At 61.7% G+C, this 896241-nt stretch carries 877 protein-coding genes, 5 tRNA genes, 2 other RNA genes, 13 pseudogenes and 3 riboswitches (1 of these 900 cut by a window edge); of the genes and pseudogenes, 457 read left to right on the top strand and 440 right to left on the bottom strand.

The genetic code is table 11. From position 1 onward, the window contains the following. A protein-coding gene (locus tag ABIE40_RS13430) for a formate--tetrahydrofolate ligase (RefSeq protein WP_502944789.1) crosses the window boundary here: on the top strand, positions 1-686 show its final stretch. It extends 991 nt beyond the left edge of the window; 686 of the gene's 1677 nt are visible here — the last part of the coding sequence; its start codon lies beyond the left edge, outside the window; it ends in the stop codon at positions 684-686. Positions 687-715: 29 nt separating this feature from the next. Here ABIE40_RS13430 and ABIE40_RS31020 read toward each other — a convergent pair whose 3' ends face one another. Both ABIE40_RS31020 and ABIE40_RS13420 read right to left on the bottom strand, forming a co-directional pair. Continuing rightward, positions 716-874 (bottom strand): hypothetical protein, encoded by a 159-nt coding sequence (locus ABIE40_RS31020; RefSeq protein WP_502944788.1) that lies wholly within the window; start codon positions 872-874, stop codon positions 716-718. Positions 875-1054: 180 nt separating this feature from the next. After that, complete coding sequence (locus ABIE40_RS13420) at positions 1055-1930, bottom strand: extensin family protein (RefSeq protein WP_199627773.1); 876 nt, start codon at positions 1928-1930, stop codon at positions 1055-1057. Between the two features lie 307 nt (positions 1931-2237). On the opposite strand from ABIE40_RS13420, the gene ABIE40_RS13415 reads away from it, so the two are divergent. The 7 genes from ABIE40_RS13415 to ABIE40_RS13385 all read left to right on the top strand — a co-directional run bounded on the left by ABIE40_RS13415 (position 2238) and on the right by ABIE40_RS13385 (position 11466). After that, entirely contained in the window at positions 2238-4367 is a 2130-nt protein-coding gene (locus tag ABIE40_RS13415; protein ID WP_199627215.1) for a TonB-dependent hemoglobin/transferrin/lactoferrin family receptor, read from the top strand. A gap of 251 nt (positions 4368-4618) precedes the next feature. Next, positions 4619-6808 (top strand): anthranilate synthase, encoded by a 2190-nt coding sequence (locus tag ABIE40_RS13410; protein ID WP_199627208.1) that lies wholly within the window; start codon positions 4619-4621, stop codon positions 6806-6808. Between the two features lie 290 nt (positions 6809-7098). Further along, on the top strand, positions 7099-7338 hold the full coding sequence (locus ABIE40_RS13405; RefSeq protein ID WP_199627201.1) for a hypothetical protein: 240 nt from the start codon (positions 7099-7101) through the stop codon (positions 7336-7338). Positions 7339-7341: 3 nt separating this feature from the next. Beyond that, the gene (locus ABIE40_RS13400; RefSeq protein WP_199627199.1) at positions 7342-8037 is read left to right on the top strand and encodes a DUF2161 domain-containing phosphodiesterase; all 696 of its coding nucleotides are present in this window, start codon (positions 7342-7344) and stop codon (positions 8035-8037) included. A 142-nt stretch (positions 8038-8179) separates the two neighbouring features. Continuing rightward, positions 8180-8638 (top strand): (2Fe-2S)-binding protein, encoded by a 459-nt coding sequence (locus tag ABIE40_RS13395; RefSeq protein WP_112719387.1) that lies wholly within the window; start codon positions 8180-8182, stop codon positions 8636-8638. Between the two features lie 3 nt (positions 8639-8641). Then, positions 8642-10801 (top strand): xanthine dehydrogenase family protein molybdopterin-binding subunit, encoded by a 2160-nt coding sequence (locus tag ABIE40_RS13390; protein WP_199627197.1) that lies wholly within the window; start codon positions 8642-8644, stop codon positions 10799-10801. Between the two features lie 11 nt (positions 10802-10812). Next, positions 10813-11466 (top strand): Isoquinoline 1-oxidoreductase subunit, encoded by a 654-nt coding sequence (locus ABIE40_RS13385; protein WP_199627195.1) that lies wholly within the window; start codon positions 10813-10815, stop codon positions 11464-11466. A gap of 15 nt (positions 11467-11481) precedes the next feature. Here ABIE40_RS13385 and ABIE40_RS13380 read toward each other — a convergent pair whose 3' ends face one another. Further along, positions 11482-12162 (bottom strand): GNAT family N-acetyltransferase, encoded by a 681-nt coding sequence (locus ABIE40_RS13380; protein ID WP_199627193.1) that lies wholly within the window; start codon positions 12160-12162, stop codon positions 11482-11484. Continuing rightward, the gene (locus tag ABIE40_RS13375; RefSeq protein WP_199627183.1) at positions 12162-12650 is read right to left on the bottom strand and encodes a MarR family winged helix-turn-helix transcriptional regulator; all 489 of its coding nucleotides are present in this window, start codon (positions 12648-12650) and stop codon (positions 12162-12164) included. Before ABIE40_RS13375 ends, ABIE40_RS13380 begins: the two co-directional genes overlap by 1 nt. Positions 12651-12852: 202 nt before the next feature. Here ABIE40_RS13375 and emfA point away from each other — a divergent pair. Together emfA and queF are read left to right on the top strand one after the other, a co-directional pair. Then, a pseudogene (gene emfA, locus ABIE40_RS13370) lies at positions 12853-13768 on the top strand (CDF family cation efflux transporter EmfA). Then, a complete protein-coding gene (gene queF / locus ABIE40_RS13365) occupies positions 13768-14232 on the top strand; it encodes a preQ(1) synthase (RefSeq protein WP_112719382.1) in 465 nt (154 codons plus the stop codon). The pseudogene emfA and the gene queF overlap by 1 nt, the downstream one beginning before the upstream one ends. Positions 14233-14280: 48 nt before the next feature. Here queF and ABIE40_RS13360 read toward each other — a convergent pair whose 3' ends face one another. Both ABIE40_RS13360 and ABIE40_RS13355 read right to left on the bottom strand, forming a co-directional pair. Then, entirely contained in the window at positions 14281-15069 is a 789-nt protein-coding gene (locus tag ABIE40_RS13360) for a DUF2076 domain-containing protein (RefSeq protein ID WP_199627176.1), read from the bottom strand. A gap of 99 nt (positions 15070-15168) precedes the next feature. Beyond that, a complete protein-coding gene (locus ABIE40_RS13355) occupies positions 15169-15888 on the bottom strand; it encodes a hypothetical protein (protein ID WP_199627175.1) in 720 nt (239 codons plus the stop codon). Between the two features lie 160 nt (positions 15889-16048). Between ABIE40_RS13355 and ABIE40_RS13350 the strand changes: the two genes are divergently transcribed. Continuing rightward, positions 16049-16633 carry an ATP-dependent Clp protease proteolytic subunit gene (locus ABIE40_RS13350; RefSeq protein WP_112719379.1) on the top strand — a complete coding sequence of 195 codons (585 nt, stop codon included), beginning with the start codon at positions 16049-16051 and terminating at the stop codon, positions 16631-16633. A 45-nt stretch (positions 16634-16678) separates the two neighbouring features. On the opposite strand, the gene ABIE40_RS13345 is transcribed toward ABIE40_RS13350, so the two are convergent. Beyond that, complete coding sequence (locus ABIE40_RS13345; protein WP_112719378.1) at positions 16679-16912, bottom strand: hypothetical protein; 234 nt, start codon at positions 16910-16912, stop codon at positions 16679-16681. A 190-nt stretch (positions 16913-17102) separates the two neighbouring features. Between ABIE40_RS13345 and ABIE40_RS13340 the strand changes: the two genes are divergently transcribed. The 3 genes from ABIE40_RS13340 to leuA all read left to right on the top strand — a co-directional run bounded on the left by ABIE40_RS13340 (position 17103) and on the right by leuA (position 21636). Then, on the top strand, positions 17103-18302 hold the full coding sequence (locus ABIE40_RS13340) for a calcium-binding protein (RefSeq protein ID WP_354541028.1): 1200 nt from the start codon (positions 17103-17105) through the stop codon (positions 18300-18302). 93 nt (positions 18303-18395) lie between these two features. Then, a complete protein-coding gene (locus ABIE40_RS13335; protein ID WP_199627169.1) occupies positions 18396-19580 on the top strand; it encodes a benzoate/H(+) symporter BenE family transporter in 1185 nt (394 codons plus the stop codon). Between the two features lie 340 nt (positions 19581-19920). Continuing rightward, positions 19921-21636, top strand: a complete 1716-nt coding sequence (gene leuA, locus ABIE40_RS13330; protein ID WP_130277802.1) for a 2-isopropylmalate synthase — start codon at positions 19921-19923, stop codon at positions 21634-21636. Between the two features lie 54 nt (positions 21637-21690). Here the strand turns inward: leuA and ABIE40_RS13325 are convergent, their stop codons facing one another. The 6 genes from ABIE40_RS13325 to ABIE40_RS13300 all read right to left on the bottom strand — a co-directional run bounded on the left by ABIE40_RS13325 (position 21691) and on the right by ABIE40_RS13300 (position 25529). After that, positions 21691-22050, bottom strand: a complete 360-nt coding sequence (locus tag ABIE40_RS13325; RefSeq protein ID WP_354541027.1) for a DUF3885 domain-containing protein — start codon at positions 22048-22050, stop codon at positions 21691-21693. Next, the gene (locus ABIE40_RS13320; RefSeq protein WP_354541026.1) at positions 22034-22336 is read right to left on the bottom strand and encodes a DUF3885 domain-containing protein; all 303 of its coding nucleotides are present in this window, start codon (positions 22334-22336) and stop codon (positions 22034-22036) included. The genes ABIE40_RS13325 and ABIE40_RS13320 overlap by 17 nt, the downstream gene beginning before the upstream one ends. Positions 22337-22400: 64 nt before the next feature. Beyond that, positions 22401-23246 (bottom strand): anti-sigma factor family protein, encoded by an 846-nt coding sequence (locus tag ABIE40_RS13315; protein ID WP_112719372.1) that lies wholly within the window; start codon positions 23244-23246, stop codon positions 22401-22403. 3 nt (positions 23247-23249) lie between these two features. Next, entirely contained in the window at positions 23250-23759 is a 510-nt protein-coding gene (locus ABIE40_RS13310) for an RNA polymerase sigma factor (RefSeq protein ID WP_199627155.1), read from the bottom strand. 166 nt (positions 23760-23925) lie between these two features. Beyond that, positions 23926-24486: a tetratricopeptide repeat protein gene (locus ABIE40_RS13305; RefSeq protein WP_130277803.1), complete on the bottom strand. Its 561-nt coding sequence runs from the start codon at positions 24484-24486 to the stop codon at positions 23926-23928. A gap of 134 nt (positions 24487-24620) precedes the next feature. Continuing rightward, positions 24621-25529, bottom strand: coding sequence for a metallophosphoesterase family protein (locus tag ABIE40_RS13300; RefSeq protein ID WP_199627153.1), 909 nt, complete (start codon positions 25527-25529; stop codon positions 24621-24623). A gap of 71 nt (positions 25530-25600) precedes the next feature. Between ABIE40_RS13300 and ABIE40_RS13295 the strand changes: the two genes are divergently transcribed. Further along, entirely contained in the window at positions 25601-26080 is a 480-nt protein-coding gene (locus ABIE40_RS13295) for an NUDIX domain-containing protein (protein ID WP_199627151.1), read from the top strand. A gap of 3 nt (positions 26081-26083) precedes the next feature. Here the strand turns inward: ABIE40_RS13295 and ABIE40_RS13290 are convergent, their stop codons facing one another. After that, positions 26084-27073, bottom strand: a complete 990-nt coding sequence (locus ABIE40_RS13290; protein ID WP_199627149.1) for a glutathione S-transferase family protein — start codon at positions 27071-27073, stop codon at positions 26084-26086. A gap of 280 nt (positions 27074-27353) precedes the next feature. Here ABIE40_RS13290 and ABIE40_RS13285 point away from each other — a divergent pair, with 280 nt between their 5' ends. Beyond that, complete coding sequence (locus ABIE40_RS13285; protein WP_199627147.1) at positions 27354-27854, top strand: GNAT family N-acetyltransferase; 501 nt, start codon at positions 27354-27356, stop codon at positions 27852-27854. A gap of 67 nt (positions 27855-27921) precedes the next feature. Beyond that, positions 27922-29235: an MFS transporter gene (locus tag ABIE40_RS13280; RefSeq protein WP_199627145.1), complete on the top strand. Its 1314-nt coding sequence runs from the start codon at positions 27922-27924 to the stop codon at positions 29233-29235. Here ABIE40_RS13280 and ABIE40_RS13275 read toward each other — a convergent pair. The 5 genes and pseudogenes from ABIE40_RS13275 to ABIE40_RS13255 form a co-directional block, all read right to left on the bottom strand. Next, positions 29217-29654 (bottom strand): GNAT family N-acetyltransferase, encoded by a 438-nt coding sequence (locus ABIE40_RS13275; protein ID WP_199627143.1) that lies wholly within the window; start codon positions 29652-29654, stop codon positions 29217-29219. The genes ABIE40_RS13280 and ABIE40_RS13275 overlap by 19 nt on opposite strands. A gap of 67 nt (positions 29655-29721) precedes the next feature. After that, positions 29722-31792: pseudogene (locus ABIE40_RS13270) on the bottom strand (hypothetical protein). Between the two features lies 1 nt (position 31793). Next, positions 31794-34607 carry a DUF4159 domain-containing protein gene (locus ABIE40_RS13265; RefSeq protein WP_199627136.1) on the bottom strand — a complete coding sequence of 938 codons (2814 nt, stop codon included), beginning with the start codon at positions 34605-34607 and terminating at the stop codon, positions 31794-31796. Continuing rightward, positions 34604-35524 carry a DUF58 domain-containing protein gene (locus ABIE40_RS13260; RefSeq protein WP_112719362.1) on the bottom strand — a complete coding sequence of 307 codons (921 nt, stop codon included), beginning with the start codon at positions 35522-35524 and terminating at the stop codon, positions 34604-34606. Before ABIE40_RS13260 ends, ABIE40_RS13265 begins: the two co-directional genes overlap by 4 nt. Before the next feature lie 26 nt (positions 35525-35550). After that, a complete protein-coding gene (locus tag ABIE40_RS13255) occupies positions 35551-36561 on the bottom strand; it encodes an AAA family ATPase (RefSeq protein WP_199627134.1) in 1011 nt (336 codons plus the stop codon). A 158-nt stretch (positions 36562-36719) separates the two neighbouring features. Between ABIE40_RS13255 and ABIE40_RS13250 the strand changes: the two genes are divergently transcribed. From ABIE40_RS13250 to ABIE40_RS13240, 3 genes are read left to right on the top strand one after another with little or no spacing between them, the layout of a single operon-like run. Continuing rightward, positions 36720-37343, top strand: a complete 624-nt coding sequence (locus ABIE40_RS13250; protein ID WP_199627132.1) for a DUF1285 domain-containing protein — start codon at positions 36720-36722, stop codon at positions 37341-37343. Next, positions 37340-37990: a CoA pyrophosphatase gene (locus tag ABIE40_RS13245; protein WP_199627130.1), complete on the top strand. Its 651-nt coding sequence runs from the start codon at positions 37340-37342 to the stop codon at positions 37988-37990. Before ABIE40_RS13250 ends, ABIE40_RS13245 begins: the two co-directional genes overlap by 4 nt. Then, positions 37987-39240: a CCA tRNA nucleotidyltransferase gene (locus ABIE40_RS13240; protein WP_199627128.1), complete on the top strand. Its 1254-nt coding sequence runs from the start codon at positions 37987-37989 to the stop codon at positions 39238-39240. Before ABIE40_RS13245 ends, ABIE40_RS13240 begins: the two co-directional genes overlap by 4 nt. Here ABIE40_RS13240 and ABIE40_RS13235 read toward each other — a convergent pair whose 3' ends face one another. From ABIE40_RS13235 to hemF, 3 genes are all read right to left on the bottom strand, one after another. Beyond that, positions 39241-39426, bottom strand: coding sequence for a DUF1059 domain-containing protein (locus ABIE40_RS13235; protein WP_112386239.1), 186 nt, complete (start codon positions 39424-39426; stop codon positions 39241-39243). It abuts the gene before it with no gap. Positions 39427-39544: 118 nt separating this feature from the next. After that, positions 39545-39811, bottom strand: a complete 267-nt coding sequence (locus tag ABIE40_RS13230; RefSeq protein WP_199627126.1) for a hypothetical protein — start codon at positions 39809-39811, stop codon at positions 39545-39547. 112 nt (positions 39812-39923) lie between these two features. Next, positions 39924-40838, bottom strand: coding sequence for an oxygen-dependent coproporphyrinogen oxidase (gene hemF, locus ABIE40_RS13225; RefSeq protein WP_130277814.1), 915 nt, complete (start codon positions 40836-40838; stop codon positions 39924-39926). Positions 40839-41003: 165 nt separating this feature from the next. Between hemF and ABIE40_RS13220 the strand changes: the two genes are divergently transcribed. Beyond that, positions 41004-41267: a hypothetical protein gene (locus tag ABIE40_RS13220; RefSeq protein ID WP_130277815.1), complete on the top strand. Its 264-nt coding sequence runs from the start codon at positions 41004-41006 to the stop codon at positions 41265-41267. 6 nt (positions 41268-41273) lie between these two features. On the opposite strand, the gene ABIE40_RS13215 is transcribed toward ABIE40_RS13220, so the two are convergent. The 5 genes from ABIE40_RS13215 to ABIE40_RS13195 form a co-directional block, all read right to left on the bottom strand. Further along, the gene (locus tag ABIE40_RS13215; protein WP_112719354.1) at positions 41274-42920 is read right to left on the bottom strand and encodes a Na/Pi cotransporter family protein; all 1647 of its coding nucleotides are present in this window, start codon (positions 42918-42920) and stop codon (positions 41274-41276) included. A gap of 264 nt (positions 42921-43184) precedes the next feature. Next, positions 43185-43835 (bottom strand): glutathione S-transferase family protein, encoded by a 651-nt coding sequence (locus tag ABIE40_RS13210; RefSeq protein WP_199627124.1) that lies wholly within the window; start codon positions 43833-43835, stop codon positions 43185-43187. Positions 43836-43919: 84 nt separating this feature from the next. Then, positions 43920-44903, bottom strand: a complete 984-nt coding sequence (locus tag ABIE40_RS13205; protein WP_199627772.1) for a phosphotransferase enzyme family protein — start codon at positions 44901-44903, stop codon at positions 43920-43922. Between the two features lie 96 nt (positions 44904-44999). Continuing rightward, complete coding sequence (locus tag ABIE40_RS13200) at positions 45000-45488, bottom strand: SRPBCC family protein (RefSeq protein ID WP_199627122.1); 489 nt, start codon at positions 45486-45488, stop codon at positions 45000-45002. Then, positions 45463-45816, bottom strand: a complete 354-nt coding sequence (locus ABIE40_RS13195) for an ArsR/SmtB family transcription factor (RefSeq protein ID WP_112719351.1) — start codon at positions 45814-45816, stop codon at positions 45463-45465. Before ABIE40_RS13195 ends, ABIE40_RS13200 begins: the two co-directional genes overlap by 26 nt. Before the next feature lie 145 nt (positions 45817-45961). Here ABIE40_RS13195 and ABIE40_RS13190 point away from each other — a divergent pair, with 145 nt between their 5' ends. Then, positions 45962-46603, top strand: coding sequence for a dihydrofolate reductase family protein (locus tag ABIE40_RS13190; RefSeq protein WP_199627120.1), 642 nt, complete (start codon positions 45962-45964; stop codon positions 46601-46603). On the opposite strand, the gene ABIE40_RS13185 is transcribed toward ABIE40_RS13190, so the two are convergent. From ABIE40_RS13185 to ABIE40_RS13170, 4 genes are all read right to left on the bottom strand, one after another. Then, on the bottom strand, positions 46578-48509 hold the full coding sequence (locus ABIE40_RS13185; protein WP_199627118.1) for an adenylate/guanylate cyclase domain-containing protein: 1932 nt from the start codon (positions 48507-48509) through the stop codon (positions 46578-46580). The genes ABIE40_RS13190 and ABIE40_RS13185 overlap by 26 nt on opposite strands. A gap of 99 nt (positions 48510-48608) precedes the next feature. Continuing rightward, positions 48609-49151, bottom strand: a complete 543-nt coding sequence (locus ABIE40_RS13180) for an OmpA family protein (protein WP_199627116.1) — start codon at positions 49149-49151, stop codon at positions 48609-48611. A 13-nt stretch (positions 49152-49164) separates the two neighbouring features. Then, positions 49165-49854: a L,D-transpeptidase gene (locus tag ABIE40_RS13175; protein WP_112719347.1), complete on the bottom strand. Its 690-nt coding sequence runs from the start codon at positions 49852-49854 to the stop codon at positions 49165-49167. 97 nt (positions 49855-49951) lie between these two features. Beyond that, complete coding sequence (locus tag ABIE40_RS13170) at positions 49952-50590, bottom strand: TetR/AcrR family transcriptional regulator C-terminal domain-containing protein (protein WP_199627114.1); 639 nt, start codon at positions 50588-50590, stop codon at positions 49952-49954. Between the two features lie 73 nt (positions 50591-50663). On the opposite strand from ABIE40_RS13170, the gene ABIE40_RS13165 reads away from it, so the two are divergent. Then, entirely contained in the window at positions 50664-51566 is a 903-nt protein-coding gene (locus ABIE40_RS13165; RefSeq protein WP_199627112.1) for an alpha/beta hydrolase, read from the top strand. A gap of 6 nt (positions 51567-51572) precedes the next feature. Here the strand turns inward: ABIE40_RS13165 and ABIE40_RS13160 are convergent, their stop codons facing one another. Continuing rightward, the gene (locus ABIE40_RS13160; RefSeq protein WP_199627110.1) at positions 51573-52034 is read right to left on the bottom strand and encodes a tRNA (cytidine(34)-2'-O)-methyltransferase; all 462 of its coding nucleotides are present in this window, start codon (positions 52032-52034) and stop codon (positions 51573-51575) included. Positions 52035-52410: 376 nt separating this feature from the next. Here ABIE40_RS13160 and ABIE40_RS13155 point away from each other — a divergent pair, with 376 nt between their 5' ends. From ABIE40_RS13155 to ABIE40_RS13145, 3 genes are all read left to right on the top strand, one after another. Then, a complete protein-coding gene (locus ABIE40_RS13155) occupies positions 52411-54267 on the top strand; it encodes an ABC transporter ATP-binding protein (RefSeq protein ID WP_199627108.1) in 1857 nt (618 codons plus the stop codon). Positions 54268-54367: 100 nt separating this feature from the next. Further along, complete coding sequence (locus tag ABIE40_RS13150; protein ID WP_199627106.1) at positions 54368-54637, top strand: ribbon-helix-helix domain-containing protein; 270 nt, start codon at positions 54368-54370, stop codon at positions 54635-54637. Further along, complete coding sequence (locus ABIE40_RS13145; RefSeq protein ID WP_199627100.1) at positions 54634-54948, top strand: type II toxin-antitoxin system RelE/ParE family toxin; 315 nt, start codon at positions 54634-54636, stop codon at positions 54946-54948. Before ABIE40_RS13150 ends, ABIE40_RS13145 begins: the two co-directional genes overlap by 4 nt. Before the next feature lie 6 nt (positions 54949-54954). On the opposite strand, the gene ABIE40_RS13140 is transcribed toward ABIE40_RS13145, so the two are convergent. Then, on the bottom strand, positions 54955-55185 hold the full coding sequence (locus ABIE40_RS13140; RefSeq protein ID WP_112719341.1) for a CopG family transcriptional regulator: 231 nt from the start codon (positions 55183-55185) through the stop codon (positions 54955-54957). Between the two features lie 163 nt (positions 55186-55348). On the opposite strand from ABIE40_RS13140, the gene ABIE40_RS13135 reads away from it, so the two are divergent. From ABIE40_RS13135 to ABIE40_RS13115, 5 genes are all read left to right on the top strand, one after another. Then, a complete protein-coding gene (locus tag ABIE40_RS13135) occupies positions 55349-57250 on the top strand; it encodes an ABC transporter ATP-binding protein (protein ID WP_199627098.1) in 1902 nt (633 codons plus the stop codon). Between the two features lie 239 nt (positions 57251-57489). Further along, the gene (gene petA, locus ABIE40_RS13130; RefSeq protein ID WP_112719339.1) at positions 57490-58068 is read left to right on the top strand and encodes a ubiquinol-cytochrome c reductase iron-sulfur subunit; all 579 of its coding nucleotides are present in this window, start codon (positions 57490-57492) and stop codon (positions 58066-58068) included. 14 nt (positions 58069-58082) lie between these two features. After that, positions 58083-59348 (top strand): cytochrome b, encoded by a 1266-nt coding sequence (locus ABIE40_RS13125; protein ID WP_112719338.1) that lies wholly within the window; start codon positions 58083-58085, stop codon positions 59346-59348. 25 nt (positions 59349-59373) lie between these two features. After that, the gene (locus ABIE40_RS13120; protein ID WP_112719337.1) at positions 59374-60258 is read left to right on the top strand and encodes a cytochrome c1; all 885 of its coding nucleotides are present in this window, start codon (positions 59374-59376) and stop codon (positions 60256-60258) included. A gap of 116 nt (positions 60259-60374) precedes the next feature. After that, a complete protein-coding gene (locus ABIE40_RS13115; RefSeq protein ID WP_112719336.1) occupies positions 60375-60917 on the top strand; it encodes an adenine phosphoribosyltransferase in 543 nt (180 codons plus the stop codon). A 14-nt stretch (positions 60918-60931) separates the two neighbouring features. Here ABIE40_RS13115 and ABIE40_RS13110 read toward each other — a convergent pair whose 3' ends face one another. Genes ABIE40_RS13110 through ychF form a run of 3 tightly spaced genes read right to left on the bottom strand, consistent with a single transcriptional unit; the run spans position 60932 to position 63012 of the window. Then, a complete protein-coding gene (locus tag ABIE40_RS13110) occupies positions 60932-61399 on the bottom strand; it encodes a MaoC family dehydratase (protein WP_130277832.1) in 468 nt (155 codons plus the stop codon). Further along, positions 61396-61857: a MaoC family dehydratase gene (locus ABIE40_RS13105; protein WP_199627096.1), complete on the bottom strand. Its 462-nt coding sequence runs from the start codon at positions 61855-61857 to the stop codon at positions 61396-61398. Before ABIE40_RS13105 ends, ABIE40_RS13110 begins: the two co-directional genes overlap by 4 nt. A gap of 51 nt (positions 61858-61908) precedes the next feature. Continuing rightward, on the bottom strand, positions 61909-63012 hold the full coding sequence (ychF, locus tag ABIE40_RS13100) for a redox-regulated ATPase YchF (RefSeq protein WP_199627094.1): 1104 nt from the start codon (positions 63010-63012) through the stop codon (positions 61909-61911). 182 nt (positions 63013-63194) lie between these two features. Here ychF and clpS point away from each other — a divergent pair, with 182 nt between their 5' ends. Both clpS and ABIE40_RS13090 read left to right on the top strand, forming a co-directional pair. After that, the gene (clpS, locus tag ABIE40_RS13095; RefSeq protein WP_199627092.1) at positions 63195-63506 is read left to right on the top strand and encodes an ATP-dependent Clp protease adapter ClpS; all 312 of its coding nucleotides are present in this window, start codon (positions 63195-63197) and stop codon (positions 63504-63506) included. 77 nt (positions 63507-63583) lie between these two features. Then, positions 63584-63964: a hypothetical protein gene (locus ABIE40_RS13090; RefSeq protein ID WP_199627090.1), complete on the top strand. Its 381-nt coding sequence runs from the start codon at positions 63584-63586 to the stop codon at positions 63962-63964. Positions 63965-63967: 3 nt separating this feature from the next. Here ABIE40_RS13090 and ABIE40_RS13085 read toward each other — a convergent pair whose 3' ends face one another. From ABIE40_RS13085 to ABIE40_RS13065, 5 genes are all read right to left on the bottom strand, one after another. Further along, positions 63968-64426, bottom strand: coding sequence for a GNAT family N-acetyltransferase (locus ABIE40_RS13085; protein WP_199627088.1), 459 nt, complete (start codon positions 64424-64426; stop codon positions 63968-63970). Between the two features lie 4 nt (positions 64427-64430). Beyond that, positions 64431-65150 carry an aminoacyl-tRNA hydrolase gene (gene pth, locus ABIE40_RS13080; RefSeq protein ID WP_199627086.1) on the bottom strand — a complete coding sequence of 240 codons (720 nt, stop codon included), beginning with the start codon at positions 65148-65150 and terminating at the stop codon, positions 64431-64433. A gap of 84 nt (positions 65151-65234) precedes the next feature. Then, positions 65235-65948 (bottom strand): substrate-binding periplasmic protein, encoded by a 714-nt coding sequence (locus ABIE40_RS13075; protein ID WP_112719326.1) that lies wholly within the window; start codon positions 65946-65948, stop codon positions 65235-65237. Between the two features lie 22 nt (positions 65949-65970). Continuing rightward, complete coding sequence (locus tag ABIE40_RS13070) at positions 65971-68328, bottom strand: EAL domain-containing protein (RefSeq protein ID WP_199627084.1); 2358 nt, start codon at positions 68326-68328, stop codon at positions 65971-65973. 192 nt (positions 68329-68520) lie between these two features. Beyond that, the gene (locus ABIE40_RS13065) at positions 68521-69129 is read right to left on the bottom strand and encodes a 50S ribosomal protein L25/general stress protein Ctc (protein WP_112719325.1); all 609 of its coding nucleotides are present in this window, start codon (positions 69127-69129) and stop codon (positions 68521-68523) included. Between the two features lie 316 nt (positions 69130-69445). Between ABIE40_RS13065 and ABIE40_RS13060 the strand changes: the two genes are divergently transcribed. Together ABIE40_RS13060 and ABIE40_RS13055 are read left to right on the top strand one after the other, a co-directional pair. Then, positions 69446-71542, top strand: a complete 2097-nt coding sequence (locus ABIE40_RS13060) for a putative bifunctional diguanylate cyclase/phosphodiesterase (RefSeq protein ID WP_199627078.1) — start codon at positions 69446-69448, stop codon at positions 71540-71542. Between the two features lie 95 nt (positions 71543-71637). After that, on the top strand, positions 71638-73233 hold the full coding sequence (locus ABIE40_RS13055; protein ID WP_199627076.1) for a hypothetical protein: 1596 nt from the start codon (positions 71638-71640) through the stop codon (positions 73231-73233). Between the two features lie 53 nt (positions 73234-73286). Here ABIE40_RS13055 and ABIE40_RS13050 read toward each other — a convergent pair whose 3' ends face one another. The 7 genes from ABIE40_RS13050 to lgt form a co-directional block, all read right to left on the bottom strand. Next, positions 73287-73793: a Kazal-type serine protease inhibitor family protein gene (locus ABIE40_RS13050; protein ID WP_354541077.1), complete on the bottom strand. Its 507-nt coding sequence runs from the start codon at positions 73791-73793 to the stop codon at positions 73287-73289. A gap of 124 nt (positions 73794-73917) precedes the next feature. Beyond that, a complete protein-coding gene (locus ABIE40_RS13045) occupies positions 73918-74850 on the bottom strand; it encodes a ribose-phosphate pyrophosphokinase (protein ID WP_130277841.1) in 933 nt (310 codons plus the stop codon). Positions 74851-74955: 105 nt separating this feature from the next. Further along, positions 74956-75795 (bottom strand): hypothetical protein, encoded by an 840-nt coding sequence (locus ABIE40_RS13040; RefSeq protein ID WP_199627074.1) that lies wholly within the window; start codon positions 75793-75795, stop codon positions 74956-74958. Between the two features lie 99 nt (positions 75796-75894). Further along, on the bottom strand, positions 75895-77046 hold the full coding sequence (locus tag ABIE40_RS13035; RefSeq protein ID WP_199627072.1) for a M24 family metallopeptidase: 1152 nt from the start codon (positions 77044-77046) through the stop codon (positions 75895-75897). Between the two features lie 4 nt (positions 77047-77050). Further along, a complete protein-coding gene (gene pgeF, locus ABIE40_RS13030) occupies positions 77051-77845 on the bottom strand; it encodes a peptidoglycan editing factor PgeF (protein WP_199627070.1) in 795 nt (264 codons plus the stop codon). A gap of 100 nt (positions 77846-77945) precedes the next feature. Further along, positions 77946-79046, bottom strand: coding sequence for a class I SAM-dependent methyltransferase (locus tag ABIE40_RS13025; RefSeq protein WP_199627770.1), 1101 nt, complete (start codon positions 79044-79046; stop codon positions 77946-77948). A gap of 21 nt (positions 79047-79067) precedes the next feature. Then, on the bottom strand, positions 79068-79916 hold the full coding sequence (gene lgt / locus ABIE40_RS13020) for a prolipoprotein diacylglyceryl transferase (protein WP_199627063.1): 849 nt from the start codon (positions 79914-79916) through the stop codon (positions 79068-79070). A 192-nt stretch (positions 79917-80108) separates the two neighbouring features. Here lgt and ABIE40_RS13015 point away from each other — a divergent pair, with 192 nt between their 5' ends. The 5 genes from ABIE40_RS13015 (at position 80109) to ABIE40_RS12995 (ending at position 82693) form a co-directional block, all read left to right on the top strand. After that, the gene (locus ABIE40_RS13015) at positions 80109-80369 is read left to right on the top strand and encodes an accessory factor UbiK family protein (protein ID WP_112719316.1); all 261 of its coding nucleotides are present in this window, start codon (positions 80109-80111) and stop codon (positions 80367-80369) included. Positions 80370-80765: 396 nt separating this feature from the next. Next, positions 80766-81266, top strand: a complete 501-nt coding sequence (locus ABIE40_RS13010; RefSeq protein WP_112719315.1) for a type III secretion system chaperone family protein — start codon at positions 80766-80768, stop codon at positions 81264-81266. A 5-nt stretch (positions 81267-81271) separates the two neighbouring features. Beyond that, positions 81272-82090 carry a pyrroline-5-carboxylate reductase gene (gene proC, locus ABIE40_RS13005; RefSeq protein ID WP_199627061.1) on the top strand — a complete coding sequence of 273 codons (819 nt, stop codon included), beginning with the start codon at positions 81272-81274 and terminating at the stop codon, positions 82088-82090. A gap of 8 nt (positions 82091-82098) precedes the next feature. Further along, positions 82099-82440 carry a tRNA-binding protein gene (locus tag ABIE40_RS13000; RefSeq protein ID WP_112386281.1) on the top strand — a complete coding sequence of 114 codons (342 nt, stop codon included), beginning with the start codon at positions 82099-82101 and terminating at the stop codon, positions 82438-82440. Between the two features lie 55 nt (positions 82441-82495). After that, complete coding sequence (locus tag ABIE40_RS12995; RefSeq protein WP_112719313.1) at positions 82496-82693, top strand: hypothetical protein; 198 nt, start codon at positions 82496-82498, stop codon at positions 82691-82693. A gap of 20 nt (positions 82694-82713) precedes the next feature. Here ABIE40_RS12995 and ABIE40_RS12990 read toward each other — a convergent pair whose 3' ends face one another. The 5 genes from ABIE40_RS12990 to ABIE40_RS12970 all read right to left on the bottom strand — a co-directional run bounded on the left by ABIE40_RS12990 (position 82714) and on the right by ABIE40_RS12970 (position 86818). After that, positions 82714-83292 (bottom strand): DUF1349 domain-containing protein, encoded by a 579-nt coding sequence (locus ABIE40_RS12990; protein ID WP_199627059.1) that lies wholly within the window; start codon positions 83290-83292, stop codon positions 82714-82716. Between the two features lie 7 nt (positions 83293-83299). Further along, positions 83300-84676 carry an ATP-binding protein gene (locus ABIE40_RS12985; RefSeq protein WP_199627057.1) on the bottom strand — a complete coding sequence of 459 codons (1377 nt, stop codon included), beginning with the start codon at positions 84674-84676 and terminating at the stop codon, positions 83300-83302. Positions 84677-84704: 28 nt separating this feature from the next. After that, a complete protein-coding gene (locus ABIE40_RS12980) occupies positions 84705-85403 on the bottom strand; it encodes a response regulator (RefSeq protein WP_199627055.1) in 699 nt (232 codons plus the stop codon). Continuing rightward, complete coding sequence (locus ABIE40_RS12975; RefSeq protein WP_112719309.1) at positions 85404-85922, bottom strand: MarR family winged helix-turn-helix transcriptional regulator; 519 nt, start codon at positions 85920-85922, stop codon at positions 85404-85406. It abuts the gene before it with no gap. Between the two features lie 278 nt (positions 85923-86200). Continuing rightward, positions 86201-86818 carry a DUF1236 domain-containing protein gene (locus ABIE40_RS12970; protein WP_112719308.1) on the bottom strand — a complete coding sequence of 206 codons (618 nt, stop codon included), beginning with the start codon at positions 86816-86818 and terminating at the stop codon, positions 86201-86203. Between the two features lie 260 nt (positions 86819-87078). On the opposite strand from ABIE40_RS12970, the gene ABIE40_RS12965 reads away from it, so the two are divergent. Beyond that, on the top strand, positions 87079-87723 hold the full coding sequence (locus ABIE40_RS12965) for an MBL fold metallo-hydrolase (protein ID WP_130277852.1): 645 nt from the start codon (positions 87079-87081) through the stop codon (positions 87721-87723). 57 nt (positions 87724-87780) lie between these two features. Here ABIE40_RS12965 and ABIE40_RS12960 read toward each other — a convergent pair whose 3' ends face one another. The 7 genes from ABIE40_RS12960 to ABIE40_RS12930 all read right to left on the bottom strand — a co-directional run bounded on the left by ABIE40_RS12960 (position 87781) and on the right by ABIE40_RS12930 (position 94715). Beyond that, positions 87781-88197: a BA14K family protein gene (locus ABIE40_RS12960; protein WP_112719306.1), complete on the bottom strand. Its 417-nt coding sequence runs from the start codon at positions 88195-88197 to the stop codon at positions 87781-87783. Between the two features lie 178 nt (positions 88198-88375). Next, positions 88376-88591 (bottom strand): cold-shock protein, encoded by a 216-nt coding sequence (locus tag ABIE40_RS12955; protein ID WP_007534130.1) that lies wholly within the window; start codon positions 88589-88591, stop codon positions 88376-88378. A gap of 481 nt (positions 88592-89072) precedes the next feature. Then, positions 89073-89963, bottom strand: coding sequence for a DMT family transporter (locus tag ABIE40_RS12950; protein WP_199627053.1), 891 nt, complete (start codon positions 89961-89963; stop codon positions 89073-89075). Positions 89964-90088: 125 nt separating this feature from the next. Continuing rightward, positions 90089-91231 carry a PQQ-dependent sugar dehydrogenase gene (locus ABIE40_RS12945; RefSeq protein ID WP_354541076.1) on the bottom strand — a complete coding sequence of 381 codons (1143 nt, stop codon included), beginning with the start codon at positions 91229-91231 and terminating at the stop codon, positions 90089-90091. Positions 91232-91299: 68 nt separating this feature from the next. Next, positions 91300-92067 carry a class GN sortase gene (locus ABIE40_RS12940; RefSeq protein ID WP_199627049.1) on the bottom strand — a complete coding sequence of 256 codons (768 nt, stop codon included), beginning with the start codon at positions 92065-92067 and terminating at the stop codon, positions 91300-91302. Continuing rightward, the gene (locus tag ABIE40_RS12935) at positions 92067-94403 is read right to left on the bottom strand and encodes a marine proteobacterial sortase target protein (protein WP_199627047.1); all 2337 of its coding nucleotides are present in this window, start codon (positions 94401-94403) and stop codon (positions 92067-92069) included. Before ABIE40_RS12935 ends, ABIE40_RS12940 begins: the two co-directional genes overlap by 1 nt. A 60-nt stretch (positions 94404-94463) precedes the next feature. Then, the gene (locus tag ABIE40_RS12930) at positions 94464-94715 is read right to left on the bottom strand and encodes a hypothetical protein (RefSeq protein ID WP_148194718.1); all 252 of its coding nucleotides are present in this window, start codon (positions 94713-94715) and stop codon (positions 94464-94466) included. Positions 94716-94778: 63 nt separating this feature from the next. Between ABIE40_RS12930 and ABIE40_RS12925 the strand changes: the two genes are divergently transcribed. Then, a complete protein-coding gene (locus ABIE40_RS12925; RefSeq protein WP_199627045.1) occupies positions 94779-95981 on the top strand; it encodes a pyridoxal phosphate-dependent aminotransferase in 1203 nt (400 codons plus the stop codon). Between the two features lie 58 nt (positions 95982-96039). Here ABIE40_RS12925 and ABIE40_RS12920 read toward each other — a convergent pair whose 3' ends face one another. Continuing rightward, positions 96040-97137, bottom strand: a complete 1098-nt coding sequence (locus ABIE40_RS12920) for a calcium:cation antiporter (protein ID WP_199627043.1) — start codon at positions 97135-97137, stop codon at positions 96040-96042. Positions 97138-97370: 233 nt separating this feature from the next. Between ABIE40_RS12920 and ABIE40_RS12915 the strand changes: the two genes are divergently transcribed. After that, on the top strand, positions 97371-97655 hold the full coding sequence (locus tag ABIE40_RS12915; protein WP_112719298.1) for a DUF2188 domain-containing protein: 285 nt from the start codon (positions 97371-97373) through the stop codon (positions 97653-97655). A 30-nt stretch (positions 97656-97685) separates the two neighbouring features. Here the strand turns inward: ABIE40_RS12915 and ABIE40_RS12910 are convergent, their stop codons facing one another. Beyond that, positions 97686-98597 carry a LysR family transcriptional regulator gene (locus ABIE40_RS12910; RefSeq protein ID WP_199627041.1) on the bottom strand — a complete coding sequence of 304 codons (912 nt, stop codon included), beginning with the start codon at positions 98595-98597 and terminating at the stop codon, positions 97686-97688. A gap of 88 nt (positions 98598-98685) precedes the next feature. Between ABIE40_RS12910 and ABIE40_RS12905 the strand changes: the two genes are divergently transcribed. Next, the gene (locus ABIE40_RS12905; protein WP_199627039.1) at positions 98686-99687 is read left to right on the top strand and encodes an SDR family NAD(P)-dependent oxidoreductase; all 1002 of its coding nucleotides are present in this window, start codon (positions 98686-98688) and stop codon (positions 99685-99687) included. On the opposite strand, the gene ABIE40_RS12900 is transcribed toward ABIE40_RS12905, so the two are convergent. The 8 genes from ABIE40_RS12900 to trxB all read right to left on the bottom strand — a co-directional run bounded on the left by ABIE40_RS12900 (position 99684) and on the right by trxB (position 107528). After that, a complete protein-coding gene (locus ABIE40_RS12900) occupies positions 99684-100481 on the bottom strand; it encodes an aminoglycoside phosphotransferase family protein (protein WP_199627033.1) in 798 nt (265 codons plus the stop codon). The two genes, ABIE40_RS12905 and ABIE40_RS12900, sit on opposite strands and share 4 nt — an antisense overlap. 36 nt (positions 100482-100517) lie before the next feature. Then, entirely contained in the window at positions 100518-101312 is a 795-nt protein-coding gene (locus ABIE40_RS12895) for a hypothetical protein (protein ID WP_199627031.1), read from the bottom strand. Continuing rightward, positions 101309-102217, bottom strand: coding sequence for an ABC transporter ATP-binding protein (locus tag ABIE40_RS12890; RefSeq protein WP_199627023.1), 909 nt, complete (start codon positions 102215-102217; stop codon positions 101309-101311). The genes ABIE40_RS12895 and ABIE40_RS12890 overlap by 4 nt, the downstream gene beginning before the upstream one ends. A gap of 245 nt (positions 102218-102462) precedes the next feature. Further along, positions 102463-103587: an alkene reductase gene (locus ABIE40_RS12885; protein ID WP_199627021.1), complete on the bottom strand. Its 1125-nt coding sequence runs from the start codon at positions 103585-103587 to the stop codon at positions 102463-102465. A 24-nt stretch (positions 103588-103611) separates the two neighbouring features. After that, positions 103612-104778 (bottom strand): MFS transporter, encoded by a 1167-nt coding sequence (locus ABIE40_RS12880; protein ID WP_199627019.1) that lies wholly within the window; start codon positions 104776-104778, stop codon positions 103612-103614. 1 nt (position 104779) lies between these two features. Continuing rightward, positions 104780-105073 (bottom strand): ArsR/SmtB family transcription factor, encoded by a 294-nt coding sequence (locus ABIE40_RS12875; RefSeq protein ID WP_112715713.1) that lies wholly within the window; start codon positions 105071-105073, stop codon positions 104780-104782. Between the two features lie 560 nt (positions 105074-105633). Continuing rightward, positions 105634-106530, bottom strand: coding sequence for a LysR family transcriptional regulator VtlR (locus tag ABIE40_RS12870; protein ID WP_112386304.1), 897 nt, complete (start codon positions 106528-106530; stop codon positions 105634-105636). Between the two features lie 23 nt (positions 106531-106553). Next, on the bottom strand, positions 106554-107528 hold the full coding sequence (gene trxB / locus ABIE40_RS12865; RefSeq protein WP_112715711.1) for a thioredoxin-disulfide reductase: 975 nt from the start codon (positions 107526-107528) through the stop codon (positions 106554-106556). 235 nt (positions 107529-107763) lie between these two features. Here trxB and ABIE40_RS12860 point away from each other — a divergent pair, with 235 nt between their 5' ends. Genes ABIE40_RS12860 through ABIE40_RS12850 form a run of 3 tightly spaced genes read left to right on the top strand, consistent with a single transcriptional unit; the run spans position 107764 to position 110087 of the window. Next, on the top strand, positions 107764-108231 hold the full coding sequence (locus ABIE40_RS12860; protein ID WP_112715709.1) for an Lrp/AsnC family transcriptional regulator: 468 nt from the start codon (positions 107764-107766) through the stop codon (positions 108229-108231). 11 nt (positions 108232-108242) lie between these two features. Then, positions 108243-109052: a glycosyltransferase family 2 protein gene (locus ABIE40_RS12855; protein ID WP_199627017.1), complete on the top strand. Its 810-nt coding sequence runs from the start codon at positions 108243-108245 to the stop codon at positions 109050-109052. 12 nt (positions 109053-109064) lie between these two features. Continuing rightward, entirely contained in the window at positions 109065-110087 is a 1023-nt protein-coding gene (locus ABIE40_RS12850) for a glycosyltransferase (RefSeq protein WP_199627015.1), read from the top strand. A 2-nt stretch (positions 110088-110089) separates the two neighbouring features. Here the strand turns inward: ABIE40_RS12850 and ABIE40_RS12845 are convergent, their stop codons facing one another. Both ABIE40_RS12845 and greA read right to left on the bottom strand, forming a co-directional pair. Continuing rightward, a complete protein-coding gene (locus ABIE40_RS12845) occupies positions 110090-111169 on the bottom strand; it encodes a glycosyltransferase family 4 protein (RefSeq protein ID WP_354541024.1) in 1080 nt (359 codons plus the stop codon). Positions 111170-111175: 6 nt separating this feature from the next. Continuing rightward, positions 111176-111653 (bottom strand): annotated as a pseudogene (gene greA / locus ABIE40_RS12840) (transcription elongation factor GreA). A gap of 243 nt (positions 111654-111896) precedes the next feature. Here greA and ABIE40_RS12835 point away from each other — a divergent pair. From ABIE40_RS12835 to ABIE40_RS12825, 3 genes are all read left to right on the top strand, one after another. Next, complete coding sequence (locus ABIE40_RS12835) at positions 111897-113129, top strand: putative DNA modification/repair radical SAM protein (RefSeq protein WP_199627011.1); 1233 nt, start codon at positions 111897-111899, stop codon at positions 113127-113129. After that, positions 113129-114604 carry a UdgX family uracil-DNA binding protein gene (locus ABIE40_RS12830; RefSeq protein ID WP_199627009.1) on the top strand — a complete coding sequence of 492 codons (1476 nt, stop codon included), beginning with the start codon at positions 113129-113131 and terminating at the stop codon, positions 114602-114604. The genes ABIE40_RS12835 and ABIE40_RS12830 overlap by 1 nt, the downstream gene beginning before the upstream one ends. Before the next feature lie 137 nt (positions 114605-114741). Beyond that, a complete protein-coding gene (locus ABIE40_RS12825) occupies positions 114742-115179 on the top strand; it encodes a VOC family protein (RefSeq protein WP_199627002.1) in 438 nt (145 codons plus the stop codon). A gap of 12 nt (positions 115180-115191) precedes the next feature. Here ABIE40_RS12825 and ABIE40_RS12820 read toward each other — a convergent pair whose 3' ends face one another. From ABIE40_RS12820 to ABIE40_RS12810, 3 genes are all read right to left on the bottom strand, one after another. Next, complete coding sequence (locus ABIE40_RS12820) at positions 115192-116199, bottom strand: alpha/beta fold hydrolase (RefSeq protein WP_199627000.1); 1008 nt, start codon at positions 116197-116199, stop codon at positions 115192-115194. A gap of 75 nt (positions 116200-116274) precedes the next feature. Next, the gene (gene carB, locus ABIE40_RS12815; protein ID WP_199626998.1) at positions 116275-119763 is read right to left on the bottom strand and encodes a carbamoyl-phosphate synthase large subunit; all 3489 of its coding nucleotides are present in this window, start codon (positions 119761-119763) and stop codon (positions 116275-116277) included. Between the two features lie 174 nt (positions 119764-119937). Further along, positions 119938-120963, bottom strand: a complete 1026-nt coding sequence (locus tag ABIE40_RS12810; protein WP_199626992.1) for a zinc-dependent alcohol dehydrogenase family protein — start codon at positions 120961-120963, stop codon at positions 119938-119940. Positions 120964-121090: 127 nt separating this feature from the next. Between ABIE40_RS12810 and ABIE40_RS12805 the strand changes: the two genes are divergently transcribed. Both ABIE40_RS12805 and ypfJ read left to right on the top strand, forming a co-directional pair. Further along, positions 121091-121576 (top strand): DUF2306 domain-containing protein, encoded by a 486-nt coding sequence (locus ABIE40_RS12805; RefSeq protein ID WP_199626990.1) that lies wholly within the window; start codon positions 121091-121093, stop codon positions 121574-121576. Between the two features lie 80 nt (positions 121577-121656). After that, positions 121657-122586 (top strand): KPN_02809 family neutral zinc metallopeptidase, encoded by a 930-nt coding sequence (ypfJ, locus tag ABIE40_RS12800; protein ID WP_199626988.1) that lies wholly within the window; start codon positions 121657-121659, stop codon positions 122584-122586. 40 nt (positions 122587-122626) lie between these two features. Here ypfJ and ABIE40_RS12795 read toward each other — a convergent pair whose 3' ends face one another. Then, positions 122627-123622, bottom strand: a complete 996-nt coding sequence (locus tag ABIE40_RS12795; RefSeq protein ID WP_199626986.1) for an aldo/keto reductase — start codon at positions 123620-123622, stop codon at positions 122627-122629. 110 nt (positions 123623-123732) lie between these two features. Here ABIE40_RS12795 and ABIE40_RS12790 point away from each other — a divergent pair, with 110 nt between their 5' ends. The 3 genes from ABIE40_RS12790 to ABIE40_RS12780 all read left to right on the top strand — a co-directional run bounded on the left by ABIE40_RS12790 (position 123733) and on the right by ABIE40_RS12780 (position 127624). After that, positions 123733-124638 carry a LysR family transcriptional regulator gene (locus tag ABIE40_RS12790; protein ID WP_199626979.1) on the top strand — a complete coding sequence of 302 codons (906 nt, stop codon included), beginning with the start codon at positions 123733-123735 and terminating at the stop codon, positions 124636-124638. Positions 124639-124794: 156 nt separating this feature from the next. After that, positions 124795-126042, top strand: coding sequence for a TCR/Tet family MFS transporter (locus ABIE40_RS12785; protein ID WP_199626977.1), 1248 nt, complete (start codon positions 124795-124797; stop codon positions 126040-126042). A 178-nt stretch (positions 126043-126220) separates the two neighbouring features. Continuing rightward, a complete protein-coding gene (locus tag ABIE40_RS12780; protein ID WP_199626975.1) occupies positions 126221-127624 on the top strand; it encodes an MATE family efflux transporter in 1404 nt (467 codons plus the stop codon). A gap of 16 nt (positions 127625-127640) precedes the next feature. Here ABIE40_RS12780 and ABIE40_RS12775 read toward each other — a convergent pair whose 3' ends face one another. After that, a complete protein-coding gene (locus ABIE40_RS12775) occupies positions 127641-127961 on the bottom strand; it encodes an antibiotic biosynthesis monooxygenase family protein (protein WP_199626973.1) in 321 nt (106 codons plus the stop codon). A gap of 114 nt (positions 127962-128075) precedes the next feature. On the opposite strand from ABIE40_RS12775, the gene ABIE40_RS12770 reads away from it, so the two are divergent. After that, positions 128076-129080: an acyltransferase gene (locus ABIE40_RS12770; protein WP_199626960.1), complete on the top strand. Its 1005-nt coding sequence runs from the start codon at positions 128076-128078 to the stop codon at positions 129078-129080. 6 nt (positions 129081-129086) lie between these two features. On the opposite strand, the gene carA is transcribed toward ABIE40_RS12770, so the two are convergent. After that, positions 129087-130292, bottom strand: a complete 1206-nt coding sequence (gene carA, locus ABIE40_RS12765; RefSeq protein ID WP_199627768.1) for a glutamine-hydrolyzing carbamoyl-phosphate synthase small subunit — start codon at positions 130290-130292, stop codon at positions 129087-129089. 270 nt (positions 130293-130562) lie between these two features. On the opposite strand from carA, the gene ABIE40_RS12760 reads away from it, so the two are divergent. After that, positions 130563-131015 (top strand): GatB/YqeY domain-containing protein, encoded by a 453-nt coding sequence (locus tag ABIE40_RS12760; RefSeq protein WP_112715671.1) that lies wholly within the window; start codon positions 130563-130565, stop codon positions 131013-131015. Here the strand turns inward: ABIE40_RS12760 and ABIE40_RS12755 are convergent, their stop codons facing one another. After that, positions 131016-131873, bottom strand: a complete 858-nt coding sequence (locus tag ABIE40_RS12755; RefSeq protein WP_199626958.1) for a hypothetical protein — start codon at positions 131871-131873, stop codon at positions 131016-131018. Positions 131874-132561: 688 nt separating this feature from the next. Here ABIE40_RS12755 and dnaG point away from each other — a divergent pair. Together dnaG and recQ are read left to right on the top strand one after the other, a co-directional pair. After that, a complete protein-coding gene (dnaG, locus tag ABIE40_RS12750) occupies positions 132562-134559 on the top strand; it encodes a DNA primase (protein WP_199626956.1) in 1998 nt (665 codons plus the stop codon). Then, positions 134559-136415 (top strand): DNA helicase RecQ, encoded by a 1857-nt coding sequence (gene recQ, locus ABIE40_RS12745; protein ID WP_199626954.1) that lies wholly within the window; start codon positions 134559-134561, stop codon positions 136413-136415. Before dnaG ends, recQ begins: the two co-directional genes overlap by 1 nt. Positions 136416-136433: 18 nt before the next feature. Here the strand turns inward: recQ and ABIE40_RS12740 are convergent, their stop codons facing one another. Together ABIE40_RS12740 and ABIE40_RS12735 are read right to left on the bottom strand one after the other, a co-directional pair. Beyond that, positions 136434-136856, bottom strand: a complete 423-nt coding sequence (locus ABIE40_RS12740) for a type II toxin-antitoxin system VapC family toxin (protein ID WP_199626952.1) — start codon at positions 136854-136856, stop codon at positions 136434-136436. Then, a complete protein-coding gene (locus ABIE40_RS12735) occupies positions 136856-137098 on the bottom strand; it encodes a type II toxin-antitoxin system VapB family antitoxin (protein WP_199626950.1) in 243 nt (80 codons plus the stop codon). The genes ABIE40_RS12740 and ABIE40_RS12735 overlap by 1 nt, the downstream gene beginning before the upstream one ends. A 170-nt stretch (positions 137099-137268) precedes the next feature. Between ABIE40_RS12735 and ABIE40_RS12730 the strand changes: the two genes are divergently transcribed. The 8 genes from ABIE40_RS12730 (at position 137269) to ABIE40_RS12695 (ending at position 146618) form a co-directional block, all read left to right on the top strand. Beyond that, entirely contained in the window at positions 137269-138456 is a 1188-nt protein-coding gene (locus ABIE40_RS12730) for a glycine C-acetyltransferase (RefSeq protein ID WP_199626948.1), read from the top strand. Between the two features lie 212 nt (positions 138457-138668). Beyond that, a complete protein-coding gene (gene tdh, locus ABIE40_RS12725; protein WP_112715663.1) occupies positions 138669-139706 on the top strand; it encodes an L-threonine 3-dehydrogenase in 1038 nt (345 codons plus the stop codon). A gap of 578 nt (positions 139707-140284) precedes the next feature. Further along, the gene (gene rpoD / locus ABIE40_RS12720; RefSeq protein WP_112715661.1) at positions 140285-142342 is read left to right on the top strand and encodes an RNA polymerase sigma factor RpoD; all 2058 of its coding nucleotides are present in this window, start codon (positions 140285-140287) and stop codon (positions 142340-142342) included. 179 nt (positions 142343-142521) lie between these two features. Then, on the top strand, positions 142522-143232 hold the full coding sequence (locus ABIE40_RS12715; RefSeq protein WP_199626946.1) for a DUF930 domain-containing protein: 711 nt from the start codon (positions 142522-142524) through the stop codon (positions 143230-143232). Positions 143233-143335: 103 nt separating this feature from the next. Continuing rightward, on the top strand, positions 143336-144571 hold the full coding sequence (locus ABIE40_RS12710; RefSeq protein WP_199626944.1) for a DUF930 domain-containing protein: 1236 nt from the start codon (positions 143336-143338) through the stop codon (positions 144569-144571). A 74-nt stretch (positions 144572-144645) separates the two neighbouring features. Beyond that, positions 144646-144807 carry a hypothetical protein gene (locus ABIE40_RS12705; protein ID WP_199626942.1) on the top strand — a complete coding sequence of 54 codons (162 nt, stop codon included), beginning with the start codon at positions 144646-144648 and terminating at the stop codon, positions 144805-144807. Positions 144808-144866: 59 nt separating this feature from the next. After that, complete coding sequence (locus tag ABIE40_RS12700; protein ID WP_199626940.1) at positions 144867-145664, top strand: AraC family transcriptional regulator; 798 nt, start codon at positions 144867-144869, stop codon at positions 145662-145664. 69 nt (positions 145665-145733) lie between these two features. Further along, on the top strand, positions 145734-146618 hold the full coding sequence (locus ABIE40_RS12695) for a DMT family transporter (RefSeq protein WP_199626938.1): 885 nt from the start codon (positions 145734-145736) through the stop codon (positions 146616-146618). On the opposite strand, the gene ABIE40_RS12690 is transcribed toward ABIE40_RS12695, so the two are convergent. Further along, positions 146615-147478, bottom strand: a complete 864-nt coding sequence (locus tag ABIE40_RS12690; RefSeq protein WP_199626936.1) for a helix-turn-helix domain-containing protein — start codon at positions 147476-147478, stop codon at positions 146615-146617. The genes ABIE40_RS12695 and ABIE40_RS12690 overlap by 4 nt on opposite strands. Before the next feature lie 132 nt (positions 147479-147610). Here ABIE40_RS12690 and ABIE40_RS12685 point away from each other — a divergent pair, with 132 nt between their 5' ends. Together ABIE40_RS12685 and ABIE40_RS12680 are read left to right on the top strand one after the other, a co-directional pair. Then, the gene (locus ABIE40_RS12685) at positions 147611-148555 is read left to right on the top strand and encodes a phytanoyl-CoA dioxygenase family protein (protein ID WP_199626934.1); all 945 of its coding nucleotides are present in this window, start codon (positions 147611-147613) and stop codon (positions 148553-148555) included. Positions 148556-148905: 350 nt separating this feature from the next. Beyond that, on the top strand, positions 148906-149304 hold the full coding sequence (locus ABIE40_RS12680) for a DUF427 domain-containing protein (protein ID WP_199626927.1): 399 nt from the start codon (positions 148906-148908) through the stop codon (positions 149302-149304). A gap of 39 nt (positions 149305-149343) precedes the next feature. Here ABIE40_RS12680 and ABIE40_RS12675 read toward each other — a convergent pair whose 3' ends face one another. The 3 genes from ABIE40_RS12675 to ABIE40_RS12665 all read right to left on the bottom strand — a co-directional run bounded on the left by ABIE40_RS12675 (position 149344) and on the right by ABIE40_RS12665 (position 152370). Then, positions 149344-150375: a quaternary amine ABC transporter ATP-binding protein gene (locus tag ABIE40_RS12675; RefSeq protein ID WP_199626925.1), complete on the bottom strand. Its 1032-nt coding sequence runs from the start codon at positions 150373-150375 to the stop codon at positions 149344-149346. Next, positions 150368-151255 (bottom strand): ABC transporter permease, encoded by an 888-nt coding sequence (locus ABIE40_RS12670; RefSeq protein ID WP_199626924.1) that lies wholly within the window; start codon positions 151253-151255, stop codon positions 150368-150370. The genes ABIE40_RS12675 and ABIE40_RS12670 overlap by 8 nt, the downstream gene beginning before the upstream one ends. 116 nt (positions 151256-151371) lie before the next feature. After that, a complete protein-coding gene (locus ABIE40_RS12665) occupies positions 151372-152370 on the bottom strand; it encodes an ABC transporter substrate-binding protein (RefSeq protein WP_112715639.1) in 999 nt (332 codons plus the stop codon). Positions 152371-152674: 304 nt separating this feature from the next. Between ABIE40_RS12665 and ABIE40_RS12660 the strand changes: the two genes are divergently transcribed. From ABIE40_RS12660 to ABIE40_RS12645, 4 genes are all read left to right on the top strand, one after another. Next, positions 152675-153898: an MFS transporter gene (locus tag ABIE40_RS12660; protein ID WP_199626922.1), complete on the top strand. Its 1224-nt coding sequence runs from the start codon at positions 152675-152677 to the stop codon at positions 153896-153898. Between the two features lie 90 nt (positions 153899-153988). Continuing rightward, positions 153989-154342: a DUF1428 domain-containing protein gene (locus ABIE40_RS12655; protein WP_199626920.1), complete on the top strand. Its 354-nt coding sequence runs from the start codon at positions 153989-153991 to the stop codon at positions 154340-154342. Positions 154343-154406: 64 nt separating this feature from the next. After that, entirely contained in the window at positions 154407-154829 is a 423-nt protein-coding gene (locus ABIE40_RS12650) for a secondary thiamine-phosphate synthase enzyme YjbQ (protein WP_112715635.1), read from the top strand. A 106-nt stretch (positions 154830-154935) separates the two neighbouring features. Continuing rightward, positions 154936-155241 carry a hypothetical protein gene (locus ABIE40_RS12645; RefSeq protein ID WP_112715633.1) on the top strand — a complete coding sequence of 102 codons (306 nt, stop codon included), beginning with the start codon at positions 154936-154938 and terminating at the stop codon, positions 155239-155241. A gap of 450 nt (positions 155242-155691) precedes the next feature. Here the strand turns inward: ABIE40_RS12645 and ABIE40_RS12640 are convergent, their stop codons facing one another. Then, the gene (locus ABIE40_RS12640) at positions 155692-155946 is read right to left on the bottom strand and encodes a hypothetical protein (protein ID WP_199626918.1); all 255 of its coding nucleotides are present in this window, start codon (positions 155944-155946) and stop codon (positions 155692-155694) included. A gap of 314 nt (positions 155947-156260) precedes the next feature. Here ABIE40_RS12640 and ABIE40_RS12635 point away from each other — a divergent pair, with 314 nt between their 5' ends. Together ABIE40_RS12635 and ABIE40_RS12630 are read left to right on the top strand one after the other, a co-directional pair. After that, positions 156261-157445 carry a DUF2325 domain-containing protein gene (locus ABIE40_RS12635; protein ID WP_199626916.1) on the top strand — a complete coding sequence of 395 codons (1185 nt, stop codon included), beginning with the start codon at positions 156261-156263 and terminating at the stop codon, positions 157443-157445. Next, entirely contained in the window at positions 157442-158077 is a 636-nt protein-coding gene (locus tag ABIE40_RS12630; RefSeq protein ID WP_112715628.1) for a GntR family transcriptional regulator, read from the top strand. Before ABIE40_RS12635 ends, ABIE40_RS12630 begins: the two co-directional genes overlap by 4 nt. A 147-nt stretch (positions 158078-158224) precedes the next feature. Here ABIE40_RS12630 and ABIE40_RS12625 read toward each other — a convergent pair whose 3' ends face one another. Then, positions 158225-158941, bottom strand: a complete 717-nt coding sequence (locus tag ABIE40_RS12625) for an NUDIX hydrolase (RefSeq protein WP_199626914.1) — start codon at positions 158939-158941, stop codon at positions 158225-158227. Between the two features lie 136 nt (positions 158942-159077). On the opposite strand from ABIE40_RS12625, the gene ABIE40_RS12620 reads away from it, so the two are divergent. After that, positions 159078-159287 carry a TOBE domain-containing protein gene (locus ABIE40_RS12620; RefSeq protein WP_112715622.1) on the top strand — a complete coding sequence of 70 codons (210 nt, stop codon included), beginning with the start codon at positions 159078-159080 and terminating at the stop codon, positions 159285-159287. A gap of 6 nt (positions 159288-159293) precedes the next feature. Here ABIE40_RS12620 and tsaA read toward each other — a convergent pair whose 3' ends face one another. Genes tsaA through ABIE40_RS12600 form a run of 4 tightly spaced genes read right to left on the bottom strand, consistent with a single transcriptional unit; the run spans position 159294 to position 162678 of the window. Further along, positions 159294-159818, bottom strand: a complete 525-nt coding sequence (tsaA, locus tag ABIE40_RS12615; protein WP_199626912.1) for a tRNA (N6-threonylcarbamoyladenosine(37)-N6)-methyltransferase TrmO — start codon at positions 159816-159818, stop codon at positions 159294-159296. A 12-nt stretch (positions 159819-159830) separates the two neighbouring features. Then, a complete protein-coding gene (locus tag ABIE40_RS12610; RefSeq protein ID WP_199626905.1) occupies positions 159831-160613 on the bottom strand; it encodes an ABC transporter ATP-binding protein in 783 nt (260 codons plus the stop codon). Then, positions 160610-161647, bottom strand: coding sequence for a FecCD family ABC transporter permease (locus tag ABIE40_RS12605; protein WP_199626899.1), 1038 nt, complete (start codon positions 161645-161647; stop codon positions 160610-160612). The genes ABIE40_RS12610 and ABIE40_RS12605 overlap by 4 nt, the downstream gene beginning before the upstream one ends. Beyond that, positions 161644-162678, bottom strand: a complete 1035-nt coding sequence (locus ABIE40_RS12600; protein ID WP_199626897.1) for an iron ABC transporter substrate-binding protein — start codon at positions 162676-162678, stop codon at positions 161644-161646. Before ABIE40_RS12600 ends, ABIE40_RS12605 begins: the two co-directional genes overlap by 4 nt. Before the next feature lie 152 nt (positions 162679-162830). Between ABIE40_RS12600 and msrC the strand changes: the two genes are divergently transcribed. Continuing rightward, positions 162831-163319 carry a free L-methionine (R)-S-oxide reductase MsrC gene (gene msrC / locus ABIE40_RS12595; protein ID WP_199626895.1) on the top strand — a complete coding sequence of 163 codons (489 nt, stop codon included), beginning with the start codon at positions 162831-162833 and terminating at the stop codon, positions 163317-163319. A 3-nt stretch (positions 163320-163322) separates the two neighbouring features. Here the strand turns inward: msrC and ABIE40_RS12590 are convergent, their stop codons facing one another. Together ABIE40_RS12590 and ABIE40_RS12585 are read right to left on the bottom strand one after the other, a co-directional pair. Next, positions 163323-163655 carry a hypothetical protein gene (locus ABIE40_RS12590; protein WP_112715610.1) on the bottom strand — a complete coding sequence of 111 codons (333 nt, stop codon included), beginning with the start codon at positions 163653-163655 and terminating at the stop codon, positions 163323-163325. A 41-nt stretch (positions 163656-163696) separates the two neighbouring features. After that, entirely contained in the window at positions 163697-163948 is a 252-nt protein-coding gene (locus ABIE40_RS12585) for a DUF2188 domain-containing protein (protein WP_112715608.1), read from the bottom strand. 204 nt (positions 163949-164152) lie between these two features. Here ABIE40_RS12585 and ABIE40_RS12580 point away from each other — a divergent pair, with 204 nt between their 5' ends. Next, positions 164153-164335 (top strand): hypothetical protein, encoded by a 183-nt coding sequence (locus ABIE40_RS12580; RefSeq protein WP_112715606.1) that lies wholly within the window; start codon positions 164153-164155, stop codon positions 164333-164335. A 21-nt stretch (positions 164336-164356) separates the two neighbouring features. Here ABIE40_RS12580 and ABIE40_RS12575 read toward each other — a convergent pair whose 3' ends face one another. Together ABIE40_RS12575 and ABIE40_RS12570 are read right to left on the bottom strand one after the other, a co-directional pair. Continuing rightward, positions 164357-164503, bottom strand: a complete 147-nt coding sequence (locus ABIE40_RS12575; RefSeq protein ID WP_165402584.1) for a hypothetical protein — start codon at positions 164501-164503, stop codon at positions 164357-164359. A gap of 98 nt (positions 164504-164601) precedes the next feature. Continuing rightward, complete coding sequence (locus tag ABIE40_RS12570; protein ID WP_130277905.1) at positions 164602-165192, bottom strand: hypothetical protein; 591 nt, start codon at positions 165190-165192, stop codon at positions 164602-164604. Between the two features lie 173 nt (positions 165193-165365). Here ABIE40_RS12570 and ABIE40_RS12565 point away from each other — a divergent pair, with 173 nt between their 5' ends. Continuing rightward, positions 165366-165611: a BON domain-containing protein gene (locus tag ABIE40_RS12565; RefSeq protein ID WP_112715602.1), complete on the top strand. Its 246-nt coding sequence runs from the start codon at positions 165366-165368 to the stop codon at positions 165609-165611. 12 nt (positions 165612-165623) lie between these two features. Here the strand turns inward: ABIE40_RS12565 and ABIE40_RS12560 are convergent, their stop codons facing one another. Continuing rightward, positions 165624-165764 (bottom strand): hypothetical protein, encoded by a 141-nt coding sequence (locus ABIE40_RS12560; protein ID WP_162708660.1) that lies wholly within the window; start codon positions 165762-165764, stop codon positions 165624-165626. A 194-nt stretch (positions 165765-165958) separates the two neighbouring features. Here ABIE40_RS12560 and ABIE40_RS12555 point away from each other — a divergent pair, with 194 nt between their 5' ends. The 4 genes from ABIE40_RS12555 (at position 165959) to ABIE40_RS12540 (ending at position 171340) form a co-directional block, all read left to right on the top strand. Continuing rightward, positions 165959-166210 (top strand): DUF982 domain-containing protein, encoded by a 252-nt coding sequence (locus ABIE40_RS12555; protein WP_130277906.1) that lies wholly within the window; start codon positions 165959-165961, stop codon positions 166208-166210. A gap of 349 nt (positions 166211-166559) precedes the next feature. Continuing rightward, on the top strand, positions 166560-168503 hold the full coding sequence (locus tag ABIE40_RS12550; RefSeq protein ID WP_112715598.1) for a PrkA family serine protein kinase: 1944 nt from the start codon (positions 166560-166562) through the stop codon (positions 168501-168503). 18 nt (positions 168504-168521) lie between these two features. Beyond that, positions 168522-169796, top strand: coding sequence for a YeaH/YhbH family protein (locus ABIE40_RS12545; protein ID WP_199626893.1), 1275 nt, complete (start codon positions 168522-168524; stop codon positions 169794-169796). Then, a complete protein-coding gene (locus ABIE40_RS12540) occupies positions 169793-171340 on the top strand; it encodes a SpoVR family protein (RefSeq protein WP_199626891.1) in 1548 nt (515 codons plus the stop codon). The genes ABIE40_RS12545 and ABIE40_RS12540 overlap by 4 nt, the downstream gene beginning before the upstream one ends. 3 nt (positions 171341-171343) lie before the next feature. On the opposite strand, the gene ABIE40_RS12535 is transcribed toward ABIE40_RS12540, so the two are convergent. Beyond that, positions 171344-172012, bottom strand: coding sequence for a capsular polysaccharide export protein, LipB/KpsS family (locus tag ABIE40_RS12535; protein WP_199626889.1), 669 nt, complete (start codon positions 172010-172012; stop codon positions 171344-171346). Further along, the gene (locus tag ABIE40_RS12530; RefSeq protein ID WP_199626887.1) at positions 171993-173231 is read right to left on the bottom strand and encodes a hypothetical protein; all 1239 of its coding nucleotides are present in this window, start codon (positions 173229-173231) and stop codon (positions 171993-171995) included. Before ABIE40_RS12530 ends, ABIE40_RS12535 begins: the two co-directional genes overlap by 20 nt. Positions 173232-173550: 319 nt before the next feature. Between ABIE40_RS12530 and ABIE40_RS12525 the strand changes: the two genes are divergently transcribed. The 3 genes from ABIE40_RS12525 (at position 173551) to istB (ending at position 177902) form a co-directional block, all read left to right on the top strand. Next, on the top strand, positions 173551-175275 hold the full coding sequence (locus ABIE40_RS12525) for a peptidoglycan D,D-transpeptidase FtsI family protein (protein WP_112715590.1): 1725 nt from the start codon (positions 173551-173553) through the stop codon (positions 175273-175275). A 298-nt stretch (positions 175276-175573) separates the two neighbouring features. Further along, a complete protein-coding gene (istA, locus tag ABIE40_RS12520; protein WP_199626885.1) occupies positions 175574-177100 on the top strand; it encodes an IS21 family transposase in 1527 nt (508 codons plus the stop codon). After that, positions 177090-177902: an IS21-like element helper ATPase IstB gene (istB, locus tag ABIE40_RS12515; protein WP_112720536.1), complete on the top strand. Its 813-nt coding sequence runs from the start codon at positions 177090-177092 to the stop codon at positions 177900-177902. Before istA ends, istB begins: the two co-directional genes overlap by 11 nt. Positions 177903-178144: 242 nt before the next feature. Here the strand turns inward: istB and ABIE40_RS12510 are convergent, their stop codons facing one another. The 3 genes from ABIE40_RS12510 to ABIE40_RS12500 form a co-directional block, all read right to left on the bottom strand. Further along, the gene (locus ABIE40_RS12510) at positions 178145-179092 is read right to left on the bottom strand and encodes a hypothetical protein (RefSeq protein ID WP_199626877.1); all 948 of its coding nucleotides are present in this window, start codon (positions 179090-179092) and stop codon (positions 178145-178147) included. A 292-nt stretch (positions 179093-179384) separates the two neighbouring features. Continuing rightward, the gene (locus ABIE40_RS12505; RefSeq protein ID WP_199626875.1) at positions 179385-180356 is read right to left on the bottom strand and encodes a site-specific integrase; all 972 of its coding nucleotides are present in this window, start codon (positions 180354-180356) and stop codon (positions 179385-179387) included. Next, a complete protein-coding gene (locus ABIE40_RS12500) occupies positions 180292-180828 on the bottom strand; it encodes a hypothetical protein (protein ID WP_199626873.1) in 537 nt (178 codons plus the stop codon). The genes ABIE40_RS12505 and ABIE40_RS12500 overlap by 65 nt, the downstream gene beginning before the upstream one ends. Before the next feature lie 439 nt (positions 180829-181267). On the opposite strand from ABIE40_RS12500, the gene ABIE40_RS12490 reads away from it, so the two are divergent. From ABIE40_RS12490 to ABIE40_RS12480, 3 genes are all read left to right on the top strand, one after another. Beyond that, positions 181268-182095: a helix-turn-helix domain-containing protein gene (locus tag ABIE40_RS12490; RefSeq protein ID WP_199626871.1), complete on the top strand. Its 828-nt coding sequence runs from the start codon at positions 181268-181270 to the stop codon at positions 182093-182095. Further along, the gene (locus tag ABIE40_RS31015) at positions 182022-182384 is read left to right on the top strand and encodes a plasmid mobilization protein (RefSeq protein ID WP_502944787.1); all 363 of its coding nucleotides are present in this window, start codon (positions 182022-182024) and stop codon (positions 182382-182384) included. Before ABIE40_RS12490 ends, ABIE40_RS31015 begins: the two co-directional genes overlap by 74 nt. 113 nt (positions 182385-182497) lie before the next feature. Beyond that, entirely contained in the window at positions 182498-182668 is a 171-nt protein-coding gene (locus ABIE40_RS12480) for a hypothetical protein (RefSeq protein WP_354541022.1), read from the top strand. On the opposite strand, the gene ABIE40_RS12475 is transcribed toward ABIE40_RS12480, so the two are convergent. Further along, positions 182622-183392 carry a hypothetical protein gene (locus tag ABIE40_RS12475; RefSeq protein WP_354541021.1) on the bottom strand — a complete coding sequence of 257 codons (771 nt, stop codon included), beginning with the start codon at positions 183390-183392 and terminating at the stop codon, positions 182622-182624. The two genes, ABIE40_RS12480 and ABIE40_RS12475, sit on opposite strands and share 47 nt — an antisense overlap. Here ABIE40_RS12475 and ABIE40_RS12470 point away from each other — a divergent pair. From ABIE40_RS12470 to ABIE40_RS12425, 10 genes and pseudogenes are all read left to right on the top strand, one after another. Beyond that, the gene (locus ABIE40_RS12470; RefSeq protein WP_354541020.1) at positions 183358-183663 is read left to right on the top strand and encodes a hypothetical protein; all 306 of its coding nucleotides are present in this window, start codon (positions 183358-183360) and stop codon (positions 183661-183663) included. The genes ABIE40_RS12475 and ABIE40_RS12470 overlap by 35 nt on opposite strands. Positions 183664-183666: 3 nt before the next feature. Further along, complete coding sequence (locus tag ABIE40_RS12465) at positions 183667-183999, top strand: hypothetical protein (RefSeq protein ID WP_354541019.1); 333 nt, start codon at positions 183667-183669, stop codon at positions 183997-183999. A 109-nt stretch (positions 184000-184108) separates the two neighbouring features. Continuing rightward, a pseudogene (locus ABIE40_RS12460) lies at positions 184109-185023 on the top strand (type IV secretory system conjugative DNA transfer family protein); the annotation flags it as partial. Positions 185024-185250: 227 nt separating this feature from the next. Next, positions 185251-185910, top strand: coding sequence for a type IV secretory system conjugative DNA transfer family protein (locus tag ABIE40_RS12455; RefSeq protein ID WP_354541018.1), 660 nt, complete (start codon positions 185251-185253; stop codon positions 185908-185910). 184 nt (positions 185911-186094) lie between these two features. Continuing rightward, positions 186095-186613, top strand: a complete 519-nt coding sequence (locus ABIE40_RS12450) for a hypothetical protein (protein WP_199626859.1) — start codon at positions 186095-186097, stop codon at positions 186611-186613. 15 nt (positions 186614-186628) lie between these two features. Then, on the top strand, positions 186629-187456 hold the full coding sequence (locus ABIE40_RS12445; RefSeq protein WP_199626857.1) for a metallophosphoesterase family protein: 828 nt from the start codon (positions 186629-186631) through the stop codon (positions 187454-187456). Next, complete coding sequence (tmk, locus tag ABIE40_RS12440; protein WP_199626855.1) at positions 187453-188070, top strand: dTMP kinase; 618 nt, start codon at positions 187453-187455, stop codon at positions 188068-188070. Before ABIE40_RS12445 ends, tmk (ABIE40_RS12440) begins: the two co-directional genes overlap by 4 nt. Continuing rightward, the gene (locus ABIE40_RS12435; RefSeq protein WP_199626853.1) at positions 188067-188990 is read left to right on the top strand and encodes a thymidylate synthase family protein; all 924 of its coding nucleotides are present in this window, start codon (positions 188067-188069) and stop codon (positions 188988-188990) included. The genes tmk (ABIE40_RS12440) and ABIE40_RS12435 overlap by 4 nt, the downstream gene beginning before the upstream one ends. Then, a complete protein-coding gene (locus ABIE40_RS12430) occupies positions 188981-189325 on the top strand; it encodes a MazG nucleotide pyrophosphohydrolase domain-containing protein (RefSeq protein WP_199626851.1) in 345 nt (114 codons plus the stop codon). The genes ABIE40_RS12435 and ABIE40_RS12430 overlap by 10 nt, the downstream gene beginning before the upstream one ends. Positions 189326-189371: 46 nt before the next feature. After that, on the top strand, positions 189372-190046 hold the full coding sequence (locus ABIE40_RS12425; protein WP_199626849.1) for a hypothetical protein: 675 nt from the start codon (positions 189372-189374) through the stop codon (positions 190044-190046). A 105-nt stretch (positions 190047-190151) separates the two neighbouring features. Here the strand turns inward: ABIE40_RS12425 and ABIE40_RS12420 are convergent, their stop codons facing one another. The 3 genes from ABIE40_RS12420 to ABIE40_RS12410 form a co-directional block, all read right to left on the bottom strand. Next, positions 190152-190427, bottom strand: a complete 276-nt coding sequence (locus tag ABIE40_RS12420; protein WP_199626848.1) for a helix-turn-helix transcriptional regulator — start codon at positions 190425-190427, stop codon at positions 190152-190154. Between the two features lie 17 nt (positions 190428-190444). Next, positions 190445-191086 (bottom strand): HipA domain-containing protein, encoded by a 642-nt coding sequence (locus ABIE40_RS12415; RefSeq protein ID WP_354541017.1) that lies wholly within the window; start codon positions 191084-191086, stop codon positions 190445-190447. Continuing rightward, positions 191083-192272, bottom strand: a protein-coding gene (locus tag ABIE40_RS12410) for an IS3 family transposase (RefSeq protein ID WP_199630049.1) whose coding sequence is annotated in 2 segments (ribosomal slippage) — positions 191083-192020 and positions 192020-192272 — 1191 coding nt in all. Because the reading frame shifts where the segments join, the coding sequence is not laid out codon by codon here. Before ABIE40_RS12410 ends, ABIE40_RS12415 begins: the two co-directional genes overlap by 4 nt. A 400-nt stretch (positions 192273-192672) precedes the next feature. Here ABIE40_RS12410 and ABIE40_RS12405 point away from each other — a divergent pair. Together ABIE40_RS12405 and ABIE40_RS12400 are read left to right on the top strand one after the other, a co-directional pair. Then, a complete protein-coding gene (locus tag ABIE40_RS12405; protein ID WP_199629261.1) occupies positions 192673-193989 on the top strand; it encodes an integrase arm-type DNA-binding domain-containing protein in 1317 nt (438 codons plus the stop codon). A gap of 22 nt (positions 193990-194011) precedes the next feature. After that, positions 194012-194989, top strand: coding sequence for a hypothetical protein (locus ABIE40_RS12400; RefSeq protein ID WP_199629260.1), 978 nt, complete (start codon positions 194012-194014; stop codon positions 194987-194989). 19 nt (positions 194990-195008) lie between these two features. Here ABIE40_RS12400 and ABIE40_RS12395 read toward each other — a convergent pair whose 3' ends face one another. From ABIE40_RS12395 to ABIE40_RS12385, 3 genes are all read right to left on the bottom strand, one after another. Beyond that, on the bottom strand, positions 195009-195170 hold the full coding sequence (locus ABIE40_RS12395; protein WP_354541075.1) for a helix-turn-helix transcriptional regulator: 162 nt from the start codon (positions 195168-195170) through the stop codon (positions 195009-195011). 372 nt (positions 195171-195542) lie between these two features. Further along, on the bottom strand, positions 195543-196205 hold the full coding sequence (locus tag ABIE40_RS12390) for a hypothetical protein (RefSeq protein WP_199629258.1): 663 nt from the start codon (positions 196203-196205) through the stop codon (positions 195543-195545). Further along, positions 196202-196687, bottom strand: coding sequence for a helix-turn-helix domain-containing protein (locus tag ABIE40_RS12385; protein WP_354541016.1), 486 nt, complete (start codon positions 196685-196687; stop codon positions 196202-196204). The genes ABIE40_RS12390 and ABIE40_RS12385 overlap by 4 nt, the downstream gene beginning before the upstream one ends. Before the next feature lie 884 nt (positions 196688-197571). Between ABIE40_RS12385 and ABIE40_RS12380 the strand changes: the two genes are divergently transcribed. From ABIE40_RS12380 to ABIE40_RS12365, 4 genes are all read left to right on the top strand, one after another. After that, positions 197572-199521 (top strand): AAA family ATPase, encoded by a 1950-nt coding sequence (locus tag ABIE40_RS12380; RefSeq protein ID WP_199629256.1) that lies wholly within the window; start codon positions 197572-197574, stop codon positions 199519-199521. Between the two features lie 68 nt (positions 199522-199589). Next, a complete protein-coding gene (locus tag ABIE40_RS12375) occupies positions 199590-200495 on the top strand; it encodes a hypothetical protein (protein ID WP_199629255.1) in 906 nt (301 codons plus the stop codon). Further along, the gene (locus ABIE40_RS12370; protein ID WP_199629254.1) at positions 200495-201328 is read left to right on the top strand and encodes a metallophosphoesterase; all 834 of its coding nucleotides are present in this window, start codon (positions 200495-200497) and stop codon (positions 201326-201328) included. The genes ABIE40_RS12375 and ABIE40_RS12370 overlap by 1 nt, the downstream gene beginning before the upstream one ends. 222 nt (positions 201329-201550) lie before the next feature. Beyond that, on the top strand, positions 201551-202465 hold the full coding sequence (locus ABIE40_RS12365; RefSeq protein ID WP_354541015.1) for a three-Cys-motif partner protein TcmP: 915 nt from the start codon (positions 201551-201553) through the stop codon (positions 202463-202465). Here ABIE40_RS12365 and ABIE40_RS12360 read toward each other — a convergent pair. From ABIE40_RS12360 to ABIE40_RS12320, 9 genes are all read right to left on the bottom strand, one after another. Further along, the gene (locus ABIE40_RS12360) at positions 202420-203169 is read right to left on the bottom strand and encodes a DUF5131 family protein (protein ID WP_199629253.1); all 750 of its coding nucleotides are present in this window, start codon (positions 203167-203169) and stop codon (positions 202420-202422) included. The genes ABIE40_RS12365 and ABIE40_RS12360 overlap by 46 nt on opposite strands. 359 nt (positions 203170-203528) lie before the next feature. Further along, positions 203529-205622, bottom strand: coding sequence for a 3'-5' exonuclease (locus ABIE40_RS12355; RefSeq protein WP_199629252.1), 2094 nt, complete (start codon positions 205620-205622; stop codon positions 203529-203531). Then, positions 205619-206446: a hypothetical protein gene (locus tag ABIE40_RS12350; protein ID WP_199629251.1), complete on the bottom strand. Its 828-nt coding sequence runs from the start codon at positions 206444-206446 to the stop codon at positions 205619-205621. Before ABIE40_RS12350 ends, ABIE40_RS12355 begins: the two co-directional genes overlap by 4 nt. Before the next feature lie 46 nt (positions 206447-206492). Then, positions 206493-207305, bottom strand: coding sequence for an HNH endonuclease (locus ABIE40_RS12345; RefSeq protein WP_199629250.1), 813 nt, complete (start codon positions 207303-207305; stop codon positions 206493-206495). A 2-nt stretch (positions 207306-207307) separates the two neighbouring features. Beyond that, positions 207308-210274, bottom strand: a complete 2967-nt coding sequence (locus ABIE40_RS12340; RefSeq protein WP_199629249.1) for a site-specific DNA-methyltransferase — start codon at positions 210272-210274, stop codon at positions 207308-207310. Positions 210275-210289: 15 nt separating this feature from the next. Continuing rightward, positions 210290-210628 (bottom strand): hypothetical protein, encoded by a 339-nt coding sequence (locus ABIE40_RS12335; protein ID WP_199629248.1) that lies wholly within the window; start codon positions 210626-210628, stop codon positions 210290-210292. 50 nt (positions 210629-210678) lie between these two features. Next, positions 210679-211647, bottom strand: coding sequence for a PGN_0703 family putative restriction endonuclease (locus tag ABIE40_RS12330; RefSeq protein WP_199629247.1), 969 nt, complete (start codon positions 211645-211647; stop codon positions 210679-210681). Between the two features lie 3 nt (positions 211648-211650). Next, the gene (locus ABIE40_RS12325; RefSeq protein WP_199629246.1) at positions 211651-213558 is read right to left on the bottom strand and encodes a GmrSD restriction endonuclease domain-containing protein; all 1908 of its coding nucleotides are present in this window, start codon (positions 213556-213558) and stop codon (positions 211651-211653) included. After that, the gene (locus ABIE40_RS12320; RefSeq protein WP_199629275.1) at positions 213558-216593 is read right to left on the bottom strand and encodes a BPTD_3080 family restriction endonuclease; all 3036 of its coding nucleotides are present in this window, start codon (positions 216591-216593) and stop codon (positions 213558-213560) included. Before ABIE40_RS12320 ends, ABIE40_RS12325 begins: the two co-directional genes overlap by 1 nt. Before the next feature lie 356 nt (positions 216594-216949). Here ABIE40_RS12320 and zorA point away from each other — a divergent pair, with 356 nt between their 5' ends. The 7 genes from zorA to ABIE40_RS12285 all read left to right on the top strand — a co-directional run bounded on the left by zorA (position 216950) and on the right by ABIE40_RS12285 (position 226483). After that, positions 216950-218980 carry an anti-phage ZorAB system protein ZorA gene (gene zorA / locus ABIE40_RS12315; protein WP_199629245.1) on the top strand — a complete coding sequence of 677 codons (2031 nt, stop codon included), beginning with the start codon at positions 216950-216952 and terminating at the stop codon, positions 218978-218980. A 102-nt stretch (positions 218981-219082) separates the two neighbouring features. Continuing rightward, positions 219083-219979 (top strand): OmpA family protein, encoded by an 897-nt coding sequence (locus ABIE40_RS12310; RefSeq protein ID WP_354541014.1) that lies wholly within the window; start codon positions 219083-219085, stop codon positions 219977-219979. Beyond that, complete coding sequence (locus tag ABIE40_RS12305; RefSeq protein ID WP_199629243.1) at positions 219976-221283, top strand: EH signature domain-containing protein; 1308 nt, start codon at positions 219976-219978, stop codon at positions 221281-221283. The genes ABIE40_RS12310 and ABIE40_RS12305 overlap by 4 nt, the downstream gene beginning before the upstream one ends. Positions 221284-221290: 7 nt before the next feature. After that, positions 221291-224389 (top strand): DEAD/DEAH box helicase, encoded by a 3099-nt coding sequence (locus tag ABIE40_RS12300; protein ID WP_199629242.1) that lies wholly within the window; start codon positions 221291-221293, stop codon positions 224387-224389. A gap of 19 nt (positions 224390-224408) precedes the next feature. Then, complete coding sequence (locus ABIE40_RS12295; RefSeq protein WP_354541013.1) at positions 224409-224627, top strand: ASCH domain-containing protein; 219 nt, start codon at positions 224409-224411, stop codon at positions 224625-224627. Further along, a complete protein-coding gene (locus tag ABIE40_RS12290) occupies positions 224596-225210 on the top strand; it encodes a hypothetical protein (protein WP_354541012.1) in 615 nt (204 codons plus the stop codon). Before ABIE40_RS12295 ends, ABIE40_RS12290 begins: the two co-directional genes overlap by 32 nt. An 826-nt stretch (positions 225211-226036) precedes the next feature. After that, entirely contained in the window at positions 226037-226483 is a 447-nt protein-coding gene (locus ABIE40_RS12285) for a hypothetical protein (protein WP_199629240.1), read from the top strand. A 372-nt stretch (positions 226484-226855) separates the two neighbouring features. Here the strand turns inward: ABIE40_RS12285 and ABIE40_RS12280 are convergent, their stop codons facing one another. The 4 genes from ABIE40_RS12280 to ABIE40_RS12265 are packed head-to-tail and all read right to left on the bottom strand — an operon-like array spanning position 226856 to position 230374. Continuing rightward, positions 226856-227773, bottom strand: coding sequence for an SDR family NAD(P)-dependent oxidoreductase (locus ABIE40_RS12280; RefSeq protein WP_354541011.1), 918 nt, complete (start codon positions 227771-227773; stop codon positions 226856-226858). A 42-nt stretch (positions 227774-227815) separates the two neighbouring features. Next, on the bottom strand, positions 227816-228841 hold the full coding sequence (locus ABIE40_RS12275; RefSeq protein ID WP_199629239.1) for a zinc-binding dehydrogenase: 1026 nt from the start codon (positions 228839-228841) through the stop codon (positions 227816-227818). Then, positions 228834-229925: a Gfo/Idh/MocA family protein gene (locus ABIE40_RS12270; RefSeq protein WP_199629238.1), complete on the bottom strand. Its 1092-nt coding sequence runs from the start codon at positions 229923-229925 to the stop codon at positions 228834-228836. Before ABIE40_RS12270 ends, ABIE40_RS12275 begins: the two co-directional genes overlap by 8 nt. Further along, positions 229922-230374: a nuclear transport factor 2 family protein gene (locus tag ABIE40_RS12265; protein ID WP_199629237.1), complete on the bottom strand. Its 453-nt coding sequence runs from the start codon at positions 230372-230374 to the stop codon at positions 229922-229924. Before ABIE40_RS12265 ends, ABIE40_RS12270 begins: the two co-directional genes overlap by 4 nt. A 103-nt stretch (positions 230375-230477) precedes the next feature. On the opposite strand from ABIE40_RS12265, the gene ABIE40_RS12260 reads away from it, so the two are divergent. Continuing rightward, the gene (locus ABIE40_RS12260) at positions 230478-231443 is read left to right on the top strand and encodes an AraC family transcriptional regulator (protein WP_199629236.1); all 966 of its coding nucleotides are present in this window, start codon (positions 230478-230480) and stop codon (positions 231441-231443) included. Here the strand turns inward: ABIE40_RS12260 and ABIE40_RS12255 are convergent. From ABIE40_RS12255 to ABIE40_RS12245, 3 genes are read right to left on the bottom strand one after another with little or no spacing between them, the layout of a single operon-like run. Beyond that, positions 231415-231795 carry a response regulator transcription factor gene (locus ABIE40_RS12255; RefSeq protein WP_199629235.1) on the bottom strand — a complete coding sequence of 127 codons (381 nt, stop codon included), beginning with the start codon at positions 231793-231795 and terminating at the stop codon, positions 231415-231417. The two genes, ABIE40_RS12260 and ABIE40_RS12255, sit on opposite strands and share 29 nt — an antisense overlap. A gap of 3 nt (positions 231796-231798) precedes the next feature. Further along, on the bottom strand, positions 231799-232434 hold the full coding sequence (locus ABIE40_RS12250; protein WP_199629234.1) for a response regulator transcription factor: 636 nt from the start codon (positions 232432-232434) through the stop codon (positions 231799-231801). After that, positions 232434-234497 carry a PAS domain-containing protein gene (locus ABIE40_RS12245; RefSeq protein ID WP_354541074.1) on the bottom strand — a complete coding sequence of 688 codons (2064 nt, stop codon included), beginning with the start codon at positions 234495-234497 and terminating at the stop codon, positions 232434-232436. The genes ABIE40_RS12250 and ABIE40_RS12245 overlap by 1 nt, the downstream gene beginning before the upstream one ends. A 479-nt stretch (positions 234498-234976) precedes the next feature. Between ABIE40_RS12245 and ABIE40_RS12240 the strand changes: the two genes are divergently transcribed. The 9 genes from ABIE40_RS12240 (at position 234977) to ABIE40_RS12200 (ending at position 240280) form a co-directional block, all read left to right on the top strand. Further along, the gene (locus tag ABIE40_RS12240; protein WP_199629272.1) at positions 234977-235801 is read left to right on the top strand and encodes an alpha/beta fold hydrolase; all 825 of its coding nucleotides are present in this window, start codon (positions 234977-234979) and stop codon (positions 235799-235801) included. 124 nt (positions 235802-235925) lie between these two features. After that, the gene (locus ABIE40_RS12235; RefSeq protein WP_199629271.1) at positions 235926-236843 is read left to right on the top strand and encodes an MBL fold metallo-hydrolase; all 918 of its coding nucleotides are present in this window, start codon (positions 235926-235928) and stop codon (positions 236841-236843) included. Between the two features lie 21 nt (positions 236844-236864). Continuing rightward, complete coding sequence (locus ABIE40_RS12230) at positions 236865-237206, top strand: carboxymuconolactone decarboxylase family protein (protein WP_199629233.1); 342 nt, start codon at positions 236865-236867, stop codon at positions 237204-237206. A gap of 52 nt (positions 237207-237258) precedes the next feature. Beyond that, positions 237259-237591 carry an SH3-like domain-containing protein gene (locus tag ABIE40_RS12225; protein WP_199629232.1) on the top strand — a complete coding sequence of 111 codons (333 nt, stop codon included), beginning with the start codon at positions 237259-237261 and terminating at the stop codon, positions 237589-237591. Next, positions 237588-238259, top strand: a complete 672-nt coding sequence (locus tag ABIE40_RS12220; protein WP_199629231.1) for a nitrile hydratase subunit alpha — start codon at positions 237588-237590, stop codon at positions 238257-238259. Before ABIE40_RS12225 ends, ABIE40_RS12220 begins: the two co-directional genes overlap by 4 nt. Continuing rightward, a complete protein-coding gene (locus ABIE40_RS12215; RefSeq protein WP_199629230.1) occupies positions 238259-238609 on the top strand; it encodes an SH3-like domain-containing protein in 351 nt (116 codons plus the stop codon). Before ABIE40_RS12220 ends, ABIE40_RS12215 begins: the two co-directional genes overlap by 1 nt. Next, positions 238602-239369: an aquaporin gene (locus ABIE40_RS12210; RefSeq protein ID WP_354541010.1), complete on the top strand. Its 768-nt coding sequence runs from the start codon at positions 238602-238604 to the stop codon at positions 239367-239369. Before ABIE40_RS12215 ends, ABIE40_RS12210 begins: the two co-directional genes overlap by 8 nt. Positions 239370-239406: 37 nt before the next feature. Continuing rightward, on the top strand, positions 239407-239586 hold the full coding sequence (locus ABIE40_RS12205; protein WP_199629228.1) for a CbtB domain-containing protein: 180 nt from the start codon (positions 239407-239409) through the stop codon (positions 239584-239586). 10 nt (positions 239587-239596) lie between these two features. After that, positions 239597-240280, top strand: coding sequence for a CbtA family protein (locus tag ABIE40_RS12200; protein WP_199629227.1), 684 nt, complete (start codon positions 239597-239599; stop codon positions 240278-240280). 8 nt (positions 240281-240288) lie between these two features. Here ABIE40_RS12200 and ABIE40_RS12195 read toward each other — a convergent pair whose 3' ends face one another. After that, positions 240289-241470, bottom strand: coding sequence for a trans-sulfuration enzyme family protein (locus ABIE40_RS12195; RefSeq protein WP_199629226.1), 1182 nt, complete (start codon positions 241468-241470; stop codon positions 240289-240291). A 78-nt stretch (positions 241471-241548) separates the two neighbouring features. Beyond that, positions 241549-242082: a hypothetical protein gene (locus tag ABIE40_RS12190; RefSeq protein ID WP_354541009.1), complete on the bottom strand. Its 534-nt coding sequence runs from the start codon at positions 242080-242082 to the stop codon at positions 241549-241551. Positions 242083-242466: 384 nt separating this feature from the next. Between ABIE40_RS12190 and ABIE40_RS12185 the strand changes: the two genes are divergently transcribed. From ABIE40_RS12185 to ABIE40_RS12175, 3 genes are read left to right on the top strand one after another with little or no spacing between them, the layout of a single operon-like run. Then, positions 242467-243456 (top strand): zinc-dependent alcohol dehydrogenase family protein, encoded by a 990-nt coding sequence (locus tag ABIE40_RS12185; protein WP_199629224.1) that lies wholly within the window; start codon positions 242467-242469, stop codon positions 243454-243456. 54 nt (positions 243457-243510) lie between these two features. Further along, positions 243511-243819, top strand: a complete 309-nt coding sequence (locus tag ABIE40_RS12180; protein WP_199629223.1) for a tautomerase family protein — start codon at positions 243511-243513, stop codon at positions 243817-243819. 28 nt (positions 243820-243847) lie between these two features. Next, positions 243848-244234, top strand: coding sequence for a DUF983 domain-containing protein (locus ABIE40_RS12175; RefSeq protein WP_199629222.1), 387 nt, complete (start codon positions 243848-243850; stop codon positions 244232-244234). Positions 244235-244975: 741 nt separating this feature from the next. Here the strand turns inward: ABIE40_RS12175 and ABIE40_RS12170 are convergent. Both ABIE40_RS12170 and ABIE40_RS12165 read right to left on the bottom strand, forming a co-directional pair. After that, positions 244976-245407 (bottom strand): type 1 periplasmic-binding domain-containing protein, encoded by a 432-nt coding sequence (locus ABIE40_RS12170; RefSeq protein WP_199629221.1) that lies wholly within the window; start codon positions 245405-245407, stop codon positions 244976-244978. 312 nt (positions 245408-245719) lie between these two features. Further along, positions 245720-245795 (bottom strand) — tRNA-Ile (locus tag ABIE40_RS12165). 153 nt (positions 245796-245948) lie between these two features. Here ABIE40_RS12165 and ABIE40_RS12160 point away from each other — a divergent pair. From ABIE40_RS12160 to ABIE40_RS12145, 4 genes are all read left to right on the top strand, one after another. Further along, complete coding sequence (locus tag ABIE40_RS12160) at positions 245949-246695, top strand: SIMPL domain-containing protein (protein ID WP_199629220.1); 747 nt, start codon at positions 245949-245951, stop codon at positions 246693-246695. 244 nt (positions 246696-246939) lie between these two features. Continuing rightward, the gene (locus ABIE40_RS12155) at positions 246940-247323 is read left to right on the top strand and encodes a BRA0787 family protein (protein WP_199629219.1); all 384 of its coding nucleotides are present in this window, start codon (positions 246940-246942) and stop codon (positions 247321-247323) included. A 102-nt stretch (positions 247324-247425) separates the two neighbouring features. Then, entirely contained in the window at positions 247426-247827 is a 402-nt protein-coding gene (locus ABIE40_RS12150; RefSeq protein WP_199629218.1) for a DUF4174 domain-containing protein, read from the top strand. Between the two features lie 101 nt (positions 247828-247928). Continuing rightward, entirely contained in the window at positions 247929-248417 is a 489-nt protein-coding gene (locus ABIE40_RS12145) for a heme-degrading domain-containing protein (RefSeq protein WP_199629217.1), read from the top strand. 42 nt (positions 248418-248459) lie between these two features. On the opposite strand, the gene ABIE40_RS12140 is transcribed toward ABIE40_RS12145, so the two are convergent. After that, on the bottom strand, positions 248460-249719 hold the full coding sequence (locus ABIE40_RS12140; protein ID WP_199629216.1) for an AGE family epimerase/isomerase: 1260 nt from the start codon (positions 249717-249719) through the stop codon (positions 248460-248462). A 173-nt stretch (positions 249720-249892) separates the two neighbouring features. On the opposite strand from ABIE40_RS12140, the gene metH reads away from it, so the two are divergent. Beyond that, a complete protein-coding gene (metH, locus tag ABIE40_RS12135) occupies positions 249893-253666 on the top strand; it encodes a methionine synthase (RefSeq protein ID WP_199629215.1) in 3774 nt (1257 codons plus the stop codon). A 62-nt stretch (positions 253667-253728) separates the two neighbouring features. Here metH and ABIE40_RS12130 read toward each other — a convergent pair whose 3' ends face one another. From ABIE40_RS12130 to ABIE40_RS12110, 5 genes are read right to left on the bottom strand one after another with little or no spacing between them, the layout of a single operon-like run. Continuing rightward, on the bottom strand, positions 253729-254631 hold the full coding sequence (locus tag ABIE40_RS12130) for a hypothetical protein (protein ID WP_199629214.1): 903 nt from the start codon (positions 254629-254631) through the stop codon (positions 253729-253731). 48 nt (positions 254632-254679) lie between these two features. Continuing rightward, positions 254680-254994: a type II toxin-antitoxin system RelE/ParE family toxin gene (locus tag ABIE40_RS12125; RefSeq protein ID WP_199629213.1), complete on the bottom strand. Its 315-nt coding sequence runs from the start codon at positions 254992-254994 to the stop codon at positions 254680-254682. Then, on the bottom strand, positions 254995-255261 hold the full coding sequence (locus ABIE40_RS12120; RefSeq protein ID WP_199629212.1) for a type II toxin-antitoxin system ParD family antitoxin: 267 nt from the start codon (positions 255259-255261) through the stop codon (positions 254995-254997). A 60-nt stretch (positions 255262-255321) separates the two neighbouring features. Beyond that, positions 255322-256086, bottom strand: a complete 765-nt coding sequence (locus ABIE40_RS12115; RefSeq protein WP_199629211.1) for a GntR family transcriptional regulator — start codon at positions 256084-256086, stop codon at positions 255322-255324. After that, positions 256083-256967 (bottom strand): glucosamine kinase nucleotide-binding domain-containing protein, encoded by an 885-nt coding sequence (locus ABIE40_RS12110; protein WP_199629210.1) that lies wholly within the window; start codon positions 256965-256967, stop codon positions 256083-256085. The genes ABIE40_RS12115 and ABIE40_RS12110 overlap by 4 nt, the downstream gene beginning before the upstream one ends. A gap of 533 nt (positions 256968-257500) precedes the next feature. Between ABIE40_RS12110 and ABIE40_RS12105 the strand changes: the two genes are divergently transcribed. The 5 genes from ABIE40_RS12105 (at position 257501) to ABIE40_RS12085 (ending at position 262877) form a co-directional block, all read left to right on the top strand. Further along, entirely contained in the window at positions 257501-258760 is a 1260-nt protein-coding gene (locus ABIE40_RS12105) for an ABC transporter substrate-binding protein (RefSeq protein ID WP_199629209.1), read from the top strand. A gap of 245 nt (positions 258761-259005) precedes the next feature. Then, positions 259006-259950, top strand: coding sequence for a carbohydrate ABC transporter permease (locus tag ABIE40_RS12100; protein ID WP_112715566.1), 945 nt, complete (start codon positions 259006-259008; stop codon positions 259948-259950). 10 nt (positions 259951-259960) lie between these two features. After that, entirely contained in the window at positions 259961-260803 is an 843-nt protein-coding gene (locus ABIE40_RS12095) for a carbohydrate ABC transporter permease (RefSeq protein ID WP_130277960.1), read from the top strand. Continuing rightward, the gene (locus ABIE40_RS12090; protein ID WP_199629208.1) at positions 260800-261864 is read left to right on the top strand and encodes a Gfo/Idh/MocA family protein; all 1065 of its coding nucleotides are present in this window, start codon (positions 260800-260802) and stop codon (positions 261862-261864) included. Before ABIE40_RS12095 ends, ABIE40_RS12090 begins: the two co-directional genes overlap by 4 nt. A gap of 11 nt (positions 261865-261875) precedes the next feature. Beyond that, on the top strand, positions 261876-262877 hold the full coding sequence (locus ABIE40_RS12085; protein WP_199629207.1) for an ABC transporter ATP-binding protein: 1002 nt from the start codon (positions 261876-261878) through the stop codon (positions 262875-262877). An 82-nt stretch (positions 262878-262959) separates the two neighbouring features. Here ABIE40_RS12085 and ABIE40_RS12080 read toward each other — a convergent pair whose 3' ends face one another. The 6 genes from ABIE40_RS12080 to ABIE40_RS12055 form a co-directional block, all read right to left on the bottom strand. Next, the gene (locus tag ABIE40_RS12080) at positions 262960-264303 is read right to left on the bottom strand and encodes an MFS transporter (RefSeq protein ID WP_199629206.1); all 1344 of its coding nucleotides are present in this window, start codon (positions 264301-264303) and stop codon (positions 262960-262962) included. A 288-nt stretch (positions 264304-264591) separates the two neighbouring features. Further along, complete coding sequence (locus ABIE40_RS12075; protein ID WP_199629205.1) at positions 264592-265653, bottom strand: ABC transporter ATP-binding protein; 1062 nt, start codon at positions 265651-265653, stop codon at positions 264592-264594. 12 nt (positions 265654-265665) lie between these two features. Then, positions 265666-266454, bottom strand: coding sequence for an ABC transporter permease (locus ABIE40_RS12070; protein WP_112715556.1), 789 nt, complete (start codon positions 266452-266454; stop codon positions 265666-265668). Then, a complete protein-coding gene (locus ABIE40_RS12065) occupies positions 266451-267344 on the bottom strand; it encodes an ABC transporter permease (protein ID WP_112715554.1) in 894 nt (297 codons plus the stop codon). Before ABIE40_RS12065 ends, ABIE40_RS12070 begins: the two co-directional genes overlap by 4 nt. A gap of 72 nt (positions 267345-267416) precedes the next feature. After that, positions 267417-268520, bottom strand: coding sequence for an ABC transporter substrate-binding protein (locus ABIE40_RS12060; protein WP_025555490.1), 1104 nt, complete (start codon positions 268518-268520; stop codon positions 267417-267419). Positions 268521-268710: 190 nt separating this feature from the next. Then, a complete protein-coding gene (locus tag ABIE40_RS12055) occupies positions 268711-269583 on the bottom strand; it encodes a MurR/RpiR family transcriptional regulator (protein WP_025555491.1) in 873 nt (290 codons plus the stop codon). Between the two features lie 215 nt (positions 269584-269798). Between ABIE40_RS12055 and ABIE40_RS12050 the strand changes: the two genes are divergently transcribed. The 9 genes from ABIE40_RS12050 to ABIE40_RS12010 all read left to right on the top strand — a co-directional run bounded on the left by ABIE40_RS12050 (position 269799) and on the right by ABIE40_RS12010 (position 278601). Continuing rightward, the gene (locus tag ABIE40_RS12050) at positions 269799-270566 is read left to right on the top strand and encodes an N-formylglutamate amidohydrolase (RefSeq protein WP_199629204.1); all 768 of its coding nucleotides are present in this window, start codon (positions 269799-269801) and stop codon (positions 270564-270566) included. A 121-nt stretch (positions 270567-270687) separates the two neighbouring features. Then, positions 270688-272235 (top strand): amino acid permease, encoded by a 1548-nt coding sequence (locus tag ABIE40_RS12045; protein WP_112715550.1) that lies wholly within the window; start codon positions 270688-270690, stop codon positions 272233-272235. A gap of 150 nt (positions 272236-272385) precedes the next feature. Beyond that, positions 272386-273753, top strand: coding sequence for a glutamine synthetase family protein (locus ABIE40_RS12040; RefSeq protein ID WP_130277965.1), 1368 nt, complete (start codon positions 272386-272388; stop codon positions 273751-273753). Positions 273754-273831: 78 nt separating this feature from the next. Next, positions 273832-274308 (top strand): helix-turn-helix domain-containing protein, encoded by a 477-nt coding sequence (locus ABIE40_RS12035; protein WP_199629203.1) that lies wholly within the window; start codon positions 273832-273834, stop codon positions 274306-274308. Next, on the top strand, positions 274301-274714 hold the full coding sequence (locus tag ABIE40_RS12030; RefSeq protein ID WP_199629202.1) for a type II toxin-antitoxin system VapC family toxin: 414 nt from the start codon (positions 274301-274303) through the stop codon (positions 274712-274714). Before ABIE40_RS12035 ends, ABIE40_RS12030 begins: the two co-directional genes overlap by 8 nt. Positions 274715-274730: 16 nt before the next feature. Then, positions 274731-276116 (top strand): aldehyde dehydrogenase family protein, encoded by a 1386-nt coding sequence (locus ABIE40_RS12025; protein WP_130277968.1) that lies wholly within the window; start codon positions 274731-274733, stop codon positions 276114-276116. Further along, positions 276113-277264 carry an iron-containing alcohol dehydrogenase gene (locus ABIE40_RS12020; protein WP_112715540.1) on the top strand — a complete coding sequence of 384 codons (1152 nt, stop codon included), beginning with the start codon at positions 276113-276115 and terminating at the stop codon, positions 277262-277264. Before ABIE40_RS12025 ends, ABIE40_RS12020 begins: the two co-directional genes overlap by 4 nt. Positions 277265-277273: 9 nt before the next feature. Continuing rightward, a complete protein-coding gene (locus ABIE40_RS12015; protein WP_112715538.1) occupies positions 277274-277651 on the top strand; it encodes a hypothetical protein in 378 nt (125 codons plus the stop codon). A gap of 236 nt (positions 277652-277887) precedes the next feature. After that, on the top strand, positions 277888-278601 hold the full coding sequence (locus tag ABIE40_RS12010; RefSeq protein WP_112715536.1) for an AAA family ATPase: 714 nt from the start codon (positions 277888-277890) through the stop codon (positions 278599-278601). Between the two features lie 70 nt (positions 278602-278671). Here the strand turns inward: ABIE40_RS12010 and ABIE40_RS12005 are convergent, their stop codons facing one another. Then, complete coding sequence (locus ABIE40_RS12005; RefSeq protein WP_199629201.1) at positions 278672-280045, bottom strand: L,D-transpeptidase; 1374 nt, start codon at positions 280043-280045, stop codon at positions 278672-278674. Positions 280046-280290: 245 nt separating this feature from the next. On the opposite strand from ABIE40_RS12005, the gene ABIE40_RS12000 reads away from it, so the two are divergent. From ABIE40_RS12000 to ABIE40_RS11990, 3 genes are all read left to right on the top strand, one after another. Continuing rightward, positions 280291-281130 carry a DUF4432 family protein gene (locus ABIE40_RS12000; RefSeq protein ID WP_199629200.1) on the top strand — a complete coding sequence of 280 codons (840 nt, stop codon included), beginning with the start codon at positions 280291-280293 and terminating at the stop codon, positions 281128-281130. A 68-nt stretch (positions 281131-281198) separates the two neighbouring features. Next, positions 281199-281537 (top strand): protein tyrosine phosphatase family protein, encoded by a 339-nt coding sequence (locus tag ABIE40_RS11995; RefSeq protein ID WP_112715530.1) that lies wholly within the window; start codon positions 281199-281201, stop codon positions 281535-281537. A gap of 58 nt (positions 281538-281595) precedes the next feature. Next, positions 281596-281940, top strand: a complete 345-nt coding sequence (locus ABIE40_RS11990) for a RidA family protein (protein ID WP_199629199.1) — start codon at positions 281596-281598, stop codon at positions 281938-281940. Positions 281941-282007: 67 nt separating this feature from the next. Here ABIE40_RS11990 and ABIE40_RS11985 read toward each other — a convergent pair whose 3' ends face one another. From ABIE40_RS11985 to ABIE40_RS11970, 4 genes are read right to left on the bottom strand one after another with little or no spacing between them, the layout of a single operon-like run. Next, positions 282008-283660: a thiamine pyrophosphate-binding protein gene (locus ABIE40_RS11985; RefSeq protein ID WP_199629198.1), complete on the bottom strand. Its 1653-nt coding sequence runs from the start codon at positions 283658-283660 to the stop codon at positions 282008-282010. Beyond that, the gene (gene caiB, locus ABIE40_RS11980) at positions 283657-284871 is read right to left on the bottom strand and encodes a succinate--glutarate CoA-transferase (protein ID WP_199629197.1); all 1215 of its coding nucleotides are present in this window, start codon (positions 284869-284871) and stop codon (positions 283657-283659) included. Before caiB ends, ABIE40_RS11985 begins: the two co-directional genes overlap by 4 nt. A 19-nt stretch (positions 284872-284890) precedes the next feature. Next, entirely contained in the window at positions 284891-285829 is a 939-nt protein-coding gene (locus ABIE40_RS11975; protein ID WP_130277975.1) for a DMT family transporter, read from the bottom strand. Positions 285830-285857: 28 nt separating this feature from the next. Then, a complete protein-coding gene (locus ABIE40_RS11970; protein WP_199629196.1) occupies positions 285858-286787 on the bottom strand; it encodes an alpha/beta fold hydrolase in 930 nt (309 codons plus the stop codon). A 152-nt stretch (positions 286788-286939) separates the two neighbouring features. Here ABIE40_RS11970 and ABIE40_RS11965 point away from each other — a divergent pair, with 152 nt between their 5' ends. The 4 genes from ABIE40_RS11965 to metF all read left to right on the top strand — a co-directional run bounded on the left by ABIE40_RS11965 (position 286940) and on the right by metF (position 291609). Then, positions 286940-287668, top strand: a complete 729-nt coding sequence (locus ABIE40_RS11965) for a ribonuclease T2 family protein (protein ID WP_199629195.1) — start codon at positions 286940-286942, stop codon at positions 287666-287668. Positions 287669-287804: 136 nt separating this feature from the next. Next, entirely contained in the window at positions 287805-289454 is a 1650-nt protein-coding gene (ettA, locus tag ABIE40_RS11960) for an energy-dependent translational throttle protein EttA (protein ID WP_112715518.1), read from the top strand. 235 nt (positions 289455-289689) lie between these two features. Beyond that, positions 289690-290706, top strand: a complete 1017-nt coding sequence (locus tag ABIE40_RS11955) for an ArsR/SmtB family transcription factor (protein WP_130277978.1) — start codon at positions 289690-289692, stop codon at positions 290704-290706. A gap of 3 nt (positions 290707-290709) precedes the next feature. After that, on the top strand, positions 290710-291609 hold the full coding sequence (gene metF, locus ABIE40_RS11950) for a methylenetetrahydrofolate reductase [NAD(P)H] (RefSeq protein WP_148195148.1): 900 nt from the start codon (positions 290710-290712) through the stop codon (positions 291607-291609). A gap of 520 nt (positions 291610-292129) precedes the next feature. Here the strand turns inward: metF and ABIE40_RS11945 are convergent. From ABIE40_RS11945 to ABIE40_RS11930, 4 genes are all read right to left on the bottom strand, one after another. Further along, on the bottom strand, positions 292130-293371 hold the full coding sequence (locus ABIE40_RS11945; RefSeq protein WP_199629194.1) for a lytic murein transglycosylase: 1242 nt from the start codon (positions 293369-293371) through the stop codon (positions 292130-292132). An 80-nt stretch (positions 293372-293451) separates the two neighbouring features. Then, on the bottom strand, positions 293452-294246 hold the full coding sequence (locus ABIE40_RS11940; RefSeq protein WP_112715512.1) for a glycoside hydrolase family 25 protein: 795 nt from the start codon (positions 294244-294246) through the stop codon (positions 293452-293454). 124 nt (positions 294247-294370) lie between these two features. Beyond that, on the bottom strand, positions 294371-294991 hold the full coding sequence (locus ABIE40_RS11935; RefSeq protein ID WP_199629270.1) for a class I SAM-dependent methyltransferase: 621 nt from the start codon (positions 294989-294991) through the stop codon (positions 294371-294373). Between the two features lie 50 nt (positions 294992-295041). After that, complete coding sequence (locus ABIE40_RS11930; RefSeq protein ID WP_199629193.1) at positions 295042-296286, bottom strand: BtaA family protein; 1245 nt, start codon at positions 296284-296286, stop codon at positions 295042-295044. Between the two features lie 179 nt (positions 296287-296465). On the opposite strand from ABIE40_RS11930, the gene ABIE40_RS11925 reads away from it, so the two are divergent. Then, a complete protein-coding gene (locus ABIE40_RS11925) occupies positions 296466-297845 on the top strand; it encodes a serine hydrolase domain-containing protein (protein ID WP_199629192.1) in 1380 nt (459 codons plus the stop codon). A gap of 22 nt (positions 297846-297867) precedes the next feature. Here ABIE40_RS11925 and ABIE40_RS11920 read toward each other — a convergent pair whose 3' ends face one another. From ABIE40_RS11920 to ABIE40_RS11910, 3 genes are all read right to left on the bottom strand, one after another. Then, positions 297868-298821: a transglycosylase SLT domain-containing protein gene (locus ABIE40_RS11920; RefSeq protein ID WP_199629191.1), complete on the bottom strand. Its 954-nt coding sequence runs from the start codon at positions 298819-298821 to the stop codon at positions 297868-297870. 125 nt (positions 298822-298946) lie between these two features. Then, the gene (locus ABIE40_RS11915) at positions 298947-299582 is read right to left on the bottom strand and encodes a LysE family translocator (protein ID WP_112386971.1); all 636 of its coding nucleotides are present in this window, start codon (positions 299580-299582) and stop codon (positions 298947-298949) included. A 58-nt stretch (positions 299583-299640) separates the two neighbouring features. Next, on the bottom strand, positions 299641-300852 hold the full coding sequence (locus ABIE40_RS11910) for a pyrophosphate--fructose-6-phosphate 1-phosphotransferase (protein WP_112715504.1): 1212 nt from the start codon (positions 300850-300852) through the stop codon (positions 299641-299643). A 337-nt stretch (positions 300853-301189) separates the two neighbouring features. Between ABIE40_RS11910 and ABIE40_RS11905 the strand changes: the two genes are divergently transcribed. From ABIE40_RS11905 to murB, 17 genes are all read left to right on the top strand, one after another. Next, entirely contained in the window at positions 301190-301897 is a 708-nt protein-coding gene (locus ABIE40_RS11905; protein WP_112715502.1) for a J domain-containing protein, read from the top strand. Then, complete coding sequence (locus ABIE40_RS11900) at positions 301894-302655, top strand: N-acetylmuramoyl-L-alanine amidase (protein ID WP_199629190.1); 762 nt, start codon at positions 301894-301896, stop codon at positions 302653-302655. The genes ABIE40_RS11905 and ABIE40_RS11900 overlap by 4 nt, the downstream gene beginning before the upstream one ends. Positions 302656-302920: 265 nt before the next feature. Further along, positions 302921-303448 (top strand): lytic transglycosylase domain-containing protein, encoded by a 528-nt coding sequence (locus ABIE40_RS11895; RefSeq protein ID WP_199629189.1) that lies wholly within the window; start codon positions 302921-302923, stop codon positions 303446-303448. A gap of 232 nt (positions 303449-303680) precedes the next feature. After that, positions 303681-304856, top strand: coding sequence for an NAD(P)/FAD-dependent oxidoreductase (locus ABIE40_RS11890; protein ID WP_199629188.1), 1176 nt, complete (start codon positions 303681-303683; stop codon positions 304854-304856). Positions 304857-304911: 55 nt separating this feature from the next. Then, an RNA gene (rnpB, locus tag ABIE40_RS11885) (RNase P RNA component class A) lies at positions 304912-305308 on the top strand. Between the two features lie 419 nt (positions 305309-305727). After that, positions 305728-306165, top strand: coding sequence for a division/cell wall cluster transcriptional repressor MraZ (gene mraZ, locus ABIE40_RS11880; RefSeq protein ID WP_354541073.1), 438 nt, complete (start codon positions 305728-305730; stop codon positions 306163-306165). Positions 306166-306182: 17 nt separating this feature from the next. Further along, a complete protein-coding gene (gene rsmH / locus ABIE40_RS11875) occupies positions 306183-307208 on the top strand; it encodes a 16S rRNA (cytosine(1402)-N(4))-methyltransferase RsmH (RefSeq protein WP_199629187.1) in 1026 nt (341 codons plus the stop codon). Position 307209: 1 nt separating this feature from the next. After that, complete coding sequence (gene ftsL, locus ABIE40_RS11870) at positions 307210-307683, top strand: cell division protein FtsL (protein WP_199629186.1); 474 nt, start codon at positions 307210-307212, stop codon at positions 307681-307683. A gap of 2 nt (positions 307684-307685) precedes the next feature. Then, a complete protein-coding gene (locus ABIE40_RS11865; protein ID WP_112715490.1) occupies positions 307686-309437 on the top strand; it encodes a peptidoglycan D,D-transpeptidase FtsI family protein in 1752 nt (583 codons plus the stop codon). 61 nt (positions 309438-309498) lie between these two features. Beyond that, the gene (locus ABIE40_RS11860; protein WP_199629185.1) at positions 309499-310959 is read left to right on the top strand and encodes a UDP-N-acetylmuramoyl-L-alanyl-D-glutamate--2,6-diaminopimelate ligase; all 1461 of its coding nucleotides are present in this window, start codon (positions 309499-309501) and stop codon (positions 310957-310959) included. Further along, positions 310956-312389 (top strand): UDP-N-acetylmuramoylalanyl-D-glutamyl-2,6-diaminopimelate--D-alanyl-D-alanine ligase, encoded by a 1434-nt coding sequence (locus ABIE40_RS11855; RefSeq protein ID WP_199629184.1) that lies wholly within the window; start codon positions 310956-310958, stop codon positions 312387-312389. Before ABIE40_RS11860 ends, ABIE40_RS11855 begins: the two co-directional genes overlap by 4 nt. Positions 312390-312411: 22 nt before the next feature. Further along, entirely contained in the window at positions 312412-313512 is a 1101-nt protein-coding gene (mraY, locus tag ABIE40_RS11850) for a phospho-N-acetylmuramoyl-pentapeptide-transferase (RefSeq protein ID WP_112715484.1), read from the top strand. Positions 313513-313519: 7 nt separating this feature from the next. After that, entirely contained in the window at positions 313520-314932 is a 1413-nt protein-coding gene (gene murD / locus ABIE40_RS11845) for a UDP-N-acetylmuramoyl-L-alanine--D-glutamate ligase (RefSeq protein ID WP_199629183.1), read from the top strand. 1 nt (position 314933) lies between these two features. Beyond that, positions 314934-316088 (top strand): putative lipid II flippase FtsW, encoded by a 1155-nt coding sequence (gene ftsW / locus ABIE40_RS11840; RefSeq protein WP_112715480.1) that lies wholly within the window; start codon positions 314934-314936, stop codon positions 316086-316088. 4 nt (positions 316089-316092) lie between these two features. Then, complete coding sequence (gene murG / locus ABIE40_RS11835; RefSeq protein ID WP_199629182.1) at positions 316093-317217, top strand: undecaprenyldiphospho-muramoylpentapeptide beta-N-acetylglucosaminyltransferase; 1125 nt, start codon at positions 316093-316095, stop codon at positions 317215-317217. Next, positions 317214-318629, top strand: coding sequence for a UDP-N-acetylmuramate--L-alanine ligase (murC, locus tag ABIE40_RS11830; protein ID WP_199629181.1), 1416 nt, complete (start codon positions 317214-317216; stop codon positions 318627-318629). The genes murG and murC overlap by 4 nt, the downstream gene beginning before the upstream one ends. Further along, entirely contained in the window at positions 318626-319600 is a 975-nt protein-coding gene (murB, locus tag ABIE40_RS11825; RefSeq protein ID WP_130277993.1) for a UDP-N-acetylmuramate dehydrogenase, read from the top strand. The genes murC and murB overlap by 4 nt, the downstream gene beginning before the upstream one ends. 9 nt (positions 319601-319609) lie before the next feature. On the opposite strand, the gene ABIE40_RS11820 is transcribed toward murB, so the two are convergent. After that, positions 319610-320707: a metallophosphoesterase gene (locus tag ABIE40_RS11820; RefSeq protein ID WP_130277994.1), complete on the bottom strand. Its 1098-nt coding sequence runs from the start codon at positions 320705-320707 to the stop codon at positions 319610-319612. A gap of 116 nt (positions 320708-320823) precedes the next feature. Then, positions 320824-322134: an MFS transporter gene (locus ABIE40_RS11815; RefSeq protein ID WP_413709777.1), complete on the bottom strand. Its 1311-nt coding sequence runs from the start codon at positions 322132-322134 to the stop codon at positions 320824-320826. 429 nt (positions 322135-322563) lie between these two features. Between ABIE40_RS11815 and ABIE40_RS11810 the strand changes: the two genes are divergently transcribed. From ABIE40_RS11810 to ABIE40_RS11755, 12 genes and pseudogenes are all read left to right on the top strand, one after another. Next, a complete protein-coding gene (locus ABIE40_RS11810; RefSeq protein WP_199629180.1) occupies positions 322564-323490 on the top strand; it encodes a D-alanine--D-alanine ligase in 927 nt (308 codons plus the stop codon). Then, on the top strand, positions 323478-324410 hold the full coding sequence (locus tag ABIE40_RS11805; RefSeq protein WP_199629179.1) for a cell division protein FtsQ/DivIB: 933 nt from the start codon (positions 323478-323480) through the stop codon (positions 324408-324410). Before ABIE40_RS11810 ends, ABIE40_RS11805 begins: the two co-directional genes overlap by 13 nt. Further along, positions 324407-325738, top strand: a complete 1332-nt coding sequence (ftsA, locus tag ABIE40_RS11800; protein WP_112715464.1) for a cell division protein FtsA — start codon at positions 324407-324409, stop codon at positions 325736-325738. Before ABIE40_RS11805 ends, ftsA begins: the two co-directional genes overlap by 4 nt. A 57-nt stretch (positions 325739-325795) precedes the next feature. Beyond that, on the top strand, positions 325796-327535 hold the full coding sequence (ftsZ, locus tag ABIE40_RS11795; RefSeq protein WP_112715462.1) for a cell division protein FtsZ: 1740 nt from the start codon (positions 325796-325798) through the stop codon (positions 327533-327535). Positions 327536-327826: 291 nt separating this feature from the next. After that, the gene (lpxC, locus tag ABIE40_RS11790; protein ID WP_199629178.1) at positions 327827-328783 is read left to right on the top strand and encodes a UDP-3-O-acyl-N-acetylglucosamine deacetylase; all 957 of its coding nucleotides are present in this window, start codon (positions 327827-327829) and stop codon (positions 328781-328783) included. A gap of 266 nt (positions 328784-329049) precedes the next feature. Further along, positions 329050-329919, top strand: a complete 870-nt coding sequence (locus ABIE40_RS11785; RefSeq protein WP_199629177.1) for an outer membrane protein assembly factor BamD — start codon at positions 329050-329052, stop codon at positions 329917-329919. A 13-nt stretch (positions 329920-329932) separates the two neighbouring features. Continuing rightward, positions 329933-331604 (top strand): annotated as a pseudogene (gene recN, locus ABIE40_RS11780) (DNA repair protein RecN). A gap of 326 nt (positions 331605-331930) precedes the next feature. Then, positions 331931-334087, top strand: coding sequence for an NAD-dependent DNA ligase LigA (ligA, locus tag ABIE40_RS11775; protein ID WP_199629175.1), 2157 nt, complete (start codon positions 331931-331933; stop codon positions 334085-334087). A gap of 45 nt (positions 334088-334132) precedes the next feature. Further along, positions 334133-334429: a type II toxin-antitoxin system HigB family toxin gene (locus ABIE40_RS11770; RefSeq protein ID WP_130277999.1), complete on the top strand. Its 297-nt coding sequence runs from the start codon at positions 334133-334135 to the stop codon at positions 334427-334429. Further along, positions 334429-334806, top strand: coding sequence for a helix-turn-helix domain-containing protein (locus ABIE40_RS11765; protein WP_199629174.1), 378 nt, complete (start codon positions 334429-334431; stop codon positions 334804-334806). Before ABIE40_RS11770 ends, ABIE40_RS11765 begins: the two co-directional genes overlap by 1 nt. Positions 334807-334924: 118 nt before the next feature. Next, the gene (locus ABIE40_RS11760) at positions 334925-335515 is read left to right on the top strand and encodes a 3'-5' exonuclease (protein ID WP_112715448.1); all 591 of its coding nucleotides are present in this window, start codon (positions 334925-334927) and stop codon (positions 335513-335515) included. Between the two features lie 70 nt (positions 335516-335585). After that, positions 335586-336074, top strand: a complete 489-nt coding sequence (locus ABIE40_RS11755) for a CreA family protein (protein WP_199629173.1) — start codon at positions 335586-335588, stop codon at positions 336072-336074. Between the two features lie 72 nt (positions 336075-336146). On the opposite strand, the gene ABIE40_RS11750 is transcribed toward ABIE40_RS11755, so the two are convergent. Both ABIE40_RS11750 and ABIE40_RS11745 read right to left on the bottom strand, forming a co-directional pair. Then, positions 336147-336617 (bottom strand): chemotaxis protein CheW, encoded by a 471-nt coding sequence (locus tag ABIE40_RS11750; RefSeq protein ID WP_112387003.1) that lies wholly within the window; start codon positions 336615-336617, stop codon positions 336147-336149. Next, complete coding sequence (locus ABIE40_RS11745; protein ID WP_199629172.1) at positions 336617-338581, bottom strand: methyl-accepting chemotaxis protein; 1965 nt, start codon at positions 338579-338581, stop codon at positions 336617-336619. The genes ABIE40_RS11750 and ABIE40_RS11745 overlap by 1 nt, the downstream gene beginning before the upstream one ends. A 370-nt stretch (positions 338582-338951) precedes the next feature. Between ABIE40_RS11745 and ABIE40_RS11740 the strand changes: the two genes are divergently transcribed. Genes ABIE40_RS11740 through ABIE40_RS11730 form a run of 3 tightly spaced genes read left to right on the top strand, consistent with a single transcriptional unit; the run spans position 338952 to position 341584 of the window. After that, positions 338952-339560: an SCO family protein gene (locus ABIE40_RS11740; RefSeq protein WP_199629171.1), complete on the top strand. Its 609-nt coding sequence runs from the start codon at positions 338952-338954 to the stop codon at positions 339558-339560. A 3-nt stretch (positions 339561-339563) separates the two neighbouring features. After that, entirely contained in the window at positions 339564-340691 is a 1128-nt protein-coding gene (locus tag ABIE40_RS11735) for an FAD-dependent oxidoreductase (protein ID WP_199629170.1), read from the top strand. A gap of 14 nt (positions 340692-340705) precedes the next feature. Further along, positions 340706-341584 (top strand): 50S ribosomal protein L11 methyltransferase, encoded by an 879-nt coding sequence (locus tag ABIE40_RS11730; protein WP_130278005.1) that lies wholly within the window; start codon positions 340706-340708, stop codon positions 341582-341584. A 170-nt stretch (positions 341585-341754) separates the two neighbouring features. Here the strand turns inward: ABIE40_RS11730 and ABIE40_RS11725 are convergent, their stop codons facing one another. Further along, positions 341755-341928, bottom strand: a complete 174-nt coding sequence (locus ABIE40_RS11725; protein WP_165402589.1) for a hypothetical protein — start codon at positions 341926-341928, stop codon at positions 341755-341757. Positions 341929-342207: 279 nt separating this feature from the next. Between ABIE40_RS11725 and ABIE40_RS11720 the strand changes: the two genes are divergently transcribed. Next, positions 342208-344043: an aminopeptidase P family protein gene (locus ABIE40_RS11720; protein WP_199629169.1), complete on the top strand. Its 1836-nt coding sequence runs from the start codon at positions 342208-342210 to the stop codon at positions 344041-344043. 51 nt (positions 344044-344094) lie between these two features. On the opposite strand, the gene ABIE40_RS11715 is transcribed toward ABIE40_RS11720, so the two are convergent. Both ABIE40_RS11715 and ABIE40_RS11710 read right to left on the bottom strand, forming a co-directional pair. Then, the gene (locus ABIE40_RS11715) at positions 344095-344403 is read right to left on the bottom strand and encodes an AzlD family protein (RefSeq protein ID WP_112715432.1); all 309 of its coding nucleotides are present in this window, start codon (positions 344401-344403) and stop codon (positions 344095-344097) included. A gap of 2 nt (positions 344404-344405) precedes the next feature. Beyond that, positions 344406-345125, bottom strand: coding sequence for an AzlC family ABC transporter permease (locus ABIE40_RS11710; protein WP_112715430.1), 720 nt, complete (start codon positions 345123-345125; stop codon positions 344406-344408). Positions 345126-345250: 125 nt separating this feature from the next. On the opposite strand from ABIE40_RS11710, the gene ABIE40_RS11705 reads away from it, so the two are divergent. After that, positions 345251-345499 (top strand): DUF2164 domain-containing protein, encoded by a 249-nt coding sequence (locus tag ABIE40_RS11705; protein WP_199629168.1) that lies wholly within the window; start codon positions 345251-345253, stop codon positions 345497-345499. A 3-nt stretch (positions 345500-345502) separates the two neighbouring features. On the opposite strand, the gene pncA is transcribed toward ABIE40_RS11705, so the two are convergent. Continuing rightward, a complete protein-coding gene (gene pncA / locus ABIE40_RS11700; RefSeq protein WP_199629167.1) occupies positions 345503-346129 on the bottom strand; it encodes a bifunctional nicotinamidase/pyrazinamidase in 627 nt (208 codons plus the stop codon). A 287-nt stretch (positions 346130-346416) separates the two neighbouring features. Continuing rightward, the gene (locus ABIE40_RS11695; protein WP_112715743.1) at positions 346417-346968 is read right to left on the bottom strand and encodes a hypothetical protein; all 552 of its coding nucleotides are present in this window, start codon (positions 346966-346968) and stop codon (positions 346417-346419) included. A 371-nt stretch (positions 346969-347339) separates the two neighbouring features. On the opposite strand from ABIE40_RS11695, the gene ABIE40_RS11690 reads away from it, so the two are divergent. Beyond that, complete coding sequence (locus tag ABIE40_RS11690) at positions 347340-347738, top strand: DUF488 domain-containing protein (RefSeq protein WP_199629166.1); 399 nt, start codon at positions 347340-347342, stop codon at positions 347736-347738. Between the two features lie 354 nt (positions 347739-348092). Continuing rightward, entirely contained in the window at positions 348093-348440 is a 348-nt protein-coding gene (locus tag ABIE40_RS11685; RefSeq protein ID WP_130278011.1) for a hypothetical protein, read from the top strand. 2 nt (positions 348441-348442) lie between these two features. Here ABIE40_RS11685 and ABIE40_RS11680 read toward each other — a convergent pair whose 3' ends face one another. The 4 genes from ABIE40_RS11680 to ABIE40_RS11665 form a co-directional block, all read right to left on the bottom strand. After that, positions 348443-348739, bottom strand: coding sequence for a type II toxin-antitoxin system RelE/ParE family toxin (locus ABIE40_RS11680; protein ID WP_199629165.1), 297 nt, complete (start codon positions 348737-348739; stop codon positions 348443-348445). Then, on the bottom strand, positions 348732-348992 hold the full coding sequence (locus tag ABIE40_RS11675) for a type II toxin-antitoxin system ParD family antitoxin (protein WP_199629268.1): 261 nt from the start codon (positions 348990-348992) through the stop codon (positions 348732-348734). Before ABIE40_RS11675 ends, ABIE40_RS11680 begins: the two co-directional genes overlap by 8 nt. Positions 348993-349061: 69 nt before the next feature. Beyond that, positions 349062-351518 (bottom strand): ATP-dependent helicase, encoded by a 2457-nt coding sequence (locus ABIE40_RS11670; RefSeq protein WP_199629164.1) that lies wholly within the window; start codon positions 351516-351518, stop codon positions 349062-349064. Positions 351519-351585: 67 nt separating this feature from the next. Then, the gene (locus tag ABIE40_RS11665; protein WP_199629163.1) at positions 351586-352263 is read right to left on the bottom strand and encodes a YoaK family protein; all 678 of its coding nucleotides are present in this window, start codon (positions 352261-352263) and stop codon (positions 351586-351588) included. Positions 352264-352556: 293 nt separating this feature from the next. On the opposite strand from ABIE40_RS11665, the gene ABIE40_RS11660 reads away from it, so the two are divergent. The 4 genes from ABIE40_RS11660 (at position 352557) to ABIE40_RS11645 (ending at position 359042) form a co-directional block, all read left to right on the top strand. Continuing rightward, positions 352557-353756: an efflux RND transporter periplasmic adaptor subunit gene (locus tag ABIE40_RS11660; protein ID WP_199629162.1), complete on the top strand. Its 1200-nt coding sequence runs from the start codon at positions 352557-352559 to the stop codon at positions 353754-353756. Continuing rightward, the gene (locus ABIE40_RS11655; RefSeq protein WP_199629161.1) at positions 353753-356905 is read left to right on the top strand and encodes an efflux RND transporter permease subunit; all 3153 of its coding nucleotides are present in this window, start codon (positions 353753-353755) and stop codon (positions 356903-356905) included. Before ABIE40_RS11660 ends, ABIE40_RS11655 begins: the two co-directional genes overlap by 4 nt. 266 nt (positions 356906-357171) lie before the next feature. Then, the gene (locus tag ABIE40_RS11650; RefSeq protein WP_199629160.1) at positions 357172-358170 is read left to right on the top strand and encodes a flagellin N-terminal helical domain-containing protein; all 999 of its coding nucleotides are present in this window, start codon (positions 357172-357174) and stop codon (positions 358168-358170) included. A gap of 206 nt (positions 358171-358376) precedes the next feature. Further along, complete coding sequence (locus ABIE40_RS11645) at positions 358377-359042, top strand: YiaD family glycine zipper/OmpA-like lipoprotein (protein WP_112715407.1); 666 nt, start codon at positions 358377-358379, stop codon at positions 359040-359042. Positions 359043-359095: 53 nt separating this feature from the next. Here ABIE40_RS11645 and ABIE40_RS11640 read toward each other — a convergent pair whose 3' ends face one another. After that, positions 359096-359503, bottom strand: a complete 408-nt coding sequence (locus ABIE40_RS11640; protein ID WP_199629159.1) for a DUF2000 family protein — start codon at positions 359501-359503, stop codon at positions 359096-359098. A 30-nt stretch (positions 359504-359533) separates the two neighbouring features. On the opposite strand from ABIE40_RS11640, the gene ABIE40_RS11635 reads away from it, so the two are divergent. Continuing rightward, positions 359534-360421: an AraC family transcriptional regulator gene (locus tag ABIE40_RS11635; RefSeq protein WP_199629158.1), complete on the top strand. Its 888-nt coding sequence runs from the start codon at positions 359534-359536 to the stop codon at positions 360419-360421. Here the strand turns inward: ABIE40_RS11635 and ABIE40_RS11630 are convergent. From ABIE40_RS11630 to ABIE40_RS11620, 3 genes are all read right to left on the bottom strand, one after another. Beyond that, positions 360381-361478: an AbrB family transcriptional regulator gene (locus ABIE40_RS11630; protein ID WP_112715401.1), complete on the bottom strand. Its 1098-nt coding sequence runs from the start codon at positions 361476-361478 to the stop codon at positions 360381-360383. The genes ABIE40_RS11635 and ABIE40_RS11630 overlap by 41 nt on opposite strands. Positions 361479-361667: 189 nt before the next feature. Then, positions 361668-361916, bottom strand: coding sequence for a DUF6719 family protein (locus ABIE40_RS11625; RefSeq protein ID WP_354541007.1), 249 nt, complete (start codon positions 361914-361916; stop codon positions 361668-361670). A gap of 85 nt (positions 361917-362001) precedes the next feature. After that, positions 362002-362904, bottom strand: a complete 903-nt coding sequence (locus ABIE40_RS11620) for a LysR family transcriptional regulator (protein ID WP_199629157.1) — start codon at positions 362902-362904, stop codon at positions 362002-362004. Between the two features lie 91 nt (positions 362905-362995). On the opposite strand from ABIE40_RS11620, the gene ABIE40_RS11615 reads away from it, so the two are divergent. The 4 genes from ABIE40_RS11615 (at position 362996) to ABIE40_RS11600 (ending at position 370463) form a co-directional block, all read left to right on the top strand. Continuing rightward, positions 362996-364030 carry an aldo/keto reductase gene (locus tag ABIE40_RS11615; RefSeq protein WP_199629156.1) on the top strand — a complete coding sequence of 345 codons (1035 nt, stop codon included), beginning with the start codon at positions 362996-362998 and terminating at the stop codon, positions 364028-364030. 139 nt (positions 364031-364169) lie between these two features. Further along, the gene (locus ABIE40_RS11610; RefSeq protein WP_199629155.1) at positions 364170-365582 is read left to right on the top strand and encodes an FAD-binding oxidoreductase; all 1413 of its coding nucleotides are present in this window, start codon (positions 364170-364172) and stop codon (positions 365580-365582) included. An 89-nt stretch (positions 365583-365671) separates the two neighbouring features. Beyond that, on the top strand, positions 365672-369400 hold the full coding sequence (locus ABIE40_RS11605; protein WP_199629154.1) for an AsmA family protein: 3729 nt from the start codon (positions 365672-365674) through the stop codon (positions 369398-369400). Positions 369401-369626: 226 nt separating this feature from the next. After that, complete coding sequence (locus ABIE40_RS11600; RefSeq protein WP_199629153.1) at positions 369627-370463, top strand: glycosyl transferase; 837 nt, start codon at positions 369627-369629, stop codon at positions 370461-370463. Between the two features lie 176 nt (positions 370464-370639). Here ABIE40_RS11600 and ABIE40_RS11595 read toward each other — a convergent pair whose 3' ends face one another. From ABIE40_RS11595 to ssrA, 4 genes are all read right to left on the bottom strand, one after another. Then, positions 370640-370852, bottom strand: a complete 213-nt coding sequence (locus tag ABIE40_RS11595; protein ID WP_199629152.1) for a ribbon-helix-helix domain-containing protein — start codon at positions 370850-370852, stop codon at positions 370640-370642. 55 nt (positions 370853-370907) lie between these two features. Beyond that, positions 370908-371099 (bottom strand): DUF4169 family protein, encoded by a 192-nt coding sequence (locus tag ABIE40_RS11590; protein ID WP_112715389.1) that lies wholly within the window; start codon positions 371097-371099, stop codon positions 370908-370910. Between the two features lie 85 nt (positions 371100-371184). After that, a complete protein-coding gene (locus ABIE40_RS11585) occupies positions 371185-371700 on the bottom strand; it encodes an SspB family protein (protein WP_112715387.1) in 516 nt (171 codons plus the stop codon). 128 nt (positions 371701-371828) lie between these two features. Beyond that, positions 371829-372193: a transfer-messenger RNA gene (ssrA, locus tag ABIE40_RS11580) on the bottom strand. A 117-nt stretch (positions 372194-372310) separates the two neighbouring features. On the opposite strand from ssrA, the gene ABIE40_RS11575 reads away from it, so the two are divergent. After that, the gene (locus tag ABIE40_RS11575) at positions 372311-373105 is read left to right on the top strand and encodes a thymidylate synthase (protein WP_199629151.1); all 795 of its coding nucleotides are present in this window, start codon (positions 372311-372313) and stop codon (positions 373103-373105) included. Between the two features lie 162 nt (positions 373106-373267). Here ABIE40_RS11575 and rfbC read toward each other — a convergent pair whose 3' ends face one another. After that, positions 373268-373798 (bottom strand): dTDP-4-dehydrorhamnose 3,5-epimerase, encoded by a 531-nt coding sequence (gene rfbC / locus ABIE40_RS11570; protein ID WP_199629150.1) that lies wholly within the window; start codon positions 373796-373798, stop codon positions 373268-373270. A gap of 454 nt (positions 373799-374252) precedes the next feature. Between rfbC and ABIE40_RS11565 the strand changes: the two genes are divergently transcribed. The 10 genes from ABIE40_RS11565 to ABIE40_RS11520 all read left to right on the top strand — a co-directional run bounded on the left by ABIE40_RS11565 (position 374253) and on the right by ABIE40_RS11520 (position 384360). Beyond that, entirely contained in the window at positions 374253-375032 is a 780-nt protein-coding gene (locus ABIE40_RS11565; RefSeq protein ID WP_199629149.1) for a cephalosporin hydroxylase family protein, read from the top strand. 379 nt (positions 375033-375411) lie between these two features. Next, complete coding sequence (gene rfbF / locus ABIE40_RS11560) at positions 375412-376176, top strand: glucose-1-phosphate cytidylyltransferase (protein WP_199629148.1); 765 nt, start codon at positions 375412-375414, stop codon at positions 376174-376176. Continuing rightward, positions 376176-377246 (top strand): CDP-glucose 4,6-dehydratase, encoded by a 1071-nt coding sequence (rfbG, locus tag ABIE40_RS11555; protein WP_199629267.1) that lies wholly within the window; start codon positions 376176-376178, stop codon positions 377244-377246. Before rfbF ends, rfbG begins: the two co-directional genes overlap by 1 nt. Positions 377247-377250: 4 nt before the next feature. After that, complete coding sequence (locus ABIE40_RS11550) at positions 377251-378480, top strand: methyltransferase domain-containing protein (RefSeq protein ID WP_199629147.1); 1230 nt, start codon at positions 377251-377253, stop codon at positions 378478-378480. 192 nt (positions 378481-378672) lie between these two features. Continuing rightward, a complete protein-coding gene (locus ABIE40_RS11545; RefSeq protein ID WP_354541006.1) occupies positions 378673-379638 on the top strand; it encodes a GGDEF domain-containing protein in 966 nt (321 codons plus the stop codon). A 59-nt stretch (positions 379639-379697) separates the two neighbouring features. Further along, positions 379698-380216, top strand: coding sequence for a dihydrofolate reductase (locus tag ABIE40_RS11540; protein WP_199629146.1), 519 nt, complete (start codon positions 379698-379700; stop codon positions 380214-380216). 152 nt (positions 380217-380368) lie between these two features. Further along, positions 380369-381460 (top strand): FtsH protease activity modulator HflK, encoded by a 1092-nt coding sequence (hflK, locus tag ABIE40_RS11535; protein WP_112715363.1) that lies wholly within the window; start codon positions 380369-380371, stop codon positions 381458-381460. Between the two features lie 3 nt (positions 381461-381463). After that, positions 381464-382402, top strand: a complete 939-nt coding sequence (gene hflC, locus ABIE40_RS11530) for a protease modulator HflC (protein WP_112715361.1) — start codon at positions 381464-381466, stop codon at positions 382400-382402. Positions 382403-382430: 28 nt separating this feature from the next. Continuing rightward, positions 382431-382598, top strand: coding sequence for a DUF2065 family protein (locus tag ABIE40_RS11525; RefSeq protein ID WP_502944786.1), 168 nt, complete (start codon positions 382431-382433; stop codon positions 382596-382598). A gap of 103 nt (positions 382599-382701) precedes the next feature. After that, positions 382702-384360 carry a DegQ family serine endoprotease gene (locus tag ABIE40_RS11520; protein ID WP_199629145.1) on the top strand — a complete coding sequence of 553 codons (1659 nt, stop codon included), beginning with the start codon at positions 382702-382704 and terminating at the stop codon, positions 384358-384360. Here ABIE40_RS11520 and ABIE40_RS11515 read toward each other — a convergent pair. Further along, on the bottom strand, positions 384350-384919 hold the full coding sequence (locus tag ABIE40_RS11515) for a GNAT family N-acetyltransferase (protein ID WP_199629144.1): 570 nt from the start codon (positions 384917-384919) through the stop codon (positions 384350-384352). The genes ABIE40_RS11520 and ABIE40_RS11515 overlap by 11 nt on opposite strands. Beyond that, a complete protein-coding gene (gene serB, locus ABIE40_RS11510) occupies positions 384916-385806 on the bottom strand; it encodes a phosphoserine phosphatase SerB (RefSeq protein WP_199629143.1) in 891 nt (296 codons plus the stop codon). Before serB ends, ABIE40_RS11515 begins: the two co-directional genes overlap by 4 nt. Here serB and miaA point away from each other — a divergent pair, their 5' ends adjacent. Then, a complete protein-coding gene (miaA, locus tag ABIE40_RS11505) occupies positions 385807-386700 on the top strand; it encodes a tRNA (adenosine(37)-N6)-dimethylallyltransferase MiaA (RefSeq protein ID WP_199629142.1) in 894 nt (297 codons plus the stop codon). A 4-nt stretch (positions 386701-386704) separates the two neighbouring features. On the opposite strand, the gene ABIE40_RS11500 is transcribed toward miaA, so the two are convergent. Continuing rightward, a complete protein-coding gene (locus ABIE40_RS11500; RefSeq protein ID WP_199629141.1) occupies positions 386705-388756 on the bottom strand; it encodes an ATP-binding protein in 2052 nt (683 codons plus the stop codon). A gap of 348 nt (positions 388757-389104) precedes the next feature. Here ABIE40_RS11500 and ABIE40_RS11495 point away from each other — a divergent pair, with 348 nt between their 5' ends. Then, positions 389105-390901, top strand: coding sequence for an acetolactate synthase 3 large subunit (locus tag ABIE40_RS11495; RefSeq protein ID WP_112715347.1), 1797 nt, complete (start codon positions 389105-389107; stop codon positions 390899-390901). Positions 390902-390923: 22 nt separating this feature from the next. Then, positions 390924-391496, top strand: coding sequence for an acetolactate synthase small subunit (gene ilvN, locus ABIE40_RS11490; RefSeq protein WP_112715345.1), 573 nt, complete (start codon positions 390924-390926; stop codon positions 391494-391496). A gap of 65 nt (positions 391497-391561) precedes the next feature. On the opposite strand, the gene ABIE40_RS11485 is transcribed toward ilvN, so the two are convergent. Continuing rightward, the gene (locus tag ABIE40_RS11485) at positions 391562-392410 is read right to left on the bottom strand and encodes an aldo/keto reductase (RefSeq protein WP_199629140.1); all 849 of its coding nucleotides are present in this window, start codon (positions 392408-392410) and stop codon (positions 391562-391564) included. A gap of 163 nt (positions 392411-392573) precedes the next feature. On the opposite strand from ABIE40_RS11485, the gene ABIE40_RS11480 reads away from it, so the two are divergent. The 4 genes from ABIE40_RS11480 (at position 392574) to ABIE40_RS11465 (ending at position 394916) form a co-directional block, all read left to right on the top strand. Continuing rightward, positions 392574-393167, top strand: coding sequence for a LysE family translocator (locus ABIE40_RS11480; RefSeq protein WP_199629139.1), 594 nt, complete (start codon positions 392574-392576; stop codon positions 393165-393167). A 66-nt stretch (positions 393168-393233) separates the two neighbouring features. Continuing rightward, positions 393234-393902 carry a nitrile hydratase subunit alpha gene (nthA, locus tag ABIE40_RS11475; RefSeq protein WP_199629138.1) on the top strand — a complete coding sequence of 223 codons (669 nt, stop codon included), beginning with the start codon at positions 393234-393236 and terminating at the stop codon, positions 393900-393902. Further along, positions 393899-394558 carry a nitrile hydratase subunit beta gene (nthB, locus tag ABIE40_RS11470; RefSeq protein ID WP_199629137.1) on the top strand — a complete coding sequence of 220 codons (660 nt, stop codon included), beginning with the start codon at positions 393899-393901 and terminating at the stop codon, positions 394556-394558. Before nthA ends, nthB begins: the two co-directional genes overlap by 4 nt. Next, entirely contained in the window at positions 394545-394916 is a 372-nt protein-coding gene (locus ABIE40_RS11465; RefSeq protein WP_199629136.1) for a nitrile hydratase accessory protein, read from the top strand. The genes nthB and ABIE40_RS11465 overlap by 14 nt, the downstream gene beginning before the upstream one ends. On the opposite strand, the gene ABIE40_RS11460 is transcribed toward ABIE40_RS11465, so the two are convergent. The 6 genes from ABIE40_RS11460 to ABIE40_RS11435 all read right to left on the bottom strand — a co-directional run bounded on the left by ABIE40_RS11460 (position 394913) and on the right by ABIE40_RS11435 (position 399158). Further along, positions 394913-395695: an anti-sigma factor family protein gene (locus ABIE40_RS11460; RefSeq protein WP_199629135.1), complete on the bottom strand. Its 783-nt coding sequence runs from the start codon at positions 395693-395695 to the stop codon at positions 394913-394915. The two genes, ABIE40_RS11465 and ABIE40_RS11460, sit on opposite strands and share 4 nt — an antisense overlap. Then, complete coding sequence (locus ABIE40_RS11455) at positions 395692-396207, bottom strand: RNA polymerase sigma factor (protein ID WP_112715331.1); 516 nt, start codon at positions 396205-396207, stop codon at positions 395692-395694. Before ABIE40_RS11455 ends, ABIE40_RS11460 begins: the two co-directional genes overlap by 4 nt. A gap of 10 nt (positions 396208-396217) precedes the next feature. After that, on the bottom strand, positions 396218-396598 hold the full coding sequence (locus ABIE40_RS11450) for a COG4315 family predicted lipoprotein (RefSeq protein WP_112715329.1): 381 nt from the start codon (positions 396596-396598) through the stop codon (positions 396218-396220). A gap of 81 nt (positions 396599-396679) precedes the next feature. After that, positions 396680-397390, bottom strand: coding sequence for a TfuA-like protein (locus ABIE40_RS11445; RefSeq protein ID WP_199629134.1), 711 nt, complete (start codon positions 397388-397390; stop codon positions 396680-396682). Beyond that, entirely contained in the window at positions 397387-398589 is a 1203-nt protein-coding gene (locus ABIE40_RS11440; protein ID WP_199629133.1) for a YcaO-like family protein, read from the bottom strand. Before ABIE40_RS11440 ends, ABIE40_RS11445 begins: the two co-directional genes overlap by 4 nt. 17 nt (positions 398590-398606) lie before the next feature. Further along, a complete protein-coding gene (locus tag ABIE40_RS11435) occupies positions 398607-399158 on the bottom strand; it encodes a DUF922 domain-containing Zn-dependent protease (protein WP_199629264.1) in 552 nt (183 codons plus the stop codon). 173 nt (positions 399159-399331) lie between these two features. Here ABIE40_RS11435 and ABIE40_RS11430 point away from each other — a divergent pair, with 173 nt between their 5' ends. Next, positions 399332-400459: an ATP-dependent DNA helicase gene (locus tag ABIE40_RS11430; RefSeq protein WP_130278053.1), complete on the top strand. Its 1128-nt coding sequence runs from the start codon at positions 399332-399334 to the stop codon at positions 400457-400459. A gap of 42 nt (positions 400460-400501) precedes the next feature. On the opposite strand, the gene ABIE40_RS11425 is transcribed toward ABIE40_RS11430, so the two are convergent. Further along, entirely contained in the window at positions 400502-401194 is a 693-nt protein-coding gene (locus ABIE40_RS11425; protein ID WP_112715323.1) for a MerR family transcriptional regulator, read from the bottom strand. Between the two features lie 431 nt (positions 401195-401625). On the opposite strand from ABIE40_RS11425, the gene ABIE40_RS11420 reads away from it, so the two are divergent. Next, positions 401626-402378, top strand: a complete 753-nt coding sequence (locus ABIE40_RS11420; protein ID WP_199629132.1) for a pyridoxine 5'-phosphate synthase — start codon at positions 401626-401628, stop codon at positions 402376-402378. Positions 402379-402440: 62 nt separating this feature from the next. Here the strand turns inward: ABIE40_RS11420 and ABIE40_RS11415 are convergent, their stop codons facing one another. Next, on the bottom strand, positions 402441-403325 hold the full coding sequence (locus ABIE40_RS11415; protein ID WP_199629131.1) for an SDR family oxidoreductase: 885 nt from the start codon (positions 403323-403325) through the stop codon (positions 402441-402443). Between the two features lie 110 nt (positions 403326-403435). On the opposite strand from ABIE40_RS11415, the gene ABIE40_RS11410 reads away from it, so the two are divergent. Beyond that, complete coding sequence (locus ABIE40_RS11410) at positions 403436-403855, top strand: winged helix-turn-helix transcriptional regulator (RefSeq protein WP_112715317.1); 420 nt, start codon at positions 403436-403438, stop codon at positions 403853-403855. 8 nt (positions 403856-403863) lie between these two features. Here the strand turns inward: ABIE40_RS11410 and ABIE40_RS11405 are convergent, their stop codons facing one another. From ABIE40_RS11405 to ABIE40_RS11390, 4 genes are all read right to left on the bottom strand, one after another. Then, a complete protein-coding gene (locus ABIE40_RS11405; RefSeq protein ID WP_199629130.1) occupies positions 403864-405072 on the bottom strand; it encodes an MFS transporter in 1209 nt (402 codons plus the stop codon). A 77-nt stretch (positions 405073-405149) separates the two neighbouring features. Beyond that, entirely contained in the window at positions 405150-405767 is a 618-nt protein-coding gene (locus ABIE40_RS11400; RefSeq protein WP_199629129.1) for a TetR/AcrR family transcriptional regulator, read from the bottom strand. 84 nt (positions 405768-405851) lie between these two features. After that, positions 405852-406769, bottom strand: coding sequence for a bifunctional helix-turn-helix transcriptional regulator/GNAT family N-acetyltransferase (locus ABIE40_RS11395; RefSeq protein WP_199629128.1), 918 nt, complete (start codon positions 406767-406769; stop codon positions 405852-405854). Positions 406770-406829: 60 nt separating this feature from the next. Next, positions 406830-407543, bottom strand: coding sequence for an aspartate/glutamate racemase family protein (locus ABIE40_RS11390; RefSeq protein WP_199629127.1), 714 nt, complete (start codon positions 407541-407543; stop codon positions 406830-406832). Between the two features lie 156 nt (positions 407544-407699). Between ABIE40_RS11390 and ABIE40_RS11385 the strand changes: the two genes are divergently transcribed. Then, positions 407700-408164: an Lrp/AsnC family transcriptional regulator gene (locus ABIE40_RS11385; RefSeq protein WP_199629126.1), complete on the top strand. Its 465-nt coding sequence runs from the start codon at positions 407700-407702 to the stop codon at positions 408162-408164. 89 nt (positions 408165-408253) lie between these two features. Continuing rightward, the gene (locus ABIE40_RS11380) at positions 408254-409519 is read left to right on the top strand and encodes an NAD(P)/FAD-dependent oxidoreductase (protein WP_199629125.1); all 1266 of its coding nucleotides are present in this window, start codon (positions 408254-408256) and stop codon (positions 409517-409519) included. 243 nt (positions 409520-409762) lie between these two features. Here the strand turns inward: ABIE40_RS11380 and ABIE40_RS11375 are convergent, their stop codons facing one another. Further along, on the bottom strand, positions 409763-410809 hold the full coding sequence (locus tag ABIE40_RS11375; RefSeq protein WP_199629124.1) for an NAD(P)-dependent alcohol dehydrogenase: 1047 nt from the start codon (positions 410807-410809) through the stop codon (positions 409763-409765). Between the two features lie 189 nt (positions 410810-410998). On the opposite strand from ABIE40_RS11375, the gene ABIE40_RS11370 reads away from it, so the two are divergent. The 3 genes from ABIE40_RS11370 (at position 410999) to ilvC (ending at position 413739) form a co-directional block, all read left to right on the top strand. Then, positions 410999-411907 carry an AraC family transcriptional regulator gene (locus ABIE40_RS11370; RefSeq protein WP_130278063.1) on the top strand — a complete coding sequence of 303 codons (909 nt, stop codon included), beginning with the start codon at positions 410999-411001 and terminating at the stop codon, positions 411905-411907. A 111-nt stretch (positions 411908-412018) separates the two neighbouring features. Further along, positions 412019-412669 (top strand): TetR/AcrR family transcriptional regulator, encoded by a 651-nt coding sequence (locus ABIE40_RS11365; RefSeq protein WP_112715303.1) that lies wholly within the window; start codon positions 412019-412021, stop codon positions 412667-412669. Positions 412670-412719: 50 nt separating this feature from the next. Continuing rightward, a complete protein-coding gene (ilvC, locus tag ABIE40_RS11360; protein WP_112387060.1) occupies positions 412720-413739 on the top strand; it encodes a ketol-acid reductoisomerase in 1020 nt (339 codons plus the stop codon). Positions 413740-413791: 52 nt separating this feature from the next. Here the strand turns inward: ilvC and ABIE40_RS11355 are convergent, their stop codons facing one another. Together ABIE40_RS11355 and ABIE40_RS11350 are read right to left on the bottom strand one after the other, a co-directional pair. Beyond that, positions 413792-414379, bottom strand: a complete 588-nt coding sequence (locus ABIE40_RS11355; RefSeq protein ID WP_199629123.1) for a class I SAM-dependent methyltransferase — start codon at positions 414377-414379, stop codon at positions 413792-413794. A gap of 83 nt (positions 414380-414462) precedes the next feature. Beyond that, complete coding sequence (locus ABIE40_RS11350) at positions 414463-415563, bottom strand: branched-chain amino acid aminotransferase (protein WP_199629122.1); 1101 nt, start codon at positions 415561-415563, stop codon at positions 414463-414465. A gap of 284 nt (positions 415564-415847) precedes the next feature. Here ABIE40_RS11350 and ABIE40_RS11345 point away from each other — a divergent pair, with 284 nt between their 5' ends. Both ABIE40_RS11345 and ABIE40_RS11340 read left to right on the top strand, forming a co-directional pair. After that, the gene (locus tag ABIE40_RS11345) at positions 415848-417071 is read left to right on the top strand and encodes an aminotransferase-like domain-containing protein (protein WP_199629121.1); all 1224 of its coding nucleotides are present in this window, start codon (positions 415848-415850) and stop codon (positions 417069-417071) included. Between the two features lie 110 nt (positions 417072-417181). Continuing rightward, positions 417182-417628 (top strand): GNAT family N-acetyltransferase, encoded by a 447-nt coding sequence (locus ABIE40_RS11340; protein WP_199629120.1) that lies wholly within the window; start codon positions 417182-417184, stop codon positions 417626-417628. A 74-nt stretch (positions 417629-417702) separates the two neighbouring features. Here the strand turns inward: ABIE40_RS11340 and ABIE40_RS11335 are convergent, their stop codons facing one another. Then, positions 417703-418761, bottom strand: coding sequence for an aldo/keto reductase (locus ABIE40_RS11335; protein ID WP_112715293.1), 1059 nt, complete (start codon positions 418759-418761; stop codon positions 417703-417705). Between the two features lie 176 nt (positions 418762-418937). Here ABIE40_RS11335 and ABIE40_RS11330 point away from each other — a divergent pair, with 176 nt between their 5' ends. From ABIE40_RS11330 to ABIE40_RS11300, 7 genes are all read left to right on the top strand, one after another. Next, positions 418938-419918, top strand: coding sequence for an ABC transporter substrate-binding protein (locus tag ABIE40_RS11330; RefSeq protein ID WP_199629119.1), 981 nt, complete (start codon positions 418938-418940; stop codon positions 419916-419918). Between the two features lie 17 nt (positions 419919-419935). Next, the gene (locus tag ABIE40_RS11325) at positions 419936-421630 is read left to right on the top strand and encodes an ABC transporter permease (RefSeq protein WP_199629118.1); all 1695 of its coding nucleotides are present in this window, start codon (positions 419936-419938) and stop codon (positions 421628-421630) included. After that, positions 421618-422646, top strand: coding sequence for an ABC transporter ATP-binding protein (locus tag ABIE40_RS11320; RefSeq protein ID WP_199629117.1), 1029 nt, complete (start codon positions 421618-421620; stop codon positions 422644-422646). The genes ABIE40_RS11325 and ABIE40_RS11320 overlap by 13 nt, the downstream gene beginning before the upstream one ends. A gap of 73 nt (positions 422647-422719) precedes the next feature. Then, entirely contained in the window at positions 422720-423829 is a 1110-nt protein-coding gene (locus ABIE40_RS11315; RefSeq protein ID WP_199629116.1) for an endonuclease/exonuclease/phosphatase family protein, read from the top strand. Then, positions 423826-424572: an NUDIX hydrolase gene (locus ABIE40_RS11310; protein WP_199629115.1), complete on the top strand. Its 747-nt coding sequence runs from the start codon at positions 423826-423828 to the stop codon at positions 424570-424572. The genes ABIE40_RS11315 and ABIE40_RS11310 overlap by 4 nt, the downstream gene beginning before the upstream one ends. 65 nt (positions 424573-424637) lie before the next feature. Then, complete coding sequence (locus ABIE40_RS11305; RefSeq protein WP_199629114.1) at positions 424638-425552, top strand: PhzF family phenazine biosynthesis protein; 915 nt, start codon at positions 424638-424640, stop codon at positions 425550-425552. 137 nt (positions 425553-425689) lie between these two features. Beyond that, positions 425690-425765: transfer RNA gene (locus ABIE40_RS11300), tRNA-Lys, on the top strand. 79 nt (positions 425766-425844) lie between these two features. Here ABIE40_RS11300 and ABIE40_RS11295 read toward each other — a convergent pair. From ABIE40_RS11295 to ABIE40_RS11285, 3 genes are all read right to left on the bottom strand, one after another. Beyond that, positions 425845-426153: a hypothetical protein gene (locus tag ABIE40_RS11295; RefSeq protein WP_112715279.1), complete on the bottom strand. Its 309-nt coding sequence runs from the start codon at positions 426151-426153 to the stop codon at positions 425845-425847. Between the two features lie 86 nt (positions 426154-426239). Further along, positions 426240-426944 carry a YoaK family protein gene (locus tag ABIE40_RS11290; protein WP_199629113.1) on the bottom strand — a complete coding sequence of 235 codons (705 nt, stop codon included), beginning with the start codon at positions 426942-426944 and terminating at the stop codon, positions 426240-426242. A gap of 87 nt (positions 426945-427031) precedes the next feature. Next, positions 427032-427226: a hypothetical protein gene (locus ABIE40_RS11285; RefSeq protein ID WP_199629112.1), complete on the bottom strand. Its 195-nt coding sequence runs from the start codon at positions 427224-427226 to the stop codon at positions 427032-427034. A gap of 263 nt (positions 427227-427489) precedes the next feature. Between ABIE40_RS11285 and ABIE40_RS11280 the strand changes: the two genes are divergently transcribed. Beyond that, on the top strand, positions 427490-427645 hold the full coding sequence (locus tag ABIE40_RS11280) for an entericidin (protein WP_112715273.1): 156 nt from the start codon (positions 427490-427492) through the stop codon (positions 427643-427645). Positions 427646-427684: 39 nt separating this feature from the next. Here ABIE40_RS11280 and ABIE40_RS11275 read toward each other — a convergent pair whose 3' ends face one another. After that, positions 427685-428089, bottom strand: a complete 405-nt coding sequence (locus tag ABIE40_RS11275) for a hypothetical protein (protein WP_199629111.1) — start codon at positions 428087-428089, stop codon at positions 427685-427687. Between the two features lie 310 nt (positions 428090-428399). Between ABIE40_RS11275 and ABIE40_RS11270 the strand changes: the two genes are divergently transcribed. Next, entirely contained in the window at positions 428400-428588 is a 189-nt protein-coding gene (locus ABIE40_RS11270) for a hypothetical protein (RefSeq protein WP_112715269.1), read from the top strand. Positions 428589-428591: 3 nt separating this feature from the next. Here ABIE40_RS11270 and ABIE40_RS11265 read toward each other — a convergent pair whose 3' ends face one another. The 4 genes from ABIE40_RS11265 to ABIE40_RS11250 form a co-directional block, all read right to left on the bottom strand. Next, a complete protein-coding gene (locus ABIE40_RS11265; protein ID WP_112715267.1) occupies positions 428592-428828 on the bottom strand; it encodes a hypothetical protein in 237 nt (78 codons plus the stop codon). Between the two features lie 58 nt (positions 428829-428886). Continuing rightward, on the bottom strand, positions 428887-429117 hold the full coding sequence (locus tag ABIE40_RS11260) for a hypothetical protein (RefSeq protein WP_112715265.1): 231 nt from the start codon (positions 429115-429117) through the stop codon (positions 428887-428889). 71 nt (positions 429118-429188) lie between these two features. Beyond that, positions 429189-430124 carry a DMT family transporter gene (locus ABIE40_RS11255; protein WP_130278078.1) on the bottom strand — a complete coding sequence of 312 codons (936 nt, stop codon included), beginning with the start codon at positions 430122-430124 and terminating at the stop codon, positions 429189-429191. Between the two features lie 110 nt (positions 430125-430234). After that, entirely contained in the window at positions 430235-430495 is a 261-nt protein-coding gene (locus ABIE40_RS11250) for a hypothetical protein (RefSeq protein WP_112715261.1), read from the bottom strand. A gap of 218 nt (positions 430496-430713) precedes the next feature. Here ABIE40_RS11250 and ABIE40_RS11245 point away from each other — a divergent pair, with 218 nt between their 5' ends. The 7 genes from ABIE40_RS11245 to ABIE40_RS11215 all read left to right on the top strand — a co-directional run bounded on the left by ABIE40_RS11245 (position 430714) and on the right by ABIE40_RS11215 (position 439754). Continuing rightward, complete coding sequence (locus ABIE40_RS11245) at positions 430714-432162, top strand: DHA2 family efflux MFS transporter permease subunit (RefSeq protein WP_199629110.1); 1449 nt, start codon at positions 430714-430716, stop codon at positions 432160-432162. 275 nt (positions 432163-432437) lie between these two features. Beyond that, entirely contained in the window at positions 432438-433493 is a 1056-nt protein-coding gene (locus ABIE40_RS11240; protein WP_112715257.1) for a sensor histidine kinase, read from the top strand. Positions 433494-433522: 29 nt separating this feature from the next. After that, the gene (locus ABIE40_RS11235) at positions 433523-434074 is read left to right on the top strand and encodes a DUF924 family protein (protein WP_199629109.1); all 552 of its coding nucleotides are present in this window, start codon (positions 433523-433525) and stop codon (positions 434072-434074) included. Between the two features lie 128 nt (positions 434075-434202). Beyond that, on the top strand, positions 434203-436782 hold the full coding sequence (locus tag ABIE40_RS11230; protein ID WP_199629263.1) for a mechanosensitive ion channel family protein: 2580 nt from the start codon (positions 434203-434205) through the stop codon (positions 436780-436782). A gap of 122 nt (positions 436783-436904) precedes the next feature. Continuing rightward, positions 436905-437168, top strand: a complete 264-nt coding sequence (locus ABIE40_RS11225; RefSeq protein ID WP_112715253.1) for a hypothetical protein — start codon at positions 436905-436907, stop codon at positions 437166-437168. A gap of 214 nt (positions 437169-437382) precedes the next feature. Next, a complete protein-coding gene (locus ABIE40_RS11220) occupies positions 437383-438213 on the top strand; it encodes a response regulator (RefSeq protein ID WP_112715251.1) in 831 nt (276 codons plus the stop codon). Between the two features lie 209 nt (positions 438214-438422). Beyond that, on the top strand, positions 438423-439754 hold the full coding sequence (locus ABIE40_RS11215) for a GGDEF domain-containing response regulator (RefSeq protein ID WP_199629108.1): 1332 nt from the start codon (positions 438423-438425) through the stop codon (positions 439752-439754). A 31-nt stretch (positions 439755-439785) separates the two neighbouring features. On the opposite strand, the gene ABIE40_RS11210 is transcribed toward ABIE40_RS11215, so the two are convergent. From ABIE40_RS11210 to ABIE40_RS11200, 3 genes are all read right to left on the bottom strand, one after another. Further along, positions 439786-440805 carry a GlxA family transcriptional regulator gene (locus ABIE40_RS11210; RefSeq protein ID WP_112715247.1) on the bottom strand — a complete coding sequence of 340 codons (1020 nt, stop codon included), beginning with the start codon at positions 440803-440805 and terminating at the stop codon, positions 439786-439788. A gap of 293 nt (positions 440806-441098) precedes the next feature. Then, a complete protein-coding gene (locus tag ABIE40_RS11205; RefSeq protein ID WP_112715245.1) occupies positions 441099-441293 on the bottom strand; it encodes a hypothetical protein in 195 nt (64 codons plus the stop codon). 63 nt (positions 441294-441356) lie between these two features. Continuing rightward, positions 441357-441578 (bottom strand): hypothetical protein, encoded by a 222-nt coding sequence (locus ABIE40_RS11200; RefSeq protein WP_199629107.1) that lies wholly within the window; start codon positions 441576-441578, stop codon positions 441357-441359. A 70-nt stretch (positions 441579-441648) separates the two neighbouring features. On the opposite strand from ABIE40_RS11200, the gene ABIE40_RS11195 reads away from it, so the two are divergent. Continuing rightward, a complete protein-coding gene (locus ABIE40_RS11195; protein ID WP_199629106.1) occupies positions 441649-442590 on the top strand; it encodes a LysR family transcriptional regulator in 942 nt (313 codons plus the stop codon). A 97-nt stretch (positions 442591-442687) separates the two neighbouring features. Continuing rightward, on the top strand, positions 442688-442843 hold the full coding sequence (locus ABIE40_RS11190; protein WP_112715239.1) for an entericidin domain-containing protein: 156 nt from the start codon (positions 442688-442690) through the stop codon (positions 442841-442843). A gap of 3 nt (positions 442844-442846) precedes the next feature. Here the strand turns inward: ABIE40_RS11190 and ABIE40_RS11185 are convergent, their stop codons facing one another. Next, entirely contained in the window at positions 442847-443197 is a 351-nt protein-coding gene (locus ABIE40_RS11185; protein WP_199629105.1) for a hypothetical protein, read from the bottom strand. A gap of 98 nt (positions 443198-443295) precedes the next feature. Then, on the bottom strand, positions 443296-444294 hold the full coding sequence (locus tag ABIE40_RS11180; protein ID WP_199629104.1) for a glycine betaine ABC transporter substrate-binding protein: 999 nt from the start codon (positions 444292-444294) through the stop codon (positions 443296-443298). 450 nt (positions 444295-444744) lie between these two features. On the opposite strand from ABIE40_RS11180, the gene ABIE40_RS11175 reads away from it, so the two are divergent. After that, a complete protein-coding gene (locus ABIE40_RS11175; RefSeq protein ID WP_130278086.1) occupies positions 444745-446199 on the top strand; it encodes a cobyric acid synthase in 1455 nt (484 codons plus the stop codon). On the opposite strand, the gene ABIE40_RS11170 is transcribed toward ABIE40_RS11175, so the two are convergent. Beyond that, entirely contained in the window at positions 446196-447986 is a 1791-nt protein-coding gene (locus tag ABIE40_RS11170; RefSeq protein WP_199629103.1) for a chloride channel protein, read from the bottom strand. The genes ABIE40_RS11175 and ABIE40_RS11170 overlap by 4 nt on opposite strands. A gap of 222 nt (positions 447987-448208) precedes the next feature. Then, positions 448209-448601, top strand: a riboswitch (cobalamin riboswitch). A gap of 294 nt (positions 448602-448895) precedes the next feature. Between ABIE40_RS11170 and cobU the strand changes: the two genes are divergently transcribed. The 5 genes from cobU to ABIE40_RS11145 are packed head-to-tail and all read left to right on the top strand — an operon-like array spanning position 448896 to position 455611. Next, the gene (gene cobU / locus ABIE40_RS11165; RefSeq protein ID WP_199629102.1) at positions 448896-449408 is read left to right on the top strand and encodes a bifunctional adenosylcobinamide kinase/adenosylcobinamide-phosphate guanylyltransferase; all 513 of its coding nucleotides are present in this window, start codon (positions 448896-448898) and stop codon (positions 449406-449408) included. A 4-nt stretch (positions 449409-449412) separates the two neighbouring features. Then, positions 449413-450462, top strand: coding sequence for a cobalamin biosynthesis protein CobW (gene cobW, locus ABIE40_RS11160; RefSeq protein WP_199629101.1), 1050 nt, complete (start codon positions 449413-449415; stop codon positions 450460-450462). 3 nt (positions 450463-450465) lie between these two features. After that, positions 450466-454539, top strand: a complete 4074-nt coding sequence (gene cobN / locus ABIE40_RS11155; RefSeq protein ID WP_199629100.1) for a cobaltochelatase subunit CobN — start codon at positions 450466-450468, stop codon at positions 454537-454539. 14 nt (positions 454540-454553) lie between these two features. After that, positions 454554-455186 (top strand): cob(I)yrinic acid a,c-diamide adenosyltransferase, encoded by a 633-nt coding sequence (cobO, locus tag ABIE40_RS11150; RefSeq protein ID WP_199629099.1) that lies wholly within the window; start codon positions 454554-454556, stop codon positions 455184-455186. After that, complete coding sequence (locus ABIE40_RS11145) at positions 455186-455611, top strand: EamA family transporter (protein ID WP_130278092.1); 426 nt, start codon at positions 455186-455188, stop codon at positions 455609-455611. The genes cobO and ABIE40_RS11145 overlap by 1 nt, the downstream gene beginning before the upstream one ends. Here the strand turns inward: ABIE40_RS11145 and ABIE40_RS11140 are convergent. Both ABIE40_RS11140 and ABIE40_RS11135 read right to left on the bottom strand, forming a co-directional pair. Beyond that, entirely contained in the window at positions 455608-456402 is a 795-nt protein-coding gene (locus tag ABIE40_RS11140; protein ID WP_199629098.1) for a helix-turn-helix domain-containing protein, read from the bottom strand. The two genes, ABIE40_RS11145 and ABIE40_RS11140, sit on opposite strands and share 4 nt — an antisense overlap. After that, a complete protein-coding gene (locus ABIE40_RS11135; RefSeq protein WP_199629097.1) occupies positions 456402-456767 on the bottom strand; it encodes a nuclear transport factor 2 family protein in 366 nt (121 codons plus the stop codon). The genes ABIE40_RS11140 and ABIE40_RS11135 overlap by 1 nt, the downstream gene beginning before the upstream one ends. Positions 456768-456932: 165 nt before the next feature. Between ABIE40_RS11135 and ABIE40_RS11130 the strand changes: the two genes are divergently transcribed. Next, positions 456933-457601: a cysteine hydrolase family protein gene (locus ABIE40_RS11130; protein ID WP_199629096.1), complete on the top strand. Its 669-nt coding sequence runs from the start codon at positions 456933-456935 to the stop codon at positions 457599-457601. Positions 457602-457609: 8 nt separating this feature from the next. On the opposite strand, the gene ABIE40_RS11125 is transcribed toward ABIE40_RS11130, so the two are convergent. Continuing rightward, positions 457610-458395, bottom strand: coding sequence for a TSUP family transporter (locus tag ABIE40_RS11125; RefSeq protein ID WP_199629095.1), 786 nt, complete (start codon positions 458393-458395; stop codon positions 457610-457612). Between the two features lie 107 nt (positions 458396-458502). Here ABIE40_RS11125 and ABIE40_RS11120 point away from each other — a divergent pair, with 107 nt between their 5' ends. The 14 genes from ABIE40_RS11120 (at position 458503) to ABIE40_RS11055 (ending at position 471299) form a co-directional block, all read left to right on the top strand. Then, complete coding sequence (locus tag ABIE40_RS11120) at positions 458503-458922, top strand: cobalamin biosynthesis protein (protein WP_199629094.1); 420 nt, start codon at positions 458503-458505, stop codon at positions 458920-458922. 72 nt (positions 458923-458994) lie between these two features. Beyond that, entirely contained in the window at positions 458995-459945 is a 951-nt protein-coding gene (locus ABIE40_RS11115) for a nucleoside hydrolase (protein ID WP_199629093.1), read from the top strand. A gap of 187 nt (positions 459946-460132) precedes the next feature. Next, complete coding sequence (gene cobA, locus ABIE40_RS11110; protein WP_199629092.1) at positions 460133-460972, top strand: uroporphyrinogen-III C-methyltransferase; 840 nt, start codon at positions 460133-460135, stop codon at positions 460970-460972. Further along, entirely contained in the window at positions 460969-462276 is a 1308-nt protein-coding gene (locus tag ABIE40_RS11105; RefSeq protein ID WP_199629091.1) for a cobyrinic acid a,c-diamide synthase CobB, read from the top strand. The genes cobA and ABIE40_RS11105 overlap by 4 nt, the downstream gene beginning before the upstream one ends. Continuing rightward, positions 462273-463274, top strand: a complete 1002-nt coding sequence (gene cobD / locus ABIE40_RS11100; protein WP_199629090.1) for a threonine-phosphate decarboxylase CobD — start codon at positions 462273-462275, stop codon at positions 463272-463274. The genes ABIE40_RS11105 and cobD overlap by 4 nt, the downstream gene beginning before the upstream one ends. Continuing rightward, positions 463271-464251 (top strand): adenosylcobinamide-phosphate synthase CbiB, encoded by a 981-nt coding sequence (gene cbiB / locus ABIE40_RS11095; RefSeq protein ID WP_199629089.1) that lies wholly within the window; start codon positions 463271-463273, stop codon positions 464249-464251. The genes cobD and cbiB overlap by 4 nt, the downstream gene beginning before the upstream one ends. Positions 464252-464400: 149 nt before the next feature. Continuing rightward, positions 464401-464829, top strand: coding sequence for a L,D-transpeptidase (locus ABIE40_RS11090; protein WP_199629088.1), 429 nt, complete (start codon positions 464401-464403; stop codon positions 464827-464829). Between the two features lie 176 nt (positions 464830-465005). Further along, positions 465006-465284 (top strand): acyl carrier protein, encoded by a 279-nt coding sequence (locus ABIE40_RS11085; RefSeq protein ID WP_027513277.1) that lies wholly within the window; start codon positions 465006-465008, stop codon positions 465282-465284. 115 nt (positions 465285-465399) lie between these two features. Continuing rightward, entirely contained in the window at positions 465400-465882 is a 483-nt protein-coding gene (locus tag ABIE40_RS11080) for a 3-hydroxyacyl-ACP dehydratase FabZ family protein (RefSeq protein ID WP_112715199.1), read from the top strand. Next, positions 465879-467084: a beta-ketoacyl-ACP synthase gene (locus ABIE40_RS11075; RefSeq protein WP_199629087.1), complete on the top strand. Its 1206-nt coding sequence runs from the start codon at positions 465879-465881 to the stop codon at positions 467082-467084. Before ABIE40_RS11080 ends, ABIE40_RS11075 begins: the two co-directional genes overlap by 4 nt. 11 nt (positions 467085-467095) lie before the next feature. Then, entirely contained in the window at positions 467096-468382 is a 1287-nt protein-coding gene (locus ABIE40_RS11070) for a beta-ketoacyl-ACP synthase (RefSeq protein WP_199629086.1), read from the top strand. A 54-nt stretch (positions 468383-468436) separates the two neighbouring features. Continuing rightward, positions 468437-469465: a zinc-binding dehydrogenase gene (locus ABIE40_RS11065; RefSeq protein ID WP_199629085.1), complete on the top strand. Its 1029-nt coding sequence runs from the start codon at positions 468437-468439 to the stop codon at positions 469463-469465. 4 nt (positions 469466-469469) lie between these two features. After that, positions 469470-470405 (top strand): lipid A biosynthesis lauroyl acyltransferase, encoded by a 936-nt coding sequence (locus tag ABIE40_RS11060; RefSeq protein ID WP_199629084.1) that lies wholly within the window; start codon positions 469470-469472, stop codon positions 470403-470405. Positions 470406-470591: 186 nt separating this feature from the next. After that, positions 470592-471299: a PAS domain-containing protein gene (locus ABIE40_RS11055; RefSeq protein WP_112715189.1), complete on the top strand. Its 708-nt coding sequence runs from the start codon at positions 470592-470594 to the stop codon at positions 471297-471299. 9 nt (positions 471300-471308) lie between these two features. Here ABIE40_RS11055 and ABIE40_RS11050 read toward each other — a convergent pair whose 3' ends face one another. From ABIE40_RS11050 to ABIE40_RS11040, 3 genes are read right to left on the bottom strand one after another with little or no spacing between them, the layout of a single operon-like run. After that, a complete protein-coding gene (locus ABIE40_RS11050) occupies positions 471309-471902 on the bottom strand; it encodes a YdeI/OmpD-associated family protein (protein ID WP_199629083.1) in 594 nt (197 codons plus the stop codon). 2 nt (positions 471903-471904) lie between these two features. Then, positions 471905-472258, bottom strand: coding sequence for a VOC family protein (locus ABIE40_RS11045; RefSeq protein ID WP_199629082.1), 354 nt, complete (start codon positions 472256-472258; stop codon positions 471905-471907). Continuing rightward, the gene (locus ABIE40_RS11040) at positions 472259-472657 is read right to left on the bottom strand and encodes an SRPBCC family protein (protein ID WP_112715721.1); all 399 of its coding nucleotides are present in this window, start codon (positions 472655-472657) and stop codon (positions 472259-472261) included. It abuts the gene before it with no gap. Between the two features lie 186 nt (positions 472658-472843). Between ABIE40_RS11040 and gnd the strand changes: the two genes are divergently transcribed. The 3 genes from gnd (at position 472844) to ABIE40_RS11025 (ending at position 479299) form a co-directional block, all read left to right on the top strand. Continuing rightward, positions 472844-474274 carry an NADP-dependent phosphogluconate dehydrogenase gene (gene gnd / locus ABIE40_RS11035; RefSeq protein ID WP_130278106.1) on the top strand — a complete coding sequence of 477 codons (1431 nt, stop codon included), beginning with the start codon at positions 472844-472846 and terminating at the stop codon, positions 474272-474274. A gap of 301 nt (positions 474275-474575) precedes the next feature. After that, entirely contained in the window at positions 474576-475187 is a 612-nt protein-coding gene (locus ABIE40_RS11030; RefSeq protein ID WP_199629081.1) for a hypothetical protein, read from the top strand. Between the two features lie 134 nt (positions 475188-475321). Then, complete coding sequence (locus ABIE40_RS11025; RefSeq protein ID WP_199629080.1) at positions 475322-479299, top strand: putative Ig domain-containing protein; 3978 nt, start codon at positions 475322-475324, stop codon at positions 479297-479299. Between the two features lie 53 nt (positions 479300-479352). On the opposite strand, the gene ABIE40_RS11020 is transcribed toward ABIE40_RS11025, so the two are convergent. Further along, on the bottom strand, positions 479353-480393 hold the full coding sequence (locus tag ABIE40_RS11020) for a LacI family transcriptional regulator (RefSeq protein ID WP_199629079.1): 1041 nt from the start codon (positions 480391-480393) through the stop codon (positions 479353-479355). 456 nt (positions 480394-480849) lie between these two features. Here ABIE40_RS11020 and ABIE40_RS11015 point away from each other — a divergent pair, with 456 nt between their 5' ends. The 11 genes from ABIE40_RS11015 (at position 480850) to ABIE40_RS10965 (ending at position 493676) form a co-directional block, all read left to right on the top strand. Then, complete coding sequence (locus ABIE40_RS11015) at positions 480850-482085, top strand: ABC transporter substrate-binding protein (protein ID WP_130278108.1); 1236 nt, start codon at positions 480850-480852, stop codon at positions 482083-482085. Between the two features lie 207 nt (positions 482086-482292). Then, on the top strand, positions 482293-483198 hold the full coding sequence (locus ABIE40_RS11010; protein ID WP_130278109.1) for a carbohydrate ABC transporter permease: 906 nt from the start codon (positions 482293-482295) through the stop codon (positions 483196-483198). Beyond that, the gene (locus ABIE40_RS11005; RefSeq protein WP_130278110.1) at positions 483191-484135 is read left to right on the top strand and encodes a carbohydrate ABC transporter permease; all 945 of its coding nucleotides are present in this window, start codon (positions 483191-483193) and stop codon (positions 484133-484135) included. Before ABIE40_RS11010 ends, ABIE40_RS11005 begins: the two co-directional genes overlap by 8 nt. Positions 484136-484137: 2 nt before the next feature. Next, positions 484138-485223 carry an ABC transporter ATP-binding protein gene (locus tag ABIE40_RS11000; RefSeq protein ID WP_199629078.1) on the top strand — a complete coding sequence of 362 codons (1086 nt, stop codon included), beginning with the start codon at positions 484138-484140 and terminating at the stop codon, positions 485221-485223. 120 nt (positions 485224-485343) lie between these two features. Beyond that, complete coding sequence (locus tag ABIE40_RS10995) at positions 485344-487809, top strand: beta-mannosidase (RefSeq protein WP_199629077.1); 2466 nt, start codon at positions 485344-485346, stop codon at positions 487807-487809. A gap of 36 nt (positions 487810-487845) precedes the next feature. After that, entirely contained in the window at positions 487846-488607 is a 762-nt protein-coding gene (locus ABIE40_RS10990) for a sugar phosphate isomerase/epimerase family protein (RefSeq protein ID WP_199629076.1), read from the top strand. An 8-nt stretch (positions 488608-488615) separates the two neighbouring features. After that, positions 488616-489749 (top strand): Gfo/Idh/MocA family protein, encoded by a 1134-nt coding sequence (locus ABIE40_RS10985; RefSeq protein ID WP_199629075.1) that lies wholly within the window; start codon positions 488616-488618, stop codon positions 489747-489749. An 85-nt stretch (positions 489750-489834) separates the two neighbouring features. Beyond that, positions 489835-490866, top strand: a complete 1032-nt coding sequence (mgrA, locus tag ABIE40_RS10980) for an L-glyceraldehyde 3-phosphate reductase (protein ID WP_199629074.1) — start codon at positions 489835-489837, stop codon at positions 490864-490866. A gap of 238 nt (positions 490867-491104) precedes the next feature. Then, positions 491105-492718: a glycoside hydrolase family 43 protein gene (locus ABIE40_RS10975; protein WP_199629073.1), complete on the top strand. Its 1614-nt coding sequence runs from the start codon at positions 491105-491107 to the stop codon at positions 492716-492718. 7 nt (positions 492719-492725) lie between these two features. Next, the gene (locus ABIE40_RS10970; protein ID WP_199629072.1) at positions 492726-493223 is read left to right on the top strand and encodes a GNAT family N-acetyltransferase; all 498 of its coding nucleotides are present in this window, start codon (positions 492726-492728) and stop codon (positions 493221-493223) included. 129 nt (positions 493224-493352) lie between these two features. Next, positions 493353-493676, top strand: coding sequence for an RcnB family protein (locus ABIE40_RS10965; RefSeq protein ID WP_112715159.1), 324 nt, complete (start codon positions 493353-493355; stop codon positions 493674-493676). 48 nt (positions 493677-493724) lie between these two features. On the opposite strand, the gene ABIE40_RS10960 is transcribed toward ABIE40_RS10965, so the two are convergent. The 3 genes from ABIE40_RS10960 to znuA all read right to left on the bottom strand — a co-directional run bounded on the left by ABIE40_RS10960 (position 493725) and on the right by znuA (position 496172). Continuing rightward, the gene (locus tag ABIE40_RS10960; protein WP_199629071.1) at positions 493725-493895 is read right to left on the bottom strand and encodes a hypothetical protein; all 171 of its coding nucleotides are present in this window, start codon (positions 493893-493895) and stop codon (positions 493725-493727) included. Continuing rightward, on the bottom strand, positions 493892-495097 hold the full coding sequence (gene zigA, locus ABIE40_RS10955) for a zinc metallochaperone GTPase ZigA (protein ID WP_199629070.1): 1206 nt from the start codon (positions 495095-495097) through the stop codon (positions 493892-493894). Before zigA ends, ABIE40_RS10960 begins: the two co-directional genes overlap by 4 nt. Positions 495098-495188: 91 nt before the next feature. Next, entirely contained in the window at positions 495189-496172 is a 984-nt protein-coding gene (gene znuA / locus ABIE40_RS10950; RefSeq protein ID WP_199629069.1) for a zinc ABC transporter substrate-binding protein ZnuA, read from the bottom strand. Between the two features lie 100 nt (positions 496173-496272). Between znuA and ABIE40_RS10945 the strand changes: the two genes are divergently transcribed. From ABIE40_RS10945 to ABIE40_RS10935, 3 genes are read left to right on the top strand one after another with little or no spacing between them, the layout of a single operon-like run. Next, positions 496273-497163 (top strand): ATP-binding cassette domain-containing protein, encoded by an 891-nt coding sequence (locus ABIE40_RS10945; protein ID WP_199629068.1) that lies wholly within the window; start codon positions 496273-496275, stop codon positions 497161-497163. Further along, positions 497156-497968: a zinc ABC transporter permease subunit ZnuB gene (znuB, locus tag ABIE40_RS10940; protein WP_199629262.1), complete on the top strand. Its 813-nt coding sequence runs from the start codon at positions 497156-497158 to the stop codon at positions 497966-497968. The genes ABIE40_RS10945 and znuB overlap by 8 nt, the downstream gene beginning before the upstream one ends. After that, positions 497965-498363 carry a Fur family transcriptional regulator gene (locus ABIE40_RS10935; protein WP_199629067.1) on the top strand — a complete coding sequence of 133 codons (399 nt, stop codon included), beginning with the start codon at positions 497965-497967 and terminating at the stop codon, positions 498361-498363. The genes znuB and ABIE40_RS10935 overlap by 4 nt, the downstream gene beginning before the upstream one ends. Positions 498364-498389: 26 nt before the next feature. Here ABIE40_RS10935 and ABIE40_RS10930 read toward each other — a convergent pair whose 3' ends face one another. From ABIE40_RS10930 to ABIE40_RS10910, 5 genes are all read right to left on the bottom strand, one after another. Next, complete coding sequence (locus ABIE40_RS10930) at positions 498390-498575, bottom strand: hypothetical protein (RefSeq protein WP_130278121.1); 186 nt, start codon at positions 498573-498575, stop codon at positions 498390-498392. Positions 498576-498655: 80 nt separating this feature from the next. Then, the gene (locus ABIE40_RS10925) at positions 498656-499186 is read right to left on the bottom strand and encodes a gamma carbonic anhydrase family protein (RefSeq protein WP_199629066.1); all 531 of its coding nucleotides are present in this window, start codon (positions 499184-499186) and stop codon (positions 498656-498658) included. Between the two features lie 9 nt (positions 499187-499195). Next, positions 499196-499894, bottom strand: a complete 699-nt coding sequence (locus tag ABIE40_RS10920; protein WP_199629065.1) for a fumarylacetoacetate hydrolase family protein — start codon at positions 499892-499894, stop codon at positions 499196-499198. 73 nt (positions 499895-499967) lie between these two features. Beyond that, positions 499968-501941, bottom strand: a complete 1974-nt coding sequence (locus ABIE40_RS10915) for a CHASE2 domain-containing protein (RefSeq protein WP_354541005.1) — start codon at positions 501939-501941, stop codon at positions 499968-499970. Next, positions 501941-505594: a FecR domain-containing protein gene (locus tag ABIE40_RS10910; protein WP_502944785.1), complete on the bottom strand. Its 3654-nt coding sequence runs from the start codon at positions 505592-505594 to the stop codon at positions 501941-501943. The genes ABIE40_RS10915 and ABIE40_RS10910 overlap by 1 nt, the downstream gene beginning before the upstream one ends. A 112-nt stretch (positions 505595-505706) precedes the next feature. Between ABIE40_RS10910 and ABIE40_RS10905 the strand changes: the two genes are divergently transcribed. Both ABIE40_RS10905 and ABIE40_RS10900 read left to right on the top strand, forming a co-directional pair. After that, positions 505707-506246 (top strand): Pycsar system effector family protein, encoded by a 540-nt coding sequence (locus tag ABIE40_RS10905; RefSeq protein WP_354541003.1) that lies wholly within the window; start codon positions 505707-505709, stop codon positions 506244-506246. Positions 506247-506625: 379 nt separating this feature from the next. Further along, on the top strand, positions 506626-506838 hold the full coding sequence (locus ABIE40_RS10900) for a cold-shock protein (protein WP_007533154.1): 213 nt from the start codon (positions 506626-506628) through the stop codon (positions 506836-506838). Positions 506839-506915: 77 nt separating this feature from the next. Here ABIE40_RS10900 and dusA read toward each other — a convergent pair whose 3' ends face one another. Then, entirely contained in the window at positions 506916-507917 is a 1002-nt protein-coding gene (dusA, locus tag ABIE40_RS10895; protein ID WP_502944805.1) for a tRNA dihydrouridine(20/20a) synthase DusA, read from the bottom strand. Between the two features lie 317 nt (positions 507918-508234). On the opposite strand from dusA, the gene ABIE40_RS10890 reads away from it, so the two are divergent. Next, complete coding sequence (locus tag ABIE40_RS10890) at positions 508235-508549, top strand: hypothetical protein (RefSeq protein ID WP_199629461.1); 315 nt, start codon at positions 508235-508237, stop codon at positions 508547-508549. Between the two features lie 388 nt (positions 508550-508937). Here the strand turns inward: ABIE40_RS10890 and ABIE40_RS10885 are convergent, their stop codons facing one another. From ABIE40_RS10885 to ABIE40_RS10865, 5 genes are all read right to left on the bottom strand, one after another. After that, positions 508938-509780 (bottom strand): glycosyltransferase family 2 protein, encoded by an 843-nt coding sequence (locus tag ABIE40_RS10885; protein WP_199629462.1) that lies wholly within the window; start codon positions 509778-509780, stop codon positions 508938-508940. Positions 509781-509798: 18 nt separating this feature from the next. Then, positions 509799-510809, bottom strand: coding sequence for a class I SAM-dependent methyltransferase (locus ABIE40_RS10880; protein WP_199629463.1), 1011 nt, complete (start codon positions 510807-510809; stop codon positions 509799-509801). A 117-nt stretch (positions 510810-510926) separates the two neighbouring features. After that, complete coding sequence (locus ABIE40_RS10875; RefSeq protein WP_199629464.1) at positions 510927-511841, bottom strand: NAD-dependent epimerase/dehydratase family protein; 915 nt, start codon at positions 511839-511841, stop codon at positions 510927-510929. A 2-nt stretch (positions 511842-511843) separates the two neighbouring features. Then, positions 511844-512443 (bottom strand): hypothetical protein, encoded by a 600-nt coding sequence (locus tag ABIE40_RS10870; protein ID WP_199629465.1) that lies wholly within the window; start codon positions 512441-512443, stop codon positions 511844-511846. Between the two features lie 543 nt (positions 512444-512986). Continuing rightward, entirely contained in the window at positions 512987-513130 is a 144-nt protein-coding gene (locus ABIE40_RS10865; protein ID WP_199629466.1) for a hypothetical protein, read from the bottom strand. 334 nt (positions 513131-513464) lie between these two features. Between ABIE40_RS10865 and ABIE40_RS10860 the strand changes: the two genes are divergently transcribed. Further along, positions 513465-514115: a J domain-containing protein gene (locus ABIE40_RS10860; RefSeq protein ID WP_199629467.1), complete on the top strand. Its 651-nt coding sequence runs from the start codon at positions 513465-513467 to the stop codon at positions 514113-514115. An 11-nt stretch (positions 514116-514126) separates the two neighbouring features. Here ABIE40_RS10860 and ABIE40_RS10855 read toward each other — a convergent pair whose 3' ends face one another. From ABIE40_RS10855 to ABIE40_RS10845, 3 genes are all read right to left on the bottom strand, one after another. Beyond that, positions 514127-516472 (bottom strand): protein kinase domain-containing protein, encoded by a 2346-nt coding sequence (locus tag ABIE40_RS10855; protein ID WP_199629468.1) that lies wholly within the window; start codon positions 516470-516472, stop codon positions 514127-514129. Between the two features lie 98 nt (positions 516473-516570). After that, positions 516571-519678: an excinuclease ABC subunit UvrB gene (gene uvrB, locus ABIE40_RS10850; protein WP_199629469.1), complete on the bottom strand. Its 3108-nt coding sequence runs from the start codon at positions 519676-519678 to the stop codon at positions 516571-516573. 150 nt (positions 519679-519828) lie between these two features. Continuing rightward, entirely contained in the window at positions 519829-520872 is a 1044-nt protein-coding gene (locus ABIE40_RS10845; RefSeq protein WP_199629470.1) for a class I SAM-dependent methyltransferase, read from the bottom strand. 317 nt (positions 520873-521189) lie between these two features. Here ABIE40_RS10845 and ABIE40_RS10840 point away from each other — a divergent pair, with 317 nt between their 5' ends. Beyond that, the gene (locus tag ABIE40_RS10840) at positions 521190-523190 is read left to right on the top strand and encodes a putative bifunctional diguanylate cyclase/phosphodiesterase (protein ID WP_112716819.1); all 2001 of its coding nucleotides are present in this window, start codon (positions 521190-521192) and stop codon (positions 523188-523190) included. A 164-nt stretch (positions 523191-523354) separates the two neighbouring features. Beyond that, complete coding sequence (locus tag ABIE40_RS10835; protein WP_130278132.1) at positions 523355-524605, top strand: MFS transporter; 1251 nt, start codon at positions 523355-523357, stop codon at positions 524603-524605. A gap of 130 nt (positions 524606-524735) precedes the next feature. On the opposite strand, the gene ABIE40_RS10830 is transcribed toward ABIE40_RS10835, so the two are convergent. The 3 genes from ABIE40_RS10830 to ABIE40_RS10820 all read right to left on the bottom strand — a co-directional run bounded on the left by ABIE40_RS10830 (position 524736) and on the right by ABIE40_RS10820 (position 528248). Further along, positions 524736-525926: a conjugal transfer protein gene (locus tag ABIE40_RS10830; RefSeq protein WP_354541002.1), complete on the bottom strand. Its 1191-nt coding sequence runs from the start codon at positions 525924-525926 to the stop codon at positions 524736-524738. 127 nt (positions 525927-526053) lie between these two features. Next, positions 526054-526911 carry a hypothetical protein gene (locus ABIE40_RS10825; RefSeq protein WP_199629472.1) on the bottom strand — a complete coding sequence of 286 codons (858 nt, stop codon included), beginning with the start codon at positions 526909-526911 and terminating at the stop codon, positions 526054-526056. 101 nt (positions 526912-527012) lie between these two features. Beyond that, on the bottom strand, positions 527013-528248 hold the full coding sequence (locus ABIE40_RS10820; RefSeq protein ID WP_354541001.1) for an MFS transporter: 1236 nt from the start codon (positions 528246-528248) through the stop codon (positions 527013-527015). Positions 528249-528470: 222 nt separating this feature from the next. Here ABIE40_RS10820 and ABIE40_RS10815 point away from each other — a divergent pair, with 222 nt between their 5' ends. Both ABIE40_RS10815 and ABIE40_RS10810 read left to right on the top strand, forming a co-directional pair. Further along, positions 528471-528824 carry a DMT family protein gene (locus ABIE40_RS10815; RefSeq protein WP_112716806.1) on the top strand — a complete coding sequence of 118 codons (354 nt, stop codon included), beginning with the start codon at positions 528471-528473 and terminating at the stop codon, positions 528822-528824. A 196-nt stretch (positions 528825-529020) separates the two neighbouring features. Next, positions 529021-529476, top strand: coding sequence for a phage regulatory CII family protein (locus ABIE40_RS10810; protein ID WP_199629474.1), 456 nt, complete (start codon positions 529021-529023; stop codon positions 529474-529476). Here the strand turns inward: ABIE40_RS10810 and ABIE40_RS10805 are convergent, their stop codons facing one another. Continuing rightward, on the bottom strand, positions 529477-529722 hold the full coding sequence (locus ABIE40_RS10805; protein WP_199629475.1) for a hypothetical protein: 246 nt from the start codon (positions 529720-529722) through the stop codon (positions 529477-529479). 174 nt (positions 529723-529896) lie between these two features. Between ABIE40_RS10805 and ABIE40_RS10800 the strand changes: the two genes are divergently transcribed. From ABIE40_RS10800 to ABIE40_RS10790, 3 genes are all read left to right on the top strand, one after another. Next, positions 529897-530118 (top strand): hypothetical protein, encoded by a 222-nt coding sequence (locus tag ABIE40_RS10800; RefSeq protein WP_199629476.1) that lies wholly within the window; start codon positions 529897-529899, stop codon positions 530116-530118. Positions 530119-530208: 90 nt separating this feature from the next. After that, the gene (locus ABIE40_RS10795; RefSeq protein WP_199629477.1) at positions 530209-531714 is read left to right on the top strand and encodes a DUF1800 domain-containing protein; all 1506 of its coding nucleotides are present in this window, start codon (positions 530209-530211) and stop codon (positions 531712-531714) included. A gap of 11 nt (positions 531715-531725) precedes the next feature. Beyond that, positions 531726-532898, top strand: a complete 1173-nt coding sequence (locus ABIE40_RS10790) for a DUF1501 domain-containing protein (protein ID WP_199629478.1) — start codon at positions 531726-531728, stop codon at positions 532896-532898. A gap of 15 nt (positions 532899-532913) precedes the next feature. Here ABIE40_RS10790 and ABIE40_RS10785 read toward each other — a convergent pair whose 3' ends face one another. Further along, positions 532914-533300: an acyl-CoA thioesterase gene (locus ABIE40_RS10785; protein ID WP_112716794.1), complete on the bottom strand. Its 387-nt coding sequence runs from the start codon at positions 533298-533300 to the stop codon at positions 532914-532916. A 578-nt stretch (positions 533301-533878) separates the two neighbouring features. Between ABIE40_RS10785 and ABIE40_RS10780 the strand changes: the two genes are divergently transcribed. From ABIE40_RS10780 to ABIE40_RS10755, 6 genes are all read left to right on the top strand, one after another. Further along, the gene (locus ABIE40_RS10780; protein ID WP_199629479.1) at positions 533879-535699 is read left to right on the top strand and encodes a methyl-accepting chemotaxis protein; all 1821 of its coding nucleotides are present in this window, start codon (positions 533879-533881) and stop codon (positions 535697-535699) included. 125 nt (positions 535700-535824) lie between these two features. Further along, a complete protein-coding gene (locus ABIE40_RS10775; RefSeq protein WP_502944784.1) occupies positions 535825-537108 on the top strand; it encodes an extensin-like domain-containing protein in 1284 nt (427 codons plus the stop codon). A gap of 64 nt (positions 537109-537172) precedes the next feature. Beyond that, a complete protein-coding gene (locus ABIE40_RS10770; RefSeq protein WP_354541000.1) occupies positions 537173-537421 on the top strand; it encodes a hypothetical protein in 249 nt (82 codons plus the stop codon). Between the two features lie 389 nt (positions 537422-537810). Further along, complete coding sequence (locus ABIE40_RS10765; RefSeq protein ID WP_130278141.1) at positions 537811-538737, top strand: ABC transporter ATP-binding protein; 927 nt, start codon at positions 537811-537813, stop codon at positions 538735-538737. Then, a complete protein-coding gene (locus ABIE40_RS10760; protein ID WP_112716691.1) occupies positions 538734-539495 on the top strand; it encodes an ABC transporter permease in 762 nt (253 codons plus the stop codon). Before ABIE40_RS10765 ends, ABIE40_RS10760 begins: the two co-directional genes overlap by 4 nt. Before the next feature lie 292 nt (positions 539496-539787). Continuing rightward, positions 539788-539931, top strand: a complete 144-nt coding sequence (locus ABIE40_RS10755) for a hypothetical protein (protein WP_162708682.1) — start codon at positions 539788-539790, stop codon at positions 539929-539931. Between the two features lie 13 nt (positions 539932-539944). On the opposite strand, the gene ABIE40_RS10750 is transcribed toward ABIE40_RS10755, so the two are convergent. The 6 genes from ABIE40_RS10750 to ABIE40_RS10725 all read right to left on the bottom strand — a co-directional run bounded on the left by ABIE40_RS10750 (position 539945) and on the right by ABIE40_RS10725 (position 542615). After that, positions 539945-540103 (bottom strand): hypothetical protein, encoded by a 159-nt coding sequence (locus ABIE40_RS10750; RefSeq protein ID WP_199629480.1) that lies wholly within the window; start codon positions 540101-540103, stop codon positions 539945-539947. Positions 540104-540142: 39 nt separating this feature from the next. Further along, positions 540143-540592 carry a hypothetical protein gene (locus ABIE40_RS10745; protein ID WP_199629481.1) on the bottom strand — a complete coding sequence of 150 codons (450 nt, stop codon included), beginning with the start codon at positions 540590-540592 and terminating at the stop codon, positions 540143-540145. A 32-nt stretch (positions 540593-540624) separates the two neighbouring features. Further along, positions 540625-540834 carry a hypothetical protein gene (locus ABIE40_RS10740; protein ID WP_130278143.1) on the bottom strand — a complete coding sequence of 70 codons (210 nt, stop codon included), beginning with the start codon at positions 540832-540834 and terminating at the stop codon, positions 540625-540627. Positions 540835-540906: 72 nt separating this feature from the next. After that, positions 540907-541608 (bottom strand): TIGR02281 family clan AA aspartic protease, encoded by a 702-nt coding sequence (locus tag ABIE40_RS10735; RefSeq protein ID WP_199629482.1) that lies wholly within the window; start codon positions 541606-541608, stop codon positions 540907-540909. Then, positions 541605-541814, bottom strand: coding sequence for a DUF1289 domain-containing protein (locus ABIE40_RS10730; RefSeq protein WP_199629483.1), 210 nt, complete (start codon positions 541812-541814; stop codon positions 541605-541607). Before ABIE40_RS10730 ends, ABIE40_RS10735 begins: the two co-directional genes overlap by 4 nt. An 18-nt stretch (positions 541815-541832) precedes the next feature. Continuing rightward, positions 541833-542615 carry an adenosylcobinamide-GDP ribazoletransferase gene (locus tag ABIE40_RS10725; protein ID WP_199629651.1) on the bottom strand — a complete coding sequence of 261 codons (783 nt, stop codon included), beginning with the start codon at positions 542613-542615 and terminating at the stop codon, positions 541833-541835. Between the two features lie 156 nt (positions 542616-542771). Between ABIE40_RS10725 and cobT the strand changes: the two genes are divergently transcribed. From cobT to ABIE40_RS10710, 3 genes are all read left to right on the top strand, one after another. Further along, complete coding sequence (cobT, locus tag ABIE40_RS10720) at positions 542772-543788, top strand: nicotinate-nucleotide--dimethylbenzimidazole phosphoribosyltransferase (protein ID WP_199629484.1); 1017 nt, start codon at positions 542772-542774, stop codon at positions 543786-543788. A 131-nt stretch (positions 543789-543919) separates the two neighbouring features. Beyond that, the gene (locus ABIE40_RS10715) at positions 543920-544312 is read left to right on the top strand and encodes a diacylglycerol kinase (RefSeq protein ID WP_199629485.1); all 393 of its coding nucleotides are present in this window, start codon (positions 543920-543922) and stop codon (positions 544310-544312) included. Positions 544313-544409: 97 nt separating this feature from the next. Further along, positions 544410-545480 carry a hypothetical protein gene (locus ABIE40_RS10710; RefSeq protein WP_199629486.1) on the top strand — a complete coding sequence of 357 codons (1071 nt, stop codon included), beginning with the start codon at positions 544410-544412 and terminating at the stop codon, positions 545478-545480. Positions 545481-545482: 2 nt separating this feature from the next. Here ABIE40_RS10710 and ABIE40_RS10705 read toward each other — a convergent pair whose 3' ends face one another. Next, positions 545483-547018: a sensor histidine kinase gene (locus ABIE40_RS10705; protein WP_112716675.1), complete on the bottom strand. Its 1536-nt coding sequence runs from the start codon at positions 547016-547018 to the stop codon at positions 545483-545485. Between the two features lie 104 nt (positions 547019-547122). Here ABIE40_RS10705 and ABIE40_RS10700 point away from each other — a divergent pair, with 104 nt between their 5' ends. The 3 genes from ABIE40_RS10700 (at position 547123) to ABIE40_RS10690 (ending at position 548844) form a co-directional block, all read left to right on the top strand. Beyond that, the gene (locus ABIE40_RS10700; RefSeq protein WP_199629487.1) at positions 547123-547674 is read left to right on the top strand and encodes a thermonuclease family protein; all 552 of its coding nucleotides are present in this window, start codon (positions 547123-547125) and stop codon (positions 547672-547674) included. Then, entirely contained in the window at positions 547665-548288 is a 624-nt protein-coding gene (locus ABIE40_RS10695; protein ID WP_199629488.1) for a uracil-DNA glycosylase family protein, read from the top strand. The genes ABIE40_RS10700 and ABIE40_RS10695 overlap by 10 nt, the downstream gene beginning before the upstream one ends. A gap of 67 nt (positions 548289-548355) precedes the next feature. After that, positions 548356-548844 carry an Lrp/AsnC family transcriptional regulator gene (locus ABIE40_RS10690; protein WP_112387170.1) on the top strand — a complete coding sequence of 163 codons (489 nt, stop codon included), beginning with the start codon at positions 548356-548358 and terminating at the stop codon, positions 548842-548844. Here the strand turns inward: ABIE40_RS10690 and ABIE40_RS10685 are convergent, their stop codons facing one another. Further along, a complete protein-coding gene (locus ABIE40_RS10685) occupies positions 548845-549528 on the bottom strand; it encodes a DNA alkylation repair protein (protein ID WP_199629489.1) in 684 nt (227 codons plus the stop codon). Beyond that, on the bottom strand, positions 549525-550394 hold the full coding sequence (locus tag ABIE40_RS10680) for an NAD(P)-dependent oxidoreductase (protein WP_199629490.1): 870 nt from the start codon (positions 550392-550394) through the stop codon (positions 549525-549527). Before ABIE40_RS10680 ends, ABIE40_RS10685 begins: the two co-directional genes overlap by 4 nt. Before the next feature lie 260 nt (positions 550395-550654). Here ABIE40_RS10680 and ABIE40_RS10675 point away from each other — a divergent pair, with 260 nt between their 5' ends. From ABIE40_RS10675 to ABIE40_RS10660, 4 genes are read left to right on the top strand one after another with little or no spacing between them, the layout of a single operon-like run. After that, positions 550655-551623, top strand: coding sequence for an aliphatic sulfonate ABC transporter substrate-binding protein (locus ABIE40_RS10675; RefSeq protein WP_112716665.1), 969 nt, complete (start codon positions 550655-550657; stop codon positions 551621-551623). 26 nt (positions 551624-551649) lie between these two features. Beyond that, complete coding sequence (gene ssuD / locus ABIE40_RS10670; protein WP_199629491.1) at positions 551650-552819, top strand: FMNH2-dependent alkanesulfonate monooxygenase; 1170 nt, start codon at positions 551650-551652, stop codon at positions 552817-552819. Between the two features lie 23 nt (positions 552820-552842). Then, positions 552843-553679, top strand: a complete 837-nt coding sequence (locus tag ABIE40_RS10665) for an ABC transporter permease subunit (protein WP_199629492.1) — start codon at positions 552843-552845, stop codon at positions 553677-553679. A 9-nt stretch (positions 553680-553688) separates the two neighbouring features. Further along, on the top strand, positions 553689-554510 hold the full coding sequence (locus tag ABIE40_RS10660; protein ID WP_199629493.1) for an ABC transporter ATP-binding protein: 822 nt from the start codon (positions 553689-553691) through the stop codon (positions 554508-554510). 5 nt (positions 554511-554515) lie between these two features. On the opposite strand, the gene ABIE40_RS10655 is transcribed toward ABIE40_RS10660, so the two are convergent. From ABIE40_RS10655 to ABIE40_RS10615, 9 genes and pseudogenes are all read right to left on the bottom strand, one after another. After that, positions 554516-555007: an SRPBCC family protein gene (locus ABIE40_RS10655; RefSeq protein WP_354540999.1), complete on the bottom strand. Its 492-nt coding sequence runs from the start codon at positions 555005-555007 to the stop codon at positions 554516-554518. After that, positions 555004-555339: an ArsR/SmtB family transcription factor gene (locus tag ABIE40_RS10650; RefSeq protein WP_130278156.1), complete on the bottom strand. Its 336-nt coding sequence runs from the start codon at positions 555337-555339 to the stop codon at positions 555004-555006. Before ABIE40_RS10650 ends, ABIE40_RS10655 begins: the two co-directional genes overlap by 4 nt. Beyond that, positions 555336-556029 (bottom strand): annotated as a pseudogene (locus ABIE40_RS10645) (glutathione S-transferase family protein). The gene ABIE40_RS10650 and the pseudogene ABIE40_RS10645 overlap by 4 nt, the downstream one beginning before the upstream one ends. A gap of 92 nt (positions 556030-556121) precedes the next feature. Continuing rightward, complete coding sequence (locus ABIE40_RS10640) at positions 556122-557501, bottom strand: hypothetical protein (RefSeq protein ID WP_199629495.1); 1380 nt, start codon at positions 557499-557501, stop codon at positions 556122-556124. A gap of 414 nt (positions 557502-557915) precedes the next feature. Next, positions 557916-558728, bottom strand: coding sequence for a class I SAM-dependent methyltransferase (locus tag ABIE40_RS10635; RefSeq protein WP_199629496.1), 813 nt, complete (start codon positions 558726-558728; stop codon positions 557916-557918). 81 nt (positions 558729-558809) lie between these two features. After that, positions 558810-559076, bottom strand: a complete 267-nt coding sequence (locus ABIE40_RS10630; RefSeq protein ID WP_112716649.1) for an usg protein — start codon at positions 559074-559076, stop codon at positions 558810-558812. 161 nt (positions 559077-559237) lie between these two features. Beyond that, a complete protein-coding gene (locus tag ABIE40_RS10625; RefSeq protein WP_130278160.1) occupies positions 559238-560068 on the bottom strand; it encodes an ABC transporter permease in 831 nt (276 codons plus the stop codon). Beyond that, positions 560065-560868, bottom strand: coding sequence for an ABC transporter permease (locus ABIE40_RS10620; protein WP_199629497.1), 804 nt, complete (start codon positions 560866-560868; stop codon positions 560065-560067). Before ABIE40_RS10620 ends, ABIE40_RS10625 begins: the two co-directional genes overlap by 4 nt. 112 nt (positions 560869-560980) lie before the next feature. Continuing rightward, positions 560981-561751 (bottom strand): ABC transporter substrate-binding protein, encoded by a 771-nt coding sequence (locus ABIE40_RS10615; protein WP_130278161.1) that lies wholly within the window; start codon positions 561749-561751, stop codon positions 560981-560983. A gap of 317 nt (positions 561752-562068) precedes the next feature. Between ABIE40_RS10615 and ABIE40_RS10610 the strand changes: the two genes are divergently transcribed. Next, entirely contained in the window at positions 562069-564303 is a 2235-nt protein-coding gene (locus ABIE40_RS10610; protein ID WP_199629498.1) for an OmpA family protein, read from the top strand. Between the two features lie 50 nt (positions 564304-564353). Here the strand turns inward: ABIE40_RS10610 and mobB are convergent, their stop codons facing one another. Genes mobB through ABIE40_RS10595 form a run of 3 tightly spaced genes read right to left on the bottom strand, consistent with a single transcriptional unit; the run spans position 564354 to position 566421 of the window. Beyond that, a complete protein-coding gene (gene mobB, locus ABIE40_RS10605) occupies positions 564354-564875 on the bottom strand; it encodes a molybdopterin-guanine dinucleotide biosynthesis protein B (RefSeq protein ID WP_199629499.1) in 522 nt (173 codons plus the stop codon). Beyond that, positions 564872-565504 carry a molybdenum cofactor guanylyltransferase MobA gene (gene mobA, locus ABIE40_RS10600; protein ID WP_199629500.1) on the bottom strand — a complete coding sequence of 211 codons (633 nt, stop codon included), beginning with the start codon at positions 565502-565504 and terminating at the stop codon, positions 564872-564874. The genes mobB and mobA overlap by 4 nt, the downstream gene beginning before the upstream one ends. A gap of 8 nt (positions 565505-565512) precedes the next feature. Further along, the gene (locus ABIE40_RS10595) at positions 565513-566421 is read right to left on the bottom strand and encodes a DMT family transporter (protein WP_199629501.1); all 909 of its coding nucleotides are present in this window, start codon (positions 566419-566421) and stop codon (positions 565513-565515) included. A 248-nt stretch (positions 566422-566669) separates the two neighbouring features. Between ABIE40_RS10595 and ABIE40_RS10590 the strand changes: the two genes are divergently transcribed. Next, positions 566670-566861: a hypothetical protein gene (locus tag ABIE40_RS10590; RefSeq protein WP_130278166.1), complete on the top strand. Its 192-nt coding sequence runs from the start codon at positions 566670-566672 to the stop codon at positions 566859-566861. Between the two features lie 25 nt (positions 566862-566886). Here ABIE40_RS10590 and moaA read toward each other — a convergent pair whose 3' ends face one another. Beyond that, complete coding sequence (gene moaA / locus ABIE40_RS10585; protein ID WP_199629502.1) at positions 566887-567933, bottom strand: GTP 3',8-cyclase MoaA; 1047 nt, start codon at positions 567931-567933, stop codon at positions 566887-566889. A gap of 134 nt (positions 567934-568067) precedes the next feature. Here moaA and ABIE40_RS10580 point away from each other — a divergent pair, with 134 nt between their 5' ends. Then, a complete protein-coding gene (locus tag ABIE40_RS10580) occupies positions 568068-568442 on the top strand; it encodes a gamma-butyrobetaine hydroxylase family protein (protein WP_112716629.1) in 375 nt (124 codons plus the stop codon). 26 nt (positions 568443-568468) lie between these two features. After that, entirely contained in the window at positions 568469-569659 is a 1191-nt protein-coding gene (locus ABIE40_RS10575) for a low temperature requirement protein A (protein ID WP_199629503.1), read from the top strand. A 6-nt stretch (positions 569660-569665) separates the two neighbouring features. On the opposite strand, the gene ABIE40_RS10570 is transcribed toward ABIE40_RS10575, so the two are convergent. After that, the gene (locus ABIE40_RS10570) at positions 569666-570133 is read right to left on the bottom strand and encodes a MarR family winged helix-turn-helix transcriptional regulator (RefSeq protein WP_199629504.1); all 468 of its coding nucleotides are present in this window, start codon (positions 570131-570133) and stop codon (positions 569666-569668) included. Positions 570134-570178: 45 nt separating this feature from the next. Here ABIE40_RS10570 and ABIE40_RS10565 point away from each other — a divergent pair, with 45 nt between their 5' ends. Beyond that, on the top strand, positions 570179-571129 hold the full coding sequence (locus ABIE40_RS10565; RefSeq protein WP_199629505.1) for an alpha/beta hydrolase: 951 nt from the start codon (positions 570179-570181) through the stop codon (positions 571127-571129). A gap of 49 nt (positions 571130-571178) precedes the next feature. After that, complete coding sequence (locus ABIE40_RS10560) at positions 571179-571790, top strand: pyridoxamine 5'-phosphate oxidase family protein (protein ID WP_199629506.1); 612 nt, start codon at positions 571179-571181, stop codon at positions 571788-571790. Positions 571791-571814: 24 nt separating this feature from the next. Here the strand turns inward: ABIE40_RS10560 and ABIE40_RS10555 are convergent, their stop codons facing one another. The 4 genes from ABIE40_RS10555 to fumC all read right to left on the bottom strand — a co-directional run bounded on the left by ABIE40_RS10555 (position 571815) and on the right by fumC (position 577978). After that, positions 571815-572882 (bottom strand): GGDEF domain-containing protein, encoded by a 1068-nt coding sequence (locus ABIE40_RS10555; RefSeq protein ID WP_199629507.1) that lies wholly within the window; start codon positions 572880-572882, stop codon positions 571815-571817. A 369-nt stretch (positions 572883-573251) separates the two neighbouring features. Beyond that, positions 573252-574859 carry a fumarate hydratase gene (locus ABIE40_RS10550; protein ID WP_199629508.1) on the bottom strand — a complete coding sequence of 536 codons (1608 nt, stop codon included), beginning with the start codon at positions 574857-574859 and terminating at the stop codon, positions 573252-573254. Positions 574860-575008: 149 nt separating this feature from the next. Further along, entirely contained in the window at positions 575009-576073 is a 1065-nt protein-coding gene (locus ABIE40_RS10545; RefSeq protein ID WP_199629509.1) for a porin, read from the bottom strand. Between the two features lie 513 nt (positions 576074-576586). Next, entirely contained in the window at positions 576587-577978 is a 1392-nt protein-coding gene (gene fumC, locus ABIE40_RS10540) for a class II fumarate hydratase (RefSeq protein WP_130278175.1), read from the bottom strand. A gap of 393 nt (positions 577979-578371) precedes the next feature. On the opposite strand from fumC, the pseudogene ABIE40_RS10535 reads away from it, so the two are divergent. Next, positions 578372-580247: pseudogene (locus ABIE40_RS10535) on the top strand (L,D-transpeptidase family protein). A gap of 64 nt (positions 580248-580311) precedes the next feature. Here the strand turns inward: ABIE40_RS10535 and ABIE40_RS10530 are convergent. Then, on the bottom strand, positions 580312-581019 hold the full coding sequence (locus ABIE40_RS10530; RefSeq protein WP_199629511.1) for an HAD family hydrolase: 708 nt from the start codon (positions 581017-581019) through the stop codon (positions 580312-580314). A 195-nt stretch (positions 581020-581214) separates the two neighbouring features. On the opposite strand from ABIE40_RS10530, the gene rpiA reads away from it, so the two are divergent. The 3 genes from rpiA to gor all read left to right on the top strand — a co-directional run bounded on the left by rpiA (position 581215) and on the right by gor (position 584069). Beyond that, entirely contained in the window at positions 581215-581913 is a 699-nt protein-coding gene (rpiA, locus tag ABIE40_RS10525; RefSeq protein ID WP_112716607.1) for a ribose-5-phosphate isomerase RpiA, read from the top strand. A 17-nt stretch (positions 581914-581930) separates the two neighbouring features. After that, positions 581931-582566, top strand: coding sequence for a DUF2059 domain-containing protein (locus tag ABIE40_RS10520; protein ID WP_112716605.1), 636 nt, complete (start codon positions 581931-581933; stop codon positions 582564-582566). Positions 582567-582683: 117 nt separating this feature from the next. Further along, positions 582684-584069, top strand: coding sequence for a glutathione-disulfide reductase (gene gor / locus ABIE40_RS10515; RefSeq protein WP_199629512.1), 1386 nt, complete (start codon positions 582684-582686; stop codon positions 584067-584069). A gap of 3 nt (positions 584070-584072) precedes the next feature. On the opposite strand, the gene ABIE40_RS10510 is transcribed toward gor, so the two are convergent. Then, positions 584073-585371 (bottom strand): pilus assembly protein TadG-related protein, encoded by a 1299-nt coding sequence (locus tag ABIE40_RS10510; protein WP_354540998.1) that lies wholly within the window; start codon positions 585369-585371, stop codon positions 584073-584075. A gap of 301 nt (positions 585372-585672) precedes the next feature. Between ABIE40_RS10510 and ABIE40_RS10505 the strand changes: the two genes are divergently transcribed. Beyond that, positions 585673-587046: a class II 3-deoxy-7-phosphoheptulonate synthase gene (locus ABIE40_RS10505; RefSeq protein WP_199629513.1), complete on the top strand. Its 1374-nt coding sequence runs from the start codon at positions 585673-585675 to the stop codon at positions 587044-587046. Between the two features lie 49 nt (positions 587047-587095). On the opposite strand, the gene ABIE40_RS10500 is transcribed toward ABIE40_RS10505, so the two are convergent. Together ABIE40_RS10500 and ABIE40_RS10495 are read right to left on the bottom strand one after the other, a co-directional pair. Then, a complete protein-coding gene (locus ABIE40_RS10500) occupies positions 587096-588823 on the bottom strand; it encodes a pilus assembly protein TadG-related protein (RefSeq protein WP_199629514.1) in 1728 nt (575 codons plus the stop codon). Then, positions 588824-589246 (bottom strand): TadE/TadG family type IV pilus assembly protein, encoded by a 423-nt coding sequence (locus ABIE40_RS10495; protein WP_112716595.1) that lies wholly within the window; start codon positions 589244-589246, stop codon positions 588824-588826. It abuts the gene before it with no gap. 301 nt (positions 589247-589547) lie between these two features. Between ABIE40_RS10495 and ABIE40_RS10490 the strand changes: the two genes are divergently transcribed. After that, positions 589548-589943, top strand: a complete 396-nt coding sequence (locus ABIE40_RS10490) for a GFA family protein (protein WP_199629654.1) — start codon at positions 589548-589550, stop codon at positions 589941-589943. Here the strand turns inward: ABIE40_RS10490 and ABIE40_RS10485 are convergent. Beyond that, complete coding sequence (locus ABIE40_RS10485; RefSeq protein WP_199629515.1) at positions 589940-590473, bottom strand: DUF1003 domain-containing protein; 534 nt, start codon at positions 590471-590473, stop codon at positions 589940-589942. The genes ABIE40_RS10490 and ABIE40_RS10485 overlap by 4 nt on opposite strands. Positions 590474-590552: 79 nt before the next feature. Beyond that, a complete protein-coding gene (locus tag ABIE40_RS10480; RefSeq protein ID WP_502944783.1) occupies positions 590553-592442 on the bottom strand; it encodes an LTA synthase family protein in 1890 nt (629 codons plus the stop codon). 242 nt (positions 592443-592684) lie between these two features. Here ABIE40_RS10480 and ABIE40_RS10475 point away from each other — a divergent pair, with 242 nt between their 5' ends. From ABIE40_RS10475 to bluB, 4 genes are all read left to right on the top strand, one after another. Next, positions 592685-594367, top strand: coding sequence for an NAD+ synthase (locus ABIE40_RS10475; RefSeq protein ID WP_199629516.1), 1683 nt, complete (start codon positions 592685-592687; stop codon positions 594365-594367). 84 nt (positions 594368-594451) lie between these two features. Beyond that, positions 594452-595165 (top strand): NYN domain-containing protein, encoded by a 714-nt coding sequence (locus ABIE40_RS10470; protein ID WP_199629517.1) that lies wholly within the window; start codon positions 594452-594454, stop codon positions 595163-595165. Between the two features lie 30 nt (positions 595166-595195). After that, complete coding sequence (locus ABIE40_RS10465; RefSeq protein WP_199629518.1) at positions 595196-596026, top strand: TolB family protein; 831 nt, start codon at positions 595196-595198, stop codon at positions 596024-596026. Positions 596027-596044: 18 nt separating this feature from the next. Continuing rightward, positions 596045-596226: riboswitch (cobalamin riboswitch) on the top strand. Between the two features lie 43 nt (positions 596227-596269). Beyond that, positions 596270-596953 carry a 5,6-dimethylbenzimidazole synthase gene (gene bluB / locus ABIE40_RS10460; RefSeq protein ID WP_199629519.1) on the top strand — a complete coding sequence of 228 codons (684 nt, stop codon included), beginning with the start codon at positions 596270-596272 and terminating at the stop codon, positions 596951-596953. 33 nt (positions 596954-596986) lie between these two features. Here the strand turns inward: bluB and ABIE40_RS10455 are convergent, their stop codons facing one another. Both ABIE40_RS10455 and ABIE40_RS10450 read right to left on the bottom strand, forming a co-directional pair. Beyond that, the gene (locus ABIE40_RS10455; protein ID WP_199629520.1) at positions 596987-598084 is read right to left on the bottom strand and encodes a DUF2865 domain-containing protein; all 1098 of its coding nucleotides are present in this window, start codon (positions 598082-598084) and stop codon (positions 596987-596989) included. 126 nt (positions 598085-598210) lie between these two features. Further along, a complete protein-coding gene (locus ABIE40_RS10450) occupies positions 598211-600523 on the bottom strand; it encodes an NADP-dependent malic enzyme (protein WP_199629521.1) in 2313 nt (770 codons plus the stop codon). Between the two features lie 213 nt (positions 600524-600736). Here ABIE40_RS10450 and ABIE40_RS10445 point away from each other — a divergent pair, with 213 nt between their 5' ends. After that, complete coding sequence (locus ABIE40_RS10445) at positions 600737-601540, top strand: UDP-2,3-diacylglucosamine diphosphatase (RefSeq protein WP_112716573.1); 804 nt, start codon at positions 600737-600739, stop codon at positions 601538-601540. A 150-nt stretch (positions 601541-601690) separates the two neighbouring features. After that, positions 601691-602911 carry an MFS transporter gene (locus tag ABIE40_RS10440; RefSeq protein WP_199629522.1) on the top strand — a complete coding sequence of 407 codons (1221 nt, stop codon included), beginning with the start codon at positions 601691-601693 and terminating at the stop codon, positions 602909-602911. On the opposite strand, the gene dgcA is transcribed toward ABIE40_RS10440, so the two are convergent. Next, the gene (dgcA, locus tag ABIE40_RS10435; protein WP_199629523.1) at positions 602863-603846 is read right to left on the bottom strand and encodes an N-acetyl-D-Glu racemase DgcA; all 984 of its coding nucleotides are present in this window, start codon (positions 603844-603846) and stop codon (positions 602863-602865) included. The genes ABIE40_RS10440 and dgcA overlap by 49 nt on opposite strands. Positions 603847-603930: 84 nt before the next feature. On the opposite strand from dgcA, the gene ABIE40_RS10430 reads away from it, so the two are divergent. From ABIE40_RS10430 to ABIE40_RS10410, 5 genes are all read left to right on the top strand, one after another. After that, positions 603931-605112: an ABC transporter permease gene (locus ABIE40_RS10430; protein ID WP_199629524.1), complete on the top strand. Its 1182-nt coding sequence runs from the start codon at positions 603931-603933 to the stop codon at positions 605110-605112. 9 nt (positions 605113-605121) lie between these two features. Continuing rightward, entirely contained in the window at positions 605122-605970 is an 849-nt protein-coding gene (locus ABIE40_RS10425) for an ABC transporter ATP-binding protein (RefSeq protein WP_502944782.1), read from the top strand. Positions 605971-605979: 9 nt separating this feature from the next. Further along, positions 605980-607350 carry an MlaD family protein gene (locus ABIE40_RS10420; RefSeq protein ID WP_112716565.1) on the top strand — a complete coding sequence of 457 codons (1371 nt, stop codon included), beginning with the start codon at positions 605980-605982 and terminating at the stop codon, positions 607348-607350. A gap of 26 nt (positions 607351-607376) precedes the next feature. Continuing rightward, positions 607377-607994 carry an ABC-type transport auxiliary lipoprotein family protein gene (locus tag ABIE40_RS10415; protein WP_199629526.1) on the top strand — a complete coding sequence of 206 codons (618 nt, stop codon included), beginning with the start codon at positions 607377-607379 and terminating at the stop codon, positions 607992-607994. Positions 607995-608091: 97 nt separating this feature from the next. Further along, a complete protein-coding gene (locus tag ABIE40_RS10410) occupies positions 608092-608745 on the top strand; it encodes a glutathione S-transferase family protein (protein ID WP_199629527.1) in 654 nt (217 codons plus the stop codon). A gap of 3 nt (positions 608746-608748) precedes the next feature. Here ABIE40_RS10410 and ABIE40_RS10405 read toward each other — a convergent pair whose 3' ends face one another. Continuing rightward, positions 608749-609612 carry a D-alanyl-D-alanine carboxypeptidase family protein gene (locus tag ABIE40_RS10405; protein WP_199629528.1) on the bottom strand — a complete coding sequence of 288 codons (864 nt, stop codon included), beginning with the start codon at positions 609610-609612 and terminating at the stop codon, positions 608749-608751. Between the two features lie 255 nt (positions 609613-609867). Continuing rightward, positions 609868-616380 (bottom strand): apolipoprotein A-IV repeat region-like domain-containing protein, encoded by a 6513-nt coding sequence (locus tag ABIE40_RS10400; protein ID WP_199629529.1) that lies wholly within the window; start codon positions 616378-616380, stop codon positions 609868-609870. Between the two features lie 463 nt (positions 616381-616843). On the opposite strand from ABIE40_RS10400, the gene ABIE40_RS10395 reads away from it, so the two are divergent. Both ABIE40_RS10395 and ABIE40_RS10390 read left to right on the top strand, forming a co-directional pair. Then, positions 616844-617212, top strand: a complete 369-nt coding sequence (locus ABIE40_RS10395; protein WP_130278198.1) for an Hpt domain-containing protein — start codon at positions 616844-616846, stop codon at positions 617210-617212. A gap of 247 nt (positions 617213-617459) precedes the next feature. Then, entirely contained in the window at positions 617460-617780 is a 321-nt protein-coding gene (locus ABIE40_RS10390) for a 2Fe-2S iron-sulfur cluster-binding protein (RefSeq protein ID WP_112716553.1), read from the top strand. Between the two features lie 285 nt (positions 617781-618065). Here the strand turns inward: ABIE40_RS10390 and ABIE40_RS10385 are convergent, their stop codons facing one another. Next, entirely contained in the window at positions 618066-618692 is a 627-nt protein-coding gene (locus tag ABIE40_RS10385) for a DUF922 domain-containing Zn-dependent protease (RefSeq protein WP_199629530.1), read from the bottom strand. 103 nt (positions 618693-618795) lie between these two features. Here ABIE40_RS10385 and folP point away from each other — a divergent pair, with 103 nt between their 5' ends. The 3 genes from folP to folK are packed head-to-tail and all read left to right on the top strand — an operon-like array spanning position 618796 to position 620541. Beyond that, complete coding sequence (gene folP, locus ABIE40_RS10380) at positions 618796-619665, top strand: dihydropteroate synthase (RefSeq protein ID WP_199629531.1); 870 nt, start codon at positions 618796-618798, stop codon at positions 619663-619665. Beyond that, positions 619662-620033: a dihydroneopterin aldolase gene (folB, locus tag ABIE40_RS10375; RefSeq protein WP_130278201.1), complete on the top strand. Its 372-nt coding sequence runs from the start codon at positions 619662-619664 to the stop codon at positions 620031-620033. The genes folP and folB overlap by 4 nt, the downstream gene beginning before the upstream one ends. Continuing rightward, positions 620023-620541: a 2-amino-4-hydroxy-6-hydroxymethyldihydropteridine diphosphokinase gene (folK, locus tag ABIE40_RS10370; protein ID WP_199629532.1), complete on the top strand. Its 519-nt coding sequence runs from the start codon at positions 620023-620025 to the stop codon at positions 620539-620541. The genes folB and folK overlap by 11 nt, the downstream gene beginning before the upstream one ends. Before the next feature lie 55 nt (positions 620542-620596). On the opposite strand, the gene ABIE40_RS10365 is transcribed toward folK, so the two are convergent. The 4 genes from ABIE40_RS10365 to ABIE40_RS10350 all read right to left on the bottom strand — a co-directional run bounded on the left by ABIE40_RS10365 (position 620597) and on the right by ABIE40_RS10350 (position 624474). After that, entirely contained in the window at positions 620597-621145 is a 549-nt protein-coding gene (locus ABIE40_RS10365) for a hypothetical protein (protein ID WP_199629533.1), read from the bottom strand. Positions 621146-621358: 213 nt separating this feature from the next. Beyond that, on the bottom strand, positions 621359-622441 hold the full coding sequence (locus ABIE40_RS10360) for a YcjF family protein (RefSeq protein WP_112716537.1): 1083 nt from the start codon (positions 622439-622441) through the stop codon (positions 621359-621361). Further along, positions 622438-623913 carry a YcjX family GTP-binding protein gene (locus tag ABIE40_RS10355; protein ID WP_199629534.1) on the bottom strand — a complete coding sequence of 492 codons (1476 nt, stop codon included), beginning with the start codon at positions 623911-623913 and terminating at the stop codon, positions 622438-622440. The genes ABIE40_RS10360 and ABIE40_RS10355 overlap by 4 nt, the downstream gene beginning before the upstream one ends. A gap of 66 nt (positions 623914-623979) precedes the next feature. Then, positions 623980-624474: a SixA phosphatase family protein gene (locus tag ABIE40_RS10350; protein WP_199629535.1), complete on the bottom strand. Its 495-nt coding sequence runs from the start codon at positions 624472-624474 to the stop codon at positions 623980-623982. A 275-nt stretch (positions 624475-624749) separates the two neighbouring features. Here ABIE40_RS10350 and dksA point away from each other — a divergent pair, with 275 nt between their 5' ends. Beyond that, positions 624750-625169, top strand: coding sequence for an RNA polymerase-binding protein DksA (gene dksA / locus ABIE40_RS10345; RefSeq protein ID WP_112716531.1), 420 nt, complete (start codon positions 624750-624752; stop codon positions 625167-625169). Positions 625170-625246: 77 nt separating this feature from the next. Here the strand turns inward: dksA and ABIE40_RS10340 are convergent, their stop codons facing one another. Next, positions 625247-626392, bottom strand: a complete 1146-nt coding sequence (locus ABIE40_RS10340; RefSeq protein ID WP_199629536.1) for a flagellar biosynthetic protein FliO — start codon at positions 626390-626392, stop codon at positions 625247-625249. A 277-nt stretch (positions 626393-626669) separates the two neighbouring features. Here ABIE40_RS10340 and cckA point away from each other — a divergent pair, with 277 nt between their 5' ends. Further along, positions 626670-629279 carry a cell cycle histidine kinase CckA gene (cckA, locus tag ABIE40_RS10335; RefSeq protein WP_199629537.1) on the top strand — a complete coding sequence of 870 codons (2610 nt, stop codon included), beginning with the start codon at positions 626670-626672 and terminating at the stop codon, positions 629277-629279. A 39-nt stretch (positions 629280-629318) separates the two neighbouring features. Here cckA and ABIE40_RS10330 read toward each other — a convergent pair whose 3' ends face one another. Both ABIE40_RS10330 and ABIE40_RS10325 read right to left on the bottom strand, forming a co-directional pair. Further along, positions 629319-630245 (bottom strand): pseudouridine-5'-phosphate glycosidase, encoded by a 927-nt coding sequence (locus tag ABIE40_RS10330; protein ID WP_112716525.1) that lies wholly within the window; start codon positions 630243-630245, stop codon positions 629319-629321. A gap of 30 nt (positions 630246-630275) precedes the next feature. Continuing rightward, a complete protein-coding gene (locus ABIE40_RS10325; protein WP_199629538.1) occupies positions 630276-631220 on the bottom strand; it encodes a carbohydrate kinase family protein in 945 nt (314 codons plus the stop codon). 241 nt (positions 631221-631461) lie between these two features. On the opposite strand from ABIE40_RS10325, the gene recA reads away from it, so the two are divergent. From recA to ABIE40_RS10310, 3 genes are all read left to right on the top strand, one after another. Further along, a complete protein-coding gene (gene recA, locus ABIE40_RS10320) occupies positions 631462-632550 on the top strand; it encodes a recombinase RecA (protein WP_130278210.1) in 1089 nt (362 codons plus the stop codon). Between the two features lie 186 nt (positions 632551-632736). Beyond that, entirely contained in the window at positions 632737-635397 is a 2661-nt protein-coding gene (gene alaS / locus ABIE40_RS10315; protein WP_199629539.1) for an alanine--tRNA ligase, read from the top strand. A gap of 32 nt (positions 635398-635429) precedes the next feature. Continuing rightward, the gene (locus ABIE40_RS10310; RefSeq protein ID WP_199629540.1) at positions 635430-635930 is read left to right on the top strand and encodes an STM3941 family protein; all 501 of its coding nucleotides are present in this window, start codon (positions 635430-635432) and stop codon (positions 635928-635930) included. Positions 635931-635947: 17 nt separating this feature from the next. Here ABIE40_RS10310 and ABIE40_RS10305 read toward each other — a convergent pair whose 3' ends face one another. Continuing rightward, positions 635948-636580 (bottom strand): LysE family translocator, encoded by a 633-nt coding sequence (locus ABIE40_RS10305; protein ID WP_199629541.1) that lies wholly within the window; start codon positions 636578-636580, stop codon positions 635948-635950. Positions 636581-636706: 126 nt separating this feature from the next. Between ABIE40_RS10305 and ABIE40_RS10300 the strand changes: the two genes are divergently transcribed. Continuing rightward, the gene (locus ABIE40_RS10300) at positions 636707-637558 is read left to right on the top strand and encodes an AraC family transcriptional regulator (protein WP_199629542.1); all 852 of its coding nucleotides are present in this window, start codon (positions 636707-636709) and stop codon (positions 637556-637558) included. On the opposite strand, the gene ABIE40_RS10295 is transcribed toward ABIE40_RS10300, so the two are convergent. The 3 genes from ABIE40_RS10295 to ABIE40_RS10285 all read right to left on the bottom strand — a co-directional run bounded on the left by ABIE40_RS10295 (position 637550) and on the right by ABIE40_RS10285 (position 640006). Beyond that, complete coding sequence (locus ABIE40_RS10295; protein ID WP_199629543.1) at positions 637550-638185, bottom strand: glutathione S-transferase family protein; 636 nt, start codon at positions 638183-638185, stop codon at positions 637550-637552. The genes ABIE40_RS10300 and ABIE40_RS10295 overlap by 9 nt on opposite strands. 87 nt (positions 638186-638272) lie before the next feature. Then, positions 638273-638716 carry a GNAT family N-acetyltransferase gene (locus ABIE40_RS10290; protein ID WP_199629544.1) on the bottom strand — a complete coding sequence of 148 codons (444 nt, stop codon included), beginning with the start codon at positions 638714-638716 and terminating at the stop codon, positions 638273-638275. Between the two features lie 75 nt (positions 638717-638791). Next, complete coding sequence (locus tag ABIE40_RS10285) at positions 638792-640006, bottom strand: NADP-dependent isocitrate dehydrogenase (RefSeq protein ID WP_130278217.1); 1215 nt, start codon at positions 640004-640006, stop codon at positions 638792-638794. 191 nt (positions 640007-640197) lie between these two features. Between ABIE40_RS10285 and ABIE40_RS10280 the strand changes: the two genes are divergently transcribed. From ABIE40_RS10280 to ABIE40_RS10255, 6 genes are all read left to right on the top strand, one after another. Continuing rightward, positions 640198-640719 carry a hypothetical protein gene (locus tag ABIE40_RS10280; RefSeq protein WP_199629545.1) on the top strand — a complete coding sequence of 174 codons (522 nt, stop codon included), beginning with the start codon at positions 640198-640200 and terminating at the stop codon, positions 640717-640719. A gap of 87 nt (positions 640720-640806) precedes the next feature. Then, positions 640807-642786 carry an FUSC family protein gene (locus tag ABIE40_RS10275; protein WP_199629546.1) on the top strand — a complete coding sequence of 660 codons (1980 nt, stop codon included), beginning with the start codon at positions 640807-640809 and terminating at the stop codon, positions 642784-642786. 56 nt (positions 642787-642842) lie between these two features. Further along, complete coding sequence (locus ABIE40_RS10270; RefSeq protein ID WP_199629547.1) at positions 642843-643673, top strand: RNA methyltransferase; 831 nt, start codon at positions 642843-642845, stop codon at positions 643671-643673. Next, on the top strand, positions 643654-644457 hold the full coding sequence (murI, locus tag ABIE40_RS10265) for a glutamate racemase (RefSeq protein WP_199629548.1): 804 nt from the start codon (positions 643654-643656) through the stop codon (positions 644455-644457). The genes ABIE40_RS10270 and murI overlap by 20 nt, the downstream gene beginning before the upstream one ends. A 98-nt stretch (positions 644458-644555) precedes the next feature. Further along, positions 644556-645728 (top strand): MFS transporter, encoded by a 1173-nt coding sequence (locus tag ABIE40_RS10260; protein WP_354540996.1) that lies wholly within the window; start codon positions 644556-644558, stop codon positions 645726-645728. Positions 645729-645825: 97 nt separating this feature from the next. Then, positions 645826-647340, top strand: coding sequence for a helicase HerA domain-containing protein (locus tag ABIE40_RS10255; RefSeq protein WP_112716495.1), 1515 nt, complete (start codon positions 645826-645828; stop codon positions 647338-647340). 5 nt (positions 647341-647345) lie between these two features. Here ABIE40_RS10255 and ABIE40_RS10250 read toward each other — a convergent pair whose 3' ends face one another. Further along, positions 647346-647681 carry a cupin domain-containing protein gene (locus tag ABIE40_RS10250; protein WP_199629549.1) on the bottom strand — a complete coding sequence of 112 codons (336 nt, stop codon included), beginning with the start codon at positions 647679-647681 and terminating at the stop codon, positions 647346-647348. 100 nt (positions 647682-647781) lie between these two features. Between ABIE40_RS10250 and ABIE40_RS10245 the strand changes: the two genes are divergently transcribed. The 5 genes from ABIE40_RS10245 (at position 647782) to ABIE40_RS10225 (ending at position 651923) form a co-directional block, all read left to right on the top strand. Continuing rightward, positions 647782-648309, top strand: a complete 528-nt coding sequence (locus ABIE40_RS10245; RefSeq protein WP_199629550.1) for a MarR family winged helix-turn-helix transcriptional regulator — start codon at positions 647782-647784, stop codon at positions 648307-648309. A gap of 198 nt (positions 648310-648507) precedes the next feature. Beyond that, a complete protein-coding gene (rpsD, locus tag ABIE40_RS10240) occupies positions 648508-649125 on the top strand; it encodes a 30S ribosomal protein S4 (protein ID WP_112716485.1) in 618 nt (205 codons plus the stop codon). Between the two features lie 69 nt (positions 649126-649194). Next, positions 649195-650124 (top strand): glutaminase, encoded by a 930-nt coding sequence (locus ABIE40_RS10235; RefSeq protein ID WP_199629551.1) that lies wholly within the window; start codon positions 649195-649197, stop codon positions 650122-650124. A gap of 59 nt (positions 650125-650183) precedes the next feature. Further along, the gene (ttcA, locus tag ABIE40_RS10230) at positions 650184-651068 is read left to right on the top strand and encodes a tRNA 2-thiocytidine(32) synthetase TtcA (protein ID WP_199629552.1); all 885 of its coding nucleotides are present in this window, start codon (positions 650184-650186) and stop codon (positions 651066-651068) included. A 30-nt stretch (positions 651069-651098) separates the two neighbouring features. After that, positions 651099-651923 (top strand): inositol monophosphatase family protein, encoded by an 825-nt coding sequence (locus ABIE40_RS10225; RefSeq protein WP_199629553.1) that lies wholly within the window; start codon positions 651099-651101, stop codon positions 651921-651923. Between the two features lie 123 nt (positions 651924-652046). On the opposite strand, the gene ABIE40_RS10220 is transcribed toward ABIE40_RS10225, so the two are convergent. Beyond that, positions 652047-652175, bottom strand: a complete 129-nt coding sequence (locus ABIE40_RS10220) for a hypothetical protein (protein ID WP_354540995.1) — start codon at positions 652173-652175, stop codon at positions 652047-652049. A gap of 214 nt (positions 652176-652389) precedes the next feature. On the opposite strand from ABIE40_RS10220, the gene ABIE40_RS10215 reads away from it, so the two are divergent. Then, a complete protein-coding gene (locus ABIE40_RS10215; RefSeq protein WP_162708680.1) occupies positions 652390-652638 on the top strand; it encodes a DUF982 domain-containing protein in 249 nt (82 codons plus the stop codon). Positions 652639-652674: 36 nt separating this feature from the next. Here the strand turns inward: ABIE40_RS10215 and ABIE40_RS10210 are convergent, their stop codons facing one another. The 4 genes from ABIE40_RS10210 to ABIE40_RS10195 all read right to left on the bottom strand — a co-directional run bounded on the left by ABIE40_RS10210 (position 652675) and on the right by ABIE40_RS10195 (position 656057). Next, complete coding sequence (locus ABIE40_RS10210) at positions 652675-653955, bottom strand: multidrug effflux MFS transporter (RefSeq protein WP_112716475.1); 1281 nt, start codon at positions 653953-653955, stop codon at positions 652675-652677. A gap of 36 nt (positions 653956-653991) precedes the next feature. After that, positions 653992-655197: a multidrug effflux MFS transporter gene (locus ABIE40_RS10205; protein WP_199629657.1), complete on the bottom strand. Its 1206-nt coding sequence runs from the start codon at positions 655195-655197 to the stop codon at positions 653992-653994. Between the two features lie 141 nt (positions 655198-655338). Next, complete coding sequence (grxD, locus tag ABIE40_RS10200) at positions 655339-655674, bottom strand: Grx4 family monothiol glutaredoxin (protein WP_199629554.1); 336 nt, start codon at positions 655672-655674, stop codon at positions 655339-655341. Between the two features lie 158 nt (positions 655675-655832). After that, positions 655833-656057: a hypothetical protein gene (locus ABIE40_RS10195; protein ID WP_112716876.1), complete on the bottom strand. Its 225-nt coding sequence runs from the start codon at positions 656055-656057 to the stop codon at positions 655833-655835. 156 nt (positions 656058-656213) lie between these two features. On the opposite strand from ABIE40_RS10195, the gene ABIE40_RS10190 reads away from it, so the two are divergent. Continuing rightward, positions 656214-657374: a hypothetical protein gene (locus tag ABIE40_RS10190; protein WP_199629555.1), complete on the top strand. Its 1161-nt coding sequence runs from the start codon at positions 656214-656216 to the stop codon at positions 657372-657374. Positions 657375-657409: 35 nt separating this feature from the next. On the opposite strand, the gene ABIE40_RS10185 is transcribed toward ABIE40_RS10190, so the two are convergent. From ABIE40_RS10185 to ABIE40_RS10170, 4 genes are all read right to left on the bottom strand, one after another. After that, entirely contained in the window at positions 657410-657643 is a 234-nt protein-coding gene (locus ABIE40_RS10185) for a BolA/IbaG family iron-sulfur metabolism protein (RefSeq protein WP_037061327.1), read from the bottom strand. Positions 657644-657663: 20 nt separating this feature from the next. Then, a complete protein-coding gene (purL, locus tag ABIE40_RS10180; protein WP_199629556.1) occupies positions 657664-659898 on the bottom strand; it encodes a phosphoribosylformylglycinamidine synthase subunit PurL in 2235 nt (744 codons plus the stop codon). 127 nt (positions 659899-660025) lie between these two features. Then, positions 660026-660601, bottom strand: coding sequence for an acyloxyacyl hydrolase (locus ABIE40_RS10175; RefSeq protein WP_199629557.1), 576 nt, complete (start codon positions 660599-660601; stop codon positions 660026-660028). A 131-nt stretch (positions 660602-660732) separates the two neighbouring features. After that, on the bottom strand, positions 660733-662151 hold the full coding sequence (locus ABIE40_RS10170) for an aminotransferase-like domain-containing protein (protein ID WP_199629558.1): 1419 nt from the start codon (positions 662149-662151) through the stop codon (positions 660733-660735). An 80-nt stretch (positions 662152-662231) separates the two neighbouring features. Here ABIE40_RS10170 and ABIE40_RS10165 point away from each other — a divergent pair, with 80 nt between their 5' ends. After that, positions 662232-662486, top strand: a complete 255-nt coding sequence (locus ABIE40_RS10165) for a DUF1127 domain-containing protein (protein WP_199629559.1) — start codon at positions 662232-662234, stop codon at positions 662484-662486. On the opposite strand, the gene ABIE40_RS10160 is transcribed toward ABIE40_RS10165, so the two are convergent. The 7 genes from ABIE40_RS10160 to ABIE40_RS10130 all read right to left on the bottom strand — a co-directional run bounded on the left by ABIE40_RS10160 (position 662487) and on the right by ABIE40_RS10130 (position 668118). Beyond that, positions 662487-662885 (bottom strand): hypothetical protein, encoded by a 399-nt coding sequence (locus tag ABIE40_RS10160; protein ID WP_199629560.1) that lies wholly within the window; start codon positions 662883-662885, stop codon positions 662487-662489. A gap of 47 nt (positions 662886-662932) precedes the next feature. Continuing rightward, on the bottom strand, positions 662933-663604 hold the full coding sequence (gene purQ / locus ABIE40_RS10155) for a phosphoribosylformylglycinamidine synthase subunit PurQ (RefSeq protein ID WP_112716457.1): 672 nt from the start codon (positions 663602-663604) through the stop codon (positions 662933-662935). Continuing rightward, the gene (locus ABIE40_RS10150; RefSeq protein ID WP_199629561.1) at positions 663601-663858 is read right to left on the bottom strand and encodes a hypothetical protein; all 258 of its coding nucleotides are present in this window, start codon (positions 663856-663858) and stop codon (positions 663601-663603) included. The genes purQ and ABIE40_RS10150 overlap by 4 nt, the downstream gene beginning before the upstream one ends. 19 nt (positions 663859-663877) lie before the next feature. Beyond that, positions 663878-664120: a phosphoribosylformylglycinamidine synthase subunit PurS gene (purS, locus tag ABIE40_RS10145; RefSeq protein WP_112716453.1), complete on the bottom strand. Its 243-nt coding sequence runs from the start codon at positions 664118-664120 to the stop codon at positions 663878-663880. A 17-nt stretch (positions 664121-664137) separates the two neighbouring features. After that, complete coding sequence (purC, locus tag ABIE40_RS10140) at positions 664138-664902, bottom strand: phosphoribosylaminoimidazolesuccinocarboxamide synthase (protein WP_112716451.1); 765 nt, start codon at positions 664900-664902, stop codon at positions 664138-664140. A gap of 228 nt (positions 664903-665130) precedes the next feature. Next, entirely contained in the window at positions 665131-667353 is a 2223-nt protein-coding gene (locus ABIE40_RS10135) for a sensor domain-containing protein (protein WP_354541072.1), read from the bottom strand. Between the two features lie 162 nt (positions 667354-667515). Next, a complete protein-coding gene (locus ABIE40_RS10130; RefSeq protein WP_502944804.1) occupies positions 667516-668118 on the bottom strand; it encodes an RBBP9/YdeN family alpha/beta hydrolase in 603 nt (200 codons plus the stop codon). Positions 668119-668235: 117 nt separating this feature from the next. On the opposite strand from ABIE40_RS10130, the gene ABIE40_RS10125 reads away from it, so the two are divergent. Continuing rightward, positions 668236-669033, top strand: coding sequence for a DUF2189 domain-containing protein (locus tag ABIE40_RS10125; RefSeq protein ID WP_199629562.1), 798 nt, complete (start codon positions 668236-668238; stop codon positions 669031-669033). Positions 669034-669108: 75 nt separating this feature from the next. After that, positions 669109-669666, top strand: coding sequence for a low affinity iron permease family protein (locus tag ABIE40_RS10120; protein ID WP_199629563.1), 558 nt, complete (start codon positions 669109-669111; stop codon positions 669664-669666). A gap of 30 nt (positions 669667-669696) precedes the next feature. On the opposite strand, the gene purB is transcribed toward ABIE40_RS10120, so the two are convergent. The 4 genes from purB to ABIE40_RS10100 form a co-directional block, all read right to left on the bottom strand. Then, positions 669697-670998 carry an adenylosuccinate lyase gene (purB, locus tag ABIE40_RS10115; protein ID WP_199629564.1) on the bottom strand — a complete coding sequence of 434 codons (1302 nt, stop codon included), beginning with the start codon at positions 670996-670998 and terminating at the stop codon, positions 669697-669699. A 65-nt stretch (positions 670999-671063) separates the two neighbouring features. Beyond that, positions 671064-671549, bottom strand: coding sequence for a hypothetical protein (locus ABIE40_RS10110; protein WP_199629565.1), 486 nt, complete (start codon positions 671547-671549; stop codon positions 671064-671066). Positions 671550-671578: 29 nt separating this feature from the next. Next, entirely contained in the window at positions 671579-672256 is a 678-nt protein-coding gene (rpe, locus tag ABIE40_RS10105; RefSeq protein WP_199629566.1) for a ribulose-phosphate 3-epimerase, read from the bottom strand. A gap of 87 nt (positions 672257-672343) precedes the next feature. Beyond that, positions 672344-673420 (bottom strand): branched-chain amino acid ABC transporter substrate-binding protein, encoded by a 1077-nt coding sequence (locus tag ABIE40_RS10100; protein WP_199629567.1) that lies wholly within the window; start codon positions 673418-673420, stop codon positions 672344-672346. Positions 673421-673591: 171 nt separating this feature from the next. On the opposite strand from ABIE40_RS10100, the gene ABIE40_RS10095 reads away from it, so the two are divergent. From ABIE40_RS10095 to ABIE40_RS10065, 7 genes are read left to right on the top strand one after another with little or no spacing between them, the layout of a single operon-like run. Further along, positions 673592-674086 (top strand): flavin reductase, encoded by a 495-nt coding sequence (locus ABIE40_RS10095; protein WP_112716435.1) that lies wholly within the window; start codon positions 673592-673594, stop codon positions 674084-674086. A gap of 21 nt (positions 674087-674107) precedes the next feature. Further along, on the top strand, positions 674108-675037 hold the full coding sequence (locus ABIE40_RS10090) for an AAA family ATPase (protein WP_199629568.1): 930 nt from the start codon (positions 674108-674110) through the stop codon (positions 675035-675037). A 3-nt stretch (positions 675038-675040) separates the two neighbouring features. Continuing rightward, positions 675041-676303 (top strand): vWA domain-containing protein, encoded by a 1263-nt coding sequence (locus tag ABIE40_RS10085; protein WP_199629569.1) that lies wholly within the window; start codon positions 675041-675043, stop codon positions 676301-676303. After that, on the top strand, positions 676300-676629 hold the full coding sequence (locus ABIE40_RS10080) for an XdhC family protein (protein ID WP_199629570.1): 330 nt from the start codon (positions 676300-676302) through the stop codon (positions 676627-676629). The genes ABIE40_RS10085 and ABIE40_RS10080 overlap by 4 nt, the downstream gene beginning before the upstream one ends. Next, positions 676629-677336 (top strand): XdhC family protein, encoded by a 708-nt coding sequence (locus ABIE40_RS10075; RefSeq protein ID WP_199629571.1) that lies wholly within the window; start codon positions 676629-676631, stop codon positions 677334-677336. The genes ABIE40_RS10080 and ABIE40_RS10075 overlap by 1 nt, the downstream gene beginning before the upstream one ends. Next, on the top strand, positions 677333-678967 hold the full coding sequence (locus tag ABIE40_RS10070) for an NTP transferase domain-containing protein (protein WP_199629572.1): 1635 nt from the start codon (positions 677333-677335) through the stop codon (positions 678965-678967). Before ABIE40_RS10075 ends, ABIE40_RS10070 begins: the two co-directional genes overlap by 4 nt. 1 nt (position 678968) lies before the next feature. Then, positions 678969-679286, top strand: a complete 318-nt coding sequence (locus tag ABIE40_RS10065; RefSeq protein ID WP_112716423.1) for a TfoX/Sxy family protein — start codon at positions 678969-678971, stop codon at positions 679284-679286. Here the strand turns inward: ABIE40_RS10065 and ABIE40_RS10060 are convergent, their stop codons facing one another. The 5 genes from ABIE40_RS10060 to ABIE40_RS10040 all read right to left on the bottom strand — a co-directional run bounded on the left by ABIE40_RS10060 (position 679287) and on the right by ABIE40_RS10040 (position 684067). After that, positions 679287-679709, bottom strand: coding sequence for an NUDIX domain-containing protein (locus ABIE40_RS10060; RefSeq protein WP_199629573.1), 423 nt, complete (start codon positions 679707-679709; stop codon positions 679287-679289). It abuts the gene before it with no gap. A 6-nt stretch (positions 679710-679715) separates the two neighbouring features. Next, the gene (locus tag ABIE40_RS10055; protein WP_112716419.1) at positions 679716-681206 is read right to left on the bottom strand and encodes a DEAD/DEAH box helicase; all 1491 of its coding nucleotides are present in this window, start codon (positions 681204-681206) and stop codon (positions 679716-679718) included. A 157-nt stretch (positions 681207-681363) separates the two neighbouring features. Next, on the bottom strand, positions 681364-682671 hold the full coding sequence (locus ABIE40_RS10050) for a M23 family metallopeptidase (RefSeq protein WP_199629574.1): 1308 nt from the start codon (positions 682669-682671) through the stop codon (positions 681364-681366). Positions 682672-682772: 101 nt separating this feature from the next. Then, positions 682773-683597 carry a ferritin-like domain-containing protein gene (locus ABIE40_RS10045; RefSeq protein ID WP_199629575.1) on the bottom strand — a complete coding sequence of 275 codons (825 nt, stop codon included), beginning with the start codon at positions 683595-683597 and terminating at the stop codon, positions 682773-682775. Further along, the gene (locus tag ABIE40_RS10040; RefSeq protein WP_199629576.1) at positions 683594-684067 is read right to left on the bottom strand and encodes a peroxiredoxin; all 474 of its coding nucleotides are present in this window, start codon (positions 684065-684067) and stop codon (positions 683594-683596) included. The genes ABIE40_RS10045 and ABIE40_RS10040 overlap by 4 nt, the downstream gene beginning before the upstream one ends. 117 nt (positions 684068-684184) lie before the next feature. Between ABIE40_RS10040 and ABIE40_RS10035 the strand changes: the two genes are divergently transcribed. After that, positions 684185-687586, top strand: coding sequence for a YhdP family protein (locus ABIE40_RS10035; RefSeq protein ID WP_199629577.1), 3402 nt, complete (start codon positions 684185-684187; stop codon positions 687584-687586). 50 nt (positions 687587-687636) lie between these two features. On the opposite strand, the gene tyrS is transcribed toward ABIE40_RS10035, so the two are convergent. Further along, complete coding sequence (tyrS, locus tag ABIE40_RS10030) at positions 687637-688893, bottom strand: tyrosine--tRNA ligase (protein WP_199629578.1); 1257 nt, start codon at positions 688891-688893, stop codon at positions 687637-687639. 119 nt (positions 688894-689012) lie between these two features. Between tyrS and ABIE40_RS10025 the strand changes: the two genes are divergently transcribed. Both ABIE40_RS10025 and ABIE40_RS10020 read left to right on the top strand, forming a co-directional pair. After that, positions 689013-690149, top strand: coding sequence for an anhydro-N-acetylmuramic acid kinase (locus tag ABIE40_RS10025; protein ID WP_199629579.1), 1137 nt, complete (start codon positions 689013-689015; stop codon positions 690147-690149). Next, positions 690133-690654, top strand: a complete 522-nt coding sequence (locus ABIE40_RS10020; protein ID WP_199629580.1) for a GNAT family N-acetyltransferase — start codon at positions 690133-690135, stop codon at positions 690652-690654. Before ABIE40_RS10025 ends, ABIE40_RS10020 begins: the two co-directional genes overlap by 17 nt. Here the strand turns inward: ABIE40_RS10020 and ABIE40_RS10015 are convergent. Then, entirely contained in the window at positions 690651-691328 is a 678-nt protein-coding gene (locus ABIE40_RS10015) for an alpha/beta hydrolase (protein ID WP_112716403.1), read from the bottom strand. The two genes, ABIE40_RS10020 and ABIE40_RS10015, sit on opposite strands and share 4 nt — an antisense overlap. A 203-nt stretch (positions 691329-691531) precedes the next feature. Here ABIE40_RS10015 and ABIE40_RS10010 point away from each other — a divergent pair, with 203 nt between their 5' ends. The 8 genes from ABIE40_RS10010 (at position 691532) to ABIE40_RS09975 (ending at position 699481) form a co-directional block, all read left to right on the top strand. Further along, positions 691532-692698, top strand: coding sequence for a cysteine desulfurase family protein (locus tag ABIE40_RS10010; protein ID WP_199629581.1), 1167 nt, complete (start codon positions 691532-691534; stop codon positions 692696-692698). A 144-nt stretch (positions 692699-692842) separates the two neighbouring features. Then, positions 692843-694312 carry a Fe-S cluster assembly protein SufB gene (sufB, locus tag ABIE40_RS10005; protein ID WP_199629582.1) on the top strand — a complete coding sequence of 490 codons (1470 nt, stop codon included), beginning with the start codon at positions 692843-692845 and terminating at the stop codon, positions 694310-694312. A 74-nt stretch (positions 694313-694386) separates the two neighbouring features. Beyond that, positions 694387-695142 carry a Fe-S cluster assembly ATPase SufC gene (gene sufC, locus ABIE40_RS10000; RefSeq protein ID WP_112716397.1) on the top strand — a complete coding sequence of 252 codons (756 nt, stop codon included), beginning with the start codon at positions 694387-694389 and terminating at the stop codon, positions 695140-695142. A 22-nt stretch (positions 695143-695164) separates the two neighbouring features. After that, complete coding sequence (gene sufD / locus ABIE40_RS09995) at positions 695165-696439, top strand: Fe-S cluster assembly protein SufD (protein ID WP_199629583.1); 1275 nt, start codon at positions 695165-695167, stop codon at positions 696437-696439. Between the two features lie 191 nt (positions 696440-696630). Further along, positions 696631-697872, top strand: a complete 1242-nt coding sequence (locus tag ABIE40_RS09990) for a cysteine desulfurase (protein ID WP_199629584.1) — start codon at positions 696631-696633, stop codon at positions 697870-697872. A 10-nt stretch (positions 697873-697882) separates the two neighbouring features. Further along, positions 697883-698263: an SUF system Fe-S cluster assembly protein gene (locus ABIE40_RS09985; RefSeq protein ID WP_112716391.1), complete on the top strand. Its 381-nt coding sequence runs from the start codon at positions 697883-697885 to the stop codon at positions 698261-698263. A 94-nt stretch (positions 698264-698357) separates the two neighbouring features. Continuing rightward, positions 698358-698753: a Fe-S cluster assembly scaffold SufA gene (gene sufA, locus ABIE40_RS09980; protein ID WP_112716389.1), complete on the top strand. Its 396-nt coding sequence runs from the start codon at positions 698358-698360 to the stop codon at positions 698751-698753. A 92-nt stretch (positions 698754-698845) separates the two neighbouring features. Continuing rightward, complete coding sequence (locus tag ABIE40_RS09975; protein WP_354540994.1) at positions 698846-699481, top strand: LysE family translocator; 636 nt, start codon at positions 698846-698848, stop codon at positions 699479-699481. 2 nt (positions 699482-699483) lie between these two features. On the opposite strand, the gene ABIE40_RS09970 is transcribed toward ABIE40_RS09975, so the two are convergent. After that, on the bottom strand, positions 699484-699759 hold the full coding sequence (locus tag ABIE40_RS09970; protein WP_199629585.1) for a flagellar basal body protein: 276 nt from the start codon (positions 699757-699759) through the stop codon (positions 699484-699486). Positions 699760-699961: 202 nt separating this feature from the next. Here ABIE40_RS09970 and ABIE40_RS09965 point away from each other — a divergent pair, with 202 nt between their 5' ends. After that, the gene (locus ABIE40_RS09965) at positions 699962-700762 is read left to right on the top strand and encodes a class I SAM-dependent methyltransferase (protein WP_199629586.1); all 801 of its coding nucleotides are present in this window, start codon (positions 699962-699964) and stop codon (positions 700760-700762) included. A 6-nt stretch (positions 700763-700768) separates the two neighbouring features. Here ABIE40_RS09965 and ABIE40_RS09960 read toward each other — a convergent pair whose 3' ends face one another. The 5 genes from ABIE40_RS09960 to gcvT form a co-directional block, all read right to left on the bottom strand. Then, positions 700769-701038 (bottom strand): DUF982 domain-containing protein, encoded by a 270-nt coding sequence (locus ABIE40_RS09960; RefSeq protein ID WP_199629587.1) that lies wholly within the window; start codon positions 701036-701038, stop codon positions 700769-700771. Positions 701039-701074: 36 nt separating this feature from the next. Continuing rightward, positions 701075-701638 carry an alpha/beta hydrolase gene (locus tag ABIE40_RS09955; protein WP_354540993.1) on the bottom strand — a complete coding sequence of 188 codons (564 nt, stop codon included), beginning with the start codon at positions 701636-701638 and terminating at the stop codon, positions 701075-701077. 150 nt (positions 701639-701788) lie between these two features. Further along, positions 701789-704653: an aminomethyl-transferring glycine dehydrogenase gene (gcvP, locus tag ABIE40_RS09950; protein ID WP_199629588.1), complete on the bottom strand. Its 2865-nt coding sequence runs from the start codon at positions 704651-704653 to the stop codon at positions 701789-701791. Next, positions 704653-705015, bottom strand: a complete 363-nt coding sequence (gcvH, locus tag ABIE40_RS09945) for a glycine cleavage system protein GcvH (protein ID WP_112716379.1) — start codon at positions 705013-705015, stop codon at positions 704653-704655. Before gcvH ends, gcvP begins: the two co-directional genes overlap by 1 nt. 24 nt (positions 705016-705039) lie before the next feature. Next, positions 705040-706176: a glycine cleavage system aminomethyltransferase GcvT gene (gcvT, locus tag ABIE40_RS09940; RefSeq protein ID WP_199629589.1), complete on the bottom strand. Its 1137-nt coding sequence runs from the start codon at positions 706174-706176 to the stop codon at positions 705040-705042. Between the two features lie 151 nt (positions 706177-706327). Beyond that, positions 706328-706420: riboswitch (glycine riboswitch) on the bottom strand. A gap of 158 nt (positions 706421-706578) precedes the next feature. Here gcvT and ABIE40_RS09935 point away from each other — a divergent pair. Then, a complete protein-coding gene (locus ABIE40_RS09935; RefSeq protein WP_199629590.1) occupies positions 706579-706959 on the top strand; it encodes a hypothetical protein in 381 nt (126 codons plus the stop codon). A 76-nt stretch (positions 706960-707035) separates the two neighbouring features. After that, positions 707036-708022: a copper chaperone PCu(A)C domain-containing protein gene (locus tag ABIE40_RS09930; protein ID WP_199629591.1), complete on the top strand. Its 987-nt coding sequence runs from the start codon at positions 707036-707038 to the stop codon at positions 708020-708022. Positions 708023-708078: 56 nt separating this feature from the next. Here the strand turns inward: ABIE40_RS09930 and ABIE40_RS09925 are convergent, their stop codons facing one another. Continuing rightward, entirely contained in the window at positions 708079-708348 is a 270-nt protein-coding gene (locus ABIE40_RS09925; RefSeq protein WP_112716371.1) for a hypothetical protein, read from the bottom strand. Positions 708349-708459: 111 nt separating this feature from the next. On the opposite strand from ABIE40_RS09925, the gene crcB reads away from it, so the two are divergent. The 7 genes from crcB to ABIE40_RS09890 all read left to right on the top strand — a co-directional run bounded on the left by crcB (position 708460) and on the right by ABIE40_RS09890 (position 713980). Beyond that, positions 708460-708837: a fluoride efflux transporter CrcB gene (gene crcB, locus ABIE40_RS09920; protein WP_130278260.1), complete on the top strand. Its 378-nt coding sequence runs from the start codon at positions 708460-708462 to the stop codon at positions 708835-708837. Positions 708838-708927: 90 nt separating this feature from the next. Continuing rightward, on the top strand, positions 708928-709920 hold the full coding sequence (locus ABIE40_RS09915; protein ID WP_112716367.1) for an RluA family pseudouridine synthase: 993 nt from the start codon (positions 708928-708930) through the stop codon (positions 709918-709920). Further along, positions 709917-710567, top strand: a complete 651-nt coding sequence (locus tag ABIE40_RS09910; protein WP_199629592.1) for an HAD-IA family hydrolase — start codon at positions 709917-709919, stop codon at positions 710565-710567. Before ABIE40_RS09915 ends, ABIE40_RS09910 begins: the two co-directional genes overlap by 4 nt. Positions 710568-710576: 9 nt before the next feature. Continuing rightward, positions 710577-711365, top strand: coding sequence for an ATP12 family chaperone protein (locus ABIE40_RS09905; RefSeq protein ID WP_112716363.1), 789 nt, complete (start codon positions 710577-710579; stop codon positions 711363-711365). 70 nt (positions 711366-711435) lie between these two features. Beyond that, the gene (locus ABIE40_RS09900; RefSeq protein ID WP_199629593.1) at positions 711436-711891 is read left to right on the top strand and encodes a hypothetical protein; all 456 of its coding nucleotides are present in this window, start codon (positions 711436-711438) and stop codon (positions 711889-711891) included. A 33-nt stretch (positions 711892-711924) separates the two neighbouring features. Next, positions 711925-713457, top strand: coding sequence for an acyl-CoA carboxylase subunit beta (locus tag ABIE40_RS09895; RefSeq protein WP_199629594.1), 1533 nt, complete (start codon positions 711925-711927; stop codon positions 713455-713457). 127 nt (positions 713458-713584) lie between these two features. Next, positions 713585-713980: a DoxX family protein gene (locus tag ABIE40_RS09890; protein ID WP_112716357.1), complete on the top strand. Its 396-nt coding sequence runs from the start codon at positions 713585-713587 to the stop codon at positions 713978-713980. A 39-nt stretch (positions 713981-714019) separates the two neighbouring features. Here the strand turns inward: ABIE40_RS09890 and sugE are convergent, their stop codons facing one another. The 11 genes from sugE to lipB all read right to left on the bottom strand — a co-directional run bounded on the left by sugE (position 714020) and on the right by lipB (position 723672). Next, positions 714020-714334 (bottom strand): quaternary ammonium compound efflux SMR transporter SugE, encoded by a 315-nt coding sequence (sugE, locus tag ABIE40_RS09885; protein WP_112716355.1) that lies wholly within the window; start codon positions 714332-714334, stop codon positions 714020-714022. A 155-nt stretch (positions 714335-714489) separates the two neighbouring features. Then, a complete protein-coding gene (fghA, locus tag ABIE40_RS09880; RefSeq protein WP_199629595.1) occupies positions 714490-715323 on the bottom strand; it encodes an S-formylglutathione hydrolase in 834 nt (277 codons plus the stop codon). A gap of 1 nt (position 715324) precedes the next feature. Continuing rightward, the gene (locus tag ABIE40_RS09875) at positions 715325-715792 is read right to left on the bottom strand and encodes a YaiI/YqxD family protein (protein WP_112716351.1); all 468 of its coding nucleotides are present in this window, start codon (positions 715790-715792) and stop codon (positions 715325-715327) included. A 12-nt stretch (positions 715793-715804) separates the two neighbouring features. Further along, positions 715805-716101: a type II toxin-antitoxin system RelE/ParE family toxin gene (locus ABIE40_RS09870; RefSeq protein WP_199629596.1), complete on the bottom strand. Its 297-nt coding sequence runs from the start codon at positions 716099-716101 to the stop codon at positions 715805-715807. A 4-nt stretch (positions 716102-716105) separates the two neighbouring features. Continuing rightward, positions 716106-716360: a type II toxin-antitoxin system ParD family antitoxin gene (locus ABIE40_RS09865; protein WP_199629661.1), complete on the bottom strand. Its 255-nt coding sequence runs from the start codon at positions 716358-716360 to the stop codon at positions 716106-716108. An 85-nt stretch (positions 716361-716445) separates the two neighbouring features. Next, positions 716446-717573: an S-(hydroxymethyl)glutathione dehydrogenase/class III alcohol dehydrogenase gene (locus ABIE40_RS09860; protein ID WP_112716349.1), complete on the bottom strand. Its 1128-nt coding sequence runs from the start codon at positions 717571-717573 to the stop codon at positions 716446-716448. Positions 717574-717695: 122 nt separating this feature from the next. Beyond that, on the bottom strand, positions 717696-718958 hold the full coding sequence (locus tag ABIE40_RS09855) for a zinc metalloprotease (protein ID WP_199629597.1): 1263 nt from the start codon (positions 718956-718958) through the stop codon (positions 717696-717698). Positions 718959-719069: 111 nt separating this feature from the next. After that, positions 719070-721079: an acetyl-CoA carboxylase biotin carboxylase subunit gene (locus ABIE40_RS09850; protein WP_199629598.1), complete on the bottom strand. Its 2010-nt coding sequence runs from the start codon at positions 721077-721079 to the stop codon at positions 719070-719072. 102 nt (positions 721080-721181) lie between these two features. Further along, entirely contained in the window at positions 721182-721874 is a 693-nt protein-coding gene (locus tag ABIE40_RS09845; protein ID WP_199629599.1) for a hypothetical protein, read from the bottom strand. A gap of 98 nt (positions 721875-721972) precedes the next feature. Next, positions 721973-722899: a DMT family transporter gene (locus tag ABIE40_RS09840; protein WP_199629600.1), complete on the bottom strand. Its 927-nt coding sequence runs from the start codon at positions 722897-722899 to the stop codon at positions 721973-721975. Positions 722900-722958: 59 nt separating this feature from the next. Next, on the bottom strand, positions 722959-723672 hold the full coding sequence (gene lipB / locus ABIE40_RS09835) for a lipoyl(octanoyl) transferase LipB (RefSeq protein WP_112716339.1): 714 nt from the start codon (positions 723670-723672) through the stop codon (positions 722959-722961). 170 nt (positions 723673-723842) lie between these two features. Here lipB and ABIE40_RS09830 point away from each other — a divergent pair. Beyond that, positions 723843-723927: transfer RNA gene (locus ABIE40_RS09830), tRNA-Leu, on the top strand. A gap of 146 nt (positions 723928-724073) precedes the next feature. Continuing rightward, positions 724074-724718, top strand: coding sequence for a metallophosphoesterase family protein (locus ABIE40_RS09825; RefSeq protein ID WP_199629601.1), 645 nt, complete (start codon positions 724074-724076; stop codon positions 724716-724718). Between the two features lie 53 nt (positions 724719-724771). Here ABIE40_RS09825 and ABIE40_RS09820 read toward each other — a convergent pair whose 3' ends face one another. From ABIE40_RS09820 to ABIE40_RS09810, 3 genes are all read right to left on the bottom strand, one after another. After that, the gene (locus ABIE40_RS09820; protein ID WP_112716335.1) at positions 724772-725137 is read right to left on the bottom strand and encodes a hypothetical protein; all 366 of its coding nucleotides are present in this window, start codon (positions 725135-725137) and stop codon (positions 724772-724774) included. A 276-nt stretch (positions 725138-725413) separates the two neighbouring features. After that, positions 725414-725911, bottom strand: a complete 498-nt coding sequence (locus ABIE40_RS09815) for a BON domain-containing protein (RefSeq protein ID WP_199629602.1) — start codon at positions 725909-725911, stop codon at positions 725414-725416. Positions 725912-725982: 71 nt separating this feature from the next. Beyond that, on the bottom strand, positions 725983-726477 hold the full coding sequence (locus ABIE40_RS09810) for a peptide deformylase (protein ID WP_199629603.1): 495 nt from the start codon (positions 726475-726477) through the stop codon (positions 725983-725985). 242 nt (positions 726478-726719) lie between these two features. Here ABIE40_RS09810 and mgtE point away from each other — a divergent pair, with 242 nt between their 5' ends. Next, complete coding sequence (mgtE, locus tag ABIE40_RS09805; protein WP_199629604.1) at positions 726720-728135, top strand: magnesium transporter; 1416 nt, start codon at positions 726720-726722, stop codon at positions 728133-728135. Positions 728136-728205: 70 nt separating this feature from the next. Further along, positions 728206-728598: a MerR family transcriptional regulator gene (locus ABIE40_RS09800; RefSeq protein ID WP_162708679.1), complete on the top strand. Its 393-nt coding sequence runs from the start codon at positions 728206-728208 to the stop codon at positions 728596-728598. A gap of 4 nt (positions 728599-728602) precedes the next feature. On the opposite strand, the gene ABIE40_RS09795 is transcribed toward ABIE40_RS09800, so the two are convergent. Both ABIE40_RS09795 and ABIE40_RS09790 read right to left on the bottom strand, forming a co-directional pair. Beyond that, positions 728603-729604, bottom strand: a complete 1002-nt coding sequence (locus ABIE40_RS09795; RefSeq protein ID WP_199629605.1) for a heparan-alpha-glucosaminide N-acetyltransferase — start codon at positions 729602-729604, stop codon at positions 728603-728605. Beyond that, positions 729605-730372, bottom strand: coding sequence for a DUF599 domain-containing protein (locus tag ABIE40_RS09790; protein ID WP_112716327.1), 768 nt, complete (start codon positions 730370-730372; stop codon positions 729605-729607). A 236-nt stretch (positions 730373-730608) separates the two neighbouring features. Between ABIE40_RS09790 and ABIE40_RS09785 the strand changes: the two genes are divergently transcribed. Next, positions 730609-732015, top strand: coding sequence for an L-serine ammonia-lyase (locus tag ABIE40_RS09785; RefSeq protein WP_199629606.1), 1407 nt, complete (start codon positions 730609-730611; stop codon positions 732013-732015). 61 nt (positions 732016-732076) lie between these two features. Continuing rightward, entirely contained in the window at positions 732077-732514 is a 438-nt protein-coding gene (locus tag ABIE40_RS09780) for a DUF1489 family protein (RefSeq protein ID WP_199629607.1), read from the top strand. Between the two features lie 4 nt (positions 732515-732518). Here the strand turns inward: ABIE40_RS09780 and ABIE40_RS09775 are convergent, their stop codons facing one another. From ABIE40_RS09775 to ABIE40_RS09745, 7 genes and pseudogenes are all read right to left on the bottom strand, one after another. Further along, entirely contained in the window at positions 732519-732797 is a 279-nt protein-coding gene (locus ABIE40_RS09775; RefSeq protein WP_112716323.1) for a hypothetical protein, read from the bottom strand. Between the two features lie 112 nt (positions 732798-732909). Next, positions 732910-734421 (bottom strand): D-alanyl-D-alanine carboxypeptidase, encoded by a 1512-nt coding sequence (locus ABIE40_RS09770; protein ID WP_199629608.1) that lies wholly within the window; start codon positions 734419-734421, stop codon positions 732910-732912. 121 nt (positions 734422-734542) lie between these two features. Continuing rightward, positions 734543-735321 (bottom strand): annotated as a pseudogene (locus ABIE40_RS09765) (hypothetical protein). Positions 735322-735543: 222 nt separating this feature from the next. Next, entirely contained in the window at positions 735544-736143 is a 600-nt protein-coding gene (locus ABIE40_RS09760; RefSeq protein ID WP_112716317.1) for a transglutaminase-like cysteine peptidase, read from the bottom strand. Positions 736144-736524: 381 nt separating this feature from the next. Further along, a pseudogene (locus ABIE40_RS09755) lies at positions 736525-737358 on the bottom strand (alpha/beta fold hydrolase); the annotation flags it as partial. 35 nt (positions 737359-737393) lie between these two features. Beyond that, positions 737394-738002, bottom strand: a complete 609-nt coding sequence (locus ABIE40_RS09750) for a PilZ domain-containing protein (RefSeq protein WP_199629610.1) — start codon at positions 738000-738002, stop codon at positions 737394-737396. A gap of 123 nt (positions 738003-738125) precedes the next feature. Further along, complete coding sequence (locus ABIE40_RS09745; RefSeq protein WP_354540992.1) at positions 738126-738734, bottom strand: PAS domain-containing protein; 609 nt, start codon at positions 738732-738734, stop codon at positions 738126-738128. A gap of 297 nt (positions 738735-739031) precedes the next feature. On the opposite strand from ABIE40_RS09745, the gene ABIE40_RS09740 reads away from it, so the two are divergent. Both ABIE40_RS09740 and ABIE40_RS09735 read left to right on the top strand, forming a co-directional pair. Next, a complete protein-coding gene (locus ABIE40_RS09740) occupies positions 739032-739799 on the top strand; it encodes a rhomboid family intramembrane serine protease (protein ID WP_199629612.1) in 768 nt (255 codons plus the stop codon). Positions 739800-739902: 103 nt separating this feature from the next. Next, a complete protein-coding gene (locus ABIE40_RS09735; protein ID WP_112716307.1) occupies positions 739903-740337 on the top strand; it encodes a CBS domain-containing protein in 435 nt (144 codons plus the stop codon). 18 nt (positions 740338-740355) lie between these two features. On the opposite strand, the gene ABIE40_RS09730 is transcribed toward ABIE40_RS09735, so the two are convergent. The 3 genes from ABIE40_RS09730 to folE all read right to left on the bottom strand — a co-directional run bounded on the left by ABIE40_RS09730 (position 740356) and on the right by folE (position 742541). Beyond that, the gene (locus ABIE40_RS09730; RefSeq protein WP_112716305.1) at positions 740356-741330 is read right to left on the bottom strand and encodes a patatin-like phospholipase family protein; all 975 of its coding nucleotides are present in this window, start codon (positions 741328-741330) and stop codon (positions 740356-740358) included. 117 nt (positions 741331-741447) lie between these two features. Then, positions 741448-741900, bottom strand: a complete 453-nt coding sequence (gene hisI / locus ABIE40_RS09725) for a phosphoribosyl-AMP cyclohydrolase (protein ID WP_130278283.1) — start codon at positions 741898-741900, stop codon at positions 741448-741450. A gap of 26 nt (positions 741901-741926) precedes the next feature. Then, the gene (gene folE / locus ABIE40_RS09720) at positions 741927-742541 is read right to left on the bottom strand and encodes a GTP cyclohydrolase I FolE (RefSeq protein WP_112716301.1); all 615 of its coding nucleotides are present in this window, start codon (positions 742539-742541) and stop codon (positions 741927-741929) included. Between the two features lie 301 nt (positions 742542-742842). Between folE and ABIE40_RS09715 the strand changes: the two genes are divergently transcribed. The 4 genes from ABIE40_RS09715 to thrS all read left to right on the top strand — a co-directional run bounded on the left by ABIE40_RS09715 (position 742843) and on the right by thrS (position 746344). Continuing rightward, positions 742843-743289 carry an iron-sulfur cluster assembly scaffold protein gene (locus ABIE40_RS09715; RefSeq protein ID WP_112716299.1) on the top strand — a complete coding sequence of 149 codons (447 nt, stop codon included), beginning with the start codon at positions 742843-742845 and terminating at the stop codon, positions 743287-743289. Between the two features lie 4 nt (positions 743290-743293). Further along, a complete protein-coding gene (gene yidD / locus ABIE40_RS09710; protein WP_199629613.1) occupies positions 743294-743689 on the top strand; it encodes a membrane protein insertion efficiency factor YidD in 396 nt (131 codons plus the stop codon). After that, on the top strand, positions 743686-744210 hold the full coding sequence (locus ABIE40_RS09705) for a DUF1697 domain-containing protein (protein ID WP_199629614.1): 525 nt from the start codon (positions 743686-743688) through the stop codon (positions 744208-744210). Before yidD ends, ABIE40_RS09705 begins: the two co-directional genes overlap by 4 nt. A 127-nt stretch (positions 744211-744337) precedes the next feature. Beyond that, the gene (thrS, locus tag ABIE40_RS09700) at positions 744338-746344 is read left to right on the top strand and encodes a threonine--tRNA ligase (RefSeq protein WP_199629615.1); all 2007 of its coding nucleotides are present in this window, start codon (positions 744338-744340) and stop codon (positions 746342-746344) included. A gap of 66 nt (positions 746345-746410) precedes the next feature. On the opposite strand, the gene ABIE40_RS09695 is transcribed toward thrS, so the two are convergent. Beyond that, positions 746411-746623, bottom strand: coding sequence for a hypothetical protein (locus ABIE40_RS09695; protein ID WP_130278289.1), 213 nt, complete (start codon positions 746621-746623; stop codon positions 746411-746413). Between the two features lie 182 nt (positions 746624-746805). Then, on the bottom strand, positions 746806-747906 hold the full coding sequence (locus ABIE40_RS09690) for an RgsD C-terminal domain-containing protein (RefSeq protein WP_199629616.1): 1101 nt from the start codon (positions 747904-747906) through the stop codon (positions 746806-746808). Between the two features lie 113 nt (positions 747907-748019). Between ABIE40_RS09690 and ABIE40_RS09685 the strand changes: the two genes are divergently transcribed. The 3 genes from ABIE40_RS09685 to ABIE40_RS09675 all read left to right on the top strand — a co-directional run bounded on the left by ABIE40_RS09685 (position 748020) and on the right by ABIE40_RS09675 (position 750462). Continuing rightward, positions 748020-748604: a nitroreductase family protein gene (locus ABIE40_RS09685; RefSeq protein ID WP_199629617.1), complete on the top strand. Its 585-nt coding sequence runs from the start codon at positions 748020-748022 to the stop codon at positions 748602-748604. Beyond that, complete coding sequence (locus ABIE40_RS09680; RefSeq protein WP_199629618.1) at positions 748604-749209, top strand: flavin reductase family protein; 606 nt, start codon at positions 748604-748606, stop codon at positions 749207-749209. Before ABIE40_RS09685 ends, ABIE40_RS09680 begins: the two co-directional genes overlap by 1 nt. 113 nt (positions 749210-749322) lie before the next feature. Continuing rightward, positions 749323-750462, top strand: coding sequence for a DUF2336 domain-containing protein (locus ABIE40_RS09675; RefSeq protein WP_199629663.1), 1140 nt, complete (start codon positions 749323-749325; stop codon positions 750460-750462). Here the strand turns inward: ABIE40_RS09675 and ABIE40_RS09670 are convergent. After that, positions 750459-750872, bottom strand: a complete 414-nt coding sequence (locus tag ABIE40_RS09670; protein ID WP_199629619.1) for a hypothetical protein — start codon at positions 750870-750872, stop codon at positions 750459-750461. The two genes, ABIE40_RS09675 and ABIE40_RS09670, sit on opposite strands and share 4 nt — an antisense overlap. Positions 750873-750986: 114 nt before the next feature. Between ABIE40_RS09670 and ABIE40_RS09665 the strand changes: the two genes are divergently transcribed. Then, the gene (locus ABIE40_RS09665) at positions 750987-751445 is read left to right on the top strand and encodes a GNAT family N-acetyltransferase (protein ID WP_199629620.1); all 459 of its coding nucleotides are present in this window, start codon (positions 750987-750989) and stop codon (positions 751443-751445) included. On the opposite strand, the gene ABIE40_RS09660 is transcribed toward ABIE40_RS09665, so the two are convergent. Together ABIE40_RS09660 and parE are read right to left on the bottom strand one after the other, a co-directional pair. Continuing rightward, complete coding sequence (locus tag ABIE40_RS09660; RefSeq protein ID WP_354540991.1) at positions 751446-752639, bottom strand: AI-2E family transporter; 1194 nt, start codon at positions 752637-752639, stop codon at positions 751446-751448. A 293-nt stretch (positions 752640-752932) separates the two neighbouring features. After that, positions 752933-754991: pseudogene (parE, locus tag ABIE40_RS09655) on the bottom strand (DNA topoisomerase IV subunit B). Between the two features lie 215 nt (positions 754992-755206). On the opposite strand from parE, the gene ABIE40_RS09650 reads away from it, so the two are divergent. The 8 genes from ABIE40_RS09650 (at position 755207) to ABIE40_RS09615 (ending at position 762578) form a co-directional block, all read left to right on the top strand. Next, the gene (locus ABIE40_RS09650; RefSeq protein ID WP_199629623.1) at positions 755207-756091 is read left to right on the top strand and encodes an alpha/beta hydrolase; all 885 of its coding nucleotides are present in this window, start codon (positions 755207-755209) and stop codon (positions 756089-756091) included. Positions 756092-756226: 135 nt separating this feature from the next. Further along, positions 756227-756997, top strand: coding sequence for a triose-phosphate isomerase (gene tpiA, locus ABIE40_RS09645; protein ID WP_112716271.1), 771 nt, complete (start codon positions 756227-756229; stop codon positions 756995-756997). 93 nt (positions 756998-757090) lie between these two features. Continuing rightward, a complete protein-coding gene (gene secG / locus ABIE40_RS09640) occupies positions 757091-757636 on the top strand; it encodes a preprotein translocase subunit SecG (protein WP_199629624.1) in 546 nt (181 codons plus the stop codon). A gap of 141 nt (positions 757637-757777) precedes the next feature. After that, a complete protein-coding gene (gene pyrG / locus ABIE40_RS09635; protein WP_112716267.1) occupies positions 757778-759406 on the top strand; it encodes a CTP synthase in 1629 nt (542 codons plus the stop codon). 63 nt (positions 759407-759469) lie between these two features. Then, the gene (locus tag ABIE40_RS09630; protein ID WP_199629625.1) at positions 759470-759691 is read left to right on the top strand and encodes an antitoxin MazE family protein; all 222 of its coding nucleotides are present in this window, start codon (positions 759470-759472) and stop codon (positions 759689-759691) included. Then, complete coding sequence (locus ABIE40_RS09625; protein ID WP_199629626.1) at positions 759688-760011, top strand: type II toxin-antitoxin system PemK/MazF family toxin; 324 nt, start codon at positions 759688-759690, stop codon at positions 760009-760011. The genes ABIE40_RS09630 and ABIE40_RS09625 overlap by 4 nt, the downstream gene beginning before the upstream one ends. Before the next feature lie 36 nt (positions 760012-760047). Beyond that, entirely contained in the window at positions 760048-760518 is a 471-nt protein-coding gene (locus tag ABIE40_RS09620; RefSeq protein WP_199629627.1) for an SRPBCC domain-containing protein, read from the top strand. Between the two features lie 221 nt (positions 760519-760739). Then, positions 760740-762578, top strand: a complete 1839-nt coding sequence (locus tag ABIE40_RS09615; protein WP_199629628.1) for an ABC transporter ATP-binding protein — start codon at positions 760740-760742, stop codon at positions 762576-762578. A gap of 35 nt (positions 762579-762613) precedes the next feature. Here ABIE40_RS09615 and ABIE40_RS09610 read toward each other — a convergent pair whose 3' ends face one another. Further along, positions 762614-763702, bottom strand: coding sequence for a citrate synthase/methylcitrate synthase (locus tag ABIE40_RS09610; RefSeq protein ID WP_199629629.1), 1089 nt, complete (start codon positions 763700-763702; stop codon positions 762614-762616). Between the two features lie 84 nt (positions 763703-763786). Here ABIE40_RS09610 and ABIE40_RS09605 point away from each other — a divergent pair, with 84 nt between their 5' ends. The 5 genes from ABIE40_RS09605 to ABIE40_RS09585 all read left to right on the top strand — a co-directional run bounded on the left by ABIE40_RS09605 (position 763787) and on the right by ABIE40_RS09585 (position 770188). Beyond that, positions 763787-764923 (top strand): citrate synthase, encoded by a 1137-nt coding sequence (locus tag ABIE40_RS09605; RefSeq protein WP_199629630.1) that lies wholly within the window; start codon positions 763787-763789, stop codon positions 764921-764923. Between the two features lie 136 nt (positions 764924-765059). Beyond that, positions 765060-765581 (top strand): FecR domain-containing protein, encoded by a 522-nt coding sequence (locus ABIE40_RS09600; protein WP_199629631.1) that lies wholly within the window; start codon positions 765060-765062, stop codon positions 765579-765581. A gap of 6 nt (positions 765582-765587) precedes the next feature. Beyond that, on the top strand, positions 765588-767450 hold the full coding sequence (locus tag ABIE40_RS09595; protein WP_199629632.1) for a CHASE2 domain-containing protein: 1863 nt from the start codon (positions 765588-765590) through the stop codon (positions 767448-767450). Between the two features lie 110 nt (positions 767451-767560). Beyond that, positions 767561-769522 (top strand): DEAD/DEAH box helicase, encoded by a 1962-nt coding sequence (locus tag ABIE40_RS09590; protein WP_199629633.1) that lies wholly within the window; start codon positions 767561-767563, stop codon positions 769520-769522. A 39-nt stretch (positions 769523-769561) separates the two neighbouring features. After that, the gene (locus tag ABIE40_RS09585) at positions 769562-770188 is read left to right on the top strand and encodes a class I SAM-dependent methyltransferase (RefSeq protein ID WP_199629634.1); all 627 of its coding nucleotides are present in this window, start codon (positions 769562-769564) and stop codon (positions 770186-770188) included. Positions 770189-770229: 41 nt separating this feature from the next. On the opposite strand, the gene ABIE40_RS09580 is transcribed toward ABIE40_RS09585, so the two are convergent. Both ABIE40_RS09580 and ABIE40_RS09575 read right to left on the bottom strand, forming a co-directional pair. Then, on the bottom strand, positions 770230-770934 hold the full coding sequence (locus tag ABIE40_RS09580; protein WP_130278308.1) for an SDR family oxidoreductase: 705 nt from the start codon (positions 770932-770934) through the stop codon (positions 770230-770232). 107 nt (positions 770935-771041) lie between these two features. After that, a complete protein-coding gene (locus ABIE40_RS09575) occupies positions 771042-771230 on the bottom strand; it encodes a hypothetical protein (protein ID WP_112716245.1) in 189 nt (62 codons plus the stop codon). Between the two features lie 527 nt (positions 771231-771757). Here ABIE40_RS09575 and ABIE40_RS09570 point away from each other — a divergent pair. Then, the gene (locus tag ABIE40_RS09570; protein WP_199629635.1) at positions 771758-772216 is read left to right on the top strand and encodes a MarR family winged helix-turn-helix transcriptional regulator; all 459 of its coding nucleotides are present in this window, start codon (positions 771758-771760) and stop codon (positions 772214-772216) included. Continuing rightward, positions 772213-773454 carry a multidrug effflux MFS transporter gene (locus tag ABIE40_RS09565; protein ID WP_199629636.1) on the top strand — a complete coding sequence of 414 codons (1242 nt, stop codon included), beginning with the start codon at positions 772213-772215 and terminating at the stop codon, positions 773452-773454. Before ABIE40_RS09570 ends, ABIE40_RS09565 begins: the two co-directional genes overlap by 4 nt. Here ABIE40_RS09565 and ABIE40_RS09560 read toward each other — a convergent pair. Genes ABIE40_RS09560 through ABIE40_RS09540 form a run of 5 tightly spaced genes read right to left on the bottom strand, consistent with a single transcriptional unit; the run spans position 773423 to position 778891 of the window. Further along, positions 773423-774649, bottom strand: a complete 1227-nt coding sequence (locus tag ABIE40_RS09560; RefSeq protein ID WP_199629637.1) for a molybdopterin molybdotransferase MoeA — start codon at positions 774647-774649, stop codon at positions 773423-773425. The two genes, ABIE40_RS09565 and ABIE40_RS09560, sit on opposite strands and share 32 nt — an antisense overlap. Continuing rightward, positions 774646-775146 (bottom strand): cyclic pyranopterin monophosphate synthase MoaC, encoded by a 501-nt coding sequence (gene moaC, locus ABIE40_RS09555; protein WP_199629638.1) that lies wholly within the window; start codon positions 775144-775146, stop codon positions 774646-774648. Before moaC ends, ABIE40_RS09560 begins: the two co-directional genes overlap by 4 nt. A gap of 1 nt (position 775147) precedes the next feature. Beyond that, positions 775148-775960 (bottom strand): indole-3-glycerol phosphate synthase TrpC, encoded by an 813-nt coding sequence (trpC, locus tag ABIE40_RS09550; RefSeq protein ID WP_199629639.1) that lies wholly within the window; start codon positions 775958-775960, stop codon positions 775148-775150. 9 nt (positions 775961-775969) lie between these two features. Continuing rightward, positions 775970-776986, bottom strand: coding sequence for an anthranilate phosphoribosyltransferase (gene trpD, locus ABIE40_RS09545; protein ID WP_199629640.1), 1017 nt, complete (start codon positions 776984-776986; stop codon positions 775970-775972). 15 nt (positions 776987-777001) lie between these two features. Then, on the bottom strand, positions 777002-778891 hold the full coding sequence (locus ABIE40_RS09540; RefSeq protein WP_199629641.1) for a peptidylprolyl isomerase: 1890 nt from the start codon (positions 778889-778891) through the stop codon (positions 777002-777004). Between the two features lie 220 nt (positions 778892-779111). On the opposite strand from ABIE40_RS09540, the gene ABIE40_RS09535 reads away from it, so the two are divergent. Then, positions 779112-779393, top strand: coding sequence for a hypothetical protein (locus ABIE40_RS09535; RefSeq protein WP_112716231.1), 282 nt, complete (start codon positions 779112-779114; stop codon positions 779391-779393). Positions 779394-779460: 67 nt separating this feature from the next. On the opposite strand, the gene ABIE40_RS09530 is transcribed toward ABIE40_RS09535, so the two are convergent. Continuing rightward, positions 779461-779715: a GlsB/YeaQ/YmgE family stress response membrane protein gene (locus tag ABIE40_RS09530; protein ID WP_112716229.1), complete on the bottom strand. Its 255-nt coding sequence runs from the start codon at positions 779713-779715 to the stop codon at positions 779461-779463. Between the two features lie 395 nt (positions 779716-780110). On the opposite strand from ABIE40_RS09530, the gene ABIE40_RS09525 reads away from it, so the two are divergent. Next, positions 780111-780266: a hypothetical protein gene (locus tag ABIE40_RS09525; protein ID WP_162708678.1), complete on the top strand. Its 156-nt coding sequence runs from the start codon at positions 780111-780113 to the stop codon at positions 780264-780266. Positions 780267-780481: 215 nt separating this feature from the next. Here ABIE40_RS09525 and ABIE40_RS09520 read toward each other — a convergent pair whose 3' ends face one another. Next, on the bottom strand, positions 780482-780961 hold the full coding sequence (locus ABIE40_RS09520) for an oxidoreductase (protein WP_199629642.1): 480 nt from the start codon (positions 780959-780961) through the stop codon (positions 780482-780484). A gap of 33 nt (positions 780962-780994) precedes the next feature. On the opposite strand from ABIE40_RS09520, the gene ABIE40_RS09515 reads away from it, so the two are divergent. The 5 genes from ABIE40_RS09515 (at position 780995) to ABIE40_RS09495 (ending at position 785478) form a co-directional block, all read left to right on the top strand. Continuing rightward, positions 780995-781084, top strand: a tRNA-Ser gene (locus ABIE40_RS09515). Positions 781085-781286: 202 nt separating this feature from the next. Next, positions 781287-782375 (top strand): septal ring lytic transglycosylase RlpA family protein, encoded by a 1089-nt coding sequence (locus tag ABIE40_RS09510; RefSeq protein ID WP_112716199.1) that lies wholly within the window; start codon positions 781287-781289, stop codon positions 782373-782375. A gap of 69 nt (positions 782376-782444) precedes the next feature. After that, on the top strand, positions 782445-783641 hold the full coding sequence (locus tag ABIE40_RS09505) for a D-alanyl-D-alanine carboxypeptidase family protein (RefSeq protein WP_199629643.1): 1197 nt from the start codon (positions 782445-782447) through the stop codon (positions 783639-783641). 144 nt (positions 783642-783785) lie between these two features. Next, the gene (gene tmk / locus ABIE40_RS09500) at positions 783786-784460 is read left to right on the top strand and encodes a dTMP kinase (protein WP_199629644.1); all 675 of its coding nucleotides are present in this window, start codon (positions 783786-783788) and stop codon (positions 784458-784460) included. Continuing rightward, the gene (locus ABIE40_RS09495) at positions 784453-785478 is read left to right on the top strand and encodes a DNA polymerase III subunit delta' (protein ID WP_199629645.1); all 1026 of its coding nucleotides are present in this window, start codon (positions 784453-784455) and stop codon (positions 785476-785478) included. Before tmk (ABIE40_RS09500) ends, ABIE40_RS09495 begins: the two co-directional genes overlap by 8 nt. Here the strand turns inward: ABIE40_RS09495 and ABIE40_RS09490 are convergent, their stop codons facing one another. Beyond that, on the bottom strand, positions 785479-786279 hold the full coding sequence (locus ABIE40_RS09490) for a sulfite exporter TauE/SafE family protein (RefSeq protein ID WP_199629646.1): 801 nt from the start codon (positions 786277-786279) through the stop codon (positions 785479-785481). Positions 786280-786509: 230 nt separating this feature from the next. Between ABIE40_RS09490 and metG the strand changes: the two genes are divergently transcribed. From metG to ABIE40_RS09470, 4 genes are all read left to right on the top strand, one after another. After that, the gene (gene metG / locus ABIE40_RS09485; RefSeq protein WP_130278322.1) at positions 786510-788060 is read left to right on the top strand and encodes a methionine--tRNA ligase; all 1551 of its coding nucleotides are present in this window, start codon (positions 786510-786512) and stop codon (positions 788058-788060) included. Positions 788061-788069: 9 nt separating this feature from the next. Next, entirely contained in the window at positions 788070-788852 is a 783-nt protein-coding gene (locus ABIE40_RS09480) for a TatD family hydrolase (RefSeq protein WP_199629647.1), read from the top strand. A 4-nt stretch (positions 788853-788856) separates the two neighbouring features. Next, entirely contained in the window at positions 788857-789687 is an 831-nt protein-coding gene (locus ABIE40_RS09475; RefSeq protein WP_199629648.1) for an MBL fold metallo-hydrolase, read from the top strand. A gap of 171 nt (positions 789688-789858) precedes the next feature. Then, entirely contained in the window at positions 789859-791232 is a 1374-nt protein-coding gene (locus ABIE40_RS09470; RefSeq protein WP_354540990.1) for an ISNCY family transposase, read from the top strand. 221 nt (positions 791233-791453) lie between these two features. Here ABIE40_RS09470 and panB read toward each other — a convergent pair whose 3' ends face one another. Continuing rightward, positions 791454-792275 (bottom strand): 3-methyl-2-oxobutanoate hydroxymethyltransferase, encoded by an 822-nt coding sequence (gene panB, locus ABIE40_RS09465; protein WP_199629278.1) that lies wholly within the window; start codon positions 792273-792275, stop codon positions 791454-791456. Further along, positions 792272-793147 (bottom strand): pantoate--beta-alanine ligase, encoded by an 876-nt coding sequence (panC, locus tag ABIE40_RS09460; protein ID WP_199629279.1) that lies wholly within the window; start codon positions 793145-793147, stop codon positions 792272-792274. Before panC ends, panB begins: the two co-directional genes overlap by 4 nt. Before the next feature lie 223 nt (positions 793148-793370). Between panC and ABIE40_RS09455 the strand changes: the two genes are divergently transcribed. The 4 genes from ABIE40_RS09455 to ABIE40_RS09440 all read left to right on the top strand — a co-directional run bounded on the left by ABIE40_RS09455 (position 793371) and on the right by ABIE40_RS09440 (position 796019). Next, positions 793371-793679: a hypothetical protein gene (locus tag ABIE40_RS09455; protein ID WP_112711957.1), complete on the top strand. Its 309-nt coding sequence runs from the start codon at positions 793371-793373 to the stop codon at positions 793677-793679. Positions 793680-793724: 45 nt separating this feature from the next. Further along, positions 793725-794228 carry a winged helix-turn-helix transcriptional regulator gene (locus ABIE40_RS09450; RefSeq protein ID WP_199629280.1) on the top strand — a complete coding sequence of 168 codons (504 nt, stop codon included), beginning with the start codon at positions 793725-793727 and terminating at the stop codon, positions 794226-794228. Positions 794229-794241: 13 nt separating this feature from the next. Continuing rightward, positions 794242-795507: a beta-ketoacyl-ACP synthase II gene (gene fabF, locus ABIE40_RS09445; protein WP_199629281.1), complete on the top strand. Its 1266-nt coding sequence runs from the start codon at positions 794242-794244 to the stop codon at positions 795505-795507. 83 nt (positions 795508-795590) lie between these two features. Continuing rightward, positions 795591-796019 carry a DUF4864 domain-containing protein gene (locus ABIE40_RS09440; protein WP_130278329.1) on the top strand — a complete coding sequence of 143 codons (429 nt, stop codon included), beginning with the start codon at positions 795591-795593 and terminating at the stop codon, positions 796017-796019. A gap of 2 nt (positions 796020-796021) precedes the next feature. Here the strand turns inward: ABIE40_RS09440 and tgt are convergent, their stop codons facing one another. The 5 genes from tgt to coaD all read right to left on the bottom strand — a co-directional run bounded on the left by tgt (position 796022) and on the right by coaD (position 799943). Continuing rightward, entirely contained in the window at positions 796022-797152 is a 1131-nt protein-coding gene (tgt, locus tag ABIE40_RS09435) for a tRNA guanosine(34) transglycosylase Tgt (protein WP_199629282.1), read from the bottom strand. Then, positions 797149-798234, bottom strand: coding sequence for a tRNA preQ1(34) S-adenosylmethionine ribosyltransferase-isomerase QueA (gene queA, locus ABIE40_RS09430; RefSeq protein ID WP_199629283.1), 1086 nt, complete (start codon positions 798232-798234; stop codon positions 797149-797151). Before queA ends, tgt begins: the two co-directional genes overlap by 4 nt. 72 nt (positions 798235-798306) lie before the next feature. Beyond that, positions 798307-798816, bottom strand: coding sequence for a peptidylprolyl isomerase (locus ABIE40_RS09425; RefSeq protein ID WP_199629284.1), 510 nt, complete (start codon positions 798814-798816; stop codon positions 798307-798309). Between the two features lie 43 nt (positions 798817-798859). Next, positions 798860-799420 (bottom strand): peptidylprolyl isomerase, encoded by a 561-nt coding sequence (locus ABIE40_RS09420; protein ID WP_130278331.1) that lies wholly within the window; start codon positions 799418-799420, stop codon positions 798860-798862. 28 nt (positions 799421-799448) lie between these two features. After that, positions 799449-799943: a pantetheine-phosphate adenylyltransferase gene (gene coaD, locus ABIE40_RS09415; protein WP_199629285.1), complete on the bottom strand. Its 495-nt coding sequence runs from the start codon at positions 799941-799943 to the stop codon at positions 799449-799451. A 92-nt stretch (positions 799944-800035) separates the two neighbouring features. Between coaD and ABIE40_RS09410 the strand changes: the two are divergent. The 3 genes and pseudogenes from ABIE40_RS09410 (at position 800036) to ABIE40_RS09400 (ending at position 800774) form a co-directional block, all read left to right on the top strand. Next, a pseudogene (locus tag ABIE40_RS09410) lies at positions 800036-800311 on the top strand (hypothetical protein). 139 nt (positions 800312-800450) lie between these two features. Beyond that, positions 800451-800606, top strand: a complete 156-nt coding sequence (locus tag ABIE40_RS09405; RefSeq protein ID WP_165402599.1) for a hypothetical protein — start codon at positions 800451-800453, stop codon at positions 800604-800606. A 33-nt stretch (positions 800607-800639) separates the two neighbouring features. Next, entirely contained in the window at positions 800640-800774 is a 135-nt protein-coding gene (locus ABIE40_RS09400; RefSeq protein WP_281438207.1) for a hypothetical protein, read from the top strand. 92 nt (positions 800775-800866) lie between these two features. On the opposite strand, the gene ABIE40_RS09395 is transcribed toward ABIE40_RS09400, so the two are convergent. From ABIE40_RS09395 to gyrA, 5 genes are all read right to left on the bottom strand, one after another. Next, on the bottom strand, positions 800867-801166 hold the full coding sequence (locus ABIE40_RS09395) for a hypothetical protein (RefSeq protein ID WP_354540989.1): 300 nt from the start codon (positions 801164-801166) through the stop codon (positions 800867-800869). Positions 801167-801180: 14 nt separating this feature from the next. Continuing rightward, a complete protein-coding gene (locus tag ABIE40_RS09390; RefSeq protein ID WP_199629286.1) occupies positions 801181-802251 on the bottom strand; it encodes a hypothetical protein in 1071 nt (356 codons plus the stop codon). Then, on the bottom strand, positions 802251-802658 hold the full coding sequence (locus ABIE40_RS09385; RefSeq protein ID WP_112711953.1) for a hypothetical protein: 408 nt from the start codon (positions 802656-802658) through the stop codon (positions 802251-802253). Before ABIE40_RS09385 ends, ABIE40_RS09390 begins: the two co-directional genes overlap by 1 nt. Before the next feature lie 9 nt (positions 802659-802667). After that, positions 802668-804161, bottom strand: a complete 1494-nt coding sequence (locus tag ABIE40_RS09380) for an FAD-binding oxidoreductase (RefSeq protein WP_199629287.1) — start codon at positions 804159-804161, stop codon at positions 802668-802670. Between the two features lie 104 nt (positions 804162-804265). Beyond that, complete coding sequence (gene gyrA / locus ABIE40_RS09375; protein WP_130278335.1) at positions 804266-807079, bottom strand: DNA gyrase subunit A; 2814 nt, start codon at positions 807077-807079, stop codon at positions 804266-804268. 227 nt (positions 807080-807306) lie between these two features. Here gyrA and ABIE40_RS09370 point away from each other — a divergent pair, with 227 nt between their 5' ends. Further along, positions 807307-807954 carry a MarC family protein gene (locus ABIE40_RS09370; protein WP_112711885.1) on the top strand — a complete coding sequence of 216 codons (648 nt, stop codon included), beginning with the start codon at positions 807307-807309 and terminating at the stop codon, positions 807952-807954. Positions 807955-808003: 49 nt separating this feature from the next. Here ABIE40_RS09370 and ABIE40_RS09365 read toward each other — a convergent pair. Then, positions 808004-808559: pseudogene (locus ABIE40_RS09365) on the bottom strand (single-stranded DNA-binding protein). A 252-nt stretch (positions 808560-808811) separates the two neighbouring features. Between ABIE40_RS09365 and uvrA the strand changes: the two are divergent. Genes uvrA through ABIE40_RS09350 form a run of 3 tightly spaced genes read left to right on the top strand, consistent with a single transcriptional unit; the run spans position 808812 to position 813018 of the window. Continuing rightward, the gene (gene uvrA, locus ABIE40_RS09360) at positions 808812-811736 is read left to right on the top strand and encodes an excinuclease ABC subunit UvrA (RefSeq protein ID WP_199629288.1); all 2925 of its coding nucleotides are present in this window, start codon (positions 808812-808814) and stop codon (positions 811734-811736) included. Position 811737: 1 nt separating this feature from the next. Continuing rightward, positions 811738-812190, top strand: coding sequence for a GNAT family N-acetyltransferase (locus ABIE40_RS09355; RefSeq protein ID WP_199629289.1), 453 nt, complete (start codon positions 811738-811740; stop codon positions 812188-812190). 21 nt (positions 812191-812211) lie between these two features. After that, positions 812212-813018, top strand: a complete 807-nt coding sequence (locus ABIE40_RS09350; RefSeq protein ID WP_112711877.1) for a DUF72 domain-containing protein — start codon at positions 812212-812214, stop codon at positions 813016-813018. A 15-nt stretch (positions 813019-813033) separates the two neighbouring features. Here ABIE40_RS09350 and ABIE40_RS09345 read toward each other — a convergent pair whose 3' ends face one another. Further along, the gene (locus ABIE40_RS09345) at positions 813034-814509 is read right to left on the bottom strand and encodes an NAD(P)H-hydrate dehydratase (protein ID WP_199629290.1); all 1476 of its coding nucleotides are present in this window, start codon (positions 814507-814509) and stop codon (positions 813034-813036) included. 343 nt (positions 814510-814852) lie between these two features. On the opposite strand from ABIE40_RS09345, the gene ABIE40_RS09340 reads away from it, so the two are divergent. From ABIE40_RS09340 to hspQ, 3 genes are all read left to right on the top strand, one after another. Then, a complete protein-coding gene (locus ABIE40_RS09340; RefSeq protein ID WP_003539626.1) occupies positions 814853-815191 on the top strand; it encodes a P-II family nitrogen regulator in 339 nt (112 codons plus the stop codon). 60 nt (positions 815192-815251) lie between these two features. Then, a complete protein-coding gene (gene glnA / locus ABIE40_RS09335) occupies positions 815252-816661 on the top strand; it encodes a type I glutamate--ammonia ligase (RefSeq protein WP_199629291.1) in 1410 nt (469 codons plus the stop codon). A 150-nt stretch (positions 816662-816811) separates the two neighbouring features. Next, entirely contained in the window at positions 816812-817141 is a 330-nt protein-coding gene (gene hspQ, locus ABIE40_RS09330) for a heat shock protein HspQ (RefSeq protein ID WP_112711871.1), read from the top strand. Between the two features lie 115 nt (positions 817142-817256). On the opposite strand, the gene ABIE40_RS09325 is transcribed toward hspQ, so the two are convergent. Further along, positions 817257-817910 (bottom strand): invasion associated locus B family protein, encoded by a 654-nt coding sequence (locus ABIE40_RS09325; RefSeq protein WP_112711869.1) that lies wholly within the window; start codon positions 817908-817910, stop codon positions 817257-817259. 269 nt (positions 817911-818179) lie between these two features. On the opposite strand from ABIE40_RS09325, the gene ABIE40_RS09320 reads away from it, so the two are divergent. Both ABIE40_RS09320 and ABIE40_RS09315 read left to right on the top strand, forming a co-directional pair. Beyond that, the gene (locus tag ABIE40_RS09320) at positions 818180-819982 is read left to right on the top strand and encodes an extracellular solute-binding protein (RefSeq protein WP_199629292.1); all 1803 of its coding nucleotides are present in this window, start codon (positions 818180-818182) and stop codon (positions 819980-819982) included. Positions 819983-820067: 85 nt separating this feature from the next. Next, on the top strand, positions 820068-820739 hold the full coding sequence (locus ABIE40_RS09315) for a DsbA family oxidoreductase (RefSeq protein WP_199629293.1): 672 nt from the start codon (positions 820068-820070) through the stop codon (positions 820737-820739). Here ABIE40_RS09315 and mfd read toward each other — a convergent pair. Both mfd and ABIE40_RS09305 read right to left on the bottom strand, forming a co-directional pair. Next, the gene (gene mfd, locus ABIE40_RS09310; protein WP_199629294.1) at positions 820736-824242 is read right to left on the bottom strand and encodes a transcription-repair coupling factor; all 3507 of its coding nucleotides are present in this window, start codon (positions 824240-824242) and stop codon (positions 820736-820738) included. The two genes, ABIE40_RS09315 and mfd, sit on opposite strands and share 4 nt — an antisense overlap. Beyond that, a complete protein-coding gene (locus ABIE40_RS09305; RefSeq protein WP_112711863.1) occupies positions 824239-824556 on the bottom strand; it encodes an FAD assembly factor SdhE in 318 nt (105 codons plus the stop codon). Before ABIE40_RS09305 ends, mfd begins: the two co-directional genes overlap by 4 nt. Before the next feature lie 92 nt (positions 824557-824648). On the opposite strand from ABIE40_RS09305, the gene recG reads away from it, so the two are divergent. Further along, entirely contained in the window at positions 824649-826754 is a 2106-nt protein-coding gene (recG, locus tag ABIE40_RS09300; protein ID WP_199629295.1) for an ATP-dependent DNA helicase RecG, read from the top strand. Here the strand turns inward: recG and ABIE40_RS09295 are convergent. From ABIE40_RS09295 to pcsA, 14 genes are all read right to left on the bottom strand, one after another. Further along, on the bottom strand, positions 826710-827441 hold the full coding sequence (locus tag ABIE40_RS09295; RefSeq protein WP_112711859.1) for a DUF502 domain-containing protein: 732 nt from the start codon (positions 827439-827441) through the stop codon (positions 826710-826712). The two genes, recG and ABIE40_RS09295, sit on opposite strands and share 45 nt — an antisense overlap. Before the next feature lie 120 nt (positions 827442-827561). Beyond that, on the bottom strand, positions 827562-829388 hold the full coding sequence (glmS, locus tag ABIE40_RS09290) for a glutamine--fructose-6-phosphate transaminase (isomerizing) (protein WP_112711857.1): 1827 nt from the start codon (positions 829386-829388) through the stop codon (positions 827562-827564). A 100-nt stretch (positions 829389-829488) separates the two neighbouring features. Further along, complete coding sequence (gene glmU / locus ABIE40_RS09285) at positions 829489-830850, bottom strand: bifunctional UDP-N-acetylglucosamine diphosphorylase/glucosamine-1-phosphate N-acetyltransferase GlmU (protein ID WP_199629296.1); 1362 nt, start codon at positions 830848-830850, stop codon at positions 829489-829491. A gap of 91 nt (positions 830851-830941) precedes the next feature. Next, positions 830942-831682 carry a FadR/GntR family transcriptional regulator gene (locus ABIE40_RS09280; RefSeq protein ID WP_489026419.1) on the bottom strand — a complete coding sequence of 247 codons (741 nt, stop codon included), beginning with the start codon at positions 831680-831682 and terminating at the stop codon, positions 830942-830944. A gap of 27 nt (positions 831683-831709) precedes the next feature. Further along, positions 831710-832678 carry a galactofuranose ABC transporter, permease protein YjfF gene (yjfF, locus tag ABIE40_RS09275; RefSeq protein ID WP_199629298.1) on the bottom strand — a complete coding sequence of 323 codons (969 nt, stop codon included), beginning with the start codon at positions 832676-832678 and terminating at the stop codon, positions 831710-831712. After that, positions 832675-833703 (bottom strand): ABC transporter permease, encoded by a 1029-nt coding sequence (locus ABIE40_RS09270; RefSeq protein WP_112711849.1) that lies wholly within the window; start codon positions 833701-833703, stop codon positions 832675-832677. Before ABIE40_RS09270 ends, yjfF begins: the two co-directional genes overlap by 4 nt. Further along, positions 833700-835223 carry a galactofuranose ABC transporter, ATP-binding protein YtfR gene (ytfR, locus tag ABIE40_RS09265; protein WP_199629299.1) on the bottom strand — a complete coding sequence of 508 codons (1524 nt, stop codon included), beginning with the start codon at positions 835221-835223 and terminating at the stop codon, positions 833700-833702. Before ytfR ends, ABIE40_RS09270 begins: the two co-directional genes overlap by 4 nt. 120 nt (positions 835224-835343) lie before the next feature. Beyond that, complete coding sequence (gene ytfQ, locus ABIE40_RS09260) at positions 835344-836306, bottom strand: galactofuranose ABC transporter, galactofuranose-binding protein YtfQ (protein ID WP_112711845.1); 963 nt, start codon at positions 836304-836306, stop codon at positions 835344-835346. A 153-nt stretch (positions 836307-836459) separates the two neighbouring features. After that, a complete protein-coding gene (locus ABIE40_RS09255) occupies positions 836460-837530 on the bottom strand; it encodes a BMP family ABC transporter substrate-binding protein (protein WP_112711843.1) in 1071 nt (356 codons plus the stop codon). A gap of 54 nt (positions 837531-837584) precedes the next feature. Next, a complete protein-coding gene (locus ABIE40_RS09250; protein ID WP_199629300.1) occupies positions 837585-838505 on the bottom strand; it encodes an ABC transporter permease in 921 nt (306 codons plus the stop codon). Next, positions 838502-839587: an ABC transporter permease gene (locus ABIE40_RS09245; protein WP_199629301.1), complete on the bottom strand. Its 1086-nt coding sequence runs from the start codon at positions 839585-839587 to the stop codon at positions 838502-838504. Before ABIE40_RS09245 ends, ABIE40_RS09250 begins: the two co-directional genes overlap by 4 nt. Then, entirely contained in the window at positions 839577-841151 is a 1575-nt protein-coding gene (locus ABIE40_RS09240) for an ABC transporter ATP-binding protein (RefSeq protein WP_199629302.1), read from the bottom strand. The genes ABIE40_RS09245 and ABIE40_RS09240 overlap by 11 nt, the downstream gene beginning before the upstream one ends. A gap of 46 nt (positions 841152-841197) precedes the next feature. After that, a complete protein-coding gene (locus ABIE40_RS09235; RefSeq protein ID WP_199629303.1) occupies positions 841198-842178 on the bottom strand; it encodes a quinone oxidoreductase family protein in 981 nt (326 codons plus the stop codon). Between the two features lie 10 nt (positions 842179-842188). Next, the gene (gene pcsA / locus ABIE40_RS09230) at positions 842189-842917 is read right to left on the bottom strand and encodes a phosphatidylcholine synthase (RefSeq protein WP_112711833.1); all 729 of its coding nucleotides are present in this window, start codon (positions 842915-842917) and stop codon (positions 842189-842191) included. Positions 842918-843163: 246 nt separating this feature from the next. Here pcsA and ABIE40_RS09225 point away from each other — a divergent pair, with 246 nt between their 5' ends. Then, positions 843164-843976: a ferredoxin--NADP reductase gene (locus ABIE40_RS09225; protein ID WP_199629304.1), complete on the top strand. Its 813-nt coding sequence runs from the start codon at positions 843164-843166 to the stop codon at positions 843974-843976. Positions 843977-844024: 48 nt separating this feature from the next. On the opposite strand, the gene ABIE40_RS09220 is transcribed toward ABIE40_RS09225, so the two are convergent. The 6 genes from ABIE40_RS09220 to ABIE40_RS09195 all read right to left on the bottom strand — a co-directional run bounded on the left by ABIE40_RS09220 (position 844025) and on the right by ABIE40_RS09195 (position 848711). After that, positions 844025-844639 carry a GntR family transcriptional regulator gene (locus tag ABIE40_RS09220; protein ID WP_112711831.1) on the bottom strand — a complete coding sequence of 205 codons (615 nt, stop codon included), beginning with the start codon at positions 844637-844639 and terminating at the stop codon, positions 844025-844027. A 104-nt stretch (positions 844640-844743) separates the two neighbouring features. Continuing rightward, positions 844744-845952 (bottom strand): ABC transporter permease, encoded by a 1209-nt coding sequence (locus tag ABIE40_RS09215; protein WP_199629305.1) that lies wholly within the window; start codon positions 845950-845952, stop codon positions 844744-844746. Next, the gene (locus tag ABIE40_RS09210; RefSeq protein ID WP_199629450.1) at positions 845942-846658 is read right to left on the bottom strand and encodes an ABC transporter ATP-binding protein; all 717 of its coding nucleotides are present in this window, start codon (positions 846656-846658) and stop codon (positions 845942-845944) included. Before ABIE40_RS09210 ends, ABIE40_RS09215 begins: the two co-directional genes overlap by 11 nt. Before the next feature lie 11 nt (positions 846659-846669). After that, positions 846670-847977: an efflux RND transporter periplasmic adaptor subunit gene (locus tag ABIE40_RS09205; protein WP_199629306.1), complete on the bottom strand. Its 1308-nt coding sequence runs from the start codon at positions 847975-847977 to the stop codon at positions 846670-846672. Positions 847978-848124: 147 nt separating this feature from the next. Then, complete coding sequence (locus tag ABIE40_RS09200) at positions 848125-848502, bottom strand: GFA family protein (RefSeq protein ID WP_199629307.1); 378 nt, start codon at positions 848500-848502, stop codon at positions 848125-848127. Continuing rightward, on the bottom strand, positions 848499-848711 hold the full coding sequence (locus ABIE40_RS09195; RefSeq protein ID WP_112711825.1) for a hypothetical protein: 213 nt from the start codon (positions 848709-848711) through the stop codon (positions 848499-848501). The genes ABIE40_RS09200 and ABIE40_RS09195 overlap by 4 nt, the downstream gene beginning before the upstream one ends. A gap of 205 nt (positions 848712-848916) precedes the next feature. Here ABIE40_RS09195 and ABIE40_RS09190 point away from each other — a divergent pair, with 205 nt between their 5' ends. Then, the gene (locus tag ABIE40_RS09190; RefSeq protein ID WP_112711823.1) at positions 848917-849354 is read left to right on the top strand and encodes a hypothetical protein; all 438 of its coding nucleotides are present in this window, start codon (positions 848917-848919) and stop codon (positions 849352-849354) included. Between the two features lie 361 nt (positions 849355-849715). On the opposite strand, the gene ABIE40_RS09185 is transcribed toward ABIE40_RS09190, so the two are convergent. The 3 genes from ABIE40_RS09185 to ABIE40_RS09175 form a co-directional block, all read right to left on the bottom strand. After that, positions 849716-850039: a hypothetical protein gene (locus tag ABIE40_RS09185; protein ID WP_112711821.1), complete on the bottom strand. Its 324-nt coding sequence runs from the start codon at positions 850037-850039 to the stop codon at positions 849716-849718. A 151-nt stretch (positions 850040-850190) separates the two neighbouring features. After that, positions 850191-850460 carry a hypothetical protein gene (locus ABIE40_RS09180; RefSeq protein ID WP_112711819.1) on the bottom strand — a complete coding sequence of 90 codons (270 nt, stop codon included), beginning with the start codon at positions 850458-850460 and terminating at the stop codon, positions 850191-850193. A gap of 217 nt (positions 850461-850677) precedes the next feature. Beyond that, a tRNA-Lys gene (locus ABIE40_RS09175) sits at positions 850678-850753 on the bottom strand. A 196-nt stretch (positions 850754-850949) separates the two neighbouring features. Between ABIE40_RS09175 and ABIE40_RS09170 the strand changes: the two genes are divergently transcribed. Together ABIE40_RS09170 and ABIE40_RS09165 are read left to right on the top strand one after the other, a co-directional pair. Then, positions 850950-851699 (top strand): cytochrome c biogenesis CcdA family protein, encoded by a 750-nt coding sequence (locus ABIE40_RS09170; RefSeq protein ID WP_199629308.1) that lies wholly within the window; start codon positions 850950-850952, stop codon positions 851697-851699. A 44-nt stretch (positions 851700-851743) separates the two neighbouring features. Beyond that, positions 851744-852694: an AEC family transporter gene (locus ABIE40_RS09165; RefSeq protein ID WP_199629309.1), complete on the top strand. Its 951-nt coding sequence runs from the start codon at positions 851744-851746 to the stop codon at positions 852692-852694. Here ABIE40_RS09165 and ABIE40_RS09160 read toward each other — a convergent pair. The 5 genes from ABIE40_RS09160 to cysG are packed head-to-tail and all read right to left on the bottom strand — an operon-like array spanning position 852674 to position 857878. Then, positions 852674-853885 carry a UbiH/UbiF family hydroxylase gene (locus tag ABIE40_RS09160; RefSeq protein WP_199629310.1) on the bottom strand — a complete coding sequence of 404 codons (1212 nt, stop codon included), beginning with the start codon at positions 853883-853885 and terminating at the stop codon, positions 852674-852676. The genes ABIE40_RS09165 and ABIE40_RS09160 overlap by 21 nt on opposite strands. A gap of 37 nt (positions 853886-853922) precedes the next feature. After that, on the bottom strand, positions 853923-854435 hold the full coding sequence (locus ABIE40_RS09155) for a DUF934 domain-containing protein (RefSeq protein ID WP_199629311.1): 513 nt from the start codon (positions 854433-854435) through the stop codon (positions 853923-853925). 10 nt (positions 854436-854445) lie between these two features. After that, positions 854446-856116, bottom strand: a complete 1671-nt coding sequence (locus ABIE40_RS09150; protein WP_130278363.1) for a nitrite/sulfite reductase — start codon at positions 856114-856116, stop codon at positions 854446-854448. Between the two features lie 8 nt (positions 856117-856124). Beyond that, positions 856125-856439 (bottom strand): DUF2849 domain-containing protein, encoded by a 315-nt coding sequence (locus ABIE40_RS09145; protein ID WP_130278364.1) that lies wholly within the window; start codon positions 856437-856439, stop codon positions 856125-856127. 2 nt (positions 856440-856441) lie between these two features. Then, complete coding sequence (gene cysG / locus ABIE40_RS09140) at positions 856442-857878, bottom strand: siroheme synthase CysG (RefSeq protein WP_199629312.1); 1437 nt, start codon at positions 857876-857878, stop codon at positions 856442-856444. A gap of 249 nt (positions 857879-858127) precedes the next feature. Between cysG and ABIE40_RS09135 the strand changes: the two genes are divergently transcribed. The 3 genes from ABIE40_RS09135 to ABIE40_RS09125 are packed head-to-tail and all read left to right on the top strand — an operon-like array spanning position 858128 to position 860791. After that, positions 858128-858715 (top strand): nucleoside deaminase, encoded by a 588-nt coding sequence (locus ABIE40_RS09135; protein WP_199629313.1) that lies wholly within the window; start codon positions 858128-858130, stop codon positions 858713-858715. Positions 858716-858721: 6 nt separating this feature from the next. Then, positions 858722-859555 carry a nucleoside triphosphate pyrophosphohydrolase gene (mazG, locus tag ABIE40_RS09130; protein WP_199629314.1) on the top strand — a complete coding sequence of 278 codons (834 nt, stop codon included), beginning with the start codon at positions 858722-858724 and terminating at the stop codon, positions 859553-859555. A gap of 6 nt (positions 859556-859561) precedes the next feature. Then, complete coding sequence (locus ABIE40_RS09125; RefSeq protein ID WP_199629315.1) at positions 859562-860791, top strand: FAD-dependent oxidoreductase; 1230 nt, start codon at positions 859562-859564, stop codon at positions 860789-860791. Here the strand turns inward: ABIE40_RS09125 and ABIE40_RS09120 are convergent. The 9 genes from ABIE40_RS09120 to dusB all read right to left on the bottom strand — a co-directional run bounded on the left by ABIE40_RS09120 (position 860773) and on the right by dusB (position 871272). Beyond that, entirely contained in the window at positions 860773-861108 is a 336-nt protein-coding gene (locus ABIE40_RS09120) for a hypothetical protein (protein ID WP_199629316.1), read from the bottom strand. The two genes, ABIE40_RS09125 and ABIE40_RS09120, sit on opposite strands and share 19 nt — an antisense overlap. Positions 861109-861152: 44 nt before the next feature. Beyond that, entirely contained in the window at positions 861153-862484 is a 1332-nt protein-coding gene (gene hflX / locus ABIE40_RS09115) for a GTPase HflX (RefSeq protein WP_199629317.1), read from the bottom strand. Positions 862485-862561: 77 nt separating this feature from the next. Then, positions 862562-862804, bottom strand: a complete 243-nt coding sequence (gene hfq, locus ABIE40_RS09110; protein WP_003539403.1) for an RNA chaperone Hfq — start codon at positions 862802-862804, stop codon at positions 862562-862564. A 110-nt stretch (positions 862805-862914) separates the two neighbouring features. Next, entirely contained in the window at positions 862915-863778 is an 864-nt protein-coding gene (locus tag ABIE40_RS09105) for a D-amino-acid transaminase (protein WP_199629318.1), read from the bottom strand. 59 nt (positions 863779-863837) lie between these two features. Then, positions 863838-865202 (bottom strand): nitrogen assimilation response regulator NtrX, encoded by a 1365-nt coding sequence (ntrX, locus tag ABIE40_RS09100; RefSeq protein ID WP_112711793.1) that lies wholly within the window; start codon positions 865200-865202, stop codon positions 863838-863840. Continuing rightward, positions 865192-867462: a sensor histidine kinase NtrY-like gene (locus tag ABIE40_RS09095; protein ID WP_112711791.1), complete on the bottom strand. Its 2271-nt coding sequence runs from the start codon at positions 867460-867462 to the stop codon at positions 865192-865194. Before ABIE40_RS09095 ends, ntrX begins: the two co-directional genes overlap by 11 nt. Before the next feature lie 197 nt (positions 867463-867659). Then, the gene (gene ntrC / locus ABIE40_RS09090) at positions 867660-869111 is read right to left on the bottom strand and encodes a nitrogen regulation protein NR(I) (RefSeq protein WP_112711789.1); all 1452 of its coding nucleotides are present in this window, start codon (positions 869109-869111) and stop codon (positions 867660-867662) included. Continuing rightward, positions 869108-870253 carry a two-component system sensor histidine kinase NtrB gene (locus tag ABIE40_RS09085; RefSeq protein ID WP_112711787.1) on the bottom strand — a complete coding sequence of 382 codons (1146 nt, stop codon included), beginning with the start codon at positions 870251-870253 and terminating at the stop codon, positions 869108-869110. The genes ntrC and ABIE40_RS09085 overlap by 4 nt, the downstream gene beginning before the upstream one ends. Then, positions 870250-871272 carry a tRNA dihydrouridine synthase DusB gene (dusB, locus tag ABIE40_RS09080; RefSeq protein WP_199629319.1) on the bottom strand — a complete coding sequence of 341 codons (1023 nt, stop codon included), beginning with the start codon at positions 871270-871272 and terminating at the stop codon, positions 870250-870252. The genes ABIE40_RS09085 and dusB overlap by 4 nt, the downstream gene beginning before the upstream one ends. A 144-nt stretch (positions 871273-871416) precedes the next feature. On the opposite strand from dusB, the gene ABIE40_RS09075 reads away from it, so the two are divergent. The 3 genes from ABIE40_RS09075 (at position 871417) to ABIE40_RS09065 (ending at position 873508) form a co-directional block, all read left to right on the top strand. Next, positions 871417-872637, top strand: a complete 1221-nt coding sequence (locus ABIE40_RS09075; RefSeq protein WP_199629320.1) for a bifunctional 2-C-methyl-D-erythritol 4-phosphate cytidylyltransferase/2-C-methyl-D-erythritol 2,4-cyclodiphosphate synthase — start codon at positions 871417-871419, stop codon at positions 872635-872637. 2 nt (positions 872638-872639) lie between these two features. Beyond that, complete coding sequence (locus tag ABIE40_RS09070) at positions 872640-873128, top strand: CinA family protein (protein WP_502944781.1); 489 nt, start codon at positions 872640-872642, stop codon at positions 873126-873128. 74 nt (positions 873129-873202) lie between these two features. Further along, entirely contained in the window at positions 873203-873508 is a 306-nt protein-coding gene (locus ABIE40_RS09065; RefSeq protein WP_112711779.1) for a hypothetical protein, read from the top strand. A gap of 3 nt (positions 873509-873511) precedes the next feature. Here the strand turns inward: ABIE40_RS09065 and ABIE40_RS09060 are convergent, their stop codons facing one another. The 16 genes from ABIE40_RS09060 to ABIE40_RS08985 form a co-directional block, all read right to left on the bottom strand. Next, on the bottom strand, positions 873512-873958 hold the full coding sequence (locus ABIE40_RS09060; RefSeq protein WP_112711777.1) for a type II toxin-antitoxin system RatA family toxin: 447 nt from the start codon (positions 873956-873958) through the stop codon (positions 873512-873514). A 9-nt stretch (positions 873959-873967) separates the two neighbouring features. After that, positions 873968-874540 (bottom strand): P-loop NTPase family protein, encoded by a 573-nt coding sequence (locus tag ABIE40_RS09055; protein WP_199629322.1) that lies wholly within the window; start codon positions 874538-874540, stop codon positions 873968-873970. 77 nt (positions 874541-874617) lie between these two features. Next, positions 874618-875589, bottom strand: a complete 972-nt coding sequence (gene lipA / locus ABIE40_RS09050; protein WP_130278378.1) for a lipoyl synthase — start codon at positions 875587-875589, stop codon at positions 874618-874620. Between the two features lie 91 nt (positions 875590-875680). Beyond that, positions 875681-875929, bottom strand: coding sequence for a GlsB/YeaQ/YmgE family stress response membrane protein (locus tag ABIE40_RS09045; RefSeq protein WP_112711773.1), 249 nt, complete (start codon positions 875927-875929; stop codon positions 875681-875683). A 13-nt stretch (positions 875930-875942) separates the two neighbouring features. Beyond that, positions 875943-876197, bottom strand: coding sequence for a GlsB/YeaQ/YmgE family stress response membrane protein (locus ABIE40_RS09040; RefSeq protein ID WP_199629323.1), 255 nt, complete (start codon positions 876195-876197; stop codon positions 875943-875945). A 76-nt stretch (positions 876198-876273) separates the two neighbouring features. Next, positions 876274-877722: a dihydrolipoyl dehydrogenase gene (gene lpdA / locus ABIE40_RS09035; protein WP_112711769.1), complete on the bottom strand. Its 1449-nt coding sequence runs from the start codon at positions 877720-877722 to the stop codon at positions 876274-876276. A 13-nt stretch (positions 877723-877735) separates the two neighbouring features. After that, on the bottom strand, positions 877736-878320 hold the full coding sequence (locus ABIE40_RS09030; RefSeq protein ID WP_112711767.1) for a GNAT family N-acetyltransferase: 585 nt from the start codon (positions 878318-878320) through the stop codon (positions 877736-877738). Between the two features lie 2 nt (positions 878321-878322). Then, entirely contained in the window at positions 878323-878964 is a 642-nt protein-coding gene (locus tag ABIE40_RS09025; protein ID WP_199629324.1) for an SGNH/GDSL hydrolase family protein, read from the bottom strand. Positions 878965-878983: 19 nt separating this feature from the next. After that, on the bottom strand, positions 878984-880327 hold the full coding sequence (locus ABIE40_RS09020; protein WP_199629325.1) for a pyruvate dehydrogenase complex dihydrolipoamide acetyltransferase: 1344 nt from the start codon (positions 880325-880327) through the stop codon (positions 878984-878986). Beyond that, on the bottom strand, positions 880317-880625 hold the full coding sequence (locus ABIE40_RS09015; protein ID WP_199629326.1) for a hypothetical protein: 309 nt from the start codon (positions 880623-880625) through the stop codon (positions 880317-880319). Before ABIE40_RS09015 ends, ABIE40_RS09020 begins: the two co-directional genes overlap by 11 nt. Before the next feature lie 10 nt (positions 880626-880635). After that, on the bottom strand, positions 880636-882024 hold the full coding sequence (locus ABIE40_RS09010; RefSeq protein WP_199629327.1) for a pyruvate dehydrogenase complex E1 component subunit beta: 1389 nt from the start codon (positions 882022-882024) through the stop codon (positions 880636-880638). A gap of 15 nt (positions 882025-882039) precedes the next feature. Next, positions 882040-883086: a pyruvate dehydrogenase (acetyl-transferring) E1 component subunit alpha gene (pdhA, locus tag ABIE40_RS09005; protein WP_112711759.1), complete on the bottom strand. Its 1047-nt coding sequence runs from the start codon at positions 883084-883086 to the stop codon at positions 882040-882042. Between the two features lie 146 nt (positions 883087-883232). Continuing rightward, entirely contained in the window at positions 883233-883553 is a 321-nt protein-coding gene (locus tag ABIE40_RS09000) for an FtsB family cell division protein (RefSeq protein WP_199629328.1), read from the bottom strand. Between the two features lie 144 nt (positions 883554-883697). After that, positions 883698-884972, bottom strand: coding sequence for a phosphopyruvate hydratase (eno, locus tag ABIE40_RS08995; protein WP_130278384.1), 1275 nt, complete (start codon positions 884970-884972; stop codon positions 883698-883700). Positions 884973-885136: 164 nt separating this feature from the next. Continuing rightward, a complete protein-coding gene (kdsA, locus tag ABIE40_RS08990; protein ID WP_199629329.1) occupies positions 885137-885982 on the bottom strand; it encodes a 3-deoxy-8-phosphooctulonate synthase in 846 nt (281 codons plus the stop codon). Next, positions 885979-886857, bottom strand: a complete 879-nt coding sequence (locus tag ABIE40_RS08985; RefSeq protein WP_199629330.1) for a VOC family protein — start codon at positions 886855-886857, stop codon at positions 885979-885981. The genes kdsA and ABIE40_RS08985 overlap by 4 nt, the downstream gene beginning before the upstream one ends. Positions 886858-887061: 204 nt before the next feature. Between ABIE40_RS08985 and lexA the strand changes: the two genes are divergently transcribed. Next, complete coding sequence (lexA, locus tag ABIE40_RS08980; RefSeq protein ID WP_199629331.1) at positions 887062-887775, top strand: transcriptional repressor LexA; 714 nt, start codon at positions 887062-887064, stop codon at positions 887773-887775. On the opposite strand, the gene ABIE40_RS08975 is transcribed toward lexA, so the two are convergent. Continuing rightward, positions 887756-890074, bottom strand: coding sequence for a ComEC/Rec2 family competence protein (locus tag ABIE40_RS08975; RefSeq protein ID WP_354541071.1), 2319 nt, complete (start codon positions 890072-890074; stop codon positions 887756-887758). The two genes, lexA and ABIE40_RS08975, sit on opposite strands and share 20 nt — an antisense overlap. Positions 890075-890473: 399 nt before the next feature. On the opposite strand from ABIE40_RS08975, the pseudogene gltA reads away from it, so the two are divergent. Beyond that, positions 890474-891764: pseudogene (gene gltA, locus ABIE40_RS08970) on the top strand (citrate synthase). A gap of 32 nt (positions 891765-891796) precedes the next feature. Here the strand turns inward: gltA and lpxB are convergent. The 5 genes from lpxB to lpxD are packed head-to-tail and all read right to left on the bottom strand — an operon-like array spanning position 891797 to position 896193. Then, a complete protein-coding gene (gene lpxB / locus ABIE40_RS08965; protein ID WP_199629333.1) occupies positions 891797-892972 on the bottom strand; it encodes a lipid-A-disaccharide synthase in 1176 nt (391 codons plus the stop codon). Further along, a complete protein-coding gene (locus tag ABIE40_RS08960; RefSeq protein WP_199629334.1) occupies positions 892969-893850 on the bottom strand; it encodes an LpxI family protein in 882 nt (293 codons plus the stop codon). The genes lpxB and ABIE40_RS08960 overlap by 4 nt, the downstream gene beginning before the upstream one ends. 2 nt (positions 893851-893852) lie before the next feature. Then, a complete protein-coding gene (gene lpxA, locus ABIE40_RS08955; protein WP_112711741.1) occupies positions 893853-894671 on the bottom strand; it encodes an acyl-ACP--UDP-N-acetylglucosamine O-acyltransferase in 819 nt (272 codons plus the stop codon). After that, the gene (fabZ, locus tag ABIE40_RS08950; protein WP_199629335.1) at positions 894668-895135 is read right to left on the bottom strand and encodes a 3-hydroxyacyl-ACP dehydratase FabZ; all 468 of its coding nucleotides are present in this window, start codon (positions 895133-895135) and stop codon (positions 894668-894670) included. Before fabZ ends, lpxA begins: the two co-directional genes overlap by 4 nt. After that, a complete protein-coding gene (gene lpxD, locus ABIE40_RS08945; protein WP_199629336.1) occupies positions 895132-896193 on the bottom strand; it encodes a UDP-3-O-(3-hydroxymyristoyl)glucosamine N-acyltransferase in 1062 nt (353 codons plus the stop codon). The genes fabZ and lpxD overlap by 4 nt, the downstream gene beginning before the upstream one ends. Positions 896194-896241 lie beyond the last annotated feature (48 nt).

Below are 896241 nucleotides of genomic sequence, written 5' to 3'. Positions count from 1 at the left end.
CCACCGTCCGGGCGCTGAAGATGAACGGCGGGCTGAAGAAGGAAGACCTTGGCGCCGAGAATGTCGCGGCATTGGTGAAGGGCTGCGCCAATCTCGGCCGGCATGTCTCGAATGTCCGCAAGTTCGGCGTTCCCGTCGTCGTCGCCATCAATCATTTCGTCTCGGATACCGATGCCGAGATCGCCGCCGTCAAGGAATATGTCGCCCGCCTTGGCGCCGAAGCCATCCTCTGCCGCCACTGGGCGGAGGGCTCCGCTGGGATCGAGGAGCTCGCCCACAAAGTCGTCGAGCTTGCCGATTCCGGCCAGGCGAAATTCCAGCCGCTCTATGGCGACGACCTGCCGCTCCTCGAGAAGATCGAAATCGTCGCCTCGAAGATCTACCACGCCGGCGAAGTGACCGCCGACAAGGCCGTGCGCGACCAGCTCGCCGCCTGGGAAGAGCAGGGCTACCGCAATCTCCCTGTCTGCATGGCGAAGACGCAATATTCCTTTTCGACCGACCCCAACCTGCGCGGCGCGCCGGAGGGCCATATCGTGCCTGTCCGCGAAGTCCGCCTCTCCGCCGGCGCCGGCTTCGTCGTCGTCATCACCGGTGAGATCATGACCATGCCGGGCCTTCCGAAATCACCTTCGGCGGAGCGGATCTTCCTGAACGAGCAGGGGTATATCGAGGGGTTGTTCTAAGGTCAGAACTTGTCCGGCCAGATCGAGCTTCATCGTCCGGCGGGCGCTGCCGCATACTTCGAAAGAACAGCGGCAACCTCGTCGTCACGCGCGAATTCGCCCCTGTTGGCTTCCTTTGCCGCCGCCTCTATCTCGGCGATCTGCCATTCCTCGCGCTCGACGAATTCTTCGAGCGCAAGTGCTGCCACTTCTTCGGGCGCAGATTGCGCCGCTCGGCCACGCGGTCGAGGCGCGATCTCGTTGTCTCATCGACTTGAAAGCTGAATAGCGTCATCGGAGCTCTTTTGTGCGTTCCTGCGATGGAAGTTTAATTCGCCGATATTTCGATTCAAGCTGGAATCGCAAGTCATTGATCTATCTGCCTTCTGCTAGTGGCAATAGCGATATCCGCCCTTCCTCTCCAGCACATCGAGATGGAAATGGGTTTCGTGGGCGGCGTCGCTTTCGGGATCGAGCACGGTCGAGAAATAGAGGCAGCCTGAGGCGCTGACGGTGCGCTGGAAGGCGCCTGTCAGCGTCGAATCCTCGCGGCGCGGCTTGATGGCGATGTCCTCGCCTTTTTCGAAGCTGAAGCTTGCGACGTCTATGGCGTTGCCGCGGGCGTGTTCGGAGATCTTGCCGGTCTCGGCGCTGTTGCGCAGGCGGCAGATATAGGCCGAAGCCTGGTTGATCGTGGTGATCAGGCCCTGATCCCTGGCGGCAACGGCGGCGGCCGGGATCACGCTTTCCTTCATCCAGTGGGCGAGCGCCCGGGCCGTCGGGCAGCGCAGCGTCGCCTCGGGCTTCACCTTGATGCCGGGCAGCGCTTCCGACAGCACGATGGGTTTGTCGATGCCGCATCCATTGCCGTCGTCGATGCGCGGGACTTCCTTGAAGACGACGCCGAGGCTCTGCAATTCCTTGATGCAATCGGCATGATCGGCATCGCTTTCGGGCTCGATCGTCAGATGCTGCTCCTCCAGCGTCTCCGCCTTCGGCGCTTCGGGCTTTTCGTCCGACGGCTTTGTCCCGGCAGGGGCGGTTTCGTCCGGCTTGGCGGCTTCTGGATTTGCGGGCGCAGGCTTGGATTCGGGCTTGGGCTCCGCTTCCTTCGGCTCTTCGGGTTTCGGCTGCGGAATGGGGGCAGGGGCTTGTGGCGTCTCGGTCTGCGGCGCTGCCGGTTCTGCAGCCTGCGGCTTGTCTTCCGGCACCGGCCCGGTGCGGGGGAGCGTGGCGCCCGAGAGCATAAAAACGGCAAGGCTCATGGCGGCGATTGCGGAAGCGATTTTCACATGCCCATCCCACGTTGCTGTTAGCGGCGAGAGGGACAACGCAAACGCGCTGATTTCGTTGCAATTTCGCAACGGCGGCGGCGATCGTTAAAACATGATCATTTTATTCAAGATAATTGGCTGTGATATATTGACACAAATAGTCATGTTTTTTATTGCGGCAAAAAGAAGGCGGATTTTTGGGGTCCGTCTCAATCTGAAAAACGCCTAGCCAGCCCCTCGATCGCCCCGCGAACCGACCAGCCAGCCCGGTACTTCATCACATTAGAGGGTTGGTCTTATGGTTGTCCGCAATTCGCGTTCGCTGCTGCTTGCTTGCACGGCGATGTTCGTTTTCGGGGCGGGGGTCCCTGCCTTTTCGCAAAGCCCGGAAGAAGAGGCTGCGTCGCAGAAGACCGATCGCATCACGCCGCTGAAGAAGATCGTCGTCGGTGCCGGTCAGCGCAAGGTCGCGATCGACACGCCGCAGGCCGTTACGGTTCTCGACCAGAAGGATATCGACGACACGCAGGCGGAAACGATCGGCGATGTGTTCAGGGATGTGCCCGGCGTCTCTATCGCCGGCAGCGAGCGCGTCTTTGGTGAAGCCTTCAACATCCGCGGTATCGGTTCGACCGAAGATTCGGCTGATGGTTCGCGCATCGTCGTCAATGTCGATGGCGCCCAGAAGTTCTACGAGCAGTATCGCATGGGCTCGTTCTTCTCCGATCCGGAACTCTATAAGTCCGTCGAAGTTCTGCGCGGTCCGGCGTCCTCGACGCTCTACGGCGCGGGCGCGCTCGGCGGCGTCATCAATTTCACCACCAAGGATGCGTCCGACTTCCTGCAGGACGGCAACGACAATGCCCTGCGCCTCAAGGGCTCCTATGAGAGCAACGGCAACGGCTATCTCGCCTCGACGATCTTTGCCCACCGCTTCAACGACAGCGCCGAGTTTCTCGGCATGATCAACAAGCGCGGTTCCAGCGAGATCGAACTCGGGAATGGCACCGATCTCTCGGGCTCCGATTTCCAGTCATGGTCTGGCCTCGCCAAGACCACGTTCCATCTGGGCGACGAACAGACCGTCAGGCTTTCCTATCAGCATTGGGATAGCGACGCGAACGATCAGGACTATGCGCAGACCGGCACGCAATCCGCGTTCGGGACGGTGGACCGGCACGTTATCGATGATACGGCAGTCGTTAATTACGAAGATCCCTTCAGCGACAATCCCTGGCTCGATCTGAAGGCAAGCCTGTCCTACTCGAATACCAAGGTCGATCAGAGCAACGGTACGCTCGGCGGCTTCTCGAATATCATTGATGCTGATTACGGATACCAGACCTGGCAGGCGAATCTTCAGAATACGTCCGAGTTTTCTGGCGATAACTGGGTCAATTATCTGACATACGGCACGCAGCTTAGCCATCAGGAGCGCACCGCCGACTCGCCGTTCCCCGGTGGTACAACGCCCGGTGCGATCAACACGCATCCGGAAGGGACCGACAACAAGATCGGCTTGTTCGTCCAGAACGAGTTTATCTATGACGAACGGTTGACCCTTATCGGTGGTGTTCGTGGCGATTTCGTCTGGCGCGAACCCGGCGATTCAACGGGCGCTTACAGCAACGCCGTCGATATCGACGATCAGGCCTTCTCACCGAAGATTGCCGCTCACTACAAGCTGACGGATGAATGGGGTGTTTTCGGCTCGATCGCTCACACCGAGCGCCTGCCGACGCTTGACGAACTCTATACCTGGAGCAAGGGAACGAGCCTTGATCTGAAGAAGGAGAAGTCGAACAACTACGAAGTCGGCTTTGCCTTCAGCCATGACGATCTCTTCCAGTCAGGCGACAATATCAGCCTCAAAACGACCGCCTTCTATAACGACTTGACGAACCTGATTTCCACGACGGCGACCGGTGCTTCGTCCTACTACTACAACGTCGGCAAGGCGCGCATTTATGGTGTCGAAGTCGAGGGTGCCTACGATTCCGATTATGTCTTCGCCAAGCTCGCCTATACCGGCACACAGGGCCAAGACCGCAGCGACGGCGTGAATTACAACAAGCCGCTGCCGACCGTTCCCGCACACAAGATCGCCTTCACGCTCGGCGGCCGTCTGCCGGATCAGGACATCGAGTACGGAACCCGCATAACCCACGCCTTCGAAGCGCAGAACAGCGTGCGTGGCACTGCGGCGTCGTCGGGCTCAACGGCCAATCATACGGTCGTTCCGAACCCCGATTGGACCACGGTCGATGTGTTTGCATCCTGGCGGCCGCAGACTGGCGAGATGCAGGGCTGGCAGGTGCAGGCGAGCATCAACAACATCTTCGACCAGTACTATCGCGAGAATACCGCTCTCGATTACGCCAAGGGCCGCACCTTCAAGGTAACGCTGACCAAGCAGCTGGATTGGTAATATCGGAGCCCCGCGCCATTGCCGGCGCGGGGCATCCAACAACGTCAAAAACCGCTCTTGCGCTCTCCCTCATCTCACGCTAACAATTTCGTCCATGAACACGTCTAAGAACATTGCAGTTTGGTGGTGGGCTCGCTGAGGCGGCCTCGACCAATCGTGTCTTCAGACGACGAGTGAGCCGCCCGAAACTTCGAGGCGGCTTTTTTGTTTTATGGCCGCCTTTCGTCCGGGCCCGATAACGGAGTGGAACTATGGTTACGATCCTTCGGGATGATGGTGCGGAAATCTACGAGACCAAGGGTGGCATCTCCGTCACCCGGCAGCGGCGGCCCATTCCCTATGCGGATGCCGTGGTTTCCTATGTCGAGAAGCTCGATGAGCGCCGCGGCGCCGTCTTCTCGTCGAATTACGAATATCCGGGCCGTTACACCCGTTGGGATACCGCCGTCGTCGATCCGCCGCTCGGCATTTCCTCCTTCGGCCGCGATGTCTGGATCGAAGCCTATAACGAGCGCGGCGAAGTGCTGCTCGGCTTCGTCACCGAGCGCCTGAAGACCGTGCGCGAGCTGGAGCTCGGCGCCTCCACCGCTCGCCGCCTCGATCTCAAGGTGAAGCTGCCCGACCGGGTGTTCACCGAGGAAGAACGCTCGAAGATGCCGACGGTGTTCACCGTGCTGCGCGCCGTCACCGATCTCTTCTATTCGCAGGCCGATGCCAGCCTCGGCCTCTACGGCGCCTTCGGCTACGACCTTGCCTTCCAGTTCGATGCGATCGACCTGAAGCTGAAGCGTCCTGATGACCAGCGCGACATGGTGCTCTACCTGCCGGACGAAATTCTCGTCGTCGACAATTACTCCGCCAAGGCCTGGGTCGATCGCTACGACTTTGCCAAGGGCGGCCTGACGACCGAGGGCAAACAGGGCGATATCGCTTCCGAGCCTTTCGTGCGCACCGATGCCATTCCGCCGAAGAGCGATCATCGCCCCGGCGAATATTCGGAGCTCGTGGTCAAGGCGAAGGAGAGCTTTCGCCGCGGCGATCTGTTCGAAGTCGTTCCCGGCCAGAAGTTCATGGAGCGCTGCGACAGCAAGCCTTCCGACATTTCCAAGCGGCTGAAGGCGATCAATCCGTCGCCCTATTCCTTTTTCATCAATCTCGGAAACCAGGAATATCTGGTCGGCGCTTCGCCTGAGATGTTCGTGCGCGTTTCCGGGCGCCGCATCGAGACCTGCCCGATCTCGGGCACGATCAAGCGCGGCGACGATCCGATCGCCGATAGCGAGCAGATCCTGAAGCTTTTGAATTCCAAGAAGGACGAGTCCGAGCTGACGATGTGCTCCGACGTCGACCGCAATGACAAGAGCCGCGTTTGCGAGCCGGGTTCGGTCAAGGTCATCGGCCGCCGCCAGATCGAGATGTATTCGCGCCTGATCCACACGGTCGATCACATCGAGGGCCGCCTGCGCGATGACATGGATGCCTTCGACGGCTTCCTCAGCCACGCCTGGGCCGTCACCGTTACCGGTGCGCCGAAGCTCTGGGCGATGCGCTTTATCGAGAGCCATGAAAAGAGCCCGCGCGCCTGGTATGGCGGGGCGATCGGCATGGTCGGCTTCAACGGCGACATGAACACGGGGCTTACGCTGCGCACCGTGCGCATCAAGGACGGGATCGCCGAAGTGCGGGCAGGGGCAACGCTGCTCAACGATTCCATCCCCGAGGAAGAAGAAGCCGAAACCGAACTGAAGGCCTCCGCCATGCTTTCCGCCATTCGCGATGCCAAGGCCGGCAATTCCGGCAAGGTGAGCCGCGACGTCGCTGCCGTCGGCAAGGGCGTCAACATCCTGCTCATCGACCACGAGGACAGCTTCGTGCACACGCTGGCGAATTATTTCCGCCAGACGGGCGCCACGGTCTCGACCGTGCGCACGCCGGTGCCGGAGGAAATCTTCGACCGGCTGAACCCGGATCTCGTCGTGCTCTCGCCGGGACCCGGTAATCCAAAGGATTTCGACTGCAAGGCGACGATCAAGAAGGCACGCGCCCGCAACCTGCCGATCTTCGGTGTCTGCCTCGGCCTGCAGGCACTCGCCGAAGCTTATGGCGGCGAGCTGCGGCATCTGGCGCTGCCGATGCACGGCAAGCCGTCGCGCATCCGCGTGCTTGAGCCTGGCATTGTCTTCTCCGGCCTCTCCAAGGAAGTCACCGTCGGCCGCTACCACTCGATCTTCGCCGATCCCTCGACCCTGCCGCGTGATTTCATGATCACCGCGGAAAGCGAGGACGGCACGATCATGGGCATCGAGCACACCAAGGAACCGATCGCCGCGGTGCAGTTCCACCCGGAATCGATCATGACGCTCGGCGGCGATGCCGGCATGCGGATGATCGAGAATGTCGTGGCGCATCTGGCGCGGAAGGCGAAGACGAAGGCGGCTTGAGGGGCGATCTCGGGCGTTGTGCCGGGCCAGCCCCCCTCTGGCCTGCCGGCCATCTCCCCCACAGGTGGGGAGATTGGCTGGGGGGCGGCCGCTCGCTCCACTCTTGCGCCGTGACGAAAAGCGTCATTGTTGGCTGAGGCCGTGCCACTGGCCGATCTCCCCCCTTGTGGGGGAGATGCCCGGCAGGGCAGAGGGGGGTGTCACACCCTCGACGCCAACCATGATACTCCACCATTGACATCTCCCTGCAAATCGGAACATTTCGCGAACAGCAAATAAGGAATGTCGCCGTGGCCAATGCTGAGAAGTTTATCGTGCTCCCGTATCGCAAGAACAGGGGAAACCTGGTGCCGGGCGAGATGCGGCAGGCGTCGAATGCGGTGAGTGCGGAGAAGATCGCGAGTTCCATGGCGTCGCGTTTTGTTGGCGTGGCCGCCTATGCGGTGATCGTCGATGAGGAATCCGGTGACATGTCGTCGCCGCGGCTGCTGGCGCGGCATGGCGAGATCGCCGATCTCAATCCTGCGTAACCGATGGAAACCTCGCTCTATCTTCCGGTCAAAGCCTTTCTCGAGACGGCAGGCTATGCCGTCAAGGGCGAGATCGGTGGCTGTGATCTCGTTGGGCTGAGCGAGGGCGATCCGACGGTGGTCGTCGTCTGCGAGCTGAAGCTGAGCTTCAATCTGGAGCTCGTGCTGCAGGCGGTGGACCGGGCTGCGATGAGCGACGAGGTGTGGATTGCGGCACGGGTTTCGGCCAAGGGGCGTGGGCGCGAGGCGGACAAGCGATACCGCGATCTCTGCCGCAGGCTGGGGATCGGCATGCTCGGCGTTTCCGATACCGGCGAAGTCAGCGTCATCGTCTCATCGATATCGCCGATGCCGCGGACCAATCCGAAGCGGCGCTCGCGGCTGGTGCGCGAGCATCAGCGCCGCCGTGGCGATCCCGTGCTCGGCGGCAGCACGCGCGTGCCGCAGATGACGGCCTATCGACAGCAGGCCCTGATCTGCGCCGCGGCACTTCAGCAGGGACTGGCGCGGCCGCGGGACATGAAGGCGCAGGCGCCGGATGCCGGGAAGATCCTGCTCAGCAATGTCTATGGCTGGTTCGAGCGGCTGGACAAGGGCGTCTATGCGCTGACACCATCCGGTGCGGAGGCTCTCCTTCGCTGGCCGCAGACCGTGGTCTTTGTTGCCGATGGCGCTGTGGCGGCCTCGGACGGCGCGTGATCTCAGGCGCCCGGGGCGCCGCGCTTTTATCATTTCTTGCCATGGCCGAGGATTTGCGTCGCCCTAGCTTATCCGTCGTGAACAAAGCTGCGATGCTCGCTGGGGCCGCAATGGGTCCAGCCAAAATCCCCGAGGCTCGACCATGGTTACTTTCACGCTCAATGGACAGACGAAGACTTTCGACGGCGATCCGGATACGCCGCTCCTGTGGGTCATCCGCGATTTCGAAAAGCTGACAGGCACGAAATATGGCTGCGGGGTTGCCCAGTGCGGCGCCTGCACCGTGCATATGGATGGCTTCACCCGCCGCTCCTGCATCACCCCGATCTCGACCGTCGACGGATCGGAGATTTTCACGATCGAGGGCGTCGAGGGCAAGGAGGCCGATGCGGTGAAGGCTGCCTGGGTCAAGATCGACGTGCCGCAATGCGGATACTGTCAATCCGGCCAGATCATGTCGGCCGTCTCGCTGCTGCAGAACATCCCCAAGCCCACCGACGAGGATATCGACGGGGCGATGGCCGGGAATATCTGTCGATGCGCCACCTACCACCGGATCCGCGCGGCCATTCACAATGCCGCCCAGTCGATGGAGGGTTGAGCCATGACCATTCAGGAGATTGCAACGACACGCCGCGGCTTTCTTGCCGGCACCGGCGGCCTGGTGATCGGCTTTGCGCTGATGCCGAAGAGCTCGGCCTTTGCCGCCGAGAAGGGTGTGCAGGCGGGCGGCGCCGACGCGCTGGTGACGCTGAACACATTCGTCAGGATCGGTAGCGACGATACGGTGACGATTCTCTCCAAGCATATCGAATTCGGGCAGGGGCCTTTCACGGGTCTCGCGACGCTGGTTGCCGAAGAGCTCGATGCCGATTGGGGACAGATGCGCGCGGTGCATTCGCCGGCCGACGACAAGGTCTATGCGAACCTCGCCTTCGGCCTGCAGGGAACCGGTGGGTCTTCGTCGATCGCCAATTCCTATGAGCAGTTCCGGCAGGCGGGCGCGACCGCGCGCGCCATGCTGGTCGCCGCTGCTGCCGACGAATGGAACGTTCCGGCCGGCGAAATTACGGTCGAGAAGGGCCGGGTCAGGCATGCGGCTTCCGGCAAGGACAGCGGCTTTGGCGCGCTGGCGACGAAGGCCGCGGGCATCAAGCCGCCGGCAGACGTCAAGCTCAAGGATCCCTCGAAGTTTACGCTGATCGGCCAGGAGCTGCCGAAGCTCGATACGGTGTCGAAGACCAACGGGCAGGCGGTCTACACGCTGGATATCGTGCCGGACAATCTGCTCGTTGCCGTCGTCGCCCATCCGAACCATTTCGGCGCTGGGGTGAAATCCTTCGACGATAGCGAGACCCGCAAGGTCAAGGGCGTCGTCGATGTCAAGCAGCTGCCGCAGGGTGTTGCCGTCTATGCCGACAACACCTTTGCGGCGCTGAAGGGCCGGTCGGTGCTGAAGGTCGATTGGGATCTGTCGAAGGCAGAGACGCGTTCGAGCGACCAGCTCTCGGCCGATTATGCCAAGGCGCTCGGCGAGAAGGGGATCACCGCTTCGGAGAAAGGCGACGTCGAAAAAGCCTTCACCGATACCGGGCTGAAGACGCTGGAGGCGCAGATCATCTTCCCGTTCCTGGCGCATGCGCCGATGGAGCCGCTCGATGCCGTCTTCATCAAAGCGTCGGACGGCAGCCTCGATGTCTATAACGGGGCGCAGTTCCCCGGCATGGACAAGGCGACGGCGGCCAAGATCACCGGCATCGATCCGGCAAAGGTGCGGCTGAACACGCAGATCACCGGCGGCAGCTTCGGGCGCAAGGCGCAGTTCGGCTCGCCCTATATGCAGGAGGCGGCGTCGGTTTTCGCGGCGACCGACCAGTCGCGGCCGGTCAAGCACATGTGGACGCGCGAGGACGATATTCGTGGCGGCTATTACCGGCCGATGTATCTCCACAAGATGCGCGGCGCCATCAATGCCGATGGCCGGATCGTTGCCTGGGACCAGGCGATCGTCGGGCAGTCGATCATGGGCAAGGCCGATCTCGACAGTACTTCGGTCGAAGGCGCTTCGGACCTGCCCTACGATGTGCCGAACCTTAGGGTGGTCTCGCATAATGTGAAGCTGGCGATCCCGCCGCTCTGGTGGCGGTCGGTCGGCCATACGCATACCGGTTTTGCCGTCGAGACCTTCCTCGACGAGCTCTTCCAGATGGTTGGCAAGGATCCCGTGGAAGGGCGGCTCGAGCAGCTGACGGAAGACCCGCGCTATGCCGGTGTGCTGAAGAAGGCGGCGGAGCTTGCCGATTGGGGCGGGACGGTCCAGGAAGGACGGCAGCGCGGCGTTGCCGTGGTCAAGAGCTTCAACACCTATGTCGGCCAGGTGGTCGAGGTTTCCGCCGGTGCCGATGGGGCGCCGCGGGTCCACAAGGTCTGGTGCGCCGTTGATTGCGGCGTGGCGATCAATCCGAATGTCATCAAGGCGCAGATGGAAGGCGGCATCGGCTATGGGCTCGGTGCGGTGCTCTTCGATGCGGTGACCTTGGGTGAGGGTGGCGCGATCATGCAGTCGAATTTCCACGATTACCGCTCGATCCGCATCAACGAGATGCCGGATGTGGAGGTCGCCGTCATCAAATCCGGCGAACCACCGACAGGGGTGGGAGAGCCGGGCGTGCCGCCGGTCGGGCCGGCGACGGCCAATGCCTGGCGGCGGCTCACCGGTGCGCCGGTGCGCAGCCTGCCGATCGTTGCCGTGGCGACGAGCTGAGGGAGGCCGGTATGACAAGCAGATTGGCACTCGCCTGCATGGCAGGCGGTCTCTCCCTTCTTGCGGCCTTGCCCGTATCGTTCATGGCGCTGGCGCAGACGGCGCCTGAAACCGACAAGACGACCCTGAAGCCGGTCGCTTCCTTCGCATCGATCGCCGATCAGAAGGCGCGGTCGGTGGCGCTGTTCGAAGAGGCGGGCAAGGTGATCGAGCATCCGCGATGTCTGAACTGCCATCCTGCGGGCGACAGGCCGCTGCAGACGATGGCAATGCACCCGCACCAGCCGCCGGTGACGCGCGGCGATGGCGGCATGGGCGTGCCGGGCATGATGTGCAACACCTGCCATGGACCGGAGAATGCTACGATCGTCGGCCAGTCGCCGACGCTGAAGAGCATTCCCGGCAATCCCGCCTGGCATCTGGCGCCGATCGAAATGGCCTGGGTCGGCAAGTCGCTCGGCGAGATCTGTCAGCAGCTGAAGGACCCGAAACGCAATGGCGGCCGCGATCTCTCGAAGATCGTCGAGCACATGTCGCATGACAGCCTCGTCGGCTGGGGCTGGAACCCGGGCGATGGGCGCGAGCCGGCGCCGGGAACGCAGGCAGAGTTCGGCGAGCTGATCAAGGCCTGGGTCGATACCGGTGCGGCCTGCCCGGCGGGCTGAGTCTTCAGGCGCCGGTCATGGCCGGCGCTTGATGATCCTCAGATTGAGCTCCCAGCGCTGTTCGAAGCCGAGCGCCTTGTAGAGGGCGATCGCGCCGCTGTTGATGGCGTTGACGTGGAGATAGGTCGTTGCGCCGCTTGCGGCGATCTGGCCGGCGACATAGCGGAACATCAGCTTGCCCAGGCCCTTGCCCTGGAAGTCCGGGTGGGTGCAGAGGCCGCTGAGTTCGGTGAAGCCGGTCTGGCGCAGCCGCTGGCCGCCCATGGCGATCAGCCGGCCGCCTTCCTTGATGCCCCAGAAGGCGCCGAGCTTCTGTGCGCCGAGCGTGAAGGGGCCGGGCTTGGTCAGCTGGGCGAGCGCCAGCATCTCGGCGGCATCGGCTTCGGTTAGCCTGACGATGCGGGGATCGGAGATTTCCGCATGCGGCGTGCTGCCGATCATCTGCACGAGCGTGGCTTCGCCGACGATGTCGAAGCCATCGGGGATGGTGATCGTCTCGGGCTCGACCAGCGCCATCACCTCGCCGGCGCTAGCAAGCTTTGCCAGGGCTTCCAGGCTCTCGCGGCTATTATCGCCGGCAGCGGCGAAGGGCACGATCGATGGCGGGTAGCGCCGCGCCAGCGCGCCGCCTTCGGCAAGTCCGGCATGTTCCGTCTGCAGTGCGTTCCAGATCGGGCGGTCGAGGATATGGGGCATTATTTCGTCTCCTTGGCCTGAGCGCGGCGGATGAGGGGCGCCGCGGCGAGGCCGTCTTCAATGGCAGAGAGTTGATCGAGGATCGGGCCGTCGAGGCCGCCGCAGAGATCGGTGACGGCGGCGGCGATGCGCGGCCAGATTTCGGCACGCGAGAGATCGATGAGTTCTTGGCCGCGCGGCGTCAGCGAGACGAGCTTGCGGCGCTGGTCGCTGGCCGAAGGTTCGATGGCGACGAGCTCGAGTTCCAAAAGCTGGCCGACTGTGCGCGTGGCGCCCGGCTGGGTGATGCCGACCGATTGGGCGAGCTCGCCGATCGTCAGCGGTCCGGCGCGATCGATCGCGGCGAGGAACGGATATTGCCCGGCCTGAATGCCGAGGCCTGCCTCGTCGATGAACTGCTGGGTATCGGCCTGCAGCCGTTCGCCGATACGGCGCAGCCTGCTGCCGAGCGTCAGGAAGCCCGAGGTTCGCACGATGTCTTCGATCACTGTCAGCTCCATTTGCATGCGAAGTTATATAACGTGTTATGTAAATTTCGTCAAACGGGATTTGCGGCTTTTGACCTTTGACAAACCGGCTGGCTTGAACCATATGGACCGCATTGGCCGCCTGCGCGATTTTCGCGCGGGCGGTTTTGCGTTTGAATGGGCTATGTGCTGCAATTCATTCGCATCCGCAGAGGGATAAGCGATGAACGAACAAGGCAACCTGACCGTCCGCCGGCTGGCATTCTGGGGCATTCCGATGTCGCTCGGGGTCATGGGATTGAAGCTGGTCGCCTGGTGGGTGACGGGCTCCGTGGCGCTGCTCTCCGATGGACTGGAATCCTTCGTCAACGTCGTGGCGGCCTTCATCGCCTTCTTCGTCATCCGCTATGCGCAGAAGCCGGCCGACCACGACCACCCGTTCGGCCACCACAAGGCCGAATATCTCTCGGCGGTCACGGAGGGCGTGCTGATCGTCGTCGCCGCCCTGTTGATCGTCAAGGAATCCGTCGGCTATCTCGCCGAGCCAAAGATGCTGGAAGCGCCGGCGCTGGGTCTGGCCATCAACTTCGCGGCCGGCGTCATCAATTTCGTCTGGGCGCGGCTGTTGATCCGCGTTGGCCGGCAGTATCGCTCGGCGGCGCTGACGGCCGATGGCCAGCATATCATGTCGGATGTGGTGACTTCGGTGGGCGTGCTCGCCGGCCTGCTTCTGGCGCTGGCGACCGGCTACCCGATCTTCGACCCGGTGCTCGCCATCCTCGTCGCCATCAACATTCTCTACCAGGGCTACAAGGTGATCTCGCATTCGATCGGCGGCCTGATGGACCATGCGGCGGAGCCCGAGGAGGAAGAAGCGATCAAGCAGGCGATCGCCACGCATGCGCAGGGCTCTCTCGGCGTCCACGACCTGAAGACGCGCCGGGCCGGCGCCCGTGACCTTCGTGGACTTTCACATGGTCGTTCCGGCTGATATGTCGGTGCGCGAAGCCCACGATATCTGCGACCGCCTTGAAGATGCCATCCGCGCGGTGCATCCGGGCGCCAGCATTGCCATTCACGTCGAGCCGGAGGGCGAAAAAGCCCATGGGCTGCGCGTCAAAGTCATAAAGGAAGCATGATGCCTGAAACCGATGTCTCCAGCCTGTCCATGCTGGGTCACCAGACGGAGACAGCGAAGTCTCCCGAGGAAGCCGTTCTCGAAAAGGTGCCGTCGAACCAGGCGGGCACCGATTTCGTCGTGCGTTTCACCGCGCCGGAATTCACCTCGCTCTGCCCGATGACCGGCCAGCCGGATTTCGCCCATATCGTCATCGATTACATCCCCAATGAGTGGCTGGTGGAATCGAAGTCGCTGAAGCTCTTCCTGCATTCCTTCCGCAATCACGGGGCATTTCACGAGGATTGCTCGATCTATATCGCCAAGCGGATCGTCGAACTGCTCGACCCCAAGTGGCTGCGCATCGGCGCCTACTGGTATCCGCGCGGCGGCATCCCGATCGACGTCTTCTGGCAGACCGGCAAGCCGCCGGAAAATGTCTGGCTGCCGGATCAGGGTGTCGCGACCTATCGCGGCCGCGGCTGATGAGAAGTTGAGGCGAGGGCGGTGCCGCCCTCGCTTTTTTGTTAGCGGCTAGACGTCGAAGCTGCCGTCGCCGGACTGGTCGTTTCCGTCGTCATAATCGTTATCGTCGTCGTCATTGCTGTAGTCGGCTTGCTGGACGTTGTTGCTGTTGTCGTCATTGCGGTCGGCCGCCGTATCGTTCTGCGGATTCTGGTCGCCGTAGTAGTTGTTGATGACGGTCTCTTCCGTCGGTGCCGGCGTATTGCCGAAAGGGCTTGCGCCGAAGGGAGAGCCCCAGCCGAGCGACGACATGTGATTGCCGAAAATGCCGCTCAGCGAATTGGCAAGCAGCACGCCGCCTGCGACGCCCGCCGCCGTGCCAAGCGCGCCGCGCAGGAAGCTGCCGCCTGCCGATGGGCCTGACGGCTGCGGGTTCCACGGGCCGGACGGCTGCTGCTGTTGCGGGCGCATCGGGCGGACGTTGTCGTCATAGTCGCGGTCCTGATAGCTCTGGCGCGGGGCGTTGCCCCAGGGGCCGGAGGGCTGGGCGGCCTGCTGGGTCTGGCCGCTGCCGAAGATCGAGCTCAGGAAGCCACCGCCCTGTTCGGCCTGGCGGTGCTCGCTCTCGCCGGCTTCGAGCTGGCGGACGCGCTCTTCGAGTTCCTGGATATGCTTCGAGGCGGCCTCGAGGCCCTTTTCCTGCACGATGACGGCCTGGGCGAGGTAGTAGGTCGTGTAGGGCTGTTCGCGCACGCCCTGTTCGATGAGGGCTTCGGCATCGCGGTCGCGCGGGGTGGCGGATGCGGTGCGTACCCGGTCAAAAAGGGTGGTCAGCAGTTGGCGTTCTTCCGGTGACATGACTGTCTCCCTTGCTCCTGTGGCATTCGTGCCTGCGTGAGGATGAGGTAGGAACCGATTCAGGCTTTTCAAAGCCTTGGCAACTTACATTTCGGTAAGCTAGTCGCGTGCCCAGATGCGCAGGGAGCCGAGCCCCGTAAAGCCCGATGCCAGCGCATTCTCGAGATCGTCGCCGCTCTCATAGCCGACGATCGGCTCGCCGGGGAAAAGCCGCCGCGCCTCGCGCACCAGCCCCGCGCGGACGGGGCCATGCTTTCCGCGGGCGGCAAAGACATTGGAATGACCGGTGACATCGGCCTGATGATTGAGGATGGCGCCGCCCTGCAGCGCCTTGCCGGAATAGGCGGCGAGGAAGGCAATTTGCGGGGCGTGGAGCAGCGGCTCGCCGAAGACGGGCGCTGCCTGAGTTTCACCGCCTGCCCAGGCTTTCTCCCAGTCGGCGAGCTCCGCGGCGGTTTCGATCCGCTTCCATGTCAGGCCGCCGTCTTCCTCATCGAAATCGTCATCGGCGTCGAGACCAATCCACTCGGCCTCGAACAGCACGGTGAAACCCTGCGGCGCCAGATCGAGGGTGCAATAACTGTCCTTGATGCCCCAGCCGCCGGACCGCGAGCGGGTGAGCACGGCGATCGCCTCTTCCTGTTCGGCGGCACTCTCGGCCCCGGTCAGCGTGATCGCGTCGGGATAGAAGGGCGGGGTGCCCTGGCGGTGGAGCCAGAGCGTGCGGGTGAACTCGCCGCGCTGACCCTGCGCGGCGCAGACGGCGTCGCACCAGAGCGCGTTGTTTTTGACCGCCCGATGAAGCAAAAGCGATGTCATCTTTTCCTCCCGCCTGGGGATAGCAGCATAATGCTGACAGATCCGGCGTTTGTCATAAGAATATCTTCACCCGTTCCGTGGCTTGTCTTTTTCCCGCATTGTTTTACGCATTGAGTCACACTATGTCCGGGAAACCCGAATGAAGCCGAGAGAGGTTCGAATGAACGACGAAGAACAAGAAGACAAGACCAAGGAACTGTCTTTGGGGAAGGACGCAGAGGCTAACCTCTTCAAATCGCGTTCGATCTTCATCTACGGCCCGATCACCATGGAGCTCGGCCAGAAGGTCTGCTCGCAGCTCGTGGCGCTTGCCGCAGCCAGCGACGAAGACATCCGCATTTACGTGAGCTCGCCTGGCGGCCACGTCGAGTCGGGCGATTCGATCCACGACATGATCAAGTTCATCAAGCCGAAGGTCTGGATGATCGGTACGGGCTGGGTCGCTTCGGCCGGCGCGCTCATCTATGTCGCGGCTCCGAAGGAACAGCGCCTTTGCCTGCCGAACACCCGCTTCCTGCTGCACCAGCCCTCCGGCGGCACGCGCGGCATGGCATCGGATATCGAGATCCAGGCTCGCGAAATCATCAAGATGAACGAGCGCCTGAACAAGATCTTCTCGGTCGCCACCGGCCAGCCGGTCGACAAGATCGCCAAGGATACGGATCGCGACTACTGGCTCTCGGCCGAAGAGGCCAAGGATTACGGCCTGGTGTCGCGCATCATCACCTCGCAGAGCGAGATCTGATTTTCAACGGGGCGTTCGCGCCCCGTTTTCCTTTCCGCCGGGCGGTCAGTTCGCCGGCTTCCAGCGCTCTTCGATGATTTCCTGCGCCAGCTCGAAGATGCCTTCCTCGTCATCTCCGGCATTGTCGCCGAGCAGCGCGATCGCTGCGTCGTAGACGGCGTTCTCCTCGTCGTCCGAAATGAGCTTCTTTTCGTTCAAAGTCTTGATCAGCGATGCGAGAATGGCGGCCGAAGAAAGGCCCACTGCTGCTCTGCTGATATCATCGGGATCGTCCGACATTCATTCACCTGGATTTTTGTGTTCTTCCCACCGCAACTAAATTAGGCTTTTTTGCTCGCATAGCAAGCATTTGCCATATCCTTGCTCGACCGGGCGTGTTCGTTGTCGGCAAACGCCAAATCACCTCTGCGGGGGATGACCGCGCATCCGGCTGCGGCAAAACCAATCCCACACCACATTCCATCCCTGATTGCGCAACCTGAGCGCAAGTTTTACGCATGTTTGGCGCGCCATGATAGCCGTATTGCCCGTGTATGCATTTCAGCGTGAGGTTTTGGGCCGGTCACCGGCAGACGAATTTTCGGGGGAAGATTCCATGACGAATACGAGCAGTGTTACGACAGGTTTCGCGCTTCTGTGGCGCGTGCCGGACAGGGTTCCGCAGCCGCCGGACTTCGACAAGATGCACTCAGCAGCGACTGGATCGTCGAGTGCCAAATCCGCAGACGAAACCAAGGTGACATCGGCAGACCTTCGCAATGCGGCGGATCGCTGGCAGGCGACCGCGATCCGCATCCTGATCGGCGGGGCGACGGATGACTCGATTTCGGCCACAACCAATAGCGTCGTCGATGCTGGGGCAGGCGACGACGCGGTGACTGTCGGAGAGAAGAGCTTCGTCGATGGCGGCGCCGGTGACGACAAGATCGGCGCCTGGTCGGACAGCGTCATCTACGGTGGCGAGGGCAATGACGAGATCGATGCCTGGAGCGGCAGCGAGATCGACGGCGGTGCTGGCAACGACACCATCAAGGCGTGGGCCGACAGCCGCGTCTCCGGTGGCGCGGGTGACGACATGATCGAAGCAGGAGGTGGTGGCAGCTATGTCGATGGTGGTGATGGCAATGATGATATTCGGGCGTTGTCCGGAACCGTCAGCGGCGGAAATGGCAATGACGTCATCAGTGTTTTCTCCGACGGACGCGTCGATGGCGGGGAGGGCGACGATGTAATCGACGCGTGGTCGGACAGCTACGTCGATGGTGGCTTGGGGGACGACACGATTGTAGTTCATTCCGGCAGTGTCGCTGTCGGCGGCAAAGGAAATGATACGATTGCCGTTGGAGGTGATGCAACAGTGCGGTTTGCCGCCGGTGATGGCCAAGACACTGTTTGGGCGGTAGGCAGCGCCAGCATCGAGTTCGGGAAAGGACTGAGCGCCGACAAGATGCGCGTCGAGCACAAGGATGGCAAAACCGTTATATCCTTCGACGGTCATCCGGATGACAGCGTGACGATCCAAGGCTTGTACAAAACCGCCACCATCGGCTTCGCCGATGGCTCGTCGCAGCAGATCGAGCAGCCCGTCGATCTTGAAGCCCAGGCGGCGCTCATCGCGCGGTTCAACGCGAACAAGGACAAGCCGCTTCCGTCATTCGCGACCAGATAGCGGCGGGCGAACGGCTGCCGGGCCGCATGCACTTGCCTGCGGCCCGTTCTCCATGCTCCATGCGGTATTCGTTTCACGCCCCCGAGTCCCGCGATGCTCAAAGATTTCTCCGTTCAAAGCCTGTTCATGGGCGTGCTCGCGGCTTTCGCGGGCTTTGCCAGTTCGTTTGCCGTCGTGTTGCATGGGTTGCAGGCGGTGGGCGCCACGGAGGCGCAGGCGGCTTCGGGATTGATGGCGCTTTCGCTGGGGCTTGGGATCTGCGCCATCGTGCTCAGCTTCACGACGCGGCTGCCGGTCAGCATGGCCTGGTCGACGCCGGGGGCGGCGCTGCTCGCCAGCACCGGGATCGTCGAGGGCGGCTTCAATGCGGCTGTCGGCGCCTTTATCGTCTGCGCGCTGCTGATCGTCGTTGCCGGCCTCTTCAAGCCGCTCGGCCGGGCAGTCGCCGCCATTCCGGCGCCGCTTGCCAATGCGATGCTTTCGGGCGTGCTGATCGGGCTCTGCTTCGCGCCGGTGAAGGCTGTCGGGTTCAATCCGTGGCTCGGGTTGCCGATCGTGCTGACCTGGATGGTGGTCGGCGCCTTCAAGCGGCTCCTGGCGGTGCCGGCGGCACTTGTGGCCTTCGGGCTGGTCGTGGCCTTCGGCGTCGATATTCCCGACGGGGCGGGGGCGGCTGTCGGCCGGGCGCTGCTGCCGACGGTCGAGTTCGTCACGCCCGTCTTCAATCTGCCGGCCTTCATTTCGATCGCGCTGCCGCTGTTCATCGTCACCATGGCGTCGCAGAACATTCCCGGCATCGCGGTCATGAAGGTCAACGGCTATGAGCCGAAGCCCGGGCCACTGTTTGCAGTATCAGGTGTCTTTTCGCTGTTCGCGGCGCCGTTCGGCGGCCATGCGGTCAATCTGGCGGCGATCACGGCGGCGATGTGTGCCGGGCCGGATGCGCATCCGGATCCAGCGCGGCGTTACTGGGCGGTGCTGGTCTGCGGCATCTGCTACCTTATCCTCGGGCCGCTCGCGGGTGCGGTGACGACCGCGGTGGCGCTGGCGCCGCCGATCCTGATCCAGGCGGTGGCCGGTTTGGCACTGGTCGGCGCCTTCTCGAGCTCGGCCATGTCTGCCTTCCAGGCGCCCGAGACGCGGGAAGCGGCGGCGATCACCTTCCTGGTCACGGCGTCGGGCGTTTCCTTCGGCGGCATTTCGGGCGCCTTCTGGGGGCTGCTTGCCGGTGGATTGATGATGGCGCTGCAGCAACTGGTGAAGGCGTCGAAGCGATAGAAGCCGGAAAGCATTGGAGAGGGGGTTGCCAGTTTTTGGTCCCGCGGATATAAGCCCGAGCATGAAGACGACAGGCGCAATGATTTCTGGCACGATTGCACGCGGGCGTATCGCCCTGCGCGACAATACGCGCGCGCTCACCTCGCTTCTTCTCCTCGGCCTTACGCGCGGTTGCCGGGTCCGTTGAGGAGCGCCCGGCGGCCGAAAAGCCCCGCAGGCCAACGCTCCTCGCGACTAATCCCAAAGAACTAAGATTGACCGAAATGAGGTCCGCGGTTGCTGTCGCCAATCCATTCGTGATGGTCTAAGACGCAAATTGCCGGGCTGAGGAGAGAAGACGATGGACTCTAAGACTCAAACTCCCGCAAAAGGCATGCAGTCGGCCGGCGTGAAGTATCGCCCCTATCCGCAGGTGAATATTCCCGATCGTACCTGGCCAACGAAGACGCTCACCAAGGCGCCGATCTGGTGCTCGGTCGACTTGCGCGACGGCAACCAGGCGCTGGTCGACCCGATGGGCCACGACCGCAAAGCCCGCATGTTCCAGCTGTTGCTGGACATGGGCTTCAAGGAGATCGAGATCGGTTTCCCCTCAGCCTCGCAGACCGACTTCGACTTTGCCCGCTGGTGCGTCGAAGAGGGCAATGTGCCTGACGACGTCTCGCTGCAGGTTCTCGTCCAGTGCCGCCCCGAATTGATCACCCGCACCTTCGAGGCGCTGCAGGGCGCCAACAAGCCGATCGTGCATTTCTACAATTCCACCAGCGAGCTGCAGCGCCGCGTGGTGTTTGCCAAGGATGTCCACGGCATCAAGCAGATCGCCGTCGATGCCGCCAAGATGATTTCCGACATGGCGGCCAAGGCCGGTGGCGGCTACCGCTTCGAATATTCGCCGGAGAGCTTCACCGGCACGGAGCTCGACGTGGCGCTGGAAATCTGCAACGCCGTCATCGCCGAGATGAAGCCGACGCCTGACAACAAGCTGATCATCAACCTGCCGTCGACCGTCGAGATGGCGACGCCGAACATCTATGCCGACCAGATCGAGTGGATGTGCCGCAACCTCGACAACCGCGAGAACCTGATCATCTCGCTGCATCCGCATAACGACCGCGGCACCGGTATCGCCGCTGCCGAGCTGGCGTTGCTGGCCGGTGCCGATCGCGTCGAAGGCACGCTGTTCGGCAATGGCGAGCGCACCGGCAATGTCGACGTCGTGACGATGGCGCTGAACATGTTTACGCAGGGCATCGATCCCGAGCTCGACTGCTCGGATATTGTGCGCATGAAGGACGTCTTCGAATATTCGAACCAGATGCCGATCGGCGAGCGTCATCCCTACGTCGGCGAACTGGTCTACACGGCCTTCTCCGGCTCGCACCAGGATGCGATCAACAAGGGCATGAAGGCGATCAAGGTCGCCAATCACCCGGTCTGGGAAGTCCCGTACCTGCCGATCGACCCGCAGGATGTCGGCCGCTCCTACGAGGCGATCATCCGCATCAACTCGCAGTCGGGGAAGGGCGGCATCGCCTATATCCTGCAGCAGGACTACGGCATCAACCTGCCGCGTAACCTGCAGGTCGAGTTCCGCGAAGACATCCAGCGGATCACCGATGAAGAAGGCAAGGAACTTCCCTCGAAGCGCATCTACGAGCGCTTCATCGAGCGCTACGTGACGCAGCCGACCGGCCGCATCAAGTTCGTCGATCACCACACTTTCGCGCATATCGACCGCAAGGGCGTGCGCGTCGTGGCGGCCGAGATCACCGATAACGGCGTGACCAAGCATATCGAAGGCCACGGCAACGGCCCGATCGACGGCTTCATCAACGCGCTCTCGGCCTATCTCGGCATCGAAATGTCGGTGCAGGACTATTCCGAGCACTCGCTGCAGAACGGCTCGAACGCCGCCGCGATCTCCTATGTCGAGACGGCCTATCCGGGCGGCAAGCTGTTCGGCGCCGGCATCAGCACCAACATCGTCGGCGCATCGCTCGAAGCGATCGTGTCGGCGGCAAACCGCGTGCTCGAAGTGAAGGCCGGAAAGCACTGAACGAAGCAAAGGGCGCGGCGGAGAGATCCGCTGCGCCCTTGATGTCTAAGACCGTCAGCTTAAAGCCTGCGAGAAAGTCGCGTCGACTTTTAAGCGGTCGTACTCCAGCAGCCAATGGCCGTATCGCTCGTAGAGAGCCTTCAAGGGCGTGCGGTCGATGGCGATAATATCCGCCCCCCGATCATCGTAGGCCAGCATTGCAATGCCGCGTTCTAGGTCGACGATATAGATCTCGGTCAATGATCGAGGTTTGGGCGATACGGGCAACTCTCTCGCGATGCTTGCCCAAAGAAGAATGTTGATCTGACCCGGCTCGTTTCGAAAGTCTGCGACATGCCAGTATCGGTATCGGTCGCTCTGTTCATCGTCGGGGCTGCCTTTTTCGGCGGGGCCAAAATCAGCCTTGAAGCCCATTTCTCTGAGCGTTCGAAATGAGGCCGTCGATGTTCGATGTTCGCCGCTCGCCCTCGTAGTAGCTGACGACAGCGGTGAGCTTCTCCGAGTCCGCAAATGCGGCACTGGCCAGCTCGCGGGCGCGATCGATCGCCTGCAGGAAACAGAGCGGTTCTTCCCGGATGCCTTCGGCCAGTTCAAAACGCAATGCGAATTGTGCCTGATAAAACAGCGCGTGCGGAAATTCTCTCCAGCCAAACACTCGGGAGATGCGCTCGGTCGGCAGCAGGCCAAGGCTTGAGTTCATAAGCGCGCCCCGTCGATGTTTTACGGAAGGGTCTTACTGATCGTTTGGGCCAGGCGACGCGAATCTAGATCGTGGCGGCGATTTCCATGGCGATCTGGCTGAGCGATGCTTCGGCCGATGGGCCGACCAGGACGTAGGCGGTGCCGGCATTGTGCCAGGTTACCAGGCCGATCTCGTCCTTGATCGTTTCCTTGAAATCTTCGGTTTCCGGCTGCTGCGTGTCCTTGCGGAAGTAGATGGTGATCAGGTCGCCATCGGCGCTGGAATAGACGAGTTGCCCGGTTGGCTTGCCGTCGCCCAGCACGACGCGGGCGCCTTGGAAGGTCCAGCCGTCATTGCTGAGATCGGGAACGCGGAAGGCGACGCCGACGGTCGAGGTGAGCCAGCTGGAAATCTCTTCGGCCTGCGACGCCGGCACTTCGACCAGATGGCGAGGCTGGCGGATGATCATGCGCTGGTAGCCGGCGATGTCGGCCAGCCAATCCTTGCTGCGGCCGCTGTCGTCGGCAATGTGCTGGTCGTCCGAAGGTGTCGGATCGCCGGGGCCGATGCCGACCAGATAACCGATGCCGCAACCGGCAACGAACAGGAGAATGGCGGCGGCCAGCGACTTGCGCCCCGACGGCGCGAACTTGAAGGCCGGACGGGTGGCGCGCGGGGCGAGGGGCGCCTTCGGAGGCTGCACGCTCTTGATCGAGCGCACGAGCGCCAGCGGCACGGGTTCCTTCAGCACGTCGTCGAGGCGGCGGCGGCCGAAATCGGCGCCGTGACGCAGCTTGTCGTAAAGCCTGCGGGCGCCTTCGTCACTGGCGATACGCTCTTCCAGCTCATGCTTCTCTTCCGGCGTCGTCTCGCCGTCGAGGAGGGCAGTCAGCTGGGCATCGAGCGGCAGTTTCTTGAAATCCGGCAAGGTTCAGTACCTGTGGTGAAAATCGTCGGCGAGGCTGGCGAAATGCAGCCTGGCGGCGGCAAGCTGCGCCGAAACGCCGGTTGCCGGAATGCCCATGATATCGGCGGTCTGCTCGTAGCTGTGGCCTTCGACCACGGTCAGCAGGAAGATGCTCGCCAGGCCTTCCGGCATCTCGGCCAGCATGTGGTGGATCAGATCGGTATCGGTGACCGTGGCGCGCTCGCGGGCGGCTTCACGGATATCAGTGACGTTGCCCTTGGGAGCTGCCGTGCGGGCGCGCCGCTTGCGGCCGTCCTCGTTCCACAGCTGGCGGGCGAGGGTGTAGACCCAGCTTTCCAGGCGGCCTTCGCCGTTCCACTGATGGCTCTTGGCGACGGCGCGCTGGCAGACGGTCTGGACCAGTTCGTCGGCGCTCGCCGTATCGCCCGTCAGCGCAATCGCAAAGCGGCGCAACCGAGGCAGCAGGCCTACAAGGTCGCGTCTGATGTCGATGGTCGTTACGGGCTGACGCATAATCTCATTTCATGAACATGTCCGGAGCGAAGCATCCGGTGCGGGTCGTATTTTTATATCGCGTATGTGACCTTTATGAAACAAGTTTGACGCGCTCCGCAACAGGAAGAGCGGCTAAGCGGCAGTTTCCCAAAGGTTTTCTGCCGCTCATCACGTTCAGTTGTTTTCAATAGGTCCGGTAACCGTTCAGGCTTTGCAGCAGAGCGCGGTAGGCCCAGGTATTTTCGCCGCCGCGATCGCGAATCTCGACGAGCTGAACCTTGGCACCCTGCACGTCTCCTTGTTCCACCAAAGCCTGGCCCATGTATGACCGGGCGAGAATATAATTCTCGTCGGCCTGCAGCGCCTTGCGATAGTAGGACATGCCGAGTTCGAAGCGGCCGGCCTTGCGGTTGGAATAGCCGAGATAGTTGAGGATGCGCGGATCGTTCTGGTTCCTGGCGAGGTTGAGGATGTTGATGGCATTCTCATACTGGCCGGCATAGGCGAATTCGCGGGCGAACTGGTAGAGCTCGTCGTCGTTGAAGCTCTGCTTCTTGGCGTCGACACATTCCTTCTTCTGCTTGTCCCAGACTTTGCCGTCGGCGCATTTGGTCGTCGTCTCGGTCTTCGGCGGCGGCTTGGTTTCGTCGCTCTCGTCGCCGACCGCGAAGGCCGGTGCGGCAAGCGCGGCGGCAAGGCCGAAGGCGAGGGTGAGGCGGCAGATACGGTTGGCGGCGATGCGCATGGCGGGCTCCCTGGTCCGGCGTCGATGGCGGGATTGTACGCCTCGATTTGGAAATACCAAGGGCAGGATCGCCGGATCGGAAAAATCCTCAGAAAGCGATTCAACACGCGGCGAAACTGATTCCGCTCTTGCCGCTAAAGCTTGAAAATATCGACGCTTTCGGGCGATACGCCATCGCCGCGATCATTGAGGCTGAAGCGCTCGCCCTTCAGCTCCCAGGCGCCGGGCGAGCCGTCGATCGAGAAGAGATTGTATGCGGCGCGCGGCTTCATGCCGCCCGGTCCCTGCGAGGCGGACGCGATGCCGACGACGGGCACGGGGCCGGTCTGGCCCTTCAGCCAATAGAGCGTGTTCAGATGGGTGTGGCCGTGCAGCACAAGCTCGGCGCCGCCGCTGGTGACGACGGCGGCAAAGCGGCGGATGCCGATCATCCGCTTGTGGAAAGACGTGGCGCCGCGGATCGGCGGGTGGTGGATCATCACCACGCGGAAGAGGCCGGCCTCACCGGCAGCGCGCAGCATGTTGACCGCCTCGCGGGCCTGGCGCTGGCCGAAGAAGCCGCTGGCGGCGAAGGGTGGAGTGGCGACGGCCGTCGAGCAACCGACGATCGCGACTTTGCCGCGGATGCGCAGATAGGGGAAGATGTGCTTGTCTTCCTCCCATTGCGGCGGCGCTAGGTCGCCGCGGACGTAGTCGTACCAGGCGCGCATCGATTTCTCGTAGGCACCGGGCACATAGGCATCGTGATTGCCGGGGACGATCGAGGTTTCCTCGGGATCGCCGAGCTCGCGAAGCCAGGCGGCGGCCGAGCGGATCTCGAGGCCGCTTGCGAGATTGACGAGGTCGCCGGTGACGGCGAGATGATCGGCCTCGCGGGCGCGGATATCATCCAGAAGCAGGTCGAGCGTTCCGCCGAAAAGATGCTTGCGCCGGTTGCGGTGCCAGTTCACAAAGCCGGTGATGCGCTTCGAGAAGAGCTCGCGGATCGAAAGACGGGGAAGTGGGCCGAGGTGAATATCGGAGATATGCGCGAGCTTGAACATGCTACGACACATAGACCAGGATATTTACAATTCAAACACATCCGCTTGAACGAAATAGTGAAAACGGAACGATGGCGAATAACGAGATCAGGTCCTGGCAATCGAAAATTCTGATGCAGGTCGTCCACGTCTATTTCGCCGCGACGCGGGGAATGACGATGGGCGTGAGGGCTGCGTGCTTCGATCCGTTGGGCCGCGTCTTCCTGGTGCGACACAGCTATGTGCCGGGCTGGCATATGCCGGGCGGCGGCATCGAGCGGCGGGAGACCTCGCATGATGCGCTGGTCAAGGAACTGCGGGAAGAGGGGAACCTGAGGATCATCGGCGAGCCGAAGCTCTTTCAGGTCTATCTGAATACGTCGGCGAGCCGCCGCGACCACGTGGTCTTCTACCGCGCCGATGTCGAGCAGACGGCGCCGCGCAAGCCGGATGCGGAGATCGTCGAGAGCGGCTTCTTTGCGCTCGATGCATTGCCCGAGGGCACGACCGAGGCGACGAAACGCCGCCTTCGGGAGCTGAGCGGCGAGGAACCCGCCGCTCATTACTGGTGATCCTCAGGCGGCAGCCGCCAGCTTGGCGCGGCCATGCGGCCGGTCGAGATCGAGATCGGGGCCGACGGGGACGATGCCGGTCGGGTTGATCGTCTTGTGGCTGCGGTAATAATGCTCCTTGATATGGCGCATGTTCACCGTCTCCTTGACGCCCGGCGTCTGGTAGAGATCGCGCAGGTAGGCCGACAGGTTCGGGTAGTCGTCGATGCGGCGGATGTTGCACTTGAAGTGGCCGACATAGACGGGGTCGAAGCGCACCAGTGTCGTGAACAGCCGCCAGTCGGCCTCGGTCACCCGGTCGCCAAGGAGATAGCGGCCCTTGCCGAGGCGCTCTTCCAGGGCATCCAGCGTGCCGAACAGCTTGACGACATTCTGCTCATAGGCCTCCTGCGTCGTCGCAAAGCCCGCCTTGTACACGCCGTTGTTGACGGTGTCGTAGACCAGCGCGTTGATTTCATCGATCCCGGGAGCGAGGTTTTCAGGATAGAAATCCTGCGTCGAGCCGGTCAGGTGGTCGAAGGCACTGTTGAACATGCGGATGATTTCGGACGATTCGTTGTTGACGATCGTGCCGGTCTGCTTGTCCCAGAGGACGGGAACGGTGACGCGGCCCGAATAGTTCGGATCGGCCTTCACGTAGATTTCCCAGAGCGCCTTGGCGCCGAACAGATGGTCGCCGGTGGCGCCGTCGCTGATCTTGAACTCCCAGCCGTTCTCGACCATCAGCGGATCGACGACGGAGACGGAGATCAGGTCTTCGAGCTTCTTGAGCTTGCGGAAGATCAGCGTGCGGTGCGCCCAGGGACAGGCGAGCGACACATAGAGATGATAGCGCCCGGCCTCGGCCTTGAAGCCGCCGGTGCCGGAAGGACCGGCCTCGCCATCCTTCGTCACCCAGTTGCGGAATTGCGAGGCAGCGCGCTTGAAGTGCCCCTTGCTTTCCTTCGTATCGTACCAGACGTCATGCCAGACGCCTTCCACCAGCATGCCCATTGTGCGTTTCCTTCGAATTGGTCTCGTTGACGCAAAGATATCGCAGCCGCGCGCGCTTTGCAGTGGGCAAAGATTGAACAGTGCGTCACAGCGATTTTCACCCCGCCGCATTTTGCGTTGGACGGCGGAAATTTTTCCTGCTATCGGCCATTTCACATTTTTCTGCGGAACCCGATTTGATGTACGCAATCAGAAGCCTGCGACGACGCTGAAGCTCCCGAACGCCTGAAGGGCGTGTTCGAGAACCCATGCTGTCTGTCTATCCGGTTTCTGTCTCATCATGCATAAGCACGATCTGGTCTACCTCACTGAGGATGCGTCTCACGACGCCGCTATCGAACTCATCAACGAAGAAGCATTCGGTCCGGGCCGCCATACCCGCGCTGCCGCTCGTATTCGCGAGCAGGGGCCGCATGACCGTTCGCTCTCCTTCATCTGTGCCGATGACGGCGAGACCATCGCCTCGGTGCGGATGACGCCGGTGCAGGCGGGCAGCGTCAAGGCGCATCTGCTCGGACCGCTCGCCGTGCGGCCGTCGCACAAGAGCCGGGGGATCGGGCGCGAACTGGTGCGGATCGCTCTCGAGGCCGCCAAGCGCAGGGGGTCGGAGGCTATCATTCTGGTTGGCGACCCGCCCTATTACTGCCAACTCGGGTTCGAACGGGTCGCCCACAACGCGCTCAACTTCCCGGGTCCGGTCGATCCGGCGCGTGTTCTCGTCGTGCCGGTCAGCGACGACGCTCATCAGCGTCTCAAGGGTTCAATTAGCTGGCGTAAATAGAGCTTATCGTCTATCAAACCCCTGATTTCCTTGGGACTCACCAGGGCTGCGCGATGGGGGACGGCGAATGAGCGGCATTTCCATGGACGAGGCGCTCGACCGCGCCGGAACGGGGGCGTTCCAGAAGCGGCTGATGGGCATATTCGGTCTCGTCTGGGCTGCCGATGCCATGCAGGTGCTTGCCGTCGGCTTTACCGCCGCATCGATTGCCGCGACATTCCAGCTGACCGTGGCGCAGGCGCTGCAGACGGGAACGCTCTTCTTTCTGGGCATGCTGATCGGCGCCATGCTGTTCGGTCGGCTGGCCGATCGCTGGGGACGGCGCTATGTGCTGATCCTGACCGTCGCCTGCGACGCGCTGTTCGGTCTGCTGTCGATCTTTGCGCCCGATTTTACCAGCCTGCTGATCCTGCGCTTCCTGACCGGCATGGCGGTCGGCGGCACGCTGCCGGTCGACTACGCGATGATGGCCGAATTCCTGCCATCGAAGAACCGCGGGCGCTGGCTGGTCATGCTCGAAGGCTTCTGGGCGGTGGGAACGCTGATCGTGGCGCTCGCGGCCTGGGCGGCAAGCGTCGCAGGCGTGGCCGATGCCTGGCGCTATATCTTCGCCGTGACGGCGGTGCCGGCGATCCTCGGAGTGGCGCTGCGCTTTTTCGTGCCGGAATCGCCGCTTTACCTGCTGCGTTCCGGCCGGGCGGCCGATGCCAAGGCAATCGTCAACCGGATGCTGGAAGCCCACGGCAAGCCGCCGCTTGCCGCCGGCGAGGAGATCGTGGCCGCGCCGCATGCGGCTTCCGAGGGGTTGTTCTCACCGCCGCTTCGCCGCCGCAGCCTGATGATTCTCGCTATCTGGTTCCTCGTCTCCGTTTCCTATTACGGCGTCTTCACCTGGATGCCGGCGCGGCTGGCGGGCGATGGCTTCGGCTTCGTGCGCGGTTATGGCTTCCTGGTCTTCGTGGCGCTGGCGCAGATCCCCGGTTACGCGCTCGCCGCCTATGGCGTCGAGGCCTGGGGCAGGCGGCCGACGCTTGTTGGATTCTGCCTGCTGTCGGCGGCGGGTTGCCTGCTGTTCGTGCTGTCGCCCGACGACGTGCTGATCGGGGCTTCGTTGCTGCTCATGAGTTTCGCACTGCTCGGCACCTGGGGCGCTCTCTATGCCTATACGCCGGAGCTCTATCCGACCGGATCGCGGGCGACCGGCATGGGGGCGGCGGGTGCTATGGCTCGTCTCGGCGGACTGGTGGCGCCGTCGGTGATGACCTTTGTCGTATCGCTGGGGCTTGGCGTGGCGATCGGGCTCTTTGCCGGGCTGCTGGTCATTGCCGCCATTGCGGCGCTCGCCATCGACGCGGAGACGCGTCAGGCCTCGCTTGGCTGAAAGCGCTTCTTCAGCCAAGTGAAGGTGTGGCCGCCGGCAAATTCGCCGAGTGAGCCGATTGTCTCATAACCGTAGCGCCGGTAGACGCCGAGGGCATCGGGACTCATCGTATCGATGAAGGCGCCAATGCAGCCGCGGCGTTTGGCTTCGTCTTCCGCCATCTGCAGCAGCGTTCCGGCCATACCCTTGCCGCGCATATCCTCGGGAACGAAGAGCATCTCGATATAGAGCCAGTCGCGGGCCGTATAACCGACGAGGCCGCCATTGATCTCGCCGTCGTCGCCGCGCAGGCGGATCGCCAGTTTCTCGCGGCCGCTCTCGCCGAAGCGGGTTACGTTATAGGCGATCAGCGGGTTGGCGATCTTCTTGCGGTCCTTCTTGGAGAGGACCTTGGTGACCTTCAGCTTCTGCGGAGCCATGGCTGAACCTTTCGGCGGCGATCTCTATCGCCTGCCGATATCAGAGTCGTCAGTTCGACAAAATGGCTCAGCGCCCTTCACGCCACCACATGGCGCCGAAGGCGAGGAGGAGAACGCCGACACCGGCGAAACCGGCAAAGAGCGGCAGCGTGTTGATGCCCTTCAATACCGTCTCGTTGGTGAGCTTGATCTGCATGCGCTCGTTGTCGGCGACGCGGATCTGGCCGCGAACGGGGAGAACCGGCGGCACTTCGATCGCGCCATTGGCATCCGAAACACGAGCGACGAGACCGCGGGTCTTGTCGGTGATCGGCTTCAGCACATCGGTGGTCGAGACCATCGCCTTGAATTCCGGCGCATCGACGGCGCCGACATGGACGAGGGTGGTAAGGTCGCCGTTGCGGATCTCGAAGAGGCCGATCTCATCCATCTTCTTCTCGGCCTTGTAGAGACCGGGCTCGGACTGGGCGAGCGGCAGGTCTTCGGTCTTGCCGGAGGGGTAGCGTACGGTGGCCGGGCCGGGATCGCCACCGATCGTCTGGCGGGTGATCTCAAGCGTGCGGCCTTGGGCGCGGGCGGTCAGCGCCTCTTCTTCCAGTGCAGGTTCCTTCATCAGCCAGTGGGCGATGCGGCGATAGAGCGACACATGCGGGCCGCCGCCTTCGAAGCCGCGGGCCCAAAGCCAGCCCTGATCGGAGAGCAGCATGGCGACGCGGCCCTGACCGGCACGGTTCAGCACCAGCAGCGGATTGTTATCGGCGCCGACCATCACCGTCTGGCCCTGCGGCTGCTCGACACCGACGGAGCGGAACCAGCGGCCCCAATGCGGCGGCTCGTCGGCGGAGCCATCGAGGCCGCGGGTGACCGGATGCTTGCGGCCCTCGTCGGAGAGGCGCGGATAGAAGGCCTTCTCGATCATCTGGCCGGTTGGGCGCCGCGGGCAGGACCGACTGCAGCGGCGTCAGCGCGATCGAATCCTGACCGGCATGTTCGGGGCCGGCGGCGATCAAGAGCGCACCGCCGTTTTCGACATATTGGGCGATGTAGTCGTAATAGAGGATCGGCAGCACGCCGCGATGCTGGTAGCGGTCGAAGATGATCAGGTCGAAGTCCTTGATCTTGTCGACGAAGAGCTCGCGGGTCGGGAAGGCGATCAGCGACAGCTCGTTGATCGGCGTGCCGTCCTGCTTTTCCGGCGGGCGCAGAATGGTGAAATGCACCAGATCGACCGAGGCGTCGGATTTCAACAGATTGCGCCAGGCGCGCTCGCCCGCATGAGGCTCCCCGGAGACGAGAAGGACGCGCAGGTTCTCGCGGATGCCGTCGATGACGTGGACGGCGCGGTTGTTGGCCTCCGTCACTTCGCCGGGCAGGGCCGCGACGGCAAATTCCAGCACGTTGCTGCCGCCGCGCGGGACGCGGAAGGAAAAGGGCGTATCCTGGCCGGGCGTCGCCTGCAGCGTGGCGATTTCGTCGCCGTTCAGCTTGACGGTGACGGTTGCCGTACCGCCCGGGCTCGGGCCGTCATCGAAGACGCGCAACACGAGCTGCTGCTCTTCGTTGACGATGCCGAAGCGCGGCGCCTTGATGACTTCGATGCGGCGGTCGAATTCGTTCGGCTTGCCGGTGATCAGGCCATGGATCGGCGCGTCGAAGCCGAGCGCCTGGTTGACGCCGGGGACGTCGTGAACCTCGCCATCGGTCAGCATGATCGCGCCGCCGATACGGGCGGGCGGCACGTCGGCGACGGCGGCGGAAAGCGCGTTGAAGAGGCGGGTCGAGGGGGCGTCGGAATCCTCCGGCTCGGTCGCCTCGACATAACGCGGCTCGATATTCGGGAAGCGCGACAGCCGGTCCTTCAGCTGGGCCAGCGCATCGTCGGTCATCTTGATGCGTTCGGGCGTCTGCTGGCTCTGGCTGCGGTCGACGATGACGGGGACAACAGTCGACAGCGGTTCGCGGTCCTCCTGCATCAGCAGCGGATTGGCGAGAGCGGCAAGCAGGGCGATGGCGGCGACCGTGCGGATCCAGGCGCCGCGCACGCCGCGCCATATGGCGAAGACGGCGACGATGGCGACGACGACGGCGAGCGCAGCAAGGATCGGCCAGGGAATGAAGGGTGCGAAATCCAGCGTCATGTCACTGCCCCAGACGTTCGAGGAGGGCGGGGACGTGGACCTGGTCGGTCTTGTAGTTGCCGGTCAGCATATACATCATGATGTTGACCCCGGCGCGGTAGGCATATTCGCGCTGCGCCTCGTCCGGCGGCACGGTCGGCAGCATCGGCGTGCCATTCTCGTCGACCGCCCAGGCGCCGGCGAAGTCGTTGCCGGTGATCAGGATCGGCGAGACGCCATCGGCGGAGGCTGCGGATTTCGGGTCGCTGGCGCGATTGTCCTGGCGCGCCTCGATCCAGAGCGGGCTTCCGGCATAACGGCCGGGGAAGCTCGACAAGAGATAGAAGGATTTCGTCAGGACGTGATCCGAGGGGACGGGTTCCAGCGGCGGAATGTCGAGATTGGCAAGGATCTGCTGCAGACGTTCGCCATTGGCGCTCTGGGCGCCACCGGAATTGTCGAGTGCCGAGAACTGGTCGCGGGTGTCGAAAAGCACGGTGCCGCCGGCGCGCATATAGGCGTCGATGCGGTTGATCGCTGCGGTCGATGGCATCGGAGCCGATGCCGAGATCGGCCAGTAGATGATCGGGTAGAAGGCGAGCTCGTCCTTGGTGATGTCGAGGCCGACGGGCGGGGCCGGCTCGAGCGTCGTGCGGTAGGTCAGGAACTCGGTGAGGCCCTCGAGGCCGCGCTCGGAGATATTGTCGACATCCTGCTCGCCGGTGACGACATAGGCGAGGTGGGTGTTATCGAGCCGCTGGAGGATCTGATCGTCGCCGGGCTTGGAATCATCGGCGCGCAGGTCATGCGGGGCTAGGAACAGGCCGGCGGCGATGGCGACCGCGATCAGGGCTGCGCTGCGCGCTGCCGGGCGAAGGCGCGAGAAGGCGCCGCTCATGAACATGACGATCAGGCTGTCGGCGAGCAGCAGCAGGAAGGCGATCAGGAAGAGCGCAGGCTTGGCGGACCACGTCTCGCCGCCGATCAGACCGGCGCGCACGACGGTGACGCCGGCGGTATCGAGCGGCTTCAGCTCGGCATTATCAGGCAATACATTCAACGCGGTAAAGCCATCTTCTGAACCATAGAGTCCGGGCGGATTGTCGAAATTCGAGACCGGGGCCGTCTTGGCATTCTGGATCAGCGGGCGGGCGGTGCCGGTTTCGGTCGTCAGCACGCCCTTGGCCGTCAGCAGCCGGAAGGGCGGCAGTGCTTCGGCTGTCGATGCCGCACCGGCTTCAGAGGTGACGCCGCCGGAGCGCGAGAGCTGGACGATACGGCGCAGCATCTCGACGAAATTGCCGGAGATCGGCAGGTTCGACCAGGTGGCCTCGGCGCTGACATGGAAAAGCACGATGCGGCCGGCATTGATCGGCTTGGTGGTGACGAGCGGCGTGCCGTCTGCAAGGCTTGCCCAGGTGCGTTCGGCAAGGTCAGGCGTCGGCTCGGCGAGAACCTGGCGCTTGATCGTCACATCGGTCGGCTTCGCCATTCCGGCGAAGGGGCCGAAATTCGGGAAATCGGCGAGTGGCTGAGGCTCGGCCCAGGAGAGGGCACCGCCGAGGGCGCGTTCGCCTTGGCGCAGGATCACCGGTACCAGCGGATCGTCGGCCGGGGCAGCGGCAAGGCGCGGACCGGCGAAACGGATCAGCGTGCCGCCATTGGCGATCCAGCGCTGCAGCGGCTCGTAGGTCTCCTGCGGCAGGCGGCCGATATCGGCCATGATGATCACCGAAGGGTTCTGCGACAGGAGATCGGGGATCGAGGTGGCCAGATCGGGCGAGTTCGGCTCGATCAGATCGGCATAGGGCTGCAGGGCGCGCTGGATGTAATAGAGCGGCGACAGCAGCGGCTGGAATTCGTCGCGGGCCTCGCCCGAGAGCAGCACGACGCGGCGGCGCTTGAAGCCGTCGTCGAGCAGATGGACCGAGCCTGCGGTTGCATGAGCATCGATGCTGACGCGGGCGAAATCGTTGCGCATCTCGAAGGGCGCGGCGATCGAGCCGATCGACGTCGATTGTCCCGGCTGGAAGGAGACGGAGCCGGCGGCGATGGCGCGACCCTGCGCATCCTGCGCCGTCAGCGGCAGTTGTGCGGCGCTTGACGTGTCGAGGCGCGTGGCGGTGACGGTCATCGCGTCGGCGGCGTTGCTGGCGCCGGTGATGGCGATCGTCTGTTCGGCATCGCCCTCGATCAGCCGCAGTTCGGCGGGCTGCAGGTTGGCGAGATCGCGAACGGTCGTCTCGTTGTCCTTGGCCGCAGCGCCATCGGCGAGGAAGGCGAGCGTGCCGGGCTTGGTGCCGTTCAGCGCCGCGCGGAGAGCCTCGAAGGCGCGCTGGCGATCGGGAACCAGCGGCTTCGGCTCGGCGGCCTGCAGCTTGTCGCGGGCGGCGGCCGCACTTCCGGGCACGGCGTCGTTGGTCGGGTCGGCGGTGAAGGCGATGGCGACGGGGCTGCCGGCAGCATCGGCATCGTCGATCAGCGCTTCGGCGGTCTGCACGCGGCGTTCCCAGTCGGGCGCGGTCGCCCAGCCGTTGTCGACGAAGAGGACGAGCGGGCCACCAGCGACCAGCGAATTGGTGCGCGGATTGAAGACCGGGTCGGCGATCGCCAGGATGACGGCGGCGGCGAGCAGCATGCGCAGCAGCGTCAGCCACCAGGGGCTCTGTGCCGGAGTTTCCTCGCGCTTCAGCACGCTGGCGAGGATCTTCAGCGGCGGGAAGACCTCGGTCTTCGGGCGCGGGGGCGTCAGCCGCAGCAGCCACCAGATGACTGGAAGGGCGACGAGGGCGCCGAGGATTGCGGGATAGGCGAAAGCGAAGGGAAGGGCGTTCACAGCTGCCCTCCATGCGTCGCCTTGGCCGGCATGCCGGAGAGATACATGTGAACCGCGACGAGGGCTTCGGAGGCCAGATGGTCGGTCCTGTGCGTCACGAAGGTCCAGCCGAGATGGCGCAGCGACTGACCGAGATTGTCGCGGCGGGCGAGATAGGCGCGGGTATAGGCCTCGCGGATATTCTCGGCGCGGCCGGAGACGAGCTTCGAGCCGGTCTCGGGATCGCTGAATTCGGTGCGGCCGCTGTAGGGGAAGACCTCTTCGGCGGGATCGGCCACCTCTACGACATGGCCGCGCAGACCGCGGCGGGCAAGCGGCGTCAGGCGCGCCATCACGGCGTCGGCCTCATCGAGAAAATCGCCGATCAGCACCAGATCGCTCCAGCCGCGGATCATCGCCACCTCCGGCAGGCCGCCGGTGAGCTGGGAGTGCATCAGTGCGGTTGCCAGGCGCTCGGCGGCATTGCGGGCCGAAACGGGTTCCATGACGCCGGGGCAGCCGATGCGTTCGCCGGAGCGTGCGAGGATTTCGGCGAGCGCCAGCATGATGACCAGCGCACGGCTTTCCTTGGAGACGTTGCCGAGCGTCGACTTGTACATCATCGACGGCGACATATCGGCCCAGAGCCAGATCGTGTGGGCGGCTTCCCATTCGCGTTCGCGGATATAGGTGTGGTCGTCGCGGGCGGAGCGGCGCCAATCGATGCGCGACAGGCTTTCGCCTTCGGTATAGGGACGGAACTGCCAGAAATTTTCGCCGATACCGCGCTTGCGGCGGCCGTGCCAGCCGGCAATCACGGTATTGGCGATGCGCTTGGCCTCGACCAGGCAATCCGGCACCAGCGAGGCGCGCTGCCTTGCTCGTGCAAGCGCATCGCTGCCGGGTGTCGGATTGACGATCTGTCCGATAGAGGCCACGCGTGAGGCTTCCTTATCCCTGTCTCTTATCCACGGGCCTGCTTGACCAGACCGGCAATGACATCGCGCACCGACATGCCTTCGGCACGGGCGGCGAATGTCAGCGCCATGCGGTGTTCCAGCACCGGTTCTGCCAGAGCATAGACGTCGTCGAGCGACGGCGCGAGGCGGCCTTCGTAGAGCGCGCGGGCGCGGGCGCAGAGCATCATTGCCTGGCCGGCGCGCGGGCCGGGGCCCCAGGCGACGTGCTTGTCGGTCGAGGCATGGCCCTGGCCGGGACGGGCCGAGCGCACGAGGCCGAGGATGGCATCAACGACCTTGTCGCTGACCGGCATCTGGCGGATGAGGCTCTGGATCTGCATCAGCCGCTCGGCATTCAGCACCGCCTGCGGCCTGGTTTCGGAAAGGCCCGTCGTCTCGAGCAGGATCTGCCGCTCGGCGGCGAGTTCCGGATAATTGACGTCGACCTGCATCAGGAAGCGGTCGAGCTGGGCTTCGGGAAGGGGATAGGTGCCTTCCTGCTCCAGGGGGTTCTGCGTTGCGAGAACGTGGAACGGCGTCGGCAGGTCGTAGCGCTGGCCGGCGACGGTGATGTGATATTCCTGCATCGACTGCAGCAGCGCCGACTGCGTGCGCGGCGAGGCGCGGTTGATTTCGTCGGCCATCAGCAGCTGGGCGAAGACCGGTCCCTTGACGAAGCGGAAGGAGCGGCGGCCGCTCTCGTCCTGGTCCATCACTTCGGAACCGAGAATATCCGACGGCATCAGGTCGGGCGTGAACTGGATGCGGTTGGCGCCGAGCCCGAGAACTTCGCCGAGCGTGGTGACGAGCTTGGTCTTGGCGAGGCCGGGAACGCCGACGAGCAGCGCGTGGCCGCCCGAGAGCACGGCGAGAAGCGTGTTCTCGACCACGCTTTCCTGACCAAAGATCACCTTCGAGACTTCTTCACGGACAAGGGCGATATCGGCAAGCGCCTTTTCGGCGGCGGCGATGATCGCCTTTTCATCGAGGCTGTCTTCGGTCTTCATCATACCCATCAGGCATCTCCAACGGCTAAATCATTCGTCGCGAATCGGCGGACTTACACCTCTGCCTCATACCCGATAGAGTTATGAAGATGTTGCGGGCTGACAAGTTCGTTTCGAATGACTATCTCGTGACTTCCTTCTCGTTAAGAGCAAACCGGGACAGAAGAATGGCAGGCGAAGAGATCAGGGCGAGCGAAGATGCCGCGGGGCTGGCCGCACTGATTTCGCGCGCGGCTGGCGAAACCGGTGGCAAGAGCCGCGGTCTTCCGCCCGTGGACAAGTGGAATCCGCCTTTCTGCGGCGATATCGACATGGAAATCCGCGCCGACGGCACCTGGTTCTACATGGGCACGCCGATCGGCCGCGCGCCGCTGGTGCGGCTGTTCTCGACGGTTTTGCGCAAGGACGAGGACGGCAAGACCTACCTCGTGACTCCTGTGGAAAAAGTCGGCATCCGGGTCGTCGATGCGCCGTTCCTGGCGGTCGAGATGAGCGTGACGGAGCGTGACGGAAATTCGCTGCTGACCTTCCGCACCAATACCGGCGATGTCGTCGAGGCGGGCGAGGAGCATGCGCTGCGGTTCGTGATCCATGGCGACAATAGCGAGCTCAAGCCCTATCTGCATGTGCGCGGACGTCTGGAGGCGCTGGTGGCGCGTCCTGTGATGTACGAGCTGGTCGAACTTGGCGAGGTGATCGAGGTCGAGGGGCGGGAAATGTTCTGCCTCCGCTCCGGCGGCCGCATCTTCCCCGTCATGCCGGCAGATGAACTGGATGCGCTTTCCCGATGACCGATCCCATTGCCTCCCGCTATCCGCTCTATTCGGCCGATGAATTCCGCCGCCGCGCCCTCAACCAGAAGGGCGGGCCGATCGATCTCGCCTGGCGCGATCACGGCGATCACCTGATCAATCAGGACCTGCTGCCTTACGTCGAGAACATCAAGCTGCGGGATGCGGCGGTTCTCGTGCCCGTCATCGATGACGGCGACGATGCGCGGGTGATCCTGACGAAGCGCACGGAGACGCTGCGCAAGCATTCCGGCCAGATCGCCTTTCCCGGCGGCTCCAGGGATCCGACCGACGAGTCGCTGGAAATGGCGGCGATCCGCGAGGCGGGCGAGGAGATCGGGCTTGCCGACATGTTCATCGAGCCCGTCAGCCGGCTGCCTGACTATCTTGCGGCGACCGGTTTCCGGATCACGCCGATCCTTGCCGTCGTTCGCCCCGGTTTCACGCTGACGCCGAGCCCTGATGAGGTGGAGAGCGTTTTCGAGGTGCCGTTGTCGTTCCTGATGGATCCCGGCAATCACACGCTCGACAGCCGCCCCTGGAACGGGGTGCAGCGCCAGTTTTACCGCATGCCCTATGAGCAATGGATGATCTGGGGCATTACCGCCGGCATCATCCGCACGATTTACGAAAGAATGTATGCATGACCAGTGTGGCTCACGAAGCCTGGTTTCAGGATCCGCGCCTTTCCCGCGTCTTTTCGCTTCTGAATGCCGATGGCGGCGAGGGCCGCGTCGTCGGCGGTGCGGTGCGCAACAGCCTGATGGGCATTCCGGTCAGCGATATCGACATGGCGACGACGCTGACGCCTGACGCCGTGATCGAGCGGGCGAAGGCCGCCGGCATCAAGGCGGTGCCGACCGGGATCGCGCATGGCACGGTGACGCTGGTGCTCGAGGGCAAGCCCTTCGAGGTGACGACGCTCAGAACCGATGTCGAGACCGACGGGCGCCATGCCAAGGTCGCCTTCAGCACCGACTGGCAGGCGGATGCCGAGCGCCGCGACCTGACGATCAATGCGCTCTATGCCAATGCGGCGGGCGAGGTGATCGATCTCGTCGATGGTCTGGCCGATATCGCGAAGCGCAACATCCGCTTCATCGGTACTGCCGCCACGCGGATCGCCGAGGATTACCTGCGCATCCTGCGCTTCTTCCGTTTCTTTGCCTATTACGGCACCGGGCGTCCCGATGCCGAGGGGCTGAAGGCCTCTTCGGCGGCGCGCTCCAAGCTCTCGACGCTGTCTGCCGAGCGGATCTGGTCGGAGCTGCGCAAGCTGCTCTCTGCCGAGGATCCGGGCCGGGCGCTGCTCTGGATGCGGACGGTTTCGGTTCTGAACGAGATCCTGCCGGAGACGGAGAAATGGGGCATCGACGCGATCCCGGCGCTTGTTGCCACCGAGCAGGCGCTGGGCTGGAAGCCCGATCCGCTGCTCAGGCTCGCCTCGATCGTGCCGCCGGACGTGGCGCGGCTCTCGGCGATGGCGGGGCGTCTCAAGCTTGCCAATGCGGAAGCCGCCTGGCTGAAGACCTGGGCGCTGACCGTTCCGGTCAATGACGAGCTGACGACGGCGGCCTTCGACCGCATACTTTATCGCAGCGCGCCCGAAGGCGTGATCGCGCGGCTGAAGCTGGCGCTCGCGGTTGCGCGTGGCAAGGCGGAAGGCGACATGAAGGAGATGAGCCGTTCGGCACGTCTCTCGAAGCTCCTGGAACAGGCGGAGGCCTGGACCAAGCCTAAGTTTCCACTCAGCGGCGGCGACGTGATGGCGGCCGGCGTCACGGCGGGGCCGCGCGTCGGCGAGATATTGCAGACGCTGGAGAGCCAGTGGGTGGACGAGAATTTCGCTGCCGACCGGGCGGCGCTGCTCGCCCGGCTAGATGGCATCGTCAAATGATCAGGCCGCGTTCGCTTCGTTGCGGATGCGGGCCTTGATATTGTCGACCATGTTTTCGCGGATGGTGGTTTCGCCGTGAGCGGTTTTCATATGCTCGACCGCGCGGCGGACGACTTCGGCGTCGTCATTGGCGCGGGTGTGCCAGTCACAACCTGGAACGAGCGTACCACATTCGAAAAGTCGCATTTTATCCTCCTTGATCCGGAACATGACAGGATCGCGCAAACTCACGCGTAGCTTGAATGTGCAAAGAGGGGAGAAGGTTCCGGCCGATCTGACAGGACCGGCCGGCATGGATTTCGCTTTATTCCGGCATCGCCCAGAAACGGTAGCAGTCCGAAGACTGGTAGGGCGTGTTGGAATTGGCGCTTTCGCGGGCCTGGCCCTGCAGCTCTTCCGGCGATTTACCGCCTGCAAGCTGCAGCTTCACCTGCTCGATATAGCAGGAGAGAGGCAGGTCTGAACCGCTCTTTGCGCGCATGTCTTCGGCAAGACGGTTCAGGAATTCCGGGGCTTCGATTATGCGGGATGATTGCTCTGCATCCGCGGATGAACCGCTTTGTATCGTCATCGACAATCCTCCTCCGATTGTTATGCACATACAAATTGATTTAGAACGCGTTCACACTTCTTGAAGGCCAGTCACCGGGTTTTTACCCGTACGTTATCGTACAGTGTTCCGGTTACGGCCATTTTACTGTCGGCGGCATGGACGACAGAATCGACTCGATGTTGCCACCCGTCTTCAACCCGAAGATGGTACCGCGATCATAGAGAAGATTAAACTCCACATATCGACCGCGACGAATCAATTGTTCCTCACGATCCTGTTCCGTCCACTGTTTGTTGAAATTGGCGCGAACAATCTGTGGATAAACTGCGGCAAAGGCCCTGCCGACATCCTGCGTGAAGGCGAAATCGGCATCCCAGCCGCCGGCTTCGGGGCTGGAATGCAGCCAGTCATAGAAGATGCCGCCGGTGCCGCGGGGCTCGTTGCGGTGCTTCAGGAAGAAGTATTCGTCGCACCATTTCTTGTAGGCATCGTAATCGGCGATGCCCTGATGCTGGCGACAGGCGAGCTCGAGCGCCTTGTGGAAGAGCTGCGTATCCTCGTCCTCCTGCGTGCGGCGCCGGTCGAGAACCGGCGTCAGGTCGGCACCACCGCCGAACCAGCGGGTAGAGGTGACGACCATGCGGGTGTTCATGTGCACGGCGGGAACGTTCGGATTGACCGGATGGGCGATCAGCGAGATGCCGGAGGCCCAGAAGCGCGGGTCTTCATTGGCGCCGGGAATCTGGGCGCGGAAATCGGGGGCGAATTCGCCATAGACGGTGGAGGTGTGGACGCCGACCTTCTCGAAGACGCGGCCATGCATCATCGACATGCGCCCGCCGCCGCCCGCGCCATTGTCGCGCGACCAGTCCTTGCCGACGAAGCGGCCCGGCTCGCGATCGGACATCGGTCCGGCGAGTTCATCTTCCAGTGTCTCGAAGGTGGAACAGATCGTATCGCGCAGTTGCCGGAACCAGGTCTGCGCCGCGAGCTTCTTGTCTTCGATGTCGGCGGGAAGGCCTGCCGGCAATACTGGTCTTTCCATACTTACCCCCATAGGCCGCAGCCAAAGCCGCGACCCGTCATTCCTGATTGCGACGCCTCCTATCAGCTAGGAGCGCCAGTCGCCAGCGGGCGGAAGGCCGCAGCCAAGATTCGACTCGCAAATTAGCGGGTTCGATACTACCTTTTTCCGGCAGAGGTAGGTTTCATGAATAAAATTCCGGGACCTCCGTCATTCGACGGCTTGAAGCGCAGGATAGAGCGGCACCGCGCCGAGGGGACGCCCCGGACGAGCGGCGACCGGTTCGTGCGCGAAACATACAGACTGGCGCTCCTCGACGCGCGGGCGAAGGCCCGCGAGTGGTTTGCCGAATATCCGAAGGCGGCCTACTGGACCGAGGTCGAAAGCTGGCGCCAGCTCGACAACGACCAGATCGAGTTCACCATGCGGCGGCTGCCCTCGGCGGATTGATCGTCTTTACTCAGCAGCATCCTTGAGACGGCTTTCGATGAGCAGGCCGTGCTCGTCCATGATCGGGTGGGCGACCGAGACGATATGGGCGTTGATGCGCTTCAGGTCGCGCAGCATGTCGAGATGCAGCGAGCTCGTCTGCAGGCTGTCGGCGCGGCCGTCGCGCAGGCGTTCCAGATGACGCTCGGAGGATTGCTTCTCCATGCGGCGGACCTCGACCTTCACTTCCATCATCTGCTTGGCGAGCTTGAAGTCGCGGGTGACGAAGATGGTCTGGGCGATGCGCAGGTTGTCGATCGTCAGGTGGAAGAGCTTCTTCAGCTCCTCATAGCCGTCCTCGGAGAATTTCAGTCCGAGCGAAGCCTTCTTGGTGACCTGCGGCAGCAGGCCCTTTTCGATGATGTCGCCGATATGCTCGAGGTTGATCGCGTAGTCGATGATGACGATCGAGCGGCGGCCGTTTTCCTCGCTCAGGCCCTCGCGGCCGAGCTTGGAGAGATAGATCTTCACTTCCTGCTGCAGGCTGTCGACGCGCTTTTCCAGCGAGGGGATTTCCTTGAGCTTGGCGAGATCGTCTTTCTCGAAGGCGTCGGAGGCGCGCATCAGCATACGCTCGATGAGATCGCCGACGCCGAGCGTTTCGCGGGTGGCGCTGGCGAGCGCCACGACCGGCGTCGAGAGTTCGCCCTGATCGAGATATTTCGGCGCGTTGTCGGGCTGCGCTTCTTCCGGGACGAGCCGCAGCATCAGCTTCGACAGTAGGCGCGAGAAGGGCCAGGCGAGTGCGGCGAGGATCAGGTTGAAGCCGAGATGGGCGTCGACCGGGAGCTTGGCGGGCGAGAGCGGCAGCATTTCCAGAATATCGGCGCCGTAGCCTGCGAGCGGCAGCGCGACAGCGCAGCCGATGGCGCGCACAATCAGATTGCCGAGCGTGACGCGCTTTGCCGATGGCGGCCCCGAAAGCGAGGCGACGACGGGCGGAATGGCGCCGCCGAGGTTGGCGCCGAGCACCAGCACGATGATCAGGCCTGCCGAGAGGATGCCGGTCGAGGCGAGCGACAGGATCAGCACGACGGCCGCAAGGCTGGAGGAGGAAATGAAGGCGATGCCGGCGGAGAAGGCGAGGGCCACCGGCCAGGCATTGTCGAGCAGGCCGATGAAGGCGGCAAGCGCCGGCGACTGGCGCATCGGCTCGGTGGCGCTGCTGAGAAGATGCAGCGACAGCAGCATCAGGCCGATGCCGATCAGCGCTGTGCCGCCGCCCTGGCGGGAGGTGGAGCCGCTGCGATAGAGCACGATGCCGGCGAGGATGACGAGCGGCGACAGCCACTCGATGCCGGTCGCGACGATCCAGGCGGTGACGGCGGTGCCGACATTGGCGCCGAGGAGCACGATCTGCGCCATGCGCGGCTTGACGAGCTCACGCTCGACGAAGGAGGCGACCATCAGCGCGGTTGCCGTCGAGCTCTGCAGCGCGATGGTGGCGACGAAGCCCGAGAGGAAGGAGCGAAGACCGCTGCGGGTACCCGTCGCCAGCCCGGTTCTGAGCTTGGCGCCGAAGGCCCGCGACACGCCGTCCTTCACCTGCGCGAGGCCGAACAGCAGCAAGGCTACGGCACCGAACAGATTTATCATGACGATCGTGGATTCCATTAGCAGCAGTCTTCTTCTTCACTGGTGTTTGCAATGCTGTGCATCCTAGAATCACGTCATTGCCAATTCGTTGAAATTGCTGCGCAGTGACGGATTTTTGTTTGCCCGGCTAATAATAATAGGCCGATTTGACCGCAACACAACGCCGTTTGCGACATATTGCGGGGATGCTCCGTCATCTACGGCGGAGCCGCTGGAAATCAATGGCATTGGTAGTCTGTTACGCTCATCGGCTGCAGATGGTTTGCGGCCGAAACGTGGAGATCAACGCGCCTGCGAGGCGAGAAAAACGGCGCGCTGGGCTTCGAAGGCGCGCTGATAGGCCGGGCGGGCTTCGCCGCGGGCGACATAGGACGCGAGGCTTGGAAATTCTTCGAGCAGGCCGGAGCTTTTCAGGCGAAGCAGCACCGAGACCATCTGCAGGTCGCCGACGCTGAAATCGCCATCCAGCCAGTCGGCGGTGCCGAGACTGTTGGAGAGCTCGGTCAGCCTTACGCGGATACGATCGGTCAGCAGGGGGAGGCGTTGCTCGTACCAGCTCTCGTTGCGCTCCGCATAGCCGGTCGCTTCGCGCTCGACGATGACGGGCTCGACGGTGCTGACGGCGGCAAAGAGCCAGGCGATGGCGCGGGCGCGGCCAATCTGGTCGGTGGGCAGCAGGCCCGGAAACTGTTCGGCGATATGCAGCACGATGGCGCCGGATTCGAAGATCGCCAGCGCGCCGTCCTCATAGGTCGGGATCTGGCCGAAGGGCTGGAGCGCCAGGTGGGCGGGTTGTTTCATCGTCTCGAAGGTGACGAGGCGGACATCATAGGGCTGCCCGGTCTCTTCGAGCGCCCATCGCACCCGCATGTCCCGCGCCAGGCCCCGGCCACGGTCGGGGGAGCATTCAAAGGCGGTGATGGTGATCGTCATGGCTGCCTCCTGTGGATTGTCTGTCTTGAAGACGTGCGAGCAATCCAGGTTCCGACATCGAATGACATTCGGCGGCGAGCGGCGCTAGAGCAGGCGGCCGCTGAGCTGCGAAGCCTGCCACGCCTTGAGGAACTCCGCTTCCCGCGCGACCCATCGAACGGTGTTGCGTCCCCATTCATCGGCGCGGGATGCGTATTCTCCCATCAGCCAGAAATGGCGGACGATGACGAAGTGCAGCGCGGCCTCGAAATCGTCAGCCTTGATCGGCCGGATGGTGCGATAGGCCTCGATGAAGGCCGTCCATCTGCGCGTCGAGCTCCGGCCGAAGGAGACATTTGCCCACAGGAAGACAGAGAGGTCGTAGGCAAGGTAGCCGGGGCCGCTGTCGTCGAAATCGAAGATAACGGCTTCGCCGGCGTCATCGATGCGGGCGTTGAAGCCGTGGCAGTCTCCATGGCAATAGGTCCATGTCAGGTCGCCGAAGGCTTTGATGGCGTTGCTGGTCTCCTCCGCCAGGCGCTCGAACTCCTTGAAGACATCGGGGTCTTCGACGAGGCCGCTCTGGCCTATCCGGGCCAGTGGCTGCCACAGCAGGTAGTCTAGGTCGAGCCGGTAGCGCGCCTCTTCGGCGGAGAAGCTTTCGGCCGCATTGTGCAGCATTGCCAGCGTCTTGCCGTGGGCGCGTGCGTCGTCGAGGCCAGCCGTATCAGGCTCGCGGCCATCCAGCGCCTGGAAGAGAACGCCGGGGCGGGGACCCTCGGGCGCATCGGTTTCGACGAAGAAGCGGCCGTCCCGCGCCTCGATCGGGGCGGCGACGGGAACGCCAGATTGGGCAAGGTGCGTCAGGAATGCGGTCTCGCTTCTGACATCGGCGGGGCCGCGTGCCCGGTGCTGCGACAGGCGGAATATGTAGCGCTCCGCGTTCTGGCCGGTAACGCGGTAGACATCGTTCAGCCCGCGCTCCAGCATCTGGCAGGAGACGGGTGCTTCGATCGGATAGTTGTTCTCGACAAGCCTGGCGATCGCGTCACAGCGCGCCGTCGAATATAGCGGCGGAAAATTGAGTATGACCGATGCTCCCCGGCTGCGTCCTCACTCTGACGTGGAGGATTGCGCGAGCCGGGCGAAAGTCAAGCGCCGATCAGCGGTTGCATGTTCGTGCATTCACCTGTCCAGCCAGGCCGCGAGGCCATCCAGCGTCTGCAGGCCGTATTCGACAGCGCCGAAGCCGATGACGAAGCGGCGGCGTTCGGGGGTGGGGTGGAGCTGGCGCATGGTCAGCACCGTCTTGCCGTCGGACTGCTCGTCGAAGGTGACGGTGACGCGGAAACGATTGGGATCATCCGAATCCTCCGCTCCGTGCTCCATCACGATGCGCTCGTCCGGCACGATCTCGAGGAAGCGGATCAAATTGGCAAAGCGCTGCTGCTTGCCTTCGAACAAGCCGACCATGTCGAAGCGCCAGATGCCGCCCTCGCGGATGTCGGCTTCGTGGTTCTCGATCGAGAGATCCTTGGGACCATACCACTGCGCCAGCGCCGCCGGATCCATCCAGGCGGCGAAGACCTTGTGGCGCGGATGGTTCAGCACCTTGACCAGCACGATTTCCCGGTCGAGCGACCAGGTGTCAAACGGATTTGCCATGTCCTTCATCATCCTCTTGGCTGTCGAGATAGGCTTCCAGCCGGTCGAGCCGGCCGGTCCAGCGCTTGCGTTCCGATATCATCCAGTCGGCCGCCTCGTCGAAACGGGCCTGCACAAGGCGGCACCATCGGCTGCGTCCGCGCTTCTCGCTGGCGATCAGGCCGCAATCCTCGAGCACCTTCAGATGCTGGGCGAAGGAGGGGAGCGTCATGTCGAACGGCTCGGCGAGCACGGTGACCGGGACTTCGCCCTCGATCAGCCGCGAGACGACGGCGCGCCGCGTCGGGTCGCTGAGGGCGTGAAAGGCGAGGTCGAGTGGGGTCGAATGGTAAGGCATGTGAATCAGTAAAACGAGTTCGCCCGGCAGTCAACAACCATAAGGTACTTGCCTTAGTGTTTCGGATCTATATAAAGGCACCTACCTTAGTGTCCGTGCTCCAATGATTGGGGCGGCTAGGTGCAACCTCGCAAGGAGAGTTCCAGTGGCAGTACGTGTCGACCTCATGATCTCGCTCGATGGTTTCGCAACGACGACGGACCAGACGCCCGAAGTTCCCTTCGGCGAAGACTGGCCGCGTCTCGTCGGCGCCTATATGGCGACGCGGACGTTTCGCGAGCGCGTCTTCAAGGATACGAGCGGGGCGGGGACGACTGATATCGACGACGATTATGCCCGGGAATATTTCGAGAATATCGGTGCCGAAATCATGGGAGCCGGCATGTTCGGCCTTCACAACCATCCTGACGATCCCGACTGGCAGGGCTGGTGGGGCGACGAGCCGCCGTTCCAGGTTCCGGTTTTCGTGCTCACCCACAAGGCCCGCCCGTCGCTGGAAATGGCCGGTGGCACCACGTTCCATTTCATCAGCATGACGCCGCAGGATGCGCTGAAGCAGGCCACAGCGGTGGCCAACGGCCGGGATGTGCGGGTCGGTGGCGGCCCGACCGTCGTTCGCGAGTTTCTCAAGGCTGGGCTCGTCGATCGCCTGCATGTGGCGATCACGCCGATCCTGCTCGGGCGCGGCATATGCCTGTGGGAGGATCTGCGCGGGCTGGAGGCCGGTTATACGGTCAAGTCGGAAACGGCGCCGAGCGGCGTCATCCACCTGACCTTCCATCACTAGCCGCGACGCCGGCGAGCTCCCAGATATCGACCTTCTCGGCGCGCCCCTTCACCTCGACGAGGCCGAGCGGGCGGAATTCGAAGCTGTCGATGACGGCGTCGCGGGTTGCGGCGCTGACAAGGATCGAGGTGCCGAACTGCTTGTTCAGCCCTTCGAGGCGGGAGGCGACATTGATCGTGTCGCCCATCGCCGTGTATTGCTGCCGCGAGATGGCGCCGAAGCTGCCGACGACGGCGGGGCCGGTGTGGAGGCCGAAGCGGGTGAAGAGTTCCGGGCGGCCGTTTCTGCGGTTCTTCTCGTTCAGGGCGCCGATCGCCTGCTGCATGGCGAGCGCGCAGCGGCAGCCATGTTCGGCATGATCTTCGTCCGGCACCGGCGCATTCCACATGACGAAGATGGAATCGCCAAGATACTGCACGACGGTGCCGCCGTGGCGTTCGGCGATCGTGTTCAGCAGCTCGAAATAGGCCGAGAGCGTATCGACGACATCTTCGGGGGAGTGCCGCTCGGAGATGGTCGTGAAGTCCTGGATATCGGTGAAGAGCGCCGTTACCTCCTGCCGCTTGGCTTCGGCGAGCGCTCGCCCGTCGGAATTGACGATGCGCCGGACGACCTCGCGGGGAACGTAGAGCGCGAACTGGCGGATGGCGTGGCGGCTTGCGGCCAGCGCCATTGCCAGCGTGTTGATCTCGGTGATCCAGGAATGCGAGACGGGCTTTTCGCGCATGTCGAGATCGCCGATCAGGCGCGCTTCATCCGCCAGCCGGTTCAGCGAGCGGCTGACCATGCGCGATAGCGCGATCGACGCCACGACGCCGGCGATCAGGAAGGCAGCGGCGATCAAAAGGTTATGGACGAGCAGCCGATCGGCCTGCGAGACGAGATCGTCGAGCGGAACGATGATCGCGGCGACATCGCCCTTGAACAGGCCGGAGACTTCGACCGGAGCGATCTGGATCAGGTGCGGGGCGCCATCGATCTGAAGGCGTGCCAGGCCGCCGGTGGCAAAGGCCGGATCATGACGCAGCCGTGCGACGGTCTGCAGGCTGGTGTCGAGACTGTCGGCGGTCGCATCGCCTGTGCCCGGGTCTTTCGTCCATGCCCGCAGCAGCTTCTCCATGACGCCCGGATCGGAATGGGCGATGAGCGCGTCACTGCCATTGACGATATAGGCGCGCGCATTCGGCGATATGCCTTCCGCATGAAGCAGGCGGCTGACCGTCTGGAGGTGGATGTTGATGCCGACCACGACGGTGGGATCGTCGCGCATCGGGGCGGCGACCGTCAGCGTCGGGACACCCAGCGTTCCCGCGACATAGGGGCCGACCGAGATCGCTGCATGGCCGCCGGCGGCGGAGCGGTACCAGGGCCGCTCGCGCGGATCGAAGGAGGCATAGTCGATGGGCCGTTCACCCAGCGAGGCGGCCTGATTGTCGAGAAAGCGGAGCGTCGAGGTGACGCTGCCGGTCTGCCGCCCGGCGATCGTGCGGATCGCGAAGGCGGTGCCGTCAGGGGCGGCCAGCGTCTGGCGGACGTCGCGCCGCGTGGTGCTGATCACCTGCAGATAGGAGCCGTCAGGATAGCCGGTATAGATGCTGGTGGCGTTCGGGATGTTGCGCAGCACTTCCAGGAAGAAATCCTGCTTGGCCTGCAGATCCTGCAGCGGCGGGGAGGCGAGCTGCGGTAGCGTCGAGGCCAGCGCTACGGTCTCGGTGCCGCCCTGAAGCGTGTTGCGATAGCCCTCGATCAGCCGCAGGCTCATCTCGCGCATCTGCTGCGCCCCGGCGCTGACGGCGGCTTGCTTGCCGTGGCTAAAGGCCAGCCAGATGATCGGCGTCGAGGTGCAGAGCAGCGATCCCACGACGAGGACGCCGAGATGCAGTCGCAGGGGTTTGGACCAATGCACGCGATGTCCCTCGCAATGCGGACATGTCTCAGTTTTTCATATCGTTTCGATGCCGGCGGAGGGGCTTCTGGCCGGCATCGCTTTCACGCGGGCCTACGGCTAGACGGCGTCGGGCGTGGTTCTGAGGTTGGTGACGACGCGGCGGTTCTGCACCTTGCAGGAGCGGTCGGTGCAATCGCGCACTTCGCGGTCATTGCCATAGCCCTTGGCCCACATGCGCTTCGGGTCCACACCCTTCGACACGAGATAGGCCATGGCGGCATCGGCGCGCTTCTGCGATAGCGACTGCATCGCCGCTGGCGAGCCGGAATCGTCGGCAAAGCCCTGCAGCTTGATCAGCCAGGTCGGATTGCGCGCCAGCCATGCCGCCTGATTGTCGAGTGTCGCCTTGGCGACGGAATCGAGGGCGGCGGAATCCTGGGTAAAATAGGTGCGGCGGCCGACATTGAGGATGAAGTCTTCCTCGCTTCCGGCGCTGACATTCTCGAAGCCGGGGGCGGGGTCGTTGGTCTCGCCGGTCATCGGCGTGGCGGGCGGCTCTTCCACGGAGGCGGTGAGATTGCTGGTGGTGCAGGCGGAGAGCGAGAGCAGGATGGCCGCCATGCAGGCAAGGCGGCTGAGAGATCCGGTCGTTGCGATCATCGGGGCGCTTTCCTCATTGAACCGGCGGCTGGGCAGCGGTTGCAGGCTGGGCAACCTGCGCCGCCGTTTCGGCCTGGTCGGCGATATGCGGCAGGACCTGTACGGCGGTGCCGATCGGGCAGCGCTGGTAGAGGTCGATCGCGTCCTCGTTGAACATGCGGATGCAGCCGCTGGAGGCGTCCTTGCCGATGCTCCAGGGCTCGAGCGTGCCGTGGAACCGGTAGCCGGTATCGACGCCGTCGCGGTGCAGGTACATGGCGCGCGGCCCGAGCGGGTTCTTCGGCGAGCCGCCGGCGACGAATTCCGGCAGTTCCGGATGGCGCTTGCGCATTTCCGGCGGTGGCGTCCATCGCGGCCAGAGCGACTTGGCGTCAACAGTGGCGCGGCCGAACCACTGGAAGCCCTCGCGGCCGACGCCGACGCCATAGCGGATCGCCGTCTTGTTCTCCATGATCACATAGAGAAAGTGGTGGCGCGTATCGACGACAACGGTGCCGATCGGCTCGGTGCTGAAATACTTGACGACCTGGCGGCGCCAGCGCTTGTCGATCTTGGCGAAATTCGTGCTTTGGTAGGTCACGCCATTATCGACGGCGGGTCCGGCAAAGTAGGAGGCCGGCGCGGCAAATGCCGGATGCTGAAATGCACCGGCACCAAGTAACGCAACGCCCCCGCGGATAATATCCCTGCGCTTAAACTCCATCGGCCATTTCCCCCAAGCCAAGCAGTTGGGCGCAGTAAATCAGATTTTCTCTATGTCTCAAGATGGAATCTTGGATTGAGCTGCTGAAATCTCAGTTTCAAGCCGTCGCGTTACTCGTGGGGCCGATGCCGATATTGCCGCTCTGCGCCAGGAAGCCGTCGAGAATGGCATCGAGGCCATCGAGGAAAAGCTGATCCTGCGACAGGCTGGCGTAGTCCGCGAAGGCGGCCGTCAGCAGCGGGTGCGTTCCGCTTGCGTCGGGCGACAGCTGCGGCGGGTGCTCTGCTTCCGATTGCTCTTCCATGACGAAGCCGACGGTGAAACGCGACAGCGTGATCAGGATGCGGAGCGCGAGATTGGCGGTGAGGCCTCGAGCCACGAGGAAGGCGAGCTGCCGTTCGGCCGCGTCATTGTCCGATGCTTCGGACCGTGAGCCGGCATGGATGCGGGCGCCGTCGCGGACGCTCAGAAGCGCGCGCCGGAAGCTCCGATGGCTTTTGACGAGGAAGGATCTGGCATCGTCGCCGTCATCGGGAAGGCGGGCCTGGTGGGACGAGCGCATTATTGCTGCGTTCATCGCGTCCATCAGTTCGCGCTTGCCCTTGAAATGCCAGTAGATCGCCGGTTGCTGCACGCCCAGGCGGGCGGCGACCATCCGAGTCGAGAGCTTGTCGAGGCCCACCTCGTTCAGGAGGATGAGGGCTTCGCGGACGATATCTGTCTGGGTGATCTTCATGGCGGCTCCAACTTGACGGCGGAATTTATCATCGATAAGTAAATTTATCGATGATAAATTTGGGCGAGCGAGCATGGAAAGCGGTGTTGTGAATGTTGGTGGTATCGAGCTGGCTTTCGACCAGTTCGGCCGCGATGGCCATCCTGCTATCCTTTTGATGATGGGAAACAGTGCGCCGGGGGTCGTCTGGCCTGATCGTTTCTGCGAGGTCCTTGCGGATGCGGAGCTTCGCGTCGTCCGCTACGACCAGCGCGATACCGGGCTTTCGACCTATGTCGATTTCGAGGAGCGGCCCTATACGCTCGACGATCTGGTCGGCGATGCCTTCGGGCTGCTCGATTGTCTCGGCATCGGACGCTGCCATATTGCCGGTCTGTCGCAGGGCGGGGTGACCGCGCTGATGGCCGGTCTGAAACATCCGGAGCGCGTTGCCAGCATCACGACACTGATGTCGTCTCCCGATCTCGGACCCAAGAACGATGCCTTTACGGGTAAGCCAGAAAAACCGGGACAGCTGCCGAGACCGGCGGCCGATTACGTTCGGGCGGTGATTGCGCTGAACAGCGCCCCGACGCAATCGGACGAGGAGGCGGCCGTGCGCTTTGTCGAGAATTTCCGCTTGGCGGCTGGGCCGAAGTCGCCATTCGACGAGGGCTTCTGGCTGGCGATGGGGCGGGGGGTCGTCGCGCGCCGCCATGCCGGGCTTGCGAAGATGGCAAACCACAGCAATCACAGCAAGGCGCAGATCGCGACGGCGCCTTTGACTGCGGCGGATCTAGCTCACCTCGATCTGCCCTGCCTTGTTATTCACGGCAGCATGGACCCGATCTTCCCGCCTGCCCATGCCGAATGGGCCGCTGCCATGCTGCCGCGGGCTGAGCTCTCCGTCGTTGCGGATATGGGGCATGCGCTCGATCCGGCCTTTATCGAGCCGGTCGCCTCGCGCATCGCGGCCTTCGTGCGGCAGGCCTCGTAGGAACCGTCAGCCCCAGACCGTCTGGCGCATCGCTTCGCCGGTGATCATCGCGGCGGAAACTGCCACATTGATCGAGCGTTGGCCTTCGACCATCGGGATGAGGATGCGGCTGTCGGCCTTGTCGTGGACGTGGTCGGGCACGCCGGCGCTTTCGCGGCCGAAGAGCAGGATGTCATCGGGGCGGAAGCTGAAGCCGGTATAGGGGCTGGAGGCCTTGGTCGAGGCCAGGATGAGGCGGCGCCCTGTGGTTGCGCGCCATTCCTCGAAACGATCGAAATTGACGTGGCGGGTCAGTGCCGCCATCGCGAGATAATCCATGCCCGAGCGCTTCAGATTGCGATCGGAAATGTCGAAGCCGGCGGGTTCGATCAGGTCGACGCCGAAACCCAGGCAGGCGGCCAATCGCAGGATCGTTCCCGTGTTGCCGGGAATGTCCGGCTGGTAGAGCGCCAGTCTGAGGTCGGTCATCGCAGTCTCCAGAACAATGTCGACCGGTCCTAGAACATGTGTGTTTCGGGTGCAACAAGGCGCATTTTGACCCCGAAATGTTCAATTTCCGCCGATTTTCGGCTGGAAATTACGCGATTTTCGCGTTATCGGTGCACATCTTCAATCGCCAGCAGGGAGGGCCGACATGAATATTGTGCTGCTTATGCGCCTTCCAGTCGTCGAACGACCACTGGTGACACGGCGCGCTTAAGGCGCATCGTTTTCTCAAAATCCCCCATTTTGATCCATTGCGCGGCTGTTATGGCCTCGTTCCCAAAGCGTCCCGCTCCCATATGAGCTCATGCGCGGATTTGCGCGAGCCGGGAGGCGGGACGATAAGTTCCGGAGCATTTTCATGTTTGGCTGGTTCGAACAGCGGTTGAAACCCTTTCCCGTCGAGGAGCCCGTTGCGCCTCCGCGGGGGCTCTTTGCCTTCTGCTGGCACTATACGAAGCCGGCAGCGCCCTGGCTGACCGCCATGGCAGTGCTGACCGCGCTGATTGCCATCGGCGAAGTGGCGCTCTTCCAGTTTCTCGGCGAGATCGTCGACTGGCTGACCAATGCCGACAAGGCGACCTTCCTCGAAACCGAGTGGCCGCGGCTGGCGATGATGGGCGCCCTGATCCTGATCGGCCTGCCGCTGGCGGCGGGGCTGGATTCGCTGATCATGCATCAGGTGCTGCTCGGCAATTACCCGATGATTGCCCGCTGGCAGATGCACCGCTTCCTGCTGCGTCACAGCATGACCTTCTTTGCCAACGAGTTCGCCGGACGCGTTGCGACCAAGGTGATGCAGACGTCGCTGGCGGTGCGCGAAACGGTGATGAAGATCCTCGACGTCTTCGTCTATGTCGTCACCTATTTCATCTCGATGATCGTGGTGATCGCGGCGGCGGACTGGCGGCTGATGATCCCGATCCTCGCCTGGCTCGGCATCTATGTCGGCATCGTCTCCTATTTCGTTCCGCGGCTACGCAAGATCGCGGCGCAACAGGCCGATGCCCGCTCGATGATGACCGGCCGCGTGGTCGACAGCTATACGAATATCGCGACGGTGAAGCTGTTTTCGCATGCCGGGCGGGAGGAGAGCTACGCCAAGGAAGGCATGGACGAGTTCCTGCAGACGGTCTACCGCCAGATGCGGCGGGTGACGCTGTTCCACATGTCCGTCTACATCAACAACTGTGTGGCGCTGTTCGTGATCTCCGGCCTGTCGATCTGGTTCTGGCTGAACGGCCAGATCTCGGTCGGTGCGATCGCCATTGCCATTGGTCTCGCAATGCGCGTCAACGGCATGTCGCAGTGGATCATGTGGGAAGTTTCGGCGCTCTTCGAAAACATCGGCACCGTCTATGACGGCATGGAGATGATGACGAAGAACCACGACATCACCGACAAGCCGGGCGCACCGCCGATGCAGGCCAAGCGCGGCGCGATCCATTACGAGCGGATCGGCTTCCACTACGGCAAGGGCAAGGGCATCATCGAGAACCTGTCGCTCGACATCAAGGCCGGCGAGAAGGTCGGTCTGGTCGGCCGCTCAGGTGCCGGCAAGACGACGCTGATGAACCTGCTCTTACGCTTCTATGATCTGGAAGCCGGGCGGATCACCATCGACGGACAGGATATCTCGGCGGTCTCGCAGGAAAGCCTGCGGGCGCTAATCGGCGTCGTGACGCAGGATACCTCGCTGCTGCACCGCTCGATCCGCGACAACATCGCCTATGGACGTCCTGAAGCGACGGACGCGGAGGTGATCGAGGCGGCGAAGCGGGCGAATGCCTGGGAGTTCATCGAAGGGCTCTCCGACATGCATGGCCGCAAGGGTCTCGATGCGCAGGTCGGCGAACGCGGCGTCAAACTCTCCGGCGGCCAGCGCCAGCGTATCGCCATCGCCCGTGTCTTCCTGAAGGACGCGCCGATCCTGGTGCTCGACGAGGCAACCTCGGCGCTCGATTCCGAAGTGGAGGCGGCGATCCAGGAAAACCTCTTCGCGCTGATGCAGGGCAAGACGGTGATCGCGATCGCCCACCGCCTGTCGACGCTGACGGAGATGGACCGGCTGATCGTGCTCGACAAGGGCAAGATCATCGAATCCGGCTCACACGGCGAACTCGTCGGCCATGGCGGCATCTATGCCGACCTCTGGACCCGCCAGTCCGGCGGCTTCCTCGCCGATCACGAGGCGGAGCCGGAAGAAGCGGCGGAGTGACAAGAAGAAGCCCTCCCGGCGAAAGCGGGGAGGGCTTCTTAACTATTGAGAACAGTTAAGAAGGCAGCTATCCTCTCTTCAGCATTGCAAGGAGACCGGAATGGCTACGGTGACGATTTCTCTTCCCGACAATCTCAAGGCTTTTGTCGAGAGCCAGATGGCGAGTAAGGGCTATGGCAATGTCAGCGAGTATTTTCGCACGCTGATCCGCGACGCACAGGCACGCGAGAATGATGCGCGGCTTGAGGCTCTGCTTCTCGAAGGGCTGGCTTCCGGCGATGGCGCCGAGGCAAATGCCGAGTTCTGGAGCGACCTGAAGAAAGAGGCGGCGCAGCTGCTGGCAGCACAGCGGGGAAAGAGGGCGCCTTGAAGCTTGTTGTCAAACCGGCTGCCCGGCGCGATATTCTCGCGCAGTTTTCATATCTTCTGGAGAATGCCGGCGAAGCGGTCGCCGATCGTTTCATCGTTTCGGTGGAGCGCTCGTTCGTCCGTCTTGCCGAGCAGCCGAGTTCCGGCGCACCCCGGCATTTCACCAATCCCACACTCGCGGGACTACGGGCCTGGCCAATCGACGGTTTCGAGGATATCCGCGCCTATTATCTGACGGGCAATAGTCAGATTGCCGTGCTGCGCGTCCTGCATGGCAAACGGGACCTGCCATCCATTCTCCACGCGCTCTGAGCCTGCCTACAAACTATCCGCCCAATCCGTGACGCGGTGGGTTTCGACCACGAACATGGCATTGGCGCTGGCGAGCGAGCGCAGGTCGAGGAGGCGGCGTTCTTCCTCGCGTTCCAGCCATGCGGCGATCGCCTCGCCGACGATGGCCGATGGTTCGATGCCGAGATGATTTGCGACGTCGTGAAGTCTTTCCGCAAGAGGAAGCGGAATATGCGCTTTCAGCATTTTCGTTTCCATGCCGGGGTATCTCCGTTGAGCGGCGATTGTACTCCGAGATTGTGTTGAGGTCAGCGGCATTCAACGGCGCTCACGCCGATATTATCGAATATTACCAAAATATAAGGTTGTGGCGAGAGGCGATGCTCTTTGCCGCTTTTGGGTTTCAGCCTATATCGGCGATATGTTCTTGCGCCCCATCCTCAGCCTGTTCGAAAACTGGGTCGATCCCTTCCGTCCGCGCGACAAGATCCAGCCGCCGCGTTCGACGCTGGGTTTCATCTGGTTCTATATCGGCCAGGCGCGCTGGCCCTTCGTCGCCATGCTTATTCTCGGCGGCATTTCGGCGGCGATCGAGGCGGCGCTGTTCTGGTTCGTCGGCCGGCTGGTCGATATTCTGAGCACGATCAAACCGGGTGTCGGCTGGAGCGGATTGCTCGCCGATCATGGCGGCGAGATCTTCGGCATGCTGGCGCTGATCGGCATCGTGCGCTTCGTCGTCGCCTTCCTGACGGCGCTGGTCGATCAGCAGGTGATCACGCCGGGCTTCTACAATCTGGCGCGCTGGCAGTCCTATCTGCATGTCTCGCGCCAATCGCTGCATTTCTTCCAGAGCGATTTTTCAGGCCGTATCGTCACCAAGGTCTGGTCGGCGGGGCAGGCGGTCGGCGACCTCGTGACGTCGCTGATGGAGAGCGTCTGGTTCGTCGGCATCTATGCGGCGACGACGCTGTTCCTCGTCGCGCGGCTGGATTTCTCGCTCGCTGCGGTCGTGCTTTTCTGGCTCATCGCCTTCGGCGTGCTGGCGCGCTATTTCGTGCCGCGCATCCGCTATCACTCCCGCGAGACGGCCGAGGCCGCCTCGATGCTGAACGGCCGCATGGTCGATTCCTACAGCAATATCCAGACGCTGAAGCTCTTTGCCCGTGATGAGGAAAGCGACCGCTACATGCGGCAGGGCTTCGACATGTACCAGGAAACGGTGCTGCGCTTCACGCGCTTCATCACCGGCGTGCGTGCCTCCATGGCGCTGCTGTCGGGCCTGATGATCGTGACGATGGCGGGGCTCAGCGTCGATCTCTGGCTGCGCGGTCTCGTGAGCTCCGGTGCCGTTGCCTTCTCGCTGGCGCTGGTGCTGCGCCTCAACTTCCTGCTCGGGCGCCTGATGACGCAGTTCAACGGCATCATGCGCAATCTCGGTACGATCCAGAACGCCGCCGAACTGATCTCGCAGCCGCTGGGTCTGGTCGACAAGCCGGATGCGAAGGAACTGGTGATCCGCGAGCCCAGCATCCGCTTCGAGAATGTCTCGTTCCACTATGGCAAGGGCAAAGGCGTCATCGACAATTTCTCGCTGACGATCGCGCCGGGCGAAAAGGTCGGCATCGTCGGCCGCTCCGGCGCCGGCAAGTCGACGCTCGTCAGCCTGTTGCTCAGAATGTACGACGTCGAGGGTGGGCGGATCCTCGTCGACGGCCAGGATATTTCGGCGGTGCGCCAGGAGACGCTGCGCATGCAGATCGGCGTCGTCAGCCAGGATACTTCGCTGCTGCACCGCTCGGTGCGCGACAACATCCTCTTCGGCCGTCCGGATGCGGGTGAGGGCAAGCTGATCGAGGCGGCCAACCGAGCCGAGGCGATGGGCTTCATCGACCGGCTGCAGGATCAGAACGGCCGCAAGGGCTTCGACGCCCATGTCGGCGAGCGCGGCGTCAAACTCTCCGGCGGCCAGCGCCAGCGTATCGTCATTGCCCGCGTGATGTTGAAGGACGCGCCGATCCTGGTGCTCGACGAGGCGACCTCGGCGCTGGATTCGGAAGTGGAAGAGGCGATCCAGTCGAACCTCAACCGGATCATGGACGGCAAGACCGTGCTTGCCATCGCTCACAGGCTCTCGACCATTGCGGCCCTCGACCGGTTGATCGTCGTCGATCAGGGCAAAATCATCGAGGAAGGCACGCACGAGGCGCTGATTGCCAGGGGCGGGCTCTATGCCGAGCTGTGGGCGCGCCAGTCGGGCGGGTTCCTCGCGTCGGATGATGGGGATGCCGGGGCGCAAAGCGGGCGTGAGGCGAGCGTGGTCTAGACCTTAGGCGCAAACGCCCTGCAAACCCGCGAAGCCTGCGGATTGACTTGAAAATTTCATCTGAAAATTCCCGCGACATTGTGCCGTCAGCCCCTTGTCAAGGCTGGACATAATTTGCGATCAAGCATAGAACGCGCCGGATTGGCGGGGAATCTATGGCCGAATTGTGTCTTTGACTGATTCGCCGTCGAGAGGGGCAGGGCGGAATTCCGCAAAAATTCGCAGAGGATGGTTTAGCCGTGAGCGAACACGATACGACAAGCGGGGCTTCAGCAGAGCCCACTCGCCGTGATTTCCTTTATCTCACCACAGGTATGGCGGGTGCAGTCGGCGCTGTTTCGGTCGCATGGCCGTTCATCGATCAGATGCGCCCGGATGCATCGACGCTGGCACTGGCGTCGATCGAAGTCGACGTTACAAGCTTGACGCCCGGCATGTCGCTGACGGTCAAGTGGCGCGGCAAGCCGATCTTCATCCGCAACCGTACGCCGGAAGAAATCAAGGCTGCCGACGATACGCCGATGGCAGACCTCAAGGATCCGGTTGCACGCAACGCAAACCTTCCTGCAGACGCTCAGGCGACCGGCATCGACCGCTCGGGCGGCAAGGGCAAGGAAAACTGGATCGTCATGATCGGTACCTGCACCCATCTCGGCTGCGTGCCGCTTGGTCAGGCCGGCGAATATAACGGTTGGTTCTGTCCCTGCCATGGTTCGGTCTACGACACGGCCGGCCGCATCCGTAAGGGTCCGGCGCCGCAGAACCTGGCGATTCCGACCTTTTCGTTCGTGTCCGACACTAAGATCAAGATCGGTTGAGGGGAGACTGATACATGAGTGGCCATTCCAGCTACGAGCCATCAACCGGCTTGGAAAAATGGATCGACGCGCGCCTTCCGCTGCCGCGTATGATCTATGACAGCTTCGTTGCATACCCGGTTCCGCGTAACCTGAACTATGCCTACACCTTCGGTGCCATGCTTTCGGTCATGCTGGTCGTTCAGATCCTGACCGGTATCGTGCTTGCCATGCACTACGCCGCCGACACGTCGATCGCTTTCAACTCGGTTGAAAAGATCATGCGTGACGTCAATCACGGCTGGCTGCTGCGCTACATGCACGCCAACGGCGCATCGTTCTTCTTCGTCGCCGTCTACCTGCACATTGCCCGTGGCCTCTACTACGGCTCGTACAAGGCACCGCGCGAAATCCTCTGGATCCTCGGCGTTGTCATCTACCTGCTGATGATGGCGACCGGCTTCATGGGCTACGTTCTGCCCTGGGGTCAGATGTCCTTCTGGGGCGCGACCGTTATCACCGGCTTCTTCTCAGCCTTCCCGCTGGTCGGCGAGTGGATCCAGCAGTTCCTGCTCGGCGGCTTTGCCGTTGACCAGCCGACGCTGAACCGCTTCTTCTCGCTGCACTACCTGCTGCCCTTCATGATCGCAGGCGTTGTTATCCTGCACATCTGGGCGCTGCACGTCACCGGCCAGACGAACCCGACCGGCGTCGAAGTCAAGACGAAGACGGACACCGTCCGTTTCACGCCTTACGCAACGCTCAAGGATGCGCTCGGCGTTTCGATCTTCCTGCTCGTCTACGCCTACTTCGTCTTCTACCTGCCGAACTTCCTCGGTCACGCCGACAACTACATCCCGGCTGACCCGTTGAAGACGCCGGCTCACATCGTTCCGGAATGGTACTTCCTGCCGTTCTACGCGATGCTGCGCTCGATCACCTTCAATGTCGGTCCGATCGACTCCAAGCTCGGCGGCGTCCTCGTGATGTTCGGCGCGATCATCGTGCTGTTCTTCCTGCCGTGGCTCGACACCTCGAAGGTCCGTTCGGCCGTTTACCGTCCGTGGTACAAGCTGTTCTACTGGCTGTTCGTGATCAACGCGATCATCCTGGGCTGGCTCGGTTCCCAGCCTGCCGAAGGCCTGTTCACCACCATCTCGCAGATCTGCACTCTGCTCTACTTCGCTTTCTTCCTGGTCGCCATGCCGGTGCTTGGTCTCGTCGAGACGCCGCGCCGCATTCCGAACTCGATCACTGAAGCGGTGCTTGAGAAGCGTGCCAAGTCTGCGGCCAAGGCATAATCGAGCGGCGGAAGGAAATAGAAACATGAAAAAGCTTGTTACAAGCATTCTGTCGCTCGCAGCCGTCGCCGCTTTTGCCGGCGCTGCTTTCGCCGAGGATGCAGCACCGGCCGCCGGTGCAGCTCCGGCCCATCACGAGGAAAGTGCGACCCCGCACTATCCTCTGAAGGAGCCGACCGAGGAAAAGTGGAGCTTCGCAGGTCCCTTCGGTCACTATGACAAGGGCCAGCTGCAGCGCGGTCTGAAGGTCTACACCGAAGTCTGTTCTGCCTGCCACTCGATGAACCTCGTGCCGTTCCGCATGCTGAGCAACCTCGGCTACTCGGACGCGCAGGTGAAGGCATTCGCGGCAAATTACGAAGTCCAGGACGGTCCTGACGCCAACGGTGAAATGTTCACCCGCAAGGCTGTTCCGTCCGACCACTTCCCGTCGCCCTATCCGAATGCGGAAGCGGCTGCAGCCTCCAACAACGGTGCGGCTCCGCCGGACATGTCGCTGCTCGCCAAGGCTCGTGAAGTCGAGCGCGGCTTCCCGCAGTTCGTCTTCGACATCTTCACCCAGTACCAGGAAAGCGGCCCGGACTACATCCATTCGCTGCTGACCGGCTACCAGGATCCGCCGGCTGGCTTCCAGGTTCCGGCTGGTGCGCACTACAACCCGTACTTCCATGCCGCTGCAGCCTTCGCGATGCCGAAGCCGCTCTCCGACGACCAGGTCACCTATGACGATGGTTCGCCGCAGACTGTCGACCAGTATTCGCGCGACGTTTCGGCCTTCCTGATGTGGGCTGCAGAGCCGCATCTCGAAGAGCGCAAGCGCACCGGCTTCATGGTCATGGTGTTCCTGCTGATCTTCTCGGGTCTCATCTTCCTGACGAAGCGTTCTGTCTACGCCAGCAAGGACCACTGAGCGGGTTCGATACCGATTGCAAAAGGCGGCCTCCGGGCCGCCTTTTTTGTTGGTTCCGCCTCGGGCAATTGATAGGGTGCAGCCTCTTTGTGCCCTCGCAGACAGACGGACTTTCCATGAACACCATTGCCTCGGAGCTTGCCGCCAGCATCCGCTCCATTACGGACTATCCCAAGCCCGGCATCATCTTTCGCGACATCACCACGCTGCTCGGCAATCCGCGCGCCTTCCGCCGCGCCGTCGACGAGCTGGTGCAGCCCTATGCGGGCCTGAAGGTCGACAAGATCGCCGGCATGGAGGCGCGTGGCTTCATTCTCGGCGGCGCCGTGGCGCACCAGCTGTCGGCCGGCTTCGTGCCGATCCGCAAGAAGGGCAAGCTGCCGCACGAGACCGTGCGCATCGCCTACAGCCTGGAATATGGCGTCGATGAAATGGAAATGCATCGCGATGCGGTGCAGCCGGGCGAGAAGGTCATTCTCGTCGACGACCTGATCGCCACGGGCGGCACGGCCGTCGGCGCGACCAAGCTCTTGCGCCAGATCGGCGCCGAAGTCGTCGGCGCCTGCTTTGTCATCGACCTGCCGGATCTCGGCGGCCGCAAGAAGCTCGAAGAGCTCGGCGTGGATGTTCACACACTGGTGGAATTCGCCGGGCATTAATCACCCGGCTTATCCTATTCGAACTCGAGAACGCTGCTTTCGAAGCGGATGACCGGGACGCCGTCCTGGTTGATGCCTTCGTTGAGAATCTTGTTCAGATGCCAGCCTGGGCGCGATGCGAGCGGGCGGCTGGAGAGGAAGGTCACCGAATAGGTGATCGTCTCATCGACGAAGACGGGCTTCAGCCATTGCAGCTTCTCGAAGCCGGGCGAGGGGCCGAGCTTCGGGGCCGCAAGCCCCTCCTTCGCAAGGCGCATGCTCTGCGCCATCCAGTAATCCAAGAAAGTCCGCATCCAGGCGGCGCAATTGTGCCAGCCGGAGGCGCAGAGATCGCCGAACAGCGTGTGCTTTGCGGCCTCACGATCGACATGGAAGCGCTGCGGATCGAAGCGGGTGGCGAAATGGACGATCCGCTCTTCGGTGAAGGTGTAGCTGCCGATCTCGATCTTCTGGCCGACGGTGTAGAGCTCGGTCATCCTCATGCGCGCGTCTCCCCCGCTTCGCGGGTGCTGAACATGATCCAGTTCTCGGAATAGCAGACGAGCTCGCCGCTCTGGTTTTCGATCTCGTGCTTGAAGCGGGCAATGCCGATGCCGGGGCGCGAGCGCATCAGCCGGGATTCTAGCACGATCGAGCGGCCGGAGAGCGTATCACCGGCCAGCACCGGCTTCTTCCATTCCATCAGATCGGTGCCCGGGGCGCCTTGCGAGTAGGAATTCAGCAGGTAGCCCTCGGCCATCATCCGCATGAACAGCGCCGACGTATGCCAGCCGGAAGCGGCGAGACCGCCAAGGATGCTGGCCTTGCCGGCGGCCTCGGACGTATGCATCGGCTGCGGGTCGAATTCGGTGGCGAACTCGATGATATCTTCGGCTGTCACCGGAATCGGGCCGAGCGGAAAGCTACGGCCCGGTTCGAAGTCTTCAAATGCTAGCTTCATTTCGCTTCGCCCTCCCAGCGATCGCGCGAACGCCTGCTAAAGCGCGGACGCTTACGTGTTGAAGCGGAAGTGGATGACGTCGCCGTCGGCAACGATATATTCCTTGCCTTCGTCGCGGCCCTTGCCTGCTTCCTTGGCGCCGACTTCACCCTTGAAGTTGATGTAGTCGTCGTAGCCGATGGTGAAGGCGCGGATGAAGCCGCGTTCGAAATCGGTGTGGATGACGCCGGCGGCCTGCGGGGCCTTGGTGCCGCGCACGATCGTCCAAGCGCGCGTTTCCTTCGGACCGACGGTGAAATAGGTGATCAGGTCGAGCAGGTGGTAACCGGCGCGGATCAGGCGGTCGAGACCGGCTTCCTCGAGGCCGAGCGCGGAGAGGAATTCCTTGGATTCTTCTTCCGGCAGCTGCGCCACTTCGGATTCGATCGCGGCTGAGATGATGACACATTCGGCGCCCTGCTTCTCCGCCATTTCGGCGACGGCCGTGGTGTGCTCGTTGCCGGTGGAGGCGTCGGACTCGGCGACATTGCAGACGTAGAGGACCGGATGCGAGGTCAGGAGGTTGAGGCCCTTGAGGATCTCGATTTCCTCGGGCGCCAGCGTCTTCAGGAGAAGACGGGCGGGCTTGCCCTCGTTGAGGAGCTTGACCACGGCTTCCATGATCGGCAGTTGCGCCACGGAATCCTTGTCCTTGCTGGCGGCGCGCTTGCGAGTCTGCTCGACGCGGCGCTCCAGGCTTTCGAGGTCGGCGAGCATCAGCTCGGTCTCGATCGTGTCGGCGTCTCCAACCGGATTGATGCGGCCTTCGACATGGGTGATGTCGTCGTCTTCGAAGCAGCGCAGCACATGCACCACGGCATCGACTTCGCGGATGTTGGCGAGGAACTTGTTACCGAGACCTTCACCCTTCGAGGCGCCGCGCACGAGGCCGGCGATATCGACGAAGGAGATGCGGGTCGGGATGATTTCCTTGGAGCCGGCAATCGCCGCCAGCTTCTGCATGCGCGCGTCGGGAACGGCGACTTCGCCGGTGTTCGGCTCGATCGTGCAGAAGGGATAGTTTGCCGCCTGCGCCGCTGCCGTCTTGGTGAGCGCGTTGAAGAGGGTCGACTTGCCGACATTCGGCAGACCGACGATACCGCATTTGAAGCCCATGGCTGAATGTCCGTATTCGCTGAAATCGTTGCCTTGCCTATGGGGGAATGGCGCCCCGCGGTCAAGCTTTTTCGCGCCAATCTCGGCCCGTGTGGCGGGTCTTTCCCTTGAACCCGTGTGCGGCGATGCAATATAATAGGGGTAGCGCGAGGCTTCCCCCTGTCATTGATGATGGACTTCCGATGAGTGACAACGATATTGCGTTGAAGCCTAAAACCAAGGCCAAGCCGAAGCTCGACCGGCCGAAGCTCTACAAGGTTATCCTGTTCAACGACGACTATACGCCGCGCGAGTTCGTCACGATGGTGCTGAAGGCGGTGTTCCGGATGAGCGAGGAGGCGGGATATCGGGTGATGATGACGGCGCATAAGCTGGGGTCGAGCGTCGTCGTGGTCTGCGCCAAGGATATCGCCGAGACCAAGGTCAAGGAGGCGATGGACTATGCCAAGGAAGCGGGTTTTCCGCTGATGCTGACGGCCGAACCGGAAGAATAGTTGGCGATCTCTTAACCAGTCCTCTTCATTCGATCTCCGCTGTTTTGCCGCAGGATGGGCGAAACGAGGAGGCGCTCATGCCTGCTGAAGCGGCGACCTGGCATTATTTCGTGGCGGCGGCGATCTTTGCGCTGCTCGGCGCCATCGGCCATGTGTGCCGGGCGGTGTTCAACGTGCTGCCGGATCGCATCACGGACCGGCCGCTGATGGATCTGCCGCTTTCCAGCGGCTACAACCTTCCCGATCTGCTGTTCGGCACCGAATATGATGACAACGGCTACTACCGGCTCGACAGCCTGAAGAATTTCCGGATCTCGGTGATGCTGAGCACGGTCGGCGGTCTGCTGGTCATGCTGTTTTCGCCGGGAGCCTCGGGCGCGATTGCCTGGATGATCGACAGCGGTTTTTCGGCGCTGTGGAACCTCTTTCTCTACCGGCTGCACAGCATCGGCCTATAGGCGTCAGCGGCCGGCGGGGCGGCGGACCTGATAGCCGGTCTTGTCCTGCGTGAAGCCGCAGTTCTCGTAGAAGCGCAGGGTCGCCGGTGTTTTCGAGCCGGTCAGCAGCATCACCTTGTAGCAGCCGGCCCGCCAGGCGGTTTCGATCGCATGGGCAATCAGCGCAGCGCCGTAGCCCTTCTTGCGATGGGCCGACAGCGTCACGACGTTCTCGATCAGCGCGTAGGGGGCGCCTGCGCGCGTTAAGTTGGGGATGACCGACAGGGTGACGGTCGCCGCCGCTTCCTCACCGGAAAAGCCGATGAAGATCTGCATGCCCGATTGGGCGAGGATGGCATCCATCTGCTTTTTGGCGATCGCTGGTTCCACCGGCGGATCGGACGGGTTCAGTTCGGCATAGAGCGCGAGCAGGGCGGCGAGGTCGCCGGCCCCGGCGCTGCGAATGGCCAGCGCTTCACTCATGGGATCAGTCGCCCTTGTTGCCGAGCAGTTTCTTCAGCATCTCGGCCATCGGGCCGGTGGCCGGCAGGATCTTCGGCTGATTGTGGTTGCGGGCCTGATGGATATGGGATTTCGCCACCGGCTTCTTCTCGGCCTTCGGCTTTTCCTCTTCCGCCTTGCCGCCGACGGCGAGCGCCAGCTTGTTCATCAGCTGTGAATCCTCATTGCGCACCAGCATGCCGGCATTATCGGCCAGGGCGTCGAGAAGCGGCTCCAGCCAGCTCTGGTCGGCCTTGGCGAAGTCGCCGAGAACATGATGCTGCACCATTTCCTTGACACCGGGATGACCGATGCCGAGGCGCAGGCGGCGGTATTCGCGGCCGCAATGGGCGTCGAGCGATTTGATGCCGTTATGGCCGCCATGGCCGCCGCCGGTCTTCAGCCGCGCCTTGCCGGGCGCCAGGTCGAGCTCGTCATAGATGGCGACGAGATCGGAAGGCTGCAGCTTGTAAAAGCGCATGGCTTCGCCGACGGATTCGCCCGAGAGGTTCATGTAGGTCTGCGGCTTGATCAGCAGCACCTTCTCGCCCTCGAGCTCGCCTTCGGCGATCTCAGCCTTGAACTTTTTCGACCAGGGCGAAAAGCTGTGGCGGCGGTAGATGGCATCGAGCGCCATGAAGCCGATATTGTGCCGGTTGCCGGCATATTTGCTACCGGGATTGCCGAGACCCGCGATGATCAGCATAGCCAATCCATTCCTTGAAACGATGATGCCCGTTTCACCACCGCGAAACGGGCACGAAGTCAAGCGCTAAGGGGCGAATGCGCCTCAGTGCAGCAGGGTGAGGCCGTATTTCTGGAAGATCTGTCGCTGCGTGCCGTCGGCGATCAGCTTGTCGAGAGCGACCTGCATCCTGCGCCTGAGATCGTCGGGGAAATCCTTCTGGCAGGCGATGCCCATCGGCTGGGTCGACAGCACCGTCACCATCTCCAGCGGCTGTTCCTGCTTCAGCTTGTCGAAATAGAGCTCGGAGATCGGCATCATGTCGATGCGGCCGCCCAGCAGCTTGCGCAACGTCGCGTTGAAGTCGCTGGCGACGTCGAGCTTGGTGAAGCCCTTCTCCTTCAGCGTCGTCTCCGTATAGTCCTCGCGCTGGGTGCCTACCGTATATTGCTTTGCCTCGTCGAGCGTATCAGCCTTGACGCCGGAACCGGTCTTGGTGATCAGGATGTTGCGGTCGACGAGCAGGGGCTCGATCCATTTGAACAGCGGATCGCGGGTGCTGTTATGGGCGGTGGCGAAGACGCAGGTCATCGGCGTCGTCTGCGCCATGCCATAGGCACGGGCCCAGGGAACCAGCTCCAGCGTATAATCGACGCCGATATCGGCCATCACCTTTTCGACCTGCTCGACGGTCGCGCCCTTGATCACCTTGCCGTCGCGGTAGTTGAACGGCGCATATTCTTCCGTGAAGAAGGACACCGTCTCGGCGGCAGCTGCTGTGGGCAACATCAGAAAGGCGAGAAGCAGCAGCTTTTTCATTCGCATGGCTCCGTCGTTGGTTTTATGAGGCACGCGCCACGAAGGGGATCACACCGCTCAGTTTCTCGATCAGCTGCGCTGCAGTCTGCGGCCTGTGGAAGAGATAGCCCTGCCCATAGTCCAGCCCCATCTGCTGCAGCGTGCGGCATTCCTCTTCGGTCTCGATACCTTCGGCAATCACAGTGCAGTTCATCTTGTGCGACAGCGTGGTGATCGCCTCGATCAGCATGCGGCTCTTGTGGCCGACATTGTCGTTGGCGTCGTTGATCGCGCGGGTGAACGACTGGTCGATCTTGATGATATCAACCGGGAAGCGATTGAGGTAGCTCAAAGACGAGTAGCCTGTGCCGAAATCGTCGAGCGCGATGCGGCAGCCGAAGCGGCGCAGCTCCGTCACGATCATGCGGATCTGCGGATTGTCGTGCATCAGCACGGCTTCGGTGATTTCGACGACGATGCGTTCCGGGCGGATGCCATGGCGGCCGAGCAGGCCGGCGAGCCGCGAGGGGAGGGCTGCCTCGAACTGCAACGGCGAGAAGTTGATCGCCAGATAGGTGTCCTGCATGCCCGAGATGCGGGAGATGCGGGCGAGGTTGGCGATCGCCTTTTCCATGATGACATTGCCGACGCGGACGATCTTGGCGGTCTCCTCGGCAACGTTGATGATCTCGGCAGGGGGCATCAGGCCCTTCTGCGGGTGGTTGAGGCGCATCAGCGCTTCGAAGCCGGCTATATTGCCATGCGTCAGGCCGACGATCGGCTGCAGATAGGCTTCGAACCAGTCTTCGGCGAGGCCTGCCTCGATGCAGCTTTCGATCTCGGCGCGGCCGCGGGCCTTGTCGAGCATGCTGGCATCGAAGAGGCGGGCGCCATTCTTGCCGTCGCGCTTCTTGGCATACATCGCCATGTCGGACTTCTGCAGCAGCTCGGAGGCATTGGCGGCGTGGCGCGGATAGATGGCGACGCCGACGCTGGCGCTGAGATGCAGGTCGGGGCCGAAGGGCGTGTCGAAGATGGTGGCGATCTGGTCGCACATGGCGCGCGCCCGCTTTTCGGCATCGGCGGCCGGCAGCAGGATGGCGAATTCGTCGCCGCCGAGGCGGGCGGCCTCATCGGACGGCGCCAGATGGGTCTTGAAACGGTCGACCAGTTCGCGCAGCGCACGGTCGCCCTCGGCATGGCCCATATTGTCGTTGATCCACTTGAAGCGGTCGAGGTCGACGAAGAGGCAGGCAAGTTCCTGGCCTGCTGCATCGGCTTCGGCAATCTTGCGGTCGAGCACGGCTTCGAAGCCCTGGCGGTTCAGGAGGCCTGTCAGGTGATCGGTGATCGCCTGGCGGTGATTGCGGTCTTCGGAGGCCTTGAGCTCGGTCACGTCGGTCATGACGGAAAGCGACAGCTTGTCAGTGCCGCCGGTGGCGGCGTTGGATTCCAGCACCAGCACGTCGATGACGCGGCCGTCGGCGCATCTGAACTTGACGGTGACGTCGAGCGCGCCTTCCTCGGCGGTGTTGCGGCGCGACAGGAAGATCTCGCGGGTATCGGCTGTCACGAGCTCGGCGAACTTGCGGCCGACAGCGTCAGTGCGGCTGTAGCCGGTGGCGACCAGCCAGTAGTCGCTGACGGCGGTGATGCGGTCTTCCTCGTCGAGCGAGAAGAGCATGGCGGGCGTCAGGTCGTAGATATCGGTGGCGCGGCGGTGGGCGAGCTTCAGCTCCTTTTCCTCGCGCTCCAGCTTGGTCTGCATGTCGTTGAAGCTGCTGGCGAGGCGGCCCATCTCGTCGCCGGACTGCCAGTCGACATGGTGGCGCGAGCCGAGCTGGCTGGTGGCCTCGATAGCGGCGATCAGGCGCATCAGCGGCTGGATGACGAAGATGCGGTTGCCGATCAGCGCACTGCCGAAGACGGCGAGCACGGCGAAAAGGAAGATCGAGATGAAGACCACTTCCTCATGCTTCAGACCGGCGAAAAGGCCGAGCTTCGGATAGTAGACGGAGATGCTGCCGAGGTTCTTCGGGCCATCGACATTGTTGTAGATGATGGCGCGCGAGACCTGCTCGAGCTCGCCGGTGAAGGACTTCGGAATGGTGCTTTGGGTGACGTCGAGCTGGCCGGACTGGTCGCGGACCTCGACCTTGACGATGGCGCCCTGGGAAACGATCGTCGCGGAGATCTGCGTGACGCTGTCTTCGTCGAGATCCCAAAGCGGCTTGGCGAGCGCCTGCGAATTGGCGACCAGCAACACGGAAATATGGTCGCGGATTTCCTTGTCGGCGCGTTCGGAGGAGAGGAAAAGGAAAAGCACGAAGAGTGGGGCTACAAATACAATTAGCGCGCCGCAAACGATCGCAAAAAACCTGTTTTCAACGGAATTATTCATTGTTCCGTTTTCTCCCGGGCCGCTTCTTCTTCGGCCGTCTCTTCTAATATACGGCGGTATGGCAATAACTTTGGGGAGAATGCTTCCATGAATGTGTTAAAGCTTGCTGAAACGGTTGTAGCCAGCAAATGAAAAGGCCCGCCTTCCGGGTGGAAAGCGGGCCTTATGCTTTACAAATTGATAGGAAGCTTATCAGGCTTCAGCGTCGCCTTCTTCGGCGGCTTCTTCGACGCCAGCTGCCGGAGCAACGATGGTGGCGATCGTGAAGTCACGGTCGATAACCGTGGTAACGCCCTTCGGCAGGGTCACTTCCGAGATGTGGATGCTGTCGCCGATCTTCTTGCCGCTCAGGTCGACATTGAAGAATTCCGGGATCGCGTTTGCCGGGCAGTGAACTTCGACTTCGTGACGAACGATGTTGAGAACGCCACCGATCTTGAGACCCTGGGACTTCTCTTCGTTGATGAAGTGAACCGGGATCTCGACGGTAACCTGCGTGTTGCCGGAAACGCGGAGGAAGTCCACGTGCATCGTGAAGTCACGAACCGGGTCGAGCTGGTAGTCCTTCGGGAGAACCTGGTACTTCTTGCCGCCGACGTCGATCGTGGCAACCGTGGTCATGAAACCGCCGGCATGGATACGCTTCGTCACCTCGTTGGTGTTGAGCGTAATAGAAATCGGGGCCTGCTTGTCACCGTAGATGACAGCGGGAATCAAACCGTTGCGGCGAAGTTCACGGGCGGACCCCTTACCAACCCGTTCGCGCGCCTCGGCCTTGAGCTCGTAAGTGTCGTGGCTCATGGCATTTCCTTTCGAGGTTATATGGAGAGTTCAAATCCGGCATCTGCCGGGCAGGAACTGGAGGTGCCTTCCGGCGGCCTCATCCGCATTGCCTCCAAGGGTGTCTGTGCGGACGCGTGCGCTATAGTCTATGTGCGGCGGAAACGCAAGCTGGGCAGGGCACAGAAGCCTCTTGCCCTTGTAGTTGTGGCTTTCTTTGGCGTGGTTGTAAAATCTGACGTTTGTTTAACCAAGGAATCGCATTCCATAAGCCAATTAATGAATCCTACCATGCGAATATCTATAGGTGATCACGGTTTCAATCTCGGTCACTTCCATGTTGCGTATCATTTCCTGCATCACAGTCGAACATAGCCTGCCGCATCTCGTCTTTGCGACGGTGATCTGCCTGCTGGGCTCAGTGCTGACGATGCGGCTTTTCAGCCGGGTACGCCGGACCGAGGGATTGCAGAAGTATAACTGGCTGTTCCTCTCGGGCTTCGTTGGCGGCTCGACGATCTGGACCACGCATTTCGTTGCCATGCTGGGCTATCAGTCGCCGGCGACCAACGGCTATGAGCCGGAACTGACCCTGCTGTCGCTGTTTATCGGTATTGCCGCTAGCGTTATCGGCTTTTCGATCGCGGCGCTGACGCCGAAGAGCGCGCTCATCGAAGCGGGCGGGGCGATCGTCGGTCTCGGTATCGCCTGCATGCATTATGTCGGGATCGCCGGTTACAAGGTTGCCGGCCACATGGTCTGGAGCGAGCCCTATGTCGTGGCGTCGCTGATTGCGGCGGCGATCTTCGGTGCGATCGCCACCAATCGCGTCGCCCGGCCGGTCACCCGTTTCTGCAAGCATGGTTCGGCGCTGGCGCTGATCCTGGCGATCGTGCTGACGCATTTCACCGGCATGGCCGGGCTGACGATCGTTCCCGACAGCGCCATCCCGGTCACCGGCGAGCTGATCTCGGTCGGCATCATGACCGGCCTGGTTCTCGCCGTCATGGTGGTCATCCTGGCGCTTGGTGCCTCCACCTATGTCATCGACCTGCAGACCAGCCAGGCGGCCGTCGAGCGCTACCGTCACCTGTCGCTGCATGATCCGCTGACCAACCTGCCGAACCGCGCGGCCTTCAACGAGCATGTCACGGCGCTGACCAAGCGCCCGAAGGACATGACGGCGAATATTGCGGTGTTGTCCTTCGATCTCGACCGCTTCAAGGAAATCAACGACGTTCACGGCCATGCGGCCGGCGATGCCGTCTTGCGCGCGGTTGCGGACCGGCTGATGCATCTGAGCAATGACATGCTGTTCGTGGCCCGCGTCGGTGGCGATGAATTCGTGGCGGTCATGAGCAAGTATTTCATCCGCGCCGATGCCACCGCGCTGGCGCAGCGGATCATCGATGTCATCGCCGAACCGGTTTCCTGGGAGGGGCAGACGCTTTCCGTCGGCACCAGCGTCGGCATCTCCACTTTCCCGGGGCAGGCGGGTACGATCGATGATCTCCTGTCGCAGGCAGATATCGCCATGTACCGGGCGAAATCGACCTCGAGCAACAGCATCTGCTTCTACGATGCATCGATGGACCAGATCTCGCGCGAGCGGAATGCGCTGGCGATGGAAATGCGCGATGGCCTGAAGCGCGGCGAGTTCGAACTCTTCTATCAGCAGCAGAACGACACGATGACGCGCGAAGTCGTCGGCTTCGAGGTGCTGCTGCGCTGGAAGCATCCGGTGCGCGGCTATATTCCGCCGATGGAATTCATTCCGATCGCCGAGCGCAACGGCTTCATTCTGGAGCTCGGCGAATGGGTGCTGCGCAGCGCCTGCGCCGAGGCTGCGACCTGGACGAACCCGCTCCGGATCGCCGTCAACGTCGCGCCGCAGCAGCTGAGCGACCACCGCCTGCCGCAGATCGTCCATGAAATCCTGCTGCAGACCGGTCTGCCCGCATCGCGGCTGGAGATCGAGATCACCGAATCCGGCATCATCGCCGACCACCAGCATGCGCTGCACGCGATCCGCCGCCTTAAGGCGCTGGGCATCAAGGTTGCAATGGACGATTATGGCACAGGCTACTCGTCGCTTTCGACGCTGCAGAGCTTCCCGTTCGACAAGATCAAGATCGACCGGGCCTTCGTCGATGGCGTCGTGACCAACAAGCAGTCGGCGGCGATCGTCCGCTCGACGCTGATCCTGGCGGCAAGTCTCGACATTCCGGTTCTCGCCGAAGGCGTCGAGAACGAGGATCACATCGACTTCCTGCGCCGGGAAGGGTGCCTGCAGGTGCAGGGCTTCCTGTTCGGCAAGCCGGTGCCGCGCGCCGGCATCGAGACCATCGTCGGTGCCGAAGCGCCCGCCAAGGTCGCGGAACCTCAACCTGAGGTTATCGTTGTGGATGACATCAAGCCCGCAGCGGCCGCCTGAACAGAAAATATCAACCCGCAGATGAGGCTGGCTTGACATCTTGCCTGCGGCAATCTCACATGCGCGCCTTCATGCGGCAACGGGAGTTTATCGAGATGCGTCACAGGCTTATCACGGCGACGAGCGCCATTGTTCTGGCTTTGGCTACGGGGGCGTCGGCGGCGGATATCAGCCATGACGGCGCCAATGCGATCCGTGACAATCTGAACCATCTCCTGCCCGGCGATATCGCCAAGAAGCAGCCTGTGACCGTCAAGCCGGCAGGCTCGCGCTACGAGATCACCTACGATTTCGCCAAGCTCCTGGACAAGGTCAAGAAGCAGGATTTCGAGATCAAGGGCCTGACGCCGTTCACGATGTTCGCAACGCCGCAGGACAGCGGCCTGTGGAACCTTGAAGGCAACAACAACTTCAACGTCACCGGCCATTTCAAGGGTCCGGACGACAAGCGCTCCGATTTCACCTATTCGATCGCCCAGATGGATTTCACTTCCGTCTTCGATCCGGCGATCAGCTACCTGCGCTCGGGTGATTTCAGCGCCAAGGATCTGAAGTTCAGCTCGACGACCGATACGGAATCCGTCAACGCCAGCTTCGCCGACATGGTCTACAAGCTGAGCTCGGCAGACAGCGCGATGGCCGGGCGCCTGGACTTTGTCGCCAATGGCCGGTTCGGGACGTTCGCCGAGCAGGTGAGCAGCAAGGACATGCCGCCGATCCAGTTTTCGGCCGACAGCCTGGATTTCAACGCCAAGGTCAATGGCATCGCTGCCAAGGACCTGAAGGAGATGGTGCTCTTCGTTCTCGATCACGCCGATCAGAAGGAACTGAGCAAGGAGAGCGAAACCAAGCTCAAGGAGATGCTCGGCAAGGCCTTTCCGCTGCTGACCTCGCTTGAGGAAACGATCACGCTCAACAATCTCGCCGTCACCAGCGCCGTCGGCAGCGGTGGCGCGAAGTCCTTCGGCTACCACTTCACGGTCGATGGCCCGAGCAATGCGACGCGCATCGGCGTCGCCATGGATGCGGCCGACGTCAAGCTCGACAGCGCGCTGATCCCGCCAGGCTACACGGCCTTCCTGCCGCAGGCGCTCGATATCCAGTTCGGCGTTCCCGGCATGGATTTCGCAGCCTTCGGCGACGAGTTCATGAAGGTCGATTTCAGCAAGGCTGCGGGTGACACCGAGAAGGCCGGCCAGCAGGCCGCCGAGAAGCTGTTCCCGGGCGGTATCCTGAAGGTCGATTTCCCGAAGATCAGCGCCAAGTCGGGCGTCTATGACGTCGAGATGTCCGGCGAGCTCGAGGGCCGCGTCGATACGCAGAAGGATTACAAGCTGCACGCCTCGATCGTGGCGCGCGACTACGACAAGACCATCGCGGCAGTTCAGGAACTGGCAAAGACCAACCCGGATCTCAACCAGGCCTCCTTCGGCCTGATGATGATCAAGGGCTTTGCCAAGCCGGATGCGGATGGCGCCCAGCGCTGGGATGTCGATGTCGCGAGCGACGGCTCCGTCAGCGTCAACGGCCAGCAGATCAAGGGACCGGATGCGCCGGCGGCTGACGAAGGCGCTGCGCCTTCCGACGAGGCTGCTCCCGGAGACGACGCTGCTCCTTCCGATGACGCGGCACCGTCCGATGAGACGGCGCCTTCGGATGAGGCAACGCCCTCCGAAGAGACCAAGCCCTGATCAAGCAAAAGGCCCGCTTCAGAGCGGGCCTTTCTTCTTTCAGATCGGATGACTTACCGGCGGCACTCGCCGCCGCCGATGATGCGGAAGCCGGCATTGCCTGCCTCGCAGGCGTTCGGGAAGGTCTGCTGCTGGCGGCCGCGTTCGCCGCAGACGGGACGGTATTCGCGGGTGCAGATGCCGCCGGGACGCTCGGGGCGATCCGGCCGGTCGGGCCTGCCGGGGCCACCCGGGCCGCCTGGGCCGCCGGGCCAATCGGGACGTCCGGGGCGATCGGGCTCCGGACGCGGGAAGGGCGGGGGCTCGCGGCGGCATTCGCCGCGGCCGACGATCCTGAAGCCGCTGTTGCGGGCCTGGCAGGCATTGCCGAAGGTCTGGGTGCGGCCGCCGCGCTCACCGCAGACGGGCGCATATTCCATGGTGCACATCTGAGGCTCGGGCGGGCGCGGACGCGGTGGAGGCCGCGAATAGCCCTGATCAACCTCGACGGTGCAGGCCGCCAATAGCGGAATGAGCGCCACCAGCGCCAGCCGCTTGCCTGTCTTCAGATGATTTCGGATTTTCGTCAAAACTGCTCCCCCGTGCGAAAACAAATCACAACGGGGCGAAACTAGCCGAAACGGCAAAAGCGATGAAGCCGCAAAATGCAACTTCACCGCTTCGATTTGATTGGGAATGGAACCGTCAGTCGAAGAGGCTCGAAACCGACTCTTCCTGGCTCGTGCGATTGATGGCTTCGCCGATCAGGTTGGCGGTCGTGATGACGCGGATATTGTGGGCAGACTGCACAGCCGTCGTCGGCTGGATGGAGTCGGTGATCACGAGTTCGCGCAGCTTCGACGAGGTGATGCGGGTGACCGCACCGCCGGAGAGGACGCCGTGGGTGATATAGGCCGTGACGCTGGCCGCGCCCTGAGCGAGCAGGGCATCGGCGGCGTTGCAGAGCGTGCCGCCGGAATCGACGATATCGTCGATCAGGATGCAATCCTTGCCTTCGACTTCGCCGATGATGTTCATAACTTCGGATTCGCCCGGGCGGTCGCGGCGCTTGTCCACGATCGCCAGCAGACAGTCGAGGCGCTTTGCCAGCGCGCGGGCGCGCACGACGCCGCCGACGTCAGGCGAGACGACGGTGACGTTGCTGGTGTCGTAGTTTGCCTTGATATCGCGCGTCAGAACCGGAACCGCATAGAGGTTGTCGGTCGGGATATCGAAAAAGCCCTGAATCTGGCCGGCATGCAGGTCGAGCGTCAGAACGCGATCGGCGCCGGCTTCGGTAATCAGGTTGGCGACGAGCTTTGCCGAGATCGGTGTGCGGCCGGAGGCGCGGCGATCCTGGCGGGCGTAGCCGAAATAGGGAAGGACGGCCGTGATGCGGCGTGCCGAAGACCGGCGCATCGCGTCGATCATGATCAGCAATTCCATCAGGTGGTCGTTCGTCGGGAAGGACGTCGACTGGACGAGGAAGACGTCCTCACCGCGGACGTTCTCCTGAACTTCGACGAAGATTTCCTGGTCGGCAAATCTTCTTACGCTGGCCTTGCCCAAGGACACATTGAGATAGGTGCAGATCGCTTCGGCGAGATGCCGGTTCGAATTGCCTGCGAAAACCTTCATTTTGGCCCGCCTATTGTCTGCTGATAGCCGCGCTTTTTAGCCAGCTTGCTTCTGAATGCAAGCGTAAAGGCGACACAGGGCTTGATATTTGTAAAAACCTTGTTGCTAACCGCCCTGTGATTGGCGCCAGGCGTTGAATTCGGCGATGGTTTTGGTGCCGATCTGCTGCATGACCGAGGCCGGGACGCCGGCCCAGGGGTCTTGAGCGGCAGAGGGGACCTTCTCCTCGCCCTGAATGCGGTGCAGGCGGCCGCCGCTGCTGTCGAGCACATCCCAGACATAGGTCACCGTCACATTGCCTTCGTCGGTGAAGGCGGAGAGATAGCCCTTCAGAATGTAGTCGCTGCTGTTGTCGGTGGAGCTCTTGATCGACAGGCCGTGCGAACGGGCCTCGGAGCCGAGCTGGCGCGAGAGCGGCGTGACGGCCTGAACGGGGGCGCCGATGATCGGCAGGAAGCGGACGGTGTTTCCGCGGGTCGAGCCCGACTCCACCGGATCGATGGCGGCGACCTGTTGTGCTTCTTGCTGCTGCGGCTGCTGTTGCTGGCGGTGCGGCGGCGGCGCCTGGTCGCCCATATCCTGTTCTTCGGCCTCGGCATTGGAGAGCGGCTCGCTCTCGACGGCCTCCGGGGCGCGATAGGCCTGCGGCCGCGCCGACATTGCATCGGCCTGCGCCTGCATGGTCGTCGGCGGTGCGCCGGGGCCGGGGCGGTAGGCCTGGTTATAGGCGGGGTGGTAGCCTTCCTGCGGTTCGGCTGCAAAGGCCTGGCGGGATTGCGATCCGGCCATGCGCTCGACTTCGCGCTGGGTGACCGGCGACGAGCGCGGCGGCATCGAGGAATCGCCGATATCGACGAGCGGCGTCATCGCGTCGGTCGTGTTGCAGGCGGCGAGCAGGCTGGCGAGGCATGCAAGAAGTGCTGGCGCAGTCAACGATCGCGTCATCCTTCCAGCTTTCCTTCCGTCATTTGCATCAGCCCCGCCCAGGTTTATGCGGGCGGGGATGGTCTTGTGTCAATTCCGGATTCTTGCCGGTGAAGTCTCTCAGGCGCCGAGGAAGTCCAGCGAGTGACGCGACAGGGTGCGCGGACCCTCCGCCGTCGTCAGGTAGGTCTGGCCGAGCGTCATGGCGGTTCCGCTGTCGGAATCGGCGATGATCATGTGGACGAAGAGCGACATGTTCGGCTCGATCGGCTGCGGATTGCCGACATGGAACATCTGGTGCTCCATCCAGGACGGCGAGAAGCGGGCGCCGAGCGAGTAGCCGCAGGCGTTCAGGCGGTGGCGGGCAAGGCCGCGCTCGTCCATGATCTTGGCATGCATGTCGAAGACATCGCCGAAGGTGTGGCCGGGCTTCAGCACGGTCTCGATCGCCTGCAGGTTTTCCAGGCAGGCGCTGTAGAGCTCGCGGTGGCGGTGGGTCGGCTCGCCGACGACGATCGTGCGCATCATCGCTACGTGATAGTGGGCGTAGGTGCCTGCCCATTCGATCGTCAGCTGGTCGTTGGCATCGAGCTTGCGGCGGCCGGCCTTGTAGCGGCAGAGGAGCGCGTCGGCGCCGGAGCCGATGATGTATTCATTGGCCGGATAGTCGCCGCCGCCGCTGAAGACGGCGCCCTGCATCGCAGCCAGGATGTCGGCTTCGTCAGCGCCCGGCTTGGTGAGGCGGATTGCCTGGTCGAGCGCATCGTCGGCGAGTGCGGCGGCACGTTCCACATAGGCGACTTCGGCCGGGCTCTTGATCAGGCGCAGGCGGCTGACGAGATAGGAGGCGTCGCTGATCTGGCCGAAGCTCGCAAGCTGGGCATCGAGCAGGCGGGCGACGCGGCCGGTCATGCCGTGCGTGTCATATTCGACGCCAATGCGGGCGCCGAGCAGGTCCATCTCGACCAGCAGGTTCTTGAGGTCGAGCGTCGGGTCGGCGTTGACGCGGTCGACCCAGACATGGACGTTTTCGAGGATCGAGGTGTGCTTGGCCTGGCGAAGATCGGCCGAGCGGGTGATCAGTGCCATCGTGCCATCAGCCTTGACGACCAGCGTCTGGAAGAAGCAGTAGCCGAAGGTGTCGTAACCGGTCAGCCAGTACATGCTTTCCTGCGCGAAGATGAGGAGGGCGTCGAGCTTCTCCTCGCGCATCTGGTCGGTGACGCGGGCGAGGCGGCTTGCGAATTCGCTCCGTTCGAAGTGCAGTGCCATGGTCTCAAATCTCCCTGATGCTTATCGCTGAAATCTGGCGGCCGTAATCCGGCTCGTTGTTGTGGGTGGTGCGGCGGTACGAGAAGAAGCGCTCGCTATCCGGATAGGTGCAGAGCCCGACGCTTTCGGCGCGAACGCCTGCCTTCGTCAACCGAGCGACGGTGAGGCCCGGAAGGTCGAACATCGAATGTCCGGGCTTTTCCGACGGGATAAAATACTGCGCGTAGGCAGCGTCCTGTGTGACAAAACGCTCGACGAATTCCGGGCCGACTTCGTAGCTCGCCTGGCTGATCGATGGTCCGAGGCAGGCGACGATCGCCTCGCGCCTTGCGCCCAGTTTCTCCATGGCAATGATCGTGTTTTCGAGCACGCCTGTCAGCGCGCCCTTCCAGCCGGCATGGGCGGCACCGATAACCTTGTTTTCCGGGTCGGCAAACAGGATCGGGCCGCAATCGGCGGCAAGCACGCCGAGCACGATGCCGGGTGTGGCGGTGACGAGCGCATCGGCCTGTGGGCGGTCGCCGTCGTAATCGGCATCGACGGTGACGGCGTCGGGCGAATGGATCTGGTGGACGGTCGCCAGCTTTTCGAGCGGCTGGCCGAACCAGGCGGCGACCCGCCTCCGGTTCTCGTTGACGCGGTCTCGGTCGTCGTTCGAGCCGAGGCCGACATTGAGGCCGCGATAGAGGCCTTCGGAGACGCCGCCTTCGCGGGTGAAGTAGCCATGACGGATCGCGTCGCCCGCCGCCTGTTGCAGCAGCGCGCTTTCGATCGGTGCGGGTGAAGCCGCGTTTTGCATCAGTGATTCCGGGGTGTTTAGAACGGGTTCATTGTTCACCGGATCGTCCGGTGAAGCATTGTTGATTGCGCCGGATGTTGACGCAGGGCGGCGCGCTCTGTCAATCCACCGGGCGGAAAGGCATGAGGTCGACGGCGGGATAAGAGACCGCCATGGCCTTGAAGAGTTCGCCCATCCGGCCCTCGCCGGAGCCGGCAAGGCGGTCCACGGCGCTCTGGATGATCTGCTGCGTGCGCGGTTCGCGGTCACGGCCGAGCGCGGCGGCGCGATCGAGAATACCAAGGCCGACGAGGAGATCGCCCTGATGCAGCGCACCGTTCAGATGCAGTCCGGCGCCAACGGCGGTGCGGGCAAGGTGCTCGAAATCCACATGGCTCGTCAGGTCGGCCTCACCGGGATTGGCAAGCGGCGGATCGAATTCATGCATGCGAACGGCCTGCAGCGTATCGCCGAAGCCGCTGACGAGGTGGCCGTAGTCGATCGCAAGCGCGGTGCCGCCGAAAGCCTTGAGACGCTCGCAGATGGCGAGCATCACCGACTGGCGCGCGGGCGAGAACTCAAACAGCGTGCCCGTCGGCATCGACTGGGCGCCATCCGGGAGGAGGGCGGGGTCGATGGTGGCGACACCCGCCGCGAAGACAAGCTCGTCGTCGGCGCCGAGGCCGACCATGCGCTCGCGGAAGCCGGTCTGCGTCTTGACGAACTGGCGGATCGGGATGGCGTCGAAGAGTTCGTTGGCCGCGATCAGCGTGAAACCGGGCGGTACTTCGTCAAAGTCATTGTGCCAGGCGATCTTGCCTTCATGGGCTTCCAGCGTCTGGCTCTGGACGTCGCGCAGGCGCTCGCTGGTCTCGACCAAGTGCACGCTCATGTTCTCGAAGAGCGGCGGCGCCAGGCGGGCGATGACGCGCAGCATGTCCGACATCATCGTGCCGCGGCCGGGGCCGATCTCGACGAGGCGGACACCAGCCGGTGTGCCGTGCTGCTGCCAGGCGTGGACGATAAAGACGCCGATCATCTCGCCGAAGAGCTGGCTGACTTCAGGGGCAGTGACGAAATCGCCGGAGCGGCCGAAGGGCTCGCGGACACGGTAATAGCCGTGTTCGGGATCGGCGAGGCACAGCGAGAAGTAATCGGTCACGCTGATCGGGCCGTTCGCCTGGATGATCGCCTTGATCTTTTCACCGAGTGCGGTGGTCATGGTGGTCACGTCCGGTCTGCGTTAGTTCTGCAGCGCGACCTGGCGGCGGGCGCGCACGATCGCCCAGAGGCCGAGCAGGATCATCGGGAAGGAGAGAACCATCCCCATGGTCAGCCAGCCTGTGCCGAGCAGATAGCCAAGCTGCGCATCCGGCTCGCGGAAGAATTCCACGAAGATACGCGACAGCGCATAGCCGCAGACGAAGACGCCGGAAATGAGGCCCGGCGATTTCAGGGCGCGGAAGCCGTAGATCAGAAGCGCCAGAACCGAGAGCAGCACGATGCCTTCGAGACCGGCTTCATAGAGCTGGCTTGGATGACGGGCAAAAGGACCGCCGCTCGGGAAGACAACTGCCCAGGGCACATCCGCGAGACGGCCCCAGAGTTCGCCATTGATGAAATTGGCGATGCGGCCGAAGAACAGGCCAATCGGCACGACACCGGCGACGATGTCGAATAGGCTCCAGATCGGGATGTTGTTCTTGCGGGCAAACAGGATCATGGCGAGCGTCGTGCCAGTGATGCCGCCATGGAAGGACATGCCGCCGTTCCAGATCTGGATGGCGCGGATCGGGCTCTCGATCACCGCCGGCATATCATAGAAGAGGATATAGCCGATGCGGCCGCCCAGCACGATGCCGAGGGCTGCCCAGACAACGAAGTCGTCGAGCTGCGTCTTGGTGATCGGCGAGGCGTTTGCCGGCCAGAGGCTGTCATTGCCGGCGAGGCGGCGCGCATAGAACCAGCCGAGCATGATGCCGACGACATAGGCCAGGCCATACCAGTGAATAGCGAGCGGCCCGATCGAAAATGCGATCGGATCGATATCCGGAAATGGCATGATTGCCATGAGATTGGCTGCAGTCGGCAAGGCTTTCCCACCCGTTGATGTGCGCGGACCATGGCGTTGCGATACGAGGCGGTCAAGTCGATTGTGAGGCAGGGCAGGGCGAGGCGGGCTCTTATCCAGAGCAAAGCGCTTGCATCCTTAACGGCGAAGCCCTACCTCAATTTCAGAGGCTTCGAGCCTGAAGAAACATGTCGTGCGAAGGAGAAAACCGCCATGACGACTGGAGCAAACCGCATCATGGACGAATTCGCAAAGCTGATGACCGATGCAGCCGGTGCTGCTCAGGGCGTGCGCAAGGAGGTCGAGACGGCCTTCAGCGCGCAGGCCGAGCGCTGGCTGAACAGCATGGATGTCGTCAAGCGCGAGGAATTCGAGGCCGTACGCGAGATGGCGATCAAGGCGCGCGACGAAAACGATGCGCTGCTGGCACGAGTCGCCGCTCTCGAAGCGCAGCTAGCCGCCAAGAAGAAGTAATTCCCGTTTTGCTACAAGATGTGGTGTGGCGCATTTGCGACACGCCGCATCTCAGACCAAAAAATCAGGTGCCTTTATCCACCTGTGGACACTGCCAAAAAAGCCAATGGGCAGAGTCATTTATATCCCCCTCCTGAATCCGATTTCGAGAAGCTGTCCACAGTACCTTTCGGGAAATAAGGCAACCGGGGGCTGGCTTGTCGCCGGTCTGATTATACACTGATTTTAAATGATGATTCGAACCGGACGGCGGTAAGCTCTAGGCAGGTTTTCTGCGTTAAGCCTGGGTTGCGGTTCAAGGGTCATCGAATTGGTGTTCCGGTATTTGCGTGTGTCTTTTCTTGTGTTGTGTAGACCCAAGTCAGTCGCATTCATTCCCGGTCAAGAAGGTGCTGCATGAGCCTGATGGAATTGGAATTCGAGCGTCAGTCGAACCCGGTCGATATGATCGAGTACGTCGCCGCCAATAATGACTGGGCATTTGAACGGTCAGGCGAGGACGAGATCGCGATGACGGTCGAGGGGAAGTGGGCCGATTACCACATCTCCTTTTCCTGGATGGAAGAGTTTGAAGCTCTTCATCTCGGTTGCGCCTTCGATATCAAGGTGCCGGAAAATCGCGTCAACGAAGTCACCAAGCTTCTGGCTGCCATCAATGGCCAGGTGCTGATGGGCCATTTCGACCTGTGGCGCCAGGAAGACGTGATCATCTTCCGCCAGTCGCTGCTGCTCGCAGGCGGCGCAGAGCCCACCAACCGTCAGGTCGAAGTGCTGCTTTCGAGCGCGCTCGATACCTGCGAAGCCTATTATCAGGCATTCCAGTTCGTCATCTGGTCCGGCCTCGATGCCGCCAAGGCGATGGAAGCCGTCCTTTTCGAAACCGTCGGCGAAGCGTAATTCTCATGTCCAGCGTCTCTGCAGATCCTATCGTTCTCATCGGTGCCGGCAATATGGGGGGCGCGATGCTCTCCGGCTGGCTGAAGAACGGCGTCCCCGGTTCCTCCGTGGTCGTCGTCGATCCCGGCCCGTCGCCGGCGATGATGAAGACGATCGAGGATGCAGGTGCGACGCATGTGACGGCGGCTCCCGCCGATCTCAAGGCCGGTGTCCTGTTCATCGCGGTCAAGCCGCAGGTGATGGAAGCGGTGCTGCCGCCGGTGAAGCATGCGGTCGGGCCGAACACGGTCGTGGTTTCGGTCGCTGCCGGCAAGACGCTCGGTTTCCTCGAGACGCATCTCGGCGAGGCCGCCATGGTCCGCGCCATGCCGAATACGCCTGCCATGGTCGGCCGCGGCGTCACCGGCGCTTTCGCCAATGCCAAGGTCAGCGCCGAACAGCGCGACCGCGTTCATTCTCTTCTTCGCGTATCCGGTCCTGTTGAGTGGGTTCCGGCCGAGTCCGACATCGATTCCGTTACGGCGCTGTCGGGCAGCGGCCCTGCTTACGTGTTTTATCTCGTCGAGTGCATGGCTGAGGCAGGCCGTAAACTTGGCCTGCAGGCGGACCTCGCCATGCGTCTTGCACGGGAAACGGTCGCGGGGGCTGGTGAACTTCTCCACCAGTCCCCCGACGACGCTTCCAAGCTTCGCCAGAACGTCACCTCTCCCGGCGGCACGACTGCTGCCGCACTCTCCGTGCTGATGGCCGAGAAGGGGATGCAGCCGCTGTTCGACGAGGCCCTCGAGGCCGCGCGCACGCGCGCCCAGGAACTGGCGGGCTGAGGCGGATCATGGCCGACGAAATCACCTATGCCGATTTCGAGCGCGTCGACATCCGTGTCGGCACGGTCATCGAGGCATCGCCCTTTCCGGAAGCGCGCAAGCCGGCGATCAAGCTGCTGATCGATTTTGGCCCCGAGATCGGCGTCAAGAAGTCCTCGGCGCAGATCACCGTGCACTATAATCTCGACAACCTCGTCGGCCGCCAGGTCCTCGGCGTCGTCAATTTCCCGCCACGCCAGATCGGCCCTTTCCGCTCGGAAGTGCTGACCCTCGGCTTCGAGGACGAAGCCGGCGCGATCGTGCTGGCGGCAACGGACAAGCCGGTGCCCAACGGCAAGAAGTTGATGTAACGTCGGCGCCCATTGACTGACACCTTTCCCGATAGGGTCTGGAGGGCGATCTGCGATGATGACAATGGCAAGAACTCCCAAGATCGGAGCCTTCCTCGACACAGACGAGGAGGATTTCATCACGCTATTCGAGGCGTCGGATGCGGGTGTCGTCAGCGGCCTGACGGATCAGAGACGAAAGGAGATCGAGGCGCTGGCCCGATCAACGATCGAAGAACAGGGGAAGACGCTCCCTCCAGACGCTGATCCATAAATAGCTCAGAAGCCACGCGATCAGTGAATGTCGCGCGAGACCGGGTCGGTCAGCGTGAAGGAATGGAAGGTTGCCTCGAAGCCGGCGCGTTGCGGTGAGCAGAAGGCGGGGCCGACCATTAGCTGTTCGATCGCGGGGTCGAACCAGGCAAGGCGCGCCATGCGCCATTCTTTCATGACATCGGTGCGGTACTGGATGAAAAGGGCGTCGCCGTTGCGGGTGACGCGGGCCGACATCTGCGCGAAGGCGTGGTCGATGCGGAAGGCCGACCAGTCGGAATTGCTGTTGGTGACGACTGTGCTGAAATGCATGGCGCCGTCGGTATATTCGATCCCGCATTTCATCCAGCGGCGCTCGTCGGAACGGATCATCAGGCCGGCCTGATCGTAGAGCGCTTCGTAGCGGCCGGAGAAGGTGACTTCGGCGGTGAAATCGCCCTTGCGCTGCTGATGCAGGAAATGGCCGTCATCGCGGTGGAAGCCGTAATAGGTGCCTTGCCAGAAATCGGTCTTCTCGCCGGAGCGGGCCTGCAGCGCGCCGTTGCGGATTTCCGCCGAGGGCGGCGGGTTGAGCCAGGTCATTGCCTCGAAATTGCTCATCGGAAACTCACGCGGGAACGCGGATGACGGCGCGCAGGCCGCCGAGCGGGCTGTCGGAAAGCGTGACGTTGCCGCCATGGCTGCGGGCGATGTCACGGGCGATGGCCAAGCCGAGGCCGGTGCCTGAATCATCGAGGTTGCGGGCCTCGTCGAGGCGGAAGAACGGCTTGAAGACGTCTTCGCGGTTCTTTTCGGGAATGCCGGGGCCGTCGTCATCGAAGGTCAGCGTCAGCCATTTGGAGCCATGCTTGGCCTCGATATTCAGCGAGTTGGCATAGCGGCGGGCGTTCGATGCGAGATTGGTGACCAGCCGGGTGAAGGCATTGGGGCGCACGACGATCTCGTCATCGCCTTCGATCGAATAGCTGAAGCTCTTTTCGTGCAGGGCGAAATCGGTCTCGATCTTGGCGAGCATCTCGCTGATCTTCAGTTCGCCGACATCCTCTTCGATCTCGCTGCGGGCGAAGGCCATGTAGGCTTCCAGCATCGACTGCATGTCGTTGACGTCGTCGGCCATGCCCTGCAGGTCGGGATTGTTGCCGGCCAGCGCCAATTGCAGCTTGAAGCGGGTGAGGATGGTTCTGAGGTCGTGGCTGACGCCCGTCAGCATCGCCGTGCGCTGCTCGATCTGCCGCTCGATGCGCTCGCGCATGAGGATGAAGGCAAGGCCGGCGCGGCGGACTTCGTCGGCGCCACGCGGATAGAAGTTCTCGGCCTTCTGTCCCTTGCCGAAGCTCTCGGCGGCAGCCGCCAGCGCCTGGATCGGCCTTATCTGGCCGCGCAGGAAGAGGATCGAGACGCCGATGAGCACCAGCGAGGCGCCGACCATCCAGACGATGAAAATATGGGTGTTGGACGCATAGGTTTGGTTGCGCTTGGTCAGCACACGCAGAATCTTGTCATCGAGCTTGATGCGGATTTCGACGAGACTGGAATCGCCGAGCGTATCGATCCAGAAGGGGCGCTTGATCTGGTCGTTGAGCTCATCGGAGAGGATGCCGTCGAGGATCGAGAAGAACGGCTTTTCACGCGGCGGCGGCAGGTCGCCGTCCGGCTCGATCGAGATCTGCAGCTTCATCTGCTCGCGGGCGATCTTGGTGATGGCCGTGTAGTCGGCATCCTGCGGATAGGTATCGATGATCTGGATGATCGCGGCGATGTCCTGCGTCACGGCCATCGACAGGCGCTGCGTCACCATCTGCCAGTGGCGTTCCATGAACACGGCGGCGACGACCGACTGTAAAAGCAGCATCGGCATGATGATGATCAGCAGCGAGCGGACATAGATGCCCGTCGGCAGGCGGCGGCGGAGAAAGCGCGTGAACCACTTCCAACCGGTGGCGGGCAAGCGCTCTTCGCGCCGCAGGCTTTCGAATGTCACCATCTCTGTCGCGATCCTGACGTCCGGAGCATCAATCGATGCTCAGCCTGTATCCTATACCACGAACCGTCTGGAGCCAGACAGGATTTGCCGGATCATCCTCGATCTTGCGGCGCAGACGGTTGATCTGCACGTCGATCGTGCGTTCGCCGACATCGACGTCGTCGCCGATCAGCTCGTGGCGCGGGATGGTGTCGCCGGCGCGCCGGGCAAAGAGCAGCATGATTTCCTGTTCGCGATCCGTCAGCCGGATCACTTCGGCCGCCTTCTTCAGCTCCTTGCGGGTCAGCGAGAAGGTGTAGGGGCCGAACATGATCTGCTCGATCTTCGGCGCATCCGAGGCATTGCGGCGCAGGATGTTGTTGACGCGCAGCACCAGCTCGCGCGGATCGAAGGGCTTCGACAGATAGTCGTCGGCGCCTGCTTCCAGGCCGGCGATGCGATTGTCCGACTCTGCCAGCGCTGTCAGCATGATGATCGGAACGTTCTTGATCGCCCGCAATCCGCGCGTCACGTCGATGCCGGATTCGCCGGGCATCATCACGTCCATGATGATCAGGTCGAAATCGAGCCCGGTAAGCTTGCGCTGTGCCTCGGCGCCATCGGCAGCAACGGTCACCCGGAAGCCGTTCTCGGTGAGGTAACGGTTGAGCAGTGCACGGATGCGCGTGTCGTCGTCGACGACAAGCAGATGCGCCGCATCATCAGAAATGATTGTCTTTCCCGCCATTCAGTCCGCTTTCGCTGTTTGCCTGTCCCGCATGCCCCTCAGAAATGCCTTCACGCTCTCGCGCGTTTCAAGAGAAGCATTGTCGAATGCCCTCTCAATGCGGCGCGATTGCGGCTCCGCCAGAGCAAGCGCCAGTTCGCGCCCCGTCTTTGTCGGATAAAGCTTGCGCTGGCGCCGGTCTTCCGGGCCCGCGACTTGTCTAATATAGCCTGAATCGATCAGTTGTTTGAGCACTCGGGCGAGGCTCTGTTTGGTAATCTTCAATGTATCCAGAAGATCAGCAACGGTCATGCCGGGTTCACGGTTAACAAAGTGTACCACCCGGTGATGGGCGCGTCCGAAGCCGCTTTTTTCGAGAATGGCGTCCGGATCGGAGACGAAATCGCGATAGGCGAAGAAGAACAGCTCGATGATTTCGAAGTCGATGATGCCGCTGTTTTCCATCGGCGTGGACAGCGGCTCAGGCTTGGCCGCTTTCGCGCTGGTCTGTCGTGGCGCCACGTCATTTCCCTTTCTCATCCCATGCGTTCCGGGCCGCTCTCGGCGCTCCCGGACCTTGCAGAGCTCGGACCGAGGCTCGTCTTCGCCCGAACCCGGCCAGTCTCCGCTTCCCAATACAACGCATATTTTTCCCCAGTGCGTCAGTGGATAAAACGCAATCGGGACAACAATCAACAGGCTGAGTGTACGGGGAGCCGGTGGATAGACAGTCGCCTCGCAGTAAACTTGTCCACAGAAATGCGAAAAGGCGGCCAGGCGGCCGCCTTTTCTGTTTCATTCCGGATCGCTCATCCGCCTCAGTTATAGACGTAGACGATGCGGCGGGTACCGGGATCGACCAGCACCGGGCGGTCGTTGATGCGGGTGTAGCGATATTCGTAATTCGGGACTTCCTGGAAGGTCACGTCAGCCGGAACCTCTGCACCGACGACGACATCACCGCCGAGCTGCACGGTCTGCGCCGGCGTGGTGTCGATATAGGTGCGGACTTCGGCCGGCGGCGTGATCGCATCGACGTCTCCGACCGGGCCGAGCAGCTCGTCACCGGGGCCGGGCTGCGGCTCGGCGGGAACGACGCTCGCCGTCGTCTCGTAGGTCACGACGGGGACGCCGAGGCTCGTCTGGTTCTGCTCGACGACGACAGGGGCGCCTTCATGCTGGACCTGCAGATATTCGGCATAGACCCAGCCGCGGACGCCGTTAACATCGACGCGGCACCAGCGGCTGCCCTGTATGCAGCCGTCGAGATAGGCCGACGAGCCGCGGGTGGCGATGCCGACGGAAGGGTATTGCGGGCCGGGACCGGCGCGGACATTGAGATCGTTGATGGCCGTGGCGGCCATTTCCGCATGCGCAAAGCCCGCGCTTGCAACAAGCACGGCGCCTGCCAGGAAAATGTTTCTCGTCATGGTCATTTGCATTTCTCCTTGTTTACCGGGCTGGAAACGCACCGTTCACCATCCGGTTCCAAAAGGCGTAAGCCTATTGTTTCCACCATGCCGGGAGGTTCTTTCAGGTGTTTGATTCTCAAAGGAAAAATCGGAACGGAAGGCGCTTTTCGCCGTCATAAACTGTTGTTACAGCCTGTCTCTTTGGTGTGAGGCGCCGATAAAAACTTGCTTTCGTCACTCGCCATTCAGACTATAGGGGCGGGTAGAGAACATAAGAGGCGCCAATGGGTATGCTACAGGCCGGAATCATTCCGGTGACACCGTTTCAGCAGAATTGCACCGTGCTTTTCGATCCTGACACCAAGGAGGGGGTAGTGGTCGATCCCGGCGGCGACGTCGAGACGATCGTCAAGGTGGTCGAGGAGAACGGCTTCAAGATCAAGGAAATCTGGCTGACGCATGGCCATCTCGACCATGCCGGCGGCGCCAAGGATCTCAAGGCGGCGCTGGGGATCGATATTGTCGGTCCGCACAAGGACGATCTGCCGCTGCTGCAGCGGATCGAGACACAGCAGCTGAAATACGGGATCACCGGTCTCAAGAATGTCGAGCCGGACCGCTGGCTGGAAGACGGCGACAAGGTGTCGTTCGGCAATCACGAGTTCGAGGTCTATCATACGCCGGGTCATGCGCCCGGGCATGTGATATACGTCAATCGCGCGCAGAATTTCGCCCATCTCGGCGACGTGCTGTTCAACGGTTCGATCGGGCGCACCGATCTGCCGGGCGGGGACCACGACCAGCTGATGGCTTCGATCCGCGACAAGGTGCTGCCGCTGGGGGACGATGTCGGCTTCATCTGCGGCCACGGGCCGGGGAGCCGGATCGGCGACGAGCGGCGCAACAACCCGTTCCTGCAGGGCATTTGACAAACGAAAAGCGCCGCTCGATGAGCGGCGCTTTCTTTATATCGGATCGGGCGGCGATCAGCCGGCGGTGCAGAAGTGCTCGCGGCCATCGTTGCCGATGAAGGTGCCGGTGCCCGGATCGAAGGTGCGGTAACGGTACGAGCAGTAACGCTGCCACTGCGGCGTCCAGGGCTCGATGCCGGCGCGGACCGGTGCGTAGTAACGCGGGGGAGCGCGGTAGACCGGCACGGCTTCGTATTCCGGCTCGTAAACCGGTTCTGCGTAGCGCGGCTCATCATAATAGTAGCGCGGCTGGTTGGCGTTCGCGATTGCCGAGCCGACAACGAGGCCGGTTGCGAGGCCAACGGCACCGCCGACCCAGGCGTCGTTATTGTGGTGATGGCGCCAGCTGTCGGCGGAAGCTTCGCTGACAGCGGAAAGGCTGAGAGCGGCGGCTGCGGCCGTCAGAAGAAGTGTCTTTGCGATCGTGTTCATGATCTTGTCCTACTCTCCAAGACAGCGGGAAGTGCTGCCTTTAAAACTCTTCAGGACGGCTGCGGGTTCCTGCGCCGTGATGTTGAGACGATAGTGGCGGCTATCTGAACGGATGCTGAATAACAAAACCCGGCATTTCTGCCGGGCTTCAACTCGAATTCGACGGCCTTGTTTGGGCTCAGCCAGCAATCTGAAGATTGACGGCCTTCGGTCCCTTGCCGCGGCGATCCGGCTCCGTGTCGAAGCTTACCTTCTGGTTTTCCGTCAGTCCGGCGAGGCCGGAAGCCTGAACGGCAGAAATGTGTACAAAGATATCGGCGCCACCCTTATCCGGCTTGATAAAGCCGAAGCCTTTGTCGGTATTGAAAAATTTTACAGTGCCAGTCTCGGCCATGCGTCAGGTCCTTTTCTCTCTGCCCGCCATCCACACGGGCAGCATCAATTATGCCCCTTCCGGAGCGCTAGCAGGCAGTTCTTGAATTTCGAGAAAAAGGTCCCCTCTACCTCGGCCTGTCTCTTGGTGGGATTATTCCCCATCTTGTGAGACCGGCTGACCGGAATATTAGCGTTTCCGGCGCGCACTTTCTTAAGGACTTCCCATGCTCGCAAAATGCCCGAACGCCGCGAGATTGCTGTGATTATTGGGAATTGGCAAGCAAAAGTTTTTTAACGTGTCCTCAGGAGCACAGTCGCCGCGGGTGTCCTATTTGCGCCAAAACGCAAAAAATCGCTCCGCGCGGGTGCATGATTAACGTTTTGTATCGTCTGCAATATAATTTGTGAGCAGATTTTCCCAAAAACACAACGTGAGCGGGTCTTCGGACCCACCCAAAAAAAATTCCGAATCATTCCGGCGATGTGCCGTGGATGCGGTTTCAGACCGCTTGGGCGCGGCGTCGCGACAGTTCGGGCACCACCTCGACTACAAGCATAGCGCTAAACATCAGCGCACAGCCGATATAGCCGACTGGGGGGATTGTCTCGCCAAGGATCAATGCGGCGAGCGAGGAACCGAACAGGGCTTCCGACGACAGGAAGATCGCCGCCTGCGACGGTGTCGTATATCGCTGGCCGATGATCTGCAGCACGAAGGCGACGCCGGAGGAGAAGACGCCGACATAGAGGATCTCGGGTGCTGCGCCCATGATGGCGTCGAGGCTGACGGGTTCGAACATCGCGGCGACGATGAGAGCGAGCAGGGAGGTGATGGCAAACTGCGTGGCCGACAGGGCCAAGGGGCGGCCGGTTTCCTTGACGGTCGTTCCTGCCAGCGTGATCTGGATCGCCCAGAAGCCGGCGCAGATGACGGTCAGGCCATCGCCGACCGTCAGAGCCGACAAATGTCCGCCCGACAGAAGGTAGATGCCGGCGATTGCCATGACGGCGCCCGGCCAGATGATCCAGTGCGGCGGGCGGCGCAGGAAGAGCACGGCGATGACGGGTACGAAGACCACGTAGAGACCGGTTATGAAGCTTGAATTGGTGACCGACGTCGTCTGCAGGCCGACCTGCTGGGTGGCGGCGCCGCCGAAGAGGGCAAGGCCGATCGCCAGGTAGAGGCCGAGATGGCGCCTGCTGGTCTTGACGGCAGCCTTGCGGCGCTCGAGCAGAACGAAGGGCAGGACGGCGGCCGTCGCAACGGCGAAACGCAGGCCGATGAACCAGAACGGGCTGAGTTCCTTCATCGCTGTCGACTGCGCCACGAAGCCGCCGCCCCAGATGGCAGCAGCAAGCAACAGCAACAGGTTCGCCTGAACGCGAGTCATGTCATTCCTCGATTGCGGGGAGCGCGGTGTGATGGCCGTGGTTAGCAGCTGGGTTTTGTTTCAGCAAGCGTGAATGAACACGTCAGCCGGGGCTGATGCTGCGGACTGAAATTTCCAATCTGCGATCAGCCGTCCTGATTGGCGGCGCGGGAGACGCGCAGCAGCGCGCCGTCGCTTTCGTCGGTGACCATCAGCAATGCGCCATCGGGAGCCACGGTCACGTCGCGGATGCGGCCGTAATTGCCCTCGAACAGGCGTTCCTCGGCGGTGAACTTGCCGCTTTCGTCACGCTGCATGCGCGACAGCAGCTGGAACTTCAGCGCGGCCACCAGCATGTCGCCGTCCCATTCCGGGAACATCTTGCCGCGATAGACGGCGATGGCGCCCGGCGCGATCGAGGGGTCCCAGTAGTGGAGGGGTTGCTCTAGTCCGGCCTTTTCCGTTCCTTCACCGATCTTGGCGCCGGAATAGTCACGGCCATAGGTGATGACGGGCCAGCCATAGTTCTTGCCCGGCTCTATCAGGTTGATCTCGTCGCCACCGCGGGCGCCGTGCTCGACGGTGTAGAGCTTGCCGTCGGAGCTATCGAAAGTGATGCCCTGCGGGTTGCGGTGGCCCTTAGACCAGATTTCGGGGAGCGCCTTTGCGCCGTCGCGGAAGGGGTTATCGGCGGGGATGCTGCCATCGGCATTCACATGGATGATCGAGCCGGCGTCGTCCTTGAAATCCTGCGAGCGGTCGCGGCTGCCGCGGTCGCCGACGCTGATGAACAAGCTGCCGTCGCTGGCGATGGCGATGCGGGAGCCGTACTGGATGTTGCCGCCGGTGAACTTCGCCATGGTGAAGATCGGCTTCACGTCCTCAAGCCTGCTCTCGTCGGCCGAGAGCTTTGCAGAAAAGGCTTCCGTGCCCGATCCCTTGGCATTGGCAATCGCGGCGGTGAAATAGAGGATGCGGCTTTGGGCGAAATCCGGGGCGAGCGCCACATCCATCAGGCCGCCCTGGCCGCGGGCGCTGACCTCGGGCACGCCACCAAGCGGCTCTGATGCCTTCCCGTCGCGGATGATCCTGATATTGCCGGGGCGTTCGGTGACGAGATAGGCGCCGTCGGGCATGACCTCGACCGCCCAGGGATGATCGAGCCCGGTTGCCAGCGTATCGACGCTGACCGTCACTTCCTTGGTTTGCACCCTGTCGGCGGCGAATGCCGCGCCGGCTGTTGCAAATGCGGCGCCTGCCGCCAAAGCGATGCGCAATCCCCTGAGCATGTTCATGATCTCCCCATTCTACCATCCAGGCGGGTAGGTGGCGCGCGGGGGCGATCGCTTCAACCTCATTAGGTCCCGGATAACGGCTTTGTGTTGCCGGGTTGAACGGTGCCGGTCTGGATCCTGTCGACCAGTTCGGCTTCGACGATGTAGCGCATCGGGCCGCGCTCGGTGGCGTCGAAGGGCCAGCAGGTCGTCAGCACCAGGTGGCGGCCCTCTGACGCGGCGTCGATGCCGCTTTCATCCCAGCGGGCGACACGGGCATCTGTTGCCTTGAAGGTCAGGACGGAGCCGTCGCGGCGGGTGATCTCGATATCGTCTCCGGCGCGCACATCCTTCAGCCAGCGGAAATGCGTGTCGCGGTGGGCGGCGATGACGGAGGTGCCTTCTTCGCCCGGCTGCGGCGTGTTGCTGAGCCAGGCCGGGCCGAAGGCGAGGGCTTCGCCAGTGGCGCCGGAGAGCACGATCGCCGTCTTGCCGAGGCGCGGAGCACTGACTTCGGCTTCTGTGGTGAAATCTGCCCAGGGCCAGGGCTTGGCATCCTCGCCGCGCAGCTCGGCGGCGAAGGCGCGTTTCAGCAGCACCTGCGAGAGTTCTGCCTTGCCCTTCATGTAGAAGCCGCTGGTCATCAGCGCAGTGCCGTAGAGCCCGAGGCCGAGGATGGCGACTGCGATCACCTTCTCCATCGCCGACAGGCGGGCGAGGAGGCTTTTCCGGGGCGCGTCGATCTCAAACGCCGTCGCTGCGGCATTCGCCATCATCAGCTCCAGATAGCTCGGAAGCGGTTCGAACTCGCCCGCTTCCTCGTTCCAGCTTCCGCGTTGTGCGCCGGGCATCAGCGGCCTCCCGCCAGGAAGGCGCCGCGGATGCGGCGGCGCCAGATCGCAAAGCCACCGGCAGCGGCCAGGGCTGCGAGCAACATGGTCAGGCCCTGCATGATCTGCCGGTCGGCAAGGGTTGCCGTCTGCGGCAGCTTTACCGATGCCGAGCGCTGGGCGATCAGGTTTGCTGCACCCGGTGTCGGGGCAGCGGCCATCTGGTTGGCGACGGCGGCAAATTCCATCTGCGGCTTTGCCATGGCGTGATCCGGTGCGTTGCCAGCCGGGGCAGGGGCGGGTTCGCCCATCACCTTATCGAAGTCCCAGCCGTCGGGCAGGTTGAGCGGCAGCTTGGTCGAGCTGACCGGCTGGCCATCGGGACGCGACGGCGTGACGTCGACGGCGACGAGGCTGGTGACGCGGGAGACGAGATGGTGGGCCATGGCAATCGTCTCGACATCCTTGTCGAGCGCTGCCGGATCCTGGCGCTCATAGGAGCGGGCTTCAAGATCGTCGATCTTGCGGCGCGCCCAGAGCTTGGAGAGGCCCTTACCGTCGGCGGCATTGGCGATATCCATCTCGACGCGCCAGGGCTGGGCGCCGGTCTTGCCTGATATCTGCAGCTTGCCTGATGGTTTGTCTGTCGGCAATTCGGCGGTCAGGACCACGGGCTCGCCGGTATAGAGGTCGGGCATCGGGTTCGGCGTGATGTCGCTTGCCTGCACGCCGTCGAAAGTGGCGGCTATATCGGTCATGGCCGGGTTCTGCAGCTTGGCGAAGAGTTCGCCCATGCGTGAGGCCACCTGATCGGTCGAGCCGATATGGGTAAAGGTACCGCGGCCGAGCTCGGCGGCCTTGGTCATGAAGTAGGAGTTCGGAGCCGAACCGATGCCGACTGTGAAGACGCGCGCATCGCCGCGGTTGTTGGTGATCTCCATGAACAGCTGCTGCTCGTTGCCGATCGCGCCATCCGTGAGGAAGACTACCTGGCGGAGTGCGCCATTGGCGATGGCGCCCTGATTGCGCAGCGCATCCTCAAGCGCCGGCAGCATCTCCGTGCCGCCATCGGCGGTGAGGCCGCGCACATAGGCGATCGCCTTTTCGCGATTGTCTGCTGTCGCGCCGACAAGGCCGCCGAAATAGTCGGTCATCGTGTCGTCGAAACGGATGACGTTGAAGCGGTCGTCGGGGCCGAGCCTGGAGATCGCCAGCGCCAGGCTTTCCTTGGCCTGCGCGATCGACTCGCCGGACATCGAACCGGAATTGTCGATGACGAAGACGACTTCGCGCTTCAGCGGCGCCGTAGACGCATCAGGTGTTGCGGGCGGGGTGACGAAGGCGAGCAGATAGGTCTTGCCGTTGAGGACTTCGCGGAAGAGACCCGCACTCGGCGTCTTGCCGGGGGCAGCCTTCCAGGTGAGCTCGAAATCCTTGTCGGCGGGCACGGAGTCGCCCTTCAGGCTGATGACGCGGTTCTGATCGCCATCCTGCTTGATGTCGACATCGTGGAAGGCGGATTTGACGTCGCCGAGCGGGAAGCCGGCCTTGAGGTTCACGGTGAGCGCCACAGGGTTGATTTTAGCGTTTTCGCGCGGATCGAGCACCGGTGCTTCGATTTTCTCGCGGTTCGGCACCGGATCGGACGGGACCGCGAAACCGGCGCCGTTGTTGAATTCGACGGTCTGGACCACGGGGGCCGGATTGTAGCGAGGCGCGACGACCATCGGGAAGCGCAGCGAGAACTCGCCGCCGGACTGGTGCACGGCCTGCTGATATTCGATCTGGACGACGATGGTTTCGCCGGGGCCGATATTGGCAACCTGGTTGGTGAAGATGTTCGGCCGCTGCTGTTCGAGAAGGGCGGCCTTCTTGCCTTCGGCCTTGGCCTGTTCGTAGATCTCGCGCGCTTCCTGACGCGGCTTGATCTGGCCCTCGATGAAGCGGTCGCCGATCTGCATCTTCAGTTCGTCGACGGCCGAATTCTCGGGTAGCGGGAAGACATAGGTGCCCTCGACCCAGCCCTTGCTCGGGTTCTGGAAGCGCTGGGTGACCTTGACGCGGGCGACGGGGCCCGAGACGTCCATCTGCACATCGGTCTTCAGCCGCGGCGCCTCGATGAAGAAGCCGGGCTCCTTCGACGGGAAGAGCAGGGAGCCGCTGTTGACGTCGTTCGGGCGGACGAGGCCGGCGAGCTGCTCGACTTTTTGCGGCTGCGCCTCTTCGGCGCGGGCGGCAGAGACCAGGCCTGCGGCCATCATCAGCGATGCGAAAAATGTGGTGAACGCGATCAGGAATGAAAAGGACACACGGCTGGCGCGGAGCCGCTCGGTCGCAAACTCGTCTTCCAGAAACATTGGCATACCCTCAATAACCAACTTCGGATGATCCAGATTGAGGCTTCGATCCCGGCGGGCTCACGACCGAATTGCGGCGTGCCGCGGCATTTGTTGCGGCTTATTTGCGGCAAAGGCCCGAAACGGGGAAGTTTCTGATTTTAAGGGGTAAATCCGGATGACTTCAGAAATCGATTCAAGTTCTTCGCAAAGTGATTCAGCGCATCGTTGCAAAACCGATTCCGGCACGGCTTTCAGGTGCGGCAATTGATCAATAAGAATCATCGGCGCCATCGCGCCTTTGCCCTTGAAATGCCTGTCTACATTGGACATAGACCTTAGCGCAGAATTCCGGTCCCGGCTTTCTGCCCCTTTCAACCGTATAGGACCGATATCATGGCCTTCCTTGCCGATGCTCTTTCCCGTGTGAAGCCTTCAGCCACCATCGCAGTCGCTCAGAAAGCGCGCGAGCTGAAAGCCAAAGGACGCGACGTGATCGGCCTCGGCGCTGGCGAACCGGATTTCGATACGCCTGACAATATCAAGGAAGCGGCGATCGACGCGATCCGCCGCGGCGAGACGAAGTACACGCCGATCTCCGGTATCCCGGAACTGCGCAAGGCGATCGCCGCGAAGTTCAAGCGCGAGAACAATCTCGACTATACGTGGGAGCAGACGATCGTCGGTACCGGCGGCAAGCACATCCTCTTCAACGCCTTCATGGCGACGCTGAACGCCGGCGATGAAGTCGTCATCCCGACGCCTTACTGGGTTTCCTACCCGGAGATCGTTGCGCTTTGCGGCGGCACGCCCGTCTTCGTCGCGACGACCCAGGAGAACAACTTCAAGCTCCAGGCCGCCGACCTCGAAAAGGCGATCACGCCGAAGACCAAGTGGTTCATGTTCAACTCGCCGTCCAACCCGTCGGGCGCTGCCTATACGCATGACGAGCTGAAGGCGCTGACCGACGTTCTCGTCAAGCATCCGCATGTCTGGGTTCTGACCGACGACATGTACGAGCACCTGACCTATGGCGACTTCAAGTTCGCGACGCCTGTCGAAGTCGAGCCGTCGCTTTACGACCGCACGCTGACAATGAACGGCGTCTCCAAGGCCTATGCCATGACCGGCTGGCGCATCGGCTACGCAGCCGGCCCGCTGCAGCTGATCAAGGCCATGGACATGATCCAGGGCCAGCAGACCTCGGGCACGACCTCGATTGCCCAGTGGGCCGCTGTCGAAGCATTGAACGGCCCGCAGGACTTTATCCCGGCCAACAAGAAGATCTTCGAAGGACGCCGCGATCTCGTCGTCTCGATGCTCAACCAGGCCAAGGGCATTTCCTGCCCGGTTCCGGAAGGCGCCTTCTACGTCTATCCGTCCTGCAAGGGGCTGATCGGCAAGACCGCACCGTCCGGCAAGGTCATCGAAACCGACGAAGACTTCGTGACCCAGCTGCTGGAAAGCGAAGGCGTTGCCGTCGTCCACGGCTCGGCCTTCGGCCTCGGCCCGAACTTCCGCATCTCCTACGCAACCTCCGAAGACCTGCTGGAAGAAGCTTGCCGCCGCATCCAGCGCTTCTGCGGCGCTTGCAAGTAGGCGATAGTTTTAGTTGGAATATCGAAGCCCGCCGGAGACGGCGGGCTTTTTGTTTGGCTTACAACCCCAGCGCCGAGAGCATCAGAAACGTTGCGAACAAAATGAAATGGGTCATCCCCTCGATGGCGTTGGTTTCGCCGTCGTTGAGGTTGATGGCGGCGGCGATGAGGGTGATGGCGACCATCACTGTCTGGACCGGGGTCATGGCCATGACGAAGGGCTGGCCGGTGTAGAGGGCGATGGCCTCCATGACGGGGACCGTCAGGATCACCGTCGAGAGCGAGGCGCCCATGGCGATGTTGACGGTCGCCTGCATGCGGTTCTTCAGGGCAGCGCGCAATGCGGTCAGGATTTCGGGGGCGGCGGAGATTGCGGCGACGACGATGGCGGTCAGCGCGATCGGGGCGCCGGTGTCGCGCAGGCCCTCGGTCATGAAGGCCGACATGAATTCGGCGAGCGCGCCGATGATGACGACGCCGATCAGGATGGTGATGATCGAGGCCGATGCCGGTTCGTCGGTGTGGTGCTCATCAGGTGCGTTGCCTTTCCGCTCGGCGCGCGGATAGCTGTAGCTGAAGAAATAGCTGTGCTGTCCCACCTGCATGCGCAGGAAGAGGCCGTAGAGCGCGATCATGGCGATGATCGTGAAGCCGGAATAATAGTGCCATTTGTCGTCGGGCACGAATTCCGGGACGATCATCGAAATGCCGATGGCGGTCAGGATCATCACGCCATAGGTCTTACCGGAATTGTCGTTATAGGGTTGCTCTCCGTGCTTGAGGCCGCCGAGCAGGGCGGCAAGGCCAAGGATGCCGTTGATATCGAGCATCAGCGCCGAATAGATCGTGTCGCGCACCAGCGTCGGCGAGCTTTCGCCTGACATCATTATGGCGAGGATGATGACCTCGACGAGGACGGCCGACAGCGTCAGGATCATCGTGCCATAGGGATCGCCGACCTTGATGGCGAGGATCTCGGCATGGTGGGCGACGCGGATGGACGCGAGCACGATAGTGCCGACGAGGGCTGCGGCGGCGATCAGCGCCGCACCGCGGCCCATTTCCAGGATGCTGTGCTCGAGCCCGTAGGCGACGGCGGCGACAATCACCGCAACGACCAGGAATTTCTCGTCTCTCAGTCGTGCGGCGAGGGTCACGCTAGGCTCCGGAATTGATTCATCAGAACAATCTAAGCCGATGATATCGCTAATCAAGCCGGGGCCATTGCACGCCAAATTTGCGCTATGCCCGATTTAATGGAATACTGCCCAAATCGGTCAGCCGGACAGACATCGCGGCGTGCCTCGTATCTTGTTTCATCGCCCGCGATCCGCCGGAATGATCTCCGGAAGCTTTTCGCCGCGTCCAAGAAAACAAAGAGGAGAGGTGCATGGTCAAGGTGGTTTATGAGGTTGTGCCGCATGACGGAGGCTGGGCGTACCGCCTGGGCAACGTCTATTCCGAGGCCTTTCCGTCACATGCCGAAGCGCTGGAAGCTGCGCGCATCGTTGCTGCCGAGCAGCAGGTCGGCGGCGATTCCGCCGAGATCAGCTGGCAGGACGATAAGGGCAAGTGGCATGAGGAATATGCCGAGGGCGGCGATCGTCCGGAGACCGAGGTGGTCGACGGACTGTTCAGGAAAAGCCCTGGAGCCGAGGCATCGCCCGGCGCTTGAATTCGCTCCGATCCAATATTGAACCGTGCGTCACCGGGCGCGCGTGCTGGAACAGCTGTCCAGATAAAGCTTCAAACCCTCGACCAGGGCATCAAAGGCCACGCGGCATCGTGGCGACGTCTTCAGATTTTCATGCATGGCCACCCACGTGCCGATATGCATGTCCATGACGCCGGGAAGAACACGCCTGAGGTTCGGATCGGCATCCCCAAGACCCGTCTGACACATGCCGATGCCGGCGCCCGCGCGGATGGCGGCGAGCTGCGCGAGATAGCTGTCGGTGCGCAGCGAGAAGGCGATGCCTTCGGCCACCGGGAAGCGTTTCACCATCGTGCGCACATAGGCGGTCTGACGGTCGAAGCCGATCAGGCGATGCGTCTTGATATCTTCCAGCGTTTGCGGCGTGCCGTGCTTTTCCAGATAGGCGTGATGGGCATAGCAGCCGATCGGGATGTCGCCGATCCGCCTGACGACGAGCGCGTCCTGCTGCGGCTCCATCATCCGCACGGCGATATCGGCCTCGCGATTGAGCAGGTCTTCGACTGTGTCGGATGCTGAAAGCTCGATCTCAAGCTCTGGGTGGCGATCCTGAAGGGTGGCCAGGATCGGCGGCAGGACCTCGACGGCGATGACCTCGCTGGCGCTGATCCTCACCGTGCCGTCGATCCGGTCGCGGTGGCCGGAGGCAGCGCGCAGCAGGGCAGAGGAGCTTGCGGCCATGGTCTGCGCGAAGGGCGCGAGCAATTGTGCGGCATCCGTCGGCAGCAGGCCGCTTTGCGAGCGGGTAAAGAGCTCGGCGCCGACGGCCTGTTCAAGAGTGTCGATATGGCGGCCGATGGTCGGCTGGGTCAGGCCGAGTTCACGGGCGGCAGCCGAAAGCGAGCCGTGTGCCAGCACGGTCAGAAAGGTGCGGTAGAGATCCCAGCTCGGTTCGTCGCTCATTGATTTATGTATAGATGATGCACGTACTTCGTCAATTTCGTTTATCGCGCGACGGGCGCATGATCGCGTCATCATCAAGGAGATTGAGATGACAGAGGATCGGAAGACAGCTCTCGTTCTTGGCGCCACGGGCGGTATCGGCGGCGCCGTTGCCCGCAAGCTGATGCAGCGCGGATGGCAAGTGCGGGCGCTGAACCGCAATGCGAAGGCCGCATCGCAGCGCATGCCTGAAGTCGAGTGGGTGCAGGGCGATGCGATGGATACGGGCGATGTCCGCGCGGCCGCGGAGGGCACGGCGCTGATCGTCCATGCGGTGAACCCGCCCGGCTATCGCGACTGGGAAAAGCTGGTGCTGCCGATGCTCGACAATACGATCGCGGCGGCGCGCTCGGTTGGCGCCCGCATCGTCCTGCCGGGCACGGTCTATAATTTCGGGCCGGATGCCTTCCCCGTCCTTCGCGAGGACAGCCCGCAGAACCCGGTGACGAAGAAGGGGGCGATCCGTGTCGAGATGGAGAAGCGGCTGAAGCGGGCGGCGGAGCAGGGGACGGGTGTGATCATCGTTCGCGCCGGTGATTTCTTCGGCCCGGGCACGACCGGCAACAGCTGGTTTTCACAGATCGTCGCGCCGGGCAAGCGGGTCCGGACGCTGAAGAACCCGGCACGCGATGGCATTGGTCATCAGTGGGCCTATCTGCCCGATGTGGCGGAGACGATGGTGGCGCTTGTCGAGCGCGCCACTAGCCTGCCCGATTTCGCCGTCTATCACATGGACGGCTTATGGGATCGCGATGGCCAGCAGATGGTCGAGGCCATCAGGCGTGTCTCCGGCGGGCGAGCGAAGATAGCAGCCTTTCCCTGGTGGATCGTGCCGCTGGCGGCACCCTTCGTCACCGTGATGCGGGAGGTGAAGGAAATGCGCTATCTCTGGAAAGAGCCGCTGCGCATGTCCAATGCCAAGCTGGTCGCCGAGCTCGGCGGCGAGCCGCAGACGCCGATCGATGAAGCGGTGCGTGCCTCGTTGGTGGCGCTCGGCTGCCTGCCGAAGACCGCGGGACTGATCACCAATCGCGAGGCGATCGCGGGCTAGCCGAGTTCCCCAAGCGCGATGCGGGCGACCGTCAGCTGCAGATCGGCGCTCTCCGTCGAGCGGTCGCCCATAAACCATGCGGCCGACAGGCCGGAATAGGCGACGATCCATTGCAGCAGGCGGCGGGGGTCGAGGCCGGTTTCCGCCGAGACGATCGGCAACTGGCGCTGCAGGCGGCCGGGAGCGGCGATGATATCGAGGTCTTCATTGGCAAAGGTGTTGGCGAAATCGAAGCCACGCTCGCCGTAGAGCCCCTTGGGGTCGATCGCCAGCCAGCCGTCCTCGCCGAAATCGAGGATATTGCTGTGATGGATATCGCCGTGGAGGACGGCCGCAGCCTGCGGCTCGGCCAGCAACGTCCTGGCGATACGGTCGCAATCGGCAAGCGTGCCGCCATGGGCGGCTGCCGCGGGCGCCAGTTCGCGGAACCATCGATCCAGCGGGATCAGCGCCGGCAAAGGCTTTTGGCGCGGGGCGTGGAGAGCGTTGACGGTCCGGCAGATAATCCGCGTCGCCGCGTCGTCCCGCCCCTCATGCGCCATCTTGAGCAGCGACTGCTGGCTGAGCGAGCGCTCCATCAGGACGGCGTGGCTGTCATGGGCATAGACGCGGGCCGCACCCTCGCCGTCCCACCAATCGAGCACCGCGCCGCCGGCCCGCTCCGCCTCGTCCTCCGACATCTTCAGCATTGCCGGCTTGCCGCGCCAGAGGACGGGCAGGAGTTTGCTGCTATGGGTGACGATCGGCTGGCCGTCGGGCGTGAGGGACCAGCGGGAGAGGTAGGGTTCGAACATGGGGCGATGCTAACGGCTCGATGGCGGAAGGGATAGCTATTCCGCCGAGAGCTGTTGCCTCGAAAACAGGAAGAGCCCGAGGCCGCCTGCAGCGATCAGCCAGACAAGCAGGATGGCGCCGCCGCTATCACCGGCATCGGCCGGGCCTTGCTGGAACAGCCATGTTCGTAGCGCCTCGGCTCCCGTCGACGGCAGCGGAAGGACGTCTTTGGTCGGGCCGACATAGATCTGCAGCATCGATGTGCCGATTGCCAGAAGGAAGGCGGGGATCACGGCTGCGACCATCGCGCGGCTGAGGATGGTGATGGTTGAGACGATGGCGGTGAGAACCGCGAGCTCCAGAAGTGCTGCGGCGAAGGCCGCCAGCAGTGCGGGTAGGCCGGCGATACGGATGGAGAGGCTTGAAGGCCCGTCGCCCGAGAGGAGCGCCAAAGCCGAGTTCAAGATCATGTCACCGATGACGGCGACGAGCAGGCCGGCGGCCAGGCAGACGAGGCATGCCAGGCACTTGGCGGTCCAGAGCTGCAAGCGGCTACGGCGCGGAATGAGATGCCGCCACGTGGCGAAGCGATATTCCGAAAAGAAGATCGACGATATGCCGATGGCGTAAAGCAGATGGCCGACCGAGTTACCCGAGAGGGTCAGGATGTTGGTGGCAGATTGCAGCAGGTCGGTATTGCCTGTCACGATGCGCCCGGCGCGAACGAATACCATCCCCTCCAGCACGAGCCGGAAAAGGAGCGCCAGCAGTGGCACCGACAGGAACCCCCAGAATAGCGTTGCCGGCTGGCGCATCAGCTTCAGAAGTTCGAAGCGAAGCAAGGCGCTCATGGCGTGGGCTCCCTGATTTCGGAGAGGAAGACGGATTCCAGGTCGGGCTTGGCCCATTTGGCCTCGTGGATCCTTACGCCCGCGGTGACCAGCGCGGCTATGAGATCCGGAACCTCGTCGCGCTCCGTGTGGACATACAGACCGCCATCGCCGGCTTCGGCCTTTTCGCCGAGGCGTCCGATTGTCGAGATATCGTCGGCGGTGTGCAGCCAGAAGCGGCCCTTGCGGTCGAGGAGATCGGCGACGTCTCCCTCGGAAATCAGCCGGCCGCGCTGCAGGATGGCAATACGCTCGCAGACGCGCTCGACCTCATCGAGCAGATGGCTGGAGAGGAGGACGGTGATGCCATCGCGCTCGACAAGTTCGCGGATCAGGGCGCGCATTTCCAGAATGCCGTCGGGATCAAGACCGTTCGTCGGCTCGTCGAGCACGACCGCTTCCGGGCGCCCGATGAGGGCACAGCCGATGCCGAGGCGCTGCTTCATGCCGAGCGAGAAGCCCGCAACCTTCTTGTCCGCGGCATGGTGAATACCGGTCCGGCGAAGGATGGCATCGACCGAAATGGGATTATCCGCGAGCCGCGACAGCGTCTCCAGGTGCTCCCGCGCGGTCAGGAAGGGATAGAAGGACGGGGACTCGATCATCATGCCGAGCCTGCGGCGGGTTGCCGGGGAGGCCGGCTCGCCGAAAATTTCGATGCTGCCGCGATCGGGCCGCAGAAGGCCGGCGATGATCCGCAGCAGGGTACTCTTGCCGGCGCCGTTCGGACCCAGCAATCCATAGACCTTGCCTTCGGGGATGCTCAGCGACAATCCATCGAGCGCCGTCACGGCACGTGCGCCCATCCCGAAGGTCTTCACGGCGCCCGATATGGTGATGGCATAGCCGCCTTCGGTTGCGGTCATGACCTTGTCCGGCCCGTGGCGTGTTCTTCAGCAAAGGCTATCAATTATTTCCCATCCCAAAAGGCTGCGTGACTGAAGGTGTTTTGAAATTTCAATCGCTTGGGCAATTCAGTACCCGATTACAATAAAGCTTTTGTGGCCGATTTTTGTGCGGCGCGGACCTAAGGCTAGCAATGGCAAAGAAAAGCCACCTGCAACGCTCTGTTGCAGGTGGCTTTCTGAAGTCAGGCTCAAAGAAGCTATTCTTACGCGACCTTGTCGATCAGTGGGTAGTCCGTGTAGCCCTTGGCGCCGCCGCCGTAGAAGGTGGCCTGGTCGCCTGCGTTGAGGGGCAGGTTCTTCTGCAGGCGCTCGACGAGATCCGGGTTGGCGATGAAGGGCTTGCCGAAGGCGACGAGGTCGGCGCGGCCGGTTTCGGCGGCGGCGATCGCCATGTCGCGGTCGTAGCCGTTGTTGACCATCCAGCTTGCCTTGCCGCCGGCCTTTTCATAAGCGGCGCGCAGCGCTGCATAGTCGAAGGAGGGGTTGGTGCCGCCCTTGTAGTCGCGTTCGCCGCCGGTCTGGCCTTCGACGATATGGATGTAGGCGAGATTGTACTTCGCCAGTCCCTCGACCACGTGGGTGAAGACGGCCTGCGGGTTCGAATCGTAGCTGTCGTTCGACGGCGTGACCGGCGACAGGCGGATGGCGGTGCGGCCGGCGCCGATTTCCCTGGTGACGGCTTCCACGACTTCGAAGGTCAGGCGGGTGCGGTTTTCGATCGAGCCGCCATACTGGTCGGTGCGGTCGTTGATGCCGTCGCGCATGAACTGGTCGAGAAGATAACCATTGGCGCCGTGGATTTCCACGCCGTCGAAGCCGGCGTCGATGGCAGCGCGGGCAGCCTTGCGATAGTCCTCGATGATGCCGGGGATTTCGGAGGTTTCCAGAGCGCGGGGCTCGGAAGTCTCGGCGAAGGTGCCGGTGCCGTCAGGGTTGACGAGATAGGTCTTGCCCTTGGCGGCGCGGTTGGTCGAGGAGACCGGCTTGCCGCCGTTCGGCTGCAGCGTGGTGTGCGAGATACGGCCGACATGCCACATCTGGACGACGATCTTGCCGCCGCCGGCATGGACGGCGTCGGTGACGCGCTTCCAGCCATCGAGCGCTTCCTTCGTGTAGAGGCCGGGAACATCGGCGTAGCCCTGGCCCTGATGGGTGATCGGGGTTGCCTCGGTGATGATCAGGCCGGCGCTGGCGCGCTGGCGGTAATATTCGACATTCAGGTCGTTCGGAACGGCGCCCGGTGAGCGGTTGCGGGTGAGTGGGGCCATGACGATGCGGTTCTTGACGGCGATGTCGCCAACCTGTGTCGGTTCAAAAAGCTTGGTCATAAGTCTTTCCTTTTCTGGCGGGGATCACGCGGCCGGGGCGGGGGCTGTCTTGCCCCGGGCCGAAAGATAGGTGAGGGCGGTCGCGCCGAGGCCGATCATGGCCATGAGGGCGGCTGCCAGGGGTACGCGGGTGAGCTCGAAGCCACTCTCGATCACCATGCCTCCGGCCCAGGCGCCGAGTGCGTTGCCGGTGTTGAAAGCGCCGATATTGATCGTCGAGACCAGGTTCGGCGCATCCTTGCCAAAGCTGACGACACCGACCTGCAGGGCGGGAACGGCGGCAAAGGTAGCGATCGCCCAGACGAGCAGGGTGATTTCCGCCGGGATGAAGAAGCGGCTGGTGAAGCTGAAGACCACCGAGGTGACGGCGATCGCGGCAAAGACACCGGCCAACGTGACGCCAAGCTTCCAGTCGGCGAGCTTGCCGCCGATCAGGTTGCCGACGGTGAGGCCGATGCCGATCAGGAACAGCGTCCAGGTGACGCCTTCGGGCGACAGGCCGGTGACATCGCGCAGCAGCGGGGCGATATAGGTGAAGAGCGCAAACATCGAGGCCGAGAAGAACACCGTGGTCGACAGCGCCAGCCACAGGCGGCCGTTGCGCAGCGCCGAGATTTCGGCAAGCAGGCTGCTTTGCTTTTCCTGCCTGTCCTTCGGCAGCATGGCGATCAGGCCGATGATGGTGATGACGCCGATGACGGTGACGACACCGAAGGTGGAGCGCCAGCCATAGGCCTGGCCGATGGCGGTGCCGAGCGGGACGCCGAGGACGTTTGCCAGCGTCAGGCCGGTGAACATCAAAGCGACGGCGCGGGCCTTGCGGTCCTCACTGACGAGACCGGCTGCAACCACCGAGCCGATGCCGAAGAAGGCGCCGTGGCAAAGGGCGGTGACGACGCGGGCAAACATCAGCACCCAGTAATTCGGGGCGATGGCGCAGAGCAGGTTGCCGGCGATGAAGAAGGCCATCAGCGCGATCAGCGCCGTGCGCCGCTTCAGCTTGGCGGTGGAGACCGCCATGACCGGCGCGCCGATCGCGACGGCCAGCGCATAGCCGGTGACGAGCCAGCCGGCCTGCGGAATGGTGACGGAGAGGTCGGCGGCCACTTCCGGCAGCAGACCCATGATGACGAATTCCGTGGTGCCTATTGCAAAGGAGCTCAAGGCGAGAACGAGGAGGGCGAGGGGCATATCAAAGATCCTGGGAGAGCTGCTTCAGGAAGGCAGCGATGGTTTCTTCGTTTCGCTTGTAGAAAATCCACTGGCCGACACGGCGCGTGGTGACGAGACCGGCGCGGTGCAGCGTGCCGAGATGCGAGGAGACCGTCGACTGCGACAGGCCGCAGCGCTCGAACTGGCTGGCGCAGACGCCCATATCCAGCGGATGCTCCTGAGAGGCGAAATGCGCCTCCGGATTTTTCAGCCAGTTGAGGATTTCCATCCGGGTCGGATGTGAAAGTGCCTTGAGGATTTCGTCCTTGTCCATCGCCTGCTCTCGATCCTTAAATCGAACTTTCTCGATATATGGATCGCTGCGTGTCGATATGCAAGGGGCGACGGTGTGAGCCGTTGCACGATAATTCTCTGATTAAATTTTAAGCAAAAAAAGAGGGCCACCGGAAAGCCGGGGCCCTTTAAAGGTGTGAAGGTCAATAAACCTCCAGAGGGGAACAGCTAACGCGGTGGCACTGGGAGAGAACCACGAAATGCATCAGCTATGTGCGATATGGTGGTTTATTGGGCAGGTTGCAATGCATTTTTGTGCATGCCTGCTATGCACTGCACAAATTATGCTGCGCCGCAGCGAATTTGGGCAAAAAAAGAGGGCCGCCGAAAGCTCGGGGCCCTTTTAAGGTGTGAAGGTCAAAAACCTCCAGAGGGGAACAGCTAATGCGGTGGAACTGGGAGGAAAAGCCACCATGTGCATCAGCTAAGTGCGATATGGTGTTTTAATGTGCAAACGGCAACCCCTCTTTTGTGCATGTCAGTCATGCAGTGGTTGCATAGTCTGCAATTCATTCCACAATTCGCGTCTGTCGAGCCCGCTCAGAAGTTCCAGTTTCTGGCCTTGGTGACGATGAAATCGCGGAAAGCCTTCAGCTTCGCGGCATTCTTGATCTCGTCCGGGTAGCAGAAATAAGTATCGAAAGAGGGGACATCGGCATTGATCGCCAGCTGGATCAGACCCGGGTCGCGGCCGACGATATAGTCCGGCATGCAGGCGACGCCCATGCCGAGCAGGCAGGCGCGCTTGATCGAGGTCTGGCTGTTGATCTGCAGATGCGGAATGCGCTTGTTGTCCGACGAGCGGCCGGCAATCTCGAGCCAGTTGACGTCGAGCAGGTAGTTAGGCGCCGGCTCACCGAAAGTGATGATCCGGTGATTGTCGAGATCCTCCACCGTCTGCGGCTCGCCGTAGCGGTTGATGTAGGAGGGCGCGGCATAGACGTGCATATGCACGGTGAACAGCTTGCGCTGGATGAGATCGGACTGCTGCGGCTGGCGCAGGCGGATGGCGCAATCGGCGTGACGCATGTTCACATCGACTTCCTCGTTGTCGAGGATCAGCTGGATCTGCACATCCGGGTAGAGCTGCATGAACTCCTGGATCTTGTCCGTCAGCCAGCCCTGGCCGAGGCCGACCGTCGTCGTGACGCGCAGCTTGCCAGACGGCGTTTCCGTCGTCTCGGTCAGCTGCATCTTCACGGTTTCGAGCTTCAGCAGCACGTCATGCGCGGTGCGGTAGAGCAGTTCGCCCTGTTCCGTCAGGATCAGGCCGCGCGCATGGCGGTGGAACAGCTTGGTGCCGACATCCTGCTCCAGCGCGCTGACCTGGCGGCTGATGGCGGATTGAGACAGATGCAACTTATCGGCCGCATGCGTGAACGAACCCGCTTCGGCAGCTGCGTGAAAGATACGCAGCTTGTCCCAATCCAATGGCATTCCCCCACCCCTCATAGCCATGCTTACTCCGCGGCCACGGCGACGGGCATGTGGCCCGTCAGATAACGCTCGGCTTCGAGAGCGGCCATGCATCCCATGCCGGCGGCGGTGATCGCCTGGCGGAAGGTATCGTCCGTCACGTCACCGGCAGCATAGACGCCCTCTACGCTTGTGGCGGTGGAATCAGGAGCGGTCCAGAGATAGCCGTTGTCCTTGAGCTTCAGTTTGCCCTTGAAGAGTTCGGTGGCCGGCGCATGGCCGATGGCCACGAAGACGCCGTCGATGGTGTTTTCGGAGATGGCGCCGGTGCGCGTATCGCGCAGGCGCACGCCCGAGACCGACGGCGGCATCGGCGGCTTTGCCGGCGTGCCGGTGATTTCGGCAATCTCGGTGTTCCAGAGGATCTTGACGTTTTCCTTGGCGAACAGGCGCTCCTGCAGAATCTTTTCCGAGCGGAAGCTGTCGCGGCGGTGCACGACCGTGACCGACTTGGCGATATTCGAGAGATAGAGCGCTTCCTCGACGGCACTGTTGCCGCCGCCGACGACGATGACGTCCTTGTTGCGATAGAAGAAGCCGTCGCAGGTGGCGCAGGCCGAAACGCCGAAGCCCTGGAAATGCTGCTCGCTCTCGATGCCGAGCCACTTGGCCTTGGCGCCGGTGGCGATGATCAGCGTATCGGCAGTCCAGACTTGGCCGCTATCGGTGCGCGCGACGAAGGGGCGCTGGTTCATCTCGACTTCGGTGACGAGGTCGTTGACGATTTCGGCGCCGACATGCTTTGCCTGCTGCAGCATCTGGTCCATCAGCCAGGGACCCTGGATCGGATCGGCGAAGCCCGGATAATTCTCGACATCGGTCGTGATCATCAGCTGGCCGCCTTGCTCCATGCCTGCGATCAGCACCGGCTTCAGCATCGCGCGCGCCGCGTAGACTGCAGCCGTATAGCCGGCAGGGCCGGAGCCGATGATGAGCACCTTCGTGTGGCGGGCGGACATGTCTTTAATTTCCTTTCGACTGGCGGGACGCAGCGGCTAAAGAGCGAATGAGGCCGTTTGGCGTTCCCCGCACATTTATGAACGTCCAGTGCTTTTATTCAAGGGCAGCCTTGCATTACCAACAAGGCATTGCGCTTGGCTGTGCAAGAATCCACCGCATGGGCGAAACATTCTTGCCTATTGCCGCACTTTATATAGAAGCTGGCGCGACGGAATTAAAGAAAGGCCGAAGGCTTTGGTGCGCGCCGAACTCGATGTCATCGACATAAAGATCCTGAGGGAACTGCAGGCGGACGGCCGCATGACCAATGTCGAGCTCGCCGACCGCGTCGGCATCTCGGCGCCGCCCTGCCTGCGCCGTGTGCGCAAGCTCGAGGAAGCCGGCATCATCGAGGGCTACCACGCGATGCTGAACAGCCCGAAGCTCGGCTTCGACCTCGTGGCCTTCTGCATGGTCGGCCTGAAGCATCAGTCCGAAGCCAACCTCAAGGCCTTCGCCGCCGCCACCTCCAACTGGCCGCTGGTGCGCCAAGCCTGGATGGTCTCCGGCGACAGCGACTTCCTGCTGCATTGTGTGGCTGAGAATCTGACGCGATTTCAGGACTTCGTGATCGAGGTGCTGACGGCGAACGAGCATGTCGATACGGTCAGGACCATGCTGACGATCCGCCAGGTGAAGCGGCTGGGGCTGGTTGAGGTTTGAGGCGTGCGGCGATGACCAAACTCCCCATCTCCGCCTTCATCATCTGCCTCAACGAGGAGGCCTATCTCGGGAATTGCATCGAGAGTCTCGCGGATTTCGCTGAGATCGTGATTGTCGATTCCGGGTCGTCGGATGGGACGGTTGGGCTTGTGCAGGCCTATATCGACAAGGGCTGGCCGGTTCGGCTGTTTCATGAAAAATGGCGGGGCTATGCCGGGCAGAAGCAGTTTGCGCTGGAACAGTGCGCGCAGCCCTGGTGTTTCAATATCGATTCCGATGAGCGCCTTGATGCGCCGCTCCGAAAGCTTTTGCCGGCGCTTGTTGCTGCGTCGGCGGAGATTGTCGGCTGGCGGGTGGCGCGGCGGCCTTATCTGATCGGCTTCGGCTATACGCCGGAGCATGTGCGCGAGCGCAAGAACCTGCGACTGATCCGTCGAGGGCATGGAGCCTATGACCTGACTCAGGCGGTGCATGAGGGGATCGTGGCGACAGGCCGGGTCGAGAAGGCGAAGACCGGGAGCCTCCTGCATTACCGGCCGCTGATCATCGACGAGCAGATCCTCAAGGAAAACAGATACTCGACGCTGAAGGCCGACCAGCATTTTGCGGCGGGCAAGACGCCGAAGGCGGCCAAGCTGTTCTTCTCGCCGCCGATCTATTTCTTGCGTCTCTATTTCAAGAATGGTCTATGGCGTTGCGGTGTTCCGGGCTTCATCGAGGCGATGACCGGCGCCGTCTACGCGTTTTTGACGCAGGCCAAGCTTTATCAGCGCAATGCCCTGAAGCGGCGTCCCAATGCGGATGATGCCGGGGATCGCTAAGAGGAATTTCGTGTGAAGGTTTTTCATTATCACTTCGGCAAGGATGGCGGCGCGGAGAAGTTTTTCGTGCATCTGGCCAGGGGGCTCGGGCGCCGGGGCGTCGAGCAGACGTCGGTGATAAGGCCGGATCGTCTTTGGCGGAAGGATATCGAACCTTATTCCAAGATCATCGAAAGCAACTTTCGCAATCTTTCGCCGGACCGGCTGCTGCTGCCGCTGAAGGTGCGCTATCTGGCCGAGCGTGAGAAGCCGGACGCCCTGTTTTCCTGGGCGACGCGCGCCAGCCGGCTGATGCCGAACTACAAGGGCTGCATCAAGATTTCGCGTCTTGGCGATTACCCGACCAATCTCAGCTATTTCAAGAATACCGACGTCCTGGTGTGTAATACGCCCGGGATCGGCGAACATGTGCGTAATATCGGCTGGACGCGCGGTGTCGAGGTCATCTCCAATTTCACGACGACGGACCGGGTTGCTCCCGTCGATCGCGCCACGCTCGATACGCCTGAAGGCGTTCCCGTCGTCATGTCGATGGGGCGCTTCGTTCCGCGCAAGCAGTTCGCCTTGCTGACAGCCGCCGTCGCCAAGCTGCCGGGCGTCTATCTCTGGCTTGCCGGGGACGGCGAGGAGATGGAGAATGTTCGCAAGGTTGCCGCCGATCTCGGCGTGAGCGATCGCGTCCGTTTTCTCGGCTGGCAGAAGGATACGAGGCCCTTCGTCGCCGCTTCCGATATTTTCGTCATGCCCTCCAGCCATGAGCCGCTCGGCAATGTCATCCTCGAGGCATGGGCGCAGCACAAGCCGGTGGTTTCCAGCCGCTCGGAAGGGCCGCTCTGGTTCATGCGCGACGGTGAGAACGGTTTGCTGGTCGATATCGGCGATACGGATGGATTTTCGCGCGCCATCGAGCGGTTGATCAATGACAACGTTCTGAGCGAGAAAGTGGCGGCCGGCGGCAATAAGACGCTGATGCAGCAGTTCTCCGAAGAAGCCGTCTGCAACGCCTATATCGAGCTCTTCAAGCGCAAGCCGTAAAATCAGTAGCGGGTCGAGCGGTAGACCGCGGCGATCCGCTTTGCTTCCATGTCGATCTGGAAATCTTCCATGATATGCGTCAGACCGACGGCGGCAAGGCTGTCGCGGCCGGGCGTATCGTCCATGTAGCGGGCGGCCATTTCTGCCATCGCATCCAGGCTGTCGCGGGCGATCATGCCCTGCGGGCCATTGCCGTCATCCACCAGCAATTCCGGAAACGCCCCGACATCCGTCGCAATCACGGGTACGCCCGTTGACATCGCTTCCAGCGGCGTCAGGCCGAAGCCTTCCCAGCGTTGGGGGGCGATGAAGAGGTCGAGGGCGCGGTACCAGTCGTTGATGTTGGTGTGCTCGCCGACGAAGAGGATGCGGTCTGCAAGGCCGGCGGCGGTGACGCGGGCTTTCAGGCCGTTTTCGAAATCGATGTGCTTGGCGGTGGCGCGGCCGGCGATGATGGCGATCCAGTCCGGACGATCGGGGAGTAGGCGGATCATCGTATCGACGAAGAGATCGGTGCCCTTCTGGTGGCGGACGCGGCCGAAGCAGCCGGCGATCTTCTTCGTGGCGTCGAGACCGACTGCGGTCTTGGCGGCCGCCTTGTCAGCAGGCGGCGAGAAGCGGACAGTGTCGATGCCGTGCAGGATGACGGTGCTCGGCACTTCCAGATAGGCGGCGGTCTTGCCGCTGGTGGCGATCACCGCGTCCATCTTCGAAATCAGCCATTTCGTCCAGCCGGTATGCTTGCGCTGCGAGGCCGAGGTGAAGACGATCTTCAGCTTCATGCGCAAGAGATCGCGCATGATGATCGCCGGCAGCATCTCGACATTGCGCCGCGCATGCCAGACGCGGTGCTTCTTGCCCACCGGCGGTGTCCAGAGATGGATGAGATCGCGAAAGCGGATATGCGGAAGAGTTGCCGGCAGGCCGGGGCCGAGCGCTGCGATCTTCTGACCGAGCGCTCGCTGAACCGGAATCAGCTGGATGATCGTCGACGTCACGCCGGAGAGGCGCCGCTTGAAATTCGGCGCGATGATCTCGACGTCACGGATATCGATGCGGGCAGGGCGGCTGTCTGGCGCCACGGATGATCAGCCCCAGGAAATCTGGAGGATTTCGTAGGCCTTGGAGCCACCGGGCGCGTTGACTTCGATGGATTCGCCGACTTCCTTGCCGATCAGCGCGCGGGCGATCGGGGAAGAGATGGAGATGCGGCCGGCCTTCACGTCGGCTTCCTGGTCGCCAACGATCTGGTAAGTCTTTTCTTCCTCGGTGTCCTCGTCGACGAGCTTCACCTTGGCGCCGAACTTGATCTTGTCGCCGGACATCTTCGTGAGGTCGATGACTTCGGCGCGCGCCGTCAGGTCTTCGAGCTCGGCAATGCGGCCTTCGTTGAGGCTCTGGGCTTCCTTGGCAGCATGGTATTCTGCATTTTCCGACAGGTCGCCATGGGCGCGCGCTTCGGCGATCGCCTCGATGATGCGGGGACGCTCTTCCTGCGTGGCGCCAGCGCAGTTCTTCCTGCAGCTTGACGAAACCACCCTGCGTCATCGGAACCTTATCTACCATTTTCCCGTCCTTTATTCTTCGTGCCGCTACAGGTAGGCAGTGACACAAAAGAAAACAGGTCCCGAAGAGAACTTCGGAACCGTGCCAACAATCCTAGTTGCTTCGCTTATAGCAGATCGCTACCGGCGATTTCCATAAAATTCGTATCAGCGCTTCTGACCCGGCTCATGGTTGCGATATCTAGCGCAGAAATCCGCTGGCTTTCATTGACGTTTAGCAAAAGAACATATAGTGAACAGATCCATGAAGAAGTCGCTGAATGAACGATTGGCCATCCTCTCGGATGCCGCGAAATACGATGCTTCCTGCGCTTCCAGCGGTACGACGAAGCGCGATTCGGGCGCCAGTGGCGGGTTGGGCTCGACCGAGGGATCCGGCATCTGCCATGCCTATGCGCCGGATGGACGATGCATCTCGCTGCTGAAAATCCTGCTGACCAATTTCTGCATCTATGATTGTGCTTTCTGCATCAACCGCTCGTCGAGCAATGTCGAGCGCGCCCGCTTCACGCCTGAAGAGGTGGTGTGGCTGACGCTGGAGTTTTACCGGCGCAATTACATCGAGGGGCTGTTTTTATCCTCCGGCATCATCCGCTCTTCCGACCATACGATGGAGGAGATGGTGCGGGTGGTGCGCGAGCTGCGGGTTACCCATAATTTCCGCGGCTATATCCATCTGAAATCGATCCCGGAGGCGTCTGCGCATCTGATCGAGGAGGCGGGGCTTTATGCCGACCGGTTGTCGCTCAATATCGAGCTGCCGACCGATAACGGCATCACCCGTCTGGCGCCGGAGAAGAAGCCGTCGAGCATCCGCCGCTCGATGGGTGATCTCCGGCTGAAGATCGAGGAGGCCGGCGAGCCGACGCTGCAGACCAAGCGGCGCAAGCGCTTCGTGCCGGCCGGGCAGAGCACGCAGATGATCGTCGGGGCCGATGGCGCCAATGATGCGACGATCCTCGGCACCAGCGCCCGGCTCTATGGCAGCTACGGGCTGCGGCGCGTCTATTATTCCGCCTTCAGCCCAATCCCGGATTCGTCGAAGAACCTGCCGCTGATCAAGCCGCCGCTGATGCGCGAGCACCGGCTCTATCAGGCAGACTGGCTTTATCGTTTCTATGGATTCGGTATCGATGAGATCACCGCCTCGCAGGAGGGCGGCATGTTGGATCTCGATCTCGATCCGAAGCTCGCCTGGGCGCTCGGCCATCGCGACCAGTTTCCCGTCGATATAAACAAGGCCGCCAAGGAGTTGCTGCTGCGCGTGCCCGGCCTTGGAACCAAGGCGGTGAAGGGCATCCTGTCCGGCCGCCGGTTCCGCAAGCTGCGTATAGAGGATCTGTCGCGGCTCGGCGTGTCGGTCAAGAAGGTACAGGCCTTCGTGACGGCGGAGGGCTGGACGCCGAAGCGGCTGATCGACCGGCCGGACCTGCGCGCCATGTTCGAACCGAAGCCCGAACAGCTGCAGTTGCTCTGATGCTGAAGGTGGCGCTGCAGGGCAGGGGTGATTTTACCGAGTGGCGCGATGCCGCCCGCTCGCTCGCCGCCGCCGGCATTGCACCCGGGGAAATCGAATGGCGGGAGAAGGGCGGCGACAAGCAGCTGTTCTGGGAAGAGGACGTGCTGCCGCCGCAACCATCGGGCAAATCGCAGTTGACCGTGCCACAGGCCTTCATCGACCTTGCCTCTGCCGTCATCTGTCACACAGATCCCGTCCGGTTCACGCTGCTCTATACGCTCTTGTGGCGGCTGCAATCGGACAGGAAGCTGCTCGATATCGTCTCGGACGAGGATGTCTCGCGGGCGCGGCTGATGGAAAAGAGCGTGCGGCGGGATGCGCACAAGATGACCGCCTTCGTGCGCTTCAAGGAGGTCGGTAGCGGCATCTCGATGAACGGGCGGCGGAAGTTCCTCGCCTGGTTCGAGCCTGATCATCATATCGTCGTGCGCAAGGCCTCGTTCTTCCAGCGGCGGTTCAACGACATGGACTGGATCATCCTGACGCCGAAGGGATCGGCCGGATGGGACGGGGTGAAGCTGACGACCAGCCACGAGCCCTGCGAAAAGCCCGATCTGACCGATGATGCCGATATGCTCTGGCGGACCTATTACGCCAATATCTTCAACCCGGCGCGGCTGAAGGTGAAGGCGATGCAGGCCGAGATGCCGAAGAAATACTGGAAGAACTTGCCGGAGGCGGAGCTCATTCCGGGGCTGGTCGCCAATGCCGAAAGCCGGGTGATCGAGATGGCGAAGCGTCAGGCGACGACGCCGCAGCCTTTCCATGACCGGCTGCAGCAGGCGGCGAGAAGCCAGCCCCTGCCGGAGCCGGCACCCGCCGGCACGCTGGAGGCGTTGCGGGAGCAGGCCGCCGTCTGCACCCGCTGTCCACTGCATGAGAAGGCGACGCAGACGGTCTTCGGCGAGGGGCCGGAGAATGCGGATATCGTCTTCGTCGGCGAGCAGCCGGGCGATCAGGAGGATCTGGCAGGACGCCCGTTTGTCGGCCCGGCGGGAAAGGTCTTCGATCAGGCGATCGAAGCCGCGGGGATCGACCGTTCGAGCCTCTATGTCACCAATGCCGTCAAGCATTTCAAATACGAGCCGCGCGGCAAGCGGCGCATCCATCAGCGCCCGAATATGGGCGAGGTACAGCATTGCCGCTGGTGGCTGAAGCTGGAGCTCGATCTCATAAAGCCGAAGATCATGGTGGCGATGGGGGCGACGGCGCTGGCGGCGCTGACCGAAACGAAGCACCGGCTGACCGACATCAGGGGGCAGGCGATGCGGATGCCCAATGGACGGCTGCTTTTCGTCACCGTGCATCCGTCCTACCTGCTGCGGCTTCCGGATGAACGGGATAGGGCTGAGCAGCTGGCGCTGTTCCAGCAGGATATGGTGGAGATTCAGTCGCTTATGCGCCGGATTTCGCAAAGTGATTCTGCTGCTTGAATTTCTGATTCAATGGTAGCCCCGATCGATGGGTGGCGAAAAAAGTCGCTGCGGCTGTCGGCTAAGGGTCATCTGAAACGTCCTTTGGCCGATGAGGGATATCCTCTCGATTGAAACCATATCAGGAGACGGGAAGCATGGCGCTCAAGCGGATGGACAATATCGGGATCGTCGTCGAGGACCTCGATGTGGCGATCGATTTCTTTCGCGAACTCGGGCTCGATCTCGAAGGGCGCGCGACGATCGAAGGGGAATGGGCGGGACGCGTCACCGGGCTCGGCGATCAGCATGTCGAGATTGCCATGATGCGCACGCCTGACGGCCACAGCCGGCTCGAACTTTCCCGGTTCATCCGGCCCGCGGTGATCGCCGATCACCGGAATGCGCCCGTCAATGCGCTCGGCTATCTGCGCGCCATGTTCACCGTCGATGATATCGATGACACGTTTACGAGGCTGCGCAGGTGCGGCGCCGAGCTGGTGGGAGAGGTGGTTCGCTATCAGGACGTCTACAAGCTCTGCTATATCAGGGGGCCGGAAGGCCTGCTGATCGGGCTCGCCGAAGAGCTTGGTTGAGCTGAAGCGCGCTCAGTTGCTGCCTGGTGGCTGTAGCGAGGAGACGAAGGCGGCAATCAGGCTCGCCGTCTTTTCCGGTGCCTCGATCTGCGGGATGTGATTGACGCCGTCGAGGATGGAGAGCTGCGCCTTCGGCAGCAGGCGGGCGATCTCTTCGCCCTGCGCCAGCGGGGTGACGCTGTCTTCCTTGCCCCAGATCAGCAAGGCCGGTTTCTGGAAGCTTCGATAGCTTTCCGGCTTGAAGGCGCGGGAGGCTTCCTCGTTGCCGAAGAGGCCGGTGACGAACCAGTCGGCAATGGCGTGGCTCGTGCCTTTGACGACGAGCGGGCGGCGGTAGACCTCGATGCGCTCCGGCGTCGCGACAGCATCGTCATCGGCTACGAAATCGCGCAGCCCTTTGCCGATCATCAGCGGATTGGTGAAGGTCGCGGCCATGATCGCTTCCCGCAGTCCGGGGGCAAAGAGCGGTGCCAGTGGCGGCTTGGAGGGCGGGCGGCCAAGGCCGAGGGCAACATCCAAAAGAACGAGACCGGCGATGCGATCCGGCGCGATCAGCGCGGTCTCCATCGTCGCGCCACCGCCGAAGGAATGGCCGAGCAGCACGAATTGCTGGAGGCCTGCAGCATCGGCGAAAGCGAGGATGCGGCGTGCCTGCGCCTGCCGGGAATAGTCGCCGGAAGCGGGGCGCTCGGAATAGCCGAAAGGCGGCAGGTCGGGGGCGATGACGCGAAAACCATTCGCGCCCAGTCGCTCGGCGATCGGCGCCCAGGTTTCGGACCATGCCATGGCGCCGGGGATCAGCAGGATCGCTTGACCGCTCTGTGGTCCCCATTGCTTGTAGTGGAGGTCGAGGCCATCGGCCTGAAGATATTGCCCGGGCTCGCCATTGCGGCCCGGCGGCAGGCTCTCGCGCCAGATCGATGCGGCATAGAAACCGGCGAAGACGAGAAGTGCCACGCCGATCAGCGCACCGGCGATGCCGGCGAGGATTTTTACGAACCGGATGGCTATGCTTCTCATGCGCGCTCCCCCGCCGCAATTTTTCATGCGGCGAGGAATAGCAGACAGCCCGTTAAGAATTTCGGGCCGTGATGCTTATGCGAAATAGCTCTGCAGCGGGCGGACTTCGAGGTTGCCGGCGCGGAGCGCCTTGATGGCGAGGGCGGCGGCTTCGGCGCCGGCCATCGTCGTGTAGTAGGGCACCTTCTGCATCAGCGTGGCGCGGCGGAGCGACTTGGAATCCGAGATCGCCTTGTTGCCGTCGGTCGTGTTGATGACGAGCTGGACCTGGCGGTTGCGGATGGCGTCCTCGATATGCGGACGGCCCTCAAGAACCTTGTTGATCTTCGTCGCCTCGATGCCGTTTTCGCCGAGGAAGCGGGCGGTGCCGCCGGTTGCCAGAACCTTGAAGCCTTCGCCGACCAGGATGCGGATCGCCGGCAGGACGCGCTGCTTGTCGGCATCGCGCACCGAGACGAAGACCGTGCCGTCACGCGGCAGTTCGACACTGGCGCCGAGCTGTGACTTGGCGAAGGCCAGCGCGAAATCGGTGTCGAGGCCGATGACTTCGCCGGTCGAGCGCATTTCCGGGCCGAGCAGCGTATCGACGCCGGGGAAGCGGGCAAATGGGAAGACGGCTTCCTTGACGGCAATGTGCTTCAGGTTGCGCGGATCCGGCTTTTCGCCATAGGCCGCGAAGGTCGCGTCGAGCTTTTCACCGGCCATGGCGCGGGCGGCGATCTTGGCGATCGGCGCGCCGATGGTCTTGGCGACGAAGGGCACCGTGCGCGAGGCGCGCGGGTTGACTTCGAGCACGTAGACCGTGCCGTCCTTGATGGCGAACTGCACGTTCATCAGGCCGACGACGTTGAGCGCCTTGGCCATCGCCTTTGCCTGACGCTCGAGTTCGTCGAGCATTTCCGTCGATAGCGTGCGCGGCGGCAGCGAGCAGGCCGAGTCGCCGGAGTGAATGCCGGCTTCCTCGATATGCTCCATGATGCCGGCGACATAGGCGTCGGTGCCGTCGGAGAGGCAATCGACATCGACTTCGATGGCGTTCGACAGGTAGCTGTCGAAGAGCAGCGGGTTCTTACCGAGCAGGGTATTGATCTGGCCGGTCTTGTCGTTCGGATAGCGCTGCTTGATGTCTTCAGGCACCAGTTCCGGCACCGTATCCAGCAGGTAGGTCTGCAGCTGGCTTTCGGCGTGAATGATCTGCATCGCACGGCCGCCGAGAACGTAGGACGGGCGCACGACCAGCGGGAAGCCGATTTCGGTGGCGACAAGGCGGGCCTGCTCGACCGAGTAGGCGATGCCGTTGTTCGGCTGGTTGAGATCGAGCTTCATCAGCAGCTTCTGGAAGCGGTCACGGTCTTCGGCAAGGTCGATCATATCAGGCGCGGTGCCGAGGATCGGGATGCCGTTCTTCTCGAGCGCTTCGGCGAGCTTCAGCGGGGTCTGGCCGCCGAACTGGACGATGACGCCGACGACTTCGCCCTTTTCCTGCTCTGCACGCAGGATCTCGATCACGTCTTCGGCCGTCAGCGGCTCGAAGTAGAGGCGATCGGAGGTGTCGTAGTCGGTCGACACGGTTTCCGGGTTGCAGTTGATCATGATCGCTTCATAGCCAGCGTCGCGGAGCGCGAAGGCGGCATGGCAGCAGCAGTAATCGAACTCGATGCCCTGGCCGATACGGTTCGGACCGCCGCCGAGGATGACGACCTTCTTGCGGTCGGAGACTTCGGCTTCGGAGCGCGCGGCGCCGACAAACGGCGTCTCGTAGCTCGAATACATGTAGGCGGTCGGCGAGGCGAATTCGGCGGCGCAGGTGTCGATGCGCTTGAAGACCGGGCGGACGTTCAGGCTGTTGCGCAGTTCTGCCACTTCCTTCGGGCGCTTGCCGGACAGCGTTGCAAGGCGGGCGTCGGAAAAGCCCATGGCCTTCAGGCTGCGCAGGTTTGCGGCATCCTGCGGCAGGCCGTGCTCGCGGATACGGGCCTCGGTATCGACGATCGCCTTGAACTGGGCGATGAACCACGGGTCGATCTTGCAGCCTTCGTGGACGTCTTCGGGGCTCATGCCCTGGCGCAGCGCCTGGGCGACCATGCGCAGGCGGTCCGGCGTCGGCGTGCCGATGGCGGCGCGCACGGCGTTCTGGCTCGATTCGCCTTCCTCGACGCCGGGGATCTCGATCTCGTCGAGGCCGGTCAGGCCGGTTTCGAGGCCGCGCAGCGCCTTCTGCAGCGATTCCGCGAAGGTGCGGCCAATCGCCATGACTTCACCGACCGACTTCATCGCCGTCGTCAGGATCGGCGAGGCGCCCGGGAACTTCTCGAAGGCAAAGCGCGGGATCTTGGTGACGACGTAGTCGATCGACGGTTCGAACGAGGCAGGCGTCGCGCCGCCGGTGATGTCGTTGTCGAGTTCGTCGAGCGTGTAGCCGACGGCGAGCTTGGCGGCGACCTTGGCGATCGGGAAGCCGGTGGCCTTTGAAGCCAGCGCCGAGGAGCGCGAGACGCGCGGGTTCATTTCGATGACGACGAGGCGGCCGTCCTTCGGGTTGACGGCGAACTGGACGTTCGAGCCGCCGGTTTCGACGCCGATCTCGCGCAGGACGGCGATCGAGGCGTTGCGCATCATCTGGTATTCTTTGTCGGTCAGCGTCAGCGCCGGGGCGACGGTGATGGAATCGCCAGTATGGACGCCCATCGGGTCGATGTTTTCGATCGAGCAGATGATGATGCAGTTGTCCGCCTTGTCGCGGACGACTTCCATTTCATATTCCTTCCAGCCGAGAACCGATTCCTCGATCAGCACTTCGGTGGTCGGCGAGGCATCGAGGCCGCCGCCGATGATTTCGAAGAACTCCGAGCGGTTGTAGGCGATGCCGCCGCCGGTGCCGCCCATGGTGAAGGACGGGCGGATGATGGCGGGCAGGCCGACGACGTCGATCGCCTGGGCGGCGATCGCCATGGCGTGGCTGATGTAGCGCTGCTTGCGGTCGGTCTCGCCGAGGTTCCACTGGTTTTCCAGCTCGTCGAGCGCCTTGTCGAGATCGGGGCCGGAAAGGCTCTCGCGCAGCTTGGCGCGCTCGGCTTCATGCGTCTTGCGGTCGGCATCCTTGATGTCGGTGGCGTTTGCCAGCATCGAGCGCGGGGTTTCGAGGCCGATCTTCTCCATGGCTTCGCGGAAGAGGGCGCGGTCTTCGGCCTTGTCGATGGCGGCCGGCTTGGCCCCGATCATCTCGACATTGTAGCGGTCGAGAACGCCCATGCGCTTGAGGGAGAGCGCGGTGTTCAGCGCCGTCTGGCCGCCCATGGTCGGCAGCAGCGCATCGGGGCGCTCCTTGGCGATGATCTTGGCCACGACTTCGGGGGTGATCGGCTCGACGTAGGTGGCGTCGGCGAGACCCGGGTCGGTCATGATCGTTGCCGGATTGGAGTTGACGAGGATGACGCGATAGCCTTCCTCCTTTAGCGCCTTGCAGGCCTGGGTGCCGGAATAGTCGAATTCGCATGCCTGGCCGATGACGATCGGACCCGCGCCGATGATGAGGATCGATTTGATATCTTGGCGCTTCGGCATCGGCTTTTCCACTTGCTAGCTGCGCAAAAAACCGGCCAGGGTGGGAGATCACCGGGTCGGGTCGCGCATTGAGGGTCTTTTCAGGCTAGAAGCGGCTTATAGGCAAAGCGAAACCGAAACGGAACCCCATAATTCAAGGAATCGACAGGAATCCGCAGTCTCCCCGAAAAGCCTTCACAGGCCGGGTATGACGAGGGCTCGAATCTCGCCGTTCGGGGCCGGGTTTATAATGGTCTCGCGGGCTTCCTCCAGGCCGATCTTGCGGGTGATCAGCGGCTCTACCTTGATGGCGCCGGTGGCGATCAGATCGGCGGCACGGGCATGGGTGAAGGGGTTTACGAAAGAGCTCAGCAGGCGGATTTCGCGAAACAGCAGGTCGAAGGGTTCGATCGCGACCTTGGTGCCCTGCGGCATGACGCCGAGAATGAGCGCCGTGCCGCCTTTTTTCGCGAGTCGCGGCGTCTCCTCGACTGTCTGGGCAACACCAGCACACTCGATCACCACGTCGGCTCCGCCAGGAAGAAGGCCTGATGCGCCGGTGATCCGCTCGATGACGTCACCGGAGGAGGGATCGACCGTCGCGGTGGCGCCGAGTTCTTCGGCGATCCGGCGCTTGTCCGCATTGCGGGTGACGAGCACGACGCGCGTCGCACCTGCCAGCCGCGCCAGCTGCACGGCGAGCAGGCCGATGACGCCGCCGCCGAGGACGACCACGGAATAGCCTGTCTTGATCTCCGCCATGTCGATGCCGTGGATGCAGCAGGCGAGCGGTTCGCAGAAGGCGCCGTGGAGCGGATCGAGCGCGTCGGGCAGGGCGAAGGCCTGGGTTTCCGGGATGCAGACATAATCGGCAAAGCCGCCATCGCGATGAATGCCGATCGCTTCGAGATTGCGGCAGAGATTGACGCGGCCGCGCTGGCATTCCGGGCAGCGGCCGCAGGAAATGTTGGGATCGCCGGTGATGCGCATGCCGGGCCGGAAGCCGGTGACGTCGGCGCCGACTGCTTCGACGATGCCAGTGAATTCGTGGCCGAGGATAACCGGCGGGCGGGCCGGAAACTCGCCGTGATAGAGATGCCGGTCGGTGCCGCAGATGCCGCAGGCTTCGACCTTCACCAGGACATCGCCGGGGCCGGGAACCGGTTTTCCGGTCTCGCAGACCGCCAGCCGGCCGGTCGCTTCAAGACGCAGCGCTTTCATGATCTTCTCCTCGCTCCGCCCGGCATCAGGGACAAAAAGCGCGGGGCCGTCAAGCCGCTGGTGTTTTGCCTCTTGCGTCCGCGGGTATTGCTCGGGACAATCGGCCATTCCAGAGGAGGAGCCAGGCATGACCCTTGAACCCTTGCTCGATGCATCGCCTGCCATTCAGATCCACGTGGCGACCGTCATTCCGGCAGCGCTGCTCGGCGCCTTCATCCTGCTGCACCGGAAGGGCACGCCGCTTCACCGGCTTCTCGGCAAGATCTGGATGGCGCTGATGGTGGTGACGGCGCTCACCAGCTTCTTCATTCACGAGATCAAAATGTTCTTCGGCTTCAGCCCCATTCACCTGCTCTCGGCCGCGACGATCTTCGGCGCCTGGCAGGCGATTGCGGCGGCGCGGCGCCATGACGTCGCGACCCACCGGCGGATCGTCCGGCCGATCTATTTCGGCGGCATCATCATTGCGGGCGGATTCACGCTGGTCCCCGGCCGGATCATGAATGAGGTGGTATTCTCGGGGCATGACATGGTGGCGCTGGTTTTCGGCCTGCTCGTAGCCGGTGCTGCGGCGGCGATCGTGCTTTCGGCGCGGGTGCAGCGGGCTGCATGATGCCGCTGGAATTCGGCCAAGCGCCGGATATATAATCTCAAACGAAAGAGACGCGTTCGGCGTTGCCGGGGAGAGTTCAGATGGAATGGAGAGGCCGCCGCCAGTCGGACAATATCGAGGATCGCCGCGGAGACCCTTCGAGCGGTGGTCTCGGGCAAAATCCCTTCGGCCGCGGAGGCGGTTTCAGCTTTCCGTCCGGCGGCGTGCGCCGTGGCGGCGGTGGCCTGTCGATCGGCACGATCATCTTCCTCGTCGTCATCTATTTCATCTTCAAGGCGATGGGCATCGACCTGATGCAGGTGATGGACGGCACGATGAGCGGCGGCTCGGGCTACGAGCAGAGCGATTCACAGAGCCGCGGCACGCCCGCCAATGACGACATGACCGCCTTCGTGCGCACCGTGCTCGCCGATACCGAGGATACCTGGACCGGCATCTTCCAGGCCTCCGGCCAGACCTACGAGAAGCCGGCGCTGGTGCTGTTCTCCGGCTCGACGCGCTCTGGCTGTGGCGCCGCGTCGGCGGCGACCGGGCCGTTCTATTGCCCTGTCGACCGCAAGGTCTATCTCGACACTGATTTCTTCCGCCAGCTCAGCCAGCAGTTCGGCGCCAAGGGCGAATTCGCCGAGGCCTACGTGATCGCCCACGAGGTCGGCCATCACGTCCAGAACATCCTCGGCGTGCTGCCGAAGTTCAACGAGGCCCGCCAGCGGATGAGCGAGGTCGATGCCAACAAGATGTCGGTGCGCGTCGAACTGCAGGCCGATTGCTTCGCAGGTGTCTTCGCCAAGTTCGAGCAGCGCAAGGGCTATATCAATCCCGACGATATCGCGGACGCGCTGAATGCCGCCCAGCAGATCGGCGACGACACGCTGCAGAAGCGCAGCCAGGGCTATGTCGTCCCCGACAGCTTCAACCACGGCACCTCGGCGCAGCGCGTGAAATGGTTCAAGCAGGGTTTTGACACCGGCAAGGTTTCGGCCTGCGATACGTTCAGCGGGCCGGTCTGATCAAGAGGCTCCGCCGCCACGCGGCAGCGGAGCCCGATCTTCAGTGTTCACTGTCCATATGTTTCAGCTGTGCTTCCGGATAGCGCGCACCCGCCGCCGCATCCTTCGGGACGGCGAGCTCGATTGCCGCCATATCTTCGGCGCTGAGCTGCACGGCGCTTGAGCCCAGCGCTTCGGTCAGCCGGCCGCGGCGGCGGGCGCCGATGAGCGGCACGATATCCGTGCCTTGAGCGGCGACCCAGGCGATGGCGATCTGTGCGACGCTCGCCTGCTTCTCGGCGGCGATCTTGCGGAGCTCTTCGACGAGGGCGAGGTTCTGGTCGATATTGGCGGCCTGGAAGCGCGGGCTGACGCTGCGGAAATCGCCCTTGCCGCCATCCTGGCCCTTCTGCCAGTGGCCGCTGATCAGGCCGCGCGACAGCACGCCATAGGCGGTAATCGAAATGCCGAGTTCGCGGCAGGTGGGCAGGATCGCGTCTTCGATGCCGCGGGAGATCAGCGAATATTCGATCTGCAGGTCGGCGATCGGATGAACGGCGGCGGCGCGGCGGATGGTTTCGGCGCCGACTTCGGAGAGGCCGATATGGCGGACATAGCCGGCCTTGATCATGTCGGCGATGGCGCCGACGGTTTCCTCGATCGGCACATTGGGATCGAGGCGGGCAGGGCGGTAGATGTCGATATAATCGGTGCCGAGGCGCTGCAGCGAATAGGCGATGAAATTCTTCAGCGCTGCCGGACGGGAATCGTAGCCGTTCCAGGCGCCGAGCGGATCGCGCAGCGCGCCGGTCTTGACGCTGATGATCAGCTCCTCGCGCTTGCAGGTCTTCAGGGCCTCCCCGATCAGCATCTCGTTATGGCCCATGCCGTAGAAATCGCCGGTATCGAGCAGGTTGATGCCGGCATCGAGGGCGGCGTGGATGGTGGCAATGCTTTCGGCGCGGTCGGACGGGCCATACATGCCCGACATGCCCATGCAGCCGAGGCCGATGGCGGATACTGTGGGGCCAGTCTTTCCCAAGCGGTAGGTTTGCATCTTCGTCTCCTTGGCCGACGCCGGAGCGGCGTCTTTCGCCCCTTTCTATTCCCTGTCTGTCTGTGCGATAATCCGGATGATTGCGAACGGCCCGTACGGAAAAGCGCACAATGGACGATCTTCCCCTTAGTGATCTGGATGCCTTCACCGCCATTGCAAGAGAGCGCAGCTTTCGCGCCGCGGCGCGAAAGCGTGGCGTTTCGCCGTCGTCGCTGAGCGACTCGCTGCGGCGGCTGGAGGAACGGCTCGGCGTACGCCTGCTCAACCGCACGACCCGCAGCGTGACGCCGACGGAGGCGGGCGAGCGGCTGCTGGAGCGGCTGGCGCCGGCGCTCGGCGAGGTCGCCTCGGCACTCGGGCAGCTCGACAGCTTTCGCGACAGCCCGGCCGGGACATTGCGGCTCAACGTGCCGACCATCGTCTCGCGGCTCTTCCTGCCCGATATCGCCAGCCGGTTTCTGGCGCTTTATCCGCAGATCAGGATGGAAATCCTGGCGGAGGACGATTTCATTGATGTCGTCGAAGGCGGTTTCGATGCCGGCATCCGTTATGACGAGCGGCTGGAGCGCGACATGATCGCCGTGCCGCTCGGCCCGCGGCGCCAGCGCTATATCACCGCTGCGGCACCTGGTTATCTCGCCAAACGCGGGACGCCGTCGCATCCCCGCGATCTCCTAGACCATGACTGCATCCGCCATCGTTTTCTGAGCCGGGCGCCTTTCGCCTGGGAGTTCGACCGCGGCGAGGAGAGCCTATTGCTTTCGGTGACGGGGCCGCTGGTGGCGAATTCGATCGAGATGGAGGTCGGGGCGGCCGTTGCCGGGCTCGGCGTCATCAGGACATTCGAGGAGGTGCTCGTTCCGGCGATCCGCCGTGGCGAGCTCGTGCCGATCCTGGAGGATTGGGTGACCGAATTCTCGGGGCCGTTTCTCTACTATGCCAGCCGCAAGCATATGCCGCCGGCCCTTCGCGCCTTCGTCGATTTCGTCAAAGTTGAGGCGCGGCGAGGGGCTTAGTCCCCGTTTTGTTCGCTTCCACGATCAATTTCATTGTTTTCGTCATCAAAAACTTTGAAATGTTCACGTATTGTTTCATTTTTCTGCTTCGGCTATGTAACATCCCCGGCGATCAGATCGTCTTTCCAGAAAACAACGCCTGTCGAGAGATGACCTATGCTTGATCCCAAATTCGTTCGCCGCGGACTTTTCCTCGTCTTCATGATCCTGTTTCTCGACGTCATCGGGATCGCCATCATCATGCCCGTGCTGCCCGCCTATCTGGAGGAGCTGACCGGCGGCAATGTCAGCGATGCTGCGCTCGATGGCGGCTGGCTGCTCGTCGTCTATGCGGTGATGCAGTTTCTGTTTGCGCCGCTGCTCGGCAATCTCAGCGACCGTTTCGGCCGCCGGCCGGTGCTGCTTCTGTCGGTGCTGACCTTCGCGATCGACAATTTCATCTGCGCGATCGCCACCAGCTTCTGGATGCTGTTCGTCGGCCGGGCGCTGGCGGGTTTCAGCGGCGGCAGTTTTGCCACTTGTTCCGCCTATATCGCCGATATCAGCAATGACGAGAACCGGGCGAAGAATTTCGGCCTGATCGGCATCGCCTTCGGCGTCGGCTTCACCATCGGCCCCGTCATCGGCGGCTTCCTCGGCGAGTTCGGGCCGCGCGTGCCGTTCCTCGGTGCCGCGCTGCTGTCCTTCCTGAATTTCGTGGCCGCCTATTTCCTGCTGCCGGAGACGCTGGATGCCAAGCATCGCCGTCCCTTCGAACTGAAACGCGCCAATCCGCTCGGCGCCTTGAAGCAGATGCGCAACTATCCGGGCATCGGCTGGATCGCCGCCGTGATGTTCCTGTTCTGGTTGGCGCATGCCGTCTATCCGGCGGTCTGGTCCTTCGTCGGCACCTACCGCTATGGCTGGAGCGAGGGGCAGATCGGCCTGTCGCTCGGCATCTACGGCATCGGTGCGGCGATCGTCATGGGGCTCATCCTGCCGAAGATCGTGCCGGTGCTCGGCGAATGGAAGACCGCGGTCGTCGGCTTGTGCTTCTCTGTGGTCGGCCTGACCGGCTATGCCTTCGCCTGGGAGGGCTGGGTCGTCTATGTCGTCATCGTGCTGACAGTGATGGAAAACATCGCCGATCCGCCGCTGCGCAGCATTGCCGCCGGCAAGGTGCCGCCTTCCGCTCAGGGCGAACTGCAGGGCGCGCTGACCAGCCTCAGCAGCCTCACGACGATCATCGGCCCGGTGATCTTCACGCAGCTGTTCGGCTATTTCACCAAGCCGGATGCGCCGGTGACCTTTGCGGGAGCGCCGTACCTGATGGCCGCCTTCTTCATCCTCGTCGCGGCACTGGTCCTGTTTGCGAAAGTGCGGCCGGCAAAGCAAAACGAGACGGCGGAAGCCTCTGCCGGATAGACCAATCGATACCTGAACGTCGATTGGTCTCGGCCATCAGATTTGGTGATGCTGTGATGAATAATTCAGCATTTGCCTATTTTAGGGTAGCTCTTGGCCGGGCTTTGATCTAATGCCCGGTAATAGTCTTGCCGCCCGTGTGCGGCCGAAAACGATTCAAAACAATTGGACTTTTGCTATGGACGCGCCTCTCGACGTGCACAAGCTTGCGCCGCAAACCGACAACCACTGGGGATCGCATTTCCGTGCGACGCTGGCGCTCGGCATTCCGTTCATCGGCGCGCAGCTGGCCCAGCTCGGGATCAACACGACCGACGTGATGATCGTTGGGAGGCTCGGTGCCGAAAACCTGGCGGCCATGGTTCTCTCCGCGCAGTTCCTGTTCACCATCCTGATCTTCGGCTCGGGCTTTTCGATCGCCGTCATTCCGATGGTGGCGCAGGCCTATGGCCGCGGCGATATCGTCACCGTGCGCCGGTCGATGCGCATGGGCCTGTGGGTCGTCACTGCCTACTGGCTGATCATGCAGCCGGCCTTCATCTATGCCGAGGAAATCCTGCTGGCCGCCGGGCAGAAGCCTGAAGTCGCCAAGCTCGCGCATGGCTATATTCTGATCGGCCATTTCGCCGTGCTGCCGGGGCTGCTCTATAACGTCATGCGGGCGCTGGTCAGCGCCATCGGCAAGGCTGCCGTGGTGCTGAACGTCACGATCGCCATGCTGGTGCTGAACGCGATCTTTGCCTACGTCCTGGTGCTCGGCCATTTTGGCTTTCCGGCTATGGGGCTGGAAGGTGCGGCCATCGTTTCCGTTGCCGTGCAGACGGCGGGCTTCCTGTTCATCCTTGCTTATGTGCAGATGAAGGAGGAGACGCGGCGCTACGAGATCCTGGTACGCTTCTGGCGGCCGGACTGGCATGCGCTCTGGGACGTGGTGCGCCTCGGCCTGCCGATCAGCGTGACGATCCTTGCCGAAGTCAGCCTGTTTACCGCGGCTTCGCTGCTGATGGGCCATATCGGCACGATCGAGCTTGCGGCGCACGGCATCGCGCTGCAATGGGCCTCGATCGCCTTCATGATCCCGCTCGGCCTCAGCCAGGCGGCGACCGTCAGGATCGGGATCGCGCACGGGCAGGGGGATCATCAGGCCGTTGTCCGGGCTTCCGTCGCGGTCATGGCGATTGCTGCGTCGCTGGCTGCACTCGGCGGCGTGCTGTTTGCGATCATGCCGGAATTTTTCGCCCGCTGGTTCCTCGATGTCAGCCGGCCGGAAGCGCCGCAGGTGCTCGCCTATGCCGGTCCGCTAATCGTCGTCGCCGGCCTGTTCCAGTTGGTCGATGGGATCCAGGCGATCGCCAGCGGCCTGCTGCGCGGCCTGAAGGATGCGCGCGTGCCGATGATCCTGGCGCTGATCGCCTATTGGCCGATCGGCTTCTTCCTGGCTTGGCTGCTTGCCTTCCCGCTCGGCTTCGGCGGCGTTGGCATCTGGTTCGGCTTCCTGGTGGGGCTGGCCGCCGCTGCGACCATGCTCTGCGCCCGCTTTTATATTCTGGTGCGCCGGGAAGGCGGGATGGCCGCCGCCTAACGGCGGCCATCGCCACTCAGGCCGCAACCGGCCGGTAGCTGGCGATATCGGCGCGAATGCCGAGCCGCTGGAACAGCGCCTGCGGATCGAGCCTGCAGGCCTTCTGCGCGGCCTGAACCGCCGCCTTGACGCGCTCGGCGACTTCGGCGCTTTCCCACTGGGCGATGGTCACGAAATTGAACTCGCCGGGGCCGGAGATCTGCTCGAGAACCGAGTGACCCATGAAGCCCGGCTGCACCTGCAGCACCTCATGAACCATCAGCACATTCAGCAGAAATTCCTCGCGCGCCGCCTCCGGCACCACGAACTTATCGACGCGGTAAAAGCCGCCGTTCATCCATCATCTCCTTGATTTCGATGTCACGGCTACCTGTGTAATTCCTCAAGTTAAGTTGAGGTCAAGAGCCTCGCCGCCCGATGAATGCCGGTGGCTCATACCTTTGATAAAGGAATGGACACTAGGCTGGCGGGCATCGAGGTAGCGGGTTCAACGTGCGCCATGGCTTTTCCGGGTATCGAGCTTCTGAGAGTGATCGGCATCTTTGCCGTGGTCATCATCCATGCCAACGCGGTGGGGCTGTTCGGCGAATGGAAGACGACGGGCTTCGTGCTGGATGAGCTTTGCCGCTTCGCCGTCCCCTGCTTCTTTGTCGTTTCGGGTTTCTTCTGGAAGACAGAGGCGATCGAGCGGCCTTGGCGGGCGATCTGCGCGTTGGCCGCCAAGCTTCTGCCGCTCTATGCATTCTGGCTTCTGTTCTATTTCGCAGCCGAGTTCTCAGAGCTCTTCTATCCCCGGCTCTACGGCCGCGATTTCATCGTCGCGCTGGTGCCGTTTTCGGGAGGGCCGGGCTTCCATCTCTGGTTCCTGCCGGCGCTTTTCATCGGTGTGTCGCTGTGCTGGCTGTCGCTGCGCTATGTCGGGGCAGCGCTGACGGCGGCGGCCTGCGTTCTGCTCTATCTGGCGGGCGTGATCTTCGGCACTTATGGCGACCTGATCGGTATCCATCTTCCGCTCGTTGCCTATCGCAACGGGATATTCGAGGCGCCGCTCTTCCTGTTGTCGGGCTTCATGCTGCGCCGCTATCTACCGCGCTTCACGACGGTGCAGTTTGCGCTGCTCGGTCTGGCGGGACTTGCGCTTCATCTGGCAGAAGGCTTTGCCGTCAGCACATCAAGCCTTGGTCACGACTATTCGTTCGGCACCATCGCCGCGGCGATCGGCATCACAGGCCTCGCCACCCGGCTGTCGCAGGCACGCGATTACGGATGGGGCCGCGATGTGCTCGGCGCCTATCTCATCCATCTTTTCATCTTGAAAACGGTGGCAGCGCATCTGCCGGTCAGCGGGCCGCTCTGGGCTCTTTCAATCGCAGCTATCGTCGCTGCAGTCAGCCTCGGCCTATCCCGGCTGTTCAAGCAGACGCCGGTTTCCCGGCGTCTGGTGGCTCTGTCCTAACAGTTCTTAGCGTTCGGCGAGAGCCGCTTCGCCCTTCTTGGCGCGCACCATGTTGATGAAGCGGCGGAAGAGGTAATGGCTGTCCTGCGGGCCGGGAGAGGCTTCCGGGTGGTGCTGGACCGAGAAGATCTGCTTGCCGGAAACGCGCAGGCCGCAATTGGTGCCGTCGAACAGCGAAACGTGAGTCTCCTCAACGCCTTCGGGCAGCGACTTCGTGTCAACCGCGAAGCCATGGTTCATCGAGACGATCTCGACCTTGCCCGTCGTGTGGTCCTTGACCGGATGGTTGGCGCCGTGGTGGCCCTGGTGCATCTTTTCGGTCTTGGCGCCGAGCGCCAGACCCAGCATCTGGTGGCCGAGGCAGATGCCGAAGACCGGGATATCGGTGGCGATCAGCTTCTGGATGACCGGAACGGCGTATGCGCCGGTGGCGGCCGGGTCTCCCGGGCCGTTCGACAGGAAAATGCCGTCCGGCTGCATGGCGAGCACGTCTTCGGCGCTCGTTGTTGCCGGCATGACGGTGACCTTGCAGTCGAGACCGGCAAACAGGCGCAGGATGTTGCGCTTCACGCCGTAATCGAGGCAGACGACGTGATACTTGGCATCGCCAGCGGCGAGTTCGCCGTAGCCTTCGTTCCAGATCCAGGGCGTCTGCGTCCACTGCGAGGACTGGCCGGAGGAGGCGATCTTGGCGAGGTCGAGACCTTCCAGGCCGCTCCAGGCCTTGGCTTCAGCCTTCAGCGTGTCGATGTCGAAGACGCCGTTCGGGTCATGGGCGATGACAGCGTTCGGCGAACCGTTCTCGCGGATCCAGGCGGTCAGCGCGCGGGTATCGACGCCGCAGAGGCCGATGATGCCGCGGGCCTTCAGCCAGGCGTCGAGATGCTTGGCGGCGCGGTAGTTGGAGGGTTCGGTGATGTCGGCCTTGAAGATGACGCCGACCGCGCCGTGGCGTGCTGCCGGCGTCAGGTCTTCGATGTCTTCGTCATTGGTGCCGATATTGCCGATATGCGGGAAGGTGAAGGTGACGATCTGGCCGAGATAGGAGGGGTCGGTGAGGATTTCCTCGTATCCCGTCAGCGCCGTGTTGAAGACCACTTCGGCCTGAACCTTGCCGGTCGCGCCGATCCCCTTGCCTTCGATCACTGTGCCATCTGCGAGAACGAGCAGGGCGGTCGGCTTTTCGGTGGTCCAGGGGGCTGTCGCGGTCATCTTCATCCCGTTTTCCGGCGGCTCGCGGCGGTTTCGCCGGGCGGCCATTTGTGTTCGCAAGCGTATGGGCACGGCTCGTCGCCGCGCGTCTCAGGCCTGATCACGAATTTTGGTGCAGGTGGCGGTAGATAGCCACGCTCCTGCCTGCCGTCAATCTTTTCTAACGCATTGCAGCACGCTTTTCCTGCGCTTTCTGGCCGCAATATCGCAATTTATTTGATCCCGGCCATCGCCGTGGTTTATGTAGCGCCATTCAACAGGAGTGAAAAAATGCTGCGCGATCAACTCGCCACCGCGCTCAAGGACGCGATGAAATCCAAGAATGCCGAGCGTCTTTCGACCGTTCGCCTGATTCAGGCGGGGATCAAGGATCGCGATATCGCCAATCGCGGCGCCGGCAAGGAAGAGGCCAGCGACGACGAGATTCTGCAGATCCTCGCCAAGATGGTGAAGCAGCGCGACGAATCGGCCAAGATCTACGACGAGAACGCGCGCCCCGAACTCGCCACCAAGGAACGCGCTGAAATCGCCGTGATCCAGGACTTCATGCCGAAGCAGCTGTCGGACGCGGAAGTGCGCGCCAATATCTCGGCGATCATCGCCGAAACCGGCGCCGAAGGTCCGAAGGACATGGGCAAGGTGATGGCTGCTCTGAAGGAGCGCTATGCCGGCCAGATGGATTTCTCCAAGGCTTCGGGCGCCGTCAAGGAACTCTTGAAGTAATCAGACCGCTGGGCCGAGCACAGCCTCGGCCGCCGCATCGACGACCGCAAATTTTGCCGCCTGGTAATTGCGGTACTCGAGGATAAAGCCGCGCGACAGCCACAGATCGCCCTTGCGCGGCGGCTCGTCCCAGCCGACGCTTCCCATCTCGCCGGCCTGCGTCAGCAGCCGCTTCAGATGCGTATTCGAGATCATGAACTTGGTACGGAGCTCGCCGAGCGAGACCGGCCCGATCGAGACGCGCTCCAGCGCCGGGTCGAAAGGCGGCAGGCGCGACATCAGGTAGTCCATCACCAGACCGCCGGAGTTCGCCCAGTTGAAGAGATTGTAGGTGGCGCCGGGATCGCGCACCGGATTGGTCTCAAGGATCGCCAAAGCAATCAATGGTTGAATTTTTGCGATCAGGTTGGGCTCGGCAGTTACCTTTTCGGCGCGCTTGCCGCCGTCCAGGTTGTCGAGGATGAAAAGGTGGGTCACCAGCCATTTCAGGAAGTGCTGTTCGGCCGTTTCGGTCGGCTCGACAAGGCGCGTGCGGCGGTCCGCCTGGCCGGTGGAGGGACGCAGGAAGCGGTAGACGAGCATTTCCTGCAGAAAGGCTGCCGCCGTATTGCGGCTGGCGATCTTGTTGCTGACGATGAAATCGACGAAGCGCCCGGAATATAGGCCTTTTTTGTCTTCGCCGGGCAGACCGTAGTGCAAAGCAAAGCCGGCATGCGCCATCAGCCATCGCTGCTGCGCAGCAAAGATCGAGGCGATTCTCGGGCTTTCTTTATAGATTGCCAGCATCTCATTGGCGCAGATCAGTACTGCACCAAAGAAGCGGTCATCATTTGCAAGTGTTTCGGCGGAGACGGACATCAGTGAACTCTAGCGGGCAATGGATATTCCATTTGCGCTCAGGGTTCGCCGAGTCAATGTCCATTTTCATACAAATGTCCCAAAAATGGTTGGGGCAGTTAACCAGCAAGGTTAAATTGCAAAAATCTGGAACAGCTATGCCGGAAATTAAAGAAGGCAGGAGCTGGGGGCGCTCCTGCCTTCTTGCTCTTTGCGGCCGCCAGTGACGCTGGGCCTAAGCCCACACTGGCGGTTTATTTGCAAAGGCACCCTTGCGAGGCGGCGCCGGGGGTAGGGATGGTGCCTCGCTCGGGGATCGCTTTGATGAGAAGACGGTATTGCGATGCAGCGGAGTATTCAAATTACAAAAATATAATAATTGGGTTGTGACCCCCGGCAATGCCCGCTCAGGCTTTTCATTAGCACGCTTTTTATCAGCCATTTTTCTGCCGGTTGTGCATGTCAACCATTTGAAATCGTACAAATATAATCTTTTTCATATGCATTTTGGCGAACTTGAAAACAGGCGTGACACGCGCCCGAAGTGCACAATTGTCGCACCCTGTCGCAGGCAGGCGTCACGCTTTGTTGATGTTCATTTTTTTATCCAAAGCGGGGCCGTCAAGCCTGTGAATAGCTGGGTTTTCCGGCAAAGTGCGTGGCGACCTGCGGCAAACCTGCTTATATGATGGCTCACCACGAGGTTCTGATGCGCTTTTCCAATTCCTTTCTCGATGACATACGCGACCGCGTCCAGATTTCGGACGTGATCGGCCGGCGTGTCAGTTGGGACAAGCGCAAGACCAATGTGCCGCGCGGCGACTATTGGGCCTGCTGCCCGTTTCACGGCGAGAAATCGCCGAGCTTTCATTGCGAGGATCGCAAGGGCCGCTATCACTGCTTCGGCTGTGGCGTGACCGGTGACCATTTCCGGTTCCTGACCGAGCTCGAAGGCTTGAGCTTCCCCGAGGCCGTGCAGCAGATCGCCGATATGGCGGGCGTGCCGATGCCGGTCGCCGATCCGGCGATGGAGAAGCGCGAGAAAGAGCGGACCTCGCTTCTCGATGTCATGGAGCTCGCCACACAGTTCTTCCAGGATCAGCTGCAGACGGCGAATGGCGCACGCGCGCGGGCCTATCTGCGCGACCGCGGCCTGACAGGTCGGACGATCGAGACCTTTAGACTCGGCTTTGCGCCCGATAGCCGCAATGCGTTGAAGGAGTTTCTGTCGGGCAAGGGCGTCGGCAAGGAGCAGATCGAGGCCTGCGGTCTCGTGGTGCACGGGTCCGACATTCCCGTCAGCTACGACCGGTTCCGCGATCGAATCATGTTTCCGATCCTGTCGTCGCGGGAAAAGGTGATTGCCTTCGGCGGCCGCGCCATGTCGCCGGATGCGCCGGCGAAATATCTGAATTCGAACGAGACCGAGCTCTTCCACAAGGGGCAGGTGCTCTACAATTTCGCCCGCGCGCGCCGCTCGCTGCAGGGGGCGGACGGAGAGCCGACGGTGATTGCCGTCGAAGGCTATATGGATGTCATCGCCCTGCATCAGGCGGGCGTCGAGAATGCCGTGGCGCCGCTCGGAACGGCTCTGACCGAGAATCAGCTCGACCTTCTCTGGAAGATGACCTCGCAGCCGGTGCTCTGCTTCGATGGCGATGGCGCCGGTATCCGCGCTGCCAACCGCGCTGCCGATCTGGCGCTGCCGCATCTGAAGCCGGGGCGCACCGTGCGCTTTGCGTTGCTGCCCGATGGCAAGGACCCTGATGATCTCGTGCGCAACGAGGGCCGGGCGCCGTTCGACAAGGTGATGAGCCAGGCGAAGCCGCTCGCCGAAATGCTCTGGGGCCGCGAGGCCGGCGGCGGCAGTTTCGATACGCCGGAAGCGCGCGCCGAGCTCGAGGCGCGGCTGAAGCAGATGGTGTCGGTGATCGGCGACGAGAATGTCCGCCGCCATTACCAGCAGGATATTCGCGACCGTCTCAACAAGTTCTTCCAGCCGCAGTTCCAGAACCGCGGCAACGACCGGCGCAGCTTCGAACGGGGCGGCGGCGGTGGCAATTTCCGCGGCAAGGACGGGCAGGGGCGGCCTTCGCCGGGCGGTGCGCGCACGGTCAATCTGGTCTCCGAGCGGCTCGCCCGCTCCGGCTTGGTGCGCGGCCATCAGGAAATTCCGGCACTGCGCGAAAGCGTGCTGGCACTGACCGTCATCAACCATCCGGCGCTGATGCAGGACGAGTATGACGAGATCGCCGCCATCGAATATGACAATCGCGATCTGCAGCGGCTGTGGTCGGCGATGCTGGGTGCGGCGGCGATGGTCGCCAGCCCGCATCTGACGCGCGAGTATCTGTTCGAGGAGCTCGAGCGCCAGGACTTCACCGGCCTTCTGAAGGGGCTTGATCAGCAGGTGCGCAATGCGCGCCTGTGGACCGCGACCGAGCAGGCGGCGATGGAGGACGCACGCGAGGGCTACCGCCAGGCGCTGGCCTTCCACAAGCGCGCCAAGGCGCTGCGCTGGCAGAAGATCGAGCTCGAGCGCGAGATCGCCGAGGCGACCGAGGAGGGCAATGCCGAGATCATCGACCAGCTGATGCGCGCGCTGCAGGAAGTGCATTTCGAAGGGCTGCGGCTTGAAAACCAGGAAGCGATCATCGACGGCTTCGGCGTGCTCTCCGGCCGGGTCAAGGGTGCGGCGAGCCATTGATGGATAGAAGCGAGCCTTCATTTTCGGCGGGCAGCGCGCTGTTCGGCAATGGCCGGGCGCCGCTCGATATCCTCAAGCGGGTCTATGGCTATCCGGCCTTCCGCGGCAAGCAGCAGCAGGTCGTCGAGCATGTGACCTCGGGCGGCGATGCCGTCGTGCTGTTCCCGACCGGGGCGGGCAAATCACTCTGCTTCCAGATCCCGGCGCTCTGCCGCGAGGGTCTCGGCATCGTCGTTTCGCCGCTGATTGCGCTGATGCGCGATCAGGTGGAGGCGATGAAGCAGCTCGGCATCCGCGCCGCGGCGCTGAACTCGACGATCACCCGCGAGGAATATGTCGATATCCGCCGCGCGATCTCTTCGGGCAATCTCGATCTTCTCTATGTGACGCCCGAGCGCATCCTGATGGACGGTTTTCGCGAGATCATCGGCGAGGCCCGGATCGCGCTGTTTGCGATCGATGAAGCCCACTGTGTCTCCCAGTGGGGACATGACTTCCGGCCGGAATATCGCGAGCTCGGCAGGCTTTCGGAGCACTATCCGGGCGTGCCGCGCATCGCGCTGACGGCGACGGCCGATCCGCATACGCGCGAGGACATTATCGAGCGGCTGAGGCTCGGCAATGCTGAGGTCTTCACCACGAGCTTCGACCGGCCGAACATCGCCTATGAAATCGTTGAGCGCGACCAGCCGCGCCAGCAGCTGTTGCGGTTCCTCTCCGGCCACAAGGGCAATAGCGGCATCGTCTATTGCCTGTCGCGCGCCAAGGTCGAGGATACCGCCGAGTGGCTGAACACGCAGGGCATCCGGGCGCTCGCCTATCACGCCGGCATGGACCGGGCGATGCGCGACGCCAATCAGGATGCGTTCCTGAAGGAAGACGAACTCTGCCTCGTCGCCACCGTCGCCTTCGGCATGGGCATCGACAAGCCGAATGTGCGCTATGTCGCCCATCTCGATCTGCCGGGCTCGGTCGAGGCCTATTATCAGGAGACCGGCCGCGCCGGACGCGATGGCCTGCCGTCGGAAGTCTGGATGGCCTATGGCATGGCCGACGTCATCCAGCGGCGGCGGATGATCGACGAGGGCAATGCGGCCGACGAGATCAAGCGCATCGAGCGCGGCAAGCTGAACGCGCTGCTCGCCATCTGCGAAACCGCCTCCTGCCGCCGCCAGGCGATCCTGGCGCATTTCGGCGAGGCGCATGCGGGCGGCTGCGGCAGCTGTGACACCTGCACCAAGCCCGTCGAAACCTGGGATGGCACGGAGGCGGCGATCAAGGCGCTTGCCGCCGTCTACCGCACCGGCGAGCGCTTCGGCACCGGCCACGTCATCGACGTGCTGCTTGGCAACGTCAACGAGAAGACCGAGCGTTTCGGCCATACGACGATGCCGGTCTTCGGCGCCGGCAAGGATATCGCCGCGAAAACCTGGCAATCGATCTTCCGGCAGCTGCTGGCGATGGGACTGGTCCGTATCGACCATGACGCCTACGGCGCGATGAAGCTGGAGGCGGAGGCGCGCGCCGTCTTCAAACATGAGCGTCAGGTCCACTTCCGCAAGGACCGGGCGGTCGCCGGGCGCAGTAGCCGCAAGGCCGAGCGCACCAACCGGCATGCCGGTCTGTCGGGCGCCGATGGTCTGCTCTTCGAGGCGCTGAGGGCCGAACGCACCTCGATCGCCAAATCGCTCGGCGTGCCGCCCTACGTCGTCTTCCCCGACACGACACTCATCGCCTTCGCCACCGAACGGCCGCGCAGCCGCAAGGAGATGCTGGATATCTCCGGCGTCGGCCAGTCGAAGCTGGAGCGCTACGGCGAAGCGTTTCTGGATGTGATCCTCAGTCATGATGAGTGAGGGGTGCTGGAGTGACGCTCAGGCCAGATCGGTCTGAATGAAATCGTTTCCCTTATAAAGCAGGCGCGTCTTTAGGGTCTTGGCGCATGCATAGGCAAAGCAGTCCCCGAAGTTCAAATCGGCCGGATGTCCGATCACCTTTCCATAGGTCTGACTTGCGATCGACGCTGCGTTGCCGATCTCTGTAGAAATCGGAATCTGCTCGATATCGAGAGCATCACAGAAGGCATCGACGGCCTCTGCCGCAGTTTCCAGCAATAACGGCGTCGTCTTTACGCCTGGAGATGTCTTCTTCCGGGCAAGTGCCTGGGTGGCTTCGAAGCGAACCAGCGGTGATATGTAGCTCACCGGATCGGTTGATTGGCCTATGGCCTTTTCCAGTTCTTCATGGCCCTGTTCGCGGGCGAGGATCGCAACGATCGCCGAGGCATCGAGGAACATTAGTCTCCCCACATCTCGTCGCTGAATTTTTTCAGGTCAAAAGCAGGATCGTTGCTGCCCATCGCGTCGGCGAGCGATTTTGCATGCTCTAGCCTCGTGTGTACGGGTACTTTCCTGCGGGCGCGTACCAATTCATGCTGGAGTGCGGCCTTTACCGTATCGGTCTTGGTGGCGGCATTCGTCAACCGCTGGAGCTCGGTTGCCATTTCGTCGACCTCGGGATCTCTGATGTATAAAGCCATCGGGATATTCCTTTTAAATATACGGATATCACACTTTGTATATCCGCGACAATTGCTAAGGCGGTCGGCCCAAGCCGAAAATATTTCGTACCGGATCGGGGACATCTGCACTTGCTTTGTGCTAATTGCAGCGCCCATCGGAGGAAATTTTAGGGGTATTGGCGTTTACAATGACAAAAGCATTTCTCTCACATCTCACGACCGAGCTCGCCTCTCTGAAGGAAGCCGGGCTTTACAAGTCCGAGCGGGTCATCACCTCGAAGCAGGCCGGCGAGATCGCTGTCGCTTCGGGCGAGCGTGTTCTGAACTTCTGTGCCAACAACTATCTCGGCCTCGCCGACAACGAGGAGCTTGCCGAGGCCGGCAAGAAGGCGCTCGACCGGTATGGCTATGGCATGGCGTCGGTGCGCTTCATCTGCGGCACGCAGGAGGAGCACAAGCAGCTCGAGGCGCGCATCTCGTCCTTCCTCGGCATGGAAGACACGATCCTTTATTCCTCCTGCTTCGACGCCAATGGCGGTCTCTTCGAGACGCTGCTCGGCGAAGAGGATGCGATCATTTCCGACGCGCTGAACCATGCCTCGATCATCGACGGCGTGCGTCTCTCCAAGGCCAAGCGCTTCCGCTATGCCAACAATGACATGGCGGCACTCGAAGAAGAGCTGAAGAAGGCCGAAGGCAGCCGCTTCAAGATGATCGCCACCGATGGCGTGTTCTCGATGGACGGCATCATCGCCAATCTGCAGGGTGTCTGCGATCTCGCCGACAAGTATGGCGCGATGGTTATGGTCGATGACAGCCATGCCGTCGGCTTCGTCGGCAAGAACGGCCGCGGCTCGGCCGAATATTGCGGCGTCGAGGGACGGGTGGATATCATCACCGGTACGCTCGGCAAGGCGCTTGGCGGCGCTTCGGGCGGTTACACGTCCGGCAAGGCCGAAGTGATCGACTGGCTGCGGCAGCGTTCTCGCCCCTACCTGTTCTCGAACACGCTGGCGCCGGTCATTGCGGCGGCTTCGCTGAAGGTCTTCGACCTGATCGAGAACGGCGATGCGCTGCGCGAGAAGCTGACGGCCAATGCCACGCTGTTCCGCTCCGAAATGACCAAGCTTGGCTTCACGCTGGCCGGCGAGGGGCATGCGATCATTCCGGTGATGCTCGGCGATGCGAAGCTGGCGCAGGACATGGCGGCGCTGATGCTGAAGAAGGGCGTCTACGTCGTCGGCTTCTCCTTTCCGGTGGTGCCGAAGGACCAGGCCCGTATCCGTACGCAGATGTCTGCGGCGCATTCGACTGTTGATGTCGAGCGGGCGATTGCGGTGTTTGCCGAAGCGGGCAGGGAGCTTGGGGTTATCTGACGGCTTGCGGCCTCTTCCCTTCTCCCCTCGGGGAGAAGGTGGCCCGAAGGTTTCAGGTGCAACTCGTTGCACCGGGGATGAGGGGGCCTCTAGCTATATTGCAAATTAATTGATGCCGTGCCGCGCAGCCCCCTCATCCGCCCTTGCGGGCACCTTCTCCCCGAGGGGAGAAGGGAAGGTGGAGCCAGCGGAAGCCAAGAGGAAATAATCTGATGTCGAACATGATGAAGGCGCTGGTGAAGTCGAAGGCGGAGGTCGGGCTCTGGATGGAGACCGTGCCGGTTCCCGAGGTCGGCCCAAACGACGTGCTGATCCGCGTGAAGAAGTCGGCGATCTGCGGTACCGACGTGCATATCTGGAACTGGGACCAGTGGGCGCAGAAGACCATTCCGGTGCCGATGGTCGTCGGTCACGAGTTCTGCGGCGAGATCGCCGAGGTCGGCTCCGCGGTCACCAAATACCATGTCGGCGAGCGTGTCTCCGGTGAGGGACATATCGTCTGCGGCAAGTGCCGCAACTGCCGGGCGGGCAGGGGCCATCTCTGCCGCAACACGCTCGGCGTCGGCGTCAACCGGCCGGGCTCGTTCGGCGAGTTCGTCTGCATTCCGGAAGCCAATGTCGTGCCCATCCCGGATGATATTCCGGATGAGATCGCCGCGATCTTCGATCCGTTCGGCAATGCCGTTCACACGGCGCTCTCCTTCGACCTCGTCGGCGAAGACGTGCTGGTCACCGGTGCCGGTCCGATCGGCATCATGGGCGCGCTGGTCGCCAAGCGTTCGGGCGCCCGCAAGGTCGTCATCACCGATATCAACCCGAACCGCCTCGATCTCGCCCGCAAGCTCGGCATCGATTATGTCGTCGACGCCTCGAAGGAAAACCTGGCGGACGTGATGAAGTCGATCGGCATGACCGAGGGCTTCGATGTCGGTCTCGAAATGTCGGGTGCGGCACCTGCCTTCCGCGACATGATCGACAAGATGAACAATGGCGGCAAGATCGCCATCCTCGGCATTGCGCCGGCCGGTTTCGAGATCGACTGGAACAAGGTGATCTTCAAGATGCTGAACCTCAAGGGCATCTATGGCCGTGAGATGTTCGAGACCTGGTACAAGATGATCGCCTTCGTGCAGGGCGGGCTCGATCTGTCGCCGGTGATCACGCACCGCATCAAGATCGACGAATTCCGCGATGGCTTCGAGGCGATGCGCTCGGGCAATTCCGGCAAGGTGGTGATGGACTGGATGTAAACAGCGAGGCGACCGCGCCTGACAGAACGGCGATGGCGGCGATCAACCTGCACTGCGTTCCGCGCGATCGATCTCGGGTCGTTGAAGATCAACCCCTATGATGGCCTGCCGCGGTAACGATCTATACTGCGGCAGCCTGGACGAGATGCTCTTCAGGCCACTATAAAACCGCAGATGACTCGGATATGAGGGCGCATGAGCTTTGCGCTCTTGTCTTTCACCGGTGACATCCTATCTAAGGCTGGCAATCGCTTGAGCGGTTCCTCTGCCTGTGGATAAGGCATTTTCCGTGTTTTCGGCGGCTTTTTTTGTGGAAAAGCTTGACGAGATCAAAAATTGTGGGAATCACCGTTCGACTTGAAGCGGTGAACTTGGGTCAAGGCGGATCGCACTAACCATGGCCGGAAATTTCGAAGCATTGAAGCTCTGTCATCCGGCGCCGGCAATCGTGGTTAATCAGGCTTTAAAGGTCATCCCGTTAGGTGGGTGAAATTGATTCGAAGCGAGCGTTGATGCGCGCGTTTCGAAGCGGCTTCGCACCAGCGAGTTTGGATAGCGTCAGGAAGGCGACGACATAAATGGCAACGAAGGTCAAAGAGAACGAAGAAGCGGAAGTCGAACGCGACGGCGCAACCGACGGCCCTCTTCTCGATCTTTCCGATGACGCGGTCAAGAAGATGATCAAGGCCGCGAAGAAGCGCGGCTATGTGACGATGGACGAGCTCAATGCCGTTCTTCCGTCCGAAGAAGTGACGTCCGAACAGATCGAAGACACGATGGCGATGCTGTCCGACATGGGCATCAACGTGATCGAGGACGAAGAAGCTGAGGAAGCCCAGGGCGGCGCCGGCAGCGACGACGACGACAGCGGCAGCGACGACGACAACGAAGGCGGCGAACTCGCGCCTTCGAGCGGCACTGCGCTTGCGACCACGAAGAAGAAGGAACCGACGGATCGTACCGACGATCCGGTGCGCATGTATCTGCGCGAAATGGGTTCCGTCGAGCTTCTGTCGCGCGAAGGCGAAATCGCCATTGCAAAGCGCATCGAGGCTGGCCGCGAAACGATGATCGCCGGTCTCTGCGAGAGCCCGCTGACCTTCCAGGCCATCATCATCTGGCGCGACGAACTGAACGAAGGCACGACGCTGCTGCGCGAGATCATCGATCTCGAAACCACCTATTCCGGTCCGGAAGCCAAGGCTGCTCCGCAGTTCCAGAGCCCCGAGAAGATCGAAGCCGACCGCAAGGCGGCTGAAGAGAAGGAAAAGACCCGCCGCGCCCGTTCGGGTGACGACGACATCACCGATGTCGGCGGCGAAGGCATGCCGATCGAGGAAGAGGAAGAGGACGAAGACGAGTCCAACCTCTCGCTCGCCGCGATGGAAGCCGAGCTGCGCCCGCAGGTCATGGAAACTCTCGACCTGATCGCCGAGACCTACAAGAAGCTGCGCAAGCTGCAGGACCAGCAGGTCGAGCAGCGCCTTGCCGCGACCGGCACGCTGTCGTCCGCCCAGGAGCGCCGCTACAAGGAGCTGAAGGACGAGCTGATCAAGGCCGTCAAGTCGCTGTCGCTGAACCAGAACCGCATCGAGGCTCTGGTCGAGCAGCTTTACGACATCAACAAGCGCCTCGTGCAGAACGAAGGCCGCCTGCTGCGTCTGGCCGAATCCTACGGCGTCAAGCGCGACAGCTTCCTGGAACAGTACCAGGGCGCCGAGCTCGACCCGAACTGGATGAAGTCGATCGCCAATCTGGCCGCCCGCGGCTGGAAGGAATTCGCCAAGGGCGAAAACACGACGATCCGCGACATCCGCCAGGAGATCCAGAATCTCGCGACGGAAACCGGCATCTCGATCTCGGAATTTCGCCGCATCGTGCACATGGTGCAGAAGGGCGAGCGCGAAGCACGCATCGCCAAGAAGGAAATGGTCGAAGCGAACCTTCGCCTCGTCATCTCCATCGCCAAGAAGTACACGAACCGCGGTCTGCAGTTCCTCGACCTCATTCAGGAAGGCAATATCGGCCTGATGAAGGCGGTCGACAAGTTCGAGTATCGCCGCGGTTACAAGTTCTCGACCTATGCGACGTGGTGGATTCGTCAGGCGATCACCCGCTCGATCGCCGACCAGGCCCGCACGATCCGTATTCCGGTGCACATGATCGAAACGATCAACAAGATCGTCCGTACCTCGCGCCAGATGTTGCACGAGATCGGCCGCGAGCCGACGCCGGAAGAACTGGCCGAAAAGCTCGCCATGCCGCTCGAAAAGGTCCGCAAGGTCCTGAAGATCGCCAAGGAACCGATCTCGCTTGAAACGCCTGTCGGTGACGAAGAAGATTCGCATCTCGGCGATTTCATCGAGGACAAGAACGCGCTTCTGCCGATCGACGCTGCCATCCAGGCGAACCTGCGCGAAACGACGACCCGCGTTCTGGCATCGCTGACGCCGCGCGAAGAGCGCGTCCTGCGCATGCGCTTCGGCATCGGCATGAACACCGACCACACGCTCGAAGAAGTCGGCCAGCAGTTCTCGGTTACCCGCGAACGTATCCGCCAGATCGAAGCGAAGGCGCTGCGCAAGCTGAAGCATCCGAGCCGCTCGCGCAAGCTGCGCTCGTTCCTCGACAGCTAAGCGAGCGACACGACGACATCGAAAGCCCGGCCTCAGCGCCGGGCTTTTCTTTTGGCGGGATACAACCGGCACGCTTGCTGCCTCCGTCCCGCCATAATCGAATTGAGGATGGGCGCAGTTTCACGAGCAACGGGCCGCAGCATGATGAATGCCTCCTGCTTCCACTATCGCCCAGTCTGATGGCTGTCGCGGCGCGCTCGTTCGAGGAGAGGGTCGGCTGGGGTGGGCCAGCGTCGCTTGCGCTGCATGCCGCCTGTCTTGCCCTGCTTCTGATCTATCTGCCGAAACCGCGGACTTTTCGTACGCCGCCTGAAGACAGCGTCAGCGTGGAAATCGTGCCTGCTGCTACTCAAGCCGAGCCCGCAGCACCGCCTGCAGACATCAGGCCGCAGCCGCAGCAAGCGCCCGCCGTGCCACTTGCGCCTCCTGCTGCGGATCAGCCGGGCAGGGTGCTGGTGCCACCGGTGATCAAACCGGCTCCGGCCCCGGGTGCGCTGGTTTCGGCACGGCAGCTTTTCTCTGGTGGCGTGCTCAGCGATCCCCGCAGCAAGAAGGCGCGGGCGGCATTGCGGCAGCTCTCCGGTGACGAGCGCAATCTGCAGCTCTGCGGTCTCGAGGCGATGGAGCAGGTTCGCAGGACGCGGCCCAGCAGCAATCCGGACGCGATCGTGCCCTATGCGATGGCGCCGGAGCGGATCAGGGGCGGGAGCATCGAGGTGAAAGGCGGCGCATTTCGCAGCAAGCGCCTCTGGTACACGATCCGCTTCAGCTGCGAGGTCGACGAGGGCTCGGGAGCGGTGCGCTCCTTTGCCTTCGCGATCGGCGATGCCATTCCGAAGGATTTGTGGCGGGAGCACAATCTGGTTGCCGATGACGGGGCGGCGGACTGAGCTCTTCACGGCAAATTGCCGGGAAATCGTGCCCCTTTTCCTTTTGCGGCTTGATGCTGCCTGCTTTTGACGCCACATCGGCATCACGTGGTTTAATGGTGGCATGCAGAAGCTAACGAACAAGCGTTTGGCAGGGATCAGTTCAGGTGTGGCGGCGTCGATCGCGCTGCATGCCCTGGTCGCGGCCGTCCTGTTGTTCAAGATGCCGCTGCCGCAGACGGAGCCGGAGAAGGAGGAGGCCGTACAGGTCGATCTCGTGCCGCCGCCGGAGGAAAAGAAGGAAGAGCCGAAGCCGGAAGAGAAGAAGTCGGAAGAGCAGGCGAAGAAGGAGGAGCCGCCTCCACCGCCGCCGCCGGAGGAGAAAAAGCCCGAGGAGAAGGCAAAGGCAGAGCCGCCTCCGCCGCCCCCTGAAGAAAAGAAGGCTGAAGAGAAGAAGGCGGAAGAGCCGAAACCCGAGGAAAAGAAGCCGGAGGAACAGGCAAAGCAGAAGCCACCACCTCCGCCGCCACCACCGCCTCCGCCTCCGCCGGAAGAGAAGAAAGCCGAGCAGCCGAAAGCCGAGCAGCAAGCAGAGAACAAGCAGGCCGATGGCAAGCAGGGGCAGGGTGCGCCGATGCCGGTTCTGAAACCCGTGTTCCAGTTCGGCGACAAGGATAGTGGTCCGAAGAAATCCGACGCTGGCAATTCGTCCACAGGCGAAGTGAAACCGGCGACCAGCGCGCCCGACCACAAGGACGAGACCGGCGAGCCGAAGCCCGCAGCCGATGCCGGCGACAAGCCGGATGCGCCGAAGGAGCCGCCGGCCAAGCCCGTGCCTGACGATATCGATCTGCCGCAGGTGGATATCGCCGACGCGCATTCGCAGAATAATGCGCCTGCCGTCGATGCTGCCGGCGAGGCCGTGACCAGCATCGAGCAGGCAAAGCCGGTCGAGCAGAAACCGACCGAGCCGGACAAGCCGGATGCGCCGAAGAAGGATGAGCTTGCCGAGGCGAAGACGCTGTTTTCGCCTGACGAGAGCGATGACCCCGTGGCGCGGACGGCGATGCTCGGCATTCCCCGCGGACGGCGTGCGGCACAGCTCTGCAGCACCGAGCTTCGTGAGCAGCTGGTGCATGGATCGCCCGCCTACCGGCCGGTGATCGTGCCGATGTATGGGCTCGCCAAGGGCACGGTGCTCGACGTCAAGCGCGGCGCCTTCCGGACCGCCGAGACCTGGTACGACGTGCAGTTCCGCTGCGAGGTCAACGAGGACGCGACGGCAATCGTTTCCTTCGCGCTCGATGTCGGCAGTGCGGTGCCGCGCAGCCAGTGGCGCAGCAGGCGCTTCCCGGAATAGGGTCAGCCCTGCGCAAGACAGCCCTCCTATTCTTCCTCCATCGCCGATGTTGCGGTGAATGAAAGGACGATGACATGTCGAACGATATCGAGCACTACCTCGAAACCCAGGATGAGGCCGTCGCCCTCCGTTTCCTCGAAAACAAGTCGGACGAACTGACCGATATCCTGGTCGCAGCCCTTGAAGACGCGCTGCTGATCCTCTCCGAAGAATTCGGACCGCAGACGGTCCACTGATCGGCAATCTTGCGCTGCAGCCCGCGGGCTGGCACTCTTCCGTTTGAGAGGAGTGTGGCATGGATGGCGGTTTCAGGATGCACCGCTCGGCGGTATCCGGTGTCGAGGCCGTCGAGGCTGCGACGGGCCGGAGCTTCTCCCGCCATACGCACGAGCAGTTCGGCATCGGGCTGATCCATCGCGGCGCGCAGAAATCGCTCAGCGGCCGCGGCATGGTCGAGGCTGAAGCGGGCGATGTCATCACCGTCAATCCGAACGAGGTGCATGACGGCATGCCCGTCGGCGATGCGCGCGCCTGGCGCATCCTCTATTTCGATCCTGACATGTTTCTGAGCCTGGCTGCCGAGGCGGCCGAGGGCTCTTCGATGCGTTTCGAGATCCCGCAGCCCGTCATGCGCGACGGCGCGATCGCCCGGCGCTTTCAGGCGCTGTTTGCGGCTGTCACCGGCGAAGCGGACGAGATGCGCTCGGAGGAGCTGCTGCTCGGCCTGACGTCGGATATTTTGCGCGAGGGTAGCGAGGTGGAGGCCGATCAGTCACTTCCGTCCTCGGTAGCGCGTGCCCGCGATCTCATCGATGACGATCCCTCCGGGGATATCTCGCTTGCCCGGATGGCGCGCGAAAGCGGCCTCAGCCGCTTCCAGCTCGTTCGCGCCTTCAGCAGGGCGACGGGGCTGACGCCGCATGCCTATCTGGTGCAGGCGCGGGTACATCTGGCGCGGCGGCTGATCGGCGCGAGGATGCCGCTTGCCGAGGTTGCTGCCGCCAGCGGCTTTGCCGACCAGAGCCACATGACCCGGGCATTCACGGCGCGTTATGGCCTGGCGCCCGGCGTCTATGCCCGCGGCCGCTCCTGAGCCTGCAATTTCCTTCAAGACCGCAGCGACCCTTTGGCGTCATCTCGCTCCCGATCCAGGGGAGTTCTCATGACACGGAAACAACAGGGCTACATCTATCTGACGCTGGCAATGACGACGGTGGGCAGCACTGTCATCGCCAGCAAGCTGATCTCGGCGGGACTGCCGCCATTCACGGCAACGGCGCTGCGGTTTGCCGTGGCCTTTCCGTGCTTCATGCTGCTGATGCGGTTGACCGGCGCCCGGCTGCCGAAGCTTTCTCGGCATGACTGGATCATTCTTGTCATTCAGGCGGCGGCTGGAAGCGTTGGTTATACGACGCTGCTGATCTCGGGCCTGTCGATGACGTCGGCTGCCAATGCAGGGGTGATCATCGGTACGCTGCCGGTGGTTTCGGCTGGGATCTCGATCCTGCTGCTGCGCGAGCGGCCGGACCGTTTCCTGCTGCTCGCGATCGGGCTTGCGGCGGCGGGCGTCTTCTCGATCGTGCTGGCGCCGGGGGCGGGCGACGGGTCTCTGCGCGGTGATATCGTCATCTTCGGTGCGGTGCTCTGCGAGGGGCTGTTCATCCTGCTCAACAAGCGGCTGAGAACGGAGATCGCGCCGCTGGTGCAATCGACGCTGATGACGGCGATCGGCTTCTGTGCGGCTGCCATTCCGGCGGTCTTCGAAAGCCATGCGTTCCCGGCCGCGTCCTCGGCGGCATTGCTCTCCGTCGTCTATTACGCGCTGGTGCCGACGGTTGCCGGTTTCATGCTCTGGTATGCGGGAGCGGAGAGGGTGAGCGGGGCGGAGGCCTCGCTGTTTACGGCGATCGCGCCGGTCTCGGCGGTGATCTTCGCCTTCCTGCTGCTTGGTGAGCCGGTCGGGCTGCATCAGATCGCGGGCATCGGCTGCGTGCTGGCGGCGGTATTGGGGCTTGCCCTGAATGGCAGGCACAGGCGCCCGGCCTAGCCCTTGCGGAAATGGGCGCGGTAGTCGCGCGGCGTCATGCCTTTTTCGGCGCGGAACTGGCGATTGAAATTGGCAAGCGAGACATATCCCACGGCATCGGCGATATGGGCGATGGGCTGGTTCGTCGAGGAGAGGCGGGCGCAGGCATCGCCGATCCGCATGCGGATCAGATAGTCGCTGACCGTCGTGCCGGTGTGGCGCCGGAACATGCGGTGCAGGCCGGAGACGCTGAGCGCCGCGATATCGGCGAGCTCCTCCAGCGTCACCGGCCCGGCATAGTGGACATGCAGATGGGTGAGCACGCGGTCGATGCGCTCGCGGCTTTCCTGCAGCGCCGGCTGATGGCCGGGCGCGCTGGCGAGCGGCACGGCCTGGCGGTCGGCGGCGACCTGGCCGAGGATGGCGAGCAGCGACAGCAGGCGCTCGGCCGGTTCACGGTCGAAGATCGTCTCGAATTCGGCGCGGACGGCTTCTCCGGTCTGGCGGGAGAACTGCAATCCGTTCTGGCCGCGGGCCATCAGCTGCTCGATCGGCCTGAGCTCGACTGCGCCCGCCGTCATCTGCCGCATCCATTCGGGATGGAACCACAGAACCAAGGCGCGATGTGGCTTGCCGGGGTCGAGTTTTTCGCGCGAGGCCCAGGTATGGGGCAGGTTGGGGCCGACCAGCACGAGGTCGCCATCCTCATATTCGCCGGTGTGATCGCCGATGAAGCGCTGCCCGGCCGAGTTCAGCGTCAGCGTCAGCTCGAATTCCGGATGGTGATGCCATTCGAAGGGAATGGCATCGTCGAGCCGCCGGTTGAGCATCGGCCAACTGGTATCGGATTGCCGGGGCAGGACTTCGAGAAATGCTCTCATCGGGCGCCATACTGATTGAAGACGCCAGAATAATATCACAAGGCGCCAAATGCGGGCAACATCGCCGCGCGCTTGCGGCTACACTCCTCTCATCGCCTGACAGTACAGGGATTAGCGCAATGGGAGAGACACATGCAGCAGGCAGCAGCCATCAAGCGCGACGCGCATCCGACCACTTCGTCGAGCACCACGCAGCTCAAGGATATCAAGAAGAAGCTTCCGCTTCGCGTTCTCTCGGAGGAGGACTGGCAGCATTGGACCAAGAAGGGTTACGTCATTGTCCGTCAGGCGGTGCCTGCGGAGAATGTCGAGCGGCTTGTGGAGGTGCTCTGGCGTTTTGACGAGAAGGACCCGAACGATCCTTCCACCTGGTACGCGCCGCAGCGCCGCGAACACAAGATGACGGAACTCAACAACACCGGCATGCTGGAGATCTACAATCACCAGGCGTTGTGGGACAACCGGATGGAAAAGCGCGTCTATGACGTGTTCGTCGATATCTGGGACCGCGAAGACCTGTGGGTGACGATCGACCGCGCCAACCTGAACCCGCCGAAGAAGGTCAAGGGCAATCCGAACGGCTTCATCCACTGGGACGTCGATACCTCGATCGACCCGCTGCCGATCGGCGTGCAGGCGGTGCTGAGCCTCAAGAAGCAGGACGGCGATGTCGGCGGCTTCCAGTGCGTTCCCTATCTCTTCGAGCATTACGACGACTGGGTGAAGACGCAGCCTGAAGATCGCGATCCGATGCATCCTGACATGACCGGTCTTTCGACCGAGAATATCAGCATGGAGCCGGGCGACCTGATGATCTTCAATTCGCTGCTCGCCCACGGCGTTCGCCCCAACCACTCCGAAAGCCGCGTCCGCATGGCGCAGTATATCTCCATGCATCCGGCGGAATTCGACAATGCCGAAGAACGCGAAGAGCGCATCCGCCTCTGGCGCGAACTCGACAGCCCGAAGCGCGACGCCTTCCCGGGCGACCCGCGCGAATGGGAAAAGCACAATGCGACCACGGCGGAACTGACACCGCTCGGCCGCAAGCTGCTCGGGTTGGATCGCTGGAGTTGATGGCGCGGGAGCGCCACTGATCTTAATGCAGAAGGGGGCGCCTCTCAGGCGCCCCCTCTTTGCGTGACGGAAGCAGGAATGACCGAGATGTAGTGCCTGCGGCCCCCTCATCCGGCCCCTTGGGCTATCTTCTCCCCGCTGGGGAGAAGGGATGCCGGAGCCGCAGCGTTCGCTTCCCCTCTCCCCTCTGGGAGAGGGTAGGGTGAGGGGGCTCCGGGTGCGGTCTATCAATTGCCGGTTTGTCGCGATCGATGAGGGAAAAGAGCGAAGGCGGTTTAATCCTGCATCCGCCCCTTGGGCATCCGACACATCCTCCCTATCTCTCCAGTCACACCCATTGGAGATCCCCGATGTCAGGCAAGCCCATCAAGATTCCCGGACCCGATCATCCGATCAGCGTCGAGCGCAATCCGGCGCGCGTTGTCGTCAAGCTTGGCGGCAAGGTGATTGCCGATACGCATGATGCGTTGACGCTGCGGGAGGCGTCCTATCCGCCGGTACAGTATATTCCGCGCAAGGACGTCGACATGTCGCTGCTGTCGCGCACCGATCATTCCACCCATTGCCCATACAAGGGAGATGCGTCCTATTACAGCATCGTGCCGGGTGGAGAGCGGTCGAAGAACGCGATCTGGACCTATGAGACGCCCAATCCGGCGGTTTCCGGAATCAGGGATCACATGGCTTTCTATCCCGACCGCGTCGATTCCATCGAGGAATTGCAGGCGCCTGAAGCAGGCCAGTTCTGACAGGAAGAACGCGCGGCCCGCGAGGACCGCGCGCCTGATTTAGTCGTTGGTGCGGACCAGACAGCGCACCAGGCCTTCCAGCGAGACGCGGCCGGCCGGCATGCCGTTTTCGCCGGTGACGGTTGCCTGCGTCACGTTGTTTTCCGTCATCACGCGCATGCCTTCCTCGACATTGTGGCTGCCGGGAATGCGGACCGAGGATTCACCGGCAGGATTGCTCAGCGGCTCCATCAGCGCATCGATGCGGATGACGCGGCCGCGGTTCACTTCCCTGACGAAGGCCTCGATATAGTCGTTTGCCGGGTTGAGGACGATATCGGCCGCAGTGCCCTGCTGGATGACCTCGCCGTCGCGCAGGATGGCGATCTTGTCGCCGAGGCGCAGCGCCTCGTCGAGGTCGTGGGTGATGAAGACGACGGTCTTCTTCAGCTCCTTCTGCAGGTCGAGAAGAACGGTCTGCATGTCGACGCGGATCAGCGGATCGAGCGCCGAATAGGCTTCGTCCATCAGCAGGATATCCGCATCGTTGGTCAGCGCGCGGGCGAGGCCGACGCGCTGCTGCATGCCGCCGGAAAGCTGGTTCGGGTAGTGGTTGGAGAAGCCCTCCAAACCGACCCGCTTGATCCAGATATCGGCGCGCGCCTCGCGTTCGGATTTCGGCACGCCCTGGATCTCCAGGCCGTAGACGGTGTTCTGCAGCACCGTGCGGTGCGGCAAGAGGCCGAACTTCTGGAAGACCATCGCCGTCTTGTGGCGGCGGAATTCGCGCAGCTCTTCCTCATTCATCTTGCAGACGTCGGTGCCGCCATAGAGCACTTCGCCCGATGTCGGGTCGATCAGGCGGTTGATATGGCGGATCAGCGTCGACTTGCCGGAGCCGGAGAGGCCCATGATGACGGTGATGCTGCCGCCGGGGATGCTGATGTTGATGTCCTTGAGGCCGAGGACGTGGCCGTGCTCCTTGTTGAGCTCGGTCTTCGACATGCCCTTGGTGACGGCTTCCACGAAGTCGCGGCCGCGGGGGCCGAAGATCTTGTAGAGACTGCGGATTTCGATCGATTGACTAGCCATGCACGATTTCCCGGTGCTTCTGCAGGCGCAGACCGTAAGCCTGGCTGATGCGGTCGAAGATGATGGCGATGCCGACGATGGCGAGACCGTTGAAGACGCCGAGGGTGAAATACTGGTTGGCGATCGCCTTCAGCACCGGCTGTCCCAAGCCCTGGACGCCGATCATCGAGGCGATGACGACCATGGCGAGCGCCATCATGATCGTCTGGTTGATGCCGGCCATGATGGTCGGCAGCGCGAGCGGCAGCTGGACGTTGCGCAGTTTCTGCCAGCTGGAGGAGCCGAAGGCGTCGGCAGCTTCCAGCACATCCTTGTCGACCATGCGGATGCCGAGATTGGTGAGGCGGATCATCGGGGGCAGGGCGTAGATGACGACGGCGATGACGCCGGGCACGCGGCCGATGCCGAGCAGCATGACGACCGGGATCAGGTAGACGAAGCTCGGCATGGTCTGCATGACGTCGAGCACCGGATTGACGATGCCCTGCATGCGGTTCGAGCGCGACATGCCGATGCCGATCGGAATGCCGATGACGATCGAGAGCACCGTACAGACGAAGATCATCGACACGGTTTTCATCGTATCCTGCCACATGTCGAACCAGCCGATCAGGAGCAGGGTGATGACGCAGCCGATGACGATCTTCCAGCTGCGGCTGGCGAGCCAAGCAATGCCGGCGACGGCCAGTATGACCACCGGCCACGGCGCACCGGTCAGCAGTCGTTCGGCCCAGATCAGAAAGCTCTGCAACGGGCTGAAGAGGGTTTCGATGCCGTCGCCATAGGCGCGGGTAAAGCCGCGAAAGCCTTCATCCACGGCCCTTTTCAGGTCGCGCAGCATGTCGTCGTTCATCGTCGGAAATTTCCAAAGCCAATCCATGTCGGTCCCCATGGCAAAAGCAGCGGCGGCCCATTCTTGTTATGGCCGTCGCTTGAAAACATCGGGCGGGCGGCGCCTTGCTGTCAAGGCGCCGCCCGCTTGCGAGATTTGAGGGATCAGAGAGAAGCCTTGATCTTTTCGGCTACGTCAGGGGAGACCCACTTCGTCCAGAGATCTTCGTTCTCCTTGAGGAAGTGCTTTGCACCGTCTTCACCGGTTGCCTGGTTGTCGCTCATCCAGGCGATCAGCTTGTTGACCGTGTCGTTGGTCCAGGCGCGCTTGTTGAGGTAGTCCATGGCGGGACCGGCGCGATCGGCAAAGGTCTTGCTGACGAGGGTCTGGACGTCGTCGGCCGGCCAGGCGTTCGGCTTCGGATCGGCGCAGTCGGCAACCGAGGTGCAGCGCTTCCATTCGGCGGCGTCATAATCGACGCCGAAGCCGAGCTTCACCATCTCGTACTTGCCGAGAAGCGAGGTCGGAGCCCAGTAATAGCCGACCCACGGCTGCTTGCCTTCATAGGCCTTGGCGATCGAGCCATCGAGACCTGCGGCAGAGCCGGTATCGACCAGCGTGAAATTGGCCTTGTCGCCGCCGTTCGCCTTGAAGAGCTGCGTGGTAACGACGGTGCCGCCCCAGCCCTGCGGGCCGTTGAAGACGGCGCCCTTGCTCTTGTCCTCAGGAGCCGGGAAGAGTTCGGGATGCTTGAAGAGGTCAGGGATGGTCTTGATATCAGGATGGGCGTCGGCGATGTACTTGGGAATCCACCAGCCCTGGATGGCGCCATCGGAGAGAATCTTGGCAGCGGCGACGACCTTGCCGCCTTCGAGACCGCGCTTGACGAGCTCGGGCTGCAGGCTGACCCAGGCTTCCGGCGCGATGTCCGGCTCGCCCTTTTCAGCCATGGAGGTCAGGGTCGGGACGGTGTCGCCGGTGACGATTTCGGCGGTGCAGCCGTAACCGGATTCGAGAATGACCTTGTCGAGATTTGCAGCAACTTCGGCAGACTGCCAGTTCATGCTTGCAATGGTGACGTTGCCGCATTCAGCAGCGGAAGCCGCGCCGCCCATAGCCATGAGGCCGGCAGCGAGGACGGTTGAAGCCAAAAGTGCTTTCATTTTTTTGTTCCCTCTGGTCGCGGTGTGACGTGAACCCGGGCGCTGGCAGCACCGCGTCCGCCAGCAGGTCTATTGAGCCTGCATAGGGCGTCCAAGCGCCATTCCGATTGCGTCAGAATATGGCGCATTGACGCATTCTTTCAACGATTGCTTAAATGCCTTGTCGCGATCGGAACAATCGTCCCGTATGACCCGAAACGGTGGTGCACTTTCGCCGCAGTTGACATCCGGTTCATAGAGGCAGAACAGGGGCTTATAAAATTCCTATCAATGGCCCGTGGGTTCCGCCGGCCGGAAGTATCCAATGGACACAGTTCACGCTCCTCGGGATAGCGTTCTCAAGCATCCCGGCTACCTCAATTTCGCCGCCTCCCGGGTCTTCTCGTCGCTTTCGTTCCAGTGTGCCGCGGTCGCCATGGGCTGGATGATCTACGACAAGACGCATAGCGCCTTTGCGCTGGCGCTCGTCGGCTTCTGCCAGTTCCTGCCGATGGTCATCCTGACCTTCGTGGTCGGCCATGTCGCCGACCGTTTCGACCGCCGGCGCATCGGCCTGATCTGCCAGCTGATCGAGGCTGCGACGGCCGCGGTGCTCGCCGTCGCCGTCTGGCAGGACTGGCTGACACCCGCCGGTATCCTCGTTGCGGTGACGATCATGGGCGCGACCGTCGCCTTCGAGCGGCCGACGATGGCGGCACTGCTGCCTAATATCGTGCCGTCCTCGATGCTGCAGCGGGCTGTGGCAACCTCGACCTCGATGATGCAGACGGCGCTGATCATCGGCCCGTCGCTGGGCGGTCTGCTCTATGGCGCCCATCCGGTTGCACCCTTTGCCGTCGCTGCGGTGATGTTCACGGCCGCCAGCATCAACGTCATCTCGATCCGCATGACCTGGACGCCGTCGAAGCGCGAGCCGGTGACGCTGAGCTCGGTCTTTGCCGGTGTTTCCTTCATCAAGAGCCGGCCGGTGATGCTCGGCACGATCTCGCTCGATCTTTTCGCCGTCCTGCTCGGCGGCGCCACTGCGCTGCTGCCGATGTTTGCGCGCGATATCCTGCATGCCGGCCCCTGGGGGCTCGGCCTGCTGCGCGCCGCACCGGCGATCGGGGCGCTGGCGATGTCGATCGTGCTGGCGCGGCGGCCGCTGACCAGCAACGTCGGCAAAAAGATGTTCGGTGCCGTTGCGGTCTTCGGTCTCGCGACGATTGTCTTTGCGGTCTCCACCAATATCGCGCTCTCGGTCGCGGCACTGCTTGTCGTCGGCGCCTCCGATACGGTCAGCGTGGTGGTGCGCAGCTCACTCGTCCAGCTCTTGACGCCGGACGAGATGCGCGGGCGCGTCAATGCGGTGAACTCGCTGTTCATCGGCACGTCCAACCAGCTCGGCGAATTCGAATCCGGCATGCTGGCGGGCTTCATGGGGCCGGTCGCGGCCGGGATCATCGGCGGCGTCGGCACGATTGCCGTCGTGCTCCTGTGGACGCGTCTGTTCCCCGATCTCGCCAAGGTGAAGACGCTGCAGGGATAGCCGTTCCGCGTTTTTTCTTTTTCCGGTCTGTCGGTTTGACGGGACGTCATTCGTCCTATGTCCATCGACAGACGATAAGGAGGAAGAGACATGGCTTATGTGGATGGCTTCATCGTTCCCGTGCCGAAGGACAAGCTCGAGGCCTACAAGGAATTCTCCGCCTATGCCGGAGCGATCTGGAAGGAGTTCGGCGCCCTCGAATATGTCGAATGCGTCGGCGACGACGTGCCCTATGGCGAGGTGACGTCCTTTCCGCGGGCGGTGCATCTCAAGGAAGACGAGATCGCCGTGTTTTCCTGGATCCTCTATCCGTCCCGCGAGGTGCGCGACGAGATCAACAGGAAGGTGATGGCCGATCCCAGGCTCGAAGGCGACAAGTGGCAGATGCCATTCGACGGCAAGCGGATGATCTATGGCGGCTTCAAGGAGCTGCTGCGCCTCTAGACGCCATTGACATCGGGCATGCGGCGCGACAGGTGAGCCGGAGCTGATAACCGGAGCCTGCCGCATGCCAGTCACCTCGATCACGGTCGCGACCCGCGGCCAGGGCCTCTACGAATTCACCGATGAGGCGGTCGCCTTCGTGCGGGCGCAGGATGCGGAGGAGGGGCTGCTGACGGTCTTCGTGCGGCATACGTCCTGCTCGCTGCTGATCCAGGAAAATGCCGATCCGGATGTGCGCACCGATCTCAAAGCCTTCTTCGCCCGCCTCGTACCGCCATCGTCCGATCCGTCGATGCGTTGGATCGTTCACACGATGGAAGGGCCTGACGATATGCCCGCCCATATCAAGTCGGCGCTGACGCAGGTGTCGATCGGGATCCCCGTTCTCAACGGCAGGTTGGCGCTCGGGACATGGCAGGGGATCTATCTTTTCGAACACCGCGACCGGCCCCATCATCGCGAAATCGTGTTTCATTTCAGTGGCTGAACTGAATCTGAATGCGCAATTCGAACACCATTCAGAATTAGCTCTCTATTGTCGAATCATCCCCGCAAGGGAGTTCGACTGCACATTGAAACGAGGAAAACCCCACATGACCAACTTTATTGCCAAGGCTTCCTTCGCGGCATTGCTTGCCATCGCCTCCATTCCGTTCGGCACGACTGCTGCGTCGGCAGCAAGCCCTGACCGCGGCGCTATCGTCGATGTGCAGTATCGCCCGCCGATGCGCGGTTGCTCGCCGATGGAAGCCGTGCGCAAGGCACGTTGGACTGGTCTGCGCGATGTTCGCGTGACCGCCGTGACGCCTCGCCGCGTTGTGGTGTCCGGCCGTGACCGCCGCGGCTGGGACAGAATGACCTTTGCGAACGTTCGCGGTTGCCCGCTGATCCGCCGCTAACAGTAGCAGCCGCCGGTCTCCCCGGATGCGGCGGCACAGAACCGCCCTTTGCCAAGGTCTCCCCGGATTGCGGCAAGGGCGGTTTCTTTATGCCCTGAAACGAAAAAAGCCTCGCACGGGCGAGGCTGAGTTCTAGGCCGCCTCGGGGAAAAGAAGAGGCGACGGGGAGTTATCTAGTACCCCGCGGTACGGTTGCAAAGGACACTTTTGTCTATTCCGGTACGCTTTTGCTTCATTCATTCTGATGCTGGTATCAAGAATGCTGATAGCTCCCGGAAGCCGGGCTTTACGCTCGAATGAACAGGGCTCCCACGAGCCCGAAAACTGCGATCGATTGCAGGATGAACATCGGCAGCTGGTCAGACATGGTTCCCTCCCGTGGGGCGATGCGGAGATGTTCTGTTTGTCGGGAGACCCGGGCTCCGCTTCTGCCGGGCCTCCGTCATGCCGTCAGCGGCAGCGCTTGACCGTCTTGGTGACGGTGCGCTCGCCATTGTCATGCGTGACGCTCTTGGTCACGCAACGATCGCGTTCGCGGTAGGCGCCGATGGCGACGCCGCGGTCGCTGATCCTGATGCTCGGGCGGACTTCGCCGCGGTCTTGCGTATAAACGCGCTTCTTGACCGTGACCGTATCGGCCATGGCCGGAACGCTGAAGGTGAATGCTGCCACCGCAGCCATCGTAGCACAAATCATCTTTCGCATTATCGAATACCTCCGTTTTAGCGATGGAGAGGGAACGGCGGGTTCTCCTGTCGGTTCCGGGCGGCGGATAACCTTCGGGAACAGGCTGTTACGGAAATTTAGGGCTGCAGGAGGGAACCCGGATTGATCGCAACAGGCGAAAGACGGCGCGAAACGCTTGTCCGCGGCGGTGCGTTGGTGATAGCGTAATATTTCTTGGAATATAACGCTTCGGGTTCGATATGCCGCCTCTGGCCGATTACAGCCGACCAAAGACAATCTCGTCCAGTGAGCTTTCGCTGCTTGCCGGGGGCAGGCCGCAGGCGCCAAATGCCGTGAAGGCGCAGCGGCGCAAGACCTGGGAGATCTCGCCGACCTTCCATTGCTCGATCATCGGCACCTGCCTGACGGCAGCCGAATTGCGCCAGTTGATCGTCAAGCTCGGCGATGCCGACGCGAAGACGGCCAGCGATCACGCCCTGCATGGCCGCGGCGTGCGTGCCGCCGGTCAGCGCGATATTGCCGGCAAGCTGTTGAACAAGGCGCTGGACCGGCGCCATGAGACGGTGCTCAAGCGCTTCGCGCGGCTGACGACGGCGGCGGAGCTCCGGGCGATGTGGGATGCCTGCCTCGACGAGGGCGAGATCTCCGGCGCCTATTGGGCCGTCATCAGCCATCCCGCCACCGATCATGCGCTGCTGCAGGACGTGTTCGGCGAGGTGCATATGCTCTCGCATCTGGTCGGCAGTTCGAGCCGCCTGGATTTGGCGCGGTTGCGCGCGCTGCAGAATGAAGTGGCGGTCAAGGACGAGAAGATCGCCCGGCAGGAAGAGCGGCTGCGGTCTTCCGCCGAGGAGCGGAGCATGCTTCAGCGCAGGATCGACGCGCTCGAGGATATCGTCGTCAGGGTCAACGCGGTGAAGGCGAGCCAGGCTCCGGAGGCGGCTGGTGCCGTCGAGGCCGCGGTACTGGAAAAGCTGGAGGCTGCGCGCGAGCGGACCGAGGCGCTGGAGCGGCGCCTGGCGGAGACCGAGGCGCAACTGCGCGCGGCCGCAAAGCGCGAGGCTGCCGCTGCCGAGGATAATGCCGCGCTGCTGCGAGAGAACCATGGCCTGGAGCAGGCGTTCTCCGGCGTTACAGAACACGGCGCCACGCAGTCCATGTCGCTGGCTGGAACGGTGGTCCTTTATGTCGGCGGGCGGAAGAACCTGTTCGACCGGCTGCGGAGCTTTGCGGCGCGGGCAGGGGTGGACCTGATGTTTCATGATGGCGGCATGGAGGAGGCGACGTCGCTGTTGCCCGGGCTCGTTGCCCAGAGTGCAGTGACTGTGTTTCCCGTCGATTGCGTCAGCCATTCGGCCGCGGGCATCGTCAAGCGCCATTGCCGGGATGCGGGCAAACCGTTCCTGCCGTTGCGCTCGGCCAGCCTTGCGAGCTTCATCGCGGCGCTCGGAGACATATCGGATCTGCTCGCCGAGCGCGACGATGCCGACGTGCCGCGCCGGAGCGCATCGGCATGAGCAATCTCGGACTGAGCCTGCCGCGAAGCATTTCGCTTCGAGAGCAGGTGACGGATACGCTGCGTCACTCCATCCTGTTCGGCACGCTGAAGCCCGGCCAGAAGCTGATCGAGCGGCAGATCTGCGAGGAGATGGGCATCAGCCGCACCGTTCTGCGCGAGGCGCTGCAGCACCTCGATGCCGAGGGGCTGCTGATCAACGGGCGGCGGGGCCGCTCGGTCGTTGCCATCGGTATGCAGGAGGCGCGCGAGATCGACGACACGCGCCAGGCGCTGGAGCGGCTGATTGCCGAGAGCTTTACCCGCAATGCCGGAAAGGCGGAGATCGCCGAGTTGCGCGTGCTGCTTTCCGCCATGGAAACGGCTGATGACGAGCGCGAGGCGCTGATCAAGGAGACGGAATTCTTCGCGCGGCTGGCCGATGGCTGCGGCAACAAGGTGGCAGCCGGGTTCTTCCGGCAGCTTAGCGGCCGCGTGGTGATGCTGCGCGGTGTTACGGAACGGGACGGTGCGGACCGGAGGCAGCGGACGGCCGGAATCCGGGCGATCGTCGAGGCGATCGATGCCGGTGATGCGGAAAAAGCCGGCACTCTTTGCGCATCGCGTGCGGCGGCGGGTGCCACTTATCGGTAAAGTGGAACCTTTTGACGCAGTTCGCGTTACTCCTCGACAGGAGGACACCCATGACAAACGACTTCAACAGACCAAACCCGACTTCGCCTCCGGGCGAACGCCGTTCGTCGATGACGATGTGGATCGGCATTGCCGCGGCGATTGTGATCATTGCACTGGCTGCGACCTACTGGCCGCGGTCGGGTCCGGCACCGGCGACAGCGCCTGCCGGGGAGACGTCGACAACGACGACTCCTGCTGCACCGGCGACCCCGCCGGCGACCTCGACCGCACCGGCAACGCCGCCTGCGGCAGAGCCTGCAGCCCCGGCAACGCCGCCTGCCGCCGCACCGGCGCCCGCAGCGCCTGCTCCGGCAGCCCCCGCACCGGCAACGCCGCAATAACCCCGCAAGGCAACGCCTCACTGACAATGAAAAGCCCGGTCTCAACGCCGGGCCTTTTCTTTCTCCACGCTCCGGCGGTGGTTCGCCATTTCTGCCAGAAGGGCAGGATATGATCCGCCGTCAGCGGCGCCATTGGCAGATCGCCCGGTGCGGCCGGTGACACCCAGGCGATTTCGTCGATCTCGCCGCCAACTGTGATTTTCGGATCGTCGATGGTGATCAGGAAGAGATCGGCATGGACGCGGTGATGCGGTTCGTTTGCGGCGATCGCCTGGAATTCGCCGATCGGCTGCAAGGCATCCTGCTCGACGCTCAGGCCGATCTCCTCGTGCAGTTCCCTGATCAGGGCCGCCTCCGGCGTCTCGCCGGGCTCGATCTTACCGCCGGGCTGCATGAAGACTTCGGTGCCGTTCTTGCGCACCAGAAGCACGTCGCCATTGCGGCGCGCGATCAAGGCGGCGGCGATTTTGATGACTTTCATCGCTTGCTGTCTCCCGGCTCTATCGTCTCGTCCTCTCCGGGATAGCCACTCGCGGCGGCTGACGCAATGAGGTCAGGCGTTTTGACAAGCGCCGTCTGCGGCGGCTAAGGTCGCCGCAAATCACGGAGGAAAACCCATGAAAATCAGCGCGCGCAACCGTCTCAAGGGCAAGGTCGTCGAAGTCACCAAGGGTGCAACGACGGCGCATGTGCGGATCGATATCGGCAATGGCGCCATCGTGACCGCCTCGATCACCAACGAGGCCGTCGACGAGCTCGGCCTGAAGGCCGGCGGCGAGGCCTATGCCGTCGTCAAGGCCTCCGACGTCATGGTCGCCGTCGACTGACCGGCGTCAGGCTTTCTGGCAATAATGCGCACTGCCGCCGTCGCCGGTCTCGAAGTCGCCCTTTTGCGGCGGCGCGATCGGTTTGAACAGCGTGCGGTCCGGCTTGAGGTCGAGGAGCGGCGTGCCGTCGAGGCAATCGAGGCCGCGTACCAGCAGTGCGCCATCCTCGATGCTCTCCAGCTTGACGATCGAGGTGCCGATCGGGTTCGGCCGCACAGGTGAGCGCAGGGAAAACGTGCCGTGCACCTTGCCGTTGCTCGCCGGGCTCTGCAGCACCAGATCGCGGCGGGAGCGATCGAGCCAGTAGAGCACTTCCAGCCGCTCGAATGCCTCGACGCCCTTCAGCGCCGGGATCCATGGCTCGAAGATCTCGATCCGGCAGACGGGGCCGTCGTGGCGACCCTGCCGCGGCGTTTCCATGCGCGATGTCCAGGGTGTGCGGATGCTGCCGATGAAGACGAGGCCGGCATCGCGCGCCTCCGGCGGATCAATCGCCACTTCGTTTTCCCGGAGTTCGTTTTCGCGGACCATCGTCTTTCCTTTCTAGAGCGAGAAGCGGTCGAGGCGCGGGGCGCAGATGCGGGCGCTGCCCTCGAGCTCGCCGATCACGACATCGATATCGTAGAGTTCCTTGAGTGCCTTCGGCGTCAGCACCTCGGCGGGCGGGCCGAGTGCCGCGAGCTTGCCTTCGTTGAGAAGCGCCACGCGGTCCGCAGCCAGGAAGGCGTGATCGGGATTGTGGGTCGAGAGCACGATCGACAATCCCTTTCGGGCAAGGGCGCGGATATGGGCGAGCACCCGCATCTGGTTGCCGTAGTCGAGGCTTGCCGAGGGTTCGTCCATCACCAGGATTTCGGGCTCCTGTGCCAAGGCGCGGGCGATCAGCACCAGCTGCCGTTCGCCGCCGCTGATCTCGGTATAGGGCTTGGAGGATAGGCCAGACATGCCGAGGCTTTCGAGCGCAGTTGTCGCCACCTGCCGGTCGCGGCGCGAGGGCATCGCGAAGGGGGCGATGCGGGCGGCGCGGCCCATCAGCACGACATCGAGAACGGAGAAGGGGAAGAGGGCGGCATGGGCCTGCGGCACATAGGCGATGCGCGTGGCCCGCTCCCGGCGCGGCCAGGAGGACAGCGGCTTTCGGTCGAGCAGGATCTCGCCGGCCTTGACGGGCAGGAGGCCGAGCATGGTCTTGAACAGCGTCGTCTTGCCGGCGCCGTTCGGGCCGAGCAATGCCAGCACTTCGCCCGTCATCAGTGATAACGTCAGATCGCTGCCGACGATCCTGCTGCCATAGCCGAAGGCGAGGGACCGGAGATCGAGGCTCATTGCCAGCCTCGCTTCCCAGATGTCAGCAGCCAGAGGAAGAAGGGCGCGCCGACGACGGCGGTCAGGATACCGAGTGGGACTTCGATGGTGGCGATGCTGCGGGCGAGCATGTCGACAACAAGCAGATAGGCGGCGCCCGCGATCATCGAAGCCGGCAGCAGGCGGCGGAAATCGGGGCCGACCAGCATACGGGCGATATGCGGAATGATCAGGCCGATCCAGCCGACGATGCCGGTGATCGAGACGGTGGCGGCGGTGATCAGCGTGGCGCCGCAGACGAGGGCGAGGCGGGTGCGCCTGGTATCGACGCCGAGCGTCTGCGCTTCCTCGTCGCCGAGCGTCATGACATTCATCCGCCAGCGCAGCAGCACCAGCGGCAGCAGGCCGAGCAGGACGGCGGGGAGGATCGAGAGCACGTCGAAACGGGTGATGGCGGTCATGCTGCCGAGTAGCCAGTAGGTGATCGCCGGAAGCTGGTCATAGGGATCGGCAAGGATCTTGATCAGCGAAATCCCGGCTCCAACAAGCGCCTGGATGGCGATGCCCGCCAGAACCAGCGTCAGGGCCGGATCGCGGTGACGGACGGCCGCACCGATCGCATAGACCGCGGCGACCGAGAGCAGGCCACCGGCGAAGGCCAGCGCCTGGATGGCGAGGACCGGCAGCGACAGGAAGATGCCGAGAACTGCGCCGAGACTGGCGCCGACCGAGACGCCGAGAATATCGGGCGAGACCAGCGGATTGCGGAAGATCCCCTGATAGGTAGCGCCCGCAGCGGCTAGCGCCGCGCCGACGACGACAGCGGCGGCAACACGCGGCAGGCGGACATTCCAGAGCACGGTTGCCAGCACCGGATCGTCGGTCTTGCCACCGAAGAGCGGCTTGAGCGCTTCGACCAGCGGCTCGGGTCCGCCGCCGTATTTGCCGGTCATCATCGACAGCAGTGCGAGCAGCAGGAGACCGGCGAGGCTGAGCCAGATCCAGCGATGGCCCGGTGTCTCCGTCACTCCTGCTGTTTCTTCCGCCGTGGTCATTTCGATTGCGCGCCGGAGCCCTTCAGCAGCATCGCCAGCTGATCGTCCGTCAGGTCCACCTGATAGAAGAGCGTGAAGAACTCGCGCACGTCAGCCTTCAGGTCGCCGGTGAACTGCTTCGGATAGAAGAGATGCTCGAGCCAGCTGATGCCGATCAGCCGGTTGATGCCGGGCGGGGAGTCGAACCAGCCGAAGGGGAGGTTCGGGGTGACGAAGACGCGGTTGTTCTTGACCGCATCGAGGTCCTTCCAGAGCGGGTCGGACTTGACGCTGGCCGCGAATTTTCCCGAAGCGGCGAGGATGGTATCCGGCTTCCACGAGAGGATCTGTTCGAGCGAGACCTGGGTCAGGCCGCCTTTGCCGGCAGCCGCGGCGACATTGGTGGCGCCGACTGCACCGAGGATTTCGAGATTGATCGAGCCGGAAAGACCGGTCTCGAGGCCCTCCGGTCCGCGGCCGTAGTAGACGCGGGAGCGATCGCTTTCCGGGATCGAGGCGAGCTTGGTGTTGAGATCGGATATCTTCGCCTCGGCATAGGTCGCGAGCTTTTCGGCACGGTCGCCGGTGCCGAGGATGTCTCCGGCCTCGCGTAGCGTCTCGGCGCTGCGGGCGAAGCTGCCGTCGATCAGCACATAGGGAATGCCGGTCTGCGCCTGCACCTTGTCGGCAAGCGAGGCGTAGGTCGGGTTGACCGTGCCGACATCGATGATGATGTCGGGCTTTGCGGCGAGCACTGCTTCCATGTTGGCCGTGCCGCCCTTGCCGGTCAGCTGGCCGAAGGTCGGGAGATCGCGGACCGATGGCATCAGGAACTGCTTTTCGGCATCGCCCGGCTGGCGCACCCAGCCTGTGAGCTTGTCCGGAGCCAGCACATAGACGAGCACCGAAGCCGGCGGCCCGGCGGCCAGCACGCGCTTCACCGTATCGGGGATTTCGACCTTGCGGCCGGCGGCGTCGGTAATGGTCCGGGCCTGAGTTTCGGCCGCGGTCAGGCTGAGCGCGGCGAGGAGGAGGGCGGCGAAGAACTTCATGGCGGTTGGCGGCTCGCTTGGATCGGAACCGCACTATGGCATAGCGTTATATCTGTTGGAATATCTCCAGTTGCCGTGGAGAGACGCCGATCGGCCTTGAAGCGCGGGCGGGCAGACGCCTATATCTGGCGCAACAGGAAGGCAGGCATCAGATGTTTCAGACGGCAACGATCGATCACGCGAACAAGGCGGAATTCTACCGCGAGCTGGCGCAGCAGCTGGAAGCGCTGCTGACGGGCGAGAGCGACATGATCGCCAATGCGGCGAATACCTCGGCACTGATGTTCCAGATGATGCCGGAGCTGAACTGGGCGGGGTTCTATCTTCTGAAGAGCGAGGGCGAGCTGGTGCTCGGGCCGTTCCAGGGCAAGCCTGCCTGCGTGCGTATTCCGGTCGGGAAGGGCGTTTGCGGCACGGCGGTGGAGCGGAAGAGCTCCGTATTGGCCGAGGACGTGCATGCCTTCCCAGGCCATATCGCCTGCGATGCCGCGTCGCGTTCGGAGCTTGTCGTGCCTTTGATCCATGAGGGACGCGTCATTGGCGTCATCGATCTCGACAGCCCGGTGCCGTCGCGTTTCGATGCCGAGGATCAGGCCGGCATCGAAAAGCTCGCGGCAATCTTCATCGCCGCGAGCTTCTGATTGTTACATCCGCCGCTGGCGGCTGAGGGATGAGCCGTTGGCAAGGCGTGCGCCATCCGGCGCGCGCAGGCCGCGGTGCTTGCTTGTGAACACCCATTCGACATTGCCGGGCTCGAACGGGCGGCGGGGATTGCGCAACGCCAGTTGGCGCTCGGCGAGGCGGCGGGGCAGGCTGTCCATCATATCGTTGATGAAGGCGTCCGGGGATTCCCGCCAGCGGGGCGCGACAGCCACGTCGAGGCCGCCATAGCGCGAGAAATCCGGGTGTCTCGGGGAATAGCAGGCGCCGATCATCCACGCATGCTGCGATTTCAAAAAACGTTCTTTCAGGGTCATTCCGTCGTCTTTTTCGGCCGAAGCCTTATTATGTCATGTGTCTATTTGTCCGGCGCATCGTCAACGACATCGGCTTGCGGGCGGTCACCACCGTTCGCAAGTTCTGTCGTCCACGTGCCGTCCGCACGCTGAAAGGTAATCTCCGCATCCTGACCGCCAAGCTGCTGCCGCTCTGCGGCTTGCTTTGCCGCGGCCAATGCGAGTTCGTGAGTTGGAAAGGCTTCAGACCAGACATCACCCAGGCGGTAAGCCCAGGCCTCGTCGTGTTCGCCGACGTGGTACGTAATCGACATCGGATTTTCCTTCAAGCGTTTAATGGTGATTTTTTCGGGGCAGCTGCCATGCGCAGGGATCAACGCTTATGGGCCAGCCTTGTTCCGGGCGCGAGGCATGCGTGGGGCTGGATAAGTCAGGAAGGGCGTCTTGCGGCGGCGTGGAACGCTTCGTAGGCTGAGTGCGTTGAAGGATTCGCTTCAATAGATTTCAACAGGACCCCTATGCGCGCTCAATCGAAGCCGTTCATCGTAGAAGTCAAATCGTCCCGTCGCGTCGATCGCAGCAAGGAAAAGTCGATCTGGGGCAATATCGATCTGTCGGCGATCGCCGACGAGGTCGCGCCCGAGCCCGCCGAGGCACCACACGCCGCTTCCGAAGAAGACGGACGCGCAGCACTGCGCTAGCGGGCGCCCGCCCGGCAATCATCATTTCTTGTCGGTTGGCTTCTTGTCGACGCGGCCTGGAGAAATCGGATCGCTCGCCGGGAAGGTCTCTTCGAGCGCTTCCTCGAGATAGTCATCCTGCTCCTTGACGGTCTTCTGTTCCTTGGCTGGCTTTTTCTTGTCGGTCATGGCGCGATCCCTTCTGATATCCTCAGCAGATAGGGCGTATCAGGCCGTCGCCAAGCAGCGAGGCCGGTGATGTGCCGGCCCCGTCTTGCAGCATAGGCTCAGTGATCGCGGCGGTAGCCCGGCGCCATCTGGTCGAAGTGGTAAGCGCGGACGCGTGACGAGCCGTGGCTGTCGTCGCGGGCGCCGATCGCCGGATTTTCCTCAGGGAAGGCTTCGTCGGCGACGGCGAGATCGTCGGCGGCATTGCCCTTGTTCGCCATGCCGGCAAACGAGCTGTTGCTGGCTTCCCAACCTTCGCTGCGCCACATGTCGGCGCGTTCGTCCATGTCGATGCTGCCTTCGTCATCGAGAATGTCGTGGGCCATATCGTGCTGGGCGTCATCGACGCTGACGGAAACGAGGAAGCCGCCGCGGTGCAGGCCTTCGGCATAGACGGTGCGGTCATCGTCCGGGAAGAACCAGTCTTCGAGAGCGGCCCAGAAGCCGGAGCGTTCGCTGACCCCGGCTACGGCCGCATTGTCGGCTTCGTAGCCCGGCATGAAGCGGATGTTGTTGCTCGCAATACCAGCATCCTGCAGGCGGCTGACGGCCTGTTCTGCATCGGCGCGGCTGTCGAAGAATGCGGTCAGCGTATTATAGGCCGAGCCCCTTTGGCCGGTCGTCAGATTGTCGCTGTAGAGATTTGCCATTGCCGTTCTCCTCCGGTTTTGCCGGAGCCGCGCCCGATGCGGGCTCCCGGCTTACCTGCCGGGTCTAACGGGGATGATCGGGCATTGTTCCCTCTGCCATCTTCTCCACAAAGATGAATGCTAGATGAACGGAATGCGCCATTGCGCGTTTCACCATCAGGAGGAACACGACGATGTTCAGCTCATTCATTCAATCCAGCAAGCTTGTCGGCGCCACATTGGTTGGAGCGGCCGAAAGCGTGTCCTCAGCGATCGCCTACGGTGCCGGCATGGAAGATGCCCATATCGAGGTCGTCGAGGAAGCCGGAACGATCTTCCTCGAAGGCACGGCGCCGAGCGCCTCCGTCATCGAACAGGCAGGCGAGATCGCCCGCTCGATCGTCGGTACACATGTCTGCAATCTTGTGAGAATGCCCTAGCAGGCAGAGCGGTCAGTGAACGGGCGACGAGACGCTGATGCTTCCCGTCGTCATCGGTTCGGTCAGATTGCGGCCGAACGGGTTCAGCATGACAAGGCCCGCCATGATGACGGCCAGAACTGAAACCACGAAGACCGGCGACTTGAGCAGCATCTGACTGTTCCCCGAATTAAGCTAGAACACATGCGGCGGCCCAAAGTTCCCGCTGGCCGGGAGCATAGCGCATTTTTCCGCCGTGTCATGATGGAACATCATAAAGATCATCGGCAAAGGAAGCGTAAACCACCAGCGACAAGCCACGAAAACCAAACTGCAACTGGGCCGTTTACCCTCAGGAGGTTTTCGCCATGGACAAGAATTATTGGCCCGATCCCGTTGCCCTGAAGCTCCCCGAGCTCGGCATCCGCACCGTCGAGAACACGTATGACGCAGCCGCCTATCTGATGGAGGAATGGCCGGTCGATCACGGCGAGGCCTATGACCGGGCGCTGCGCATGTGCCTGTTGTCGATTCGAGGAAAGAAGCAGCCGGCCACCGCACGCCGCGCCTTCATCGATGCGGCAAATGAGGCACATATCCACATAAAGCTTGCGGCCTAAGACTTATGGTGATGCTGCACCGCAAAATTTAGTGGGTGCATCGCGAAAAAGCCGCGCGGGAGAGTCGGCATTACGCCAAAAGAATCAGTGGCGAAATAACACACCTTTTTGACGGATATGTCATGTCCCCAAATTTTCCGATACCGCTTGTCGGCGCAATTCGCTAATATAGCAGATAGTTTGGTACGAGCCTCGACTACGGTGAATGCACGTAAACGTGCATTGAAATGGTTGACCGTCAGGTGTCCTATCAATTCACGAAACATATGATTTCCCAACGGGATGCAAGATCGCGGCATGCGTGATCGGGCACCCTGGAGGCTGTGGCACAACCCGCAATGGAGGCCCCATGCTGAATGAATCGTTGTTCGATGCGTTTGCGAGGAGTTACGAAGCGCGACGCGAAACGGATATGTCGATCGCCGACTATCTGACCCTCTGCAAGAAAGATCCGATGGCTTATGCCAACGCCACCGAGAGGCTGCTTGCAGCGATCGGCGACCCTGAAATGGTCGATACGGCAAAGGATGCGCGTCTCGGACGCATCTTCATGAACCGGACAATCCGCAGCTATCCGGCTTTCAACGGTTTCCACGGCATGGAAGAGACGATCGAGCGGATCGTATCCTTCTTCCGGCACGCGGCCCAGGGGCTCGAAGAGCGCAAGCAGATCCTCTATCTGCTCGGCCCTGTCGGCGGCGGCAAATCCTCCCTTGCCGAGCGGCTGAAGCAGCTGATGGAGGCCCACCCCATTTATGTGCTGAAGGCCGGCGACGAAATAAGCCCGGTCTTCGAAAGCCCGCTCAATCTCTTCGATCCCGCCACCATGGGCGAAATGCTGCTGGAGCAGTACAAGATCCCGACACGGCGGCTGACGGGGTTGATGAGCCCCTGGTGCCTGAAGCGCCTCGACGAATTCGGCGGCGATATCTCAAAATTCCGCGTCGTCAGGATGCAGCCCTCGCGGCTGCGCCAGATCGCGATCGCCAAGACCGAGCCCGGCGACGAGAACAACCAGGACATCTCCTCGCTGGTCGGCAAGGTCGATATCCGCAAGCTGGAGCACTACTCGCAGAACGATCCGGATGCCTACAGCTATTCCGGCGGCCTGAACCGCGCCAACCAGGGCATTCTCGAATTCGTCGAAATGTTCAAGGCGCCGATCAAGATGCTGCATCCGCTGCTGACGGCGACGCAGGAAGGTAACTATATCGGTACTGAGAATATCGGCGCCGTGCCTTTCTCCGGCATCATTCTCGCCCACTCGAACGAAGCGGAATGGCAGACGTTCAAGGCCAACAAGAACAATGAAGCCTTCATCGACCGCATTTGCGTCATCAAGGTTCCCTATTGTTTGCGGGTGACCGAAGAAGAGAAGATCTACGACAAGCTCATCGAGGGATCAGAACTGGCCGATGCGCCCTGCGCTCCCGGCACGCTCGAAATGCTTGCCCGCTTCTCGGTTCTGTCGCGGCTGCGCAAGCACGAAAACTCGACCTACTTCTCGAAGATGCGGGCCTATGACGGCGAGAGCCTGAAAGAAACCGACCCGCGGGCCAGAAGCGTCCAGGAATACAAGGATGCGGCCGGTGTCGACGAGGGGATGGACGGGGTTTCGACCCGCTTCGCCTTCAAGATATTGGCATCGACCTTCAATCACCATACGAGCGAAGTCGGCGCCGATCCGGTGCATCTGATGTATGTGCTGGAGCAGGCGATCCGCAGGGAGCAATTCCCCGACGAGACCGAGAAACGCTACATGGAGTTCATCAAGGCCGATCTGGCGCCGCGCTATGCGGAGTTCATCGGCAACGAAATCCAGAAGGCCTATCTCGAATCCTACTCGGACTACGGCCAGAACCTCTTCGACCGTTACGTCGACTATGCCGACGCCTGGATCGAAGACGTCGACTTCAAGGATCCCGATACCGGCCAGCTGCTCGACCGCGAGCTTCTGAACCAGGAACTGACGAAAATCGAAAAGCCTGCGGGGATCGCCAATCCTAAGGATTTCCGCAACGAGATCGTCAAGTTCTGCCTGAGATCGCGGGCCAACAACGGCGGCAAGAACCCGTCCTGGACGAGCTACGAGAAGATCAGGGAAGTGATCGAAAAGCGGATGTTCTCGCAGGTCGAGGATCTCCTGCCGGTCATCTCCTTCGGCTCGAAGAAGGATGGCGACACCGAGAAGAAACACAGCGAGTTCGTGTCCCGGATGACGGAGCGCGGATATACCGAGCGGCAAGTGCGCCGCCTGGTGGAGTGGTACATGCGCGTCAAACAGGCGGGTTAATGTAAAACTGGAGCCAACATGCACATCGTCGACCGCCGGCTGAATCCGCGCGGTAAAAGTCTGGAAAATCGTCAACGGTTCTTGCGGCGTGCCAAGAGCGCCGTGCAGCAAGCGGTGAAACGCTCCCTGCAGAACCGGAACATCCGTGATGTGCTCGATGGCGGCGAGATCAGCCTGCCGATCGACGGAATGACCGAGCCGAGTTTCCGGCGCGGTGAGGGGGGCATCAGCGATCAGGTGCTCCCCGGCAACAGAGCCTTCGTCGAGGGCGACATCATTCCGCGGCCACCCGGCCGCGGCGGCGGCAAGCCGAAGGAAGCAGGCGAGGGGGATGGCGAAGACAGCTTCCGCTTCGTTCTGACCCGCGAAGAATTCCTCGACGTCTTCCTCGACGATCTGGAGCTTCCCGATCTCGCAAAGCGACGGCTGAGCGAAACCGAGGAATTCAGCCCGGCACGGGCAGGCTTCTCGGTCTCCGGCTCCCCCTCCAACATCGCCGTCGCCCGCACCTCGCGGCTTGCCATGATGCGCCGCATCGCGCTGAAGCGCCCACGCACCGAGGAAATCGAGGCGCTGAAGCGTGAGATCGAGGAGACCGACGACGAGGAGAAGAAGGCGGCCCTGGAGATCGAGCTCAAGTCTCTCAACGAGAAGAGCAAGCGCATTCCCTATATCGACCCGCTCGACGTGCGCTACCGCCGCTTCGAGGACGAGCCGAAGCCGGTCGCCAAGGCGGTGATGTTCTGCCTGATGGACGTCTCTGGCTCGATGTCCGAGCATATGAAGGATCTCGCCAAGCGCTTTTATCTGCTGCTCTACCTGTTCCTGTCGCAGCGCTACAAGAAGGTGGAGATCGTCTTCATCCGCCATACCGACCGCGCCGAAGAGGTTGACGAGGAGACCTTCTTCTACGGTCCCGCCACCGGCGGCACGCTGGTCTCCAGTGCGCTCGCCTGCATGCGCCAGATCATCGCGGCGCGCTTCGATCCGGCCGAGTGGAACATCTACGCGGCCCAGGCCTCCGATGGCGACAATTCCTATTCGGACGGGTCGACCACCGGCCAGCTGCTGCAGCACGAGATCCTGCCGCTCTGCCAGTACTTCGCCTATATCGAGGTCGACGAGGAAAGCGGCGACTCCTCCGTCTCGCGCTCGCCGCTCTGGGCGCTCTATGACAGCATCCGGGCCGCGGCACTGCCGCTATCGATGCGCAAGGTTTGCCGGAAGAATGAAATCTTCCCTGTGTTCCACGATCTGTTCCAGAAACGCGACGGAGAAAAGGTGGCGCCATGACGGCTGCGGCGGTGAAGGAAAGACTGCTCTTCGAGGGCGCCGACTGGGACTTCTCGACATTGCAGCGCATCCACGATGCCTGCGAGGACATCGCCCTCAAAGAACTCGGCCTTGACGTCTATCCGAACCAGATCGAGGTGATCACCTCGGAGCAGATGCTCGATGCCTATTCCTCGACCGGCATGCCGCTCTTCTACCGCCACTGGTCCTTCGGCAAGCATTTTGCCCATCACGAAGCCTTCTACCGGCGCGGCATGCGCGATCTCGCCTATGAGATCGTCATCAATTCCTCACCCTGCATCTCCTACCTGATGGAAGAAAACACGGCGACGATGCAGACGCTGGTCATCGCCCACGCCGCCTTCGGCCATAACCACTTCTTCAAGAACAACTATCTCTTCAAACTCTGGACGGATGCCGAGGGCATTCTCGACTATCTCGATTTCGCCAAGGGCTATATCGCCCGCTGCGAGGAGCGCTACGGCGAGATCGCCGTCGAGCGGACGCTGGATGCCGCGCATGCGCTGATGTCGCACGGCGTCCACCGCCATGCCGGCAAGGTGAAGCTCAATCTGCGCGAGGAGCAGAAGCGCGAAGAGGAGCGCCGGCGCCACGAAGAGCAGATGTTCAACGATCTCTGGCGCACTGTGCCGGCGGGAAAGGCGGCGAGTGCCGCCGATATCGACCTCGAGCGGCGGCGCGCCGCCCTCGGCCTGCCGCAGGACAATCTCCTCTATTTTCTCGAGAAATCGGCGCCGCGGCTGCAGCCCTGGCAGCGCGAGATCCTGCGCATCGTTCGCCATGTGGCGCAATATTTTCACCCGCAACGCCAGACCAAGGTGATGAACGAGGGGACCGCCACCTATGTGCACTACCGGATCATGAACCGGCTGCATGACAAGGGGCAGCTGAGCGACGGCAATTATCTCGAGTTCCTGAAGTCGCACGCCAATGTCGTCTTCCAGCCGACTTACGACGACCGCCGCTTCTCGGGGTTCAACCCCTATGCGCTGGGCTTTGCGATGATGCAGGACATCGAGCGCATCGTGACGCAGCCGACCGAGGAGGACCGTTCCTGGTTCCCCGATATTGCCGGACGCGGCGACGTCATGGGTGTGCTGCGCGGCATCTGGGCCGATTACCGCGACGAAAGCTTCGTAGCGCAGTTCCTCAGCCCGCACCTGATCCGCCAGCTGCGGCTCTTCCACCTCTATGACGATCCGGAGCAGGAGGAGGGCATCCTCGTCTCGGCGATCCATGACGAGCGCGGCTATCGCCGCATCCGCCGCCAGCTCGCCCGAGAGTATGACATCGGCTGGACCGACCCCGGCATCGAGATCGTCGACGTCGATCTCGCCGGCGACCGGCGCCTGCTCGTCCAGCACCGCGTCACCAACGACTGGATGCTGCAGGAAAACGATACCAAGCTGGTCCTCCAGCACCTCGCCGACCTCTGGGGCTACGATGTGCTGCTGCAGGAGATCGATGGCGACGACGCGATCGTCGCAGAGCATCACGCGAGCCCGCGAGGCAAGCTGTTCTAACGCTCAGGACGCCTTTTCGATGGCAGCCTGCGCTGCGACCCTGCGAAGGTGATCGTCGACCCTTCTGGTGATCTCTTTCTTGGCCTCGTCCCTGTTGCCGAGATCGACGGCGTAGCTCTCCCGCAGCAGGTACCAGAAGCGGTGAAGCTCCTCACGGGACAGGGCGCTGCGGCCCGGTTGGAATTGCCGGTCGAAGTCGCCTGCCGTAGCGCAGACAAAGCAGGCGCCCATGTAATCGGCGCGGCCGAAAACATAGACGGGCTTCTCGTGCAGAAGCGCCTCGGCGCCGACACCGGAATTGACGACACAGACGGCGGCCGCGCGGGCGATGATCGCGTGGATGCTGCCTGATGCGAGAGTGATGCGCCCCGAGCCCTGCGCCTCTGCGAGATAGCGACCGACGGCTGCCGATCCGCAGAGCGGGTGGCGCTTGACGACGACGGTGTAGCCGCGCCTGGCGCAGGCGGCGATGACCTCATCGAGCATCTCCATCGGCGTGAAATGCGCCAGCTCCTGAACGGAGTCGCCGACCATCTGCAGGGCGACGAAGACGAACCGCTCGGGCAGGGGCGTTTGCGTATCGAGCGGGTCCTGGCGGTATTTCGAAATGTTGTTGGCGATGATGCGCTGCTGATCCTTGCGGAAATAGTTTTCAGCGACCGATGCATCCACGTCTGCGAGCGGGAGGTCCGCAGCCTGCTGCTTGGAGAAATCCGACCAGCCGGAATAGCCACCGGTATCGAAGCTGAAGCGCGACGGGCGATCGGTCTCCTTGAAATGCAGGCCGTTCTTGCCGCCCGACACCGTGATAGGCGAAGAAGGGAAGGCGCAAGTCCTCCGTTCCGTGCAGCTTGACCTGGCCGCGGACCTGATAGGACATGCCGAGCGCATCAAGATGTGCGGCGATGGTCTGCAGCACGAAGCGGATATCGGCACGGAAGCCCGGATAATCGATCTTGTTGGCGCGCAACGCTGCCGAGGGGATGACCAGCACGGCATCGGCATCATCAGGCGAAGCCGCGAGCATACCGGCGCGCGCCAGGATATCCTGGTGTGCCTTGCGGATCAGGGGCGACATCGCCTCGATCTCACCGAGCCGGATGCGACGCTCCAGGCGGCTGGCGGCCGTATCCATTCCCCGGCGGCGGAGCGCTGCGATGACCTGCTTGGCGCCTTCGAGATCGAGGAGCCACATCGAGGCATCGACAGCATGCTGGGCGTAGCGCGAGAGCGCCCGATCACTCTTCTGGATCGCCGCGCGATCCCGCTCGATCCTTTCGATCGCGGTGCGCAGAAGGTCCGTTCGCCCGGCGCTATCGGCCGCGGCCGCAACGGAAGAGGCGTATTGAAACATCGGGCGATCGGCATCGTCGGCAAGCCGCCTGATGCCATCCTCGGCAAACTGCTCGTGATGGCGCCCCTCCAGCAGAAATGCCCGCTTCAGTTCGGCCGCCTGCACGCGTGCCGGAAAGCTCTTCGGGATGATATCCAGCTTATCGAGGGCCTCAGCCGATTTGCCATCGGCCCAGAGAAGTGCCGCGTCGAGAACCGGAGCGAGATCAGGATCGAAGTGACGCGCGGCCTGAAGCGTGCGGGCATGCTTCGCATCGATATGGACAAGGATTTCCTGCAAGAAAAGCCGCATCGCATCGGCGCCCGGCCGGTCGTGTTTCGCAAACGCCGTGAGGATCATCGCCGCCTTGCGGTAATCCCTCTGCAGGCAGGCAATATAGAGCCTGCCATCGCAAATCCGCTGACGCTGCGCCCGCATCGGCAGGATGCGTGTGAGGCAGGCGAGGACCGCCAGCAGCGCGCCGACCGCGCCGAGATGCTTCTTGCCTTCGATCAGGTCCTGGACGAATTCCGACACGCGGTCGGTGAGATAGTTCATGGCGCCGTCGTTCATCCGCGGAAGGGGTAGCCGCAGCGAGCGGCGGCTAGCCGTTTTGACCTAGCGCGTTGTTCGGCTTCCTGCAACCTCAGCGTTCTCAGGCGGCTTCCAGGCTGAATTTGCGGCTGCAAATGATGCATCAGGCGTCTTCACATTCTCGTGAACGCGAGGCGGATTTTGGTCGGCCGGGTCGGGTGGCGAGCGCCAATATAACAACCCGCATTCCCGGTTAAGGGTCTGTTAGGCTTAACGGCGCTAGCTAGGAATCAATCGCGGAAATAGCGCGCCGGCTTTTCCTCCGTGATCCCTGCATTGCCCCATGTCGATTATTCATGCCGTAACCTCCCGGAGTGGCCGGGTTGTCAGACTGACCTTCGGTTCCGGATCGCGCGAGAAGCGTTTGCGATCCAGTGGCCGCCGAGACAAGCAGACGCGATCGCGTATCTTTACGCTCGCGGGCGCTCTTCTCATGGTCTTTTCTACGATGACCGGAAAGCTCGTCTATTATGCGATGCTGACAGACGATGAGACGTCGAGCATCCCGCCGAACGCTATTGTCGCGTCGCGGCCGGATATCGTCGATCGCAATGGGCAGGTGCTCGCCACCGATGTCCGCACCGTCTCGATGTTTGCCGAGCCGATCCGCGTCGTCGATGCCGACGAGGCGGTGGAGAAGCTGACGCAGCTGTTTCCCGATCTCGATCGCAAGTCGCTCTACCAGAAGCTTTCCGACCGCAAGTCGCACTTCACCTGGCTGCGCCGCCAGCTGACGCCGAAGCAGCAGAGCGAGGTTCTGGCGCTCGGCCTGCCGGCGATTGGCTTCCGGCCGGAGGTGAAGCGCTTCTATCCGGCAGGCCGCACGGCCGCGCATATTCTCGGCTATGTCGATATCGACAATCACGGTGTGGCCGGCATGGAGAAATATCTCGATAGTCAGGGATTATCCGACCTCGCCTCGACCGGGCTTGCCAGCGACAACAGCCTGGAGCCGGTGAAGCTCTCGATCGATATCCGCGCCCAGAACATCGTCCATGATGTCGTGACGGACGCGCTGACCACCTATCAAAGCAAGTCGGCGGGGGCCGTCATTCTCGATATCCATACGGGCGAGGTGATCGCCATGGCCTCGGCGCCGGATTTCGATCCGAACGATCCGAAGGCGACGGGCGGGGAGGGGTGGCTGAACCGGATGAGCAACGGCACCGACGAGATGGGCTCGGTGTTCAAGACCTTCTCGATCGCCATGGCGATCGATACCGGGACAGTGAAGCTCAGCGACAGTTTCGATGCCAGCGCGCCGCTGCATTATGGCGGCTTCACCATCCATGACGACCGCGACGTACCACGGCGCGTGCTGTCGATCCCTGAGATCTTCCGCTACTCGTCCAACATCGGCACCGCCCGGATGATGGACAAGGTCGGCATGGATATCCAGAAGGACTACCTGACCCGCTTCGGCCTGCTGTCACGCATGCAGACGGAACTGCCCGAGGTGAAGGCGCCGAGCCAGCCTAAGGTCTGGAAGAAGATCAACTCGATCACCATCGCTTTCGGCCATGGCGTGGCGACGACGCCGATGCAGACGGCGGTCGCGGGTGCAGCACTGATCGACGACGGCAAGCTGATCGAGCCAACCTTCTTCCCACGCACCCAGGAAGAGGCGGAAAAGACCGAATCCCAGGTGGTCAAGAAAAGCACCAGCGACACGATCCGCTATCTGTTCCGCTTGAACGGCGAGCAGGGCACCGGCCGCGCCGCCGATGTTCCGGGCTTCCATGTGGGCGGCAAGACGGGGACGGCCAACAAGGTCATCAATGGCGTCTATTCACACAAGCTGAGCTTCAACTCGTTCCTCGCCGCCTTCCCGATGACCAACCCGAAATATGTCGTGCTGTCCTTCATCGACCAGCCGCTCACCGGCGTGCACAACCTGAACCTGGCGGCAGAAACCGCCGCCCCGATGGTGCACGACATCATCGCGCGCACAGCGCCGCTCTTGGGCGTCGAACCGGATTTCGGGCAGAACCTGCTGGCGGGCTATTGAGGGCTTTTGGAACGGCCACGTGATCTCGTGGCAGCAGCGTGACGTCAATCGGCCGCCCGACCCCATTCTTAAGTTAATGGCAGTCGCGTTCTGTCCGTGCCTTTATATCATCCCGGCCTGGATGCAAGGCGGGAGAGCAATCCGGCTCAAGGAAGAGGCGGCGTCCTCAATGGACTGAGACGTCATCGTGTTGATTTGCACTGAGAGCTGACCCGGGATTGCGGGAAAATATCACTGAGAATTGACCCATGTTTCAATCATCCCCTGTGGTTTCAGCGGGGGCTCTGGAGTGATCGACATGGCGTTACTGAGCGTAATCCGGCGCTGGCATTTTCGGGATGATCTATCGATCCGGGAGATATGCCGCAGGACGGGCCTATCCCGGAATACCATCCGCAAATACCTGCGCGCAGGCGGCGTGGAGCCGAAGTTCAATGTCCCGGAGCGGCCGAGCAAGCTTGATCCATTTGCGGATCGGCTATCAGCCTGGCTGAAGACGGAATCGAAAAAGAGCCGCAAGCAGAAGCGGACGATGAAGCAACTGCATGCCGACCTGGTGAGCCTTGGCTACGAAGGTTCCTATTGCCGTGTTGCAGCCTTTGCCCGGGAATGGAAGGCAGACCGGCAAAGAGAACTCCATACGACCGGACGCGGCACGTTCGTACCCTTGGCGTTCGAGCCGGGTGAGGCCTTCCAGTTTGACTGGTCGGAGGACTGGGCGATCATCGGCAATGAACGCACCAAGCTGCAGGTCGCCCATACGAAGCTTAGCTACAGCCGTGCCTTCATCGTGCGGGCTTATCTTTTGCAAACGCACGAGATGCTGTTCGATGCCCACAATCATGCGTTCCGCGTCTTCGGCGGCATTCCTGGCCGCGGCATCTACGACAACATGCGCACCGCGATCGACAAGGTCGGCCGTGGCAAGGAGCGCGACGTCAACGTCCGCTTCATGGCGATGGCCAGCCACTACGTGTTCGAGCCCGAGTTCTGCAATCCAGCGTCCGGATGGGAGAAGGGGCAGGTCGAGAAGAACGTGCAGGATGCCCGTCATCGGTTCTTTCAACCGGTTCCACGCTTTCCGTCGCTGGAAGCCTTGAATGATTGGCTTGAGCTTCGATGCAAGGAATTCTGGGCGAAGACGCCGCATGGTCAGATGCGTGGCACTATCGCCGACATATGGGCAGAAGAAGCACCGGCCCTCATGCGCGTTTCGAGGCCGTTCGACGGATTTGTCGAATACACGAAGCGGGTCACACCAACCTGCCTCGTGCATCTGGAGCGCAATCGCTACAGCGTCCCGGCATCCTTTGCCAATCGGCCGATAAGCCTTCGCGTCTATCCGGATCGTGTCGTAGTTGCCGCGGAAGGTCAGATCGTCTGCGAGCATCGTCGCGTCATTGATCGTTCCCATGACCGGCCGGGCCAGACCATTTACGACTGGCGGCATTATCTGGCGGTCGTTCAGCGCAAGCCCGGCGCGCTACGCAACGGCGCTCCCTTCATCGAGCTGCCGGAGGCATTCAAGAGCTTGCAGCAATATCTGCTCAAAAAGCCGGGCGGCGATCGCGAGATGGTCGACATCCTGGCCCTTGTTCTCCAGCACGACGAACAAGCAGTGCTCTCGGCCGTCGAGATGGCGCTGAAGTCCGGCGTTCCGACCAAAACGCATGTGCTGAACCTGCTGCATCGCCTCGTCGACGGCAAATCTTCCACACCGCCGACCCTCGACGCACCTCAGGCGCTGACGCTCACCAATGAGCCCAAGGCCAATGTCGAGCGATACGATACCTTGAGAAAGACGGAGGTTCGCCATGCGTCATAACCCGGCAAGCGGCGCGATCGTTATCATGCTACGGCAATTGAAGATGCATGGGATGGCCCACGCCGTCGGTGACCTGACCGAGCAAGGATCGCCGGCGTTCGAGGCTGCCATTCCGATCCTGTCCCAGCTTCTCAAGGCGGAAACGGCCGAACGAGAGGTCAGATCGACCGCATATCAGCTCAAGACGGCACGCTTCCCGGCCTACCGCGATCTGAACGGCTTCGACTTCGCCAGCAGCGAGATCAACGAGGCCCTCGTGCAGCAGCTTCATCGCTGCGACTTCCTCGACGATGCCAATAATATCGTTCTGGTCGGCGGTCCCGGCACGGGCAAGACGCATATCGCAACCGCGATTGGCGTCCAGGCCATCCAGCATCATCACAAGCGGGTCCGGTTCTTCTCCACCGTCGAGCTGGTCAACGTTCTTGAGCAGGAGAAAGCACAAGGTCGCTCCGGCCAGATCGCCAATCGCCTCGTCCACTCCGATCTCGTCATCCTCGACGAGCTGGGATACCTGCCGTTCAGCGCTTCAGGTGGCGCGCTACTCTTCCATCTGTTGAGCAAACTATACGAGCGCACCAGCGTCATAATCACGACCAACCTGAGCTTCAGCGAATGGGCCAGCGTGTTCGGCGATGCCAAGATGACAACCGCGCTGCTCGATCGGCTCACCCATCATTGCCACATACTTGAGACCGGAAACGACAGCTTCCGCTTCAAAAACAGTTCAGCTCATGAACCCGAACCTACAAAGGAGAAACGGCGGAACTTGACCACCACTGCCAACACAAACGATATCTAAAGGCGGGTCACTTCTCAGTGCAAATCCCGGGTCAACTCTCAGCGCAAATCAACAATATGGAGAAAAACCTAGTTATTATAGGTATGTTTTATTATGGTTTTATATACATTTAGCGTGTTGGTGATACGTAAGGCGCGATTTCTGTAGAGCAAATAGATAGTCTGTATTTTAATGAAAACTCTACTTCAACTTCTCACTCTAATAACGCTGCCATCGACTATCGATCTAATGTTTTTTAAGCCCTACGCACGTTGGGTGATGTCACTACGCAAAAGCGTTCTGTCATTCAAAGCGGTATGCTCGACTTGATCGTCGATAAACTGCTCGTATGTTTTGCCATGCGTCCTTTGAAAATCCTCCTCGGCTTGAAGCGTTAGCGCCATCCCGTAGAGAAGCTGGATAACCTCAGGTCCTTCGGTCGTTCGTTGCAGAATATGGCTCATAAGGTCGTCCAGTTCTGCCTCGGTGATAGGGTATCCCCCGGACTTAGTGTGTTGCTTCTGCAAAACGTCCCTGAACGCTCCCGGCCCATCCACACCCCGCATTGCTGTCGTGAGATATTCAGCTGCATCAGCGACAAATTGATGAGTGTCGTATTTTGACACATTAGGGTGAGCGTATTCCATATAGAGTTGTAGCGTAGCGGGTAGTGAGATCGCCAGTTCCCTTACCAGTCTGCCTTCCATGAGTTCACGCAAATCACCCGGTATCTCGCATGCGTCTGGTATGGGGCTCGACGCTTTGCGGAGTTGGTGCAGGACAAAGTAGATGGTGAAAGCACGTATCCAATCATGCGTCTCGCGCTGCGTACGCCTGTTGCAGGTTGCCTGATTGGACAAAGGCTTACGATATAATTTGAGTACAGAGGAGCTTGGGTCGCACTGCGAGGTTGACCAACGATACCACATGGGCATTCGGCTGCGCATACCCCACCGGTATGCCTCCGCTATCAAGGGGAGATGCTCGTCACCATGGGCAGCACGGATTTCGTGCATGATAAGATGGATGCTTTCGGTATCACCTGCCACACCACCAGAGACAAGCTGCTCTGCTTCTTCTCTACTCTTGTCGCGCAGCAGCGCCCCGAGGAAAAGGTATGCTCGAACTGCTTCGGTATGTGCGTTCTGGGTGTATTTGAAAAATTGGTAACCGGCAAATCCAGCAATAATTGCAAAAACGAGGAAGATCACTAGTGCCCCACTGTGGGGCAATCGTCGCGGTACGTCCCCGCGATTGTGCCCCTTGATCTCTGGCGATCGGGGAGTTGGAAAACCGAATGGATACGGTCCCAATGGCCTTTAGTCCGAGAACCTGTTGCATACGCCACAGGCTCCCCGACCATAGGTCAAGGAGATGGCGCCGTTACAGGTCGGCGCTCGCACCTATCCAACAGGGGTTTCCACGCCCCAGAACCGCACGTACAGTTCCAACTCCATGTTTGAATCCTCGGGGAGTCCCGGTCAATAGAGGGAGCGACTGATGTTAGTCGCCAGTTCGCCGTTCGGGTTGCTGAAAGTTTAGCTTCTGCAGGGCTTCATTCCGTTGCTCAAGCGTATAGCCTTCTCCGAAATATTGCTTGACGGTCATTCCGTCCTGTTCGTGGCCTATGAGCGACTTGACCAAGGTGATCTCGACATTCGCTTGCAGTAGTCTGGTATTCGCTGTGTGACGAAGACTGTGAAATGACTGTCCCTTCGCTTTCAATCCGAGCGCAGGTAGGAACCGTTCATTGAACCAGCGGCCAAGATTGCGCCCCCAACCGTTCTGGGCACTGTAGGAAAAATCGGAGAATACTTTCGGCTGCTTCTGTTTTCTGCGTTCTTCGATGTAATCAAGGAAACCAAGTTGAATAAGTTGGCGATGGATGGGTACCAAACGCTTCGAAGCTTCGGTCTTCACATGTTTGCCGTCGCCGTCTGCGTTGATGTCGAAACACCAAATGCCGTCTTGCTCTCGCATATCGGCGATTTCAAGTTGGCAAATTTCATTGAGCCGAGCGCCCGTATAGATGCCGATGAGCGGTCCCCATTTTTGATAGGGCATTTTCAATTCAATCAGCCCCGCGCGTTTGCCGGTAAGAACGTCCAACATGAATCGGATGTTTTCATTCGAGAACGCATCGCGTTTACCTTTCTGGCCGTCCTTCCGTTGTTGGATGGATAGGCCCGAGAAACGGTTCTCCGGCAAATGTCCCTGCTTGCGTCCCCATTCGAAAAGATCGTTATAGGATTGAAGGCACTTGTTCACGCTTGTGAGGCTGATCGTCTCTATGCCGGTCATAGCCATCACCTCAGCCAAAGGCTTGCCGCGTGTGACAGGGTTCTTGTTCCTGTTTTTCGGATATTGCGCGATGATGTCTTTAACTTTCTTTGCCTGCATCGCGCCAACTTTAGCGGCGAGTAGATCGGCGCCGAGAATTTCCATGAGTAAGGCCAAGTAATCGGCCTTTTCCATTTCTGTTTTCGAAGCCCAACGATCGGCAAGTTTCTTCACCGGTGTACGCATCCACGAGTTCCCGCAAGGAAAGCGTGCTTGCCGCCTCGCGTTCGTTATGGGTAACCGTAACCGGTGCTGTGGGTTGGCCAAATTCTATGGTGTCCAACTGGCCGTCGAAGTCGAGCACGGCCTTGGAGTAGTCGCGCAAGGCAATACGCAGTAGATCAAGAAGTTGACGGTAGCGAGGGCTGGCCGCTTGAATGTCGAGTTCGTATTTGCCGATGAAGCGGGTTAGAACCTCATCATCAGTTTCCAGCAGTGACAGCGGTTCGTTGATGTCGATTGCGCTCTGAGCCTGGCTAACGGCGCCTTCGTAACCCTGCCTGTCTTCGACGCTAAGGCGACCTTGGTTCATGATTCGGTCCTTCGCCTTTGTAAGTTGCTGTTGAAAGTGCCGCTTCACTAGGCTGCGCAATTCCTCGTAGCTCATTCTCACCGCGATTCCATGTTCAATAAGGACATTCGCCATTTCGCTCACTGAGCGGGACAAACGCAATGCTATCCGTGGATCGCGGGTCTCCAAGGAAAGTTTGATCGTCGATGGCTTTCTCTGTGGATGTATCTGTCTTGGTAGAGGCCAGCGGAGATAAAACACGCCGCACCGCGACTTCACGAGATATGTCGGATTGAACAAATGAATGTTCCCCTTGGATGTCTCCCCAAGGAAATCCTAAATCTAAGTTATTGATTTTAAACGAAATTGTGGGCCAGGAGGGCCTGCTGAATTCGAATGATTTCAATTCGTTAGTGCCGTTCGGGACCGAAAATCGATTCTACGGAAGTCAATGGCTTAGCAAGAGCCTCGTCCCACTTTTTCCGGCCGTTTCCGGCCCGTCATCCCCGCTTGTCCTTCGTCCTGGGAGGCGTGCATGAGCGAGGTGCGGCCATTTCGCGATGTGAAGCTGCAATGGCTTCAGCAGCTCAGCTGCGACAAGGATCTAAGTGACAACGCGCGGTCAGTGGCGCTCTATATCGTCACCACGCATTTGAACGGCCACACCGAGAAGGCGTGGCCGTCCTATCAAACGATTGCCGACGCGACCGGCAAGAGCGTCAAGACCATTCAGCGCGCCATCCGTGAGCTTGAGGCCAGTGGCTGGTTCGAGATCCGGCGCGGAAATGGCATCGGGCACAACACGGAATATCGTCCCTCTGCGGTATCGACTTTACGCGCATCGGACGCCCGCGAAAAGACGGACAAAGTTGTCACCCTTTACCCTGACAAAGGCGGTCAGAACCGTCCGTCAAGGCGGTCAGATGTGTCCGGTGAAGGAGGACAGATATGTCCACCAAACCCAAAGAAAGAAAAAATATATAAACCTAACCCGCGCGAGGACGCCCCGCCGCGCGTCGAGACGCGGCGAGCCGTCCCGCTCGTTTTCGTGGTCGAGACCAAGACGAGGCAGATCGAGCAGTGGCGCAACTGGCTCCGTCGTCATGGCTTTTCGTCGCCTGAAGCTCTTGGCATTCGGACGGTGAAATCCGGCAAGCCCGGTTACGCTTTGCCGGGCTACTGGCCGCCGGATGAGGCAAGTCCCAGGGAGCTGGAATGGGTCGCTTTCTTCAGCCATCGTCGAGACCACATTGCCGATGAGCCCGCCCGACAGACCTTCGTAGGGCGTCATGACGGCCAGCGATTGGAAGGGAGCAAGGCGACCCCTGTCATACGGCGAGCCGTCCGACAGGGAGCCTTGTGAGGGGAGGCAAGCCTCCCCTTCAAACCCCACCAAGAGCTCGCGGCGATCGCCAAATGGCGAACTTAATGCCGTCGTCGTTTTCCGCTGTATGGCCTCGGAAAAGCAAGCGCTGACCGCACGCGCGGCGCGGGCCGGTCTGCCCTTCGCCACGCTGATGCGGGAAGCGCTCGGCCTCACCGAGGCACGCCGCCGCCGTCCAGTCCCCAAGGTGGACCCGGAACTGGTGCGCGCTGTCTCCCGGATCGGCTGCAACCTCAACCAGGTCGCGCGATGGCTGAACACGGCCTAGACTCAGGGCCAGGTGCCGCCCATCGACGCGATCGAGGTTGCCGCGCAGCTGGTGGCGATCGAGCGGGCGCTTTCGGAGACGCTGCGGACGTTCACGGCCAAGGATGGCGCGCCGTGCTGATCAAGTTTTTCCGCAACGGCCAGGGCGGCGGATCGGGACCGGTTGACTATCTGGTCGAGCGGGATGTCGTCGCCTACGACCAGAACCGCAACGCGATCCGCGACGAGCGTGGCGACGTCATGCTGTTTGCCCGCGAGCCTCTGCCGGAGGTCCTGCATCGGTGATGCCGACCGGATGCGGGCATTGATCGATGCTTGCCCGCACCAGTGGACCTATCGTGCCGGCGTCATCGCCTTCACGGCCGAGGACGCGCCGAACCACGGCCAGCAGCGGCAGGTGATGGACGAGCTGCATTTCGTCACCCCGCGCATGGAGCTTGTCAGCGGCCGCAGCCTCAATATCGCGCCGCCAGGCTACCAGGAGCACTACGCCCTGCGCGACGTCCTCAACAAACAACATGGCTGGAACGATCCGATGGCGCCGGAGCGTGCCCACGAGACTGTCAGCATCATCGAGAGCGTCAGGCGCGGCGATGCGCGCGAGCTGATCCATGACTGGATCGTCCAGCGCATCGAGGCCGGCGAAATCCGTGACCGTTCCACAATGACCGAGGCCTTGACAACGGCAGGCTTCGACCTGCCGCGCGCCGGCAAAAATTACCTCACCGTGCGCGACCCGGAAACCGACGAGCGCTGGCGCCTGAAAGGAGAGCTGTTTCGTGAAGACTGGACCCGAGAGAAGACCGTTGATCGAGCGATTGAACGAGAGGCTGGAAAACCCAGCCGCTCGGGAAGCCGGCTCGACGCCATCGCCCTCGAAGAGCTTCGAGACCGATTGGAGCGCAGCCTTGAAGCACGCGGAAATTACAATCGAGACCGATATCCGCAGCTTCACAGACGAGAGCCGCCGGCACTTGAGCGAGGCGCTGGCAACGACCGAGGCGGACATGCGCCGGCTTCGCTCGATGATGCAGCCATTCCTGCTGACGGTGTGCGCGGTGGCGCTGCTGGTGATCCTGCTCAGCTTCACCGCGAGCTGGTTCTGGGCGGGGCTGATGATCGATCGCGCCCGGAGCGCCAGCCTTTGGCAGATGGGCCTGCAGATCAACCAGACCGTCAACGGCCAGATCCTGACCTGGGACGCAAGCCGCCTTCAGCTGATCACCTGCCAGGCCGGGACCAGCAAAACACCATGCCTGAAAATCGTAACGGGAAATTGAGCCATGACCACACCAAGCAGACTGCCGATGCCCGAGAGCCTTTCACCGCTGGAGCGCGAATTGCTGGCCTACGTCGAGAGCTTGATGGGCACCTTGCAGAGCGGGACCGCGCAATTCGAGGCGCTGGAGAGGCGATCGACCGACATGATCGAGAACCGGCAAGCGGCTTTGGAAGGATCACTGAAATCGCTCATCGCGTCACAGGCTTCCTTCATGAGCGTCTGGCTCGGCTCCGAGAAACATTCCAGCGGCATGGACAGGACCGGACTGACGGAAGCGTTCGCGCTGCTGGAGCAGGCAGAAGCGATGCTGGAGACGATCGCACCGCCGACGTGAAAGCCCGGTTACTGGCACCCGATCGCGGCCGATCCTGATTTCTCATTCCGTTCGGAGTTTTCCTTTATGAATTTGATCATCCTATCGCTACGTTCTTTCGATCGCAATCATGGCCGCCGGCTTCCTGCTGATGGAAACCGCACCGTTGTTCTGGCCAGCGATCTACGAAAATGCGCGCGCCGCAATCCTGGTGATGTTCTTCGGGTTTGCGCTGCTGACCTTGGCGGGAGACACACAGGGCCGCATACGCAGCGCGTCGGTCTTTGCCGTGGGGGCAGCCCTCCTTGCCGCGTCTGCTCTCGCCCTTACCGCCCCCACCAAAGCGGCGGCCGTCCTGCTCGACAGTTTTAGAGCTTGGCGACATGCCGGCTATTCCGGCATCGAGAGCATTCGGGGCATGGTTGCTGCATGGGATCGCTTCACGGAGGCGCAAAGGCTGGCCTTGATGACGAACCTTGCGATCGGCCTGCCGGTGCCCTTGTTCTTCGTCATGCGGGCGATTTCGATTGCTGCGCCTGCGTCGTCCAGCCGGATTTCCAAACAAGGCCCTTGGCGCGCGCGATGGATGAACCGGAGCGAATTGCGCCAGCTCCGCCATAACGACGCCGGGCTTCCGCTTGGCCTCGTCGGTGGCGCCATCCTCCGCTACCGACCGAACCCAAAGACTGGATGGCGCGCCGGCCATCATGTTGCGATCGCCGGCACCCGCGCCGGCAAGGGCGTGTCCGTCGTCATTCCGGCGATCATCGACCATGACGGCCCTGTTGCCGTCCTCGACATCAAGGGCGAGAATTTCGCCGTGACCCGGCGATATCGCCAATCGCTAGGCCGCCAGGTCGTCGTCCTCAATCCCTTCGGCGTCATCGAACCGTCGAAGGATCAGTTCAATCCGCTCGACTATATCCGGCAAGCGCATCTGGTCCGTGACATCGAGGTCATTGCCGAGGGAATTGTTCGACCAGAAGGCGGTAACGGCGCACATTTTGCCGAGATGGCAAAATCCATGATTGCCGCCGTCATCGAGGTTGTCATGACCAGGCACGCCGAGGCCGATCGCAACCTGATCACGGCGATGGACCTGTTGTTTTCCGACGGCTTTGAAACGACGCTGACGGGTTGGGCTGGAGCGCCAGAAACCTTTGGCACACGTCCGGCCGCCGCCGCTGCGACTTTCATCGCGGCCGGCGAGAACGAGCGCGGCGCAATCAAGACGACGATCAAGAGGCCTTCGACTGGGCACGCTCCGATGAAATGCGCGGTTTCCTCAGCGCCTCAACATGCTCGCTCGAAAACCTCTTCGCGGGCCGCGCCGACCTCTTCATGGTCGTGCCGCTCGATCAGGTCGATGCGCAGGCCGTCTTTCTCCGACTGTTGACCAACATCATTCTCGGCATTGCCGTGCGCTTGGAAGGTGCCAAGAAGCCGAAAAAGAACGTGCTTTTGGTGCTGGACGAGTTTGTCCGTCTCGGCCGGATGGAAAAGCTGATCAACATCGCGAACGTCGCCGCCGGCTGCGGCATCGAGGCGCTGTTCATCACCCAGGACAAGGGCCAGATCGAAAGCGTCTATGGCAAGGGCGACACGGCCAGCATTCTCGGCTCATGCGTTACAACACGCATTTTCGGTCTCGGCCGCGCCGAGTTCGAAACCGCGAATTGGGCCGCGAACGCGCTTGGCGATCAGACGGTGCTGACCCGAACCAAGCAGTCAGCCGCGAAGTTGGGAGAGAGCCGCAAAACGTCGATCGCAGAGCAGCGCCAAAAGCTGATGACGGCCGATCAGATATTGGAGATGAAGGCGGGAAAGATGCTCCTGCTGGCAGGGTCAAAGCCGCCCGCGCTTGTCGATGCAATCGTGTCGCACCAGCATCCGGCATATCGAGGGAAGTTGGATCGGAATCCGATGGTGTAGTATCCCAAAACTCACAGCGGTTGCTACAGAGTGCGGACGGAGAGGAACGCGGACAGATACCAAACACCCGCTTGCTTATCAAACTTCAGCGCGGTAGACCCGAAACCAATAGCTGTGGAAATTATCAACAAATTCAGGGCGCAGACTGCAAGCCGTTGGAATGCCTTGATGCGGAGGATACGAAATGAGGACCAATTTGTTTCACCAGCTTCTTCTGCGAACAAACAACACCCGTGACGCTTTCAATCTGCTGAAGTTGGACGGCAGTAATGACCGAGTTGCTATTGTCGAATTCTTAGAATTCATAGTCTGGCTGACCAAAGGGGCGGACTTCCAAGCCAAACCCACTTCCAATTCCGCAACAGTTGAAATTCGCGATATCGTTGGTGGTACATCGCACATTGCCGCGCTTGAAACTTTACGGGTTGGATTTGAGCTTGTTGACCTGCATGACTTGGGCATCAGATTGTGCACACACGATGCATCACTAGCTGACAAATGGGGAGAGACTGTAACAGTTTCCACGGTGCATACTCTCGACGCCATATTCTATCTTGCCAGACATTCCGATGTGATCGGGTTCATGAACGCCGACGAGCGCAATGAACGCATCCGGGAAATCGCCAAACGTTTTGGCATTTCCGAACGGACGGTTGTCAATATTTCCTCATCTTTGCCGGTTTATTCTCTTCGTAACAGCTGATTGGTTGCTTGCATCATGGTCTCTATAATTCACTTCACGGATCTTCATTTTGGTGCGGGCAGAAACAATAGAATCTCTTTCTCCGATGTTTTGCAGCACTTGGTTGTCTTCATTAAAAATCTCGACCTAACACCCATTATTGTTGTCAGCGGAGACGTAACGTTCAAAGCGCAGGACGACGGCTATACTGCAGCGATAGATTTTTTTGACGAACTTATTGAAAAGGCGAATCTAGACCGCAGTCGTTTTATCGTCTGCCCGGGGAATCATGACATACAACTAAGTTCTCCATTCGCTAGATTTTCTGCCTTCTCTTATGCCTTGAGGCGCGACAAAGTATTCGATTTTAACAGCAATACAAGTGTATCGTACGAGATTGATGGGATATACTTCATAGTAACTAATTCTTCATATCACGCAAAGAAGGAATATGGCCTCGTTGACCTTCTTGACATGAGGGCCGCAATGAAGGGAATCTCATCTAAAGACTATAAACAGAGATTTGCAGTTATCCACCATCATCTTTTGCCGCTTTTCGAGCAAGACATATCCGTAACGCGGAACTCTTATGAATATCTGTCCATATTGGATAGCAACAATGTTTCGGCGATTCTGCACGGCCATCAACACTTCAATGTCGCTTTTCCAGTAGGGAAAAACCGAATGAGTATAAATGGAGCGGGATCTTTCGGATACGCAGAGAACGGCGTCGTTAACAGTTTAAACGTTTATCATGTTGAAGATGAGCGGATCGAATTAGAACGATTTGCGCTTCTCGTAGATCAACCAACAGTAAATACAACGGGATTTTCCCGCATCGGCGAGAGGCAACTTATTCGATGAAAGATTCCGCCTTTATCGTTTTTGAAGGACTGGATGGCTCTGGTACATCGACGCAGGCATCGCGGCTCTACGAGTACCTGCGGCGCTTGGGGACCCCCGTTGCTCTTACGACTGAGCCTTCTAGCGGGCCAATTGGGCAACAAATTCGCAGCGCATTCAGTGGGCGCCTGCGCTTTTCCTCAGAAGCATCGACATTCGACCGGCAGATGGCCTATCTTTTTGCCGCGGACCGGTTCGATCATCTTAACAATGACATTGACGGAATTCTTGGACAGCTTAAGTCGGGTGTCAAAGTCATTAGTACTCGATACTTTTTCTCGTCTTTTGCATATCATTGTACATCAGAAGATGACTTTGAAATCGTCAGGACGTTAAACTCAGCGTTTCCAAATCCAGATTACACAATTTATGTTGACGTCCCGGTTGAAGTCTCTCTAGAGCGCCTCGCGAAAAGAAGCAGCTTAGATACCTATGAAAACGAAGAGAAGTTAAGGAAGGTAAAAGATAACTACGATCGTATATTCTCTTCTTATCATGGAAGATTTCTTAAAGTGGACGGAACTCTAGCAGAGCTAGATATACACAAAGAAATTTTGGAATTTGTTTTGTCATGAATATTGACGCAATGAAATACTCAGAAATCAATAATTTTGAAGAAATAATAAATATGGCATCTGCTGTAGTCCAGGCGGAGGATGGGGATGTCTCGATGAATTTCACGATTCAGGTGAAGTTCTCTACCGACCTACTCAGGGCGCCTCAGCTTCAAGATGTATCTGATCTCGCGATGAGCTGGCAAGCCGTTAAGCCACCGGAAGAACTTCATTTTTCGCACGGCCAGTTCATCGGAGAAAATGGGATAGATTATATAATAACAGAACTTGAGAATAAGCCAGATAGCAATCGTGCGCTTATGTCTCTCATCTCTCAGCAGCATCTTCTAGAAAGTGGCGATAACCCCATCCCATCGTTTATGATTCTTCAGTTTTCGCGGAGCGGCGATACGTTGTATGCGACAACGTACTTCCGGGCACTGGAAGTTTCTAAGTTTCTTCGCATAAATATCGAAGAAATCCGCCAGGTGTGCGAGCGTATTCGGAAAATCGAACTCGATCTAAAAGAAGTTCGGCTGACAATATTCGCATTTCGCGCATACCACAATCCGAGCATAAACACTCTTCAAGTACCTCAACTCGATCGGCTCGGCGAAGCTCGAATAGTCAAAAAACTGGAGAAGGCGCCATGGGAATTCGCTTCACTAATCAAGGACAAAAAGAAGCATAGCACTGTTGTTACCTGGCACGCTTTTGAGGCGCTAGCAAAGATACTCGAAGATAAAATTCTCTCTGAAGATATCCCAGCGCACCCAAATAAGGCTCGTGTAATATCGTTGCTTCGCAAGGCTATTGACCAGAGCCAGAAGCTAGCCGAGGTGCGTAGAAAATCATCACACCACGATGATATCCAAAAGCTGGTTGCTGAGCTGGCAACAACGCTTGATAAGCTCGTTCTGGAGTTTGAAAAATGGAAATGACCGTCTCGTCACTGCAAGAGTTTCAACGTGTGTTCGACGATGCTCACGTTGGTCGCATACCATTTTTGGATGATAAATCAGGCGATAAAATGCAGTCTCTGGAGCACTTAGTTGTTTGCTTGGTTGGCGAACTCGGCGAATTTGCAAATCTCGTCAAGAAAGTTCGCAGAGGTGATTTTGAATACGATCAGGCTTCTGGAGAATTGACGGCCGAGCTTGCAGATATATTTGCATACACATTGAAGACTGCAAATCTAATGCGGATTGATCTTACCTCAGCGTATTTGGATAAAATGAAAGAAAATGAGGAAAGATTTAAGAAATACGAGCCGTAGATGGGCTTAAAAAGAATGGCTAATCTGCTATCTGGAGATTTCTGAATTGCTCGACATCGACCTAGACATAGCGAATATGGAAGAACTTTGCCTTAGTCGTTTGCGGACGCAATCAAAACTAGAAGGTGAACGCCTGGTAGTGGTATTGTTTGGGCCTCCCGGTAGCGGAAAATCAGCGATAGCTAGCGCCTTACTTCGCGAAATGGCGCACAAGTACAGTGTTTATGTGGAGGATTATAAGAGCAACGAACATCTCGATAGCGCCCTGTTGGGTGAAATGGCTGCGCCGGCTGAAAGCCAGAGGTGGTTTCTGGAGAAATACTCCTCATTTCTACGCAGGGCCGATCTCAAAAAGATCGTAATCCTTGACCAAGATCCATTGGCTGTACCGTTGGTATATGGGCGCAAGTTCTTTGACGAGAAACTCATGTCAGCAGCTGAATACAAGCAGCACATTATTGATGCTCTTGACCTGGAGAGTCAGATCGATTTTTTGAGCGGCAGGCGAATAAAAATATACATAAAATCTGAATTCGATACCTTACTTCAACGCTGCTCATCGAAGGAATTCGCTACGAGAGAATGGCTCGGGAATATCTTCGGTAGATTTGAGGAGAAATTCAAGGGCGCTCATCATGTTATTGTTGAAAACAATGATGTCACGCTCGAAAATTTGTTTGAAACTGTGTCATCTCTAGTCGAGATGCATTCGTCGGATTAGAAAATATCCAATTGCGTGTATTCGACGTCAATATTAGGTGGTCGCGTTCGGAAGCTGTTTGTAGTTTTTGTGTTTTACTTAATGATCATACTTAAGTCTGTTTAATTACTCCCTTGTTATAAAACCGACAGTAAATCCAAAAATTCGGCCTATTTTGAATAATGTTTCCAGCGTCGGGTTTGCCGTGCCAGCTTCGATCTCCGCAACTTGTCGCCTGGTAAGCGACAGCGTTTTGGCAAACTCTTCCTGCGTCATGCCGAATCCTTTGCGGATTTCAACAACTGCTTCAGGCAGCCGTAAGTCTCCGTTTCGCGCACGCTCCGCAAGTGTTCGCCGATTTTCAAGTATCTCCTCTTTCGTAGGCTTCTTCCATCGAGCCATTTAGTGATCCTTTGCCATCATTGACACGCGGCCAGAACGCTGTCCGCTATCGCGACACAGCGCCCCATTGCTCGATCCAGAATATCCGGAGACGCTCCCATTTCTTTCGCGATTGCCGGAGCCTGGCGCAGGCATTCGGCAAATATGGCAAGCGTAGCTGCTAGAGCCCTCTGCTCATCAGAGTCGTGCATCAGTTCAGTGCAAATACGCTTCCAATCCGGAAGATGGTCGCGACCTCCGTCTCGCATCATGGCCCACCGGGTGGAGCGAACAATTCCCTCCTTGGCGAGCCGCATTGGCGCGAAATCAAAGAGTGGGGACAGGTGGATCGTGCCGTCCTGGTGTTTGCTCAATGCGGAATTTCGACCGTGATTATCGGGGTTCCCGAGTGCCAGGTTGGCGATATCGCGCTTCAGGTATTCGACAATGTCCGCGAAAGGATCGGCCGAATATCGGCGCAGAACATCGATATAGGCCTCATGCGTGCCGACATGGCCGAAATCGGCGACGCCGACCGCGGACACGAGGCTTTCCTGCCCCAGTCGGACGGTTCCGCCGCCTTCTCTCTTCTTCCGGTCAAAACGAGGAATGATCAAGACGCCTTCGGCATAGGTCGAAGGTTCGCTGACATTCAGACTGACCTGCCACTGAAGTTTCATCCGGCTGCGATTAGAGCCTCGGCGGTTTTTGATACGCCAAATGGCGGTGTGTTAGCAACCGGCGGAAACGCGAAGCTTCCATATTGCGTAGCGTTGGAGCCGGTTGCGGCGATGATCCCGGCATAGTCCGCCGGGGTTTGGTATCCGAGCGATGAGTGCGGCCGGAAATTGTTATAATCGTCGGCCCATTCTGCGATGGCGCTGCGGGCATGATCGAGCCCGAAGAACAGGCTCTCGTTGAGCAGCTCGTCGCGCATGCGGCCGTTGAAGCTCTCGACATAGCCATTTTGCATCGGTCTTCCCGGCGCGATGTAGTGCCACTCGACCTTGTGATCCTTCGACCAAGCAAGGATGGCATTCGAGGTCAGTTCGGTCCCGTTGTCTGAGACAATCATGCCAGGCTTACCTCGTCGCTCGATAAGCGTCGTCAGTTCTCGCGCGACACGGCGACCTGATATCGATGTGTCCGGGATCGCCGCCAGGCATTCGCGCGTGACATCGTCGACTACATTGAGGATGCGGAAGCGCCTGCCGCAGGCGAATTGATCGTGGACGAAATCCAGAGACCAGCGGGCATTGGCCTTTGCTTCGACGAGGATCGGCGCACGCGTGCCGACGGCACGCCGCCTGGCTTTCCGTTTGCGCACGGAAAGACCTTCCTCGCGATAGAGCCGATAGATGCGATTGACCCCGGAAGGCTCTCCGTCTCGCCGGAGCAGAATGAACAGCCGTCGGTAGCCGAACCGTCGTCGCTCGTTGGCTAGATCGCGCAGCTTCGCTCGCAACTCGACCTCAGGCGGCCGAGAGGATCGATAACGGATCGTCTTTCGATCTGCGGATATGATCTGGCAGGCCCGCCGTTCCGAAAGACCCATGATGGCCTTCAGGTGCGCGACAGCGTCACGCTTGGCGGCAGGCCCTACCATTTTTTTGAAAGAAGCTCGCGGAGTGCGGCTGTATCCAGCATCTGTTCGGCAAGCAGCTTCTTCAGCTTGGCATTCTCGTCCTCCAGAGCCTTGAGACGCTTGGCCTCAGACACTTCCATGCCGCCATATTTGGCTTTCCAGTTATAAAAGGTCGCCTCGGAAATCCCGTGCCTACGGCAAAGATCAGCCGCTTTCGCTCCGGCTTCCTGCTCCTTCAACACTGCAATGATCTGCTCTTCCGTAAATCGCTGCTTCTTCATAAGTCCGTCCTCAATGGGCCGAACTCTAATCCATTCTGGAGGAAATTCTCAGTGGCAGGTCAGTAGAGGCCAGCGGAGATAAAATACGCCGCACCGCGACTTCACGAGATATGCCGGATTGAACAAATGAATGTTCCCCTTGGATGTCTCCCCGAGAAAATCCCAAATCTAAGTTGTTGATTTTAAACGAAATGGTGGGCCCGGAGGGACTCGAACCCCCAACCAAGCGGTTATGAGGCGCTTGAACAGCCTGGGGCAATGTTGCCCATGGTCACCATGCGGTTCGAACCTCTTGAAATCGTTGCGTTCGACGGCGTCGGGAGGTTTCCTCGTCCGACGCCGAAAATCCCTTCGGCAGACACTTCGTTGACCAAGCGTTGACCCGGCGAGGAGTGCAGCCATGACCAGAGCACGCGCTTTGGAGACCGAACGGATCGAGAAGTTTCGCCTCGAAAAGGGCGAAACGCGCCACGAGTGGCGCGATGGAAAAACGCCGAACCTGGTGATGCGGGTCGGCCGACGCGACAAGGTTTTCATTTTGGTGGTCCGGTGTCCCGGGGAAAGAGACCCAAGCCGCCTCAGGATCGGCCGGTTTCCGGAAACGACGCTGGAGCGCGCCCGCGAGGTGGCCGCCGAATGGAACGCGATGATCTACCGCGGGCTGGACCCGAGGGAGGAGGCCAAGCGGCTTGAGCGGGAGGCGGCCGTCGACCAACGGAGGACGTTCCGTTCGGCGCTGACGGACTACATCGCCTGGCTGCCGAACAAAAAGCGTAACCGCCATGCCCGGGTGGACGGCGTCGCTCTCGAATCGGAATTCCTCGACGCAGACCGCAACGGCTGGATCGACAAGGCGCTCGCGGACGTCACCAAAGCCGACGTCGGCGTGCTGATCGACAACATCCGGGACAGGGGCGTACCCGGCCGGGCATTGCAGGCCCTCGAGCTGATCAGAGGGTTCTTCGGGTGGGCGAACGGACCTGCCCGGTACGAAGGCTACGGTCTGCCGGGCAACGTGACGGGCAACCCGGTCGCCGATGTCACCCCGGGCTCGATGGAACTGGAAAGGGGGGTAAGAACGAGGACACTCGACGTTGCCGAGTTGCGGGCGTACTGGAGGGCGGCGACGGCAATGGCCTATCCGGACGGGCCGCTCTACAGGCTGGTCCTGTTGACCGGCGGGCGGCGCGGGAACGAGGCCAAGGGCATCCGCTGGTCGGAAATCGACATCGGGAACAAGCTTTGGACCATCCCGAAGGAACGGGTGAAACACGGTGATGAGCTCCTTGACCTCTATGTCGTACTCACCGACGAGGCTATCGCGCTGCTGCAGGAACTGCGGCGGGGACAGCCGCAGGGCTGGGGGGACTGCATTTTCAGCGTGACGAACGGCGAAACACCCTACACCGGATACGACTTGGACGAATTCCGCGCGCGGGTGGAGCAGGAATTCGGCAAACTCGTGCCCGGATCGGTGATGGACAGTTTTTGGCTGCACGACCTGCGGCGGGTCGTCCAAACGGCGCTGTCAAAACTCGGCGTTCCGGATGTGGTCGCGGACTACATCAACGGGCACCGCAAGAAGCGGGACTACAACCAGGACCGTTTCATCGCGCCTTGCCGGAAGGCGATGCGGCAGTTCACCGACAGGCTGCTGCTGGTTCTCGACGGTTCCGCCGCCGGTTTCCGGGCAGACGATCCGCACACTGACGAATAAGCGAGCGCCACGGGAGGCAGGCATGACGAAGCATAGGGACGCCCAACTCATCTCCAGGCGTGAACTGTACGATCTGGCTTGGTCGATGCCGGGCAAAAAGGCGGGAGCTACCTTGGGCATCTCGGGAGAATATTTCGGCCATATATGTCGCGCCCTGGAAATACCGCATCCAGGGCGCGGCTATTGGAGGAAAAAGGCGGTCGGCGTCGCCGGCCCCCCGCCCCCGTTGCCGCCGGCGTCACGTGGCGTGGCGGATGGCTGGAAACCAGGAGACTCCGCAGAGAACGGCCGCGCCTGGCGGTCCGAACCGCAACCGCAGGGACCTCCTACCTTCGTGGATTTCCAAGACAGCAGGCGGCTACACGAGCTCGTCAAGCCCGCTGCAAAGGCTCTTCGCAACTCCCATCCGGATCGGCACAGACATTATCTCAATCCCACGACACAACGGCTGATCGACATCGCCTGCTCGAAAGACGGCCTCGAAAAATGCCTGCGGTTCACCAGCGACCTGTTCAAAAGGCTCGAAGCCCCGACAAACGGCTACCGCGTCGCGATCGCGGCAGCGACCAAGGGCTTCATCCGGGCAACCATCGATACCGAGACGGAAGCGGCGGTGCCGGGGAAAAGCGGCTTTTCGCCCTCGTGGCGTCCGCTCCGCCCGACCGTCGTCTCCGTCCTCGGTGTGTCGATCGGTCTTGCGGTCGTGGAAACGAGCAGGCGGACGAAGATGAGGTACATCGGCCACGGCCGCTTTGTTCTCGACAGCGGCCGGCTGGAAGACTATGTGCCACCGACTTGGGTCGAGACTCAAAACGTCCCCACAGGTTTGTTAAGGCTCACCGCCTACAGTCCGTTTTACGGCGTTCCGTGGCAGCGGCAGTGGACGGAAAAGCCAGGCAAGCTGTTCTCGTCGCAGCTCGACGAAATCGTCTCGGGGCTGGTGGCGGGAGCGCACGAGCTTTTTCTCGCGCTCGACGAGGCCGGCATCCAGCCAGGATAGGGGGCGGCTCCACTCGGCGTCAACCTCTGTCGGCCAGCCACTTGAGCACTTCTAACACCCGGAAGCCCTTGCGGCCGTTCGGATCGTCCGTCAATAGGCGATACTCCGGGAATGTGCCCCTTTCGACCATTCGCATGATCTGGCTCCTGGACAGGGAGGTGATATCGCAGGTCTCCTTCATGCTGAAGAAGCCACGCGGGTCCCTTGCTATCAATCTCCGTTTGTCCGGCACCCGGCGGCGCGAACGTTTCGCGTTCTCGACGTCCCCGCCGGCCGAAAGGGGTGCGCGGTTTTCGGCAGAACGGCTCGACTGGCAGGGCGTTTTCGGGCATCGGGGAACAACCGCTTCTTCCGCAGCGGGTCGGTGCTCCGGCGGGGGATGCTGCGCTGTCTCGCCGCCGTCCCGCTCGGGGGAGACGCCGTGTGGATCGGAAATCGCCCGAGGGTTTTCGGGTCTGGTGGGAGGCCGCTTGGCCATGGCTGTTACTTTCGGCGTCGGTTCAGGATACCGAAAGAGGAAAACACAGCTCCGGCGCGGAATCAAAAACGGCAGTTAATGCGTCGAAAAGCCCCCACGAAATGCAGAAACCACGTTGGCGTTGGCCCGGTCCCAGGACGATTCCCGGTTCGCCCAATGATGTGGCAGTAGCGGGATTTCCAGACACGCAAGGCGGACCCCGAGGCCGATATACGAGACCCGTCCCGATCTGAAGCTCAGAAACTCCACTCCCTTGCCTACGTAGAAATCGCGGAGGTCATCGTGGCTCTTCCTGGTGGAGGCCCCTCCACGTTCGAGATTTCCCACCTGTCTTGACGTCAGGAACGATTTTTTCGCTACGTAGCTTTCCGTGAACCCCAAGAGCGCCCGCGCGGCAGAAAAATTCACATCGTGAGGTAAGGACGGCGCGAAGCTCGTGAACACGTCTCTTAATTTCCAGCATGCACCTGACCCGCGCATGGTGCCGGTGTTCTGGTCAAATGTCCCGACGAATTCGATGCCCGCCCGGTGGTAATAGTTCCGGAGCGCGGCAGTCAACTTCAACGTCGCGCCGAATCCCGACTCGCACGCCGCCACCGATTTGCGGCACATCCCCACGGACGCCGCCAATTGGGGCTGGGTGAGCCCCAAGAGAGCCCGGGCCGCTCGTAGCGCGTCCGGCGCGACATAACCGACCGAAGCGACGTGGCGTTTTTTTTCCTCATCGCAATCGATCATGACGGGGCCGACGTAGACGAAGATACCGGTTCCGGCGGACCGGAAGACCAGCGGACGCCGATGCCGAAATAAAGGTTGGCAACCGGATCGCCCCAGCCGAGGAATTCGATGCCGACGTTTTCGTAGAACGTCAGAAGCGCTCGGTGCGACTCCTCCCAAGCCTTTCCGAGTTCCAGGCTTTTGACGGTGGCGCGGCTCAGCCCGGCCAATCCGGCGATCTCGTCCTGCCCTTTGTTCAGAAGAGCACGGGCGGCCCGGAACGACACGCGCGTCTCCTCGGCGTGAAACCTCGTCTTTTCGGCCTTGCCGACATCTCGCGAACTCGGTCCCGACCATCTGGCCCCGGCGCGGGCGACTTCCTTGCCGATGGAGAAATCACCGAGGAGTTCGATGCCGGCGGCGGAATAGAAATCGACCAGTTCGAGATTTGTGCCTATCCGCGAGTAGGAGGTCTCGACAACAGTCAGATATCTTTGAGGCACGCCAGCTGCCTCCGCAGCGGCGCGCTGCGACAGGTTCATCAGTGCGCGAGCGACGCGGAGGGCGTCCGGTGGGGCAGCTATCCTCATCCGCTCGACAAACCGGCCCCCAAAAAAAATGTCAAATGATACCGTTTGAGGTCTTTTAATATCTCATACGGAGTCTATAAGAGTCCTTATGACTTGCAAAAAGAGGTCAAGACTCGGAAGGCTCATGATGCAGTACGATGATTCGATTTCTCGCTCTTTCTCCTTGGACGGAACGAGTCCCATCAACGCCACGCGTCTCGCCGACTTCGAGCGACAGGGCGGAGCGCTAATGGCCCCCGCCACGGCCGTTTACGCCGAGCTGGACGATTGCGCGTCGTCGCGCCGAGGATGCCTTGGGATATGGTTGAGGATGGCTAGAGGCAACGAGGTCGCTGTCGGCTGCACCTGCGAGGTTCTCGATGAGCCAAGGCGGATCGAGCCCGGTTTTCTCGAACCGATTGGAGGACAATGATGGAATTCGACTCGCTTGAATCGCGGTGGAAATGGTCGACTGCGGCGAACACGATTGAACGACTGCGCAGTCTCGCGGACGATCTTGAGGCCTTAGCGAAAGGGTGGCTCCCAGACCGTCCCACTGCGGTGATGACTTCCTGGTCGTACGCTACTCGAGCCGCGCCATGCCTTGTGGGCAACGCGTTCGGCCACCCGAAGATCGATGACAACCGACGCGCCTTCACGAGCGAAGTCTTTTACGTCGATCCCAGCCGCCGTTTGGCGCGCACGCTGTCACGTTGGTACAGGTTGGGTACTTACGAACCGCTGGAAGCGATACCCGGGATTTCATCGGTCCGGGACCACTAGAAACGACCTGCCACTCACTCAACTAGGAGACTTCGATGCCGTTCAAGCAATCCGGCAAACGACTTCGCGTGCCATGGCGGTTGAAGCTGGATGAAAACGCTTTGCCCGTGACGTTGCCTGTGTTCATGGCCTACTGCACCGTTGCGGGCGCGCTTCGCTCATGGAACAGGATCGGCACCAAGGCGATCGTGACATTGGTCACGACGGACGATTTCTATTACCCGCTATTCGCGGAAGCCGCGCGGTTCTTCGCTTCCCAAATCTGGGATGGCCAGAGGTTTCACGGGAACGTCTTGCAATGGACCGACAAGAATTTTCGCCACGAGGCGGAGGCGCTTCGTGACGAGCGGGCAATACTGTTTGCGTCGCCGTCCTACCAAATTCAAGAGGACGATCGGTTGCTTTCGGATGCAATCGTGCCGCTTGGCCCTCGCTTGATTAGACATGCCGAGGCCGCGTTGAGGAGAGCCGGACTACCGATCAATGACGAGACCGTTGAGCTTCTGCTGACGGAGCCATGGTCCCGTTTAAGCAGGGCCTTCCAAGACCGCCGCCACCCATTGCAAGCGATACAGCGTCTGCGAAGTCTTCCAAAAGTCATCCCGCCAGGGGAGCCGCAAGCCGAGGGGCCGCCATTGGCTGCCGGTCCGACACTTGCAGAGATGCATGGGTATGGCGGCCTCATTGAGTGGGGATACGACCTTGCGAAGGATATCTCAGACTTCAAAGCGGGCATCATCCCATGGAGCAATGTCGACAACGGAGTCTTGATTTCGGGACCGCCGGGCGTCGGCAAAACCATGTTCGCCACTGCGCTGGCCAACACCTGTGCGGTTCCGCTCATCTACGGGTCGGCTTCGCGATGGCAAGAGGCGGGTGCACTCGACGAGCACCTGAAGGCAATGCGGGCGTCGTTTGCCGAGGCCAAGGAAAGGGCTCCGTCAATCCTGTTCATCGACGAAATCGATGTCTTTGGCGCGCGCAGTGAGCGGGATCGCAACAGCGCCTATATGCGTTCAGTCATCACGGCGTTGCTTCAGTTGCTCGACGGGTTCGAACGCCGTGAGGGGGTGGTCGTCGTGGGAGCTTGCAACTACCCCGACCTTTTGGATTCGGCGGTTAAAAGGTCAGGCCGATTGGATCGACACATCACTGTCCCGTTGCCGGACGCAACCTCGCGGAGGTTCATTCTCAGACTTCATTCCGGCTTGACCTTGTGTTCCGCCGACTTCGAGTTGTTCGATATGGCGACAGAAGGGCTGACCGGTGCGGATATCGAGCGCCTTGTGCGCGATGCCAGACGGGCAGCGCGACGGCAGTCAGAAATGCTGAGCGTGGATCACATCATCCGTCACCTTCGACCACTTATCAAACTTCCTGAGGCGTATGTGCACTCATTGGCTGTCCATGAAGCGGGGCACGCGCTTGTAAGTCATGAGGTTGGCTACGCGAAGGTCTCCGACATCAGAATTTCGCGCTGGCGGGTGGAAGGCGAATACCGGGCGCTTGGGTGCGTCGAATACGATGTCGATGTGGACCGTCCCCGCTCAAAGTCCTTCTTTGAGAACGCGATCGCCGTCTGTTTGGGTGGCATCGCCGCGGAGATCGAGGTCCTCGGTTCGTTTTCTCAAGGAGCTGCCGGCGACGATGCAGCCGATCTCAATCGAGCAACTGAGCTTGCGACGGCCATGGAGGGCGCTTTCGGGATGGGACATACGCTGGCGGTCGAGAAGTTCAGTCCAGACGCCCTCGCCAAAATGCGATCCTCCAGTCCTGAGCTTCGTCGGGAGATACACAACGTCCTCGCCAAGGAGCTGGAACGCGCAAAGTCTATCATTCGTATGCAGCGGGCTGCGCACGAGGCGTTGGTAACCCGGCTCGTCGATGTCGACCAAATCTCTGGAGCCGAGGCTGTCGAGATCATTCGCAATCATCGTCGGCCAACTGTCAGTCTTGCCAAGACAGAACGAAGGGTGGCCATGTGATGTCAAGGAAATCTAAGTCGCCATCAACGATTATCAGAAAACCTGCGCCCGGTTCGCTGGGAGAGGCATTGGAGGAGATCGGCTTCCAGCCGCTCGGCCGCCGAATAGGTGTGAGTTCCATCAAACAAGCAAAGCCAGGCGTTCCGTCATGGCTGGCTTTCGTTGTGGAGTTCATCTCGAATGCATTGCCACGTGATCCGGCAGGCAACTGGGAGCATCTCCACATAGGTGCCTACGAGACAGCGTGCGAACTCCTGGTCAAGCTCGGGTGCGCAATCGACAATGGCACAGGGGCGATCCCCGTCGCGGAACCCAAGCTGCCAGAGGTCACCCCGCGCTGGGACGACGTCGCGACCCTGGTGGTCTGGGTCGCGGCTCAATCCGGCTACATCGGGTTCCGCCATTTTCCCGGTGCACGGAGTCGTCCCATCGCGGCTGGACTTGCGCCCGCGAACGTTCGCGCCGCGCACGGATGTGGCCCGGGTTACCTCGCGGACGAGGCGTTCCCGGCGTTTCAGAGCCTCGGCTTGATTCTAGGAGGGAGCTGGACGGCAGTCGCGGAGACGGTGCTTTGGAGGGACAATCCGAAAGAGTGGGGACTGGATTTCACGAGCGACCGCCGCTTCCTTCGCGCCCGCGATCTAGCGGTCGCTACGGTGCCCGAAGGTATCGCAGAGAAGATCAAGCAGCACGCGGAAATACGCGAGGAGCAAATCGTTGAGTGGCTGGAGCTGGCCCATAGCGCGCCGGGCATATCCAGGAACAGGCACGATGCACTCAAATCGCTTCAGTTTTGGAGTGAGCACATTTTGGACGGCATTTTCGAAACAAACTGGCGGTTAGCGGATGGATGGCTTTCTCCCACCGAGTCACAGCGCGGCCTTGGGTTAAGGTTCGACCCTTTGGCGATAAGTATGCGAATGGCGTTCGCCGAGCGTTACCTACCGAAATACCCTCATCTCTGGAGGTGCTAATGAAGCTATGGATTTTTTCCGACCTTCACCTGGAATTTGGCTCCCGCTTCGATGTCGATCCTCCATCTGACGCGGACGTCGCAATATGCGCGGGGGACGTGTTGACGAAAGGCGTAGTCCCCAGCTTGAGATGGTTGGGCGAACGCCTTTCCCGGAGAATTCCTGTGATCTTCGTCGCAGGCAATCACGAATACTACAACCGGTCCATCGTGGAGGGCATAGCCGAGGCCAAGGCGGTTTCCGAGTATCCAAATCTTCACTATCTTGAGAACGGCCAAGTCGACATAGACGGGATTACGTTCGTCGGGGGAACGCTGTGGTCCGACTTTCATCTCTTCGGGTTCAAGCCTGAAGTCGCGATGGCCTACGCCGCTCATGACATGAACGATTACAAGAAGATCAAACATTCAAAGACCCCGTATGTGAAGTTCAAGCCGACGCATTCCTACAGGATACACGTCGAGACAAGAGACTTCATCGCGAACGAGCTACGGAAGAGGCGCGGTCAGAAGGTCGTTGTCGTCACTCACCACGCGCCGTCTCCGCGTTCGATAGCACCTCAATTTCGGGCAGACCCCATTTCGGCGTCCTACGCGTCTGATATGGAGGACTTGATTTTCGAGACAGGCCCCGCACTCTGGGTGCATGGTCACGTACACCATCACAACGATTATATGCTCGACGCTTGCAGGGTGGTGTCCAACCCTCAGGGCTACCCGGGGGAGAAAACTGGCTTCGACCCGGCTTTCACCGTCCAGATCGGTACTGATAATAGCTCCGGTGACGAGCTTCCCGACGACGTCTTGAAGCGCGAGCGCGGAGGTCCGACCTAGGGAGCTCGACGACCTCGGAAAACCCGCGCTGCGGTGCAGTCACTGTGGCATCGCTGCCGATGCTGCGCTCTCGTCGATGAAGGTTTCATAGGATAGTCTGAGACGCGCCTTGGTGAAAATTTCGTAGGCGGCGGCAGCATCAATCATAAGGAAACCGGCAAAGAATGGTGAACAACCTGTACTATAGTACGAGCGAATCGAAGCGAACGTTCCGGGGCCCAGATGATGTCATTGAACGATCACGAGTTTGGTGGGCAGCATACTGAAATAAAGCTCGAAATTGTTGAGAAATATCTCAAGGCGTATTCCATTGCTCTGCGGCGAAAGTTCAACTCACTTTGGTATATCGACGCTTTCGCTGGAACAGGTTCGCGAACAGTTAGAATCGAGGCCAAGGATGGTGACCTTTTTGACGAGCCCGTCCCTGAGCGCGTCGAAAGCCGGAGAGGTTCGGCCAAAATTGCCCTGGACATCGAGCCTAAGTTCGACCGCCTGATATTCATGGATCGGAAGCAGGCGCACTGCACCGCGTTGGAAGGGCTCAAATCGTCACACCCCGATCGGGACATCCATGTCCTGAACGGAGATGCGAACACCTTTATCCAAGAGAATATCAACCGAGTAAGCTGGTCCTCCCGCAGAGCCATCATGTTCCTCGATCCCTATGGGATGGAAGTCGCCTGGGAAACATTGCAGGCAATTGCCCGGACCAAGGCAATCGATCTCTGGTTCCTGTTTCCTCTCTCGGGGCTTTACCGACAGGCCGCGCGGAATATAAGTGCTGTCGACGCAACCAAACGCAAAGCGTTGACCAATATGCTCGGTACCGACGAATGGGAGGCTGAGCTTTACAGTCCGGTTCCTCCGTCCACCGACCTTCTCGGTGAGCTCGATGCGCCGGAAGAACGTCAGCGAAACGCAGACGTCGCAGGCCTTGAAGCGTACGTTAAGCGGCGGCTCGAGACGATTTTCCCTTTGGTCGCCGATCCTTTTCCATTGCCGCCGCAACGTAGACCACAACGGTTTTCGCTTTTCTTTGCAGCGTCAAATCCATCGCCAAAAGCTATTGAATTGGCTAACCGGTTCGCGCGTCACATAATCGACGCCGGCATCTCGTCCCACGTACGACCACGATAAGATCGTCCGGCCTTCTTTTTGTTGAAGCCTCCCCATTGCTTGAAGAAGAAAGCCGTGTCGGAATCGGTACATAGGTCAAAGATTTCATCGATCCAGGCGGGGTCCATCGGTCGCGCGTTCGGGCCTGACTCGCCTCCGACAATTGCCCAGTGGATGCCTTCCAACCTACCGCTCGCCACGGAGCCGATCAGTGGTTCGAAGGACACGAACCGGATCGCCGCCGGGACTTCACGCAGCTCGTCCAGACGGTGGATTACCGCGCCATCCTCGACGCTCGCGCCTAGCCAGACATTTGGTAGAACGCTGAACCCGCTTTGGAGAACAGCGGCCATTCTGTCCGGCCGCTTGGTAAGTATCTGGTATGTGTGGCGAGGGGTCTGCGCCATCACCGACCAGACCTTGCTGATGAAGTCGACCGGAACGTTCGGGTGGAAGAGGTCCGACATAGAATTAACGAAGACGTTCCGAGGCCGTGACCAGCCCATCGGGACCTGCAAAGCCGTTTCGTCGAGAACGAGCGTGCCGGTCCATTTCGCACGGCCGCCTGATTTGCGTGTTAGGCCGCGATACTTGTTCACCCCCATGGCTTCAAGGCGAGCGGCCATGCGCATGGCATAGCAGTTGGTGCAACCGGCACTCATGATAGAGCAGCCCGCTACTGGGTTCCAGGTCGCATCCGTCCATTCAATGGTAGTGTCGGCCATCAGTAGCTCCAAATTGCCGCCATTGTACCATGTTTGGTAAAAAAATCCCTAATATGCTGCCTTTTCTGCCGCCAAAGCGGCACGCTGACTTGGTCGTCTCGCGCCTGCTCGGCTTTTTTAGATCACGCAAAATGGGTCATACCGGATGCGTGATGTCCGAGGGATCATAAGCCGCGGAGAAGTTCCTCGCCCCGTTGTTCTGGTCGCCACCTTAACTCGGCTCGAGAGCCGGAGAGGCTCAGCTTGATCTGTTGGGCGTGTCGATGCCGCTCCCCGCCCGGGAGATGGATTCCAGAACTGCGACATTCACTCTACGATCTGTCGAAGGGCAAGGGAAATTTCCTTCGATCCAGAAGGAGCTAGTTAATTAAATCCTCTATGAACTCTGAGCCGGGGGCGACCGCGGAAATAAAAAGATGGTCCCGGGCACGGGTTGCGGCGACGTAGAGCAATTGTCGCTCTGTCGCTACGACTTCGTCCAGCTCGAACTCGTCGGCGACGTCGTTGACCCGCGCCGCCAGCGGCAGGATACCTTCATCGCATGCGACGATCAGGACAGCACGGAACTCCAATCCTTTTGCGAGATGCATCGTACCGATGAGCAGTGCCTCTTCCGGGCCTCGCCCGGCAAGCGATGAAACTGTCGCGACGGCAGCCAGTTCGGCGACCTTCGATGCACGAGCGATTTGATCGTTTGATCGACAGAAGATGCCGATTTCGTTGGCTGGTATTCCCTGTTCCAAGAGGTTGCGAAGGAATTGCGACGCAGCTGTGGCCTCCTTTTCCGTTGTTGGTGCAACGACGATAACCGGCTCGACACCATCGAAGACAGACACAGTTCCCTTGCGCTGATCCTCCTCACCGTCGAAGTCTCGGACGCTTTCGGGAAGCAGCCGATCCGCCATCCTTCTTATCTGATGCGAGGTGCGATAGTTGACCTTGAGCGTGAACGACCGCCCACGCACGTCAATACCCAGGCCCTTCCAAGAGAATGGCTGTTGGAAGATGCGCTGGCCGATATCCCCGGCGAAAAAAAGCGAGTCCGGTCGGTTGGGCACGATGGCGTTCAGGAACCGCAATTCGGAAACGCCGAGGTCCTGGGCTTCATCGACGACTACATGCGTGTAGGGCTTTTCGGCGCGGTCCCTATAGTGGTTGGTGACCACGGTGGACAGGTCGGCAGAGGTCAAAAGGGCTTTTGTTCGCAAAAGCTTGCGGACCCCCGCAAAGACCGTCCAGAGCTCTTCGCGCTGCTTCGAGCCAAGGCGGTTCTTACGCCCCATTCGCGGTACTGTTGCATAGCTTTCGGCGCTGTCGATCTGCCAAGCGTCGATCACGTGCTCCCATTCGGAATTGAGAAACTGAGGAGTATACCTCATCGCGTTGGCCGCATTCGCCGCGTCGTTGATAAGCGCCCTCAGTTTTTCGCGACTGACCAGATAGGCCCTCCGACCTGTCATGAGCGCGAACAGGTCAGCTGCCGCTTGCTCGAAGGACGATATGGTCACCCTGTCGGCGAGAGAGGGGGTGTCGGCAAGGAGCACGCCAAGCTTGCGCTTCAGCGCGGTGGCAAGCGGCTCCGAGAAAGTTGTCAGCAGCACCTTCGCCTGCGGCTCGTTGCGCAGAATGCGAGCGACACGATGCAAGGCGACCACGGTCTTTCCAGTGCCGGCCGAGCCGACCACACGCACCGGTCCAGCGTAGTCCCGGTCCACCAAAACCCGTTGCGAGGGATGAAGGAACACCGCCCATTTTTCGAACGGCTGGTCGAGCGCGGCGGCCAGTTCCTCATGCCCTTCTAGGATACGGAAGCGCCGTTGCGCATCAGGATGGCTATAAGGATCGGCGGCAACCGGCGCCGGCTTACTTAGGACGCCCGTTGCGGCATATTCCAGCAAGGCCTCGGCGGCTTCCTGCGGTAAGTGACCGGCGAGCGCGAAGAATCTGTCTTCGCTTGCGCCGAGAACATCCCTGATCCAGTCCTCGGGGACCCCGATAGACAGTGCGTCGTCGGAGGACAATTTCGAAAACAGCGGCAGGGCAGAAACCGACGGAGCGACCGGAACGAGGAACGGCAACTCTGGCTGTTGTGCCGGCGCCGGCTGGATCACGATTTCCTCGACCCGCTCCCGAACCTCGACAATCTGAAGCGCGCCTGTGCGCGGATGGGTCTCGATTCGCCGTCGTTCTGCCCATTTGTAGGCGTCGTCGTGGTGATCCACATAGGCGAGCATGACGCTGTCGCCTGTTTTGTGGATGATGATCCGCAAATCGCGATTGACTCGAACTGACCAGAAATTCGGGTCCTTTGACGCATCGATTCGGTGGAACTGCAGGCCCGGACGGTCGGGATCAGTCTGCAGGTCGAACGCCGTCAGCTTCACCTGTTTCTGTTCGTCATTCGTGAGTTTCGCGAGGGACGCAGTGAAGCTGTCGGCAAGGATCGTGGTCATTTTAACTCGCTCACCGCCATCGCTGCCGATGGCACCATTGTCAATTCGAATTCGCGTCCGGGAGGAGTCCAGCCTTCGGCCAGGACGCTCATCCAGAAAGGCGATTTATCCTCGCGCAAGTCGGGTTCCCAATCGAGAAGCGACGTCAACCTTCTCGCAAGTCCGCCATAAGCGCTGTTAGCTGCCTGATAGCTATCGCTTGCCAGTCCTTCACGGGCAAGGGTTCGCATTGTTGCCGTGCGACGCGGCGATGCAGCATGAATGCGAAGCAACGTGATTTCGCGATCCGAGAGATCGACAGCCTTGAAAGCTCCCAGGAACGCGTCGTGATCCGGTCTGGGCCGCAACGGGCGTGGTCGAGCCCAGGGTGCTGAGAGAGATTCCGGATCGAGAGTCAGATTCTGCCACCAGTGTGGCCCGGGCTCTTTCGGCCGAATGCGGGCGAATACAATAGGAGCACCGGATGCGACCCGTTCGCACAGTGCTCGCCGCTCGGCAAGATCATGGAGCTTTACGAACTCCGCGCCATAGCCACCAGCTTCGAGATGGTGGCAGAAGAGTTGCCATTCACCACGTGGGGCTTTGAAGCGCTTGTGGAGCCGCGTGTGGCAGGGTTTGCACAGCGGGAATGATTGCGGCGGCTGGAAGCTGAAAGGTTCGGAATAGTCCTCCGAATGCCATTCTCCTGGCGGTCGGTTCGGATCGCTACACATGGCGCAGGCCTCACCTTCGAACGGCGCATGCTTTCCCGTTAGCTTGCGATAGGCGGGAATGATGCGTGCTCGCTGCTGCCAGGAATATCCGTTGTAGGGAGCATTGCTCATCGCTGTTCCGACCATGGCATGTTAGATTTTCCAGCGATGCCCATCATCAAAATCCATATTGCCGGCGATGCCGGTCGAGATAGGTTCGCATCTTAGGACTCGGGGACCTCGACAGTTTCAAGCCTGGGGACACGAGGTCAGGGTATTCCTTCAAGCTAGAGCTGCAAACTAGCTGCCCGTCGTCGGAGAAAGAGATCAAGCCGCCATCAAACAACGCGTCAAGCGTTGCAATCAGCGGCAAGCCATTTTCTGGGTCCAGCCTTTCGGCATTGTCTGCATCCCGCCACGGAAGGATGTGCGAAGCTCTGAGAACGACGGAGAGATCGCAAGATGTTACCGCACATCGGTCTTGCCAAGATGCCAGCACTTGCTTTCGGAAGGTGCCTTGGCCAAGTCGAGCATCTATGAGCTGTTTGCGCTCCGTCACGCTGAGACTGCCGTCTTTCTCCAATTGCTCGATATCAGTCGCCGCCGGGCTGGTCGTGCCATATTGTGCGACAAGCGCTGGTTTCGGGGTGACTGCGACGATGTATCCGCCCGACTCCACGAACTCGGCGATGTCCTGGCCATCAGGCCCGACAAACTTCAGGCAGCCGCCATCCATGGAGCGATTGCGTCCGAGACGATCCGTGAAACGATAGGGGACCGGACGACCGATCTTCTCGAAAATCGCCACCAGATGTTGCTTGAAATAATCCGTGCGTAGACCGACGCCATCGCCATCGCTTTTGAGAGTTTCGCGGCGAAAAAGCGTATGGCTGGATTTCGAGAATGGCTGGGAGGCGACAGAGCCATCCTCTTTCACATAATCGGGAAGCTCTATCCGCAGGTCTTCAAACGGCAGCATAGGTTCGGCCATCCCTAAACCCCAAACACCTTCAACACCTCATCCCCGAAGTGATTGATCACCTTTACCGCGATCCGCCCCGTGCTCGGCCGCGCAAATGGCCGTGACGTATCCGCATACAGCGTCTCCCACGCATCCGGATCGATCTCCGCCTTCAGCGCCGTCTTTAGCGACTTGTAGGGGTCGTTCGCGCCGAGGAAGTAGGCGTGGCGGACGAAGAAACTTTCCTCGTCGTAATCGGTGTCGATGAACCAAGCGGCGATGCCCTTGACGTCGTCGGAGCGGATTTGACCGGTGGAGGGGTCGAAGACATCGACGCCGTGGACCTTGACCATGATCTCGCCGCCGGGAGCGTCGAGGATTTCGACATCCGGCTCGCCGAAGACGACGAAGAGGTTGCCCTTGCCAGTGTTCTTCAGGTCCTCTGCCATGTGCAGGTCGGGGTTCATGCGCGCCTTCAGGATGGCGAGCGGGCCGAGCCGGTTGAGGTCGGTGGCCTGGGCGTCAAAATTGAAGGCGCAGGCAATCAGCACGTCGAAGCGGGCGTCGGAGGCCTCGCGGGCGGCGGCGGTGATCTGGCTGCGGGTCAGCGTGCCAAATTCCGGACCGATGAGGATCGCCGCGCGCTTCTCCACCGCGCCGCCATCGGCATAGCGGCCTTCGGCGGCAATGTAGTTGCCCGGCCAGGGCTCGATGGAATTGAAGTGGATCGTGTCGGCCTTGGCCTGCTGGTGCACGCCAGCGCTGCGGAGATGCGCCAGGACCATCTCGCCGAAATCGGCCTCCGGCATGTTGGCCGGGGTGGAGGCGCGAGACGTGATCGCACCAGATGCGGCCAGTTTTTCGCCAACCGTATCCTCGCGAGCGGCGACGACACGATGCGGCGACAGGCTCTCGACGGTGAAGGGCCCGGCTACGCGCACCTTGGTCTTGTCCTCATAGGGGCGGTCATAGAGCAGTTCGACATCGGCGGCGCGGGCGATCGAGGCGTCGATCTCTTTCTGCCGGGCGATCCAGCCCTCCCACCAGCCGGCATGGAGCTTGCGCACCGCGGCGGTCGCCAAATGCACCTTGGCCTGTCCGTCCTTGCTGTCGAGCCAGGCGTCAAAATCGCGGGGGATGTCCCATTCCGCGAAGGTGGTGGAGAGAGCTTCGTTGAGTTGCCGGCGCAAAGGCTCCAGCACGCCCTGCCAGTTTTCCCAGATCACATCGATTTGGGAATTCTGCGCTACAGAGCTCAACATAATCCGAGGAGCGCGCTCAAAAACAAAACCTTGGCGAATATCTCCCGTTCCGGAGTCTCCTGCGACGATTTTGCCGGAAAGTTCCTGCTCCTTGGCACGGCCTTCGCGGCTGTCGGCGAGAAGGTAGTAGGGGTAGCGGGCGCTCATCAGCCGCGTACGTGCAAGCGCCAACGCAACCCGGGAGGTGTCGATAGAAATCCATCGCCGGGCCCAGTCCTCTGCTACAAAAGCGGTCGTGCCTGATCCGCACGTAGGGTCCAGCACGAGATCGCCAGGATCAGTCGTCATCAGGATGCATCGCTCGATAATTTTCGAATACGTCTGGACAACGTAAAATTTCTGAGCGGCGAACGTGCTCTCCTGTGTATCAGACCAGAAGTTATTGATGCGAACGACGGGGAAGTCGTCTGCATAGCGGACATACGACAACGTCTTGCTGACTGGAGCGAGGCGATTGGCACGTCTGAGTCGCTCCATTCCTGCGGGATTAGTTTTCCAAAAGCCGACCGTCGGGGTGAAGCTCTTACCTTCTATGTTCACCGGAAACCGCGCGTTTTGACCTCCGCTCTGACTGTTCAAAGGAGCGGTTATGAAGCGCCGACCCTCTACTTCCGATGAGCGCAGTTCTTCTGCCGTCAACCGCCGTCGATCACCGACCTCGCTCTCAACCCACGTATAGCCTTGATCAAGAGATTTTTGAGTGCGGGGCTGATAAAGCTGTCGGTACTTCAGATTTTTGGTATTTTTAGCGTACCAAACCAAGTAGTCGTTGACCGTGTCGATGGTTGCACCACCCTTTCCGCTGGTCTTGACAAATGGGATGGTTGCAACAGCGTTCTCCTCCCCGAACACCTCGTCCATCACCGCGCGGACGCGATGGACATTCTCATCACCGATCTGCACGAAGATCGACCCGCTTTCGGTCAAGAGTTCGCGCGCCACCATCAGCCGGTCGCGCAGATAGGTGAGGTAGGAGTGGATGCCGTCCTTCCAGGTATCGCGGAAAGCCTTGACCTGTTCCGGCTCGCGGGAAACGTCCTCCTTCTTGCCGTCCTTCACGTCTCGGCTCATCGTTGAGACCTGCCAGTTCGAATTGAACTTGATGCCATAGGGTGGGTCGAAATAGATGCACTGCACCTTGCCGCGCATTTCCTCCCGCTCGGCGAGGCTCGCCATCACCTGCAGGGAGTCGCCGAGGATCATGCGGTTCTGCCAGTGCTTGGTGTGCTGGTAGAATTCCGCCCGCGCCTCCGGATCGGCAATGCCGTTGAAATCGGCGAACAGGTCGGGCGCGTCAGACTTCTCCTCGCGCGCCTTGTTGGTGCGGCGCTTCAGATCGTCGATGATCGCCTTGGGATGCACCTTTTCCTGGATGTAGAGCGGCGGCGCATTGACCACGAGATCGGACCAGTCCTGCCGATCCTTGCCGCGCCAGACGAGCTGGGCGTCGCCGATCTCGATCTCGCCCGTGTCGGCGAGCTTCTTCATCTGCGCCGGCGTGATCCTGATCTTCGCGCCGTTCCAGATGATCTGCGGATCGCGGTCCATGTCTCGATCCCGTTCCGTGCTATGCGCCAGCGGCCGATCGCGAGCAATGCGCATCTCGCGGCCACCGTCGCCCAGCATTTCTACTTGCTGTTCATAGAGCGACGCCATCTCGGCCGTGGGATTGTTAAGCCGCACCGCCTGGTCGTGGGTGAGGGTGGAGACGTCTTTTTCGCGCGGGGTTTTGGCCATGTGGACGATATTCTTTCAGAGAAATTTCTTAATCAGGAAATGGTTGACGGCGACGATCTCGGCGTCGTACTCGCGTTCAATACCCTTAATGGTGAAGTCAGAGACTTTTCCCCTGATTGTACCGGCACCGAGCGTCGATCCATTTCTTACAACACCATCTTTGACGTTGCCCAAAGGGCTTCCTGCGCCAGGTGTCGAACCATTGCGAATGACGCCATCTTTGACATTGCCAAACGCGGTTCCTGCGCCGGGCGTGGAGCCATTCCGGATCACACCGTTTTTCAGATTGCCTAGTGCTTTGCCCGAGCCGATGGTGCTGCCGTCGCGGATCACGCCATCCTTGAAGTTTGCCATTTTTCAGTTCCTGGTCATTGTTGCGATCGATCGTGGCTGTTCGAGCTGTTTCATGTCGGCATCTGGCTCTCCGTCGGTGCGGATAAGAGGTTGGAGTAGCGCGATGTCACGTAAGCGGTCCATTCCGTCCCACCAGCAATCTGCAGGATCGGCTGGAAGGCCGAAGAAATATCAAGGCTCTTGAACCGGTCGGGGAACTGCAGCAGTTTCTGCCAGACCGCTGCGAAATCCGATCCGTACTCGCGAAGCTTGGGAGCGGTGACCGCTTTCAAGGCCGAATTGCCAGTGGGCGAGAGGTGCAGCACGCGCACGACATCCGCTCCATTTTCCCGGGCCTTCTCCATCTGAAATGCCAGCATCTGCTGACGGAGAAGCTGGTAGAACGGCTCCCAGAAAAAATCGTCCAAAACTAGGCCAAGGTCAGCAAGGATCGGTCCGTCCGGAGAGAACGCGAGGTTTTCGTAGCGATTCAGGCGCGTGGCATTTCCGTTCGGACTGATCCGTGCGCCATAGGATTCGGTGTACTTCCACTCGATCAACAGCGTTTCCTGTTTGCCGCCGCGCTCAAACATCAGCACGGCGTCAGCGGAAGTCGCGTTCGCGCCACGCGAGCGCGTACCGCTTTTTCCGCCCTCGTTGAGATAGTCTCCGCCAATCCATTCAAATCCGACAAACCATTGGCCATCTGGGCCTTCTTCGACCGGCAGCATAGTCGGCTCGTCGCCTCCAAGTGCCGCCTGGACAAGACCCGCGAGCATTTTCGGCTTTTGAGTTAAGGGTGCCAGGAAATTCAGACAGCAAACCTGCGATGACAGACCATGGTTGCTGTGCGTATGCCACTGTATGCCCTTCTGCTCGAAGTACACAGGGACGACGTTCCTGATCGACGGTGCCAGATTCCGCTCGAAGCTCGCTGGATCGAGGCGATAGGCCGAACCACGGAATCCACCGAATCCTGGCTCGTGGTATGCGAAGAATTTAGATTGACCCTGACGCTCAGCCTTAGTGAACTTGTTCATTAGCTACTCCGCCGCGATTGTCAGCTGAGCTTCGGCCTCATCGCCCTCGCTCTCGGCGTCGACCCCTTCTTCCGGCTGATCTCCGCGATAAGCCTGCTTGCCTGTTGCCTTCTCGATCAGCGCGAGAAGCTGTTTCTGCCGCTCGGCCATGAATTCGGTGAACCTGTCGGCCCGTAACAACGACGGATCGACAAGATGTGAGGACAAATAGGTGTCGAGCTCCGCAGTCTCGATCGGTGGGGTGGTACTGGTGCCCTTCTCGAGGGTAGCCAGATATTCCGAAGGAGCGACGCCGCCAATGATGCGATTGGTGCGATAGGTCAGCGGGGTTTTGTTGATGATAGAGTCGTAAACTTCCGGTTTGATCTTGTTGTCCTCACACCACTTCTTCGGAAAGATATGGTGGATGTCGACGCTCTCGCCGAAAAAGACGATGTGGTCAAATTTCAGACCGGATCGGAAATCGAGCGCGCCTTCCTTCATCAGCAGGGCATTCATACCCTTGTACGCGGCCGAGAGGCGCATGCGCATTGTTTTCAGGCGATCGGACCGGAACGTCGTGTCGCTGACGGTTGAAGGCACCGCGCCGCCCCGCAACCACACAGGTACCTCCATGAAGTCCTTTGCTATCCGGGTATCGACGGCAGAGCCGTAGAGTTCGCCGAAGACACCGTTCCAATACCACTGCTGAAGCTGCTGTTTCAGTGTGGCGTGGTGAAGGGCCCCCTCGTTTTCTGCGAGGATCGCGGCCAGCGGCACGATCTGCGACTGATAGGGCAGGTCTTCGACCTTATAGATGTTCAGTTCGAACAGAAACTTGGCAGCGCGCTCGAAACCCTGTTCGGCCTTGTCGCAATAGGCGGTGTATGCACTTAGTGGCAGATTGAGCAGGGCTTGTCGATTGCCCGTCACCTGGGGCAGGTCCTTGCCCTGCTTTCCCTCAGATACGGCGGTACGTCGTTTGTCGCGCGTATGGAAGAGCGAAATCACCTGGAGAAGATCGGTGTTTGCCACGTTGGCGAGGATGCCCGTGTCCCGCCCAGCCGGCCGGAGAGTATCCGCAAGCCGTTGATGGCGGCCCTTTTGCCCGTCGGCCCCATACCAGTCCTTGCGTAACTCGAAACCATCCGCCGCATACATGGCTGTCACCAACTCGAAAGCGTCGAGTGGCTTGCCGCCGGTATTGACCTTCTCGAAGACGGTGCAAACAGCTTCTTTGGTCGTCGCCTTATCCAGGGTGATAACCGGCACCTGGTACGATTTGAAATTATCAAGGACGTCCTTCTTGAAGGCTTTCCACTTCTCCTTTGCGGATTTGCCCTCGTCACCCTGCCAATGGTCGTTGAACCCGTCCTGCCAGTCGTCCCAGTCGAATACTTCGGTCAGTGGGAACATCATCGACCTATATTCGTGTTCCCGCGAAGAGAGGTCGAGCCTGATCTCCCGACCGAAATCAGTGCGCGCAATCCTATCTTCAGGCACGCCTACGATGGCTTCCTCTCGATTGGCCTCTGCATCGAGCGCCATTTCGATATCTATGTAGAACCACCGCTTCACTCGTTTGTTCTTCGGTGTGACGGTCTCGACCACCTTGTTACGAAGGGTGACCTGGTACAGCGACGTCATCCGCTGCTGGCCATCGAGAAGGAGAGAAGATGGCGAAACAGGCTTTGCTGAATCCGGCGCGCCCTCAACTGGACGGGGTTTGAAGTTGACATCGCCGCCAGTCTCCAACGTCATTAGTGCGCCCACCGGGAACGCGCGCGAGACGGAAGCAATCAGGCTTTTAATGCGATCTTCGTCCCATACCCAGCTGCGTTGAAAGTCAGGAAGTTGGAGAACGCCTTTTTGGCAGTTGCTGAGCAATTCGTGCAGCGAAAATGGATTCGTCTTAAACGTTGCGCCAGCCATCATGCCTCCTCAGGAATTCTCGCGCTAAAGTTAGCTACCAACTTGCTGTAGTCTTCTTCCATCGCAAAAGCATTGCGGAATTCGGCAAAGGCCCAGCGGCCATAGACCTTTAGGTTGTTGACGCCGGGGACCCAGAGGTTCGTCATGGTCTCGGCCTTGATTTGTTCATCGAGGCCTCGGAAGCCCTTGACCTCGACGACCAGGTTCAGCGGATCATTCGGCCCGCGGCCGTCGTCGAGCTGGATAATGAAATCCGGCAGGTAGCGGCGCGGCACGCTGCCGGAGCGATAGGGTACTTCGAAACTGAGCGCCTGGTTCTTCACGTAGGAGATCGTAGCTGGGTGCGCTTCCACGACGCGGGCGAATTCCGCCTCCCAATCGCTGTCGCAGACGACGTAGTTCACGTGGGAAAGGCGGGTTTCCCAGAGCGTCTGCTTGGTCGTGATGAAGGACACGTGGTCGGTGTAGCCGTGCGGATTGTACGGATCGAGCATCGCCTTCACGACACTCTCCCCATCCTCGCCGGCGCTGCGGACGATGGCTTGGTAGATGAGTTCGGAGGCCTTCTCCGCCAGCTCGGCATAGGTCAGCATGCCCGCCCTGGTGCCACCAGTGAGTTTCAGGCAAGTGGCAATCCAGCGCCGCGTAATGGGCTGGAGCTGATTATAGAGGTAATAGGGAACGTCCTGATCCGGCTCCCGGAAATACATCTCGATCAGCTTCTTGGTGAGATGCGTGGCGACGGTGTTTGGCCGCATGTCATCGAGCGCATCCGGAGAGATGTCATGGCCTTCGCCCACCAGCCCCTCGAGCCGCACCGTACAAGGCCCGACCAGTTCCGGCGTCAGGTCGAGAACTGAATCGCCCGAGAAATTTGCCGAAAAGCTCTCGGAGGGTAGCTCGGCGCGATAACCGGCAACGCGCGGAAAGCGGATGGAAAGGTCGTTGCGCTCTTTCAGCGCATGGACACGTGTCGTCGGCTTCGGTGGTGTTCGGGTTACTTCCTGGGGCTCGGTGGCGAAGTCGAAGGGAATCCCGAGGATGTCGGCGTATTCGGTGTTGAACAACCCCCTGTCGTTCAGCTCATAGGACTGGCGGCGCAGGCCACGGCCGATCACCTGCTCGCAGAGCAATTGCGTACCGAAAGCGCGAACCCCAAGAATATGGGTGACCGTATTGGCATCCCAGCCTTCCGTCAGCATCGACACGGAGACGACGCACCGCACCTGTTCGCCGAGCCGGCCCTTCTGCCCGACGGTGTTCATCACTTCACGCAAGAGTTCCGAGTCCGAGAGCTTGTCGGCCGCGGCGGCACCCTCGCGCTCCTTGATCTCCCTACGGAACTGATCGATTTCGGCTTCAGCCATGTCGCGGAACTTGGCGTCGAGCGCCTCGCCCGATTCGAGCTGCTGCGAGTCGATCAGCAGCGTGTTCATGCGCGGCAGCCGATTGCCGTTGCGGTCATCGTAGTTTCGGAAGAGCTCCAGATGCCCGTAGTGCTTGGTCTGGCGCTCGCCTTCGACCTCCCGTTCCCAGCCGGAAATCCATTCGAAGATCAGTTTTGAGCTGGCGGTGTTGTTGCAGACGACGATGAACACCGGCGGAACGCCGATACCGGCCTTTTGCCAAGCGTCGTACTCCTTCTCGTAGTGGGAGTAGAGCGAGTAGAGCGCGGTCTGTAGTTCGGCAGGTATGCTCAACGGATCAAGATCGCCGGATTTGCCCGCCCCCTTCTTCGGCATCTTCTTGCCGATGTGGTCCCACAGATTGCGGTACACCGGAGTTGCGGCATTCACGGCATTGTCCGACACAGGAACACGAGGCAGCTTGACGATGCCGCACTCGATGGCGTCGACGAGCGAAAAGTCAGAGACCACCCAAGGAAAAAGCGTCCCTTCCTCGTAGCCCGATCCACGCAGGAAGAACGGTGTTGCCGAGAGGTCGTAAACCGCGCGGACGCCGACCTTGCGCTTCAGCGCCTCGATGCCTGAAATCCAAAGGCGCGCCGCCTCATTGTTTTCCTTGGCCTCGTCCTTTTCCTCGCCCTTCAATTCATCCTCTTCGTGGCTCCCGGCACGTTCGCGATAGCAGTGATGCGCCTCGTCGTTGATGACTACGACATTCTTCATCTGCAGGAGATCGCCGCATGCGCGCTGCAGCATCGCTCCCTCCGTCTCGAGCTCCTCGATTGCTTCGCCCTTCCAGCCCTTCATCAGGCGGAGGCCGACCGCATTCAGTTCATGGGCCTTGCGTCGCTGAAAGACGTGGTAGTTGACGATCTCGATCTTCGCCTTGTTCAAGTCAGGCATCATGTCCTGCGGAACAAGTTCTCGGGAACGATAATAGCTGTTGCCGTCCGAAGGCTTCAGCACGCGCAGACGGTCCTTGATGGTGATACCGGGCGCAACGATGAGGAAGCCTCGCGAGAACAAACTGGAGTTCGGCTGCCGGGCGGCATTGATCGCCTGCCAGGCAATGAGCATGGCCATGACAGTTGTCTTGCCGGCGCCGGTGGCCAACTTCAGCGCAAGACGAAAGATTTCAGGGTTGGCATCTCGGTTTGCTTCTTCGAGATGGCGGAAGATGTGAGCGTACTGCTTGTTCTTGCGTGCCACCTCGGCAAGCCAGATCGCCGTTTCTACGGCCTCCACCTGGCAATAGAAGGGGCGAGGGCCGGAGAAGTTGTCGCTTCGCCAATATTGGAGCAATCGCTGGGTAACGGGCGTCACGCCCCAGTCGTTTGGATTGGGAATTGAACGCCATGACGCGATGTGGCCGCGAATTTCGTTGATGATCGGCGTAGGGTTATAGTGGCTGCTGCCGTCCTTGGTCTGGTCGAGATCAAGCGTAGCCTGCTTTTTGGCATCTGCTTTGATCTTGCGGCTCTTCGGAACGGGTGCCACGTATTTCGACCGGCGTCGGCCTTCAATGGGCGGTTGATTGAGCGGCTCGCCATTTTCGGACAGCGCATGATGGCGTGTGGGAACGTCGTACGGCGAATTGAGAATTGGCTCGGCGTAAAATGGCTTGGTCATGCAATCTGTCCCAGAATCGGCATCGCCATTCAATCGACCTCGTGAGAGTGATGCAACTCCTACGATGCGGATTGCTACATGTCGCAAAGAGTTGCACACGGAAATTACTTCCGCATTGCAACAGTATTCAAGACGTTGGGGACTTGCTTCCCGGGAGCGGCAAAGGAATCTCCGGTCTCGCGGACTTCACCATAAGGTTCGGGCACTCTTTTGCAAGTTGTGGAAAATAAATCACATCGCGGTTCAATTTTGTGGAGTTTTGGTCAAACCGCCCGGGTGTGCTTGATTGCACGACCGTGCCTCTAATAGTTTCCAATCCGTTACCGCTCATGGGCAGTGGTTGGGGATGGGATTAAGTGGTTCAGGAAATTGGAAGTTTCGTCGTTGCCTCGATTCTTGGCGCGGCGAATTATCTTGTAAAGGATGCGGCTGCTCCCGGTATTGTCGCTCTAGGAATCGTCGTTCTTCTGGTGGTTTTTACTGCGGCTTTCTTTCGAGAAGTCTTTCAGCGCCGGAAAGCAGTTCAGTGGCTCAGACGTGAAATTCAGAACAGCCCGACAGGCGCTGATTTCAGTCGTGACATCGACGTTCTGTCCGCCTCAATCAAGAAAACAGGCACGAACAGGTATCGCCGGCAATTGGCGGCCGCGTGGGAGAAATACAGAGAGACGCTTGTACCTCATGAGGAACACGGCAAGCTCGTGCTTCGCAACGCCGTCCGACCGTCCATGTTTCTCAATCCAGAGGATTTGGGCTTTGGGGTCGGCTTTTGGCGCATCGTACCCGGGCTTTTTGTTTCGGTTGGGCTTTTTCTGACATTCCTGGGGTTGATCGCCGCTCTCTCGACGATGGCACAAGGAGCAGAGATCGATAGCGGCGTCATGAGACAGCTGCTTTCTGTGGCTTCGGCAAAATTCATTATGTCGTTGACGGGCCTTTTCTGCTCAATCGTCTTCACGATTCTTCTTAGAAGCATCTACGGGCGACTGGAGCAGTCGATCCATGATCTGTGTGCCGCCATTGAGCAGCGTCTCACCTACATAAGTCTGGAGGCCCTTGCCACAGAGCAGCTGAAGGCAACCCGGGAACAGCGGGAGCATTTTCGATTGATCGGCATGGAGTTGGTCGCGGAGATTGGCCGTCCCTTGAGGGAGGAGCTCCCAGCGGCAATCCAGAGTTCGATCGCTGGAGCCATGGCTCCTATTGTAGAAAGAGTGGGTAAACTCGGCGCAGAGGGCGTCGGAGATATGGTGTCCGGGATTTCGGACAAGCTCACGGATTCTATCGGTATCGCGCTGACCGAGGCGAGTCAGAAAATCTCTGATGCAGGTGAGAGGCTTGGATTACTTGCTGATCGGCTGGATCAAAGCTCGGGGCGGATAGGCTCGGAGATGGAGGGGGTGACAGAACGTGTCGCCCAAGCTGTGGAAGACCTGCGTGCGGCTATCACGAATACGGCCGAGGTAACCGGGGGGACGTTCAACGAAGGTGCAGAGAAGCTCCTCGCGGTCATGAATCGGACACTCGAGGGCATTCGCGACAATACCGGCGAAGGTGCGCGCGCCATGTCGGCAGCGGCTGAGGACATGCGCCAGGCCGCTGAATCCTTCAAACAGGAGATCGAGGCCGCAGCACGGACAGGAACAGAGGCCGCTCAGGAGCGCATGAAACTTGCAAGTCAACAAGTCAGCTCGGCTATCGGCGATGCTGGCAAGGACGTGGCGGACGTGTTCAGCCGCACCAGTGCGGAGATTGCTCGGGTCGCGGAGGAGGTTTCCGAGAAAGCCGGCGCTGGCTTGCTCGCTCCTTTGGCTGAAATCGGCAGCAGGTTGGAAGGTCTGGTCAAGCAGCTCAATGAAGGCACGTCAGACATGCGGCGCATGGCCGACGGAGTGAAGGCTGGTGCCGATGCTTCGGAAAAGGCCGCGGGTACCTTCAATGGGGCGGTAAGTTCCCTTGTGACTGCTGTCACTCCCGTGAAGGCCGTCGTGGATCGCATGGAAGGTTCGATCCGGCAACTTACTGACAGCACGCAACACGCGGCGAGCACCGTATCGAGGTCTGCTGAGGCGACCGCCGAGTCCGCTGCCTCTGCTCTTGCCGCTGCGAAGGAAATACTCCAGGCGGAAGCGAAATCCATCGAGAACGCGCTGGGCGGTGTCTCTGTGATGCTGGAACGTCTAAAGGGGCAGGGCGACCGTCTCGATGAAATGGATGGAAAGCTCGGCCAGGCTTTCGATCTCTACACGGAAAATGTGGAGAAGGCCGTCCAAGGGATGTTCGGCCACGTGCGCGATCTGCAGGAAAGGCTGAATCCTGCGCTCGATACCATGCGTGAAATCGTTGAACAGGCCGAGCAATTCGCTCCGCAGTCGCGGAGAGCCTGATGCGAGGCGGTTTCCGAACGCGTTACAGAGAGGAAGAGGAGGAGAGCGCATTTGTGTCCATGACAGACATGACTGTCAGCTTCCTCTTCATCATCATCCTTTTTGCTGGCCTACTTCGCCCAGCAATATAGCGAAAAGGACACCGTACCCAGGGCCATACACGAGGAGGTCATCAAACAAAGGAATGACGCGCAAAAGGAGATAGTCCGCCTGCGGGAAATCATTGTTTCTCATGAGGCGACGATCATCACGCTCCGGGAGGAGATCAACAAGAAGCAGATGGAGATCGAGCGGTTACAGGCTGAGATCGCGAAGCTGCAGGCTGAGATCAAGGAGCTGAGAGAGGCGCTCGAAAAGCTTCGGAAAGTTGACCCACTGGAGGCCTACCTGGCCACGTCGGCGATCGAGAGACGACGAATTCTCGAAACTCTACGCGATCAGCTGAAGATCGATTTTCCTGATCTCGAGGTGGTTATCAGTGAGGAAACCGACGCTTTGCGCTTTCAGGGCGACGGCCTATTTGCAACCGGATCGTCCACGTTGCGCCCCGACCGGAGGGCAATCGTGGAAACTGTCGCAACGAGGCTATCGCAGATTTTGCCCTGCTATACGATTGGCCCACGTTCGAAGTGGACGGCCGAATGCAATCCAGGCAATGCGATTATTGAAGCTTTGCAGATTGAGGGACATACCGACTCGACCGGGGATTTTACGGCTAACCTGGCGCTGTCTACCAATCGCGCAAACAGCACTTTTTCTACAATTCTCGGCAAATCCGGCGAGCTAGTCGATTTTCTGAACTTCCGACATCAACCCGTTTTGTCCGTCGCAGGATACGGCCAAATGCGCCCGGTTAGGGACAACTCGACGAAGGAGGGACGGGATACGAACCGCCGCGTCGACCTGCGAATCATCATGTACACACCAAGCCAGTCGGCGGAGATCGACCGCATTCGCCAGGCGTTGAGCCGAAACAGCTCCGGGGGTATCGCGAATTGAGCCTCGGCAAGAGCATCTCCCAGACCCGTCAGTTCGCTAGGCCCGGCTTGCCGGCTTTGAACTCACTTGTATCCAGGACAGAGCGAATCCTGTCCCGCTGGCCGGATGTCGTCGCTGATCCGCCCGAGAAAGATCGCGAGAAACTCGTGGTCATGGTTCGGGACAAACTGGAGCGTAACGACTGGGAGGACACGAAGCTTTCGCTGATTACAAGCGCTGGCAGGGCGTTGTTCGACGAGGATCGCCGCACGAGGTCTGATTTGGCAGAGATGCGAGATTTTTATTATAGCGAGACCCGCGCCTCGACCCGGGCCGGCTTTCTCGGCGGAATGTTCTCCATCTACATGGACAGTTTTGATGCCAAGGCGGAACATACGTGGCAATTGGCCGATGCATTGTCGGCAGCGGCGGTGCGTCTCGGGGCTCGCTGGCGTATGATGCTCGATGCCATCCCCGAGATGCTCTCGCCCGATGCAGTGGCCGATGCGGTCGCGCGACAGATGGTGCTGATGGACGATCTCTGGATCGGCCTACAGAAACTCGGTATTCGCAGCCCTCATGCACCTGGTCTGATGAATGCTGTCCACCTCGCCTATGTGAAGCAGATCGAACCGCATCTCGACCAGCGAGTGGAGATGGAGCGGCTGATCGAGTGGCTGAAGCCGGAGGGCAGGGAGGCGAAGACGACCGGCGCCGGCGAGGCGATCTCGGCTCTGCTTGGACACTGGGTCAGGCATTCTCCGAAACCCGATGACCTACGCTATCTGACAGAGAACATCATCGGCATTTACGGTGATCCTCGTGTCCAGCGTGGCGGCGTTTGGTCAGCCGTAGCTGAAGACAGGATGGCGGTAATCCTGCGCTGGCTGACGGGCGAGAACATCCGTTTCTTCCTCGATGTCGTCTCTGAGGTGGAAGACAGCCACATGTGGGAGCCTCGCAGGAGGTTCTGGCTCGGCTTGCATGATCGTGGCCGTATTGATGCGGCCTGGGTTGCGTTCAGCGATTCCGCCGCAAAGGAGGCCCGGCGACGCGGGGCAGGAGGTAAGGGGACCTTGAGATTTGGCGTGCAAACGGCAGGCTATGGTCGCGCGAATACATCGCTGCTCGTGCTGAAGATCGGCAGGAAAATCGTCGTCGAGGGCTCACACAGCTATAAGGTCCACATTTTCGACGAGTCCAACCCGCGAGCGCCTGCGCTCTACCAGTGGCGATACGATTGTGAAGCAATCAGGTTCATTCCGGGATCGAATGCGAAATCACACAACGGCGATTGGCAGAGTTGGGTCTTGGAACACATCTAGGTGAAAAATGAAATTGGACGCTTCTTTCTCTTCAGATGCAATCACCCTGTCCGCAAAGAACGAGCGCGCGGGTCTACTGCACCGGTTGGTGCGCCGTAGTGTCAAATCTGATCTTCAGAACCTGAGCCCCGACGAACGTTCACTGGCCTATGCCATCGCCGATCTACGGGCGGCAGCGGACACGCTCGGCGAACAGCTTTCGATCGATTCTGATCGCATCGTCATGTCCCATCGTATCGCTGCGTCCGTCACCGGTGAAACGGGCGCAGTACTCGGTCTGCCGCCTCTGGTAGAGATGACGCTGAAGACCGATGCGGAGGGAATTGTCGGTTCGTCAGGTTTCCGACTTAGGTACGAATGGTCGCGCAACGGCCAACGGCAAATGCCACGTCGAACTGGAGCCATTCTCGAAACGGCAAACGGTTTGCGACGAATTCCTGTGTGGATGATGGACGCAATCGCCATCGCCGACGCCTACAGGCCGGATGGAAACGACGCCGCCGATTGGGAGGCGCTCGGACGTTTCCGCAAGGCACTTGATCCTGGTGCCGTCGGCGGAGCCTCGGACGAGGCGTCGCGTATCTCTATGACAGATTTTCTGAGCGGTCTGGAGGTGCGTCTCGTCGACCGCTTTTCACTCTCGCCAAAGGGGGAGACGGACTTCGACGTGGTACCGTTCTCTGGTGATACCTTGGAGGCGCATGGTAGCGCTTCTGAAGCCGCCGAGGTTTCCGAGTCCATGAGCGAGGTACAGGGACTAGACCTGCAGCGATTTCAGACATTGGTAAGGGGAAGGGGGGCGCTGCCCGCCTATCGACTATCTCCTGGTCGTTATGTGGTGGTCGAACAGTCAGCGTCACCAGCCCTTGCCGTGATGGCTGAAATGCAGAAGGCAGCACCCGAGGAGCGGCGCGCCTTCATCCGTAATCCCTTACCACGAGTAACGGAAGCAATGGAGGCGCAGCTCCGTTCTTCCGGGCAATTGGACGGTTTGTCGCCCCAGGCCGAGCAGGAAGCCATAGAGGCAGCGGTTGGTCCCGTACTCGTTGAAACCCGAGAGTTTTCCGAACGCGTTACCGGCGTCGTCAAGTACGAAAAGCCGGGTCTCGGCGAGTTCGAGGATAGCGGGACAACCTGGCTACCGGAGGACTTCAGCGCACGCCTGATCGACATCCTCGACAGACAGGGCATTGCCGAATTGCAAACCCTGCGTGAGCACATCCAGGAAGCAATTGAGGCTGGAAGGCCGACCGTCGATTTCGAGGATTTGGAGGTCCCCGCTCGACCGGAAATGCTGAAGCTCATCGACGAGCGGATGGTGTCGGGAGACATCGACGACGGTGGCGACGATGAGGAAAAGCATGAAAAGGTCGGGCCATTCGTTCTCGATACCGAAGTGAACTACGACGATCTCAAATGGCTCGCTAAGCTCAGGCCGCGCATGTCCGAGTTGCCGGACAAGCTGCCCGAGGGCATTCGAACGCCGTTGAAAGGGCATCAGAGGGAGAGTTTCAGCTGGCAGGTAGGCGCGTGGCGGGCCGGATTGCCGGGCGTGCTCAATGCCGATGAACAGGGCCTCGGCAAAACGCTCCAAACCATCTCTTTCCTGGCATGGCTCAAGGAAGTGATCGCTCGTCCACAAGCACAGAGCAGGGGACCTGTTCTCGTTGTTGCGCCAACATCCCTTCTCGAAAATTGGGAGCAGGAAGTCGCCCGGCACATGCACGAGCCCGGGCTGGGTCATCTGATCCGCCTCTATGGATCGAGTATCGGTGGACGCAAGCTGACGGGAGCGAAGGGCAAGGACACGGACGACGGGGAGGCAAAGCTTGACCTGGGCGCGCTGCATGAAGCCGTGGCAGAGGGGCGGGCGCATCGCTACTGGCTTCTCACCACTTATACGACGCTGACGAATTATCAGCATTCGCTGGCTCGCATACCCTTTTCCGCCGTTGTCTTTGACGAAATCCAGGCCTTGAAAAACCCTGTTAGCCTCCGCGCAGTTGCTGCTCGCTCAATCAATGCTGATTTTCGAATTGGCCTCACCGGTACACCTATCGAGAATGCCACTGTTGACCTCTGGGCAATCATGGACCAAATGGCACCGGGATCGCTCGACAGCCTCAAAGATTTCCGTCAACGCTATGCGAAGCCAGAGGAAGACAATATGGCCGAGCTGCACAGCAGGGTTTTTCTGCCCCGTGGCGGCACGCCGCCTCTTGCTGTCCGCCGCCTGAAGGAAACGGTCGCAACCGATTTGCCGGGCAAATCCCGTCGTATTCATCCTCGTCTGATGCCTGACGTTCAGGCCTTGGCGTATGACGATGCCCGATTGAAGCTTGCGCGAGGCGGCATGGGCGCACAGCTGAAGATGCTTCATCACATTCGCAGCGTTTCCGTCCATCCGGCGCTGGAGATCAAAGCAAGTAACGATGAGTTCGTCGTAGCGTCTGCGCGGCTACAGGCTGCCATGGATATCCTGAAGCGCATCAAAGCGAACAATGAACGCGCCCTTGTCTTCATCGAGCACAGGCAGATGCAGTATCGCTTCATTGAATTGGTTCGCAGTGAATTAGGTCTGCCGCGAGTCGACCTCATCAACGGCGACACGCCCATTCCTCAACGTCAGGTAATTGTGAACCGTTTCCAGCGCCATCTGGATGACGACCAGGGGTTCGACCTGCTGGTTCTCGGACCGAGGGCAGCGGGCACCGGGTTGACGCTAACGGCGGCGACCCACGTCATCCACCTATCGCGTTGGTGGAATCCGGCGGTTGAGGAACAGTGCAACGATCGCGTACACCGGATTGGCCAGACGCGACCTGTTACGGTGCATTTGCCCATGGCCATCCATGAAGGCTATCGTGAGCAGTCTTTTGACTGCCTTCTCCAGAGCTTGATGACGCGGAAGCGTCGGCTCGCCAGTTCTGCGCTTTGGCCCATGGGTGACGTCGATGACGACGTTGCTGGCCTTCAGCAGGGCATGGCGTCCGAGCCGTTAGGCATGGAGGCTGACCCTCTCGGCAAGACCATAGCGGCCATGTTTGCTCGCGACGAGCTGGAATTGCCGCCGCGAGAAGCTGACGGTTCCTACCCCATCCATTGATATAGAACGGCAGATTTTAATGAACGATGTTTGGGTGAGCAAAGGGCTGGTCATAGATGCGCCTTGGATCAGTTTGATCTTGAGTGGCCAGAAAGATTGGGAGATGCGCTCCACCGGAACCAGCCACCGCGGATGGTTTGGTTTGATCTGGAAAGGGATGGGCTGTGTTTACGGCATCGCGCGATTGGCCGGCGGCTGGCGATCCTATGAGCCCGCACGAAATGATCGAGGCTTTTGAACACCATCGTATTCCGGAAGAGATGATACGCTCAGGTGTTGTTGCCAAATGGAACAGGCCCTGGTTTCTGACTGACGTCATAAGGCTTCCGACGCCAGTGCGCTACAAGCACCCAAACGGTGCCGTGACATGGGTCGAGTTAAGCGAAAACGTAAGCTTGGCCGTTCAGGGGCAGATTTCAGCGCTTCGTGAAACCCTTCCAGAGCCGGCCTCTGCGATCACGCGGTCGGACGATGACGAAACGGGCGGTCTGCTGCCTGAGGTGGGGTGGCGGCAAATCGGTCAAAGCGTGCTGACTCAGGGAAATATCGATCACAACCATGTATATCTTCGCGAGTTTTTCGATCGATTTCCGATCGATGCCGTTGGCGGCTCCAACAAGGCAGAGAAGGCTGCTCGGGATATATCGATCATGTGGGATGGCGGCCCCATGGTAGTAACCGACCTGGATGGTACGAAGAAGCTTTTTCGGGCAAGGGGATGGATTGGTTCCTTCTTCCGGCACCATGATGCTCGGGCAGGAGATCGCGTTTTGGTCGATGAAGGTGCGCCCTTTCAATATAGAATTCGGATAACAAAGTGATGGGAGAGACCATTTGGTCGTCCGATATCTCGGTTAGGCGTGGGCGAGCACGGAGACGACTTTGGCGAGACATCTGCACATAGCGGTCGATTAAAGGCGAAAACTCGCTCCCCAGCTCTCCAGCGGCCAATGGTTATCTGTCCCAGGCCCAATCCGGAAATGAAAGTCCGTGAGCAATTTTTCTCTGAACAGCCAACAGGTCTCGGTGAACTGCTGTCGCGTGACTTCGAAGCTGACATTCACGGACGGGATTTCATCGGATTTAAACATGAGACCGGCTTCGACTCTCTCGGGTGTCAACGGCGTCCGGACACAGAACGAGACTAATGCTGGCCAGTGGAATTTACTGACCGGCGAAATGACCACCGCTCCGAGAAGTAAGTAGGTAAACTCCACGACCATGATCGGCGGCCCCGGTTGTATATGTGCTGGCCAATTTTGCCCGAGGGTGAGCCAGCGAACTCCCCGTGCCAGTCACCGACCTCGATCTCCGGTAAGGCGAATGCGAGGCGCGGCTTCGATTTCTCTCGTGGCATGTTACCTCCTCCATCTACCGGGTGGCGACGACCCGGCACAGCAGCACAATAACCGAAAGTTCCTGGGCGCGAAGGTCAAGACATCGATGGCAGCCGAACTGACCAATAGCCAGCGCTTCATCACAATTTCGGGGACGCCGGCCTAACTCAAAACTCAAACAGCCAGCTCAACAAAGGTTGGTCAAGGAGAGCGGCACTGTACCTTAACTGAGTTGAGCTCAATTTTAACGGTAGAGCTGCCAAGTTGTTTAGAAGGGTACGCTAGATCGTGGGTCGTTTAAACAGAGGCCATGATTGTGAAATCCCGATCGATAGCGCTTACCACACTCGTTTTTGCATGCGGCTTCAACTCCGCGAAGTCCGAATTCATTACTCTGCCGACCCATTCAACAGAGGTACTCCAGGCAATGGAATACTTCCGATCTGTAGCGGAAAACGCCGCGTTTCAGCACGTCGCCAACCCAAAGGACGCCGAGAACCAGGTTGCTAACGAGCTAAAGGGACATTTATTCCTTAGCGACCACAACGCTCGCATGACAGTGTTGCCCGATAATTCCGTTGCGCACTATAAGCTCTCCCTTGATGGCCTTTCTGAAGCGGACTGCAAAGTGTTCATTGCAGTCGCTGCTCGCGATACGGCTGCCTTCTCAGGCATCGAAGTCAATGGTGTACTGATGAAGGACTATTCCTCAGCTGCGTGCAGCAGCGACGTCACGGTTTCGTTGCTGCGTATGTAAACCGCGACGTGGGTGCAACGGGCCCACTCGCTCAGCCCCCACGTCTTCGCTCCCCCGCAGCCGGACAGCTCTTGGGGTGTCGGCCCCGGAGGCATGCCAATCGGGACGCTTGCATTGGGACAAAGGCGCAGCCTTTTAATCGGCCGCAAAAGGCCGTCCTCGGCGAATGGCGATAGCCGCGCGGACCGGAGGCTGGCTTGCGAGCAGGAGAGCATCCGCCTCGCTGAGGTTCCGAAGCCCATGGCGCGTGCGGCGATACGGCAGTCGTCGGCAGTCGGGGGCACACTCGACGCATAAACAGGCTGACTATAGCGGCCTGGCATTTCCGATTGCAACCTGCGAAAAACGTAGAGCAGCACCGTCCTCCCGGGCTTAGTTCCTTATGAGTTCGGTCGCCAACTTCCAAAGGCGATCTGCGTTGGCTGCGTCAAGCGCGTAAGCAGCGACACCTTCCAGTTTGCCATCCGACCGTGTCGGAAGCACAGGTGCGATCTGGCAATCATCGAAGTACCGCCCACCGATACCATCCACGAGGGGCGATCCAGCCAGGAGTACTGACGTCGATGCGCCTTGTTCAGGCGTTTTTCGCAGATGCTCCGGAGTTCTCAGGCCGCCCGTATGTCGTTGTAGATTTGTTGCTATCGCTCCCGGATTGAGCGCGTTCGACACGATGCCGTCCGCTTCCCAGCGGCTGGCGATGCCGACGGACAGCAGGATACATGCAGTCTTAGATTGCGCATACCCAAGGAGTGGTGTGTAGGGAATGAAATGGAAGTGCGGGTCATCAAAAAATACGGGGCCGAAGAGACTTCCTGTCGAGCTCACGGACACTACCCGAGAACCCTGGGCCTTCGCCAGATGAGGATGGAGTCCCGTTGTGAGGGCGAAGTGCCCGAGAAAATTTGTCGCGAACTGCATTTCGCAGCCCTCGGCGGATCGTTCCAGCTCGGGAAGGGCCATGATCCCAGCGTTGTTGACGAGAGCATGGATTGGTTTGTCCCAGTCGGTCACAAATTTCCGCACCGACCTCAGGTCGGCCAGGTCGAGCGGTCGCACGCTAATCTGTGGATTTCGCGTCTGCTCGCGAAGCGTTACAGCGACTTCTTCAGCGGCTTCTGTTCGCCGCGCCGCAATGGTCACTGCAGCGCCAGCAGAGGCGAGAGCCCGCACGGTTTCGATCCCAATGCCACTGGCCCCGCCAGTGACGATCATAGTTTTCCCCGTCAGATCGACGCCGGAAAGGACTTCAGCGGCTGTAGTTGAGAAGCCGAATGGCAGTTCAGTTGTCATGTGTTGAGCTTTCTTGTTTGGTCAAAGTCGGGATTCAGGTCGTCACAGGACCAGAACGGGGCGGCCCAAGGTTTCGCCGGCTTCCAGCGCTCGTTGCGCCTCAGCGACGCCGTCGAAAGACACCATCCTGTCAATGTGCGGCTTTAGGCGACCACGGTCTGCGAGTTCTGCGATTTCCTTCAGAATGGCCGTCTGCCGAAGACGATGACCGTGGTTCCTGGAAATCTGCGGCAATCCGATGTTGACGAAGCTGATGTCCAAGTTTTTCCATTCGGCGGGACCGTTGCCTTCTGCTGGCCACGGGGAAACCACCGTGTTGACGAGCCTGCCGTACGCGGCTGTATGTGCGAAACTTCTGGCGAAGTTGTCGTGGCCGACGAAGTCGAACACTACCTCAGCGCCCGGTTCGCCTCTCCATGCCTCAAGTGCTTCCTCGATGTTCTCCGTTCGATAGTTGATGACAAGGTCAGCGCCGAGCTTTCGGACTAGTTCAGCTTTGACATCGCTGGACACGGTCGTCGCGATTTTCGCTCCAATCGAGGTTAAATATTGTATGGCGATGTGTCCGAGGCCGCCTGCGCCGCCGTGGACCAGGACATGGTCGCCACTGCTGACCTGTCCCTTGTCGAAAACGGCTTCCCAGGCCGTGAGCCCGACAACGGGCAGTGCCGCTGCCTCTGCGAAGCCGAGGCCGGCTGGCTTGAGCGTCACGTAATCGCCGCGGACCACCTTGAACTCGGCATAGCTACCGGGGTTGCCCGCATATCCACCGTCTACGTACCAGACTTCATCACCGGCGCGGACATTGGTTACGGCCGCGCCAGCTTCCACAACGATCCCGACCCCATCGATCCCCAGGATTGTCGGCAAAGCAGTGCCACCGCCCTCGCGATCATAAACCGCGCCATTTTTTCGGTTTTGCCAGTCGGCAGGGTTTATGCCCGCAGCTTTGACCTGAACGATAACGTCATGCTCGTCGCTTAGCCCGGGGCGGACTACGTGTCGTACCTCGAGAACCTCTGGCCCACCGGGGCGCGTCACAACGAGCGCCCGCATTTTCTCAGACATCGCGTTGGTCTCCGTTGCCCGAAACTATCGTCTCCAGCACGCGGTGGAGTTTCACGGCGTCTCCGAACGAGGGCGAAAGGTTCGTGCCATCCAGCATGTCGGATGCAATACGCGAATAAGCGATACCAACGCTCTGGCTGAAGCCGTCGGCGATGCCGAGCGTGTCGTAGGTCTGCGGCACCGGGAGTTCGTGCATCTGCTCGTCTCCCTGGGCACCTCTGACAGCGAATCCGCCCAGGCCAACATACCCCACAGGGCTCGTCAGGATCAGGTCACCCTTGGTGCCGTTGATCTCCAAATGGAAGTTTGTTCCGCGCGAGAGACCGCCGCGGAAGTGGGCGCTCAACGCGGCTCCGTTCTCCAAAAGGCCGCTGACCACGATTTGGTCGGGCGCGGTGAACGGGACTTGGTTCCCCGTCTCCGCCACGCGGATCAAGGGCCGGCTGTTGGAAAGAAGTCCGCCGACAGATTTTACACCGGAGCCCAGCGCGAAGAGCGCAGCGTCCAGAGTATGCGCGAACGGGACGTGCAGCATCGACGCTCCGTTCGCCATGTCAAGCGTGTAGAGATAACTCTCGTTGATCTCTTCGCCCCAGATGATCCCTGAACCAATGATGGAGACAGACAGGACGTCTCCGACGTAGCCATCTCTCACCAAATCCCTGATGAAGCTGATAGCCGGAACGGAGCGCGTCTGAAGCCCGATTGCCGTGAAGGCGTTCTGCTTTCTCGCAAGCGCCAGCATTTTATCGGCATCGGATAGGTTCATTCCCAGCGGCCACTCCGAAAATACCGCCTTGCCGGCTTCCAAGGCCTTGCTCACAAGCTCAAGGTGATGGGGCACCTTCACGGTTACGACCACCAGATCGACGTTCGGATCGTTCACAAGTTCCTCGGTCGTCGAATGGCCTCGGTCCGCGCCGAACTTCAGCGCAGATGCCTCGGCGATGTCCTGCTTGTTGTGGCTGACGGCCGTGATGCGGAACTGCGGCAGTGCTTGCAGGGCGGGGATATGGGCCGTGGTGGCCCAGCCCTTGTCCGGGTGTACGCCTATGATGCCGACGTTGATAGGATTGGTTGTCATGCCGCTTTCTCCTTTGGCTCGATTTCAAGGATGGTGCGGCGAAGCTCCAGGTGCGCCAATCGCCACTGTCCTCCTTCCAGCCGCCATGTTTCATGATAGTGCCCGTAGCCGTGCATGGACGCCGGTCGCCCGTCGTTCACATTCGGAAAAATCAGGTAGTCTTCCATCGACCAGACCGCGCTGATCTCGGTTTCCGACACGATGTCGATCTCGTCGTTGTGGACCTGATGAATCGACTTCACGCCGGAGAGATACGCCTTGGTGACGGCCACGAACTCGTCGACCGCGTCGAACTCCGCCAGTAGAGCGCCATCCTCTCCGAAGAAGCGAATGGTCGGTTTGCTGGCGAACAAGGTTGCGAACTCAACCCATTGATGGGTGTCCACATAGCGGCAGTACCGGGCTTTGAGTGTCCGGATGGTTTCAGCGAGAGCGAGACGTTTCTGCAATTGGAATCTCCTTTTCGCACCACCATATAGCAACGGTAACCGAGAGCCTTCAGTCTCGATCGTCCCAAGTTTTGGCTCGATCGTCCATCATAGGAACATTTAGTTGGACCCCCTGAGTGACATCTTTTCTTCGCTTCGGATCAGGAAGGCGAAGTTCACAACGCTCGATGCGACAGCCCCATGGGGCGTCGTCTCGAACGGCGATCCTTCCATCAAATTCGTGCTCGTCGTCCGAGGATCGGGAGTCCTGACAACCCGGGAAAACCCCGAACCCGTGGCACTGCGCGCGGGCGACGTCTTCATCATGTTCGGAGACGAGCCTTATCGTGTCTTTGACCATGAAAGGTCTCGTATCGAGGATTGCGTCGATGTCGAGGCACTCAGAGAAGGCAACCGAATTCAGTTCGGGGGCGGCGGCTCGACGACGACCTTCATCAGCGGCTTCTTCGACGTCGACAGTCTCGATGCCCGGCCATTGCTGAACGTCTTGCCGAAACTCCTCCACCTGAAGTCCGAGCAGAACCGAAGCCGCGCATTTGAGGCCGTACTCGAGTTATTGGCTGCGGAAGCGGAGACGCCGGGGCTGGGTTCGGAGGCGGTGGTGAGGCGGCTTTTCGAATTGCTGTTCGTTCACGCGATCCGTGCCTATTCACAGCAGTTCGGGACAACGAAGACGGGTTGGCTAGCCGCGGTAGCAGACAAAAACCTCGCCCAAGCCATGGAGGCGATGCATGCCAACCCTCAGACGCCGTGGACCGTCGATCGGCTGGCGCAGAAGGCTGGCATGTCGCGATCCGCTTTCGCCGCCCGCTTCAAACACGTCGTTGGTCAGGCACCCCTGGCGTACTTGACCGAATGGAGGATTTATCAAGCCGCCCGATTGATCGAAGCAAACGCGGGCAAGATTTCGGTGATCGGTCGTCGTGTGGGGTATCAATCTGAAGCTGCGTTCACCAAGGCATTCAGGAAGCTGCTCGGGCATGCCCCAGGCGAGTATAGAAAGAGCTTAGCGACCATTGCTGTGCCCACGACGTCTGCCTTCAACGAGGAAATGCAAGAAGCCGCGTGATAGCCTGCAACAGCGCCTGGCTGTTGAGCGGCTTGCGCATAAACACGCGGTGATTGTCAGCGCCAGCGTACCCTCTGTCCTCGATGTCGGTGCGGCCGGTCATCAATATCATTGGCATCCCAGGTTCCTGGCCGCGTACTTCCTGTTCCAGCTCGAACCCGTCCATGGCATCCATTTTGATATCCGTGATGACGCAATCACAGCCCGCCAGCGCGCCGCTGTCGAGGAAAGCGCTTGGAGACCGAAAAGTTTTCGCCGCGTAACCCACGGACTCGAGAAGCTCCTGCAAGCCCTCCAAAACGCGTTTGTCGTCGTCTACGATTGCAAGGGTGTGGCTCGTCTGCGCTGTCATCCATCAATTTCCATATCGGGTATGCGTGATCGGTATGTTGAGTTTGCCCGCGATCCTGACGAGGTCGGCGAGAGAGTCCGCGTGCATCTTGCGCATCATGTTCCCTCTGTGAATCTGGAACGTTATCTCGCTGATGCCCAACTTGGCCGCGCCTTGTTTGTTCATCAGTCCACTCACAACGAGTGGGAGGACGTCGCGTTCCCTGGCGGACAAGCAATCCAGTTTTGCTTGAAGGTCGAGGAGTTCAGCCCGCTCCTGACGAGCGATCTTGTCACGCTCAAGCGCGGTTACGATAGCGGTTAGCAGGGCATCCTCTCGAAAGGGTTTTGTCAGGAAGTCGACAGCGCCCAGCTTCATAGCGCGAACCGTCATCTGGATATCCCCATGACCTGTGATGAATATGATCGGAGGATGAGCGTTGTCGGACAACTTCGCCTGAATCTCCATACCGTTTACGTCAGGAAGTCGAACGTCGAGGATGAGGCAGGAAGGAGTGTCAGGCTTGGGCGCGTCGAGGTACTCCCGTCCCGTGGCAAAAGTCACGACGTTTAACTGCGATGCTTCGAGAAATTCCGACAGCCCCTCGCGCACGCGCTTATCGTCATCCACGACGAATACGATATGGTCCTTCCCGTGCATCAAGCGTCTCCTCCGGTTGCCGGAAGGGAAAAACAAAACATGCTGCCGGAAGGCTCAGCAGGGGTCGCCCATAGTCTTCCATCATGAGCACCAACGATGCTCCGGCAGATCGACAAACCGATGCCCATCCCATTGTGTTTAGTGGTGTAGAACGGTTCGAAAATCTTCTCGGCATCATGCAATCCTGTTCCGTTGTCCCGAATGTGAACTACGACATGTTCACCATCGTGCCTGGACCGGATTTCCAGCAAGCGTGCTGATCCGTTGAGGTTGACCATCGCGTCCATGGCGTTTTGGAGGATATTGACGAGTACCTGCAGGATGAGGCCTCTATCGAATGTTACCTGCGGCAGGTCCGCTTGAAGCTCCGTCCGAAGATCGCATCGCGAGGCAGCGATACGCTCCCGAAGCAGAACGCAAGCCTCTTCTATGACTTCGTTGAGGTTTCCCGGGGCTTTCGCTCCCCCGGACTGCCGGAACAGCGCCTTGACCCTCGTGATGACCTCGGCAGCGTCGTTTGCCGCATCCACGGAATTCCTGGCGGCTTTCTTCGCGCGTTCAAGGTTGGGCGGTACGGCTTCAAGCCATTTCTCGGTGGCACTGCTGTTGGTGACGACCGCCACAAGCGGTTGGTTGATTTCATGGGCGATGGACGCCGAAAGCTCGGCGAGACTGGCCGCCCGGGTTGCCAACTCCAACTGATGCTGCGCCTTTAGCAATTTGGTCTGAGCTTGGGTTTCCTCCTCGACGTCAACGATAACGCCGTACCATTGAAATAGCCGGCTTTGGCAGTCGCGAAGCACTCGCGCTCTGCAGTCAACGAGATGATACCCGCCGTCGGCTAGCCGATGGCGATATTTTAATGAGATCGGCTCGCCGGTCTTAAATGACTGTTCGAAGCGGTGCCTGAGGTTGGGAGCGTCGGCGGGATGGACAAGTCGGCTGATCATAGGTGCGAACCCGGACCCGTCGGTGCCTCGCAATTCCTCAAGCGTGACGCCGGAGTACCTCATCAGCGGTTCGTTGAAATAGGTTGGCTGGCCATCGGGGCTGGCGCACCAGACAAGCGCCGGCAAGGTGTCTAGCATCAATCTCAGACGGTCCGCATTCTCGCGCAGTTCTTCTTGCGTCTGATGCAGCTCCTCGATGTCAACATTGGTGCCATACCACTGGAGTATCTCGCCGTTCTCGCTGAGGAGAGGGGCGGCCGTGACCCGGTTCCATCGGTATGTTCCGTCGTTGAACCGAAGACGACATATCAGCGAGAGGGGAGTCTTCTCTTTGACGCAGTCGGCCCACGTGGATTGGAACCTCGCCATGTCATCGGGATGAACGACACCGAAATGGTTGTCCCTGATCTGCTCTGTCGTCGCACCGAGATATTCCAGTAACTTGGGGTTTTGGTAGATCGGCTCCCCAGCGGGCGATCCGCACCAGATCATCACGGGCATTGTATCGATCAACGTGCGTAGTTGGCGTTCACTTTCCGCCAGCCGTTGCTCGGCCCGCTGTTTCTCGTCGACATCAATCGTGGTGCCATACCATCCCTGAATGTCGCCTTGGTCATTCAGGTGGGGACGTCCATATGCGTGGAACCAATTGTAATCGCCATCGGCGCGCCGGATGCGATGGACGGACTCAAAAGGTGCGCCAGTTTTCATGCTGGTCAGCCAAGCATGAGTGACGCGGTCTGAATCGTCAGGATGTACTGCCTCTAGGCCCGTGCGCCCTGTGGCGTTGAACTCTTCTGTGCTCTTGCCGACGTAGTCGATGACGCTTGGGTTGACGTAGACAAAGTTTCCTTTGTCATCGGTCGCCCAGCCGAGGCCCGGCATGCTCTCGACAATCAACCTCGCGTCAACCAGGCTCTGATCGACCTCCGTACGCTGTCGCCAGATACCTACCAGCCAGAAAGCGCCTAGTCCCGACAATAGGAACGCCAGGGGGCTTATGAACGAGTTCGCCCGGATGAGCGGGATCAACGCGCAGCCGACGAGCAAGAGCAATGCGACGCATGCCGCAATCCTGCTGCTTTTTATCAACAAAAGCGCGGCGACAGCCATGAAGAACCCGCCATAGGGCTCTTGTTCAAATATTCCCAAAGCAGTTCCTGCGCAGCCCGTAGCAAGCGCGGGCCCGTATTGCCGTATTTCAAGCCCCCTCACGACATTCTCCCGGTACACGCCACTGGAGTAGCGCAGACTATACTTCGATCCTGAAGACCAGGCCAGAAGAACAGGCTGAACTAACGGAAACATATGATTGGCCGACGAGGTGCGGCTGCATATCCTCCCGCACATCCCAACCGACGGGCGGGCCTGGCCCCACCGTTTTCAGCTCTCCGATGCCGTCGCTCGGCGGCTTGTTAAAAGGGTCGAGGATCATGACGCCCGATAAACCGGCATTATTTCCCGTTTCCCGCCGAACCGTTCTCGGGACCGCGGCGGGCGCGCTCGGAGCATCCATCTTCGGCCTTGCCGAATTCGTTCCCGTCCAGACCGCCAACGCACAGACAAGCCAAACACCAGCCGAGGAAAAGAAAATGGGCATGATCACTACGAAAGACGGAACGCAAATCTTCTACAAGGACTGGGGCAAGGGACAACCCGTGGTTTTTCACCACGGATGGCCGCTTAGCGCCGACGACTGGGACAACCAGATGCTCTTCTTCTTAAGCAAGGGCTATAGAGTGATTGCGCACGACAGGCGCGGACATGGCCGCTCGACGCAGACCGCCGTCGGCAATGACATGGATACCTACGCGGCTGACGTCGCGGAGCTGGCGGAAGCTCTGGACCTTAAAGACGCGATCCACGTCGGTCACTCGACGGGAGGCGGGGAGGTCACCCGCTATGTCGCCCAGCACGGAAAGGGCAGGGTAGCAAAGGCCGTGATTATATCTGCCATCCCGCCCGTCATGGTGAAATCTGACAAGAACCCGGGCGGCCTGCCGATCTCGGTGTTCGATGATCTCCGGGCCCAGCTCGCGGCCAACCGCGCGCAGTTCTATCTCGATGTTCCGAGCGGTCCATTTTACGGCTTCAACAGAAAGGACGCCAAGGTCTATCCCGGCCTGATCCAGAACTGGTGGCGACAGGGTATGATCGGCGGCGCTATCGCACACTACGAGTGCATCAAGGTCTTCTCCGAGACCGATTTCACGGAGGACCTCAAGAAGATCGACGTTCCTGTGCTCGTGATGCACGGTGATGACGACCAGATAGTGCCGATCGCGGATGCCGCGCTTCTGTCGATCAAGTTGCTCAAGCACGGAACGCTGAAGGTCTACAAGGGCCTCCCGCACGGGATGTGCAGCACCCACCCTGACATCATCAATCCCGATCTGCTGGCGTTTTTCCAGGCATGATCGGCCGGCGGAAAAGCGGCTCCAGGTGAATCCCAAGCTCCCCGGAGCCGCCCCGCCTTTCCTCAGAGGACATGCGATGACCCAAGACTTCAACTTATCACGCCGCGGGTTTTGCCTGTGCTGCATGGCCGCCTCGACCTTCGCCGTGACGGGAGGCTGGCTTAGCCCTCCCCAGGTATTCGCCAAGGCGCAGGGCATCGTTGACATGATCCGCGATGCAGCTGCAAAGGCACCGGTCAAAGTCCATAAGGCAAGAGCCGGAGTGTCGATCCTGGAGGGATCGGGCGGGAATATCGCGGTCCTGACCGGCGGAGACGGCAAGGTCCTCATCGACGGCGGCATAACCGCATCGCGGCCCCGGATACTCGATGCTCTGGCAGGGCTAGGCAAACAGCCCATCACGCACCTGATCAACACTCACTGGCATTTCGACCATACGGACGGCAACGATTGGCTGAACGCGGAAGGGGCGGCGATCCTCGCCCACGAGAACACCAAAGCCCACCTAATGACGGTCCAGAAGGTCGAGGACTGGAACTTCGAGTTCCCGCGGCCGCCACTCGCCGCTGTGCCCTCCGAGACTGTCGGTGATGAGATGTCTCTGAAGTTGAACAAGTCGACTTTGACGCTCAAACACCATCCGAACGCCCATACTGACGGTGACATCTCCGTCGCGTTCGGCGAAGCCGACATCGTTCATACCGGCGACCTTTACTGGAACGGCATTTATCCCTTCATCGACTACTCCACAGGCGGTGGTATCGACGGAAAGATCAAGGCCGTGGAGGAAATCCTGTCCCGCGTCGGCGATAAGACCATCGTCATTCCTGGTCACGGCCAGCCGCTCAGCAACAAGTCGGAGCTCAGCGACTACCGCACTATGCTTGTCGATATCCGTGGGAACGTCGCCAAGCTCAAGTCGGAGGGCAAACCGGCCGACGCGGTGATTGCCGCCAAGCCGACGGCGGCATTCGACGCGAAATGGGGGCAGTTCGTTATCTCGCCCGACTTTTTCGCACGTCTCGTCTACCACGGTGTTTAACGCCCCAAGGGAGCTGCATCGATGTCCATGATCGACTGGAATGCCTATCACAGTCAGGTACTCGCCGGGGTCGGAGAGCTGGCAGCCCTCAGCCCCGATGTTATCCGGGGTTATCAGGCGATCGGCGGTTCGGCGAGAAAAACTGACCTGCTTGGGTCGAAGGTCAACGAGTTGATCGCCTTGGCTGTAGCGGTCTCCCTGCGGTGCGACGGCTGCATTGTCGTGCATACCGAGGCCGCGCTCAAAGCCGGCGCGACGCGCGAGGAAATCGCGGAAGCGCTAGGGACTGCGATCGGCGTGAACGCTGGTGCAGGGCTCGTCTACTCCACCCGGGTCTTGGATGCCGCCAAAGCGAAGACATAGGACGCACGCGAAGTTTGAGACCGTAGCAGAATGCGTCTGAAAGGACAACATTATGACATCGCAACCGATCGCAGATGCTGTCGTCCCTGCGCTGGGGGAGGTTCCCGCCTTCAAAGTTGGCGAGATGGTGAGGACGGGGACGCGTTTCCCCGTCGGTCATTATCGGCTCCCGATGTATCTCCGAGGCAAGGCGGCGGTGATCGAACGCGTCATCGCAACGATGGGGGTCGACAACGAGGAAGAGGGCTTCGGGCGGAACGCCGGCTCGAAGGGCCATTACTATCGTATCGCGATTCCGCTTTCGCAGATTTGGAACGACTATAGAGGCCCGGCTTCCGACGGGCTGAGAGTAGAGGTCTACGAGAACTGGCTCGAAAGGATTTGAACGTGGGAACTGATGACAACGATCACGATGACCATGACCATCCAGGGCACTCGCATCCGCATGATGAAATCTCCATCGCGGATGCTCCGGGCTACTACGATCTCATGGAAACCGCCGTACGAGAGCTGCTGATCGAGAGGCGGCTGTTTGGCGCGGACGAGATACGAAGGCAGATCGAGGTTCTGGACTCACGATCGCCTGCACTCGGTGCCAAGGTCGTGGCCCGCGCCTGGGTCGACGAAGGGTTTCGTCAAAGGTTGCTCGATGACGGCCGCAAGGGGTGCGAAGAGCTGGGGATCACTTTTTACGACGACACCCAGTTGATCGTTCTCGAAAACACCCCGAAGGTCCACAACCTCATCGTCTGCACGCTGTGTTCATGTTATCCGCGCCCCGTGCTTGGCCTCCCGCCCGACTGGTACAAGCTGAAGCCGTACCGAGCCCGAGCCGTCTATGAACCGCGGACGGTTCTCGAGGAGTTCGGCACGCACATCCCCGACGATGTCGAGATTATCGTCAGTGATTCCACAGCCATGGTCCGTTACCTCGTGTTGCCGATGCGACCGGCAGGGACTGAGGCAATGAGCGAGGAGGACCTTGCAACGCTCGTGACGCGCGATGCGATGATCGGCGTGATCCCGGTAGAGTACCGAACGGAGGCGGCGTGATGGCCAGCGAACTTCTCGTCAAAAAACTTCCCAACGACATCGGGGGTGACGCAAGCGGCAAGATCGAACGCGTCGAACACGAATTGCTCCCATGGGAGAAGCGGTGCCATGCGCTCGCCGACGTTCTCGATTTCCACAAGATCATCAACACCGAAGAAAAGCGCCGAGGCGTCGAAGCTCTCGGCTCTGAGATGATTGGGAAGTTGTCGTACTACGAACGCTGGATCGTCGCCTTCGCGAACATCCTCTTCCAGAAGGGTATCCTGACGCCAAGCGACCTGGCGACGAAAATGGTTGAGCTGGAGGCGCGCCATACGAGCGATGCGGCGCGCTTGCATCCAAATGGCTGATGTACCTCCGGAGGCATCCTGCTTTTTTGAGGTCGACGGCTCGCTTCCATTATTGCGCCGGTCTTTCGTCGAGGCGGTAGGGACTTGTCTCCTCACCGTGGCGATGGTGGGGTCAGGGTTAGCCGTGCAGACGAAGCTGGGCGCGGAGCCGCTGGGGGCCTCGGTCATCATCGCAGTCTCGATCGCCGGCTCTCTGGTCGGATTGATCGTTGCAATGGGGAGAGTGTCCGGGGGTCATTACAATCCCCTAATCACGATCGGACAATGGCTCCGCGGCGAGCGGGCTACCGGGTGCACGATATCCTATGTTCTGGCGCAAATCATTGGCGGAGTATGTGGCTCCATTTTCGCCACTTTGATGTTCCGCGAGGCTATCCGTCCGACAATCGGAGAAAGTCCGACGACGGTGCTTCTGGTCAGCGAGTTCGTGGCTTCCGCCGGGCTCCTGATCATCGTCATAAGTTGCGCGCGTAGCAGCAAGTGGGACACTGGGCCGTTCGCGGTTGGAGCTTGGCTAATTGCCGCGATCTTGGCCACACCGTCGGCATCCTACGCAAATCCCGCCGTCACGATCGCCGCGACGCTGGCCGGGGGACCCGTCGCGGTGAGCCTGGCGAAGGCCGCTGCCTTTGGTGTCGCTCAGTTGCTCGGCCTCGCCGCCGCCTTGGTCGTCACCGGGTTCGCCTTTCAGGATACGAAGCAATCCCCCCAGCCACGCGATGGCGCTGAAGAGCGGGCTAGCGATCAAGGCCATCGGTAGCGTTCAACCTCATGATCTATCAGAGAAGGGAACGAAGATGACAACCATCACAAAGCAGAAGCCTATCGTAGTTGGCGTGACCTCCAGGCTATTCTCGCTCGCAGCCATTGCGGTTCTAGGGGCGATCCTCGTCGGCGGCGTTGGATTTTCGAACATTCCCGCCATCCACGACGCTACCCACGACGTGCGCCATACCTTGAGTTTCCCCTGTCACTGAGGCTCCCGCTATGGCTTATTTTCAGCGATTGTTCTTTTTGGCCCTGGTCGCGGGAGTGGTTGGAGGAGTGATAGCGTCCACTCTCAACATCGCGATAAATGTGCCAACGATCATGGAAGCAGAGGTCTTCGAGCACGTGGCCGAACATCAAACGGCGGCCGATCAGGCTCCGCACGAGCACAAGCACGTCTCGGTCGTCCGAAGGAACTTGATCACTTTGGCTGCGATGGTCCTTGCGTTCGTGGGCTACGCCTTTCTCGTCAGCGTCGTCGCGGAGGTCGGCGGCGGTCTCAGAACCTGGAGCTCGGGTCTCTTGTGGGGCATGGGTGGCTTCCTGGCATTTAATCTCGTGCCGGCGATAGGCTTGCCGCCCGAGCTTCCCGGAATGCCGGCTGCCGATCTAGGTGAACGTCAGCTCTGGTGGCTTTGCTGTGCATTCGGCACAGCGGGTGCAATGCTTCTGGCCACCAATGTCCGAAACGCCGCTGCGTATGTCGCCTCCTTGGTGTTGCTGGCCGCGCCTTTCCTCTTCGGAGCGCCTACGGTAGATGACGTCGCGACGCTCGTTCCCGAGGAATTGCAACGTCATTTCGTTCTGGGAACCCTTGCTGCCGGGCTTGTCGCCTGGGTGGCAATGGGCGTTATGCTCGGTGTCCTTCGATCAGGAAACCGATATCGAGCGGTCCTGGGATAGATAGTACCTCAACGGTTGATGCGAGCGCGGGAAGTAATGTCTGCCAAGACTGCATCAATGTCGTCGATCAGGTCCTGCGGGTCTTCCAAGCCGATACTGATCCGCAGGATCAAATCGTCTCCGGCCCATTTGGTAGCGGATCGGTGGGCTCTGACCGGCATTGGAGCGACGAGGCTCCGCGTGCCGCCCCATGACGCCCCTATCGCGAAAGTCTTGAGGACATCAAGTGACTGAGGGACATGGTCGGCTATGCCTGACTTAAAAATGACGCTGAACACTGCGGACGCGCCGGTGAAATCCTTTTGCCAGACTGGATAGCCCGGGTCGGTTGGAAGTGCCGGATAGAGAACGCGCTCCACGACCTCGGAAGCTTGAAGCCTCTCGATCAACGACATCGCAACCTCGCTGGCGTGCCGCATGCGAACGCCCAGTGTTTCCATGCCCCGCAGCACCATCGATGCGTCGTCCGGCGATACGGAGATACCCAACCGTCCGAGCGTGGACCTTATCGGAGCTACGAGCCGCTCCTCGCGCACGGTCAGCGATCCTAACAAAAGGTCAGAGTGCCCCGAGATATACTTTGTCAGCCCTTCGGTGACGATATCCGCTCCGAGCGATAGGGGCTTGTAATTGAGGGGCGTCGCCCATGTGTTGTCGCAGCCGACGAGCGCACCGTGCTTGTGGGCCAGCAGTGCGATCCTTGGCAGGTCCTGCACCTCCATGGTGGTCGAACCCGGAGATTCGCACCAGACGATTTTAGTGCGGCTGTTGATCCGTCTCTCAAGGTCAGAGAGATCGAGCGGGTCGTAGTAGTCGACCTCCACGCCGAAGCGGGCGAGGTCCGTATTTGCGAAATCGCGCATCGGCGGATAGGCCGTGTCGGCGATGAGGATGCCATCACCTGATTTGAGGAACGGCAGCACCGCGATCGTATTTGCGGCTTGGCCCGAGGGTACAAGGAAGGTTCTCGCCCCTTGCTCTAGCGCCGTAAGCTTGGTTTCAAGCGTTCGCGTGGTGGGAGTGCCGTAGAGGCCGTAGCTATACCCATCAGCGCCTCGCGCTCCGCGGTTCGCGTAATCCGCAGCGGTATCAAATACGATCGTGGACGCCCGGTGGACACCGACGCCTAGTGACTTGAAACCTTCGGTATTGACTTCGGGTGTGACGACACAGCGGGTGAGGTCTTTCATGAACGCATCCTTTTCGCCAAACGGATTGGTAGAGGTCATCGGCCTAATACACACGAGGCGCGCCCGGGGAAACTCCGACTAAGAGAAAGCGAGATTGTTGAGGTCGACAGATATCAGTTCTCTTCCAATGTCGGGGGCCAAGTCCGGGCGGCGCGCGTACCCCTTGAGTTTTGTCGGCATCCGGAGGCCCTGCACGTCAACATATTCCGCGACGAGCTCGCAGACCGTAATGCCCTGAGCGCCGTCTACGTGGTAGTCGTGCCTCCGTAGGAGGAACTCTGCGTCGAAAAAATAATCCTGCACCCGAGCGGGCGCAGACAGCTCGGGGGGGAACTCGGCCCTTAAAACCCGCCATTGGGCACCGCGCTCGTTCCAGGGCACCAGTTCAGTTATCTCTACTGCTTCATTCGTCAGCAGAAAGGGGGAGGTCAGCATTGACCGGAGGGTGCGGCACGTCATCAAGACGCCTGTCGCCATGTCAATGGGCGGCTCGAACCGCAGGCCGAAATCTTCCAGTCCTACAAAAATTGTACCGTCTTTTCGAACGACCGACAGGTGGTCATGGTCGAGATGGCTCACGCAGTCGGCGCAACCCAAGGGTTCGATCGTCACCCTGTTATGGCGAGTTTGAACACTGACTTGCCTGGGTGTCTCAGAGGGGCGGTCTTGACAGAATAGGCCTGTGACGGTTGCCGTGGCATTCGCAGTACTAACCTCGTCCCAGTTTGTGTGGCCCCCATGTGCTGTGATGACCTTTTTGAGCAGTCTGTTCATTTTTCCGCCCCCGTCTCCGCGGCCGATTTCTGCTGCGCGTGCCGAGAGCTAGGTTACTCCTCTCCAGCGAAGCGGAAATAATATGTTCCATTAGGGCGCGAGATGTCCGAGACGATCACAACCTTAAACGCGAGCGGTTCCCCAGCTCCTAAAGGTATATATGATTCCCGCCCCTAGAATTTAGGCGCACCCTCCCGGGGCAATCGCCTTAGGAGAAATCAGATGTCGATGATGAAAGCTGCGGTCGTGGAGGCCGCCAACGGCCCCTTCGTATTAGCCGACATTCCGCATCCAAAACCTGACTGTGGTCAGGTTTTGGTCCGCGTGAGCGCGAGCGGCGTCAATCCTCTCGATACGAAAATCCGGGCCGGAGCTGCGGCCCACGCGAAGCATGCGTTTCCAGCGATACTTGGAATCGACCTTGCTGGGGTCGTCGCTGAAGTCGGAGAGGGTGTCACGCGCTTCTCCATCGGAGACGAAGTTTACGGAATGACCGGGGGCGTCGGTGGCAATCAAGGTTCCCTTGCGGAGTACGCGTCGGTGGACGAGAGACTGCTGGCTTTGAAGCCCGCAAACCTTACGATGCGCGATGCCGCCGCCCTTCCCTTGATTTTCATCACGGCCTGGGAGGGGCTCGTCGACCGCGTGAACCTCCAGGCGGGGCAAAGTCTTCTCGTGCTGGGTGCTGGCGGCGGTGTTGGACATATCGCCGTGCAGATTGGTGTCGCTCTAGGGGCAAAAGTCTATGCCGTCGACTCCGCAAACAAGGCTGACTACCTCAACGGCCTCGGGGCCACCCCGATCGACTACGCCTCGGATGACGTCGACAGCTACGTAGCGAAGCATTCCGCGGGAAGAGGATTCGATGTCGTCTACGACACCGTTGGAGGTGCGGGGCTGGACACCGCTTTCAAAGCCGTTGGAAGATTTGGGCATGTCGTGAGCTGCCTCGGTTGGGGGACACATGCTCTAGCTCCGCTGTCATTCAAGTCCGCGACCTATTCCGGCGTCTTCACGCTGATCCCTCTTCTAACCGGCGAGGGACGGGAACATCACGGCGACATCATGCGAGAGGCGACGAACCTGGTGGAGGCCGGAAAGGTGTCGCCGAGGGTCGATCCGAGGAAATTCACCTTGGCGACGGCCTCCGACGCCCATGAACTTTTGGAGACCCGCAAGGCAAACGGCAAGCTTGTCATTGAGGTTCAATGACGGGCTCGAAGGCCCAATCGCTGCCTTCCTAATTCAACCGCAGAGGAGATTTCCATGCCCTTCGTGAACATCAAACTGGTCGACGGCGTTTTCACGAGTACTCAGAAGCATGCTTTGGCGAAGGCCATTACGGACGTCATGGTCAAATTTGAGGGTTCCGAGGCTTTTAGGTCCGTGACTTGGGTTCTGATCGAGGAGTTGCATACGGACGGATGGCACATTGGCGGCGAACCCTTTTCGGGACCACCTTCACTGATGGCTACGCTTGGCAGATCAAAGGCCGTCTACGAAATGATCGACGGGAACCCGACGTCGCGGGACGAGTTCGCATCGGTGTTGCCGCCTAAGGCGGAAGCAATTTGAACCGAAGGCGAATTACAAAGGTGCGAGGATGACGAGCGAGTACAACGAAACCAAGAATCCCGCACTTACTGGCATCAAAGGACGTTGCCCGCGGTGTCAACGCGGCCATCTCTTCAGTGGCCTGTTGTCATTGGCTCCCGCTTGCGAGGTTTGTGGCCTCGACTATTCTTTCGCGGACCCTGCAGACGGACCAGCGTTCTTCGCGATGAGCATCGTCGCCGTGCCCGCGCTCGCCTTCGCGCTCTGGCTCCAGTTCAAGTTCAATACCCCGTTGTGGGTGCACATTGTGGTCACTTTGCCGCTAACTCTCGCTACCTGCGTCGCCCTGCTGCGACCGCTGAAAGGGTGGTTGGTTTGTTCTCAGTATTTCTACAAGGCTCAGGAAGGGCGAATAGATAATGATCGGCGCGTATAGGCAGAGGCGTGCAGGCCCGGATGGGGCGTAACGACAAAAGCACACGTACCTATTTGGAAGCTGCTTTGTGATCGCTCCGAGACAGTCTGCGAAATCCTTGACTGTCTGATCGCTCCGCTGACAAGGGTCCGGTGCTGGTAAACGCAGGCCACCGCTTTGCCTCAAGTGACACGGTCGCTCAAGGCGGGAGGAGCCCGGCCGTTCAGTATAAAGGTTGCTGAATCGATGAACCTCAAACCGGTGCGTACCGAGACGAATGTGGACTTTCCTGCGCCGTTGCGTCCAATCAAGACGTGAGACTCGCCTAGCTTATCGTGATCGACAATCCGTTCGAAGCGATGGTGCTTTACAGCGCCATCGATGGAAACGAGCTGGCCGGACGGTCTGTCTGGGCCCTGCGGTATCTCGGGGCGAATACTCATGTTTACTTCGCGTTTTCGCAAAGGTCCTTGTCGTCCACGTTCTTTTTTCGTCGCGACCGGGGACTACGGATTATCGACGAATTCTTGCCTTCCTAGTTGGCGGCCTGCTCGATCATCTTGCTGGTATGCCTTCTTGAATGCTTCATCGAAGCCGTTCTTGCGGTCACGGCCGGCGTCTAGGTCAATCCGCCTGGAATGTGAAGAACGGTGGCGTTCTTGTCAGGCATTCCAGCGGCAAGCCCTTCAGCCGCCCGCGCGTCCATAGCCAAGTTATCGGCACGCACTAAAGCGTGTACGTCGCCGGCTGCGGGCTTGTCGTCTACGATGACAACAGGAACGTTCTTGCTCTTAGGATAGTCGAGGGCGGGCTGATCGCCGCGCAGTTTACGACGCCAGCGAGGATAGTGTTCGCTCCGACGTTGATGAGGCTGCGTAAGTCGGTCACCTGCTGGCTGGCGTCACGATTGGCGTTGGTCGTCTGCACAACCGAGCCGCCGCCCGACTTCGCCTGTTCCATTGCTGCGTCCACCAGAACGGTAAAAAATGGAGTGTTAAGCGCTGGCATCGAGAGGCCGAGCTTCATTTCCTTTGAAAGGACGGATTGCCGGCAGCAAGCGCCAACACGGTTCCAAAACGTGTGTACGCTTGATTGAGTTTTGCTGTATGCTTGAAGTCGGGAGCATCTGGCGGCCAGCACGTTCGCCGGGTGCGCGAACGCCGCGAAGCAGCGCACCAATATCTCTTTCTCCATAATTCGATCGACGGCCTAAAGACTGATTCGTTGACCAGTTCGTTGACCAGACAATTGATTGCCGCCGAGGGAAACACAACGAAGCCACGGCGGGTGCTGACGACTCGAACCGGACTTCGAACGGGCCTTTTCTGCTTTAAGCTCCAAAGTCCTCCGGCCCGCGCGGGTGACCAAAAGAGTTACATACTAAGCCTTTGTAAAGGTGCGAATTTCTACTATCTTAAGTGGCGCGGGAGACGACATCAAGTCGTTTTCCTGTTGACCAGGGAAAGCCGGCGATACGGGCCGCACGGCACGAAAACCTGGAAATAGTGGTGGGCCCGGAGGGACTCGAACCCCCAACCAAGCGGTTATGAGCCGCCGGCTCTAACCATTGAGCTACAGGCCCTGACGCAGAAGCCTGCGCTGGCTTCGGGGCAATGGTTCCCCGCAGCGGTTTCGCTCTAGCGTAATTCGGATGCAGCGACAAGACGTTGCCGCAATAGCTTCACAATCAATGGCCAAAGAAGAGAAAGGGGTAGCGACAACCAAGGAGTGAAACATGGCGCTGCAGAATACCAGGAAACTCGCGCTCGGTCTTTTGATCACGGCAGCGGCGGTGCTGCCGGTGACGGCGGCGGCGATTGCCGATGATTCCAAGCCGCGTGAGGCTGTCATCATGGTTTCGGGGGACGGGCAGTCTTCGGTGGCGCCCGACATGGCGATCGTCAATCTCTCCGTCGTCAAGCAGGCGAAGACGGCGCGCGAGGCACTCGACGAGAACAACAAGGCGATGACCGAGGTGCTGGCGGCGCTGAAGAAGGGCGGGATTGCCGAGAAAGACCTGCAGACCGCAGGTTTCTCGGTGCAGCCGCAATATAACTATCCGCAGAGCACCGACGGCCAGCCGAAGCAGCCGGAGCTGATCGGCTACCAGGTGTCGAATGGAATCACCGTGCGCGTGCGCGACCTTTCCAAGCTCGGCGGCATCATCGACCAGTCGGTGACATTGGGCATCAACCAGGGCGGCGACATCACCTTCACCAATGACAAGCCGGAAGGCGTCATCGACGAGGCGCGCAAGGATGCGGTCGCCTCGGCGCTGAAGAAGGCGAAGACGCTGACGGAAGCGGCGGGCGTCAAGCTCGGCCGGATCCTCGAAATCAGCGAAAACAGCGCCCGCCCGATGCCGCAGCCGGTCTATCGCGCTGCCATGATGAAGGAGGCCGCCGATGCCTCGGTGCCGGTTCAGGGCGGCGAGAACACCTATAATGTTACGGTCAATGTCACCTTCGTGCTCGAGCAGTAAGCGCTGACATCGGCTTCCGGTGGTAAAAATAGCCGTTGGTATCGTTAAGCGATATCAACGGCTTAACTGTTTCTGGCGGCGCCTTTTCCCAAGGCGTGGACATAAATCGCTTTATCACGCGTGTGTTACACTATAAAATCGATCGTGTTATTCGGCCGCGCGAGGGAACCCGAGTTCTGTTTTCCGCATTAATTCCCGGCCGATGAGGAGGAAATGGCTTCATCCCTGCCAAGAGGAGACAGACATGACGAATGCCTTGCCGCCACTTCACAACGGACACGCCCCGTTCACCCTTCAGGAACTCTTCCGTGAGGCTCTTTATGCCTTCGAAGAATGGGATACGGAACTCACAGAACCGATCGTGACCTTCGAAGGGAAGGTCCTGCCGATCAGCATGGTGTTCGAAGCCATGCGCGAATGCGACGACATCGTGCCGATGAATATCGTCGGTGCCGTCACCGAACGGCTGACCAAGCCCTGGGAAGGCGAGGGTCCTCTCGACCAGATGACCTTCTCGACAGCGGCGCGCGTCATGCGCGTTCTGGTTCGTAAACGGCTTCTCGCCAATGGCGGGACCGATGTCGTGGCCGTCACCGGCCGCGCTGCACCGCGCGAATCGCGCGAATAGCACCCAAATTGCAGGATCGCCGTCAGCTGGCGATCCTGCCCCGCTTCCTGCGGGAACCGCTCAGGCTTCCAGCCGTTGATGACGATAGGAAGGATGGGCATCATGCTGAAATCATTCGTACGGGAAATTCTCGGAACCGAGCTGCACACGGTCTCTACGCCGCGCTGCCTCAGGCCGTTCGGCGGCAAGAAGCGCGTGCTGCTGGTGTTTGCCGATGCCGAAGACGACCGGGCATCGCGCCAGGACGATCTCTTGCGCAAGGCGCATCTGCGGTTCATCGAGGAAGATATCGAGGTCTTCAACATTGCCGGCGGCGGCGTGTTTCCGCTGTTCAACGATCCGCATGATCTGGATGCCGACGAGCTGCGCGACACGCTCGATGGTCCGCAGCCGGGCGAGTTCGGGCTGATCCTGCTCGATCGCGACGGCCGGGTGAAGCTGCGCGCCAGCGAGCCGATGCGGCCCGAGGAGATCATCGGGGCGCTGGCCACCATGCCGCACTAGGCGCTCTCGTCCGGGCAGAGCTATCACTACGATTTCGCTTTACTTTTTTCTGCGCCCTGCGGATGTTCTCTCCTAGTCGTATGAGGAGAGGAGTGCCTGTGATGACCATCGAGGATGATCTGGTTCGCATCGCCGAACAGGAAAAGGTGCTCGCCTTCGACAGCTTCGACCTGACGAGCGCCTGGCAGCTCGGCAAGCTCCTGCAGGAGCTTTCGACCGACCGGGGGCTGAAGGTGGCGATCGATGTGTCGCTGCATTCGATGCAGGTCTTCTACGTAGCGCTGCCGGGCGCGACGCCCGACAATGTGCAGTGGGTCCGGCGCAAGCGCAACATGGTGTTCCGCTATCTGAAGAGCAGCTATGCCTGCGGGTTGAAGCTGAAATCGGATGGCAAGACGATCGAGGATAACGGGCTTTCGAGCGCCGATTACGCCGCCCATGGCGGCAGCTTCCCGATAAATGTGAAGGGCACCGGCTGCATCGGCGCGGTCACGGTTTCAGGCCTGCCGCAGCGCGACGACCATAATCTCGCGGTCGAGGCGCTGGCGCTGATGCTGGCGAAGGATCTGGATTCGCTGCGGCTCGGATAGGGCATGCGGCCATTCCCGCCGGAACGGGAATGGCTCTAGTGCTTAGAGCTTGCCGCCGGCTTCGATGATGCCCTTGGTGATGCTGCCGGTCGCCGGGAAGAGCGGGATCAGGCAGGCCTGCAGGGCGTGGTAGATGTCGCCCTTGCCGGGGAACAGGCTGTGCGAGGGCACGAGGTCTTCCGTCAGCTCTTCGTGCCAGCCGCCGTTCTCGTGGTCGATGAAGCAGCGTTCGATGACGTTCCAGACCTTGCGGTAGCTTTCCTCGTGGAAATCGCTCGGCAGGTGCTCGTTGAGGAAGTGGGCCGCGGCTGCCGCTTCGCAGGCCGGCCACCAGAGCTTGTTGCGCTTGGCGGGCTTGTCGTCCCAATCGAGCGTATAGAAGAAGCCGCCCTTGTCATTGTCCCAGCCGAGCGCCATCGACTGCGAGAACAGGCCCTTGGCGGCGTCCGGCAGCCAGTCCAGCTTCTTGCCGCCGAGAACCCAGAGCTGCAGGATGAGGCGGGCCCATTCCAGCGAGTGGCCGGGCGTGGTGCCGGCCGGGCGGAACATTTCGTTCGGGTGGTAGTAGTTCTTGTCGAGGCTCCAGTCGGCGCCGAAATGCTCGGCGACGCGCCAGCCGACCGAACCGGCGGCGCGGCGGATAACGAGATCGGCGATGCTTTCGGCCTTGGTCAGATATTCGCGGTCGCCGGTCGCCTCGAAGGCGGCCATCAGCGCTTCCGTCAGGTGCATGTTGGAGTTCTGGCCGCGGTAATTGCCGCCATCGAGCGGCTGCCAGTCGGCGGTGAATTCCTCGGCGATGGCGCCGTGCCTGGCTTCCCAGAAGCGGGTATTCAGGACTTCGGTGATATCGGCAAGCATGCCGTCGGCCAGCGGATGGCCGATGGTCTTGGCCGAGGATGCGGCGAGCAGCACGAAGGCGTGGCCATAGCCCTGCTTGTTGGAATCGACGGGGCCGTTATTGTCGAGGGACCAGAAATATCCGCCGTTCTTGCGGTCGCGGTGATGGTTCCAGAGATAGTCCATGCCGTGGTCGACGACATCAGATGCGCCGGGGCGGCCGAGCAGGGTGCCTGCGGCAAAGCAGTGGACGGCGCGGGCGGCGATATGGATGCTGCGCACCTGACCCTCGGCGTCGAGCGGCTTGCCCTGATCATCGAGATCGTAGAAGCCGCCCTTCGGGTTGATCGACTGGTGCTGAAAGAAATCGAAAAGGCCGTTTGCCTGGGCCAAGAGCCAGTTGCGGTGATAGGCGCGGGTCGTCCAGTTTCCGAGACCGCTGCTGCCGTTTGCCGATGCCATGTCGCTCCTCCGATTTCATGCACAAAGCCTTGCGGAACGCCTATATAGAGGTCCGCCGAGTCTGTCACGCCGCCCCGCCTTGTAATCCATTCTTGTGGCAGGCATATATTGACATAAAGATATCTTTATGTGATTTCATCACCCTGGTCTTGAACGACGCAAGGAGTCCGCCCGTGTTCGACAATCTTTTTGGTCCCGATGGGGCAAAACGCGACGGCAGTGAAGTGTTCGCGGCGCTGAGACAAGCGGCCAGCGAGCGCATTCTCGTTCTCGACGGCGCCATGGGTACCCAGATCCAGGGCCTGGGCTTCGATGAGGATCACTTCCGCGGCGACCGGTTCATCGGCTGCGCCTGTCACCAGAAGGGCAATAACGACCTTCTGATCCTCAGCCAGCCGGATGCGATCGAAGAAATCCATTATAAATATGCCAAGGCCGGGGCCGATATTCTCGAAACCAATACCTTCTCTTCGACCCGCATCGCGCAGGCCGATTACGAGATGGAAGGCGAGGTTTACGCGCTGAACAAGGAGGGTGCGGAGATCGTGCGCCGCGCGGCCATCCGCGCCGAGCGTGAAGACGGCCGCCGCCGCTTCGTGGCCGGCGCCATCGGCCCGACCAACCGCACCGCGTCGATTTCGCCCGACGTCAACAATCCCGGCTACCGCGCCGTCTCCTTCGATGACCTGCGCATTGCCTATGGCGAGCAGATCGACGGGTTGATCGATGGCGGCGCCGATATCATCCTGATCGAAACGATCTTCGATACGCTGAACGCCAAGGCGGCGATCTTCGCCTGCGAGGAGCGCTTCGAGGCCAAGGGCGTGCGTCTGCCGGTGATGATCTCCGGCACGATCACCGACCTTTCCGGCCGCACGCTGTCGGGCCAGACGCCATCGGCCTTCTGGAATTCGGTGCGTCACGCCAATCCGTTCACCATCGGCCTCAACTGCGCGCTCGGCGCCAATGCGATGCGTCCGCATCTGCAGGAACTGTCCGGCGTTGCCGACACCTTCATCTGCGCTTATCCGAATGCCGGCCTGCCGAACGAGTTCGGCCAATATGACGAGACGCCAGAGCTGATGGCGGCGCAGATCGAGGGCTTTGCCCGCGAAGGTCTGGTCAATATCGTCGGCGGCTGCTGCGGCTCGACGCCGGAGCATATCCGCGTCATCGCCGAGACGGTGGCCAAGTACAAGCCGCGGCCGATCCCGGAACATCGCCCCTTCATGTCGCTGTCGGGCCTCGAGCCCTTCGAGCTGACGAAGGACATTCCCTTCGTCAATGTCGGCGAGCGCACCAACGTCACCGGCTCGGCCAAATTCCGCAAGCTGATCACCAATGCCGATTACACGACGGCACTGGATGTGGCGCGCGATCAGGTCGAGAACGGCGCGCAGGTCATCGACATCAATATGGACGAGGGCCTGATCGATTCCGAAAAGGCGATGGTCGAGTTCCTGAACCTGATCGCCGCGGAGCCGGATATCGCCCGCGTGCCGGTGATGATCGACAGCTCGAAATTCCAGATCATCGAGTCGGGCCTGAAGTGTGTCCAGGGCAAGCCGATCGTCAATTCGATCTCGCTGAAGGAAGGCGAAGAGAATTTCCTGGCACAGGCGAAGCTTTTGCATCGCTATGGTGCGGCCGTCGTCGTCATGGCGTTCGACGAAACGGGGCAGGCGGATAGCTACGATCGCAAGGTCGAAATCTGCCGCCGCGCCTACAAGCTGCTGACGGAAGAGGCTGGCCTCTCGCCCGAGGACATCATCTTCGATCCGAACATCTTCGCCGTCGCGACCGGTATCGAGGAGCACAACAATTACGGCGTCGACTTCATCGAGGCGACCCGGACGATCCGCAAGGAAATGCCGCTGGTGCATATTTCCGGCGGCGTCTCCAACCTGTCCTTCTCGTTCCGCGGCAACGAGCCGGTGCGCGAGGCGATGCATGCCGTGTTCCTCTACCACGCCATCCAGGCCGGTATGGACATGGGCATCGTCAATGCCGGCCAGCTCGCCGTCTACGACCAGATCGAGCCGGAACTGCGCGAAGCCTGCGAAGACGTGGTGCTGAACCGCCGGGCCGACAGCACCGAGCGGCTGCTCGCGGTGGCCGAGCGCTTCCGTGGCGCCGGCGCCAAGGAAGCCAAGGCGCAGGACCTCTCCTGGCGCGAATGGACTGTTGAGAAGCGTCTCGAGCATGCGCTGGTCAACGGCATTACCGAATATATCGAGGCTGATACCGAAGAAGCGCGCCAGAAGGTCGCCCGGCCGCTGCATGTCATCGAAGGGCCGCTGATGGCCGGGATGAATGTTGTCGGCGACCTATTCGGCTCGGGCAAGATGTTCCTGCCGCAGGTGGTCAAGTCGGCACGTGTCATGAAGCAGGCCGTTGCCGTTCTTCTTCCCTACATGGAAGAGGAGAAGCGGCTGAACGGCGGCAGCGAGCAGCGCTCCGCCGGCAAGATCCTGATGGCGACCGTCAAGGGCGATGTCCACGATATCGGCAAGAACATCGTCGGCGTCGTGCTCGCCTGCAACAATTACGAGATCATCGATCTGGGCGTCATGGTGCCGGCGACGAAGATCCTCGAGACGGCTATTGCGGAGAAGGTCGACGTCATCGGTCTCTCCGGCCTGATCACCCCGTCGCTCGACGAAATGGTGCATGTGGCGGCCGAAATGGAGCGCCAGGGCTTCGATATCCCACTGCTGATCGGCGGCGCGACGACTAGCCGTGTCCATACGGCGGTCAAGATCCATCCGGGTTACGACAAGGGCCAGGCGATCTACGTCACCGACGCAAGCCGCGCGGTGGGCGTCGTCTCGTCGCTGCTGTCTCCCGATAGCCGCGACACCTACATTGCGGATATCCGCACCGAATATGCCAAGGTTGCTGCCGCCCATGCGCGCAGCGAGGCGGAAAAGGTGCGGCTGCCGCTCTCCCGTGCCCGCGAGAATGCGCAGAAGGTCGATTGGGCGGCTTACAAGCCGACCAAGCCGAGCTTTCTGGGCACCAAGGTGTTCGACGACTATGATCTCGCCGATATCTCCCGCTATATCGACTGGACGCCGTTCTTCCAGACCTGGGAATTGCGTGGCCGCTATCCGGCCATTCTCGAGGATGAGAAGCAGGGCGAGGCAGCGCGCGCGCTCTGGAACGATGCGCAGGCGATGCTGAAGAAGATCATCGACGAGAAGTGGTTCCGCCCGCGCGCCGTCATCGGCTTCTGGCCGGCGAACGCCGTCGGCGACGATATCCGCCTCTTCAAGGACAATGCCCGCAAGGAAGAACTCGCGACCTTCTTCACGCTGCGCCAGCAGCTGTCGAAGCGTGACGGCCGCCCCAACGTGGCCCTCTCGGATTTCGTGGCGCCGGAAGCGACGGGACTCGAGGACTATGTCGGCGGCTTCGTCGTCACCGCCGGTATCGAGGAAGTGGCGATCGCCGAGCGCTTCGAGCGGGCGAACGACGATTACTCGTCGATCCTCGTCAAGGCGCTGGCCGACCGCTTCGCCGAAGCCTTTGCCGAGCGCATGCACGAGCAGGTGCGCCGCGAATACTGGGGCTATGCCAAGGACGAGACGCTCTCGAACGACGAGCTGATCACCGAGCAATATGCCGGTATCCGCCCGGCGCCCGGCTATCCGGCACAGCCCGATCATACCGAGAAGAAGACGCTGTTCGAACTTCTCGATGCCGAAAACACCGCCGGCGTGAAGCTCACCGAGAGCTACGCGATGTGGCCGGGCTCCTCCGTCTCAGGCATCTATATCGGCCATCCCGACTCCTACTATTTCGGCGTCGCCAAGGTGGAGCGGGACCAGGTGGAAGATTATGCCGCCCGCAAGGGCATGGAGGTCACCGAAGTCGAGCGCTGGCTCGGACCGGTGCTCAACTATGTACCGGCCAAGGCCAGCGACGAGATCGAGGACGCGGCCTGATTTCAGGCTGCGGTCTTCAGAGATTGAATCAAGAAGGGCGGAAAGTGATTCACTTTCCGCCCTTATCTTTTTGAAGTTATGGTAATTTCTCTCCACGTCGTGAGCTCCACCAAGATCGCCGTCGTGTCGTCGCTTTGCTTGAAGCGGGGATAGCGCAGGCCGTCGGGATCGACTTCGCGTTCCAGGCGGCGAAGCTCGTCGATCATCGGGCGCAGTCCTTTGTCGAGCGCCGTTCGGACCAGGCTTGCCGCATCGTAAAGCGCATAGAGGACGACGAGGTCGGCCAGGCCGTCGCTGCAGATGATGGCGTGGGCGCGGGTTTTGACCGGTAGCGGCTCATGGACGAGGTGGTCGGCTGCCTGGGGAACGAGGCCGAGAGTCCAGATGCCACCGGGCGTGTTCTGGCTCTCGCGATGGCGGCGAAGTGCGGCCAGCGTCTCGGGGTCGGCGAGGGCGCCGCCGCCGTTGTTGATGCCGCCGGTGCGGGCGATGTGGTTGCGCGCGTGCTCCTGCTCCCGCGCATAGGCGCCGGGTATCGCCGTGTGGAGGCTTGCCGAACCGTCTTCCTGAAGCAGGAAGGCGCAGGAGTCGCCCAGACCGTAGAAGGTGAAGGCGTCGTGCGTCGCGTGCACCATCGCGAAGGCCGAGAGGGGCGAGGCGTAGCGGGGGACGTCGGGATGGCTGCCGGTGAAGCTCTTGAGGGCGTCTTCCGATGCCACGCGGGCGATATCCGGGATTGCGGTCTCGCGGGTGATGCCGCGTTGAAAAGCGTCCGCGAAACGCGCGGCAATCCAGGCGGCGTCGCTGCCGTCAGGATCGACATATTGCCGATCCCCGAGACCGGTCGCGCCGTCGATGACGAAGGCGCAGGCCTCGTTGTGGCCGAGGCGGTCTTCGTTTGCCTTTGCCGGATTGCCCGGATCGGAAACGGCGTCGAGGACGGAAATTCTGGGTGCTGTCGTCATGACCTCAAGGAATAGCGTCGGGCGAGCGGCTCTTCAATGCGATCGGCGCTATTTGCGGGATCTGAGACTGCGTGATCCTATCTGCCTGCCGCCATAGAAAATGCCAAGGATTACGACCGTTCCTCCGGCGACTGTAAATGCGATGCTGACGCGGCGCTTGTAGCCGACCACGCGAAGGCCCTTGCGGATATGGTCTTGCCGGCTGCCGCGTTCCGGGAATGTCGTCAGCTCGATGCAGAAGTCGCGGATGCCTGAGATGAAATTCCAGGCGATGGCAGCGCCCGCCTGATCGGCGATATAGTCGTAGAGCTCGGCGAGTTCGCGCTCGGCTTCCCGGTGAAGGACGACCTTATATTCGGCCACCTACTTCTCTTTCGCCAATCTGGCCTTGTGTCTCTGCTCGATGTTGCCGAAGGCGGTGTCGAGCGATACGCCGGTCTCGAGGTCGCCGTTGATCTCGTCGAAGCGGGCCGCGACCTCGTCACGAAGCCACTTTTCCCGTCCGTCTTCATAGTCTTCCAGCAGTCGCAGGCCGGCGCGAACGACCTCGCTGGCGTTGTTGTAGCGGCCGGATTCAAGCTGCTTCTTGATAAAGCGCTCGTAGTGTTCGCTCAGCGCGATGCTTGCCATTGCTCTCTCCATCGCTTGGTAGGCGTTGGATGATAGCAATAGATAACATTGAATAACAGTCTAGCTCGCGCCGATCGTCAGTTCGGCGACGAAATCGTAGGCGTCGCCGCGGTAGAGGGAGCGGGTGAATTCGACGGCGCGGCCGGAGGCGAGGTAGGAGATGCGCTCGATCGACAGGCCGGCGGCGCCGACGGGGACGCCGAGGAGGTGGGCGTCGGCTTCCTTCATGTTGGTGGCGGAGATGCGCTGGACAGCGCGGGTCGGGCGAACCTGGCGGCGTTCGAGCTCGGCATAGAGCGAGGTGGTGACGACGGACGGGTCGGGCAGGAATTCGCCGGAGACGCTGGCGTTTTCGATGGCGAGCGGCTGGTCGTCGGCGATGCGCAGGCGCGAGAGGCGCGAGACCTTGATGTCGGTGCCGAGGCCGAGGATCATCATTTCGTCGGGCGAGGGCGTGTGGATGCCCTTGTGCAGCCATTCGGAGCGCGAGGTCATGCCGCGCCGGGCCATGTCTTCGGTGAAGGATGTCAGCTGCGACAGGCGCTGCTCGACCTTGGAGACCGGCTTGGCGACGAAGGTGCCGGAGCCGTGACGGCGCACGAGCAGGCCATCGGCGACGAGATCGTCGATCGCCTTGCGGACGGTGACGCGGCTGACGGCGGCGAATTCGGCGATGTCGCGCTCCGGGGGCAGGGCGTCGCCATGGCCGAGCGTGCCCTTGCGCACGGCTTCTTCCAGCGTGCGGCGGAGCTTGACGTAGAGCGGGCCGGTGCCGCCGGCCTGGACGCGTTCTGGCGAGAGGATGGTGGAGAGATCTTCGGTCATGCGGCACCCCGCGTCTCGACGTTCAGGCGCTTGACGGCCAGCTCGACGGCGCCCTGCAAGACATCGCCCTTCGGTTCGGCGAGCAATGCCAGATGGCGCTCGGCGAGCCAGGGGCGATAGGCATTGGCGAGGCCGCCGAGCAGGCAGATCGCCGGGCATCCGGGCCAGATCAGTGCGTCGAGATTTTCGCCGATCGCAGCCGCCGCATCACGGACGATACCGGCGGCCACGTCGTCGCCGTTACCGGCATGTTCGAAGACGGCGGGCGCGTAGCGCGCAAAATCCTTGGGTTTCCCGATGTGGGCGAATTCGACCAGTTTCTCGGGATCGTTTCCGAACTCGGCCATGACCTTTGCCGTCAGGGCAGAACCTGCGCGTACCTTGTCATAGGCGAGCAGCGAGCGTTCCAGCAGGTCGCGGCCGAGGCGGGCGCCGCTTGCCTGGTCGCCGACGATGAAGCCCCAACCGCCGATGCCGCTGACCTTGCCGTTGCGGCGCGCGTTATAGACGGAGCCGGTGCCAAAGGCGCCGATCACGCCATCGGAATCGCCGAGCGCGCCCTGCAGCGCGATCAGCGCGTCAGTGACGACCTTGCCATCGGCGAAGGGAAGGGCTTTCTCGATGCGGCTGCCGTAGTCGCCGACATTGGCGCCTGCGACGCCGACGACGGCGGAGACGCTGGAAACGGTTTCAGGCGCCAGTGCGGCGTCGCGCAGCGCTTCTTTCGCGGAGAGAATGATGTTCTCGAGCGATCCTTCGAGATTGGACAGGATATTGGCGGGGCCAGCGGTGCCGCGGCCCAGAATCTTGCCGGTCCGGTCTGCGACCGCGGCGCGGCAGCTCGATCCGCCGCCATCAATGCCGATTGCCAGTTCCGTCATCGGACCCCCGGATAACGCTGTTCCCGTCGTTTTTTTATTACCATACCAAAAAAATACCATTTACCAAGCAAAATTGGCTCGAAAATTTCATATTTCTATCATGTTGATTTTAAATAATAAAAATTTTTTATGAAAATTCGGACCGCCAAAAGTTAAATTCGGCTGGACAATTGGTATTTTTTTGGACTTAATTCTGAAAAAGGGAACGGCAAACAGGGGCAAATTTACACCGGCACGAAAATCAGCGGCCGGGACGCTCCTGAAGACGATTGTATCAGGCTTGGGATCGCCTAGCGGGCAATCCGCCGCCCCGCAATCATCAGCTCTTCCCCTTGAGAATACCGCGCCCCGCTTTGCGTATTGGGAGGGTGCAGTCCGGCCGGAGGCCTTGCGCCTTTTTCGCCGGTTCGAGCTTAAGGGACCGCCAGCCCTGGCGATCCTCGAAAGGGGGCGTTGGGTGTTTCCTCAGACACGCCGATTGCTTGTTTCAGAACCAAAGAGGCGCCGGATGGCGCTTAAAACAGGAGAGGGAAATGAAAAACACTGCTCTGAAAAGTCTGCTGCTGGCTTCGAGCCTGCTGACGTCTGCCGGTTTCGCCTATGGCGCCGATGTGACGCTGACTGTCGAAAGCTGGCGTAACGACGACCTGCAAATCTGGCAGGAAAAGATCATCCCGGCTTTCGAAGCCAAGAACCCGGGCATCAAGATCGTCTTCGCTCCGACCGCTCCGACCGAGTACAACGCTTCGCTCAACGCCAAGCTCGATGCCGGTTCTGCTGGTGACATCATCACCTGCCGTCCGTTCGACGCTTCGCTCGAACTCTTCAACAAGAAGCAGCTGGCCGACCTGACGAGCCTCTCGGGCATGGAAAACTTCACGCCGGTTGCCAAGGCTGCCTGGTCGACCGACGACGGCAAGTCCACATTCTGCGTGCCGATGGCCTCTGTTATCCACGGCTTCATCTACAACAAGGATGCCTTCGACAAGCTCGGCATCGCTGTTCCGAAGACGGAAGACGAGTTCTTCGCAGCCCTCGACAAGATCAAGGCTGACGGCACCTACATTCCGCTCGCCATGGGCACGAAGGACCTCTGGGAAGCCGCAACCATGGGCTACCAGAACATCGGTCCGAACTACTGGAAGGGTGAAGACGGCCGCGCCGCTCTGATCTCCGGCAAGCAGAAGCTGACGGATGCCGACTGGGTCAAGCCCTACGAAGAGCTTGCCAAGTGGAAGCCCTACCTCGGCGACGGTTTCGAAGCCCAGACCTACTCGGACAGCCAGAACCTCTTCACGCTCGGCCGTGCAGCGATCTACCCGGCCGGTTCGTGGGAAATCGCGCTGTTCAACAGCCAGGCTCAGTTCAAGATGGGCGCATTCCCGCCGCCGGTTCCGAAGGCTGGCGACCAGGGCTACATCTCCGACCATCCGGATATCGGTGTTGCCCTGAACGCCAAGAGCGCGCATGCCGAAGAAGCCAAGAAGTTCCTGTCGTGGGTCGCTTCCAGCGAATTCGCCGACATCTACGCGAACTCGCTGCCGGGCTTCTTCAGCCTGAACTCCAACCCGGTCAAGATGAGCGATCCGCTTGCTCAGGAATTCGTTTCCTGGCGCGGCCCGTACAAGTCGACCGTCCGCTCGACCTACCAGATCCTGTCGCGCGGCACCCCGAACCTCGAAAACGAGACCTGGGTTGAATCGGCCAACGTCATCAACGGCACCGACACCCCTGCCGTTGCCGGCGAGAAGCTCCAGAAGGGCCTCGACAGCTGGTACAAGCCGGGCAAGTAACGCGAAAACCCCTCCCCAACCCCTCCCTACAAAGGGAGGGGCCTTTGCCGCAGCGCGCCTGCGGCAAATGGCAGGGAGGGAAGCATGCCGCGAGTTGTCTTCCCCCTTGTGGGGAAGATGGCCGGCAGGCCAGAAGGGGTCTTTCGTCATGCCCATGGCATGACGCATCAGAGGGCACCTGACCGTCCCCGAGATTCATCTGCGCTGCGCTTCGACGTCAGCCAATAGCAATAAGGCGAGGGCCAATGAGCGAAGCCGCAAACCCAGACATCACTCCGATCAAGCGCCCCGTGCGCTGGCATATCGGCGTCTTTCTCTTTCCGGCATTCGTCGTCTATTCGGCGATCATGATCCTGCCGCTGATCGAAACGCTCAGGCTTTCGTTCTACAATCTGGTCGATGGCCAATCGACCTTTGTCGGGCTCGCCAACTACAAGGTGCTGTTCGGAGACGCGCGCTGGGCGCACGACTTCTGGAACGCCCTAGTCAACAACCTGATTTTCTTCGTCATTCACATGTGCGTGCAGAACCCGATCGGCATTGCGCTGGCAGCGCTCCTGTCGACGCCGAGGCTGCGTTTCGTCGCCTTCTACCGCACCGCCATGTTCCTGCCGACGCTGCTGTCCTTCGTCATCGTCGGCTTCATCTGGAAGCTGATCCTGTCGCCGATCTGGGGCGTTGCGCCCTGGCTGATGGGCCTTGTCGGCATGAAGGGGCTGTTTGCGCCCTGGCTCGGCCAGTCCGGTCCGGCGCTGATCGCTGTCTCGCTGATTTCCAACTGGCAGTATATCGGCATCCCGATGATGCTGATTTATGCGGCGCTGCTTTCGATCCCGGAAGAAGTCATCGAGGCTGCCGAATGCGACGGCATCACCGGCTGGGCGCAGTTCTGGAAGATCAAGCTGCCGCTCATCCTGCCGGCGATCGGCATCATCTCGATCCTCACCTTCGTGGGCAATTTCAACGCCTTCGACCTCGTTTACACCGTGCAGGGCGCGCTTGCCGGCCCCGATATGTCGACCGACATTCTGGGCACGCTGCTCTATCGCACCTTCTTCGGTTTCCAGCTGCAGCTCGGCGACCGGTCGATGGGCGCGACGATCGCCACCGTGATGTTCGTCATCATCCTTGCCGGCGTTTCCTTCTATCTCTTCGCCATCCAGCGCCGCATGCGCCGGTACCAGTTCTGAGGAGCGCGACATGTCCAACAAAGCCCGCACTTCTCCCATCCGCACCGGTCTCGTGCATCTGGCGCTCATCGGCTACACGCTGATCGCGATCTTCCCGGTGTTCCTGACGATCATCAACTCGTTCAAGGACCGCAACGCGATCTTCCGCTCGCCGCTGCAGGTGCCGACGCCGTCGACCTTCAGCCTTGTCGGCTACCAGACGGTTCTGGGGCAGGGGGACTTCGCGCTCTATTTCCAGAACAGCTTCGTCGTGACGATCGTGTCGATCTTCCTGGTGCTGCTGTTCGGCGCCATGGCGGCCTTCGCGCTCTCCGAATACCGCTTCAAGGGCAATACGCTCGTCGGCCTCTACATGGCGATCGGCATCATGATCCCGATCCGTCTCGGCACGGTCGCGATCCTGCAGGGCATGGTGGCTGCCGGTCTCGTCAATACGCTGACGGCGCTGATCCTCGTCTATACGGCGCAGGGGATACCGCTGGCGATCTTCATTCTCTCGGAATTCATGCGCACGGTCTCCGATGACTTGAAGAATGCCGGGCGCATCGATGGCCTCTCCGAATATGCGATCTTCTTCCGCCTCGTGCTGCCGCTGGTGCGGCCGGCCATGGCGACGGTCGCCGTCTTCACGATGATCCCGATCTGGAACGATCTCTGGTTCCCGCTGATCCTGGCGCCGGCCGAGGCGACGAAGACCGTGACGCTCGGCAGCCAGATCTTCATCGGTCAGTTCGTGACCAACTGGAACGCGGTTCTGGCGGCACTGTCGCTGGCGATCCTGCCGATCCTCGTTCTCTACGTCATCTTCTCGCGGCAGCTGATCCGCGGCATCACCTCTGGAGCAGTGAAATGAGCAGTTCTCAGAAGCCCGTCCGCGTCCTCGTCGCCGGTCTCGGCAATATGGGCCGCAGCCACGCGCTCGCCTATCACAACAATCCGGGCTACGAGATTGTCGGTCTCGTCAACCGCTCGACGCCTAAGCTCGATCCGGCGCTCGCAGGCTACAAGATCCATCCGGATTTCTATGCGGCTCTTGCCGAGCTGAAGCCGGACCTCTGCGCCGTCTGCACCTATTCCGACAGCCATGCCGACTACGCCGTTGCCGCCTTCGAGGCTGGCTGCGACGTCTTCGTCGAGAAGCCGCTGGCAACGACGGTTGCCGATGCCGAGCGGGTCGTGGCGGCTGCGAAGAAGGCCGGGCGCAAGCTCGTTATCGGCTATATCCTTCGCCACCACCCGTCCTGGATCAAGCTGATCGAGGAAGCGCGCAAGCTCGGCGGCCCTTATGTCTTCCGTATGAACCTCAATCAGCAGTCCAGCGGCCCGACCTGGGAAACGCATAAATCGCTGATGCAGACGACGCCGCCGATCGTCGATTGCGGCGTTCACTATGTCGACGTCATGTGCCAGATCACCGATGCGAAGCCGGTGGAAGTGCGCGGCATGGGCCTGCGTCTCTCCAACGAGATCGCGCCCGACATGTATAATTACGGCCACCTGCAGGTGATTTTCGAAGACGGTTCCTGCGGCTGGTACGAGGCCGGCTGGGGACCGATGATCTCGGAGACGGCCTTCTTCGTGAAGGACGTGATGTCACCGAACGGGGCGGTGTCGATCGTCATGGATCCGAACGCCAAGTCCGACGATATCGACACGCATACCAAGACATCTGTCATCCGCCTGCATAGCGCCGAGACCGGCCCCGACGGCAAGTTCATCAGGCCCGACCAGGATATGACGATGGCGGGCGAGCCCGGCCATCAGGAGCTCTGCGACCGCGAGCAGGCCTTCATGCTGAAGGCCATCCGCGAGAATATGGACCTCACCCGCCACATGGGCGACGCCGTCGCGTCGCTGCGCATCTGCCTGGCCGCCGACGAGAGCGCGCGCACCGGCAAGCCCGTCAAGCTGTAAGGAATTCGACTTTGGGATCGCTTCAACTCAAATCCATCCGCAAGACCTACGGCACTCATGAGGTGCTGAAGGGCATCGACCTCGAGGTCAATGACGGCGAATTCGTCATCTTCGTCGGCCCGTCCGGCTGCGGCAAGTCCACCCTGCTGCGCAGCATCGCCGGTCTCGAGGATGTGACCTCGGGCACGGTGATGATCAACGGCCGCGACGAAACGCTGACGCCGCCCGCCAAGCGCGGCATCGCCATGGTCTTCCAGTCCTACGCGCTCTATCCGCACCTAACGGTGAAGGACAATATGGGCCTTGGCCTGAAGCAGGCCGGTACGCCGAAGGACGAGATCGAGAAGCGCGTCACCGGCGCTTCGAACATGCTGTCGCTCGCGCCCTATCTCGCCCGCCGTCCGGCGGAGCTTTCGGGCGGCCAGCGCCAGCGCGTCGCGATCGGCCGCGCCATCGTCCGCGAGCCGGAACTCTTCCTGTTCGACGAGCCGCTGTCGAACCTCGATGCTGCCTTGCGCGTCCAGACCCGCCTGGAGATCGCCAAGCTGCACCGCCAGCTGAAGGCGACGATGATCTACGTCACCCACGACCAGGTCGAGGCGATGACGCTCGCCGACAAGATCGTCGTGCTGAACGCCGGGGCGATCGAGCAGGTCGGTTCGCCGATGGAGCTCTATAACCGCCCAGCCAATACCTTCGTCGCCGGCTTCATCGGCTCACCGATGATGAATTTCATCGCCGCCGACAAGCTCGGCGACGGGCAGGCGAAGACCGTCGGTATCCGCCCGGAACACCTGACCCTGTCACGCGACAGCGGCACCTGGAAGGCAAAGATCGTCCATGTCGAGCATCTCGGCGCCGACACCATCGTCTATCTGGAATCCGACCAGTGCGGCCTGCTGACGGCGCGCCTGTTCGGCGAGCATCAGTATGAGCCTGATGAGGTGGTGTTCGCGACGCCTGACAAGGCGCATATGCACCGGTTCGATGGGAATGATCGGGCGATCAGGTAGGGATTGAGTGTAGGAGCCAGCGGGCCCGCAGCACTCATAAATAAAGGGCGGCGTTGCCAAGGCAACGCCGCCTTTTTCCGTATCAAGCCTTCTGCGCCAGCCTGTCCGTCAGTTCCTCGATCCCGACTTCCGCCTCGACGCTGTCGCCCTTCACCAACAGGTATAGACCAAGCACGAAGGCCAGCGCTGCGATGAACAGCAGGTAGTAGGCGTGGGCCATCGGGTTGACCGGTAGAAGCGAGGCGACGGCGAGCGGGGTGAGGCCGCCGAAGATGGCGTAGGAGACGTTGTAGGAGAAGGACAGGCCCGTGAAGCGGACGCGGGCCGGGAAGGCACGGACCATCACGTAGGGCACGCCGCCGACCATGCCGACGGCAAGGCCCATGATCGCGTAGAGCACGAAGAGCACCGTCAACGAGACGGCCGCATAGCTGTAGAAGGCGAAGGTCGCGGCGGCGAAGAAGATGCTGGAGAAGACGAAGAATTTGCCCGAACCGGTGCGGTCGATGATGGCGCCGGCGGCTGCCGTGCCGAAGATCAGGAACAGCGTGCCGAAGCTGGTGGCGGCGAGCGACTGCTGGGCGGTGTAGCCGTAGAGCTTCTGCAGGAAGGTCGCGGTCATCAACGTGGTGACGACGATGCCGGCCGACAGGATCCAGGTGAGCAGCATCGAGATGATGACGCCGCGCGGGTAATCGCGCAGCACCGCCTTCAGCGGCAGTTCATGGGTCAGCGACCGGCTTTCCTTCATCTCGGCGAAGATCGGCGTTTCCTGCAGCCAGCGGCGCAGATAGACGGCGACGAGGCCGAAGATGCCGCCGAGGAAGAAGGGGATCCGCCAGGCATAGGCGGCGACATCCTCGGGCGTAAAGACCGAATTGATGATCGTCGCGATGAACGAGCCGAGCAGGATGCCGAGCGTCAAGCCGGAGCAGAGGAAGCCGCAGGCGAAACCGACGCGGCGGAAGGGAACGTGTTCGGCAACAAATGTCCAGGCGCCCGGCACCTCGCCGCCGATCGCCGCACCCTGCAGGATGCGCATCAGGATCAGCAGAACCGGCGCGGCAATGCCGATCGAGGCATAGGTCGGCATCGCGGCCATGCCGAGCGTCGAAAGCGCCATCAGCAGGATCGAGAAAGCGAAGACCCGCTTGCGGCCGAACTTGTCGCCGAAATGGGCGAGCACGATGCCGCCGATCGGGCGCACCAGATAGCCGGCGGCGAAGATGCCGAAGGTCTGGATCAGCTTCAGCCAGTCGGGCATGTCGGGCGGAAAGAACAGGCCGCCGATGACGGTCGCGAAGAAGACGAAGATGATGAAATCGTAGAATTCCAGCGCGCCGCCCAGGGCCGAAAGACCGAGGGTGCGGAAATCCTGGGAGGTAAGGCGGCGCGGAGCCGCCGGCGATGCCGTGGTGGGGGACATGATGCTGCGCTTCTTTATGGACCGGTAATATGTCGGTCCTTGCGCCATTGGGGCGGGTATTTCAAGGGCAGTGGCGGTGTTTGTTGGCCTCTGCCGAGATCGCTACGGCGCGTGGCCCCCCTCATCTCCGGTGCAACGAGTTGCACCTGAAACCTTCGGGCACCTTCTCCCCGGGGGGAAGGGAAGCGTGCCGCAGCGTCGATTTACCCTCTCCCCAGCGGGGAGAGGGTCAGGGTGAGGGGGCTCCGGGCCGCAGCTTCTGCCTTGGTCCGTTCCCCAAGTCTGTTCTCAATCCCGGATCACCAGCAGGTCCGCCGCCATGAAGCGCAGCGTCACCGTTTCGCCGGCCTGGGGCGGGGCGACGCCCGGGTTGTTGAACATGTCGAAGGAAATGACGTTGCCGCCGACATTCATGCGGGTGCGGATGACCGAACCGAGGAAGTGGGCGGAGACAACTTCGCCGGTCAGCGCCGTATCGCTCTTGACGCCTTCGGCCAGCGAGCCGGCTTCCGGGCGCAGCGCCAGCTGCACGGTGTCGCCGGCCTTGTAGGTCTGCACCGACTGCTTCAGCGTGACACCCTGATCGCCGATCTGGATGCGGTTGGCAGCGGGATCGACGACCTTGGCTTCGATCAGGTTCAGCGTGCCGACGAAGGAGGCGACGAAGCGGGTGGCCGGCGTGTTGTAGATCTCGAAGGGCGTGCCGATCTGATCGGCCTTGCCAGAGTTCATGACGACGATGCGGTCGGAGATCGACAGCGCCTCTTCCTGGTCATGGGTGACGAAGATCGTGGTGATGCCGAGCTGGCGCTGGATCGCCCGGATTTCTTCGCGCAGCGATACGCGGATCTTGGCGTCGAGGGCCGAGAGCGGCTCGTCGAGCAGCAGGACCTGCGGCTTGACGGCGAGTGCGCGGGCGAGCGCCACGCGCTGCTGCTGACCGCCCGACATCTGGTAGGGGAAACGGTCGGCGAGGTGGCCGAGATGGATCAGCGCCAGCATTTCCTTCACGCGGGCGTCGATCTCGGCCTTCGGCTTGCCGGCGACCTTCATGCCGAAGGCGACGTTGTCGTGCACCGTCATGTTCGGGAACAGCGCGTAGGCCTGGAAGACCATGCCGATATTGCGCTGGTTCGGCTTCAGCGAGGTCTGGTCCTTGCCGTTGATCGTCAGCACGCCGCCGGTCGGCGTTTCGAAGCCGGCGATCATGCGCAGGATCGTGGTTTTGCCACAGCCCGATGGACCGAGGAAGGAGACGAATTCTCCCTTCTCGATATTCATGTTGAAGTTCTTGACGACCTGGACCTGGCCGAAGGACTTCTGAATGTTGGTCAGCGTGAGAAATGACATGAGACGGATACCTTAAGCCTTGGCCGGACGGGCCTTGCCGAAGCGGGAGACGAGATTGAGCAAGCCCATGCTGAGCCAGGTGATGGAGAAGGCGATCACGGCGAGTGCCGAGGGTTCATAGGCCTTGTTGGCACCGACGAGCTGCAGATACGGGCCGAAGGCCGGCCGGTTGAGCAGGGCTGCGAAGGTGAACTCGCCCATGACGATCGCGAGCGTGATGAAGGCGCCGGAGAGGACGCCGCTCATGACGTTCGGGAAAATGCACTTGAACATGATCGTCGGCCACTTGGCGCCGAGGCTTTCGGCGGCTTCCGTCAGGGTCCGCACGTCGATGGCGCGCATCGCGGTATCGACCGAGCGGTACATGTAGGGCAGCGACAGGGTAATGTAGGAGAAGACCAAGAGCACGTTAGTGCCCATGGTCGAGCCCGTCATCGGCAGGATCGACGACGAGTTATACATGCGCAGATAGCCGAAGACGATGACGATCGCCGGAATGACCAGCGGCAGCAGCGTGATGAACTCGACGACCTGGCGCATCTGCGGCAGGCGCAGGCGAACCCAATAGGCGGTCGGTACGACGAGCAGCATGCCGAAGATGATGGTCATCAGAGCCATCAGCATCGAATAGCCGAAGGTCTGCTGGAACTGCGCGTCGGAGAAGACCGACTTGTAGGCATCGAAGCTGTAGCCGTCGCGGCGCATGCGCAGCGAGAATTCGAGCGTGCCGAGAAGCGGGACGATGAAATAGGTCGCGCCGATGATGATCGCGATCCAGGCGCCGATACGTTGTCCCTTCATTTCTGCCACCGTTCAGCGCGCATGCGCAGCATGAGGTAAAGGACGTTCGATACGCCGGTGATGACGATCATGCCGAGCGCGATCGCGTAGCCGAGGTTGGCATTGTGCAGAACGTCGCCGCGGATCTGCGCATAGAGCAGGATCGGCACGATGTTCAGCGACGAACCGGTAAGCGCGTAGGCGGTTGCGATGGCGCCGAAGGCGTTCGCGAAGAGCAGCAGCGTCGTGCCGAGCAGGCTCGGCCAGAGGATCGGCAGGGCGACCATCGTCCAGTACTGGCGGTTGCTGGCGCCGAGGATTTCGGCAGCCTCGCGCCATTCCTTCTTCATGCCGTCGAGGGCAGGCGTCAGGATCAGCACCATCAGCGGAATCTGGAAATACATGTAGGTGATGGTGAGGCCGAAGAAGGACAGCAGGTTGAAGCCCGTGCCGTAGAGATTGAAGCCGAACCAGTCACGCAGGAAAATGGTGACGAGGCCGGTGCGGCCGAGCGTCGCCAGGAACGAGAAGGCGAGCGGGATACCGGCGAAATTGGATGCGACGCCCGAGAAGGTCAGCAGCGTGCCGCGCACCGAGGCGGGCAGGCCGCCGAGCACCACGGCCCAGGCGAGGAAGAAGCCGATGAGCGCACCGCCGAGAGCCGAGGCAACCGAGACGCGGATACTGATCCAGTATGCGCTCAGGATGGATGGCGTGAAGAGATCGGCGATGTTCTTCAGCGTGAATTGACCGTCCGGCGTGAAGAACGCGCCGATGACCAGATAGAGCGTCGGGATGATCAGAAACAGCAGGGCGAAGATGATGAATGGGGCGATGCCGAGCCAATCCACCACGCGATCGCGGTTGATGAATGGGGCACTGCTTGCCGCAGGCGCAGTCACGGTGCTCATGGATGCTCATCCGGGGACGTCGAGGGGAAAAAGAACCTCCCCGCCGTGGGCGGGGAGGCATGGCAGCAGATATTACTGAACGTTGGCGCCGACGACGCTATCCCACTTGCCGGTGATAGCAGCCTTGCCCTTGTCCTGCTCGTCGAGCGTCGGGAAGACGGCCTTTGCATAGCCTTCAGCCGGCGGCAGCTTGTCGAGCAGTTCCTTCGGAACCTTGCCCTTCTGAGCGAGGTCGTTGAAGCGGATCGGGTGGCAGTAGCCCTTCAGCCAGCCGAGCTGACCTTCGTCCGAATAGAGGTATTCCATCCAGAGCTTCGCAGCGTTCGGGTGCGGAGCGAAAGCGGAGATCGCCTGGACGTAAACGCCAGCGACAACGCCCGAGGTCGGAACGACGACTTCAACCGGCGGGTTGCCGTTCAGGCTGTCGCGCCAGGAGAGACCGTTGTAGTCCCAGGCGACGACGATCGGGGTCGAGCCCTGAGCGAGCGAAGCGGACTTGCCGATAACCGGAACGAGGTTGCCGGCCTTGTTGAGCTCTGCGAAGTAGGAAAGACCTGCTTCACCAGCCTTCGTTGCGTCCTTTTCGCCGGCAGCGAGGCCAGCAGCGTAAACAGCCTGGACAGCCTGGTTCGAAGCGCGCGGGTCACCAGCGAGCGAGATCGAGTTGGCGTATTCCGGCTTCTTCAGGTCGGCCCAATCCTTCGGGACGTTCTTGACGATGTCGGTGTTTACGACGAACGAGAGAACGCCGTAGTAATCGCCGTACCAGTAGCCGTCAGCGTCCTTTGCGGAGTCCGGAATGGAATCCCAGGTCGAGACCTTGTACGGCTGGATCAGGCCTTCAGCCTTGGCCGACGGGCCGAAGGAGAGACCGACGTCGATGACGTCAGGAGCCTGCGGGCCGGTGTTGCCCTTGTTGGCCTTGATTGCTTCGATTTCGTCGCCCGAACCTGCATCCGGGTTCAGTTCGTTGACTTCGATGCCGTACTTGGCCTTGAAGCCTGCGATGACGTCGCCGTAACCGCACCAGTTGTGCGGCAGAGCGATGGTCGTCAGCGTGCCTTCCTTCTTGGCGGCAGCGATCAGGTCGGCGCTCGGCTCAGCTGCAGCAATTGCAGTCGAAGCAACGACGATCGCAGTAGAAAGCGAAAGCAGTCGAGAAATGTTAGAGATCACTGTTGTTCTCCTTCGGTTTTCAGTGGTCTGGCGAAGCTGTTACTGACCTTGCATGAAGCTTGTATGACAGTCGCGTGACGTTAATTTTTCTTTTGATTGCAGGCGGTTGCCGGTGCTGTTCCGTTTGCGACACGCCGCTCTATTTTGTCTGCGCCTTCATTGATTTTATTTAATCTTGCCCCTTTCCCTCTTACCCAAGTTTGCGGAAGAGCCTGGTCTGTTCGAACAGACCCTCCAGCGTTTTCATGCGCTCCTTCGTTTCGTCCCATGTCGAGCTCTGGACCGCTTCGATCAGCGCCTCGACAATGAAGAGAGTGACGACGGATGAATCCCAGGCCGACGGCGCCTCGATCTGGACGCGAAAGGCGTGCCTGGCGAGCTTGGCGGCGGGCGATCCCCACTGGTCGGTGAAGACGATGATCTCGGCGCCGCGCTTGCGCGCTGCCTGTGCCAGGCTCACCATCTCCTGCTCGTAGCGGCGGATGTCGAAAATGATCAGGAGGTCGCCGGCGTTCATATTGAGAACGTATTGCGGCCAGCTCGATGAATTGGAGGAGAGCAGGGCGGTGTTCGGCCGGATGACCTGCATATGGGTGAAGAAATACTCGGCGAGCGCGCCGGTGATGCGGCCGCCAACGAAATAGAGGCCGCGCTTGCGGTCCGACAGCAGCGAGGCGACGCTATCGAAGGTCGCGGTGTCGAGATCGCCGAGCGTCTGGCGCAGATTGCCAATGATGGCATCGGCGAAGCGATTGAGAATGTGGGTGCCCGGCGCATTCGAGGCCCAGCGGTCATGCTTGGCGATCGGGTTGGAGATCGTCGCCTCGACTTCCTGATGCAGATGCGCCTGGAAATCCGGATATCCCTTGAAGCCGAGCTTCTGGACCATGCGCACGACCGTGGGCGTGGAAACGCCGGCATTTTCGGCAATGGTCGTGATGCTGCCCAGTCCTGAGACCGGGTAGTTGTCCAGCAGACTTTCGGCCAATTGCTTCTCGGCGCGCGTCAGCACGTCGAAATGCGAATGGATTACGTCCGAGACCGTCTTCGACGCGGCGTTCACTCGATCTTGCTCCCCGGGAATGGCTTGTTTTGATCCCGACGCTTTCCCTTTGCGTCAGGTGCCACTTTCCCACTCAAAGTTAACAACGCTGTCACAATCCATGTCAACCATTGTCATGAAAAGAAATTTTCAGAGCGCGCTTGACAGTGTGGAAAAGCTGAAGAATTCTTTTCTTATTAATTTTTTATAAAGCCATCTGGCGAGGCGCAGCCCACGTGCTCAACGAGTTCAAGGTCCTAAGCGAAGCAGAAGGAAGTTGCGCCGGCATCGAGCGGCGCGGCGGCAAGAGCCCGGTGCTCGTCATCTGTGAACACGCGTCGCGGACCCTGCCGGAAGCCTTCGGCGATCTCGGCCTTTCAAAGGACGCGCTGGAAAGCCACATCGCCTGGGATCCGGGCGCTCTGGCGGTGGCGCGCGGGATTTCGGCAGCGCTGGATGCGACGCTCGTCTACCAGCGTTTTTCCCGTCTCATCTACGATTGCAATCGGCCGCCGGAAGCGCCGGGCGCAATGCCGGAGAAGAGCGAGATCTACGCCATTCCGGGCAACCAGGGACTCACTTCCGAACAGCGGCAGGCGCGCACCGAAGCGCTCTACATTCCCTTTCACAATGCCGTGCGCGAGCTGATTGCCGAGCGCAAGGCGAGGGGACAGGAGAGTGTGGTTGTCACAATCCACAGCTTTACGCCTGTCTTCAACGGCAAGCCGCGTGCAGTCGAGCTCGGTATCCTGCACGATGCCGACAGCCGCCTCGCGGACAAGATGCTGACGGCTGCGGCCGATGCGCCGCTCTACAAGACAGAACGCAATGAACCCTACGGCCCTGCAGACGGCGTGACGCATACGCTCATCCTGCACGGGGTTTCCAACGGGTTCCGCAATGTAATGATCGAGGTCCGCAACGACCTTATCAATGACGATGCCGGTCAAGGGGTCATGGCCGACTATCTCACAGGGCTTCTCCAGCAGTGTCTGGAAGGCTGACTATAAAAAGAAAACGGCCCCAGGGAGCAGCTTAGCTGCGGACGTCCGATGGCAAATGCCACGGACAATTTGGCACAGGATCGACCGCAATCCCGCGGCCGATCGCTAACAGGGGGAAGTCATGTCTGACTATACCGATCTGGATAAAAAGCAGGATATGAGCGTCCTGCATTCCATGGGCTATGCCCAGGAACTTGAACGGCGGATGAGCTCGTTCTCGAACTTCGCAGTGTCATTCTCGATTATTTGCATTCTCTCCGGCGGCATCAACTCGCTGGCTCAGGCCACGGCAGGTGCAGGCGGCGCGGCAATCGGCATCGGCTGGCCGATCGGCTGCTTCGTATCGCTCGTCTTCGCCGTGGCGATGGCGCAGATCAGCTCTGCCTATCCGACGGCCGGCGGCCTCTATCACTGGGGTTCGATCCTCGGCAACCGCTTCACCGGCTGGCTGACCGCGTGGTTCAACCTGCTCGGTCTGGTCACCGTTCTCGGCGCCATCAACGTCGGCACCTATTACTTCTTCATGGGTTCCTTCGGCACCAGCTATTTCGGCCTGACGGATACGACTGCGGTCCGCATCGTCTTCCTCATCGTCATCACCGGTGCACAAGCGCTCGTGAACCACATGGGCATCGGCCTCACCGCCAAGCTCACGGACTTCTCGGGCTACCTGATCTTCGCAACGGCCATCGTGCTTTCGGCCGTTTGCCTGTTTGCCGCACCGTCCTACGAGATCGGCCGCCTCTTCACCTTCGCCAACTATTCCGGCGAAGCGGGCGGCAACGTCTGGCCGGCGACATCGGGCGCCTGGGTGTTCCTGCTCGGTCTGCTGCTGCCGATCTACACGATCACCGGCTATGACGCTTCGGCCCATACGTCGGAAGAAACCGTCAAGGCGGCTCACTCGGTTCCGCGCGGCATGGTTTCGTCGGTCCTTTGGTCGGCGCTGTTCGGCTACATCATGCTGTGCTCCTTCGTCCTCATGCTGCCGAACATGGACGATGCTGCAAAGCAGGGCTGGAACGTGTTCTTCTGGGCGATGGACGCGCAGGTCAATCCTGTCGTCAAGGACATCCTCTATTTCGCAATCCTCGTCAGCCAGTGGCTGTGCGGCCTTGCGACGGTGACGTCCGTTTCGCGCATGATCTTCGCCTTCTCGCGTGACGGTGGCCTTCCGGCTTCCAAGGCGCTCGCCAAGGTCAGCCCGAAATACCGCACGCCGGTTGCCGCGATCTGGACGGGTTCGATCCTGTCGGTGCTGTTCGTCTGGGGCTCGTCGCTGGTTTCGATCGGTGACACGCCTGTTTACACCATCGTCGTCTCGTGCACGGTCATCTTCCTGTTCTTCTCCTTCGCGATCCCGATCACGCTCGGTCTCTTCGCCTGGGGTACGTCGAAGTGGGACAAGATGGGTCCGTGGAACCTCGGCGAAGGCGTCTTCAAGCTCTTTGCTGTCCTCACCGTTCTCGCCATGATCCTGATCTTCATCCTCGGCGTTCAGCCGCCGAATGGTCCGGCTCTCTACGTGACGGTCGGCTTCCTCGTTCTGACCGGCATCGTCTGGTTCGGCTTCGAGAAGCGCCGCTTCAAGGGCCCGCCGATCGGCGACGAAGTGGCGCGCCGTCAGGCGGAGATCGCCGCTGCCGAAAAGGCTGTCGGCCAGCACTAAGGCCAGAGGCTTCCCTCTCGAATGGCGGGGCCGCGGCGCACGCGGCCCCATCCCCGGTTCAATGAAAAAGCATCGGGCAGGCATCGCCTGCCGCTGCATGCCCTTTCGTTGTTCCGAATTCTCAATTCAAAAGAAGCAGGCGGGTAAAAGATGACGACCAGCTATACTCTCGACGATCTCAAGAAGGACGTGGCCGAGGGCCGCATCGATACGGTTCTGGCATGCCAGATCGACATGCAGGGCCGCCTGATGGGCAAGCGCTTCCAGGCCGAATACTTCCTCGACAGCGCCTGGAAGGAAACGCATAGCTGCAACTATCTCGTGGCGACCGACATGGAGATGGAGACGGTCTCCGGCTACAAGGCGACGAGCTGGGAAAAGGGCTACGGCGACTATACGATGAAGCCGGACCTTTCGACGCTGCGCCGCATTCCCTGGCTGGAAGGCACGGCACTCGTTCTCTGCGATCTGCTCGATCACCATACGCATGAGGAAGTGCCGCATTCGCCGCGCGCCATCCTGAAGAAGCAGGTCAAGCGCCTGGAGGCGATGGGCATGAAGCCGTTCATGGCTTCGGAGCTCGAATTCTTCCTGTTCGACCAGACCTATGAATCGGCTCATGCTTCCGGATATCGCAACCTGAAGCTCGCCAGCGCCTATAACGAGGACTACCACATCTTCCAGACGACCAAGGAAGAGGAAGTGATGCGGGCGATCCGCACCGGTCTGCAGGGCGCCGAAATCCCGGTCGAAAACTCGAAGGGCGAGGCCTCTGCCGGTCAGGAAGAGATCAACGTCCGCTATGCCGAGGCCCTGACGATGGCCGACCGCCATACGATCATCAAGAACGGCTGCAAGGAAATCGCCTGGTCGAAGGGCAAGGCCATCACCTTCCTCGCCAAGTGGCATTACAACGCTGCCGGCAGCTCGTCGCATATTCACCAGTCGCTCTGGAGCCTCGACGGCAAGCCGCTGTTCTTCGACGAGAAGGGCAAGTACGGCATGTCGAAGCTGATGGAGCAGTATGTCGCCGGCCTGCTCGCCCATGCGAGCGAGATCACCTATTTCCTGGCGCCCTACATCAACTCCTACAAGCGCTTCATGGCCGGTACGTTCGCGCCGACCAAGGCGATCTGGAGCAAGGATAACCGTACCGCCGGCTATCGCCTCTGCGGCGACGGCACCAAGGCGATCCGCATCGAATGCCGCGTCGGCGGCTCCGATCTCAATCCCTATCTCGCCTTTGCGGCGCTGATTGCCGCAGGCATCGACGGCATCGAGAACAAGCTTGAACTCGAAGCGCCCTTCGTGGGAGATGCCTATGGCGCCCGCAAGGTGCGCGAGATCCCGCGGACGCTGCGCTCGGCTACCACGGCGATGACCAAGTCGAAGATGCTGCGCAGCGCCTTCGGCGACGACGTCATTGACCACTATACCCGCGCTGCCGAATGGGAGCAGGAGGAATACGACCGTCGCATCACGGACTGGGAGGTGGCGCGAGGGTTCGAGAGGGCTTGAGATAATCGCAACACTCGCTCTGATTGTTGCGTTGGTCGCATTATGCTAATGTGATCTGCGTTTTCAGAGGAGATCGACATGGGTGTGATCGACAGCGCTTGGTTCTATGAAAAGCTCTCGGAGCGCGGCTCCTCGCTTCGCGATATGGCCCGTTTTATGGGGCTTGATCCGAGCGCGGTGTCGCGCATGCTGAACGGCGAACGGAAGATGAGCGCTGAGGAGCAGGACCAGATCGCCGATTATATCGGCGTTCCCTTGGATGAGGTTGCGGCGCATCGGCGCGGTGACCTCGCCGGGTTCGCCGAGAAGAAGCAGGCGGGCAATGAAAGTGCGGGCGCCAATCCGGGGGAGATGGATGAGCCGCCGGTGAAGATGTTTACGGAGGACGATGTCATCTACAAGGATGGCAAGCGCTGGATGGAACTGGACGATGGGACGCTGCTGGAAGTGCACCCCGCGTGGGGATGCATGAAGGGGACGCTGACCATCATGCCGGGAGTCGATCTGACCGCGCCTGCCGATCCTGATTGGGCTAAAGTCTACGACGATGACTGACCGCTTTCTGCTCGATACTTGTGCGGTTCTTTGGCTTGTCGAGGGAGCGGCACTAAGCAGAGATGCGAACGTTGCACTTAGTCGTGGACGTGAAAAGCGTAGCCTGTTCGTTTCATCAATGTCGGCGTGGGAGATCGGTATATTGATCAGCAAAGGCCGTCTGCCAACAACGAAAAATGCTATGTCCTGGTTTCAAGATGCTGTCGATATGATTGGTGCGCAGACTGCCGATGTTTCCCTGCAGGCGCTTGTCGTGTCGTCCTTTTTGCCGCGGCCCGTTCACAACGATCCCGCAGATCGCATCCTGATTGCGACCGCGCGGGAAAACGACCTGACGATCATCACGCGCGATCGCGCAATTCTTTCCTACGGCGCTGCGGGCCATGTCCGCACGCTGGCCTGTTAAGTCTGGAGCATAACTGATGACTATTATCCAATGCATATCGCCGGTCGATGGATCGGTCTACGCGGAGCGCCCGGCGCTCTCGCTGGAGGCGGCGAAGGAAGCCGTGGCCCGCGCGCGCAAAGCGCAGAAGACCTGGGCGAAGCGTCCGCTCGAAGATCGCGTTCAGCTGGTGCTGAAGGGTGTCGCGCGTCTCAACGAGATGTCCGACGTCGTCGTTCCCGAGATCGCCTGGCAGATGGGCCGTCCGATCCGTTATGGCGGCGAGTACAAGGGCTTCAACGAGCGCTCCAATTACGTCGCGTCGATCGCGGCGGAAGCACTGGCGCCGCTCGTCGTCGAGGAGAGCGACAAGTTCGAGCGCCGTATCGAGCGTGAAGCGCATGGCGTCGTCTTCGTCGTAGCGCCGTGGAACTACCCGTACATGACGGCGATCAACACGATCGCTCCGGCGCTGATGGCCGGCAATACCGTGGTGCTGAAGCATGCGTCGCAGACGCTGCTGGTAGGTGAGCGGCTGGTGCAGGCCTTCGTCGAGGCCGGCGTTCCCGAAGATGTCTTCCAGAACGTTTTCCTCGATCACCAGACGACTTCGGCGCTGATCGCGGCCGGCAGCTTCAATTTCGTCAACTTCACCGGTTCGGTCGAAGGCGGCCGCTCGATGGAGCGGGCGGCGGCGGGCACCTTCACCGGTCTCGGCCTCGAGCTCGGCGGCAAGGATCCGGGCTATGTCATGGAAGATGCCGATCTCGACGCTGCCGTCGATACGCTGATGGATGGCGCGACCTACAATTCCGGTCAGTGCTGCTGCGGTATCGAGCGCATCTACGTGCACGAGTCGCTCTATGACTCTTTCGTGGAGAAGTCGGTCGCCTGGGTGTCGAACTACAAGCTCGGCAATCCGCTCGATCCCGAGACCTCTCTCGGCCCGATGGCGAACAAGCGCTTTGCCAAGGTGGTGCGCGAGCAGATCGCCGATGCGGTTTCCAAGGGTGCCAAGGCACTGGTCGATCCGAAGCTTTTCCCGCAGGACGATGGCGGCGCCTATCTCGCTCCGCAGATCCTCGTCAATGTCGATCATTCGATGGAGTTCATGCGCGAAGAAACCTTCGGTCCGGCCGTCGGCATCATGAAGGTCAAGTCCGACGAGGAAGCGCTGGCGCTGATGAATGACAGCCAGTATGGCCTGACCGCCTCGCTCTGGACCAAGGATGCCGAACGGGCAGGGCGCCTCGGCCGCGAAATCGAAACCGGAACGGTCTTCATGAACCGCGCCGACTATCTGGATCCGGCGCTTTGCTGGACCGGCGTCAAGGAAACCGGCCGCGGCGGCTCGCTGTCGATCATCGGCTTCCAGAACCTGACGCGTCCGAAATCCTATCACCTGAAGAAAGTCACAGCATGAGCAGCAACATTACAGCCAACTGGAGCTACCCGACAGCGGTCAAGCTCGGCCGCGGCCGCATCAAGGAGCTCGCCGACGCCTGCAAGAGCCTCGGCATGAAGAAGCCGCTGCTGGTCACCGATCGGGGCCTTGCCTCGATGGCGATCACCAAGAACGCGCTCGACATTCTCGAAGACGCCGGTCTCGGCCGGGCGATCTTCGCCGATGTCGATCCGAACCCGAACGAGAAGAACCTTGAAGCCGGCGTCAAGGCCTTCAAGGATGGCGGTCATGACGGCGTCGTCGCCTTCGGCGGCGGTTCGGGCCTCGACCTCGGCAAGTGCGTCGCCTTCATGGCCGGCCAGACGCGCCCGGTCTGGGATTTCGAGGATATCGGTGACTGGTGGACGCGCGCCAGCGTCGAAGGCATCGCGCCGATCGTCGCCGTGCCGACGACGGCGGGCACGGGCTCGGAAGTCGGCCGCGCCAGCGTCATCACCAATTCGGCGACGCATGTGAAGAAGATCATCTTCCATCCGAAGTTCCTGCCCGGCGTCGTCATCTCCGATCCGGAACTGACGGTCGGCATGCCGAAGATCATCACCGCCGGTACCGGCATGGATGCCTTCGCGCATTGCCTGGAAGCCTATTCCTCACCGTTCTATCATCCGATGTCTGCGGGCATCGCGCTTGAAGGCATGCGCCTCGTCAAGGAATTTCTGCCGCGCGCCTATAAGGAAGGCACGGATCTGGAAGCCCGCGCCAACATGATGTCGGCCGCCGCCATGGGCGCTGTCGCGTTCCAGAAGGGTCTCGGCGCCATTCACGCGCTGTCGCACCCGATCGGCGCCGTCTACAACACCCACCACGGCATGACCAATGCCGTCGTCATGCCGGCCGTGCTGCGCTTCAACCGCGCTGCGATCGAGGACAAGATCGCCCGTGCGGCGGCTTACCTCGGCATTTCCGGCGGCTTCGATGGCTTCTACGACTACGTGCTGAAGCTGCGTTCCGAGCTCGGCGTGCCGGAAAGCCTCTCGGCGATGGGAATCGCGCCCGACAGGATCGACGAACTCTCGGCGATGGCAATCGAAGATCCGAGTGCCGGCGGCAATCCTGTTCCGATGACGCTCGAAAACACCAAGGCGTTGTTTAGGGATTGCTTCTAAGGGGATCAGATGAGTCGTTCGTTTCGATATGCAGTTCTGGGCGTTGTGCTGGCGGTCCTCGGGGCGCCAGCCGCTCATGCCGAATCTTTCTCCGCACTGGGCAAGCAGGGTTATGCCGTCGGCCCGATGGGGCAGGGGAAATCCGGTGCTCTCGGCTGGGTCGTTTCCAAGGGTGGCAGCAAGTTCTTCTGCCGCCTGAGGGCGAGTTCCGCCTATTCCGGCGGCAACGGCATGGTGGGCTTCACCACGAGCGGGCGGATGATCAAGATGAACCGCGCGGTCTATGAAGCGACGATCGGCGGGCACGACCCGTCGATTCCTCAGCTTGCCGACCTGAAGGCGGGCCGCGTGCGGCCTGCCGATGTCGGAGCGTGCAGCAAGATCTGAACGGAAGGCTTATAAGGCGGACCAACCAGCTGGCCCGGAAAGCGCAGGCTTTCCGGGCTTTTTTTGTCCGCAGACATCCTGAATTCTAGGGATGTGAGAAATGCAGGCTGCAATTTCGGGCTGTCCGTTTAGGTTTTGTTAACCACGATTGGAAAGGATGCATTAACCGCACGATGAATCGAAAAGTGCGTAAGAGAGCGATACCGGCTCGCGGCTTTTCCATTCGAGGACCTGATATGCCAGTCATTACTTTTGCAAATACCAAGGGCGGCGCCGGCAAGACCACGGCCGTGCTGCTGCTGGCAACCGAGCTTGCTCGCAAGGGATATCGCGTCACCATTCTCGACGCCGATCCGCAACACTGGATTTCGCGCTGGCATGAGATTTCCGGCAACGTCTACAACGTTTCCGTCATCGATTTCGTCACCTCCGCATCGCTGCCGCAGCATATCAGCGAGAACAAGGCGAATACCGATTACTTCATCATCGACCTGCCGGGCGCGCGCAATCCGCTGCTGGCCACCGCTGTCGGTCTTTCCGACCACGTGCTGATCCCGATCCAGGGCTGTGCCATGGATGCCCGCGGCGGTGCGCAGGTTCTGGAACTGCTGCAGTATCTGGACGAGAAGGCAGGCATCAAGATCGGCCATTCGGTCGTTCTCACCCGCGTCAACTCGATGGTCACCACCCGCGCGCTGCAGCTCGTCAAGGCGCTGCTCAACGAGCGCCATGTCCCGGTTCTCGATACGGCGATCATCGAACGTTCGGCCTTCCGCGATATCTTCGATGTCGGCGGCACGCTTGCGACCATGGATCCGACCCGCGTTTCCAATCTCGACAAGGCGCGCGAGAACGCGCTCTGTTTCGCCGAGGAAATGATGCGCAAGCTGCCGGTGAAGCTGCCGATCGCGGCTCGCCTCTCTGGCCTGCTGATGCGCGACGCTGCCTGATCCCCAAAAAGTCACAACAAAAAAGCCGCCGGTAGACCGGCGGCTTTTTTGTTTGTTCAATTGTGAATGGTCAGTCGACGAATTCGACGGTGACGCCGGGCTTGACCATCTTGGCGAGCTCGGTGGCATCCCAGTTGGTCAGGCGGATACAGCCGTGGCTCTGGGTACGGCCGATCTTGGAGGGCTCCGGCGTTCCGTGAATGCCGTAGGTCGGCTTGGAGAGCGCGATCCAGACCGTGCCGACCGGGCCGTTTGGGCCTGGCGGGATGTTGAGCACCTTGTCGTTGGCGCCCTGCTGGAAGTTGATCTTCGGATTGTAGGTATAGCCGGGGTTCAAGGCGACGCGATCGACCGTCACCGTGCCCGAGGGCGAGGGTGTGTCGGCGGAGCCGATCGAGGCCGGGTAGGCGGCGATGAGATTGCCGGCATCGTCATAGGCGAAGACCTGCTTCTTGGCCTTGTCGGCGAGGATCTTGGCCACCGTGCCGGTTTTGGGATCGCCGGGATTGACGACCTTGATGATCGTGCCGGGGACGGTGAAATCCACGCCGGGGTTCATTTCCTTCAGGAATCCCTCGTCCATGTGGAAGCGTTCGGCCAGGGCCTCGGTGGTGGAGGTGTAGGCGAGGGACGGAAGCAGCGCCTTGTGGGCATAGTCTTCGGGAATTTCCGCGACATAGGGACCGGCGGCATCCGAGGGGGTGATCGTGTAGCTGACGACGGGCAGGCCGCCGGAAAGGCGCAGTTGCTCGAGGATCGCGTCCGTATTGTTCGGGTCGAGATTTTCGCCGGTCATCTGGTTATAGGCGTAGATCGCCTTGGTGACGTTCGAGCCCATGTGGCCATCGATGACGCCAGGAGATATGCCGGCGCGGTCGAGGAAGACCTGCAGCGCGACGATCTCCGGCTTCGACTTGCCCTTCAAGGTAATCGTAGGCTCTTCGGGAGTACGCGGCTGCTCAACCTGCGGCGCCTGCTGATCGGGGTCGATCGAGGCATAGTCGCCGTTCTGCTGGTCGGGATAGGGCTGGTCGAGCGGCTGGCGGTCGATGCTCGCATCGCGCGGGATCGAGCCGGTCACGGCGCCGCGCTCGATGTAGCGGGTGCTGCCGTAGCGGCTGTGCTCGCCGTTCTCGGCATTATAGGGGTCGTTGTTATAAGGATCGCGCGAGGGCGCCGCCGGGTAATAGCCGCGCGAGCGCATCTCGGTGGCGACGATCCGGCCGTAGCTGTCGACAAGAACGCGGTTGCCGCTGCGGTCACGGGAATAATAGACGTCGGCGCCCGGCGGGATGTAATCGACGATCTGGCCGTCCGGCGTGACCATGACGACGTCGCGCTGGCCGCGGCCACCCCATTGCTGCGCTTGCGCTTCCGGTATCACCGAAGTGACGGCCAGAACGACGGCGGCGAGCGACAGGCCATATTTCAAAATGCGATTCACGTCTCACACCTCAACCAGTGACTGGGCCGACACACACCCGCGAATTTTGACGCTAGTGTGGAATTTATGAATTCGTACTGAACAAATTATGAAAATATCCGTGATCACTTGCGTGAGGCTAAACGTTTGGTTTGCCTCGACGGTTCCGAGTTGATTGCCGGTTGTGGGCAATTGCGCGCAGCGTGATTGACGAAAGCTTGCGTCACCCCTAACCCTACGGCTGTTTTGATACAGGGGAGGACGCCATGATCGAATTTGCTGCCGCCAAAGGGCCGCGCCTGATGCTGGATGAAACGTCGGTCATGGATATCGGCGCCTGCGTCGTCGATGGCGTCGATATTTCGCCGAAGCGGGCGATCCCCGATGATGGCGATCCGCGCATCGACCATTCGCTCGAAGGCTTCCTGTTTACCTGCGGTCCTGATCACATCCGCCACCGCGAGCCGATCCCGGGCCGAACCGATGGAGCGGTCTATCCGTTGCACGGCTCGGTTTCCGGCCACAAGGCGACGGTGTTGTGGACCAAGTTCGAGAACGGCAATGCCGAGTGCCGCGCCGATATCGATCTTGTCACCGTCGAGGGACTTCCGCAGCGCATCGAGCGGCTCTGGAAGATCGATGGCGCGACCGGCGAGGTTTCGCTGGAGGACAAGGTCGTCAATACCAGTGACCAGACGTTGCCGACCTTCCTGATGTATCATATGAATGTCGGCGGCAAATGGTTCGACGAGGGGACGCGGCTTGAGGGCAAGATGCTCGAGGGCGACGGTTTTCCCTGGACCTTCGGCGAGGAACTCGGCGGTATCTTCTGCGTCGCGGCGCCGGCGACGGACAGCGGCTATGCCGAGGTGCGGCTCGGGCCGATGAAGGCGGTCCATGGCCGGACGCTCAGGGTTCGCATGCGCGCCGATACGCTGCCTTACCTGCAGGTCTGGCGGAACCAGAAGGAGCCTGCCCATATTCTTGGTATCGAGCCGGTGACGCATCGCTGGGTCTCGCGCGGCGAACTGGAAGCGGCAGGCGAGTTCAACATGCTGAAGCCGGGCGAGAGCCGCAGCTACGGGTTGACCTTCGCCTTTCTATGAGCGAGTTGTTGACGCTCGCGGTTACGCATCGTAGAGCTTCTGCCGTTCATTTTCAGGAGGCATTCGCGATGGACATCCGCCCGATCGACGACGAATATTCGGTTTCCGGCCAGATCTCGGTCGAGGATCTCGACCAGATCAAGGCGCTCGGCTTCAAGTCGATCGTCTGCCACCGTCCCGATGGCGAAAGCCCGGACCAGACGCCGTTCTCGGTGATCGAAGCGCGCGCCAAGGAGCTTGGTCTCGACATCGCTCACGTTCCTGTCGGCCCGATGGGCGTGACCGAGGAAGCGGTTGCCGGCATGGTCGATGCGCTCGACGAATTCCCGCGTCCGATGCTCGGCTACTGCCGTTCCGGCGCCCGCTCGACGGCGACCTATCAGAAGAGCCATCACCTTCGCGGCTGATATCCCGGCGCGGCCAGGTTCCGCGCCCTTCATTCCATAAGAAACTCAGGAGAAAATCATGAGCATCAAGCGCATCGGTCCCGGTCCCCGCATGAGCGGCGCCGTCGTCCACGGCAACACCGTCTATCTCGCCGGCCAGGTTGCCGAAGGTGAGACCGTCACCGATCAGTGCAAGGCTGCTCTTGCCGAAGTCGACCGCCTGCTGGCGGCTGCCGGCTCGAACAAGTCGAAGATCCTGCAGACGCTGATCTACCTCTCCGACATTTCCGATTTCGCCGAAATGAACGCTGCCTGGGAAGCCTGGGTCGACCCGGCCAACACGCCGGCGCGCGCCACCAGCGAAGCCAAGCTCGCCGCTCCGAAGTACAAGGTGGAGTTCATCGTCACCGCGGCGATCGACTGATATTTCGGTTGTATCCGAAATCCGAAGCCGGTGGGTTCGCCCACCGGCTTTTTTGTTTGGCGGCCTTTCAGCTCTTCGTCCGGATCTGCGTCAGCGTCCGCGCCGGTGTGATGGCTTCCGGATCGAGCTTGATCTCGATAATCGCCGGCTTGCCGCTGGCACGCGCCCGTTCAAAGGCGGGGACGAAATCGGCTGTGGTCTCCACCGTTTCGCCATGGCCGCCATAGGCGCGGGCAAGGGCTGCAAAATCGGGGTTGGTGAGATCGGTGCCGCTGACGCGGCCGGGATATTCGCGCTCCTGATGCATGCGGATCGTGCCGTAGATGCCATTGTTGATGACCAGCACGATGATCGGCAGACCGTAGCGGACGGCGGTGGCGAATTCCTGCCCGTGCATCATGAAGCAGCCGTCACCGGCAAAGCAGATCACCTCGCGCTCGGGAAACAGCGCCTTGGCGGCGACCGCGGCAGGCAGGCCGTAGCCCATCGAGCCGGATGTCGGGGCCGCCTGGGTGTTGAACTGGCGGAAGCGGTGGAAGCGGTGCAGCCAGGTGGCATAGTTTCCGGCGCCGTTGGTGAAGATCGTATCGGCGCGGGTATTGCCTTCGACCCAGTCCATGATCGGGCCCATATGGACATTACCGGGGCCGGTCTGCGGCGGCTTCGACCATGCGAGATAGCTCTGGTGCATGCGCTCGGTGCGCTCGGCCCAGCGCGGTTCGGCGGGGGCTTCGAGATCGGCAAGCGCATCGACGAAATCCTGCGGCGAGGCGGCGATTGCCAGATCCGGCCGGTAGATGCGGCCGAGCTCGGAGGGATCCGGATAGATGTGGACGAGCTGCTGCGCCGGGTAGGGGATGTCGATCAGCGTATAGCCTGACGACGGCATTTCCGACATGCGGCTGCCGAGCAGGATCAGCAGATCGCTTTCCTTGATCTCCTTGGCGAGCGCCGGATTGATGCCGATGCCGACATCGCCGGCATAGGAGGGATGCAGGTGGTCGAACAGCATCTGGCGGCGGAAGGAGCAGCCGACCGGCAGCTTGAATCGCTCGGCGAAGGCGCGGAAATCGGCGACGGCATCGGCATCCCAGCGGGTGCCACCGAGGATCACCAGGGGACGCTCGGCTTTCAGGAGCCGCATGTAGAAGTCGTCTACCTGGCGGCGGCCGGGATAGGCGGCGACGCGCGAATAGGCGCGCGCACGGGGCGACTCCACTTCATCGCGCAGCATGTCCTCGGGCAGTGACAGGACGACCGGGCCGGGGCGGCCAGAGGTGGCGATCGCAAAGGCGCGGGTGACGAATTCCGGGATGCGGGCGGCATCGTCGATCTCGCCGACCCATTTGGCATATTCGGTCAGCGCCCGGCGGAACTCGACCTCCTGGAAGGCTTCGCGCTCGCGGGCATCGCGCTGCACCTGGCCGATGAACAGGATCATCGGAATCGAATCCTGGCGGGCGATATGCAGGCCCGCCGAAGCATTGGTGGCGCCGGGGCCGCGGGTAACCATGCAGATGCCGGGCTCGCCTGTCAGCCGCCCCCAGCAATCGGCCATCATCGCAGCGCCACCTTCCTGGCGGCAGACGACGACCTCGATGTCGCTGTCGTGAAGGGCATCGAGAACGGCGAGGAAGCTCTCGCCGGGAACGCAGGAGAGGCGGGTCACCCCGTTGGCCTTCAACGCTTCGACGATCAGTTCTCCACCCGATTTCTTCATGATGCCGTTGTCCTCCCTTCTATCGACCGCTCCAGCGCTTCGAGTTCAGCCAGCACCTCCTCCTGGTGCTCGCCGAGGCGCGGGCTCGGTCTTTCGTAACGTAGCGGTGTTTCCGACAGAACCACAGGGGTTCTGACGCCAGGGATCATCGTCCCGGCGGTGTCGGCAAGATCGATGCGCAATCCGCGGGCGATCACCTGCGGATCGGCAAACATTTCCTCGATCGTATTGATGGCGCCGGCTGGCACTGCGTTTTCTTCGCAGGCTCGCAGAAGATCGGCCTTCGGCCAGTTCAGTGTCTTGCCGGAGACGAGGCGGCGGACTTCGTCGCGATTGGCGACGCGGGCCTTGTTGGTGGCGAAGCGCTCATCTTCGCCGATACCCTCGAGACCGAGAATGGTGCAGAGGCGGCGGAACTGGCCGTCATTGCCGACGGCGAGGATGAGATAGCCATCGGCAGCCGGGATCACCTCATAGGGCGAGATATTCGGATGGGCATTGCCGAGCCGCACCGGCGCCTGGCCGCCGACGAGATAATTCATGTTCTGGTTGGCGAGCACGGCGGACTGGACATCGAGCAGCGCCATGTCGACAAGCTGGCCCTCGCCTGTCTTCAGTGCGTGGATCAGCGCCGCCTCGATCGCCGAGACGGCATAGATGCCGGTGAAGATATCGGCGATCGCCACGCCCGCTTTCATCGGCTGGCCCTCGGGTTCACCGGTGATCGACATGAAGCCGGACATGCCCTGGACGATGTAATCGTAGCCGGCGAGATTGGCATGGGGGCCGGTCTGGCCGAAGCCGGTGATCGAGCAATAGACCAGCTTCGGATTGATCTTGCGCAGGCTCTCGTAGTCCAGCCCGTATTTGACGAGGCCGCCGAGCTTGAAATTCTCGATCAACACGTCGGCGGTTGCCGCGAGACGGCGCACCAGCGCCTGTCCCTCTTCGGTCTTCAGGTCGGCGGTGATCGAGCGCTTGTTGCGGTTTGTTGAGTGGTAATAGGCGGCCGAGAGGTTTTCGCCGTCGGCGCCCTCGACGAAGGGCGGCCCCCAGTGGCGGGTATCGTCACCGCCTTCGGGATTCTCGACCTTGATGACGTCGGCGCCGAGATCGGCCAGCATCTGCCCGGCCCAGGGACCGGCGAGCACGCGGGCGAGCTCGATCACCCTGATGCCATCAAGCGGCGGCTTTTTGCTGGTGGCCGTCATGTTCCTCCCGCGGGCGGTTTTACGGCGCCCGTGTTGCCTCAGATGTATCGGATACGGGCTTGGATGCAAAGCGCCGCTCGCGCCAGATGATGTAGAGGCCCGACGCGATGATGATCAGGATGCCGAGCCATTTCAGCGCATCCGGGAAATCGCCGAAGACCAGCCAGGCGAAGATCGTCGCCGAGACGATCTCGAAATATTGCAGCGGTGCCAGCGTCGAGGCGGGGGCGGCGCGATAGGCATAGACGCCGAGAATGCCGGCGATCGCCGCCATGACGCCGACGCCGGCGAGATAGAAGAAGGCAAGCGCCGAGGGCATGACCGGATCGAACACATCCGAGCCGCTGCTTTCGCCGATATAGAGAATGATGCAGCAGAAGAAGAGGCCCCAGAGGCCCATCTGGAACTGCATGACCCAGGGGTCCTCGCGCTGCGCCAGCGCCCGGTTCATCATCGCCGAGATGGCGATGCAGACGGCGCTGACGACGGGGAGAAGCGCGACGAAGCCGACTTCCTGGAAGCTCGGCTGGATGATCAGGATCGCCCCGAAGAAGCCGACGCCGCAGGCCGTGTAGCGCCGCCAGCCGATGGCTTCGCCGAGGAAGATGCTGCTGAGGATCGTCAGGATGATCGGCTCGACGAAGAAGATGGCGATCGCATCGGCGACCGACATGTATTTCAGCGTGGCGACGAAGGAGATCATCGAGATGGTCATGATGATCCCGCGGATCGCGTGATAGAAGGTCTGCTTCCACGAGAGATCGGCGAGGTTTTTGCGCCAGATGACGACGGGCAGCATGCAGATCGCCTGGACGGCGAAGCGCGCCGCGGTGATCTCGGCAGACGGCACGGTGGCGATCGCCAGCTTGGCGAAGATATCGATCAGCGGCGAGAACAGCACCGAGAGAAGCATGAGCATCAGGCCCATGGTGACTTCGGAGGATGCTGTCGTCTTCATTGCCGTACCATTCTTGTCTGCGGGGCTCTCAGGAGCGTGCCGTCACGCCATCGCACCAATCGGCGAAGGCCGAGATGGCCGCCGCGGCGCCGGTGTCGTTCAGGGTCTCGTGCCGGGCGTCCTGATATATTTCAGTGGTGATACGGGAGAAGCCATGTCGTTTCAAATGGTTTGACAGCCATCCTGTGGCTTTCCCGTGCTCGGTCGCCGGATCCTGTCCGCCGCCGACAAGATGGATCGGCAGGGATTTCGGCAGCCGGTTCAGATGCTCGGTCTTCGGCGCCCGGAAGGTCAGCTCGAAGATGTCGAGCCACAGCGATACCGAGGCATCGAAGCCGCAGAGCGGATCGGCGATATATGTGTCGACTTCACTGGGATCGTGCGACAACCAGTCGAAGGCGGTGCGATGGCCGGGGATGGCCTTGCCCCAGGCGGCAAAGGTCAGCTTCGGCAGGAGGCCGCTCGGCACATCCGATCCCTTCAGGGCTTTTTCGGCAAGCAGGATTGCCTGGGCGGCGCGACCCGCCGCGCCGACGGCGAAGTTCGAATTCCAGACGGCGACGGCATTGAATTTTTCGGGGTAGGAGACCGCCGTGTTGAGCGCGATCAGTCCGCCCATCGAATGGCCGAAGAGGATGACTGGCAGGCCGGGATAGAGGCCGGCGGCGTGATCGCGCATGGCGACAACATCCTCCTGCACGCGCGTCACGCCGTGCCGTCTCGCGAACTGGCCGATCGGCGCATCGGGCGCGGTGGTCTCGCCGTGGCCGCGGTGGTCGTGGGCGAAGACATGATAGCCGCGGGCGGCCATCGCCGCGGCGAAGCGCTCGTATCGTTTCGAATGTTCGGCAAGGCCGTGGCAGACGATCAGGATGGCGCGTGCCGTGCCCTCTGCCGCCGCATGGTGAAAGGCAAGCGTTGCGTCCGGTCTCTTAAGCCATTGTGTTTGCGAAAACATTCGGTCCTCCCGGCCGGTACCAGAGCAGATCGGGCGGCAAATGCAAGCAGGGCTGCGACGATATGCAGGGGAAATTCATGCGATTCAGGGTTGCGGCGAGGCGAGCTTCATGCTTATTTGTTCGTGTATTGTTCTATTTTCAGAGGGTGGAGATGAGCAGGTTCCTTGTTGTTGCCGTGATGCTTGCGTTGTCGGGTTTCTCCGCCGGTTCGGCGATGGCGCAGGAGGGGCGCACCCGCTTCATTCTCGCTGCCAGCTGGCAGCCGGCCTTCTGCCAGACCAACCAGAAGAAAGCCGAATGCGCCAGCCAGACGGCCGAGCGCTACGATGCGACGAACTTTTCGCTGCACGGCCTCTGGCCGATGCGGCAGAATTACTGCGGAGTTCCCGGAGACCAGCAGGCGGCCGACAAGGATGGCGACTGGCGCTCGCTTCCCGAGGTCAAGCTGACGCCGGAAAATGCGGCCGCACTCGCCAAGGCGATGCCGGGAACGCAATCGGCGCTCGAACGCCATGAATGGACCAAGCACGGCACCTGCACCAAGCTTTCTGCCGACGCCTATTTCGGCACGGCGGTGCGGCTGATGGGCGATCTCAACGGCTCGGCGGTGCGCGATCTCTTCGCCGCCAACACCGGCAAGATGGTGACCGCGGAGCAGATCAAGGCGGCGTTCGACAAGAGTTTCGGCGCTGGCGCCAGCGACCGCGTCAAGATGAGCTGCCGCAGGGCAGGCGGGGTGCGCGTCATCAGCGAGCTGACGATCGGCCTCTCGCAGGATGCGGTGACGGATATGAACGCCGGTCTCGGCAAGCTGATCCAGGGTGCAGGGCGGACGTCGTTCGGCTGCAACGAGGGGATCGTCGATGCGGCCGGCTTCTAGGCGCCGCTGAATCAGGCAGGGACGTCATCCCGAGGCCCGAAATCCGGTAGCAATACCGGTTTCGGCGTTGCCCGGCGCGCCCGTTTCGCCTACATAGCGGCACGGTTTTAAAGTTTGCGCCTGGAGCAGTTCACACATGGCACGTCAGTTCATTTATCATATGTCGGGACTTAACAAGTCTTACGGCGCCAAGAAGATCCTCGAAAACGTCAACCTGTCGTTCTACCCGGACGCCAAGATCGGTATTCTCGGCCCGAACGGCGCCGGTAAGTCGACCGTTCTGCGCATCATTGCCGGTCAGGACAAGGAATATACCGGTGAAGCCTGGCTCGCCGAAGGCGCCACCGTCGGCTACCTCGAACAGGAGCCGAAGCTCGATCCAAGCAAGACCGCGTTCGAAAACGTCATGGAAGGCGTTGCCGACAAGCAGGCCGTGCTCGACCGCTACAACGAGCTGATGATGAACTATTCCGACGAGACGGCGGAAGAGGGCGCCAAGCTCCAGGACATCATCGACAGCCAGAACCTCTGGGATCTCGAACAGCAGGTTGAGATGGCGATGGAAGCGCTGCGCTGCCCGCCGAAGGATGCCGAGGTCACCAATCTCTCGGGTGGTGAACGCCGCCGTATCGCGCTCTGCCGCCTGCTTCTGTCGCAGCCCGATCTGCTGCTCCTCGACGAACCGACCAACCATCTCGACGCCGAGACCATCGCCTGGCTGGAAAAGCACCTGCGCGATTATCCGGGCGCCGTGATGATGATCACCCACGACCGCTACTTCCTCGACAACGTCACCGGCTGGATCCTCGAGCTCGACCGTGGCCGCGGCATTCCGTACGAAGGCAACTATTCTGCCTACCTGACGGCCAAGGCCAAGCGCATGCAGCAGGAAGCCCGCGAAGAAGCCGGCCGCCAGAAGGCGCTGTCGCGCGAACAGGAATGGATCGCCTCCAGCCCGAAGGCCCGCCAGGCCAAGTCCAAGGCCCGTATCAAGGCCTACGAACAGCTGGTCGATGCCGCCGAGAACATCCGTCCCGGCGATGCGCAGATCATCATCCCGGTCTCTGAGCGTCTCGGCCAGGTGGTCATCGAACTCGAAGGCATCAAGAAGGGCTTTGACGGCCGCACTCTGATCAACGACCTGTCGATCAAGCTGCCGCCGGGCGGCATCGTCGGCATCATCGGCCCGAACGGCGCCGGCAAGTCGACGCTGTTCAAGATGATCACCGGCCAGGAAACCCCGGATGAGGGTTCTATCCGCATCGGTGAAACCGTGCATCTCGGCTATGTCGACCAGAGCCGCGATGCGCTGAACGCCGACAAGACCGTCTGGGAAGAAATCTCCGGCGGCGCCGAAGTCATCAAGCTCGGCAAGTTCGACATGAACTCGCGCGCCTATTGCGGCGCCTTCAACTTCAAGGGCGGCGACCAGCAGCAGAAGGTCGGCAACCTCTCGGGCGGTCAGCGTAACCGCGTGCATCTCGCCAAGATGCTGAAGGCCGGCGGCAACGTTCTTCTCCTCGACGAACCGACCAACGACCTCGACACGGAAACGCTCGGTGCGCTGGAAAGCGCGCTCGAAAACTTCGCCGGCTGCGCCATCATCATCAGCCACGATCGCATGTTCCTGGACCGCCTGGCGACGCATATCCTCGCCTTCGAAGGTGACGGCCATGTCGAGTGGTTCGAAGGCAACTTCGAGGACTACGAAGAAGACAAGGTCCGCCGCCTCGGCCCCGATGCGCTGAACCCAGGCAGCCAGGCCTACAAGCGCCTGACGCGCTGAGTTTTTTGAGCCTGTTTGATGCGAGCCCCGGCCTTTGTGCCGGGGCTTTTGTTTTGGGGGATGAGAGAGGAGAGTGCCGCCTCAAGCCGCGCCCCCGAGAAGCGCAGCCCTCGACAATCACGCCACCCGTCCAAGTCGCTATCCGGCCAGCAAATTTCGTGAATAGCCGCGATTGACGCTTGCCACGGTTTCTCAAATCACATAAAGATATCTTTATATGTTGATTGGGTCGAATATGGCTGAACCTGTCAGGCTTGGATTGGATGCGCTCGTTGACGTCTTGAAGGCGGCAGGTGAGCCGACGCGTCTGCGTCTTCTGGCGCTGCTGGCCGCCGGTGACCTGACGGTGACCGATCTTACCGAAATTCTCGGCCAGTCGCAGCCCCGCATTTCCCGGCACCTGAAGCTGCTTGGCGAGGCCGAGCTGATCGATCGTTATCAGGAAGGCGCCTGGGCCTATTTCCGGCTGAAGCAGGAGGGTAAGGCGGCGTCTCTGGTGCGCATGCTGCTGCAGCATTCTTCCGAGAACGATCCTGTCATTCTGCGCGATGGCGAAAGGTTGTCGTCGGTCAAGCGCCAGCGCGCCGAGCGGGCGCAGGCCTATTTCAGCCGCAACGCCGCCGAATGGGACGAGCTGCGCCGCCTGCATGCCGCCGACGAAGAGGTCGATGCCGCCGTCATCAAGCTCATCGGCAATCAGCCGATCCATTCGCTGCTCGATCTCGGCACCGGCACCGGCCGCATCCTGCAACTGCTGTCGGGGCTTTACCGGCGGGCGATCGGCGTCGATGCCAGCCGCGATATGCTGAGCGTCGCCCGCGCCAATCTCGACAAGTCAGGAATCACCAAGGCGTCGGTGCGCCATGCCGATATCCTGAACCTGCCCTTCGAGGGCCAGGATTTCGATCTGGTGACCATCCACCAGGTCCTGCATTTCTTCGACCAGCCCGAAATCGCCATCAACGAGGCGGCGCGCATGCTGGCGCCCGGCGGGCGGCTGATGGTCATCGATCTGGCCCCGCACGGGCTTGAATATCTTCGCGACGAGCATGCCCATGTCCGTCTCGGTTTCTCGCATCAGTCGATGTCCGACTGGCTGCGCAAGGCGGGGCTCGATGTCGAGCAGGCCGTCGATCTTCATCCGGGTCAGCCGGGCGAGAAGGGCCTCACGGTCACGATCTGGCTCGCGCGCGATCCGCGGCGCCTTATGGCATCCGAAAGCGCCGGTACAGTATTGGCCGGGGAGGTTTGATTTATGACTTTGAACACTGGTAGCCGCCGCGATATCGGCATTTCCTTCGAGTTCTTCCCGCCGAAGTCGGAAGAGATGGAAGGACAGCTCTGGAAGGCCGTCAGCGAGCTGCAGGACTGGAACCCGGATTTCGTCTCCGTGACCTATGGCGCAGGCGGCACCACCAAGGCGCCGACGCTGACCGCCGTCACGCGCTTCCTCAACGAGACCCCGCTTGCGACCGCCTCGCATCTGACCTGCGTCGGTGCGACGAAGGAAGAGACGCATCAGGTCATCGACAATTTCCGCAAGGCGGGCGTGAAGCATTTCGTGGCGCTGCGCGGCGATGCGCCCGGCGGCGCCGGTGCGCCCTATCAGCCCCATCCGGGCGGCTATGCCAATGCTTCCGAGCTGGTCGCCGGTCTTCGCGAGATCGGCGATTTCGAGATCTCGGTTTCGGCCTATCCGGAGAAGCATCCCGAGAGCAAGGATGTCGCTGCCGATATCGACATGCTGAAGCGCAAGGCCGATAACGGCGCCAACCGGGCGCTGACGCAGTTCTTCTTCGATAACGACAATTTCGAGCGCTACCTTGAGAAGGTGCGCGCGGCTGGCGTGAAGATGCCGATCGTGCCCGGCATTATGCCGATCCTCAACCTGACGCAGCTGAAGCGCTTTGCCGGCGCCTGCGGCACCGTCATCCCGGCTTTCCTCGACGAGCGTTTCGCCGGTCTCGACGACAAGCCGGAAGAGCGCGCCAAGGTGGCGGCGGATGTCGCTGCCGAGCAGATCGAGGATCTGGTGCGCCGCGGGCTGCACGAATTCCATCTCTACACGATGAACCGCTCGCCGCTGGTTTCGGCGGTTCTCACCAATCTCGGCTTCCGCCGGGGCGAGACCAAGGCCGAGGGCGCAGCTGCCTGATCACGGCAGCAGATTTGACGGCAACAAAAAAGCGCATGTCAGGCGGGACATGCGCTTTTTTAGTTTGCTGAACTGTTCACTCAGGAGTCCGGTATTCCAGTCATAGGGTCCGGTTTGCCGCTCAGATGAAGAGCATAGACAAGACGAACGCGAACGCTGCACTGACCAACAGGACATTCAAGGATCGTGTGATACCCATGTCTGCCTCCTTTGCGTTAACGAGGGCATACTATGTCCGAAATGTGTCGGGTGAAAAGCGAATTCCATGTTGCGCCGCAGCAACAGCCAGTGGATAACTGCTGTGTGTATCAATCACGGCATTGAAATCGTTCGAAAAAATCAGACGAAAATTTCTTCACACATTTTAACGGCGCGTTAAAGTCGGCGATCCCGGCGTTAAGGCTTGCGTCCGGATGAAGGCTTCTGCCGAAGCTCCTGAAATCGCGGCATAAAAGAAAATCGCGCCCGGCCTGACGGACGGACGCGATGGCATTGCTGCGTAACGGTTTGTCTTGGCGACTCAGAGCGCGCCGAGGAGGCCCGGCGTCGCCCAGCCGTCGGCCGGCATGCCCAGGCGCTGCTGTTCCTTCTGGATGGCGACGCGGGTGCCGGAACCGAGGATGCCGTCGATCTCGCCGACGTCATGGCCGAGCGACTGCAGCTTTGTCTGCAGCTGCTTCATCTGGTCGTTGGCAAGGCCCTGTTCCGGGGTGCCCTTCTGGTAGGGCTGGGCGCCGGAGAGGCGGGTCGCGAAATAGGCGGCCGAGGTCGTGTAGATGAACGACTTGTTCCACTCGAGATAGATCTTGAAGTTCGGATAGGCGATGAAGGCCGGTCCGAGGCGGCCCTGCGGCAGAACGAGGTCGCCTTCGAGCTCACCGAAATTGGTGTTGCCGTCACGCGGCTTAACGCCGAGCGCAAACCAGTCGCCAGCCTTCATCGTGCCGCCGAGGCCAGACTTTTCCCAGGGAAGGTTCTCGGGCACGGTGACTTCCTGCAGCCAGGGCTGGCCGCGCTCGAAGCCGAGATGCTGGATGAACTTGGCGGCCGTGAGGATCGCGTCCGGGCCGCTCTGCTTCAGGCGCACGTGGCCGTCGCCATCGCCGTCCATGCCGTAGGCGATGATGTCGCGCGGCAGCATCTGCACCTGGCCGATTTCGCCGGCCCATGCGCCGGTGTTGGTCGCCGGGTCGAGGTCGCCGTGCTGGACCATCTCGATCAGAGCGATCAGCTGCGGACGGAAGAGCTCGGGGCGGCGGCAATCATGCGAGAGCGTCACGAGGGCGTTGCGGGTGTTGAAATCGCCCTGAACGGCGCCGAAGTCGGTCTCCATCGCCCAGAAAGCGGTGATGACGCCGGCCGGTACGCCGTAATCCTGCTCGGCCTTGGCGAAGACATCGGCATACTGCTTCATCTTCTGGCGGCCGATATCGAGGCGGGCCTGGCTGACGGTGCGCTGGGAGAATTCGAGGAAGGTCTGCTTGAAGACGCCCTGGGCGCGGTCGCGGCTCAGAACCTTGGGATCGATCTCGGCACCGGCGAGCGCCTGGTCGGCGGCTTCGGCGGTGGCACCGGCGGCAATCGCATCGGCCTTCACGCCTGCCAGGAACTGCGAGAGGTCACCGTCGCAGGCGACAGCCGGGGTCTGCGGGGCAGCAGGTGCCGCTGGGGCAGGGGCGGCCTGCTGGGCGAAGACGGTGGTGGCAGACGTGACGGCAAACAGAAGAGCAAGTGCAGAGCGGCTTGCGAGCGAGCGGTGCATGGGTTCGTCCTTATATCCGAAATATGTCCGCCGCTTTCACAGATGAATGTGACGGAAGCAAGAAAGTTCGGTGGACGTTACTAAGAATTTCTATCCTTGGAAACCGCAGCGACCCAATTGTTCCAGTTCTTCTGGTTGCCGGCGAAGACATTGATATCCGTCGGTCCCTGAATGCCTGGAATGACGCCCGTCGAGGTATATTGCCAGAAGGCCCAGCGGCGGTCGGTATAGGTCACTTCGGGGTGTTTTGCCGTTGAGCGCACCCAGAAATGGTAATCCTGGAAATAGCCCTGGAGATTGTCGCGGTGGAAATCGACCGAGGTGTAGATGATCGGCCGCTTGCCGTAATAGGCTTCCAGCCGGTCCATGAAACGCTGCATTTCTGCACGTACGGTGGCAGGATCCGGACGGAGCTTGCAGGTCTTCGATTCCGCGTTCCACTCCACGTCGATGACGGGCGGCAGGCGCATCGATTCCTTCGGCACATTCTGGATGAACCAGTCGGCCTGTTCGTCGGCGGACGAGCAGAAATAGTAGAAATGATAGGGGGCATGCGGAATGCCGACGGCGCGGGCGCGCTGCCAGTATTCGTTGAACTTCGGGTCGACGCGGTCCTTGCCTTCGGTCGCCTTGATGAAGGCGAAGGCGACGCCGGAGGATTTCACCGTCTGCCAGTCGATATCGCCCTGCCATTTGGAGATGTCGATACCGTGAATATCATTCTGATGCGGGGTCTTCGGGCCGAAATCCTGCGGATCGGTGTCCTGGAAGCGGGGCTTCTTGATCGAGGCTGTCTCGAGATAGTCGTAGCCCGTGGAGCTGCAACCGGCGAGCATCAAAGCCAGCGGCAAAACGCAAAACAAAAGTCCGCGCATGAATATCCCGTCATGTAACGAATGATCTACTTGCCCCACAGCATGACCTTCGAAGACGAATGCAGCCGAGGAATAATCCTCTTTTCACCATATCAACGTAAAAAATCGGTTAGTTTCAAGCGAATTATGCGCGCCGGGCGGTAATGACGGCGCGCCAGGCATAGCCGCCATAGAGCGTCTCGAAGGCCAATTCCGCGTCATTTTCATGGGCTTGGGCCTCAAGAACCTCACGCAGATTGGCGCGGGGCGTGACGTGGAATTTCGTCAGCCAGCCCTTGAGCAGGGCGCGGAACCAGCCGGGAAGACGCTCCTGCTGGCCGAAATCGACGATATGCAGCTGGCCACCGGGGTTGAGGGCGGCGATGGCTGCGTCGATGGCGCGCTCCCAATCGGGGATCATCGACAGCGCGTAGGAGATCAGGATGCGGTCGAAACCGGTGGCGCCGAATTCACGCGGCGTGAAGGCGGTGGCGTCGGCGACGCGGAAGTCCGGAACCGCAGCCTTGGTGGCGAAGGTCTTGCGGGCCGAGATCAGCATCTCCTGGGAGATGTCGAGGCCGTAGAGGCGGGCGTCGGGGAAGCGCTTGTGGGCGAGCGCCAGATTGCGGCCCGTGCCGCAGCCGACTTCGAGCAGCGTGCCGCCCTTGGGCACATCAAGGCCACGGATCGTCTTGTCGCGGCCGAGCAGGTAATATTTGCGCGTCAGATCGTAGATGTGACGCTGGTAGCGGTACATGCTGTCCATCAGGCCGGCATGCGCTTCGGATCGATCATCCGGGAGGGTGCGGATCTCGGTCACGCCTTCTTCCCGTAGATGTGGAAGCCGCCATAGATCGCCGAGCGGTCGAGAGCCGTCATGTCGCGCGACTTCTCTTCGAAGTAATCCCACTGCTCGCGGATGGCGGGTGAGAGGCGACCTTCGATGATGCTCTTTTCGGCCGCGGTACGGAAGATGACGCGGGCGCCGGGGCGGGCGGTGCGGCTGATCTCGGCCCAGAGGCTGTTCAGCTGCTCGTCGGTCATCCAGTCCTGCGCGTCGAGCAGGATGTAGCGGTCGCGCGAGGCAGCCGGTTCCTTGGCGAGCAGTTCGGTGAAGTTCGCGTGATGCACGGTGACGCGATCGACATTGGCGCGGATCACCTCGTAATGCTCCGGCTTCAGGTAGGTCGGCAGCGGGCCTTCGTCGCCGGCGGCGTAGCGTCGGCCGAAGGCCTGCCAGGCGAAGTAGTTTTCGCGCATCGGGAAGTGGCAGGCGAGCTTTTCGAGGCGGTGCCTCAGCACCGGCGCGATCGAGTTGTCGGCGGCGAGGCTGGCGAGCTCGTCATATTGCTGCGGCGGAATGCCGAGGCCGAAGAGCGAGCTCTTGCGGCCGGTGATCCAGCGCACAACCGGCTTTTCGAACAGCGGGGCGACCTTGTCGTCGAAGAACTGGCGCTGTTCGCGGATCGACTGGGTCTTGGTCATCTGCTTCAGGTCGACGCCGTGCAGGCGGGCGAGCAAGTGGGCGGCGCCGATGAAGCGGCCGAGCAGGCCCGTTTCATAGATATTGCGGTCGAAGACCGTGACGCGGCGGCGGCCGAACTTGCGGCCGTTCCAGTAGCTGCGCGTCGCCTCGTCGAGAACCGGCGACAGATGCTGGTCGAACGCGCGGCTGTTCGACGCTTCGTTCGGCATCGCCAGGAAGCGGACGAGATCGGCGTGATCCGGCAGGTTCTTGAAGGCGGCGAGCTTCAGCCGGTTCAGCGCGATGTGATGCGGGTTAAGATCGACGACGTCGATCGAGGCTGGTGCCTTGGAGAGGTAGGCCAGCATATTGCAGCCGCCGGAGCCGATCGTGACGATGCGATGATGGGGCTGCAGCTCCATGGCCTGCATGTCGAGATCGGGGTCTTCCCAGATCTGCGGATAGACGAGGCCGGAGAAGAGCAAGCCAAAAAGGCGCTCTGAAAGGCCCTCCTTGGAGAATGCCTTATGGCGGAGAAGCGCGTCCTTGAGTTTCCGGTTCTTGCGGAAGCCGGCATCCGGTGCAAATTCGGTCATCTGATTCCATCACCGTTTTTAGCGTTCAGGGCGTTTAACGCGGCGCTGCTACAGTTTGATGACGCGGGCTGTGGGCATCGTTTTCTGCGCCGATAGCGTGGGATGAAATGACGCTTGTGCGTTTCGGCTCTTTTTTGTGATTGCGTTTCCTGCTTCTCTCCACCGGTGGAGGAAGAAACATGCGTGTTGTGCTGCGTATCCTGAAGGCGCTGCTGGCGCTTGTCGTCATCGTGGTAATCGGCGGCGCCGTCTGGCTCTATGTCCGGCCGCCGGAGTTGTTACGGGTCGGCGACGGCTATGCGGCGAAGATCGTCTGCTCGAACGTCTTCATGGCGGGACGCGATCCCGATGCGGTGCTCTATGAGGATGTGCAGGCACCGGGCAATCCGCTGTTGAGGCTCGTGCGCGTCTCGGTCAACCGGGAGGAAGGCAAGGTCTCTGCGCGCATCCTCGGTCTGTTTGCGCCCGGCCATGCGCTTTATCGCGGCGCTTTCGGCTGCACCAGCGTGCCCGATGGCGACTATCAGGCGGCCGCCAATGCCGCGCCGGAGGAGGATCTTGCCGTGCCGCCGCCGAGCGAGGAACTGTGGCCGGAGGGCGATCGTGTCGCCGCGTCCAACAATCCCAAGCTCGCCCCGCTGCTCGCCGACGCCGCACTTGCCGGACCGGCGATGCGGGCGATCGTCGTGGTGCATAACGGCAAGATCGTCGCCGAGCGCTATGGCGACGGTTTCGATGCGCGCACGCCGCTGCTCGGATGGTCGATGACCAAGACCGTGAATGCCGCGCTGGTCGGCCGGGTGATGCTGGCAGGCAAGCTGAATTTCGACGATGCGCATCTCTTTGATGCCTGGCGCGGCGATGGCCGCTCGGCGATCACGCTTGCCGATCTCTTGGGCATGGAGAGCGGCCTTGCCTTCAACGAGGATTACGGCGCCGTCGCCGATGTGACGCGCATGCTCTATCTCGACCCTGACATGGTGACGCTGCCGGTCAATGCGCCGCTGGTGGACAAGCCCGGCCAGACCTTCCGCTATTCCAGCGGCACCGCCGTCCTTCTCTCGCGCATCTGGATGGACCGGCTCGGCGATCCGCAGCGGGCCTTCGATTATCCGCGCGAGGCGCTGTTCGGGCCGCTCGGCATGTCGAGCGCGGTGCTGGAGGTCGATGCTCGCGGCACCTTCGCCGGAAGCTCCTATCTCTATGCCACCGCGCATGACTGGGCGCGCTTCGGGCAGTTCCTGATCCAGGATGGCGTGTGGAACGGTCAGCGCATGCTGCCGGAGGGGTTTGTTGCGACGATGCGCACGCCGACGCAGTCGTCAGGCGGAAAATATACGCAGGGGCAGGCGTGGCTTGCGGCACCCGGCGGCGATCTGAGCCCTGCTGCGGGGCTGCCGTCCGATACGTTCTGGCTGGAAGGGCATGACGGGCAGAGCGTGGCGATCGTGCCGTCCGCCGGTCTCGTCGTCGTGCGCATGGGCCTGACGCCAAGCCGTCTCGGCTACAAGCCGCAGGCGCTCGTCAAGCAGATCGTCGGGGCGCTGTCGTCGCCCTGACCATCACGTTTAAAGGGTAGGATCAGTAGTTGCCCTGGGCAACGTCGTCCATGCCCTTGCGCTTGGCATCGTAATAATAGCCGCGCGCATAGAGGCGGACCGCATCATCTTCCTTGCTGTCGGAGACGAGCCAGGCGCCGCGCAGATATTTTGCGGCATACTTGATGTTGGTCTCGGCATCGAGCAGGCCGGACGGCTCGCCGTCGTAACCCATCGATTTCGCCGTGTTGTACTTGATCTGCATCAGGCCGAAATAGCCGCGCTTGTTATAGGCGCGCGGATTATAGCGGCTTTCGCGATGGACGACGCGGTGAAGCAGGGACGCCGGCATCTCGTAGAGCTTGGCGTATTTCTCGATCAGCTTGTTGACGAAGCCCTTCTCTGCAGTCGGCGCATCGTCGGTATCGTTGTCGCTGAACATCGGCGGTGCCGTCGGCGGATCCATCGGACCGGATTCGTCGAAGGTGAAATCGGACATCGAGCGCGGCGCGCTGGTCTGGACGGCAAGCGCTGCAAGCGCGCCGTTCTGAGGCGTGGTCGCTGCAAAGGCGAGCTGGGTGGCGGGCGAGGCCGGCGTTCCCGGACGCGGGGTCGGGATAACGGATTGGATCGCCGTCATCTCCGGCGTCAGCGGAATCTCGGTCGGCATCGCGGCCGAAGCGGTCTGCTGGAAGGCGGCATCGGCCGGTGAAACGGCGGTCGGCAGCACGGCGGTCTCGGCCGAAAGAGCCGGCGTCGTCTGCGGATTGGCGGCAGCAAATGCCATCGGGGTCTGCGGAGCGGAGCCGTCGGCAGCCGGAACGGCCGCCATCATCATCGCATCTTCACCCGGCTTCGGCGTCGGAACGACGGTCTGCACCGCGCTCAATTCAGCCTGGGAGGTGTACTCGACGGTCGAGCATCCGGTCATGATTCCGCAGAGCATCGTCGAAACGACCAGACTGCGTTTCAGGCCGGAAAATCCGTTCGCTACCATTCTGTCACTTTCGTGAATCGCGCCGCCCTGGCAGCGTTTAAAAAGTTACTGAGAAGCTAAGCACTGATTTTTCCCATTAACCTATTCGTATGGGCGTCGCAACCCGCTGAAAATTGCGATTGCGTTCAGGCCGCGATGCGGCGGTAGCCGGCGGTCACGGCGCCGGCCGCGATCAGCAGCGTGCCGCCCGTGCGGTTGACGGCGCGCTGGACGCTTGCCTTGCGGATGAGGCCGCGGGCGGCATGAGCGAGCAGGGCATAGCTCGAGGCATTGATCGTGGCGAGCACCAGGAAGGTGAGTTCCATGATCAGCATCTGTTCGAAGAAGGGCGCTGCAGGGTTCAGGAACTGCGGCACGAAGGCGACGAAGAAGACGATGCTCTTCGGGTTCAGCGCGGTGACGACATAGGCGTGAAGAAAGATCTTCAGCGACTTTTCTTCCGGCAGGTTGTCGTTATCGGCGACGGGGCCGGGGATGATCGGCGCCCGCCAGAGCTTGATTCCGAGCCAGATCAGGTAGGCGCCGCCGACCCACTTCAAAACTGTGAACAATGTCGCGGAAGCCGCGAGCAGGGCGCCGAGGCCGAAGAGCGACGCGGTCATGGCGGTGAAATCGCCGAGCGCTACGCCCGATACCGTCGCCAGCGCCGTCTTGCGGCCATGACCCAGCGCATAGGAGACGACGAGGAGAATCGTCGGTCCCGGAATGGCCAGCATGATGGCGGACGCAGCGGCAAAAGCGAGCCAGGCTTCGAGCGACATGGAATCTCCTCCTATTCCCTAAGAAACAAGCAAAGACACCATATCAACCCTGCGTCAATCATGCGGCGCGGTATTTTTGGCCAATCTGATCCATCAATTCGGCGAACCACTTGGCCGATGTATCGAAGGCCTTGCCGCCCTTGATGCGCGGGAATTCGATGGTGCGCAGCTTGCCGTTCTGATCCTCGTCGTGACCGGTGACGCCGGAGACCTTGTTGAGAGCGCTTTCGACGGCGAGGTCGGTCATGCTCTGGATCAGGCGCAGGTCTTCGGCGTTGGCGGGAGCCGAACGGGCGAAATAGCCGGACTTCTGCACCAGCGAACGTTCGGCATTCAGGAGGCTTGCAAACTGCTTCTGGAACCAGCCGCCGACATTGATCGTGTCGATCTTCACGTGGCCGAAAGCGTCGCGCTTGATGGTTTCGCCGGCGGCTTCGCGCTCAGCGACGATGGCATCGAGGCAGGCGCCTTCGGAGACGAAGACGGTGGCGTGGCCGGTGCGGTCCATGATCTCCTTGAGACGGGCCGCTTCGGCCTGCAGGTCGAAGGCGGTCTCCGGCAGGTAGACGGCATCGATGCTCTTCATGCCTGCGTTCATCAGCATGCCATCGACATATTCGTTGTGGCGCGTGCGCTTCAAATAGGCCTGGGCGGTCGCTGCCGTCAGCCAGCCGCAGTGGCGGCCCATGACTTCGTGGATGACGAGGGTGCGCGGGGCGGCGCTCTGTTCGTTGCTGACATTGTCGAAGAAATGCGCGCCGACTTCGGCTGCCGTCCAGGCGCCGAGCGACTGGCGGATCGGCACGACGTCGTTGTCGACTGTCTTCGGCAGGCCGACGACCGTCAGATTGTAATTGTTGGCCGCGAGATAGGCGGCGAGATCGGCCGCCGTCGTATTGGTGTCGTCGCCACCGATCGTGTGCAGGATGGTGACGCCGTCAGCGGCGAGACGCTCGGCTGCGACGCGCAGCGGGTTTTCGCCTTCCTTGACGAGGCCGCGCTTCACGCAATCGGCGGCGTTGGTCAGCTTGACGCGGCTGTTGCCGATCGGCGAGCCGCCGTAGCGGTGCAGAAGCGGCGCCTTCTCGCGCATGTCCTTGGTGATCTTGATGCTGTCGCCGAGCAGGACGCCCTGATAGCCGGACTTGTAGGCGATCAGTTCGATATCGGGAGCGACGTCGCTATAGCGCTCGATGAGGCCGCCGACAGCGGAAGACAGACAGGGAGCGAGGCCTCCGGCGGTCAGCATTGCGACTTTCTGTTTGGCCATGTTCCCTCCATATCGACCTGAGATGCGCGATTGCGCACGGCTTAGCTAATGCATGCATGGGGCAGGGAAAGAGGCCTGTAAAGTAAAGAATTGACGAAAAATCGGCACCGCTGGCGAAGCCCGGCCGGAAGCGCCGATATAATCGGTTCAGACGGCGATCGGGCGAGGCCAAGATCTGTGGAAACTGTCTCGCCGCAGACAGAAAATGCGGCGTCCCATCGGCAAACAATTACCGAATTGTGAAAAGTGTTTTCAACCTTACGACTAATCGCTGCCTTGCATTGGCAACGATTATTTGGTCATGGTGTTATCAGATATTGCGATGCGGGAAACTTCGATGTCCTTCTGGGAAAAACTGCTCAACGCCATTGGCAATACTGCGGGCAATGTGCTCTCCGCGGTAGTCGAGGCCGTGCGCACGGTTTTCGAAGGCGATCCCGAGACCCGCCGCAAGGTTGCCTTCTCTGTCGCTGTCATCGCGCTCTCCGCCAAGATGGCGAAGGCGGACGGTATCGTTAGCGAGAAGGAGGTTCAGGCCTTCCGCGATATTTTCGAATTTCCGCAGGATCAGGCCAAGAACGTCGCCCGTCTCTATAATCTGGCGCGCCAGGACGTTGCCGGTTACGAGGCCTATGCCGAGAAGCTGTCGTCGCTCTGCGTCACCTGCGCTGCGAACTGCCCGGTTCTGGAAGATGTCCTCGACGGTCTGTTCCATATCGCCAAGGCCGATGGGCTGATCCATGAGAAGGAAATGAACTTCCTTCGTCATATCGCCGAGATCTTCAAGATGAGCGAGCAGCGCTTCGAACAGATCGCCGCGCGCCACGTTTCGATCGGCCGCGACCCCTACAAGGTTCTCGGCGTCTCCTCAGCAGACGATTTCCCGACGATCCGCCGCCGCTATCTGGCGCTGGTCAGCGAAAACCATCCGGACCGGCTGGTATCGCGCGGCGTGCCGGAAGAGTTTCATGCGATCGCCAACGAGCGTATGGCTGCCCTCAACGACGCCTATGCGGCGATCGAGAAGGAACGCCGCGCAGCATGACCGCCTTCGAGGCTGACTACCGCAAGGCCTCCGTGAAGCCGTCGCCGAACCATGGCGAGCGGGCAGGGGGGCGGAAGCCGGATATCATTCTTCTCCATTATAGCGGGATGTCGACGCCTGAATCGGCGCTCGACTGGCTCTGTCGCGAGGAAAGCCAGGTCTCGTCGCACTATTTTGTGCATGAGAATGGCGACGTTGTGCAGCTGGTGCCGGAGACGCGCCGTGCGTGGCATGCGGGCAAGAGCAGCTGGCACGGCCAGGACGACGTCAATTCCGCGTCGATCGGCATCGAAATCGCTAATGCCGGCCATCCGGGCGGGTTGCCCGAATTCCCGAAAGAGCAGATTGCGGCAGTGATCGAACTGTGTCGGGATTGTGGCGAACGTTGGTCGATCCTGCCCGAAAGAGTGCTCGGACATTCCGATGTGGCGCCGGTTCGCAAGGTCGATCCGGGCGAGAGATTCCCCTGGGGAGAACTGCATAAAGCAGGCGTCGGGCACTGGGTCGAACCGGCGCCGATCACCGGTGGACGGTTCTTCCAGCGGGGCGACCGCGGGCAGCCGATCGAGGCCTTGCAGTCGATGCTGTCGCTCTATGGTTACGGCACGGAAATCACGGGTGAATTCTCCGACAAGATGGCCGGTGAGCTGGAGGCTTTTCAGCGCCATTTCCGCCCGGAGCGCGTGGATGGAATCGCCGACTTCTCGACGATCGATACGCTGCACCGGCTGCTTGGCGCACTGCCGCGCTATTCGTAAGCTGCGATCCGGTACTTTCACCGGCGAATTTGCAGATTCACACTTGAATTGTGCAGTGCCACATCATTTCCCTATTATCTCCTCATTGCGATGGTCTAACCCCTGCCGCTGAACGGCGTCCGCGGCCTTTGTGAAGTGTAGCGGCCAGACGTCAACTGAAACGATAAGAATTGCTGCGGCATGCAGTCATTCCTTGGCTGCGTGTTACCGTGAGACGGCGAGGCGCGCAGTCCGGCAATTCTTTGGGTCGGAGTGTCAAGACTACATGAGAAATGCGATTATTGGTGCTGCGGCATGCGTTGGCGTGCTGCTGGCAGGGTATAACTGTGCCTTCGCGGGCGAAGCAGATAATGAAACTGATAAGACTGAGACGGTTCAATTCAAGACCGTCGATCGCGACAGCGGCTATGCAATGCCTGACTTTGCGACCAACAAGTATTCGGTTCTCATCGCAAAATACGCAAAGCAGTATGACGTACCGGTGGCACTCGCCTCGGCCGTCGTGCGCGTCGAAAGCAACTTCAATCCGAATGCACGCGGCAGCGCCGGCGAAATCGGCCTGATGCAGATCAAGCCGGCAACGGCACGGATGATGGGCTATGCCGGTACCAAGAAGGGCCTCTTCGATCCGGAAACCAACATCAAGTACGGCATGAAATATCTCTCCATGGCCCATGAGCTCGGCGGCGGCGAAACCTGCGGCACGATCCTCAAGTACAATGCCGGCCATGCCGCCAAGCGCATGAACCCGGTCTCCAAGGCCTATTGCGGCAAGGTTCTGGCGCTTCTCTGAGAGCGCCGCTAACCGGCTGATGCGGAATCCTTTTCCGCTCGCGCTTCAGAAAATGATTCAACTTGCCGGCCGTAATGTCTGACGTCGCAGAAGCGAGGTGAGACATGGCCGGGTTGATGACGGGCAGATGCCGGCGGCCATGACGGCTCACCGCCTTGCCGCCCATCCCGCAGGCGGCTATCCCTATCCCCGGATTTCCGGAATCCTATTCCGGCAGGCAGGGAAGGCAGGCATGGCAGCGGATTTCAAATATATCGTCGTCGGCCGCGGCATGATGGGCGCGGCTGCCGCAAAATATCTCGCCATGCAGGCGGATGGCGTCGCGGTCATCGGTCCGGACGAGCCGGAGAATCGCAGGGCGCATCAGGGCGTCTTCGCCAGCCACTATGACGAAGGCCGTATCACTCGCACGGTCGATCCCGACCGGGACTGGGCGCTGCTCGCCAATCACTCCATTGCGCGCTACGCAGAGATCGCTGCCGAAAGCGGCATCGATTTCTATACGGAGGCGGGCTGCGTCGTCGTTGCTCCCGCCGGTTCCGATTACACCCGCGATACCAAGAATGCGGCGGATTCGCTCGATGTCGAGACACGCATGCTTGATGGCGCTGCGTTGAAGCAGGCCTTTCCCTATTTTGCCATGCCGCTGGGTTGCGAGGGCGTCTTCCAGCGGGAGGGTGCCGGCTATATCAGCCCGCGGCGGCTGGTGAAGGCGCAGTCCACGATCGCCGAAAAGCGCGGTGCCACTGTCATCCGCGACTATGTGACGGCGATCCGCGACGAGGGCAGGATCGTTGCGGTCGAGACATCGGGCGGCAGGACCGTTACGGCGGAAAAGGTGCTGCTGGCTGCCGGCGGTTTCTCCATCAGCGCGAATCTCTTGGTCGAATCTGTTGACATGTCGGTTTATGGGCGGACGGTGGTGATGTTCGAGGTCAGCGAGGAGCAGGGTGCGGCCTTTGCCAACATGCCGTCGCTCATTCTCGAAACCCGCGATATCGACATCTACCTGCTGCCGCCGATCCGTTATCCTGACGGAAAGCTCTATCTGAAAATCGGTGGCGACCCTGATGATTACCAGCTGAAAACCGATGCTGAGCTCCGGGCCTGGTTCCGCACCGATGGCCGGCCGCGGGCGCGCGATCACCTGATGCTGATCACCCGGCGTCTGGTTCCGGATCTCAAGCCACTCTCGGTTTCGTCGGCATCCTGCGTGGTGTCGAAGACTGCCAGCAAGCATCCGATGATCGGCTTCACCGCGTCGCCCGGTATCGCCGTGCTGACCGGCTGCGCCGGCACGTCGGCGAAGAGCTCCGACGAGATCGGGCGGCTCGGCGCCGAGCTGCTGATGACCGGCGAGATCGCGCCGCAGGGCTATGCGACGGATTTCAAACCGGCTTTCCGGTAACCCGCGCCGATATTTGCTGTGGCAATTGCCGGCGGGCTCCGCTAAGGGAGCGCTGCCAGTTGGCCGGGCAGCCGCGCTTTACAATGCCGAAAGGTGGTAGGGTGAGGAAAGTCCGGGCTCCACGGAAACACGGTGCCGGATAACGTCCGGCGAGGGCGACCTCAGGGAAAGTGCCACAGAAAGCAAACCGCCTGCGTCCGCGCAGGTAAGGGTGAAAGGGTGGGGTAAGAGCCCACCGCGTTTGCGGCAACGTAAACGGCACGGTAAACCCCACCGGGAGCAAGACCGAATAGGGATGACGCGGTTGGCGCAAGCCTTCCGGCTGGTTTCCAGGCCAGTCATCCGGGTGGGTTGCGAGAGGCAGCGTGCAAACGCTGTCCCAGAGGAATGGCTGCCACGTTCCGGGTCAAACCGGAGCCATACAGAACCCGGCTTACAGGCCAACTGGCGATTTAACTTTCTTCTATCATCATGCCTTCGGCGCGGTGGCGGCAGCCGCCGCCGTCGCGGCCGGTTTATGCTGAGAAATCAGGCGCTCAGCCTATATTTGCGGTTTCTTACGGACGTTTTCTGGGGTGCCGGAAAATGCCGATCCTAACCCTTTGTTAAACTTAACAGCTTATAAATTTTCGGTACTGCGCTCATCGCGAGAGGGGCGTTTCCCATTGACGCCCATATGGTCCCATGGTATCCCATAAGAGCACTGCACAAGGGCAATCATCTGCCCATCAATCGCAAAGCCAAGGCGCCTTCCGTCCCGGAAGCGCCGGGTGGGCCTCGGTCCGTTCGGCTTGCGAAGCTGTGCTCTGTGTTGAGGGTTCCGGCGGCGGTTCTTCGCTTCGGGCTCTTTCGGAAACGGATGTTTCGTGTCATGAGCCGCTTCCTTTCAAGTGCGACCAACAGGATCGATTCCAAGGGCAGGGTTTCCGTGCCTGCGGCCTTTCGTTCCGTGCTGGCGCAGCGCAATATCCAGGAGCTCTATTGCTTCCAGGATTTTGTGTTTCCGGCGATCAGCGTCGGCGGCCCGGATCTTCTCGAAAGGTTCGAGCGGCAGATTGCTGCGGAGGATCCGTTTTCGCCGGTCGCGAACGAGATGTCGCTTCTCATTCATGGGGGCGGGGTCTTCATGAAGCTCGACGCCGAGGGGCGTTTGATGGTCGCGGATTTCATTCGGGATTTCACGAGGATCTCGGACGAAGTGACTTTCGTCGGGCGGGCAGATCATTTTCAGCTGTGGCAGCCGCAGGCATTTCAGGCGGCCCAGATGCAGGCACGAGAGGGGCGCACGCTGGCGGGCAAGCGCTCCTGAACAAGCGAGGGCGCGGAATGGTGACGAATCCTGGCGGAGGTTCATCCGAAGCTGGTGGCGGACCGGTTCGTCACATTCCGGTTCTTCTCAAAGAGGTGCTCGACGCGCTGCAGCCATCTTCCGGCAAGGTCGTTCTCGACGGCACATTTGGTGCAGGCGGCTATACGTCGGCGATTCTCGCCGCTGGTGCCGATGTCGTCGCGCTCGACCGCGATCCGACGGCCATCGCTGCCGGTCAGGCGCTGGTGGCTGGACATTCCGGTCATCTCCAGCTCGTTCATTCGCAGTTTTCCAATCTTGCAGATCATGCGCCTGCCGGCGGGCTCGACGGCGTCGTGCTCGATATCGGCGTGTCCTCGATGCAGATCGACGAGGCGGATCGTGGCTTCTCGTTCTCGAAGAACGGTCCGCTCGACATGCGCATGTCGGCTGCCGGTGTCTCTGCTGCCGATGTGGTCAACCGCGCCAAGGTCGCCGAGCTGATCCGCATTTTCCATTTTCTCGGTGAAGAGGATCAGGCGCCGCGCATCGCGCATGCGATCGAGAAGCGCCGCGCCGAAAAGCTGTTCGAAACCACCCGCGATCTCGCCGGGCTGATCGAGCTGGTGACGCCGCGCAAGATGAAGGACAAGATCCATCCTGCGACCCAGGTGTTTCAGGCGCTGCGCATCTTCGTCAATGACGAGCTCGGCGAGCTGGCTCAGGCGCTGTTTGCCGCCGAGCGTGCGCTGAAGCCGGGCGGCCGTCTCGTCGTCGTCACCTTCCACTCGCTGGAAGACCGGATCGTCAAGAAATTCTTCTCCGATCGCGCCGGCAAGGCCTCGGGCTCGCGTCACCTTCCGGTGGCGCACGAGCGCGCCGCCACGTTCAATGCTGTCGGGAAGTCTATGGTTGCTGCCAGCAAGGCGGAAGCCGAAGCAAATCCACGGGCACGTTCCGCCAAGCTGCGCGCTGGGGAGCGCACATCGGCTCAGGCCGAAGCAGCGGACATGTCCATTTTCGGCCTGCCTAGCCTGGCCAGTCTCGGAAAACTTGGGGGTTGATGTGCTGAGAACGTTCGACTTCGTTTTGATCGGTGTCATGACGGCCGCGGCCGCCGTGACCTATACGATCAAGCATCGCGCCGAGCTGAAGCTCGAGGAGGTTCATCGCCTCGAGGCCGAGATCAAGCTCGAGAAGGACACGATCGAACTGCTGAAGGCCGACTGGGCCCTGCAGTCTCAACCGAACCGGCTGGAGCGCCTCGTCAATACTTATAATGACGAGTTGAAGCTGCAGCCGACGGATTCGACCTCGCTCATCCACGCACGCGAACTGCCGATGCTGAAGTCGCAGGTTCCGGTTCCCGATATCACCGAAGCCAAGGCCGACCAGAAGCCGGGCGCTCCTGCCGTGGCTGCAAAGAAGCCGGCGGCTGGAACGGCTGTTGCCGCCAAGGCGGCGCCGAAGCCTGTGCCGCGGGCCGCTGTGCCCGAGGGCGAAGACCAGGACGAAATGGCAACCGGATCGGTGGAGTAAGCATGTCGTTTCTCTCTCGCATCATGGTTCTGAAGAGCCAGGCTCATTTCTCCTCCGGCGTCTATAACCGCTTCGGCGGCCCGACCGGCAGCCTTCCGCTGGAAGGTTCGCGCAAGAAGAAGTCCGGCCAGGCGAAAAGCCGCGTCGGCCTGCTGATCATCGGCTTCACGGCGCTTTACGGCGTCATCGGCGGCCGTCTCGTCGAATATGCGATGAAGGATCCCGAGGTCGTTTCCTCGATCCTGCCGCCCGACCGGCTGATGGCCTCGCGCCCTGATATTCTCGACCGCAACGGCGAGGTGCTGGCGACCGACATCCGCACGGTGTCGCTGTTTGCCGAGCCGAACAAGATCGTCGATGCCGATGAGGCGATCGAAAAGCTGGCGACCGTATTGCCGGATCTCGACGTCAAGGGCACCTATCGCAAGCTTTCGGTGAAGAGCTCGCATTTCGCCTGGCTGCGCCGCCAGCTGACGCCGAAGCAGCAGAGCCAGATCCTGGCGCTCGGCATTCCCGGCGTCGGCTTCCGTCCGGAAAAGCGCCGCTTCTATCCGGGTGGTCCGACGGCCTCGCATATCCTCGGCTACGTCAATATCGACAACCGCGGCGTCTCCGGCATGGAGAAATATATCGACGATCAGGGTCTGGCCGATCTCGCTTCCGTCGGCATGACCAGCGGTCAGCCGCTCGAGCCGGTGAAGCTCTCCATCGATATCCGCGTCCAGAACATCGTCCGCGACGTCGTCACCAGCGCCGTGACCAATTACGAAGCCAAGGGTGCCGGTGCCGTCGTGCTCGACATCCATACCGGCGAAGTGCTCGGCATGGCTTCGGCGCCTGACTTCGATCCGAACAATCCGGAAGAGGGCGCCAAGGAAGGCTGGCTGAACCGCATGTCGAACGGCACGTTCGAAATGGGCTCGACCTTCAAGACCTTCTCGACCGCCATGGCGCTCGACAGCGGCAAGGTCAGCATCAACGACAGCTTCGATGCCAGCCGCCCGATCCGCATCGGCGGCTTTACCATCAACGACTTTCACGGCCAGCGCCGCTGGCTGACGGTTCCTGAAATCTTCGAATATTCGTCGAACATCGGTACCGCGAAGATGATCGACATCGTCGGTATGGAGATGCAGAAGGACTACCTGACGCGCTTCGGCCTGCTGACGAAGATGAAGACCGAGCTTCCTGAAGTGAAGATGCCGAGCCAGCCGAGGGTCTGGAAGAAGATCAACTCGATCACGATCTCCTTCGGCCACGGTGTTTCGACAACGCCGATGCAGACGGCGGTTGCCGGTGCTGCTCTCGTCAACGGCGGCAAGCTGATCGAGCCGACCTTCCTGCCGCGCACCCGCGAACAGGCGGACGAGACGGCCGAAGTGGTCGTCAAGAAGAGCACCAGCGACAGCATTCGCTATCTCTTCAAGTTGAACGGTCTGAAGGGTTCGGGCCGCAATGCCGACGTGCCGGGCTTCAATGTTGGCGGCAAGACCGGGACGGCCGACAAGGTCGTCAACGGCCGCTACGCCCATAACCTCAACTTCAACGCCTTCCTGGCGGCCTTCCCGATCGACAATCCGCGCTATGTGGTGCTGACTTTCTGCGACGAGCCGCATAACGGCGAGAAGGGCCAGAACATCGCCGCTTACACGGCTGCGCCGATGGTGAAGAACATTATCCGCCGCGCAGCCCCCATTCTTGGCGTCGAACCGCAATTCGGCGAAGACGGATCGGCCTTGTTGGTGTCTTATTGAGTCTGAATGAATACGGCGCCGATTCGCGTGGGGTGAGCGGCGCCAGAGAGAAAAGACATTGATGAAACTGCGGGACATTGCCGGAAGCGCATTTCCGGAAATCAAGGATCAACTCGACGGACCGGCAGGCGGGCTGGGAATTTCAGGCCTGACAGCCGACAGCCGCAAGGTCGAACGCGGCATGGCTTTCGTCGCCGTTGCCGGGACCAAGGCCGATGGCGCGGGCTTCATCGCTGACGCTGCCAGGAACGGTGCCGCAGTCGCGATCAGCTCGCAGCCGGTCGAAGCTTCCATCCCCGTTCTCGTCGTCAAGGATCCGCGCCGATTCCTGTCGCTTGCGGCGGCCAATTTCTACGGCAGGCAGCCGGCAACGATGGTTGCGGTAACGGGCACGGCAGGCAAGACCTCCGTCGCCTCCTTCACCCGTCAGATTTATGCTCATGCCGGGCATCCGGCCGCGATGATCGGTACGACGGGCGTCGTTTCGCCGACCCGCAACGATTACGGCTCGCTGACCACGCCCGACCCGGTTTCGCTGCACAAGCTGCTTGCCGAACTCGCCGATGAGGGCGTGACGCATGCGGCGATGGAAGCGTCGAGCCACGGTCTCGACCAGAGCCGTCTCGATGGCGTCAAGCTGGCCGCTGCCGCATTCACAAATCTCGGCCGCGATCACATGGATTACCATCCGACGATCGAGGACTACATGGCCGCCAAGATGCGGCTCTTCGATACGCTGCTGCCGAAGGGCTCGCCGGCGATCATCTTTGCCGATGACGCATGGTCGCCGCAGGCGATCGAAGCGGCCACCAAGGCCGGTCACGATGTCCGCACAGTCGGCCGCAAGGGCGATTACCTGACATTGAAGCGCGTCGAGCATTTCCGCCACAAGCAGGTGGCCGAAGTGCATGTCGGCGACGAGATTTTCGAGGTCGATATTCCGCTCGCCGGCGATTTCCAGATCGCCAATGCGCTGGTTGCCGCAGGGCTTGCGATGTCGACAGGCATTCCGGCCAAGGTGGCGATGGCCGCGCTCGAAAAGCTGCAGGGTGCTTCCGGCCGCCTCGAGCTGGTCGGCCACACCCAGGATGGCGCGCTCGCTTACGTCGATTATGCCCACAAGCCGGATGCGCTTGAGAACGTCCTGAATTCCGTCCGCCCGTTCACCACCGGCCGTGTCGTCGTGGTCTTCGGCTGCGGCGGCGACCGCGACAAGGGTAAGCGCCCGATCATGGGCGAGATCGCCTGCCGCCTGGCCGACGTGGTCATCGTCACCGACGACAATCCGCGCTCGGAAGATCCGGCGACGATCCGCGCCGAAATCATGGCGGCTGCGACCTGCGCCACCGAAATCGCCGACCGGTCGCTGGCGATCAGCAAGGCCGTCGCAATGCTGAAGTCGGGCGACACGCTGATTGTCGCCGGCAAGGGACATGAAGAAGGGCAGACCATCGGGAGTGTGACGCTGCCTTTCTCGGATCACGCCGAAGTGCGTGAGGCCTTGGAGGAGCTGAAACCTTGAACTGGCTTTGGACCACGGAAGACATGATCACCGCGATGGCGGGACGCCCCTTCGGCACGCTGCCGCAGGGGATCACCGGTATTTCCATCGACAGCCGCTCGATCGGGCCGGGCGAAGCCTTCTTCGCCATCAAGGGTGACCGCGTCGATGGTCACGACTATGCCTCGATGGCGATGGCCAACGGGGCGTCGCTGCTCGTCGTCAGTGAAGCGCGGCTTGCGGGTCTCGGCCGGCTGACCGTGCCGATGATCGTCGTCGACGATGTGCTGGATGCGCTTGGACGCCTGGCGATCGCCTCGCGTCAGCGCTCGCGGGCGCAGATCATCGCGGTGACCGGTTCTGTCGGCAAGACGACCACCAAGGAGATGCTGCGCCATGTGCTTTCGCCATCCGGCAAGGTGCATGCGTCGGTCGCATCCTTCAACAATCACTGGGGCGTGCCGCTGACTTTGGCGCGCATGCCGCTCGATACGCATTACGGCGTCTTCGAAGTCGGCATGAATCATCCTGGCGAGATCCGTCCGCTGGTGCAGATGATCCGCCCGCATGTCGCCGTCATCACCACGATCGCGCCGGCGCATCTTGGCAACTTCAAGAGCATCAAGGAAATCGCTGCCGCCAAGGCCGAGATCTTTGAGGGCCTGACGCCCGGCGGTCATGTCGTGCTGAACCGCGACAACGACCAGTATAATTTCCTCGACCGGACCGCCCAGGCGCTCGGCATCACCAACATCCATTCCTTCGGCCAGCATGCCAAGGCGGAATTCCGTCTCGCCGAATTCAACGGTTCCGACGAGAGTTCGGCGCTGTGGCTGACGATCGATGGCGATACGCTTGAAGTGGCGATCGGCGCGCCCGGCCGCCATATCGCCGAGAATGCGCTTGCCGCACTCGGCGTCGTGACGCTCGTCGGTGCCGATCTCGACAAGGCGATCGATGCGCTGGCAACGCTGCAGCCCGAGAAGGGCAGGGGCAAGCGTCACAAGCTGAGGCTCGGTGCGGGCACCTTGACCGTCATCGACGAGAGCTACAACGCCAACCCGGCCTCTATGCGCGCGGCGATCGCGCTGCTCGCCGCCGCCGTCCCGCAGGGCTACGGCCGCCGCGTCGCCGTGCTCGGCGACATGCTGGAGATGGGCGAGTTTGCCGAGCGTGTACATTCCGATCTGGCCGGTCCGCTGCTTGCGGCCGGTATCGAACATGTCTGGCTCGCAGGCAAGGACATGCAGGCGCTGAGGGATTCGCTCCCCGACAGCGTTGCCGTCGAGTACCGCGAGACGACGGAAGAACTCAAAGATTTTGTACTGAACTCGGTCGAGCCGGGCGATGTCTTGATGGTCAAATCGTCATTGGGGATTGGTTTCGGCAAGATCGTTGCCGCGCTCCTTGACAAGTTTGCGCCATTTGCGGACACGCAGCGCGAGATTTGATCGGGTAAACAAGGGGCCCTGAATGCTGATTTGGCTAGTCGAACTGTCGGAACATTTTAAATTTCTGAACCTGTTCAGATACATTACCTTCCGCACAGGCGCCTCTCTCTTCACTTCCGCACTGATCGTCTTCCTGTTCGGGCCGATGATCATCCGGTCGCTGCGCATCCGCCAGGGCAAGGGTCAGCCGATCCGCGCCGATGGTCCGCAGACGCATTTCAAGAAGGCCGGTACGCCGACCATGGGCGGCCTGATGATTCTGGCCGGTATCGTCGGTTCGTCGCTGCTCTGGGCTGACCTCTCGAACGTCTATGTCGTGGCGACGCTGCTGGTGACGCTCGGTTTCGGCGCCATCGGTTTCTATGACGACTATCTCAAGGTGACGAAGCAGAGCGACAAGGGCTTTTCCGGCAAGGCCCGCCTCGGTATCGAGTTCATCATCGCCGGCATCGCCGTCTATTTCATGATGCGCACGTCGCTGGCCTCGGGTCCTGCGGGCTCGACCTTCGGCTCATCGGTTGCCTTCCCGTTCTTCAAGGACTTCCTGATCAATCTCGGCATCATGTTCGTGGTATTCGGCGGCTTCGTCATCGTCGCGGCCGGCAATGCCGTGAACCTGACAGACGGTCTCGACGGTCTGGCGATCGTTCCGGTGATGATCGCCGCGGCCTCCTTCGGCATTATCTCTTACCTTGCTGGTAACGCGGTGTTCGCGGGCTATCTGCAGATCAATTTCGTGCCCGGCACCGGCGAGCTTGCCGTCGTTCTCGGCGCCGTCATTGGCGCCGGTCTCGGCTTCCTGTGGTTCAATGCGCCACCCGCTGCAATCTTCATGGGCGATACCGGTTCGCTGGCGCTCGGCGGCACGATCGGCACGGTTGCCGTCGCCACCAAGCATGAGATCGTCATGGCGATCATCGGCGGCCTGTTCGTGATGGAGACGCTCTCGGTGATCATTCAGGTCGGCTTCTTCAAGATGACCGGCCGCCGCGTCTTCCTGATGGCGCCGATCCATCACCATTTCGAAAAGAAGGGCTGGACGGAAAGCCAGGTGGTCATCCGCTTCTGGATCGTCGCCGTCGGCCTGGCGATGCTCGGCCTTTCCACCCTGAAGCTGCGGTGAGCGGGCGATGATTCCGGTCACGACACTTGCTGGCAAGAAGGTCGCGCTTTTCGGGCTCGGCGGTTCCGGCCTTGCCACGGCCCGGGCGCTGGTTGCCGGAGGCGCAGAAGTCACAGCCTGGGACGACAATCCTGATAGTGTCGCCAAGGTTGGTGCCGAAGGCATCGCGACGGCCGATCTTCACGGTATCGATTGGGCGGCGCAGTCGCTCTTCGTGCTGTCTCCAGGCGTGCCGTTGACCCATCCGAAGCCGCATTGGACCGTTGATCTGGCGCGTGCCGCCGGTGTCGATATCGTCGGCGATGTCGAGCTCTTCGTTCGCGAGCGTCGCGCCCATGCGCCTGACAGCCCGTTCATCGCGATCACCGGCACCAACGGCAAGTCGACTACGACGGCGCTGATCGCCCATATCCTGAAATCGTCAGGCAGGGATACGCAGCTCGGCGGCAATATCGGCACCGCCGTCCTGACGCTCGATCCGCCCAAGGCGCAGCGCTTTTATGTGGTCGAGTGCTCGTCCTACCAGATCGATCTGGCGCCGACGCTCAATCCGTCGGCGGGCATCCTTCTCAACCTGACGCCCGATCACCTCGATCGTCACGGCACTATGCAGCATTATGCCGACGTCAAGGAACGGCTGGTCGCGGGAAGCGACACGGCGATCGTCGGCGTCGATGACAGCTATTGCGAAATGATCGCCGACCGCGTCGAGCGCGCCGGGACCAAGGTTGTCCGCATCTCGCGCCGCCAGCCGCTGGCCGATGGCATTTACGCTGAAGGCACTAGGCTCATTCATGCCTCCGGTGGCGCGGCACTGCCGCTTGCCGATCTCGATGGCATCCAGACGCTGCGTGGCAGCCACAATGCGCAGAATGCGGCTGCGGCCGTTGCGGCCTGCCTCGCGGTCGGCGTCAGCGCCGATGAGATCAGGGCAGGGCTCGCGTCCTTCCCGGGCCTGAAGCATCGCATGCAGCCGGTCGGCAGGCGCGGCCACGCCGTCTTCGTCAACGATTCGAAGGCGACCAATGCCGATGCGGCAGCGCCGGCGCTTTCAAGCTACGACCGGATCTACTGGATCGCCGGCGGCCTGCCGAAGGCGGGTGGCATCACGACGCTCGCGCCGTTCTTCCCGCGGATCGCCAAGGCCTATCTGATCGGCGAGGCGGCGGCGGAATTTGCCGCGACGCTCGGCGAGGCGGTGCCTTACGAGATCTCCGGCACGTTGGAGCGCGCTGTCGCGCATGCGGCTGCCGATGCGGAAAAAGATGAAACTGGCCCTGTCGCGGTGATGCTATCCCCGGCTTGCGCAAGCTTCGACCAATATAAGAACTTCGAAGTCAGGGGCGATGCATTTGTCAGCCATGTGGCAGCGCTCGACGGAATCACCATGCTGATCGGTTCGGCAACAGGAGATAAATGACATGGTAAGCCGCGCGGAACGTGGGCCTCTGGCCGATTGGTTTTGGACCATCGACCGCTTTTTCCTGGCGATGTTCGTCTTCCTGATGGGCATCGGCTTCATGTTGTCCTTCGCCGCGTCGCCTGCGGTTGCCGAGCGCATCGGGCTCGAGCCTTTCCACTTCGTCAAGCGCCACGCGGCCTTCATGATCCCGTCGCTGATGGTGATGATCGGGCTGTCGTTCCTGACGCCGCGTCAGGTGCGCCGCACCGCGATCCTGCTTCTGATCGTCGCGCTGGCGATGATGCTTCTGGCGCTGTTCTTCGGCGTCGAGGTCAAGGGCTCCAGGCGCTGGGTAACGCTCGCCGGCATCTCCATCCAGCCGTCGGAATTCATGAAGCCGGCTTTCGTCGTCGTCTGCGCCTGGCTGTTTGCCGAGCATGCGCGCCAGCCGGAGATTCCGGGCAACCTCTTCGCCATCATCCTGTTCGGCATGGTCGCGGCACTTCTCGTCGCCCAGCCTGACCTTGGCCAAACGATCCTGACGACCGCGGTCTGGGGGGGCATGTTCTTCATGGCCGGGATGCCCTGGCTCTGGATCATCGTGCTCGGCGTCGGCGGCGCCGGTGGCCTCGTCTCGGCCTACTACGTCTTCCCGCACGTTGCCGGGCGAATAGACAAGTTCATGACCGGTGAGGGCGACACGTTCCAGATCGATACCGCCCGCGAGGCGATCATCCGCGGCGACTGGTTCGGCCAGGGGCCGGGCGAGGGCATCGTCAAGCGCATCATCCCGGATGCCCATACCGACTTCATCTTCTCGGTCGCTGCCGAAGAGTTCGGCATCATCTTCTGCATCGCGCTCGTTGCGCTGTTCACGGTCCTTGTTTTGAGGGGGCTGTCGCACGCATATAAGGAGAAGAACGACTTCAACCGGTTTGCCGTCGCCGGCCTCGTGCTGCAGATGGGCATCCAGTCGATCATCAATATCGGCGTCAATCTCGAACTGCTTCCGGCAAAGGGCATGACGCTGCCGCTGATTTCCTACGGCGGCTCGTCCATGGTCGCGATCTGCGTGACCGCCGGTTTCATTCTCGCGCTGACGCGCCATCGCCCGGAAAAACGTGCGCAGGACCGGAGCCTCTTCCGCGTGCCGCACGGAATGCCGGCGGAGTAAGAATATGAGTAAAGGCATCGTCCTTCTTGCCGCCGGGGGAACCGGCGGCCACGTGTTTCCCGCGGAAGCCTTGGCCTATGAGCTGAAGGCCCGCGGTTATTCCGTTCATCTGGTCACCGACAGCCGCGCCGAGCGCTATGCCGGCAAATTCCCGGCGGAGCAGATCCATGTCGTGCCCTCGGCAACGATCGGTTCGAAGAACCCGATCGCCGTCGCGCGCTCGCTCTGGACGCTATGGAGCGGCATGCGCGCCGCCAAGAAGCTGATCCAGAAGCTGAAGCCCGCCGTCGTCGTCGGTTTCGGCGGCTATCCGACCGTGCCGCCGCTGCTGGCCGCGACGCGCCTCGGCGTGCCCGCGATGATCCACGAGCAGAACGCCGTGATGGGCCGCGCCAACAAGGCGCTGGCAGCCCGCGTCCAGGCGATCGCCGGCGGCTTCCTGCCCGAGAATGGTGGCTCCTATCCCGAGAAGACGGTGACGACGGGCAACCCGGTTCGCCCCGCGATCATCGAGGCTGCTAGGGTTCCCTACACGCCGTCCCATCCGGGCGAGCCCTTCAATCTCGTCGTCTTCGGCGGCAGCCAGGGCGCGCAGTATTTCTCCAAGGCGATGCCGACGGCGATCAGCCTGCTCGACGACAACTTGCGTGCGCGGCTGCGGATTACCCAGCAGGTGCGGCCCGAGGACATGGAAATGGTCGGCGGCTGCGTTGCGCAGCTGAAGATGGGCGCCGACATCGCGCCGTTCTTCACCGACATGGCCGAACGCCTCGCGAAAGCGCATCTGGTGATCTGCCGTTCGGGGGCATCGACCGTGTCGGAAATCTCCGTCATCGGCCGCCCGGCCGTACTCGTGCCTTATCCGCATGCTCTGGATCATGACCAGGCGGCGAATGCCGCAGCGCTTGCCGCGACCGGCGGCGCCAAGGTCATCGTCCAGGCCGAACTGTCGTCCGAGAAGATCGCCTCGATCCTGACGCACGCGATGAACGACCCGGAAAAGCTGGCGCGGATGGCGGCTGCAGCCAAGCAGGCTGGGAAACCGGACGCTGCGAACTTGCTTGCGGGCATGGTAGAGGCTATTGCCGCCGGACGTACAATTGCAGAGTTCAAGGGGGCACAGTCATGAAACTGCCGAAGGCGATAGGCCTCGTCCATTTCATCGGCATCGGCGGCATCGGCATGAGCGGTATTGCCGAAGTGCTGCATAATCTCGGCCACAAGGTCCAGGGATCCGACCAGTCCGACAGTGCGAACGTTCAGCGCCTGCGCGAAAAGGGCATCGAAGTCTTCGTCGGCCACAAGGCCGAGAACCTCGGCGATGCCGAAGTCGTCGTCGTCTCGACGGCGATCAAGAAGACCAATCCGGAACTGATCGCGGCGCGCGAAAAGCTGCTGCCGGTCGTTCGCCGTGCCGAAATGCTGGCCGAGCTGATGCGCTTCCGCAATGCGATCGCCATCGGCGGCACGCATGGCAAGACGACGACCACCTCGCTGGTGGCGACGCTGCTCGAGGCCGGCGGTCTCGATCCGACCGTCATCAATGGCGGTATCATCAATGCCTACGGCACCAACGCCCGCATGGGCGACGGCGAGTGGATGGTGGTCGAAGCCGACGAATCCGACGGCACCTTCCTGAAGCTGCCGGCCGACGTTGCCGTCGTCACCAATATCGACCCCGAACATCTCGACCATTACGGCAATTTCGATGCCGTGCGCGCGGCCTTCCGCCAGTTCGTCGAGAACGTGCCGTTCTACGGCTTCGGCGTCATGTGCCTCGATCATCCGGAAGTGCAGGCGCTGGTCAGCCGTATCGAGGACCGCAAGGTCGTCACCTACGGCGAAAACCCGCAGGCCGACGTACGCTTCATGAATGTCCGCATCGACGGCGCGCGCTCGATCTTCGACGTCGAGATCCGCCGCCGCCGCACCGGCAAGGTGTTCAAGCTCGACAATCTGGTGATGCCGATGCCCGGCCGTCACAATATTGCCAACGCCACGGCCGCGATCGCCGTCGCCAACCGCCTCGGTATTTCCAACGAGGACATCGCCAAGGGCCTCGCGTCCTTCGGCGGCGTCAAGCGGCGCTTCACGCTGACAGGCGAATGGAATGGCGTCCAGGTGTTCGACGACTACGGTCACCACCCGGTCGAGATCAAGGCCGTGCTGCGCGCCGCGCGCGAGGCCTGCAAGGGCCGCGTCATCGCCGTCCACCAGCCGCATCGCTATACGCGCCTGTCGAGCCTGTTCGAAGAATTCTCGAACTGCTTCAACGATGCCGATAGCATCTTCCTTGCTCCGGTCTATGTCGCGGGTGAAGAGCCGATCGAGGGCGTCGATTCCGAGGCGCTCGTTTCGCGCATCAAGGCGGGCGGCCATCGCGACGCGCGGTTCCTTCCGTCACAAGACGTACTACCTGAGCTGGTTGCAGAGATTGCAAAGCCGGGTGATTTCGTGGTTCTCTTGGGGGCTGGGAGTATCACTTATTGGGCAGCTGCACTGCCGAAGCAATTGGAAGGCCTTTCGGGAAAGTCTGCATGAAACAGGTCAATGGGGAAAAGCTTCTCGAGTCTCTGGGAGAAGGCGTCAAGGATATCCGCGGTCGTATCACGCCGGATGCCCCCATGGATCGCGTCACCTGGTTCCGCGCCGGCGGTCTCGCCGAGCTGATGTTCCAGCCGCATGACGAGGACGATCTGGTCGCCTTCATGAAGCTGCTGCCGGAAGAGGTGCCGCTGACCGTGGTCGGCGTCGGCTCGAACCTTCTGGTGCGCGACGGCGGCATTCCGGGCGTCGTTCTGCGCCTGTCCGCCAAGGGTTTTGGCGGTCTGGAGCTTGCCGGTGAGAACCGCATCCGCGCCGGCGCGATCTGCCCCGACAAGCATGTCGCGGCGATGGCGATGGATAACGGCATCGGCGGTTTCCATTTCTACTACGGCATCCCGGGCAGCATCGGCGGCGCGGCGCGCATGAATGCCGGCGCCAATGGCGGCGAGACGCGCGAGCGTCTGGTCGAGTTGACGGCGATCGACCGCAAGGGCAACAAGCATGTGCTCTCGAATGCGGATATGGGCTATTCCTATCGCCATTCCTCGGCTGCCAAGGACCTGATCTTCACCTCGGTGCTGTTCGAAGGCTATGCCGAGGACCGTGCCAAGATCCGTGCCGACATGGATGCCGTGCGCAACCATCGCGAGACCGTGCAGCCGATCCGCGAGAAGACCGGTGGCTCGACCTTCAAGAACCCCGAGGGTCATTCGGCCTGGAAGCTGATCGACGAAGCGGGCTGCCGCGGTCTCGTCATCGGCGGGGCGCAGATGTCGTCGCTTCACTGCAACTTCATGATCAACATGGGGCAGGCGACCGGTTACGATCTCGAATATCTCGGCGAACAGGTTCGCCGCGAAGTCTTCGAGAATTCCGGCATCAAGCTCGAATGGGAAATCAAGCGTTTCGGCGTGTTCATGCCGGGCCGTGAAGTGCGTCCGTTCCAGGGCGTGACCAGCGAATAAGGCTGGCTTCTACAATCTGAGGGCTTTGCTGAAGGCGGTGTCGAAACGGACGCCGCCTTTGTCGTCTGCGGCTTCGCCGATCGCCACGTCCATCCGATCGTTGCTGACACGCACCAGCGTGAAGCCTCCCATGAAGGCAGCCTTGGCCTTGAAGACGTCGATGCCGTTGACCTTGTAGGCCATCGGCGTGTCGTGTTCGTGGCCGTGGAAAATGCCGATTACGTTGTAGCCGCTGAGGCTTGCGAGCAGATCCTGACGTTCTGATTCATCCCACCAATGCGGCGTGCCGGTGCCGTCGTCGTCGAAGGTGCTTTTTGCCGGGTCCCAGCGCTCGGTGGAGAAATGATCCCAGCCGTAGTGCTGGAAGATGACGACGGGCCTGCCGTCGGATGCGTAGGTCTTCAGGTCCTGCTTCATCCAGTCGAGGCTGCTTGCCGTGCCCTTGCTGTTATCGCCGCCATAGCGCTGCGCCTGGATCAGATGCAGGCCCCCCCAGTTCCAGGAGTAGTTGTCCGACGCCTCGTCGTAGTTGTCGACGGGGACGGCCGGTTTGAAGAAGACGCTCGGCTTGTGATTCATCTGCACGTAGTCGCGCAGCTCGTCGCGGTACCAGTCGACCTGCGGCGGGCGGCCGTCCTGATCGAGGTCGTGATTGCCGAGGCCGACATAGACGGGGAAATGGACGTGATCGGAGCCGCGGCCCTGTTGGTAGCGGTGTGAGAACTGCAGGAGCTGCGAACCCTCGGCGAATTCCGCCGTCTGGCCGCCGCCATCGTCGGTGACGTCGCCGCAGACGATAATGCCCTGCGGGCGGGCGATCTCCTTGCCGGCGACGCTGAGGCCGCTCGGCTTGCCGGCGATCTCTTCGGGCCATGTCTGATGGTGGATGTTGTTGAGCGCCAGGATGTGGCGCAGCAGGTTGGCGTCGGTCTTGCCTTCCTGCTGGCAATTGGGGCTGAGGCCATCGCCGATGCGGCAGGCATGCACGTCGTTGATGACGAGGAAGGTGACGTTGACATCAGGGACGGCGGCGCGCGACAGGCGCGGCATCGATAGCGCAAAACCTGCGCCCATACCCTGTGTCAGCAGTGACCGTCTCGTCAGCATGATCGTCCTCTCTTCTGCTTTTGAGGAGAGAGTAGGGGGCAGACGTTAACAGACAAGAATCGAAAAGGCCGCGGTGTTGCCACCGCGGCCTCTCATCGATTGGGCTTTCGAAGCGCTTAGACTTCTTCGCGGCCGGACAGCAGTATGCAGACCAGCGAGATCACTGCTGCGCCGGAAAGATAGTAGCCGACATAGGAGAGATCGTAATGCGTCGCCAGCCAGCTGGCGATGTTGGGCGCCAGCGAGGCGCCGAAGATGCCGCCGAGGTTGAAGGTCATCGAGGCGCCGGTATAGCGCACCGAGGTCGGGAAGGGGGCTGCAAGTGCAGCGCCGATCGGACCGTAGGTGAAACCCATCAGCGCGAGGCCGATGATCGAGCACAGGAAGGCGCCCGTCAGGCCTGCAGTCAACAGCGAGGCGTAGAAGAAGCCGAAGATCGCGATGCCGATCGTTACCAGGATGAGGATCAGGCGGCGCGAGTAGCGGTCGGAAAGCAGGCCGGAGAGCGGGATCGTCAGGCCGAAGAACACAACGCCGACAAGCTGGATGACCAGGAACTGCTCACGCGAGTAGCCGAGCTTCGACGTGCCCCAGGACAGCGTGAAGACCGTCATCAGGTAGAACAGAACGAAGGTGGCGACGGCGATGAAGGTGCCGAGAACCAGGCTGCGGAAATGCTTGGTGAAGACGACGGCGACCGGAACGGCAACGCGCTCGTGCTTCTCGACGGCCTTCTGGAACTCCGGCGTTTCGGCGATCTTCAGGCGGACATAGAGACCGACGGCGACGAGCGCGAGGCTCGCGACGAAGGGAATGCGCCAGCCGAAGGCCAGGAAGTCCTCGTTGGTCATCGTTTCCGTCAGGATCAGGAAGAAGCCGGACGAGAGGATGAATCCGATCGGCGCGCCGAGCTGCGGGAACATGGCGTACCAGCTGCGCTTGCCGGGAGGGGCGTTTTCGGTGGCGAGCAGGACGGCACCGCCCCATTCACCGCCGAGGCCGAGACCCTGGCCGAAGCGGCACAGTGCCAGGAGCAGGGGCGCCACGATGCCGATCGAGTCGTAACCCGGCAGCATGCCGATCGCCACGGTCGACAGGCCCATGGTCATCAGCGCGGCGACGAGCGTCGCCTTGCGGCCGATACGGTCGCCGAAATGGCCGAAAAGGATGCCGCCAAGCGGGCGCGCGAAGAAGGCGATCGAGAAGGTGGCGAAGGACTGAAGCTGTGCGGATGCCGGATCACTCGTCGGGAAGAAGAGATGCGGGAAGACCAGCACGGCGGCCGTCGCATAGACGTAGAAGTCGAAGAATTCGATGGTGGTGCCGACGAGGCTCGCGATCAGAACACGCGCCGGCGAATTGACTTGCGCACTGTTCGAAGAGGAGGGGGTCGGCGATACGGGTGATATCGCGTCAGACATTGTCATTCCAATCAGGATTGCTGTTTGCCTTGGGAGGCAAGCGGGTCTTAACGCAATTTTAAGTCGGCGCAAACGCCAAAGACGCAAGAAAGCCACAAAATCGCCGGGCTTTTCTTTGGCTTTCCGATTCTCCTCGATTCCATCGCTACGCACGTTCGGTCCGGCGATTGTGACAGCGGTGGCGGACGGTGCCGGCGGCTGCGGAGTTGATTCAAGGCTGAATCTTAAGCCTATGATAAAGCGAGGCTATTTTGGCTGTTTCAGCTTCATGATCCGATTCAAGAATGTTTCATAAATGACGTCCGTTAACAAAAGTAAACGGTTCATTAACCATATTAGTGTTTGATTGCCTTCAAGTCTGAAGGGCTGAGATTCGACTGCGAAAGCCTCGCGCAAGCGTCGAAATTCATGCCGGAAGTTATTTTGGGGGTAAGTATGAGTCGCAAGCATGTCGCTGTCCTGATGGGCGGATTTTCTTCGGAGAGGCCTGTGAGCCTGTCTTCGGGGAAGGCATGCGCTGAGGCTCTCGAGGCTGAAGGCTTCCAAGTCACGACCATCGATGTTGACCGCGACGTTTCTGCCAAGCTTTCCGCCCTTCGTCCGGATGTTGCCTTCAATGCCCTGCATGGGCCGTTCGGCGAAGACGGGACGATCCAGGGCATTCTTGAATATCTCGAAATTCCCTACACGCATTCCGGCGTGCTCGCCTCGGCGCTCGCCATGGACAAGGGCAAGGCCAAGGGCGTTGCTGCGGCTGCCGGTATTCCGGTCGCGCAGTCCGAAGTCATCAATCGCTTCGCCTTTCCGGCCGAGCACCCGATGAAGCCGCCTTATGTCGTGAAGCCGGTTCGTGAAGGTTCGAGCTTTGGCGTGCTGATCGTTCAGGAAGATCAGTCGCATCCGCCGCAGGTCATCAGCTCTCAGGAATGGCGCTATGGCGAAGAGGTTCTGGTCGAGCGCTATGTTCACGGCCGTGAGCTGACATGCGGCGTCATGGGCGATGTGGCGCTTGGGGTTACCGAGGTGGTGCCGCTTGGCCACAACTTTTATGACTATGATGCGAAGTACGCCGCGGGCGGTTCGAAACATGTCATTCCGGCAAAAATTTCACCGAAAATTTACCAAAAAATACAATCATTGGCACTAAGGGCGCATCAAGCAATTGGTTGCCGTGGCGTTAGCAGATCCGACTTTCGCTACGACGATCGCTTCTCCGAAGATGGCGAAATCATCTGGCTCGAGGTCAATACTCAGCCGGGAATGACTCCAACCTCTCTGGTGCCCGAAATGGCCGGTCATGCCGGTTATTCCTTTGGTGAGTTTCTGCGCTGGATGGTGGAGGACGCTTCTTGTTCTCGGTGACAGTTAAAAGGATAGGGCGCCCGAGCCGCCAGGACGACATCGCCTTCCCGGAAGGTGATAGTCGCATGGTGCTGCCGCGTCCGCTGCGCCGCGTCGTGCGCTTCCTTGTCAGTCTCGGAACCGGGCGCATCTACATTCCCGCGCATGCCGGTACCGTTTCGGCTCTGGTCTTTCTTGCTGCGACCGGCCTCTACGGGATGTCGCTCGGCGGTCACACGGAAGCGGTCGCTCAGGCGACGACGACGGCTGCTGGCTTTGCCATCGAAGACGTGAAGGTCTCCGGCAATACGGCGACTTCCGAAATCGAAATCCTCGAGCTTCTCGGCCTCGACGGCACGACGTCGCTCGTCGCTCTCGATGTCGATGCGGCCCGCCAGAAGATCGCCAAGCTTCCCTGGGTCGAAAGCGCCGAGGTTCGCAAGGTCTATCCGAAGACGATCGAAGTGAAGCTCAAGGAGCGCCAGGCCTATGCGATCTGGCAGCACGGCCAGGAGCTTTCGCTGATCGAGCGCAACGGTTCGGTCATCGCGCCGCTTCGCGACAACAAGTTTTCCAACCTGCCGCTCGTCGTTGGCCGCGATGCCGAGACGGCCGCAGCCGCGCTTGAGGGCGAATTCGCCAACTGGCCGGATATCAAGGCCCGCGTAAAGGCTTACGTCTGGGTCTCCAGCCGCCGCTGGGATCTGCATCTCGACAATGGCGTCGTGGTGAAGCTGCCGGCCGACGATGTCGACCAGGCTCTGGCGACACTTTCGAAGCTCGACAAGGAACAGGATCTTCTGGCGCGCGACATCGCAGCCGTCGATCTCCGATTGGCAGACCGGACCGCAATCCAGCTCACCCCCGAGGCGATGGCCCGGCGTCAGGTGGTGCTCGATCAGCGGACCAAGGATTTGAAGAAGGCGGGGCAGAATATATGAGCTTGTTCGGTTCATCCCACTTTGGATTGCCGCGCCTGAAGCCGCTTTCGTCTAAGCGGTCGCACATCGTTTCGGTGCTCGACATCGGATCGACGAAAGTCGTCTGCATGATCGGCCGGCTGACGCCGCGCGAGGAGAGCGAAATCCTCCCGGGCCGCACGCACGACATCGAGATCATCGGTATCGGTCACCAGCGCTCCCGCGGCATCAAGACCGGCGTGATCGCCGATCTCGACGCGCTCGAGAGCGTCATCCGTCTCGCCGTCGATGCCGCAGAGCGCATGGCCGGTCTCACGGTCGAAAGCCTGATCGTCAACCTGACGGCCGGCCGTCTCGGCAGCGACGTCTATACGGCGACGATCGATCTCGGCGGCCAGGAAGTCGAACTCAACGACCTCAAGAAGGTTCTCGCGGCAGCCTGCCAGCAGTCGCTGCGCCAGGATCGCGCCGTCCTTCATTCGCTCGCAACGGGCTTCTCGCTGGACGGCGAACGCGGCATTCGCGACCCCTTGTCCATGTACGGTGACATGCTCGGTGTCGACATGCATGTCGTCACCGCGGAGCGCGCCGCCCTCAAGAATCTCGAGCTCAGCGTCAACCGCGCGCATCTCTCGGTCGAAGGCATCGTTGCGACGCCTTACGCTTCCGGTCTGGCCGCACTCGTCGACGACGAAGTCGAGCTCGGCTGCGCGGCCATCGACATGGGCGGCGGCACGACGACGATCTCGGTCTTTGCCGAAGGCAAGCTGGTTCACACCGACGCTGTCGGTCTGGGCGGCCATCACGTCACCACCGACCTCGCACGCGGTCTCTCTACCCGTATCGAAGATGCCGAGCGCCTGAAGGTCGTGCACGCTTCGGCGATGTCGAATTCTTCGGACGAGCGTGAACTGATCTCGATCCCGCCGATCGGCGAAGACGAGCGCGATCTGCCGACGCAGGTTCCGCGTGCGCTCGTTTCGCGCATCGTCGGTGCGCGCATCGAAGAGACAATGGAATTGATCCGCGACCGGATCCAGCGTTCGGGCTTCAGCCCGATCGTCGGCAAGCGCGTCGTGCTGACGGGCGGCGCAAGCCAGCTCACCGGCCTTGCAGACGTGGCCCGCAAGATCCTGGCCCGCAATGTTCGTATCGGCCGCCCGATGGGCGTCTCCGGTCTGCCGACGGCAGCCAAGGGACCGGCCTTTTCGACTGCGGTCGGCCTGATGATCTATCCGCAGGTCGCGGACATGGAAACACACGCGTCACAGAGCGGCCTGCTCTTGTCGCTTGGGGGAAATAACAGCCGCATAGCCCGGATGGGCCAGTGGCTGAAGGAAAGCTTCTGAACATCGAGTGAATTGGCCGGCGTGGCGATGCGGCCATAAAGAGAAGGAACGGGTACCATGACTATCAAGCTGCAAAAGCCTGACATCACAGAGCTGAAGCCGCGTATCACCGTATTCGGTGTTGGCGGTGGCGGCGGCAATGCTGTCAACAACATGATCTCCGCCGGCCTCCAGGGCGTCGACTTCGTCGTTGCCAACACGGATGCGCAGGCTCTGACGATGACGAAGGCGGAGCGGATCATCCAGCTCGGCGCCAACGTCACCGAAGGCCTCGGTGCAGGTTCGCAGCCGGAAGTCGGCCGTGCAGCCGCCGAAGAGTGCATCGATGAGATCATCGACCACCTGAACGGCACGCATATGTGCTTCGTCACCGCCGGCATGGGCGGCGGTACCGGCACCGGTGCAGCTCCTGTCGTCGCACAGGCCGCCCGCAACAAGGGCATCCTGACCGTCGGCGTCGTCACCAAGCCGTTCCAGTTCGAAGGCGGCCGCCGCATGCGTCTGGCCGAAGCCGGTATCGAAGAGCTGCAGAAGTCGGTCGACACGCTGATCGTCATTCCGAACCAGAACCTCTTCCGTATCGCCAACGACAAGACGACCTTTGCCGACGCTTTCGCGATGGCCGACCAGGTTCTCTACTCGGGCGTTGCCTGCATCACCGACCTGATGGTGAAGGAAGGTCTCATCAACCTCGACTTCGCCGACGTCCGTTCGGTCATGCGCGAAATGGGCCGTGCGATGATGGGCACCGGCGAAGCATCCGGCCAGGGCCGTGCGATGCAGGCTGCGGAAGCCGCTATCGCCAACCCGCTGCTCGACGAAACCTCGATGCGTGGCGCACAGGGCCTGCTGATCTCGATCACCGGTGGCCGCGACCTGACGCTCTTCGAAGTCGACGAAGCCGCAACCCGCATCCGCGAAGAAGTCGATCCGGACGCCAACATCATCCTCGGCGCGACGTTCGACGAATCGCTTGAAGGCATCATCCGCGTATCGGTCGTTGCGACCGGTATCGATCGCGCTGCCGCCGAAGCGTCCACCAAGACCTTCCAGCCGGCCGCAAAGCCGATCATCCGTCCTTCGGCGGCCGTTGCTCCGGCTCCGGCCGCAGTACAGCCTGCTCCGGTCATGCAGGCACCGAAGCCGGTTGATACCGTTGCGCAGACGATCCGCATGGCGGAAGCCCAGATGGAACGCGAACTCGACATCGTCGCTCCGCGCGCTCCGGCCCCGGCTCCTGTCCAGCAGCCGGTCGCCCAGGAAACCTTCCGTCCGCAGAGCCGCATCTTCGCGGCAGCCCCGGAAGCTCCGGTTGCCCGTCCTGCACCGATGCAGATGCAGCCTGCTCCGGCTCCGGTCATGAGCCAGCCGGCTCCGCAGCCGGTCATGATGCAGCAGCCTGCACCGGTTGCGCCACAGCCGGTCCGCCAGGAGCCTGCCATGCAGCAGCCGACGCGCATGCCGAAGGTCGAAGACTTCCCGCCGGTCGTTCAGGCCGAGATCGATCACCGCTCGCAGCCCGTCGCAGCACAGGCTCACGAAGAGCGCGGCCCGATGGGCCTGCTCAAGCGGATCACGAACTCGCTGAACCGCCGCGAAGAGGAAGTTGCTCCTGAGATGACGTCTGCTCCGGCAGCCGCTTCCCAGCAGCGCCGTCCGCTTTCGCCGGAAGCCAGCCTCTACGCTCCGCGTCGCGGCAACCTCGACGACCAGGGCCGCGCCGTTCCGCAGGCCCGCATGATGCAGGAAGACGACCAGCTCGAAATTCCTGCCTTCCTGCGCCGTCAGTCGAACTAAGCAGACACAGAATCGCCACGCCGAGCGCCCGGGATCACAGTCCCGGGCGCTTCTGTTTCAAGCCCTCGCGCGAGGGTGAAATTAACAAATCATTTCAAGTGCATGGTTTCGTAACAATCCGAAACGAACAGTGATTTGGAATGGAGCCCGGGCGCACGTATGTATGAGGTCAGGGGACCGCGCCTTGACGCCATATGGCGACAATCCGGCGGTGTGGACAAAGAAACTTGGTGGTTTGTTTTGGGTGCTTTGAGCGCTAGGAACCATCAAGGGTAGTGAAGGCAGAATTTTATGGTTATTGGCATGCTTGGCTTCCAGACGACGGTTTCTCGCCCGGTGACGCTTTCGGGCACCGGCGTCCATTCCGGCGCGGAAGTCTCCATCACCTTCAATCCGGCTGAAGTTGATACGGGCGTTGTTTTTCAGCGCATGCACGAAAACGGTTCGGTGACCGAACTGCGCGCGGTTTCCTCGCAGGTCGGCAATACGGACCTCTGCACGGTTCTCGGTTTCTCTCCGGCGCATTCGGTCGCGACGATCGAACACGTCATGGCCGCCGTCTATGCGCTTGGCCTCGATAACGTGATGATCGAAGTTCACGGCGCTGAAATGCCGATCATGGACGGCAGCTCTGCTCCCTTCATCGAAGCGATCGAGCAGGTCGGCCTCGTCTCTCTCGGCGTCAAGCGCCGTTACATCCGCATCACCAAGCCGGTTCGCATCGAGCATGGCGGTTCCTGGAGCGAATTCCGCCCCTATGACGGCACGCGATTCGAAGTCGAGATTGATTTCGATTGCCCGTTGATCGGCCGCCAGAAGTGGGAAGGGGACCTGACCGCGCAAACGTTCAAGACCGAATTGTCGCGGGCCCGCACCTTCGGCTTCATGCGCGACGTCGAGCGTCTGTGGGCTTCGGGCCACGCTCTCGGTTCCTCGCTTGAGAATTCCGTCGTCATCTCCGACGACAACACGGTCATCAATGTCGAAGGCCTGCGCTACGCCAAGGACGAGTTCGTACGTCACAAGACGCTCGACGCCGTCGGCGATCTGGCGCTTGCCGGCGCTCCCTTCATCGGCTGCTACCGCTCTTACCGCGGCGGTCACAAGATGAACGCCAATGCGCTCAAGGCGCTGCTCAGCGATCCCAGCGCCTACGAAGTTGTCGAGACCTCGGCTGCCCGCCCGCGCGTTGCGGCCCGTGACTTCATTGCAGTGAATGCTCCCGGCTTCGCCCCCTGGTCGGCGTGACCTCCAGAACGAATTCCTAGACCAGGACCGCCTCCCTCGGGAGGCGGTTTTTTTATGCCGGGTTTCCACCGGATAGTGTTTTTGCGGCAGATGCTTAGCGGCAACAGACGGAATCAAAGATAAAAAGCCGGATATTCTCTGGGCCGATGCCACAAAAATGCGTTAATGCGTCATCATTGCGTTGCTCTCGCCGCACATTTATGGCTAGAAACGCCAGCGAGGTGTGGCTGCCGCTAAGAGTGGGTAGCGGGAGTCGGGATTTATCTATGAGTTATGCAAGGTCTGAAGGTATGATGAAGACAGCGCGCGCTTTGCTCGCATCGCTCGTGGTGCTGAGCGCAGGCGCCTTGATTTCCGGTTGCCAGTCGGATCCAGATATCGACATCACCAAGCTCGGCCTCGACAACGACCCGCCGGATGTTCTCTACAATCAGGCGCTTGCCAACATGAAGGCAGGCAACATGGCCGAAGCGGCGCGCAAGTTCGACGCCATCGACCGTGAAAACCCGTTCTCCGAATGGGCCCGCAAGGCCCTCGTGATGAGCACCTTCGTCAAGTACCGTCAGGGCAAGATCGACGACGCTCTGGCTTCCGGCAACCGCTACATGGCGCAGTATCCGGCCTCGAAGGACGCCGCTTACGTGCAGTACCTGATCGGTCTGTCCTATTCGAAGCAGATTTCCGACGTCACCCAAGACCAGCGCGCCTCGTCCAAGACCATCGACGCGATGCAGGCCGTCATCGACAAGTATCCGGACTCCGAATATGTCGACGACGCTCAGGCCAAGATCCGCTTTGCCCGCGACCAGCTCGCCGGCAAGGAAATGCAGATCGGCCGCTACTATCTTGAGCGCAAGGAGTATCTTGCCGCTATCTCCCGTTTCCGTATCGTGGTTGAAAAGTACCCGAATACGAATCAGGTCGAGGAAGCGCTCGCCCGTCTGGTCGAAGCCTATTACGCGATGGGTATCGTGGAAGAAGCTCAGACTGCGGCAGCCGTTCTCGGCCACAACTATCCGGATAGCCAGTGGTACGCCGATTCCTTCAAGCTGCTGAAGAATGGCGGCGCGGAGCCGCGGGAGAACAAAAGCTCCTGGATTTCCGAAGCCGGCCGGAAGCTGCTGCTCGGCTCGTGAGGCCTGTAACGCAATGCTGATCCAGCTTTCGATCCGCGATATCGTTCTGATCGAGCGGCTGGATCTCTCGTTCGAATCCGGCCTCTCCGTTCTGACCGGGGAGACGGGTGCCGGCAAATCCATCCTTCTCGACAGTCTGTCGCTCGCCCTTGGCGGGCGCGGTGACGGCGGCCTCGTGCGCCATGGCGAAGACAAGGGGCAGGTGACTGCCGCCTTCGACGTGCCGATGAACCACGGCGCCCGCAAGCTCCTGCGCGAAAACGGCATCGACGACGACGGCGACCTGATCTTCCGCCGCCAGCAATCCGCCGACGGCCGCACCAAGGCCTATGTCAACGACCAGCCGGTGAGCGTGCAGCTGATGCGCCAGGCCGGGCAGATGCTGGTCGAAATCCACGGCCAGCACGACGACCGCGCGCTCGTCGATACCAATGCCCACCGCATCCTGCTCGACGCCTTTGCCGGTATCACCGAGGATGTCGCGCACGTTTCCGATCTCTACAGAACCTGGCGCGACGCCGAGCGGACGCTGAAGAAGCATCGCGAGAAGGTGGAGAATGCCGCTCGCGAGGCCGATTATCTGCGCTCGTCGGTCGAGGAGCTCGAAAAGCTTTCGCCGCGTGACGGCGAAGAGGACGAGCTGGCCGACCGCCGCCAGAAGATGATGAAGGCCGAGCGGATCGCCGGCGATATCGCCGAGGCCTCCGAGTTCCTCAACGGCAATGCCTCTCCGGTGCCGCATATCGCCTCGCTGGTGCGCCGCCTGGAGCGCAAGAGCCATGAGGCGCCCGGATTGCTCGAAGACACCGTGGCGCTGCTCGACGCGGCGCTCGACCAGCTGTCCAACGCCCAGATGGAAGTCGAGGCGGCGCTGCGAAAGACGGAATATGATCCGAAGGAGCTGGAGCGGGTCGAGGAACGGCTGTTTGCGCTGCGCGCAGCGTCGCGCAAATATTCTGTGCCGGTCACCGAGCTGCCGGCGCTTGCCGTCAGGATGATCGCCGATCTCGCCGATCTCGATGCCGGCGAGGAGAAGCTCGTCAAGCTCGATGCCGAAGTGGGCGTCGCGAAGGCTGCCTATGACGCGGCGGCGCGCTCGCTCTCCGAGAAGCGTCATCATGCCGGTACGGCGCTGTCGGAGGCCGTCATGGCCGAGCTTCCGGGCTCTTAAGCTCGAACGCGCCCGTTTCATGGTGGAGATCACCACGGATGCCGCGGAAGCGGCTGCCGAAGGTATCGATATCGTCGAATTCCATGTGCAGACCAATCCTGGCACGCGCCCGGGCTCGATCATGAAGGTCGCCTCGGGCGGCGAACTCTCGCGCTTCCTGCTGGCGCTGAAAGTGGCGCTCGCCGATCGTGGCTCTGCACCGACGCTCGTCTTCGACGAAATCGACACCGGTGTCGGCGGCGCCGTTGCCGATGCGATCGGCCAGAGACTGAAGCGGCTTTCCGACAAGGTCCAGGTTCTCTCCGTCACCCATGCGCCGCAGGTTGCCGCGCGGGCGGCGACGCATCTGTTGATCTCCAAGGGACCGGTCGAGGGCTCCGAGAAGATCGCGACGCGGGTGGCGACGATGGCGCCGCGGGACAGAACCGAAGAGATCGCCCGCATGCTGGCCGGTGCTTCGGTCACCGACGAGGCGCGGGCTGCGGCTGCCAAGCTTCTGTCCGGGAACGGGTAGGGCGGGCGTTGCGCCCGGCGGCCCTCGTCCTTCGAGGCTACGCCCTGTGGGCTTCGCACCTCAGGATGAGGGCTCCCGTGGGTGCTTCGCTTCGCTGAGCCCAAGGCTTCATAGCAACCTCCATGGTGCGCGTTGTCTTCAGCACTCGCACAGTCATCTCTCCACCACTCGCACCAGCGTCGCTCCGCCCCTCATCCTGAGGTGCGACCGCAGGGAGCCTCGAAGGGCGAGGGGTGGCCACCGCTCCACGGACGCTAGCGACCACACCTTCCCATCCAGCCAATTTGCGCTAAAAAACAACTCCAGATTCTCCGGAGTGAGCACGCATGTCCATCGAAGCCGATAGCCTGACGATCGAAGAGGCCGCAGCCGAGCTTGAGCGCCTGGCGAAGGAAATCGCCCATCACGATGCGCTTTATCACGGCAAGGACCAGCCGGAGATTTCGGATGCCGATTATGACGCGCTGAAGCGGCGCAATGATGCGATCGAGGCGCGGTTTCCGGAGCTGATCCGCGAGGACAGCCCGACGCGGCGGGTGGGCGCTGCGCCATCCGCAACGTTCTCCGCCGTCACCCATGCCCGGCCGATGCTGTCGCTCGACAACACGTTTTCGCAGGAAGACGTCGAGGATTTCGTCGCCAGCGTCTACCGCTTCCTCGGCCGATTGCCCGACCAGTCGATCGCCTTCACCGCCGAGCCGAAGATCGATGGTCTCTCGATGTCGATCCGCTATGAGAATGGCAAGCTCGTCAGCGCCGCGACGCGCGGCGACGGCACCACGGGCGAGAATGTCACCGCCAATATCCGCACCATCAAGGAAATCCCGCAGGTGCTGCCGAAGGGCGTGCCTGATGTCGTCGAGGTGCGTGGCGAGGTCTATATGGCCAAGAGCGACTTCCTGGCGCTGAACAAGCAGATGGAGGCGGAAGGCAAGCAGACCTACGTCAATCCGCGCAATACGGCGGCCGGGTCGCTGCGCCAGCTCGACGCCAAGGTAACGGCGAGCCGCAAGCTGAAATTCTTCGCCTATGCCTGGGGCGAAATCTCCGAGCCGAACGATCTGCCGAAGACGCAGTTCGACATGGTGCAAACGTTCAAGGAATGGGGTTTCCCGGTCAATCCGCTGATGAAACGGCTGAACTCGGTGGCCGACATTCTCGCCCATTACGACGATATCGGCCTGAAGCGCCCGGATCTCGACTACGATATCGATGGCGTCGTCTACAAGGTCGATAGCCTGGAACTGCAGCAGCGCCTCGGCTTCCGCTCGCGCAGCCCGCGCTGGGCGACCGCACACAAATTCCCGGCCGAGCAGGCTTTTACCGTCGTCGAGAATATCGACATCCAGGTCGGCCGCACCGGCGCGCTGACGCCGGTGGCGCGCCTGACGCCCGTCACTGTCGGCGGCGTCGTCGTCACCAATGCGACGCTGCATAACGAGGATTACATCAAGGGCATCGGCAATTCCGGCGAGCGCATCCGCGAGGAGGAGCACGATATCCGCATCGGCGACACCGTCATTGTGCAGCGGGCGGGGGATGTGATCCCGCAGGTGCTCGATGTCGTCATGGAGAAGCGGCCGGCGGATGCTGCCGCCTATAAGTTCCCGAAGACCTGCCCGGTCTGCGGTTCGCATGCCGTGCGCGAAGTCAACGAGAAGACCGGCAAGGTCGATGCGGTCACCCGCTGCACTGGCGGCTTCATCTGCCGGGCACAGGCGACCGAGCATCTGAAGCATTTCGTCTCGCGCAATGCCTTCGACATCGAAGGCTTCGGAACGAAGCAGGTGGACTTCTTCTTCGAGAGCGAGGATGCGTCGCTGCAGATCCGCACGGCGCCCGATATCTTCACGCTGGAGAAGCGCCAGCAGGCATCGACGCTGACGAAGCTCGAGAATATCGACGGCTTCGGCAAGGTCAGCGTCGGCAAGCTCTATGCGGCGATCAACGAGCGCCGTTCCATTGCGCTGCACCGCTTCATCTATGCGCTCGGCATCCGCCATGTCGGCGAGACCACGGCAAAGCTCCTGGCGCGCTCCTACGGCACCTACGAGGCCTTCGCGGCCGCGATGCAGGAGGCGGCACCGCTTTCCGGCGAGGCCTGGAACGAGCTGAATGCCATCGAGGGCATCGGCGAGATCGTCGCCCGCGCCATCGTCGAGTTCTACAAGGAGCCGCGCAATGTCGAGGTGATCAATGCCTTGATCGCCGAAGTCACGCCTGCGGAGGCTGAGCAGCCGGTAACCTCTGGCAGCCCGGTCGCCGGCAAGACCGTCGTTTTCACGGGATCGCTGGAGAAATTCACCCGCGACGAGGCGAAGGCGCGCGCCGAAAACCTGGGTGCAAAGGTCGCCGGTTCGGTCTCGAAGAAGACCGATATCCTGGTTGCGGGCCCGGGGGCAGGATCCAAGCTCGACAAGGCCAGGGAGCTCGGCGTTCAGACGATGGACGAGGACGAGTGGCTGGCGTTGATCGGCGGCTAACTCAATCGACTTGAAATGTTCCCGTATTGGGAATATTGTCTGTCGATGCAGGTGATTGCCAAGTCGACATTGCGCGCGTTTTGGGAGTTGCACCCGCAAGCGAGGGTGCCGCTCGGCGTCTGGTATTCAACGGTCAGTAAGGCCGAGTGGACCGCACCTGCCGACATCAAGCGGATATTCGGCGCGAATGTCGATTTCGTCGGCGACAATCGTGTCATCTTCGATATCGGCGGCAACAAATACCGCCTTATCGTGCACGTCGCCTATGCTTACCGGCGCGTGCTGATCAAGTTCGTCGGAACCCATTCGGACTACGACAGGATCGACCCGGAGACTGTGTGATGGATATCAAGCCGATCAGGAATGACAGAGATCTCGCCTGGGCGATCGGCGAGGTGACGCCTTATTTCGAGGCGCCGCCGGAGAAGGGGACCGCGGCGGCGGATCGCTTCGATGTGCTTTCCGATCTGATCGAAGCCTATGAGAGCCGGAATTTTCCAGTTGCCGATCTCGACCCGGTCGCGTTTCTGCAGGCATTCATGGAGATGAGCGGCAGGACGCAGGCCGATCTTGGCGATCTCCTGTCGTCCCGCTCACGCGCCTCGGAAATTCTCCACCGCAAGCGGGCGCTCACGGTGGACATGATCTTCAAGCTCACCGATGCCTGGGGCGTGCCGGCGGAATGCCTGGTGAAGCCGTACAAGCTCGAAGTCGCGTAAACGGGACGACGATCGCGGAAAAGCGGTTCATGCCGGTGGCAAAGGCAACCTTCGCATTTGCCTGATTTGGTTGCCGTGATTAAGCCTGAGTAAGGAAACGCGAATCACGGACCTCTCCTTGAAAACCATTGCCATCGACTTCGAAACGGCCAACGAACAGCGCGGCAGCGCCTGCTCGGTCGGGCTTGCCTGGATCGAGGACGGCAGGGTGACGCGCGTCGAGGAGCGGTTGATCCGCCCTAGGGACATGCGCTTTTCGGGCATGAACATCGCCATCCATGGTATCCGTCCTGAGCATGTCGAGGATGCGCCTGAGTTCCCCGAGGTCATGGACGAGTTTCATGACGACTTCAGGGGCGCGACGATGATCGCCCATAACGCCGCCTTCGACTTCAGCGTCTGGCGCGCCTCGCTCGATCTCTACCGGCAGTCCTATCCGGAGCTCACCTATCTCTGCAGCCTGAAGATGGCGCAGCGTATCTGGCCGCAATTTTTGTCGCACAAGTTGAACATCATCGCCGAACATCTCGGCCTGCGTTTCGTCCATCACAATGCCGCGGAGGATGCGGTTGTCTGCGCCCAGGCGGCGATCGAGATGGCGAAGGCGGTCAAGGCTGCGGCGGTGCATGCGATCCCGGCCATGATCGGCATGAAGCCGGGGCGGCTGCTTGCCGCCGGTTACGAGCCCTGCACCTGCAAGCGCGCCTGAGCATCAGGCTTTTCTTGTATTGGGCCTGATGCTGCCTATCTAGAAAGCGGTCAATCAGGAGCTTCCATCCATGTTTCGTAAGATCGTTCTTGCCGCCGCGTCCGTTGTTGCGCTTTCTGCCGGCGGTGCTTCCGCCGAGGTCGTCGGCAAGGTCGGGGTCGATTGGATCGGCAATGACATCATCGTCGACGCCATCCCTGATCCGGCGGTGAAGGGCATCACCTGCCACGTCACCTATTTCGACCGCAGCCTGATCGACCGTGTCAAGAACGGCAACTGGTTCGAGGATCCCTCCAACAATTCCATCGCCTGCCGCCAGACCGGGCCGATCGAGATCGGCGACATCAACCTGTCGAAGGATGGCGACGAGGTGTTCAAGGCGGGCATGTCGCTGATCTGGAAGAAGCTGGTGGTGACCCGCATCTACGACAAGACCAACGACACGCTGATCTATCTCGCTCACTCGCGCGAGCTGACGGATGGCTCGGCGAAGATGTCGATCTCGACGATCCCGCTCTATGGGCAGAACCCGGTCTGGAAGAACGGGAAGCCCCAGTAAGTGGTCTACCCGCATTCAACGAAAAAGGCCCGGCTTGCGACCGGGCCTTTCCATATCTGCAATCGCTGCCGATCAGGCTGCCTCGCGCGCCAGTTCGTCGGCGATGACGGTGTCGAGGTTGAGGAAGCAGACCATGGTCTTCTCAAGCGCGACGATGCCGCGGCAGAAGGCGCGCTGCTGTTCCGGGATGATTTCCGGAGCCGGCTGCAGGTCTTCGCTCTTGATAGTCATCATGTCGGAAACCTGCTCGACCAGGAGGCCGACAAGCTTGCCGGCGATGTCGGTGACGATGATGGCGGAGCGCTCGGAGGGCTCGGTCATCTTCATGCCGAGGCGGCAGGCCATGTCGATAACCGGGATAACGGCGCCGCGCAGGTTGATCAGACCGAGCACGTAGGGCGGCGTATGCGGCATCGGGGTTACCGGTGCCCAGCCGCGGATTTCGCGGATGGCCATGATGTCGATGCAGAATTCCTGTTCGCCGAGATGGAACGATACGATTTCGAGATGCGATCCGGCCTGTGTGATAATGGCGTTAGTCATCAAAATTCTTCCCAATTGTCTCCGGCCGGAGCGGCCATGGCTCTGGCGGCGGCGCCGCCACTGAATGCGCCCGCGACCTTGCCGATCAAGCTCCGTGCGGGTGAGGGTTTAGGATGCGAGGCGGCGGAAGCTTCTCGCGGCGTTGAACGGGCATTCATGCCCTCGCCGATCTGGAACTGACCGACCAGCCTGATCAGATTGTCGGCGTCCGTGGCAAGCGTATGGCTTGCTGCGTTCGTCTCCTCGACCATGGCGGCGTTCTTTTGCGTCACCTGGTCCATCTGGCTGATGGCCGTATTGATCTCGTGCAGTCCGGTGGATTGTTCGCGCGCAGAGGTTACGATTGATTTAACATGCTCGTCGATGCGCAAAACATCTTCGCCGATCTGGCGAAGCGCTTCGCCGGCAGCCGTGACCAGCTCGCCGCCGGTCTTCACTTCGGCGCCGGATTTGGTGATCAACGCCTTGATATCCTTGGCAGCGCCGGCGGCGCGGCCTGCAAGTTCGCGAACTTCCTGAGCGACGACCGCAAAGCCCTTGCCGGCTTCACCGGCACGTGCAGCCTCGACGCCGGCGTTGAGTGCCAGGAGGTTCGTCTGGAAGGCGATCTCGTCGATGACGTTGATGATCGTACCGATTTCCTGAGAAGCGCCTTCGATTCGCTCCATCGCCGCCATTGCCTGGGTGACGACCAGATCCGACTTCTCGGTATTCTGGCGGGTATGGGCGACCATGTGGCCGACTTCCTCGGCGCGGCTGGTGGCGCTGCGCACGGTTGCGGTGATCTCGTCGAGCGAAGCGGATGTCTGCTCGAGGGAGGCGGCCTGCTGCTCGGTGCGCTTGGCGAGATCGTCGGCGGCGGAGCTCATCTGGCGGCTGTTGGCCTGGATCGAGGTGCTGTTTGCCGTGATGTCGCGCATCGCCTTGCGCAGATGCTCGGTGGTCTGGTTGAAGTCGTTGCGCAGGCGCTCGAGTTCGGCCTTGAACGGACGGTCGAGCGTGACGGTGACATCACCGCGGGCGAGGCGGTTGAGGCCCTGGCCGAGATCTTCGACGGCAGCGTTCAGCGCTTCGGCATCGGCGAGCTTGAGGGCTTCGCGCTCGCGGCGCTCGGTCTCGCTCTGGCGGCGTTCGCTTTCGGTCTGGCTCTCAAGCCTCTGCTTGTCGATGGCGGCCTGGCGGAAGCTTTCCGCGGCACGGGCCATCTCGCCGATCTCGTCGCCGCGCTCGGTCGCCGGGACCTGGCTCTGCAGGTCGCCCTGCATGATCCGTACCATGCTGGAACGCACGGCTTCGATACCGTTGCGGATCGAGCCGCCGTGGATGTACTGGAGAAGAGCCATGCTGACGATGGCGAAGAAGCCGAGGCCGATCTGGATCCAGAGGGCGTTGGCGGAAATCTCGTTGGCCTGGTTGACGCGAAGCTCTGCGACGTCGCCGCCGTCCTTCGCCAGCTTGTCGAGCGTTGCCGACAGCTTGTCGCCGCCGCCGTCGATGGCGTCGTCGAGCTTGTCGAAAGCCTCGTCCGGGGCGCCGGCTTCGACCGCAGCCTTGAGATCGACGGTGATCGCCTTTTGCAAGGCGGCGACATCGGCGTCGTAGCTGCTCAACAGGGCGCCGGCATTCAGCTCGCCTGCGACGATCTCCATGTCCTTCGAGCCGCTCTTGAGCGTCTCGATCGTCTTGGTCATCAGTGCCAGACGCTCGGGAGCGATCACCTTGTCGCCGCGATCGACGATCGTGTCCATCGCCGCGAGAATGAGCGTCAGGTTGGAGATGCGCATGTCGCTGATGCGATCGACGCTGTCCTGGATGTCATTGGCGCGCTGGAGCGCGCGGTCCACACGCGCGTTCTCATACCAGCCGACACCGACCATCGAGCCGAAGCCGATCAAGGCCGCTCCGCCGAGTGTCCAAAGCCGCTGGCTGACGGATAATGTCTTGCGTATCGAATTGCTGGTCATGAAATGAAAGCCCCCGGCTGAAATAAAGCGGATGAAATGCCGTGTATCGTCGCGTTCGCCAAATCTGTCTTGATAGCGCTGACATCATGTCAAACGTAGCGCCAATGGCGCCGGCCGCAGTGCGAAATATAAAGGTGACCGATTAAGTCTTCGTTAACGATGTATTTCTTCTGATCTTTGGATGTAACGGTGTTAAATAGTTGCAGGATAAGAGAATTGTTTCTTTCGTCATAGGCGCGGCGGGATGACCGGAGGTTACCGGGTGAGGCAATTAATCACGGGTGAGAAAACGGGTTGTTGAATTGCGCGGCGTTGCCGGAGGTTATATTCCGCCAGCGATGGGCGCTCTGCGCCGCTAGGGGTTAGATTGATGAAGAATTTCCGTATCGCCGTCTGGATCGCCGTTCTGCTCGTCGCAGGCGTGCTCGGCTGGCTGACGCTCAATATCACCAAGACCAAGGACCTGCCGCTGGCGGCCGAAGGGCCGTATGGCGTGCCGTTCACGCTGGTGGCGCAGGATGGCAAACCGATCACCGAGCAGGCGCTGCGGGGCAAGCCGAGCGCGCTGTTCTTCGGCTTTACCCATTGCCCCGAAGTCTGCCCGACGACGCTGTTCGAGCTCAATGGCTGGATGGAGAAGGTCGATCCCGCCGGTGACAAGCTGAATGCCTATTTCATCACCGTCGATCCCGAGCGCGATACGCCGGAGATCATGAACCAGTATGTCTCGAACGTCTCGAAGCGCATCACGGGCATCTCTGGCTCGCCGGACAAGATCGCCGATGTCGTCAAGGGCTTCCGCGTCTATGCCAAGAAGGTGCCGGTCGACGAGAACAATCCGAACGGTGACTACACGATGGACCATACGGCATCGGTTTTCCTGCTCGATGGGCAAGGCCGTTTCGCCGGCACCATCGCCTATGGCGAAAATCCCGATACGGCTGTAAAGAAGCTCGAGAACCTGATCACCAAGGGGTGACACATGCCGGGCGGACATCGTGATATCCTGATCGTCGGGGCGGGGGCGACCGGCCTGACTGCAGCGCTCGAACTCGTGCGGCGTGGCCACCGCCCAAGGATCATCGACAGTGATGCCGGCCCGGTGCCGCTGGTGGAAAGCCGGGCGCTCGGCATCAATGCCCGGACGATGACGCTTCTTTCCCCCTCGCGGGTCAGCGACGTCATCCAGCAGGTGGCCTTCCGCGTCGACCGTCTGCGGGCGCGCTCGGGCGAGCGCATCCTGTTCGAGATCGATCCGGGCCGTGTTACCGGCAAGTTCCATGCGATGCAGATTCTGGCGCAGGGGCATACCGAGCGGCTCTTGATCAGCAAGCTTTCCGACTATGAGGTCGAGCCGGAATGGCAGACCGTGCTGGAGCGCGTCGAGGGCAGCATGGAGAAGCCCATTGTCGTGCTGCGACGTGCGGATGGCACGGCTGAAGAGGTGGCTCCCGATATCCTGATCGGCGCCGACGGCGCCCATTCGGCGGTGCGCAAGGCGGCCGGGCTCGGCTTTCCCGGCCAGGCGCTGGAGGCCAGTTTCTATCTCGCCGACTATCAGTATCCGCAGCCGGTCGATCCGCATTATGTCGAGATCGAACTCGTCGATCCCGGCATGATCGGCCGCCTGCCGGTGTCCTCGGATACGGTGCGCTACCTCTCGACGCTGCCGGATTTCGAAAAGCGCATCCGCCATCCGATGCCGGGCGGCCAGGCCGTCTGGGTCTCGAATTTCCGCATCCATTTCCGCCATGTCGAGAAGATGTCCGTCGGCAATGTGTTTCTGGCCGGAGATGCGGCGCATATTCATTCGCCGGCCGGTGCGCGCGGCATGAATCTCGGCATCGAGGATGCCTGCTGGCTCGCCTATCTGATATCGGAGGGGCGCGAGCAGGAATATTCGGCGCGGCGCATTCCCGCCGTCAAAACCGTGCTGAAGCAAACCTATGGTTTGACGTCGATGGTGACGATGCGTAATCCGGTAGCGACGAAATTGCGCAACATGCTTGCTCCGCTCGCCGTTCGCATTCCCTTTGTTGCAAACCGCCTGCTGCGCGGTGTTGCCGGTTATGATACGCCGCCTCCGCCCTGGATCGATGGCGCCCAGTAAAGAAAGACGAATTCGTGAGTGAAATCCGCCTGTATGTCTCGACCACCGAGAAGAAGGCCGAGCAGGTGCTCGATCTGCTGACCGAGGTTTTCGGCGAAGAGGACTTCGCCATTGCCACGACCGAGATCGACGAGAAGAAGGATATCTGGGAAGCCTCCGTCTACATGATGCGGGAAGACGAGGACGAGGTGCGCCGGCGCGTCGACGAGGCGCTGACGGCTGCCTATCCCGAGCTTTCGGTCGAGCGCGAGGTCATTCCCGATGTCGACTGGGTGGCGAAGTCGCTCGAAGGGCTGAAGCCGGTGCGGGCAGGGCGCTTCCTGGTGCATGGCTCGCATGACCGCGACAAGGTGCGCTCCGGCGATATCGGCATCGAGATCGACGCCGGCCAGGCCTTCGGCACCGGCCATCACGGAACGACGGCCGGCTGCCTCGAGGTGATCGACCGGGTGATGCGCTCGCGCACCGTCAGGAATGCGCTCGATCTCGGCACCGGCAGCGGCGTTCTGGCAATCGCCGTGCGCAAGCTGAAGAACATCCCGGTTCTGGCGACCGACATCGACCCGATCGCCACGCGCGTTGCCGCAGAGAACGTGCGCACCAACGGCATATCGTCGGGGATCGTCACCAAGACGGCGCCGGGCTTTCATTCCACCGCCTTTTCCGAATACGGGCCTTTCGATCTGATCATCGCCAACATTCTGGCACGGCCGCTGATCCGCATGGCGCCGAAGTTGACCGACAATCTGGCGGCTGGCGGCACGGTCATCCTGTCGGGCATTCTGGCATCGCAGCGCTGGAAGGTGTTGTCGGCCTATAATGGCCAGAAGCTTCGCCATGTGCGCACCATCTGGCGCAACGGCTGGGTGACGATCCATCTCGATCGTCCGTAAGGGCCAGGGAAAGCAATTCCGGGAAAAAGAAAAGGCGGTGCCAATGGCACCGCCTTTTGACCGTCTAACGGTCGTGCCCACGAGCTAAAGGAGGAGGAGCGCTCGAGTGGGCTCTACAGTTCTGATTGCCGGTCCGTCGAGGGAGGAGGAGAGACGAAGCGGCAAATAGCTCAGAACGCGTAGCTGGGTGCGCCCTTGTGGCGCGTAGCCTTGTGGCTGGTGCCGAGCATCTTGAGGCTATCCTCATTGAGCGGGCGGCGCGAGCCGATGACATGACGGACAGTCTGGCGCTCGCCAGCCTGCACCGGGCTGCTGTAAGCGAAGCGCGACAGAGAGGCAGTCATTTCAAAATTCCTTTTTCGTTTGAGGTTCATCTCGAACCCGTTTGATGCGCTCTATATAATCATCCGAAAAAACTCAGGCAGAGGGTTTGCGTCATGGGAGCCATGCGTGGAATGCATAAAGCGTGCCAGTTTCACATTTGCTGTCACATTTCTGCCAAAATAATGGGCGGCCTGCCTTAAGGAGAGGTGGCGGTGTTTTTCTCCACTTCCCTAGAAATTCCGGTAACATAGCGCCAACCGCTCTCAGGCGGATTCGGCCTTCAGCATTGGGTTTTCAGCATGTTTCAGTCTTTTGAAGTGACGTCCACGCCGCAATTCGGCCGCGATCGGGTCTCGGGTTTGCGTGAAAGTTTCGATGCGCTCGGGATCGACGCCTTTCTGGTGCCGCGCGCCGACGAGTTCAACGGCGAATATGTGCCGAAATGCGCGGAGCGGCTGGCCTGGATTTCCGGTTTCACCGGATCGGCCGGCATTGCGCTGATTGCCCGCACGCAGGCGATCGTCTTCGTCGACGGCCGTTACGTGACGCAGCTTGCCGAGCAGGTGGACGGTTCCGTCTTTACCGGCGGCGATCTCGTCAACGAGCCGCCGCATCTGTGGATCCCGAAGAACGGCAAGGAAGGCATGCGTCTCGGCATCGATCCCTGGCTGCATTCGGGATCGGAAGTGCGCAAGCTGCAGCAGGCGCTGTCCGAGATCGGCGGCAGCCTTGTGTTCCTGCCGCACAATCCGCTCGACAGGCTGTGGAGCGATCGTCCGGCCGAGCCGTTGGGCGCCGTGGCGATCCAGAATATCGCCCAGGCGGGCGTGCTGGCGAAGGACAAGATCGCGACTGTTGCCGCTGACCTTGCCAAGAAGAAGGTGGCGGCGGTGCTGATCGCCGATCCTTCCTCGATCGCATGGATCTTCAATATCCGCGGTGCCGACGTGCCGCATACGCCGCATCCGCTGGCGCGCGCCATCATTCATGCCGACGGCAAGGCCGAGCTCTTCCTCGACAAGCGTAAGACCGGCATCGAGCAGGAGGCCTATCTTGCGCAGATCTCGACGCAGCTGCCGCCGTCGTCGCTCGACGAGCGGCTGGCTGCGGTTTCGAAGGATGGCGGCCGGGTGATGATCGATCCCGAGATCGCCTCCTATGCGCTCGCCGAGATCATCCGCAAGGCGGGCGGCGAAGTGGTCGAGGGCGCCGATCCGGCGAAGCTGCCGCGCGCCATCAAGAACGATGTCGAGATCAACGGTTCGGCCGCAGCGCATCTGCAGGACGGTGCGGCGATGGTCGAGTTCCTCTACTGGCTCTCGACGCAGAAGCCCGGCGGTGTCACCGAGATCCAGGCCGCAGAGAGGCTTGAAGCGGTGCGCGCCAGCGTCGGCCAGAGCATGCAGAACCCGCTGAAGGATGTGTCCTTCGATACGATCTCGGGTGCCGGCGAACACGCGGCGATCATGCATTACCGCGTCACTGTCGATACCGACCGGCCGATCCAGGCGGGCGAGCTGTTCCTGATCGATTCAGGCGCGCAATATATTAACGGCACCACCGATATTACCCGCACGGTCGGCATCGGTGCCGTCACCGAGGAGCACAAGCGCTTCTTCACGCTGGTGCTGAAGGGCATGATCCAGATCAGCACGGCGCGCTTCCCCAAGGGCACGCGCGGCTGCGATCTCGATCCGCTGGCGCGTATCGCGCTGTGGCGGGCAGGGGCCGATTTCGGCCATGGCACCGGCCATGGCGTCGGCTCCTATCTGTCGGTGCATGAGGGGCCACAGCGCATCTCCAAGCTTTCGACGCAGGAGCTGCTGCCCGGCATGATCCTTTCCAACGAGCCGGGCTATTACCGGCCGGGAAGCTTCGGCATCCGCATCGAGAACCTGATCTATGTGCGCGAGGCCGAAGAGGTCGCGGGCGGCGATACGCCGATGCGCAGCTTCGAGACGCTGACCTTCTGCCCGATCGACCGCTCGATCGTCATTCCGGAACTCCTGACGCATGACGAACTGCACTGGTTCAACGACTATCACGCCCGCACCCGCGAGGCGCTGATGCCGCTGATCCATGACAAGGATGTCCAGGCGTGGCTGGAGAACGCGACGCTGCCGCTGGAATATTGAGGCGCGATATCCCGACAAAAACAAAGGGCGGCCTCGAGCCGCCCTTTTCCGTTACATGCCGATCGTGTGGCGCCAGGCCATGACGATGACCCAGGCGACGGCGAGCATCCACATATGCGAGTAGCGCAGGCCGATGACGAGGGCGGCGGCGAGCGCCAGCTTGGAATCCCAACCGCCATCGAAGAAGGCGGGGGCGACCAGCGTCGTGAGGACGGCGGCGGGAACGGCATTGAGCGCCGCTTCCATGCGCGGCGGAATGCGCTTCATCGTGGTGATCAGCACGTAGCCGCCGATGCGCGTCGCATAGGTGGCGACGGCGGCGGCGATGATGACGAGGACCATGTGGAGATCGAATTGCATGATCAGACCTCGTGCGGCTCGTTGGCCGGTTCCGGCGCATGGACGGCGGGTAGCGGCAGCAGGGCTGCCAGGATGATGCCGGCAGCGGCGCCGAGGCTGACATGCCAGGGCGAGCCGACGAGGTGATAGGCGATCACCGAGGCGACGGCGCTGACGAGCGCTACCGGCAGGAAGTTGTCGCGGCTGCGGAAACCGAGCACGATGCCGAGGAAATAGGCGGGCAGCAGGATATCGAGGCCGAGCGTCTTGGGATCGCCGATGAAGCTGCCGAGAACGCCGCCGAGCAGGCTGATCAGCACCCAGGGAATGTAGATGATGATGCCGAAGCCGAGGTACCAGATGAAGGTGACCGGCTTGCCAGCCTCGCCGCGCTTGACGGTTTCGGCAAATTGCGGATCGACCAGCAGGAAGAAGGTGAAGAACTTCTGCAGCGCCGTGAAATGGCGGATATGCTTGGCGATCGCTGCCGAATAGAGCACGTGGCGGAAGTTGACGGCGAGGATCGAGGCGACGATCACCCAGGCCGGGACATTGCCGCCGAAGAGCTCGATGCCGACCATCTGGCTGGCGCCGGCATAAACAGTGGCGCTCATGAAGGTGAGCTCGGCAAGCGACATGCCGTGATCGGCGGCGAGCGCCCCGAACAGCGCGCCGAAGGGGGCGGAGGCGAGGGCCACGGCAAAGCCGCCCCGCAAGCCGTCAACGAAATCCGACCGACTCATCGGTATCTTCCTTTTCTCGAATGGGCCTCCTCTATGGCGCAAAGGCTTCCGCCGCAATCGAATTTCCTTGATTGACCGATCGATTTCGCTGAACGGTGGTGGCGTTCACGAGGAGAGGAAGAGCGATGAAAGCGGTGGAATTCTCGAAGGATGAGAAGGCGCAGCTGAGCGCGCGCATCCAGCATTTCTTCGACAGCGAGCTCGATCAGTCCATCGGCATCATCAAGGCCGAGCTGGTCATGGAGTTCTTCGCCAAGGAAATTGGTGCCGCCTATTACAAGAAGGGGCTGCAGGATGCGCATGCGGTCTTTGCCAAGCGCGCCGAGGATGTTGCCGACGACATCTACGGATTGGAACGGGCGGCGACGGACTGAGGCTCAGGCCTCGAGCACCTGTTCGCTGCCGATGATCTCGATGCCGCGGGCGCGCATTTCCGCGATCGCAGCGTCCACACCCTCGGCGGTGATGCCGCGGCTGGCATCTTCGATGAAGCGGACCTTGACGCCCGGGATCATGTCGAGCGCGTCGATCGCCGAGAACTTTACGCAATAATCGGTAGCGAGGCCGCAGACGTCGAGCTCGGTGACGCCCTGGTCTTCGAGGAAATCCGACAGGCCGGTCGAGGCATCGCGGTCGTTGTCGCGGAAGGCCGAGTAGCTGTCGACATGCGGGTTTTCACCCTTCTGCTGGATAAGGTCGATCTCGTCGGCCTTCAGTTCCGGATGCAGCTCGGAATCGACTGTGTGCTGGACGCAATGATCCGGCCACAGCATCTGCGGCTTGCCGGAGAGCTCACCCATTTCGAAAGGTTGTTTTCCAGAATGGGAGGAGGCGAAGCTGCCGTGGCCGGGCGGGTGCCAATCCTGCGAGGCGACGATCAGTTGATATTTTCCACTGTCGATCAGGCGATTCGCCACCGGGACGACCTTGTCGCCATCGGGAACGGGAAGGTTGCCACCGGGGCAAAAGCCGTTCTGGATATCGACGAGCAGAAGCGCTCTCATCAAAAAGGACTCCCTCGAAGCGTGTCTTGCGCAATCGGGATCGCGATCATCTCAAGCGATTAGTGGGGGTCTCAGGCTTTGCATGCAAGCCCTATTTTTCGGGTATTTCGATTGGCGGTGCGGTACTTTAAGCACGTTCGCCTCATCTGCCTGACATCACGCGCGTGGCGTGTGCATTTTGCCGTTCTCTGCGTCTTTAGACTGCGGCAGTCCGGTGACGCGGCTGCCACTCATCAATCAACGTCCATCTTCCCCGGCAAGGCTCCCCCGGCAGAGCCCGGCTCGGGTCAGATGGCCTGGATCTCGCCCTGCGTGTCTGCCGTATCGGCAGCAGGGGAGGAACCGTAGGTATTCTGGTAGGCCTGCTGCGACTTCTGGATATCGCTGAGGATATTGGTCAGGAACTGATCGTCGTCATCGCCCGACGCATTGCCTGCGAGGGCCTGCGTATCGCCGGAGAGGATTTCGCTGGTCGTCAGCTGACCGTCGCCATTGGCATCGAGCGAAGCAAGAACGCCCTGCGGGCCGCTTGCGGCGTCGGTGCCGTCACTGCTGTCATCGCTGCTGGTGCCGCTATCGGATTGCTGCTGCATCTGCAGCATCATGTTGAGGATATCGGCGGTGATGCGCTGCACGACGTCGGTGGTGGAACCGCTGTCGTCGTCGGTGCTGGTGGAGGACGCCTTCGCAGTACTGGTGGCGGTCGTCGATGCACCGGTGGAAATGTTTGCCGCAGCAAGCTCGTCGGCGGAGATAATGCCGTCGCCGTTCTTGTCGAGGCTCGAAATCGGGGACTGATACTGGGTGAGGGCGCTGCCCAAGGATGATACACTGGTCACTAGAACCTCCTTTGCGAGTTCATCGTGAAGCCCGGTCTTCATGGCCGGACAGGAGCCGGGCTAAGCCGATTTGCGAGTCGGGTCAAAGCGGCGTTTTGACAGGGGAGAAGTACGATTGACGGATGATGCCGACGCAGTCTAAACTTTGGCGTACCGAAATTATATCTTTGAAATAGAATGGTATTTTAGAGCGATCTTCGACGAATCTCCTTCGGTTTTCTGTTGGTTTTTGGCATTTTGCGCCGGTCTCGCCATGCCAGGCGACCGTTGCCTGCCTCTTGGCACGCCGTCGCCGGCTGCGGCATATTGTCGAGCGCAGCGCGCGCCTTGCGCGGTTACAGGGAATCAATCGCGCTGCCGGGAGGAGACGAATGGCCATCAGCATCGTGCGCCTGGGATCGCCGCGCGGAAAAGACGAGGGCGTGCGGATCGGCACCGTCAGGCGGCCGCCGCGTGGCGTGCCGAAGGAAGAATTCGCCAGCCGTGACTATTACGATGTCTGGCTGCCGATGCTTTCGCCAAGCGCCGAACTCGTTGCCGAGGCGCGTTCGGCCGAAACAGAGAAGGAGTGGCAGGCGTTCAGCAGTGCCTTTCTCAAGGAGATGGCGGTGCCGGATGTGGCGCGGGTGCTGGATATGCTGGCGCTGCTGTCGCAGGGCACGAATTTCGCTGTCGGCTGCTATTGCGAGGAGGAGAGCCGCTGCCATCGGAGCCTGCTGCGTCAGCTCTTCGAGGAGCGCGGCGCCCGGATCGTCTGCGTTTCAGCCTGAACGGCGCGCAGCAAAAAGGCGCGAACCCCGGCCCGCGCCTTCTGTTCCCTTGCGTCGAGGGCTCAAGATCCGATGATCTTGTTGCAGGCCATGGCGATGCCCGGATTGCCGATGATGGCAACCAGGAGCGAAAGGCCGATCATCGACAGCGAGTAGCGTTTCATCTGCTTCCTCCTTATCCAGCCCGCGGGCAGTATGCGGGAGGAGGGGCAGCAGACGAAGTCACGAATGGGTGACATCGGCTCACATAAGGTCCATCGCGCCGTGAAGCCTTGCCCTGCACCCTGCGTAACCCCTTGCCGAGATGCGCCATTTCTGCCTTTCTTGGGATGACCGTCATCGGGAGGGAAAGCGGTGGCAGAGCCCGGTCCAGAAGAGAAGATCGACTCGACATTCCGGAACGGCTCGCTGACGGCGGCCGGGATCATCCTCGGCTTTTCCCTGAATTTCATCAGCCGCTGGGTCTCCAACCCCAACGACTGGAGCCGCATCGACATCCTCCCCATGGCCTTCCTCACCGTCGGCATCGCCATCCAGGTCAAGGTCTTCGCCGATCTGCTGGCGCGCGACTCGCTGATCGCCGCCAACTACGACCGCTCGCGGCGGCTGTTTCTCATCGGACTGGTGATCGTGGCGCTGGGGATGGGGATTGCGCTGCTGAACGATATTCTGGGGTTGGGGTCAATGCAGATGTTGGGGTGACGTTAGACTTCGTCCAGCCAATGCGCAGGATCGCGCTTTCCGTGGACGATCGCGATAATGAGGACGCCGTAGGCGGTGGGCTCGTAGATCGCGATATAGTAGCCCTCAATGAGGAGGCGGGCTGTCTCGCTGAGCTCGGGGCGGGAAGGCCCTATTTCGGGATGCGCCGCGGCGAGTTCGAATTTGTCGAAGAGGCGGACAATGAGCTGATCGGCAGCGGCTTCGTTATGCGCGGCGATATGGTGCCATATCTCGCGGAGATCGTTTTGCGCTCTGGGCGTCAGCCTGTAGCTAGCCACGTGCGGAGCGTTCCGCCTTCAGGCTCTTCAAGAACGCTGCGGGATCGACATCTTCGCCTTCTCCGCTGTTTTTCCCGTCATGATAGGCTTGCTTGAGCCGGTCCAATTCGAGGGCGCGGACGTCTTCGCGCTGTTCCCATAACCGCAGTGCGTCGCGGACAACCTCGCTGTTCGACGCATAGCTGCCGCTGTCGACGGCGCTTTGCAGTCGCGCGGCCTGTTGAGGTGTCAGCGAGACGGTAAGGGTTCGCATGTTCGTGCTTTTCATGGGCGTGACCATAGCACGGCAAACAATATCTAACAAACTTTGTTAGGTGACGGCCTAAACCCGCTCCACAAACCCATCCAGCACCCGCTTCTGCCCGGCCCGGTCGAAGTCGATCGTCAGCTTGTTGCCTTCGATACCGACGATATTGCCGTTGCCGAACTTCATGTGGAAGACGCGGTCTCCGGTCTTGAATTTCGAGGGTTCGGTGGAGGTGGATTTGGCGACGAGTTCGCCTTCGATGGTGCGGCCGCGCGGGCCGCTTTCGCCATAGCCAATGCGTTCGACGGCGTGGCCGGAGCGGGTGCCCCAGTTGTCGCGGGTGGCATCGGTCTTGTTCTGCTGGGCGCGTTTCCAGCCGGGTGTCGAATAGGAATTCTGGAAGGGATCGGCCTTGTCGAAGCGCGACTGGCCGTAGCCTCCGCGTCCGTAGCCGCCATAGCTCTGCTCGGTCTCGGCGACTTCGACATGCGTTTCCGGCAGTTCGTCGAGGAAGCGCGACGGGATCGTCGATTGCCAGAGGCCGTGGATGCGGCGGTTGGAGACGAACCAGATGTGGCAGCGGCGCTTGGCGCGGGTGATGCCGACATAGGCGAGGCGGCGTTCTTCCTCGAGACCGGCGCGGCCGCTTTCGTCGAGCGAGCGCTGATGCGGGAAGAGGCCTTCCTCCCAGCCGGGCAGGAAGACCGTGTCGAATTCGAGCCCCTTTGCCGAATGCAGCGTCATGATCGAGACCGCGTCGAGGTCTTCGTTCTGCTCGGCATCCATGACCAGCGAGACATGCTCAAGGAAGCCGCGCAGCGACTCGAAGCTGTCCATCGAGCGGATCAGTTCCTTGAGGTTGTCGAGGCGACCCGGCGCTTCGGCCGTCTTGTCGTTCTTCCACATGTCGGTGTAGCCCGACTCTTCGAGGATCGTCTCGGCAAGTTCGGTATGCGGGGTATTTTCCAGCAGTCCCTGCCAGCGGCGGAAGGACTGGATGACGTCGAAGAGCGCCTTGCGCGCCTTCGGCTTCAGTTCGTCCGTCTCGATCATGTCGGCGGCGGCGGCCAGCATCGGGATGTCGCGGGCGCGGGCATAGTCGTGCAGCGCGCGCACCGTGGTGTCGCCGAGGCCGCGCTTCGGGGTGTTGATGATGCGCTCGAAGGCGAGATCGTCGGCCGGTTGGGCGACGAGGCGGAAATAGGCCATGGCATCGCGGATTTCGAGGCGCTCGTAGAAGCGCGGGCCGCCGATGACGCGGTAGTTGAGGCCGAGTGTCACGAAGCGGTCTTCGAACTCGCGCATCTGGAACGAGGCGCGCACCAGGATCGCCATGTCGTTCAGCTTATGCTTGTCGCGCTGGAGCTGCTCGATCTCTTCGCCGATGGCACGGGCTTCCTCTTCGGAATCCCAGGAGGCATGAACCTGCACCTTGACGTCTTCGGGATCGGAGCGGTCGGTGAACAGCGTCTTGCCGAGGCGGCCTTCATTGTGGGTGATCAGGTGGGCTGCGGCGCCGAGAATATGGGCCGTCGAGCGGTAGTTGCGCTCCAGCTTGATGACCTTGGCGCCCGGAAAGTCCTTCTCGAAGCGCAGGATGTTGTCGACTTCGGCGCCGCGCCAGCCATAGATCGACTGGTCGTCGTCGCCGACGCAGCAGACATTCTGCGGCTCGCCCTTCGGCCGCTGGGCGAGAAGCCGCAGCCACATATACTGGGCGGTGTTGGTGTCCTGATACTCGTCGACGAGGATGTAGCGGAAGCGGCCGTGATATTCCTTCAGGAGGTCCGGGTTTTTCCGGAAGATCGCGATCGGATGCATCAGCAGGTCGCCGAAATCGCAGGCGTTCAGCGTCGACAGGCGGTTCTGATAGGCGAAATAGAGTTCGCGGCCCCGGCCATTGGCGAATGCGCGGGCATCGCCTTCGGGGATGTCGGCAGGGCCGAGACCCTTGTTCTTCCAGGTGTCGATCATCCCGGCGAACTGCTTGGCCGGCCAGCGCTTGTCGTCGAGCCCTTCGGCCTGGATCAGCTGCTTGATGAGACGCACGACATCGTCAGTATCGAGAATGGTGAAATCCGAGCGCAGGCCGACGAGCTCGGCATGGCGGCGCAGCAGCTTGACGCCGATCGAGTGGAAGGTGCCGAGCCAGGGCATGCCTTCGACCGCGCCGCCGACGAGAACGGCGATACGTTCCTTCATCTCGCGGGCCGCCTTGTTGGTGAAGGTGACGGCGAGGATCTGCGAGGGGAAGGCGCGGTTGGTATTGAGGATATGGGCGATGCGCGTCGTCAGCACGCGGGTCTTGCCGGTGCCGGCGCCTGCGAGAACGAGGACGGGGCCTTCAAGCGTTTCGACGGCGTCGGTCTGTTCCGGGTTGAGGCCGGAGAGATAATCCGGGCGTCTTCCGCCATCGCGCGCTGCCATGGCGCGGGCCGCCAGGCCGCCCGCTGCAGGGGCGCCAGCAGCTGGTTTGCGCGGCGCCTGCGGCTCTTCGTCGAAGAAGGGGATGTCGTCGAAACTATTGCTCATGCCGCGTAATGTAGTGATTCGGTACCGAAAGACCAGAAAAGATGTTCTGGTTCCGTACCCCGGGCTTTTATGGGGTTTTCTCCGGGCGGAAGGCGAGCGCCACCGAGGCCAGCGCCAGCAGCGGCGGAAGCGCGAAACACCAGACGCCCGCGACGATATAAGAGAGTGCTGCCAGCCCGCAGCCGAGTGCGAAGGCGGCAACGGCGAGCGCCATCTTCGAAAGACGGGTTTTCACCGGCTTTTCGGGATCGCCCGTCGCGCCCTGGGCGACATCGGCAAGGTCGATCATAATCTGCGTCGTCGTACCGGTCATCAGTGTGGTCGGCGGAGCGGATGAGAGGTGGATGCGGTGGACGGCGTTCTGGATCGCCATGGCGGTGACCAGGAGCATACCCGTCGCGACCAGCGGCAGCCCATCGGGATCGGCGAATGGGCCGAGTCGGATCGCCAGTACCGCACCTGCCGTCAGGAACAGCAGCTTGAGGATCAGCATGATGCGCAGGCTATGGTCACTGTTTCTGACGCTGCGGCGCATGACGTAACGCAGCAGGAAAATGGTGAGGCAGAAGACCGGCAGCGCCAGAAGCTTGGCGATGATGCCCGAGGTGCCCGAAGCGAGTGCTGCGCCGAGCGTCACGAAATTGCCGGTAACATGGGCGGTGAAGAGACCGCCGAGCCCCAGGAAACCGGCGGTATCGACATAGCCGCCGGTGAAGCTCAGGAGGAAGGGAAGGGCGGGGCGCATCGGTCCTCCGGATACGGGGGATTGAGAGAAATCTGCGTCTTCTACTGCGCTTTTCTGGCATCGCTAAAGAAGCGGGCCGTAAAATTCTTCAAAAAGCTGCGCTTCTCAAGCAAAAGTGACTTGCATCGCCACTTTCCGGACCTCGTCCAGATTACAATTCTGTAATGACGGATGGATACGCTTGAAGCCGGTTTGTAAAGGGGTGATATTGCCGCAGTCAGGCGGGAATCTTTGCCCCAGTACGCCTCTTTCGACCGACCCTGGTCCAACCTCGAGTCCCTCTGGAGACGTGAATGGCTTTTTGGAAGCAGTTTGTTCTTTCTATAGTTGTTATTGTTGCCGGTTTTGCCGGATGGATATTTTTTGCGCCCGGTGCGGCGGATAGTTTGAAAAATGCCGGGGTTCCCGAGAGCCTCGTTTCCAGGATTGCGCCGTCTGCGAAGACGGCTGATGCGACGGCTCCTGCCGGCGACGGTCAGGCCCGCGAGGAGGGTGGCAATCGCCGCAATGGCGGCGGACGCGGCGGCAATGGCGCGGTTCTCGTCGTCACGCAGGATGTCGTCCAGGGTGTCGTCAACGACCGGCTGAGCGCCATCGGCACCGGTGATGCCATCCGTTCGGTTGCGGTCACGCCGCAGGCGACCGGAACGATCCGCGAGATCCTCATCAAGTCGGGCGACAAGGTGAAGGCCGGTCAGGTGATCGCCAAGCTCGACAGTGAAGAGCAGGTGATTGCCAAGGGGCAGGCCGAGGTGGCGCTGAAGGCGGCGCTCGAGAAGTCCAACCTCTATCACAACATCAAATCCAGCGTGTCGCGCATGGATGTGTTCGATGCCGAGATCGCCGAGCAGGGCGCACGCCTGCAGCTGCAGGCCGCCGATCTCAATCTGACGCGCCGCGATATCACCGCACCGATCGACGGTATCGTCGGCATCGTCCCGGTCAATATCGGCGACAATGTCACGACCACGACGCCGATCGTCACGCTCGACGACCGCAGCGAGATCCTCGTCGATTTCTGGGTGCCGGAGCGCTTTGCCAATACGGTTTCCGTCGGCCAGCCGGTCGAGGCGACGTCGGTTGCGCGCCCTGGCCAGGTGTTTTCGGGTGAGGTGGAAGCGGTCGACAACCGCATCGATTCTGCCAGCCGTACGCTGCGCATCCGCGCCCGTATCGACAACGCGTCGGACGAGCTGCGCGCCGGCATGTCCTTCAATGTCGGCATGAAATTCCCGGGCGACAAATATCCGGCGGTCAATCCGCTCGCAGTACAGTGGGATTCGCAGGGTTCGTTCGTCTGGCAGGCGCTCGACAACAAGTCGCACAAGGTGCGCGTCAGCATCGTGCAGCGCAATCCGGATTACGTTCTCGTCAAGGCCGATATCAAGGATGGCGACGCGATCATCACCCAGGGCCTGCAGCGTATCCGCGAAGGCGGGGCGGTTCGCACGGCCAACGAGGTTGCTTCCAATAATGGAGTGGCGACCCAATGAGCGTGACCGAGATCCACGACCGCGCTTCCGGCAAGCAGAGTTTCACCGCTCTCTTCGTGCGCCGGCCCATTCTGGCGCTGGTCTTCAACACATTGATGGTGGTCGCTGGCCTTGCCGCCTATGTCGGCATCGAGGTGCGCGAACTGCCTGACGTCGATCGCCCTGTCGTCACCGTGCGCACCACCTTCGACGGTGCGTCGCCGCAGACGATCGACCAGGAGCTGACGAAGGTGATCGAAGGCGCGGTTGCCCGCGTCAGCGGCCTGAAGTCCATCTCCTCACAATCGCAGTTCGGCCAGAGCCGCGTCACGCTGGAATTCTCCGATTCCGTCGATCTTGCTGTTGCCGCAAACGATGTGCGCGATGCGATCGGCCGGATCACGCAGAACCTGCCTGACGATGCCGACGCGCCGCAGATCGTCAAGGCGGACTCGGATTCGCAGGCGATCATGCGTCTGGCCGTGACCTCCAGCAATCTCAACATGGACGACCTGACGCTGCTCGTCGAGAACGAGATCGTCGACCGCCTGGCATCCGTCGATGGCGTTGCCGATGTCGAGGAATATGGCGATCAGGAAAAGGTCTTCCGCGTCGATGTCGATCAGAGCGCGCTGGCAAGCCGCGGGCTGACGATCGGCGACCTGACGCAAGCGCTCAGCAATGCGGCGCTCGATGTGCCCGCGGGATCGCTGAAGAGCACGACGCAGGATATCGTGGTGCGCGCCACCGCCAACCTGCAGAAGCCCGAGGATTTCCAGAATGTCATCCTGCAGGACCGTGTCCGGCTCGGTGACGTCGCGACCGTGACGCTCGGCCCGCGGGACGGCGAAACGGCGCTGCGCTCCAACGGCAACCCGGGCATCGGTCTCGGCATCATCCGTCAGGCGCAGTCGAACACGCTGAATATCTCGGCCGGCGTGCATGCCGCCGTCGAGCAGTTGTCGAAGACGCTGCCCGAGGGCACCAAGATCGCGATCACCAGCGACGATGCGGTGTTCATCCAGGGTGCGATCCATGAGGTCGAACTGGCGCTGATCCTCGCCGCTGTGATCGTCACCGCCGTCATCTATCTCTTCCTGCGCGACTGGCGGGCGACGCTGATCCCGGCGGTCAGCATGCCGGTGGCGCTGATCGGTACGCTGGCGGCGATTTACATGGTCGGCTTCTCGATCAATATCCTGACGCTGCTCGCCATCGTGCTGGCGACCGGCCTTGTCGTCGACGATGCGATCGTCGTACTCGAAAACATCGTGCGGCGAAGGGCCGAGGGCATGGGGCCGCGTGCGGCCGCGGTGCTCGGCACCCGCGAAGTGTTCTTCGCCGTCATCGCAACGACGGCGACGCTTGCTGCCGTCTTCATCCCGCTCTCTTTCCTGCCCGGTCAGGTCGGCGGTCTGTTCCGTGAATTCGGCTTCGTGCTGGCCTTCTCGGTGGGGCTATCCTCGCTCGTGGCTTTGACGCTTTGTCCGATGCTCGCATCGCGCATGCTGACCAAGCCGATGCGTGAGGATCACGGGGCGCTCGGTCGCTTCGGCAACCTGTTTGCCACCGCTTATAAGTGGGGGCTGCAGCGCTGCCTCAATGCGCCGCTCGTCGTCATCATCGTTTCGCTGCTGTTCGGGGGCGCTGCACTGCTCGCCTTCTCGACGGTCAAGAGCGAGCTGACGCCGAACGAAGACCGCGCCATGGTGATGATGCGTCTGACCTCGCCGCAGGGCTCCAGCCTTGAATATACGCGCGACAAGATGCAGCTCGTCGAGGAGTATCTGCAGCCGCTGGTCGATAGCGGCGATATCCAGAACGTCTTCTCGATCTCGGGACAAGGTGGCCAGGCCAATAGCGGCTTCATGGTGCTGACGCTGGCGCCCTGGGGCGAGCGTGAACGGACCCAGGCGGAGATCGTCCAGGACATCAACCGGGCGGCATCGCGTGTTCCGGCGCTGCGCGGCAACGCGATCTCCTCGAACAGCCTGCGCATCCGCGGGGCAGGCAACGGCCTGCAGATGGCGCTGATCGGCAACAATTACGAAGATCTGACGGCCGCGGCGCTGAAGCTGGTCCAGGCGCTTGACGCTACCGGCCAGTTCGACACGCCGCGTCTGACCAACGAGCCGACGCAGGCGCAGGTTTCGGTGTCGATCGACCGCGAACGGGCTTCCGATCTCGGTATCGATATCACCGGTCTTTCGACGGCGATCCAGTCGCTGCTCGAGGGGCGCTCGGTGGTCGATGTCTTCGTCGACGGCGAATCCTACCCTGTGCTGCTGACCTCGACGACGCGGCCGATCGACGATCCGACCGATCTCGAAAACGTCTTCCTGAAAACGGGGGACGGCAAGATCGTGCCGATGTCGGTCATCGCTTCGCTGAAGGAAGGATCGGTTGCGCCGCAGCTGAACCGTGAATCGCAGCTGGCTTCGGTCGCAATCACCGCCGGTCTCAAGGACGGCATGTCGCTTGGCGATGCGGTGAATCAGGTGACGCAGCTTGCCGAACCGCTGCTGCCCTCGGGCGCGCGGCTGCTGCCGCTCGCCGAGGCTGCGACGCTGGAAGAGAATTCCAGCGGCATGGCGCTGACCTTCGGCTTCGCGATCGTCATCATCTTCCTGGTTCTGGCGGCACAGTTCGAAAGCGTGCTGTCGTCGCTGATCATCATGTCGACGGTGCCGCTCGGTCTTGCCTGCGCGGTGTTTGCGCTGATCATCACAGGGTCGAGCCTCAACATCTACAGCCAGATCGGTCTGGTGCTGCTTGTCGGCGTCATGGCGAAGAACGGCATTCTGATCGTCGAGTTCGCAAACCAGCTGCGTGACCACGGCGTCGAGGTGCGCGAAGCCATCGAGCGGGCCTGCGAGCTTCGCCTGCGCCCGGTGATGATGACAATGATCGCGACCATTCTTGGGGGCGTTCCGCTGGTCTTTGCCCATGGCGCGGGTGCCGAAGCCCGCGTGGCGCTCGGCTGGGTGATCGTCGGCGGCCTCGGGTTTGCGACCCTGGTGACGCTGTTCATCACGCCCGTCGCCTACCTGCTGATTGCCCGCTTCGCCAAGCCGCATGCCCATGAAGAGGCCCGGCTGCACGAGGAAATGTCGCATGCGACGCGGCCCAAGGTGGTGCCGGATGCGGAGCAGCTGCAGGCTGCAGAATAAGCGTTTTTGCTATGTTTTCAAAGGACGCCGCCGGATTTCCGGCGGCGTTTTTTATGGTCAACGAAGAATTGTAAAACAGCGTGAATCACTTCTGAAAGTTAGCCGTTTTTTAAGTATAAACGGCAATGATCACGCCGTGACCGATCAATGCCTCCAGCGTTTTTGGAGGTGCTTTTCTTCCGCTGATCTCAGCGCCCGAACATGACGTTTCGCGGACCCGGTCATGTCAGTTAGTTGCGTATAGTTGTGTTCGGAGTTCGAGTTCTGTGAGTATCTTTCAACGCACATCGGTTGATGCGGCGCTGCATATTTTGCGCGACACCAACCGTAGTTTGACCACAACGCAAAATCATGTCTCCACCGGTCTTCGTGTCGCCAAGGCGCAGGATAACGGTGCCTATTGGGCGATCGCCACCACCGTTCGCACCGATAACAAGGCGAACGGCGCAATCCAGGATGCACTCGGCATCGCGGCGGCGACGATGGGCGTTGCCTATACGGCCGTTTCCAGCGCCATCGAGATCGTCTCCACCATCAAATCCAAGCTGGTGGCGGCAACCGAAGAGGGCGTCGACAAGACCAAGATCAATGACGAGATTACCCAGCTCAAGTCGCAGCTGCGTTCGGTGTCCGAAGCCGCGAGCTTCAACGGCGACAACTGGGTGCAGCTGACCGACGAGGACGATCCGACGAAGCCGAAGGAGATCCCGGCGGCCTTCATTCGCGGCGACGACGGTTCGGTCAAGGTCTCGACGCTCACCTATCATATCGACGTTCCCTCGACCGGTGTCACGACCTCTGCCGACGCGCGCTACATGGTCGATGACCGCGCCGGCGGCACCGGCGAATATGGTGCGCTGACGACTGATCACTACGCGACCGAACTCGGCGCTGCGCAGAACTATGTGATGATCTTCAGCAAGGAAGGCGATACGACCGGCCAGGTCGAGATCGGTCTCGATGCCAATACGTCAGCCGACGATCTCAAGGACATGATCAACGTCACCGATGCGGCCCTGAAGCAGATGACCACCGTCGGTTCGTCCTTCGGTGCACTGGAAAAGCGCATCGACCTGCAGAACGACTTCGCCAAATCGCTGACGGATTCCTATACATCCGGTATCGGCCGCCTGGTCGATGCCGATATGGAGGAGGAGAGCGGCCGGCTGGCGGCGCTGCAGACGCAGCGGCAACTCGGCATCCAGTCACTGCAGATCGCCAATGCGAGCTACAACACCATCACACAGCTCTTCCAGAATATCTGATCGCTGTTCTCCAAAACGAATCGCCCGGGCTCTCCCGGGCGTTTTCGCGTTTGCGGATCGTCGCAAAGCTGGTGATATCCGGGCACAGTCTGCCGCGCGCCGTGTGCATTTGCCGGATTTTGCGGTATCGGATGTGCACGTTTCATCTTGTTGCCGCATTCCTTAATATTTGCTCGGGTCAGCTTCGAACGGAGAGCCTTCTGCCAATGATCAAGAAATTCATAGTCCTGGCGCTTGCCGCCACCTATCTGAGCGCCTGCACGACGACCGATCCCTATACAGGCGAGCAGAAGATGTCGAACACGGCAGGCGGTGCGATGCTTGGCGCCGTTGGCGGCGCGCTAGCAGGTGCTGCTCTCGGCGGACGCGGCCATGGTGCGCGCAACGCTGCCCTGATCGGCGCCGGTATCGGCGCGCTCGCCGGCGGCGCGATCGGCAACTACATGGACCAGCAGGAAGCCGAGCTTCGCCAGCAGCTCGAAGGCACAGGCATTTCCGTGACCCGCAACGGCGACAACATCATCCTCAACATGCCGTCGAACATCACCTTCGACGTCGATCAGGATGCGGTGAAGCCGGGCTTCTATCAGACGCTGAATTCCGTCGCGATCGTGCTGCGCAAGTTCAACCGCACGCTCATCGACGTCAACGGCCATACGGACTCGACAGGCAGCCTGCAGCATAACCAGGATCTGTCGCAGCGCCGCGCCCTGTCGGTTGCCGATTATCTCGGCGGCCAGGGTATCGACCAGCGCCGCGTCTCGGCCGTCGGCTTCGGCCCGTCGCAGCCGATTGCCTCCAACGCGACGGAAGCAGGGCGCTCGCAGAACCGCCGCGTCGAAATCCAGATCGCTCCGGTTACCCAGGGCTGATCCATCTTCCACTTGCATAAGAAGCGGCCGGGCCAATGCCCGGCCGTTTTCGTTCAGGCATGCATCCTGGCGCCCTTGGTGATCTTGTCGACGATCTTCTTGTCGGCGCGCATGGCGATGCCGACGACCTTGGCATCGTCTGGGGCAAATTGCGCGAAGACCTCGCGGTTGGCGGCATCGTGGCCGGTCGCAAACATTTCCTCGATGAAGATCGACGTAGCGATGCCGCGCTCCAGCGAGCGGCGGTGAACGGCGGTGATGGTCGCGTCGTCGGCCGACAGGACGATGATCGGCTGGACGGAAAGGGCGTTATAGAGATTGCCCGCCTTGTCCTTATAGGCTTCGCCGATGATATCGGGATTCTGCCCGGCGATGCCGCTCATCAGGAAGGCCGTGACATTCAGCGTCTGCCAGGAGGCAAGATTGTTTCGCAGGACGATCGCAATTTTGGTATCAAACATTCCAGGTCTCTTCGTGAGTGCGAGGTGGCATTGAGCCAGGATGTAAATTCAACCCTCTTCCAGGGTCTTGAACGTTTGTGCGCGCCATCGGGCGCGGACGGCATCCTGACTGCGCCTGCCTTTCCGGGCATCGAGCGCATCGAGGCGCAATTCTCCGGCAATGCCTTCGAGCCGCACCGCCACGACACCTACGCGATCGGCGTGACGCTGAAGGGCGTCCAGACTTTCAGCTATCGCGGTGAGAAGCGTTTCAGCATGCCCGGCCAGGTGATCGTGCTGCATCCCGACGAGGAGCATGACGGCGGGGCGGGCACCGAGGACGGGCTGCAATACCGGATGCTCTATATCGAGCCGGCGCTGGTCGCCGAATGTCTGGATGCGGAGAAGATGGGGTTGCCCTTCGTCGGCGAGCCCGTGTTCGGCGATGCGGCGCTTGCCAATGTGCTGCTTGGGGCGCTCAGCGATCTCGATGGCGAGCTCGACGGTCTGTTCGTCGACGATTTCCTGACGGAAGTGGCGGGCGGTCTGGCAAGGCGGGCGAGTGCACCGGTGAAACCGATCGGCAAGCTTGCCTGGCGGCAGGCGCGCAAGGCGCGTGATTATCTCGAGGCGCATGCGACGCGCGCCGTTCATTCCGAAGAGCTGGAAGTTGTGACCGGTCTCGACCGTTTCACGCTGTCACGGCATTTCCGCGCGGCCTTTGCCACCAGTCCGCACCGCTATCTGCTGATGCGGCGGCTGCAGCAGGCAAGGGCGCTGATCATCGAAGGCGAGAAGCTGCCCGATATCGCCTTTGCGACCGGCTTTGCCGACCAGAGCCATTTCAACCGGCATTTCAAGAAAGCCTATGGCATGACGCCCGGGCAGTGGGCGGCGCTCAGACGCGGCTCATCGCCAGGCCGCTCTTCCTGGCGATGAAACGGGCGAGCATCGGGCCGGTCAGCAGGATGACCAGGAAGCGTCCGACCTGCATCGCCATGACGAAGGGCATGTCGACATCGCTCGATGCGGCGATGATGGCGACCGAATCGGCGCCGCCGGGGCTGGTTGCCAGATAGGCCGTCAGCGGATCGACGCCGGCAAGCTTGTGGAGCGCAAAGGCCATCAGGCCGCAGATCGACATTAGCGTCAGGATCGAAGCTGCGACGCGGGGCAGGGCGCGGGCGGCGTGCGCCATGATACCCGGCGTGAAGCGCAGGCCGATGCTCCAGCCGATCAGGGCATAACTGATGGCAAGCAGCCAGAGCGGCAGCTCGATCGTCAAAAGACCCAGTCCCTGCAGCGTCGATCCGATGATCAGCGGCAGGATGATCGTGCCGCCCTGGATGCGCAAGCGCGCGGCGCCATAGGCGCAGAAGCCGGTCAGCGCGATCGTTGCGGCAAAGGCCGGCCAGTCGACCGGCGGAAAGAAGATCAGCGGCGGCGGTTCTGCGCCCTCGGCGCTGGTCCAGAGGGTTGAGACGACAGAGGCGGCGACGGCGACGAAGACGACGCGCAGATATTGCATGAAGGCGACGAGGCGGGCATCGGCGCCGTAGCTCTCGGACATGATGGTCATCGCCGCGGCGGCGCCGGGGGAGGAGCCCCAGACGGCAGTGGTGCCCGGCAGCACCTGCAGCTTGGTCAGCACGTAACCAAGCAGGCCGGCAGCGGCGATGATCGCGAAGATCAGCGACAGGAAGAGCAGGGCATCATCGGCCATGGTCTTGACGATATCGACGGTGATGGCGCGTGCCATCAGGAAGCCGACCAGCGCCTGCCCGAAGAGCAGCGGCCAGCGGGGCACGCGCAGCTGCGTCTTCGATGCCGTCAGCGCCACGACGATCGCCGCGACCATCGGCCCGATCAGCAGCGATGCCGGCAGGCCGAGCATTTCCAGGCCGAGAACCAGGATGACGGAGAGAGCAAGCAGGATTGCCCATCGGGGCAGGCTCGCCTTCGAAGGTAGGAAGCTGGCAAGGGCTTTGAACGGCATCAACGATATCTTCTTTGCCGATCGGCAGGCACCGCCAGAGCGGTCGAAGGATGATTATCGGCGTGACTTCTGGACCGGCGGGGATGCCGGAGGCGCAGTGCGGATATATTTGTCAGCCTGCCGCAGGGTCAACTGCGAAATGTGGCACTGCACTGCCGCCAGGGTCTGGCGGCAGTGCATCCGATCCGGTCACTTATGAACGCATTTCTTACTGATATTGTTGTTTCGTTTCGCCTTGGTGAACTTCGCGATCATCCCGGCAGGGCAGGTCTTGTCGTCGTAAAGGACCGGCTCACCCGGCGTCATCGTGGCTGCCGTGGGTTTGGTCGTCACCGTCTTGATCTCGGCGCCTGCCGGCGATGTCAGCATCGCGAGAACCGCGCCTGTCGATGACAGGACGGTCATGCCCTTCAATTTCGGATAGGTCTTGGCCTGCATCTCTATGTCCCTCCGTTGCCGGGGAGGAAGACAACATGGCTTTGCGGCCTCTGCCAATTCGCCTTTTCGAGCTAACCGGCAGTTCTCATAGCTTGGCGTGAGTAGCCAGGAAATCGAGGAGGGCGCGCACGCGGGCCGGAAGCGGGCCGCCCTGGCCGAGATAGACGGCGTAGAAGTCCTCGATATCGCCGGGATTGAAGTCTTCCATGACGACGGCAAGTCTTCCAGCCGTAATATCTTCCCGTAAGGTGAAGTCGGCGAGCCGGGCCAGCCCGGCACCGGCAACCGCCAGATGGCGCATGGCTTCACCGTCGCTGACCTGCACCCCCGGTGTGACCGGCACGTTGACCGCTTCGGCGCCGTCCTGAAGCGGCCAACCCTGAATGGCGCGGGAATAGGAAAAGCCGATGCGGCAGTGGTTTTCGAGATCGGCGATCGTTTCAGGCACGCCATGCGTCGCGAGATAGCCGGGAGCGCCGACGATGAGCTTGCGAGCGCCGCCGAGCTTGCGGGCGATCAGGCTGGAGCTTTTCAGCGGACCGGCGCGAATCGCCACATCGGCCCGCTCTTCCATGAGATCGACGATCTTGTCGGTCAGGGTGATGTCGAGGGTGATGCCGGGATGCTCGGCCAGGAACTGCGGCACGAGCGGCGCCAGGATGTGGTTGCCGAAGGAGCCGCTGGTATTGATGCGGATCGGCCCGGTCGCCCGTTCGCCTGACGATGCATAACGCTCGGCCTCTGAAATATCGGCGAGGATCGAGACGCTGCGCTGGTAGAAAGCCGACCCTTCCGGTGTCAGCTGCAGCTTGCGGGTGGAGCGGTTGACGAGGCGGGTGCCGAGCCTTGCCTCAAGGCGGGTAATCAGCTTGCTCACCGCCGAAGGCGTCATCTTGCAGGCCGTTGCGGCCGCCGAAAAGCCGCCGAGCTCGACGGCGCGGACGAAGACTTCCATTTCGCCGGAGCGATTGATGTCCTGCCTGCTCATGATGAATTCAAATCACAAATGAGTTTCTTTGAGGCAATCTATATCAGCGTAATTTGAGTGTCTATCTTCTGGAGACAACAGGAGAAAGACTATGGACTATCGAAATCTCGGCCGGTCAGGCCTGCGTGTGCCCGTTCTGAGCTTCGGCGCCGGCACCTTCGGCGGCTCGGGCCCGCTGTTCGGCGCCTGGGGCAATACGGATGCCGCGGAAGCGCGCCGCCTCGTCGACATCTGCCTGGAGGCCGGTGTCAATCTGTTCGACACGGCGGACGTCTATTCTGCAGGTGCCTCTGAAGAAGTGCTGGGGCAGGCGATCCGCGGCAAGCGCGATCAGGCGCTGATCTCGACCAAGACGGCGCTGCCCGTTGGTGACGGTCCGGCGGATTGGGGTGCGTCGCGCTCGCGTTTGATCCGCTCGGTCGACGCGGCGCTGCGCCGTCTCGGCACCGACTATATCGACCTGCTGCAGCTGCATGCCTTCGATGCCTCGACGCCGGTCGAGGAGGTGCTGTCGACCCTCGACGGGCTGATTGCAGCGGGCAAGCTGCGCTATACCGGCGTCTCGAACTTCGCCGGGTGGGAGCTGATGAAGTCGCTTGCCGCGGCCGATGCGAACGGACATCCGCGCTATGTCGCCCATCAGGTCTACTATTCGCTCGCAGGCCGTGACTACGAATGGGAGTTGATGCCGCTCGGCGCCGATCAGGGTGTCGGTGCTCTGGTCTGGAGCCCGCTTGCCTGGGGCAGGCTGACCGGCAAGATCCGCCGCGGCCAGCCGCTGCCGGAGGGTAGCCGCCTGCACCAGACGGCCGAATTCGGGCCGCCTGTCGACGACGAGAAGCTCTATGCGATCGTCGATGTGCTGATGGAAATCGCCGAAGAGACCGGCAAGACCGTGCCGCAGATCGCCATCAACTGGCTCACCAGCCGCCCGACCGTCTCGAGCGTCATCATCGGCGCCCGCAACGAAGAACAGCTGCGCCAGAACCTCGGCGCGGTGGGCTGGTCGCTGACGCCGGAGCAGATCAAGCGGCTGGATGCGGTGAGCGCCGTGACCGCGCCCTATCCCTATTTCCCCTATCGCCGCCAGGAGGGTTTTGCCCGGCTGAACCCGCCTCTGGTATGACGATCGTGCGGCGGGCGGCCCTATCCGAAAGGCTGCCCGCTGCTCACCCCGGTTGCGCGCAATCTTGACTGGACATGTCATTCCACTTGTCCCATACCAGCCTGCCTGTCGATGGTAGAACGTATTGGAGATCAACGGGATGGCTCTCAAGGATGCGAAGGCTGGATTGCGCAACGAGGCAGGGATCTCTGCCGTTCTGGGCATCCTGAAGCAGAGTTTCGGCGAGCGTTTCCAGACCGGCGAATCCTTCCGCGCGCAACACGCCCATACGACCACCTACATTCCGGCGCAGCTGCCCGACGGCGTGCTGTTTGCCGAGACGGCGGACGATGTGAAAGCCGCGGTCAGGGTTTGCGCCGAGCACAAGGTTCCCGTCATCGGCTTCGGCACGGGCTCGTCGCTCGAAGGCCAGGTCAATGCGCCCTCCGGCGGCATTTCCATCGATTTCAGCCGGATGAACCGCGTTCTCGAAGTCAATGCCGAGGATCTCGACTGCACTGTCGAGCCTGGCATCACCCGCGAGGAGCTCAACGTTTACCTCCGCGATACCGGCCTGTTCTTCCCGATCGATCCCGGCGCCAACGCCTCGATCGGCGGCATGGCCTCGACGCGCGCTTCGGGCACCAATGCGGTGCGCTACGGCACGATGAAGGACAACGTGTTGTCCGTTACCGCGGTGACCGCCAATGGCGAGGAGATCCGCACCGCGCGGCGCGCTCGCAAATCCTCGGCCGGATACGACATGACGCGGCTCTTCGTCGGCTCGGAGGGCACGCTTGGCATCCTCACGTCGGTGACGCTGAGGCTGCAGGGGATACCGCAGAAGATCGGCGGCGGTGTGTGCCCGTTCCCGACCATCAAGGCTGCCTGCGATGCCGTCATCATGACCATCCAGATGGGCATTCCGGTCGCCCGCATCGAGCTTCTCGACGCGCTACAGATCAAGTGCTGCAACGCCTATTCGAACCTCAGCTACCAGGAGACGCCGACGCTCTTCCTCGAATTCCACGGCACGGACGAGACGGTCGCGCTGCAATCGCAACAGTTTGCCGAAATCGCCGCAGAATGCGGAGGCGGGGAGTTTGTCTGGACCGTCAATGCCGAGGAGCGCGCCAAGCTCTGGAAGGCCCGCCACAACGCCTATTGGGCCTCGCGGGCGCTGGCGCCCGAGCTTGCCGCACTTTCGACGGATGTTTGTGTTCCTATCTCCCGGCTGGCGGATTGCATCACGGAGACGCAGGCGGATATCGAGGCGCACGGCTTGCTGGCGATGATCGTCGGGCATGCGGGCGACGGGAACTTCCATGTCCTAGTGTTGTTCGACGACAAGAGCGCGGAAGGTGTTGCCGGCGTCGAGAATTTCGTCTCGCGGCTCAATGCACGGGCGCTGGCAATGGATGGAACATGCACCGGGGAACACGGGATCGGACAAGGCAAGATGTCGTTTCTTCAAGAGGAGCTCGGCGGCACCGTCGATCTGATGCGCCAGGTCAAGCGCTCGCTCGATCCGGACAATATCTTCAACCCGGGCAAGATTTTTCACCTCGGCTGAAAACGGAATAATCTCATGATCTTCGGCCTTGCTACCGGCATGAATAACAGTAGTGTCGGCAACAGAATCCCGAATGGAGAATCCTTGATTTGGTAGGCCGGTTCCTCGTCTTTCTAGGGGGAGTGATCGTCGTAGTGCTCTTTGTGGCACTACTCGCACCGCTATTCATCGACTGGACGGACTTTCGCAAGAATTTCGAGGATCAGGCAAGCCAGATCATCGGCAAGAAGGTCACCGTGCACGGCACCGTCGATGCGCGGCTACTGCCGTTTCCGTCGGTGACCATGCATGACGTGCGCGTCGGCCAGGAGCCGGATGGCCAGCCGATCGTTCAGGTTGAGCAGTTCTCCATGGATGCCGAGCTCGCGCCATTTCTCTCTGGCGAAGCGCTGATCTTCGACATGCGCGTCGTCAATCCGAAGGTGCGGCTGCGGCTGCTGAAGGACGGAACGCTCGACTGGATGCGCGGCAGCCAGGCGGAAATTCCGGCCAAGACCGTGGTGCTCGAAAATGTCCACGTCAGCGGCGGCGACGTGCAGTTCATCGACGACCAGTCCGGCCGTTCGCGCAACATCACCGGCCTGAATGCGGAGATGTCGGCAAAGTCGCTCGCCGGTCCATGGCGCATCGATGGTGACGCCACGCTCGATGGCGAGCATGGCAGCTTTTCGATCGCCAGCGGCCAGCCGGATGAAAACGGCGTCCTGAAGGTGCGCACCCGCCTCGTTCCCGACCAGCATCCTGTCAGCGTAGATCTCGATGGCGAGCTGAAGCTCGTCGACCGCAAGCCGAACTATCAGGGCACGATGTCGGCAGCGATCGAGAACCGCGGGCAGAGCAAGAATGACAAGACGCTGCCGCCGCCGCGCGTCAAGGGCCGTTTCGAACTGACCAACGAGCGCATCCGCGTTCCCGAATACCGGCTGGAAGTCGGCTCGGCCGACGACCCTTATGTAATCACCGGGGAGGCGACGCTCGATACCGGCAGCGCGCCGGAATTCCTGCTGATCGCCAACGGCCAGCAGATCGACGTCAACCGCATCGGCAATCAGGGCGCGGGCGGCAAGACGGCGCGCGATCCCGGCCTTTCGGCCCGCCAGCGCCTCAACTCGCTGATCAATATCGTGGCGCAGGTGCCAATCCCGCAGGTGCCGGGCAAGGCAAGCGTGCGCCTGCCGGCTATCGTTGCCGGCGATACGACGATCCGCGACGTGCAGCTCGATCTGCAGCCGGCCGGTGACGGCTGGACGATCGACGATGCCGTCGGCACGCTGCCGGGGCGTACGCAGGTGGAAGGCAAGGGGCGGCTTGCGCTACGCGGCCAGCCGTCGTTCAACGGCCAGGTGACCGTTGCCTCCAATCAGCCGAGCGGCCTTGCCTCCTGGCTTGCCGGTTCCGTCGATCCGGCGATCCGCCAGCTGCGGCAGGCAGGTTTTTCCGCCGATGTCAGCCTGACGCATCAGAAGCAGAGTTTCGACAATCTGGAGATCGCCGTCGGCCCCGCGACGCTGAAGGGCAGGGTGGAACGGCTGGCGCCCAAGGACCAGACGCCTTCACTCAATGTGGCTTTGAACGGCGACGCGCTGGATCTCGATGCCCTGAGGGCGCTGACCGGCCTCTTCACCGGCCAGGACGCCGGCGACAATGTGCTCGATCATAAGATCACCGCGCAGCTGAAGGCCGACAAGTTTACGGCCTTCGGCGTCGAGGCGTCGAATGTCGAGACGAGCTTCACCATTGCCGATGGCGCGCTTGCCGTCGAAAAGCTGGCGGTGAAGAATTTTGCGGGCGCCGAGCTGACCGCGACCGGCCGCGCCGAGGGCTCGCTGCTCGACTACAAGGGTTCCGGCGAGATCACCTTCAAGTCGGCCGATCCCGGACCGTTCTTCACCATGCTGAAGGAGCATCTGCCACAGCATCCCGTCATGGACCGGCTGGTGCGCAATTCCGCCTGGTACACCAATACCGCGCTGCGCGGTGCGCTCACGCTCGGCGGCGACCAGAATGACGGGCTGACGCTGACGCTCGCCGGTGTTTCCAACGGCAGCCGCGTCAATCTCGATTACCGCATGTCCGATCTTCTGGCGCTGACCGGCAAGGGGACGACCAGCCTCGAAGCGACGCTCGAAAATGCCACGACCTCTGTGCTGTTCGGCCAGGCCGGTCTCGATCCGCTTCCGGTGGAAGCCGATGCCAATGGCAGGCTGTCGCTGAAGGTGCAGGTCAACGGCACCGATCCCGCCGATGCCTCGCTGGCCTTTGCGACCGACCGCACGTCGTTTACCGCCAATGGCAAGGTCGATGTGCGTCCCGATACCTTCATGAACGGCCAGGTCGGCGTGTCCCTGGAGAGCGCCGATCTCGATCCCTACCTGATCATGAACGGCATCGCGCTGCCGCAACTCGGCACCGGACTGCCGTTCGGCCTGCAGACGACGGCGACGATCGATAGCGGCAAGATCACATTCGCGGACCTGAAGGGCCATGCTGCCGACAACAAGTTCGCCGGCTCGCTGGCGGTCGACAGGGCAGCGAACAAGACCACGGCGAGCGGGGAGCTGGCGCTCGACCGCGCCGATGCGATCTGGCTCGGCGAGGCCGTCTATGGGCCGATGACCGATCCTGCGACCGGTAACCTGACGACCCAGGGTCTCGGACAGCCGGTCTTCAAGGATATGGACGTCAACCTGAAGCTCTCGGCTCAGCAGTTCTGGCCCGGCTGGTCAGGCGCCGTCAGCGATTTCGCCAGCAACATCGCCTATAAGGGCGACGAGCTGCAGCTGAACGACATGCAGGGCACCTGGGATGGCGGCAAGCTTTCCGGCAACCTGCTCTTCACCAATGCCGACGGTACCGGCTTCTTCCAGACCAAGCTGGCGCTCGCCGATGCCGATCTCGGCGGCGTCGTCTGGTCGCGCGACGGGGCGCCGATTGCCAACGGCAAGTTCGGTCTGTCGTTGAGCTCCGAGGCATCCGGCAAGTCGATGACGGAACTGGCGAGCTCGATGACCGGCTCTGGCGAGATGCGGCTTGGCGAAACCAGCGTGCGTGGCCTCAATCTGGCGATCCTGGCGCCGCTGCTCTCGGCCACCGATCCGATGCAGGACCAGCTGAATGCCGGTAAGGTGCATCCGATCGTCGAGACGCTGCTGAACAACGGCGAGGCGAAGCTGCCGCCGCTCGGCATTCCGTTCAACATCACGGATGGCATGCTCCGGGTTCAGAACGTCACCGTATCCAACGACCTCGCCAAGGTGACCGGCAACGCGCAGATCGACCTGCCGCAGGAGCGCATCAACGCCTCGCTGAATATCGGCTTCAACCCCGGCAACGACGCACTTTCCGGCGCCGACCCTGCACTCAGGCTCGATTTCTCCGGTCTGCTGGCATCGCCTGGCCGCACCATGGACGTGACCGATATCACCGGATACCTATCGCTGCGCGCCTTCGAACGTGAACGCCGCCGCGTCGAGCGCCTGCAGGCCAACGTGCTCGAAAAACAGCGCCTGCGCCGCGAAGTGGCTCTCTACAAGTTCAACGACGCCGAACGCGCCAAGGCGGCGGCGATCGAGGCGGAGCGCAAGGCCGAGGAAGAACGCCTGCGAGCGCTCGCCGAAGCGGCTGCGAAACAGAAGGCGGAAGCGGAAGTCAGGGCGAAGGCCGAGGCGGATGCGAAGGCTGCTGCCGACGCCAAGGCCGCGGCGGAGGCCGAAGCACAACGGCGTGCGGCTCAGCAGAACAGCAGCCAGGGCCAGGCACCGACAGGCGGCAACGGTCTGAATTTCAACACCATGCCCGGCGCCGGCATTCCGCAATAAGCCGGATAGGCCGCTTTCCACAATCGACCAGCGATTTACGTCCTTCGGACAAGTCCGGGATGCCGAACTTTGATAGGCTGCCGAATGGACCAATTCAGCAGTAATTAGGCTATTTCCAGGCTAGAGCCTTCAATGCCTATGGGAAGTTCTATGCCCTGCCCTTCACAGGATGCCCAAGCGCTGCTAGTCAGCGAGACGAAATCGCTTGAGATCTTACGGAGTGGAAATGACAGGCATTCTAGACGGCAGCAATGGCGTAAAGCAGGTCATTTGTATCAATTGGGGTACAAGGTTCGGCTCCAGCTATATCAACCGGCTTTATGCAATGGTGGCACGCAACATCACGCCTCCATTCACCTTCACATGTTTCACTGACAATCGTGAGGGTCTGCACCCTGCAATTCTATGCGAAGATTTGCCGCCTCTGGGCATAGAAAGCTTGCCAGTCAACACCCCCGGTATCTGGAACAAATCTAGGCTGTGGGGTGCAACTCTTGGAACGCTAAAGGGCAGCGTCCTTTTCTTGGATCTCGATGTTGTCATTGTTGGCTCGTTAGACAACTTCTTTGAGGTAGGCGGAGCCGACGACATCGTTATGGCGCGCAACCAAACTACTCCCTTTGAAAGACTTGGCCAAACGTCTCTTTTCCGATTTCCTGTCGGCAAGCTCGTGCCGTTGCAGCAGAAGTTTTATGCCAATCCTCAAGGCGTTGCTGATGAGTACCGGTTCGAACAGCGGTTTGTCACAAGGAACGCCCCGGGGGGTAAGAAATTCTTTCCACGGCGGTGGGTCTTGCATTTCCGGCAGGACTGCCGTTGGCCGCTTCCACTTAACTATTTCTTGAGCCCACGATTGCCATCGACTGCGAAGGTTGTGATATTTCCGCGAGGACTACGACCAGAGCATGCCATTGCCGGTCGATACAAGGGAAAGTCGGACAATATACGCGAGCACCTCTCTCAAACCTTTAATAAGACTGCGCGCAAAGGGGATTCCATATTCTCACATTTGCGCCATTTTATACGCCCTACGCCGTGGGTAAAAGAACATTGGCGTGAGTAAATCAGCCGCTAGGCGGCGACTGCTGCCCAGAAGGACATGGTTGCTGTCCTAACGTCCAAGTTTTGCTCTGCTCTAAATTGCATAAGCTGAAATCGGGTGGTTACCCGAACCTAGCCATCAAGGGGTCATTGCCGGGCGCTCACGGGCGCGGCAATGACCTCGCCAAAAGGCTGCCATCATCTGCTGTTCTTGAGCCAGGCAAGCACGTGCAGGCGCAGCGCCGAGGAGAGGTTGCTGTCGGCGGCGCGGCTATCGTCGATCTCTGAAATCAGTGCGGCGAGCGGGATTGCGCGGGCGGTGGCGATCGCCTTCAGTTCGGCCCAGAATTCGTCTTCGAGAGTGAAGCTGGTGCGGTGGCCGTGAAGCGTTGCGGAATGCTTGCGGATCATCGGCGGGACTTGCTGGCTTGATTAAACGGACAGAGCAGGGCGATCGGCAACGGGCCTATTCGTCCTTGTCCTTCTCGATCCGGCCCTGGCTATGGGTCTTCTCCGCCTTGTCGTTCAGCGCCTTGGTCAACTGCTTCTCGGCCTTGGTGCGGCCGAAGCTGATGCGGTTCTGCTCGGCCTCTTTGTCCTTTTCCGAACGGGCCTGCTTCTTCCTGAACTGGCGGAGATTGACGATTTCGGCGCTCATGGCATGCCCCGATCTGAAATGAATTCGGCCGGCCAAAATGCATCTTGGCTGGAATGAAAAAGGGAAGCCTTGGCTTCCCTTCCTGTTACTGCTTCTTGCGGAAGGCGTCGAGCGAGACGACCGATCCGGGCTTCTTTTCCTCGCCGCCCTCGGCAGGCTTGGCCGCCGGCGTTTCCTCGCTCTTTTCGGGAGCGACGGGGTAGGCGGTGATCTCGGCTTCGGTCAGCTCCTCGCCATCGGCGAGCGGCACGTCGAATTCCAGCTCGAAATTCACCGAGGGATCATAGAAGCCACGGATGGCATTGAAGGGGATGACGAGCTTTTCGGGAACGTCGGAGAAGGAAAGGCCGATCTCGAACAGCGATTCGGTGATCTTCAGATCCCAGAACTGGTGCTGGATGACGATGGTCATCTGCTCGGGATATTTGCTCTTCAGGTGCTGCGAAATGCGCACGCCGGGAGCGCCGGTCAGAAAGGTGATGAAAAAGTGGTGGTCGCCGGGAAGGCGGCCCGTCGCTCCGACTTCGGACAAGACCTTGCGGATGACGCCACGCAGCGCGTCCTGTGCCAGAATGTCGTAGCGGATGTGGTCCTGCCCCATGCTTTTCCTGTCTTTCGTTGGTTCGGAAGTCTTTTCGCTCGCTTATATGCCATGTCCGGCCGCGCTGCGGAAGCCTTGCCCCGAGTCATGCTTGACGGAAGCATACATGATTTCAATGGCAGGGAGAAGGTGAAGGCTTCTGTTGCCAGGTGCCTTCGGACCCCGCCTCAAGGGGCTAACCTAGAGGACTTGGAGCGGAATTCCCGCACCGCCATTAGGCAGCGAGAGCGTATTCCTTAGCGTTGTTGTCGTTTGCAACTACACTTGTGACCCGATAACGGCGGTATCATGCCGAGCGAAAAGTCGATCTTTACACCCTTGTCGATCCTATTTCGCCCCCATCAACAGCAGCCGTACATCCGGCTGTTCTTGGTGGAGGCGCCGGGTACCGCCCCCGGGTCCAATAGGCTTATTACACCGCCCATTTATCGCCATAGCCGGCCCGAAGACCGGCAAGGCTGATATAGTGTTTTCCTGACGGCATGGGAAGAGGCTCGTCACAAAAGCGTCGTTGATATCGGAGGATTTTGCTTGGAAAAGCGATGCTGCGTGGTTGGTTTCGCGGCGGGGACGGCTTAAATATAAGGCTAAAACGGAGTCGGCGGCGGCCATGAAGCAATATCTCGATCTTCTGACCCATGTGATGGACAAGGGCACCGACCGTGGCGACCGGACGGGAACCGGCACGCGCTCGGTCTTCGGCCATCAGATGCGCTTCGACCTGAACGACGGTTTCCCGGTTCTGACGACCAAGAAGCTGCATCTGCGCTCGATCATCCACGAGTTGCTCTGGTTCCTGAAGGGCGAGACCAATATCGGCTACCTCAAGGACAACGGCGTGTCGATCTGGGACGAATGGGCCGACGAGAACGGCGATCTCGGCCCGGTCTACGGCGCGCAGTGGCGCTCCTGGCCAGCCCCTGACGGCGGGCATATCGACCAGATCGCGAATTTGGTGAACGGCATTATCAAGAACCCGAATTCGCGCCGCCACATCGTCTCGGCCTGGAACCCGGCCGAAATCGACAACATGGCGCTGCCGCCCTGCCACTGCCTCTTCCAGTTCTATGTCGCCGACGGCAAGCTCTCCTGCCAGCTTTACCAACGCTCCGCCGACATCTTCCTCGGCGTGCCCTTCAACATCGCTTCCTACGCGCTGCTGACGATGATGGTGGCGCAGGTGACCGGCCTGAAATACGGCGATTTCGTCCACACGCTCGGCGATGCGCATCTCTACCACAATCACTTCGAGCAGGCGAAACTGCAGCTGACGCGCGATCCGAAGCCGCTGCCACGCATGCTGATCAAGCGCGACGTCAAGGATATCTTCGATTTCAAATTCGAGGATTTCGAGCTCGTCGGCTACGAGGCCGATGCCAGCATCAAGGCGCCGATCGCTGTTTGATCGAGCCGTCGCCAAACTTCAAGATTTGCATCTTCTCCCCGAGTGCCCGGCCGTCATTGGTGGTGCAGGGCCCAAGTGGTCGCATCAGCGCGCTAGATGATTGCCGTCAAGGAGTTGTTTCTACCTGGGGGAACAGACGTCGCTATAGGCAGGCGGCGATTGCTATAGAAACGCAAGACTACTATCCCGAGCGGACATCTGCGTAACCGGCAAGGGCCAGGTGATGTTGAGCTTGGGATCAAGCGGATTCACACCGCCTTCGGCATCCGGCGCATACGGCTTGTCGTGGAGGTAGATCAATTCGCAGTCTTCGCTCAAGGTCTGAAAACCATGGGCGAAGCCTGCGGGGATCAATAGGGAGCGGGCATTGTCTTGCGAAAGGATTTCACCGTGCCATTTCAGATAGGTTGGAGATCTGGGGCGCAGATCGACGGCGACGTCGAAGATGACGCCCTTCAGGCAGGACACGAATTTGGTCTCATCATGAGGAGCGCGCTGGAAATGCATGCCGCGGATGACGCCTTTTTCCCTCGTCATCGTATGATTGATCTGCGCGATGCTGCCGGTGCCGAAATCCGGCAGTTCGTCGGCGCAGAAGAAGCGGGAAAAGAAGCCGCGGTCATCGCCGAGACGCTGGCGTTCGACGAGCGTGAGGTCTTTCATGTATGTAGGCGTGAGCGTAAAACGACCCATATATGCGATACCTTACCGGTAAACCTGCTTTGCTTTTGATACGGTCAATCGACGACAAGCTAGTAACCAAAGAGCGGAGATTGATGTAGCCGCGCTATATAACATACAGAGGGTTCGAACGAGAGGTCATTTACGATTGTTGTACAACCGACTGTGCGCGCAAGGACGATGCCTCGTCGCTGCTCCGAAAGATCGCAGTCCGCGGCGCAGATCGCCTGTACAACGTAGCGAGCGGTATCCAGTTGACGAATGCGCAATGGTTGTCCGCGCTGGCGGTGGAGACCGGTTGCTCGTTTTCCGTTGACCAGGATGCGCCATCGAATGGTTTTCCTCCTATTTCGATTGAACGTATACGCAACGAGTTTGACTTTCATCCGGAACCAGTATTGGAACAAATATCTAAAATCGTAGGCGCCTGACAGAGCAGCCTCTTAGCCGAAAAAGAGGGTATCGAATGAAACCGGTTGAACAATTTGCGAACGAGCGTCGTTCTGCAATCGCGAATTATCGCGGCGATGAGGAGTTTCAGCAGCTTTCACGTCGCTGGCGGGAAGTGTCGATGGATAGGCGATACGTCTATAACTTCGACTGGCTGGGCCGCCCTATTATTCAGTATCCTCAGGATATACAGGCAATGCAGGAAATCGTCTGGCGCACGCGACCAGACCTTATTATCGAAACAGGCATAGCGCACGGCGGTTCGCTTATTCTCAGCGCATCGCTTCTTGCCATGCTTGATATGTGTGACGCCATCACTTCCGGGGCTGTTATTGATCCGCGCCAATCTAAGCGTAAGGTTCTCGGGATAGATATCGACATTCGCGAGCATAATCGCGAGGAAATCGAAGCTCATCCGCTGGCCAGCAGAATATCAATGCTGCAAGGCTCGTCAATCGCGGGCGACATAGTAGCTCAGGTACGGCAGTTCGCATCCGGTTTTGAAAGAGTTATGGTGTGCCTAGATTCCATGCACACCCACGATCATGTTGCCGCTGAACTTGAGGCCTACGCGCCGCTCGTTACTCCAGGTTGCTACTGTGCGGTGTTCGACACTTTTGTTGAGGATCTTCCCGCGAATTTCTTTTCTGATCGCCCGTGGGATGTCGGTAATAATCCTAAGACGGCGGTCCGGTCTTATCTCTCAAATCATCCTGAGTTTGAAATAGACTCTGAGCTTGAAGGCAAGCTAATGGTAACAGTCGCGCCGGAAGGTTTCCTTAAGCGGGTTAAATAAGCTCTGCTTTCAGGCGAACGGCCATCATTCAATTTTTCCGAACTCCATTGACAGTTTCGGGCATGGATGAGGGCATCTACGTTCGCAGACGGCCTTTTCCTGTGCCGGGCATAGTCCCCAGTAGGAAAACCGTTGCTCGACGTAAGTAGTTCTATCGGCGGGCCTCGTCAGCAATGAGAGTTCCGAGTTCGTCAGGTCGTCGATGAGGCATTCTGGCGAATTCAGAGCCGTTGCGACATGATGGTGCTCATATTGCAATCTGCCGGGAAATGTAGAATTACGGGGCCACAGGGAGAGCGTTGCTGAACCAAGCTGGTTGCCAAGCGCACTTCAATTTTTGTCAATGCTGTTGGTGTCATTCGGTAGCAGGGCCACTTCCATGAAAATCGTTATCCTCGCTGGCGGCTTCGGCACCCGCATTTCCGAAGAGAGCCATTTGCGGCCGAAGCCGATGATTGAGATCGGGGGGCGGCCGATCCTTTGGCATATCATGAAGACCTATAGCCATTATGGCTTCAACGACTTCGTGATCTGCCTTGGCTATCGCGGCTATATGATCAAGGAATATTTCGCCAATTATATCCTGCATTCGGCGGATGTGACCTTTGATATGGAGCGCGGTGAGACGACCTATCATTCGACCAAGGCCGAGCCCTGGCGCGTTACACTGGTCGAGACCGGCGAGGGGTCGATGACCGGGGGGCGTGTGAAGCGCGTCGCCAACTATCTCGGTGACACGTTCTGCCTGACCTATGGTGATGGTGTTGCCAATATCGATATTCAGGCGCTGACCGATTTTCATCATCGCCACGGCAAGGAAGCGACTGTTACCAGCGTCGTGCCGCCCGGCCGCTATGGCGCGTTGCTGACGGATGCAGGGCAGGTTCGCAGTTTCATGGAAAAGCCTGCAGGCGATAATGCGCGCATCAACGGCGGCTTCTTTGTGCTCAACCGCTCGGTTCTCGATCGCATCGCCGGCGACGATACGTCTTTCGAGGGCGCGCCGCTCGAAGGTCTTGCGCGTGATGGCCAGCTGATGGCCTTCAACCATGACGGTTTCTGGCGGCCGATGGATACGCTGCGTGACAAGAATCAGCTTGAGGAGCTCTGGCAGAGCGGCCATGCGCCATGGAAGGTCTGGTGATGGGCCGTCTGCCGGATAGCCGTTTCTGGCGCGGCAAGCGGGTGCTCGTCACCGGGCATACCGGCTTCAAGGGCACGTGGGCGCGGGTGTGGCTTTCGCGGCTTGGCGCAGACGTCTTCGGGTATGCGCTGGCGCCGTCGACTGCGCCTTCTCTGCATGCGCTCGTTGGCAGCGCCGGATTGAGTGGCGAGACGATTGCCGATCTGCGCGACACCGACAGCCTCACGGCTGCAGTCGCGCGTAGCAGACCCGATATCATTTTGCACATGGCCGCCCAGCCGCTGGTACGCCGCAGCTATGCGGAACCTGTCGAGACGTTTGACGTCAATGTCATGGGCACGGCGCGGCTTCTCGAGGCGGCCCGCACAGTCGACGAGGTCAAGGCAATACTCGTGGTGACCACCGACAAGGTCTACAGCAACGACGAAAGCGGCCGGCATTTTGTCGAAAGCGATCGCCTGGGCGGACATGATCCGTATTCCGGTTCGAAGGCCGCGGCTGAGATTGTCACCGCCACCTATCGCGATTCATTTTACCGGTCGCGAGGCGTCAGGCTTGCCACGGCACGTGGCGGCAACGTTCTGGGCGGCGGGGATTATTCCGAAGACCGGCTGGTGCCGGATATCGTGCGCGCCGCTTTGGCCGGCGAGGTCCTCGATATCCGCAGTCCGCTTGCCACGCGTCCGTGGCAGCATGTTCTCGATTGCCTGAATGGCTATTTCCTGTTCTGCGAGGACTTGTTTGCTGGCAAACCGGTGCCCGATGCGCTCAATTTCGGGCCATCGCCTGAGGAGGCGCAGATTGCTGTCGGACGCCTTGCCTCCGATGTTCAGGCGGCGATGGGTGTCGCGGGAACCTGGAACGATAGCTCTGCTAGCGACAAGCCCCGGGAGATGCAGACGCTCGGGCTGGACCCGACGAAAGCGCGGGACTATCTTTCGTGGCAGGCAAAGCTCAGCCAGACCGAGGCAATCGAATGGACCGCGCGCTGGTACGACCGCTGGCGTGGCGGCGGCGAGCCCCTGTCACTCGTCACAGATCAGATCGATACTTTTATGAAAGGCGCGTAACAGCATGGTTCATGCCTGCCGCTTCTGCTCAACGCCGTTGACCAATGTTGTTGCCGATCTTGGCGCCACGCCATGGTCGAATTCCTTCCTGCCCAATGAGGCGGCGATTGAGACCGAGCGCTCGTTTCCGCTGAAGGTCATGGTTTGCTCCGAGTGCTTTCTTGTGCAGACCACCGAGACCGTGCCGCCGGGCGAAATCTTCAATGCTGAGTATGCCTATTTCTCGTCGTTTTCGACCAGCTGGCTGGATCATGCAAAGCGTTACACGCAGTTGATGACGGAGCGCTTCGGCCTCGGCGATCAGTCGACCGTGATCGAAGTCGCATCCAATGACGGCTATTTGCTGCAGTATTTTGCGGCAGCGGGTGTCAAGGTGCTGGGCGTCGAGCCGGCTGCCAATGCGGCCGAAGTTGCCGAGGGGCGAGGCGTGCCGACGAAGGTGGCGTTCTTCGGAAGCGATACGGCGAAGGCGATCGTCGAGAGTGGCATTCGTGCAGACCTGACGGCGGCCAACAACGTGCTGGCCCATGTGCCGGATATCGCCGATTTCGTCCGCGGTTTTCAGATCGTTCTCAAGCCGGAGGGCGTTGCAACCTTCGAATTCCCCCATCTTCTGCGGATGATCGAGGGCCTGCAGTTCGATACGATCTATCACGAGCACTATTCCTATATCTCCCTGCTCGCTGCCGAGAGGATTTTTGAGGCCTGCGGCCTGAAGGTCTTTGATGTGGAGGAGCTTTCGACACATGGCGGTTCGCTGCGCGTCTATGCTCAGCGCAATGATGGAGTGCGCGTGCCGACCGAGCGCCTTCTTGCCATGCGTGAGGAGGAGGAGCGGTTTGGCCTGAAGGACATGCGGACTTACCGCGAGTTCGGCACCAGGATCGCGGCGGTATGCGACGCGTTTCGCGATTTTCTGCGCCAGGCGCGAGACGAGGGCAAGGTCGTTGCGGCCTATGGCGCCGCTGCGAAGGGCAACACCTTCCTGAATGTCTGTGGTGTCACCCGTGATGATATCAGCTTTGTCGTCGATCGAAGCACCGTGAAGCAGGGCAAGCTTTTGCCCGGCAGCCACATTCCTGTCTATGCGCCGAGCGAGCTGGAGCGCGCAAAGCCCGACTACGTGGTGATCCTGCCGTGGAATCTGACGGCGGAGATCGTCGAATCCTGCAAGTATATTGCGGATTGGGGCGGGCGTTTCGTCACCGCCATTCCGACGTTGCGGATCCTTTAGCGACATAGGCGAGGCCTTCGCGTCTCGCCGATCGCTGTTTGACCGCTTCGCAATTTCAGCAAAGCGCCGGACCGGGAGACGATTGAAAACGTCTTTGTCCGGCAATGTCTGAAAATGTACCAGGTTTCATCAGTAAGATCTTAATAGCTCTCGGTTATTTTCTCCCGCGCAGATAATGCTCCCGGGACCGCAATGGACGATACTGACCTTCTTCCCCCAGATGTACTGTCGTCGATGCTGATGCGCATGTTCGAGTTTGCGCCGATCGCCATGGCGATCACCACCAGCGACACGAAGACGTCGAGCTATGCGAAGGTCAATGACGCCTATCTGAAGCTGACCGGTCTGAAATGGGAAGATATCAGCGGCAAGAAACTGACGTCCGAGGGGGCGGCGATCGACAATCCGGCGCGCGACCGCCGGCACCGGATGCTGGCTGAGGATGGTGCTTATGTGCTTGAAGAGGTCGATATCCGCCATGCCGACGGGACGATCATTCCGACGCTGATTTCGGCGCAGCGCACCATTGTCGGCGGTGTTTCCTTCGACGTCGAAGTGATCATGGATGTTTCGGCGCGCGTGCGCCATCAGCGTGAGATCGAGCTGGCGCTGCGCGCTTCGGCACGCACGGATGCACTCTCCGGCCTGCCGAACCGGGCCTGTTTCGACGAGACCCTGGCCGAGCAGATCGAAGCGGCGCGGGCGGCGGAAAAGTCGATGGCGCTGGCATTCATCGATCTCAACGGCTTCAAGGCGGTCAACGACCGGCTGGGGCACGGTGCCGGTGACGAGGTGATCCGCACGCTTGCCAGCCGTTTTCGCGAGAGTTTTCGCGCCAATGATTTCATCGCCCGGATCGGCGGCGATGAATTCGTGGTGCTGATCGAGGTGGATCCGGTGCTGATCCACGATGTCAGGAATACGGTGACGGACGCTGCGGAGCGCATCTTCAAGCCGATCGCCATCGATGGGGCGATCACCGAGGTGGGTGCCGCTGTCGGTGTGGCGCTGCTCGAGCCGTGGGATACCGCGGCGTCCTTCGTCAAGCGCGCCGACAATTACATGTATCTCGCCAAGCAGACCGGTGAGCGCGTTGCCGTCATCTGGCTCGGCAATCCGGACGCGCAGCAGGCGGCTGCCGGGCGCGCAGTTGGCTAGCTTTCCCCTGTATTAACAGGTAGGTGTCCGCTCTGGCATCGAATGCGGAGGCGGGTCTCATGTCCGGTATCATCAAGACGATCGTTGTGGCTGTATCTGAGAACGGCATCATCGGCCGGGACGGCGATATGCCCTGGCGCCTCTCGACCGATCTCAAGCGCTTCAAGGCAATAACCGCGGGCAAGCCGTTGGTGATGGGCCGCAAGACCTACGAATCGATCGGCGGCAAGCCGTTGCCGGGGCGCCCGCATGTGGTGATCTCGCGGCACGCCGCGATCGATCATCCCGATGTGACGATGGCGCATTCGCTGGCCGAGGCGATCGGCAAGGCCGAGGCGATTGCGGCTGAGCAGGGGATCGGCGAGATCATCATTGCCGGTGGTGGTCAGATCTATGCGCAGGCGATCGATTTGGTCGACCGCATGTGCGTTACCCATGTCGAGACGCATGTGGAGGGCGATACGGCTTTTCCGGCGATCGACGCCGCGCGCTGGAAGCCGGTCGAGACGCTCGACGTGCCCGCCGGCGAGAAGGACAATTATCCGACGCGCTACGTCGTCTACGAGCGCCGCAGCTGAAGATAACGAATTATTTTCCAAGAAAGAACACCAAGTCCTTCATGTCGCGTTGAAAGCAGGGTCAGCGATACCTATAACGGTCACAATCGCTTACCGTCTGCCGCCCCCGCGGGCATTATGCGATCGGGAGTTCAACGAACAAAGAGGTTTTGATGCCCTGGAGCAATCAGAATGGCGGCGGCGGCCCATGGGGCGGCGGCGGCGGTAACAATAACAATCAGGGACCATGGGGGCAGGGCCCGAACCGTCCGAAAGGCGGCGGCGGGGGCAAGGGTGGTCCGCCCGATCTCGAAGACATCATTCGCCGTGGTCAGGACCAGCTGGGACGCATGGTGCCTGGTGGCTTCAATGGCGGCGTGGCGCTGATCATCGTCGCGATTCTCGCGGCCTTCTGGCTTTTCCAGTGCATCTACATCGTCCAGCCGGACGAGCGTGGTGTGGAACTGCGCTTCGGCCAGCCGAAGCAGGAAGTGTCGATGCCGGGCCTGCATTTCCATTTCTGGCCGCTTGAGACGGTCGAAACGGTCAAGGTCACGGTGCAGCAGCAGAATATCGGCGCAACGTCGTCGTCGTCTTCGAGCGGCCTGATGCTCTCGGGTGACCGCAGCGTCATCAACGTTCAGTTCGCGGTGTTCTTCACCGTCAGCGATCCGAAGGCCTATCTCTTCAATGTCGAGAACCCGGCGGAAACGCTGCAGCAGGTTTCCGACAGCGCGATGCGCGAGATCGTCGGCCGCCGTCCGGCACAGGACGCGTTCCGCAGCAATCGTCAGCCGATCGAGACGGACGTTCTCAATATCGTTCAGGGGACGATGGACCGCTACAAGGCGGGTATCACCGTTACCGGCGTGACGATCCAGAACGTGGCTCCGCCGCGTGAAGTCTCCGATGCCTTCGAAGAAGTGCAGCGTGCAGGCCGCGACCGCGACAGCACGATCGAAGAGGCAAACCGCTATACCAACCAGCGGCTCGGCCAGGCGCGAGGCGAGGCGGCTCAGATCCGCGAAGACGCCGCCGCCTACAAGGACCGTGTCGTCAAGGAAGCGGAAGGTGAGGCGCAGCGCTTCGCATCGATCAATGACGAGTATGCAAAGGCTCCTGACGTGACGCGCAAGCGTCTGTTCCTTGAAACGATGGAACAGGTGCTGAAGAATTCGAAAAAGGTCATCATCGACGAGAAGCAGGGGGTCGTACCCTATCTGCCGCTCAACGAGATCGGCAAACCGGCACAGCAGGGAGGTTGAGCCATGACATCCAATAAGCTTCCTGCCGTGCTGATCGCACTCGCGGTCGTTCTCTTCGTCGTCTATTCGTCTGTTTTCGTGGTCAATGCCCGCGAACAGGCGATCGTCGTCCGTTTCGGTCAAATCCAGTCGGTCAAGACCGAGCCGGGCCTGTATTTCAAGCTGCCGTTCGCCTTCATGGATGCGGATCGCGTGCAGTATGTCGAGAAGCAGGCGCTTCGCCTCGATCTCGATAATATCCGCGTACAGGTTCAGGATGGCCAGACCTTCGATGTCGACGCCTTCGTGATCTACAACATCGCCGATGTCCGCCGCTTCCGCGAAACGGTGTCGGGCGACCGCGAGGCTGCCGAGGCACGCCTTCGCGCCCAGCTCGATTCGTCGCTGCGCCGGGTCTATGGTCTGCGCGACTATAATGCCGCTCTTTCCGAAGAGCGCGTTGCGATGATGCTTGAGATCCGCGACGACCTTCGTATCGATGCCGAAAACCTCGGTTTGAACATCGACGATGTCCGTATCCGCCGTACCGACCTCTCGCCAGAGGTCGCGCCGAACACCTATAACGCGATGCGTTCGGAGCGTCTGGCGGAAGCCGAACGGATCCGTGCTTCGGGTAACGAAGAAGGCCAGCGCCGCCGCGCCGTCGCCGACCGTCAGGTCGTCGAGATCACCGCGGAAGCGCAGCGTGATTCCGAAATCCTGCGCGGTCAGGGCGATGCAGACCGGAACCGGATCTTCGCCGAGTCGTTCGGCAAGGACCCGTCGTTCTTCGAGTTCTATCGCTCGATGTCTGCCTATTCCTCGTCGCTCTCGTCGCAGGATACGACACTGGTGCTGTCGCCGAACTCGGAGTTCTTCCGCTACTTCGACAACGCCACCGGCACGCCTGCGGCACCGCCGGCTGCTCCGGCGCCGGCTGCACCCGCCGCACCGGCAAACTGACAACAGAAGACTGCAGGATTTCCTGACGGTGCCTGCATTCTTTCTCATGATCGAGGGGCTGGTCTATGCACCGGCCCCTCGTTTTTTTGTGCAGATGGCAAGGCTTTTGCAGTCGGTTGCGGAGCAACAGATTCGCGCTTTCGGACTGGCCGCTGTCGGTCCCAGCATTGCCTTTGTCCGGCTTCTCAGAGGCTGAGTTGAGATTGCACGGGATTTCGCGAAAAGGTGATTTCACGCTCCATCATTCCGCCCTATGTTGGTGGTCAGACTGCCGCTTTGACCTGACATGAGGAAGCTTGATGGCCCCCACGACACGCCCGACCTTCAGACGATCGCTCGCTCTCCTGGCCGGCGCAGCCCTTCTTGCCAATATCGGTCTTGCCGGCACCGCAGCCGCCCAGGGAGTGCCGCCGACAAACGGTCCGGCTTCCGTCGCCGATCTCGCTGAAGGTCTTCTCGACGCAGTCGTGAACATCTCGACATCGCAGAACGTCAAGGACGACGAGGGCGCCGGTCCGGCGCCGCGTGCGCCCGACGGATCGCCCTTCCAGGAATTCTTCAACGACTTCTTCAACAAGCAGCAGGGCGGCAAGGGCGGCGGCAACCACAATGTCAGCTCGCTCGGTTCGGGCTTCGTCATCGACCCCGCGGGCTACATCGTCACCAACAACCACGTCATCGAAGGCGCCGACGATATCGAGGTCAATTTCGCCAATGGCTCGAAGCTGAAGGCCAAGTTGATCGGTACCGATACCAAGACCGACCTGTCGGTTCTCAAGGTCGAGCCGAAGACGCCGCTGAAGGCGGTGAAGTTCGGCGATTCCAGCGGCATGCGCATCGGCGACTGGGTGATGGCAATCGGCAATCCGTTCGGCTTCGGCGGCTCCGTCACTGTCGGCATCATTTCCGGCCGCGGCCGTAACATCAATGCCGGTCCCTATGACAACTTCATCCAGACGGATGCAGCGATCAACAAGGGCAATTCCGGCGGTCCGCTCTTCAACATGAAGGGCGAGGTCATCGGCATTAACACGGCGATCATTTCGCCGAGCGGCGGTTCGATCGGCATCGGCTTCTCGGTGCCGTCGGAACTCGCTTCGGGTGTCGTGGCGCAGCTTCGCGAATATGGCGAGACGCGCCGCGGCTGGCTCGGCGTGCGCATCCAGCCGGTGACCGACGATGTCGCCGACAGCCTCGGCCTCGATGCCGCCAAGGGCGCGCTGGTCGCCGGCGTCATCAAGGGCGGCCCCGTCGACAACGGTTCGATCAAGGCCGGCGACGTCATCCTGAAATTCGACGGCAAGGCCGTCAACGAGATGCGCGATCTGCCGCGCGTTGTCGCCGAAAGCCCCGTCGGCAAGGAAGTCGACGTCGTTGTGCTGCGCGACGGCAAGGAGCAGACCGTCAAGGTGACGCTCGGCCGTCTCGAAGACAGCGACCAGGCTGCGGCAAACAGCGATGACGGTTCGCAGAATGGCGGCGTCATCAATCCGGATCCCGGCGAGAACGACGATATGGACGAGCCCGACAGCGATCAGGCTCAGCCGTCACCCGACAACAAGGGCACGGAAAACAAGACGCCCGAGAACAAAGGGCCGGAGAACAAGGGCCAGGGCCAGACCGACCAGCAAGGTCAGGTCGCGCCCGACGCGGCGACGCCGAAGAATGTGCTGGGTCTGTCGCTATCGTTGCTCAACCCGGATATCCGCAAGACCTTCAACATCGCCGAAAGCGTCGACGGCGTCGTCGTGACGGAAGTGACGCCCGGCTCGGCTGCGGCCGAAAAGGGCCTGAAGCCCGGCGACGTTATCGTCGAGGTGGCGCAGGAATTCATGAAGTCGCCGGATGCGGTTGCCGCCAAGGTTCAGTCGCTGAAGCAGGAAGGGCGCCGCAACGCCCAGATGATGATCGCCGCCGCCAATGGCGACCTGCGCTTCATCGCAGTGCCTATGGAATAGGGTCAGCGGCGCTTGGCGCGCTGATCGCATAGAGGACGTGGCGGATGAAGTCCGGGGTGGTGGCCGGGACCTTCGGGTGGTCGAAGTCGCGATCTTCATGATGCGTCATGCCGATGCGTTCCATGACGGCGCGTGAGCGGCGGTTCTGGGGGACAGTGAAGGCGACGATTTCCTTGAGCCCGTGGTTGTCGAAGCCGTGCTGTAGCAGCGCGGTTGCGGCTTCGCTGACATAGCCCGCACCCCAATGGCGTTTGGCGAGCCGCCAGCCGATCTCCACGGTGCCGTCGGGGATTGCCGGTTCGTGCGAAGTTCGCATGATGCCGCAGAAGCCGAGCGTGTCGCCGGTCTCCGTGTGTTCCAGGGCGTAGAAGCCGAGGCCGGTGTCGGCGATCAGCTTGCGGAGGTAATCGAAGAGCTCGTCCGATTCCTGGCGGTTGCGCCGCCGCGGGAAAAACTCCATGACATCGGGGTCGGAATTGATCTCGTGGAAGAGATCGCGGTCCTCCTCGCGCCAGTTGCGGATGATGAGCCTGCTGGTCGTGAGGATCGTCTCGGTCATGGCGTCACGAAATCCGTCTTGCGGTAACCCTGGATGTAGAGAAGCGCGGTCAGGTCGCCGTGGTTGATGCGCATCTTCGCTTCGGCGGCGACGGCCGGCTTGGCGTGCAGGGCAACGCCGGATCCCGCGAGATGCAGCATGCCGAGGTCATTGGCGCCGTCGCCGACGGCGATGGCGTCCTCAGGGATGATACCGAGTTTCTCCGAGATATCGATCAGCGCATCGACCTTGGCCTGCTTGCCGAGGATTGGTTCGGCGACAAAGCCGGACAGGGTGCCGTTCTCGTCGAGCAGCAGGTTGGCGCGGTTTTCGTCGAAGCCGAGCGTGGCGCCGATGCGGCTCGTAAACACTGTAAAACCGCCGGAGACGAGGGCGGTGTAATAGCCCTTCGCCTTCATCGTGGCGATCAGTTCCGGGCCGCCCGGCGTCAGCGTGATGCGCTTGGCGATGACTTCGTCGACGACGGAAATGGGCAGGCCCTTCAGCAGCGCGACGCGTTCGCGCAGCGCCGGTTCGAAGGCGATCTCGCCGTTCATGGCGCGGGCGGTGATCGTTGCCACCTTATCCTTGAGGCCGACTTCGGCGGCGAGCTCGTCGATGCATTCCTGGCCGATCATCGTCGAATCCATGTCGGCGATCAGCAGCTTCTTGCGGCGCGTCTCGGCGTTCTGAACCACCACGTCCACGGGCTGGCCGGCGAGGACCGAAAGAATTGCAGCTTCGGCTTCTGCGGCATCCGTGCCGTCGCGAAGGGCGATATCGCAGGCGATGCCATCCGCCAACCAGTAGAGACCGGAGGCTTTGACGCTGTCATGCGCCTTCTCGGCAAGCGCCGGAGACAGAACGGGGTTTGACGGATTGGCAACAAGCGTGGCAACGAGAGCCATATGGAAAACCTTCTGAGCACAACAGGTGCGATCCTGATAACGGGGCCGACCGCAAGCGGCAAGTCCGCGCTGGCCGTGAAACTGGCAAAGCAGCATGGCGGCGCCGTCATCAATGCCGATAGCATGCAGGTTTACGACACGCTGCGGGTGCTGACGGCTCGTCCGTCCGAAGAGGATATGGAGGGGGTGGCGCACCATCTGTACGGGCATGTCCCGGCGGGGAGCGCCTATTCGACGGGTGCCTGGCTGCGCGATGTCACCGCGCTCCTCCCGGAGCTTGCGCGCAAGGGGCAGCTGCCGGTCTTCATCGGCGGCACCGGCCTGTATTTCAAGGCGCTGACCGGCGGCCTATCCGACATGCCGGAGATCCCCGAGCCGATCCGGACGAGATTACGCCAGCAGCTGATCGATGAAGGACCTGCGCCGCTCCATGCGGCTCTGCAGGAGAAGGATCCGGCTGTGGCGGGCAGTCTCAACCCGGTCGACGGTCAGAGGATCGTCCGGGCGCTCGAGGTCATCGAAGCGACAGGCCGTTCGATCGCTGCGTTTCAGGGGCAGGCGGGGCCGGTCATCGTCGATCCCGACCAAGCGCGGAAAATCGTCGTTCTGCCCGATCGCGCGGTGCTGCATCAGCGCATCAATGGCCGCTTCGAGAAGATGCTCGAACAGGGGGCTGAGGATGAGGTCAAGGCTTTGCTGAAGCTTGATCTCCCGGCCGAGATGCCGGTCATGAAGGCGATCGGCGTCTCACAGATCGCGGCGATGCTGCGCGGAGAAATGTCCCGTGGCGAGGTGATCGAAAAGGGTTCGGCGGCGACACGCCAATATGCCAAGCGCCAGATGACCTGGTTCCGCAATCAGATGGACGAGAGCTGGGAACGGCTGGAGCCTTGAGGCATCAATCCTTGTTGTAAAGGCTGCTCAGCGGCTTCCTGAGGATGCTTTCGCGCAATGACGAGGTGCCGGGTTCGCGGCGCTGGACTGTCGGTGCGGGTTCCTGATTGCCGAAGGAGCGGGGCTGGCCGGCTTCCTCGCGGCGCATTTCACGGCGCAGCGCCTCGAGGCGGCTGTCGATCGATCCGGCGGCTGCCGGCTGCGGATCCTGCGGCGCGTAGCTGCGCGGCAGCATGTCCGGGCGGTAGGGCTCGTTCAGTGACATCGACGGCGTGGCTGCGGCCGGCAGCGGATAGGCCTGGCCTTCCGGCGGCTCCTCGTCGTCGAACAGCATGTCGCTCTGGACCGAGGCGTTGTAGCTGTTCTGGAAATTCGAAATGTCCGGGCCGGCGGCGCCGCTGACGGCGCGCATGCGGGTGACGATCTTGCGCAGATCGACGGTATCGGGATCTTCCTCGGACTGCTTTGCCGTTGCGCCATGGGCTTTCGGCAGCAGGTTCTGCGCAACGCGCGAGAAGCGCATGCGCATGGGAACGCTGATCGCCTCACCGAAGGCGATCGCTTCGCCGTTGCCGATCGAGGAGATGAAACTGGTCGTCGAGATCGACGAATTCGGGATCGCCGAGCGGATGATTTCCTGGTCGCGGTCGTTGGACAGACGCATGGCAAACAGCGTCGAGCACTGCGACAGGATCGTCTGGTCGAGTTCGCCCGGGCGCTGGGTGATGATGCCGAGCGAGACGCCGTATTTGCGGCCTTCCTTGGCGATGCGGGCGATCGCCTGGCGGGTCGGTACGAAGCCGAGCGTCGGGTCGGCCGGAATGTAGCGGTGCGCCTCTTCGCAGACGACCAGCATATGGATCGCGCCTTCGCTCCAGAGGCCGATTTCGAAGGCCATGCGGCAGAGTACGGACGCGACGGAGTTGACGACTTCCGATGGGATGCCGGAGAGCTGGAAGGTGCAGATCGGGCGGCCTTCGCCGGGGATGCGGAAGATCTGCGCCACGGTCTCGACAATCGTGTCGGAGATCGTGTTGTTGGAGAACATGAAGTGGTAGCGCGGGTCGTTGATGGCGGCGATGATGCGCATCTTCAGCGATCGCAGGAACGGCTTTTCGGCGCGGCCTTCGAGGCGGCCGATGCGCTCGTCGATCAGTGCCAGGAGATCGGCCATGCGATAGGGCACTGGCGTATCGGCGGTGATCGAGCTTTTCTCCGTCGTGCGGCGCACCAGCGAGCTGTCGCTGCCGCGGAAGGCGCGCTTGGCCTCCGGCATGATGTCGCGCAGCATGTCGAGCTCTTCCGGCACCGGCGGGCGACCGCGGAAGACCACTTCGGCGAATTCCTCAAGCCGCATCAGCCAGAAGGGCAGGTCAAGCGTGTCGGTGTCGATGACGACCGAATGCTTGGGGAAGGCCGCGGCAAATTCGTTATGCGGATCGAGGATCAGCACGCGCAGCTTCGGATCGGCCTCGATCGCCTTGTGCAACAGCAGCGACACCGCCGTCGACTTGCCGACGCCGGTCGAGCCGACGATGGCGAAATGCTTCGACAGCATCGAGGGCACGTGAATCGCCGCGTCGATGCTTTCGTCCTGGGTGAGGTTGCCGATCACGGCGGTCGCGCCAGCACCGGCATCATAGATGCGCATCAGGTCGGCAGAGCGGATCCGGTGGGCGATGGCGCCGAGATAGGGATAGCGCGAGATGCCGGTCGAGAATTCCTCGCGGCCGTCTTCATCGACGCGGACTTCGCCGAGGAGCTCGGCCTCGATGCTGAAGCCGTTGTCTTCACCTTCGCCCCACATGTGGGAGCCGGTGTTCATCTGATAGACGAGGGCGACGACGCGGTTGCGCCCGACGCTGATCGAAATCAGCCGTCCGACGGACCAGAGTTCGGTGAGATCGGTGCCGCCGCCTTCGGCGATTGCGGCGATCGTCGTGCGGGAACCGCTGCATGCGACGACACGGCCCAGAAAGCGGTTACCCCGCGCCTGGCTATCGCGGCGGTCATGCTCGCCGGCTTTCCCTGACGTCTGCAAGTCGTTGTTGAGCAACGGCCTACTCCCTGCGTTAGCGATCCAAGATATGACTTATCTTTTAATAAATGGTTCCGGCCCTTAATTCTGGAGGGTAAGAACCTGTAGATGGCGCTGCCGGACGCGTCGTTTTTTTATTTCGGCAAGCGTTGACGCTGCGAAATTTTCTGTCTATCACTTGCGCCCATGAAAATCGCAGCAGCTCTTATTGTGGTGGGAAAGCGCATGGGCAGGATGGTGTAACCATCCGGCGATAGCCACCCATGCGCTAGATGACAGGCTCCCTCAGGGGCCTTTTTTTATGCCTGAAATTCAGGCTTGCCGACCACAAAACTTAAATCCCAGCAGTCAGAACGGAACAGAGAAATGACGGGCACGGACAATCAGACGGCAGATAGCAATCGGATGACGGGAGCGGAGATCGTTCTCCGGGCGCTGAAGGACAACGGCGTCGAGCATATCTTCGGATATCCGGGTGGTGCCGTGCTTCCGATCTATGACGAGATCTTCCAGCAGGACGAGATCAAGCACATTCTCGTCCGCCACGAGCAGGGCGCCGGCCACGCGGCCGAAGGCTATGCCCGCTCCACCGGCAAGGTTGGCGTCATGCTGGTCACCTCCGGTCCGGGCGCGACCAATGCCGTCACGCCGCTGCAGGACGCTCTGATGGATTCCGTCCCGCTCGTCTGCCTCAGCGGTCAGGTTCCGACCTCGCTGATCGGCTCCGACGCCTTCCAGGAGGCCGATACCGTCGGCATCACCCGGCCGTGCACCAAGCACAACTGGCTGGTCAAGGACGTCAACCAGCTGGCGGCCATCATCCATGAAGCCTTCCGTATCGCGCAGTCCGGCCGTCCGGGTCCGGTTCTGGTGGATATTCCGAAGGACATCCAGTTCGCGACCGGCACCTACACGCCGCCGTCCGCCCATGTCATCCAGAAGAGCTACCAGCCGAAGGTCCAGGGCGATCTGAGCCAGATCCAGGCAGCGATCGAGCTGATGGCGACGGCGCGCCGTCCGATCATCTACAGCGGCGGCGGCGTCATCAATTCCGGCCCGGAAGCCTCCAAGCTGCTGCGCGAGCTGGTCGAGCTCACCGATTTCCCGATCACCTCGACGCTGATGGGTCTCGGCGCCTATCCGGCATCCGGCAAGAACTGGCTGAAGATGCTCGGCATGCACGGCTCCTACGAAGCCAACATGGCGATGCATGATTGCGACGTCATGGTCTGCATCGGCGCTCGTTTCGATGACCGTATCACCGGCCGCATCAACGCCTTCTCGCCGAACTCGAAGAAGATCCATATCGACATCGATCCGTCGTCGATCAACAAGAACGTCCGCGCCGACATTCCGATCCGCGGCGACGTCGGCAATATCCTTGAGGATATGGTTCGCCTGTGGCGGGCTCTGCCGAACAAGCCGGCGAAGACCCAGACGGCGGACTGGTGGGCCGATATCGCCCGCTGGCGCGCCCGCAACTCCTTCGCCTACACGAAGAACAACGACGTCATCATGCCGCAATATGCGCTGGAGCGTCTCTATGAACTGACCAAGGATCGCGACACCTACATCACGACCGAAGTCGGTCAGCACCAGATGTGGGCCGCGCAGTTCTACGGCTTCGAGAAGCCGAACCGCTGGATGACCTCGGGTGGCCTGGGCACCATGGGCTACGGCCTGCCGGCAGCGCTCGGCGTCCAGATCGCCCATCCGGAAAGCCTGGTTATCGACATTGCCGGCGATGCCTCGATCCAGATGTGCATCCAGGAAATGTCGGCGGCGATCCAGTATGACGCGCCGATCAAGATCTTCATCATGAACAACCAGTACATGGGCATGGTGCGCCAGTGGCAGCAGCTCTTGCACGGCAACCGCCTGTCGAACTCCTATACCGAAGCGATGCCTGATTTCGTCAAGCTCGCCGAGGCCTATGGCGCCGTTGGCCTGCGTTGCGAAAAGCCCGAGGATCTCGATGCGACCATCCAGGAGATGATCGACGTCAAGAAGCCGGTCATCTTCGATTGCCGCGTTGCCAATCTCGCCAACTGCTTCCCGATGATCCCGTCGGGCAAGGCACATAACGAGATGCTGCTGCCTGATGAAGCGACTGACGAGGCCGTTGCCAACGCCATCGACGCCAAGGGCCGTCAGCTCGTCTGATCGAAGTAGAGGAAACAAGACCATGAACGCACACCTTCAACCCACCGGTTCCGCCTACTTCATCTCCCCCGAAACGGCTGCCGCCGAGAGCCATACGCTCTCGGTACTGGTCGATAACGAACCGGGCGTTCTCGCCCGCGTCATCGGCCTGTTCTCCGGCCGCGGCTACAACATCGAAAGCCTGACCGTTTCCGAGACCGAGCATCAGGCGCATCTGTCGCGCATCACCGTCGTCACCCGCGGCACGCCGCAGGTTCTCGAGCAGATCAAGGCGCAGCTGGAACGCATCGTTCCGGTTCACCGCGTCGTCGATCTGACGGTGCGTGCCCGCGAGCTCGGCCAGGACCGGCCGATCGAGCGTGAAGTCGCGCTGATCAAGGTAGTCGGCGAGGGCGATGCCCGCGCCGAGACGCTGCGCCTTGCCGATGCATTCCACGCCAAGGTGGTCGATGCCACCGTCGATCACTTCATCCTGGAAATTACCGGCAAGTCCTCGAAGATCGACCAGTTCGTCTCGGTCATGAAGCCGCTCGGCCTCATCGAAGTCTGCCGCACGGGTATCGCGGCGATGAACCGCGGCGCGCAGGGCATGTAAGCCCAACGCCGATTACGGAATTCAGCGAGCGCCCGGGTTTGAAGCCCGGGCGTTTTCATTTTGTGTCACAACATCTCCAGCGAGGATTTCCGCGCCGGTGGCGGGAAGGCGGCGTCGAGGGCGGACCAGTCCTCGTCGCTGAGATCGAGGGAGACGCTTTCGCGGTTTTCGCTCGTGCGCGCTGCGGACGAGGTCTTCGGGATGGGGATGACGCCGTCGCGTTCGAGCAGGAAGGCGAGCGCCACCTGCGCCGGGGTCGCCTGATTGGCCTTGGCGATGCGGATCAGTTCGGGCTTGTGCAGGATACGGCCCTGTTCGATCGGCGAATAGGCCATGACCGGCACGCCGTATTTCTGGCACCAGGGCAGCAGATCGTATTCGATGCCGCGGCGGGCGAGATTGTAGAGCACCTGATTGGCGGCGCATTTGCGCCCGCCGGGCACGGAGAACAGCTCCTCCATGTCGGCGGTGTCGAAATTCGAAACGCCCCAGGCGCCGATCTTGCCGGCGTCCTCCAGGTCCTCGAACGCCTCGACCGTCTCTTCCAGCGCGTGCTCGCCGCGCCAGTGGAGGAGATAGAGGTCGATGCGATCGATGCCGAGGCGCGAGAGGCTGCGGTTGCAGGCCTCGATCGTGCCGGTGCGGCTGGCATTGTGGGGATAGACCTTGCTGGTGATGAACACCTTGTCGCGCTGGCCCTTGATGGCGCGGCCGACGATGCGCTCGGCACCGCCTTCGCCGTACATTTCGGCGGTGTCGATCAGCGTCATGCCGAGATCGATCCCGGCCTTCAGGCTCGATATCTCGCGTTCGGATTCGGTGCCCCGTTCGCCCATGTTCCAGGTGCCCTGACCGAGCGCGGGCACTTCGATGCCGTTGGGGAAGGTGATGGTCGGGATCGGGTCTTCCTGCATGGCTTTGCCTTTCCGGGTTGTGATGACGGAGATTGCGCAGATACTCCATCTTTCAAGCAATTGTGTCACGGTGACAATCATCTGCTGGCGATGGAAAAATAGGACAGTTAGGCTGACCTAATAAGCGGATCGCGGCAACAAGCGGTCGCTCTGGGAGAAGACGATGCCTTTGGACACTTTCGCAGCCCTGGTGCTGTTTGCCTTCACAACGTCGATCACGCCGGGGCCGAACAACATGATGCTGTTCACCTCGGGCGTGAATTTCGGTTTCCGCCGGACGATCCCGCATATGCTGGGAATCGGCGCGGGCTTCCTGTCGCTGCTGCTGGGCGTCGGTCTCGGGCTCGGCGCGCTGCTGCATACCGTGCCGCTGCTCTATACCGTGCTGAAATTCGCCGGTGGCGCCTATCTGCTGTGGATCGCCTGGAAGATCGGTTCGTCGCGGTCGCTGAGCGAGGGCAAGACGAGTGCGGCGCCGATGTCCTTCCTGTCGGCGGCGGCCTTCCAGTGGATCAATCCGAAGGCCTGGGTGATGGCGGTGACGGCCATGGCGACCTATACCAACCCGGACGTCTATTTCATCAGCGTGCTGATCGTCGGCTTTGCCTTTGCGCTGGTCAATGTGCCGAGCGTTTCGACCTGGGCAGGGTTCGGCTCGGCGCTGCGCGACTGGCTCTCCGATCCCAACAGGCTCAAGTGGTTCAACATCACCATGGCGCTTCTGCTGGTGCTCAGCCTGTGGCCGATGCTGAAGTGATTTTCGTGGCTTGGCGCGGGAGCGGCAAGCGCCTAAACAGGATTGCAAAGCGCGGAGGGGACAGTCATGCACGATCACGACGACGATCACCATCATCATGGTCACCACCACGATCATGACCACGGGCACGATCATGACCACGACAACCGCTATACCGACATGCAGGCGCGTGTCAGGGCGCTGGAGACGGTGCTGACGCAGAAGGGGTTGATCGATCCCGCCGCGATCGACGCCATCGTCGAGACCTACGAGACGAAGATCGGGCCGCGCAACGGGGCGCGGGTGGTTGCCAAGGCCTGGAGTGATCCGGCTTTTGCCGACTGGCTGAAAAGAGATGCGACGGCGGCGATCGCCAGCCTCGGCTATACCGGCCGCCAGGGCGAGCATATGCGCGCCGTCTTCAATACGCCCGATACCCACAATCTCGTCGTCTGCACGCTGTGCTCCTGCTATCCGTGGTCGGTGCTCGGTCTGCCGCCGGTCTGGTACAAGGCGCCGGCCTATCGCTCGCGCGCCGTCATCGATCCGCGCGGCGTGCTTGCCGAATTCGGCGTGACGCTGCCGGAGGAGAAGAAGATCCGCGTGTGGGATTCGACGGCGGAGCTTCGCTATCTCGTCATTCCCGAGCGCCCCGTGGGCACTGATGGCCTCGATGAAGAGGCGCTTGCCGATCTCGTCAGCCGCGATGCGATGATCGGCACCGGCATTGCCGCAGCACCGGGAGCGGCCGCATGAACGGCCCGCACGATCTCGGTGGGCAGATGGGGTTCGGGCCGGTGGCGCCGGAGCCGAACGAGCCATACTTTCATGCCGAATGGGAAAAGCGGGCGCTCGGCGTCGTGCTGTCCTGCGGTGCCTTCGGCGCCTGGACGATCGATGAAAGCCGCCACGCCCGCGAGAGCATTCCGCCGGCGCAATATCTGTCGGCCAGCTATTACGAGATCTGGACGCGGGCGCTGGAAGTGCTTCTGGAGCGCCACGGTTTCGCGACGCAGGCGGAGATCGCCGATGGCCACAAGCGCGATGACGGCGCTGTGCCGAAGCGGGTGCTGAAGGCCGATATGGTGGCTGGCGTGCTGGCCAAGGGCGCGCCGTGTGATCGGCCGGTTCAGACGGCTGCGCGCTTTGCCGTCGGGCAGGCCGTGCGGACGCGGAACTTCAATCCGGAAACCCATACGCGACTGCCGCGCTATGCGCGTGCCAAGACCGGCATCGTCGAGGCCGTGCAGGGATCCTTCGTGTTTCCCGACGATCACGCCCATGGAAAGGGTGAGAACCCGGAATGGGTCTATACCGTCGTCTTCGATGGCGGCGAGATATGGGGCGAGGGCGCCGATCCGTCGCTGACGGTGTCGATCGATGCCTGGGAGAGCTATCTTGAGCCAGTGTGATCAAGTGTCACCGCTGCGGGACTCGCCGCAGCTGCCGAAATCGGCCGAGGGCGATCCGGTGTTTCCGGAGCCCTGGGCGGCGGAGGCTTTCGCGATCACCGTGCATCTGCATGAGCGCGGCTTGTTTGCCTGGAGCGAGTGGGCGCAGACGCTGTCAGCCGAGCTGCACAAGCCTGGACGCGCCGTCGATGGTGCCGACTATTTCGATTGCTGGGTCGCTGCCTTATCGCAGATCGTCGCCAGCAAGGGTGTGACGGATGCCGCGACGATCCTGTCGCTGCAGGAAAGCTGGCAGCGCGCCGCCGAAGCGACGCCGCATGGCTCACCGATCGAGCTCGCCAACGATCCCCAACGCTAGGACGGAAACTGCCGGTAGCACTCCTCGGCGATCTGTCGCAGCAGGTCGCGGGAGATTTCGCCGGTGACGGCATAGCCGAGCTCGCCGTCGATCCAGTAGAAGGTCTCCAGATTGTCGGCAGAGGCGAAACGGAAGCTCGTGGTGCGGTTGCCGGCATTGCGGCCGACCAGCACCGTCAGGCGCTCGCCGCCCTGATCCTCATACATGAACATCGCGCCGGGCTTGCCGTCGACGGGCAGCAGGCGGCCGCCGACGAGGTGGAAGCCGAGCGCCTGCAGATCGGGCACCTTCAGGTTCTGGATCGCCAGCCGCTTGCCGAGCCAGGTAGCGAGATGGGCTTCCTCGTTGGCAAAGACCTCAACGGGGTGGCGGACCTCGCTGGCATAGACGAGGAAGGCGTTCTGGGCCTGTTGCGGCAGGGTCTCGGACGCCGTGAGCTGCAGCTCAGGCCGTTCGAACAGGGCAGGACCGTAATGGCCGCTCAGTGCACCGGCGGCGAAGATCGCGGCGATGGAGGCGGCGATTGCGGCGCGGCGGGGCCATGACGGGCGGGCGCTACGAGGCGTAACGAGCCGGGCGTCGTCAGGGCGGGCCGCGGCATAGGGACCGAACATCTTCTGGATTGCGGCACTCTGCGATTGCCATTCGGTTACAGTGGCGGCCTCATCGGGATTGTCCTTCAGCCACGCCTCGATGCGGGCACGGTCGGCCTCCGCCAACTGGCCGTCGGCATAGGCATGCAGGTCCGCTTCGGTCACGGTCGGGTTGGTCTCGCTCATTTCGGTCTCCGAAGCGTAATCACATTATCGGCCTTCATTCTTTCGGCAACGCGCTGGCGGGCGCGCGACAGGCGCGACATCACCGTGCCGATGGGGATGTCGAGGGCGGCGGCAACCTCGCTATAGGTGTAGCCCTCGATGACGACCAGCATCAGTACCGCGCGGTTTTCCTCCGATAGGCTGTTCAGCGCATCTTCCAGGCGGGCGCGCTCCAGCGGATCGGACGGCGTCTCGGGTGAGGCGACATTCTCTGCCGTATCGAGATCGACGGTCATGCTGCGCGGGCCGGGGCGGCGGGCATTGCGGTAGAGATTGGTCATGATCGTCAGCGCCCAGCCGCGCAGGTTCAGGCCGCGCCATTGCGAGCGGCGGGCGAGCACCTTTTCGACGCAGTCCTGCAGCAGATCCTCGCCTTCGGCATCCGAGCGGGTCAGGCTTCGCGAATAGCGCCGGAGCGAGGGGAGGAGGGCCAAGATCTGGCCCTCGAATGTTTCGGGTGCGGGTGTTTTCACGCGCGGATACTCAGGGCTTGGCAAGATCCCAGTTGCCGCCGACGCCATCGCCGGTGATATCGCCCTTCTTCTTGTCCTTGACCCAGAAGTAGAGCGGCATGCCGTCCTTGGCCCACTGTTTCGTCCCGTCCTTGCGATCGATGACCGAATATGCCCCATCCGCCTTGGCATCGCCAGCGGCAGCAAGCGGCGGCCAGTTCTTGGCGCAATCGCCATTGCAGTTGGACGTGTCCTTGGCGTCCTTCTTGAAGGTGTAGAGCGTCATGCCGTTTTCGCCGGCGAGCACCTTGCCCTTGGCGGATTCGACGGTCTGGACGGGCGCGGCTGCGAAGGCGGCGGTGGCAGCGGCTGCGGCAACGGCAAATGCGGTTGCGAAAGTTACGATCTTCATGTGGGTCTCTCCTCACGTTCGGCAGGCTTTCTTGCTTTGCCGGACATGAGACACGCGGGGCGGCGATTTTATTCCGCGCTGTCACGCATTTCTTTCGAGGGCGTCCCAGAGCGTGGTTCTGTTGAAGCGCCAGTGTTCTGGCGGGGTGGAGTATGCATCGCGCGCGGCGATGACTGCCGCGAGCAGTTCCTCGGCATCGCGGCGCTTCTGATCGACGGCATTGGCGGCGATCAATCGCGCCAGCTCTTCGGCGCGCGTAGCCTCGATCTGTGCTGCCGCCAGAATGGATTTCCAGGTTCGTTGCTTGAAGAAGATCGCCCGGGCGTTTTCATCGAGGATCCGCTGTTCCTCATGGCCGATCAACCCGCGGGCCAGCATGTCACCAAGCGTAGATACGACGTTGACGAGCGGTTCGCTGAGCGAGCGGTAGCCGAGCTCGCCCGGCGCATGCAGCTGGGCGACGGCGCTGTCGTCTTCGAGCGCGCCGCTGGCATACATCTCATAGATACGGCCGATGCCGGTCATGCCATAGGCGGCGCATTCGGCGGCGCGGAGCGCGCCCATGCTGGCGGCGCCGAAGACGCGGATGCCCTGTGACAGGGCGAAGAGGATTTCCTTGTGCCAGATGGGGGCGGCATATTCGAAATAGCCGTCGATGATGCCGATGACGGTCGCGCCGTCTGTCACCGCGCGGAAGACGTCTCCCTGCGATGCAGGAGGGCGGACATCGATCTCGCCGCCTGCAAGCTTTCCGGCATCCGGGAACGTCGGGCCGACGAAGACGGTCTTCATAGGAACTCCATCGATCGCGAGATGGCGCGCGGGCCAAAGCGGTGCTTGCGATTGCCCTCGGGATTTTCGAGCGCGGGGACGAAGACTTTCGAGACGGCGACCGGCAGGCCGGGCTCCTGGAGCTCGATGGCGATGGCGGGACCGAGGCCTGTGGCACTCAGTTTTTCGAGGGTCAGGGCGAGGAGCGCGCAGGCGCCCAACGGGAGGTCGTTGTTTGCGATCCCCACGTCTCGAACGTGGGCGGCGAACAGGGCTCGTGTCGCTTCAGGCAGCGGCCGTGCAAAAACCTCTGGCAGGATGTCGTCCCGGGCGCCGCTGATGAAGGTCAGGCGTGATTGTGCGGCTTCGGTGATGGCGCGGATGGCGGAGCGGGCGGGATTGGGGTGGCAGCCGCATCCGTGGGTGACATCGACGAAGCGGACATGTCTTGCCTCGGTGACATTGCCGGGGCCGAGCAGGGCAGCGATGCAGGGGATGCCGATATCGCTGGTGACGTCGAAGAGGCGGAGCGAAAGACCGACCGTAGTGATGCGCTGGCAGAGGCTGTCGATCGCCGGATCACCGAACGTTTCAGGTGCCAGCGCTTCGACCTGGCTCGCTGGCGTCATCTGCCACAGGGCGTAGGCGTCGCGTTCGATGCGTTCGAGGAGAGCGTGGAGCCTGGCTTCCTCGACGGTGTTGCCGGATGCGAGACCGTCGGAGGATTGCCAGAAGCGGCAGTCGTGCCGGGTGCGGTCGAGCGGGATCGCGTCCCTGGGGACGTAGATGGTGGCGCCGTCCTCAAGGCTCGTGCCGGCGACCCATTCCAGTCGCTTACAGGCTTCGATGTCGTTGTGGCCGGCTGCGATGAGTTCGTTCAGCGGATGCCAGCGGGCGCCCGATGCGGAGAGTTCGGTACCGCTCGAGAGCCTGCCCGTCAGATGCGGCTCGCCCGCTATCGCGCGCTCCAGTGCCTCCATGGCGGCGGACACTTTTGCGTCCGTATCGGTGAGACCCTTGCCCTGGTTGATGACGATCGAGCGGGCGTTTGGAACGATGGCGTTCCAGACGGGGATGCCGATACAATCGAGGCCGGTGACGCGGGCGAGGCGGGTGATACCGTAGCGGAGGAGCAGTGGAGCGATGCGGGCGAGCGTTTCCTCCGGCGCGCAGGCGCGGTCCGAATAGATGCCGGAATTCTGACGCTCTGCCTCCGTCACATCCCTTCCTTCTGATATCAGGGGCCGTTGACCAGCTTCAGGATCAATGTCTGGACGTTGCCGCCGTCGCCCATCTCCACCTTGTCGAAATCCCTGCCCTGCTGGCGCTGGTGGCCGGAGAGCTCGCCGAGGCGCTGCTGCAGGGTGACGCGGATCTTCTTGCATTGCGGATCATCGGCTGCCGTCAGGCCGAAGCTGAAGGCCTCGATCTCTCTGACCATTTCCTTGATCGTCTCGCCGTGCCAGTGCTCGTGCATCTCGACGCCTGCAAGGAAGCTCTGCCAGCTGGCCTTGACGGCGAGCGGCAGGTCGCCCGAGGGCTTCGGCAGCGTGTAGATGATGATCAGCTTGGGGCGTGCCACCGTGATCTTGCAGGCATTGTCCGGCTGCACCTCGTATTTGCGCGTCCAGGTCAGCTTGAAAGTGGTGTGCGCGATCACCCGGCCGTTGCCGGCGGCGGGGCCGCGCTCGCCGATCGACTGGTAGAGCTCGGCACCTGTCCGGCCCGATATCGCATAGGTCTTGATCTGCTCGACGGGCTGCCAGTCCGCGTGGGCGGCGGCGGGCATCGCGAGCGATGCCGTGATCAGAGCAAGGCCTGCAATATTCTTCACGCGATTCCCCTTCGATGCGAGCTCTGCAAGACTAAGGGCGAGGGCGGCACCTTTCAATCTCGGCGTTGCGCAACTGAGAGGCGTTTTCGCCTTGCGTCCGGCTCGCGAATCCTGCCAAGTCGCTCATCATGCAATTTGCTCCGCAACAGGATGAAGCCCTGAAGGCCGTTTCGAAATGGCTGAAGGAGGGCAGGTCACCGCTCTTCCGCCTTTTCGGCTATGCCGGAACGGGCAAGACTACGCTTGCGCGCCATTTTGCCGAGAATGTCGATGGCGACGTGCTGTTTGCGGCCTTCACCGGCAAGGCGGCGCAGGTTCTGCGCTCGCGCGGCGCGTCCAATGCGAAGACCATCCATTCGCTGATCTACCGGCCGCGCGGCGAGGAAGCCGTCGAGGACGAGGAAACCGGCAAGACCTCGATCGCGCCGATGTTCACCATCAACCGGCAGAGCCCGGTCGCCAAGGCGGCGCTGATCATCGTCGACGAATGCTCGATGGTGGACGAAGCGCTCGGCAGGGATCTGATGAGCTTCGGCACGCCGATCCTCGTGCTCGGCGATCCCGGCCAGTTGCCGCCGGTTTCGGGTGGCGGTTATTTCACCAATCAGGATCCCGATTACCTGCTGACGGATATTCACCGCCAGGCCCGCGACAATCCGATCATCAAGCTCGCCATGCAGGTGCGCGAGGGCAACGAGATAATGTATGGCGACTATGGCGCCGCGCAGGTGATCTCGAAGAACGAGGTCAATCAGGCGCTGGTCATGGATGCCGACCAGGTGCTTGTCGGCACCAACCGGACGCGGCGGCGCTATAACCAGCGGCTGCGCGAGCTGAAGGGCTTTTCCGCCGATTATCCGCAGACCGGCGACAAGCTCGTCTGCCTGCGCAACGACCCGGCCAAGGGGCTGCTCAACGGCTCGCTCTGGCAGGTGATGACGTCGTCGAAGGAGACGACGAAGCCCGGTATCAACCTGCTGATCCGCCCCGAAGACGACGACATGGATCGCGGGGCGGCGAAGATCAAGCTGTTGAAGCAGGCCTTCGAGGATGTCGAGGGCGAAATCCCCTGGAATACCCGCAAGCGCTATGACGAGTTCGATTACGGCTATGCGCTGACCGTCCACAAGGCGCAGGGTTCGCAGTGGAACAATGTCGTGCTGTTCGACGAAAGCTGGGCTTTTCGCGATACGCGCGAGCGCTGGCTCTACACGGCGATTACCCGCGCGGCGGAGACGCTGACGATCGTGCGGTAGTTGGACAGGCGTGGCGGCGCCGTTCCTGTTGGGATGTCTCCGTCAAACCTGGACGATGCCGAGCAGGACGGCCTTGGCGATCGCCTGGAAGCGGTTGTTTGCCCTGAACTTCAGGATGATCGCGGATTCGAGCGCCTTTGCCTCGTCGTGGGTCAGATCCAATGCCCTGGCGATGCGTTGCGTCGAATAACCCTCGGCCATCAGCGACAGGCAGCGGCGTTCCTTGTCCGAGAGACCGGCCGGATCGTCGTTGTCGTTCAGCGGCGGCATGTCGCCCTGGGCGTCGAGATCGAGCAGGTCCCCAACCTGCTGGAGCTGGCGGTGCAGGGTGGACATTTCGGCCGTCAGCTCTCGCTTACGGACGCCGAGCGCCTCTCGGAACATCGCTTCGGCCTCGTCCTGCGAGCGGGCGCGGCGCAGCTCGTCCATCAGATCCTGGATGACGGCGATCGGCATGCCGGTTTCGCGGCAGACGTTGATGACGGCCATGCGCATCACGTCGTCCTGGCCGTAGACGCGCATCAGGCCGATGCGGTTGGCCGAGAGCAGGCCCTTTTCCTCGTAGAAATGTAAGGTCCTGTGGGTGACACCGAATGCATTCGCCATGTCGGCGATGGGCACCGGTCCATCAGGGAGATCCGGCGGCAGCGCGGCAGAAGGCAGGAACCGGTATTTGGACCGGGCCTCCGAAGCGTTGCCGGCGGCAGCAAACATGCGTTTGGAACCGTCTGGCATGAACCCTCCTAGGGCATACTGTTGCACCTCATGCGGTTGCCAGTTGCTTCGACGGCGCTGTGGAGTGGGGTTTTCCTCGAGGCGTTCTTGTCGTTGGGTAAGGAAGCAGTACGCGGCGTACTAAACTCGAACCATATTCTTCACGTTATGCGTGAACGGTCTTTTTTGTAAGTGCTAAAAATAATCGTTTTTAAATAGGATAGCAATGAGGGCCGGAATGCCCGGAATGCCGAGAAAAGATAGCCGGATGCCGTTTGCGGGAGCGAAAAGATTTCTTCCAGCTGAACGGGAAATACTCAAAGCGGTACGGATGACATCACGCAGCGTGAAGCATCACAGATTTGCATGCGGCCATCTGCGAATCTCGTTGGCCTTGAGGGCGCCATTGGCATAAAAGCGGAGCACGCCCCGACACCGAATGGATCATCGCCATGCCGACAACGCTTTCCGTGAACCTCAACGCCATCGCCATGCTGCGCAATCGCCGCGACCTGCCGTGGCCGAGCGTCGAAGCGCTGGGGCGGATCGCGCTGAAGGCGGGAGCGAGCGGGCTGACTGTGCATCCGCGCCCGGACCAGCGGCATATCCGCTTTTCCGACCTGCCGGTGATCCGCAACCTGATCGACGACGAGTTTCCGGAAGCCGAGTTCAATATCGAGGGCTATCCGACCGAAGATTTCCTGGAGCTCTGCCGCAGCGCGGCGCCGGAGCAGGTGACGCTGGTTCCCGATGATCCAACGCAGGCGACATCCGACCATGGCTGGAATTTCCGCAAGGACGAGGCCCTGCTCACGGACGTCATTGCCAAGCTGAAGAAGATGGGCACGCGCGTTTCGCTGTTTGCCGATGGCGACGGCGATGTCGAGGCGGTGAAGATCGCCAAGGCGGTCGGCGCCGATCGCATCGAGCTTTACACCGGCCCATACGGCGGCTGCTACGATGCGCCGGAGCGGATCGGACCGATCCTCGAAGGGCTGGGAAAGACGGCGGATGCGGCGCTGGCGATCGGTCTCGGCGTTAATGCCGGCCACGACCTGACGGTCGCCAATCTGCCGCCGCTGGTGAAGCGCATTCCGAAGCTCGCCGAAGTTTCGATCGGCCACGGCCTGACGGCCGACGCGCTGGAATATGGCATGGCGGAAACCGTCCGCCGCTTCTGCCGCGCCTGCGGCCAGAAGGTCTGATGTGAAAAGCCCGCCGCGGTGGTGCGCGGCGGGCTCTCCTTCAGCACTCTTTTCACCTGCAATTAGGCGGTGAGCGCTGCCTTGCGGTCTTCGATGAACTTGCGGAGCGTCTGCGGCTCCTTGCCGGTCAGCGTCGTGAAGTCGCCGCTGAGGCTGTCGAAATTGCCGGCGCGGATATTGGCGTCGGCCGATACCAGCATGTCGACGACGAAGGACGGCAGGCCGGCGCCGGTCAGGCCGCCGGAAAGCTGCTCGTCGGTGACGTCGATCACTTCGAGCGGGCGGCCGGTGATGGCGGTGACGGCAGAGGCGACATCGGTGATCGAATAGGACGTCGATCCCGTCAGCGTGTAGGTCTTGTTCTCGGGCTTGCCGACGAGGGCGGCGGCGATGGCGAGGGCGCAGTCTTCGCGGGTGATGTAGGGCACCTTGCCGCCCTTGGTCGCCGTGTACCACTTGCCGCCTTCGAGATTATGCGGCAGCGACATCATGAAATTGTCGAAGTACCAGGCGTCACGCAGGATCGTGTAGGGCACGCCGCTTGCCTTGATGGCATTCTCGGTGCCGAGATGGTCGGGCGCGAAGGTGACCAGCGATTTGTCGGGCGAGGGCATCGACGTATAGGCGACATGCTTGACGCCGGCCTTTGCAGCGGCGTTGACGGCAGCGGTGTGCTGCTTCAGGCGCTGGCCGGGAACGGCGAGCGCATCGGTGCTGATGATGAGAACGGTACCGGCGCCCTCGAAGGCGGAGACGAGGCCGGCGGCATCATCGAAATCGGCCTTGCGGGTGGCGACGCCCTTGGTGGCGAGATCAGCGAGCTTCGACGGATCGCGGGTTGCGGCGATGATCTTGCTGGCCGGAACCTTGTAGGTTTCGAGCAGGTGGTGGACAACGCGCTGGCCGAGCTGGCCGGCTGCGCCGGTGACGAGAATGGTATCGCTCATGGTCTTCCTCTTGGTGGTCTCAAAAAGAGAGTAGCTCTAAAATAGGAATTGACCGCGTTCTGTAAAGAAGGCAGTTTTGGCGCCATACGTTACCAAAAGGGAACCACCCCATGAGCGGCGCGGTCGTCAACCTGAAAAGCAAAGCGGCATCCGGCATTCGCCGCGAGATCGATTTCGGCGAGCTGAATTTCGATAACTGTCCGGTCCGGGACATGATGCAGCAGATCGGCGGGAAGTGGTCGACGCTGATGATCGAGGCCTTGTCGGCGCGGCCCTATCGCTTCGGCGAGCTGCGGCGGAAGATCCCGGATATCTCGCAGCGCATGCTGACGCAGACGCTGCGCGACCTGCAGCGGGACGGCTATATCGAGCGCGAGGTTTTTCCGACCAAGCCGCCGAGCGTCGAATATCGCATCACCGATCTCGGGCGTTCGCTCTATGCGACGATGGCGCCGCTGTTGAACTGGGCGGAAGCGAACCATGATGCGGTTCGTGCCGCCCGTCTCCGCTTCGATGCCGCGGAAGGCTGAGACGCGGCTTACTTGCCGCGTCCCTCGGTGAGGAAGAGCAGGAAGGCGAAAGCCGGGAAGCAGAAGCCGATCCAGGCCGTCATCGTCCAGCCGCCCGTTGCATAGGCCCAGCCGCCGAGGGCCGAGCCGATGGCACCCCCTGCAAAGAAGGTTGCCATGAACAGGCCGTTGAGGCGGCTGCGGTGCTCGGCGCTGATCGCATAGATCGCACGCTGGCTGCAGACGAGATTGGTGGTGACACCGAAATCAAGCAGGATTGCGGAAGCCGTCAGCAGGCCGATCGCCACCGTCGAACCATCCGTTGCGAAATGGCTGACCAGGAACGAGCCCATGCCGAGCAGCATGGCGAGCGTCGAGGCGGCCTTGGTCATGCCGCGGTCAGCGAGGCGGCCGGCAATCGGCGAGGCGATCGCACCGGCGGCACCGGCAAGCGCGAAGACGGCAATGCCGTTCTGCGTAAAGCCGAAGGCGGGGCTAGCGAGCAGCAGCGGTGTCGTCGTCCAGAACAGGCTGAAGGCGCCGAACATGCCGGCCTGGTAGAGTGCGCGGCGTTGCAGGACCCGCGAGGTCAGCGCCAGGTGGCCCATCGAGGCGAGCAGTGCGCCGTAGCTGAGCTTCGTATGCGGCTTGCGAACCGGCAGTGTGGCGCGCAGCAGCAGGACGAGCAGCACCATGATGACGGCGGTGACGTAATAGACCATGTGCCAGGACGAGGCCTCGGCGACAAAGCTGGCGAAGGGCCGCGCCAACATGATGCCGCAGAGCAGGCCGCTCATGACATTGCCGACGACGCGGCCGCGGCTTTCATCCGGCGCCATATGGGCGGCGAAGGGCACGACGACCTGAACGGCGACCGAGGAAAGGCCGATACAGAGAGAGGCGAGCAGGAAGAGCGAGGGCGTGGAGGCGAACGAGGCGCCGACGAGGGCGACGGCGGAGGCGGCGATCAGCACAAGCACGAGGCGGCGGTTTTCCAGGAGGTCGCCAAGCGGAACGAGCAGCAGCAGGCCGAGGCCGTAGCCGATCTGGGTGAGCGTGACGATCAGGCCCGTGGCGGCCGGGGTGAAGCCGAGATCGGCGCTGATCGGGCCGGCCAGCGGCTGGCCGTAATAGAGGTTGGCGGCGACGAGGCCGCAAGTGGCTGCGAACAGAAATGTCATCAGCGACGAGATTGCCGGGGAGGCGGCCGTCTCGTCCGTTGCCGAGGAAATGCTCATAAGAACTCCAATATGCGGATCTGGGGGAGGATCGGTATAAAAAGTCGGTTCAGGCCACCCGTTTCGGGCGGGTGGAATCAGGTCAGTAATTTCATCGCGGTTTCGGCCACGGCATTCATTTCGGCCGCCGTGCTGCCGGTCTTGCCGACGATGCGCATGCCGTTCATCACGCAGAGGAGGCTGATCGCCGCTGCGGCCGGATCGACGGACGGCGAGATGGAGCCGTCGGCCTGACCGATAATGATGAGATCGAGGATGAACTCCTCGTTCGACGTATAGGCATCCTCGATGCGCTTGGCGGCCTCGGCGTCGAAGGTCGAGATTTCATTGGCGCTGCCGACGACGAGACAGCCGCGGCGGCCGGATTCGCCATGCGAGGAGACGGCGTAGAGGCCGAGCAGGGCCCTGAGCTTGTCGCGGCCGGTTTCGGCGCCGATCATGCTTTCGCTGATCTTGCCGCGGCGGATGGCGCGGTAGCGGTCGAAGGCGGCGAGAAAGACGCCGCGCTTGTCCTTGAAGGCCTTGTAGACGCTGCCGGAGGTGAGCCCCATGGCCTCGGTCAGTTCGCTGATCGAGGTGGCGTGGTAGCCGCGTTCGGAAAACACCAGAAGCGCCTTGTCGAGGGCGGCATCCATATCGAATTCGCGCGGGCGGCCGCGGCTGCGGCTTACGTCTTCGGGGGCGAGCGTCGTCATGGTTCACTCAATTAGGAAATGATCGTTTCCAAATCAAGTGAAATTTTTGCGATGCACAAGCGTCAGAGGACCAATCGGTTGGCGCTAGAGGTCGAGGGCCCAGGTCTGGCCGTTCTCCTCCGGGCCGAACATGCGGTGTCTCTCTTCGGAGACAAGCCTGAATCCGGCCTTCACATAGATGGCGCGAGCCGGGTGGAGGACGTCGTTGGTCCAGAGCGAAATCTGCCGGTAACCCTTTGCCTTGGCGAAGCGGATGCATTCGTTGACCAGCGTCTTGCCGAGCCCGAGGCCGCGGGCCGCCTTGTCGACATAGAGCAGCCGCAGCTTGGCGATGCCATCGCCGCCATTGGTGATCAGGATCGAGCCGATGTTGATGCCGTTGCGCTCGGCGATCCAGCAATATTCCATGGCTGGATCGAAATGCGCCAGGAACTTGCCGGCGACTTCGGCGACGAGGCCTTCGAAGCGCATGTCCCAGCCATATTCCTCGGTATAGGCCTTGGCCTGGCTCTGGACGATCCAGCCGATATCGCCGGGGCGGTGAGCGCGGATGATCGGAGCGGGAGACTTGGCCTTGGGGTCGAGCAGCGAGCGGATCGTCTGCATGGCGCCAACGACGCTCTGCGGCTCGCCATCTGCCAGTGTCTCGAAACGTTCCGCAAGCTGGGCGTTGGAGCGGCGGCCGAACTCCTGGAACTGCAGCTGTCCCTTGTCGGTGACGTGGATGATCTGGCTACGCCGGTCGCTTTCGTCGGCTTTGGTCTCGATCAGGTCTTCTGCACGGAAGCGCTTGAGGATGCGGCTGAGATAGGCGGGGTCGAGCTGCAGGTCGGTGGCGAGCGTGGTGGCGCTGATGCCCTTGTGCGAGCCGATCTCGAAGAGGACCCGCGCATCGGTCAGCGTGAAGGGCGTATCGAGATAGGCCTTGTTCAGGACGCCGAGGAAGTTGGTGTAGAAGCGGTTGAAGTCGCGGGCGGCTTCGATGAGGGCGGAATCGGTCATGGACAAAATCTCCTGTCGAAGATTTTGTCCATTATTTATTTGACTGAGTCAACTAAATGCTCAGGCGGCTTTCTGCTTGCGCTCGTTGCCTATGGAAAAGCCAACGGCGGCCTGGGCGTGGATCGCCGTGGTGTCAAAGCCGGGCAGGGGCAGATTGTCGGGGTCGAGGATCAGGCAGATCTCCGTGCAGCCTAGGATGATGCTGTCGGCGCCCTTGGCCTTCTCGCGCTCGATGATCTGCATCAGCTTCTGGCGCGAGCTGTCCAGCACCTTGCCGGCGCAGAGCTCGTTGAAGATGATGTCGTGAACGACGGTCCGGTCTTCGGCTTCGGGAACGACGATCTCGACGCCGAGGTTCTTCATGCGATCGGCATAGAAGCCATGCTCCATCGTGTAGCGCGTGGCGAGCAGCAGCGGGCGCTTGCGGCCCGCCGCCTTCAGCGAGGCTGCCGTTTCGTCGATGATGTGGATCAGCGGCACGGAGATGCGGGCTGCGACCCTGTCGGCAATCAGATGCATGGTGTTGGTGCAGATGAGGATGCACTCGGCGCCGGCGATCTGAAGCTTGAGGGCCACGTCGCCGAGGCGGCGGGCGGCGCCATCCCAGTCACCGGCCTTCTGCATGGCGACGATGTCTTCGAAGTTGACGGAATGCATCAGCAGTTCGGCCGAGGACAGGCCGCCGCAGCGCTCGCGCACCATCTCGTTGATCATCCGGTAATAGACTGCCGAGCTCTCGAAGCTCATGCCGCCGATCAGGCCGATTGTGCGCATTTCCGTTCTCCCATGTCATGTATTCGATGTGCAAATCATGCCGCACACCGCGCGCCGAATGTTTGCATTGTTTCACCGGCAATGCGACATGGCGCTTCCATTTTGCGATAAAATGAATGATCGTGCAAAAATTGAGCGCACGATGGAGGCGAGGCAATGCTTGATGATCGCGACCGCAGGATTCTCGACCTGCTGCAGGCGGATGCCGGGATATCCGTGAGCGAGCTTGCCGAGCGGGTTTCGCTCTCGGTCTCCGCCTGTTCGCGGCGCATCCAGAGGCTGGAGGAGAGCGGCTACGTTGCGCGGCGTATCGTCGTTCTTGACCGGGAGAAAATGGGCGTTCCGACCACCGTTTTCGCACTGATCAAGACCGCGCATCATTCCGACGAATGGATCGAGAGCTTTCGCAAAGCGATCAGCAGCGTGCCGGAGATCGTCGAGGCACACCGTTTGACGGGTAATCACGACTATATTCTGAAGATCGTGCTGCCGCGGGTAGAGCATTACGACGTGATCTACAAGCAGATCGTCCGCAAGATCGAGCTCTTCGATGTCTCCGCCTCGATCTCGATGGAAATCCTGAAGAGTGGCACGGCGATCCCTGTCGGATATGCCGGATAGCTGCAGGGGAGCTATTCGCAAACGTTCATTGAAACTGCCCTGGAAGTGACGACATTAGCGTCGGCTGAATGACGCTAAAGGGGGTTGTCATGAGCGAACATCGCGTCGTCGTTGTCGGCGGCGGTTTCGGCGGGCTGCAGCTCGTCAATGATCTCAAGGGTGCCGGCGCGGCAATCACGCTCGTCGACCGGCGCAACCATCATCTTTTCCAGCCTTTGCTCTATCAGGTCGCCACGACCATCCTGTCGACCTCCGAGATCGCTTGGCCGATCCGTCATCTCTATGGCAACCGTTCCGACGTGACGACGCTGCTCGGCGAAGTCACCGGCGTCGACAGCGCGGCCAAGACCGTCAGCTTGCGCAACGGAATGACCTTGCCTTACGATACGCTGGTGCTGGCGACCGGGGCGACCCATGCCTATTTCGGTCGCGACGAATGGGAGCCGGTGGCGCCGGGCCTGAAGACGCTCGAGGATGCGACGACAATCCGCCGGCGCCTGCTGCTGGCCTTCGAGCGCGCCGAGACCGAGACCGATCCCGCCATCCGCGAGGCGCTGCTGACCTTTGCGATCGTCGGTGCCGGACCGACAGGCGTCGAGCTTGCCGGCATCATCGCCGAGCTGGCGCACAAGACGCTGCCGGGCGAATTCCGCAATATCGATACGCGCAAGACCCGCGTCGTGCTGATCGAGGCCGGGCCGCGCGTCTTGCCCGCCTTTGCCGAGGAGCTCTCGGCCTATGCGCAGCGCGAGCTCGAAAAACTCGGCGTCGAGGTGCATCTGCGCGACCCGGTGACCAATTGCAGCGCCGAAGGCGTGTCGATCGGCGAGAAGTTCATCGCGAGCCGGACGATCGTCTGGGCTGCGGGCGTTGAGGCGTCCGCTGCGGCCAAGTGGTTGGGCGTTGCTGCCGACCGGGCAGGGCGCGCGGTGGTCGAGAAGGATTTGACGGCGCCGGGGCTGCCTGACGTCTTCGTCATCGGCGATACCGCGCAGGTGATCCAGGCGGATGGAAAACCGGTTCCCGGCATCGCGCCTGCGGCCAAGCAGCAGGGTTCCTATGTGGCGAAGGTCATTCGCGCCAGGATCGCCGGGAGGCAGGCGCCTGCGGCCTTCCGCTACCGGCATCAGGGCAGCCTTGCGACGATCGGCCAGAGTGCGGCGATCATGGATTTCGGCAGGATCAAGCTGAAGGGCTGGCTCGCCTGGTGGGTCTGGGGCATCGCCCACATCTATTTCCTGATCGGCACCCGCTCACGCTTCGCCGTCGCCTGGAGCTGGCTGTGGATCTATCTGAGCGGCCAGCACAGCGCGCGGCTGATCACGCAGAAGGAGACAATGCGGGAGGAGAGTTAGGGGCTTTTTGAGGGCGAGGTTGTGCACGTGGCCCCCTCATCCCCGGTGCAACTAGTTGCACCTGAAACCTTCGGGCACCTTCTCCCCGCCGGGGAGAAGGGAACGCGAGATTGCCTCTTGCACCGACTTCCCCTCTCCCCGGCGGGGAGAGGGTAGGGTGAGGGGGGCTCCGGGCGCGACGGGTTGGTGGCGCACGGACTTGGTGGGGCGGCGACTGGTGCCGCCCCACCCTTATTCAATGCATCAGGCCGCTAGCGAGGCGATGTCGATGACGAAGCGGTAGCGAACGTCGCTCTTGAGGACGCGTTCGTAGGCTTCGTTGACCTGCTGGATGTTGATCTTCTCGATCTCGGAGACGATGTTGTGCTCGCCGCAGAAATCCAGCATTTCCTGGGTTTCCTTGATCGAACCGATCATCGAGCCGGAGATGCTCTTGCGGCCGGGGATCAGCGAGAAGGCGTGAACCGGGATCGGGTTCTCGGGAGCGCCGACGACGACCATCGAGCCGTTGACCTTGAGCAGGCCGAGATAGGCGTTCCAGTCGATTTCGGCGCTGACCGTGCAGATGATCAGGTCGAAGGTGCCGGCGAGCTTGGTGAAGGTCTCGGCATCGTTCGTCGCGTAGTATTCCTTGGCGCCGAGCTTCAGGCCGTCTTCCTTCTTCGACAGCGACTGCGAGAGGACGGTGATGTCAGCGCCCATGGCGGCGCCGATCTTCACGCCCATATGGCCGAGACCGCCCATGCCGACGATCGCGACCTTCTTGCCGGGGCCGGCATTCCAGTGCTTTAGCGGCGAGTAGAGGGTGATACCGGCGCAGAGCAGCGGCGCGGAGGCGTCGAGCGGCAGGTTTTCCGGGATCGACAGGACATAGCCTTCCTTGACGACGATCGAGTCGGAATAGCCGCCCTGGGTCGCCGTCTTGCCGTCGGCTTCGACGCTGTTGTAGGTGCCGACGAGGCCGGGCATATACTGCTCGTTGTCGACATCGCGGCTGGCGCAGCCGACGCAGCTGTCGACAAAGCAGCCGACGCCGACGTGGTCACCGACCTTGAACTTGGTGACGCTGGCGCCGACGGCGGTGACGATGCCGGCGATTTCGTGGCCGGGCACGATCGGGTAGACGGCGTTCTTCCACTCGTTGCGGACGGTATGGATGTCCGAATGGCAGATGCCGGCATATTTGATGTCGATGACGACGTCGTCGGCATTCGGTTCACGGCGTTCGAAGGTGAACGGCGTCAACGGCTTGGATGCGTCGGTAGCGGCATAGCCTCTTGCGATTGGCATGGGGTAGTTCCTTCTTTTCAGGAGGGTGGAAGGGATGGCGGACTATGCCCCGGCTCTCGTCACAAGCGGTATAGCGATCCTGCAAGCTTCTTGTACGATCCTGCAAATCTCCTTGCGCCGAAACGCCATCCGCTCCATGATCTGGCCAAGCGCCTGTGGCGTAACATCAAGAAAACAAATGGTAATGTTATGACGTTACATGTTGGCCCCTTCGATGAAATGACATCGATCATTGCCCGTTACGCCAGGAAAGACGGGGATTCCGAGACGGCGATCGAGAATCTGCATGTGTTCAAGGGCAGCTGTCCGACGCGGCTGCAGCACATGGCCTACAAGCCGGGATTCTCGCTGGTGCTGCAGGGGAGCAAGCGGCTGATGGTCGGCTCCGACGTGCATGTCTACGGCGCCGGGCAATATGTGCTGACCTCGCTCGACCTGCCGGTCGCCTCGCATGTGACGCAGGCGACCGCCGATATTCCCTATCTCTGCTTCACGCTGTTCATCGACAGCGAAAAGCTCAGCGATCTCCTGTCGAAGACCAGGATCCAGCGCGTGCCGCCATCGCCTGACGATGCCCGCGGTCTGGTGGTCAAGACGGCGCCGCCGGAGCTGCTCGATGCCTCGGCCCGGCTGCTGCGCTTGCTCGATAATCCGCAGGACATTCCGGCGATGGCGCCGCTGATCGAGCAGGAGATATCCTACCGGCTGCTGAGCGGCCCCGATGGTCCGCGGCTGCTCGACATGACGCTTGCCGAAAGCCAGAGCCACAAGGTTGCCCGCGCCGTCGCCTGGCTGCGCACCAATTTCGTCCAGCCGCTGCGCATCGAGGACCTGGCCGACCATGTCAGCATGAGCGCGTCCTCGCTGCATCACCATTTCAAGGCGGTCACGGCGATGACGCCGATGCAATATCAGAAGCAGTTGCGCCTGCATGAGGCGCGCCGGCTGCTGCTGACCGAGCATGTCGATGTCGCGACGGCGGGATATCGCGTCGGCTATCAGAGCCCGTCTCAATTCAGCCGCGAATATAGCCGTCTCTACGGTCTGCCGCCGCTGAAGGACATCGAGGCGATGCGCGGGCAGATGGCCGCCGAGTAGCGCTTTTCTTTTGATGCGCCGCAGCAACGAATTTCGCTTGACGGCGAAAAGCGCCTCGTTCATAACACGCCGCGAACCGTACCGTACGGTACGTATTGGGGAGTGCTTATCGTGTCTGCCGAAACCTTGGAGCCCAGCGAATTTTCGCCGCGTCAGAACGCCGTTCTGGAGCAGGCGTTGCAGCTTCTCGTCGATGGCGGAGAAAAAGCGCTTACCACCTCGGGCGTGGCGCGCGCCGCCAATTGCTCTAAGGAAAGCCTCTACAAATGGTTTGGCGATCGCGACGGCCTGCTGTCGGCGATGATCGCCTATCAGGCCAGCAAGGTGCGCACCTTCGAGCGCAACGGCGAGCGCCTGACCTCGGCCAGCCTGCACGACCACGTCGTCATCTTTGCCCGCGATCTGCTGGAAGTCCTGGCCGGCGACGTGTCGCTGGCGCTGAACCGCCTGGCGATCGGCCAGTCCCATCGCGATGGCTCCAAGCTCGGCAAGCTGCTGCTCGAACGTGGCCGCCGCCAGATCGACCGCCGCGCCATGGCGCTGATCGATGCCGGCAAGCGGGCAGGGCTATTACGCTTTCATGATGCCGACGAGGCATATCACACGCTTTATGGCCTTGTTGTCTCCGACCTGCATGTGCGCATGCTGCTCGGCGAACCGGGCCTCAAGGATACGGGCCGTCAGGCGGAGAAGGCGGTCACCGCTTTCCTGCGCCTTTACGGCACGGAGAAGGTTCTTGCGGAGATGCCGGCACTCGCCTGATCTCCGCGTCTATCAAACGATGCGACAAGCAAAAGGGAAGGAACTCTACAATGCGCGTCTATTACGATCGTGATGCCGATCTCAACCTGATCAAGTCCAAGAAGGTCGCCATCATCGGCTACGGTTCACAGGGCCGCGCCCACGCGCTGAACCTGAAGGACAGCGGTGCACAGAACGTCGTCATCGGCCTCAAGGCCGGTTCGCCGACGATCAAGAAGGCCGAAGCCGACGGCTTCAAGGTCATGACCGTTGCCGAAGCTGCCGGCTGGGCCGATCTGATGATGATGGCCACCCCGGACGAACTGCAGGCCGACATCTACAAGGCCGACATCGCCGCCAACATCCGTGACGGCGCTGCGATCGCTTTCGCACACGGCCTCAACATCCACTTCGGCCTCATCGAGCCGAAGGCTTCCGTCGATATCGTCATGATCGCGCCGAAGGGCCCGGGCCACACGGTTCGCGGCGAATACCAGAAGGGCGGCGGCGTTCCCTGCCTCGTTGCCGTTCACCAGAACGCTTCGGGCAACGCTCTTGAACTCGCTCTCTCCTACGCCTGCGGCGTCGGCGGCGGCCGTTCGGGCATCATCGAAACCAACTTCCGCGAAGAGTGCGAAACCGACCTCTTCGGCGAACAGGTCGTTCTCTGCGGCGGTCTCGTCGAGCTCATCCGCGCTGGTTTCGAAACCCTGACCGAAGCCGGCTACGCTCCGGAGATGGCCTATTTCGAGTGCCTGCACGAAGTGAAGCTGATCGTCGACCTGATCTATGAAGGCGGTATCGCCAACATGAACTACTCGATCTCGAACACGGCTGAGTGGGGCGAATACGTCACCGGCCCGCGCATCATCACGGCTGAAACCAAGGCTGAAATGAAGCGCGTCCTGCACGACATCCAGACCGGCAAGTTCACGTCCGACTGGATGCAGGAATACCGTGCCGGCGGCTCGCGCTTCAAGGGCATCCGCCGCATGAACGACAGCCACCAGATCGAAGAAGTCGGCGCCAAGCTTCGCGGCATGATGCCGTGGATCGGCAAGAACAAGCTGGTCGACAAGTCGGTCAACTAATCGCTTCTGCGACTGATATTGCGAGAGGCCGGGGCGAAAGCTCCGGCCTTTTTCATTTCCGGACGGTGAGGAAGAGCCAGCGGGTCGGCTTGCCGTCGTAGCCGCCGCCATCGGCTTCCGATAGTGCGATGTCGCGCCAGCCGCCTGCGGTCAGGCACTGCGAGAGCCAATCGGGCGAGGGGTAGTTGTAATAGCGGCCGAAGCCGTCATGTCCCTCGGCTTCGCCGGCCTTGAAGCTGGCATGCAGGGGAGCGCCCGGTTTCAGCGCGCTGTGGATGCGGGAGAAGACGTCTGGCAGTTCGGCGCGGGGAACGTGCAGCAGGCTTGCTTCCGCCCAGACGCCGTCGAATTCGCCGGTGGCCTGCAGATCCTGAAAGCGCATGACGGTCACCGGCCGGCCGATCAGTTTCTCCGCCTGCCTGGCGAGCTCTGCCGATCCATCCGTCGGCGTCACGTCGAAACCCTTGCCCAGCATATAGGCGCTGTCCTGCCCGCCGCCGCAGCCGAGTTCGAGGATTTTTGCGCCTGCCGGGAGTGCGGCGAGGAAGGCGTCGAGGCGCCTTGTTGGCAGACGGCGCTCGCGGGAGGCGTAGATTTCGGCATTACCGTCGTAGAAGGCTGAGGTTTCGTCGTTAGACATGCTGGGGAACCTCTCCAATAGCAAGAAACCGGGCGATGAGCCCGGTTTCGAAGGTGGTTTCGTCCGTTGCGGCTAACGCAAGGTCAGGCCGGAATGAGGCGGGTCCAGCCGCGCTCGTCGTTGGTGGTGCCCTTCTGCAGGCCGACGAGCTGCTGGCGCAGTTCGGTGGTCAGCTTGCCGGTCTGGCCGTCGCCGACCAGGAACTCGCCGCTGGCGTGGCGCACGAGGCCGATTCCGGCGAGAACGGCGGCCGTGCCGCAGGCGAAGGCTTCGACGAGCTTGCCGCTCTTGGCGTCAGCCTGCCATTCGGCGAAGGAATAGGGGCGCTGTTCGACACGCAGGCCCTTTTCCTCGGCAAGCACGATGACGGAAGCGCGGGTGATGCCCGGCAGGATCGTGCCGCCGAGCGGCGGGGTGACGACCGTACCGTCGTTCATCACGAAGAAGACGTTCATGCCGCCGAGTTCTTCGACCCAGCGATGCTCGGCTGCATCGAGGAAGACGACCTGGTCGCATTCCTTCTTGGCGGCTTCGGCCTGGGCCACGAGGCTGGCGGCATAGTTGCCGCCGCATTTTGCTGCACCGGTGCCGCCGGCGGCCGCGCGGGTGTATTCCGTCTCGACCCAGAGCGACACAGCCTTGGCGCCGCCCTTGAAATAGGCGCCAACAGGCGAGGCGATGATGCAGAAGATATATTCCTGCGCCGGGCGAACGCCGAGGAAGGCTTCGTTGGCGAACATGAAGGGGCGGAGGTAGAGGCTGGCATCGCCCGAGGGGATCCAGTTCTTGTCGACGCGGACGAGCTCTTCGACGGCCTTCAGGAAAAGATCTTCCGGTACGGCGGGCATTGCCATGCGGGCTGCCGACTGGGCAAAGCGGCGGGCGTTTTCTTCCGGACGGAAGAGAAGGACGCGGCCGTCATCAGCCTTGTAGGCCTTCATGCCCTCGAAGATTTCCTGGGCGTAGTGCAGCACGGCGCTGGCGGGGTCGAGTTCCAGCGGGCGGCGCGGCGTCACCTTTGCGTCGTGCCAGCCCTTGTCGGCGGTCCATTTCGCCAGGACCATGTGATCCGTAAAGACCTTGCCGAAGCCGGGGGTCTCAAGCGCCTTGACGCGGTCGGCGTCGGAGACGGGAGACTTGTGGAATTCGATTGTGATTTCAGGAGAGGGCGACGTCGCGGTCATTGCTGGCACCTTGGTAGTCCATTGAATAATGCGCGGCACACTACTGCTGCCGCACCTGTTTTGGAAAGGTCTGTTTCAGTGAGTTTCGGCATTTCGTCAGCGAATGATGGCGGGATGCGGCGAATATTCAGGACAATTCGGCCCGGTTTCCTCATCCGTGCTGCTTTCGAGGGCCAATTCGCCCAAACTTGTCACCGGGACAAGAAAATAGGTCAGCATTGTTGACATAATTTCCGTGCCGTGATGATCTGCCAGCATCATAAAAAGAGACTGAGGAAACCCCGATGCTGAACTGGGATGAAATGTTTGCGACGCGCGCGTCACGCATGCGCGCCTCTGAAATCCGTGAACTGCTGAAACTGCTCGATCAGCCCGATATCATCTCCTTTGCCGGCGGCATTCCGGATCCGGCGCTGTTTCCGGACAAGGAGTTCAAGGCGGCCTATGCCGGGATCTTCGATGACGGCGCGGTCAACTCGGCGCTGCAATATTCGGTCAGCGAAGGCTACAAGCCGCTGCGCGAATGGCTGGTGAAGCAGATGGCCGGTCTCGGTATTCCCTGCGAGGCCGAAAACGTCTTCATCGTCTCCGGTTCGCAGCAGGGCCTCGACTATCTCGGCAAGCTCTTCCTGTCGCCGAAGGATACGGCGCTGGTAACGTGGCCGACCTATCTCGGCGCGCTTCAGGCCTTCAACGCCTATGAGCCGTCCTATGACCAGCTGACGCCAAACGGCAACCGCACGCCGGAGAGCTACAAGGCGGCGGCCACGCAGAACGGCGGCAAGGTGAAGTTCGCCTATCTCTCCGCCGACTTCTCCAATCCGACCGGCGAGACTGTCGACCGCGAGGGCCGCGAGAAGGTTCTGGCGCTGGCCGAAGATCTCGATATCGCTGTCATCGAGGATGCTGCCTATCAGAACCTGCGCTACGACGGCGAGGCGATCCCGCCGATCCTGTCGCTGGAGATCGCCCGGAAGGGCCATATCAACGATACCCGCACGATCTATTGCGGCAGCTTCTCGAAGACGCTGGCGCCGGGCCTTCGCGTCGGCTTCATCGTCGCCAACGCGCCCGTTATCCGCAAGCTGGTGCTGATGAAGCAGGCGGCCGACCTGCATTCCTCGACGATCAACCAGATCGCCATTGCCGAAGTCGCCGAGCGCGGTTTTGATGCGCAGGTCGCCAAGATCAAGGCTGCCTACAGCCACCGCCGCGATGCGATGCTGGCAGCACTCGCGAAGCATATGCCTGATGGCGTCAGCTGGACGAAGCCGGAAGGCGGCATGTTCATCTGGATCACGCTGCCGGAGGGCATGGATGGCGCGGCGCTGCTCGCCAAGTCGATCGAGACCACGCGGGTCGCCTTCGTTCCCGGCAAGGCCTTCTTCGCCGACGGCTCTGGCGCCAACACCATCCGCCTCAGCTTCTCGTGCGCCAACGATCAGATGATCGAGGAGGGCATTGGCCGTCTCGGCAAGCTGGTCGCCGGTGAGATCGGCGCGCTTTAGGGCGAATAGTCTGCGTGATTGGTGCGACGCGAGCTCCTGTCGGATACCTGGTTGCATCGACTCGCCTCGCATTGCATCTTCCCGCCGCTTCGGAAGGTTGAGGAACGACGATGAGCGGGATCAAGGTCAGGATGGCAACTCTATCTGATGCCGAGGAGCTGGCGAGCCTGATGGCCGAACTGGGTTATCCGGCAACCTCCGACAGAATGACCGCCCGACTTGAGCGGCTGAGCGGCCGTGAGGACCACGCTATATTTGTCGCCGATGAAGACGGTGCAGTTGCCGGAATGATTGGCTTGTCCGTCTCTCCAACGCTCTACCGGGACGATCTTGATGGTGCCATCGTCGCGCTGGTCGTTTCCTCGAACTTCAGGGGAAGAGGCATTGCCGGATTGTTGGTCGCTCATGGCGAGCGCTGGCTCTATGACCGCGGCGCCCGCCTCGCGACGGTGAAACCCAACTCCCGCCGCGAAGACGCGCACCGCCTCTACAAGCGTTGCGGGTATGAACATACCGGGCTGAGATTTACGAAGGTTCTTGAAAGGCTCGGCGGATAGCGGCTCGCCATGTCTCGATAGCGCTGGTCGCACAGGAAATCGGCGCCTGAGGGGCGCCGATTTCTTTCTCATTTCTATTGGTTCAGGTGCGGGGCGATCAGTTCGAGATCGGCCTCGCTCAGCCGGTCGCTCGCCGTATTGCGCTGGTGCCAGTAGGGATAGAGCAGCGGCGGGACGCTGACGTCGTCGAGGCGCTTGCGCTCTTCGGCCGTCAGCTTCAGGTCGGCTGCGGCGAGATTGTCCTTGAACTGCGCTTCCGTGCGGCCGCCGATGATGACCGAGGTCACCGTCCTGCGGCCGATCAGCCACGCGAGTGCCACCTGGGCTGCCGAGACGCCGCGGCTTTCGGCGATCGAGACCAGTGTATCGACGATGTTCCAAAGACGGTTCTCATCGCGGATCGGCGGTTCCGGCCAGCCGGCGAACTGGCGGGTGCCCTCCGGCGTCGCCTGGTTGCGGCGGTGCTTGCCGGAGAGCAGGCCGGCGGCCAGCGGGCTCCAGACGAGGACGCCGAGGCCCTGGTCGATCGACACCGGCAGTAGTTCGTATTCGGCATCGCGGGCTTCCAGCGTGTAGTGGATCTGCTGGCTGACGAAGCGCTGGTAGTTGTGCTCTTTGGAGACGCCGAGCGCCTTCATGATGTGCCAGCCGGAGAAGTTGGAGCAGCCGATATAGCGGACCTTGCCCTGGCGCACGAGGGTGTCGAGCGCTTCCATGGTTTCCTCGACCGGTGTCTGGCCGTCCCATTCATGCAGTTGGTAGAGGTCGATGACATCGGTCTTCATGCGGCGAAGGCTGGCTTCACAGGCTTCGATCAGGTGCTGGCGCGAGGAGCCGACATCGTTCGGGCCGTCACCCATGCGGAAGCGTGCCTTGGTGGCCAGCATGACGCCGTTCTTGCGCTTGCCGCCGAGCACTTCGCCGATGATCTCCTCGGAGGCGCCGGCCGAATAGACGTCGGCGGTATCGATCAGGTTGACGCCGGCATCGAGGCAGAGATCGACGAGGCGGCTGGCTTCGGCCACATCCTGGCTGCCGGTCGCCTTCGCCCAGCCGACGCCGCCGAAGGTCATGGTGCCCATGGTCACGGTTGAAATCTTCAGGCCGGAACGGCCAAGCAGACGATATTCCATTATCCTCTCTCCCAAATTTAAACGGAAACGCGCAATCTGCCGCAAACAAATAGCGGCTCGGCGTCATGGTCAAGCGCAGATGGCGGTCTTCGACGCGGCATCTTTAGCCGACTGTCACAATCATGTTATTCGGCCTGTCTATGGAACGGCTAACTTTCACGCTCAGGGATATCACCATGAAGAAGAAGCTCTCCGCTCTCGCTGCGCTGATCGCGGCCGGTCTCGTCTCCGTTTCTGCCCATGCGGGCAATCTGGTGCTCTATACGAGCCAGCCGAACGAAGACGCGCAGGCGACCGTCGACGGCTTCATGGCCGCAAATCCCGACATCAAGGTCGACTGGGTGCGCGACGGCACGCCGAAGATCATGGCCAAGCTGCAGGCCGAGATCGAAGCCGGCAATCCGGTTGCTGACGTCCTGCTGATCGCCGATACCGTGACGCTCGAGCGTCTCAAGGAAGCCGGCAAGCTGATGGCCTACAAGTCGCCGGAAGCCGCCAATTACGATGCGGCGCTCTATGACGCCGACGGCTACTATTATTCGACCAAGCTGATCACCACAGGGATCATGTACAACACTTCGGCCTCGATGAAGCCGACGAGCTGGAAGGACCTGACGAAGCCGGAAGCCAAGGGCCTCGTCAGCATGCCGAGCCCGCTGACCTCGGGTGCGGCGCTGATCCATGCACAGACGCTGGCCGGCGTTTCGGGTCTCGGCTGGGATTACTACAAGGCGCTTGCCGATAACGGCGCGACCGCTGCCGGTGGCAACGGCGCCATCCTGAAGGCCGTCGCTTCGGGCGAAAAGGCTTACGGCATGGTCGTCGACTACATGCCGATCCGCGAGAAGGCCAAGGGCGCGCCGGTCGAGTTCGTCTTCCCGGAAGAAGGCGTTTCGGCCGTGACCGAGCCGGTCGGCATCCTCGCCAACGCCAAGAATGCCGATGCAGCGAAGAAGTTCGTCGACTACGTTCTCTCCGAAAAAGGCCAGGAAGGCTTCCTGAAACTCGGCTATATTCCGGCCCGAAACGGTATGAAGCTGCCGGAAGGCTTTCCGGCGCGCGACAGCATCAAGGTGCTGCCGATCAATGCCGCCGAGGCGCTGAAGAATACGGATCAGGATCTGAAGACCTTCTCGGGTATCTACGGGTCGAATTGATCGAAACCGGATAGTCGATGCAGGGTTACGTTCGTCCGGGAAACAGCCAGCCAGCCTGGCTGTTTCCCTTTATCATTCTGGTGGTGCTTGTTCTGAGCGTCCTGCCGCTGGCGCGGCTGGCGGTGGCGGGCATCGCTGCGCTGTCGAATGGCGGGGCAGGGGCGGTGCTCGGCGACCCGGCGCTCTGGTCGGCAACCTATTATACGCTGGTGACGGCAGTGTTCGGGACCATCATCTCGCTCGTCATCGGCTGCGCTTTCGCCTTTTTGCTGACGCTGACGGATATTCGCGGCAGGGGGCTGATCAGCTTCCTGTTCGTGTTGCCGATGATGATCCCGCCGCAGGTGACGGCGCTTGCCTGGGTGCAGATGTCGGGGCCATCCAGCCCGCTTCTGAAGGCGCTGCATATTGCCCCGCCGCTCGGAACGCCGCAGCCGCTCTATTCGGTCGGCGGCATCGCGCTTCTCTACGGTGTCCAGCATGCACCGCTCGTCTATCTGGCGCTGCGGGCGGGGCTGATGAGCCTGCCGCGCGACGGCGTCGAGGCGGCCCGGCTTTCCGGCGCCTCCAGCCTGCGGGTGTTTCGCGATATCATCCTGCCGCTGTCGCTGCCCGGTGTCATTGCGGGTGCGGCGATCTCTTTCGTCTCCTGCACCGGCAATTTCGGCATTCCGGCGATCCTCGGCATTCCGGCCTCGATCTATACGCTGCCGACGCTGATCTTCTCGAAATTCTCGGCTTTCACCAGCCGCACTTTCGGGGACGTGGCGTTGCTATCGGCGATCATCGCGCTGATCTCGGTCGCGGGTCTCGCCATCCAGGAGCGGGCGCTTCGCGGGCGCGACTACCGGGTGCTCGGTCTCTCCGGGGCGACCGCCGCCTTCGAGCTCGGCGGCTGGCGCCACGTCTTCACGCCGCTGCTCTGGATCGTGCTGTTCTTTATGCTGGCGGCGCCGTTCTTCGCGCTGGTCGCGGGCGCGCTGGTTCCGGCATACGGCGTGCCGCTGACCTTCAAGACCATGTCCTTCCACGCCTTCTCGGAAATCCTCTTCCGTCAGGCGATCACCCGCACGGCCTTCGTCAATTCGCTGTCGCTGGCGGCCGGTGCCGCCCTGTGTCTCCTGGTGGTGACCGTGCTTGCCGCCTATGCGCTCAGCCGGCGCCGCGATCTTCTGGCGCGGCTGGTTTCGAGTGCGATCGAGATACCCTATTCGCTGCCGGGCATCGTCATTGCCGTGTCCTTCATTCTGGTCTTTGCGGCGCCGCTGCCGGTTGTCAACGTCACGCTCTACGGCACGGTCTGGATCATTCTCGTTGCTTATCTCTCGAGCTTCTTCGCCGTCAGCCTGAAGCCCGTCGTCAGCGCCTTTCATCAGCTCGATCCGGCGCTGGAGGAGGCCGCGCGTCTTGCCGGAGCCGGCTTCTTCCGGCGGCTTGCCGATATCATCGTGCCGCTGATCGCATCGGCTGCCGGTGCCTCCGTCATCCTCGTCTTCCTCATTGCCTGCAACGAGCTGACGATCTCGGCGCTGCTCTGGTCGGCGGGGACGCAGACGCTGGGTGTCGCGATCTATAACCTCGACGACAGCGGCAGTTCGGATCTTGCTTCGGCGCTCTCCGTGTTGGTCGTGCTGATGGTCGTTTTCATGATGCTGCTTCTGGAACTGATGGCAAAGCGGCTGCCCAAGGGAGTGGTGCCGTGGCGAAACTGACGCTCAATCAGGTCAGCAAGGATTTCGGCACCGGGCGTGCGGCCGTCAGCGGTCTTTCGCTCGATGTGCGCGACGGCGGCTTTCTGGCGCTGCTTGGTCCCTCAGGCTGCGGCAAGACGACGGTTCTGAGGATGATCGCAGGCTTCGAGACGCCGACGGATGGTTCGATCCATCTCGGCGAGCGGCTGCTTGCCGATGCCTCGCAATCGCTGCCGCCGGAGCGGCGCAACATGGCGATGGTCTTCCAGTCCTATGCGCTCTGGCCGCATATGAGCGTTGCCGACAATGCCGGATATCCGCTGAAGGTGCGCGGCGTGAAGGGCGAGGCCTATCACAGCAAGGTGCGCGAGGCGCTGGCGACGGTGCGGCTCAGCGATTATGCGGACCGGCGCCCGGCCGATCTCTCCGGCGGCCAGAGGCAGCGCGTGGCGTTGGCCCGCTGCCTGGTGACATCGCCCGATGTCGTGCTGCTCGACGAGCCGCTCGCCAATCTCGACCGGCACCTGAAGCAGGAGATGGAGGAGACGTTCCGCGAGTTCCACCAGCGCTCCGGCGCGACGATGATCTATGTGACGCACGACCAGAGCGAGGCGATGGCGCTGGCGACCGACGTTGCCGTGATGTCGGAAGGGCGCCTGCTGCAGGTGGCGGCTCCTGCCGAGATTTATGCGCGGCCGGAGGGGCGGATGGTTGGCGGGTTGATCGGCCGTGGTGCTATCTTGCGAGTTGCGTCACCTGCCGGAGACAAGCGCCAGCTTGATTGGGATGTGATGCGTGCGGCGCTAGAGGCTACCGGTACGGGCGGTGACATGAGCGATATCCTCGTGCGGCCCGAGGATGTGGTGATCGGCGGGGAGGGCGTTCCCGCTCTCGTCGACAGCGTGCTCTATGAGGGCGAGCGCTATGCGGTGAAGCTGTTGCTTGGCGACGGGCAGATCCTGCGCGCCTTCAGCCGCGAGCGGGTTTCGGCGGGCGATAACGTGATGGTGGCGGTGCGCTCGGCCTGGCGGCTCTGATCGGGCTTCGGCCTTCACGGACGCAATTTTCGCCTGTACCAATGGCGAAGCAGCATGCAAACGGGAATGCCTGATGTCGCTTCGCCTCGCTACCTTCAATGTCGAAAATCTGATGACGCGTTTCGACTTCACCGGCTTTCGCAACCAGCTGCGCCAGGACCGGGTCATCCAGCTCTTCGAGGTGCGTAGCGAAGGCGTCTACCAGCAGCTGGAGCAGGCGCGCGTGATCGCGGCGACCGACGATACCCGCCAGATGACCGCCTTGGCGATCGCCGATGCCGATGCGGATATCCTCTGCCTGCAGGAAATCGACAACATGGCGGCGCTGCAGGCCTTCGAATACGGCTATCTGTTCCGCATGGTCGGCAATGGCTACCGGCAGAAATATCTGGTCGAGGGCAATGACAGCCGCGGTATCGACGTTGCCGTGCTGATGCGCGAGGAGACGCGCGACGGACGCAAGATCGAGCTTCGCGACATCAAGAGCCATGCAATGCTGACCTATCGCGATCTCGACCTGTTCGACGAGACGCTGGGGCAGCATGGGCATATCGACGACAAGATCTTCAAGCGCGACTGCCTGGAGCTCGATCTCCTGATCGGCGGCGTGCCCTTCACGCTCTATGTCGTGCATTTCAAATCGATGGGCAGCCCGCGCGATGGGCTCGATGGGCGGCAGGCGACCATGCCGGTGCGCCGCGCCGAGGCGCGCGCCGTGCGCCGGATCATCGAGAACCGCTTCGGCGCCGGGCAGACGGCCACGAAGAATTTCGCCATCTGCGGCGACATGAACGACTACCAGGAACGCGTCGATGTCATCGGCACGCGCCGCAACGGCTATCGATTCGAGCACAAGAACGAGGCCGAGAGCGCGCTCGATGCCTTTAGCGACGACGGCTTTGCCGAGAACGTCATGCGCCGCCGCGACGAAATGGATCGCTGGACGCTCTACCACGCCCGCGGGCCGCAGGAGCAGTGGCTCTGCCAGCTCGATTATATCTGGCTGTCGCCGGCGCTTGCCAGCGTCAATGCCGGGCGCCAGCCCGAGATCATCCGCCACGGCCAGCCTTTCCGCACCGTCTTTCCGCCGGGCCAGGAAGTCGAGCGCTATCCGCGCACCGGCTGGGACCGGCCGAAGGCCTCCGACCATTGCCCCGTAGTCATGACATTGGATTTGAAATGAACTCGATATTTTCAGAGGAGTTTGGCGGCTGGCCGCCGGAGCAGACCGTATTTCCCGTTGCCAAGGTCGACCTTCGCGTTCTCGACGGCGAGCATCCCTACAGGGTCTCCAGGCGCGACGAGATCGCCGCCAACTGGGAGGCCGAGGTGAAGGCCAATCCGGCCCTGTTCGATGGGCGCATGGTGTTTCAGCACCGGCTGGCACTTGGCGAGGATGGGATCAGTGGGCAGGGATATGTCATCCCGTTCTCGACTTTCATGTATTGGCGGCGCCAACAGGACCGGACGGGCGGCATGCACCTGTTCGCCTATCCTGTCATCGAAGCCTCCGACAACGCGCTGGTGGCGATCCGCATGGGCGCGCATACCGCCAATCCCGGACAGGTCTACTTCGCCGCCGGCTCGCTGGAGCCTGAGGATATCGCATCCGGCGTCTGTGACCTCGAATTCAACATGCGCCGCGAGGTGCTGGAGGAGACCGGTCTCGATCTCGCCCGCTCGACGCCGGGCGACAGCTACTATGCCAGCCGCTTCCGCCGCACCGTCACCGTCATGCGGCTGTATCGTTTCGATCTGACTGCGGACGAGATCGTCGAGCGGATCGCGGCGCATACGTTGGTGGCCGAAGACAAGGAAATCGCCGGTGCGGTGGCGATCCGTTCGGCCGACCACTCGGCCTATCCGTATAACGTCGCCATGCTGCCGGTCATCGATTGGTATTTTGGTAATCCAGACAAAACCTAAAACCTTGCACTCGTTTCGCCGGTCGGGCAGGTTGGCGGTTCGATGACCGATTCAAGGAGGCCGATGTGGCGCGCAGCTACAGCGTCTACGATGTGTTCACCGACCGCAAGCTCGCCGGCAATCCGCTGGCCGTCATCTTCGACGGCGAGGACCTGAGCGACGAGGCGATGCAATCGATCGCCCGCGAAACCAATCTGTCGGAGACCGTCTTCGTCCAGAAGTCGGCCAATCCCGCCTATAGCGCCAGGATCCGCATCTTCACGCCGGGCCGAGAGCTGCCTTTTGCCGGTCATCCGACCGTCGGCACGGCAATTGCGCTTGCCGAGCGCACCCATGGTGGTGATGCGACGCTCGATCTCGTTTGCGTGCTGGAAGAAAATGTCGGGCCGGTGCGCTGTGCGGTGCGGCTGCGCGAGGGCGTCGCGAGTTTTGCCGAATTCGATCTCCCGCGCAAATCGCAGCAGATCGCCATGCCGCTTGAGAAGCTCGGCATCGCCAACGCGCTGTCGCTGAAGGTGACGGAGGTCGGATTCGAGAATCACGTTCCGTCGATCTGGAGCGCCGGCGTGCCGTTCCTGCTGGTGCCGATCCATGACGTCGGTGCGGCCCAGCGCATGGAGTTCGATCCGCAGCTTTGGGAAAAGACGGTGCCCTTCGTCGATGGCGCGCTGGCTTCGGCCTATATCTACTGCCGCGGCGGGGTGAACCACTCGGCGAAATTCCATGCGCGGATGTTTGCGAGCGGAATGGGGATCGTCGAGGACCCGGCGACCGGTTCTGCGGCGGCTGCACTCTCCGGAGCGATTCACCATTTCGACCGTCTGCCTGATGGTCATCATCCAATCACCATCGAACAGGGTGTGGAAATGGGCCGTCCCTCGATTATCCACCTTCACATGGATGTCGAGGCTGGAGCGATCTCAAACGCCCGGATTGGCGGCCAGGCAGTGCGTTTGGCCACGGGTTCGCTCGACCTTTGATTTCATTGCATTTCAGCCATGCAGAAAAAAATCGAAGAATTTTTCGAGGGGCGCTAGACAAGGTCGAATATCCTGTTTATACGCCCCCTCACACCGCGCCGAGAGGCACGGGACACCGAGCGGAAACGCAAGGGAATGGGTGATTAGCTCAGTTGGTAGAGCAGCTGACTCTTAATCAGCGGGTCGTAGGTTCGAGCCCTACATCACCCACCATCTTCTCCTTGAAAAGATTGAAGATAAAGCGCCGCAGCGCCCCACCAGGGGCGCTGCGCTTTTGCGTTTTGGAAGGCCGCTAGCGCGGGAATTTATTGTAGAAAGATTCCGGATCGTAGACGCAGGCGTAGTCGAGAACGCATTGCTTTCCGGTGGCGTCCCTGAGGCTCGTGGTCGCCCATTTGTCGCCCAGCCGGCACTGCGATGGCGGGTGGCGGAAACTGCGGCCGCCGATGCCGATCCGAACGAAGACGGCCGGATTCTGGCGGATGATTTTCGCGAGTTCGCTGCAGGTGTGGTCGCGGGCCTTGACCTCGATGGCATCCAGGGCGAAGGCGGCCGACGGCAAAAGCACCGCGGCGGCGAGTGCGGCGATAACGATCTTCATATGCGGATTCCCTCTCATGCGCGGCGGCAGGAATTGTCTCTGGCCTCCATCATCAGATGGTTGCGTTTTCCGGCCAGACAAGCCCGTCAGCGCGCGATCGCGGTGCGTCTGATGTAGCGGGCGCAGAGAGCCAGCAGGATGACGCTGAAGGCGCAGAATACGCTTCCGCCCGCCGCCCTGTATGCGAGCACGCCAGCGACGCCGCCAAGCAGGAAAAACAGCACTGTCGCTGCATGCAATGTCAGGCGGCGGACGATCTGCGGGCGCTCTGGTGCGGCCTTGCCGCCGATCAGCAGCGCGAGGCCGACGCCGATATCGGTGGCGATGCCGGAAACATGGGTGGTGCGCACGCGGCTGCCGGAGATGCGCGTCGAGGCGGCGTTCTGGATGCCCATGGTGAAGCTGAGGAGCCCGGCGATAGTAATGCCGTTCGCGGCCGGTCCGGTGCTGCCGGCATAGAGCCCCACGGCGAGCAATAGCGCTGCTTCGGAGAGCAGCGTCAGGGCATAGATGTTGGCAAGCCGCCGCAGCTTGCCGATCTCGATGAACAGCGAGGCGCTGAAGGCACCGAGAACGAACATGACGACGATCATCAGGAAGGCGAGAGCGGCGCTGAATTCGCGGACCGACATGTGATCGGAGATCATCGAGACATTACCGGTCATGTTGGCGGAGAAATAGCCGAAGGCGAGGAAGCCCGCGCTGTTGACGCCGCCCGCCACAAAGGCGAGCACGGCTGCGAGAAGAAGATCGATCTTGGATGTGCGGCTGTCGCCTTCGTGGACCAGCATATCGGGGAAGCTCGCTGAAACGCCTTGAGAGCCCTCAGTCAGCCGTGAGTCTGCGATCGGCGCAAGCCGTGAAAATCATGGGGCAGATCAGGCGAAGATCCGCGCATCGGCGCCGGCGGCGTCTTCCTGGCGGTATTCCCAGCCATCAGGGGTGATGCGGCGCCAGGTGGGCCGTCCATCGCTCGTATAGCTGCCGTCGATCGATTTGCGGGGCGGGAAGGGCGCGGCACACTGGTGCCAGATATAGCTGTTCGGCGGTGGTGGATTCAAAAACCTGGTCAATCGCTTCAACATGGCGAACCCCGAGGGTGGTGAGGCCCGCCGCGTTAGGGGTGAGGCGGGCCTTTGAACAGGAGGACATACGCAAAACTGACGCCTCGTCATGGTTGTAGCATCGATGTCGGAAAATCCAGCGTGACACGGGCGTGACATTGGCATTTGCGCGGTTACGTTGAATAAATCGTAGCGAAGCTGCGGCCGCTATTGATTTCGGCACAGTTGGTAACATCTTCATCCCATTGCCAGTTTCGACACAGGGGATATCAATGCCGAAGTCCGCCCTCGCTTTTGTCTGCCTTTCCGCTCTTCTTTTGTCTTCCTGCGGGAATACCGCCTGGGGCCTGAAGAAGGACGGCCAGGACGCGAGCCATGCCATGGACAATGCCACGCATCGCGTTCTCTCGGCCGGTGCCAAGAAGTAGCGCCGCCCGGCCTGCAGGCGGCGCCCTTCGGGCGGCCGCCTAACGCATCGGCTGCGGCGTCGGCGCGCTGATCGTGCTCTTCGACGAGAACAGCACGAAGGCGAACAGCAGCACACCCGCAAAGACGATCAGCGAGGAGACGGCGACGAGCGGCTCCATCGCCATATTGCCTTCGAGCATCATGTAGAGCGACGGCACCATGATCACGACGCCGGCCGTATATATGTAATACTGGATCATCGCGATCCGGCGCTCGGCCTTGGCCGGGTTCAGCGCGTAATAGACGCCGAACAGCGCCATGCTGACCCATCCCAAGAGATTACAGTGCGCATGCGCGCCGATCACCGTATGATCTTCCGATATCGCCATCTTCAGCCCGATGCCGATGCCGATGATGAAGAAGATGACCGCGGTTTTGAAGTAAAGTTCAGCTAGACGTGGCATGATGTTTCCCCTCCGTTCGTCTGCAATCAAGACTAGCACTTGTTGCGATCCGGGAAAATGCATGCTTTTCTATGAGGAGCTGCTGACGTTTCTTTCCATAAAAAGAAACCCCGCCGGGGGCGGGGCAGCTGGGGAAGTGAGAGTAAAGCGATCTCCATCGCACGATATGAACTAGGGCGGCACGCTTTGCCGGCTACCCCTCATGAGCAGAAATTCCGTGTCCGGTTATGGTTAATTTTTTAACTATATCGGCAGTAGGGTGGAACGGAAGCGAGCTGCTTGCCGTTGTGGCAGCGAACTGGAGGAAACGATGATCTTCAAAATCTTTGCTGCCAAACCCGAAGTCGAAACCGCCGACACCGGCACCTTTGCGGATGGGCATTTCGAAACCCAGCGCATCGACGTCAGCAGCCGGCGTGATGGCCGTTACCGTTCCTCGCACGAGCGTGACTATGGTCCGGGACGCAAGATTGCCGAGGTTCCGCTCGGTCTCGCCTGATCGTCAGGCGGTCTTTTCCGTCAGTGCCCGGAAGGCGAATTTCCGGTTGCACTCACATCTGATGATATAGGTCTCCTGAAAATTGGAGGCCTTTTCCTCGAAGAAGCCGCGCGGCATCTCGTCGATTAGAAATGCCGGATGCTTGCGCGTCGGGTGATCGTCTTCCGAGACTTCTGCGATACCGGTATTGCCGCATTGCGGGCAGGTGAGCTTCTTCGAAAAGCGGTCGCGTGCGGCCATTTCATTTCCTTCCAGATTCACCCGGTCATACAGGCGAACGGCTTTTCAGGAAAGCCGCTCAGGGTGCTGGCGTCTCGATATGCTGTGGTTTCGGCGTCGATCCCGTCGTTGCCGGATCGGGTCCGGGCGATATGGCGACCGTGCCTGCAATGATGACCGCGACAATGGCGCCGGCGATCCCGAAGGTCCAGATCAGCCAGCTGCGGCGCTCCTGCTCGTAGATACGCTGTTCCTCCTCGGCGGGAGAAATATAGGGTTGCCGGCCCTCGGTCCTGTTTTTGTCAGCCATGAAAACTCCGTGCTCTTAGGGGGAACAGGCCGATGCCCGGATTGTTCCCGCCACGGAGCTTCAAAACCGGCTCAGTCGGTGGCGACCGTCGTGACCGCAGGCGCCTGGTTGTCGGAGGAGACGACGGCCGTCGGCAGCGGCGTCCCGCGCTTGCGCTCGCGCACCAGAGTCAGCAGGCCGGAGCAGATGATCAGCGCGATGCCGCCTGCCATCGGCAGGTCGATCGTGTCGTCGAAGATCAGGTAGCCGAAGGCGATCGCCCAGATCATCTGGCTATATTGCGGCGGGGCCACGAGATTGGCCGGAGCGAGGCGGGCGGCGGTCATCAGCAGCACGTTGCCGATCGCGCCGAGAATGCCGTAGCTCGCAATGAAGAACCATTCGCGTGCCGTCGGGATGGCGATGTTGGAGACCATCAGCAGGCCGCTGACGATCAGCGTGCCCAGGAGGCCGGCGCCATAGAGCGACAGGCGCTTTTCCGCCGGACCCATGGCGCGCAGGATGACGATCGAAATCGCGGCGCTGATGCCGCCGATCGCGGCTGCCAGATGGCCGACGGAGAGTTCGCGAAAGCCCGGGCGCAGCACGATCAGCACGCCGATGAAGCCGACGATGACGGCCGTCCAGCGCTGCCAGCGGACATCCTCCTTCAGGAAGATCACCGAGAGGATAGTGACGAAAGAGGGGAGCAGGAAAAGCAGGCAGAAGGCTTCCGCCATCGGCAGCTTGGTGAAGGTGATGATCGAGGCGATGGCGCCGATCGCGCCGCAGGCAAAGCGCAGCATCCAGAGCGTGCGGTTCGAGGTCTTCACCAGATCCGTCCAGCTGTCATCCTTGCCCTTGATGAAGGGGAGGACGACGATGCCGAAAGCGCAGCCGAGAAAGGCAATCTGATAGGCGGGGATCGCACCGTGGAGGATCTTGATCGACGCATCGCTGAAGGCAAAGACGGCGTAGGCCGCGAACGCGACGAGGACGCCGCGAAGCGGCGAGGCAGAGGAGGGCATGACATAGAATCGCGTGAGAGGGATCGCAGCCTTCCATACGCGGGAAATGCCGCCCCAGGCAGGGGCGGCGGCGAATAGCTGCCATGCCGTTTCGGCGGTGCTGTCTGCGCTCAGCGGGCCTCGCTGCGCAGCTGGGCGCCATATTCGCGGTAGATGCTCAGGCAGTCGGTGTAGCTCAGCGTGCCATTGTCGCCATAGACGATATGGACGCTCGAGGCGTCGGTTGCGGCTTGCTCGACGACGAAGAGAATGGCGTCGCCGAGCGATTTGCCCGTGATCGGCAGGTCGCTGCCGTCTTCCTTGGTCATTCCTTCGACGGTGGCTGCAATCTTGCGATGGCTGAAAACGGCGCGTCGGTCTTCCGGCGTCATGAAAATGTCCTCAATCGAAAAGGGGGCGATTTGCCCTTACGATCGATGAAACGCCCGGCGGGGCATTTTGTGCCAAAGAGAGTGAACCGATCACGCAAGATTTGACCTTTCCGAAGCCGGATAAGGGGCGTATGCACGGTCATCCCCTTTTTGCCGGCCGGTCCGCCCCGGGCCATCCGCCGCTGGCGCCACGGAATCGCAATCGCATTGGCTTCTCGATGACCCCGGCTGACATGACAGACAAGATCGACGACGCGGCAAGCGCCCGCCAGGCGAAGATCGTCGCGCTGGTGGTTGCCGTTTCCTTCTTCATGCAGATCCTCGACGGCACGATCGTCGCCACGTCGCTGCCGCAGATGGCGGCAAGCTTCGGGGTGCAGCCGGTGTCTATGAGCATCGGCATCACCGTCTACATGCTGACCGGCTCCGCCTTCATTCCGCTGTCTGGATGGCTCGGCGACCGCTTTGGCGCGCGGCGCATCTTCCTGATTTCCATCGCCGTCTTTACCGGCGCCTCGTTGCTTTGCGGCCTTTCCGGCAGCCTGACGCAGTTCATCATCGCCCGCGCCATCCAGGGCGCAGGCAGCGCGCTGATGACGCCGGTCGGGCGGATCATCGTGCTGAAGAATGCCCGGAAGTCGGAACTTGTGCAGGCGATCGCGCTGATCACCTGGCCGGCGCTGACGGCACCCGTCGTCGGCCCTGTGCTCGGCGGCTTCATCACCACCTACGCCAGCTGGCACTGGAACTTCCTGATCAACATTCCGATCGGCCTGATCGGTCTGTTCCTGGTGATGCGCTTCGTGCCGGAGCAGAAGGAAGAGGAAGCAGGCAGGCTCGATATCCTTGGCTTCATCCTCAGCGCTCTGGGCTTGACACTGCTGCTGACGGCGCTGGAGATTTCGGTCAAATGGCATGGCGGGATGCTGCCCGTCGCCGCGATGTTCGCCGGCGGCGTGCTGTTTTCCTACCTCGCGACGCGTCACTTCCTCGTTGCGCAAAACCCGCTGCTCGATCTCTCGGCCTTCAAGGTGCAGACCTTCGCGCTCTCGACGCTCTATGCCGGAACGGCCTGCCGGGTGGCGATCAATGCGACGCCGTTTCTGCTGCCGCTGCTCTTCCAGCTCGGGTTCGGGATGAGCTCGATTGCGGCGGGCGCCTACCTGCTCGTCTATTTCCTCGGCAATCTCGGGATGAAGACGGTGACGACGCCGCTGCTGGCGATCTTCGGCTTCCGCAACGTGCTGGTGTTCAACGGCCTGATCGCGGCCGGCTCGATCATCGTCTGCGGCTTCTTCACCGAGAGCACGCCGCAGGTGCTGATCTACGCCATGCTGTTCATCGCCGGTCTGTCGCGCTCGATGGAATTCACGGCGCTCAATACGCTGGCCTTTGCCGATATCAATTCGGCGCAACGCAGCTCCGCCTCGACGCTGTCGAGCATGCTGCAGCAGGTATCGCTGCTGCTGGGTGTTGCTGTCGCTGCGGCTGCGCTCAACATTTCGGCGGCCTTCCGTGCAGCGCCGCAGCCGGAGCTTTCGGACTTCCGCTGGGCGTTTCTGACCGTCGGGCTGATCGGCATCGTGTCCTGCCTGCGGTTTGCCAAGCTGCCGCCGGAGGCGGGTGCCGAGGTTTCGAAGCACCGGCGATACTCAAAAAAAGTCTGATTGCGATGGAACCATTTGGACTTACCGGCGTTTATCGCGCGGGTTAGTGCGTCCTCTTGTGTCTTTTCATTCTTAATCGCGCCTTGGCGGATACTACCGCAAGGTGAAGGTACATTGCAGATGGTGTCGTTTGAAATTCGACGGTCGATATATTTCCGGGGACGGGGCGGATTTGCTGCTGTTTACGCACGATGACCGATACAATACGACAATCCAGAGCAGACGATTCGGCCGCCAGGCAGCCACGTTGCTGCGAGGCAGAGTCCGGAGGCGGAATGGGTGACGACACGGTCGATGCGGGCAAGACGATCCGCATCCTCTACATCGATGACGACGATGCGCTCGCAATGCTGATGCGCCGCAATTTGTCCCGGCGCGGTTTTACCGTCGAATGGGCGGAAGACGGCGCGACAGGGCTGAAGCGTGTTGCCGAAGGCGGCATCGATGCGGTCATCCTCGATCACTTCCTCAAGGCCGAAACCGGGCTCGACATTCTGCCGAAGCTGATGGAACTGCCGGATCATCCGCCCGTCATCTACGCCACCGCGTCCGGTGATACGAGCGTTGCCGTCGCCGCCCTGAAGGCGGGGGCTGACGATTACGTTTTGAAGGGCATCTCGCACGACTATTTCGATCTTCTGGCCGCCGCCCTCGAACAGGGGCTGGAGCGGGCACGCTTCCGCCGCGAGACGGCGCAGGCGCAGGAAGTGATCCGCCAGCAGCGTGACCATGCCGAAATGCTGCTCGCTGAAGTCAATCACCGCATCGCCAATAGCCTCGGCCTCGTCGGCGCGCTGATCCGCATGCAGTCGTCGATGACGACGGACCAGGTGGCGATCGACGCGCTGCAGGAAACGCAGATGCGCATCAACGCGATCGCCAGCGTCCACCGCCGCCTCTATACAAACCGCCAGGTCGGCACCGTGCAGATCGACGAATATCTCGGCAGCCTGCTGACCGAGCTCGAGGCGTCGATGCGCGACGACAAGCGGCCGCACCGGGTGGTGTTGGCGGCAAAGCCGGTCAACCTGGCGACCGACAAGGTCATCACGCTCGGCCTTATCGTCAGCGAGCTCGTCACCAATGCCTTCAAATACGCCTATGGCGACGGCATCGAGGGCGAGGTTCGCGTCATCATCGACCAGACCGATGATCTCCTGCGCGTCATCGTCGAGGACGATGGTGCCGGTTTCGATCATGCCGGTCCGGCAAAGGGCACGGGTCTCGGCACGAAGATCCTGACGGCGATGGCCGCTAGCCTGAAATCCGAGCTCGGCTACGACAGGGAACATCGTGGCACGCGGGCAACGCTTGTCTTCTCGATCGGCTGAGCGGCTGACGAAGCGCCGGGGAGGGACGCTTGGCTAAAATCTGTACGCCTGACGAGGTGCTGCGCTTCTGGCTGGAAGAATGTGGCCGTGACATGTGGTTCCGGTCGTCGCTGGCGCTGGACGAGCAGATCATGGCGCGGTTTCGCGACACGCATCTGACGCTTGCCGGCGGCGGCGTCGAGACGTGGCGGGCGACGCCCGAGCAGCGTCTGGCCGCGATCATCGTCCTCGACCAGTTTCCCCGCAATATCTACCGCGCCACGCCGCTTGCCTTCGCGACCGATGCGCTGGCACTGCGGGAGGCGAAGCTCGCGATCGAGGCGGGCGCGGACAAGGCGATTGCGGCGGCGCATCGCTGCTTTTTCTACATGCCATTCGAGCATTCAGAAGTGCTGGCCGAGCAGGATCGCTCGGTGGCGCTGTTCGAAGAGCTGGGTGATGCCGAATATGCCGATTATGCGCGGCGTCACCGCGAGGTGATCGTCAAATACGGGCGCTTTCCACATCGCAATGCGATCGTCGGGCGCAGTTCGAGCGAAGCGGAACTCGCCTATCTCGCGCAGCCCGGCTCCGGCTTCTGACCGGGCATTTTCACATCCGCCTTTCTGTCGCCTTTCTTTGCGATAAGAAGCGGCCTCATTGATTGATAGAATCCTGCGGGGATATTTTGCGGCCCATTCATTTCCTGCTCCGAAGCCTCGTTCTGGTGATGCTGACGATTGCGACGCTGGCACAATCCGCCGGTGTGCCGATGGCGCAGGTCGCCCAGCCAGCCGCACCGGCACCCGCCGCGCAACCGGCGCCAGCACCGGCAGCCCCGCCTGCAGCCGCTCCTGCTCCAGCAGCCGCGGCTCCCGCAGCCGCTGCGCCGCAGGCTGACGCTCCGCTTGCCAATAGCGGGCTCGAACAGGCTCTGAAGGATATCGAGGGCGCCAAGAAGAAGCTTGCCGCCTATCAGGAAAGCGCCAAGACCAATGCCGGCGATGACGACGCGCTGGTGACGCTTGCCGGTCAGGTCGATGAGCTTGGCCGCGGTGTGATCGCGACATCCGTCGGTCTTCGCCCGCGTTTCGATCAGATCAAGAACCGCCTGGCCGAGATCGGCGAGCCGCCGAAGGACGGGCAACCGCCGGAAGCCGAGATCGTCACCAACGAGCGCAATGCGCTGACGGCCGAGCGGTCGCAGATCAACGCGGTGACCGGCGATGCCGAAAACCTCTCGATGGCGATCAACAAGCTGACCAATCAGGTCGCCGAGACCCGCCGCCGGCTGTTTGCCGCGACGCTATTGCGCCGGACCGATGTTTCGATGTCGGTGCTCGACGATGCCGGGAGTTCGTTCCTGGTCGAAGTCGGGAAATTCAATGACGCGCTGACAAGTTGGCTGGTCTTCGTCTGGAAGTTCAAGAGACTGCCGATGTTTACGGCGCTGTTCCTGTCGCTGGCGACCGCGCTCATCCTGCTTTCCGGCGGCTACCGGATTTTCGGCCGGTATCTGAGGCGCGACGACAGCATCGAGCAGCCGAGCTATATCAGCCGCCTGTCGATCGCCTTCTGGGCGACCGTCATCCGCACCTCGTCGCTCGTCGTGCTGCTCGTCACCTCCTATTTCTTCCTCGACAGTTTCAATGTGCTGAGGCCCGACATCGCGCCTGTTGTCGCGGCGCTGTTTGCGGCGATCGGGCTCATCTATTTCGTGCGGCGCTTCACCAATGCCGTCTTTGCGCCGGGTGAGCCGCACTGGCGCCTGGTGCGCCTCTCCAATCGCGGCGCGCAGTCGATCGGCGCCTGCCTGCTGGCAATGGCGATCGTCAACGCGCTCGACTATTTCTTCGGCAGCATCGGTGAGGCGATGGGATCGCCGCTGGTGCTGACGGTGGTCCGCAGCCTGATTGCGTCGATGATTATCGGCCTGATCCTGATTGCCGCCTCCTTCGGCCGCCCGATGCTGGCCCGCAGCGGCGATCCGGATGCGCCCGGCCGCCGCTGGCCGCGCGGCATGGCGATCATCCTCCGGGTGCTCGGTGCCGGCCTGATCATCACGGCGCTGACGGGCTATGTCGGTCTGGCGCGTTTCGTCGCCACGCAGCTGATCATCACCGGCGCCATCGTCGTCACCACCTATATCGGCCTCCTGTCGGGCAAGGCGATCTCGAAGACCGAGACCTTCGGCGAGACTTTCATCGGCCGCTTCCTGATGCAGCGTTTCAAGCTTGGTCCTGTTGCCGTCGACCAGGCGGGGCTCGCCGTTGGCCTGGCGATCTACGCCGTGGCGTTGATGACCGGCATTCCGCTGGTACTGCTGCTCTGGGGCTTCCACATCCAGGATCTGCAGCAGATCGCCTACCGGCTGTTCACCGAGGTTCGTCTCGGCGGCATCAGCATCTCGCTGGTCGGCATCTTCACAGGCATCCTGCTCTTTGCCGGCGGTTATCTCGTCACGCGCTGGATCCAACGCTGGCTCGACGGCAATGTCATGGCGCGCAGCCATGTCGATCTCGGCGTGCGCAATTCGGTCAAGACGGGCATCGGCTATCTCGGCGTCGGCGTTGCCGCCATCATCGGTGTTTCCGCTGCCGGTATCGACCTGTCGAGCTTCGCGCTCGTCGCCTCGGCCCTGTCGGTCGGTATCGGTTTTGGCCTGCAGAATATCGTTTCGAACTTCGTCTCTGGCCTTATCCTGCTGGTCGAGCGTCCCTTCAAGGTCGGCGACCACGTCGTATCGGGAACGGCCGAAGGTATCGTCACCCGCATCTCGGTGCGCGCGACCGAGATCGAGACCTTCCGCAAGCAGTCGATCATCGTGCCGAACTCGGAGCTGATCAACGCTGCCGTCGGCAACTGGACGCATCGCAACAAGGTCGGCCGTTCGGAAATTCCGGTCTCCGTCAGCTACGATGCCGATCCGCAGAAGGTGATGGATATCCTGCTCGAGCTCGTCAACGCCGTGCCGCAGGTGCTGCGCAATCCCGAGCCGCATGTCGAGTTCCTGCGCTTCGGCACCTATTCGCTGGATTTCGAACTGCGCTTCATGCTGGCCGATATGGGCGACGGCCTGAAGGTGCGCAACGGGCTGCGTATCGCCATCCTGCGGCGCTTCCGTGAGGAGGGGATCGAGATCCCGCTGCCGCAGAGCGACATCACCTATCATCGCGACAATGCGACGCCGCCGCTCATCCATGCGAAGGACGAGCCGGAAGAAAATCCTAAGGATAACGAGACAAAGGAAGAGGGCGGCCAGGTACGCCAGTTGCGCGGCAAGACAGCCGATGGCAAGCTCAAGGGCTAAGGGCCTTATTCAGCGGCCGTTCACGGGCGGCCGGCTATAAGGTTCGGGTAATCGGGTTTTCGCTGCTGGGGGCAGCAGCGCCGATATGCTCCTGGGGAGGGCGCGTCAACGCGCCGTTACGAATGGCAAGACTTGCCGCCGGACTGCTTCTTTCCCTCTTCGCCGCCTGGGGCGCATCAGCGGCGACCATCACCAATACAGACCCAGCCGCGGTGGTCCTCGTCATCACCGAGGGCGGCAACAAGGTGGAGATCGTCGTCGATAGCGGCGCTTCCGAAAACCTCTGCGCATCCGGCTGTTTCATGACGACGCCCGACGGCGATCGCATCGGCCTCGATGGCGGCGAGACGATCGAGATCGTCAAGGGTTCGGCGGTCATTAAGTAAAGCGCTTGCGCCCGGAAAGGGGTTGTGGCGGCTTGCGGCCTACGCAGCCCTTGCGGGCGCTTGCGCATAATCTTTTAAGCATAAGCAAAAGAAGGTATTGGGCGGGCGCTGCAAGAACTTCCGGGCGGTTTTCCGGGGCGTTCGATTAATAATTATTCAAATGAATTGATATATCTGTCCCATCGAGGGGCACATTTTCATTCAAAGGTTTGCTATGTCGTTTTTAGGTATTTCGGGAATGCAATATTCCGGCGAAATGTTTGCGGGTGCGCGTATTATTCTTGCCGAGGATTCCAACGTCTTCACGTCGATGGTCAGCAAGCGGCTTAAGGAGCTGTTCGACATCACGGTCGAAGTATGCCGTGACTTCGAGGAGCTGCAGCTCGCCTACGACAAGTCGTCCGATCCGATCACGCTGGCGATCTCCAATATCAACCTGCCGGGCGCCGAAAAGGGCGAGGCACTGGAATATCTGGTCGATCTCAGCATTCCGACCATCGTCTTCACCGGCACGTTCAACGAGACCCTGCGTGACGAGCTGATGGCCAAGGACATCGTCGACTATATCCTCAAGGACAATGTCTTCGCCGTCGATCTCCTGTCGGAATCGATCTGCCGTTTCCTCACCAACAAGCGCCATCACGTGCTGATCGTCGATGACAGCGCGACGGCCCGCGCGCTACTCTCCAGCCGCCTGAAGCGCTATAATTTCCGCGTCAGCGTTGCCGAAAGCGGCGCCAAGGCGCTCGAAATCCTCAAGGCCAATCGCGACATCGGCCTGATGGTCACCGACTACAACATGCCCGATATCGACGGCTTCGAGCTGACACGCCGGATCCGCGCCAATATCGGCTCGCATGAACTGCGCATCATCGGCGTTTCCTCCTCTTCGAACCGGCTGCTTTCTGCCCGCTTCCTGAAGGCCGGCGGGAACGATTTCATGCTGCGCCCGTTCATCGACGAGGAGTTCTATTGCCGCGTCAATCAGAACCTCGACACTTTGCTGCAGATCAAGACGATGAAGCGAGAGCGAGCGGTTGCATAGTTCGACAATCTTCCATGACGGATTGTGGAGGGCCCCCGGATGAACGAGGGCCCTGCTTCCGTTGTTAAGAGAAGTCGAATTTTTGCAATTTCAGGTTATTTTAGAGCCCGCTTGGCTCTTCACCCAATTGGGTGTGTCCGCTATCGTCCGAGCCGTTGTGGAAAGAGTCGATTCGACTCTCTCTTGCAGCACGGGGAGTAGGGGACTGAATGGCTTTCCAGGCGGATTTCAATCGGGACAGTTCCGCGCCGCGTTTCGGCGGCCATAAGATACTGCTGGTTGAAGATTCCCGCATGTTTTCCGCCGTTTTGTGCCATCGCTTCCAGACGGAGCTCGGCCTGAACGTCAAAGCCTGTCCCTCGCTCAAGGCGCTGCAGGAGGCGCTGGCCCAGGATTCGCACGGCTACACAATGGCCGTCGTCGATCTCAATCTGCCGGATGCGCCCTATGGCGAGGCGCTGGACTGCGCGATCGAGCACAAGATCCCGGCAATCGTCTTTACCGCGACATTCGATCTCGAGACGCGCAACCGGATCATGGAGCGCAATGTCATCGACTATGTGCTCAAGGACAATGAATTCGCGCTCGACAATCTGGTCTCGACCGTCCGCCGGGCGATTACCAATCGCAAGACGCGGGTGCTTGTCGTCGATGACGTCGCATCGGCGCGTCAAGTGCTGGTCGATCTCCTGACGGCGCAGCAATATATGGTGGTCGAAGCCAATTCCGGCCTCGAAGCGTTGGCAGCGCTGGAGGCATACAGCGATATCGAGCTGGTGGTGACTGATCATCACATGCCCGACATGAGTGGCTATGAGCTGACGCGGCGCATCCGTCACCGTTTCGGTTCCGACAGGATCCGGGTGATCGGTGTGTCCTCGTCCAACGACAGGATGCTCTCGGCGAGTTTCCTGAAGGCCGGGGCGAGCGATTTCGTCTACCGGCCCTTCGTGGCCGAGGAGCTGCAGTGCCGTATCGCCAACAATGTCGAGACGCTGACGCAGATGAAGCAGCTGCGCGCTGCCGCCGCCTGCGATTATCTGACGGGTCTCTATAACCGGCGCTATTTCTACGATTACGGCCCGAAGGTCGTGAACGAATGTCTGCGGCAGAAGTCGGCGAGCTCGGTCGCCATTCTCGACATCGACCATTTCAAGCGGCTGAACGATACCTATGGTCACGAGATCGGCGACAAGGTGCTGATCGCGGTGGCCGCGCGGCTGGCGACGATCTTCGAGGGCAGCGACAATCTTCTGTCGCGTCTCGGCGGCGAGGAATTCGCCATTCTCTTCCCGATGATGGATTCGCAGGCGGCGACGAAGCTTTGCGACGAAGTGCGCTCGGATCTGTCGCGTCTGAAGGTTTCGGCCGACGACGAGGAGCTGTCGGTGACGGTCTCCATCGGCGTTGCCGAAATTGCCGGCTACGAGACCTTCGAAAATTATCTGAACGCTGCGGACCAGTTCCTCTACATGGCCAAGCACAAGGGCCGGAACATGGTTTATTCGGATGCCCGCATGACGGAAGAAGCGGCGCAGTAGGCGCCGCTCCGAATGTCCAATCCCGCTATTTTCAGGCCGCCAGCGCCTGGCGCGCCGTTGCCATGGTCATCTTGCGTTCGGCACGCTCCTGCTGGGGCGAGCGGTTATAGAGTTCGCGATAACACTTGGAGAAGTGCGAGGCGGAGACGAAGCCACAGGCGACGGCCACTTCGACGACAGGCATCGACGACTGCACCAGGAGATGGCGGGCGCGGTCGAGGCGGATTTCGAGATAGTAGCGGGCAGGCGAACGGCCCATTTCCTGGCGGAACAGGCGCTCGATCTGGCGGCGCGACAGGCCGGCGCCATCGGCGATCTCCAGCAGCGACAGCGGCTCGGCGAGATTGCCTTCCATCAATTCGATGATCGACAGCACCTTGGCGTTCTGGACGCCGAGGCGGGCGCGCAGCGGCAGGCGCTGGCGGTCATGCGGGCTGCGGACGCGGTCCGTCAGGTGCTGCTCGCAGATGCGGTTGACGAGGCTCTCGCCGAAATCCTGGCCGACGAGGTTCAGCATCATGTCGAGCGAGGCGGTGCCGCCGGCGCAGGTATAGAGATTGCTGTCCACTTCATAGAGATCGGCATAGACCTCGGCCTGCGGGAAGGCTTCGGAGAAGCCCGGCAGGTTTTCCCAGTGGATCGCGCAACGCTTGCCATTCAGGAGCCCTGCCTGAGCAAGCAGATGCGCGCCCGTACAGAGACTGCCGACGGCGACGCCGCGGTTATAGCTTTCACGCAGCCAGGCGTTGACCGACTTGTTGTTGAAGTCCTCGACATCGATGCCGGAACAGACGAGCACCATGCTCGGGCGGTTCTCGCCGCCGAGATGACGGCGTTCCTCGGCCAGCGAGGAATTGGCCTCGACGCCGATGCCGCAGGAAGAATAGACCTTGTTGCCGTCGACCGAGGTGAGGCGCCAGGTGTAAGCCTGATAGCCGAGCATACGGTTGGCGATGCGCAGTGTGTCGATCGCCGCCGAGAACGGCAGCATGGTGAACTGGGGAACCATAAAGAAGACGAGAGAGCGCTTCTTGGTCAGCATCTTGTTCATTGAGCAAAATCCATGCTGGAGGGCGATGCATATTGGTTGCCTGAAATGCGTCGCCTAGATGTTCCAAAAGCGACATTCGCATGGAAATATGCGGCTAGTAAGAGCAATTTTGCGACATTGTCGGAAAGGGTCTCCGTCAATTGCCCAAAGCGAGGGTCAAAAGTCGCGCGGTGAAACTGCTTTCAAATATATGCTTCTGAAATTCAAGATTAAATTTTGCCGCCCGGAAACGATGAGGGCGGCGCTGCCAGTGGCAGGACGCCGCCCTCACGCTGGGAGGTATGTCGCATTCATTACATAACCTTGCGTTCGTCCGCGGCTTCTGCCGACGGGTAACCTACGTCCTTGCGGATGTCGAACGGCATGGATTCGATTTCACGCGCTGCCTGCCACTGCTGCCAGGAGTGCGAAACCTTCTGAAGAAGGCTGCCTACGTCGAAATGCAGGCCGGATGAGCTCTTGCTCTCGCGATAGGTGATGGTGGTCATTGTCCTCGTCCTTTGTTCGTCAGGCGTGTTGCGCCTGTTCCACATATTAGATCTTGCTATCCATCAATCAAACGAATTGATTTTATGGATATCATCAGTTTTGTTGAAGCTCTTCGTCATCAGCTCACGCTCGGCTGCGGCGGCTGCGTAAGGATCGACATCGGCGATCAGGTGATGGGGCAGGGCCGTCATCTGGCGCATCGTGTTGTTCCAGGCGGTGCGCTGGATCTGCCGCGAGCGGAGCGCGAAGAAGGCGTCAATTGCGGTCTGTACAGTGTCAGTCATCATGGCCTCCTGTGTTCGTGTTTCAGCCATGAGTAAAATATAAGGTTCGATTGACTTTCAAACAAACGAAATGATATGGTGTTTAAATTCAGAAAAATTGAAAGATGCGCCGATGACGATGCCCTTTCGCAGGCCTATCCCGCTTCTCGATAACGACGTTCTGCGCACCTTCGTGGCAATCGCGGAAACCGGCAATTTTTCGACTGCGGCCGAAGCGGTGTTCAGGACGCCGTCGGCCGTCTCCATGCAGATCAAGAAGCTCGAGGAACAGCTCGGCGCGACGCTGTTCATGCGCGACGCGCGCTCGGTGACGCTGACGCAGCATGGCGAGCTGCTGTTGACCTACGCGCGCAATATCCTGGCGCTCTCCAATGAAGCCGTCTCGCGCTTCATCATGCCCGAACTTAGCGGCGTCGTCCGTCTCGGCGCACCTGAAGATATCGGCGAGCGGCTGCTGCCGAGCATTCTGAAGAGTTTTGCGGAGAGCTATCCCGGCATCATGGTCGATGTGACGATCGACATGAGCATCGGCTTGAAAAAGCGGATGGAAGAGCAGCGCCTCGATCTGGCGCTCGTCAATTTCGCGACCAGGCCTTTCCCGACTGGCGGCGAGATCGTCTATCGCGAGAAGCTCGTCTGGGCCGGCGCCAAGTGCGGCACGGCGCATCGCAAGGAGCCGCTGCCGATCTCGATCTGGGAAGAGGGCTGCATCTGGCGCCAGGAAGCGTTGGCGCAGCTCGAGCGCAACAAGCGGCCCTATCGCGTCGCCTATCTCAGCGGTCACACGATGGCGCAGCGCGCTGCCGTGGTGTCCGATCTGGCGATCGCGCCGCTGCCGCGCTCCTATGTCAGCGAAGACATGGTGATCCTCGGCGCTCAGGAAGGTTTGCCGGAACTCGGCTCCTTCGAAATCCGGCTGCTGACGGCATCGCAGCTTTCCGGTCCGATGCAGGCGGTTGCCGACAGCATCCGTCATGCCTTTGCAGAAAAAGCCAAGGCTGCTGCCGCCTAAGCCATTATTGGCGTGAACCTTTTTGGCTTTGGTGCGTTAATCGCCCGGAGCGGCGCCCGCCGCTTCGGAGAGGTCATATTTGCAAAGGATTTCCAAAATGACGACGACAGCCAAAATCGGTGCTGCCTTCCTGCTTCTGCTCGCCCTGTCTTCCTGCGGCAACACGATCCGCGGCATGGGTCGCGATACGGCCAACGCCGTCAACGCCACGCAGGATGCCGGCCGCTCGGTTGACCGCGCGGCGCGCCATTAACGATCAGATCTTGGCTGCCGGATAAGCCTTTTCGAGGCCGCCGGAGCGGGAGAGACCATTGCGGAAGGCCTGATAGGCCGGATGCTGGCTCGACTTGGCGGCCTCCATCAGCCGGATCTGAAGACGGGCAGGTGCAGCCGTGCCGATCCATGTGCCCGTCGTCTCAAGCTTCAGCGAATTCAGGAAGCGGCTCTCCGCGGAGAGATCGAGATAGCGGTGCAGGCCATCGACCAGATTGTCGTCCTGCGCGACGTTTTCCATCAGCAGTTCGATATAGGACTTGTCGGCCTCACTGGCGCCGGCAAACTTCTGAGCAACGGTTTCGCGATCGGGGAAGGAAGCGGCTGGGGTCATCGGGTACCTCAAGAAAATCGTTTTGGCGCGCAACAGAGGCGCGGTCGTTATCGGTTCTTCCTTTTGCCCGCTCTGGCCTTCGCGAAGCTTGCAGCGCCTTAGAGCGCCCGCTTGACCCGTGCCGCGATCTCTTCGGGAACCCAGGTGGTCCAGAGCTGCGGATAGTTCTCCAGGAAATAGACGGCGGCGTTCCGGCTGCTTTCGCTGTGCTCGTCCTGCCAGGCGAGGACGTCGTTGATCGTGCCGTTATCCCAGCTGCGCTTGCGCAGGTAGTCCATTGCCGGGCCGGCGCGATCGGCAAAGGCCTTCGTGGTGACGGTGACGCCCTGCGAGGTCGGGTATGCATTGCGCCGCGGGCGGGCGCAGCCGGAGACCGCCGTGCAGGTGTTCCACTCCATCTCGCTATATGGAACGCCCATGCCGAGGCGGATCATGTCGTATTTTCCGATGAGGGCGGTCGGCGCCCAGTAGTAGCCGAGCCAGCCGCGCTTGCGCTCGAAGGCATCGGCGATCGAGGCGTCCAGGTCTTTCGGCGTATCGGCGCTGATCAGGTTGAAGCCCTTGGCTTCGGCATAGTAGGCCTTGAACAGATTCTGCGTGGTGATCTTGCAGCTCCATCCCGTCGGGCAATTGAAGACCGCGCCTTTTGCGGGGTCGTTCTCATCGGGGAACAGATCGGGCCTTGCCAGCGCATCCTCGATCGTCCTGATCGAGGGATTGGCATCGGCAACGAATTTCGGGATCCACCAGCCCTCGACCGCGCCATCGGCGAGGATCTCGGCGCCCTCGACCAGCCGCCCGGCGGCGATCGCCTTGGATAGCTCGATCTCGACGCCCTTGACCCAAAGCTCGGGCGCGACGTCGGGCGTGCCCTTGCCATCCATGGATGCGAAAGTCGGCATGGTATCGCCGGGGACGATCTCGACGCTGCAGCCGTAGCCGGCCTCCAGGATGATCTTGTCGAAATTGGCAGCGATCGCAGCCGACCCCCACTTCATCTCGGCGATCGTCACCGCGCCGCAACCTGCCGCTACGGCAGCTGAAGCGCAGGCCCAGGCCATGGCTGACAGGAACAGCATTCTCAATGCGGCCTTCATCTGCGCTTCCTTTGTTCCACTTGTGATTTTTTATTTTGTCGATGGTAATGCCGAAAAGGTTGAGATCAACTTTCTCAGGTTGAATTTTTCTGGGCTAAATATTTGATTTGTATTGGCTAATATTACGGGTTCGCACAGCTTTCCGTTAGGTGAGTGCAGGAGTCGGTTTCGCGTCGCGGTCAATAAAAGTTCAAAAAAGGTCGAAATTCATCTTTGCTTAAGAGCTCAATAACTCTCCGGTAAGAATGTCGCGCTATCAGTGTAACCACGGCGGGGGACAAACCGCCGGTTCTCCGGATCAGGTTCTGCGTCCCGGAGAGCACGAGTTTCGCCGTGTATGGGCGATACGCCAGAGTTTTACGGCAAACCGCGCGGCTCCCGGCTGGCGCGGCTTTCGCGTTTAGGGACCTGCCGTTGACCGCGCGCGGCAACGCGTTGTAGGCGTCATGCATGACCAGAGCCATCATGCTGCAGGGAACAGGATCGGATGTCGGCAAGACGGTGCTCGTCGCCGGGCTCTGCCGGCTGGCGGCCAATCGCGGGCTGACAGTTCGCCCCTTCAAGCCGCAGAACATGTCGAACAATGCTGCCGTCGCCGATGACGGCGGCGAGATCGGCCGGGCACAGTGGCTGCAATCGCTCGCCGCGCGCACGCCATCGTCCGTTCACATGAACCCGATCCTGCTGAAGCCGCAATCGGAGAATGGCAGCCAGATCGTCGTGCAGGGCAAGGTCTGGGGGCAGGCGAAAGGGCGTGACTATCAGCGCCTGAAGCCGCAGCTGCTCGAGTATGTTCTCTCCAGTTTCGCGACGGTTTCTGAAGGCGCCGATCTCGTCATCGTCGAGGGCGCGGGATCTCCGGCGGAGATCAATCTGCGGCCGGGCGATATTGCCAATATGGGCTTTGCCACGCGGGCGGACGTGCCGGTCGTGCTGGTGGGCGATATCGACCGCGGCGGGGTCATCGCCTCGCTGGTCGGAACGCATGCGATCCTCGATGAGCGGGATCGCGGCATGATCTCTGGCTATATCATCAACAAGTTCCGCGGTGACGTTTCGCTCTTCGATGACGGGATCTCCGCGATCGGGCGCTATACGGGCTGGCCGTGTTTCGGCGTGGTGCCGTGGCTGAAGGCTGCCGGCGGTCTTCCGGCCGAAGATTCCGTCGTTCTCGAAAAGCTGGCGCGCGGGAAGCCGGCGGCGCTGAAGGTCGCCGTACCCGTGCTGCCGCGGATTGCCAATTTCGATGATCTCGATCCGCTCCGCGCGGAAGAGGATGTCGAGCTTGTCTTCGTCAAGGCCGGCGACCGTCTTCCTGATGATGCGGCTCTCGTCGTTCTGCCGGGCTCGAAGTCGACGATCAGCGATCTCGCGGATTTCCGTGCGGCGGGCTGGGACCGCGATCTCACGGCTCATATGCGGCGTGGCGGGCGGGTGATCGGCATTTGCGGCGGCTACCAGATGCTCGGGCGCAAGGTTCATGATCCGCTCGGCATCGAAGGCAGTGCAGCTGAGACGGACGGGCTTGGCCTTCTCGACGTCGAGACGGTAATGGCACCTGAGAAGGTCGTGCGCAACAGCCGCGCGGTCTCCGCCGAATATGGCACGCCGCTTTCCGGCTATCAGATCCATCTGGGCGTGACGGAAGGCGTGGATTGCGACCGCCCGTCGGCTCAAATCGACGGCATGCCTGACGGTGCGATCTCTGCCGATGGCCGGGTGATGGGGACTTACCTGCATGGTCTGTTTTCGAGCGACTCCTACCGCGCGCGACTGCTCGAAAGTTTTGGTCTCGCAGGCGAACGGAAGAGCTATGCCGAAAGCGTCGACAGGGCGCTGGATGACGTGGCGGCCGAGCTGGAGCGCCACCTCGACCGCGACTGGCTGCAGCGGCTGCTGGGCTAGATTTCGCCGGAGACCTCGCGGCGGCGGCGGTCCAGTTCTTCCGTATAACGGCGCAGCGTATGGCTTTCGCTGAGCTGGCCGACGACCTTGCGCTCGATCAGATTGTTGAGTACGGCGAGCGCTTCACTCTCGGTCTTGTCGAAGATCGCGGCGGCCTGCTTGGCGTTCATCTGCGGCTGCAGGAAGTCGTTCTTGTAGCGGATGAAGCTCTCCAGGCCCTTGCCCTCGTCATCCGTATCGATCGGATTGGAATGGATTTCGGGGACAAGGACGAGGCCGGCATATTTGCCGGTATCATCGACGAGGATGACGCGCTGCGTGGAACCGGCCGGGAAGGTCTTCTTGAACTCCTCGACGGAGGTCGCGACATTGGCGGTCTTCACGTCGGCGCGCATCAGCTTGCCGACCGTCAGGTTGCGGATCCAGCCGACATCATGGGCGCTGCGGATGCTTTCACCACGCAGATGGAAGCGCCATGTGGCGAAGGAGTAGCCGAAGGTGGTGCGCACGACGAGCGACGAGGTGATGACGGCGGCGAGCACCAGCGCGGTGATCGGGAAGTCGCCGGTGATCTCGAGCGCCAGGAAAGTCATCGTCAACGGTCCGCCGATGATGGCGACTGCGAGCGAACTCATGCCGACGACGGCATAGACCTCCGGTGTCAGTGACGCATGTGCAAAGAACGGCGCCGAATAGGCGAAGAGCTTGCCGAGCAGGGCGCCCATGAACAGCGAGGCGAAGAACAGGCCGCCTCTGAAGCCGGAGCCGATCGATACGGCGGAGGCGAAGGATTTCAACAGCAGAATGCCGATCAGCGCCGGGATCGCCACCTGATGCGACAGGTTGAGATGCAGGGCGCCATGGCCTGCCGAGAGCACTTGCGGCGAAATCATCGCCAGCAGGCCGACGACGATGCCGCCGAGCGCTGGGCGGGCATAGGTCGGCACCGAGCTCTTGCGCGCCAGTTCCTCGATGAAGGAGACGCCCTGCATGATCAGAATGCCGGCACCGGCGCAGCAACCACCGAGCAGGATCGCTGGAACGTAGTCGGCCGGAACGACGCTGCCGAATTGGCCGACATCGATGGTAAAGTCGCTGCCGGCAAGCAGGCGGGCGATCAGTGTCGAGAGCAGCGCGGAAACGACGACGGGGGTCAGCGAGACGATCGTGTAGGTGCCGATGATCAGCTCGAAGGCATAGAAGGCGCCGGTCAGCGGCGCGTTGAAAGCGGCGGCGATGGCACCTGCCGCGCCGCAGCCGACGAGGACGCGCAGATCGGCGCGGCGCAGCTGCAGCTTCAGGCCGAGCTTGGAGGCAAGACCGGCCGCAAGCTGCGTATAGCCGGCCTCGAGGCCGACGGAGGCGCCGAAGCCGTTTGAAATCAGGTTCTGGATGGCGACGATCACGCTATCGGTCAGCGACAGGCGGCCGCCATGCAGCGCGTTCGCCTCGATCGGGTCGACCATCGGCTTCTTGCGCGTTCTGCTGAGGATGAACAGCAGCAGACCGAGAAGCAGACCGCCGCAGATCGGCGCCAAGAGCAGGAGCAGCTTGTTGTCGATCTCCGACGAGCTGAGACGATCGACATCGCTGATGCCGAAGATCAGGCTGTGCATTTCGCGCGAGATCAGGCTCATGCCGGTCACCGCGCAACCGGCGATGATGCCGACAGCGCCGCCCGCGAAAACCATGCCCATTTCATTCTGGCGCGCCAGCGCGCGCAGCCGCGCCATATCGAATTTGAGATGGCGCCGCGCGAGGCGGCCGATGTCGGTTTTCGTGAGCATGATGAGAGAACTAGGCGATGGAATGCAGGATCAAGGAAGCGCGCTTTTTGCGCCGCATGATTTCGCGAGCAATTGCAGCAAAAGAGAGGCGGTTGCAAACGAAATGTCGCCTTAAGTCAATGAATTTAATAGACTATCTGTTTGGTAGACTCAGTAGGGTTAAGGGCGGGCTGTTTGGATTGCCCCGGCATCGATTGACTTCGCATGGCCGCACGCCTAACGATGCGTTCAATTACGGATGGTTCCGGGGCGGCGGTTGCTGCCCGGGATGAAAAGGGAATGTGACGGGGCGGACCCAAACCGGGCGCCTTCATCACAGCCGACCCCGCGACTGTAGAGCGGTCAGGGTCTTCCATCCGGTGCACCGGCACCACTGCCTGATCGCTGCATTCCGCAGCAGGGCAATGACTGACGGACACCGGAAAAGCCACTGGAAATGCATCGTGATCAGCCGGGGCAGGACGCCTCTTATTCTACGAATCGTCCGCCTTTTCACGAGAATGCAGCCGGGAAGGCGAGGAAGATCCGCTGGCACGATCAGGGATGGCCTTTCGGCCGTCCCTGTCGGGGCCGACAACCGCGAGCCAGGAGACCTGCCATCTGTGCCGGGCGAAGAGCCCCTTGGGCATTCCCGCCCGCTGCCAGCACGGAGGTTGTCATGGCTGAAACGAGAATTTTCATGCCGCTATGTGCGGCGCCTCAGAGGGTTTTCCTCACTCCTGTGGTCTTAGGGCTGCGCCCACTGGATGTCACAGGAATCCAGCGTGCCCAAATCCTTGGGCACGGGAGACTCATTTCCTTGTTGCTGCGATTCATTCACGGCGCAGACGCGCCGTGGCTGGATTCCCGTGACAGGCACAGGAATGAGGGAAGACCGAGAGATATGTGCCCCAGCACGGTGGCCTTCGCATGAGCAATGCGACTTTCATCCTCGGCGGCGCCCGGTCCGGCAAGTCCCGCTTCGCCGAAAATCTCATGACCGCTACCGGTCTCGAACGTCACTACCTGGCGACGGGGCGAGCATGGGATGACGAGATGCGGGCGCGGATCGAGCAGCATCGGGCCGATCGCGGGCCGTCGTGGCAGACCCATGAGGAGCCGCTGCAGCTTGCCGAGCGCCTGGCGGCGATCGACGGCGCGGGGCGGGCGATCCTGGTCGATTGCCTGACACTGTGGGTCACCAATCTGATGATGGACGAGCGCGATGTGGCGGCGGAGAGTGCCGCGCTCGCGGCCTGGCTGCCGAAGGCGAAGGCGCGGCTCGTTCTTGTTTCCAATGAAGTCGGCCTCGGGATCGTTCCCGAAAACCGGATGGCGCGGGATTTTCGCGACCATGCCGGGCGGCTGCACCAGATGATCGCGGGCTGCGCCGCGGACGTGTATTTTATCGCGGCAGGTCTGCCGCTGAAGATGAAGGGTTGAACGAATGAACCAGCAGAAAATCCCCGCAACCGTGATCACCGGCTTCCTCGGGGCCGGCAAGACGACGATGATCCGCAACCTGCTTTCCAATACCGGCGGCAAGAAGATCGCGCTGATCATCAACGAATTCGGCGATCTCGGCGTCGATGGCGACGTGCTGAAGGGTTGCGGTGCTGAAAATTGCACTGAGGACGATATCATCGAGCTCACCAACGGCTGCATCTGCTGCACCGTCGCCGACGATTTCATTCCGACGATGACCAAGCTTCTGGAGCGCGATCAGCGCCCCGACCACATCGTCATCGAGACCTCGGGTCTGGCGCTGCCGCAGCCGCTGGTCGCCGCCTTCAACTGGCCGGACATCCGCAGCGAAGTCACCGTCGACGGCGTCATCACCGTTGTCGATAGCGCCGCCGTCGCTGCAGGGCGTTTTGCCGACGACCACGATGCCGTCGAGGCGCGCCGCGTCGAGGACGAATCCCTCGATCACGAAAGCCCGATCGAGGAACTGTTCGAGGATCAGCTGACCTGCGCCGATCTGATCGTTCTCAACAAGACCGACCTGCTGGACAGCGAAGGCCTCGTCCGCGTACGCGAGGAAGTGACCTCGCGCATCTCTCGCAAGCCTGCGCTGATCGAAGCGAAGAACGGCGATGTCCCGGCAAGCGTTCTGCTCGGCCTCGGCATCGGCACGGAAGAGGATATCGCCAACCGCAAGTCCCATCACGAGCTGGAGCATGAAGATGGCACGCCGCATGACCACGACGAGTTCGACAGCTTCGTCGTCGAGCTCGGCACGCTTGCCGATCCCGCCGGGTTCATCGAGAAGCTGAAGGGCGTGATTTCAGAGCATGACGTGCTGCGCCTGAAGGGCTTTGCCGATGTCTCCGGCAAGCCGATGCGCCTGCAGATCCAGGCTGTCGGCAGCCGCATCGACCAGTATTTCGACCGTGCCTGGGCGCCGAGTGAAACCCGCGGCACGCGCCTCGTCGTCATCGGCCTGCACGATATGGATGAAGCTGCCGTGCGCAAGGCAATCGAGGCGCTGGTCTGATCCATGCATCTGCTCCTCGCCCAGAAAGGAACGATCAGCGACGGTGACGAGGCGATCGATCTCGGCCAGTCACCCGGCGATATCCTGTTCCTTTCTGCGGCGGATACGGAGCTTTCGGCAATTGCCGCCGCTCATGGGCAGGGTGGCGGCAATCCGCTGACGTTGCGCGTCGCCAGCCTGATGAGCCTGAAACACCCGATGTCCGTCGATGCCTATGTCGAGCGGACGGCGCGGCACGCAAAGCTGATTATCGTCCGGGCGCTCGGGGGGGCGAGTTACTTTCACTATGCTCTCGAGGCACTGCATGCCTGCGCGGCCCGCAGTGGCGCGCGGATTGCGGTGCTGCCCGGGGATTCCAAGCCGGATGCCGGGCTGACGCCGTTCTCCAATGTCGATCTCGATGATCTCAATGCGCTCTGGTCCTACCTCATCGAGGGTGGCGACGAGAATTCGCGACGGTTTCTGGATTATGCGGTGGCAATGGTTGCCAGCGGCGAGAAGCCGGGTGCGGCTGCTCCGTTGATGAAGGCGGGGATCTGGTGGCCGGGGCGGGGTGTTGTCGGGGTTGAGGAGTGGCGGGCCCTTTCGGATCGGCTGCGGTCCGCGATACCCCCCTCTGCCTTGCCAGGCATCTCCCCCACAAGGGGGGAGATCGACTCGTGGGGCGCTTCTCCCCAAACAATCGAGGTTGAGACGAGCGGGTCCACCCAGCCAATCTCCCCCCTTGTGGGGGAGATGTCCGGCAGGACAGAGGGGGGTAATTCACCCTCGACCGACGCCCCTATCGCCGCCATCAGCTTCTACCGCGCCCTCGTCCAGAGCGGCGAAACCAAGCCGATCGAAGCGATGATCGAGGCGCTCGCAGCGGAAGGCCTGCGGCCGCTGCCGGTCTTTGCCTACAGCCTCAAGGATCCGGTCTCCACCGGCATCCTCGAAAGCGTCTTTGCCGCGGCCGCACCCGATGTCGTCGTGAACACAACAGGATTTGCGGTCTCCGCCCCCGGCGCCGACCGCCAACCCACCATCCTTGAGGCCAGCGGCGCCGTCGTGCTGCAGGCGATCTTTTCGGCCTCCTCGAAGGAGGCATGGAGCGGGTCCTCACAGGGCCTGTCGGCGCGCGATCTCGGCATGAACGTTGCGCTTCCCGAAGTCGATGGCCGGGTGCTGTCGCGTGCCGTCTCGTTCAAGGCGGCGGCGCGCTACGATGCCAATGTCGAGGCCAATATCGTCGGCAGCGAGCCGGATGCCGGGCGGATGCGCTATACGGCGAGACTTGCTGCTCATTGGGCGAGGTTGCGGCGCAAGACGGTGGCAGAGCGCCGGGTGGCGCTTGTGATGGCCAATTATCCGAACCGCGACGGGCGGCTCGGCAACGGCGTGGGGCTCGATACGCCGGCCGGGACCGTCGAGGTGCTGAAGGCGTTGCGCCAGGCGGGTTACGGCGTCGATGCGTACCCGGCTGATGGCGATGCGCTGATGGGGCATCTGATGGATGGGCCGACCAATTCCGGGCGCGATGGGCGCGTGATCCGTGAGCGGCTTTCATCGAGTCGATACAAGGCTTTCTTCGAAAGTCTTCCGAAAAAGATTCAAGATGAGGTGACAACGCGATGGGGCGGCCCGGAGGCGGATCCCTATTTCGTCGATGGCGGTTTTGCGCTGCCATTTTCGCGGCTTGGCAATGTGCTGATCGGCATCCAGCCGGCGCGGGGCTACAATATCGATCCGAAGGAAAGCTACCATTCGCCGGATCTTGTACCGCCGCACGGCTATCTCGCCTTCTACGCTTTCCTGCGTGAAGAGTTCGGCGCCGATGCCGTCATTCATATGGGCAAGCACGGCAATCTCGAATGGCTGCCGGGCAAGGCGCTGGCGCTGTCGGAGGAATGCTATCCCGAAGCGATCCTCGGGCCGCTGCCGCATCTCTATCCCTTCATCGTCAACGATCCCGGCGAGGGCACGCAGGCCAAGCGCCGCACCGCCGCCGTGATCATCGACCACCTGACGCCGCCGCTGACGCGGGCCGAGAGCTATGGGCCGCTGAAGGATCTGGAGGCGCTGGTCGACGAATATTACGAGGCCTCCGGCGGTGATCCGCGCCGTATCCGGTTGCTGTCGAAACAAATCCTCGACCTCGTCGCCGATATCGGCCTCGACAGCGATGCCGGGATTGCCAAGGGTGAGGCGGAGGACGAGGCGCTGAAGAAGCTCGACGCCTATCTCTGCGACCTCAAGGAAATGCAGATCCGCGACGGGCTGCATGTGTTCGGCGTGTCGCCTGAGGGGCGGTTGCTGACGGACCTGACGGTGGCGCTGGCGCGGGTGCCGCGCGGGCTCGGCGAGGGTGGTGATCAGAGCTTGCAGCGGGCGATTGCGGGGGATTTGTTCGCAAACCCCTCCCCAACCCCTCCCCACAAGAGGGAGGGGCTTAACGCGTTGCTGCCGTCTCAATCCGCAACGGCTGAACCAGTTGAGGTTGGCCGATCCGTGGAGGCTATCTCGGCGCAAAGTCCCTCCCCCTTGTGGGGAGGGGTTGGGGAGGGGTTTTCTTTCGATCCCCTGGACTGCAACATGGCCGCACCGTGGACCGGCCCCAGACCCGCGATCCCCGCCGAGATTCTCGACACCCCCTGGCGCACCAATGGCGACACCGTCGAGCGCATCGAGCTGCTCGCCGCCAAACTCGTCTCCGGCGAAACACAATGCCCACCGTCCTGGCCCCAAACCCGGCAGGTGCTCACCACCATCGAATCCCACCTGAAACCTTCGATTCTCGCCTGCGGCCACGCCGAAATCTCGGCGCTCCTCACCGGTCTCGACGGCCGTTTCGTGCCTCCCGGCCCCTCCGGCGCCCCCACACGCGGGCGTCCCGACGTGCTGCCCACAGGGCGGAATTTCTATTCGGTGGATAGCCGTGCCGTCCCGACACCGGCCGCCTACGAGCTCGGCAAGAAATCCGCCGAGCTGCTGGTGCGCCGCTACGTGCAGGACCATGGCGAATGGCCGGTATCCTTTGGTCTCACGGCCTGGGGCACGTCGAACATGCGCACCGGCGGCGACGATATCGCCCAGGCGCTGGCGCTGATCGGCGTCAAGCCGGTCTGGGATATGACCTCACGCCGGGTCACCGGCTACGAGATTATCCAGCCCGCCATGCTGCGCCGTCCGCGAGTCGATGTGACGCTGAGGATCTCCGGCTTCTTCCGCGATGCCTTTCCGGAACAGATTGCCCTGTTTGACAAGGCAATCCGCGCCGTCGGCGCATTGGACGAGGATGCGGCCGATAACCCCATTGCAGCGCGCATGCGCGGCGAAGCCATGCGGCTTGCGGCGTCCGGCTTGGACGAAGCTTCCGCCATGAAGCGTGCCGGTTATCGCGTCTTCGGTTCGAAACCCGGTGCTTACGGAGCCGGGCTGCAGGCGCTGATCGACGAGAAGGGCTGGGAGCGGCGCGCTGATCTGGCCGAGGCCTATCTGGTCTGGGGCAGCTATGCCTATGGCGCGGCCGAGGAAGGCCGGGCCGAGCGCGGCATCTTCGAGGAGCGGCTGCGGTCGATCCAGGCCGTGGTGCAGAACCAGGACAACCGCGAGCACGACCTGCTCGACAGCGACGATTACTACCAGTTCGAAGGCGGGATGGCCGCGGCGGCCGAGCATGTCGGCGGCGTCAGGCCGTCAATCTATCACAACGATCATTCGCGGCCGGAAAAGCCGGTCATCCGCTCGCTCGAGGAGGAGATCGGCCGCGTCGTGCGCGGGCGTGTCGTCAATCCGAAATGGATCGATGGCGTCATGCGCCACGGCTACAAGGGCGCCTTCGAGATCGCGGCGACTGTCGATTATCTCTTTGCCTTTGCGGCCACGACCGGTGCCGTCGGCAATCATCATTTCGAGGCGGTCTATCAGGCCTTCGTCGCCGATCCCAAGGTGCGCGATTTCATGGCCGAGAAGAACCCGGCCGCGCTTGAAGAGATGAAGGAACGGCTGATGGAGGCGATTGACAGGCGCCTCTGGACGCCGCGCAGCAATTCGGCGCGCTTCGATCTGGCGCCCCATATCCATACTGAAACAGCATAAGACTGGACATGACGATGAGCGAAGAGACTGTAGAAACCGGCGAGAAGGACGATGCCCGCCATAACGAAAAGATGGCGAAGAAGAAGGCGGCGCGTGACAAGATCATGGCCACCAAGACCGATGAGAAGGGCCTGATCATCGTTCACACCGGCAAGGGCAAGGGCAAGTCGTCCTCGGCCTTCGGGATGATCTTCCGCCACATTGCCCACGGCAAGCCGTCGGCCGTCGTGCAGTTCATCAAGGGGGCGATGTGGACCGGCGAGCGTGATCTGATCGAGAAGCATTTCTCCGATATCTGCCAGTTCCACACGATGGGCGAGGGCTTTACCTGGGAGACGCAGGACCGCGCCCGTGATGTCGCGGCCGCAACGGCTGCCTGGGAGAAGGCGAAGGAGCTGATCCGGGACGAGCGCAATTCGATGGTGCTGCTCGACGAGATCAATATCGCGCTGCGCTACGACTATCTCGATGTGAACGAAGTGGTCGCATTCCTGCGGGATGAAAAGCCCTATATGACTCACGTCGTGCTGACCGGCCGCAATGCCAAGGACGAGCTGATCGAGCTTGCCGATCTCGTGACCGAGATGGAGTTGATCAAGCATCCGTTCCGCTCCGGCATCAAGGGGCAGCCCGGCGTGGAGTTCTGATGACGCAAAGCTGGTTATTCTGGGCGGTGCTTTCGGCGGCCTTCGCGGCGTTGACGGCGATTTTCGCGAAGATCGGGGTAGCCGGCGTCAATTCGGATCTGGCGACGCTGATCCGCACCGTCGTCATCATTCTGATCATCACGGCGATCGTCGCCGCCACCGGACAGTGGCAGCCGATCTCCAGCATATCGGGCAAGACGTGGCTGTTCCTGGCGCTTTCGGGCGCAGCAACGGGCGCGTCGTGGCTCGCCTATTTCCGGGCTCTGAAGCTTGGCGACGCGGCGCGTGTCGCGCCGATCGACAAGCTCTCCATCGTTCTCGTCGCGGTGTTCGGCGTCGTCTTTCTCGGCGAGAAGCTCGGGCTGGTGAACTGGCTGGGCGTGGCGATGATTGCCGGTGGCGCGCTGCTGCTAGCGCTGTTCTAGTCTATCAGTCCCCTGAGAAGCGCGGCGGTTTCCTCGTCCGCCGGAAAGAAGGATTCGATCGCCAGTTCTGAGAGCGTGACGTCAACGGGCGTGCCAAACACCGTCGTCGTCGAGATCAGCGACAGCGTTCCCGCGGCGGTGCGCAGTTTCAGCGGAACGGCAATTCCCGCATAGTCTTGTTTGACCTCATCAGCGGGATCGCCGCCGGGCGAGAGCTGTTGCAGTTCCTTGAGCAAGTCGCCGAGGATCGGGTCGGCGGTCATGTCGATCTGCTGGCGAAGCCGTTCCAGCAGATGGGCGCGCCATTCCGCGAGATTGACGATATCGGACGCCAATCCCTCCGGATGCAGGCTGAGGCGGAGGACGTTGACCGAGCCTTCGAGCAGGCTTGCGTCCCTGACATTGCGCAGGAGCGGCGCGATCGCGGCATTGGCTGATATCAGCGTCCAGTGCCGGTCGATGGCAAGCGCCGGGAATGGCTCATGCGCTTTCAGCACCATGTCGATTGCCTGGCGGGCCGGCTTCAGCGCCGGATCGTCGAGGGAGCGTTCAGCAAAGAGCGGGGCGTATCCGGCCGAGAGCAGCATCGGGTTGCGGTCGCGAAGCGGCACGCCGAGCCGTTCTGCCAGATGCAGCAGCATATCGCGGCTCGGCGTCGAACGCCCGCTCTCGATGAAACTTAGGTGCCGCTGCGAAATCTCTGCTTCGAGTGCCAGATCGAGCTGGCTCATGCGGCGAAGCTTGCGCCATTCGCGGAGGTGGTCACCAAGAGAGCGGGCTGACGGGATCATTATGCGGCTTCCGGAACGAGATCGAGGAACCCGTGTACGGCCTTCATGCGTCCGCCTTCAAGCAGGGCGAAGTCGGTTCCCTTGATAACAGCCTCGCCGCCATCGGGCCCGAGACCCCAGGAGAAGCGCAGATTGTCGCCATGGCCGTCGGCGGCACCGATCAGATTGAAGCGGAAGCCGGGAAAGCGGGTCTGGACGGATTCGACGAGGGCGTTGATCTGCTCATGGCCTTCGCCGCGCATCAGCGGATCGATGTAGACGGCGTTCTCGGTCCAGCTTTCGGCGATCAGCGCCTTGCGGCGGCCGGCATCTTCCTCGTTCCAGATGGCGATATAGCGTTCGGCCTTGTTGGTCGCGTCGGTCATTCTCTGTCTCCTTGTGATCGCCCGGTTCGTCCAGGCAGGGCGATCATCGGCAAAGGGTGGCCGCTCATCAATTACGCGAGAGGTAATCATGCTCGCGGCTTGGTGATTTGACAGTGCGGGTCGCAGCCAGAAGATTTCGCTCAGGATTTCGAGAAGGAGGATGTCATGGGTTTTCCATCAGTGATGCGTAGCGCCGGTCTGGCGATCATCGTTTCAGTCGCGGGCCTCTCGGCGGCGCATGCGGCGACCATTGTCGACGAGTGGAAGAAGATCAAGGCGCCGGCCGCGCCCAAGCTCGGCGAAGTCACCGTCGATCCCGCGACGACGGCGCTGCTGCTTCTCGATTTCAACGGGGCGCAGAACCCGGAGAAGGGGCCGTGCAACACCAAGGTCAAGCCGCGCTGTATTGCCGAGCTGCCGCATGTGGCGAAACTGATGAAAGAGGCGCGCGATAGCGGGACGCCTGTGGTCTACAGCATCACGTCCAACGCGGCGCCGGAAGATATCGCGACGGTGCTGGCGCCCAAGGATGGCGATCCGATCGTGAAGTCGGGCGCCAACAAGTTCATCAATACCGACTTGGAAAAGATCCTCGCCGACCGGCATATCAAGACGGTGATCGTCACCGGCACGGCGTCCGAAGGTGCGGTGCTGAACACGGCTGCCTATGCGGCGCTGAAGGGCATGGATGTGGTGCTGCCGGTCGATGGCATGTCGTCGACCGATCCCTATGCCGAGCAATACGTCACCTGGCATTTCGCCAATGCGCCCGGCGTTTCCGCCAAGACCAAGCTGACGAAGATCGATGCGATCAAGTTCGGCAAGGCGGGCTAGGAAAAGACCTAGACGCCGAGCCAGACGCGCAGCGGATTGGCCGGGTCGGCGATCAGCTTGATCGCGAAGGCGATGCAGACGACGACGAGCAGCGGCTTGATCAGCTTGGCGCCGGTGCGCATCGCAAGCCGCGAGCCGACTTGCGCGCCGAGGAACTGGCAAACGCCCATCATCAGGCCGACGGTCCAGAGCGTCGCGCCGAAGGAGGCGAAGACGATCAGCGCGCCGACATTCGAGCCGAGGTTCAGAAGCTTGGTATGTGCCGTCGCCTTCAGCATGCCGAAACCGGCAAGCGTGACGAAGGAGAGCATTAGGAAGGATCCGGTGCCGGGGCCGAAGACGCCGTCGTAGAAGCCGATCAGCGGCACGAAGGTCATGCCGAAGAGATAGGGCGTGATGCGGCGGTGGGTGTCGAGGTCGTTCAGGTTCGGCTTGAAGGCGAAGTAGAGCGCGATCGCCACCAGCAGCACCGGCATGATGGCGCGCAGGACGTCGCCCGGAACGATGGTCGCCAGTGCCGCGCCGAGTGCGCCGCCCATCAGCGCCATCATCGCCATCGGCAGCTGTTCGCGCAGGTTCACATGGCCCTTGCGCGAATAGGCAAGCGTCGCGGACGCGGCGCCGAACATCGACTGCACCTTGTTGGTCCCGAGCGTCTGCAGCGGCGGAATGCCGGCGATCAGCATGGCGGGAACGGTGATCAGGCCACCACCGCCGGCGATGGAATCGACGAAACCGGCACAGAAGGCGGCGAGACAGAGAAGGGCGAGAAGATGGGGGGCAATATCGGACAAGGAAGGACTCTGAATGCAGGCGTGATGGAAATCGGCGCCATGTTGCATTTCCGGCCCCGGGCTGCAATGGCTGCTGGGACACAGTTTTCTCCTTTCGGATTCCGCAGATGACCGGCTCCAGCACAGACAGGGCAAGGCTCTACGTTCTCGGCCTCGGCTGCGAGCGGGGAGCGGATGCTGCCGAGATTTCGGCGCTGGCGCGGCAGGCGCTGGAGGCTGCGGCGATCGGTGCGGATGATGTCGCGGCCGTTGCTTCGATCGACAGCCGCAGGGAGGAGCGGGCGATCCGCGCTGTGGCCGAAGAGCTCGGCGTTGCCGTCTCCTTCTTCACCGCTGCGCGGCTGGAAGAAGAGACGCCGCGGATCAAGAATCCCTCAGCCATCGTCTTTGCCCGTGTCGGCTGCCATGGCGTTGCGGAGTCGGCGGCGCTTGCTGCTGCAGGGGCGGAAGCGGAGCTCGTGGTGCCCAAGATCAAATCGGCGCATGCGACGGCTGCTGTCGCGCGCATGCTGTTGCAGAAAGCATAGCGGGCGTTATGGTGGCGGCCACCTCGCGGAGCGCCCCAGGGCATCTGCGGCGAGAATGAGAAGGAATATTTCATGCATAAGGTCATTTATGACACGGACCCGGGCGTCGATGATGCCATGGCGCTCCTCTTCCTGCACCGCCATCCGGAAATTGATCTGATCGGCATCACCACGATCTTCGGCAATGCCTCGATCGAGACGACGACGCGCAATGCGCTGTTCCTGAAGCGCGAATGGAACATTGCCGCCCCGGTTGCCAAGGGCGCCAACGTCACATTCGATCCGTCGCGCAAGGAGATCGGCTGGCCGACCTTCGTGCATGGCGATGACGGTCTCGGCAATATCGGTGTCCCCGCGACCATCGACCTTCCCACCGATCCGCGCCCGGCGCATCGCTTCATCATCGAAACCGTGCGCGCCAACCCGGGCGAGGTGACGCTGGTTGCCGTCGGCCGCATGACCAACCTGGCGCTGGCGCTGAAGGAAGACCCTGAGATCGCCAAGCTGGTGAAGCAGGTCGTCATCATGGGCGGCAATTTCTATGTGCCGGGCAATGTCTCGCCCGTCGCCGAAGCCAATATCCATGGCGATCCGGAAGCGGCGGACGCCGTGATGACCGCACCTTGGAAGGTTGCGATCATCGGTCTCGACGTCACCGCGATCACGACGATGAGCCGCAGCTATCTGAAGGCGGCCGCCGACAAGGGCGATGCGGCGGTGAAGCTGCTGAACGACCTGTCGCAGTTCTATATCGACTTCTACAAGCACGCCGTCGAAGACGGCATGATGGTCCATGACAGCTGCGCGGCTGTTTATGTCGTGGCGCCGGAGCTGTTCACCACTGTTACGGGCGCCGTGCGCGTCGTCTGCGGCGGCATTGCCGATGGCCAGACGATCGTGAAGCCGGACGGGCGCCGTTTCCCGCCGGGCGATTGGGACAACCTGCCGAGCCAGATCGTCTGCACCGGCATCAAGTCGGAAGAGGTCATCGATCTCATCCGCGATACGCTTCTCAGGGCCTGACACCCCAAGAGGGCCGGGCGTTTTGCGTCCGGCCCCGTTTTGTCGAGTCCAATCAAATTCATCCGGCCGTCTGCTCAGATTTTGAGTCGGCTTCTTCGTAAATTGAGTCGGCTGCCGGACGGCAATCGGCGATTGCCTCGGCGTCGTTGCCGTTGACCTCGCGGAATGGCGGGCATAGACCACCTCTATGATCGAGAATGCGTTCGCCCATCTGCCGGCACTGGAGCCGGGAACCGTCTGGCTCGTCGGTGCAGGGCCGGGCGATCCCGGGCTGTTGACGCTGCTGGCTGCCAAGGGGCTTTCGGAGGCCGATGTCGTCGTTCACGACGCGCTGGTCAACGAGGAATGCCTGAAACTGGCAAGGCCGGATGCTATCCTCGAATATGCCGGAAAGCGCGGCGGCAAGCCGTCGGCCAAGCAGCGCGATATCTCGCTGCGGCTGGTCGAACTGGCGCGCTCCGGCAGGCGCGTGTTGCGGCTGAAGGGCGGCGATCCCTTCGTCTTCGGCCGCGGCGGTGAGGAGGCGCTGACGCTCGTCGAGCACAATGTTCCGTTCCGCATCGTGCCCGGCATTACCGCGGGGATCGGCGGGCTCGCCTATGCCGGCATTCCGGTGACGCACCGGGATATCAATCATGCCGTGACGTTTCTCACCGGGCATGATTCTTCGGGGATCGTGCCGGATGCGATCAACTGGGATGCTATCGGGCGGGGCTCGCCTGTGATCGTCATGTATATGGCGATGAAGCATATCGCGCAGATCAGTTCGTCGCTGATGGCTGCCGGGCGCAAGGCCGACGAACCCGTCGCGTTCGTCTGCAATGCGGCCACCAGCGGGCAGCAGGTGCTGGAAACCACGCTTGGCGAAGCCGCCGCCGCGGTCGAGGCCTCCGGGCTGGAGCCGCCGGCGATCGTCGTCGTCGGCGAGGTGGTGCGGCTGCGTTCGTCGCTGGACTGGCTCGGCGCCCTCGGCGGACGCCGCCTTCAGCCCGATCCCTTCAGGCAGAGCGGAAAGGAGACGGCATGAGCGGCCTCCTGATCGCGGCACCGTCCTCCGGCTCGGGCAAGACGACGATCACGCTCGGGCTTCTGCGCGCGCTGCGCAATCGCGGCGTGGCGGTGGCGCCCGGCAAGGCGGGGCCTGATTATATCGATCCGGCCTTTCATGCGGCTGCGAGCGGGGCGCCCTGCCTCAATTTCGACCCCTGGGCGATGCGCCGCGAGCTGATTTCGGCCAATGCGGCGATCCATCGCCAGGGCGACCGCATTCTCGTCATCGAGGCGATGATGGGTCTCTTCGATGGCGCCGCAGACGGCAAGGGCACTGCGGCCGATCTTGCGGCGATGCTCGGGCTCTCCGTCGTGCTCGTCGTCGATGCCTCGCGCATGTCGCAGTCGGTCGCGCCGCTGGTCAGCGGCTTTGCGAGCTTCCGCGCCGATGTACGGATCGCCGGCGTGATCCTCAACAAGGTTGGTAGCGAGCGTCACGAGATGATGCTGCGCACCGCGCTCGACGCGATCCGCATGCCTGTCGTCGCCGTCATCCGCAGCGACAAGACGCTGGCGCTGCCGGAGCGGCATCTTGGCCTCGTTCAGGCTGGAGAGCATGCCAGCCTCGAAGCCTTCATCGATCATGCCGCCCAAGCCGTCTCGGACGAGTGCAATTTCGAATTCCTGCTGCGGATCGCCCGGCAGGGGCTGAACATCGCCTCGACCGCCAACATCAGGCGTCTGCCACCCCTGGGCAAGAAGATTGCCGTTGCGCGCGATATCGCCTTTGCCTTCTGCTACGAGCATATGCTGCTCGGCTGGCGCCGCCGCGGGGCGGAGATTTCCTTCTTCTCACCGCTCGCCGACGAGGCGCCCGCGGCCGATGCCGATGCCATCTATCTGCCGGGCGGTTATCCCGAGCTGCATGCCGGAGAGATCGCGTCTGCCGCGAATTTCCGGCGCGGGATGCTGGATGCCGCCAAGAGCGGGACACGGATTTACGGCGAGTGCGGTGGATACATGACGCTGGGCGAGGGGCTTGTCGATGCGGAAGGCAACAGGCACGAGATGCTCGGCCTGCTGCCGCTGGTGACGAGCTATGAAAAACGCAGCCGCCATCTCGGCTATCGCCGCGTCCGGCCTGTCGACAGCGCCTTCTTCGAAGCGGCTATGACGGGGCATGAGTTTCACTATTCGACCGTCGTTTCGGAAGGCGATGCCGACCGGCTGTTTTCGGTGACTGACGCGCTCGGGACCGATCTCAGTCAGGTCGGGTTGCGGCGCGGGCAGGTGGCTGGGTCCTACATGCATATGATCGATCTCTCCGGGGAAACGGCATGAGCGGTCCGATTGTGCATGGCGGCGGGATCACCGCTGCCGCTGCCGAATTCGGCGGCAGGCCGGAGGACTGGCTCGACTTGTCGACCGGCATCAATCCCTGTCCTGTCGACTTGCCCGAGATACCGCAATCCGTGTGGCACCGGCTACCCGACCGGCATCTGCTGAATTCCGCCGTCGAAGCGGCGCGCGACTATTATCGTAGCGGCCCGCTCTCGCCGCTGCCGGTGCCCGGCACGCAGTCGGTCATCCAACTGCTGCCGCGCCTCGTTGTGCCGGGAAGCCGTGTCGCGGTGGTATCGCCCACCTACGGCGAGTACGAGAAAGCCTTCCGCAGCGCCGGATGCGCGGTGGATACCGTTTCGAGCCTGGACGAGATCGGCGACGGCACGATGCTCGTGGTTGCGGTCAATCCGAACAATCCGACCGCCAGGCTGCATGATCGCGACAGCCTGATCCGGCTGCACGAGGCCCTGAAGGCGAAAGGCGGTTATCTGGTTGTCGATGAGGCCTTCGGCGACATCGCGCGCGGCGAAAGTCTTGTGCCATCGGCGGCCGAGCTCTCCAATCTGATCACCTTCCGGTCTTTCGGCAAATTCTTCGGCCTTGCCGGTCTGCGCCTCGGCTTCGTCATCGCTCAAGACAGCCTGCGGGCGAAGTTCGAGGATTGGCTTGGTCCTTGGGCTGTCTCCGGTCCGGCTCTGTCGATCGCTACTGCATTGCTGCGCAGCGACCCCGCGCCGATCGCGGCCGGGATTGCCGAGCGGAATGCGGGGCTTGTCGTGGTGCTCGAGGCTGCAGGCTTGGCGGTCACCGGTAACGCAGCCTTGTTCACGCTTGTCGAAGACAAACGCGCTGGCGATCTTTATAGGCATCTTTGCCGGCATCACATTCTGGTTCGCAGGTTCGACTACGCGCCGCACTGGCTGCGCTTCGGCCTCGGGCCAGACCGATCTGCGGACCGCAGGCTGGCGGCCGCACTGGAAAGCTTTGACGCATGACGATCGACGAACATCTGCTCGTACTTCTACTGGCCCTGCTTCTCGACCGGATCGCCGGCGATCCCGAGTGGCTCTGGTCGCGGGTGCCGCATCCGGTCGTGCTGTTCGGCAAGGCGATTTCCTATTTCGACCGCACCTATAATGGCGAGACGCTGACGCGGCCCGAGCGGCGGCTGAACGGAACGGCGTCGATTGCCGGCTTGCTGTTCGGCAGTGCGATCGCCGGATTGGTGCTGCACTGGTTCTTCAATCTCTTCGGCGTCATCGGCATCGTTCTGGAAGTGATCTGCGTCGCGGTCTTCCTGGCGCAGAAGAGCCTTGCCGATCACGTCTCCGATGTTGCGGACGCGCTTCGCTCGGAAGGGATTGCCGGTGGGCGCCGCGCCGTGTCGCGCATCGTTGGCCGCGACCCGGAGACGCTGGACGAGCCGGGTGTTTGTCGCGCGGCGATCGAGAGTCTCGCCGAAAACTTCTCCGACGGCGTCGTTGCGCCGGCGCTCTGGTATGCGGTGCTCGGCCTGCCGGGTCTCTTCATCTACAAGATGCTGAATACGGCGGACTCGATGATCGGCCACAAATCCGACCGTTACATCGACTTCGGCTGGGCCTCGGCGCGGCTCGACGATATCGCCAACTGGCCGGCCGCGCGTCTTTCGATCCTGCTGATCGCTGCCGGTGCCTGGCTGCGCCGCGGCGCCCATGCCTGCAAAGAAGCCGTCCAAGTGGCGATTCGCGATGGCGGGCTGCACCGTTCGCCGAATTCCGGGCGGCCGGAAGCGGCGATGGCAGGCGCGCTCGATGTGCAGCTTGCAGGTCCCCGCGTCTATTCCGGCATCGTCGTGAGTGAGCCGATGATCAACGGCGCCGGCCGCGATACGGCGACGGTCCGCGATGTTGAGGATGGCGTTCTGGTGTTCAACGGCAGCTGCATGATCCTGGCGATCACTGTCTTCCTGGCCTTCCTGTTCTTCCTTTGACGGCGTTACCTGCCGTCTCAAAGTACAGTTTCTTGCAATGCTCCGTTATCTTTCCGATTACCAAGCGCCTTAAGTCAAAATAATCAGTATCTTTATAAGCTTCTTCTCACCGGCCCGGATCGACAGCGTCCTGCCGAAGAGGGGAAGTCATGAAGACGTTTATGGCGGCTGCTGCCGCGTGCCTTTTACTGCAGTTTATTCCTGCAACCGCGAGTGCCGCCAATCTCGTTGCCAAGGTCAGCCTGGGATCGCAGACGATGACGGTGACGCAGAACGGTTTCGTCAAATACCGCTGGAAAGTATCGACCGCGCGGCGCGGCTATGTGACCCCGACGGGGTCGTGGTCCGCCAAGTGGCTGTCGCTCAATCACCGCTCGCGCAAATACGACAGTGCGCCGATGCCCTATGCCGTGTTCTTCAACGGCGGCTATGCCGTTCATGCGACATTTGACCTCAAGCGGCTGGGCCGCCCGGCCTCGCATGGCTGCGTGCGGCTGCATCCCGACAATGCGGCGCAGTTCTTCTCCATGGCAAAGCAGGCGGGGCTTTCCAATACCCGCGTCGTCATCACGCAATAGCTGTTGCAGCGATCATCTGCTATCGAGGTCCGGGAAGGTGTTTCCGGGCCTTCCGCGCATTGCTGTTTCGGCAACAGTTGCCATGCAAATTTGAAACGTGCTTGAGCGAAAGCATTGGCTTTTGAAATGGATTTGCCTATGAGGGGGATAAATTCGTTGTTCAAAGAGGTAAGCGCGTGACCGCTACATTCGATAAAGTTGCCGACATCATTGCAGAAACCAGCGAGATCGACCGCGAGACGATTACGCCGGAGAGCCATACGATCGACGACCTCGGTATCGACAGCCTCGATTTCCTCGACATCGTCTTCGCGATCGACAAGGAATTCGGCATCAAGATTCCGCTCGAAAAGTGGACCCAGGAAGTGAACGAAGGCAAGGTTTCCACCGAAGAATACTTCGTGCTGAAGAACCTCTGTGCAAAGATCGACGAGCTGCGCGCCGCCAAGGCTTGAAGCAACACCGCCGTCTTTTTTATCCGCCCTGCCACTGCAAACCGTAGCGGCCGGGCGGTTTTGTTCCTAACTAGGCGTAACCGGCGCGGCTTTTCGCGACGGGCCGGAGGATCCGATGCTGCTGGAATATTTCCAGATGATTGACCGCATCGAAGCGGTCGACCTTCAGAAGGGCGTGCTCAAGGCGCGTTCCGTGGTGCCCGCAAAGAGCCCCGTCTTCGAAGGTCATTTTCCTGGTATGCCGCTCGTTCCGGGCGTGCTTCTCATCGAAACCATGGCGCAGGCTTCGGGCATGCTGGTGCTGGCCGCGACCGATTTCGCCGCCATGCCGTTCCTGATGTCCGTCGACGGCGCCAAGATGCGCACCTTTGTCGAGCCCGAAGCGGTGCTCGACATCGAGGCGTTCCTGGAACATGACGGGTCCGGATTTGCCGTCACCAAGGCAAAGATTACCAGCGGCGGCAAGAAGGTCTGCGATGCGCAATTGAAGTTGCGCACCATGCCTTTCAGCGAAGTTCCGCTCGGCGATATCGTGAAGAAACGTGCTGGCGAAGTCGGCCTGATGGACGCGATCGCAGCGCAGGGAGTGAAGGAATGAGCAAGGCTCAGAATGATGTCGTCATCACCGGCGTCGGTATCCTGACCTGTCAGGGCGTCGGCAAGGACGCGCATGTCGCGTTGCTGACCGGCAATGGCGCGCCGCCCGTCATCGTCGAGACGGAAAAGTTCAAGCCCTATCCGGTGCATCCGCTGCCGGAGATCGACTGGTCGCAGCAGATCGCCAAGCGTGGCGACCAGCGCCAGATGGAAAACTGGCAGCGCATCGGCGTTTTCACCGCGGGCCTGGCCCTCGACGATGCCGGTTTCAAGGATGATGCGGACGCCTGCGGCACGATGGACATGATCGTGGCGGCCGGCGGCGGCGAGCGTGACATCAATGTCGATACGCTGATCGTCGACGAGGGCATGAAGCGCAACGACCGCGAACTGCTGTTGAACGAGAAGCTGACGACCGAACTGCGCCCGACGCTGTTCCTGGCGCAGCTGTCGAACCTGATGGCCGGCAATATCTCGATCGTTCACAAGGTCACCGGTTCGTCGCGTACCTTCATGGGCGAAGAGGCTTCGGGCATTTCCGCCGTCGAGACCGCTTTCTGGCGCATCAAGTCCGGCGAATCCACGCATGCGCTCGTCGGCGGCGGCTTTGCTGCCGAGCGCGAGGACATGCTGCTTCTGACCGAAGCAATCGGCGCCAATGCGCAGGGCGAATGGGCGCCCCTCTGGTCGCGTGAAGACGGCGCTGGCGGCGGTCTGATCTTTGGATCGGGCGGCGCTTTCCTGGTGCTCGAATCCCGCAAGCATGCCGAGGCGCGCGGCGCGCATATCTATGCGACCATCGATTCCATCGAAGGCGACCGCGGCAATCGCGCTGCCGGCAATTTCGAGAAGCGTCTGGAGCGCCTGCTAGAACCGGCATCGAAGCTTCCTGCCGAGGGCACCGTGGTGTTTTCCGGCGCGACCGGCATGCACGAGATCACGGCCCGCGAAAAGGCCGTTCTTGAGAACAAGCTGCCCAGTGCCGCCATTCGCGGCTATTCCGGTGTTTCCGGCGTCACGCTCGAAGCCCAGTTCGGTCTCGGCCTGGCTTTCGCGGCTCTGGCCATCGGCGCCAAGGCCAAGGTGCCGGCATTCGATGCGGCGCATGAAAAGCCGATGAATGCGGCCGCCAAGGCTGCCGTCGTCACCACGGTCGGTCATCAGCGCGGCGAGGGCGTCGCCGTTCTTTCCGCGGAAGCGTGAGGAGTTTTCACATGACAGAAGCTGCTTACAAGGATCACCTCGGCCGCCCGATCGTTGCCGTCACCGGCATGGGCATCATCACCTCGCTGGGGCAGGGCCTGAAGGATAACTGGTCGGCGCTGACTTCAGGCACGTCTGGTATCCACAACATCACCCGTTTCCCAACCGAGGGGCTTTCGACCCGGATCGCCGGCACCGTCGATTTCATCGATATCCCGGTGCCGAACGCCGTCGAGCGCTCTTTTGCCTTCGCGCGCGAGACGACGATCGAGGCTCTTGCCGACGCTGACATTTCCGGCGATTTCAACGGCCCGCTGTTTCTTGCTGCGCCGCCGATCGAGCCGGAATGGAGCGCCCGCTTCGAACTTGCCGACCGTGCCCCGCCGTCCGATCATCCGGGCGACGCCTACGAGCGCTTCCTGGCGGCGATGCGCCAGCGCACCGATGCGTCCTTCCATGAGGCGGCCCTTTTCAGCGCGATCTCCGAGCGCCTTGCCGACCGTTTCGGCACGCGCGGCCTGCCGGTAACGCTGTCGACGGCCTGTGCCTCTGGCGCGACCGCCATCCAGCTCGGCATCGAAGCGATCCGCCAGGGCCGCACCGACCGCGCGCTTGCTGTTGCGACCGACGGGTCGCTCAGCGCCGAAGCGCTGATCCGTTTCTCGCTGCTTTCGGCTCTCTCGACCCAGAACGATCCGCCGACCAAGGCTTCCAAGCCGTTCAGCAAGGACCGCGACGGCTTCGTCATCGCCGAAGGGGCCGCGACGCTCGTGCTGGAATCGCTGGAATCGGCGATCGCCCGCGGCGCCAAGATCCTCGGCATCATGAAGGGTGCCGGCGAGAAGGCCGACAGCTTCCACCGCACCCGTTCGTCGCCTGACGGCGGCCCGGCGATCGCAACGATCCGCGCGGCTCTCGCCGATGCCGGTCTCGACGAAAGCGCGATCGGCTACATCAACGCCCATGGCACGTCGACGCCCGAGAACGACAAGATGGAATATGGTTCGATGCTTGCCGTCTTCGGCGAACGCATGGCCTCGATCCCGCTGTCGTCCAACAAGTCGATGATCGGCCATACGCTGACGGCTGCCGGCGCAGTCGAGGCCGTCTTCTCGTTCCAGACGATGCTGACGGGCACGCTGCCGCCGACCATCAACTACAACAACCCGGATCCGGCGATCGTTCTCGATGTCGTGCCGAACAAGAAGCGCGATCAGCAGGTTTCGGCCGTGCTGTCGAACTCCTTCGGCTTCGGCGGACAGAACGCCAGCCTTGTCATGGCGCTCGAACCGGCTTAATCGGTGCCGACAAAATTCAGAGATAAAAACGCCTGAAAGGCGAGAGGTTTTGCCATGCGCGCATTGCAATTGATCGACGACCGCAAACTGGAAACCGTGGACCTTCCGGAACCGGAGGCTCCCGGTGCCGGTGAGGTAACGCTGCGCGTGAAAGCCGTGGCTCTCAACCATATCGATGTCTGGGGCTGGCGCGGCATGGCCTTCGCCAAGCGCAAGATGCCGCTCGTCATCGGTGCGGAAGCGTCTGGTGTGGTCGAAACGATCGGCCCAGGTGTTGCCAATGTGCTGCCGGGTCAGCTGGTATCGATCTATGGCGCGCGCACCTGTGGTCTCTGCCGCCCGTGCCGCGAAGGCCGTGACAATCTCTGCGAACATGTCTCCGGCGTCCACGGTTTCCATCTCGATGGCTTCGCGCAGGAGAAGGTCAATATTCCGGCCCGTCTGCTGGTCCCGGCACCTCCCGGTGTCGATGCTGTCGGTGCTGCGCTGGCGCCTGTGACCTTCGGTACCGTCGAGCACATGCTGTTCGACAATGCCAAGCTCGAACCGGGTGAGACGATCCTCGTCCATGCCGGCGGTTCCGGCATCGGCACGGCGGCAATCCAGCTTGCCAAGAAGATCGGCTGCACTGTCATTACGACGGTCGGCTCCGACGACAAGATCGAGAAGGCGAAGGCCCTCGGCGCCGATCACGTCATCAACTACCGCACCGACCGCTTCGAGGGCGTCGTGCGCAAGCTCACCAAGAAGAAGGGCGTCGACGTCGTCTTCGAACATGTGGGCAAGGATACCTGGGCTGGCTCGATGCTCTGCATGAAGCGCGGCGGCCGTCTCGTCACCTGCGGCTCGACCTCGGGCGTCTCCACCGACATGAACCTGATGATGCTCTTCCAGCAGCAGCTGAAGCTGCTCGGCTCGTTCGGCTGCCGCATGGAGAACATGGCGGATGCCATGCAGAAGATGGGTCGCGGTCTCGTCCATCCCGTCATCGATACGGAAGTCGGCTTCGACGATATCGACCGGGCGCTGGAGCGCATGGAATCGCGCCAGATCTTCGGCAAGATCATCCTGAAGATGGACTGATCTTGTGAAGCTTTTCATCACCCGGATCGTTCTGAAGCTCGAGCATTTCCGCCAGTGGCTGATCGCCCAGCTGATGTTCGGGTTTCTGAACTTCCTGAAGATCTTTCCGGCTGACGGCGCGATCCGCTTTGCAGACTGGCTGGTGCGCAAGATCGGCCCGCGGATGCCGCGCCACAAGCTGATGCTCGTCAATCTGCGCAACGCCTTCCCGGAAAAGAGCAATGCCGAGATCGAGGAGATCGCGCTCGGCAGTTGGGGCAATATGGGCCGGCTGGCAGCCGAGTACGTCTTCCTCGACCGGCTGTTCGACTTCGATCCGGAGCGTAGCGAGCCGGGCCGCATCGAGGTGTCGGGGATCCCGCTGTTCCTCGATCTGCGCGACAATCCGCGCCCGTTCATCGTCTTTACCGGTCATACCGGCAATTTCGAGCTGCTTCCGGTCGCAGGCGCGGCCTTCGGTCTGCACGTGACCGTGCTGTTCCGTCCGCCGAACAACCCCTACGTGGCGCAGAAGGTCTTCGATTTCCGCAGTGCGCGCATGGGCAAGCTAGTGCCGTCGCATGCCGGTTCGTCCTTCACGCTGGCGCGCCAGCTCGAGGCAGGGCAGGGCGTTGGCGTCCTCGTCGACCAGAAGTTCCGGAAGGGCTTGAAGACCAAGTTTTTCAACCTCGACGTCACCACCAATCCGCTGGTGCCGAAACTCGTGCGCCAGTTCGATTGCGAGGTCTATCCGGCCCGTTGTATCCGCTTGCCGGGTAATCGCTACCGTCTGGAGATCGAGCCGAAGTTCGAAATCCCGCGCGACTCAAAGGGCAATCTCGATCTGACAGCTATGGCCCAGATGCTGAACGACAAGGTCGAATCCTGGGTCCGGCAGTATCCGGAGCAGTGGCTCTGGTACCACGACAGGTGGAAAATCAAAGGAAAAGTGCTCAACTAGCGCTTTTTACCCCTAAAATTCATATGTAAAAATATGACTGCCGTTTTCGTTGAACGTGAACGGTGTTCATGTTAATGCTCGCTACCAAGGCGAGTAACCGGTAGGCACAGATCGAGAATCGACGGGCTGGCGGCGAAAACTGACATATGCTGGTTTCCCCTATGTATCAGGGGATTGGGGGGCATATTGCTGGAACTGCTGCAGGCATTCTCATCCCGTTGTGCGCAGATCGATGCCGCGATCCGCGCTGGCGACGATCGTCGAGTCTCAACCCTTGATAGCAGCGTCGACGATCTCATCGACGCGATAGTTAAGTATCAAGCTACGAATGTACTCGAGATCTACATGCAACTTCAGTTCGTGGTCTATCTGCTGGAGCAGAATGCCGACGACTGCGCAACGGTGACCAATCACGCGGCGACATTGTCGCATCTTCTCGACCGCTATTTCGGCAATCCGGTGAAACGCCGCCTGCCGCAGGCGGCCGAGCGCATGCCGGAGCCGGAGGGCTATCTGCCCAATATGGACAACGGCAATTTCCTGAATTCGGCGATCCTCGAGACGCTGCCGGATCGTGTCGCGGTGCTGACGCGCGATTACCGCTATCTCTATTCGAACCCAGCGAACTGCGCCTATCTCGGCCGTAAGCCGATCGACATGATCGGCCGCCATGTCGCCGAGTTCATCGGGCCGGACCGCTTTGCCGAGACCAAGGCGAATTTCGACGCCTGCTTTGCCGGCGAGCGGCGCGAGTATAACTACCAGCGCGCTTCGGCCGAAGGCATGAAGCTGATCCGCTGCCGGATGTCGCCGCTGCGGGACAGTGGCGGGCGGGTGATCGGCGCGCTGGTGATGATGGAGAATGTCAGCGCGCCTGAGGCGGTGAAGGCCTGAAGCCTCGCGTCAATCGTTGAGGCCCTTGCCGGCGAGGATCTGCGGCATCGCCTTCTCGATCCTGGATTCGCGGGTCTTGGCCTGTTTCGGCTGGGCGAAGTGCAGGAGATAGGCGCGCTGCCGGCCGGGTGTCAGTGCTTCGAATGCCGTCTTCAGCGAAGGCGTGCTGTCGATCTTTGCCTGAAACTCCTCCGGTACGGCAAATTCATCCGTGCCCTTGAAATCGATCTTGGCGCCGGAGCGTTCGATCTCGGCGGCCTCGGCGACATAGGCTTTCAGCACATTCTCCATGCCTGAAATCTCGTCGGCGTTGGTGAAGCGGATCTGCCGGGCGGCCTGGACGTTCTTGGTCTGCTGGATCAGCGCGCCGGCCGTATCGGTCATCAGTGCGCCCTTGAAGAACAGCAGGGCGCAATAGTCCTTGAAGCCGTGGATCAGCACAATATTGGCACCATCGAGCGTGTAGCAGGGCTCGCCCCATTTCAGATCTTCGCTCAGCCCAGTATCGAGGAGGATGCGGCGCAGGCGCGTGAATTCCTCCTGCCAGCTGTCTCGGCGGCTGAAATAGGCGTCTACCTTGGGGTTCGTCACTGTTTGAGGCATGCTCAATCCTTGCTCCAGACCGCAAGCTCGTAGCCGTCGGGGTCGCCGAAATGAAAACGGCGGCCGCCGGGGAAGGCTGTAATCGGCTTGACGATCTTGCCGCCGGCGCGCTCGACAGCTGCGAGCGAGGCTTCGAGATCGTCCGCATAGAGAATGACCAACGGGCCACCCGGCTGCGGCTTGCCCATCGTCGTGAAGCCGCCGGTCAGGCGGCCGTCGCCGAATTCGCAATATTCCGGTCCGTAGTCGGTGAAACTCCAGCCGAAAGCGGCGCCGTAGAAGGCCTTGGAGGCGGCGATATCGGCAACGTTGAACTCGATATAGTCGATACGCAGGGTCGTCGGATTTCCAGCCATCTACTTCTCCATTAATGCCTTCAGCGCGTGCAGGTCTTTCTCGACATGGGCGGCGTCGGCGGCAAATTGCGCGTCGGTCATGCCGGGCTGCTTCAATAGCGTGAACATGACCTCGCAGCCATCGCCGTTCGGCACGATGCGCAGCGCATTGTAGACGCGAAGGCCGCTCTCGATGGTCACGGTATGATCGATGATGCCGAAGGGGTTTTCCGGCACGAAACTGACCCTGACAGTGCCGAGGACGCCGCGAGCGACCCAATCGTCGCCATCCCGGTCGAGGCCGGTTGCCAGGCCAGATGCCCAAAGCGGCATGTTCTCGGGCTTTCCGGCGAAGTGGTAGACATCCTGCCAGTCGCGGTCGATCGAACAATGCACGATCTTCGCGGTCATCGTCGTCATCATGTCCTCCCATGGGCGCAAGGCGCGGCCCCGCATCTCCTCAGATGGGGCCGTCGCGCCATCGATCAATATCGCGCCAGCGCTCTCACGTCGATTCCGGAGAACCATTTAGGCCGCTTCCCGTCTTGCCGTTTCGGGCTGGGAGTGCCAAAACACCGGTCGAATTTGACTCATCGGAGGATTGTCGTGGAAAAGGCAGAAATCGGACTGATCGGCCTTGCCGTCATGGGTTCCAACCTGGCGCTGAACATTGCCGAAAAGGGCAACAAGATTGCGGTTTTCAACCGTACGCCTGAGAAAACGGATGAATTCTACGAAAGCGCCGGCGATCTGAAAAAGCAGATCATCCCGTGCAAGACGATCGAAGAATTCGTCGAGGCGATCCGGCCGCCGCGCCCGATCATCATCATGATCAAGGCAGGTGAGGCTGTCGACCAGCAGATGGAACTGCTGCGTCCGTACCTCTCCAAGGGCGACATCATGATCGACGCAGGCAATGCCAATTTCCGCGACACGATCGCCCGTTTCGACCGCCTGAAGAATACCGACCTGACCTTCATCGGCATGGGCGTTTCCGGCGGCGAAGAAGGTGCGCGTCACGGCCCGTCGATCATGGTCGGCGGCACGGAAGACAGCTGGAAGCGCGTCGAGAAGGTACTGACCTCGATCGCCGCCAAGTACAAGGGCGATCCCTGCGTCGCATGGCTCGGCAATGACGGCGCCGGTCACTTCGTCAAGACGATCCATAACGGCATCGAATATGCCGACATGCAGATGATCGCCGAAATCTACGGCATCTTCCGCGATGGTCTTGGCAAGAACTCGCAGGAGATCAGCAAGATCTTCGGCCAGTGGAACAAGGGCCGCCTGAACTCCTACCTGATCGAAATCTCCGAGAAGGTGCTGGCCGCCACCGACCCGATCTCCAAGGGCTCGATGGTCGACATGATCCTCGACAAGGCTGGCCAGAAGGGCACCGGCAAGTGGTCGGCGATCGAAGCGCAGAACATGGGCATCCCGGCGACCGCCATCGAAGCCGCCGTTGCTGCCCGCTCGATCTCCTCGATGAAGGATCAGCGCGAAGCTGCCGAAAAGATCTTCGGCAAGCCGGACTACAAGTTCCCGATCGCTTACGGCCCCGAGCTCGATAAGGATCTGGAACTTGCGCTGTTCGCCGCCAAGATCGGCGCCTATGCGCAGGGCTTTGCCGTCATGGCCGAAGCATCCCGCGAGTTCAACTGGTCGCTGCCGATGCCGACGATCGCCAAGATCTGGCGTGATGGCTGCATCATCCGCTCGCAGTTCCTCGACGAGATCACCTCGGCCTTCACCAAGGCACCTGACGCAGCCAACCTGATCGTCACGCCTGCCTTCTCGGAAATGGTCAAGGAATCGATCCCGGCGCTGCGCCGCGTCGTCACCGCCGCCCTGCAGGCCGGCCTGCCGGTTCCGGCGCTGACCTCTGCGCTGACCTATTTCGACGCCTACCGCCAGGGCCGCGGCACTGCCAACCTGATCCAGGCGCAGCGCGACTTCTTCGGCGCCCACGGCTTCGACCGCCTCGACGGCAAGGACTTCCACCACGGCCCCTGGGGCAGCGGCGCTGCGACCTTCTGAAGTCTGTTTATCTGGAACGAAAAGCCCGGCTTCGACCGGGCTTTTTTATTGCCAGTACGCAATTTTCTTGGCAATCGTCGAATGAAAGTACGTTTGTCGATGCAACTTTGCGTCTTTATTGCAACGCTACATTCAAATATTGATATTTACGACCTTAAGGTGAATATTTATAAAATTCTGCTCGCAGGATGTGTATAGGTATCCGTCACAATCTGTCGATTCGTATAAACTTTCAGCATTGACGACACTTATTTTATTTCAGGCGATCGCGGCATGAGTTCCCTCAGAGGATCCAGATGCCATGTGGGGGAAAATGCGTTTACGTGCAGAGTGCGTCGCGGACGCCAGAGAAGCAATCTCCGATATGCTTCAAACCAATCGCGCATATGCTTCACCGCCGCATAATCCTCCCGTTTCCTTCTCTGCTTCAATCGTGTCACAGGCCGTTCTTACCGTTTTAATGGCGCTGCTTGGCGTGTCGACGCGCGATGCCGGCAGAGCCATGCGGTTTTTCAGTTCCGAGGCCTTGCGTTCGGCGGGGCCAGGAAACGCGCCACTGCTCGCCCGCAACCGGCTGTTGCTGGTTCCAGCGCTTCTGCTTGCGTTCCTATCCGTGACATCGACGCAGGCGCTTGCCGAGTCAAATGCATGTCAGGCGATCAATGCCGACTGGACCAACGTACATCTTCCTTGGATCGAAGAGACAGACTGGGGTGTTCAGGACAAAAGCTATCCGGCGTCCGATTTTCTGCCTACAGATCAGGTGTCATTCTCAATCTCAGATGGCGCACCTGGCGCGGACAGTTATTTTTTTGCATACGACAGCGATGTTGTGAATGGGTACCTTGAGTATTTTGCCGGCGTGTTCAGCATTGGAGGGACTTCCACAACTGTTCCGGTACGGATTTGGTGAGTGGCGGCCTACGTATGGTTTATGCCAATGGCCAGAATGCCGATCTTACGGTTTCCGTACATTGCGTCTCCGCACCCGTAGCTCCCACAATCACCACGGCGCCTGTAGCGGCCATTGTCAACGCCGGAGGCACTGTGACCTTCAGCGTCGTCGCGTCCGATGCGACAAGTTACCAATGGCAAGTGAATACCGGTGGTGGTGGCTACGCCAATATCATCAACGGCGCGCCATATTCCGGCGCCACCACGGCGACGCTGACCATTACCGGCGCGACGGCTGGCATGGACGGGTATCAGTATAGGGTCATTGCATCGGGTGGTGCGTTGCCGGACGCCACCTCGGCCGGAGTTTCCCTGACGATCAATTCGCCGCCGGTGGCGACCTCCTTTGCGGTGGCGATCGTTCCCTACGGCTCCAGTGCTGCCAATATCGCCCTCAACACTCACGTTACCAACAGTCCGACCAGCTATGCCGTAGGCTCGGCCACGACTGCTCAAGGCGGCAGCGTAAGCGTTGACCCCGGCACGGGTGCAGTAACCTATACGGCGCCGACCGGCTTCCGTGGCACAGACAGTTTCACCTTCACCGCAAGCAACAGTGCTGGCCCGTCCTCTCCGGCTACGGTCACAGTTCCCGTGGGCAATCCGACCATCACCGTGACGCCGACGACTTTGACTGCCGGTACCGGCAGCGCCGCCTATAGCCAGACGCTGACGGCAAGCGCCGGGCGGGCGCCCTATACTTTCTCGACCACGCTTGCGAGCGGCGCACTGCCCGCGGGCATCTCACTTGGCAGCAACGGCACAATATCCGGTACGCCGACGGCAAGCGGGAACTTTACCTTTACGGTGACAGGCACCGACAGCAGTTTAGGCACCGGTCCTTTCACCTTCACCAGCTCGACGATCTCGCTGAACATCGCGGCGCCGACGATCTCGATCGGGCCGACGACCTTACCGGCGCCGGCCTTCGGCACGGCCTATGCTCAGACCCTTACCGCGAGCGGTGGAAATGGCTCCTATACGTTCGGTATAAGCGCCGGCAGCTTACCGGCCGGGATGATTTTGTCCGCCAGTGGAGCCCTGTCGGGCACCCCGACAGCCGCCGGCGACTTCAGTTTCACGGCCGAGGCGACTGACGGCAACGGTTTCACAGGCAGCCAGACATACAGCGGGACTGTGAATGCGGTCGTTCCCGGCATTCCAACGATCGGTTCGGCCACTGCGGCCGACGGCGAGGCAACGGTGTCATTCAGCGCTCCGGCAAGCAATGGCGGCGCGGTGATCACCAACTACACGGTGACGTCGAGCCCCGGCGGCTTGACGGCGACGGGATCGGCAAGCCCGATCACCGTCAGTGGTCTGACCAACGGAACGGCCTACACCTTCACGGTGACGGCAAACAACAGCACCGGCGCGGGCACGGCGTCTGCAGCCTCCAACTCCGTCACCCCGGCGCCATCCTTGGCTGCCCCGATTGCCAACGCAGTTTCAGCGACGGTCGCGGCGAATTCATCGGCCAATCCAGTCACACTAAATATCAACGGCGGCACGGCGGCAACCGTTGCGATTGCAGTCGTTCCGTCGCACGGTACGGCGACGGCGTCCGGCACAGCGATCACCTATACGCCTGTTGCGGGCTATTCGGGCGCCGACAGCTTCACCTACACGGCGACCAATGCCACCGGCACATCGTCACCGGCGACGGTGACCATCACCGTCACTGCGCCGACTTTCACTTTCGCGCCGGCTCCCGGTGCGTTGATAGCAGGCACAGCCGGAACCGCTTATAGCGAGACAATCGCTGCTTCGGGTGGTGGCGCTCTCTATATCTATGCGGTTACCACCGGCTCGCTACCTTCGGGTCTGTCGCTTGCCACCGATGGCACGATCTCCGGCACGCCGACAGCTGACGAAAACGCCAGCTTCACCATCACCGCAACGGATACACACGGCGCGACGGGCACGGTATCCTACTCGCTTGTCATCGGCGCCCAGGCTCCCTTCGCCAACGGGGTTTCGGCGACGGTGGCGGCGAATTCATCAGCCAATCCGATCACGCTCGATATCACCGGCGGCGCGCCTGCATCGGTTGCGGTCGCCTCGGCGGCTGGCCACGGCACAGCGACGGCGTCCGGCACGGCGATGACCTATACGCCTGTTGCGGGCTATTCGGGCGCCGACAGCTTTACCTATACGGCGACCAATGCCACCGGCACATCATCACCGGCGACGGTGAACATCACGGTCACTGCGCCGACTTTCACTTTCGCGCCGGCTGCCGGTGCGTTGGCAACAGGCACAGCCGGAACCGCTTATAGCGAGACAATCGCTGCCTCGGGTGGCGGTGTTCCCTATACCTATGCAGTCACCACCGGATCGTTACCTTCGGGTCTGTCGCTTGCAACCGATGGCACGATCTCCGGCACACCGACGGCAGACGGAAATTTCAGCTTTACCATCACTGCAACGGATACAAACGGCGCAACGGGTACGGCATCCTATTCGCTGCAGGTGGACGTAGCCGGTAGCGCGACCTTCGTCTTCACACCCGCCGCCGGAGCGCTGAGCGAGGCGATGGCCGGTGAGGACTACAGTCAGGCGATCAGTGCCGCAGGCGGGACCGCGCCGCTGATCTACAGCGTTTCGTCAGGAACCCTTCCGCAAGGAATGGTGCTGAATATCTCGACGGGCGAGCTTTCCGGTCCCTTGGACGCGAGTACTGAAGGAGACTATGGCTTCAGCATTCAAGTGCGGGACAACAACGGCGCGACCGGCACTGCAGCCTACACCCTGAAGGTTAAGGCGCAGGATATTACAGTGACCGACAAGGTTGTAAACGTGCCGGCTGGTTCGTCGCCGTCTGACGTTTATCTCAACCGCGGGGCAACTGGGGGCCCGTTCACGTCCGCTGCCGTTACCTTTGTCGAACCCGCCAATGCCGGCAGCTCGGCGATCATTCAGGGGCAGCTGGCGCAATCGGGACCGGTTATGCCCGTCGGGTGGTACCTTCAGTTCACACCAAACCCTGCATATTCGGGCCAGGTTCGAGTGGGCTTCCGGCTTACCAGCGCGCTCGGTGTTTCGAATACCGGCACCGTGACGTATAATCTGAACGTCGCTGCAGGCCAGGTCGCGGAGGATATCGACCATCTGGTTCACGACTTTGTGCGAAGCCGCCAGAACATGATTTCCTCGACCGTCAAGGTGCCGGGCCTTCTTGAGCGCCGCCAGATGCAGCAGGAAAGCAATCCTGTGACCGCGCGCCTGATGCCGTCCGAGAACGGACTGACCGTCGGCTTTTCCACCAGCCTCGCGCAGATGGAAGCGGCAGGCCGCACGCCGGTGGGTGGGAAGAGTGCCGATCTTTCGCCTTTCAACATCTGGATCGACGGCGCATTTCTGGCGCACAGGGATGGCGACACCGATGACGGAAAGTGGGGCAGCTTCGCGATGATCAACCTGGGAGCGGATTACCTGCTCTCCGACAAGGCACTGCTCGGCTTCTCCCTGCATTACGACCGTATGACCGATCCGACGGATGCCGACGCGGAACTGAGTGGAAACGGCTGGCTGGCGGGTCCTTACGCCTCCTTTGAAATCGGCAAGGACGTGTTCTGGAATGCCAGCCTGCTTTACGGCGGATCGTCCAACGACATCGATACGTATTTTTGGGACGGCACGTTCGATACGACCCGCTGGATGGCCGATACCTCGATCGAGGGGCAGTGGGCAATCGATGGCGACACCATCCTGACGCCAAAGCTGCGGGCAGTCTACTTCTCCGAAAGGGTCGAGGATTACGCCGTCAGCAACGGGGCCGGCGATACCATCGTGATCGATGGCTTTGACGCAGAACAATTCCGTATCAGCCTCGGAGCGGAGATTGCCCGGTCGTTTACAGTAGAAAGCGGTTCGGTGCTGACGCCGAAGCTCGGCCTGACGACCGGATTCTCCGGTCTGGATGGATCGGGCGCATTCGGATCGCTCACCGCAGGGCTGTCCATCCAGACGGTCGATCAGTGGATGATCGATGTCAGCCTGCTCCTGAATGTGGAGGGAGACGGTGAGGCGTCGGCCGGTACCAGGGTGGGGGCGGCAAAACGGTTCTAGAACCGGGTCTTGCCGTTCAGTCTGGCGGCCATGCCGCCAGGCTGCCGATCTGTTCAGCTTCGCCCATCCGCCCAGACCGGCTTGCTGACGCTCTGCAGCAGCTCCGGTTCGATGCCGTCGATGCGGGCGATGACGGCTTTGGCCATTTCGCGGCCGGCGTGGCGGACGTCTTCGTAGGCGGTGATGATTTCCGGGCGGATCCAGTTGAGGATCGGGGCGGATTCCTTCGAGACCATGTCGACATCCTTGCCGAGGCGCTTGCCGGCAGCCTCGATGCCGGCGTTCACCGCGATAGCGGCGCTGCCGGCGGAACAGACGATGCCATCGGGAGCATTCGGCGAGCGCATCATCGCCTCAATGGTATTCCTGATCTCGTCGAGCGGGGCGTCGATGTTGACGCGCAGCGGCACTTCCTCGGCGCCGTAATCGTGCAGGCCGGTCTGGAAGCCGATGCGGGTGTGGGCGTAGTACGTGAGCTTGCTCGGCGGCTGGAGCAGCGCGATATGCCGGCGTCCGCGATCGACGAGGCGCTGCACCGCCTGGTGGGCGAAAGCCTCGTTGTCGAAGTCGTGATAGGGATGCACCAGCCCGGCATCGGTGCGGCCGTGGGTGGCGAAGGGGATGTTCTGCTCGGCAAGCAGCCGCACGCGCGGATCGTCAGGCTCGATGCGCGAGATGATGACGCCGTCGGCCGATCCCGTGTCGAGGATATAGCGGACCGGCATCATCGGGTCCTTGCTGTGCGAATGCGGGGTGACGACGATATGGTAGGGCGTACCCGTCAGCACTTCAGATATGCCGAACACCATCTGGCTCGAAAAGCCCATGATCTCTTCGTCGATCGACAGGACGAGGGCGATGACATTGGTCTTGCCGGTGCGCAGGCGCACGCCGGCACGGTTCGGCTGGTAGCCCAGCTGGCGCGCCACCATGCGCACCCGCTCCTTGGTTTCGGCGCCGATATCCGGCGCGTCCTTCAAGGCGCGTGAAACGGTGGTAATGCCGAGACCGGTCATGAAAGCGATCGTCTTGAGCGTCGGACGCTCACGTTGGACGGCCGCCGCCGTTCCCCCGAAATTTCCCTTGCTTTCCATAGGCCTAAGGTACCCTCACGCGAATTGCGTCTGCTTATAGATGCTTTTTCGAAACGCCGTAAGCGCCGCAGCATCCAAAAGCGTCTCCTCCCTGAGAAATAAAATCTGTAACGATACAGTAGAAAAGTCGAGCACTTTTTGATGTTTGCGCCGCAGCAATAGACGCATAGGTTGAATCGTCTAAAATCGCACAGTTTTTTTGCGCCTGCGAAGCGTGTTTCGTTGGAATTTTCGACATGTCTTGAGAATTACGATGTTAAAACAGAGTTTTAGTCTCAGAAGTGCATTGCGGCATTGGCCGCACAGAATTGCGCCATCCCTGTCCGATTTGTGAATTATGGACAGGCATTGGTAGCAAAGGGGTGACTGAAAGAAAATTTTACGAGCAGGCTGTTGCGCCAAAAAAACGATTGCACTAAGTTTTTCCGGCAACGTTTCAGTGAGGGAGGAGAACTCATGAATATCCGTTCGTTCGCGGCAATGCTCGCCGCTTCCGTCATCATTCCGCTTGGCGCAGCCCAGGCAACCGATCTCGAAGTCACCCATTGGTGGACCTCGGGCGGTGAAGCTGCTGCCGTCGCCGAGCTCGCCAAGGCATTCGACGCCACCGGCAACAAGTGGGTCGACGGCGCAATCGCCGGTTCCGGCGGTACCGCGCGTCCGATCATGATCAGCCGCATCACCGGCGGCGACCCGATGGGCGCCACTCAGTTCAACCACGGCCGCCAGGCTGAAGAACTCGTCCAGGCCGGTCTGATGCGTGACCTGACCGATGTCGCCACCGCAGAGCACTGGAAGGACATCATCCGTCCGTCGAGCCTGCTCGATTCCTGCACGATCGACGGCAAGATCTACTGCGCGCCTGTCAACATCCACTCCTGGCAGTGGCTGTGGCTTTCCAACGCTGCCTTCAAGAAGGCCGGTGTCGAAGTGCCGAAGAATTGGGATGAATTCGTCGCTGCCGCTCCGGCTCTCGAAAAGGCCGGCATCGTGCCGCTCGCCGTCGGCGGTCAGCCGTGGCAGGCTACCGGCGCGTTCGACGTGCTGATGGTCGCAATCGCCGGCAAGGATACCTTCTACAAGGTGTTCAAGGACAAGGACGCCGAAGCTGCTGCCGGTCCCGAAGTCGCGAAGGTCTTCAAGGCTGCCGACGATGCCCGCCGCATGTCGAAGGGTACGAACGTTCAGGATTGGAACCAGGCAACCAACATGGTCATCACCGGCAAGGCCGGCGGTCAGATCATGGGTGACTGGGCGCAGGGCGAGTTCGCGCTTGCCGGCCAGAAGGCCGGAACCGACTACACCTGCCTTCCGGGCCTCGGCGTCAACGAAATCATCTCCACCGGTGGTGATGCTTTCTACTTCCCGCTGCTGAAGGACGCAGAAAAGTCGAAGGCGCAGGACGTTCTCGCCAAGACGCTTCTCGACCCCAAGACCCAGGTTGCCTTCAACCTGAAGAAGGGCTCGCTGCCGGTTCGTGGCGACGTCGACCTGGCCGCTGCCAACGACTGCATGAAGAAGGGTCTGGAAATCCTCAAGAAGGGTAACGTGATCGAAGGTACCGACCAGCTGCTCTCGGCCGATAGCCAGAAGCAGAAGGAAGACCTGTTCTCGGAATTCTTCGCGAACCCGTCGATGACGCCGGAAGACGCCCAGAAGCGCTTCGCTGAAATCATCTCTTCCGCCGACTGATCGTTTTCCGATCGCTGAGGCGATCCGGCTCCCGCGTGGGGCCGGATCGTTCCGGAATGCGGGGTCTGATCCCGCGTCCGGCTCCATCCCGGCGGCGCCATGCGCCTGTGCGGAATGGTGAGGGGAGGCGACGAAAACAAGGAGGGCAGCGTGCAAGCGGTGCCGCTCTGGATCACAAGACGCAATTGCGATTCAGGAGGAGTCACAATGACGGGTCAAGCGCAAGCAGGCCGGCCAAACCAACTATTGCGCAATCTCAATTCGAAGATTGCTTCCATCCCGATGATCCTTACCGCCCTGGTCATCTTTCTCGGCGGTACGCTCTGGACGGTGTTCTATTCCTTTACCAATTCGAAGCTCCTGCCTCGGTTGAGCTTCGTCGGTTTCGACCAGTACAAGCGCCTCTGGGCTGCACCGCGCTGGATCGTTTCGATCGAAAACCTTGCCCTTTACGGCATCCTGTCGCTGATCTTCAGCCTGGTGATCGGCTTCGTGCTGGCCGCGCTGATGGATCAGAAGATCCGGTTCGAGAACACGTTCCGTACGATCTTCCTTTATCCCTTCGCTCTGTCCTTCATCGTCACCGGTCTCGTGTGGCAATGGGTGCTCAATCCGGAATTCGGCGTTCAGTCGGTGATCCGGTCGCTCGGATGGACGAGCTTCACCTTCGATCCGCTCTATACGCCGAGCATCGTCATCTACGGCGTGCTGATCGCCGCTCTCTGGCAGGGGACCGGGCTCGTCATGTGCCTGATGCTTGCCGGTCTGCGCGGCATTGACGAAGACATATGGAAGGCGGCGCGTGTCGACGGCATTCCGATGTGGAAGACCTATCTCTTCATCGTCATCCCGATGATGCGCCCGGTTTTCATCACGACGCTGGTCATCATCGCCAGCGGTATCGTCAAGGTCTACGACCTCGTCGTGGCGCAGACTTCAGGCGGTCCGGGCATCTCGTCCGAAGTGCCTGCCAAATATGTCTATGACTACATGTTCCAGGCGCAGAACCTCGGGCAGGGCTTTGCGGCCTCGACGATGATGCTGATCACCGTCGCCATCATCATCATTCCCTGGGCTTACCTGGAATTCGGCGGAGGGCGCAAGCGTGGCTAATACCGGAACCCTCAACACCACCGCGGCCGGCATCGACGCCGTCGCCTCCAAGCTTGGTTCGGGCCCGAGCGGCCCGCGGCCGAAGCCTGTTCTTTCGGCGCGCAACATCATGCTCTACGGCACGCTGTTCGTCGCCGCCGCCTATTACCTGCTGCCGCTCTACGTGATGGTCGTGACCTCGCTGAAGGGCATGCCTGAAATCCGCATGGGCAATATCTTCTCGCCGCCGATGGAAATCACCTTCGAGCCGTGGGTGAAGGCCTGGGCGACGGCCTGCACCGGCCTCAATTGCGATGGCCTGTCACGCGGCTTCTGGAACTCGGTGCGCATCACCGTTCCCTCGGTCGTCGTGTCGATCGCGATTGCTTCGGTGAATGGCTATGCGCTTGCCAACTGGCGCTTCAAGGGCTCGGAGTTCTTCTTCGCGGTTCTCGTCGTCGGCGCGTTCATTCCGTATCAGGTGATGATCTATCCGATCGTTATCGTGCTGCGTGAAATCGGCATTTACGGGACGCTGACCGGCCTGATCATCGTGCATTCGATCTTCGGCATGCCGATCCTGACGCTGCTGTTCCGTAACTACTTCGCCTCGCTTCCCGAAGAACTCTTCAAGGCGGCGCGTATCGACGGTGCAGGATTCTGGCAGATCTTCTTCCGGATCATGCTGCCGATGTCGCTGCCGATTTTCGTCGTCGCGATGATCCTGCAGGTTACCGGCATCTGGAACGACTTCCTCTTCGGCGTCGTCTTCACCCGCCCGGATACCTATCCGATGACCGTGCAGCTCAACAACATCGTCAATTCGGTCCAGGGCGTGAAGGAATATAACGTCAACATGGCCGCGACGATCCTCACCGGTCTCGTGCCGCTTATCGTCTATTTCGTGTCCGGACGTCTCTTCGTCCGCGGTATCGCCGCTGGCGCAGTGAAAGGTTGATCATGAACACAAGCGTTTCCATCAAAGATCTGTCGCTGAATTTCGGTGCGGTCAGCGTTCTCAAGGACCTGAACCTCGAAATCAACGACGGCGAGTTCCTGGTCCTGCTCGGTTCGTCTGGCTGCGGCAAGTCCACGCTCCTGAACTGCATTGCTGGTCTTCTCGATGCATCGGCGGGGCAGATCTTCATCAAGGGCAAGAACGTCACCTGGGAAGAGCCCAAGGACCGCGGCATCGGCATGGTGTTCCAGTCCTACGCGCTCTATCCGCAGATGACGGTCGAGAAGAACCTGTCCTTCGGCCTGAAGGTTGCCAAGGTTCCGCAGGCGGAAATCGATAAGCGCGTTGCGCGCGCTTCCGAGATTCTGCAGATCCAGCCGCTTCTGAAGCGCAAGCCGGCCGAGCTTTCGGGCGGCCAGCGCCAGCGTGTCGCTATCGGCCGCGCCCTGGTGCGCGATGTCGACGTCTTCCTCTTCGACGAGCCGCTGTCGAACCTCGATGCGAAACTTCGTTCCGAGCTGCGCGTCGAGATCAAGCGTCTGCATCAGTCGCTGAAGAACACGATGATCTATGTCACGCATGACCAGATCGAGGCACTGACGCTGGCCGATCGCATCGCCATCATGAAGAGCGGCATCATCCAGCAGCTCGCCGATCCGACGACGATCTACAACAAGCCGCGCAATCTCTTCGTCGCCGGCTTCATCGGCTCGCCGTCGATGAACTTCCTGCGCGGCGAACTGGCAACTGCGAACGGCAAGCCGGCCTTTGTGGCAAACGGCGTGACCTTCTCGCTGGAGGGATACCAGGCTTCCGAGCCGCTGCAGCCCGGCCGAAAGGTGGTGCTCGGCGTCCGTCCCGAGCATATCAAGGTCAACGAGGAGCTCGGTGCCGAAGTTCATGAAGCGACTGTCGACGTAGAGGAGCCGATGGGCGCCGACAATCTGCTCTGGCTGAAACATGCCGGACATACGATGTCGGTACGCATCAACGGCGCGCGCCGGTTCAGCCCCGGCACGCCGGTCAAGCTCGGCTTCGACACCTCGCTCGCGTCGGTCTTCGACGCCGAGACCGAGGACCGGATCTGACAAACGCAATAGGGGCGGGGCGTAAGCTCCGCCTTATCCTCAATAGCGGCCGAGAGGCCGTCCAAGTTTGGCCGCGGACCGGTATCGGTCTTCCCAAGGCGGCCTGATCGGAAACATACCATGACGTCCTTGCCGAAGAACGGTTCCCCCATCGACCTCTCGGGCAGCTGGCACCTTGCCTCCGCCGATGGCGAGGTCAAAACCACGATCGATATTCCGGGCGACGTGCACACGGCGCTGCATGCCGCCAACCTCATTCCGGATCCGTATTTCGGCCGGAACGAAGAGAAAATCCAGTGGGTCGCGCATCAGGAATGGGCGATCGAGCGGAGCTTCAAGCTCAAGGAAACCGAGGGCGACTGGTATCTCGATATCGACTATCTCGACACGGTTGCCTCGGTCTATGTGAACGGCTTCCTGGCGCTTTCGGCCGATAACGCCTTCCGCCGTTACCGTCCTGACGTAACGTCGATGCTGAAAGCCGGCGATAACACGGTGCGCATCGTCTTCAAGTCGAGCATCGCGGAAGGTGCCGACCGGCAGGGCAGGCAGCCCTTCTACATTCCCTATTCGACCGGCAATTCGCCGATCCCGAACGGCAATATGCTGCGCAAGCCGCAGTGCCATTTCGGTTGGGACTGGAATATCGCGCTGGCGCCGCTCGGTCTCTACGGCACGGTCGCGCTGAAGAAGCTGGAAACCGCCCGCATCGAGCATGTGACGACGCGCCAGACGCATAATCTTGACGGCAGCGTCGAGCTGCAGGTGACGGCGACGCTCTATTCGAAGGACCCGGGCATCGTGCCTGTGCATTTCGAGCTCGACGGCGAGCGGGTGCGCCTCGATGTCGGCGTCAATGGCGGCGAGACCGTCATCAATCAGTTCTTCCAGATCGACAAGCCGAAGCTCTGGTGGCCTTCGGGCAGCGGCGAGCAGGCGCTCTACACGCTGAAGGTCGAGCTTCCCGCCGATAGCGTCACCAAGCAGATCGGTCTGAGGACCGTTGAGCTGATCACCACGCCGGACGCTGCCGGCAGCCGTTTCGCCTTCAAGGTCAACGGCCGAGAGATCTTCTGCCGCGGCGCCAACTGGATCCCGGCCGACGCGCTCTATTCGCTGTCGTCGCCGGAGAAGACCGAGGACCTGCTGCAGTCCGCGAAGGACGCCAACATGAACATGATCCGCGTCTGGGGCGGCGGGTTCTACGAGCAGGATTATTTCTACGATCTCTGCGACCGGCTGGGCCTGATGGTCTGGCAGGACTTCATGTTCGCTTGCAATCTCTACCCCTCGACCGACGACTTCCTCGATAGCGTTGCGCTCGAGGTGGACTATCAGGTCAAGCGGCTCTCCTCGCATCCCTCGATCGCCATCTGGTGCGGCGACAACGAGCTGGTCGGGGCGCTCACCTGGTTCGAGGAGTCGCGCAAGGACCGCGATCGCTATCTCGTCTCCTACGACCGCCTGAACCGGGTGATCGAGCTGGCGATGAAGAAGGCGGCGCCCGGCGCCATCTGGTGGCCGTCGAGCCCTGCTTCCGGCTATCTCGATTTCGGCGATGCCTGGCATGCCGACGGTTCCGGCGACATGCATTACTGGTCGGTCTGGCACGAGAACAAGTCGTTCGACAATTACCGGACGGTGCGGCCGCGCTTCTGCTCGGAATTCGGCTTTCAGTCCTATACGTCGCTGCCTGTCATCAAGACCTATGCGGACGCCAAGGACATGAACGTCGCGTCGCCGGTCATGGAGTTGCACCAGAAGAATGCCGGCGGCAACGAGCGCATTGCCGGCACGATGTTCCGCTATTTCCGCTTCCCGAAGGATTTTCCGAATTTCGTCTATCTCAGCCAGATCCAGCAGGGCCTGGCGATCAAGACGGCGGTGGAATACTGGCGATCGCTGAAGCCGCATTGCATGGGCACAATCTACTGGCAGCTCAACGACACCTGGCCGGTGGCCTCCTGGTCGAGCCTCGATTACGGCGGCCGCTGGAAGGCGATGCACTATCTCGTCAAGCGCTTCTTCCAGCCGGTTGCGGTTGCCGCCATTCCTGCCGACGACGGCAAGTCGATCCGCTTCTCGCTGGTCAACGATACGCTGGATGAAGTCAGCGTCGATCTCTCGATCTCGATCCTGACGATGAAGGGCGAGCGCAAGCACCTGCGGGATGTTCAGGCGGTCTGCTCGCCGGATGCGGCGGTGACGGCTGCCTCGATAGATATCTCGGATATCCCCGAGGGAACGCTGCTTGCCTGGCGCTTCACGGCCTCGAACGGCATGGGCGGTGAAGGGCATCATGTCCACGGCACCTACAAGGCGCTCGAGCTCGAACCCGCTGGTCTGCAGGTGACGCATGAATATGTCGAGGAGGACGGCTCGGTCTGCCTCAATGTCACCGCCAGGGGACTGGCGCTCTTCGTGATGATCGAGACGGACGAGGACGGGAAATATTCCGACAACGCCTTCGATCTCGCGGCTGGTGAAACCCGCCGCATCACGTTCACCCCGGCCAAGGCGCTCGAAAAGGGCAAGCTGCCGGACTTCCGTTTCTACGACCTGCATTCCTGCCAGTCGGCAGAATGAATTTGAAAGATGGGCACGAGGCCCGAGGAGGAAATGATGACGAAACTCAGCTTTCAGCTCTATAGTGCGCGCAACTTCCAGCCCTATTCGGCGATCTTCGAAAAGCTCGGCAAGGCCGGCTACGGTGAAGTCGAAGGCTTCGGCGGCATCTATGCCGATCTCGACGATGCCGGACTGAACAGCCTGCGCGGCGAACTGGACAAGAACGGTCTCACGATGGCGAGCGGCCATTTCAGCCCGGATTTCCTGGATGGTGAAGTCAAGAAGTCGCTCAACATTGCGAAGCTGCTCGGCATGGATTCGATCTATGCGCCGCATCTGGCCGCCGACCAGCGCCCGACGGATGGCGCCGGCTGGCTGGCATTCGGCAAGCGCCTTCATGAGATGGCAAAGCCCTTCAAGGATGCCGGCTACGAGTTCGGCTGGCACAACCACGACTTCGAATTCGTGAAGCTCGCCGACGGTTCGCTGCCGATCGAGCGCATCTTCGAAGGCGCGCCGGATATTTCCTGGGAAGCAGATATCGCCTGGGTCGTCCGTGGCGGCGCCGATCCCTTCGCCTGGATCGAGAAGCTCGGTTCGCGCATCACCTCGGTGCACGTCAAGGACATCGCGCCCGCAGGCGAGAACAAGAACGAGGATGGCTGGGCCGATGTCGGCCACGGCACGCTGCCCTGGGCGAAGCTCATTGCTGCTCTCAAAGGCACCAAAGCCAAGCATTTCGTCGTCGAGCATGACAACCCGGCCGATGTCGACCGCCTGATCACCCGCTCGATCGCATCCTTCAAGACCTATTGAGGCATATCATGACCAAGGAACTTGGCGTCGGCATCATCGGATGCGGCAACATCTCCACCACCTATTTCTCCCTGTCGCCGCTGTTCAAGGGCCTGAAGGTCCTGGCCTGCGCCGACATCAACATGCAGGCGGCCGAAGCGCGCGCCGCCGAATACGGCGTCAAGGCGCAGACGATCGAGGAACTCCTCAAGAACGATGAGATCGACGTCGTCGTCAACCTGACGATCCCGGACGCGCATTTCCCGGTTTCGAAGTCGATCCTCGAGGCGGGCAAGCACGTCTATTCGGAAAAGCCGCTGGTTCTGACGCTGGAGCAGGGCGAGGAGCTTCGCCGCATCGCCAAGGAAAAGAACCTCTCCGTCGGCTGCGCGCCCGACACCTTCCTCGGCGGCGCGCACCAGCTCGCCCGCAAGTTTATCGATGAAGGCGGCGTCGGCCGCATAACGTCGGGCGCCTGCTACGTCATGAGCCCGGGCATGGAAATGTGGCATCCGAACCCGGACTTCTTCTTCCTGCCGGGCGGCGGCCCGATCCTCGATCTCGGCCCTTACTACATCGCCAACCTGATCAACCTGATCGGCCCGGTGAAGCGTGTCGGCGCCATGACCTCGATGGCATCGGAAACCCGCACGATCACCAGCGCGCCGCGCAACGGCGAAGTGATCCCGGTGAAAACGCCCACGACGATCCAGGCAATCCTCGAGTTCGTCAGCGGCGCGACCGTCACGTTGACGGCAAGCTGGGACGTCTGGTCTCACCGCCATGCCAATATGGAGCTCTACGGCACCGAAGGCTCGATCTATGTGCCGGATCCGAACTTCTTCGGCGGCGTGGTCGAGGCGAGCGGCAAGGACAAGGATATCAAGCCGGTCGAGGGCTGGGATCATCCATTCGGCATCTTCAACCAGGAGAGCCCGCAGGGACCGCGCGCCAACTACCGCACGGCCGGTCTCGCCGACATGGCGATGGCGATCATCGAAGGCCGTGATGCCCGTTGCTCGCTCGACCGCACGCTGCACGGCGTCGACGTCATGACGTCGATCCTGCGCTCGGGCGAAGAAGGCCGCTTCATCGAGCTGACGACGACCTGCACGCAGCCGGCGGCGCTCGGCATCGAAGAGGCGCAGGCGCTGCTTCGGTAATCGCCCGCTCTTGAAGTGAGGCTTCAAACGACTATTGTCCCGCGCGGGCAAACTGCCCGCGCGATTTTCTTAAAGGAATAGAACCATGAGCTGGCAACCGGCTTCCGACCGTTATTCGAAGATGAAATACAACCGCACGGGCCGTTCCGGCCTGAAGCTGCCTGCCGTCTCTCTCGGCCTTTGGCACAATTTCGGCGGCGACACGCCGCATGATCGCAAAGTCGATATGTGCCGCACGGCCTTCGATCTCGGCATCACCCATTTCGACCTCGCCAACAATTACGGCCCGCCTCCCGGCAGCGCCGAGACCGCTTTCGGCGAGATCCTGCGCACCGATTTCGCAGGCCTGCGCGATGAGCTGATCATTTCGTCCAAGGCCGGTTACGACATGTGGCCGGGTCCTTACGGTGAGTGGGGCAGCCGCAAGTATCTGATCGCGTCCTGCGACCAGAGCCTGAAGCGCATGGGCCTCGACTATGTCGATATCTTCTACTCGCACCGTTTCGATCCGGAGACCCCGCTGGAAGAGACCTGCGGCGCGCTTGATCATATCGTCCGCTCCGGCCGCGCGCTCTATGTCGGCATCTCGTCCTACAATTCGCAGCGCACCCGCGAAGCGGCCGCGATCCTGAAAGATCTCGGTACGCCGTGCCTCATCCACCAGCCGAGCTATTCGATGCTCAATCGCTGGGTCGAGGACGACAAGCTGCTCGATACGCTCGACGAAACGGGCATGGGTTCGATCGTCTTCTCGCCGCTGGCGCAGGGCATGCTGACCACGAAATATCTCGGTGGCATCCCGACCGATAGCCGCGCGGCACAGAACCACTTCCTGAAGAAGGACTTCATCCGTCCTTCGATCATCGACAACATCAAGAAGCTCAACGAGATCGCCGAGAAGCGCGGCCAGACGCTGGCGCAGATGGCGATCGCCTGGGTGCTGCGCGGCGACCGCGTGACCTCGGCACTGATCGGTGCCAGCCGCTCCTCGCAGATCGTCGATTGCGTCAAGGCGCTGGATAATCTCAAGTTTACGGCTGACGAGCTGAAGCAGATCGATGTCTATGCCAAGGAAGCGGATATCAATCTGTGGGCCAAGTCGGCTGAGTTGGACTAATCGTCCGGTAAGCTGGGTGCTGAGGGGGGTGACGGGCGACGTCTCTCCACACTCCCTCATTCCTGTGCTCGTCACAGGAATCCAGCCGCCGCGCGTCTGCGCGGCGAAGAGAGTCTTTCCAGCCCAAGGACTTGGGCTGGCTGGATCTCTGTGACGAGCACAGAGATGAGGGAGCGCGCGGGCTGACCGGAGTCCCTGTTGCCCTGACGTACGTACCGCAAATTCTGGAGGAGCCGCCATGATCCGCAATCCCATTCTGCCCGGTTTCAATCCGGACCCGTCGATCTGCCGTGTCGGCGAGGATTATTATATCGCGACGTCGACCTTCGAATGGTATCCGGGCGTGCAGATTCATCACTCCCGCGATCTGGTGAACTGGACGCTGGTGCGCCGCCCGCTGGAGCGCAAGTCGCAGCTCGACATGCGTGGTAACCCCGACAGCTGCGGCGTCTGGGCGCCCTGTCTTTCCTATGCCGACGGTCTGTTCTGGCTCGTCTATACCGACGTCAAGCGCTTCGACGGCAATTTCAAGGATGCGCATAATTACATCGTCACGTCGCCAACGATCGACGGCGAGTGGTCCGAGCCTATTTATGTGAATTCCTCCGGCTTCGATCCGTCGCTGTTTCATGACGAAGACGGCCGCAAGTGGTTCGTCAACATGCAGTGGAACCACCGGACCGAGAGCTACGGCGGCGCGCCGAAATCACCGGCCTTCGACGGCATCCTGCTGCAGGAATGGGATGCGAAGATGCGCTCGCTCGTCGGGCCGATCAAGAATATCTTTGCCGGCAGCCCGCTGGGGCTCGTCGAGGGGCCGCATCTCTTCCGGAAGAACGGCTATTATTATCTCACCACCGCCGAGGGCGGCACGGGCTATGACCATGCGGTGACGATGGCGCGCTCGCGCAGTATCGATGGTCCCTATGAGATGCATCCGAACATGCATCTGATCACCTCCAAGGACCAGCCGGGCGCCGTGCTGCAGCGGGCAGGGCATGGGCAATATGTCGAGACGCCAGATGGGCAGGTCTATCACACCCATCTCTGTGGCCGGCCGATGCCCCCGAAGCGGCGCTGCACGCTGGGGCGGGAGACGGCGCTGCAGAAATGCGTGTGGAAGGAGGATGGCTGGCTCTATCTCGAAAACGGCACCGCCGTGCCCGATGTCGAGGTGCCCGGCCTGAATGGCGCGACGCTTGCCGAAAAGCCGGTTCGCACCGAATACAGCTTCGACGGTGGCAAGCTGCCTGCCGATTTCCAGTGGCTGCGCACGCCGGAGCCGCAGCGCATCTTCAATCTGACGGAACGGCCCGGTCATCTCCGGCTGATCGCCCGCGAAAGCATCGGTTCCTGGTTCGAGCAGTCGCTGGTGGCGCGCCGCCAGGAACATCACAGCTTCCGCGCCGAGACGGTCGTCGAGTTCCAGCCGGATACCTACCAGCAGGTGGCGGGCCTGACGCATTATTATAACCGCCACAAGTTCCATGCCGTCGCGGTGACGCTGCATGAGAAGCTCGGGCGCTGCGTGACGGTGCTCTCCTGCGATGGCGATTATCCGAACGGGCGGCTGAGTTTCCCGGCAGGCAGTGGTGCCGCCGTGCCGGCCGAGGGCCGCGTCCAGCTGTCGATGGAAATCCGCGAGAACGGATTGCAGTTCTTCTGGCAGACCGAGGGCATGGGCGCCTGGCAACCTGTGGGCCCCGAGCTCGATGCCGGCGTCGTTTCCGACGAGGGTGGGCGCGGCGAGCATGGCTCGTTTACCGGCGCCTTTGCCGGCGTCTTTGCCTTCGATACGTCGGGCAGGGCGAAGACGGTCGATTTCGACTGGTTCAATTACGAGGAGCTGTGAGGCAACAATGAACGATATCGACATCGTCCCGATCGCCGAGCAGCATATCGACGGCTTTCATCAAGCGCTCGATACCGTCGCCCGCGAGCGGCGCTACTTGACCTTCCTGGAGGCGCCGCCGCTCGAGAGCACGCGGGCCTTCGTACGGGATATGATTGACAACGGCCATTCGCAATTCGTGGCGATTGCCGACGGCGCGGTGGCCGGCTGGTGCGATATCCGCCGCCACGCGCAACCGATCCATGCCCATGGCGGCGCGCTCGGCATGGGCATCCTGCCGGCGTTTCGCGGCAAGGGACTTGGCGAGCGGCTGATCAGGACGACGATTGAGGATGCCCAGTCGAAGGGGCTGGTGCGCATCGAGCTCAACGTCCACGCCGATAACGCCCGCGCCATCCGGCTTTACGAGCGCGTCGGCTTCGTTCGGGAGGGGATCGGCAAGGATTTCGTCTGCATCGACGGGCGCTATCTCGACGTCATCTCAATGGCAATCGTGCGCCGCTGACGCTGCGAAAGCTACATTAGATATCCGGCATAAGCCTTTGTCCGGATTACAGAAGTTTAATTAAAATTTCAGATTCGGTTCATCTTTGTGGACGTAATTTCGGGGCGTGTTCAACACGAGGAAACCCCAATGAAAAAGTTCTTCGCCGCTCTTCTCTCCGCCTCCTTCCTGCTTTCGCCGATCGTTGCTTCGGAAGCCAGCGCCAACGATTACCGCCGCCCGGTTGTTGTCGAGAAGAACGTTCACAAGCAGGTCATCGTCAAGAAGTACCGCTGGACCAAGGGCCATCGCGTCACCGCCGCCGAGCGTCGCCGCATGGCTGACGTTCGCGATTACCGCCGCTACCGCCTGTCGGCTCCGCCGCGCGGCTATCACTGGGTAAAGGTCGACAACGACTTCCTGCTGGTCGGCGTCGCCACCGGCATCATCACCAGCATCATTGCCGGCCGCTAAGCGGTTGCGGGAATGAAACAGAAAGGGCGGCAGCGATGCCGCCCTTTTTCATTCGTCCTGACCCGCAGCCGGCTTGCGCGCGATGGCTGCCTTGAGAAATGCCGCCGCCAGCGCCTTGGCATTGGTTGGCTGCGGCTCGGGAATGCTGAGGCCGGGGATCGGCGGCAGCGGTTCGCATTCCTCGCAGATGCAACGGAAGGCCTTTGCTCTTTCGCTCATGCGGCGCGCAATGCCCAGCTGGCGAAGGGATCGGGAAGGTCGCGCCATTTCTCGGGCGTGAAATCCGCGGCATCGACGAGACATGCATCCAGCGCGGCGCGGATCTCGGCCTCGTCCATCGGATCGGCGCCGATGAAGACGATTTCCTGGCGGCGATCGCCCCAGACAGGATCGAGATAGGGCGCAATGTTCTTTTCGAAGCCGGGATCTCGCGGCCACTGCTCCTTCGGCACCGCCGTCCACCACAGACCCATCTTGCCGGTGCGGACGATGGCGCCGGCCTGACTGATCTCGCCGACATAATGCGGGCGGGTTGCCAGCCAGAAGAAGCCTTTCGAACGGACGACGCCCGGCCAAGGGCGATCGAGGAAGGCCTGCAGTTTTCCGGGATGGAACGGGCGCTTCTCGCGATAGACAAAGGAGCGGATGCCATATTCCTCGGTCTCCGGCACATGATCCCGGAAGCCGTGCAGCTCCTTGTACCAGAGCGGATGGGTCTCGGCCTTGTCGATATCGAAGCGGCCGGTGCCCAGGACGTCTGCGAGTTCGACGCGGCCGAAATCCGTCTCGATCAGCTTTGCATCCGGGTTCAGCCCGGCGATGATGATGCGGGCGGCATCGCGCTGCTCCGGCGTCGCCGTGCCGGTCTTGTTGAGGATGACGACATCGGCGAATTCGATCTGCTCGACCAGGAGATCGACGATCGTCCTGTTGTCGCCATCGCCGGCGATCTCGCCGCGATCGGCGAGGAAATCGGTAGAGGCGTAGTCCGCCAGCAGATTGGCGGCATCGACGACCGTGACCATGGTGTCGAGCCGGGCGAGATCGGAGAGGCTTTCGCCGGCCTCATCGCGGAACTCGAATGTGGTCGCGACGGGCAGGGGCTCGGCAATGCCCGTCGATTCGATCAGCAGGTAATCGAACCGGCCCTGTTTGGCGAGCTGGCGGACCTCGGTCAGCAGGTCGTCGCGAAGCGTGCAGCAGATGCAGCCGTTGCTCATCTCGACCAGCTGTTCCTCGGTGCGCGACAGGTTGGCGCCGCCATCCCTCACCAGCGCAGCGTCAATATTCACCTCGCTCATGTCGTTGACGATGACGGCGACGCGCATGCCCTGTCGATTGGAAAGGACATGATTGAGCAGCGTCGTCTTGCCCGCGCCGAGGAAGCCGGACAGGACGGTGACCGGGAGCCTGTTATCCATGGATATCTCCGTATTAATGTTATACCATTACATATGCTGATCTGAAAAAGGCGAGCGGAAGGGCTCGCCTCTCTCATCGGCATTCGAAAGCTCAGCTCTCGCGGCTGAGGCAATCCTTCATGCTGGCCGCAATGCCGCGCATCAGGGTGAAGTAGAGATCGGGACCGGCTTCAAGCGTGGCGGCCTCCGGATCGAGGACGCCCGACTTCGCCTTGGTGCCTTCGATGACGACATCGACGAGGCGCGGTTCGAATTGCGGTTCGGCGAAGACGCAGGTGGCGCCAAGTTCGGCGACCTTCTTGTGGATCTCCGAAACGCGCTCGGCGCCGGGGATGGTTTCCGGGCTGACGGTGATCGAGCCGGCGACCTTGATACCGTAGCGGTGCTCGAAATACTGATAGGCGTCGTGGAAGACGATGAAGGGCTTGTCCTTCACAGGTGCGACGGTGGCGGCCAGCTCCTTGTCGAGGGCATCCAGCTTGTCATCGAGCGTCTTTGCATTGGCCTGATAGGTCAGCGCGTTGGCCGGATCGGCGGCAACCAGCGTCGTGGTGATCTCGGCGGCCATCGCCTTGGCATTGGCGGGATCGAGCCATAGATGGGTATCGAATTCGCCGTGGTCATGATCATGCCCGTGATCGTCGTGACCGGCGGCTTCCGCATGGTCGTGGTCGTGCGCTTCGGCCTCGTCGCCATCGTCATGCGGCTCGAAGGCGCCGCCTTCGCGGAATTTCAGCTTGGTGAGGCCCGGCGCATCGTCGAGCTCGGCAATGCTGGCATCGGAGCCAAGCGATTCCAGCGGCTTTTGCAGAAAGGCCTCGAGGCCGGGGCCGACCCAGAAGACCACCTTGGCGTCCTGCAGCGTGCGCGCATTCGAGGGTTTCATGCTGTAGGTATGCGGGGAGGCGGCGCCATCGACGATCAGCTCCGGCGTGCCGACGCCCTGCATGATCGAGGCGACCAGCGAGTGGACAGGCTTGATCGAGGTGACGACGACAGGCGCATCGGCGGCCTGGGTTGCGCCCGCCAGAAGCAGGGCCGGAAGGGCGAGGGAGAGGCCGGCGGCCAGTTTCATGTGCACGCTCCGCTTGAATAGCGTTTGTTATGTTATTACATCAATTGCGTAATGCTATAACGTGTGCGATAGCATGACGCAACAGCACATCAGGAAAATTATGTTATCTCCCGTCAATACAGGGGCGAAGCCGCTGGTTTCCCTCAACAATGTCGGCATCAGGCGCAACGGGCGCTGGCTGGTTCGCGGCGTCGATTTCTCGGTTTCGCCGGGCGAGATCGTGACGCTGATCGGCCCGAACGGCTCCGGCAAATCGACGAGCGCCAAGGCGGCCATCGGCGTGTTGAAGCCGGATGAGGGGACGGTCGAGCGCCTCTTCGGCCTCAAGGTCGGCTATGTGCCGCAAAAGCTCGCGGTCGACTGGACGCTGCCGCTTACCGTGCGCCGGCTGATGACGCTGACGGGGCCGCTTGCCGACAAGGAAATGATGGCGGCGCTTGAGGCGGCCGGCATGGCGCATATGCTCAATGCCGAGGTTCAACACCTCTCCGGCGGCGAATTCCAGCGCGCCCTGATGGCCCGCGCCATTGCTCGCAAGCCCGATCTGCTTGTGCTCGACGAACCGGTGCAGGGCGTCGATTTCTCCGGCGAGATCGCGCTTTACGACTTGATCAAGCAGATCCGAAACAATACCGGCTGCGGCATCCTGCTGATCTCGCACGACCTGCATGTCGTCATGGCCGAGACCGATACCGTCATCTGCCTCAACGGCCATGTCTGCTGCCGCGGCACGCCGCAGACGGTCAGCCAGAGCCCGGAATATGTGCGCCTGTTCGGGAGCCGCGCGGCGCAGACGCTCGCCGTCTACAGCCACCATCACGACCACACGCATTTGCCTGACGGCCGCGTCCAGCATGCCGACGGAACGGTGACCGATCACTGCCATCCCGAGGATGGGCATCACCACGATCATGATCACGCGCACGGTCATGACCATGACCACGACGGGCACGATCACCATCATCACCATGCAGGAGAGCGCCATGCTTGACGATTTCTTCGTCCGCGCGATCCTCGCAGGTGTCGGCCTGGCGCTGACCACCGGGCCACTCGGCTGCTTCATCATCTGGCGGCGGATGGCCTATTTCGGCGACACGATCGCCCATTCGGCGTTGCTCGGCGTCGCGCTGTCGCTGCTCTTCCAGTTCAATCTGACGCTTGCCGTCTTCGGCGTGGCGGCGACGGTATCGATTCTGCTGCTTCTGCTGCAGAAGCGCCAGGCGCTGTCGGCTGATGCGCTGCTTGGCATTCTCTCGCATGCGACGCTGGCGATCGGCCTCGTCATGGTCGCCTTCATGACCTGGGTGCGCATCGATCTTATCGCCTTCCTGTTCGGCGATATCCTGGCCGTTTCGAAGAGTGATATCGCCGTTATCTGGGGCGGCGGCATCTTCGTCGTCGCGGCGATCGCCTGGCTCTGGCGGCCGCTGCTCGCCTCCACCGTCAATCCCGAGCTTGCCGAGGCCGAGGGCATGCAGCCCGAGAGGGCGCGGTTGTTTTTCATGCTGCTGATGGCTGTTGTCATTGCCATCGCCATGAAGATCGTCGGGATCATGCTGATCACCTCGCTGCTGATCATTCCGGCCGCGGCCGCCCGCCGCTTTTCGCCGACACCGGAGGTCATGGCCGTTCTGGCATCGCTGATCGGCGCCGTTGCCGTGGTCGGCGGGCTGTTCGGCTCTCTGACCTATGACACGCCTTCCGGCCCATCGATCGTGGTGGCCGCACTCATCCTCTTCATCCTCAGCCTGCTGCCGCGGCTGGGACGCAGACAAGCGCAAGGACAAGGCACATGAACACGCCGCAGCTGACCAAGAACCAGGCTCTTGTTTATGACGTCCTGGAGAAATCCGAAGGGCCGCTCAGCGCCTACACGATCCTCGACAAGCTCAGGGATCACGGTTTTCGCGCGCCGCTGCAGGTCTACCGGGCGCTCGACAAGCTGCTCGAATATGGCGTCGTTCACCGGCTCGAAAGCATCAACTCCTTCGTCGTCTGCGCCCATCCGGACGAGAACTGCCACAACCACGGCACGGTCGCCTTCGCCATCTGCGAAAGCTGCGGCCAGGTGATCGAATTCCACGACCACGAGGTCGATCACCGGCTGATGGACCGGATGCGCGCCAAGAAGTTCAAGGCCGAGAAGACGACGATCGAGATCCGCGGCGTTTGCGGGAGCTGCGCCGCCTAGGCTTCGTGAAATGCCGGGCAGCAGCGTTACTGCTGCTTGCTCTTGCCGTCCTTGGCCTGCCGCCGGGCGAAGACGCGCATGATCAGCTGGAAGGCTACGACGATGGCGAACATGTAGAGCCAATGGCTCCAGTTGCCGTCCGCCGAGAAGGCGAAGTTCAGGCCTATGATGACGGCAAAACTCAAAGCGAATGAAATGATGTAAACGGCCATCCGATCCTCCCCCAGACGATCCTATTGTAGATATCGACGGGGTGCCTTTCAACCTGGAGGGGATTTCTGGCCGTAATCCCTTAGTCTAGTCGCCTGAGATCGCGCGCGAACCTTTGCCAGTTCGACACGTATTTCTCCGCCGAGCGCTTCAGCCCCTGGATCGCCTTTTCATCCAGTGTGCGGATGGCGCGGGCGGGGGAGCCGACGATCAGCGAGCCGTCGGCGAATTCCTTGCCCTCGGTGACCAGTGCGTTGGCGCCGACCAGGCAATTGTTGCCGATCCTGGCACCGTTCAGCACAGTTGCGCCCATGCCGATCAGCGCGTTGTCGCCGATGGTGCAGCCGTGGACGATGGCGTGGTGGCCGATGGTGCAGCCCTGGCCGATCGTCACGGGCGCGCCCGGATCGGTATGCAGCATCGCGCCTTCCTGGATATTGGTGTTGCGGCCGACAACGATCGGCTCGTTGTCGCCGCGCAGCACGGCGCCGAACCAGATGCCGACGCCTTCACCGAGTTCGACATCGCCGATCACATGCGCATCCGGGGCGATCCAGTAAAGACCGCTTGCGGGAAGGCGCGGCGTCAATCCTCCGAGCGCATAGACCGGCATGGCAATTCCTCAGCTGACGGTGACGGTAAGCGTGGCGATGCCATCGATACCGCATTCGACGGTATCACCCTTGACGACGGCGCCGACGCCGGCGGGCGTGCCGGTCATGATCACGTCGCCGGGTGCCAGGATGAAGAGCTTCGAGAGCTCGGCGATGATCTCCGGCACCTTCCAGATCATCTGGTTGAGATCGCCTTCCTGGACGCGCTTGCCATTGTGATCGAGCCAGATGCGGCCGTTTGCGGGGTGGCCGAGCTCATCCGCGGGGACGATCGGCGAGACCGGTGCGGAGAATTCGAAGGCCTTCGCGACTTCCCACGGGCGGCCCATCTTCTTGGCGACGGCCTGCAGGTCGCGGCGGGTGAAATCGATGCCGATCGCGTAGCCATAGATGCAATCAAGCGCCTTCTCGACCGGAATGTTCTCGCCGCCTTCCTTCAGGAAGATCACGCATTCGGCTTCGTAATGCACATCTTCGGAGAGCGGCGGATAGGGAAAGGGCTTTCCGGCGGGCAGCAGGTTGTCCGGGTTCTTCTGGAAGAAGAAGGGCGGCTCGCGGCTCGGGTCATGCCCCATCTCGATCGCGTGGTCCGCATAGTTGCGGCCAACGCAATAGACGCGGCGCACGGGGAAGAAATCGGCGCTGCCTTCGACGGGAAGCAGAACGGGCTGCGGGACGGGGATGACGGTCTTGAGATCGGCGGACATGGCATGCTCTTGCTGTTATCGGTGCGGCGATCTTAGACGTAAAAGGTGACGCAGGGAAAGGACGCTGGCGCGATTATCGGTCCTGTGCCGCATCGTGGCGCATGACTGCGTAATAGCCCGAAAGTTCCGGGATCATCGCCGCCATCACGTCGAAGCGGGGATCGTCCTCGACCAGTTCGCCGGCATATTTCGCCTGCAGGAACAGCGCGTGGGCGGCGAGCGCATCGTCATTGGCCCGGTGCAGAATGGTGAAGACAGGGGCAGGGACGGTCTTGCCCTTGACGATGACGCGGTCGAGCTCGGCGATCGTGTATCTGCCGCTGACCAGGAATGCCGTGGTCTCGCCGAGCAGAAGCGCGACGCCATAATTCTTCGAGGCGCCCTCCAGCCGTGAGGCGAGGTTGACGCTGTCGCCGAGGCAGGAATAGTCGAAGCGGCGGGTGGAGCCCATATTGCCGACGACGCATTCGCCGGTATTGATGCCGACGCCCATCTTCAGCACATGCAGCGGCGTACCAAAGGCCTTGGCTTCGGCTTCCAGCTCGCGATTGAGCTTGGTGATCTCCTCCTGCATCGCCAGCGATGCGGTGACGGCATGCATGGCATGATCGGGGTCGTCGAGTGGGGCGTTCCAGAAGGCCATGATGCAATCGCCCATATATTTGTCGATCGTGCCGCCATGGTTCATCACCACTTCGGACAGCGGCGTCAGTAGCCGGTTGATCAGTGTCGTTAGCTGCTCCGGATCGTCCTTCATCGTCTCGGCGATGGTCGTGAAGCCGCGCACATCCGAAAACAGCACCGAGAGCGTGCGCCGCTCGCCACCGAGCTTCAGCTGCGAGGGGTCTTCCGTCAGCCGCTTGACGAGTTCCGGCGAGATATATTGCGAGAAGGCGCGGGTGATCTGCTGCTTGTTGCGCCGCTCCTCGGCGAAGTCGAAGGCAGCCTGGCCGAAGGCGACGGCGATATAGGCGATCGACGGGCCGAGTGGCGAGACGAAGACATGGCCGAAGCGGATGCCGGCGAAGCTTGCGGCAGCGAAGACACCGATCGCGGCAATCGCGGCTGCGAGCGTCAGCCAGCTGGTGGAGCGCCAGACCGTTGCCGCCGCGAGGATCGCCGCGACGAGGATCGCCAGTGCCACCAGCGGCAGCGCGCCCCTGGCGATATAGAAGCGATGGACGATATTGTCGTAGATCGTTGCCTGGATCTCGACGCCAGCCACCAGCTTGCCGGTGTGGACGGTATAGGGTGTCGCAAAGGTATCGGCGCCGCCCTTGTCGATCTCGGGTGCGTTCTGCAGGCTGAGGCCGACGAGCACAACGCGATTCCTGAAGAAATCAGGGGGCAGGAAAGTCGGCGGATCGAGCGCCTGATAATAGGAGACCGTCGGGTAGCTGCGGGCCGGGCCGAAGGACTGGATCATTGCGCCCGCGGGCGGCATCGCAGCCGCCTTTCCCGCGGCGGCCGCCAGCATCACGGCAAAGCCGTCGCGATAGGCGGGAATGGTGCGGAAGGTGCCGTCGCCGCCAAGCTCGATCGAGGCGATGCCGGTTCTGGCACCGGCGGCCGTGAACTGCGGCATCGGCGTGGTGCGGATCAGCTGGTCGGCCTGCGGCGACTGGATCAGCGTTTCATCACCGGCGAGCACCAGATCGGGTAGGGAGGCTGCGGTGATTGCCGCGTCATTCTCGGGAGACGAGGGCTCGGCCATAATGATGTCGAGACCGATCGCCTTGGCGCCGGCGGCCCGCAGCTCCTTGATCAGGTCGGCATGCAGGCGGCGCGGCCAGGGCCATTGCGCGTTGATCTGCGCCAGCGCTGGTTCGTCGATCGCGACGATGACGGGCGCGTCCTCGGGCGGAAGGGGATCGTCGACGGTCGACAGATAATCGAAGCTCCGGAGCTCGAGCAGCGACCACGCGGGCAGCCGCGATAGAAACGAAATCGCCACCAGCGTCGCCAGCACCAGCACGGCAAGCCTGACCGGCCGGCTGCTGAACGGCCAGCCGGGAGCGCGGATGGACTGGCGGGGATTGGAGCGCATCAGAAGCGGATCTTCAGGCTGCCCTTGACCGCACGCCCCCAGCCCGGCACGCCGGGCGCAACCTCGAAATCCTCGTCGAGAAGATTGAAGGCAGAGGCTTCGAGGGCGAAACGCTTGTCGAGCGGTTCCCATATGAGATTGGCGTCGAGCGTCCAGTAGTCGTCAAGGCGATCTGCGCCACCGAGGCCGCCGTCGCCCTGGCGTTCACCGATGTAGTTTGCCGCGACCGTCGCCTTGACGTTCGCTTCGTTGACCCAGGTGAGGGCGAGCTGACCGCTCCTCTGGGGAATGTAGGGCAGGGCATCACCGAAGCCGGCGCTGCTCGTATCTTCATTCTTGGAGTGGGAATAGGCGACAGTTGCGGAAACGCCGAAGCCGTGGGCGAGCGCAACGTTGGCTGTTGCGCTGACACGATCGATGTTCGCTTTGCTGATGGTGAGGCCACCAGGCAGATAGGGCAGAAAGGGACCCGCTACCGGATAGGCCAGATCGAGGTCGCGAATTTCCTGATGTTGGTATTCGATGCTGGTGAACAGCCTATCGGTCCACTGCGCATCCCATTGGAGCGCGATCGTGTCCGTATAGCCGTCAATGCCGGAATAGGGTTGATTGGACTGAATACCGACGACACCGATCGGTGACAAGGTCGGCGAGCCCATGTCGTAGCTCTGGCGCATGAAGGCCGCTCGCAGCCATTGACCGTCGAGCGGTGCCCAGGCGACGCCGAAACGCGGCTCCAGTCTCGCGACATCCGTCGAGCCGCCGTCCATGACTGTGCCGAAAAGCGCGTATTCCGCCTTGAGGCTTGGGGTAATCTCGTGAAGCAGATCGACATAGACCCGACCGATGCCGATCCGCTCATCGACCGAAGTGAAAAATGGGTCGGTAGCTCTTACGTCGGCAAAGCCGCCCTCGATGCCGTAGCGCCAGGTCAGATCTTCGACGCCATACAGATGATTGATCGCTGCCACATAGTTGCGCTGCACGCTGTCGGCGATGCGCACTAACGGCGGAGCGACGAGCTCCTGTTCAACGTTTTGTTCGGCACTCGTGTAGAAGAATGCGGCATTGACAACATTGCGATCGCCGAATGTGTGGCTCCAGCCCAGACCGGCCGCCGTTGACTTCGTATCGATGTCGTCGCTCTCAGTGTAGCCCACAGTGGGGAAGCTGATTGACTGATCCAGCCGGCTGTCGGAGTGATTGGCGTAGAGAACAAAGCGGTCGTCCGGATTGGGCGTCGCGGTCAGATATCCGTTGCCGGACAAATTACGAATGTCTCCGTCAAAGCTGCCTGGGCCACTGAAAATTGCGGGACTGGTCAGGAACGGACCATAATCGCCGCCATACGGCGTCTGCACCCACGTCAAGTTCAGATACCCGCTCACCGGGAACGGGGCATTGGCAAAACCCTGCAGTTCCGCTTCACCCGTCGGCTTCGTCTCGCCAGCCGAATTGATAAAGCCCGCGCCAAGCGACCCTTCAAGAAAAGGCCGCCGCAGGAGGTTGGCAGAGCGGGAGCGGCCGGACAGCATGTGCGGATCGAGCAGCAGACCCTGCAAGAGCGCCGAGAAGCTGTTCGAGTTCAGCTTGTAGAGATCGATCTCGTCGTCGAAGATTTCGGTATTGGCGAAGGGGCGGATATTGCCGCGGATCGACTGGTCGACATAGCCGCTGCCGGCGAAGGGGTCGAAGACGGCATCGCCATAGTAGCGGCCCCAGGCGTTGAGGCCGCGCAGGCGGAAGGCGTTGTTCAGCGTCGAGCCGGCATCCTGATTGGCGCCGAGCGAGCCGTAATGGCCGCCGCGGGCCTTGGAGCGGCGCAGGAATTCCTGGGCGTTCTCAAGCGCGCCGTCCGGATCGTAGTCGTCGATCGCGACGGCGGTGCGGAAGGACGAGATCACCGGATCATTCTTGTCCAGCCGGTCGGCATTATCCAGCGCTTGTTCCGAGAGGACGCGGTCGCCTTTTTCGTAGTGGCCGGCGGCGAGCATCAGCTGCGCCTGCGAATGCGCCGGATTGGCGGTCGAGGATGCGAGCAGATCGTCGATCGCCTTGTCCATCTCGCCCATCTGCAGATAGTAGCGGCCGCGGGCGAGAAGGGCGATGTCGAAGGCCGGGTCGGCGGCGAGCGCGAGGTCGATCTCGTGCTTGGCTTCCTTCATCCGCGATTGGTCGAGATAGAGAATTGCCAGATTGGCGTGGCCGATCGGATCGTCGGGATCGAGCTCGATCGCTTTCTTCAGCGCGGCTTCGGCTTCGCGCGAGGCGCCGCGGGCATCCTGCAGCAGACCGAGGTCGTTCCAGGCCATGGATGAGCCGGGCGCCACTTCGATCGCTGCGTTCAAGTCGGCGAGAGCGCCTTCGAGATCGCCCTGATAATCTGCGCGCATGCGGGCGCGGGCCTGCAGGGCGTTCGGATCCTGCGGGTCGATCGCAAGCGAGCGGGCGATGGCATCTTGCATCTGGACGCGGTCGTTGATCAGAAGCGCGAGCTGGGCGCGCAGCGCCGGAAGCGTCGAGTCGTCAGGGTAGCGCGCTTCGGCTTGCTTCATCGTGGCGATCGCTGCCGGGATGTCTTCGAGGAAGCCTGCCGTATAGGCCTTCATCACCGCGGCGTAGGGGCCGGTGACGCTCGCCGGCGGCTTCTCGTTTCGGGAGGGATCGCGGAGCGACCGGGCGTAATAGCCGCCGTAAGCGGCGATGCCGCGGCGCAGCGGATCGAGGGAGCGTTCGGCGCTGGCAAAGAGTTTTGCCGCATCGTCATAGCGCTTCTCGGCACCGGCGATCAGCGCCTCGATGAGATCGGCGCGGGCGCGCTGGGAGGCCGAGAGACGGGAGGCGCGGGCCTGCGCCAAGGATTCCAGCGCTTTCCTGCGGCCATCGAGCGAGAGCTGCACTTCGGCAAGCGTCAGCCAGTCCTCGGCGTTGCGGGCGCCGGGCGCTTTGGCCTCGATGCGGCCGCGCTCGCTGCGCATCTTCTGCACCGGAAGCGGCGAGGCGGGCATGAAGGTGAAGCCGCTGCGCAGCGTCAGATAGAAGAGCATCTGCTCGCGATCATCCGGCGTGACGATGACGAGCTTGCGCGGCGCCTGGCCGATTGTGGCGACGGCGCCTTCGCCCTCCGCCACCTGGACGCTGCCATAGTCGTTCTTCAGCTCGACCTGTCCCTCGAGCACGATCAGCGAGGTCTGGTCGCCCTTGACGGTCAGCGTCCAGTCCGTGCCGCGGATAGCGGCGGCCGCAGCCGGGGTCTCGACCGTCAGCCCCGTGCCGCCGCGCTGGGCGCGGGCCCACATGGTACCGGATTGCAGGTTGAGGATCGTGTCGCCGTCGCGCGCCATCTTCTTGACCTGCAGCGCCGAATTGCGGCCGAGGCGAACCTGGGTGCGGTCGGCAAAGAGGATGGCGAGCTGGCCGGATGCATTGGTGCGCAGCACGTCGCCGCCGAGCAGATCCTGGTGCAGGTCGACATTCTGCCAGTTCGACAGATCGACGAAGCGGACTTCCTCGCCCATCTTGCGGTCGATGACGGAACCGGCTGCCGGTTCGGCGCGCAAAACAGGGTCGGCCGCTGCCGGCCGCGCAACAAAAGACGCCGCCACAGTCAACGCCATCACGGCGGACATGGAATTCGTAAATCTACCCCTCATAGAAAGGCGTTTGTCTTTGGCGTGGCCAAAAGTCAAGCAGAGTTCCACTTATGCTCTTGCTTTGGTTGTGAAGTGTAATATCAGGGAAACACTTTGCGGCGGAGGTAAGTGCGTGGCGGATTTCGAAAGTGCGACTGAACTGATGACGAGCGATCCTTCGACAGAAGATATCGGATCGGAATATTTCGATCATATCAAGAAGATAAACGACATCTTCTACGATCAGATCAAGATATCCGATCAGAAGGCGGCTTACATCTTCACCTTCATGCTTGCCTTTCTCGTCAGCTCCAGCGAGGTACGCGCGGTCTTTACATGGACGCGCTATGCCGACGGAAACCTGCAGCACATTCTGTTCTCCGGTCTGCTTGCAGCGGCGTCCGTCTTCTCGATCCTGTCAGCGATCCTGGTGGTGCTGCCGCGCCATCTCACCAAGTCCACCTCGCTGTTCTGGGGCACCTGGGGCGAGCACCGGCAGCTCTTCTGGGACGCGGCGACACGGCGCGACGAGCGCTATCTCTTCGCCGAATATCTCGACAATGCCGATATTCTCTCCACCATTGCGCGCGGCAAGTATCGTTGCGTCACACTCGCGTTTCGCGGACTGATGGTAACCGTCATCGCTTATGTGCTGCTTCTGATCGCCGGGTAACGACGGGTCCTTTTCCGGCACGGAATCCCGTTTTGAAACAGCAGTGGCTGTGGAGCGTTACCATTGGTCAAGTATCTGAATCTTTGGCATTTCCGGCCTTGCTCATGAGCATGCCACAATATTGCCGCTTGCTTTTTTTCCCGAATGCTGTCACGTCATGCAGTACTCGGGCATTAGCATGCCGGTGACTGGACAGATGTGGTAGCCCTCCCGCAAGGGTGGCAGAGCGGCTAGAAACCGCTTCGTAGACGTTCTTTCCCCGTACGTGACTTCTCCGACTGACCCTTCGCGCCCGGTTTCGGGACGAAAGCTAAAGCCGTCCGCTTCCTCTCGAGGGGGCGGATACTAAGACAAGACTAAGGGAAAAGGACTATCCCACATGGCCACCAAGGGCACCGTAAAATTCTTCAACCAGGACAAGGGTTTTGGTTTCATCACTCCGGAAGGCGGCGCTAAGGACGTATTCGTCCACATCTCCGCTCTCCAGGCTTCCGGCATCCAGTCGCTGCGCGAAGGCCAGCAGGTCACGTTCGACACCGAGCCGGATCGCATGGGCAAGGGCCCGAAGGCCGTCAACATCTCGGCTAACTAATTCGATTTCTGCCTTCCGGCAGGGATCAGAACGGCGCCCTCAGGGGCGCCGTTTTTCGTTTGGGCTGTTGTCTTAAGTCAGGCGCTGAGGGCTTCCGCCGGCGATGCCGAAACATCGACGGCGGCGAAGGCGGCGGCGATGACGTCGGGGCCAGCGCCGGGCTTCGTCGCATCCGTCGAGAGGATCTGGCGGTAGCGGCGGGCGCCCGGCAGGCCGGTGAACAGGCCGACCATGTGGCGGGCGATATGCTGCAGGCGGCCGCCGTTTTCGATATGAGCGGCGGCATAGGCCATCATCCGGTCGCGCAATGCGTCCCAATCCATCTCGCGCGCAGGCGCCCCATAGAAGCGCTGGTCGACCTCTGAAAGGATCGCGGCATTCTGATAGGCGGCGCGGCCGAGCATGACGCCATCGACATGCTGCAGATGGCTTTCCGCCTCATCCAGCGTATGGATGCCGCCATTGATGCCGATGAAGACACCGGGCCAGCGTTCCTTCATGCGATAGACCATCGAATAGTCGAGTGGCGGGATCTCGCGGTTTTCTTTCGGGCTCAGGCCCTTCAGCCAGGCCTTGCGGGCATGGATCCAGATCGCGTCGGCGCCGGCATCGAGCACGCGTGTGACGAGATCGGGCAGGGCGGCCTCCGGATCCTGCTCGTCGACGCCGATGCGGCACTTGACGGTGACAGGCACCGAAGACACCGCCTTCATGGCGCGCACGCAGTCCGCCACCACCTCGGGCGTCAGCATCAGGCAGGCGCCGAACGTGCCCGACTGGACGCGGTCGGAGGGGCAGCCGACATTGAGATTGATCTCATCGTAGCCATAGGGCGCGGCGATCCTGACCGCCTCGGCGAGCTTTGCCGGATCGGAGCCGCCAAGCTGCAGCGCGATCGGATGTTCGGCGGCATCGAAGGAGAGCAGCCGCTCGCGCGGCCCGTGAATGATCGCGTCAGCGACGACCATCTCGGTATAGAGCAGGGCGTTTTCGCTGATCTGGCGGTGGAAATAGCGGCAATGACGATCCGTCCAGTCGATCATCGGCGCCACGGCAAAGACCGGCCCATTGGAATACAGGGACTTTCCATGCTGTGTAGTGGTTTCGGCCACTTTCATTGTGTATCGGTTTCTCTCGCTTTATCGCTCTTCCGTACGTTTCCGCGATGCTAATGCTACGGCGTAGCGTCTGCAGGAGGCCGTGTAGCACTTCGTGGAAACGATATCAGAGCGAACGTGCCCGGACGTGACGAAGGCTTATACCGCACAGATCCGGATAAAGCGAGATGGCGTCTTGATGCATAGCGAGGCTCAGACGTTCGAGCGGCGGCCGGTTGCCCTGGCGTGGCTGAAAAGCTGATCAGCCGGGTGCCCTGGAGAAGCTGAAGAGCCCGGATGTGACGCTCGGGCAAGCGATCGATAAATATCTGGAGACTTCGGTCGAGGCGATCGGCAAGACCAAAGCGCAGCGCCTGCGGTTGATCAAAAGACATCCGCTCGCTGCCATGCTGGTCGGCCAGCGCGAAGCCGCAGCGGCCGAAGAACCACGGGCTGTCATGCGGGGTGGCAACCTCGACGATGCGCACTATGCCGACGATCGCGCCTCACGTGGTTGGCGATCAGGCTCGTTGTTTTTCCGCAGCCGTCCGTCAGCTTGCCCAGGGCGGCGGCGACGAACATCGGCGCTGCGGGATCATCTTTCATTTCCCTGACGGGCACAGCAGCGATCACCCTGGCTCGCCATCTATCCGCTTTCGCGGTCGGCGAGCTCGTCAACATCGACCGCGCGGCACATGACCAAGGGGAACCAAGAAATGGAAAAGCTCGCTGACTGCCGCCGCTGGCTGTGGTCACATTCGGCATTACCCTGGCTGTGATCTTCACCGCCCGCTATCTCGGCCTGATGAACAGCGAGCGCTCCAGCCCCGTCAACAGTCCTGCAGCTGCGCAGGTGCTACCGTCATCGTCGACCCGACCGCGCTGAACAAGGCAACGGATGCGGTGAAGGATCTCACGTCTGAGGTTCAGGAGCTTAACCGCGGACTGAGGGAACTTGTCCTTGAATTGGCCCGGGGAAGGTAGCTCTACTGAGGTATCTGATCAGAAAACCCACAGGAGCTTATAACGCGTTTTCCGACGCGCGTCGTTCCAACACATCATGAAAAATTTGATTGTAACGAACGCCGAGGCTTTTGGGAGATCTTTTCTCAGATTGAAGCAGCCCAACGTGTATCGCCAGCGCTGCTGGAGACGATCGCGGAAGCTTTTTGCTCCGTAGCGTGCTTCCGAGCCTGACCCTTCAGTAAAATCGTATGTGGGACCATCCACATACACTGCTAGGCCGCGAACGACAAACGCCGCTAGAACATACGATGCGAAACACCAGGCATTGCCAAGGCCGTACCACCGTTCCATCAATAGGGGTTTAGCTTCGGCGCGAAAAAGGTTGTAGATCCATTCGGCCGGGAAGGTCAGATTTCGCGGGACGTAACCTTGTCGGAAGGCCTCGAGAAAGTTAAGAGCCTTCTGTGACGGCTCCTTCAATCGGACGCCACGAGGGCCGGTTAGTTTTGTCGCGCATGCGGCCAAAAGCTTGGACGGGTCGTCATCTAAAGCCTTAACTAAGCGCTCCAGGAAGTCGTCTGATGAATAATCGTCACAGGCTCTTAGGCAGAAGTATTCGCCTTGCGCTGAGGCAATCTCCACGCCCTTCGCTAGATTTTCGATTGCTGTAACGTGTTTGTCATTTACGATGACGCGGAACCGATCATCCTGTTCACAGAACGCTTGGGCGATCGATAAGCTTGCGTCTGTCGATCTATTTTCCAGGATGATTGCCCGGAATTCCTTAAACGTTTGCTTCGCAATGCACTCAAGGCTTCGATGTAGCGTCTTTTCGCCATTGTATACGGGAAAAACGACAACAACCTTCACGTCTTTCATTGTCTTGTAACCTAATTTCTACATCACGACCACGCGAGCGTCGACGCCAATGGCCGAAATCTTGTCGCGTATCTCAGCCTGGTAGTTGCCGTTCATTATGAAGACGGTGTCTATGTCGTTGTCTTGCAATCGTTCAGGCGGGCTAATTTTCAAACCGGATAGCGGTGCAAATTTCCCCTGTTTCTTTTCATTGATGTCGATGCCAGCGGCTGCACCATTGACGATGCATGACAAGATGACCCCTTTGGTTGCCATCCCCCAAATTGCGGCTCCTGAGCTCTCCTCCAGCGCGTGACGCACTCTCTCTATCGAAGCCTTTTCCGCATGAGCGTAGGTCTTCGCCTTCGAGACGGCGGCCGCACCGTCGGATGAGATTGGTTCGCGCTCGCCGCGCGCCACTCCGACGGCCCATTGGTACTGTCCGCCGAATGCCGGGCTCTGTTCAATATCCGTGTAGCCGGAGAGGTTCATCGCATTCTTCAGCGAGGTGGCGCTGAAGTAGTTGCAGTGTTCGTAGCAAAAGTCCCAAAACGTGTTGTTTTCGAAAATCCAATCAACCTCTGGCACTTCGACATATAGTGGAACGTTGGGAGCGGCTTCACCAAGGTCACGAAGAAAAGACACCGGTTCTGTGATGTGCTCCAGCACATGTCGCAACACGACAAGTCTCGTGTCGCCACCAAACGAGCCAGGCCGGAAGACATCACGAACAAGTCGGAAATTTCCTTCATCGACAGGGTCGCAGCTCGGATCGATCCCTATGCCCGTTATGCCCGGCGCAAGGCGGCAAAGCATTCGAAGGAACGTTCCTTTTCCGCACCCGATATCGTAGACGGTTCCTGTCGCCAGATCGAATTTTTTGATTAGGTCGCGGGCTAGGTCTTCGGTGTATCGTTCGAACGTTGGCGAGGGCACGTCGTTGTTGTAGTTCTCATCGTAGACAATGAGGGCTTCATCAAAGGCGCCGTTATAGCTGAAGCCGCACCGTGAACATGTGCAAAGGGTGAACGGCCCGCGACTGGCGGCCAAGGCCTCGTCCCTGGTGTCGTAAACCCGGTTCTGCAGGATCGGGATGGCGGAGCGAGAGATCGTGGGAGTTACCTCTCCGCTTTCGCATACGGGGCAGGATCTGAGCATTCTTTACCCTCAAGTTGTGGCGAGTTGTTTTCGCCACCAGTCCACAGTCGAATTGAGGCCGTCCTCTAGAGTAAATCTGGGGCGGAATCCAACCTCTTCTTTTAGCCGCTTTACAGAAGCGGTCAGTGCGAGAGGGTCATTAAAGATCGGCGGTCGAGCGCCATACTTCACTAGGTGGGGTCTGCCGGTTGCCTCGGCGAGCATTTCTATTATGTCCCTGAGCCGTCGAGGGTCCCCGCTTGCAATATTGACAGGTCCGTTAACCTCGCTAGCCGCCAGTGCGGCAACGCCGGCGGCGACATCGTCGACATGCATGAAGTCTCGGATTTGAGCGCCCGCAGTGACCGGCATTTCAATGTCGTTGAGGAGGTTGAAAGTGAGGTCACTCAGCAATCGGCGGCGTTTTTCGTATGGTCCATATGGAAAGAAGATGTGTGCCCACGCGAAGGATACCTGGTGTATGTCTGCGTAGGTTTGCAGCGTCTTGTTGAGCGATGCTTTGGCTTGGCCATACAGCGTAGATGGATTTAAGGGCGTCTCGCGTTCCACCAGCATCTGATAACGCCAGTCATATTCCGCGCAAGTCCCCACGACGACGACCCGTCTGCCGCCGTTGCGAATGAAATTCTCGACTAGATTGAGCGACGCTGCCATCCATTTCAGATTATCGATGCTGGTCCAGTAGGCACCGGGTTCGGTGCACCATGCTACATGAATCAGAGTGTCAGCTCGGAGCTTTCCGATCTCATCCAGAGCTTCGTGATCATCAGACAGAAGATCTGCACGGTGGAATTTGACGGAGGAAAGGTTGCCCGGCCACGGCGATCGGCCGACCACCACGATTTCGCCAAAGGACTGGTTGAGATGGGGGGGCAAATACCGGCCGAGAAAACCACTTGCCCCGGTTACGAGCACTTTTTTCACGTTCAACCTCGAAACTTGAAAACGCGATCCTCTCTACAGCATGGTCGATGGCTTTGAAATAGGTGTAGCTTCAGAGGCCCCTTGCGTATACGCGCGTCGTCGGTCACCTCTATCTCCTGATAGACTGCAAAAGAAGATCGACCATGTGGCCTTCTCCTCGCTTTTACCCGTGAGCGCGCAACGGCGCAGTCGCCGAATTTCTTTCTATGCTTTTCGTGGTCGAGCCTGCCGATGTGGTCGCATTTGCATTCTGCGTAGAGATGTTGCCAGCCGACAAGCGAACCGAGCCTGATATCTGACGGGATCCGGAACGCTCCGATCTTCATCAGCATAATTTCGGCTTGAGGTATGCCGCATACTTCCTTCGGCTTCAGGCTCCCGCCGATGCGAATTTCGAGGTGGCATTGATCATAGTTGAGATTGTGCAGCTGTGGGCATTTCCATTCCCGGTCAATCATCGTCTTCAGCGCCACGATCTGGCAATTGCAGATCTTTTTGGCGATGTCGACGGTGTCGGAGTTGCTGGATCGGTGGCAGAGCGGGCGCCAGCCTGTAAGGTAGTGATCGGGATAGTCGGATAGATAGAGATGGCGGCCGAGCATGCGCTTGCGTCCTGAGACGAATCGACAGCCGCATGCCGATGAAATTGAAGGATTGCTTCCGCCCGAAGCAATTAATCAATGCGATTAATGATGGCGATCGTCAAAGCAGAGATCCGTCCGAATCCGGAACAGACTGCCACACCGCGCTTCGGTGTGGCGAAACGGTTCAGGCCCGAACTGCCAAACTTGACTTTTTATGAAACGAAATCAGAGCCTTGCGATCGGCACAAGAGTTCGTTGGAGGCCTCGCCCGGAATTGAACCGGGGTGCCTGGCGGGCGCATCACTCATCTTCGTCAGTATCGCCCGCCTGTGCCGCATCGTACTGCGCGAGGGTGACATCGGGATGAAATCTTCGAGGGGAACAAGCTGGCCGGTTAGCCTGGCAGCTTTCCAGGTGTGGCCAAACTTCTCCACTGAGATGCCTCGGCGCGCGGCTGCAGCCACGCTTGCTGATCGTCCACGATTATTTCGCCAGCTTCGAAAAAGACGCATCTCTTCAGGTAGATCACGGTATCATCCAATTCGTAGCGCTACAAAATTGCTACTTACTCAAAACGCCGATTGATAAAGCTGTATTTTTTTTAGAAATCGTCCAGTCGATCATCGGGGCCACGGCGAAGACCGGCCCATTGGAATAATGCGCCTTGCCTTCAGCCAAAGATATCCCGCCGCCTTGCGCCGTCATGCCGTCTCGATCCTGTTTCGCTGCCGTCCCGCCACAATCTGGCCCATCAGAGATGGGAAGGCGGGGCGCGAAGCGCAACCGCCGGGAACGAGGGTGCTATACAGAACAAACGGTGTGAAAGCGAGCGGCAAAATCCGGGTGCGACAGCGGCCTGCCGCCGCGCTTTCCCCATGAAAATGGCGGCGAGTTCACAATTTCGTCCCGACCGGCGGAATAATGTGGGCCGGCGCGGCCGGGGCTTGATGCAGCCGGGGCAAGCGCGTAGGTCTTGAAGCAAGGATGCTGCAGGGCGTCTCCGGCCGGAGACATGGCCGGGAATGGGCGCGCTGCGGGAATGCGAAATGCGGAAGAGGTGGGCGGTTTGATCGATCCCTATGTGATGCTCGGAATTGACCGCGATGCCGGGGAGCAGGCGATCCGCAGCGCCTGGCGCAAGGCCGCCAAGACCTCGCATCCCGATGCCGGCGGCGATGCCGAGCATTTCGGCAAGCTGCAGGCCGCCTATGATCTCCTGAAGGACCCGGTGCGCCGCCGCGTCTATGACGATACCGGCTATGATCCGCAGCTGGCCGATCCCAAGGATATCGAGGGCGTGCTGATGCTGGAAAAGCTCGTCAACGACATCATCCTCGACGAGCGCGAACCCGGCAGCTTCGACCCCGTCGCCGCCATCCGCCGCAAGCTCTCCGACGATATCGTCAAGAACCGCTTCCATATCCTGGAACTGGAGCGCCACCGCAACCGCGTGCGCCAGCATATCGACCGCCTGGGCCGCCGCCCCGAAACCGACGTCCTCGGCTCCATGCTGCGGGCACGTAGCCAGTCGATCACCGACGCGATCAGGAAGGCGCAGGGGCAGATCGAGGCGATCGAGCATGCGTATCAGATGCTCGAAGGGTATAGTTATGAGCTGGAGGCGTTGGTGATGTTGGCGGAGCGGGAGAGCGAGGTTGAGGTGGTGAGGAGGGGGGAGGCTGCGGAGTGAGGGAGACGAAGTTAGTCTTTTGAGATTTCCACTATAGCAAAGTCGATACCGCTAGCGATACTGGCGACGGCTTTTAAACTGTCTGGGGCGTCAAAGGAAAACTTCAGTTGATTTCCTCCCATAATGGTTCCAGTCCCCCTCTCGTCTATCCGCGCAAAACTCTCAGCTTTGCCTCGCGCTTTAAAAAGCGCGTCGGCCAGATCTCGGCCGCGTGTGACTCTATTGGCGCCCTCACGCATCATTCTTTTGATTGAGCATGTGATTTCCGTGCCATTTGTCAAAATCTCAAGCTGTGCACCCGCTCCGGAGGTGTAGTGGCCAACTCTCTTCTTAGGGTCAAAGTTGATGTCAGCGCCTCCCGGCGATATTCTGGCCAATATCTCAATGATGCATGAGTCTAAATCTAGCGGATATCGCGCTTCAAAGATTCCAATAATTTTCGACAGATTTTCAATAAAGTCAGGCAATTGTGGCCGTAATTCTTGAGATTCGCTGGTCGATTTTAATATTAGGTTCTCGAACAGGAATTTTGTTGACTTCCAATCTTTGTTAAAAACAGCGGCGCTAGCAGCCGTTACCCGATTTTTCCAATCGGTTCGCGATGAGGCATTTGCAAGCGGGATTTCACTAGATATCATGAAATATAGCAGCATTCCTACGCCGTATACATCGACTAAAGCCGACCTATTGCTATACCTTGATCTAGCATCAATCTGCTCTGGCGCTAGGAAGCCAAGCGCTTGCGATGCGTTCATGTAGAACTCTGAACCGGACGCACCTTTAAACCAAGACAGATCAAAATCAAGGATACGAACATCCTCTTTCGTAATGCGCTCCCAATAGTCTCCTGTGAGCATTATGTTGCTCGGCCTAAGGTCTCTATGTAGTATTATGTGCTCATGGGAGTGGCATTCAAATATTATTTCGGAAATCCATAGGCATATATACAGTTTTTGTATGGCTGTTGATGCATAATTGTCATTTATATATTTTTGAAGGTCAACGCCCTGGATGTATTCCATGATAATGCTTGGCGGGAGCTCTGAGGCGTCTATCAAATGGACGATGCCTGAAATGTTGCTATTGCTAAGGAAGCGCATTGAGTCGACGCCTCTGCGGAAGCTATTTAACATAGCCTCATCGTCGCGAATTTCCATATGTGCGACTTTTATAGCTATGGACTCTTCATTTTGATTGAACGCTTGGTAGACTCTACCAAAATTGCCCCTGCCAAGCTCAGCTGTGATACGATTTCCAAGCCATCGATGGCCATCCTCATTGGGATTTACCCGTGTTGAAATGTGGATTGCGGTATCGTATTTACGGCAGAAGTTGCGATATGCTTCGTAGTCGAAATCATCGCCTTTATAGAATTTTCGTGTTGCGGAAGCGAGATGTTGCCGAATGGTATCGTGATCGAGACTGACCATCTGATCAGGGGTTGGGATATCTTCTTGAGTCACAATGCGCGACACGACCGGCGGCAAAATATCTTCGTCTGATTTGTTTTTCTTTAAGGTTTTTACGAAATCAGAGAAGCCTGATTCCCAGCTTTTGTCTTTTCCGGTATAAATTATATTCAAAGGCAGTCTATGTGATAGGTTTTTGTCTTCTTCAGAGGGCTCTCTTTTAACGATAAAGTAGTCGCCGGTTATGAAGTCTATGTTTCGAAGATAGCTTAGTTGTCCGCTAACCGTGAAATCTTCTACTCCTACGCCATAAAATACGACGACGTTGTGAGTAAACATGCTTTTGAGAAATTCGATGTAACCTGGAAGACTTAGCAATTTATCGCGGTCTTCACGCGTCAGAATCCAGGAGTGTGGCGTGTCAACATTCCCATGGAGGTCGACAATAAGTGGACGTCCATCTCCAAGTCCGACACGACTGTTGGGAGCATCAAGGCCAAACAAGTGATTTTGAAGTATTCCGGTCTTCTTCTTAACGTACGAAATATTTGCAAAATTATCGAGATTGAATGTCAGCAGCGCGTGCGGCTCAAGTTCCCAAATGTCGCGATAGAAGGTTGGGATGATGTCCGTGTTTGGTGTCAGAATGTTTCGGACTACCTGCTCATACTGTGCACCCATTAATTCCTTCAGACGGGACATTCGCTGCCAGTTATCCGGCATATACTTGATCTGAAGCGATATCTCGTCCGCAAGCTTTTGACCGATTGAGGTTGTTGCAACTTTGAGGTAATTTTCTTTTATTCTTTCAATCAGGTCGTCCCAAGTGGGCATTGCTGCTTCTTTGGACGCGCCTGCACCGCAGATTACGACAAGGCGCTTTGTCTTCTCACCATAAATCTTTGCAAGCTTTTGAAAACTCTGCTGCTCTAATATTTCGCTTGTCAATGGTCGCGGCCTTTCGAAGTGCAAGTCCTCGACCATGACGTATCTAATCACTGGTTGCAAGGATTCTTCGTGGGTGCATCGGCGCACAGCTTATGCGGTCACCGCCCCGGTCGCCCCGTCTTACCCTTCGTCCGGCTTTTCCGCTTCTGCTCGCCCGGATCTTCATAACTCCCGACGCCCGTCTTGCCGCGCACCAGCGGCCGCGGGTCGTGGTTCGAGACGGCCCGTTGGGCCTCCTCACCATGAGGAGTGCGCTCCGGTTGCCCCTCCATCAGCGGCGAAAATCGCTTGGTGCTCTTCGAGGCATCCGGCTTTTCCGGCAGTTTGCCTGAGACGGGCTTTTCGGTGCGGCCGACGGTCATTTCGTCGAGGTCGTTGCGGCGGAAGAGGGATTTGCCGGCCGGTTCCTGGATGTCGCGGCCCATCTCGTCGAGATTGGGGCGGGAGAAGTAGGAGGGCTGAGCAAGATCGCCCCCCTCTGGCCTGCCGGCCATCTCCCCCACAGGTGGGGAGATAGCCTCGTTGCGCGCGCTCGCTCCCTTACCGCCGCCCTCATGCTGAGGTGCGGAGGGCGAAGCCCGGAGCCTCGAAGCATCCTTCTTGCCGCCCTCAGACTGAGCGGCTGGTGCCGTCGACCGCAGCCGTGAAGCATCCCGCTTGCCGGCTTCCATCGATTTGGCTTCCTCGCGGGCCATCGGGTCGTCCATGACGGCGAGTTCGGCGGCCTTGAGGCGTTTGATTTCGTCGCGCAGGCGGGCGGCCTTTTCGAAGTCGAGGTCGGCGGCGGCGTCGCGCATGCTCTTTTCCAGCGCGTTGAGATGGGTCTGCAGGTTGTTGCCGACGAGGTTTCCGCCGTCTGCGAAGCCCTTGCCGTTGACGCCCGAGATGTCGGCGCGGACGTGGTCGCGCTCGTAGACCGAGTCGAGGATGTCGGAGATGCGGGCCTTGACGCTTTCGGGCGTGATGCCGTGTTCGGTATTGTAGGCCATCTGCTTTTCGCGGCGCCGCGCGGTCTCGTCCATGGCGCGCTGCATCGAGCCGGTGATGTTGTCGGCATAGAGGATGACCTTGCCGTCGACGTTACGGGCGGCGCGGCCGATGGTCTGCACCAGCGAGGTCTCGGAGCGTAGGAAGCCTTCCTTGTCGGCGTCGAGAATGGCGACGAAGCCGCATTCGGGGATGTCGAGGCCTTCGCGCAGCAGATTGATGCCGACGAGGACGTCGAAGGCGCCGAGACGCAGGTCGCGGATGATCTCGATACGCTCCAGCGTGTCGATATCCGAGTGCATGTAGCGGACTCGCACGCCCTGTTCATGCAGATATTCGGTCAGGTCCTCGGCCATGCGCTTGGTCAGCACGGTGCAGAGGGTGCGGTAGCCCCTGGCGGCGGTCTCGCGGATTTCGCCGAGCACGTCGTCCACCTGGCTGCGGGCGGAGCGGACTTCGACGGGCGGGTCGATCAGGCCGGTCGGGCGGATGACCTGTTCGGCGAAGACGCCGCCGGACTGTTCCATTTCCCAGCCGCCGGGGGTCGCCGATACGGCGATCGTATCCGGGCGCATCGCATCCCATTCCTCGAAGCGGAGCGGGCGGTTGTCCATGCAGGAGGGCAGGCGGAAGCCGTATTCGGCCAGCGTCGCCTTGCGGCGGAAGTCGCCGCGGTACATGCCGCCGATCTGCGGCACTGTGACATGGCTTTCGTCGATGAAGACGATGGCGTTGTCAGGGACATATTCGAACAGCGTCGGCGGCGGATCTCCGGGGTCGCGGCCGGTCAGGTAGCGCGAATAGTTCTCGATGCCCTGGCAGGAGCCGGTGGCTTCCAGCATCTCGACATCGTAGCGGGTGCGCTGCTCCAGGCGCTGCGCCTCCAGCAGGCGTCCGGCCTTTTCGAGCTCGACGAGGCGCAGCTTCAGCTCTTCCTTGATCGACTTGATGGCGCCGTTCAGCGTCGGGCGCGGCGTCACATAGTGCGAGTTGGCGTAGATCTTCACCGATTTCAGGTCGCCGGTCTTGGCGCCGGTCAGCGGGTCGAATTCGGTGATGGCGTCGATCTCGTCGCCAAACATCGAGATCCGCCAGGCCGCGTCTTCCAGGTGGGCCGGGAAGATTTCGATCGTGTCGCCGCGGACGCGGAAGGAACCGCGGGTGAAATCCATGTCGCGGCGCTTGTATTGCTGGGCGACGAGGTCGGCGAGCAACTGGCGCTGGTCCAGGCGGTCGCCGACATTCATCTGGAACGTCATCGCCGTATAGGTCTCGACCGAGCCGATACCGTAGATGCAGGAGACCGAGGCGACGATGATGCAGTCGTCGCGCTCCAGCAGCGAGCGCGTCGCCGAGTGGCGCATGCGGTCGATCTGCTCGTTGATCGAGCTTTCCTTCTCGATATAGGTGTCGGAGCGCGGAACGTAGGCTTCCGGCTGGTAATAGTCGTAGTAGGAAACGAAATATTCGACGGCGTTATCGGGGAAGAAGTTCTTGAACTCCGAATAGAGCTGGGCGGCCAGCGTCTTGTTCGGCGCCAGGATCAGCGCCGGGCGCTGGGTTTCCTCGATCACCTTGGCCATGGTGAAGGTCTTGCCCGAGCCGGTGACGCCGAGCAGCACCTGGCTGCGGTCGCCGTTCTCCAGTCCCTCCACCAGATCGCGGATCGCCGTCGGCTGGTCGCCGGCGGGCTTGTATTCGCTGTCCATGCGGATGGTGATGCCGCCTTCGGACTTGTCGGGGCGTGCCGGGCGGTGCGGCGTCCAGATCTTGCCGTTCTTGTGCAGCGGGTTGCCGCTCTCGATCAGCTTGGCAAGCGCATCGACCGTGGCGGTGACGGCGGTGCCGGCAGAGAGCGACGACGCCTCTTCGAGGCCGACATCGAGGCCGGAGACCGGATTGAGGCCGGCGGCGGCACGGGTCTTCGGATCGGTCGAGCCGCCGATCGAAACGCCGCGCGCGGTCTTGGAGACCGTCGCCTTCTTGTTGACGCTGACGGCTTCGCTGTGCTTGCGCGCCTCGTTCTCGACCTTCTTGCGGTGCTTGCCCGCCTTGGAGGCGATTTCGCGTTGGCTTTCGACGCCCCCGGCCTCGGCATCACGCTCCAGCTGCTTCACCCAGTCGGCGACGGACCCTTCGAGCGGGGCGCCTTCGAAAGACGACTGGGGAGCTTCCTCGAAGCCATTCGGGGCGGGAGATTTCTTCGGAGTTTTGGCCATGGCCGGAATATGGAGAGAGTCAGCGCGAAAGTGAAGAGGCAAAGAGTACAAAAGGGAAACGAATGAATCGTTCGGATTTCGCCAATAGTGGTGCCAAACAGATAACCGGCCGGGTCGCCCCGGCCGGTTCTGTCAGGCGCTGAGTAGGTCTCAGCCGCGCTTCTTGATGACGCCGTAGACGATGTTGCGGTTCTTGCCGAAGAAGACCTTGGATTCGTAGTCCTGGCCGGCTGTCGCCTCGTGGATGATCTTCCACATGTCGGCCTCCGAACGGAGCAGCAGCGCCCAGTTCATGAAGGTCTCTATGTAGCCGTCGACGAGGATCGGGTAGGAATAGTTGGCGAACAGGAAGGTGCCGCCCGGCTTGACCATTTCCAGGCAACGCTGGGTCAGCTTGATGGCGACGCGATCGACCAGGTAGTCGTAGAGGCCGGACGCATAGACGAGGTCGAAGGTGCCCGGGTTGGAGCGGCGCATCAGCAGTTCGCGGACCGAGCCGTCGATCGCCTCGACAGCCGTGCCCTGGAAATCGCGGGCGATGGTGCCGATGCTCATCGGATCCTGGTCGAGTGCGACCCAGCGCTTCAGCGCCTTCTGCTTCATCGCTTCGGAATAGGCGGCTTCGCGCAGATGGCCGGCGGCGACGCTCAGGACTTCCGTGCCCGGGCCACGCTCGGCGGCGACTTCGTCCACCTGCCGGGCGAGGATGTCGCGGCGGTCCCAGTTGGCCTGCGAGGAGGGGGCGGTGCTGGTATATTCGAACAGCGCCTTGCCGAGATCGGAGGCGGCGTTGACCTTATCCATCACACTTTCATGGCGATAGATGAAGTCGAGCAGGGTGGCATCGCCGGAATAGCCGCGCGGCTTGTCCCACGACCACTTGGTCAGCGGATCCTCGAGGAAATAGCTTGTGACGGCATGGTTCTGGATCAGCGGTACCAGTTCCTGCCAGACGCGCGGGTGAATGCGGGCGCGCATTTCATGCAGCTGCACGGTGACACTGTCGATGATCTTCGTCGGGTCTTCGGATTTCACGAACTGCTGGCGCGCAAGCTCCAGCATGAGGGCGACTTCACCTTTGCTGATGGCCAGATGCTCTTCGAATCGGTCGCTTTTGGGCGCTTCGAGCTCGTTGGCTATGGCTTTGGGCGTAATAAGGCTATGGCCGTCGAAATCCATCTTAGGCTGGGTCACGCGATACGTCCTCTAATCAATTGGGGTTAAATTACCGGGGCACACCTGTACCGTTTTCGGCGATACCTTGAATTGTATATTAGCGAGAAACTTTTCATTAACCATTGAAATCCATAAACATGATTAACGGCGCCGGTTTCGCTGGAATTTAGCAAGCTTTAATGCAGCCCCTCTATTTTGGTGGGGTCGGATTGCCGGTATTGCCGTGTCTCATCACCTGAAGGGGCTAAGCGAACCGCACGAATGCGTCGGTCAATTCCGTCTGGATCAACAGCGGAAATCTCCGGCGGAGATAGTACGGAGCGGTGGAAGAGTGCATGAAGCACGCGATTGCTTATGCGGCAGAGATTGATCTTGAACCCAAGTTGCTGCGGCCAACGCCGGGCGAACTGCGGGATCTCTATCGCATGGAAGGGGAGACTGAGCGAAAGACGGCGACACGGCAGGGGCTGTGGATCGCGGTTATCGTCTATATCCTGTTTTCCGCCACCGACCTGCTGCTGATCCCCGACGTCGCCACCTATACGATCCTGGCCCGCGTCACCGTTGGCACGCTGGCGCTGCTGATGCTGGAGGCCGAGGTCTATTTCGGCAAGAGCATCCAGTGGCTCGACCGGACCAGTGCCACGGCGCTGGTGCTCGGCTTTGCCGTCTGGTGCTTTCCGGCGGTGCGCACCGTGCATGCCGACAGCCTGTCCTATTACATGATCTTCGGCGCCATCTTCATGATGGGTGCCAACCAGTTCTTCAATTTCCGCTTCGGCCTGTCGGTGCTGGCCTCCAGCGCCGTGCTGACGACCTTCCTCGGCTCGCTGTTCTTCTTCTGGCCGACCAGCATCTACGCGATGGCCTTCGGCATGTTCTACGTGTCGTGCTTCGTCTTTACTTCCTATGTGAACTGGAAGCTCAATCACGAGCGCTACCACGTGTTTCTCAACGCGCTGGAAGCCCGGATGCAGCAGAAGGAAGCGACGGAGCGCGGCGAAGCGCTGCTGCGCATGTCGAACACCGACTACCTGACCGGCCTCGAAAACCGCCGCGCCGTCGACCAGCGTCTGCGTGATCACTGGAAGGAATGGCAGCGCAAGGGCGTCGGCTTCACCGCCATCCTCGTCGATGTCGACTTCTTCAAGAAATATAACGACGGCTATGGCCACCAGGAAGGCGACCGCTGCCTGATCCATGTTGCGCGCACGATCAAGGACGCGATCGAGGTCTATGGCGCATCGATCGGCCGTTACGGCGGCGAAGAGTTCATCGTGCTGGCGCAATTTGCCGAGCGCGAGCGTGTCGCCGAACTCGCCGAATGCATCCGCGCGACCGTCGAGCAGATGGGGCTGATCCACGAGGAGCGCCGCGACGGCACCTCGATCGTCACGGTCAGCATCGGCGCGGCCTATACGCGCGACCAGAGCGGCAAGCTTGAAAAGATCATCCACGAGGCCGACCGGGCGCTCTACAGTGCCAAGGCAAGCGGTCGCAACTGCGCGCGCCTGTTCGATCCGAACGATCCGTTCAGCAGCGACGAGAGCGAGAATATCGCCGCACTGCTGCGCATCGCGGTGGCGCAGGATCTGTTGTCGCTGGTCTATCAGCCGATCGAGGATATCCGCACCGGCGGCCGCGACGCTGTCGAGGCGCTGATGCGCCTGAAGACGCTGGACGGCAGCTCGATCCCGCCGAGCCTGTTCATCCCGATCGCCGAGCGCACCGGGATGATCCTCGAGCTCGGCCGCTGGGTCATCCAGACCGCCTGCCGCGACGTGCTGCTGCCGAACCTGGCGCAGATCGCCAGCGTCAACGTTTCGCCGATCCAGCTGCGCATGCCCGGCTTTGCCGCCAGCGTCGCTGCGATCCTCTACGAGACCGGCGTCTCCGGCAATCGCCTGGCCTTCGAGATCACCGAAGGGCAGGAGATGGAGATGCATGCGGACGTGCTGAAGTGCATCAGCGACCTGAAGACGCTTGGCATCCGCATCTGGCTCGACGATTTCGGCACGGGCTTTGCCGGCCTGTCCTGGCTGCGCCTGATCGACTTCGATACCGTCAAGATCGACCGCTCCTTCCTGCATGGCAGCGCCACGCCGCGCGGCAAGGCGATGCTCGAGGATATCGTCGGGCTGATCCGCAACCGAGGCCCGAAGATCCTCGTCGAGGGTGTCGAGACCGCCGAGCAGCTGACCCTGCTGCGGCAACTGCGTATCGATTATGCCCAGGGCTACCATCTCGGTCGGCCGGCGCCGGTTCAGGCAATCGACTCTACGCCCTCAAAGCCGCCGCGGCCGACGCTTGTTGCCTCGCGTCCGGCAGGCCGCTGACGCCGCCTGCCAAAATGCCGCAGTCTGGCGGCGGAATAATGTCAGGATCGCTGACGTTCTAAAGTGTCACCTCCTGGTGGCACTTCCGCCCGTTTCAGGGCGCTCTCTCCGACGGCATCCGGAATTGCCCCGCCTCGCCGCCGCTTTCGGACGGAGGAACAGACATGTCCGCATTGGCAAGCCTGCGTGCGCTCTCCCCGCAGCAGCGTAATACCCTTGTTGCCAGCTATCTCGGCTGGACCCTTGATGCCTTCGATTTCTTCATTCTCGTCTTCGTTCTCAAACATATCGCCGAAGAATTTCACACGGATGTTCCGGCCGTCTCGGCAGCGATCTTCCTGACGCTTGCGATGCGCGCCGTCGGCGCGCTGATCTTTGGCCTTGCCGCCGACCGCTTCGGGCGTCGCGTGACGCTGATGGCCGACGTGCTGCTCTATTCAATCTTCGAGTTCCTGACCGGCTTCTCGACCGGGCTGACGATGTTCCTGATCCTCCGGGCGCTCTATGGGATTGCCATGGGCGGCGAGTGGGGCGTCGGTGCCTCGCTTGTCATGGAGACCGTGCCGGAAGAATCCCGCGGCATCGTCTCAGGCATCCTGCAGGCCGGTTATCCCTCCGGCTATCTGCTGGCCTCGATCGTCTTCTTCCTGCTGTTCCCGGTCATCGGCTGGCGCGGCATGTTTTTCGTCGGCGCGCTGCCGGCACTGCTGGTGCTCTATATCCGCCGCAATGTGGAGGAGAGCCCGGCGTTCATCGAGAGGCAGCGGAAGGGGCGCAGGCCGTTCCTGACGATCCTGCGCGAAAACATCCCGTTGTTCATCTGGTCGGTGCTCTTGATGACGGCTTTCAATTTCCTCAGCCACGGCACGCAGGATATCTATCCGACCTTCATGGAAACCCAGCGCGGCTACGACAGCTACACGACCGGCGCGATCGCCATCGTCTATAATATCGGCGCGATGTGCGGCGGCCTGTTCTTCGGGGCGCTGTCGCAGCGCATCGGCCGCAAGAAGGCGATCGTCATTGCCTCACTGCTTGCGATCCCGGTCGCGCCGCTCTGGGTGTACGCGCCCGGTCCGGTTCTGCTCGCCATCGGCGCCTTCCTGATGCAGTTCTTCGTCCAGGGTGCCTGGGGCATCGTGCCGGTGCACCTCAACGAGCTGTCGCCGGACGAGGTTCGCGGCACATTCCCGGGCTTTGCCTATCAGCTCGGCAATCTGCTGGCCTCGGGCAATGCGACGATGCAGGCCGGTCTCGCCGCCCACTGGAACGGCGACTATGCGACGGCGCTGCTCGTCGTCGCCGCCGTGGTCGCGGCGGTCGTCGCCCTGTTGGCCGGCTTCGGCTACGAGAAGAAGAATGTGCGCTTCGGCACGGAGGAGGCCGAGGCGCCAAGCGGCGCGTATCGCGCCTGAGCGCGAGGGGCGGGTCACTCCACCCGCCCTTCGCCCGTTTCCGGCTGTAGTTATTTCTTAACCAGCGTCTTCTAATGTTTGTTTTGCGGTGGTCAGGTATTGCGTTCCACTGCAGCTTGATCTGGCTGGCTCACATGATGGCCGGCATCATGAAGGCGATGAATTTCGCCGTTACGGCTCCTGAAGCGTCCTTGCTCATCAGCGGAAAAACAGATTCCCTCACCGTGCCGGATTGATTGCCGCCGAGCAGCGTGACCGTCGTCTCGCTCGCGGCGATGACGAAGCCGACATGACCGGGACCGCTTTCCCATTTGGGATCACTGAAGGGGGCATAGCGGCGGACTGCGATCGAGCCGGGTATGGGCTTGGGCAGGGAGATGAACTGCCCCTTCTTTTTCCAGAAGAAGGAGCGGGCGCCCGGATGATCCGTGCCCATGTGACCGCTGGTCACCAGGCAATAGTTGACGAAGGCGGCGCACCAGTCGACTTCATCGCCGCCATCAGCTTCGAACCACGCCGAACACACCTTGAAATAGTTGAGGATGCGCGGGTTTTCGCCGGGATCTGGCCATTGGCTGCGTTCGTGTGCGGGCAGGGCGGCCTCGCGGCGAGCGATGTCCATCCAGTCCTGCGTTGCCGACGCCGCCGATGATATGATGGCGCTGGTGGTGGTGGATCGCAGTGCTGCCGGCGCGTTGGCGCGGATCAGTCCTGGTTTCCATCCCTCGATCTCCTGGATCCTCCTGGCGACCTTGCGAAACTCGTCGGCCTTGAGTGTTGAGAGCGGCGTATCAAGCGGGATGCCGGTGCGTTCTGCGAGCGCCGCGGCGTAGGCCGCCGAGTTGTTTTCGCTCGGCGGAGCATAACGAAACACGGCATCGCGGAGTGTCAGGTTGATGTACTTTGAGGTCTTTAGCAGCGCGATGATCGCCGCCGTGCCTGTCTGTTCGTCCGGGAATATGGCGAAGCTGCCGTCGTCGCCGATTGCTCCGGCATTCAGGGAGAAATCGCCTTTGCGGATATTGCCGGGATTGCGGTTGCGCCAGGAGCGCGAGCCACCCTCGCGGATTTCGTCGCGGCCTTCGGCGTCAGTATAGAGAACGGTTTTGTAGGCGATCGAGCGGGCGTGGACGAATGGCCCAGCCGCCCCTGGGGGAGGAAGGTCCGGAAGGTCCATGTTGGCGACGGGAGCACTGACCGGGAGCGATGCGCTGATCTGTGCAAAGGTTGTCGCCTTCGCAGGCGTCGCAGCGGTGCTATAGCTAACGGAATATGTCCCGTCTTGTGCCTTGTCGATGGAGACGACTTTCAGCTTCGTCATCGATAGTACACTCAAGACTTCGTTGAGTTTGTCTTTGGGTATTCCGGTCATCGTTTCCATGCGCGACATCCTCCATTGGTTCGTGACTGCGCGTGTGAGCACGTGAATTGAGGGTATTTCGCACCCGCTAGGCAGGCTTTGCAGGTAATGCCTTTAGCGTTGTGAGCAGCTTGCGCCGGTTGGCCGCCTGACCGGCGTCGTAGATCAGAAAGGGAGCCGTAACGCGGGCGTTTGCGGCCGCTGCATTTACGGCGGCTAGGACGGCGGGATTCCCGGTATTCATGAATTCAATGATCGCTGCGGTCGTCTCGTCGGCGGCGTAGGCGTAGATTCGCTCCACCTTCTCATCCTCGCTAACGGCGAGGTTCTGCGCAGCCTGTTCATCGATCGTCGCCATGCCGGCAGTGATGGTGCCGGCGGCGGCATATTCGTTGACGTCGATCATCGCGAGCTCAAGCGGATAGCTCAGCGTGCTCTCGCTGAGTTTTGCGATGATTGCAGACCGCACGCGGTTGCGGTTTGCCTGCATCTGCTTCTGCAGAGCCTGGATCGTGCGATCGGCAAGGATGCTCTTGTCGTAGGCGGCCACGCCGCCCTTGATCGCAGTATCGACTGCGGCGAGCGTCGTTTTGGCAGCCTCGGAACCGGTGAGTGCGCCCGCCGTACTGAGCGAGATGCTGGTGACGGTCGCGCCGAAGGGCACGATCTGGCTTTCTTGCGTCAACCGGTTGACGAACTTTGCATATCTCAGGTCGATCGTGCCGATAGCGCCAAGGACGATCGAGTTGCGGAGCGACTGGCGCCGCCCGGGATCGGTGACGGCCTCGTATGTAGCAAGTCTCTGAGTGCTGAATGCGCTGGCGAAATAGCGGTCGCTGACAGCCTGGTACTCTGTCAAGTTCGGTGTACCGGCGACCGACGGCGTGCAGCCGGCAAGCGCCGGCAGCAGCGCAAGCGCCACCACAATCTTAAAAATTCTACTCATGCCCCATCCCCTAAAACCGGGGATATCAAGTCACATCGCAGAGTGATTTGAAACGAATTGCATGCAACCTGTGATGGCGGAACTGGACGCCGCGGTAGTGTTCACCGAGGTGCGTATCCGGATGCCCGCCGCTCCGGCACAATCTCCCGCCGCCTGTAGACAAACACCGCAATCGCGGCAAGCGCGGCAAGGCCATGCACCCAATAGGCAAGCCCGTATCCGCCTTCCTTGGTCAGCCATCCCGCAACGATATTGCTCAGCGAGGCACCGATGCCCTGGACGGTCATGACGGCCGCGAGGCCGACGTTGAAGCGGCCGGTGCCGGAGAGGATGCGTTCGGCGGCGAGCGGTGTCGCGATGCCGATCAGGCCGGCGCCGGCGCCATCGAGGAACTGGACCGGATAGATCGCCGCGAAGCTTTCGAAGCTGCCGGCGATGGCGCCGCGCAGCGGCAGGGCGCAGAGCGCGATGACGAAGATCGAGGCGAGGCCGAAGCGGTGGATCAGGTAGGGAGCGGCGAGGGCCATGCCGATCATCGACAGCTGCGAGACGCCGGTGACGATCGCCGTCGTGCGGAAGGGCGTGCCGAGCTGGATCGAGAAATCTTGGGCGATCAGCCGGCTCATCGGCGCATTGCCGAAATGGAAGATCAGCAGCGTCACGGCAAGCAGGATGAGGCCGCGCGAACCCGCGATGACGGAATAGCCTGACGGTCCCGGGCTGCCGTCGTCATGGGTAAGGCCGCGGGCGACCTTGTTGTCGATGTGGCGGGGATCGATCGCCAGCGTCGCGGCGATGGTGGCGAGGGCGGTGAGGATCATCAGGCCGATGACGCCGTTGAGGCCGAACAGCGAGGTGGCGAGATAGACGCCTGCCAGCGAGACGACATTGCCGGCATGGTTCCAGAATTCGTTGCGCGCCACCTGATCCGGAAAGGCCGCTTCGCCGACGAGGCCGAGTGTCAGGCCCATCAGCGCGGGGCCGATCACGGCGCCGACGATCGCCGTCATCGATTGACCGCCGAAGACCGAGGCGTTGTCGGGGCTGGCGAGCGTCCAGAGTGCGGCTGCTGTCACCAGGACCACCGGCACGATAATCAGCAGCCGCTTGTGAGGTGAGGTATCGACGAGAGCGCCGAAGAGCGGCGTGGCGATCAGCCCGAGAATGCCGCCGAGGGTGGCGACCACGCCGAGCGTCATCGGCGTCCATCCATGCGTCGCGAGGAAGCCGTCGAGAAACGGGCCTAATCCGTCGCGGGCGTCGGCGAGGAAGAAATTCAGGGTTGCGAGGGCGGCGAGCGAGCGGCCGGAGAGGCGGGATGGGTGCGAGGCGGTCACGGGGTTTCCTTCGGGACGATGCTTTGTCCTGAAGGTGGATCCGCTTTTGTGCGGGCCGCTTCCGGCGCTCGCCATGAACGGTGGACCCGATCGAAAGTTCCGCGGTTTTGCGGCGTGAGCGGCTATTGCGGTGAAAATCCGTTGTGCCGCCGGAGAGGCCTTGAAGCGCGCGGATTTCGGGATACATGGTGGCGCCAGCAGTCACGCCTCAAGGATTCTCCCATGCCGTTTTCGCTGAGCCCCGCCGCCGTCTGGCCGGTCATCATGCTTTTTGCCTCGAACATCTTCATGACCTTCGCCTGGTACGGGCATCTGAAGCACAAGAGCAGCGCCATCTTCCTGGCGATCATCGCCAGCTGGGGCATCGCCTTCTTCGAATATTGCCTGGCGGTTCCGGCCAACCGTATCGGCTCGGCGGTCTATACGACGGCGCAGCTGAAGACGATGCAGGAAGTGATCACGCTGATCGTCTTCGCCGGATTTTCGATCTTCTGGCTCGGCGAAAACCTCACCTGGAACCACGCCATCGGCTTCGCGCTGATCGCCATCGGCGCATCTTTCATCTTCCGTGGCTGAGGAGTGGCCGCCTGCCTTAGGGCAAAAGCGACAGGCGGCCGGCCCTGCGATAGGGGTGGCTGATCCCAGGGCAGGCGGGTCCGTAGCGGATCGACCGGCGGCGCTCCATCAAATCGGCGCCGTCTTTTCAACGGTGCGTTGCCACTTGCCATTCTCCCTGCCTGCATGGAAACTGCACGGATAGGGGGAGTGGACCATGGCAGAGCGCGGCCGCGAGTTTGCAGATATCGCCTATACTGTCCTCGTCGTCGAAAAGAAGCCCGGGGTCGAGACCGTGGCGGCTACCCTCGGCATGACCTATGCGGTGCTGCATTCGCGGCTGATCAACCGCACCTGCTTTTCCGCCGACGAGATCAATGCGCTGGTGCGGGCGGTGCCGGATGTGCGGCTCGTCAACTACCTACTGAAGGAGACAGGTTTCATTGCGGCCGACCGGCCGTCGCCCGAGACGGCTGATATCGACGGCGCGCCTGTCGACCTGCAGCGCAGCGCGACGCGTGTGGTGGTCAACGCGACGGGCATATTGGAGGTCGTCGATGCGGTGCTTGCCGGTGGCGGGATCGACCACCGGCGCGAGGCGCTGGTGCACCGAGAGATCGACGCAACTGAACGGGCGCTCGCCACGTTGCGGCTCCGGCTCACCGGCGAGTGATCAGAGCGCCGTACTGGCGCGGCGCAGCTTGCAGAGCCATCCGTCGCCTTCGGCCTTGAGCGCCTCCATCTCCGCAGCAATATCTTCATGGCGCTGCTCCAAGAGCTGCTTGCGCGCGGCGGTGCCGCCCTTGCGGAGCTTGGATTCGATGGCGAGCAGCTGGAGCTTGTAGAGATTGAGGGTGCGCACGATGCGCATATATTCACGGAGCGGATCAGGATCAGGCATGACAGGCTTTTTGGGCATGTGGTTTCACATGCCAGCCGCGTATCGCGGCTCTGCCGCCCGCGACATCAAAACGGCTCGCGTTTTTCAACGGCTGATAGCATTGCTCTTAACGCGCGGTAACATGGAGTGACCGGCGGATGGGGAACGGGTGAGGGCGGCGCGCGTTGGATTTCCATGAACTGGAGATCACAGATGCAGAAGAACAAGCCGCTCGTCGAAGTTGTCGTATCCACCAGCAAAGGCAAGGTGCCGCTCGGGATTATGAATACCGAACAGGCGCTGGCGCTGCCCGATGAGATCGAAGCCAAGGTTTCGCATCCGGATCACAAGCCGGGTGAGACCGATGTCTATATCCCGCTCGATGAGCTGGAACGGCATCCGGTGGTGACCGCGACGGAGCGAAAATCCCAATAATTACAAATAGTCCATGTCCGTCCGCCGCCCGATTGCGGTCGCATTTGGCTGAGACCCTGTCACTATCCGGTGATGACGAGGTGATCGGTCATGAGCGTCTCCTTCCAGACAATGGCGGCAATCCGTTTCGGCTATGGCTTCAGGCCGGGCGAGGCGCAGCCTGAGGACAAGCAGGCCCTGCTGGCTCAACTCAAATTGGGGGTGGAGGCTAAGCCGTCCTTTCCCGATGGTGGCGCCGAGGCCTGCCGCAAGCGTATTGGCGACCTGCAGGATCAGCTCAAGGAAATCCGCCAGGAGGCGGGGGATGACGACGAGCAGCGGCGCAACCGGCGCCGCCAGCTGCAGCGGCAGGTTCAGCGCGGATTTCAGCGCGATGCCAATCAGCGGCTGATGCAGGCAGTGCTGTCGCCCAACGGCTTTTACGAGCGCCTCGCGACCTTCTGGACCAACCATTTCTCGACCAGCGCCAACAAGAGCCTGCCGATGCGGCTGATCGTGCCGCTCTATGAGGCAGAGGCGATCCGCCCGAACATCGGCGGCCCGTTCCGCGATCTGCTTCGGGCGGCGACCGAGCATCCGGCAATGCTGATCTATCTCGACCAGGCGCAGTCGCAAGGGCCGGATTCGCCGGGCGGCATGCGCCAGAAGAAGGGGCTGAACGAGAATCTGGGCCGCGAGCTGCTGGAGCTGCACACGCTCGGCGCCGGCAGCGGTTATACGCAGGCCGATGTCCGCTCGGCGGCCATGGTTCTCACCGGGCTGACGATCGATCGCGACGATATGGATGTGGCGTTCCGTCCGCGGATTTCCGAGCCCGGCCAGCATACCGTCCTCGGCGTCAGCTATGGCGGCGACCGGCGCACGCGCAAGGACTATCTCGCGATGCTCGACGATCTCGCCGCGCATCCGAAGACGGCCGAGCATATCTGCCGCAAGCTCTGTATTCATTTCATCGCCGACCAGCCGGCGCCCGAGATGATCTCGGCGATGACCGATGTCTGGAAACGGACGGATGGGGATCTGACTGCCGTCTATGGCGCCATGCTCGATCATCCCGCCGCCTGGCGCGACGAGGGTGCCAAGGCGCGGCAGCCCTTCGATTTCGTGGTGGCGGGGCTGAGGGCGCTGAATGCCGGAAGCTTCATGGAGGCCAATCAGGACAACGACGATGATGCCGATGCGATGATGGCGGCACCCGCCAAAGATGCGGACAGCGGCAACGGCATGAATGCCATGGCGCTGCCCGGTCCTGCCGATGAGGACAAGGTCAAGCGGCGCAAGGCGTTTCAGACAGCGCGGGCGCTCGGGCAAGGCGCCTTGCGGCGCATGGGCCAGCCAATCTGGCTGCCGCCGAGCCCGGCCGGTTTCGAGGAGACATTCGACGCCTGGATCACCGCCAGCCAGCTCGCCGAGCGGCTTGCCTGGGCGCGCCGTGCCTCGGCGCAGTTCGGCAAGGATCAGGATCCGCGCGAGTTTCTGAAGGCCACGCTGGCGGATGCCGCCCGCGACGAGACGATCCGTGTCGTGTCGCAGGCGCCGAACAAGATCAGCGGCCTGACGCTGGTGCTTGCATCCCCCGAATTCAACCGCCGATAAGGAGCCTCGCGATGACAGAGATTGTGCTTTCGCGCCGCGGTTTTCTTGCTTCCGCCTGCTGCCTTGCCGCAGCACCCGTTTTCACGCCGGTGACCTTTGCGGCCATGCCGGGGGATAACAGGTTCGTCACCATCGTGCTGCGCGGCGCCATGGACGGGCTCGACCTGGTGCAGCCCTACGGTGACGCCGGTTTCGCGGGTTTGCGGCCGACACTGGCGCTGACGCCCGACAAGGGACTTATCGATCTCGACGGCCATTTCGGCCTCAATCCGGCCGGCGCCGATCTGCTGCCGCTGTGGAAGTCGAAGGAGCTGGCCTTCGTTCATGCGGTGTCGACGCCCTACCGCGATCAGCGTAGCCATTTCGATGGGCAGGACATGCTGGAATCCGGCGGCGAACATGTGGCCGAAGAAAAGACCGGCTGGCTCAACCGGGCGCTCGCCGTCATCCCGCGCTCGGATGCGCGCAAGGCGATCGACGTCAATACGTCCACGGAGCTCATCCTCTCCGGCCCGAACAATGTCGATGTCTGGGCATCCGATTCCAATCTCGGCACGGCGAAGGACGAGATGCAGTTCCTGATGCGGCTCTATGCCGGCGATCCGGCTTTCGCCAAGGCCATGGAGGAGGCGACGCGGGCCAATGGCGCGGCGATGATTGCCGAACCCGATGGCAAGCGGGGCGAGAAGATCGCCGATGTCGCGGCGCTCGCCGGCAATATGCTTAAGGGTGATTATCGCATCGCCAGCTTCTCGATCACCGGCTGGGATACACATGTCGGGCAGGCGGCCCAGTTCAAGCGGCCCGTCCAGGACCTGGCGCAGGCGATCACGACGCTGAAGACGGCGCTTGGCCCGGATATCTGGTCGAAGACGGTCGTGCTCGCCATGACCGAGTTCGGCCGTACCGTCCGCCAGAATGGCTCCGGGGGAACGGATCACGGCACGGGTGGCTGCGCGCTGCTTGCAGGCGGGGCGATCAATGGCGGGCGCATCCTCGGCAAATGGCCAGGCATCGGCGATGCCCAGCTGCTGGAGGACCGCGACCTGATGCCGACGGCCGATGTCCGCGAGATCGCCGCTGCGATGCTTTACCGGCAATTCGACGTCAGCCCTGACGACCTGACCGCGAAGATTTTCCCGGGACTGAGCTTTGACAAGTCATCGCAATTCTTGCGCGCCTGACTTCGATCCCGGATGTCACTCGGCGGGGACAGGCTTGGGTGCGCCGTTCTCATCGAGCGCCACCATGATGAAGGTGCCGGCGGTGACTTTTTCCATCTTGTTGTAGCGGGAGCGGTGCGCCCAGGCCTCGACGATCAGGGTGATTGAGGTGCGGCCGACGCGGTCGATGTCGGTGTAGACCGAGAGCGTGTCGCCGATCTTGACCGGCAGTTCGAAGGCCATTTCCTTGACGGCGGCGGTGACGACGCGGCCGCGGGCGCGTTCGGCGGCGCGGATGCCGCTTGCCAAGTCCATCTGCGCCATGACCCAGCCGCCGAAAATATCCCCCGCCGGATTGGCGTCGCCGGGCATGGCGAGCGTGCGGAGGGTGAGTTCACCTTTCGGCTTCGGGCTGTCGTTCATTGTCAAGTCCTTGTCATTTCACGAAGCGTGAAGATGGCAGGCTTGACGGCTGAATGGCAAGGGCAATGACGCGGTTATGCAGGGATGGCCGTCGGCGATCTCTCAGAGACGGCCGAGCGTGAAGAACAGAGCTGCCCAGAAGAGAGCCGACAACTCGGCTGCCACCAGAAAACCGATCGCGCGTTCCGTCATGGAGCTTCTCCTCGTGGGTTAAAAAGGGGGCTCGCGACCCCAGACGCGAGCCCCAATCCTTTCGTGTCCGCCAAGACGCGTTAGGATGGCGAGCGAAATACTCAAAATGGGGGAGGCGCGGTATCATAAGATCTTGGGATAGGGACGCTGGAGCAGGGCTCTACGTGCCTCTCGTGCCCGGTCACAGATTATTATGCTTACCAGACCGCAAAAAAATCGCTGAGCTTAAATATAATAGAATTCATATGCTTGGCCAATGGGATGCCGTTGCAAGAGGTTCCTTTCGTTACGTTATGTGATGCCGAACTAATAATGCTTCACCGGCCAGTAAGACATGCGCTGCAGAATTTGCGCCGATCATGACTGCGTGAATGCGAGGGGACTTCGTGCGCAATACAAAGATTTCGACCCGTCTCTACGGGCTTGTCGGGCTGACGCTGGCGATTTTCGTCGGCGTGATGGCTTTCTTCCTGAACTATTCCTACTCGGAGCTTGAAGCGGAGCGGAAAGCCGGGCTGGCGCAGATGGATGCGACGGCCATCAACATCATGAAGAAATACTACAAGATGGAGCAGGACGGCACGCTGACGCGCGAACAGGCGCAGACGGCGGTCAAGGACGTCATCGCTTCCATGCGCTATGGCGACAGCGGTTATTTCTGGATCAACGACATGCATCCCAACATGGTGATGCATCCGATCAAGCCGGAGCTCAACGGCACCGACCTCACACAGAACAAGGATCCGAACGGCAAGTTCCTGTTCGTCGAATTCGTCAATACCGTGAAGGCGCATGGTCAAGGCTTCGTCGATTACTACTGGCCGAAGCCGGGCGCCGAGCAGCCGGTTCTGAAATACTCGCATGTTGCAGGCTTCGAGCCTTGGGGCTGGGTTGTCGGTACCGGCGTCTATGGTGACGACCTTGCCGCACTTTACCGGCAGAACGCGCTGTGGGCGGCGCTGCTCTGCGGCCTGGGCGCGATCATCACCCTGCTCATCGCCTATGCGATCGTCCGCAGTGTCACCGGTCCGGTGGCGCGGATCGGTGCTGCCATGCATGCGATTGCCACCGACGACTCTGCTGCCGCCGTGGTCGACAGCGAGCGCCGCGACGAAATCGGCCATATGGCGAAAGCTCTGCTTGTCCTGCGTGACTCGATGATCGAACGCAGCGAGATGCGTTCGCGCGAAGATTCCCGCCAGCGCGAGCTGGATGGCGAGCGCCGCAGCAGCGAGCAGCGGATGCGCAGCTCTGCCGAACGCCAGAACCACGCGATGATGACGCTCGGCCAGGGGCTGGAACGGCTTGCCGCCGGTGATCTCACCGTGACGGTCGGCGATCTCGGCGAGGAATATTCCAAGCTGCGCTCCGACTTCAATGCTGCCGCCGGTGCGCTTGCCGGCGTCATCCAGGCGATCTCGGAATCGAGCCATGTCGTCAATGACAGCGCCTCCGATATCAGCGAAGCGACCAGCAACCTGTCGAAGCGGACGGAGCAGCAGGCTGCGGCTCTGGAAGAGACGGCAGCGGCTCTCGATGAGATCACCGCAACCGTTCGCACCGCCTCCGAGCGGGCAACGGAAGCGCGTGAGATGGTGTCCGAGACGAAGACCAGCGCCGGCAAGTCCGGCGAAATCGTCCGCAACGCCGTGGCGGCAATGAGCCGGATCGAGGATTCCTCGAGCCGTATCGGCCAGATCATCGGCGTCATCGACGAAATCGCCTTCCAGACCAATCTTCTGGCGCTGAACGCCGGTGTCGAAGCGGCGCGTGCGGGTGAGGCGGGACGTGGTTTCGCCGTCGTTGCGCAGGAAGTGCGCGAGCTGGCGCAGCGCTCGGCGAATGCCGCGAAGGAAATCAAGACGCTGATCAGCAATTCGGCGGCCGAAGTCGAAACCGGCGTGTCGCTGGTTCGCTCGACCGGCGATGCGCTGGTCGAGATCGAGACTCTGGTCAACAAGGTCAACGACCACGTGAATTCCATCGCGACGGCTGCCCGCGAACAGGCGACCGGGCTGCAGGAGATCAACACATCGGTCAACCACATGGACCAGATGACGCAGCAGAATGCCGCGATGGTGGAAGAGACCACGGCCGCCAGCCAGACGCTCGCCACCGAGAGCAACCAGCTGCGCACGCTGCTCTCCAACTTCCGCCTCGGCCAGGGCCAGGCGACGGCTCAGCGCTCCTATAACCGGGCGGCTTGAGAATATCAGGAGAAGGCGGGAAACCGCCTTCTCCGTCACGGGTAAGCTTTCCTTCACCAGTTTTATTTAAATTTGAGCGGAATTCTTCAGGTTGCAAGCAGGGCTGCGGGGCGATGGAGGGTATTGTGTCTGTCTCTCTTTTGCGGCGTATCGTGCTGACCACGCTGGTTTCCACGGCGCTCACGACCTGTTCCGTCAGTGACGGCCTCGTGCCGCCTGCAAGTGTCGATACCGGCACGAAAGTCAGCTCCATTTCTCCCCCCAGGCAGTCGGCCATGCGCATGGCGCCGATGGAAACGGCGCAGTCCTATCCGGCATCCGCGCCAGTCTCGCGCGCCGGCGGATCGGTCGATTATCTCGATACGCCGAACCTTGCAGGCGAGGGCCATGCTGCAGGCGATGCCACTCCGGCGTCCGGCCGCAGGCTGCCGATGATCGATAGTGACGAGGCGCTCGCCCAGCAGCAGGTGCCGCGCTCACAGAACGCAGCCGGCAACTGGGGCGGCACACAGCAGCTTTCGGTGCCCGACGGCGGCGTCAACATGGATTCGGAACTCGGCGCCGAACCGGTGGTCGGGCTGGCGCAGGAGCAGCAACAGCAGATCGCCGAGGGCGAGACCGCCGAGCCTGTCGTCGATGGCATCGGCACCGATGCGCCTACGCAGCGCAACGCCATGCCGCGACCCGCCGCACAGGCGCAGATGAGCCAGGCTCGCGTCTGGAACGACGGCAGCGCCGTTGTCGCGCCGCAGCGGGTTCCCGAAGAGGACGAGAGCCAGGAAGTGGCGATGCTGCGGCCCTCGAACCCGATGATGAGCACGCCGGCAATGCCTGCCGACCCAAGCATGATGCCCGCCTCCGAGCGCGCCTGCCGTCAGGAACTGAAGCGTCTCGGCGTGATCTATTCGGACAAGCCGGCGATCTCCAACGGTCCGGCCTGCCAGGTTCCCTATCCGATTTCACTGCAGGGCCTTTCCGGCAATATCGGCGTGAAGCCGGCGGTGACGCTGAACTGCCAGGTGACGCTTGCCTTTGCCAAGTGGGTGAAGAACGAGCTCGCGCCCTCGGCGCGCTTCCGCTACTGGTCGGGCATTCAGACCATCGAGCCGCTCGGTGGCTATTCCTGCCGGCGCATGAACAACAGCCGGCAGAAATACAATCCGATGTCCGAGCATGCACATGGCAACGCGATCGATGTCGGCAAGTTCGTGCTGAAGAACGGCCACGAGATCGATATCCGCAAGAAGGGGCTTTTCTCCTTCCGGGAGGGGCGCCTGCTGAAGGCGGTGCGCAGCGATAGCTGCCGCTATTTCAATACCGTGCTTGGCCCGGGCAGCAATCCGGAGCACTGGAATCATTTCCATTTCGATCTCAGAGAGCGCAAGAGCGGCCGGGTCTACTGCAGCTAGGCTGACGGCTTGGCCTCGACAGGGGAATCTGATCTGACGGGCTCTTCCTGAGAGGAGAGTCCGGATGGCCGAACGCAAGCGCCCGAATTTCATCATGCTCATTCTTGTCGTGGTCATTGCCGCCGCCGCCGTGTTCGGCGGGCGCTGGTATGCCTATGTCGCCTATGCGAGCGACCCGTTCGACGAAGTCGGCATCAGCCTCAACACGATGATGCCGGCGCCGATCCGCGACATCGGCTGCGGCATGCTGAAGGGCCGTTTTGAAGGCAAGACGCTGCCGCCCTTCGGCTGCGGCATCAACGGACAGTGGTGAGCGGACAAAAAGAAAGCCGGCGAAACGCCGGCTCAGACTGACCGGCCTTCAGGGGAGATCGACCGGATATTCAAAGTGTTCGTGCTTACAGCGGCATTTCGATACAAATAGAGACAGCGGAAATAAGGGGCGTAACGAGCGCCCGATGACGGTTCCGCAAAGGGATGGGCGGCGGCGCGGGAACCGTTGCTTGCCTCTGTGGCGGTTATCCCCCGCAAAGATCACCGGTTGATGACAAAGGCGGTGGAAAGACGATTTTCCACGTGCCGCTTTGCTTGGCGCCACTATGGGCTGCCCTTTGAATAGTGTGTTCACGGGGCTGCGGGATGTCAAAGTGTCATAAAGGGACTATATAGCGGCACAATAAGAGGAAACGTCCAAAAAATCGCATGGCTCCCATCATTTCCATCCGCAATCTCACCAAGCACTACGCCAACGGCTTCGAGGCCCTGAAGGGCATCGATCTCGATGTGGAGAAGGGCGAGATCCTGGCACTGCTCGGCCCGAACGGCGCGGGCAAGACGACGATGATCTCGATCGTCTGTGGTATCGTCAATCCGAGCGGCGGCGAAGTGCTCGTCGGCGGTCATGACGTCGTGAAGGATTTCCGCGCGACCCGCACGATGATCGGCCTTGTGCCGCAGGAGCTGACGACGGACCAGTTCGAAACGGTCTGGAACACCGTCAGCTTCTCGCGCGGGCTGCACGGCAAGAAGCCGAACCCGGCGCATATCGAGAAAGTGCTGCGCGACCTGTCTCTCTGGGACAAGAAGGACAACACGCTGCGCCAGCTTTCGGGCGGCATGAAGCGGCGCGTGCTGATCGCCAAGGCGCTGAGTCACGAGCCGGAAATCCTGTTCCTCGACGAGCCGACCGCCGGTGTCGACGTGACGCTGCGCAAGGATATGTGGCGCGTCGTCGAGCAGCTGCGCGAATCCGGCGTGACGATCATCCTGACGACGCATTACATCGAAGAGGCCGAGGAGATCGCCGATCGCGTCGGCGTCATCAATGGCGGCAAGCTGCTATTGGTCGAAGAGAAGGCGGCGCTGATGGCCAAGCTCGGCCGCAAGCAGCTGATCCTCGAACTCGCCGAGCCGCTCGACAAACTGCCGGAGCATTTTGCCGGAAACGGCCTGTCGCTGGAGCAGGGCGGCACGCGGCTAGTCTATAATTTCGACGCGCATAACGAGCAGGAAAGCATCGCAGCGCTTCTGACCCGGCTTTCGGCCGACAACATCCATTTCAAGGATCTCTCGACGCGGCAGAGCTCGCTCGAGGATATCTTCGTGGCACTCGTGGGAGGCGCCAAGTGAATATCGAAGCCATCAAGTCCATCTATTTCTTCGAGATGGCCCGCACGCGCCGCACGCTGCTGCAGAGCGTGGTGTCTCCCGTCATCTCCACTTCGCTCTATTTCATCGTCTTCGGTGCGGCCGTCGGCTCGCGGATCCAGACGGTGGAGGGCGTTTCCTACGGCGCCTTCATCACGCCCGGCCTGATCATGCTGACGCTGCTCGGCCAGTGCATCAGCAACGGCTCCTTCGGCATCTATTTCCCGAAATTCACCGGGACGATCTATGAAGTGCTGTCGGCGCCCGTGGCGATGACCGAGATCCTGCTCGGCTATGTCGGGGCCGCCGCCACCAAGGGATTGCTGATCGGGCTGATCATTCTGCTTACGGCCAATGCATTCGTGGAGGTGCGCATCGAGCATCCCTTCATGATGATCCTGTTCTTCCTGCTGACCGCCATCACCTTCAGCCTGTTCGGCTTCATGATCGGCATCTGGGCCGGTAATTTCGAGCAGCTCAACCTGATCCCGATGCTGGTCGTGCCGCCGCTCACCTTCCTCGGCGGCAGCTTCTACTCGATCAACATGCTGCCGCCCTTCTGGCAGGCGGTCAGCCATTTCAATCCGGTGCTCTATCTCGTCAGCGGCTTTCGCTGGAGTTTCTACGGGATCGCCGACGTCAATCCGCTGATCAGCCTGTCGATGATCACGCTGTTCCTGGCGATCTGCCTTGGCACGCTTGGGTGGATGTTCAAGACCGGTTACCGGCTTCGCAACTGAGATGCAATTGCACGCAGGTGTTGAATTCATAAATCGATACGTATCGCCGTGATGCAAATGTGCAATGCATGGCTGTGCAATAGCTGAAATCTCAAGGAAGATTTTACCTATGGTGGCGTGATTTCGCGTTTACGTGTGGAAATCTTGCCTTGTCACGCTTCCGTCACGCGACAACCTTATCGTTAGTGTGCTTAATTAGCTTTGCGAAGCGAGGGGATCGCTAGCGTCTCCTTCACTTCTGTCTTCGGACGGCGGTGAAGATTCTACCGCCACTAGAATACGGACGCCGAGAATGATCAGACTGCAAATTTTGTTCGCTGTCGCGTTCATGGTCGCGATGTGCTCGCTGGCCTTTGCCGTCAGCTACAACCATTCGAAGGTGAGCGACAGCCACACGGGAAGCACCGGCTTCCTCTGGCTTTCGGCCTCGAGCTGATGCTTGCCGCCTGCTAACGTGCATATCTCTCGAGGATCGCGCCACCGAAGGCCGGCAGCAATCCGAAGATCAGAAGCTGCAGGGTGCCTTCGATCACGACAAGCCAGTTCAGCAGGAAAGCCGCCGCAAAGCCCGCAGCGCAGCCGATGATGAACCTGCCGTATCCTCGCATGTCGCGGTCCTCACCGGCTGCCTGATATAGCCACAAAACTCAGTTTTGCGTCGGGCGGATATTGCCGACGCCGATTTCGCCTTCGAGCACGCCGCGCTGCAGATCGCTGCGGCCATGTTCGATCTCGATGACGCTGTAGAGCTTATCGTTGCGGAACGCGCTGGCATTGATCGTCGTGACGTCCTCGGCGGGCGCGGAATCGATCTCCATGAAATCGAGCTCCCGGCTTGCCGCCACGATCCGCGCATCGCCTGCCGTGCGGGCCGCGACGATCACTTCGCCCTGTGATGGCGCGTTCTGCCAGTTGGTGTCGGTGGCGGCTGCGATCGGCACCAGCCGATAGACGTTCAGCTCCTCGTCGCCTGTTGCATGCCCGTGCTCTCGGGCGGCATCTTCCATCTGCGCCTGGCTTTCGACGGATTGTCCGAAATGGGTGCGGCTGACGCCATTGAAGGCATCCTTGCCGCCGGTTCTGACTGTATTCGACATGGTGATCTCCTATTCTTCGCGCTGGCAGCCGCTCACTTGGCGTTGATGGTCGGCAGAAAGAGTTCGACCTGCCTGCGGCTATCCGTGTCGAGCGTTTCGACGCGCGCCTTCCAGAAAGCAGCCGCCTCCGGGGTGTCGGCTTCCCAGCTGCGGGTGGATACGATGTTATCGTCCACCACGGCCCGGCGATGCCCGCCGAGACGCATATATTCGTCGGCAATGTCCTTGGTCCGGTTGTCCATGACAGCCTCCTTTCAAGGTTTGAACCCTGTTGGAGCGTGCAAGTTCCATGGATATGCCGATAAAGGCGGGGCTCAATCCCGCAGGCGCAGCTCGTCGGTCTGCATCTGCATCGAGCCCAGCGTCTCCAGGAAGCTCATGCCGAGGAGGCTCTGGTCGAGTTTGCCGTCTTCGGCGACGCTGGCGGCGACGCCGGTGCGGGTGATGGGGCCGATGGAGACGCGGTCGAGGGTGACGGGTGCGGCGCGGGTGCGGCCGTTGGCGGTCATCACGGTCATCGAGTATTCGAGGTTCTCGGGAATGATGCCGATGCGTTCGGCGTCGGCATGCGACAGCGCCACCATGCTGGCGCCGGTATCGACCAGCATCTGGATCGTCTGGCCGTTGACGGCGACATCGGCTTCGAAATGGCCGTTCAGCAGCTTGTGGAGGATGACCTCGCTGCCGCCCTCGCTGGTGGTGACGACGACGGCGCGGCCGGGGACGAGGCCGGCGAGCAGCCGGTTGCCGACGCCCTGCAGATCCTGCCGGTAGAGATAGACAGTGGCGAGCGCGAGGATGATGACCAGCCAGATCATCAGGTTGCGCATCGTCTCGCCGATATTGCGCCGGCTTGCCCAGACGCCGGCGGACAGCATCAGCGCGATCGGCAGCAGATAGACCATGCGGCCGAAATCATCGGCTTCCATGCCCATGATGCGGTCATTGCCGTTGTTGAAGAGAAGGATTGCAAGACCGATGCCGATGATCAGCAGGAAGACCGTCAGGCGGGTCATGCAGAGTGCCTCGCGTTGGTATTTTGCCGGCTATCGTTCTGCGTGGGGCCATCGAAGAGGCGGGCGGGGAGGATCGCCATGAGCCGGGCGCGCTCCGCATCGGAATAGCTCATCCAGCCGCCGATTTCCTGAATCGTGCGGCCGCAGCCCATGCAAAAGCCGGTTGCGGGGTCCATCGAGCATACGTTGATGCAGGGTGTTTGCATGAGCGATATATCGTTGTTTCACAAGGCCATGGCAAGGGCGCAGAAGGCGGCGATCTCGGAAATCTGTTCGGCGGCGCCGAGCGTATCGCCGGTGTGGCCGTTCAGCTTGCGGCGGATGTAGAGGGTGAAGACGAGAACCGAAATGCCGGCCGCCAGCAGGCTGCAGACGAGCGGCAGCAGGCCCATGACCGGCCAGACGATCAGCGCTGTGAACAGGCAGCCTGAGACGACGGCGATATGCATGGCGCTTTCGCCGGGTTTGCCTGAAGATGCGGCGAGCCCGTCCGACTTCGCCGGGGGCAGGCGGTGCCAATGCCAGACGAGGGCGGATCGCCCAAGGCAGGCGGCGACGGGGATCGCGAGTGCGGCTTCCATAGACGGGACTTCGCGGGCGATGGCGGCGAGTGCGGCGGCGCGGAGTGCCACGGAGAGGATGAGAGCGAGGGCGCCGTAGCTGCCGATCCGGCTGTCCTTCATGATCAGAAGGGCGTGATCCCGGTCGCGCCCGCCGCCGAGGCCATCGGCGGTGTCCGCCAGTCCATCTTCGTGGAGCGCGCCGCTGATGATGGCGAGCACGGCGATTGCCACGAGCGCTGCCATCAGGCGGTCGGCGCGCAGGCCGAGCAGCAGCAGAAAGATTGCGGCGGGGACGGTGCCGATCAGCAGGCCGGCCAGCGGGAAAGCGCGTGCGGTACGGCTGAGCTTGCCGTCATCGCCGGCAAAGACGAAAGACGGCATGGGGATGCGGCTCAGGAACGCGACGGCGCGGGCGGTGTCGAGCGCATAGGCCTTGATGATCATGTCCCCCACTTCATGCATGGAAGCTGCGGCGCTTTTGGAGTTGTTCGCCTCTGCCGCTGGCTTTAAGAGAGTCGCGACGAAAGAAGCCGATTTGCTGCGAAAAGACAAGTTGGCCCCGGCAAGCCGGGAGAAAACAGAATACAAGGAAGTCCCTTCATGAGCGTTTCAGGTCTGCCGTTCGACGATTTCCGCGCGCTGCTGCGCGAGCTGCCGGGTCCGGATGCCCGGGCGCTGGTTGCGGCCCGCGAGCGCGACGCGCAACTGACGAAGCCGCCGGGCGCGCTCGGCCGCCTCGAGGAAATCGCCTTCTGGCTGGCGGCATGGACGGGCAGGGCGCCCGCCGTCAACCGGCCGCTGGTGGCGATCTTTGCCGGCAATCACGGCGTTGCGCGCCAGGGCATCACGCCCTTCCCGCCGTCGGTGACGCAGCAGATGGTCGAGAATTTTGCGGCCGGCGGTGCGGCGATCAACCAGATCTGCGTCGCCTACGATCTCGGCCTCAAGGTCTTCGATCTGGCGCTCGATTACCCGACCGGTGACATCACCCAGGAAGCAGCGCTTTCCGAGCGTGACTGCGCCGCCACCATGGCCTTCGGCATGGAAGCGATTGCCGGTGGTACGGATCTGCTCTGCATCGGCGAGATGGGCATTGGCAACACGACGATCGCGGCGGCGATCAACTATGCGCTCTACGGCGGTTCGGCACGCGATTGGGTCGGCCCCGGCACGGGTTCGGAAGGCGAGATGCTGGAGCGCAAGGTGGCCGCCGTCGAGCGCGCCGTCGAGCTGCACCGCGATCACCTCAACGATCCGCTCGAGATCATGCGCCGCCTTGGCGGCCGTGAGATCGCCGCGATGGCCGGCGCAATCCTGGCCGCCCGCGTCGAGAAGATTCCCGTTCTGATCGATGGCTATGTCGCGACAGCCGCGGGTGCTATCCTGCAGGCTGCCAATCCATCGGCGCTCGATCACTGCCTGATCGGTCACGTCTCCGGCGAGCCCGGCCATCTGCGCGCCATCGAGATGCTCGGCAAGACGCCGCTTCTGGCGCTTGGCATGCGCCTCGGCGAGGGCACGGGCGCGGCGCTTGCCGCCGGTATCGTCAAGGCCGCGGCCGCCTGCCATTCCGGCATGGCGACCTTCGCGCAGGCCGGCGTCACCAACAAGCATTGAGCGGACGCGTCGCGTTCAGCTTTGTGACAGGTTGATGACAGACGCTTGCGGCGCGGACCGGGAAACGGTATTCGCATTTTCACTGATGGACGGCGGCAAGACGCCGTCCGCGACCGCAAGACGAGGACGCCTTGGAGAAACCTGCCGTTCGTAAGCTGACAGGCGTCAGCCATTTCTTCGCCGCTGCGAGCTATTCCTGGGCGGGATTCCAGCGCCTGATCAAGGAATCCGCCTTCCGGCAGGAGTTGCTGTTTGCCGCCGTGTCGCTGATCCTGCTGATCGCGGTCGGCGCGACGCTTGCCGAATTGGTGATCGCCGTAGTCCTGCTGCTGGCGCTATTTGCGGTCGAGGCGCTGAACACGGCGATCGAGGAAGTGATCGACCGCATCTCCCCCGAAATTTCGATGGTCGGCAAGCATGCCAAGGATCTCGGCTCCTTTGCCGTTCTCTGCATGCTCGGTGCCTGCGGGCTTTTCCTGCTGTTCACGATCGGCAAGCATCTGATCGCCATCGTCTTCGGCTGATATTCAGGCCGACCCTTAAATATTAAGGTTGTGTAAATATCAATTGTACTCTTAGGTTGTTTCTGTTCTGCGCGGCAGGTGTATACGGGGGCGACCATTGGCACATCTTCAGGCGAATGCGGTTCACCAGGTTGAAGGCGGCGAGAAGGCCCGAGACCTTGGTTATATGGGGCTGGCCGCGCTTGGCCTGACCTTTCTCTTCTTATGGCTGTCGCAACAGGGTGGCGTCTCCTCGGCGATCGGTATCGGCGGGCTTATCGTTGCGGCATCCGCCGCCGTCGGCGGTGTCATGGGATTTCTGTTTTCCGTGCCGCGTATCATGACGAAAGAGGCGCCTGCCGTTCCAACTGCGGATGTGAAGGCTGGCGCGGAAGGCTTGAAGTCGCCGCGGCGCGAGAGGCTGCTGGCGTCGAATACCAACCTGGAGCGAATTTCGGAATGGCTGACAACGATGCTGGTCGGCGTCGGGCTGACACAGGTGGCGAGTCTGCCTTCGCATCTGAATTCATTTGCTGACTTCATCGACAGGCAGGCCAGTGGCCTCTTCGCGGGAGGCAATGCGCCGCTGCTGAACGCTGTCACCGTTTCGTCGCCTTTCCTGCTTGTCTTCGGGCTTATCGCCGGCTTTATCTTCTTCTACCTCTATACGAGGATCTATCTGTCGCCGCTGTTCCAACAGGTGGAAATCCTGCTGGATAAGGATCCCGGTGAGCAGAAGCTCGGCGAGCAAACGACAAAGCAGATCGTCGATAGCGTGCCTGTCGAAGATCGAGACGCCTTTCTGTCCTACCTGACGAGCAGTGACCGTCTGTCCGTCAATCAGGGGATCGAGATCATTTTCGACCTGCTTTACCAGCCCGGCGGCTATGAACAGGCGATCGCGATCGGCACCAAGCTTGCGAGCACACCGGCCTCGAAGATTGCCCAGTTCTGGTTCCTGATGGCTGCTGCCTACGGGCAGAGGCATCGCGCACTGCGCGTCGGTGAGGCTGCTCCCGAAGAGTTGGCGAAGATGAAGAAGGCGGTGCTGAGTGCCGCAAAGCAGGCGATCCTGCTCGACCCATCCTACAAGGAAAATCTGAGAAATCTGACGCGGCTGGATAGTATCGACAACGATCTGGGAGACTTCCGCGATGACCCGGCGTTCCTTGCGCTTCTCGCAGGCTGACCTTAGGCGAAGCTCTTCCGCTTGCGTGAGACGGCATGCGCTTCCTCGACGGCGGGGAGGCTCTGCAGGACGCGCTTGCCCGGCAGGATGGCGATGACTTCGGTGCCTTCGCGCAGCTTTGATTTCAGCACGAACTGACCGTCGTGCTTGGCAAGGATCGCCTGGACGATCGGCAGGCCGAGGCCGGTGCCCTGTTCGGCGCTCTTGATGGCGATCGAGCCCTGGCCGAAGGCGGAAAGTACGATCGGGATTTCCTCTTCGGGAATGCCGGGGCCATTATCCTTGATCGAGATGTACTGACCGCCGCCTGCCGTCCAGCCGACCTTGACGTGGATCTCGCCGCCCTGCGGCGTGAATTTGACGGCGTTGGACAGCAGGTTCAGCACGACCTGGCGCATCGACTTCTCGTCTGCCCAGACCGAGGGAAGCTCAGGCTCGAACTGCTGGCTGATGGTGATGTTCTTGCCGCTGGCGCGCAGCTGCACCATGCCGATGCAATCCTCGGAAATATCGAGCAGCGAAATCGCCTCTTCGGCGAGCTCATACTTGCCGGCCTCGATGCGGGAGAGGTCGAGGATCTCGTTGATGAGATTGAGGAGGTGCTGGCCGGAGCGATGGATGTCGCCGGTATATTCCTTGTAGGTCGGGTTGTTCAGCGGTCCCATGACTTCCGCGGACATCACTTCGGAGAAGCCGAGGATGGCGTTCAGCGGCGTGCGCAGCTCGTGCGACATGGAGGCGAGGAAGCGCGACTTGGCAAGGTTTGCCTCTTCGGCGCGGCGGCGGGCCTCGTCGGACATCGACTTTGCCACTTCGAGCTCGGCGATCAGGTCGTCTTTTTCCGACTGGAAGGAGAGGATGCGCAGGTTCTGGCGGAACAGGCGGTCGCTGATATAGCCGAAGAAGATGACGGTCGTGGTGAAGAGCGCCGTGAGGCTGACTTCGAGCACGTCGCGGGAAATGCCGGCCTTGACGGCCAGCGCCAGCACGGCGGGGCTGAAGGTGATGAGCACCGACGGCGTCAGCATGAAATTCGACATTGCCGTGACTGACAGGGCAATGAGCAGCGTCGCACCCTTATAGAGGATGAAGCGGGAGGGCTCGCAGGTGGCGCAGCCCTGCAGCGCGAAGAAAGCCCAGCTAAGGCCGATCAGCAGCTGGCCGATCAACAGGGCGCGGCGCCACTTGCGGGCGGATTCCGCCGTCATTTCCTGCTTGCGGGCGCGGCGGACGAGATAGACGTTGGCGGCATAGGCGACCAGCGTCGCGACGGCCCAGAAGAAAATCTCGGTGTCGCCGGTGAAATAGATGCCGAGGGCGGAAATGATGATGACGAACAGCGGCATCAGGGCTGCGCCCTGCGTGAATGCCGTCATATACATGCGAAGGACGTCGCGATCGAAAGCTGCCGTCGAGGAATGGCCCGACTGCAAGCGCTCGCGTGTCTGCCGAACAGCCTTGGAGACGGGCTTGTTGCGGTGACTGCGGGACTTGTCGACGATAATCTTATCTGTCGATGTGCTTACGCCGTTACTCATCTGCACTTGATACTTGATCCGCGGATGGTTCCACCGTAACCGGCAAATCTTAAGAAGGTGTTTGCCATTTCTCTCAACGGTTTGTTTTTGAAGGAGGCGGAAGCGTGACGCGCGGTTTGAGGACGATTCGCGACGGCGTGACGGCCTTTGCGATGCTGGCGCTGATCTGGCTGATCGCCGCCAAGCTCAACAGCGATGCGGAGACCGTGCATAGCGGCGCCTTCCAGGCGGCCGATGGCGACAGCCTGGCGATCGGCGGCGAACGGATGCGGCTGAAGGGCATCGATGCGCCGGAGCTGGTGCAGAGCTGCCAGCGTGGCGGGAAGTCATGGGCCTGCGGGCGGGAGGCGCGCGATGTGCTGCAGCGGCTGGTCTCAAATGCCGCAACGCAATGCGGCGGCACCGAGCGCGATCAATATCAGCGGCTGCTGGTGACCTGTCGCTGCGGCACGCTCGATATTAATGGCGAGATGGTGAGAACGGGCTATGCCCTGTCCTATGGCGACTACCGGCGCGAGGAGGACGAGGCGAGGGGCGAGCGCGCGGGTCTGTGGGCCGGAACGTTCGAACGGCCGCGGGATTTTCGCGATGACGAGCGGCTGCATTCCGGCGGCGGCATCGTCAGGATGATCGGGCAGGCGGTCGGATGGAACTGACGCTCGAAGCCTTGCAGGAAGAGATTGCCGCCTGCCGCATCTGCCGGGATGCGCCACTCAATCCGGCAAAGCCCTTGCCACATGAGCCGCGTCCTGTCGTCATCCTGTCGCGCACGGCGCGGGTGCTGATCGCCGGGCAGGCGCCGGGTCTTCGCGTGCATGAGAGCGGCATTCCGTTCAACGACGCTTCCGGCGATCGCCTGCGCGACTGGCTGCAGGTCGACCGCGAGACCTTCTACGATGCAAGCCGTCTGGCGATCGTGCCGATGGGCTTCTGTTTTCCGGGATATGACGAGAAGGGCAGCGATCTGCCGCCGCGCCGCGAATGCGCGCCGATCTGGCGGGAGAGGGCGATGGCGGTGATGCCGCAGATCGAACTGATCCTGACCGTCGGCCAATATGCGCAGAGCTGGCATATGGGGGCGGCGGCGAAGGGTAATATGACCGATACGGTCAAGGCATGGCGCGAGACGCTGTTTGCAAACCGCTCGCCCGCCGTCCTGCCACTGCCGCATCCGAGCTGGCGCAACAGCGGCTGGCTGAAACGCAATCCATGGTTCGAGGAAGAGCTGCTGCCGGTGCTTAGAAGCAGAATAAAACTGCTTATAAACTGAAACAAAATTCTTTTCGCGCGCCGGAATCGCGGTATACAGAGAATATAATTCGAAAGGGCTTTCGCATATGGACCGTCTCGACCGTAAGATACTGCGCCTGCTGCAAGAAGATTCGACCCTTGCGGTCGCCGATCTCGCCAAGAAGGTCGGCCTTTCGACAACTCCTTGCTGGCGCCGTATCCAGAAGATGGAAGAAGACGGTGTCATCAAGCGCCGCGTTGCCATCCTCGACCCCGAAAAGGTCAACACCAAGGTCACGGTTTTCGTGTCGATCCGGACGGCGACCCATTCGATCGAGTGGCTGAAGCGCTTCTCCGAAGTCGTCGTCGAATTCCCCGAAGTGGTCGAGTTCTACCGCATGAGCGGCGATGTCGATTACTTGCTTCGCGTCGTCGTGCCCGATATCGCGGCCTATGACGCCTTCTACAAGCGGATGATCGCGAAGATCGAAATCCGCGACGTCTCCTCGGCCTTCGCTATGGAGCAGATCAAGTATTCGACGCAGCTGCCGCTCGACTACATGCTGCTCGACAGCGCCAAGTCCAACGAGGACTAGTTATTTCAGCCGGGCGATGACCGCATCGCTGGTCAGTTCGCGCACCGCATCCTTGCCGATCCATCTCGCCGTCTTGCCGGAACTCTCCGCAAGGCGGCGAGCGAGTTTCAGGGCAGGCGCATGGCACGCCTTGTTGCGCTTGCCGATATTGCGCAGCGCCCAGTTGACGGCCTTGCGGACGAAGTTCCTCTCGTCGCCAGCGTGAGCCTCGATCAGCGTCAGCCAGATGAGAATTGTCTCGTCGGGATCCTTTTTGCGATGCACAGCCATAGCGGCGATCATTGCGAAGGCCGTGCGGCGCACGAATTCCCGCTCATCGGCAGCAAAGCCTTCAGTGAGAGCGTCCAGCCGTGCCTCGACGAAGAGGTCGGCGGCGGTATCGACGATTTCCCAAGAATTGAAGTCTTCGGCGAAGGCCTTGGCTTCATCCGCCGTCAGTCGTTTCGGCTCAGACGTCATCAGGGCCAGCAGCCGCGCTTCCCTAATGCCGCTTTGCCAGAGCGCCAGGGCGCGCGGATGATCCTTCCTGGCGAGCCTCGCGATGCTCCGCAGTTGCGGATTGGAAATGCCGAGTGCCTGGCCGGTGACGATCCCGAAGCGGGCCATGCCGGCAATGCCGTCCTCGGAGCGCAGCGTCTGCAGATGCGCGATCAGGTCTGCTGCGCTCGAGGACGGGCCGATCATTTTTCCAGGCGGGCGAGGAGCGAGGACGTGTCCCAGCGATTGCCGCCCATGGCCTGGACGTCGCCATAGAACTGGTCGACGAGGGCGGTGACGGGGAGCTTGGCGCCGTTGCGGCGGGCTTCGGTCAGGACGATATCGAGGTCCTTGCGCATCCAGTCGATGGCGAAGCCAAAATCGTATTTGCCCTGGTTCATCGTCTTGTGGCGGTTTTCCATCTGCCAGGAGCCGGCGGCGCCCTTGGAGATGACGTCGACGACCTTCTCGATATCCAGACCGGCGCGCTTGCCAAAGTGGATGCCTTCGGCGAGGCCCTGGACGAGACCGGCGATGCAGATCTGGTTGATCATCTTGGTGAGCTGGCCGGCACCGGCCGCTCCCATCAGGCCGACCATGCGTGCATAGGCGTCGATCACGGGCTTTGCCTTTTCGAACACGGCTTCATCGCCGCCGCACATGACAGTCAGCACGCCGTTCTCGGCGCCCGCCTGGCCGCCGGACACCGGCGCGTCGATGAAGTCGCAGCCCTTAGCCTTGGCGGCTTCATAGAGCTCGCGGGCGACTTCGGCGCTGGCCGTGGTGTTATCGATCAGGACGGCACCCTTCTTCATGCCTTCGAGAACGCCGCCTTTGCCTGTTGTCACCGAGCGGAGATCGTCGTCATTGCCGACGCAGGTGAAGACGAAATCGGCGTCTGCGGCAGCTTCTGCCGGGGTCGGCGCGGATTTGCCGCCGAACTTTGCCGCCCAATCGGCGGCCTTTGCGGCGGTGCGGTTATAGACCGTGACCTCATGGCCGCCCTTCGTCTTCAAGTGACCCGCCATCGGGAAACCCATGACGCCGAGACCGATAAAAGCGACTTTTGCCATATGCCAGATCCTTCTCCTGATGCTGCGGCATGATTAGCGGAAAGTGCGAAGGCTGGAAAGGCACCGCCGGCTGGCGGCGGTACGCCAACGCGGCACCCGGAGAATAAAATTCTGCGGGAGCCCGGCAATCCGGTCAGGAAAATTTCCTCGGCAGCAAAACTCACAAATATAATTGTCGATCTAATTTATAGAGTTTCTCATTATCAGGTCATCGCAACGCAACGGTGATGCACTCCGTATCGCCGATAAAGGGGAAAGCCATGATCTCACGCCGTCAGACCCTTGGTCTCTTCGGGGCCGCAGCAGCTGCCGCCGTCCTGCCGTCCATCAAGCCCGCGCGGGCGGCTGCAGCCACCGAGTTCCGTATCGGATGGCAGAAGAACGGCGTGCTGGCGCTTGCCAAGCGGCGCGGCGCGCTGGAGGCGCGGCTTGCGGACAAGGGCATTTCGGTCAGCTGGTCGGAATTCACCTCCGGGCCGCCGCTGCTCGAAGCGCTCGGGGCAGGCGCTCTGGATTTCGGCGCGACCGGTGACGTGCCGCCGCTCTTTGCGCAGGCTGCTGGCGGCCATCTCTATTATGTCGGAACCTATCGCGGCAGCCCGGCGGCGTCGGCGATCCTGGTGCACAAGGATTCTCCGATCCAGAAGCTTGAGGATCTGAAGGGCGCCAAGCTAGCCTTCAAGCGCGGATCGAGCGCCCATAACGTCGCCGTCAAGGCGCTGCGCAAGGGTGGGTTGACTATCGATGACGTCCAGGCGCTCGATCTCGCACCGCCGGATGCCGCTGCCGCCTTCAAGACCGGCAGCATCGATGCCTGGTCGATCTGGGATCCTTACCTCGCCATCGCCGAAGCCGATCCGCAGACCCGCGTGCTGACGACCGCTGAGGGGCTCGTCGATTCCTACAGCTTCTTCCTCGCCAATCAGGACTTCACCGACAACAACGGCCAGGTGGTCGTCGATGTGATCGACGAGCTCGCCAAGGTGGGCAAGTCGGCGCAGGGCAAGCTCGACGAGACGGTCAAGGAGCTTTCAGAGATCACCGGTGTTCCCGCCGATGTGACGCGCATCACCCTCAGTCGCCCGGGCGCCGATCTCGGTGCGGTGACGACGATCACCGATGGCGCTGCGGCCTACCAGCAAGCCTTGGCTGACGAGTTCTACGCGCTTGGTATCGTGCCGAAGAAATTGACGACCGGCGATATCGTCTGGCGCCCGAAGGCTAGCTGAGCCGTATTTCACGAAAGGACAATTTGATGAGTTCCAAACCAATCGATTTTCTCTGGTTCATCCCGACCTCCGGCGACGGCGCCTATCTCGGCTCCTCCGACCAGACGCGCGCGCCTGAAATCGGCTACATGACGCAGATCGCCCAGGCAGCCGATCGCCTCGGCTTTTCCGGCGTGCTGTTGCCGACGGGTGTTGCCTGCGAGGAATCCTTCGTCACGGCGGCCGCACTTTCGCAGCATACGGAGAAGCTCAAGTTCCTGGTGGCGATCCGTCCCGGCACGGCGTCTCCGGCCTATTATGCGCGTCTGGCGACAACGCTCGACCGTGTCTCGAACGGCCGCGTTCTCCTGAACATCGTCGTCGGCGGCAGCCCGGCCGAACTTGCCGGCGATGGCATCTTCCTGCCGCATGACGAGCGCTACGACCATGCCAACGAATTCTTCGATGTCTGGGAGGAGCTGCTGGAAAAGGGCGTTGCCAGCATCGATGGCAAGCACATCAAGGCGACCAATGCACGTCTCGGCTTCCCGTCCTACCAGAACCCGCGCCCGCCGCTCTATTTCGGCGGCTCCTCCGATGCCGGCATCGACTTCGCTGTCGGCCGCGTCGACAAGTATCTGACCTGGGGTGAGCCTCCGGCACAGGTGGGGGAGAAGATCGAGCGCGTGCGCGCGGCTGCCGCCAAGAAGGGTCGCGACGTCAGCTTCGGCATCCGTCTGCATTTCATCGTCCGCGAGACGGACGAGGAAGCGTGGGCGGCCGCCGATCGGCTGATCTCCAAGCTCGACGATGCGACGATCGAGGAAGCGCAGCTTCGCTTTGCCAAGGAGTCCGACTCTGTCGGGCAAGCGCGCATGGCAGCCCTGCACGGCGGCCGCCGCGATAAGCTCGAAGTGTCGCCGAACCTCTGGGCCGGTGTCGGCCTGGTGCGCGCCGGCGCCGGTACGGCTCTCGTGGGTTCGCCGAAAACGGTCGCGGCGCGGCTGCGCGAATATCAGGAACTCGGCATCGAAACGGTGATCGGCTCCGGCTATCCGCATCTGGAAGAGGCTTATCGCGTTGCCGAACTGCTGTTCCCCGAGCTGGGTCTCGGCCAGCCGGAGCAGCGTCATGGTCTGCGCAACGATTTCGGAAACAAGCAGGTGTTCGGTGGCGGTAGCCATGGCGGTAACTTGAAAGTCGTTTCAGGGTCCTGATCCGCGGAAGCGAGGAGATGAGCATGTCGGTATTCGAAACGCCATTCACACGCGTTGCCTCGGGGCAAGCAAAGCGCAAGCGCCGGGCGTTGCCCCGGCTGCCTGACGGCTCTGCCCTGTTGCCTTATCTCCTGCCGGTGACAATCGTCATCTGCTGGCAGATCGCTTCGTCGGCCGGGTTCATTTCCTCGCGCATCATGCCGTCGCCGGCCGATGTCGCCGTCGCTTTCTGGTCGACGACGATCTCCGGCCAGCTGCCGCATGACGTCTTGGTCAGCGCCGGGCGCGCCTTTGCGGGCCTGCTGGTCGGCGGCGCGATCGGCTTCCTGCTCGGCATTGCCAACGGCGTTTCGAAGGTCTCGGAGCAGCTGACCGATACGACACTGCAGATGCTCCGCACCATTCCGCATCTGGCGATGATCCCGCTGGTCATCCTGTGGTTCGGCATCGGCGAGGAATCGAAGCTGTTCCTCACCTCTCTCGGCGTGCTCTTCCCGGTCTATCTCAATACCTATCACGGCGTGCGCAACGTCGATCGCGATCTGATCGAAATGGGCCGCGTTTACGGCATGGGCAGCTGGACGCTGTTTCGCAAGGTGATCTTTCCAGGCGCGCTGCCATCGATCTTCGTCGGTCTGCGCTATGCGCTGGGTATCATGTGGCTGACGCTGATCGTCTCGGAATCGATCGCCGCGTCCTCCGGCATCGGTCACATGGCTAACAATGCGCGGGAATTCATGATGACCGATGTCGTGGTGCTGGCGCTGGTGATCTATGCGGTGCTCGGCAAGCTCGCCGATGTCGTTGCCCGGGCGCTGGAGCGGCGGGCGCTCACCTGGAACCCGATCTATCAGAAGTAGGAGCTGGCGATGAGCGTGATCACCCATGAACGTTTCCACGGCTCCATCGAGCCGGATTATGCGGCGCACGGCGAAAAGCCTGCGACACCGCCAGCCGGGGCGGCACCCATCACCCTGACCGGACTGGAGAAGAGCTTTGGCGGCAACCGGGTGCTGCGCGGTATCAATCTGCATATTCCGGCCGGTCAGTTCGTCGCCGTCATCGGCAAGAGCGGCTGCGGCAAGAGCACGCTGCTGCGGGTGCTGATGGGCCTCGATCAGCCGACGGCAGGCAGCATCCGCTTCGAAGCCGCGGATGGTGGCGGCGAGCGGCCGAATGCACGCATCGTCTTTCAGGAGCCGCGGCTCTTGCCCTGGCTCAGCGTGGCGGAGAATGTCGCGGTCGGTCTCGGCGACGGGATCGACAAGCGTCTGGCGATCGCCGAAGCAGCGGCCGTGCTTTCCGAAGTGCAGCTGGCGGAGAAGGCGAAGGAGTGGCCGTCGCGGCTTTCAGGCGGTCAGCGGCAGCGTGTGGCGCTGGCTCGTGCGCTGGTCAGCAAGCCCGGCGTTCTCGCGCTTGACGAGCCGCTCGGCGCGCTCGATGCGCTGACGCGGATCAGCATGCAGGAACTGATCAACCGCGTCTGGCGCGAGCTCGGTTTCACGACGGTTCTCGTCACCCACGACGTCAGCGAAGCCGTGCATCTGGCGGACCGGGTGATCGTGCTGGAAGAAGGGCGGATCGCGCTTGATCTCGACATTCCCCAGCCGCATCCGCGCCGGCATGGCAATCCGGAGCTTGCCGAGATCGAGGGCAGGCTGCTCGGCGCCATTCTCGGCGCCGGGCGCTGAGGATATCAGTGGACGCCGCCGGCCTCGCGCTCGAGGAATGCCTCGAAACTGTCGAGGCCGAGTTCAGTGCCCTGGCGACGCATTCCGTCATCGGGGTAGCCATCGAGGAAGACGACCTGCTCGGTGAAGAGCATGCGGGTGCCTGCCGCTGACGGCTCGAAGGTGACGGTGGCCAGCGACACGGAAATCCTGGTGTCGCCGAGCCGCATTTCATAGGCGTAGACGATCCTGATGTCCTCGACGACATCGAGATAATGGGCGTCATAGGCATGCAGCAGGCCGTCGCTATCGGCGGTGTAATTGCGCTCGCTGCCGCCGGGGCGAAAATCCAGGCGGTATTCCAGCGTCTTCCAGTCGCCATGGCAGGCAAACCATTTCTGTTTAGAGGCCGGATCGGCCCAGGCGCGGAAGGCGTGCTTCGGGTCGGCCTTCAGCTGCCGCTCGATGGTGAAGGTCGTGTGGACGGCGGAGCCGGGGCTTGCTGGTGTCACGGTCAAGGCTTGGGTTCCTCTTCGGCAAGAAGCAGGTCTAGACGGTCGAAGGCGGAGTTCCAGCCGGCCTTGCGCTCGCCGATCCATCGCTCGAGCTCGGCGAGGCGCTCCTGGCGCAGCTGGTAGGTGCGCACACGGCCGGCCTTGGCGGATTGCACAAGGCCGCTCGTCTCAAGCACGTTCAGATGTTTCATCACCGTCGGCAGCGCCATCGGGAAGGGGGCGGCAAGCTCCATCACCGAGGCGGGACCGAGGCCGAGACGGTCGATCATGCCGCGGCGGCTGCTATCCGACAGCGCGTGGAACATCCGATCGAGAGAGATGGCATCGATCGTCATTCGGCAGGCATCGCCTTGCGGATCGCCTCAGGCAGCTGGTGCTTGTAGGGATAGAACTTGAAATAGGGCAGCGCTTCCTTCAGTACGCGGGCGAAGGAGGGGCGGTGGACGAGCCGCTCGTAATAGGCCGACAGCTTCGGCCGCTCCGCGCCGAAGGGAACGAGCGTTTCGCTGTAGAACAAGGCGGGAGCTGCGGCGCAATCGGCCATGGTGAAGCTGTCGCCGGTGATCCAGAGGGCTGTTTGCCAGCTGCCGCTCGATCATGTCATAGGCCATGGCAAGCGTGACGCGCGCCTCGCTCTCGCCCTGCGGATCCTTGGCGTCGGCTGCGCGCATCTTGTCGGCGACGATCTTCTGCATCGGCGTCTGGATATAGAGATCGAAGAAGCGGTCCCAGAGGCGCACCTGGAGGGCACGGTCCGGATCCAGCGGCAGCAGATGCGCTTCACCCGGATAATGCCGGTCCAGATATTCGATGATGATGCTGGTTTCCGGAATGGTGCTGTCACGCGCCTCATCCCGCAGGATCGGCATCTTGCCGACCGGCCAGTAGCGGAACAACTCGGCCCGCGAACCCTCATCCGAGAGATCGACCAGCCGGTCCTCGAACGGCGTGCCGTTCTCATAAAGCGCGATCAGAACCTTGTGGCAGAAGGAAGCGAGCGGATGTCCGTAGAGCACGAGCGGCATGGGCATGGCCTTTCAGCTGTTGGAAACTTTGCTGAAAGGCTAAGTATCAGGGTGTGGCGTTTGTGGCAAGGGATAGTTTGCTGAATGGGTAACTATTGGGTTGGCTCGTCATCTCGATGCTTGGGCTGCGGGTGCTCTGTCGAATCGAGAGTTTTCGAGGCGGGGCCCAAATCCCTGGACATTTCCTGCCAGATGCGCCGAAGCCGCCGCACATGCAGATCGTCGGCAATCCAGCTCATCATGTGTTCAACGCATTTGGTGGTAGTCTCCGGTTTCGTCGCAATGACCTCGCAGGCCCAGCGGCAATAGTTCTCGATCGTGGTCGGCTCGATGATATAGCCAGCCGGAGATTTTTCCTTTGTTGCCGTGTCCTGCGTTGGAGGTGGCGGCGGTGCGCCTTGCTCCGGAGGCAATAGCGGTTCCGCTGGCGGCGGGGCGCCAGGTTCGGCCTTAGGCTCTGCTGTTGCGGCGGCGGCGTGATCCGCGGCGTCTTTGTGGTGAACGGCAGACTTCAACATGAAGGGCTTCAGTCCGCTGATCTTCGCGATGGTGCGCATCTCATCGTTCGGGGCGAACAGGAGACCGGCGAATATCCTGTCGAACTCGTCAGGGTCGTTTTCGCCGCCGTCCTTTCGCTTGTAGCTCAAGGCCCGTTCCAGATCGAAGATGGTCCGGACATTCATCTGCCGCAGCAGCAGGAAGCGGTCGAGGCCGACGGTGTGGCAGAGCTGCGCCTGACTGATCCAATCGACAGCCTGGAAGATTTTGAACGGGGATTCGATATGCAACAGGATCGGATTGTAGGTCGCGAGGTTCTGCACGTCATAGATACCGCATTCCTCCAGGCGAAAGCGCGTGAAGTAGTCGATGCCGTCGATGACATCGAGGGGCGTCAGCCGGGTGACGCTGGTGAAGCGGTCGTCATCCATCTTTACCCAGGAGATGAACGACTGCAGGTGCAAGGCCAGGAACTTTGTTGCGCTCTGAGGCAGCAGGCCGAGAAGGGGTGCGAGAGCGACCCAGGTCAGAGGAATGCCGCTCCCTGCCGGCTGCGTGCTCGGGCCGGTCAGAATATGCTGCAAATCCCCGACGGGATCAGGAAATGTCCTGAAGAGAATGAGGACGAAGATGACCGAGGCGAAGATCTCCACCGTCTGCCAGATGAAGGTATAGGCCGACAGATCGAAGACGGCGAGGCTCCGGACGAACTGCCGGGCGGCTGCAACGAAGGCTCCGGAAAACGCGAGCGAACCAATGATCTGAAGCGATCGTACGTCGGCACTGCATCCGATACCAGCGGCCCTCGTCGGCCCGCACCATGTGGGAAGACCATCAGCGAGAGTGTCGTAAAGTTCGGCGAAGCCGAAATAGCAGACAACGACGAAACCCAGCGACGACAGAAACAGCCGGAGGTCCCCAAGATTGCCGATCGTTCTGGAGGAGCGGATTGCATTCTCGATCTCCTCCACCATCCTCTCGGCGTCCCATTTTCGGGTGCTGGAGGATGCTTTCGGCGTGATGAGATCGGTTATGTATTTCGATGCCACGAATTCGAGCGAGGGATTTCCGCCTGCCGGGCCATCGTCATGATGCAGCTTGGTAGCGGGGTAAGTGGCTATGAAATCGGAGATCGTTCTCAGCCGCGTGACGCGGATTTCGTTCCTGCTGTAAAGCAAAAGGATCGGAACGAATAAGGCGAGCGCCAATGCCGACAACCGGATGTCCGCAAAGATGGTTTTGATCAGCCCTAGGAGATGCGCTTCGCTCCAGGCCAGTGACAGATCGCCCATTGAAAAAGCCCCCGGTTTCCCACCGGGAGCTTCCTGTCATCAGCCGATATTGTCTACTAACGACATAAACGCATAGGTTGTTTTCGAGAGACTCAATCAACTCGCCAGCTTCGCGATCACCAGATGGCCGGGGCTCGGTTCGCCTTCCTGCATGCGCACGTTGATGCCGGTCATTTCCACGAGCTCGAAGCCCGTCGCGGTCAGGCGTTCGCGGATGTAGCTTTCGGCGTGGAGGAAGCGCTGGTGGGGGCCGACGGCGTAGGGGCGGGTGTCGGCTTGCGACAGGGTTTCGGAGGAGAAGATGAACAGGCCGCCAGGCGTCAGGTTTTCGGCGGCGCCGAAGAACAGCGGCTCGAGGGCGCCGAGATAGGGCAGGACGTCGGTGGCGGTGATCAGGTCGAAGGCGTCCTCGTCGTTGTCGTCGAGGAAGTCCTCGACTTCGGCAACGAACAGCGTCTCGTAAACGTCCTTCTCGTGGGCGATCTCGACCATGTTTTCGGAGATGTCGATGCCGGTCATGTCCTCGCAGAGATCGCGCAGCGTGCCGCCGGTGAGGCCTGTGCCGCAGCCGAGGTCGAGCATGCGCTTGAACGGGCCGAGCTTCAGCTCCTGCAGGCGCTGGCGCACCATCATCGGCACGTGATAGCCGAGCTGCTCGACGAGCACGTCCTCGAAGACCTCTGCATGCTGGTCGAAGAGGGTTTCGACATAGGCGTCGGGGGCGCGCACCGGCGTCTCGCCGCGGCCCATCGAGGCGATGCGGACGGCGGCGCCGCCGTGATCCTCGGGGTCGATCGCCAGCACTTCCTCATAGGCCTTCACGGCCGCGTCGACGTCGCCAGCCTTTTCCAGCGCAAGCGCGCGGTTATAGGCCTCGGCCAATGCCTCTTCGTCGATCTTCTTTGCCATGCCGGTCCACCTTTTCGTTGTCACGCAAGCCTCTAAGGCGGTGAGGCCGCTTTGGCAATGGCGGGCGTTGCCGGCCGGCCTTCAGTGGATGACGAATTCGCCGCGCAGTGCGCGCCATTCCGTTGCCGAGATCAGCTTGCGGTGGATGTAGCGGACGGAGTGCAGCGGGCCGTCGAGCTTTTCCTGCCAGAATTTCAGGAAGCCGCGCATTTCGGGGAAATCGGGAGCGAGGTCGTATTCCTGCCAGATGTAGGTCTGCAGGATCGCGGGATGATCCGGCATGCGATAGAGGATCTGCGCCGTCGTCAGTCCATAGCCCTGCAGCTGCTTTTCCATGTCCTTGTTCATGTGCATCTCGCTTTCGTTCCCACTACCGCTTATTAGCGGCAGATAAAATGGAAACACGGCGCGGTTAACCGAAGCTTGACATGCAGCGGGCAAAAGAACCATTCATTTTTGTTTGATTTCAATAGTTTGGCAGCATCCCGCAGGGAGTGCTGCCAAACCTGTCAGCGCTGCAGGTGGCGCGTCAGACGGCGCTCGATCCAGTTCCAGAAATGGCGGAGCGCTTCGACCATCGTCAGGTAGAAGATCGCAGCCCAGAGATAGGTCTGGTAATCGAAAGTGCGAGAGAAGGCGTAGCGGGTTTCGCCCATCAGGTCGAAGACGGTGATGATGGCGACGACGGCCGAGCCCTTGATCAGCAGGATGATCTCGTTGCCGTAGGGACGCAGCGCCACGATCAACGCCTGCGGCAGGATGATCTTGCGGAAGGCCACGGTCTTGGAAACGCCGAGCGAGTCTGCGGCCTCATGCTGGCCCTTCGGCACGCTCTCGATGGCGCCGCGCAGGATTTCGGCCTGATAGGCGGCGGTGTTGATGGTCATCGAGAACAGGCCGCAATACCAGGCGTCGCGGAAGAACCACCAGAGGCCGACGGATTCCAGCTGCGGGCGGAAGCCGCCGAGGCCGTAATAGACGAGAAAGAGCTGCGCCAGAAGCGGCGTGCCGCGGAAGACGTAGACGTAGCAATAGGCGAAGCCACTGAGGAACCTGTTCGTCGACATTCTGGCGAATGCCAGCGGCAGGGACAGGACGGCGCCGCAGATGACCGAGATCGTCACCAGGATGATCGTCGTCATCAGGCCGTGCAGATAGCGCGGTCCGTAACGGGTGAACTTTTCGGGATCCCAGCCGGCGACGACCATGTAGATCAGCGTTGCGGCAAGAGCGAGCCAGATCAGCACGAGAACCGAGCCGGTGACGCGCGCCGCCGAGAGAGGCTTGGCGATATGCTTGGGCGCCGGCTGCGGCGGGATAAGGGTTTCTGCAACGCTCAACGGCGGACCTCCGAGCGCTTGGCCCAGCGTTCGATATAGCTGAGGCCGTAGGAAGAAATGACAGCGAGCACCAGATAGATGATGCAGGCGAGCAGATAGAAGAAGAAGGCCTGCTTGGTGACGCGCACGGCGACGGCGGTCTGGCGCAGGATGTCGGCTAGGCCGATGATCGAGACGTAGGACGTATCCTTCAGGAGGATCATCCAGAGATTGGTGAGGCCGGGCAGGGCGATGCGCACCAGCTGCGGCAGGATGATGAGGCGGAGCGTGCGGCCGCGGTGGAAACCGAGCGCGTCTCCGGCCTCGTACTGGCCCTTCGGAATGGCGCGGAATGCCGAGAGCAGCACTTCCGAACAATAGGCGGAGAAGACGACGGCAAGGGCGATCATGCCGGCCACGAAGGCGTTGATCTCGATCCGCTCGTCATAGCCGAAGGAGGCGAGCGCCGACTGGATGAGGATCTGCATGCCGTAATAGATGATGAACAGCGTCAGAAGCTCGGGCAGGCCGCGGAAGATCGTGGTGTAGATGCCGGCGGCGAGCCGCACCGACTTTTCTTCGGATTGCTGGCCGAGCGCCACGAGGAAGCCGATGACCAGGCCGACCGGCAAGGTCAGCAGCGCCACGGCGACGGTGGTTTTCAGGCCGACGGCGATTTCATCGCCCCAGCCGGTATCGCCGCAGGCGAGGATCGTCGACTGGCCGAACCAGGTGAAAAGACCGGCAGGTCCGCATAGCGGATCGAAAACATACCCTATCCAGGCCCAGAGCGAGCCCAGCGCGGAAAATAATCCGCCCATCCAACTTTCCCCTCACGGCTTATGCCGTTTTGATCTTTAGCATGTTGTCAGACAAAAATGGCGGAAGAGCAAGCCTTCCGCCATCATCTTTACAGGTCAGTTACAGTTTTTCTCAATCGCCGTAAACGTTGAAATCGAAGTACTTGTCCTGAATTTCCTTGTACTTGCCGTTGGCGCGGATCGCAGCGATCGCGGTGTTCAGCTTGTCCTTCAGCGGGTCGCCCTGGCGGACGGCGATACCGGCGCCAACGCCGTTGATTTCCTTGTCGACCGGCAGGGTCGTGAGGATCTTGCAGCAAGCGCCGGCGTCCGACTTTACCCACTGCGAGAGAACGACGACGTCGTCGATAACGGCGTCGATACGGCCGTTCGAAACGTCGAGCTTGTACTCGTCGGCAGTCGGGTAGAGCTTCAGCTCGGTGTCGGCCAGGTGCTTTTCAGCATAGTTGGCGTGGGTGGTCGACGTCTGGGCGCCGATCGTCTTGCCCTTCAGGCCGGCGACGTCGGTGATCGTCGAGTCCTTCGGCACGGCGATTGCCGGCGGGGTGTTGTAGTACTTGTTGGTGAAGTCGACGAGCTTCGAGCGCTCCGGCGTGATCGACATGGACGAAACGATCATGTCGAACTTCTTGGCCTGGAGAGCCGGAATGATGCCATCCCAGTCGTTGCTGACGAAGGAGCATTCAGCCTTCATCTCGGCGCAGAGTGCCTTGGCGATGTCGATGTCGAAGCCCTTGATTTCGCCGCTGGCATCGACGAATTCGAAGGGCGGGTAGGTCGAGTCGGTGCCGATCACATACTTTTCGCCATCGGCCATTGCCGAACCGGCGAAGAGGGACAGCGCTGCAAGCGAAGCTGCGGCGAGGAGGTTGGAGATACGCATGAGGATCCTCTCTGTTGGTGACCGCTGCGTCTTTTTCTTATTCGGCAGCGGCCATAATGCGGCGGGCATCAGCACCGCCTTGGCGCGATAATCAAACCTTTTTTTTGCAAATTGCAACTGGAATCGCGCGCCATTGTTGCGTCGCAAACTATGACCAAGATGAACGGAGGCGGACCGGGACGTTCATAGCGGGTTAATCCAGGCGTTTCTAAAAAATGCATGGAACAAATCCGGGCCTCGGAAATTTCGGTCCCGACCCAACATGCGGGGTGTCAAAACTGAACACCCCCAATAGCCAATAGGAACGAGGAAACCCAATGGGCATGAAATCGAGATTGTTTGCCAGCGCTGCTTTTCCGCTGCTGTCGCTGACACTGGCCGTTACGCCGGTGCATGCGTCTGCACTCGGAGGAACGAGCGCGGCATCGTCGCCCCAGGTGGTCAGCGGTTCGTATGAGGTCGCGCAGGATGCACCGTCGGATGAAGAGATCCTGAAGAAGCGCCGCAAGCAGCCGCAGGCCGAAGAGCAACAGCAGCAGGAAGCGCAGCCGCAGGCCGAGCAGCAGCAGGAACAGCCGCGCCGCAAGCAGCGCGAGGCGCAGCCGCAGGCAGAAGAGGCGGCGCCCCAGGCCGAGCAGGCTCAGCCTTCCGAAGAACAGCAGCCGCGCCGCAAGAAGCGTGAGGCAGCCCCCGAGCCGGAGCAGGCCGCTCCGCAGGTGGAGCAGGCACAGCCGGCCGAAAACCAAGAACAGCCGCGCCGCAAGAAGCGCGAAGCCGCCCCTGAGCCGCGACAGCAGGAGCAGCAGCAGGCAGCCCCGCAGGCCGAACCTGCCGAGCAGCCGGCCGAAAAGCCTCGCCGCAAGCGCGACCAGCAGCCCGCCCAGCAGGAGGCCGCTCCCGCGCAGAACGAAGCCCAGCCGCAGGGCGAACAGGCCGCTCCTCAGGTGGAGCAGGCCAAGCCCCAGACCGAAGAGGCCCAGCCCGAGCAGCAGCGTCCGCGCAAGGGCGACAAAAAGCAGCAGCAGGCAACCGAAGGCGAACAGCAGCAGGAACCTGCCGCCAAGCCCGGCCGGAAGAATGCCCAGCAGCAGGGTGAGCAGCCCGCCGAAGGCAAGACGCCGGTTCCGTCGGAATCGCCGGCTCCCGATCAGGCGCCTGTCCCGGCCGAATCTCCGGCGCCCGCAAAGCCGCCGGTTCCGGCGGAACCCGATCAGGCACAGAAGCCTGCACCTGAGGGCCAGCAGCAGCAGGGCGAGCAGCAGCTCAAGCCCGGCCTACAGCCTGGCGCCAACACTGCCGAGCAACCTGCAGCCAATGGCCAGCAGCCTGTCGTCGAGCAGGCCATCCCGGCACCTGAGAAGGTAACGCCGCAGGAGCTGGAGCGCCGCAAGCAGATCGCCGCCGATCCGAGCAAGAGCACGGAAACCGTCGTCCTGCCGGTCGAAAACGGTGCAGCCGTGCTCGACAGCGACAAGGACGCAGACCGCTCCGGTGGCCGCGATGGCCGGCGCCAGCGCGACCGCCAGCGTGCAGCCGAGACGCAGCAGGAGATCTTCGTGCCGAAATCGGATGCCGATGCGCAGCGTGCAGCCGGTGGCGAAGCACGTCCGCCGGTCAAGATCGAGGCTGTCACGGCCGAAGAAGGCCGCCGGCTCGACCGCCGTCCGCAGTTCCAGCGTCCTGACGGTGCGCAGGTCGAAGGACGTGTTGGCGATGACAACCGCGTTCTGCTGCAGATCAACAACAATATCGTGGTGCGCAGCGACGACGACCGCCGCTTCATCCGCGATGGCGAACGGCCGATCTATGAGCAGCTGCCGCGCGACCGTTACCGCGAAACGATCGACCGTCCGGATGGCTACCGCATCGTGACGATCCGCAACCGCTACGGCGACATCATCCAGCGTTCGCGCGTCGACAGCCGCGGCCGTGAGTATGTGCTCTACTACTCGCCGGAGCTCTACGACAATCCGGACCAGGATTACTTCGAGGATCCTGGTGCCGATCTGCCGCCGATGCGTCTGCAGATCCCGGTTCGCGACTACATCATCGACACCAGCAGCGATCCGGATCGTGACTATTACGACTTCCTGCGCGAGCCGCCGGTCGAGCCCGTCGAGCGTGTCTACTCGCTGAACGAGGTAAAGTATTCAGCCCGTATCCGCGACAAGGTGCGCCGTATCGACCTCGATACGATCACCTTCGCCACCGGCAGCGCCGAGATCCCGATGAGCCAGGCGCGCAGCCTGCGCAAGGTCGCGGATGCCTTGAACGAGGTGCTGCAGAAGGATCCGAGCGAGACCTTCCTGATCGAGGGCCATACGGATGCCGTCGGTTCCGACCAGAGCAATCTGGTTCTCTCCGACCAGCGCGCCGAATCGGTCGCCAACGTGCTCTCCGATGTCTACGGCATCCCGCCGGAAAACATGGCGACGCAGGGCTATGGCGAGCGCTACCTGAAGGTCAACACGGCTGGTCCGAACCAGGAAAACCGCCGCGTTACCATCCGCCGTGTGACGCCGCTCGTGCGTCCGGTCGCCTCCAACAACTGAGGCAGGTAAATCTGAGAACAAGAAAGCCGCCGGGCGACCGGCGGCTTTTTCTATGCCGTGATGGCGGGAAGATCGAGCTTCGCCGCGATGAAATCGGCGATCGCCATCGTGTCGTCGAGATCGAAGACCGGCAGGGTACTCTCCGTCACCGGATGGTCGGCGGCGATGGCGCAGATATGCGGGTCGGTGGGCGCCAGCGGTTCGCGCTTGGCGGCCTCCAGGCGGCGGGCCTCGATCTTCGGGATCGGCTCGCGCTTGTAACCCTCGATCAGCACGAGATCGCAAGGGGCGAGGCGAGAGAGGATGTCCTCGAAGGCGGGTTCGGGTTCGCCGCGCAGCTCGTGCATGATGGCAAAGCGGGTGCCGGAGACGATCGTGACCTCATGGGCGCCAGCCTGGCGGTGGCGGTAGCTGTCGGCGCCGACCTTGTCGATGTCGAAATCATGGTGCGCGTGCTTGATCGTCGAGATGCGATAGCCGCGGCGGGTGAACTCCTCGACGAGCCGGACGGCAAGGCCTGTCTTGCCCGAATTCTTCCAGCCGGCAATGCCGAAGATGCGCGGCGTGCTCATGGCGAGAGCGCCTGCAGCCAACGCTCGGCTTCGACCAGATCATCGGGCGTGTTGATGTTGAAGAACGGGTCGAGAAGGGCGGCGCGCGTCGGATGCAGCGGAAACTGAACTTCCGCAACGTCATGCCGTAACAGGAAGTCGCGGACGCGGCGCTTTTCATCAGTGGCGATCCAGGCTTCGAGGTCTGCAGCGAGCGCCACGGGCCAGAGGCCGAAGACCGGGTGGCTGCGGCCCTCGGACGCGGCGATCGCGATCTTTTCCGGATGGTCGGCGGCGGCGATGAAGTCGGATACCAGCTCCGCCGGGAAGAAGGGACTGTCGATCGAGACCGTCACGACATGGCTGACACCATCGAGCCTGGCTGCATAGGCCATCGCAGCATGGATGCCCGCCATCGGCCCGGCCTTGCCGGGAATGATATCCGGGATGAAGGCGAGGCCGCATTGCGGCTCGCTGCCGGCATTGACGGCGACGGTGGAGACCTGCGGGGAAAGCCTTGCGATCGCGTGGTCGAGAAGCGGGCGGCCGCCGAGCATTGCCGCAGCCTTGTCCGTCCCCATGCGCGAGGAGCGGCCACCGGCCAGGATGACGCCCGGGATTGCGGTATTTGCGAGTGAAAAATCTGCCATTGCTTATCTCAGACGGGGCTTCTCGGCTCGGATTCCTGGGCCAAGGGGGCGACGCGGCGCTTGGCCTCACGATAGAAGGTATAGAGGCCGGAAGCTATGACGATCCCCGCACCCGCCAGCGTCCAGGCGTCGGGGACCTCGGCGAAGAAGATGAAGCCGAGCAGGCCCGAGAAGATCAGGCTCGTATAGCGGAAGGGCGCGACGAAGGAGACTTCGCCGGTGCGCATGGCGGTGATGACGGACTGGTAGCCGATCAGCACGAGGACCGATGCCATCAGCAGGTGCGACAGCGCCGTCAGCGACGGCGTATGCCATCCACCGAGCGCCGGCATCAGCAGGGCGCCGAAGAAGGCGACGGTGATGGCGGTGACGACAGTCACCATCAGCGAGGGGATTTCCGGATCGATCGAGCGGGTGGCGAGGTCGCGGCCGGCTGTCGTCAGCACGCTGGCGACGCAGAGCAGGGCGGCCGGGGTGAAGCCTTCCGGGCCGGGGCGGATGATGATCATCACGCCGATCAGGCCGACGAGGATCGCCGACCAGCGGCGCCAGCCAACCGGCTCACGAAAGAACAGGGCCGCACCGAAGGTGACCACCAGCGGCAGCGACTGCAGGATCGCCGAGGCATTGGCGATCGGCATCATGCCGAGCGCGGTGATGTAGGTGACGGCAGCCAGCATCTCGCAGAGGACGCGTAGGATGATGATCGGCTTCAGGATGATCGTCCAGGAGCGGAGCGCGCCCATCTTGCGGGCGATCAGGTAGATCAGGATGCTGGTGAACAGGCCGCGGATGAACATGATCTCGCCAGCGTTCATATCGCCGATGACGGATTTCGAGAGCGCGTCGCTGGCCGAAAAACCGGCCATGGCCATGCTCATGTAGATTGCGCCCTGGGTATTGCGAGACCGCGGCATGCGAAGAGATTCCCGATAGTTCTGAGGACCTTGTAGAAGGGAACCGGCGGGAATGAAATCGATTGCAAGCCACAGTCTGCATAAATCGATTGCGCAGCGCACAAATTAGCGGCAGCCATTTCAAACTGTTCGAGAACGAACAGATAGGCGTTGCCGAACGGATCTTTTGAACAAACGCGATCGCATGGCGTTGACCATGGGAAGAAAGCCGCGCCGTGCGCGGCTGGTGAACCCGAAGGGAGATCCCCATGCCGACAGAAATTCCCAATCCCGCCGAGACGCCCCGCGGCCCGACACCGGCTCCCGGTGTTCCCGACCGCGTGCAGGAAAAGCCGCCGCTGACGCCGGCTCAGGACCCTGCAGACAACAAGAACCCCAACGACCCGACACCGCCCGATCCGGCGCTATTGCCGATCGGCGATCCGGCCGGTGCGGCCTGACAGTTGATCTAATCGGAAACGAAAGTCACCCGCCGGTGACGCTCATATGGCGAGCGACGGCGGGTTTCTTGTGCGTGCGGTCGATGATGAAGTCGTGGCCCTTGGGCTTGCGGGTGATGGCTTCGTCGATTGCCGCATAGAGGAGGCCGTCGTCTTCGGTGGCGCGCAGCGCGGAGCGCAGGTCTGCGGCGTCGTTCTGGCCGAGGCACATGTAGAGCGTGCCGGTGCAGGTGAGGCGGACACGGTTGCAGCTCTCGCAGAAATTATGCGTCATCGGGGTGATGAAGCCGAGGCGGCCGCCAGTCTCGGCGACCTCGACATAGCGCGCCGGGCCGCCGGTCTTGTAGCCGATATCCTCAAGCGTGAACTGCTTCTCGAGCGAGGCACGAAGCTCCGAGAGCGGCAGGTACTGATCGGTGCGGTCTTCATCGATCTCGCCCATCGGCATCGTCTCGATGACGGTCAGATCCATGCCGCGGCCATGGGCAAAGCGCAGCATGCCGGGGATCTCGTCCTCGTTGAAGCCTTTCAGCGCCACCGCATTCAGCTTGATCTTCAGTCCTGCCTTCTGCGCAGCATCGATGCCTTCCATGACCTTTGAAAGCTCGCCCCAGCGCGTCACCTTGCGGAACTTGTCGGCGTCGAGCGTGTCGAGCGAGACGTTGATGCGGCGCACGCCGCAATCATAGAGCTCTTCGGCATGGCGGGCGAGCTGCGAGCCGTTGGTGGTCAGTGTCAGCTCCTCAAGACCGGTGCCAACCTGCTTTCCGAGCTCGCGGATCAGGAACATGATGTTCTTGCGCACCAGGGGTTCGCCGCCTGTCAGGCGGATCTTGCGCACGCCCTTGGCGATGAAGGCGGAACAGAGCCGGTTCAGCTCTTCCAGCGTCAACAGGTCCTTCTTCGGCAGGAAGGTCATGTTTTCGGCCATGCAATAAGTGCAGCGGAAATCGCAGCGATCGGTCACGGAGACGCGCAGATAGGAGACGGCCCGTCCGAACGGGTCGATCATCGGGCTTGCATCCGCCACGAGCGGTGCAGCGCTTCCTATCGTACCGACATTGCTGTTCACGAATACCTCCGCAGTCATGCTAATGTGGTCATATGTGACTGTGCCGTCAAGGTAAACGGCACAGATGCACGGCAAATTGAGCTTGCCAGAAAATGCGGCTTTGCCTACTCAACAAAGGCGAACGGAGAGCATCAATGAGCGACATCTGGCCCACCGAACTCAGGGTTTCCAAAGACCGGCAGCGGCTTGCCGTGACTTTTAACGACGGTCAGAGCTTCGATCTGTCTGCAGAAATGCTGCGCGTGCTCTCGCCTTCGGCCGAAGTGCAGGGGCATGGGCCGGGGCAGAAGGTTACCGTGCCAGGCAAGCGCAACGTCGCGATCATCTCGATGACGCCGACCGGCAATTATGCCGTGCGCATCGGCTTCGACGACATGCACGATACCGGCATCTTCACCTGGACCTATCTGCGGGAACTCGGCGAGCGGGGTGTCGAGCTGTTTGCAGATTACGAAAAGGAACTGGCCGAGAAGGGCATGAGCAGGGACGTCTCGGCGCAGCCGCGCTGATTGAACAACAGCCATAGGGGGCATTGATGGCAGGGACGACAGTGAGAAACTGGCTGCGGGCAAAAGGCAGCCCGGGTGGCAGCAAGGTGACCTTCCTCGAGCTGTTCTTCGACCTTGTCTTCGTCTTCTCGATCTCGCAGCTTTCCCATGCGCTCGCCGCTCACTATTCGCTGCTCGGCGCGGCGGAAGCGGCGCTGATGACCTTTGCCGTCTGGTGGGTGTGGATATTTACGGCCTGGGTGACCAACTGGCTCGATCCCGAAAAGATGCCGGTGCGCGCCATGCTGATCGTGCTGATGCTGCTCGGCCTGGTCCTGTCGTCATCGATCCCCGAAGCCTTCGGCGACAAGGGGCTGCTGTTTGCCGGCGCTTACGTTCTGATGCAGGTGGGCCGGTCGGTCTTCACCGCCTATGCCGTCCGCCATTCGAGCCATTCGAACTATCTCAACTTCACCCGCATCAGCATATGGCTCGCCGTAGCCGGTGTGTTCTGGATCGCCGGTGGTCTGCTGGAGCATGAGGCGCGGCTGATTGCCTGGGTGATTGCGCTGGCGATCGAATATGCCGGTCCGGCCTCGGGCTTCTTCGTGCCGGGGCTCGGTAAGTCGTCGACCGCCGACTGGGACGTCTCGGGTGCCCATATGGCCGAGCGTTGCGCGCTGTTCATCATCATCTGCCTCGGGGAGGCGGTGCTGGTGTCAGGCCGTACCTTCTCGGAAATGCCGTTCTCGCCGATGACCGGGCTGGTGCTCGTCACCAGCTTCGCGTCGACGGTGGCGATGTGGTGGCTCTATTTCCGCTTTGGCCATGAGCGCGCCGCTCACCGCATCGAGCACGAGGCGAAGCCGGGCAGTATGGCGCGGCAGGCCTTCACTTACGCGCATATCCCGATCCTGGCCGGTATTATCGTCGATGCCGTTGCCGTCGAGTTCATCTTCTCGCATCCGCATGAGGTCGGCGATCTCGGCATTGCCGCTGTCGTCCTCGGCGGATCCGGCCTGTTCCTGGCGGGCAATCTCTGGTTCAAGGGCGCCACCAGCGGCAAGGCGCCGCTCTCGCATCTCGCAGGCATCGTGCTTCTGATCCTGCTGACTTTCCTGGTGCCGGCTGTGGAGATCTATGTCTTGGGTATCCTGGCGGCGCTGGTTCTCGTCATCGTCGCGGCCTGGGAATACCGGTCGCTCGGTTCGGCGGCACCGGCACCGACGCTGCATTAGCGCCGGTCAGTCCTCGTCCTTCAGGTCATTCTGCAGGAGCGCGATGATGCGCTCCATCGAATCGGCCATCGCCATGCATTGCTCCAGCGGCTCGTCCGTCAGCATGCGGTCGATGAGGCCGGTCTGGATCACCATAGCCTTTTCGGTCAGCAGGCGGCCCTCGGCGGTCAGATAGAGCCGCAGTACGCGCTTGTCGCGCTCGTCGCCCCGGCGCTCGATCAGGCCGCGCTTTTCCATCTGCGGCAGCAGCATGCTCATGTTCGAGCGGCCGACCAGCAGCTTACGCGCCAGATCCTGCTGCGTCAGGCCTTCGAAGCGGTAGAGATTGATCAGAATATCGAGATGCGGCGTCTTGATATCGAGCTCTGCAAGCGAGCGACCGAGCGATTGCTGCATCAGCTGACAGGCGCGGGCGACGGCGATCCAGCTGCGAAAACGCGGATGATCCCAGGGTAGGGATTGATTTTTGTTCATCGTTGTACTTTATTGTTCAGTGTTGAACATTATCGGATTCCCACTATGGCAAAGTTTGCGCTTGGCGTCACCCGCCTCGGATTTACCGCGCTGCAGGCACTCTCACCCTGTCTTGCAGGCGAGGCGGCATTCCGCCTCTTCTGCAGGACGCCGCCTCAGCGCCCGCAGGGCGCCAAGGCGAAGGCGGCGCATGCGGCGGGTATGGACTGGCTGAAGAATGCCGAACGGATCGAACTGCCGCTTGCGAGCGGCAGGCATGCGGCCGCCTACCGGATCAACGGCGGCGCTCTCGGCAAGCGCAAGCGTTACCTCGTGACCCATGGCTGGGGATCCGGCATGGCCTATATGGCCGACCTGATTGCGCATCTCGCGAAGGATGGAGCCGAGGTCATCGGGCTCGACTTCCCGGGACACGGTCTCTCCGGCGGACGCTTCCTGCATATGGGGCTCGCCGTCGAGGCAATCGCGGCCGCCCAGGAGCGCTTTGGCGCCTTCGACGCGGCGATCGGCCATTCCTTCGGTGGCGCGGCACTGATGGTCTCGGCAACCGGGATCCTGCCGCATATGCGGCCGATCGAGGTCGAGAAGATCGTCACGATCGGTTCGCCGAGCGAAATGGCGTGGCTCTTTACCGATTTCGGCAGGATGATCGGGCTCGGCAAGGCGGCTCAGGCGGCACTGGAAGGCAAGGTCGGCAGGATCACCGGGCGGCAGCTTGCGGATTTCGATGTCGCGAAACCGGTGGGACGGTTGAGAGCGCAGGTGCTGACGATCCATGCCGAAGATGACAAGGAAGTCGGGGCGCATCATGCGCGGCGCTATCAGGCGGCTGGGGACGCGGTCCGGGTCTTCTGGGCGAACGGTTTCGGCCACCGGCGCATCATCGGCGCCAAGCCGGTGCTTGACGAGATCGAGGCTTTCCTCGGCGATCGGCAGAGCGAGGGCGCCGAGATTGTTTCCTTTGTCGAGCTTCCTGTCCGGCGCGCGTCATTGTAGCGTCATCTTAGGCGGCTAATTGCCGTCCGGTAGAGATGGCGGGACAATCATGAAAATCATCAGCACGGTGGAAGAGCTCAGCGAAATCTACGCCGGTGGCCTGTCGCAGGCTTCCGTCGCGAAGGTGACCAAGGCGCTGACGCCGCTTTATCGCCAGATGATCGAGGCCTCGCCGTTCATGGCGCTCGCCACTGTCGGCCCCGAAGGGCTCGATTGCTCTCCGCGCGGTGACATCGGCGGCGTTGTCCGGATCATTGATGACAAGACGATCCACCTGCCGGACTGGCGCGGCAACAACCGCGTCGATTCCCTCTTGAATATCGTGCGCGATCCGCGGCTGGCGCTGATGTTCCTGGTGCCGGGATCGAATACGACGATGCGGATCAATGCGCATGGCGTGGTGTCCAACGACGAGAGCCTGCTTTCGAGCTTCGAGATGGACGGCAAGCATCCGCGCACCGTCGTCGTCATCACCATCGATGAGGTCTATTTCCAGTGTGCGCGGGCGCTGATGCGCTCGCAGCTGTGGAACCCGGAGAATTTCGTCGATCCGGCCAGCCTGCCGACGCCCGGCATGATGCTGAAGGTGGCGACAGAAGATTTCGACCACGAGACATACGACCGCGAATGGGCGGGACGTGCGGCGAAGACGATGTGGTAATGAGCGTCACCAGATGGTGACGCGTCAGGCCTTGTAAATCAGCCAGCTCTTGGTGAAGTCCTTCTGCATGCCATCCTCGTAGACGACGCTGCAGTTGCGGCCGGCATGCTTGGCGCCGTAGAGGGCGATGTCGGTCTTGTAATAGAGCTCGCCGGCGTCCTCGGCGTGGGTCGCCATGCAGACGCCCATCGACACCGTGACCGGGCCGTAATTGACCCGCGTGCGGCTATTCTTGAAGGGAGTCGCTTCCAGCGTCCGGCGGATGCGCTCGGACATGGCGACGACCTCTTCCTGGGTATTGCCGTCAATGATCAGCGCGAATTCCTCGCCGCCGGTGCGCGCGACGAAGACATCGCGGCGGACATTGGCGCGGATGACCGATGCAACGGTCGCCAGGATCTTATCACCGACCGGATGGCCGTAGGTGTCGTTGATCTTCTTGAAGTTATCGATGTCGGCAAGCACCAGGGCAGTCACCGGCTTCAGCGCTGCGTTGTCGAAAACGGCGGCGAGGCGGTCGTCGAAGGCGCGGCGGTTGGAAAGGCGGGTCAGCGAGTCGGTGTTGGCGATGCGCTTGTACTCGTCGAGCTCCTTGCGGACCTGGTCCATTTCCTGCGAGCGCTGGGCGACATTCTCGACGGTGCGTTCGCCGTGGGCCATCGTGTCGCCGGTTGCCTGGGTCAGGAGGTTGATGGCGTTTTCGAGGAGGTCGACGCTGGTCGTGTTCTTGGTGTTGATGCGGCGGTAGGTTTCGCCGAGCAGCTTGTTGTAGCTTTCGAGAGAGGTCTGCTCCTGGCGGAGAACCCTCAGCAGGCCCTCGAGTTCGGCGGCGATGCGGGTGTGGACATCATCGAAGACGCGCGCCGGGGAGTGGCAGAAATATTGTGCGCCGAGCTCATCCAGTTCTTCCTGCGTCGCCTGATTGCCGAGCGCTGCGAGGTCGCGGGTGAGGGCGGGATTGGAGCCGATATAGGCTTCGTAGAAGAGTTCGTAATTGCGCGGGATTGGCGCGACGCCCATCGAACGCATGGCAAAAGTGATCTGGCCTGCGACATCCGGGATCTGCGCTTTCTGCGCTGCAGCCGTATTCATCCGGCATACTCCTCAAGGAATTAGAAAAGCAATCTTCTATTGGCTAGCTTAAATTCGTTGGGAAACAATTAAGACGATATATACCAACGATTACATGTGATTATTCTGGTTGTATATTCCGGAAATACTATGGCATTGAAAATGCTAGAAAATCTGAGGAATATTCACACCCATGGGTGTCTTCCACGTGACGGCGGTTGAAATTTTCCCGGAAAATCTCTGAAAAAATTTGCATAACCGTGTTCTTATTTCATTGACGGCGGCCATCGAAATGGCCGCGCTTCTGTGAACACGGTTCTGCCTGAAGCGTCAGCGATCAGCAGCCATCGGCTTCCGAAGGCGCGTCGGAAGCCGATGATTGGCATTGTCTTAACCCAGATTGAGTTCCTGGAAGAAGTCGTTGCCCTTGTCGTCGATGACGATGAAGGCGGGGAAGTCTTCGACCTCGATCTTCCAGACGGCTTCCATGCCGAGTTCCGGATATTCGAGCACTTCGACCTTCTTGATGCAATCCTGCGCCAGACGGGCGGCCGGGCCGCCGATCGAGCCGAGATAGAAGCCGTTGTGCTTCTTGCAGGCTTCGCGGACGGCGCGCGAGCGGTTGCCCTTGGCGAGCATCACCATCGAGCCGCCGAAGGACTGGAACTGGTCGACATAGGAATCCATGCGGCCGGCGGTGGTCGGGCCGAAGGAGCCGGAGGCATAGCCTGCCGGGGTCTTTGCCGGGCCAGCATAATAGACAGGGTGGTTCTTCATGTAATCCGGCATGCCTTTGCCATTTTCCAGACGCTCGCGGATCTTCGAATGCGCGAGGTCGCGGGCAACGATGATCGTGCCGGTCAGCGACAGCCGGGTCTTGACCGGGTGCTTGGAAAGTTCGGCGAGAATATCGGCCATTGGCTGGTTCAGGTCGATGCGGACCATCGATTCCGACAGCTTGGATTCGTCGATCTCAGGCATGTATTTCGACGGATCGGTTTCGAGCTGCTCAACAAAGATGCCGTCGCGGGTGATCTTGCCCTTCGCCTGGCGGTCGGCGGAACAGGAGACACCGAGGCCGATCGGCAGCGAGGCGCCGTGGCGGGGCAGGCGGATGACGCGGACGTCGTGGCAGAAATACTTGCCGCCGAACTGGGCGCCGACGCCCATCTGCTGCGTCAGCTTGTGGATTTCCTTTTCCATCTCGATGTCGCGGAAGGCATGGCCGCTTTCGGAGCCTTCGGTCGGCAGGTCGTCGAGATAGCGGGTGGAAGCGAGCTTCACCGTCTTGAGATTCATCTCGGCGGAAGTGCCGCCGATGACGATCGCAAGATGATAGGGGGGACAGGCTGCCGTACCGAGCGTGAGGATCTTCTCCTTAAGGAAGTCGATCATCCGGTCATGCGTCAGGAGCGACGGCGTGCCCTGATAGAGGAAGGTCTTGTTGGCTGAGCCGCCACCCTTGGCGACGAAGAGGAAGTCGTAGCTATCTGTGCCTTCCTCGTAGATGTCGATCTGGGCCGGGAGATTGTTCTTGGTGTTCTTTTCCTCGAACATCTTGATCGGCGCCAGCTGCGAATAGCGCAGGTTCTTCTTCTCATAGGCGTCGAGAACACCCCTTGAGAGTGCTGCGGTGTCACCGCCTTCCGTCCAGACGCGGCGGCCCTTCTTGCCCATGATGATCGCGGTGCCGGTATCCTGGCACATCGGCAGGACGCCGCCGGCGGCGATATTGGCGTTCTTCAGGAGATCGTAGGCGACGAAGCGGTCGTTGTCGGTCGCCTCCGGGTCATCGAGGATGGAAGCCAGCTGCTTCAGGTGGCCGGGGCGCAGCAGATGATTGATATCGGCAAACGCGGTCTCGGCGAGCAGCCGGATGCCCTCCGGCTCGACCGTCAGGATGTCCTGACCCTTGAAGCTGTCGACAGAGACATGGTCGCTGCTGATCTTGCGGTATTGCGTGGTGTCTTTGCCGAGCGGAAAGAGATCGTCAGCCATCGGAGACCTTTCAAATGGGCTAGTTTGGAAGCGATCTAAATCCGGGCGCATGGAAATGCAATGCGGTCCGGACGCCCATCGGTTCGGTCGCGGCAAAAAGCCCGCCCGGCAGAGCCGGACGGGCCTCGATCCGAAGGAGTCAGATCAGATTAGAATGCGCGCTGCAGGCGGAAGAAGCCCTGGACGTAGTCGACATCCTTGGCCGCTTCGTGCTCGCGGCTGATGTAGTTGACTGCGAACTTGGTGGAGAGGTTTTCAACGATCTGGTAGTCGAGAGTGACGCCAGCGCGCCATTCGTGACCGGAGTCGTAGTCGCCGGCAGAGTTCAGGTCGATATTGCCGATGTACTGAACACCAGGCGTGATCGTGAACTTGTCAGTTGCCTTGACGGCGTACTGCGTGGCGACAGACCATTCACCCTTTGTGAAGTAGGCGCTTCTGCCAGTAGAGTATATTGCGGCGAGGCCGAGCGTGCCCGGTCCGATCGCTGCGCCGATCTTGGCGCGAACAGCACCTTCTTCGGCGTCGACGTCATAACCAGCGAGCAGTTCGTAAGTGAAGCTGCCGGCCTTTCCGCCGATTGCGGCGTCGATGCCGATGTTGTTGTTACCCTTCTGCCATGCGAAACCTGTGATTTCTTCAGCGGCGATGCCGGCGTAGAAGTCGCTGGTTTCGTACTGGTAGCGGATCGTGTTGAAGCGGGTCGTGCCGGAGTTCGTCACGTCGAACTCGCTCGAGAAGTCGTTATCCCACCAGTTCAGCATCGTGCCGACGCGCAGGCCAGCGATGTCGATATAGGCCTGATCGATGAACATCGCGTTCTGTGCGCCGCCGAGGCTGGCGTCGTTATTGCCGCCAACGCCCGCGGGGCGGTAGTTGTACTGGTAAACGATAACGCCGGTGAGCGGACCGTACTCCGTGTCGCTCTTGGACGTAAACTGGAGCTGTGCGCGGGTGCGAACGTTCCAGTCTTCGCCGCCGTTGTTGTCAAAACCTTCGCCGAAGCCGTAGTTGACGTCGAAACGGACGTAGCCGTTGATTTTCAGGCAGGTTTCGGTGCCCGGGATGTAGAAGTAGCCGGTGCCGTAAGCGTCGCAGACGCGAACGTATTCGACGGCTTCCGGTTCAGCGGCGACGATGGCGTCTGCGGCGTGAGCGCCGGAAACTGCTGCGAGAGCCGCAGCGGAGCCAAGGAGAAGGCTCTTGATGTTCATGGATAACCTCCAATTCAAAGTTTCGATTGGACCGGGATTTTTTGCCAACGGCATTCCCTCTCCCGGACCTTGTTTTTGAGAAGAAGGTGGCATGCCCCCGACTTCGAGGCGGTGGGTACAGGGCAAACCAAACGTCAAAATTACAAGTTTGTCACAAGGCGTTGTAAAGTATCGATGTTGCGTATTTATCACGCTTTCGTATATATAAACGTCAACGTACAGTAATATACTTAACTATAGGTGATATATTATAAGTTTATAATGAATCCTTATGTTGAGTTTGTATTTCGTTATATATTGTTATACTGCGCGAATATGCGAGTCTTAATCTTATTTTTTAAAGTCGGCGCGGTTTTATACATACGTCATGGTGTCGCGTTAGACACGCCGCCGGGCAAACCCAAGGCCCGTTTATGCCGGGAAAAACGGCGAAAGGCTCGCGAAGTGACCTCCGCGAGCCTTTCTTGTCTGGGCGTTCAGCCGTGTTGCTGCGTCAGCGAATCGCGCCTGCGCTTATTTCGGGCCGATCATCTGTTCGGGGCGGACGACGGCATCGTATTGCTCGGCGGTGACCAGGCCGCTGGCGAGAGCCTCTTCCTTTAGCGTCGTGCCGTTCTTGTGGGCGGTCTTGGCGATCTTGGCGGCGTTGTCGTAGCCGATGGTCGGGGCGAGTGCGGTCACCAGCATCAGCGAGCGCTCCAGCCCGGCCTTGATGTTGTCTTCACGGGCTTCGATGCCGACGACACAATTGTCGGTGAAGGACACCGCGGCGTCACCGAGCAGCTGAACCGACTGCAGGAAATTATAGGCCATCATCGGATTGTAGACGTTGAGCTCGAAATGGCCTTGGCTGTCGGCGAAGGTCAGTGCCGCGTGATTGCCGAAGACGTGGATGCAGACCTGGGTCAGCGCTTCGCACTGGGTAGGGTTGACCTTGCCCGGCATGATCGACGAACCCGGTTCGTTTTCCGGCAGCGCCAGTTCGCCGAGACCGGCGCGCGGGCCGGAACCGAGCAGGCGGATGTCGTTGGCGATCTTGAAGAGTGCGGCGGCAGCGGCGTTGATGGCGCCATGGCTGAAGACCATGCTGTCATGCGAGGCCAGCGCTTCGAACTTGTTCGGGGCGGTCACGAAGGGCAGGTGGGTGATTCCTGCAATTTCCTCGGCCACCTTTTCGGCGAAGCCAACCGGCGCGTTGAGGCCGGTACCAACCGCGGTGCCGCCCTGGGCGAGTTCGCAGAGGCCGGGAAGGGTCATCTCGATACGCTTGATCGCCGATCCTACCTGCGCCGCATAACCCGAAAATTCCTGGCCGAGCGTCAGCGGGGTCGCGTCCTGCGTATGGGTGCGGCCGATCTTGATGATATGGTTGAATTCGACGACCTTCATGTCGAGCGCCGCATGAAGGTGCTTGAGCGAGGGCAGCAGGTGATGGGCGATCTGCTCGGCGCAGGCGATGTGCATTGCCGTTGGATAGGTGTCGTTCGACGACTGACTCATATTGACGTGATCGTTCGGGTGGACGGGCTTTTTCGAGCCCATCTCGCCGCCGAGCATTTCGATTGCCCGGTTGGAGATCACTTCATTGGCATTCATATTGGATTGCGTGCCCGAACCGGTCTGCCAGACGACGAGCGGGAAGTGGTCGTTGAGCTTGCCGTCGATAACTTCCTGCGCCGCATCGGTGATCGCCTTGCCGATCGCGGGGTCTAGCTGGCCGAGCTCGACATTGACGCGGGCGGCCGCCTGCTTGACGATGCCGAGCGCCCGGACGATCGACAGCGGCTGCTTTTCCCAGCCGATCTTGAAGTTTCCGAGCGAGCGCTGCGCCTGCGCGCCCCAGTAACGGTCGCTCGCCACTTCGATCGGGCCAAAGGTGTCTGTTTCGGTACGGGTCGCGCTCATGGCTGTCGCCTTCCTCTCGCTGACTTAAGGATGCGCGTCTTATAGGCCCGCCAACGGCGCAAGAAAACTGGCTGCGGCGCTAAAATATGAAAGTGTTTTTCATGTTTCAGACCCTTCGTGACGTGGCATTTGGGACACGGCCGGAATTTTATACCAAACGGCGGGAAAAACGGCCTTTGGCGCCGGTGCGAAATTGAGTAAAAAATTAACTAATAATTTCATAATTTTGTGTGAACTGCCTGGCGTCGCTGCTTCGGGTTACGTCACGCAAAGTTGAGTCGTCCGGCGCTGGCGGCGCAGGCCGGATTCTGCCAATGAGCAGATAGCCAGGCGGTACGAATTTGAATGGGCTTTGCCCCGCCAAGACAGCATGACACTGGGACTGGAAAAAGCATGACATCGTTTTTCAAGGGTGCGGTCTCCGCACTGGCACTTTCCTGCGGCTTTGCGGCTCTCGCTGCACCCGCGCATGCCTATACGCTGATGGACATGATCCGTGGCGACCGGCAGCGCACCCAGAGCACGATCATCGATCCTTCCAATCCGGCGCAGATGCCGACGATGCAGCCGCCGGTCAACGCGCCGCTGCCGAAGGTGGACGGCACCGACCTATTATACCTATAAGCCGGACCCGATGCGTCTGGTGAACACCGCGAAGTTTGCGGATCCGGTTGTAACCGGTGCCGTCGTCGATGCGTCCGCAACGTCGGGCGACCAGTCGGGCGTTCAGCGGCGCTATCTCGCCGATGCCAAGGTTCGCGCTGACGCCAATGTCGCGAAGTCGCTGGAAACCTATTACGGCGATACCAAGAACCCGCTGGTCTGGGTGTCTGGCACCGAAGTCAACGATCGCGCCAAGGCAGCGATGGGCTTCCTGGCAAACGCCGGCACCGTCGGCCTCGACCCCGCCGATTACGCTGTCAACCTTCCGGCTGCCGATCCGGCTAATCCGGACCCGACGGTTCGCGATCACGCGCTGACGCAGTTCGAGCTCGAGCTCTCGTCGAAGGTTCTGGCCTATGTCCAGGACACGGTGCGCGGCCGCATCGATCCGAACAAGCTGTCGGGCTATCATGATTTCAAGCGCAAGGTCGTCAATCTCGATCCGGTGCTGAAGCTTGCCCGGATGAGCCCGGATGTCGGCGCCTATCTCGCCAGCCGCAGCCCGGATGGACGCGAGTTCGACATCCTGAAGAAGGAACTGGCCAAGCTGAAGGCTGAAGGCGGCGATCAGGAGCAGATCACCATCTCGCTCAGCGGTCTGCTGCGCCCGGGCGACAGCTCGCCTGAAGTTGCCAACATCGTCAAGGCCGTCGGCAAGCATGGTTCGGAAGCGCTGAAGACCCAGCATGCGGCGATGCTCGCGGCCTATACGGGCGCTCCCGAATATTCGCCCGACGTCGTGTCGCTGGTCGAAGACTTCCAGAAGGAGCATGGCCTGAAGCCTGACGGCGTCATCGGCCAGGCGACCGTCCGCGTCATGACCGGCGGCGACAGCAACACGGCAAAGATCAACAAGCTCGTCGTGGCCATGGAACAGGCCCGCTGGCTGCCGGAAGATCTCGGCCCGCGCTACGTGATGATCAACCAGCCGGCCTTCATGGTCTATTACCACAACGACAACAAGGAACAGCTGTCGATGCGCGTGGTGGTCGGTCAGCCGTCGCACCAGACGTTCTTCTTCGAAGACCAGATCCAGACGGTCGAATTCAACCCGTTCTGGGGCGTTCCGCAGTCGATCATCATCAACGAGATGCTGCCGAAGCTGCGCGCCGACCCGAACTATCTCGACCGCATGGGCTATGAAGTCGCCGTCAACGGCCGCGCCGTTCCGTCGTCCAGCGTCGACTGGTACGGCTCGACGTCCAACGTTTCGGTGCGCCAGCCACCGAGCGGTGACAACGCCCTCGGCGAACTGAAGATCCTGTTCCCGAACGTCCATGCGATCTACATGCATGACACGCCGCAGCGCAGCTTCTTCAAGCGTGACATGCGCGCGCTCAGCCATGGCTGCGTCCGTCTTGCCGATCCGCGTGCGATGGCGGCTGCCGTGCTGAACACGACGGTCGACGATGTCGCCAAGCAGATCGCCGGCGGCCAGAACAAGGCCGTGTCCGTGCCGCAGCGGATCCCGATCTACATCGCCTACTTCACGGCCTGGCCGAACAAGGACGGCAATGTTGAATATTTCAACGACGTCTACGATCGCGATACCTACACGATGAAGGCCTTCGACATCACCAGCAAGGCGCGTGGCGCTCAGATCTGAGCCGTCAGGTATTCATGAAAAAGGCGGCCGATGGCCGCCTTTTTTGTTTGCTGTGATTGCCGGCTCAGACAGCTTGCGCGGTCTTGTTGCTTGCCGCGTAATCGCGGATCAACGCGTTGGCGAAGTCGGGCGTCAGCTCATCGAAATGCTGGATGATCCGGGTGGGCTCCAGGCTTTCGATCGGCACATCCGAATAACCGAAGGGGACGCCGATCGAGGCGACAGCGGCGTTCTTGGCGACGGCGATATCGTTGAAGCTGTCGCCAACCATGATGCTGCGCTCGGGCGTGCCGCCGGCCTTTTCGATCGTGCCGAGCAGGTGGCGGGCGTCGGGCTTGCGAACCGGGAAGGTATCGCCGCCGGTGATCGCCGCGAAATAATGCGTGAGGCCGAGCGCGTCGATCAGCGTGCACGCCAGTGATTCCAGCTTGTTGGTGCAGACGGCGAGCGTGAAGCCGTTTGCCTTAAGATTGTCCATGGCGGTGATCAGGCCCGGATAGGGTTTGGTGTGGCCGGGCATGGTCGAGCTGTAGTGCGCGATGAAGCGCTGCAGCAGCGGCCCGGACTCGTCTTCGGTCAGCGGATGGCCGTGCAGCTTGCAGGCGCGCTCGATCATCACCTTGGCGCCGTGGCCGACGAGATGGGTGAGGTCGTCATAGCTAACCGGCGCAAGGCCGATCGAGGCAATCGTGTGGTTCAGGCTGTCAATGAGATCGGCATGCGTATCAAGCAGCGTGCCGTCGAGATCGAATACGACAAGGGCAGGGGTCAAAGTCTATTGCCTCTTCATGAAATGCTGATGGTCCGGAGTAGGGTAAGGAGGCCGGAAAAGCAACGCCAAGACTAGCTTTTGGCGGGTGGGCGCGAATGCTTCTGCTTTTCAGTTTGCTACGGTTATTTTGGCTTTCGTTTGGCAAACGAGCCGTGTAAACAGCACATCCAACGAAACAATCGGAGTAAGCGGCGCATGGATGCCCGCGAAATGAAGATCAAGGCCGCAGAGGTGGCGCTGACCCATGTGGAAAGCGGCATGCGCCTCGGAATCGGTACGGGGAGCACTGCGGAGGAATTCGTCCGGCTGCTGGCGGAAAAGGTCGCCGGGGGCTTCAAGGTCGAAGGCGTTCCGACATCCGAACGCACGGCGCGGCTCTGCGTCGAACTCGGCGTTCCCCTGAAATCGCTCGACGAACTGCCGGAGCTCGATCTGACGATCGATGGCGCCGACGAGGTCGATGGTGCCTTGCGGCTGATCAAGGGTGGCGGGGGTGCGCTGCTGCGCGAAAAGATCGTCGCTGCCGCGTCCGGGCGCATGGTCGTCATTGCCGACGAGAGCAAGCTGGTCGAGACGCTCGGCCGCTTCCCGCTGCCGATCGAAGTCAATCCTTTCGGCCTCGTTTCGACGCGCATGGCGATCGAAAAAGTGGCAAGCAAGCTCGGTCTGACGGGTGGTCTGTCGCTGCGCCGGTCCGGCGACGGCGATTTCATGACGGATGGCGGCCATCACATCATCGATGCATCATTTGGCCGTATTCCTGATGCAGAGGCGCTCTCAAGCGAGCTGAACTCGATACCCGGTGTCGTTGAGCACGGGCTTTTTCTCAATATGGCGGCACTTGCGATCATTGCTGGTCCTTCCGGTGCACGCACGCTGCAGGCGAACAGATAACAGGAGCACTGAAACTCATGAAGAAATTTGCAGGTCTTGGCCGTATCGCCGCTGCGACCGTTATTCTCTCCAGCTTCGCTTTCGGTACCGCCGTCAAGGCTCAGGAAGTTACGGACGAGCAGCTGAAGGCAGCGCGTGCGGCAATCGCTGCGATCGGCGCCACCGCTCAGTTCGATAACATCCTGCCGGGCCTCGCCGAACGCCTGAAGGCCGGTCTGATCCAGGATTCGCCGAACTACGAAGACCAGATCTCGCAGACGGTCGATGCGACGGCGCTTGCCCTGGCGCCGCGCCGCGCCGATCTCGAAAAGGAAGCCGCAACCAACTACGCCAAGGCCTTCACTGTTGAAGAGCTGAAGGCAATTGCCGATTTCTATAGCTCCGACGTCGGCAAGAAGCTGCTCAAGGACGGCCCGATCGCTTCGCGCGAAACCAACCGCGCTGCAGACATCTGGGCACAGGGCATTGCCCGCGACCTGCAGAAGAACGCCAGCGACGAGCTGAGCAAGGTCATCAAGGTCGAGCCGGTACAGCTCGATACGCCGGCTGCAGCACCGGCCGATGCCCCGGCCGCCCAGGCGCCTGCAAAGGCTCCGGCCAAGGCCCCTGCAAAGGCTCCGGCACCGGCCCTGAACCTGCAGACCCCGCAATAAGCATCTTCACAATCCGCATGATGAAAGCCCGGCTCGCGCCGGGCTTTTGTTTTGGCGGCGACCGATACTATATGCAGGGTCATTGTCCCTCCCGATTCCCAAACGGAGCATTCCCCCATGTCCTCATATGATTACGACCTCTTCGTCATTGGTGGCGGTTCGGGAGGCGTAAGAGGCGCGCGCGTCGCCGCCTCGCTCGGCAAGAAGGTGGCGATCGCCGAGGAATATCGCTACGGCGGCACCTGCGTCATCCGCGGCTGCGTGCCGAAGAAGCTGTTCGTCTATGCCTCGCAGTATCATGAGCATTTCGAGGATGCGGCCGGTTTCGGCTGGACCGTCGGCGAGAGCAGCTTCGACTGGAAGAAGCTGATCGCCGCCAAGGATGTCGAGATCGCCCGGCTTGAGGGCCTCTACAAGAAGGGGCTCTCGAATGCGAACGCCGAAATCCTCGAAACGCGCGCCGAACTGATCGATCGCCACACGGTGCGCCTGGTCAAGACCGGGCAGACGGTGACGGCGAAGACGATCGTGATTGCGACCGGTGGCCGCCCGAATGAGCATAAGGCGCTTCCCGGGTACGAGCTCTGCATCTCCTCCAACGAGGCCTTCCATCTCGACGAGTTGCCGAAGTCGATCGTCATTGCCGGCGGCGGCTATATCGCCGTCGAATTCGCCAATGTCTTCCATGGCCTCGGCGTCGAGACGACGCTGATCTATCGCGGCGCGGAGATCCTGTCGCGCTTCGACCATGACCTGCGCCGCGGCCTGCATGAGGCGATGGTCGCCAAGGGGATCCGCATTCTCTGCCATGACGTGATCGAGAAGGTCTCGAAGGGCGCCGATGGCCTTGTCGTCGAGACGAAGAACAACGGCACGCTGAATGCCGGCGTGGTGATGCTGGCGCTCGGCCGTGACCCGAATACCGAAGGTCTTGGCCTTGAGGCGGCCGGCGTGAAGACCGATGCGCGGGGCGCTGTTGTCGTCGACGAATATTCGCGCACCAGCGTCGACAACATCTACGCGCTCGGCGATGTCACCGACCGGGTACAGCTGACGCCGGTGGCGATCCACGAGGCAATGTGCTTCATCGAGACCGAATACAAGAACAACCCGACCAAGCCGGATCACGAGACGATCGCGACCGCCGTCTTCTCGCAGCCCGAAATCGGCACCGTCGGCCTGACGGAAGAGGCGGCGGCCAAGGCCTACAAGGAAATCGAGGTCTACCGCGCGCAGTTCCGGCCGCTGAAGGCGACGCTGTCAGGCCGCGGCGAGAAGATGCTGATGAAGCTGATCGTCGATGCAGCCAGCCGCAAGGTGATCGGCGCGCACATCCTCGGTCACGACGCCGGCGAGATGGCGCAGATCCTCGGTATCACGTTGAAGGCTGGATGCACCAAGGACGATTTCGACCGCACCATGGCGGTTCATCCGACTGCGGCGGAAGAGCTCGTCACCATGTATGCGCCGAGCTACCGCATCGTCGACGGCCAGAAGGTCTGACGGTCAGCTGGTGATCCGCGGCATGCGGATCACCTTCAGGAAAAGCGCGTTCATCGCCTGGGCGATACCATCGGTCGGCGTCACCTCGAAATAGAGGCCGGGCGAGGCGCATTCTGCCATCTTGGTCGGGATCTGGCTCTGGAAAGGCTTGATCCAGCTGTTGTACCAGCTGTTGTTCGGCAGGGGCAGGTATGTGGTGTAGAGCACGGCGATCTTGATGCCCTTGTCCTTCAGCGGCTTGCAGAAGGAAGTGTCGATCGGCTCTTGGCAGCGGCCGCCCGTCGTCGCCTTGGTGCAGGTGCTCGGCTTGTAGCTGTCGCCGACGCCATCGGAAACGAAGAACAGGATCTTCTGCGGCTGGGTCTGCGTGTTACCATCGCCCTGGTCGCCGATGATCGTCTTCATTTGCGTCAGCGCGTTGTCGAAGCTTGTCTGCTGGTCGTTGTTGTAGCCCTGGTAGGGGATCGACATCAGGTCGACCGCATTGGTGTAGTTCGCCACCTTGTCGAGATCGGTGATCGGGCTGGAGATCGTCGTCAGGTTGGCGTCCTGGGCGCGCTGGCCGAACGTATAGACACCCATGGAAAACTGGTTGTCGCTGACGCGCTGGGTCTTGGCGGTCTGGGTGAGCTGCTGCGTTGCCTGGCGCACGACGTCGATGCGCAGCGTCACATTGTTCTTCTTGGCGAGATTGTAATAGCTGTTGGGGTCCTCGACGCCGGCATCGGAGACGACATGGCAGGCGAAGGCGCAGGTATCGGGCGTCTTCTTTTCCATCGTCGCGACATCGGTCGGCGTGGCGCCGACGCCCATCGAGGGGGTGTTGTCGAGCAGGATGTAGAAGTTCATGAAGGCGGCGGTCTGGAAGACCGCATTCGCCGTGCCGCTGATGTCGATGGTGTTGCGGCCAAAGATCTGCATGAAGGTCGTCGGGATCGAGGCGCTGAAGGTCACCTGGGAGTTCAGCTGGTTGGAGACCTTGTTGACCTGGATGTCGACATTGACATTGCTGGCCGTCAGTTCGCCCTGCATCTGCGACATGAAGATGCTGCGGGCATCCGTCTGGCCGACTGCGAGCGCACCGTCGCCGCTCATGGTCATCGCCTGGGTCACGGCATTGGATTTCTGCGAGATGGCGCCGACGGCGGCGGCGTCTGCAGCGGCGTAGAGCTGCGTGCGCAGGCTCATCGCGTGGCCGTAGTCGATCGCCATGCCGGCCGAGCCAATCAGCGGCACCATGAGCAGCGCCGTCAACATCCCGAAATTGCCAGAGCGATCAGCGAGCAAGCGGCGGGTAAACATGGGGCGCAGCATCCCTCTATAGGCGCGCCGAGGGCCGGCACCGCGCCGGTCCCCTGGATATCGAGGGGTGTTGTAACAGTGAAAGCTAAATCAGCCGCAAAATGATGTGGTATAGTTTGTCTTAACGGCCGGGATTGAAGAGTGGCTACGGCATTCCTTTATATGCTGCAAAACGTCGTTCTTTGCGCCTGAAACTGTCTGAAACGCCGCTAGGCAAGTCGGACCTAAAGGTTTATAAGCCGCCGTTATTCTCTAGGGACAAAGATGCCGGATGGTGTCCGGCGCAATAAAGGTGAGTAAGATGGCACAGACTTGGACCCCGAGCAGTTGGCGGCAAAGACCGATCCAGCAGGTTCCGGAATATCCGGACGCAGCCGCGTTGGCGGCAACGGAAGCCCAGCTTGCCACCTATCCGCCGCTGGTTTTTGCCGGTGAGGCCCGCCGCCTCAAGAAGCAGCTCGCAAGCGTTGCCAATGGCGATGCGTTCCTGCTGCAGGGCGGCGATTGCGCCGAGAGCTTCGCCGAACACGGCGCCGACAACATCCGCGACTTCTTCCGCGCCTTCCTGCAGATGGCCGTCGTGCTGACCTATGGCGCGCAGCTGCCTGTCGTTAAGGTCGGCCGTATCGCCGGTCAGTTCGCCAAGCCGCGTTCGTCGAACATCGAAACGATGAACGGCGTGTCGCTGCCGAGCTACCGCGGTGACGTCATCAACGGCATCGAATTCACCGAGGAAGCCCGCATTCCGAACCCGGAACGCCAGCTCGACGCCTACCGCCAGTCGGCGGCGACGCTGAACCTGCTGCGCGCCTTCGCGATGGGCGGTTACGCCAATCTCGAAAACGTTCACCAGTGGATGCTCGGCTTCATCAAGGATAGCCCGCAGGCAGACCGCTACCGCAAGCTCGCCGACCGCATTTCCGAAACCATGGACTTCATGAAGGCCATCGGTATCACGGCGGAAAACCAGCCGAGCCTGCGCGAAACGGATTTCTTCACCAGCCACGAAGCGCTGCTGCTTGGCTATGAAGAAGCGCTGACCCGCGTCGACTCCACCTCCGGCGACTGGTACGCGACCTCCGGCCACATGATCTGGATCGGCGACCGTACGCGTCAGCTCGACCATGCGCATGTCGAGTATTTCCGCGGCATCAAGAACCCGATCGGTCTGAAGTGCGGCCCGTCGCTGACGCCTGACAACCTGATCGAGCTCATCGATGCGCTGAACCCGGCCAACGAAGCCGGCCGTCTGACGCTGATCTGCCGTTTCGGCCACGACAAGGTTGCCGACAACCTGCCGAAGCTGATCCGCGCCGTCGAGAAGGAAGGCCGCAAGGTCGTCTGGTCCTGCGACCCGATGCATGGCAACACGATCACGCTCAACCACTACAAGACGCGTCCGTTCGAGCGGATCCTGTCGGAAGTCGAAAGCTTCTTCCAGATCCACCGCGCCGAAGGCACGCATCCGGGTGGCATCCATATCGAGATGACCGGCAAGGACGTCACCGAATGCACCGGCGGCGCCCGCGCCGTGACGGCAGATTCGCTGTCCGACCGCTACCACACGCATTGCGACCCGCGTCTCAATGCCGACCAGGCTCTCGAGCTGGCATTCCTGCTGGCAGAGCGCATGAAGGGCGGCCGCGACGAGAAGCGCATGGCAGCCAGCGCCTGATCTGCTGATATCGTGAATGACGAAAAGCCCGGCTTCGCGCCGGGCTTTTTTATTGCACCAGCACCGATTGCTGGCAGCGGGCGTCGGTGACGCGAATGTCGGCTTCGCCGATCTTGATGCCGAGCATCGACAGCGTGTTGTAGAGCAGCTCATCTAAGGGCTTGGTCAGCCCGGTCAGCGTCTGCGATACCGCCGCTGTCACCGCCTTCGGCGTGCCGAGCGTCAGGGTCAGCAGCTGGACGTCGACTTCAGTATCGCCGAGCAGGCTCTGGACCGTCGAAGTCAGCGTATCCTTGGTCGAGATGTTCTTGATCGCCTTGGCGGCGATATCGGAGGGCTGGAAGGTCAGTTTGCTCTTGTCGAGATTGGTGACGTTAACGTCGGCGATGGCGCTCGCCTTCAGGAGACCGAGGACATCGAGAAGCGTTGCCTTGTTGACGCGCGGCTTGCTGCCGAAATTGGCGAAGGCGCTGGTATCGACGTCGCCAAGGGCGATCTCGGCAACGCCCGGCACCGCCTCGACGCCGACATTGACGTTCTTCGCCCCGCCGCCGAGACACGAGATGCTGGAGAGCCTGGCTTCCGCATAGGCGACCTCGACATAGAGCGGGACGCGCAGTTTCATGCCGCCGATGATGCCGATACCGGGGACGCTGGTTTCGATCGCCAGGCGGATCTGCGGGGTGCGCACCGCCGATCCCGATGTGCCCACCGCATTTGCTGCATAGCCGACGGGCCTTTCGCCGACCGCAAGCGTCAGCTTGACATTCAGCAGGCCGGGAATGGCGCTGTTGACGTTGGCGGCGACCTGCTTTTTCTGATTGGCCGCGAGCGCCGTTGCGGAGAGGAGCTCCATGACTGTTGCATCGACCTGCAGGTTCGATCCGCTGCCGATTGCCCGTTCGCCGGTGCTGCCGAGATTGAGGATATCCTCGAGCTTCACCTTGATCTGCGACGTGCCGAGTGTCTTTTCCAGCGAGCTCAGCGTCTTGTCGACAGTAGCAGGCAGGCCCGGCGTCTTGCCGAGCGTGTTCAGCAGGCGCGGATAGGAGATGTCGGTGGCCAAGAGCTCGTCATAGGTGGCGGCGCTGGCATTGATGTTGGTCGCCAGCAGATCGAGGAAGGCGAGCAGGTTGATATCTGTCGATGCGAGGCTCTCGTAGTCGACGGCCTTCAGGCTGATGTTCGTACCGAGCAGGGCGCCGAGCAGCGCATTGAGAACGCCGTCGTTGATGCTGGCAAGGCGCGAGCCGACGGAAAAGGCAGCGACCTTGGCCGCCGATGCGGTGCCGGCGGCGCTGAGGGTCGGGGCGCTGGCGAAGATATTGGCGAAGGCGAGTTCGCCCTTCTGCGACACTGCAACTTTGACGGCATCGTATGGCTGCTTGCCGGCGACGAAGCGCTGATCGGGTGCAATGGCGATATCGGCGAGGTAAGCGCCGGGCGCATAGCTGACGACAGCCTGGAATTGTGACAGGTCGGCGCCCTTCGGAAGCGTTCCTTTGCCGGTCAGGTAGCCGTTCTCGATCGTGACGGCGGCGTCGATGCCGTTGTGCTTGAAATTGGCGAGAAGCTGTTCCGGCGCATGGTTGATATCGGAGGCCGCGGCAATGGCGCCGATATCGCTCAACTGCTGCAGGCGGCGCTGCTGCAGCGTCAGCATGCCGTAGTCGATGCCCATGCCGAGGGAGTAGACGATCAGGGGCGCGCAGATGGCAGCGCTGATGGCGATGTTGCCGCGGGTGTCGCGGCAAAAGCGCAGGGCATTGAACGGCATTCAGATGCCTCCCATCCGGATGGTCGCGAAACGCCGGATCATATGTTCAGGGAGAGGAAAAGTGTAAAGATTCCAGATCGGTAGGTTGTTGGCATCATATTCCGTCGTCACCGTGAACTGGTTGACGTTGCTGGGATCGGTGGTGACGGTGATGTGGATCTTGTCTTTCTGGAGCAAGGGATGATTGAGGGTCGACGAGGTGATGAAATTATCGACCAGCGTTTCGCGTTCCTTCGCCGACAGGCCCGCGACAGCGGTGCGGGCCGCGTCTGCGGTGATCTGCTGAACGGAATGGGCGGCGGTCAAATAGATGGCGTAGGCGATGAGCGTCAGGATGACGAGGAGGAAGATGGGCGCGACAATCGCAAATTCGATGGCGGCGGCGCCTCTTTCATTCGACCGGAAACGGTTGAACACGATCATGTTGGACCTCATGTCAGCTCGGTTGAGCTTCGTCTTATATAAGGCCGCATCTCTTAATTTTAGATTAGCTAATGAACGTGATGCGTGTGTTTTGGCTTTGCGAGCCTGCCCCATTTCGGGAAACGCGCGGCCGGCGGTCAGTTTTTATCTGCAACTTTTGCTGGTTTGTGCGCGACGCTGTCCCGGCGTGGGGCGGGCGCAAGTCATCAATAATGCTGACCTTTTCCATCAAGAGATTGGATTTGACCGGACGCGCGGCTGCAGCCAATTTCCTCTGCAGATGACGGCGGAGGATCGGATGATGGACAGGGAATATACGGGAGGCTGCGCCTGCGGTGCCGTCCGGTTTCGGAGCAGGAACAAGCCCGGGCCGGTGGTCGCCTGCCATTGCTCGCAGTGCCGGCGCCAGACTGGCCTCTATTTCGCCTCAGCCGATGTGCCGCTGGACGGGCTGGTGATCGACGGCCGCGAAACCCTGCACTGGTATCAGTCGAGCGAGGCGGCAGAGCGCGGCTTCTGCCGCAACTGCGGCTCCGCGCTGTTCTGGCAGCGGATCGGCTCCGATGTGGTGTCGATCCTCGCCGGTGCCTTCGACAAGCCGAGCGATCTTGCCATCGGCTATCACATCTATTGCGCCGAGAAGGGTGATTTCTACGAGATCAACGACGGACTGCCGCAATATCCGGGCGCTGGCTAGATCTTCTTGGCTTCCAGGGCGGCGCTGAGGCGGGCGACATCCTCGCGAAGCGCCGTCAGTTCGGTCAGCACCCGCATATCGATCTTCTGGTGCAGCGACAGGACCTCGAGCTCCGATTTCAGATTGACCTCATAGTCCTTGGCGGCCTCGAAGCGGTCGCGCTCGGCCTGGCGGTTCTGCGACATCATGATGATCGGCGCCTGGATGGCGGCCAACATCGACAGGATCAGGTTCAGGAAGACAAAGGGGTAGGGGTCGAAGGCGCCGGTGGCGAGGATGATGGTGTTGACCACCGTCCAGATGGCCAGGAAGGCGAGGAAGGCGATGATGAAGGACCAGGTGCCGCCGACGCGCGCAATGCCGTCGGCAACCCGCTGGCCGAAGGAGGATTCCGCCGAGAGTGCAGCGTTGACGTCGGTCGAGATGATCCTGCGCTCGTGAGCCTTCGCGAGGACGCGCTTCTCGATATCGCCGAGTTCGTCGGCGCTCTTGCCGAAATGCGTGTGGATGAAATTGGGAAGATTATACATGCCTGGCTCCGAAGCGTTACGCGTCGGAGCCAGTATTCCCGCCGACCGGCGGAATGCAATGCAAATTAAAGTCTTAGGCTCAGTAGCTGGCTTCGTTGACCATCACGTGCTGCGGGAAGAAGCGGTCGAGCGTCTGCGCCTTGCCGAACATCACGTCATGCTGGAGATAGCGATAGTCGCGCACCAGCGGGTCGAGCTTCTTGGGGTCGAGAACCCAATCCGGCGTGACTTCGTTCTTGCGCGTCGCCAGCTGGTAGCGATCGATAATGTCGTATTTCTTCTGAACGCGGCCGAGGAAGCCCGTGTAATAGGGATGCTCGAAGCCAGCGAATTTAAGCAGGTTATAGGAGATCAGCGACGGGCTGATCGTCCCGACATCCTGCTTCACGCCCTTCTTGCTCGACCAGATGACCAGCGGCGTCTCGTGCTGTTGCTTCATGACGTCGAGCGGCGCCTTGCGGGTGGCCACCTGGTCCGGCATGTAGCCGGCGCTCATGTAGACATTCCCGAGCGGCGGCAGGTGGTCGCCCCAGAGCACGATAATCGTCTCGCGGTCGCGGTGCGAAGCCCAGTCCATCAGCATCTTCAGGCTGTCGTCGGCTTCCTTGACGCCCTGCGTATAGGTGGCGAGCGTGGCGCGGTCGGCTTCCGGGATGTTACCCTGGATGTCGATCGAGTTGTGCGCGTAGCGATTGGCCTCGTAGGGGCCATGTCCCTGCAGGGTGACAGCGAAGAAGAAGAAGGGTTTGTCGAGGCCGTCGCCCTCGCGCATGATCTCCTTCATCAGCGAGTCATCGGAGGCGAAGATGCCGCGCTTTTCCATCGGCGGAAGGGTTTCCTCGGTGCGGAATTCCTCGAAGCCGAAATCCTTGTAGACCTCGTTGCGGTTCCAGAACCAGCCGCTGAAGGGATGCAGCGCGCGCGCCGCATAGCCTTCGCCGCGGAAGAAGGTGGCGAGCGAGGGAATGTCGCGGCGGATATACTGCTGATAGGGAATGCTGCCATAGGGCAGGAAAGCATTCGAGAAGCCGGTCAGCGCCTCGAACTCGACATTCGCTGTCATGCCGCCGAATTCCGGCGAGAAGACATAGCCGGATTGCGCCGCACGGATCGTCGGCATCGGGTCGGCGCTGAAATTCAGGTTCTTCAGCCGCGTCGGATCCCAGAAGGATTCGCTCATCAGCATGATGACATCGGGCTTTTCGCGCGGGCCGGCGAGATAGCCGTAATTGCGAGCGGGGATCGCATCCAGCGCTTCGGTATTCAGCCCGGCCGGAGCCGCGACATCGGCCATCGGCACATTGAAGATGAAGGCCAGGATGAAACCGTTGCTACGGTAGTTTTCCTTCTGGTCCCACATCATCGGCACGACCTGCAGGCGGTCGCGAATGTAGGAATATTGCGAATAATCCATCAGCGAGCCGAAGGCGGCGATAACGGGCAGGCCGAGGCAGAGGCGCCGCAGGCGCGCCTGACCCGAGAGCTTCGGGAAGGTGCGCCAGGCATAGCGCCAGCCGAAGACGATACCGGCGGCGAGAAGGGCGATGCCGATGACGAGGGCGACCGCGGTGAAGGGCCGGTCGCGGACCATCACTGGCAGAAGCTCCATGATCTGGCGGGCAAACAAGACATCCGACGGATAGAACGGGTCGGAGAGATAGTGCTGCTTCTGGTTCGAGACGAAAGCCGGGATCAGCACCAGAGGCACGACGATCAGCGCCGACTGGTGGCGGCGCCCGAAGGCGGCGTCCAACGTCAGCATCAGGATGGTCAGCATTGCCACGGTGGTCATGCCCGGGCGGGCCGTCGAGGTCAGGAAATCGCCGACATCGGCAAGCGTGCTGCGGGCGATCCATTCGACGGCGATGACGCTGAGCAGCGCGATCGACAAGGTCAGCGCGACGCTGAGGACACCGCGGGCAGCCGGAGAGCGGACATTGGAGCCGAGACCAGTGGAAAGCAGCGCCATTCTTCTGGCCTGCGCGGACTTCATGACCGATGCGATCAAGGGCGTACTCCAATGTCATTCCCGCCGGTTTCGCGGCGTCATAAAAACTTCATCGAACTGTCACATGCCCGCCATGAACGCTAGATGAACCATTAATGTTTCCTTGCTTTTCCCTGGGATTTGAATTTTCCGCGTATCAGACACTGCCGGTTTTCATGGCGGAGCACGTTGCGGGGCGAGGACGCGCGCGCTAAATAAATGACATGACACAGGAAAACGCTCCCTTGAACACGCTCCGTATCGCCGTCGCGCAGCTGAACCCCACCGTAGGCGATGTTGCAGGAAATCTTGCAAAAGCCCGCGAGGCACGCGCCGATGCGGCACGCCAGGGCGCAGACCTTCTGCTTTTGACGGAGCTCTTCATTTCGGGCTATCCGCCAGAAGACCTGGTGCTGAAACCGGCATTCCTGAAAGCCTGCCAGAAGGCGGTCGACGATCTCGCTGCCGATACGGCCGATGGCGGCCCGGGCGTCATCGTCGGCTTCCCCCGCCAGGGCGAAACCGGGCGGCACAATTCGGTTGCGGTCATCGATGGCGGCAAGATCCTGGTGCTACGCGACAAGATCGACCTGCCGAATTACGGCGAGTTCGACGAGAAGCGCGTCTTCGACGAAGGCTCGATGCCGGGGCCGGTGAATTTCCGTGGCGTCAGGATCGGCGTGCCGATCTGCGAGGAGATCTGGAACGATCTCGGCGTCTGCGAGACGCTGGCCGAAAGCGGCGCTGAAATCCTGCTGGTGCCGAACGGCTCTCCCTATTATCGGGGCAAGGTTGACGTGCGCCATCAGGTGGCGCTGCGCCAGGTCATCGAGACCGGCCTGCCGCTGATCTTCGCAAACCAGCTCGGCGGCCAGGACGAACTGGTCTTCGATGGCGCGAGCTTCGCCTTCAACGGCGACAAGTCGCTGGCCTTCCAGATGAGCCAGTTCGAGCCGGCGCTGGCGGTGACGACCTGGAAGCGCGGCGAGAACGGCTGGCGCTGCAGCGAAGGGCCGATGTCGCATGTTCCCGAGAAGGAAGAGGCCGATTACCGCGCCTGCCTCCTCGGCTTCCGCGACTACGTCAACAAGAACGGCTTCAAGAATGTGGTGCTCGGCCTTTCGGGCGGTATTGACTCGGCGATCTGCGCGGCGATTGCCGTCGATGCGCTGGGCGAGGAGCGGGTGCGCACCATCATGCTGCCCTATCGCTACACGTCGGAGGATTCGCTGAAGGACGCCGCCGATTGCGCCAGGGCGCTCGGCTGCCGCTACGATATCGTGCCCATCGAGGAGCCGGTGAAGGGCTTCACCTCGGCGCTTTCGGATCTCTTCGAGGGCACAGATAGCGGCATCACCGAGGAGAACCTGCAAAGCCGCGCCCGCGGCGTGATCCTGATGGCGATCTCCAATAAGTTCGGCTCGATGGTGGTGACGACGGGCAACAAGTCGGAAATGTCGGTCGGATACGCAACCCTCTATGGCGACATGAACGGTGGCTTCAATCCGATCAAGGACCTTTACAAGATGCAGGTCTATGCGATCTCGCGCTGGCGCAACGAACATGTGCCGCCGGATGCGCTTGGTCCGTCGGGTGTCGTCATTCCGCAGAACATCATCGACAAGGCGCCGTCCGCCGAGCTTCGCCCGGACCAGAAGGACCAGGATTCGCTGCCGCCTTATCCTGTTCTCGACGACATTCTCGAATGCCTCGTCGAGAAGGAGATGGGCGTCGACGAGATTGTCGCCCGCGGTCATGACGTCGCAACCGTCCACCGCGTCGAGCATCTGCTCTATCTCGCCGAATACAAGCGCCGCCAGTCGGCGCCGGGCGTGAAGATCACCAAGAAGAATTTCGGCCGTGATCGCCGCTACCCGATTACCAACCGGTTTAGGGATCGCAGTTAGCGATCGTTAACCCGATCAACCGAAAGCTGCTGACTTCCGCATCTTCCCGCGTTTCTATCGTCAGAAATGCGGGAGGTCCTGATCGTGCGTGATACGAAAGTCGCCGTCTTCATCGATACCGAAAACCTGCCGGCGCGCTCGGCGGGCGAGATCATCGACATCGCATCCGGCTACGGGCGCCTTGTCGAGCGGCGCGCCTATGGCGATTTCACGCGGGAGGCTGCCCAGCCGTGGGTCGCGGCTGCCGGAAAGCATGCGCTCAGCCTGCAGACGGCGGTCAGCTCCCAGTCGGGCAAGAATGGTGCGGACATCCTGCTTGCCGTCGATGCGATGGAATATCTCGGCGCCTCGGCGATCGATCTTTTCTGCATCGCCAGCAGCGATCGCGACGTCGGCCATCTGGCGACGCGTATCAGGATGCGCGGCAAGCAGGCGATCGGGGTTGGCGCGCCGAATGCTTCCAGGCTGCTGCGCGAGTCGTTCGATGATTTCTTCGAGTTGCGTCTCGCAGAGGCGCCGGCAAGCCTTCCGGCACTGGCCAAGGTCGTGGCGCTGCAGCCATCACCGAGCATCCGGCCCTATATCGCGCAGGCGCTGCAGACGGCGAAGCTGAGGGAGGAAGGCTGGCTGGATATTGCTGAGCTCGGCACCTTGCTGCGGCAGGTCTATCCCGACTTCAAGGCACAGCATTTCGGCGCTCCGAACCTCAGTTCGCTTTTGAAGCGATGCGACTTTATCGAGACACAGATGCATGGCACAAACCGCATGCAAATCAGAATGAAGCGGAACGGCGGATAGCCGGACCGCCGCACAATGCGGGAGGCATGCATGCGCAGTTCGGTCGAGATCTACAATATCCGTACGGCCAAGAGCCGGGTGGTTTTCCAGACGGAGCAGCTGATCGAGGCACCGAACTTTTCGCCTGACGGGCGCTATCTGCTGCTGAACGGCGATGGGCTGCTCTATCGCTTGTCACCGGATGGTGAGGGTGGGCTGAGGCAGGTCGACACCGGCTTTGCCGCTGCTTGCAACAACGATCACGGCATTTCGCCCGATGGCCGGCACTATGTCATTTCGGACAAGACGGAATATGGCAAATCCTGCATCTACACGCTTTCGGCGGAAGGTGGGGCGCCGAAGCAGGTGACCACCAATCTTCCGTCCTACTGGCACGGCTGGTCGCCCGACGGCAAGGAATTGGCCTATTGCGGTATCCGCGACGACGTCTTCGACATCTACACGATAGCGGTCGATGGCGGCGCCGAGCGGCGGCTGACGCATGGGGAGGGGCGCAATGACGGGCCGGACTATTCCTTCGACGGGCAGTGGATCTATTTCAATTCCAGCCGCACCGGGCTGATGCAGATCTGGCGCATCCATCCTGACGGTACCGGGCTGGAGCAGGTGACCCACGACAATTACGGCAACTGGTTTGCCCATCCAGCACCTGCTAACGACAAGGTGCTGATCCTCTCCTACGATCCAGATGTCTTCGATCACCCGCGCGACCTGCATGTCAGGCTGCGGCTGATGGACATGGATGGCGGCAACCTGACGACGCTGTTCGAACTGTTCGGCGGGCAGGGCACGATCAATGTTCCCTGCTGGTCACCGGATGGTGATGAGTTTGCCTATGTGCGCTATTTCCCGGCCACTTGAAGCGCGCCGGTAAAACGGGCAAGAGGGTTTTCGTCAGGTGCCCGCCAGCGGCGGGAGAATCGGGAATCCGGTGTGAGACCGGAACGTGCCCAACGCTGTAAGGCTGACGCCTGCCGCATCGTGCCACTGGTTGACACCGGGAAGGCTGCGGCGGGCGGATGACGCCAAGTCAGAAGACCGGCCTGGCATCATAGACTGATCCCGCGCGGACGGCGGGTCGGTTGCGTTGTTGGGGATTTGACGATGCGACCCTTGAGCGGGGATGCGCTGCAGCGCGCATCCGCTTTTTCCGGTGACGAGCGCGATGCCGTCTACCGGGCGATCATGACCAGGCGCGACGTGCGCGACCAGTTTTTGCCGGATCCGGTACCCGAGGATGTGCTGATGCGGCTGCTTGCGGCCGCGCATCATGCGCCGTCGGTCGGCTTCATGCAGCCGTGGAATTTTATCGTCGTCGATGATGCGGCCGTGCGCCGGCGGGTATGGGAGGCGTTCGATCGCGCCAACCATGAGGCGGCCGGGATGTTCGATGGCGAGCGGCAGGCGACCTACCGGTCGCTGAAGCTCGAAGGCATCCTCAAGGCACCGCTCGGCCTCTGCATCACCTGCGATCCCTCGCGCAGCGGCGAGGTGGTGCTGGGGCGTACGCATAATCCGCGGATGGACAGCTATTCGACCGTCTGCGCCGTGCAGAACCTGTGGCTTGCGGCGAGGGCCGAAGGCGTCGGCGTCGGCTGGGTCAGCATCTTTCATGAAAGCGAGCTCAAGGAGATCCTCGGCGTGCCCGCGCATATCGAGATCGTTGCCTGGCTTTGCATCGGCTATGTCGACGAGCTCTACCGGGAGCCGGAACTCGCCGTCAAAGGCTGGCGGCAGCGGCTGCCGCTCGAGGAGCTGGTCTTCCGCGATGGCTGGGGCCGCCGCTAGGAACGGCAGACGTTCAGCGTATGCCGGCTGGTCTTAGTTCTGCTGTTGCTGCTGCGGCTGCGGGCCTGATGTTGCCGGGTTCTTCAGATCGATGCTGCCCTGGTCGCCTGCGAGGAATTGCGGGCCGACCTGGCGGACCTTGCTATTCTGCGGCTCATAGGGCCGGTCCGGGATCTGTGGCTGCGGTGCAGCCGGCGTTTGAGATGCCGTGGCTGCAGGCTTGGTGGTGATCGTCGTGATCGAGCCCTTCGGCGGCGGTTCGCTTACGGTCTGGTTCTTTCGCATTTGCTCGTAATAGGCGGTCAGATTGCAGCTGCAGGACGACTTTTCGCCGGGAGCGCGGTTCTTGTAGGCGAAGGCGTTCGGCATCGCGCTGTAGCGGGTGCCCGTGGCGGCCGAGATCATATTGGCCGCGTCGGTGTTCGAAACGTCCTGATAAAAGAGCTCGGTCTCGATGCCGGGGCACATTTTCGAGCAGGTCGAGGCATCGCGGCTGAAATCGATCGAGGTGGCGTTGGTGCTGATCGGGAAGAAGCCGCCGTCGCAGGTTCGCACGCACATGGTGCTGACATGCGACATCATCTCGCCGCGCGGCACGCCATATTGCGTGTTGCCTTCCTCGCCGTTGCCGAGCGGGATGAAGGTATCGCCGCGCATCGCCTGTTCTTCAGTGCTTGGCGCCGGCTCGTAGGCGCGCTCGTCCGGTTGATAGCCGGGATCGTCGTTGCAGCCGTTGTCGTCAAGGGCGGCCATCAGCTGGCGGCGTTCGTTGATATCGCTGCCGCCGGATTCGCGCAGCTGGTTGCGGCGGTCCTGGAGGTAGTGGATGTTGTCGATCATCCGTGCTTCGGATTCCTGCAGGTCGCTGCAGTAGCCGGCATTCTCGCCGCCGATGACGACCATGCTGTCGACGCTGCAGCCGTTGCTGCGCAGGTCGTTGCGCAGCTTGCGGAGCTCGAGGTTCTGCTCGGCTATCGCGCTCGCATATTGGCGGATTTCCGGGCCGTTGCCGATCACCTGCGGCAGGTCGGCAAGGCGGCCGCGCAGATCTTCGCAGATCGCGTTCGTCTGCGCTGCCGCTGGCGCGGCAGCCGCAAGGAAAAGGGCAAGGGTCAGGCTTCGGCGTTTCACGGTATCATCCCGCAGCATAGTCAAACCGGAAGCGGCAGGGCATTTGCCGCATCCATCCTGTCTAGCTGCCTTCCGTTAACAAGCTAACGAAGGAATTCTAACGCATTTTTCCGATCGACTGCAAATTCACGCCGGCTGCTGTGCTTCGACGACGGCGAGAGCCGCCATGTTGACGACGCCGCGCGAGGTGACCGAAGGCGCCAGGATATGAGCCGGGAGCGCCGTGCCGAGCAGGATCGGGCCGACATGCAGGCCGTCGGTCATCGACTTGACGACGCCGAGCGTGATGTTGGCCGCATCGAGGTTCGGGAAGACCAGGAGATTGGCTTCGCCGTGCAGCGTCGTGGATGGCATGACGCGCTTGCGGATCTCGTCGGCAATCGCGCTTTCGCCATGCATTTCGCCATCGACTTCGAGATCGGGCGCTGCCTCGCGGATCAGCTGCAGGGCGCCGCGCATCTTCGTGGCGCTCTCGCTTTCGCGCGAGCCGAAGTTGGAATGCGAGACGAGGGCGGCGCGCGGCGTGATGCCGAAGCGCTTGATTTCCTCGGCGGCGAGAACCGCCGATTCCGCCACTTCTTCGGCGCTCGGATTGAACGTCACGTAGGTGTCGGTGAAGAAGGTCGCGCCGCGCTGCGAGATCAGCAGGCTGAGTGCCGAGAAATCACGGACATCCTTGCGCTTGCCGATGATCTGGCGAACGTCGCGCAGATGCTTCTCGTAACGTCCCTCAAGGCCGCAAATCAGCGCGTCGGCTTCGCCGCGGCGAAGCGCCAGCGCACCGATGACCGTGGTGTTGGTACGCACGATGGTGCGCGCCGCTTCCGGGATGACGCCGCGGCGGCCGACCAGCGACAGGTAGAGATCGACATATTCGCGGAAGCGCGGATCGTCTTCCGGATTGATGACGGCGAAATCGGCGAGCGGACGGATACGCAACCCGTAGCGCTGCAGACGGGTCTCGATGACCTGCGGACGGCCGATCAGGATCGGTTCGGCAATGCCTTCTTCGATCAGCACCTGGGCGGCGCGCAGCACGCGCTCGTCTTCACCTTCGGAGAAGATGACCCGCTTCTTCTCGGCAGCCTTGGCGGCCGTGAAGATCGGCTTCATGACGAAGCCGGAGCGGAAGACGAAGCGGTTCAGCTGGTCGAGATAGGCGTCGAAATCGGTGATCGGACGGCGCGCTACGCCGCTTTCGGCCGCAGCCTTGGCGACGGCCGGCGCAATGCGCAGGATGAGGCGCGGGTCGAAGGGCGACGGGATCAGGTAGTTCGGCCCGAAGACCGGCGTTTCACCGGAATAGGCGCGGGCGGCGACATCCGACGGCTCTTCGCGGGCGAGACCGGCGATGGCGCGCACCGCTGCCATCTTCATCGCTTCGTTGATCTCCTCGGCGCCGCAATCCAGCGCGCCGCGGAAGATGAAGGGGAAGCAGAGAACGTTGTTGACCTGGTTCGGGAAGTCCGAACGTCCGGTGCAGATCATCGCATCCGGGCGGGCGGCGCGGGCGAGTTCCGGCATGATCTCCGGCGTCGGGTTGGCGAGCGCCATGATCAGCGGCTTTTCTGCCATCTGCTCCAGCAGTTCCGGCTTCAGGACGCCGGCGGCGGAGAGACCCAGGAAGACATCGGCGCCGCCGATGTTTTCGGCGAGCGTGCGGGTGTCGCTCTTCTGCGCATAGACGGCCTTCCACTGGTCCATCAAGACGTTGCGATCCTCGTAGACGAGGCCTTCGATGTCGTGGACCCAGATGTTTTCGCGCTTGGCGCCGAGCTCGACCAGGAGGTTGAGACAGGCGAGAGCGGCCGCACCTGCGCCTGACGTGACGATCTTGACGTTGCTGATCGACTTGCCCGCGAGTTCCAGGCCGTTCAGGATTGCGGCGGCGACGATGATCGCGGTGCCGTGCTGGTCGTCATGGAAAACCGGGATGCGCATCTTCTCGCGCAGCTGCTGTTCGATCTCGAAACATTCGGGCGCCTTGATGTCTTCGAGGTTGATACCCCCGAAGGTCGGCTCCAGCGAAGCGACGGTCGAGACCATCTGCTCGACGGTCGAGGCATCGACCTCGATATCGAAGACGTCGATATTGGCGAATTTCTTGAAGAGGACGGCCTTGCCTTCCATGACCGGCTTGGACGCCAGCGGGCCGATATTGCCGAGGCCGAGAACGGCGGTGCCGTTGGAGATGACGGCGACCAGATTGGCGCGCGACGTATAGTCGGCAGCGGTTTCCGGATCGTCGCGGATTGCCAGGCAGGGGGCGGCGACGCCCGGCGAATAGGCGAGCGCCAGGTCGCGCTGGTTGCCGAGCGGCTTGGTTGCCTGGATTTCGAGCTTGCCGGGGCGGGGATAGCGGTGGAAGAACAGCGCCTGTTCATCGAGAGTTCCGCCTGTCAGGTTCTTCTCCGTCTTGGATTTGTCCTGATTATCCATTGCCTTCTCCAATGCCGCAGTCATGTCGTTTGAAGACTTCTCCATACAACAATCGGCGTGGCTGGACAGTGAGAATTTGAGCTCAAAAGCGGAAAACTCTTATGCCCGCGCCATGCGTCAAACAACCGCGCTGTCATCTTCCTGAAACACGAGTCTGGTTTTGGAAGGCCAGATGAACGATGGGGCATGGGCAGGAAGCCTGTGAAGGATATTATGGATACGCGCCACTTCCGTACGCTCTTCATTTCCGATGTGCATCTTGGTTCGAAGGCTGCCAAGGCCGATTTTCTGATTGATTTTCTGCGTTACCACGAGGCCGATACGATCGTGCTCGTCGGCGATATCGTTGATGGCTGGCGGCTGAAGCGCAGCTGGTACTGGCCGCAGGTATGCAACGACGTTGTCCAGAAGCTGCTGCGCCAGGCGCGCAAGGGCACGCGTGTGGTCTATATCCCCGGCAATCACGACGAATTCCTGCGCGACTTCCCCGGCATGCATTTCGGCGGCATCGAAGTTGCCGAGCGGATCATGCATGAGGGCGCCGACGGCAAGAAATATCTGGTGCTGCACGGCGACGAATTCGACGTCGTCGTGCGTAATGCCCGCCTGCTCGCGTATCTCGGCGATTGGGCCTACGACATGGCGATCCGCATCAACATCGTGCTCGCCGCCATCCGCCGCCGCATGGGCATGCCCTACTGGTCGTTCTCGGCCTGGGCCAAGCTGCAGGTCAAGCACGCCGTCAACTTCATCGGCGAGTTCCAGCGCGTCGTTGCCGACGAGGCCCGCAAGTGCGGCGCCGATGGCGTCATCTGCGGCCATATCCACCATGCCGTCATCGAAGAGATGGACGGCGTGCGCTACATCAATACCGGCGACTGGGTCGAGAGTTGCACGGCGATTGCCGAGCATGAAGACGGTACTTTCGAGCTGATCACCTGGAATGCCATTGCCAGCACCGAGCCCGTCACGCTGAAGCTGACGCATCAGCCCGAGCGCGCTCCGCAGGCTGCCTGATTTTCAACCCGCCATATTACAAGACCTTTAGCCGTTGCCTCCGGGCAACGGCCCTATTTATTTTTTAAAACGTTTCAAATGGGCTATTTCTCGCCATAGTCGCCCCTAAGTTGATGTGTTAGGCAACGCACAGTTTCCTGCAGGTCCACCATGATTCCCGCCCAGAATGCCTCTGCCGATGAGGGGGCTCCGCCGCGTTTCCGGCTGCTCAGCGCCCTGTCTTATTGCGCCCCGCTGATCGTCAACGGTGTGGCTCTTCCGTTCTTCCCCGTCTGGCTTGCGGTTCACAAATTCACCGATCACGAGATCGGCGTCATCCTTGCCGTGCCGATGGTGGTGCGCGTGCTCGTGGCGCCCATCGTTGCCATGTACGCCGACCGGATGGAGGAGCGCGCCGACGTTCTCCTGTGGTCGGGCGGGCTGTCGCTGCTGACGGCGATTGCGCTCTACTGGACGACGACATTCTGGCCGGTCCTGATCGTCTACAGCATCCAGGGCGCCACCTTCGCGCCCTATGTGCCGATCGTCGAATCGATCGTCATCTCGGGCGTCAGGCGCTGGGGGCTGGATTACGGCTCGATGCGCGTCTGGGGCTCGATCGCCTTCATCGTCTCGACGATGATCGGCGGCGAGATGATCGGTGTCTGGGGCGGCAACATGGTGCTGCCCGTGATGATCTTCGGCTTTGGGACGACGATGGCAATGGCGATCTATTGTCCGCGCATCGGCCCGACGCGGCGGCGCAACGTGCCCGTCGATCTGCAGCAGGCGACGGGGAGTTCGCTCCGCCAGCCGCATCTTCTGGTGCTGCTCTGGGGCGTGGCGATCCAGCAGTCCAGCCACGCGCTGCTCTATGCCTTCGCCTCGATCTATTGGCACCAGCTCGGCTTTTCGGGAACGCAGGTCGGCATTCTCTGGAGTGCCGGCGTTGCCTCCGAGGTGATGGTGTTCTTCATCTCCAAGCACCTGAACCGCCGCTTCAATGCCTGGACTCTGATCCGCATCGGCTGCGCCATGTGCATCTGCCGCTGGGTGCTGTTTCCGATGCATTGGAGTTTCGCAGGCTTTTTCTTCCTGCAGTGCTTCCATTCCTGCACCTATGCCTTCGTCCATACTGGCGTGCAGCGGCGTATCGTTGCCTCGGTGCAGGCAACGCAGGAATCCTCGGCGCAGGGCGCCTATTTCTTCTATAACGGCATGTTCATGGGGCTGATGACGCTGGCGTCAGGCTATCTCTATGCCTGGCTCGGTCTTGCCAGCTACTACGTGATGGCGCTGGTGGCCGCGATCGGGATGACGCTGGTCTTCGTTGCCTATTGCCTTCAGCCCCAGAGCTCTCTTTCCGGCGGGAAGACAAGGGAAGCTTCGTAACGCAGGCCGGGTTCCCGGTCTCTGGCGAGCAGGAGCGGGCCGTCGAGATCGACGAACTCGGCATCCTGCGCCAGCAGAACGGCGGGTGCCATCGCCAGCGAGGTGCCGACCATGCAGCCGAGCATGATCTGGAAGCCGAGACGCTGCGCCTCGCGCTTCATCGCCAGCGCCTCCGTCGGGCCACCGGTCTTGTCGAGCTTGATGTTGATCGCGTCGTAGCGGTCGCGGAGGCTGGCAAGGTCGCCGGTGTGATGGACACTTTCGTCGGCGCAGACGATGACCGGGCGATTGATGACGGCCAGCATCTCGTCCTTGCCTGCCGGCAGCGGCTGCTCGACGAGGGCGATGTTCATTTCGGCTGAGATTTTCAGGTGATGTTCGAGTGCCGCTTCCGGCCAGCCTTCATTGGCGTCGAGAATGATCGCCGCATTTGGGGCCGCTGCACGCACGGCACGAATGCGGCTTTCGTCATCGCCGGTACCGACCTTGACCTTCAGCAGCGCACGCCCGGCATGTTCGCCGGCCTGCGCCGCCATCACCTCGGGCTCGCCAAGCGAGATCGTGTAGGCGGTGGTGAGGGGCTTCGGTGCGGTCAGGCCGATGCGGGTAGCGACGCCCGTGCCAGAGAGTTTCGATTCGAGATCCCAGAGCGCGCAATCCACGGCGTTGCGGGCGGCACCTGGGGCCATCGCCGAGAGCAGGTCTTCGCGAGAAATTCCTGATTCGATCAGCGGCCGGGCGGCTTCGATCTGTGCCTGGACGCTTTCCATCGTCTCGCCGTAGCGGCGGTAGGGCACGCATTCGCCCCATCCTTGCCCGCCATTTTCGCGCAATGTCACCGAGATCACCTCGGCGGAGGTTTTTGCGCCCCGCGAGATGGTGAAGGTGCCCGCGATCGGGAATGAATTCATTTGGATTTCGAGGGACCGTGGCATATTTGCAATCCTGCAAGCATGGAAATTCTGTGGGTCTTGGGTATATTAACCCGCCGGGCGTGAGCGATGCTTCGCGAGTCGGCAATGTCGCCGCAAGCCCTGAAAGACACAAGCATTTTGAAGCCCGAGCCCAGCAAAGCCGCCTCACTCCACGTGGACGACCAAGCCAATGGCAACGGGCGGATGGTCCGTCTGGAAGGCAATTGGCGCAGCGCCAATATTCATACCGTCATCAAGGATTTCGACAAGCTGCCGCAGAATGACGGCGACCTGACGCTCGACCTTTCCGATGTCACCGATATCGATACGGCGGGTGTGTGGCTGCTGGTGCGCCTGAAGATGCAGGAGGAAGCGGCCGGGCGGCAGGTGCATTTTGAGGGCACCAATCAGCATATCGACGAGATGATCGAGGAGTTCTCCCGCAAGCCGGAGAAGCAGGAGACCGAGACGCCGAAGCAGAAGCCGTTGCTGGAGCGCGTCTTCGCGCCCGTCGGCAAGATGACCTTCGATCTCTGGGATAATTTCTCCGCCGCCATGTACATCCTGGGCTCCGCCGTGCGCGGTGCGCAGATGAAGTTTGGCCGCGGTTCCGGTGTATCGCCGGCGTCTATCGTCAACCAGATTGATCACATGGGCGTCCGCGCGACGCCGATCATCCTGCTGATGTCCTTCCTGATTGGCGCGATCATCGCGCAGCAGGGCGCGTTCCAGCTTCGCTATTTCGGCGCGGAAGTCTTCGTCGTCGACCTCGTCGGCATTCTGCAGCTTCGTGAAATCGGCGTGCTGCTGACCGCGATCATGATCGCCGGCCGTTCGGGCAGTGCCATCACCGCCGAAATCGGCTCGATGAAGATGCGCGAGGAAGTGGACGCGCTGAAGGTCATGGGTCTGAACCCGGTCGGCGTGCTGATCTTTCCGCGGCTGGTGGCGCTGACTGTGGCGCTGCCGCTTCTGACTGTACTTGCCAATTTCGCTTCGCTGCTGGGCGCCGCAACCGTTGCCTGGGCCTATTCCGGCATCACCTTCGCGACCTTCCTGTCGCGCCTGCATGAGGCGGTGACGCTGTCTACCGTGCTTGCCGGCATGATCAAGGCGCCGTTCATGGCGCTCGTCATCGGGATTGTCGCGGCCGTGGAAGGGCTTAAGGTCGGCGGTAGTGCCGAATCGCTCGGCCAGCACGTGACGGCCGCAGTCGTGAAGGCGATCTTCGTTGTCATCCTCATGGACGGCATGTTTGCCATCTTCTATGCGGCCATCAATTTCTAGGGTTTGAGCGTGAACGGTCAGGAAAACGAAACGGGCAGTGAGAAGGAGCGGGACATCGTGCTTTCGGCGCGCGACGTCACCGTCGGCTTCGGCTCGAAGATCGTGCTCGACAATCTCAATCTCGATATCTACCGCGGCGAGATCCTCGGTTTCGTAGGTGCCTCCGGTACGGGCAAGTCGGTGCTGATGCGCACGATCCTGCGCCTGTTGCCGCGCCAGTCGGGCACCATCGAAATCCTCGGCCAGAATTTCGACGAACTGAACGAGAGCGAGCGCAACTCGCTCGACATGCGCCTCGGCGTTCTCTTCCAGCAGGGTGCACTGTTTTCGTCGCTGACCGTCAAGGAAAACATCCAGGTGCCGATGCGCGAATATCTGGATCTGCCGAAATCGCTGATGGACGAGCTCGCACATCTGAAGATCAAGCTCGTCGGCCTCGCGGCCGATGCGGCCGACAAATATCCCTCGGAGCTTTCGGGCGGCATGATCAAGCGCGCCGCACTTGCCCGCGCTCTGGCGCTCGACCCGGATCTCGTCTTTCTGGACGAGCCGACATCGGGCCTCGACCCGATCGGCGCTGCCGAATTCGACGAACTGATTGCCAGGCTGCGCGATACGCTGGGCCTCACCGTCTACATGGTGACCCACGATCTCGACAGCCTGTTTTCCGTCTGCGACCGTATTGCCGTGCTCGGAAAGAAGCGGGTAATGGTGGAAGGGACGATCGACGACATGCTGGCCTACGACGATCCGTGGGTTCAGTCCTATTTCAAGGGCAAGCGCGCACGCTCGATCGTGCCGCAGGAAGAGACTGCCGGCGCCGGGCGCGCGGGCAGTCACGACAGCCGCGGGAAGTGACCGGAGACGATGGAAACCAAAGCGAACTACACGATTGTCGGCATTTTCACCGTTCTGGTGATCGCAGCGGCGTTCGGCTTCGTCTACTGGATGGCGGAATACGGCCGCAGCGGCCCGATGGCCGAGCTTGTCGTGCGCATTCCGGGATCGGCAAACGGCCTCAGCGTCGGTTCGCCTGTGCGCTTCAACGGTATCCAGGTCGGTTCCGTCAAGTCGCTGTCGATCGATGCCGACGATCCGCAATATTCGCTGGCCTTTACCGAAGTGCGCGTCGATGCGCCGATCTATCCCTCGACTAAGGCGATCCTTGAAATCCAGGGTCTGACGGGTGCTGCCTATATCGAAATGTCGGGCGGCAAGGTCGGCGAGGAGAACATCTTGCAGAAGTCGATCGACAGCGGCAAGCGCGCCGTCATCGTCGCCGACCAATCGAGCGTGACGAACCTTTTGGCGACCGCCGACAAGATCCTCGATCGCGCCAACGATGCGGTCGGGCAGGTGCAGGGCTTCGTGCAGGATGCGCGCGGACCGCTGACCAAGACGCTGCAGAATGCCGAGACCTTCTCGGATGCGCTCGCCAAGAATTCCGGCAATATCGACAGCTTCCTGCAGAGTGTCGGCCAGCTTTCCGAGACCGTCCGCAATGTCTCCGGCAAGGTGGATTCGACGCTTGCCGCCGTCGAGGCACTGGTCAAGGCCGTCGATGCCAAGAAGATCGATACGATCCTCGCCAATGCCGAAAAGGTCAGCAAGGACGTTGCCGACGCCTCCGGCGGCCTGAAGGGCGCGATCGACAAGTTCGACCAGACGGCGACGACCTTCAATGATGTCGGCAAGAAGGCGCAGGTGGCGCTCGATCGCGTCGATACGCTGATTGCGCAGATCGATCCGCAGAAGCTGAAGGGCACGGTCGACGACATCTCGCAGGCGACCAAGGATGCGCGCGTTGCCGTCGCCTCGATCCGCGACGTTGCCAATACGGTGTCGTCGCATCAGAAGGACATCAACCAGACGATCCAGGACGTCTCGCAGATGGCGAACAAGCTGAACTCGGCTTCGACGCGTGTCGACGGCATCCTGATCAAGCTCGATGCGCTGCTCGGCACCGACAATTCGCAGTCGCTGTTTGCCGAGGCGCGCGACACGCTGGAATCTTTCAAGAAGGTCGCCGACAACCTGAATGCCCGCATCGGGCCGATCGCCGACAATCTGCAGAAGTTCTCGAGCGGCGGCCTGCGCGATGTGCAGTCGCTGGTCAACGATACGCGCAGCACGGTGCAGAACCTCAACGACGCGATCAGCAATTTCGACAAGAACCCGCAGCGCCTGATCTTCGGTGGCGATACGGTGAAGCAATATGACGGCCGGACACGCCGTTGATCTGGGGAAAGCAGGGGAAGCGTAATATGGCCGTATCGCATCTGTTGGCGCGCCGTTCATTGCTGGCGAGAGCAGCCTTCGCGCTGCCGCTGGTGGCGCTGACCCTTGCCGGCTGCGGCACGGGCGCCAAGAACGACACCTATGATCTCTCGGCTGCGATGGCCGATGGAGCCGGCCCGGCCGCCAAGCGCAGCCAGATCCTGGTGCCGGAGCCGACGGCGCTGCAGGCGCTGAACAGCGAACAGATCGTGGTGCGCGTTTCGCCCTCCGAAATCCAGTATCTGGCCCGCTCGCAGTGGAGCGACAAGCTGCCCCGCATGGTGCAGTCGAAGCTGGTCGAAGCCTATGAGAATTCCGGCAAGCTCGGCGGCGTCGGCAAGCCGGGGCAGGGTCTGGCGATCGACTATCAGGTCGTGACCGATATCCGCGCCTTCGAGATCGACAGCAGCAAGGGCAGCCAGGCCGTCGTCGAGATATCTGCGAAGATCATCAACGACCGCAACGGCACGGTGCGTGCGCAGAAGGTATTTCGCGCCGCGGTGCCGGCCGGCGGCGGAGCGGCCGATGGCATGGTCAAGGCGCTCGACCGGTCGTTCTCGGCGGTCACGACGCAGATCGTCGACTGGACGCTGCAGTCCATCTGATAGCGGATATCGACGGCGAACGAGAAAAATTGGCTGCCGATGTCGGAACACGACGTGTTCGCGCGTCCTTTGCTTAGCTAGAGCAAGGAGATGCAGTATGAACGACCTCGTCCTGACCACCTTCGACTGGGTTCCCGATCTGCCGCGCGGCTATGTGCGCGACATCCGCGTGCGCTGGGCGCTGGAGGAGGCGGGATTGCCCTATCGTGTCGCGGGCATACCCTTTGCCAAGCGTGACGCGCAGCATTTCGCACACCAGCCGTTCGGCCAGGTGCCGTGGCTGACGGACGGCGGACTTTCGATCTTCGAAAGCGGCGCGATCCTGCTTCATCTCGGCAACAAGAGCGAAGCGCTGATGCCGGGCGACGACAAGGGCCGCAGCGAGGCGCTGGAATGGCTGTTTGCGGCGCTGAATTCGGTGGAGGCGGCAAGCCTGCCGTGGACGATCATGATCTTCTCTGGCCAGGACGGCGATACCCCGGCCTGGAAGAGCCTGGATTCCTTCCTGAAGGCGAGGTTGAAGCATATGGAGCCGGTGCTTGCAGCGCGCGAGTGGCTGGCCGGACGGTTCTCCGTCGCCGATATCCTGATGGCGGACTTGCTGCGCCTCGTCGATCGCTTCGATGGATTGTCAGCTTTTCCGGCCTGCCGTGCCTATGTGAAGCGGGCGACGGCACGGCCGGCCTTCGCGAAGGCCCATGCGGACCAGCTGGCGCATTTCGCGGCTGCCGATGTGAAGCAGCCGGCGTAGCGATCAGTTGGCCGGAACGGCGGCGGTGGCGGCCGACGGGTCGGCGGAAGCCGTTGCGGCGGCCGGAGCACCGGTCAGTGCGGCGTCCAGCATGGCGGCCATCTTGTCGTCGCGGATTGCCGCGGTCTTCTCGCCCATGACAACGCCAACGACATGGCGGCCGTCCTTGTTGACCGAGGTTACGACGTTATAGCCGGATGCATCCGTGTAGCCGGTCTTGATGCCATCGGCGCCCTGATAGCGGTACATGACATTGTTGTGGCCGCGCAGCTTCATGCCGCGGAACTGGAAGCCGCGCATGGAGAACATCTTGAACTCTTCCGGATAGTCGCGGATCAGCGATGCCCCAAGGGTCGCCATGTCGCGCGCTGTCGTCACCTGCTCGGGATCGGGAAGACCCGACGGGTTCTTGAAGACGGTATTGGTCATACCGAGCTGATGGGCCTTTGCCGTCATCAGCTTGCCGAAGGCATCTTCGGAGCCGCCGAGCTGTTCGGCGATCGCCACAGCCGCGTCATTGGCCGAGAGAACGATGATGCCTTCGACCGCTTCGCGCACGGTGACCTTGCGGCCGGCGCCGACGGCGAGCTTGAAGGGCTCCTTGCTCTCGGCATTCTCGGACATGGTGAGCTTCTGGTCCCAGCTGAGGCGGCCGGCATGCATGGCCTCGAATGCCAGATAGAGCGTCATCATCTTGGTCAGCGATGCCGGGTAGTTGAGATCGTCCTGATTGGCGCTTGCCAGGACCTGACCCGTCTGCGCGTCCATCAGGAAGCTTGCCTGTCCGGCCGAGGATGTGGAGGCCAGTCCGAGGAACAGGGAAGCGGAGAACGCTGCGGAGAGAAGCAGCGGCATGGTCTTTGGCATCGAATGTGATCTCTTCAAAACGGCGGCAGCACGCTGGCAACCTGCATAGGGTCGTGACGGAGTGACGTTGTCTGGCCCGCCGGGTTGAGCAAATCTACGGCATTATGACAAGCGTGTCTTGCTTATAAGCCCGGATTTACGGCGGCCGTTTGTCTCACTTTGCCGTGAGGCGCTTTCGGTACCGCACTGCTGAAACGGAAAAGGGCCGCGGATGAAGCGGCCCTTTTCTTGTACTTAACTGCGATTTCGCTTCCGTTAGGTCAGGCGGCCCGCGGCGTGGGCCAGCATGGTGTAGACCTTGCCGGTATCCGACGTCAGGTAGGACTGCGTGATCGTCCGGTCGCGGTCGCTGCGGGCAACGTCGGCGAGCAGCTTTTCGAAATCGGCGATGTAGCGGTCGACAGCGGTGCGGAATTCCGGCTCGCGGTCATACTTGCGCTTGATCTCGTCGAAGGTCTGCTGGCCCTTCAGCGTGTAGAGGCGGCGCGTGAAGACGTCGCGCTCGCCGCGCTGGTAACGGCGCCAGAGATCGACCGAGGCATCGTGATCGATGGCGCGGGCGATATCGACGGAAAGCGAGTTCAGCGATTCCACCACATGGCGCGGATTGCGGCTGTCGGCGGCGCGCTGCTGTGCCGGTGCGGCTGCTTCGGCGCGCGGTGCTGCCGGACGGGCCGGGGCCTCTTCGGCATCTTCGTCACGCGAGGCGCCGCGCAGCAGATCGCTGATCCAGCCGCCGGATTCCTGGCGGGCCGGTGTTGCGGCTGCAGGAGCCGGGGCGACCGGAGCGGCGCGTTGCGGCGCTGCAGCCTGAGGCGGAGCGATGGTGCCGCGCAGAGCGAAGCCATCCTCGATCTGCGGGCGGGGTGCCGGAGCGGGCTGCGGGGCCGGCTGGGCGGCCACAACAGGCGCTGCGACCGGAGCCGGTGCCGGCGGAGCCTGGCGGGGCACAGGAGCCGGGGCAGGCTGTGCTGCGCGCGGAGCCGGTTCGGACACTTCGAACTGCTGAACCGAGCGGCCGACGATATGCGAGATATCCTGCAGCGCCTTGATCTGTTCGGCAACGGCGCGGCGCATGGCGGCAGCGCTTTCCTTGGCTTCCTCGGGAAGGTCGAAGGCACCGCGCTTCAGCTCGCTGCGGGTCATATCGAGTTCCTTGCGGATATCGCCAGCCGAGCGGCGGATCTCTTCCGTCGCACCCGAGAAGCGGGCGACCGCTTCCTCGACTGCTTCGCGCAGCGATTCACGCAGCTGCTGGGCAGCGCCGTCGGAGGCGCGGCCGGCTTCGCCGAGCATGCGCTCGACATCTGACAGCGACGCCGTCAGGCCGCCGCGCAGGCGGTTGGCAAGCTCGCTCGAGCGGCGCTCGGCATTGCCGAAGGTGCCGTCGATGGTGGCGTTGGCTTCTTCGCCGGCCTTGACGATCGAGCTGCGCATGGCTTCGGCAGCTTCCTCGGCGCGCTTCTCGGTATCCGAGAGAACGCGGCCGATATCGGCAAACGACGTCTGCACGCTCTGGCGCAGATTACCGCTGACCTGGTTGGACCGCTGTTCGGCACGCTCGAAGGCGCCTTCGACCATGCTGCCGAGCGAGCGCATCGTCTTTTCGATTTCTTCCGAGCGCTGCACGAGGCCGAGCGACAGGTTCTGCAACGCGCCTTCGCGTTCTTCCAGCGTCGATACCAGGTTCGACTGGGCGGCGGCGAGCAGGCCGGAGGCCTGGGTGAGCACCTTCGAATGTTCGTCGAAGCGGCCGATGATCGAGCCGACCTGGGCGAGCGTCTGGCCGGAGATATCAGAGAGACGATCGACTTTGCCTTCGAGCAGGCGGGTCGAGGCGGAGACCATTTCGGCGGCCTTGGCGGCGGAGTCCGTGAAACGCGAGGTCGTGTCGCCGAGGCGGCCGTCGACATCGGTCAGGTCCTGAGCGGCGCGGTTCATCATCAGCGCCATCGAGGCGCTGTTGTCGGAGAGGCGCTCGATCAGCGAGTTGACGTTGGCAAGCAGGCTGGTCTCGATGGCGTTGACGGCCGTCGAGGCGCTTTCCGTGCGGGCAGCGATTGCGTTGGCAAGCGCAGCGTTTTCGGCACGCAGGCGGTCGGCGCTCTGCTCGGCGGCAGCCGCGATACGGGCCGCTGCTTCCTGGCCGGTTTCGGCGTAGCGCTCGATCATCGGGCGGGCGGTCTCGTCGATCAGGCGCGACAGTTCCGAAGAACGGCCTGCCAGCATCGAGTTGAGCTCGCGGGTGCGCTCGTCCAGCGTTGCGCGGATCGAGCTGCCGCGGGCTTCGAGAGCCTTGTCGACATCGGTCAGTGAAGCATCGAGTTCGCGGGCACGGTCTTCGAGGCCGGTGCGGATTGCCGTGCCGCGTGCTTCGAGCGTGCGATCGACATCGGACATGGTGCTGGCGATCGTCTCGCTGGCGTTGGCGATCGTCGTGCGGATCGCGTCACCACGGGTCTCCAGCGACGACTGGGCGTCGGACAGCGCCTGCGAGATGGCGCTGACCTGGCCGCTGACCAGCGTTTCGGCTTCGGCGACCTTGTTGACGATAGCGTTGCCAGCTTCCGAGAAAGTCTGGGCGACGGCGGCAGCCTGACCGGCAAGGCGGTTCTGTGCCTCGGAGACGCGGCCGACGATCTGTTCGGAGCGTTCGTCCATCGAGCGGGCGAATTCGCCGCTCTTGGCATCCAGCGTTTCGGTGAACTGCTGGCCGGTGCGGCCCATCAGGTCGGCGGTGCGCTGTGCTTCGGCGTCCATGCCCTGGGCAGCGTCGGCAACGGCGTTGCGCAGCGTCGAGGCGAGACCGGCGGCCTTGCCTTCGATCGTCTGGTTGACGGCTTCCAGGCCCATGGTGAGCGCGCGGTCCATGGTGGAGAGGCGCTCGCCGAGACGCTCGCCGCCGCGATCCATGGTGTCGCCGAGATTGGAGGTGCGCTCGTCGATCGACGACGAGAGCGTAGCGGTGCGCTCATCGAGCGAAGACGTCAGGCGCGCCGTGCGGTCGTCGAGCGACGAGGAGAGACGGGTGGTGCGGTCATCGAGCGCGGAGGAGAGATGCGTGGTGCGCTCATCCAGTGCAGTGGTCAGGTTTGCCGCGCTCGCTTCGAGAGAGGCGTTCATCTGCGAAGCGCGGACGTCGAGGCTGGCTGCGAGGCTGGAAGCCTGTGCATCGATCGAGGACGACAGGCTGCGGGCGCGCTCTTCGAGCGTCGAAGCCAGGCTCGCCGTGCGATCGTCGATTGCGCCGGTCAGCGTGTCGCTGGTGCTTTCGAGAACGGTGGTGACACGGAAGGCGGCGTCATCGCCGAGCTCGCGCAGCTGGTTTATGCTGTCGGAGAGCGTTTCGGAAAGACGCGCGCCGGCTGCATCGACCTGTTCGGCAACGCCGCCGACACCATCGCGGATGCGGTTTTCAAGCGTCGTCAGGCCGGCCTCGACGCGCGAGCCGGTTTCGGCGAACCGCTCGGTCATGCCGCTGACGGAATGGTCGAGATGGGTCGAGAACGTCTCGGCCGTGCGGGAGATTTCGGCTGCAGCACCCTGGAAGCGTTCGGCGATCTGGCCGGCGCCTTCGCGCAGGCGCTCGTCGAGGGCGCGGGAGCTGTTGTCGATCGTCTGGCGCAGCGATGCCTCATGGTCTTCGAGCGACATTTCCAGCATGCTGGTGCTGGCGGCGACCGAAGCGCTGATCGTCGTTGCCTGTTCGGAGAGCGTGTCGCTGATCTGCGCATGGGCTTCGCCGAGGGCCAGGCTGATGGCGTTGGTGCGGTCTTCCAGTGTCGAGCGGATGCGGTCATGCGCCGAGGCGAGGCCGCCTTCGATGCGTTCCGCAGCGTCGCCCGTCAGGGTCTGGAAGCGTGCTGCTGCGTCGCCGGTTGCCGCTTCGATGCGGTCGGCGGCTTCGCCGGCGAGCGACTGCATGCGGGTTGCCGCACCACCGGTGACGGCTTCGATACGATCGGCCGCGGCACCCGTCAGCGTCTGCAGGCGGCTTGCGGCATCACCGGTCACAGCCTCGATACGGTCTGCAGCCTCGCCGGTCAGCGACTGGAAGCGTGCGGCGGCGTCGCCGGTCACGGCTTCGATGCGGTCGCTGTTGCTCGAGAGCGAGGAGTGCAGGGCGGCTGCATGTTCGTTCAGCGAGCGCTCCAGGCGATCCTGGCTGTCGATATAGGCGCTGCGGATCGCTTCCGACTTGTCGGCGAAGGCGCCGGCAACGCGGGCTTCGGCACCGGCAACGGTGTCGAGCATCGCATTGGCGCGGGCTTCCAGTGCGCTGTCGAAGCGGCTCTGGCTGTCGTCGAGCGAAATGGCGAGCGCCATTGTCTTCTCGTCGAGAGCGTCGGAGAGACGATCGTGATTGGCGGAGAGCGTATCGGACAGGCGGGCGTGGTTTGCCGAAAGCGCGTCGTTCAGCGCATTGGCACGGTCGGACATGGTGCCTTCGAGGCGCTCCTGGGCGGCGTCGAGCGAGATGGCGAGCGCCATGGTGCGTTCGTCGAGCGCGTCGGCCACGCGGTCGTGGTGGCTGGACAGCGTGCTTGCGAGAGCATTGCTGCGCTCGGCCATGGCGCTGTCGATGCGCTCATGCGCGGAGTCGAGCGCCGTGGTGATCGCGGCGGCACGCTCGGAAATGACGGTGTTGAGATCGTCGGCGCGGCCGAAGGCGGAGCTGATCTGGTCGGCACCGGCGGAAACCGCAGCGGTCAGTTCCGAGGTGGTCGTCAGCAGCGTGTCGCGGAATTCGGTCGAGCGGGCCGAGAGATTGTTATGCAGCTCGGACGTGCCGGCAGCGAGCGCCAGCGAGATTTCGCCGGTGGCGCTGTGCAGGGCCGAGGAGAGGTTTGCGGTATGCTCGGCAAGACCGGCCTGGAGACCGGATGTGCCGGCTGCCAGAGCCTGCGAGATCTCGCCCGTGGCGTTCTGCAGCGTGGTGGTAAACTCGCTGGTGCGGCCGGTGAGGTTGCCGTGGAAATCGGCCATGCCGGCGGCAAGCGCGTCGTTGACTTCGCTGGAAGCGGACTTGAGCGTCTGGTTGATTTCCTTGGTGCGGGCGGCGAGCGCCTCGGAAATTTCCTCGACCTTGCTGCCGAGCGAGCTTTCCAGCACTTCCTGGCCGGTGCCAAGTGCGGTTGCCAGCGCGAAGGACTGGTCGGTCATCGAGGCGCCAAGACGCTCGATGCTGGAGTTCAGGATGCCGTCGATCGATTCCGAACCGCCTGCCAGCGTTTCGTTGATGCGGGCGAGGCTTTCCATGAGCTTGGTATCGAGCGAACCGGCGCGCTTGTCGAAGGCGGTCGCGAATTCGGCGACGCGCTCGTCGAAGGCCGTCGACATCTGCGCGACGGTGCTCTGCAGGCGCTCTTCGAAGAAGCCCGAACGCAGGTCGAGGTCCATGATCGCGTCGTCGGCGCTGGACTGCAGGCTCTGGCGGAAGCTCGCGCCACGTTCGTCGAGCGCGCTGTTGAGCTTGGCGAGAACGCCATCGAGCGAGCCGGTGATCTCGCGTTCGCTGCCGGTCAGCGTCTCGTTGATCTCGCGGGTACGGGCGATCAGGATTTCGTTCAGCTGGCGGGCGCGGTCGTTGAGGGCAGCGTTCAGCTTCTCGGCGCTGCTGTCCATGGTGGAGGCGCGCGTCTCGAACTGGCTGAGCAGGTGCTCGCCGCGTTCGCTGAGGCTGGAGGTCAGCGTATCCAGGCGCGTGTCGAATTCATGCGCCAGCGCGAAGCCCGAGGAGGTCAGCGTCTGCAACAGCGAATCCGTCTTGGCAGCGAGCAACGTGCCGAGCGACTGGATGGCAGCTTCCGACTTTTCTGTCAGCGTCGCAGCGCGCGTGTCGATCATCGAGGCGAAGGCTTCGCCCGAGGTCGAGAGGCGGACGGCGATTTCTTCGGTCGCCAGCGACAGGTCTTCCTTCAGCTGGTCGTGAACACCGACGATCGAGCTGCGGATGCGCTCGGCGTGATTGACGATCGCTTCGCGTTCGGAGCCGAGCTCGTGCACGAGGCCGCGCACGCGCAGTTCGTTATCGGCATAGCTGCGCTCGAGCGCATTGACTTCGGAATGAACCAGCGTTTCCAGCTCGGAGGCGCGCGCGATGGTGCGCTCGATGCCTTCATTCATCGCGGAGACTTCACGGCGCACGGCTTGGCCGACCGTCATGATGCGTTCGGAGGCAATGGTTTCCGGCTCGGCAAGGCGCAGTGCGACTTCGGCCATCGAGCGGGCAGCGTTGCGCATGTCCTGCGCACGGGAAATCATGATTGCGAAAGCGTAGAAGAGCAGGACCGGCACGATGATGCCGATGATGCCGGCGATCACGCCGGGAAGCGCCACCAGATCGGCGATCGAGCGGATCTGCCAGATCTGCGGCGAATAGAGCAGGGACATCAGGCCGATGCCGCCGACGATCCACAGGAGCGAGAAGAGCGTGGCGTTGCGGATGGCCGTGCGCGTCGAGCCGCCGTCGAGCGACTTCAGAAGCGTTGCCGGCGTATTGCGATTGGCATCGTTGGCTGGCGCGAAGGCCGGGGCGCGGGGGGCGGGCTGTTCTGCAGTCTTTGCGCGGCCGCGGCGGCGCTGGCTGTCGTCCTGTTCCTGCTGATTACGCGCAGATGGGTTCTCAGACACATTGGCCTCCGGGGCGTCGGGCGTTTTGCCGCTGCGAGACGGCGCTTTCTGCTGGCTGAAGTCGATCTGGAGCGCCTCGTCCAATGCCTTGAACGCCTTGTCCTCGATCGACTCGTTGTACTTGTTGTTCGCCATTCCGTTACGCCTCGTTACATCTCAGCCGGTTCAGCCGCTGATCCGGGCATCGCCGCGCCCGGACGTCAACCTTTTGCTCTGACCTTACCATCCGAGACGACGGACGGATAAGCATGTCATTTCAGAGTGGATAGCCGCTTTTTCAAACGGACGGTATCAAAACATTACCATTATCCACTTGGCCCGCAAAGGCGCGTAGCACAAACCCACTGTACCAGTATCGTAGTGACACATCCGGGCTTCGGAGACAATTAACGAAGGCTTGCTAATCACCCATCGTTAAAGGGTTGTTAACATGATTTAACGGCGGAGCCTGTTGAAAAACCAATAATTTAGCGATGTTTAACGGATATTAACCATAGCGGGAGAATCCCGCCCTCAATGTGCCGGAATTTAACGCGATCGCCACGCTCCAACCGCACTATTGAGTTCAACCGCGGGGATAAAGACGGGAGTTTGGCACATGGCAGCAGTCAGTATCGCGTTCGAAGCGCCGGATAATTCGAAGGGGCCGTGCCCCTCCAAGGTCCGTCCGATCGACCTGGTGCATCTTGCAAAGCAGACGATGGGCGACAAGGCCCTCGAAATCGAAGTGCTCCAGATGTTTGCGCGCCAGGCGCGCGCGTGTCTCGGAGAAATCGCCTCCGGCGAGGCGAAGAAGATCGTCGCAGCCGCCCACCGGCTGAAGGGTGCGGCAAGCGCCGTCGGCGCGTTCCGGGTATCCGAGACGGCGGAAATGCTCGAAGAGAATGCCGGCGATGCGGCATCGATGGCCGCCGTCGGCGCCGCCGTCGTCGAGGCGGAAAATTTCATCCTGAAGCTCAGCCGCTAAGAGCAGAGCATCGGTCTGCGAAGCTGGACCCGCTGCGCCATTCCGAAACAGCAAGTCTGTTCGCGTGAACAGCAAGTCTGTTTTAGGGCACAGCGGGTCTTTTTGTGACCAGCGGCATGACGCAATCAAGAAAGCCTGTCGCTTTTAAGTATGGGATGAAGAGCGCGAGACGGCCGATGTTGACTGGCTCGCAGATTTGTTGGAAGAAAAATTCTGATCCTCCCTCATTAAGTTACCGGAAATCAAAATGCCCAAACTGACCATTGTCGCCTTTGACGGCACGCGCTTTGACCTCGACGTCGATCAGGGTTCCACCGTCATGGAAAATGCCGTGCGCAATTCCGTCCCGGGCATCGAAGCCGAATGCGGCGGCGCCTGCGCTTGTGCTACCTGTCATGTCTATGTCGACGAAGAGTGGGTAGAGCGCGTCGGCCCGCCGGAAGCGATGGAAGAAGACATGCTCGACTTCGCCTTCGACGTCCGCCCGAATTCGCGTCTTTCCTGTCAGATCCGCATGAAGGCCGTGCTCGACGGCCTGACGGTTCACGTTCCGGAACGTCAGGCGTAATTGACGCCAAAAAAAGCCTCGCGCGCCGGATGACGAGCGAGGCGAGGCGGGCGCATAACCATCGGACGAGGGAGGACCGTCCGCGGCTTGGAACGCGCCAGGAGAACCCAGAGACAAAAGGTCAGGTCGTTCACACCTGAACTTTCGAATGTGTTCATATTAGCGCGCCTCAGTTGAGTCGCCTATCGCAAATTTTTACCATTGAGAGGCTGGGGAGGGCGCAAGTTTCGCACAGGTTTCGTTGTGCAGCTAACGATCAAACATCGTCTTTCGCCTGGAAATGCGCTAGTTTTTGCCGCCTGATGCACCGATTCGGCTGTTCAACAAACGTAGCATCCGGTTTTGAAAGTTGACCGCCTCGACCTTGTCGAAACGCGCCTGAAGCCGGTCGTGCTCATCTATACCGCGAGCTGATACATCCGATACCAACTCCTGCATGGTCTCGCAGCTGCGCTGGGCGGGCAGGGCCAGGATCTGGCGCTCCATGACGCGGGCCTGATTTCGGGCGATTTCGGCGTGGCGCTCCTCGTGGCGCTTGATGTCGCTCGAGAGCGCATCCCAGATCATCGACAGTTCCTTCGATGCGCCCTTGCGGCTGCGCCAGCGCGGCAGGATGATCTGCGTATGCACAGTCACCTTGGCGCTGCCGACGCGGCAGCGACCGTCATGCTGGACATAGGTCGCTTCGCCGCCGAAGCGGATCTTGGTGGCGCCGGGATGGCGGGCGGATGAGCCGTTGGCAGTCGGGCCGCGGGTGCTGAGCTGCTGATCGAGCTCGTCTGCGGTTTTGCCGCGGATATCGAAATAGGAATAGCTTTTCGTCGCGACCACGGCCGCCTGGGCGGAAGTGCAAAGGGCAATCGTCATGGAAAAAGCAAGGAAGAGACGCATATTACGCGATGCGGAAGGCATTCTAGACGATAACCCGTGTTGAAAGTTGGCGGAGCTTGGGGCATAGCCACCGCGAGCGCAATAGAGCGCGCCGGAATTTTTGTTTTCAATGGGATAAACGCTCATGGACGAGCTTCGGAGCAGTCGCTGGCGCCTCGCGCATGGCCGCGAATTGGAGCTCGGCGGCAAGAGCGTCATCATGGCGATCGTCAATGTGACGCCGGACTCCTTTTCCGACGGCGGACGCTACGACAGCACGGAAGCGGCGGTCGAGCATGCGCTGGCGGCGATCGCCCATGGCGCCGAGATTATCGACATCGGCGGCGAGTCGACGCGGCCGGGTGCGGCGAAGGTCGATGCGGCGGAAGAGCAGCAGCGGGTGCTGCCTGTCATCGAGGCGCTTCGCGACCGGTCCGATGCACTGATTTCCATCGATACCTACCGGGCCGAGACGGCGCGGCTGGCGCTCGAAGCGGGCGCTCATATCGTCAATGACGTCTTCGGGCTGCAGAAGGAGCCGGAGATCGCAGGCGTGATCGCCAGCGCAAAGGCTGGCGTCTGCATCATGCATACGGGGCGGGAGCGCCAGAAGCTTGGCGATATGATTGCCGATCAGGCGCTGTTCCTCGAGCAGTCGCTCGAGCTTGCGCGGCAGGCGGGGATCGGCAGCGAGCAGATCGTGCTCGATCCGGGCTTCGGTTTTGCCAAGGAGACGGCGGAAGAGAATTTCGAGCTGATGGCGCGGTTTGCCGAGCTTCAGCGTTTCGGGCTGCCGCTGCTGGCCGGAACCTCGCGCAAGCGGTTCATCGGCGCGGTCACCGGTCGCGATGCGGCTGACCGGGACGTCGCGACGGCGGCGAGCAGCGCGCTGCTGAGATTGGCGGGTGCTGCGGTTTTCCGCGTCCACAATGTCGCAATCAACAGGGATGCGCTGTGCGTTGCCGATGCTATGCTGGCGGCACGCCGTAATTACGAAGGACGCCGGGGCCAATGAGCACGAAATATACCATCCTGATGCAGAACTGTGCGTTCTTCGCCCGTCATGGCGTCCATGACGAGGAGGAGTTCCTCGGGCAGCGCTTCTTCGTCGATGCCGAGCTCGATGTGATCGCCGGCAAGGCGCTGGAAAGCGACTCGATCGAGGACACCGTCAATTACGGCATCGCCTTCACTGTCATCGAGGAGATCGTCGTCGGCAAGCGGCGCTATCTCATCGAGGCGCTGGCACTCGATATCGCCAAGGGGCTCTGCGAGCGCTTCCATCAGATCACCCGTGCCAAGATCACGGTGCGCAAGCCGAGTGCGCCGGTTCCGGGCGTGCTGGATTTCGTTCAGGTGAGCGTCGAACATTTTGCCCAGTGATCATTTCAGACCGGCGACGCTCGGGCTCGGCGGCAATGTCGGCGATCCCGTCGCCTCGATGGCTGCTGCCTTGCAGGCGCTCGATGCGCGCGCCGATACCCGCGTGACCGCGGTGTCGCGGCTCTACCGCACGCCGCCATGGGGCAAGACGGATCAGTCCTTCTTCGTCAACGCCTGCGCCGCTGTCGAGACGCAGCTGACGCCAGAGGCGCTTCTCGATGTCTGCCTCGATATCGAGCGGGAGATGAAGCGCGAGCGGATCGAGCGCTGGGGACCGCGCACGCTGGATATCGACGTCCTGACTTTCGACAATGTCGAGCAGGCGGCGCCGCGGCTGGAGCTGCCGCATCCGCGGATGACGGAGCGGGGATTCGTGCTGATGCCGCTCGCGGATTTTGCCGCGGATCTCGCCGTGAAAGGCCGCAGCGTAGGGGAATGGCTTAAGGATGCCGACGTGCAGGGCATCGAGATTGCCGATGCTTCCCGCGACTGGTGGACGAAGTCCTGAAACGCAAAGCGGCGGAAAATCCGCCGCCTGGTGTGTCTGCGTGATCGGCTAGAGCTTACTGAACCGAGCCGACCGTCATTTCGTCGAGCTGGCGGGTCAGCGTCAGGCCGATGACCGGGATCATCCGGTCTTCCACCTTGACCGAAACCGTGACGTTCATCGTCTTGTCGTCACGGATGCGGGCGATCATGGCGCCGTTGAGCTTGGAGCGGTTGAGGCCGACGACGACGGTATCGGGCGTGACCGTGCCCGAAATGACGTCCAGGCCCTTGCCGGCTGCGCCATCCAGGAACTGGCCCTTGTAGCTGTTGCCTGATTGCGTGATCGTCGCGGTCATCGGCTGCTTGAAGACGCCGACGCGGCAGGAGCCGTCGAGCTTGATGCCCGTACCGTCAGTGACCGACGAGCCGACGAGATTGCAGGTGAACTTCGTGCCCTTGTATTTGCCGGCGACGATTTCACCCGGGCCTCTCCAGGAGCCGGCGACCGACTCGAAGAAGGCTTTGTCGCGTGTTGCGGCGGTTGCTGCCGGCGTGGTTTCGGCGACCGGCGACAGGGCCACGGCGGCGAGGCCGCAGACGATAAGAAGCTTGCGCGAATACATGGAATTTCCTTGGCACACCTACCCGTTACTGCCTCGGAGTTTTGCCGAATAATGGTTAATGGTTGGTTTCCGGTCCGCCGAAATGCACTGGAAAATCGGGATTTCCGGCGCCACTCGCACCTTGATTTCATGCCGCTACAGCCATGAAAACTATGCGTTTCCAGGCCGCTTCCGTTACGTCAGGCTCACGCGCTGAGAAAAAGCGCCTTGCACCTACTTCTGCTGGTCGCGGCCGGTCATGGACGGCGTGAGATCGCCGATGAAGTCGCCGATTCCCGGCCGTTTGAGCGCGCGGAAGGCGAGCGGACGGCAAAGGTCCATCGCAGCGATTCCGATACGCGCCGTCATCAGGCCGTTGATAACGCCTTCGCCGAGACGGGCCGAGAGCTTCGAGGCGAGGCCGTGGCCGAGCACCTGCTGGACAAGGCTGTCGCCGACGGCGATCGAGCCTGTCACCGCGAGGTGAGCAAGGACGTCGCGCATCAGCCGGATCATGCCGAGCGTGCCGGGACGGCCGCCATAGAGCTCGGCCATGGCGCGGATCAGCCGCGATGCTTCGTAGAGCACGTAGAGAAGATCGACGATGGCGCGCGGGCTGACGGCCGTGACGATCGAGACGCGCTTCGACGAATTGACGATCAGCGCCCGGGCCTGGCGGTCGAGCGGGCCGAGCAGTTCGCGTTCGGCAAGTGCGACGAGATGCGGCGCGTCGATGATGTCGTTTTCGGAGGCTTTCAGCGTGGCGCGGCCCTTGGCGGTCTCGGGCTTGGCCGAGAGCATGGAGGCCAGCCGATTGACCAGCGTGCGCGCCTTGGCGGGCCTGGTTTCCAGGATTGCGGCTTCGGCCTCCGTCTTGATCGTCTGCACTGCCGTCAGCCGCATCATTCCGGCGGTCTCGCGGATGACGATGCCGATGACGGCGAAGATGCCGACGGCAAGCGCTGTTAGCGCGGCGTAGCCGAGCCAATCGGCGCGGGAGAACAAGTCACGGATCAGGCTGTCGGTCCAGAGGCCGAAGGCGAGCGACAGCAGGATGCCGAAGGCACCGCCGGCGATCTTGGCGAAGGAGAGGCGGCGCTTGCGCGGCACGGCGACCGGAAGCGGGGCGCTATCCTTCTCCGGATTGAGGAAGGGATCGTCCTCATCCGGCGTCAGGATGACATCGGCTTCGAATGCCGAGGGTTTGCGGCGCTCCGGCGGCAGAGATGTCTCTACCGGACGCGCATCGTCCTCATAGACGAAGGCTGCGGGGGCGCGTGTCTTGCGGCCGGAATCTTCTGGAGCGGACTTGCTCATGCGAGACGGTCTCCAAACAGGAACTGCATGGCGCGGTCGAGCCGGATATGCGGCACCGAGAGCTTGATTCCACCACCGGTCTCCTCGAGCTGCGGCGGGCGGAAGCGCACGACGTTCACGTCAGGCAATTGGATATCGCGGTCTCCCGATTCAATGGCGGCAAACAGGCTTTCGGGATCGGTGGGGAGATCGCCCGGGAAGATCGCCGTCTTGCGCAACCCGTCGAAACGCTCGCCGCCGATGGTTTCACCCTCGATCGGCGTGCCGACGATGACGGGCAGATCGTGGCCGTCGCGCTTGACCGTCGCTTCGCGGGTGGCGCGCACCGAGGCGAGCGCCATCACGTCGATCCCGGCGCCGGCCATGCCGATGCGGTGGATGGCGCGCTCGACGAGGCGGCGCGTCAGGGCATCCAGCCGGTCGTGGCTTTCATGGTGCAGGTGATCGGCCTTGGTGGCGGCGACGAGCACGCGGTCGATGCGGCGGCCGAGCAGCGAGGAGAGCAGCGAATTGGTGCCGGGACGGAAGCAGGCGAGAACGTCGCTCAGCGCCCGTTCCAGATCCTGGACGGCTTCCGGGCCGCGATTGATCGCCTGAAGTGCGTCGACGAGGACGATCTGGCGGTCGAGGCGGGCGAAATGCTCGCGGAAGAATGGTTTGACGACAACGGACTTATAGGCCTCGTAGCGGCGCTCCATCATTGCCCAGAGCGAACCTTTTCCCGGCTTGCCATCGGCGGGCAGGTGCAGTGGTGCGAAGGTGAGGGCGGGCGAACCGTCGAGATCGCCGGGCAGCAGGAAACGGCCGGGTGGCAGGGTCGAGAGCGACCGCTCGTCGGCCTTGCAGGCCTTCAGGTAGGCGGCGAAGGAGGAGGCGAGATCGCGCGCCGTCATTTCGTCGGCTGCGGCGTGGATATCGGTCTGGTCGGTCAGTTCCAAGCAGGTGCGGGAGAGCTCGGCGCGGATGCCGGTGCGGGCCAATGCCAGCGTATCCTCGCTGAAGGTACGAAAATCCTTGGCAAGCAGCGGCAGGTCCAGCAGCCATTCGCCGGGGTAGTCGACGATATCGATCGACAGGCGGCCGGGCGAGAACATCCGGCTCCAGCCGCTGGCGCTCTGATAGTCGATGGTGACGCGCAATTCGGAGATGGCGCGGGTCGAATCCGGCCAGACGCGGTCCTTCACCAGCGCCCGGATGTGATCCTCGTATTGAAAACGCGGCACGCTGTCATCGGGCTGTTCTTCGAGACGGACAGCCGAGACGCGGCCGGATTGCACCGGCTCGAACAGCGGCAGGCGGCCGCCATGCAGCAGATTGTGAACCAGCGAGGAAATGAAGACGGTCTTGCCGGAACGGGAAAGTCCCGTCACGCCGAGGCGGATCGTCGGGTGAACCAGGCCGCTGGCGCGGTCGGTCAGATTGTCGAAGGCGATGCGGGCATCGTCGGCGAAGGAGGTCAGGCTTGGCGGCAAGGCGGGTTCCCTGATGTCATTGCACACCCATATAGGATCGCTTGGCCGCCGGAAAAAGGATGCGCGTCAGGCGACGAGAAACTCGCGCAGTTTCCAGGCTGCTGCGGCAGCATCGAAATCGAGAACGGTAAGGCCTCCGGCGGGAAAGCCATTCGGCAGCGTACGCAGCAGGGCATCGTGGCCGATCAGCGTTTCGAGCGTCTGCTCGATCGTCGGATTATGGCCGACCAGCATGACGGCGGTTGCCGTCTGCGTGCGCAGGATTTCAAGATAGACGTCAGGCGTCGTGTTGTAGAGCTCGTCGACATAGCGCAGGTCGACCGACAGGCCCATGGCGCGATGGACGGCATCGGCCGTCTCGCGGCAGCGCCGCGCGGTCGAACTCAGGATGATGTCCGGCCGGTAACCCTTGTCGGCGGCGTGGTCGGCGACGATCTCGGCATCGCCATATCCCTTCTCGCTCAGATCGCGGTCGAAATCGCCCTGACCGGGCTGCGGCCAGACGGCTTCAGCGTGCCGAAGCAGGTAGATTCGTGAAGGCGAAGGCAAGGTTGCGGCCATAGAAAAATCCACGTGCGAAGGAGCCTTTTCAGTAGCTGCCGGGTATTGCCGGCGTCAACCGGTGACGTGCCGGAGCGGTGCAAAAGCGCTGCACCAACACGGCTTGTTGAAGGCGGCGTGAAAAGGCGGAATCGGAATAATGATGAGAAAATAGACTGTTAGCTCAAAAATGTGACAGATTTAAAAATCTGTTTACATGTCGTATTTGGCTTGAATCGATATTAGCGCATGGGATATACACCCCGCCACATGAGATGTTCTTCAGGAGAATCGCGTTGAGTGAGAAGATCGATCTTAGCAATTACGTTCCCTCGGAAGACGAGGAGTTCATGAACGTAAACCAGCGAGCATATTTCCGGGCAAAGCTGGTCGCATGGAAAAACGACATCCTTAGAGAAGCGCGCGAGACCCTAGATCATCTCGCTGAAGAAAGCGCCAACCATCCCGACCTCGCGGACCGGGCATCTTCCGAAACAGACCGGGCCATCGAACTTCGCGCCCGCGACCGTCAGAGAAAACTGATCTCCAAGATCGACGCCGCGCTGCAGCGTATCGATGACGGCACCTACGGTTACTGCGAAGAAACCGGCGAGCCGATCGGCCTCAAGCGTCTCGACGCCCGCCCGATCGCCACGCTGTCGATCGAGGCACAGGAACGCCACGAGCGCCGCGAAAAAGTCTACCGCGACGAATAAGCGCCTCACGGCAGAGCAAAAAATAAAGGCACCGCTTTCCGGCGGTGCCTTTTTTGTTTCGGGCCCGTGTTTCAGAGCTATTTGTCGCGATTGACGCTCATTTCGCCGAAGATGCGGGCCACTTCCTTCTGCAGTTCGGCATCGGCGCCCGTCACCGGCGCCATCTCAGGATCGCGGCGCGGCAGGTTGGCTGGCTGCGGCGGGATAACGGGACGGACCGGCATACTCTGCGCCGGCAGGATCGTCGGCACCGGCTGAACGACGCGTTCGGCGGTGAAGTTGGTGTTCATTTCTTCTTCGAGGATCCGCTGGAAATCACCCTTCGGCTGCTGCGGCGGCGCGCCGGCATCGGCGGTCACGACGGGCGTCCCCTCGGAAACGGTCGGCAGGCTCTGGGCGGCCGGTGTGGAGACCTGAGGCTCGATGCGGACCTGCTGCGGCAGCACACGGGCGCGGGCGGCGTCGAGAATATCGGCGGCGTTGCTTGTGGTTTCCGGGGCGGGCGCCATCTCGGTGCGTTCGGCCGGGCGGATCGAAATCGGCGGCTGGACGCGGGTTTCAGGGGCCGGAATGACCGGCGGGACGATGATCGCCGGGGCCGGGGCGGGCTCGGCTGCGGGAGCAGGCGTTGCTACCGGCGCGACGGCAACGGGTGCGATCGGCTGCGGGCGGCGCGGCTCGATCACCGGTGCGGGTGCCGGAACGTAAGGCTCGGGTTCGGCCTCTTCTTCTTCGAAGATTGCGACCGGCTCCGGCTTCTGTTCGGCTTTCGGCTCGATTTTCGGTTCCGGACGCGGCTCAGGCCTGGGGTCGGGAACGGCGCGCAGCTGCGGGCGCTCGGCAACCGGCTGCGGCCGGAACTCGGTAACGGGAGCGGCCGGTGCTACCGGGGCAACAGGGCGCGGCGCGGCAACAGGCTTCGGCTCTTCGGCGCTTTCCGGCAGGATCCGGCTTTCGATGACGACGTCGCTCGGGCCGCCGATCATGATCAGGTGCTCGACATTGTCGCGGCGCACCAGCACCAGGCGGCGGCGGGCATCGACGGCGGCGGCATCCAGCACCTGCAGGCGCGGCTGGCGGTTCTTGCCGCCACGCACGAAAGGCGACGGTGCGCGGGTGCGCATCAGCCAGAGGACGCCGACCAGCACGAGGAGAGCAAGGCCAACGCCGCCGGCAGCATAGAGGAAACGGCTGCCATAGTCGGTCATTACGCTGTCTAACATGATCTCTTACTCCTCTTTACGCAGGCCGCATCATGAAGGCTTTTCAGCTCCTTAGGCAATAGGGCGCGTGCTTGTCCAGTCACGCCCCTGCGAGAAGATTGCAACAAGGGCCCGATGGCATGCGAAACTGGCGCTGTTCCTTGTGAATTCAAGCGCTCTTGCGGCGCGGCACTGTTTTTGCAAGGCCTGCAAATTGCTAAGAAGGAACGAACGCCTGATTCCTGCTTTGTCTTCCGCATACAAAGCGAAATGCCGGATCGGCGCATGCGAGGACTAGATGACGACACCGCGTCAGGCCGACGACTACAATGCCCCGATCGTGGATCGCGGAGGACGTTCAGGTACGGCCATTCGCATCATCCTGCTGGCGCTGGTGCTGATTGCCGCCGCGGCCGCCTTCGTGGTGTTCAAGAATTCGCTCGATAACGAGATGGTGCTCGGTGTTCTCGGCGTTCTCGCCATGGTGGGCATCTTCTTCCTGGTCTCCTCGGTCATCGGCTTCATCGAAGTCATGCCGCAGCGCCAGTCCGACAGTCTCGCCCGCTCGTTCCTCAACAGCCACCCTGACGGTTCGCTGATCACCGACGACAAGGGCCGGATCATCTATGCCAACGGCGCCTACGGAAAGCTGACGGGCGCCCGTAAGGCGACCGAGGTGCAGACGCTGGAAGCGCTTCTCTCGCGCCATCGCGAATCCAACGAGGCGCTCTACCGCCTTTCCAACGGGTTGCGCGAGGGACGCGAGGGCCAGGAAGAGTTCCGCCTGCTGCGCGCACTCGGACCGTCGCCGAATGGCTCCGGCGCCCATTGGTACCGGCTGAAGGCGCGCACGCTGAAGACCGAGGAAAGCGGCAGCAAGCCGCTGCATATCTGGCAGATCAGCGACATTACCTCCGAGCGCGACGACCAGGAGCGCTTCTTCAAGGAATTGCAGAACGCCATCGATTATCTCGATCATGCGCCTGCCGGCTTCTTCTCAGCGGGCCGCAAGGGCGAGATCTTCTATCTCAATGCGACGCTTGCCGAGTGGCTAGGCCTCGATCTCACCAAGTTCATTCCGGGTTCGATGACGATCGGCGATCTGGTGGCGGGCGAGGGGCTGGCGCTGATCCAGTCGGTGCAGGCCGAGCCGGGCCTGAAGAAGACCGATACGCTCGATCTCGACCTCAAGAAATCCAACGGCCAGAGCCTGCCGGTGCAGATCGTTCACAGCGTCACGTCTATGCGCGATGGCGCACCGGGCGAGAGCCGGACGATCGTGCTGCGCCGCCAGGCCGGAACGGAGAGCGAGCAGTCGGCCTCGGCCGCAGCGATGCGCTTTACCCGCTTCTTCAACAATACGCCGATGGCGATCGCCTCGGTCGATGGCACCGGCCGCATCCTGCGCACCAATGCGCCGTTCCTGAAGCTGTTCTCCGGCATCGTCTCGCGCGACGATGTCGACAACGGCGCTCTGCTCGAAACCATCGTCCAGGAAAGCGACCGCGAACGCCTGCAATCCGCGCTCGCTGCGGCGAAGGACCGGCAGGGCGATATCCCGCCGATCGATTCCCGCACGCCCAACGACGAGGCGCGGCACTTCCGCTTCTACGTCAACGCCGTCATCGACCAAAGCGACGAGGCGCCGGAAGAGGCGGCGATCGTCTATGCCGTCGAGGTGACCGAGCAAAAGGCGCTCGAGGCGCAGATGGCGCAGACGCAGAAGATGAATGCGGTCGGCACGCTGGCCGGCGGTATCGCCCACGACTTCAACAACGTGCTGACGGCGATCCTGCTCTCGTCCGACCATCTGTTGCTGCAGGCGCGCTCTTCGGATGCGAGCTTTGCGGATCTGATGGAAATCAAGCGCAACGCCAACCGCGCTGCCGTACTGGTGCGCCAGTTGCTCGCTTTCTCACGCAAGCAGACGATGCGCCCGAGCGTCTTGAACCTCACCGATGTCGTCGGCGACCTGCGCATGCTGGTCGACCGGCTGCTGTCTGGTACGCATGTGAAGCTCGACGTCGAATATGGCCGCGATCTCTGGCCGGTGAAAACCGACCTGTCGCAATTCGAACAGGTGCTGATCAATCTCTGCGTCAATGCCCGCGACGCGATGCCCGAAGGCGGCAAGCTGACGGTGCGTACGCGCAATGTGACGGCACAGGAAGTCGCGGCCTTCAATTATTCCTATATGCCGGCCGAGGATATGGTGCTGGTCGAGGTGGCCGATACCGGCACCGGCATCGCGCCCGAGATCATGGACAAGATCTTCGAGCCGTTCTTCACCACCAAGGAAGTCGGCAAGGGCACCGGTCTTGGCCTTGCCATGGTCTATGGCATCGTCAAGCAGTCGGGCGGCTATATCCAGCCGGAATCCGAAGTCGGCAAGGGAACGACGTTCCGGGTATTCCTGCCGCGCCATATCGTCGAGCCGGCAATTGCGGCGGAAGCCGAGGCTGTCGAGGCGGGCGAAACCAGCAATGTCGTGCCGATGCCGGTTGCTGCCCAGCCGGAGCAGCCGGAGGATCTGACCGGCAGTGCCGTGATCCTGCTCGTCGAGGACGAGGAAGCGGTGCGGCGCGGCGGCAAGCGAATGCTGGAGACGCGCGGCTATACCGTGCACGAGGCCGGATCTGGCATCGAAGCGCTCGATATTCTGGACGAGCTGGAAGGCAAGGTCGATATCGTCGTCTCCGACGTCGTCATGCCGGAAATGGATGGACCGAGCCTGCTGCGTGAGCTGCGCAAGAAATATCCGGATATGAAGTTCATCTTCGTGTCCGGCTATGCCGAGGATGCCTTCGCCCGCAACTTGCCGGAGGGCTCGAAGTTCGGCTTCCTGCCGAAACCGTTCTCGCTGAAGCAGCTGGCCGTCGTCGTCAAGGAAACGCTCGACCAGAACTGAACGGGAGGCGCTGCCGCCTCCCGCAAGACTTTTTTCTGATCAGGCTTCCAGCGCCACGGCGATCTCTGCCGCGAGACGCGCATTGTTTTCGACCAGCGCGATATTGGTCTTCAGGCTCTGGCCATCGGTCAGGTCGAAGATTGTGCTGAGCAGGTAGGGCGTGACGGCCTTGCCGGTGATCTCGTCACGCTCGGCGCTGTCGAGGGCGCGCTCGATATAGATTTCCATCTCCTCGCGCGGGATTTCGTCGGCTTCCGGAACCGGATTGGCGATCAGCATGCCGCCGTCGATGCCGAGTTGCTCGCGGGTCGCCTGGAAATTGGCGATCGCGGCCGGGCTGTTCAGCGTCAGCGGGCTCTTCAGGCCCGATGCACGCGACCAGAAAGCCGGGAATTCTTCGCTCTCGTAGGTGACAACAGGGACGCCCGAGGTTTCCAGCACTTCCAACGTCTTCGGAATATCGAGGATCGCCTTGGCGCCGGCGCAGACAACGATGACGCCGGTGCGGGCGAGTTCCTGCAGGTCGGCCGAAATATCGAAGCTTTCCTCAGCGCCGCGATGCACGCCGCCGATGCCGCCGGTTGCGAAGACCTTGATGCCGGCACGCGCCGCGGCAATCATCGTTGCGGCAACCGTCGTCGCACCGGTGCGGCGCTCGGCGATCGAGAAGGCGAGGTCGGCGCGCGACACCTTCATCACGTCCTTTTCCTTGGCGAGCCTTTCAAGCTCTTCCGGTTCCAGACCGATATGCAGCACACCGTGCATGACCGCGATCGTGGCAGGGATGGCGCCCTGTTCGCGGATGATCGCCTCGACGCTGCGGGCCATCTCGATATTGCCGGGGTAGGGCATGCCATGGGTGATGATGGTCGATTCCAGCGCTACCAGCGGGGCGCCGCGCTGCCTGGCGGCGGCAACTTCCTTCGAATAGGCAATCGGCAGCTGAGGGGAGATCGGTTTCGTCATTGTCTTTTCCAGTTCATCGATAAGCGCGCTTCAATGCAGAATTCTGGCGGCCGGAACAAGTGCCAGCGTGTCGCGGAGCAGTTCCGGCGTCAGATTTTCACTGACAGCAAGCGGTGACTGCACGGTGACAGCGGCGGCGGCGGCGCCATGGCGCACGGCCTCTTCCAGCGGCAATCCCTGCATGATGGCGGAAAGCACGCCGGCTGCAAGGGAATCTCCGGCACCCGTGACATCGGCCACCGTTTCGATCGACGGCGGCTGCAGGGCAATCGCGCCGCCGCCTGCAAAGGCGATCAGCTCGCGCTGGCCCCGGGTGACGATGCCGCCCTTTAGGCCGATGTCACCGAGCAGAGATGCCCATTCAGCAGCATTCTCGGGCCGCTGTCCGGCAAGGGCGGCAGCTTCCGCCTCGTTGAGGAACAGATAATCGATACCTCCGGCCGATGGCTTCAGCTTGACGACCTTGGCCGGTGAGATGGCGATCGCGGCAACTGGCTTGCCGAGGCTGTTGGCGCGGGCGACGATCGCGGTGATCGTGTCCTCCGGCAGGTTGGCATCGAAGAGGATCATATCCGTCGCCGCAAATGCATCGCGCACCCAGCGGATCGCCAGGCGGCGGGTAACGAAGAGGCGGTAGAGATCCATGTCGGCGAGTGCAATGACGAGATTGCCGTTGCGCTCGAGGATCGCGGTATAGCTCGGCGTCTTGCGGTCGAGGAAGACGAAGGGGCGGTCGTTGATCCCGGCGGCATAGGCCGCCTCCGTGACCATCTCGCCGGTCGGGTCGCCGCCGCGCGGCGAGATCATCGTGACGTCGAAGCCGAGGCGGGCGAGGTTGCGAGCGGCATTGAAGCCGCCGCCGCCGGCTTCCTCGAACCAGCTGCCGGGATTGCTGGAACCCGGCGCGGTCTCGCCGGAAATGCGGCCGCGGCGATCGACATGAGCGCCGCCGAGAACGAGAATCTTGCGCTTCACCGCGATGCTCCAGCCGCTCTTGTTTTAGCGAATCGTGCCTGCGGGAGATTCTCCGGCTGCCGATGCCCGGGCGCGCTAAGCCCTTGCTTCACATCGATAAAACAAAAGTAGAACACGTACTGATTTACCTTTTTCTTTCAACCGCTTGAACGCCTCTTGCGAAATGAGAACAAATCACGTACAAAATCGGCATCGGCGGCGACATTGCTAGAGCGGCTTCAATAACCTAAAGGTGGATCGAATGTCACAGAATACATTGCGGCTTGTAGAGGACAAATCGGTGGACAAAAGCAAGGCACTTGAAGCGGCACTCTCTCAGATCGAGCGGTCGTTCGGCAAGGGCTCGATCATGAAACTCGGCGCGAAGGACAGCGTCATCGAGGTCGAAACCGTATCGACGGGTTCTCTCAGCCTCGATATCGCGCTCGGCATCGGCGGTCTCCCGAAGGGTCGTATCATCGAAATTTACGGACCGGAAAGCTCCGGTAAGACGACGCTGGCGCTGCAGACAATCGCGGAAGCCCAGAAGAAGGGCGGCATCTGCGCCTTCGTCGACGCCGAACACGCGCTGGACCCGGTCTATGCACGCAAGCTTGGCGTCGATCTGCAGAACCTCTTGATCTCGCAGCCCGATACCGGTGAGCAGGCGCTCGAAATCACCGACACGCTGGTTCGCTCCGGCGCCGTCGACGTTCTCGTCGTCGACTCGGTCGCGGCGCTGACGCCGCGTGCCGAAATCGAAGGCGAAATGGGCGACAGCCTGCCGGGTCTTCAGGCCCGCCTGATGAGCCAGGCGCTGCGCAAGCTGACGGCCTCGATCTCGAAGTCGAACTGCATGGTGATCTTCATCAACCAGATCCGCATGAAGATCGGCGTCATGTTCGGTTCGCCTGAGACGACGACGGGCGGTAACGCGCTGAAGTTCTACGCCTCGGTTCGCCTCGACATCCGCCGTATCGGCGCGGTCAAGGAGCGCGAAGAGGTGATCGGCAACCAGACCCGCGTCAAGGTCGTCAAGAACAAGATGGCGCCTCCCTTCAAGCAGGTCGAATTCGATATCATGTATGGCGAAGGCGTTTCCAAGACCGGCGAGCTCGTCGATCTCGGCGTCAAGGCCGGCATCGTCGAGAAGTCGGGCGCCTGGTTCTCGTATAACAGCCAGCGCCTCGGCCAGGGCCGCGAGAATGCGAAGATCTTCCTGCGCGACAATCCGGATGTTGCCCGCGAGATCGAGACGTCGCTGCGCCAGAATGCCGGCCTGATCGCCGACCGCATTCTGCAGAACGGCGGACCGGATGCCAATGACGGCGACGGTGACGGCGAGCCCTGATCCTTTCCTGACAATTTGAGTGCCAGCCGGCCGCATTCGAGACCCGAATGCGGGCGGTTTCGTTTGCGGATGCCTGTATGCTCAAAGCTGTCTGGCGTTTGTCTGCTGGACAGTGGTTAATGCGGGCGATAAAAGCCACTGGATTTAAAGTTTTGACCTGCCGTGGGCAGCATTGAAGGGCATAGCATGAGCGGTGTGAATGATATCCGGTCGACCTTCCTCGACTATTTCAAGACCAACGGCCACGAAGTCGTGCCGTCGAGCCCGCTCGTGCCGCGCAACGACCCGACGCTGATGTTCACCAATGCCGGTATGGTGCAGTTCAAGAACGTCTTTACCGGTCTTGAGAAGCGTCCTTATTCGACGGCGGCGACGGCGCAGAAATGCGTGCGCGCCGGCGGCAAGCATAACGACCTCGACAATGTCGGCTATACTGCCCGCCATCACACCTTCTTCGAGATGCTCGGCAACTTCTCCTTCGGCGATTATTTCAAGGAACGGGCGATCGAGCTTGCCTGGAACCTGATCACCAAGGAATTCGGCATCGATGCCAAGCGCCTGCTGGTGACTGTCTATCACACCGACGACGAGGCTTTCGGCCTGTGGAAGAAGGTCGCCGGTCTTTCTGACGACCGGATCATCCGCATTCCGACCAGCGACAATTTCTGGGCGATGGGCGATACCGGCCCGTGCGGTCCGTGCTCGGAGATTTTCTACGACCACGGCGATCATATTTGGGGCGGCCCTCCCGGCTCGCCGGAAGAAGACGGCGACCGGTTCATCGAGATCTGGAACCTCGTCTTCATGCAGTACGAGCAGATCACTAAGGAAGAACGTGTCGACCTGCCGCGTCCGTCGATCGACACCGGCATGGGCCTCGAGCGCGTTGCGGCGCTGCTGCAGGGCAAGCATGACAATTACGACATCGACCTGTTCCGGGCGCTGATCGAAGCCTCGGAAGAGGCGACCGGCGTCAAGGCCGAAGGCGACCAGCGCGCCAGCCACCGGGTCATCGCCGACCATCTGCGGTCCTCCGCTTTCCTGATCGCCGACGGCGTTCTGCCGTCCGCAGAAGGCCGTGGCTATGTGCTTCGACGCATTATGCGCCGCGCCATGCGTCATGCAGAGTTGCTTGGCGCCCGCGAACCGCTGATGTGGAAGCTGCTGCCGGCACTGATCCAGCAGATGGGCCGGGCCTATCCGGAGCTGGTGCGCGCCGAAGCGCTGATCACCGAGACGCTGAAGCTTGAGGAAACCAAGTTCCGCACCACCCTGAAGCGCGGCCTGTCGCTGCTTTCGGATGCGACGACGACGCTTGGCAGGGGTGACATGCTCGACGGCGAGACGGCCTTCAAGCTTTACGACACCTACGGCTTCCCGCTCGACCTGACGCAGGATGCGTTGCGCGCCCGCGAAATCAGCGTCGATCTCAGCGGCTTCACCGATGCCATGGAGCGCCAGAAGGCCGAAGCGCGTTCGCATTGGGCCGGCTCCGGCGACAAGGCGACCGAAACCATTTGGTTCGAGTTGCGCGAAAAGCATGGCGCAAGCGAGTTTCTCGGTTATGCCACGGAGACGGCCGAAGGCGTCGTCCAGGCGATCGTCAAGGACGGTGCTGCCGTTGCTCAGGCCGCCAGCGGCGACAAGGTTCAGATCGTCGTCAACCAGACGCCGTTCTACGGCGAGTCCGGTGGCCAGGTCGGCGATGCCGGCATCATTTCGTCCGATCATGCCAAGATCGAGATCACCGATACGCAGAAGCGCGGCGAGGGTCTGTTCGTGCATATCGGCACGGTCGTCGAAGGCACGATCAAGGCCGGCGATGCCGTGGCCTTGACGGTCGATCATGCCCGTCGCTCGCAGATCCGCGCCAACCATTCGGCAACGCATCTGTTGCATGAGGCGCTGCGCGAGGTGTTGGGTACCCACGTAGCCCAGAAGGGATCGCTGGTCACACCCGACCGCCTGCGCTTCGACGTGTCGCATCCCAAGCCTATGTCGGCGGACGAGCTCAAGGTGGTCGAGGATATGGCCAACGAGATCATTCTGCAGAATTCACCGGTCACGACGCGTCTGATGAGCGTCGACGACGCCCGCGCCGAAGGCGCGATGGCGCTGTTCGGCGAGAAGTATGGCGACGAGGTGCGGGTGGTTGCCATGGGGCAGAGCCTGCACGGCGCCAAGACCGGAAAGCCGTATTCCATCGAACTGTGCGGTGGCACGCACGTGTCTGCCACAGGCGATATCGGACTGGTGCGCATCCTCGGCGACAGCGCGGTCAGCTCTGGCGTGCGCCGCCTCGAGGCGGTCACCGGCGAGGCGGCTCGCGCCTATCTCGCCGAGCAGGACGACCGGGTCAAGGCACTGGCCGGTGCGCTCAAGGTGCAACCGGGCGAGGTGCTGTCGCGTGTCGAAGCACTCATGGATGAGCGCCGCAAGCTGGAGAAGGAACTGGCCGATGCCAAGCGCAAGCTTGCCATGGGCGGCGGGCAGGGCGGCTCGGAAGACGCCGTTCGCGACGTGGCCGGCGTCAAGTTCCTCGGCAAGGCAATTTCGGGTATCGATCCGAAGGACCTCAAGGGTCTGGCCGACGACGGCAAGGCGAGCCTCGGTTCCGGCGTCGTGACGCTGATCGGCGTCTCCGAAGACGGCAAGGCGAGCGCAGTCGTCGCCGTTACCGAAGATCTGGTCGGCCGCTTCAGCGCCGTCGATCTCGTCCGCATCGCCTCTGCCGCGCTCGGCGGTAAGGGCGGCGGCGGCCGTCCCGACATGGCGCAGGCCGGCGGTCCGGATGGGGCGAAGGCCGACGAGGCGATCGAGGCTGTTGCCGCGGCACTTGCCGGCTGATCGATAAAGGCCCGGAGGGCAGGAGGTTCTCGATGAAGGTCCACCGCTCTCCGGCCAAGATGATCGGTCTTGCCTTTCTCTCGCTGCTCATGACAGCGCTCGCGCTTTTTGTCGGCTTCACCGGCTATCAGAAGGAAGGCGCGGGCGGTTTTCCTGTTTTCATCGGCATTATCGGTGGCCTGTTTTTCCTGATCGCCTTCATAGCGATCGCCTGGAAGGCTTTCGATCGCCGCCCGGTTCTGGATTTTTCCGACGAGGGCCTGCTGGCAACCGAGGTTGCGCCGGAACGCATTGCCTGGCGCGATCTGCTGGCGGTGCGCGTCTTCCAGCTTCACAAGCAGCGTTTCATCGAACTTCAGGTGACACCGGGGGCGTCCGCCGCTCTGACGCTTTCGCGCATGGTGCGGCTCAACAATCGTGCGCTTGGAAAATCCAACGAATATCTGACGCTCTCGACAAGCGGCCTCGACCGTTCCGTCGAGGAGATCTTTTCGCTGATCCAGCAGCGGGCAGAGGCGGCGCGCCAGAGCTGAGCGCGCCGCAATCCGTTTCAGTTCCTCGACTGCAGAGCAAGCCGGCAGGCGAGCCCGGTGAAGACGGTCGCCAGAGCGTATTGCGGCAGCCGTGGAAACCGGCGCATCGCCTTGAGGCGATTGCGTATCTGGTTGCCGAGCAGGATCACCGCACCATTCACCGCAAAGCCAATGATGTTGAGGATGCTTGCAAGTACGAGCATCTGGCTTGCCATCGAACCGGCATTCGGAAGGATGAACTGCGGAAAGAGGGCGAGCACGAAGAGCGCCATCTTCGGATTGAGCAGGTTCGTCGCCAGGCCCGTCGTGAAGATGCGGATGCTGGATATCCTCTGCGCTGTCGATGTGGGCTCGAAGGCGGTCGCCTGCGAGCGGATCGTCTTGTAGGCGAGGTAGAGAAGGTAGGCGCAGCCCGCCAAGCGGACGGCCTCATAGGCGGCGGGGACGGTGACGAAGAGCTGCGACAGGCCGAAGGCGGCGGCGAGCGCGTGGCAATAGGTGCCGGCGGCAATTCCAGCATAGGTGAGAAAGCCCGCGGCGCGGCCTTGGCTGATGCTGCGCGAGGCGATCAGCAGCATGTCGGGTCCGGGCGTCGCGGTCAGCACCAGGGCTGCGGCGGCAAAGAGCATGAGTGTTGAAAAATCCGGCATTATGAAATCCTCTTGGGTTCGAGCCGGAATTCCGGTCTATCAAGATTCGCGGGCCGCGCAAGTCCGCAGGATTTGTCAAATCGGTCTATGCTTTCCTGCAGCCGATCGATTTGCATGAGGTTTGACATGAACGGGCAAACGGCTTGGTCTCTCTATGAAAACCGCCTCCAGCGGGTTTCGGCCTATATCTACGACCACCTCGACGAGGAGCTGGATATGGCGCGGCTGGCCGATATCGCCTGCATGTCGAGCTATCACTGGCACAGGATCTATCGCGCGATTCATGGCGAGACGCTGGCGGCCACCGTCAAGCGGCTGCGGCTGCATCGCGCGGCGGGCGATATCGTCCGCACCGATCTTGATATCAGCGAGATTGCGAAGCGATCGGGCTATCCCAATCTCCAGTCTTTCAACCGGATCTTCAAATCGGTCTATGGCATGCCGCCGGCACGCTACCGGAAAGAGGGAAGCCACACAGTCTTCCAACCTCCGCTGCCAGGAAAGGCAACAGCCATGTTTGACGTGACCTTGAAGACCATCGAGCCGATCGACCTGATCGGCGTGCCGCATCGCGGCTCCTACATGCAGATCGGCAAGGCCTTCGAGACGCTGTTAGGAACGCTGCATGCCCGGGGGCTGGCGAAACCCGACATGCGGATGATCGGCGTCTATTTCGATGATCCCGATATCGTTCCGGCCGACGAGCTGCGTTCGATCGCCTGCGTTGCCGGCGGCGCGGATATCGCAGCCGATCCGCCGTTCGAGCGCCGGCGGATCGATGGCGGCGAATATGCGGTTCTGCGCCACAAGGGACCCTATGCCGATATGCACAGGGCTTATCAGTGGCTCTATGGCGAGTGGCTGCCGGTTTCCGGCCGGCAGCTGCGCGATGCCCTGATGTTCGAGGATTATCTCAACAATCCGCGCGATACGGCGCCGACCGGATTGCTGACGGATATCTACATGCCGCTAGTATGAGGCGGCCTGCGGCATGCCCTTCAACGCTTCGTCGTCGATTGCGGCGGCGCGTTTGTAGGCCTCACGGCTGGTGACGCGGCCGAGATAATCGGCAAAGGCCGGCCGCTTTTCGATGGAGCCGAAATTCAAGCCCCAGCTGACATGCGAGCCGACATAGACATCGGCGGCGGTGAAGCGGTCGCCGGCGATATAGGGCGTCTCGGTCACTGCTTTTTCGAGCGTGTCCATGACATCGCCGAAGCTGCCATATCCGACGCTGCGGGCCTTGTCGGCGGGGGTGACGACGCCGAGCATGCGGATGGTGACGACCGATTCCAGCGGGCCTGCGGCAAAGAACATCCAGCGGTAATAGGAGCCGCGCTCTTGCGGGCGCGGCGCCAGTTCGTTCTCAGGGAAGGTATCGGCGAGGTAAGCGCAGATCGCGGCGCATTCGGTGACGACAGTGCCGTTATGGCGGATCGCCGGCACCTTGCCCATCGGGTTGACCGAGAGATAATCCTCGCCCTTCATTGTGCCGCCGAAGGTCAGGATTTCGGTGCGGTAGGGAACACCTGTTTCCTCCAGCATCCAGCGGGCAATGCGCCCGCGCGACATCGGGTTCGTGTAGAATACCAGCTCTTCTGTCATGACCTCTCCTTCTCCATTGTCGATATCTGGCGCAGGCCAGCGATGCGGCAATGTCTAGAGGAGGCTGCTGCCAGATTCTGTCAGCAGTCAGAGCTGCTTGCGGTATTGGATGAAGCCGGAGCGCTCGGCGATCTGGTCGTAGAGGCGGCGTGCCCGCTCGTTGCTCTCGTGCGTCATCCAGTAGAGCCGGCCGGCGCCATTCTCGCGCGCCAGATCGGCGACACGCTCGATCAGTGCGGCGCCGGTGCCAAGCCCGCGCTGGTCTGCCTCGACATAGAGATCCTGCAGGTAGCAGGTCCATTTCGGCAGCCATGTCGAGCGATGGAAGATCGCGTGGACGATACCCTTCAGCGTGCCGTCATCGTCAAAGGCGCCGAAGGCATGCATCGGCTCGTTTGCGGCGTGGAAGCGCGCCCAGGTGAGATCGGTGGTCTCAGGCGGAATGACGACTTCGTAGAAACTCTGATAGCCCTTCCACAGCGGCTCCCATGCAGCGCGGTCGGAAAGCGTGAGCAGGCGGATCGTCGTCATGTGCTGTTCCCTTGTTGTTGAAATGAAAACGGCGGGAAGATCCCGCCGTTCTGCTGTTTGCTATTGCTGGCCGCCTCAGGCGCCCATGGCCTTCTGCAGGTTCTCGTCGATCTTGTCGAGGAAGGCAGTGGTGGAGAGCCAGGGCTGATCCGGGCCGATCAGCAGCGCCAGGTCTTTGGTCATGAAGCCGGCTTCGACGGTGTCGACGCAGACCTTTTCCAGCGTCGAGGCGAACTTTGCGAGTTCGGCGTTGTCGTCGAGCTTGGCGCGGTGTGCGAGGCCGCGGGTCCAGGCGAAGATCGAGGCGATCGAGTTCGTCGAGGTTTCCTGACCCTTCTGGTGCTGGCGGTAGTGGCGGGTAACCGTGCCGTGAGCGGCTTCGGCTTCGACCGTCTTGCCATCCGGCGTGAGGAGAACCGAGGTCATCAGGCCGAGCGAACCGAAGCCCTGGGCAACCGTGTCGGACTGGACGTCGCCGTCGTAGTTCTTGCAGGCCCAGACGTAGCCGCCGGACCACTTGAGAGCCGAAGCGACCATGTCGTCGATCAGGCGGTGTTCGTAGGTGATGCCGAGTTCCTTGAACTGATCCTGGAATTCAGCTTCGTAGACTTCCTGGAAGATGTCCTTGAAGCGGCCGTCATAGGCCTTCAGGATGGTGTTCTTGGTCGACAGGTAGACCGGCCACTTGCGCATCAGGCCGTACATCATCGAGGCGCGGGCGAATTCGCGGATCGACTCGTCGAGGTTGTACATCGCCATGGCAACGCCGGAACCGGGGGCGTCGAAGACGTCCTTCTCGATGACAGTGCCGTCTTCGCCGACGAACTTGATGGTCAGCTTGCCCTTGCCCGGGAATTTGAAGTCGGTGGCGCGGTACTGGTCGCCGAAAGCGTGACGGCCGACGACGATCGGCTTGGTCCAGCCCGGAACGAGGCGCGGAACGTTCTGGCAGATGATCGGCTCGCGGAAGATGACGCCGCCGAGGATGTTGCGGATCGTGCCGTTCGGGCTCTTCCACATCTGCTTGAGGTTGAATTCCTTGACGCGGTCTTCGTCCGGGGTGATCGTCGCGCACTTGATGCCGACGCCGTGCTTCTTGATGGCGTTGGCGGCGTCAACGGTGACCTGGTCGTTGGTGGCGTCGCGGTTTTCGACAGAGAGGTCGAAATAGTCGATTTCGAGGTCGAGATACGGATGGATCAGCTTGTCCTTGATAAGCTGCCAGATGATGCGCGTCATTTCATCGCCGTCGAGATCGGCGACGGGGTTAGCGACCTTGATCTTTTTCATGTATCTGCCTCGTAAGCTTGATGGGGACTGGGTCCCGTGGCGGGTGATTTCTAAAATCCCGAGGGCTATAGCATTGTGTGCCCGGAACGCAAAGCCGCAAGCGCCCCCGAAAGCGGATTTTGGGCCCCATTGCCAAGCGCGCGAATTCGGCTAGTGTCCGCGGCAATTGCTTCGTTAACGGACATTTCATCATGAAGACGATTGCCTTGCTGATCGCCGGTTTGGCCGGCCTGCCGACGCTCGCAACTGCCGCCGATATTCCGGCGCCGGTTCAGGAAATCATGGACGCGACGGTCAACAACTGGTCGGGCGACGACATCGAGTGGGTCGACATTTTCGATGCGGCAAAACTCGACAAGCTCTACAGCAAGGATTTCGCCGCGAAGTATCGCGAAGCGGCCAAACATCCGGCCGTCGACGACGGCATTTCGCCCTTCGATTACGATGTGATCATCAATGGCCAGGACGCTTGCCCGCTCGAGGATCTGAAGCTGACGCCGCAGAAGACGGCCGAGGGCGAGGACGAAGTCGTCGTCTCGTTCCGGAAGATGGGCTGCGCCGATGGCGACGAGGCGAAGGCGGTCTCGACCGTGCGTTTCGAGATGGTGACCGAGGACGGCAAGCCTGTCGTCGACGACATCATGCTGCAGGATGACGAAACCAAGGAGACGAGCTCACTGAAATCGACGATGGACGAGATCGCCAAACATTAGGCGCCGTCAGCCGTTTGATTTTGGCCTTTGCGGCGGTATCTCCGGGTAGCGCATCTTTCGAGATTCCGGTGCGTGAGGGCTTATCTGTTGTTTTCGGGTTTCGATCTTCGCGACTGGCTGCTTGCCAACGATCCGGCGCTGTCGCGCTTGCGGATCGCATCGCGCGTGACACTGACGATCGTCATCTCCTTCGCGATCCTGTTTGCCATCCACCTCTTCGCCGTGCCGCTGCCGACGGCGTCCTACGGTCTCGGTATCCTGCTCTCGATCGAGGGTGGGGTTGCCGTGCGCGACAAGGGCAATGCGCAGCAGCTGGTCACCCGGCTGCTTGGCTGTGTCGCCAGTCTGGTGGTGGTCGGGGTCGCGGCGGCGCTGGAGGGCCACCGGGTTCTCTCGGACCTTGCCTTTCTCGTGGTGATCTTCCTGGCGGCGTCCGCCCGCGTCTTCGGGGCGCGCGGCTTTGCGATCGGCATGTTCGCCTTCACCTCCTATTTCATGGGCGCCTATTTCCAGCCTGATATTGCGGAACTGCCGCTGGTGGCGGTCGGCCCCGTCGTTGCGGCGCTGACGGGGCATGTCATGCGCGTCATGGTCATGCCCGAGGATTGGCGCCGCGACCTTCTGCGATCGCTGGAGAGCGTGCAGGGCAGGGTGAACCAGATCCTGTTCAAGCTCGCGGCCCTCGCATCCGAAGGGAAAGTCGCCGAGCATGATCGCCGGGAACTGCGGGTGCTGGAGGAACGGCTGAAGGAAGTCGTGCTGATGGCGGAAAGCTTCATTCCGCGCCCGGCCGGCGGCGTGTTCGACAAGGGCGGCGACCCGGCGGCGGAACTGGCGATCCGGCTCTTCGATCTGCACCTTGCCGCCGAAAGCGCCATCGTTCTCAGCCTGCAGAGTGTTCCGGATTTCGCTCTCGTTCACGCCATTATCGAGGGCCGGCACAGGGGGCTCGATGAAGACAGGGACGCATCGCCCGATGCGGCAGCGGAGACGCGCCGGGCGCTCTTCTGGCTCGGCGAAACGAAATGTCACTTGGGGGAGACAATAGCTGAGGCGCGGCTGACCAATTTTGCCGGGATACTGCCCGCGGAGGACCAGGCTACCGCCACCGGGATCGACTTCTCGCTCAACAATCCGCAAATCAGGTCGACGCTGCAGATCACGTTGGCGGCCGCGCTGGCGATGAGCCTCGGTCTGCTCCTGTCGCGCGAGCGGTGGTTCTGGGCCGTGCTGGCCTCGTTTCTGGTGTTCACCAATACCAATTCGCGCGGCGATACCGCGATGAAGGCGCTGCAGCGCTCGCTCGGCACGCTGTTCGGTATTGCGATCGGTCTTGGTCTGGCAACGCTGATCGGCAGCGAGGATGCAGTCGGTATCCCGGTCGCCATCGTCTGTATCTTCCTCGCTTTCTACTTCCTGCAGATTTCCTATGCGACGATGACCTTCTTCATCTCGATCGTGCTCTGCCTTGTCTACGGGATGACCGGAGCGCTGACCGTCGATCTGTTGGCGCTGCGCTTCGAGGAGACGCTAATCGGCGCGATTGCCGGGACGGCGGTTGCCTTTCTCGTGTTCCCGGCGCGCACCCGCGGCGCGCTCGATGCGGCCCTCCGGAAATGGTTCGATGCACTCGACGCGCTGCTTGCCGCCACCGTGGACGGGAAGCCGCGCTATGAGCTGATCGGTCTGTCGCAGACTCTCGATGCGGCCTATCGGGATGTGACGGTTGCGGCGCGGCCACTCGGCTCCACCTGGTCTGTCGTGACGCGGCCGGGACCCATCCGCCAGACGCTGGCGATCTTCCTGTCGGGGACCTATTGGGCGCGGATCGTCGCGAGTTCGCTTGGTGGCAATATGGGTGCCGACGACCACGAACAGATCGTTGCTGCGCTGAGACAGGCGCGGGCGCGGATCGCCGAGATCGCGCCTCGCGGCTCCGAGTGCTTCTTCGTCGAGCGGCAGTCGCCGTCATCCGCGGCACGCAATCTGCCGATATCGGCTGAGGGTTCGCGGCTGGGCGTCGAGATGATCGGTGGCGTGCTCGATCGGCTCTATCCGGCCGCATAAGTCTTGCCGTTTGCTGCCAGCGGGGCTATTCCGGCTCGAAAGCAAGGACGGCGTATATGGCAGGCACAAACAGCGAGCGGGAACTTCTGACCGAGGGACCGGCGATCATTCTGGTCGAACCGCAGATGGGCGAGAATATCGGCATGGTGGCACGCGCCATGGCGAATTTCGGCCTTTCGGAGCTCCGGCTCGTCAATCCGCGCGATGGCTGGCCGAACGAGCGGGCGCAGGCAACGGCGTCCAAGGCCGATCACGTCATCGAGGCTACCAAGGTTTACGACACACTGGAACAGGCGATTGCCGATCTCAATTTCGTCTATGCGACGACGGCGCGCGAACGCGACGGTTTCAAGCCGGTACGCTCTCCTGTCGTCGCGGCGGAAACCTTGCGGACGAAATTTCGGGCAGGCGAGGGCACCGGCATCCTCTTCGGCCGCGAGCGCTGGGGCCTCACCAACGAGGAAGTGGCGCTGGCCGACGAGATCGTCACCTTCCCTGTCAATCCCGCCTTTGCCTCGCTGAACATCGCCCAGGCGGTGTTGCTGATGTCCTATGAGTGGATGAAGTCGGGCATGGAGGATCTCTCCGACGTGCCGTTCCAGGCTATGGAGCAGACGCAGTCGACCAAGGAGCAGCTGTTCGGCTTCTTCGACCAGCTCGAGGAAGCGCTGGAAGCGCGCAATTATTTCCATCCGCCCGCGAAAAAGCCCAAAATGGTGGACAACCTCAGGGCCGTCCTCTCCCGCCGCGCTTTCACGGAACAGGAAATCAGCGTGCTGCGCGGCGTAATCTCCTCCCTCGACCGTTTCTCGCGGCAATATCCGCGCGGAAGCCGGTCTCCCGCAGTTGCCAAGGAACAGCCGAAAGATGACGTCAGCGGCGAATGAGCTGAAACCGGTCCTGGTCTTCGATTCCGGTATCGGGGGCCTGACCGTGCTGCGCGAGGCGCGCGTGCTGATGCCCGAGCGCGGCTTCATCTATGTCGCCGACGATGCCGGATTTCCCTATGGCGGCTGGGAAGAGCAGGCCTTGAAGGAGCGCGTCATAGCGCTTTTCGGTAAACTGCTGAATGACTATGACCCTGAAGTGTGCATCATCGCCTGCAACACGGCCTTCACGCTTGTCGGCGCCGATCTCAGGGCGGCCTTTCCGCAGATGACCTTTGTCGGCACCGTGCCGGCGATCAAGCCCGCGGCGGAGCGTACGCGCTCCGGTCTGGTCTCCGTGCTGGCGACGCCCGGAACGGTCAAGCGCGCCTATACGCGCGACCTGATCCAGTCCTTCGCGCAGCAATGCCACGTTCGTCTCGTCGGTTCGGAAAATCTGGCGCGGATGGCGGAGGCCTATATTCGCGGCGAGACGGTTTCGGATGCGGCCGTGACCAGCGAGATCGAGCAGTGTTTCGTCGAGAAGGATGGGCACAAGACCGATATCGTCGTGCTCGCCTGCACGCATTATCCGTTCATGGCCAATCTTTTCCGTAGGCTCGCGCCCTGGCCAGTCGACTGGCTCGATCCGGCCGAGGCGATTGCGCGACGTGCCCGCAGCCTGGTGCCGCAGGTGGCCGGCGCCGTTCACCCTGACAATTTCGACTTTGCCGTCTTCACGTCGGGCAATCCCGATTTCGCGACGGCGCGGCTGATGCAGGGTTTCGGCCTCAGCACGCGATAGGTGATCCGCGCTTTCCTTAGGCGTGGCAATGACGCAGATTTGTCGATGGGGAATCAGAAGCGGCGCCTTCCGCCTCTGAGAATGAAGGGATGCGCGCCGTGCCGCTTCAAAGACTTGTCATGCTGATTTTCTTCCTGCAGCCGATCGCCTTCGGGGCATGGCTGCCGCGCATCCCGGATGTGCAGGCGAAGCTGAACCTCGGCACCGCGGATCTCGCGATCGCGCTTCTCGGCCTGCCGATCGGTACGCTGCTGACCCTGTCTTTCGCCGGCCGCGTCGTCTCACGCATCGGGGGACGGGCGGCGATCATCTATGGCTTCGTCTTCTTTCTTGCCGTCGTTTCGCTTCCGGCCTTCGCGCCGACTGTGACGCTTCTGTTCTTCTCGCTGATGATCCTCGGTGTGGCACTCTCGACCGTCGAACTCGGCATGAATGTTGAGGCTGACCTGACCGAGAAGGTGACCGGGCTGATCATCATGAGCCGCTCGCACGGCTTCTGGAGCCTCGGCATCATGTTCGGCAGCCTGCTCGGCGCCGGTGCGATTGCCATCGGCGCGCCGCCGCATTGGTCGATCCTCGCCATTGCTGTCGTCGTGCTGCCGATTGCGCTCTTCGTCAGCACCCGGCTGCCGAAACTGCCGGAAAGTCACCATGCGGAGACCGCCGCGACTTACCGCTTCAAGCTGCCCGGTCTGGCGCTTATCGGCATCTGCGCCTTCGTCTTTGGCGTGACGATGACCGAGGGCGCGATTGCCGACTGGTCGGCGGTCTATCTTCGCGATGTCTTCGGCTCCGAGGGCGCGCAGATGGGGCTGGGCTATTCCGTCTTCGCCTTCATGGTGGCGGCGGGCCGCTTCAGCGGCGATTACATGAAGGGCCGGTTCGGGCCTGTGGCGATCGCGCGCGGATGCGGCATTGCCTCGCTTGCCGGGATGCTGATCATCCTGGTGGCGCCAGCGCCGCCCTTTGCGCTCCTCGGCTTCGCGGCGATCGGCGTCGGCGTCTCCGTCGGTTTTCCGCTCGCTGTGACGGCGGCTGCGGCGCTGACCGATCGCCCGGCGGCTGCGAGCCTGGCGATCCTGTCCTTCGTGGCGCTTCTCGGCTTTCTCGTCGGGCCGCCGATCATCGGTTTCATCGGTGAATATTGGGGCTTGCGGATCGGGCTTGCGGTGCTGATGGTGCCGCTGTTCGTCAGCCTGATCTTCACGCATATGCTGACGCCACGCGCTACCGAGAATAGCGGCCGGCTGGTCGAGCGCGAGGCCGTCTGACCGCTCGCGTCTTTCTGTGGGTTTTTGCGCCAAACGGGTAACAATCGCGGCGGCGAATATGCTAGACACGCCGGTGAAATCTTAAGGGGAATCAGACTTGCAGGTTGGCATCGATATGGGAACGGCGTCCGGCAGCAGCCCGGCGACACTCGATATCGAGGAGCTGCTGGCAACGCGCCTACTCGTCCAGGGCAATTCCGGCTCCGGCAAATCGCATCTTCTGCGACGCCTGCTTGAGCAATCCGCCCAATGGGTTCAGCAGGTGATCATCGATCCCGAAGGCGACTTCGTGACGCTCAGCGACCGTTTCGGCCATATTGTCGTCGATGGCGAGCGCACCGAGGCAGAGCTTGCCGGCATCGCCAACCGCATCCGCCAGCACCGCGTCTCCTGCGTGCTGACGCTCGAGGGCCTTGATATCGAGCAGCAGATGCGCGCTGCGGCTGCCTTCCTCAACGGCATGTTCGATGCCGACCGCGAATATTGGTATCCGGTTCTCGTCGTCGTCGACGAAGCGCAGATGTTCGCGCCCTCCGTCGGCGGCGATGTCTCGGAAGACGCGCGCAAGATGTCGCTCGGCGCGATGACCAACCTGATGTGCCGCGGCCGCAAGCGCGGTCTGGCGGGCGTCATCGCCACGCAGCGTCTGGCAAAGCTTGCGAAGAACGTCGCGGCCGAAGCCTCGAACTTCCTGATGGGCCGCACCTTCCTCGATATCGACATGGCGCGCGCCGCCGATCTTCTCGGCATGGACCGGCGCCAAGCGGAAATGTTCCGTGACCTCAAGCGTGGCAATTTCGTCGCCCTCGGTCCGGCGCTGTCTCGCCGTCCACTGCCGATCCAGATCGGCAATGTCGAGACCTCGGCGCGTTCGTCGAGCCCGAAGCTGATGCCGCTGCCGGATGCGCCGCAGGATGTCGAGGACCTGATCTTCACGCCGGATCCGGAAGAGTTCCAGCGGCCGCTCGTTCGCCGCGCGGCGCCCGCGCCGCGCCCGACCACCGATATCCTTGCCGAGCTGTCGCGCTCGGCGCCCGCCGCAGTCCCGGCGCCTTCCGAGCCGCGCTCCAGCCAGCCGGAACTGTCCGCCGAGGAGCGCGAGGAACGTCTGTCCGGCGTTCTCTCCGAAATTCTCGACGATCCCTCGTCGGGCTTCCGCACGGATTCGGTACTCTATCAGGAATTCCTGGTGCGTCTGCGCATGCGCCGCGTTCCCGGTCCGCCGCTGTCGCTGCAGGACTTCCGCCGCCGCGTGGCCGTATCGCGCTCGGGCGTCGATCCCGAAATGGCGGCCAGCGAAGGCTGGGCCACGGCGCTCTCGCTGTCGAATGGCGTGACCGACGATCTGCAGGGCGTGTTCCTGATGATGGCGAAGGCCGCGCTCGGCGGCGAACCATGCCCGTCTGACGCCCGCATCGCCCGCGCCTACGGCACCCATTCCGCCCGCCGCGCCCGCCGTCTGCTCGGCTATTTCGAAGAACAGGGCCTGATCGTCGTCCATACGGATTTCACCGGCAAGCGCATCGTCGCTTTCCCTGACCTACAGGCTGAGACCGCGCCGGGTTCGGCTGACGCGCCTGACGACGATGCGCTGAAGAGCGCTGCCGAGTAGGGCTTTCAAACCCAGCTCTGAATGACTTCCGGGCTGGCGTGGATGCAGGTCAGTTCCAGCCGTGTCGTACCGACATTCTTGAAGCAGTGGGGTGTCTCGGCGTTGACGACGACGATGTCGCCGGGGTTGGGGTCTAGGGTCTCTTCGCCGACGGTGAAGCGCGCCTGTCCCGAGCGGACGATCCACATTTCGGTATAGGGATGGACATGCAGGGCAGGGCCTTGGCCCGGCTCGTTGTCTATGAGGAAGATCGAGACCGGTGCGCCGAACGCGCCGCCCTCGAAAAGGATGGTGCGGTTCGGAAACTGTTTCTGATTTTCGCGGCTGATGACGTGGAACATGATTTCCTCCCTTGGAACCTGCGCCAGACTTCGCTATCAATTTATCTTAGTGAGAAGATAATCCAATTTATCTTCTCGTCAAGATAAATTGGATTTGACCATGACGACCGAAGACCATGTCGACCGCCTGCGCGCGCTCTGGGCCCAGGAACTGCCGGATCTCGATACGACGCCGATGAGCATTCTCGGCCGCATCTACCGGCTGTCCAATCTGGTGAGGCCGTCGATCGAGGCGACCTTTGCGGAGTTCGATCTCGATCGCGGCGAGTTCGATGTGATCGCGACGGTCCGCCGGTCCGGGCCGCCTTACCGGATGATCCCGACGGAGCTTTACCGTCACCTGATGATCTCTTCCGGCGGGCTGACGCACAGGCTCGATCGGCTGGAGAAGGCTGGGCTGGTCACGCGCGAACGCTCGGATCAGGACAAGCGCAGTTTCGTCGTGGTATTGACTGCCGAGGGTATGCGCCGCGCCGAGGCTGCCTTCCGTGAGGACATGGGCCGGGAGCTGCGTTTGCTCGATGCCCTCGATGAAGGGGAGCGCCGGGCGTTGTCCGGTCTGCTGCGCAAGCTTGCGGGTTCGCTCGAGCCGGCCGAAGGCGAGGCGCCGGCGGCAGATTCCGTTTGACAATCCCGTGACTTATCCATAAAGACCGCGCCAGCACCGGGCAGCAATGTCCGGTGTTTCATTTGACATGTCCCGTGGATTCATCCCGTTCGCGTAATGGTTTGGTCCTGTCGGGCTTTCGAGAGAAAGCCAAAGGAGGGCGTGTTTCCTTCGCGCGGTTTGGCAACAGACCGTTCTAACACTCTGAAAGGAAATACGATGAGCAAGCGCGAATCGTCCAAGTACAAGATTGACCGCCGTATGGGCGAAAACATCTGGGGCCGTCCTAAGTCCCCGGTGAACCGCCGCGAATACGGCCCGGGCCAGCATGGTCAGCGCCGCAAGGGCAAGCTCTCTGACTTCGGTGTGCAGCTGCGCGCCAAGCAGAAGCTGAAGGGCTACTACGGTGACCTGCGCGAAAAGCAGTTCCGTGCGATCTTCGACGAAGCCAACCGCCGCAAGGGTGACACTTCGGAAAACCTGATCGGTCTTCTGGAGTCCCGTCTCGACGCGATCGTTTATCGCGCCAAGTTCGTCCCGACCGTTTTCGCTGCCCGCCAGTTCGTGAACCACGGCCACGTGACCGTGAACGGCGTCCGCGTCAACATCGGTTCTTACCGTTGCAAGGCCGGCGACGTCATCGAAGTTCGCCAGAAGTCGAAGCAGCTCGTAACGGTTCTGGAATCCATCTCTCTCGCTGAGCGTGATGTTCCTGACTACATCGAAGTTGATCACAACAAGATGGTTGCGACCTTCGCACGCGTTCCTTCGCTCTCCGACGTTCCGTACCCGGTCGTCATGGAGCCGCATCTGGTGGTCGAATTCTATTCGCGTTAATCGCGAGGCGTTTTCGCATACGGAAAAGCCGCCTCACAGGGCGGCTTTTTTGTTCTCTGGAGGGAAGTCATGGTGGATTTGCAGGCCGTCCTCGACAGCATCTACAAGGAACTGACGCCGCGGATCGGCGAGGGCAAGGTTGCGGATTACATTCCCGAGCTCGCCAAGATCGATCCCAACCAGTTCGCAATGACGATCGCCACCACGGACGGCAAGATTTACAGCGTCGGCGACGCTGCCGTAGCCTTCTCCATCCAGAGCATTTCCAAGGTCTTCATGCTGACGCTGGCGCTCGGCAAGGTGGGCGAGAGCCTGTGGAAGCGCGTCGGCCGCGAGCCGTCGGGCTCGGCCTTCAATTCCATCGTCCAGCTGGAACACGAAAGCGGTATCCCCCGCAATCCCTTCATCAATGCCGGCGCCATTGCCGTCACCGATGTCGTCATGGCCGGCCATGCGCCGCGCGAGGCGATCGGCGAGCTGCTGCGCTTCGTGCGCTATCTCGCGGACGACGAATCCGTCACCATCGACGAGAAGGTGGCGCGCTCGGAAACGCAGACGGGCTACCGCAATTTCGCGCTCGCCAATTTCATGCGCGCCTACAAGAATATCGATCATCCGGTCGAGCATGTGCTCGGCGTCTATTTCCATCAATGCGCGCTGTCGATGACCTGCGAGCAGCTGGCTCGCGCCGGGCTGTTCCTGGCGGCGCGCGGCAGCAACCCGGTCACCGGCCATTCCGTCGTTTCGCCGAAGCGGGCGCGGCGCATCAATGCGATGATGCTGATGTGCGGCCATTACGACGGATCGGGCGATTTCGCCTACCACGTCGGCCTTCCCGGCAAGAGCGGCGTCGGCGGCGGTATCTTTGCGGTGGCGCCCGGGATCGCCTCGATCGCCGTCTGGTCTCCGGGCCTCAACAAGGTCGGCAATTCGCAGCTTGGCGCCGTGGCGCTGGAAATGCTGGCGGCGCGCACCGGCTGGTCGGTTTTCGGCGATTGATGCTGTGTCCTGCCGCTGCTTTCTGCTAAGGCAGATCAACTGACGATCCGGAAGAGACGATGAATATCGCTGCCAACATTGCCGACGCCCTCGATGAAACCACCGACGACGGTGGTATCGCTCACGCGCTGTTTGCCGATGCGCCGCGCTCGGTCTCGTTCAACAAGCTCCGCAAGCGTCTGCTGCGCAATGTGCGCCAGGCATTCGACGATTTCGATATGCTGAAGGGCCAGAAGCGCTGGCTGATCGGCGTTTCCGGCGGCAAGGACTCCTATGGCCTGCTCGCTCTCTTGCTCGATCTGCAGTGGCGCGGCCTGCTGCCGGTGGAGCTGGTCGCCTGCAATCTCGACCAGGGCCAGCCGAACTTCCCGAAGCATATCCTGCCGGAATACCTGAGCGGTATCGGCGTCAAGCACCGGATCGAGTATCGCGATACCTATTCGATCGTGAAAGAGAAGGTGCCGGAGGGGGCGACCTATTGCTCGCTCTGTTCGCGTCTTCGCCGCGGCAATCTCTACCGGATCGCCAAGGAGGAGGGCTGCGATGCGCTGGTGCTCGGCCATCACCGAGAGGACATCCTCGAAACTTTCTTCATGAATTTCTTCCATGGCGGGCGCCTTGCCTCCATGCCGGCGAAGCTGCTCAACGATGAGGGCAACCTCATGGTTCTGCGACCGCTGGCCTATTGCGCCGAAGACGACATGGCGAAGTTCGCTTCTGCCATGCAGTTTCCGATCATTCCCTGCGATCTCTGTGGTTCGCAGGACGGCCTGCAGCGCAATGCGATGAAGGATATGCTCGCCGATATCGAGCGGCGCATGCCCGGCCGTAAGGATACGATGCTCAGGGCACTCGCCCACGTGAACCCGTCGCATCTTCTCGATCCCAAGCTTTTCGACTTTTCGTCCCTGATGGTCACCGAACCGTCATCGAAGAGCGAGTAACTGGGCGGACGCCCGAAACAGGAACATGCCATGACCTCGAAAGTTGATGTAACGACGCTCTCCGATCTCCTCCGGCGGGCGGCGAAGGCCGAGATATTGCCGCGCTTCCGCCGGCTGGGCGCCGGTGACGTGCGCGCCAAGTCGGAAGCGACCGATCTGGTGACGGAGGCCGATGAGCAGGCCGAACGGATGATCAAGGCCGAGGCTGCAAAGCTCTGGCCCGAAGCGCTGTTCATCGGCGAGGAATCGGTCGCCGCCGATCCGGCGCTGCTCGACCGCCTCGAGGGTGCCGATCTCGCGATCATCGTCGATCCCGTCGATGGCACGTTCAATTTCGCGTCGGGCATCCCGGCCTTCGGCGTCATGGCCTCCGTCGTCTCAAAGGGCGAGACCGTGGCCGGCATCATCTACGATCCGATGGGCGACGACTGGGTGCTGGCGGAGAAGGGCAGCGGTGCCTGGCTGAAGCGGCCGGATGGCGAGACGGAGCGGCTGAAAGTTGCCGAGCCCGTGGAGCTCGGCCAGATGGTCGGAATGGCGTCGACCGGTTTCTTCGCCAAGGAGAAGCGCGCTGAAATCCTCGCCAATCTCGCCAAGGTGCGCTTCCTCGCCAACTATCGCTGCGCGGCGCATGAATACCGCACCTTCGCGTCAGGCCATGTGCACTATCTCTCGTACAACAAGCTGATGCCGTGGGATCACCTGGCGGGGACATTGATCTCCCAGGAAGCCGGCGCCTATGCTGCCCGTTTCGACGGCTCGCCCTATCTGCCGCACCATGTCGACGGCGGGCTGCTGATCGCACCGGACAAGGCGTCGTGGGAGTTGCTGCGGAAAGAGGTCTTCACCGCCTAAGTTGGTGAAGGCGCAAGTTTCGGTCCAGCCCGGATAGATAGGAGGAAACGTATATTCCTCCCAAGCATTTTGATCACGAACCGGCCCCGCTCATCGAGCGGGGTTTTTCGTTTGCGCGACGGCTCAGTTCGTCGAGCTGGTCGTCAGCTGATCGACCGGAACAATCGGATTGCTCTGGGGGAGGGAGGCGATGGCGAACATCGCGAAAGCATAAGCGGCAAACACAGAAGCCGCGATGGTGGTCTTGATCATGTCTTGCTCCATCGTTGCCTGCTAAAACTAACCCTAAAGAGCGATGGCAACAAGGAATATGAACGCCAGATGAACGGAATGTCATCACAATGCGGCCTTCTGGTAGGCGCTGTGTGGTTCTTGCACCATGAATGGTTGCGGTGAAGCCGGGCACTGAAGGAACGACTCGCGCGGTGATTCGTTGAGTCGCGTGTTTTGCGTGAGGTATTGCGTCATGGAAAAGACTGACATCCGGAAATTCGATCCCGTCAGGCTGAAGCTGCGCGGGCGCAACCGCGTGGTCCGTTCGGTGCACGATGCCTACCGGATGATGGTCACCGAATGGCCGGTTGCGGATGGGCCGGCGCTCTATCGCGCCGAGGTGACCTGCCTCGATGTCTTCAATGGCGCGGTCGGCGCCAGGGAGGCGCGCAAGAAGTTCATTGCGGCCGTCAACGAGGCGCATCTGCCCTACATGGACTGACAGCAAAAGGCCCGCTCGAGAGCGGGCCTTCGTTTTTTAGAAATGTGCGGCACCCGCATCCAGCTGAGGGCTGTCGCCGGGATGAGTGAAGAGCTTGCCCTTCTCGGCCCAGAGCGTGGCGGCGACGCTGACGGCGCCGAAGATCGCAAAGCCGGCGAAGAGCGGCTGCACCGTGCCGTTGAACATCTGGCCGACGGCGCCGCCGAGCACCGCACCGAAGGTCGTCGAGACGAAGCCGGTGATGGCAGTGGCGGTGCCCGCAAGATTGCCCATCGGCTCGAGGCTGATGGCCGTGAAGTTGGTGGCGATGACGGCAAACATCATCAGCAGCACGGTGAAGAGCGCGTAGTCGAGCACGAAATTGACCGTGCCGCCGAGCGCCATCACGTAGCCGAAAGCCGATACCAGCGTGAAGAGGATGACCGCTGCATGCGAAATGCGGCGCATGCCGAAGGTGCGGACGAAGAAGCCATTGGCGAAGTTGGCGACGGCAATGCCGCCGGCGGTCGCCGCAAAGGCGATCGGCAGCCAGTCGCCGAGGCCGTAGACCTCGCCGAAGACCTGCTGGACGGAGATGACATAGGCGCTGATGACGCCGGTGAACATCGTCAGGCCGATCATGTAGCCGCAGGTGATACGGTTGGTCAGCACGGTCTTGAAACCGTCGGTGACGGCGCGGACGGAGAGCGGGATGCGCTCCTCACGCGGTAGCGATTCCTTCAGGCGGCTTGCTGCCCAGATGAACAGGATCGAGCCGACGAGACCGAGCAGGATGAAGATCCAGTGCCAGTTGGCGTAGCTGATGATCAGCTGGCCGACCGACGGCGCGACGATCGGCACGATCATGAAGACGATCATGACGAAGGACATGACGCGCGCCATCTCGCGGCCGCCGAAGCAGTCGCGGACGATTGCCATGCTGGTGATGCGCACGGCAGCACCGCCGATGCCCTGGACGAAGCGCATGACGAGCAGCATCTCGAAGCTTGAGGTTGCGGCTGCGCCGAACATGGCGAGCACGTAGACTGCGAGACCGCCGAGCAGGATGTTGCGGCGCCCGAAGGCATCGCAGAGGCTGCCGAACAGGATCTGCGAGACGCCGAAGCCGAAGAAGAACACGGCAATGACGAGCTGGGCATCATTGGTGTTGGTGACATTGAGCGAGTGCCCGATGGCGGGCAGGGCAGGCAGCATGCTGTCGATCGCCATGGCGATGCTGGCTGTCATGATCGCGATGGTGATGACGAATTCCGCAAAGCCCATGCCGATGCGGCGCGAGCCCTGGTTTTCGACGTGCGGCGTGTGATCCGGCGCCATGATGAATTACCCCCAAGAAAGAATGCGTCCGGCGGATCAGGCCGCCGGATTATGTGGCTGGAACAGCCGTCCCTTTTCGGCAACGAGCACGAAGGCAAGGCCGATGAAGGCGACGGTGAAATAACCGATGACCATCGGCAGCGCCGTGCCGTCGAATGCCTGGCCGATGGCTGCGCCGATCGCCGCGCCGCCGATCGTGCTGGTGAAGCCGAGCACCGACGAGGCGGTGCCGGCGACATGACCGAGCGGCTCCATGGCGAGCGAATTGAAGTTCGAGCCGATCCAGCCGAACTGGAACATCGCCAGACCGAACAGGCAGATGAAGACCGGGAACGGCGTCGGCTGCGGCCCATAGAGCTGGACGAGCAGCCAGATCGTGTTGACGACGATGAAGCCGACCAGCGAGGCATGCGACAGGCGCCGCATGCCGAAGCGACCGACAAGGCGCGCATTCAGGAACGACGAGAAGGACATGAAGATCGCCACACCTGCAAAGGCGAAGGGAAAATAGACCCCGAGCCCGTAGATGCCGACATAGATCTGCTGTGCCGAGTTGATGAAGCCGAACAGCGCGCCGAAGACGACGGTGGTTGCCAGCGTGTAGCAAAGCGCGCTGCGGTTGGTCAGAACCACCTTGAAGCCGCCGATGACAGACTTGGCCGTGAACGGACGGACATTGGCGGGCGCAAGCGTTTCCGGCAGGCGGTTATAGGCCCAGAGCAGGATCAGCGTCGCCATCACCCCAATGAAGACGAAGATCATGTGCCAGGTTGAAAACAGCATGACGAGCTGACCGGTGCCCGGCGCGATGACCGGCACGATCATGAATGTCATCGAGATCAGCGACATGACTTCGGCCATCTGCCGGCCGCCATAGATGTCGCGGACGATCGATATCGTGATGACGCGGGTGGCCGCAGCGCCGATGCCCTGGATGAAACGCAGGACGAGAAGACCGCCGAAGGACGGGATGAGCGCAATGCCGAAGGCGGAACAGATATAAATGACGAGGCCGATAAACAGCGGCTTGCGGCGGCCGAACCGGTCCGAGATCGGGCCGAAGAACAACTGCGCGAGGCCGAAGCCGAAGAGATAGGCCGAGACGACGAACTGGCGGTGGTTCTCGCTTTCGACCCCCAGATTGGCGCCGATCTGCTGGAGGGCAGGAAGCATGACGTCGATGGCGAGAGAATTGACCGCCATCATGAAGGCAGCCAGAAAGATGAACTCTCGCTTGCCCATAGGTGTTCGACCCGCGGCAACGGTGGGAGAGGTGTCCGTCACTTTAGAAATTCCCATAAACAGGCCAAGGCGCTGTTCAGCACAGCGCCTCGGACTCAAATCAAATCAGGTTTGGAAACCGGGCGGACGCCCGGTGCCCGGTCAGGAGGCGGCGCGAACCGCGACGCCGTTTTCCTGCAGATGCTGCTGCAATTCGCCAGCCTGGAACATTTCCCGGACGATATCGCAGCCGCCGATGAACTCGCCCTTCACGTAAAGCTGGGGAATCGTCGGCCAGTTGGAGTAATCCTTGATGCCCTGGCGGATTTCCGAATCGGCGAGCACGTTGATGCCCTTATAATCGACGCCAATGTAATCGAGAATCTGCACGACCTGGCCGGAGAAACCACACTGGGGAAACTGCGGCGTGCCCTTCATGAAAAGGACGACGTCGTTGCTCTTGATTTCGTTGTCGATGAATTCGTTGATGCCGCTCATGGGACCTAATCCTTTCAACAGGCGGGTTAAAGGCCCGCCGTTTCAATCGTTAGCTTTAGATAGCATGCGCCGGTTCAAATTCCAGCAGTCAATGCCAAAAAAAGACCAATCGTAAGCATGCTAGGTAATGCTGTTGCGCTTTCGTTACGCCGGCGATGTCATCGGCTGCGCTGCTTGCTGCGAACGGCGGCGGTGCGGCGTTTGCTGACCTGCTTCTTGGCGGTCTTGCGGGGTGCGGCGGCCTTCTTGAACCGGCCAGTCGTTGCAGAGCGAGTCTGCCGCTTGGTGCGCTTCGTCGTCGAACGGCCGGTCGTCTTCTTCAGGATCTCCTTGAGGACGCTTTCGACCACGCCGTTGACGATTTCCTTCATGAGATCGGCCATGATTCACCTTCTGCGATAGAAACTGGTTTTCCGGCTATTGAATTCCGGATGTTTTGCGTTAGCAAGCGCTGTTCGCGCCCGTCCGTATTTTTTCCGCCTCATTTGGCGTGCAAGGCGGCGCCGATGGCGCCATGGGGGCTTGCCGGAAAGACTGTGATGGAATTGATCAGGAAGCGGGTGGTGCTGCACTTCCCGGGCTTCGAACCGCTGGATGGCCGCGCGCAGCGTGCGCGCTACGAGCGTTCGGCAAAGCAGAGCGGCAAGGTATGGGGCTTCGAGACTGAGATCGGAGAAGTCGAGAATGCCGTCTATCCCGTCTCCTTCACGGTCGATGCCAAGAGCGCGGCCTGGCAGACCCAGAACCGCATCTATATCCTCGATCACGACGAACTCGTGCAGTCTCTGCGCAACAAATCTCTCGCGCGGCGGATGATCGACGGCTTCACGGCAGCCGCCAGGATTATCGGCGACGGGGCCATGACCGCCTATTTCCGCCACGCCTGGCGCTTCGGCCTGTTCTTCATCTTCCCGTTTCTGCTGATGACATTGGGGATGCTGCTGACGGCAACGATTGCCCTTGCGCCTCTCGGCTTCGACCTGCCGGCATGGAACCTGATCTGGAGCCTGCCGCTCGCCGCCGCATTCTTCGCCTTCGTCTTCCTGCCGTTCACAGAGCGGTTCCATACTCTGCATCTCTTCGCCGATTGGGAAATGGCAGTCGCGCTCGGACGGATGAACCGCCCCGAATTCAGCGCGTTCCTCGAACGTTGCGCCGTGGCTGCACGCGCTGCCCTTGCGGAAGAGGCAGATGAATACGTGATCTCCTCGCACAGCATGGGCTCCAGCGTTGCCGCTCATGTGCTCGGCATGCTCCTGGAGCGGGAACCAAATCTGCTTGCCGGAAAGCGCGTCGTCTTCGCCTCGCTGGGCTCCGCCGTGCTGCAATGCGCGCTTCTGAAGCCCGCCAATGTCCTGAGATCGCGCGTCGGCGCCATCGCCCGAAATCCCGCGATCTTCTGGCTCGACGTCCAGTGCCTCACCGACGCCATCCATTTCTACAAGGTCCCGGTCGCCGCCGTCACCGGCCACCCCGACGCACCGCCCGCCAAGATGCTGTTCATCCGCGTCAAGCAGATGCTGACGCCGGAGCACTACAAGAAGATCAAGCTCGATTTCCTGCGCGTCCACCGCCAGTACGTGCTCGGACCGGATCTGCAGGCGCCGTTCGATTTCACGTTGTTGACGGCGGGGCCGCTAGCTGGTGCAATCGTCGCTGAAAGCAAGCTTGGGGAGCTGATGGAGTTCGAAGCGGCTTAAACAAAAATGCCCGGCAGTGCCGGGCATTTTGCATTTCACTCAGGTGCCGATGTCTGCAGTGCGAGGGCATGCAATATGCCGCCCATGTTGCCTTTCAGCGCTTCGTAGACCATCTGGTGCTGCTGCACGCGGCTCTTGCCGCGGAAGGCTTCGGCGACGACTTCGGCGGCGTAGTGGTCGCCGTCTCCTGCCAGATCGCGGATCGTCACCTTGGCACCGGGGATCCCGGCCTTGATCATGTCTTCGATATCGCCGGGTTTCATGGGCATGATCGATTACTCCTTGCGCATCATTCCGCAGCGGCGAGTGCGCCGCGGCCATCCATGAACTCAGGGAACCACGATTCATGGGCGTTGCGCAATTGCTGAATGGGCAGTGCGATCAGATCATCGACAACCAGTTTGTCACCGGCAACGGTGCCGAGGCGGCGGAAGGGAACGCCGGCACCTTCTGCATTGGCGCAGAGGAAATCGGCGACATCGGCCTTCACGGCGACGACGTAGCGGGCTTGGTCTTCGCCGAAGAGCAGCGCATGCGGCGCGCCCTTGCTGTCCGAGAGGCTGACATCGAGACCCTTGCCCGAGGACATCGCCATTTCGGCGAGCGCCAGCGCGAGACCGCCCGACGAAATGTCGTGGCAGGCGCTGATCTGGCCGTTGCGGATCGCGGAGCGGACGAAGTCGCCGTTGCGGCGTTCGGCGAAGAGATCGACCTCTGGGGCACCGCCATCGGTGCTGCCGATGATGTCGCGCAGGTAGATGGAGGAGCCGAGATGGCTGCCGTCGGTGCCGATCAGGATCAGCTGGTCGCCTTCAGCGGCGCTGCCGATGCGGGCCATCGACTTCCAGTCGGGCAGCAGCCCGACGCCGGCGATGGTCGGGGTCGGCAGGATGGCGACGCCGTTGGTTTCGTTATAGAGCGAGACATTGCCCGAGACGATCGGGAAATCGAGGGCGCGGCAGGCTTCGCCGATGCCCTTGATGGATTCAACCAGCTGGCCCATGATTTCGGGCTTTTCGGGATTGCCGAAGTTCAGGTTGTCTGTAGCAGCCAGCGGCTCGGCGCCGGTTGCGGTGATGTTGCGCCAGCATTCGGCAACGGCCTGTTTACCGCCTTCGAACGGGTCGGCCTCAACATAGCGCGGCGTGACGTCTGAGGAGAAGGCGAGCGCCTTGGTCGGGTGACCCTCGACGCGGACGACACCGGCGTCGCCGCCCGGCAGCTGCAGCGAGTTGCCCTGGATCAGCGTGTCATACTGCTCGTAGACCCAGCGGCGGCTGGACTGGTTGGCGGAGCCGACGAGATCGAGCACGGCCTTGTTGTAGTCTTCGGGGGCAGCGACCAGTTCGGCCGGCAGCGGCGCGCGCTTGCCGGATTCGCGCCAGGGGCGATCATATTCCGGAGCCTGATCGCCGAGATCCTTGATCGGCAGGTTGGCGACTTCCTCGCCCTGATGAACGACGCGGAAGCGCAGGTCATCGGTGGTCTTGCCGACGATCGCGAAATCGAGGCCCCACTTGACGAAGATCGCCTTGGCGACGGCTTCCTTTTCCGGCTCGAGAACCATGAGCATGCGCTCCTGGCTTTCGGACAGCATCATTTCATAGGCCGTCATCTGCTCTTCGCGGACCGGAACGGTATCGAGATCGAGCAGGATGCCGAGATCGCCCTTGGCGCCCATTTCGACGGCCGAGCAGGTGAGGCCGGCGGCACCCATGTCCTGGATGGCGATGACTGCGCCGGTCTTCATCAGCTCGAGGCAGGCTTCGAGCAGGCACTTTTCAGTGAAGGGGTCGCCGACCTGCACCGTCGGGCGCTTCTCTTCGATCGACTCGTCGAACTCTGCCGATGCCATCGTCGCGCCGCCGACGCCGTCGCGGCCGGTCTTGGCGCCGAGATAGACGACGGGCAGGCCGACCCCCTTGGCTTCCGAGAGGAAGATGGCGTTCGACTTGGCGAGGCCAGCGGCAAAGGCGTTGACGAGAATGTTGCCGTTATAGCGGGCATCGAACTCGACTTCGCCGCCAACGGTCGGGACGCCGAAGGAATTGCCGTAGCCGCCGACACCGGCAACGACGCCGGAAACGAGGTGACGGGTCTTCGGGTGGCTCGGCTCGCCGAAGCGCAGCGCGTTCATCGCGGCGATCGGGCGGGCACCCATGGTGAAGACGTCGCGCAGGATGCCGCCGACGCCGGTCGCCGCGCCCTGGTAGGGCTCGATGTAGGACGGGTGGTTATGGCTTTCCATCTTGAAGACGACGCAGTCGCCGTCATCGATATCGACGACGCCGGCATTTTCGCCCGGGCCCTGGATGACGCGCGGTCCCTTTGTCGGCAACGTGCGCAGCCACTTCTTGGAAGACTTGTAGGAGCAGTGCTCGTTCCACATGGCCGAGAAGATGCCGAGCTCGGTAAAGGTCGGCTCGCGGCCGATCAGATCCAGGATCCGCTGATATTCATCCGGCTTCAGGCCGTGGCTGGCGATGAGTTCGGGGGTGATCGGGCGGGTATTGGATATGGTCATGAGCTCTCGAAAGTCCCTGCCGTTGCGCGTTTTGCGGTGTCTTTAACCCAAGTTGGCCGCGCGCGCGACAGGAAAATGGCCGCCGTCAACAATGAGGCTCGGAGGCGCCTTTCGAAGTGGCAGATGCCTAGAATTTATAGCCGAGCTGCAGGCCAGCGCGGGTCATGCCGTTGTTCGGGCCGTCGCAGAGATTGGCGTGCGAGGAATGGGCGACCTGAGCCATGACATTCCAGTGATTGTCGAAGCGATAGCCGGCGCCGATATATTCGTGGAACAGCACGCGGCAGCCGAGTGCCGGGCCGTCGTCGTTGTGATCGAGCTCGCCGGTATGGATGACGCCGCCGAAACCCGCCTCGGCGAAGAGCTTCTCGGAAAAGTCCGCAGTCCAGGACAAGCCGGTGAAGACCTGCGTGGCGGAGCCGGAGGTGCCAATCGAGGTACCCAAATGGATGCGCGGCCGCGCAAGCTTCTGCAGGCCGGTGGCTTCGTCATGGCCGAATGGATCGAAGAAGAGCGTCACTTCGGGAAAGACGCCGTCTTCATGTTCGCTGCCGCCCTGGATGGAGGCGGTGGCGCCGAAGCGTAGTTCGTCGAATATCTGATCCTGCGCATGCGCGGGCAGGCTCGATGCACCGGCGGCGAGAACCGCGACGGTGGATGCAGACAGGAAACGCAGGACCACTTTGCGGATACAACCGTTCATCGGTTTCCCTCGCGCTGATCGAATCGCAGCATGCGCTGCTGATCGATTGGTACCCAGCGAGGGGCAAAGGTAAAGCCGCCCCTAAAATATGACAGTTTTTGGCGGTGTGCTGAGTCTGAAATGCAACAGGATCAGACTTCGCTGTCGTAGGAGGAGACGCCGCTTTCGAGCAGGCGCCGCAGGGTTGTGAGCCCGCGGGAGAGCTCGGTGACATCGGCCGGCGAAGAGAAGGAAACGCGGACGCGGTGATAGACGCGCTCAGAGCGCGCCGATTTGAACTCGTCCTCGTCGTCGATCAGCACGCCTTCCTGATAGGCGGCATTCTTGAAAGTGCCGGAATGCCAGGGGTCGGGAACCTTCAGCCAGAGGAAGGGCGCGTGCGGATGGGAGACGAAATCGAAGCCGGCGAGATGTTCGCGCACGATCGCCTCGCGGCGCGCTAGCTCCTTGACGCTTGCGGCGCGGACGCTGTGGGCCTCACCTGACTCGACGAGCCGCGCGGCTGTCTCTGCCAGAATGAAGGGCAGGCCGCCGGTGATCATCTTGTGCGTCACCTTGATGCGCTGAGCAAAATGCGGCGGGCAGGCGGCCCAGCCGCCGCGAACACCGGCGGCGACGGATTTCGACAGGCCATTGATCAGGAACGTTCGCTCCGGCGCGAGCGAGGCGAGCAGGGGCGTCGTATCGCCGGTCATGCCGCCATAGAGATCGTCTTCGATCAGCCAGACGCCATGGCGTCGCGCGATCTCTGCAATCGCCTGGCGCCTATCGAGCGGCATGGTCGCGAGCGTCGGATTGTGGGCGGTCGGCATCAAGAAGGCGAGCTTCGGATGCTGCTGGTGGCAGACACGCTCGAAATCCTCGGGGATGACGCCGTGTTCGTCGGAATCGACGATGATCGTGCGGCGGCCGAGGATGCGGGCGCTGCGGCTGACCTGCGTATAGGTGAGGTTCTCGAACACGATCTTGTCACCGGGTGAGGACACGGCGGAGATGATGGCGATTGCTGCGGCGTGGACGCCAGAAGTCGGGACGATATTGGCGGCATCCGGCGCCCAGCCATTGCGCGACAGCCATATGCGTCCGGCGGTGAACCAGTTCTGCGGAAAGGTTCGCGAATAGGACGACACCTCAGACATGTGCTGCTCGCCGATTTCGCCGAGGATGCGCCCGACAATCCTGCCCTGGCCGAGATCGGGTGCCGCGGTCGTATCGAAGCGGATCTTGTTCGGTGGTGCGTCGATGGCGCGGGTGCCGCCGAGCGAAATCGTCAGCGGGTCAACCTGTTCGCTTGGCGAGGCCTGATTGCGGTCGATCACATAGGTGCCGCGGCCGACTTCGCCTGCGACGAGGCCCCGTTCGTGAACGAGCGCATAGGCCCGGCCGATCGTGCCGATTGTCACCCCGATATCATAAGCGAGATTTCGCTGCGGCGGCAGCTTGCTGCCGGCGGGCAGGGCACCGCTGGCGATGGCGGATTCGATGCTGTCGGCCAGCCGCATATAGACCGGGCCGGAACCGCGCGAGAGATCTGGGAGCCAATTTGTCATGGTGACAATGAATAGATTGTCACCCTTGTGCTGTCAAGAATATGAGACATTTACGCCGGCCGAACGATAGGAGGATGGCGATGTCGATAATGCCTCAGCTAAAGGGTGAAATTGTACCCATTGCATCGGTAAGCGATCCGCGCGCCATTGCGCCCCGCGTCACAACGACCGGCGGGACATGGCTTGAGCGTCTCTGGAATGGATTTATCGAATGGCACAGCAAGCGCGAGGGACGCCGGGCGCTACGCGAGCTGACGGCTGATCAGCTCAAGGATATCGGCATGTCGCAGTCCGATGCGGCCCGCGAAGTCGGCAAATCGTTTTTCTGGGATTGATCAGCTGCAGGCTTTGCTGCCCGCGGACCAGCGGTTGACGTCGGCGGCAATGCGGGCGGAGACCGGCTGGGACATCAGCGGGCCGAAGGCCTGCAGGCGGGCCGGAGCGCCTTCCGCCTGAACGACGAGATGCGGCAGTCCGGCAGGGCTGTTCTTGTGAACGACGAGAATGCGTGGGCGGCCAGAGAAGGAATTGAGCTCCGGCGCCAGGCGATAGGTCGCGAAGGCCGCGTCGCCCGACTTGAACCAGCAATTATTGGCGCCGACGGCAACGCGCTCCATGGTGGAGAGCGCGTCCCGGTTGGCGCTGACGGACGGCGCCTTGGACTGGCAGGACGCGGCCAACATTCCGATGACAGCAAGAGCGGCGGCAGCCGTAAGGGTGGTCGCAATGCGCATCGGTGGTCTCCAGCGGTGGTTTAGATCCACCTGATATCCGGCGAAGGTTAAGCGGCGATTACATCCAGCGCCGAAGCGAAGAGACCGCGGCCATCGGAGCCGCCATGGGCAGCCTCGATCAGGTTTTCCGGATGCGGCATCATGCCGAGAACATTGCCGCTCTCGTTCATCACGCCGGCGATATCATTGATGGAACCGTTCGGGTTGGTGCCTTCGGCATAGCGGAAGACGACCTGGCCGTTGCCTTCGATCTTTGCCAGCGTCTCGGCATCGGCGAAGAAGTTGCCGTCGTGGTGGGCGACCGGCGAACGGATGATCTGGCCCTTGGCATAGGCGCGGCTGAAGTCGGTATCGGCGTTGACGACTTCGAGCTTAACTTCGCGGCAGACGAACTTCAGCGAGGAATTGCGCATCAGCGCGCCGGGCAGGAGGCCCGCCTCGACGAGGATCTGGAAGCCGTTGCAGACGCCGAGAACCTTGGTTCCCTGCTTGGCCTTCTCGATGATCGCCTGCATGACCGGCATGCGGGCTGCGATCGCGCCGCAGCGCAGATAGTCGCCGTAGGAGAAGCCGCCCGGGATGACGATCAGGTCGACATCCGGAATCTGCGTTTCAGTCTGCCACACCGTCACCGGTGCGTGACCGGAAATCTTGGTGAGCGCAGCGATCATGTCACGATCGCGGTTGAGACCAGGGAGCTGAACGACGGCGGACTTCATGGGTGCGGTTCAAACCTTGCTTGTGCTTCTGCCAGTTCTCGGAGTTCGAGACGGTTTTCAATGCGATCAAGACGCTGCTCGTGACGATCCAGAATACCGTAAATATTATGGAGATCCTGATGGACCGAAATCATCGTGCCGCGCATGCTTTGCATTTCGCTGCGAATTTCTGCCAGCGAAATATCAATCTTGTCGAAGCGCTGATGCATCTTCTTCAGAAGCTCATACATGAAGTCCTGAGTCACATCAGCCATCGCGCATTCTCCACAACCTTCAGTCGAGAGAAATAGTATAGTTCTCGATCACCGTGTTGGCGAGGAGTTTCTCGCACATGGCCTTGAGGTCGGATTCGGCCTTGGCCTTGTCTGCGCCTTCGAGCTGCAGGTCGAAGACCTTGCCCTGGCGGACTTGGCCGATGCCGGAAAAGCCGAGGCCGCCGAGGGCGCCTTCGATTGCCTTGCCCTGCGGGTCGAGAACGCCATTCTTGAGCGTGACGGTTACACGAGCTTTGATCACTTGCCGATTTCCCTGACTTACTTGACCAATACAGGCCCGGTGCCGCGCACGGGCTCGTTTTCATTGATGATGCCGAGGCGCCGCGCGACTTCGGAATAGGCTTCCAGCAATCCGCCCATATCGCGGCGGAAGCGGTCCTTGTCCATCTTTTCGCGGGTCTCGATGTCCCACAGACGGCAGCTGTCCGGGGAGATTTCGTCGGCGAGGATGATACGCATCATGTCGCCTTCGAAGAGGCGGCCGCATTCGATCTTGAAATCGACGAGCTGGATGCCGACGCCGAGGAAGAGGCCGGTCATGAAGTCGTTGACGCGGATGGCGAGCGCCATGATGTCATCCAGCTCGGCAGGGTTGGCCCAGCCGAATGCCGTGATGTGTTCTTCGGAGACCATCGGATCGTCGAGCGAATCCGACTTGTAATAGAATTCGATGATCGAGCGCGGCAGGACCACGCCTTCCTCGATGCCGAGGCGCTTGGCGAGCGAGCCGGCGGCGACGTTGCGCACGACGATCTCGAGCGGGATCATCTCGACTTCGCGGATCAACTGCTCGCGCATGTTGAGGCGGCGGATGAAATGCGTCGGGATGCCGATCTTGTTCAGATGGTTGAAGATGAACTCGCAAATGCGGTTGTTCAGAACGCCCTTGCCGTCGATAACTTCATGCTTCTTCTTGTTGAAGGCGGTGGCATCATCCTTGAAGAACTGGATCAACGTACCCGGTTCCGGTCCCTCATATAGAATCTTGGCCTTGCCCTCGTAGATACGGCGGCGACGGTTCATTTTAAGCTTTTCTCTGTCTTGGCGCTCTTGGGATAGCGCAGTGGATCGATCTCGTGGCGTCCCCATAAAGGAAAAGAGTGACTTTCACAATGCGCCAGTAGCTCCTTCCCCGGATTCCCAAGATATAGGGATGCCGCCTGAGAGAATCGAAGATATTGCGGATATCAGCCTACAGAGTTTTGGTGACTGTTGGAAATCAAAGCCGCGTGGCATGCCGGTTATGCAGGCTTATTTGGTGCCGTTGCGCTTGATCTCGCGGCTGAGGCCGCTTTGCAGCGCGCGTGCGCCGCCTTCCGGATGACGCCAGTTGGCGGCCTGGACATAGGCCGGGATCTGCGCCGCGGGCATCGGACGTGCCAACGCATAGCCCTGGAGGACGTCGCAGCCGAGATCGGCGAGGATGCGGACGTGATCCATGGTCTCGACGCCCTCGGCAGTTACTAGGATGTTCAGCGAGCGGCCGATATCGATGATCGAGCGCACCAGTTTTCGCTGTTCTGCCGATTGCGGCAGCATACGGATCAGCTCGCGGTCGATCTTCAGGGTGCGCGGGCTGAGCTTCAGCAGGCTGACGATCGAGGCGTGGCCGGTGCCGAAGTCATCGATCTCTATGTCGATGCCGAGGCGGCGGATCTGCCTCAGATTGGCAGTGACGGCATCATCGCAGTCGTCGAGCGAGATCGATTCCAGAAGTTCGAAGGAGAGTGTGCCGGGCTCGACCTTCAGCGCCTTCAGCTTTTTGCCGAGCGTCGGGTCGTTGAGGCGACCGGAGGAAACGTTGACGGAGATTTTCGGCGTGCGGAAGCCCTGCTTGGCCCAGGCGGCGCGGTCGGCGAGCGCATGCTCGAGGATGAGGCCGTCGATCGTCGAGACGACGTCGAGGTCCTCGGCGATCTTCAGGAAGCGATCCGGCGCCATCAGGCCGTGTTCGGGATGCTGCCAGCGGGCAAGCGTTTCGACGCCGGCGACTTCAAGTGTCCGGGCATTGAACTGCAGCTGGTAGACCGGCACGAATTCGTGGCGTTCCAGGCCCTGCAGGATCTCGTCGGCAAGGCGCTTGGCGGCAATGATGCTGCGGCGGGCGTCCTTGGAGAAGAATTCATGCCGGTTACGGCCGGCACCCTTGGCGCGGTAGAGCGCGATATCGGCATTCAGCAGCAGTTGCTTGGCATCGAGATCGGCGCCGCTGTCGGCGGCAATGCCGATGCTCGCGCCGAAGCGGCATTCGTGGCCTTCGTAGCGGATCGGCTTCGAGAGTTCGCGGATGATGCGGGCGGCCATGTTCGACAGCTTCTTCGTGCCGCTGTCGATGGCGCAGAGGACGACGAATTCGTCGCCGCCGATACGAGCGACGAAATCGGTCGAGCGGACACAGTCCTTCAGCACTTTCGCGGCATGTTTCAGCATCGCATCGCCCGCGCGGTGGCCGAGCGTGTCGTTGATCTGTTTGAAGCGGTCGAGATCGATATGCAGGACGGCGAGCGTCAGGCTGCCGTTGCGGCATTCCTCGGCGCGCTCTTCCAGGGTGCGGTCGAGATAGCGGCGGTTCGGCAGGCCGGTCAGGTAGTCGTGAAGCGCAAGGTGCTCGATGCTTTCCTTGGCGGCCTCAAGCTCCTGGTTACGCGCCTCGGCTAGGTTCTTGGCGTTCTGCAGGTCGTTGCGGAGCTTGACCTCTTCGGTGACATCCCAATTGGCACCGATCAGTTTGCGCTTGCCTTCGGCATCGACGAAAAAGGCCGAGCGGGCGCGGATGACGCGCTCGATGCCATCGGCCCGGATGATGCGGAACTCGTGCAGCAGTCCCTGGTCCTTGTCGAGGCTCTCATCGAGGCGGGAGAGCGCGCGGACGCGGTCATCAGGGTGCAGCATTTTTTCCCAGGCTTCGCCGGGTTTGACGCGCGACGTGCCTTCGAGCCCGTACATGGCCAGCAGACGGTCGTCCCATTCGACGGCATCGGCCTCGAGATCGGCCTCGAAAACGCCGATGCGGGTGATGTCGAGTGCCAGATCGAGGCGGCGGGAGAGGTGCTCCAGCATCTCCTCGGCGCGCTTGCGGGCGGTGATATCGGTGTCGGTACCGACGATGCGGGCGGGGTTGCCGTTCTCGTCCCATTCGACACAGGCGCCGCGGCATTCGATCCAGACCCAGTGGCCGTCCTTGTGGCGTTCGCGATATTCGAAGACCTGATAATCGGGGTCGCCGGCGATCTGCTTGTCGATCGCCTCAATGACGAAATCGCGGTCATCAGGATGGAGAAGCGCCAACCATTCTTCGTAGTCGCCGTCGGCGCTCTCATCCGGGCCCATGCCGCGGATTTCTTTCCAGGTTTCGGAATAGTATTTGGTGCCGGCGCGGTGATTGTGATCCCAGACGCCGAGACCCGAGCCGATCAGCGCGTAGTTCCAGCGGCTCTCGCGCTCTGCAAGATCAGGCGTGTCGTGGATTTCCAGACGCCGTTTCTCGTCGGGCTTGGCCTGCTGTGCCGCGGTCTTCGCCTTAGGGTCTTTGCTGGATTGCTTCAATGCGCGCACTCGATCTGCTGATTGCGCGCATTATCCATGTCTTCGCTAAAATAACTATTAGACCCCAAATTTTAGAGGGGCGGCAGGGCTCTACGGCTTCAGCTTCGAGAGAAACTGGGCAAAGACCATCGTGCCTTCTGGCCAGGGACCGTGGCCGGACTCCGAATTGATATGGCCGGATTCGCCGGCGTCGATCAGCAGCGAGCCCCAGCTTGCGGCGATGTCATCGGCATGTTCGTAGGTGCCGAAGGGATCGTTGCGGCTGGCGACGGTGATCGCCGGGAAGGGCAGCGGATCGCGCGGATAGGGGCCGAAGGTCATCAGATGCTTCGGGCGGATATCCGGATTTGCGACATCGGGCGGTGCCACGAGGAAGGCGCCGGCAACCTTGTTCTTGAAATGCGGGATCGCGTGGATCGTCGAGGGAATGCCGAGCGAGTGGGCGACCAACACGACCGGGCGCGTCGAGGCGTTGACCTCCTCGGCGATGCGGGCGATCCAATCGTCGCGGACCGGCTTCGACCATTCTGCCTGCTCGACACGGCGCGCCGTGCTCAGCTTGGCTTCCCAGCGGGTCTGCCAGTGATCGGGACCGGAATTGGTGTAACCGGGGATGATGAGAATATCTGCGTCTGAGGCTTTCATGATGCCGCCGATGTGAGAAGGCTTGAACGTTCTGTCAAGGGAAAGCAGGACACGTGCGGTCAAATTTGTTATTCTTGGCCATTGCCGGTTGCGGATTTCGTGTCGGCCTGTTCAAAGCCGATGCTTTTTCCGCCGCCGGATGAACGGCTCACGGAGGAGAAAGCCATGACGGCATTTCATGTCATGACGGGAGCAGGCGAAGCCTACGCGCGTCCCGCCATCAACAAGATCAGCATTGACGATGTGTTCGACGCGCTCAAGCGCGGCTTGGACGATTTTCGCGAAAAGCCGTCTCACTATGTCTTCCTGTGTCTGATGTATCCGATTGCCGGCGTGTTCCTGGCGGTTGCGACATCGAGTGCCAATCTGCTTCCTATGATCTTTCCGTTGATCTCGGGCTTCGCGCTGATCGGCCCGATCGCAGCGATCGGCCTCTATGAGATCAGCAAGCGGCGCGAGATGGGCGAGGACACGTCCTGGCGGCATGCGTTCGACGTGCGCCATTCGCCGGCGCTTCCGTCGATCATTGCCGGCGGCCTGTTGCTGTTCGCCTTCTTCGTTGTCTGGCTGGTGGCAGCGCAGACGCTCTATACCAACCTCTTCGGCGACGTCTTCCCGCGGTCGATCGACACGTTCACCGCGCAGATCTTCGGCACGCCTGAGGGCATGCAGCTGATGATGTGGGGCAATCTGCTCGGCCTCGCTTTCGCAGTGATCGTGCTGGCGACGACGCTGGTGACGTTCCCGATGCTGCTTGACCGGGATGTCGGGCTTGTCGCGGCAATGAGCGCCTCGATCCGCGCCACGCTGACCAATCCCATCCCGGTACTTGTCTGGGGCTTCATCATCGCCGCCCTGCTGGTGATCGGCAGCATCCCGCTGTTTGCCGGCCTGGCGCTGGTGATGCCGATCCTCGGCCATGCGACCTGGCACCTCTATCGCAAGCTGATCGGACCGGCCTAAGCCTGTCAGCAAGCGTGCCGGAACTTTGCTGCCTCTCTCAGAGTTGTTTTGTCATGTCTTTGAGGGAGGCAACTCATGGAAGGTGCGAAGAAGCTTTTCGCGCATTTCGCAACGAAGGTGTCGGAGCTGGCAGGTGCGCCGGTCACCTTCGTTCTCGCTGTCATTTCCGTCCTGATATGGGCTTCACTCGGGCCAGTCTTCGATTATTCGGAGACGTGGCAGCTGGTGATCAATACCGGCACGACAATCGTCACCTTCCTGATGGTCTTTGTGCTGCAGAACGCGCAGACCCGTGATACCCGCGCCATTCAGGCCAAGCTCGATGAAATCATCCTGACCAGCCATGCCGAAAACCGCTTCATTGGCATCGAGAACCTCGATGAGGACGATCTGAAGCATCTGGACCGGCTGGTTGCGAAGGCAGCGAAGGGGCGGGCAAATCAGACCAATGGCGACGTGGCGCTGGCGGACGAGCCGAGGAAGCAGAAGGGCAACAAACGCGGCCGGGCGGCCGCCGAGCTGAAGATCAGCCAGGCGGCCGACAAGCCTGCGGCACCGCGTAAGGCCACTCCGCAGAAGGCGACAGCCGCGAAACCCAAGCCGCGCAAGCAGAAAACAAAAACGGCGCCCTGAGGCGCCGCTTCATTGTGTTGTGACCGGCAATCAGCCGAAGACGCGCTTGAAGATCGTGTCGACATGCTTGGTGTGGTAGCCAAGGTCGAACTTCTCGCGGATATCGGCTTCGGAGAGCGCGGCGCGCACTTCCTGGTCGGCCAGCAGTTCTTCGAGGAAGTCCTTGCCCTGTTCCCAGACCTTCATGGCGTTACGCTGCACGAGACGATAAGCGTCTTCGCGGGACACGCCGGCCTGGGTCAGTGCCAGGAGAACGCGCTGGGAGTGGACGAGACCGCGGAACTTGTTGAGGTTCTTTTCCATGTTCTCGGGATAGACGACCAGCTTCTCGACAACGCCGGCGAGGCGGTTCAGCGCGAAGTCGAGGGTGATCGTCGTATCCGGGCCGATGGCGCGCTCTACGCTCGAATGGCTGATATCGCGCTCATGCCAGAGGGCCACGTTTTCCATGGCCGGGACAACCGACATGCGCACGAGGCGCGACAGACCAGTCAGGTTTTCGGTCAGGACCGGGTTGCGCTTGTGCGGCATGGCCGACGAGCCCTTCTGGCCCGGCGAGAAGAATTCTTCGGCTTCCAGCACTTCGGTGCGCTGCATGTGGCGGAATTCGATGGCGATGTTCTCGATCGACGAGGCGATGACGCCGAGCGTGGCGAAGAACATGGCGTGACGGTCACGCGGGATGACCTGCGTGGAGACCGGCTCCGGGGTGAGGCCGAGCTTGGCGCAGACATGCTCTTCGACGCGCGGATCGATATTGGCGAAGGTGCCGACGGCACCGGAGATCGCGCCCGTTGCGATTTCGGCGCGGGCAGCGACCAGGCGGGCGCGGTTGCGGTCCATCTCGGCATAGAAGCGGGCAAGCGTCAGGCCCATCGTCGTCGGCTCGGCATGGATGCCGTGGCTGCGGCCGATGCGGACGGTGTCCTTGTGCTCGAAAGCGCGGGTCTTCAGCGCTGCGAGAACGCGATCGACGCCGGCAAGCAGGATATCTGCAGCGCGCACCAGCTGCACGTTGAGCGTCGTGTCGAGAACGTCGGACGAGGTCATGCCCTGGTGCACGAAGCGGCTGTCGGGGCCGACGAATTCGGCGAGATGGGTCAGGAAGGCGATGACGTCATGCTTGGTGACGGCTTCGATCTCGTCGATACGGGCGACGTCGAAGTTCGCGGCGCTGCCCTTTTCCCAGATGGTCTTGGCAGCTTCCTTCGGGATGACGCCGAGCTCGGCCAGTGCATCGCAGGCATAGGCTTCGATTTCGAACCAGATGCGGAACTTGGTTTCGGGCGACCAGATGGCGACCATCTCTGGGCGGGAGTAACGCGGGATCATGGCTCACTGCTTTCGTTGGGAGGTAAAACTTGCTGGCGCCCCTGTAGCAAAGACGCGCGGCAATCTCAACGCATGCGTTTCGCAAGCACCAAACTGGTTGCCAGCAGGCAGACGAGGCCGAAGGGCAGAAACAGGCGAACGCCGAGCACCGCAAACTGGTAGACGGCATTGGCGCCGGTGAAGATGAACTCGAAAATCCAGATGACGCTGCCGAAAGGCGCATGCCAGCGCGAATAGAAGATACGGTAGTCCATCGAGAACAGGAAGGCCGTCATGAGGATCGTGCCTGCGGTCAGGCAGGCAAAGAAGGCGGCAAAGCGTGTCTCGACCGGGCGCTGCCAAGCGAAGAAGCGGGCGAGCGGCAGCATGAAGGGCCAGGCGAACAGGCCGCCGAAGAAATAAAGCAGTGCGAGTTCAGCCAGGTGGCTGGTTTCGAAGCGGTTTCGGGCATAGAGCGCCGCCATTGCCGACGCCGTCATCATCAGGGCCCAGAGGAGGGCGCCTGCGAAGAAATCGGCGGCGGGCGGTTTGGCGGCGCGCAAGCGTTCCATCGTCAGAGCGAACCCCGGACGGACCGCGATCATGCGCGGCCGGCTTCGGCAGCGCGGCGCAGGCCGTCGATCTCGGCGCGGTAGCCTTCCAGCGATCCCGCCTTGAAGATCGCCGATCCCGCGACGAGGACGTTGGCGCCGGCGTTGCCGACGATTGGGGCGGTTTCGAGCGTAACACCGCCATCGACCTGCAGTTCGATCGGCCTGTCACCGATCAGCGACTTGGCGGCAGCGATCTTGCCGGCCATGGCCGGAATGAATTTCTGGCCGCCAAAACCGGGATTGACCGACATGATGAGGATGAGGTCGATATCATCCAGCACGTTCTCGATGACGGAGAGCGGCGTTGCCGGGTTAAGGGTGACGCCGACCTTCTTGCCGAGATTGCGGACGGTCTGCAGCGAACGGTGCAGGTGCGGGCCGGATTCGGCGTGAACGGTGATGCGGTCGCAGCCGGCCTTGGCGAAGGCCTCAAGATAGGCGTCGACCGGCGAGATCATCAGATGGCAGTCGAAGGTCGCATCCGTATAGGAGCGGACGGACTTGATGACATCGGGGCCGAAGGAGATGTTCGGGACGAAATGGCCGTCCATGACGTCGAGATGGATCCAGTCGGCGCCGGCCGCGGTCACGTCACGGACTTCCTGGCCGAGCTTGGCGAAGTCGGCAGCGAGGACGGAGGGGGCGATGCGGATCGGCAGCGTCATGTGGAACTCTCTCTCGTTAAGATGCTCGCCGCGGATTTAGCAGTGTGCGGCGCAACGGGCAACTGATCGCAGCGCGATGACGAAGCCTCACTCCGAGGCCGCACCGAGGATCTGGAAGGCGCCGTTGCGCCATTCCTGCAGGCGGTAGGGGTTGTCCGTCAGTTCGTGATTGGCGCCGAAGGTGACGGGGCCGATCGGGGTCATGAAATTCGTGCCGGTCAGGACATCGGCAAGCGGCTTGCCGTTTGCTGCCGTTACCGCCTGTTGGGCGATCGCCGCGGCTGCGGCGGCGGGAAGCACGTAGCCTTCCGGCTCGATGCCTTCAGCGCGCATTGCCTGCACGGTATCGCGGGCTTCCGGCTGGTTCGCATATTCCGCGATTGCGACGGCACGCACGCCATCTGCCAGTGCCAGCGGCTGATTGGCGGCGCGCATCGCATCGCCGCCGAGAATATCGAGCGGGATCTTTTCTGCTGCCGCATCGCGGGCGATGATCGCGACGTCGGAGCGGTCGCCGCCGACGAAGACCTTGGTGGCGCCGGCGCGCTTCAGCCGGCGAACAAGGGCGATCTGCTGTTCCTGGCCCGGCCGGTAGGTGTCGGTGAAGGCAGGCTTCAGCCCGTTCTGCTCCAGCGCGTTGCGGACGGCTTCGGTCAGTTCGCGGCCATGGATGGTGCCGTCCTCGATGAGCGCGATCGGGGCTGCTGCCCAGTCGCGGAGGATGACCTCGATGATCTTGGCGGCCTCGGCGCCATCAGGCGGGCCAAGGCGGAAGAGCGGCCATCCGTTCTTCAGCGAATCCTCCATCAGGATGCGCGAGCGGACAGAGACGGTGATTGCCGGGATATTGGCGTCCTTCAGCTTCGGCAGGGCGCCTTCGAGCGTCTCGCTGCAGAGGAAGCCGATGGCGATCTGGACCTTGGCACTGATGAGCTGGTCGGCGAGCGCTCCGCCGCTGTTTTCCTCGCAGCTCTCGTTGATCGCGACGAAGGTATTGCCGTCCCTGGTGATCTGAAAATTGGCGCCGGCGAAGACCTGGGTGCCGAGCTGCTGCAGGCTGCCGCCCTGTGGGGCGACGACGCCGATCGTCACGCCGGCTGCATGGCCCGCCGACGCCGCCACCAGCAGCATCGAAACAGCAGCTATGCCACGCAGAATATTCATAAAAGTCGCCGGCTCCTGACCTTCTTCATGCCCTTTTATCCGGCGATTGGTAATCGTCAAAGAAAAACAGCGGAATAGGCAGCATTTCGTCGCGTTCATTGTAGAAAAGGTAACCGATGACCGCCATATTAGCGGAAGAACAACAAGCGGCGAGGCCGCGGGAGATACCTTTTGTTGAGCAGACAGCCGATCGATCCCAAGCTTTATCGTGATGCCATGAGCCGTTTCGGCGGCCACGTGCAGCTCGTGACGACGGCGCTTGGCGATCAGGTGCGGGGCGTGACGATCACCGCCGCCTGCTCGGTCTCCGACAGCCCGGCCTGCGTGCTGGTCTGCCTCAACAATTCCAACCCGAAGAACGAGATCTTCTTCCGCAGCGGCATCTTCGCTCTGAATACGCTCGGCGCCCATCACCAGGGGCTGGCCGATGCGTTTTCCGGCCGGACGCAGCTCAGCAACGAAGAGCGGTTCGCGACCGGCAAGTTCGAGAAGCTGGTAACCGGTGCGCCGGTGCTTTCCGACAGCCTGGCCTCCTTCGATTGCCGCGTCATGGAAATCAAGGAGATGTCGACGCATCACGTCATCTTCGGGGAGGTCGTCGGCGTCCGCTTCGACGAAACAAAACCGGCGCTCCTCTATATGAACCGCGACTATCACACGCTATAACTTCTCCAAAAGGGAGGAGACATGGCTGATCAGACCGCGCCGCTTCTGCCGCAGTCGATCGACGAGACGATCGTGCTGCTCGGCGGGCAGGACTATCTTGCGGGCCGGGCGCTCGGCACCGTGCTTTTCCTGGCATTGAAGATGAAGCGGCCCCTGTTTCTCGAGGGTGAGGCGGGCGTCGGCAAGACCGAGATCGCCAAGGTTCTGTCAAAGGCGCTCGGGCGCCCGCTGATCCGGCTGCAATGTTACGAAGGGCTCGATGTCGCCTCCGCCGTCTACGAGTGGAACTACCCGGCACAGATGCTGGAAATCCGGCTGGCTGAGGCATCGGGTCTGACGGACCGCGGAAGGATCGAATCCGACATCTTTTCCGAGCGCTATCTCATCCGCCGTCCGGTGCTGCAGGCTTTGGCCTCCGAAAATGGCCGTGCCCCGGTTTTCCTTATCGACGAGCTCGACCGTACCGACGAGGCCTTCGAAGCCTTCCTGCTCGAAGTGCTCTCGGACTTTCAGGTGACTATTCCCGAGCTCGGGACGATCAAGGCCGCCGAGCCGCCGATCGTCATCATCACCACCAACCGGACGCGCGAGGTGCATGACGCGCTGAAGCGGCGGTGCCTCTATCATTGGGTCGATTATCCGCAGGCGCAGCAGGAGCTGGAGATCATCCGCCGCAAGGTGCCCCACTGCAACGAGGCGCTGTCGCGCGAAATCGTCGCTTATGTGCAGCGCCTGAGGACGCTTGATCTCTTCAAGAACCCCGGTGTGGCCGAGACGATCGATTGGGCGACGGCGCTGACCGAGCTCGACCGGCTGGCACTCGATCCCGAGACCATTTCCGACACGATTGGCACGCTCCTGAAATATCAGGACGACATCGCCCGCATCCAGGGCGGCGAGGGTGCGCGCGTGCTGAAGGACGTGCAGGACGAATTGCGGGCAGCGGGATAGGCGATGCAGGGCGGAAAGGCAGAGGATGGTATCGTCGTTCCGCCGCTTCCGCTGGGTGACGGCCGGTTTGCCGATAATATCGTTTTTTTCGGACGGACACTGCGCAAGGCCGGACTGAAGGTTGGCCCCGCGGCGATCGCCGACGCCATCGAGGCCGTCGAAGCCATCGGTATGGGATCGCGCGACGAGTTTCATGCGGCGCTTTCGGCTGTTTTCGTCAAGCGGCACGAGGATGCTGTCGTCTTCGATGAGGCATTCCGGCTCTTTTGGCGCTCCCGAAATCTCGTCGAGAAGATGATCGCGATGATGTCGCCGCGGGCGCCGGATACGCGGGAGAAGGAAAAGCAGAAGCCCGGCGAGACGCGCGCCAGCGATGCGTTGCTCGGCGACCGCCGCCCCGACAAGCCGCCGCGTGAAGAGCCCGATATCGAGATCGACGCCCGTTTCACGACCTCGGGCAACGAGATCATCCGGCGCATGGATTTCGCGCAGATGTCGGCGGCGGAGATGGCGCTCGCCAAGAAGGAGCTGTCGCGGCTGCAGCTGCCGCTCGATCGTGTCACCACCAGGAGGTTCAAGCCATCGCATCGCCACGCGACGGTCGATCCCCGTGCAACGATGCGTGCCGCACTTCGCACCGGCGGGTCGCTGATCCTGCCGCGCTACCGCGAGCGCAAGGAGATCCAGCCGCCCTTGGTGGTGCTTGCCGATATCTCGGGCTCGATGAGCCAGTACACGCGGATCTTCCTGCATTTTCTGCATGTGCTGACGGAGCGGCGGCGACGGGTCAGCACCTTTCTGTTCGGGACGCGACTCACCAACGTGACGCGGCAGATGCGCAACAAGGATCCGGATCAGGCGCTGGACGAATGCGCGGCTGCCGTCAACGACTGGTCGGGCGGAACGCGGATCGGGGAAACGCTGCACGAGTTCAACCGCCTCTGGGGGCGCCGCGTCCTGGGTCAGGGCGCGGTGGTGCTGCTGATTACCGATGGGCTCGAGCGCGAGGGCGTCGAACAGCTTTCGGCCGAAATGGACCGGCTGCACCGCTCCTGCCGGCGGCTGATCTGGCTCAACCCGCTGCTGCGCTTCGATGGATTCGAGCCGCGGGCGCGCGGCGTTCGCGCGATGCTGCCGCATGTTGACGAATTCCGGCCGGTTCACAATCTATCTTCCTTGAGCGACCTTGCTGCGGCGCTCGGTTCCGGACGCGCCGGTACCTACGAACCGCGGCGCTATCTGGAGCGATTGAGAGGCCCGGCATGAGCGAAACGTCTATCGGCCTCGATCCGCTGGTGACGGCGGAAGCCTGGAGGAAGAGCGGCCGCGATGTGGCGATCGCGACCGTCATCGAGACATGGGGTTCGGCGCCGCGCCCGGCGGGCAGCCATCTGGTGATCGATGCCGACGGCAATTTCGACGGCTCGGTTTCCGGCGGCTGCGTCGAAGGCGCGGTCATCACCGAAGCACTCGATGTCATCGGCAGCGGCGAGGCGAAGATGCTGGAATTCGGCGTTGCCGACGAGACGGCCTGGCGTGTCGGGCTTTCCTGCGGCGGGCGCATCCGCGTCTATGTGGAAAGGCTCGGCTGATGGAGCTTGCGACGCTCGAGAGGCTGAATGCCTGCCGGCAGGCGCGGATCGCGGCCGTCCTGGTCACGGATCTCGGTGGTGGCCGGGCGAGCGTCGTTGCGGAAGGTGATCAGATCGATGGGGCGCTTGGCGAGGCGGTGGCTACGGCCTTTCGCTCCGGGCGCTCCGGTGTGATCGAGGCTGATGGCGGGCGCTACTTCCTCAATGTCCATCTGCCACCGGCCGCCATCGTCATCATCGGTGCGGTCCATATCAGCCAGGTGCTTGCGCAGATGGCGGCGCTTGCAGGCTTTGACGTCAGGATCATCGATCCCAGGACGGCCTTCGCGACGCCGGAGCGTTTTGCCGGGATCGATCTGACTGCGGATTGGCCGGTCGACGTCTTGAAAGACAAGCCGCTCGACGCCTATACGGCGCTGGTCGCGGTGACGCACGATCCGAAGATCGACGATTTCCCGATTGCCGAGGCGCTGCGCCGCAGCTGTTTCTATGTCGGGGCGCTCGGTAGCCGGAAGACCCATGCGTCGCGTCTCGATCGGCTGAAGGCCGAGGGCTTTGCGGATGAGGCGCTCGGACGGATCAACGGGCCGATCGGGCTCCATATTGGCGCCGCCAGCCCAGCGGAGATCGCGGTTGCCATTCTGGCGCAGATCATCGAGGCGTTGCGCTCACGCGATGTCGTGTCGCCGAAGGGTGACATGCGATGAAGTTCGGCGAATTTCCGGTGGCCGATGCTGAAGGGCTGATGCTCGCACATGCGGTGAAATTGCCGGAGCGGACCTTGCACAAGGGCCACCGCGTGTCGCCCGCGGATATCGAGGCGCTCAACAGCGCCGGCATCGCCAGCGTCACCGCAGCGCGGATCGAAGACGGGGATCTTAGCGAAGACGAGGCTGCTCGCCAGCTCGCCGCAGCGATTGCGCCGGATCATCTGCGCTTCTCCGAGGCTGCAACGGGGCGGGTGAATGTCTATGCGGCGGCCGACGGCCTCTTCGTCGCCGACCGCGATGTCGTCGATCGCGTCAACCGCATCGATCCGGCGATCACGCTTGCCTGTCTCGCCGACCATGCACGCGTGAGGGCGGGCGACATGGTGGCGACGTTCAAGATCATTCCGCTGGCTGTGCCGGGCCGCAAGGTGGAGGCAGCGTGCGAGGCTTTGAGGGCGGCCGTGGCTTTCGAGGTCAAGCCCTTTGCTGAATATGCGGTGTCGCTTGTCGCCACGGAGCTGCCATCGTTGAAGCCTGCGGTGATGGACAAGACGGCGCGCATTCTGGCGCATCGGCTTGCGGCATCCGGCAATCGGCTGGTCCGCGAGCGGCGCGTGGCGCACCGGCGGGATGCCGTTGCCGTTGCCATCGGTGAGGCTATGAGCGCCGCCGATCGCCTTCCGAAGCTTGTGATCGTCTTTGGGGCCTCGGCCGTGATCGACGAGGACGATGTGATCCCGGCGGCGATCCGGCAGGCGGGCGGCGAGATCCTCAGCGTCGGCATGCCGGTCGATCCCGGCAACCTGATGGTGCTCGGGCGGATCGGCGAGACCTATGTCGTAGGGGCGCCCGGCTGCGCGCGGAGCCCGAAAGAAAACGGTTTTGACTGGGTTCTGGATCGCATCCTGGCAGGCGAGAATCCCAATGCGCGCGATCTGACGGGCATGGGCGTCGGAGGACTGCTTATGGAAATCGAGACACGGCCACGCCCACGCGACAGCACCGAGGAGCGTCACCTACCGGTGACTGTCGCGACAGTCATCCTGGCTGCCGGCAAAGCCACCCGGATGGGCGAGGGCGGTGCGCACAAGCTGCTGGCCGAATTCGATGGCAAGCCGCTGGTGCGCCGCGCTGCCGAAACTGCGCTCTCTGCCGACGCGGCATCGGTCATCGTCGTGACCGGTCACCGGCGGGGCGAGATCGAGGCTGCGCTCTCCGGATTGGATGTCACGGCAGTCGAGAATCCGGATTATGCATCCGGCATGGCAAGCTCGCTCATCTCCGGATTTTCGGCCTCGTCCGCGCGTGATGCGGATGGCGTTCTCGTCATGCTCGCCGATATGCCAGGCGTGACGTCCGCCGATCTCGACGCGCTGATCGCGGCCTTCCGTGCGGCTTCCGGGCGGGCGATCGTCCGTGCCGTCTCTCGCGGCAAACGCGGCAACCCGGTCATTCTTCCGCGATCGCTCGGCGATGCCGTGATGCGGCTTGAAGGCGATGTCGGGGCGCGGCATATCATCGAGACATCGGGGCTGCCGGTGATCGATATCGATATCGGCGATGCTGCGCACCTGGACGTGGATACGCCTGAGGCCGTTCTGGCGGCCGGTGGCATTTTGAGGGGATAGAATGGATACGGCGGCGATCGAGGAAATGTTTCAGGGGCTCGGCCCTGTTACCATCAAGCGGATGTTCGGCGGCAAGGGGATCTATCACCTTGGCCGGATTGTCGCGATCGAGCTGCGCGATGAAATGCTCCTGAAGGCCGACGAGAAGAGCGCGCCGGAATTTGCCGATGCCGGCGCCATCCAATGGTCGTACGAGGGCAAGAAGGGCAATCCGGTGAAGATGCCCTACTGGTCAATCCCCGAGAATGCCTATGACGATCCGGATGAAATGGCGAAATGGGTCAGGCTTGCCTATGAGGCAGCGCTGCGGGCGGAATGATCAGGAGAGCGCTGCGTAGGGAAGCAGCGCAATTGCGGCTGCGGCAAATTCCGACAAAGGCTGCGGCAACTCGCCCAAGCCGAACCAGCCGAAAGCGGTGAGCTTGTCCGGCTCGGTCAGCTGAGGTTCGCCCTCGAAGCTTTCCGCCAGATAGAGGAGTGAAATCCAGTGCTGCTTGTCGGCGGCGCTCAGGACTTCCGATGGTCCAAGAAGCCTGACCTTGCCGATCGCAAGGCCGGTTTCTTCTTCCGCCTCACGGCGCGCGGCGTCTGCCGCCTTCTCCATGAAGTCGACCTTGCCGCCCGGAATGCTCCAGTGGCCCGGTTCCGGCGGCTTGACGCGCTTGTAGAGCAGAATTTTTCCGTCACGCACAATCACCAGGCCTACACCGAGGCCTGGGAAGTCGATGCCCGGTTTTCCCATAAGGGATCAGGCCTTGGCGCCGGCTGCAATCAGCATGAAAGCCGGGATGTCGTCACCGAAACCGACCGGAGTCGGGCCGTCATCGTGATCGCGATAGCGGCGGCGATCGCGGGAGTCGTCGTTTGCCGGGTAAGGGCGTGCGTGGCGCGCGTTGTTCTGCTGCTTGTTTTCTGCTTTGCGCTCTTGCTTCACGCTTTCGACCTTTGCTGGTGCTGCTGCTTCAACGACTTCGGCGGCATTATCTTCCGCGGCGATATCAGATTTATGACCACGGCGATCCTTGCCGCGGCCACGATCCCTGTCACGATCACGGCCGTTGCGGCGAGGACGATCGCTTTCCTTGCTTTCCTCTGCAGGAGGCAGGGCGTTGAGATCGCCGTTCAGCCACTCGACCTTTTCGCCGATCAGCTTTTCGATCGCATCGGAAAACTTCGTATCGCGCTTGGTGACCAGCGTGAACGCGGCACCGGTGCGGCCCGCACGGCCGGTACGACCGATGCGGTGGACATAGTCTTCCGAATGGATCGGTACGTCGAAGTTGAAAACGTGGCTCACGTCAGGAATGTCGAGGCCACGAGCAGCCACGTCGGAGGCTACCAGAAGCTGGAGCTGGCCGTCGCGGAAATTCTGCAGCATTGTCGTGCGCGAACGCTGATCCATGTCGCCGTGCAGCGCGCCGACGGAGAAGCCATGGCGTTCCAGCGAACGGAAGAGATCAGCGACATCCTTCTTGCGGTTGCAGAAGATGATCGCGTTTTTCAGGTCTTCCTGGGCGCGGATGAGATCACGCAGGGTAGCGCGCTTTTCGTAGTCCTTGCCATGGGTGGCAACGAAGCGCTGGGTAATGGTCTTGGAAGCCGATGCCGGCTTTGCGACTTCGACACGTTCCGGGTTCTGCAGGAAGCGGTCCGCGAGCTTCTGGATTTCCGGCGGCATGGTGGCCGAGAAGAACAGCGTCTGGCGCGTGAACGGGATCAGCTTGGCGATGCGCTCGATATCCGGGATGAAGCCCATGTCGAGCATGCGGTCGGCTTCGTCGATGACGAAGATTTCGACGGCAGACATCAGGAGCTTTCCACGCTCGAAATGGTCGAGCAGGCGGCCGGGCGTGCAGATCAGAACGTCTGCGCCACGCTCAAGCTTGCGGTCCTGGTCTTCGAAGGACACGCCGCCGATCAGCAGGGCCACGTTGAGGCGGTGGTTCTTGCCGTACTTTTCGAAGTTTTCTGCAACCTGGGCCGCGAGTTCTCGCGTCGGCTCCAGGATCAGCGTACGGGGCATGCGAGCGCGGGCGCGGCCTTTTTCCAGCAGCGACAACATTGGCAGAACGAAGGACGCCGTCTTGCCCGTACCCGTCTGCGCGATGCCGCAAATATCGCGGCGCTGCAGGGCAAACGGGATCGCGCCCGCCTGAATAGGGGTTGGGGTCGTGTAGCCGGCGTCGGTAACGGCGGAAAGCACTTTTTGGCTCAGGCCAAGATCAGCAAATGTCGTCAAAGGGAAAACTATTTCCGTTCAGGTTCGGCCGAACTCTGGCTGAGTCGGCGGGATTGCATGCCGCAATGCAGCGCGACATATTCCCAAACGGCTTGCAAGTCAAGGAATACGGGCCTTGCAGCCCTTGCACAGGTAAAGCTGTGGTTACTGCGTTTGGTTATTTTATATAGGTCGCGAGTTTCAACCCTGCATTCATGAAATACATCGGATCAACGGCCCGGCCGTTCTGGCGTACTTCGTAGTGCAGATGCGTGCCCGTCGAGCGGCCCGTGCTGCCGGCAAGGCCGATGACATCGCCGCGATCGACGGTATCGCCAACCTTCACCAGAATTTGCGACATGTGGCCGTAGCGGGTGGAAATGCCGTTACCGTGGTCGACCTCGACCATGTTGCCGTAGCCGCCGGTCCAGCCGGCATTGATGACCTTGCCGGGCGCGGTCGGGCGGACCTTTTCGCCGGGTGCGAAGCGGAAATCGATGCCGGAATGCAGGGCAAGCCGGCCCAGGAACGGGTCACGGCGGTTGCCGAAGGGGCTGGTAATGTCCTTGCCGATGCCGGGATTGCGGAAGGGCAGGGATTCGGCGGTATTGCGAACGGCCTCGAGGCGCGTCAGCGCCGTATCGAGCTGTGCCAGCGAATTGTTGAAATCGTCGTCGCTCTCGGGCTCGACATAGGGTCCGCCGACGGCGCTGTCGTCATCGGCCTTTGCCGTCTGCTGCGGCACCTGAATGCTGAAGCGGTTCAGGACGGTCGAAATGGCATCGGCGGCGTCGCCTGCATCTGCCGTCAGCTGATCGACCCGCGAACGCTGGTCTTCCTCGACGCCTTTCAGCGACAGCGTCACCTTGGAAAACAGACGGTCGGCGCGATCACCCACGGTTTCAGGGGCGGGAACATAAGCGAGCGTGGTATTGTCGGGCGTCGCATCGGCCGGTTCGCTATTGCCGGTCAACAGCTTGTTGATGGCGTCCGCGCCGCCGGAGATCGAGGCGCGCTTGTCCTTGGCATCGGGAGCGAAGGATTGCGCGGCAGGCGCCGGTTCTTCCTTGCCTGTCAGGCCGGAGCTTTCCGCGCGGTCGAGCAGCGAGCCGAGCTTGCCGTGGCGCGAGGTCAGCGCCATCTGCTGTTCCATCAGCTTGTCGACCTTGTCCTCGACGACCTGCTGGTCAAGCAGCTGGCGGGAGGTGACGCGGTCGACCTGGGCGCGGAGCGCGGCAATGCGGTCTTCATAATCATGCTGCATGCGGGCCTGGCGGGCCATGGTGGCGCCGATCAGGTCGTCTCGGAGCACAAGATAGGAAGTGGCAAGGAGATAGCCGATGGCAAAGACGCCGATGAAGCAGAAGGCGAGGGCCGCCATCCAGGGCTTGACCGTCATGTGACGGACCTTGTCGCCACTGGCGAGAATGAGGATATGTTCCTGTGAACGCTTGCCGAATACGCGCTGGTGCTGTGCATGCGTCACGGAGAATCTCCCAATTGATGCGCCCGTGCCTCGATTGGATTGATTACACACCGTTAAGGTTAATAAATTGCTTCTTTCGTTAATGTGAATGCACGCAATGGTTACGCATTGCTTGTCGATGTCAATGATCGGTAGAAGGATGGCGTGAGACCGGCTTCGGCGCGTGCGAGGTCATTAAAGGGCGGTTTCAGCGGGCCGCGGAAGTTGGCACGCACCAGCTCCCTAAAGGTCTGGGCGGGATCGCGGCGCTCGCGGGCGCAGAGAAAGCGGAACCATTTGGCGCCAATCGCCACATGGCCTTTCTCGTCATTGTAAATCACGTCGAGCACGGCAGCGCTGTCGAGATCGCCGGTCTCGCGCATCTTCGCCTGCAGCGATGGCGTTACGTCAAGTCCGCGGGCTTCGAGGATGAGCGGGACGACGGCAAGCCGCGCCGTAAGGTCGTTGCGGGTCGAGTGCGCCGCCTGCCAGAGACCGTCATGGGCGGGCATGTCGCCATAATCGGCGCCGAGATCGCGCAGGCGGTCGCGGACCATGCGGAAATGCTTGGCCTCCTCGAAAGCCACCTGCATCCAGCCGTCGAAGAAGGAGTTCGGTACCGGCTCGGTGGCGAAGCGGGCGACGATGTCGAGCGCGAGATCGACGGCATTGAGCTCGATATGGGCGATTGCATGCAGCAGCGCGATGCGGCCGTGGACGGTATGCAGTGAGCGCTTCTGAACTTGAGTCGGCGGCACGAGCGCCGGTTTTTCAGGGCGGCCGGGCCGCTCCGGAAGTGCGGTATCGAGCGGCGAGCGCAGCGATATCTTGCGGGCGAACCAGCGGGTGGCGGCTTCCTGGGCGAGCGCCGTCTTGCGATCGAGATCGGCTGAGCGGATGGCGTCGATCGCGCCACCTCTCAGCGATGTCATCTGCAAAGCGGTCATGCCGCGAGGTCCAGCACGGCCTTCAGAACGGCTTCGGCATGGCCTGGAACCTTGACCTTCTGCCAGATGGTGGCGATCGTGCCGTCGGCGCGGATCAGGAAGGTCGTGCGCTCGACGCCCATATAGGTGCGGCCGTACATGCTCTTCTGTTTCCAGACGCCATAGGCTTGCAGCACGGTCTTTTCCTCATCCGATGCGAGCGCGACGGCAAGGTTATGTTTCTTAATGAAACGGTCGTGGCATTTGACCGAATCAGGCGACATGCCGACGAGCGCCGCGCCTGCCTTTTCAAACTCGGCGGCGAGCTCGGTGAAGCCGATCGATTCGGCCGTGCAGCCTGCCGTGTCATCCTTGGGATAGAAGAACAGAACCAGAGGCTTGCCTTTGAATTCCGTCAGCGATACGCGGCCGCCGCCATCACGCGGGAGGTTGAAGTCCGGGGCTTCGGCGCCGATACCGATATCCGCCATGTGGAAACCTTTCTTTTGCCGGGTTTATGAGTGACACTGAAACTGGCCGATATATATTGGGCGAGTATCCGGCGAGCTAGACCGGAAAATAAGAATTCAAGGAGTTACCCAAGGCGTATGTCGGCCATCCGCGGCGAAAAGGTTACGTTTCGCAAGAAAGACATCGTCGCTTTGCATGAACTCCCCTCGGCGCAAGCCGAGGATCCGATGATCGTGCATTGCCCGCCGCCGCGCTCGCGGCTGCGGCGCACCGCCGGCTGGACCGGCGCCTGCTTCGCTCTCCTCTTCATCATCATTGCCGCGATCGTCGGCGTGATCGAAAGCGGCATGATCGATACGGCGCTGTCGAAGCAGGCGCAGATGGCGCTGAACAACGCGATGGGGCCGCGCTACAAGGCCGAAGTCGGCTCGACGGTGGTGCGCTTCACCTCCGGCCTGCGGCTGGCGCTGGAGGCCCGCAACGTCAACCTGATCGATCAGCAGAGCGGCGAACATCTGTCGACGGTCGAAGCGATGCGCATGGCGCTCGATCCGCTGGCGCTGTTCCGCGGGCGGATCGCCATCACCGATGTCGAGGCGGAGGATATCGCGCTCGATACGGCGCTGCTTCCTGCCGGCAATCCCATCAAGCTCGACAATCTTCGCGTCGACGAAGTGCCCCAAGCGCTCGAATCGGCATTCTCGCATCTCGACCTGTTCGACAGTTTCGCGCAGCGCGGCGGTACGGACAGCGTTCGCATCTCGGGAATCAACGTCAAGCTGGCGGATACGGCGAACGGACCGGTGTCGCTCGTCATCGACGATCTCGTCTTTGCCCGGCCGACCGATCATTCGCTGCAGTTGACCGGCGAAATCGCCATCAACGGCCAGCCGGCGACGCTCGACGTTCAAGCGGAAAGGCTGGGCGACAAGACCCAGCGCTTCACCGCCAAGCTCAGCCATGCCGACCTGACGCCGTTTGCCATCAAGCGAAACGTGCTGGGTGAGATCCGCCAGGGCATCAACGCTTTCGCCGACATCAACATTTCGGCTGTCAGGGACGGCGAGGGCACCGATCCGTCTTTGACGACCGGCGTGACGCTGGCGCCGGGGCTGATCTATGTCGATGGCGACCAGCAGCAGTTGAGTGGCGGCCAGATCAATCTGAACTACGATTTCAAGAAGGAAACGATCGAGATAGCCCGGTCGCAGGGGCAATTCGGCGCGACAACCGTCCCCTTCAACGGCGGCCTGATCGACCTCGACCGGCTGGATCCGACAGCCGGCAAGGGCTTCGGCATCGATCTCCTGGTCAGCGGCGGCAGCGCCTCTCCCGTCGGATCCGGCGAGCAGCCGGTGCCGTTCGATATCCAGACAAGCGGCCGCTTCATGGTCGCGACCAAGGAGCTGCAGTTCCCCGGTATCACGGTATCGACACCGCTCGGACAGCTCTATGGGTCGCTGCATGCGAAATTCGGCGACGTCTCGCCGGAGATCAGCTTCGTCGGCCAGTCGCAGCAATTGCAGACGGCGGCGATCAAGCAGCTCTGGCCGTTCTGGATGGCGCCGAAGGCCCGTGACTGGGTGCTGAAGAACCTGTTCGGCGGCACGGTCTCCGACGCCTCGATTTCCGTTTTCATTCCCTTCGGGCGTCTCGACGAGGCCGTCGGCAAGGGGCTGAAGCTCGACGAGAACCAGATCAAGATCGCCTTCGATATTGCCAATGCCCGGATGAATGTCGCCGGCGAAATTCCGCCGATCCGCGATACTTCGGCGCATTTCGACCTGAAGGGGCCGCGGGCGACGATCTCGATCAAGAGCGGCACGTCGTTCTTTGCCTCTGGGCGTTCGGTCAATCTCGGTGCTGGCAGCTTCGTGCTACCGTCGACCTATGACAAGCCGCTGATGGCGGAGATGCAGCTCGGCATATCGGGCTCAGCTGACGCCGTGGGTGAGCTTCTCACCTACAAGCCGATCCAGGTGCTGCAGCGCGCCGGTCTCGCGCCACAGGACCTGAGCGGCAAGATCAATGCCACCGTGCAGGCTCGCTTCGGGCTGGTCAGCGCACAGAATCCACCGCCGCCGGACTGGAAGGCTTCGATGCAGCTTTCCGGCGTCGATGTCGGCAAGCCGATCTCCGGGCGCAAGATCACCAATCTGGACGGGACGCTGAATGCCGATCCGAAGCAGGTGACGCTCGACGGCAAGGGGCAGATCGATGGCGTGCCGGCGGAGATTTCGCTGCTGGAACCGGTCGAGAAGAATTCGGGCATCACCCCGCAGCGCGTCATCACGGCGACTCTGACCAACGACCAGCGCGAAAAGCTGCTGCCGGGCCTGTCGGATATCATCGACGGCAGCATCAAGGTCGAGCTGACGCGGATCGACGAAGAGCGGCAGTCCGTCGATCTAGACCTGTCGCGCGCCGCCCTGCAGTTGCCCTGGGTCGGCTGGGCGAAAGGCAGCGGCATCCCGGCCGAGGCGACGTTCGAGGTCTCCGGTCCTGCAGAGAATACGCAGGTCAAGAATTTCAAGCTCAAGGGCGACGGCTTTGGCGCCAGCGGATCGCTGAACGTCGCGAAGGGCGGGCTGACATCGGCCGATTTCGATAGCGTCAAACTCTCATCGCTCGACGATTTCGCCATTTCGATCCGCCGCAGCAAGGGCGTTTTCGACGTTTCCGTCTCCGGCGATACGGCCGATGCACGGCCGATCCTGGCGCGGCTCAAAAACGGGCAGAACGGCAGCGGCGACGATGGCGGCAGCAACAGCAAGGGCGGTGATATCACCGTGCGCGCCAAGCTCGGCCAGATCGTCGGCTTCAACGACGAACGCGTGCGCGGCCTCGATGCGCTCTACATGATGCGCGACGGCGAATTGCAGGTGCTGAACCTCTCCGGTGTTACCGACAGCGGCGAGGCCGTCGTGACGCAGATGAAGGACGGGCGCGTGCTCAACATCACCACCGGTGACGCGGGATCGGTGTCGCGCTTTGCCGATTTCTACAAGCATATGCGCGGCGGTCTGCTCAACATGACGGTGCGTTTCGGCCCGCGCGGCTGGGACGGCTCGGCGGATGTGCGCCGCTTCCAGATCGTCAACGAAGACCGGCTTCGATCGATCGTGGCAACCCCCGTCGGCAAGGATCAGCGAAGCCTGAATGCCGCCGTCAAGCGCGAGATCGATACGTCGGCGCAGCGCTTCCAGCGCGGCTTTGCCCGTATCGTCTCGCAGGGCGGTACCGTCACCATCGAGAACGGCGTGGTGCGCGGCGAGCAGATCGGCGCGACCTTCCAGGGCGTGATCCGCGATGCCAAGGGCAATATGGACATGACCGGCACCTTCATGCCGGCTTACGGTCTAAACCGGCTATTTGCCGAACTGCCGGTCATCGGCATCATTCTCGGTAACGGTACCGACCGCGGCCTGATTGGCATCACCTTCAAGCTGACCGGCAAGTTCGACAAGCCGAACCTGCAGATCAACCCGCTGTCGATCATCGCGCCGGGCGTCTTCCGCAACATCTTCGAATTCCAATAAAAAAGCCGGCCCGCGGCCGGCTTCCTTTCAGTCAGATTTTTCCGGACCGTTTAAGCGGCGGGGCGGATCAGGATGTGCTTCTTCTTGCCGAGCGACAGCTTGATGACGCCATCAGCGGTAATCTCGCTGCTGCCGATCACCGTGCGTTCGTCGCTGATCGCCTGATCGTTGATGCGCACGGCACCACCCTGAACGTGACGACGTGCTTCGCCGTTCGACGCGGCGAGGCCGGCGCGGACGATGAGCGACAGCAGGCCGAGACCGGCATCGAGTTCCGCAGCCGGAATTTCGACGGAGGGAAGGTTGTCGGAGAGAGCGCCTTCCTCGAAGGTCTTGCGAGCCGTTTCGGCTGCCTGTTCTGCGGCGGCGCGGCCGTGCAGAATGGCGGTGACTTCCGTCGCGAGGATCTTCTTGACCTCGTTGATCTCCGAACCTGCCAGCGCCGAGAGGCGGGCGATCTCGTCCATCGGCAGCGTCGTGTAGAGCTTGAGGAAGCGCGATACGTCGGCGTCTTCGGTGTTGCGCCAGTACTGCCAGAAATCGTAGGCCGAGAGCATGTCGGCGTTCAGCCAGACAGCGCCGGTCGCCGACTTGCCCATCTTGGCACCGGATGCGGTCGTCAGAAGCGGCGAGGTCAGCGCGTAAAGCTGCTGCGTCCCCATGCGGTGACCGAGGTCGATACCGTTGACGATGTTGCCCCACTGATCCGAACCGCCCATCTGCAGACGGCAGTCGTAGCGCTTCGCCAGTTCGACGAAGTCGTAGGCCTGCAGGATCATGTAGTTGAATTCGAGGAAGGACAGCGACTGCTCGCGATCCAGGCGCGTCTTGACGCTGTCGAAGGACAGCATGCGGTTGACCGAGAAATGGCGGCCGACATCGCGCAGGAATTCGAGGTAGTTGATCGAACGCAGCCATTCGGCATTGTTGATCATCAGGGCGTCCTTCAGACCTTCGCCATACGTGAGGTAGTTCGAGAACACGCGCTTGATGGAGGCGATGTTGCTCTCGATCGTGTCGACCGTCATCAACTGGCGCGACTCTTCCTTGAAGGAGGGATCGCCGACCATGCCGGTACCGCCGCCCATCAGCGAGATGGCGCGGTGGCCGGTTGCCTGGAACCAGTGCAGCATCATGATCTGGATCAGCGAGCCGGCATGAAGGCTCGGCGCCGTCGGATCGAAGCCGATATAGGCCGTCACGGTTTCCTTGGCGAGCAGATCGTCGAGGCCGGATTCATCGGAGACCTGATGAATGAAGCCGCGCTCTTTCAGAGTGCGCAGGAAATCGGATTTGAACTCGGACATGACTTCGTCTCTTGAGGCTTCGGAGGGAATTGAGATCGGCACTTGTTGAAGCGCCGCGGCGCGTTTAGCACTGTTTTGCCGAAAGTGCACTATTCGGCGGCACAGTTTTTGGAGGAAGCATGCCTGGAGTGAGAACCGCGATCGGCCTGATGAGCGGCACGTCGATGGATGGGATCGATGTGGCGTTGCTGCGGACCGATGGCGACGGCTTCGTCGAGCGCGGTCCGTTTCTCGGCGTTTCCTATGATCCGGCTTTTCGCGAACGGCTGAAAACGGCACTCGAGCAGGCGAAGGCGATCAAGAACCGGCAGGAACGGCCGGGCGATCTCGCGGCCATCGAACGGGAGCTTACGCAGCGCCACGCAGCTGCCGTTAGGGAGTTTTTGCAACAGAATGCAATGGAGGCCGGCGCTATCGACGTTCTCGGCTTTCACGGCCAGACCATCCTGCACCGGCCGGACGACGCCTTGACCGTCCAGATCGGCGACGGCGGTCTTCTCGCCCGCGAGACCGGTATTGCGACGGTTTACGACATGCGGGCGAACGACATGGTGCATGGCGGCCAGGGCGCGCCGCTCGTGCCTGCCTATCACGCTGCGCTGGCCGCCAATATCGGCAATGCGAAGATGCCGGTCTGTTTCGTCAATATCGGCGGTATCTCCAACCTGACCTATGTCGGTGCCGATGGTACGATGATTGCCTATGACAGCGGCCCGGGCAACACGCTGATCGATCAGTGGGTGGAGGCCCATGCCGGGATACCCTTCGATCAGGGCGGCATGATCGCTTCCGAGGGCCATGTCGTCAGCGAGCTGGCCGAACGCTATCTCGCGAGCCCGTTCTTTACCGCGGCAAAGCGGCGATCGCTCGACCGCAACGATTTCCTGCCGCCGCTGGGACGGGATGCGGAGCTTGCCGATGGCGCGCGCACGCTTGCCTATGTGGCGGCGGCATCGATCATCAAATCGGCCGGTCACCTGCCGGTGACGCCGGCGCTTTATGTGATTTGCGGTGGCGGGCGCCTGAACAAGGTGATCATGCGCGATCTTGCGCAGCTGGCTGAGGAGCATCGGGCGACGGTGATTTCGGCGGAAGAAGCTGGTTTCAACGGCGACGCGATGGAGGCGGAGGCTTGGGCTTATCTGGCCGTGCGCTCGCTCGAGGGGCTGCCGTTGACCTATCCGGGCACGACGGGTGTCCGGGAAGCGGTGAGCGGCGGTGTGCTGGAGGAGGCTATCGATGCAGACGATCCTTGAGACAGAGCGGCTGACGTTCCTTATGTGGCAGCCGGACGAAGCGCCGTTGGTTCATGCCCTGCATTCGACGCTGGCGACGAGCCGCTTCATGTCGGGTGGCTTGCCTTGGACGATGGAACGCTGCCAGTCGCGCATCGAGCAGTGGATCGACGAGCAGGACGATGACGGCACGACGAAATACAAGGTCGTGGCCAAGAGCGACGGGCGCTTTGTCGGCCGTGCCGGGATATCTCTGCACGATGAGGGCGCTCGCGAGTTCGAGCTCGGCTACGCATTCCATGAGGACGAATGGGGAAAGGGCTATGCGACGGAGGCGGCGCGGGGACTGATCGCCTGGTTCCTGGGCAAGGGCTTCAGCGATCGCTTGATCGCCTTCACGCATCCGGAGAATTTTGCTTCCCAGCACGTGCTGCGCAAAGCCGGCATGCGGGAGATCGAGCCGAGGCTGATCGATGGCTTCGTGGCGCCGACCTTCGAGATCGGCGCCAGCGATATCAAGGCTTAGCGAATGCGCTTGGCAGCCGGTTCCGGCACCAGTTCGCCGTTCAGGCGGCGGTCGAGGTAATCCTCGCACTCGGCCATCAGCGGCTCGACCTGGCCGTTGAAGAAGTGGTTGGCGCCCGGAACGGTGCGGTGGGTGATCAGAATACCCTTTTGCGTCTTCAGCTTTTCGACTAGGCCGTTGACGTCCTTCTCGGGTGCGACCTTGTCCTGCTCGCCGTTGATGATCAGGCCGGAGGACGGGCAGGGCGCCAGGAACGAGAAGTCGTAGGTATTCGGCTGCGGAGCGATCGACATGAAGCCTTCGATCTCCGGGCGGCGCATAAGAAGCTGCATGCCGATCCACGAACCGAAGGAATAGCCGGCGACCCAGCAGGTCTTCGAATCGGGATGCAGGCTCTGCACCCAGTCGAGTGCCGAGGCGGCATCCGAGAGCTCGCCGGCGCCGTGGTCGAATTCACCTTGGCTGCGGCCGATCCCACGGAAATTGAAGCGCAGTGTCGTGAACCCGCGCTTCTGGAACATGTAGAAGAGCTGGTAGACGATCTGGTTGTTCATCGTGCCGCCGAACTGCGGGTGCGGGTGCAGGATGAGGGCAATCGGTGCGCTTTTTTCCTTGGAGGGCTGGTAGCGGCCTTCAAGACGGCCGGCAGGGCCGTTGAAAATGACTTCGGGCATCGGTACTCCGGGTTTTATTTTCGCGTTCGGACTGCGCAGACTTGACGGACGTTGTCAGCTTTTCTAAAACGCAGTTTAGAACAATTCGAAACTTTGCATGGCACGCCACGCAGTGTGAAAGTGTCATAAGGCAAGCCCGGCGGAAATTTCAAGAAAAATGAGCCGGACCACCGAAGCAGAAACCAAGCGCAGGACTTGAGATCATGGCGCCGCCCCGCCTTTATCTTGACTGGAACGCGACATCGCCGCTGCATCCCGCAGTGCGCGAAGCAGTTTTGCGCGCCATGGATCTGTTCGGCAACCCCAATTCCGTGCATGGCGAGGGACGTGCCGTTCGCGCCGCAATCGAAGGCGCGCGTCGCGAGGTTGCCTCCCTTGTCGGGGCCGAGCCCGCGCATGTCATTCTGACGAGCGGTGCGACCGAGGCGGCCAATATGGTGCTGACGCCGGAATTCCGCATGGGGCGCACGCCGCTCGCGGTCGGTCATCTCTATTACAGTGCCGTCGAGCATCCCGCTGTTCGCGAGGGTGGGCGCTTCCCGAAGGACAAGACCACCGAGATTCCGGTGACGTCGGATGGTACCGTCGATCTTGCGGCGCTTCAGGGCCTGCTTGCCGGTCACGATGCCTCATCCGGTCTGCCGATGGTGGCGATCATGCTCGTCAATAACGAGACTGGGATCGTCCAGCCGGTTCGCGAGGCAGCCGAGATCGTCAAGGCGCATCGCGGCCTTCTCGTCGTCGATGCCGTGCAGGCCGCGGGACGGATCGAGATCGATATCAATGCGCTCGGCGCCGACTTTCTGATCCTGTCGTCGCACAAGCTCGGCGGGCCCAAGGGCGCCGGCGCTCTGGTGTCGCGCGGCGAGATCCTGATGCCGAAGCCGCTGATCCATGGCGGCGGGCAGGAAAAGGGTCACCGGTCGGGGACCGAGAATTCGCTCGCCGTCATCGGCTTCGGCACGGCTGCCGCACAGGCGCGATCGGATTTCAGCGAACGGAACGGCCGGATTGCGGCCTTGCAGGCGCGGCTGGAAAGCGGCATGCGGGCAGCGGCACCCGATGTGGTGATCTACGGCGCCGATGGTCCGCGTGTGTCGAACACGACGTTCTTCACGCTGCCGGGCCTGAAGGCCGAGACCGGCCAGATCGCCTTCGATCTCGAAGGTGTGGCGCTTTCGGCGGGCTCTGCCTGTTCGTCCGGCAAGGTCGGCGAGAGCCATGTTCTCGTTGCCATGGGCCACGACCCGAAGCTCGGCGCGCTGCGCATTTCGCTCGGCTTTGCGACCAGCGACGAGGATATCGACCGGGCGCTGGCCGCCTTCGGAAAAATTGCCGGACGGCGCAGGCCGGCCGGGGAGGCGGCCTGACCGTCTCACAAAATTGCGGAAACGGAAATTTCCGCTTGCCATCAGGGCTGAAAAGGCCCTTTTGGCCCACTACATAAGGGGCAATCAGAAAATTGCCCGCACGACAGCCTGCCGGACCTTTAGCCGGCGAGATTGGAGAACGACATGCCAGCCGTACAGGAAACGGTTGATCGCGTCCGCGAGATCGACGTCGATCAGTACAAATACGGTTTCGAGACCATCATCGAAATGGACAAGGCGCCCAAGGGCCTGTCCGAAGACATCATCCGCTTCATCTCTGCCAAGAAGCAGGAGCCGGAATGGATGCTCGAATGGCGCCTGGAAGCCTACAAGCGCTGGCTGACGATGGAAGAGCCGAATTGGGCGCGCGTCGATTACCCGAAGATCGATTTCAACGACATTCACTATTACGCCGCGCCGAAGAGCACGCCGGGTCCGAAGTCGCTCGACGAAGTCGATCCTGAAATCCTCAAGGTCTACGAGAAGCTCGGCATTCCCCTGAAGGAACAGGAAATCCTGGCCGGCGTCGAGAAGCCGCGGATTGCCGTCGATGCGGTCTTCGACAGCGTCTCCGTCGTCACCACCTTCAAGGAAGAGCTGAAGAAGGCCGGCGTGATCTTCATGTCGATCTCCGAAGCGATCCGCGAGCATTCGGAACTGGTTCAGAAATATCTGGGCTCGGTCGTTCCGACCTCCGACAACTATTATGCGACGCTGAACTCGGCCGTCTTCACCGACGGTTCGTTCGTCTTCGTGCCGAAGGGCGTTCGTTGCCCGATGGAACTGTCGACCTACTTCCGCATCAACGAGAAGAATACCGGCCAGTTCGAGCGCACGCTGATCATCGCCGAGGAAGGCGCCTACGTGTCTTACCTCGAAGGCTGCACGGCGCCGCAGCGCGACGAAAACCAGCTGCATGCTGCTGTCGTCGAGCTCATTGCTCTCGATGATGCCGAAATCAAGTATTCGACCGTTCAGAACTGGTACCCGGGCGACGCCCAGGGCAAGGGCGGCATCTACAACTTCGTGACCAAGCGTGGCGATTGCCGCGGCGACCGTTCGAAGATTTCGTGGACGCAGGTCGAAACCGGTTCGGCGATCACCTGGAAGTATCCTTCGTGCATCCTGCGCGGCGATGACTCTAGAGGCGAATTCTACTCGATCGCCGTTTCCAACGGTCATCAGCAGATCGATTCCGGCACCAAGATGATCCATCTCGGCAAGAACACGTCGAGCCGCATCGTCTCGAAGGGTATTGCCGCCGGCGTTTCGCAGAACACCTATCGCGGCCAGGTCTCGGCCCACCGCAAGGCTTCGAACGCCCGCAACTTCACGCAGTGCGACTCGCTCCTGATCGGCGACAAGTGCGGCGCCCATACGGTGCCTTATATCGAGGCGAAGAACTCGACCGCGCAGTTCGAGCACGAGGCGACCACCTCGAAGATCTCCGAAGACCAGCTCTTCTACTGCCTGCAGCGCGGCATCCCAACCGAAGCGGCGATCGCCCTGATCGTCAACGGCTTCGTCAAGGAAGTCCTGCAGGAACTGCCGATGGAATTCGCCGTCGAAGCGCAAAAGCTGATCAGCATCTCGCTTGAGGGGTCTGTCGGCTGACGCCGTCTCTGCATTGATTATTCGAGGGCGCGGTTGGGCGCGCCCGTTTCCGAACGCTTTTATGGAACAAGAACATGCTTGAAATCAGAAACCTGCACGCCCGTATCGCCGAAGACGGCACCGAGATCATCCGTGGCCTGAACCTGACGGTGAAGGCTGGCGAGATTGCCGCGATCATGGGTCCGAACGGCTCGGGCAAGTCGACGCTCTCCTACATCCTGTCGGGCCGCGAAGACTATGAAGTCACCGAGGGTGACATCCTCTATAACGGCGAGAGCATTCTCGAGCTCGACGCTGCCGAGCGTGCTTCCAAGGGCATTTTCCTGGCCTTCCAGTATCCGGTCGAAATCCCCGGCGTTGCCACGATGCAGTTCCTCAAGGTGGCGATGAACGAGCAGCGCAAGGCTCGCGGCGAAGAAGAACTGAAGACGCCTGACTTCATGCGCCTCGTCAAGGACGCTGCCGCCAAGCTGCAGATCAACCCTGACATGCTGAAGCGCCCGCTGAACGTCGGTTTCTCCGGCGGTGAAAAGAAGCGCGCCGAGATCCTGCAGATGGCGCTGCTGCAGCCGCAGCTCTGCGTGCTCGACGAAACCGACTCCGGTCTCGACATCGACGCCTTGAAGATCGTTGCCGACGGCGTCAACGCGCTGCGTTCGCCTGATCGCGCCGTGATCGTCATCACCCACTACCAGCGCCTGCTCGACTACATCGTTCCCGACACCGTTCACGTTCTCTACAAGGGCCAGGTGATCAAGTCGGGCGACAAGACGCTGGCACATGAGCTGGAAGCCAACGGTTATGCCGACATCATCGGAGCGGCAGCCTGATTAAGGCGGAAAGGACGTTTCCATGAACATGCAGACCACGAGCCGCCTGACCGCCGCGGAAGCTGCGCTCATCGAGGCTTTCAACAACCAGTTCGGCGAACTGCCGGGCGACGGCGCGGTCACCGCGACGCGCGACCGCCTGCTCGACGACATCAAGAAGTCCGGCCTGCCGACGCGCCGCGTCGAGGCCTGGCACTATACCGACCTCAAGAACCTGCTGCGCGCCATCCCGGCCGTTGCCGGTGACGCTGCCTCGAAGACGGTGAAGCCGCTCGTCGAGGGCTCTTCGGTGCTTTCGATCGTCCAGGGCCATGTCGATGCCAAGGCTTCGGTCGGCGGTATCGAGATTTCGAGCTATGCCCAGAGCCTGCTCGATGGCTCGGCTGTAACTTCTCTCGGTGCGCTTGGCGCCGACGATGCGGTTGGCCGGATCAACGGCAGCTTCGTGCGTGACGGCTATGTGATCGACATTCCGACCGAAACCGAACTCGAGCAGCCGCTCGAGATCGATATCGTCCATGCCGGCGGCCAGATCCATACGCGTCTTCCGGTCACCTTCGGCGCCGGCGTCAAGGGCACCGTCATCGAGCGTCACCTGTCGGTGACCCCTGATGCGGCGCTCGTGTCCCATGTCAGTGACATCACGATCGGTGACGGCTCGGAACTGACCTGGATCATCCTGCAGCAGCAGGGTGGCGACGACACGCATCTTGGCCAGATCCGCATCGATCTCGGCGCTGACGCGAAGCTGAAGCTCTTCGTCATCAATGCCGGCGGCAAGCTGGTGCGCCAAGAGCTGCATATCAAGGCGACGGGCGAGGGTTCGGATCTGACGCTGCGCGGCATCAACCTGCTCGGCGGCGAAACCCATACGGACGTCACGATGGTTCTCGGCCATAACGTGCCGAATACCGGTTCGACGGAAATCATCCGCAACGTCGTCTTCGATCGCGCCAGGGGCGTGTTCCAGGGCATGATCCGGGTTGCCCCGGATGCCCAGAAGACCGACGCCAAGATGGCCTGCAACACGCTGTTGATGTCCGATGACGCCGAGTTCTCCGTCAAGCCGGAGCTCGAAATCTTCGCCGACGACGTGCAGTGCGGCCACGGTGCGACGGTTGCCGATATCGACAGCAACCACCTCTACTACCTGATGGCTCGCGGCATTCCGGAGAACAAGGCGCGGGCGATGCTCGTCAACGCCTTCGTCGCCGAAATCGTCGAGGAGCTGGAAGACGAGACTCTGGTGGACGCGCTGGAAGGCATCATTTCCGCCTGGCTCGAAAAGCACGCCTGAACGCGCCGACGGAGGGGTAATCTCCTCCGTCATCCTCGGGCTTGCCCCGAGGATCTAAGCCGGTTCAGGAACGTAGACGTGGATAGATCCTCGGGACAGGCCCGAGGATGACGTAGAGCAGGCGGTAACGGCTGCGAAACCAAAACCTTCTGCGGTAGCTCCTTCAAGGAGCGACATGAAAGGGTCTGAAAATGGACCAGACAACGCCCGTAACCGCCTATGACGTCGAAGCCATTCGCAGGGATTTCCCGATCCTGGCGAAGGAAGTGTATGGCAAGCCGCTGGTCTATCTCGACAACGGCGCGTCGGCTCAGAAGCCGCAGGCCGTCATCGACGCGGTGACGCATGCCTATTCGAACGAATATGCCAATGTGCATCGCGGTCTGCATTTCCTGTCGAATGCCGCAACCGAGGCCTATGAAGCTGCGCGCGAAAAGGTGCGGCGCTTCCTGAATGCGCCTTCGGTTGATGATATCGTCTTCACCAAGTCGTCTACCGAAGCGATCAATACGGTCGCTTACGGCTGGGGCATGCCGAAGATCGGCGAGGGCGACGAGATCGTCGTTTCGATCATGGAGCATCACTCCAACATCGTTCCCTGGCACTTCATCCGAGAGCGCCAGGGCGCCAAGCTGGTCTGGGTTGATGTCGATGACGAAGGCGCCTTCCATATCGAGGCTTTCGAAAAGAGCCTGACGGAGCGCACCAAGCTCGTTGCCATCACCCATATGTCGAATGCGCTCGGCACCATCGTTCCGGTCAAGGAAATCTGCCGTATCGCCCATGAGCGCGGTATTCCGGTACTGCTCGACGGATCGCAGAGCGCCGTCCACATGCCTGTTGATGTGCAGGATATCGACTGCGACTGGTATGTGATGACCGGCCACAAGCTCTATGGTCCCTCGGGGATCGGCGTGCTCTACGGCAAAAAGGACCGTCTTCGCGAGATGCGCCCGTTCCAGGGCGGCGGCGAAATGATCTTCGAAGTCACCGAAGACAACGTCACCTATAACGAGCCGCCGCACCGTTTCGAGGCCGGCACGCCGCCGATCGTTCAGGCGATCGGTCTCGGCTATGCGCTGGATTATATGGACAAGATCGGCCGGGAGGCTATCTCCCGTCATGAGGCGGATCTGACGGCCTATGCGACCGAGCGGCTACGCGAAGTCAATTCGCTGCGCGTGATCGGCAATGCGCCGGGCAAGGGCGGCATTTTCTCCTTCGAGCTCGCCGGCATCCATGCCCACGACGTCTCAATGGTGATCGACCGCCGTGGTGTTGCGGTTCGCGCCGGCACGCATTGCGCCATGCCGCTCTTGAAACGCTTCGGCGTGACCTCCACATGCCGTGCGTCATTCGCGATGTATAATACCTGTGCCGAGGTCGATGCCTTGGCCGATGCGCTGGAATATGCGCGCAAGTTCTTTGCTTGAGGATACCGTAATGAGCCTTGATGACAGCGAACAGAAGACCGACGTGCGCGAGGGTATCGTGCATTCGAGCATTCCGGCGGAAGAGCTGGCGCGTCTCAGCGACGACGTGATCGGCGCGCTGAAGACGGTCTACGACCCGGAAATTCCGGCCGATATCTTCGAGCTCGGTCTGATCTACAAGATCGACATCGAAGACGACCGCATGGTCAAGATCATGATGACGCTGACCGCACCCGGTTGCCCCGTGGCCGGCGAGATGCCCGGCTGGGTCGAGAATGCCGTGGGCGCCGTCGAAGGCGTGTCGGGCGTCGAAGTCGAAATGACCTTCGATCCGCCGTGGACGCCGGACCGCATGTCGGAAGAGGCGCAGGTCGCTGTCGGCTGGTACTAATTGGCGGCTGGTATTGATCGGTTAAGCCACTGGCACTACATTTGATTCATGAAACACCGGACCTTCAATCCGTGTGCGTAAGGAGAATGAGCCGATGGGCTTTGCAGTGATGAGCATGACGCAGGAAGCGGCCGATCGCGTGAAGGCGATCGTCGGCGGTGCTGGACCGGACGCCAAGGGCATTCGCGTCGGCATCAAGAAGGGCGGCTGCGCCGGGATGGAATATACCATCGATATGGTGACCGAGCCCAACCCGAAGGACGATCTGATCGAGCGCGATGGCGCGAGCGTCTGGATCGAGCCATCGGCCGTGCTCTATCTGCTCGGCACCCAGCTCGGCTTCGAGCAGACGACGCTGCGCTCCGGCTTCACCTTCACCAACCCGAACCAGACATCGGCCTGCGGCTGTGGCGAATCCGTCGAACTGAAGCCTGCCGATCTCGCGGCTCTTGCCGCTCAGGGTAATCCCGTGGTGACCGCTTCGCATTGATGCACGGTCTCATGGCCACCAACAGGCCGCCAGCGATGGCGGCTTTTTCTTTTTGCAGTTGTCCGATCGCGGCGGCGTAACATCTCTCAGGCATGATCATCGAAACGCTGCTTCTGCTGTTTGCCAAAGGCGCTCTGCTCGGTCTCGTCATCACGATACCGCCGGGGCCGATTGCGACGCTTTGCATCGACCGCAGCTTGAACCGCGGATTCGCTTCGGGTGCTGCAATCGGCATCGGGGCGGCGCTCGGGGATTCCGTCTACGCGCTGGTCGCTGCGGCGGGTCTGGCGATGGTGTCCAATGTCGTCGATGCCTATTCGCTGCCGATCGCGGCGGTTGGCGGCCTGCTGCTGATCTTTCTCGGCATCCGCGATCTCGTGACGCCGCCGGCGGCTGCGCGCGAAATGGGGGCAGGGAACCTTTTCCGCACGATCGCCTCAACCTTCCTGCTGGCAATCTCCAATCCCGGCGCGCTGCTCTCATTCGGCGGTTTGTTTGCCGGTCTCGGACTAGTGGATGGCAATACGCCGATGGAAACGGCGGCGATCGTCGTTGGCGTCTTTGCGGGTGCGATGGTGTGGTGGACGCTGCTCAGCGCTGCCGTCAATCTGGCGCGGGACCGGATTTCACGTGACGTGACGCTGCTGATCCGCCGCATATCAGGATGGCTGATCATCGGCTTCGGCGGCGCCATTCTCGGCTATGCCGCGGTCAATCTGTTCGGCTGAAATCAGTCGCGCTTGATGGTGGCGAGCAATTGCCAGAGATCGGCGCCGGTTTCGAAGACGATCGCATTCGCCTTGTAGCCCTGTGCCGACTGCATCATGTCCGTCATCTCGGTGGCGAGATCGGCCGGCTGGCCTTCATCCGTCGTCATCGTCGAGGGATCGATTCGGCTGTAGCCCGGCGTGTTGAGGTTCGCGACATTGTTGGCGGTGGCGGCGAAACGGTTGGTCTGCGCGCGCATGCCCGACGACGCGGTATTCATGATGCTCGAGATGTTCATCAGCCGGTATTCCCCACACTTCCGTAGGCTTGCTATAGCAGCTGGCGCTTAGCGAATGCTGAACGGGTTTCGTTAACGGCATTGGCGCTCCAAAGCACGATCTGTTTCGAACTGGTGCAGCTTCGTGAAGGCGGGCGGCGTGGTCCGTGCTTGGCAAGGGCGGGGTCGGGGACTACCATGCTGGCAGCTGACGGAGGCGCCGATGTCCTCGAGTTTCAATGTCCACAAGGCATCCGGATACGAACAGCTGATGGGACGCTGGAGCCAGAAGCTCGCGCTGCCATTCATCGATTTTGCCGGTGTTGAGGATGGTGAGCGGATCGTCGATGTCGGTTGCGGCACCGGCAGTCTGACCTTCGCACTTGCCCATTCCCGGCGTATCCAGGCGATAGAGGCGATCGATTTCTCATCCGTCTTCGTCGAGGAGGCGCTGCGGCGGAACAATGATCCGCGGATCACCATCCGGCAGGCCGATGCCTGCGCATTGCCTTTCGAGCCCGCGAGCTTCGATCGCGCACTGGCATTGCTCGTCCTGCATTTCATTCCCGAGGCAAAGAAGGCGATCGGCGAGATGCGCCGCGTCACGCGGCCCGGTGGTACCGTTGCGGCCGTCGTCTGGGATCATCTCGGCGGCATGGCGGGCATGCGGATGATGATCGATACGGTCGCGGCACTCAGCGAGGCCGGACGCCAGCTTCGCAGCCGCTATTGCTTCCAGCCGATGATGCAGCCGGGCGAGATGAAGCGGGCTTTCATCGAAAGCGGGCTCCTCGATGTCGAGGAGACGCAGCTCATGATCCGTATGAATTATGAAAGTTTCGACGACTACTGGGGGCCGATTGCAGCGGGGGAAGGGCCGCTCGGCGCATTTGTGGGCAAGCTCGACGGCGCGGAGAGGGCGCAGGTCGATGCTGCGGTACGCGATGCCTACGAAGCCGGGCGGCCCGACGGTCCGCGATCCTTTGCCAATGTGGCCTGGGCCTGCCGGGGCCGGGTGCCCTGAGGCGGCTTACTTCTTGATATCGATGCCCGCTTCGACAGCCGCAGCGATGAAGGCGTTGCGGGCCTGTTCGTTGCTGGCCTTGCCCTTGATGACGTCGGCGCAGATCAGCAGCGCCTTGTCGAGCGCCGGACCATCTTCGGTCGGCCAGTCCTCAATCATCGCCCAGGAAGCGGCCTGCGTGGTGCCGATCGTCACATATTGGCCGGGCTCTTCGAGCGCCAGCAGCACGGGGGTTGCCCAAGGCACCTGAGTGAGATCGTTGTCGGATTTTGCCATGGGTTCAAACCTGCCTTTATCGAAAGTCCGATGTCCTTAGCGGTGCGGGTCTTCTGCGACAAGGGAAAAGGTCTCGGTCTCCAGCCATCGCTTGATGATGCCGGGTTCGTTCTCGTGGAGGCCATGGCCCGTTGGCGAAATCTGAAATTCGACTTTCGCGCCGGCAGCCTGGAGTTGCTGCGCGGATTTCGCGGCATCTTCGGGCTGGCGACGATCATCGTATTCACCGCCGAGGATCAGGATCGGCTTTGCCGCCATCGGTGGCAGGGCTGCGTCAGGTGCGGGAGATAGCGGACGGATGAGGACTGCGCCGAGCGCGCAGGCCGGATCGTGCATGAGCAGCGATGCGGCCATAATCGCGCCGTTCGAGAAGCCAAGCAGGATGGGTGGTGCTGATATGAGTTGGGTTTCGATGGCTGTGGCGAGGAACAAATGGATTCGTCCGGTCTGAACCGCAAGATCTGCGTTATCCAGCGTCCGGTCGCTATTGCGCCGGAAGAAGGCATAGCCGCCTTCCCAGGCGATGCCACCGCGCAGTGATATGACCGGGTGATCCGGTGCAGCCTCCGCGGCGAGCGGCAGCAGTTCCGTCTCGTCCATGCTGCTGCCATGCATCAGCAGCAGTGGCGGCAAGCGGAGATCGCCTGCCATGGCGATGTAGTGGAGGCCCTGCAGGTCAGGCATTGTCTGGTCACGATCTTCGAGAAATGAAAACGCCCGGGCGAGGCCGGGCGTTTCGTTGTTCAAAGCTTATTCGGCCGCTTCGGCATAGTCTTCCAACGGCGGGCAGGTGCAGATCAGGTTGCGGTCACCGTAGACGTTGTCGACGCGGTTGACCGGCGACCAGTACTTGTCGACGCGGAAGGCGCCGGGCGGGAAGCAGGCCTGCTCGCGCGAATAGGGGCGATCCCATTCGCCGACCAGGTCTTCGACCGTGTGCGGGGCGTTCTTCAGCGGGTTGTTCTGCTTGTCTGAGCGGCCTTCCTCGATGTCGCGGGCTTCCTGGCGGATCGCCAGCATGGCTTCGCAGAAGCGGTCGAGTTCGGCCTTGGTTTCGGATTCCGTCGGCTCGATCATCAGCGTGCCTGCAACCGGCCAGCTCATGGTCGGTGCGTGGAAGCCGCAGTCGATCAGGCGCTTGGCGACGTCATCGACCGTCACACCGCAGCTGTCGACCAGCGGGCGGGTGTCGATGATGCATTCATGCGCCACGCGGCCAGCTTCGGACTTGTAGAGCACGTCATAGGCACCCTTGAGGCGGGCAGCGATATAGTTGGCGTTGAGGATCGCCACCTTGGTAGCCTGCGTCAGGCCTTCGCCGCCCATCATCAGGCAGTAGCTCCAGGAGATCGGCAGGATCGAGGCCGAACCGAAGGCTGCAGCCGAAACGGCGCCAGGGCGGCCGTCGGTTTCCGAGTGACCGGGCAGGTGCGGTGCCAGATGCGACTTGACGCCGATCGGGCCCATGCCGGGACCGCCGCCGCCATGCGGGATGCAAAAGGTCTTGTGCAGGTTGAGGTGGCTGACGTCGGAGCCGATGTCACCGGGACGGGACAGACCGACCATGGCGTTCATGTTGGCACCGTCGAGATAGACCTGGCCGCCGTGCTTGTGCACGAGTTCGCAGATTTCCTTCACCGTTTCCTCGAACACGCCATGCGTCGAGGGGTAGGTGATCATGCAGCAGGAGAGGTTCTCCGAATACTGCTCGGCCTTGGCGCGGAAATCGTCGAGGTCGATGTCGCCGTTCTCGCGAACCTTGACGACCACGACCTTCATGCCGACCATCTGTGCAGAGGCCGGGTTGGTGCCGTGTGCGGAGGTCGGGATCAGGCAGACGTCGCGGTGACCATTGCCGTTGGCGATATGGTAGTTGCGGATCGTCAGCAGGCCTGCATATTCGCCCTGCGCACCGGAGTTCGGCTGCATGGAGAAGGCATCGTAGCCGGTGACAGCGCAGAGCTTTTCCGTCAGGTCGTCGATCATCTCGCGGTAGCCGAGCGCCTGGTCGGCCGGAACGAACGGATGGATATCCGAGAATTCGGGCCAGGTGATCGGCAGCATTTCAGCCGTGGCGTTCAGCTTCATCGTGCAGGAGCCGAGCGGGATCATCGAGCGGTCGAGCGCCAGATCGCGGTCGGAGAGCCGGCGGATGTAGCGGGTCATTTCGCTTTCGGCGCGGTTCATGTGGAAGATCGGATGCGTCAGGTATTCGCTGGTGCGCAACAGATCCTTCGGCAGGCGATAGGACGGCTCGAAATCGCCGACGGCGAAGTTGCCGCCGAATGCGCGCCAGACGGCTTCCAGCGTTGCCGGGCGGGTGCGCTCGTCAAGGCTCATGCCGATCTTGGTGCCGCCGACCTTGCGCAGGTTGACGCCTTCGGCGACGGCTGCGCGCAGGATCAGGCCCTGCATGTGGCCGACATCGACAGTGATCGTGTCGAAGAAGGTTTCCGGCTCGACCTTGTAGCCGAGCTTTTCGAGGCCCTTGGCCATCAGCACGGCCTTCTGGTGGACCTGCTGGGCGATCGCCTTGATGCCCTTCGGACCATGGAAGACGGTGTACATGGAGGCCATGACGGCGAGCAGGACCTGCGCTGTGCAGATGTTCGACGTCGCCTTTTCGCGGCGGATATGCTGTTCGCGGGTCTGCAGCGACAGGCGGTAGGCGCGGTTACCGCGGGCATCGACGGAGACGCCGACGAGACGGCCCGGCATCGAGCGCTTGTGCGCGTCCTTGACGGACATGTAGGCCGCATGCGGACCGCCGTAACCGACAGGAACGCCGAAACGCTGCGACGAACCGATAGCGATATCGGCACCCATTTCGCCCGGCGACTTCAGCAGCGTCAGGGCCAGAATGTCGGCAGCGACGATGGCGATCGCGCCCGTCTGGTGCAGGCGGGAGATCAGGCCGGTGAAGTCGTGGATGTGGCCGTGCGTGCCCGGATACTGGAAGATCGCGCCGAAGACGTCGACCGGATCGAGATCCGTGAACGGGTTGCCGACGATCACGCTCCAACCGAGCGGCTCGGCGCGGGTCTTGATCAGCTCTATCGTCTGCGGGTGGCAGGCGGCGTCGACGAAGAAGGCCTTGGCCTTCGACTTCGAGACGCGTTCGGCCATCGCCATGCCTTCAGCGGCAGCCGTTGCTTCGTCGAGAAGCGAGGCGTTGGCGACGTCGAGACCCGTGAGGTCGCAGATCATCGTCTGGTAGTTCAGGAGCGCTTCGAGGCGGCCCTGCGAGATCTCCGGCTGGTAGGGCGTATAGGCCGTGTACCAGGCGGGGTTTTCGAGGATGTTGCGCTGGATGACCGGCGGCGTGATCGTGCCGTAATAGCCCTGGCCGATCAGCGAGGTCAGAACCTTGTTCTTGTTGGCGGTCTCGCGCAGCTTGTCGAGCGCTTCACGTTCCGTCATCGGCGCGCCCCAGAGGAGCGGCGCCTTCTGGCGGATGGAGGGCGGGACGGTCGCGTCGATCAGCCCGTCGAGGCTGTTATAGCCAATGACCTTGAGCATATCGGTCATTTCGGCCGGAGACGGACCGATATGGCGGCGATTGGCAAAGTCGTAGGGCTGGTAGTCGGTGAACTGGAATTCGGTCGGCGTCGTCATTACGCGGTGAGCTCCTTGTAGGCCGCTTCATCGAGCAGGCCATCGGCATCAGCCGCATTTGCAAGCTTCAGCTTGAAGAACCAGCCGGCGCCCTGCGGATCGGAATTGACCAGCGACGGGTCGGCAACGATGGCTTCGTTGACTTCGGTGATCTCGCCATCCAGCGGACAATAGACGTCTGAGGCCGCCTTGACGGATTCGACGGTGGACGCATTGTCGTTCTTGGCGAAGGTCGCGCCGATTTCCGGCAGTTCGACGAATACGAGGTCGCCGAGCTGATCGACGGCGTAATTGGTAATACCGACCGTTGCAACGCCGCCTTCGATCTTCAGCCATTCATGTTCTTCGGTAAACTTGAGCATTGTTTGTCCTCTCTGGGAAAAGTTTCAGCGTTTGTAGGTCGGCGTAATAAAGGGCAGGGCGCTGACGGTGACGGGCAGGTACTTGCCGCGCACTTCAGCGAAAATGACCGTTCCGGCAGCCGCATGCGACAGCGGCACGTAACCCATGGCGACAGGGCCTTCGACGCTCGGGCCGAAGCCGCCGGACGTGACCTCGCCGAGCTCGGTCTTGCCTTCGGCATCGGCATAGAGCTTGGCATGGCCGCGCACCGGCGCCTTGCCATCCGGCTTCAGGCCGACGCGGCGGCGCGTGGCGCCGTTGTCGAGCTCGGAGAGGATGCGGCCGGCACCCGGGAAACCGCCGGCGCGGACGCCGCCCGTCTTGCGGGCCTTCTGCATGCCCCATTCGAGGGCTGCTTCGACTGGCGTCGTCGTCGTGTCGATATCGTTGCCATAGAGGCAGAGGCCGGCTTCGAGGCGCAGCGAATCGCGGGCGCCGAGGCCAGTCGCCTCGACATCCGGATGCTCAAGTAACCGCTTGGTGACATCCTCGGCCTTGTCGGCGGGAATGGAGATTTCGAAGCCGTCTTCGCCGGAATAGCCGGAGCGGGAGACGAGACAGGAAACGTCATGCAGGCGGCAGTGGCGCACGTCCATGAACTTCATGGCGGCGACGTCGGCCCAGAGTTCGGCGAGCACATCGACGGCGCGCGGTCCCTGCAGGGCGATGAGCGCGCGGTCGAGCACGGTGATGTCGCAGCGGTCGCCGATGTGCTTGCGCATATGCGCGACGTCTTCTTCCTTGCAGGCGGCGTTGACGACGACGAAGAGGTGATCGTCGAGATGGGTGATCATCAGGTCGTCGAGGATACCGCCGTTGTCATTGGTGAAGAAACCGTAGCGCTGGCGTCCCTCGGCGAGGCCGAGGATATCGACGGGCACGAGGCTTTCGAGCGCAAGGGCTGCATCCTCATACTTGCCGGTCTTCGCCTTCACGATGACCTGGCCCATATGCGAGACGTCGAAGACACCGGCGGCCTGGCGGGTCTGCAGATGTTCCTTCATGACGCCGGCCGGATACTGCACCGGCATGTCGTATCCAGCGAAGGGAACCATGCGGGCGCCGAGCGACAGATGCAGCGCATGAAGCGGGGTTTTCTTGAGGGCAGCAGTATCGTCCAATGACGCCTCCGGTCGTTGCGCGTGGAATTCCATGCGCGGGCTCAAAATGAAGGCGCGGCTGCGCCTCGTTATCGAGCCCCCTCTGTCCTTGCGCCTGAGATTGTTATCCCTTCGGCGAGCGTTTCGAGAACGCCTCTCTCCAGAGTTCCGTCTGCCCCTTGTGGTCCTTTTGCCTGAGAGTTTCCGGGGCGGTTGCTCCTTCGGCACCGGCAACTTGCGAACCGGCTTCTCCCAACAAGGTCGCGGCAATTATCGGGCGGAACGGGTTGTTGGCAAGGGGGAATGTCGCCGCCGAACAAATTTTTGTCGCGGCATCACGGTGCAAATTGTGATCTGCGTCAAATCGGCTTTTGCTTTTCGTCAATAAAGTGATTAATCGCGACAGCCGCGGAAGGGGATTTGATGGCGAACACGGGCCGGAAAGCTGGGATGCTGATGCGCATGATCTGCGCGCTGGGCCTGCTTGTGCTCGGCCTTGCGCATCAGGCGCCACAGCCTGCCGCCGAACCCCGCTATACCAGCGCCGAATATACCCTGCCTGATGGCTCCTTCGCCTCGCTTTGCGTCACCGTCAAGGACGACGATGGCAAGCACCTGCCGATGGGGCCGAATTGCGAGGTCTGCCGTCTCGCTGCCTCGATCATCCTGCCTGCGCCGGATGCGGCCGCATGGCTGAAGCTCGACTTTGCCTCTTTCGAGAATGCGCTGACCAGCAATATTGCCGCCCTGCCGGTGCGGGCGGTCGCGCAGCCGAAATCGCGGGGGCCGCCGGTTCTGGCCTGATCTCCAGCCCGAACCGAAATGCAACATGATGCCGGAGCCCGCCAAGACGATGCGGATGCCGGCGAGGAGACACCAGATGAAAGCCGTTCACACCCTTGGCCTTGCTGCCGCTCTTTCCTTTGCCGCAACGGCCGCCAGCGCCCATGTGACCTTCCTCGACGCCGAGGCGCCGCAGGAAGCGACAATTCTCGCGACGCTTCAGGTGCCGCATGGCTGCGATGGAAAGCCGACCAATGAGGTGCAGGTGAAGCTGCCGGAAGGTTTCGTTTTCGCCAAGCCGCAGCCGAAGGCCGGCTGGGAACTCGAGGTCATCAAGGGCGACTACAAGAAGAGTTACGACAATCACGGCACGCCGGTGACGTCAGGCGCGATCGAGATCCGCTGGAAGGGCGGCAATCTCTCCGACGATTTCTACGACACCTTCGTCATCCAGGGTAAGGTCTCCGGCGTCGATGCCGGGACGTCGCTGGCTTTCCCGGTGATGCAGCTTTGCGGCGATATCGTCGAGGCCTGGGATCAGGTTGCCGCCGAAGGCAGCGATCCGCACAAGCTGAAGAGCCCGGCGCCGGTGCTGACCGTTGTCGCGGGCAGCGATCACGGCCACGGCCACGACGACATGGCGGGCATGGACATGAGCGGCATGGCCGGAATGGCGATGGCGGCAACGGCTGGTGACGAAGCCAAGCTCGGCGATCTCGAAATCTCCGGCGCCTTCGCAAAGGCGATGCTGCCGGGCCAGCCTGTCGGCGGCGGTTTCTTCACCATCAAGAACGGTGGCAAGACCGACGATACGCTGATCGCCGTTTCTTCGCCGAATGCCGGCGAAGTGCAGATGCACGAGATGAAGACCGAGAACAACGTGATGAAGATGCGCGAGCTCAAGGGCGGCATCAAGGTTCCGGCCGGCGAGACGGTCAAGCTGGAGCCGGGCGCGTTGCATCTGATGTTCCAGAAGGTGACGGCGCCGTTCAAGCAGGGCGACAGCGTTCCGGTAACGCTGACCTTCGAGAAGGCCGGCAAGGTGGATGTGACGCTCAAGGTCCTGTCCGCCCAGGGCAAGTAAACAGCAAAAGGCCCGCAGCTTTCACCGCGGGCCTTTTCGCTTCCTGGGGGATAAAATCAGACTTCCTCGTAAGACCTGAGCGCCTGCTGCAGGCCGGCCTGCGGCTGCTTATTGCCCTTGGTCATCAGGTCAAGGGCCACTTCGGTCGATTGAATGATGTTGGGCGAATCTTCGAGCTCGTCGGCGGCTGCCACGCCGCGCAGCTGGCGCTCGGCCATCCGGCGCGTTTCCTTGGCGGCCATGTTCGGCGGCACGCGCTGAGCGATCCTCAGCGACTCGAAAGCGGCGGCCGCGGTGCTCGCGGATATGGTTACGACCTGTGTCATCCGCTTCAGGATAGACAGTCCGCGTTCTTGCGCCGCTAAGGAAATCGCTCGCATTTTAGCGATGGGCCGGAAACTGTTGGAATCGGTCGGCTGCTGCGCTACACAACGCCCATGTTTCAAGCTCTTCTCGTTGCCGGCGGCGGTGCTGCCGGGTCTCTGCTGCGCTATTTCGTCGGTCAGTGGTCCCTCAGATTATGGGGGCCGAACTTTCCGTGGGGCACGCTGATCGTCAATATCGTCGGCTGCTTCATCATCGGCGTGTTTGCCGAGATGATCGCGCGCCGCTTCAATGCGTCGGCAGATCTCCGGCTGCTGCTGATCACCGGCTTTCTCGGCGGCTTCACGACGTTTTCGGCCTTTTCGCTCGATGCCATCTCGCTCTTCGAGCGCGGCGAGGCGGTGATGGGCGGCGTCTATATCGCTGCCAGCGTCGGTCTCTCGATGGCCGCCGTCATCGCTGGTCTCGCCCTGATGCGCGCTTTGCTCTGAAAGGCGGTTCCCGCGCGGGCAAAAATGCTCTAAAGCCAGCGGCAACCGCCGCGCCAGGCGCAGGCAATCATTTCCGGAAAGACAAGAACAATGGCCGGTATCGAACATATCACTGTTGAAGCCGACGAAGCGGGCATGCGCCTCGATCGCTGGTTCAAGATTCATTATCCGGGGCTCGGTTTCGGCCCCTTGCAGAAACTGCTGCGCTCCGGCCAGGTCCGTGTCGATGGCGGCCGGGTGAAGACCGATGCGCGCATCCAGCCGGGACAGGTCGTCCGCGTGCCGCCGCTTGACGTCGATGCAAAGAAGACCGGGCCGATAGCCTCTCATGACCTGAAGCACGGTGACGATTACGATCTCCTGCAGCGCATGGTGCTGCACGAAGACGACAAGGTGATCGTGCTCAACAAGCCTGCCGGGCTTGCCGTGCAGGGCGGATCGGGCGTCACCCGCAACATCGACAAGATGCTGGAAGCCTGGACCAACAAGAAGGGCGAGAAACCGCGGCTCGTCCATCGCCTCGACCGCGACACGTCGGGGGTTCTGGTCATCGCCCGGACCCGCGGCGCGGCGCAGAAGCTGACGGCCGCCTTCCGCGAGCGCGATACGAAGAAGACCTACTGGTCGCTGGTACGCGGCGTGCCGCGCAAGCATGAGGACAAGATTTCGACCTGGCTCGTGAAGGAAGCGACCGAGGACGGAGACCGCATGCGGATCGCCAAGCATGGCGAGGACGGCGCCGATCACGCCATTTCCTACTACCGCGTCCTTGAGACCGCCGCTCAGAACCTCGCCTGGCTTGAGATGGAGCCCTATACGGGACGTACACACCAGCTGCGCGTTCATGCGCTCCATATCGGACACCCGATCATCGGCGATCCCAAATATTTCATCGAGGATCCGAACTGGGCATTTCCGGGCGGCATCCAGAAGCGGCTGCATCTGCATGCCCGCAAGATCGATATTCCGCATCCGGACGGCGGCCGCCTGAAGGTGACCGCGCCGCTGCCGCCGCACATGGTTCAGACCTGGAACCTGCTCGGTCTCGATCTCGCCGGTGCCGAAAGGGACGACGAGGAATGAAACTGGCGCTTTTCGATTGCGACGGCACGCTCGTCGACAGCGCTGCGCTGATCCACGAGGTCATGGCGCGCACCTTCGTGGATTTCGGCTATCCGCGGCCGGATATCTCGGCAACCAAGTCGATCATCGGCCTGACGCTCGATATCGCCATTGCCCGGATGCAGGGCAAGCCGCATGTCGATGACGAGGCGGTGGCGATGACCGCGCATTACAAGAAGATCTATATGGACGTGCGCAGCGAGCCGGGCATGGACGTGCCGCTGTTCGACGGCATCAAGCCGGTGATTGCAGCGCTTGCCGCGCGTGACGACATCCTGATCGGCGCCGTCACCGGCAAGTCGCGGCGCGGCCTTGTGAACGTTCTCGAAACGCACGGCTTTGCGCCGGATTTCATCGTCTCGCGCACCGCCGACGACTGCCCGTCGAAGCCGCATCCGGCGATGGTCACCGAATGCTGTGACGAAACCGGCATGAATCCGGCCGATGCCATTGTCATCGGCGATGCGATTTACGATATGCAGATGGCAAAGGCGGCCGGCGCCAAGGCGATCGGCGTATCCTGGGGTTATGCAAGTGTTGAAGACCTTGTTGCCGCCGGGGCCGATGCCATCGTCCGCCATCCGAAAGACCTGCTCGAGCATTTTTGAGGTGACGCCATGCGCGACCTGTTGAACGACCTTTCCGAAGGTCTCAGCCATCCCGATCCGATCCGCCGCGCGCAGATCCAGATGAAGAAGCCGCTGCCGAAGCGCTTCTACAAGGATGTGACCGTTGCCGAACAGGAAGACGGCGGCTTCGCCATTCTGCTCGACGGCAAGGCGGTTCGCACGCCTGCCAAGCAGATCCTGGCCGTTCCCGCCAAGGCGCTTGGCGATCTGCTTGCGGCCGAATGGGATGCGCAGGCCGAGATGATCGATCCCTCGACCATGCCGGTGACCCGTCTGGTCAATACGGCGCTCGATGGTGTTGCCACCGATACGCAGGCGGTCATCGAGGATCTCTTGCGCTTTTCGTCCAGCGATCTTCTCTGCTACCGCGCCGACGGCCCGGAAATGCTGGTCAAGCGGCAGGCCGATCGCTGGGATCCGGTGCTGGACTGGGCGGCCGACGATCTTGGCGCGCGCTTCATCCTGATCGAGGGTGTCATGCACCACGAGCAGCCGCGCGACGCGATCGCCGCCTTCGGTGTCACGCTGCGCCGCCACGACGATGCACTGACGCTTGCCGCCTTGCATACGATCACGACGCTGACAGGTTCGGCCATCCTGGCGCTCGCTTTTGCCGAGCGGCACCTCACTATGGACGAAGTCTGGTCGCTGGCGCATCTCGATGAAGACTGGACGATCGAGCATTGGGGCAGCGACGAGGAAGCCGAGGCGCGCCGCGCCAAGCGCTTCGAAGACTTCAAGGCCGCCGCGGATGTTTTTTTGGCGCTAAGGGCCTGAAACATATTGCTTTGACAGCCAGAATGGCGAAATCTGCGACTCCTGACGGGGGATAGGTGCAGGTTTTGCAATGAAGTGGCTGCGGTTATGTTTTTGCCAATTGGCGGTGATTTGCGTGGCCTTGAGCGCCTGCAGCATGGGCTCGAAGGAGCCGCCTGCGCCGATCTATGACGTCCGCAGCGCGGTCGTTCTCGGCGGCGTCGGCGTTCCGCCGGCGGTATTGTCGGGGATCAGCGACCGCGTCAATGCGGCTATCAACGCCACGGTCCGCACCGACGTCTATCCGCGCGTCGTTCTGACGATCCGCATCGTTTCCGTCACCAAGGGGCAGGGGTTCGACAAGAACCGCAACGTGGCCAAGATCACGGCCGACGCGGCCTCGGTCGATGACGGCTCGGTCATCGGTGTCTCGGCCTTCGACGTTTCGAGCTTCGCCAACGATCCGGCTATGGCCGACCAGATTCTTGCAGAGGATATCTCAGCGCGCATCCGCTCGGCGTTCCAGCTGACGGCCGGGCGCGGCTGACGACGAGCCGCTCGCGCGGCGGGAGGAGATTTCATGAAGGAAATTCTCGAAGAGCTCGAGCGCCGGCGCGATGCGGCCCGGCTTGGCGGCGGCGAGGCGCGCATCGAAGCGCAGCACAAGCGCGGCAAGCTGACGGCGCGCGAGCGCATCGATCTCATCCTCGATGAGGATTCCTTCGAAGAATTCGACATGTTTGTCGAGCATCGTTCGACCGATTTCGGCATGGAGAAGAGCCGGATCGCCGGCGACGGCGTTGTCACCGGCTGGGGAACCGTCAATGGCCGCACGGTCTTCGTCTTTGCCAAGGACTTTACCGTCTTCGGCGGCTCGCTTTCGGAAGCGCATGCCGAGAAGATCATGAAGGTGCAGGATATGGCGCTGAAGAACCGCGCGCCCATCATCGGCATCTATGACGCCGGCGGCGCCCGCATCCAAGAAGGTGTCGCCGCGCTCGGCGGCTATGCCGAGGTGTTCCAGCGCAATGTACTCGCCTCGGGCGTCATCCCGCAGATTTCCGTCATCATGGGTCCTTGCGCCGGCGGTGACGTCTATTCGCCCGCCATGACCGATTTCATCTTCATGGTGCGCGACACGTCCTACATGTTCGTGACCGGCCCTGATGTCGTGAAGACCGTGACCAACGAGACCGTGACGGCGGAAGAGCTCGGCGGCGCCTCGGTGCATACGACGCGGTCGTCGATTGCCGATGGCGCTTATGACAACGATGTCGATACGCTGCTGCAGGTGCGCCGCCTCATCGATTTCCTGCCGCAGTCCAATACCTCGCCGATCCCCGAAATCGAATGTTACCAGCCGGTGACAGAGTCGGACGAGTCGCTGGATACGCTGGTTCCGGCCAATGCGAACAAGCCTTACGACATCAAGGAACTGATCCTGAAGGTCGCCGACGAGGGGGATTTCTTCGAGATCCAAGCGAGCTTTGGCAAGAACATCGTCTGCGGCTTCGGGCGCATAGAGGGCTCGACGGTGGGTTTCGTTGCCAATCAGCCGATGGTGCTTGCCGGGGTGCTCGACAGTGACGCCTCGCGCAAGGCGGCGCGCTTCGTACGTTTCTGCGACTGTTTCAACATTCCTCTCGTCACCTTCGTCGACGTGCCGGGGTTCCTGCCGGGAACGGCGCAGGAATATGGCGGGCTGATCAAACATGGCGCCAAGCTGCTGTTTGCCTATGCGGAAGCGACGGTGCCGAAGCTGACGGTGATTACCCGCAAGGCCTTCGGCGGCGCCTATGACGTGATGGCATCCAAGCATCTGCGCGGCGACCTGAACTATGCCTGGCCGACGGCGCAGATCGCCGTGATGGGCGCCAAGGGCGCCGTCGAGATCATCTTCCGCAAGGATATCGCCGATCCCGAGAAGATCGCGGCGCATACGAAAATGTACGAGGACCGGTTCCTGTCACCCTTCGTCGCCGCCGAGCGCGGCTATATCGACGAGGTGATCATGCCGCACTCGACGCGCCGCCGTCTGGCGCGGGGATTGAAGATGCTGCGCAACAAGGATCTCTCCAATCCCTGGAAGAAGCATGACAACATTCCGCTCTGACCGAATAAAACTGTGCTTTCCGGTGTTTAGGCACTGTCGAAGATGTGAACGCCAGCCGTGATTCCGTGATTTTTCTCGGCATCGCGGACAGGCTAACGCTCTTCCTGCCCCTAGAAGGAGAGTCTTTATGTCTGCTTTTGATCGTTTGAGCGCCTATCAGCCCTATGCACTGGCTGCGCTCAGAATTTTTGCCGCTCTGCTGTTCATCGAACACGGCACGATGAAACTTTTCGCCTTCCCGATCCCGCAGGGTGACGGTGGCTCGCTGCCGCCGCTGTTCCTCGTCGCCGCACTGCTGGAAGTTATCGGCGGCCTGCTTGTTCTCGTCGGCTTCCTGACGCGTCCGGTTGCTTTCCTGCTGTCCGGCGAAATGGCGATCGCCTATTTCATGGCGCATTTCCCGCGTGGCTTCTATCCGGCGGTCAATGGCGGCGGCGAAGCCATCCTGTTCTGCTTCATCTTCCTGTTCCTGGTCTTTGCCGGCGCCGGCGCGCTTTCGGTCGATAGCCGCAAGACGGTCTGAAATGAGAAATGCCGCGGTTTGATCCGCGGCATTTCCACTTTATGCGGTGAGTTTCAGTCCGGCGATGCCGGCAACGATCAGGCCGATACAGGCGAGGCGCGCAGCGTTTGCGGGATCACCGAGCAGCCAGATGCCGAGCAGCACCGTGCCGACGGTGCCGATACCGGTCCATATCGCGTAAGCCGTGCCGATCGGCAGCGTCTTTACCGCCAGCCCCAAGAGAACCACGCTGATCACCATCGAGACGACCGTCAGAACGGTCGGCATGGGGCGTGTGAAGCCATCGGTATATTTCAGACCGATCGCCCAACCACATTCGAAAAGACCCGCGAGAAACAGCAGGAACCAGGCCATCTTACTCTCCTTGTTAAGAGCGAGGCCGTCCCCGCGACTTTTGCGCCCGAAGGCTCGGGCGCCGCAGTCGTCTGCGTTGTCAGTCATATGCGACGCGGGGCGGCGAAGTTCAAGCTAGGATTTGGCATAGCTGCCATGCCACCCGTTTCCTGCTCTCAGCCGAGGCGTTCGGCGTGCCAGCGCAGGTGGTCGTCCATGAAGGTGGAGATGAAATAGTAGGAGTGATCGTAGCGCTCGTGCATGCGCAGCGTCAGCGCGATGTCCGTGCCCTTGATCGCATCCTCGAAAAGCCAGGGGCGCAGGCCGTTTTCGAGGAAGCCATCGGCCTTGCCCTGGTCGATCAGGAATTCCGGGAAACGTGCGCCGTCGCTTACCAGAGCGCAGGCATCATATTGCCGCCAGGCCTTACGGTCGGCGCCGAGATATTTTTCGAGGGCCGGGGCGGACCAGTCCGCGGTCGAGGGTTCGACGATCGGTGCGAAAGCCGAGCAGCTCTTGAAACGGCCGGGGTTCTTCAGCGCGATCGTCATGGCACCATGACCGCCCATCGAGTGGCCGAAGATGCCCTGACGGCTCATGTCGGCACGAAACTGTTCGGCGATCAGGGCAGGGAGCTCTTCGGTGATGTAGGTGTACATCTGGAAGTGCTCGGCCCAAGGCGCCTCGGTCGCATCGAGGTAAAAGCCGGCGCCCTTGCCCATCTGCCAGTTGGTCAGCTCATCGGCGACGTCGTTGCCGCGCGGGCTGGTGTCCGGGCAGACAATGATCATGCCGAGCTCGGCGGCGAGGCGGCGATATTCGCCCTTTTCCATGACGTTGGCATGGGTGCAGGTCAGGCCGGAGAGATACCAGAGTACCGGGCAGGATTCCTTGATCGCCTTCGGCGGCACGAAGACGGCAAAGGTCATCTCGCATTTGCAGGCCTCGGATTCGTGGCTGAATACGCCCTGCATGCCGCCAAATGCGGTCGCCTGCGAAATGATCTTCATGTCAGTCTCCAGTCTGTTCGGAAATGTTCTTGGCACGGCGGCAGAGCCGGTCGAAGGTTTCGAGGAAGCGCGAGCGATCCTTGGGGCCGAAAGCGGCGTTGTAGCCCTTGCTTTCGCCGGTCTCGCGCAGATGCGCGCCGAGATCCCGCATGGCGCTCGCCATGCCGATATTGGTGTCGTCGAAGACCCGGCCTGTGGGGCCGCACACCAATGCACCGGCAGCCACACAGCGCACGGCAAGCGGCACGTCTGCGGTGACGACGACATCGGCTATTGCCGCATGCTCGGCGATCCAGTTGTCGGCGGCATCGAAGGCGTTCGAGACGATGACGTTGCGCACCATCGGATCCCGCGACGGCCGCAGCCCGGAATTGGCGACGAAGGTCACCTCCATCCCGAGCCGCTCGGCCACTTTCAGGATCTCCGGCTTGACCGGACAGGCGTCTGCATCGACGTAGATTTGCGGCATGTTTCTTTGTTTCTATTCGTCGAAATAGCGGTGATAGTCGCGTGCGGCGTTGAGGATACGGATCAATTCAATGCCACTGCCGTCAGGGATCGGATCGTAGATGATGTAGCTGCGGTATGGGAACATCCGAAGCCTGGGATAGCGGCGGAACCGCTGAACACCAAGCAACGGGTTATTCGCCAGTATCTCGTAGCGCATCTCCAGTTCCAAAATGAAATCATCTGCCCGGGCTTCGCTGTCGCGGGCGATGAAGCGCCAGATATCGTAGAGATCCTCGACGAATTGTGGTCTGCGAAGGATAACCGCCACCTAGTCAGGTCCGCGCCCGGAATGATGCGAGAAGCGTACTTGCGGGCTCCATGGGTGCAGCCTCGCCGCTACGCAGGCCGAGCTCGACTTCATCTTCCAGAGCGCTGACAAACGCGGCAGCCTGGTTCTCACGATCTTCGAGCAGGCGCAGCCCAGTCGCCACGACGTCGTTCGCTCCCGCGAAGCGTCCCGTCCGCACCAGCTCATCGACAAGAGCCTGCTGCTCTGACGTAAGAGATATCGAGGACGATTGCGCCACACTGGCTCCCATCGGTTTGCTATTCCATCAATCTAGCAAGGCGAGGCCTGCATTTCCAGATCGATGGAAATGCAGGCCGCTCTGCTTAATATACCACCACGCCGCGGATGCTTTCACCCTTGTGCATCATGTCGAAGCCCTTGTTGATGTCTTCGAGGGGCATCGTGTGGGTGATCATCGGGTCGATCTGGATTTTGCCCTGCATGTACCAGTCGACGATCTTCGGGACGTCGGTGCGGCCGCGGGCGCCGCCGAAGGCCGTGCCCATCCAGTTGCGGCCGGTGACCAGCTGGAACGGACGGGTGGAGATTTCCTGGCCGGCGCCGGCAACGCCGATGATGACGGACTTGCCCCAGCCGCGATGCGAGGATTCAAGCGCCTGGCGCATCACCTTGGTGTTGCCGGTGCAGTCGAAGGTGTAGTCGGCGCCGCCGATCAGGTCGCCGTTGCGCTTCGTCAGGTTGACGAGGTAGGGCACGATATCGTCGCCGACATCCTTCGGATTGACGAAATGCGTCATGCCGAATTTCTCGCCCCACTCCTTGCGGTCGTTGTTGATGTCGACGCCGATGATCATGTCGGCGCCGGCAAGGCGCAGGCCCTGGAGAACATTGAGGCCAATGCCGCCGAGACCGAAGACGATCGCCGTCGAGCCGATTTCCACCTTGGCGGTGTTGATGACGGCGCCGATGCCTGTCGTCACGCCGCAGCCGATGTAGCAGATCTTGTCGAAGGGTGCGTCCGGATTGACCTTGGCGACGGCAATCTCGGGCAGAACCGTGAAATTGGCGAAGGTCGAGCAGCCCATGTAATGGTGGATCTTGTCCTTGCCGATCGAGAAGCGCGAGGTGCCGTCGGGCATCAGACCCTGGCCCTGCGTCGAGCGGATCGCCGTGCAGAGATTGGTCTTGCGCGACAGGCAGGAATAGCACTCGCGGCATTCAGGCGTGTAGAGCGGGATGACGTGGTCGCCCTTCTTCACCGAGGTGACGCCGGGGCCGACATCGACGACGATGCCAGCGCCTTCGTGGCCGAGAATGGCCGGAAACAGGCCTTCCGGATCGGCACCTGAGAGGGTGAAGTCGTCGGTATGGCAGATGCCCGTTGCCTTCACCTCGATCAGCACTTCGCCGGCTTTCGGCCCATCGAGCTGAACTGTCATGACTTCCAAAGGCTTGCCTGCCTGAACGGCGACTGCGGCACGAACGTCCATCGTCTGATCTCCCTATCTGATTTGCTGGGCGGACAATCGCACGGCGGCAGAGGGGCGCTCAAGCGAAAAGCTTGATCAAAAGACACTTTGTCCGGGATGCGGCAGCCAGTTTGCCGCCAACGTCAGAAAAGCTTTTCGCTCGCGAAAATAATGGCATAGCCGTGCATGGCGATCGCCGCGTAGAAGCCGAATGCAACGAGCATCCTTTCACCATCATTCATCTCATCAAGCTTCTGGCGCGGCTTGACCGAGCCGGAGCCGATCATGCTCATGAGGATAAAGACGGCCAGCCCGGCGATCAGCAGATTGTTCGACAGGCCGATCGCCCAGCCGACGCCGATAATGCAGGCGGTGACGGTGAAGCTTGCGATGATCAGCGAGTGCCGGGTGCGGAAGATCTGGCGCAGCACCTGACCGCCGTCGAAGCGGTGCATCGGCAGCAGGTTGAGGAGATTGAAGGCGCCGAGGATCAGCAGCAGGACGAGCAGCGGCCGGCCGACACTCGCCGGCACGACGCCGTGGCCGATACCCTGGATGGCAGCGATGATGATCGGCACGACGAATGTCGACATCCCAGCCCCCATCAGAGCGCAGGCTGCGACCTCGAAAAGGTTTTTGTAGGGGCGCCCGCCAATCGCGATGCCGCCGAGCAGCGGGATGAAGATCATCCGCACCGATCTGTGCCCGAAGGCGCGGTAGGCCGCCATGTGGCCGAGCTCGTGAAGGGCGATGACCATGGTCAGAAAGGTCGAGATCATCAGGCCGCCGGCGGTGAGCCCGAAGAACGGCCAGAGCAGCAGAGTGGAAAGCACGGCCAGGAAGGTTTGAACCAGAGGCCTTTCGAAATGGCCTTGCGGCCTCGACACGCCGGTTTCCAGCCATCCCTGCAGCGAGCGGATTTCGCGCTGGAGCACGAAATAGCGGAAGATGAGGAAGGCGAGGCCGCGATAGTGGTCGGTCTGACTGATCTCCAGCGCAGAGCCTTGCGGCGTGGACCTGATGATGCGGCTTTCGCTGTAATGCTGCCAGAAGGCCGGATCGAGCGTGCTGTCGTCGGCGATCCGCGACCGGAAGGCATGCGCGCCGCCGGCAGGAAGCGGATCGAGCGCCAGGACGCGGCGCAGCGGCTCGCCATTGCGGTCGAGATGGCTGTAGACCTGCTCGACGAAACCCGGCCGGTGGGCGATGGCCGCGCTGCTAATGACGGCGTGGTGCCAGTCGGCAGACTCGCCGGCGGGATTGATCGCCTTCCACAGTGTTTCGGGCGGACAGCGGAAGGTTCTCGTCACGCTGATCGTGCGCAGGCCGAGCGGAATGCGCATCAGAAGCCAGAGCAGACCGAGATTGATGAACAGCAGGATGGCCGCTGATTGAAGCGCCGACATAGAGGACTCCGGCCCCAGCCACAGGGCGAAAACGGCTCATCATAGCGCGAGCCACTTAACAAATGCCGTTGTCACCGATGGGTGAGCACCTCGCCGCTGTGCCGGAACGGGTCAGGCGAACTCCATGATGACCGCATCGACGGCGAGGCTTTCGCCCGGCTTTGCCTTCACTTTGCCGACGACGAGGTCGCGCTCGGCGCGCAGCACGTTTTCCATCTTCATGGCCTCGACAACGGCAAGCGTCTCGCCAGCCTTGACCTCCTGGCCCTCGGCAACCGCAATCGACACGACGAGACCGGGCATTGGGCAGAGCAGAAGTTTCGACGTATCCGGCGGGAGCTTGACCGGCATCAGGCGGTCGAGCTCGGCATGGCGCGGCGTGAAGACCTTGGCGCGAACGGAGAGACCTTGCCAGTTGATGCGCAGACCGTTCAGAACAGGCCGGATCTGGGCGATGACCTTGACGCCATCGATCGTGCCGGACCAGACGGGCTCGCCGGGTCTCCAATTGGTGACAACGTGCAGCTCGCGGCCATCGGCCTTCATTCCCATCTCGAAGGGGATGGTGACATGACCTTCGAGGAGGCTCGCAGCGACGTAATCGCCGCCGACCTTCACCACCCAGTCGCTGCGCAGATCGCCCGTCGCTGCACGGAGGCGGTCGCCATGGCGTTCGCGGCGGTTGGTCTCGATCAGCGAGGCCGAGAGGGCGATTGCGGCCAGCGCGGCCTTCTGCGACGCATCGGGCTCCACCGGTGCGAAGCCATCGGGATATTCCTCGGCAATGAAACCCGTCGAAAGCCGGCCTTCGCGCCAACGGGGATGTTTCATCAAGGCCGAGAGGAACGGAACATTGTGTTCGATCCCGTCGACCACGAAGGCATCGAGCGCCTCGGCCATCGCATCTACTGCGGTCAGCCGGTCCGGCGCCCAGGTGCAGAGCTTGGCGATCATCGGATCGTAATACATCGAGATCTCGGCGCCTTCATAAACGCCGGTATCGTTGCGGATGATGATATCGCCGTGCCTGCCTTCGGCAGGCGGGCGGTAACGGGTGAGGCGGCCGATCGACGGCAGGAAATTGCGGTAGGGGTCCTCGGCATAGAGGCGGCTTTCGATCGCCCAGCCGTTGAGCTTGATGTCCTTCTGCGCGAAGGGCAGCTTTTCGCCGGCCGCAACGCGGATCATCTGCTCGACGAGATCGATGCCGGTGACGAGTTCCGTCACCGGATGCTCGACCTGCAGGCGGGTGTTCATTTCCAGGAAATAGAAATTGCGGTCGCGATCGACGATGAACTCGACGGTGCCGGCGCTCTGATAGTCGACGGCCTTGGCAAGCGCGATGGACTGCTCGCCCATCGCCTTGCGGGTCTTTTCGTCGAGAAAGGGCGAGGGCGCCTCTTCGGCAACCTTCTGGTTGCGGCGCTGGATCGAGCATTCGCGCTCGCCGAGATAGACCGCATTGCCATGCCCGTCAGCAAGCACCTGGATTTCGATATGACGGGGATCGACGACATATTTCTCGATGAAGACGCGGTCGTCGCCGAAGGAGCTCTTGGCTTCAGAACGGGCGCGATCGAAGCCGTCGTGCACTTCCGCTTCGTTCCAGGCGATGCGCATGCCCTTGCCGCCACCGCCGGCCGAGGCCTTGATCATGACGGGATAGCCGATCTCGCCGGCGATCTTTTCCGCCTGTACAGCGTCCTCGATGACGCCGAGATAGCCCGGCACGGTCGAGACCTTGGCGGCGTTGGCGAATTTCTTCGATTCGATCTTGTCGCCCATGGCAAGGATCGCCTTGGGCTTCGGTCCGATAAAGACGATACCTTCCTTCTCTAGCGCCTCGCAGAAGGAGGCGCGTTCGGAGAGGAAGCCGTAGCCGGGGTGGACTGCCTCGGCGCCTGTTTCCTTGCAGGCGGCGATGATCTTTTCGGCGACGAGATAGCTTTCCGCAGCAGGCGCTGCACCGATATGAACGGCCTCATCGGCCATTTCGACATGCAGCGCGTCCCGATCCGCGTCGGAATAGACCGCGACGGTCAAAATACCCATGCGCCGCGCAGTCTTGATCACGCGGCAAGCGATTTCGCCGCGATTCGCGATCAGGATTTTCTTGAACATGAAGACTCCACCCGAGAAATGCGTCCTGAAGTTCTACGCAGAAACTTCAGGACGCACAATCGTACGAAAGCCTTGCAGCTATTCAGCTTTACGGCGCAGGGATCAGGCGACGGCCTGCTCGTCGTCGACGATCCTCAGCCAGCGGCTGGTGCGCGGCTGGTGATAATCGCGTAGCTCGAGCGCCCGCATGATTTCGGTCCATCGGGGATGGTTGGCGGCGGGAAGCGTTTCCGTCTCGATGCGGCGAAGGACGCCGTGGGTAACCGGCGAAACGGGGATGACGCCGCCTTCGCAGACATTGCGCAGCACGCGCATGACGTAATCGACGTCCTGGCGGGTGATTCCCTTGCGCTCGACGGCGCGCGTCAGCTTGTAGCCGCCGACATTGTCGGTGATCGCCAGGCGGAGCTGGTCGAGGGCGAAGGCGCGCAGCTCATCCGGTACATAGGACGAGATTTCCATGATGTGCAGCACCAGCTCCAGCTCGAGCGCCGAGTTCACGACGCCATCGGTCGCGAACATGCGCATGATCCAGGCGGCGTTGATCTCGTCGAGCGATCCCTGCGGATAGCTGTAATTGACGATGAAACCGGCGAGGCTTTCGACGAAGAAAGCGTTCCATTCCGGGCATTTTTCGGGGCAGGAATTGTTGAGTGCGAGCATGACGACAACGTCGTCGGCAGTCCGGACGCCGTCCGGGAAGCTATGCTTGCGCAGAAGGCCGATGTCGTCGGCGGCCAACCGGTGCTTTCCGGCGATCACGCATGCCGGGAAAGCGAGTCGGAATTCGCTCATTTTTTATCTCCAGAACCTCATCATGAGGCCGGAGACGCTTCTATCGCGCGCGGATTGAGGATCCCTCAATAACGACAGTTAACGAATTGCCGTTTCATTCAGGCCGAATTGACGGACTGCGACTGGAGCCGTTCGCGCCAGATGATGAAAAGCCCGGATGCGACGATGATGGCGATGCCTATCCACTTGGAAACAGTGGGGAAATCATTGAACAGCGCGTAGCCGAGAACCGTGGCCGAGATAATCTCGAAGTACTGAAATGGGGCAAGCAGCGAGAGCGGGGCCAGGCGAAAAGCCCGAACGACGAGCAAATGCGCATAGCCGGAGAGCGAACCGAGAATCAGCAGCAACACCAGACCGAGGAGAGACGAGGGCAGGGAGATCTCGAAATCCGCGATACCCGCGGCGTTTCCGCCGAAGAGCGCGACGGCCATGAACAGCGTTCCGCCGATTCCGGCCATGGTCTGCATGGTCAGCGGCGAATCGGCCTCGCCGATCGCGCGATTGAGGAACAGGTAGAGCGAATAGAGGAAAGCGCAGAAGACCGGCAGCAGCGCCTTGAGACCGAAGATTTCGTAGCTCGGCTGGATGACGATCATCGCGCCGCCGAAGCCGACAACGATCGCCGTCCAGCGCCGCGAGCCGACCTTGTCTCCGAGGAAGAGCGCCGACATCGCCGTCAGCATGAAGGGCTCGACGAAGTAGATGGCGAAGACATCGGCGAGCGGCATGTATTTGACGGCGACGAAGAACAGCAGGCTTGCCGCGCCATGGAGGACACCGCGCAGGAGGTTCATCCAGGGGCGCTTGGCGTGCAGCGCCTTCCAGCGGAAGAGCACGAACAGCAGCGGCAGCGTGCAGACCAGCTGGAAGAAGAATCGATAGAAGGTCACCTGGCCCGGCGACATCGATTCGAAGGTCGCCATATATTTGGCGATCGCATCCATGGCGGGAAGGACGATCATGGCACCGGCCATGATGGCCATGCCCTGGAGGGGATTCTGCTGGGATTGTGGCTGGGACATGCTCGGCTTCCGGAAACATGACCATCAACCACAGGACCGGCCCGCAGGCAAGGCGCGGCTCAAGCCTCGTTGACGGTCTCTCCGAAGACGGCTTCGAAGGATTCGCGCAGGCGCATGTCGACATCCGCCATCATCACCGGCAGGCCGAGATCGACGAGGCTGGTAACACCATAGGCAGAGATGCCGCAGGGGACGATGCCGCTGAAATGATCGAGGTCCGGCTCAACGTTCAAAGAGAGCCCATGGAAGGTGACCCAGCGGCGCAGGCGGATGCCGAGAGCGGCGATCTTGTCTTCGCTGACTGATCCATCCGGCAGCAGCGGTTTTTCGGGACGGCGCACCCAGACACCAACCCGGTCCTCGCGCCGTTCGCCGCGGACATTCATCGAATCGAGCGTGCGAATGACGACGTCTTCGAGGGCGGCAACGAAAGCGCGGACGTCCTGGCGGCGGCGCTTGAGGTCGAGCATCACATAGGCAACGCGCTGGCCGGGTCCGTGATAGGTGTATTCGCCGCCGCGGCCGGTGGCGAAGACAGGGAATCGATCGGGCTGCACCAGATCCTTGGCATCGGCGCTGGTGCCCGCCGTATAAAGCGGTGGATGTTCGACGAGCCAGACGAGCTCGTCGCCGCCATCGGCAATCGCCGCGACCTCGCGTTCCATTGTTTCCACAGCCTGCTCATAAGGCACCAGGCCATCGGCGATCCGCCAGCGGACAGGATTATTGCCCTCGCGAGGAAACATGGAGAATTGCAAATCGGTGCGCAGCATGGACTTTTCCCTTGCCGCACAGGGGAAGCGGCAGAGCGCTATATGGCCCCGTTTGATGCCCAATTCAAATGCTGTGATTTGTTTTGAAAAAAACTGTCATATCGCTCTTGTGCGCCCAAAATGCTTTTGCTACATGCTGCCTCGCCGACGCAAATCGGCCCTACCACGATGCGGTCGTGGCGGAATTGGTAGACGCGCAGCGTTGAGGTCGCTGTGGGGCAACCCGTGGAAGTTCGAGTCTTCTCGACCGCACCAAGAACCCGGCTTAGGCCGGGTTTTTTGTTTTTCTACAGTTCATTACGTTGTTTTCTTTATCTCGTATCTCAAGACCGTTCCGGCGGCCGGCTATCGATACGGCCGCTTCGTGCTCTAGCTTTCAAGGTAGATAAGGAGCCGCAGCATTGAGCCTGACCTTCGCAATCGGCGACATACATGGCTGCATCGATCCGATGATGCGGATGATCGAACGGGTGGAAGCTTACGCTCCGGCGGGCAAGATCGTGTTTCTCGGAGACTATGTCGATCGCGGTCCGGATAGCCGCTCCGTGATCGAGAGGCTGATCGCCGGACCGAGTTCACCGGACTGGCAGTGGATCACGCTGAAGGGCAATCACGAGGACATGCTGACCGGCGCCCATGACGGCCGGCATGCCGAATCGTGGTGGCTGGAGAATGGTGGGATGGAGACCTTGGAGTCTTATGGCGGCGCTCTGCCGCCCGAACATCTGCGCTGGATGGAATCGCGGCCCTTCATTCATACCGACCAGCACCGCATTTTCGTTCACGCCGGCGTGCGGGAAGGGCGCTATCTCGAGGAGCAGACGCCGCATGATCTGATGTGGATCCGCTTTGCGGATGGCGTCTCCGGCGAATATTGGGGCAAGCATCTGGTGCACGGCCACACTCCCTCGGCCTCCAATCCGCGTATTTGGGGCAACCGGACCAATGTCGACGGCGCCTGTGTGTTCGGCGGCAAGCTTGCTTGCGCGGTATTCGATGACGAAGTGCCAGGTGGGCCGGTCGAGTTTCTGACGGTGAGGCCTTAAACAAGAGAAGGGCCGCAGATGCGGCCCCGGCTCATTTTCAGATCAGCAGGTGGTCAGTGATCGCCCATGTCGCGGCAAGCGTCGGTGTGGGTTGCGCCACCGTCACCGGCCCTCGTCTGCGGACCCTTCAGCTCATCCGGCGTCTGGCAAGGCGGAAGATGCTCAGCCTGCAGTTTGGCTTCGAGCTTGTTGTAGTTGATCTTGCTCGGTGCCGGCATCTTCGACTGGTACCAGCCATCGCTGTCATTGGTGTAGTCGTTTGAATAGGCGGGCGCTGCATGCTGCGTGTAGTGCACTGCCTTCGGCGGGCTGATCAGGACCGGCTTGACATAGCTGTCATCATACATCGGAGCGGCGAAAACGGACGACGCCATGCTGATGGCGAAGAGGGAGGCGGTTGCGGCGAGCTTGATGCTCATGGTTATATCTCCTCAATCAGTTGTTGTAATCAGCAACGAAACGATAACCCTCGGCAACTACGAGTTCGCTCCCCAATTGGGGCGAAATTGTGGGAGGTTGCAGGCGGATTGGGTTACGAATTGTCCATGTAATTCACGAAACCGTGGGCTTTTCTCACCAATCCGTGACGAACGTTAGTGCGCTATCAAAAGCATTTTACCCGGCCTTTCGCAAAGCCGGGCGCCAGTATAAATACAACCCTTGGAATTATTAATAAGCGCTACAATTTTAGCCACCTAATCTTCATTCGGGATATGGGAGTCGACGCCTGTCGTCTCCAGGCGATTGCGGATGTGGCGCACACCATCGACCGAGAGGGCGCCGAGTTCGACCTTGCGCGCCATGCCGATCGTCTCGACCGAGCCTTCGAGCGTCACCGTGTGGCCGTCGACATGGATGTCGATGCTGTCGGGGTCGAGGCCTTCGATGTTTTCAAGATTTTCGAAGACGCGCACCTCGAGGTCGTCGCTGTCGTCACGATTGATGCTGTCGGCCCCTAGCGTGTCCCTGAGCCGGTTCTCGTTGCCGTCCTCGTCGGTCCCGTCGATGCGGAAGCCGCTGTTGCGGTCGCGGTCGAAATTGGCTGCGGTCTCTCCATAGGCGCCGTTTCCGGGCTTTCCATCCGATGCGCCGGAGGCGTCGGCATAGGGCCAGCCATCGTCGAGGTTACGTTCCTCGTAGTCGCGGTAGTCGTCTTCGCGCGAAAGCGTCTTCTTGTCGTCGGTCTTCGGCATGTCTTCCTCCTTGAAGGCTCATGCTCGAACAACGCCTGCAGACCGGAATGGTTCGGCGCCGGATTATGAAATTACCGGCCTGCCTTCTCCCATTTGCGGACCAGCCGGTCGCGCTTCAGCTTCGACAGGCGCTGGAGCCAGAAGATGCCATCGAGCTGGTCGATCTCGTGCTGGATGCAGATCGCGAGGAAACCGTCCGCATCCTCTTCCTTCATCTCGCCAGACAAGGTCTGATAGCGGAGCCTGATGGAGGCCGGCCGCTCCACGTCCTCGGTCGCGCCCGGCATCGAGACGCTTCCTTCCGTCTGGCGCACCAGCGTGGGCGACGAGGAGATGATCTCGGCGTTGACGTAGTTTCTGACGCCATCAGCCTTGCTGAGTTCGAGAACGAACAGGCGCTTGAAGACGCCGATATGAGCCGCCGTGATGCCGACGCCGGGGGCTGCCCACATCGTTTCAAGCAGGTCGCCGGCGAGCGTTTTCAGATCGTCGTCGAAGGCGGTCACGGGAGTGCAGACTGTCTTCAGGCCGGGATGCGGATAGCGGAGGATGGGGCGGATCGTCATGCGGGCTTAGGCTCCTGATCAATTGCCGGGAAACTATCCTCCGGCCCGCGCATTGTCATCTCCAGAGAGGGTTTTTGACGCTAGACGGGAGAGGGCGTTTCAGTTAGCAGGGGCTTGAGTTCCTGCCGCTGCCCGGGCGGGCGGGATTCGTTTATCCGCTTGTTGACAATACCTTTTCCGCCGCCATTCTCGAACGCGGCAGGAAAGCCGTAACTGTTATGAAATTGGATGCGAGGGCGCAGATGACGGCAAGCGAAGAAGACGAACGCATCCGCAAGCGTCCAGATGACGAAGACGCCGATATCTATGACGAGGATGGCAACGTCCGCAGCGATTTCCTGACGCTCGTCGGCGCCGCGATTGCCGATCGTGATACGATCTTCCTGCGCCAGAACGTGGCGCGCCTGCACGAATCGGAAATCGGCGACCTCTTGGAGGCGATCCAGCCGGAACAGCGTCTGGCGCTGGTGCGCCTGCTCGGTGACGACTTCGACATGACGGCGCTGACGGAGGTCGACGAGGCGATCCGCCGCGAGATCGTCGACCAGATGCCGAACGAGCAGATCGCAGCAGCGATCGGCGACCTCGATTCGGACGATGCCGTCTACATTCTGGAAGACCTCGACCAGGAAGACCGCGAAGAGATCCTGGCGCAGCTGCCGTTTACCGAGCGGGTTCGCCTGCGACGGGCGCTCGACTATCCCGAAAGCTCGGCCGGCCGCCGCATGCAGACGGAATTCGTCGCCGTGCCGCCGTTCTGGACCGTCGGGCAGACGATCGACTACATGCGCGAGGAGGAGGATCTACCTTACTCCTTCACGCAGATCTTCGTCATCGATCCGACCTTCAAGCTCTTGGGCGCCGTCGATCTCGACAAGATCCTGCGCACCAAGCGGCAGACGAAGATCGAACAGATCATGCGGGAGATGAATCATCCGATCCCCGCGGAGATGGACCAGGAAGAGGCGGCGCAGCTTTTCGAGCAGTACGACCTTCTCTCGGCCGCGGTCGTCGACGAGAACGAACGTCTGGTCGGCGTGCTGACCATCGATGACGTCGTCGACGTCATTCACGAAGAAGCCGATGAGGACATCAAGCGCCTCGGCGGTGTCGGTGACGAAGAACTGTCGGACAATGTCATCTCGACTGTGCGTTCGCGCTTTTTGTGGCTGCTCATCAATCTCGGCACGGCGATGCTGTCGGCGAGCGTCATCGGGCTGTTTGACGGATCGATCGAGAAGATGATTGCGCTCGCGGTGCTGATGCCAATCGTCGCCTCTATGGGCGGCAATGCCGGGACTCAGACGATGACGGTCACCGTGCGGGCGCTCGCGACCCGCGATCTCGATATCTACAATGCCGGGCGCATCATCCGCAGGGAGGCGAGCGTCGGCATCATGAACGGTGTCATCTTCGCCATGATCATGGGGGCGATTGCCGGAACCTGGTTTCACGACTACCAGCTCGGCATGGTGATCGGCGCGGCGATGATCATCAACCTGATCGCGGCAGCGCTTGCCGGCATCCTGCTGCCGCTGCTCCTGGACAAGGTCGGGGCCGATCCAGCCATCGCATCGTCGGTATTCGTGACGACCGTAACTGACTGTACGGGCTTCTTCGCGTTTCTGGGGATTGCCACCTGGTGGTTCGGGATTTAACCACGCCAACCCGCTCAAATTGACTATTACGTAAAAGTCAATATTATTGCCGGGAGAGAGTGGGAATCCGATGCCTGTGAACAAATACTATAGCATAACGGAGCTGACGCGCGAATTTGGTGTTTCGACGCGGACGCTTCGCTTCTACGAAGACGAAGGTTTGATCCATCCGGAACGCCGTGGCCGCACGCGCCTGTTCCGCCCGGCAGACCGCAGGCTCATTCAGGAAATCCTGCGCGGCAGGCGTATCGGTTTCACGATCGCCGAGATCCGCGAAATCATTACCGTCTACAAGGAGCCGCCGGGCGAGCTCGGGCAGCTGAAGCTGTTGATGAAGCGTGTCGACGAGAAGCGCGAGGACCTGCGCCAGAAGCGCAAGGATATCGACGACACGCTGACGGAACTCGACAATATCGAGGAAGCCTGCCTCGGCCGCCTGGCCGAAATCGGCGTCGGCACCTGAGGGATCACTGCTGCTCTGGCGGAAGCGCCTTGATGCTGCACTGATTGGCGATCGCCTGCACGCGGTCGTCATCAGCCTTGACGACACCCGTGTGGAAGGGCTCGAGCAGCTTCTGGTCCTGCATTTCGGTCAGCGTGCATTCGCAATAAATCTGGCATGACTTGGGATCCATGCCCTGGCACCAGCCGGGATTGCACTGGCGCATGTGGATCTCTGCGAGATCGGGCTTCGCTGGCGGCATGACGAAGGTTAGCCCATAAGCGATGGCAATCAGCACCGGTTGATGGATCAGATAGAAGGCAAGGCTGTGCTTGCCGGCGCGGGCAAGCAGCGAGCTGCCGGTGCCGATGGCTGCAAGCTTCTGCGGCAGGCTGGTGCGCAGTGCGATCAGCGACAGCGACAGGCCGGACATATAGGCGGCGGCCCAGGGGAATAGCGGCACATAGTCGTTTGAGCGCGGCGGCATGTCGGTCAGGCCGATCCACCAGAGCAGCGGATGATTGAAGGTCGCGGACCTGAGGATGCCTGGCGCGACGAAAGTGTCGGCGATCCAGGCGGCGACCAGTGCGACAGTGACAACGAGTGTCACCGGAAGCGGCAGGCGGACGAAGACGACGCCGATCAGCGTCATCGCCGCCATGCAGTGGAGAATGCCGAAAAAGATCCATTCACCGGGCATGGCGATGCGCGTTGCGACCGAGATCAGCAGCGCAGCACCAGCGATCATCGCGAAGCGCTTCCAGAACGGACGCCAGCGAATGCCACCCTGGCTCGACAGCGCCATGCTGATGCCGGCGATGAACAGGAAAGTCGTGGCGATGGCGCGGGCGTAGAGCTTCAGCCAGCCGGTCTCCGCGGTCCCGGGCGTCAGGTAGCCCATGAACTCCAGGTCCCAGCTGAAATGGTAGGTGGCCATGGCAATGAGCGCGGCGCCACGCACCGTGTCCAGCAGGCCAATACGCGGAGGACGCGCGACCACGCCGCTATCAGTCGCCAAAACAGTCATTCACAGTCCCCCGGACAAATCACCATCGCCATCAGGCTTGGGATCGCGGGGAATAGGAGAAAGGTGGAGATTTGATGGCGGGCCGCCATCCAGGATCGCCAAGCGTGCCTCAGAGAAGAACTGGCGGCGGGTGAGGACGAAGACGACGGTCGCTGTCGTTGCCATGAAAACATAAGGGTTCACGAACCAGCCGAGATAGCCGATCGACAGGAAGATTGCCCTCAGGCCTTCGTTAAAGTGGCTGCCGGCGATGATGTTCATGCGGATGACGCGTTCGGCGGCGCGCTCGGCGGCATAGATGTCGGCCTCCGTGTCGCGCATCATCGGGATCGAGCCGAACAGGATGGTGCAGTAATTGAAGAGCCGGTAGGACCAGCCGAACTTGAAGAAAGAATAGGCAAAGAGCGCGGCGAGGCCACCGACCTTGATCTCGAAGCTCGCATGGCTGCCGCCGAAGACATAGGGCAGATCGGCGAAGATGGCGCTGACCTTGTCCGTCGCTCCGAGAAGCGCGAAGCAGCTGCCGATCGCGAAGATAGAGGTAGAAGCGAAGAAGGCGGTGCCGTTCTGCAGGCCGGCCATGATCTGGGTATCGATCATCTTGAGGTCACGGCGCAGCGAATTGTAGATCCATTCGCGGCGGCGCTCACCCATCGCATGGGTCAAGCTGGTGCGGCCGAAGAAGGTGCGGCCGCGCAGCAGCCAGGAATAGCCGAGCCAGGAGACAGCGAAGAAGGCGAGCGAGATGTAGTCGGCGGTGGTAAGCATCGGTGATTCAGTCCCTGATCTGCGGCGCCACTCTACAGATGCTTCAGGGTGCTGCAATCGCCACTAGGGCTGCTTGGCGGCGATTTCCGCATGGACGGGCTTTCGCAAGCGGGCCGCAGGCATTAAATCCATGTGATCGGTGGTGTCGCGCCGGTCAAACGCGATGTCGGTCCGCCGCATGCGGCAGATCGTGACCGGGGTTAGTCTCGGCAGAATTTCATTATTGGGAAGCAGGCATGTTCCTTTCGGTATTCGATGTATTCAAGATCGGCGTCGGGCCTTCGAGTTCGCACACGATGGGGCCGATGTCGGCGGCCAACCGCTTCCTCGACCTCATCCTGTCGAACGAATGGCCGCGGCCTTCGTCGGGCGCGCAGGTTGCTTCGATCAAGGCCAGCCTGCACGGCTCGCTCGCCTATACCGGTATCGGACATGGAACGGGCAGGGCGGTTATCCTCGGCCTGATGGGCGAGGCGCCCGATAGCGTCGATCCCGACAAGATGGATGGCATCATCGACCAGGTGGAGCGCTCCGGCCGGATCACGCCGCCCGGCCATCCCGCCTATTTCTTCCTGCCGAAGAACGACCTGATCTTCGACAAGAAGCAGACGCTGCCGGGTCACGCCAACGGCATGATCTTCTCGGCCTTCGACAAGGACGACCGCCTGCTGCTGAAGCGGATCTACTATTCGGTCGGCGGCGGCTTCGTCGTCACCGATACCGAGCTCGAGCAGATGCGCGCGAAGAAGAAGGCGGTCGCCGGTGCCACCAAGGTTCCCTATCCCTTCGCGACGGCAGCGCAGATGCTCGAGATGGCTGATCGCTCCGGTCTCACCATCGCGCAGATGAAGCGTGCCAACGAAGAGAGCCAGCGCAGCCGCGAAGAGCTCGACGCCGGTCTCGACAAGATCTGGGAAGCGATGCGCTCCTGTATCGAGCGCGGGCTGAAGGTCGACGGTATCATGCCGGGTGGCCTGAAGGTTCGCCGCCGTGCGCGGCAGATCCATGACAAGCTGCAGGAGGAATGGCGCAGTAACCGGATCAATCCGCTGCTCGCCAACGACTGGCTGAGCGTCTATGCGATGGCCGTCAACGAAGAGAATGCCGCCGGTGGCCGCGTCGTGACCGCGCCGACCAATGGTGCGGCCGGCGTCATTCCGGCGACGATCCGCTACTACGAGCATTTCCATGACGACTGGGACCAGAACGGCATTCGCGACTATCTGCTGACGGCGGCCGCCGTCGGCGGCATCATCAAGCACAATGCCTCGATCTCCGGCGCCGAAGTCGGCTGTCAGGGCGAGGTGGGTTCGGCGGCTGCGATGGCGGCTGCGGGGCTTGCCGCGGTCATGGGGGCGACGCCCGCCCAGATCGAGAATGCTGCTGAAATCGCGCTAGAACACCACCTCGGCATGACCTGCGATCCAGTCGCCGGTCTCGTGCAGGTTCCCTGCATCGAGCGCAACGCGCTCGGCGCCGTCAAGGCGGTCACGGCGGCATCGCTGGCGATCAAAGGTGACGGCCAGCATTTCGTGCCGCTCGATGCCTGCATCGAGACGATGCGCCAGACCGGATACGACATGAGCGAGAAGTACAAGGAAACCTCCACCGGAGGTTTGGCCGTCAACGTCGTGGAATGCTGAGTTTGTGGACTTGCGGCCGGTAGCGCTTGACGCTGCCGGTCAAAAGGATTTCAACACCAGCATGGCATTGCATCTCATCAAATTATGCGTCGGCGCAGACTCGATCGAGGATCTGCGCGAATGGGTCGCCGAGCGTTCGCTCCGGGCGATCGCCGCGGGCCTAGAACCGCATTCCGTCCACACCACCCGCATGGTCCCGAAGCGCGTCGACGAGCTGCTCGACGGCGGCTCGCTCTATTGGGTGATCAAGGGTCAGGTTCAGGCGCGGCAGAAGCTGCTGAGGATCGAGACATTCACGGATGGCGAGGGGATCGGCCGCTGCCATCTCGTTCTCGGCCCGGAGGTCATCGAAACCGCCGTTCAGCCGAAGCGGGCCTTTCAGGGATGGCGCTACTACCCGGAAGAAGATATCCCGCGCGACATGATGAGCCTTGGCGCCGGTGTCGCAGAAATGCCCGCGGACTTGCGCCGCGAGCTTTCGGAGCTTGGATTGCTTTAAGCGGTCAGCGCAAGCGCAGCATCACGGGCGATTTGCCGCCCGGGCATGTCACATGCAGATGGATGCGGGCTTCCGGCTGCGAATAGCGCCAGGCGCGCGCGCCATGGCAGAGCAGCAGATTGATCAGATCCTTGGTCTTGGCAGACTTGGCGCGCGGCTTCTGCAGGCCGATTTCGGCGAGGCGCAGAGCTGCCTCATGAAGCGGATGCAGGCCGATGCGGGCAGGCTTTCCTGCTGCGCGTGCTTCGGGCGGAAAGCCCGGTACATTTCCATTGATCGCCATAATATTCCCCGTACGCACTAACAATCGAGGTCACGAATTTCGGCGGGAGCCGCATACACCGGCCCTGCCGTGAACGGTGCCGTCAGAAACAGAACTGCCGGCACCGGAGAGATCATTGGGCGGCTGCCCAGCACTTGACGCCTGCGCGCTTCAGCGCCTTGCAGGCATTGACCGCATCGCGCTGGTCGTCGAAACCACCGAAGCGAGCGCGGTAAATCTGTTCGCCGTCATTGGCATAGGCGACGGCGAAGGGCTTGGCCGAGCGCAGAGCCTTGCCGCCCTTGGTCTTGGCATTTTCCAGAAGGTCCATAGCGGCATCCTTGCTGGAGGAAACGCCGATCTGGACAACCCAGCCAGCCGGACCCTTCTCGGTGACGGCAGCAGGCGTTGCAGCGGCCTTGGCAGCGGGAACCGAAGCGGTCGTCAGCTGATCAACGGAATTCTCTTCAGGCTGTTCCGGCATATAGGCGGGAGCAGGCGTGGGAACCGCGACATTGCCCTTGATCGCGACGGTCTTGACCTTGGTTGGCTGCGGCATCTCTGCCGGCTGTGCTGCGACCAGCGGGTTCTCGGACTTGACGGCAGGCGTATCGGTGTAGGCGGTCTGCGCGGCGGCAACTTCGTAACGGACGGCCGGTGCCGGAGCGGTATGCGGCAGATCGATTTCGGATGCTGCTGCGACCGGGATCTCGGGAGCGCGGGTTGGAGCCGGCTCGGCGATCAGCTTGGAACCGCCTCGGGTTGAGGCCTTCGGCAGGTAGGCCGCGATAAGCTTGCGCATCTGGTTGTCGCGGGCAGGGGTCGAAGCACCACCCATGACAACGCCGACGATCGAGCGGCCTTCGTCCTGCACCGAGCTGACGAGATTGAAGCCAGCAGCGCGGGTATAGCCGGTCTTGATGCCATCGACGCCGCGGACAGAGCCAACGAGGCGGTTGTGGCTGCGGATGGTGCGCGTGCCGAACTTGAAGCTCTGCGTGGCGAAGTAGCCGTAATATTGCGGGAAGTGCTGGCGAAGCGCGATGCCGAGGCGGGCCTGATCACGGGCCGTCGTCATCTGCGCGGTATTCGGCAGGCCGTTGGCGTTGCGATAGGTGGTGCGCGTCATGCCGAGCGCATGAGCCTTTGCCGTCATCATCTGCGCGAAGCGGTCTTCGCTGCCGCCGCCAAGAAGCTCGCCGAGCGCGGTTGCCGCGTCATTGGCAGAGAGCGTCACGAGGCCGAGAATGCCCTGTTCAACGGTGATCGAACCGCCAGCGCGAACACCGAGCTTGGTCGGCGCCTGGGCCGATGCATGCGGGGAGAAGGGGACGCGGGTATCGAGTGCGATGCGGCCCTGTTCGAGCGCCTCGAAGGTCATGTACAGCGTCATCATCTTCGTCAGCGATGCCGGATACTGAAGGCGATCGGCGTTCTCGCTGTAGAGGACGTTGCCGGTCTTGGCGTCGACGACGATGCCGGCATATTTCGGATTGGCAGCCTCGGCTTCGGCAGTGACCGACTCGGCCAGGAAGGCCGCAGTGGCGATTGCGAGCGCCGTAATCATCTTCAGCAGAAAATGGCCGGACCGGGACGGAACAACGGAGGAGGCTGACCTTGACACTATTTCACTCTTCGCTTGCATTTCTGACAGTTTTGAACCGGATCGCGCGCCCCTCCGCGCCGACCGTTGTCTTCGGAAGTTACCGGGGCTGAGTTACCAATCCGTTTATGATTAATCGTTTCTTTCGCCACCAAGCTGCATTTTAGCGGCTTGTTGCAGAACGGGTCGCAAGGCGCGCCTCCACAAAGGTGCGAATAGCGGCATCAATATGGTCCCAGTCGTTCAAATGACGGCTGGAGAATCGGTAGAGCACGCTCAGATCCTTGCCGACCTTGATATCGCGCTGGCAGTCGCCGCTGGTGGCGGCCTCGGATGAGTCGGGCAGGACGCAGCGCACGGCGTAATCGGGGGCGTTCTCGCGCGCTGCCGTCAGCAGCACCTCGCCGCTATAGCCGGCGTCGGCGCGCAGGCGGTGCAGCATCAGGCCGTCGGCATAGGGAGCGGCCGCGCCATCCATCAGATGCGTATAGATCGGCTCGATGCGCCCCGACATGTCGCGCGACATGGTGCTCTGGGTGATCTGCAGGAAGATCAGGCCAGAGGACTGCGCGACGTCATCGAAGCGGGCGCGCTGTTCCTTGGTGTAGCCCTGCATTTCCGGCCAGGTGAGATAGAGATCGGCGCGCTCGGCGACGCCGCCGTGACGCTGGCTCGGGAATCGCAGAGTGTTTTCCGAAAGGTTCAGGGTGTCGCGGCCGATGGTGATGCTGACAGCTGCGGTGCTGTCGCTATTGCCGGCAAGCGTGATGTGGCGGCCGAACCAGCGTCCACCGACGCTGATCGCCACCGTCAGCAGCGCCAGGACGGCGACGACAGCTGTGAGCTTGATCAGAAAACCATTGGAGAGAAGCGGCGTCTCTTCCGCGGCAACATTGGAAGCGGGATGGCTCATGGCGGATCTTCAGTCGTTGACCGCCGCAAGAGAAACGTGAGCCGCCGGTGTCAGTGATGAATCTACGGGCATGATCGGGCGAGGGTGGTTAACGTTGCGTTAACCAAAGGGCGGCTCTGCCCTACAAAAGAGGCGAGCCGCTCCCGGGACAGCGGGAGCGGCTCTGGGGCGCCGGTCGGGGACGGGGATGCGGGGGACTGACCGGAGCCTAGCCTTGGCCCGCCGGACTGGCCGGCGGGGTATTTCAGGTGTTAGCGAACGCTACCGACGGCGACCGCACGGCCATCCTGAAGCTTCATCCAGCGATTCGGATCATCCGAAGACTGACGCTTGAGGTAGGTGTATTCGGTGTCGGCCCAGAGCATGACCTTGTTGCGCATGTTATCGAGAATGAAGTCGCCATGATCGGTGCGGACGGTGAGCACGGCGTGGCCTTCACCATTCGGTTGCAGCACGACGGTCATCAGCAGGTCGGAGGGCGATACGCCGGCATCGATCAGCAGCTTGCGCTTCAGCAGCGCATAGTCCTCACAGTCGCCGACGGTGCGCGGATAGGCCCAGCGCTCTTCGACGCCGTAGATTTCCATGTCGGTCATCGGCTGGATCGAGGAATTGACCTGGTAGTTGATCTTGAGGACCTGCTTCCAGCGATCTTCGGTCAGAAGCAGCGGACCGGCGTCGCCGGCGGGATTGCTGCAGTCTGCCGGGTTCTCCTTGCAGAACTGGTAGGCGCCGATCGGCGGGCTGGCGTTGCCTGCGAGTGTCATGCTGCCGGGCGCCGCCTGTCCTGGGCCCGTCATCGTGATCATCATTACAGTGGCGATAAAGGCGCCCTTGATTGCGTTGAACATTGTCGTTGTAGTCTCCCCGTTTGTTGGGAGGACAATGACACGCACGATTTTATCTCACGCAAAATTACGCAGTAAAATTAAGTGCTTAGTTGATTCAAAAGCGCGGAAAACTTGAAGAATATTTGACTCGAATGCGCATAAAAGACGCAGAAAATTCGAGGCGAATTTGAGTAAAATTGTTCCATTCCGAGATAGGTCTTCTGTGCCGAAATGGCGCTATTCCGGCGAAAGTCTTAACGCGACGCAGGCCGGATTTACGATTTCGTTACGAATTGAGTTGTTTCGGGAGGTGCCTGCTGAGGTGTCCGAAGATGCGGAATCGCTCAGATAGAGCGGTGAAAACGGCTGAAAACAGCGATTTCAGACGTTGCAGCGCCAAAATTATTTTTTGAGAAAATGCAGAATTTTTGCGGTGGCCGCGACGATTTCGGCGGAAATGCCAGCGTCGTCAGTCGAATGGGCGGCATTTTCGACGATGACAAGCTCGCTGCCTGGCCAGGATTGGTGCAATTCCCAAGCCGTAACCAGTGGTGCCTCGAGATCGAAGCGCCCCTGGATCAGGATTCCCGGTATGCCGGCAAGCGCTGCGGCACCCTGCAGCAGCTGCCGGTCGGAAAGCCATGCATCGTGGTGGAAATAATGTGTGACGATCCGCGCACGGGTCAGCAGGTAGCGGGCGTCCGCCCAGCGGCGCGGCAAGCCGTTCGGGTCGGCAAGCAGGATCGAGGCCGCCTCCCAACGATGCCACGCGACGGCGGCAGCCTGCCGTTCGGCCGGATCGGTGCTATTGAGCAGGCCGTGATAATAGGCGAGAGGGTCGAGATCGTCCGGGATCGACTGCGTGAAATCGGCGTATTCGCATGGGAAGAACCGCGCCATTCCGGTGCAGAGCCAGTCGATCTCGGAGCGCCGGGTGGTCGTGATACCGGCAAGCACCATGGCGGCGACGTTGCGGGGCTGCGATTCCGCATAGGCGAGCGCGAGCGTCGTGCCCCAAGAATTTCCGAATAGCCCGAATCGGTCGACGCCGAGATAGGCACGCAGCCGCTCGATGTCGGCGACCAGATGCCAGGTCGTGTTGCCGAAGAGGTCGCAATCCTGATCAGCCGCATTCGGCAGGCTGCGGCCGCAGTTGCGCTGATCGAAGAGAATGATGCGATAGGCCGATGGACCGAAATAGCGGCGCGCTCCCGTCGAGCAGCCGGATCCGGGTCCGCATTCGTCGACGACGGTGACGGGAGGATGACGTCTCAGAGAAACTCGCGCAGCGTCTCTCGGGACTGGAGCGACAGGAATTCCAGCGCCACGCCTTCGGAGAAGTGGCGAACCACACGGCCGCGCATATTGCCGAGGCGGACGGCAGAGCCGAGCGGCGGACGTGCTTCGACATCGACGGCAGCGCCGGACAGCGAAAGGTCCATTATGCGGCAGACATAACGCGTGCCGTCTTCGAGCGTCAGTTCGCTCTTCGTCTCGCGCGGCGTCAGACGGTCGTGGCGGCGGTCTTCCGGCAGGCCGAGCTCGTGCTTGTTGGCAAGCCAGGTCAGCTGCGCGGCAAGCTTTTCGCGCTTACGCTCGGTCGCATTGATCGACATCGTGAAGCCGCGGGCATCGACCGTCATCACATGGCCTTCGACTCGGCCGAGATGATCGATATAGGCGACGACGCGTTCATTGGAGCGGGGGCGTCCGATGCAGGTGACGTACATATCGCCCGGCGACATGTCGATGACCATGCATTCGTACTCTTCGTAATTCGCAAGCATCAGGCGGCCCTGCATATTGATGGGCACGCGCTGAAAAACACCCTGTTCAGGGCGCGGCGCTCTCTGCGTCTGGGCTTGCTGGAACGAGTGCATGAAAGCGCTTCTTTATAAAATGATATGCTGGGATCATTACCCGCAACACATTAACAGAAGGTTGTCTGACTGCCCCTGATTACAGCTTCCGGAATGGGTTCCGGTTGTATCGTTCCGGGACAGTCAGCGGGCGCTTGAACCAGGACGGAACGAAGAGACGACGCGGCCGAGAATTCCGGCCAAACCCTGCTGGCGCGGCGTGCGCGGAGCGGCGGGCCAGACACCGTCGGGTGCCCCCTGGAAGCTGCGCAACGCCCGGCAGCGATCGAGAACCAGGAAGTCGAGCGGCACGACTTCAAGCCAGGTTGCAACGGTCATCGCGGCAATGACGCCAAGCATCCGCTCGCAGTGACCATCTTCCGAGCGCAGCGGCATGATCGCGATCTCGAAAGCCGCGCGATGGCCGGCGGTGCTATAACCGGTGACATTGATCAGGGCAGGCATCGTGTGGCGCATGGCGCCGGCAATGGTGGCTTCGATCGTCGCGCTATAGCCATCGCCGAAGAGATCCGAGAAGCTTTCGTCGCGCAGATCGCGGCCGAACAGGTCAGAAATCTTGGCTCCCGCGAGGCGGAAAGTGATGATGTCGTCGCCGCTCTTTTCGAGGATGAAAAGGCTCGGCAGGAAGTGACCCAAACTGGACGGCTCGATCTGCGACTTCAACGGCGCTTCGCCGGCGCCGCGCAAGCGGTTCCAGTAGTCGTAAACATCGATGACGGTCTGATGACGCACGGGACACCCAATCTGTTTCATTACAGTCCAGAAACGGGCCTTCATGGCCCATCTGAGGGTTACCCTGCGGGTTTCATGCCAGTTCGGAGCCGTTAAGGTTAAAGAAGGGTTTCGATTGTGCTGGCGCAGGCTTCATGGGACTGTCGCTCATCACTTCGGCAACGAAGTTCAGCACACAAGCTCATCGGGCACGGGGTCATCCCCAGGGGACGCTCGGCCGCCGTCCGGTTCTTCCGGACGGCTTTTTTTTTGCCCGGCGCTCCTGTAAGGCTTTGGCCTTCAAAGGCGAGGGCAAAGATGGACGATCAATCGGCGGGACGGCAGGTCAACGAGGAAGAACGGATTCCAAAGCGAGAGCCGATCTTCAATCTGCCGGGCATTCTCGTCGCGACGCTCGCGCTGCTCGCCATCATCTATGCCGTCCAGACGCTGGTTCTTTCCGATCAGGCTGTCGAATGGCTGCTCGTCACCTTCGGCTTCATCCCCGCCCGCTATGTCATGCCGCTTACGGAGCAGGGGCTGGAGTGGCTCTGGAGCCCGGTGACCTATTCGCTGCTCCACGGCAGCATCGAACATATCCTCTTCAACGGCCTGTGGCTGATGGCCTTCGGTGCGCCGGTGATCCGGCGAATCGGTGTCGCCCGCTATCTGGCTTTCTGGGTTCTGTCGTCCATCGCCTCGGCTGCACTTCATGCCGCCTTGAACTGGGGCGATCCGACCTTGCTGATCGGCGCGTCGGGGGTGATTTCCGGTCTGATGGGCGCGGCCTGCCGCTTTGCATTCCCGGCTCAGGCGCGCGCCGGCGTTCCGGCGCATCTCAATCCGCGGCTGTCGATCGCCGAGACTTTCCGCAGCCGCACCGTCATCGTCTTCACGTTGTTCTGGCTGTTCGGCAATGCGCTGATCGCCGTCGGCGTGCCGCTGATCGGTGACGGCAGCCAGGCGATCGCCTGGGATGCGCATATTGGCGGCTTCGTCTTCGGATTCTTCCTGTTTCCGCTTTTCGACCGGGTTCTACCGCCTTCGGACGAGGAGCCCGAGGAACCGGCCGTATTGCAATCTTGAGCGTTGAAGTGCACCATTCCAACTGATCCGCGCTGGGAGGAGAGACCGCCGCGGATGCCTGTGAACAGTATAGTGTTTCCACTTACGACATAGGAGGTTGTGAATGTCCAATACCGTAAAGGCCATCCTCGATCTGAAGGGCCGCGACGTCGTCACGGCCGGTCCGAACACGACCGTCGCGGAGGCTGCCAAGGTGCTCAGCCAGAAGAAAATCGGCGCGATCGTCGTGGTCGGGGTGCAGGGAAAGATTTCCGGCATCTTCACCGAACGTGACGTCGTCAATGCGATTGCCAAGTCCGGCAAGGACTGTCTCGATCAGCCGGTGGCTTCGCTGATGACATCGAAGGTTTTCCGCTGCCATGAAGAATCGACGGTCAACGAACTGATGGAGCTGATGACCAGCAAGCGCTTCCGCCATGTTCCCGTCGAAACCAACGGCAAGCTTGCCGGGATCATTTCGATCGGTGACGTGGTGAAGACCCGCATTGCGGAAGTCGAGCGCGAGGCCGAGGAGATCAAAGCCTATATTGCAGGGTAAAGAGGTTGCCGGCCGCCATCAGCCGTGGCCGGCGAACACTTCCTGCATTCTCTTGAGTTCGGGAAGCCTGATCGAGGCTTCCTCGTAGCCGCGCTCGATTGCTTCGCCGGCGCGATGGAACTCGGACAGCCCGATATCGCTGAGCCGCGGATGGAGCGAAATGTCCGGCGGATCGCCGGCGAGGCGGGCGCGCGAAATCCTGTCCTGGATGATGTTGAAAGCCTGGACCATGACGCCGGTCATGCCGAGGCGCGTATAGGGCGTTTCCTCGCGCTTCTGCACTTCCTGTGCCGTCAGCCCGGCATTGTGCTTGACGACGGCCGAGCGGCCGAAGAGGTCGTAATTCAGGTTCACGGCGCAGACCAGCGGCTGCTCGTAGCTGCGGCAGACGGAGACCGGGACAGGATTGACGAGCGCGCCGTCGACCAGCGTTCGGTTGTTGCTGCGGATCGGCTCGAAGATGCCGGGCAGGGCGTAGGAAGCGCGCAGCGCCGTGATCAGCGAACCGTTCGAAATCCAGACCTCGTGGCCGGTATTGACCTCTGCCGCGACCGCGACGAAGGGACGGTCGAGATCCTCGATATTCAGCCCTTCCAGGTGCTCGGCCATGCGCTTCGTCAGCCGCATGCCGCCGAACAGGCCGCTGCCGCCGATCGTCAGATCGAGCAGGCTGGCGATGCGGCGCATGGTCAGCGAGCGGGCGAATTCTTCAAGTTCGTCGAGCTTTCCGGCGAGATAGCAGCCGCCGACAAGGGCGCCGATCGAGGTGCCGGCGATCATGCCGATCTCGATGCCGGCTTCATCGAGCGCGCGCAGCACGCCGATATGGGCCCAGCCGCGCGCAGCACCGCCGCCGAGCGCGAGAGCGATCTTGGCTTTCTTCTGGGGCAGGGGCGAGATAGGCGGAACGGTCATGTCGGGCAATGTGGAAGATGCACCGGAGTCGGATGTGCCAGCCTCAGAGCCTTGACGGTGCAAACTCCAGTTCAGCATGGCGTGCCTCCTCCCGGCAGAACACTGTGGTCTTCTAACTGTGTCCCTCTTCCCTTTCCAAATCGTATATAGCGGGCGAAACTGACCCAATAAGAGGCAAAATGCCCCAGTTTTGCGCTATTTCTTGTAGACGTCAGCCGGGTCGAAATGGCGCTCGTCATCGACGATGTCGAGCATCGGCTTTCCATCCTGCAGCGATACGGTGCGGTAAAAACAGGAACGGCGGCCAGTATGGCATGTCGCGTCGTGACCGGCGACCTCTACTTTCAGCCAGATGGCATCCTGATCACAATCGGTACGGATCTCCCTGACCGTCTGGACATTGCCCGACGTTTCACCTTTCAGCCAGAGCTTGCCGCGCGAGCGGCTGAAATAGTGGGCCTTGCCGGTCTGGATGGTCAGCGCCAGCGCCTGGGCGTTCATATGCGCCACCATCAGCAGCTCGCCGTCGTTGATATCCGTGACGATGGCGGTGATCAGGCCGCGATCATCGAAGCGCGGGGTGAAGTCTCCCGCGTCCTCGAGTTCGGATTTGTCGTCTGAAGGCGCGTTGAAGGCGAAGGGCGTCATCGATCGGCTCTCTCTATGGAGCCGGATCAGCGGCCCCGTACCATGGACATGAATCGCGCCTGTTCGGCGGGCTCGGACTTGAAGGTCCCAGTAAAGGTTGTCGTCAATGTGGTCGAACCCTGCTTCTGCACACCGCGCATCGCCATGCACATATGTTCGGCTTCGATCATGACCGCGACACCGCGCGGACGGAGCGTTTCGTCGATCGCTTTCGATATCTGCGCCGTCATGGTTTCCTGGGTCTGCAGGCGGCGGCCGAAGATCTCGACGGTGCGGGCGATCTTCGAGAGACCAAGCACCTTGCCATCGGGCAGGTAGGCCACATGCGCCTTGCCGATGATCGGCACCATGTGATGTTCGCAATGCGAGAAGAACGGAATGTCCTTCACCAGCACCATGTCATCATAGCCGGCAACCTCCTCGAAGGTGCGGCCGAGAACGTCTTCGGCATCCATGTCATAGCCGGCGAAGAGCTCACGATAGGCCTTGGCGACACGCGAGGGGGTGTCCAGCAGACCTTCGCGCGCCGGATCGTCGCCCGCCCAGCGGAGCAGGGTGCGGACGGCCTCTTCGGCTTCCTTTTGGGTGGGGCGGTTGGAATCGCGGCTGTTGTTCGGAAAATTCTTTACGATGGCGTCCATACTGTTCAAGTCTCCTGATCCGCTGTCATGCGGACCCGTCTTCGGACTCGCCACTGGTATTCCCTTCAGGAATTTTTGCACCTTTGGCAGGCTCCGGGGCTTTCGGGGCGATGGCCCTTCCGGCACGGTTTCCCAATCAAACTTACCGGGGGCCATTGCATTTTCATGGCCCTCGAACGACATACATATAGGAAGACAGCGTCTTCATGTAAGTATCCTAACACGACACGGTGTGTTTTTTGTTTAAGATACAATGGCCACCAAGCGAGCCGGTCCGCGGAACCCTGGAGCGGAATTGATCATGGACGAGATCTACAACAGCAAAATCCTCGAATTCGCAGGCAATATTCCGCGCATCGGTAGTCTCGATGATGCCGATGCCAGCGCTCAGGCGCATTCGAAGCTCTGTGGTTCCAAGGTGAAGATCTGGCTGAAGATGGATGGCGATACCGTCAGCGACTTCGCCCATGACGTCAAAGCCTGCGCCCTTGGCCAGGCATCCTCATCGGTGATGGCGCGCCATGTCGTCGGCGCCACTGCCGCCGAGTTGCGCAAGGCGCGCGAGGACATGCTCGCCATGTTGAAGGCTGACGGCGAGGGGCCGGAGGGCCGTTTCGAGGAGATGCGCTACCTGCGTCCCGTCAAGGATTACAAGGCCCGCCACGCCTCCACCATGCTGACCTTCGATGCCGTCGTCGATGCGATCGGCCAGATCGAAGCGAAGCGCGCCGAGATGGCGGACGCCTGAGCCGATGTGCGAATTCTGCGCCCTTCAGCATGATGATGAAGACGAAGGCGGTGCCGCGGCTCCCCCGCCGAAGGCCAAGCGCTTTTCGCGAAACTATTCGGGCCGCTTTTCGAAGACGCCCGGCCGGCTGTTCGGCATGGGTTTCATCCGCCTCTACCAGCTGACGCTTTCAGGCTTCATCGGCAATTCCTGCCGGCATATTCCGACCTGCTCAGAGTACGGCTACGAGGCGATCGCCCGGCATGGCCTGTGGGCCGGGGGCTGGATGACGCTGTTTCGTGTCGGGCGTTGTGGTCCAGGCGGCACGAGCGGGCTGGACCCGGTGCCCGAGGCGCTTGAGACGCGGTTCCATTGGTGGACGCCGTGGCGCTATCTGGCATTTGGTCGGAAGGCGGCATGACGACTTATGTTGCGCTGCTGCACAGCATCGTTATTGCGCCCGGCAAGCGGGTGGTGATGGCGGATTTGCGCGACATGGCATCCTCGCTCGGCTACCGCAATCCACGCACGCTGGTTTCGACCGGCAATATTATCTTCGAAACGCCGGAGTCACCGCTTGGTGAGATAGAAGCCAAGATCGAGGCTGCCTTCCGCGAACGGTACGGCAAACCGGTCGATATCATTGCACGGACCGGCACGAGCTGGCAGCGGCTGGCGCGATCGAATCCGTTTCCTGACGGCGAGGGCAGTCAGGTGATCATCCGCGTGATGCGCGCAGCACTCGAACGGCCGGCGTTCGAGAAGCTGAAACCCTATGCCGATCCGACCCAGCGGCTGGCGCTCGTCGATGGCGATCTCTGGATCGATTTTGCCGGAAAACCGAGCGAGTGGAAGCTGCTTTCCGCACTGACGACCAAGCGGATGGGCGTCGGGACGCTGCGCAACTGGAACACCGTTCGGGGCATTGCCGATCTTATCTAGCAGCCCGCTCATCCTTTACTAAAAGAGCAAATCCGACTATCACGCGGCAGCGCTTGCGTACGGACGCAGCCGCTTCATTTGCAACCACCCGCATTCGTTGGCGGGACTGGACAAGGAGAATATCGATATGTCCCAATCCGTTTCCCTGACTTTCCCTGATGGCAATGTGCGCGAGTTCGCGGCCGGTACGACCGGTAAGGACGTTGCCGAATCCATTTCCAAGTCGCTGGCCAAGAAGTCCGTCGCGATCGCGATCGACGGCGTTGTGCGCGACCTGTCCGATCCCGTCGTCGACGGCAAGATCGAGATCATCACGCGCAGCGACGAGCGCGCGCTGGAGCTGATCCGTCACGATGCTGCCCACGTCATGGCCGAAGCCGTGCAGGAACTCTGGCCCGGCACGCAGGTCACCATCGGTCCGGTGATCGAGAACGGCTTCTATTACGACTTCGCCAAGAACGAGCCCTTCACGCCTGACGATCTGCCGAAGATCGAAAAGAAGATGAAGGAAATCATCGCCCGCAACGCGCCTTTCACCAAGCAGGTCTGGTCGCGCGAGAAGGCCAAGGAAGTATTTGCCGCCAAGGGCGAGCAGTACAAGGTCGAACTCGTCGATGCGATCCCCGAAGGACAGGATCTGAAGATCTACTATCAGGGCGACTGGTTCGACCTCTGCCGCGGCCCGCATATGGCGTCGACCGGTCAGATCGGCACGGCCTTCAAGCTGATGAAGGTTGCCGGCGCTTATTGGCGTGGCGACAGCAACAACGCCATGCTGTCGCGCATCTACGGCACGGCCTTTGCCGAGCAGTCGGAACTCGACAACTACCTGCATATCCTCGCCGAAGCCGAGAAGCGCGACCACCGCAAGCTCGGCCGCGAAATGGACCTGTTCCATTTCCAGGAAGAGGGTCCGGGCGTGGTTTTCTGGCATGGCAAGGGCTGGCGGATGTTCCAGTCGCTGACCGCCTATATGCGCCGCCGCCTGGCCGGCACCTATGAAGAGGTCAACGCGCCGCAGGTTCTCGACGCCTCGCTCTGGGAGACTTCCGGTCACTGGGGCTGGTACCAGGAGAACATGTTTGCGGTGAAGTCGGCCTATGCCTTCACGCATCCGGAAGACAAGGAAGCGGATAACCGCATCTTCGCGCTGAAGCCTATGAACTGCCCGGGTCACGTGCAGATCTTCAAGCACGGCCTGAAGTCCTACCGCGAGCTGCCGATCCGCCTTGCCGAGTTCGGCAACGTGCACCGTTACGAGGCCTCGGGCGCTCTGCATGGCCTGATGCGCGTGCGCGGCTTCACGCAGGACGACGCGCATGTGTTCTGCACCGACGAGCAGATGGCGGCGGAATGCCTGCGCATCAACGACCTGATCCTCTCGGTCTACGAGGACTTCGGCTTCAAGGAGATCGTCGTCAAGCTCTCCACCCGCCCGGAAAAGCGCGTCGGCACCGATGCCCTCTGGGATCGCGCCGAAAGCGTGATGATGGACGTGCTGAAGACGATCGAGGCGCAGTCCGAGGGACGCATCAAGACCGGCATCCTGCCGGGCGAGGGCGCCTTCTACGGTCCGAAGTTCGAATATACCCTGAAGGACGCCATCGGCCGTGAATGGCAGTGCGGCACGACGCAGGTCGACTTCAACCTGCCGGAACGCTTCGGTGCCTTCTACATCGACAGCAATTCGGAGAAGACCCAGCCGGTCATGATCCATCGCGCCATCTGCGGCTCGATGGAGCGCTTCCTCGGCATCCTGATCGAGAACTTCGCCGGTCACATGCCGCTCTGGATCGCGCCGCAGCAGATCGTCGTGGCGACGATCACCTCGGAAGCCGACGGCTACGGCCAGGAAGTTGCCGATGCGCTGCGTGACGCCGGTCTGAACGTATCGACCGACTTCCGTAACGAGAAGATCAACTACAAGGTCCGCGAACATTCCGTTACGAAGGTTCCTGTGATCATCGTCTGCGGCAAGAAGGAAGCGGAAGAGCGCACCGTCAACATCCGCCGTCTCGGCAGCCAGGAACAGACCTCGATGACGCTCGATGCGGCGATCGAAAGCCTGACCTGGGAAGCGACGCCGCCGGATGTGCGCCGCAAGATCGAAGCGAAGAAGGCCAAGGCTGCCTGATCGCTTCCGGTTGAAACAAAACACACTAAGGGGCGGCGCTCGCGAGAGGGCCGCCCCTTTTGATTTTCATATTCCGAGAACGGTGACGCTTGGCGGCGTGAAATCCTTGATCCCCAACTTCGGCCAATCGCATTTGCGGTCAAACTTGGCCTTCGATACCGTCCGCATGCATTTCGGGTCGGTCTTGAAGGCATATCCGGGCAAACTGACGTACTTGACACTCGGCGCGCAGAGCGCGAGCGCGATACACATCGTCAATGCCGCGCAGATGGTCCGCATGGGACACCTCCTTCGTTCGGCATGACTTCTCGATACGGAACCCCTCCGTACGCGCAACCATCGCATGTCCGGATACAGGCTTCCATTCGCCTAATCGGATGCGGCGACGCGGGGCGCGGGCTATGCGCTGATCATCGGGATGGGCGAAGGGAATGCTCCGTTCAGACGAGGCGAACGGCCGGTCAATCGGCGTCTGCGCCGTCCGATCCGCTGCTCGGAACGAGCTGGTCGTAGGACGGGAGCGGTGCCTGGGCGGAGTTCTGCGGCGGTTCGCCCGCTGCTGCCGGCTGCGGCTCGGGCTGCACGGTGGTCGCAGCGCTGTCCGGCTCCTGCGGCTGAACGTCCTTCATGAGAACTTCGACATCGGTATTCTTGCCGGCGGCGACCTTGAAGTCGCGCTGGTAGATCTTGTCCTTGTTACGGGCGACGGCGGAATATTCGCCTTCGGCCAGAACCATAGTCGGGAAGGCGCTGACGCTTTCGCCGACGCTGTCGCCGGCCGCCGTCAGGATCGACCAGGCCGTATCGGCGATCGCCTCGCCACCGGCTTCCGAGACAAGCTTGAAGGTGATCTGCGCTGCGCGGTGCTGGATTGTCGCTTCCGTCAGCTTGCCGGCCTCGACCTGGATATCGGCGCGGATGACGGCGTTGACGTCGCCATATTCGGAGACGACGTGATAGGTGCCGGCATTGAGGCGCACGACGGTGTTCGGCGAGACATCGGCCATGACGAGACCGCGTTCGCCGTCGTCGCGCACTTCCGAGGAATAGATCGAGAAACTCAGCTGGTCCGGCCGGATACGGACATCGGAACCGGAGACGGCATTGAGCAGCAGGCCGCCGGCATCGAGCACCATGACCTGCTTGTCGACGGCGCCGCTATCGGGAACGTTGACCTTCTTGGTCACACCCGCGCGGCCGAAAGAAACGTTGACGAAATAGTCGCCGGGGGCGAGCTGGAAGGCGGCGGAACCGCCCTTGGCGCTGGCGATCAGCGGCAGCTTGCCGTCGGCACCGGCAATCGGACTGAAGACATACCAGGAAAGGCCGTCCTCGACCGGCTGGCCGTCGGCGGTCAGTTTGGCTTCCATGGGCACTTCATGCAGCAGGGCGCCCGGAGGCGTTGTGCCCGGCGCGATGAAGGCGTTGAGCTTCGGCATCTTGGACGTCGTGTCGAGCTGCTTGAAGTCCTTGAACGCTTCCTGCGCGCCTGCCGAAAACGGCAAGGCGATCACCAGTGCAAGCGCAAGGGCGAGCCGCGCGAAGGGCAAAATGCCGGTCATGTGTTTCCTGGACAGATTGACTTTAGAAATCACAGGGGCCACTTCAAGACCAACCCGATGGCAAATTCAAGACCCATCCCCCTCGCTGTCCCGAAATTGAAAGTTTCTCCCGCATGAAATCCGATATCAAGCTGATCGATTACCTCAACGTGCGCCGCTCCATCCCCGCGTTCCAGATGTGCGAGCCGGGTCCGGAGAAGGCCGAGATCGAGGAAATCCTCCGCCTGTCGTCGCGCGTTCCCGATCACGGCAAGCTCGCCCCCTGGCGCTTCATCGTCTATCGCGGCGAAGAGCGCGTGCGGATCGGCGAGGAGCTTCTGAAGCTCGCGCTCGAAGCCAAGCCTGATCTCTCCGACGAAATGATCCAGGTCGAGCGGACGCGCTTCACGCGCGCTCCTGTTGTCGTCGCGATCGTCAGCAAGGCAGGCCCGCATTTCAAGATCCCTGAATGGGAACAGGTGATGTCGGCGGGCGCACTTTGCCTCAACGTCATCTTCGCCGCCAATGCGCATGGCTGGGTGGCGAACTGGCTGACGGAATGGTTTGCCTTCGACGAGCGCGCCTATCCGCTGCTCGGCGTCCAGCCGGGCGAGAAGATCGCCGGCTTCATTCATATGGGCTCGTCCGAGTTTCCGCCGGTCGAGCGGCCGCGTCCGGAACTGACCGAGACCGTTACCTGGGTCGGCGGAGACACGTGATGTTCTACCCGACCGATACCAACAAGCATGGGCTGGCGCACGATCCCTTCAAGGCGATCGTCGCGCCGCGGCCGATCGGCTGGATCGGCACCAAGGGCACCGATGGCTCGCTGAACCTCGGCCCGTACTCCTTCTTCAACGCGATCTCAGATCGCCCGAAGCTGGTGATGTTTTCATCGAGCGGCCGCAAGCACAGCCAGCAGAACGCGCGCGAGACCGGCGTCTTCACCTGCAGCTTCGTCAGCCGCAATCTCGTCGACCAGATGAACCTGTCGTCCGCGACCGTACCTTATGGCGTCAACGAGTTCGAATTCTCCGGCCTGACGGCCGGGCAGGGGGAGATCGTCGATGCGCCCTATGTCGCCGAGGCATTTGCCGTGCTGGAGTGCAAGGTCACCGAGATCATCGAGCCGAGGGGCCTGTCCGGTGAGCCCTCCGAGAATGTCATGGTGATCGGTGAAGTCGTCGGCATCCACATCGATGAGGCAATCATCCGCGAGGGCCGTCTCGACATGGCGATCGCCCGGCCGGTGGCGCGCATGGGCTATATGGACTATGCCGAAGGCAGCGACGTCTTCGAACTCATCCGCCCCAAGACGCCCTGACGCGGCCCGCGCAAGGGTTAATGAATATGGTGAACCAATCATAAACCATTTGCCGGTAGCGTTCTCAGAACAAGAGGGACGTGAAGGAATCACGTTCCGCAGACTGGGGCGTAATGGTGATTGTAGAGGCATTCCTTCGCTGGGTCGAAACCGCCAAGTCCGGAGACCGGGCACGAGCGGCCAGCGCCCTTGGCCGGGCCTATCTCCAGTCCGAGATGCAGCCTGAAGAGCGCAAGGCCGCCGAGATGGCGATGACCTTCCTGCTCGACGATCCCTCGCCGAAAGTTCGCCTTGCCCTTGCCGAAGCGATCGCCTGGTCCGGCGAGGCGCCGCGGTCGCTGATCCTGGCGCTTGCCGAAGACCAGCCTGAAATTGCCTGCCATGCCGTTACCTGCTCGCCGCTGCTGACCGATGCCGATCTTGTCGACCTGGCCGGCCGTGGCAGCGACGTGACGCGTATGCTGATCGCTGCACGCAGCGCGGTGTCGCGGGCGGTCTGCGCCGCCCTTGCCGAAGTCGGCGGGGAGGAGGACGTTCTCTGCCTTCTGGAAAACGAGGGCGCTGCAATTGCGCCTCTTTCCCTGAAGCGTATTGCCGAACGGCTCGGCGACTGCTGCGATATCCGCAACCTGCTTCTCGATCGCGACAGCCTGCCGGCTGACGCCCGCCAGCTTCTGACGCAGCATGTCAGCGATGCGCTTGTGGCGCTGCCGCTCGCGCAGGCCGCCATCGGCATCAACCGCCTGCAGCGGATCAGCCGCGAGGCGACGCAGTCGGCCGTCGTGTCGATCGCCGGAGAGATCCAGCCGCGTGAGATTGACGATCTTGTCGAGCATCTGCGCGTCCACGGCCATCTGACGCCTTCCTTCCTGATGCATGCGTTGTGCTCGGGGAAGGTCGATTTCTTCGCGGGCGCCGTCGTCAACCTGACGGGCTGCAGTGAGAAGCGGGTCCGCTCGATCCTGGCGACCGGCCGTATGCATGCGGTCCGGGCTCTCTACGAGACCGCGGGGCTAACCCGCGAGATCAGCACCATTTTCGTCGAGGCGACGCTGCTCTGGCGCGAGGCGTCGCGCAAGGCTTCGGGTACGATGCTTTCTACGATCTGCGGACGGCTGCTCGAACGCTTCCGCCATCACGGCGCCCATGACGCCGTCAAGGAACTGCTCGACATGGTCGAGAAGCTGCACATCGCCGAACAGCGCCAGTCGGCGCGCGCCTATGCCTCGCAGGCAGCGCTTGTCGCCGCCTAGTCGGTCAGCCGCTGGGCGACCCAGGAATATCCATTCGAAACGAAATGAACGGGCTTGGCGAGTGTCGCCTTGATGCCTTCTCCTGTCGGCAGGCCAGCGCGGACGCGCTCGGCAACCCTTATAGCGTAGGCGCGAAGGCCGGTGGGCTGCGGCTGTTCGGCGGCTGAAGCCGCGGCCGTTGCCTGCGCTTCAAGCTTTGCCGTCTCGGGAGCGGTTACGGGCTTGGGTTCCTCGCAGACGGCAATGACCGTCGGATACTTGGCGTTGGTGAAGCCCTTCAGCTGCCGTTCCGACTCGGCATCGCACATCGCCACCGTCTGCCAATGCTTGTCGACCGTCGCCACGTAATTGCACTGGGTGACGGAATCGTTGCACCCGAAGATGGTCATGGCGATGAGGACGGCTTGCATATCCGGGATCCCTGGCTATTGAAAGTGATGATCTTAGACGTTCCAATTCCAACGGAATAAAGGCGGCTGCATTACCATTTCGTCATGCAAGCCAGCCGGGAAAGCAGGAGCAGCATGACCGTTAGCATCGCCCTCGAATCGCCGCGCCAGCCTGAGGTCGTGCGCCTGCTCGACCTTTCGGATGCCTATGCGGCCTCGCTTTATCCGGCAGAGAGCAACCATCTCGTCGATCTCTCGACGCTGGAGAAGCCTTCGGTGAGCTTCTTCGTGGCGCGCCATGACGGCGCTGTCGTCGGCTGCGTGGCGCTCGTCGAGGCGGGTGACGGCACCGCCGAGATCAAGCGAATGTTCGTCGATCCGCAAGCGCGCGGGCTGCGCGTGGCGAGCCGGCTGATGGATGAACTCGAGACACAGGCAAGGAGGCGCGGGCTCGGCGCAATCCGGCTCGAGACCGGCATCCGCCAGCCCGAAGCGATCGGCCTTTACCGCAAGTATGGCTATGTCGAGATCGAACCGTTCGGGTCCTACCAGCCGGACCCGCTCAGCCTTTTCATGGAAAAGCGGCTCGGCTGATCAGCCGTCGGCAGCCCGCTGCGAAGGCGGCGCCTGTTCGTCGATGATGATTTCGGGGCCGGTGCCGCTCTGATCCGAGGTGCGGACCTCGTGCATCCATTCACGCCAGATGGCGACCAGAAGCGCCATCAGCACCGGGCCGATGAAGAGCCCGAGGAAGCCCATGGTCTTCACGCCGCCGACCAGGCCGAAGAAGGTTGGCAGGAACGGCAGCTTGATCGGACCGCCGACAAGCTTGGGGCGGAGCGTCTTGTCGACGATGAAGAGCTCGACGCTGCCCCAGATGAAGAGGCCGGCGCCGGCGAAATGCGAGCCGCTGGCGACGAGATAGACCGAGACCAGCGTGAAGGAGAGCGGCGCGCCGCCCGGGATCAGCGCCATGATGCCGGTGAGAACGCCGAGCGTGACGGGCGAGGGGACGCCGGCGATCCAATAGGCGATGCCAAGCACGATGCCTTCGCCGATGGCGATCAGCGTCATGCCCATGACGGTCGAGCTGATCGTCGCCGGCACGACGCGGGAAATGCGCTCCCAGCGGTTCGGCAGAATGCGCTCGCCGAGCATGTCGATCTGTTTCGAGAAGGACGCGCCATCGCGATATACGAAGAACAGCGCGATCAGCATGAAGAGCAGCGTCAGCAGCAGGTGGAACGAGGCGCCGCCGGCGGCGAGGACCGCGCGGTAGATATTGCCGATATTAGCGCCGCTGACGGCCTGGATGACTTCACCCATGGAGCCGGGGCTGCCGATATATTTCGTCCAGAGCTCGTCGATGTAGGGACCGGCGAAGGGCAGGGCGAGGATCCATTGCGGGGTCGGGGCGCCCATACGGTTGGCGCGGATCGCCCAGGCGACCCATTCGCGCACTTCGCCGGTCGTATAGGTGACGGCAAAGACGATCGGGATGACCAGGAACGTGACGATCAGGATGATCGCCACCGTCGCCGCAACAGTGGTATTGCCGCCGACGCGCGCCAGCAGCTTGCGATAGAGCGGCCAGCTGGCAAAGCCGATGACCAGCGCGGCGAGAACCGGGACGACGAAGCCGTAGAAGAAATAGACGCCGGCCGCGACGATCAGAATCAGAAGCCAGCGGGCAGCCGAAATCGAGGGAATGAGAGGCGTGCGGGCAGGCGCGGACGGACCAAGCCACCGCGGCTCGCCTGGCAGTTTGTTTTTATTCGAGAGGCTCACGTCGTTCCCTGCTTTTCTTCTCAACCACGGATATGGGCCATCGTGCCACCGGACGCAAGCATTTCGGCCAGGAAATACCCGTTGGTCCGGTCGCGCCAAGGAACATGCCGCGGTTGGCATAGCGCTTCGTGCTGAAGGCAGTGTGACGGCAATTTCCTGCCAGAGTGTTGATCGCCGGACAAAAGATCATGCAGGCCATGCAACGAGAAATCGCAACGGCATGGAAACGCCAAACGAAAACAGCGCGACGGACAGAACCGTCGCGCCGTTTCGAGAGCCCTGAAGGCTATGTCTCAGATGTCGAGATTATCGGCGAAGGCGGCGCGATCCTGGATGAAGCGGAAGCGGGCTTCCGGCTTCGTACCCATGAGATCGTCGACGGCCGTGCGTGTACCCTCGAAATCGACTTCGTCGATCAGCACGCGCAGCATCGTGCGCTTGCTCGGATCCATCGTCGTTTCCTTGAGCTGTGCCGGCAGCATTTCGCCGAGACCTTTGAAGCGGCTGATCTCGACCTTCTTGCCCTTGAACTCCGTGGCGATCAGTTCGGCGCGATGGGCGTCGTCGCGGGCATAGGCCGACTTGGCGCCCTGGCTGATCTTGTAGAGCGGCGGAACGGCGAGGAACAGGTGACCGCCGCGCACGAGCTCCGGCATTTCCTGGTAGAAGAAGGTGATCAGCAGCGAAGCGATATGCGCGCCATCGACGTCGGCATCGGTCATGACGATGACGCGCTCGTAGCGGAGATCTTCCTCACGGTATTTCGAGCGGGTGCCGCAGCCGAGCGCCTGGACGAGGTCCGAGAGCTGCTGGTTGGCGCCGAGCTTTTCACGGCCGGCGCTGGCGACGTTGAGGATCTTGCCGCGCAGCGGCAGGATCGCCTGATTGGCGCGGTTGCGCGCCTGCTTGGCGGAGCCACCTGCCGAGTCACCCTCGGACGATGAAGAGCTCGGCCCCCTGGGCGGTGTTCTGCGAGCAATCGGCAAGCTTGCCGGGCAGGCGCAGCTTGCGCACGGCAGTCTTGCGGTTGACTTCCTTTTCCTTGCGGCGGCGCAGGCGCTCTTCGGCGCGCTCGATGACCCAGTCGAGCAGCTTGGCCGCCTCGTTCGGGTTGTCGGCAAGATAGTGATCGAAGGGGTCGCGGAGCGCGTTTTCGACGATGCGCTGGGCCTCGACGGTCGCCAGCTTGTCTTTTGTCTGGCCGACGAATTCCGGCTCGCGGATGAAGACCGAGAGCATGCCGACGGCCGAGATCATCACGTCATCGGTGGTGATCTGCGCGGCGCGCTTGTTCTGCGTCAGGTCGGCATAGGCCTTGAGGCCCTTGGTGAGCGCGATACGGAGACCCGCCTCATGCGTGCCGCCTTCGGGCGTCGGGATGGTGTTACAGTAGGAATGGACCTGCGGGTCGCCGCCGTACCAGGTGATCGCCCATTCGAGCGAACCATGGCCGCTTGCCTTCTCCGACTTGCCGGCGAAGATCTCGCGGGTGACGGTGAATTCCTTGCCCATCGTCGCCTGGAGATAGTCCTTCAGGCCGCCGGGGAAGTGGAAGACCGCCTTGTTCGGAACATCCGAGCCTTCAGGCAGGACGCCCTCATCGCAGCTCCAGCGGATTTCGACGCCGCCGAAAAGATAGGCCTTCGAGCGCGCCATACGGAAGACGCGGGCGCCATCGAATTTCGCATGATCGCCGAAGATCTGCGGATCGGGATGGAAGCGCACGCGGGTGCCGCGGCGGTTGTGAACATCGCCGAGGTCCTCGAGCCCGCCCTGCGGCAGGCCGCGCGAGAAGCGCTGGCGGTAGAGTTTGCGATTGCGGGCAACCTCGACTTCCAGATCATCCGACAGCGCGTTGACGACCGAAACGCCGACGCCGTGCAGACCGCCCGATGTCTCGTAGGCCTTGCCGTCGAACTTACCGCCGGCATGGAGCTTGGTCATGATGACTTCGAGCGTCGACTTGCCGGGAACCTGCGGATGGTTCTCGACCGGGATGCCGCGGCCGTTATCGGTGACGGTCAGGTAACCCTGGAGATCGAGATGAACCTCGATGAAATTGGCGTGACCAGCAACCGCTTCGTCCATCGCGTTGTCGATGACTTCGGCGAAGAGGTGGTGCAGCGCCTTTTCGTCGGTGCCGCCGATATACATGCCGGGGCGCATGCGCACCGGTTCAAGGCCCTCGAGGACACGGATCGACGAGGCGCCGTAATCGTCGCCATTCGATGTTGCCGGGGCAGGGCGTGCCGTTGCCGCGGGGGCCGCGGCAGGGGCGGGAGCTGGCTTGGGTGCCTCTTCCTGCTTGGGCGCGAGAGGCATTCCGGAGAAGAGGTCGTTGCTGTCTTCCATGGAGTCGTTCAGATCTTCAATCCTGTTCGGGCGGCACGTCCGCCGGGGCGTGACCCAAAATCACCGCATTTGATGTCACGTTTGCGAATCAGGCAGATTTTGCCAGAAAGCGCCTCGTTACGCGACGCCGCCCGATTTGGCGGAATTCTCTAGAATTGGTTTGCGTTGCCGGGCGCGGAATGGCAAGCGGACTTATCTCTGAGGAAACCGCTCGCATGAAAATGTCCACAAGTCATTGCATGATTATCACCGCAATTGCGGCCTTTTTGCTGTCCGGCACCATAAGCAGTGCTTCGGCGGACGCGCTTCCGCCCTACAAGGACGAGCTGTTTTCGGCGCAGACTGTGATGCAGACGTCCGATAACGGCGCCTTCGAAACCATCAATTACGACGAAATGCGCGATATCAACGGCCGCGACCAGATCCCGGAACAGCGCGTCCAGCAGAAATACGTGTCGCTCGGCATCCGCAAGCTGCAGCAGGACGAAACCTTGTCGCTCAACGGCCACAGGTTGGATGTCACCAGGGTGGGACCGATCGACAATGCGGCCTTCACCGTGATCTTCATTCACGGCCGCGACGGCACGCGCAGGCTCGGCGCCAACGACTTCACCTTCGGCGGCAACTTCAACCGGGTGAAGAACCTCGTCGCCGGAAATGGCGGCACCTATTATTCGCCGACGGTCAGGACTTTCGACAGCGACGGCGTTGCCAACATCGTCGAACTGATCCGCTATGCCAGCGAAAAGTCGGGCGGGCGGCCCGTCATACTGTCCTGCGCCTCGATGGGCAGCCAGATCTGCTGGGGCGTCACCCGCGATGCGGCGAGCGTCAAGCGGCTGAAGGGCATGCTGATCATGAGCGGCGTGACCGATCCCGATTTCACCAAGAGCGCCTTCTACAAGGCCAAGCTGCCGATGTATTTCGCCCATGGCAGCCGCGACCCGGTCTATGCAGCGACCGACCAGCAGGGACTGTTCGAGGCGCTCTACAAGTCCAAGTATCCGACGCGCTTCACGCTGTTCGATACCGGCAACCACGGAACGCCGATCCGGATGATCGACTGGCGCAAGGTGCTGAACTGGATTCTCGCTTCTTAGGCAAATCGGCGAGCCGATTTTAAGCATTCTGCACGCGAAACCGTCTTTTTCCCTTACGTAAGGGGCGGAAAGCTTTTCATTCGCTGCTGCTTTTGCTAAGGCCGCAGCATACCGGAAAAATGTGGAAGGCTTGGCATGACACCTGACGTGCGTCCGCTCGTGGCGGGGAACTGGAAAATGAACGGTACCCGCGACTCCCTCGATCAGATCAAGGCGATCGCAGAAGGTGTCAAAGGCCCGCTCTCGTCGAAGGTCGAAGCGCTGATCTGCCCGCCGGCGACGCTGCTCTACGTGGCGACGGCGCTCTGCACCGACAGCCCGCTGGCGATCGGCGCGCAGGATTGCCACCAGAAGCCGTCGGGCGCCCATACGGGTGATATTTCCGCCGAGATGATTGCCGATTGCTTTGGCACCTATGTCATCGTCGGCCATTCCGAGCGCCGCACAGATCATGCCGAGACCGACCATCTGGTGCGCGCCAAGGCTGAAGCTGCTTTTGCGGCCGAACTGACGGCGATCATCTGCATCGGCGAGACCGCCGACGAACGCAAGGCCGGCCAGACGCTCGATATCATCAAGCGCCAGCTTTCGGCCTCGGTTCCTGAAGCGGCGAATGCCGAGAATACCGTGATTGCCTATGAACCCGTCTGGGCGATCGGCACCGGCCTGACGCCGACTGTCGAGGACGTAGAGAAGGCGCATGCCTTCATGCGCGCCGAACTGACGGCGCGCTTCGGCGCCGAAGGCAAGAAGGTGCGCATTCTCTACGGCGGCTCTGTCAAGCCTTCGAACGCGAAGGAGCTAATGGGCGTTGCCAATGTCGACGGCGCATTGATCGGCGGCGCGAGCTTGAAAGCGGCCGACTTCCTCGCCATCTACGGCGCATACAAGGAACTCACTGCCTAAATCTGAGCTAAGGGCTTGGAATAGGCGAACGCCTCATGTAAAGAGCGCCAGATTTTTATTCGATGCCCGCCGTTTGCGGGCAGGACTGGACCCATGCAGACCGTATTGATTGTCATCCACCTCATGATCGTGCTGGCGCTTGTCGGCGTGGTGCTCATCCAGCGTTCGGAAGGCGGCGGCCTCGGCATCGGCGGCGGTTCCGGCTTCATGTCGGCGCGCGGCACGGCCAATGCCCTGACCCGCACGACGGCGATCCTGGCGACCCTGTTCTTCCTGACGTCGCTCGGCCTCGGCATTCTGACGCGCTACCAGGGCAACCCGACCGACATTCTGAACCGTATTCCGGCAACGAGCGGTCAGGGCAACGGCATTCTCGATTCGCTGGGCGGCGGCGCAAAGCCTCCGGCAAATCAGCCGGCCAATAACGGCGTTCCGAACAGCGGCGCAGCTGCTCCGGCTCATGCAGCACCTGCACCGACCGCTCAGGCACCGGCTGCATCGGCTCCGGCCGCTCCCTCTGCCCAGGCACCGGCTGCTACGGCTCCTGCCGCAGACGCTCCGGCTGCAACGCCGGCGCCGGCAACGCCCGCTACTCCTGCCGCTCCGGCCCAGCCGGGTGGCGTACCGACCGGACAATAAACCGGTCAGCGAAATAAACCGCCGGCAGGCCCAAGGGTCTGCCGGTTTTCTTTTGTTCAGATTTCACGCTGGCACCAAAAGTTCTGGAAAAGAATTTTTGGGCTGGTGGAATCGTTTTTGAGAAGGTATCCGGTGACTCCCATGGCGCGATACGTATTCATCACTGGCGGCGTGGTTTCCTCTCTCGGTAAAGGAATTGCGGCCGCGGCTCTCGGAGCGTTGCTGCAGGCCCGTGGTTATCGGGTGCGGCTTCGCAAGCTCGACCCCTATCTGAACGTGGACCCGGGCACTATGAGCCCGACCCAGCACGGCGAAGTCTTCGTCACTGACGACGGCGCGGAAACCGATCTCGATCTCGGCCACTACGAGCGCTTCACCGGGCGTTCGGCGACCAAGACCGACAACATCACCACCGGCCGCATCTACAAGAACATCATCGACAAGGAACGCCGCGGCGACTATCTCGGCGCCACCGTCCAGGTCATTCCGCACGTCACGAACGAGATCAAGGATTTCGTCATCGAAGGCAATGACGACTATGACTTCGTCATCTGCGAAATCGGCGGCACGGTCGGCGACATCGAGGCGATGCCGTTCATGGAAGCGATCCGCCAGCTCGGCAACGACCTGCCGCGCGGCACGGCGATCTATCTGCACCTGACGCTTATGCCGTATATTCCGGCAGCGGGCGAACTGAAGACCAAACCGACGCAGCATTCCGTCAAGGAACTGCAGGCGCTCGGTATTCACCCCGATATCCTGCTTGTTCGCGCCGACCGGGAAATCCCGGAAGCGGAACGCCGCAAGCTCTCGCTGTTCTGCAACGTCCGCCCGTCGGCCGTTATCCAGGCGCTCGACGTCGCCAATATCTACGACGTGCCGATGGCCTACCACAAGGAAGGCCTCGACAACGAAGTGCTCGCCGCCTTCGGCATCGAACCGGCTCCGAAGCCGCGTCTCGACCAGTGGGAAGAAGTCTGCAACCGTATCCGCACGCCTGAGGGCGAGGTGACGATCGCGATCGTCGGCAAGTACACGGGTCTCAAGGACGCCTACAAGTCGCTGATCGAGGCACTGCATCACGGCGGCATCGCCAATCGCGTCAAGGTCAAGCTCGAGTGGATCGAATCCGAAGTCTTCGAAAAGGAAGATCCGGCGCCGTATCTCGAGAAGGTCCACGGCATTCTCGTTCCCGGCGGCTTCGGCGAACGCGGCTCCGAGGGCAAGATCCTGGCGGCGCGCTTTGCCCGCGAGCGCAAGGTGCCGTATTTCGGCATCTGCTTCGGCATGCAGATGGCCGTCATCGAAGCGGCCCGCAGCCTTGCCGGCGTCGAAGATGCGTCCTCGACCGAATTCGGTCCTGCCAAGGAACCGGTCGTCGGCCTGATGACCGAATGGGTCAAGGGCAACGAGCTGCAGAAGCGCAACGCTTCGGGCGACCTCGGCGGCACGATGCGTCTCGGCGCCTACAAGGCGGCCCTGAAGAAGGGTACCAAGATCGCCGACATCTATGGCTCGACCGATATTTCCGAGCGTCACCGCCACCGCTACGAAGTCAATATCGACTACAAGGACCGGCTGGAAAACTGCGGCCTCGTCTTCTCTGGCATGTCGCCTGATGGCGTGCTGCCGGAGACGATCGAATATCCTGACCATCCCTGGTTCATCGGCGTTCAGTACCATCCGGAACTGAAGTCCCGCCCGCTCGACCCGCATCCGCTCTTCGCCAGCTTCATTGAGGCGGCAACCGAGCAGAGCCGCCTGGTCTGATCGATCACCCAATTTGACAATATCAATTGCCGCCCCCATGTTACATGTAACAAGGAGGCGGCAATGTCGTCTAATGTCAGCGCTCGCGTGAAGAAGAGACGGGACAGCCTCAGGGCTGCTGGCCTAAGGCCGGTGCAGATCTGGGTGCCCGATACCCGCCGCCCGGGTTTTCTCGACGAATGCCGCCGTCAATCGGCGGTCGTTGCCAAGGCTGATGCCGATGACGCCGGCCTCCATGGGTTCATGGAAGAGGCGCTGGCAGACCTGGATCCCGCCGAAGAATGAGACGTGGCGATCTGGTAACCGTCGCACTCTCAGGCGACTTCGGCAAACCGCGCCCGGCACTTATCATCCAATCCGACAATTTCGACGTGACCGATACCGTGACGCTGGTGCTGATTTCGGGAACGCTTGTCGACGCACCGCTCCTGAGGCTGACGATCGATCCGGATGCGGAAAATGGCCTGCGGAAGCCGTCGCAGATCATGATTGACAAGGCGATGACCGTCAGACGCGATCGCGTCGGCCTGCATTTCGGCCGGTTGAGCGACGAGGCGATGATATCGGTCACCCGGTCCCTTGCATTGTTTCTCGGCATTGCATGACTGGGCGGCAGGTCCTGTCGCGCTAGTTTGCCTCGCATGAACTCTCCCCGCACCACGACCGTCTCCCGCATCATCCACGCGCCTCCGGCCGCGATCTTTGCGGCGTTTCTCGACGCTGATGCCGTTGCGGCCTGGTTGCCTCCCGGTGATATGCGTGGCGTCGTCCATGCCTTCGAGGGACGGGAAGGCGGGGCGTTCAGCATGTCGCTGATCTATGCCGACGATGAGAGCGAGATGACCGGCAAGACGTCGGATAAGACGGACCGTTTCTCCGGTCGGTTCGCCAAGCTCATTCCGGATACGCTCGTCGTGTGGGCGACGACCTTCGACAGTGCCGATGCCGATTTCACCGGTGAGATGATCGTCAGCACACATTTGCTTGCCATCAGCGCTGGCACGGAAGTAACGATGGTGACGGAGAACATTCCGCCGGGTATCCGTCTCGAAGATAACGAGATGGGCTGCCGGGAAACGCTGCAGCAGCTCGCCAACTATCTCGGCGGCTGACGGGAGGATTCCCGCCTGCGGGCGTAGAGGGGTTCACAGGCGCAGCCGGAGATGGTAGAAATTTAGCTATCCGCCGGGCTTTCCCGGCACGAAGCGACCCATGGGGAGATCGTTTGATGAAAACCAACGGCACCGGAAACAACCGCTGAACAGCGTTGCCGTTTGGGCTGCCTGTTCGGTCCATCATCAAATGACATCATCCTGCCCCATGGAGGGCCTTCATGTTTCGTCGCTTCGAAGAGCTGACCGATCCTTTCCAATCCCATGCCGATGATACGCCGCCCGGCCGCGTCTGGCCGTTCATCTTCTCAACGCTAAAGCCGCTGCGCGGCACTGTCGCCGCAAGCCTGGCGCTGACGGCGATCGGCGCCGTCCTCGAAGTCTGGCTGATCGGCTATTCCGGCCGTCTGGTCGATACGCTGGCGGCCATCCGCCCAGACGAACTCTGGGAGCGCCATGGCAGCGAACTGATGTTCGCCGCCTTTCTGCTGCTCGTGGTCCGCCCGGGCACGGCAGTGCTCAACGAGGGGCTCGACGATATCGTCTTCCGGCCGAACGCGGTGGCGATGATCCACTGGCATGCGCTCCGGCATGTCAAACGCCAGTCGGTCGGATGGTTCCAGAACGATTTCTCCGGGCGCATCGCCTGGCGCGTTCAGGAACTGGGGAATAGCGCCACGGGTGTGGCCTATTCCGTCATCCACACGATCACCTATGTCGCGATCTATATCGCCGGGTCGTTCCTGCTGATGGCTTCGGTCGATCTCAGGCTGGTCATCCCGATGCTCATCTGGGTCGCGCTCTATTTCGCGCTGATGGCCTATATCATCCCGCGCATCAGGGAAGCATCGCAGCGCTTCCAGGAGGCCGATTCGGCACTGTCTGGCATGCTGGTCGACACATTCTCGAATATCGATACGATCAAGCTCTTTTCGCGGGATCAGGACGAGGACCGGGACAGCAGGCGCCATCTAGACATCACCCGGCGCGCCTTCATCCGGTCGCAGGTGCTTGAGGTCACCGTCAACAGCAGCATGGTGTTTCTGAGCAGCCTGCTGATGGTCAGCCTGATCGGCTATTCGATCCTGCTGTGGCAGGCAGGAAGCGCGCCGCTCGGCATGGTCGCGGCGGCCATTGCTCTCGGCTTCCGCATCACCGCCATGGCCGAATGGCTGTTGGATGCTGTTGCTTCGCTGTTCAACCATATGGGCGCGGCGCGCGACCAGCTCAGCACCATCGCTCAGCCTGTCGACATTCCCGATGCACCTGATGCCAAGGAGTTGCGGCTCGATGGCGGGACGCTGCGCTTCGAAAACGTCAGCCATCACTATGGCAAGGGGCAGGGCGGTCTCGACCGCGTCAGCCTGCATGTCGCCGCCGGAGAGAAGGTTGGGCTTGTCGGCCGCTCGGGTGCGGGAAAATCGACGCTCGTCAATCTGGCACTGCGCTTCTTCGAGGCGGAGAGCGGGCTGATCACCGTCGATGGCCAGGATATCCGCTCGGTGACACAGGAGAGCCTGCGCGGGTGCTTCAGCATGGTGGCGCAGAATGCGGCGCTGCTGCACCGTTCGGTGCGCGACAACATCGCCTACGGACGCGAGGACCTGCCGCAGGCGATGATCGAGGCGGCTGCCGTAAAGGCGCATGCCGACGGTTTCATTCCCGGCCTGCGCGATCAGCAGGGCCGCAGCGGCTATGATGCCCATGTCGGTGAGCGTGGGGTGAAACTTTCGGGCGGCCAACGCCAGCGCATCGCGCTCGCCCGCGCCATCCTGAAGAATGCTCCGATCCTTATACTGGACGAAGCGACTTCGGCGCTCGATTCCGAAGTCGAGGCGGCAATCCAGGACACGCTCTACGATTTCATGGAGGGCAAGACGGTGATCGCCATCGCGCACCGGCTATCGACGATCGCCCGCATGGACCGGATCGTCGTCCTAGATAGGGGCAGGATTGCCGAGGAGGGCCGTCATCAGGACCTGCTGGCGCGAGCCGGCATCTATCACCGGCTCTGGTCGCGCCAGTCCGGCGGCTTTCTCGGGGTCGATTCCGGAGATTGAGAAAAGGCCCAGCGCCGGAGCGCCGGGCTTTTGCGTCAGGCGGCTTTCGGCAGTGGGCCGACATAGACCGAGCGCGGGCGGATCAGCCGGCCGCGCAGCGCCTGTTCGCGGGCATGGGCGATCCAGCCCACTGTGCGGCCGATGGCGAAGACGCCGGTGAAGGACTCGCGCGGGAAGCCCAGCGCTTCCAGCAGAAGCGCCGTGTAGAACTCGACATTCACATCGAGCGGCCGGTCGGGCTTGCGCTCTCTCAGGATCGAGATCGCCGCAGCCTCGACGGCCTCGGCAAGCGCGATACGGTTGGCATCCACCTGACCCGTCGCTGTCAGCGGCTTCAGGGCGCCCTTCAAGGCGTCGGCGCGCGGATCGCGGACGCGATAGATGCGGTGGCCGAAGCCCATCAGCCGCTCGCCGCGATCGAGCGCATCGCCAAGCCATGTCTCAGCCTTGGCGGGCGTACCGATCGCATCCAGCATATCCAGAACAGGGCCGGGCGCGCCGCCATGCAGCGGGCCCTTGAGGGCGCTGACTGCGGCCAGCACCGATGACGTCAGTCCGGCCTGGGTGGAGGCGATGACGCGGGCTGCGAAGGTGGATGCATTCAGGCCGTGATCGGAAATCGTCACGAGATAGGCGTCGAGAGCCGCGGTCTGCTCGCGGCTCGGCTGGCGTCCCGTCAGCATCTTCAGACTGTCTGCCGATTGCGACAGGGCGGCGTCAGGCTCGATCGCCTGCTTTCCCTGCTGGAGCCGCAACACGGCAGGCAGGAAGACGGCGGGGGCGGCCATCAGGCGGATAGCGGTATCGACGTCCTCGCCATCCGGCAGGCGGGCGAGGAGGGCTCTCACGGCGTCGACGGGCGGCAAAGCGAGGATCTGGCCGTCGGCAGCAGCGACATGCGCGAAAACCTCCTGACGGGCCAGACCAAGGCGCTGCCGCAGCTCTTCCTCGGTGAGCGCCTCCGGCATCATGCCATCGAGCAGCAGCGTCGCCGTGCTCTCATAGGTGCTGTTCGCCACGAGGTCATCCAGCGATACGCCGCGGATGATCAGCCGGCCAGCTTCGCCATCGACATCCGACAGCTGGGTTTCGGCGGCAATGACGTCTTCAAGACCATTCTTCATCGGTGTTTCTCCTTTACCGGAGTAAAGATCGAGCCTAGATTAGTTGACGTCAATCTTGACGTAATTGATCAATGCGAGGCCTCCATGTCCTGGCTCTCCGCCGACGAGGCGCTGGCGCGTCTCGGCACCAAGCCGCAGACGCTTTATGCCAATGTCAGCCGTGGCCGTATTCGCGCCAAGCCGGATCCCGCCGATCCGCGCCGCAGCCTCTATCACACCGCCGACGTTGCCCGGCTCGCCGAGCGGCATGCCGGGCGGCGCAAGAGCGAGGCTGTCGCCGCCGAGGCGATCCAATGGGGCGATCCGGTTCTGCCCTCGGCAGTCTCGACGATTGCCGACGGGAGGCTCTACTATCGCGGCCGCGATGCCGCAGCACTTTCGGCGTTGGCGACGCTGGAGACGGTGGCGGCACTTCTCTGGGACATGCCGGGCGTGACGCTCCCGGAGGCAGCTGCCATGGAGAGGACACCCTCGATCGGTGATGCATTCGGCACGCTTGCCGCGCGGGTGACGCATGATCTGCCGAGCCTTGGCCGCTCGCGGGCTGTATTGCGCAATGAGGCTATCTCGGTCTTTGCAACAGTCAGCGCCGCGCTGGCGCCCGGTAGAGGCGATTTCACCCACGAGAAACTCGCCGACGCCTGGGGCAATCCAGACGCCACAGATTGCCTGCGGCGCGCCATGGTGCTGCTTGCCGATCACGAATTGAACGCGTCGACCTTTGCCGCCCGTGTCGCAGCCTCGTCGGGTGCGGCGCTTTCCGCGGCAGTTCTCTCCGGTCTTTCGGCACTTACGGGTCCGCTGCACGGCGGCGCCTGGCAGGGTGTTGCCGGGCTCGCGGCGCTGGCGACAACCATCGGTGCCGAGGCGGCCGTGCGCCGGACCTTGTCTCAGGGGCATGCGCTTCCCGCCTTCGGGCATCCGCTGTACCCGGATGGTGACATTCGCGCTTCCGAGCTCTTTGCGCATTTCGAACTGCCGCCGGTGTTCCGGGAATTGCGCCAGGCCGGTGAGGCGATGACCGGCGAGCAGGCCAATGTCGACTTCGCGCTGACGGCAATGGCGGCGAGCTTCGGCCTGCCGCAGGATGCGCCGATGGTGATCTTTGCGCTGGCGCGCACCTGCGGCTGGCTTGCGCATGCGATGGAGCAGGTCGAGGGAGGCCATCTCATCCGCCCCCGGGCGCGTTATTGCGGCCCGCCGCTTGCCGTCATCGGCTGACGCTTGCCAGCGCAGCCGCTTTTCTGCATACGGGATCAAGCTTTTGTTTTATGATGGCGAACCGGGAAACGGACTGGCCGTACGACGCCTCTGTATGGCGCAGCGGCGGCAGGTCTCAGCGATGTGGGGACGGATCATGGGCGTGGTTTCAGCAATCCTTCGCGGTTCCGCCGCGGCGTGCATCCTGCTTGCTCTGCCGGGCGCGGTGATGGCGCAGACCAATGGCTGCGCGCTGCAGAACGGTGATGGCGGCCGCCGCATCCTGCGCTGCCCGGGCGGCGTTACCGTGACCGCAGAGGCCGGTGCCAGCTTCACGCTCCACGACCGCAATGGCGACGGCAGCCCCGATAGCGTGTCGTTGCGCCGCAAGGCGATTCTCGTCGATGTCGACAGCAGCCGGCATAGCGGTGGTTTCCAGGTGGTGACACCGCAGGCGATCGCCGCCGTGCGCGGCACGCAATGGGCGGTCGATGTCGGTGGCGGGCAGACTTCGGTGCTCGTCGTTCGCGGCGCCGTCGGCGTGCGCCGCCCGCAGGGTGATCCCGTGGTGCTGCGGCCGGGCGAGGGCGTCGATGTCCGCAGCGGCACGGCGCCGCTCGAGGTGCGCCGCTGGCCGGGTCCTCGCGCTGCCGCACTCCTTGCCCGCCTCGGTCAGTAGCAACCGATGCCGCGCCAGTCTGTTATCGTCACCGCCGCACTGCTTGCCGCGGCACTCTGGGGAGCGTTCCTCGGGTCGCTGCAGCTTTCCGGCGGCGCCTCGTTTCTCGATCGCCCAGAAGCGACCCTCACCGATCTGAAGAGCACGCTGATCGGAGCGCGAAAGCCGCCGCCGGTCGCAACGATCGCGGCGATCGACGACCGGACCGCCGCCGAGCACGGCTATCCGCTCGACCGCGCGACGCTGGCGCAGGCAGTGACCGAGATCGCGGCGCTGAAACCGAAGGTCATCGCGCTCGATCTGCTGTTCGTCGATCCCGGCAGCGAGGCGGGTGACAGCGCGCTGACCACGGCGCTGCGTCTGGTGCCCTCGGTCATCGCCGGCGCCGCGGTCTTTCCGCAGAGCGCGCAGACTGTGGTCAGCGAGGCCAATGATCCGCTGGCGGCGATACCGGTGGCCCAAAGCCTGCTTCTGCCGCAGAAGCGCTTTGCGGATGTGGCGGCGACAGGGATCGTCAACGTCGCGACCGACCAGACCGGCGTGCCGCGCTTCATTCCGCTGCTGTCGCGCGGCGAGGGGCGAGTCGATGCGTCCTTCCCCCTCAGGACTGCATCCCTGGCCGTCGGGCACGACCCGGCTTTCCAGCCGGGTGCCATTTCCTTCACCGAGACCCGAATCCCGACCGACACAGGCCAGCGCCTGCCGCTGACCTTCTATGGCCCGCGCGGCACGATCCCGACGGTCAGCATCGCCGATGCGCTGGACGGCAAGCTCAGCGGGCAGGAAATCACCGACAAGGTGGTAGTGATCGGCGCGACCGTTACCGGCGGCGGCGATGTGTTCCCGACGCCGTTCGATCCGGTTCTGCCGGGTGTCGAGGTGATGTCGACGGCGATCACGCATCTCGTGGCGGGCGACAGCATCATCCGCGATCACAATATCCGGCGGCTCGATGCGACCATCGCCGTGCTGCTGCCGCTGGCGGTCATCGGTTTGCTTGCCTGGCGCCGCAGTCTGATCGGCTTCGTGCTGATTGCGCTCTTGTTTGTCACCTGGGCGATGATCAATGTCGCAGCCTTCCGGCAGGGATACTGGCTGAGCGCAGCGCTGCCGATTGCTGCGGCGCTTCCTCCGGCGCTGATCTTCGGCGCCGTACAGCTTTTCGCCGACCGCAGCAGTGCCCGCCATTTTGCGGCGCAGAGCGAGCTGTTGCAGCGGATCGAAGCGCCCGGTCTTGGCGAATGGCTGGCGCGCGATCCCTCATTCCTCTCTCAACCCGTCCGGCAGAACGCGGCCGTGATCTTCATCGACCTCTCGGGCTTTACCGGCATGAGCGAAGCGGTCGGCGCGGTCGCCGTGCGCGAAATCCTGAGCGGCTTCTTCGAGCTCGTCGATGAGGAAGCGCGTGCACATGGCGGGGCGATCACCAGCTTCATGGGCGACGGCGCGATGATCCTGTTCGGATTGCCTGAGCCGCAGGCCGATGACGCGACGCGGGCGGCCGCCTGCGCGCTGGCGCTTGCCGAGCGCACCCGCAGCTGGCTTGCACTCAATCCCGCCATTCCCGATGGCCGCAAGATCGGCTTCAAGATCGGCGTCCACTGCGGGCCAGTCGTGGCGTCGCGTCTCGGCACGGGCAGCCGCCAGCAGATCACGGCGACGGGCGATACCGTCAATGTCGCGAGCAGGCTGATGGAAGTGGCTGCGAGCCGCGGCTCGGAGATCGCCTTCAGTGCCGCATTGGTTCACGCAGCTTCTGCCGGTGGAACGCCACCGGCTGGCGGTGTGCTGGAGGGACCGTTCGAGACGCGCATCCGCGGCCGGGCCGGTGGCATCGAGGTCTGGTTACGGCGCCAGCAGGCGGCATGATCTCGCACTTTGACTTTTTGCGCGCGAAGAGATAGGAACGCGCAACCGTCCGGCCGGGCTGATCCCGGCCAAGGCGCAGGTGCGCCTGAAAATTCCGAAAGACAGATCACATGACAGAGATTAACGGCGTCGTTCCGGCGATCGCCAAGGCGTTGTCGAAGCGCGGCTATACGACGTTGACCCCGGTTCAGCAGGCGATGCTCGACCCGGCGCTGGCCGCTTCCGACGCACTTGTTTCCGCCCAGACCGGCTCCGGCAAGACCGTTGCCTTCGGTCTGGCGCTCGCTCCGACGCTGCTTGAAGACAATGACCGCTTCGAGCCGGCCGCCGAGCCGCTGGCGCTTGTTATCGCGCCGACCCGCGAACTTGCCCTGCAGGTGAAGCGCGAGCTGGAATGGCTTTATGAAATGACCGGTGCGCTGATCGTCAGCTGCGTCGGCGGCATGGATATCCGCAGCGAGCGCCGGGCGCTGGAGCGCGGCGCCCATATCGTCGTCGGCACGCCTGGCCGTCTCTGCGATCATATCCGCCGCAAGGCGCTCGACATGTCGGCGCTGAAGGCCGTGGTGCTCGATGAAGCCGACGAGATGCTCGATCTCGGCTTCCGCGAAGATCTCGAATTCATTCTCGAAGCAGCACCTGATGACCGCCGCACGCTGATGTTCTCGGCGACGGTACCGGCAGCGATCGCCAAGCTTGCCAAGAGCTACCAGCGCGACGCCGTGCGCATCTCGACGCAGTCGGAAGAAAAGCAGCATGTCGATATCGAATATCGCGCGCTGGCCGTGGCGCCTTCGGACCGCGAAAACGCCATCATCAATGTGTTGCGCTATTACGATGCGAAGAACGCCATTGTGTTCTGCTCGACGCGTGCGGCCGTCAATCACCTGACGGCGCGGTTCAACAACCGCAATTTCTCCGTCGTCGCACTCTCCGGCGAACTCACCCAGAACGAACGTACGCATGCGCTGCAGGCGATGCGCGACGGCCGGGCGCGGGTCTGCATTGCCACCGACGTCGCCGCTCGCGGCATCGACCTTCCGGGCCTCGACCTCGTCATCCATGCCGACCTGCCGACCAACCCGGAAACCCTGCTTCACCGCAGCGGCCGTACCGGCCGCGCAGGGCGCAAGGGCGTCAGCGCGCTGATCGTGCCGCTCAATGCCCGCCGCAAGGCCGAGCGTATTCTCGACGGCGCCGGCATCTCGCCGACCTGGGCACGCCCGCCGTCTGCCGAGGAGGTCATGCGCCGCGACGACGAGCGGCTGCTGGCCGATCCGATCCTTAGCGATGCAGACGTGCAGGACGACGAAATCCTCGTCAACCAGCTGATCGCCAACTATGGCCCCGAGAAGCTGGCGGCGGCCTTCGTGCGGCTCTACCGCTCCAACCAGTCGGCACCCGAGGACATTACCGAAGTGTCGCTCGATGGCGGTGCGCGCAAGCGCCGCGACAATGCCGATGGTCCGCGCGAACCGAGCCAGAAGGGTCCGCGCGACGATTTCGGCCCGAGCGTCTGGTTCTCGCTCTCGGTCGGCCGCAAGCAGAATGCCGAGCCGCGCTGGCTGATCCCGATGATCTGCCGCAACGGCAATCTGACGAAGCGCGAAATCGGCGCGATCAAGATGCAGCCGGAAGAGACTTTCGTGGAGATCGCAGCGGACAATGCCGAAGCCTTCCTGAAGGCGCTCGGCCCGAACAAGACGATGGAACGCGGCATCCGCGTCAATCGCCTGAACGGCATGCCCGATTTCAGCAAGCCGGCCGCCGGCAAGCCGCAGGGCAAGAAGGCCTACGAGGCCCGCCGCGACGACGATTTCCGCGAGGACCGGCCGAAGGCCAAGTTCAAGAAGGATTTCCAGACCGAAGGTGCGCCCGAGCGCAGCGACAAGCCCTGGAGCAAGAAGCCCGGCAAGGGCAAGTTCGAGGGCCAGGCGAAATTCGGCGACAAGCCCAAGTTCGGCGACAAGCCGAAGTTTGAAGGCAGGCCGAAATTCGAGGGCAAGGGCAAGCCCGAGGGCAAGGGTGGCTTTGCGCCGAAGGGCAAGTTCCCCAAGAAGAAGCAGGGCTGACAACAGTGGTAGCCGGCACATTGCCAGTGTGAGGCGTTGATGCCGGTCACCCCTGAAGACGCCGAAGCCTTCATCATCAGAAATCTCGAGCTTCGTCCGGCACCATCGGTGCCGGAGATCAGGCTTTATGCGGCGCATTCCGCAAGCCGGCTTGGCCGTCTCCCCGGTGGAGGCGGCGAGCCGCCTTACTGGGCCTATCACTGGGCCGGCGGCAGCGCGCTGGCCCGCCATCTACTTTCTCATCCCGAATGCGTGCGCGGCCGCGACGTCATCGACCTCGGCTGCGGTTCCGGCATCGTCGCAATTGCTGCGGCCATGGGTGGGGCGCGTGTTATGGCGATCGACACGGATGCCTATGCGGTCATGGCAACGCGGCTCAATGCGGCCGCCAATGGCGTGACGCTGGCGGTGCTGCAATCCGATCTGCTGGATGGTCCGCCGCCTGCGGCCGACGTCATCCTTGCCGGCGATCTCTTCTACAACCGGGCGCTTGCTAAACGCAGCCTCGCATTCCTACGCCACTGCCGGGATGCCGGTATCGAGGTGCTGATCGGCGATCCCGGGCGCAAGCCGCTGCCGCGCGCCAAGCTGAAGTTGCTGGCGAGTTACGCCGTCGCAGATTTCGGTGAAGGGGAAACGGAAAGCGGCGTCTATACGCTCGCTTGAAGTGACGCCCGCCGCACGACGCGAACGGGCGCCAGCATTTGTCAGACGGAGCGGGTCAGGCCGCCATCGACGCGCAGGTTCTGGCCAGTGATGTAACCGGCGCCATCAGAGGCCAGGAAGGCGATGGTGGCGGCGATTTCCTCGCTGGTGCCGTAGCGCTTCATCGGCACACTGTCGCGGCGTTCCTCGGTTGCCGGAAGGCTGTCGATCCAGCCGGGCAGAACGTTGTTCATGCGGATATTGTCGCCCGCATAGGTCTCGGCGAAGACCTTGGTGAAGGACGCCAGACCGGCGCGGAAGACCGCCGAGGTCGGGAACATCGCGCTCGGCTCGAAGGCCCAGGCGGTGGAGATGTTGATGATCACGCCTGATTTCTGCTTCTGCATCTGCGGTGTCACAAGCCGCGTCGGGCGGATGACGTTCATCAGGTAGACGTCCATGCCGCGATGCCAGTCTTCGTCGGTGATCTCGAGGATCGGCGCGCGCGGGCCATGACCGGCGCTATTGACGAGCACGTCGATGCGGCCCCATTCGGAAAGGGCACGATCGGTCAGCTTGCGCAGGTCGTCGTTCGACTGGTTGGAGCCGGTGACGCCGAAGCCGCCAAGTTCCTTGGCGAGCTCTTCGCCCTTGCCCGAGGAGGACAGGATCGCGACCTTGTAGCCGTCGGCTGCCAGGCGTTTCGCCGCCGCAGCACCCATGCCGCTGCCACCTGCCGTGACCAATGCTACCTTTTCAACCGCCATACTCGCCTCCATTGCCTATGCGCGCCGGAACCCGGCGCCGCGTCCAAATAACGGGTGCCGTGATATCATTCCGGTGCCGGGAAGGCGAGAGCGGTAAACGTGGCCGGCTACATCGCGAGGCGAAGGCGCATATCCTCCGGCTCCCGGTTCCGCTCGAAGCGGACGATGAGTTCGTCGAGCGCCACGCCGATATCGGCATCGCTCCATCCCTGGCTCTTCAGCCGCAGGAAGATCTCCTGCATGCGAAGCTTCAGGAACACGGCAAGATCGGGGTCTGAATCTTTGATCGAACGCATGGCTTTACTCTGAAATCCCTTGAGACAACGGATGACGAAAGAAAAAATGGGCTCGCCACGCGAAACACAGGCGAGCCCTATTGCCCTCGCAGGTCCGCCGACTTGCATCAGGCCGCCCGCCGAAGTGCAACGGGCATTGAATTGGAGGTTCGGAGGCGGGTCGGACGCCTCACGATCAGGTAACCATAAGACGCCGTTGGTGTCGCGTGACGTCGCCGTGACACGACCTTTGCGCGAATTAGCGTGTTTTACTTGCCTGCGACTGATCCGAAACATTCCACCTTGCGTAGTTCGTGCCGCAAATACGGGAATGTTTCATGCGCCTACTGATTATCGGATTGGGAATACTGGCGATCCTCGCCTGGGCAGCGGTCTTCTATGTCACGTCGGGAGCCTTCTAGGGCTACAGCATTTCACGCCGGCGGCGGCGCATTTCTCCATCGCAGGACGAGAATATTTCATGTCAGCGCGTTCTTGCGCCAAATTAGATGATATGTCATCTATTGCGATATCAACGGATATGTCTCATGCCTCCCGAGCACGATAGAATTCTCGCCACCTTCGGCACGCTTGTCGGTCAGGCCGGGCGCCTTTGGCGCCGCGCCGCCGATCAGAAGCTGCAGCCGTTCGGCCTCACCGAAGCCACCTGGCTGCCGCTGCTGCGCATCTCGCGGTCGGCGACACCGATGCACCAGAAGGCGCTGGCGGCCTCGCTGTCGCTCGATAATTCCTCGGTCGTGCGGCTGATCGACAATCTGGAGGCAGCGGGTCTCGTCGAACGGCAGGAAGGGGAGGACCGGCGCGCCAAGGCGATCGTGCTCACCGAGGTAGGACGTCGCACCGTCATTGACGTCGAGCGTGTGGCGCAGAGCGTGCGCGAAGAGGCGCTCGCCGGATTGAAGCGCGAAGATGTCGAGACGGCATTCCGTGTGCTCGAACATATCTCCACCGTCTTTTCCCGCCCCAGCGAGGAGCAAGTATCGTGAATTCCCATCCTGGCCGGCTGGCCGATGCCGCGCCGTTGATATCGCCGAAGAGCGTTCCCGTCTGGCTGCTGGCGCTCGTGACCTTCAGCGGCACGCTTGCCATGCACATCTTCGTCCCGGCTCTGCCGTCGGCCGCAACCGATCTCGGCGCCAGCATCGGTGAAATGCAGATGACGGTCAGCCTCTATATTTTCGGCCTTGCCGTCGGGCAGCTGGTCTATGGACCGCTTTCGGATCGCTACGGGCGCCGTCCGGTGCTGATGAGCGGGCTGGTGCTCTATACGCTTGCGGGGCTCGCGGCACTCGTTTCGCCGAGCGTCCATGCGCTGATCGCCGCGCGGCTTTTTCAGGCGCTCGGCGGCTGCGCTGGCCTCGTCATCGCAAGAGCCATTGTCCGCGACACCTCGACGGCTGACGATACCGCCAAGCGGCTTGCGGTGATGAACCTGATGGTAACGGTCGGCCCCGGACTTGCGCCGATTGCAGGTGGGGCGCTTGCGGCAACGCTTGGCTGGCGCTCGATCTTCGTGGCGCTCTGTGCGCTCGGCATTCTCAACATGCTGATGACCTGGAAGCTGGTGCCGGAGACCGGACGGCGCAATGCCGAGACCTCGGTCAAATCGCTGAGCCGCGACTATCTCGGCCTGCTTCGCTCACCGGCCTTCGTTGGCTACGCGATCGGCGGGGGATGCGCGACGACGTCGATGTATGCCTTTACCGCATCGGCGCCCTTCATCGTCATGAACGAGCTGCACCGGCCGGCAACCGAGGTGGGCATCTGCCTTGCTTTGCTGATCTTCGGCTACTGGATCGGCAGCATGATCGCGACACGGCTGATCGGGCGCTTTGCGATGAAGCGGCTGATGGTGATCTCCAACCTCGTCAGCATCGGTGCTGCACTCGCGTTCCTGGCGCTGGCGGCGAGCGGCGAACTCCAGCTGCTGCCGATGATGGCGGCGATCATGGTCTATACGATCGGTGCGGGCGTGGCTTCGCCGAATGCGCTGACGCTTGCCGTCAGCGTCAATCCGAAGGTCACCGGCTCGGCTTCCGGCCTCTATGGCGCAACGCAGATGGCTGTTGGAGCCGTCTGCACGGCGCTGGCAGGCATCGGCGGCGATCCGGGCCTGGCGGCGGCAAGCGTTCTCGTCGGCGCCAGCATACTGGCGCAGAGCTGCTTCTGGATCGGCGTGAAGGCGACCGACGCTACGGCAGCAGGCCGGGGCGCAGCAGCATGACAGGGCAGGGCGCACCGGCGGAAAGTGCGGGCGCATGCGGCGGACGGACGATCAGGCAATCGGCGGCCGCGAAGATCTTCATCATCGACGAATCCTGCTTGCCGAACGGCTTTGCCTGCCATGCGCCGGATGGCGATTTTGCGAGTGTGGCGCGGACATAATCCTGGCGCTGGTCGTTGGCTGCGAGCTCGACGGCCGCTTCAGCAACGATCTCACGCTTGACCGGCGGCAGCGAAGCAAGCTTGCGGACCAGCGGCTCGAGGAAGAGCAGCGCGCAGACCAGCGTCGAAACAGGGTTTCCCGGCAGGCCGAGAACATGAACCTTGCCGAGGCTGCCGACCATCAGTGGCTTTCCGGGCCGCATGGCGATCCGCCAGAAATCGAGTTTCATGCCTGCGGCAACCAGGGTCGACTGAACGAGATCGTGGTCGCCGACGGATGCGCCGCCGAGCGTCACGATGACATCGGCACCTGCCACTTCGGCCTTGCGGATCGCGGCGGTGATGGCGGCCTTGTCGTCAGGAACGATCCCGAGATCGAGCACCTGACCACCGGCATTGCGCACGAGAGCGGCAACGCCAAAGGTGCTCGACGCGATGATCTGCGATGGGCCGGGCTTGCTCCCCGGTGTCACCAGCTCGTCTCCGGTCGCAAGGATCGCGACGCGCGGCTTGCGCAGGACTGGCATGTCCGGTTGGTTCATCCCGGCAGCGACCGTCAGCCTGCTGAAATCCATCACCGTGCCGGCAAGCAGCACCGGTTGGCCTTCCAGAAAATCCTGGCCGCGCGGGCGGATATGCTGGCCCTGGCGCACCGGGAATTTTGTACGCACGCCGCCGTCGATCTTTTCGGCATCTTCCTGCAACAGCACGCTGTCGGCGCCCTCAGGCACCGGTGCGCCGGTGAAGATGCGGACGGCTTCGCCCTTGCCGACCGTGCCCTCGAAGGCGTGACCGGCGGAAGAGGTACCGGTGACGCGAAGCTCTGCGCCCGGCTCCGGCGCATCGTCACGTCGCAGCGCGTAGCCATCCATAGCGGAAGCATTGAAGGGCGGCTGGGTTAGCCGGGCAACGAGATCGGCTGCCAGGACGCGGCCATCGGCCTCAGCCAGTGCCACGGTCTCATGCTCCGAAACGGGCGATGCACTGCCGAGCAGGCGGGCCTGGGCTTCGGCTACCGGCAACAGGCTGCTCATCGGCCGGCCTCCGGATGACGGAAGTCGCCGGACTTGCCGCCGGACTTTTCCAGCAGGCGGATGCCGCCGATTTCCATCGCCTTGTCTGCCGCCTTTGCCATGTCGTAGATCGTCAGGCAGGCGACGGAGACCGCGGTCAACGCTTCCATCTCGACGCCGGTCTTGCCGGTGAGTTTGGCCGTCGCAGTCACCCGAAGGCCGGGCAGGGCGGCGTGTTCGTCGATCTCGACGCTGACCTTGGTCAGCATCAGCGGATGGCAGAGCGGAATGAGACTGGAGGTCTGCTTGGCAGCCATGATGCCGGCCAGACGGGCGGTGCCGATGACATCGCCCTTCTTGGCGTTGCCATCGCGGATCAGCGCCAGCGTCTCAGGCGCCATCCGCACGTGACCTTCAGCGGTGGCAATGCGGGTCGTTTCGGCCTTGTCGCCGACATCGACCATGTTCGCCTCACCGGAGGCGCCGATATGGGTCAGGCGGGGCTCGTCGCCGCTCATGTCATTCAGCCGCGATTGCGGCTTCGCCGAACAGCAGCGCGCGGGTGGCGGCTGCGACATCGTCCTTGCGCATCAGGCTCTCGCCGACGAGGAAGGTGTTGATGCCGAAGGCCTGCAGGCGCTTGCAATCGGCATTGGTGAAGATGCCGCTTTCGCCGACCAGCAGACGATCGTCGGGCACCATGGCCGATAGCTGTTCGCTGACCGTCAGGCTGACTTCGAAGGTGCGCAGATTGCGGTTGTTGATGCCGACGAGCGGTGAGGAGAGCTTCAGCGCCCGCTCCATTTCCTCGGCATCGTGGACTTCGACCAGAACATCCATGCCGAGCCCGAAGGCTTCGTCCTGCAGGCGCTCGGCGTCGCTATCGCTCAGCGATGCCATGATCAGCAGGATGCAGTCTGCGCCCCATGCGCGGGCTTCATGGACCTGGTAGGTCTCGAACATGAAATCCTTGCGCAGCGCCGGCAGCGAGCAGGCGGCGCGGGCAGCGGTCAGGAATTCCGGCGCGCCCTGGAAGCTCGGCGTATCGGTCAGAACCGAAAGACAGGCGGCGCTGCCGTTCTCATAGGCCTTGGCAAGCGCCGGCGGATCGAAATCCGGGCGGATCAGGCCCTTGGACGGGCTGGCCTTCTTGATTTCGGCAATCAGGCCGAACTCGCCGGCATCACGTTTGGCGACGAGCGCTTGGTGAAAGCCGCGCGGCGCCGATTGGCCGGCCTGCATCGCCTTCAGGTCGGCAAGCGAGACCTTGGCCTTGGCGGCGGCGATCTCTTCGCGCTTGTAGGTTTCGATTTTCTTCAGGATATCGGTCATCGGTGGATCCTAGTCGATATCGTTGGAAACGGCGATGAGTTTGTCGAGCGCTGCGGCCGTCGCGCCGCTATCCAGCGACTGGGTGGCCAGCGTCATGCCCTTGGCGATCGTCTCGGCCTTGCCGGCAACGACGAGCGAGGCGGCGGCATTAGCAAGTGCAATGTCGCGATAGGCATTTTTGGCGCCACCGAGGACTTCGCGCAGGGCCGCGGCATTGACGACACCGTCGCCGCCCTTCAGCGCCGAAAGCGTGCAGGGCGATACGCCGAAATCGGCCGGCGATAGCTCGAAGGTGCGGATCTTGCCGTTCTCGAGCGCGGCAACGCTGGTCTTGCCGGTCGTGGTGATTTCATCAAGACCGTCGCCATGGACGACCCAGACGCTCTCGGAACCGAGATCGCGCATGACTTCGGCCAGCGGCTCGACCCATTGCGGGGCGAAGACGCCGAGCAACTGGCGGCGGACGCCGGCGGGGTTGGTCAGCGGTCCCAGCAGATTGAAGATCGTGCGCGTACCGAGCTCGACGCGCGACGGGCCGACATGGCGCATCGCCGAGTGATGCTGCTGCGCGAACATGAAGCCGACACCGGCTTCCGCGATGCAGCGGCTGATCACTTCGGGGCTGATCTCCAGCTTGACGCCGAGTGCCGACAGGCTGTCCGACGCTCCGGATTTCGAGCTCAGAGCGCGGTTGCCGTGCTTGGCGACCGGGACACCGGCACCGGCGACGATCAGCGCCGCCAGCGTCGAGATATTGTAGGTGCCGCTGCCGTCACCGCCGGTGCCGACGATGTCGATCGCATCATCGGGGGCGACGACGCGCAGCATCTTGGAGCGCATCGTGGTGGCGGCGCCGACGATCTCGTCGACGGTTTCGCCACGCACCCTGAGGGCCATCAGGAAGCCGCCGATCTGTGAAGGCGTCGCCTGGCCCGACATCAGGATGTCGAAGGCCGCCTGGGCCTCCTCACGCGTCAGAGGCTCGCGGCTCGCGGCCTTGGCCAGAAGCGGCTTCAGATCGGTCATCAGCTCAAGCTCCTGCTAGCGAACGGCTGCCTGATCGGCGAGCGTCTGGTTGATCGAGGCGCCGTACTGCGTCTGCAGCAGGGTCACCATCTGGTCGAGGATATCGTCACCGGCGGCATTGGCGACGGCGGCGATCTGCGCATCCTGGTTGGTCAGCGCATCGGTCGTCGGGTCGTCGTTGACATTGGTGACCTTGAGCAGGATCTGCGTGCTCGGATCGGCGCCGACGGCGCTGGCGACGGTGTCGGCCGGACCGCTGAAGGCAGCGTTGACGGCGCGGCCGAGGACAGCGTCATCGGTGCTGCGGGTGATACCGGCCTTGCTTTCGACCGCGATGCCGAGCGGGGCAGCGATATCGGCCAGCGACTTGCCCTTCTGTGCTTCCTGCTTCAGCTCGTCGGCCTTCTTGGCAAGCTCGAGCTTCTGCTGCTCTGCCGTCCAGTCGGCGACGGCCTTGTCTCGTACTTCGGCGAGCGGGCGCTCGCGCTCCGGCGTCACTTCGCGAACATCGAACCAGACATAGCCGTCATTGCCGAGCGAGAGGGCCACCGGCTGGGTGCCGACTTCGGTCTTGAAGGCTTCGCCGAGCAGCTGCTGCTTGGCCGGGATATCCTTGACCTCGTTGCCATCCTTGTCAGCGCCCGTGGCGTCGATCGCGTCGATGACGACAGCCTTGAGCTTCAGCTCCTTGGCGATGTCTTCGAGCGATTGGCCGGCGCTGCGCATGTCCTCGATATGATCGTGGACATTGATGACTTCCTGCGAAGCGTTGACGAGCGCCAGCTGCTTGCGGATGTCTTCCTTGACCTCGTCGAGGGTCTTGGTGGTCTCCGGCTTGATATTGGTGATGCGCAGGATGACCGGGCCGAAGGCGCCGTCGACGACAGGCGTCGTGCCGCCGCTCTTGGCAACGGTAAAGGCTGCGTCGGCAACGGACTGATCCGGAACCTTGTCCTTGGTGAAATCGCCGAGCAGCACGTCGGTCGCCGTCTTGCCCTGGTCGGTGACCAGCTGGTCGAACGTCGTGCCGGTCTTCAGCGCGGCGAGAGCGGCGGCGGCCAGATCTTTGTTGGCGAAGGTCAGCTGTTCGATCGTGCGGGTCTCGGGCGTGCGGAAGGTTTCCTTGCGCTTGTCGAAATCTTCGCGGATCTGCTCATCGGTGACCGTCGAGACATCGGCAATGTCGGCAGACTCGAGCTTGAGATAGGCGACCTTGCGGTATTCCGGCGCGCGGTAGCGGGTCTTTACGCCATCGAACCACTTCGACAGAACGTCATCGGCGGGCGCCTTGATCGGCTCGATATTGGCGTTGGTGAGCAGCAGGTAATCGATGTCGCGGCTTTCCTGGCGGTAGACCTTGAGCGCGTCGACCAGCGTCTTCGGGGCGGTGAAGCCATTCGAGACGGCGTCGACGATCTGGCTGCGGACCGCGACCTTGCTGCGCTCGTTGATATAATCGGCTTCACGGATACCGGCATTGCGCAGGCGCGAGGTGAAGAGCGTGCGGTCGAACTTGCCGCTGACATCCTTGAACGCCGGATCGTCACCAATCAGCTGGGCGAGGCGATCTTCGGAGAGGCCGAGATTCATATCTTCGGCGAGCTGGTCGAGCGAAGCGCCGGCAACGAGCTGGGCGATCGTCTGCTGCTCGACACCGAAGGCCTTGGCCTGATCCGGCGTCAGGCGCATGCCGAACTGCTGGCTGAGGCTTGCCACCTGGCGCTGGTAGGCGAGGCGGAACTCGTTGACGTCCACCTTCTGATCACCAACGGTGACGACCGTCGTGCTGGAACCGCCGCTGATCAGCTCGCGGGATATGCCCCAAATGCCGAAGGAGGCGACCAGAAGAAGCATGAGGAGCTTGGCGACCCAGGTCTGGGCAGCTCTTCTCAGGATATGGAACATCGAAACGCAAACCTCGCATTATATTCCGCCCATTCACGGGCAAAGCTTTCGACGTTCCTTAGAGCAAAGCACGGCGGAATTGAAGCGTTATCGGACGAAAACATGACAGTGTCCGGAATGGATTTTGCTGGGCCGCCGCCGGCAACAAAAGCGCGCATTGCCGGGAACCTTTCGCCGCCTCCATTCGTTGTTGCGGCATCCGGAAAAATAGGAGCAGACAATGGCCGAACTGAAAACCGCCTCCGCCCAATCCACAGCTGCGCGCGTCAAGGCGGAAGTCGCCGCCGATGACCTGTCCGCACAGGTAGCCGCGTTGCGCGAGGATCTGGCCCGCCTTTCCGAAAGCGTCGTGGCGCTGGGGCAGGGAGCAAAGACCGCCGTTGCCGACGAAGCTTCTGTGATGACGGAAAAGGTGCGCGACAAGGTGCGCGAGGAGCCGATCTTCGCTCTCGCCGTCACGGCCGGCATCGCCTATGTCTTCGGGCTGATGAGCCGTCGCTGATTGCCGCCATCCAACAAAAAAGCCGGGAGTGAAATCCCGGCTTTTTTCATGCGCATTTTTCTTGGGATCAGCGCCGGACCATCCGGCCGATGGCGATCAGCAGGCAGGCGCCGACGAAACCGGTGATGAGATAGCCGAGCCAGCCCGACAGCGGCTGCACATGCAGAAGCCCCAGAATGAAGTTGGCGACGATAGCGCCGACAATGCCCAGAATGATGTTCATGAACACGCCCATGTTGCTGCTCATGAACTTTTCGGCCAGCCAGCCGGCAAAGCCGCCTATGATGATTGCCGCAATCCAGCCTACGCCCTGATCTTCCATAGTGATTTCCCTCCGAGAAAAACAACGAAATGAACGCGGAAACTGCAGAAAGGTTCCCCCGATTCTCAGGGCTGAAGCAATGTCACCGGCATATGCATCGCATGGCTGACCAGCTGAAACAGCAGGCCCGACAGGGCAAGCGCCGCAAAACCCAGCGGCATGATCAAACTCTTACCGGACATTTTTACTCTCTCCCATTTGACGTTCGAGAATAAATCATCGGGTAAGCACGGCAAGCCAAATATTAACGGATGGTTAAGCATAAAATTTGAATGAAACGGCTGAGAAGAAACCAGTTTTTACTTCGCCACGTAAATTATTCCAGGTTGCAAAATTAACGTGCCATTAAAGCATATTAGTGATCATCGATACACGGCAACCGACGGGAGACTCAGATGCGTCATTCACACCTTATGGAACACCTGGAAGCAGCCCGCAAAATCGCCGAGGCCGACAACGAACTGTTCGTCGCCTACCTGATCAAGATGGCGAAAGAGGCTGTGCGCAAGCAGGATAAGGGCGTAAAGCCCAAGGAAGCCGTCGCCGCCTAAGACCCGGACGGCTTTTCAGCCTCAACGCGCGACATTCTGACGGCCAATCGGAAAATTGGCCGCCATAGTCCATCGTTAGAGTGGTTTTCGCTCCGTTTAGGACTATCACGGCGCCTCGGCCTTGTGTTGCGCGACAACCATAGCGGGCCGCAGCCGAGAGCGACTTGGATGCCAACTGCGGTCACGTGACAGGCACCCAGACGCGCGCAACGGCTTTACTGTGCGCACGCGGCCGAATTGTCCGGGCTCACGACATTGCCTGATGGACCGGTATTGCCGCTTGCATTTGCCGGCGGCTCACGGCGGCAGTCGTTTGAATCACCGTTCGAGCCGGAATTTCCGCTATTGATCGTGCTGTTCGTCGTGTTCGGATCGACGATCCCGGGATTGCTGTTGGTCGTCCCGTTCGTGCCGCCGCTTCCATTGCCGCTCATGCTGCCGCCCCCCGACATCGTCCCGGTCCCCGATCCGCTTCCCGCTGCACTACCACCCGAAGAACCGCCGCTGGATGACTGGGCGAGGGCGGATGTTGCCAGCCCGATAGACAGCACGGATACGGCAGCTATTTTCACAAACATGATTTCCTCCTTCATCAGTGTTGAAGAAGACCCAACCGCCTGCCGCGTCCTATGTTCCCATTTTTCCGGTACGAGCGATCCCGCCGCTGCAGAGTTTTTTGGGTCCAGCCCTTGCATTGACGCGCGCCTTTGCGTCATAAGGCGCGGAACGGAAGAGTGTCCGAGTGGTTTAAGGAACCGGTCTTGAAAACCGGCGTGCGGGAAACCGTACCGTGGGTTCGAATCCCACCTCTTCCGCCATCTGTTTCACGGCGTGAAACACCTTTAATTTAACCATTCATAAACCATAACCATTAAAATTGCCGCTATGACTGCGATATTGTTCGCAAATTCGGCACATTGGCCACACAATTAAAGTCTCGTTAGGTGCAGGGGCGTAGGCAGGGTTGGTCCGATTTAGGGCACTTGCTTAACCATAACGATCTTTGGCGGCGTGGGACAAATGAAGTTGGAATACGGGGCGGCGTCTTTCGCAACGGGTGTGCGGTGGCTGGCATTGGCGGCGATGTGCGCTGCGGTCACGGCGTGCGGTACAACATCTCAGGCGCCGAAGAAGCGCGCTCACGGCAAAGAATACTTTTCCGAAAAAGAATATGGCGTCAAAGCCAGCCCGCGTGTCGTCGAGGGCGGACCGATCCCGAAGGGCGGCGGTCGCTATATCGTCGGCAATCCCTACCAGGTGAAGGGCAAGTGGTATTATCCGCAGGAAGATTTCTCCTATAGCAAGGTCGGCATCGCCTCCTGGTACGGCTCGGCCTTCCACGGCCGCCTGACGGCGAATGGCGAGGTCTATGATCAGCTGTCGATCTCGGCGGCGCATCCGACATTCCCGCTGCCGAGCTATGCGCGCGTCACCAATGTCGAGAACGGCTCGTCGATCATCGTGCGCGTCAATGATCGCGGCCCTTATCACGAGGGACGAATCATCGACCTGTCCAACAAGACCGCCGATCTCCTCGACATGAAGCATAGCGGCACCGGCCGCGTTCGCGTTCAGTATGTCGGCAAGGCGCGGATGGATGGGCATGACATGCCCTATCTGATGGCCTCCTACACGCCGAAGGGCAGCCGCATCCCGGCCGTCGATCCGGGCGGCCAGATTGCAAGCGGCGTGATGGTCGCTTCCAACGATCGCCGCATCACCAGCGACCAGCTGCGCAGCCTGGGCACGCTGACCGTGCCGCAGACCTCCAAGGTTCCGGTTCCGATGTCGGCCACGGCTTACGGCGGTTCGACGCCAAGCGCCCGCTATAATGCCGCTCCGGTCCCAACGCCCGCACCGGCGCAGCCTTTCGGCACGATGGGTGCGCCGCAGGGATTTGGCGAGATGGTGGTTCTGCCGGAGATCGGACCGATCCCGTATGAGCGTCCCTATGGCTGGGGCAGCTCGCTGGCCATGGGCTATCAGGAAACCGAAACCGTCACGGTTCCGATCGCTTTCGACGCCGTCATGGTCCGCAACGACGGCCTGACACAGGAATCGATCCTAGCCTCCTACAAGCGCCAGCAGGCAAAGCAGCCGGTGCGCTAAGACGCCGATTGCAGGCGCGCACCGGGTTCACTAACCTCCAGAATCGAATTTCGCGCTTGGGGACTTGCGATGCTGAAGCGTCTCATCGGTTATTGCGTTTGCCTGCTTTCTGCCGCTTCGCCGGCAGCGGCAGCCGATCCGGCACCTGCCGGTTTCGTCACCAAGGCGGCGCAGGCCTATATGATCGAGGCTTCCACCGGCACTGTGCTTCTCGCGAAAAACGAGGACCAGTCATTTTCGCCGGCCTCGCTCGCCAAGCTGATGACGATGGATATCGTCTTTGCCTCGCTGAAGGGCGGCGAGATCACCCTCGATACCGATTATCCGGTCTCCGAATTCGCCTGGCGCACCGGCGGCGCACCGTCACGGACGGCAACGATGTTTGCTTCGCTGAAGAGCCGGGTGCGCGTCGAAGATCTGGTCAAGGGCGTTGCCATCCAGGGCGCCAATGACAGCTGCATCATTCTTGCCGAAGGCATGAGCGGCACCGAGGAGAATTTCGCTGCCGCCATGACGCGCCGTGCCCAGACGCTCGGGATGACCAAGAGCATCTTCGGCAATTCGACGGGCCTGCCCGACGGCGGCAAGAGCAAGACGACGGCGCGGGATATGGTGACGCTGGCCGCCGATCTGCAGCAGACCTATCCGGCCTATTATCCCTACTTCGCGCAGGCCGATTTCGAGTGGAACAAGATCTTCCAGCGCAATCGCAATCCGCTGCTTGGTCTCGGGCTAGGCGCAGATGGCCTTGCGACCGGCTTTGCCGAAGGCGAGGGCTATTCGATCGTCGCCTCGGTGCAGCGTGACGGCAAGCGGCTGTTCCTGGCGCTCGGCGGCATCGCCTCCGACAAGGAGCGCACAGACGAGGCCAAGCGCATTCTCGAATGGGGGCTGACCTCCTTCGAAACGCGGCAGATCTTTGCCGAGAAGGAAGTTGTCGGGTCGGCGAGCGTCTATGGCGGGCAGTCGGGCAGCGTCAACCTCGTCGCCAAGACGCCGGTCAGCGTCTATATCCCGGTCAGCAATCCCGATCGGCTGGCGGCGCGAATCATCTATCGCTGGCCGCTGACAGCGCCGGTTGCGGCCGATGCGGAGGCGGGGACGCTGGTGATTTCCTCCGGCGGGCGCGTGTTGCGCGAAGTGCCGCTCTTTACCGCGCAGGGCGTGGCCGAGGGCTCGCTGACCAGCCGGGCGGTCGATGCGCTGCTGGAACTCGGCGAATCCGTGTTCTTCTCCTGGCTTTGGGACAAGGCCGAAGGCGCCTGACGACCCGGACGGCACTTGAAATTGGCGGGGAAGGGCGCTTGCCCGGCTCATTGCAAGGTTTCACTTGGCGGCGTCTTCGGCTAGATAGGTCAGGAGCCCTGCGTCAATTCTTTCGCAGGATGGCGAGAAGACGGGAAAGTGCGCGTGTCGTCCGGTACGGGATTGTTCGTTACATTCGAAGGCGGTGAGGGGGCTGGAAAATCGACCCAGATCCGCCGCCTTGCCGAAGCTTTGCGCGAGCGCGGACATCAGGTGCTGCTGACGCGCGAGCCCGGCGGTTCGCCAGGTGCGGAAGCCGTTCGCCATGTGCTGCTGTCAGGCGCGGCCGAAGCTTTCGGCACGCGGATGGAAGCGATCCTGTTTGCCGCGGCGCGTAACGATCACGTCGAGGAAATCATCCGGCCGGCGCTGCTGCAGGGCAAGATCGTCCTCTGCGACCGTTTCATGGATTCCTCGCGCGTCTATCAGGGCGTAACCGGCAATTTGGAGCCCGATTTCATCGAGACGCTGCAGCGCATCGCCGTCAATGGCGTGGTGCCGGATTGCACCGTCATCCTCGATATTCCCGCAAGCGCCGGTCTTGCCCGGGTGCAGAAGCGCAATGCGGATGGTCCCGATCGCTTCGAAAAGGAAGAGCTGGAAACGCACGAGAAGCGCCGCGAGGCCTATCTCGATATCGCTGCCCGCGAGCCGGAGCGCTGCCACGTCGTCAATGCCATGCAGGACGAGGCCGCCATCGCCGCCGAAATCCTTGAGATCATCACGCAGCTGACGAGCACGGACGCAGCCGAAAAGACACCGGAAGCCGTTCATGAGTGAGGACCGGCCCGGCTTGCTGGACGGGGCGATCTGGCCGGCGGAAAATCCCAAGCTCTTTGGTCACGAGGATGCGGAAGCCTTCCTCTCGCAGTCCTACCGCTCCGGCAAGGGGCATCATGCGGTCCTGATCGAGGGACCGGAAGGCATCGGCAAGGCGACGCTGGCCTTCCGCTTTGCCAATTACGTGCTTTCGCATTCCGATCCCGCGACTGCGCCTGAAATCATTCCCGATCCGGATCCGAATTCTCCCGTCAGCCGGCAGATCTCGTCGGGCGCCTCGCACAATCTCCTGCATCTGGCGCGGCCGGTCGACGAGAAGACCGGCAAGGTCAAGTCGGCGATCACCGTCGACGAGGTGCGCCGCGCCGGGAAATTCTTCTCGCAGACATCAGGCACCGGCAACTGGCGCATCGTCATCATCGATCCGGCCGACGACATGAACCGGAATGCCGCCAATGCGATCCTGAAGATCCTCGAGGAGCCACCGAAGCGGGCGCTGTTCCTGGTTCTCTCTCATGCGCCGGGAAAACTGCTGCCGACCATCCGCTCGCGATGCCTGCCGCTGAAGCTTTCGCCGCTTGGCGAAGGCGATCTCGCGGCGGCGCTCGGCAATCTGGGTGCTGCGACCGACGACCCGTCGCTGCTTGCGGCCGCCAAGGGCAGCGTCGGCGAGGCTTTGAAGCTGATGAACTATGGTGGCGGCGAAATCATCAATGCCTATCAGGACGTGCTTTCGGCACAGGGACCGGCGGCGCGGCGCGCGATGCACCGGCTGGCCGATGCTCTCTCCGGCAAGGAAAGCGATACGATCTTCGAGTTCTTCGTGAGCCATGTCGGCGAAGACCTGATGGACCGGGCGCGTCAGGCGGCGCGGGCAGGGGATATTGCCGGTGCCGAGCGGATGGCGCGGCTGCAATCGGATGTGAACGAGCGGCTGACGGTGTCGGGCGCCTATAATCTCGACCGCAAGCAGACGATCCTCGGCATTCTCGCCGATATCAAGCAACCCGGGCCGTAATCAAGCCGTCAGCAGCTTCCAGGCGACGACGGCAAGCGTCAGCGCCAGCACGATGCGGATGGTGCGCTCGTGCAGCTTCGGCGCCAGGAGGCTACCTGCGATGATCCCCGGGATCGAACCGATGAGCAAGGCAACCAGCATCAGCCAGTCGATCTCGCCGATGAACCAGTAGCCCATGCCGCCGATCAGCGTCAGCGGCACTGCGTGGACGATATCGGAACCGACGATCTCGCGCACATCGAGGTTCGGATACAGAACCAGGAGAATGGTGACGCCAAGCGCACCAGCGCCGACCGAGGTCAGCGTGACGAGAACGCCGAGCGCCAGCCCGAGGATGACGGTGAAGATGGCGATCGTCGCGGGCTTCGGCGGCGAGCGCTCGCCGATGGCGCTCTTGGCAAAGGCGAGCACTTGGGAGCGGAAAATCAGCATGAAGGCGGTCATGACCAGCAGCCAGCCAAGCGCGATGGTGATCGTATGGGCGACCTCGACGCTCTTGCGGTCGACGCCGGACATCAGCCAGAGCATTAGCAGGGCGGCCGGGACGCTTCCGGCGGCGAGCGAGCCGACGATGCGCCAGTTGATGCGGCCATGTATGCCGTGGACCGCGGTACCCGCTGATTTGGTGATCGCGGCATAGAGAAGGTCGGTGCCGACGGCAGTTGCCGGATGGACGCCGAAGAGCAGCACCAGCAGCGGCGTCATCAGCGAGCCGCCGCCGACGCCTGTAATGCCGACGAGCATGCCGACAAAGAAGCCGGAGAGCGAATAGAGAGGCTGGAAGGTTTCGGGAAGGCTCAAGCGGCATTCCCCGATGCGCGTGCGGCGATCAGCTCAATTTTCACGGTCTACTCTGCCTCGCCCCTGATGATGGCAAAGGGGTAGGATGCGGGCAAAAACGAGTCAAGCTCAGCTTGCCGCGCAGACGGCCAAAAGGCTGCCGCTTTCGAAACTTAGTGTTTCTCTTCGCCATGACATGCGCTAAGAGCGGCTGACAATTTTTATAGAGTAAGCCGGACAAGATGGCCGCCATGACAGACAAGAAGCCCTTCTACATCACCACCGCGATTTCCTATCCGAATGGCAAGCCGCATATCGGCCATGCCTACGAACTGATCGCCACCGACGCCATGGCGCGCTTCCAGCGCCTCGACGGCCGTGATGTTTTCTTCCTGACGGGTACCGACGAGCACGGCCAGAAGATGCAGCAGACGGCGCGCAACGAGGGCATCACGCCCCAGGAGCTTGCCGACCGCAATTCCGGTGAATTCCAGGCGATGGCGAAGCTGTTGAATGCGTCGAACGACGACTTCATCCGCACGACGCAGGAGCGTCACCACGAGACTTCGCGCAACATCTGGAACCTGATGGCCGACAACGGCGACATCTACAAGGATTCTTATGCTGGCTGGTATTCGGTGCGTGACGAAGCCTATTACCAGGAAGACGAGACCGAAGTGCGCGCCGACGGCGTCCGCTACGGCCCCCAGGGCACGCCGGTCGAATGGGTGGAGGAAGCCAGCTACTTCTTCAAGCTGTCCGAATACCAGGACAAGCTGCTGAAGCACTACGAAGAGAACCCCGATTTCATCGGCCCGTCCGAGCGCCGCAACGAGGTCATCTCCTTCGTCAAGTCGGGCCTGAAGGACCTCTCGGTCTCGCGCACGACCTTCGACTGGGGCATCAAGGTTCCAAACGATCCCGAGCATGTCATGTATGTCTGGGTCGACGCGCTGACCAATTACATCACCGCGACCGGCTATATCGAAGACCGCAATGGCCCGCGGGCGAAATACTGGCCGGCCGATGTGCATATCATCGGTAAGGACATCATCCGCTTCCACGCCGTCTACTGGCCGGCTTTCCTGATGTCGGCGGGCCTGCCGCTGCCGAAGCGCGTCTTCGCCCACGGCTTCCTGCTCAACAAGGGCGAGAAGATGTCGAAGTCGCTCGGCAACGTCGTCGACCCCGTCAATCTCGTCAATCACTTCGGTCTCGACCAGGTGCGCTACTTCTTCCTGCGCGAAGTCTCCTTCGGCCAGGACGGCAGCTATAGCGAAGAGGCGATCGGCCAGCGCATCAACGCCGACCTTGCAAACGGTATCGGCAACCTTGCCAGCCGCTCGCTGTCGATGATCGTCAAGAATTGCGACGGCAAGATCCCGGAACCCGGTCCGCTGACGGATGAGGACAAGGCGATGCTGGCTGCTGCCGACGCGCTGCTGGATTCCAACCGCGAAGACATGGGCAAGCAGATGATCCACAAGGCTGTCGCCGCGATCATCGGCGTGGTCTCCGAGACCGACCGCTATTTCGCCGGCCAGGCGCCGTGGGCGCTGAAGAAGACCGATCCGGACCGTATGGCCACCGTGCTCTACGTCACGGCCGAAGTCGTGCGCCAGATCGCCATCCTGCTGCAGCCGATCGTTCCTGAATCGGCCGGGAAGCTGCTCGATCTCGTTGCCGCGCCTGCGGACAAGCGTGATTTCGCAGCGCTCGGCGAGGCCGGCCGTCTGGTGCCGGGCACGCAGCTCGAGGCACCCGCACCGGTCTTCCCGCGTTACGTCGCGCCCGAGGCGTAAGGACTGCAGATGCTGATCGATACGCATTGCCATCTGGACTTTGCCGATTTCGACGCCGAGCGCGACGAGATCGTTGCACGGGCCCACCAGTCCGGCGTCAAGCAGATGGTGACGATCTCGACGCGCGTCAGGAAGCTCGACGGGCTGCTGGCGATCACCGAGCGCTATCCGTCGGTCTTCTGCTCGGTCGGCACGCATCCGAACAGCGCCAATGAAGAACTCGATATCCAGACGGAAGATCTCGTCCGTCTGGCGAACGCCCATGAGAAGATTGTTGCGATCGGCGAAGCCGGTCTCGACTATTTTTATGACACGCAGACGCCCGAGGACCAGCAGACCGGCTTTCGCCGTCACATCGCAGCCGCGCGCGAAACGCAGCTGCCACTGGTCATTCACAGCCGCAGCGCCGATGAGGACATGGCGGCGATCCTGACCGAGGAAACAGGGAAGGGGGCCTTCCCTTTCATCCTGCATTGCTTCTCGGCCGGCCCCGAGCTTGCGAAGACCGGCGTCGAGCTCGGCGGCTATATCTCGTTCTCGGGAATCCTGACCTTCCCCAAGTCGGAAGAACTGCGGGCGATCGCCAAGACGATCCCGCATGACCGGCTGCTGGTCGAAACCGACGCGCCGTACCTGGCGCCGAAGCGCTGGCGCGGCAAGCGAAACGAGCCATCCTACGTCGTGAACACCGCCGAGGTGCTCGCCGAGACGCTCGACCTCAGCTATGGCGACATGGCGCGCATCACCACCGACAACGCCTTCCGGCTGTTCACCAAGATGCCGAGGATCTAGCGGCGTGGGCTACCGGCGGCGTTTCACCATTCTCGGCTGTTCGTCGTCGCCAGGCGTGCCGCGCATCACCGGTGACTGGGGCGCCTGCAACCCGGACAATCCGAAGAACCGGCGCACGCGCGCATCCTTCATGGTCGAGCAGTTCGACGCCAATGGCGGCGTCACCACGGTCGTCGTCGATACCGGATCCGATTTCCGCGAGCAGATGATCGCCGCCAAGGTCGGTCACATCGATGCGGTGCTCTACACGCATCCGCATGCCGACCATATCCACGGCATCGACGATTTGCGCGGCTACTATCACAATGCCCAACAGCGTGTGCCGATCTACGCCAATGCCTTCACGATGGAGCGTATCCGCCAAGGTTTCGGCTATTGCATCGAAACGCCGCCAGGCAGCAATTATCCGCCGATCGTCGAGCCCAGGCTGATCGAGACGCTCGACGCGCCAATCCGCATATCCGGCGCCGGCGGCACCATTTCGTTTCTGCCGCACGAGCAGCAGCACGGCGATATCATCTCGCTCGGCTTCCGCATCGGTGATGTCGCTTATTGCAGCGATATCAGCGACTTTCCGCCGGAAACTGCAGTGAGGCTTGAAAATCTGGACGTGCTGATCATCGACGCGCTGCAATACCGGTACCATCCGAGCCATCTGTCGCTGGAACAGTCGCTCGACTGGATCGCAAGACTGCAGCCGAAGCGCGCGATCCTGACGCATATGCATACACCGCTGGACTACGACACGGTGATGGGCGAGACGCCGGATCACGTCGAACCGGCTTACGACCAGATGCAGTTCGAGATCGAACTCAGCGAGCTGGAAGAGCGCTAGGCGCGCCAGAATGCCGGTTTTCCGGGGTTCTCAGGTAATCTGGTTATATCATTTGGTTCCATAATCTATCTTATGCGATCTTTGGATGTAGCCGCAAAGTTAGAATGTCCTGTTTCTGCAAAGTTGGAATGTCACACTCCCCGGGTCTGAAGGATGCGTGGGAGATTGCAGATGGGATTGATAGCGATGAGCGAGCGCGATCTGCAGCGAATTGAGATTTTATCGAAGGTGGCCGCTGGCCGGATGACGACGGTGTCAGCGGCGCATGTGCTTGACCTGAGCGAGCGCCAGGTGCGCCGACTTCTGGAACGGATACGGATTGGCGGCGCGGCATCGATCCGCCACAAGGCGATTGGCCGGCCATCGAACAACCGGATCAGCGACGGCGTTCGGGACTATGCGATGACGCTGGTTCGCGAACGTTATGCGGATTTCGGTCCGACCTTGGCGACGGAGAAGTTGGCTGAGCGCGATGGCTTGCGGGTGTCGCGCGAGACGGTGCGCGGTTGGATGTCGGAGGCCGGACTGTGGTTATCACGCAAGCAGCGGCGGACGTTTCATCAGCCACGGCTTCGACGCGAGGCTTATGGCGAGTTGGTGCAGATCGACGGATCGGAGCATCGCTGGTTCGAGGATCGCGGGCCGCCTTGCTCGCTGCTGGTGTTTGTCGACGATGCGACCGGCAGGCTGATGCAACTGCGTTTCGTGCGCTCGGAAAGTGCCTTCACCTATTTCGAGGCGCTGGAACTCTATCTCCAGCGTCACGGCGCGCCGATTGCCTTTTATTCGGACAAGCATTCGGTGTTCCGGGTGGCGAAGAAGGATGCCAAAGGTGGCCAGGGCATGACCCAGTTCGGGCGTGCACTTTGCGAGTTAAACATCGAGATTCTATGCGCAAATTCGAGCCAGGCCAAGGGTCGTGTCGAACGCATGAACCGGACGCTGCAGGACCGCCTGGTCAAGGAGCTCAGGCTTTGCGGCATCGACAGCATGGAGGCCGGCAACGCGTTTTTGCCGGACTTCATGGAGGACTACAATGCGCGTTTTGCGGTTACCCCTGCCCGGTCTGATGATCTGCATCGGCCGCTGAATCTGGCGCCAGATCGGTTGACGGAGATCCTGTGCAAACGCGAGCAGCGCTATGTTGGATCGCAGCTGACGTTTTCGTTCGAGCGCCAGCGGATCATGCTGGAGGAGACCGATGTGACGCGTGGGCTGGTGGGGCGCTATGTCGAGACCTATGCCTATGCCGACGGTCGTCTGGATGTGCGGTGGAAAGGCTACTCCCTGCCCTACACGGTGTTCGACAAGGACCAGCGGGTGACGCATGCCGCGATCACCGAGAACAAGCGGTTGGGTGATGTTCTGGCCTATATCAAGGAGCGCCAGGAGCAGCAGGACAAGCCGAAGGTGAAGAGCAGCAGTGACAAGAATGGCTACGTCAAACGGGCTCGCGGACCTGGCCGGCGGAAGGATTTCATGAACGATCCGGCAGTGATCGCACGGCGCCAGAAAGCACTGTCGCGACAGCAGGCTGCGGAGTGAGGCGTGTCAAAGCTAAAGCCGAAGAGGTGTATTTACCACCCGCCCCGATCTGATCTTGCAACCGGGATCAGCCGCTCAGATCGGGGCTGACCGTTGTGCCGTGTGATGACCACGCGGACATTTCTACTTTGCAAACCGGCGGACATTCCAACTCTCCCGCCACATTGGATAGACGTTTCCGAGGGTCTGATAAAGCCGCCCGCTTCCCTGTTTGGCTGCCGTCACGTCCTCCGCTTGAACGTGTGCTCCACTGCCGGAAACGCTCGTGAGCGGACGTCCTTCGCATATTCCTCCGCAGCGGACGCGGCGCGTTTGCCGAGTTCGTCGTAGCGTTTGACGAAGCGTGGCGTGAAATCGTTGAAGAGACCGAGCATGTCGTCGGAGACGAGGATCTGGCCGTCGCAGGCCGAGGATGCGCCGATGCCGATTGTCGGGATATGGATGGCCGATGTCACTTCGCGGGCCAGCGGCTCGACGGTGCCTTCGACGACGACGGCAAAAGCGCCGGAGCCGCCGATCGCGTGGGCGTCGCGGCGGATCTTCGACGTTTCGTGTTCCGTGTGGCCAACCGAGCGGTAGCCGCCGGCGGTGTGGACGAGTTGCGGCATCAGGCCGATATGGCCGAGGACCGGAATGCCGCGAGCCGTCAGGAACGCGATCGTCTCCACCATCTCCTCGCCGCCCTCGAGCTTGACGGAGTCGCAGCCGGTTTCCTGCAGGATGCGGACGGCGTTGCGGAAGGCCACTTCCTTCGATTCCTGGTAGGTGCCGAACGGCATGTCGACGACGACGCAGGCCTTCTCGACGCCGCGCATCACGGCCTTGCCATGGGCGATCATCATTTCGAGCGTCACGGCCGTCGTGGTCTCCATGCCGTAAAGCACCATGCCGAGCGAATCCCCGACGAGGAGAAGATCGCAATGGGCATCGAGGAGACGCGCCATCGGCGTCGTATAGGCTGTCAGGCAGACGATCGGCGTGCCGCCCTTCATGGCGGTGATGCGGGATGGGGTCAGGCGCTTGCTTGTTCCGGATGCACTCATCGCACCGCTCCTATCCTTGCCACGCCCTGCCCGCCGATAACCCTGTTATCCAGTAGCCGCGTCGTGCCGATCCTGACGAAGAGCGCGACGACAACGGGATCGCTGATGACCTCGACCGGCTTCAGCGTCTCGGCGTCGCGCACGGCGACGACTTCGGGATTGGCGAGCGGCTCACGGCCAAGGAATGCTTTCAGCAGATGTTCGAGCTCGGCGGGATCGGTCAGGCCGGCGGCGACCAGCCGCTCAGCCTCGGCGAGCGTCTGCGGCACGATGACTGCTGCCTTGCGCTCGCCGGCGCTCAGATAGACATTGCGCGACGACAGCGCGAGACCGTCGTGATCACGTACCGTCGGCACGGGCACGATGCGCACCGGCAGCGCGAGATCATCGACCATGCGCCTGATGACGACGACCTGCTGATAATCCTTCTCGCCGAAATAGGCGCGCTGCGGCTGGACGATATTGAAGAGCTTGCAGACGACGGTGGCGACGCCGGCGAAATGCCCGGGCCTCACCGCGCCTTCGAGTTCGCGGCCGATCTCGGGCACATCGACAACCGTCATCATCGGCTTCGGATACATGTCGGCGACACCGGGCGCAAACAGGATGTTGACGCCGCCCTGGCGGAGCATGGCCGTGTCGCGGTCGAGATCGCGGGGATATTTGCTGAGGTCTTCGTTGGCACCGAACTGCAGCGGATTGACGAAGATCGAGGCGACAACGATGTCGTTCTCCACCCTCGCCCGCGATACCAGCTCCATATGGCCGGCATGCAGATAGCCCATGGTCGGAACCAGGCCGATGGTTCGCGATTGCCGGCGCAGGGCCTCGAGCGCCGCGCGCAGTTCGCCGATGTCAGAGAAAACTCGCATTATCCACCCGTCACTCCACCTCGCGCGCATAGAAATTGCAATCGGGCCGGAAGGTCAATCCTCGTACGGGCCTTCGTCCAGGATATAAACGATTATATGCTAATCTGCTGATAATGGGAGCAAATTTCGGGAGGCCGAACTGTGCTGGAGGGCAGCGCCTGCCCTTGCCTTCCCGCCGATGATGCCAATCTCACAGGGGATCCTGTCTCAGCTGGAGGTTCCCTTGCCCTGGATTGCCTATATCGTTCATTTCATCGCCGCCGCGTTTCTGACCAACGGCATTCCGCATTTCGTCAACGGCGTCAGCGGGCGCGCTTTCAGGACGCCTTTCGTGAGGATGAGCGGCAGCAAGCTGAGCTCGCCCGAGGTCAACGTCATCTGGGGCTGGCTGAATTTCCTTATCGCCTTTCTGCTCTTCGCCAATATCGGGCCGCTCTATATCGGCACGCCCGGAGATACGATCTTCGTTGCCGCGGGCATGCTGGTGATGGGCGTCATTCTCGCCCGGATCTTCAGTTCCGACGCGCGCTGAAGAGTGACTTGCTAAAAGCAAGTGACTGCGATAGTGACTTGCTTCATGCAACGGACCAGCTTTGCCATCTTTCCATGCCCTGCCGCCCGCGCGCTGAACAGCGTCGGCGATTCCTGGAGCATCATGATCCTGCGCGACGCCTTTCAGGGCCTGACGCGCTTCGACGATTTCCAGAAGAGCCTCGGGATCGCGCCGAATATCCTGACGCGGCGCCTCGCCCACCTGGTCGAGGAGGGCATTTTCGAGAAGCGGCTCTACAGCAAGCGCCCTGCCCGCTACGAATATGTGCTGACCGCTAAGGGACAGGATTTCTTCCCGGTGCTCATGGCGCTGTCGACATGGGGCGGACGCCACGCTCCGCAGGAAGATCTCGCCTATCTTCTCGGCAATGCATCCGGCGAAAAGCTTGATGCCAAGCTGGTCGATGCCAGGAACGGCGAAGAACTCACCCCCCGGAATACCTGCCTGCTGCCCGGTCCTGCGGCCGATGAGGCGGCGCATGAGCGCATTGCGCGGATGAAGGCCTGGTATCTGGGTTTTGATGCCTAGAAAGGACAAGAATATGGATCGGATCGTCGTTACCGGCATGGGGCTCGTCTCGCCGCTTGGAACGGGCGTCGAGACTGCCTGGAAGCGCCTGCTTGCGGGCGGCTCGGGGCTGCGCGTGCTGGGAGAGGATGTCGTCGGCGATCTGCCGGCCAAGGTCGGCGGTGTCGTGCCCGACATTGCCGAGGATGCCGAAGGCGGCTTCGATCCCGACCGCTATATCGTGCCGAAAGACCAGAAGAAGATGGACCGCTTCATCCATTTCGCGATGGCGGCGGCCGATGAGGCCGTCCGCCAGGCTGGATGGATGCCGGAGGATACCGCCTCGCGGGAGCGCACGGCAACGATCATCGCCTCGGGCGTCGGCGGCTTTCCCGCGATCACCGATGCCGTGCGGACGGTCGAGACGCGCGGGCCGCGGCGTCTGTCGCCCTTTATCGTCCCCTCCTTCCTCGTCAATCTGGCAGCCGGCCAGGTCAGCATCAAATACGGCTTCAAGGGGCCGCTCGGTGCGCCGGTCACGGCCTGTGCCGCCAGCGTCCAGGCAATCGGCGACGCAGCGCGGCTGATCCGCTCCGGCGAGGCCGACGTGGCAATCTGCGGCGGCGCGGAAGCCTGTATCGACCGCGTCAGCCTCGGCGGCTTTGCGGCCGCCCGGGCGCTGTCGACGGGGTTCAACGAGACACCGGAACTTGCTTCGCGGCCGTTCGATACCCAGCGTGACGGTTTCGTCATGGGCGAAGGTGCGGGCATTCTGGTTATCGAGACGCTCGAACATGCGCTGGCGCGCGGCGCGACGCCGCTTGCCGAACTCGTCGGCTATGGCACGGCGGCCGATGCCTATCATATGACGGCCGGACCAGAGGATGGCGACGGCGCACGACGGGCGATGGAAGCCGCCATCCGCCAGGCGAAGATCGCTCCCTCCGAGATCAAGCATCTCAACGCTCACGCGACCTCCACCCCGGTCGGCGACCGCGGCGAGATGGCGGCGATCGCAACGGTTTTCGGCCGCAATCGCGAGATCGCCATCAGCTCGACGAAATCGGCGACCGGCCATCTGCTGGGTGCGGCCGGCGGGCTGGAGGCGATCTTCACGATCCTGGCGCTGCGCGATCAGATCGTGCCGCCAACGCGCAATCTTGAGGAAGCCGATCCGGTGGCAGAAGGCCTCGATATCGTCGGAAAAACGGCGCGCAAGGTCGAGATGGAATACGCGATCAGCAACGGCTTCGGCTTTGGCGGCGTCAATGCGAGCGCCCTCTTCCGCCGCTGGCATTAAACGCGATGGCGGGCTCAGAGCCCGCCACTTTCAAATTGCCGCAGATGCCCTACACTCCTGTCTATATGGCTGGAGGCTCCCGCATGCGTGCTCTATCGGCAATTCTCGTCCTGTGTGCCGCATTCATCGCCGCTTCTCTGCCCGCGCGAGCGGAAGACCCGCTGGAGACGACACAGCAGGTTATCGAACGGCAGATTAGTGCTTTCCTGAAGGATGATCCGGATACGGCCTATTCCTATGCCGCGCCTGGAATCAAGGCGCTGTTTCCGGACAAGAACGTGTTCTTCGCGATGGTGAAGAAGAGCTATGAGCCGGTCTATCATCCCGGCAATTACGCCTTCGGCCGCAGCAAGTCGGTCGATGACGGCGCGATGATCTATCAGGAAGTGCTGATTTCTGGCCGCGACGGCAAGGACTGGACGGCCATCTACCAGATGGCGCGCCAGCCTGATGGGCAATACAAGATCAACGGCGTCCAGATCGTTCCGAACACCGACAGCAAGGGTATCTGATCTTAAACGGGATCGAGATCGCCCCTCGCCCACTCGTCCATCGTCTCGGCCATGAAATCGGCGAAGCGGCCTTCGGCGATTGCCTTGCGGATGCCCTGCATCAGTTCCTGATAGTAGTTCAGGTTATGCCAGGAGAGCAGCATGCCGCCGAGCGCCTCGTTGGCGCGGACGAGGTGGTGCAGGTAGGCGCGGGAGTAATCACGCGTCGCCGGGCAGGTCGACTGGTCGTCGAGCGGGCGCATATCCTCGGCGTGGCGGGCATTGCGGATATTGACCTTGCCGCGGCGGGTGAAGGCGAGACCGTGACGGCCGGAACGGGTCGGCATCACGCAGTCGAACATGTCGATGCCGCGGGCGACCGACTTCAGCATGTCATCCGGCGTGCCGACGCCCATCAGATAGCGCGGCTTTTCGGTCGGCAGAACGGGGAGCGTCGTGTCGAGCATGCGCAGCATGACGTCCTGCGGCTCGCCGACGGCGAGGCCACCGACGGCATATCCCTTGAGGTCGAGCTGGGCCAGCGCTTCGGCTGAGCGGATACGCAGGTTCGGCTGGTCACCGCCCTGGACGATGCCGAACATCGCCTTGCCCGGCTGGTTGCCGAAAGCCACCTTGCAGCGCTCGGCCCAGCGCAGCGAGAGCTCCATGGCACGCTCGATCTCGCGCGGTTCGGCGGGAAGCGCCACGCATTCGTCGAGCTGCATCTGGATATCGGAACCGAGCAGGCCCTGGATCTCGATCGAGCGCTCCGGCGACATATGATGCAGGCTGCCGTCGACATGCGACTTGAAGGTCACGCCCTGTTCGTCGAGCTTGCGCAGACCGGAAAGCGACATGACCTGGAAGCCACCGGAGTCCGTCAGGATCGGGTGTTCCCAGCGGATCAGCTTGTGCAGGCCGCCGAGGCGGGCGACGCGCTCGGCGCCCGGGCGCAGCATCAGGTGATAGGTGTTGCCGAGAATGATATCGGCGCCGGTGTCACGCACCTGGTCGAGATACATCGCCTTGACGGTGCCGACGGTACCGACGGGCATGAAGGCCGGCGTGCGGATCGTGCCGCGCGGCATGGAGATTTCACCAAGGCGGGCGCCGCCATCGGTTTTCTTGAGGGTGAACTGGAAGTTCTCGGTCATCTGTCGTTCCGGAAAAGAAGGCTCGAGTCGCCGTAGGAATAGAAGCGATAGCCTGTCGAAATGGCGTGTTCGTAAGCCGCGTGCATGGTCTCGAAACCGGCAAAGGCGGAGACAAGCATGAACAGCGTCGAGCGCGGTAGGTGGAAATTGGTCATCAGCATATCGACCGCCTTGAAGCGGTAGCCCGGTGTGATGAAGATGCCGGTGGCACCGGCCCAGGGCAGGATTTCGCCGCTGTCGGCCGCCGCACTCTCGATCAGGCGCAGCGACGTGGTGCCGACGCAGACGATGCGCCCGCCCCTCGCCCTGACGGCGTTGAGCTTGGCCGCAATCTCCTCGGTCACATAACCGCTTTCGAGATGCATCTTGTGATCGTCGGTGTCATCGGCCTTCACCGGCAGAAAGGTTCCGGCGCCGACATGCAGCGTCACGAAATGGCGTTCGATGCCGGCCTTGTCGAGAGCGGCAAAGAGCTCCGGCGTGAAATGTAGGCCGGCCGTTGGTGCGGCGACAGCGCCTTCTTCGCGGGCGTAGATCGTCTGGTAGTCGGCGCGGTCGCGGTCATCTTCCGGGCGTTTGGCAGCGATGTAGGGCGGCAGCGGGATATGGCCGACCGACGCGATCGCTTCGTCGAGCGCCGGACCCGAGAGATCGAATGCGAGTGTCACCTCGCCGGCATCCCCCTTCTCGACGACGGTGCAATCGAGCTGGCCGAGAGAGCAGCTTTCGCCGCTATGACCGAAGGCGATGCGATCGCCTTCCTTGATGCGCTTGCCGGGCTTTGCGAAGGCCTTCCAGCGGTTGGCGCCGACACGCATGTGCAGCGTCGCCGAAACCTGCTGGCCGCCCGCTCCTTCGCGATGGCGGATGCCCTCGAGCTGCGCGGGAATGACCTTGGTGTCGTTGAAAACCAGCGCATCGCCGGGCTTCAGAAAATTCGGGAGATCGCGAACAATATGGTCGCTCAGCACCTCACCCGCGGACGCATCGACGACCAGCAGGCGCGCGCTGTCGCGCGGCTCGGCGGGCCTCAGGGCAATCCGCTCATCCGGCAGGTCGAAATCGAAAAGGTCTACGCGCATCGGGGTACTTTCAGGCAAAGCGAAACCCGCCCCACGTTCTCACGCAAGGGCGGGTTCCGTCAGAAATCACAATCAGACGTCGGCGGCAACCCGCATCGAGACGATCGAATCCGGGTCTACGACCGGCTCGCCCTTCTTGATCTTGTCGACGTTGTCCATGCCTTCGATGACCTGGCCCCAGACGGAATACTGCTTGTTGAGCCACGGAGAATCCGCAAGGCAGATGAAGAACTGGCTGTTGGCCGAGTTCGGGTTCTGCGAGCGGGCCATCGAGCAAACGCCGCGAATATGCGGGGTGGCGGAGAATTCTGCCTTCAGGTCCGGCTTCTCGGAACCGCCCATGCCTGCACGGCCCGGGTTGAAGCTCTCGCTGCCCTTCTTGCCGAACTTCACGTCGCCGGTCTGGGCCATGAAGTCGTTGATGACGCGGTGGAAGACGACGCCGTCATAGGCCTTCTCGCGAGCGAGTTCCTTGATGCGGGCAACATGCTCAGGTGCCACCTGCGGCAGGAGCGCGATAACGACCTTGCCCTTGGTGGTTTCCAGGATGATGGTGTTTTCGGGATCCTTGATCTCGGCCATTGTTATTCTCCTCGTTCTTCTTGTGGAATGATGTGGCTGCCGGTCACTTGCCGACAGTTACCTTGACCATGCGGTCGGGATTGCTGACTTCGCCGTTCTGGCCTTCGCCCTTCTTGATCTTGTCGACGAATTCCATGCCGGAAACGACCTTGCCGACGACCGTGTACTGGCCGTTCAGGAAGGAGCCGTCAGCGAACATGATGAAAAACTGCGAGTTGGCCGAATCCGGATCCTGCGAGCGGGCCATGCCGACCGTGCCGCGCACGAAAGGCGTCTTGGAGAACTCGGCCGGGATGTTCGGAAGATCGGAACCGCCGGTGCCTGCGAGGCTCGGGTCGAAGCCCTTCGACATGTTGCCATACTGGACGTCGCCAGTCTGGGCCATGAAACCGTCGATGACGCGGTGGAAGGCGACGTTGTCATAGGCGCCCTTCTTGGCCAGCGCTTCGATCTGGGCAACGTGCTTCGGCGCAACGTCGGGAGCGAGCTGGATGACGACGGGGCCGTCCTTCAGCTGGATGGTGAGCGTGTCGGCTGCAAGGGCGTCGCCAACGAAGGACGCGACATAGAGCACGGCGGCAAAGGCAACATAAAAGAGTTTCATTGTAGCTCCGGTGCGGCGGAAAACCGCCTCAAGATTTGCGCTTGGATTGAAGGGCTTTAAGAACTGCGGCCGGTACGAAGGCGCTGACATCTCCACCCATGGCGGCGATTTGGCGGACCAATGTGGCGGTTATGGGCCGCGATGCCGTTCCGGCCGGCAGAAAGATGGTCTGGATATCCGGCGCCATCTGCCGGTTCATGCCGGCCATCTGCATTTCATAGTCGAGATCGGTGCCGTCGCGCAGCCCGCGGATCAGCAGCGATGCCTTATGCTTGCGCGCCGCATCGACGACGAGATTATCGAAAGAGACGACCTCGATGCCGGCAGCCCTCTGCGGCAGGATTTCGGTGAGCGACTGGCGGATGAGATCGGCGCGCTCCTCGAAGGAAAACAGCGGCGCCTTGCCCGGATGAATACCGATCGCAACGATGACTTTTTCGGCGACGTTCAGCGCCTGAACAAGTACATCCATATGTCCGTTGGTGATCGGGTCGAAGGACCCCGGATAAAAAGCAAGCGTCATGGGACCCGGCCGTTTCGTTCGTTGCCTTTTGTCATGGATACCCCTTTACCGCAAGTCATTTGGCATGCCGATGCCGGGTGCGTGAACGGCTGATGAATGGGTCGTTCAAGGCCGTTTCAGATGCGATCTGCATAATCAAAATCATCAACGCAGCCGATGCCATTCCGGCATCCGGCTCTCCCCGGAAGTCACTTCGATGCTCATGCTCCTGATCGCCCTTGCCGTCATCATCTCCCTTATCGGCGAAGTGGCCTATGGGCTTCTCAAGGAGAAGTACGAGGTACGCTGGGTACGCCCGGAGGTCAGCGAGCACTATGCACTGATGCGCCAGCTCGGCCGGCTGCGGTGAAAACGGGCCTCGAATCTGAACGCCAGATGAACGAGGCATTCAAGGTCGCTTCAGACCAAGCTTAGTAAACGACACGTCAACATCCCGCGGAACCATTTCCAGGCGGATGCATTTAAACACCGAAGCGTAGATGCGATACGCGCAAGAAGGAAAAGAAGATGCCCGATAAGATTACCGTCATTAACGTTTTCTGGATGGCAATGATTACGGGAATGCTTACTGCAACTGTCGCACTCTATGACCAGAAGCCTGATACGTCCAAGGTATATGGCCCTTACGCCGCTGCCCGCACGGCAATCGTAAGCCAGTACTGAGGAACGTGAACGCAACTTCGGAAAGGATTGCCCATGTTCACGATTTTGACCGTTCTGACCGCCCTCATCAGCGTAATGTTCATCGTGTCCGTGGCGTCAACGATTTCCGCCCTTCGCCGTGAAAGCGAAGAGGTGAAGGCTTACAACGAAAAGCGCATCACTTTCTAAAGCCAGTTCCCCTGCCCTGAGCGCATTCCCCTCCGCGCTCGGGCAATTCAAAAAGCCGGACGCCTTCCCCGCGTCCGGCTTTTTCTTTGTCCTTATGCCGGGCGATAGGCGAGGCAGCCGCTCTTGCGGTAAGGCAGCACGAGGATTGCTCCCGATGCATAGAGCTTGCGGACGTAATCGGGGCTTTCACCACGCACCACAGCAAAGACCGATCCCCAGCGCAGCAGCTTGACGCCATCAGGAAGGCTCGCCGGGCTGCCGGGCGGGCGGAAGACCATGGCGGCAGGCGCCTCCCCGGTTGCGGCGAAGATGCCGGCAAACAGCATGAAGACGGCGCAGAGGATGATGAGAGCCGTCACACCCGTTCTTGCGATCCGCCGTGTCCATTCCATCACCGCACTCCCTTTCAGAAGTCGAATATATGCTCGATGCCGGGATCCGCAATCGGCCGGTCGCGCAGCAGCTGGGCGAGATCGGTGATCCTGACCAGAACCAGCAGGCGGTCGCTATCGAAGCCGGCGCGCGGGAAACGGGCGATCAGCTCGCCGGGCGGCGGCGCCTGATCGCTCGCCGGTGCGGTCAGCGACACCATGATCTGGTCATTTCCGGCAATCTCCCGGACATTTCCGCCCGCCTTGGCGATGTCGGAGACAATATGGGTGAAACGGTCGTAGCGCGGTGTTTCTATGAGGATGCCATTGGCACTCTCGGAAACGACGCGGACATCGGGCATTGCCGACAGTGCCTCGGCCGACATGCCTGAAACAACAGAGAAGATCGTCAGCTTGGCCTCGCCGGTGGCTGCCACCGCATCGGCGATCACTCCGGCATAGGCGATCTTCGCCTTCCATTCACCGCCGAGCGCCAGGCGACGTTCCCAACCGCGCACGGGCTCATCGACGGGTGCCGCCCAGAGCTTGTCGATCTGCGGCTGGAAGGGATATTTGTACCAGGGCGTTTGGCGCAGGAAGGCGGCGTAATCGATCGCCATGTCGCGGGCGACACTATCCTGCGGCGTCTTCTGATCGCCACGCCAATAGGCGGTCAGCCGCCCCAGCGTTTCTTCATAGGCAGCCTTCAGGCCCATTTCGAGGGTGAAGGAGACACCGATCGTCGCGACCATCATGCGCGTCTGCGTGTCGGCGCCGCCGTGGCGGTCGGCGATCGCCGTCAGTGCACAATCGGCCTTCCAGAAATCCTTGACGCTGGCGAGATAATCGAAGCGGTATTCGTCGCCCGTCTTCAGGACCTCGGCGAGACCGTCATAGGCATAGACGATATGCCATTCGGGATAGGTCAGGAAGGTATTGGCCTCCTCGCGGCGCATGGCCGGATCGCGGATCAGCGGGCTGTAGCTATCTGCCTGCGGATCGGCATGGCAGAAGGTCTCGACATAGGCGGCAGGGCTCAGAAGGAGGAGCACAACCACGACGATGGCGGCGACGAACAATGCAAGGATCTTGAAAGCCCGGCGCATCAGCGCGCCTCACTGCGGAAGATGTAGCTCGATGCGATCGCTGCGCCGCCAAGGAAGAGATGCGGCAGGTTTGCGAGGATCTTGAAGCCGAACGGCAGGTCCTGGATGCCGTAATTGACGATGCCGAGATCGAGATAGCCGGAGCCGGTGATCAGGCCGAGCAGGCCATCGGTGAAATAGAGCAGGCCGAAATAGAAGAGGAAGAAGCGCGAGGCTCGCACCGAGAGATAGGCAGCGATCGCAGCCCAGAGCGCAGAAGCCAGATGCAGGCTGTCGTCATAGATATCGAGCGCGAAGATGCCGAAGGCCCTGCCCTCGGCATCCGTCAGGCCGGGAATGTAATTCAGCGCTGCGGCAAACAGCAGCGCCACGGTGTAAAGCCCGGCAATCAGTCGAAGCTTGCTCATCATTCCCCCTCAGATCTTGCCCAGATAGTTATCCCAGAAGCGGTTGCGGAACAGCAGACCGGGATCGGCCTTGCGTTTCACCGCAGCGAAATCACCTGCCCGGACATAGGCTCGCTGCAGCTGGTCGAGGCGCGCATGAGGCCGGTACGGCAGATAATAGCTGCCGCCGATGGCGATGACGCGTTCGATCAGCGCCTCGGTCATTCGCGCCATATCGGCTTCACCGCGCACGGTCTTTTCCTGCGAAAACAGCATGACGGCGGCAATGCGCGGCTCTGTTGCATAGGCGAGGACACTGTCGCTATCCGTATTCACATAACGTAGCGTGATATTCAGCAGCTGCTGATAAGAGGCCGGGATAACCTCCTGGCAGGCCGTGACAAAATCGGCAAAGCGCGATGGCGAGACGAAATATTCGTGCAGGATATCGGTGCGTGTCGGATCGCGGTCGTCGAGGGTGATGACGGGTTCGTTCATCAGGCTGTTGCGGGTCGATGCGGCAGCGATCTGCGGGTTCAGCACCGCCTCCGTCCACCAGCGCATATGCTTGACGCCGTCCGAGCCGAGCTGGCGGCGGAAGATTTCGCGCGAGACGTGGCTGATAAGACCGGAGCCCGTCGCCGCCGGGATATTCGACTGATCGGCCGAGGGGCGATAGGTGATCAGCAACGCATCTTCGAAGAAGCGGTCGAGCGAGATATCCATGCGGCCATAGGCCATCTGGATTGTGGGATCGGACGCAAGGACCTCGGCAAAGCGGCGGCCGATATCCTCGCCGGCCAGATGCTCGAAACTCGGGTCCAGCAAGGTATTCGGCACCATGTCGAGCTCAAGTTCTGTAATGACGCCGAACAGGCCGTAGCCGCCCATCGCGTGATTGAAGAGCTCGGTATTTTCAGTGCGCGAGCAGGTCAGCAGATTGCCATCGGCCGTCATCATCTTCATCGAGCGCACGGTGCTGCCACAGCCGCTGAAGGGTACGGGCCAGCCGTGCGCATTGACGGAAAAAGTGCTGGCGACGCCGAAGTCGTTGTTCGATTGCATGACGGCGGGCGAAAAGCCGATCGCATCGAGCTTGCGGATGATCGTCGACCAGCGGGCACCGGCTGCAACGCGATAGGTCTTGGCCGAGGTATCGGCCTCCAGCCAATCCTGATCGAGGGTCAGCGCCGTTCCGTTCAGCGGCAGGCTATGACCACCCATGGAATGACGCGCGGCGCTGGCGGCGAACGATTGACCGTTGCTGCGGGCGTCGGCAAGCGCCGCACGGAGCTTGCCGATCAACACGTCCTGCGGCGGCTCGTTAAAGGTCAGATGCTGGGCGACCGGGGTCGGTGAAAGCTCGCCCGCGTCGTTGAGGATGGTGGCGCTTGAGGAAACATCGTCTTCTGGCGGGAAAGCCGGACCAGGATCGCTCGCCGGCGTCAGAAGATACTGCCCTGCAACGGCGCCAGCGATCGCCGAGCCCGCAACGAGAACGCCGCGCCGCGTCCAATTCCCCATGATTCCCTCGCCCTAAAATCAACTCAGACTAGCAGGAATCTCTTTAGCGCATAAAAAAACCGGGCGGCAGGGGCCGCCCGGTTTTCCAGCCAAAGCCGGTTAAATTATTCTTCCGTGGAAGATGAAGGTTCGTCGCCTTCGGTTGCCGGAGGCACTGCGCCGGCTTCGATCGGCGTTTCGTTGGTGATCTCACCAACGTCTTCGCTGTCGTCTTCCGGTTCGCTGATGCGCTCGACCGAAACCACCTTCTCATCCTTGGCGGTCGAGAAGATCGTGACGCCCTTCGTCGCACGGCTGGCGATGCGGATGCCGCCGACCGGAACACGGATCAACTGGCCACCATCGGAGACGAGCATGATCTGGTCGCCGTCATCAACCGGGAAGGCAGCGACGAGTGCGCCGATTTCGCCCGTCTTCGACGTGTCGGTGGCGCGGATACCCTTGCCGCCGCGGCCGGAGATACGGAAGTCGTAAGACGATGAACGCTTGCCGTAGCCCTTTTCGGAGACCGTCAGCACGAACTGCTCGCGTGCCTTCAGCTCTTCATAGCGCTCGTCGTTAAGCTGTCCCTCTTCGGTGACTTCCTCGCCGACGAGAGCGATATCCTCTTCGTCGACGCCGGTTGCGCGACGCTCTGCAGCGGAACGCTTCAGATAGGCAGCACGTTCCCACGGCTCGGCATCGACATGGCCGACGATCGTCATCGAGATGATGCTGTCGCCATCGCCGAGGTTGATACCGCGCACACCGATCGAGTTGCGGCCGGCAAAGACGCGGACGTCATCGACCGGGAAGCGGATGCACTGGCCGAGCGCCGTGGTCAGAAGCACGTCGTCGTGCTCGGTGCAGGTCTCGACGGAGAGGATTTCATCGCCCTCCTCTTCCAGCTTCATGGCGATCTTGCCGTTGCGGTTCACCTGGACGAAATCCGACAACTTGTTGCGGCGAACCGTGCCGCGCGTCGTCGAGAACATCACGTCGAGGCTTTCCCAGCTGTCCTCATCCTCGGGCAGCGGCAGGATCGTGGTGATGCGTTCGCCGGGTGCCAGCGGCAGCATGTTGATGAGCGCCTTGCCGCGCGAGGTCGGCGTGCCGATCGGCAGGCGCCAGACCTTTTCCTTGTAGACGATACCGCGCGAGGAGAAGAACAGAACGGGCGTATGCGTATTGACCACAAATAGCCGGCTAACAAAATCTTCGTCGCGGGTGGTCATGCCGGAGCGGCCCTTGCCGCCGCGGCGCTGCGCACGGTAGGTCGTCAGCGGCACGCGCTTGATGTAGCCGAGATGCGAGACGGTCACGACCATGTCTTCGCGGGCGATGAGGTCTTCATCGTCCATTTCGAGACCGCCATCGATGATCTCGGTGCGGCGCGGTGTGCCGAACTCGTCGCGAACTGCGCCCAGCTCTTCCTTGACGATGGTCATGATGCGAATGCGCGACGACAGAATATCGAGGTAATCCTTGATTTCTTCGCCGATCTTGTTGAGTTCGTCGCCGATTTCGTCGCGGCCAAGCGCCGTCAGGCGGGCGAGACGCAGTTCGAGGATGGCGCGGGCCTGCTCTTCCGAGAGGTTATACGTCATGTCCTCGTTGATCCGGTGACGCGGATCGTCGATCAAACGGATCAGGCTTTCGACATCCGCTGCCGGCCAGCGGCGCGTCATCAGCTGTTCGCGTGCGGTCGCAGGATCCGGCGCCTGGCGGATGACGCGGATGACTTCGTCGATATTGGCAACCGAGATCGCCAGACCGACCAAGACGTGGGCGCGCTCACGCGCCTTGCGGAGCAGGAATTTCGTTCTCCGGCTAACGACCTCTTCGCGGAAGGCGACGAAGGCGCGGAGCATGTCGAGCAGGTTGAGCTGTTCCGGCTTGCCGCCGTTCAGCGCCACCATGTTGCAGCCGAAAGAGGTCTGCAGCGGCGTGTAGCGGTAGAGCTGATTGAGGATGACGTCGGCATTGGCGTCGCGCTTCAGCTCGACGACGACGCGGTAGCCCTGGCGGTCAGATTCGTCGCGCAGGTCGGAGATGCCCTCGATGCGCTTTTCGCGCACCAGCTCGGCCATCTTCTCGATCATCGTCGCCTTGTTCACCTGATAGGGGATTTCGGTGATGATGATCTGTTCGCGATCGCCGCGCATCGGCTCGATCGTGGCAACGCCGCGCATGACGACGGAACCGCGGCCCGTCTCATAGGCCGAGCGGATGCCGGAACGGCCGAGGATCTTGGCGCCGGTCGGGAAGTCCGGACCCGGGATGATCTGCATCAGATCCGGCAGCTCGATCGCCGGATTGTCGATCAGCGCAATACAGCCGTCGATGACTTCGACGAGATTGTGCGGCGGGATGTTGGTCGCCATGCCGACGGCGATGCCGCCTGCGCCGTTGACCAGCAGGTTCGGGAACTTCGCCGGCACCACCGACGGCTCGGAGAGCGTGCCATCGTAGTTGTCGCGGAAATCGACCGTTTCCTTGTCGAGGTCGTCGAGCAGCGAATGCGCGGCCTTTTCCAGGCGGCACTCGGTGTAGCGTTCGGCCGCCGGCGGGTCACCGTCGACAGAGCCGAAGTTGCCCTGGCCGTCGATCAGCGGCAGGCGAAGAGACCAATCCTGCGCCATACGGGCGAGCGCATCGTAGATCGCCGAGTTGCCGTGCGGATGGTATTTACCCATCACGTCACCGGTTACGCGGGCGCATTTGACGTATTTCTTGTTCCAGTCGATGCCGAGCTCGGACATGCCGTAAAGGATGCGCCGGTGGACGGGCTTCAGGCCGTCGCGCACGTCAGGAAGCGCGCGGCTGACGATAACGCTCATCGCGTAATCGAGATAGGACCGCTGCATTTCCTCCATGATGGAGATGGGCTCGATGCCTGGCGGGAGCTTCCCGCCGCCTGGGGGTGTTTGTTCAGTCAAAACAGATCACGATCTCTTTGTAGAATCACTGAAAGATTTATAGCGGAAAGCCCCGTTCCGCGCCAATTTGAGCGGGAGTTTTGAACAGGCTTTTACGGCGGAAAGGCGGCAATTCTGGCGTTTTTGCGCCGGGAGGAGGCCTACGCGAAAACAGGCGGTTTGCCAAACGCGGGCAGTCGCTCCACAATCGCGAAAACCTCGCCCTCATATGGTGTTTTGGAGACCGAATGGCAAGCACCGACCAACTGATCAATGCCTTCACCACCCTGCTCGTGACCATCGATCCACCGGGGCTGGCGCCAATCTTTCTAGGGCTGACCGCTGGCATGAGCCGGCCCCAGCGCAAGCAGGTGGCGCTGCGCGGCTCGATGATCGCCTTCATCATCCTCGCGGTCTTCGCGCTGTTCGGCGCAGGCGTCCTCGGCGTGCTCGGCATATCGATGGGAGCCTTCCGCCTCGCTGGTGGCCTGCTGCTCTTCTGGATCGCCTTTGAAATGGTCTTTGAGAAGCGTCAGGACCGCAAGGAGAAGACCAGCGAAGTCGCCATCACCAAGGACCACATCCAGAATATCGCCGTCTTCCCGCTGGCAATCCCGCTGGTTGCCGGTCCGGGCGCGATCTCGGCGACGATCCTGCTCTCTGGTGCCTTCGCCTCGTCGATCGAGCGCGCGCAGCTGATCATCGTCATTGCCGCCAACCTGCTGATCACGCTGGGCGCCCTGCTCGTCGCCGACAGGCTCGACCGTTTCCTCGGCGCCACCGGCCGGGCGATCCTGACGCGGCTTCTCGGCGTCATCCTGGCGGCCCTGGCGGTGCAGTTCGTTGTCGATGGCGCCAAGGCGGCGCTCAATCTGATCAGCGCCACACCGGCCTAACAAAAACGGCGCCTCAAGGGGCGCCGTTTTCATTTGATCCGTCCGGTTCTCAGAACGGGATGTCGTCGTCGAGATCCCGCGAGAAGTTGCCGCCGCTACCGCCGCCACTGCTGCTGCCGCCCACGGCCGCCGCCGGAGGACTGCGAGGGCGCGCCGTAATCGTCGCCGTAGCCGCCACCGCCGCCACCATAGTCGTTGTTGTTGCCACGGCCGCCGCCACCGCCGAAGCCGGAGCTTGCGCCGCCGCCGTCACCACGGCCATCGAGCATCGTCAGCGTCGAGTTGAAACCCTGCAGCACGACTTCCGTCGAGTAGCGGTCCTGACCCTGCTGGTCCTGCCACTTGCGGGTCTGCAGCGCGCCTTCGATATAGAGCTTGGCGCCCTTCTTGACGTATTGCTCGACAACCTTGCAGAGGCCTTCGTTGAAGACGACGACAGTGTGCCATTCGGTCTTTTCGCGGCGTTCGCCGGAATTGCGGTCGCGCCACTGCTCAGAGGTCGCGATACGCAGGTTGGCGATCGGACGGCCGTCCTGGGTCCTGCGGATTTCGGGGTCGGCGCCCACGTTTCCGATCAGAATTACCTTGTTTACGCTACCAGCCATGCTTTTCACCTTACCTGCCGCCCTGCCCGGCGGCGCTTGAAACAATCGGTGTACCTTAAACTATAGAGCCCTTGCGAGGCGCGTCCATCGGGCCGTCATCCACAAGGAATTTTGTTCTTTCTTTGTTCTATTTATTCACTATGATCCTGTCAACAGAATCGAAAACCTTCTCCTACCCCGGATTTGAGCCTCGACTCGCCCGCGAGCATCACTAAATAAGGGGCTTCATCCAAGAGACCAAAGCAGAAGACGATGAGCGAACTGAAGACGATTTCCATCCGCGGCGCGCGTGAGCATAACTTGAAGGGCATCGACCTCGATCTGCCGCGCAACAAGCTTATCGTGATGACGGGCCTTTCAGGGTCCGGCAAATCCTCGCTGGCATTCGATACGATCTATGCCGAGGGGCAGCGGCGCTATGTCGAAAGCCTGTCGGCCTATGCACGCCAGTTCCTGGAAATGATGCAGAAGCCTGATGTCGACCAGATCGACGGCCTCTCGCCTGCCATCTCGATCGAGCAGAAGACGACATCGCGCAACCCGCGCTCGACGGTCGGCACGGTCACCGAGATCTACGACTATATGCGCCTGCTGTTTGCGCGCGTCGGCGTTCCCTACTCCCCGGCCACCGGCCTGCCGATCGAGAGCCAGACGGTCAGCCAGATGGTCGACCGCGTGCTCGCCTTCGAGGAGGGCACGCGTCTTTATATTCTGGCGCCGCTCGTGCGTGGCCGCAAGGGCGAGTACAAGAAGGAACTCGCTGAGCTCATGAAGAAGGGCTTCCAGCGCGTCAAGGTGGACGGTCAGTTCTACGAGATCGCCGACGTTCCCGCCCTCGACAAGAAGTACAAGCATGACATCGACGTCGTCGTCGACCGTATCGTCGTGCGCGCCGATATGTCCTCGCGCCTCGCCGACAGCCTTGAGACGTCGCTGAAGCTCGCCGATGGCCTGGCGGTCGCCGAGTTCGCCGACAAGCCGCTGCCGCCGGAGGAAACCGCTGCCGGCGGTTCGGCCAACAAGTCGCTGAACGAGACGCATGAGCGCGTGCTGTTCTCTGAAAAGTTCGCCTGCCCGGTTTCCGGCTTCACCATTCCGGAGATCGAGCCGCGGCTCTTCTCGTTCAACAACCCGGCCGGCGCCTGCCCGACCTGCGACGGTCTCGGCGCACAGCAGAAAATCGACGCCAACCTGATCATCCCGGAACCGGAGCGGACGCTGCGCGACGGCGCGATCGCGCCCTGGGCGAAGTCGTCTTCTCCTTATTACAATCAGACGCTGGAAGCGCTCGGCAAGCATTTCGGCTTCAAGCTCGGCAACCGCTGGAGCGATCTTTCCGCCAAGGCGCAGGATGTGATCCTGAACGGCACGGAAGAGAAGATCGAATTCCACTATGCCGATGGCGCGCGCTCCTACACGACGCACAAGACCTTCGAAGGCATCATCACCAATCTCGAGCGCCGCTGGAAGGAAACGGATTCCGCTTGGGCGCGCGAGGAGATCGAGCGCTTCATGTCGGCCGCCCCCTGCCCGTCCTGCGCCGGGTACCGGCTGAAGCCGGAAGCGCTGGCCGTCAAAATCGACAAGCTGCATATCGGCGAAGTCACGCAGATGTCGATCCGCGTCGCCCGCGACTGGTTCGAAGTGCTGCCGTCGCATTTTACGGCGAAGCAGAACGAGATCGCCGTGCGCATTCTCAAGGAGATCCGCGACCGCCTGCGCTTCCTGAACGATGTCGGCCTCGAATATCTGAGCCTGTCACGCAATTCGGGCACGCTATCGGGTGGCGAAAGCCAGCGCATTCGTCTGGCATCGCAGATCGGCTCGGGCCTGACGGGTGTGCTCTACGTTCTCGACGAACCGTCGATCGGCCTGCACCAGCGCGACAATGCCCGCCTGCTCGACACGCTGAAACACCTGCGCGACATCGGCAATACCGTGATCGTCGTCGAGCATGACGAGGACGCGATCCTGACCGCAGACGACGTGGTCGATATCGGCCCGGCTGCGGGCATTCACGGCGGCCAGGTCATCGCCCACGGCACGCCTCAGGACATCATGGCGAACCCGAAGTCGCTGACCGGCAAGTATCTATCCGGCGAACTCGGCGTTCCCGTGCCCGATGAGCGGCGCAAGCCGAAGAAGGGCAAGGAGATCAAGGTCGTCGGCGCGAGGGGCAACAACCTCAAGAACGTCACCGCCTCGATCCCGCTCGGCGTCTTCACGGCAGTCACCGGCGTTTCCGGCGGCGGCAAGTCCACATTCCTGATCGAGACGCTCTACAAGTCGGCGGCGCGCCGTGTCATGGGCGCGCGCGAAATCCCGGCCGATCACGATCGTATCGATGGCTTCGAGCATATCGACAAGGTGATCGATATCGACCAGTCCCCGATCGGCCGCACGCCGCGCTCGAACCCGGCGACCTATACCGGTGCCTTCACGCCGATCCGCGACTGGTTTGCCGGACTGCCGGAAGCCAAGGCGCGCGGCTATCAGCCGGGCCGCTTCTCGTTCAACGTCAAGGGTGGCCGCTGCGAGGCCTGCCAGGGCGACGGCGTCATCAAGATCGAGATGCACTTCCTGCCGGATGTCTACGTCACCTGCGACGTCTGCCACGGCAAGCGCTACAATCGCGAGACGCTCGACGTCACTTTCAAGGGCAAGTCGATCTCCGACGTGCTCGACATGACGGTCGAGGAAGGCGTCGAGTTCTTCGCTGCCGTTCCCGCGGTGCGCGACAAGCTGCAGTCGCTCTTCGATGTCGGCCTCGGCTATATCAAAGTCGGCCAGCAGGCGAATACGCTTTCGGGCGGTGAGGCGCAGCGCGTCAAGCTCGCCAAGGAACTGTCGAAGCGCTCGACCGGCCGCACGCTCTACATTCTCGACGAACCGACCACCGGCCTGCACTTCCACGACGTCGCCAAGCTCCTGGAAATGCTGCACGAGCTCGTCAACCAGGGCAATTCCGTCGTCGTCATCGAGCACAATCTCGAAGTCATCAAGACGGCCGACTGGGTGCTCGACTTCGGCCCCGAGGGCGGCGATGGCGGCGGCGAGATCGTCGCGACCGGCACGCCCGAGGCGATTGTCAAGGAGAAGCGCTCCTATACCGGCCAGTTCCTCAAGGAGCTGCTTGAGCGCCGCCCGGTGAAAAAGACGGTCGCGGCGGCCGAGTGAGATGCTGAGACAGGCGGCCGCTGACGATCTCGAAGTCGTGCGCCGCCTGACCATGGCGGCTTACGGCCCCTATGTCGCGGAGTTCGGCGGCGAGCCGCTGCCGATGCGTGAGGATTATGCGCCGCGGATCGCCAACGGCGAGGTGTGGCTGCTCGATATCGATGGCGAGCCTGGCGGGCTCGCTGTTCTTGAACGCCATGCGGATCACACGATGCTGTTCAGCATCGCCGTTTCGCCTGATCATCACAGCCGCGGGATCGGCCGTACGATCCTCGGCTGGGTGGAAGACAAGACGCGCGAATGGGAGCTGCCGGAAGTCAGGCTCTACACCAATGCGCGAATGGAGAGGAATATCGCGATCTACCGCGCCTTCGGCTTTCAGGAAACGGGTCGACGGCCGAACCCCTACCGGCCAGGATGGGTGATCGTCGACATGGCAAAGCAAATCGCCTGAACGGGCAAAGGGAGGAAGAGAATGAGCAAATCCGGCACTATCCGCGTCGGTATCGGCGGCTGGACATTCGAGCCTTGGCGCAATCATTTCTTCCCCTCCGACCTGAAGCAGAAGGACGAGCTCAATTATGCCAGCCGCCAGCTGAAGGTCATCGAGGTCAACGGCACCTATTACAGCTCGCAGAAGCCTGAGACCTTCGCAAAATGGGGCGCGGATGTGCCCGATGGTTTCATCTTCTCGCTGAAGGCCAGCCGCTTCGTTACCAACCGCAAGGTTTTGGGCGAGGCCGGCGAATCCATGCAGCGGTTCCTGACACAGGGACTGACGGAGCTCGGCGACCGTCTCGGGCCGATCCTCTGGCAGTTCGCGCCGACCAAGAAGTTCGAGCCCGACGATTTCGAAGCGTTCCTGAAGCTGCTGCCCGACAAGCAGGATGGCCTGCCCTTGCGCCATGTCGTCGAGGTCCGCCACGACAGTTTCAAGGCGCCGGATTTCGTGGCGCTGCTGGCGAAATATGGCGTGGCGCCCGTTGTCGCCGAACATTTCGATTATCCGATGATCGCAGACGTCACTGCGGATTTCGTCTATGCGCGGCTGCAGAAGGGTTCGGACGAGATCCGGACCTGCTATCCGCCCAAGGACTTGAAGGCCTGGGCAAAGCGGCTGGAGACCTGGGCCGAAGGCAAGGTGCCCGACGATCTGCCTCTCATCGACGCGGATCGCAAGGTGAAGGCCGAGCCACGCGACGTCTTCGCCTTCATGATCCATGAGGGCAAGGTGAATGCCCCCTTCGGCGCCATCGCGCTGCAGGAAGAGGTCGGCAAGTAATCAGCCGGCCGGCGGTCAGAACGGCAGGACGTGGGCGGCGAGATCTTCCGCCGTCAGCCCCTTGCCGGCGCGCTGTCCGGCGAGGCTGTGCAGGTAGACGCCGATCGCCGCCGCCTCGAAGGCCGGAAGGCCCTGCGCCAGATAGGCGCCGATGATGCCGGCAAGCACGTCGCCGGACCCTGCCGTTGCCAGCCAGACCGGCGCGTTGGTGTTGATCAGCGCGCGTCCATCCGGCGCCGCAATAACGGTATCGGCACCCTTGAAGACGATCGCCGCGTTGGCGCGCTTCGCGGCCATCTGTGCCTTGGCGGTCTTGCCGAGCCCGGTATCGGCGGCGATATCGGGGAAGAGACGGGCGAATTCGCCGTCATGCGGCGTCAGGACCAGACGCGGTTCGCCACCGGAGAACAGGTCGAACAGGCGCTTCGGCTCCTGGCGGAACGAAGTGATGCCGTCAGCATCGAGCACCAGGCGGCGGTCGCTCAGTGTCGCGGCATAGTCCCTCGCCTGCTCGCCGATCCCGAAGCCCGGACCGAGCACGAAAGTGTGCAGGCGGTCGTCCTCCAGCCATTCTTCCAGCTGTTCCGTGTCGCCGATCTCGCGCAACATGACCGCCGTCAGATGCGCGCTGTTTTCCGCAAGCGCTTCCGCCGACGCTGCGATCGTCACCAGACCTGCACCGGCCTTCAGGCCCGATATCGCCGACATCCGCGCCGCGCCGGTCTTTCCCGCCGAACCGGAGAAGACGACGAGATGGCCGCGCTTGTATTTGTGGGTCTCCAGCCGCGCCGACGGCGTCAGATGCGCCCATTGGGCCGGGGTGTTTTCGGCGACCTCCGAACCGGCATGCGCGCGGACGATCCGGGCGGGAATGCCGATATCGATGACATCGAGTGCCCCGCAAAGCTCCCTGCCCGGCATCAAGAGATGGCCCGGCTTGCGGGTCATGAAAGTGATCGTCTGCGTGGCTGAAAAGGCCGCGCCGAGCACCTCGCCCGTCGCACCGTCGATGCCGGATGGCAGATCGACGGCGATCACGGGCAAATCCACCCAACGCACGGCCGAGATGACGTCCTCGACCTCGCCGGGCACATCGCGGCTCAGCCCGGCGCCGAACAACGCATCGATGACGACGTCGCCGTCTTTTGGCCGGTACTCTTCGAGCGGTTCGACATCGCCACTCCATTCCGTATAGGCCCGCCCGGCGTCGCCCTTCAGCCGTTCGGGATCGCCGAGCTGGAAGAGAGCGACCGCTGCGCCGCTCTCGGCCAGGAAGCGGGCTGCCACATAGCCGTCACCGCCATTGTTGCCGGGTCCGCAGAGGACGGCGAAGCGAAGTGCGCCGGGATAAAGCCGCATCGCGGCCGCAGCCACAGCCGCGCCTGCGCTGCTCATCAGCGCAAAGCTGTCGATGCCGCTTTCGGCCGCCGCCTTGTCGACAGCCGCCATTTCGGCGGGCGTCAGAAGCAATTCACTCAATCGATCGGTCATGACCTCATTGAAGTCAAAAAACGCCTAAAAAACAACCGGTTTCGGGCGACGGAGACACGATCATTATTTGTGCAATTGCCTATTTTTAATCCATCGACATTCAGCGAACCGAAACTCACTTCCACAGAAAAATCTGCGATTTCCGTGGTATTTTCGATTTTTTCCGATCGAAATTGTCATCTTCTTACGAAAAATCGCAGCTAAACAGGAGCCTTGGCGCGGTTTTGGGTGCATTTGCCGCATTTTTTCGATCTGGCCCGTTGCGAACTGGCATGATACCTGCATCATGTTTCGCGAGCGGCATACGCACGCTTTAACGGGAGAAGCGGAGAGTCATTTTCTCATGAAAAAGATCGAAGCGATCATTAAGCCTTTCAAGCTCGACGAAGTGAAGGAAGCCCTTCAGGAAGTCGGCCTGCAGGGCATTACGGTTACGGAAGCAAAGGGCTTCGGTCGCCAGAAGGGCCACACGGAGCTTTACCGTGGCGCCGAATATGTTGTCGATTTCCTGCCGAAGGTGAAGGTCGAAGTGGTTCTCGCCGACGAGAACGCCGAAGCCGTCATCGACGCGATCCGCAAGGCCGCCCAGACCGGCCGCATCGGCGATGGCAAGATTTTCGTGTCGAATGTCGAGGAAGTCATCCGCATTCGTACTGGCGAAACCGGTATCGACGCTATTTAAGCAGGCCTTGCCCCCAAGAGGCAAAGCCAAGTCGTCATAGCAAATCAAAGGGAGTGTTTCATGGCGAGTGCAAGCGAAATTCTGAAGCAGATCAAGGAGAACGACGTCAAGTTCGTGGATCTGCGCTTCACCGACCCCAAGGGCAAGCTGCAGCACGTGACGATGGACGTCGTCTGCGTGGACGAAGACATGTTTGCCGACGGCGTCATGTTCGACGGTTCCTCGATCGGCGGCTGGAAGGCCATCAACGAGTCCGACATGGTTCTCATGCCGGATACCGACACGGTTCACATGGACCCGTTCTTCGCGCAGTCGACGATGGTCATCATCTGCGACATTCTCGATCCGGTCTCGGGCGAAGCCTATAACCGCGACCCGCGCGGCACCGCCAAGAAGGCCGAAGCCTATCTGAAGGCATCCGGTATCGGCGACACCGTATTCGTCGGCCCGGAAGCCGAATTCTTCGTCTTCGACGACGTCAAGTACAAGGCCGACCCGTACAACACCGGCTTCAAGCTCGACTCGACCGAACTGCCGGCGAACGACGACACCGAATATGAAACCGGCAACCTCGGCCACCGTCCGCGCGTCAAGGGCGGCTACTTCCCGGTTCCGCCGATCGACAGCGCCCAGGACATGCGTTCCGAGATGCTGACGGTTCTCAGCGAAATGGGCGTCGTCGTCGAAAAGCACCACCACGAAGTGGCTGCCGCCCAGCACGAGCTCGGCATCAAGTTCGACACGCTGGTTCGCAACGCCGACAAGATGCAGATCTACAAGTATGTCGTGCACCAGGTCGCTAATGCCTATGGCAAGACGGCAACCTTCATGCCGAAGCCGATCTTCGGCGACAACGGCTCGGGCATGCACGTCCACCTGTCGATATGGAAGGGCGGCAAGCCGGGCTTCGCAGGCGACGAATATGCAGGCCTTTCCGAATCCTGCCTCTACTTCATCGGCGGCATCATCAAGCATGCCAAGGCGCTGAACGCCTTCACCAACCCGTCGACGAACTCCTACAAGCGTCTCGTCCCGGGTTATGAAGCGCCGGTTCTGCTGGCCTACTCGGCCCGCAACCGCTCCGCTTCCTGCCGCATTCCGTTCGGCAGCAACCCGAAGGCAAAGCGCGTCGAAGTCCGCTTCCCGGATCCGATGGCGAACCCCTACCTCGCCTTCGCAGCGATGCTGATGGCCGGCCTCGACGGCATCAAGAACAAGATCCATCCGGGCAAGGCCATGGACAAGGATCTGTACGACCTGCCGCCGAAGGAACTGAAGAAGATCCCGACGGTCTGCGGCTCGCTGCGTGAAGCGCTTGAGAGCCTCGACAAGGATCGCAAGTTCCTGACCGCCGGCGGCGTTTTCGACGACGACCAGATCGACTCGTTCATCGAGCTGAAGATGGCCGAAGTGATGCGCTTCGAAATGACGCCGCATCCTGTCGAATACGACATGTACTACTCGGCATAAGCGAATACCGAAAAGCCCTGGCGAAAGCCGGGGCTTTTCTCGATGTCACTGAGGCTGATGGCGACATGACACTCATGTGACGAAATCCTGCACAAATCTTGATTTGAGCAGGCCCAATCACCAAATCTGGTGATGAAAGGAAGTCGTACCATGAAAGAAAGAGTTGCAAAGTTCGGTATCGGTGAAGTGGTCCGGCACAAGGTATTTCCGTTTCGCGGCGTGATCTTCGACGTCGATCCGGAATTCGCGAATACGGAGGAGTGGTGGAACTCCATTCCCGCCGAAGTTCGCCCCAGCAAGGACCAGCCGTTCTATCATCTGCTCGCCGAAAATGACGAGAACGAATACGTCGCCTACGTCTCGGAGCAGAACCTGGTGAATGACGAAAGCGGCATTCCGCTTCGCAATGAGCAGGTCTACCAGATCTTCGACATGGCGCCGACCGGCCAGTTCAAGCCCAAGATGAGCCTGGCCAACTAAGCGCATCAAGTACCAATCTAAGGAAACCCCGCTCCGGCGGGGTTTTTCTTTGTCTGCGGCAACAAAAAACCCGGCGCGAAGGCCGGGTTTTTTTCAATGCGATATGGTCAGACGCTTACTGAGCGGTCTTGGCAGCGTTCTGGGCGTCTTCGAGCTTCTTGCGAGCTTCTTCAGCCTTCTTCTGCATGCTGTCCTGCAGGCTCTTCTGGCTTTCGGCAAGCTTCGATTCGGAAACTGCTTCGCCATCATAAGCGCCGGTGAATCCTTCGAGCGAGATCTTGATCGGGTTCGGAGCGCGGCGGAAGTTGATCGAGGTGAAGATCACGTCGCTGCCCTTCTTGAGGCTGGCGATCATCGCGTCGGTCAGCGGCAGTTCAGCCGTGCACTTGTCGGGCAGGCAGACTGCGTAGTCGAGCTTCTGGCCCTTGTTGTTGTCGATCTGCATCATGATGCCGGGCGGGATCAGGCGGGCGGTCGGGACCGAGACCTGGAGGATCTTGCGGTTGACCTTGCCGGAAACGCTGATGAGGCCGACAGCCGTGACCAGCTGGCCGCCATTGGCGAGGATCAGGTTCTGAACGACGCAGATGTCGTTGTCTTCCTGCTTGCTGCAGGTCTTGTACCAGCCGAGCCGCGGTGCGCCGGCAGCCTGCTGCGGGGCATTGGCGGCGTCCTGAGCGAAGGAGGACACCGGTGCCGAGGCGGCGCCGAAGGCAACTGCGAGAACGGACAGGGCTGCCCGCATTTTCTTTTCAGACTTGAAGATCATAACGGATTCCGTCTCCTGATACCCATTCGGGACCGCGACCTGCAGCCCTCTCCAACCGGGTCATTCGGCACTCCACCTCATAAAACAATGAGGCAAATGCATGACCCCGAACTTCGGGAACACCTGTTACATTGAGGCGCTCCAGATATCCAGTATTTCTTTGGCAATTTCTGGATGCTCGTAAAGATTTGAGGGCGTGAATGTTCGATTTTTCGCGCTCCGTGATAGTCTTCGCGCGAATCGAGCCCTGCCGGAAAGGAAATTCAGAGATGCTCCGGATCGCCCTGCCCGCCGTCTTCGCCCTCATCTGCACCGCCGCTGCCGCCGAGCCGCTTCACGGCATTGCAATGCATGGCCAGCCGGCGCTGCCCGCTGATTACAAGAGCTTCCCTTACGTCAATCCGGATGTGAAGAAGGGCGGCCATATCACCTATGGCGTGGTCGGCACCTTCGATAATCTCAATCCGTTCATCCTGAAGAGCATGCGCACGACGGCGCGCGGCATGTGGGACCCTGATTACGGCAATCTCGTCTACGAATCGCTGCTGCAGCGCTCGCGCGACGAGCCCTTCACGCTCTATGGCCTGCTCGCCGAAAGCGTCGAGTGGGACGATAACCGGACCTTCATCCAGTTCAACCTCAATCCGAAGGCGAAATGGGCGGACGGCCAGCCGGTGACGGCCGAAGACGTGATGTTCACCTTCGAACTGCTGCGCGACAAGGGCCGAATTCCCTTCGCCTCGCGCCTCAGCCTGGTCTCGAAGATGGAGAAGGTCGGCGAGCGAAGTGTGCGCTTCACCTTCAACGACAAGGCCGATCGCGAAACGCCGATGGTCTTCGGGCTGATGCCTGTCCTGCCGAAGCACCTGATCGATCCGGAAACCTTCGACCGCAGCTCGCTGACACCCCCCGTCGGTTCTGGGCCGTACAAGATCAAGACGGTGAAGCCCGGCGAGAGCATCACCTTCGAGCGCGACCCGAATTACTGGGGCAAGGATATCCCCTCCAAGGTCGGGATGGACAACTACGACCGGATCACCGTTCAGTATTTCCTGCAGGACACGACGCTGTTCGAAGCCTTCAAGAAGGGCGATGTCGACGTCTATCCGGATGGAAGCCCCGGTCATTGGGCGACCGCCTATAATTTCCCGGCGGTCAGTTCCGGCGCCGTCATCAAGGACACGTTCCAGCCGCAGCTGCCGAGCGGCATGTTCGGCTTCGTCTTCAATACCCGCCGGCCGATGTTCCAGAACGTCAAGCTGCGCGAGGGGCTGTCGCTGGTCTTCGATTTCGAATGGGCGAACAAGAACCTGTTCTCGGGTGCGTACAAGCGCACGGAAAGCTTCTGGCAGAACTCCGAGCTCTCAAGCTTCGGCGTCCCGGCTGACGCGCATGAGCTTGCAATGCTTGGACCGCTGAAGGACAAGATCGATCCTGAAATCCTCGACGGCACCTACAAGCTGCCGGTTACCGACGGCTCAGGCCGTGACCGCAAGGTGCTGAAGCAGGCCGTCGATGTTCTCAAGGAAGCCGGTTATTCGATCAAGAACGGCAAGATGACCGATGCCAAGGGCAAGGCGCTCGCCTTCGAGATCATGACGCAGAACGCCGACCAGGAAAAGCTGGCGATTGCCTATCAGCGCTCGCTGCAGACGCTCGGCATTACCACTTCGATCCGCACGGTCGATGATTCGCAGTATCAGAGCCGGACCAACAGCTTCGACTATGACGTCATCGTCAAATCCTATGTTTCGTCGCTCTCGCCCGGAAACGAACAGCTTTCCTATTGGGCCTCGGCGAGCCGCGACCGCGAGGGCAGCTCGAATTTCGCAGGCGTTGCCGATCCCGATGTCGATACGGCGATCAACCATCTGCTGACGGCCCGCTCCGACGAGGACTTTACCGCGGCCGTGCGCTCTCACGACCGGCTGCTCCTGTCAGGCCACTATGTGCTGCCGCTCTATCATATCGACCAGCAATGGATCGCCCGAAGCAAGCGCATCGGTCATCCGGACAAGGTTCCGCTCTACGGATACCAGCTGCCGGCCTGGTGGGACCAAAGCGCCCAGTAGGCGGTTCCTTTTTCCTGCCTGGTTGAAGTCGGCGGCATGAACGCATAGATGGCGTGAAGCACCGAAGCCAGAAAAGGAAAACACCATGGAACGCATTACCATCGACGTCGTCTCGGATGTCGTCTGCCCGTGGTGCTACCTCGGCAAGGCGCGGCTGGAGCTCGCCATTGCCGAAGTGCAGGACGAGGTTGGTGTCGATATCAACTGGCGCCCCTACCGGCTGAACCCCGATTACCCGCCTGAAGGCGTCGACCAGAAGAAGAGCCTGGAAGAAAAGCTCGGCGGCGCCGAGCGCGTGGCGCAGGCCCACCAGATGCTCACCGATTTTGGCAAGGAAGTCGGCATCAACTTCAATTTCGAGGCGATCAAGATCGGCCCGAATACGCTCGATGCCCACCGGCTGATCCACTGGGCGATGATCGAGGATCGCGACAAGGCCGACAAGGTCGTCAACGGCCTGTTCAAGGCGAATTTCGAAGAAGGCCGTAATGTCGGCGATCACGCTGTCCTGCTGGATGTCGCCGAGAAGGCCGGCCTCGACCGCGCCGTGACCGCTTCGCTGCTTTCGTCGGATGCCGACAAGGTTCTCGTCGTCGAGGAAATCGAATCGGCGCGGAAGATGGGCGTCAACGGCGTGCCGTTCTTCATCTTCGACCAGCAATATGCCGTCAGCGGCGCACAGACGCCCGACATTCTGGCCGGCGCGCTGCGCGATATCGCCAAGGCGAAGGCCGAAGCCCGCGCCGGGATGAACTAGCCCTTCGCCAGCTCCGCCAATTGCGTCATGATGACGGCTGCGCCCTGCAGCCGCTTTTCCGGCGTGGGCAGATCTCGGGTCAGGAACAGGCTGTGATCCGGGCGGATCTTTGCCATCGCGCCCTGCTTGCCGATATAGCCGACGAGATTTGCCGGGTTCGGGAATTCCTTGTTCCGGAACTGCACGACGATCCCCTTCGGGCCGGCGTCCAGCTTCTCGACATTGGCGATGCGGCAGAGCGATTTCACATAGACGATCTTCAGCAGATGCTGAACCTCGATCGGCATCGGGCCGAAGCGGTCGATCATCTCGGCGCCGAAGCCGTCGATCTCCTTGAGTTCGGTGATCTCGCCGAGGCGGCGGTAGAGCGCCATGCGCAGGTGCAGGTCCGGGACGTAATTGTCCGGGATCATCACCGGCGTGCCGACGGAAATCTGCGGCGACCAGCCGGTATCGGCGATCTCGTCGACGCCCTTCACTTCGGCGACGGCTTCTTCGAGCATCTGCTGATAGAGCTCGAAGCCGACTTCCTTGATATGGCCGGACTGCTCCTCGCCGAGAAGATTGCCGGCGCCTCGGATGTCGAGGTCGTGGCTGGCGAGCTGGAAGCCGGCGCCCAGCGTATCCAGCGACTGCAGCACCTTCAGGCGCCGCTCGGCAGTTGCCGTCAGCACCTTGTTGACCGGCAGCGTGAAGAGCGCGAAGGCGCGCACCTTCGACCGGCCGACGCGGCCGCGCAGCTGGTAGAGCTGGGCGAGGCCGAACATATCGGCGCGGTGGACGATCAGCGTATTGGCGGTCGGCACGTCGAGACCGGATTCGACGATGGTCGTCGACAGCAGCACATCGTAGCGGCCTTCATAGAAGGCGTTCATGATGTCTTCGAGCTCGCCTGCCGGCATCTGGCCGTGGGCGACCGCGACCTTCAGCTCCGGGACGTCGGACTGCAGGAAGGCGTGAACGTCTTCGAGATCGGCAAGACGCGGGCAGACGTAGAAGCTCTGGCCACCGCGGTAATGCTCGCGCATCAGCGTCTCGCGGATGACGAGGCTGTCGAAGGGCGAGATAAAGGTGCGCACCGCCATGCGGTCGACGGGCGGCGTGGTGATCAGCGACAGCTCGCGCACGCCGGTCATCGCCAGCTGCAGCGTGCGCGGGATCGGCGTTGCGGAGAGCGTCAGGACGTGGACGTCGCTCTTCAGCTCCTTCAGGCGTTCCTTGTGCTTGACGCCGAAATGCTGCTCTTCGTCGATGATCAGCAGGCCGAGATTGGCGAAATTGATGCCCGCGCCGAGCAGCGCATGCGTGCCGACAACGATGTCGGTCTTGCCGTCGGCGACTTCCTTCTTGGTCAGCGCCAGATCCTTGGAGCCGACGAGACGCGAGGCCTGCTGGACGCGAACCGGCAGGCCGCGGAAACGTTCGGAGAAGGTCTTGAAATGCTGGCGCGACAAGAGCGTCGTCGGGACGACCACGGCAACCTGGACACCGTTCATGGCGGCGACGAAGGCGGCGCGCAGCGCCACCTCGGTCTTGCCGAAGCCGACGTCGCCACAGACGAGGCGATCCATCGGACGGCCGGCGGCAAGATCGCCGCGGACTGCCTCAATGGCTGTGTCCTGATCCTCGGTTTCGTCATAGGGGAAACGCGCGGCGAATTCGTCGTAGAGGCCTTCAGGCGTTGTCAGTACCGGCGCGTGGCGCGTCAGGCGCTCGGCGGCGATGCGGATCAGCGCATCGGCCATGTCGAGCAGGCGCTTCTTGAGCTTGGCCTTGCGCATCTGCCAGGCGCCGCCGCCCAGCTTGTCGAGCATCGCCTCGGTGCCCTCGCCGCCATAGCGCGAGAGCAGATCGATGTTTTCGACCGGCAGGAAGAGCTTGGCCTCGTCGGCATATTGCAGCTCGAGGCAGGCATGCGGGGCGCCCGCGGCCTCGATGGTCCGCAGGCCGATGAAACGGCCGATACCGTGTTCGGCGTGAACGACGATCGAGCCCTCGTCGAGGCCTGCCACTTCCGAGATGAAGTCAGCGGCGCGCTTCCGCCGCTTCGAGCGGCGCACCATGCGGTCGCCGAGGATATCCTGCTCGCCGATGACGATGAGGTCGCCGGTTTCGAAACCGGATTCGAGGCTGAAGACGGCCGATGCCGCCTCGCCCTTTGCGAGCGACACGACGTCCTTCAGAGCCTCGATCGGCTTAACGCGCTCGAGGCCGTGTTCGTTCAAGACCTGCAGCAGGCGGTCGAGCGAGCCTTCGGTCCAAGCGGTGATCAGCACCTTGGCGCCGCCTGCCCGCTTGTCGGCGATGAACTTGACGACGGCGTCGAAGACGTTGACGCGCTCGGCATTGCCGCCACCTTCGGCATTCGACCGCGCCCAGCGCTCGCCCTGGCGGGCGTCGATATTGACGACGCGGCGCGCCTCGCCCTCATGCTCGTTGAACGGCGTCATGCGGATGGCGTTGAGGGCATCCAGCGTGCCGGCGAAACTCTTGCTGTCGAGATAGAGCTGGCCTGGGGTGACCGGCTTATAAGGCGTGCCCTGCGCCATCTGGCCCTTGCTGGGCTGGCCGGAGCTCAGGCGCGCGTCATAATAATCGAGGACCAGCTTGGAGCGCTCCTCGGCGGCTTCGCGGACCGTGTGATCGGTGACCAGCTGGAAGCCCTTGAGATAGTCGAAGACCGTTTCCAGCCGCTCGTAGAAGAGCGGCAGCCAGTGTTCCATGCCGGCATAGCGGCGGCCTTCGGAAACGGCGAGATAGAGCGCATCGTCGCGGGTCGCCGCGCCGAAGGCCGAGAGATAGTTCTTGCGGAAGCGGCTGATCGTATCCGGCGTCAGCGTCACTTCGCTCATCGGGTTCAGATCGAGCGAACGGACCTGCCCCGTGGTGCGCTGGCTGGCCGGATCGAAGCTGCGGATGCTTTCCAGCGTATCGCCGAAGAAATCGAGGCGCACCGGCTCTTCCGAGCCCGGCACGAAGACATCGAGAATGCCGCCGCGCACCGCATATTCGCCGACTTCGCGCACCGTCGCGACGCGGTCGAAGCCGTTGCGCTCCAGGCGCCCGGCAATGTCGTCCATGCGCACCTGATTGCCGGGACGGGCGGAGAAGGCCAGGCTTTCGATGACCTCCTGCGGCGCCACCTTCTGCAGCATAGCATTGACCGTCACCAGAACGATCGCCGCATGCGGCTTCTTCTGGTGGGCGATCAGGCCGCTCAGCGCTGCCAGACGGCGTGCCGAGGTATCCGCGCTCGGCGAGACGCGGTCATAGGGCAGACAGTCCCAGGCGGGCAGCGTCAGGACCGGGATTTCGGGAGCGACGAAAGCAAGCATCTGCTCCAGATCGGCCATTCGCTGACCGTCGGAGAGAATATAGGCGACCGGCTTTCCGGCGCGCGCCAGTTCGGCGAGCAGCAGCGGCTCCATGCCCGCGGGCACGTTGCCGATCGTCAGCGGCTCGGAAGCGGCTGCGAGCTTCTTTGCATCAAATCCTGAAATCATTCCGGTTTCCTGGGAAGATCATCGGCCGGATAGGGAAAGTCTGGCCTGAAAGACACGATCCGTTCGAACATCGGCGTCTGAAAACGCTCCGGCACCGGCCATGTTCCCATCACCCAGCGCAGAAGATCGTTGTCCTCTTCGTTCATGATGGTTTCGAGCTCGTCAAGTTCGGCGTCTGAAAGAGTCGGAAGCTCGGATTCGGCAAACTGCCCGAAAACCAGATCCATCTCGCGCAGGCCTCGGTGCCAGCAACGGAACAAGATCCGGCGGCGGCGCGGGTCCAGCCCGGCACTCGAGAGCGTTACACCTGTCATGGCAATACCTTCCTGTTGATGCGCCTCTATAGACCCTGGAAAGCGGCTTGTCAGCCTTGCCAAGGCCCCATTCTTCATCGCATTTTGCGGCCATGCGCCCGACCATTCTCGATCCGCTGTTTTCCCCCGTTTCGGCTCTCGCAGGCGTCGGCCCGAAGATCGCCGAGTTGCTCGTCAAGCTGCTCGACCGCGAGACGCCCGATGACACCCGCATCATCGACCTCCTCTTTCACGCGCCTCATTCGTTAGTGGACCGCCGCAACCAGCCGGGGATCGCGCGGGCGCCGCAGGGCGCGATCGTGACGATCACCGCACGCGTCGACCGGCATCAGGCGCCGCCGCGCGGCAAGAGCAACATTCCCTACCGCGTCTTCCTGCATGATGAGACCGGTGAGCTCAGCCTCGTGTTCTTCCGCGGCCAGGCGGCCTGGCTGGAAAAGCAGCTGCCGCTCGACGAGGAAGTCACCGTCAGTGGCAAGGTCGACTGGTTCAACGGCCGTGCGACGATGGTGCATCCCGACTACATCGTGAAGGCCAGCGAGGCGGAGAACCTGCCGCTGGTGGAGCCGATCTATCCGTTGACGGCCGGCCTCTCGCCGAAGACGCTGCGCAAGATCATCGATGCGGCACTGCCGCGGATGCCCGAGCTGCCTGAATGGATCGACTTCCCGGTGGTACAGAAGCAAGGCCTGCCGTCGATCCGCGACAGCTTCCTGATGCTGCACGAGCCGCGCGAACCTGAAGATATCGATCCGCAGACGCCGGCCCGCCGCCGCCTTGCCTATGATGAGTTTCTGGCCGGTCAGCTGTCGCTCAGCCTTGTGCGTCAGAGGCTGCGCAAGGTCGCTGGTCAGCCCGTACATGCTACTGGAGAAATCAGCTCCAAAATATTGCAATCCCTTCCCTTTTCGCCAACCAACAGCCAGACGGAAGCGATCCGCGAGTCGCTTGCCGACATGGCGGGCGAAGATCGGATGCTACGGCTCCTGCAGGGCGATGTCGGCTCCGGCAAGACGCTGGTGGCGCTGATGACGATGGCTGCGGTCATCGAGAGCGGCGGCCAGGCGGTGCTGATGGCGCCGACCGAAATTCTGGCGCGCCAGCACTATGCGACGATCTCGAAATTCGCCGCATCCGCCGGTCTCGGCATCGAAGTGCTGACCGGGCGGACCAAGGGCCGGGAGCGCGAGGATATCCTCGAACGCATCGCCTCGGGCCAGGCACAGATCATCACCGGCACGCACGCCCTCTTTCAGGACAGCGTCAGCTACAAGAACCTGATGCTCGCGGTCGTCGACGAGCAGCATCGCTTCGGCGTTCACCAGCGCCTGCGGCTGACGGCGAAGGGCATCTCGCCGCATATGCTGGTCATGACCGCGACACCGATCCCACGCACGCTGGTTCTCGCCGCTTTCGGCGACATGGACGTCTCCAAGCTCACCGAGAAGCCCGCAGGGCGCAAGCCGATCCAGACGATCACCATCCCGAACGAGCGCACCGGCGAGATCGTCCAGCGGCTGAAGGGTGCGCTTGCCGAAGGCAAGAAGGCCTATTGGATCTGCCCGCTCGTCGAAGAGTCCGAAGAGAGCGACCTGATGTCGGCGGAGGAGCGTCATGCGACGCTGACCTCCGCGCTCGGGCCCGGCATAGGCCTTATCCACGGCCGCATGAGCGGACCGGAGAAGGATGCCGTCATGCTGGCTTTCAAGAGCGGCGAAATCCGGCTGCTGGTGGCGACGACCGTCGTCGAAGTCGGTGTCGACGTACCGGACGCGACGATCATGGTGATCGAGCATGCGGAGCGTTTCGGCCTGGCGCAGCTCCATCAGCTTCGCGGCCGCGTCGGCCGTGGCGACGAGGCCTCGACCTGCATCCTGCTCTACAAGGGACCGCTCGGTGAGACCGGCCATGCGCGGCTTTCGATCATGCGTGAAACCGAAGACGGTTTCCGTATTGCGGAAGAGGACCTGAAGCTGCGCGGCGAAGGCGAGCTTCTGGGCACCCGGCAGTCGGGCACGCCCGGGTTCAGGATTGCCAGCCTTGAGGATCATGCCGATCTCCTGGAGATCGCCCGCAAGGATGCCGCCTATCTGATCGAGCGCGATCCGGAACTGACAAGCGAGCGTGGAGAGGCAGTGCGCACCCTGCTCTATCTATTCCGGCGCGATGAGGCGATCCGCTTTCTTCATGCGGGCTGAGACCTTGGGCTTCAGCGCCGCAGGCTCGGCGCCCGGTACGACCGGCAGATATTCCGGAGTGACAAGGCCGCCCGAAACCAGAAGCTTGGCGCCGTCTTCCGCCGTCATGTCGAGCACGACGATCTTCTCGCGCGGCACGAAGATCAGGAAGCCCGCCGTCGGCACCGGCGTCGGCGGCAGGAAGACGCTGACCATGTCCTTGCCCATCGCATTGAACTTCGAGGCGATCTCGCCCTTGGCGTCGGTGGCGATGAAGACCAGCGACCAGAGGCCGGCGCTTGGATACTCGATCAGACCGACCTTCTTGAAGGAATCGCTACGCTCCTTGAGCACCGTCTCGAAGATCTGCTTCAGGCTCTTGTAGATGCTGCGCACCAGCGGAACCCTGCGCACCAGCGACTCGCTGAACTGCACTATCGTCTGACCGATAAGGTTCTTGCCGAGGAAGCCAATGATGGTGATGAAGATCATCGCGATCAGCAGGCCGGAGCCGGGAACGGCGAAATTCAGGTAGCTGTCGGGATCATAGCGCGCCGGGATATAGGGCTTCACCCAGCTGTCCGCCCAGCGAACGACCGACCATGTCAGCCATAGCGTAATGGCGATCGGGGCGCAGATGATGAGGCCCGCAAGGAAGTTGTTTCTGATGCGCGTGGCAATCGGTAGGCGGGGAAGCTTGTTGGTCATCGCTCGCGATGAACTCCCTTGAGTCTATCAGCCTTCGTGATCAGGCGCTCCCCCGTACCTTCGTAACGAAGCTGCCAGAATTCGGTTCCCCGGACAAGCCTTGTCCGGGGATTTCAGGCTTCACTCCACCGTGACCGACTTGGCGAGATTGCGCGGCTGGTCGACATCCGTGCCCATGAAGACGGCCGTGTGATAGGCGAGCAGCTGGATCGGCAGCGAGAAGATCATCGGGGCGATGATTTCATCGACATTCGGCAGCGTGATCGTCGCCATGGTCGGCAGCTTGGAGGCGCCGGCACCCGCTTCGTCGGTGATGAAGATGATGCGGCCGCCGCGGGCAGCGACTTCCTGCATGTTGGAAACGGTCTTTTCGAAGAAGCGGTCATAGGGCGCGATGACGATGACAGGCATGTTCTCGTCGATCAGCGCGATCGGGCCGTGCTTCAGCTCGCCGGCAGCATAGCCTTCGGCGTGGATATAGGAGATTTCCTTGAGCTTCAGCGCGCCTTCCATGGCAAGCGGGAAGCTGGTACCGCGGCCGAGATACAGGACATCGCGGCACTTGGACAGCTCGCGCGACAGGCTTTCCATCTGCGGCTGGATGAGATTCAGCACGCGGCTCATGATGCGCGGCATTTCCGAGAGATGCTTGACCAGAACCTTCTCGTCCTTGGCACTCAGCACGCCGCGGGCCTTGGCGGCACCGAGCGCCAGAGAAGCCAGCACGGCGAGCTGGCAGGTGAAGGCCTTGGTGGAGGCAACGCCGATCTCGGGACCGGCCATGATCGGGAAGACGGCATCGGATTCGCGGGCGATGGTCGACTCGCGCACATTGACGACGGCGCCGATCTTCAGGCCGTTGTCCTTGCAGTAGCGCAGTGAGGCCAGCGTATCGGCGGTTTCGCCTGATTGAGAGATGAAGAGCGCGGCCTGCGTCGGCTGCAGCGGCATCTCGCGGTAGCGGAACTCGGAGGCGACGTCGATTTCGACGGGCAGGCGCGCATAGCGCTCGAACCAGTACTTGCCGACGAGACCGGCAAGATAGGCCGTGCCGCAGGCGGAGATCGCCAGGCTGCTGACCGACTTGAAATCGATCCCGGCGGCATTGGCGCCGATCGTGTTCTCGGCGAAGTTCACATAGTGGCTGAGCGCATGGGAGATGACCTCCGGCTGCTCGTAGATTTCCTTTTCCATGAAGTGGCGATGATTGCCCTTGTCGACGACATAGGCCGTCGCCTGGGAAATCTGCTTCTGGCGCTTCACGACATTGCCGTTGAAATCGACGATCGTCGCGCCTTCGCGGGTGATGATCGCGCAGTCGCCGTCGACGAGATAGGTGATTTCGTTGGTGAAGGGCGAGAGCGCAATGGCATCCGAGCCGAGGAACATCTCGTGTTTGCCGTAGCCGATGGCGAGCGGCGGGCCGGAGCGCGCGGCCATGATCGTGCCCGGATGATCCTTCAGCATCACCGCCAGCGCGTAGGCGCCGGTGACGCGGTTCAGCATTTTCAGCATCGCCGCCTGCGGCTGCAGGCCTTCGCGCAGATACTTCGCCATCAGGTGGGCGATGACTTCGGTATCGGTCTGGCTTTCGAAGACCGAGCCTTCGGCGGTCAGGTGATCGCGGATTTCCGAGAAGTTTTCGATGATGCCGTTATGGACGACGGCGACGCCTTCGACGAAATGCGGGTGGGCGTTGGTTTCGTTCGGAACGCCATGCGTTGCCCAACGAGTGTGGGCGATACCGGTCGTGCCCGGCAGCGGCTCCGAATCAAGGCGCTTCTCGAGATTGAAGAGCTTCCCCTCGGCGCGGCGGCGATCCATGACGCCGTCATGGACGGTCGCGACACCGGCGGAATCATAACCCCGGTATTCCAGGCGCTTCAGCGCATCGACCAAACGCCCGGCAACCGGCTTGCTACCGACGATCCCAACGATACCACACATGAAATAATCCCCAACCGCTTCGAAATAGTGACGCCACTCCTAGCAATTTATTCTTATTTCTCAATCGGCCAGGCGGTCACTTTGGATTTCGGGCCGTAACTCAGCCCTTGGCCTTCTTCTGAGCCTTGATTGCCAGGGCGCGCTCGCGCAGCAGCTTGGCACGGTCAGGCTTTATTTCCTGTCGCGCGCGGCCGAATGCGAGGGCATCGCCGGGAACATCATCGGTGATGACGCTGCCGGACGCAATGTATGCGCCATCCCCAATCTGGACAGGAGCGACCAGCGAACTGTTCGACCCAATGAAGGCGTTGGCACCGATTCTGGTCTCGTGCTTGTTCACCCCGTCGTAATTGCAGGTGATCGTCCCTGCCCCGATATTGGTGTGCGCACCGACCACGGCGTCGCCGATATAGGTCAGATGGTTGACCTTGGCGCCCTCCGCGATCTTGCCGTTCTTCACCTCGCAGAAATTGCCGACCTTAGATCCCGCGCCGAGATCGGCACCGGGGCGCAGGCGGGCGAACGGGCCGACGGTGGCGCCGGCGCTGACATGGGCGCCCTCGATATGCGAGAAGGCATGGATGACGGCGCCGCGGTCGATCGTCACGCCGGGGCCGAAGACGACATTCGGCTCGATCAGCGCATCCTGGCCGATGACGGTGTCGTGCGACAGGAACACCGTTTCCGGCGCGACCATCGAAACGCCAGAGATCATCAGCTCGTGGCGGCGGCGCTCCTGCCAGAGGCGTTCGATATTGGCGAGCTCGGCGCGGTTGTTGCAGCCGGTCATTTCGACCTCCGGCGCATCGACCGCCGTGACAAGGCCGCCGAGCGAGCGGGCGATCTCGACGAGATCGGTCAGATAATATTCGCCCTTGGCATTGCTGTTGCCGATGCGGGCGAGCAGATCGAGCGCCTTGCGGCCGTTGATCGCCATCAGGCCGCTGTTACACCATTTGACGGCGCGCTCGGCATCCGTCGCATCCTTCTCCTCGCGGATGGCGATCAGCTCGCCATCCTTGACGAGCAGACGGCCGTAGCCGGTGGGCTTTTCGGTATGGAAGCCGATCACGACGATGTCGCTGCCGTCGGCCAACCCCTGACGCGCTGCCTTCAGCGGCCCATCGGTCTGCAGCGGCACATCACCATAGGTGACGAGGATGTCGTCATAGCCGCGGGCGATCGCCTCGCGGGCGGCGAGCACCGCATGGCCGGTGCCAAGCCGCTCATTCTGCAGATGCGTCTCGACGGCGACGCCGCCGATCGCGGCTGCCTTTGCGACCTCATCGGCATCACGGCCGACGACGAGCGCAACCGACGAAATACCCGCCTTCGAGACCGCATCGACTACATGCGCGATCATTGGCCGGTTGGCGACCGGATGCAGAACCTTCGACTTCGAAGACTTCATGCGGGTGCTGTCGCCGGCGGCGAGAATGACGGCAAGGCAGGTGCGTTCCATGTACAGGCTCCGGGAATCCATTATTCGACGCTTTGCTGTGACATAGCAGCAAGGCGAAGCGGCGACAAAGATGAAAAATCGGCTTACGCCGCTAGGCCGAGACGCGGCTGATCGTCAGGAAGGCTTCATGGACGTGGTCGCGCCCGTCGATGATCACGTCTTCCATCGCCTTGCGGGTAGCGGCGACATCACCGGCGGCGATCATATCGACGATGCGCATATGGGTGTCGGCGATATTGGAAAAACCATTCTGAGATGGTGGCGTGCTGATGCGGAACATGCCGACAAGTGCGGCCTCGATCAGGCTGCCGAGCGTCCTCATGAAGGGATTGTGCGAGGCATCGGCGACCGCCAGGTGAAAGCGAAGGTCGGCGAGCGCCAGGCTTTCTGTCGTGTGCCCAGGCTCGGCCATGACAAGCGCCAGTTCACGCAGGTGAGCGATGTCGTCACCAGTGGCGCGCTCGGCAACGAGGCCAGCGGCGAAGGGCTCGAACGCCAGGCGGATATCGTAGAGCTGCAGCAGGAACTCTTCGGTGACGCCATTGTCGAAATGCCAGGCGATGATCTCGCTGTCGAACATGTTCCAGAGGTTCTTCTCCGTCACACGCGTGCCGACGCGGGCCTTGGCGACGACCATGCCCTTGGCGGCCAGCGTCTTCATCGTTTCGCGAAGAACGGTGCGCGAGACCTTGAACCGCTGGGCGAGCTCCGCGTCGCCGGGCAGAATGGAGCCGACCGGATAGGTTCCGGCGACCATGGCCCTGCCAAGCTCGTCCACGACCTGTGCGTGGCTCGTCCGCGTTTTCCGTCCCGCCTTGCGGGTATCAAGCATTCTGCTGCGCAAGCAACACGTCCTCCGTCAGGCATACCTCTTGTTCAGGCTGGAAAGGAACAGAATGGCCTTCTGCATCAGGATGAATGCGAAGAGCAGAAGCCCGATCAAGATCTTCGTCCACCAGCTCGACAGGGTCCCGTCGAAGGTGATGTATGTCTGAATGAGCCCCTGTATCAGGAGACCGATAAAGGTTCCCGCTACGAATCCTGCACCCCCAGTCAGCAGCGTCCCTCCGATGACGACCGCTGCGATGGCGTCGAGCTCGACGCCCACCGCTGCAAGGGAATAACCGGCCGACGTATAGAGAGAAAAAACGATTCCGGATAGGCCCGCCAGAAAGCCCGAAAGCGCATAGATCTGGATGGTGGTCTTGGCCACCGGAACGCCCATCAACTCTGCCGTTTGAACCCCGCCGCCAAGCGCGTAGACGTTGGTGCCGAAGCGGGTGCGGTGGGCGAGGAAGATGCCTGCCGCAAAGACGATCAGCATAATGGCGCCGATCAGCGTCAAACGCCCGCCGCCCGGCAGGCGGTAATAGATGCCGGTCAGCGTCGTGTAGTATTCGTGCTCGATCGGAATGCTGTCGATCGACAGCACGTAGGACATGCCGCGGGCCAGGAACATGCCAGCGAGCGTGACGATGAAGGGCGGCATCTTCAGGTAATGGATGACCGCGCCCATCAGGCCGCCAAAGGCGGTGGTGATGACGAGCACCATGGCGAAGGCAACGAGCGGATGAACGGTCGTGTCACGCAGGACGACGGCGAGGAAGACGCCGGTGAAGGCGATCACCGAACCGATCGATAGATCGATGCCGCCCGAGATGATGACGAAGGTCATGCCGACGGCGGCGATGCCGAGGAAAGCGTTGTCGGTCAGAAGATTACCGGCGACGCGGGTCGACAGCATGTTCGGATATTGCAGCGCGCAGGCCGCATAGGACAGGATGAAGATGACGATCGTGGCGAGCAGAGGCAGGTAACGGGAATTCATTTCGGCTGCTCCACGCGCACGCCCGCACTCTCCGCCGGCTTGCGGCTGAAGAAGGCAGCTGCCGATTGCAGCGCCGGCGACTGGATGATGAGAATGACGAGAATGATGATCGCCTTGATGATCAGGTTGAACTCCGGCGGAAAGCCGGAAAGCAGGATACCTGTATTGACCGCCTGAATGATCATCGCGCCGATCAGCGACCCCAGGATGCTGAAGCGGCCGCCGAGCAGCGAATTGCCGCCGACGACCACCGCCAGAATGGCGTCGAGCTCCAGCCACAGACCGGCATTGTTGGCATCGGCGCCCTTGATGTCGGCGGCGACGATGATGCCGGCGATCGCGGCGCATAGCGCGCTCAGCATATAGACGGCCATCAAAAGCACGGGGGTACGAACCCCCGAGAGCGTGCTGGCGCGTCTGTTGATGCCGACGGCCTCGACCAGCATGCCAAGCGCTGTTCGGCGCACCAGCAGGATGACGATCGCGCCGACGAGCAGCCAGATGACGACCGGCATCGGCAGATAGGCGAAGGAGCCGCTGCCGAAGAAGATCAGGCCTGGATCGTTGAAGGTCATGATCACGCCTTCGGTGATCAGCTGCGCGATGCCGCGCCCGGCGACCATCAGCACCAGCGTGGCGATGATCGGCTGGATGTTGAGGATGGCGACGAGGAAGCCGTTCCAGACACCACAGAGCAAACCGACCGCAAGCGTGACGACAAGCGTGTAGGCTAGCGAATTGCCCGAAACGATCGACGAGGCCGCGACCGCGCCGCAGATGGCAATGACGGCGCCGACCGAGAGGTCGATGCCCTTCGTGGCGATGACGAGCGTCATGCCGATCGCCAGCAGCGCCACGGGCGCGCCGCGGTTCAGCACGTCAATGAGGCTGCCGTAGAGCCGGTCATTTTGAACAACGACGTTAAAAAATTGCGGGAACATGATGAAATTCAATGAAAGAATGACAACAAGCGCAATCAATTGCGGCGCCAGGCGGATGGCGAGCGCCTTAAGAGAGGAACTCATGCATCCTCCGTCTTCTTCTCGGCCGCGGCGATGGCATCGACGATGCCCGAGGCGGTAATGCTATTGCCTGAAAGCTCAGCGATATGCTCGCGGTCACGAAGTACGATGACACGTGAACTATAGGCGACAAGCTCTTCTAATTCCGACGAAATCACCACCAGCGACATGCCCTTGGCACAGAGCTCCTCGATCAGCCGGATGATCTCGGCATGCGCCCCGACATCGATGCCGCGGGTCGGTTCATCAAGGATCAGGAAGTCTGGATTGGTGGCGAGCCAGCGGGCCAGGATGGCCTTCTGCTGATTGCCGCCCGATAAGAGCCGGATCGGCTTCTCGCGGTCGGTGGTGCGGATATCCAGCGCCTTGATGTACTGGTCGGCCAGGGCGTTCTGTTCGCTGCGGGAGAGCGGCCTTGCCCAGCCGCGGCGGGCCTGCAGCGCCAGCGCGATATTCTCGCGGATCGAGAGATCGCCGATGATACCGTCGGTCTTGCGGTCCTCCGGGCAGAAGCCGAAGCCCTGGCGGATTGCGGCCCGCGGGCTGTTGAGCGCAACGGGCTTGCCGTCGATCTCCGCCTTGCCGCTATCGGCATTCTCGATGCCGAAGAGCAGTTCGGCCGTCTCCGTGCGCCCGGAACCCAGGAGGCCGGCGACACCGACGACTTCGCCGACGCGGACTTCGAGATCGAAGGGCTTCACCTTGCCGCGCTTGCCATAGCCTTCGAAGCGGTACTTCACCACGCCGGCCTCGGTGCTGCGTTCCTTGGCCGCTTCCTCGGCATGGGCGAGCTCGCGGCCGAGCATCATGGCAATAAGGCCCTGTCGCGGCAGCTCGGCGGTGTCGCGCGTGCCGACAAGGCGGCCGTTGCGCAGCACCGTTATGCGGTCGCTGATCTCATAGACCTGCTCAAGGAAGTGTGTAATGAAAACAATGCCTAGCCCCCTCTCTTTCAAGCTTTTGATGATACCGAAGAGCATCGCCACTTCCTGCGTATCGAGGCTGGCGGTGGGCTCGTCGAGGATCAGGACCTTGCCGGAGAGATCCACGGCCCGGGCGATGGCGATGACCTGCTGCACGGCGACCGAGAAGCGGTCGAGCTGTGCGGTCACATCTATCGTCAGCCCATATTGGGCGAGCAGCTCGCGCGCCTGCCGGTTCATGGTGCGGATGTCGACCACGCCGAAGCGCCGCGGCTGGCGGCCAAGGAACAGGTTCTCGGCAACGCTGAGATTGGGAAGGAGGTTGACCTCCTGGTACACGGTGCCGATGCCAAGCCGCTGGGCGGCGAGCGTATCGTTCGGATCGATGTCACCGCCATCGAGCGTCAGGCCGCCGCCGTCACGGCGATAGGCGCCCGTCATGCATTTGATGAGTGTCGATTTGCCTGCTCCGTTTTCGCCGAGCAGCGCATGCACTTCGCCCTTGCGCAGAGTGAAATCCACCTTGTCCAGCGCGACTGCGCCGGGGAAGAATTTCGATATGCCTGATGCGACGAGGACGTTCTCGAAATCGTGAATCATGGTCCGGCCGTTTCCTGATATGCACCCCGTCATGCCGTTGCAAATGCGGGACATGACGTCCCGCACGCAGAGGCAGTCCCGCACCGGTCCATGATGGGCCGGTGCGGTTCCAGCGTCAAATCAGTAGCCCTGACCCTTCTTCTCCTCGTAGACCTTCATCGGATCGTCGGCCTGCGTGTAGAGCTTGGATTCCGTCTGGATCCACTTCGGCGGTGCCTTCTTGTCCTTCAGATACGCATCGAGCGCATCGAAGGCCGGACCGGCCATGTTCGGCGTCAGCTCGACTGTGGCGTTCGCCTCGCCGTCAGCCATCGCCTTGAAGAGATCGGGAACGGAGTCGATCGAGATCGTCAGGATGTCCTTGCCCGGCTTCAAGCCGGCTTCCTTGATCGCCTGGATGGCGCCGACGGCCATGTCGTCGTTATGGGCGTAGAGGGCGCAGATATCCTTGCCGCCGTTCTCCGCCTTCAGGAAGCTTTCCATGACTTCCTTGCCCTTGGCGCGGGTGAAGTCGCCGGTCTGGCTGCGGACGATCTTCAAGTTGTCATGGCCCTTGATGGCTTCCTCGAAGCCCTTCTTGCGGGCGATGGCCGGCGAAGAACCCGTCGTGCCCTGAAGCTCGACGATGTTGCACTTCTTGTCGCCGACGGTCTTGACCAGCCAGTCGCCGGCAACCTTGCCTTCATGGACCTGATCCGAGGTCACGGCGGTGAGATAGAGATCTTCAGGCGCCTTGATCGTGCGGTCGAGCAGGATGACCGGGATATCGGCTTCCTTGGCTTCCTTCAGGACGGCATCCCAGCCGGTTTCGACAACAGGTGCGAGCAGGATGGCATTGACGCCCTGGGCGATGAAGGAGCGGATCGCCTTGATCTGGTTTTCCTGCTTCTGCTGAGCATCGGAGAACTTGAGATCGATGCCGCGCTTCTCGGCCTGCTGCTTGGTCACGGTCGTTTCGGCAGCGCGCCAGCCCGATTCCGAGCCGATCTGCGAAAAGCCGACAACGAGACCGGCGGCCTGGGCCGAACCGAACATGCAGGCAGCCAGAATCGTGGCACTCAAGAGTGCAGTTTTCAGTTTCATGATTGTCTCTCCCAAAAGGCCGCCTCCTCGCGGCACGAGAGTCAAAAAATCATATAGTATTACTTTTGTAAATCGTAATTCTAGCATGCAGTGCAGCAAAAAAGGCGCCCCCTTCGGAGCGCCTTTCGCAATCGCAAAAGTTGCGGCCGGATATTATTGCGGCAGCTTGTCGTCGACGCCTTCGACGTAGAAGTTCATGCCGAGCAGCGTGCCGTCATCAGCCTTCTCGCCGGCCTTCAGCCAGGGCGTACCGTCCTGCTTGTTGATCGGGCCGGTGAAGGGATGCAGTTCGCCGGACTTGATCTTGGCTTCGGTATCCTGCGCCATCTTCTTCACGTCGTCAGGCATGTTGGTGTAGTCGGCCATCTTCAAGATGCCGTCCTTCAGGCCATCCCAGCTCTGCTCGGACTTCCAGGTGCCGTCGAGCAGCGCGTGAACGCGCTTGGAGTAGTAGTTGCCCCAGGTGTCGACGATCGCCGTCAGCTGTGCCTTCGGGCCGGCTGCGATCATGTCGGAGGCCTGACCGAAAGCGTGAATGCCGCGCTCTTCGGCAACCTGCATCGGCGCGGTCGTGTCGGTGTGCTGCGTCAGGACGTCGACGCCCTGGTCGATCATCGCCTTGGCGGCATCGGCTTCCTTGCCCGGGTCGAACCAGGTGTTGACCCAGATGACCTTCAGCTTGAAGCTCGGGTCGACGGACTTGGCGCCCTGCTCGAAGGAGTTGATGCCCATCACGACTTCAGGAATCGGGAAGGAGGCGATGTAGGCAGCACCGTGGTTCTTCGAGGTCTTGGCAGCGATCTGGCCGAGGATGTAGCGGCCTTCGTAGAAGCGCGAGTTGTAGGTCGCGAGATTCGGGCCGGTCTTGTAGCCGGTGCCATGCTCGAACTTCACGTTCGGGAACTTGGCGGCAACCTTGACGGTCGCATCCATGAAGCCGAAGGAGGTGGTGAAGATCAGCTTGCAGCCGGAGCGGGCGAGACGCTCGATGGCGCGCTCGGCGTCCGGGCCTTCCGGCACGTTTTCGAGGTAAGGCGTTTCGATCTTGTCGCCGAATTCCTTCTGGATCTGCTGGCGGCCGAGATCGTGTGCCTGCGAGTAGCCGCCGTCGGTGTGCGAACCGACATAGACGAAGCAGATCTTGGTCTTGTCCGCCGCCTGAGCGGAACCGACGCTGATCAGCGCGGCAGCCGATGCGGCGAGTGCGAGTGCTATTTTCTTCATGGTGACCCCTGTTGGTTTTGAAGAGATTTCCGGAAACCCGTCTGATTTTTTCTTCTATCGCTCCGGTACGAAGGCTTTTCCAAGCGACGCGGGCGTATTGATCAACGTCGTGCGCCGATTATGAGAAATGATGATGAGAACCACAATAGTGGCCGCATAGGGCAGCATCGACAGGAACTGTGCAGGAATGCCGATGCCGAAGGCCTGGGCATGCAGCTGCAGGATGGTGACGGCGCCGAACAGATAGCCGCCGGCGAAGACACGCAGCGGACGCCAGGAGGCGAAGACGACGAGTGCCAGCGTGATCCAGCCGCGGCCCGACGACATGTTCTCCACCCATTGCGGCGTATAGACGAGCGACAGCTGCGCGCCGGCAAGACCGGCGCAGGCGCCGCCGAAGATGACGGCGAGGTAGCGCGTGCGGATAACGTTGATGCCGAGCGCATGGGCCGAGGCGTGATTGTCGCCGATGGCGCGCAGCTTGAGCCCGGCGCGGCTGCGGAACAGGAACCAGCTGACGCCGACCAAGAGCGCGATCGACAGGTAGAAGGTCAGGTCCTGGCGGAACAGCACCGAGCCGATCACCGGAATATCCGACAGGAACGGGAAGACGATCGGGCTCAGCCGAATGCCGGGAACGCTGACGAAGGATTCGCCGAGCATGCCTGACACGCCGAGGCCGAGAATGGTGAGCGCCAGCCCCGTCGCCACCTGGTTTGCGACCAGCGTCAGCGTCAGGAAGCCGAAGAGCAGCGAAAACAGCGCGCCCGCTGCGATACCGCAGATCAGGCCGACATAGGGAGAGCCGCTCATCTGCGCACCGGCGAAGGCAGCGACGGCGCCCATGATCATCATGCCCTCGACACCGAGGTTGAGGACGCCAGAACGCTCGGCCACGAGTTCGCCCAGTGCGGCGATGACGAGCGGCGTGGAGGCGGTGATGACCGTCAGCAGGATTGCTTCGAAGATGCTCATGCCGCGCCTCCCCGAACCCGCGACCAGATGATGCGGATCTTGTAGTAGATGAGCGTGTCGCAGGAGAGCACGAAGAACAGCAGCAGGCCCTGGAAGACGCGCGTAACCTTGTCCGAGACGCCGATCGACAGCTGCGCTGCCTCGCCGCCGAGATAGGTCAGCGCCAGCACCAGGCCGGAGAGGACGATGCCGAGCGGATTGAGGCGACCGAGGAAGGCGACGATGATCGCCGTAAAGCCGTAGCCCGGCGAGATCGCCGGCTGCAGGTGGCCGATCGAACCGGAGACTTCGGAAATGCCCGCGAGACCTGCCAGAGCGCCCGAAAACAGGAAGCCGAACCAGATCATCCGCTTCGAGGAGAAGCCGGCGAAGCGCCCTGCCCGCTCCGACTGGCCGAGGACGACAATCTCGAAGCCCTTCAGCGTGTATTTCATCATGAACCAGACGAGGATCGCGGCAACGATCGCGAAGATGAAGGCCCAATGCGCGCGGCCGGACTCTTCCCAGATCGCCGGAAGCGTCGCGTCAGGCGGAAAGCCGACGCTTTCAGGGAAATTGAAGCCCTGCGGATTGCGCCAACGGCCGCGGATCAACCAGTCGAGAAAGAGCTGGGCGATATAGACCAGCATCAGCGACGTCAGGATCTCGTTGGTGTTGAAATGCGCCTTGAGCAGCGCCGGGATTGCTGCAAACAGCGCCCCGCCGATCGCGCCCATGATCAGCATCAGCGGCAGCACCATCGGCGAATGCCATTCGGTGAAGACGATCGGCAGGATCGAACCGGTGATCGCGCCAACCGTGAACTGGCCTTCGGCGCCGATGTTCCAGTTGTTGGAGCGGTAACAGACCGAAAGACCGACGGCGATCAGGATCAGCGGTGCGGCCTTGATCGCCAGCTCGTGCAGCGACCAGACTTCGAGCAGCGGCTCGATGAAGAAGGCGTCGAGCGCCTCGATCGGGTCCTTGCCGAGAATGACGAACATGATGGCGCCGGCAATCAGCGTCAGGGCCAGCGCGAGCAGCGGCGAGACGAAGGCATAGAGCTTCGAGACCTGCGGACGCTTTTCGAGTTCAATGCGCATGTCCGGCCTCCGCAGCGGGCTTGCTTTCATGCAGGCCGCCCATGAGCAGGCCGATCTTTTCGCGGGTCAGCTCGCCCGACGGGAATGGCGGCGACAGACGCCCTTCGGAGATGACGGCGATCTCGGTCGCGACTTCGAAGATCTCGTCGAGATCCTGGCTGATGACGACGACGGCGGAACCGGAGCGGGCCAGATCGACGAGCGCCTGACGGATGCGGCTTGCCGCACCGGCATCGACACCCCAGGTCGGCTGGTTGACGACGAGGACGGCCGGCTGGCGATCGAGTTCGCGGCCGACGATGAACTTCTGCAGGTTACCGCCCGACAGCGATCCGGCTGTCGGATCGTCGCCGCTCTTGCGGACATCCATGGCTTCGGAGATGCGCCGCGCGGCGGCCTTGACCGCGCCGTGCTTGATGACACCGAGGAAGCCGCCGCCAAGGAAGGACTTGCGATCCGACTGGCTGCGCGCCAGCACCAGATTGTCAGAGAGCTTCATGGCCGAGACGGCGGCGTGGCCGTGGCGTTCTTCCGGGACGAAACCGGCGCCGAGAAGACGGCGAGCGGTGATGCCGAGCGTACCGACCGGTTTTGCGCGGATCATCACCGCGTTCGGCTCGGCAACGGGATATTCGCCGGAGAGCGCATCGAAGAGTTCGCTTTGGCCATTGCCGGCGACGCCGGCGATCGCCAGGATTTCGCCTGAGCGGACAGCCAACGAGACGTCCTTGAGCGGCATGGCGAAGGGAGTACGCGCAGAGACCGAAAGGCCGGTTACCGCGAGCTGGACTTCACCCTTGTTGCCGCGGTCGGGATGGGTGACGGCCGCGACATCGCTGCCGACCATCATGCGGGCCAGCGACGCCGGGGTTTCCTGCTTCGGATCGCAGGCGCCGGTCACCTTGCCGTGGCGAAGAACGGTGGCGCGGTCGCAGATGCGCTGCACCTCCTCGAGTCGGTGGCTGATATAGAGAACGGAGCGGCCCTCGGCCTTCAGCTTGAAGAGTGTCTCGAACAGCTTGTCGGCTTCCTGCGGCGTCAGCACCGAAGTCGGCTCGTCGAGGATGATCAGCTTCGGGTTCTGCAGCAGGGCGCGGACGATCTCGATGCGCTGGCGTTCGCCGACCGAAAGGTCGGCCACATGCGCATGCGGGTCGAGCGGCAGACCGTAGGCGCGCGACAGCGTGCGTGCCTCTTCGGCGATCTTGCCGATCGGAATGGTGTCAGCGAGCGAGAGAGCGATATTTTCGGCAACGGTCAGCGCTTCGAACAGCGAGAAGTGCTGGAAGACCATGCCGACGCCGAGATTGCGGGCCTCGCCGGGGGAGCCGATGGTGACGGGCTTGCCTTCCCAGAGGATGTGACCAGCCGTCGGCTCCAGCACGCCGAACAGCATTTTCACCAGGGTCGATTTTCCCGCACCGTTTTCTCCAAGCAGAGCATGGATTTCGCCGGGGGCTATATCGAGGTCGATTTCATTGCAGGCAGCAAAGCTGCCGAAATGCTTGGTCAGCTTCTGGACCGACAGTAACGCACCCGACGACGGCGCATTGGATGACGACACGTTCCCCTCATTTCTCTCTGCCGATCCGTCCTTTTTCACGGAATCTCTATGGGATCAGCAGCGTAGTTCCAGTCGTTTTTCTTGCTTCCAGATCCGTGTGAGCCCGTCCCACCTCACGTAGCGGATATGTTTGATTGATATTGATACGCACTTTGTTGCTCAGCACAACAGCAAATAGCGCGTTTGCACAATCCTTAAGCTCTTGCGGTGTCGCAATGTAGCTGAAGAGCTTCGGCCGGGTGGCAAAGAGCGAGCCGCGCTGGGCGAGTGCGGCAAGCGTGAAATTCTCAATGCCGCCAGAGGATTGACCGAAGGAGGCAAAGAGACCGCGCGGCTTCAGGCAGTCGAGCGAGTGCGGGAAGGTGTCGCGGCCGATGGAGTCGTAGACGACATCGACGCCCTTGCCGCCGGTGATTTCCTTCACCCTGTCGACGAAGTTTTCGGTCCTGTAGTTGATGACGTGATCGTAACCGTGCTCGAGCGCCAGCTTGACCTTGTCGTCCGATCCCGCCGTACCGATGACGGTAGCGCCGAGCGCCCTCGCCCACTGACCGGCGATCAGGCCGACGCCGCCGGCAGCGGCGTGGAACAGCAGAACGGTTTCCGGCCCGACCTTCAAGGTGCGGTTCAGCAGATACTCGGCCGTCATGCCCTTGAGCATCATCGCCGCTGCAGTCTCGAGGCTGATGCCGTCGGGCACCTTGACCAGATGCTTGGTGTCGATGTTGCGCTCGACGCTATAGGCGCCATCGGCGCTGGCATAGGCAACCCGGTCACCGACGGCAAAGCCGGTCACGCCCGGGCCGACAGCGATGATGGTGCCGGAGGCTTCCTTGCCGGTGACGAAGGGCAGATGCGGCGCCTTGTAGGTGCCGTCGCGGAAATAGACGTCGATGAAGTTCAGGCCGATCGCAGCATGCTTCAGCTGCACCTCGCCGGCGCCGGGCGGCGGCAGATCGACATCCACATAGTCAAGAACCTCCGGGCCGCCATTGCGGGTGAATGCGACTGCCTGCGTCTTTGCCATTGCGCCTGTCCTATTCGCTCTTTCCAAGCGCCGGGAAGAACTGCAGCACGGCGCCGATGCAGTAGAGATAGATACCGCTGATGATGAAGAGGACAACCGCCCAATGCGGCATGTCGAAATGCATCAGTAGCGAATAGATGCCGAGCGCCGACCAGAGAAAGAAGACGCCGAGATTGAGCGGCCGCAGGCGCTTGACGCGGACCGGATGCAGGAAATTGATCGGCAGGAACGTCAGGAATACCGAGACCGTGACGACGATCATCGCGGTCATGGCGCTCGCATCCATGACGAAGAGCGTGAAGACGATCATGTTCCAAACGACGGGGAAGCCCGAGAAGAAGTATTCCTCGGTCTTCATACCCATATCGGCATAATAGATGGCGCTCGAGACGACGATCATGCCGGCGGCGGCAAAAGACCAGGGCTCGCCGATCATGCCACTCTGATAGAGCGCGAAGGCTGGTAGCAGCACGTAGGTGACATAGTCGATGATGTTGTCGAGCGTGTCGCCCGACCAGTTCGGCAGCACTTCCTTGACCCGCACCTTGCGGGCGATCGGGCCGTCGATGCCGTCGACGAGGAGCGCCAGGCCCAGCCACCAGAACATGTCGATGAAACGATGCTCGGCGGCGGCCACAACGCCGAGGAAGGCCAGAAAGGAGCCGGAAGCCGTCAGAATATGGACGGAAAAGGCGCGCATCTCCGCGTAGGGTACGCGCTTGTAATTGAAAATCTTCATGTTTCCCCGTAGCGCCTGCCGCCCCCTGATACTCCCGGGCGCGTTTTGGCCCTAATATGCATCCTTTGCCCCGCTCCGCCAGATCAAAAGCGAAAACAGCCCACAGAGCATTGAATCATGAGAATGACATGCATATTTCGCAGCTGGCACGCGGCAGAGAATGGATTGCCTTTAATTTGCGGTGGTTTTGTAATATCAGCCTCGCAATAGAACTTTCGTGCGATGAATACGGGATCCGATACCGAAATGAACGCCCCTGCAAAGACCGAAGATTTCGCCTCCTCCATTCCGGCAAACGTCTATGCCGAAACGGTGCTGAGCGTGACCCATTATACCGACCGGCTCTTCCGCTTCACGATGACCCGGCCGCAGGGCTTCCGTTTCCGCTCGGGCGAGTTCGCGATGATCGGCCTGATGGTCGAGGGCAAGCCGGTATTCCGCGCCTATTCGATCGCAAGCCCGGCCTGGGCCGAAGAGCTCGAATTCTTCTCGATCAAGGTTCCCGATGGCCCGCTGACCTCACATCTGCAGGGCATCAAGCCGGGCGATCAGGTGCTGATGCGCAAGAAGCCGACCGGCACGCTGGTCCTCGACGCGCTGACCCCCGGCAAACGCCTCTACATGTTTTCGACCGGCACCGGCATTGCACCCTTCGCGAGCCTGATCCGCGATCCCGAGACCTATGAGAAGTTCGAGGAAGTCATCCTCACGCATACGACCCGCGACGTCGCGGAGCTGAAATACGGCTTCGACCTTATCGATGAAATCCGCAACGACGAACTGCTGAGCGAAATCGTCGGCGACAAGCTGCGCCACTATGCGACCGTGACCCGCGAGGATTTCGAGCGCACCGGCCGCATCACCGACCTTATCGAGTCCGGCAAGCTGTTCACCGATCTCGGCATCCCGCCGATCGATCCGGCGATCGACCGCGGCATGATCTGCGGCTCCTCGGCCATGCTGAAGGACACCAAGGAACTGCTCGAAAAGGCGGGCCTGGAAGAAGGCGCCAACAGCAAGCCGGCCGAGTTCGTCATCGAACGCGCCTTTGTCGGCTGATCGTTCCAGACAATCCGATTGCAAACGGCTCCGGAAACGGGGCCGTTTTCATTTCTGGCTGAGATAGTCGATGAGTACGGTCATCGTGTCACGGGCGGCGTCAGTGCGTCCCTCGCGGATCGCCTCGATCGTTGCGACATGCAGCGCGATCGAGCGCTCCATGCGGGACGGGTTTGCGGTCGAGTACCAGATGCGGCGCGAATGGGTCTGTACCGGGCCGAGCGCCGCCGTGATGAACTGGTTCGGGCAGGCCTCTTCCAGCACTTCGTCGAACGCCTTGTCGGCGGCGAAGAAGGCGGCGAGATCGCCGCTGTCGGCGCAGGCCCGCATGGCGTTCTCGCAGCCGGCCAGCGCCTCGCGCTGATCCTCGTTCGCGTGTTCGGCAACGAGGGCCGCGGCAATCGGCTCCAGCTCGCGGCGCACCTGCATGACGCTGGCGTGGTCGTCAGGGCCGATCTCGGCAATCTGCAGGCCGACGCGCGGGCGCACGATGATCAGGCCCTGCCAGGCGAGCTTCTGGATCGCCTCGCGCACCGGCGTGCGGCCGTGGCCGGTCATGTCGATCAGCTGGCGCTCCGTCACCATGGCACCGGGCTTCACAGCGAGCGTCACGATCGCATGTTCAAGCGCCAGGTAGGATTGGTGACTTTGCGAGTTCTGCATTCGGTGATCCGCCGCAACTTACTGATATATCATCCCTTACACGCATCCGGCGCAATGGCAAGGTTGGGTGTGGGGATGACATATCAAAGAGCGGTGACTTCAGGTCACTCGTGACGCAGTGCCTCAATCGGGTTCAGCTGGGCAGCACGCCGGGCCGGAAAATAGCCGAAGATCATGCCGATCGCAGCCGAGAAGGCGAAGGCGACGCCGATCATCAGCGGGCTGACGACGAAGGGCACCTTCAGCAGCGTCACCGAAACGAAGCCGATGCCCATGCCGAGCACGATACCGGTAATGCCGCCGAACAAGGACAGCGCAACGGCCTCGACAAGGAACTGCATGAGAACCTGCGTCTCCAGCGCGCCGATCGCGAGACGTATGCCGATCTCGCGGGTTCGCTCCGTCACCGATACCAGCATGATGTTCATGATGCCGATGCCGCCGACCAGCAGACTGATGGCGGCAACGGCGCCGAGCAGGCCGGTCAGCAGCGTCGTCGTTCCGGTCATCGCTTCGGCGATCTGCGTCATGTCGTTGACGTTGAAATCGTCCTCGCGGCCTGGAATGATCTTGCGGCGCTCGCGCAGCAGGTTTTCGGTCTCGTCCTGGATCTTGGAGGTCTCGACACCATCGCGCGCCGAGATGACGATCATCTGCACATTCGCATTGGCCTTGCCGCCGATCCGGCGCTGATAGACCTTCACCGGCATGATCACCACGTCGTCCTGGTCATTACCCATGCCCGACTGACCGCGCTTGGCGAGAACGCCGATGACGCTGCAGGAAACCTTGCCGACGCGGATCTGCTGGCCGGTCGGATCGGCTGCGCCGAAGAGCTGCGAACGCACGGTCTCGCCAAGGATACAGCGCGCCCTGCCCCTTTCCTCGGCGGCATCGAAGGTGCGGCCGAGCGCCATGTCCCAATCCTGGGCGATGAAATAGTCGTTGGTCGTGCCCATGACGCTCGTCGAATGGCTCTGGCCGCCGTAGATGACCGTCGCGGTCGTCTGGTTGAGCGGCGCGACGGCGCGCAGGCCACTCACCTGATCACGGATCGCATCGACATCCTTGACCGTGAAGCGCCGGGCCTCGGTGCTGGCGCGGCCGGGGCCGAACTGGCCTGGCCGGGCAAAGAGCATGTTGGTGCCGAGCCGCGAGAGCTCGGCCGATACCTGCGCCGTCGTGCCATTGCCGATCGTCACCAGCGCGATGACGGCGGCAACGCCGATGACGACGCCGAGCACGGTCAGGAAGGATCGCAGCATGTTGCGGGTGATGGCACGCAGCGCGAGCTTCAGCGTCTCAAGAAACATGGCTGGCCTCCTGCCTATGCGCCACTTCGGCTTCCAGCTTGCCATCGACGAAGCGCAGCAGGCGCTGGGCATACCCGGCAATATCGGGCTCGTGGGTGACCATGACGATGGTGATGCCCTGTTCCCGGTTCAGACGCGTCATCAGATCCATGATCTCAATGCTGGTCTTGGTATCGAGATTGCCCGTCGGCTCGTCAGCGAGCAACAGTGCCGGCTCGGTGACGATGGCGCGGGCGATTGCGACGCGCTGCTGCTGGCCACCGGAGAGCTCCTGCGTCTTGTGATGTTCGCGGCCCGAGAGGCCGACGAGCTTCAGCGCTTCGCGGGCGCGCTTGTGACGCTCCGCGGCATGCATGCCGCGATAGATCAGCGGCAGCTCGACATTTTCGAGCGCCGAGGTGCGCGACAGAAGATTGAAGCCCTGGAAGACGAAGCCCAGCATGTGGCGGCGTAGCAGTGTCAGCTGGCTGCGATCGAACCCGGTCGTCGAGATGCCCTGGAAGACATAGTCGCCCGAAGTCGGCACATCGAGGCAGCCGAGAATGTTCATCGCCGTCGACTTGCCGGAACCCGAGGGACCCATGATCGCGACGAATTCATGGGTGGCGATCGCCATATCGACGTGATCGAGGGCGCGGATCGCGGCTTCGCCCTCGCCGTAGATCTTCGACACCTGCCGGAATTCCAAAAGCGGCGGAGTGCTCATCATCCGCCCGCCTATCGTGTCCTGGCGGAGGCGTCTGTCACGAGCGCATCGCCGTCCTTGATCTCACCCGAAGTCACCTGCGTGAACTGGCCATCCGACGAGCCCACCTGGATGACGAGTGGAACCTGGCGTTCGCCGCGCAGTACCCAGACACGGCGCTTGTTGCCGGTCAGTGCTTCGCCACCGGCGCCCGATCGCGGTCCCATGCGGGGCGGACGGAAGAGACCGAAAATACCGCGGTTGCGGCCGGCGCCTGTTTCCGGCGGGGCATAGCGCAGCGCGGCATTCGGCACCATCAGCGTGTCCTTAACGGCCTCGACGGTGACGTCGGCTGTCGCCGTCATGCCCGGGCGCAGCAGCAGGTCGGCGTTATCGACAGAGAGCACAGCCTTGTAGGTGACGACGTTGTTGGTCGTCTCCGAGGCGAAGCGGATCTGCTCGATCTCGGCGGGGAACGTCCGGTCCGGATAGGCATCGACGGTGAAGGTCGCCTTCTGGCCGACCGCGATCTGGCCGACATCGGCCTCATCGACATCCACCTGCAGCTCCATCTTCTTCAGGTCGCCGCCGATGACGAAGAGAACAGGTGCGGAGAGCGATGCTGCAACGGTTGCGCCCGGATCGACCGAACGCGTCAGGATGACGCCATCGATCGGCGAGACGATTTTCGCCTTGGCGAGATTGACTTCCGCAAGCTGCAGATCGGCTTCCGACGACAGAACATCGGCTTCGTTGATCTCTTTGGTGGCGACGGCGGAATCGAACTTGTAGCTCGCGTCGTCGAGGCTCTGGCGCGTCGTGACGTTGCTTTGGACAAGGTTTTTGACGCGATCCAGCGAGGTGCGAGCCGATTCGAGATCGGCACCGGCCTTGGTGACATTGGCTTTCGCGGAAGCGAGCTTGGCGCGCGAGCTCTTGACGTCGGCTTCCAGCTTGTTGGTGTCGAGTACGGCAAGCACGTCGCCCGCCTTTACAGTGCTGTTATAGTCGACATTAACGTCGCGCACCGTGCCGGAAAGCTCGCTCGAAATATCGACCTGCTCCGTCGGCTGCACCGAACCGGTGGCGGTGACGAGAACCGTCAGGTCGCCGCGCTTCACCGGCTGGGTCGTGTAGCTGTATTCGTTGCCGCCGCGGCCGGAATAGTAATAGGCGACACCGACACCGATGATGACGATCGCGGCGGCGGCCAGCAGTCTCCCCCGCCAGCGGCCGGATTTGCGGCGCTTGCCGGATGCGGCGAGAACGGCCGCGAGATCGTTTTCGGCATGCTTGGCGGGCGATGTCTTCGGGCCGGTTCCAGTTTCGGAATCGCTCATAAAATCCTCAAACAGAGATATGGGAGCACCTGCTCCGTTCATCCCTAGATAGTCACAGGGTAGATGAACCGGAGATTAGCGATAGCGCCGCATTGGCACGGAAAGCGGGCATTGTGCAATTAAATCTTGGTAATAAAACTCCGCTTTTCAAACCGGATCGCCCGGAAATTGCGCCGCGCCGGCAACGGGATGCAGCCAGCGCTCACGCCTGATGATCCAGACCTCCTGTGCCGGCTCGATACCAACAGGAGGACCATCGAGCGAGCCGAGCCGCAGCTCGGCTTTCTCTTCCGTCAGGCAAAACAGCCGACCACCGCAATGCGGACAGAAGCTGCGCCCGGCAAAGACGGAGACGGTACCGGCACAAGTCAGGGCGGCGCGCGGCCATATCGCATAGGCGGAGAACAGCGAGCCGCTTTCCTTGCGGCAATCGGCGCAATGGCAGAGACCGGATTGCAGAGGCTCGCCTCTGATCTCGTAGCGGACGGCGCCGCAGAGACAGCCGCCGCTACGCAGCGCGCTCACATGCCGAGGCCGGGCGTCGGCTGCGGCGGCCTGCGCTTTGCCGCCATCAGCAAGTCGAGCTCCGTGGCTGAGGGACCGAACTTGTCGAACAGCCGCTTCGCCTCGTCGTCGTCTAGGCGGTATTTGCGCGCGAATTCGCCGATGCTGTAGGGCCGTCCACGGATCACCTTGTGGGATGAGGTCTTGCTGTCAGTCGTATGTCCGGTCATCGAAAGAGCCCTCCTGCGCGCTGCATTTACAATCTAGGGCGGCGACCGATCATGGAAAGGCCACCGGAAAAACGTGAAACAGAATGCAACCTGAAAGTAATCATGGAACTATACTTATAGTTGGTGAGATAAATTGCCGCGTTGACTGAGAATTTCATCCGGTCCGATAGTTTACGGGCACACGGTACAATCGGAGGATGGACCAATGCTCAATCGTGCACTTCTGCTTACCTCGCTTGCTTTTCTCGGCGCCACGGCCTTCATGGCAACACCGGCCTCGGCGCTGACAATGAAAGAATGCAGCGCCAAGTATAAGTCCGCGCAGGCGGACGGCTCGGCAAAAGGCGTGAAGTGGAACGACTTCCGCAAGGCTCAATGCGGCGCTGACGCAACCGCCGAGCCCGACGTTTCTCTCAACACCAATGAAGAGCCCGAAAAACCGACAGTGGCTGCCCCCTCGGGCGTGAAGTTCCCGACCGCAATCTCGACGAAATATGCCAGCGAAAAGCCCGGCAAGGCCCGCATGCATACCTGCGTCGATGCATACAACGAAGACAAGGCCAACAATTCGCTTGGCGGCCTGAAGTGGATCCAGAAGGGCGGCGGCTATTACAGCCTCTGCAATGCCAAGCTCAAGGGTTGATGGGGGACCAGGAGCCGGTGCCTCGCCGAAGCTAGCGGCGGGGCATCCCGAAATCTCGCGATATGCGATAGCTTAGGCTTCGATCATATTAAGGCCATCCGCAAGTGCGATGGCGGTCGCACCCGGAACATGACGGCTGCCGATGAACGGCTCGTCCAACGAGGGGTCAGGCCATGTGGGATATCATCACCATCGTCGCAATCTTCAGCGTATTGTTCCTTGGCCGCGAGGCCCAGACCGTTGTCGCCAAGGCACGGGCATCCAACTGGAACGACTTTCCGCGGCGCTGAACCGCGATAATCGACGGCAAACAAAAAGCGCGCTCAACGGCGCGCTTTTTCATTTCCGGTTTCGTCCGGCCTTAGCGGCAGACGCGAACACTTTCCATATGCCAGCCGCCATCATAGGCGTTGGCCACCTGGCGGTCCTCGAACCAGCAACGCGGCGGCGGGGGCGGCGGCGGCTCGACATAACGTGGGCCGTTGTTGACAAGGGCTCCGCCGATCATGCCACCGATCACGCCGGCAGCGAGGCCGCCGGCAATGGCTGCGCCGGTATTGTCGTGATAGTGGCGATCATAGTGGCGCCGATGGCGCCAGTCGTCCGCGGCTGCGTTGTCCGTCACTGCAATCAGGCAGCTCGCACCAATCACCGCCGCCAAGATCGAACTCGTTATCTTCTTCATCGTCTCTCCAGTCGAGCTTCCGCGCTTCGCGCTGTGGCACTCAAACATCGAAACAATGGCATCATTGCGATTAATCCCGCATTAACGACGCCGTCCCGCAGACATGACAAAGCCCCGGCGCGAACCGGGGCTCTTCCTCAGTCACGGGCGATTACCAGCGTGAATAGCTGCAGACGCGCTTCTTGGCGAAGACCACACGGCCATGGCGATGGTAGCGCACCGTCCTTACACTGCAGTGGCGGCGCGCGTGATGGCGCGAGCGGTAGTGATGGCGGCGCCAGTCGTTATGGTGACTGCGATTCCAGCGATCCCCATGATGACTATCCCCGATCGTCACCGTGACACTGTCGGCCATGGAGGGCGTGGCACTCGCGGTGATCGAGGCGAGACCGATGAAACAGGCAACAAGAAGCTTCTTCACGATATTCTCCGCATATTGAGCCGGATACTGATCCGGGCATGGCATCATTCAGTCGATGCCAGCTAACGCGGGGGAAATGTGATTGTTCCGCAAAAGACTGAATGCGGCGGGCGCTAAGCCTTGGAAAAAGCGGGAGAATGCCGATTCGAGTTGGCAGAGAGAGGCAACGGGAACAGTCTTTGCCGGTTGCTCAAATCGGAAAATCACTGGGAGAAAGTGGTGAGAGCGTCGGGGTTCGAACCCGAGACCTACTGATTAAAAGTCAGTTGCTCTACCGGCTGAGCTACGCTCTCCCACGGTGCCATGGGCAGCGATTTGCCGCCCCGGCTGGAAGTGCGCGGAACATATGCAGGCGACCCATTGCGGTCAACCGAAAAATCATGCCTTTCACAGGCGTTCGGCACATTTCTTGCCGGAGCGCAAAAAGGTGATTGGCAATCGCGTGGCCGCAGCGCTAGAGAACGGCCTGATTGCAGCCGGAGAAGATGCGTGTCGATTGCCGATATTTCCCTGTGGAGCGCCCTGATCGCCGGTGCTCTGTCCTTCCTCTCCCCCTGCGTTCTGCCGCTCGTTCCGCCCTATCTCTGCTATATGGCCGGGATCTCCGTCGATCAGTTCCGTGGCGGGACGGCTGTTGCCGTGGCTCCCGATGTGCGCCGCGGCGTGTTCTTCTCGGCGCTGTTCTTCACGCTCGGATTCGCGACCGTATTCGTGGCGCTGGGTGCGGGTGCCTCCAGCATCGGCATGGCTCTCCGCCAGCATCTCGATATTCTCTCGAAGATCGGCGGCCTGATCATCATCATCATGGGCCTGAATTTCCTCGGCGTGTTCCGAATCGGATTGCTGGCGCGCGAGGCCCGCTTCCAGAATGGCGGCAAGCCGGCGACGCTGACCGGCGCCTATGTCATGGGTCTTGCCTTCGCCTTCGGCTGGACGCCCTGTATCGGCCCCGTACTCGGCGCGATCCTCGGCGTCGCCGCGTCGCGCGATACGGTCGGTTCCGGCGCCGGGCTGCTTGCCATCTATTCGCTGGGCCTTGCCATTCCCTTCTGGATCGCAGCCGGTTTCTCGGGCGCCTTCATGCGGTTCCTGGTGCGCTTTCGTCGCCATCTCGGCACCGTCGAGAAGGTTCTCGGCGGGCTTCTGGTGCTCACCGGCCTCGCCTTCATGTTCGGCTTTATTAGTCAAGCCGCGATCTGGTTCCAGCAGACCTTTCCAATCTTGATGCAGATCGGCTAAGCGGTAAGCATTCGCCCGCTCTGCAACTTGCCCCGGACGGTCCAGTGGCCGACATCATCAGCCTGCTCCTGCCCTTCTTCGGCCTGATCCTGATCGGCTATATCGCCGCGAAAGTGACGAAACAGCCGGCCGAGGCGCTCGGCTGGCTGAACACATTCATCGTCTATGCCGCCCTGCCCGCGCTGTTCTTCAAGCTGGTATCGCGCACGCCGGTCGAGGATCTGGCGCGGATCGATTTTATCGTCACAGATCTGGCCGCCACCTATTCGATCTTCATCGCGATTTTCGTCATCGGCCGTTTCATCCGCAAGAGCCGGATGGACGAATCGACGATCCAGGCTTTTGCCGGTGCCTATGGCAATATCGGCTACATGGGTCCCGGGCTAGCGCTGATCGCCTTCGGTGACAGGGCTGCGGTTCCGGTCGCGCTGATCGTCTGCCTCGAGAACGCGCTGCATTTCATCGTGGCACCGGCGATGATGGCGGCTGCCGGCGACGACCGGCGCTCACGGGGGCAGATTGCCGCCGATATCGTGCGCAAGGTCGCGCTGCATCCGTTCATCCTGTCGACGGCGGCCGGCTTTCTTGCGGCGGGGCTGCAGTTCGAGCAGCCATCGGCGCTCAGGCAGTTCATCGACTATCTCGCTCAGGCGGCCGCGCCCTGCGCGCTGTTTGCGATGGGCGTCACGCTGGCGCTGCGGCCGCTCAAGCGGGTGCCTGTTGAAATCAGCTACATCGTTCCGGCGAAGCTCATCGTCCATCCGCTCGTCGTCTATGCGGCGCTGACGCTGGTCGGTGGCTTCGAGCCGGTCTGGGTCTATGCCGCGGTGCTGCTCGCGGCACTACCGACCGCGACGAATGTCTTCGTCCTCGGCCAGCTCTATCACGTCTGGCAGGAGCGCGCGTCGGCGACCATCCTGATTACCACCGCGCTGTCTGTCGTCACCGTGTCGATGTTCCTGATCGCGATCAAATCAGGCTTTCTTCCGGCCTAGCCTTTCCTTCAGAGCATCCGGAATGCCGCGAAGACCGCGGCCGGGCTCGATGCCTTCGCGCATGACGACATTGCGCAGCGGCGGGATGGCCGAGAGGATGTGCAGGCCGGCAGCGCGCAGCATCTGCACCGGCAGGAAATCCGAAAGCAGCGAGCGGTTCAGAAGGTCGACGCTGGCGGTGCGCGTCATGATATCGGCGCGGCGCTTGCGGTCGAACTGGTCGCCTGCATCGGCCGCGACCGGCAATTCGGCGCCGGTGCAGAGAATGTCGGTCAGCGTCATGATATCGCGCAGGCTGAGGTTCAGGCCCTGAGCCCCGATCGGCGGGAAGACGTGGGCTGCCTCGCCGATCAGCGCGATCCGGCCCTTGCCGAAGCGATGCGCCATCATGCCGGACAGCGGCCAGACCTGGACGCCCTCTTCGACGGTGACTTTGCCGAGCATCGACTGCATGCGTTCCTCGACGAGACGGCTCAGATCCTCAAGGGAGAGCTCCGCATTCTGAGCGGCTTCCGCCGGGTTCTGGACCCAGACGAGGCTGGAGCGGCTTCCCGAGAGCGGGACCTGGGTGAAAGGGCCATGCTCAGTGTGGAATTCGGTGGAGATGTTCTGGTGTGGCACCGAATGGCTGAAATTCAGCACCATGGCCGATTGCGGGTAGGACCAGTTGCGGACGTCGACGCCGGCAGTTTCGCGGAGCTTCGATTTGCGCCCGTCAGCGCCGACGGCGAAATCGGCCGTCAGCTGCTCGCCGCCGGCAAGCGTCAGCGTGACGCTCTCGGCGCCGATCTCGATCGTCTCGGCGAAGGCGTCGAAGCGCGTGATATTGCCCTCGCCTGCGATGGCCGTTTCGAGCACATCGGTCAGCGCCCTGTTCGGGAAATTGTAGCCGAAAGCATCGAGGCCGACTTCGGCGGCGCGGAAGGTCGTTGCCGGTGCCCGCAGCAGGCGATTCGTGCCGTCGATTATGCGCATGCTGGTGAGCGGCGCGGTCGAAGGCTTCAGCTTGCCCCAGAGGGTCAGGCGATCAAGGAAGCGGATCGATTGATCCATCAGCGCCGTCGTGCGCCGGTCTTCCTTGGCTGCAGGCGGCGCGATTAGCGCCACGTTGCGGCCGCCGCGGGCAATCGCTACCGCGGCAACCATGCCGGCGAGACCGCCACCGATCACCGCCACTTCGAAATTCTTCATCGCATTGCTTCCGTCATCAGATGACGGCGAGCCGGCCTTATGCCGCCGGCTTCGCCTGACGGCGCCAACTATAGCCCCTGCCGCTGTCCGCGTCACGCACAGCCGGCTGATAATGATGCTGAATTCCCGGCAGACGATTTTCCGAGAGACGCTTGAGCGCCGTCTCGTTGCTCACCGCGAAGCTGTCGATGCCGACGCGCAGCATCAGCGGCACCTGGTCGATCAGCACGTCGCCGACGGCGCGCAATTCGCTCTTGTAGTCGAGGCGATCGCGCAGCAGCGAGGCGTGGCTGAAGGCGCGGCCATCGTTGAATGCCGGGAAGGCAACGGCAATGATCGCCAGGCGGTCGAGATAGGGCTCGAGCTTGCGGACATCGTCGGCCGGCTTGACCAGCACACCGAGGCCGACATCGTTGCTTTCGTCCGCCTTGGCGATGAGCTCGTCGAGGCCAAGCAGCGGCTTCTGATTTTCGGTTGCCTTGACTTCCTCGGTCTCGATGACCCAGGGATCGTTTTCGACAAAACCGGTCTCTCTCCAGATCTTCGTCATCATCCCCTCCTTACGCAGCTTCGGCGGCAGAGCCGTAAAGCGCGTCCTTGAACGGCTGCGGCCCGACACGGCGATAGGCTTCGAGGAAGATTTCCGACTGATCCTTGCGGATCTTCAGATAGGTATCGACGATCGTCTCGATGGCGTCCGTCACCTTCTCGGGCTCGAAGCCGCGGCCGATGATTTCGCCGATCGAGGTGTGCTCGTCGCCGGAGCCGCCAAGCGTGATCTGATAGAGCTCGGCACCCTTCTTCTCGACACCAAGCAGACCGATATGGCCGACATGGTGATGGCCGCAGGCATTGATGCAGCCGGAGATCTTGATCTTCAGCTCGCCGATTTCGGCCTGACGCTCGGGATTGCCGAAGCGGCGGGAGATTTCCTGGGCCACCGGGATCGAGCGCGCGTTGGCGAGAGCACAGTAGTCCAGGCCCGGACAGGCAATGATGTCGGTAATCAGGCCGGCATTGGCTTCGGCGAGATCGATCGCCACGAGGCCGCGATAGACGGCTTCAAGATCAGCCAGCGCGACATGCGGCAGGATCAGGTTCTGTTCGTGGCTGACGCGGATTTCGTCGAAGGCATATTCCTCGGCGATATCGGCGATCGCATCCATCTGGCTGTCGGAGGCGTCGCCCGGAATGCCGCCGATCGGCTTCAAGGAGATCGTCACCATGCCGTAATCGGGGTTCTTGTGCGGCTGGACGTTCTGCTGGACCCAGCGGGCGAACGCCGGATCGGCCTTCTTCCAGCGGGCAAGGTTTTCCCAGCCTTCGGCGCGCTGCGGCAGGGCGGGCGGCGCGAAATAGGCGGTGATCGCCTCGACGTCCTGTTCCGGCAGCTTCAGCTCGGTGTCCTTCAGCTGCGCGAACTCGACCTCGACCTGGCGCGCGAGCTCTTCGGCACCGGTCTCATGAACGAGGATCTTGATGCGGGCCTTGTACTTATTGTCGCGGCGGCCGTGTAGATTGTACACGCGCATGACGGCGGTCGTGTAGGACAGCAAGTCCTCTTCCGGCAGGAAATCGCGGATCAGCTTGGCGACCATTGGCGTGCGGCCCTGGCCACCGCCGACGTAAACGGCAAAGCCGATCTCGCCCTTATCGTTCTTCTTCAGATGCAGGCCGATATCATGGACCTGGATCGCGGCGCGGTCGCGCTCGGCGCCGGTGACGGCGATCTTGAACTTGCGCGGCAGGAAGGAGAATTCCGGATGGACCGACGACCACTGGCGCAGGATTTCCGCATAGGGTCTGGGATCAGCCACTTCATCGGCAGCAGCGCCGGCGAAATGGTCGGCCGTGACGTTGCGGATGCAGTTGCCGGATGTCTGCAGCGCGTGCATTTCGACCGTTGCCAGTTCGGAGAGAACGGCCGGCATGTCCGAGAGCTTCGGCCAGTTGAACTGCAGGTTCTGGCGGGTGGTGAAGTGGCCATAGCCGCGGTCATAGGTGCGGGCGACATGGGCCAGCATGCGCATCTGCTTGGAGCTCAGCGTGCCATAGGGAATGGCGATGCGCAGCATGTAGGCATGCAGCTGCAGGTAAACGCCGTTCATCAGGCGCAGCGGCTTGAAGGCATCTTCGGAAAGCTCGCCGGCGAGACGGCGCTGGACCTGATCGCTGAACTGCGCAACGCGCTCGGCGACAAAGGCGTGGTCAAATTCGTCGTAACGGTACATCAGCTTCCTCAGACATCAATGAACTTGGGATCGGCAATCGCATATCCCGGAGCATATTCCATGGTCGGGCCTTGCGCGCGAATGCGCTCACGCAGGCGCAGCGGCCACAATACGCCGTTGGTTTCCTGAACCTCGATGACATTGACGTCAACGACCTTGTTGTCGGCATAGGCTTTCTTGCCGATGTCCTCGAGTGCGGCGACCGCTTCCGCATGGCGGGCGACCAGCGCATCCTGCAACGAGGTGACCCACGCGCCATTGGCGTCGAGCCAGACGGCAATGCCGTCCGTCAACCGGTTGGCGGTCAGTACCTTGTCTACCATGATCAGCTCCTTGCAAGTTCCGGCACGCTCGCCTCCCGGCGAACCAGCGGCTCGGACAGTTCGAAATTGGCGCCTGCCACTGCATCGCCGATAATGACCATGACGGGACCCGTCAATTCGTCACGATGCTGCAGGTCGGGAAGATCGCGCAGAATGCCATGCATGAGGCGGCGCTCGGCGCGGCTGGCATTCTCGATGACGGCAACCGTCGTCTCGGCGGGTATGCCGGCAGCCATCAGGCGCTCGGCGACGGAGGCGGCAACGGTGCGGCCCATATAGACGGCGATGGTGGCACCTGAGACGGCGAGGCTCGCCCAGTCCGGCAGCACGTCGCCGGTCAGATCATGACCGGTGGTGAAGACCAGCGACGAGGCGACGCCGCGAAGCGTCAGCGGCAGTTCGAAATCGGCAGCGGCGGCGAAGGCCGATGTGATGCCGGGCACCACTTCATAGGCGACACCGGCGGCGCGCAGGGCAGCCATCTCTTCCCCCGCCCGGCCATAAACCAAGGGGTCGCCGGACTTAAGGCGCACGACACGCTTGCCTTCGCGGCCAAGCTGGACGAGCAGGTCGTTGATTTCTTCCTGAGACTTGGAATGGCAGCCCTTGCGCTTGCCGACAGAGATGCGCTCGGCGTCGCGGCGGCCCATGTCGACGATCGCCTGCGGCACGAGCGCGTCGAAGACGAGCACATCGGCTTCCATCATGACACGCTGGGCACGCAGCGTCAGCAGGTCTTCGGCACCGGGACCGGCGCCGACGAGCCAGATACGACCCTTCGCCTTGCCGGTTTCCTGCAGCAGCGCATGTGCGGCGCGCTCGGCTTCCGGCAGATTGCCATTGGCCACGGCATCGGCGACGGGACCGGAGAAGAAGCCGCGCCAGAAGACACGGCGGGAAACGCCGCGCGGAATGAGGTGCTCGACCGTCTTGCGGTAGCTGGTGGCCAAGGTCGCGAGGCGCCCAAGCGACGGCGAAAGCAGCTGGTCGATCTGCGCGCGGATCATCTGGGCCAGGACCGGACCGGCGCCCTCCGTTCCGATCGCGACGGCGACGGGCGCGCGATTGACAAGCGCCGGCGTGAAGAAATCGCAATAATCGGGCTGGTCGACGGCATTGGCCGGGATTTTTGCGGCACGCGCTGCATCCACGATGGTGCGGTCTGCGGCAGGTTCGCCGGTTGCGGCGAAGACAAGCACCGCGCCCTCGACCTGTTCGGCAGCGAAGGATGCGCGGACGGTCTCGATGCGATTGGCGATCAGGAAGGCGTGGTAGCTGGCTTCCGGATGATCGGTATAGGCAATGACCCGCGCTTGCGTATTCAGCAGCAGGCGCACCTTCGCATAGGCCTCGTCTCCGTTGCCGAAGACGGCTGCGATCCGCCCTTCCATACGGAAGAAGGCGGGGAAAACCGATAGCTGTTCGCTCTTGGAAGGCATTATCATTCCACTTCGAAGTTGCGCCAATATGCCTTTAACCGGCAAGGCGTTGAAGAAACAGAAATTCGAAAGCCTACGCGGTCCGCGTAATCTTTTGCCTGCATGCCACTGATTTGAGAAAAGTCGCCCGAGCGACGCCGTTGTCGCTGCAGTGCAATGTAAAGCCTGTGATCAAAAACGTCCATCGGGCAATTCGGCATTTTTCTTCTTGCCCGGGCGGGATAGACTTGCTGCGACAAGGAGAAAGTCATGGCTTCAAAGACGATTGCTCCACGCCTGCTCGAGGTGATGGAGCGCGATATCCTGCCGATGACCGAGCGCGGCGTTTCTGCCGGCAACAAGGTGTTCGGCGCGGCAATCCTGCGCAAGTCCGATCTCTCGCTGGTGGTCGCAGAGACCAATAACGAGCTCGAAAATCCGCTCTGGCATGGCGAAGTGCACACGCTGAAACGCTTCTACGAACTCGGCGAGAAACCGGCGACCAAGGACCTGATCTTCCTGTCGACTCACGAACCCTGCACCATGTGCATGTCGGCAATCACCTGGGCGGGTTTCGATAACTTCTATTATTTCTTCAGCCACGAAGATTCCCGAGACAGCTTCGCCATTCCGCACGATCTGAAAATCCTCAAAGAGGTCTTCGGCCTGGAGCCCGGCGGCTACCGCCGCAGCAACGCTTTCTGGAACAGCTTTGCGATCGCTGATCTGGTCGAGACCGAGGCGGATGCGCTAAAGAGCGAGCTGAAGGCGCAGACTGCCCGCATCAAGTCCCGCTACGACGCTCTCTCCGGCGCCTATCAGGCCTCCAAGAGCGAGAACGACATCCCCCTGAATTGAGCGATCATGGAAGCCTCCAAAGACATTTCGCGCCTCATCGAGATCATGGCAGCGCTGCGCAACCCGGAAACGGGATGCCCCTGGGACATCGTCCAGACCTTCGAGACCATCAAGCCCTATACGATCGAGGAGGCCTATGAGGTTTCCGATGCGATCGAGCGCAACGATATGGACGATCTCTGCGACGAGCTTGGCGATCTTCTGCTGCAGGTGGTCTTTCACGCGCGGATGGCGGAGGAAGCCGGTGAGTTCGCCTTCGGCGATGTCGTCCAGGCCATCACCCGCAAGATGATCCGCAGGCATCCGCATGTCTTCGCCCGCTCCGATGCCGATACGCCCGATCGCGTGAAGAAGCAGTGGGACGAGATCAAGCAGGCGGAAAAGCGCGAGCGTGCCGAGCGGCGCGTCAGGCGCGGGGTGACCGAGGACCCCACGGCCGGGTTTCTGGGCTCTGTGCAGCGCAGCTTTCCAGCCCTGACGGAGGCGCTGAAGCTGCAGGAGCGTGCGGCGAAGGTCGGCTTCGACTGGTCGGCACCCGAGCCGATCCTCGACAAGATCGAGGAAGAGATCGGCGAACTGCGCGAGGCTTTGGTGCATGGCGACCGGGCCAAGGTCAGCGACGAGCTCGGCGATCTCATCTTCGCCGTCGTCAATATCGGCCGCCATGTCGATGCCGATCCGGAGCAATCCCTGCGCGGAACGAACACGAAATTCAGGCGCCGTTTCAATCATATAGAAACCGTTCTTGAGAAAGAAGGCGAAACGTTGGAGGCCGCAAGCCTGGAGCGGATGGAAGAGATCTGGCAGGCGGCGAAAGCCATCGAACGGCAACTCGGCTGACCCGCCATGAAGCTCTCCGGCCTTGAGATCGCGATTGCAGGTGCCGGTATCGGTGGATTGTCACTGGCCGCGCTGCTGGCGCGCCACGGCGCAAACGTCACCATCTACGATCAGATGGCAGCGCCGCAGCCGGTCGGATCCGGCTTCGTGTTGCAGCCGACGGGATCCGCGGTTCTCGCGGCGATGGGGCTGCTCGACCAGGTGGAACAACGCGGCGCGCGGATCCGGCGGATGCATGGCAAGCTCTCGGCGACGGGCCGCACCGTGCTCGATGTCGGTTACCGCAATGGTGCGTCGGGCATCGCCATCCAGCGGGTGGCACTTTTCGATCTGCTGCTCGATGCCGCTGTCGCAGCCGGCGTCAGTTTCGAAACGGCTTCGCGGGTGACGGCGTTCGAACCGGGCGCAAGGCCGCGGCTGAAGCTCGGCAATGGCAAAGCATCCGCCGCTTCCGATCTCGTCATCGATGCGATGGGTGCCAGCTCGCCGATCGGCTACAAGTCCTCGACCGAGCTCGATTACGGCGCGTTCTGGGCCACCGTTCCCTGGGATGCATCGGGCGTCTTCCGTTCCGACGAACTGGAGCAGCGCTATCAACGGGCGAGCCAGATGGCGGGCGTGCTGCCTGTCGGTACGGCCAAGGATGGCGCGGCGCCGATGGCGACCTTCTTCTGGAGCATCCGCAACAAGGATGTGGCAGCCTGGCGCGATGCCGGACGTGAGGCGTGGATCGATGCCGTGCATCGCTTCTGGCCGGAGGCTGCCCATTTCGCCGCATCGGCCGAGCCCGTTCATGCACGCTACCGGCATCATACGCGCGTCCCGGTCGCCGGGCAGAATATGGTGAAGATCGGTGATGCCTGGCATGCGACGAGCCCGCAGCTCGGCCAGGGCGCCAATATGGCACTGCTGGACGCCGCCTCGCTCTGCACGGCGATGATCCGCGAGGCAACGGTCGGCGATGCCATTTCACGGCATCTGCGCCAGCGCCAGATCCATATCCGCTTCTACCAGCTGCTGAGCCGCGTGCTGACGCCGTTCTATCAGTCGGATAGCAAGATCCTGCCGATGAGCCGCGACCTGATGATCGGCCCGGCGACGAAACTGCCGTTCCTGCGCAGCCTGATCACCACGCTGGTGACAGGCGAGCTTCTCGATCCTGTCGGGCGGATTGGTCTGGAGTGGCTTGCTTCCGATAGCGAACCGGCCGGAAGCGATCAGACGGCGCTGGTATAGCCGAGCGCCGAGAACTGCTGCTGGAACCACCAGTAGCCCGCCAGTGTCAGCAATGCGACGATCGCGAAGAGAACCCAGCCGGTGACCGTCAGCTTCTTCTCGGCGGCATTGCGATAGTTCAGGCCCGCGCCGGCGAACAGAAAGCCCATGCCGAAGACCAGGCAGGCGGGCACGGCGAGGAAGGCTCTCAGCTGATAATGGACCTCGGGAACACCGGCCTGCGCTTCCTTCAGCGGCTGCAGCAGGAAAAACCAGGCAAGAGCGCATCCGATAGCGATCAGCAACAGACCGCCTGCCCGAGCCTTGATACCAGCCATGCCGTCCTCTCCAGTGATCTGATGCAATGCGAGAATGCGAGCGCTCAGCGCTCCCAATCTTCCTTCGCCGTCTTCTGCGTGCCGAGCCGGCCTTCGAGTGCCGACGCTTCAGCCTCGGCCATGCGCACGTCGAGCGTCACCGAGCCGTCCTCGTTGTCCTCGCGGGCATCGACGATGGCGTGCTCATAGATCCACGACAGCAGCGCCAGTTTCGAAACCGGCACGGTAATCGAGGTCTCCGTCATGACGCCGGAAAGGCGGCGGCTGATCTCGTCTATCAGCCGGTCGACGCCCTCGCCACTGACGGCCGATACGGCGACGACATTCTCGGCGCCGGATGCCTTCTGGACGATAGCGTCGTGCGTTTCCGGCTCCAGCCGGTCGATCTTGTTCCAAACCTCGATGATGCGCTTCTGGCCCTCAGCTTCATCGATGCCGAGATCGTTCAGGATGCGCAGCACGTCGGCACTCTGGGCCGGATTATCGTCATCCGCCATGTCGCGGACATGCAGGATGAGATCGGCTTCCAGCACCTCTTCCAGCGTCGCGCGGAAAGCGGCCACCAGATGGGTCGGCAGGTCGGAGATGAAACCGACGGTATCGGAAAGGATGACGGTGCGGCCATGCGGCAGTTTCATGCGGCGCAGCGTCGGATCGAGCGTCGCAAACAGCATGTCTTCGGCGAGAACGCCGGCACCGGTGATGCGGTTGAACAGCGTCGATTTGCCGGCGTTAGTATAGCCGACCAGGGCGACGATCGGATGCGGCACCTTCTTGCGCTTGGCGCGGTGCAGCTGGCGGGTCCGCACGACCTGCTCCAGCTCGCGCTCCAGCTTGATGATGCGATCCTGCAGCATGCGCCGGTCGGCTTCGATCTGGGTTTCACCCGGACCACCCATGAAGCCACCACCGCCGCGCTGGCGCTCAAGGTGGGTCCAGCTGCGGACCAGGCGGCCCTTCTGGTAATTCAGGTGCGCGAGATCGACCTGCAGCGTGCCTTCCTTGGTGGAGGCGCGGCGGCCGAAGATTTCGAGGATGAGGCCCGTGCGGTCGATGACCTTGACGTTCCAAGCCTTCTCGAGATTGCGCTGCTGAACCGGGGTCAGCGGGTGATCGACGATGACAAGACCCGAATCATGCTCGTCGAGCTTGGCCTTGATCTCTTCGATCTTGCCGGTGCCGAGCAGCGTTGCAGGCCGGGGATCATTGATCGGGACGACGGCGCCATAGACGACATCGAGGTCGATCGCTTCGGCGAGACCGCTTGCTTCTTCAAGCCGGCTTTCCGGCGAACGTGTCGTGGAGATTGCACCATCGGATGCGGCGCCACGTCCCCGGCCCTGCTTGAGCACGGGCACGACGACGGTCGCGCGCATATCGTCCCGGAGCTTTTCGGCTTCCGGGATGATGGAATCGTTCTTCGTATCGCGTGTCGAAATGACTTCTGATCCTATCAGGAAGCGGCTTCTTCGCTCTCGAACATCTGCATGGGCTGGCCCGGCATGATCGTCGAGATCGCGTGCTTATACACGAGTTGCGAATGACCGTCACGGCGAAGAAGAACGCAGAAATTGTCGAAAGACGTGACAACGCCCGTGAGCTTAACGCCGTTAATCAGAAAAATTGTAAGGGAAATCTTTTGCTTGCGAACAGTATTGAGAAATAAGTCCTGCAGATTCTGAGAACGTTCCGCCATCGCGCCGCTTCTTTCTTTATTGCCGGCGTGTTTCAGCCGGTAGAATACTAATCAACCTCTCCAGGCCGTCGGCAGGTAACCCTCACCCCTGCGTCCAGCAAATCTTGGTATCAAATCGCAATCTTTTCCGCAACGTCGAAAAAGGCTTCCCGAATATTCTGCGACACGCTTCCGGGATGGCCATTGGCGATCGGCTGTCCATCGATGGAAACCACGGGAAAACAAATGCTTGTCGCCGCCGTGATGAAAACCTCGCGTGCAGCCAGCATTTCGGCAACGGTGAACTTACGTTCCGCGACCTTGAGGCCCAGTTTGGCGCCGACATCGAGCAAGGTGGTGCGGGTAATCCCTTTGAGGATGCCATGCTCTGCCGGACGGGTGACGAGCGTACCGTCGGCATCCACGAACCAGACATTGGTTGCGGCACCCTCGGTAACGAAGCCGTCACGGTCGACATAGATCGCTTCCTGGGCGCCGGCTTCCTTCGCCTGCTGGCGGGCCATGACGTTCGGCAGCAAACCGACGGTCTTGATATCGACGCGGTCCCAGCGATTGTCGGACACGGTCACGGCCTTGATGCCATTGGCATTCTTCTTGGCGATGACCGATGCATCGGTGCTCTTCGCGGTGATGACGATCGACGGCTTGGTGCCTTCGGTCGGGAACACATGGTCGCGGCGGGCGACGCCGCGGGTGACCTGCATGTAGAACAGGCCGTTCTTCACCTTGTTGCGCCGAACCGTCTCGCGAATCACATGCACCATCGCTGCCCGGCTCATCGGCGCGGCGATGCGCAGCTCGCTCAGCGAGCGGTGCAGGCGGTCCAGATGGCGGGTGATATCGACGATATAGCCGTGGCGGATTTCGCAGACCTCATAGACGCCATCGGCGAACTGATAGCCGCGATCCTCGATATGAACGGCTGCTTCCGAATGCGTGACGTACTGGCCGTTGACGTAGGAAATTCTGGGCATGGGAAACCTGATGCTGGGGCAATGACATGAACCGGCGCATGGCCTGCGCCGGCAGAAGCTTAGACTCCGAGCGACTTCAGCTTGCGGTGAAGCGCGGAGCGCTCCATCCCCACGAATTCGGCTGTGCGCGAGATATTGCCGCCGAAGCGGTTGATCTGGGCGATGAGATAGTCCTTCTCGAACATCTCGCGCGCTTCACGCAGCGGCAGCGTCATAATGTGATAGTCGTTCTTGGCCGAGACCTTCGGCAGCATGTCGCCGAGATCGGTCGGCAACATGTCGGCGGTGATCGGCGCGTCCGGGCCGTCGGAACGGGCAAGGATCATCAGCCGCTCGATATTGTTGCGCAGCTGGCGGATATTGCCCGGCCAGTCATGGGCCTGCAGAACGGCCATCGCGTCATCACCGATGCGGCGCTGGCGAATGCCGGCCTGTTCGGAAATCTGGCGCATCAGCTGGTCAACGAGGAACGGAATGTCCTCGCGGCGCTCGGCCAGCGCCGGAACCCGGACCGGCACAACGGCCAGACGATGATAAAGGTCTTCGCGGAACCAGCCTTCGGCAATGCGGCTTTCGAGATTGTAGGCGGTTGAGGAGATGATGCGGACATCGACCTTGACACGCTTGGAACCGCCGACGCGCTCGAACTGCTGATCGACGAGCACGCGCAGGATCTTGTTCTGCGTCTCGCGCGGCATCTCGCCGACTTCGTCGAGATAGAGAATGCCGCGATGGGCCTCTTCCAGAGCGCCGATCTTGCGGGCCTGGCCGGGCGAACCCTCAGTGCCGAAGAGCGCGATTTCCATCCGGTCGGGGGTGATGTTGGCGGCGTTGAGCGCCACGAACGGGCCGTTGGCGCGCGTCGACTTCTTGTGGATCATGCGCGCCACCAGTTCCTTGCCGGAACCGGATGCACCGAAGATCATGATGCGGCTGTTGGTCGGCGAGACCTTCTCGATCGTCTGGCGCAGCTGTGATACAGCAACCGAGGTGCCGATCAGCTCGACGGCATCGCCTGCCCGCTTCTTGAGCTCGGAGACTTCGCGCTTCAGCTTGGAGTTTTCCAGCGCGCGCTCGGCGATCAGGATCAGGCGGTCGGCCTTGAAGGGCTTTTCGATGAAATCGAAAGCGCCGCGCTTGATGGCGGATACGGCCGTTTCGATATTGCCATGACCCGAGATCATCACCACCGGAATATCGGGATGGCGCGTCTTGATCTCGTCGAGCAACGAGAGGCCGTCGAGCTTGCTACCCTGCATCCAGATATCGAGGAAGATCAGCCGCGGGGCGCGATCGGAGATCGCCGCCAGCGCACTATCGCTATCGTGAGCGGTCCGCGTTTCGTGGCCCTCGTCGGACAGGATCCCGGACACGATCTCGCGAATGTCATGTTCATCGTCGACGACGAGAATATCAGAGGCCATAAACGCTTTCCTTGTCGCTTTCAGCAGGGGCGGAAGATGCCGGCTCGAGACGCGGCAGATGCACGCGGATCATGGCTCCTCTTCCCTGGTCAAATTCTGCGGGCGCATCATGCAGCTCAAGCTGCCCGCCATGCTCTTCAATGATCTTCTTGACGATGGCGAGGCCCAGGCCTGTGCCCTTCTCCCGCATCGTCATGTAAGGCTCTAGAATGCTGTGCCGGTTTTCCACCGGCAGACCGCGGCCGTTATCGATGACATCGACGGTGAAGCGGTCACGGCCCTCGTCCATCGCTGCCCGCACCAGCACCTTGCGCTCGTCGCGCTCTTCGCTCGGTACGGCCTCGATCGCCTCGACGGCGTTCTTGATCAGGTTGCCGAATGCCTGACCGAGCATGCGGCTGTCGAACATGCCTTCGAGCGGCCGTTCGCCGAGCTCCTGCAGGAAGCTGACATGGGTGTTGCCCATCTCGCGCAGGAACATCGCATCGCGCAGGATGTCGCGCAGATCGCTCGGTTCCTTGGTCGGCTTCGGCATGCGGGCGAACGCCGAGAATTCGTCCACCATGCGGCCGATATCGCCGACCTGACGGATGATCGTGTCCGTGCACTGGTCGAAGACGGTCTTGTCGTCCTGATTGATCTGCTTGCCGTAGCGGCGCTGGATGCGCTCGGCCGACAGCTGGATCGGCGTCAGCGGGTTCTTGATCTCGTGGGCGATGCGGCGGGCAACGTCGCCCCAGGCGGTCGAACGCTGGGCGATGACGAGATCGGTGATGTCGTCGAGGGTGATGACGTAGGATTCGCCACTCTCCCTCACCTCTTCACGCGTAACCTGGACGCTTAGCGTACGGACCGTGCCGCCGCGCACCAGAGCGATCTGCTTGCGGAAATCGCCGCGGTAGCGCTGTGCGGCCTCTGTGAGGACCTGGTCGACCTCGGGAGCGATATCGGAAAGCTGCTTGCCGAGCATATCAGGCGCTTCGAGCGCCATAAGCGTTTCGGCCGAGCTGTTGACGATGGTGATGCGGCGGTCGCTCTCGACGCCGATCACGGCAGCGGTAACGCCCGACAGCACGGCCTCGATGAAACGGCGGCGGTCGTCCACTTCGTCCTTCGCCTCGAGGATTTCGTCACGCTGGGTGCGGATTTCCGAGATCATCTTATTGAAGGTGCGCGACAGGTTGGCGACGTCGCCATCGACGGCGTGAACCGGGACGACGATATCCATGTTGCCGGATGCGACGCTATCGGCAGCGGTGATCAGTAGGCGGATCGGGCGGACGATACGGTCGGCGACAGCAATCGCGGTCCAGATGGCGGCGAGCAGAACGATCAACGCGAAACCGATATAGAGAACCGCAAAGGCGATCTGCAGCGAGACGCGCCCCGCCTCCATCGACTGATATTCGCTGGCATTTTCCTGCATCAGGCGCATCGCGCCCATGACCTTCGGATCGACGGCACGGACCGTGTAGAGGAAGGCATCAGGAATGGATTCGAGTTTGATGATGGCGCCGACCAAGTTGGTCACACCCGGCGGAATCAGCGTCGGCTGGCCGGCGGCGGCCTTGGTCAGCGCATCCTGCGGAATGGCCGGCAGCGGCTTCTCGGTCTTGATGTCTGCCTGCGTGATCACCGCGCCGTTACTTTCGACCAGGAAGGCGCCGAGCAGGCCGCGTCCGCGCGCCTGGCGGGTCATCAGGTCGGCAAAGCCGGTACGGTCGAGATTGTAGAGCGTGCGGTTGCGCTCCAGGTCGTTCGCCATCGAGACCGTCTGGCCCTGGAGATAGCTGGCATTCTCCATCATGTAGGCCTGGCCGACATTGCGCGACGAGCTGACGATCGACTGAGTGCGCAGCGAGAACCACCGGTCGAGACCAGCGTTCAGCGTGATACTGGCAAAGAGGGCGACAAGGATCGCCGGGGTGATCGCCACCAGCGAGAAAAGCACGACGATGCGGATGTGAAGCCGCGCTGCGGCCCTTCCGCGAGTCCGTGCCTTCATCAGCCGCGCAACCTCACGGCCGATCAGCGCCATCAGACCAAGGACGAAGAAGGAATTGACGACGACGGAGGTGATGACGACGCGCGAGGTCGGCTCGATCGGCGTGAAGCCGAGCAGCACGAAGAGCGTTGCAGTGGCGCAGAGCAGCGCACCGCCCGCCAGCATGAGGCCCGGCAATGCGAAAAGCGCGCGGCGATCGGTAACGATCGCAACTCCCTCTTCACCCGCCGCAGGCGATGCCGCATCCTGCTTCATCAGGTCATTCTCCTGGCAGCAAATCGCCGCCACGCCACATCTGCAACCAACGGACCGGAAATCGAAAGCGTTCGCTCAATCCCTGAATGAAGAGATCAGCGGCACAGACCATCTGTTATGGTTACGATTGTCCAAACCCCATGCGTGACCTTTAAGCAACGCATTGTGGCGAAAATGCAACGCATCCCGCCACATTGTCAAGCTGTGCGGGAGCTCCGGTAGACCGAAACGCCGAGCTCACGGATCTTCTTGCGCAGCGTATTGCGGTTCAGACCGAGAAGATCGGCCGCCTTGATCTGGTTGCCGCGGGTCGCTGTTAGCGCTGCCAGGATCAGCGGATACTCCAATTCCGTGAGAACACGGTCATAGAGGCCGGGCGGCGGCAGATTCTCGCCGAAGCTGGCGAAATAGGTGCGCATATTCTCTTCGACGGCCTGGGCGATCGTCATCGAACCCGAGCGGATCGGCCCCTTGTCGATCGGGCTATCCGGCACGTCGGAGCGCAGCTCGCTCTCGATGATTTCGCGGGTGATCACATCCTGTGGATAAAGTGCCATCAGGCGGCGGATCAGGTTCTCGAGCTCGCGAACATTACCCGGCCAAGCATAGGCCTTCATCAGCTCCAGCGCTTCCTGGTCGAATCGCTTGGTGCCGAGACCTTCCTTTTCCGCCTGCTGGATGAAGTGGCGGACGAGATCGGGGATATCCTCAGCGCGGTCGCGCAGCGGCGGCAGGCGCAACGGCACGACGTTGAGGCGATAGTAGAGGTCTTCGCGGAAAAGACCCTGATTGATCGCCTGCTTCAGGTCCTTGTTGGTGGCGGCGACGATGCGCACGTCGGTGCGGATCGGCGTGCGGCCGCCAACGGTGGTGTACTCGCCTTGCTGCAGCACGCGGAGAAGGCGCGTCTGCGCATCCATCGGCATGTCGCCGATTTCGTCGAGGAAGAGCGTGCCGCCCTCGGCCTGTTCGAAACGGCCGGTCGAGCGGTTCTGCGCGCCGGTGAAGGCGCCCTTCTCGTGGCCGAAGAGCTCGGATTCGATCAGATCGCGCGGGATGGCGGCCATGTTGATGGCGACGAAGGGACCGTTGCGGCGCTTGCCGTAGTCGTGGAGCGCACGGGCGACGAGTTCCTTGCCGGTACCGGACTCGCCGGTGATCATCAGCGTCAGGTCGGTCTGCATCAGGCGCGCCAGAACGCGGTAGATTTCCTGCATCGCGGCGGAGCGGCCGACCAGCGGCATACCGTCCTGCATATCCTCGTCGAGCTTGGCGGGCTTCTTTTTCGGCTCGGCCAGCGCCCGGCCGATGATGCCGATCAGCTCCGTCAGATCGAAGGGTTTCGGCAGGTAATCGTAGGCGCCCTTCTCGGAGGCCTTGATCGCCGTCATGAAGGTGTTCTGCGCGCTCATGACCAGCACCGGCAGATCCGGCCGCGCCTTCTTGATGCGCGGCAGCAGATCGAAGGCGTTCTCGTCGGGCATGATGACGTCGGTCACCACAAGATCGCCCTCGCCCGCCGAAACCCAGCGCCAGAGCGTGGCGGCGTTCGAGGTGATGCGGACATCGTAGCCTGCGCGGCTGAGCGCCTGATTGAGCACCGTACGAATTGCCGCATCGTCATCTGCGACGAGAATCGTTGCTGTCATCGAGAAGTTCCTGTGGGGTTTGCAATTGCCGCGTCGTCAGATGAGGCATCCTTGGATGCCGGCATCAGGACACGGAAGGTGGTCTTGTTGTTCTGGCTGTCGCATTCGATGATGCCGCCATGGTCGCCGATGATCTTGGCGACCAGCGCAAGGCCAAGGCCGCTGCCATTGGTCTTGGTGGTGATGAAGGGATCGAAGAGGTGCGGCAGCAGGTCGGAGGGAACGCCCGGACCATTGTCCTGCACGCAGAACTCCAGCGGCAGCGAGATCTTCTCGCGCGTACCGGCAACAGAAAGGCGGATACCCGGGCGGTAGGCGGTGGTCAGCAGGATTTCGCCATCCTGCCGTTCGCCCACAGCTTCGGCGGCGTTCTTCACCAGATTGAGGAAGACCTGCACCAGCTGGTCGCGATTGGCGTAAACGGCCGGCAGCGACGGGTCGTAATTCTCGGTGATGCGGATCTGGCGGGCAAATCCTGCCTTGGCCACCGCCTTCACATGATCGAGGACCGAATGGATGTTGACCGGAACGCGATCGACGGGGCGCTCGTCGGAGAAGACTTCCATACGGTCGACAAGCGAGACGATACGGTCGGTCTCGTCGCAGATGAGCCGGGTTAGCGCCCGGTCCTCATCGACGGCCGACTGTTCGAGAAGCTGTGCCGCGCCACGGATGCCGGAGAGCGGGTTCTTGATTTCATGCGCCAGCATCGAGGCCAGCCCGGTGACGGAGCGCGCCGCAGCGCGATGGGTCAGCTGACGGTCGATCTTGTCGGCCATCGAGCGCTCCTGGAAGACGACGACGACGGAGCCCGGGGCACTGATGACAGGGGCGACATAGAGATCGACCAGTTTGTCCTGACCAAGCCGCGGCGAGCTCAGATCGACGCGATACTCGTTGACGGGAGCGCGACGCTCTCGGACCTGATCGATCAGCGCCAGCAGCGGGCTGCCGAAAGGAATGAAGGTCGAGATCCTGTAGCGCGCCAGATGCGAGGCACTGGCGCCGAAGAAGGCCTCGGCCTCCCAATTGGCGAAGGCGACGAGGCCCTGCTCGTCCACCATGATGACGGGGTTCTGGATGGCGTTCAGCACCGCCATCGCTACGCCACTCGTCTGATCGGCCTGCGTCTTGTCCGTCATGCCGCCTCCCGGCTCTGAACTGCCTCTGCACCTGCAGAGAGCGCATCGTGAAGCCGCCGCTCCACCTCCAGCGGCTGGTTCGAAGTCATGATCGCCGCCCTGTCTTCCCCGGAAAGGCCGGGGGCGTATTGTTCGAGATACCAGCCGAGATGCTTGCGGGAATGGCGGATGGCGACATGCTCGCCGTAGAACTCCAGCATCATCCGGTAGTGCTCGACGGCAATATCGGCGATCTCCGCGCTTTCCGGCCCGGCAGCACCGGCCAGCACACCGGCATGCCACGGACGGCCCTGGCAGCCGCGGCCGATCATCACCGCATCGGCGCCCGAGCGGCGGAGAATTTCTTGGGCATCTTCGGGCGTGTTGACATCGCCGTTGGCGATCAGCGGCACCGAGACGACATCGCGGACGGCGCGGATTGCGTCCCAATCCGCCTTGCCCTCGTAGAACTGCATGCGGGTGCGGCCGTGGATGGTGATCAGCTGGATGCCGGCCTCCTCGGCACGCTTGGCGATATGAGGCGCGTTCAGCGAATTCTCGTCCCAGCCGAGGCGCATCTTCAGCGTAACAGGGATATCGACAGCCTTCACGGTCGCCTCGATCAGCGTCAAGGCGTGATCGGGATCGCGCATCAGCGCCGAGCCGGAATAGCCGCCGATCACCTTCTTGGCCGGGCAGCCCATGTTGATGTCGATGATATCGGCTCCGGCATCGGCGGCGACCTTGGCCGCCTCGCCCATCCAATAGGCTTCGCGCCCGGCAAGCTGCACCATATGCGGCTTGAAGCCGGCAGCCTTCAGGCGCGACCAGGATTCGGCGGTGTTATTGACCAGCTCGCGGCTCGCCACCATCTCAGTGACGACGAGGCCAGCGCCATAACGCCAGGCCAGCTGCCGGAACGGCATATCCGTGACGCCGGACATTGGCGCCAGCGCGACGCGGTTGCGCACGGAGACGTTTCCGATCTGCAATGGCGCTGCTAGGTTCACTGGATGCAATTGATTATCTTTCAGGCACACAATATTGCTGCACTATTTTTAGCCATAGACGAATGGCTTGCCAAGAGGCTTTGGTTGGAATTGATATTTTTTGGGCAGATGCTGGAAAGCCGATGACCAAGGCTATAGAGCACTTACGTCGCTTTCTGCATATTTTAGGGATTTATGCCGCAAATGCATTCGAAGCAACCACTATCGGCCGGGATTGTCGTCGTCGCCGCGGGGCGCGGCGAGCGTGCTGGTGCCTCCGTCGAAGGGCCGAAGCAGTATCGCATGGTCGGCGGCAAGCCGGTTATTGCCCATACGCTTGAAAACTTCATGACATGGGAGCACGCCGCCCATATCGTCGTGGTCATCCACCCCGACGACGAGGCGCTGTTCGACAAGGCGCTGCGCCATATCCTTTCGGCGACGCCGATCGAGGCGGTGCATGGCGGCGCGACGCGCCAGCAATCGGTGCTGGCCGGCCTGCGTCATCTCAAGGACAAGGGCATCAGCCACGTTCTCATTCACGATGCCGTGCGGCCGTTCTTCGACCATGTGCTGCTCGACCGCGTCGCCGATGCGCTGATTGCCGGAGCGCCCGCAGTCCTTCCTGCCACGCCGGTCGCCGACACGCTGAAACGCGCCGACAAGACGGGAACCGTGCTGGAGACCGTGTCGCGCGAACATCTCTTTGCGGCGCAGACGCCGCAATCCTTCGCTTTCGACACCATTCTGGCCGCGCATGAAGATGCGCATCAATCCGGCCGGAGTGATTTCACCGACGACGCCTCGATTGCCGAATGGGCGGGCATTCCCGTGACCATCGTTGAAGGAGCTGCCGACAATATGAAGCTGACCGTGAAGCGCGATATCGCCCTTGCCGACAACCGCCTGTCGTCATCGGCCCTGCCCGACGTGCGCACCGGCAACGGCTACGACGTGCACCAGCTTGAGCCCGGCGACGGCGTGACGCTCTGCGGCCTGTTCATTCCACACGATCAGAAGCTGAAGGGACATTCGGATGCCGACGTGGCGCTGCACGCGCTGACCGATGCGCTGCTCGCTACCTGCGGCGCCGGCGATATCGGCGACCATTTTCCGCCATCCGATCCGCAATGGAAGGGCGCGGCATCCCGCATCTTCCTCGAGCATGCCGCCAAGATCGTGCGCGACTGCGGCGGGACGATCATGAATGCCGACGTCTCGCTGATCGCAGAAGCACCCAAGGTCGGGCCGCATCGCGACGAGATGCGCGCCAATATTGCCGAGTTCCTCGGCATTTCGATCGGCCGCTGCTCGGTGAAGGCGACGACCAACGAGACGATCGGCTTCGTCGGCCGCCGCGAGGGCATTGCTGCCATCGCCACCGCGACCGTCGTTTTCCGCGGCGCGAGGGATTGACGATGTTCACGGCCGAGATCCTGGCGCTTGCTGAAAAGATCATCCGGGATTTCTCGGCAGAGGAGTTGATGGTCTCGACGGCGGAGAGCTGCACGGGCGGACTGATCGCCGGCGCCTTGACGGAAATCTCGGGATCCTCCGCCGTCGTCGACCGCGGCTTCGTCACCTATACGAACACGGCAAAGATGGAGATGCTCGGCGTCCAGGAGCAGACGCTTGCCCGCTTCGGCGCCGTATCCGAGGAAACCGCGCGGCAGATGGTGCATGGCGCCCTCTTCCGCTCACGCGCTGCTTTTGCGGTGGCGGTGACAGGCATTGCCGGGCCCGGCGGCGGCTCGGCGGAAAAGCCTGTCGGCCTCGTGCATCTCGCAGCAAAGTCGCGGCAGGGTGCGCTCATGCATCACAAGATGCTCTATGGCGATATCGGCCGCGACAAGGTGCGGCTTGCGACCGTCAAGACGGCGCTGGAAATGCTGCTGGCGCTGAAGTAGCATCCGGGAACAAAAGTCTTCTGCCACCGTTTCTGCCGCGTTGCCGGCCGCCGCCGGTTTTGAAGGATGTTCCCATGAGATATTTGGCTGCCATCGGCGTTGCATTGAGCCTCGGCTGCATTTCTGCCGCGGAAGCACCGTCCAACTATCAGACCTATTCAGGCATTCGTGTCGATTCCGACCCGGTGCTGCTCGCCCGCTACGATCGAGCGCTGTCCTATTGCCAGCCGGAAGCGATGTCTCATCGCGGCTCGCCGGATACGCACAGCATGATCTACAACGTGGCTCTGCGGAACTGCCTCTACCGGCGCAGTTTTGTGGATCGGGGCTACTACGCCTATCCGGCAAACCAGGTCTTCGACCACTTCCTGGACAGGTAGGCGTCAGCCGCCGTAGATCGCCGATGCGCGCTTTTCGAAGGCTTCCGTGAACATGCGGAAGGCCCTGTCGAACATCGTGCCCATGAGCGCGCCGAGAATGCGGCTCTTGAACTCGTAGTCGATGAAGAAATTGACCATCGAGCCCGGCGTGGCTTCGGTGAAGCTCCAGCGATTGTCGAGATACTTGAACGGGCCGTCGATATATTTCACGTCAATGACGCGCTCTGCCTTGTTGAGCAGCACCTGCGTCGTGAATGTCTCGCGGATCGCCTTGTAGCCAACCGTCATGTCGGCGACGAGCAGGATCTTGCCGTCGCGTTCCTTGCGGCTACGGATCGTCAGCGCCTCGCACAGCGGCAGGAATTCCGGATAGCGCTCGACATCGGCAACGAGGTCGAACATCTGCTCGGCTGTATGGGGAACGGGACGATGCGTTTCGAATTGCGGCATGAAGCGCAGTTAAGCGGGCGCGCCGAGAAGATCAAGAAGGCGGCTGACGTCTCGCCGGCTTTTCAGCTGCAAAACCGGGATATCAGGGCCGTAACGGTCGATACCGGCAATTACGAGCGGCGCGAACCGCTGCTCGAAAGTCCAGATATAGGTGAGGAATTCGCGGTCCGGCAGCTGCTCCCGGCAACCGGGCGCCATGTCCGGCCGTGTCTTGCCGAGGTGGAAGAACGCCCGCTTGCAGATGCCCCACAGGCAGATCCAGCGCGGCATGCGAACCCAGATGATGAACTGCGTGCGCGGCACGCGGATATCGAAGGTCGAGGGGCCGGTGCCGTCCATCAGCCAGCCTTCCCCGTTGACAACCTCGGTGATCAGCGCCCGCTCCTCGGCCTTCGCCCGCTTGACCCAGCCGGGCAGCCAGAAGAACTCCCTGTCCATCGAGACATGCCGGAGGCTGAGGAGACCGGAGAGTTTTCGCGACAGCGTGCTCTTGCCGCCGCCGGAGCAGCCGACGACCATGATGCGCCCTGCCCCGCGGATCAGGCTGACGGCTTGGTCGAGGTCGTCGATATAGGCCGGCATCGCATCGCTCCGCATTTCGGCAAACAAAAAGCCGCGGCGAAAATCGCCGCGGCTTCTCGAAAATGCAAGCAGGGATTTTATTCTGCGGCGATCAGCAGCTTCTTTTCGCGCGCCGCTTTCAAACGGGCGAAGTCGTCGCCGGCGTGATGCGAGGAGCGGGTCAGCGGGCTGGAGGCGACCATCAGGAAGCCCTTGGTGTAAGCGACGGTCTCGTAGGACTTGAATTCCTCCGGCGTCACGAAGCTTTCGACCTTATGGTGCTTGCGGGTCGGCTGCAGATATTGGCCGATCGTCAGGAAGTCGACATCGGCGGTACGCAGGTCGTCCATCAGCTGCAGCACTTCGTTGCGCTCTTCGCCGAGGCCAACCATGATGCCTGATTTGGTGAACATGGTCGGGTCCAGTTCCTTCACGCGCTGCAATAGGCGGATGGAGTGGAAATAACGGGCGCCGGGACGGACGGTCAGGTAGTTGCCGGCGACAGTTTCCATATTGTGGTTGAAGACGTCGGGCTTGGCAGCGACGACGCGCTCCAGGGCACCGGGCTTCTTCAGGAAGTCAGGGGTCAGGATTTCAATCGTCGTCATCGGCGACGCTTCACGGATCGCCCAGATGACCTTTTCGAAATGCTCGGCGCCACCATCTTCCAGATCGTCGCGGTCAACGGAGGTGATGACGACGTGGCTGAGGCCCATCTGCTTGACGGCCTTGGCGACGTTCTCGGGCTCGGCCATGTCCAGCGCATTCGGCTTGCCGGTCGAGACGTTGCAGAAGGCGCAGGCGCGGGTACAGATCTCGCCCATGATCATGAAGGTGGCGTGCTTCTTGTCCCAGCACTCGCCGATATTCGGGCAGCCGGCTTCCTCGCAGACGGTGACGAGCTTGTGCTCCTTCACGATCGAGCGGGTTTCGGCGTAGCCCTTGGAGGTCGGCGCCTTTACACGGATCCACTCCGGCTTGCGCAGAACTTCCTGGTCCGGCCGGTGGGCCTTTTCCGGATGGCGCACGCGCTTTACGTCGGGATTGATCGTGTCGAGAATGGTTACCATTACCGTGTCAACTTTCCGCCGCCCCAATGCGGCTTCACCAGTCTGCACATAAGTCTTTTAGCCGTCCGTTACAATCGGCCGGTCATGTGCATCAACGCCGGACGAGCCGGGCGAAGAATATCAGCAGGCAAGCGCCGAGAAATCCGGTGACGAAGTAGCCAAGCCGCCCGCCGGCCACTTCGATATGGAACTGCGCCAGGATGGCGGTGGCGACGACCGAGCCGACGATACCGAGCACGATATTCAGCAGAATGCCATATCGCGCATCCATCAGTTTGCCCGCGAGCCAGCCCGCAAAACCGCCGATGATGATTGCCGCCAGCCAGCCTACGCCTTCCATGTGAGCCCTTTTCCTACGCTATCGCCCTGGCGATCAGCACCACGATGATGGCGCCGACCGTGGCGTGAATGATCTGCACAACCAATGCATTTTCAATGCCAAGCGAGATGCCCAGCGCATTGAACAGAAAGCCGCCGACGAAGGCGCCGACGATGCCGCTCAGCAAGCACCGGATCAAACCGCCGCCGCCGACCACGAGGCTTGCCAGAAACCCGGCGACGAGCCCGATCAGCAGGAAGATGAGCAGTGCCTGCGTACCCATTGACATGATGATTTCCTTTCGTTTTTCCGCCCCGTCAGGACAGTTCACACCATCCTGATAGAGAGGGCGGAAACGGAAATTATCAAGCGTTCAGCACGCGGCCGTAAGCGTCGAGCACGGCTTCCTTCATCGATTCCGAAACGGTCGGATGCGGGAAGATCGTGTGCATCAGTTCTTCTTCCGTCGTTTCCAGGTTCATGGCGACGACGAAGCCCTGGATGAGCTCGGTGACTTCGGCGCCGACCATGTGGGCGCCGAGAAGTTCGCCAGTCTTCTTGTCGAAGATGACCTTGACCATGCCTTGATCTTCGCCGAGCGCGATCGCCTTGCCGTTGGCGACGAAGGAGAAGCGGCCGACGCGGATATCGCGACCGGCTTCCTTGGCCTTGGCTTCGGTCAGACCGACCGATGCGACCTGCGGGTTGCAGTAGGTGCAGCCCGGAACCTTGCTCTTGTCGGTCGGGTGGACGTTCGGCAGGCCGGCGATCTTCTCGATGCAGACGACGCCTTCATGCTCGGCCTTGTGGGCGAGCATCGGCGGGCCGGCAACGTCGCCGATGGCGTAAATGCCGGGGACATTCGTCTTGCCGTAGCCGTCGATGACGACGCAGCCGCGGTCGGTCTTCACGCCGACGGCCTCGAGGCCGAGGTTTTCAATGTTGCCCTGGACGCCGACAGCAGAGATCATCCGGTCAGCGGTGATCTGCTGCGACTTGCCATCGGCTGTCTCGACGGTCGCGGTGACGCTGTCCGCGCCCTTTTCGACCTTGGTGATCTTGGCGCTGGTGAAGATCTTCAGCCCACGCTTTTCGAGCTGCTTGCGGGCGATCGCGGTGATCTCAGCGTCTTCGACCGGCATGATCGTCGGCATGACTTCGACGACGGTGACGTCGACGCCCATCGAGCGGTAGAAGCTCGCGAATTCGATGCCGATGGCGCCCGAGCCCATGACGATCAGCGACTTCGGCAGGACATCCGGCTTCAGCGCTTCGAAATAGGTCCAGATCAGCTTGCCATCCGGCTCGATGCCCGGCAAAGCGCGCGGACGGGCGCCGGTGGCGATGATGATGTGCTTGGCCGTGTAGGTGCCGGCTTCGCTCTTGATGTTCTTTGGCAGCGGATGCTGCGGCTCGACGACGGGCTTCGAGGACTTGGAAACGGTGATCTCGCCGGGCTTGGTGATTTTCGCCTCGCCCCAGATGACATCGACCTTGTTCTTCTTCATCAGGAAGCCGACGCCGGCATTCAGGCGGCCGGAGACGGCGCGCGAGCGGGCGACGACGGCCTTGGTATCGGCCTTGACCGAACCTTCGAGAACGAGGCCATAATCCTTCAGGTGGTTCGAATGGTCGAGAATTTCGGCGGAGCGCAGCAGCGCCTTGGTCGGGATGCAGCCCCAGTTGAGGCAGATGCCGCCCAGGTGTTCGCGCTCGACGATCGCGACCTTCAGGCCGAGCTGGCCAGCACGCACTGCCGCGACATAGCCGCCAGGTCCAGAACCGATGATGATGACGTCGTAATTCTCAGCCATGTTTCCTGCCTTTTTATCCGGCGAGGCGGGTCAAAAGCACCCACTCGTGTTTCTTGCTGCTTTCGAAAAGCGGTACGGCGTCAGCGCGCGCCGCTTCCGAAAATCCATTCTTCTTGTACAGCGCGAGCGCTGCGTCATTGTCGCTTGCGGTGATCAGGCTGACCGGCAATCCGTTTGCCCTGTCGATCTGGTCACCGAGCAGCTTCATTCCAATGCCGATACCGCGCAGATGGCGGTAGACTGCCAGCGTGCCGATGAACCAGCCACCGGCGACCGTCTTCTGCATGGCGATGACGGGCGCCAGTGCCGGACGGTCCGTCTTGAGGGCGTGGATCCCCTCGCCCAACTCGTATCCGACTGCAGCGCCTGCGACCTCACCGTAAGCTTCGGCAACGACTGCGTTCTGCCAGCTGCCCCATTCGCCGTCCCGGCTCATCTTCAGCCGGCCATGCTCCAGCGGCGTATCGGTCTTGCCGTTGGCAACTTCCGAAAACCACAGCCAGGAGGCAAAGCCATGCGAGCCGATATCGACGAGGATCGCTAGCTCGGCCGCATCCTTCCGTTCCGCCGCTCTAAGCGCTGCGAAAGCGCCGCCCATGGTCACAGCCCCAGCATCATCCGGACGATCGATTCCATGCCGCGCCCTAGAGCGCGGGTATTTTCGGCATCGAGATGGATGCCATCGAGCGGCGTGGTCTTGGCGACGGAATTGCCGTCGAAGAAGCCGCAGCCGAGTTCGTCGGCGAGATCGCGGTAGAGCGTTGCGAGCTTCGCAGACTCTTCGATGCCGCCAGTAAACGACGCGGCGAACGGTACGTTAGCCGTCTCGCAAAGGACCGGCGGCGCCACGATCAGGATATCCGGACCGTCGAACTCGAAGGGCCAGGCGTGATTGCGGATCAGCCGCACCAGCCGGGCGATGCCCTGGCAGGCGGCAAAAGCCGAACCCGCCACGACAGGCTTCATGTCGTTGGTGCCGAGCAGGATGATGATGAGATCGAGCGGCGCATGCGTCTGCAGAATGGTCGGCAGGATGCGTGCGCCGTTGCGATCGCAATCGGCAAGATGGTCGTCGAAGGCGGTGGTCCGGCCGTTCAGACCTTCGGCGATGACGCGGACATCGCTGCCGAGAGCGGCTTGTAGCGCGCTCGGCCAGCGATCTTCATAGGCGTGGCGGCCGATCGTCTCGGCGCTGTAGCCCCAGGTCAGCGAGTCGCCATAGCAAAGAACGGTCTTCGTCATTTCCGCCTCCGCCCTTTGATCAGACCAGCATGCCCATCGGGTTTTCGATGTAGCCCTTGAACGCCTGCAGCACCTCGGCTCCGAGCGCGCCATCGACGCAACGGTGGTCGGTCGAGAGCGTGACGCTCATCACGGTGGCGATCGCCATCTCGCCCTTCTTGACGATGACACGCTGCTCGCCTGCGCCGACCGCGAGGATCGTTGCATGCGGCGGGTTGATGACGGCGGCAAACTGCTTGACACCCATCATGCCCATGTTCGACACCGACGTGGTACCGCCCTGGTATTCCTCGGGCTTCAGCTTGCGGTCCTTGGCGCGCTTGCCGAGATCCTTCATCTCGTTGGAGATGGCCGAGAGCGTCTTCAGCTCCGCCTTGCGGACGATCGGGGTGATCAGGCCACCCGGGATGGAGACAGCAACGCCGACATCGGCGTTCTTGTGCTTGACCATCGCATTCTCGGTCCAGGAAACGTTTGCATCCGGCACGTCGCGGAGAGCGAGCGCCATCGCCTTGATGACCATGTCGTTGACCGACAGCTTGTAGGCCGGAACGCCGTCCTTGGACTTCGGTGCGGCATCGTTGAGCTGGGCACGGAGCGCCAGAAGCGCGTCGAGCTCGCAATCGACGGTGACGTAGAAGTGCGGAACGGTCTGCTTGGATTCGACCAGACGCTTGGCAATGACTTTGCGCATGCCGTCATGCGGCACGAGTTCATAGGAACCGGCTTCGAACAGCTTGAGAACGGCCTCGTCGGAAGCGCCCTTCGGGGCTGCGGCAGGTGCCGGTGCGGCGGCCTGCGGCGCTGCTGCGGCCGGAGCCTTGGCACCACCGCCGGCGACGGCAGCTTCGATGTCGCTCTTGACGACGCGGCCGTGCGGACCGGAACCGGAGATCGCCGAAAGGTCGATACCGGCTTCCTTGGCAAGACGGCGAGCGAGCGGCGACGAGAAGGTGCGGTTGCCGGACGATGCAGCTGCAGCAGGTGCTGCGGCCGGAGCCGGAGCAGCGGCGGCCGCAGCCGGCTGGGCAGCAGCGGGTGCGGCTTCCGCCTTCGGTGCCGGTGCAGCTTCGGCCTTCGGTGCAGAGCCTGCACCGCTTGCGGCAGCCTTCACGTCTTCGCCTTCGGCGGCCAGAACCGCGATCAGCGCGTTAACCTTGACGCCTTCGGTACCAGCGGGAACGACGATCTTGGCAACAGTGCCTTCATCGACGGCTTCGACTTCCATCGTCGCCTTGTCGGTCTCGATCTCGGCGATGACGTCACCCGACTTGACCGTGTCGCCTTCCTTGACGAGCCACTTGGCCAGGTTGCCCTCTTCCATGGTCGGAGACAGGGCAGGCATCGTAATATTAATGGGCATTGTCTCTCTCTCCCGGCATCTCACTTACCAGTTCAAGTCTCTTCCCACGAATAGTTCTACCGATACTCGCGAAGAGGAAATAGTTTAGCGTAAAAAAGGAAGCGCCTAGAACCACGACAAGCTGTACCGCCATACGGATCACCCCCAACGCTTGCTCGGACAGCTGAAAAAGCCCTCCGAGCAAGGCGATGAAGAAGCCCGAAACAAACGTCCAAACGACAACAACCAATGCCGTCGAAAGAAGATGCTTCCAATATACCGACCAAGTAATCGGCATCAGCGACTCGACGTTAGCCACGCGCAATCCCTTACTTGTAGCAGACGGTTTTCACTGCCTGGACGACTTCGTCGACATTCGGCAGCGCCAGCTTTTCGAGGTTTGCGGCGTAGGGCATCGGAACGTCCTTGCCGGCGATCGTCAGAACCGGTGCATCGAGGTAATCGAAGGCCTGCTGCATGACGCGGGTGGCTATTTCGGTGCCGACCGAGTTCTGCGGGTAGCCTTCCTCGACGGTGACGAGGCGGCCGGTCTTCTTGACGGATTCGATGACCGTCGGGAGATCCATCGGACGCAGCGTGCGCAGGTCGATCAGTTCGGCGTCGATGCCGATCTTCTCGAGCTCGGCAACAGCCTTGACCGCATAGGTCATGCCGATGCCGAAGGAGACGATGGTGACGTCCTTGCCCTGGCGGTGGATGCGCGCCTTGCCGATCGGCAGAACGAAATTGTCGAGCTTCGGCACGTCGAAGTGCTGACCGTAGAGAATTTCGTTTTCGAGGAAGACGACCGGGTTCGGATCGCGGATCGCAGCCTTGAGCAGACCCTTGGCGTCAGCTGCCGTGTAGGGCATGACGACCTTGAGGCCGGGGATCTGGCTGTACCAGGATGCGTAATCCTGGCTGTGCTGAGCGCCAACGCGGGCTGCAGCGCCGTTCGGGCCGCGGAAGACGATCGGAGCGCCCATCTGGCCGCCCGACATGTAAAGCGTCTTGGCAGCGGAGTTGATGATCTGGTCGATCGCCTGCATGGCGAAGTTGAAGGTCATGAACTCGACGATCGGCTTCAGGCCGGCCATGGCAGCGCCGACGCCGACGCCGGCAAAGCCGTGTTCGGTGATCGGGGTGTCGATGACGCGGCGTGCGCCGAATTCCTGCAGGAGACCCTGGGTGACCTTGTAGGCGCCCTGATATTCGGCAACTTCTTCGCCCATGACGAAGACGCTGTCGTCAGCGCGCATTTCTTCGGCCATCGCGTCACGCAGTGCTTCGCGAACGGTCATGGAGACCATTTCAGTGCCGGCCGGGATTTCCGGATCGTTCGGCACGGATGCCTTGGGCTCGGCCGGGACCGGAGCGGCAGCCGACTTCTGTTCGGTTGCGGCCGGCGCCGGAGCAGCAGCGGCCGGAGCCGGCTCAGCAGCAGGGGCAGCCGACGAAATATCGGCAGCCGATTCGCCGTCCTGCAGCAGGATCGCAATCTTGGCGTTGACCTTGACGTTCTCGGTGCCGGCCGGGACCAGCAGCTTGCCGATCACGCCTTCATCGACGGCTTCGACTTCCATCGTCGCCTTGTCGGTTTCGATTTCGGCAATCACGTCACCCGAGGTGACCTTGTCGCCTTCATTCTTGAGCCACTTGGACAGCGTGCCTTCTTCCATCGTCGGAGAGAGGGCGGGCATGAGGATATCGATAGGCATTGGTTCCCTCCCCGATTAGAGCAGAATGTCGGTGTAGAGCTCGGATGCATCCGGCTCCGGATCGTTCTGGGCAAAATCGGCGCTGTCGGCGACGATGTCGCGGACATCCTTGTCGATCGTCTTCAGATCGTCTTCGGAAGCCCAGCCCTTTTCGACGAGGCGAGCCTTGACCTGCTCGATCGGATCCTGCTCGGAACGCATCTTCTGCACTTCTTCCTTGGTGCGATACTTCGCCGGGTCGGACATCGAGTGGCCGCGATAGCGATAGGTCAGCATTTCCAGGATGATCGGGCCCTTGCCGGAGCGGCAATGCTCGAGCGCTTCGTCTGCGGCAGCCTTGACGGCGCGCACATCCATGCCGTCCACCTGGACGCCCGGAATGCCGAAGCCCGAACCGCGCAGCGAGTAGTTCGACTGCGCCGTCGCGCGGGCGGTCGAGGTGCCCATGGCGTAACGGTTGTTTTCGACGATGTAGATGATCGGCAGCTTCCAGAGCGCCGCCATGTTGAAGCTTTCGTAGACCTGGCCCTGGTTGGCAGCGCCATCACCGAAATAGGCGACGCTGACCGAGTCGTTGCCGCGGTAGCGGTTGGCGAAAGCCAGGCCGGTGCCGAGCGACACCTGGGCGCCGACGATGCCGTGGCCGCCGTAGAAGTGCTTTTCCTTGGAGAACATGTGCATGGAGCCGCCCTTCCCGTGGGAATAGCCGCCCTTGCGTCCGGTCAGTTCCGCCATGACGCCGCGGGCGCTCATGCCGGTTGCCAGCATGTGACCGTGGTCGCGGTAAGCCGTGATGACCTGGTCGCCTTCCTTCTGCGCCATCTGCATGCCGACAACGACAGCTTCCTGGCCGATATAAAGATGACAGAAACCACCGATGAAGCCCATGCCGTAAAGCTGACCGGCCTTCTCTTCGAAGCGGCGGATCAGAAGCATCTCGCGATAGGCCTTGAGCTCCTCATCGCGCGTAAAATCGGCAACCGGACCACCATTGGAGGCCTTGGCTGCGGATTTCGTGCTGGTTTTGCGGCTGGAAACGGTCGCGTTCTTGCGAGGCGCCATACAACCCTCCCTATGGGTTTGTCGTTCTTCGAGTGGCGCGTACCATAGGGAAGAAAGATGGCCACAGCAATGCCATAAATGCATGGCACGTATTCAGGATTAAGCCACTGATAATTCTATCGAATTATCGATTAACCAGTATTCGGTTAATTTGAATATGAATTGAATATGACGACCTCGTCGGCGCGTGACATATTCAGCTGGTAACGGGCTTTTTCGTCCAGCATATCCTTATCGAGAGAGCCGTCGCTCAGAAGCGCGACCTGCTGCTCGATATGCTCGCGCTTGGCCTTCAACGTCGCCAGTTCCTTTTCGCGGGCAATGCGCCGCTGCTCGAAGACTTCGGTGGTACGCAGGCCGTAATCGCCATGGATGCAATGATAGCCGAAATAGGAGAGAAAGGCGACCGTCATGGCCGGGACCACGAACCGGCCGATCTTCTTTTTCTTATGATGCTTTGTCCACATACGCACACATGCTCTAAAACGCATTACCTATGCGAAGAGAGTAGCGCTCAGAGATTAACCGTCCGTTGACTATGAATTCTTGCGGGCAAGAAAAAACCCGCGCCGGTGGAGCGCGGGTTTCAAGGCATTGAGCTTTAAGGGCTATCAGCCGCGGATGATCGAACGGCCGGCATAGCGGGCCTGCGGGCCAAGGCCCTCTTCGATGCGGATCAGCTGGTTGTACTTTGCCAGACGATCCGAGCGCGACAGCGAGCCGGTCTTGATCTGACCGCAGTTGGTGGCAACTGCGAGATCGGCGATCGTGGAGTCTTCGGTTTCGCCCGAACGGTGCGACATGACGGCGGTGTAGGCTGCCTTGTGTGCGGTGTTTACGGCGTCCAGCGTCTCGGTCAGCGAGCCGATCTGGTTGACCTTGACGAGGATCGAGTTGGCAACGCCCATCTTGATGCCGTCGCGCAGGCGTGCCGAGTTGGTGACGAACAGGTCGTCGCCGACCAGCTGAACCTTCTTGCCGGCGAGATCGGTCAGGGCCTTCCAGCCGTCCCAATCGTCTTCAGCCATGCCGTCTTCGATCGAGATGATCGGGTACTGGGCAGCGAGCTGTGCGAGGTATTCGGCCATGGCGCCCGATTCCAGCGTGCGTCCCTCGCCTTCGAGAACGTACTTGCCGTCCTTGAAGAATTCGGTCGCGGCGCAGTCGAGGCCGAGATGGATGTCTTCGCCCGGCTTGTAGCCAGCCTTTTCGATCGACTTCATGATGAAGTCGAGGGCTTCAGGGGCGCTCTTCAGGCCCGGTGCGAAACCGCCTTCGTCGCCAACGTTGGTGTTGTGGCCCTGAGCCGACAGTTCCTTCTTGAGGACGTGGAAGACTTCCGAGCCCATGCGGACGGCTTCGCGGATCGAGTCGGCGCCAACCGGCAGGATCATGAATTCCTGGAAGTCGATCGGGTTGTCGGCATGCGCCCCGCCGTTGATGATGTTCATCATCGGAACCGGCAGGAGGTGAGCGGAAGCGCCACCGACGTAGCGGTAAAGCGGCAGGCCGGCGGCCTGAGCGGCAGCCTTGGCGACAGCGAGCGAAACGCCGAGGATGGCGTTGGCGCCGAGACGCGACTTGTTCGGCGTGCCATCCAGCTCGATCATGATGTTGTCGATCTGGATCTGGTTTTCGGCATCGATGCCGCCGATGGCGTCGAAGATTTCCGTGTTGGCGGCTTCGACAGCCTTTTCGACACCCTTGCCGAGATAGCGCTTGCCGCCATCGCGAACTTCAACGGCTTCATGCGCGCCGGTCGAAGCGCCCGACGGAACAGCCGCACGGCCCATGCTGCCATCTTCGAGATAGACGTCGACTTCGACGGTGGGGTTGCCACGGCTATCGAGGATCTCGCGGGCGATGATATCGGTAATTGCAGTCATGGGTTTCTTCCTGCTCGGTGGGTGGATAAATCGTTTGAAATCGTCTTAATCGAAGGCACGCAGATTGCAATGGCGTTTTCACAGCCGTTTTTGAGCCGCCTAACATGCCTTCATTTCAGGCCACCTGCGTGGCCTATTACAAGATCATGTCAGCCTTTTGAACGTCAGGCCGACTTTGCGATCGCATCGAAGGCCAGAAGCTTCTCGAGCAGCCGCGGCATATCCTTCAGATAGATCATGTTCGGGCCATCCGACGGCGCATTGTCAGGATCTTCATGCGTCTCGACGAAGACGCCGGCGACGCCGACGGCGACGGCTGCACGCGCCAGCGTCTCGACGAATTCGCGCTGACCGCCGCTCGATCCGCCCTGCCCGCCCGGCTGCTGCACCGAATGCGTGGCGTCGAAGATCACAGGCGCGCCCATGGCCGCCATGATCGGCAGCGAGCGCATGTCGGAGACCAGCGTGTTGTAACCAAAGGAAGCACCGCGCTCGCAGAGCAGGATGTTCGGGTTGCCCGTCTCATTCAGCTTGGCAAGAACGTTCTTCATATCCCACGGAGCCAAGAACTGGCCCTTCTTGACGTTGACGGCGCGGCCGGTCTTGGCCGCAGCAACGAGAAGGTCGGTCTGGCGCGAGAGGAAAGCCGGGATCTGCAGGATGTCGACGACGGTTGCGACCTCTGCACACTGCTCCTCGGTATGGATATCGGTCAGAACCGGGAAGCCAAATTCCTTCTTCAGATCAGAGAAGACTTCGAGCGACTTGTCGAGGCCGATGCCGCGCTGCGCCGAAAGCGAAGTGCGGTTGGCCTTGTCGAAGGAAGACTTGTAGACGAGGCCGATGCCGAGCTTCTTGCAGAGTTCGCTCAGAACACCGGCGATCATGAAGGCATGTTCGCGGCTTTCCATCTGACAGGGGCCAGCGATGATCGACAGCTTGCCGGCATTGGAAAAGGTAACGCGGCCAGCGCCTTCGCCGACGGCGACTTCTGCATTGGTGTTGCTCATTGGGTCTCCTCGAAGGCGAAGATCGCGCCTTGTCCCGGCGCCGGCTTCACCAATAGACGATTGTTCATATTCAAGTAGGTGATCCCGTTAGCAGCCAAATGCGCCGCTGTCACGGCCAGATCAGCGACCGCAAAGACGATTGCCCGCGCCCGCAGGCCGTTATCGGTGCCAAGCGGCTCGACATCGAAATAGGCCTCCATCCCTTCTTCGGAATAGATGGCGATCCGGACATTACTGAGGGCGAAGGAAAGGCCGAAGGCGGCCTCACCGGGCGCAACGCCGCCACTTGCCGTCTGCAACAGCGACGCGAAGGCGTCGGGTTCCTCCGCGCTGAGGGCAATCTCGACAATGCCGAGAACGCCGTTGGCATGAGTCTCCAGCGCCTTGCGATCGGCCGGAAAGGCGTTGATCCGCTGGCAGGCGAAAAAGAACACATCGGGCGCCCTCAGATCGGCGGCAAAGGCGAGCTTGAAGGCGCCGGTCGCCTGCGTTCCATCGGGCATGACGATCGGGCGCGAGAACTCCACCATGTCACCGCCGCTCAGCTGCGCGCCATCATAGGCGGCCTTGTCCGCATCGGCATCGTCGGTGCCGAAGACGACCGCCGAGAAGCCATCATCGCCGCAGCGGAAGCGGAAGGCCTGGTCGCGGGCGATAAAGCTGTTGCCCTTGGCGGCGGCCGCATCGCACTCCGCCTGGCTCGCGATGCCGAGCGGCTCGAGATAGGTCTTGTCGGCGAGGAAGACGCAGGCATTCTCCGTTCCGAACGGATGACGGCCATTGGCGGCGACGGTGAAACCGAGACGGCCGAGTCGCTCGCGGGCGACATCGATATGGGTGACGGGCAGTACCAGATGATCGAGCGGATGCGTCATGGCGGTTCCCTCCGGTGAAGCCGGCAGAGATTTGCACGCCGCGCCGGGCAAAGCGCAAGCGCGGATAACCAATCCGGCAAAGAAACTTTCAAAAATGACGAAAAATGATGGGAAGTTTTACCAATATTTAGGCACTTGCGGAACACATATGGAACATATAGTGTCCGTTCTGGCTTTGTTTCACGAATCTGGGGAAAGACTTCGATGCTGACGCGCAAACAACAGGAGCTTCTCCTCTTCATTCACGAGCGGATGAAGGAGTCCGGCGTACCGCCGTCCTTCGACGAAATGAAGGATGCGCTCGACCTCGCCTCTAAGTCGGGCATTCATCGCCTGATCACAGCGCTCGAAGAGCGCGGCTTCATTCGCCGCCTACCGAACCGCGCCCGCGCATTGGAAGTCATCAAGCTGCCCGAGGCCTACAGCCCCAGCATCCAGCCGCGCCGCGGCTTCTCGCCAAGCGTCATCGAAGGCAGCCTCGGCAAGCCGCAGCCCGTCGCGCCGCCGAAGCCGGCGAACGAAGACAATAGCAGCTCGATCTCGGTTCCGGTCATGGGCCGCATCGCCGCCGGTGTGCCGATTTCGGCAATCCAGCAGAACACCCATGACATCACCGTTCCCGCCGATATGCTCGGAAACGGTGAGCACTATGCGCTTGAGGTCAAGGGCGACTCGATGATCGAGGCCGGCATCTACGACGGCGACACCGTCATCATCCGCAACACCAATACCGCCAATGCCGGTGATATCGTCGTCGCCCTCGTCGACGATGAAGAAGCGACGCTGAAGCGCTTCCGCCGCAAGGGCGCATCGATCGCACTCGAAGCTGCCAACCCGGCCTACGAAACGCGTATCTTCGGGCCTGACCGCGTCAAGGTTCAGGGCAAGCTTGTCGGCCTTATCCGCCGCTATCACTAACGGTGATCTCATCACCGTCAAAAGTGCCGCTACGCCAATCATAGGCGCGGTGGCGGGTCCAGGGGCGGTCGAGATCCTCGAAGGATGCGGTGACCGCTGCAGCACCTCCATCGAAGCTCAACTCGACAGAGCCTGTCCTTCTTAAAGTAGCGCCGGTGAAGAGCAGCGCGCCAGAGCGGCAGCTTTCAAGCCGCAGGCGCACCGGTGTGACAACGATATCGGATGCATCGCAGGCGGGGCCGAGGTAAGCGGCATTGTCGATGACCGTCAGCACCGAGCCGTTCTCCAGCTTTGCCGTGCACCAGGCTTTCTTGACGCAGGAAAACCGCTCTTCCCTGGCGTTCACCGCAATGGCGCTCTGCGCTTCCTGCTGTTGCGCTGGTGTCAGCCTCAATCTTTCGCCCGGCGGCGCGGTGGGGACCAGTGCCGATGTGATGAAGATCGGCTCGCGATGGCTGTCCAGCACCAGAGCCCGTTTCCACTGATCGAAGATGAAACCCGGCGGGCGCTGGCGATTGGTGGCGATTGCGCTTGAACCGATGATCCCCGCCATGCTGCCGTCCTCAGCAATGACGATCTTCGGCGGCGGCTTTTCGGGAAGCATGACGACCACAAGCGTCGACAGGGCCATGATTGCCGTGCCGATGTGCCTCAGCCGGGTGCGCAGCAGGGTCAATAGCAGGAAGCCCGCGACCGCAGCCGGGAAATACCAGGCAGGCAACCGGCCGACGCCGATATCACCGCCCCAGGACGAGACGGTCTTGGCGATCGCGATCACCAGATCGAGACCGAAGCCGACCACCTGCCAGGCCCAGGCATCCAGCCCAAACGGCATCAAAAGCATTGCAAGCAGCCCGGCCGGCATGATGACGAAGGAGATGACGGGCATGGCGGCGAGATTGGCAGGCAGGCCATAGGCCGTCAGCCGGTGAAAATGCTCGATCGAGAACAGCGCCGTCGAGAAACCGCCGATGACGGAGGTGAGCAGGATGCCGCCGAAGAAGCCGGCCGCCGATGACATGAGCCTGACGAGGCGCAATTTCGCAAAGGGCTTGTCGCGGGCCGGCCGCTCCTTCCAGAGCGCATAGCCGGCGACCAGCGCCAGCGTCGCGGCAAAGGACATCTGAAAGCTCGGCCCCATGATTTCTGAGGGCGAGATGGCGATGATGATCAGCGCCGAGAGCGCCACGTTGCGCAAACTGATCGACGGCCGGTCGAAGAACACCGCCGTCAGCATGATCGCCATCATGATGAAGGCGCGCTCGGCGGAAACTGCGAAGCCGGAAATCAGGAAATAGGCGGTGACGGCTGCAAGCGCTCCGGCGGCCGCGATCTTCTTGACCGGATAGGCCTGGGCGACGGACGGAAACAGGCTGAGCAGCGTGCGGAACCCGACGAAGAAGATGCCGGCGGACAGCGCCATGTTGAGGCCGGATATGGCGATGATATGGGCAAGACCGGATTGGCGGAGCGCTTCGGTGGTCTCTGCCGAAATCGCCCGCCGCTCGTCGGTCACGAGGGCGGCGGCGAAAGCGCCGGTATCGCCGGGCAAAATGCCCCTGATGCGATCACCGATGCCGCTTCTCAGCCGGTAGAGCCACTCGAAGGCGCTGTCGGTCAGCGAATGCTCGTCTGCGGCTCCCGGCGTCACCGTCGTTGGCGCCCCATAGAAAAACCCATTGGCGCCAACGCGATCGAAATAGGATGAGAACGAGAAGTCGTTGAGACCGGGGAGTGCCGGACCGGAGGGTGGCGTCAGCCGCGCCCTGCCCTTCACCCAGGTTCCCGTCTCGAACTCGGACTTGGCGCCGCGGGCGATGACAGTCACCCGGGCGGGCGGGCGTTTCACCACCGGGTTTTCGGTTGCGCGCAATGACAGCAGGTAGCGCCAGCCGCCGCGGCCGTCGCTTTCCCGGCGCTCGACCCGTCCCGTGACCGTCGTCGTCACGGCGGAATCAAGGAGGATGGTCTCGGCTCTCCACGTTTCGAATTGCGCAGTCGCCACGCCTGCCGCGACCAACGTCAATGCGGCGATCACGACGCGCATCCCCTCCCGCGCCCGATCGGTCACGATCATGAGAGTGAACAGCACCGCGATGAAGAAGAGCGGTATAATTGGCGAAACGCCGGTGCCGGCCGCAAACCACGCGACAGCACCAAAGCCGAGAGCAACTGGCGCGAAGAGCATTCGCGCACCGTAGGCGAGCTCTTCGTCGGCGCATTTCGGGATGTCGCCTATCGCGCGCCTGATGGATGATCGGAGCCGGTAGGCGCTGAGCGCGGCCGGTACGTGCCGCATCGGCACGGGCACGAGGCCAGAATAGGCGCGCGCTGGTTCAAGATGCGGCAATTTGGCCGCATCGTCCGAAAGCTTCAGGCTGATCTCGCTGCTTTTCAACCCCGGCATGTAAAGAGCCTTGCGACCCATTAAAATACAACCAAGATGCAACCCTGCGCGCGTTTCAGCAACAATAATCGATTGAAAAAACGCAAAAAATCGTGAGTGCAAAAAGCCTAAATAAATCATCGGCTTCCGCTATGCGTTTACAGCATCGCAGGAGTGCCTAAAAGTTGATACTGCGATGCACAAAATGGCGTCACGGTAACTTGGCATTAGGCGCGCTATCATATAGCAATCTGAGCGGACGCTTAACCCTATGGCGCTTTTATGGCGCCGCCGCCAATTTGGAGGATCAGAATGACGGATCAAAGCGCAACAATCAAAATCGGCGACAAGTCCGCCAATCTTTCCGTAAAGAGCGGAACGATTGGGCCAGATGTCATCGATATCGGCGCACTCTACAAAAACACCGGCTCCTTCACGTACGATCCTGGTTTCACCTCGACCGCATCCTGTGAATCGAAGATCACCTACATCGATGGCGATGAGGGCGTTCTCTTGCACCGCGGCTATCCGATCGAGCAGCTGGCCGAGCACGGCGACTTCCTGGAAGTCTGCTATCTCCTGCTTTACGGCGAACTGCCGACGGCAGCTCAGAAGAAGGACTTCGACCACCGCGTGACGCACCACACGATGGTGCACGAACAGATGAGCCGCTTCTTCACCGGCTTCCGCCGTGATGCGCATCCGATGGCCGTCATGTGCGGCTGTGTCGGCGCTCTCTCGGCCTTCTACCACGACTCGACCGACATCACCGATCCGCACCAGCGCATGGTCGCTTCGCTGCGCATGATCGCCAAGATGCCGACGCTGGCCGCAATGGCCTACAAGTACCACATCGGCCAGCCCTTCGTTTACCCGAAGAACGACCTCGATTACGCGTCGAACTTCCTGCGCATGTGCTTTGCCGTTCCCTGCGAAGAGTACACGGTCAATCCGGTTCTCTCCCGCGCCATGGACCGTATCTTCATCCTGCATGCGGACCACGAGCAGAACGCTTCGACCTCGACCGTTCGTCTCGCCGGCTCTTCGGGTGCAAACCCGTTCGCCTGCATCGCGGCCGGCATTGCCTGCCTCTGGGGCCCTGCTCACGGCGGCGCCAACGAAGCAGCGCTCAACATGCTGTCGGAAATCGGCTCCGTCGATCGTATCCCCGAATATGTCGCACGCGCCAAGGACAAGAACGATCCGTTCCGCCTGATGGGCTTTGGTCACCGCGTCTACAAGAACTACGATCCGCGCGCCAAGATCATGCAGAAGACGACGCATGAAGTTCTCGGCGAACTCGGCATCAAAGACGATCCGCTTCTCGAAGTGGCGATGGAACTTGAGCGCATCGCGCTCACCGACGAGTATTTCATCGAGAAGAAGCTCTACCCGAACATCGACTTCTACTCCGGGTATCACGCTGAAGGCGCTCGGCTTCCCCACGACCATGTTCACCGTTCTCTTCGCTCTCGCCCGCACCGTCGGCTGGATCGCTCAGTGGAACGAAATGATCGAGGATCCGCAGCAGCGCATCGGCCGCCCGCGCCAGCTCTATATCGGTGAAGCACAGCGCGATTACGTTCCGGTTTCCAAGCGCTAAGCGCCCGGACAATCCGAAAACAAAAAACCCGGTCAGCGATGGCCGGGTTTTTTCTTGTCCAGAACGTCGAGAACGATCTCCGCCGCCTTCTCTCCGGGTGGCTTTTCCGTCTGCATGCGTTGCCAGACGAGATCGTAGCCTTCCAACATGGTGCGCCGCTGCGCGGTATCGCCGGACAGCCGCTCCATCCAGCGGGCAAGCGCTCCGCCACGGACGCTGTCGTTGAAATATTCGGGCACCACGGCGTAATCGGCAATCAGGTTCGGGATCGCCGCCGTCCAGGTCTTGATGCGCGAGGTCATCAGCGAGATGATCCAGTCGGTCTTGTAGGTCGAGACCGTCGGCACGCCGGCGAGCGCCAGCTCGAGGATCACCGTTCCGGAGGCAGCAAGCGCCGCATCGGCCTCGCCGAAGGCCCGCCATTTGGCATCGCTGCCGATCAAGATTTCGGGCTGCACTTTCCACTGCGATACCAGCTCGCGCACCAGAGCCTCGCGGCGGCTGACCGTGGGCATGACGAAGCGGACGCTGCCATCGCGCGCCAGGAGATCATTTGCCGCATCCTCGAAGAAGGGCATCAGCTTGGATATCTCGGTCGAGCGCGAGCCCGGCAGCAGCATGATCGTCTTGCCTTGCTCCGGCGAGATGGCTCGAGCAGCGCGGCTGCTTCGCGCAGCCAGCAGATTTGCGTCCGCAGTCAGCCTGTGTCCGACATAGGTGGTCGCCGGGCCGCCAAGGCGCTGCATGACTTCAGGCTCGAAAGGCAGAACGGCGAGCACATGATCGACGTAGCCGAGCATGCGCTGGGCGCGGTATTCCTTCCAGGCCCAGACACTCGGACAGACGTAGTTGACGACCGGCAGATCAGGCAGCGCCGTGCGCACGCGCTTGGCAACGCGATGAGTGAAATCGGGGCTGTCTATGATGATCAGGATGTCGGGCTTGGCGGCAATCAGCGCGGCCGTCGTCTGGCGGATCAGCCTGTAGAGCGTTGGAAGCTTGGCGAGCACCTGACTGATGCCCATGATCGACAGTTCGGAATAGTCGAACAGCGATTTGAGGCCCTGCGCTTCGAGCGCCTCTCCGCCGACGCCAACGAGTTCGACGGGGCCGTCATGGATGCGCTTCAGGGCAGCGATGAGATCGCCGCCGAGCAGATCGCCGGATACTTCGCCGGCAATGATGCCGATCTTCAGGCTGCGGCTCATGCGAGCCCCCAGGATGGCAGGCCGCGATCCAGGCCGACGACGAAAAGGCCGGAGGCATTGGCAGCAGCGATCAGCGCTTCGCGCTCCAGCACCAGCGCCCTGCCCGCCTCGACGGCAATGCCCGCCAAACCGGCGCTTCTGGCATTTTCGACAGTCGACGGCCCGATCGAGGGCAGATCGGCGCGCAGGTCCTGTTGCGGCTTGCAGAGCTTGACAAGCACGCCCTTGCGGCGGGCTGAAATGCGACCTGCTGTGCGCAACGAGGCGACACGCTCCAGCATGCCGTCGGTACCCTCGGGGCCTTCGAGTGCAACAACGCGGCCGCCGACCGAAACCGCGCCCTGCCCGACATCGAGCAAGCCAAGCGCATTGGCCGCTTCCGCTGCCTTCAGGATATCGGTGATGTCATCCTTGCCTGGTGCGACCACACCGGCCGGCCCCACCGATGCCAGCAGATCAGGTGCGATCTCCTGGGCGCCGATGACGCGGCGGCCATCAGTTTCGATAAGCTTGATGACCATTTGCAGCACCGTGTCATCGCCGCCAGAGAGCAGCGTCCGTATGACCGAGGGCACCTTGCCGATCGTCTTCCAGCTGGGTCGTATCTCACGCCATTCCGGGCGGCGGCGAACGCCACCGGACATGACGACGCGGCGGATGTCATTCTTACTGAAAATGCCTTCGAGCGCTGCGAAATCGGCGACGCCGATCACGGCGTGGTCGTAGTCCTGCCAGGAGCGGTCGAGCTCGCCCTTCAGGGAAATGATGAAAGGTTCATCGCCGGCGGCTCGGGCAGCCTCGGCGACATAAGCCGGCAAAAGGCCGTTGCCGGCGATGATCGCCAGACGGCCCTTTGCAGTGTCACCAGCCAGAGACACGCTCAGCCTTTCTGTCCCCGCGTCGGCGAAGACAGCGCCCGGTCGCTTTCAGCAGCGATGAAATCGAGGATCTCGACCACCTGCGGGCAATCGGCATATTCGGCGCGGATCGCAGCAGCATTGTCGCGCACCGAATTGGCACCTTCGAAGATTGCCTTGTAGGCACGGCGAACGATGTGGATGACGGCGCGGTCGATGCCTGCACGCGTCATGCCCACGACGTTGAGGCCACCGAGAAGGCCCGGATTGCCGTTCAGCATGCCATAGGGAATCACATCGTAGCTGACGGCGGACAGACCACCGACGAAAGCCTGGCGGCCGACGCGGGTGAACTGATGGACCGCACAGCCGCCGCCGAGAATGACGCGATCCTCGATCGTGACGTGGCCGGCCAGCATGACATTGTTCGACATGATGACGTTGTTGCCGACGCGGCAATCATGCGCCACATGCGAATTGGCGAGGAAGAGATTGTTGTTGCCGACGATCGTTTTGCCGCCGAAATCCGACGTGCCGGTGTTGATCGTCACGCCTTCGCGCATCGTGCAGTTTTCGCCGATGGTCAAGGTCGTCTCTTCGCCGGCGTGATGGACGCTCTGTGGATCGCCGCCGATCACGGCCATCGGGAAGACCTTCGAACCCTTGCCGAGCTCGGTGCGGCCCGTCACGATCGAATGCGGATGCAGATGCACGTCATCATGAAGCGTCACCTTCGGTCCGACATAGGCGAAGGGGCCGATCGTCACGTTCTCGCCGATGACGGCGCCGTCTTCGACGACGGCCATCGGGTGAATACGTGCGCTGGCAGCAACCGTGCTCATGCCTGGTCCTTACGCAGGATCATCGCGCCGATATCGGCTTCCGCCGCAAGGTTGCCATCAACCTTGGCGTCGCAATGGAACTTCCAGATATTGCCGCGCTGCTTCAGTTTCTTGACGTGGAATTCGACGCGGTCGCCCGGGGTAACCGGCTTGCGGAAACGGGCATTGTCGATCGTCATGAAGTAGACGAGATTGCCGTTCGAGCCGTCCTTGCGGGCACAGATCGCACCAGCCGTCTGTGCCATGCCCTCGATCAGGAGCACGCCAGGCATGATCGGCGATTCCGGGAAATGACCGGTGAACTGCGGCTCGTTGGCGGTGACGTTCTTGATGCCGATCGCAGAATCGTCGCCGTCGATCTCGATGATCTTGTCGACCATCAGGAATGGATAGCGATGCGGCAGGAGCTTCATGATCTCGATGATGTCAGCCGACGAAAGAGAAGCCTTTGCTTCTTCAGTCATTCCTTGTCTCCCGTTTTACTCGCCCGCGCACCGGAGCGTATCATTATTTCCGCGGACTCGCGCAGGAAATCCTTGATCGGACGTGCCGGGATGCCGCCATAGCGCTCGCCTGCAGGGATACTCTGCACGACGCCACTCTTGGCGGCGATCTGCACGCCGCTGCCAATGGTGATATGGCCGTTGAGGCCCGCCTGACCACCGATCTGCACGCCGTCGCCGATCACCGTACTGCCGGCAATGCCGACCTGCGAGACGATGGCGCAATGGCGGCCGATCTTGACGTTATGGCCGATCTGCACCTGGTTATCGATCTTGGTGCCTTCGCCGATCACCGTATCGTCCATGGTGCCGCGATCGATCGTCGCGTTGGCGCCGATCTCGACATTGTCCTGGATGATGACGCGGCCGATCTGAACGATCTTGATCATGCCGCGCGGTCCCGGCGCATAGCCGAAGCCATCCTGGCCGATACGGGCACCGTTGTGGATGATCACGTGATTGCCGAGGAAGGCACAGAGAACGCTGGCGCCGCTCGCAATCGAGCAGTTCCGGCCGATCTTGACGCCCTGCCCGATGATCGCGCCTGCGCCGATGCGCGTGCCAGCGCCGATCTCGACATTGGCACCGATGATCGCGAGAGGCTCAACGACGACGCCGGCTTCCAGCTTGGCAGTCGGATCGATGACGGCGCCGGTACCAACAGTCGCGTCGTCCGACATGGCCGGAAGCGGCTGCAGGGCCGACGGGTGAAGGTAGCCGCCCGCCATGGCGAAAGCCGCATGCGGGTTTTTCGATATGAGAGCCGGGATATGCGGCGGGATCGCCGACAGCAGCGCGGGATCGCACAGCACGGCGGATGCCTCGCAGGTCTCAAGCTCGGCTTTGCTCTTCCGCGAGATCACATAGCAAAGGTCACCCGCCTGGGCCCGGTTAACCGGAGCCACAGAGCGAATGATCACATCTGCCTTTGATGCATCGGGAAATTCTGCCCCGAGATATTGGGCGAGCTCAGAGAGCGTCACCCCATCCCGAGGCTTGAAGAACGAATTTTGCTCCATCGGCAATGCTCCAGAACGGAATTCCAGTATGGTTCCGGACTGCCGATA

Origin of the sequence: Rhizobium sp. OAE497 (genome assembly GCF_040546565.1) — a bacterium.
Taxonomy (GTDB): domain Bacteria; phylum Pseudomonadota; class Alphaproteobacteria; order Rhizobiales; family Rhizobiaceae; genus Rhizobium.
The sequence above is the reverse complement of the archived record's forward strand: the minus strand, read 5'-3'. Positions and strand labels throughout refer to the sequence as shown.

Excerpts from the sequence above, each read along its gene's own strand:
- ABIE40_RS13060 (WP_199627078.1), top strand. The coding sequence starts at position 69,446 with ATGTTGCGTATCATTTCCTGCATCACAGTCGAACATAGCCTGCCGCAT.
- ABIE40_RS12010 (WP_112715536.1), top strand. The coding sequence starts at position 277,888 with ATGCCAGTCATTACTTTTGCAAATACCAAGGGCGGCGCCGGCAAGACC.
- panC (WP_199629279.1), bottom strand. The coding sequence starts at position 793,147 with ATGCGAGTTTTCTCTGACATCGGCGAACTGCGCGCGGCGCTCGAGGCC.
- cobN (WP_199629100.1), top strand. The coding sequence starts at position 450,466 with ATGCATCTGCTCCTCGCCCAGAAAGGAACGATCAGCGACGGTGACGAG.
- ABIE40_RS10400 (WP_199629529.1), bottom strand. The coding sequence starts at position 616,380 with ATGGCGAACAACAAGTACAACGAGTCGATCGAGGACAAGGCGTTCAAG.
- ABIE40_RS13240 (WP_199627128.1), top strand. The coding sequence starts at position 37,987 with ATGACCAGTGTGGCTCACGAAGCCTGGTTTCAGGATCCGCGCCTTTCC.
- ABIE40_RS10930 (WP_130278121.1), bottom strand. The coding sequence starts at position 498,575 with ATGGCCGTTTACATCATTTCATTCGCTTTGAGTTTTGCCGTCATCATA.
- ABIE40_RS10680 (WP_199629490.1), bottom strand. The coding sequence starts at position 550,394 with ATGGCAAAAGTCGCTTTTATCGGTCTCGGCGTCATGGGTTTCCCGATG.
- ABIE40_RS13055 (WP_199627076.1), top strand. The coding sequence starts at position 71,638 with ATGCGTCACAGGCTTATCACGGCGACGAGCGCCATTGTTCTGGCTTTG.
- ABIE40_RS11725 (WP_165402589.1), bottom strand. The coding sequence starts at position 341,928 with ATGACTGCCTCTCTGTCGCGCTTCGCTTACAGCAGCCCGGTGCAGGCT.
- ABIE40_RS12545 (WP_199626893.1), top strand. The coding sequence starts at position 168,522 with ATGCACATCGTCGACCGCCGGCTGAATCCGCGCGGTAAAAGTCTGGAA.
- ABIE40_RS13040 (WP_199627074.1), bottom strand. The coding sequence starts at position 75,795 with ATGACGCGATCGTTGACTGCGCCAGCACTTCTTGCATGCCTCGCCAGC.
- glmU (WP_199629296.1), bottom strand. The coding sequence starts at position 830,850 with ATGGAACGCACCTGCCTTGCCGTCATTCTCGCCGCCGGCGACAGCACC.
- ABIE40_RS12325 (WP_199629246.1), bottom strand. The coding sequence starts at position 213,558 with ATGGCTGGCGCAACGTTTAAGACGAATCCATTTTCGCTGCACGAATTG.
- ABIE40_RS11040 (WP_112715721.1), bottom strand. The coding sequence starts at position 472,657 with ATGACGACGATGACCGCGAAGATCGTGCATTGTTCGATCGACCGCGAC.
- ABIE40_RS10975 (WP_199629073.1), top strand. The coding sequence starts at position 491,105 with ATGATCCGCAATCCCATTCTGCCCGGTTTCAATCCGGACCCGTCGATC.
- ABIE40_RS12360 (WP_199629253.1), bottom strand. The coding sequence starts at position 203,169 with ATGGCCGACACTACCATTGAATGGACGGATGCGACCTGGAACCCAGTA.
- ilvC (WP_112387060.1), top strand. The coding sequence starts at position 412,720 with ATGCGCGTCTATTACGATCGTGATGCCGATCTCAACCTGATCAAGTCC.
- metG (WP_130278322.1), top strand. The coding sequence starts at position 786,510 with ATGACAGACAAGAAGCCCTTCTACATCACCACCGCGATTTCCTATCCG.
- cobT (WP_199629484.1), top strand. The coding sequence starts at position 542,772 with ATGAGCGTTTCAGGTCTGCCGTTCGACGATTTCCGCGCGCTGCTGCGC.
- ABIE40_RS10550 (WP_199629508.1), bottom strand. The coding sequence starts at position 574,859 with ATGGCTGACGATCTCTTTCCGCTCGGCAAAGACACCACGCAATACCGC.
- ABIE40_RS12585 (WP_112715608.1), bottom strand. The coding sequence starts at position 163,948 with ATGTCGATTACGTACCACGTCGGCGAACACGACGAGGCCTGGGCTTAC.
- dgcA (WP_199629523.1), bottom strand. The coding sequence starts at position 603,846 with ATGCCACGGTCCCTCGAAATCCAAATGAATTCATTCCCGATCGCGGGC.
- ABIE40_RS12670 (WP_199626924.1), bottom strand. The coding sequence starts at position 151,255 with ATGGATTGGCTTTGGAAATTTCCGACGATGAACGACGACATGCTGCGC.
- ABIE40_RS10745 (WP_199629481.1), bottom strand. The coding sequence starts at position 540,592 with ATGTCGAATACAGTCAGAACCGGCGGCAAGGATGCCTTCAATGGCGTC.
- ABIE40_RS11015 (WP_130278108.1), top strand. The coding sequence starts at position 480,850 with ATGAATATCCGTTCGTTCGCGGCAATGCTCGCCGCTTCCGTCATCATT.
- ABIE40_RS12625 (WP_199626914.1), bottom strand. The coding sequence starts at position 158,941 with ATGAAAGTCATCAAAATCGCCGCCGCCTTGATCGCGCGCCGCAATGGC.
- ABIE40_RS10045 (WP_199629575.1), bottom strand. The coding sequence starts at position 683,597 with ATGACCGCTTTGCAGATGACATCGCTGAGAGGTGGCGCGATCGACGCC.
- ABIE40_RS10185 (WP_037061327.1), bottom strand. The coding sequence starts at position 657,643 with ATGCCCATGAAACCCGGCGATATCGAAGACATGATCAAGGCCGGGATC.
- ABIE40_RS12180 (WP_199629223.1), top strand. The coding sequence starts at position 243,511 with ATGCCCTTCGTGAACATCAAACTGGTCGACGGCGTTTTCACGAGTACT.
- ABIE40_RS11720 (WP_199629169.1), top strand. The coding sequence starts at position 342,208 with ATGTTTCAGTCTTTTGAAGTGACGTCCACGCCGCAATTCGGCCGCGAT.
- ABIE40_RS12225 (WP_199629232.1), top strand. The coding sequence starts at position 237,259 with ATGACATCGCAACCGATCGCAGATGCTGTCGTCCCTGCGCTGGGGGAG.
- ABIE40_RS13140 (WP_112719341.1), bottom strand. The coding sequence starts at position 55,185 with ATGGAAACGAAAATGCTGAAAGCGCATATTCCGCTTCCTCTTGCGGAA.
- ABIE40_RS13215 (WP_112719354.1), bottom strand. The coding sequence starts at position 42,920 with ATGGAATCCACGATCGTCATGATAAATCTGTTCGGTGCCGTAGCCTTG.
- ABIE40_RS10165 (WP_199629559.1), top strand. The coding sequence starts at position 662,232 with ATGTCGATAATGCCTCAGCTAAAGGGTGAAATTGTACCCATTGCATCG.
- ABIE40_RS12160 (WP_199629220.1), top strand. The coding sequence starts at position 245,949 with ATGGCGCTGCAGAATACCAGGAAACTCGCGCTCGGTCTTTTGATCACG.
- ABIE40_RS11170 (WP_199629103.1), bottom strand. The coding sequence starts at position 447,986 with ATGCTCACGAAAACCGACATCGGCCGCCTCGCGCGGCGCCATCTCAAA.
- ABIE40_RS09615 (WP_199629628.1), top strand. The coding sequence starts at position 760,740 with ATGTTTCGTCGCTTCGAAGAGCTGACCGATCCTTTCCAATCCCATGCC.
- ABIE40_RS12115 (WP_199629211.1), bottom strand. The coding sequence starts at position 256,086 with ATGACCGAAGATCTCTCCACCATCCTCTCGCCAGAACGCGTCCAGGCC.
- ABIE40_RS12600 (WP_199626897.1), bottom strand. The coding sequence starts at position 162,678 with ATGAAGTTCTTCGCCGCCCTCCTCCTCGCCGCGCTCAGCCTGACCGCG.
- recA (WP_130278210.1), top strand. The coding sequence starts at position 631,462 with ATGTCACAGAATACATTGCGGCTTGTAGAGGACAAATCGGTGGACAAA.
- ABIE40_RS13155 (WP_199627108.1), top strand. The coding sequence starts at position 52,411 with ATGTTTGGCTGGTTCGAACAGCGGTTGAAACCCTTTCCCGTCGAGGAG.
- ABIE40_RS11270 (WP_112715269.1), top strand. The coding sequence starts at position 428,400 with ATGATCTTCAAAATCTTTGCTGCCAAACCCGAAGTCGAAACCGCCGAC.
- ABIE40_RS09245 (WP_199629301.1), bottom strand. The coding sequence starts at position 839,587 with ATGCGCATTGAACTCGAAAAGCGTCCGCAGGTCTCGAAGCTCTATGCC.
- ABIE40_RS09320 (WP_199629292.1), top strand. The coding sequence starts at position 818,180 with ATGCTCCGGATCGCCCTGCCCGCCGTCTTCGCCCTCATCTGCACCGCC.
- ABIE40_RS11275 (WP_199629111.1), bottom strand. The coding sequence starts at position 428,089 with ATGCCACGTCTAGCTGAACTTTACTTCAAAACCGCGGTCATCTTCTTC.
- ABIE40_RS09965 (WP_199629586.1), top strand. The coding sequence starts at position 699,962 with ATGTCCTCGAGTTTCAATGTCCACAAGGCATCCGGATACGAACAGCTG.
- ABIE40_RS13420 (WP_199627773.1), bottom strand. The coding sequence starts at position 1,930 with ATGAGCCTTGCCGTTTTTATGCTCTCGGGCGCCACGCTCCCCCGCACC.
- hemF (WP_130277814.1), bottom strand. The coding sequence starts at position 40,838 with ATGGAAAGACCAGTATTGCCGGCAGGCCTTCCCGCCGACATCGAAGAC.
- cobO (WP_199629099.1), top strand. The coding sequence starts at position 454,554 with ATGAGCGAAGAGACTGTAGAAACCGGCGAGAAGGACGATGCCCGCCAT.
- ABIE40_RS13110 (WP_130277832.1), bottom strand. The coding sequence starts at position 61,399 with ATGAGGATGACCGAGCTCTACACCGTCGGCCAGAAGATCGAGATCGGC.
- ABIE40_RS12155 (WP_199629219.1), top strand. The coding sequence starts at position 246,940 with ATGACGAATGCCTTGCCGCCACTTCACAACGGACACGCCCCGTTCACC.
- ABIE40_RS11810 (WP_199629180.1), top strand. The coding sequence starts at position 322,564 with ATGAGTCGCAAGCATGTCGCTGTCCTGATGGGCGGATTTTCTTCGGAG.
- ABIE40_RS12685 (WP_199626934.1), top strand. The coding sequence starts at position 147,611 with ATGCAGCAGGCAGCAGCCATCAAGCGCGACGCGCATCCGACCACTTCG.
- lipA (WP_130278378.1), bottom strand. The coding sequence starts at position 875,589 with ATGGTAACCATTCTCGACACGATCAATCCCGACGTAAAGCGCGTGCGC.
- ABIE40_RS13090 (WP_199627090.1), top strand. The coding sequence starts at position 63,584 with ATGCCTGCTGAAGCGGCGACCTGGCATTATTTCGTGGCGGCGGCGATC.
- ypfJ (WP_199626988.1), top strand. The coding sequence starts at position 121,657 with ATGGAATGGAGAGGCCGCCGCCAGTCGGACAATATCGAGGATCGCCGC.
- ABIE40_RS10640 (WP_199629495.1), bottom strand. The coding sequence starts at position 557,501 with ATGGTGGAGGAGATCGAGAATGCAATCCGCTCCTCCAGAACGATCGGC.
- ABIE40_RS11705 (WP_199629168.1), top strand. The coding sequence starts at position 345,251 with ATGAAAGCGGTGGAATTCTCGAAGGATGAGAAGGCGCAGCTGAGCGCG.
- uvrB (WP_199629469.1), bottom strand. The coding sequence starts at position 519,678 with ATGGCCAAAACTCCGAAGAAATCTCCCGCCCCGAATGGCTTCGAGGAA.
- ABIE40_RS09960 (WP_199629587.1), bottom strand. The coding sequence starts at position 701,038 with ATGGCAAAATCCGACAACGATCTCACTCAGGTGCCTTGGGCAACCCCC.
- ABIE40_RS09605 (WP_199629630.1), top strand. The coding sequence starts at position 763,787 with ATGTCCTGGCTCTCCGCCGACGAGGCGCTGGCGCGTCTCGGCACCAAG.
- ytfQ (WP_112711845.1), bottom strand. The coding sequence starts at position 836,306 with ATGAAACTGAAAACTGCACTCTTGAGTGCCACGATTCTGGCTGCCTGC.
- fumC (WP_130278175.1), bottom strand. The coding sequence starts at position 577,978 with ATGAGCGCGACCCGTACCGAAACAGACACCTTTGGCCCGATCGAAGTG.
- ABIE40_RS09620 (WP_199629627.1), top strand. The coding sequence starts at position 760,048 with ATGAACTCTCCCCGCACCACGACCGTCTCCCGCATCATCCACGCGCCT.
- ABIE40_RS09990 (WP_199629584.1), top strand. The coding sequence starts at position 696,631 with ATGGACCAGACAACGCCCGTAACCGCCTATGACGTCGAAGCCATTCGC.
- ABIE40_RS12835 (WP_199627011.1), top strand. The coding sequence starts at position 111,897 with ATGAAGAAGTCGCTGAATGAACGATTGGCCATCCTCTCGGATGCCGCG.
- ABIE40_RS11640 (WP_199629159.1), bottom strand. The coding sequence starts at position 359,503 with ATGTTTGATACCAAAATTGCGATCGTCCTGCGAAACAATCTTGCCTCC.
- ABIE40_RS11515 (WP_199629144.1), bottom strand. The coding sequence starts at position 384,919 with ATGACCGAGACGATCCTCACGACCAGCAGGCTCATCATCCGCAACTGG.
- ABIE40_RS10735 (WP_199629482.1), bottom strand. The coding sequence starts at position 541,608 with ATGACCCGCCTGACGGTCTTCCTGCTGATCATCGGCATCGGTCTTGCA.
- zigA (WP_199629070.1), bottom strand. The coding sequence starts at position 495,097 with ATGGATAACAGGCTCCCGGTCACCGTCCTGTCCGGCTTCCTCGGCGCG.
- ABIE40_RS11310 (WP_199629115.1), top strand. The coding sequence starts at position 423,826 with ATGAACTCGATATTTTCAGAGGAGTTTGGCGGCTGGCCGCCGGAGCAG.
- rfbG (WP_199629267.1), top strand. The coding sequence starts at position 376,176 with ATGGGCCGTCTGCCGGATAGCCGTTTCTGGCGCGGCAAGCGGGTGCTC.
- ABIE40_RS12900 (WP_199627033.1), bottom strand. The coding sequence starts at position 100,481 with ATGTTCGAACCCTACCTCTCCCGCTGGTCCCTCACGCCCGACGGCCAG.
- ABIE40_RS10650 (WP_130278156.1), bottom strand. The coding sequence starts at position 555,339 with ATGACGATCGATGCCATCTCTCTCGATCGGATGTTCCACGCGCTGTCG.
- ABIE40_RS09685 (WP_199629617.1), top strand. The coding sequence starts at position 748,020 with ATGAAATCCGATATCAAGCTGATCGATTACCTCAACGTGCGCCGCTCC.
- ABIE40_RS09790 (WP_112716327.1), bottom strand. The coding sequence starts at position 730,372 with ATGCTTACCACCGCCGACTACATCTCGCTCGCCTTCTTCGCTGTCTCC.
- ABIE40_RS10245 (WP_199629550.1), top strand. The coding sequence starts at position 647,782 with ATGACGACCGAAGACCATGTCGACCGCCTGCGCGCGCTCTGGGCCCAG.
- ABIE40_RS11175 (WP_130278086.1), top strand. The coding sequence starts at position 444,745 with ATGACCAGAGCCATCATGCTGCAGGGAACAGGATCGGATGTCGGCAAG.
- ABIE40_RS13135 (WP_199627098.1), top strand. The coding sequence starts at position 55,349 with ATGTTCTTGCGCCCCATCCTCAGCCTGTTCGAAAACTGGGTCGATCCC.
- ABIE40_RS10365 (WP_199629533.1), bottom strand. The coding sequence starts at position 621,145 with ATGTATTCGCGCAAGCTTCTTATCGTCTGCGGCCTCGCCGCCGTGGCC.
- ftsW (WP_112715480.1), top strand. The coding sequence starts at position 314,934 with ATGGTAAGCCGCGCGGAACGTGGGCCTCTGGCCGATTGGTTTTGGACC.
- ABIE40_RS11660 (WP_199629162.1), top strand. The coding sequence starts at position 352,557 with ATGGCTTTTTGGAAGCAGTTTGTTCTTTCTATAGTTGTTATTGTTGCC.
- ABIE40_RS12665 (WP_112715639.1), bottom strand. The coding sequence starts at position 152,370 with ATGAAAGCACTTTTGGCTTCAACCGTCCTCGCTGCCGGCCTCATGGCT.
- ABIE40_RS10590 (WP_130278166.1), top strand. The coding sequence starts at position 566,670 with ATGCCGACAGAAATTCCCAATCCCGCCGAGACGCCCCGCGGCCCGACA.
- ABIE40_RS11460 (WP_199629135.1), bottom strand. The coding sequence starts at position 395,695 with ATGAGCGAGACCAACCCGACCGTGACCGAAGCGGACCTGCATGCCTAT.
- ABIE40_RS12105 (WP_199629209.1), top strand. The coding sequence starts at position 257,501 with ATGAAAAACACTGCTCTGAAAAGTCTGCTGCTGGCTTCGAGCCTGCTG.
- ABIE40_RS12120 (WP_199629212.1), bottom strand. The coding sequence starts at position 255,261 with ATGGCAAGCATCGCGCTGAGCGAACACTACGAGCGCTTTATCAAGAAG.
- ABIE40_RS10595 (WP_199629501.1), bottom strand. The coding sequence starts at position 566,421 with ATGCCGCGGTCTCGCAATACCCAGGGCGCAATCTACATGAGCATGGCC.
- ABIE40_RS11975 (WP_130277975.1), bottom strand. The coding sequence starts at position 285,829 with ATGAAGACGACAGCATCCTCCGAAGTCACCATGGGCCTGATGCTCATG.
- ABIE40_RS09935 (WP_199629590.1), top strand. The coding sequence starts at position 706,579 with ATGGCGAACACGGGCCGGAAAGCTGGGATGCTGATGCGCATGATCTGC.
- ABIE40_RS10300 (WP_199629542.1), top strand. The coding sequence starts at position 636,707 with ATGAACGGGCAAACGGCTTGGTCTCTCTATGAAAACCGCCTCCAGCGG.
- ABIE40_RS09440 (WP_130278329.1), top strand. The coding sequence starts at position 795,591 with ATGCGTGCTCTATCGGCAATTCTCGTCCTGTGTGCCGCATTCATCGCC.
- ABIE40_RS10935 (WP_199629067.1), top strand. The coding sequence starts at position 497,965 with ATGAACACGCCGCAGCTGACCAAGAACCAGGCTCTTGTTTATGACGTC.
- ABIE40_RS11545 (WP_354541006.1), top strand. The coding sequence starts at position 378,673 with ATGGACGATACTGACCTTCTTCCCCCAGATGTACTGTCGTCGATGCTG.
- lpdA (WP_112711769.1), bottom strand. The coding sequence starts at position 877,722 with ATGGCTGAGAATTACGACGTCATCATCATCGGTTCTGGACCTGGCGGC.
- ABIE40_RS12350 (WP_199629251.1), bottom strand. The coding sequence starts at position 206,446 with ATGAGCAATGCTCCCTACAACGGATATTCCTGGCAGCAGCGAGCACGC.
- ABIE40_RS10865 (WP_199629466.1), bottom strand. The coding sequence starts at position 513,130 with ATGACGGCGCAAGGCGGCGGGATATCTTTGGCTGAAGGCAAGGCGCAT.
- leuA (WP_130277802.1), top strand. The coding sequence starts at position 19,921 with ATGGACTCTAAGACTCAAACTCCCGCAAAAGGCATGCAGTCGGCCGGC.
- ABIE40_RS12185 (WP_199629224.1), top strand. The coding sequence starts at position 242,467 with ATGTCGATGATGAAAGCTGCGGTCGTGGAGGCCGCCAACGGCCCCTTC.
- ABIE40_RS12100 (WP_112715566.1), top strand. The coding sequence starts at position 259,006 with ATGAGCGAAGCCGCAAACCCAGACATCACTCCGATCAAGCGCCCCGTG.
- ABIE40_RS09630 (WP_199629625.1), top strand. The coding sequence starts at position 759,470 with ATGTCGTCTAATGTCAGCGCTCGCGTGAAGAAGAGACGGGACAGCCTC.
- ABIE40_RS09340 (WP_003539626.1), top strand. The coding sequence starts at position 814,853 with ATGAAAAAGATCGAAGCGATCATTAAGCCTTTCAAGCTCGACGAAGTG.
- ABIE40_RS11260 (WP_112715265.1), bottom strand. The coding sequence starts at position 429,117 with ATGGCTGACAAAAACAGGACCGAGGGCCGGCAACCCTATATTTCTCCC.
- ABIE40_RS10770 (WP_354541000.1), top strand. The coding sequence starts at position 537,173 with ATGGCCGAACGCAAGCGCCCGAATTTCATCATGCTCATTCTTGTCGTG.
- ABIE40_RS09625 (WP_199629626.1), top strand. The coding sequence starts at position 759,688 with ATGAGACGTGGCGATCTGGTAACCGTCGCACTCTCAGGCGACTTCGGC.
- mraY (WP_112715484.1), top strand. The coding sequence starts at position 312,412 with ATGCTGATTTGGCTAGTCGAACTGTCGGAACATTTTAAATTTCTGAAC.
- lpxC (WP_199629178.1), top strand. The coding sequence starts at position 327,827 with ATGGTTATTGGCATGCTTGGCTTCCAGACGACGGTTTCTCGCCCGGTG.
- murD (WP_199629183.1), top strand. The coding sequence starts at position 313,520 with ATGATTCCGGTCACGACACTTGCTGGCAAGAAGGTCGCGCTTTTCGGG.
- cysG (WP_199629312.1), bottom strand. The coding sequence starts at position 857,878 with ATGCCTTCCAAGAGCGAACAGCTATCGGTTTTCCCCGCCTTCTTCCGT.
- rpoD (WP_112715661.1), top strand. The coding sequence starts at position 140,285 with ATGGCAACGAAGGTCAAAGAGAACGAAGAAGCGGAAGTCGAACGCGAC.
- ABIE40_RS10450 (WP_199629521.1), bottom strand. The coding sequence starts at position 600,523 with ATGGATAATCAGGACAAATCCAAGACGGAGAAGAACCTGACAGGCGGA.
- ABIE40_RS12990 (WP_199627059.1), bottom strand. The coding sequence starts at position 83,292 with ATGAGCAATTTCGAGGCAATGACCTGGCTCAACCCGCCGCCCTCGGCG.
- ABIE40_RS10730 (WP_199629483.1), bottom strand. The coding sequence starts at position 541,814 with ATGCAAACACCCTGCATCAACGTATGCTCGATGGACCCCGCAACCGGC.
- ABIE40_RS12575 (WP_165402584.1), bottom strand. The coding sequence starts at position 164,503 with ATGACCGACAAGAAAAAGCCAGCCAAGGAACAGAAGACCGTCAAGGAG.
- ABIE40_RS11495 (WP_112715347.1), top strand. The coding sequence starts at position 389,105 with ATGACGGGCACGGACAATCAGACGGCAGATAGCAATCGGATGACGGGA.
- ABIE40_RS12795 (WP_199626986.1), bottom strand. The coding sequence starts at position 123,622 with ATGCAAACCTACCGCTTGGGAAAGACTGGCCCCACAGTATCCGCCATC.
- ABIE40_RS13325 (WP_354541027.1), bottom strand. The coding sequence starts at position 22,050 with ATGGGCTTCAAGGCTGATTTTGGCCCCGCCGAAAAAGGCAGCCCCGAC.
- ABIE40_RS13415 (WP_199627215.1), top strand. The coding sequence starts at position 2,238 with ATGGTTGTCCGCAATTCGCGTTCGCTGCTGCTTGCTTGCACGGCGATG.
- tsaA (WP_199626912.1), bottom strand. The coding sequence starts at position 159,818 with ATGGTCCGCGAAAACGAACTCCGGGAAAACGAAGTGGCGATTGATCCG.
- ABIE40_RS12645 (WP_112715633.1), top strand. The coding sequence starts at position 154,936 with ATGACCAACTTTATTGCCAAGGCTTCCTTCGCGGCATTGCTTGCCATC.
- ABIE40_RS10190 (WP_199629555.1), top strand. The coding sequence starts at position 656,214 with ATGGAATTGATCAGGAAGCGGGTGGTGCTGCACTTCCCGGGCTTCGAA.
- ABIE40_RS12505 (WP_199626875.1), bottom strand. The coding sequence starts at position 180,356 with ATGGAAAAGGCCGATTACTTGGCCTTACTCATGGAAATTCTCGGCGCC.
- ABIE40_RS10295 (WP_199629543.1), bottom strand. The coding sequence starts at position 638,185 with ATGACAGAAGAGCTGGTATTCTACACGAACCCGATGTCGCGCGGGCGC.
- ABIE40_RS09985 (WP_112716391.1), top strand. The coding sequence starts at position 697,883 with ATGAGCCTTGATGACAGCGAACAGAAGACCGACGTGCGCGAGGGTATC.
- ABIE40_RS13010 (WP_112719315.1), top strand. The coding sequence starts at position 80,766 with ATGAGCCTGATGGAATTGGAATTCGAGCGTCAGTCGAACCCGGTCGAT.
- ABIE40_RS10800 (WP_199629476.1), top strand. The coding sequence starts at position 529,897 with ATGCAGAAGAACAAGCCGCTCGTCGAAGTTGTCGTATCCACCAGCAAA.
- tpiA (WP_112716271.1), top strand. The coding sequence starts at position 756,227 with ATGACACCTGACGTGCGTCCGCTCGTGGCGGGGAACTGGAAAATGAAC.
- ABIE40_RS11295 (WP_112715279.1), bottom strand. The coding sequence starts at position 426,153 with ATGAAGATCGTTATCGCCGCACTCGCCGCCGCGGTGCTTTTGCCGTCG.
- ABIE40_RS12555 (WP_130277906.1), top strand. The coding sequence starts at position 165,959 with ATGGACAAGAATTATTGGCCCGATCCCGTTGCCCTGAAGCTCCCCGAG.
- ABIE40_RS10635 (WP_199629496.1), bottom strand. The coding sequence starts at position 558,728 with ATGGCAAAGAAGATCGACGAAGAGGCATTGGCCGAGGCCTATAACCGC.
- ABIE40_RS13175 (WP_112719347.1), bottom strand. The coding sequence starts at position 49,854 with ATGGAGTTTAAGCGCAGGGATATTATCCGCGGGGGCGTTGCGTTACTT.
- ABIE40_RS12295 (WP_354541013.1), top strand. The coding sequence starts at position 224,409 with ATGAACGATGTTTGGGTGAGCAAAGGGCTGGTCATAGATGCGCCTTGG.
- ABIE40_RS10120 (WP_199629563.1), top strand. The coding sequence starts at position 669,109 with ATGGAAGGTGCGAAGAAGCTTTTCGCGCATTTCGCAACGAAGGTGTCG.
- ABIE40_RS09665 (WP_199629620.1), top strand. The coding sequence starts at position 750,987 with ATGACCGTTAGCATCGCCCTCGAATCGCCGCGCCAGCCTGAGGTCGTG.
- ABIE40_RS09325 (WP_112711869.1), bottom strand. The coding sequence starts at position 817,910 with ATGATCTTCAAGTCTGAAAAGAAAATGCGGGCAGCCCTGTCCGTTCTC.
- ABIE40_RS12695 (WP_199626938.1), top strand. The coding sequence starts at position 145,734 with ATGACACGGAAACAACAGGGCTACATCTATCTGACGCTGGCAATGACG.
- ABIE40_RS09185 (WP_112711821.1), bottom strand. The coding sequence starts at position 850,039 with ATGAAGAAGATAACGAGTTCGATCTTGGCGGCGGTGATTGGTGCGAGC.
- ABIE40_RS09520 (WP_199629642.1), bottom strand. The coding sequence starts at position 780,961 with ATGCAAGGGCTGGACCCAAAAAACTCTGCAGCGGCGGGATCGCTCGTA.
- ABIE40_RS12245 (WP_354541074.1), bottom strand. The coding sequence starts at position 234,497 with ATGGCTGTCGCCGCGCTTTTGTTGATAAAAAGCAGCAGGATTGCGGCA.
- ABIE40_RS11330 (WP_199629119.1), top strand. The coding sequence starts at position 418,938 with ATGAAGAAGAAGCTCTCCGCTCTCGCTGCGCTGATCGCGGCCGGTCTC.
- ABIE40_RS09810 (WP_199629603.1), bottom strand. The coding sequence starts at position 726,477 with ATGACGATCCGCCCCATCCTCCGCTATCCGCATCCCGGCCTGAAGACA.
- ABIE40_RS12095 (WP_130277960.1), top strand. The coding sequence starts at position 259,961 with ATGTCCAACAAAGCCCGCACTTCTCCCATCCGCACCGGTCTCGTGCAT.
- ABIE40_RS10395 (WP_130278198.1), top strand. The coding sequence starts at position 616,844 with ATGGCAGCAGTCAGTATCGCGTTCGAAGCGCCGGATAATTCGAAGGGG.
- ntrX (WP_112711793.1), bottom strand. The coding sequence starts at position 865,202 with ATGGCCTCTGATATTCTCGTCGTCGACGATGAACATGACATTCGCGAG.
- ABIE40_RS11345 (WP_199629121.1), top strand. The coding sequence starts at position 415,848 with ATGCTGAACTGGGATGAAATGTTTGCGACGCGCGCGTCACGCATGCGC.
- ABIE40_RS10290 (WP_199629544.1), bottom strand. The coding sequence starts at position 638,716 with ATGACGACGATCCGCCTGCTCACGCTTTCCGACCGCGCTGCATGGGAG.
- ABIE40_RS09975 (WP_354540994.1), top strand. The coding sequence starts at position 698,846 with ATGATCATCGAAACGCTGCTTCTGCTGTTTGCCAAAGGCGCTCTGCTC.
- mgrA (WP_199629074.1), top strand. The coding sequence starts at position 489,835 with ATGAGCTGGCAACCGGCTTCCGACCGTTATTCGAAGATGAAATACAAC.
- ABIE40_RS12355 (WP_199629252.1), bottom strand. The coding sequence starts at position 205,622 with ATGACCACGATCCTTGCCGACAGCTTCACTGCGTCCCTCGCGAAACTC.
- trpD (WP_199629640.1), bottom strand. The coding sequence starts at position 776,986 with ATGACCGATCTGAAGCCGCTTCTGGCCAAGGCCGCGAGCCGCGAGCCT.
- ABIE40_RS11970 (WP_199629196.1), bottom strand. The coding sequence starts at position 286,787 with ATGTTTTCGCAAACACAATGGCTTAAGAGACCGGACGCAACGCTTGCC.
- ABIE40_RS09815 (WP_199629602.1), bottom strand. The coding sequence starts at position 725,911 with ATGCCGAAGACCGACGACAAGAAGACGCTTTCGCGCGAAGACGACTAC.
- ABIE40_RS11905 (WP_112715502.1), top strand. The coding sequence starts at position 301,190 with ATGTCCTTCTGGGAAAAACTGCTCAACGCCATTGGCAATACTGCGGGC.
- ABIE40_RS10270 (WP_199629547.1), top strand. The coding sequence starts at position 642,843 with ATGGCAGGCACAAACAGCGAGCGGGAACTTCTGACCGAGGGACCGGCG.
- ABIE40_RS09480 (WP_199629647.1), top strand. The coding sequence starts at position 788,070 with ATGCTGATCGATACGCATTGCCATCTGGACTTTGCCGATTTCGACGCC.
- ABIE40_RS09905 (WP_112716363.1), top strand. The coding sequence starts at position 710,577 with ATGCGCGACCTGTTGAACGACCTTTCCGAAGGTCTCAGCCATCCCGAT.
- ABIE40_RS10985 (WP_199629075.1), top strand. The coding sequence starts at position 488,616 with ATGACCAAGGAACTTGGCGTCGGCATCATCGGATGCGGCAACATCTCC.
- ABIE40_RS11485 (WP_199629140.1), bottom strand. The coding sequence starts at position 392,410 with ATGCAGGAAGACCCGATCCCGACCATCACCTTCCCCAACGGCATCGAA.
- ABIE40_RS10695 (WP_199629488.1), top strand. The coding sequence starts at position 547,665 with ATGGAACTGACGCTCGAAGCCTTGCAGGAAGAGATTGCCGCCTGCCGC.
- ABIE40_RS12735 (WP_199626950.1), bottom strand. The coding sequence starts at position 137,098 with ATGGCTTTATACATCAGAGATCCCGAGGTCGACGAAATGGCAACCGAG.
- ychF (WP_199627094.1), bottom strand. The coding sequence starts at position 63,012 with ATGGGCTTCAAATGCGGTATCGTCGGTCTGCCGAATGTCGGCAAGTCG.
- ABIE40_RS12430 (WP_199626851.1), top strand. The coding sequence starts at position 188,981 with ATGGAAATGACCGTCTCGTCACTGCAAGAGTTTCAACGTGTGTTCGAC.
- ABIE40_RS09610 (WP_199629629.1), bottom strand. The coding sequence starts at position 763,702 with ATGAAGAATGGTCTTGAAGACGTCATTGCCGCCGAAACCCAGCTGTCG.
- ABIE40_RS12240 (WP_199629272.1), top strand. The coding sequence starts at position 234,977 with ATGGGCATGATCACTACGAAAGACGGAACGCAAATCTTCTACAAGGAC.
- alaS (WP_199629539.1), top strand. The coding sequence starts at position 632,737 with ATGAGCGGTGTGAATGATATCCGGTCGACCTTCCTCGACTATTTCAAG.
- ABIE40_RS12395 (WP_354541075.1), bottom strand. The coding sequence starts at position 195,170 with ATGAAGGAGACCTGCGATATCACCTCCCTGTCCAGGAGCCAGATCATG.
- ABIE40_RS09385 (WP_112711953.1), bottom strand. The coding sequence starts at position 802,658 with ATGAGCAAGCTTCGACTGATTGCCGGGCTTTACACCGTGGCGCTGCTG.
- ABIE40_RS11020 (WP_199629079.1), bottom strand. The coding sequence starts at position 480,393 with ATGGAAAGCAAGGGAAATTTCGGGGGAACGGCGGCGGCCGTCCAACGT.
- ABIE40_RS13075 (WP_112719326.1), bottom strand. The coding sequence starts at position 65,948 with ATGAAAAAGCTGCTGCTTCTCGCCTTTCTGATGTTGCCCACAGCAGCT.
- ABIE40_RS12590 (WP_112715610.1), bottom strand. The coding sequence starts at position 163,655 with ATGACCCTGAAAGAACGTTTTTTGAAATCGCAGCATGCGTGGATGATC.
- ABIE40_RS11445 (WP_199629134.1), bottom strand. The coding sequence starts at position 397,390 with ATGAAGACCGTCTTCGTCGGCCCGACGTTCCCGGATGCCGGAAAGCTT.
- ABIE40_RS11350 (WP_199629122.1), bottom strand. The coding sequence starts at position 415,563 with ATGACCGCGACGTCGCCCTCTCCTGAAATCACAATCGAATTCCACAAG.
- ABIE40_RS12805 (WP_199626990.1), top strand. The coding sequence starts at position 121,091 with ATGACCCTTGAACCCTTGCTCGATGCATCGCCTGCCATTCAGATCCAC.
- ABIE40_RS11630 (WP_112715401.1), bottom strand. The coding sequence starts at position 361,478 with ATGCCGTTCAAAGCCCTTGCCAGCTTCCTACCTTCGAAGGCGAGCCTG.
- ABIE40_RS11770 (WP_130277999.1), top strand. The coding sequence starts at position 334,133 with ATGCAGGTGATTGCCAAGTCGACATTGCGCGCGTTTTGGGAGTTGCAC.
- ABIE40_RS11335 (WP_112715293.1), bottom strand. The coding sequence starts at position 418,761 with ATGGAATATCGTCTGCTTGGCCGTTCCGGCCTGAAGATTTCAACCGTG.
- ABIE40_RS09150 (WP_130278363.1), bottom strand. The coding sequence starts at position 856,116 with ATGTACCGTTACGACGAATTTGACCACGCCTTTGTCGCCGAGCGCGTT.
- ABIE40_RS11715 (WP_112715432.1), bottom strand. The coding sequence starts at position 344,403 with ATGCAATTCGATCTCCACATGGTCCTCGTCATCATCGCCGCCGCCGTC.
- ABIE40_RS12965 (WP_130277852.1), top strand. The coding sequence starts at position 87,079 with ATGGGTATGCTACAGGCCGGAATCATTCCGGTGACACCGTTTCAGCAG.
- ABIE40_RS11520 (WP_199629145.1), top strand. The coding sequence starts at position 382,702 with ATGGCCCCCACGACACGCCCGACCTTCAGACGATCGCTCGCTCTCCTG.
- ABIE40_RS10495 (WP_112716595.1), bottom strand. The coding sequence starts at position 589,246 with ATGATCGTGTTCAACCGTTTCCGGTCGAATGAAAGAGGCGCCGCCGCC.
- ABIE40_RS11735 (WP_199629170.1), top strand. The coding sequence starts at position 339,564 with ATGCCGGGCGGACATCGTGATATCCTGATCGTCGGGGCGGGGGCGACC.
- mgtE (WP_199629604.1), top strand. The coding sequence starts at position 726,720 with ATGACGGCAAGCGAAGAAGACGAACGCATCCGCAAGCGTCCAGATGAC.
- ABIE40_RS10960 (WP_199629071.1), bottom strand. The coding sequence starts at position 493,895 with ATGAGCGAAAGAGCAAAGGCCTTCCGTTGCATCTGCGAGGAATGCGAA.
- ABIE40_RS09930 (WP_199629591.1), top strand. The coding sequence starts at position 707,036 with ATGAAAGCCGTTCACACCCTTGGCCTTGCTGCCGCTCTTTCCTTTGCC.
- ABIE40_RS13350 (WP_112719379.1), top strand. The coding sequence starts at position 16,049 with ATGAACGACGAAGAACAAGAAGACAAGACCAAGGAACTGTCTTTGGGG.
- ABIE40_RS10830 (WP_354541002.1), bottom strand. The coding sequence starts at position 525,926 with ATGACGAAGCTGAAAGTCGTCTCCATCGACAAGGCACAAGACGGGACA.
- pth (WP_199627086.1), bottom strand. The coding sequence starts at position 65,150 with ATGCTGATCATCGCGGGTCTCGGCAATCCCGGTAGCAAATATGCCGGC.
- ABIE40_RS11895 (WP_199629189.1), top strand. The coding sequence starts at position 302,921 with ATGAGAAATGCGATTATTGGTGCTGCGGCATGCGTTGGCGTGCTGCTG.
- ntrC (WP_112711789.1), bottom strand. The coding sequence starts at position 869,111 with ATGACAGCAACGATTCTCGTCGCAGATGACGATGCGGCAATTCGTACG.
- ABIE40_RS09210 (WP_199629450.1), bottom strand. The coding sequence starts at position 846,658 with ATGAGCACTCCGCCGCTTTTGGAATTCCGGCAGGTGTCGAAGATCTAC.
- ABIE40_RS12890 (WP_199627023.1), bottom strand. The coding sequence starts at position 102,217 with ATGACCGCAACCGAAGGCGGCTATGCCATCACCATATCGGGCGCCGTG.
- ABIE40_RS10520 (WP_112716605.1), top strand. The coding sequence starts at position 581,931 with ATGAAGAAATTTGCAGGTCTTGGCCGTATCGCCGCTGCGACCGTTATT.
- bluB (WP_199629519.1), top strand. The coding sequence starts at position 596,270 with ATGCGACCCTTGAGCGGGGATGCGCTGCAGCGCGCATCCGCTTTTTCC.
- ABIE40_RS12090 (WP_199629208.1), top strand. The coding sequence starts at position 260,800 with ATGAGCAGTTCTCAGAAGCCCGTCCGCGTCCTCGTCGCCGGTCTCGGC.
- ABIE40_RS09420 (WP_130278331.1), bottom strand. The coding sequence starts at position 799,420 with ATGAAACTCTTTTATGTTGCCTTTGCCGCCGTGCTCTATGTCGCGTCC.
- ABIE40_RS10285 (WP_130278217.1), bottom strand. The coding sequence starts at position 640,006 with ATGAAAAAGATCAAGGTCGCTAACCCCGTCGCCGATCTCGACGGCGAT.
- ABIE40_RS10575 (WP_199629503.1), top strand. The coding sequence starts at position 568,469 with ATGGCAGGGACGACAGTGAGAAACTGGCTGCGGGCAAAAGGCAGCCCG.
- ABIE40_RS13235 (WP_112386239.1), bottom strand. The coding sequence starts at position 39,426 with ATGCGACTTTTCGAATGTGGTACGCTCGTTCCAGGTTGTGACTGGCAC.
- ABIE40_RS11400 (WP_199629129.1), bottom strand. The coding sequence starts at position 405,767 with ATGACGACGCTCGCCCCCGAAGACGTAAGCCGCAGCCGCGGCCGCCCG.
- ABIE40_RS09850 (WP_199629598.1), bottom strand. The coding sequence starts at position 721,079 with ATGTTCAAGAAAATCCTGATCGCGAATCGCGGCGAAATCGCTTGCCGC.
- lpxA (WP_112711741.1), bottom strand. The coding sequence starts at position 894,671 with ATGAGCACGGTTGCTGCCAGCGCACGTATTCACCCGATGGCCGTCGTC.
- ABIE40_RS09025 (WP_199629324.1), bottom strand. The coding sequence starts at position 878,964 with ATGACGAAGACCGTTCTTTGCTATGGCGACTCGCTGACCTGGGGCTAC.
- ABIE40_RS10170 (WP_199629558.1), bottom strand. The coding sequence starts at position 662,151 with ATGACAAATTGGCTCCCAGATCTCTCGCGCGGTTCCGGCCCGGTCTAT.
- ABIE40_RS12110 (WP_199629210.1), bottom strand. The coding sequence starts at position 256,967 with ATGACGGAACTGGCAATCGGCATTGATGGCGGCGGATCGAGCTGCCGC.
- ABIE40_RS10660 (WP_199629493.1), top strand. The coding sequence starts at position 553,689 with ATGAGCGTGATCACCCATGAACGTTTCCACGGCTCCATCGAGCCGGAT.
- ABIE40_RS09895 (WP_199629594.1), top strand. The coding sequence starts at position 711,925 with ATGAAGGAAATTCTCGAAGAGCTCGAGCGCCGGCGCGATGCGGCCCGG.
- ABIE40_RS12205 (WP_199629228.1), top strand. The coding sequence starts at position 239,407 with ATGACAACCATCACAAAGCAGAAGCCTATCGTAGTTGGCGTGACCTCC.
- ABIE40_RS09095 (WP_112711791.1), bottom strand. The coding sequence starts at position 867,462 with ATGAAGCAGGATGCGGCATCGCCTGCGGCGGGTGAAGAGGGAGTTGCG.
- ABIE40_RS12435 (WP_199626853.1), top strand. The coding sequence starts at position 188,067 with ATGAATATTGACGCAATGAAATACTCAGAAATCAATAATTTTGAAGAA.
- ABIE40_RS11815 (WP_413709777.1), bottom strand. The coding sequence starts at position 322,134 with ATGACAATGTCTGACGCGATATCACCCGTATCGCCGACCCCCTCCTCT.
- ABIE40_RS10860 (WP_199629467.1), top strand. The coding sequence starts at position 513,465 with ATGCGAAATGCGGAAGAGGTGGGCGGTTTGATCGATCCCTATGTGATG.
- ABIE40_RS11340 (WP_199629120.1), top strand. The coding sequence starts at position 417,182 with ATGAGCGGGATCAAGGTCAGGATGGCAACTCTATCTGATGCCGAGGAG.
- serB (WP_199629143.1), bottom strand. The coding sequence starts at position 385,806 with ATGGCTCTCGTTGCCACGCTTGTTGCCAATCCGTCAAACCCCGTTCTG.
- hisI (WP_130278283.1), bottom strand. The coding sequence starts at position 741,900 with ATGACGCCCTTCGCCTTCAACGCGCCTTCAGACGACAAATCCGAACTC.
- ABIE40_RS12630 (WP_112715628.1), top strand. The coding sequence starts at position 157,442 with ATGAGCAATCTCGGACTGAGCCTGCCGCGAAGCATTTCGCTTCGAGAG.
- ABIE40_RS10505 (WP_199629513.1), top strand. The coding sequence starts at position 585,673 with ATGGCACAGACTTGGACCCCGAGCAGTTGGCGGCAAAGACCGATCCAG.
- ABIE40_RS11995 (WP_112715530.1), top strand. The coding sequence starts at position 281,199 with ATGGACATCCGCCCGATCGACGACGAATATTCGGTTTCCGGCCAGATC.
- rpsD (WP_112716485.1), top strand. The coding sequence starts at position 648,508 with ATGAGCAAGCGCGAATCGTCCAAGTACAAGATTGACCGCCGTATGGGC.
- ABIE40_RS10220 (WP_354540995.1), bottom strand. The coding sequence starts at position 652,175 with ATGATCAAGACCACCATCGCGGCTTCTGTGTTTGCCGCTTATGCTTTC.
- ABIE40_RS13105 (WP_199627096.1), bottom strand. The coding sequence starts at position 61,857 with ATGAAGCTAGCATTTGAAGACTTCGAACCGGGCCGTAGCTTTCCGCTC.
- ABIE40_RS10350 (WP_199629535.1), bottom strand. The coding sequence starts at position 624,474 with ATGGCCGCAACCTTGCCTTCGCCTTCACGAATCTACCTGCTTCGGCAC.
- ABIE40_RS09205 (WP_199629306.1), bottom strand. The coding sequence starts at position 847,977 with ATGAGCGATTCCGAAACTGGAACCGGCCCGAAGACATCGCCCGCCAAG.
- mfd (WP_199629294.1), bottom strand. The coding sequence starts at position 824,242 with ATGATTTCAGGATTTGATGCAAAGAAGCTCGCAGCCGCTTCCGAGCCG.
- ABIE40_RS09795 (WP_199629605.1), bottom strand. The coding sequence starts at position 729,604 with ATGACTGTTTTGGCGACTGATAGCGGCGTGGTCGCGCGTCCTCCGCGT.
- ABIE40_RS12320 (WP_199629275.1), bottom strand. The coding sequence starts at position 216,593 with ATGACCAAGCCATTTTACGCCGAGCCAATTCTCAATTCGCCGTACGAC.
- ABIE40_RS09530 (WP_112716229.1), bottom strand. The coding sequence starts at position 779,715 with ATGGAAGATCAGGGCGTAGGCTGGATTGCGGCAATCATCATAGGCGGC.
- ABIE40_RS12285 (WP_199629240.1), top strand. The coding sequence starts at position 226,037 with ATGATTGTGAAATCCCGATCGATAGCGCTTACCACACTCGTTTTTGCA.
- ABIE40_RS10925 (WP_199629066.1), bottom strand. The coding sequence starts at position 499,186 with ATGCCGGTCTATGCGCTCGGAGGATTGACGCCGCGCCTTCCCGCAAGC.
- ABIE40_RS12015 (WP_112715538.1), top strand. The coding sequence starts at position 277,274 with ATGAGTCGTTCGTTTCGATATGCAGTTCTGGGCGTTGTGCTGGCGGTC.
- ABIE40_RS12680 (WP_199626927.1), top strand. The coding sequence starts at position 148,906 with ATGTCAGGCAAGCCCATCAAGATTCCCGGACCCGATCATCCGATCAGC.
- ABIE40_RS12020 (WP_112715540.1), top strand. The coding sequence starts at position 276,113 with ATGAGCAGCAACATTACAGCCAACTGGAGCTACCCGACAGCGGTCAAG.
- ABIE40_RS10475 (WP_199629516.1), top strand. The coding sequence starts at position 592,685 with ATGACACAGGAAAACGCTCCCTTGAACACGCTCCGTATCGCCGTCGCG.
- ABIE40_RS12565 (WP_112715602.1), top strand. The coding sequence starts at position 165,366 with ATGTTCAGCTCATTCATTCAATCCAGCAAGCTTGTCGGCGCCACATTG.
- ABIE40_RS11250 (WP_112715261.1), bottom strand. The coding sequence starts at position 430,495 with ATGACGCCGGAAGACCGACGCGCCGTTTTCAGCCATCGCAAGATTGCA.
- ABIE40_RS11105 (WP_199629091.1), top strand. The coding sequence starts at position 460,969 with ATGAGCGGCCTCCTGATCGCGGCACCGTCCTCCGGCTCGGGCAAGACG.
- ABIE40_RS09560 (WP_199629637.1), bottom strand. The coding sequence starts at position 774,649 with ATGAGCAGCCTGTTGCCGGTAGCCGAAGCCCAGGCCCGCCTGCTCGGC.
- ABIE40_RS11145 (WP_130278092.1), top strand. The coding sequence starts at position 455,186 with ATGACGCAAAGCTGGTTATTCTGGGCGGTGCTTTCGGCGGCCTTCGCG.
- ABIE40_RS12475 (WP_354541021.1), bottom strand. The coding sequence starts at position 183,392 with ATGTCCGCCTCGGTCGTTGCCAGCGCCTCGCTCAAGTGCCGGCGGCTC.
- ABIE40_RS10225 (WP_199629553.1), top strand. The coding sequence starts at position 651,099 with ATGACCTCGAAAGTTGATGTAACGACGCTCTCCGATCTCCTCCGGCGG.
- ABIE40_RS12445 (WP_199626857.1), top strand. The coding sequence starts at position 186,629 with ATGGTCTCTATAATTCACTTCACGGATCTTCATTTTGGTGCGGGCAGA.
- murC (WP_199629181.1), top strand. The coding sequence starts at position 317,214 with ATGAAACTGCCGAAGGCGATAGGCCTCGTCCATTTCATCGGCATCGGC.
- ABIE40_RS09450 (WP_199629280.1), top strand. The coding sequence starts at position 793,725 with ATGCAACGGACCAGCTTTGCCATCTTTCCATGCCCTGCCGCCCGCGCG.
- ABIE40_RS10840 (WP_112716819.1), top strand. The coding sequence starts at position 521,190 with ATGAAGCACGCGATTGCTTATGCGGCAGAGATTGATCTTGAACCCAAG.
- ABIE40_RS12390 (WP_199629258.1), bottom strand. The coding sequence starts at position 196,205 with ATGATCGATTGCGATGAGGAAAAAAAACGCCACGTCGCTTCGGTCGGT.
- ABIE40_RS12215 (WP_199629230.1), top strand. The coding sequence starts at position 238,259 with ATGGCCAGCGAACTTCTCGTCAAAAAACTTCCCAACGACATCGGGGGT.
- ABIE40_RS12455 (WP_354541018.1), top strand. The coding sequence starts at position 185,251 with ATGCGCGGTTTCCTCAGCGCCTCAACATGCTCGCTCGAAAACCTCTTC.
- trpC (WP_199629639.1), bottom strand. The coding sequence starts at position 775,960 with ATGACCGATATCCTGAAGAAAATCGAAACCTACAAGCGCGAAGAGATC.
- ABIE40_RS12525 (WP_112715590.1), top strand. The coding sequence starts at position 173,551 with ATGTCGATTATTCATGCCGTAACCTCCCGGAGTGGCCGGGTTGTCAGA.
- recG (WP_199629295.1), top strand. The coding sequence starts at position 824,649 with ATGCGCCCGACCATTCTCGATCCGCTGTTTTCCCCCGTTTCGGCTCTC.
- ABIE40_RS10755 (WP_162708682.1), top strand. The coding sequence starts at position 539,788 with ATGATCAGACTGCAAATTTTGTTCGCTGTCGCGTTCATGGTCGCGATG.
- ABIE40_RS09305 (WP_112711863.1), bottom strand. The coding sequence starts at position 824,556 with ATGACAGGTGTAACGCTCTCGAGTGCCGGGCTGGACCCGCGCCGCCGC.
- rfbC (WP_199629150.1), bottom strand. The coding sequence starts at position 373,798 with ATGGGTCGTTTTACGCTCACGCCTACATACATGAAAGACCTCACGCTC.
- fabZ (WP_199629335.1), bottom strand. The coding sequence starts at position 895,135 with ATGACTGAAGAAGCAAAGGCTTCTCTTTCGTCGGCTGACATCATCGAG.
- ABIE40_RS13210 (WP_199627124.1), bottom strand. The coding sequence starts at position 43,835 with ATGACGATCACCATCACCGCCTTTGAATGCTCCCCCGACCGTGGCCGG.
- ABIE40_RS09915 (WP_112716367.1), top strand. The coding sequence starts at position 708,928 with ATGGCCGGTATCGAACATATCACTGTTGAAGCCGACGAAGCGGGCATG.
- ABIE40_RS12490 (WP_199626871.1), top strand. The coding sequence starts at position 181,268 with ATGAGCGAGGTGCGGCCATTTCGCGATGTGAAGCTGCAATGGCTTCAG.
- gcvP (WP_199629588.1), bottom strand. The coding sequence starts at position 704,653 with ATGACGACGCCGACCGAATTCCAGTTCACCGACTACCAGCCCTACGAC.
- ABIE40_RS11255 (WP_130278078.1), bottom strand. The coding sequence starts at position 430,124 with ATGCCCTCCTCTGCCTCGCCGCTTCGCGGCGTCCTCGTCGCGTTCGCG.
- grxD (WP_199629554.1), bottom strand. The coding sequence starts at position 655,674 with ATGAGCGGCATCAACGAATTCATCGACAACGAAATCAAGAGCAACGAC.
- ABIE40_RS11990 (WP_199629199.1), top strand. The coding sequence starts at position 281,596 with ATGAGCATCAAGCGCATCGGTCCCGGTCCCCGCATGAGCGGCGCCGTC.
- ABIE40_RS12540 (WP_199626891.1), top strand. The coding sequence starts at position 169,793 with ATGACGGCTGCGGCGGTGAAGGAAAGACTGCTCTTCGAGGGCGCCGAC.
- ABIE40_RS08975 (WP_354541071.1), bottom strand. The coding sequence starts at position 890,074 with ATGCGGCACGTACCGGCCGCGCTCAGCGCCTACCGGCTCCGATCATCC.
- yjfF (WP_199629298.1), bottom strand. The coding sequence starts at position 832,678 with ATGAATTCCCGTTACCTGCCTCTGCTCGCCACGATCGTCATCTTCATC.
- ABIE40_RS09250 (WP_199629300.1), bottom strand. The coding sequence starts at position 838,505 with ATGAGCATCTTCGAAGCAATCCTGCTGACGGTCATCACCGCCTCCACG.
- lpxD (WP_199629336.1), bottom strand. The coding sequence starts at position 896,193 with ATGGAGCAAAATTCGTTCTTCAAGCCTCGGGATGGGGTGACGCTCTCT.
- ABIE40_RS13410 (WP_199627208.1), top strand. The coding sequence starts at position 4,619 with ATGGTTACGATCCTTCGGGATGATGGTGCGGAAATCTACGAGACCAAG.
- ABIE40_RS11435 (WP_199629264.1), bottom strand. The coding sequence starts at position 399,158 with ATGCCCGCCGCCGCCCACGCGGACTGGCAGCCCGTCGAGCAGATCAAG.
- ABIE40_RS09255 (WP_112711843.1), bottom strand. The coding sequence starts at position 837,530 with ATGAAGAAAATAGCACTCGCACTCGCCGCATCGGCTGCCGCGCTGATC.
- ABIE40_RS12880 (WP_199627019.1), bottom strand. The coding sequence starts at position 104,778 with ATGCCCCTCGCCCTCCTCGTTCTCGCCTTGAGCTCCTTTGCAATAGGC.
- ABIE40_RS11565 (WP_199629149.1), top strand. The coding sequence starts at position 374,253 with ATGAAACCGGTTGAACAATTTGCGAACGAGCGTCGTTCTGCAATCGCG.
- ABIE40_RS11065 (WP_199629085.1), top strand. The coding sequence starts at position 468,437 with ATGCGCGCATTGCAATTGATCGACGACCGCAAACTGGAAACCGTGGAC.
- ABIE40_RS09925 (WP_112716371.1), bottom strand. The coding sequence starts at position 708,348 with ATGACACAGGTCGTAACCATATCCGCGAGCACCGCGGCCGCCGCTTTC.
- ABIE40_RS10075 (WP_199629571.1), top strand. The coding sequence starts at position 676,629 with ATGGAGCTTGCGACGCTCGAGAGGCTGAATGCCTGCCGGCAGGCGCGG.
- ABIE40_RS13335 (WP_199627169.1), top strand. The coding sequence starts at position 18,396 with ATGCTCAAAGATTTCTCCGTTCAAAGCCTGTTCATGGGCGTGCTCGCG.
- ABIE40_RS10010 (WP_199629581.1), top strand. The coding sequence starts at position 691,532 with ATGGCGCCGCCCCGCCTTTATCTTGACTGGAACGCGACATCGCCGCTG.
- ABIE40_RS09525 (WP_162708678.1), top strand. The coding sequence starts at position 780,111 with ATGCGTCATTCACACCTTATGGAACACCTGGAAGCAGCCCGCAAAATC.
- ABIE40_RS10885 (WP_199629462.1), bottom strand. The coding sequence starts at position 509,780 with ATGAAAGACGTGAAGGTTGTTGTCGTTTTTCCCGTATACAATGGCGAA.
- ABIE40_RS12770 (WP_199626960.1), top strand. The coding sequence starts at position 128,076 with ATGGACACTAGGCTGGCGGGCATCGAGGTAGCGGGTTCAACGTGCGCC.
- tdh (WP_112715663.1), top strand. The coding sequence starts at position 138,669 with ATGTCGAACATGATGAAGGCGCTGGTGAAGTCGAAGGCGGAGGTCGGG.
- ABIE40_RS10020 (WP_199629580.1), top strand. The coding sequence starts at position 690,133 with ATGCAGACGATCCTTGAGACAGAGCGGCTGACGTTCCTTATGTGGCAG.
- ABIE40_RS13360 (WP_199627176.1), bottom strand. The coding sequence starts at position 15,069 with ATGTCACCGGAAGAACGCCAACTGCTGACCACCCTTTTTGACCGGGTA.
- ABIE40_RS10900 (WP_007533154.1), top strand. The coding sequence starts at position 506,626 with ATGGCCACCAAGGGCACCGTAAAATTCTTCAACCAGGACAAGGGTTTT.
- ABIE40_RS10340 (WP_199629536.1), bottom strand. The coding sequence starts at position 626,392 with ATGTTAGACAGCGTAATGACCGACTATGGCAGCCGTTTCCTCTATGCT.
- ABIE40_RS13345 (WP_112719378.1), bottom strand. The coding sequence starts at position 16,912 with ATGTCGGACGATCCCGATGATATCAGCAGAGCAGCAGTGGGCCTTTCT.
- gor (WP_199629512.1), top strand. The coding sequence starts at position 582,684 with ATGTCCTCATATGATTACGACCTCTTCGTCATTGGTGGCGGTTCGGGA.
- ABIE40_RS10415 (WP_199629526.1), top strand. The coding sequence starts at position 607,377 with ATGGCCGTATCGCATCTGTTGGCGCGCCGTTCATTGCTGGCGAGAGCA.
- ABIE40_RS10015 (WP_112716403.1), bottom strand. The coding sequence starts at position 691,328 with ATGCCCGAAGTCATTTTCAACGGCCCTGCCGGCCGTCTTGAAGGCCGC.
- ABIE40_RS12035 (WP_199629203.1), top strand. The coding sequence starts at position 273,832 with ATGGGTGTGATCGACAGCGCTTGGTTCTATGAAAAGCTCTCGGAGCGC.
- ABIE40_RS11220 (WP_112715251.1), top strand. The coding sequence starts at position 437,383 with ATGTCGTTTTTAGGTATTTCGGGAATGCAATATTCCGGCGAAATGTTT.
- ABIE40_RS31015 (WP_502944787.1), top strand. The coding sequence starts at position 182,022 with ATGACGGCCAGCGATTGGAAGGGAGCAAGGCGACCCCTGTCATACGGC.
- ABIE40_RS13230 (WP_199627126.1), bottom strand. The coding sequence starts at position 39,811 with ATGACGATACAAAGCGGTTCATCCGCGGATGCAGAGCAATCATCCCGC.
- ABIE40_RS09195 (WP_112711825.1), bottom strand. The coding sequence starts at position 848,711 with ATGACCGGACATACGACTGACAGCAAGACCTCATCCCACAAGGTGATC.
- ABIE40_RS11585 (WP_112715387.1), bottom strand. The coding sequence starts at position 371,700 with ATGGGGCAGGACCACATCCGCTACGACATTCTGGCACAGGACGCGCTG.
- ABIE40_RS10915 (WP_354541005.1), bottom strand. The coding sequence starts at position 501,941 with ATGCGCTCCAATCCCCGCCAGTCCATCCGCGCTCCCGGCTGGCCGTTC.
- ABIE40_RS11190 (WP_112715239.1), top strand. The coding sequence starts at position 442,688 with ATGACGACGACAGCCAAAATCGGTGCTGCCTTCCTGCTTCTGCTCGCC.
- ABIE40_RS12140 (WP_199629216.1), bottom strand. The coding sequence starts at position 249,719 with ATGGCATCGGCAAACGGCAGCAGCGGTCTCGGAAACTGGACGACCCGC.
- ABIE40_RS10990 (WP_199629076.1), top strand. The coding sequence starts at position 487,846 with ATGACGAAACTCAGCTTTCAGCTCTATAGTGCGCGCAACTTCCAGCCC.
- ABIE40_RS11075 (WP_199629087.1), top strand. The coding sequence starts at position 465,879 with ATGAGCAAGGCTCAGAATGATGTCGTCATCACCGGCGTCGGTATCCTG.
- ABIE40_RS11215 (WP_199629108.1), top strand. The coding sequence starts at position 438,423 with ATGGCTTTCCAGGCGGATTTCAATCGGGACAGTTCCGCGCCGCGTTTC.
- ABIE40_RS10310 (WP_199629540.1), top strand. The coding sequence starts at position 635,430 with ATGAAGGTCCACCGCTCTCCGGCCAAGATGATCGGTCTTGCCTTTCTC.
- ABIE40_RS11080 (WP_112715199.1), top strand. The coding sequence starts at position 465,400 with ATGCTGCTGGAATATTTCCAGATGATTGACCGCATCGAAGCGGTCGAC.
- ABIE40_RS09135 (WP_199629313.1), top strand. The coding sequence starts at position 858,128 with ATGGCTTCAAAGACGATTGCTCCACGCCTGCTCGAGGTGATGGAGCGC.
- tgt (WP_199629282.1), bottom strand. The coding sequence starts at position 797,152 with ATGACCGAGAACTTCCAGTTCACCCTCAAGAAAACCGATGGCGGCGCC.
- ABIE40_RS09425 (WP_199629284.1), bottom strand. The coding sequence starts at position 798,816 with ATGGCCGAGATCAAGGATCCCGAAAACACCATCATCCTGGAAACCACC.
- ABIE40_RS10910 (WP_502944785.1), bottom strand. The coding sequence starts at position 505,594 with ATGAGGGGTAGATTTACGAATTCCATGTCCGCCGTGATGGCGTTGACT.
- pncA (WP_199629167.1), bottom strand. The coding sequence starts at position 346,129 with ATGAGAGCGCTTCTGCTCGTCGATATCCAGAACGGCTTTTGCCCCGGT.
- ABIE40_RS12000 (WP_199629200.1), top strand. The coding sequence starts at position 280,291 with ATGATCGAATTTGCTGCCGCCAAAGGGCCGCGCCTGATGCTGGATGAA.
- ABIE40_RS10615 (WP_130278161.1), bottom strand. The coding sequence starts at position 561,751 with ATGCGTATCTCCAACCTCCTCGCCGCAGCTTCGCTTGCAGCGCTGTCC.
- ABIE40_RS12170 (WP_199629221.1), bottom strand. The coding sequence starts at position 245,407 with ATGGAGAAAGAGATATTGGTGCGCTGCTTCGCGGCGTTCGCGCACCCG.
- hflX (WP_199629317.1), bottom strand. The coding sequence starts at position 862,484 with ATGCGCGCGACCGTCGTCGTGCCCGTGCTCAAGCAGGGCCGGGGACGT.
- ABIE40_RS11940 (WP_112715512.1), bottom strand. The coding sequence starts at position 294,246 with ATGCGCGGACTTTTGTTTTGCGTTTTGCCGCTGGCTTTGATGCTCGCC.
- ytfR (WP_199629299.1), bottom strand. The coding sequence starts at position 835,223 with ATGATTCACGATTTCGAGAACGTCCTCGTCGCATCAGGCATATCGAAA.
- ABIE40_RS09705 (WP_199629614.1), top strand. The coding sequence starts at position 743,686 with ATGACGACTTATGTTGCGCTGCTGCACAGCATCGTTATTGCGCCCGGC.
- ABIE40_RS12530 (WP_199626887.1), bottom strand. The coding sequence starts at position 173,231 with ATGAACTATCTCACCGACCGCGTGTCGGAATTCGTCCAGGACCTGATC.
- ABIE40_RS10070 (WP_199629572.1), top strand. The coding sequence starts at position 677,333 with ATGAAGTTCGGCGAATTTCCGGTGGCCGATGCTGAAGGGCTGATGCTC.
- ABIE40_RS10210 (WP_112716475.1), bottom strand. The coding sequence starts at position 653,955 with ATGGCGCCGGATCACACGCCGCACGTCGAAAACCAGGGCTCGCGCCGC.
- ABIE40_RS10385 (WP_199629530.1), bottom strand. The coding sequence starts at position 618,692 with ATGCCTTCCGCATCGCGTAATATGCGTCTCTTCCTTGCTTTTTCCATG.
- ABIE40_RS10060 (WP_199629573.1), bottom strand. The coding sequence starts at position 679,709 with ATGGGAAAACCGGGCATCGACTTCCCAGGCCTCGGTGTAGGCCTGGTG.
- ABIE40_RS13000 (WP_112386281.1), top strand. The coding sequence starts at position 82,099 with ATGGCCGACGAAATCACCTATGCCGATTTCGAGCGCGTCGACATCCGT.
- ABIE40_RS10205 (WP_199629657.1), bottom strand. The coding sequence starts at position 655,197 with ATGGGCAAGCGAGAGTTCATCTTTCTGGCTGCCTTCATGATGGCGGTC.
- ABIE40_RS11620 (WP_199629157.1), bottom strand. The coding sequence starts at position 362,904 with ATGAGCAGGCAGGACATCAATCGCTCCGGCGAAATGGAAGTCTTCGTC.
- ABIE40_RS12755 (WP_199626958.1), bottom strand. The coding sequence starts at position 131,873 with ATGTCCGTCTCCGCCGAAACACTTGCAAATGATGACCGCTTCTTTGGT.
- ABIE40_RS12370 (WP_199629254.1), top strand. The coding sequence starts at position 200,495 with ATGAAGCTATGGATTTTTTCCGACCTTCACCTGGAATTTGGCTCCCGC.
- ABIE40_RS13400 (WP_199627199.1), top strand. The coding sequence starts at position 7,342 with ATGGAAACCTCGCTCTATCTTCCGGTCAAAGCCTTTCTCGAGACGGCA.
- ABIE40_RS11140 (WP_199629098.1), bottom strand. The coding sequence starts at position 456,402 with ATGATCCCGTCAGCCCGCTCTCTTGGTGACCACCTCCGCGAATGGCGC.
- clpS (WP_199627092.1), top strand. The coding sequence starts at position 63,195 with ATGAGTGACAACGATATTGCGTTGAAGCCTAAAACCAAGGCCAAGCCG.
- ABIE40_RS09040 (WP_199629323.1), bottom strand. The coding sequence starts at position 876,197 with ATGTCAATGGGTACGCAGGCACTGCTCATCTTCCTGCTGATCGGGCTC.
- ABIE40_RS10090 (WP_199629568.1), top strand. The coding sequence starts at position 674,108 with ATGGCTGATCAGACCGCGCCGCTTCTGCCGCAGTCGATCGACGAGACG.
- eno (WP_130278384.1), bottom strand. The coding sequence starts at position 884,972 with ATGACTGCAATTACCGATATCATCGCCCGCGAGATCCTCGATAGCCGT.
- ABIE40_RS09280 (WP_489026419.1), bottom strand. The coding sequence starts at position 831,682 with ATGCTTGATACCCGCAAGGCGGGACGGAAAACGCGGACGAGCCACGCA.
- ABIE40_RS10565 (WP_199629505.1), top strand. The coding sequence starts at position 570,179 with ATGGCAAAGTTTGCGCTTGGCGTCACCCGCCTCGGATTTACCGCGCTG.
- mobA (WP_199629500.1), bottom strand. The coding sequence starts at position 565,504 with ATGGCAGATTTTTCACTCGCAAATACCGCAATCCCGGGCGTCATCCTG.
- ABIE40_RS10215 (WP_162708680.1), top strand. The coding sequence starts at position 652,390 with ATGGAAAAGACTGACATCCGGAAATTCGATCCCGTCAGGCTGAAGCTG.
- ABIE40_RS12195 (WP_199629226.1), bottom strand. The coding sequence starts at position 241,470 with ATGAAAGACCTCACCCGCTGTGTCGTCACACCCGAAGTCAATACCGAA.
- ABIE40_RS09770 (WP_199629608.1), bottom strand. The coding sequence starts at position 734,421 with ATGCAAGCGAAGAGTGAAATAGTGTCAAGGTCAGCCTCCTCCGTTGTT.
- ABIE40_RS11425 (WP_112715323.1), bottom strand. The coding sequence starts at position 401,194 with ATGCCAGACGGTTCCAAACGCATGTTTGCTGCCGCCGGCAACGCTTCG.
- ABIE40_RS11690 (WP_199629166.1), top strand. The coding sequence starts at position 347,340 with ATGGCCATCAGCATCGTGCGCCTGGGATCGCCGCGCGGAAAAGACGAG.
- ABIE40_RS11185 (WP_199629105.1), bottom strand. The coding sequence starts at position 443,197 with ATGACCCCAGCCGCTTCCTTCCCCGATCGCGAAACCGTTGCTCAGAAG.
- queA (WP_199629283.1), bottom strand. The coding sequence starts at position 798,234 with ATGCGCGTAGACCTTTTCGATTTCGACCTGCCGGATGAGCGGATTGCC.
- ABIE40_RS13180 (WP_199627116.1), bottom strand. The coding sequence starts at position 49,151 with ATGATCGCAACGACCGGATCTCTCAGCCGCCTTGCCTGCATGGCGGCC.
- ABIE40_RS12500 (WP_199626873.1), bottom strand. The coding sequence starts at position 180,828 with ATGAGCTACGAGGAATTGCGCAGCCTAGTGAAGCGGCACTTTCAACAG.
- ABIE40_RS11930 (WP_199629193.1), bottom strand. The coding sequence starts at position 296,286 with ATGACCGAATTTGCACCGGATGCCGGCTTCCGCAAGAACCGGAAACTC.
- ABIE40_RS12995 (WP_112719313.1), top strand. The coding sequence starts at position 82,496 with ATGATGACAATGGCAAGAACTCCCAAGATCGGAGCCTTCCTCGACACA.
- moaC (WP_199629638.1), bottom strand. The coding sequence starts at position 775,146 with ATGAGCGGCGACGAGCCCCGCCTGACCCATATCGGCGCCTCCGGTGAG.
- ABIE40_RS12715 (WP_199626946.1), top strand. The coding sequence starts at position 142,522 with ATGGCTGTCGCGGCGCGCTCGTTCGAGGAGAGGGTCGGCTGGGGTGGG.
- ABIE40_RS12610 (WP_199626905.1), bottom strand. The coding sequence starts at position 160,613 with ATGAGCCTCGATCTCCGGTCCCTCGCCTTCGGCTATGGCAGCAGGATC.
- ABIE40_RS09470 (WP_354540990.1), top strand. The coding sequence starts at position 789,859 with ATGGGATTGATAGCGATGAGCGAGCGCGATCTGCAGCGAATTGAGATT.
- ABIE40_RS11645 (WP_112715407.1), top strand. The coding sequence starts at position 358,377 with ATGATCAAGAAATTCATAGTCCTGGCGCTTGCCGCCACCTATCTGAGC.
- folP (WP_199629531.1), top strand. The coding sequence starts at position 618,796 with ATGGACGAGCTTCGGAGCAGTCGCTGGCGCCTCGCGCATGGCCGCGAA.
- ABIE40_RS11595 (WP_199629152.1), bottom strand. The coding sequence starts at position 370,852 with ATGATCCGCAAGCATTCCGCAACGCTTCACGGCCACCGCACCAGCTTC.
- ABIE40_RS09345 (WP_199629290.1), bottom strand. The coding sequence starts at position 814,509 with ATGACCGATCGATTGAGTGAATTGCTTCTGACGCCCGCCGAAATGGCG.
- ABIE40_RS11395 (WP_199629128.1), bottom strand. The coding sequence starts at position 406,769 with ATGACCGATTCCGCCCTCATCGAAGCCGCCCGCGACTTCAACCGCTTC.
- pgeF (WP_199627070.1), bottom strand. The coding sequence starts at position 77,845 with ATGCAAAACGCGGCTTCACCCGCACCGATCGAAAGCGCGCTGCTGCAA.
- ABIE40_RS10965 (WP_112715159.1), top strand. The coding sequence starts at position 493,353 with ATGAAAAAGTTCTTCGCCGCTCTTCTCTCCGCCTCCTTCCTGCTTTCG.
- ABIE40_RS12915 (WP_112719298.1), top strand. The coding sequence starts at position 97,371 with ATGGTCAAGGTGGTTTATGAGGTTGTGCCGCATGACGGAGGCTGGGCG.
- metF (WP_148195148.1), top strand. The coding sequence starts at position 290,710 with ATGACTTTGAACACTGGTAGCCGCCGCGATATCGGCATTTCCTTCGAG.
- ABIE40_RS12570 (WP_130277905.1), bottom strand. The coding sequence starts at position 165,192 with ATGGCAAATCTCTACAGCGACAATCTGACGACCGGCCAAAGGGGCTCG.
- mobB (WP_199629499.1), bottom strand. The coding sequence starts at position 564,875 with ATGAGCACGCCGCGCATCTTCGGCATTGCCGGCTGGAAGAATTCGGGC.
- ABIE40_RS12785 (WP_199626977.1), top strand. The coding sequence starts at position 124,795 with ATGCTTGATCCCAAATTCGTTCGCCGCGGACTTTTCCTCGTCTTCATG.
- ABIE40_RS13395 (WP_112719387.1), top strand. The coding sequence starts at position 8,180 with ATGGTTACTTTCACGCTCAATGGACAGACGAAGACTTTCGACGGCGAT.
- ABIE40_RS11820 (WP_130277994.1), bottom strand. The coding sequence starts at position 320,707 with ATGCTGACGAGACGGTCACTGCTGACACAGGGTATGGGCGCAGGTTTT.
- mazG (WP_199629314.1), top strand. The coding sequence starts at position 858,722 with ATGGAAGCCTCCAAAGACATTTCGCGCCTCATCGAGATCATGGCAGCG.
- fabF (WP_199629281.1), top strand. The coding sequence starts at position 794,242 with ATGGATCGGATCGTCGTTACCGGCATGGGGCTCGTCTCGCCGCTTGGA.
- ABIE40_RS10510 (WP_354540998.1), bottom strand. The coding sequence starts at position 585,371 with ATGTTTACCCGCCGCTTGCTCGCTGATCGCTCTGGCAATTTCGGGATG.
- ABIE40_RS13300 (WP_199627153.1), bottom strand. The coding sequence starts at position 25,529 with ATGTTCAAGCTCGCGCATATCTCCGATATTCACCTCGGCCCACTTCCC.
- ABIE40_RS11230 (WP_199629263.1), top strand. The coding sequence starts at position 434,203 with ATGCTGACGATTGCGACGCTGGCACAATCCGCCGGTGTGCCGATGGCG.
- ABIE40_RS12145 (WP_199629217.1), top strand. The coding sequence starts at position 247,929 with ATGACCATCGAGGATGATCTGGTTCGCATCGCCGAACAGGAAAAGGTG.
- ABIE40_RS12935 (WP_199627047.1), bottom strand. The coding sequence starts at position 94,403 with ATGTTTCTGGAAGACGAGTTTGCGACCGAGCGGCTCCGCGCCAGCCGT.
- ABIE40_RS13275 (WP_199627143.1), bottom strand. The coding sequence starts at position 29,654 with ATGGCTCCGCAGAAGCTGAAGGTCACCAAGGTCCTCTCCAAGAAGGAC.
- ABIE40_RS13195 (WP_112719351.1), bottom strand. The coding sequence starts at position 45,816 with ATGCCTTACCATTCGACCCCACTCGACCTCGCCTTTCACGCCCTCAGC.
- ABIE40_RS12300 (WP_199629242.1), top strand. The coding sequence starts at position 221,291 with ATGAAATTGGACGCTTCTTTCTCTTCAGATGCAATCACCCTGTCCGCA.
- ABIE40_RS09510 (WP_112716199.1), top strand. The coding sequence starts at position 781,287 with ATGAAGTTGGAATACGGGGCGGCGTCTTTCGCAACGGGTGTGCGGTGG.
- ABIE40_RS11610 (WP_199629155.1), top strand. The coding sequence starts at position 364,170 with ATGGCTCTCAAGGATGCGAAGGCTGGATTGCGCAACGAGGCAGGGATC.
- secG (WP_199629624.1), top strand. The coding sequence starts at position 757,091 with ATGCAGACCGTATTGATTGTCATCCACCTCATGATCGTGCTGGCGCTT.
- ABIE40_RS13085 (WP_199627088.1), bottom strand. The coding sequence starts at position 64,426 with ATGAGTGAAGCGCTGGCCATTCGCAGCGCCGGGGCCGGCGACCTCGCC.
- ABIE40_RS10630 (WP_112716649.1), bottom strand. The coding sequence starts at position 559,076 with ATGAACAAGGACATGGAAAAGCAGCTGCAGGGCTATGGACTGACGACG.
- ABIE40_RS12690 (WP_199626936.1), bottom strand. The coding sequence starts at position 147,478 with ATGAGAGCATTTCTCGAAGTCCTGCCCCGGCAATCCGATACCAGTTGG.
- znuA (WP_199629069.1), bottom strand. The coding sequence starts at position 496,172 with ATGAAACTGGCCGCCGGCCTCTCCCTCGCCCTTCCGGCCCTGCTTCTG.
- ABIE40_RS12025 (WP_130277968.1), top strand. The coding sequence starts at position 274,731 with ATGACTATTATCCAATGCATATCGCCGGTCGATGGATCGGTCTACGCG.
- ABIE40_RS09695 (WP_130278289.1), bottom strand. The coding sequence starts at position 746,623 with ATGCGGACCATCTGCGCGGCATTGACGATGTGTATCGCGCTCGCGCTC.
- ABIE40_RS09270 (WP_112711849.1), bottom strand. The coding sequence starts at position 833,703 with ATGAGTTCCTCTCTTAAGGCGCTCGCCATCCGCCTGGCGCCGCAATTG.
- ABIE40_RS11050 (WP_199629083.1), bottom strand. The coding sequence starts at position 471,902 with ATGCCTCAAACAGTGACGAACCCCAAGGTAGACGCCTATTTCAGCCGC.
- ABIE40_RS12885 (WP_199627021.1), bottom strand. The coding sequence starts at position 103,587 with ATGACCAAGCTTTTTGAACCGACACAGGTTGGCGACATCGCCGTCAAG.
- ABIE40_RS09295 (WP_112711859.1), bottom strand. The coding sequence starts at position 827,441 with ATGACCAACAAGCTTCCCCGCCTACCGATTGCCACGCGCATCAGAAAC.
- ABIE40_RS11180 (WP_199629104.1), bottom strand. The coding sequence starts at position 444,294 with ATGAAGGCCGCATTGAGAATGCTGTTCCTGTCAGCCATGGCCTGGGCC.
- panB (WP_199629278.1), bottom strand. The coding sequence starts at position 792,275 with ATGAGTGCATCCGGAACAAGCAAGCGCCTGACCCCATCCCGCATCACC.
- ABIE40_RS10330 (WP_112716525.1), bottom strand. The coding sequence starts at position 630,245 with ATGACGAAACCGATCTCCCCTCAGCTGCCGATTGCCTATTCGAAGGAA.
- ABIE40_RS10805 (WP_199629475.1), bottom strand. The coding sequence starts at position 529,722 with ATGCCCAAAAAGCCTGTCATGCCTGATCCTGATCCGCTCCGTGAATAT.
- ABIE40_RS11910 (WP_112715504.1), bottom strand. The coding sequence starts at position 300,852 with ATGGCCAAACAGAAAGTCGCAATGCTGACCGCCGGAGGCCTCGCTCCC.
- ABIE40_RS12760 (WP_112715671.1), top strand. The coding sequence starts at position 130,563 with ATGCTGCGCGATCAACTCGCCACCGCGCTCAAGGACGCGATGAAATCC.
- ABIE40_RS11625 (WP_354541007.1), bottom strand. The coding sequence starts at position 361,916 with ATGCAGGCCAAGACCTATCCGAAATTGAAGGGCATGACCGTCCTGTCA.
- ABIE40_RS12580 (WP_112715606.1), top strand. The coding sequence starts at position 164,153 with ATGCGCGCTCAATCGAAGCCGTTCATCGTAGAAGTCAAATCGTCCCGT.
- ABIE40_RS12380 (WP_199629256.1), top strand. The coding sequence starts at position 197,572 with ATGCCGTTCAAGCAATCCGGCAAACGACTTCGCGTGCCATGGCGGTTG.
- ABIE40_RS11380 (WP_199629125.1), top strand. The coding sequence starts at position 408,254 with ATGAGCGAACATCGCGTCGTCGTTGTCGGCGGCGGTTTCGGCGGGCTG.
- ABIE40_RS09350 (WP_112711877.1), top strand. The coding sequence starts at position 812,212 with ATGAGCAAATCCGGCACTATCCGCGTCGGTATCGGCGGCTGGACATTC.
- ABIE40_RS09575 (WP_112716245.1), bottom strand. The coding sequence starts at position 771,230 with ATGCGTTCGATCAAAGATTCAGACCCCGATCTTGCCGTGTTCCTGAAG.
- crcB (WP_130278260.1), top strand. The coding sequence starts at position 708,460 with ATGTTTCAAGCTCTTCTCGTTGCCGGCGGCGGTGCTGCCGGGTCTCTG.
- ABIE40_RS11000 (WP_199629078.1), top strand. The coding sequence starts at position 484,138 with ATGAACACAAGCGTTTCCATCAAAGATCTGTCGCTGAATTTCGGTGCG.
- ABIE40_RS09800 (WP_162708679.1), top strand. The coding sequence starts at position 728,206 with ATGCCTGTGAACAAATACTATAGCATAACGGAGCTGACGCGCGAATTT.
- ABIE40_RS13385 (WP_199627195.1), top strand. The coding sequence starts at position 10,813 with ATGACAAGCAGATTGGCACTCGCCTGCATGGCAGGCGGTCTCTCCCTT.
- ABIE40_RS09315 (WP_199629293.1), top strand. The coding sequence starts at position 820,068 with ATGGAACGCATTACCATCGACGTCGTCTCGGATGTCGTCTGCCCGTGG.
- ABIE40_RS12660 (WP_199626922.1), top strand. The coding sequence starts at position 152,675 with ATGGACACAGTTCACGCTCCTCGGGATAGCGTTCTCAAGCATCCCGGC.
- ABIE40_RS12400 (WP_199629260.1), top strand. The coding sequence starts at position 194,012 with ATGACGAAGCATAGGGACGCCCAACTCATCTCCAGGCGTGAACTGTAC.
- ABIE40_RS10675 (WP_112716665.1), top strand. The coding sequence starts at position 550,655 with ATGATCTCACGCCGTCAGACCCTTGGTCTCTTCGGGGCCGCAGCAGCT.
- ABIE40_RS10500 (WP_199629514.1), bottom strand. The coding sequence starts at position 588,823 with ATGCCGTTCAATGCCCTGCGCTTTTGCCGCGACACCCGCGGCAACATC.
- lpxB (WP_199629333.1), bottom strand. The coding sequence starts at position 892,972 with ATGAGCCGCAGCCTGAAGATCGGCATCATTGCCGGCGAAGTATCCGGC.
- ABIE40_RS10810 (WP_199629474.1), top strand. The coding sequence starts at position 529,021 with ATGGCAGAGCGCGGCCGCGAGTTTGCAGATATCGCCTATACTGTCCTC.
- ABIE40_RS09890 (WP_112716357.1), top strand. The coding sequence starts at position 713,585 with ATGTCTGCTTTTGATCGTTTGAGCGCCTATCAGCCCTATGCACTGGCT.
- glnA (WP_199629291.1), top strand. The coding sequence starts at position 815,252 with ATGGCGAGTGCAAGCGAAATTCTGAAGCAGATCAAGGAGAACGACGTC.
- carB (WP_199626998.1), bottom strand. The coding sequence starts at position 119,763 with ATGCCGAAGCGCCAAGATATCAAATCGATCCTCATCATCGGCGCGGGT.
- ABIE40_RS09045 (WP_112711773.1), bottom strand. The coding sequence starts at position 875,929 with ATGGAAGGCGTAGGCTGGCTGGCGGCAATCATCATCGGCGGTTTTGCG.
- uvrA (WP_199629288.1), top strand. The coding sequence starts at position 808,812 with ATGAGCGAACTGAAGACGATTTCCATCCGCGGCGCGCGTGAGCATAAC.
- ABIE40_RS11740 (WP_199629171.1), top strand. The coding sequence starts at position 338,952 with ATGAAGAATTTCCGTATCGCCGTCTGGATCGCCGTTCTGCTCGTCGCA.
- ABIE40_RS10040 (WP_199629576.1), bottom strand. The coding sequence starts at position 684,067 with ATGGCGGATATCGGTATCGGCGCCGAAGCCCCGGACTTCAACCTCCCG.
- glmS (WP_112711857.1), bottom strand. The coding sequence starts at position 829,388 with ATGTGTGGTATCGTTGGGATCGTCGGTAGCAAGCCGGTTGCCGGGCGT.
- ABIE40_RS09570 (WP_199629635.1), top strand. The coding sequence starts at position 771,758 with ATGCCTCCCGAGCACGATAGAATTCTCGCCACCTTCGGCACGCTTGTC.
- ABIE40_RS12705 (WP_199626942.1), top strand. The coding sequence starts at position 144,646 with ATGTCGAACGATATCGAGCACTACCTCGAAACCCAGGATGAGGCCGTC.
- ABIE40_RS09675 (WP_199629663.1), top strand. The coding sequence starts at position 749,323 with ATGGTGATTGTAGAGGCATTCCTTCGCTGGGTCGAAACCGCCAAGTCC.
- ABIE40_RS11965 (WP_199629195.1), top strand. The coding sequence starts at position 286,940 with ATGAGCAGGTTCCTTGTTGTTGCCGTGATGCTTGCGTTGTCGGGTTTC.
- ABIE40_RS11935 (WP_199629270.1), bottom strand. The coding sequence starts at position 294,991 with ATGGACAGCATGTACCGCTACCAGCGTCACATCTACGATCTGACGCGC.
- ABIE40_RS11030 (WP_199629081.1), top strand. The coding sequence starts at position 474,576 with ATGTGGGGGAAAATGCGTTTACGTGCAGAGTGCGTCGCGGACGCCAGA.
- ettA (WP_112715518.1), top strand. The coding sequence starts at position 287,805 with ATGGCACGTCAGTTCATTTATCATATGTCGGGACTTAACAAGTCTTAC.
- ABIE40_RS13355 (WP_199627175.1), bottom strand. The coding sequence starts at position 15,888 with ATGACATCGCTTTTGCTTCATCGGGCGGTCAAAAACAACGCGCTCTGG.
- sufD (WP_199629583.1), top strand. The coding sequence starts at position 695,165 with ATGAACATGCAGACCACGAGCCGCCTGACCGCCGCGGAAGCTGCGCTC.
- ABIE40_RS10825 (WP_199629472.1), bottom strand. The coding sequence starts at position 526,911 with ATGAGTAGAATTTTTAAGATTGTGGTGGCGCTTGCGCTGCTGCCGGCG.
- ABIE40_RS12270 (WP_199629238.1), bottom strand. The coding sequence starts at position 229,925 with ATGACAACCAATCCTATCAACGTCGGCATCATAGGCGTACACCCGGAC.
- ABIE40_RS12365 (WP_354541015.1), top strand. The coding sequence starts at position 201,551 with ATGATGTCATTGAACGATCACGAGTTTGGTGGGCAGCATACTGAAATA.
- ABIE40_RS11750 (WP_112387003.1), bottom strand. The coding sequence starts at position 336,617 with ATGACTAACGCCATTATCACACAGGCCGGATCGCATCTCGAAATCGTA.
- ABIE40_RS10445 (WP_112716573.1), top strand. The coding sequence starts at position 600,737 with ATGGATACGCGCCACTTCCGTACGCTCTTCATTTCCGATGTGCATCTT.
- ABIE40_RS13245 (WP_199627130.1), top strand. The coding sequence starts at position 37,340 with ATGACCGATCCCATTGCCTCCCGCTATCCGCTCTATTCGGCCGATGAA.
- ABIE40_RS10995 (WP_199629077.1), top strand. The coding sequence starts at position 485,344 with ATGACGTCCTTGCCGAAGAACGGTTCCCCCATCGACCTCTCGGGCAGC.
- kdsA (WP_199629329.1), bottom strand. The coding sequence starts at position 885,982 with ATGAGCAACACCAATGCAGAAGTCGCCGTCGGCGAAGGCGCTGGCCGC.
- ABIE40_RS12605 (WP_199626899.1), bottom strand. The coding sequence starts at position 161,647 with ATGACCACGGCGGAAGAAACAGCAGGAGTGACGGAGACACCGGGCCAT.
- ABIE40_RS09760 (WP_112716317.1), bottom strand. The coding sequence starts at position 736,143 with ATGTTCAACGCAATCAAGGGCGCCTTTATCGCCACTGTAATGATGATC.
- ABIE40_RS12290 (WP_354541012.1), top strand. The coding sequence starts at position 224,596 with ATGAGCCCGCACGAAATGATCGAGGCTTTTGAACACCATCGTATTCCG.
- ABIE40_RS12175 (WP_199629222.1), top strand. The coding sequence starts at position 243,848 with ATGACGAGCGAGTACAACGAAACCAAGAATCCCGCACTTACTGGCATC.
- ABIE40_RS10945 (WP_199629068.1), top strand. The coding sequence starts at position 496,273 with ATGTTATCTCCCGTCAATACAGGGGCGAAGCCGCTGGTTTCCCTCAAC.
- proC (WP_199627061.1), top strand. The coding sequence starts at position 81,272 with ATGTCCAGCGTCTCTGCAGATCCTATCGTTCTCATCGGTGCCGGCAAT.
- ftsA (WP_112715464.1), top strand. The coding sequence starts at position 324,407 with ATGAGCTTGTTCGGTTCATCCCACTTTGGATTGCCGCGCCTGAAGCCG.
- ABIE40_RS09910 (WP_199629592.1), top strand. The coding sequence starts at position 709,917 with ATGAAACTGGCGCTTTTCGATTGCGACGGCACGCTCGTCGACAGCGCT.
- ABIE40_RS09020 (WP_199629325.1), bottom strand. The coding sequence starts at position 880,327 with ATGCCCATTAATATTACGATGCCTGCCCTGTCTCCGACCATGGAAGAG.
- ABIE40_RS12640 (WP_199626918.1), bottom strand. The coding sequence starts at position 155,946 with ATGCGAAAGATGATTTGTGCTACGATGGCTGCGGTGGCAGCATTCACC.
- ABIE40_RS12820 (WP_199627000.1), bottom strand. The coding sequence starts at position 116,199 with ATGAGAAGCATAGCCATCCGGTTCGTAAAAATCCTCGCCGGCATCGCC.
- ABIE40_RS09010 (WP_199629327.1), bottom strand. The coding sequence starts at position 882,024 with ATGCCTATCGATATCCTCATGCCCGCCCTCTCTCCGACGATGGAAGAA.
- murG (WP_199629182.1), top strand. The coding sequence starts at position 316,093 with ATGAGTAAAGGCATCGTCCTTCTTGCCGCCGGGGGAACCGGCGGCCAC.
- ABIE40_RS10065 (WP_112716423.1), top strand. The coding sequence starts at position 678,969 with ATGGATACGGCGGCGATCGAGGAAATGTTTCAGGGGCTCGGCCCTGTT.
- ABIE40_RS10665 (WP_199629492.1), top strand. The coding sequence starts at position 552,843 with ATGTCGGTATTCGAAACGCCATTCACACGCGTTGCCTCGGGGCAAGCA.
- ftsZ (WP_112715462.1), top strand. The coding sequence starts at position 325,796 with ATGACTATCAAGCTGCAAAAGCCTGACATCACAGAGCTGAAGCCGCGT.
- ABIE40_RS12970 (WP_112719308.1), bottom strand. The coding sequence starts at position 86,818 with ATGACCATGACGAGAAACATTTTCCTGGCAGGCGCCGTGCTTGTTGCA.
- ABIE40_RS09590 (WP_199629633.1), top strand. The coding sequence starts at position 767,561 with ATGACAGAGATTAACGGCGTCGTTCCGGCGATCGCCAAGGCGTTGTCG.
- ABIE40_RS12150 (WP_199629218.1), top strand. The coding sequence starts at position 247,426 with ATGCTGAAATCATTCGTACGGGAAATTCTCGGAACCGAGCTGCACACG.
- ABIE40_RS12780 (WP_199626975.1), top strand. The coding sequence starts at position 126,221 with ATGGACGCGCCTCTCGACGTGCACAAGCTTGCGCCGCAAACCGACAAC.
- ABIE40_RS12925 (WP_199627045.1), top strand. The coding sequence starts at position 94,779 with ATGGCCTTCCTTGCCGATGCTCTTTCCCGTGTGAAGCCTTCAGCCACC.
- ABIE40_RS09970 (WP_199629585.1), bottom strand. The coding sequence starts at position 699,759 with ATGAACATCTCGAGCATCATGAATACCGCGTCGTCGGGCATGCGCGCG.
- ABIE40_RS12955 (WP_007534130.1), bottom strand. The coding sequence starts at position 88,591 with ATGGCCGAGACTGGCACTGTAAAATTTTTCAATACCGACAAAGGCTTC.
- sufA (WP_112716389.1), top strand. The coding sequence starts at position 698,358 with ATGGGCTTTGCAGTGATGAGCATGACGCAGGAAGCGGCCGATCGCGTG.
- ABIE40_RS12335 (WP_199629248.1), bottom strand. The coding sequence starts at position 210,628 with ATGGCAAACTTCAAGGATGGCGTGATCCGCGACGGCAGCACCATCGGC.
- cobW (WP_199629101.1), top strand. The coding sequence starts at position 449,413 with ATGAACCAGCAGAAAATCCCCGCAACCGTGATCACCGGCTTCCTCGGG.
- ABIE40_RS09085 (WP_112711787.1), bottom strand. The coding sequence starts at position 870,253 with ATGACGGACAAGACGCAGGCCGATCAGACGAGTGGCGTAGCGATGGCG.
- ABIE40_RS11315 (WP_199629116.1), top strand. The coding sequence starts at position 422,720 with ATGTCGCTTCGCCTCGCTACCTTCAATGTCGAAAATCTGATGACGCGT.
- ABIE40_RS11925 (WP_199629192.1), top strand. The coding sequence starts at position 296,466 with ATGCGTGTTGTGCTGCGTATCCTGAAGGCGCTGCTGGCGCTTGTCGTC.
- ABIE40_RS10580 (WP_112716629.1), top strand. The coding sequence starts at position 568,068 with ATGAGCGACATCTGGCCCACCGAACTCAGGGTTTCCAAAGACCGGCAG.
- ilvN (WP_112715345.1), top strand. The coding sequence starts at position 390,924 with ATGAACGCACACCTTCAACCCACCGGTTCCGCCTACTTCATCTCCCCC.
- ABIE40_RS12930 (WP_148194718.1), bottom strand. The coding sequence starts at position 94,715 with ATGTCCAATGTAGACAGGCATTTCAAGGGCAAAGGCGCGATGGCGCCG.
- ABIE40_RS11420 (WP_199629132.1), top strand. The coding sequence starts at position 401,626 with ATGCCGACAACGCTTTCCGTGAACCTCAACGCCATCGCCATGCTGCGC.
- ABIE40_RS10690 (WP_112387170.1), top strand. The coding sequence starts at position 548,356 with ATGGACCGTCTCGACCGTAAGATACTGCGCCTGCTGCAAGAAGATTCG.
- ligA (WP_199629175.1), top strand. The coding sequence starts at position 331,931 with ATGTCCATCGAAGCCGATAGCCTGACGATCGAAGAGGCCGCAGCCGAG.
- ABIE40_RS12905 (WP_199627039.1), top strand. The coding sequence starts at position 98,686 with ATGACAGAGGATCGGAAGACAGCTCTCGTTCTTGGCGCCACGGGCGGT.
- ABIE40_RS12910 (WP_199627041.1), bottom strand. The coding sequence starts at position 98,597 with ATGAGCGACGAACCGAGCTGGGATCTCTACCGCACCTTTCTGACCGTG.
- ABIE40_RS09740 (WP_199629612.1), top strand. The coding sequence starts at position 739,032 with ATGGACGATCAATCGGCGGGACGGCAGGTCAACGAGGAAGAACGGATT.
- ABIE40_RS09160 (WP_199629310.1), bottom strand. The coding sequence starts at position 853,885 with ATGAAGAATTTCGAAGTGGCGGTGATCGGTGGCGGTCTCGCCGGCATG.
- ABIE40_RS09060 (WP_112711777.1), bottom strand. The coding sequence starts at position 873,958 with ATGCCGCAATTCGAAACGCATCGTCCCGTTCCCCATACAGCCGAGCAG.
- ABIE40_RS11745 (WP_199629172.1), bottom strand. The coding sequence starts at position 338,581 with ATGACCAGCAATTCGATACGCAAGACATTATCCGTCAGCCAGCGGCTT.
- ABIE40_RS13250 (WP_199627132.1), top strand. The coding sequence starts at position 36,720 with ATGGCAGGCGAAGAGATCAGGGCGAGCGAAGATGCCGCGGGGCTGGCC.
- ABIE40_RS10150 (WP_199629561.1), bottom strand. The coding sequence starts at position 663,858 with ATGGCTGATGTGACTCAGGACTTCATGTATGAGCTTCTGAAGAAGATG.
- ABIE40_RS10360 (WP_112716537.1), bottom strand. The coding sequence starts at position 622,441 with ATGAGCAAGTCCGCTCCAGAAGATTCCGGCCGCAAGACACGCGCCCCC.
- ABIE40_RS10610 (WP_199629498.1), top strand. The coding sequence starts at position 562,069 with ATGGGCATGAAATCGAGATTGTTTGCCAGCGCTGCTTTTCCGCTGCTG.
- ABIE40_RS12070 (WP_112715556.1), bottom strand. The coding sequence starts at position 266,454 with ATGAAGGGACAACGTATCGGCGCCTGGATCGCGATCATCATCGGCGCG.
- ABIE40_RS11205 (WP_112715245.1), bottom strand. The coding sequence starts at position 441,293 with ATGACCACCATCACCTATCGCGAGAGCAAGAGCTCATCCGGCCTGCAT.
- ABIE40_RS09405 (WP_165402599.1), top strand. The coding sequence starts at position 800,451 with ATGCCCGATAAGATTACCGTCATTAACGTTTTCTGGATGGCAATGATT.
- ABIE40_RS09680 (WP_199629618.1), top strand. The coding sequence starts at position 748,604 with ATGTTCTACCCGACCGATACCAACAAGCATGGGCTGGCGCACGATCCC.
- ABIE40_RS12040 (WP_130277965.1), top strand. The coding sequence starts at position 272,386 with ATGACGACCAGCTATACTCTCGACGATCTCAAGAAGGACGTGGCCGAG.
- ABIE40_RS12985 (WP_199627057.1), bottom strand. The coding sequence starts at position 84,676 with ATGGTGACATTCGAAAGCCTGCGGCGCGAAGAGCGCTTGCCCGCCACC.
- ABIE40_RS13015 (WP_112719316.1), top strand. The coding sequence starts at position 80,109 with ATGACGACTGGAGCAAACCGCATCATGGACGAATTCGCAAAGCTGATG.
- tyrS (WP_199629578.1), bottom strand. The coding sequence starts at position 688,893 with ATGTCCGAGTTCAAATCCGATTTCCTGCGCACTCTGAAAGAGCGCGGC.
- ABIE40_RS12065 (WP_112715554.1), bottom strand. The coding sequence starts at position 267,344 with ATGAGCACCGTGACTGCGCCTGCGGCAAGCAGTGCCCCATTCATCAAC.
- ABIE40_RS09845 (WP_199629599.1), bottom strand. The coding sequence starts at position 721,874 with ATGAGCGAATTCCGACTCGCTTTCCCGGCATGCGTGATCGCCGGAAAG.
- ABIE40_RS09580 (WP_130278308.1), bottom strand. The coding sequence starts at position 770,934 with ATGGCGGTTGAAAAGGTAGCATTGGTCACGGCAGGTGGCAGCGGCATG.
- ABIE40_RS12855 (WP_199627017.1), top strand. The coding sequence starts at position 108,243 with ATGACCAAACTCCCCATCTCCGCCTTCATCATCTGCCTCAACGAGGAG.
- ABIE40_RS13280 (WP_199627145.1), top strand. The coding sequence starts at position 27,922 with ATGAGCGGCATTTCCATGGACGAGGCGCTCGACCGCGCCGGAACGGGG.
- ABIE40_RS13035 (WP_199627072.1), bottom strand. The coding sequence starts at position 77,046 with ATGGCACTGCACTTCGAACGGAGCGAATTCGCAAGCCGCCTCGCCCGC.
- ABIE40_RS09855 (WP_199629597.1), bottom strand. The coding sequence starts at position 718,958 with ATGTCGGCGCTTCAATCAGCGGCCATCCTGCTGTTCATCAATCTCGGT.
- cckA (WP_199629537.1), top strand. The coding sequence starts at position 626,670 with ATGACGACACCGCGTCAGGCCGACGACTACAATGCCCCGATCGTGGAT.
- ABIE40_RS09585 (WP_199629634.1), top strand. The coding sequence starts at position 769,562 with ATGCCGGTCACCCCTGAAGACGCCGAAGCCTTCATCATCAGAAATCTC.
- ABIE40_RS09105 (WP_199629318.1), bottom strand. The coding sequence starts at position 863,778 with ATGCCCAGAATTTCCTACGTCAACGGCCAGTACGTCACGCATTCGGAA.
- ABIE40_RS10280 (WP_199629545.1), top strand. The coding sequence starts at position 640,198 with ATGAAGACGATTGCCTTGCTGATCGCCGGTTTGGCCGGCCTGCCGACG.
- ABIE40_RS09540 (WP_199629641.1), bottom strand. The coding sequence starts at position 778,891 with ATGTTCCATATCCTGAGAAGAGCTGCCCAGACCTGGGTCGCCAAGCTC.
- ABIE40_RS11240 (WP_112715257.1), top strand. The coding sequence starts at position 432,438 with ATGGGTGACGACACGGTCGATGCGGGCAAGACGATCCGCATCCTCTAC.
- ABIE40_RS10465 (WP_199629518.1), top strand. The coding sequence starts at position 595,196 with ATGCGCAGTTCGGTCGAGATCTACAATATCCGTACGGCCAAGAGCCGG.
- ABIE40_RS09120 (WP_199629316.1), bottom strand. The coding sequence starts at position 861,108 with ATGGCTGGTATCAAGGCTCGGGCAGGCGGTCTGTTGCTGATCGCTATC.
- recQ (WP_199626954.1), top strand. The coding sequence starts at position 134,559 with ATGGATAGAAGCGAGCCTTCATTTTCGGCGGGCAGCGCGCTGTTCGGC.
- ABIE40_RS09370 (WP_112711885.1), top strand. The coding sequence starts at position 807,307 with ATGGCAAGCACCGACCAACTGATCAATGCCTTCACCACCCTGCTCGTG.
- ABIE40_RS11210 (WP_112715247.1), bottom strand. The coding sequence starts at position 440,805 with ATGAACAAGATGCTGACCAAGAAGCGCTCTCTCGTCTTCTTTATGGTT.
- ABIE40_RS11325 (WP_199629118.1), top strand. The coding sequence starts at position 419,936 with ATGCAGGGTTACGTTCGTCCGGGAAACAGCCAGCCAGCCTGGCTGTTT.
- ABIE40_RS09820 (WP_112716335.1), bottom strand. The coding sequence starts at position 725,137 with ATGAGCATCAAGCTCGCCGCAACCGCCTCCCTCTTCGCCATCAGCATG.
- ABIE40_RS11405 (WP_199629130.1), bottom strand. The coding sequence starts at position 405,072 with ATGAGCATTTCCTCGGCAACGGACGAGACGGCCGCCTCCCCGGCAATC.
- ABIE40_RS10160 (WP_199629560.1), bottom strand. The coding sequence starts at position 662,885 with ATGCGCATTGCGACCACCCTTACGGCTGCCGCCGCTCTTGCTGTCATC.
- lexA (WP_199629331.1), top strand. The coding sequence starts at position 887,062 with ATGCTGACGCGCAAACAACAGGAGCTTCTCCTCTTCATTCACGAGCGG.
- ABIE40_RS11900 (WP_199629190.1), top strand. The coding sequence starts at position 301,894 with ATGACCGCCTTCGAGGCTGACTACCGCAAGGCCTCCGTGAAGCCGTCG.
- ABIE40_RS11540 (WP_199629146.1), top strand. The coding sequence starts at position 379,698 with ATGTCCGGTATCATCAAGACGATCGTTGTGGCTGTATCTGAGAACGGC.
- ABIE40_RS09380 (WP_199629287.1), bottom strand. The coding sequence starts at position 804,161 with ATGGGGAATTGGACGCGGCGCGGCGTTCTCGTTGCGGGCTCGGCGATC.
- ABIE40_RS09390 (WP_199629286.1), bottom strand. The coding sequence starts at position 802,251 with ATGCGCCGGGCTTTCAAGATCCTTGCATTGTTCGTCGCCGCCATCGTC.
- ABIE40_RS11265 (WP_112715267.1), bottom strand. The coding sequence starts at position 428,828 with ATGGCCGCACGCGACCGCTTTTCGAAGAAGCTCACCTGCCCGCAATGC.
- ABIE40_RS09505 (WP_199629643.1), top strand. The coding sequence starts at position 782,445 with ATGCTGAAGCGTCTCATCGGTTATTGCGTTTGCCTGCTTTCTGCCGCT.
- ABIE40_RS13305 (WP_130277803.1), bottom strand. The coding sequence starts at position 24,486 with ATGCGCATCGCCGCCAACCGTATCTGCCGCCTCACCCTCGCCTTCGGC.
- pdhA (WP_112711759.1), bottom strand. The coding sequence starts at position 883,086 with ATGGCGCCTCGCAAGAACGCGACCGTTTCCAGCCGCAAAACCAGCACG.
- ABIE40_RS11375 (WP_199629124.1), bottom strand. The coding sequence starts at position 410,809 with ATGCCAATCGCAAGAGGCTATGCCGCTACCGACGCATCCAAGCCGTTG.
- ABIE40_RS11480 (WP_199629139.1), top strand. The coding sequence starts at position 392,574 with ATGCCTTTGGACACTTTCGCAGCCCTGGTGCTGTTTGCCTTCACAACG.
- ABIE40_RS12045 (WP_112715550.1), top strand. The coding sequence starts at position 270,688 with ATGTCTGACTATACCGATCTGGATAAAAAGCAGGATATGAGCGTCCTG.
- ABIE40_RS11355 (WP_199629123.1), bottom strand. The coding sequence starts at position 414,379 with ATGTCTAACGACGAAACCTCAGCCTTCTACGACGGTAATGCCGAAATC.
- ABIE40_RS11390 (WP_199629127.1), bottom strand. The coding sequence starts at position 407,543 with ATGCGCACAATCGGCCTGATCGGCGGCATGAGCTTCGAGAGCTCGGCA.
- ABIE40_RS09535 (WP_112716231.1), top strand. The coding sequence starts at position 779,112 with ATGGCCGAACTGAAAACCGCCTCCGCCCAATCCACAGCTGCGCGCGTC.
- ABIE40_RS11010 (WP_130278109.1), top strand. The coding sequence starts at position 482,293 with ATGACGGGTCAAGCGCAAGCAGGCCGGCCAAACCAACTATTGCGCAAT.
- ABIE40_RS10785 (WP_112716794.1), bottom strand. The coding sequence starts at position 533,300 with ATGAACGACAGCCCGAAGCCGAAAGGTGAACTCACCCTCCGCACGCTC.
- ABIE40_RS12810 (WP_199626992.1), bottom strand. The coding sequence starts at position 120,963 with ATGAAAGCGCTGCGTCTTGAAGCGACCGGCCGGCTGGCGGTCTGCGAG.
- ABIE40_RS10750 (WP_199629480.1), bottom strand. The coding sequence starts at position 540,103 with ATGCGAGGATACGGCAGGTTCATCATCGGCTGCGCTGCGGGCTTTGCG.
- ABIE40_RS11600 (WP_199629153.1), top strand. The coding sequence starts at position 369,627 with ATGACAGGCATTCTAGACGGCAGCAATGGCGTAAAGCAGGTCATTTGT.
- sufC (WP_112716397.1), top strand. The coding sequence starts at position 694,387 with ATGCTTGAAATCAGAAACCTGCACGCCCGTATCGCCGAAGACGGCACC.
- ABIE40_RS10620 (WP_199629497.1), bottom strand. The coding sequence starts at position 560,868 with ATGGGCGGATTATTTTCCGCGCTGGGCTCGCTCTGGGCCTGGATAGGG.
- ABIE40_RS10480 (WP_502944783.1), bottom strand. The coding sequence starts at position 592,442 with ATGGCGCTGCTTTCCACTGGTCTCGGCTCCAATGTCCGCTCTCCGGCT.
- ABIE40_RS10725 (WP_199629651.1), bottom strand. The coding sequence starts at position 542,615 with ATGATCATCAAGGCCTATGCGCTCGACACCGCCCGCGCCGTCGCGTTC.
- ttcA (WP_199629552.1), top strand. The coding sequence starts at position 650,184 with ATGAATATCGCTGCCAACATTGCCGACGCCCTCGATGAAACCACCGAC.
- ABIE40_RS12200 (WP_199629227.1), top strand. The coding sequence starts at position 239,597 with ATGGCTTATTTTCAGCGATTGTTCTTTTTGGCCCTGGTCGCGGGAGTG.
- ABIE40_RS09730 (WP_112716305.1), bottom strand. The coding sequence starts at position 741,330 with ATGCTGAACTGGAGTTTGCACCGTCAAGGCTCTGAGGCTGGCACATCC.
- ABIE40_RS12250 (WP_199629234.1), bottom strand. The coding sequence starts at position 232,434 with ATGCACGGGAAGGACCATATCGTATTCGTCGTGGATGACGATAAGCGC.
- ABIE40_RS11120 (WP_199629094.1), top strand. The coding sequence starts at position 458,503 with ATGACCGGCTCCAGCACAGACAGGGCAAGGCTCTACGTTCTCGGCCTC.
- ABIE40_RS09355 (WP_199629289.1), top strand. The coding sequence starts at position 811,738 with ATGCTGAGACAGGCGGCCGCTGACGATCTCGAAGTCGTGCGCCGCCTG.
- ABIE40_RS11655 (WP_199629161.1), top strand. The coding sequence starts at position 353,753 with ATGAGCGTGACCGAGATCCACGACCGCGCTTCCGGCAAGCAGAGTTTC.
- ABIE40_RS10305 (WP_199629541.1), bottom strand. The coding sequence starts at position 636,580 with ATGCCGGATTTTTCAACACTCATGCTCTTTGCCGCCGCAGCCCTGGTG.
- ABIE40_RS13115 (WP_112719336.1), top strand. The coding sequence starts at position 60,375 with ATGAACACCATTGCCTCGGAGCTTGCCGCCAGCATCCGCTCCATTACG.
- rsmH (WP_199629187.1), top strand. The coding sequence starts at position 306,183 with ATGGTGACGAATCCTGGCGGAGGTTCATCCGAAGCTGGTGGCGGACCG.
- ABIE40_RS11410 (WP_112715317.1), top strand. The coding sequence starts at position 403,436 with ATGAGCGGCGCGGTCGTCAACCTGAAAAGCAAAGCGGCATCCGGCATT.
- ABIE40_RS11370 (WP_130278063.1), top strand. The coding sequence starts at position 410,999 with ATGACGTTACATGTTGGCCCCTTCGATGAAATGACATCGATCATTGCC.
- ABIE40_RS11985 (WP_199629198.1), bottom strand. The coding sequence starts at position 283,660 with ATGAAGAAATCGGGTGGAGAACTGATCGTCGAAGCGTTGAAGGCCAAC.
- ABIE40_RS12895 (WP_199627031.1), bottom strand. The coding sequence starts at position 101,312 with ATGAGCGCCTTGCTTCGCTTCGAACTTCTGAAGCTGATGCGCCAGCCG.
- mraZ (WP_354541073.1), top strand. The coding sequence starts at position 305,728 with ATGAGCCGCTTCCTTTCAAGTGCGACCAACAGGATCGATTCCAAGGGC.
- ABIE40_RS11195 (WP_199629106.1), top strand. The coding sequence starts at position 441,649 with ATGATATGGTGTTTAAATTCAGAAAAATTGAAAGATGCGCCGATGACG.
- ABIE40_RS12075 (WP_199629205.1), bottom strand. The coding sequence starts at position 265,653 with ATGTCATTTCTCACGCTGACCAACATTCAGAAGTCCTTCGGCCAGGTC.
- ABIE40_RS10685 (WP_199629489.1), bottom strand. The coding sequence starts at position 549,528 with ATGATCGGCCCGTCCTCGAGCGCAGCAGACCTGATCGCGCATCTGCAG.
- murI (WP_199629548.1), top strand. The coding sequence starts at position 643,654 with ATGACGTCAGCGGCGAATGAGCTGAAACCGGTCCTGGTCTTCGATTCC.
- purB (WP_199629564.1), bottom strand. The coding sequence starts at position 670,998 with ATGATCCCGCGTTACTCCCGCCCAGAGATGGTCGCCATCTGGTCGCCC.
- ABIE40_RS12825 (WP_199627002.1), top strand. The coding sequence starts at position 114,742 with ATGGCGCTCAAGCGGATGGACAATATCGGGATCGTCGTCGAGGACCTC.
- ABIE40_RS09220 (WP_112711831.1), bottom strand. The coding sequence starts at position 844,639 with ATGCAGAACTCGCAAAGTCACCAATCCTACCTGGCGCTTGAACATGCG.
- lipB (WP_112716339.1), bottom strand. The coding sequence starts at position 723,672 with ATGCTGCGCACCGATTTGCAATTCTCCATGTTTCCTCGCGAGGGCAAT.
- ABIE40_RS11225 (WP_112715253.1), top strand. The coding sequence starts at position 436,905 with ATGGCAAGACTTGCCGCCGGACTGCTTCTTTCCCTCTTCGCCGCCTGG.
- ABIE40_RS13070 (WP_199627084.1), bottom strand. The coding sequence starts at position 68,328 with ATGAATAATTCCGTTGAAAACAGGTTTTTTGCGATCGTTTGCGGCGCG.
- folB (WP_130278201.1), top strand. The coding sequence starts at position 619,662 with ATGAGCACGAAATATACCATCCTGATGCAGAACTGTGCGTTCTTCGCC.
- ABIE40_RS09595 (WP_199629632.1), top strand. The coding sequence starts at position 765,588 with ATGCCGCGCCAGTCTGTTATCGTCACCGCCGCACTGCTTGCCGCGGCA.
- ABIE40_RS10430 (WP_199629524.1), top strand. The coding sequence starts at position 603,931 with ATGTCGCCGCAAGCCCTGAAAGACACAAGCATTTTGAAGCCCGAGCCC.
- cbiB (WP_199629089.1), top strand. The coding sequence starts at position 463,271 with ATGACGATCGACGAACATCTGCTCGTACTTCTACTGGCCCTGCTTCTC.
- caiB (WP_199629197.1), bottom strand. The coding sequence starts at position 284,871 with ATGACGGCCACCAGCAAAAAGCCGCCGCTTGATGGCATCAGGGTGATC.
- ABIE40_RS11590 (WP_112715389.1), bottom strand. The coding sequence starts at position 371,099 with ATGAGCGCCGAAATCGTCAATCTCCGCCAGTTCAGGAAGAAGCAGGCC.
- ABIE40_RS12620 (WP_112715622.1), top strand. The coding sequence starts at position 159,078 with ATGAAAATCAGCGCGCGCAACCGTCTCAAGGGCAAGGTCGTCGAAGTC.
- ABIE40_RS09955 (WP_354540993.1), bottom strand. The coding sequence starts at position 701,638 with ATGGACGAGACGGAACTGCTGCCGCTCGCCGCGGAGGCTGCACCGGAT.
- ABIE40_RS12960 (WP_112719306.1), bottom strand. The coding sequence starts at position 88,197 with ATGAACACGATCGCAAAGACACTTCTTCTGACGGCCGCAGCCGCCGCT.
- ABIE40_RS12730 (WP_199626948.1), top strand. The coding sequence starts at position 137,269 with ATGACAAAAGCATTTCTCTCACATCTCACGACCGAGCTCGCCTCTCTG.
- ssuD (WP_199629491.1), top strand. The coding sequence starts at position 551,650 with ATGAGTTCCAAACCAATCGATTTTCTCTGGTTCATCCCGACCTCCGGC.
- ABIE40_RS10080 (WP_199629570.1), top strand. The coding sequence starts at position 676,300 with ATGAGCGAAACGTCTATCGGCCTCGATCCGCTGGTGACGGCGGAAGCC.
- ABIE40_RS11115 (WP_199629093.1), top strand. The coding sequence starts at position 458,995 with ATGCATAAGGTCATTTATGACACGGACCCGGGCGTCGATGATGCCATG.
- ABIE40_RS12345 (WP_199629250.1), bottom strand. The coding sequence starts at position 207,305 with ATGGCCGAACCTATGCTGCCGTTTGAAGACCTGCGGATAGAGCTTCCC.
- ABIE40_RS12775 (WP_199626973.1), bottom strand. The coding sequence starts at position 127,961 with ATGAACGGCGGCTTTTACCGCGTCGATAAGTTCGTGGTGCCGGAGGCG.
- ABIE40_RS13285 (WP_199627147.1), top strand. The coding sequence starts at position 27,354 with ATGCATAAGCACGATCTGGTCTACCTCACTGAGGATGCGTCTCACGAC.
- ABIE40_RS11245 (WP_199629110.1), top strand. The coding sequence starts at position 430,714 with ATGACCCCGGCTGACATGACAGACAAGATCGACGACGCGGCAAGCGCC.
- ABIE40_RS10545 (WP_199629509.1), bottom strand. The coding sequence starts at position 576,073 with ATGAACATCAAGAGCCTTCTCCTTGGCTCCGCTGCGGCTCTCGCAGCA.
- purC (WP_112716451.1), bottom strand. The coding sequence starts at position 664,902 with ATGAACCGTCGCCGCCGTATCTACGAGGGCAAGGCCAAGATTCTATAT.
- ABIE40_RS12280 (WP_354541011.1), bottom strand. The coding sequence starts at position 227,773 with ATGACAACTGAACTGCCATTCGGCTTCTCAACTACAGCCGCTGAAGTC.
- ABIE40_RS11675 (WP_199629268.1), bottom strand. The coding sequence starts at position 348,992 with ATGCGAACCCTTACCGTCTCGCTGACACCTCAACAGGCCGCGCGACTG.
- ABIE40_RS10085 (WP_199629569.1), top strand. The coding sequence starts at position 675,041 with ATGCAGGGCGGAAAGGCAGAGGATGGTATCGTCGTTCCGCCGCTTCCG.
- ABIE40_RS09600 (WP_199629631.1), top strand. The coding sequence starts at position 765,060 with ATGGGCGTGGTTTCAGCAATCCTTCGCGGTTCCGCCGCGGCGTGCATC.
- ABIE40_RS09065 (WP_112711779.1), top strand. The coding sequence starts at position 873,203 with ATGAGATATTTGGCTGCCATCGGCGTTGCATTGAGCCTCGGCTGCATT.
- ABIE40_RS13025 (WP_199627770.1), bottom strand. The coding sequence starts at position 79,046 with ATGACCACCGCACTCGGTGAAAAGATCAAGGCGATCATCCAGGCGAAC.
- hspQ (WP_112711871.1), top strand. The coding sequence starts at position 816,812 with ATGAAAGAAAGAGTTGCAAAGTTCGGTATCGGTGAAGTGGTCCGGCAC.
- ABIE40_RS09860 (WP_112716349.1), bottom strand. The coding sequence starts at position 717,573 with ATGGACGTTCGTGCCGCAGTCGCCGTTCAGGCAGGCAAGCCTTTGGAA.
- ABIE40_RS13380 (WP_199627193.1), bottom strand. The coding sequence starts at position 12,162 with ATGCCCCATATCCTCGACCGCCCGATCTGGAACGCACTGCAGACGGAA.
- ABIE40_RS12450 (WP_199626859.1), top strand. The coding sequence starts at position 186,095 with ATGAGGACCAATTTGTTTCACCAGCTTCTTCTGCGAACAAACAACACC.
- ABIE40_RS08985 (WP_199629330.1), bottom strand. The coding sequence starts at position 886,857 with ATGACGCATCCGCTCGATCATCTGGTACTGCCCGTCACCCATATCGAT.
- ABIE40_RS10740 (WP_130278143.1), bottom strand. The coding sequence starts at position 540,834 with ATGGACAACCGGACCAAGGACATTGCCGACGAATATATGCGTCTCGGC.
- ABIE40_RS12210 (WP_354541010.1), top strand. The coding sequence starts at position 238,602 with ATGGCTGATGTACCTCCGGAGGCATCCTGCTTTTTTGAGGTCGACGGC.
- ABIE40_RS12080 (WP_199629206.1), bottom strand. The coding sequence starts at position 264,303 with ATGTCCCCCACCACGGCATCGCCGGCGGCTCCGCGCCGCCTTACCTCC.
- ABIE40_RS12405 (WP_199629261.1), top strand. The coding sequence starts at position 192,673 with ATGACCAGAGCACGCGCTTTGGAGACCGAACGGATCGAGAAGTTTCGC.
- carA (WP_199627768.1), bottom strand. The coding sequence starts at position 130,292 with ATGACCGCGACAGCCCCCTGGACCACCGAAAAGCCGACCGCCCTGCTC.
- ABIE40_RS11945 (WP_199629194.1), bottom strand. The coding sequence starts at position 293,371 with ATGCACCGCTCGCTCGCAAGCCGCTCTGCACTTGCTCTTCTGTTTGCC.
- ABIE40_RS12945 (WP_354541076.1), bottom strand. The coding sequence starts at position 91,231 with ATGCTCAGGGGATTGCGCATCGCTTTGGCGGCAGGCGCCGCATTTGCA.
- ABIE40_RS11090 (WP_199629088.1), top strand. The coding sequence starts at position 464,401 with ATGAAGACGTTTATGGCGGCTGCTGCCGCGTGCCTTTTACTGCAGTTT.
- ABIE40_RS09785 (WP_199629606.1), top strand. The coding sequence starts at position 730,609 with ATGTTCCTTTCGGTATTCGATGTATTCAAGATCGGCGTCGGGCCTTCG.
- ABIE40_RS13220 (WP_130277815.1), top strand. The coding sequence starts at position 41,004 with ATGAATAAAATTCCGGGACCTCCGTCATTCGACGGCTTGAAGCGCAGG.
- ABIE40_RS12975 (WP_112719309.1), bottom strand. The coding sequence starts at position 85,922 with ATGAGAAAGGGAAATGACGTGGCGCCACGACAGACCAGCGCGAAAGCG.
- ABIE40_RS11550 (WP_199629147.1), top strand. The coding sequence starts at position 377,251 with ATGGTTCATGCCTGCCGCTTCTGCTCAACGCCGTTGACCAATGTTGTT.
- ABIE40_RS10110 (WP_199629565.1), bottom strand. The coding sequence starts at position 671,549 with ATGGAACGCTTGCGCGCCGCCAAACCGCCCGCCGCCGATTTCTTCGCA.
- ABIE40_RS12875 (WP_112715713.1), bottom strand. The coding sequence starts at position 105,073 with ATGGACAAGGACGAAATCCTCAAGGCACTTTCACATCCGACCCGGATG.
- ABIE40_RS13390 (WP_199627197.1), top strand. The coding sequence starts at position 8,642 with ATGACCATTCAGGAGATTGCAACGACACGCCGCGGCTTTCTTGCCGGC.
- ABIE40_RS10870 (WP_199629465.1), bottom strand. The coding sequence starts at position 512,443 with ATGCTCGGCCGCCATCTCTATCTATCCGACTATCCCGATCACTACCTT.
- ABIE40_RS09190 (WP_112711823.1), top strand. The coding sequence starts at position 848,917 with ATGCTCAATCGTGCACTTCTGCTTACCTCGCTTGCTTTTCTCGGCGCC.
- ABIE40_RS12655 (WP_199626920.1), top strand. The coding sequence starts at position 153,989 with ATGGCTTATGTGGATGGCTTCATCGTTCCCGTGCCGAAGGACAAGCTC.
- ABIE40_RS13150 (WP_199627106.1), top strand. The coding sequence starts at position 54,368 with ATGGCTACGGTGACGATTTCTCTTCCCGACAATCTCAAGGCTTTTGTC.
- purQ (WP_112716457.1), bottom strand. The coding sequence starts at position 663,604 with ATGAAGTCCGCCGTCGTTCAGCTCCCTGGTCTCAACCGCGATCGTGAC.
- ABIE40_RS10390 (WP_112716553.1), top strand. The coding sequence starts at position 617,460 with ATGCCCAAACTGACCATTGTCGCCTTTGACGGCACGCGCTTTGACCTC.
- ABIE40_RS09125 (WP_199629315.1), top strand. The coding sequence starts at position 859,562 with ATGAAGCTCTCCGGCCTTGAGATCGCGATTGCAGGTGCCGGTATCGGT.
- ABIE40_RS11955 (WP_130277978.1), top strand. The coding sequence starts at position 289,690 with ATGGCTGAACCTGTCAGGCTTGGATTGGATGCGCTCGTTGACGTCTTG.
- ABIE40_RS10555 (WP_199629507.1), bottom strand. The coding sequence starts at position 572,882 with ATGAATACGGCTGCAGCGCAGAAAGCGCAGATCCCGGATGTCGCAGGC.
- ABIE40_RS10405 (WP_199629528.1), bottom strand. The coding sequence starts at position 609,612 with ATGCCAAAGACCATGCCGCTGCTTCTCTCCGCAGCGTTCTCCGCTTCC.
- ABIE40_RS13160 (WP_199627110.1), bottom strand. The coding sequence starts at position 52,034 with ATGACCGACCTCAGACTGGCGCTCTACCAGCCGGACATTCCCGGCAAC.
- ABIE40_RS09000 (WP_199629328.1), bottom strand. The coding sequence starts at position 883,553 with ATGTGGACAAAGCATCATAAGAAAAAGAAGATCGGCCGGTTCGTGGTC.
- cobD (WP_199629090.1), top strand. The coding sequence starts at position 462,273 with ATGAGCGGTCCGATTGTGCATGGCGGCGGGATCACCGCTGCCGCTGCC.
- ABIE40_RS10485 (WP_199629515.1), bottom strand. The coding sequence starts at position 590,473 with ATGTATAATCTTCCCAATTTCATCCACACGCATTTCGGCAAGAGCGCC.
- ABIE40_RS09055 (WP_199629322.1), bottom strand. The coding sequence starts at position 874,540 with ATGCCGGCCTATATCGACGACCTCGACCAAGCCGTCAGCCTGATCCGC.
- ABIE40_RS11710 (WP_112715430.1), bottom strand. The coding sequence starts at position 345,125 with ATGAGTCGGTCGGATTTCGTTGACGGCTTGCGGGGCGGCTTTGCCGTG.
- ABIE40_RS10790 (WP_199629478.1), top strand. The coding sequence starts at position 531,726 with ATGACAGAGATTGTGCTTTCGCGCCGCGGTTTTCTTGCTTCCGCCTGC.
- fghA (WP_199629595.1), bottom strand. The coding sequence starts at position 715,323 with ATGAAGATCATTTCGCAGGCGACCGCATTTGGCGGCATGCAGGGCGTA.
- pcsA (WP_112711833.1), bottom strand. The coding sequence starts at position 842,917 with ATGAAGATTTTCAATTACAAGCGCGTACCCTACGCGGAGATGCGCGCC.
- ABIE40_RS09650 (WP_199629623.1), top strand. The coding sequence starts at position 755,207 with ATGAAAATGTCCACAAGTCATTGCATGATTATCACCGCAATTGCGGCC.
- ABIE40_RS12235 (WP_199629271.1), top strand. The coding sequence starts at position 235,926 with ATGGCCGCCTCGACCTTCGCCGTGACGGGAGGCTGGCTTAGCCCTCCC.
- ABIE40_RS09900 (WP_199629593.1), top strand. The coding sequence starts at position 711,436 with ATGAAGTGGCTGCGGTTATGTTTTTGCCAATTGGCGGTGATTTGCGTG.
- ABIE40_RS09750 (WP_199629610.1), bottom strand. The coding sequence starts at position 738,002 with ATGCACTCGTTCCAGCAAGCCCAGACGCAGAGAGCGCCGCGCCCTGAA.
- ABIE40_RS12950 (WP_199627053.1), bottom strand. The coding sequence starts at position 89,963 with ATGACTCGCGTTCAGGCGAACCTGTTGCTGTTGCTTGCTGCTGCCATC.
- ABIE40_RS12560 (WP_162708660.1), bottom strand. The coding sequence starts at position 165,764 with ATGCTGCTCAAGTCGCCGGTCTTCGTGGTTTCAGTTCTGGCCGTCATC.
- ABIE40_RS13125 (WP_112719338.1), top strand. The coding sequence starts at position 58,083 with ATGAGTGGCCATTCCAGCTACGAGCCATCAACCGGCTTGGAAAAATGG.
- ABIE40_RS11865 (WP_112715490.1), top strand. The coding sequence starts at position 307,686 with ATGTCGTTTCTCTCTCGCATCATGGTTCTGAAGAGCCAGGCTCATTTC.
- ABIE40_RS11045 (WP_199629082.1), bottom strand. The coding sequence starts at position 472,258 with ATGGCTGGAAATCCGACGACCCTGCGTATCGACTATATCGAGTTCAAC.
- ABIE40_RS11575 (WP_199629151.1), top strand. The coding sequence starts at position 372,311 with ATGAAGCAATATCTCGATCTTCTGACCCATGTGATGGACAAGGGCACC.
- ABIE40_RS10795 (WP_199629477.1), top strand. The coding sequence starts at position 530,209 with ATGAGCGTCTCCTTCCAGACAATGGCGGCAATCCGTTTCGGCTATGGC.
- ABIE40_RS13065 (WP_112719325.1), bottom strand. The coding sequence starts at position 69,129 with ATGAGCCACGACACTTACGAGCTCAAGGCCGAGGCGCGCGAACGGGTT.
- ABIE40_RS12340 (WP_199629249.1), bottom strand. The coding sequence starts at position 210,274 with ATGGCCAAAACCCCGCGCGAAAAAGACGTCTCCACCCTCACCCACGAC.
- ABIE40_RS10125 (WP_199629562.1), top strand. The coding sequence starts at position 668,236 with ATGACGGCATTTCATGTCATGACGGGAGCAGGCGAAGCCTACGCGCGT.
- ABIE40_RS09070 (WP_502944781.1), top strand. The coding sequence starts at position 872,640 with ATGTTCACGGCCGAGATCCTGGCGCTTGCTGAAAAGATCATCCGGGAT.
- purL (WP_199629556.1), bottom strand. The coding sequence starts at position 659,898 with ATGACCATATCCAATACCCGCCCGATCACCCCCGAACTCATCGCCAGC.
- ABIE40_RS12130 (WP_199629214.1), bottom strand. The coding sequence starts at position 254,631 with ATGACGACAGCACCCAGAATTTCCGTCCTCGACGCCGTTTCCGATCCG.
- ABIE40_RS11785 (WP_199629177.1), top strand. The coding sequence starts at position 329,050 with ATGAGTTATGCAAGGTCTGAAGGTATGATGAAGACAGCGCGCGCTTTG.
- miaA (WP_199629142.1), top strand. The coding sequence starts at position 385,807 with ATGGAAAACCTTCTGAGCACAACAGGTGCGATCCTGATAACGGGGCCG.
- ABIE40_RS09690 (WP_199629616.1), bottom strand. The coding sequence starts at position 747,906 with ATGACCGGCATTTTGCCCTTCGCGCGGCTCGCCCTTGCGCTTGCACTG.
- ABIE40_RS11915 (WP_112386971.1), bottom strand. The coding sequence starts at position 299,582 with ATGTCGCTCGAAGCCTGGCTCGCTTTTGCCGCTGCGTCCGCCATCATG.
- znuB (WP_199629262.1), top strand. The coding sequence starts at position 497,156 with ATGCTTGACGATTTCTTCGTCCGCGCGATCCTCGCAGGTGTCGGCCTG.
- ABIE40_RS09395 (WP_354540989.1), bottom strand. The coding sequence starts at position 801,166 with ATGGAATGGACACGGCGGATCGCAAGAACGGGTGTGACGGCTCTCATC.
- ABIE40_RS11765 (WP_199629174.1), top strand. The coding sequence starts at position 334,429 with ATGGATATCAAGCCGATCAGGAATGACAGAGATCTCGCCTGGGCGATC.
- ABIE40_RS11755 (WP_199629173.1), top strand. The coding sequence starts at position 335,586 with ATGTTTCGTAAGATCGTTCTTGCCGCCGCGTCCGTTGTTGCGCTTTCT.
- ABIE40_RS10410 (WP_199629527.1), top strand. The coding sequence starts at position 608,092 with ATGAACGACCTCGTCCTGACCACCTTCGACTGGGTTCCCGATCTGCCG.
- yidD (WP_199629613.1), top strand. The coding sequence starts at position 743,294 with ATGTGCGAATTCTGCGCCCTTCAGCATGATGATGAAGACGAAGGCGGT.
- ABIE40_RS11890 (WP_199629188.1), top strand. The coding sequence starts at position 303,681 with ATGGCAGCGGATTTCAAATATATCGTCGTCGGCCGCGGCATGATGGGC.
- ABIE40_RS12420 (WP_199626848.1), bottom strand. The coding sequence starts at position 190,427 with ATGGCTCGATGGAAGAAGCCTACGAAAGAGGAGATACTTGAAAATCGG.
- ABIE40_RS09235 (WP_199629303.1), bottom strand. The coding sequence starts at position 842,178 with ATGGCAAAGACGCAGGCAGTCGCATTCACCCGCAATGGCGGCCCGGAG.
- rpiA (WP_112716607.1), top strand. The coding sequence starts at position 581,215 with ATGGATGCCCGCGAAATGAAGATCAAGGCCGCAGAGGTGGCGCTGACC.
- dnaG (WP_199626956.1), top strand. The coding sequence starts at position 132,562 with ATGCGCTTTTCCAATTCCTTTCTCGATGACATACGCGACCGCGTCCAG.
- ABIE40_RS10765 (WP_130278141.1), top strand. The coding sequence starts at position 537,811 with ATGGCTCCCATCATTTCCATCCGCAATCTCACCAAGCACTACGCCAAC.
- rfbF (WP_199629148.1), top strand. The coding sequence starts at position 375,412 with ATGAAAATCGTTATCCTCGCTGGCGGCTTCGGCACCCGCATTTCCGAA.
- ABIE40_RS13255 (WP_199627134.1), bottom strand. The coding sequence starts at position 36,561 with ATGGGTATGATGAAGACCGAAGACAGCCTCGATGAAAAGGCGATCATC.
- ABIE40_RS10440 (WP_199629522.1), top strand. The coding sequence starts at position 601,691 with ATGATTCCCGCCCAGAATGCCTCTGCCGATGAGGGGGCTCCGCCGCGT.
- ABIE40_RS10920 (WP_199629065.1), bottom strand. The coding sequence starts at position 499,894 with ATGTCCGCCGATCTCAAGACCGTCATCCCCGTCCCGCAGCCCGTTCTG.
- ABIE40_RS10560 (WP_199629506.1), top strand. The coding sequence starts at position 571,179 with ATGAAAATCATCAGCACGGTGGAAGAGCTCAGCGAAATCTACGCCGGT.
- ABIE40_RS09780 (WP_199629607.1), top strand. The coding sequence starts at position 732,077 with ATGGCATTGCATCTCATCAAATTATGCGTCGGCGCAGACTCGATCGAG.
- ABIE40_RS10570 (WP_199629504.1), bottom strand. The coding sequence starts at position 570,133 with ATGAACAAAAATCAATCCCTACCCTGGGATCATCCGCGTTTTCGCAGC.
- sufB (WP_199629582.1), top strand. The coding sequence starts at position 692,843 with ATGCCAGCCGTACAGGAAACGGTTGATCGCGTCCGCGAGATCGACGTC.
- ABIE40_RS11290 (WP_199629113.1), bottom strand. The coding sequence starts at position 426,944 with ATGCTGGTCCACGAAGGCGACAGCCGCACATCCAAGATCGATCTTCTT.
- istA (WP_199626885.1), top strand. The coding sequence starts at position 175,574 with ATGGCGTTACTGAGCGTAATCCGGCGCTGGCATTTTCGGGATGATCTA.
- nthA (WP_199629138.1), top strand. The coding sequence starts at position 393,234 with ATGCACGATCACGACGACGATCACCATCATCATGGTCACCACCACGAT.
- ABIE40_RS11070 (WP_199629086.1), top strand. The coding sequence starts at position 467,096 with ATGACAGAAGCTGCTTACAAGGATCACCTCGGCCGCCCGATCGTTGCC.
- ABIE40_RS10100 (WP_199629567.1), bottom strand. The coding sequence starts at position 673,420 with ATGAATATTCTGCGTGGCATAGCTGCTGTTTCGATGCTGCTGGTGGCG.
- ABIE40_RS12255 (WP_199629235.1), bottom strand. The coding sequence starts at position 231,795 with ATGACAGCGCAGACGAGCCACACCCTTGCAATCGTAGACGACGACAAA.
- gcvH (WP_112716379.1), bottom strand. The coding sequence starts at position 705,015 with ATGCTCAAGTTTACCGAAGAACATGAATGGCTGAAGATCGAAGGCGGC.
- ABIE40_RS09495 (WP_199629645.1), top strand. The coding sequence starts at position 784,453 with ATGAGTGAGGACCGGCCCGGCTTGCTGGACGGGGCGATCTGGCCGGCG.
- folE (WP_112716301.1), bottom strand. The coding sequence starts at position 742,541 with ATGGACGCCATCGTAAAGAATTTTCCGAACAACAGCCGCGATTCCAAC.
- cobU (WP_199629102.1), top strand. The coding sequence starts at position 448,896 with ATGAGCAATGCGACTTTCATCCTCGGCGGCGCCCGGTCCGGCAAGTCC.
- ABIE40_RS12700 (WP_199626940.1), top strand. The coding sequence starts at position 144,867 with ATGGATGGCGGTTTCAGGATGCACCGCTCGGCGGTATCCGGTGTCGAG.
- ABIE40_RS09735 (WP_112716307.1), top strand. The coding sequence starts at position 739,903 with ATGTCCAATACCGTAAAGGCCATCCTCGATCTGAAGGGCCGCGACGTC.
- ABIE40_RS10490 (WP_199629654.1), top strand. The coding sequence starts at position 589,548 with ATGGACAGGGAATATACGGGAGGCTGCGCCTGCGGTGCCGTCCGGTTT.
- cobA (WP_199629092.1), top strand. The coding sequence starts at position 460,133 with ATGATCGAGAATGCGTTCGCCCATCTGCCGGCACTGGAGCCGGGAACC.
- ABIE40_RS12230 (WP_199629233.1), top strand. The coding sequence starts at position 236,865 with ATGTCCATGATCGACTGGAATGCCTATCACAGTCAGGTACTCGCCGGG.
- nthB (WP_199629137.1), top strand. The coding sequence starts at position 393,899 with ATGAACGGCCCGCACGATCTCGGTGGGCAGATGGGGTTCGGGCCGGTG.
- ABIE40_RS12790 (WP_199626979.1), top strand. The coding sequence starts at position 123,733 with ATGGACGATCTTCCCCTTAGTGATCTGGATGCCTTCACCGCCATTGCA.
- ABIE40_RS12550 (WP_112715598.1), top strand. The coding sequence starts at position 166,560 with ATGCTGAATGAATCGTTGTTCGATGCGTTTGCGAGGAGTTACGAAGCG.
- ABIE40_RS12980 (WP_199627055.1), bottom strand. The coding sequence starts at position 85,403 with ATGGCGGGAAAGACAATCATTTCTGATGATGCGGCGCATCTGCTTGTC.
- queF (WP_112719382.1), top strand. The coding sequence starts at position 13,768 with ATGCCTGAAACCGATGTCTCCAGCCTGTCCATGCTGGGTCACCAGACG.
- ABIE40_RS13120 (WP_112719337.1), top strand. The coding sequence starts at position 59,374 with ATGAAAAAGCTTGTTACAAGCATTCTGTCGCTCGCAGCCGTCGCCGCT.
- murB (WP_130277993.1), top strand. The coding sequence starts at position 318,626 with ATGAAACAGGTCAATGGGGAAAAGCTTCTCGAGTCTCTGGGAGAAGGC.
- msrC (WP_199626895.1), top strand. The coding sequence starts at position 162,831 with ATGTTTCAGACGGCAACGATCGATCACGCGAACAAGGCGGAATTCTAC.
- ABIE40_RS09155 (WP_199629311.1), bottom strand. The coding sequence starts at position 854,435 with ATGACGAAGATCTGGAGAGAGACCGGTTTTGTCGAAAACGATCCCTGG.
- ABIE40_RS10970 (WP_199629072.1), top strand. The coding sequence starts at position 492,726 with ATGAACGATATCGACATCGTCCCGATCGCCGAGCAGCATATCGACGGC.
- ABIE40_RS09075 (WP_199629320.1), top strand. The coding sequence starts at position 871,417 with ATGCCGCAAATGCATTCGAAGCAACCACTATCGGCCGGGATTGTCGTC.
- ABIE40_RS11280 (WP_112715273.1), top strand. The coding sequence starts at position 427,490 with ATGCCGAAGTCCGCCCTCGCTTTTGTCTGCCTTTCCGCTCTTCTTTTG.
- ABIE40_RS13045 (WP_130277841.1), bottom strand. The coding sequence starts at position 74,850 with ATGAAGGTTTTCGCAGGCAATTCGAACCGGCATCTCGCCGAAGCGATC.
- ABIE40_RS12675 (WP_199626925.1), bottom strand. The coding sequence starts at position 150,375 with ATGGCTAGTCAATCGATCGAAATCCGCAGTCTCTACAAGATCTTCGGC.
- ABIE40_RS10705 (WP_112716675.1), bottom strand. The coding sequence starts at position 547,018 with ATGAGTAACGGCGTAAGCACATCGACAGATAAGATTATCGTCGACAAG.
- ABIE40_RS13295 (WP_199627151.1), top strand. The coding sequence starts at position 25,601 with ATGGCGAATAACGAGATCAGGTCCTGGCAATCGAAAATTCTGATGCAG.
- hflK (WP_112715363.1), top strand. The coding sequence starts at position 380,369 with ATGCCCTGGAGCAATCAGAATGGCGGCGGCGGCCCATGGGGCGGCGGC.
- ABIE40_RS11665 (WP_199629163.1), bottom strand. The coding sequence starts at position 352,263 with ATGCGCCCCGCCCTTCCCTTCCTCCTGAGCTTCACCGGCGGCTATGTC.
- ABIE40_RS11615 (WP_199629156.1), top strand. The coding sequence starts at position 362,996 with ATGGACTATCGAAATCTCGGCCGGTCAGGCCTGCGTGTGCCCGTTCTG.
- ABIE40_RS10420 (WP_112716565.1), top strand. The coding sequence starts at position 605,980 with ATGGAAACCAAAGCGAACTACACGATTGTCGGCATTTTCACCGTTCTG.
- trxB (WP_112715711.1), bottom strand. The coding sequence starts at position 107,528 with ATGTCCGCCCGCCACACGAAGGTGCTCATCATCGGCTCCGGCCCTGCC.
- ABIE40_RS12710 (WP_199626944.1), top strand. The coding sequence starts at position 143,336 with ATGCAGAAGCTAACGAACAAGCGTTTGGCAGGGATCAGTTCAGGTGTG.
- ABIE40_RS13310 (WP_199627155.1), bottom strand. The coding sequence starts at position 23,759 with ATGCGTCAGCCCGTAACGACCATCGACATCAGACGCGACCTTGTAGGC.
- ABIE40_RS09030 (WP_112711767.1), bottom strand. The coding sequence starts at position 878,320 with ATGGGCGGCGCTTTCGCAGCGCTTAGAGCGGCGGAACGGAAGGATGCG.
- ABIE40_RS11670 (WP_199629164.1), bottom strand. The coding sequence starts at position 351,518 with ATGAGCAATAGTTTCGACGACATCCCCTTCTTCGACGAAGAGCCGCAG.
- ABIE40_RS09775 (WP_112716323.1), bottom strand. The coding sequence starts at position 732,797 with ATGGCGATCAATGGAAATGTACCGGGCTTTCCGCCCGAAGCACGCGCA.
- ABIE40_RS12415 (WP_354541017.1), bottom strand. The coding sequence starts at position 191,086 with ATGAAACTTCAGTGGCAGGTCAGTCTGAATGTCAGCGAACCTTCGACC.
- ABIE40_RS10250 (WP_199629549.1), bottom strand. The coding sequence starts at position 647,681 with ATGTTCCACGTCATCAGCCGCGAAAATCAGAAACAGTTTCCGAACCGC.
- ABIE40_RS09715 (WP_112716299.1), top strand. The coding sequence starts at position 742,843 with ATGGACGAGATCTACAACAGCAAAATCCTCGAATTCGCAGGCAATATT.
- ABIE40_RS10035 (WP_199629577.1), top strand. The coding sequence starts at position 684,185 with ATGTCGGCCATCCGCGGCGAAAAGGTTACGTTTCGCAAGAAAGACATC.
- pyrG (WP_112716267.1), top strand. The coding sequence starts at position 757,778 with ATGGCGCGATACGTATTCATCACTGGCGGCGTGGTTTCCTCTCTCGGT.
- ABIE40_RS11450 (WP_112715329.1), bottom strand. The coding sequence starts at position 396,598 with ATGAAGATCGTAACTTTCGCAACCGCATTTGCCGTTGCCGCAGCCGCT.
- ABIE40_RS09225 (WP_199629304.1), top strand. The coding sequence starts at position 843,164 with ATGAACGCCCCTGCAAAGACCGAAGATTTCGCCTCCTCCATTCCGGCA.
- ABIE40_RS10815 (WP_112716806.1), top strand. The coding sequence starts at position 528,471 with ATGCCGTTTTCGCTGAGCCCCGCCGCCGTCTGGCCGGTCATCATGCTT.
- tmk (WP_199626855.1), top strand. The coding sequence starts at position 187,453 with ATGAAAGATTCCGCCTTTATCGTTTTTGAAGGACTGGATGGCTCTGGT.
- ABIE40_RS09145 (WP_130278364.1), bottom strand. The coding sequence starts at position 856,439 with ATGGTAGACAAGGTACTGACCGCCAACCGGTTGACGGACGGCATTGCC.
- ABIE40_RS09215 (WP_199629305.1), bottom strand. The coding sequence starts at position 845,952 with ATGTTTCTTGAGACGCTGAAGCTCGCGCTGCGTGCCATCACCCGCAAC.
- ABIE40_RS11135 (WP_199629097.1), bottom strand. The coding sequence starts at position 456,767 with ATGACCGACGCGACCAACAAGGCCGAACGCTATATCGCCATCTGGAAC.
- ABIE40_RS10195 (WP_112716876.1), bottom strand. The coding sequence starts at position 656,057 with ATGGCCGATCTCATGAAGGAAATCGTCAACGGCGTGGTCGAAAGCGTC.
- istB (WP_112720536.1), top strand. The coding sequence starts at position 177,090 with ATGCGTCATAACCCGGCAAGCGGCGCGATCGTTATCATGCTACGGCAA.
- ABIE40_RS12870 (WP_112386304.1), bottom strand. The coding sequence starts at position 106,530 with ATGCCATTGGATTGGGACAAGCTGCGTATCTTTCACGCAGCTGCCGAA.
- ABIE40_RS12940 (WP_199627049.1), bottom strand. The coding sequence starts at position 92,067 with ATGCCCGGCGCACAACGCGGAAGCTGGAACGAGGAAGCGGGCGAGTTC.
- ABIE40_RS13170 (WP_199627114.1), bottom strand. The coding sequence starts at position 50,590 with ATGAAGATCACCCAGACAGATATCGTCCGCGAAGCCCTCATCCTCCTG.
- ABIE40_RS12830 (WP_199627009.1), top strand. The coding sequence starts at position 113,129 with ATGCTGAAGGTGGCGCTGCAGGGCAGGGGTGATTTTACCGAGTGGCGC.
- ABIE40_RS13200 (WP_199627122.1), bottom strand. The coding sequence starts at position 45,488 with ATGAAGGACATGGCAAATCCGTTTGACACCTGGTCGCTCGACCGGGAA.
- ABIE40_RS10025 (WP_199629579.1), top strand. The coding sequence starts at position 689,013 with ATGCCTGGAGTGAGAACCGCGATCGGCCTGATGAGCGGCACGTCGATG.
- ABIE40_RS11920 (WP_199629191.1), bottom strand. The coding sequence starts at position 298,821 with ATGGTAGCGAACGGATTTTCCGGCCTGAAACGCAGTCTGGTCGTTTCG.
- ABIE40_RS12330 (WP_199629247.1), bottom strand. The coding sequence starts at position 211,647 with ATGAACAAGTTCACTAAGGCTGAGCGTCAGGGTCAATCTAAATTCTTC.
- hfq (WP_003539403.1), bottom strand. The coding sequence starts at position 862,804 with ATGGCGGAACGTTCTCAGAATCTGCAGGACTTATTTCTCAATACTGTT.
- ABIE40_RS12465 (WP_354541019.1), top strand. The coding sequence starts at position 183,667 with ATGACCACACCAAGCAGACTGCCGATGCCCGAGAGCCTTTCACCGCTG.
- ABIE40_RS11130 (WP_199629096.1), top strand. The coding sequence starts at position 456,933 with ATGGGTTTTCCATCAGTGATGCGTAGCGCCGGTCTGGCGATCATCGTT.
- ABIE40_RS09400 (WP_281438207.1), top strand. The coding sequence starts at position 800,640 with ATGTTCACGATTTTGACCGTTCTGACCGCCCTCATCAGCGTAATGTTC.
- hflC (WP_112715361.1), top strand. The coding sequence starts at position 381,464 with ATGACATCCAATAAGCTTCCTGCCGTGCTGATCGCACTCGCGGTCGTT.
- ABIE40_RS09875 (WP_112716351.1), bottom strand. The coding sequence starts at position 715,792 with ATGCCGCAAATCTACGTCGATGCAGACGCCTGTCCGGTCAAGCCGGAG.
- ABIE40_RS12650 (WP_112715635.1), top strand. The coding sequence starts at position 154,407 with ATGCCAGTCACCTCGATCACGGTCGCGACCCGCGGCCAGGGCCTCTAC.
- ABIE40_RS13290 (WP_199627149.1), bottom strand. The coding sequence starts at position 27,073 with ATGGGCATGCTGGTGGAAGGCGTCTGGCATGACGTCTGGTACGATACG.
- ABIE40_RS10235 (WP_199629551.1), top strand. The coding sequence starts at position 649,195 with ATGGTGGATTTGCAGGCCGTCCTCGACAGCATCTACAAGGAACTGACG.
- ABIE40_RS11200 (WP_199629107.1), bottom strand. The coding sequence starts at position 441,578 with ATGACTGACACTGTACAGACCGCAATTGACGCCTTCTTCGCGCTCCGC.
- rpe (WP_199629566.1), bottom strand. The coding sequence starts at position 672,256 with ATGACGCTGCCGATCCGCATCGCCCCCTCCGTCCTCGCTGCCGACTTC.
- thrS (WP_199629615.1), top strand. The coding sequence starts at position 744,338 with ATGTCCCAATCCGTTTCCCTGACTTTCCCTGATGGCAATGTGCGCGAG.
- ABIE40_RS11385 (WP_199629126.1), top strand. The coding sequence starts at position 407,700 with ATGCTTGATGATCGCGACCGCAGGATTCTCGACCTGCTGCAGGCGGAT.
- ABIE40_RS12030 (WP_199629202.1), top strand. The coding sequence starts at position 274,301 with ATGACTGACCGCTTTCTGCTCGATACTTGTGCGGTTCTTTGGCTTGTC.
- coaD (WP_199629285.1), bottom strand. The coding sequence starts at position 799,943 with ATGACGCTTGCTTTTTATCCGGGGTCCTTCGACCCGATCACCAACGGA.
- ABIE40_RS09670 (WP_199629619.1), bottom strand. The coding sequence starts at position 750,872 with ATGCAAGCCGTCCTCATCGCCATGACCATCTTCGGGTGCAACGATTCC.
- ABIE40_RS12275 (WP_199629239.1), bottom strand. The coding sequence starts at position 228,841 with ATGTCTGAGAAAATGCGGGCGCTCGTTGTGACGCGCCCCGGTGGGCCA.
- ABIE40_RS13165 (WP_199627112.1), top strand. The coding sequence starts at position 50,664 with ATGGAAAGCGGTGTTGTGAATGTTGGTGGTATCGAGCTGGCTTTCGAC.
- ABIE40_RS09840 (WP_199629600.1), bottom strand. The coding sequence starts at position 722,899 with ATGTCCCAGCCACAATCCCAGCAGAATCCCCTCCAGGGCATGGCCATC.
- ABIE40_RS10835 (WP_130278132.1), top strand. The coding sequence starts at position 523,355 with ATGTCCGCATTGGCAAGCCTGCGTGCGCTCTCCCCGCAGCAGCGTAAT.
- sugE (WP_112716355.1), bottom strand. The coding sequence starts at position 714,334 with ATGGCCTGGTTCCTGCTGTTTCTCGCGGGTCTTTTCGAATGTGGTTGG.
- ABIE40_RS11415 (WP_199629131.1), bottom strand. The coding sequence starts at position 403,325 with ATGAGCGATACCATTCTCGTCACCGGCGCAGCCGGCCAGCTCGGCCAG.
- ABIE40_RS12740 (WP_199626952.1), bottom strand. The coding sequence starts at position 136,856 with ATGTTCCTCGATGCCTCGGCGATCGTTGCGATCCTCGCCCGCGAACAG.
- ABIE40_RS11430 (WP_130278053.1), top strand. The coding sequence starts at position 399,332 with ATGCAATTTGCTCCGCAACAGGATGAAGCCCTGAAGGCCGTTTCGAAA.
- ABIE40_RS11860 (WP_199629185.1), top strand. The coding sequence starts at position 309,499 with ATGAAACTGCGGGACATTGCCGGAAGCGCATTTCCGGAAATCAAGGAT.
- ABIE40_RS10175 (WP_199629557.1), bottom strand. The coding sequence starts at position 660,601 with ATGAACGGTTGTATCCGCAAAGTGGTCCTGCGTTTCCTGTCTGCATCC.
- ABIE40_RS13320 (WP_354541026.1), bottom strand. The coding sequence starts at position 22,336 with ATGAACTCAAGCCTTGGCCTGCTGCCGACCGAGCGCATCTCCCGAGTG.